This is a genomic window from Streptomyces sp. CG4, from assembly GCF_041080655.1.
Taxonomy (GTDB): Bacteria; Actinomycetota; Actinomycetes; order Streptomycetales; family Streptomycetaceae; genus Streptomyces.
This window is the reverse complement of sequence record NZ_CP163525.1, coordinates 169,853-1,092,598: the sequence shown is the minus strand read 5'-3', so window position 1 is coordinate 1,092,598 and position 922,746 is coordinate 169,853. Positions and strand designations below refer to the sequence as shown.

749 protein-coding genes, 89 pseudogenes and 1 riboswitch (1 of these 839 running past the window's edge) are annotated in these 922,746 nt (G+C 71.0%); of the genes and pseudogenes, 424 read left to right on the top strand and 414 right to left on the bottom strand.

The features are described 5' to 3' along the window. Positions 1–541: the 5' portion of a PHP domain-containing protein gene (locus AB5L52_RS05055; protein ID WP_369362763.1), read on the bottom strand. Its footprint begins 500 nt before the window's first position; only the first 541 of its 1,041 coding nucleotides appear in the window; the start codon lies at positions 539–541; its stop codon lies beyond the left edge, outside the window. A 124-nt stretch (positions 542–665) separates the two neighbouring features. Here AB5L52_RS05055 and AB5L52_RS05050 point away from each other — a divergent pair, with 124 nt between their 5' ends. Continuing rightward, positions 666–911, top strand: a complete 246-nt coding sequence (locus AB5L52_RS05050) for a hypothetical protein (protein WP_351573152.1) — start codon at positions 666–668, stop codon at positions 909–911. 25 nt (positions 912–936) lie between these two features. Here the strand turns inward: AB5L52_RS05050 and AB5L52_RS05045 are convergent. Then, a pseudogene (locus tag AB5L52_RS05045) lies at positions 937–1,782 on the bottom strand (family 16 glycosylhydrolase); the annotation flags it as partial. A gap of 196 nt (positions 1,783–1,978) precedes the next feature. Between AB5L52_RS05045 and AB5L52_RS05040 the strand changes: the two are divergent. Continuing rightward, positions 1,979–2,926 carry a ribose-phosphate diphosphokinase gene (locus AB5L52_RS05040; protein WP_351573155.1) on the top strand — a complete coding sequence of 316 codons (948 nt, stop codon included), beginning with the start codon at positions 1,979–1,981 and terminating at the stop codon, positions 2,924–2,926. A 92-nt stretch (positions 2,927–3,018) separates the two neighbouring features. Here AB5L52_RS05040 and AB5L52_RS05035 read toward each other — a convergent pair whose 3' ends face one another. Together AB5L52_RS05035 and AB5L52_RS05030 are read right to left on the bottom strand one after the other, a co-directional pair. After that, a complete protein-coding gene (locus AB5L52_RS05035; RefSeq protein WP_351030369.1) occupies positions 3,019–3,399 on the bottom strand; it encodes an anti-sigma factor antagonist in 381 nt (126 codons plus the stop codon). Between the two features lie 142 nt (positions 3,400–3,541). Beyond that, positions 3,542–4,492: an NADP-dependent oxidoreductase gene (locus AB5L52_RS05030; RefSeq protein WP_369362762.1), complete on the bottom strand. Its 951-nt coding sequence runs from the start codon at positions 4,490–4,492 to the stop codon at positions 3,542–3,544. A gap of 71 nt (positions 4,493–4,563) precedes the next feature. On the opposite strand from AB5L52_RS05030, the gene AB5L52_RS05025 reads away from it, so the two are divergent. Further along, positions 4,564–5,532, top strand: coding sequence for a GlxA family transcriptional regulator (locus AB5L52_RS05025; RefSeq protein ID WP_369362761.1), 969 nt, complete (start codon positions 4,564–4,566; stop codon positions 5,530–5,532). A 1-nt stretch (position 5,533) separates the two neighbouring features. Here AB5L52_RS05025 and AB5L52_RS05020 read toward each other — a convergent pair whose 3' ends face one another. Then, complete coding sequence (locus tag AB5L52_RS05020) at positions 5,534–7,168, bottom strand: amidohydrolase (RefSeq protein WP_369362760.1); 1,635 nt, start codon at positions 7,166–7,168, stop codon at positions 5,534–5,536. 18 nt (positions 7,169–7,186) lie between these two features. Beyond that, positions 7,187–8,689, bottom strand: coding sequence for an APC family permease (locus AB5L52_RS05015; RefSeq protein ID WP_369362759.1), 1,503 nt, complete (start codon positions 8,687–8,689; stop codon positions 7,187–7,189). Between the two features lie 124 nt (positions 8,690–8,813). Between AB5L52_RS05015 and AB5L52_RS05010 the strand changes: the two genes are divergently transcribed. Both AB5L52_RS05010 and AB5L52_RS05005 read left to right on the top strand, forming a co-directional pair. Continuing rightward, a complete protein-coding gene (locus AB5L52_RS05010; protein ID WP_369362758.1) occupies positions 8,814–9,533 on the top strand; it encodes a TetR/AcrR family transcriptional regulator in 720 nt (239 codons plus the stop codon). A gap of 43 nt (positions 9,534–9,576) precedes the next feature. Continuing rightward, positions 9,577–10,041 (top strand): pyridoxamine 5'-phosphate oxidase family protein, encoded by a 465-nt coding sequence (locus AB5L52_RS05005; RefSeq protein WP_351573174.1) that lies wholly within the window; start codon positions 9,577–9,579, stop codon positions 10,039–10,041. Between the two features lie 275 nt (positions 10,042–10,316). Here the strand turns inward: AB5L52_RS05005 and AB5L52_RS05000 are convergent, their stop codons facing one another. Next, on the bottom strand, positions 10,317–10,766 hold the full coding sequence (locus AB5L52_RS05000) for a nitroreductase family deazaflavin-dependent oxidoreductase (RefSeq protein WP_369362757.1): 450 nt from the start codon (positions 10,764–10,766) through the stop codon (positions 10,317–10,319). Between the two features lie 268 nt (positions 10,767–11,034). On the opposite strand from AB5L52_RS05000, the gene AB5L52_RS04995 reads away from it, so the two are divergent. The 3 genes from AB5L52_RS04995 (at position 11,035) to AB5L52_RS04985 (ending at position 13,320) form a co-directional block, all read left to right on the top strand. Then, a complete protein-coding gene (locus tag AB5L52_RS04995) occupies positions 11,035–12,264 on the top strand; it encodes a cytochrome P450 (RefSeq protein ID WP_351573177.1) in 1,230 nt (409 codons plus the stop codon). Positions 12,265–12,276: 12 nt separating this feature from the next. Further along, on the top strand, positions 12,277–12,477 hold the full coding sequence (locus AB5L52_RS04990; protein WP_351030347.1) for a ferredoxin: 201 nt from the start codon (positions 12,277–12,279) through the stop codon (positions 12,475–12,477). 318 nt (positions 12,478–12,795) lie between these two features. Then, a complete protein-coding gene (locus tag AB5L52_RS04985) occupies positions 12,796–13,320 on the top strand; it encodes a flavoprotein (protein ID WP_369362756.1) in 525 nt (174 codons plus the stop codon). A gap of 78 nt (positions 13,321–13,398) precedes the next feature. On the opposite strand, the gene AB5L52_RS04980 is transcribed toward AB5L52_RS04985, so the two are convergent. Continuing rightward, entirely contained in the window at positions 13,399–14,250 is an 852-nt protein-coding gene (locus AB5L52_RS04980; protein WP_351030342.1) for a hypothetical protein, read from the bottom strand. 173 nt (positions 14,251–14,423) lie between these two features. Continuing rightward, on the bottom strand, positions 14,424–15,326 hold the full coding sequence (locus tag AB5L52_RS04975; RefSeq protein WP_369362755.1) for an endo alpha-1,4 polygalactosaminidase: 903 nt from the start codon (positions 15,324–15,326) through the stop codon (positions 14,424–14,426). Between the two features lie 139 nt (positions 15,327–15,465). On the opposite strand from AB5L52_RS04975, the gene AB5L52_RS04970 reads away from it, so the two are divergent. After that, entirely contained in the window at positions 15,466–16,446 is a 981-nt protein-coding gene (locus AB5L52_RS04970) for an aldo/keto reductase (protein WP_351573191.1), read from the top strand. A gap of 20 nt (positions 16,447–16,466) precedes the next feature. Here AB5L52_RS04970 and AB5L52_RS04965 read toward each other — a convergent pair whose 3' ends face one another. Then, positions 16,467–17,276 carry a phytanoyl-CoA dioxygenase family protein gene (locus AB5L52_RS04965; protein ID WP_369362754.1) on the bottom strand — a complete coding sequence of 270 codons (810 nt, stop codon included), beginning with the start codon at positions 17,274–17,276 and terminating at the stop codon, positions 16,467–16,469. 100 nt (positions 17,277–17,376) lie between these two features. On the opposite strand from AB5L52_RS04965, the gene AB5L52_RS04960 reads away from it, so the two are divergent. Both AB5L52_RS04960 and AB5L52_RS04955 read left to right on the top strand, forming a co-directional pair. Then, a complete protein-coding gene (locus tag AB5L52_RS04960; RefSeq protein ID WP_369362753.1) occupies positions 17,377–18,345 on the top strand; it encodes a helix-turn-helix domain-containing protein in 969 nt (322 codons plus the stop codon). Between the two features lie 288 nt (positions 18,346–18,633). After that, the gene (locus AB5L52_RS04955) at positions 18,634–20,382 is read left to right on the top strand and encodes a ricin-type beta-trefoil lectin domain protein (protein WP_369362752.1); all 1,749 of its coding nucleotides are present in this window, start codon (positions 18,634–18,636) and stop codon (positions 20,380–20,382) included. A gap of 44 nt (positions 20,383–20,426) precedes the next feature. Here AB5L52_RS04955 and AB5L52_RS04950 read toward each other — a convergent pair whose 3' ends face one another. The 3 genes from AB5L52_RS04950 to AB5L52_RS04940 form a co-directional block, all read right to left on the bottom strand. Continuing rightward, positions 20,427–21,662 carry a hypothetical protein gene (locus tag AB5L52_RS04950; protein WP_351573203.1) on the bottom strand — a complete coding sequence of 412 codons (1,236 nt, stop codon included), beginning with the start codon at positions 21,660–21,662 and terminating at the stop codon, positions 20,427–20,429. A gap of 198 nt (positions 21,663–21,860) precedes the next feature. Then, positions 21,861–22,547, bottom strand: coding sequence for a DUF4232 domain-containing protein (locus tag AB5L52_RS04945; protein ID WP_369362751.1), 687 nt, complete (start codon positions 22,545–22,547; stop codon positions 21,861–21,863). 151 nt (positions 22,548–22,698) lie between these two features. Continuing rightward, a complete protein-coding gene (locus AB5L52_RS04940; RefSeq protein ID WP_369362750.1) occupies positions 22,699–24,090 on the bottom strand; it encodes a serine/threonine-protein kinase in 1,392 nt (463 codons plus the stop codon). A 46-nt stretch (positions 24,091–24,136) separates the two neighbouring features. Between AB5L52_RS04940 and AB5L52_RS04935 the strand changes: the two genes are divergently transcribed. Then, complete coding sequence (locus AB5L52_RS04935) at positions 24,137–24,685, top strand: RNA polymerase sigma factor (RefSeq protein ID WP_369362749.1); 549 nt, start codon at positions 24,137–24,139, stop codon at positions 24,683–24,685. A 52-nt stretch (positions 24,686–24,737) separates the two neighbouring features. Here the strand turns inward: AB5L52_RS04935 and AB5L52_RS04930 are convergent, their stop codons facing one another. Further along, on the bottom strand, positions 24,738–27,131 hold the full coding sequence (locus tag AB5L52_RS04930; protein WP_369362748.1) for a SpoIIE family protein phosphatase: 2,394 nt from the start codon (positions 27,129–27,131) through the stop codon (positions 24,738–24,740). 264 nt (positions 27,132–27,395) lie between these two features. Between AB5L52_RS04930 and AB5L52_RS04925 the strand changes: the two genes are divergently transcribed. Then, complete coding sequence (locus tag AB5L52_RS04925) at positions 27,396–30,488, top strand: glycoside hydrolase family 2 TIM barrel-domain containing protein (RefSeq protein ID WP_369362747.1); 3,093 nt, start codon at positions 27,396–27,398, stop codon at positions 30,486–30,488. Positions 30,489–30,543: 55 nt separating this feature from the next. Here AB5L52_RS04925 and AB5L52_RS04920 read toward each other — a convergent pair whose 3' ends face one another. Then, positions 30,544–31,053 carry a methylated-DNA--[protein]-cysteine S-methyltransferase gene (locus AB5L52_RS04920; RefSeq protein WP_369362746.1) on the bottom strand — a complete coding sequence of 170 codons (510 nt, stop codon included), beginning with the start codon at positions 31,051–31,053 and terminating at the stop codon, positions 30,544–30,546. 189 nt (positions 31,054–31,242) lie between these two features. Here AB5L52_RS04920 and AB5L52_RS04915 point away from each other — a divergent pair, with 189 nt between their 5' ends. The 4 genes from AB5L52_RS04915 (at position 31,243) to AB5L52_RS04900 (ending at position 34,983) form a co-directional block, all read left to right on the top strand. Further along, entirely contained in the window at positions 31,243–31,482 is a 240-nt protein-coding gene (locus AB5L52_RS04915; RefSeq protein WP_351030312.1) for a hypothetical protein, read from the top strand. 3 nt (positions 31,483–31,485) lie between these two features. Next, positions 31,486–31,863: a toxin Doc gene (locus AB5L52_RS04910; RefSeq protein WP_351030309.1), complete on the top strand. Its 378-nt coding sequence runs from the start codon at positions 31,486–31,488 to the stop codon at positions 31,861–31,863. A 471-nt stretch (positions 31,864–32,334) separates the two neighbouring features. Then, the gene (locus tag AB5L52_RS04905) at positions 32,335–34,050 is read left to right on the top strand and encodes an RICIN domain-containing protein (protein WP_351030306.1); all 1,716 of its coding nucleotides are present in this window, start codon (positions 32,335–32,337) and stop codon (positions 34,048–34,050) included. A 498-nt stretch (positions 34,051–34,548) separates the two neighbouring features. Then, positions 34,549–34,983, top strand: a complete 435-nt coding sequence (locus tag AB5L52_RS04900; RefSeq protein WP_351030305.1) for a subtilase-type protease inhibitor — start codon at positions 34,549–34,551, stop codon at positions 34,981–34,983. A gap of 355 nt (positions 34,984–35,338) precedes the next feature. Here AB5L52_RS04900 and AB5L52_RS04895 read toward each other — a convergent pair whose 3' ends face one another. Further along, the gene (locus tag AB5L52_RS04895) at positions 35,339–35,836 is read right to left on the bottom strand and encodes an isoprenylcysteine carboxylmethyltransferase family protein (protein WP_369362745.1); all 498 of its coding nucleotides are present in this window, start codon (positions 35,834–35,836) and stop codon (positions 35,339–35,341) included. Positions 35,837–35,909: 73 nt separating this feature from the next. After that, positions 35,910–37,415, bottom strand: coding sequence for an MFS transporter (locus tag AB5L52_RS04890; protein ID WP_369362744.1), 1,506 nt, complete (start codon positions 37,413–37,415; stop codon positions 35,910–35,912). A gap of 212 nt (positions 37,416–37,627) precedes the next feature. Between AB5L52_RS04890 and AB5L52_RS04885 the strand changes: the two genes are divergently transcribed. The 5 genes from AB5L52_RS04885 (at position 37,628) to AB5L52_RS04865 (ending at position 41,880) form a co-directional block, all read left to right on the top strand. After that, a complete protein-coding gene (locus AB5L52_RS04885) occupies positions 37,628–37,972 on the top strand; it encodes a metalloregulator ArsR/SmtB family transcription factor (RefSeq protein WP_351030296.1) in 345 nt (114 codons plus the stop codon). A gap of 6 nt (positions 37,973–37,978) precedes the next feature. Further along, positions 37,979–38,506, top strand: a complete 528-nt coding sequence (locus AB5L52_RS04880; RefSeq protein WP_351030295.1) for an SRPBCC family protein — start codon at positions 37,979–37,981, stop codon at positions 38,504–38,506. A gap of 814 nt (positions 38,507–39,320) precedes the next feature. Next, positions 39,321–40,172, top strand: a complete 852-nt coding sequence (locus tag AB5L52_RS04875; protein ID WP_369368813.1) for an SDR family NAD(P)-dependent oxidoreductase — start codon at positions 39,321–39,323, stop codon at positions 40,170–40,172. 7 nt (positions 40,173–40,179) lie between these two features. Then, positions 40,180–41,109, top strand: a complete 930-nt coding sequence (locus tag AB5L52_RS04870; RefSeq protein ID WP_369362743.1) for a DMT family transporter — start codon at positions 40,180–40,182, stop codon at positions 41,107–41,109. 27 nt (positions 41,110–41,136) lie between these two features. Then, positions 41,137–41,880 carry a polysaccharide deacetylase family protein gene (locus tag AB5L52_RS04865; RefSeq protein ID WP_351030290.1) on the top strand — a complete coding sequence of 248 codons (744 nt, stop codon included), beginning with the start codon at positions 41,137–41,139 and terminating at the stop codon, positions 41,878–41,880. A 21-nt stretch (positions 41,881–41,901) separates the two neighbouring features. Here AB5L52_RS04865 and AB5L52_RS04860 read toward each other — a convergent pair whose 3' ends face one another. Beyond that, positions 41,902–43,029: a galactosyldiacylglycerol synthase gene (locus tag AB5L52_RS04860; protein ID WP_369362742.1), complete on the bottom strand. Its 1,128-nt coding sequence runs from the start codon at positions 43,027–43,029 to the stop codon at positions 41,902–41,904. Between the two features lie 151 nt (positions 43,030–43,180). Here AB5L52_RS04860 and AB5L52_RS04855 point away from each other — a divergent pair, with 151 nt between their 5' ends. Continuing rightward, positions 43,181–44,008 (top strand): ribonuclease BN, encoded by an 828-nt coding sequence (locus AB5L52_RS04855; protein WP_369368812.1) that lies wholly within the window; start codon positions 43,181–43,183, stop codon positions 44,006–44,008. A gap of 16 nt (positions 44,009–44,024) precedes the next feature. Here the strand turns inward: AB5L52_RS04855 and AB5L52_RS04850 are convergent, their stop codons facing one another. From AB5L52_RS04850 to AB5L52_RS04830, 5 genes and pseudogenes are all read right to left on the bottom strand, one after another. After that, positions 44,025–46,850: an NHLP bacteriocin export ABC transporter permease/ATPase subunit gene (locus tag AB5L52_RS04850; RefSeq protein WP_369362741.1), complete on the bottom strand. Its 2,826-nt coding sequence runs from the start codon at positions 46,848–46,850 to the stop codon at positions 44,025–44,027. Position 46,851: 1 nt separating this feature from the next. Further along, a complete protein-coding gene (locus AB5L52_RS04845; RefSeq protein WP_369362740.1) occupies positions 46,852–49,071 on the bottom strand; it encodes an NHLP family bacteriocin export ABC transporter peptidase/permease/ATPase subunit in 2,220 nt (739 codons plus the stop codon). Then, positions 49,068–49,874, bottom strand: coding sequence for an HlyD family efflux transporter periplasmic adaptor subunit (locus tag AB5L52_RS04840; RefSeq protein WP_369362739.1), 807 nt, complete (start codon positions 49,872–49,874; stop codon positions 49,068–49,070). Before AB5L52_RS04840 ends, AB5L52_RS04845 begins: the two co-directional genes overlap by 4 nt. A 102-nt stretch (positions 49,875–49,976) precedes the next feature. Next, complete coding sequence (locus tag AB5L52_RS04835) at positions 49,977–50,192, bottom strand: type A2 lantipeptide (RefSeq protein ID WP_351030274.1); 216 nt, start codon at positions 50,190–50,192, stop codon at positions 49,977–49,979. Between the two features lie 455 nt (positions 50,193–50,647). Continuing rightward, a pseudogene (locus AB5L52_RS04830) lies at positions 50,648–51,062 on the bottom strand (PaaI family thioesterase). Between the two features lie 225 nt (positions 51,063–51,287). On the opposite strand from AB5L52_RS04830, the gene AB5L52_RS04825 reads away from it, so the two are divergent. Further along, positions 51,288–52,778, top strand: coding sequence for a S1 family peptidase (locus AB5L52_RS04825; RefSeq protein ID WP_369368811.1), 1,491 nt, complete (start codon positions 51,288–51,290; stop codon positions 52,776–52,778). Between the two features lie 221 nt (positions 52,779–52,999). Here the strand turns inward: AB5L52_RS04825 and AB5L52_RS04820 are convergent, their stop codons facing one another. After that, positions 53,000–55,135, bottom strand: coding sequence for a SpoIIE family protein phosphatase (locus tag AB5L52_RS04820; RefSeq protein ID WP_351030269.1), 2,136 nt, complete (start codon positions 55,133–55,135; stop codon positions 53,000–53,002). 411 nt (positions 55,136–55,546) lie between these two features. On the opposite strand from AB5L52_RS04820, the gene AB5L52_RS04815 reads away from it, so the two are divergent. Next, positions 55,547–56,155 carry a response regulator transcription factor gene (locus AB5L52_RS04815; protein WP_351030419.1) on the top strand — a complete coding sequence of 203 codons (609 nt, stop codon included), beginning with the start codon at positions 55,547–55,549 and terminating at the stop codon, positions 56,153–56,155. Positions 56,156–56,179: 24 nt separating this feature from the next. On the opposite strand, the gene AB5L52_RS04810 is transcribed toward AB5L52_RS04815, so the two are convergent. The 4 genes from AB5L52_RS04810 to lanKC all read right to left on the bottom strand — a co-directional run bounded on the left by AB5L52_RS04810 (position 56,180) and on the right by lanKC (position 62,811). Next, on the bottom strand, positions 56,180–57,976 hold the full coding sequence (locus tag AB5L52_RS04810; RefSeq protein ID WP_369362738.1) for an ATP-binding cassette domain-containing protein: 1,797 nt from the start codon (positions 57,974–57,976) through the stop codon (positions 56,180–56,182). Further along, the gene (locus tag AB5L52_RS04805) at positions 57,976–59,754 is read right to left on the bottom strand and encodes an ATP-binding cassette domain-containing protein (RefSeq protein WP_369368810.1); all 1,779 of its coding nucleotides are present in this window, start codon (positions 59,752–59,754) and stop codon (positions 57,976–57,978) included. Before AB5L52_RS04805 ends, AB5L52_RS04810 begins: the two co-directional genes overlap by 1 nt. 145 nt (positions 59,755–59,899) lie before the next feature. Continuing rightward, the gene (locus tag AB5L52_RS04800) at positions 59,900–60,013 is read right to left on the bottom strand and encodes a SapB/AmfS family lanthipeptide (RefSeq protein WP_076082597.1); all 114 of its coding nucleotides are present in this window, start codon (positions 60,011–60,013) and stop codon (positions 59,900–59,902) included. A gap of 50 nt (positions 60,014–60,063) precedes the next feature. Beyond that, on the bottom strand, positions 60,064–62,811 hold the full coding sequence (gene lanKC, locus AB5L52_RS04795; protein WP_369362737.1) for a class III lanthionine synthetase LanKC: 2,748 nt from the start codon (positions 62,809–62,811) through the stop codon (positions 60,064–60,066). Between the two features lie 194 nt (positions 62,812–63,005). Here lanKC and AB5L52_RS04790 point away from each other — a divergent pair, with 194 nt between their 5' ends. The 3 genes from AB5L52_RS04790 to AB5L52_RS04780 all read left to right on the top strand — a co-directional run bounded on the left by AB5L52_RS04790 (position 63,006) and on the right by AB5L52_RS04780 (position 67,739). Further along, complete coding sequence (locus AB5L52_RS04790) at positions 63,006–65,468, top strand: SpoIIE family protein phosphatase (protein ID WP_369362736.1); 2,463 nt, start codon at positions 63,006–63,008, stop codon at positions 65,466–65,468. 505 nt (positions 65,469–65,973) lie between these two features. Next, entirely contained in the window at positions 65,974–66,249 is a 276-nt protein-coding gene (locus AB5L52_RS04785; protein WP_351034280.1) for a hypothetical protein, read from the top strand. After that, positions 66,246–67,739, top strand: a complete 1,494-nt coding sequence (locus tag AB5L52_RS04780) for a cytochrome bc complex cytochrome b subunit (RefSeq protein WP_369362735.1) — start codon at positions 66,246–66,248, stop codon at positions 67,737–67,739. The genes AB5L52_RS04785 and AB5L52_RS04780 overlap by 4 nt, the downstream gene beginning before the upstream one ends. Here AB5L52_RS04780 and AB5L52_RS04775 read toward each other — a convergent pair. Then, positions 67,675–68,058, bottom strand: coding sequence for a cytochrome c oxidase subunit 4 (locus tag AB5L52_RS04775; RefSeq protein ID WP_351034275.1), 384 nt, complete (start codon positions 68,056–68,058; stop codon positions 67,675–67,677). The two genes, AB5L52_RS04780 and AB5L52_RS04775, sit on opposite strands and share 65 nt — an antisense overlap. Beyond that, positions 68,055–69,719 carry a cytochrome c oxidase subunit I gene (ctaD, locus tag AB5L52_RS04770; protein WP_351573269.1) on the bottom strand — a complete coding sequence of 555 codons (1,665 nt, stop codon included), beginning with the start codon at positions 69,717–69,719 and terminating at the stop codon, positions 68,055–68,057. Before ctaD (AB5L52_RS04770) ends, AB5L52_RS04775 begins: the two co-directional genes overlap by 4 nt. A gap of 171 nt (positions 69,720–69,890) precedes the next feature. Between ctaD (AB5L52_RS04770) and AB5L52_RS04765 the strand changes: the two are divergent. Continuing rightward, positions 69,891–70,007 (top strand): annotated as a pseudogene (locus AB5L52_RS04765) (dTDP-4-dehydrorhamnose reductase); the annotation flags it as partial. Positions 70,008–70,046: 39 nt separating this feature from the next. Here AB5L52_RS04765 and AB5L52_RS04760 read toward each other — a convergent pair. Both AB5L52_RS04760 and AB5L52_RS04755 read right to left on the bottom strand, forming a co-directional pair. Continuing rightward, complete coding sequence (locus AB5L52_RS04760; protein ID WP_369362734.1) at positions 70,047–70,634, bottom strand: hydrolase; 588 nt, start codon at positions 70,632–70,634, stop codon at positions 70,047–70,049. Between the two features lie 135 nt (positions 70,635–70,769). Beyond that, complete coding sequence (locus AB5L52_RS04755) at positions 70,770–71,207, bottom strand: MarR family winged helix-turn-helix transcriptional regulator (protein WP_369362733.1); 438 nt, start codon at positions 71,205–71,207, stop codon at positions 70,770–70,772. A gap of 96 nt (positions 71,208–71,303) precedes the next feature. On the opposite strand from AB5L52_RS04755, the gene AB5L52_RS04750 reads away from it, so the two are divergent. Next, positions 71,304–71,804 carry a metallophosphoesterase gene (locus AB5L52_RS04750; protein WP_351034266.1) on the top strand — a complete coding sequence of 167 codons (501 nt, stop codon included), beginning with the start codon at positions 71,304–71,306 and terminating at the stop codon, positions 71,802–71,804. Between the two features lie 51 nt (positions 71,805–71,855). Here AB5L52_RS04750 and AB5L52_RS04745 read toward each other — a convergent pair whose 3' ends face one another. The 7 genes from AB5L52_RS04745 to AB5L52_RS04715 form a co-directional block, all read right to left on the bottom strand. Further along, positions 71,856–72,476 (bottom strand): SRPBCC family protein, encoded by a 621-nt coding sequence (locus AB5L52_RS04745; RefSeq protein WP_351034263.1) that lies wholly within the window; start codon positions 72,474–72,476, stop codon positions 71,856–71,858. Between the two features lie 43 nt (positions 72,477–72,519). Continuing rightward, a complete protein-coding gene (locus AB5L52_RS04740; protein ID WP_351034262.1) occupies positions 72,520–73,623 on the bottom strand; it encodes an XdhC family protein in 1,104 nt (367 codons plus the stop codon). Next, positions 73,616–74,782, bottom strand: coding sequence for a VWA domain-containing protein (locus AB5L52_RS04735; protein ID WP_351034287.1), 1,167 nt, complete (start codon positions 74,780–74,782; stop codon positions 73,616–73,618). Before AB5L52_RS04735 ends, AB5L52_RS04740 begins: the two co-directional genes overlap by 8 nt. A gap of 276 nt (positions 74,783–75,058) precedes the next feature. Beyond that, entirely contained in the window at positions 75,059–75,934 is an 876-nt protein-coding gene (locus tag AB5L52_RS04730) for an AAA family ATPase (RefSeq protein ID WP_369362732.1), read from the bottom strand. 15 nt (positions 75,935–75,949) lie between these two features. Further along, complete coding sequence (locus AB5L52_RS04725; RefSeq protein WP_369362731.1) at positions 75,950–76,804, bottom strand: xanthine dehydrogenase family protein subunit M; 855 nt, start codon at positions 76,802–76,804, stop codon at positions 75,950–75,952. Continuing rightward, a complete protein-coding gene (locus AB5L52_RS04720) occupies positions 76,801–79,164 on the bottom strand; it encodes a xanthine dehydrogenase family protein molybdopterin-binding subunit (RefSeq protein ID WP_369362730.1) in 2,364 nt (787 codons plus the stop codon). The genes AB5L52_RS04725 and AB5L52_RS04720 overlap by 4 nt, the downstream gene beginning before the upstream one ends. After that, positions 79,161–79,676, bottom strand: a complete 516-nt coding sequence (locus AB5L52_RS04715; protein WP_369362729.1) for a (2Fe-2S)-binding protein — start codon at positions 79,674–79,676, stop codon at positions 79,161–79,163. The genes AB5L52_RS04720 and AB5L52_RS04715 overlap by 4 nt, the downstream gene beginning before the upstream one ends. A gap of 271 nt (positions 79,677–79,947) precedes the next feature. Here AB5L52_RS04715 and AB5L52_RS04710 point away from each other — a divergent pair. The 3 genes and pseudogenes from AB5L52_RS04710 to AB5L52_RS04700 form a co-directional block, all read left to right on the top strand. Beyond that, positions 79,948–80,808: pseudogene (locus tag AB5L52_RS04710) on the top strand (GTP-binding protein); the annotation flags it as partial. 605 nt (positions 80,809–81,413) lie between these two features. After that, positions 81,414–82,526: pseudogene (locus tag AB5L52_RS04705) on the top strand (GTP-binding protein); the annotation flags it as partial. A gap of 74 nt (positions 82,527–82,600) precedes the next feature. Next, entirely contained in the window at positions 82,601–84,466 is a 1,866-nt protein-coding gene (locus tag AB5L52_RS04700) for a cellulase family glycosylhydrolase (protein WP_369362728.1), read from the top strand. Positions 84,467–84,549: 83 nt separating this feature from the next. Here the strand turns inward: AB5L52_RS04700 and AB5L52_RS04695 are convergent, their stop codons facing one another. After that, the gene (locus AB5L52_RS04695; protein ID WP_369362727.1) at positions 84,550–85,803 is read right to left on the bottom strand and encodes a YncE family protein; all 1,254 of its coding nucleotides are present in this window, start codon (positions 85,801–85,803) and stop codon (positions 84,550–84,552) included. A gap of 140 nt (positions 85,804–85,943) precedes the next feature. Between AB5L52_RS04695 and AB5L52_RS04690 the strand changes: the two genes are divergently transcribed. Together AB5L52_RS04690 and AB5L52_RS04685 are read left to right on the top strand one after the other, a co-directional pair. Beyond that, positions 85,944–86,606 (top strand): TetR/AcrR family transcriptional regulator, encoded by a 663-nt coding sequence (locus tag AB5L52_RS04690; protein ID WP_369362726.1) that lies wholly within the window; start codon positions 85,944–85,946, stop codon positions 86,604–86,606. A gap of 177 nt (positions 86,607–86,783) precedes the next feature. Further along, positions 86,784–87,809 carry an alcohol dehydrogenase gene (locus AB5L52_RS04685; RefSeq protein WP_351032722.1) on the top strand — a complete coding sequence of 342 codons (1,026 nt, stop codon included), beginning with the start codon at positions 86,784–86,786 and terminating at the stop codon, positions 87,807–87,809. A gap of 123 nt (positions 87,810–87,932) precedes the next feature. On the opposite strand, the gene AB5L52_RS04680 is transcribed toward AB5L52_RS04685, so the two are convergent. Next, positions 87,933–89,162, bottom strand: coding sequence for a glycosyltransferase (locus AB5L52_RS04680; protein ID WP_369368808.1), 1,230 nt, complete (start codon positions 89,160–89,162; stop codon positions 87,933–87,935). Positions 89,163–89,374: 212 nt separating this feature from the next. On the opposite strand from AB5L52_RS04680, the gene AB5L52_RS04675 reads away from it, so the two are divergent. Next, positions 89,375–91,345, top strand: a complete 1,971-nt coding sequence (locus tag AB5L52_RS04675) for a ricin-type beta-trefoil lectin domain protein (RefSeq protein WP_369368807.1) — start codon at positions 89,375–89,377, stop codon at positions 91,343–91,345. Positions 91,346–91,357: 12 nt separating this feature from the next. On the opposite strand, the gene AB5L52_RS04670 is transcribed toward AB5L52_RS04675, so the two are convergent. Together AB5L52_RS04670 and ctaD (AB5L52_RS04665) are read right to left on the bottom strand one after the other, a co-directional pair. Beyond that, positions 91,358–91,696, bottom strand: a complete 339-nt coding sequence (locus AB5L52_RS04670) for a hypothetical protein (protein WP_369362725.1) — start codon at positions 91,694–91,696, stop codon at positions 91,358–91,360. Then, positions 91,693–93,327: a cytochrome c oxidase subunit I gene (ctaD, locus tag AB5L52_RS04665; RefSeq protein WP_369362724.1), complete on the bottom strand. Its 1,635-nt coding sequence runs from the start codon at positions 93,325–93,327 to the stop codon at positions 91,693–91,695. The genes AB5L52_RS04670 and ctaD (AB5L52_RS04665) overlap by 4 nt, the downstream gene beginning before the upstream one ends. Before the next feature lie 106 nt (positions 93,328–93,433). Between ctaD (AB5L52_RS04665) and AB5L52_RS04660 the strand changes: the two genes are divergently transcribed. Beyond that, complete coding sequence (locus AB5L52_RS04660; protein WP_351579719.1) at positions 93,434–94,117, top strand: sigma-70 family RNA polymerase sigma factor; 684 nt, start codon at positions 93,434–93,436, stop codon at positions 94,115–94,117. Further along, on the top strand, positions 94,110–95,105 hold the full coding sequence (locus AB5L52_RS04655; RefSeq protein ID WP_369362723.1) for a CU044_5270 family protein: 996 nt from the start codon (positions 94,110–94,112) through the stop codon (positions 95,103–95,105). The genes AB5L52_RS04660 and AB5L52_RS04655 overlap by 8 nt, the downstream gene beginning before the upstream one ends. A 30-nt stretch (positions 95,106–95,135) precedes the next feature. Here AB5L52_RS04655 and AB5L52_RS04650 read toward each other — a convergent pair. The 3 genes and pseudogenes from AB5L52_RS04650 to AB5L52_RS04640 form a co-directional block, all read right to left on the bottom strand. Then, positions 95,136–95,402, bottom strand: a pseudogene (locus AB5L52_RS04650) (bifunctional methylenetetrahydrofolate dehydrogenase/methenyltetrahydrofolate cyclohydrolase); the annotation flags it as partial. Between the two features lie 430 nt (positions 95,403–95,832). Next, positions 95,833–96,198 carry a nuclear transport factor 2 family protein gene (locus AB5L52_RS04645; RefSeq protein WP_351032725.1) on the bottom strand — a complete coding sequence of 122 codons (366 nt, stop codon included), beginning with the start codon at positions 96,196–96,198 and terminating at the stop codon, positions 95,833–95,835. A 131-nt stretch (positions 96,199–96,329) separates the two neighbouring features. Next, positions 96,330–97,109, bottom strand: coding sequence for an acyltransferase domain-containing protein (locus AB5L52_RS04640; RefSeq protein ID WP_369362722.1), 780 nt, complete (start codon positions 97,107–97,109; stop codon positions 96,330–96,332). Positions 97,110–97,337: 228 nt separating this feature from the next. Here AB5L52_RS04640 and AB5L52_RS04635 point away from each other — a divergent pair, with 228 nt between their 5' ends. The 4 genes from AB5L52_RS04635 to AB5L52_RS04620 all read left to right on the top strand — a co-directional run bounded on the left by AB5L52_RS04635 (position 97,338) and on the right by AB5L52_RS04620 (position 100,920). Continuing rightward, positions 97,338–98,423 carry an S-(hydroxymethyl)mycothiol dehydrogenase gene (locus tag AB5L52_RS04635; protein ID WP_369362721.1) on the top strand — a complete coding sequence of 362 codons (1,086 nt, stop codon included), beginning with the start codon at positions 97,338–97,340 and terminating at the stop codon, positions 98,421–98,423. After that, positions 98,423–99,052, top strand: coding sequence for an MBL fold metallo-hydrolase (locus AB5L52_RS04630; RefSeq protein WP_351579707.1), 630 nt, complete (start codon positions 98,423–98,425; stop codon positions 99,050–99,052). The genes AB5L52_RS04635 and AB5L52_RS04630 overlap by 1 nt, the downstream gene beginning before the upstream one ends. Before the next feature lie 87 nt (positions 99,053–99,139). Continuing rightward, on the top strand, positions 99,140–100,054 hold the full coding sequence (locus AB5L52_RS04625) for an SDR family oxidoreductase (protein ID WP_369362720.1): 915 nt from the start codon (positions 99,140–99,142) through the stop codon (positions 100,052–100,054). Positions 100,055–100,131: 77 nt separating this feature from the next. Further along, complete coding sequence (locus tag AB5L52_RS04620; RefSeq protein ID WP_369362719.1) at positions 100,132–100,920, top strand: SDR family NAD(P)-dependent oxidoreductase; 789 nt, start codon at positions 100,132–100,134, stop codon at positions 100,918–100,920. A 100-nt stretch (positions 100,921–101,020) separates the two neighbouring features. Here AB5L52_RS04620 and AB5L52_RS04615 read toward each other — a convergent pair whose 3' ends face one another. Next, a complete protein-coding gene (locus tag AB5L52_RS04615) occupies positions 101,021–101,923 on the bottom strand; it encodes a LysR family transcriptional regulator (protein WP_369362718.1) in 903 nt (300 codons plus the stop codon). 70 nt (positions 101,924–101,993) lie between these two features. Here AB5L52_RS04615 and AB5L52_RS04610 point away from each other — a divergent pair, with 70 nt between their 5' ends. Together AB5L52_RS04610 and AB5L52_RS04605 are read left to right on the top strand one after the other, a co-directional pair. Next, positions 101,994–102,647, top strand: a complete 654-nt coding sequence (locus AB5L52_RS04610) for a maleylpyruvate isomerase family mycothiol-dependent enzyme (RefSeq protein WP_369362717.1) — start codon at positions 101,994–101,996, stop codon at positions 102,645–102,647. A gap of 113 nt (positions 102,648–102,760) precedes the next feature. Continuing rightward, positions 102,761–103,456: a L,D-transpeptidase family protein gene (locus tag AB5L52_RS04605; RefSeq protein ID WP_369362716.1), complete on the top strand. Its 696-nt coding sequence runs from the start codon at positions 102,761–102,763 to the stop codon at positions 103,454–103,456. A gap of 62 nt (positions 103,457–103,518) precedes the next feature. Here AB5L52_RS04605 and AB5L52_RS04600 read toward each other — a convergent pair whose 3' ends face one another. After that, entirely contained in the window at positions 103,519–104,721 is a 1,203-nt protein-coding gene (locus AB5L52_RS04600; protein ID WP_369362715.1) for a Gfo/Idh/MocA family protein, read from the bottom strand. A 126-nt stretch (positions 104,722–104,847) separates the two neighbouring features. Here AB5L52_RS04600 and AB5L52_RS04595 point away from each other — a divergent pair, with 126 nt between their 5' ends. Continuing rightward, positions 104,848–105,996 (top strand): ROK family protein, encoded by a 1,149-nt coding sequence (locus AB5L52_RS04595; protein WP_369362714.1) that lies wholly within the window; start codon positions 104,848–104,850, stop codon positions 105,994–105,996. 113 nt (positions 105,997–106,109) lie between these two features. Beyond that, the gene (locus AB5L52_RS04590; RefSeq protein WP_351032743.1) at positions 106,110–106,295 is read left to right on the top strand and encodes a hypothetical protein; all 186 of its coding nucleotides are present in this window, start codon (positions 106,110–106,112) and stop codon (positions 106,293–106,295) included. Between the two features lie 129 nt (positions 106,296–106,424). Here the strand turns inward: AB5L52_RS04590 and AB5L52_RS04585 are convergent, their stop codons facing one another. Together AB5L52_RS04585 and AB5L52_RS04580 are read right to left on the bottom strand one after the other, a co-directional pair. Next, on the bottom strand, positions 106,425–107,801 hold the full coding sequence (locus tag AB5L52_RS04585; protein ID WP_369362713.1) for a S1 family peptidase: 1,377 nt from the start codon (positions 107,799–107,801) through the stop codon (positions 106,425–106,427). Between the two features lie 326 nt (positions 107,802–108,127). Next, positions 108,128–108,958 carry an SAM-dependent methyltransferase gene (locus AB5L52_RS04580; RefSeq protein ID WP_369362712.1) on the bottom strand — a complete coding sequence of 277 codons (831 nt, stop codon included), beginning with the start codon at positions 108,956–108,958 and terminating at the stop codon, positions 108,128–108,130. 203 nt (positions 108,959–109,161) lie between these two features. Here AB5L52_RS04580 and AB5L52_RS04575 point away from each other — a divergent pair, with 203 nt between their 5' ends. Continuing rightward, entirely contained in the window at positions 109,162–109,548 is a 387-nt protein-coding gene (locus AB5L52_RS04575; RefSeq protein ID WP_351032749.1) for a PPOX class F420-dependent oxidoreductase, read from the top strand. Between the two features lie 20 nt (positions 109,549–109,568). Here AB5L52_RS04575 and AB5L52_RS04570 read toward each other — a convergent pair whose 3' ends face one another. The 3 genes from AB5L52_RS04570 to AB5L52_RS04560 all read right to left on the bottom strand — a co-directional run bounded on the left by AB5L52_RS04570 (position 109,569) and on the right by AB5L52_RS04560 (position 111,168). Next, positions 109,569–109,757, bottom strand: coding sequence for a hypothetical protein (locus tag AB5L52_RS04570; protein WP_369362711.1), 189 nt, complete (start codon positions 109,755–109,757; stop codon positions 109,569–109,571). Between the two features lie 97 nt (positions 109,758–109,854). Continuing rightward, positions 109,855–110,274 carry a zinc ribbon domain-containing protein gene (locus tag AB5L52_RS04565; RefSeq protein WP_351032754.1) on the bottom strand — a complete coding sequence of 140 codons (420 nt, stop codon included), beginning with the start codon at positions 110,272–110,274 and terminating at the stop codon, positions 109,855–109,857. Positions 110,275–110,433: 159 nt separating this feature from the next. Continuing rightward, positions 110,434–111,168, bottom strand: coding sequence for a TetR family transcriptional regulator (locus AB5L52_RS04560; RefSeq protein WP_369362710.1), 735 nt, complete (start codon positions 111,166–111,168; stop codon positions 110,434–110,436). 280 nt (positions 111,169–111,448) lie between these two features. On the opposite strand from AB5L52_RS04560, the gene AB5L52_RS04555 reads away from it, so the two are divergent. The 3 genes from AB5L52_RS04555 to AB5L52_RS04545 all read left to right on the top strand — a co-directional run bounded on the left by AB5L52_RS04555 (position 111,449) and on the right by AB5L52_RS04545 (position 113,815). Continuing rightward, positions 111,449–112,291 (top strand): hypothetical protein, encoded by an 843-nt coding sequence (locus AB5L52_RS04555; protein ID WP_369362709.1) that lies wholly within the window; start codon positions 111,449–111,451, stop codon positions 112,289–112,291. A gap of 203 nt (positions 112,292–112,494) precedes the next feature. Beyond that, entirely contained in the window at positions 112,495–113,130 is a 636-nt protein-coding gene (locus AB5L52_RS04550) for a peptidoglycan-binding protein (RefSeq protein ID WP_369362708.1), read from the top strand. 208 nt (positions 113,131–113,338) lie between these two features. Beyond that, positions 113,339–113,815 (top strand): flavin reductase family protein, encoded by a 477-nt coding sequence (locus AB5L52_RS04545; RefSeq protein WP_369368806.1) that lies wholly within the window; start codon positions 113,339–113,341, stop codon positions 113,813–113,815. Positions 113,816–114,169: 354 nt separating this feature from the next. On the opposite strand, the gene AB5L52_RS04540 is transcribed toward AB5L52_RS04545, so the two are convergent. From AB5L52_RS04540 to AB5L52_RS04515, 6 genes are all read right to left on the bottom strand, one after another. After that, complete coding sequence (locus AB5L52_RS04540; RefSeq protein ID WP_351032765.1) at positions 114,170–114,550, bottom strand: hypothetical protein; 381 nt, start codon at positions 114,548–114,550, stop codon at positions 114,170–114,172. Between the two features lie 494 nt (positions 114,551–115,044). Then, positions 115,045–115,968, bottom strand: coding sequence for a MurR/RpiR family transcriptional regulator (locus AB5L52_RS04535; protein WP_351032767.1), 924 nt, complete (start codon positions 115,966–115,968; stop codon positions 115,045–115,047). A gap of 78 nt (positions 115,969–116,046) precedes the next feature. After that, the gene (locus AB5L52_RS04530) at positions 116,047–117,789 is read right to left on the bottom strand and encodes a phospholipid carrier-dependent glycosyltransferase (RefSeq protein WP_369362707.1); all 1,743 of its coding nucleotides are present in this window, start codon (positions 117,787–117,789) and stop codon (positions 116,047–116,049) included. Between the two features lie 92 nt (positions 117,790–117,881). Further along, entirely contained in the window at positions 117,882–119,789 is a 1,908-nt protein-coding gene (locus AB5L52_RS04525; protein ID WP_369362706.1) for a phosphatase PAP2 family protein, read from the bottom strand. Positions 119,790–120,015: 226 nt separating this feature from the next. Beyond that, on the bottom strand, positions 120,016–120,819 hold the full coding sequence (locus AB5L52_RS04520) for a BadF/BadG/BcrA/BcrD ATPase family protein (RefSeq protein ID WP_369362705.1): 804 nt from the start codon (positions 120,817–120,819) through the stop codon (positions 120,016–120,018). Continuing rightward, the gene (locus tag AB5L52_RS04515) at positions 120,773–121,336 is read right to left on the bottom strand and encodes a TnsA-like heteromeric transposase endonuclease subunit (RefSeq protein ID WP_369362704.1); all 564 of its coding nucleotides are present in this window, start codon (positions 121,334–121,336) and stop codon (positions 120,773–120,775) included. The genes AB5L52_RS04520 and AB5L52_RS04515 overlap by 47 nt, the downstream gene beginning before the upstream one ends. Positions 121,337–121,525: 189 nt before the next feature. Between AB5L52_RS04515 and AB5L52_RS04510 the strand changes: the two genes are divergently transcribed. Together AB5L52_RS04510 and AB5L52_RS04505 are read left to right on the top strand one after the other, a co-directional pair. Next, the gene (locus AB5L52_RS04510; RefSeq protein ID WP_369362703.1) at positions 121,526–122,104 is read left to right on the top strand and encodes a helix-turn-helix domain-containing protein; all 579 of its coding nucleotides are present in this window, start codon (positions 121,526–121,528) and stop codon (positions 122,102–122,104) included. 177 nt (positions 122,105–122,281) lie between these two features. Next, complete coding sequence (locus tag AB5L52_RS04505) at positions 122,282–122,509, top strand: hypothetical protein (protein ID WP_369362702.1); 228 nt, start codon at positions 122,282–122,284, stop codon at positions 122,507–122,509. A 221-nt stretch (positions 122,510–122,730) separates the two neighbouring features. On the opposite strand, the gene AB5L52_RS04500 is transcribed toward AB5L52_RS04505, so the two are convergent. Continuing rightward, on the bottom strand, positions 122,731–122,922 hold the full coding sequence (locus tag AB5L52_RS04500) for a hypothetical protein (protein WP_351580365.1): 192 nt from the start codon (positions 122,920–122,922) through the stop codon (positions 122,731–122,733). A 144-nt stretch (positions 122,923–123,066) separates the two neighbouring features. Between AB5L52_RS04500 and AB5L52_RS04495 the strand changes: the two genes are divergently transcribed. Together AB5L52_RS04495 and AB5L52_RS04490 are read left to right on the top strand one after the other, a co-directional pair. After that, entirely contained in the window at positions 123,067–123,603 is a 537-nt protein-coding gene (locus tag AB5L52_RS04495; protein ID WP_351580362.1) for a hypothetical protein, read from the top strand. A 173-nt stretch (positions 123,604–123,776) separates the two neighbouring features. Beyond that, complete coding sequence (locus tag AB5L52_RS04490) at positions 123,777–124,427, top strand: hypothetical protein (protein ID WP_369362701.1); 651 nt, start codon at positions 123,777–123,779, stop codon at positions 124,425–124,427. Between the two features lie 165 nt (positions 124,428–124,592). Here AB5L52_RS04490 and AB5L52_RS04485 read toward each other — a convergent pair whose 3' ends face one another. After that, positions 124,593–125,024, bottom strand: a complete 432-nt coding sequence (locus tag AB5L52_RS04485; RefSeq protein WP_369362700.1) for a hypothetical protein — start codon at positions 125,022–125,024, stop codon at positions 124,593–124,595. 544 nt (positions 125,025–125,568) lie between these two features. Continuing rightward, a complete protein-coding gene (locus AB5L52_RS04480; protein ID WP_351033650.1) occupies positions 125,569–125,694 on the bottom strand; it encodes a hypothetical protein in 126 nt (41 codons plus the stop codon). A gap of 82 nt (positions 125,695–125,776) precedes the next feature. On the opposite strand from AB5L52_RS04480, the gene AB5L52_RS04475 reads away from it, so the two are divergent. Next, on the top strand, positions 125,777–125,986 hold the full coding sequence (locus AB5L52_RS04475; protein WP_369362699.1) for a hypothetical protein: 210 nt from the start codon (positions 125,777–125,779) through the stop codon (positions 125,984–125,986). Positions 125,987–126,285: 299 nt separating this feature from the next. Here AB5L52_RS04475 and AB5L52_RS04470 read toward each other — a convergent pair whose 3' ends face one another. Beyond that, a complete protein-coding gene (locus AB5L52_RS04470) occupies positions 126,286–126,498 on the bottom strand; it encodes a helix-turn-helix domain-containing protein (protein ID WP_369362698.1) in 213 nt (70 codons plus the stop codon). A gap of 235 nt (positions 126,499–126,733) precedes the next feature. On the opposite strand from AB5L52_RS04470, the gene AB5L52_RS04465 reads away from it, so the two are divergent. Together AB5L52_RS04465 and AB5L52_RS04460 are read left to right on the top strand one after the other, a co-directional pair. Beyond that, positions 126,734–127,000, top strand: coding sequence for a hypothetical protein (locus AB5L52_RS04465; protein ID WP_369362697.1), 267 nt, complete (start codon positions 126,734–126,736; stop codon positions 126,998–127,000). Between the two features lie 499 nt (positions 127,001–127,499). Then, positions 127,500–127,763, top strand: coding sequence for a hypothetical protein (locus tag AB5L52_RS04460; protein ID WP_351033653.1), 264 nt, complete (start codon positions 127,500–127,502; stop codon positions 127,761–127,763). Between the two features lie 43 nt (positions 127,764–127,806). On the opposite strand, the gene AB5L52_RS04455 is transcribed toward AB5L52_RS04460, so the two are convergent. Further along, on the bottom strand, positions 127,807–128,211 hold the full coding sequence (locus tag AB5L52_RS04455) for a DUF6192 family protein (protein WP_369362696.1): 405 nt from the start codon (positions 128,209–128,211) through the stop codon (positions 127,807–127,809). 194 nt (positions 128,212–128,405) lie between these two features. On the opposite strand from AB5L52_RS04455, the gene AB5L52_RS04450 reads away from it, so the two are divergent. Next, positions 128,406–128,546 (top strand): hypothetical protein, encoded by a 141-nt coding sequence (locus AB5L52_RS04450; RefSeq protein ID WP_369362695.1) that lies wholly within the window; start codon positions 128,406–128,408, stop codon positions 128,544–128,546. Between the two features lie 139 nt (positions 128,547–128,685). Here the strand turns inward: AB5L52_RS04450 and AB5L52_RS04445 are convergent, their stop codons facing one another. The 3 genes from AB5L52_RS04445 to AB5L52_RS04435 all read right to left on the bottom strand — a co-directional run bounded on the left by AB5L52_RS04445 (position 128,686) and on the right by AB5L52_RS04435 (position 130,611). After that, positions 128,686–129,285, bottom strand: a complete 600-nt coding sequence (locus tag AB5L52_RS04445; protein WP_369362694.1) for a transposase family protein — start codon at positions 129,283–129,285, stop codon at positions 128,686–128,688. Continuing rightward, positions 129,263–129,727, bottom strand: a complete 465-nt coding sequence (locus AB5L52_RS04440; protein ID WP_369362693.1) for a hypothetical protein — start codon at positions 129,725–129,727, stop codon at positions 129,263–129,265. Before AB5L52_RS04440 ends, AB5L52_RS04445 begins: the two co-directional genes overlap by 23 nt. A gap of 230 nt (positions 129,728–129,957) precedes the next feature. Then, positions 129,958–130,611, bottom strand: coding sequence for a hypothetical protein (locus AB5L52_RS04435; RefSeq protein WP_369362692.1), 654 nt, complete (start codon positions 130,609–130,611; stop codon positions 129,958–129,960). A gap of 249 nt (positions 130,612–130,860) precedes the next feature. Between AB5L52_RS04435 and AB5L52_RS04430 the strand changes: the two genes are divergently transcribed. Further along, a complete protein-coding gene (locus tag AB5L52_RS04430) occupies positions 130,861–131,760 on the top strand; it encodes a hypothetical protein (RefSeq protein ID WP_369362691.1) in 900 nt (299 codons plus the stop codon). A 289-nt stretch (positions 131,761–132,049) separates the two neighbouring features. Here the strand turns inward: AB5L52_RS04430 and AB5L52_RS04425 are convergent, their stop codons facing one another. The 4 genes from AB5L52_RS04425 to AB5L52_RS04410 all read right to left on the bottom strand — a co-directional run bounded on the left by AB5L52_RS04425 (position 132,050) and on the right by AB5L52_RS04410 (position 134,603). After that, positions 132,050–132,727, bottom strand: coding sequence for a DUF429 domain-containing protein (locus AB5L52_RS04425; protein ID WP_369362690.1), 678 nt, complete (start codon positions 132,725–132,727; stop codon positions 132,050–132,052). Positions 132,728–133,044: 317 nt separating this feature from the next. After that, a complete protein-coding gene (locus AB5L52_RS04420) occupies positions 133,045–134,052 on the bottom strand; it encodes a zinc-binding alcohol dehydrogenase family protein (RefSeq protein ID WP_369368805.1) in 1,008 nt (335 codons plus the stop codon). A 126-nt stretch (positions 134,053–134,178) separates the two neighbouring features. Next, positions 134,179–134,325 (bottom strand): hypothetical protein, encoded by a 147-nt coding sequence (locus AB5L52_RS04415; RefSeq protein WP_369362689.1) that lies wholly within the window; start codon positions 134,323–134,325, stop codon positions 134,179–134,181. 65 nt (positions 134,326–134,390) lie between these two features. Continuing rightward, positions 134,391–134,603: a hypothetical protein gene (locus tag AB5L52_RS04410; RefSeq protein ID WP_369362688.1), complete on the bottom strand. Its 213-nt coding sequence runs from the start codon at positions 134,601–134,603 to the stop codon at positions 134,391–134,393. A gap of 214 nt (positions 134,604–134,817) precedes the next feature. On the opposite strand from AB5L52_RS04410, the gene AB5L52_RS04405 reads away from it, so the two are divergent. From AB5L52_RS04405 to AB5L52_RS04390, 4 genes are all read left to right on the top strand, one after another. Continuing rightward, complete coding sequence (locus AB5L52_RS04405) at positions 134,818–134,955, top strand: hypothetical protein (protein ID WP_369369085.1); 138 nt, start codon at positions 134,818–134,820, stop codon at positions 134,953–134,955. Next, positions 134,892–135,824 carry an ATP-binding cassette domain-containing protein gene (locus AB5L52_RS04400; RefSeq protein ID WP_369362687.1) on the top strand — a complete coding sequence of 311 codons (933 nt, stop codon included), beginning with the start codon at positions 134,892–134,894 and terminating at the stop codon, positions 135,822–135,824. Before AB5L52_RS04405 ends, AB5L52_RS04400 begins: the two co-directional genes overlap by 64 nt. Positions 135,825–136,298: 474 nt before the next feature. Continuing rightward, positions 136,299–136,511, top strand: a complete 213-nt coding sequence (locus AB5L52_RS04395; protein WP_369362686.1) for a hypothetical protein — start codon at positions 136,299–136,301, stop codon at positions 136,509–136,511. A gap of 625 nt (positions 136,512–137,136) precedes the next feature. Next, complete coding sequence (locus AB5L52_RS04390) at positions 137,137–137,430, top strand: hypothetical protein (protein ID WP_351033689.1); 294 nt, start codon at positions 137,137–137,139, stop codon at positions 137,428–137,430. A 132-nt stretch (positions 137,431–137,562) separates the two neighbouring features. Here the strand turns inward: AB5L52_RS04390 and AB5L52_RS04385 are convergent. Then, positions 137,563–138,398: pseudogene (locus AB5L52_RS04385) on the bottom strand (IS481 family transposase); the annotation flags it as partial. A gap of 360 nt (positions 138,399–138,758) precedes the next feature. On the opposite strand from AB5L52_RS04385, the pseudogene AB5L52_RS04380 reads away from it, so the two are divergent. The 6 genes and pseudogenes from AB5L52_RS04380 to AB5L52_RS04355 form a co-directional block, all read left to right on the top strand. Further along, positions 138,759–139,059 (top strand): annotated as a pseudogene (locus tag AB5L52_RS04380) (helix-turn-helix domain-containing protein); the annotation flags it as partial. A gap of 545 nt (positions 139,060–139,604) precedes the next feature. After that, the gene (locus AB5L52_RS04375) at positions 139,605–140,390 is read left to right on the top strand and encodes a polysaccharide deacetylase family protein (RefSeq protein WP_369362685.1); all 786 of its coding nucleotides are present in this window, start codon (positions 139,605–139,607) and stop codon (positions 140,388–140,390) included. A 797-nt stretch (positions 140,391–141,187) separates the two neighbouring features. Further along, positions 141,188–142,759, top strand: a complete 1,572-nt coding sequence (locus tag AB5L52_RS04370) for an ABC transporter substrate-binding protein (RefSeq protein WP_369362684.1) — start codon at positions 141,188–141,190, stop codon at positions 142,757–142,759. Then, a complete protein-coding gene (locus tag AB5L52_RS04365; protein WP_351576437.1) occupies positions 142,756–143,739 on the top strand; it encodes an ABC transporter permease in 984 nt (327 codons plus the stop codon). The genes AB5L52_RS04370 and AB5L52_RS04365 overlap by 4 nt, the downstream gene beginning before the upstream one ends. Continuing rightward, positions 143,736–146,189 carry an ATP-binding cassette domain-containing protein gene (locus AB5L52_RS04360; RefSeq protein ID WP_369362683.1) on the top strand — a complete coding sequence of 818 codons (2,454 nt, stop codon included), beginning with the start codon at positions 143,736–143,738 and terminating at the stop codon, positions 146,187–146,189. The genes AB5L52_RS04365 and AB5L52_RS04360 overlap by 4 nt, the downstream gene beginning before the upstream one ends. Continuing rightward, positions 146,186–146,938: a thioesterase II family protein gene (locus AB5L52_RS04355; RefSeq protein WP_369362682.1), complete on the top strand. Its 753-nt coding sequence runs from the start codon at positions 146,186–146,188 to the stop codon at positions 146,936–146,938. The genes AB5L52_RS04360 and AB5L52_RS04355 overlap by 4 nt, the downstream gene beginning before the upstream one ends. Here AB5L52_RS04355 and AB5L52_RS04350 read toward each other — a convergent pair. Beyond that, complete coding sequence (locus tag AB5L52_RS04350; RefSeq protein WP_369362681.1) at positions 146,925–148,517, bottom strand: MFS transporter; 1,593 nt, start codon at positions 148,515–148,517, stop codon at positions 146,925–146,927. The genes AB5L52_RS04355 and AB5L52_RS04350 overlap by 14 nt on opposite strands. A 212-nt stretch (positions 148,518–148,729) precedes the next feature. On the opposite strand from AB5L52_RS04350, the gene AB5L52_RS04345 reads away from it, so the two are divergent. The 10 genes from AB5L52_RS04345 to AB5L52_RS04300 are packed head-to-tail and all read left to right on the top strand — an operon-like array spanning position 148,730 to position 173,477. Continuing rightward, complete coding sequence (locus tag AB5L52_RS04345; RefSeq protein ID WP_369362680.1) at positions 148,730–156,256, top strand: amino acid adenylation domain-containing protein; 7,527 nt, start codon at positions 148,730–148,732, stop codon at positions 156,254–156,256. Further along, positions 156,253–157,344 (top strand): saccharopine dehydrogenase NADP-binding domain-containing protein, encoded by a 1,092-nt coding sequence (locus AB5L52_RS04340; RefSeq protein ID WP_351576422.1) that lies wholly within the window; start codon positions 156,253–156,255, stop codon positions 157,342–157,344. Before AB5L52_RS04345 ends, AB5L52_RS04340 begins: the two co-directional genes overlap by 4 nt. Next, on the top strand, positions 157,341–159,545 hold the full coding sequence (locus tag AB5L52_RS04335; RefSeq protein ID WP_351576419.1) for a bifunctional Gfo/Idh/MocA family oxidoreductase/class I SAM-dependent methyltransferase: 2,205 nt from the start codon (positions 157,341–157,343) through the stop codon (positions 159,543–159,545). The genes AB5L52_RS04340 and AB5L52_RS04335 overlap by 4 nt, the downstream gene beginning before the upstream one ends. Positions 159,546–159,557: 12 nt before the next feature. Further along, positions 159,558–160,280 carry a VOC family protein gene (locus tag AB5L52_RS04330; protein WP_369362679.1) on the top strand — a complete coding sequence of 241 codons (723 nt, stop codon included), beginning with the start codon at positions 159,558–159,560 and terminating at the stop codon, positions 160,278–160,280. Positions 160,281–160,283: 3 nt separating this feature from the next. Next, the gene (locus tag AB5L52_RS04325; RefSeq protein WP_369362678.1) at positions 160,284–161,663 is read left to right on the top strand and encodes an FAD-binding oxidoreductase; all 1,380 of its coding nucleotides are present in this window, start codon (positions 160,284–160,286) and stop codon (positions 161,661–161,663) included. Then, positions 161,660–167,041, top strand: a complete 5,382-nt coding sequence (locus AB5L52_RS04320) for an amino acid adenylation domain-containing protein (RefSeq protein WP_369362677.1) — start codon at positions 161,660–161,662, stop codon at positions 167,039–167,041. The genes AB5L52_RS04325 and AB5L52_RS04320 overlap by 4 nt, the downstream gene beginning before the upstream one ends. A gap of 13 nt (positions 167,042–167,054) precedes the next feature. Continuing rightward, the gene (locus tag AB5L52_RS04315) at positions 167,055–168,335 is read left to right on the top strand and encodes a salicylate synthase (RefSeq protein ID WP_351576407.1); all 1,281 of its coding nucleotides are present in this window, start codon (positions 167,055–167,057) and stop codon (positions 168,333–168,335) included. Positions 168,336–168,337: 2 nt separating this feature from the next. Next, complete coding sequence (locus tag AB5L52_RS04310; RefSeq protein WP_369362676.1) at positions 168,338–169,933, top strand: (2,3-dihydroxybenzoyl)adenylate synthase; 1,596 nt, start codon at positions 168,338–168,340, stop codon at positions 169,931–169,933. Continuing rightward, positions 169,930–171,705, top strand: a complete 1,776-nt coding sequence (locus AB5L52_RS04305) for an ABC transporter ATP-binding protein (RefSeq protein WP_369362675.1) — start codon at positions 169,930–169,932, stop codon at positions 171,703–171,705. The genes AB5L52_RS04310 and AB5L52_RS04305 overlap by 4 nt, the downstream gene beginning before the upstream one ends. Then, positions 171,702–173,477 carry an ABC transporter ATP-binding protein gene (locus AB5L52_RS04300; protein ID WP_369362674.1) on the top strand — a complete coding sequence of 592 codons (1,776 nt, stop codon included), beginning with the start codon at positions 171,702–171,704 and terminating at the stop codon, positions 173,475–173,477. The genes AB5L52_RS04305 and AB5L52_RS04300 overlap by 4 nt, the downstream gene beginning before the upstream one ends. Before the next feature lie 151 nt (positions 173,478–173,628). Here AB5L52_RS04300 and AB5L52_RS04295 read toward each other — a convergent pair. The 3 genes and pseudogenes from AB5L52_RS04295 to AB5L52_RS04285 form a co-directional block, all read right to left on the bottom strand. After that, positions 173,629–174,131, bottom strand: a pseudogene (locus tag AB5L52_RS04295) (restriction endonuclease); the annotation flags it as partial. A 112-nt stretch (positions 174,132–174,243) separates the two neighbouring features. Continuing rightward, the gene (locus AB5L52_RS04290; protein ID WP_369362673.1) at positions 174,244–174,576 is read right to left on the bottom strand and encodes a putative quinol monooxygenase; all 333 of its coding nucleotides are present in this window, start codon (positions 174,574–174,576) and stop codon (positions 174,244–174,246) included. Positions 174,577–174,656: 80 nt separating this feature from the next. Further along, a pseudogene (locus AB5L52_RS04285) lies at positions 174,657–175,058 on the bottom strand (GNAT family N-acetyltransferase); the annotation flags it as partial. Positions 175,059–176,260: 1,202 nt separating this feature from the next. Here AB5L52_RS04285 and AB5L52_RS04280 point away from each other — a divergent pair. After that, on the top strand, positions 176,261–176,917 hold the full coding sequence (locus AB5L52_RS04280) for an RICIN domain-containing protein (RefSeq protein WP_369362672.1): 657 nt from the start codon (positions 176,261–176,263) through the stop codon (positions 176,915–176,917). Between the two features lie 173 nt (positions 176,918–177,090). Here AB5L52_RS04280 and AB5L52_RS04275 read toward each other — a convergent pair. The 3 genes and pseudogenes from AB5L52_RS04275 to AB5L52_RS04265 form a co-directional block, all read right to left on the bottom strand. Next, positions 177,091–178,474, bottom strand: a pseudogene (locus AB5L52_RS04275) (transposase). Positions 178,475–178,525: 51 nt separating this feature from the next. Continuing rightward, a complete protein-coding gene (locus AB5L52_RS04270) occupies positions 178,526–179,122 on the bottom strand; it encodes a GNAT family N-acetyltransferase (protein ID WP_369362671.1) in 597 nt (198 codons plus the stop codon). A gap of 94 nt (positions 179,123–179,216) precedes the next feature. Further along, complete coding sequence (locus AB5L52_RS04265) at positions 179,217–179,609, bottom strand: helix-turn-helix domain-containing protein (RefSeq protein ID WP_351576389.1); 393 nt, start codon at positions 179,607–179,609, stop codon at positions 179,217–179,219. A 155-nt stretch (positions 179,610–179,764) separates the two neighbouring features. Between AB5L52_RS04265 and AB5L52_RS04260 the strand changes: the two genes are divergently transcribed. Beyond that, complete coding sequence (locus tag AB5L52_RS04260; protein WP_369362670.1) at positions 179,765–180,535, top strand: alpha/beta fold hydrolase; 771 nt, start codon at positions 179,765–179,767, stop codon at positions 180,533–180,535. A 350-nt stretch (positions 180,536–180,885) separates the two neighbouring features. Next, a pseudogene (locus AB5L52_RS04255) lies at positions 180,886–180,963 on the top strand (IS5/IS1182 family transposase); the annotation flags it as partial. 4 nt (positions 180,964–180,967) lie between these two features. Here the strand turns inward: AB5L52_RS04255 and AB5L52_RS04250 are convergent. The 10 genes and pseudogenes from AB5L52_RS04250 to AB5L52_RS04205 all read right to left on the bottom strand — a co-directional run. After that, a pseudogene (locus AB5L52_RS04250) lies at positions 180,968–181,782 on the bottom strand (IS3 family transposase); the annotation flags it as partial. 64 nt (positions 181,783–181,846) lie between these two features. Further along, positions 181,847–182,020 (bottom strand): annotated as a pseudogene (locus AB5L52_RS04245) (IS1380 family transposase); the annotation flags it as partial. 156 nt (positions 182,021–182,176) lie between these two features. After that, complete coding sequence (locus tag AB5L52_RS04240; RefSeq protein ID WP_351031807.1) at positions 182,177–183,112, bottom strand: PDR/VanB family oxidoreductase; 936 nt, start codon at positions 183,110–183,112, stop codon at positions 182,177–182,179. Then, a complete protein-coding gene (locus AB5L52_RS04235; protein WP_351031809.1) occupies positions 183,105–183,278 on the bottom strand; it encodes a hypothetical protein in 174 nt (57 codons plus the stop codon). The genes AB5L52_RS04240 and AB5L52_RS04235 overlap by 8 nt, the downstream gene beginning before the upstream one ends. Further along, positions 183,275–184,285 (bottom strand): Rieske 2Fe-2S domain-containing protein, encoded by a 1,011-nt coding sequence (locus AB5L52_RS04230; protein ID WP_369362669.1) that lies wholly within the window; start codon positions 184,283–184,285, stop codon positions 183,275–183,277. The genes AB5L52_RS04235 and AB5L52_RS04230 overlap by 4 nt, the downstream gene beginning before the upstream one ends. A gap of 77 nt (positions 184,286–184,362) precedes the next feature. After that, the gene (locus AB5L52_RS04225) at positions 184,363–185,118 is read right to left on the bottom strand and encodes an IclR family transcriptional regulator (RefSeq protein ID WP_369362668.1); all 756 of its coding nucleotides are present in this window, start codon (positions 185,116–185,118) and stop codon (positions 184,363–184,365) included. After that, positions 185,115–185,570: a MaoC family dehydratase gene (locus tag AB5L52_RS04220; RefSeq protein ID WP_369362667.1), complete on the bottom strand. Its 456-nt coding sequence runs from the start codon at positions 185,568–185,570 to the stop codon at positions 185,115–185,117. The genes AB5L52_RS04225 and AB5L52_RS04220 overlap by 4 nt, the downstream gene beginning before the upstream one ends. 29 nt (positions 185,571–185,599) lie before the next feature. Next, positions 185,600–187,093 (bottom strand): long-chain fatty acid--CoA ligase, encoded by a 1,494-nt coding sequence (locus AB5L52_RS04215; RefSeq protein ID WP_369362666.1) that lies wholly within the window; start codon positions 187,091–187,093, stop codon positions 185,600–185,602. Positions 187,094–187,115: 22 nt separating this feature from the next. Then, positions 187,116–187,988 (bottom strand): amidohydrolase family protein, encoded by an 873-nt coding sequence (locus AB5L52_RS04210; RefSeq protein WP_351031817.1) that lies wholly within the window; start codon positions 187,986–187,988, stop codon positions 187,116–187,118. A gap of 14 nt (positions 187,989–188,002) precedes the next feature. Then, positions 188,003–188,905, bottom strand: coding sequence for an SDR family oxidoreductase (locus tag AB5L52_RS04205; protein ID WP_369362665.1), 903 nt, complete (start codon positions 188,903–188,905; stop codon positions 188,003–188,005). A gap of 127 nt (positions 188,906–189,032) precedes the next feature. Here AB5L52_RS04205 and AB5L52_RS04200 point away from each other — a divergent pair, with 127 nt between their 5' ends. The 6 genes from AB5L52_RS04200 to AB5L52_RS04175 all read left to right on the top strand — a co-directional run bounded on the left by AB5L52_RS04200 (position 189,033) and on the right by AB5L52_RS04175 (position 196,747). Continuing rightward, positions 189,033–189,845, top strand: a complete 813-nt coding sequence (locus AB5L52_RS04200) for a PaaX family transcriptional regulator C-terminal domain-containing protein (protein ID WP_351031822.1) — start codon at positions 189,033–189,035, stop codon at positions 189,843–189,845. Positions 189,846–190,020: 175 nt separating this feature from the next. Further along, positions 190,021–191,355 (top strand): alpha/beta hydrolase, encoded by a 1,335-nt coding sequence (locus AB5L52_RS04195; RefSeq protein ID WP_369362664.1) that lies wholly within the window; start codon positions 190,021–190,023, stop codon positions 191,353–191,355. A 48-nt stretch (positions 191,356–191,403) separates the two neighbouring features. Continuing rightward, positions 191,404–192,963, top strand: a complete 1,560-nt coding sequence (locus AB5L52_RS04190; RefSeq protein WP_369362663.1) for an MFS transporter — start codon at positions 191,404–191,406, stop codon at positions 192,961–192,963. 92 nt (positions 192,964–193,055) lie between these two features. After that, positions 193,056–194,510: an aldehyde dehydrogenase gene (locus AB5L52_RS04185; protein ID WP_369362662.1), complete on the top strand. Its 1,455-nt coding sequence runs from the start codon at positions 193,056–193,058 to the stop codon at positions 194,508–194,510. A gap of 51 nt (positions 194,511–194,561) precedes the next feature. Further along, on the top strand, positions 194,562–195,665 hold the full coding sequence (locus AB5L52_RS04180) for an NAD(P)-dependent alcohol dehydrogenase (RefSeq protein WP_369362661.1): 1,104 nt from the start codon (positions 194,562–194,564) through the stop codon (positions 195,663–195,665). Between the two features lie 311 nt (positions 195,666–195,976). Continuing rightward, positions 195,977–196,747 carry an MBL fold metallo-hydrolase gene (locus tag AB5L52_RS04175; protein ID WP_369362660.1) on the top strand — a complete coding sequence of 257 codons (771 nt, stop codon included), beginning with the start codon at positions 195,977–195,979 and terminating at the stop codon, positions 196,745–196,747. Here the strand turns inward: AB5L52_RS04175 and AB5L52_RS04170 are convergent. Then, positions 196,744–198,000 carry an IS256 family transposase gene (locus tag AB5L52_RS04170; RefSeq protein ID WP_369362659.1) on the bottom strand — a complete coding sequence of 419 codons (1,257 nt, stop codon included), beginning with the start codon at positions 197,998–198,000 and terminating at the stop codon, positions 196,744–196,746. The two genes, AB5L52_RS04175 and AB5L52_RS04170, sit on opposite strands and share 4 nt — an antisense overlap. A gap of 548 nt (positions 198,001–198,548) precedes the next feature. On the opposite strand from AB5L52_RS04170, the gene AB5L52_RS04165 reads away from it, so the two are divergent. Beyond that, positions 198,549–199,070 carry an RICIN domain-containing protein gene (locus AB5L52_RS04165; RefSeq protein ID WP_369362658.1) on the top strand — a complete coding sequence of 174 codons (522 nt, stop codon included), beginning with the start codon at positions 198,549–198,551 and terminating at the stop codon, positions 199,068–199,070. 278 nt (positions 199,071–199,348) lie between these two features. Here the strand turns inward: AB5L52_RS04165 and AB5L52_RS04160 are convergent, their stop codons facing one another. The 3 genes from AB5L52_RS04160 to AB5L52_RS04150 all read right to left on the bottom strand — a co-directional run bounded on the left by AB5L52_RS04160 (position 199,349) and on the right by AB5L52_RS04150 (position 203,103). Continuing rightward, positions 199,349–199,717, bottom strand: coding sequence for a hypothetical protein (locus tag AB5L52_RS04160; RefSeq protein WP_369362657.1), 369 nt, complete (start codon positions 199,715–199,717; stop codon positions 199,349–199,351). A gap of 738 nt (positions 199,718–200,455) precedes the next feature. Then, positions 200,456–201,760 carry an NRAMP family divalent metal transporter gene (locus AB5L52_RS04155; RefSeq protein WP_369362656.1) on the bottom strand — a complete coding sequence of 435 codons (1,305 nt, stop codon included), beginning with the start codon at positions 201,758–201,760 and terminating at the stop codon, positions 200,456–200,458. After that, entirely contained in the window at positions 201,757–203,103 is a 1,347-nt protein-coding gene (locus tag AB5L52_RS04150) for a CBS domain-containing protein (protein WP_369362655.1), read from the bottom strand. The genes AB5L52_RS04155 and AB5L52_RS04150 overlap by 4 nt, the downstream gene beginning before the upstream one ends. 345 nt (positions 203,104–203,448) lie before the next feature. Next, positions 203,449–203,621: riboswitch (M-box (ykoK) riboswitch) on the bottom strand. 575 nt (positions 203,622–204,196) lie between these two features. On the opposite strand from AB5L52_RS04150, the gene AB5L52_RS04145 reads away from it, so the two are divergent. Then, positions 204,197–204,715, top strand: a complete 519-nt coding sequence (locus AB5L52_RS04145) for a hypothetical protein (RefSeq protein ID WP_369362654.1) — start codon at positions 204,197–204,199, stop codon at positions 204,713–204,715. A 306-nt stretch (positions 204,716–205,021) separates the two neighbouring features. Next, positions 205,022–206,341 (top strand): hypothetical protein, encoded by a 1,320-nt coding sequence (locus AB5L52_RS04140; protein WP_369362653.1) that lies wholly within the window; start codon positions 205,022–205,024, stop codon positions 206,339–206,341. A gap of 85 nt (positions 206,342–206,426) precedes the next feature. Here the strand turns inward: AB5L52_RS04140 and AB5L52_RS04135 are convergent, their stop codons facing one another. The 3 genes from AB5L52_RS04135 to AB5L52_RS04125 all read right to left on the bottom strand — a co-directional run bounded on the left by AB5L52_RS04135 (position 206,427) and on the right by AB5L52_RS04125 (position 208,946). Then, the gene (locus tag AB5L52_RS04135; RefSeq protein WP_369362652.1) at positions 206,427–207,773 is read right to left on the bottom strand and encodes a hypothetical protein; all 1,347 of its coding nucleotides are present in this window, start codon (positions 207,771–207,773) and stop codon (positions 206,427–206,429) included. A gap of 170 nt (positions 207,774–207,943) precedes the next feature. After that, positions 207,944–208,351, bottom strand: coding sequence for a hypothetical protein (locus AB5L52_RS04130; protein WP_369362651.1), 408 nt, complete (start codon positions 208,349–208,351; stop codon positions 207,944–207,946). Positions 208,352–208,748: 397 nt separating this feature from the next. Continuing rightward, the gene (locus AB5L52_RS04125; protein ID WP_369362650.1) at positions 208,749–208,946 is read right to left on the bottom strand and encodes a hypothetical protein; all 198 of its coding nucleotides are present in this window, start codon (positions 208,944–208,946) and stop codon (positions 208,749–208,751) included. Between the two features lie 736 nt (positions 208,947–209,682). Between AB5L52_RS04125 and AB5L52_RS04120 the strand changes: the two genes are divergently transcribed. The 8 genes and pseudogenes from AB5L52_RS04120 (at position 209,683) to AB5L52_RS04085 (ending at position 217,263) form a co-directional block, all read left to right on the top strand. Then, complete coding sequence (locus AB5L52_RS04120) at positions 209,683–211,029, top strand: DUF4157 domain-containing protein (protein ID WP_351031868.1); 1,347 nt, start codon at positions 209,683–209,685, stop codon at positions 211,027–211,029. Between the two features lie 158 nt (positions 211,030–211,187). Continuing rightward, positions 211,188–211,382, top strand: a pseudogene (locus tag AB5L52_RS04115) (cold-shock protein); the annotation flags it as partial. A gap of 685 nt (positions 211,383–212,067) precedes the next feature. Then, complete coding sequence (locus AB5L52_RS04110) at positions 212,068–212,319, top strand: hypothetical protein (RefSeq protein WP_369362649.1); 252 nt, start codon at positions 212,068–212,070, stop codon at positions 212,317–212,319. Further along, positions 212,316–212,882, top strand: a complete 567-nt coding sequence (locus AB5L52_RS04105; protein WP_369362648.1) for a DciA family protein — start codon at positions 212,316–212,318, stop codon at positions 212,880–212,882. The genes AB5L52_RS04110 and AB5L52_RS04105 overlap by 4 nt, the downstream gene beginning before the upstream one ends. A gap of 139 nt (positions 212,883–213,021) precedes the next feature. Then, positions 213,022–214,331: pseudogene (gene dnaB, locus AB5L52_RS04100) on the top strand (replicative DNA helicase); the annotation flags it as partial. Positions 214,332–214,607: 276 nt separating this feature from the next. Continuing rightward, positions 214,608–215,525 (top strand): NADP-dependent oxidoreductase, encoded by a 918-nt coding sequence (locus AB5L52_RS04095; protein WP_369368804.1) that lies wholly within the window; start codon positions 214,608–214,610, stop codon positions 215,523–215,525. Between the two features lie 373 nt (positions 215,526–215,898). Continuing rightward, positions 215,899–216,285, top strand: coding sequence for a hypothetical protein (locus AB5L52_RS04090; protein WP_369362647.1), 387 nt, complete (start codon positions 215,899–215,901; stop codon positions 216,283–216,285). Between the two features lie 219 nt (positions 216,286–216,504). After that, a complete protein-coding gene (locus AB5L52_RS04085; protein WP_369362646.1) occupies positions 216,505–217,263 on the top strand; it encodes a DUF5131 family protein in 759 nt (252 codons plus the stop codon). Here AB5L52_RS04085 and AB5L52_RS04080 read toward each other — a convergent pair. The 3 genes from AB5L52_RS04080 to AB5L52_RS04070 all read right to left on the bottom strand — a co-directional run bounded on the left by AB5L52_RS04080 (position 217,260) and on the right by AB5L52_RS04070 (position 219,061). After that, positions 217,260–217,919 carry a hypothetical protein gene (locus AB5L52_RS04080; RefSeq protein WP_351580110.1) on the bottom strand — a complete coding sequence of 220 codons (660 nt, stop codon included), beginning with the start codon at positions 217,917–217,919 and terminating at the stop codon, positions 217,260–217,262. The two genes, AB5L52_RS04085 and AB5L52_RS04080, sit on opposite strands and share 4 nt — an antisense overlap. Positions 217,920–218,076: 157 nt before the next feature. Then, the gene (locus AB5L52_RS04075) at positions 218,077–218,382 is read right to left on the bottom strand and encodes a putative quinol monooxygenase (protein ID WP_351580113.1); all 306 of its coding nucleotides are present in this window, start codon (positions 218,380–218,382) and stop codon (positions 218,077–218,079) included. A gap of 193 nt (positions 218,383–218,575) precedes the next feature. Beyond that, positions 218,576–219,061 carry a hypothetical protein gene (locus tag AB5L52_RS04070; RefSeq protein ID WP_351580116.1) on the bottom strand — a complete coding sequence of 162 codons (486 nt, stop codon included), beginning with the start codon at positions 219,059–219,061 and terminating at the stop codon, positions 218,576–218,578. A 469-nt stretch (positions 219,062–219,530) separates the two neighbouring features. Here AB5L52_RS04070 and AB5L52_RS04065 point away from each other — a divergent pair, with 469 nt between their 5' ends. Continuing rightward, positions 219,531–219,797: a hypothetical protein gene (locus tag AB5L52_RS04065; RefSeq protein WP_351580119.1), complete on the top strand. Its 267-nt coding sequence runs from the start codon at positions 219,531–219,533 to the stop codon at positions 219,795–219,797. A gap of 30 nt (positions 219,798–219,827) precedes the next feature. On the opposite strand, the gene AB5L52_RS04060 is transcribed toward AB5L52_RS04065, so the two are convergent. Then, positions 219,828–220,136: a hypothetical protein gene (locus AB5L52_RS04060; RefSeq protein ID WP_369362645.1), complete on the bottom strand. Its 309-nt coding sequence runs from the start codon at positions 220,134–220,136 to the stop codon at positions 219,828–219,830. A 133-nt stretch (positions 220,137–220,269) separates the two neighbouring features. On the opposite strand from AB5L52_RS04060, the gene AB5L52_RS04055 reads away from it, so the two are divergent. Next, positions 220,270–220,515, top strand: coding sequence for a hypothetical protein (locus AB5L52_RS04055; RefSeq protein WP_351580125.1), 246 nt, complete (start codon positions 220,270–220,272; stop codon positions 220,513–220,515). Between the two features lie 63 nt (positions 220,516–220,578). On the opposite strand, the gene AB5L52_RS04050 is transcribed toward AB5L52_RS04055, so the two are convergent. From AB5L52_RS04050 to AB5L52_RS04035, 4 genes are read right to left on the bottom strand one after another with little or no spacing between them, the layout of a single operon-like run. After that, positions 220,579–220,884, bottom strand: a complete 306-nt coding sequence (locus AB5L52_RS04050; RefSeq protein WP_351033525.1) for a putative quinol monooxygenase — start codon at positions 220,882–220,884, stop codon at positions 220,579–220,581. Then, the gene (locus AB5L52_RS04045) at positions 220,835–221,230 is read right to left on the bottom strand and encodes a transposase (RefSeq protein WP_351580159.1); all 396 of its coding nucleotides are present in this window, start codon (positions 221,228–221,230) and stop codon (positions 220,835–220,837) included. Before AB5L52_RS04045 ends, AB5L52_RS04050 begins: the two co-directional genes overlap by 50 nt. A 37-nt stretch (positions 221,231–221,267) precedes the next feature. Then, positions 221,268–221,918, bottom strand: a complete 651-nt coding sequence (locus AB5L52_RS04040) for a transposase (RefSeq protein WP_369362644.1) — start codon at positions 221,916–221,918, stop codon at positions 221,268–221,270. A gap of 11 nt (positions 221,919–221,929) precedes the next feature. Beyond that, entirely contained in the window at positions 221,930–223,195 is a 1,266-nt protein-coding gene (locus AB5L52_RS04035; protein WP_369362643.1) for an IS110 family transposase, read from the bottom strand. A 476-nt stretch (positions 223,196–223,671) separates the two neighbouring features. Here AB5L52_RS04035 and AB5L52_RS04030 point away from each other — a divergent pair. Next, positions 223,672–224,808: pseudogene (locus AB5L52_RS04030) on the top strand (IS110 family transposase); the annotation flags it as partial. An 89-nt stretch (positions 224,809–224,897) separates the two neighbouring features. Here AB5L52_RS04030 and AB5L52_RS04025 read toward each other — a convergent pair. The 5 genes and pseudogenes from AB5L52_RS04025 to AB5L52_RS04005 all read right to left on the bottom strand — a co-directional run bounded on the left by AB5L52_RS04025 (position 224,898) and on the right by AB5L52_RS04005 (position 228,104). Next, positions 224,898–225,338, bottom strand: a complete 441-nt coding sequence (locus AB5L52_RS04025) for a winged helix-turn-helix domain-containing protein (RefSeq protein WP_351580127.1) — start codon at positions 225,336–225,338, stop codon at positions 224,898–224,900. A 102-nt stretch (positions 225,339–225,440) separates the two neighbouring features. Then, entirely contained in the window at positions 225,441–225,842 is a 402-nt protein-coding gene (locus AB5L52_RS04020; RefSeq protein WP_369362642.1) for a hypothetical protein, read from the bottom strand. Then, positions 225,839–226,370 (bottom strand): annotated as a pseudogene (locus tag AB5L52_RS04015) (transposase); the annotation flags it as partial. The gene AB5L52_RS04020 and the pseudogene AB5L52_RS04015, both read right to left, overlap by 4 nt. Before the next feature lie 91 nt (positions 226,371–226,461). Beyond that, positions 226,462–227,143 (bottom strand): annotated as a pseudogene (locus AB5L52_RS04010) (NADP-dependent oxidoreductase); the annotation flags it as partial. Between the two features lie 112 nt (positions 227,144–227,255). Next, positions 227,256–228,104, bottom strand: a complete 849-nt coding sequence (locus tag AB5L52_RS04005) for a helix-turn-helix transcriptional regulator (protein WP_351580132.1) — start codon at positions 228,102–228,104, stop codon at positions 227,256–227,258. Between the two features lie 138 nt (positions 228,105–228,242). Here AB5L52_RS04005 and AB5L52_RS04000 point away from each other — a divergent pair, with 138 nt between their 5' ends. Continuing rightward, complete coding sequence (locus AB5L52_RS04000) at positions 228,243–229,022, top strand: NAD(P)H-dependent oxidoreductase (RefSeq protein ID WP_369362641.1); 780 nt, start codon at positions 228,243–228,245, stop codon at positions 229,020–229,022. A gap of 486 nt (positions 229,023–229,508) precedes the next feature. Here the strand turns inward: AB5L52_RS04000 and AB5L52_RS03995 are convergent. Then, positions 229,509–229,871 (bottom strand): annotated as a pseudogene (locus AB5L52_RS03995) (IS701 family transposase); the annotation flags it as partial. A gap of 305 nt (positions 229,872–230,176) precedes the next feature. Here AB5L52_RS03995 and AB5L52_RS03990 point away from each other — a divergent pair. Further along, complete coding sequence (locus tag AB5L52_RS03990; RefSeq protein WP_369362640.1) at positions 230,177–232,366, top strand: recombinase family protein; 2,190 nt, start codon at positions 230,177–230,179, stop codon at positions 232,364–232,366. 20 nt (positions 232,367–232,386) lie between these two features. Here AB5L52_RS03990 and AB5L52_RS03985 read toward each other — a convergent pair. After that, positions 232,387–233,304: pseudogene (locus AB5L52_RS03985) on the bottom strand (IS701 family transposase); the annotation flags it as partial. 540 nt (positions 233,305–233,844) lie between these two features. Between AB5L52_RS03985 and AB5L52_RS03980 the strand changes: the two are divergent. The 3 genes from AB5L52_RS03980 to AB5L52_RS03970 all read left to right on the top strand — a co-directional run bounded on the left by AB5L52_RS03980 (position 233,845) and on the right by AB5L52_RS03970 (position 235,885). Continuing rightward, positions 233,845–234,054, top strand: coding sequence for a hypothetical protein (locus AB5L52_RS03980; protein WP_351580138.1), 210 nt, complete (start codon positions 233,845–233,847; stop codon positions 234,052–234,054). 241 nt (positions 234,055–234,295) lie between these two features. Beyond that, positions 234,296–234,940 (top strand): cupin domain-containing protein, encoded by a 645-nt coding sequence (locus AB5L52_RS03975; protein ID WP_351580141.1) that lies wholly within the window; start codon positions 234,296–234,298, stop codon positions 234,938–234,940. Between the two features lie 48 nt (positions 234,941–234,988). Next, positions 234,989–235,885, top strand: coding sequence for an alpha/beta hydrolase (locus AB5L52_RS03970; RefSeq protein WP_351580144.1), 897 nt, complete (start codon positions 234,989–234,991; stop codon positions 235,883–235,885). Between the two features lie 605 nt (positions 235,886–236,490). Here AB5L52_RS03970 and AB5L52_RS03965 read toward each other — a convergent pair. Then, on the bottom strand, positions 236,491–237,003 hold the full coding sequence (locus AB5L52_RS03965) for a MarR family winged helix-turn-helix transcriptional regulator (protein ID WP_351580147.1): 513 nt from the start codon (positions 237,001–237,003) through the stop codon (positions 236,491–236,493). Positions 237,004–237,111: 108 nt separating this feature from the next. Between AB5L52_RS03965 and AB5L52_RS03960 the strand changes: the two genes are divergently transcribed. The 5 genes and pseudogenes from AB5L52_RS03960 (at position 237,112) to AB5L52_RS03940 (ending at position 242,042) form a co-directional block, all read left to right on the top strand. Continuing rightward, on the top strand, positions 237,112–238,002 hold the full coding sequence (locus AB5L52_RS03960; protein ID WP_351767064.1) for a pirin family protein: 891 nt from the start codon (positions 237,112–237,114) through the stop codon (positions 238,000–238,002). Positions 238,003–238,090: 88 nt separating this feature from the next. Then, positions 238,091–238,444, top strand: coding sequence for a DoxX family protein (locus AB5L52_RS03955; protein ID WP_369362639.1), 354 nt, complete (start codon positions 238,091–238,093; stop codon positions 238,442–238,444). A gap of 321 nt (positions 238,445–238,765) precedes the next feature. Further along, positions 238,766–239,257: pseudogene (locus AB5L52_RS03950) on the top strand (NAD(P)H-dependent oxidoreductase); the annotation flags it as partial. Beyond that, positions 239,254–239,886 carry a LysE family transporter gene (locus AB5L52_RS03945; RefSeq protein ID WP_369362638.1) on the top strand — a complete coding sequence of 211 codons (633 nt, stop codon included), beginning with the start codon at positions 239,254–239,256 and terminating at the stop codon, positions 239,884–239,886. The pseudogene AB5L52_RS03950 and the gene AB5L52_RS03945, both read left to right, overlap by 4 nt. A gap of 317 nt (positions 239,887–240,203) precedes the next feature. Continuing rightward, positions 240,204–242,042, top strand: coding sequence for a DUF2637 domain-containing protein (locus tag AB5L52_RS03940; RefSeq protein WP_369362637.1), 1,839 nt, complete (start codon positions 240,204–240,206; stop codon positions 242,040–242,042). Positions 242,043–242,107: 65 nt separating this feature from the next. Here the strand turns inward: AB5L52_RS03940 and AB5L52_RS03935 are convergent, their stop codons facing one another. From AB5L52_RS03935 to AB5L52_RS03925, 3 genes are all read right to left on the bottom strand, one after another. Beyond that, on the bottom strand, positions 242,108–242,359 hold the full coding sequence (locus tag AB5L52_RS03935; protein WP_351580823.1) for a hypothetical protein: 252 nt from the start codon (positions 242,357–242,359) through the stop codon (positions 242,108–242,110). A 21-nt stretch (positions 242,360–242,380) separates the two neighbouring features. Beyond that, positions 242,381–242,548: a hypothetical protein gene (locus AB5L52_RS03930; protein WP_351580826.1), complete on the bottom strand. Its 168-nt coding sequence runs from the start codon at positions 242,546–242,548 to the stop codon at positions 242,381–242,383. A 108-nt stretch (positions 242,549–242,656) separates the two neighbouring features. Continuing rightward, complete coding sequence (locus AB5L52_RS03925) at positions 242,657–242,947, bottom strand: transposase domain-containing protein (RefSeq protein ID WP_369362636.1); 291 nt, start codon at positions 242,945–242,947, stop codon at positions 242,657–242,659. 682 nt (positions 242,948–243,629) lie between these two features. Here AB5L52_RS03925 and AB5L52_RS03920 point away from each other — a divergent pair. Then, the gene (locus AB5L52_RS03920; RefSeq protein WP_369362635.1) at positions 243,630–245,579 is read left to right on the top strand and encodes a protease pro-enzyme activation domain-containing protein; all 1,950 of its coding nucleotides are present in this window, start codon (positions 243,630–243,632) and stop codon (positions 245,577–245,579) included. 144 nt (positions 245,580–245,723) lie between these two features. On the opposite strand, the gene AB5L52_RS03915 is transcribed toward AB5L52_RS03920, so the two are convergent. The 15 genes and pseudogenes from AB5L52_RS03915 to AB5L52_RS03845 all read right to left on the bottom strand — a co-directional run bounded on the left by AB5L52_RS03915 (position 245,724) and on the right by AB5L52_RS03845 (position 258,352). Continuing rightward, positions 245,724–246,368: a 3-oxoacyl-[acyl-carrier-protein] synthase III C-terminal domain-containing protein gene (locus AB5L52_RS03915; protein WP_369362634.1), complete on the bottom strand. Its 645-nt coding sequence runs from the start codon at positions 246,366–246,368 to the stop codon at positions 245,724–245,726. Between the two features lie 38 nt (positions 246,369–246,406). Continuing rightward, positions 246,407–246,715: pseudogene (locus tag AB5L52_RS03910) on the bottom strand (ABC transporter permease); the annotation flags it as partial. 351 nt (positions 246,716–247,066) lie between these two features. Continuing rightward, positions 247,067–247,231: a hypothetical protein gene (locus AB5L52_RS03905; RefSeq protein WP_369362633.1), complete on the bottom strand. Its 165-nt coding sequence runs from the start codon at positions 247,229–247,231 to the stop codon at positions 247,067–247,069. A gap of 19 nt (positions 247,232–247,250) precedes the next feature. Beyond that, positions 247,251–250,508: a hypothetical protein gene (locus AB5L52_RS03900; protein ID WP_369362632.1), complete on the bottom strand. Its 3,258-nt coding sequence runs from the start codon at positions 250,506–250,508 to the stop codon at positions 247,251–247,253. Continuing rightward, positions 250,508–250,954: a TadE/TadG family type IV pilus assembly protein gene (locus AB5L52_RS03895; RefSeq protein WP_369362631.1), complete on the bottom strand. Its 447-nt coding sequence runs from the start codon at positions 250,952–250,954 to the stop codon at positions 250,508–250,510. Before AB5L52_RS03895 ends, AB5L52_RS03900 begins: the two co-directional genes overlap by 1 nt. Then, complete coding sequence (locus AB5L52_RS03890) at positions 250,951–251,415, bottom strand: TadE family protein (RefSeq protein WP_351579602.1); 465 nt, start codon at positions 251,413–251,415, stop codon at positions 250,951–250,953. The genes AB5L52_RS03895 and AB5L52_RS03890 overlap by 4 nt, the downstream gene beginning before the upstream one ends. Further along, positions 251,412–251,837 carry a TadE/TadG family type IV pilus assembly protein gene (locus AB5L52_RS03885; protein WP_351579599.1) on the bottom strand — a complete coding sequence of 142 codons (426 nt, stop codon included), beginning with the start codon at positions 251,835–251,837 and terminating at the stop codon, positions 251,412–251,414. Before AB5L52_RS03885 ends, AB5L52_RS03890 begins: the two co-directional genes overlap by 4 nt. Next, positions 251,837–252,052, bottom strand: a complete 216-nt coding sequence (locus AB5L52_RS03880) for a hypothetical protein (protein WP_351579596.1) — start codon at positions 252,050–252,052, stop codon at positions 251,837–251,839. The genes AB5L52_RS03885 and AB5L52_RS03880 overlap by 1 nt, the downstream gene beginning before the upstream one ends. A 29-nt stretch (positions 252,053–252,081) precedes the next feature. Beyond that, a complete protein-coding gene (locus AB5L52_RS03875) occupies positions 252,082–252,966 on the bottom strand; it encodes a type II secretion system F family protein (protein WP_351579593.1) in 885 nt (294 codons plus the stop codon). Then, on the bottom strand, positions 252,963–253,913 hold the full coding sequence (locus AB5L52_RS03870; RefSeq protein ID WP_369362630.1) for a type II secretion system F family protein: 951 nt from the start codon (positions 253,911–253,913) through the stop codon (positions 252,963–252,965). Before AB5L52_RS03870 ends, AB5L52_RS03875 begins: the two co-directional genes overlap by 4 nt. Further along, positions 253,910–255,385: a CpaF family protein gene (locus tag AB5L52_RS03865; RefSeq protein WP_369362629.1), complete on the bottom strand. Its 1,476-nt coding sequence runs from the start codon at positions 255,383–255,385 to the stop codon at positions 253,910–253,912. Before AB5L52_RS03865 ends, AB5L52_RS03870 begins: the two co-directional genes overlap by 4 nt. Before the next feature lie 2 nt (positions 255,386–255,387). Continuing rightward, on the bottom strand, positions 255,388–256,194 hold the full coding sequence (locus AB5L52_RS03860; RefSeq protein WP_369362628.1) for a hypothetical protein: 807 nt from the start codon (positions 256,192–256,194) through the stop codon (positions 255,388–255,390). Continuing rightward, positions 256,194–256,787: an SAF domain-containing protein gene (locus AB5L52_RS03855; RefSeq protein ID WP_369362627.1), complete on the bottom strand. Its 594-nt coding sequence runs from the start codon at positions 256,785–256,787 to the stop codon at positions 256,194–256,196. Before AB5L52_RS03855 ends, AB5L52_RS03860 begins: the two co-directional genes overlap by 1 nt. A 135-nt stretch (positions 256,788–256,922) precedes the next feature. After that, the gene (locus AB5L52_RS03850; protein ID WP_369368803.1) at positions 256,923–257,567 is read right to left on the bottom strand and encodes an ATP/GTP-binding protein; all 645 of its coding nucleotides are present in this window, start codon (positions 257,565–257,567) and stop codon (positions 256,923–256,925) included. A 236-nt stretch (positions 257,568–257,803) separates the two neighbouring features. Next, complete coding sequence (locus AB5L52_RS03845) at positions 257,804–258,352, bottom strand: hypothetical protein (protein WP_369362626.1); 549 nt, start codon at positions 258,350–258,352, stop codon at positions 257,804–257,806. An 859-nt stretch (positions 258,353–259,211) separates the two neighbouring features. On the opposite strand from AB5L52_RS03845, the gene AB5L52_RS03840 reads away from it, so the two are divergent. After that, complete coding sequence (locus tag AB5L52_RS03840; RefSeq protein ID WP_351579575.1) at positions 259,212–259,901, top strand: hypothetical protein; 690 nt, start codon at positions 259,212–259,214, stop codon at positions 259,899–259,901. Between the two features lie 297 nt (positions 259,902–260,198). On the opposite strand, the gene AB5L52_RS03835 is transcribed toward AB5L52_RS03840, so the two are convergent. Then, positions 260,199–261,242 (bottom strand): threonine/serine dehydratase, encoded by a 1,044-nt coding sequence (locus AB5L52_RS03835; RefSeq protein ID WP_369362625.1) that lies wholly within the window; start codon positions 261,240–261,242, stop codon positions 260,199–260,201. A gap of 24 nt (positions 261,243–261,266) precedes the next feature. Beyond that, on the bottom strand, positions 261,267–262,070 hold the full coding sequence (locus tag AB5L52_RS03830) for a proline hydroxylase (protein ID WP_369362624.1): 804 nt from the start codon (positions 262,068–262,070) through the stop codon (positions 261,267–261,269). A 62-nt stretch (positions 262,071–262,132) separates the two neighbouring features. Between AB5L52_RS03830 and AB5L52_RS03825 the strand changes: the two genes are divergently transcribed. After that, entirely contained in the window at positions 262,133–262,798 is a 666-nt protein-coding gene (locus tag AB5L52_RS03825; RefSeq protein WP_369362623.1) for a TetR/AcrR family transcriptional regulator C-terminal domain-containing protein, read from the top strand. A 23-nt stretch (positions 262,799–262,821) separates the two neighbouring features. Here the strand turns inward: AB5L52_RS03825 and AB5L52_RS03820 are convergent, their stop codons facing one another. Next, positions 262,822–263,367 carry a GNAT family N-acetyltransferase gene (locus tag AB5L52_RS03820; protein WP_369362622.1) on the bottom strand — a complete coding sequence of 182 codons (546 nt, stop codon included), beginning with the start codon at positions 263,365–263,367 and terminating at the stop codon, positions 262,822–262,824. A gap of 270 nt (positions 263,368–263,637) precedes the next feature. Then, positions 263,638–264,612, bottom strand: a complete 975-nt coding sequence (locus AB5L52_RS03815) for a hypothetical protein (RefSeq protein WP_369362621.1) — start codon at positions 264,610–264,612, stop codon at positions 263,638–263,640. A gap of 345 nt (positions 264,613–264,957) precedes the next feature. On the opposite strand from AB5L52_RS03815, the gene AB5L52_RS03810 reads away from it, so the two are divergent. From AB5L52_RS03810 to AB5L52_RS03790, 5 genes are all read left to right on the top strand, one after another. Next, positions 264,958–265,095, top strand: a complete 138-nt coding sequence (locus tag AB5L52_RS03810; protein ID WP_351579560.1) for a hypothetical protein — start codon at positions 264,958–264,960, stop codon at positions 265,093–265,095. Further along, on the top strand, positions 265,092–265,631 hold the full coding sequence (locus tag AB5L52_RS03805; protein ID WP_351579557.1) for a hypothetical protein: 540 nt from the start codon (positions 265,092–265,094) through the stop codon (positions 265,629–265,631). Before AB5L52_RS03810 ends, AB5L52_RS03805 begins: the two co-directional genes overlap by 4 nt. A gap of 262 nt (positions 265,632–265,893) precedes the next feature. Continuing rightward, a complete protein-coding gene (locus tag AB5L52_RS03800; RefSeq protein WP_351579554.1) occupies positions 265,894–266,520 on the top strand; it encodes a hypothetical protein in 627 nt (208 codons plus the stop codon). Then, positions 266,517–267,128 carry a DUF6415 family natural product biosynthesis protein gene (locus AB5L52_RS03795; protein ID WP_369362620.1) on the top strand — a complete coding sequence of 204 codons (612 nt, stop codon included), beginning with the start codon at positions 266,517–266,519 and terminating at the stop codon, positions 267,126–267,128. Before AB5L52_RS03800 ends, AB5L52_RS03795 begins: the two co-directional genes overlap by 4 nt. Next, positions 267,028–267,543 (top strand): hypothetical protein, encoded by a 516-nt coding sequence (locus tag AB5L52_RS03790; RefSeq protein WP_351579548.1) that lies wholly within the window; start codon positions 267,028–267,030, stop codon positions 267,541–267,543. The genes AB5L52_RS03795 and AB5L52_RS03790 overlap by 101 nt, the downstream gene beginning before the upstream one ends. Here the strand turns inward: AB5L52_RS03790 and AB5L52_RS03785 are convergent. Then, positions 267,540–267,947: a hypothetical protein gene (locus AB5L52_RS03785; RefSeq protein WP_351579546.1), complete on the bottom strand. Its 408-nt coding sequence runs from the start codon at positions 267,945–267,947 to the stop codon at positions 267,540–267,542. The two genes, AB5L52_RS03790 and AB5L52_RS03785, sit on opposite strands and share 4 nt — an antisense overlap. Before the next feature lie 119 nt (positions 267,948–268,066). Here AB5L52_RS03785 and AB5L52_RS03780 point away from each other — a divergent pair, with 119 nt between their 5' ends. The 6 genes from AB5L52_RS03780 to AB5L52_RS03755 all read left to right on the top strand — a co-directional run bounded on the left by AB5L52_RS03780 (position 268,067) and on the right by AB5L52_RS03755 (position 272,116). Further along, a complete protein-coding gene (locus AB5L52_RS03780; protein WP_351579543.1) occupies positions 268,067–269,044 on the top strand; it encodes a radical SAM protein in 978 nt (325 codons plus the stop codon). A gap of 1 nt (position 269,045) precedes the next feature. After that, on the top strand, positions 269,046–269,819 hold the full coding sequence (locus tag AB5L52_RS03775; protein WP_351579540.1) for a hypothetical protein: 774 nt from the start codon (positions 269,046–269,048) through the stop codon (positions 269,817–269,819). 139 nt (positions 269,820–269,958) lie between these two features. Continuing rightward, positions 269,959–270,753 (top strand): hypothetical protein, encoded by a 795-nt coding sequence (locus tag AB5L52_RS03770; RefSeq protein WP_351579538.1) that lies wholly within the window; start codon positions 269,959–269,961, stop codon positions 270,751–270,753. Then, on the top strand, positions 270,675–271,286 hold the full coding sequence (locus tag AB5L52_RS03765; RefSeq protein WP_369362619.1) for a hypothetical protein: 612 nt from the start codon (positions 270,675–270,677) through the stop codon (positions 271,284–271,286). The genes AB5L52_RS03770 and AB5L52_RS03765 overlap by 79 nt, the downstream gene beginning before the upstream one ends. 55 nt (positions 271,287–271,341) lie before the next feature. Beyond that, the gene (locus AB5L52_RS03760; protein ID WP_369362618.1) at positions 271,342–271,794 is read left to right on the top strand and encodes an NUDIX domain-containing protein; all 453 of its coding nucleotides are present in this window, start codon (positions 271,342–271,344) and stop codon (positions 271,792–271,794) included. 7 nt (positions 271,795–271,801) lie between these two features. Next, entirely contained in the window at positions 271,802–272,116 is a 315-nt protein-coding gene (locus AB5L52_RS03755; protein ID WP_369362617.1) for a MazG-like family protein, read from the top strand. 136 nt (positions 272,117–272,252) lie between these two features. On the opposite strand, the pseudogene AB5L52_RS03750 reads toward AB5L52_RS03755, so the two are convergent. Both AB5L52_RS03750 and AB5L52_RS03745 read right to left on the bottom strand, forming a co-directional pair. Continuing rightward, positions 272,253–273,143, bottom strand: a pseudogene (locus AB5L52_RS03750) (class I SAM-dependent methyltransferase); the annotation flags it as partial. 457 nt (positions 273,144–273,600) lie between these two features. Next, positions 273,601–273,849: a hypothetical protein gene (locus AB5L52_RS03745; protein WP_351033925.1), complete on the bottom strand. Its 249-nt coding sequence runs from the start codon at positions 273,847–273,849 to the stop codon at positions 273,601–273,603. A gap of 493 nt (positions 273,850–274,342) precedes the next feature. Here AB5L52_RS03745 and AB5L52_RS03740 point away from each other — a divergent pair, with 493 nt between their 5' ends. The 5 genes and pseudogenes from AB5L52_RS03740 to AB5L52_RS03720 form a co-directional block, all read left to right on the top strand. Further along, entirely contained in the window at positions 274,343–274,846 is a 504-nt protein-coding gene (locus AB5L52_RS03740; RefSeq protein ID WP_351033922.1) for a hypothetical protein, read from the top strand. A 146-nt stretch (positions 274,847–274,992) separates the two neighbouring features. Further along, positions 274,993–276,360 carry an IS701 family transposase gene (locus AB5L52_RS03735; RefSeq protein ID WP_369362616.1) on the top strand — a complete coding sequence of 456 codons (1,368 nt, stop codon included), beginning with the start codon at positions 274,993–274,995 and terminating at the stop codon, positions 276,358–276,360. An 85-nt stretch (positions 276,361–276,445) separates the two neighbouring features. Beyond that, positions 276,446–276,694: pseudogene (locus AB5L52_RS03730) on the top strand (transposase); the annotation flags it as partial. Positions 276,695–276,846: 152 nt separating this feature from the next. After that, positions 276,847–277,066 (top strand): annotated as a pseudogene (locus tag AB5L52_RS03725) (GNAT family N-acetyltransferase); the annotation flags it as partial. Positions 277,067–277,314: 248 nt separating this feature from the next. Further along, a pseudogene (locus tag AB5L52_RS03720) lies at positions 277,315–277,881 on the top strand (DUF6308 family protein); the annotation flags it as partial. Positions 277,882–277,929: 48 nt separating this feature from the next. Here AB5L52_RS03720 and AB5L52_RS03715 read toward each other — a convergent pair. Then, positions 277,930–278,808, bottom strand: a pseudogene (locus AB5L52_RS03715) (IS630 family transposase); the annotation flags it as partial. Positions 278,809–278,882: 74 nt separating this feature from the next. Between AB5L52_RS03715 and AB5L52_RS03710 the strand changes: the two are divergent. Next, a complete protein-coding gene (locus tag AB5L52_RS03710) occupies positions 278,883–279,353 on the top strand; it encodes a DnaB-like helicase N-terminal domain-containing protein (RefSeq protein ID WP_351577862.1) in 471 nt (156 codons plus the stop codon). A 17-nt stretch (positions 279,354–279,370) separates the two neighbouring features. Here AB5L52_RS03710 and AB5L52_RS03705 read toward each other — a convergent pair whose 3' ends face one another. Next, positions 279,371–283,897 carry a caspase family protein gene (locus AB5L52_RS03705; protein ID WP_369362615.1) on the bottom strand — a complete coding sequence of 1,509 codons (4,527 nt, stop codon included), beginning with the start codon at positions 283,895–283,897 and terminating at the stop codon, positions 279,371–279,373. Beyond that, positions 283,890–284,297 carry a hypothetical protein gene (locus AB5L52_RS03700; protein ID WP_369362614.1) on the bottom strand — a complete coding sequence of 136 codons (408 nt, stop codon included), beginning with the start codon at positions 284,295–284,297 and terminating at the stop codon, positions 283,890–283,892. The genes AB5L52_RS03705 and AB5L52_RS03700 overlap by 8 nt, the downstream gene beginning before the upstream one ends. Positions 284,298–284,833: 536 nt before the next feature. Between AB5L52_RS03700 and AB5L52_RS03695 the strand changes: the two genes are divergently transcribed. After that, the gene (locus tag AB5L52_RS03695) at positions 284,834–285,961 is read left to right on the top strand and encodes a hypothetical protein (protein ID WP_369362613.1); all 1,128 of its coding nucleotides are present in this window, start codon (positions 284,834–284,836) and stop codon (positions 285,959–285,961) included. 264 nt (positions 285,962–286,225) lie between these two features. Here the strand turns inward: AB5L52_RS03695 and AB5L52_RS03690 are convergent, their stop codons facing one another. Further along, positions 286,226–286,624 carry a hypothetical protein gene (locus tag AB5L52_RS03690; RefSeq protein WP_369362612.1) on the bottom strand — a complete coding sequence of 133 codons (399 nt, stop codon included), beginning with the start codon at positions 286,622–286,624 and terminating at the stop codon, positions 286,226–286,228. A gap of 26 nt (positions 286,625–286,650) precedes the next feature. Further along, positions 286,651–286,836, bottom strand: a complete 186-nt coding sequence (locus AB5L52_RS03685) for a hypothetical protein (RefSeq protein WP_369362611.1) — start codon at positions 286,834–286,836, stop codon at positions 286,651–286,653. Positions 286,837–287,306: 470 nt separating this feature from the next. Here AB5L52_RS03685 and AB5L52_RS03680 point away from each other — a divergent pair. The 6 genes and pseudogenes from AB5L52_RS03680 to AB5L52_RS03655 all read left to right on the top strand — a co-directional run. Further along, a pseudogene (locus tag AB5L52_RS03680) lies at positions 287,307–287,588 on the top strand (DUF721 domain-containing protein); the annotation flags it as partial. Between the two features lie 92 nt (positions 287,589–287,680). Then, positions 287,681–288,124, top strand: a pseudogene (locus tag AB5L52_RS03675) (DNA polymerase III subunit alpha); the annotation flags it as partial. Between the two features lie 88 nt (positions 288,125–288,212). Continuing rightward, on the top strand, positions 288,213–288,683 hold the full coding sequence (locus tag AB5L52_RS03670; RefSeq protein ID WP_369362610.1) for a hypothetical protein: 471 nt from the start codon (positions 288,213–288,215) through the stop codon (positions 288,681–288,683). A 206-nt stretch (positions 288,684–288,889) separates the two neighbouring features. After that, complete coding sequence (locus AB5L52_RS03665; protein WP_369362609.1) at positions 288,890–289,093, top strand: hypothetical protein; 204 nt, start codon at positions 288,890–288,892, stop codon at positions 289,091–289,093. Positions 289,094–289,255: 162 nt separating this feature from the next. Further along, positions 289,256–289,408 (top strand): annotated as a pseudogene (locus AB5L52_RS03660) (IS5/IS1182 family transposase); the annotation flags it as partial. Between the two features lie 248 nt (positions 289,409–289,656). Then, positions 289,657–290,055, top strand: a pseudogene (locus AB5L52_RS03655) (transposase); the annotation flags it as partial. Positions 290,056–290,061: 6 nt separating this feature from the next. Here the strand turns inward: AB5L52_RS03655 and AB5L52_RS03650 are convergent. From AB5L52_RS03650 to AB5L52_RS03630, 5 genes are all read right to left on the bottom strand, one after another. Next, entirely contained in the window at positions 290,062–290,457 is a 396-nt protein-coding gene (locus tag AB5L52_RS03650; RefSeq protein ID WP_369362608.1) for a transposase, read from the bottom strand. After that, on the bottom strand, positions 290,409–291,380 hold the full coding sequence (locus tag AB5L52_RS03645) for an ISL3 family transposase (protein ID WP_369362607.1): 972 nt from the start codon (positions 291,378–291,380) through the stop codon (positions 290,409–290,411). Before AB5L52_RS03645 ends, AB5L52_RS03650 begins: the two co-directional genes overlap by 49 nt. A 123-nt stretch (positions 291,381–291,503) precedes the next feature. Then, positions 291,504–291,695: a DUF4158 domain-containing protein gene (locus AB5L52_RS03640; protein WP_369362606.1), complete on the bottom strand. Its 192-nt coding sequence runs from the start codon at positions 291,693–291,695 to the stop codon at positions 291,504–291,506. 54 nt (positions 291,696–291,749) lie between these two features. Beyond that, positions 291,750–292,847 (bottom strand): hypothetical protein, encoded by a 1,098-nt coding sequence (locus AB5L52_RS03635; protein WP_351577882.1) that lies wholly within the window; start codon positions 292,845–292,847, stop codon positions 291,750–291,752. Positions 292,848–293,177: 330 nt separating this feature from the next. Beyond that, positions 293,178–293,435, bottom strand: coding sequence for a hypothetical protein (locus tag AB5L52_RS03630; RefSeq protein ID WP_351034146.1), 258 nt, complete (start codon positions 293,433–293,435; stop codon positions 293,178–293,180). Between AB5L52_RS03630 and AB5L52_RS03625 the strand changes: the two are divergent. From AB5L52_RS03625 to AB5L52_RS03605, 5 genes and pseudogenes are all read left to right on the top strand, one after another. Beyond that, positions 293,363–294,138: pseudogene (locus AB5L52_RS03625) on the top strand (transposase); the annotation flags it as partial. The gene AB5L52_RS03630 and the pseudogene AB5L52_RS03625 overlap by 73 nt on opposite strands. Positions 294,139–294,187: 49 nt before the next feature. After that, on the top strand, positions 294,188–294,352 hold the full coding sequence (locus AB5L52_RS03620; protein WP_351034166.1) for a transposase: 165 nt from the start codon (positions 294,188–294,190) through the stop codon (positions 294,350–294,352). A gap of 8 nt (positions 294,353–294,360) precedes the next feature. Further along, a pseudogene (locus AB5L52_RS03615) lies at positions 294,361–294,696 on the top strand (transposase); the annotation flags it as partial. A 25-nt stretch (positions 294,697–294,721) separates the two neighbouring features. Then, a complete protein-coding gene (locus AB5L52_RS03610) occupies positions 294,722–295,099 on the top strand; it encodes a hypothetical protein (RefSeq protein ID WP_369369084.1) in 378 nt (125 codons plus the stop codon). A gap of 573 nt (positions 295,100–295,672) precedes the next feature. Next, the gene (locus AB5L52_RS03605; RefSeq protein WP_351034149.1) at positions 295,673–296,008 is read left to right on the top strand and encodes a hypothetical protein; all 336 of its coding nucleotides are present in this window, start codon (positions 295,673–295,675) and stop codon (positions 296,006–296,008) included. Between the two features lie 142 nt (positions 296,009–296,150). Here the strand turns inward: AB5L52_RS03605 and AB5L52_RS03600 are convergent, their stop codons facing one another. Then, a complete protein-coding gene (locus AB5L52_RS03600) occupies positions 296,151–297,137 on the bottom strand; it encodes a helix-turn-helix domain-containing protein (RefSeq protein ID WP_351034151.1) in 987 nt (328 codons plus the stop codon). Between the two features lie 508 nt (positions 297,138–297,645). Here AB5L52_RS03600 and AB5L52_RS03595 point away from each other — a divergent pair. After that, positions 297,646–298,170, top strand: a complete 525-nt coding sequence (locus AB5L52_RS03595; RefSeq protein WP_351034153.1) for a hypothetical protein — start codon at positions 297,646–297,648, stop codon at positions 298,168–298,170. 58 nt (positions 298,171–298,228) lie between these two features. On the opposite strand, the gene AB5L52_RS03590 is transcribed toward AB5L52_RS03595, so the two are convergent. The 12 genes from AB5L52_RS03590 to AB5L52_RS03535 all read right to left on the bottom strand — a co-directional run bounded on the left by AB5L52_RS03590 (position 298,229) and on the right by AB5L52_RS03535 (position 313,095). Continuing rightward, positions 298,229–299,437 (bottom strand): IS256 family transposase, encoded by a 1,209-nt coding sequence (locus AB5L52_RS03590; RefSeq protein ID WP_369368802.1) that lies wholly within the window; start codon positions 299,435–299,437, stop codon positions 298,229–298,231. A 249-nt stretch (positions 299,438–299,686) separates the two neighbouring features. Beyond that, positions 299,687–300,601 carry a replication-relaxation family protein gene (locus AB5L52_RS03585; protein ID WP_351577890.1) on the bottom strand — a complete coding sequence of 305 codons (915 nt, stop codon included), beginning with the start codon at positions 300,599–300,601 and terminating at the stop codon, positions 299,687–299,689. Then, positions 300,598–303,228: an ATP/GTP-binding protein gene (locus AB5L52_RS03580; RefSeq protein WP_369362605.1), complete on the bottom strand. Its 2,631-nt coding sequence runs from the start codon at positions 303,226–303,228 to the stop codon at positions 300,598–300,600. The genes AB5L52_RS03585 and AB5L52_RS03580 overlap by 4 nt, the downstream gene beginning before the upstream one ends. 92 nt (positions 303,229–303,320) lie before the next feature. Then, positions 303,321–303,641, bottom strand: coding sequence for a hypothetical protein (locus AB5L52_RS03575; protein ID WP_369362604.1), 321 nt, complete (start codon positions 303,639–303,641; stop codon positions 303,321–303,323). A gap of 299 nt (positions 303,642–303,940) precedes the next feature. Next, positions 303,941–304,273 carry a hypothetical protein gene (locus tag AB5L52_RS03570; protein WP_351577898.1) on the bottom strand — a complete coding sequence of 111 codons (333 nt, stop codon included), beginning with the start codon at positions 304,271–304,273 and terminating at the stop codon, positions 303,941–303,943. A gap of 64 nt (positions 304,274–304,337) precedes the next feature. Next, positions 304,338–305,453: an NlpC/P60 family protein gene (locus AB5L52_RS03565; RefSeq protein WP_369362603.1), complete on the bottom strand. Its 1,116-nt coding sequence runs from the start codon at positions 305,451–305,453 to the stop codon at positions 304,338–304,340. Positions 305,454–305,565: 112 nt separating this feature from the next. Next, a complete protein-coding gene (locus tag AB5L52_RS03560) occupies positions 305,566–308,283 on the bottom strand; it encodes a hypothetical protein (protein ID WP_369362602.1) in 2,718 nt (905 codons plus the stop codon). A gap of 4 nt (positions 308,284–308,287) precedes the next feature. Further along, positions 308,288–308,632 (bottom strand): hypothetical protein, encoded by a 345-nt coding sequence (locus tag AB5L52_RS03555; protein ID WP_351577907.1) that lies wholly within the window; start codon positions 308,630–308,632, stop codon positions 308,288–308,290. Further along, on the bottom strand, positions 308,629–311,313 hold the full coding sequence (locus tag AB5L52_RS03550) for an ATP-binding protein (protein ID WP_369362601.1): 2,685 nt from the start codon (positions 311,311–311,313) through the stop codon (positions 308,629–308,631). Before AB5L52_RS03550 ends, AB5L52_RS03555 begins: the two co-directional genes overlap by 4 nt. Further along, positions 311,310–311,870, bottom strand: a complete 561-nt coding sequence (locus tag AB5L52_RS03545) for a hypothetical protein (protein WP_351577913.1) — start codon at positions 311,868–311,870, stop codon at positions 311,310–311,312. The genes AB5L52_RS03550 and AB5L52_RS03545 overlap by 4 nt, the downstream gene beginning before the upstream one ends. Then, positions 311,867–312,208: a hypothetical protein gene (locus AB5L52_RS03540; protein ID WP_351577916.1), complete on the bottom strand. Its 342-nt coding sequence runs from the start codon at positions 312,206–312,208 to the stop codon at positions 311,867–311,869. The genes AB5L52_RS03545 and AB5L52_RS03540 overlap by 4 nt, the downstream gene beginning before the upstream one ends. Beyond that, complete coding sequence (locus AB5L52_RS03535; protein ID WP_369362600.1) at positions 312,205–313,095, bottom strand: conjugal transfer protein; 891 nt, start codon at positions 313,093–313,095, stop codon at positions 312,205–312,207. The genes AB5L52_RS03540 and AB5L52_RS03535 overlap by 4 nt, the downstream gene beginning before the upstream one ends. A 1,369-nt stretch (positions 313,096–314,464) precedes the next feature. On the opposite strand from AB5L52_RS03535, the gene AB5L52_RS03530 reads away from it, so the two are divergent. The 3 genes from AB5L52_RS03530 to AB5L52_RS03520 all read left to right on the top strand — a co-directional run bounded on the left by AB5L52_RS03530 (position 314,465) and on the right by AB5L52_RS03520 (position 318,976). After that, positions 314,465–315,919 carry a hypothetical protein gene (locus AB5L52_RS03530; RefSeq protein ID WP_369362599.1) on the top strand — a complete coding sequence of 485 codons (1,455 nt, stop codon included), beginning with the start codon at positions 314,465–314,467 and terminating at the stop codon, positions 315,917–315,919. Beyond that, entirely contained in the window at positions 315,916–317,388 is a 1,473-nt protein-coding gene (locus AB5L52_RS03525) for a hypothetical protein (RefSeq protein ID WP_369362598.1), read from the top strand. Before AB5L52_RS03530 ends, AB5L52_RS03525 begins: the two co-directional genes overlap by 4 nt. A gap of 892 nt (positions 317,389–318,280) precedes the next feature. Next, complete coding sequence (locus AB5L52_RS03520) at positions 318,281–318,976, top strand: restriction endonuclease (protein WP_351577924.1); 696 nt, start codon at positions 318,281–318,283, stop codon at positions 318,974–318,976. A 35-nt stretch (positions 318,977–319,011) separates the two neighbouring features. Here AB5L52_RS03520 and AB5L52_RS03515 read toward each other — a convergent pair whose 3' ends face one another. From AB5L52_RS03515 to AB5L52_RS03505, 3 genes are all read right to left on the bottom strand, one after another. Then, on the bottom strand, positions 319,012–319,218 hold the full coding sequence (locus tag AB5L52_RS03515; protein ID WP_351577926.1) for a hypothetical protein: 207 nt from the start codon (positions 319,216–319,218) through the stop codon (positions 319,012–319,014). 893 nt (positions 319,219–320,111) lie between these two features. Further along, a complete protein-coding gene (locus AB5L52_RS03510; RefSeq protein ID WP_351577928.1) occupies positions 320,112–320,795 on the bottom strand; it encodes a hypothetical protein in 684 nt (227 codons plus the stop codon). A gap of 55 nt (positions 320,796–320,850) precedes the next feature. Continuing rightward, positions 320,851–320,988: a hypothetical protein gene (locus AB5L52_RS03505; RefSeq protein ID WP_351577930.1), complete on the bottom strand. Its 138-nt coding sequence runs from the start codon at positions 320,986–320,988 to the stop codon at positions 320,851–320,853. A 77-nt stretch (positions 320,989–321,065) separates the two neighbouring features. On the opposite strand from AB5L52_RS03505, the gene AB5L52_RS03500 reads away from it, so the two are divergent. Continuing rightward, on the top strand, positions 321,066–321,197 hold the full coding sequence (locus AB5L52_RS03500; RefSeq protein WP_351577932.1) for a hypothetical protein: 132 nt from the start codon (positions 321,066–321,068) through the stop codon (positions 321,195–321,197). Positions 321,198–321,278: 81 nt separating this feature from the next. Here AB5L52_RS03500 and AB5L52_RS03495 read toward each other — a convergent pair whose 3' ends face one another. The 3 genes from AB5L52_RS03495 to AB5L52_RS03485 are packed head-to-tail and all read right to left on the bottom strand — an operon-like array spanning position 321,279 to position 323,997. Next, the gene (locus AB5L52_RS03495; protein ID WP_351577934.1) at positions 321,279–321,749 is read right to left on the bottom strand and encodes an NUDIX hydrolase; all 471 of its coding nucleotides are present in this window, start codon (positions 321,747–321,749) and stop codon (positions 321,279–321,281) included. After that, positions 321,746–322,999 carry a DegT/DnrJ/EryC1/StrS family aminotransferase gene (locus AB5L52_RS03490; RefSeq protein ID WP_369362597.1) on the bottom strand — a complete coding sequence of 418 codons (1,254 nt, stop codon included), beginning with the start codon at positions 322,997–322,999 and terminating at the stop codon, positions 321,746–321,748. Before AB5L52_RS03490 ends, AB5L52_RS03495 begins: the two co-directional genes overlap by 4 nt. Further along, positions 322,996–323,997 carry a Gfo/Idh/MocA family oxidoreductase gene (locus AB5L52_RS03485; RefSeq protein WP_351577938.1) on the bottom strand — a complete coding sequence of 334 codons (1,002 nt, stop codon included), beginning with the start codon at positions 323,995–323,997 and terminating at the stop codon, positions 322,996–322,998. The genes AB5L52_RS03490 and AB5L52_RS03485 overlap by 4 nt, the downstream gene beginning before the upstream one ends. Before the next feature lie 206 nt (positions 323,998–324,203). On the opposite strand from AB5L52_RS03485, the gene AB5L52_RS03480 reads away from it, so the two are divergent. From AB5L52_RS03480 to AB5L52_RS03465, 4 genes are all read left to right on the top strand, one after another. Continuing rightward, entirely contained in the window at positions 324,204–325,130 is a 927-nt protein-coding gene (locus AB5L52_RS03480) for a helix-turn-helix transcriptional regulator (RefSeq protein WP_351577940.1), read from the top strand. Beyond that, entirely contained in the window at positions 325,049–325,591 is a 543-nt protein-coding gene (locus AB5L52_RS03475; RefSeq protein WP_369362596.1) for a hypothetical protein, read from the top strand. Before AB5L52_RS03480 ends, AB5L52_RS03475 begins: the two co-directional genes overlap by 82 nt. Positions 325,592–325,923: 332 nt before the next feature. Continuing rightward, positions 325,924–326,145 carry a hypothetical protein gene (locus AB5L52_RS03470; RefSeq protein ID WP_351577943.1) on the top strand — a complete coding sequence of 74 codons (222 nt, stop codon included), beginning with the start codon at positions 325,924–325,926 and terminating at the stop codon, positions 326,143–326,145. Positions 326,146–326,271: 126 nt separating this feature from the next. Further along, entirely contained in the window at positions 326,272–326,814 is a 543-nt protein-coding gene (locus AB5L52_RS03465; RefSeq protein WP_351577945.1) for a DUF1707 domain-containing protein, read from the top strand. Positions 326,815–327,860: 1,046 nt separating this feature from the next. Here the strand turns inward: AB5L52_RS03465 and AB5L52_RS03460 are convergent. Both AB5L52_RS03460 and AB5L52_RS03455 read right to left on the bottom strand, forming a co-directional pair. Next, positions 327,861–329,210: a DUF4157 domain-containing protein gene (locus tag AB5L52_RS03460; protein ID WP_369362595.1), complete on the bottom strand. Its 1,350-nt coding sequence runs from the start codon at positions 329,208–329,210 to the stop codon at positions 327,861–327,863. Positions 329,211–329,832: 622 nt separating this feature from the next. Beyond that, complete coding sequence (locus tag AB5L52_RS03455) at positions 329,833–331,164, bottom strand: hypothetical protein (protein WP_369362593.1); 1,332 nt, start codon at positions 331,162–331,164, stop codon at positions 329,833–329,835. A gap of 529 nt (positions 331,165–331,693) precedes the next feature. Between AB5L52_RS03455 and AB5L52_RS03450 the strand changes: the two genes are divergently transcribed. After that, on the top strand, positions 331,694–331,894 hold the full coding sequence (locus AB5L52_RS03450; protein ID WP_369362591.1) for a DUF3375 family protein: 201 nt from the start codon (positions 331,694–331,696) through the stop codon (positions 331,892–331,894). 46 nt (positions 331,895–331,940) lie between these two features. On the opposite strand, the gene AB5L52_RS03445 is transcribed toward AB5L52_RS03450, so the two are convergent. Next, on the bottom strand, positions 331,941–333,413 hold the full coding sequence (locus AB5L52_RS03445; protein ID WP_369362590.1) for an FAD-dependent monooxygenase: 1,473 nt from the start codon (positions 333,411–333,413) through the stop codon (positions 331,941–331,943). A 105-nt stretch (positions 333,414–333,518) separates the two neighbouring features. Here AB5L52_RS03445 and AB5L52_RS03440 point away from each other — a divergent pair, with 105 nt between their 5' ends. Beyond that, positions 333,519–334,130, top strand: a complete 612-nt coding sequence (locus tag AB5L52_RS03440) for a TetR/AcrR family transcriptional regulator C-terminal domain-containing protein (protein WP_369362589.1) — start codon at positions 333,519–333,521, stop codon at positions 334,128–334,130. A gap of 296 nt (positions 334,131–334,426) precedes the next feature. On the opposite strand, the gene AB5L52_RS03435 is transcribed toward AB5L52_RS03440, so the two are convergent. After that, on the bottom strand, positions 334,427–334,567 hold the full coding sequence (locus AB5L52_RS03435; RefSeq protein WP_351026236.1) for a hypothetical protein: 141 nt from the start codon (positions 334,565–334,567) through the stop codon (positions 334,427–334,429). A gap of 417 nt (positions 334,568–334,984) precedes the next feature. Further along, the gene (locus tag AB5L52_RS03430; RefSeq protein ID WP_351026238.1) at positions 334,985–335,428 is read right to left on the bottom strand and encodes a MarR family transcriptional regulator; all 444 of its coding nucleotides are present in this window, start codon (positions 335,426–335,428) and stop codon (positions 334,985–334,987) included. Positions 335,429–335,547: 119 nt separating this feature from the next. Here AB5L52_RS03430 and AB5L52_RS03425 point away from each other — a divergent pair, with 119 nt between their 5' ends. Both AB5L52_RS03425 and putP read left to right on the top strand, forming a co-directional pair. Beyond that, complete coding sequence (locus AB5L52_RS03425) at positions 335,548–335,952, top strand: nuclear transport factor 2 family protein (RefSeq protein WP_351026239.1); 405 nt, start codon at positions 335,548–335,550, stop codon at positions 335,950–335,952. Between the two features lie 356 nt (positions 335,953–336,308). After that, entirely contained in the window at positions 336,309–339,893 is a 3,585-nt protein-coding gene (gene putP, locus AB5L52_RS03420; RefSeq protein ID WP_369362588.1) for a sodium/proline symporter PutP, read from the top strand. 90 nt (positions 339,894–339,983) lie between these two features. On the opposite strand, the pseudogene AB5L52_RS03415 reads toward putP, so the two are convergent. After that, positions 339,984–340,130: pseudogene (locus tag AB5L52_RS03415) on the bottom strand (IS5/IS1182 family transposase); the annotation flags it as partial. A 123-nt stretch (positions 340,131–340,253) separates the two neighbouring features. Here AB5L52_RS03415 and AB5L52_RS03410 point away from each other — a divergent pair. The 6 genes from AB5L52_RS03410 (at position 340,254) to AB5L52_RS03385 (ending at position 348,222) form a co-directional block, all read left to right on the top strand. Next, on the top strand, positions 340,254–341,351 hold the full coding sequence (locus tag AB5L52_RS03410) for an integrase core domain-containing protein (protein ID WP_369362587.1): 1,098 nt from the start codon (positions 340,254–340,256) through the stop codon (positions 341,349–341,351). Between the two features lie 288 nt (positions 341,352–341,639). Then, positions 341,640–342,785 (top strand): ROK family protein, encoded by a 1,146-nt coding sequence (locus tag AB5L52_RS03405; RefSeq protein WP_369362586.1) that lies wholly within the window; start codon positions 341,640–341,642, stop codon positions 342,783–342,785. Positions 342,786–343,087: 302 nt separating this feature from the next. Further along, a complete protein-coding gene (locus tag AB5L52_RS03400; protein ID WP_369362585.1) occupies positions 343,088–344,419 on the top strand; it encodes an ABC transporter substrate-binding protein in 1,332 nt (443 codons plus the stop codon). A gap of 53 nt (positions 344,420–344,472) precedes the next feature. Then, positions 344,473–345,462 carry a carbohydrate ABC transporter permease gene (locus AB5L52_RS03395; protein WP_369362583.1) on the top strand — a complete coding sequence of 330 codons (990 nt, stop codon included), beginning with the start codon at positions 344,473–344,475 and terminating at the stop codon, positions 345,460–345,462. A gap of 28 nt (positions 345,463–345,490) precedes the next feature. Then, a complete protein-coding gene (locus AB5L52_RS03390) occupies positions 345,491–346,387 on the top strand; it encodes a carbohydrate ABC transporter permease (protein WP_351576657.1) in 897 nt (298 codons plus the stop codon). 5 nt (positions 346,388–346,392) lie between these two features. Then, positions 346,393–348,222: a hypothetical protein gene (locus AB5L52_RS03385; RefSeq protein ID WP_369362582.1), complete on the top strand. Its 1,830-nt coding sequence runs from the start codon at positions 346,393–346,395 to the stop codon at positions 348,220–348,222. A 12-nt stretch (positions 348,223–348,234) separates the two neighbouring features. Here the strand turns inward: AB5L52_RS03385 and AB5L52_RS03380 are convergent, their stop codons facing one another. Beyond that, a complete protein-coding gene (locus AB5L52_RS03380; RefSeq protein ID WP_369362581.1) occupies positions 348,235–348,846 on the bottom strand; it encodes a hypothetical protein in 612 nt (203 codons plus the stop codon). A 15-nt stretch (positions 348,847–348,861) separates the two neighbouring features. Continuing rightward, positions 348,862–349,530, bottom strand: a complete 669-nt coding sequence (locus tag AB5L52_RS03375; protein WP_369362580.1) for a nucleoside/nucleotide kinase family protein — start codon at positions 349,528–349,530, stop codon at positions 348,862–348,864. Between the two features lie 85 nt (positions 349,531–349,615). Between AB5L52_RS03375 and AB5L52_RS03370 the strand changes: the two genes are divergently transcribed. Together AB5L52_RS03370 and AB5L52_RS03365 are read left to right on the top strand one after the other, a co-directional pair. After that, positions 349,616–350,356 carry a beta-phosphoglucomutase family hydrolase gene (locus AB5L52_RS03370; RefSeq protein ID WP_351033324.1) on the top strand — a complete coding sequence of 247 codons (741 nt, stop codon included), beginning with the start codon at positions 349,616–349,618 and terminating at the stop codon, positions 350,354–350,356. Continuing rightward, a complete protein-coding gene (locus AB5L52_RS03365; RefSeq protein ID WP_369362579.1) occupies positions 350,353–352,707 on the top strand; it encodes a glycoside hydrolase family 65 protein in 2,355 nt (784 codons plus the stop codon). The genes AB5L52_RS03370 and AB5L52_RS03365 overlap by 4 nt, the downstream gene beginning before the upstream one ends. Before the next feature lie 48 nt (positions 352,708–352,755). Here the strand turns inward: AB5L52_RS03365 and AB5L52_RS03360 are convergent, their stop codons facing one another. Together AB5L52_RS03360 and AB5L52_RS03355 are read right to left on the bottom strand one after the other, a co-directional pair. Next, positions 352,756–353,649 carry a M48 family metalloprotease gene (locus AB5L52_RS03360; RefSeq protein ID WP_351576674.1) on the bottom strand — a complete coding sequence of 298 codons (894 nt, stop codon included), beginning with the start codon at positions 353,647–353,649 and terminating at the stop codon, positions 352,756–352,758. Continuing rightward, complete coding sequence (locus tag AB5L52_RS03355; RefSeq protein ID WP_369362578.1) at positions 353,646–354,029, bottom strand: BlaI/MecI/CopY family transcriptional regulator; 384 nt, start codon at positions 354,027–354,029, stop codon at positions 353,646–353,648. The genes AB5L52_RS03360 and AB5L52_RS03355 overlap by 4 nt, the downstream gene beginning before the upstream one ends. Before the next feature lie 208 nt (positions 354,030–354,237). Between AB5L52_RS03355 and AB5L52_RS03350 the strand changes: the two genes are divergently transcribed. From AB5L52_RS03350 to prcB, 3 genes are all read left to right on the top strand, one after another. Then, a complete protein-coding gene (locus AB5L52_RS03350; protein ID WP_369362577.1) occupies positions 354,238–355,722 on the top strand; it encodes a hypothetical protein in 1,485 nt (494 codons plus the stop codon). After that, the gene (locus AB5L52_RS03345; protein WP_369362575.1) at positions 355,719–356,669 is read left to right on the top strand and encodes a lysylphosphatidylglycerol synthase domain-containing protein; all 951 of its coding nucleotides are present in this window, start codon (positions 355,719–355,721) and stop codon (positions 356,667–356,669) included. The genes AB5L52_RS03350 and AB5L52_RS03345 overlap by 4 nt, the downstream gene beginning before the upstream one ends. 75 nt (positions 356,670–356,744) lie before the next feature. Beyond that, positions 356,745–357,599: a proteasome subunit beta gene (gene prcB, locus AB5L52_RS03340; RefSeq protein ID WP_351576679.1), complete on the top strand. Its 855-nt coding sequence runs from the start codon at positions 356,745–356,747 to the stop codon at positions 357,597–357,599. 569 nt (positions 357,600–358,168) lie between these two features. Here prcB and AB5L52_RS03335 read toward each other — a convergent pair. Genes AB5L52_RS03335 through AB5L52_RS03320 form a run of 4 tightly spaced genes read right to left on the bottom strand, consistent with a single transcriptional unit; the run spans position 358,169 to position 360,810 of the window. Then, on the bottom strand, positions 358,169–358,834 hold the full coding sequence (locus AB5L52_RS03335) for a response regulator transcription factor (RefSeq protein WP_351576682.1): 666 nt from the start codon (positions 358,832–358,834) through the stop codon (positions 358,169–358,171). Continuing rightward, the gene (locus tag AB5L52_RS03330) at positions 358,788–359,552 is read right to left on the bottom strand and encodes a phosphatase PAP2 family protein (RefSeq protein WP_369362574.1); all 765 of its coding nucleotides are present in this window, start codon (positions 359,550–359,552) and stop codon (positions 358,788–358,790) included. Before AB5L52_RS03330 ends, AB5L52_RS03335 begins: the two co-directional genes overlap by 47 nt. Then, positions 359,549–360,151: a phosphatase PAP2 family protein gene (locus AB5L52_RS03325; RefSeq protein WP_369362572.1), complete on the bottom strand. Its 603-nt coding sequence runs from the start codon at positions 360,149–360,151 to the stop codon at positions 359,549–359,551. Before AB5L52_RS03325 ends, AB5L52_RS03330 begins: the two co-directional genes overlap by 4 nt. Then, positions 360,151–360,810 (bottom strand): DedA family protein, encoded by a 660-nt coding sequence (locus AB5L52_RS03320; protein ID WP_351032380.1) that lies wholly within the window; start codon positions 360,808–360,810, stop codon positions 360,151–360,153. The genes AB5L52_RS03325 and AB5L52_RS03320 overlap by 1 nt, the downstream gene beginning before the upstream one ends. A gap of 211 nt (positions 360,811–361,021) precedes the next feature. Here AB5L52_RS03320 and efeU point away from each other — a divergent pair, with 211 nt between their 5' ends. The 3 genes from efeU (at position 361,022) to AB5L52_RS03305 (ending at position 365,687) form a co-directional block, all read left to right on the top strand. Further along, complete coding sequence (efeU, locus tag AB5L52_RS03315; RefSeq protein WP_369362571.1) at positions 361,022–363,052, top strand: iron uptake transporter permease EfeU; 2,031 nt, start codon at positions 361,022–361,024, stop codon at positions 363,050–363,052. 86 nt (positions 363,053–363,138) lie between these two features. Beyond that, the gene (efeB, locus tag AB5L52_RS03310) at positions 363,139–364,410 is read left to right on the top strand and encodes an iron uptake transporter deferrochelatase/peroxidase subunit (protein WP_369362569.1); all 1,272 of its coding nucleotides are present in this window, start codon (positions 363,139–363,141) and stop codon (positions 364,408–364,410) included. A 209-nt stretch (positions 364,411–364,619) separates the two neighbouring features. Further along, positions 364,620–365,687, top strand: coding sequence for a HoxN/HupN/NixA family nickel/cobalt transporter (locus AB5L52_RS03305; protein ID WP_351032392.1), 1,068 nt, complete (start codon positions 364,620–364,622; stop codon positions 365,685–365,687). A gap of 58 nt (positions 365,688–365,745) precedes the next feature. Here the strand turns inward: AB5L52_RS03305 and sthA are convergent, their stop codons facing one another. Beyond that, positions 365,746–367,152 (bottom strand): Si-specific NAD(P)(+) transhydrogenase, encoded by a 1,407-nt coding sequence (gene sthA / locus AB5L52_RS03300; protein WP_351032374.1) that lies wholly within the window; start codon positions 367,150–367,152, stop codon positions 365,746–365,748. Between the two features lie 153 nt (positions 367,153–367,305). Here sthA and AB5L52_RS03295 point away from each other — a divergent pair, with 153 nt between their 5' ends. After that, positions 367,306–368,439 (top strand): molybdopterin-dependent oxidoreductase, encoded by a 1,134-nt coding sequence (locus AB5L52_RS03295; protein WP_369362567.1) that lies wholly within the window; start codon positions 367,306–367,308, stop codon positions 368,437–368,439. 144 nt (positions 368,440–368,583) lie between these two features. Here AB5L52_RS03295 and AB5L52_RS03290 read toward each other — a convergent pair whose 3' ends face one another. Further along, positions 368,584–368,790 carry a hypothetical protein gene (locus tag AB5L52_RS03290; protein WP_351032369.1) on the bottom strand — a complete coding sequence of 69 codons (207 nt, stop codon included), beginning with the start codon at positions 368,788–368,790 and terminating at the stop codon, positions 368,584–368,586. Between the two features lie 143 nt (positions 368,791–368,933). Between AB5L52_RS03290 and AB5L52_RS03285 the strand changes: the two genes are divergently transcribed. Beyond that, positions 368,934–370,775 (top strand): glycoside hydrolase family 15 protein, encoded by a 1,842-nt coding sequence (locus tag AB5L52_RS03285; RefSeq protein WP_351032367.1) that lies wholly within the window; start codon positions 368,934–368,936, stop codon positions 370,773–370,775. Between the two features lie 13 nt (positions 370,776–370,788). Here AB5L52_RS03285 and AB5L52_RS03280 read toward each other — a convergent pair whose 3' ends face one another. The 3 genes from AB5L52_RS03280 to AB5L52_RS03270 form a co-directional block, all read right to left on the bottom strand. Beyond that, entirely contained in the window at positions 370,789–372,108 is a 1,320-nt protein-coding gene (locus AB5L52_RS03280) for a hypothetical protein (RefSeq protein WP_369362566.1), read from the bottom strand. A gap of 55 nt (positions 372,109–372,163) precedes the next feature. Further along, on the bottom strand, positions 372,164–374,773 hold the full coding sequence (locus AB5L52_RS03275; RefSeq protein WP_369362565.1) for a SpoIIE family protein phosphatase: 2,610 nt from the start codon (positions 374,771–374,773) through the stop codon (positions 372,164–372,166). Between the two features lie 212 nt (positions 374,774–374,985). Next, on the bottom strand, positions 374,986–377,496 hold the full coding sequence (locus tag AB5L52_RS03270) for a SpoIIE family protein phosphatase (RefSeq protein WP_369362564.1): 2,511 nt from the start codon (positions 377,494–377,496) through the stop codon (positions 374,986–374,988). Positions 377,497–378,077: 581 nt separating this feature from the next. On the opposite strand from AB5L52_RS03270, the gene AB5L52_RS03265 reads away from it, so the two are divergent. Beyond that, entirely contained in the window at positions 378,078–379,706 is a 1,629-nt protein-coding gene (locus AB5L52_RS03265) for a hypothetical protein (RefSeq protein WP_369362563.1), read from the top strand. A gap of 61 nt (positions 379,707–379,767) precedes the next feature. Here AB5L52_RS03265 and AB5L52_RS03260 read toward each other — a convergent pair. The 3 genes and pseudogenes from AB5L52_RS03260 to AB5L52_RS03250 all read right to left on the bottom strand — a co-directional run. Continuing rightward, a pseudogene (locus AB5L52_RS03260) lies at positions 379,768–380,280 on the bottom strand (2-phosphosulfolactate phosphatase); the annotation flags it as partial. A 4-nt stretch (positions 380,281–380,284) separates the two neighbouring features. Continuing rightward, a complete protein-coding gene (locus AB5L52_RS03255) occupies positions 380,285–380,572 on the bottom strand; it encodes a DUF1232 domain-containing protein (protein WP_369362562.1) in 288 nt (95 codons plus the stop codon). Positions 380,573–380,576: 4 nt separating this feature from the next. Next, a complete protein-coding gene (locus AB5L52_RS03250; protein WP_369362561.1) occupies positions 380,577–381,779 on the bottom strand; it encodes a hypothetical protein in 1,203 nt (400 codons plus the stop codon). A 361-nt stretch (positions 381,780–382,140) separates the two neighbouring features. Between AB5L52_RS03250 and AB5L52_RS03245 the strand changes: the two genes are divergently transcribed. Further along, complete coding sequence (locus AB5L52_RS03245) at positions 382,141–382,530, top strand: PadR family transcriptional regulator (protein ID WP_351032390.1); 390 nt, start codon at positions 382,141–382,143, stop codon at positions 382,528–382,530. Beyond that, positions 382,527–383,540, top strand: coding sequence for a hypothetical protein (locus tag AB5L52_RS03240; protein WP_351576712.1), 1,014 nt, complete (start codon positions 382,527–382,529; stop codon positions 383,538–383,540). Before AB5L52_RS03245 ends, AB5L52_RS03240 begins: the two co-directional genes overlap by 4 nt. Before the next feature lie 842 nt (positions 383,541–384,382). Here AB5L52_RS03240 and AB5L52_RS03235 read toward each other — a convergent pair. After that, positions 384,383–385,747 (bottom strand): FAD-dependent oxidoreductase, encoded by a 1,365-nt coding sequence (locus tag AB5L52_RS03235; RefSeq protein ID WP_369362560.1) that lies wholly within the window; start codon positions 385,745–385,747, stop codon positions 384,383–384,385. Between the two features lie 207 nt (positions 385,748–385,954). Between AB5L52_RS03235 and AB5L52_RS03230 the strand changes: the two genes are divergently transcribed. Then, positions 385,955–387,013 carry an NAD-dependent epimerase/dehydratase family protein gene (locus tag AB5L52_RS03230; RefSeq protein WP_351032348.1) on the top strand — a complete coding sequence of 353 codons (1,059 nt, stop codon included), beginning with the start codon at positions 385,955–385,957 and terminating at the stop codon, positions 387,011–387,013. A gap of 30 nt (positions 387,014–387,043) precedes the next feature. On the opposite strand, the gene AB5L52_RS03225 is transcribed toward AB5L52_RS03230, so the two are convergent. Then, a complete protein-coding gene (locus AB5L52_RS03225; protein WP_369362559.1) occupies positions 387,044–388,609 on the bottom strand; it encodes an NlpC/P60 family protein in 1,566 nt (521 codons plus the stop codon). 370 nt (positions 388,610–388,979) lie between these two features. Between AB5L52_RS03225 and AB5L52_RS03220 the strand changes: the two genes are divergently transcribed. Continuing rightward, entirely contained in the window at positions 388,980–390,968 is a 1,989-nt protein-coding gene (locus AB5L52_RS03220) for a DUF1996 domain-containing protein (protein WP_369368801.1), read from the top strand. A gap of 70 nt (positions 390,969–391,038) precedes the next feature. On the opposite strand, the gene AB5L52_RS03215 is transcribed toward AB5L52_RS03220, so the two are convergent. Continuing rightward, the gene (locus AB5L52_RS03215) at positions 391,039–392,007 is read right to left on the bottom strand and encodes a GNAT family N-acetyltransferase (RefSeq protein WP_369362558.1); all 969 of its coding nucleotides are present in this window, start codon (positions 392,005–392,007) and stop codon (positions 391,039–391,041) included. Between the two features lie 103 nt (positions 392,008–392,110). On the opposite strand from AB5L52_RS03215, the gene AB5L52_RS03210 reads away from it, so the two are divergent. The 3 genes from AB5L52_RS03210 (at position 392,111) to AB5L52_RS03200 (ending at position 395,452) form a co-directional block, all read left to right on the top strand. Then, complete coding sequence (locus AB5L52_RS03210; protein WP_369362557.1) at positions 392,111–392,569, top strand: flavodoxin family protein; 459 nt, start codon at positions 392,111–392,113, stop codon at positions 392,567–392,569. 394 nt (positions 392,570–392,963) lie between these two features. Next, positions 392,964–395,129 carry an acetoacetate decarboxylase family protein gene (locus tag AB5L52_RS03205; protein WP_369362556.1) on the top strand — a complete coding sequence of 722 codons (2,166 nt, stop codon included), beginning with the start codon at positions 392,964–392,966 and terminating at the stop codon, positions 395,127–395,129. Between the two features lie 59 nt (positions 395,130–395,188). Beyond that, positions 395,189–395,452, top strand: coding sequence for a hypothetical protein (locus AB5L52_RS03200; RefSeq protein WP_351032338.1), 264 nt, complete (start codon positions 395,189–395,191; stop codon positions 395,450–395,452). A gap of 116 nt (positions 395,453–395,568) precedes the next feature. On the opposite strand, the gene AB5L52_RS03195 is transcribed toward AB5L52_RS03200, so the two are convergent. The 3 genes from AB5L52_RS03195 to AB5L52_RS03185 form a co-directional block, all read right to left on the bottom strand. Then, positions 395,569–396,384 carry an SAM-dependent methyltransferase gene (locus AB5L52_RS03195; RefSeq protein ID WP_369362554.1) on the bottom strand — a complete coding sequence of 272 codons (816 nt, stop codon included), beginning with the start codon at positions 396,382–396,384 and terminating at the stop codon, positions 395,569–395,571. 69 nt (positions 396,385–396,453) lie between these two features. Then, entirely contained in the window at positions 396,454–397,119 is a 666-nt protein-coding gene (locus AB5L52_RS03190) for a GNAT family N-acetyltransferase (protein ID WP_369362553.1), read from the bottom strand. 788 nt (positions 397,120–397,907) lie between these two features. Continuing rightward, complete coding sequence (locus AB5L52_RS03185) at positions 397,908–398,501, bottom strand: ATP-binding protein (protein ID WP_369362551.1); 594 nt, start codon at positions 398,499–398,501, stop codon at positions 397,908–397,910. Between the two features lie 632 nt (positions 398,502–399,133). Between AB5L52_RS03185 and AB5L52_RS03180 the strand changes: the two genes are divergently transcribed. The 3 genes from AB5L52_RS03180 to AB5L52_RS03170 all read left to right on the top strand — a co-directional run bounded on the left by AB5L52_RS03180 (position 399,134) and on the right by AB5L52_RS03170 (position 401,719). Further along, complete coding sequence (locus tag AB5L52_RS03180) at positions 399,134–400,009, top strand: helix-turn-helix transcriptional regulator (protein ID WP_351032329.1); 876 nt, start codon at positions 399,134–399,136, stop codon at positions 400,007–400,009. 53 nt (positions 400,010–400,062) lie between these two features. Then, on the top strand, positions 400,063–400,878 hold the full coding sequence (locus AB5L52_RS03175) for an SAM-dependent methyltransferase (RefSeq protein ID WP_351032326.1): 816 nt from the start codon (positions 400,063–400,065) through the stop codon (positions 400,876–400,878). A gap of 322 nt (positions 400,879–401,200) precedes the next feature. Then, complete coding sequence (locus AB5L52_RS03170) at positions 401,201–401,719, top strand: hypothetical protein (RefSeq protein WP_369362550.1); 519 nt, start codon at positions 401,201–401,203, stop codon at positions 401,717–401,719. Positions 401,720–401,831: 112 nt separating this feature from the next. Here AB5L52_RS03170 and AB5L52_RS03165 read toward each other — a convergent pair whose 3' ends face one another. Beyond that, positions 401,832–402,983: a PP2C family protein-serine/threonine phosphatase gene (locus AB5L52_RS03165; RefSeq protein WP_351031998.1), complete on the bottom strand. Its 1,152-nt coding sequence runs from the start codon at positions 402,981–402,983 to the stop codon at positions 401,832–401,834. Positions 402,984–403,129: 146 nt separating this feature from the next. Continuing rightward, positions 403,130–403,929 (bottom strand): annotated as a pseudogene (locus AB5L52_RS03160) (iron-containing alcohol dehydrogenase). Between the two features lie 128 nt (positions 403,930–404,057). Here AB5L52_RS03160 and AB5L52_RS03155 point away from each other — a divergent pair. Next, positions 404,058–404,474 (top strand): hypothetical protein, encoded by a 417-nt coding sequence (locus AB5L52_RS03155; RefSeq protein ID WP_369362549.1) that lies wholly within the window; start codon positions 404,058–404,060, stop codon positions 404,472–404,474. A 100-nt stretch (positions 404,475–404,574) separates the two neighbouring features. Here AB5L52_RS03155 and AB5L52_RS03150 read toward each other — a convergent pair whose 3' ends face one another. Beyond that, a complete protein-coding gene (locus tag AB5L52_RS03150; RefSeq protein WP_351032005.1) occupies positions 404,575–405,564 on the bottom strand; it encodes an aldo/keto reductase in 990 nt (329 codons plus the stop codon). 550 nt (positions 405,565–406,114) lie between these two features. On the opposite strand from AB5L52_RS03150, the pseudogene AB5L52_RS03145 reads away from it, so the two are divergent. Then, a pseudogene (locus tag AB5L52_RS03145) lies at positions 406,115–406,801 on the top strand (hypothetical protein); the annotation flags it as partial. 543 nt (positions 406,802–407,344) lie between these two features. After that, positions 407,345–410,719 carry a pyruvate carboxylase gene (locus AB5L52_RS03140; RefSeq protein ID WP_351032006.1) on the top strand — a complete coding sequence of 1,125 codons (3,375 nt, stop codon included), beginning with the start codon at positions 407,345–407,347 and terminating at the stop codon, positions 410,717–410,719. A gap of 120 nt (positions 410,720–410,839) precedes the next feature. Here the strand turns inward: AB5L52_RS03140 and AB5L52_RS03135 are convergent, their stop codons facing one another. From AB5L52_RS03135 to AB5L52_RS03105, 7 genes and pseudogenes are all read right to left on the bottom strand, one after another. Beyond that, positions 410,840–411,796, bottom strand: a complete 957-nt coding sequence (locus AB5L52_RS03135; RefSeq protein ID WP_351032008.1) for a hypothetical protein — start codon at positions 411,794–411,796, stop codon at positions 410,840–410,842. 184 nt (positions 411,797–411,980) lie between these two features. Continuing rightward, a complete protein-coding gene (locus AB5L52_RS03130; RefSeq protein WP_351032011.1) occupies positions 411,981–412,451 on the bottom strand; it encodes a hypothetical protein in 471 nt (156 codons plus the stop codon). Between the two features lie 90 nt (positions 412,452–412,541). Then, positions 412,542–413,318 (bottom strand): polysaccharide lyase family 7 protein, encoded by a 777-nt coding sequence (locus AB5L52_RS03125; protein ID WP_369362548.1) that lies wholly within the window; start codon positions 413,316–413,318, stop codon positions 412,542–412,544. Positions 413,319–413,442: 124 nt separating this feature from the next. Continuing rightward, positions 413,443–414,657: a carbohydrate-binding protein gene (locus tag AB5L52_RS03120; RefSeq protein WP_351032015.1), complete on the bottom strand. Its 1,215-nt coding sequence runs from the start codon at positions 414,655–414,657 to the stop codon at positions 413,443–413,445. A gap of 226 nt (positions 414,658–414,883) precedes the next feature. Next, positions 414,884–416,926: pseudogene (locus AB5L52_RS03115) on the bottom strand (TIM-barrel domain-containing protein); the annotation flags it as partial. 731 nt (positions 416,927–417,657) lie between these two features. Next, positions 417,658–418,566 (bottom strand): SDR family NAD(P)-dependent oxidoreductase, encoded by a 909-nt coding sequence (locus AB5L52_RS03110; protein ID WP_369362546.1) that lies wholly within the window; start codon positions 418,564–418,566, stop codon positions 417,658–417,660. Positions 418,567–418,644: 78 nt separating this feature from the next. Then, positions 418,645–419,400: an SDR family oxidoreductase gene (locus tag AB5L52_RS03105; protein WP_369362545.1), complete on the bottom strand. Its 756-nt coding sequence runs from the start codon at positions 419,398–419,400 to the stop codon at positions 418,645–418,647. A gap of 143 nt (positions 419,401–419,543) precedes the next feature. Here AB5L52_RS03105 and AB5L52_RS03100 point away from each other — a divergent pair, with 143 nt between their 5' ends. The 3 genes from AB5L52_RS03100 to AB5L52_RS03090 all read left to right on the top strand — a co-directional run bounded on the left by AB5L52_RS03100 (position 419,544) and on the right by AB5L52_RS03090 (position 424,561). Next, positions 419,544–420,416, top strand: a complete 873-nt coding sequence (locus tag AB5L52_RS03100) for a helix-turn-helix transcriptional regulator (RefSeq protein ID WP_369362544.1) — start codon at positions 419,544–419,546, stop codon at positions 420,414–420,416. Positions 420,417–420,693: 277 nt separating this feature from the next. Then, entirely contained in the window at positions 420,694–421,821 is a 1,128-nt protein-coding gene (locus tag AB5L52_RS03095; protein ID WP_351572367.1) for a GNAT family N-acetyltransferase, read from the top strand. Between the two features lie 106 nt (positions 421,822–421,927). Then, positions 421,928–424,561, top strand: a complete 2,634-nt coding sequence (locus tag AB5L52_RS03090) for a glycosyl hydrolase (protein ID WP_369362542.1) — start codon at positions 421,928–421,930, stop codon at positions 424,559–424,561. Between the two features lie 57 nt (positions 424,562–424,618). Here AB5L52_RS03090 and AB5L52_RS03085 read toward each other — a convergent pair whose 3' ends face one another. The 5 genes from AB5L52_RS03085 to AB5L52_RS03065 all read right to left on the bottom strand — a co-directional run bounded on the left by AB5L52_RS03085 (position 424,619) and on the right by AB5L52_RS03065 (position 429,764). Continuing rightward, complete coding sequence (locus tag AB5L52_RS03085) at positions 424,619–425,368, bottom strand: ABC transporter ATP-binding protein (RefSeq protein WP_369362541.1); 750 nt, start codon at positions 425,366–425,368, stop codon at positions 424,619–424,621. 3 nt (positions 425,369–425,371) lie between these two features. Then, a complete protein-coding gene (gene mdlC, locus AB5L52_RS03080) occupies positions 425,372–426,979 on the bottom strand; it encodes a benzoylformate decarboxylase (protein WP_351572358.1) in 1,608 nt (535 codons plus the stop codon). Beyond that, complete coding sequence (locus tag AB5L52_RS03075) at positions 426,976–427,932, bottom strand: ABC transporter permease (protein WP_369362540.1); 957 nt, start codon at positions 427,930–427,932, stop codon at positions 426,976–426,978. The genes mdlC and AB5L52_RS03075 overlap by 4 nt, the downstream gene beginning before the upstream one ends. Next, a complete protein-coding gene (locus tag AB5L52_RS03070; RefSeq protein ID WP_369362539.1) occupies positions 427,929–428,729 on the bottom strand; it encodes an ABC transporter permease in 801 nt (266 codons plus the stop codon). The genes AB5L52_RS03075 and AB5L52_RS03070 overlap by 4 nt, the downstream gene beginning before the upstream one ends. Positions 428,730–428,795: 66 nt before the next feature. Continuing rightward, positions 428,796–429,764: an ABC transporter substrate-binding protein gene (locus tag AB5L52_RS03065; RefSeq protein ID WP_351572351.1), complete on the bottom strand. Its 969-nt coding sequence runs from the start codon at positions 429,762–429,764 to the stop codon at positions 428,796–428,798. Between the two features lie 583 nt (positions 429,765–430,347). Between AB5L52_RS03065 and AB5L52_RS03060 the strand changes: the two genes are divergently transcribed. Continuing rightward, positions 430,348–430,773: a DUF1932 domain-containing protein gene (locus AB5L52_RS03060; protein ID WP_369362537.1), complete on the top strand. Its 426-nt coding sequence runs from the start codon at positions 430,348–430,350 to the stop codon at positions 430,771–430,773. Between the two features lie 14 nt (positions 430,774–430,787). Here AB5L52_RS03060 and AB5L52_RS03055 read toward each other — a convergent pair whose 3' ends face one another. Both AB5L52_RS03055 and AB5L52_RS03050 read right to left on the bottom strand, forming a co-directional pair. Then, the gene (locus AB5L52_RS03055; RefSeq protein WP_369362536.1) at positions 430,788–431,795 is read right to left on the bottom strand and encodes a Ppx/GppA family phosphatase; all 1,008 of its coding nucleotides are present in this window, start codon (positions 431,793–431,795) and stop codon (positions 430,788–430,790) included. A gap of 80 nt (positions 431,796–431,875) precedes the next feature. After that, positions 431,876–432,199 carry a ribosomal protein L7/L12 gene (locus AB5L52_RS03050; protein ID WP_351572344.1) on the bottom strand — a complete coding sequence of 108 codons (324 nt, stop codon included), beginning with the start codon at positions 432,197–432,199 and terminating at the stop codon, positions 431,876–431,878. 129 nt (positions 432,200–432,328) lie between these two features. Between AB5L52_RS03050 and AB5L52_RS03045 the strand changes: the two genes are divergently transcribed. The 4 genes from AB5L52_RS03045 to AB5L52_RS03030 all read left to right on the top strand — a co-directional run bounded on the left by AB5L52_RS03045 (position 432,329) and on the right by AB5L52_RS03030 (position 437,775). After that, a complete protein-coding gene (locus tag AB5L52_RS03045; RefSeq protein WP_369368800.1) occupies positions 432,329–433,495 on the top strand; it encodes an FAD-dependent oxidoreductase in 1,167 nt (388 codons plus the stop codon). A gap of 217 nt (positions 433,496–433,712) precedes the next feature. Continuing rightward, positions 433,713–435,494, top strand: coding sequence for an RICIN domain-containing protein (locus tag AB5L52_RS03040; protein ID WP_369362535.1), 1,782 nt, complete (start codon positions 433,713–433,715; stop codon positions 435,492–435,494). Between the two features lie 66 nt (positions 435,495–435,560). Next, on the top strand, positions 435,561–436,376 hold the full coding sequence (locus AB5L52_RS03035; protein ID WP_369362534.1) for an inositol monophosphatase: 816 nt from the start codon (positions 435,561–435,563) through the stop codon (positions 436,374–436,376). 43 nt (positions 436,377–436,419) lie between these two features. Then, positions 436,420–437,775 carry an FAD-binding protein gene (locus AB5L52_RS03030; RefSeq protein ID WP_369362533.1) on the top strand — a complete coding sequence of 452 codons (1,356 nt, stop codon included), beginning with the start codon at positions 436,420–436,422 and terminating at the stop codon, positions 437,773–437,775. 163 nt (positions 437,776–437,938) lie between these two features. On the opposite strand, the gene AB5L52_RS03025 is transcribed toward AB5L52_RS03030, so the two are convergent. The 4 genes and pseudogenes from AB5L52_RS03025 to AB5L52_RS03010 all read right to left on the bottom strand — a co-directional run. Continuing rightward, positions 437,939–438,808: a class I SAM-dependent methyltransferase gene (locus AB5L52_RS03025; protein WP_369362532.1), complete on the bottom strand. Its 870-nt coding sequence runs from the start codon at positions 438,806–438,808 to the stop codon at positions 437,939–437,941. Positions 438,809–439,088: 280 nt separating this feature from the next. Beyond that, positions 439,089–440,273, bottom strand: coding sequence for an acyltransferase (locus AB5L52_RS03020; RefSeq protein WP_351032047.1), 1,185 nt, complete (start codon positions 440,271–440,273; stop codon positions 439,089–439,091). A 179-nt stretch (positions 440,274–440,452) separates the two neighbouring features. Next, the gene (locus tag AB5L52_RS03015; RefSeq protein WP_369362531.1) at positions 440,453–441,250 is read right to left on the bottom strand and encodes a sugar phosphate isomerase/epimerase family protein; all 798 of its coding nucleotides are present in this window, start codon (positions 441,248–441,250) and stop codon (positions 440,453–440,455) included. Between the two features lie 20 nt (positions 441,251–441,270). Then, positions 441,271–441,579: pseudogene (locus tag AB5L52_RS03010) on the bottom strand (inositol 2-dehydrogenase); the annotation flags it as partial. Positions 441,580–441,581: 2 nt separating this feature from the next. Between AB5L52_RS03010 and AB5L52_RS03005 the strand changes: the two are divergent. After that, positions 441,582–442,202, top strand: a pseudogene (locus AB5L52_RS03005) (LacI family DNA-binding transcriptional regulator); the annotation flags it as partial. Between the two features lie 19 nt (positions 442,203–442,221). On the opposite strand, the gene AB5L52_RS03000 reads toward AB5L52_RS03005, so the two are convergent. After that, positions 442,222–442,944, bottom strand: coding sequence for a TetR/AcrR family transcriptional regulator C-terminal domain-containing protein (locus AB5L52_RS03000; RefSeq protein WP_369362530.1), 723 nt, complete (start codon positions 442,942–442,944; stop codon positions 442,222–442,224). A gap of 56 nt (positions 442,945–443,000) precedes the next feature. Between AB5L52_RS03000 and AB5L52_RS02995 the strand changes: the two genes are divergently transcribed. After that, positions 443,001–444,620: an FAD-dependent oxidoreductase gene (locus AB5L52_RS02995; RefSeq protein WP_369368798.1), complete on the top strand. Its 1,620-nt coding sequence runs from the start codon at positions 443,001–443,003 to the stop codon at positions 444,618–444,620. 59 nt (positions 444,621–444,679) lie between these two features. Here the strand turns inward: AB5L52_RS02995 and AB5L52_RS02990 are convergent, their stop codons facing one another. Further along, positions 444,680–445,633 (bottom strand): NAD-dependent epimerase/dehydratase family protein, encoded by a 954-nt coding sequence (locus tag AB5L52_RS02990; RefSeq protein ID WP_369362529.1) that lies wholly within the window; start codon positions 445,631–445,633, stop codon positions 444,680–444,682. 211 nt (positions 445,634–445,844) lie between these two features. Here AB5L52_RS02990 and AB5L52_RS02985 point away from each other — a divergent pair, with 211 nt between their 5' ends. From AB5L52_RS02985 to AB5L52_RS02955, 7 genes and pseudogenes are all read left to right on the top strand, one after another. Further along, the gene (locus AB5L52_RS02985) at positions 445,845–446,552 is read left to right on the top strand and encodes a TetR/AcrR family transcriptional regulator (protein WP_351032054.1); all 708 of its coding nucleotides are present in this window, start codon (positions 445,845–445,847) and stop codon (positions 446,550–446,552) included. A 128-nt stretch (positions 446,553–446,680) separates the two neighbouring features. Next, entirely contained in the window at positions 446,681–447,559 is an 879-nt protein-coding gene (locus AB5L52_RS02980; RefSeq protein ID WP_369362528.1) for a helix-turn-helix domain-containing protein, read from the top strand. Positions 447,560–447,699: 140 nt separating this feature from the next. After that, positions 447,700–448,809, top strand: a pseudogene (locus AB5L52_RS02975) (abortive phage infection protein); the annotation flags it as partial. Between the two features lie 626 nt (positions 448,810–449,435). After that, complete coding sequence (locus AB5L52_RS02970; RefSeq protein WP_351034799.1) at positions 449,436–449,681, top strand: hypothetical protein; 246 nt, start codon at positions 449,436–449,438, stop codon at positions 449,679–449,681. A gap of 70 nt (positions 449,682–449,751) precedes the next feature. Then, positions 449,752–450,189, top strand: a complete 438-nt coding sequence (locus AB5L52_RS02965; RefSeq protein WP_351034801.1) for a Fur family transcriptional regulator — start codon at positions 449,752–449,754, stop codon at positions 450,187–450,189. A 37-nt stretch (positions 450,190–450,226) separates the two neighbouring features. Beyond that, positions 450,227–452,437, top strand: coding sequence for a catalase/peroxidase HPI (katG, locus tag AB5L52_RS02960; protein ID WP_351034803.1), 2,211 nt, complete (start codon positions 450,227–450,229; stop codon positions 452,435–452,437). A gap of 241 nt (positions 452,438–452,678) precedes the next feature. Beyond that, on the top strand, positions 452,679–453,383 hold the full coding sequence (locus AB5L52_RS02955; RefSeq protein WP_369362527.1) for a DUF4232 domain-containing protein: 705 nt from the start codon (positions 452,679–452,681) through the stop codon (positions 453,381–453,383). Between the two features lie 277 nt (positions 453,384–453,660). Here AB5L52_RS02955 and AB5L52_RS02950 read toward each other — a convergent pair. The 3 genes and pseudogenes from AB5L52_RS02950 to AB5L52_RS02940 form a co-directional block, all read right to left on the bottom strand. Next, positions 453,661–453,983 (bottom strand): annotated as a pseudogene (locus AB5L52_RS02950) (heme-binding protein); the annotation flags it as partial. 81 nt (positions 453,984–454,064) lie between these two features. Next, positions 454,065–455,000, bottom strand: a complete 936-nt coding sequence (locus AB5L52_RS02945) for a serine hydrolase (RefSeq protein WP_369362526.1) — start codon at positions 454,998–455,000, stop codon at positions 454,065–454,067. Then, a complete protein-coding gene (locus AB5L52_RS02940; protein WP_369362524.1) occupies positions 454,997–455,989 on the bottom strand; it encodes a LysR family transcriptional regulator in 993 nt (330 codons plus the stop codon). Before AB5L52_RS02940 ends, AB5L52_RS02945 begins: the two co-directional genes overlap by 4 nt. Before the next feature lie 133 nt (positions 455,990–456,122). Between AB5L52_RS02940 and bla the strand changes: the two genes are divergently transcribed. Both bla and AB5L52_RS02930 read left to right on the top strand, forming a co-directional pair. Continuing rightward, complete coding sequence (bla, locus tag AB5L52_RS02935) at positions 456,123–457,052, top strand: class A beta-lactamase (RefSeq protein WP_369362523.1); 930 nt, start codon at positions 456,123–456,125, stop codon at positions 457,050–457,052. Between the two features lie 4 nt (positions 457,053–457,056). Continuing rightward, positions 457,057–457,746 (top strand): annotated as a pseudogene (locus tag AB5L52_RS02930) (right-handed parallel beta-helix repeat-containing protein); the annotation flags it as partial. Positions 457,747–457,820: 74 nt separating this feature from the next. Here AB5L52_RS02930 and AB5L52_RS02925 read toward each other — a convergent pair. Together AB5L52_RS02925 and AB5L52_RS02920 are read right to left on the bottom strand one after the other, a co-directional pair. After that, complete coding sequence (locus AB5L52_RS02925) at positions 457,821–459,008, bottom strand: FAD-dependent oxidoreductase (RefSeq protein ID WP_369362522.1); 1,188 nt, start codon at positions 459,006–459,008, stop codon at positions 457,821–457,823. Positions 459,009–459,481: 473 nt separating this feature from the next. Continuing rightward, on the bottom strand, positions 459,482–459,871 hold the full coding sequence (locus tag AB5L52_RS02920; protein ID WP_351033864.1) for a VOC family protein: 390 nt from the start codon (positions 459,869–459,871) through the stop codon (positions 459,482–459,484). 583 nt (positions 459,872–460,454) lie between these two features. Between AB5L52_RS02920 and AB5L52_RS02915 the strand changes: the two genes are divergently transcribed. Together AB5L52_RS02915 and AB5L52_RS02910 are read left to right on the top strand one after the other, a co-directional pair. Further along, positions 460,455–460,982 (top strand): DinB family protein, encoded by a 528-nt coding sequence (locus AB5L52_RS02915; protein WP_351033867.1) that lies wholly within the window; start codon positions 460,455–460,457, stop codon positions 460,980–460,982. A gap of 119 nt (positions 460,983–461,101) precedes the next feature. After that, positions 461,102–461,293 carry a hypothetical protein gene (locus tag AB5L52_RS02910; protein ID WP_351033869.1) on the top strand — a complete coding sequence of 64 codons (192 nt, stop codon included), beginning with the start codon at positions 461,102–461,104 and terminating at the stop codon, positions 461,291–461,293. A gap of 7 nt (positions 461,294–461,300) precedes the next feature. Here the strand turns inward: AB5L52_RS02910 and AB5L52_RS02905 are convergent, their stop codons facing one another. The 4 genes from AB5L52_RS02905 to AB5L52_RS02890 all read right to left on the bottom strand — a co-directional run bounded on the left by AB5L52_RS02905 (position 461,301) and on the right by AB5L52_RS02890 (position 466,516). After that, on the bottom strand, positions 461,301–462,707 hold the full coding sequence (locus tag AB5L52_RS02905; protein ID WP_369368797.1) for a N,N-dimethylformamidase beta subunit family domain-containing protein: 1,407 nt from the start codon (positions 462,705–462,707) through the stop codon (positions 461,301–461,303). Positions 462,708–463,047: 340 nt separating this feature from the next. After that, on the bottom strand, positions 463,048–464,061 hold the full coding sequence (locus AB5L52_RS02900) for a hypothetical protein (protein WP_369362521.1): 1,014 nt from the start codon (positions 464,059–464,061) through the stop codon (positions 463,048–463,050). A 251-nt stretch (positions 464,062–464,312) separates the two neighbouring features. After that, on the bottom strand, positions 464,313–465,314 hold the full coding sequence (locus AB5L52_RS02895; protein WP_369362520.1) for a phosphotransferase: 1,002 nt from the start codon (positions 465,312–465,314) through the stop codon (positions 464,313–464,315). 65 nt (positions 465,315–465,379) lie between these two features. Beyond that, complete coding sequence (locus AB5L52_RS02890; protein ID WP_369362519.1) at positions 465,380–466,516, bottom strand: ROK family protein; 1,137 nt, start codon at positions 466,514–466,516, stop codon at positions 465,380–465,382. A 90-nt stretch (positions 466,517–466,606) separates the two neighbouring features. On the opposite strand from AB5L52_RS02890, the gene AB5L52_RS02885 reads away from it, so the two are divergent. Together AB5L52_RS02885 and AB5L52_RS02880 are read left to right on the top strand one after the other, a co-directional pair. Further along, positions 466,607–467,902 (top strand): DUF1479 domain-containing protein, encoded by a 1,296-nt coding sequence (locus AB5L52_RS02885; protein WP_369362518.1) that lies wholly within the window; start codon positions 466,607–466,609, stop codon positions 467,900–467,902. A gap of 165 nt (positions 467,903–468,067) precedes the next feature. Continuing rightward, positions 468,068–468,583: pseudogene (locus tag AB5L52_RS02880) on the top strand (IS30 family transposase); the annotation flags it as partial. Positions 468,584–468,648: 65 nt separating this feature from the next. Here the strand turns inward: AB5L52_RS02880 and AB5L52_RS02875 are convergent. From AB5L52_RS02875 to AB5L52_RS02860, 4 genes are all read right to left on the bottom strand, one after another. Continuing rightward, positions 468,649–470,451 carry a phospholipase C gene (locus AB5L52_RS02875; RefSeq protein ID WP_369362517.1) on the bottom strand — a complete coding sequence of 601 codons (1,803 nt, stop codon included), beginning with the start codon at positions 470,449–470,451 and terminating at the stop codon, positions 468,649–468,651. A 204-nt stretch (positions 470,452–470,655) separates the two neighbouring features. Next, positions 470,656–471,894 carry an iron uptake transporter deferrochelatase/peroxidase subunit gene (efeB, locus tag AB5L52_RS02870; protein ID WP_369362516.1) on the bottom strand — a complete coding sequence of 413 codons (1,239 nt, stop codon included), beginning with the start codon at positions 471,892–471,894 and terminating at the stop codon, positions 470,656–470,658. After that, positions 471,891–473,099, bottom strand: coding sequence for an EfeM/EfeO family lipoprotein (locus AB5L52_RS02865; protein ID WP_369362515.1), 1,209 nt, complete (start codon positions 473,097–473,099; stop codon positions 471,891–471,893). The genes efeB (AB5L52_RS02870) and AB5L52_RS02865 overlap by 4 nt, the downstream gene beginning before the upstream one ends. A gap of 165 nt (positions 473,100–473,264) precedes the next feature. After that, positions 473,265–474,044: a polysaccharide deacetylase family protein gene (locus AB5L52_RS02860; RefSeq protein WP_351572270.1), complete on the bottom strand. Its 780-nt coding sequence runs from the start codon at positions 474,042–474,044 to the stop codon at positions 473,265–473,267. Positions 474,045–474,258: 214 nt separating this feature from the next. Between AB5L52_RS02860 and pip the strand changes: the two genes are divergently transcribed. Together pip and AB5L52_RS02850 are read left to right on the top strand one after the other, a co-directional pair. Next, positions 474,259–475,224, top strand: a complete 966-nt coding sequence (gene pip / locus AB5L52_RS02855; protein WP_369362513.1) for a prolyl aminopeptidase — start codon at positions 474,259–474,261, stop codon at positions 475,222–475,224. A gap of 101 nt (positions 475,225–475,325) precedes the next feature. Next, entirely contained in the window at positions 475,326–475,643 is a 318-nt protein-coding gene (locus tag AB5L52_RS02850) for an Imm51 family immunity protein (RefSeq protein WP_369362351.1), read from the top strand. A 30-nt stretch (positions 475,644–475,673) separates the two neighbouring features. On the opposite strand, the gene AB5L52_RS02845 is transcribed toward AB5L52_RS02850, so the two are convergent. Further along, a complete protein-coding gene (locus tag AB5L52_RS02845) occupies positions 475,674–476,795 on the bottom strand; it encodes an IS630 family transposase (RefSeq protein ID WP_369362352.1) in 1,122 nt (373 codons plus the stop codon). 221 nt (positions 476,796–477,016) lie between these two features. Here AB5L52_RS02845 and AB5L52_RS02840 point away from each other — a divergent pair, with 221 nt between their 5' ends. Then, positions 477,017–477,670, top strand: a complete 654-nt coding sequence (locus AB5L52_RS02840; RefSeq protein ID WP_351572264.1) for a DinB family protein — start codon at positions 477,017–477,019, stop codon at positions 477,668–477,670. 18 nt (positions 477,671–477,688) lie between these two features. On the opposite strand, the gene AB5L52_RS02835 is transcribed toward AB5L52_RS02840, so the two are convergent. Next, positions 477,689–478,288, bottom strand: coding sequence for a TetR/AcrR family transcriptional regulator (locus AB5L52_RS02835; protein WP_351572261.1), 600 nt, complete (start codon positions 478,286–478,288; stop codon positions 477,689–477,691). A gap of 80 nt (positions 478,289–478,368) precedes the next feature. Between AB5L52_RS02835 and AB5L52_RS02830 the strand changes: the two genes are divergently transcribed. Next, positions 478,369–479,256, top strand: a complete 888-nt coding sequence (locus AB5L52_RS02830; RefSeq protein ID WP_369362512.1) for an alpha/beta fold hydrolase — start codon at positions 478,369–478,371, stop codon at positions 479,254–479,256. Between the two features lie 42 nt (positions 479,257–479,298). On the opposite strand, the pseudogene AB5L52_RS02825 reads toward AB5L52_RS02830, so the two are convergent. Next, a pseudogene (locus AB5L52_RS02825) lies at positions 479,299–479,568 on the bottom strand (GNAT family N-acetyltransferase); the annotation flags it as partial. 168 nt (positions 479,569–479,736) lie between these two features. Here AB5L52_RS02825 and AB5L52_RS02820 point away from each other — a divergent pair. Then, on the top strand, positions 479,737–480,303 hold the full coding sequence (locus tag AB5L52_RS02820; protein WP_351034409.1) for a dihydrofolate reductase family protein: 567 nt from the start codon (positions 479,737–479,739) through the stop codon (positions 480,301–480,303). Positions 480,304–480,317: 14 nt separating this feature from the next. Here the strand turns inward: AB5L52_RS02820 and AB5L52_RS02815 are convergent, their stop codons facing one another. Next, entirely contained in the window at positions 480,318–481,109 is a 792-nt protein-coding gene (locus AB5L52_RS02815; RefSeq protein WP_351034412.1) for an SDR family NAD(P)-dependent oxidoreductase, read from the bottom strand. A 101-nt stretch (positions 481,110–481,210) separates the two neighbouring features. Between AB5L52_RS02815 and AB5L52_RS02810 the strand changes: the two genes are divergently transcribed. Next, positions 481,211–481,834, top strand: coding sequence for a TetR/AcrR family transcriptional regulator (locus tag AB5L52_RS02810; protein WP_369362511.1), 624 nt, complete (start codon positions 481,211–481,213; stop codon positions 481,832–481,834). Here the strand turns inward: AB5L52_RS02810 and AB5L52_RS02805 are convergent. Together AB5L52_RS02805 and AB5L52_RS02800 are read right to left on the bottom strand one after the other, a co-directional pair. Next, positions 481,811–483,739 carry a glycoside hydrolase family 5 protein gene (locus tag AB5L52_RS02805; protein ID WP_369362510.1) on the bottom strand — a complete coding sequence of 643 codons (1,929 nt, stop codon included), beginning with the start codon at positions 483,737–483,739 and terminating at the stop codon, positions 481,811–481,813. The two genes, AB5L52_RS02810 and AB5L52_RS02805, sit on opposite strands and share 24 nt — an antisense overlap. A 126-nt stretch (positions 483,740–483,865) precedes the next feature. Next, the gene (locus tag AB5L52_RS02800) at positions 483,866–485,932 is read right to left on the bottom strand and encodes a SpoIIE family protein phosphatase (protein WP_351032063.1); all 2,067 of its coding nucleotides are present in this window, start codon (positions 485,930–485,932) and stop codon (positions 483,866–483,868) included. A 117-nt stretch (positions 485,933–486,049) separates the two neighbouring features. Here AB5L52_RS02800 and AB5L52_RS02795 point away from each other — a divergent pair, with 117 nt between their 5' ends. Continuing rightward, the gene (locus AB5L52_RS02795) at positions 486,050–488,509 is read left to right on the top strand and encodes a SpoIIE family protein phosphatase (RefSeq protein ID WP_351032065.1); all 2,460 of its coding nucleotides are present in this window, start codon (positions 486,050–486,052) and stop codon (positions 488,507–488,509) included. A gap of 87 nt (positions 488,510–488,596) precedes the next feature. Continuing rightward, on the top strand, positions 488,597–489,409 hold the full coding sequence (locus AB5L52_RS02790; protein WP_369362509.1) for a maleylpyruvate isomerase family mycothiol-dependent enzyme: 813 nt from the start codon (positions 488,597–488,599) through the stop codon (positions 489,407–489,409). Between the two features lie 24 nt (positions 489,410–489,433). Here the strand turns inward: AB5L52_RS02790 and AB5L52_RS02785 are convergent, their stop codons facing one another. The 4 genes from AB5L52_RS02785 to AB5L52_RS02770 all read right to left on the bottom strand — a co-directional run bounded on the left by AB5L52_RS02785 (position 489,434) and on the right by AB5L52_RS02770 (position 495,986). Then, positions 489,434–490,606, bottom strand: coding sequence for a PP2C family protein-serine/threonine phosphatase (locus AB5L52_RS02785; protein WP_351572237.1), 1,173 nt, complete (start codon positions 490,604–490,606; stop codon positions 489,434–489,436). Positions 490,607–490,674: 68 nt separating this feature from the next. Continuing rightward, positions 490,675–493,578, bottom strand: coding sequence for a lectin (locus AB5L52_RS02780; RefSeq protein WP_369362508.1), 2,904 nt, complete (start codon positions 493,576–493,578; stop codon positions 490,675–490,677). A 201-nt stretch (positions 493,579–493,779) separates the two neighbouring features. Beyond that, positions 493,780–495,189 (bottom strand): HAMP domain-containing sensor histidine kinase, encoded by a 1,410-nt coding sequence (locus tag AB5L52_RS02775; protein WP_351032144.1) that lies wholly within the window; start codon positions 495,187–495,189, stop codon positions 493,780–493,782. A gap of 77 nt (positions 495,190–495,266) precedes the next feature. Then, entirely contained in the window at positions 495,267–495,986 is a 720-nt protein-coding gene (locus AB5L52_RS02770; RefSeq protein WP_369362507.1) for a response regulator transcription factor, read from the bottom strand. A gap of 64 nt (positions 495,987–496,050) precedes the next feature. Here AB5L52_RS02770 and AB5L52_RS02765 point away from each other — a divergent pair, with 64 nt between their 5' ends. Continuing rightward, positions 496,051–497,217 carry a UDP-N-acetylglucosamine--N-acetylmuramyl-(pentapeptide) pyrophosphoryl-undecaprenol N-acetylglucosamine transferase gene (locus tag AB5L52_RS02765; RefSeq protein ID WP_351032074.1) on the top strand — a complete coding sequence of 389 codons (1,167 nt, stop codon included), beginning with the start codon at positions 496,051–496,053 and terminating at the stop codon, positions 497,215–497,217. A 56-nt stretch (positions 497,218–497,273) separates the two neighbouring features. Next, the gene (locus AB5L52_RS02760) at positions 497,274–498,272 is read left to right on the top strand and encodes an SDR family NAD(P)-dependent oxidoreductase (RefSeq protein WP_351032075.1); all 999 of its coding nucleotides are present in this window, start codon (positions 497,274–497,276) and stop codon (positions 498,270–498,272) included. 32 nt (positions 498,273–498,304) lie between these two features. On the opposite strand, the gene AB5L52_RS02755 is transcribed toward AB5L52_RS02760, so the two are convergent. From AB5L52_RS02755 to AB5L52_RS02740, 4 genes are all read right to left on the bottom strand, one after another. Further along, entirely contained in the window at positions 498,305–499,951 is a 1,647-nt protein-coding gene (locus AB5L52_RS02755; RefSeq protein WP_369362505.1) for an APC family permease, read from the bottom strand. 94 nt (positions 499,952–500,045) lie between these two features. Continuing rightward, on the bottom strand, positions 500,046–501,017 hold the full coding sequence (locus AB5L52_RS02750; protein WP_351572219.1) for a hypothetical protein: 972 nt from the start codon (positions 501,015–501,017) through the stop codon (positions 500,046–500,048). A gap of 315 nt (positions 501,018–501,332) precedes the next feature. After that, positions 501,333–502,616 carry a Tat pathway signal protein gene (locus AB5L52_RS02745; protein ID WP_351572216.1) on the bottom strand — a complete coding sequence of 428 codons (1,284 nt, stop codon included), beginning with the start codon at positions 502,614–502,616 and terminating at the stop codon, positions 501,333–501,335. 234 nt (positions 502,617–502,850) lie between these two features. Continuing rightward, positions 502,851–504,845 carry a glycoside hydrolase gene (locus AB5L52_RS02740; protein ID WP_351572213.1) on the bottom strand — a complete coding sequence of 665 codons (1,995 nt, stop codon included), beginning with the start codon at positions 504,843–504,845 and terminating at the stop codon, positions 502,851–502,853. 186 nt (positions 504,846–505,031) lie between these two features. On the opposite strand from AB5L52_RS02740, the gene AB5L52_RS02735 reads away from it, so the two are divergent. Continuing rightward, positions 505,032–505,652 (top strand): hypothetical protein, encoded by a 621-nt coding sequence (locus AB5L52_RS02735; protein ID WP_351572210.1) that lies wholly within the window; start codon positions 505,032–505,034, stop codon positions 505,650–505,652. Between the two features lie 104 nt (positions 505,653–505,756). Here the strand turns inward: AB5L52_RS02735 and AB5L52_RS02730 are convergent, their stop codons facing one another. Continuing rightward, entirely contained in the window at positions 505,757–506,374 is a 618-nt protein-coding gene (locus AB5L52_RS02730) for a TetR/AcrR family transcriptional regulator (RefSeq protein WP_351572207.1), read from the bottom strand. Positions 506,375–506,696: 322 nt separating this feature from the next. Here AB5L52_RS02730 and AB5L52_RS02725 point away from each other — a divergent pair, with 322 nt between their 5' ends. Continuing rightward, complete coding sequence (locus AB5L52_RS02725) at positions 506,697–507,575, top strand: LLM class flavin-dependent oxidoreductase (RefSeq protein WP_351572204.1); 879 nt, start codon at positions 506,697–506,699, stop codon at positions 507,573–507,575. Here the strand turns inward: AB5L52_RS02725 and AB5L52_RS02720 are convergent. Then, positions 507,556–507,687 carry a hypothetical protein gene (locus AB5L52_RS02720; protein ID WP_351572201.1) on the bottom strand — a complete coding sequence of 44 codons (132 nt, stop codon included), beginning with the start codon at positions 507,685–507,687 and terminating at the stop codon, positions 507,556–507,558. The genes AB5L52_RS02725 and AB5L52_RS02720 overlap by 20 nt on opposite strands. A gap of 274 nt (positions 507,688–507,961) precedes the next feature. Between AB5L52_RS02720 and AB5L52_RS02715 the strand changes: the two are divergent. Both AB5L52_RS02715 and AB5L52_RS02710 read left to right on the top strand, forming a co-directional pair. Further along, positions 507,962–508,015: pseudogene (locus AB5L52_RS02715) on the top strand (hypothetical protein); the annotation flags it as partial. Positions 508,016–508,127: 112 nt separating this feature from the next. Beyond that, the gene (locus tag AB5L52_RS02710) at positions 508,128–508,448 is read left to right on the top strand and encodes a CoA transferase (protein ID WP_351572198.1); all 321 of its coding nucleotides are present in this window, start codon (positions 508,128–508,130) and stop codon (positions 508,446–508,448) included. A 267-nt stretch (positions 508,449–508,715) separates the two neighbouring features. Here the strand turns inward: AB5L52_RS02710 and AB5L52_RS02705 are convergent. Further along, positions 508,716–508,927 (bottom strand): annotated as a pseudogene (locus tag AB5L52_RS02705) (LysR family transcriptional regulator); the annotation flags it as partial. 107 nt (positions 508,928–509,034) lie between these two features. On the opposite strand from AB5L52_RS02705, the pseudogene AB5L52_RS02700 reads away from it, so the two are divergent. Continuing rightward, positions 509,035–509,376: pseudogene (locus tag AB5L52_RS02700) on the top strand (transposase); the annotation flags it as partial. Positions 509,377–509,398: 22 nt separating this feature from the next. Here AB5L52_RS02700 and AB5L52_RS02695 read toward each other — a convergent pair. Then, positions 509,399–509,680, bottom strand: a pseudogene (locus AB5L52_RS02695) (IS110 family transposase); the annotation flags it as partial. A gap of 230 nt (positions 509,681–509,910) precedes the next feature. Between AB5L52_RS02695 and AB5L52_RS02690 the strand changes: the two are divergent. Continuing rightward, positions 509,911–510,366: pseudogene (locus AB5L52_RS02690) on the top strand (IS5 family transposase); the annotation flags it as partial. A 5-nt stretch (positions 510,367–510,371) separates the two neighbouring features. On the opposite strand, the gene AB5L52_RS02685 reads toward AB5L52_RS02690, so the two are convergent. Continuing rightward, positions 510,372–511,244 (bottom strand): NAD(P)H-binding protein, encoded by an 873-nt coding sequence (locus AB5L52_RS02685; RefSeq protein WP_351572195.1) that lies wholly within the window; start codon positions 511,242–511,244, stop codon positions 510,372–510,374. Positions 511,245–511,456: 212 nt separating this feature from the next. On the opposite strand from AB5L52_RS02685, the gene AB5L52_RS02680 reads away from it, so the two are divergent. After that, complete coding sequence (locus AB5L52_RS02680; protein ID WP_351572192.1) at positions 511,457–511,846, top strand: RidA family protein; 390 nt, start codon at positions 511,457–511,459, stop codon at positions 511,844–511,846. Positions 511,847–512,120: 274 nt separating this feature from the next. Here AB5L52_RS02680 and AB5L52_RS02675 read toward each other — a convergent pair whose 3' ends face one another. The 4 genes from AB5L52_RS02675 to AB5L52_RS02660 all read right to left on the bottom strand — a co-directional run bounded on the left by AB5L52_RS02675 (position 512,121) and on the right by AB5L52_RS02660 (position 516,275). Then, positions 512,121–512,672, bottom strand: coding sequence for a universal stress protein (locus AB5L52_RS02675; protein ID WP_369362504.1), 552 nt, complete (start codon positions 512,670–512,672; stop codon positions 512,121–512,123). A 160-nt stretch (positions 512,673–512,832) separates the two neighbouring features. Beyond that, complete coding sequence (locus AB5L52_RS02670) at positions 512,833–513,750, bottom strand: beta-glucanase (RefSeq protein ID WP_369362503.1); 918 nt, start codon at positions 513,748–513,750, stop codon at positions 512,833–512,835. A 192-nt stretch (positions 513,751–513,942) separates the two neighbouring features. Next, the gene (gene fabV / locus AB5L52_RS02665; protein WP_369362502.1) at positions 513,943–515,154 is read right to left on the bottom strand and encodes an enoyl-[acyl-carrier-protein] reductase FabV; all 1,212 of its coding nucleotides are present in this window, start codon (positions 515,152–515,154) and stop codon (positions 513,943–513,945) included. A gap of 386 nt (positions 515,155–515,540) precedes the next feature. Then, entirely contained in the window at positions 515,541–516,275 is a 735-nt protein-coding gene (locus tag AB5L52_RS02660; RefSeq protein ID WP_369362500.1) for an SDR family oxidoreductase, read from the bottom strand. A gap of 129 nt (positions 516,276–516,404) precedes the next feature. Between AB5L52_RS02660 and AB5L52_RS02655 the strand changes: the two genes are divergently transcribed. Beyond that, positions 516,405–516,992: a helix-turn-helix domain-containing protein gene (locus AB5L52_RS02655; RefSeq protein ID WP_351032109.1), complete on the top strand. Its 588-nt coding sequence runs from the start codon at positions 516,405–516,407 to the stop codon at positions 516,990–516,992. A 73-nt stretch (positions 516,993–517,065) separates the two neighbouring features. Here the strand turns inward: AB5L52_RS02655 and AB5L52_RS02650 are convergent, their stop codons facing one another. Then, positions 517,066–518,313, bottom strand: a complete 1,248-nt coding sequence (locus tag AB5L52_RS02650) for a hypothetical protein (RefSeq protein WP_369362498.1) — start codon at positions 518,311–518,313, stop codon at positions 517,066–517,068. 181 nt (positions 518,314–518,494) lie between these two features. Further along, positions 518,495–519,316, bottom strand: coding sequence for an SDR family oxidoreductase (locus tag AB5L52_RS02645; RefSeq protein ID WP_369362497.1), 822 nt, complete (start codon positions 519,314–519,316; stop codon positions 518,495–518,497). 185 nt (positions 519,317–519,501) lie between these two features. On the opposite strand from AB5L52_RS02645, the gene AB5L52_RS02640 reads away from it, so the two are divergent. The 3 genes from AB5L52_RS02640 (at position 519,502) to AB5L52_RS02630 (ending at position 521,688) form a co-directional block, all read left to right on the top strand. Beyond that, on the top strand, positions 519,502–520,035 hold the full coding sequence (locus tag AB5L52_RS02640) for a TetR/AcrR family transcriptional regulator (protein WP_369368796.1): 534 nt from the start codon (positions 519,502–519,504) through the stop codon (positions 520,033–520,035). Positions 520,036–520,388: 353 nt separating this feature from the next. Continuing rightward, entirely contained in the window at positions 520,389–520,469 is an 81-nt protein-coding gene (locus tag AB5L52_RS02635) for a tryptorubin family RiPP precursor (RefSeq protein WP_351572402.1), read from the top strand. 166 nt (positions 520,470–520,635) lie between these two features. Then, on the top strand, positions 520,636–521,688 hold the full coding sequence (locus AB5L52_RS02630; RefSeq protein ID WP_369362496.1) for a cytochrome P450: 1,053 nt from the start codon (positions 520,636–520,638) through the stop codon (positions 521,686–521,688). 431 nt (positions 521,689–522,119) lie between these two features. Here AB5L52_RS02630 and AB5L52_RS02625 read toward each other — a convergent pair whose 3' ends face one another. The 3 genes from AB5L52_RS02625 to AB5L52_RS02615 form a co-directional block, all read right to left on the bottom strand. Further along, positions 522,120–523,868: a carbohydrate binding domain-containing protein gene (locus AB5L52_RS02625; RefSeq protein WP_369362495.1), complete on the bottom strand. Its 1,749-nt coding sequence runs from the start codon at positions 523,866–523,868 to the stop codon at positions 522,120–522,122. 181 nt (positions 523,869–524,049) lie between these two features. Beyond that, the gene (locus tag AB5L52_RS02620; protein WP_369362494.1) at positions 524,050–524,748 is read right to left on the bottom strand and encodes a maleylpyruvate isomerase N-terminal domain-containing protein; all 699 of its coding nucleotides are present in this window, start codon (positions 524,746–524,748) and stop codon (positions 524,050–524,052) included. A gap of 217 nt (positions 524,749–524,965) precedes the next feature. After that, positions 524,966–525,385 (bottom strand): MarR family transcriptional regulator, encoded by a 420-nt coding sequence (locus AB5L52_RS02615; protein ID WP_351032124.1) that lies wholly within the window; start codon positions 525,383–525,385, stop codon positions 524,966–524,968. Between the two features lie 98 nt (positions 525,386–525,483). Between AB5L52_RS02615 and AB5L52_RS02610 the strand changes: the two genes are divergently transcribed. Then, positions 525,484–526,305 carry an SDR family oxidoreductase gene (locus AB5L52_RS02610; RefSeq protein ID WP_369362493.1) on the top strand — a complete coding sequence of 274 codons (822 nt, stop codon included), beginning with the start codon at positions 525,484–525,486 and terminating at the stop codon, positions 526,303–526,305. A gap of 43 nt (positions 526,306–526,348) precedes the next feature. Further along, positions 526,349–527,275: a hypothetical protein gene (locus tag AB5L52_RS02605; RefSeq protein ID WP_369362492.1), complete on the top strand. Its 927-nt coding sequence runs from the start codon at positions 526,349–526,351 to the stop codon at positions 527,273–527,275. 22 nt (positions 527,276–527,297) lie between these two features. Here the strand turns inward: AB5L52_RS02605 and AB5L52_RS02600 are convergent, their stop codons facing one another. Then, entirely contained in the window at positions 527,298–527,558 is a 261-nt protein-coding gene (locus tag AB5L52_RS02600; RefSeq protein ID WP_369362490.1) for a transposase, read from the bottom strand. Positions 527,559–527,804: 246 nt separating this feature from the next. Continuing rightward, positions 527,805–528,047: a helix-turn-helix domain-containing protein gene (locus tag AB5L52_RS02595; RefSeq protein WP_351032135.1), complete on the bottom strand. Its 243-nt coding sequence runs from the start codon at positions 528,045–528,047 to the stop codon at positions 527,805–527,807. Positions 528,048–528,186: 139 nt separating this feature from the next. Between AB5L52_RS02595 and AB5L52_RS02590 the strand changes: the two are divergent. The 5 genes and pseudogenes from AB5L52_RS02590 to AB5L52_RS02570 all read left to right on the top strand — a co-directional run. Then, positions 528,187–528,339: pseudogene (locus AB5L52_RS02590) on the top strand (IS630 family transposase); the annotation flags it as partial. A 94-nt stretch (positions 528,340–528,433) separates the two neighbouring features. Then, positions 528,434–528,979 carry a winged helix-turn-helix domain-containing protein gene (locus tag AB5L52_RS02585; protein WP_351032137.1) on the top strand — a complete coding sequence of 182 codons (546 nt, stop codon included), beginning with the start codon at positions 528,434–528,436 and terminating at the stop codon, positions 528,977–528,979. Beyond that, on the top strand, positions 528,904–529,509 hold the full coding sequence (locus AB5L52_RS02580) for a transposase (RefSeq protein ID WP_369362489.1): 606 nt from the start codon (positions 528,904–528,906) through the stop codon (positions 529,507–529,509). Before AB5L52_RS02585 ends, AB5L52_RS02580 begins: the two co-directional genes overlap by 76 nt. Positions 529,510–529,609: 100 nt before the next feature. Next, a complete protein-coding gene (locus tag AB5L52_RS02575) occupies positions 529,610–531,271 on the top strand; it encodes a hypothetical protein (RefSeq protein ID WP_369362487.1) in 1,662 nt (553 codons plus the stop codon). A 101-nt stretch (positions 531,272–531,372) separates the two neighbouring features. Continuing rightward, positions 531,373–532,038, top strand: coding sequence for a hypothetical protein (locus tag AB5L52_RS02570; protein ID WP_369362486.1), 666 nt, complete (start codon positions 531,373–531,375; stop codon positions 532,036–532,038). A gap of 70 nt (positions 532,039–532,108) precedes the next feature. On the opposite strand, the gene AB5L52_RS02565 is transcribed toward AB5L52_RS02570, so the two are convergent. The 4 genes from AB5L52_RS02565 to AB5L52_RS02550 all read right to left on the bottom strand — a co-directional run bounded on the left by AB5L52_RS02565 (position 532,109) and on the right by AB5L52_RS02550 (position 535,630). Then, positions 532,109–532,420 carry a hypothetical protein gene (locus AB5L52_RS02565; RefSeq protein ID WP_369362485.1) on the bottom strand — a complete coding sequence of 104 codons (312 nt, stop codon included), beginning with the start codon at positions 532,418–532,420 and terminating at the stop codon, positions 532,109–532,111. Between the two features lie 44 nt (positions 532,421–532,464). Continuing rightward, positions 532,465–532,911 (bottom strand): hypothetical protein, encoded by a 447-nt coding sequence (locus AB5L52_RS02560; RefSeq protein ID WP_369362484.1) that lies wholly within the window; start codon positions 532,909–532,911, stop codon positions 532,465–532,467. A gap of 996 nt (positions 532,912–533,907) precedes the next feature. After that, positions 533,908–534,696, bottom strand: a complete 789-nt coding sequence (locus AB5L52_RS02555; protein ID WP_369362483.1) for a thioesterase family protein — start codon at positions 534,694–534,696, stop codon at positions 533,908–533,910. Between the two features lie 283 nt (positions 534,697–534,979). Next, the gene (locus AB5L52_RS02550) at positions 534,980–535,630 is read right to left on the bottom strand and encodes an NAD(P)H-dependent oxidoreductase (protein WP_351580654.1); all 651 of its coding nucleotides are present in this window, start codon (positions 535,628–535,630) and stop codon (positions 534,980–534,982) included. Between the two features lie 146 nt (positions 535,631–535,776). Between AB5L52_RS02550 and AB5L52_RS02545 the strand changes: the two genes are divergently transcribed. Together AB5L52_RS02545 and AB5L52_RS02540 are read left to right on the top strand one after the other, a co-directional pair. Continuing rightward, positions 535,777–536,145: a helix-turn-helix domain-containing protein gene (locus AB5L52_RS02545; protein ID WP_351030596.1), complete on the top strand. Its 369-nt coding sequence runs from the start codon at positions 535,777–535,779 to the stop codon at positions 536,143–536,145. 308 nt (positions 536,146–536,453) lie between these two features. Next, positions 536,454–537,827: a S41 family peptidase gene (locus AB5L52_RS02540; RefSeq protein ID WP_369362482.1), complete on the top strand. Its 1,374-nt coding sequence runs from the start codon at positions 536,454–536,456 to the stop codon at positions 537,825–537,827. Between the two features lie 6 nt (positions 537,828–537,833). On the opposite strand, the gene AB5L52_RS02535 is transcribed toward AB5L52_RS02540, so the two are convergent. From AB5L52_RS02535 to AB5L52_RS02525, 3 genes are all read right to left on the bottom strand, one after another. Continuing rightward, positions 537,834–539,312 (bottom strand): glutamate--cysteine ligase, encoded by a 1,479-nt coding sequence (locus AB5L52_RS02535; RefSeq protein WP_369362480.1) that lies wholly within the window; start codon positions 539,310–539,312, stop codon positions 537,834–537,836. A gap of 282 nt (positions 539,313–539,594) precedes the next feature. Further along, a complete protein-coding gene (locus tag AB5L52_RS02530) occupies positions 539,595–540,116 on the bottom strand; it encodes a hypothetical protein (protein ID WP_369362478.1) in 522 nt (173 codons plus the stop codon). A gap of 6 nt (positions 540,117–540,122) precedes the next feature. Next, positions 540,123–540,455: a hypothetical protein gene (locus AB5L52_RS02525; RefSeq protein WP_369362477.1), complete on the bottom strand. Its 333-nt coding sequence runs from the start codon at positions 540,453–540,455 to the stop codon at positions 540,123–540,125. Positions 540,456–540,690: 235 nt separating this feature from the next. Here AB5L52_RS02525 and AB5L52_RS02520 point away from each other — a divergent pair, with 235 nt between their 5' ends. Beyond that, positions 540,691–541,755, top strand: a complete 1,065-nt coding sequence (locus AB5L52_RS02520) for a substrate-binding domain-containing protein (RefSeq protein ID WP_369362476.1) — start codon at positions 540,691–540,693, stop codon at positions 541,753–541,755. 22 nt (positions 541,756–541,777) lie between these two features. Here the strand turns inward: AB5L52_RS02520 and AB5L52_RS02515 are convergent, their stop codons facing one another. From AB5L52_RS02515 to AB5L52_RS02495, 5 genes are all read right to left on the bottom strand, one after another. Next, positions 541,778–542,488, bottom strand: a complete 711-nt coding sequence (locus tag AB5L52_RS02515; protein ID WP_369362475.1) for a sulfite exporter TauE/SafE family protein — start codon at positions 542,486–542,488, stop codon at positions 541,778–541,780. Continuing rightward, a complete protein-coding gene (locus tag AB5L52_RS02510; protein WP_369362473.1) occupies positions 542,485–543,990 on the bottom strand; it encodes an amidohydrolase family protein in 1,506 nt (501 codons plus the stop codon). Before AB5L52_RS02510 ends, AB5L52_RS02515 begins: the two co-directional genes overlap by 4 nt. A gap of 33 nt (positions 543,991–544,023) precedes the next feature. Next, the gene (locus AB5L52_RS02505; protein WP_369368795.1) at positions 544,024–545,334 is read right to left on the bottom strand and encodes a uracil-xanthine permease family protein; all 1,311 of its coding nucleotides are present in this window, start codon (positions 545,332–545,334) and stop codon (positions 544,024–544,026) included. Positions 545,335–545,622: 288 nt separating this feature from the next. After that, positions 545,623–546,423 carry an SAM-dependent methyltransferase gene (locus tag AB5L52_RS02500; RefSeq protein ID WP_369362472.1) on the bottom strand — a complete coding sequence of 267 codons (801 nt, stop codon included), beginning with the start codon at positions 546,421–546,423 and terminating at the stop codon, positions 545,623–545,625. A 684-nt stretch (positions 546,424–547,107) separates the two neighbouring features. Then, positions 547,108–548,217, bottom strand: a complete 1,110-nt coding sequence (locus tag AB5L52_RS02495; RefSeq protein WP_369362471.1) for a 4Fe-4S binding protein — start codon at positions 548,215–548,217, stop codon at positions 547,108–547,110. Between the two features lie 160 nt (positions 548,218–548,377). On the opposite strand from AB5L52_RS02495, the gene AB5L52_RS02490 reads away from it, so the two are divergent. From AB5L52_RS02490 to AB5L52_RS02465, 6 genes are all read left to right on the top strand, one after another. Next, positions 548,378–549,082: an SDR family oxidoreductase gene (locus tag AB5L52_RS02490; protein WP_369362470.1), complete on the top strand. Its 705-nt coding sequence runs from the start codon at positions 548,378–548,380 to the stop codon at positions 549,080–549,082. Between the two features lie 192 nt (positions 549,083–549,274). Further along, entirely contained in the window at positions 549,275–550,261 is a 987-nt protein-coding gene (locus AB5L52_RS02485) for an aldo/keto reductase (protein WP_351575477.1), read from the top strand. Positions 550,262–550,481: 220 nt separating this feature from the next. Further along, entirely contained in the window at positions 550,482–551,450 is a 969-nt protein-coding gene (locus AB5L52_RS02480; RefSeq protein ID WP_369362469.1) for a pyridoxal-phosphate dependent enzyme, read from the top strand. Positions 551,451–551,574: 124 nt separating this feature from the next. After that, positions 551,575–551,736 (top strand): hypothetical protein, encoded by a 162-nt coding sequence (locus AB5L52_RS02475; RefSeq protein WP_369362468.1) that lies wholly within the window; start codon positions 551,575–551,577, stop codon positions 551,734–551,736. 28 nt (positions 551,737–551,764) lie between these two features. Beyond that, positions 551,765–552,091 carry a DUF6882 domain-containing protein gene (locus tag AB5L52_RS02470; protein ID WP_369362467.1) on the top strand — a complete coding sequence of 109 codons (327 nt, stop codon included), beginning with the start codon at positions 551,765–551,767 and terminating at the stop codon, positions 552,089–552,091. 325 nt (positions 552,092–552,416) lie between these two features. After that, the gene (locus AB5L52_RS02465; RefSeq protein ID WP_369362466.1) at positions 552,417–554,021 is read left to right on the top strand and encodes an ABC-F family ATP-binding cassette domain-containing protein; all 1,605 of its coding nucleotides are present in this window, start codon (positions 552,417–552,419) and stop codon (positions 554,019–554,021) included. Positions 554,022–554,043: 22 nt separating this feature from the next. On the opposite strand, the gene AB5L52_RS02460 is transcribed toward AB5L52_RS02465, so the two are convergent. Then, positions 554,044–554,829, bottom strand: coding sequence for an SDR family NAD(P)-dependent oxidoreductase (locus tag AB5L52_RS02460; protein WP_369362465.1), 786 nt, complete (start codon positions 554,827–554,829; stop codon positions 554,044–554,046). Between the two features lie 160 nt (positions 554,830–554,989). Between AB5L52_RS02460 and AB5L52_RS02455 the strand changes: the two genes are divergently transcribed. Next, a complete protein-coding gene (locus AB5L52_RS02455; RefSeq protein ID WP_351575497.1) occupies positions 554,990–555,667 on the top strand; it encodes a TetR family transcriptional regulator in 678 nt (225 codons plus the stop codon). A 111-nt stretch (positions 555,668–555,778) separates the two neighbouring features. Beyond that, positions 555,779–557,230: a WGR domain-containing protein gene (locus AB5L52_RS02450; protein ID WP_369362463.1), complete on the top strand. Its 1,452-nt coding sequence runs from the start codon at positions 555,779–555,781 to the stop codon at positions 557,228–557,230. Positions 557,231–557,489: 259 nt separating this feature from the next. Here AB5L52_RS02450 and AB5L52_RS02445 read toward each other — a convergent pair whose 3' ends face one another. Together AB5L52_RS02445 and AB5L52_RS02440 are read right to left on the bottom strand one after the other, a co-directional pair. After that, complete coding sequence (locus AB5L52_RS02445; protein ID WP_369362462.1) at positions 557,490–559,073, bottom strand: glycerol-3-phosphate dehydrogenase/oxidase; 1,584 nt, start codon at positions 559,071–559,073, stop codon at positions 557,490–557,492. Then, entirely contained in the window at positions 559,070–559,669 is a 600-nt protein-coding gene (locus tag AB5L52_RS02440) for a TetR/AcrR family transcriptional regulator (RefSeq protein ID WP_351575503.1), read from the bottom strand. Before AB5L52_RS02440 ends, AB5L52_RS02445 begins: the two co-directional genes overlap by 4 nt. 114 nt (positions 559,670–559,783) lie before the next feature. Here AB5L52_RS02440 and AB5L52_RS02435 point away from each other — a divergent pair, with 114 nt between their 5' ends. The 3 genes from AB5L52_RS02435 (at position 559,784) to AB5L52_RS02425 (ending at position 562,856) form a co-directional block, all read left to right on the top strand. After that, positions 559,784–561,376 carry an FAD-binding oxidoreductase gene (locus AB5L52_RS02435; protein WP_369362461.1) on the top strand — a complete coding sequence of 531 codons (1,593 nt, stop codon included), beginning with the start codon at positions 559,784–559,786 and terminating at the stop codon, positions 561,374–561,376. Between the two features lie 84 nt (positions 561,377–561,460). Continuing rightward, positions 561,461–562,342 (top strand): diacylglycerol kinase family protein, encoded by an 882-nt coding sequence (locus AB5L52_RS02430; RefSeq protein WP_369362459.1) that lies wholly within the window; start codon positions 561,461–561,463, stop codon positions 562,340–562,342. Positions 562,343–562,478: 136 nt separating this feature from the next. Beyond that, positions 562,479–562,856: an NUDIX domain-containing protein gene (locus AB5L52_RS02425; RefSeq protein ID WP_351575511.1), complete on the top strand. Its 378-nt coding sequence runs from the start codon at positions 562,479–562,481 to the stop codon at positions 562,854–562,856. Between the two features lie 19 nt (positions 562,857–562,875). On the opposite strand, the gene AB5L52_RS02420 is transcribed toward AB5L52_RS02425, so the two are convergent. Both AB5L52_RS02420 and AB5L52_RS02415 read right to left on the bottom strand, forming a co-directional pair. Further along, positions 562,876–563,247 (bottom strand): thioesterase family protein, encoded by a 372-nt coding sequence (locus AB5L52_RS02420; RefSeq protein WP_369362458.1) that lies wholly within the window; start codon positions 563,245–563,247, stop codon positions 562,876–562,878. Positions 563,248–563,451: 204 nt separating this feature from the next. After that, entirely contained in the window at positions 563,452–564,708 is a 1,257-nt protein-coding gene (locus tag AB5L52_RS02415; protein WP_369362457.1) for a molybdopterin molybdotransferase MoeA, read from the bottom strand. 231 nt (positions 564,709–564,939) lie between these two features. On the opposite strand from AB5L52_RS02415, the pseudogene AB5L52_RS02410 reads away from it, so the two are divergent. After that, positions 564,940–566,278, top strand: a pseudogene (locus AB5L52_RS02410) (molybdopterin-dependent oxidoreductase). Positions 566,279–566,392: 114 nt separating this feature from the next. Here the strand turns inward: AB5L52_RS02410 and AB5L52_RS02405 are convergent. Beyond that, a pseudogene (locus AB5L52_RS02405) lies at positions 566,393–567,321 on the bottom strand (LysR family transcriptional regulator). Between the two features lie 162 nt (positions 567,322–567,483). On the opposite strand from AB5L52_RS02405, the gene AB5L52_RS02400 reads away from it, so the two are divergent. From AB5L52_RS02400 to AB5L52_RS02380, 5 genes and pseudogenes are all read left to right on the top strand, one after another. Next, complete coding sequence (locus AB5L52_RS02400) at positions 567,484–568,440, top strand: Dyp-type peroxidase (protein ID WP_369362456.1); 957 nt, start codon at positions 567,484–567,486, stop codon at positions 568,438–568,440. Positions 568,441–568,567: 127 nt separating this feature from the next. Further along, positions 568,568–571,096: an ATP-dependent Clp protease ATP-binding subunit gene (locus tag AB5L52_RS02395; RefSeq protein WP_369362455.1), complete on the top strand. Its 2,529-nt coding sequence runs from the start codon at positions 568,568–568,570 to the stop codon at positions 571,094–571,096. Between the two features lie 11 nt (positions 571,097–571,107). Further along, positions 571,108–571,320, top strand: a complete 213-nt coding sequence (locus AB5L52_RS02390) for a hypothetical protein (protein ID WP_351575526.1) — start codon at positions 571,108–571,110, stop codon at positions 571,318–571,320. 159 nt (positions 571,321–571,479) lie between these two features. Continuing rightward, entirely contained in the window at positions 571,480–573,009 is a 1,530-nt protein-coding gene (locus tag AB5L52_RS02385; protein ID WP_369368794.1) for a phytoene desaturase family protein, read from the top strand. A 207-nt stretch (positions 573,010–573,216) separates the two neighbouring features. Further along, positions 573,217–573,852: pseudogene (locus tag AB5L52_RS02380) on the top strand (beta-galactosidase trimerization domain-containing protein); the annotation flags it as partial. Between the two features lie 285 nt (positions 573,853–574,137). Here the strand turns inward: AB5L52_RS02380 and AB5L52_RS02375 are convergent. From AB5L52_RS02375 to AB5L52_RS02360, 4 genes are all read right to left on the bottom strand, one after another. Continuing rightward, positions 574,138–575,169, bottom strand: a complete 1,032-nt coding sequence (locus AB5L52_RS02375) for an aldo/keto reductase (RefSeq protein WP_369362454.1) — start codon at positions 575,167–575,169, stop codon at positions 574,138–574,140. Between the two features lie 8 nt (positions 575,170–575,177). Beyond that, positions 575,178–575,642: a MerR family transcriptional regulator gene (locus tag AB5L52_RS02370; protein ID WP_369362452.1), complete on the bottom strand. Its 465-nt coding sequence runs from the start codon at positions 575,640–575,642 to the stop codon at positions 575,178–575,180. Positions 575,643–575,714: 72 nt separating this feature from the next. Continuing rightward, positions 575,715–576,305 (bottom strand): YdeI family protein, encoded by a 591-nt coding sequence (locus AB5L52_RS02365; protein WP_369362451.1) that lies wholly within the window; start codon positions 576,303–576,305, stop codon positions 575,715–575,717. A 305-nt stretch (positions 576,306–576,610) separates the two neighbouring features. After that, positions 576,611–577,360 carry an SDR family oxidoreductase gene (locus tag AB5L52_RS02360; protein ID WP_351575538.1) on the bottom strand — a complete coding sequence of 250 codons (750 nt, stop codon included), beginning with the start codon at positions 577,358–577,360 and terminating at the stop codon, positions 576,611–576,613. Between the two features lie 780 nt (positions 577,361–578,140). Between AB5L52_RS02360 and AB5L52_RS02355 the strand changes: the two genes are divergently transcribed. The 3 genes from AB5L52_RS02355 (at position 578,141) to AB5L52_RS02345 (ending at position 581,654) form a co-directional block, all read left to right on the top strand. Then, complete coding sequence (locus AB5L52_RS02355; protein WP_369362449.1) at positions 578,141–579,478, top strand: hypothetical protein; 1,338 nt, start codon at positions 578,141–578,143, stop codon at positions 579,476–579,478. 194 nt (positions 579,479–579,672) lie between these two features. Beyond that, positions 579,673–580,425, top strand: coding sequence for a hypothetical protein (locus AB5L52_RS02350; RefSeq protein ID WP_369362448.1), 753 nt, complete (start codon positions 579,673–579,675; stop codon positions 580,423–580,425). Positions 580,426–580,697: 272 nt separating this feature from the next. Continuing rightward, positions 580,698–581,654 carry a hypothetical protein gene (locus AB5L52_RS02345; protein ID WP_351030508.1) on the top strand — a complete coding sequence of 319 codons (957 nt, stop codon included), beginning with the start codon at positions 580,698–580,700 and terminating at the stop codon, positions 581,652–581,654. A 246-nt stretch (positions 581,655–581,900) separates the two neighbouring features. On the opposite strand, the gene AB5L52_RS02340 is transcribed toward AB5L52_RS02345, so the two are convergent. The 8 genes from AB5L52_RS02340 to AB5L52_RS02305 all read right to left on the bottom strand — a co-directional run bounded on the left by AB5L52_RS02340 (position 581,901) and on the right by AB5L52_RS02305 (position 592,270). After that, positions 581,901–582,587, bottom strand: coding sequence for a hypothetical protein (locus AB5L52_RS02340; RefSeq protein ID WP_369362447.1), 687 nt, complete (start codon positions 582,585–582,587; stop codon positions 581,901–581,903). Between the two features lie 1,157 nt (positions 582,588–583,744). Beyond that, entirely contained in the window at positions 583,745–584,701 is a 957-nt protein-coding gene (locus tag AB5L52_RS02335) for a MerR family transcriptional regulator (protein ID WP_369362445.1), read from the bottom strand. Positions 584,702–584,792: 91 nt separating this feature from the next. Next, on the bottom strand, positions 584,793–586,091 hold the full coding sequence (locus AB5L52_RS02330; RefSeq protein ID WP_369362444.1) for a cation:proton antiporter: 1,299 nt from the start codon (positions 586,089–586,091) through the stop codon (positions 584,793–584,795). Positions 586,092–586,348: 257 nt separating this feature from the next. Further along, the gene (locus tag AB5L52_RS02325) at positions 586,349–587,350 is read right to left on the bottom strand and encodes a C40 family peptidase (protein WP_369362443.1); all 1,002 of its coding nucleotides are present in this window, start codon (positions 587,348–587,350) and stop codon (positions 586,349–586,351) included. A 122-nt stretch (positions 587,351–587,472) separates the two neighbouring features. Next, a complete protein-coding gene (locus AB5L52_RS02320) occupies positions 587,473–587,955 on the bottom strand; it encodes a poly-gamma-glutamate biosynthesis protein PgsC/CapC (RefSeq protein ID WP_351030495.1) in 483 nt (160 codons plus the stop codon). Further along, positions 587,952–589,223 carry a poly-gamma-glutamate synthase PgsB gene (gene pgsB / locus AB5L52_RS02315; RefSeq protein ID WP_351575554.1) on the bottom strand — a complete coding sequence of 424 codons (1,272 nt, stop codon included), beginning with the start codon at positions 589,221–589,223 and terminating at the stop codon, positions 587,952–587,954. Before pgsB ends, AB5L52_RS02320 begins: the two co-directional genes overlap by 4 nt. A gap of 6 nt (positions 589,224–589,229) precedes the next feature. Then, on the bottom strand, positions 589,230–591,488 hold the full coding sequence (locus AB5L52_RS02310) for a HAMP domain-containing protein (protein ID WP_369362442.1): 2,259 nt from the start codon (positions 591,486–591,488) through the stop codon (positions 589,230–589,232). Between the two features lie 569 nt (positions 591,489–592,057). Continuing rightward, positions 592,058–592,270, bottom strand: coding sequence for an NAD(P)H-dependent oxidoreductase (locus AB5L52_RS02305; RefSeq protein ID WP_369362440.1), 213 nt, complete (start codon positions 592,268–592,270; stop codon positions 592,058–592,060). Positions 592,271–592,685: 415 nt separating this feature from the next. Here AB5L52_RS02305 and AB5L52_RS02300 point away from each other — a divergent pair, with 415 nt between their 5' ends. Next, on the top strand, positions 592,686–596,522 hold the full coding sequence (locus AB5L52_RS02300; RefSeq protein ID WP_369362439.1) for an amino acid adenylation domain-containing protein: 3,837 nt from the start codon (positions 592,686–592,688) through the stop codon (positions 596,520–596,522). Between the two features lie 67 nt (positions 596,523–596,589). On the opposite strand, the gene AB5L52_RS02295 is transcribed toward AB5L52_RS02300, so the two are convergent. Both AB5L52_RS02295 and AB5L52_RS02290 read right to left on the bottom strand, forming a co-directional pair. Beyond that, positions 596,590–596,988 carry an ACT domain-containing protein gene (locus AB5L52_RS02295; RefSeq protein WP_351575569.1) on the bottom strand — a complete coding sequence of 133 codons (399 nt, stop codon included), beginning with the start codon at positions 596,986–596,988 and terminating at the stop codon, positions 596,590–596,592. A 120-nt stretch (positions 596,989–597,108) separates the two neighbouring features. After that, entirely contained in the window at positions 597,109–598,308 is a 1,200-nt protein-coding gene (locus AB5L52_RS02290) for an erythromycin esterase family protein (RefSeq protein ID WP_369362438.1), read from the bottom strand. Positions 598,309–598,411: 103 nt separating this feature from the next. On the opposite strand from AB5L52_RS02290, the gene AB5L52_RS02285 reads away from it, so the two are divergent. Together AB5L52_RS02285 and AB5L52_RS02280 are read left to right on the top strand one after the other, a co-directional pair. Continuing rightward, positions 598,412–599,146, top strand: coding sequence for a MerR family DNA-binding transcriptional regulator (locus AB5L52_RS02285; RefSeq protein ID WP_369362437.1), 735 nt, complete (start codon positions 598,412–598,414; stop codon positions 599,144–599,146). Positions 599,147–599,369: 223 nt separating this feature from the next. After that, complete coding sequence (locus tag AB5L52_RS02280) at positions 599,370–599,915, top strand: AAA family ATPase (RefSeq protein WP_351030604.1); 546 nt, start codon at positions 599,370–599,372, stop codon at positions 599,913–599,915. A gap of 221 nt (positions 599,916–600,136) precedes the next feature. Here the strand turns inward: AB5L52_RS02280 and AB5L52_RS02275 are convergent, their stop codons facing one another. Beyond that, entirely contained in the window at positions 600,137–601,060 is a 924-nt protein-coding gene (locus AB5L52_RS02275) for an SDR family oxidoreductase (RefSeq protein WP_351030478.1), read from the bottom strand. Between the two features lie 83 nt (positions 601,061–601,143). Between AB5L52_RS02275 and AB5L52_RS02270 the strand changes: the two genes are divergently transcribed. The 3 genes from AB5L52_RS02270 to AB5L52_RS02260 all read left to right on the top strand — a co-directional run bounded on the left by AB5L52_RS02270 (position 601,144) and on the right by AB5L52_RS02260 (position 604,201). Then, a complete protein-coding gene (locus AB5L52_RS02270) occupies positions 601,144–601,710 on the top strand; it encodes a helix-turn-helix domain-containing protein (protein ID WP_351030476.1) in 567 nt (188 codons plus the stop codon). Between the two features lie 202 nt (positions 601,711–601,912). After that, positions 601,913–603,571 carry a penicillin-binding transpeptidase domain-containing protein gene (locus AB5L52_RS02265; protein ID WP_369362436.1) on the top strand — a complete coding sequence of 553 codons (1,659 nt, stop codon included), beginning with the start codon at positions 601,913–601,915 and terminating at the stop codon, positions 603,569–603,571. Positions 603,572–603,643: 72 nt separating this feature from the next. Beyond that, positions 603,644–604,201, top strand: coding sequence for a YciI family protein (locus AB5L52_RS02260; RefSeq protein ID WP_351575582.1), 558 nt, complete (start codon positions 603,644–603,646; stop codon positions 604,199–604,201). Between the two features lie 103 nt (positions 604,202–604,304). On the opposite strand, the gene AB5L52_RS02255 is transcribed toward AB5L52_RS02260, so the two are convergent. Next, entirely contained in the window at positions 604,305–605,114 is an 810-nt protein-coding gene (locus AB5L52_RS02255) for a DUF427 domain-containing protein (RefSeq protein ID WP_369362435.1), read from the bottom strand. A 207-nt stretch (positions 605,115–605,321) separates the two neighbouring features. Between AB5L52_RS02255 and argG the strand changes: the two genes are divergently transcribed. From argG to AB5L52_RS02235, 4 genes are all read left to right on the top strand, one after another. After that, on the top strand, positions 605,322–606,770 hold the full coding sequence (argG, locus tag AB5L52_RS02250; RefSeq protein ID WP_351030466.1) for an argininosuccinate synthase: 1,449 nt from the start codon (positions 605,322–605,324) through the stop codon (positions 606,768–606,770). A 106-nt stretch (positions 606,771–606,876) separates the two neighbouring features. Next, positions 606,877–607,833 carry a helix-turn-helix domain-containing protein gene (locus AB5L52_RS02245; protein WP_351030465.1) on the top strand — a complete coding sequence of 319 codons (957 nt, stop codon included), beginning with the start codon at positions 606,877–606,879 and terminating at the stop codon, positions 607,831–607,833. Positions 607,834–608,000: 167 nt separating this feature from the next. Further along, positions 608,001–609,002 (top strand): type I glyceraldehyde-3-phosphate dehydrogenase, encoded by a 1,002-nt coding sequence (gene gap, locus AB5L52_RS02240; RefSeq protein ID WP_351030462.1) that lies wholly within the window; start codon positions 608,001–608,003, stop codon positions 609,000–609,002. A 154-nt stretch (positions 609,003–609,156) separates the two neighbouring features. Continuing rightward, positions 609,157–610,278, top strand: a complete 1,122-nt coding sequence (locus tag AB5L52_RS02235; RefSeq protein ID WP_369362434.1) for a fatty acid desaturase — start codon at positions 609,157–609,159, stop codon at positions 610,276–610,278. 40 nt (positions 610,279–610,318) lie between these two features. Here AB5L52_RS02235 and AB5L52_RS02230 read toward each other — a convergent pair whose 3' ends face one another. Continuing rightward, the gene (locus AB5L52_RS02230) at positions 610,319–611,143 is read right to left on the bottom strand and encodes a TSUP family transporter (RefSeq protein ID WP_369362433.1); all 825 of its coding nucleotides are present in this window, start codon (positions 611,141–611,143) and stop codon (positions 610,319–610,321) included. An 84-nt stretch (positions 611,144–611,227) separates the two neighbouring features. On the opposite strand from AB5L52_RS02230, the gene AB5L52_RS02225 reads away from it, so the two are divergent. After that, positions 611,228–612,025, top strand: coding sequence for a helix-turn-helix domain-containing protein (locus AB5L52_RS02225; protein WP_369362432.1), 798 nt, complete (start codon positions 611,228–611,230; stop codon positions 612,023–612,025). On the opposite strand, the pseudogene AB5L52_RS02220 reads toward AB5L52_RS02225, so the two are convergent. Further along, positions 612,016–612,144, bottom strand: a pseudogene (locus tag AB5L52_RS02220) (DNA-binding response regulator); the annotation flags it as partial. The gene AB5L52_RS02225 and the pseudogene AB5L52_RS02220 overlap by 10 nt on opposite strands. A gap of 279 nt (positions 612,145–612,423) precedes the next feature. On the opposite strand from AB5L52_RS02220, the gene AB5L52_RS02215 reads away from it, so the two are divergent. Together AB5L52_RS02215 and AB5L52_RS02210 are read left to right on the top strand one after the other, a co-directional pair. After that, positions 612,424–613,308 carry a polysaccharide deacetylase family protein gene (locus AB5L52_RS02215; RefSeq protein ID WP_369362431.1) on the top strand — a complete coding sequence of 295 codons (885 nt, stop codon included), beginning with the start codon at positions 612,424–612,426 and terminating at the stop codon, positions 613,306–613,308. Between the two features lie 130 nt (positions 613,309–613,438). Then, positions 613,439–614,890: a cytosine permease gene (locus AB5L52_RS02210; RefSeq protein WP_369362430.1), complete on the top strand. Its 1,452-nt coding sequence runs from the start codon at positions 613,439–613,441 to the stop codon at positions 614,888–614,890. A 20-nt stretch (positions 614,891–614,910) separates the two neighbouring features. On the opposite strand, the gene AB5L52_RS02205 is transcribed toward AB5L52_RS02210, so the two are convergent. After that, complete coding sequence (locus AB5L52_RS02205) at positions 614,911–615,831, bottom strand: LysR substrate-binding domain-containing protein (RefSeq protein WP_369362429.1); 921 nt, start codon at positions 615,829–615,831, stop codon at positions 614,911–614,913. A 121-nt stretch (positions 615,832–615,952) separates the two neighbouring features. On the opposite strand from AB5L52_RS02205, the gene AB5L52_RS02200 reads away from it, so the two are divergent. From AB5L52_RS02200 to AB5L52_RS02175, 6 genes are all read left to right on the top strand, one after another. Beyond that, positions 615,953–617,074 carry a diaminopropionate ammonia-lyase gene (locus tag AB5L52_RS02200; RefSeq protein ID WP_369362428.1) on the top strand — a complete coding sequence of 374 codons (1,122 nt, stop codon included), beginning with the start codon at positions 615,953–615,955 and terminating at the stop codon, positions 617,072–617,074. A 116-nt stretch (positions 617,075–617,190) separates the two neighbouring features. After that, positions 617,191–617,811 (top strand): LysE family translocator, encoded by a 621-nt coding sequence (locus AB5L52_RS02195; RefSeq protein WP_369362427.1) that lies wholly within the window; start codon positions 617,191–617,193, stop codon positions 617,809–617,811. Positions 617,812–617,996: 185 nt separating this feature from the next. Next, positions 617,997–618,662: an acetate uptake transporter gene (locus AB5L52_RS02190; protein WP_369362426.1), complete on the top strand. Its 666-nt coding sequence runs from the start codon at positions 617,997–617,999 to the stop codon at positions 618,660–618,662. Between the two features lie 224 nt (positions 618,663–618,886). Beyond that, positions 618,887–619,624 carry a hypothetical protein gene (locus AB5L52_RS02185; protein ID WP_351575620.1) on the top strand — a complete coding sequence of 246 codons (738 nt, stop codon included), beginning with the start codon at positions 618,887–618,889 and terminating at the stop codon, positions 619,622–619,624. Between the two features lie 231 nt (positions 619,625–619,855). Next, positions 619,856–620,842, top strand: coding sequence for an RNA polymerase sigma-70 factor (locus AB5L52_RS02180; protein WP_369362425.1), 987 nt, complete (start codon positions 619,856–619,858; stop codon positions 620,840–620,842). Next, entirely contained in the window at positions 620,839–621,420 is a 582-nt protein-coding gene (locus tag AB5L52_RS02175; RefSeq protein ID WP_369362424.1) for an NADPH-dependent FMN reductase, read from the top strand. The genes AB5L52_RS02180 and AB5L52_RS02175 overlap by 4 nt, the downstream gene beginning before the upstream one ends. A 100-nt stretch (positions 621,421–621,520) precedes the next feature. On the opposite strand, the gene AB5L52_RS02170 is transcribed toward AB5L52_RS02175, so the two are convergent. From AB5L52_RS02170 to AB5L52_RS02150, 5 genes and pseudogenes are all read right to left on the bottom strand, one after another. Further along, on the bottom strand, positions 621,521–621,841 hold the full coding sequence (locus AB5L52_RS02170; protein WP_369368793.1) for a hypothetical protein: 321 nt from the start codon (positions 621,839–621,841) through the stop codon (positions 621,521–621,523). An 85-nt stretch (positions 621,842–621,926) separates the two neighbouring features. Further along, on the bottom strand, positions 621,927–622,313 hold the full coding sequence (locus AB5L52_RS02165) for a barstar family protein (protein ID WP_369362423.1): 387 nt from the start codon (positions 622,311–622,313) through the stop codon (positions 621,927–621,929). A gap of 22 nt (positions 622,314–622,335) precedes the next feature. Next, a pseudogene (locus tag AB5L52_RS02160) lies at positions 622,336–622,548 on the bottom strand (hypothetical protein); the annotation flags it as partial. A gap of 59 nt (positions 622,549–622,607) precedes the next feature. Next, positions 622,608–623,375 carry an NPP1 family protein gene (locus AB5L52_RS02155; protein ID WP_369362422.1) on the bottom strand — a complete coding sequence of 256 codons (768 nt, stop codon included), beginning with the start codon at positions 623,373–623,375 and terminating at the stop codon, positions 622,608–622,610. 26 nt (positions 623,376–623,401) lie between these two features. Continuing rightward, entirely contained in the window at positions 623,402–624,166 is a 765-nt protein-coding gene (locus AB5L52_RS02150; RefSeq protein WP_369362421.1) for a chitinase, read from the bottom strand. A 311-nt stretch (positions 624,167–624,477) separates the two neighbouring features. On the opposite strand from AB5L52_RS02150, the gene AB5L52_RS02145 reads away from it, so the two are divergent. The 8 genes from AB5L52_RS02145 to argS all read left to right on the top strand — a co-directional run bounded on the left by AB5L52_RS02145 (position 624,478) and on the right by argS (position 633,614). Further along, positions 624,478–624,909, top strand: a complete 432-nt coding sequence (locus tag AB5L52_RS02145) for an ester cyclase (RefSeq protein WP_351575635.1) — start codon at positions 624,478–624,480, stop codon at positions 624,907–624,909. Positions 624,910–625,181: 272 nt separating this feature from the next. After that, the gene (locus tag AB5L52_RS02140; RefSeq protein ID WP_369368792.1) at positions 625,182–625,586 is read left to right on the top strand and encodes a hypothetical protein; all 405 of its coding nucleotides are present in this window, start codon (positions 625,182–625,184) and stop codon (positions 625,584–625,586) included. A gap of 7 nt (positions 625,587–625,593) precedes the next feature. After that, positions 625,594–626,106 carry a hypothetical protein gene (locus tag AB5L52_RS02135; RefSeq protein WP_369362420.1) on the top strand — a complete coding sequence of 171 codons (513 nt, stop codon included), beginning with the start codon at positions 625,594–625,596 and terminating at the stop codon, positions 626,104–626,106. A gap of 92 nt (positions 626,107–626,198) precedes the next feature. Further along, the gene (locus AB5L52_RS02130) at positions 626,199–626,573 is read left to right on the top strand and encodes a peptidase inhibitor family I36 protein (RefSeq protein WP_351034639.1); all 375 of its coding nucleotides are present in this window, start codon (positions 626,199–626,201) and stop codon (positions 626,571–626,573) included. A 214-nt stretch (positions 626,574–626,787) separates the two neighbouring features. Continuing rightward, the gene (gene htpG / locus AB5L52_RS02125; RefSeq protein WP_369362418.1) at positions 626,788–628,707 is read left to right on the top strand and encodes a molecular chaperone HtpG; all 1,920 of its coding nucleotides are present in this window, start codon (positions 626,788–626,790) and stop codon (positions 628,705–628,707) included. 209 nt (positions 628,708–628,916) lie between these two features. Then, a complete protein-coding gene (locus AB5L52_RS02120) occupies positions 628,917–630,131 on the top strand; it encodes a beta-ketoacyl synthase (protein WP_369362417.1) in 1,215 nt (404 codons plus the stop codon). Positions 630,132–631,053: 922 nt separating this feature from the next. Further along, positions 631,054–631,680, top strand: a complete 627-nt coding sequence (locus tag AB5L52_RS02115) for a transcriptional regulator (RefSeq protein WP_369362416.1) — start codon at positions 631,054–631,056, stop codon at positions 631,678–631,680. 272 nt (positions 631,681–631,952) lie between these two features. Further along, positions 631,953–633,614, top strand: coding sequence for an arginine--tRNA ligase (gene argS / locus AB5L52_RS02110; RefSeq protein ID WP_369362415.1), 1,662 nt, complete (start codon positions 631,953–631,955; stop codon positions 633,612–633,614). 128 nt (positions 633,615–633,742) lie between these two features. On the opposite strand, the pseudogene AB5L52_RS02105 reads toward argS, so the two are convergent. After that, positions 633,743–634,093, bottom strand: a pseudogene (locus AB5L52_RS02105) (hypothetical protein); the annotation flags it as partial. A gap of 172 nt (positions 634,094–634,265) precedes the next feature. Here AB5L52_RS02105 and AB5L52_RS02100 point away from each other — a divergent pair. The 10 genes from AB5L52_RS02100 to AB5L52_RS02055 all read left to right on the top strand — a co-directional run bounded on the left by AB5L52_RS02100 (position 634,266) and on the right by AB5L52_RS02055 (position 646,956). Further along, positions 634,266–635,018 carry a dienelactone hydrolase family protein gene (locus tag AB5L52_RS02100; RefSeq protein WP_369362414.1) on the top strand — a complete coding sequence of 251 codons (753 nt, stop codon included), beginning with the start codon at positions 634,266–634,268 and terminating at the stop codon, positions 635,016–635,018. A gap of 169 nt (positions 635,019–635,187) precedes the next feature. Further along, positions 635,188–636,585 (top strand): bifunctional transcriptional activator/DNA repair enzyme AdaA, encoded by a 1,398-nt coding sequence (locus tag AB5L52_RS02095; RefSeq protein ID WP_369362413.1) that lies wholly within the window; start codon positions 635,188–635,190, stop codon positions 636,583–636,585. A 133-nt stretch (positions 636,586–636,718) separates the two neighbouring features. Further along, positions 636,719–637,588 carry an isocitrate lyase/phosphoenolpyruvate mutase family protein gene (locus tag AB5L52_RS02090; protein ID WP_369362412.1) on the top strand — a complete coding sequence of 290 codons (870 nt, stop codon included), beginning with the start codon at positions 636,719–636,721 and terminating at the stop codon, positions 637,586–637,588. Between the two features lie 355 nt (positions 637,589–637,943). Beyond that, entirely contained in the window at positions 637,944–638,501 is a 558-nt protein-coding gene (locus AB5L52_RS02085) for a lamin tail domain-containing protein (protein ID WP_369362411.1), read from the top strand. 247 nt (positions 638,502–638,748) lie between these two features. Further along, complete coding sequence (locus AB5L52_RS02080) at positions 638,749–642,909, top strand: molybdopterin-dependent oxidoreductase (RefSeq protein ID WP_369362410.1); 4,161 nt, start codon at positions 638,749–638,751, stop codon at positions 642,907–642,909. Between the two features lie 108 nt (positions 642,910–643,017). Then, positions 643,018–644,046: a cytochrome c oxidase assembly protein gene (locus AB5L52_RS02075; protein WP_369362409.1), complete on the top strand. Its 1,029-nt coding sequence runs from the start codon at positions 643,018–643,020 to the stop codon at positions 644,044–644,046. 66 nt (positions 644,047–644,112) lie between these two features. Then, positions 644,113–644,817: a response regulator transcription factor gene (locus AB5L52_RS02070; RefSeq protein ID WP_369362408.1), complete on the top strand. Its 705-nt coding sequence runs from the start codon at positions 644,113–644,115 to the stop codon at positions 644,815–644,817. After that, positions 644,814–646,277 (top strand): sensor histidine kinase, encoded by a 1,464-nt coding sequence (locus AB5L52_RS02065; RefSeq protein WP_369362407.1) that lies wholly within the window; start codon positions 644,814–644,816, stop codon positions 646,275–646,277. The genes AB5L52_RS02070 and AB5L52_RS02065 overlap by 4 nt, the downstream gene beginning before the upstream one ends. Positions 646,278–646,333: 56 nt before the next feature. Further along, positions 646,334–646,738 (top strand): hypothetical protein, encoded by a 405-nt coding sequence (locus tag AB5L52_RS02060; protein WP_351034003.1) that lies wholly within the window; start codon positions 646,334–646,336, stop codon positions 646,736–646,738. Then, positions 646,738–646,956 (top strand): hypothetical protein, encoded by a 219-nt coding sequence (locus AB5L52_RS02055; protein WP_351572659.1) that lies wholly within the window; start codon positions 646,738–646,740, stop codon positions 646,954–646,956. Before AB5L52_RS02060 ends, AB5L52_RS02055 begins: the two co-directional genes overlap by 1 nt. A gap of 285 nt (positions 646,957–647,241) precedes the next feature. Here the strand turns inward: AB5L52_RS02055 and AB5L52_RS02050 are convergent, their stop codons facing one another. Next, the gene (locus tag AB5L52_RS02050; RefSeq protein ID WP_351033006.1) at positions 647,242–647,820 is read right to left on the bottom strand and encodes a TetR/AcrR family transcriptional regulator; all 579 of its coding nucleotides are present in this window, start codon (positions 647,818–647,820) and stop codon (positions 647,242–647,244) included. A gap of 274 nt (positions 647,821–648,094) precedes the next feature. Between AB5L52_RS02050 and AB5L52_RS02045 the strand changes: the two genes are divergently transcribed. From AB5L52_RS02045 to AB5L52_RS01985, 13 genes are all read left to right on the top strand, one after another. Further along, on the top strand, positions 648,095–648,679 hold the full coding sequence (locus AB5L52_RS02045) for a 2Fe-2S iron-sulfur cluster-binding protein (RefSeq protein WP_351033007.1): 585 nt from the start codon (positions 648,095–648,097) through the stop codon (positions 648,677–648,679). Beyond that, positions 648,676–649,668, top strand: a complete 993-nt coding sequence (locus tag AB5L52_RS02040) for a xanthine dehydrogenase family protein subunit M (RefSeq protein ID WP_369362405.1) — start codon at positions 648,676–648,678, stop codon at positions 649,666–649,668. The genes AB5L52_RS02045 and AB5L52_RS02040 overlap by 4 nt, the downstream gene beginning before the upstream one ends. Then, positions 649,665–651,803 carry a xanthine dehydrogenase family protein molybdopterin-binding subunit gene (locus AB5L52_RS02035; RefSeq protein WP_369362403.1) on the top strand — a complete coding sequence of 713 codons (2,139 nt, stop codon included), beginning with the start codon at positions 649,665–649,667 and terminating at the stop codon, positions 651,801–651,803. The genes AB5L52_RS02040 and AB5L52_RS02035 overlap by 4 nt, the downstream gene beginning before the upstream one ends. Further along, the gene (locus AB5L52_RS02030) at positions 651,796–652,932 is read left to right on the top strand and encodes an XdhC family protein (protein ID WP_369362402.1); all 1,137 of its coding nucleotides are present in this window, start codon (positions 651,796–651,798) and stop codon (positions 652,930–652,932) included. Before AB5L52_RS02035 ends, AB5L52_RS02030 begins: the two co-directional genes overlap by 8 nt. A 57-nt stretch (positions 652,933–652,989) precedes the next feature. Next, positions 652,990–654,255 (top strand): FAD-dependent oxidoreductase, encoded by a 1,266-nt coding sequence (locus AB5L52_RS02025; RefSeq protein ID WP_369362401.1) that lies wholly within the window; start codon positions 652,990–652,992, stop codon positions 654,253–654,255. A 31-nt stretch (positions 654,256–654,286) separates the two neighbouring features. Beyond that, a complete protein-coding gene (locus tag AB5L52_RS02020) occupies positions 654,287–654,739 on the top strand; it encodes a MarR family winged helix-turn-helix transcriptional regulator (RefSeq protein ID WP_369362399.1) in 453 nt (150 codons plus the stop codon). 12 nt (positions 654,740–654,751) lie between these two features. Continuing rightward, a complete protein-coding gene (locus AB5L52_RS02015) occupies positions 654,752–655,174 on the top strand; it encodes an SRPBCC family protein (protein ID WP_369362398.1) in 423 nt (140 codons plus the stop codon). Positions 655,175–655,419: 245 nt separating this feature from the next. Then, complete coding sequence (locus AB5L52_RS02010) at positions 655,420–655,782, top strand: YciI family protein (RefSeq protein WP_351572681.1); 363 nt, start codon at positions 655,420–655,422, stop codon at positions 655,780–655,782. Continuing rightward, positions 655,769–657,019 (top strand): RNA polymerase sigma factor, encoded by a 1,251-nt coding sequence (locus tag AB5L52_RS02005; RefSeq protein WP_369362396.1) that lies wholly within the window; start codon positions 655,769–655,771, stop codon positions 657,017–657,019. Before AB5L52_RS02010 ends, AB5L52_RS02005 begins: the two co-directional genes overlap by 14 nt. A gap of 302 nt (positions 657,020–657,321) precedes the next feature. Continuing rightward, complete coding sequence (locus AB5L52_RS02000) at positions 657,322–662,754, top strand: SDR family NAD(P)-dependent oxidoreductase (protein ID WP_369362394.1); 5,433 nt, start codon at positions 657,322–657,324, stop codon at positions 662,752–662,754. After that, positions 662,754–667,508, top strand: a complete 4,755-nt coding sequence (locus AB5L52_RS01995; RefSeq protein ID WP_369362393.1) for a type I polyketide synthase — start codon at positions 662,754–662,756, stop codon at positions 667,506–667,508. Before AB5L52_RS02000 ends, AB5L52_RS01995 begins: the two co-directional genes overlap by 1 nt. A gap of 102 nt (positions 667,509–667,610) precedes the next feature. After that, positions 667,611–683,105, top strand: a complete 15,495-nt coding sequence (locus AB5L52_RS01990; protein ID WP_369362392.1) for an SDR family NAD(P)-dependent oxidoreductase — start codon at positions 667,611–667,613, stop codon at positions 683,103–683,105. A 26-nt stretch (positions 683,106–683,131) separates the two neighbouring features. After that, positions 683,132–687,037: a type I polyketide synthase gene (locus AB5L52_RS01985; RefSeq protein ID WP_369362391.1), complete on the top strand. Its 3,906-nt coding sequence runs from the start codon at positions 683,132–683,134 to the stop codon at positions 687,035–687,037. 66 nt (positions 687,038–687,103) lie between these two features. Here the strand turns inward: AB5L52_RS01985 and AB5L52_RS01980 are convergent, their stop codons facing one another. Next, on the bottom strand, positions 687,104–687,358 hold the full coding sequence (locus AB5L52_RS01980) for a hypothetical protein (RefSeq protein ID WP_351572699.1): 255 nt from the start codon (positions 687,356–687,358) through the stop codon (positions 687,104–687,106). A 326-nt stretch (positions 687,359–687,684) separates the two neighbouring features. On the opposite strand from AB5L52_RS01980, the gene AB5L52_RS01975 reads away from it, so the two are divergent. The 6 genes from AB5L52_RS01975 (at position 687,685) to AB5L52_RS01950 (ending at position 694,742) form a co-directional block, all read left to right on the top strand. Then, the gene (locus AB5L52_RS01975; RefSeq protein WP_351033703.1) at positions 687,685–688,488 is read left to right on the top strand and encodes an ABC transporter ATP-binding protein; all 804 of its coding nucleotides are present in this window, start codon (positions 687,685–687,687) and stop codon (positions 688,486–688,488) included. Then, a complete protein-coding gene (locus AB5L52_RS01970; RefSeq protein WP_369362389.1) occupies positions 688,488–690,998 on the top strand; it encodes an FtsX-like permease family protein in 2,511 nt (836 codons plus the stop codon). The genes AB5L52_RS01975 and AB5L52_RS01970 overlap by 1 nt, the downstream gene beginning before the upstream one ends. Positions 690,999–691,084: 86 nt before the next feature. Continuing rightward, positions 691,085–692,383 (top strand): sensor domain-containing protein, encoded by a 1,299-nt coding sequence (locus tag AB5L52_RS01965; RefSeq protein ID WP_369362388.1) that lies wholly within the window; start codon positions 691,085–691,087, stop codon positions 692,381–692,383. After that, entirely contained in the window at positions 692,347–692,991 is a 645-nt protein-coding gene (locus tag AB5L52_RS01960; protein WP_369362386.1) for a response regulator, read from the top strand. The genes AB5L52_RS01965 and AB5L52_RS01960 overlap by 37 nt, the downstream gene beginning before the upstream one ends. Before the next feature lie 117 nt (positions 692,992–693,108). Next, positions 693,109–693,864 carry an alpha/beta fold hydrolase gene (locus AB5L52_RS01955; RefSeq protein WP_351572711.1) on the top strand — a complete coding sequence of 252 codons (756 nt, stop codon included), beginning with the start codon at positions 693,109–693,111 and terminating at the stop codon, positions 693,862–693,864. Further along, positions 693,861–694,742 (top strand): SDR family oxidoreductase, encoded by an 882-nt coding sequence (locus AB5L52_RS01950; protein ID WP_369362385.1) that lies wholly within the window; start codon positions 693,861–693,863, stop codon positions 694,740–694,742. The genes AB5L52_RS01955 and AB5L52_RS01950 overlap by 4 nt, the downstream gene beginning before the upstream one ends. A gap of 16 nt (positions 694,743–694,758) precedes the next feature. On the opposite strand, the pseudogene AB5L52_RS01945 reads toward AB5L52_RS01950, so the two are convergent. Beyond that, positions 694,759–695,115 (bottom strand): annotated as a pseudogene (locus tag AB5L52_RS01945) (SDR family NAD(P)-dependent oxidoreductase); the annotation flags it as partial. A 406-nt stretch (positions 695,116–695,521) separates the two neighbouring features. Continuing rightward, the gene (locus tag AB5L52_RS01940; RefSeq protein WP_369368791.1) at positions 695,522–696,475 is read right to left on the bottom strand and encodes a LysR family transcriptional regulator; all 954 of its coding nucleotides are present in this window, start codon (positions 696,473–696,475) and stop codon (positions 695,522–695,524) included. Between the two features lie 103 nt (positions 696,476–696,578). Here AB5L52_RS01940 and AB5L52_RS01935 point away from each other — a divergent pair, with 103 nt between their 5' ends. Further along, positions 696,579–697,472, top strand: coding sequence for an NAD(P)H-binding protein (locus AB5L52_RS01935; protein WP_351572716.1), 894 nt, complete (start codon positions 696,579–696,581; stop codon positions 697,470–697,472). A gap of 73 nt (positions 697,473–697,545) precedes the next feature. Further along, on the top strand, positions 697,546–697,911 hold the full coding sequence (locus AB5L52_RS01930; protein WP_351033717.1) for a darcynin family protein: 366 nt from the start codon (positions 697,546–697,548) through the stop codon (positions 697,909–697,911). 403 nt (positions 697,912–698,314) lie between these two features. Here AB5L52_RS01930 and AB5L52_RS01925 read toward each other — a convergent pair whose 3' ends face one another. Further along, positions 698,315–699,037: a TetR/AcrR family transcriptional regulator gene (locus AB5L52_RS01925; RefSeq protein WP_369362384.1), complete on the bottom strand. Its 723-nt coding sequence runs from the start codon at positions 699,035–699,037 to the stop codon at positions 698,315–698,317. A gap of 371 nt (positions 699,038–699,408) precedes the next feature. Here AB5L52_RS01925 and AB5L52_RS01920 point away from each other — a divergent pair, with 371 nt between their 5' ends. Both AB5L52_RS01920 and AB5L52_RS01915 read left to right on the top strand, forming a co-directional pair. Next, on the top strand, positions 699,409–699,768 hold the full coding sequence (locus AB5L52_RS01920) for a hypothetical protein (protein WP_369362382.1): 360 nt from the start codon (positions 699,409–699,411) through the stop codon (positions 699,766–699,768). A 25-nt stretch (positions 699,769–699,793) separates the two neighbouring features. Next, entirely contained in the window at positions 699,794–700,513 is a 720-nt protein-coding gene (locus tag AB5L52_RS01915; protein WP_369362381.1) for an amidohydrolase family protein, read from the top strand. A 75-nt stretch (positions 700,514–700,588) separates the two neighbouring features. On the opposite strand, the pseudogene AB5L52_RS01910 reads toward AB5L52_RS01915, so the two are convergent. Continuing rightward, a pseudogene (locus AB5L52_RS01910) lies at positions 700,589–700,744 on the bottom strand (MFS transporter); the annotation flags it as partial. A gap of 76 nt (positions 700,745–700,820) precedes the next feature. Between AB5L52_RS01910 and AB5L52_RS01905 the strand changes: the two are divergent. After that, a pseudogene (locus tag AB5L52_RS01905) lies at positions 700,821–700,961 on the top strand (amidohydrolase family protein); the annotation flags it as partial. On the opposite strand, the gene AB5L52_RS01900 reads toward AB5L52_RS01905, so the two are convergent. Next, positions 700,958–701,569 (bottom strand): MFS transporter, encoded by a 612-nt coding sequence (locus AB5L52_RS01900; RefSeq protein WP_369362380.1) that lies wholly within the window; start codon positions 701,567–701,569, stop codon positions 700,958–700,960. The pseudogene AB5L52_RS01905 and the gene AB5L52_RS01900 overlap by 4 nt on opposite strands. Positions 701,570–701,625: 56 nt before the next feature. On the opposite strand from AB5L52_RS01900, the gene AB5L52_RS01895 reads away from it, so the two are divergent. Then, positions 701,626–701,829 carry a hypothetical protein gene (locus AB5L52_RS01895; RefSeq protein WP_369368790.1) on the top strand — a complete coding sequence of 68 codons (204 nt, stop codon included), beginning with the start codon at positions 701,626–701,628 and terminating at the stop codon, positions 701,827–701,829. Between the two features lie 581 nt (positions 701,830–702,410). Here the strand turns inward: AB5L52_RS01895 and AB5L52_RS01890 are convergent. Then, positions 702,411–703,961, bottom strand: a complete 1,551-nt coding sequence (locus AB5L52_RS01890; protein WP_369368789.1) for an ISL3 family transposase — start codon at positions 703,959–703,961, stop codon at positions 702,411–702,413. A 118-nt stretch (positions 703,962–704,079) separates the two neighbouring features. Next, on the bottom strand, positions 704,080–704,256 hold the full coding sequence (locus AB5L52_RS01885; RefSeq protein WP_369362378.1) for a hypothetical protein: 177 nt from the start codon (positions 704,254–704,256) through the stop codon (positions 704,080–704,082). Positions 704,257–704,352: 96 nt separating this feature from the next. Here AB5L52_RS01885 and AB5L52_RS01880 point away from each other — a divergent pair, with 96 nt between their 5' ends. After that, positions 704,353–704,949: a transposase family protein gene (locus AB5L52_RS01880; protein WP_369362377.1), complete on the top strand. Its 597-nt coding sequence runs from the start codon at positions 704,353–704,355 to the stop codon at positions 704,947–704,949. A 125-nt stretch (positions 704,950–705,074) separates the two neighbouring features. Here AB5L52_RS01880 and AB5L52_RS01875 read toward each other — a convergent pair whose 3' ends face one another. After that, complete coding sequence (locus tag AB5L52_RS01875) at positions 705,075–706,748, bottom strand: histidine phosphatase family protein (RefSeq protein WP_369362376.1); 1,674 nt, start codon at positions 706,746–706,748, stop codon at positions 705,075–705,077. A gap of 776 nt (positions 706,749–707,524) precedes the next feature. Between AB5L52_RS01875 and AB5L52_RS01870 the strand changes: the two genes are divergently transcribed. Both AB5L52_RS01870 and AB5L52_RS01865 read left to right on the top strand, forming a co-directional pair. Further along, the gene (locus AB5L52_RS01870; protein WP_369368788.1) at positions 707,525–708,088 is read left to right on the top strand and encodes an N-acetyltransferase family protein; all 564 of its coding nucleotides are present in this window, start codon (positions 707,525–707,527) and stop codon (positions 708,086–708,088) included. Positions 708,089–708,178: 90 nt separating this feature from the next. Continuing rightward, positions 708,179–709,660, top strand: coding sequence for an IS1182 family transposase (locus AB5L52_RS01865; protein WP_369368787.1), 1,482 nt, complete (start codon positions 708,179–708,181; stop codon positions 709,658–709,660). A 111-nt stretch (positions 709,661–709,771) separates the two neighbouring features. Here AB5L52_RS01865 and AB5L52_RS01860 read toward each other — a convergent pair. Next, positions 709,772–709,867, bottom strand: a pseudogene (locus AB5L52_RS01860) (polysaccharide deacetylase family protein); the annotation flags it as partial. Positions 709,868–710,165: 298 nt separating this feature from the next. Beyond that, positions 710,166–710,630 (bottom strand): TetR/AcrR family transcriptional regulator, encoded by a 465-nt coding sequence (locus AB5L52_RS01855; protein WP_369362375.1) that lies wholly within the window; start codon positions 710,628–710,630, stop codon positions 710,166–710,168. Between the two features lie 101 nt (positions 710,631–710,731). Between AB5L52_RS01855 and AB5L52_RS01850 the strand changes: the two are divergent. Together AB5L52_RS01850 and AB5L52_RS01845 are read left to right on the top strand one after the other, a co-directional pair. Beyond that, positions 710,732–711,129 (top strand): annotated as a pseudogene (locus tag AB5L52_RS01850) (cupin domain-containing protein); the annotation flags it as partial. Further along, entirely contained in the window at positions 711,124–712,047 is a 924-nt protein-coding gene (locus tag AB5L52_RS01845; protein ID WP_369368786.1) for an alpha/beta fold hydrolase, read from the top strand. The pseudogene AB5L52_RS01850 and the gene AB5L52_RS01845, both read left to right, overlap by 6 nt. Before the next feature lie 50 nt (positions 712,048–712,097). On the opposite strand, the gene AB5L52_RS01840 is transcribed toward AB5L52_RS01845, so the two are convergent. Both AB5L52_RS01840 and AB5L52_RS01835 read right to left on the bottom strand, forming a co-directional pair. Continuing rightward, positions 712,098–713,090, bottom strand: coding sequence for an alpha/beta fold hydrolase (locus tag AB5L52_RS01840; RefSeq protein ID WP_369362374.1), 993 nt, complete (start codon positions 713,088–713,090; stop codon positions 712,098–712,100). Positions 713,091–713,153: 63 nt separating this feature from the next. Beyond that, entirely contained in the window at positions 713,154–714,026 is an 873-nt protein-coding gene (locus tag AB5L52_RS01835) for an SDR family oxidoreductase (RefSeq protein WP_369362373.1), read from the bottom strand. 214 nt (positions 714,027–714,240) lie between these two features. Here AB5L52_RS01835 and AB5L52_RS01830 point away from each other — a divergent pair, with 214 nt between their 5' ends. Then, positions 714,241–715,158 carry a LysR family transcriptional regulator gene (locus AB5L52_RS01830; RefSeq protein WP_369362372.1) on the top strand — a complete coding sequence of 306 codons (918 nt, stop codon included), beginning with the start codon at positions 714,241–714,243 and terminating at the stop codon, positions 715,156–715,158. 158 nt (positions 715,159–715,316) lie between these two features. On the opposite strand, the pseudogene AB5L52_RS01825 reads toward AB5L52_RS01830, so the two are convergent. After that, positions 715,317–715,718, bottom strand: a pseudogene (locus AB5L52_RS01825) (LysR substrate-binding domain-containing protein); the annotation flags it as partial. Positions 715,719–715,916: 198 nt separating this feature from the next. On the opposite strand from AB5L52_RS01825, the gene AB5L52_RS01820 reads away from it, so the two are divergent. The 4 genes from AB5L52_RS01820 (at position 715,917) to AB5L52_RS01805 (ending at position 721,050) form a co-directional block, all read left to right on the top strand. Continuing rightward, positions 715,917–716,501 (top strand): alpha/beta hydrolase fold domain-containing protein, encoded by a 585-nt coding sequence (locus AB5L52_RS01820; protein WP_369362371.1) that lies wholly within the window; start codon positions 715,917–715,919, stop codon positions 716,499–716,501. Positions 716,502–716,824: 323 nt separating this feature from the next. Further along, positions 716,825–718,990, top strand: a complete 2,166-nt coding sequence (locus tag AB5L52_RS01815) for an MMPL family transporter (protein WP_369362369.1) — start codon at positions 716,825–716,827, stop codon at positions 718,988–718,990. Between the two features lie 3 nt (positions 718,991–718,993). Then, positions 718,994–719,671, top strand: a complete 678-nt coding sequence (locus AB5L52_RS01810; protein ID WP_369362368.1) for a response regulator transcription factor — start codon at positions 718,994–718,996, stop codon at positions 719,669–719,671. Continuing rightward, positions 719,668–721,050, top strand: coding sequence for a HAMP domain-containing sensor histidine kinase (locus tag AB5L52_RS01805; RefSeq protein ID WP_351572768.1), 1,383 nt, complete (start codon positions 719,668–719,670; stop codon positions 721,048–721,050). The genes AB5L52_RS01810 and AB5L52_RS01805 overlap by 4 nt, the downstream gene beginning before the upstream one ends. Before the next feature lie 255 nt (positions 721,051–721,305). On the opposite strand, the gene AB5L52_RS01800 is transcribed toward AB5L52_RS01805, so the two are convergent. Together AB5L52_RS01800 and AB5L52_RS01795 are read right to left on the bottom strand one after the other, a co-directional pair. Next, complete coding sequence (locus tag AB5L52_RS01800) at positions 721,306–722,196, bottom strand: SDR family NAD(P)-dependent oxidoreductase (RefSeq protein ID WP_369368785.1); 891 nt, start codon at positions 722,194–722,196, stop codon at positions 721,306–721,308. A gap of 139 nt (positions 722,197–722,335) precedes the next feature. Further along, entirely contained in the window at positions 722,336–722,914 is a 579-nt protein-coding gene (locus AB5L52_RS01795; protein WP_369362367.1) for a TetR/AcrR family transcriptional regulator, read from the bottom strand. 624 nt (positions 722,915–723,538) lie between these two features. Here AB5L52_RS01795 and AB5L52_RS01790 point away from each other — a divergent pair. Together AB5L52_RS01790 and AB5L52_RS01785 are read left to right on the top strand one after the other, a co-directional pair. Then, entirely contained in the window at positions 723,539–724,156 is a 618-nt protein-coding gene (locus AB5L52_RS01790) for a hypothetical protein (RefSeq protein WP_369362366.1), read from the top strand. Between the two features lie 405 nt (positions 724,157–724,561). Then, positions 724,562–724,906, top strand: coding sequence for a MerR family transcriptional regulator (locus AB5L52_RS01785; protein WP_351033736.1), 345 nt, complete (start codon positions 724,562–724,564; stop codon positions 724,904–724,906). A 127-nt stretch (positions 724,907–725,033) separates the two neighbouring features. Here the strand turns inward: AB5L52_RS01785 and AB5L52_RS01780 are convergent, their stop codons facing one another. The 3 genes from AB5L52_RS01780 to AB5L52_RS01770 form a co-directional block, all read right to left on the bottom strand. Further along, a complete protein-coding gene (locus AB5L52_RS01780; RefSeq protein WP_369362365.1) occupies positions 725,034–725,477 on the bottom strand; it encodes a DUF2267 domain-containing protein in 444 nt (147 codons plus the stop codon). A gap of 64 nt (positions 725,478–725,541) precedes the next feature. Beyond that, on the bottom strand, positions 725,542–725,937 hold the full coding sequence (locus tag AB5L52_RS01775; protein WP_351572780.1) for a DUF2267 domain-containing protein: 396 nt from the start codon (positions 725,935–725,937) through the stop codon (positions 725,542–725,544). 101 nt (positions 725,938–726,038) lie between these two features. Then, a complete protein-coding gene (locus tag AB5L52_RS01770; RefSeq protein ID WP_369362364.1) occupies positions 726,039–726,470 on the bottom strand; it encodes an Hsp20/alpha crystallin family protein in 432 nt (143 codons plus the stop codon). Between the two features lie 128 nt (positions 726,471–726,598). Between AB5L52_RS01770 and AB5L52_RS01765 the strand changes: the two genes are divergently transcribed. Beyond that, positions 726,599–727,231: a type III effector protein gene (locus AB5L52_RS01765; RefSeq protein WP_369362363.1), complete on the top strand. Its 633-nt coding sequence runs from the start codon at positions 726,599–726,601 to the stop codon at positions 727,229–727,231. A 269-nt stretch (positions 727,232–727,500) separates the two neighbouring features. Here AB5L52_RS01765 and AB5L52_RS01760 read toward each other — a convergent pair. The 4 genes and pseudogenes from AB5L52_RS01760 to AB5L52_RS01745 all read right to left on the bottom strand — a co-directional run. Beyond that, positions 727,501–728,067, bottom strand: a pseudogene (locus AB5L52_RS01760) (methylmalonyl-CoA mutase family protein); the annotation flags it as partial. 27 nt (positions 728,068–728,094) lie between these two features. After that, the gene (locus AB5L52_RS01755; RefSeq protein WP_351033746.1) at positions 728,095–728,286 is read right to left on the bottom strand and encodes a ferredoxin; all 192 of its coding nucleotides are present in this window, start codon (positions 728,284–728,286) and stop codon (positions 728,095–728,097) included. Between the two features lie 26 nt (positions 728,287–728,312). Next, complete coding sequence (locus AB5L52_RS01750; RefSeq protein ID WP_351033748.1) at positions 728,313–729,548, bottom strand: cytochrome P450; 1,236 nt, start codon at positions 729,546–729,548, stop codon at positions 728,313–728,315. A gap of 44 nt (positions 729,549–729,592) precedes the next feature. Beyond that, positions 729,593–730,825 (bottom strand): cytochrome P450, encoded by a 1,233-nt coding sequence (locus tag AB5L52_RS01745; RefSeq protein ID WP_351033765.1) that lies wholly within the window; start codon positions 730,823–730,825, stop codon positions 729,593–729,595. A 437-nt stretch (positions 730,826–731,262) separates the two neighbouring features. Between AB5L52_RS01745 and AB5L52_RS01740 the strand changes: the two genes are divergently transcribed. The 10 genes from AB5L52_RS01740 to AB5L52_RS01695 all read left to right on the top strand — a co-directional run bounded on the left by AB5L52_RS01740 (position 731,263) and on the right by AB5L52_RS01695 (position 761,028). Continuing rightward, complete coding sequence (locus tag AB5L52_RS01740) at positions 731,263–732,159, top strand: proline iminopeptidase-family hydrolase (protein ID WP_369362362.1); 897 nt, start codon at positions 731,263–731,265, stop codon at positions 732,157–732,159. A 97-nt stretch (positions 732,160–732,256) separates the two neighbouring features. Beyond that, positions 732,257–733,192, top strand: a complete 936-nt coding sequence (locus AB5L52_RS01735; RefSeq protein ID WP_351033754.1) for an acyltransferase domain-containing protein — start codon at positions 732,257–732,259, stop codon at positions 733,190–733,192. A gap of 24 nt (positions 733,193–733,216) precedes the next feature. Beyond that, positions 733,217–733,468 (top strand): phosphopantetheine-binding protein, encoded by a 252-nt coding sequence (locus AB5L52_RS01730; protein ID WP_351033755.1) that lies wholly within the window; start codon positions 733,217–733,219, stop codon positions 733,466–733,468. Between the two features lie 26 nt (positions 733,469–733,494). Then, positions 733,495–735,057, top strand: a complete 1,563-nt coding sequence (locus tag AB5L52_RS01725; protein WP_351033766.1) for an AMP-binding protein — start codon at positions 733,495–733,497, stop codon at positions 735,055–735,057. 74 nt (positions 735,058–735,131) lie between these two features. After that, on the top strand, positions 735,132–736,616 hold the full coding sequence (locus tag AB5L52_RS01720) for an AMP-binding protein (protein ID WP_369368784.1): 1,485 nt from the start codon (positions 735,132–735,134) through the stop codon (positions 736,614–736,616). After that, a complete protein-coding gene (locus AB5L52_RS01715) occupies positions 736,613–737,869 on the top strand; it encodes a type III PLP-dependent enzyme (RefSeq protein ID WP_351033757.1) in 1,257 nt (418 codons plus the stop codon). The genes AB5L52_RS01720 and AB5L52_RS01715 overlap by 4 nt, the downstream gene beginning before the upstream one ends. A 14-nt stretch (positions 737,870–737,883) precedes the next feature. After that, complete coding sequence (locus tag AB5L52_RS01710) at positions 737,884–738,321, top strand: cobalamin-dependent protein (RefSeq protein WP_351033759.1); 438 nt, start codon at positions 737,884–737,886, stop codon at positions 738,319–738,321. Further along, a complete protein-coding gene (locus AB5L52_RS01705; protein ID WP_369362361.1) occupies positions 738,318–739,598 on the top strand; it encodes a methylaspartate mutase in 1,281 nt (426 codons plus the stop codon). The genes AB5L52_RS01710 and AB5L52_RS01705 overlap by 4 nt, the downstream gene beginning before the upstream one ends. Before the next feature lie 92 nt (positions 739,599–739,690). Beyond that, a complete protein-coding gene (locus AB5L52_RS01700; protein WP_369362360.1) occupies positions 739,691–750,391 on the top strand; it encodes an SDR family NAD(P)-dependent oxidoreductase in 10,701 nt (3,566 codons plus the stop codon). 113 nt (positions 750,392–750,504) lie between these two features. Then, positions 750,505–761,028 carry an SDR family NAD(P)-dependent oxidoreductase gene (locus AB5L52_RS01695; RefSeq protein ID WP_369362359.1) on the top strand — a complete coding sequence of 3,508 codons (10,524 nt, stop codon included), beginning with the start codon at positions 750,505–750,507 and terminating at the stop codon, positions 761,026–761,028. A 124-nt stretch (positions 761,029–761,152) separates the two neighbouring features. On the opposite strand, the gene AB5L52_RS01690 is transcribed toward AB5L52_RS01695, so the two are convergent. Then, positions 761,153–763,936, bottom strand: a complete 2,784-nt coding sequence (locus AB5L52_RS01690) for an AAA family ATPase (RefSeq protein WP_369362358.1) — start codon at positions 763,934–763,936, stop codon at positions 761,153–761,155. Positions 763,937–765,155: 1,219 nt separating this feature from the next. Here AB5L52_RS01690 and AB5L52_RS01685 point away from each other — a divergent pair. Then, positions 765,156–765,338 carry a hypothetical protein gene (locus AB5L52_RS01685; RefSeq protein WP_351571248.1) on the top strand — a complete coding sequence of 61 codons (183 nt, stop codon included), beginning with the start codon at positions 765,156–765,158 and terminating at the stop codon, positions 765,336–765,338. A gap of 228 nt (positions 765,339–765,566) precedes the next feature. Next, positions 765,567–766,604, top strand: coding sequence for a DUF2332 domain-containing protein (locus tag AB5L52_RS01680; protein WP_369362357.1), 1,038 nt, complete (start codon positions 765,567–765,569; stop codon positions 766,602–766,604). A gap of 567 nt (positions 766,605–767,171) precedes the next feature. Here AB5L52_RS01680 and AB5L52_RS01675 read toward each other — a convergent pair. Then, positions 767,172–767,633: a pyridoxamine 5'-phosphate oxidase family protein gene (locus AB5L52_RS01675; RefSeq protein WP_369362356.1), complete on the bottom strand. Its 462-nt coding sequence runs from the start codon at positions 767,631–767,633 to the stop codon at positions 767,172–767,174. A gap of 244 nt (positions 767,634–767,877) precedes the next feature. On the opposite strand from AB5L52_RS01675, the gene AB5L52_RS01670 reads away from it, so the two are divergent. Both AB5L52_RS01670 and AB5L52_RS01665 read left to right on the top strand, forming a co-directional pair. Continuing rightward, positions 767,878–768,024: a hypothetical protein gene (locus tag AB5L52_RS01670; protein WP_351028729.1), complete on the top strand. Its 147-nt coding sequence runs from the start codon at positions 767,878–767,880 to the stop codon at positions 768,022–768,024. A 282-nt stretch (positions 768,025–768,306) separates the two neighbouring features. After that, the gene (locus AB5L52_RS01665; RefSeq protein ID WP_351028727.1) at positions 768,307–768,735 is read left to right on the top strand and encodes a hypothetical protein; all 429 of its coding nucleotides are present in this window, start codon (positions 768,307–768,309) and stop codon (positions 768,733–768,735) included. A 218-nt stretch (positions 768,736–768,953) separates the two neighbouring features. On the opposite strand, the gene AB5L52_RS01660 is transcribed toward AB5L52_RS01665, so the two are convergent. Further along, positions 768,954–769,928 (bottom strand): Lrp/AsnC family transcriptional regulator, encoded by a 975-nt coding sequence (locus AB5L52_RS01660; protein WP_369362355.1) that lies wholly within the window; start codon positions 769,926–769,928, stop codon positions 768,954–768,956. Positions 769,929–770,035: 107 nt separating this feature from the next. On the opposite strand from AB5L52_RS01660, the gene AB5L52_RS01655 reads away from it, so the two are divergent. Beyond that, positions 770,036–771,415 (top strand): MFS transporter, encoded by a 1,380-nt coding sequence (locus AB5L52_RS01655; protein WP_369362354.1) that lies wholly within the window; start codon positions 770,036–770,038, stop codon positions 771,413–771,415. A 224-nt stretch (positions 771,416–771,639) separates the two neighbouring features. Here AB5L52_RS01655 and AB5L52_RS01650 read toward each other — a convergent pair whose 3' ends face one another. Continuing rightward, positions 771,640–773,337, bottom strand: a complete 1,698-nt coding sequence (locus tag AB5L52_RS01650) for a DUF885 domain-containing protein (protein ID WP_369362353.1) — start codon at positions 773,335–773,337, stop codon at positions 771,640–771,642. Between the two features lie 532 nt (positions 773,338–773,869). Here AB5L52_RS01650 and AB5L52_RS01645 point away from each other — a divergent pair. Beyond that, entirely contained in the window at positions 773,870–774,928 is a 1,059-nt protein-coding gene (locus tag AB5L52_RS01645; RefSeq protein ID WP_351028716.1) for a chitinase, read from the top strand. Positions 774,929–775,097: 169 nt separating this feature from the next. Further along, positions 775,098–776,219: an IS630 family transposase gene (locus AB5L52_RS01640; RefSeq protein WP_369362352.1), complete on the top strand. Its 1,122-nt coding sequence runs from the start codon at positions 775,098–775,100 to the stop codon at positions 776,217–776,219. Between the two features lie 30 nt (positions 776,220–776,249). Here AB5L52_RS01640 and AB5L52_RS01635 read toward each other — a convergent pair whose 3' ends face one another. Continuing rightward, positions 776,250–776,567: an Imm51 family immunity protein gene (locus AB5L52_RS01635; RefSeq protein ID WP_369362351.1), complete on the bottom strand. Its 318-nt coding sequence runs from the start codon at positions 776,565–776,567 to the stop codon at positions 776,250–776,252. A 1,492-nt stretch (positions 776,568–778,059) separates the two neighbouring features. Here AB5L52_RS01635 and AB5L52_RS01630 point away from each other — a divergent pair. From AB5L52_RS01630 to AB5L52_RS01590, 9 genes are all read left to right on the top strand, one after another. Then, the gene (locus tag AB5L52_RS01630) at positions 778,060–779,478 is read left to right on the top strand and encodes a glycoside hydrolase family 15 protein (RefSeq protein ID WP_369362350.1); all 1,419 of its coding nucleotides are present in this window, start codon (positions 778,060–778,062) and stop codon (positions 779,476–779,478) included. A gap of 76 nt (positions 779,479–779,554) precedes the next feature. Further along, entirely contained in the window at positions 779,555–781,480 is a 1,926-nt protein-coding gene (locus AB5L52_RS01625; RefSeq protein WP_369362349.1) for a GMC family oxidoreductase, read from the top strand. Continuing rightward, positions 781,477–782,589, top strand: a complete 1,113-nt coding sequence (locus AB5L52_RS01620) for a ferritin-like protein (protein ID WP_369362348.1) — start codon at positions 781,477–781,479, stop codon at positions 782,587–782,589. Before AB5L52_RS01625 ends, AB5L52_RS01620 begins: the two co-directional genes overlap by 4 nt. Further along, positions 782,586–783,140 (top strand): hypothetical protein, encoded by a 555-nt coding sequence (locus AB5L52_RS01615; RefSeq protein ID WP_369362347.1) that lies wholly within the window; start codon positions 782,586–782,588, stop codon positions 783,138–783,140. The genes AB5L52_RS01620 and AB5L52_RS01615 overlap by 4 nt, the downstream gene beginning before the upstream one ends. After that, on the top strand, positions 783,137–784,051 hold the full coding sequence (iolE, locus tag AB5L52_RS01610) for a myo-inosose-2 dehydratase (RefSeq protein ID WP_369362346.1): 915 nt from the start codon (positions 783,137–783,139) through the stop codon (positions 784,049–784,051). The genes AB5L52_RS01615 and iolE overlap by 4 nt, the downstream gene beginning before the upstream one ends. Before the next feature lie 19 nt (positions 784,052–784,070). Then, positions 784,071–785,105 carry a sugar phosphate isomerase/epimerase family protein gene (locus tag AB5L52_RS01605; RefSeq protein WP_351028702.1) on the top strand — a complete coding sequence of 345 codons (1,035 nt, stop codon included), beginning with the start codon at positions 784,071–784,073 and terminating at the stop codon, positions 785,103–785,105. Between the two features lie 5 nt (positions 785,106–785,110). Then, on the top strand, positions 785,111–785,926 hold the full coding sequence (locus tag AB5L52_RS01600) for an MBL fold metallo-hydrolase (RefSeq protein WP_351028700.1): 816 nt from the start codon (positions 785,111–785,113) through the stop codon (positions 785,924–785,926). 19 nt (positions 785,927–785,945) lie between these two features. After that, entirely contained in the window at positions 785,946–787,601 is a 1,656-nt protein-coding gene (locus AB5L52_RS01595; RefSeq protein WP_369362345.1) for an alpha-keto acid decarboxylase family protein, read from the top strand. 20 nt (positions 787,602–787,621) lie between these two features. Then, entirely contained in the window at positions 787,622–787,930 is a 309-nt protein-coding gene (locus tag AB5L52_RS01590; RefSeq protein WP_351028695.1) for an EthD family reductase, read from the top strand. Between the two features lie 531 nt (positions 787,931–788,461). Here the strand turns inward: AB5L52_RS01590 and AB5L52_RS01585 are convergent. Continuing rightward, the gene (locus tag AB5L52_RS01585) at positions 788,462–790,489 is read right to left on the bottom strand and encodes an ATP-dependent DNA helicase (protein WP_369362344.1); all 2,028 of its coding nucleotides are present in this window, start codon (positions 790,487–790,489) and stop codon (positions 788,462–788,464) included. A gap of 419 nt (positions 790,490–790,908) precedes the next feature. Between AB5L52_RS01585 and AB5L52_RS01580 the strand changes: the two are divergent. The 6 genes and pseudogenes from AB5L52_RS01580 to AB5L52_RS01555 form a co-directional block, all read left to right on the top strand. After that, positions 790,909–791,307 (top strand): annotated as a pseudogene (locus AB5L52_RS01580) (recombinase family protein); the annotation flags it as partial. 263 nt (positions 791,308–791,570) lie between these two features. Continuing rightward, entirely contained in the window at positions 791,571–791,825 is a 255-nt protein-coding gene (locus AB5L52_RS01575) for a hypothetical protein (RefSeq protein WP_369362343.1), read from the top strand. Between the two features lie 179 nt (positions 791,826–792,004). Next, a complete protein-coding gene (locus tag AB5L52_RS01570; RefSeq protein ID WP_369362342.1) occupies positions 792,005–793,120 on the top strand; it encodes a Gfo/Idh/MocA family protein in 1,116 nt (371 codons plus the stop codon). Then, positions 793,117–794,049, top strand: a complete 933-nt coding sequence (locus tag AB5L52_RS01565) for a PmoA family protein (RefSeq protein WP_369362341.1) — start codon at positions 793,117–793,119, stop codon at positions 794,047–794,049. The genes AB5L52_RS01570 and AB5L52_RS01565 overlap by 4 nt, the downstream gene beginning before the upstream one ends. Continuing rightward, positions 794,043–794,813, top strand: coding sequence for a cupin (locus AB5L52_RS01560; protein WP_351028685.1), 771 nt, complete (start codon positions 794,043–794,045; stop codon positions 794,811–794,813). Before AB5L52_RS01565 ends, AB5L52_RS01560 begins: the two co-directional genes overlap by 7 nt. Before the next feature lie 95 nt (positions 794,814–794,908). After that, positions 794,909–795,304 carry a DUF3592 domain-containing protein gene (locus AB5L52_RS01555; protein ID WP_369362340.1) on the top strand — a complete coding sequence of 132 codons (396 nt, stop codon included), beginning with the start codon at positions 794,909–794,911 and terminating at the stop codon, positions 795,302–795,304. A 249-nt stretch (positions 795,305–795,553) separates the two neighbouring features. On the opposite strand, the gene AB5L52_RS01550 is transcribed toward AB5L52_RS01555, so the two are convergent. Next, positions 795,554–795,775 carry a ferredoxin gene (locus tag AB5L52_RS01550; RefSeq protein ID WP_369362339.1) on the bottom strand — a complete coding sequence of 74 codons (222 nt, stop codon included), beginning with the start codon at positions 795,773–795,775 and terminating at the stop codon, positions 795,554–795,556. A gap of 8 nt (positions 795,776–795,783) precedes the next feature. After that, the gene (locus AB5L52_RS01545) at positions 795,784–796,980 is read right to left on the bottom strand and encodes a cytochrome P450 (RefSeq protein ID WP_369362338.1); all 1,197 of its coding nucleotides are present in this window, start codon (positions 796,978–796,980) and stop codon (positions 795,784–795,786) included. A 262-nt stretch (positions 796,981–797,242) separates the two neighbouring features. Between AB5L52_RS01545 and AB5L52_RS01540 the strand changes: the two genes are divergently transcribed. After that, positions 797,243–797,869, top strand: coding sequence for a TetR family transcriptional regulator (locus AB5L52_RS01540; RefSeq protein ID WP_351028760.1), 627 nt, complete (start codon positions 797,243–797,245; stop codon positions 797,867–797,869). A gap of 19 nt (positions 797,870–797,888) precedes the next feature. Here the strand turns inward: AB5L52_RS01540 and AB5L52_RS01535 are convergent, their stop codons facing one another. The 4 genes from AB5L52_RS01535 to AB5L52_RS01520 all read right to left on the bottom strand — a co-directional run bounded on the left by AB5L52_RS01535 (position 797,889) and on the right by AB5L52_RS01520 (position 801,534). Next, on the bottom strand, positions 797,889–798,257 hold the full coding sequence (locus AB5L52_RS01535; protein WP_351571323.1) for a DUF1330 domain-containing protein: 369 nt from the start codon (positions 798,255–798,257) through the stop codon (positions 797,889–797,891). A gap of 67 nt (positions 798,258–798,324) precedes the next feature. Beyond that, positions 798,325–799,479, bottom strand: coding sequence for an MFS transporter (locus AB5L52_RS01530; RefSeq protein ID WP_351571326.1), 1,155 nt, complete (start codon positions 799,477–799,479; stop codon positions 798,325–798,327). A 169-nt stretch (positions 799,480–799,648) separates the two neighbouring features. Next, the gene (locus AB5L52_RS01525) at positions 799,649–800,800 is read right to left on the bottom strand and encodes a hypothetical protein (protein ID WP_369362337.1); all 1,152 of its coding nucleotides are present in this window, start codon (positions 800,798–800,800) and stop codon (positions 799,649–799,651) included. A 143-nt stretch (positions 800,801–800,943) separates the two neighbouring features. Continuing rightward, positions 800,944–801,534 carry a cysteine hydrolase family protein gene (locus AB5L52_RS01520; protein WP_351028672.1) on the bottom strand — a complete coding sequence of 197 codons (591 nt, stop codon included), beginning with the start codon at positions 801,532–801,534 and terminating at the stop codon, positions 800,944–800,946. 142 nt (positions 801,535–801,676) lie between these two features. Between AB5L52_RS01520 and AB5L52_RS01515 the strand changes: the two genes are divergently transcribed. Further along, complete coding sequence (locus AB5L52_RS01515; RefSeq protein WP_351571335.1) at positions 801,677–802,672, top strand: DJ-1/PfpI family protein; 996 nt, start codon at positions 801,677–801,679, stop codon at positions 802,670–802,672. Between the two features lie 70 nt (positions 802,673–802,742). On the opposite strand, the gene AB5L52_RS01510 is transcribed toward AB5L52_RS01515, so the two are convergent. From AB5L52_RS01510 to AB5L52_RS01495, 4 genes are read right to left on the bottom strand one after another with little or no spacing between them, the layout of a single operon-like run. Continuing rightward, entirely contained in the window at positions 802,743–804,092 is a 1,350-nt protein-coding gene (locus AB5L52_RS01510; protein WP_351028667.1) for an MFS transporter, read from the bottom strand. Continuing rightward, positions 804,089–805,309: a type III PLP-dependent enzyme gene (locus tag AB5L52_RS01505; RefSeq protein ID WP_369362336.1), complete on the bottom strand. Its 1,221-nt coding sequence runs from the start codon at positions 805,307–805,309 to the stop codon at positions 804,089–804,091. Before AB5L52_RS01505 ends, AB5L52_RS01510 begins: the two co-directional genes overlap by 4 nt. After that, positions 805,306–806,997 carry an IucA/IucC family protein gene (locus tag AB5L52_RS01500; RefSeq protein WP_351028662.1) on the bottom strand — a complete coding sequence of 564 codons (1,692 nt, stop codon included), beginning with the start codon at positions 806,995–806,997 and terminating at the stop codon, positions 805,306–805,308. The genes AB5L52_RS01505 and AB5L52_RS01500 overlap by 4 nt, the downstream gene beginning before the upstream one ends. A gap of 60 nt (positions 806,998–807,057) precedes the next feature. Further along, a complete protein-coding gene (locus tag AB5L52_RS01495) occupies positions 807,058–808,653 on the bottom strand; it encodes an IucA/IucC family siderophore biosynthesis protein (protein WP_369362335.1) in 1,596 nt (531 codons plus the stop codon). A 363-nt stretch (positions 808,654–809,016) separates the two neighbouring features. Here AB5L52_RS01495 and AB5L52_RS01490 point away from each other — a divergent pair, with 363 nt between their 5' ends. Continuing rightward, positions 809,017–809,760, top strand: coding sequence for a response regulator transcription factor (locus AB5L52_RS01490; RefSeq protein ID WP_369362334.1), 744 nt, complete (start codon positions 809,017–809,019; stop codon positions 809,758–809,760). Next, complete coding sequence (locus AB5L52_RS01485; RefSeq protein WP_369368783.1) at positions 809,757–811,259, top strand: sensor histidine kinase; 1,503 nt, start codon at positions 809,757–809,759, stop codon at positions 811,257–811,259. The genes AB5L52_RS01490 and AB5L52_RS01485 overlap by 4 nt, the downstream gene beginning before the upstream one ends. Before the next feature lie 192 nt (positions 811,260–811,451). Here the strand turns inward: AB5L52_RS01485 and AB5L52_RS01480 are convergent, their stop codons facing one another. The 6 genes from AB5L52_RS01480 to AB5L52_RS01455 are packed head-to-tail and all read right to left on the bottom strand — an operon-like array spanning position 811,452 to position 818,710. After that, the gene (locus tag AB5L52_RS01480; protein WP_369362333.1) at positions 811,452–812,933 is read right to left on the bottom strand and encodes an NADH-quinone oxidoreductase subunit C; all 1,482 of its coding nucleotides are present in this window, start codon (positions 812,931–812,933) and stop codon (positions 811,452–811,454) included. Between the two features lie 4 nt (positions 812,934–812,937). Beyond that, positions 812,938–814,533: a proton-conducting transporter membrane subunit gene (locus AB5L52_RS01475; protein WP_369362332.1), complete on the bottom strand. Its 1,596-nt coding sequence runs from the start codon at positions 814,531–814,533 to the stop codon at positions 812,938–812,940. After that, a complete protein-coding gene (locus AB5L52_RS01470) occupies positions 814,533–815,210 on the bottom strand; it encodes a hypothetical protein (protein WP_369362331.1) in 678 nt (225 codons plus the stop codon). Before AB5L52_RS01470 ends, AB5L52_RS01475 begins: the two co-directional genes overlap by 1 nt. Beyond that, positions 815,207–816,187 carry a respiratory chain complex I subunit 1 family protein gene (locus tag AB5L52_RS01465; protein WP_369362330.1) on the bottom strand — a complete coding sequence of 327 codons (981 nt, stop codon included), beginning with the start codon at positions 816,185–816,187 and terminating at the stop codon, positions 815,207–815,209. The genes AB5L52_RS01470 and AB5L52_RS01465 overlap by 4 nt, the downstream gene beginning before the upstream one ends. Before the next feature lie 10 nt (positions 816,188–816,197). Continuing rightward, positions 816,198–818,231: a proton-conducting transporter membrane subunit gene (locus tag AB5L52_RS01460; RefSeq protein ID WP_369362329.1), complete on the bottom strand. Its 2,034-nt coding sequence runs from the start codon at positions 818,229–818,231 to the stop codon at positions 816,198–816,200. Further along, positions 818,228–818,710, bottom strand: a complete 483-nt coding sequence (locus tag AB5L52_RS01455; protein ID WP_369362327.1) for an NADH-quinone oxidoreductase subunit B family protein — start codon at positions 818,708–818,710, stop codon at positions 818,228–818,230. The genes AB5L52_RS01460 and AB5L52_RS01455 overlap by 4 nt, the downstream gene beginning before the upstream one ends. Positions 818,711–818,959: 249 nt before the next feature. On the opposite strand from AB5L52_RS01455, the gene AB5L52_RS01450 reads away from it, so the two are divergent. Next, the gene (locus AB5L52_RS01450; RefSeq protein ID WP_369368782.1) at positions 818,960–820,135 is read left to right on the top strand and encodes a permease; all 1,176 of its coding nucleotides are present in this window, start codon (positions 818,960–818,962) and stop codon (positions 820,133–820,135) included. A gap of 34 nt (positions 820,136–820,169) precedes the next feature. On the opposite strand, the pseudogene AB5L52_RS01445 reads toward AB5L52_RS01450, so the two are convergent. Together AB5L52_RS01445 and AB5L52_RS01440 are read right to left on the bottom strand one after the other, a co-directional pair. Beyond that, positions 820,170–820,943 (bottom strand): annotated as a pseudogene (locus AB5L52_RS01445) (alpha-L-rhamnosidase C-terminal domain-containing protein); the annotation flags it as partial. A gap of 89 nt (positions 820,944–821,032) precedes the next feature. Continuing rightward, on the bottom strand, positions 821,033–821,437 hold the full coding sequence (locus tag AB5L52_RS01440; protein WP_369362326.1) for a hypothetical protein: 405 nt from the start codon (positions 821,435–821,437) through the stop codon (positions 821,033–821,035). 245 nt (positions 821,438–821,682) lie between these two features. Here AB5L52_RS01440 and AB5L52_RS01435 point away from each other — a divergent pair, with 245 nt between their 5' ends. Further along, a complete protein-coding gene (locus tag AB5L52_RS01435; protein ID WP_369368781.1) occupies positions 821,683–822,822 on the top strand; it encodes an IS630 family transposase in 1,140 nt (379 codons plus the stop codon). Positions 822,823–822,891: 69 nt separating this feature from the next. On the opposite strand, the gene AB5L52_RS01430 is transcribed toward AB5L52_RS01435, so the two are convergent. After that, a complete protein-coding gene (locus AB5L52_RS01430; protein ID WP_351571366.1) occupies positions 822,892–823,089 on the bottom strand; it encodes a hypothetical protein in 198 nt (65 codons plus the stop codon). 690 nt (positions 823,090–823,779) lie between these two features. Between AB5L52_RS01430 and AB5L52_RS01425 the strand changes: the two genes are divergently transcribed. From AB5L52_RS01425 to AB5L52_RS01415, 3 genes are read left to right on the top strand one after another with little or no spacing between them, the layout of a single operon-like run. Further along, entirely contained in the window at positions 823,780–824,106 is a 327-nt protein-coding gene (locus tag AB5L52_RS01425; RefSeq protein ID WP_351028631.1) for a PadR family transcriptional regulator, read from the top strand. Then, positions 824,103–824,459 carry a DUF1048 domain-containing protein gene (locus AB5L52_RS01420; RefSeq protein WP_351571369.1) on the top strand — a complete coding sequence of 119 codons (357 nt, stop codon included), beginning with the start codon at positions 824,103–824,105 and terminating at the stop codon, positions 824,457–824,459. Before AB5L52_RS01425 ends, AB5L52_RS01420 begins: the two co-directional genes overlap by 4 nt. A 1-nt stretch (position 824,460) precedes the next feature. After that, positions 824,461–824,787 carry a DUF1048 domain-containing protein gene (locus AB5L52_RS01415; RefSeq protein WP_351571371.1) on the top strand — a complete coding sequence of 109 codons (327 nt, stop codon included), beginning with the start codon at positions 824,461–824,463 and terminating at the stop codon, positions 824,785–824,787. Positions 824,788–824,835: 48 nt separating this feature from the next. Here AB5L52_RS01415 and AB5L52_RS01410 read toward each other — a convergent pair whose 3' ends face one another. The 10 genes from AB5L52_RS01410 to AB5L52_RS01365 form a co-directional block, all read right to left on the bottom strand. Further along, on the bottom strand, positions 824,836–825,252 hold the full coding sequence (locus AB5L52_RS01410) for a hypothetical protein (RefSeq protein ID WP_369362325.1): 417 nt from the start codon (positions 825,250–825,252) through the stop codon (positions 824,836–824,838). Further along, positions 825,249–825,806 carry a hypothetical protein gene (locus AB5L52_RS01405; RefSeq protein WP_369362323.1) on the bottom strand — a complete coding sequence of 186 codons (558 nt, stop codon included), beginning with the start codon at positions 825,804–825,806 and terminating at the stop codon, positions 825,249–825,251. The genes AB5L52_RS01410 and AB5L52_RS01405 overlap by 4 nt, the downstream gene beginning before the upstream one ends. A gap of 144 nt (positions 825,807–825,950) precedes the next feature. Continuing rightward, positions 825,951–826,088 (bottom strand): hypothetical protein, encoded by a 138-nt coding sequence (locus AB5L52_RS01400; protein ID WP_369362322.1) that lies wholly within the window; start codon positions 826,086–826,088, stop codon positions 825,951–825,953. 234 nt (positions 826,089–826,322) lie between these two features. Beyond that, positions 826,323–827,162, bottom strand: coding sequence for an RNA polymerase sigma factor WhiG (whiG, locus tag AB5L52_RS01395; protein ID WP_351028614.1), 840 nt, complete (start codon positions 827,160–827,162; stop codon positions 826,323–826,325). Between the two features lie 227 nt (positions 827,163–827,389). After that, positions 827,390–827,941, bottom strand: coding sequence for an RNA polymerase sigma factor (locus AB5L52_RS01390; RefSeq protein ID WP_369362320.1), 552 nt, complete (start codon positions 827,939–827,941; stop codon positions 827,390–827,392). Then, positions 827,942–828,160 (bottom strand): hypothetical protein, encoded by a 219-nt coding sequence (locus AB5L52_RS01385; protein ID WP_369362318.1) that lies wholly within the window; start codon positions 828,158–828,160, stop codon positions 827,942–827,944. A gap of 199 nt (positions 828,161–828,359) precedes the next feature. After that, positions 828,360–828,593 (bottom strand): hypothetical protein, encoded by a 234-nt coding sequence (locus tag AB5L52_RS01380; protein WP_369362317.1) that lies wholly within the window; start codon positions 828,591–828,593, stop codon positions 828,360–828,362. Beyond that, entirely contained in the window at positions 828,590–829,219 is a 630-nt protein-coding gene (locus AB5L52_RS01375; RefSeq protein WP_369362316.1) for a hypothetical protein, read from the bottom strand. Before AB5L52_RS01375 ends, AB5L52_RS01380 begins: the two co-directional genes overlap by 4 nt. Further along, the gene (locus tag AB5L52_RS01370) at positions 829,216–829,719 is read right to left on the bottom strand and encodes a hypothetical protein (RefSeq protein WP_351571397.1); all 504 of its coding nucleotides are present in this window, start codon (positions 829,717–829,719) and stop codon (positions 829,216–829,218) included. The genes AB5L52_RS01375 and AB5L52_RS01370 overlap by 4 nt, the downstream gene beginning before the upstream one ends. Positions 829,720–829,795: 76 nt before the next feature. After that, positions 829,796–831,013, bottom strand: a complete 1,218-nt coding sequence (locus AB5L52_RS01365; RefSeq protein ID WP_369362315.1) for an integrase — start codon at positions 831,011–831,013, stop codon at positions 829,796–829,798. An 876-nt stretch (positions 831,014–831,889) separates the two neighbouring features. Between AB5L52_RS01365 and AB5L52_RS01360 the strand changes: the two genes are divergently transcribed. Beyond that, positions 831,890–832,336 carry a hypothetical protein gene (locus AB5L52_RS01360; protein ID WP_351028580.1) on the top strand — a complete coding sequence of 149 codons (447 nt, stop codon included), beginning with the start codon at positions 831,890–831,892 and terminating at the stop codon, positions 832,334–832,336. A gap of 145 nt (positions 832,337–832,481) precedes the next feature. Here AB5L52_RS01360 and AB5L52_RS01355 read toward each other — a convergent pair whose 3' ends face one another. The 6 genes and pseudogenes from AB5L52_RS01355 to AB5L52_RS01330 form a co-directional block, all read right to left on the bottom strand. Next, positions 832,482–832,763 (bottom strand): hypothetical protein, encoded by a 282-nt coding sequence (locus AB5L52_RS01355; RefSeq protein WP_351028577.1) that lies wholly within the window; start codon positions 832,761–832,763, stop codon positions 832,482–832,484. A gap of 161 nt (positions 832,764–832,924) precedes the next feature. After that, positions 832,925–833,440 (bottom strand): annotated as a pseudogene (locus AB5L52_RS01350) (response regulator transcription factor). Between the two features lies 1 nt (position 833,441). After that, a pseudogene (locus AB5L52_RS01345) lies at positions 833,442–834,486 on the bottom strand (sensor histidine kinase); the annotation flags it as partial. A gap of 876 nt (positions 834,487–835,362) precedes the next feature. Next, the gene (locus AB5L52_RS01340) at positions 835,363–836,121 is read right to left on the bottom strand and encodes a DsbA family protein (protein ID WP_369362313.1); all 759 of its coding nucleotides are present in this window, start codon (positions 836,119–836,121) and stop codon (positions 835,363–835,365) included. A gap of 163 nt (positions 836,122–836,284) precedes the next feature. Beyond that, on the bottom strand, positions 836,285–836,935 hold the full coding sequence (locus AB5L52_RS01335) for a zinc-binding dehydrogenase (protein WP_369362312.1): 651 nt from the start codon (positions 836,933–836,935) through the stop codon (positions 836,285–836,287). Continuing rightward, positions 836,836–837,144, bottom strand: a complete 309-nt coding sequence (locus AB5L52_RS01330) for an alcohol dehydrogenase catalytic domain-containing protein (RefSeq protein WP_369362311.1) — start codon at positions 837,142–837,144, stop codon at positions 836,836–836,838. The genes AB5L52_RS01335 and AB5L52_RS01330 overlap by 100 nt, the downstream gene beginning before the upstream one ends. On the opposite strand from AB5L52_RS01330, the gene AB5L52_RS01325 reads away from it, so the two are divergent. From AB5L52_RS01325 to AB5L52_RS01315, 3 genes and pseudogenes are all read left to right on the top strand, one after another. After that, positions 837,025–837,651 carry a hypothetical protein gene (locus tag AB5L52_RS01325; protein ID WP_369362310.1) on the top strand — a complete coding sequence of 209 codons (627 nt, stop codon included), beginning with the start codon at positions 837,025–837,027 and terminating at the stop codon, positions 837,649–837,651. The two genes, AB5L52_RS01330 and AB5L52_RS01325, sit on opposite strands and share 120 nt — an antisense overlap. Further along, positions 837,648–837,842 carry a ferredoxin gene (locus AB5L52_RS01320; RefSeq protein ID WP_351028755.1) on the top strand — a complete coding sequence of 65 codons (195 nt, stop codon included), beginning with the start codon at positions 837,648–837,650 and terminating at the stop codon, positions 837,840–837,842. Before AB5L52_RS01325 ends, AB5L52_RS01320 begins: the two co-directional genes overlap by 4 nt. A gap of 2 nt (positions 837,843–837,844) precedes the next feature. Continuing rightward, positions 837,845–838,756: pseudogene (locus tag AB5L52_RS01315) on the top strand (FAD-dependent oxidoreductase). Between the two features lie 141 nt (positions 838,757–838,897). Here AB5L52_RS01315 and AB5L52_RS01310 read toward each other — a convergent pair. From AB5L52_RS01310 to AB5L52_RS01295, 4 genes and pseudogenes are all read right to left on the bottom strand, one after another. Continuing rightward, positions 838,898–839,140: pseudogene (locus AB5L52_RS01310) on the bottom strand (dehydrogenase); the annotation flags it as partial. After that, positions 839,135–839,332: pseudogene (locus AB5L52_RS01305) on the bottom strand (hypothetical protein); the annotation flags it as partial. The pseudogenes AB5L52_RS01305 and AB5L52_RS01310, both read right to left, overlap by 6 nt. Positions 839,333–839,482: 150 nt before the next feature. Continuing rightward, positions 839,483–840,562, bottom strand: a complete 1,080-nt coding sequence (locus tag AB5L52_RS01300; RefSeq protein ID WP_369362309.1) for a maleylacetate reductase — start codon at positions 840,560–840,562, stop codon at positions 839,483–839,485. Continuing rightward, positions 840,559–841,443, bottom strand: a complete 885-nt coding sequence (locus AB5L52_RS01295) for a dioxygenase (protein WP_369362307.1) — start codon at positions 841,441–841,443, stop codon at positions 840,559–840,561. Before AB5L52_RS01295 ends, AB5L52_RS01300 begins: the two co-directional genes overlap by 4 nt. A gap of 396 nt (positions 841,444–841,839) precedes the next feature. Here AB5L52_RS01295 and AB5L52_RS01290 point away from each other — a divergent pair, with 396 nt between their 5' ends. The 3 genes and pseudogenes from AB5L52_RS01290 to AB5L52_RS01280 form a co-directional block, all read left to right on the top strand. After that, positions 841,840–843,456 (top strand): serine/threonine-protein kinase, encoded by a 1,617-nt coding sequence (locus AB5L52_RS01290; protein ID WP_369362305.1) that lies wholly within the window; start codon positions 841,840–841,842, stop codon positions 843,454–843,456. 200 nt (positions 843,457–843,656) lie between these two features. After that, positions 843,657–843,920: a hypothetical protein gene (locus AB5L52_RS01285; protein ID WP_351571427.1), complete on the top strand. Its 264-nt coding sequence runs from the start codon at positions 843,657–843,659 to the stop codon at positions 843,918–843,920. A gap of 241 nt (positions 843,921–844,161) precedes the next feature. Further along, positions 844,162–844,257: pseudogene (locus tag AB5L52_RS01280) on the top strand (flavin reductase family protein); the annotation flags it as partial. Between the two features lie 212 nt (positions 844,258–844,469). Here the strand turns inward: AB5L52_RS01280 and AB5L52_RS01275 are convergent. The 7 genes and pseudogenes from AB5L52_RS01275 to AB5L52_RS01245 all read right to left on the bottom strand — a co-directional run. After that, positions 844,470–845,069 carry a hypothetical protein gene (locus AB5L52_RS01275; protein WP_369362303.1) on the bottom strand — a complete coding sequence of 200 codons (600 nt, stop codon included), beginning with the start codon at positions 845,067–845,069 and terminating at the stop codon, positions 844,470–844,472. Between the two features lie 36 nt (positions 845,070–845,105). After that, positions 845,106–846,287 carry an ArnT family glycosyltransferase gene (locus AB5L52_RS01270; RefSeq protein ID WP_369362302.1) on the bottom strand — a complete coding sequence of 394 codons (1,182 nt, stop codon included), beginning with the start codon at positions 846,285–846,287 and terminating at the stop codon, positions 845,106–845,108. A 319-nt stretch (positions 846,288–846,606) separates the two neighbouring features. After that, positions 846,607–847,602, bottom strand: coding sequence for an alpha/beta hydrolase family protein (locus AB5L52_RS01265; RefSeq protein WP_369362301.1), 996 nt, complete (start codon positions 847,600–847,602; stop codon positions 846,607–846,609). Next, the gene (locus tag AB5L52_RS01260) at positions 847,603–847,941 is read right to left on the bottom strand and encodes a hypothetical protein (RefSeq protein ID WP_369362300.1); all 339 of its coding nucleotides are present in this window, start codon (positions 847,939–847,941) and stop codon (positions 847,603–847,605) included. A gap of 17 nt (positions 847,942–847,958) precedes the next feature. After that, entirely contained in the window at positions 847,959–848,360 is a 402-nt protein-coding gene (locus AB5L52_RS01255; RefSeq protein ID WP_369368780.1) for an alpha/beta hydrolase family protein, read from the bottom strand. An 815-nt stretch (positions 848,361–849,175) separates the two neighbouring features. Then, positions 849,176–849,908: pseudogene (locus AB5L52_RS01250) on the bottom strand (transposase); the annotation flags it as partial. A 321-nt stretch (positions 849,909–850,229) separates the two neighbouring features. After that, a pseudogene (locus AB5L52_RS01245) lies at positions 850,230–850,349 on the bottom strand (formylglycine-generating enzyme family protein); the annotation flags it as partial. A gap of 134 nt (positions 850,350–850,483) precedes the next feature. Between AB5L52_RS01245 and AB5L52_RS01240 the strand changes: the two are divergent. The 6 genes from AB5L52_RS01240 (at position 850,484) to AB5L52_RS01215 (ending at position 855,207) form a co-directional block, all read left to right on the top strand. Further along, complete coding sequence (locus AB5L52_RS01240) at positions 850,484–851,299, top strand: phosphotransferase (protein ID WP_369368779.1); 816 nt, start codon at positions 850,484–850,486, stop codon at positions 851,297–851,299. A gap of 239 nt (positions 851,300–851,538) precedes the next feature. Further along, positions 851,539–851,682, top strand: coding sequence for a hypothetical protein (locus AB5L52_RS01235; protein ID WP_369362299.1), 144 nt, complete (start codon positions 851,539–851,541; stop codon positions 851,680–851,682). Positions 851,683–851,725: 43 nt separating this feature from the next. Continuing rightward, positions 851,726–852,403, top strand: a complete 678-nt coding sequence (locus tag AB5L52_RS01230) for a transposase (protein WP_369362298.1) — start codon at positions 851,726–851,728, stop codon at positions 852,401–852,403. A 443-nt stretch (positions 852,404–852,846) separates the two neighbouring features. After that, positions 852,847–853,371, top strand: coding sequence for a hypothetical protein (locus tag AB5L52_RS01225; RefSeq protein WP_351028532.1), 525 nt, complete (start codon positions 852,847–852,849; stop codon positions 853,369–853,371). Between the two features lie 115 nt (positions 853,372–853,486). Further along, on the top strand, positions 853,487–854,827 hold the full coding sequence (locus AB5L52_RS01220; protein WP_369362297.1) for a cytochrome P450: 1,341 nt from the start codon (positions 853,487–853,489) through the stop codon (positions 854,825–854,827). Between the two features lie 128 nt (positions 854,828–854,955). Further along, a complete protein-coding gene (locus AB5L52_RS01215; protein ID WP_369362296.1) occupies positions 854,956–855,207 on the top strand; it encodes a hypothetical protein in 252 nt (83 codons plus the stop codon). 1 nt (position 855,208) lies between these two features. Here the strand turns inward: AB5L52_RS01215 and AB5L52_RS01210 are convergent, their stop codons facing one another. Both AB5L52_RS01210 and AB5L52_RS01205 read right to left on the bottom strand, forming a co-directional pair. Next, the gene (locus tag AB5L52_RS01210) at positions 855,209–856,333 is read right to left on the bottom strand and encodes a sensor histidine kinase (protein WP_369362295.1); all 1,125 of its coding nucleotides are present in this window, start codon (positions 856,331–856,333) and stop codon (positions 855,209–855,211) included. Next, positions 856,330–856,992 (bottom strand): response regulator transcription factor, encoded by a 663-nt coding sequence (locus tag AB5L52_RS01205; protein ID WP_351028750.1) that lies wholly within the window; start codon positions 856,990–856,992, stop codon positions 856,330–856,332. The genes AB5L52_RS01210 and AB5L52_RS01205 overlap by 4 nt, the downstream gene beginning before the upstream one ends. 300 nt (positions 856,993–857,292) lie before the next feature. Between AB5L52_RS01205 and AB5L52_RS01200 the strand changes: the two genes are divergently transcribed. From AB5L52_RS01200 to AB5L52_RS01185, 4 genes are all read left to right on the top strand, one after another. Beyond that, positions 857,293–857,802: a hypothetical protein gene (locus AB5L52_RS01200; RefSeq protein WP_351571457.1), complete on the top strand. Its 510-nt coding sequence runs from the start codon at positions 857,293–857,295 to the stop codon at positions 857,800–857,802. A gap of 116 nt (positions 857,803–857,918) precedes the next feature. After that, complete coding sequence (locus AB5L52_RS01195; protein ID WP_369362294.1) at positions 857,919–859,160, top strand: DUF418 domain-containing protein; 1,242 nt, start codon at positions 857,919–857,921, stop codon at positions 859,158–859,160. Then, a complete protein-coding gene (locus AB5L52_RS01190; RefSeq protein WP_351028516.1) occupies positions 859,157–859,297 on the top strand; it encodes a hypothetical protein in 141 nt (46 codons plus the stop codon). Before AB5L52_RS01195 ends, AB5L52_RS01190 begins: the two co-directional genes overlap by 4 nt. A 210-nt stretch (positions 859,298–859,507) precedes the next feature. After that, on the top strand, positions 859,508–860,053 hold the full coding sequence (locus AB5L52_RS01185; protein ID WP_369362293.1) for a dihydrofolate reductase family protein: 546 nt from the start codon (positions 859,508–859,510) through the stop codon (positions 860,051–860,053). Between the two features lie 90 nt (positions 860,054–860,143). On the opposite strand, the gene AB5L52_RS01180 is transcribed toward AB5L52_RS01185, so the two are convergent. Next, the gene (locus tag AB5L52_RS01180; RefSeq protein ID WP_369362292.1) at positions 860,144–860,851 is read right to left on the bottom strand and encodes a TetR/AcrR family transcriptional regulator; all 708 of its coding nucleotides are present in this window, start codon (positions 860,849–860,851) and stop codon (positions 860,144–860,146) included. Positions 860,852–860,996: 145 nt separating this feature from the next. Here AB5L52_RS01180 and AB5L52_RS01175 point away from each other — a divergent pair, with 145 nt between their 5' ends. Both AB5L52_RS01175 and AB5L52_RS01170 read left to right on the top strand, forming a co-directional pair. Then, positions 860,997–862,220 carry a saccharopine dehydrogenase family protein gene (locus tag AB5L52_RS01175; RefSeq protein ID WP_369362291.1) on the top strand — a complete coding sequence of 408 codons (1,224 nt, stop codon included), beginning with the start codon at positions 860,997–860,999 and terminating at the stop codon, positions 862,218–862,220. Between the two features lie 110 nt (positions 862,221–862,330). After that, a complete protein-coding gene (locus AB5L52_RS01170) occupies positions 862,331–862,810 on the top strand; it encodes a GNAT family N-acetyltransferase (protein ID WP_351571468.1) in 480 nt (159 codons plus the stop codon). Positions 862,811–863,170: 360 nt separating this feature from the next. Here AB5L52_RS01170 and AB5L52_RS01165 read toward each other — a convergent pair whose 3' ends face one another. Then, complete coding sequence (locus AB5L52_RS01165; protein WP_351571471.1) at positions 863,171–863,746, bottom strand: class I SAM-dependent methyltransferase; 576 nt, start codon at positions 863,744–863,746, stop codon at positions 863,171–863,173. A gap of 160 nt (positions 863,747–863,906) precedes the next feature. Continuing rightward, a complete protein-coding gene (locus AB5L52_RS01160) occupies positions 863,907–864,245 on the bottom strand; it encodes a hypothetical protein (protein ID WP_351571474.1) in 339 nt (112 codons plus the stop codon). A gap of 300 nt (positions 864,246–864,545) precedes the next feature. Between AB5L52_RS01160 and AB5L52_RS01155 the strand changes: the two genes are divergently transcribed. The 3 genes from AB5L52_RS01155 to AB5L52_RS01145 all read left to right on the top strand — a co-directional run bounded on the left by AB5L52_RS01155 (position 864,546) and on the right by AB5L52_RS01145 (position 867,434). Further along, on the top strand, positions 864,546–865,328 hold the full coding sequence (locus AB5L52_RS01155) for a hypothetical protein (protein ID WP_369362290.1): 783 nt from the start codon (positions 864,546–864,548) through the stop codon (positions 865,326–865,328). Positions 865,329–866,198: 870 nt separating this feature from the next. Then, complete coding sequence (locus AB5L52_RS01150) at positions 866,199–866,552, top strand: hypothetical protein (RefSeq protein ID WP_369362288.1); 354 nt, start codon at positions 866,199–866,201, stop codon at positions 866,550–866,552. 171 nt (positions 866,553–866,723) lie between these two features. Continuing rightward, positions 866,724–867,434, top strand: coding sequence for a 2-phosphosulfolactate phosphatase (locus tag AB5L52_RS01145; RefSeq protein WP_369368778.1), 711 nt, complete (start codon positions 866,724–866,726; stop codon positions 867,432–867,434). A 41-nt stretch (positions 867,435–867,475) separates the two neighbouring features. Here AB5L52_RS01145 and AB5L52_RS01140 read toward each other — a convergent pair. After that, positions 867,476–867,772, bottom strand: a pseudogene (locus AB5L52_RS01140) (transposase family protein); the annotation flags it as partial. A gap of 54 nt (positions 867,773–867,826) precedes the next feature. Then, positions 867,827–869,728, bottom strand: coding sequence for a hypothetical protein (locus tag AB5L52_RS01135; protein ID WP_369362287.1), 1,902 nt, complete (start codon positions 869,726–869,728; stop codon positions 867,827–867,829). 230 nt (positions 869,729–869,958) lie between these two features. Between AB5L52_RS01135 and AB5L52_RS01130 the strand changes: the two genes are divergently transcribed. The 3 genes from AB5L52_RS01130 (at position 869,959) to AB5L52_RS01120 (ending at position 873,378) form a co-directional block, all read left to right on the top strand. Beyond that, positions 869,959–871,167, top strand: a complete 1,209-nt coding sequence (locus AB5L52_RS01130; protein ID WP_369362286.1) for a glycoside hydrolase family 43 protein — start codon at positions 869,959–869,961, stop codon at positions 871,165–871,167. Positions 871,168–871,652: 485 nt separating this feature from the next. Next, the gene (locus AB5L52_RS01125; protein WP_369368777.1) at positions 871,653–872,291 is read left to right on the top strand and encodes a DUF4097 family beta strand repeat-containing protein; all 639 of its coding nucleotides are present in this window, start codon (positions 871,653–871,655) and stop codon (positions 872,289–872,291) included. Between the two features lie 892 nt (positions 872,292–873,183). Then, a complete protein-coding gene (locus AB5L52_RS01120; protein WP_351028485.1) occupies positions 873,184–873,378 on the top strand; it encodes a hypothetical protein in 195 nt (64 codons plus the stop codon). A gap of 360 nt (positions 873,379–873,738) precedes the next feature. On the opposite strand, the gene AB5L52_RS01115 is transcribed toward AB5L52_RS01120, so the two are convergent. Both AB5L52_RS01115 and tnpA read right to left on the bottom strand, forming a co-directional pair. Next, positions 873,739–875,397 carry an IS1182 family transposase gene (locus tag AB5L52_RS01115; RefSeq protein WP_369362285.1) on the bottom strand — a complete coding sequence of 553 codons (1,659 nt, stop codon included), beginning with the start codon at positions 875,395–875,397 and terminating at the stop codon, positions 873,739–873,741. Positions 875,398–875,498: 101 nt separating this feature from the next. After that, a pseudogene (gene tnpA, locus AB5L52_RS01110) lies at positions 875,499–875,855 on the bottom strand (IS200/IS605 family transposase); the annotation flags it as partial. Between the two features lie 165 nt (positions 875,856–876,020). Between tnpA and AB5L52_RS01105 the strand changes: the two are divergent. From AB5L52_RS01105 to AB5L52_RS01085, 5 genes are all read left to right on the top strand, one after another. Beyond that, complete coding sequence (locus AB5L52_RS01105; RefSeq protein WP_369362283.1) at positions 876,021–876,692, top strand: DUF998 domain-containing protein; 672 nt, start codon at positions 876,021–876,023, stop codon at positions 876,690–876,692. A gap of 442 nt (positions 876,693–877,134) precedes the next feature. Continuing rightward, complete coding sequence (locus AB5L52_RS01100) at positions 877,135–879,273, top strand: amino acid adenylation domain-containing protein (RefSeq protein ID WP_369362281.1); 2,139 nt, start codon at positions 877,135–877,137, stop codon at positions 879,271–879,273. Between the two features lie 18 nt (positions 879,274–879,291). Next, entirely contained in the window at positions 879,292–879,504 is a 213-nt protein-coding gene (locus AB5L52_RS01095; protein WP_351034344.1) for an MbtH family protein, read from the top strand. Positions 879,505–879,757: 253 nt separating this feature from the next. Next, positions 879,758–880,369 (top strand): signal peptidase II, encoded by a 612-nt coding sequence (gene lspA, locus AB5L52_RS01090; protein WP_369362279.1) that lies wholly within the window; start codon positions 879,758–879,760, stop codon positions 880,367–880,369. Between the two features lie 97 nt (positions 880,370–880,466). Beyond that, positions 880,467–881,657: an NAD(P)/FAD-dependent oxidoreductase gene (locus tag AB5L52_RS01085; RefSeq protein WP_369362278.1), complete on the top strand. Its 1,191-nt coding sequence runs from the start codon at positions 880,467–880,469 to the stop codon at positions 881,655–881,657. Between the two features lie 193 nt (positions 881,658–881,850). Here AB5L52_RS01085 and AB5L52_RS01080 read toward each other — a convergent pair whose 3' ends face one another. Then, positions 881,851–882,249, bottom strand: a complete 399-nt coding sequence (locus AB5L52_RS01080) for a hypothetical protein (RefSeq protein ID WP_369362277.1) — start codon at positions 882,247–882,249, stop codon at positions 881,851–881,853. 765 nt (positions 882,250–883,014) lie between these two features. Between AB5L52_RS01080 and AB5L52_RS01075 the strand changes: the two genes are divergently transcribed. Continuing rightward, the gene (locus AB5L52_RS01075) at positions 883,015–883,521 is read left to right on the top strand and encodes a hypothetical protein (RefSeq protein ID WP_369362276.1); all 507 of its coding nucleotides are present in this window, start codon (positions 883,015–883,017) and stop codon (positions 883,519–883,521) included. 25 nt (positions 883,522–883,546) lie between these two features. Here the strand turns inward: AB5L52_RS01075 and AB5L52_RS01070 are convergent, their stop codons facing one another. The 7 genes and pseudogenes from AB5L52_RS01070 to AB5L52_RS01040 all read right to left on the bottom strand — a co-directional run bounded on the left by AB5L52_RS01070 (position 883,547) and on the right by AB5L52_RS01040 (position 891,458). Further along, on the bottom strand, positions 883,547–886,075 hold the full coding sequence (locus AB5L52_RS01070) for an FtsX-like permease family protein (RefSeq protein WP_369362275.1): 2,529 nt from the start codon (positions 886,073–886,075) through the stop codon (positions 883,547–883,549). After that, positions 886,075–886,809 carry a helix-turn-helix domain-containing protein gene (locus AB5L52_RS01065; protein WP_369362274.1) on the bottom strand — a complete coding sequence of 245 codons (735 nt, stop codon included), beginning with the start codon at positions 886,807–886,809 and terminating at the stop codon, positions 886,075–886,077. Before AB5L52_RS01065 ends, AB5L52_RS01070 begins: the two co-directional genes overlap by 1 nt. Positions 886,810–887,066: 257 nt before the next feature. Next, positions 887,067–887,481 (bottom strand): annotated as a pseudogene (locus tag AB5L52_RS01060) (hypothetical protein). A 571-nt stretch (positions 887,482–888,052) separates the two neighbouring features. Next, entirely contained in the window at positions 888,053–889,171 is a 1,119-nt protein-coding gene (locus tag AB5L52_RS01055; RefSeq protein ID WP_369362273.1) for an alpha/beta hydrolase, read from the bottom strand. A 192-nt stretch (positions 889,172–889,363) separates the two neighbouring features. Next, positions 889,364–889,621, bottom strand: coding sequence for a hypothetical protein (locus AB5L52_RS01050; protein ID WP_369362272.1), 258 nt, complete (start codon positions 889,619–889,621; stop codon positions 889,364–889,366). 476 nt (positions 889,622–890,097) lie between these two features. Continuing rightward, a complete protein-coding gene (locus tag AB5L52_RS01045; RefSeq protein ID WP_369362271.1) occupies positions 890,098–890,703 on the bottom strand; it encodes a hypothetical protein in 606 nt (201 codons plus the stop codon). A gap of 626 nt (positions 890,704–891,329) precedes the next feature. Continuing rightward, positions 891,330–891,458, bottom strand: coding sequence for a transposase (locus AB5L52_RS01040; protein ID WP_351571568.1), 129 nt, complete (start codon positions 891,456–891,458; stop codon positions 891,330–891,332). A 296-nt stretch (positions 891,459–891,754) separates the two neighbouring features. Between AB5L52_RS01040 and AB5L52_RS01035 the strand changes: the two genes are divergently transcribed. The 6 genes and pseudogenes from AB5L52_RS01035 (at position 891,755) to AB5L52_RS01010 (ending at position 897,167) form a co-directional block, all read left to right on the top strand. After that, positions 891,755–892,966 carry a serine hydrolase domain-containing protein gene (locus AB5L52_RS01035; protein ID WP_369362270.1) on the top strand — a complete coding sequence of 404 codons (1,212 nt, stop codon included), beginning with the start codon at positions 891,755–891,757 and terminating at the stop codon, positions 892,964–892,966. 1,165 nt (positions 892,967–894,131) lie between these two features. After that, positions 894,132–894,254: a hypothetical protein gene (locus AB5L52_RS01030; protein WP_369362269.1), complete on the top strand. Its 123-nt coding sequence runs from the start codon at positions 894,132–894,134 to the stop codon at positions 894,252–894,254. Between the two features lie 468 nt (positions 894,255–894,722). Further along, positions 894,723–894,995: pseudogene (locus tag AB5L52_RS01025) on the top strand (IS110 family transposase); the annotation flags it as partial. A gap of 124 nt (positions 894,996–895,119) precedes the next feature. Continuing rightward, positions 895,120–895,317, top strand: a complete 198-nt coding sequence (locus tag AB5L52_RS01020) for a hypothetical protein (RefSeq protein ID WP_351033271.1) — start codon at positions 895,120–895,122, stop codon at positions 895,315–895,317. A 266-nt stretch (positions 895,318–895,583) separates the two neighbouring features. Continuing rightward, positions 895,584–895,964, top strand: a complete 381-nt coding sequence (locus tag AB5L52_RS01015) for an ATP-binding protein (RefSeq protein WP_369362268.1) — start codon at positions 895,584–895,586, stop codon at positions 895,962–895,964. 678 nt (positions 895,965–896,642) lie between these two features. Further along, complete coding sequence (locus tag AB5L52_RS01010) at positions 896,643–897,167, top strand: hypothetical protein (protein WP_369362267.1); 525 nt, start codon at positions 896,643–896,645, stop codon at positions 897,165–897,167. Positions 897,168–897,409: 242 nt separating this feature from the next. Here AB5L52_RS01010 and AB5L52_RS01005 read toward each other — a convergent pair whose 3' ends face one another. The 6 genes and pseudogenes from AB5L52_RS01005 to AB5L52_RS00980 all read right to left on the bottom strand — a co-directional run bounded on the left by AB5L52_RS01005 (position 897,410) and on the right by AB5L52_RS00980 (position 902,607). After that, the gene (locus AB5L52_RS01005) at positions 897,410–898,285 is read right to left on the bottom strand and encodes a PhzF family phenazine biosynthesis isomerase (protein WP_351571539.1); all 876 of its coding nucleotides are present in this window, start codon (positions 898,283–898,285) and stop codon (positions 897,410–897,412) included. Positions 898,286–898,413: 128 nt separating this feature from the next. Beyond that, positions 898,414–898,635 (bottom strand): annotated as a pseudogene (locus AB5L52_RS01000) (IS5/IS1182 family transposase); the annotation flags it as partial. 701 nt (positions 898,636–899,336) lie between these two features. Further along, the gene (locus AB5L52_RS00995; RefSeq protein WP_369362266.1) at positions 899,337–900,179 is read right to left on the bottom strand and encodes a trans-aconitate 2-methyltransferase; all 843 of its coding nucleotides are present in this window, start codon (positions 900,177–900,179) and stop codon (positions 899,337–899,339) included. Further along, positions 900,124–901,407: an MAB_1171c family putative transporter gene (locus AB5L52_RS00990; protein WP_369362265.1), complete on the bottom strand. Its 1,284-nt coding sequence runs from the start codon at positions 901,405–901,407 to the stop codon at positions 900,124–900,126. The genes AB5L52_RS00995 and AB5L52_RS00990 overlap by 56 nt, the downstream gene beginning before the upstream one ends. A 5-nt stretch (positions 901,408–901,412) precedes the next feature. Beyond that, the gene (locus tag AB5L52_RS00985; protein ID WP_369362264.1) at positions 901,413–901,754 is read right to left on the bottom strand and encodes a hypothetical protein; all 342 of its coding nucleotides are present in this window, start codon (positions 901,752–901,754) and stop codon (positions 901,413–901,415) included. A gap of 331 nt (positions 901,755–902,085) precedes the next feature. Beyond that, entirely contained in the window at positions 902,086–902,607 is a 522-nt protein-coding gene (locus AB5L52_RS00980) for a helix-turn-helix domain-containing protein (protein WP_369362263.1), read from the bottom strand. A 725-nt stretch (positions 902,608–903,332) separates the two neighbouring features. Here AB5L52_RS00980 and AB5L52_RS00975 point away from each other — a divergent pair. Next, positions 903,333–903,905 carry a hypothetical protein gene (locus AB5L52_RS00975; RefSeq protein ID WP_351571552.1) on the top strand — a complete coding sequence of 191 codons (573 nt, stop codon included), beginning with the start codon at positions 903,333–903,335 and terminating at the stop codon, positions 903,903–903,905. An 87-nt stretch (positions 903,906–903,992) separates the two neighbouring features. Here the strand turns inward: AB5L52_RS00975 and AB5L52_RS00970 are convergent. From AB5L52_RS00970 to AB5L52_RS00955, 4 genes and pseudogenes are all read right to left on the bottom strand, one after another. Beyond that, a pseudogene (locus AB5L52_RS00970) lies at positions 903,993–904,481 on the bottom strand (ISAzo13 family transposase); the annotation flags it as partial. Positions 904,482–904,717: 236 nt separating this feature from the next. Next, complete coding sequence (locus AB5L52_RS00965) at positions 904,718–905,386, bottom strand: response regulator transcription factor (protein ID WP_351580845.1); 669 nt, start codon at positions 905,384–905,386, stop codon at positions 904,718–904,720. Between the two features lie 29 nt (positions 905,387–905,415). Continuing rightward, positions 905,416–907,113 carry a histidine kinase gene (locus AB5L52_RS00960; protein ID WP_369362262.1) on the bottom strand — a complete coding sequence of 566 codons (1,698 nt, stop codon included), beginning with the start codon at positions 907,111–907,113 and terminating at the stop codon, positions 905,416–905,418. Between the two features lie 89 nt (positions 907,114–907,202). Continuing rightward, positions 907,203–908,747, bottom strand: a complete 1,545-nt coding sequence (locus AB5L52_RS00955) for an alpha/beta fold hydrolase (RefSeq protein ID WP_369362261.1) — start codon at positions 908,745–908,747, stop codon at positions 907,203–907,205. Positions 908,748–909,171: 424 nt separating this feature from the next. Here AB5L52_RS00955 and AB5L52_RS00950 point away from each other — a divergent pair. Beyond that, positions 909,172–909,468, top strand: a pseudogene (locus tag AB5L52_RS00950) (transposase); the annotation flags it as partial. A gap of 17 nt (positions 909,469–909,485) precedes the next feature. After that, a pseudogene (locus AB5L52_RS00945) lies at positions 909,486–909,779 on the top strand (IS3 family transposase); the annotation flags it as partial. Between the two features lie 128 nt (positions 909,780–909,907). On the opposite strand, the pseudogene AB5L52_RS00940 reads toward AB5L52_RS00945, so the two are convergent. Continuing rightward, positions 909,908–910,285, bottom strand: a pseudogene (locus AB5L52_RS00940) (helix-turn-helix domain-containing protein); the annotation flags it as partial. A gap of 110 nt (positions 910,286–910,395) precedes the next feature. On the opposite strand from AB5L52_RS00940, the pseudogene AB5L52_RS00935 reads away from it, so the two are divergent. Further along, positions 910,396–910,626 (top strand): annotated as a pseudogene (locus AB5L52_RS00935) (transposase); the annotation flags it as partial. A gap of 210 nt (positions 910,627–910,836) precedes the next feature. Here the strand turns inward: AB5L52_RS00935 and AB5L52_RS00930 are convergent. Continuing rightward, positions 910,837–911,199, bottom strand: coding sequence for a hypothetical protein (locus tag AB5L52_RS00930; RefSeq protein WP_351580460.1), 363 nt, complete (start codon positions 911,197–911,199; stop codon positions 910,837–910,839). A gap of 315 nt (positions 911,200–911,514) precedes the next feature. Between AB5L52_RS00930 and AB5L52_RS00925 the strand changes: the two genes are divergently transcribed. Then, on the top strand, positions 911,515–912,231 hold the full coding sequence (locus AB5L52_RS00925) for a DUF5919 domain-containing protein (RefSeq protein ID WP_351580463.1): 717 nt from the start codon (positions 911,515–911,517) through the stop codon (positions 912,229–912,231). Beyond that, positions 912,224–912,691 carry an NUDIX domain-containing protein gene (locus tag AB5L52_RS00920; RefSeq protein WP_351580466.1) on the top strand — a complete coding sequence of 156 codons (468 nt, stop codon included), beginning with the start codon at positions 912,224–912,226 and terminating at the stop codon, positions 912,689–912,691. Before AB5L52_RS00925 ends, AB5L52_RS00920 begins: the two co-directional genes overlap by 8 nt. 303 nt (positions 912,692–912,994) lie before the next feature. On the opposite strand, the pseudogene AB5L52_RS00915 reads toward AB5L52_RS00920, so the two are convergent. Next, positions 912,995–913,880 (bottom strand): annotated as a pseudogene (locus AB5L52_RS00915) (RNA-guided endonuclease InsQ/TnpB family protein); the annotation flags it as partial. A 336-nt stretch (positions 913,881–914,216) separates the two neighbouring features. Here AB5L52_RS00915 and AB5L52_RS00910 point away from each other — a divergent pair. Then, positions 914,217–914,804: a histidine phosphatase family protein gene (locus AB5L52_RS00910; RefSeq protein ID WP_369362260.1), complete on the top strand. Its 588-nt coding sequence runs from the start codon at positions 914,217–914,219 to the stop codon at positions 914,802–914,804. 16 nt (positions 914,805–914,820) lie between these two features. Here AB5L52_RS00910 and AB5L52_RS00905 read toward each other — a convergent pair. Beyond that, positions 914,821–915,622, bottom strand: a protein-coding gene (locus tag AB5L52_RS00905; RefSeq protein WP_369368776.1) for an IS5 family transposase whose coding sequence is annotated in 2 segments (ribosomal slippage) — positions 914,821–915,277 and positions 915,276–915,622 — 804 coding nt in all. Because the reading frame shifts where the segments join, the coding sequence is not laid out codon by codon here. Positions 915,623–915,728: 106 nt separating this feature from the next. Here AB5L52_RS00905 and AB5L52_RS00900 point away from each other — a divergent pair. Beyond that, a pseudogene (locus AB5L52_RS00900) lies at positions 915,729–916,052 on the top strand (transposase); the annotation flags it as partial. A 14-nt stretch (positions 916,053–916,066) separates the two neighbouring features. Here the strand turns inward: AB5L52_RS00900 and AB5L52_RS00895 are convergent. The 3 genes from AB5L52_RS00895 to AB5L52_RS00885 all read right to left on the bottom strand — a co-directional run bounded on the left by AB5L52_RS00895 (position 916,067) and on the right by AB5L52_RS00885 (position 920,267). Then, on the bottom strand, positions 916,067–916,738 hold the full coding sequence (locus tag AB5L52_RS00895) for a hypothetical protein (RefSeq protein ID WP_369362259.1): 672 nt from the start codon (positions 916,736–916,738) through the stop codon (positions 916,067–916,069). A gap of 176 nt (positions 916,739–916,914) precedes the next feature. Further along, positions 916,915–918,636, bottom strand: coding sequence for a group II intron reverse transcriptase/maturase (gene ltrA, locus AB5L52_RS00890; protein ID WP_369362258.1), 1,722 nt, complete (start codon positions 918,634–918,636; stop codon positions 916,915–916,917). Positions 918,637–919,256: 620 nt separating this feature from the next. Next, positions 919,257–920,267: a transposase domain-containing protein gene (locus AB5L52_RS00885; protein WP_369362256.1), complete on the bottom strand. Its 1,011-nt coding sequence runs from the start codon at positions 920,265–920,267 to the stop codon at positions 919,257–919,259. Between the two features lie 135 nt (positions 920,268–920,402). Between AB5L52_RS00885 and AB5L52_RS00880 the strand changes: the two are divergent. Together AB5L52_RS00880 and AB5L52_RS00875 are read left to right on the top strand one after the other, a co-directional pair. Next, positions 920,403–921,221, top strand: a pseudogene (locus tag AB5L52_RS00880) (transposase); the annotation flags it as partial. Positions 921,222–921,447: 226 nt separating this feature from the next. Beyond that, entirely contained in the window at positions 921,448–921,969 is a 522-nt protein-coding gene (locus AB5L52_RS00875) for a hypothetical protein (protein WP_369362255.1), read from the top strand. A 227-nt stretch (positions 921,970–922,196) separates the two neighbouring features. Here the strand turns inward: AB5L52_RS00875 and AB5L52_RS00870 are convergent. After that, a pseudogene (locus tag AB5L52_RS00870) lies at positions 922,197–922,423 on the bottom strand (hypothetical protein); the annotation flags it as partial. Between the last annotated feature and the right edge of the window lie 323 nt (positions 922,424–922,746).

Below are 922,746 nucleotides of genomic sequence, written 5' to 3'. Positions count from 1 at the left end.
CCAGGATGTCGCACTCGATGCCGGTGAGCAGCCGGAACGGCGCCCACCGCGCATTCAGCTCCGCCACCGCCTCCAGCTGCTCCCGCAGCCGCTGTGCCGACAGACCGCGGGCCACGGTCAGCCGGGGGGAGTGGTCGGTGAGGGCGGTCCACTCATGGCCGAGCGCGGCCGCCGTCCGCCCCATCTGCTCGATCGGACTGCCCCCGTCGGACCAGTCCGAATGGGTGTGACAGTCCCCGCGGACCAGCGCCCGCAACCCGGCCCCCAGGCCCTCGGCGGGCGCCGTCCCGACCTCCTCCTCCAGCGCGCGCAGATAGCCCGGCACCTGCCCGGCCAGCGCCTCCCGCACCACCTGTGCGGTCTTCGGCCCGACCCCCTTGAGCGCCTCCAGCGTCCCGGCCGCCGCCCGCTCGGCGATCTCGCCCTCGGGCAGCGCGGCCAGCGTGCGGGCGGCGGTACGGAAGGCCTTCACCCGGTAGGCGGGCGCGAGCGACCGCTCCAGCAGGAAGGCGATCCGGTCGAGGGCGGTGAGGGGATTCATACGGACCAGGGTGGCCCCAGGCGCCCCTGGGGGCGCGGGGTCGTGCCGCGACGGGCCACGGACGGTCCGTAGCGGCCGACGGTCCAGATCACCCTGGCGCCGGATGCGTTCTACGCTCTATTGCATGACCGAACAAGGAGTTCCGCACATCTCCCATCCGCGGGTCCTGGTGCTCGGTGTGTGCCAGGGCAAACCGGGCGAGCCGCCCTTCCGGATCATGGAGATCGACGGTCAGGTGATCGGTGAGGCCAGGCACGTCACCGACGTACTGGAGACCGCCGCCTCGTACGGCATCACCATCCACGACATGGACGACCCGGACGTGGTCCGCTGGGTCGGCGGGGACAAGTACACCTGGACGCTGCACTGAGCCCCGGCCCCCCGGCCACGCGCTAGCTCGTCGTCACCGACACCGAGTCCACCACCAGTTGCTGCGGGAACTGGGTGCTGCCGTCGGGGTCGCCGGGCCAGTAGCCGCCCACGGCCAGGTTCAGGATCAGGAAGAACGGCTTGTTGTCGAACACCCAGGTCTTCCCGCCCAGGTCGGCGGGCGTACGCCGTTCGTAGACGTTTCCGTCCACGGACCAGGTGATCGAGCCGGGCGCCCAGTCGACGGCGAAGGTGTGGAAGTCGTCCGCGAAGGCCTGCCCGTTCGGCAGCGAGTAGGCCGCGCCGATGCCGCCCGAGCCGGAGTAGCCGGGGCCGTGGATGGTGCCGTGCACGGTCGAGGGCTCGAATCCGACGTTCTCCATCACGTCGATCTCGCCCGAGTCCGGCCAGTTCACGGGCGTGCCGAGCATCCAGAACGCCGGCCACATGCCCTGCCCCCGCGGGATCTTCATCCGCGCCTCGACATGCCCGTACTGGGCGTTGAACTTGCCGGCCGTGTTCAGCCGGGCGGAGGTGTACTGGCAGCTGCCGTACCAGCACTGGTACCCGGCCGGGTTCTCCTTGCGCGCCGTGATCACCAGGTGGCCCTGGCCGTCCAGGGCCGCGTTGTCGGTCCCGGAGGTGTAGTACTCCCGCTCGTGGTTGTTGACGTTGTCCCCGGTCTCCAGCGTCCACTTCGAGGGGTCGACGGCGGAGCCCGCGGGCCCGTCGAAGGTGTCGGAGAAGGTGCTGATGGTCGCGGCCGCCGGCGTGGCGGCCCGGGCCCGCGCCGGGCCGACGGCGGCGGAGCCGACCAGCGCGGCGGACAGGGCGGCCAGGATGCATCGGCGGAGCAGGCGTGGGGAGGCCATGGCTCTCCGTTCGGCGTGGGGGGTGTGGAGGTGCGATGCCTCTTGATTTAAGGAGTGAGAAAAGCGGGCGTCAAGACTCCGGTACAGACCTGTTCCTGACGGTAGGTCAGGAAAGTGGACCACCGGTGCCCCGGTGCACGGCGGGCCGCCGATAGCATGACGGCCCGGCCCGAGACGATCAGGCAAGGAGCGGATCGTGCGAGACATCGCCGTCTTCAGCGGCAGCGCCCACCCCGACCTGGCCCGCGAGGTCTGCGCCCACCTCGGAGTGCCCCTCAGACCCACCCGGATCAGCCGGTTCGCCAACGACTGCCTCGGGGTGCAGCTGCAGGCCAACTGCCGGGAGCGGGACGTCTTCCTGATCCAGCCGCTGGTCCGGCCGGTGCAGGAGCACCTGGTGGAGCTGCTGCTGATGTGCGACGCCGCCCGGGGCGCCTCCGCCGCCCGGATCACCGTCGTCATGCCGCACTACTCCTACGCCCGCTCCGACAAGAAGGACGCGCCGCGCATCTCCATCGGCGGCCGGCTGGTCGCCGACCTGCTGGTGGCGGCGGGCGCGAGCCGGGTGCTCGCCATGACCCTGCACTCCCCGCAGGTGCACGGCTTCTTCTCGGTGCCGGTCGACCATCTCAACGCGCTGCGCGAACTCGCCGCGCACTTCCGCCGGTACGACCTGAGCCGCACCACGGTCGTCTCGCCGGACCTCGGCAACGCCAAGGAGGCCGCCGCCTTCGCCCGGCTCGTCGGCGCCCAGGTGGCGGCCGGGGCCAAGCAGCGGTTCGCGGACGACCGGGTGAGCATCAGCTCCGTCATCGGCGACGTCACCGACCGGGACGTCATCGTGCTGGACGACGAGATCGCCAAGGGCAGCACCGTGCTCGAACTCCTCGACCGCTTGCGGGAGTCCGGCGTCCGGTCGGTCCGGGTGGCGTGCACGCACGGGCTGTTCGCGGCGGGCGCGCTGAAGCGGCTGAGCGAGCAGCCGGACGTGCTGGAGATCGTCTGCACCAACACCGTGCCGGTGCCCGTGGACGGGGAGCCCACCGACAAGCTGCGGGTGCTCTCCATCGCCCCGGCGCTCGCGGAGGCGGTACGGCGCATTCACAACGGTGAATCCGTGAGCGCCCTGTTCGAGCCGTCGTAGAGCGCTTGCACGGGAACCGCCTCGTCGCCCGAACTCCTCGGCGCCGGGCAGGTCATCCGGATCGTCCGCCGGTCCGCGCCGCGAGGAACGCCTCACAGCGAGCCGGACGCGGCGCCGGACCGGGCCAGGGCCGCGTCCAGCGTGGGATGCGGGGGCAGCAGCCGGGACAGTCCCGTGACCCGGAAGACGCGCAGGGTCAGCGGGTGCGTGCACACCAGGTGCAGCTGCCCGCCGCCGTCCAGCACCCGGGCGCGGGCCCGGTACAGCAGCCGCAGCCCCGAGCAGTCGAAGAACTCCACCGGCCGCAGATCGATGACGACCCGGGCACCGGGCCGGCCGGTGATCCGGTCCAGCGACGGGCCGATCTCCGTCGCCGACACCAGATCGATCTCGCCCCGCAGCTCCAGGACCGTGTGCGCGCGGTGCTCGTACACACGGAGGTGACGGGTGAGCGGTGCAGGCTCGTCTGGCACGACGGCATCACCTCCCACCCGCGCCCGGACGTCGGTCTCCCGATCGTCAAGTTACCCTCGATGGAAGGAATTTGAGCATGTTCGGTTGACATATGTCTGCGAGTTTGGCGCTTGCCGCCCGGTAACCGGGCCGAGTCGACCGTCAGTCGACCAGAAGGACCAGCTTCCCGGTCGTCCGTCCCGTGTCGCCCACTTCGTGCGCCTTCGCCGCGTCCGCCAGCGGGAACGTCCCGGCGATCGTCGCCGTGAGCTTCCCGGACTCCGCCAGTTCCGCGATCGCCTCCATCCCGGTCCGGTCGGCGTCCACCAGCATGCGCACGGCCCGTACACCCAGCCGCTCGGCCTCCTCGTGGAACTCCCGCGAGCCCCCCGGCAGGATCGACACCACGACACCGCCCGGCCGCAGCACCTTCAGCGACGCGACCGAGGTGTCCCCGCCGAGCGTGTCCAGGACCACGTCGACGTCCCGCACCGTCTCCGTGACATCGGTCGTCCGGTAGTCGACCGGCTCGTCCACGCCGATCTCCCGCAGGAAGCCGTGCTTGCCCGCGCTCGCCGTGCCGATCACATACGCGCCGCGCGCCTTGGCGATCTGCACCGCCACATGCCCGACACCGCCGGCCGCCGCATGGATCAGCACCCGCTGTCCGGGCTGGACGTCGGCGTGCTCGGTCAGCGCCTGCCAGGCCGTCAGGGACACCAGCGGCAGCGCGCCCGCCTGGGTGTGGTCGATCGAGGCCGGCTTGTGCGTCAGGGCGCGGACCGGCGCGATCACATACTCGGCGTGCGAGCCGTGGCCGTAGGGATAGGGCAGCATGCCGAAGACCTCGTCGCCGGGCGTGAAGGCGGCCACGCCGATCCCGGTGGCCACGACCTCCCCGGAGACGTCCCAGCCGAGGACGAACGGCGGGCGGCCCAGGAAGCCGCCGGTGGCCCGGTGCTTCCAGTCGGTGGGGTTGACGCCGGCGGCCCGCACCCGCACCAGCACCTGGTTCGGGCCCGGCTCCGGCCGCTCCACCTGTACTTCCCTCAGGACCTCGGGACCGCCGAGGACGTCCTGGCCGATGGCTCGCATCGTGTTCGCATCGCTCATGGTCACCCAGCCTGCCCGGGTCCGCGCGGCCGGGAAATGGCATGATGGCCATCATTCGCTAGGATTCTGCCATGACCGATGTTCCGCTGCGCACCCGGCGCCCCGAGCGGGTCGTCGTCCTGGCCCTGGACGGCGTCTACCCCTTCGAGCTGGGCATCCCCAGTCGCATCCTCGGCGCCGCCGACGGCCATTACGAGGTGCTGACCTGCACGGTCGACGGCCGCCCGGTGCGCACCAGCGCCGACTTCACGATCGGCGTCGAGCACGGCCCCGAGATCCTGGACACGGCGGACACGGTGGTGGTCGCCTCCGTGCCGCCCGCGTACCTCCCGGCCGAGCTGCCCGACGAGCTCACCGCGGCGCTCGCCCGCATCCGGCCCGACGCCCGGATCGTGTCGATCTGCACGGCCGCGTTCGTGCTCGCCGAGGCCGGGCTGCTCGACGGCCGCCGGGCGACCACGCACTGGCAGGTCGCGGAGACCTTCCGCCGCCGGTTCCCGCGGGTGGACCTCGACCCGGACGTCCTCTTCGTCGCCGACGGCCGCATGCTCACCTCGGCCGGAGCCGCCTCCGGTGTCGACATCTGCCTGCACATCGTGCGCACCGACCACGGCAGCGAGCTGGCCAACTCCGTCGCCCGCCGCTGTGTCGTCCCACCCTGCCGGGACGGCGGCCAGGCCCAGTACATCGAGCAGCCGGTCCCGGAGAGCGGCGCGGCGAGCACGGCCGCGACCCGTGCCTGGGCCCTGGAGCGGCTGGACCAGCCGCTCACCCTCACCGACCTCGCCGGCCACGCCCGGATGAGCCTGCGCACCTTCGCCCGCCGCTTCGGCGACGAGGTCGGCCTCAGCCCCGGCCGCTGGCTCATCCAGCAGCGCGTCGTCCGCGCCCGCCATCTGCTGGAGGCCAGCGACCTGCCGGTGGACCGGATCGCCGCCGAGGTCGGCTTCGCCACCGGCGCCTCGCTCCGCCAGCACCTGCACGCGGCGATCGGGGTCTCCCCGCAGGCGTACCGGCGGACGTTCCAGCAGGCGCGCTGAATCATCCCGCGCTGTGGACCCGCTCGCCGCCCACATAGGTGAGTGCCACGGTCGTCTCCGCGATCGCCTCCGGCGGTCCGGCGAACGGATCGCGGTCCAGCACCACCAGATCGGCGAGCGCCCCGACGGCCACCCGGCCGGTGTCGTCCAGATGGTTCACGTACGCCGATCCGGCCGTGTACGCCATGAGCGCGTCCGCGAGACCGAGCCGCTCCTCGGGCAGGAACACCGATGCGGTGCCGCCCGGCTCGACGCGGTTGACCGCGACATGGATGCCCTGGAGCGGATCGGGGCTGCTCACCGGCCAGTCGCTGCCTGCCGCGAGCCGCGCCCCCGAGCGCAGCAGCGCCCCGAACGGGTACTGCCAGGCGGCCCGTTCGGCCCCGAGGAAGGGGATCGTCAGCTCGTCCATCTGCGGCTCGTGCGCGGCCCACAGCGGCTGGATGTTGGCGGTCGCGCCGAGTCGGGCGAAGCGCGGCACATCGTCCGGGTGCACGACCTGCAGATGCGCGAGATGCGGCCGGGTGTCGCTCGGCCCGTTCGCGGCGCGGGCCGCCTCCACCGCGTCCAGTGCGTCGCGCACGGCGCGGTCGCCCAGCGCGTGGAAGTGGCACTGGAAGCCGAGGGCGTCCAACTCGGTGATATACCCGGGGAGTCGGGACGGGTCGATGAAGCTCTTGCCGCGGTTGGCGGTCGCGCACCCGCACCGGTCCAGGTAGGGGTCGAGCAGTGCGGCCGTGCCGTTCTCGGCGACCCCGTCCAGCATCAGCTTCACCGTGCCCGCCCGGAACCGGCCGTGGCTCAACGCCGCCCGCTTCTCCACGAGTTCGGGGATCTGTTCGGCCCCGCGTTCCCGGTCCCACCACAGCGCCCCCACCACCCGCGCGGTCAGCGAACCGTCCCGCGCCGCCGCGAGATACGCCTCGGCCGGGTTGTCCATACCGAGGAAGTCGCCGACCAGGGCGTCCTGCCAGGCGGTGATGCCGAGCGCGTGCAGATGCCGCTGGGCGTGCAGCAGCGCGGCCAGCCGGTCGGCCGGCGTGGCGGGCGGGGTGAGCCTGCCGACCAACTGCATCGCACCCTCCTGCAGCGTGCCGCTCGGCTCCCCGGTAGCGTCCCGCTCGATCCGCCCGTCCGCCGGGTCGGGGGTGTTCCGGTCGACACCGGCCAGCTGGAGCGCCCGGCTGTTGACCCAGGCACCGTGATGGTCCCGGTTCGGCAGGTACACCGGCCGGTCCGGTACGACCGCGTCCAGCAGCTCCTTCGTCGGCGTACCGCCCGTGAACGCCTCCATCGACCAGCCGCCGCCCAGGATCCACTCCCGCTCTGGATGCGCGTCGGCGTACGCCCGTACGGCGGCCACGGTCTCCTCGGCCGTCGTCGTGCCGGACAGATCGCACTGGGTCAGCTCCAGCCCCGCCGGCACCGGATGGATGTGCGCGTCCTGGAAACCGGGCAGCAGCAGCCGCCCCGCGAGATCGACCATCTCCGTGCCCGGCCCGGCCAGGTCGCGCAGCTCGTCGCCGCCGACGGCGGTGATACGGCCCCCGGTGACGGCGACGGCGGTCGCGGTACGGCCCTCGGGGCCCTCGGGGGTGAGGACGGGGCCGCCGGTGAACAGCAGATCAGCGTGCATGATGCCTTTCCTGGTCGTTCAGTTGGAGGTGGTGAGCAGCTCGGGGGAGTCGGCGTCGGTGCCCGCGCCGGTGCGGAAGTACGGCGATCTGCGGACCCACTTGGCCCAGGCGCCGACCACGAACCCGGAGGCGATCATCGCGACCGGCATGAGCAGCAGGAACCAGCCGTTGTCCGCGCGGAGTTCGAGGTGGTCGGCGGAGTCGTAGAAGGACCGGCAGAGGTAGCCGCCCAGCCCGAGCAGGGCCACCGCGCTGAGCGTCGGCAGCAGCACCGCGCGCACGCCCTGCCGCCAGTCCTCCCGCAGCAGCGCGCGGAAGCGTACGGCGGCCGCCAGCGCGGTCAGTGCGTAGGACAGGGCGACGACGATACCGACGGCGTTCACGACCGCGTCGATCATGTCGGCCAGGCGCGGGATCACCAGCGCCCCCGCTGCCACCACGACGGCCAGCGCCCCGATCAGCAGCGTCCCGGCCGCCGGAGTCCCGTACCGGGCGCTGACCTTGGACCACACCGGCCCGAGGGTACGGTCCCGGCTCATCGCGAACATCCCGCGTGCCGTCGGGATGACCCCGGCCTGCAGCGAGGCCACCGCCGAGAACATCAGGGCGACCAGCGGCAGCGCGGCCAGCGGCTGGGCCGCCAGCCGGTCCCCGTAGTACGCGAGCCCCTGCGCGCCGTGACCTGCCAACTCCTTGGGGGACAGCACCCGTTGGAAGGCGACCGAGCCCAGCAGGAACAGCCCGAGCATCGTCACCAGCGTGATGATCCCGGCCCGGGAGGCGTCCCGCGGGTCGCGCACCTCCTCGTTGACGGTGAACGCGGCCTCGAAACCCCAGTAGCAGAAGACCGACAGCAGCAGCCCCTGCGCCACCGCGGTCGCCGAGGGGATCGCGAACGGGTCGAACCAGGAGAGGCTGAAGGAGTGCGGCCCGGTGACGATGCCGTAGCCGCAGAACCCCAGCAGGACGACGTACTCGAAGACCAGCAGCCCGGTCTGCAGCCGGGCCGCCGTGCGCACCCCGGTCACGGCGGTCAGGGTGACGGCGACCAGGACGACGATCCCCACCGCCGTCGTCTGCGCGGTCGAGCCCGGATCGAGACCGAGCGAGCCGATCCGGTGCAGGCCCGCCTCCCCGGCCAGCTGCAGCAGCGCCGACCCGGTGACCGCCGTGGTGTACGCGAGGAACGCCACGCTCGCCACGAAGTTCACCCAGCCGACCATGAACCCGAGCCACGGGCTGAGCGAACGGCCCACCCACACATAGCCGTTGCCCGCGTTCGGCTCCACCCGGTTCAGCCGCGAGAAGGCCCCGGCGATGCCGAGGACGGGCAGGAACGCCAGCAGCATGATGGCCGGCAGATGCGGGCCGACCACGCCTGCGGTCACCCCCAGCCCGATGCCGATGCTGGTCGTGGCGGCCGTGCTGGAGGCGGCGACGGCGACGCCGTCCAGCACGCTCAGGGACCTGCGCAGCTCGGGCCGCGCGGGGGGATCCACTCCGAAGGGTCTGTCGCTCATGCCGGTTCTCCGCTCGCACCGCGGGGGCCCCGGTCGGCCCCGGTGACCGCACATGAAACTGCCGGGGGGCTTAACAGGTCAACGACGTTGTCATAAGGTGCCGGGCACGAACCAGGGAGGCCCCATGACCGACCGTGTCGTCCCGCCCGCCGCCCGGCAGCGCCGCCGCCCCACCAAACAGGGTGTCGTCCTGTCCGAGGAGCTGATCGTCGCCACCGCCCTGCGGCTCATCGAGGAGCACGGCGCCGACGCCCTCTCCGTGCGCCGCCTCGGCCGGGCCCTCGGCGCCGACCCCAGCTCCCTGTACCGGTACTTCCGGCACACCGACGCCCTGATGCTGGCCATCGCCGACGAACTGATCGGCCGCACCCTCAGGACCTGGCGGCCGACCGGCGACTGGGTGGCCGACCTGCGCGAACTCGGCCTGCGCATGCACGCCGGCGCCCTCGCCCACCCGCGGGCGGCGATGCTCAGCGCCCACCGCGTCACCGGGCGCGCCCATGAGATCCAGGCCGTGGAGAGCATCCTCGGCGTGTTGCGCCGGGCCGGGTTCCCGGACCCGGAGGCGGTGCGCATCTATCACGCGTTCGTCGACCAGTCCCTCGCCTTCGGCGCCCTGGACTCCGCGGGCACCGCCCTGCCGCAGCCGGCGCGCGAGGCGGAGGCGGAGGTGTGGCGCAGCACCTACGGCCGCCTGCCCGCCGACACCCACCCGCACATCGCGGCCACCGCCCCCCATCTCGTCGCCACCATGCGCGCCAGCTCCTACCCGGCCGCCCTCGAACTGCTCCTGACGGCCGCCCGGACACGCCTCGACCACCTGCGCGCGCGGACCCAGGCCTGACGGCCACACTGGACGGGACCGTATCCCGAGGAGGACGTACGCCATGACCCCACCGCCCGCCCGCACCCTCGCGGAGCGCCTGAAGGACACCCTCCACCGGCTGGAGCACGACGTCGACGTCTGGGTCGCCACCGCCGCTCCCGACGGCGGCACCCCCTATCTCGTGCCCCTGTCCTTCGTGTGGGACGGCGCGACCTTGCTGATCGCCACCCCGGCCGAGAGCCCCACCGGCCGCAACCTCGTGGCCACCGGCCGGGCCCGCCTCGGCCTCGGCCCGACCCGCGACGTCGTCCTGATCGAGGGCACCGTCCAGGCGGTCACCCCGGAGGACCTCCCCGAGGAGGACGCCGAGGTCTTCGCCGGCCAGACCGGCTTCGACCCGCGCCAACTCGCCACCCGCTACCTGTACTTCAGAGTCCTCCCGCAGCGCGTCCAGGCCTGGCGAGAGGCGAACGAACTGAAGGGCCGCGAGCTCATGCGCAACGGAGCGTGGGTGAGCGCTCCATAAGGGGCGCGGGCACAGCGAGCATGGTCGGCACAGCGGGTGTCACCGACCGGATCCGGCCGTGCGGCCGGCCGTTCGGCGAGCATTTCCAGCCGCCGGAAGACGGGCCTCGACTCCACCCCGACAAGCAGGACATGCGAGAGCCCCGCCGCGACGGGGGAACGCGGCGGGGCCTGTGGCACGGGTGCCCGGCCCGGGACGGCTTCACACCTGCTCAGCGTAGATTTTTCTGAAACCCGTTGGTGCCCGCCCCGAATCCCGTCGGTGCCCGCCCCGAATCAGCTCCCCGCGAAGGGCTCCAGCACGAAGACCGGGATCTCCCGCGAGGTCTTCTTCTGGTAGTCGGCGTACGGCGGATACGCGGCGACGGCCCGCTCCCACCACCGGGTCTTCTCCTCGCCGGTGACCTCACGGGCCCTCATGTCCTGCTTGACCGGTCCGTCCTGCAGCTCGACATGCGGATCGGAGATGATATTGAAGTACCACACCGGGTGCTTGGGCGCGCCGCCCTGCGAGGCGACCACCGCGTACGTCCCCTCGTGCTCCACCCGCATCAACGGCGTCTTGCGGATCTTCCCGCTCCGCGCGCCCCGCGTGGTCAGCACGATCACCGGAAGCCCGGTGTCCAGGAGCGTCGTTCCCTTCGTCCCGCCGGAGCTCTCGTACAACTCGACCTGCTCGCGCACCCACTGCGTCGGGCTGGGCTCGTACTCGCCCTCAAGAGGCATGGGATCCGTCCCCTTCGTCGGTCCAACAGCTTTCCGTCACCCGCATACAACACCGGTCGCTCGGCGAATCATCCATACCGCGGACGAGTTGGGCCGATGAGGTGACGACCTCCTGCCGGAGCGGGGCTGGAATGCATCCCTGCGACCCCTCTTCTTCGGCCAGATCACCCGGTTCACCGAAGTGGCCGAACTTGGCGTCGACCCATAGGTGCCTGAGGCATCTAATGAAGATCGGCACCACGCACTTCGTCGTCTGCGAGGTCTTTCCATGACGGAACTGACGGACATCACCGGCCCGGCGGCCCAGGCCGACCCCGTCGCCTTCCCGCAGGACCGCACCTGTCCCTACCACCCGCCCACCGGATACCAGACGCTGCGCGACGGGCGCCCCCTGTCCCGCGTGACCCTGTTCGACGGCCGCGAGGTCTGGGCCGTCACCGGACACGCCACCGCCCGCGCCCTGCTCTCCGACCCCCGCCTGTCGAGCAACCGCAGCCATCCCGGCTTTCCCGTCCCCTCCGAGCGGTTCGCCGGCGTTCGTGACCGCCGGGTGGCGCTGCTCGGGGTGGACGATCCCGAACACAACCGGCAGCGGCGGCTCATGATCCCGTCGTTCACCGTCAAACGTGCGGCCGGGCTGCGGCCGTGGATCCAGCGGACCGTGGACCGGCTGCTGGACGCGATGATCGCCCAGGGGCCGCCGGCCGAGCTGGTCTCCGCCTTTGCCCTGCCCGTGCCCTCGATCGTGATCTGCGGCCTGCTCGGAGTGCCGTACGCCGATCACGAGTTCTTCGAGGAGCAGTCCCGCAGGCTGCTGCGCGGCCCCACGGCGGCCGACTCCACCAACGCCCGTGACCGCCTGGACGAGTACCTCGGAGGGCTGATCGACGACAAGGCGCGGCAGACCGAACCGGGCCACGGCATCCTCGACGAACTCGTCCACGGCCGGCTGCGCGACGGCGACCTGGACCGCGCCGAACTCGTCTCGCTGGCCGTCATCCTGCTGGTCGCGGGCCATGAGACGACCGCCAACATGATCTCCCTCGGCACCTACACCCTGCTCCAGCACCCCGGCCGGCTGGCCGAGCTGCGCGCCGACCCGGGGCTGTTGCCCGAGGCCGTCGAGGAGCTGATGCGGATGCTGTCCATCGCGGAGGGGCTGCAGCGGGTGGCGCTGGCAGACATCGAGATCGACGGCACCACGATCCGGGCCGGCGAGGGCGTGCTCTTCTCGACCTCGGTGATCAACCGCGATCCGGCCCGGTACGAGGACCCCGACGCCCTGGACTTCCATCGCCCCGCCCGCCACCACGTGGCCTTCGGCTTCGGGATCCACCAGTGCCTCGGGCAGAACCTGGCCCGCGCCGAGCTGGAGATCGCCCTGGGCAGCCTGCTGGCCCGGCTGCCGCGACTGCGACTGGCCGTCCCGGCCGACGAGGTCCGCTTCAAGCGCGGCGACACGATCCAGGGGATGCTGGAACTCCCCGTGACCTGGTAAGAGGCTCTGATCATGCACATCGACATCGACAAGGACCTCTGTATCGGCGCGGGCCAGTGCGCCCTGGCCGCTCCGAGCGTCTTCACCCAGGACGACGACGGCTTCAGCGCCCTGCTGCCCGGACGCGAGGACGGCGCCGGCGACCCGATGGTCCGGGAGGCGGCCCGCGCCTGCCCGGTGAGCGCGATCAGGCTGTCGGAACCGGCCGGCTGAGCCGGGGCCGGTGACCCCGGCAAGATCCGGAAGTAAGCGACCCCGACCCCGGTCGGCGGCTGTCACCAGGGCTCGCGCTGCCTCGCGGGCCTCGGCCGCCGGCCGGGTCCTCCCGGCGATACCCGCCGTCACCATGGCTCCCCTCGGCGAGCAGGAACAGGATCCGGTGAGTGCGGCGGGCAGTTCGGCGTCGTCCACCGGCGAGCCCAGAAGGAGGACATGGCCGACCGCCCGCCCCTGCCGCCGTTCACCCGCGAGACCGCCGCCCGGCCCGAGGCCGAGCGAGGGGCGTCCGTCCCGCTTCAGTAAGGTGCCCGGATGACCGAACAGGCCGAGCAGCCCTTCCTCTACGTCGTCGTGTGCGCGGCCGGGATCGCCGCGGGCGTCGGCAAGCTGATCACCGCGGCCCAGGAGCGGGACTGGCAGGTCGGTGTCATCGCCACGCCGGTCGCCATGGGCGGTTTCTTCGACGCCGCGGCCGTGGAGGCACAGACGGGCCGTCCCGTCCGGTCGGCCTGGCGCAGACCGGCCGACCCCCGCCCCTTCCCGCCGCCGGACGCCGTCTTGGTGGCACCCGCCACCTTCAACACCGTCAACAAGTGGGCGGCCGGCATCGCCGACACCCTCGCCCTCGGCACCCTGTGCGAGGCCGCGGGCGCGGGCGTACCGATCGCCGTGCTGCCCTGTGTGGCCGACGCGCTGGCCGCCCACCCCGCCTACCAGGACAGCCTGGCCCGGCTGCGCGGGATGGGCGTCCGCTTCGGCGCCGCGTACAACGGCGAAGCCCGGCCGGACGGCGGTCGGCCGGGCTTCGCCTGGGAGCGGGCGCTGGACCTGCTCTGAGCAGGGTCGGCGAAGTCCCCTGCGGTTCGGCTGCGCCCCAAGGGGCGCGGGGCTGTCCCGGTGATTCCGGCGCAGCGCTCAGCGGCAGGTCAGTGTCGGCCCCGCCAGCATGTTCCCGGTGAACATGTCCTGCCCCTTCGGCACCCAGTAGCCGAGCTTCGACACCACCGTGGAGCACTTGGCCCCGACGGTGTAGTTGATCTTGAGCTTCTCCGGGTGGCCGGGCTGCAGCTCGGTCACCGTACAGTCGATGGAGTGCGCCAGCCGGGTCTTCGACGGGTACCGGCCCACCAGCGGGTTGACACAGCGCTTGTCGGCCGTAGTGATCCGCAGGCCGGTGCCCTCCTGGCCGATCATCCCCAGGCGCGCGTCGCCGTCTCCGACGTCACTGTCCCGGCGGATCGTGTAGGTCACGGTGGTCGTGGCGTTGCGGCGCAGCACGCTCCGGTCGACGGTGACGGCGTGCGTGACCTTCGCTTTGGGCGCGGTCAGCGACACGGTGGTCTGCACCGTGCCCTTCAGGTCGACACCGGCGGGCGCCGACCGGACGTGCACGGTGGCGGTGAGGTCGTAGGTGCCCGGACCCGGGTACAGGCCGGAGCCCGGCAGCGTTCCGGTGCCCAGCGACTTGCCGGACCGGCTGGCCTTCCAGGTGCCCTCGGTACGGCAGGCGTAGCGGACCCGGGTACGGCCGATCTTGCAGGTGGCCGGGGCCGTGATGCTGAATCTGGGGGAGCCGGTGTCCGCGCACAGGCTCACATCGGCCTGCTCACCGTGCGTACCGTGCAGCGTGCCGGCGAGCGAGCACACGGTGGCCGGCGTCTCCGGCACCGGTGCGGCAGCGGATTGTCCACAGGCGGGGGTGGCGAGGGCCAGCGGCAGCAGCGCAGCACCGGCCAGGGTTCTCAGAGTGGTGGGACGAGTCGGCACCGCGATTCCTCCGGGGCGGCCGAGACCGGCCGGGTGCCGGTCGTCTGCGCCGACGATGAACCGACAGTACGACGATCGTTCGGCTCCCACGCCGGACGGTCACCTGGGGGCAGCAATACAACCGCCCGGTCGGCGGCGCCCCGAAGCGGCGCGGGGCCGTATCGATGGGCGGCTCACACCGGACCGTCGGCCGCCTTGCGGACGTATCCCTCGCTCCCCGGGGTCGACACGTCCCGGTCCCGGCGGACGATGCTCAGCCGGCCGCCCCAGTGGGCGAGGGCCGAGCGCAGCCCGGTGTCGGTGTACTCGATGTCCACGACCCGGTCGTCGAACGCCTTCGCGTACACCCCGCACTCGTCGTACTGACCGCACTCCTCCGTCACCGCGAAGTCCAGCCCGGCCCGCTCCCGCACACCGGCCAGCGCGGCGGTGTTCTTCTGCGCGATGGCCAGGTGCCGGGCGTGCGCGTGCCGGGACAGCAGGGTCATGAACGCGGTCGCGTCGGCCGCGGTGAGGAGGCGGTGGGAGCGGGTGTAGCTGTCGTAGTTGTCGGGCTCGACGGCGTCGAAGCCCTTCCGGGCGCAACCGTCGATCCACTGGTTCACGCGCTGCGCGACCCGCTCCCGCTTGGCCGGGGTGCCGATGTCGAGCAGCGCCTCGTTCCAGTCCTCGTCGATGACCGCCTTGCCGTGCGCGTCGCGCAGCAGCAGGTCGGCCGGCCAGGCGGAGCGCTCCTCGGGCTGGGCCTGGAAGGCGTTGACGTAGCAGATGTTGTACAGGCCGGGCGCGGGGGAGTCGGAGCGGTCGCGGCTGACGATCCGCACGCCTTTCGGCGGGGGATAGGCGCCGCCGATCTGGTAGTCGAAGCCGGCGCCGCGCGGGGGAAGCCGCACCGCGGCGGGCCGCGACGGGCCGCGCCCGCCCTGGCCACCGGAATCGCCGCCGGAGCCGTCGGCAGTGCCGGAGCCACCGGAGTCGCAGCCGGCCACTGCCGCAAGGGTGATGATCAGGGCCGCTGCCCAGGCGCCTGCGGTCCTGCGGCGGCCCGCGGCGCGGCAAACACCCGTGTGGGGCACGTCCGCTCCCTCCTGCGCACGCCGGTCTGCGCGGCACGGCTCAGGATCAAATCGCCCGGACTGTCAGGTCGTCAAGTCGGTGCAGGAACACGCCGTACGCTCGTCGGTGACCATCGTCCCGAAGGCAGGAGCAGCAACGATGCAGTACGTGAAGCTCGGTTCGACGGGCCTGGACGTGTCACGGATCTGTCTGGGCTGCATGACCTACGGCCTGCCCGACCGCGGTGTCCATGAGTGGACCCTCGACGAGGAGGCGTCCCGTCCGCTCATCCGGCAGGCGCTGGAGGCGGGCGTCAACTTCTTCGACACCGCCAACATCTACTCCGACGGCACCAGCGAGGAGATCACCGGCAAGATCCTGCGCGAGTTCGCCAACCGCGACGAGATCGTGCTGGCCACCAAGGTCAACGGCCGGATGCGGCCGGGTCCCAACGCGGCCGGGCTGTCCCGCAAGGCCGTCATGACCGAGATCGACCACAGCCTGCGCCGCCTCGGCACCGACTACGTCGACCTCTACCAGATCCACCGCTCCGACCCGTACACCCCGGTCGAGGAGACGATGGAGGCGCTGCACGACCTGGTCAAGTCGGGCAAGGTCCGCTACATCGGGGCGAGTTCGATGTACGCGTGGGAGTTCTCCAAGCTGCAGTACACGGCGGAGCTGCACGGCTGGACGAAGTTCGTGTCCATGCAGAACCACTACAACCTGCTCTACCGCGAGGAGGAGCGGGAGATGCTGCCGCTCTGCGCGGACCAGGGCGTCGGCGTGATCCCGTGGAGCCCGCTCGCCCGGGGCCGGCTCGCCCGCGACTGGGGCACGGTCACCGAGCGCAGCGCGGGCGACAACTTCGGCAGCCGCCTGTATCTGGAGAGCGACCGCTCGATCGCCGAGGCCGTCGCCCGTATCGCGAACGACCGCGGCGTGCCCCGCGCCCAGGTGGCCCTCGCCTGGCTGCTGCACCAGGACACGGTGGCGGCCCCGATCGTCGGCGCCGCCAAGCCGCACCACATCGAGGACGCGGTGGCCGCCGTCGAGTTGGAGCTGACCGAGAGGGAGATCGAGGAACTGGAGCAGCCGTACACCCCGCATGCGATCAGCGGCCACGGCGGGCCTCGGTAGGGGACACGGGGAGAGCCGGCTCAATGAGGTCCGTGGGGTGTGAACTCCGTGCCGCACGGACCGGCGCCCTCGCTCTCCGGCAACGGCACCCGGTCGCCGGACATGGACAGCGTCCGGTAGTACGCCCCGATCCGCTCGGCCGAACGGCCCACGTAATGCCCGATGAACGAGCGCCGGAAGCGGTCCGCGGAGCGGTTCGGTCCGGAGCCGTGCACCAGGCTGCCGTTGAAGAACAGCACGTCACCCGGAGCCAGATCCACCGGAACCGGGGTCAGTCCGGCCGGCGGCGGGACGTACTCGCGGGCGAACGACAGCTCCTCGTCGGCGAGTTCGGGGCAGAACAGGTCCATCCGATGGGTGCCCGGGACGACCTCGAGGCCGCCGTTGTCCCGGTCGATCGGCTCACAGGCCAGCCACGCCGCCACACACGTGCCCGGCTCGACCCGCAGATAGAAGTTGTCCTGGTGCAGCGCCTGCCCGCGCGAACCCGGCGGTTTGAAGTAGAACATGCTCTGCGCGGCCAGCACCTCCTCGCCGAACAGCACCTCCAGCACCGCCCGCAACCGGGCGTCCAGCAGGAACTCCCGTGCCACGGCACTGAATTCATGCGGCTGCATCACCCGGGGATACCGGCGCAGCGGGTCGGGATCGGCGGGGCGGGGCGCGAAGTGCCCCGGCACCGGACCGGCCGCATGCAGCGCGGCGAACGCGGCGCACAGCCGCTCGGTCTCGGCCCGGCCGAACAGCCCCCGTACGACGGTGAAGCCGTCCTCCTTGAACCGCTGCCGGAGCGCCTCGGGCAGACGGGGATGGTTGTCCATGGCTGTCATGTGTCCGCTCCTGCGATCCGGGGACCCGGTGATCACTCATCGGGATCCGCTGGTCACTCACCTGCCACGCTAGGCCGACGCGCCCGACGGGAGGATGCCTATGCGTGCTGACGACCTGCCCCCGACTGCTGCCGCCGCCGACCCGTCGCCGCCGCCCGGACTGGTGGTGACCGGCCGCTACCACCAGGGTCCGGGCTACGGCGTGAACCGGCCCCGGGGCTCGGACAGTTGGCTGTTCACCTTCACCCTGGGCGGGAGCGGGCTGCTCCGTCAGGGCGGAGCCAGGGCACGGGCCGGCGCCGGGGATCTGGTGGTGCTCGCCCCGGGCACCGCCCACCGCTACGCCGTCGCGCCCGGCGCCGAGCGCTGGTGGTTCTGGTGGACGCACTGCCGGGCCCGCCCGTCCTGGACGCCCTGGCTCACCCCCTACGCCGTCGCCGACGGCCTGTACGCCGTACCGGCCGTGCCCGGCGCCCTGTACGACCGGATCGACGCGGCGTTCGGCCGGATGCTCGCCGACGCCTGCGGACCGGCCGAGGGCACCCCGCGGGAGCGGGACCCGGTGGCCGTGGCACACGGCGGCCTGGCGCGGGAACTGGCCCTGTGCGCGCTGGAGGAGGTCGTCCTCCTCGCCGCCGGCGGCGGCTCCCGCACGCCGATGTCCGTACCGGTACGGACGCCCCTGTCCGTACCGGACGGGACATCGCCGCCCGCATCGGGCCGAAGCAGGCCGCCCGGGCCGGCTGCCGACGCCCGGGTGCGCCGCGCCGAGGAGCTGATCGCCGCCGACCCCGGCGCTCCGCACACGGTCCGCTCGCTCGCCGAGAGCGTCGCGCTGTCACCGTCCCGGTTCGCGCACCTGTTCACCCAGAGCACCGGCCGGTCCCCGATGCGGGCCCTGCGCGAGGCCCGGCTGCGGCACGCGGCCCGGCTGCTGGAGGGCACCGACCTGACCGTGGAGCGGGTGGCCGCGGCCTCTGGATTCACCAGCCCCTTCCACTTCAGCCGGGTCTTCCGGGAACGCCATGGAGTACCGCCCGGCGCGTACCGGGCGGGCGAACGGCGGTAAGCAGAGGAAAAAGGGGAATCTACTGACCGTTCGTCAATAAGAAATGCTGCCGCGGGCACTTGTCGATAATCGAGAGATCTCTTGTTCGGGCGTGCGCGGCTGTGCAAAAGTGTGCGCTGTCGGTGCGCCGGCACATCGCATTTCCCGACATATATGCGTCAGGCCGCTCCCCGTACGCCCCCCACGCTTCAAAAGAGCCGCCTCAGGTGGACGTTCGAGCAGCCCCGCCACCCTCCCATACTGCTTGGTATGGACTAATTCCGTTATCACGTCTGGAGGAATGCAGTCGTGAATGAGGCAGGGCAGTCGGACGAGCGACTCAGTGCCGAGCTGAAGAAGTGGACGGGAGGGACACCGGCGCTCCATCCGGTCGGCGAACTCCTCGACCGGCACTGGGAAGCGGCCTTCGCCTACGCCCGATTGTGCACGGACGGCACGCGCGCCGCCGGCATGCTCACCACCGCCGCGTTCACCCGGCTCTTCGGGGAATCGCTCCGGCAGAACGGCCCGACCGCCGCCTGGCGGCCCGAGGTGCTGGTCGCCGTCCGCCGGATCGCGGCCGAGTGGGACACCGACGGCCGCCGCGAACTCCTCCACCCGGAGCTCCGGTCCGGCGCCGGCGGTGAGCGCGTCGCCGCCCGGCTGCTGCCGCCGCCCGGCCGGCGACAGCTGTCCCGCGCGTTCCAGCGGGTGCCCCAGACCAGCCGCGCCGTGCTGTGGCACACGGAGGTCGAGGCCGAACCGCTCGCCCTGCCCGCCGCCTTGCTCGGCCTGGACGAGGAGGACACCCGCGTCGAGCTGCGCCGGGCCCGCCAACGGCTGCGCGAGGAGTGCCTCCAGGTCCACCGCGAACTCGCCCCCGACACCGAGTGCCGACGCTATCTGCGCATGCTCGACGTGACGTTCCGGCGCGGCGCCACCGACATCGACCCGGACCTGCGCCGGCACCTGGGCGGATGCGCCCACTGCGCCGGGACCGCCGACCAACTCACCGCGTTCAACAAGGGACTTGGCCTCGCCCTCGCCGAGGCGGTCCTCGGCTGGGCCGCCCACGCCTATGTGGAGTCCCGGGCCACCCGCACCGAGCAGCCCGAGCAGGATGCGCCACGTCCCACCGCCGCACCCCTGCCCGACGAGGCCTTCCAGGCCGTCGAGACGCCGCGGCGAGCCGCTCGCGCCCGGCGTGCCCGGCGGCGCCATCTCGCCCTGGCCGTTGGCACCGTGGGCGGGCTGGTCGTCGTACCCCTGGTGCTGTGGGCGATGCCCGGTTCCGGGGACGGTGCGGCCCCGGCCCGCGGTCGCGCGTCCTCGCCCGCGCCGGGCAAGGGCACCACGAGTCCCGGCGCGTCCTGGGCCGGTGCGAGCCCGGCCGGCCAGGGCGCCGTGCACGGCCGGCTGCGCGATCTCGCCTCCGGGCTGTGCATCGACGTCGTCGGGAAGCGGGCCGTCAAGGACGCCGAGACCGAACTCGCCGCCTGCTCCGCGACACCGAGCCAGCAGTGGACGTACGAGACCGACGGCCTGCTGCGCAACTCCGCCGCGCCCGGCCTGTGCCTGGACTCCCACCTCGGCTACTCGGTCCGCCTCGCCCTCTGCTCGGCCACCGGCGAGACCGCGAGGAACATCCGCTACGACTTCACCCTCCAGGGCACCCTGATACCCCGCTGGAACCAGGAACTGGCCCTCACCCCGGCCGCCACCGACGGCTCCGGCGCCCTGGTCCTCAAGAACCGCGCCCCCGGCGCCGCCCAGCGCTGGAGCGTCGACACCATCAAGCCGGACCTGCGGATGCAGAACGTCAACTGGGACAGCGACAGCCCCTCGTCGCCGACGCCCACCCCGCACCGGCCGACCCGCGCCCTGACACCCACCCCCAAGACCTCCCCGACCACTTCCCCGCCGACCCCGGCCCCGTCCGCTCCGGCGCCCACCCCGTCCGCCACCTTCGACCCCTGCTCCGCGTACCCGTACTACTGCGGTGACGGCGGCTGGGGTTACGGCGGCGGTGGGTACGAGGGCGGGCGCCGCCACCGCTGACCCGGGGGTGGCACGGCGGTGGCGACGCGATCGTGAGCCGTGCGTCAGGACGACCGGCTGCCCGCCGTGCCCAGGAACTCCGCCCAGCCGCCCAGCGGGGCCTGGCCGGGCACCAGCGTGCGCAGCTTGCGCAGTACCGCCGGGTCCTGCGCGTCCAGCCAGGCCACGAGCTGCTTGAACGATACGAAGCGCACGTCGGAGCCGTACGCGGCCATCTTCCCGACGGCCTCCTCCACGGCGTCCATGTAGATGCCGCCGTTCCAGCGCTCGAAGTGGTTGCCGATGAACAAGGGGGCGCGGTTGGTCGTGTACGCCCGCTGGAAACCGGCGACATAGGCGTCGCGGGCCTGGGTGCGCCAGGCGTCGAACTGGGCGCGGTCGCCGTTCGGGTTGCCGCCGGACTGGTTGAACATCATGTTGTAGTCCATCGACAGCACCTGGAACTTGTGCCCGGGGAACGGTATGGACTGCAGCGGGAAGTCCCAGATCTTGCCGCCCTGCACCTTGCCCGGCCAGATCTGCAGTCCGCCGGGGGAGCTGGCGTCGTACTTCCAGCCGAGGGCCGCGGCCGTGGGCAGCAGATTGGACTGGCCCTCCAGGCAGGGGGTGCGGCCGCCGATCAGCTCCTTGTCGTAGTCGAAGGGCAGCGGCTCGAGGTCCGTGAAGCCGGTGTTGGTCTTCCACTGCTTCACAAAGCTCTTGGCCTGGTCGATCTCGCTGCGCCACTCGGCCGGGGACCAGTTGCGCACGCCGTCCGCGCCGCAGAAGTGCCCGTTGAAGTGCGTTCCTATCTCGTGGCCCTCCAGCCAGGCCGACCGGACCTGCTGGAGGGTGGCGTGGATGTGCCGGTCGGCGAGGTAGCCGATGGCGGAGGCGCCGACCGGGTGCTGCGGCGGACGGTAGAGGTGCTTCTTGGACTCGGGCAGGGCGTAGATGCCGCTGAGGAAGAACGTCATCTTGGCGCCGTGGTCGGCGGCCACCTTGCGGAACCGGGAGAACAGATTGTTGCTCAGCTCGCCCGCGCCGTCCCAGGAGAACACCACGAACTGCGGGGGCTTCTGGCCCGGCTTCAGTCGCTCGGGCGTCGGCTGGTGCGGCTGGGCGCCGGTGTCGGCGGTGGAGCCGTCGCCGATCGGCTTCGCCTCGGCCTGGGCCGTGCCCTTGCCGTCCGCCGGGCCTTCGACAGAGAGGCCGGTGCCGGAGGAGCACGCGGCCAGCGTGCCCAGGGCGCCCGCGGCCGCGCCCGCCGTCAGCACCCGCCTGCGTGAGATCCCGCTCATCTTGCTCCCCGAATTCCTGTCACGGCCCCGGTGGGGGCCTGCTCGCCGGTGTGGGTCGCCGGGTTCGATGGCGGGAGCGGGAAGAAAGATCGGGGCTCGGGGCGGCTGTTGCCGTCCTGTGACAGTTGTGGCGCGGTCATGACGAACCCCGCTGCCCGGGGGAGTGGGCAGCGGGGTTCTCGGGGGTGTCGTGGCAGGTCAGGGGGCGGTGCCGGGACTGAACGCCGACAGGAAGACGGACGAGGAGTTCCCGGACACGGGCACCGCACCGCCCGACCACGAGACCTTGAGCGCGTCCCGCTCGTTCGGCGGCGTCACGAGCAGCGCGGTCGGCGTGGCCGTCTTGGCGCCGCTGATACCGGCGTTGGAGAAGGTCAGCCCAGCCCAGGCGCTCTGCCCGGGCTTGAGGGTGATCGTCGTCACAGAGCCCGACTCACGCTTGGGGTCCGGGCCGAGCTGGGTGCCGGAGCCGCTCACGAACGCAGCGCCCGGGAAGCCGCGCAGGGTGCAGGTCCGGCCGGACTTGTTGGTGAGGACGACCGGGAAGTTCTCCTGGCCCGCGCCCGGGTCGTTGCGGCCCACCGAGGCGCTCAGCTCGGAGGTGTGGCAGCGGCTGCTCGCCGGGACGAGCGTGCCGCCGCCGGCGGAGGGGCTCGTCTGCGGGGCGGGGGAGGAGTGGGCGCCGGCGGGTGCCGAGGCCGGTGCGGACGGGGCGGACGCCGGGCTCGTCGGGCCGCCCGTCGCCGGCGCGGCCGTACCGGAGTCCGTCATCGGTGGGTTGCTGCGGACGTCGTGGCTGTTGCCACAGGCGGACAGGAGGCCCAGCACGGCGACCGTGCCCACGAGCAGGGCCCCGTGCCGTGCGGACCGGGGGGTGTACACCATGTCGATCGACACTCCTGGTTGATCATGGCACGCGACGGACCGCGTGCCTGCGGCACCGAGTGCGCCGTCATCACACTCCGATGCGCGCGGCCCCGGAAAAGTTCGGCACACGCAGGTTGTCTTCCCCGTCGTGGCCGCGGGCAGGCGCCCGTCAGGTCACGCTCAGCGAACGGAGTATCTCCTCGGTCGCGTCCTTGTCGCCCCGCTCGCGCACCTGTACGTACACCTGGGGTTGCGCGGCGCCCTTCGCCGGGGCCAGCGCGGACTCGGTGACCGAGCCGCCGTCCGGGCAGCCGCTCCAGGCGCGCACCAGCCCGTGCCAGTCGGCGTCGGTGAAGCTCCGGCTGCCGGAGAAGCGGCAGCCGGAGTGCGCGAGGGCATTCACCCGGGCCGTCACATCGCCGTGCTTGCTGACCCCGACGAACACGCCGTCCACCCCCGCTCCCAGATCGGCCCACCGGGACAGGTCGTCGGCGACCACCAGCCCCGGTTCGTGTCCCTTGGCGAGCCCCAGCGCGCCGGGGTCCCAGCCGGAGTCGCGCAGTTCGTGGCCGAAGGCCGCCGGCACCTTGACGGCCACCCGCCCCGTCGAGTCCGTCACCCGCACCTCGTCCGGGGAGCCGCCACGGTGCAGCAGCACGGTCACCCCGGCCGCGGCCGCCGCCGCGGCGAGCAGCGCGGCCAGCGACAGCGTCACCGTGTTCAGCCGGCCGCGCACACCGTCCAGCCGCCGCGCCGGCCGCGGTGCCGGTGCGGCCGCCGCCAGCCGGTCCAGCTCGTGCGCGAACGCCTGCGCGCCGGGCCAGCGCCGCGCCCGGTCCGGCTCCAGCGCGCGCAGCAGCGCCCCCGCCACGTCCTCGCCGAGGTCCGGCCGCAGCCGCCCGGGCGGTGCGACCCGGCCCGGCGGGCCCGGCACACTTCCCGTGACCAGTTCGTAGCCGACCGCGCCCAGGCTGTAGACGTCGGCCCGCTCGTCGATGCCCTCGCCGGGCTCGGCCTGCTCCGGCGGCTGATAGCCCGCCGAACCCGCGGCCAGCGTGAGCACCGAGGCCTGGGCGAGGCTCTTGGCGAGCCCCAGGTCGGCCAGCAGCACCCGCCGGGTGCCGTCCGGGGCGGTGTGCAGCAGCACATTGGTCGGCTTGATGTCGCGGTGCACGATGCCCGCCTCGTGCAGCGCGGCGGCGGCCCGGGCGGCCTCGGCGGTCAGCGCGAGCGCCTGGCCCACCGGCAGCGGCCCGCCCGCCAGCAGGTCGGCCAGGGTGCCGCCGTCGGCGTACTCCATCACGAAGTACGGCCTGCCGTCGGGCAGTTCACCGATGTCGTAGACCTGCACCACGCGGTTGGAGCCGGCCCGGCGCAGCAGCCGGGCCTCGGACAGGAAGCGGTCCCTGATGTCGAGCCGGTGGGCCCAGTTCTCGGCGAGGACCTTCACCGCGACCGGAGCCTGCAGCTCGTCGTCGTGGGCGAGCCACACCGTGGCGAAGGCGCCGGTGCCCAGCGGACGTTCGAGGCGGTAGCGGCCGATCCGCTCCAGGGAGTGCATACGACTATCATGCCTGGCCTGAGATCGACTTGAAGGGGGACCCTTCGTGCAGGACCAGGCGCCGGTGGAAGACCTCGCCCGGTGGGCCGCCGCAGGCGACAGCGCGGCACTGGACCGGCTGCTGCTTGAGATCCGGCCGGAGGTGGTGCGCCGCTGCGGCCGCTTCCTGCCGTGCCGCGAGGACGCCGAGGAGGCCGCACAGGACGTGCTGCTCCAGGTGGCCCGGCACATCTCCCGCTTCGAGGGCCGCAGCCGTTTCAGCACGTGGCTGTTCACGGTCGTGGCCAACTGCTGCCGGCAGAAGTACCGCGAACTGAAGCGGCGGGCCGCCGAGCAGCCGGCCGCGATCGAGCCCACGTACGCCGTCGACCCGCGCACCACCAGCGTCATCGCCGGTTCCCGCGTGGACCTGCTGGAGGCGCTGGAACGGCTGGAGCGCACGCATCCCCACCTGGTCGCGCCGCTGGTCTACCGGGACATCTGCCAGCTGGACTACGCCGAGGTCGCCGAGCGCGTCGGCATCCCCCTCGGCACCCTGAAATCGCGCCTGCACGAGGCCCGCAAACAGGTACGGCCCTGGCTGGCGGGCGGCTGAGCGGTCCCGCGCCGGCGGCCGGGCGGCACAGCGGGTACACGGCCGCGCCGCGCTACCCCTCCTCCCCGTACAGCGGCTCCTCGTACAGCGGCAGCTCCGCCCAGATCGTCTTGCCGTCCGGGGTGTGCCGGCTGCCCCAGCGCTGGGTGAGCTGGGCGACCAGCAGCAGGCCCCGGCCGCCCTCGTCGAAGGTCTTGGCCCGGCGCAGATGCGGGGCGGTGGGACTGGAGTCGGACACCTCGCAGATCAGCGTGGTCGCGTCGTCGTGGATCAGCCGGAGCCGGATGGGGTGGGCGCCGTAGCGTATGGCGTTGGTGACCAGCTCGCTGACCACCAGCTCCGTCGTGAACGCAGCCTCGCTCAGCCCCCAGCTGTCCAGCCGTTCCACGGCCTGCTTGCGGATCGGCGCGACCAGCGCCGGGTCGGCCGGGACGTCCCAGGTCGCCACCTGGGTGGCGGGCAGCCCCCGGGTGCGGGCGAGCAGAAGCGCCACGTCGTCGGCGGCGCCGCCCGGCGGCAGCAGGGCGCGCAGCACGCGGTCGCAGGTCTCGTCGAGGGAGTCCGCGCGCCCGGCGAGCACCTCGTACAGCAGCGCCCGGCTGGTGTCCCCGTCCCGCTCCCCGGACGTCACGAGACCGTCGGTGTACAGGGCGAGGACGGTGCCCTCGGGCAGGGCCAGCTCGGTGGACTCGAAGGGCAGCCCGCCCAGGCCCAGTGGGGGACCGGCGGGCAGCTCCAGCAGCTGCGGCCGGCCGCCCGGCCGCAGCAGTACGGGCGGCGGGTGCCCGGCCCGGGCCAGGGTGCAGCGGCGGGACACCGGGTCGTACACGGCGTACAGGCAGGTCGCGCCGAGCTCGCCGGGGCGGCCGTCGACGCCGGACTCCTCCGCCAGCCGCACCACCAGATCGTCGAGGTGGGTGAGCAGCTCGTCCGGGGCCAGGTCGATGTCGGCGAGGGTGCGGACGGCGGTGCGCAGCCGGCCCATGGTCGCCGAGGCCTCGACGCCGTGCCCGACGACGTCCCCGACGACCATCGCGACCCGCATCCCGGACAGCGGGATCACATCGAACCAGTCACCGCCCACCCCGGTCCGGGCGGCCGGCAGATAGCGGGAGCTGGCCTGCAGGGCGGCCGTGTGCGGCAGGGTGCGGGGCAGCAGGCTGCGCTGCAGCGCGAGCGCGGTCTCCCGCTCCCGGGAGTAGCGGCGGGCGTTGTCGATGCAGACGGCGGCCCGGGTGGTGATCTCCTCGGCGAGCAGCCGGTCGTCCGCGGTGAACGGGTCCGGGCGCCGGTGCCGGGTGAAGACCGCCACGCCGAGGGTGAGCCCGCGGGCCCGGACGGGCACCGACATCGTGGAGTGGATGCCGAATCGGCGCACCCGCCCGCCCCGCGTGGTGTTCCAGGTCAGCCACGACAGCATGTCGCCCGCGGAGGCGATGATGGTGTGGCCCGCGGTCAGCGAGTCCGCCTGGGGCGAGCCGGGCGGGTACTCCTCGGTCTCCCCCGGATCGCGCACCGCCTCCGGCACTTCGGCGAGGACCGACCGATGGGCGGCCCGGCGCAGGGTGACCGGCGCCGTCACGCGGGCCGGGGGCTCGCCGCCGTACTCCTGCGGGTCCAGCAGGTCGATGGTGACGAAGTCGGCGAGCGCGGGCACGCACACGTCCGCCAGCTCCTGCGCCGTACGGGTGACGTCGAGGGTGCTGCCGATGCGTACGCTCGCCTCGTTCACCAGCTGCAGCCGCTGCCGGGCCCGGTGGTTGTCGGTGACGTCGTGCGCGGCCACGCACACGCCGCGCACCCGGCCCCGCGCGTCCCTGACCGGAGCCATCCGGGCGAGCCAGGCGTGGGCGTGGTCCTCGCCGCCGGTGTGCTGGAAGGTGTGCACGTCCAGTGGCCGTCCCGTGGTCAGCACCCGGAGCATGCCCTCTTCCAGGTCCTCGCTCTGCGGCCTGCCGCCGATCTCCGTGGGCCGCAGCCCGCGCAGGCGCTCCCGCGGCAGGCCGACGATCTCGGCCATCGCGTCGTTCATCCGGCGCAGCCGCAGCTCCGCGTCGTACACGGCGACCGCGCACGGCGACTGGACCAGGCCCGCCTCGGCGAGCGGGTCGTCCTCGGCGGGCGGTTCCGCGCCGGTCAGCGGAGTGACCAGGAGCCAGCTGCCGCCCTGTCCGTCGTGCGGTGGCCGGTGGTGGGCGAGCAGCCAGACCAGGACGGTACGCCCGTCCCGGTGGCGCAATCCGACCGTTCCCTCCCAACGGGTTCCGGTCGGCAGGACCAGGGTGTCGTCCCCGGCCAGGAGCCGGGCGGCGGGGCGGCCCAGGACCGCGTCCGCCGGGTGGCCGAGCAGACGGCGCGCCCCCTCGTTCCACTCGACCAGCGTCCCGTCGTCGTCGATGACCGCCCGGGCCGTCCCCGCGTCGTCGAACGGATAGACCCGGCTCATCGTCGCCGCTCCCAGCGCACACTCACAGTGAACAGGTGGCACCTCTCGTGTTCCAGCGTAGTGCTTCCGGGACTTCCGTGAATCGCGGCCTCGGCCCACCCGGCCGTTCGGTCGAACAAGGTCAAGGCGGAGATCCGGTCGATCTGCCAGCGGGCGCGGACGCGCGGTTCCCGACCCTTGACGATCACGTGTGGCAGACCGTCAGAATCTGTTTGTTCGCGATCAGTTGTGAGTACTTCTGGGACCTGATGAGGGAGAGCCGCCATGACGGTAACGCGCCGATCGGTTCTGGTCGCCGCCACCGCGACACCCGCGGCCGGAGCGCTGCCGGGCATTCCCGCGGCCCCGGCCGCCGACGCCGCCGAGGCGTCCGCCGCCGGACGCCGGACCGTGCCCCTGCGGGACGGCTGGCGTTTCGCCCTGGCCGGCCAGGACGGCATCACCGACCCGACCGGCGCCTACGCACGGGCCGCCGATCCCGGCTACGACGACTCCGCCTGGCGCGAGGTCGCCGTCCCGCACGACTGGAGCATCGAACAGACCCCCACCACCGACCACGGCACCACCAGCGGCACCGGCTTCCTGCCCGGCGGCCTCGGCTGGTACCGGCTCGCCTTCACCCTCCCGCCCGCCTACGCCGGCAAACGGATCGCGGTCGAGTTCGACGGCGTCTACATGGACTCCCACGTCTACTGCAACGGCACGGAAGCGGGCCACCACCCCTACGGCTACACCGGCTTCGCCCTCGACCTCACCCCTCTCGTGCACACCGACGGCAGCACCCCCAACGTGCTGGCGGTCAAGGTGCAGAACCAACTGCCCAGCAGCCGCTGGTACTCCGGCAGCGGCATCTACCGCGAGGCCCGGCTCGTTCTCACCGAACCGGTGCACGTGGCCCGCTGGGGCACCTGCGTCACGACGCCCGAGATCTCGTCCGGCAGCGCCCTGGTCCGGGTGGCGACGACGGTGCTCAACGAGTCGGGCACCGGCACGGACGTACGGCTCCTGTCCCGGATCACCGGCCCCGACGGCCGCACGGTCGCCCGCACGGCCACCACGGTCGCCGTCTCCGAGCAGGCCACCGAAACCCATGAACTGACCGTCAAACAGCCTCTGTTGTGGGACATCGCAACCCCGGAGCACCGCTACACCCTGCACACCGAGCTGCGCGTCGCGGGCCGCACCACGGACACGTACGAGACACCCTTCGGTATCCGCGGCTACCGCTTCGACCCCGACGAGGGCTTCTCCCTCAACGGCGCCCACACCAAGATCAAAGGCGTCGATCTGCACCACGACCAGGGCGCGCTCGGCGCCGCGATCAGCGTCGACGCGGTGCGCAGACAGATGCGGATCATGAAGTCGATGGGCGTCAACGCCCTGCGCACCTCCCACAACCCGCCCTCGCCGCAGATGATCCAGGTCTGCGAGGAACTGGGCATCGTGATGATGGTGGAGGCCTTCGACTGCTGGCGCACCGGCAAGACGACGTACGACTACGGCCGGTTCTTCGACGAGTGGTGCGAGAAGGACGCCACCGAGATGGTGCTGGCCGCCCGGAACTCGCCGGCCGTCGTCCTGTGGTCCATCGGCAACGAGATCCCCGACTCCACCTCCACGGCCGGGCTCGCCATGGCCGACCGGATCATCGGCGCGATCAAGGCCGCCGACGCCACCCGCCCGGTGGTCATCGGCTCGGACAAGTACCACGGTGTGCCCGCCGCCGGCTCCCCGGCCGACCTCATGCTCGCCAAGCTCGACGGCCTCGGGCTCAACTACAACACGGCCAAGTCGGTCGACGCCCTGCACGCCAGGTACCCCCACCTGTTCCTCTTCGAGTCCGAGTCCTCCTCGGAGACCTCGACCCGGGGAACGTACCAGGAGCCGGAGCACCTCAACACGGGCGAGAACCACACTCCCGGCAGGCGGGAGACCTCCTCCTACGACAACAACCTCGCCCCCTGGACGCTGAGCGGCGAGTACGGGCACAAGAAGGACCGGGACCGCAAGTGGCTCGCGGGGCAGTTCCTGTGGTCCGGCATCGACTACATCGGCGAGCCCACCCCGTACGACGTCTTCCCGGTCAAGGCGTCCTTCTTCGGCGCGGTCGACACGGCCGGCTTCCCGAAGGACATGTACCACCTGTTCAGGAGTCAGTGGACGACCGAGCCGATGGTCCATCTGCTGCCGATGAACTGGAACCACGAGGAGGGCGAGACGGTCGAGGTGTGGGCGTACGCGAACGTGCCGTCGGTCGAGCTGTTCCTCAACGGAAAGTCCCTCGGCGTACGGGACTTCGACGTCAAGCAGACCACCGACGGGCGCGGCTACCTGGAGACCACCGAGGCCACCGGCGACGACAAGACCTTCACCGACGGCCCCTACCCGGGCAGTTACACCAGCCCGAACGGCAGCGCGGGCAAGCTGCACCTGACGTGGAAAGTGCCGTACCAGCCGGGCGAGTTGAAGGCCGTGGCCCGGCGGGACGGAACGGTGGTCGCCACCGATGTGCTGCGCACGGCCGGCGCCGCCCACGCCGTACGCCTCACCGCCGACCGCGACTCCCTTGCCGCGGACGGCCGTTCGCTGGTGTTCGTCACCGCCGACATCGTCGACGCGCACGGCGTGGTGGTGCCCGACGCCGAGCACCTCATCACCTTCGACGTCACCGGCGGCTCCCTGGCCGGGGTCGACAACGGCCGCGAGGAGAGCGCCGAGCGCTACCAGGCGAGCACCCGCACCGCGTTCCACGGCAAGGCCCTCGCCATCGTCCGCTCCGGCACCCGGCCGGGCCCGCTGCAGGTCACCGCGCGGGCGGACGGCCTGCGCACCGGCACGGTGCAGGCGCACACCACCCCGGCGAGCGAGCCGGCCCGTACCCCGGCGGCGGACTTCAAGCCCGGCCACCCGGAGCCGCTCAACTACCCCTGTGCGGACGCCAGTTACTCCGGACGCCCGGACACCCTGCCCGCCGCGATGCTGGACGGCGACCCGGCCACCGGCTGGTCCAACGCCTTCGCCAAGCCGGCCACCGCGCTGCTGCCCGCGTTCACCGGGGCGCGTGCCAAGGACTGGGTGTCGGTGGACTTCGGACGCAACCGCGTTTTCGACCAGGTGGCCGTCTCCTTCACGGTGGACGCCACCCACGCGCTGCCCGCGCAGATCGAGGCGGCGGTGTGGGACGGCCATGCCTACGTGCCGGTGACGGGCGCGAAGGTGGGCTGGGCCACGGCCTCGGACACCCCGACCGTGCTCGCCTTCACCGCCCTGCGCGGCTCCCGGCTCCGGCTGACCCTGACGAGCGCCCACCCGGGGGAGACGAAGGGGGCGGTGCGCATCAGCCGACTCGACGTCTAGGGCGGTGGCGGAGCGCAGCGCTGCCGTGTTCGTCCCGCGCTGCCGCCGGTCCGCCTCACACCAGAGCCGGCTGCAGGGCGCCCTCGTGGGTGAGCAGCCACACCTTGCGCTCGACCCCGCCCGCGTACCCGCGCATCGAGCCGTCCGCGCCGATCACCCGGTGACAGGGGCGCAGAAGCAGCAGGGGGTTGTCCCCGAGGGCCCGGCCGACCGCGCGCAGGTCGGCGCGCGGCACGCCCAGCCGGGCGGCCAGCTCGCCGTACGTGGTCGTCGTGCCGTAGGGGATGTGGTCGAGGGCCTCCCACACCGCCCGCTGGAACGGGCTGCCGGTGGCGGCGAGCGGCAGCTCGAACCGGGTGCGGCGACCGGTGAAGTAGGCGTCCAGCTGCCGGTGCGCCTCGGCGAACGGCGCGTCGTCGCGGTCCCCCGTGCGGACGGCGGGCGCACCGCGCTGCCCGGGCATGCTCAGCGAGGTGAGCGTGAGCCCGGACGGCGCGACCGCCCCGGTCAGCAGCAGGTCACCCAGCGGGCTGGGGTGGACGGTGTGGACGGTGCGGGTGTTCATCGTGGTGCCCCTTCTGTCCCGCTGTTGTCTGTTTCCGTAGCTGTCTTGCGCACTGTCGAGTCTGCTGTGTCGAGCGGTCCGTCACCGGCGGGAATCGGACATGGCTCTCGGGCCCCGCAGGTACCGCAGGAAAGTGCCCTTGACCAGGCGATATTTACGGGTAAGTACCCGCGCGGTACCGTGAGGGGCATGCCAGCTCTCAACGTGGAGTTCAGCGAACGGGAACTCGAGGACCTGCGGCAGATCGCCAAGGAGCGGGGTACGTCGATGAAGGCTCTCGTGCGCGAGGCCGCCGCCGCCGACATAGCTCGCCACCGGGCCCTGCAGGAGGGCGCCCAGGCCTTCCGGCAGTTCTTCGCCGCGCACGCCGAGGAGTTCGCGGCGGCCTTCCCCGACGACGAGCCCTCTGCGAAGGACGAGGCCGCCTGACGCATGCCCTCCGTCATCCACATCGACGTCCCGTGGCTGCTCCAGCGCCACGAGGAGGTTCTGCCCGACCAGCCCGCGGTCGACGACTTCTCCGCGCTGGTCGCCGCCGTCGCCCGGCACCGCGTGGATCCGCCCCGGCTCGGCGTGGACTCCGATCCCGCCTGGCGGGCCGCCGCCCTGCTGGACACCCTCGCCGTGCTCAAGCCGCTGCCCGCGGCCAACGCCCGGTTCGCCTGCGCCACCGCCGTGGCCTACATGTTCGTCAGCGGCGTCGGCATCGACCCGCCCTACGGCGCCCTCGTCGACCTCGCCCGTGATCTGATCTCCGGCAAGACCGACGTGTACGGCGCGGCCGACCGGCTGCGCTCCTGGCAGATCTGAGCCCGTGCGCTCGTGGCGGTTCTGAGCCCGTGCGCTCCTGGCGGATCGGATACCGCCGGCCCGCCCCGGCCGGTGGGGGAAGCCGCCGGGGCCGCCGACCGGGACGGGGTGCGCGGGGCCTTTCCGAGGAGGCCGGTCCCAGTCCACTACCGGCCCGCACACCACGGAAGCGTGCGCACCCCTGCCGGTGCGTGCGCATACTTCACACGGGGCGCAGGGAATTCCGAAAGCCGGTGCACGGGAGCAGGGCGGCGACCGCATTCTGACTTTCTGTCAAAACAGCCGATGTGGCGCGAGTGCCTTGTTGCTCATGTGGAAGTTGTGCAAGGGTTGTAACGCCCGTGCGGGGGGTAAAGTCATGGGTTCTTCCGACAGTTGCGGAACTTCACCGGCCGAACGCCGGCCAATTTCCCTCCCCGCGCGCCGCTGAGGTACGCATCGACGCAACACGCACCAAAAGGAATCCGCTCAGTGCCCACCCCCCAACCCCCTCGTCCTCCCTATCCGCCGCCCGGCGGCGACCCCGGGGAGTCGGACGAATCGCTCGCCGGTCCGCTACGGGCCGGATCCGACGCGGAGGGCTCCCGGTCCGCCGCCCTGCTGATGGCCCGGCACTGGCAGTCGGCGCACGACTACGCCGTCGTCTGCCTGGCCCTTTCCGGTCCGCTCGCGCACATGGTCACCGCCACCGCTTTCCACCAGGTCCTCGGCCGGCTCGCCCTTGGCGAACCCGCCGAGGCGCTGCGTCCCCGGCTGCTCGTGGCAGTCCGGGACACGGTCGTCAACTGGTCCGGCACCGACCGCATCACCGCCGTACTGCCCGGACTCGGGAAACCCGCCGGGGGCCGCGGTATGCGCGCTGCGAAGACCTTGATACCGGAAAACCGCGCCCTCTCCGACCGCTCATTTCACGCTCTTCCCCGGCTGGAACAGGCGCTGCTCTGGCACATCGAGGTCGAGGCCGAACCGATAACCGTTCCCGCCGGGCTGCTCGGTCTCGACGTCGACAGCGCGGCGGCCGCGCTGGAACAGGCCCGCGAGAAATTCCGGGAAGGCCTGGTGCGCTCCCACCGGGAACTCGCACCCGGTACGGAATGCCGCTACTACAACCGGCTGCTCGACGTTCCGATCCGCCGCGGCGGCGCCCTCCTGCCCGACGTCCAGGAGCATCTGTCCGCCTGCTCCTACTGCCGGCACGCCGCCGAGCAACTGGGCCACGCGGACGCGGCGTTGGGCGTGCTGCTCGCCGAGGCCGTGCTCGGCTGGGGCGCCCGCCGCTACCTCGACTCCCGCCCAGGCCGCCGCCCCGACCCCGCCCGCGGCGGCTCCCGGCGCTCCGGCGGACGCCGCCGCGGCGGCGGCAAGCCGGGCCTGTTGACCCGCGCCGCACTGCCCGGCGCGCGGCGGCGGGGCGAGGACCGGTCCCGGGTCCGGACCCCGGGGTCCCGCGGCAGGCGGCGCGGCGGCGAGGAGCCCGGACCGCTCGCCCGGGTCACCGGCCCCGGCTGGTCCTCCCGGACGCTGCTCTCCGGAGTCGGCGTGGCCTCGGCCGGACTGCTCGCGACCGTCCTCGCGATCATCCTCTGGCCGGACGGCGGCGACGGCACCGACCCGGTCGCCTCCACCAGCGCCGTCCCGGGCACCTCCGCCCACCGGTCCCCGCCGCCCTCCGCCACGGCCCCGGGCACCGCGGGACTGCCCGCCGCCGGCCGCCCCACCCGGCTGCGCAACGTCGCCGCCGACCTGTGCCTGGACATCAAGGGCACCCCCAAGGCCGGGGCGGCCACGGTGCTCGCCGGCTGCTCCTCGGCGCTCACCCAGCAGTGGACGTACGACGCCGACGGGCTGCTGCGCAGCGCGGCCGACTCGGGGCTGTGCCTGGACTCGCACGCGGACGCGGGCGTGGTGATCCTCGGCAGCTGCGCCGACGCCGGCTCGAAGCGGGGCGACGACGTGCGCTACGACGCCACCGTGCAGGGCGAGTTGCTGCCCCGCTGGGACCGCACTCTCGCCCTCGCCGGCTCCGCCGAGACCGCGGGCGCCGACGTGGTCGTCAAGGTCCGGGACGGCTCCGCCGGCCAGCGCTGGGTGACCGACGCGCCCTCGGCGAGCCCCGGCTCCCTCTCGACCGCGGGCACGGACGGCCCCTCCGCCCGGCCCACCCGGCCGCCGGCGAAGGACGCCTGAGCCACGGTCACATCGCCGACCGCGTCTGTGCTCCGGCGCGCCAGCACACCCGCTGCGTCGACCGGGCCGGCCACCTGACGGACGGCGCGGAGAGAGCACACCGCGCCGTCCCCTGGGCACCACCGGTGTCCGGTCACTGCCGACGGGGATCGACCACTCGCAGGAGTCCCGGACCGGTCCGCCGTGGTGATCACTTCATGAACACAAGGAGTCATGAAGGGACTTGAGGGGGTCGGAGTCGGAATGTTTCAGGACGATTAACGAAGCGCTGATTTTCGGCCATCCGGCCGGGCTCGACGGGCGGGACCCGCGTAGTTGCTGGGTCACGGTGTGTGGATTCCGTGACATCACGCCACTGCTTCAACACGAAAGGTTACCGAAATCCATGTGGTCGATGTGTGTTTCTCCGGCGGACTCGGCAGAGTGGCGCTCGCCGCTCCGGTGCCCGACCGGGACCGGGCGGACACCTCGTCTCATTCGAGCGGAAGGATGCACACAATGCGGAACACCGCGCGCTGGGCAGCGGCCCTCGGCTTTGCTGCCGTCGCCGTCTGCGGACCCCTGACCGGGGCCGCCGTCGCTGCACCCAGCGTCGCCCCGTCGTCGCTCTACGCCCCCTCGGCGCTGGTCCTCACGACCGCCCACGGCAGCGACGCGGCCACGGCCACTCCGGAGCGCGCCGTCACCCTGACCTGCGCGCCCACGGCCTCCGGAACCCACCCGGCCGCGGCCCATGCCTGCGCCGAACTGAACGGCATCGGCGGCGACCTCGCCGACCTGAAGGCCGACCCGGGTGTGTGGTGCACCCAGCTGTACAACCCGGTCGTCGTCACTGTGCAGGGCGTCTGGCAGGGCAAACGCGTCGCGTACGAGCGCACGTTCGGCAACTCGTGCATGCGGGACGCCACGGGCGCCGGCGTCTTCGCCTTCTAAAGACCGGGATCGCACGAACCTCGCATACGCCGGAAACAGGTCCGCAACTGGGGAGTGCGGCCCCTGGAGCGGGGTACCTGCGATCTCGCACCGGAACCGACGGGCGGAGTGGGGCCGCCCGCCGGCTTCCGGGCACACAGCCGCTCCCCGGGCGGGCCCGTGGGGGGCCTTCCTGGGGAGCGGCGAAAAACAACCGGTTTCGTCCGGTGTCCATGGCCTTGGCCCGGTGACTCGTGTCGCATCAGCGGGAACGGCGACCGTGTGGACGGGCACGGAGAGCGACACACACCCGGTTCGGCGAGGCCCTGGTGCCGCCCTCGACCATCTACCACGGACACCCGCCCACACTGCCGACTCAGGCGCCCCGCCAGGGAGTTCGCCGCGGCCACCAGGGTGGCACCGCCCGCCGGTAGCGCTCGTACTCGGCCCCGAAGCGGCGCAGCAGCCCCGGCTCCTCGTGCCAGTGGACGTAAGCCCGGATCACCGCCCAGGCGCCGGCGGCATAGACGAACAGCACCGGCCGGGCGAGCAGCAGACCCTGCCCGGCGAGCACGGCGACGACCGCGACGTAGATCGGATTGCGCACGTACCGGTACGGGCCGCTCACCACCAGCCGTGCGGGCGGCGCGACCGGCGCCGGCGTGCCGAGCCCCTCCAGGGCGAACCGGGCGTAGGCCGCCAGGATCACGGCCGTACCGGCCGCGAGCGGGAGCAGGCCGAGCAGTCGCAGCGACAGCCACCAGTGGCCGGTCCGCCAGCCACCGGTCAGCCACCACGGCACGAGCACCGCCGCGCAGCCCGCCGCCAGGACCAGGAACAGGGTGCTGCCGAGCACCGCCGTCGCCTTGCGCACATCTTCACCATGACAGGCCGAGGGGCCGCTGTCTCCCTGCTGACGGCGGCTCCTCGGGCTCGGTGTCCGGCTGTCACATGTGGACGACCGGAGCGGCTTCCGCGTCCTGCGCCGGCACCCCGCGCCGGTAGAGCACGAGGGCGATCAGCGCGCCGGCGGCGAAGAAACCCGCGGACCACCAGAAGGCGGTCGTGTAGCTCTCGATCGTCGCCTGCGCCCGCACCAGCTTGCTGGTGGCGTCGCGGCCGGAGAGGTAGTCGGTGGCGGCGCTCGCCGCGAGCGTGTTCAGCAGCGCCGTACCGATCGAACCGCCCACCTGCTGCATGGCGTTGACGGTCGCCGAGGCGACGCCCGCGTCCTCGGCCGCGACCCCGCCGGTGGCCAGCTGCATGGCCGGCGGCATCACCATGCCGAGGCCCACGCCGATCACGATCAGCTGGGGCAGCACCGCGCTCGCGTAGTGCGATCCGACGCCGATGCCGGTCAGCCAGGCCATGCCGGCCATGGCGATCGCGAAGCCCAGCGGGATGACCGCCTTCGGGCCGAGCCGGGGCAGCAGCACTGTGGTGCCCAGTTGCGCGGTCACCATCAGCGCGCCGACCATCGGCAGGAACGCCACACCGGTCTTCGTGGGGCTGAAGCCGAGGTTGAGCTGGAGGTAGTAGGTCAGGAAGAGGAACACGCCGAACATGCCCGCGCCGGTGATCAGCACCGCGAAGAAGGAGGCGGCGCGGTTGCGGTCGAGCAGGATGCGCAGCGGCAGCAGCGGGTGTGCGGCTCGGGTCTGCCACCAGGCGAAGGTCGCCAGCAGCACACCGCCCGCGATCAGGAAGCCCCAGGTCAGCGGCGAACCCCAGTCGTGGGTCTCGGCGTTGGAGAAGCCGTAGACCAGGGTGAACAGCCCGGCGGCGACCAGCACCGTGCCCGGCACGTCCAGCTTGGCGTTCGCCGCGTCGCGGTGGTTGTCGAGCAGGATCCAGCCGCCCGCGAAGGCGACGACCGCGATGGCCACGTTCACGTACAGGGTCCAGCGCCAGTCGAGCGTGTCGGTCAGCACACCGCCGAGGAGCAGGCCCACGGCGCCGCCGGCACCGGCGATCGCGCCGTACACGCTGAAGGCGCGGGCCCGTTCCCGGGCGTCGGTGAACGTCGTGTTGAGCAGCGACAGCGCGGCGGGCGCGAGGAGCGCCCCGAACGCGCCCTGCAGGGCCCGCGCGACGACCAGCATGGTGAAGCCGTTCGCGGCGCCGCCGAGCGCGGAGGCCGCGGCGAAGCCGACGACGCCGACGAGGAAGGCGGGCTTGCGGCCGAAGAGGTCGGCTATGCGTCCGCCGAGCAGGAGCAGGGAGGCGAAGGCCAGGGCGTACGCCGTCACGATCCACTGCCGGTTGCCGTCGGAGAAGCCGAGGTCGGTCTGGGCGGACGGCAGGGCGATGTTCACGATCGTGGCGTCGAGGACGACCATCAGCTGGGCGACGGCGACGACCGCGAGGATCCACCACCGCTTCGGTGAGGCCGCCTTGTGCCCGATCGCCGAGGCCTCCGCTCGGGAGTCTTCGGCCAGGGTCTTCTGGGACATGGGGAACCACTCCAGGGAAAGTCGTTCGGATGCAGGGAATGTGCCGCTTCATACCGAAATGGGCGGACGCAAAGGACCCGTAAACGAAACCGTTTCGTACACATGGAGCGTAGAACAGTTCCAGCGAAACGGCAACGTTTCGTTTCGCTGTGGGGGCGCACAGGGGTTTACATTCCTTGACAGGCATATAACTGCTGAGGCATATTTGCTGCATGTCCGATGCAGTGCTGTGGTCCGCCCTCGCCGACCCCCACCGACGGGCGATCGTCGCGCTCCTGCTGGAACGACCCCGGCCCGTCGGGGAGATCGTCGAAGCCTGCGGACTGAGCCAGCCGAGCACGTCCAAGCATCTGAAGGTGCTCAGGGAAGCGGGCCTGGTCCGGGTCAGACAGGACGCACAGCGCCGGGTCTACGCCCTCGACCCGGCGCCGATCGCCGCGCTCGACGCCTGGCTGGAGCCCTATCGCAGGCTGTGGAACCGCAGCCTGGACGCCCTGGGCCGGCGCCTCGACGAGACGTCGGACGACACCCGACACCCCCCACACGCGAAGGACTGAAGCACCATGCCCGTCGACCTCACCGGCACCTATCTGACGCTGGACGACGGCCGTCCCGCCGTCCGGTTCAGCCGCACCTACGACCACCCGGTGGACCGCGTCTGGCGGTTCGTCACCGATCCCGACGAACTGGAGCAGTGGTTCCCCTTCCGCGCCGAGATGGAGCTGCGTCCCGGCGGCACCATCCGCTTCAGCGGCGACCCGGACACGCCCGACTTCACCGGCCGGATGCTCGCCGTCGACCCGCCCCGGCACCTGTCCTTCGAGTGGGGCGGCGACGAACTCCGCTTCGACCTGGAAGCCGTCGGCGCACAGCGCACCCGGTTCACGCTCACCAACGTCCTTGGCGAGACCGACACCGCCGCCCGCAACGGCGCCGGCTGGGAGGTCTGCCTCTCCGCCCTCGACGCCAAGGCCCGCGGCGAACACTTCGAGGGCCCCCACGCCGGGCTGAACGCGCCGTGGAAGCAGTTCTACGACGCCTACATCACCGCCGGCGTCCCTTCCGGCGCCCCCGTTCCGGGCCTGGACTGACCGGGACGGGGCTGGTCGGCAGCCTGGAGCGGCCGGTCGTGGGGCTCCTGAGTCGCGGGAGCCGCGGTCCGGGGGAGCCGGTGGCAGGGCCCGGGGCTGGGGCCGGCGAGCCGTGGGGTCGGCAGGCGGCGGGACCGGCCACTCGCGGGGAACGCGGCGCCGACGGGCTGCGGGGACCCGGCGGCGTGGACCGACCGCCGGACCCACCCGTATCGGGTTGCGCCGCCGGACTCACCCGTATCGGAGGGGACCCGCCGCCCCGACCGCCCCGTCGGGCAGCCCACAAACACCCAGGCCAGGGCCGTCGACAACGTGCCGGGTGCGGCCGGGGACAGCCGGGCGGCTTCACGCCGTTGACGTAGATCAGCCGGCCGGGCATGGGCGGCGCCGCGTCGAGCGTCGCGCGGGCCACGCCCATTCGTTCCCCGGCTTCGAAGGTCCGCGGCCGGATGCCGACGGCCGTACGGCAGCCGGTCGATCGGGCAATCGTCCACACCCCGTCGGCGCAGTTCGAGAGCGGCCGTCAGCCCGACCGGGCCCGCTGCCGCGATCAGTGCCCCGGTGTACCGCGTGCCCTTCTCCCGCCCGGGCGTCCCGGCGTACGGTCGTAAGGTCGGCGTCACGCCCTCTGCTCTCCGCTCTCCCCGATCCCTCGATCTCCATCGTCGTCCCGGACGCACCACGCGGTGACTGGGGCCCCACCCTGAACGTGTCTCAGGCGTTCGGCGGGGCTTCGCCGTGCGCGGTGTTCCAGTGTGTGGCGCCCTGGATACACCGCGAACCCGTGCCCACACGTCGCAGTGAGGTCGTCACCATGTCCCACGCCCCGCCCCCCGCAGGACCGTCGAACCGCAGCGGGCCGGTCGCGACCTCCGTCCCGGCGGGCTCCGTGCTCCCCTCCGCCGGGGGCCCGGCAGGCCGGGGCGGCACCGCCCTGGTGACCGGTGCCTCCTCGGGCATCGGCGCCGCCGTCGCCCGTCGGCTGGCCGCCGAGGGATGCTGGCGGCTGGTGCTGAACGGACGCGACGTCACACGCTTGGCGCAGGTGGCCGCTCCGCTCGACGCCCTGGCGCTGCCGGCCGACCTGACCCGGCCGGGCGCCGACCGGCTGCTCACCGATCTCGTCCTGGACCACGCGGGCCGCCTCGACCTGCTGGTGGCGAGCGCCGGCGTGGGCTGGGCCGGTGACTTCACCGGTATGCCCCGCGCCCGCATCGACGAGATCGTCGGCGTCGACCTGCTGGCCACCCTGCACCTGGTGCGGGCCCTGCTGCCCCACATGGTCGCGGCCGGGTCGGGCCGCATCGTGCTCATCGGATCCGTCGCGGGCAGTGTCGCCGTGCGCGGCGAGGCCGTGTACTCCGCCGCCAAGGCCGGCCTGGCCGCCTTCTCCGACGCCCTGCGCTACGAGCTGCGCGGCACCGGGGTGGGCGTCAGCCATGTGATCCCCGGCGCCGTCGACACGCCCTTCTTCGACCGGCGGGGCGCCCCCTACGCCAGGACCTGGCCACGGGCGGTGCCGCCGGAGCGGGTGGCGGACGCCGTCTGGAGCGCCGTCCGGCACGGTCAGGACGAGGTGTACGTCCCCGGCTGGCTGCGGTTTCCCGCCCGTGTGCGCGGCGTCGCGCCCGGGCTGTACCGGCGGCTCGCCGCCCGCTTCGGATGAGCCGGCCATGATCGCCGTCACGGTGCTGCTCGCCCTGCTCGCCGCCCTCAGCAACGCGTCCGCGTCCGTGCTCCAGCGCCGGGCCGCCGTGCAGGAGCCGTACGAGGACAGCGGGGCCGGCGGAGCGGGGGCCGCCGTGCACCGGCTGGGCCGGCTGCTGCGGCGCCCGTACTGGGTGGCGGGAGCCGCGCTGCTGGCGGTCTCCGGGCTGCTGCAGGCCGGGGCGCTGGCGGTGGGGAGTCTGTCCCTGGTCCAGCCACTGCTCGCCACCGAGCTGCTGTTCACCCTGGTCGTGGGCGGTGTGGTCTTCCGGCGCCGGCCGGACCTGCGCACCTGGCTGGCCTTCGCCGCGCTCGCCGCCGGGCTGGCCGTGTTCCTGCTGGCGGCCGCGCCGGGCGCGGGCCGGCCCACCGCGCCGCCCCGGGCCTGGCTGCTGGGCGGCGGCGGGGTGCTCGGCGCGGTCGTCCTGCTCGTGGCCGCCGCCCGCCCTGCCAGGGGCGCGCCCCGCGCCGCGCTGCTCGGCCTGGCCTCCGCCGTGTGCTTCGCCACCACCGCCGCGCTGCTCAAAGAGGCCGTCGGGCGGCTCGGACAGGGGCCCGCGGCGATGTTCGCGCACTGGTCGCCGTACGCCACGGTCGGCGCCGGAATCGTCGCCTTCCTGCTGCTGCAGAGCGCGTTCGGCGCCGGTTCGCTCACCGCCTCCCAGCCCGCCCTCACCCTCGGCGACGCGCTCACCAGCGTCGTCCTCGGCTGGGTGCTGTTCGCCGAGACCGTCCACCTCGGACTGCGGACGCTGCCGGAGGCGATCGGTATCGCGCTGATCGGGGTGGGCAGTATCGGGCTGGCCCGGGCACCGGCCGTTCGACGGGAGTGGGACACGTCCGACGGCCGCCACGGCCAGGGCCTCGGGGAACGTCCGCATCGAATACAACGGTGAGCACGTGTACGGGAAGGCAGGTCGGCGATGTCCCTGAGGTCCGGTCGTCCCTGGCGGACGGCTGCCGTCCTGGCGCCGGTCGCCGTCACCGCCGCGCACATCGGACCGGCGGCCACCTGGCTCCCGGGCGTACGGCTGCTGCTGTTCCCGCGGCTCGCCGGCACCGGCCGCCGCCGGCACATCGCGCTGACCTTCGACGACGGCCCGGACCCCGTGGCCACGCCGCGCTTCCTCGACACGCTGGACGAACTCGGCGTACGGGCCACCTTCTTCGCGCTCGGCGAGTCCGTGGTGCGCCATCCCGCGCTGGTCCGGGAGACCGCCCGGCGCGGACACGAACTCGCGGTGCACGGCTGGACGCACGACCGCCCCTGGCGCCCGGCCCCCGCCCGGGACGCCGAGCAGGTCGCCCGGACCGTGCGCGCGCTGCACGACATCACCGGCCACCGGCCGCAGTGGTACCGCCCGCCCTACGGGATCCTCACCTCCGGACGCTGGCTGGCCGCCCGGCGGGCCGGGCTGCGGCCGGTGCTGTGGTCGGCGTGGGGCAGGGACTGGACGGCCGACGCCACCCCGGCGTCCGTGCGGGCCCTGGTCGCGGCGGACCTGCGCGACGGCGGCACCGTCCTGCTGCACGACTCCGACCGGCTCGCGGCCCCCGGCTGCTGGCGCTCGGCCCTCGGCGCGCTGCCCGGCCTGGTGCGGGACTGCCGGGAGGCCGGCCTCGCGCTCGGCCCGCTGCGGGACCACCTGCCGCCGCGCACCGGCTGACCAGCCGCCCGTGGCACCGCCTCAGAGCCGGGCCACGTACGCCATCGGATCGCCCCGGAACAGCGCCCGCCCCCGGGCCACCCGTTCCGCCCGCTCCCGGCCGTCCGCCGCGAGCCGGGCGAGGGCCACGAGCAGCCCCGGCCCGTCCGGGGCCAGTTCCGCCACGCCGAGGCCGGACATCCGCCGGACCCCGTCCACCCCGTGGCCGGGCAGCGGCCGGTACCCGATCACGGGCAGCCCCACGGCCAGGGCCTGTACGGCGGTCTGGCCGGCCGCGTTGTCCACCAGGGCGTACGCGGCGGACAGCAGTCCGGGCATGTCGTCGACCCAGTCGAGGGCGAGCGTCCCGGGCACCCGGGCCACCCGCCCCCGCAGCCGCGGGTTGCGACCGCACAGCACCACCGGCAGATAGCCGGCCCCCGCCAGCAGCCGGGCGGTGGCGTCCGGGCGGGACGCGGCACCCCAGGCGCCCGCGGACAGCAGTACCGCCGGCCGGCCGGGCGCCTGCCCGGCGAAGCGCTCCCGCCACCGGGCCGCCCCGGGCGCCGGCGCGCGGAACCCGGGCGCCACCGCCGGGCCCGTCGTCACGGCGGGTCTGCCCAGCGCCGCGCGCACCTCGGCCGCCACGCCGTCCGTGAGGCACAGGTACTGGTCGTTGCCCGGATGCAGCCACTGCCGGTGCACGGCGAAGTCGACGAGGAAGACGGCGCTCGGCACCCACAGCCGGCCCCGCTCCCGGAGATGGCCGGTGAGCTGCGCCGCCAGATGGAAGACCGACAGCACCACATCGGCGTCCAGCCGCTCCACCAGGTCCGTCAGCCGGTCACCGGCGAGCCGGGCCAGTGGCACCCCGCTCGGCCGCGGCCCGCTGCCGCCGCGCAGGAACGCGCCGTAGACACCGGCGTACGCCCACGGGAAGTGCCGTACCGAGGCCTGGTAGGAGCGGCGCAGCCCGCCGCCCAGGCCGTACGGCAGCAGCCGCAGCACGTCGGCCACCTGCGGCTCGTGTCCGTACGCCGCCGCCCGGCGGGCCAGTTCGGCGGCCACGGTGTCATGACCGGCCCCCATGCCCGCGCTGAGGATCAGCGGCCGCCGCCGGCCGCCCGGCGGGGCCGGCTGCGGGGAGGGCACCTCGGCAGGAGTACGCACGGGTTCCGATTCTCCGGTGCGCGCGGCCCGCAAACCCCCTCACTTCGCGGCCGTGTCGCCCTGGCAGCGCACCGGTGCGAGTTGCCCGGAGCGCGCCGGGGTGGATGAATCGGCTCAGGAGAGCGTGTGGGCGGTGAGCACGGGAGGAGCCGTGAGGCGGTGGCGGCGCGGCCTGCACCGCGCTTGGGAGTGGCTCAGGGCCGGGGCGCTGCTCGAACACGGCCGCGAGCTGGAACTGATGCACCGGGCCATGGGGTTCGCCACCCTCGCGCTGGTGACGCTCGCGCCGCTGCTGATCGTGGTCGCCGCCGCCGATCCGCTGGTGCGGGGCGGTTTCGCCTCCTGGCTCACCGACGGCATGGGGCTGTCCGGGCGGTCCGCGCGCGTGGTCACCGATGTCATCAGCCCGCCGCGCAAGGTCATCGGCACCACCAGCGTCTGGGGTGCCGTCCTGCTGGCCGCCTTCGGCGTGGCCTTCGGCGGCAGCGTGCAGAACGCCTACGAACGGATCTGGGGCCTGGCCGCCGGCCCCTGGCACCGGGTCTGGCGGCAGGCGACCTGGCTGGTGGTGCTCACCGGCTACCTCTACCAGGAGGTGGCGACCAAGGAGGCCCTGCACGGGGGCCAGCGGATCGCGCTGTCCACAGTGAGCGGCATCGCGTTCTTCTGGTGGGGGCAGCGCTTCCTGCTGGGCGGCCAGGTCCGCTGGCGCGCCCTGCTGCCGGGCGCGCTCGCCACCGTCGTCGGGCTGGTCGGCCTGCGCGCCTTCTCCTACCTCGTCTTCACCCCGCTCATCGTCACCAACGCGCTCAGCTACGGCGCGGTCGGCACCGTACTCGTGGTGGAGTCCTGGCTCATCGGCGTCGGCTTCGTCCTCTACGGCGGCGCCCTGTTCGGCCGCTGGTTCACCGAACACCACTGGATGCCGGCCCACCACCGAGGGGACGAGGCTCACAAGCCGGGCCGCGGAAAGTACTGAACACGCGCGGCGGACGCTACGTCAGCTGGCGGCGCACCAGCTCGTGCAGCCGGCCCGTGGTGTCGGCGAGCAGCTGGGCCGGCGAGCCGTGCTGGACGACCTTGCCGTCCTCCATCACGATCACCCGGTCGGCGTCCAGAACCGTCGACAGCCGGTGCGCGATGACGACGCGGGTGGCGTTCAGCTTGCGAGTGCTGTCGATGACGATGCGCTGGGTGTCGTTGTCCAGGGCACTGGTGGCCTCGTCGAAGAACAGGATCCGCGGGCGCCGGATCAGGGCCTGGGCGATCATCAGGCGCTGCCGCTGACCGCCGGAGATCGCGCCGCCCGCGGCCACGATCGTGTGCAGACCCATCGGCATCCGCTTGATGTCCTCCGCGAGCCCCGCCATCTCGGCCGCCGCCATCGCCTCCTCCGGCGTGTACGGCTCGGTGCCGCAGATGACGTCCAGGATGGAGCCGGTGAACGGCTGCGCGTGCTGCAGCACGACCCCGCACTGGCGGCGCACCGCCGACTGGTCGAGCGCCGCGAGGTCCTGGCCGTCGTACAGGACACTGCCGGAGACCGGTTTGTCGAAGCCGATGAGCAGCCTGAGCAGTGTGGACTTGCCGCAGCCGCTCGGGCCGACGACCGCGACGAACTCGCCCGGCCGGATGGCGAAGGACACGTCGTCCAGGACGAGCGGGCCGTCGTCGGCGTACCGGAACGAGAGCCGGCGGGCCTCGATCGCGCCCGTCAGCGGGCCCGGGCGGGTGCTCGCCTCCCGCACCTCGGGCGTCGCCTCGAAGACCGGCTTGATCTCCTCGAACAGCGGCAGCGCGGCCACCGCGGAGACGAAGGAGCCGGTCAGCTGGGTGACCGAGGTCAGCACCATCGTCACGGACGTGTTGAAGGTGAGGAAGTCCGCCGCCGACATCGCGCCCCTCGCCGGGCCCGCGAGCAGCATGAACATCAGCAGCGTGCACACCGGCAGATAGATCCCGCCGAGCACGGTGGTGAGGTTCTTGATCCGGCCGACCTTCTGCTGCAGCTCCCGGCTGCGCGCGAACTCGCGTGCCCAGGCCGCGTAGGCGTAGTTCTCGGCCGCCGCCACCCGCAGCTTGGGCAGGCCGCGCAGGGTCTGGAAGGCCTGGTTGTTCAGCTTGTTGCCGAGCACCACCAGCTTCCGCTGCCAGCGCATCTGCCACAGCCCGAGCCCCAGGAACACCGCCGCGATCACGACGAGCATGCCGATCGCCGCCATCGCCATCGACGGGCTGTACCAGAACAGCAGGCCCAGGTTCATCCCGCCGACCGTCACGGACTGCGCGACCACCGGGCCGACGCCCGCCAGCAGCCGGCGCATCGCGCTGATGCCCATGGCGGCACTGGCGAGTTCACCCGTGGAGCGCTGGGTGAAGAACCGGGTGGGCAGCCTGAGCAGCCGGTCCCACACGGCGGGCTGCAGCGCGGCCTCGATCCGGCCCTCCAGCCGCAGGATGGACAGGTTCTCCAGCAGCGTGAACGCCGCCGCCACCACCCCGCTCACCATCACGGCCAGGCACACCTGGACGATCAGGCCCTCCTGCGCCCGCGGCACGTACTCGCCGAGCACCTTGCCGGTCGCGACCGGCACCAGCGCGCCGATCGCCACGGTCACCAGGCCCGCGAGCAGCAGACCGATGAGGTCACCGCGGGTGCCCTGGAGGCTGAACCGGAGCAGACCGAACGGCGACAGCTCCTTGTCGGGCAGCGGCCGGTAGAACATCACCGCGCGCGGCTCGAACTCTTCCGCGTTCGCCTTCTCGATCGGCGTCTCGCGCCCGGTGCCGGGGTGGACGGCCACATAGCCGCCGCGCCGCCACAGCAGTGCGACCGGCGCCCCGGACAGCGCCCGGTGCCCGACCAGCGGGCCCACGTTCTCCCGCCACCAGCGCCCCTGCAGCCGTACCGCCCGGGTGCGCACCCGCGAGGCGAGCGCCACCCGCTCGACCGGATCGAGGCGTTCGCTCTCGGTGCCGCCCTGCGCGGGCTCCGCCAGGGTGATCCCGGCCGCCTCGGCGACCAGCTTGCAGACCGCGTAGCCGGCATCCGCGTCGGCGGCCGTCGTGCGGCGGGCCGAGCGCTTGCCGATGGAGGCCAGCAGCGTCTGGTCGGCCTGGGCGCGCACCGCCTCACCGGCCTTGATCCCGGCGGCCGTGCGGTTCTCGTGCGTGCGCTCCAGCTGCTCGATCCACCGGTCCAGCGCGGTCAGCAGCCGGTACTGCTGGTCGACCATGGACTGCCACAGCGCCGGGTCCATCAGCAGATCGGCGGCGGCCTCCGCGCCGTACAGCGAGCTGTACTGGACGCTGCCCGGCGGCACCTGCATCCAGAACACGTCGTCGTCGGTGGGGGTGGCGGCGCGGTCCTCGGCCATCGGCGCCTGGAACAGGACGGACAGGCCACGGCCGACGCCGAGCGCGACCGCGTACTCCAGCGGGCTGGTCGCGGGCGGCACGTACTGGGGGTTGCCGTACTCGTCGTACGACCAGGTCTGGGTGTTCGCGGGCTGGTACAGCTCGCGCAGATTGATCCGGTGCACCACGCAGTCCCGGACCGGGCGGGCCACCAGCGTGTGCTGGGGCCCGGCGACCGGGCCGAGCAGCAGGGCGCCCGCCTCCAGCCGGCCCAGGTGGTGCCAGTGGCCCTGCTGGCCGGCGTCCACCGCGAACAGGTCCAGTGCGCCGGCCGCGACCAGCCACAGCACCTGCGGGCCTTCCAGGTCCAGGCGGTTGTGACCGGCGCAGTCGATGCGCGTGCCCAGGGAGCCCAGCGCACCGAGGACGAGATCGCCTTCGTACCCCTCCTGCACAGTCGTCATCTCATCGCTCCCTGACCAGCGCGGCGTACGCGCCGCCGTGCGCCACCAGCTCCTCGTGCCGCCCACGCTCGACGACCGTGCCGTGCTGGAGCACGACGATCTCGTCGCTGTCGCGGACGGTGCTCAGCCGGTGGGCGATCACCACACAGGCGCAGCCGCGCCGGCGCAGGTTGTCCATCACGATCAGTTCGGTCTCCGCGTCCAGCGCGCTGGTCACCTCGTCCAGCACCAGGATGCTCGGCCAGCGCACCAGCGCCCGCGCGATCTCCAGGCGCTGGCGCTGGCCGCCGGAGAAGTTGTGGCCGTCCTGCTCGACCTTGCTGTGGATGCCGCCGGGCCGGCGCATCACCACGTCGTACAGAGCCGCGTCCTTCAGCGCCTCCACCACGGCATCGTCCGGGATCGACGGATCCCACAGCGCTACGTTGTCGCGGACCGAACCCTCGAAGAGGAACACGTCCTGGTCGACGAAGGAGACGGAGGCGGCGAGCGCGCCGCGCGGAATGTCCTCCAGACGGCGGCCGTCGATGCGGATCACCCCGTCCCACGGCGCGTACAGGCCCGAGATCAGCCGGGACACCGTCGACTTGCCGCTGCCGGAGCCGCCCACGAGCGCCACCTGCTGCCCCGGACCCACGATCAGGTCGAAGCCGGTCAGCAGCGGCTGGTCCAGCGGGCTGTAGCCGAAGGTGACGTTCTCCAGCTCGACGTGCCCGTGCAGCCGGCGCGTGGAATCGCCGCCGCCCGGGCGGGCGTAGAGCGGGTCGGCCTGGAAGTTCTCCACGTCCTTCAGGCGGGCCACGTCGGCCGCGAAGTCCTGGATCCGGCCCGCCACCCCGTTCAGCCGGGTCAGCGGGGCGGTGAAGCGGGTGACCAGCGCCTGGAAGGCGACCAGCAGACCCACCGAGATGTGCCCCTCGACCGCGCGAAGCCCGCCGATCCACAGGATCAGCGCGCTGTTGAAGGTGGCGAGCGTCGGCGCGACCACCCCGAGCCAGGCGCTCGGCACCCCGAGTCGCTGCTGTTCCTCCAGGGTGGTGGCGTGCTGCCCGGCCCACTTGCGGAAGTAGCCGTCCTCACCGCCGGTCGCCTTCATCGTCTCAATCAGCTGGAGACCGGTGTACGACGTGTTGGTCAGCCGTGCCGTGTCCGCGCGCAGCTTCGCCGTGCGGGTCGCGCGCAGCCGTACGACCAGGCGCATGGCGACCACGTTCAGCAGGGCCACGCCGATGCCGACGAACGTCAGCTGCGGGTCGTAGGTGTACAGCAGCACCGCGTACAGCACGACGACGATCGCGTCCACGCCGGCCGCCGCGAGGTCGCGGGCCAGGGTCTCGGCGACCTGGTCGTTGGACTGCAGGCGCTGCACCAGGTCGGCGGGGGAGCGCTGGGCGAAGAACGTCACCGGCAGCCGCAGCAGATGGCGCAGGAACCGGGCGCTGGACAGCGTGGAGGAGATGATCCGGCCGTGCAGCAGGTTGGCCTGCTGCAGCCAGGTCAGCACCAGCGTGAGCAGCACACACGTGGCCATCGAGGCGAACAGCACGCCCAGCAGGGAGGTCTGGCCGCCGATGAGGAACTTGTCGATGTAGGTGCGGCTGAGCGCGGGCACGGCCGCGCCGACCGCGACCAGCAGCAGGCTGGCCAGGACGGCGGCGGGCAGGGTGCCGGCGGTGCCGCGCAGCCGGGCCGGCATCGCACCGAGCACGCCCGGCTTGCGGCCGCCCTTGGTGAAGCCGTCGCCCGGCTCCAGCACCAGCACCACACCGGTGAAGCTGCCGTCGAACTCCTCCATCGGCACGAACCGGCGGCCCTTGGCGGGGTCGTTGATGTACACGCCCCGCCGGCCGAAGCGGCGGCCCATGCCGTCGAAGACGACGTAGTGGTTGAACTCCCAGAACAGGATGGCCGGTGCGCGCACCTCGGCGAGGGCTGCCAGGTCCGTCTGCATGCCCTTGGCGGTCAGCCCGTAACTGCGCGCGGCCTTCAGCAGGTTGGAGGCGCGCGAGCCGTCGCGGGAGACACCGCAGGCGATCCGCAGCTCCTCCAGCGGGATGTGCCGGCCGTAGTGGCCGAGGACCATGGCGAGGGAGGCGGCGCCGCACTCGACGGCCTCCATCTGGAGCACGGTGGGCGTACGGACCGTGCCGCCACGGGGCTTGGGGACCGGCCGCTTGGCCGGGGCGGCGCGTCTGCGGCCGCGTTCCTGCGTGGTGGTCACGGGAGCAGCCAATCGACGGGATGCTGGTCGGCCAGCCTGATCGAACCGGAGGCGAGCGTCATGGAGTCCAGCCGGAACGGCGGCCCGTCGGTGGTGGACCAGCGGTAACCGCTCTTCGTGCTCGCCGACGTGTCGAGTGCCACCAGGACGGCCACCGGGCGGCCCTTGCCGGTGAACTGCTGGCCGAGCTGGCTGTCGCCGAGGAACGCGGAGATCGACTGGGCGGACTGCGCGGTGCGGTCCACCGACTTCACCCGGCCGCGCAGCACGCCGTAGGTCTGCGTCGGCACCGAGGAGACGGTGAGGTCCACGGAGGCGTGCTCCGGGATGTCGGCGGCGTTCTCGGCGGGCACGTACACCGTCGCGTACAGCGGGTCGGTGGCACGGGCGACCTTCTCCACGGCGGCCACATTGGTGCCGGTCTGGATGATCTGCCCGATGGTGGCGGCGAGCGCGGTGACCCGGCCCGCGGCGACCGTGCGGACCACCGCGGCACCCTGAGCCGTACGGACCTTGACCACGGCGGCGTCGGCGGGGAGTTGGTCGCCCTGTTTCGCGAGGACGGCCGTGACCTGGCCGGACACCGGGCTCTGCAGCAGATAGCTGCCCTGCCCGTGGGTGAGGATGGCCGGTGCGCTCACCGTGGAGGCGACCGAACCGGTCACCGCCCAGACGGAGGCCGCCGCCATCACGACGACGGTGACACCGAGGGCGAGCCAGCCCTGGGGGCGGGCCAGGCGCACCGGGAGGTCCAGCTCTTCCGGTGACTGGAGCTTGGCGAGGGCCTGTTGGCGGAACTGCACGGAACTTCCCTCACCTGTGGGAGAGACGCTGGTGGTTCAGAGCACCCGAAAACCCCGGAGCCGAGGAACGACTCCGGGACTTCCGTATGCGACGAGGCGCGATCAGAGACCGGCGACCAGGTCGGTGACCGGCTGCACGTTCAGGCCGGTGACACCCTCGACGGTGCCGACGGCGGTGTTGACCACACCGGAAACCGGGGCGATGCCGTTGACGGCACCGGTCACGGTGTTCAGGGCGTTCACGGACAGACCACCGGAAACGTTGTCCAGCTCGGCGTCCGAGATCTCGACGGTCTCAACCTGGGGGGTGGAGTTCATGATGGAACTTCCCTTCCTAATGGATATTTCACAAGGGGGGAGCGGCCCCCTCTGGGGACAGACGGACGGCCGCCGGCCGCGGGCACCGGACCCCCGTCTCCGAGAGTCCGCTGCGACCCCCGCGGTGCGATGGATCAAAGCACGCAGGCGGGGCGGGCTTCCAATCAACCAGGGCTCTCACCTGGGAACTTGAGTCACGCAAGGGGTCATCCGTGCAGGCGTGTGCACGCCATGTCGGCGACTCCTTCACATGCGGCACGGCATCGGCGCGTCCGGTCCCTTGCCTGCCGGGCGGCGAATCCGGCACTCCTCACCAAAGGAGTGCAGGGGGGCGCGCGATTGTGCAGATCCCCGGCCGTCAGTGACTTCGTTGAGTATTCAATGTGCAGATTCCCTGAAGGAGGGATTCCGCATCGCGCTCGGAACGGACCGTTACTGATCGGTGGCGGAACGTGTCAGCCCAGAATCGCGTACACCGTGCTCGCCCGGGCCGCGAGCGCCCCGGAGCCGGCGTCGCTCAGGGTGATGTCCGCGAACGCCATCCGGCGGCCCAGCTTCGTCAGGACCGCTTCGATCCGGACATCCGAACCGGTCACTGCCCGCTGGAACGACGTCGACTGCTGCACCGTCGTCATCGGCACGAAACCCCCCCCGCGCAGCGGACACCGCGATCACCGTCGCCGTGTCGGCGGCGGCCATCAGTGCCTGCCCCGAGAGCCCGCCGCCCTCCCGGGCCAACCGCTCCGACCAGGGCAGACGCAGCACCGCCCGGTCCTCGCCCACCGCCTCGACGGTCAGCCCGAGATCGAGCACCCAGGGGGCGAAGCGGGCGGAGAGGATCTTGTCGGCTTCCGCGGGGGTCATCGTCATATGGGGGATTGTTCCCGGCCGCCCCGCACGACACGCACGGCGTGGCCGATTCGCCCTCCCGGTGCGGCAGTTGCGAAACGGAATTGAACACACCGTGCGGCGGGTGCGTACGTACAGCCATCCAGGCGCCCCGATACGAACTGCCATAAGCGGCAGCCCGATACGAACTGCCCGTCAGCGGCAGACCCCCGTACCCAGGAGGTCGAGAAGTTGAGTCACAAGCGAATGCCCAAGCGCAAGGCCGCGATAGCGGTGGGCGGTGTCGCGGCGCTCGGAGCGGCGGCCCTCCTGCTGCCGAACGCCAACGCCTCACAGGACAAGGACCAGGCGTCGGCGGCCGGTGGCGTGAAGACGCTGAAGGCCACCCAGGCGTCCGGCCTCGCCGCCCAGGTCCAGAAGATGCTCGGCGACACCTTCGCCGGGTCGTACTTCGACAGCGCCAAGCAGCAACTGGTCGTCGATGTGGCCGGCGGCGACAACAACGCGATCGCCCAGGCGAAGAACGCGGGCGCGGTCGTGCGCCAGGTGAGCAACAGCGCCCGCGCCCTCAAGGCTGCCGCCGGGACGCTGAAGACCAAGGCGACGATCCCCGGCACCTCCTGGGCCGTCGACCCGCGCACCAACAAGGTCCTCGTCACCGCCGACTCCACCGTCACCGGCACGAAGTGGAACAGACTGCAGTCGACGGTGCAGAGCCTCGGCTCCGGCATGGCGACGCTGCAGAAGTCCGCCGGCGCCTTCAAGACCTTCGTCTCCGGCGGCGACGCCATCTTCTCCCAGACCCAGCAGGGCGGCGTGCGCTGCTCCCTCGGCTTCAACGTCACCGCCTCCGACGGCAGCCCCGCCTTCCTGACGGCCGGTCACTGCGGAGTCGCCGCGAAGGCCTGGTCCGACTCGCAGAACGGCCAGCCCATCGCCACCGTGGACCAGGCCAAGTTCCCCGGCAACGACTTCTCGCTGGTCAAGTACAACGACAAGACCACCCAGGCGCCCAGCGAGGTCAACGCGGGCAACGGTCAGACCGTGCAGATCACCAAGGCCGCCGATGCCACCGTCGGCGAGACCGTGTTCCGCATGGGCTCCACCACCGGCCTGCACAACGGCCAGGTCACCGGGCTCAACGCCACCGTGAACTTCGCGAGCGAGACGAACCCGGGCGGCACCGACACCGTCAACGGCCTCATACAGACCAACGTCTGTGCCGAGGCCGGCGACAGCGGCGGCTCCCTGTTCACCCAGGACGGCAGCGCCGTAGGCCTCACCTCCGGCGGCAGCGGCGACTGCAAGAGCGGCGGCGAGACCTTCTTCCAGCCGGTCACCGCCGCCCTGCAGGCCACGGGCGCGACCCTCGGCAACGGCGGCAACGGCGGCAACGGCGGCAACGCGGGGAACGGCGGCAACGCGGGGAACGGCGGCAACGCGGGCAACGGTGGTAACGCGGGCAACGGCGGAGGCGACCAGTCGGGCTCCGCGGCCCCGTCGGCCTCGGCCGGCGACCCGTCCGGCGCGGGCGGGAACCAGATCGGTGGCGCGGGGGATCAGTCGGGTTCCGCCGCCCCGTCGGCCTCGGCCGGTGACCCGTCCGCTTCGGCCACCGACCCGTCCGGTGTCGGATCCGGCTCTGGCTCCGGCGCCGGCGACCAGTCCGGCAGCGGGAGCGACCCGTCCGGAGCCGGCTCCGCGAACGCCGGGTCGTCGTTGACCGGCACGCGTTAGGCGCTCCGCGGGTAGGGCCGCGACGGGTGGGTGCCGCGATCAGGTCGTCCTTCGCCTGCGGCGACACCGGGGCTGGTCCCGCCCGTGCGGCGGAGCCGCATGCCGAACACAGCCCCGCGCCCCGTCGGGTGCCGGCGGGCACCCGAACGCTCCGGCCGGCCCTACCGGCGGTTCCGGTCAGCCGGGGTGGCCCGGCCCTCCGGCGGGAGGGCCGGGCCGGGTCAGGTGTGCTTGGCCGCGCGCAGCAGCAGGACCGCCACGTCGTCCATCCGGTCCCGGGCCGCCGCGCTGTTCCGGACGAGCTCGTCGGCGAGCTCGTCCAGCGGCTGGTCGCCGATCTCCGACAGCAGCCCGCCGAGCCCCACCAGCGAGTCCTCGATGTCGATGCCCGGCGCCTCCACCAGACCGTCGGTGTACAGGACGAGCACCGATCCGGGCGTGAGGGACACCTCGGTCGTCGGATACACCGCCGCCGCGTCGATCCCGAGCAGCGGGCCGCCCGCCAGGTCCAGCACCCGTACCCGCCCGTCCGGCCGCCGCAGCAGCGGCGGCGGATGCCCCGCCCGCGCCATGACGGCCCGCCCGCGCGCCGGGTCGAGCCGCAGATACAGACAGCTGGCGAACAGCTCGGTGCCGAGGTCGATCAGTAGCCGGTTGGTGCTGCTCATGACCTCGTGCGGCGCCTGCCCGACCGTGGTGTACGCCCGCACGCCGGTGCGGATCTGCCCCATCAGGCCCGCCGCGGTCACGTTGTGCCCCTGGACGTCCCCGATCACGGCCGCCGTCAGCGGCAGACTCGGCACCAGGTCGTAGAAGTCGCCGCCGATGTCCATGCCGTGGGTGGCCGGCAGATAGCGGGCGGCGGCCTCGATGCCGGGCGGCGGGGCGAGTGAGCGCGGCAGCAGGGCCTGCTGGAGCCCGTGCGCGAGCCGGTGCTTGGCGTCGTAGAGCTGGGCCCGTTCCAGCGCCTGCGCGATCAGCCCGCCCAGGGACGTCAGTACGGCCCGCTCGTCGGCCGGGAAGACATGCGGCTCGGCGTAGGCCAGCACACAAGTTCCCACCGGCCGCCCGGACGCGATCAGCGGCAGATACGCCCAGGCCGCGAAGCCGTCCGGACTCGCGTGCCGGCCCGGATAGAGCCGCTCCAGTTCCTCCTGGGAGTCGAAGAACGCCGGTACCCCGCTGTTCAGCACGTGGGTGCCCGGGGTCCGCTCGCTCAGCGGCAGCCCGTGGAACCGCTCGACGACGTGCGGATCGTACCCGCGATGCCCCAGCACATGGAGCCGTCCGCCCTGCGTACCGAGGACCACCATCGCCTGGCTGCCGACCGCCGCGGCCACCTCGTCCCAGATCAGCTGCACCACGTCCTGCACCCCGGCCGCCTCGGTCAGCGCCGCCGCGAGGCCCAGCACCTGGGAGATCGTCACCAGCCGGGAGGGGGACACATCCGCCTGCGGCGCCCCGCGCGCGATCTCCGCCACCGCCCGCGCCCGGCTGATCCGCATGCTCAGCCCGGTCGTGCTCGGATACAACCGGAACGACAGCCACTCGCCCGGCGGGCGCAGCGCCACGAACGACGTCACCTGCTGGCTGAGCAGCGCACCCCGGTAACGGTCCTCGTACATCGGATCGTTCAGCCAGGGCACCGAAACCCACGGCAGCGTGCCGAGCAGGTCCCCGACGGGCCGGCCGAGCAACTCGGCGCCGGCCGCGTTGACGAACGCGATCCGGCCGTGCAGATCCAGCGACACCAGCCCGTACGGCAGCCGGGACACCATCCGCGCCGCCTCCACCGAGCCCAGCGTGTCCGACACGCCCGCCACCGGGGTCGCCACCACCTCGGACGCGTCGAGGGCGAGCGGCCGGCCCTCCCGCGCGGCCCGCTCCAGCCGTAGCGCCAGCCGGTCGCAGGCCGCCCACAGACCGTCGCGCTCCCTGTCGGACAGCTCCGGCGGATGCGCGCCGGGCCAGGTCACGAACACCGCGCCGTACACCTGCCGCTCCGTCGCCACGGGCAGCGCGGCCAGCGCGAACGGGTACGGCAGCACCACCGCGATGCGCGGATAGCGGTGGGCCATCTCCTCCTCGCCACCCACCCATACGAGCCGCCGTTCGCGCGCCGCGTCGGCGACCGGGATCGGCGCGCTCAGCCCGACCCGCTCCCACGGCGCCGCGAATGCCCGGGGCATGCCCGCGTGCACCGTCATCTCCAGCACTCGCTCCTCGGGCCTGAGCAGATACACCGCGCCGGAGTGCGCGTGCACGTCCTGCATCATCGAGACCAGTGCGAGCGACAGCACCGGCAGGGCGGCGGACGCCTTGTCGGCCGCCGGTGCCGGCCCAGGCCCGTCGGACACGGCGACCACCTCCTCCGCGTCGCGCGTCCTGGGGACAAGATTCCCTCGCAGGGGCCCGCCGCGCACGGCGAGCGGCCGCCCGGTCCGGGCACCGGGCCCCATGGTCCGGGGCACCGGGCCCCACCCGGCGGGTCGCCCCCATTACCCCACCCGCCCGCACTCATGCCCGAGGAACCGAAGCGCGGGCGGCGTACGGGCGCCTCGCGTGCGCCCCCGCGCACCCTGATGGCCGGATCTCCGCGCCCGCAGACGGTATCGGCACTCAAGAATGGGCACGCGCTTTCCCAGCCGCAGGTGCGGTGCGGAGGGCCGTGGGCGTGGCGGGCCGCGAGGGGTGAAGAGGGTGTGGACCGCGACGGCAGGGGTGACGACGGCGAACGGGTGTGGGACGACCATCCGAGGGGGCGGGGCATGATCCGGGTGCTGCTGGTGCACGATGCGTGTCTGGTGCGATCGGTTCTGGCGGAATGGCTGAGGGGGGAGCAGGGGCTGGATGTGGACGACACGCCGTGGCGGGGTGCCGCCGCCCGGGTGCGGTCGTCCTGTCCGGACGTGTGCGCGGCGGACCTCGACTGTGCCGACGGCCAAGGGGTGCCCCCGCTCGGCGAGCTGTGTCCGCCCGGCACCGGCGGCAGGCCGCCGGCGCTCGTGGTGCTGGCCCAGGCGAACCGGCCGGGCCTGCTGAAGCGGGCCGCCGAGGCGGGCGCGCTCGGCTTCGTAGACAAGGCCGGCTCACCGGACCGGCTGGTGCGCGCCATCCGGTCCGTCGCCCAGCGGGAACGTTTCGTCGATGACTCGCTGGGCTTCGGCTTCCTCAAGGCGGCCCAGATGCCGCTCACCAGACGCGAGCTGAGCGTGCTGTCGCTGGCCGCCGCGGGCGCGTCCATCGCGGAGATCGCCGGCAGCCTGCACCTGTCCTACGGCACCGTCCGCAACTACATGGCGTCGATCACCCGCAAGACCGGCGCGCGGAACCGCGTCGACGCGATTCGGATATCGCGCGGTGAGGGGTGGGTGTGAGGGAGCAGGGTTGAGGAAGTGTGACTAGCGGGGCAGCGGTGCCGGGCGGGGTGTCCAGCGGCCCGCCAGGTCCCGGTACAGGGGCGAGGCGCGCAGCAGCTCGTCGTGGGTGCCGCAGGTGGTGCGCGCGCCGTCCATGACCAGGATCCGGTCGGCGCGGCGGGCGGAACTGATCCGGTGCGCGACGACGATCAGCGTGCCGCCCGGACGTGCCGCGAAGGCCCGCTCCGCACGCGCCTCCGCCTCCGGATCGAGATGACAGGTTGCCTCGTCCAGCAGGGCCAGCGGGGCGGGGGAGAGGTAGGCACGGGCCAGGGCGATCAACTGCCGCTCCCCCGCGGAGAGCTCCGCCGGATCGACCGGGGCGCTGGGGCCGCCCAGCCTTTTCAGCAGGGGGGTGAGACCGACCGCGTCGGCGGCTGCCAGCAGCTCGGGCTCCGGTACGGGGTCGTCGCGGAAGAGGGTGAGGTTCTCGGCCAGGGTGCCGGTATGGACGTAGGCCTCTTGCGGGATGAGCACGGTGGCCTGCGGCGCGGGGCTGGGGCGGTCGTGGATGCGGATGGTGCCTTGCTGCGGGGTGAGCAGGCCGGTGATGAGGCTGGTGAGCGTGGACTTTCCGATGCCGCTGGGGCCTACGACGGCCAGATGGGCGCCTGCGGGGAGGGTGAGGTCGAGGTTGTGGAGGACGGGTTCGCTGGTGGGGCCGTAGGCGAAGGTGAGGGAGGTGATGGAGAGTGCGTTGTGCGCGCAGGAGGAAGGGGGCAGTGCGGTCGTACGGCGGGTGTCCGGCCGGTGTGGCTGATCGCGCTCACACGGCGGTAGCCGCACCTCGGACTCGGCCCCGTGCCCCCGGGGCCGTTGGACGGTCAGTCGGCCGAGGACCACCGTCAGGCGGGAGCCGCTCGTGCCCAGGCCGTGGATGAGGTTGTTCAGGGCCGGGAGCAGGGACTGGGTGACGTAGGCGAGGGCGCCGACGAGGGCGCCCGGGGTGACGTCGTGGGCGAGCAGCCAGGGGGCGGTGAGCAGGAGCAGGATCGCCGGGAGTTCGCCGCCTACGGCCAGGGCGGCCACGCGGGTCGCGCTCCAACGAGCCAGGGCGCGGGCGGTCCGTAGTTCTGCGTCGGTGCGTCGGCCGATGGCGTCGGCTACGTGCTTCTCGGCGCCGGACGCGGTGATGTCCCGCAACCCCGGGAGCGCTTCGCCCAGTTCCTGGGCCAGTGCCTCGTCGGCGGCGAGGTACGCCTCCTGCCGGCGGGCCAGCGGCTTGAGCGTCGCGGCGAACAGGGCCACCCCGGCGAGCAGCGGAGGCAGGACGACCGCGAGCAGCAGCGGGGCCAACGAACACAGGCCGATCAGGGCGCCGACCGCCGTGAACAGGAACGAACGGGTCACCATCACGACCCCGGCGAGCGTGTCCCGGGCGATCTCCACCTGCTGGGTGAGCCCGGACAGCGCACCCGCGTCCGCCTCCCGCACCCCGCGCGCGACCACCCCCGCCACCAGGCGGTCCCGGGCCGGTTCGACCAGCGCCGCGACCACGCCGTACACCCGCCCGGTCCCGTACGCCCCCGCACACACCGCGAGCCCCGCGGCCCCCAGCCACAGCAGACCCGTCCGCGCGTTTCCGGCCAGGAACCCGGCGTCCAGGGCCCGCGCGAGGGCATATCCGACGACGAAGGTCTGTCCCGCCTCCAGTACGGACCAGGCGCCGAGCCGCACCAGCACCCGCCGGCGCGCCCGCAGAAAGCCCCTTGCCCGCCGCCGCATCAGCGCCGCCGTCAGCCCCGCGCCTCCGTCCCGGTCCCGCGCCGGCATCGCCATCACCCCCGCACCTCCGTCCCGACCTCGCTCCCGCTCCCGACCTCGCTCCCGCTCCCGACCTCGCTCCCGCTCCCGACCTCGCTCCCGCTCCCGACCTCGCTCACGTCCCTGACTTCGCCCTCGCCCCCGAACACGGCCCGGTACTCCGCCTCCCGCCACAGTTCCCGGTGTGTGCCGACCGCTCTGACCCGGCCGGCGTCCAGCCAGGCGACGCGGTCGGCGCGGGCCGCGGTCGTCGCACGGTGGGCGATCAGCAGCCGGGTGCGGTCCGGGTCGGCGGTCAGCAAGGTCTCGGTGATCCGGTGTTCCGTGACCGTGTCGAGGCTGGACAGGGCGTCGTCGAGGATCAGCAGTCGGCCGCCCTGTGCGAAGGCGCGGGCGAGGCCCAGGCGTTGGGACTCGCCACCGGAGCGGGGCGCGTCGGCGGTTCGGGTGGCGTAGCCGTCGGGGAGACGGCGTACGAAGTCGTCGGCGTGGGCGCGCCGGGCGGCGGCGCGGACGGCGGCCGGGGTGGCGGGCGTGCACCCGAAGGCGATGGTGTCCTCGACGGTCGTGCCCGGCAGGGCGGGGCGCTCGAAGGCGTAGGCGACGGCGCGGCGCAGTTCGCCGTGGGTGAGGTCGCGCAGGCGGGCGCCGTCGAGGAGGACCTCGCCCGCGTCGGGGTCGGCGAGCCGGCCGGCGATCTGTGCGAGCAGGGACTTGCCGGCGCCGGAGCGGCCGACGACCGCCAGGGTGGTGCCGCCCGGGATCGTCAGGTCGACGCCGTCAAGGACGGTCCGTCCGCCGCGGAGCGCCGTGACCGAACGTAGCTCCAACCGGCCGCTTCCAGAGGGAAGTTGGCCGTTGCCGTGTTCGGGTGCGGGTTCGGCCAGCACCTCGGCGAGCCGGCCGGTCGCCGCACGGGCCCGGCCGAGCGCGGCCAGCCGGCCGACGAGCGCACCGACGCCCGTGGCGAGCACCGCGTACCGGGAAGCGGCCAGCACCTCGCCCACCGACAGACGGTGCCGGGCCAGCAGCAGTCCGGCCACCGCCAGCACGCCCAGGTTCAGCAGCGGTGCCACGGTGACCGCCTGTGCGGCGGCCCTGCCCTGCACCCGCCACATGCGGTGCCCGGCGCGCGACAGTTCGGGCAGCGGCGCAAGGATCCGGGCGGTCTCGCGGTCCTCGGCGCCCGCGGCCCGGATCGTACGGGACCCGCCGACCGCCTCCGCCAGTGCGCGGGCGATCCGGCCCTGCGCCCGTTGGTAGTCGGCCACGCACGCCGTCGTGTCCCGGGCGAAGGCGCGCAGCAGCAGGGCCAGCACCGGCGCTCCGGCGAGGAACACGGCCGCCAGGCAGGGGTCGATGAGACCGAGCGCCACCACACCCCCGACGGGCCCGGCGAACGCGGCGAGCAGCGCGGCCAGCGCGCCCGGCGCCGTCCCGGCCTGTGTCGCGTTGCCGACCAGCCGCGCCACCAGGTCCCCGGCACCGAACCGGGCCGTCGCCCGCGGGCCCAGCGCCAGGACGTGCCCGGTCAGCCGCCGGCGCAGCCATGCGGTCGCCTCGGCGTCACAGGTGCCGGTGAGCACGCCCGCGCAGCCGTCCAGCAGGGCCAGCAGCAGGACGAGGCCGGCACAGCCGGCGACCCAGCGGGCGGCCGGGGCGTGGGCCAGCAGCAGGTCCAGGGTGTGGCCGAGCAGGGCGGGCAGGACGAGGCCGGCCGCCGTGGCGGTCGTACTCACGGCGCACAGCGCGGCACAGCGGGCGCCGCCCTGACGCAGCACCGCGCGCGACATCTCACGGCCGGACGCCGAAGTGGCGCTGTCGGGGCGGGAGTTCATCGGCTGGGGCCTCGCTCGGGTCGAACGGGAACGGGAAGGCTCCGGACGGCCTCTCCCACCGGGGAGGGTGCCGTCCGGAGCCGTGGACTCACCGGCCCGGTCAGAGACAGAGCAGAACGCTCGCCGCGGAGACGCAGGAGAGCAGGCTCACGGTGCTTGCGCCGTCGTGTGCGTCGGTCTCGGACTCGAGGGTCTGCAGGTCGAGAAGTGCCATGGTCGTTGTCCTTTCCCTTGGTTCGGGGACGGGGTTGTGTCACGACTCCGTCAGAGTGCGGAGCCGCGGGTGGGGGCCGCCGGTGGCGGCGGGAGGAAGGGCAGGTGCGCGGTGTCGGCGCCGTCGCGGGCCGCGGCGAGCGCGAGCAGACAGCCCGCCGTGCCCGTGGCGAGGTCCATGGAGAGCCGCATCATCTGGTGCCCGGGGAAGGCCAGTTGGCCCTGATAGTCCATCGCGAACCAGCCGAGCCCCGCGATCTGCTGCTCCAGCCGCTCCTGTGTGGCGCCCGGGGCGGCGGAGCGGGCGAGGTGCAGGATCATTCCGGCGCGGCCCTGGAAGAGGCCGGGCTGGGCGTAGAAGCGGGAAGTGGCGGCGGTCAGGATGCCGGCCCGGGCGCGCTCGAACGTCACGCGGTCCGCCCGCGCCGCCGAGCCGCTGCCTCCGCGTGCCGCCGCGTCGCTGTCCCGCTGCGTCGGGGAATCGCTGCCCCGGTGGATCGGAGAATCGCTGCCCCGGTGGGTCGGAGCGTCGCCACCCCCGTGCGCCGGAGTACCGCTGTCGGTGTGCGCCAGATAGTCGTCGAGGACCAGCCCGATCCCCGCGCTCCCGTCGCCGAGGTAGGGCAGCGTCCGCCAGCCCTCGTCCACCTCCAGGCCGCCACCCGCCTTCTGGGTGACGCAGCGGTCCAGGTCACGGCGGAGCGCCTCGCCCGCCGCCGTCAGAAAGCGGCTGTCAGCGGTCTGCTCGTACCGCCGCAGGAGGAACAGCGCGGGGCCGCTCGCGCCGCGCAGCAGTCCGGCGCGCCGGTTCGGGGTGTCCGGGACCGGTTCGGCGAGTCGCCGTACGAGGATGTCGGCGGCCTCGGCGGCGTGTTGCCGCAGGGCCGGTTCACCGGTCGTGTCCGCGAGCCGGGCCAGGACCAGGCCCAGCCCGGCGAGTCCGCCGTGCAGGTCGGAGGCGAGCGCGTGCCAGTTCTCCCGCAGGATGCCGTCGATCAGGTCCAACGCCCGCTGCCGGTGGCCGAGTTGGTCGAGGACCAGGGCGACGCCCGCGAGGCCGTCGTACAGGCCGAGCGGGGTGCCGGGCGGCGGCGGGGCGGTACGGTCGAGCAGCCAGCGCTCGCCCTCGTCGTAGCGGCCGGCCCCGGACGCCTGGAGCGCGTACAGCACCCCGGCCGCGCCGTGCGCGATGCCGAGGCCGCCGCCGTCCGCGAACTGGGCGATGTCACCGGGGAAGAGCCGGTCGTCGCGTTCCGGGGTGGCGCAGGCGAGGATCGCCTTCACCATCGAGTCCCGGCTGTAGGGCCAGTCGCCGGGTACCACCGGCGGGGCGGGCCGGCTGCGCCGCCCGCCCGCGACGTCCCGGGTGATCTCCGCGACCGCCTCGTCCAGGAAGGCACGCGGCACGTCCGGGAACTGCTCGGCGATCACCTCGGCGAGATGCGCCGCCTTGCCGCGGTCCACCACGAACAGCGTGGTCACCGGCAGGAACAGGGCGAGCCGCAGACAGGCCAGCGCATAGCGGTCGACATCGGTGCCGCGCCGGTCCGGCGGGGCGAAGAAGCCGGGGTGGGCGACGGTCTGCCGGGCGTTCTCCGCGGCTGGGGCGGCGGCCTCGAAGTCGATGAGAAACACCGACTGTTCGTCCTCGGCCACCATGATGTTGAAGACATGCAGGTCGTTGAAGACCAGCCCGCGCTCGTGCACCGCCGCCACCGCCCGCTCCACCGCCGCGTGGATCCGCAGCGCCCACGCCGTGTACGCGGCGATCCGGGCCGGGTCGGGATCGGGCGTGAGCAGTGGATGCCGTTCGGCGAAGAAGGAATTGAGCGGACGGCCCGCCAGGTGGTCCATGACCAGGAACCGGTGCTCGCCGAGCGTGAACCAGTCCCGTACCTCGGGCACCACACCGGTCCCGGCGACCCGTTCCAGCGCCGCCTTCTCCCGCTCCAGCCGGGCCACCGCGTCCGCGCCGTCGGCGGCGAGCCCCGCGTGCGGCCGGGCCTCCTTGAGCACCACCCGGCGTCCGCTAGGCGTGTCGGTGCCGGCGTACACACCGCCGCCGTTGGAGAAGTGCAGCGCCTTCTCGATGCGGTACGGCAGCTCGCCGACCGTCGTGGTGTTGCGCGCCTCCAGATGCGGCCGCAGGAACGCGGGCAGCGTCACCCACTCGGGCACCTGGAAGGACGGCGCCCGCCGGTCCGGCACCAGCCCGCCCGCGCCGTCGGCGACGGCGAGGACCAGCGAGCCCCGCTCGTCCACGACGTACCGGCGGGCGAAGGCGCCGTAGCGGACATAGAGCGGACCGTCGTGCCAGCGCAGGTCGGTGAGGATGTACGGCCCCTCGAAACCCTCCAGCAGCGCGCCCAGTTCACGCAGCGTCCGCTGCAACTGATCCTCGTCCGCCGGATACACCGTGACGAACTTGCCGCTCGTGTCGCGGCCGGCGTACTTGGCGTTGCGCAGGTGCAGCAGGTGCGGGCCCGGCACGAACTTGAAGGGGATGCGGCGCGGCACACAGTAGTCCCACACGATGCCCGCGATCCGCTCCGCGTTCGCGGCGGTCGCCGAGGCGTGGATCTTCCAGCCCTGCGCCGGTGCGTCGAGCGGCGCGCCGGCGGAGTCCACCGGGGTCAGTGTCAGCCAGTCGCCGGAGCGCGCCGCGTGCCAGCCGTCGGGGACGGTGCGACGCGCCGTCGCGAACAGCGGCGCCGGCTCACCGCCCGCCCCCGCGAGCCGGTCGGGCGTGTCGTAGAAGTGCCCGTCGGCGAGCGCGTACACCTCGTACCGCTTGTCCATGCGCCTTACGCCCTCCTCGTGTGAACGGAGAAGACACTCGCAGGAGTCGGGAGGTCGCGGACAGTCACGTCTGTCACGAGGACACCGTGCGGAACTCATGGGTCAAGATGCGTTCGGCGACTTTCGAACGAACCGGACACGCCGGACCATCCGAGCGTTCGCAGGGGCTGCGCGGCACGCCCGTACGCGCTGTAATGGCGAACGTGGTCAGTGAGGGCGCTGCGATCAGCGGAACGCGTACAGCGCCGGAGCGTGCCGAAGCCGCCCTGGACACCCTCACCACGGCACCCGCCACGCCGGACCGGCTCCGCCGGGTCCTGGAACAGGCGCTGGTGTTCGCCGGGGCGTCCTTCGCCGGGGTGTACACGCCCGGCGACGACCCGGCCCAGCTGTCCCTCGCCGAGTCGGCGGGCCTGCCACGCACCCTGTACGGGCTCCGCGACGGCTATCCGGCGGCCGGCGGTTCCCCGGTCGCCGAGGTCAACCGCACCGGGCGCCCGCGCCGGCTCGGTCCCGAGGAACTGGCCGGCTGCCCCGAGGCGCGGCGCATCCAGTCCCCGGACTTCTCCGTGGCCGTCCTGCCGCTCGGCCCGGCGGGCGCCGGCTGTCTGCTGGCCGTCAGCGAGCACCCCGGCGGCTTCGGCCCCGACGACCGTGCCTGCCTGGAGCTGATCGCCCGCGCGGTCGCCGCGCCCGTCCCGGCCGCCCCCGCGGCGGACGGCGGCGAGCTGCGGCCGGACGCCTTCAGCCTGGCCATGGACAGCGGCCGGATCGAGGTCGGCGACGAGATCCTGCGGCTGTTCGGGCTCGGCCGGGACACCTTCGACGGCCGGGTCGAGACCCTCCTCGCGCTCACCGTGCCCGAGGACCTGCCCGCGCTGATGTCCGTCGTCGAGGCCGACCACATGTCGATCGGCGAGCGCGAGCTGGAATTCCGCGTCCTCCAACCGTCGGGACCGCCCAAGTGGCTGCGGCTGCGCGGCCGGCTGCTGCCCGGCGGCGAGGGGCGCACCGCCCGGCTCGTCGGCACCGTCGCCGACGCCTCCACCCTGCGCTCCGACGTCACCGACGTGGCCCGGGTGCAGCGCCTGGCCGCCGCCCTCGCCACCGCCGGCACCGTCGAGGACGTAGGCAAGGCCGTCGTCGCCGCGCTGCGCCGGCCGCTGCACGCCGACCGGATCGCACTCGCGGAACTGGAGAACGACCGGCTCGTCGTCACCGTCCTCGACCCTCCCGAACCCGAGGCCTGGCCCGAGCTGTGGCGCAGCGAGTGGCGCACCGAATGGCCCGACGCGCCGGTGCGTGCCATGCCGACCCTGGCCGCCGTGCTGCGCGCCGGCCGCGCCCGGATCTGGCCGGCCGGCAGCGCGCTGGAGCCCGCCCTCGCCGAGGTCGGCCCCGGCGGCCTCGCCGTGCTGCCGCTGCCCGCCGGCGGCCGCATGGCCGGCGCCTGCCTGATCGGCTGGGACCGCCCGCACGACTTCGGCCCCGACGAACGCGCCCTGCTCACCGCCTGCGCCGGCCTCGCCGGCCAGGCCCTGCTGCGCGCCCACGCCTTCGACGCCGAGCACGAACTCGTCGGCATGCTCCAGCGCACCCTGCTGCCACGCCGCCTGCCCCGGCTGCCGGGCGGGATCGCCGTCGCCCGGTACCTGCCGACCACGGCCGGTCTGGAGGTCGGCGGCGACTGGTACGACGTGATCCCGCTCGCCGACCATCACGTCGCCCTCGTCATCGGCGACGTACAGGGCCACAACGCGGGCGCCGCCACCCTGATGGGCCAGATGCGTACCGCGCTGCGCGCCTACGCCACCGAGGGCCACCCGCCGGACGTGGTCGTCGCCCACGCCAACCGGCTGCTGCTGGAGATGGAGACCGACCTGTTCGCCACCTGCGCCTATGTCGACGTCGACATGGAGGAGGGCACCGCCTGGTGCGTGCGCGCCGGACATCTGCAGCCCGTGCTGCGGCACCCGGACGGCACCGCCGAGATCGTCCGCGCCGAGGGCGGCCCGCCGCTCGGGGTGCTCGGCCAGGCCGATTTCCCGATGACCCCGCTGCGGCTGCAGCCCGGCGCGGTGCTCGCGCTGACCACCGACGGGCTGGTGGAGTCGCCGGGCGCCGACATCGACGTCGGCATGGACCGGTTCGCCGCCCGGCTGGCCGCCGGCGACCCGGCGCACCTCGGGCTCGTCGCCGACGCGCTGCTCACCGGCGCCCTCCGCGGCGACGACGTGGCCCTGCTGCTGATGCGCTACGACGGCATGGCGGTACGCCCGCTGCGCGAGAGCTGGACCGTGTGGCGGGTACCGGAGGCGGTCCGGCACGCCCGCCGCTTCACCCGGCGCACCCTGCGCACCTGGGGCGTCTCGCCGGACACCATGGACGCGGCCCTGCTGGTCGTCTCCGAACTCGTCACCAACGCCCTCGTGCACACCGACGGTCAGGTCCGCCTCGACATGAGCCTGGTCAACCACCGGCTGCGGCTCGCGGTCGCCGACTCCTCCCCGCGCAGCCCCGTCAAGCCCACCAGCATCGGCTGGGAGGCCACCGGCGGCCGCGGCATCCTCCTGGTGGAGGCCGTGTCCGCGGCCTGGGGCACGCTCCCGGTCAGCGGCGGCAAACAGGTATGGGCGGACCTCGCACTCGAGGGCTGACGGCGGCAGTCGGGGCCGTGGGTGGCGGTTGACTCCGGCGGTGGGTTTCGGTTTCTGAGGGTTGTGGGTGGTGGTCGGCGTCGTGGGTGGCGGTTGACTCCGGTGGCTGACCCGGGCGGGTCGGTCTTGGCTCCCGAGGACTGAGCGCTGCAGTCGGCTTCGTGACCGGCGGGCCGATGCCGGCGGTCGGTCCCGGACCTCTACGGCTCACCGATGCTGTGGGCTCCGGTATGTGGCGGCTGGGTTCTGCGGTGGGTCTCGTGCGGGGCGGCTGGGTCCCACGGCGGGCCCCGTGCCCGGCGGCCGGCAGCCTCGGGTCGGCCCGGTCGGCCCCGTGCCCGCCGCCCCGGTCGGGTCGGCCTCGGCCCCGGCGGCCGGCCTCCGTCGTCGGCTCCGTAGGTGTCGGCTTCGTAGGCCTCGGCTGACGGCCACACGGGTGCGATCACAGGTGCGTTCCGGCAGGTTGGAGAGGTGCTCCGGGCAGCGGTGCCTAGGGTCGATCGGTGTGCCACACACCTTCGAAGAGCTCGTGCAGAAACAGCGCGCGGCCGACGCGGCCCATGCCACGGTCGAGGAGCTGCGGGACGCGTACGGCCCGCCGGCCGAGCGGAGCATGACCGGCGCCCAGTCCGGCACCTACGAGACCGCGCTGCGCGCCTGGCGGGACCTGGCCCGGGACGTGCAGACCGCGGTGAGCGAGTACGCGAAGGCGACCGGCCGGGCACGCCCCGAGGTCGAGGCCGAGGTGGCCCGGGCGGCGGCGGAGCCCGAGGACGCATGAGCCGGGTCGGCCGCCGCACCGAGCGGCTGGTGGACGCCGCCGACGCCCGGCTGCCCGTGCTGGACGGCGGCCCGCTGCTGCGCAAGGCCTTCCCCGACCACTGGTCCTTCCTGCTCGGCGAACTCGCCTTGTACAGCCTGCTGGTGCTGATCCTGACCGGGGTCTGGCTGACCCTCTTCTTCCAGCCGGAGACGCGCGAGGTCGTGTACACGGGCCCCTACGCGCCGCTGCGCGGAGTGCGCATGTCGGCCGCCTTCGACTCCACCCTGCACATCAGCTTCGACGTGCGCGGCGGACTGCTGATGCGGCAGACCCACCACTGGGCCGCGCTGGTCTTCGTCGCCGCGATCGGCGTGCACATGCTGCGGATCTTCTTCACCGGCGCGTTTCGCCGACCTCGCGAACTGAACTGGGCCGTCGGGCTCACCCTGTTCGTGGTCTCGCTGGCCGAGGGCTTCGCCGGCTACTCGCTCCCCGACGACCTGCTCTCCGGGACCGGGCTGCGCATCGCAGAGGGCATCATGCTGTCGATCCCGGTCGTGGGCACGTACGTGGCCTTCTTCGTGTTCGGCGGCCAGTACCCGGCCCACGACATCGTCACCCGCCTGTACCCGGTGCACGTCCTGCTGCTTCCCGGTGCCCTCGTCGCCCTGGTCGCCGTACACCTGATCCTGGTGGTGCATCTCAAGCACACCCAGTGGCGCGGCCCGGCCCGCACGCAGCGCAACGCCGTGGGCAAGCCGTTCTTCCCGCAGTTCACCGCCTCCTCCGGCGGCCTGGCCGTCGCCGCCACCGGCCTCCTGGTGCTCCTCTCCGGCCTCGCCCAGGTCAACCCCGTCTGGAACTACGGCCCCTACCGCCCCGACCAGGACTCCACCGGCTCCCAGCCCGACTGGTACGTCGGCTTCCTGGAGGGCGCGCTGCGGCTGGTCCCGCCGTGGGAGACGAACATCGCGGGCCACACCCTGATGTGGAACGTGCTGCTCCCGGCGATCGTCCTGCCGGGCCTGCTGTTCGCCGTGCTCTACGCCTACCCCTTCGTGGAGCAACGGCTGACCGGCGAGTGGCGGACCGAGCGGCACCTGTGCGACCGCCCGCGCGAGCGGCCCGTCCGCACCGGGCTCGGCGTGGCGGGCACCGTGTTCTACGGCGTACTGCTGCTGGCCGGCGGCAACGACGTCATCGCCCAGACCTTCCGTATCTCCGTCAACGGCCTCACCTGGGTACTGCGCATCGCCCTGATCGCGGCACCGGTCCTCGCCTTCCTGGTGACCCGGTGGCTGTGCCGGGCCCTCACGGCGGCCGAGAGCGAGCGGCTGGCAGCGGGCGTGCCCACCGGCGAGATCCGGCAGAGCGTCACCGGCGGCTACGAGAGCGACCACGCGCCCGTCAGGGCGTTCCGGCCCGGCGCCCCGCGCAGACCGCTCACCGGTGCGCGTACTGGAACACCATCCCGTACACCCCGCGCGCCAGAACGCCCAGACCGATGAGGAACAGCCACAGCCCGAAGACCACCCCGGTCGCCGTCACCGCGAAACCGAGCGCGGTGAGAATCGGCCACAGGCTCTCGTCGGGGAAGAACGCCACCGGTCCGGCCCCGTCCGCCACTTCCGCGTCGGTGCGGTCCTGCGCCCGCGTCCCCCGGCGCCGGTACTGGATCAGGCAGAAGAACGCGACCAGTGCGGCCATGCCGCACGCGACGACCAGCGCGACCGTGCCCGTCTCGTCTCCCGACCACACCCCGTACAAGGCCGCCGACCCGCCGAAGAACAGCGCGACCCCGCCGAACAGCATCGCCTCGGCCCTCACCGGATGCCCTCCGCCTCGGCCCCGCCCACGACCTCCGGATGGTGCAGGTCGAAGGCGGGCGACTCCGAGCGCACCCGGGGCAGCGCCAGGAAGTTGTGCCGCGGCGGCGGACAGGACGTCGCCCACTCCAGGCCACGCCCCCACCCCCACGGGTCGTCCACGGTGACCTGCTCGCCCTTGGCGGTGGTGCGCCACACGTTGTAGAGGAACGGCAGGGTGGAGACGCCCAGCAGGAACGCGCCCGCCGACGACAGGGTGTTGAGGAGAGTGAAGCCGTCGCTGGGCAGATAGTCCGCGTACCGGCGCGGCATGCCCGCCTCACCGAGCCAGTGCTGCACCAGGAAGGTCAGCTGGAACGCCGGGAACAGCAGCCAGAAGTGCAGCTTGCCGAGCCGCTCGTCCAGCATCTTCCCGGTGAACTTCGGCCACCAGAAGTAGAACCCGGCGAACATCGCGAACACCACCGTGCCGAACAGCACATAGTGCAGATGCGCCACGATGAAGTAGGTGTCGGTCAGATGGAAGTCCAGCGGCGGCGAGGCGATCAGCACCCCGCTCAGCCCGCCCAGCAGGAAGGACACCAGAAAGCCCAGCGACCACAGCATCGGCGTCTCGAACGAGACGGACCCGTGGACCATGGTGCCGATCCACGCGAAGAATTTGATGCCCGTGGGCACCGCGATCAGGAACGACATGATGGAGAAGAACGGCAGCAGCACCGCGCCCGTCGCGAACATGTGGTGCGCCCACACCACCGCCGACAGCATGGTGATCGCGATCGTGGCCCCGATCATCGGCAGATAGCCGAACAGCGGCTTGCGGGAGAACACCGGCAGGATCTCCGAGATGATCCCGAAGAACGGCAGCGCCACGATGTAGACCTCCGGATGCCCGAAGAACCAGAACAGGTGCTGCCACAGCAGCGCGCCCCCGTTCGCCGCGTCGAAGACGTGCGCCCCGAACTTCCGGTCCGCCTCCAGCACCAGCAGCGCCGCCGCGAACACCGGGAACGCGGGCAGGATGAGGATCGAGGTGAACAGCACGTTCCAGGTGAAGATCGGCATCCGGAACATCGTCATGCCGGGCGCGCGCAGGCACAGGACGGTGGCGATGAAGTTCACGGCGGTCAACGTCGTCGACACACCCGACACCACCAGCCCCATCGCCCACAGGTCGCCGCCCGCGCCGGGGGAGAAGTAGGCGCTGTTCAGGGGCGCGTAGGCGAACCAGCCGAAGGCCGCCGCCCCGCCGGGCACCAGAAATCCGGAGACCACCATCAGCCCGCCGAACAGGTACATCCAGTACGACAGCGCGTTCAGCCGCGGGAAGGCCAGGTCGGGCGCGCCGATCTGAAGCGGCATCACGGCGTTGGCGAACCCGGCGAACATCGGCGTCGCGAACAGCAGCATCATGACCGTGCCGTGGATCGTGAAGAACTCGCCGTAGCCGTGCTCGTTCAGGAACTGCAGACCCGGCCGCGCCAGTTCCGCGCGCATGGCGAGGGCGAGCAGCCCGGCGAACAGGAAGAAGCAGAACGCCGTGACCATGTAGAGCCGGCCGATCACCTTGTGGTCGGCGGTGGAGAGCCGGCGCAGGAGGGTCCGGCCGGGACGCGGGGCGGGCGCCGTGTACCGCGCGACGACCTCGACGATGTCCGACATTTCTGATAGTTCCGTCATCCCGCGTGACGCTACCCTGCACACCTTCCCGGCAAACTCTCGTCGACATCGAAGCCATGCCGCAGCAAGGCTCCAGTCATACAAACAGCGGCCGGATTCAGCCCATCGCCATTAGGGCGTTCCTGATGAAGGCTCTGGCGGGCCGGCACGCCCCCGTACCCCGAGGATCATCCGCCGGCCCCGCGCACCGCCGGCGGCCGCACCGAGCCCGCCGGGGAGCACGCCGTGCTCACCGAACTCCCCAGTGGATCCGTCGTGGTGCGCACGGCCGGAGTGTCGTCCGCGCGATGCCGCAGTGTGCCGGTCGCGTCAGGCCGCGTGGGTCTTGGCGAGCAGCTCCAGGATCTCGGCCGTCGTGCCGCTCTCGCCGAGCCGCGGGAAGATCCGCTCGATGCTGTTCGCGTGCGCCTCGGCGTCGGCGTCGGCCATCGCGTCGGTGGCCAGGGTGACGTGGTACCCGTGGGCGTAGGCGTCGCGGGCCGTCGACTCCACACCGATGCTGGTGGCGACGCCGGTCAGCACGATCTGGGTGATGCCGCGGCGGCGCAGTTGGACGTCCAGGTCGGTGCCGTGGAAGGCGCTCCAGTTGTGCTTGGTGACGCGGATGTCGCCAGGGTGGCCGGACAGTTCGTCGACGATGAGGTCCCAGCCGTCGGGGAAGGCCAGGCCCCGCACCTGACGCTCGGTGCGGCCGGGCAGGACGTCCCCGCCGTCGGCGGCGAAGGAGACGCGGACCAGCACCACGGGCAGGTTCCGGGCGCGGAAGGCGTCGGCGAGTTCGGCCGTACGCGCCACCACCTCGGGGCCCGTGTACGGCTGGGTCGGCATCGCCGTGATGCCGTTCTGCAGGTCGATCGCGACGAGGGCGGTACGGGGGTCGAGCGTGGTGAGCGACATGGGTCGGTCAGGCCTTTCCTGGGGTGGTGGGGCGTCGGGGGTGAACCGGGCGAAGGAACCGTCGGGCAGGGGTGTCGCCGGCCATGCGGCGGAGCCGACGAGCATGATTCTCGGCGCGTGCGACGAGCCTGGGTGTCACGGCTGCGACAGCCGTTCCATCAGCTCCAGCGCCCTGAGGACGGTCTGCCGCTCCTCGTCCGTGTAGCGGTCCTGGAAGGTGCGGGCCAGCCACTCCTCACGGACCTGCCGGTTGCCCTCGATCCGGGCCCGACCGGCGTCGGTCAGCGTGACCAGCTGGCGGCGGCCGTCGTCCGGGTCGGGGGCGCGCCGGATCAGACCGTGCTGGTCCAGGGCGGCCAGTGTGGCGGCCATCGACTGCGGACGTACGCCTTCGGCGGCGGCGAGGGCGCTGGCCGTGGCGGCGCCGTGCTTGCCGACCAGGGTGAGCGCCGACTCCTGTGACGGGCTGAGGTCGGTGTCCTGCGCGACCTCGCGGATGCGACGCCGCAGCCGGCTGAAGACCACGCGCAGCTCGCGCGCGGCCCGGGTGGCGGAGTCGGAGATGTCGGCCATGCGGCCAGCCTACGACCGACAGCCATAACTGTCCAGCTCGGACTGTTCAGTCTTACCTGATGAATCCGGAGGCGGTCGCTCGGCTACGTTGTCCCTGTGCGTCTGCTGATGGTGTCCGACACCCACCTGCCGAAGCGCGCCAAGCGGCTCCCGGAGCAGCTGCTGGCCGAACTCCCGTACGCGGACGTGGTGTTCCACGCCGGCGACTGGGTCGACACCGCGACCCTGGACCTGCTGGAGAGCCGCAGCCGGCGGCTCATCGGGGTCTACGGCAACAACGACGGCCCGGAGCTACGGGCCCGGCTCCCCGAGGTGGCGTACGCCGAACTGGGCGGCCTGCGCTTCGGCGTGGTACACGAGACCGGCCCCGCCCAGGGCCGCGAGGCCCGCTGCGCCGCCCGCTTCCCCGACCTCGACGTGCTGGTCTTCGGCCACAGCCACATCCCCTGGGACACCACCGCCCCGACCGGCCTGCGGCTGCTCAACCCCGGCTCCCCGACCGACCGCCGCCGCCAGCCCCACTGCACCTATCTGACGGCCACCGTCGCCGACGGCGCGCTGACCGAGGTCACCCTGCACCGCCTGCCACCGCGCTGACGGGCGGCAGGCAGAACGGACGGCCGACGAACGGCCAGAGCAGGGGCATGGTCAGTGCTCGGTGGTACGTCCGTGTCGTAGCAGCCGTGCCGCTGCCCATGCCAGTGTGGCGATCGCCGCCGCCACCATCGCCGCCCGCTTGGCCACCGGCAGGCCGGCCGTGCGGAGGAGGTCGAGTGGCTGCGGCGCCTCGTCGTCGGCGGTTGGTTCCTCGGCGGTGGGCGCGGCACGCTCGGTCAGGTGCTCCGCCAAGCAGTTCGCGAACTGGCCCACCAGACGGTCGCCCACCTCGGCCAGCACGCCCCGCCCGAACTGCGCCGGGCGGCCGGTCACCGTCAGGTCGGTCCGTACCGACACCGCCGTACCGTCCTGGCGTTCGCTGAGCGTGCCGGTGACCGTCGCCCTGGCCGTACCCTGGCCCCGGGTCTCGCGGCCGCTCGCCACGAGGACCATACGGTGTGCCACCGCGTCCTGCTCCTCGAAGACCGCCGTGCCCCGGTAGGCGACGGTCACCGGGCCGACCTTGACCTTCACGGAGCCGGTCACGGTCGTGCCGTCGTGGCCCTCCACCACCGCACCCGGCAGACAGGGCGCGATCCGCTCGATGTCGAGGAGCGCCTGCCAGGCCTCGTCGACCGGGACGGGGACGGTGAACTCGTGGTGCAGCTCCATGACGTGCTCCCTTCCGACACCCTTCGGACTCCCTTCGGACGCGTCAGACCGCGGTCGGGTGGATGGCTCCGCCGGTCGTGGTCAGGGGCGCGCCGCTGCCGCCCCAACGCAGGGCGACGATCTCGGCGGCGACGGAGACGGCGACCTCCTCGGGCGTACGGGCCCCGAGGTCGAGCCCGAGCGGAGAGCGCAGCCTGGACAGTTCGGCCTCGGTCACCCCGGCCTCGATGAGCCGGGCGCGGCGCTCCTCGTGGGTGAGCCGGCTGCCCATCGCCCCGACGTAGGCGGCCGGGCGGCGCAGGGCCTCCTGCAGCAGCGGCACGTCGAACTTCGGGTCATGGGTGAGGACGCAGATCACCGTGCGGTCGTCGGTCTCCGTACCGGCGAGATAGCGGTGCGGCCAGTCGACCACGACCTCGGCGCCCGCCGGGAAGCGCTTGGGCGTGGCGAAGACCGGGCGGGCGTCGCACACGGTGACCCGGTAGCCGAGGAAGTCGCCGATCCGGGCCACCGCGGCCGCGTAGTCGATCGCGCCGAAGACCAGCATGCGGGGTGGTGGCGCGAACGACTGGAGGAACACCGTGACGGTGTCCTCGCGGCGCTCGCCGTGCGGGCCGTAGTGACGCAGGACCGAGGCGCCCAGCGCGAGTTCGCCGCGCGCGTCGGCGGTGACGGCGACGTCGAGACCCTCCGTGCCGAGCGTGCCCGCCGCCCGGTCCGGCCAGACCGCGAGCGTGGCGGCGCGCGGCGCGGGCCCGTCCACCACCGTGGCCACGGTCACCGGTTCGCCCGCGGCGACCGACGCGGCGACCGTGCCGAACGCCGGGTCCGAGGCGGCGGTCACCGGCCGTACCAGCAGGGTGATCTCGCCGCCGCAGGTGAGGCCGACCGCGAACGCGTCCTCGTCGCTGTAGCCGAAGGTTTCGAGGCGCGGCTCGCCGCTCGCCACGACCTCCTGGGCGAGTTCGTACACCGCGCCTTCCACGCAGCCCCCGGACACGCTGCCCACGACCTCGTCGTCCGGGCCCACCGCCATCGCGGCGCCCGGGTCGCGTGGCGCGCTACGGCTGACCGCGACGACCGTGGCCAGACCGAACGGAATCCCGGCCGCGTGCCAGCGTGCCAGCGCCGGCAGAATCTCACGCACGATCCGCTCCTCTCACCCGGGCCGCACCGGCCTCCGGCTCCGCCGCACCGCGCACCACCGCCGCCAGCGCCTCCAGCGCGGCCAGGCTGTGCCCCTCGACGAAGGCGTCCACACTGGGCAGCGCCGCCGCCATCCCGGCGGCCAGCGGCGCGTAACCGGGGCGCGCCTTACGGGGGTTCGCCCAGACCACCTGGTGGGCCAGGGCGTGCAGCCGGCGCATCTGCTGTCCGAGCAGCTCCGGATCGCCTCGCTCCCAGCCGTCCGAGAGCAGCACGACGATCGCCCCGTGCGCCATCCCGCGCTGCCCCCAGCGGTTCAGGAACTCGCGCACCAGCTCACCGAGCCGGGTGCCGCCGCGCCAGTCCGGCACGGCTGCCGCGACGGCCGTCATCGCCAAGTCCGGGTCCCTGTGGGCGAGTTCACGCGTCACCCGGGTCAGCCGGGTGCCGATGGTGAACACCTCCGTACGGCCCACGCGCACCGCCGCGTGCGCGAACCGCAGCAGCGCGTCGGCGTACGGCGCCATCGAGCCGCTCACATCGACGAGCAGCACCACCCGGCGGGGCTGCTGCACGCGCGCATGCCGACGCAGCCGGGCCGGTTCCCCGCCGCGCCGCAGCAACTCCCGTACGGTGCGCCGCGGATCGACCTCGCCGCGTCGGGCGGGCCGGCGCCGCGCCGCGCGCCGCGCCTGGCCCTGCAGGGCGAACGCGGCGAGCAGGCGGCGCAGTTGGTCCCGTTCGGCGCCTTCGAGCGTGGCGACGTCGCGGTGCCGCAGCACCTCGGCCGAGCTGGCGAGCGCGGCGACCGGCGGGCCGGACGAATCGTCCTCGCCCGGCGTGCCCGCGCCCATGCGCGCCGCCCGCGCGACGAGCCGGGGCCGGGGCGGGGGAGCGGCACGCGCCGGGCGGGCGGTTCCCTCGGGGGAGGGCCCGAAGTACGCGGCGAACACCCGCTCGTACCGCTCCAGGTCGTCGTGCCCACCGCACAGCGTCGCCCGCCCCGCCCAGTACACATCCGTACGCACCCCCGGACGCAGGGCGGCCACGGCACGCAGGAACGCGTACAGCCGCTCGGTACTCGCATCGACCCCCGCCACCCGCAACACCCGCACGAATCCGAGCAGCACGGCATCGGCCCCGAGCCGCTCGGCATCCACCTTCGGCCGTTGGGCGTCCGTCCCGATCCGTTCGGCATCGGCGCTCAGCCGTTCGGCATCCGCGGCCGACGGTTCGCCGCCGGTGCCAAGCCGATCCGCATCGGCACTCAGCCGTTCGACATCCACAGCCGACCCTTCGCCGCCGATGCCAAACCGTTCGGCGTCCGCCCCCGGCCGCCCCGCGTCCGCCCCCACCCGTTCGCTCCCGGCCTGAAGCCGTTCCCCATCCCGTCCCGGTGGAGGGCCCGACCCGCTCCCGGTCGTGTTCACCGGACCTCACCCGCCCCGGGCCGCGAGGACAGCCGTGAGATCGAGCCCCCGTGCTCGGTCCGTGTCCTCCCGGTACTTCAGTACCGAGCCCAGCGTCGCCACCGCCAGCTCCGCGTCCACCTCGCCGGCGCCCAGCGCGTCCAGGGCCTCGGCCCAGTCCAGGGTCTCGGCGACGCCGGGAGGTTTGAGCAGGTCGGCGCCGCGCAGCGCCTGCACCAGTGCCGTCACCTGCTCCGCCAGCCGTGCCGACACCCCGGGCAACCGGCGCCGCACGATGGCCAGTTCGCGGGCGAAGGAGGGATGGTCGAACCAGTGGTAGAGGCACCGCCGCTTCAGCGCGTCGTGCACCTCCCGGGTCCGGTTCGAGGTGAGGACGACGACCGGCGGCTGCTCGGCGCGCAGCGTGCCCAGCTCCGGGATCGTGACGGAGTACTCGGACAGCAGCTCCAGCAGGAACGCCTCGAACTCGTCGTCGGCCCGGTCGATCTCGTCGACCAGCAGCACCGCCGGTTGTGTCTGCAGGGCCTGCAGCAGCGGGCGGGCGATGAGGAACCGGCGGTCGTACAGCTCGCTCTCCAAGCGGTCCGCGTCCGTCACCCCGGCTGCCTCGGCGGCGCGCAGATGCAGCAGCTGGCGCGGGAAGTCCCAGTCGTACAGGGCCTGCGAGGCGTCGATGCCCTCATGGCACTGCAGCCGGATCAGCGGCGCGCCGAGCGCGTCGGCGAGGGCGGACGCGAGCGCGGTCTTGCCCACGCCCGCGTCGCCCTCGCAGAACAGCGGCCGGTGCAGCCTCAGGGCCAGGAAGCAGGTGACGGCCAGCCCTTCGTCGACGAGGTACCCCGTCTCCTCCAGGCGGGCCCGCACCCGCTCCGGGTCGTCCATCGTGATGATCGGCGCTCACCCCATTCCGCCGGCGGCCAGCACGGCCCGCCGGGTCAGCACCCGGGCCAGATGCGCCCGATACTCCGGGGAAGCGGACACGTCCCGCGCCGGGTGGGTGCCCTCGGCCGCCGTCTCCGCGGCCCGGGCCACGGCGTCCGAGGCGCCGACCCCGGTCAGCGCGGCCTCGGCCGCCGAGGCCCGCAGTGGGGTCGAGCCCATGTTGGTCAGCCCGATGCGCGCCTCGGCGATGTACCCGTCGTCGCGCCGGACCAGTGCCGCGACGCCGACGATCGCCCAGGCCTGGGCGACCCGGTGGAACTTCTCGTAGTGGAAGCCCCAGCCGTCGGTCTTCGGCACCCGCACCGCCACGAGGAGTTCGTCGGGCGCGAGCGCCGACTGGAGGTAGTCGACGAAGAACTCCCGGGCCGGGATCGTGCGCCGGCCGTTCGGTCCGGTCGCGACGAGCTCGGCGTCCAGGGCCAGCACCACCGCGGGCAGGTCCCCGGCCGGATCGGCGTGCGCCAGCGATCCGCCGAGGGTGCCCCGGTGCCGTACGGCGGGATCGGCGACCGTGGCCGTGGCCTCGGCCAGCAGACCGGCGTGCCGGCGCACCAGCGGGTCGTGGAGCACCTCGTGGTGCGTGGTCAGCGCGCCGATGACGAGCGTGTCGCCGTCCTCGCGGACCCCGCGCAGTTCCGGGATCCGGCCCACGTCGACCACCAGCTCGGGGAAGGCCAGCCGCAGCCTGAGCAGCGGCAGCAGGCTCTGCCCGCCGGCCAGCACCTTCGCCTCCTCGCCGGCGTCGGCGAGCACGTGGACCGCCTCGTCCACGCTCTGCGGACGGGCGTAGTCGAAGGCCGGGGGAATCATGCCGCCGCCTCCTTCACCGCGCGCCACACGCGTTCCGGTGTGCAGGGCATCCGCACGTCGTGCACGCCGAGCGGCCGCAGGGCGTCCACGACGGCGTTGACCACGGCGGGTGTCGACGCGATCGTCCCCGCCTCGCCCACGCCCTTGACGCCGAGCGCGTTCGAGGCCGCCGGTGTCTCGGTCCGGTCGGTCACGAAGTCGGGCAGGTCGGCCGCCGACGGCACGAGGTAGTCGGCCAGCGTGCCGGTGACGAGGTTGCCGTCGTCGTCGTACACGGCCTCCTCGTACAGCGCCTGGGCGATGCCCTGCGCGAGTCCGCCGTGCACCTGCCCCTCGACGATCATCGGGTTGACGGTCCGGCCGACGTCGTCGACGCAGACGTACGACCTGATGCGGGTGCGCCCGGTCTCGGTGTCGACCTCGACCGCGCACAGATGGGTGCCGTGCGGGTAGGAGAAGTTCTCCGGGTCCACGACGTGTTCGGCGTTGATGGTGGGCTCGATGCCGTCGGGCAGGTCGTGGTTGGTGAACGTCTCGAAGGCGATCTCCTGGATGGTCCTGCGGGCTTCCGGGGAGCCCTTCACCGAGAACACGCCGCCGTTGAACTCCAGGTCCTGCTCGCTCGCCTCCAGCAGATGCGCTGCGACCTTCCGTGCCTTCTCGACGACCGTCCGCGCGGCCCGGTGCACGGCCTCGCCGCCGACGGCCAGTGACCGCGAGCCGTAGGTGTCCATGCCCTGCGGGGCCGCCTTGGTGTCGCCGTGCAGCACTTCGACGTCCTCGAAGGGCACGCCGAGCACGTCCGCCGCGATCTGGCTCCAGCAGGTCTCGTGTCCCTGCCCGTGCGGGCTGGTGCCGGTGACGACCTCGACCTTGCCGGTGGGCAGCATGCGGATGCTCGCCGCCTCCCAGCCGCCGGCCGAGTACCGCAGGTCGCGCAGCACCCGGCTCGGCGCGAGCCCGCACATCTCGGTGTACGTCGACACGCCGATACCGAGCCGTACGGGGTCGCCGCGCCGGTTGCGTTCCCGCTGCTCGGCGCGCAGGTCGTCGTAGCCGAACAGGGCGAGGGCCTTGCCGGTGGCCGCCTCGTAGTTGCCGCTGTCGTAGGTCAGTCCGGCGATCGTGGTGTACGGGAACTCCTCGTGCCGGATCCAGTTGCGCCGCCGCAACTCGACCGGGTCCAGGGCGAGTTCGGCCGCCAGCTCGTCCATGATGCGCTCGATGGCGAAGGTGGCCTCGGGGCGTCCGGCGCCGCGGTAGGCGTCGGTGGGCGTGCGGGTGGTGAAGACGCCGGTGCAATGGAACTCGTAGGCGTCCATCTTGTAGATCGCCGGGTACATGAAGGCGCCGAGGATCGGGATGCCCGGCGTGACGAGCATCAGGTAGGCGCCCATGTCGGCGAGCAGGTCCACCTTGAGGCCGAGCAGCCTGCCCTCGCGGGTCGCGGCGATCTCGACGTCCTGGAGCATGCCGCGGCCGTGGTGGGTGGCGAGCGCCCCCTCGGAGCGGGACTCGGTCCACTTCACCGGCCGGCCGAGCCTGCGGGCGACCGCGAGGGCGAGGGCCTCCTCGCCGTACACCTGCAGCTTGGAGCCGAAGCCGCCGCCCACGTCCGGGGCGATCACGCGCAGCTTGTGCTCGGGGACGCCGGTGACGCCCGCGAGCATGATCCGCAGGATGTGCGGGATCTGGGTCGCCGAGTAGACCGTGTACTCGCCGGAGGCCGCGAGCGGGGTGACGACGACCGCACGCGGCTCCATGGCGTTGGGGATCAGCCGCTGCTGGTGGTAGCGCCGCTTCAGGATCACCTCGGCGCGGTCCCGCACCGCCTCGAAGCTCTCGCCGGTGGCGAGCGGCCAGGTGTAGCAGCGGTTGGTGCCCTTGTCGGCGTGGACCAGCGGGGCGTCCGGCGCCAGCGCGGTCTCCAGATCGAGGACCGCGGGCAGCGGGTCGTAGTCGACCTCGATCGCCTCCAGGGCGTCGGCGGCCGCGTACCGGTCGCGGGCCACCACGACCGCCACCGGGTCGCCCGCGTAACGGACCTCGTCGACGGCGATCGGCGGATGGTCGGGCAGCACGATGTCCTCGGTCACCGGCCAGGCGCAGGGCAGCGAACCCAGCCCCTCGGCGAGGTCGGCGCCGCTGAACGCCGCGAGGACACCGGGGCGTTCGAGCGCGGGGGAGACGTCGACGCGGGTGATGCGGGCGTGCGCCATCGGGCTGCGCAGGATCGCCAGGTGCAGGAGGCCGGCCACCTGGATGTTGTCGGTCCAGTTGGTCTGGCCGGTGAGCAGCCGGGCGTCCTCCTTGCGCAGCCGGCGCCGCCCGACCTCGGGTGCGACGGCCTGGCCGGTCATGCCGAGACCTCCTCGCCGACCTGTTGTCCGGGTGCCGGGGCGACCTCACGAGCCTGTTGCCCGGACGCGGCGAGCACCGCGCGGACGATGTTCTGGTAGCCGGTGCAACGGCAGAGGTTGCCCTCCAGGGCCTGACGGACCTCGTCCGGGCTCGGGTGCGGGTTCTCGCTGAGCAGATCCCGCGCCGCCATGATCATGCCGGGCGTGCAGTAGCCGCACTGCAGACCGTGCTGCTCGTGGAAGGCGCGCTGCAGCGCGGTCCACTCGCCGTCCTGCGCAAGCCCCTGGATCGTCGTCACCGCGCACCCGTCCGCCTGGACGGCGAGCACCGAGCAGCTCTTCACGGTCGCCCCGTCCAGGTCGACCGTGCAGGCCCCGCAGTTGGAGGTGTCGCAGCCGATCGGGGTGCCGGTGAGGCCGAGGTGGTCGCGGAGGTAGTGGGCCAGGAGGAGACGGGGTTCCACGTCGTCCTCGTACCTCGTGCCGTCCACGTGCACCGAGATGTGGGTCATGAGCCCTCCAGACCGTGCGGGAGAGGGAAAGTCAGCCACCAAGGCTGAGGAAATCAGCCATTTGGCGCGATGTACGTCACCCTACGGCCGCGCTCTGGTCGCGGCGAGTGCTGCGCGAGGGCTTTTGTTGAGCGTTAATCCATTGCCGCTCGGCGTCGCCGTCTGCTGCACTGCGCGGTACCCGTCGTCACACAGAGAGGACCAGCGATGCGCACTGCGTGCATGTCCGCCCAGGAAGGAATCCACCCCATGCCGAAGGACATCACGCTCAGTGCATCTGCTCAATCTCGGAATTCTCGCCCATGTCGACGCCGGTAAGACCAGCCTGACCGAACGGCTGCTGCACACCGCCGGAGTGATCGACGAGATCGGCAGCGTCGACGCCGGCAGCACCACCACCGACACCCTCGCGCTGGAGCGGCGGCGCGGCATCACCATCAAGTCCGCCGTCGTGTCGTTCCCGCTCGACGGCGTCACCGTCAACCTCATCGACACCCCCGGTCACCCGGACTTCATCGCCGAGGTCGAGCGGGTCCTCGGCGTGCTCGACGGCGCCGTGCTGGTCGTCTCGGCCGTCGAGGGCGTCCAGGCACAGACGCGCGTGCTGATGCGCACCCTGCGCCGGCTGCGCATCCCCACCCTGATCTTCGTCAACAAGATCGACCGTCGTGGCGCGAACGGCTCCGCCGTGCTGGACCAGATGACCCGCAGGCTGGGCGTGCCGCTCGTCCCGACGGGCCGGCCCGCCTCGCTCGGCACCCGCGCCGCCCGCTTCGTGCCCGGCCTCGGCCCGGCCGCCCCGGAGGTGCTCGCCGACCACGACGACGAGCTGCTGGCCGCCTACCTCGACGACGGCGTCGAGGCCGCCCGGCTGCACACCGCCCTGGCCGTCCAGACCCGGCGCGCGCTGGTCCATCCCGTGTACTTCGGCTCCGCCATCACGGGAGCGGGAATCCCCGACCTGATCACCGGCATCGAACGGCTGCTGCCCACCGCCGCCGGCGACCCGGCCGGCCCCCTGTCGGCCACGGTCTTCAAGGTCGAACGCGGCCCGGCGGGGGAGAAGGTGGCCTACGCCCGGATCTTCTCCGGCACCCTGCAGGTCCGCGACCGGGTGCCGTTCGGGGCCGCTGACGGCCGGGAGGTCGGTCGGCCGGGTGCCGGCCGGGTGTCGGGCCGTGGCGGGGACGGCGGGGTGTCGGGCCGGGCCGGGGACGGCGGGGCGCCGGGCCGGGGCGGGGACGGCGGGGTGTCGGGCCGGAGTGGGGATGGCCGGGTGTTGGGCCGGGGCGGGGACGGCGGGGTGTCGGGCCGGGCCGGGGATGGCGGGGTGTCGGGCCGGAGTGGGGATGGCCGGGTGTTGGGCCGGGGCGGGGACGGTCGGGTGTCGGGCCGGAGTGGGGACGGTCGGGTGTCGGGCCGGGCCGGGGATGGCCGGGTGTTGGGCCGGGCCGGGGACGGCGGGGCGCCGGGCCGGGGCGGAGACGGTCGGGTGCCGGGCCGAAGTGGGGACGGTCGGGTGCCGGGCCGCGCCGGGGACGGCGGGGTGCGGGGCCGGGGCGGGGACGGCGGGGTGTCGGGCCGGGGCGGGGACGGTCGGGTGTCGGGCCGGGCCGGGAACGGCGGGGTGCCCGGTCGGAGTGGAGACGCCCCGGTGCCGGGCCGGGCGCCGAGGGGTGCCCGGAGGGCCTCGGCGGCGAAGGCCCGTCGGAAGGCCGGGGTGCCCGGCGTCGCCCGGAGGGCCGGGTCACCGGCCTCAGTGTTTTCGAGTGCGGCACCGATGTGCGGCGAGACGGCGCCGGGGCCGGGCGGATCGTCAAGGTGTGGGGGCTCGGGGGGATCCGGATCGGCGACGCGCTCGGCCGGCCCGCGGCGGCGTACGGGCACCACTTCGCACCGCCCACCCTGGAGACCGTCGTCGTCCCCGGCCCCGGTACCGACCGGCGCTCGCTGCACCTCGCGCTCACCCAGCTCGCCGAACAGGACCCGCTCATCGGCGTCCGCCACGACGAGCAGCGCGGGGAGACCTCGGTGTCCCTCTACGGCGAGGTGCAGAAGGAGGTCGTCCAGGCCACCCTCGCCGAGGAGTACGGCCTGGACGTCGCCTTCCGCGAGACGACCACCCTGTGCATCGAGCGGCCGGTCGGCACCGGGCAGGCGGTGGAGTTCAACAAGAAGGACCCCAACCCGTTCCTGGCCACCGTCGGCCTGCGCGTCGAGCCCGCACCGCCCGGCTCGGGCGTCGCGTTCCGGCTGGCGGTGGAGCTGGGCTCGATGCCGTACGCCTTCTTCAAGGCCGTGGAGGACACCGTCCGCGAGACGCTCGGCCAGGGACTGCACGGCTGGCAGGTCCCCGACTGCACGGTCACCATGACCCACTCCGGCTACTCGCCCCGGCAGAGCCACGCCCACCAGGGCTTCGACAAGAGCATGTCGAGCACCGGTTACGACTTCCGGGGCCTGACCCCGCTCGTCCTGGCCGAGGCGCTGCGCCGGGCGGGCACCCTGGTGCACGAGCCCCTGCACCGCTTCCGCCTGGAGGCCCCGGCGGACACGCTGGGCGCGCTGCTCCCGGTGCTGGCCCGGCTCGGCGCCGTACCGGAGACCACCGGCGCGCTAGGCGCGGCCTGTGTGCTGGAGGGCACGGTGCCGGCCGCGCGGGTGCACGAGCTGGAGCAGCGGCTGCCCGGGCTCACCCGGGGCGAGGGGGAGCTGGAGACCGCCTTCGACCACTACGCGCCGGTCACCCGGGGCACGATCCCGGAACGGCCGCGCACCGACCACAACCCGCTGAACCGGAAGCAGTACCTGCTGAACGTGATGCGCAGGGTGGGGGAGCGGACCAGCTGAGCTGACTCAGAGTCAACTTACTTGTGAGTCAGGTGGTATTGACGCTGTACGGAGCCCGTCGGATTGTGGTGGGCATGCCGAATTTCCGGGTGCGTGTGCTGGTTGTTCTGGTCGTCCTCAGCGGATTCCTGACGGTGGCGGGCCGCCCGCCCGCCACCGCCGCCACCCCCGCCTCGCCTTCCGACTCCCTCTGGTTCGACGGCGCCCCGCTCACCGTGCAGGGCGGCCGCTTCACCGATGGCCAGGGCCGCGAGATCGTCCTGCGCGGCTACAACGTCTCCGGTGAGACCAAGCTGGAGGAGAACGGCGGGCTGCCCTTCGCCTCGGTCGCCGATGCCCGAAGATCGGCGACCGCGCTGCGCGCCCTCGGCGGCGCGAACTCGGTCCGCTTCCTGCTCTCCTGGGCGCACGCCGAACCCGTGCGCGGCCAGGTGGACACCGGCTATCTGGCCGCCGTCACCGAGCAGATGCGCGCCTTCCTGGACGCGGGCATCAGGGTCTTCCCCGACTTCCACCAGGACCTCTACTCCCGCCACCTGTTCAACAGCGGGAGCTGGTACACGGGTGACGGCGCCCCCAAGTGGGTGGTGGACGCGGGGAGTTACCCGTCCGAGTCCTGCGGCATCTGCCTCTTCTGGGGCCAGAACATCACCCAGAACGCGGCCGTGCAGAAGGCTCAGTACGACTTCTGGCACAGCAGCCACGGCCTCCAGGACGCCTTCCTCACCACCGCCCAGGCGGCCATGACCTACCTCCAACAGCACCTCACCGGCACGGAATTCGCGGACATCGCCGGCTTCGACCCGTACAACGAGCCCTACGCGGGCAGTTACGACTCCGGGCAGACCTCCCGCACCTGGGAGAAGGACCTGTTGTGGCCGTTCTACGAGAAGTTCCGCGCCCGCATGGACGCCGCCGGCTGGCAGGACAAGCCCGCCTTCGTGGAGCCCAACCTCTTCTGGAACGCCAACATCTCCACCCAGAAACAGGAGGGCGGCCTGCTGGACGCGGGCACCCTCGGCCCGCGCTATGTCCTCAACACCCACTTCTACGACCAGAAGGCCATCTCCGGCGTCCTGATGTGGGGCAAGGCCGCCGACGGCCAGTACGCCGCCGACTTCGCCACCGTCCGCGACCGCGCCGCCTCCGCGGGCACCACGGCCGTGGTCAGCGAGTTCGGCCACCCGCTGTCCGGCACGGTCTCCGACAAGGCGCCGACGGTCCTGAAGGCGATGTACGAAGGCCTCGACTCCCGCCTGCCGGGCGCGAGTTGGTGGTCGAACCCGTCCGCCTCGGGTCCGGTCCTGTCCGGCACCCAGTGGCAGTGGGACCTCTACAGCGGCCGGCACCACGAGCTGATGAACGGCAACCCCGGCAAGGTGCTCACCTCTGGCGACGCCTGGAACGACGAGGACCTGTCCGCCGTGGACCTGGACGACTCCGGAAACGTCACCCTGCGCCAGGACGCCCGGCTGCTCGACCGCCTCTACCCGAGCGCCACCGCCGGTACGACCCTCGCCTTCACCTACGAGGACCGCTCCCGCGACGGCTCCACGACCCTCACCTGGAACCCGGTGCCGAGCTCCCTGCCCGACGTGGCGAAGCTCGTCGGCTCCGGCCAGTACGGGCTGCTGGTGTGGCGTTCCGGCACCGGCACCGCGCCCACCGAACTGCACCTGCCGGCGACCTTCCCGACCGCGTCCACCACGGTCGTCTCCGACCTCGGTACGGTGTACGGCCCGCCCGCCCACACCGCTTCGACGCCGGTGGCCGTCGCGCCCGAACCGGGCGGCACGGGCAGCCGCCGGCTGCTGCTCACCGACCCGGACTCCGGCGTCCTGCACTACGCGCTGGTGACCAACGGAGCCACCGCACCCTCGGCGGACCTGCTCGGCGCGGCCAGGTCCGAGCTTGCCGGGTGGGCGGCGGCGCACTTCTGAGAGGTGTCAAGAGTTCTGAGGCCCTTGAGCAGAAGCCGTACGGCCTCCGGGAAGAATGGGGTCCCCCCGGAGGCCGCCGGCGCTCAACTCCCCGTCGCGCCCGTCCAGTCGGCCGGGACATGCCCCAGCCGGACGCGCTGCGGATGGTCGCCGACCGGCACGGAGAGCACCTTCTGGCCGGTGGCGAAGTCGATGGCCGTGATCCGGTCGGCGCCGGCCTCGGAGATGATGCAGTCCTTGCCGTCGCCACTCACGGTCGCCCAGTACGGCGTCGACGCGGTGACGAGCGGGCCGACGTCGAAGGAGGCCCGGTCGACCACGGTCGCGTAGTTGTCCATCGTCCCGGCGACACACAGTTTGGTGCCCTCGGGGTTCATCGAGATGCCATGGTGGCGCGAGTCCAGCAGCCACGTGGTGCGGTCCGGGTTGGTCGCCGGGTTCTCCGGCAGCGTCTTCACCCGGGTGATCTTGTCCGTGGCCACGTCGTACTCCAGGAAGCCGTTGAAGAACGACACCTGGAAGTACAGTTTGGACCAGTCCGGTGTGAAGGCGGCGGGGCGGACCGCGTCGGAGAAGCCCTTCAGCCCGATCGCGTCCAGCCGCTGCCGCATGTCGATGGTCCTGACCTGCTTGAACGTGCTCGCGTCGACCACGGTGATGTGGCGGTCGCCCTTGGTCCAGTCCCAGGCCGGGTCGTCGAGGGAGGTGGTCACCTCGCCGATGGACATGTTCCAGATGTACGTGCCGCCGTTCGTGAAGAAGTTCTCGTGCGGCTTGTCACCGGTGTCGAACTCGCCCACTTCCTTACCGGTGCCGATGTCCAGCACCTGCACCTTGTTCGCCGTCGAGGCCGAGACCGCGACCCGGGTGCCGTCGGGCGAGACCGCCATGTGGTCGGCCCGGTAACCGGCCACCGGGAAACGCCAGTTGACCTTGTCGGTGGCCAGGTCGATGGAGACGACGTCGGCGAAGCTGGGCCGGGAGACGACCACGGACTTCCCGTCGGGCGTGGAGTACATGTCGTCCGCGTACTGGTCGTGTCCCTGGCCGACCTCGTTGCGGATGGACGTGTAGTAGATCCACTTGACCGGGTCGGCGTTGATCTCCGCCAGCCGCTGCGCCTTGTCGGGGATGACATCGATCCGGCCGACCTTCGCGAAGTCGCCGGAGGAATTGACGACATCTGCGGTGCCGTCCCAGTTGTTGCCGACGAACAGCACCTCGCGCAGTCCGCCGGAGTTGCCGCTCGCGGCGGAGGCGGCGGTCGCCGGACCGGCGACGGTCAGGGCGAGGGCGGCGGCCACGGAGCAAAGGTGCCTGGTTCTGGAGGCAGGCATGACTGCTCTCTTTCCTCGGGGGAATCTGAACACGGGCGCATTCACAGTGAACTTACTGAAAAGTAAGGAGAGGGCGGGTTACTCGACAAGATGTGTGCACGACAAGATTGGGGGTCGGTGGGGCGACGGAGGGGGAAAGCGTGGCGGGCAGGCTCAAGGCGCCGACGGGCCGCTACGGCGGCCGTACGGCCGAGGACCGGCAGGCCGAGCGGCGCCGGCGCTTTCTGGACGCGGCCCTGGACCTGTTCGGCGGCGCGCCCGGCTACCGCGCTACGACCGTCGCCGCGCTGAGCCAGGCCGCCGGCCTGTCCACCCGGCAGTTCTACGAGGAGTTCCGCACCCTGGAGGACGTCCTCGCCGCACTGCACCTGGAGGTCAACGGCTGGGCCGAGCGGGCGGTGCTGGACGCCCTGGCCGGGGCGGACGGTCTGCCGCTGGCCGAGCGCGCCGCCGCGCTCTTCCGCGCCTACGCCCGTGACGTCACCTGCGATCCGCGCCGCATCCGCATCACCTTCGTGGAGATCGTCGGCGTCAGCCCCCGTCTGGAGGAGCAGCGCCTGGCCCGTCGGGCCCGCTGGATCGACCTCATCCGGGCCGAGGCGGACGCGGCCGCGGTGCGCGGGGAGGCGGCGCCCCGTGACTACCGGCTCGCGGCGACGGCCTTCGTCGGCAGCGTCAACGGCCTCCTGCACGACTGGAGCGCCGGCTGGGTGGACGCCACGCTGGACGAGGTGGTCGACGAGCTGGTGCGGTTGCTGCTGGGCATGCTCCGCCCGCAGGGCTGGCGGCCCGCGACCGCGTGACGGGGGCGCCGTGCGGCCGCGTGCCAAGAGGCGCACCGCGAAGCACGTCGGCGCAGGTCAGCGCGGGGGTGTGCGGCTCGGCGCGCGGGATCGGCGCGGAGCTGGTCTGCTGGTGCGGGGGTGTCGTACCCGTGCTCCGGAGCCTTGAAGACACACCGGCAGACGCAGGAGAGCCAGATGAGTACGTATCGAGTCGCGCAGGTGACCGCCCCGAACGGCGCGTTCGAGCTGGTCGAGCGAGAAGTGCCGCAGCCCGGGCCCGGCGAGGTGAGGATCGCCGTGGAGGCGTGCGGGATCTGCCACAGTGACGCCCTCTTCGTGAGCGGCGGAGTTCCGGGCTTGTCGTTCCCCGAGGTGCCCGGACACGAGATAGCGGGGCACATCGAGGAACTGGGCCAAGGCGTGCTGGAGCGGGGCTGGAAGGTCGGTGACCGGGTGGCGGTCGGCTGGTTCGGCGGCAGCTGCGGGCACTGCGCGCCGTGCCGGCGGGGCGACTTCATCGTGTGCACGAACCTGAAGGTCCCGGGGTGGGCCTACGACGGGGGCTTCGGTGAGAAGGTCGTCGCGCCCGCCGACGCGCTGGCCCGGATTCCGGACGGACTGTCGGCGGCCGACGCGGGACCGATGGCCTGTGCGGGCGTGACCACGTTCAACGGGTTGCGGCGCAGCTCGGCCCAGCCGGGGGACCTGGTCGCCGTGCTCGGTCTCGGCGGTCTGGGACATCTCGGGGTGCAGTACGCCGTCGCGATGGGCTTCGAGACCGTGGGGATCGCGCGGGGCGCGGAGAAGGCAGACTTCGCCAAGCAGCTGGGCGCCCACCACTACATCGACAGCACCTCCGGCACCCCGGTCGCCGAGGCTCTGCAGTCCCTCGGCGGCGCCAAGGCCGTCCTGGCCACCGCCGGGAACTCCGAGGCCATCACGGCCACCGTGGACGGGCTGGCGCCCCGCGGTGAGCTCGTGGTCATCGGCGCGGACACCGCACCGATGGGCATCAGTCCGACCCAGCTGCTCATGGCCGGTCGTGTCGTCCGCGGCCACCCGTCCGGCACCGCCCAGGACGTGGCGGACACCATGGCCTTCAGCGCCCTGCACGGCATCCGGCCGATGGTCGAGCCCGTGCCGCTGGACCGTGCGGACGAGGCCTACCAGAAGATGCTCGCGGGCAGGGCCCGCTTCCGGATGGTGCTCAGCAACGGCTGACGCCCGCATGCCGGACCGGCCGGCGCTCGGCAACGGCTGACGCCCTGGGCGCGCCCGGCCGATGCCCGGGGGCCGGCCCGGCCGACGCCCGCCTCCCGGCGGCGCGCACCACCGGCCCGGCGGTCAGCCGCCGAGCCGTTCCAGTGCCGCCAGGACCGGTGCCGCGCCGTCCTCGGCGCGGAGGCGGGCGCCCAGGGCGCGCGCCCGCTCCCGGTACCCCGGCGCGCGGGTGGCGCGTACCAGGGCCGAGGCCAGGGCCTGCGAGGTGAGGCGGCGCAGCGGTACGAGGTCCGGGGCGACGCCCAGCGCGACCAGCCTGGCGGACCAGAACCCCGCGTCGAACTGGACCGGCACCGGCACGGCCGGCACCCCGGCGCGCAGCCCCGCCGCGGTCGTCCCCGCACCCGCGTGGTGGACCACGGCGGCCATGCGCGGGAAGAGCAGCGCGTGCGGCACCTCGTCGACGGTCAGCATGTCGTCGCCGGCGGCCGTGAGCCCGCCCCAGCCGCGCTGGATCACCCCGCGCAGCCCGGCCCGCCGCAGTGCCGACACCACCTGGGCGCTGAGCCGGCCGGCGTCCGGCACCGTGGCGCTGCCCAGGCCGACGAAGACCGGTGCCGGACCGGCGTCGAGGAACTCCCTTACCTCGTCCGGCAGTTGGCTCTCGGTGTCGTACGGCCACCAGTAGCCGCTCACCGTCAGACCCGGCCGCCAGTCCCGGGGCCGGGGCACCACCAGCGGGCTGAAGCCGTGGTGTACCGGCCAGAGCCGCCGCTCCCGGGCCCGCAGCGCGGCACCGGCCCGCACCGCCGGCAGGCCGAGTCGCCCGCGTACCCCGGACACCGCGCCCGTGAAGATGTGTTCCGTGGTGAGGCACACGCCGTGCCCGGCCACCCGGTTCAGCGCCGGTCCCCAGGAGCCGCCGCCGAGCACGGGAGGACTGAACTCCCTTGTTCCGCTGAGGGGTTGGAGATAGACGCCCATGCTCGGCAGTCGCAGGCCCTCGGCGATGGCGTGGCCGAGCGGGGCCAGCGAGGCGGACAGCAGCAGAACCTCGCTGTCGCGGGCCGCCGTGACCAGGTCCTCGGTCATCCGCCCGACGACCCGGCGCGCCATGCCCGCCAGGCGCAGCAGCTTCCCGGCCTCACTGGCGCTGCGGTGCAGGCCCCGGCCGCGCGGCGACTCCAGCTCGGCCAGCGGATCGACCGGCAGCCCGTGGAACCGCACGCCGGAGCCCGCCACCAGCGGCTCGAAGCGGGCGTGGGTGACCAGGGTGACCTCGTGCCCGGCCAGCGTGAGCCGGTGGCCCAGTCCGGTGTAGGGGGCGACATCGCCCCGGGAACCCGCCGTCATGATCGCAACGCGCACGACGGCCAGTATGGCCGCATTCCGCCCCGCGCGGGTTCAACGCCCCGACAGCGGAGGCGGGTTCAAGCCTGTCACGGCCGTTGACTTCACCCACGGGCGCCTCTACGGTCGGCGCCACATGTTCGGTTCGCCGATCCAGGTTCGAAATATCGACCATGTCGATCGTCGTGGAGTCCGTTCCGCACGCGGAGGCGCCGATGTACCCCCCACCCCGTCCGACCGCCGAAGGCTTCGTACGCCGCTGCAGAGCCGGCGCCGTACGCGCGCTCGTCCTGGCCCTCGTCGCGGCCACCGCCCTGCTCTTCACCCAGCCGGGCCCGGCGCAGGCCGCGACGGTACGTCAGATCCCGGTGCCCGCCGCACCGATGGGCTGGGCCTCCTGGAACAGCTTCGCCGCGAAGATCGACTACAGCGTCATCAAGCGCCAGGTCGACGCGTTCGTCGCCACCGGACTCCCGGACGCCGGATACACGTACATCAACATCGACGAGGGCTGGTGGCAGGGCACCCGCGACAGCGCCGGCGACATCACCACCGACACGAGCGAGTGGCCCGGCGGGATGAGCGCCATCGCCGACTACATCCACAGCAAGGGCCTGAAGGCGGGCATCTACACCGACGCCGGCAGGAACGGCTGCGGCTACTACTACCCGACCGGTCGCCCCGCCGCCCCGAACACCGGCAGCGAGGGCCACTACGACCAGGACATGCTGCAGTTCTCGAAGTGGGGCTTCGACTTCGTCAAGGTCGACTGGTGCGGCGGCGACGCCGAGGGACTGGACGCGGCCACGACGTACAAGGCGATCAGCGGGGCCGTCACCCAGGCCGCCGCGACCACCGGCCGCCCGCTCACTCTCTCCGTCTGCAACTGGGGCAAGCAGAACCCCTGGAACTGGGCGCCGGGCCTCGCCCCGATGTGGCGCACCAGCACGGACATCATCTACTACGGCGACACGCCCTCGCAGAGCGGCATGCTGTCCAACTTCGACCAGGCCCTGCACCCGGCCGCCCAGCACACCGGCTTCCACAACGACCCCGACATGCTGATGGTCGGCATGCCGGGCTTCACCGCCGCGCAGAACCGCACCCACATGGCCCTGTGGGCGATCTCCGGCGCCCCGCTGCTGGCGGGCAACGACCTCACCACAATGACCGGTGAGACGGCCGCGATCCTGAAGAACCCCGAGGTCGTCGCCGTCGACCAGGACCCGCGCGGATTGCAGGGCGTCAAGGTCGCCGAGGACACCACCGGTCTTCAGGTCTACGGCAAGGTCCTTTCCGGCACCGGCAACCGCGCCGTCGTCCTCCTCAACCGCACCTCGGCCGCGCAGAACATCACCGTCCGCTGGTCCGACCTCGGCCTGACCGGAGCCACGGCCACCGTCCGGGACCTGTGGGCGCGGCGGAACGCCGGTTCCCACGCGACGAGTTACACCGCCGCCGTCCCCGCGGGCGGCTCGGTGCTGCTCCAGGTCAGAGGCACCGAGGCGGCGAGCGGCGACCACAGCGCCACCTCCACCGGCACGTACCAGGGCGTGACCGCCGCGAGCACCGGTGTGCACGTGGCCGACATCGCCTACACCAACACCGCCTCCACGCCCGCCACCGCCACCCTTCAGGTCAACGGCCAGACCCCGACGACGGTGTCCTTCCCGCCCACCGGCACCACCCAGGGCACGGTCTCGGTCCAGGTGAACCTCACCAAGGGGAACGGCAACTCCCTCACCTTCACCGGAGGCCCGTCCCTGGGCGGACTCACGGTACGTCCGATACCCGGCACCGACGGCACCCTCCTCGCCGGCGCACCGTCCGGCCGCTGCGCCGACCTCTACGACAACACGATCACCAACGGCACCCAGGCCGAGCTGTGGGACTGCAACGGCGGCGCCAACCAGGCCTGGACGTACACCTCCCGCAAGGAACTCGTCGTCTACGGCGACAAATGCCTCGACGCCTACAACCTCGGCACCACCGACGGCACCAAGGTCGTGATCTGGGACTGCAACGGCCAGGACAACCAGAAGTGGACGGTGAACGCCGACGGCACCATCACCAACGTCCACGCGGGTCTGTGCCTGGACGCGGACAACGCCGCCACAGGCAACGGCACCTCGCTGGTGCTGTGGAACTGCAACGGCGGCGCCAACCAGAAGTGGTCCCGGACCTGACCCGTGGCCGCGCTATGCGGCGGCGGACGCCAGCAGCAGGCCCGCCGCCGTCAGCAGCGCACACCCCACGAGCACCCACGCCAGCAGGCGCTGCCGCAGAGCCCGGTAGCGGCCCTCGTACATCTGCCGCAGTTCCTCGCCGCGTTGGGCGGTGCGCTGCCACGACAGCCGGGACACTGCCACGTACTCCGCCTCGAACTCCCCCTCCAGCGCGTCCTGTTGGGTCTGAGTGAGCCAGCCCAGCCGGGATGCGGTGCGCGCCGCCGCCGTCCAGCCCTCCTCCCGTGCGGCGGCCAGCAGCAGATGACCCTCGATCGCCCGGACGAGTGCCCGCTCCTCCTGTGCCGTCATCGTGCGGTCAACTCCTTTTCCGGCAGGGACGTTTCCGGGTGGTGCAGGTCGAACGCCGGGGATTCGCTGCGGATCCGGGGCAGGGTGAGGAAGTTGTGCCGCGGGGGCGGGCAGGAGGTCGCCCACTCCAGCGAACGGCCGTAGCCCCAGGGGTCGTCGCTCCCGACCCGCTCGCCGTACTTGGCCGTCTTCCAGACGTTGTAGAAGAACGGGAGCATCGAGGAGCCGAGCAGGAACGAGAAGATCGTCGAGACCGTGTTGAGCGTGGTGAGTCCCTCGACCGCGAGATAGTCGGGAATTCTGCGCTGCATTCCGTTCGTGCCCAGCCAGTGCTGGACCAGGAAGGTGCCGTGGAAGCCGACGAACAGCGTCCAGAAGGTGATCTTTCCGAGGCGCTCGTCCAGCATCTTGCCGGTCCACTTCGGCCACCAGAAGTGGAATCCCGCGAACATCGCGAAGACCACCGTGCCGAAGAGGACGTAGTGGAAGTGGGCCACCACGAAATAGGAGTCGGAGGTGGCGAAGTCGAGCGGTGGCGAGGCAAGCATGACACCGGTCAGCCCGCCGAAGACGAACGTGACGAGGAAACCCGTCACCCAGAGCATCGGCGTCTCGAAGGACAACGAGCCCTTCCACATCGTGCCGATCCAGTTGAAGAACTTCACCCCGGTCGGTACGGCGATCAGGAAGGTCAGGAAGGAGAAGAACGGCAGCAGCACACCGCCGGTCACGTACATGTGGTGGGCCCACACCGTCACGGACAGACCGGCGATCGCGATGGTCGCGGCGATCAGGCCCATGTAGCCGAACATCGGCTTGCGGGAGAACACCGGGATCACCTCGGAGATAATGCCGAAGAACGGCAAGGCGATGATGTACACCTCTGGGTGTCCGAAGAACCAGAAGAGGTGTTGCCACAGCAAGGCGCCGCCGTTGGCGGCGTCGAAGACATGGGCGCCGAACTTGCGGTCCGCCTCCAGGGCGAACAGCGCGGCCGCGAGGACCGGGAAGGCGAGCAGGACCAGGACACCGGTGAGCAGCACGTTCCACACGAAGATCGGCATGCGGAACATGGTCATGCCCGGGGCGCGCATGCAGATGATCGTGGTGATGAAGTTGACCGAGCCGAGGATGGTGCCGAAGCCGGAGAAGGCCAGACCCATGATCCACATGTCGGCGCCGACACCCGGGCTGCGGACCGCGTCCGACAGCGGCGAGTAGGCGAACCAGCCGAAGTCGGCCGCGCCCTCGGGGGTGAGGAAGCCGCCCACCGCGATCGTGGAGCCGAACAGGTACAGCCAGTAGGCGAACATGTTCAGCCGCGGGAACGCCACGTCCGGCGCGCCGATCTGCAGCGGCATGATCCAGTTCGTGAAGCCGGCGAACAGCGGCGTCGCGAACATCAGCAGCATGATCGTGCCGTGCATCGTGAACGCCTGGTTGAACTGCTCGTTCGACATGATCTGCAGACCCGGCCGGGCCAGCTCGGCGCGCATGAGCAGCGCCATCACGCCACCGATCAGGAAGAACACGAACGCGGTGACCAAATAGAGCGTTCCGATCGTCTTGTGATCGGTCGTCGTCAGCCACCGCACGGCGCGGAAGCCCCTGAAATCTCTGATCCTCTTCACGCCCCGCCTGTGTCCGCGCCCGGCCCGCCGGTCACACTCGGACGACGCGAGAAGCATCACGGAAGAAGGGTGTGACGATCCGGGCGGTGCCGGACACGAACCGAACATGAGCAACGACGAGACCTTCGCCGCTGCCTATCGCGAGCACTACTGGGCGGTCAGCCGCTATGTCGCGCGGCGACTGCCCGGACGGGCCGACGAGGTGGAGGAAGTGGTGGCCGAGGTGTTCACGGTCGCCTGGCGGCGCCGGCGCGACCTGCCGGACGCGCCGCTGCCCTGGTTGTACGGGGTCGCCCGCAACTGCCTGGCGAACGCGGTACGCGGTCATGGGCGCCGGCGCAGACTGGTGGACCGGCTGGGCAACGACGAGGCCGCGCACGGCCGGCACATCGTGGACAGCCCCGACGTGGAGGCGCCGGGAGCCTGGGTGCACGAGGCCCTGGACCGGCTCTCCCCGGCCGACCAGGAGGTACTGCGCCTCGCGGCCTGGGAGGAACTCGACACCGAACAGATCGCGGTCGCGCTGGGCTGCGGCCGACGCGCGGCGGCGATGCGCCTGCACCGCGCCCGCCGCCGGCTGCGCGCCGAAATCGACCGCACGCGCCCCGCGACACCGGCGGCCGCCCCGTCGCCCGGACAACTGCCGGGTGACGGCGGTCCCGTGACCGATCCGGCCCGCACCGAGGACGAGCCACCCGCCGACGAGGACGGCCCCTGCCCCTCCCGGCGCATGCCGCACCCCGCCGGCCCCGCCGCCGTACCCTCCCGCAAGGACCCCCGCCATGCCTGACGAACTCGACCTCCTGCGCCGCGCCGACCCGGTCCCGCCCCATGGCCCGCACTTCGGCGACGGCCCGCTGGACCATCGCGCCGAGCGGCGGCTGGAGTTGCTGCTGCGCGCGGACGACGACCCCGGCGCCCGGCGCCGGACCCCGCGCGCCCGGCTGCTGTGGGGCCTCGCCGCCACCGCCGTCGTCCTCGCGACCACCCTCACCGCACTGCTGGGCGGACCGAGCGGTCAGCCCGCCGTCGCCGCGCCCCGCCCGCTGGCCGTCCGGGCGCACTCCACTGCCGTACCGCTTGACCGGATGGCCGAACTGGCCGCCGCGGCCGCCGCGGACGGCTCACCCGGCCTGCGCAGGGGCACCCATGTCCAGTCCTGGAGCCTCGGTATGAGCGACGACGAACCGCCCGTGACCCTCCCCGAGGAGCGCGTCGTCCGCTGGAACGCCGACGACAGCCACACCGAGCTCGTCGTGGCCACCGACCCGCGCCATCCGGGCCGCCCCGTCCTCACCGACGGCGCCGCGGACGACGAGCCGCGCCCGGTGGCGGACGGGAAGGTGCTGAGCCGGACCACCTACCCGCCGAGCTGGAGCGATGCCCCGCCCGAGGCACGCCCCCCGCATGATCCGGTCACCCTGCGCGCCTACCTCGCCGAGACGGCCCGCACCGGCACGGGCTCCCTGTCCACCGCCGAACTTCTGGACTCCGTACAGGAGTTGCTGGACCACTGGACCCTGGGATCCCGCGAGTCGGCCGCCCTGGTGCGGATCCTCGCGGACGCCAAGGGCCTGCGCCCCGTCGGGCAGGTGACGGACCGGCTGGGCCGCCCCGGGCAGGCGTACGTCTGCGACGTCCCGGGCGAGCGGCGCATGCTGATCCTCGATCCGCGCACCGGTGCCGTCCTCGGTCTCGAAGCCACCTTCACCCGGGACGACGCCCGGTTCGGAGTGAAGGCCGGGGACGTGATGGAGTACAGCGCCTGGCTGCGCTGACTCCTGGGGCCGGCCCCGGCATGCCGGGGCCTATGCGCCGAGCTGCCGGGCGGCGGCCGCGACGGTCTGCTCCAGCAGCGTGGCGATCGTCATCGGCCCGACACCTCCCGGCACCGGCGTGATCAGCGAGGCGCGCTTCACAGCGGACAGGATGCCGTGCACGGCCGGGTCGGCCGACAACTCCCGCAGGGCGCCGACGAGTTCGGCGGTGATCGTGGTGGCGGGCAGGGTCACGTGCCGGGACGCGATACCGGCCTTGCGGCACCGGTTCTGCTTCATGCGGACATAGGTCACGGTGCCGCACGCTCCTGAGCTGGATCGACTCTCTCGCCCAGGCACGCGGCAACCACCACGGACCTTCCTCACGCTCGGCTTCGCTCGCGCGGGGCCCCACCCGGTGGTAATCCACCTCAGCGCCAGTCACGGCCCGCGTACAGCGTAACCAAGCATGCGTACGCCCCCGGCCCCGTGCTCACCGGCACCGGCCGTGCCGCCTGCGCAGCGCCTGCGGCAGCGGAGGACGCGGGCGAAGGCGCGCTGCTCGCAGCGCCGACCGCAGCAGAGCAGCGGACACCGGCAGGCCCGCCGCGGCAGCCGGTGCCCGGCGTCGGGGGCGGGCCCGCGGCAGCCGCCCAAGGCTCGCCCGGGCCGAGAAGGTCCAGGTCAGCCGGGAGGCGACCTGGACCCTCGCGTATCTCCTTCCGGCGCCCGTCATACCGGGTTGTGCCTACTCGTCCCAGGCCTGGATGATCAACTGGTCGGCTATCTTGCCGTTCCGCAGCGTGACCATCGACTCGGCGAGGACGCGGGTGCCGTCCCCGTACTGGCAGGACTCGGTGAACGCGGCGTGATCACCCTGGATGACGCACTGGCCCAGCTTGTGTGTCATGTCGCGGCGGTAGACGTCGTCCAGCAAGACGGCGATCTCACTCCGGCCGTGCAGCACGGTGGGGTGGCTGGGCTGGCTGTTGTGGTCGACGATGCGGATCTCGGCGTCGTCGGCGTAGAGCGACAGAAGGGTGTTCCCGGTGTTCCCTTCTATGCCCCGGCGCAGTGTCTCGGTGTCGAAGGCGGAACCTGTCGCGCTGCCCATCGTGACCTCCTTGGGGCGCCCGCGGCCCGGCAGGGCGCGGACCGCACGGACCGCCCACCCTTCGAGACTCCTCCGGCCCGGCGGCCTCGGCAAGCGCAGACGGCGGGTCCCACCGGCTCGCGCGACGCCGCTCAGCGCTGTGCGGTCCCGGACCCGGCGCCCGGACCCGACCGCAGCGCCGCCCAGTCGCGGGACAGCGCGAAGGCCGAGGCCGTACCGTCCGGGAGGCAGTCCGGCAGCAGCCGGGTGAGCCGGTCCGAGGGCCCCAGTTCCAGCCAGGTCCTGACCCCCTCGCGGTGCAGCAGGCCGACCGCCTCGGCGAAGCGCGCCGGTGCGCGCCGCACCCAGAAGTCCGGTCCGGCGGTCTCGGCGCCCACCGGGCGGGCGGTGACGTCGGAGACGAGGGGGAGGCGCGGCACACGCGGGCGGAGGGTGGCGAGGGTACGGCCGTAGGCGTCGAGGACGCCGTCCAGGCCGGGGGAGTGCGGCTCGGGAGCCGGGCGGCCGCCGAGGAGGCGGGCCAGGGTGCCGACCGCGTGGCAGGCCCCCGCCAGGGAGAACACACCGGCGGCATACGCCGCGGCCATCCGCCCGGCCGCCTGCCCGAACACCACGTCCGGCCGCATTCCCCAGCTGCGCAGCAGCCGGTACTGCGCCACCTGGAGCGCGAAGACCGCCGGCCCGGCGTACGACTCCCGGTCCAGCAGCGCGGCCGTACGCGTGCCGTCGTCGGCGAACATCACGCTTGCCAACGGCAGTTCGAGATACGGATCGAGCCGCGCGCAGACGGCGTCCAGCGCGTCGGCGAACTCCGGGAAGATGTCCCGGAGTTCACGGCCCGTTCCGGGGCGCGGCGCGGCACCGGCCGAGAACAGGAACGCGGTCCGTCCATTGCGGCCTTCGATGGGCATGTCCCCATTGAGGCATGACCCGGCCGACACCCATACCAGGCAAACTCATGCACCCAGCAAAAAGATTTCCATCATCGAATGATGTTATTCGGTCAAATTCCTGCCGGAGGTAGGCGCATTTTTTACGGCGGAGCCGGAAAGATCCACGGCCGCCGCCGTGCTCCGCCCCGCTGCCGATCGGTCGCGCGTAGGGTCGGCAGGGAAGGCAAACGAGGAAGGGGCCAGCCCATGGCGCAGGAAGTACGCGGCGTGATCGCACCGGGGAAGGACGAGCCGGTACGGGTCGAGACGATCGTGGTGCCGGATCCGGGGCCCGGCGAGGCCGTGGTGCGCGTCCAGGCCTGCGGTGTCTGCCATACCGACCTGCACTACAAACAAGGCGGAATCTCGGACGACTTCCCCTTCCTCCTCGGCCACGAGGCCGCCGGTGTCGTGGAGTCGGTCGGCGCGGGCGTGACCGATGTGGCACCGGGGGACTTCGTGATCCTCAACTGGCGTGCCGTGTGCGGGAACTGCCGGGCCTGTCTGCGCGGCCGGCCCTGGTACTGCTTCAACACGCACAACGCGAAGCAGAGAATGACCCTGGCCGACGGCACGGAGCTCTCGCCCGCCCTCGGCATCGGTGCGTTCGCCGAGAAGACACTCGTCGCCGCCGGCCAGTGCACCAAGGTCGACCCGGCCGTCTCCCCGGCGGTCGCCGGCCTGCTGGGCTGCGGGGTCATGGCCGGGATCGGCGCGGCGATCAACACGGGCGGCGTCGGCCGGGGCGACTCCGTCGCGGTCATCGGGTGCGGCGGTGTCGGCGACGCGGCCATCGCCGGGTCGAACCTCGCGGGCGCGGCGAAGATCATCGCCGTGGACATCGACGACCGCAAGCTGGACAAGGCCCGCACCCTGGGCGCCACCCACACCGTCAACTCCAAGGAGACCGACCCGGTCGCGGCGATCCGCGAACTGACCGGCGGCTTCGGCGCCGACGTCGTCATCGAGGCCGTCGGCTGCCCGGAGACGTACGAGCAGGCCTTCTACGCCCGCGATCTCGCCGGCACCGTCGTCCTCGTCGGCGTCCCCACCCCCGAGATGAAACTGGAACTGCCCCTGCTGGACGTCTTCGGCCGCGGCGGCGCCCTGAAGTCGAGCTGGTACGGCGACTGTCTGCCCTCCCGTGACTTTCCCCTGCTGATCGACCTGCACCTGCAGGGCCGGCTGCCGCTCGACGCGTTCGTCACCGAGACCGTTCAACTGGACGAGGTGGAGAAGGCGTTCGAGCGGATGCACCACGGCGACGTGCTGCGCTCGGTGGTGGTGCTCTGATGACCGTGCGCATCGAACGCCTCGTCACCTCGGGCAAGTTCAGCCTCGACGGCGGCACCTGGGACGTGGAGAACAACGTGTGGATCGTCGGCGACGAGCGGGAGGTGATCGTCATCGACGCCGCCCACGACGCCGACGCCATCGTCGCCGCGATCGACGACCGGCACCTGAGCGCCATCGTGTGCACCCACGCCCACAACGACCACGTCAACGCCGCACCGGAACTCGCCGCCCGCACCGGCGCCACCATCTGGCTGCACCCCGACGACCTGCCGCTGTGGAAGATGACCCACCCGGACCGCGACCCCGACCGGCACCTCCTGGACGGCCAGGTCATCGAGGCCGCCGGTGCCGACCTGACCGTGCTGCACACCCCGGGGCACGCCCCGGGCGCCGTCTGCCTCTACGACCCCGCGCTCGGCGCCGTCTTCACCGGGGACACCCTCTTCCACGGCGGTCCCGGCGCCACCGGACGCTCCTACTCCCACTTCCCCACGATCATCGACTCCATCCGTGACAAGCTCCTCACCCTCCCGCCGGAGACCAAGGTCCTCACCGGCCACGGTGACTCCACCACCATCGGTGCCGAGGCACCTCACCTGGAGGAGTGGATCAGGCGCGGCCATTGAGAACCCGCCGGAAACGGCGACAGGAGATGTCCGGCTTTCCCGCGACAGTGGACGACGACAGCAGTCGCAGCGCACGGGAGGCCGGACATGGCAGGACCGCTTGAGGACAAGGTGGCGCTGGTCGCGGGCGCGACCCGGGGTGCCGGACGGGGCATCGCCGTGGAACTGGGCGCGGCCGGCGCCACCGTCTACGTCACCGGCCGCAGCACACGCGAGCGCCGCTCGGAGTACGACCGCCCCGAGACCATCGAGGACACTGCCGACCTCGTCACCGCGGCCGGCGGACACGGCATCGCCGTCGCCGCCGACCACCTGGACAAGGCCGCCGTACGGGCCCTGGTCGACCGCATCGCCGACGAACAGGGCCGCCTCGACCTCCTCGTCAACGACATCTGGGGCGGCGAGAAACTCTTCGAGTGGGACACGACCATGTGGGAGCACGATCTGGACAACGGGCTCAGGCTCCTCCGGCTCGCGGTCGAGACCCACGCGATCACCAGCCACTTCGCGCTGCCCCTCCTGCTGCGCCACCCGGGCGGCCTGGTCGTGGAGATGACCGACGGCACCGCCGACTACAACCGCGACACCTACCGTGTGAACTTCTTCTACGACCTCGCCAAGGCGTCCGTACTGCGCATGGCCTTCGCCCTCGGCCATGAACTCGGCCCGCGCGGCGCCACCGCGCTCGCCCTCACCCCGGGCTGGCTGCGCTCGGAGCTGATGCTCGACGCGTACGGCGTCCGTGAGGACAACTGGCGCGACGCCCTCGCCCGCCAACCGCACTTCGCCATCTCCGAGACCCCGCGCTACGTGGGCCGCGCCGTCGCCGCCCTGGCCGCCGACCCCGACGTGGCCCGCTTCAACGGACAGTCCCTCTCCAGCGGCGGCCTCGCCCAGGTGTACGGCTTCACCGACCTCGACGGCAGCCGCCCCGACGCCTGGCGGTACCTGGTCGAGGTGCAGGACGCGGGCAAGCCGGCCGACGTCACCGGATACCGGTAGCAGGCGCTCGCCCTACCGGCAAAAAGCGCGCTCGCCCTACCGGTGAAAGGGCGCCCGCCGGACCGTACCGTCAGTCCATGACCGATCACACCCGCTTCGCAGGACACGGAGTTCTCGTCACGGGCGCGGCCCGCGGCATCGGCGCGGCCGTCGCCCGCAGACTCGCCGAGGAGGGCGGCCGGGTCCTGGTCACCGACCGGGACCTGCCCGAGGCCGAGCGGACCGCCGCCGCGCTGCGCCGCGAGGGCCGCACCGCCGAGGCGGCGGCGTGCGACACCGCCGACCGCTCCGCGGTGGAGGCGGCCGTGGACCACGCCGTCACCGCGTTCGGCTCCCTCGACGTGCTGGTCAACTGCGCCGCCCACTGCAGCCCGGACGTCCCGCTCTTCGAGGACGACCCCGACGACGCGTGGGCACTCGACCTCGACGTCACCCTCACCGGCGCCTACCGCTGCTGCCGTGCCGCGCTGCCCCATCTCGTCGCCTCCGGACGCGGCGCGATCGTCGGCATCGGCTCCGTCAACGGCCTGCAGGACTTCGGCAACCACGCCTACGGCGCCGCCAAGGCCGGCCTCGCGTCCCTGACCCGCACCCTCGCCGGGCACGCGGCGGCCCGGGGAGTACGGGTGAACCTCGTGGTGCCGGGCACGGTCCGCACCTCGGCGTGGGAGGGGCGCGACGACGACCTGGCCGCCCTCCGCCCGCTGTACCCGCTCGGCCGGGTCGGCGAGCCCGAGGACATCGCCGCCGCGGTGGCCTTCCTCGCCTCCCACGACGCGGCCTGGATCACCGGCACGACCCTGGTGGTCGACGGCGGCCTGACCGCGGTGAACACCGGCTTCCACGCGGCCCTACGGCGGGCCTGAGCCTCGGTGGGGGGGTTCTCTTGCCCGCGCCGGCGGGGCGCCGATGCGGACGTGGGCCCGGCAACCGCAGCTCCGCAATGCTCAGAATCCCCTGTGGCGCTCACCCGCCCCCGATCATCCCTTCCCGCAACCGCCCAAGAAGTTCCCGTGCCGCCGGAGTCATGGGACCCTCCGCACGCCAGGCCAGGCCCACGCGTCCGCGGGCGTTCGGTGCGTCGAGCGGCAGTGCGCCGAGGCCGGACCGGGCGCCGAGGCCGGGCAGGACCGCGACGCCCAGACCGCGCGCGGCCAGGCGGGCCAGGCCGTCCGGGGTCGCGGCCTCGAACGCGATGTGCGGGTGGAAGCCGGCCTCGGCACAGAGCCGTTCCAGGACACCCCGCATCCCGGTCCCGCGCGGCAGCCCGATCAGCCGGTGCCCGCGCAGGGCCGTCGGCGGAACGGCGCCGGCACCGCCGTACTCGGCGAGCAGGGAATGTCCGGGGACGGCCGCCACGACCAGCGGCTCGTCGATCACCACGTGCACAGCGATACCCGGCGGCGGCTCCTCCTCCGCGATCCCGATCACCGCGAGGTCCAGCTCGCCCCGCCGCAGCGCCGCCAGCATCCGGTCCGAGGTGTCCTCGGTGAGGGTGACCTCCACCCGCGGGTGCGCGTCGTGGAAGTCCGCCAGCTGCCCGGCCATGTCGAAGGCGTGCGCGAGGGTGCCGGGGACGAGACCGACGGCGACCCGGCCGCGCAGCAGGCCCGTGTACTCCTCCACCGTCTGCCGCACCCCGTCGACCGCCGCGAGCGCGGCACGCGCGTACGGCAGTACGGCCGCACCCACTTCCGTCGGCCGCACCGAGCGCCCCGACCGGTCCAGCAGCGGCTGCCCCAACTCCCGCTCCAGCTGCCGTATCTGCGCACTCAGCCCGGGCTGGGCCAGATGCAGCCGCTCGGCGGCCCGGGTGAACCCTGCCTCCTCCACCACCGTCACGAAGTACCGCAGCTGCCTCAACTCCATAAGCAGCCATGCTAGAAGGCAGACGGATCATGTCTTGGACTTCTGGTCGCGGCCACAACATCCTGGACGTATGGGGAAAGCAGCACACACCACCGCCGTGGACAAGGCCACCACGGCCGCCGCCATCGCCGCCGAACGACGTGAACTGGCCGACTTCTTCGAGGCGTTGACGCCCGCCCAGTGGGAGGCGCCCAGCCTGTGCGCGGGCTGGCGGGTCCGGGAGGTCGTGGCGCACATGTCGATGGGGTTCCGCCATCCGACCGCGCGGGTGCTGAGGGAACTGGTCAAGGCGCGCGGCAGCCTGCACCGTATGACCGACCGTCTCGCCCGCCGTGACGCGGCCGCCCATCCGGACACCGCACTGGCCGGCTTCCTGCGGACCCACGCCCACCACCCGTGGACGCCCCCGATCGGCGGCCTCGCCGCGGCCCTCGGCCACGACGTGGTGCACGGCCTGGACGTGACCGTCGCCCTCGGCCTGGACCGCGAGGTGCCCGAGGACCGCCTGCGGATCCTCCTCGACGCGGTCGACCCCCGTGCCTTCCGTGTCTTCGGCACCGACCTCACCGGAGTCCGGCTGTGCGCGGACGACCTCGACTGGTCCTTCGGCACAGGTGCGTCCCTGTACGGCCGCGGTCAGGACCTGCTGCTGGTCGCCTACGGCCGCAGCCTCCCCGCCGGCCGGCTGCGCGGTGAGGAGGTTCACCGTTTCGTCACAGCCTGACCGGAAACACAACCCCCACGCCTCCGCGCGGGTCTAGGAGTCGGAGATCGCGGGCATCGCGCAGGGAAGCACCCGGGGCAGGCCCTGGGTGACAAGGGGAGAAGAGGTTGCACATGGGGGTCATAGCAAGACGGGGTGTCGTCGCGCTGGGCGTCACGGGACTCGTGGCGCCGCTCACGCTCGCCCTCACCGCGACGCCGGCCCAGGCCGCGAGCTGCACCACACAGGCGGGGCCGTACCAGAAGCAGGTGGAGAAGTTCCTCGGCCGGCCGGTCGACGGCAAGCAGTCCGCCGCCGACTGCCAGGCCATCAAGGCATTCCAGGACAAGCACGGCATCATGCCCGACATCGGCTACGCCGGATCCGTCACCTGGGGCGTGATGGATCTCATGAACAAGCAGCGGGCCGTCGGCAAAAACCCCAACAAGGACGGCGCCTGCCCGGTGAACAGGGGCCGGATCGCCTGCGTGAACCTCACGCTCCAGCTCAGCTGGATCCAGGACGGCAAGAAGCTCGTCTACGGGCCCGTGCCCGTGCGCACCGGCCGCCAGGGCTTCGCCACCCGCACCGGCCTGAAGAAAATCTACTGGCGGGACCTCAACCACGTCTCGACCGTCTACAACGTGCCGATGCCCTACAGCCAGTTCTTCGACGGCGGACAGGCCTTCCACTCGGTGGGCCTGAGCATGTGGAACCCGCCGGGCTCGCACGGCTGCGTGAACATGACCACCACGGACGCCAAGAAGTACTGGTCGCTGCTGAGGACGGGCGACGACGTCTTCGTCTACGGCCGCAAGCCGGGAACCTGAGCGGTACCCGAGTGGCACCTGAGCGGTGGCCGAGCGGTCCCTGAGCCGTTGCCGCCCGGCCGTCACGCCTCCGGCGCGTCCCCGAAGTCGGGGATCTCCAGCCGGACGCCGCCCTGCCGCGCCGAATCGTGCGCGATGATGCCCGGCAGGTTGTACCGGGCGGCCACCCATGCGTTCACCGACGGCAGCGAACGCGTGTTGACGGCGGTGACGAAGTCGTCGACCAGGAAGTGATGGCTGCCCTCATGGCCGTTGTGGAGGTGGTCGAACTCCCGCGGCAGCCGCGCCCGGTCGTGCACCGGCGCCGAACCCGAGGTGAAGGCGGCCCGCAGCTTGGGGGCGATGTGCGCCAGGGACGGATCGTCCGGGGCCAGGGTCGGCTTGGGCTCCAGCAGCTCGCTGATGTCCTGCACTCCGCCCTTGTCCTGCCACAGCGCCACCGTCGCCAGCTGCTCCATGCTGGCCTCCGTACCGAAGAACCGGAACCGGGACTCGCGGATGTGCGAGGGGTAGCCGACCCGCCGGAACTCGTTCGTACGGAACGATCCGCCGCCCGCGACCTCGAACAGCGCGGTCGCATTGGACAGGTCGTTGTCGAACTGGCTGACCGAACGATCGAAAACGCCATCGCCGCGATCGTCCCGCACACCGATCGCCGACACACTCACCGCGTGGGTCCGCCAGGCCCCGAGCACCCCGCCCACCGCATGTGTCGGATACAGCAGCGGGGGATAGCTGGCGGTCGCCTTCCAGTTCTCGCCGCCGCTGTACCGGTAGGCCTCGTAGAAACCGAGGTCCATGTCGTGGACGTAGTCGCCCTCGGCGTAGAAGAGCCGGCCGAAGGCGCCCTCGGCGATCCGGTTGCGGGCGTGCACGGTCGCCGGGTTGTACTGACTGGTCTCGCCCATCATGTACGTCAGCCCGGTCGCCCGTACCGCGTCGATGATCGCGGCGATCTCCTCGGTGGTGATCGCCATGGGTACGGCGGAGTACACGTGCTTGCCCGCGGCAAGACCCTGGAGGACCAGCGGGCCGTGCGTCCAGCGCTGGGTGAAGACCGCGACCGCGTCGACCGCCGACGACTCCAGCATGGCCTCGTACGACGGGAAGGTGCCGGCGAAACCCTGCGCGGTGGCGAGCCGCTCGGCCCGCTCGGGCAGCAGGTCGGTGACATACACGTCACGGACGCCGGGATGAGCCTGGAACAGCGTGGCGAACTGACCGGAGAACTGGCCCGCGCCGACGATACCGAGAGAGAAGGTCATGCCCATTACTTTTGATGGGGAAGAATCTGGCCGTCAAGGGGTGAGTGGAAGCTCCCGCGGGGCGCTCGGCGCGCGGTAGGGTGAACTGATTACTTCAGGACAGGAAGAAATGGAGGAGCCGGTCTCATGACCAGCTGGCTGCCGCTGAGCCCCGCGGAGCGCTCCGTGGCGATCGAGGTGCTCGTGCACGGGCCGCTGTCCCGCACCGAGCTGGCCCGGCGTCTCGGGCTCTCGCAGGGCAGCCTCACCCGGCTGACCAAGCCGCTGATCGGGTCCGGGCTGCTGGTCGAGACCCCCGAGGAGGCCGGAGCGGCCCAGGCGCGACAGGGCCGGCCGTCGCAGCCGCTCGGCGTCGTGGCCGACGCCCGCTCCTTCCTCGGCTTCAAGATCACCGCCGATATGGTCCACGGCGTCGTCACCACGCTGCGCAGCGAGGTCACCGGCCGGCTCGACCGGCCGCTCACCACGCACGACCCGGACGCCGTGGCCGCACTGCTCGCGGAGATGGCCGCGGTCCTGGCCGGGGGCCGTCCCGATCCGGCCGGCATCGGCATCGGTGTGGGCGGTCTGGTGCGCGAGCGCGCGGTGGTCGCCCAGTCGCCGTTCCTCGGCTGGCGCGACGTGCCGCTCGCCACACTGGTGCGGGAGCGGACCGGGCTGCCGGTCGTCGTGGAGAACGACGTGGCCGCCCTGGTCGAGGCCGAGACCTGGTTCGGCGCGGGCCGCGGACTCGACCGCTTCGCCGTCCTGACCATCGGCGCCGGCATCGGCTACGGGCTGGTGCTCGGCGGCAGACGCGTGCCGTCCGCCGAGGACGGCCGTGGCTTCGGCCGGCACTGGATCATCGACCCCCACGGCCCGCTCACTCCCACCGGAGAGCGCGGCAGCGCTGTGTCCTTGCTCACCATCCCCAGCGTCGAGTACCAGATCCGCGCCGCCACCGGCCGCGACACCGCCTACGAGGAGATCCTCGCCGGTGCCGCCGCGGGCGAGCCCATGGCCGCCAGGGTCGTCGGCGAGGCCGCTCGTGCGCTCGGCATCCTGGTCGCGCAGATCGCCAACTTCGCCATGCCGCAGCGGATCCTGCTCGCCGGAGAGGGCGTCGGCCTGATGGATGTGGCCGGGGACACGGTCCACGAGACCATTCGCGCCCACCGGCATCCGGACGCCGACCCGGTCGACCTGGAGACGAAGGTGTCCGACTTCCACGACTGGGCGCGCGGCGCCGCCGTGTTGGCGATCCAGGTACTCGTGCTCGGCGAGGGCCCGGGGTGAGGGGCAGGTGTGAACTCCCATCCGCCACTTGACACATTCACGTGATGAGTAACACGGTCTGAAATGTCCGTATCACGTGCACTTACTCACAGCGCCTTCACCTCGATCGGCATATGCTTCACAGCATGTCCACCACTCTTGAAGCCGCTCCCGAGCGATCGGCCGCGGAGGTCAACGAGGAGATCAGGGCCCTGTGGCGCCGGTCGGGCGGGACACTGACCACCGAGCAGCGCGCGCAGTACCAGCGCCTCGTGATGGAGTGGGCCGCCGCGACGCCGCCGTCGCAACGAGCGGCCTGACCGGCCTCGCGCGGACCGCGCCGCATCGTCGCCGCAACGCCAAGGGCACCCGTGACCGCACGGGTGCCCTTCTCGCATCAGTCGCAGCGCGGGCGGCGCCGCCCACCCGCCCCTGTCGTGTTCCTCTCGTCAGCCCCAGGTCGCCGAGTAATACCGCTGATAGGCCTTGCGGTCCTGTTCGGCGCGGATGTAGCGGGTCGCGACGAGCGCGATCAGACTGCCCGCGATGACCAGCAGCCCCGGACCCACGTTCCGCGGGTCCGTCAGCCGGGCCGTCAGCGTCTGCCCCGATGCCCCCGTCACCGGTGCCGAGGAACCCGGCGAGGCCGCGTTCGGGGCGACCGCGCCCTGGGGTGCCGGGGACGACGGCGCGGGGGAGGCGTTCCTGGGGGCACCGCCGGCGGGCTGCGCCGACACGATGAGCTTGACGTTCAGCGCCGCCAGCGCCCTCGTCACCGGCTGGAAGAACGTCGTACCGCCCGCCGTGCAGTCGCCGTTGCCGCCCGAGGTCACACCGAGCGCGACGCCGTCGGAGAACAGCGGGCCGCCGCTGTCGCCCGGTTCGGCGCACACATTGGTCTGGATGAGTCCGGTGACCGTCCCCTCCGGGTAGTTGACGGTCGCGTTGAGCGCGGTGACCGTACCGTCGTGCAGGCCGCTGGTGCTGCCGCTGCGGAACACCCGCTGCCCCACCGCCGCATCGGCGGTCCCCGTGATCCGCACCCCGTTGCCGCCGCCGATCGCGACGACGCCCGCGCCGTCACCGGCCTTGCCGCTCGCGTACTGCACGAGCGAGAAGTCATTGCCGGGGAAGGTGCTGCTCACCGTCCGGCCGAGCTGCTGGTTGCCCTGATTGCCGGCGAACCAGGTGGATCCCGTGGGCCCGCAGTGACCGGCCGTGAGAATGAAGTCGCTCTGCCCGTTGGTCACATTGAACCCCGCCGAGCAGCGGCCGCCGGTCGACAGGATCGGCTGGGCGCCGTTCAGCCGTGTGGTGAACGTGCCCTGTGCGTGCTCCATCCGCACGAAGCCGCCGATCCTCGCGGCGACCTGGCTCATCCGGGACCAGTCGCCGGCGGACACCGTGCTGTCCGCGCTCACCACGACCCGGTTGGTCCGATAGTCCACCGCCCACGCGGTGCCCGCCACACGCGGCGCCGAACGCAGCCTGGCCGTCGCCGACTTGAGCTCGTTCATGCTGTGCGACACGACCTTCGCCTCGGCCCCGGCGCGCCGTACCTCCCGCGCCGCCGCCTCGTCGGTGACCGCCACGACCGGCCGCCCGCCGGGGCCGATCCAGTCGCCCGCCGTCCGTGCCGTGCCGAGCCGCGCCACCAGCGCGGCGCCGGTGCCGCCGGTGCCGTCGGCCGAAGCGAGTGTTCTGGCGGCGGGAGGTGTCTCGCTCGCCATGGCCGCCTGGGTGATCATCGCGCCACCCAGGAGGAGTCCGCCGACCGCCGCCAGGCGGGTCACTCGCCTGACGATCCGTCGTCGTGCGTGCCGCATGCAGGGCTCCCGAAGCCGAACCGGACGCACGCCGCCCGTGCCGGCGGCGCGAGACCCTCGGGTCGTCGAGGGCCCGCACCTCCATACGCGGGCCACGGCCGTGGCGTTCAACGGTCTTGGCGCCCAGGGCCATGGCGTTCAGCGGCAGCGGTGATCGCGGCGTACCGGACCCGGCCCTTACGGACTCCCCGCAGACCGGCCTCAGTTGCCGTGTGCTCCCCGCACCGGCCAGGCTCAATTGCCGTGGACTTCCTACCGGCCGGGCTCGATTGCCGTGGGCTCCCCCCGGCTCGGCTGCATTGCCGTGGGCTCCCTGCCGGCCCCGCTCAGCTCTTGCGGGCCACCCCGCCGAACATCGCGACCTCCTCCGGCTCGGCCCCGTGGCCGTGTTCCGGGCGCCAGCGCGAGCACGACACCACACCCGGCTCCAGCAGATCGAGACCGTCGAAGAACCGGGCCACGTCCTCGGGCGTGCGCTGGGTCAGCTTCGGGGTTCCGTGCTCGTTCCAGAACGCCACCGCCTCGTCCACGTCCGGCATCGCCGGGTGGGTGACGGTGTGCGACAGCACCAGGTGACTGCCCGCCGGCAGCCGGTCGGTCAACTGCCGTACCAGACCGTACGGGTCCTCGTCCTCGCCGATGAAGATGACCACGCCGAGCAGCATCAGCGCCACCGGCTCGCCGAAGTCGAGCGTCCTCGTCGCGTGTTCGAGGATCGAGTCGACATGGCGCAGGTCCTCGTCCAGATAGTCGGTACGGCCCTCCGGCGTGCTCGTCAGCAGGGCACGCGCGTGCGCGAGGACCAGCGGGTCGTTGTCGACGTACACGACCCGTGACTCCGGGGCGATGCGCTGGGCGACCTCGTGCGTGTTGTCGGCGGTGGGCAGCCCGGTGCCGATGTCCAGGAACTGCCGGATGCCCAGCTCGCCGACCAGATGACGTACCGCACGGCCGAGGAAGAGCCGGTCGGCGCGCGCGTACTCCCCGATGCCGGGGTGCAGTCGGCGGATCTGGTCGCCGGCCTCGCGGTCGACCTCGTAGTTGTCCTTGCCGCCGAGCCAGTAGTTCCAGATCCGGGCGGTGTGCGGCCGGCTGGTGTTGATGCGGGCGCGCAGCGACACAGCCACGTCATCGGTGGCTGCCGGGTTGTCGGTCACGGGGGTCAGCTCCTGGATACGGATGAGATGCCTGACGAGAGTGATACACCGTTCAAGACGCAATCCAGACGCCCGAGTTGATCCCCGCCTCGCCTCCCCGGCAACCGGTCCCCGTCACCCGAGGCACGCCCGACCTCGCCGGTGTCCCGACGAACGCCCGGCCCTGCCGGTCTCCTGGGCGGCCGGATCCTAGACTGCCGGGCATGGACGACACGCTCCTGGACCGGCTCGGCTCCGGCAAGTACCTACTGGTGACCAGCTACCGCAAGAACGGCACCCCGGTCGCCACCCCGGTGTGGGTGGTCCGCGACGGTGCCACCCTCGGTGTCTGGACCGCCGCCGACAGCTTCAAGGTCAAGCGGATCCGGCGCCGCCCCGACGTCCTCGTCGGCCCCTGCGACCTGCGCGGCAACCCCACCGGCGAGCAGCTGCCGGCCACCGCGGAGATCGCCGACGGCGCCACCACCGCCCGCTACCGCGCGCTCATCACCCGCAAGTACGGCATCCTCGGCCGCCTCACCCTCCTCGGCAGCCGACTGCGGCGCGGCCTGGACGGCACGGTCGGGATCCGGGTGACCCTCGCGCAGTGACGGCCCCCGGGAACCGCGTCCTACGACGCGTCCCGCACCGAGCCGGACAGCACCAGCCCGTCGGACCCCGGCGCACCGGTCTCCGGGTCGACCTCCTGAAACCGCACCGACGCCACCGGCTCGTCCACCCCGTCTTCTGCCGTCGGCACGGTGCTGTCGGCACTCGTGTGCTCCGACGGGACGTCCGCCCACACCGTGAAGCCGTCCACCTTGGGCAGGGGACGCTACGGGTCGGGCTCCGCCCGGATCGACCGCGTGCGCGGGCAGTGGGGCCGGGCCCGGCGTCCGCATCGGTCGCCGGGTGGCTCAGGTCCAGGCACTCCGGTACTGCTCGTCCAGCAGCTGGAACACCGGCTCGCCGCGCACCGGATCCTGGGCGGTGGACAGCCGGACCCGGTCGCCGCTGTGGATGCCGATCGGCGGGCCCATGACCCGGCCGCGCACGACGAACCCCTCGGCCATCTCTATCAGTGAGACATTGCGCGCGGCGGGAGTGTTGCGGTGCACCACCGTGGAGTGCCGCACCGTCCCGACACCCTCGCTGCGCTCGGTGCGCAACTCGCTGCCCTGGCACACCGGACACAGCAGCCGGTGGTACGTCGCGGTGCCGCACCAGGTGCACCGCTGGAAGGTAATGGCGTCCTTGGAGTCCGCGGGGGCGGGGTCGAGAACACCCGCCGCGGCGCCGGCCGCCGGCTGCGAGACGTTTGCTGAGTAGTGGTACACGCTGGTCAACTCCCTGCGCTCGGCCGGAATCCCGCGTGTCCGGCGCGCACCGGTCACACGTGTGCCCGGCGGCCGTGCCACCGTGCACGCCGACAGAGTATGGCACTCAGTGTCACTCGTAAAGGCACTCCGTACCCCTAATTCCTGACCCGAGACCCCTCAGGCGCGGCCCAGCGCCGCCTCCAGCTCCTGCACCACCCGCCACAACGGGGCATCCCGCCGGGACACCAGCACCACCACGTCGTCGGGCTGCCCGGCCGGCACCGGGCTGAGCCAGGCCGGTGAAGCCGCGGGCTCGGCGGCGCGTCCGAACGTCTTCTGCACATACCCGAGCGCATGGTCCACCGCCGCGCCCGCGTCGCCCAGGCCGTCCGAGCGCAGCCAGGAGCGCAGGGCGTTGTTGTGCGCGGCGACGACCGCGGCCGCGAGGACGTCGGCGCGCAGCGTCCCGTCCGGTCGATCCGTGAACCGTCCGCGCAGATACTCGGCGAGCGCGCGCTCGTAGCGCCACACCACCGACAGCTCGTAGGCCCGCAGGCCCGGCACCTGCTTGGTGAGGCGGTAGCGCTGGACGGAGAACGACGGGTTCTCGGCGTACATCCCCAGCACCAGCCGGGCCGCGTCGCACACCCGCCGCACCGGTTCGTGCTCCGTGTCGCTCGCGGCGAGGAAGGAGGTCATGTCGGCCAGGCAGCGCTCGTGGTCGGGGAAGACCACGTCCTCCTTGGAGGGGAAGTAGCGGAAGAACGACCGCCGGCCGACCCCGGCCAGGGCCACGATGTCGTCGACGGTCGTCTGCTCGTACCCGCGTTCCAGGAAGAGCCGGAAGGCCGCCGCGACGAGGGCCTCCCGCATCGGCGGCTTCGCGGCCGGCGCCGCGCTGGTGGAGCTCATGGAGGGGAACGTAGCACCCGGACGGGTCGCATGACACTCAGTGCAGCCCGAGTGCCCTTATGGGGGAACTGAGTGCTTTGGAAGTGCGACACCTTCACGGCCTTCGGCTGCCTCGATGATGATGCGGTCCCGCGACGGCGGCCCCTCTCCCGCGCCCCGGCCGGCCCGCTGCACCTCGCCCCGCGAGCCGACACCCCCGTGGGAGAGGAGCGGGCGCACCCCGACGTAACCTTTCTGCATCCCGCCGCCCACACGGCCGTACCGCCCGAGGAGATCCCGCATGCCCGCCGCCCGTCCCCGTCTGCTCTACGTCACCGACCTGGCGTACGAGGCCCGCGGGCGCCGCTACTGCGACGAGGACATCTTCCTCACCTCCCGGCTCCGCGCCCGTTTCGACCTCGCCCTGTGCCATCCGCTGGACGCCGCGGCGCTGATGGACGGCTTCGGCGCCGTGGTCGTCCGCAACAGCGGGCCCGTCCTCGGCCACCAGCAGGCCTACGACGCCTTCCGCGCGCGTGCGCTCGCCACCGGCGCCCGGGTGTACAACCCGCTCACCGGCAAGGCGGACATGGCGGGCAAGCAGTACCTGCTCGACCTGAGCGCCGCGGGCTTCCCCGTCATCCCGACGGTCGGCCGCGCCGAGGACCTGCACCTGCTGCCGGCCGCCGAGCGGTACGTGGTCAAGCCCATGCTCGGCGCGGACTCCCTCGGCCTGCGCGTCGCCCCCGCCGGTCAGGTCGCCGCGCTCGCCTCCGGCCAGGTCCTGATCCAGCCCTGCGTCGACTTCGTCCACGAGGTGTCCTTCTATTTCATCGACGACGACTTCCAGTACGCGCTGTACGCCCCCGATCCGGAGCGCCGCTGGGAGCTGAAGGCCTATGCGGCCACCGCCGCCGACCTGGAGTTCGCCCGGCGTTTCATCGACTGGAACGACCTCGGCCACGGCATCCAGCGCGTCGACGCCTGTCGCACCCGCGACGGCGACCTCCTGCTGGTCGAACTGGAGGACCTGAACCCCTACTTGTCCCTGGCGGCCCTGCCGGAAGAGGCCAGGGACGCCTTCGTCACCGCGTTCACGGCGTCCCTGAGCCGGTTCGTGCACGGAGCGCTCAGCCCGGCCTGACGGCGACCCGCCGGGTCGCGCCTGGGTGCCGGGGCCATCGTGGCCCGGTACTGGCTCGCCGTCGTGCCCAGGTCGGCGAGAGGGCTCTTGAACGGGTCGGCGGTGGGCGTGCGCGGGCCGGCCTGAACGGGGCCGCCCCGCGGGCCGTATCTCAGCGCGGGGAGCTCGGAAGTCCCGTCCGTGCGGGACGGAAGGAGAGCCAGGTGCCGACACCGCCCGATCCCGAACGGCCGTACTCCGGACCGGTCTTGGAACCCGTCCGGGTCCTGCGGCTCCGCCGTTTCGACGCCCTCGCGGAGCTGATGCGCGAGATGGACACCGGGCCGGCGCGGCCGGCGGACACCGACGAGGAGGAGACGCGGGAACTGCCACCCGTACCGCCGGCGTCCGGCACTCCCGGCCCGCGTCGGGCGGCTGTCGCGGCCGTGGCAGCCGCCGCACTCCTCGGTTTCGGCTGCGCCCTGCTGCTCACCGGCCGCCAGGAGGCCACCGCGACCCCGCCTCCGTACCGCCCCGCGACCACCGCACCGCCCGCCACCACCCCGGCCCCCACCCCCACCGCATCCCGCACGCCCGGCGCCGCCACCGACCCCGACGGCCCCGGCACCCTCCGCCAGGGCGACAGTGGTCCCGGGGTCACCGACCTGCAGCAACGCCTGCTGCACGTCCCGGACGTCTACCGCGACGGCTCGACCGGCGGCACCTACGACGCGAACCTCACGGCGGCCGTGGCCCGCTTCCAGCTCTGGTACGGCATCAGCGGCGACGAGACCGGCGTCTACGGCAACGACACGCGCCGTGCGCTGGAGTCCCGGACCGGGTCCGGCGACAATTCATGACCGGCATGCGAGGAGCCCCGGGAACCGGACGGGCTGCCCCCAGGCTTCTCCTTCGAGGGACGCGGGCGGTGCGGGAATGACGGGCGTGGGGAACGCGGCGGGGAGGACCGGCGACGGTACGTCGAGCGGGGCAGACGTGGAGGATGCGGCGGGCGGCGCGGGCGTCGACGGTGCCACGAGCAGGGCGGGACTCGGTCCGCAGGCCGGCATGGACGGCTGCTTCTTCGATCGGCTGGATCCCGACATGTGCGTGGTCACGGCCGTGGCCGGCGGTGAGCGGGCCGGGTGTCTGGTCGGGTTCGCCGCGCAGTGCTCCATCCACCCGCCCCGGTTCGCCGTCTGGCTGTCGAAGGTCAACCACACCTACCGCGTCGCCCGGGCCGCGCGGCACCTCGCCGTGCACCTGCTCACCCGCGACCAGCGGGACCTCGCGGAACTCTTCGGCGGCGAGACCGGCGACGAGATCGACAAGTTCGCGCGCCTGGACTGGAGGGAGGAGCACGGCGGCACGGTGGTGCTGCGGGACGCGGCGGCCTGGTTCGTCGGGGCGATCGTCGAGCGCGCCGACGGTGGCGATCATGTCGGCCATGTCCTCGAACCGGTGCGTTGGGGCGCGGGGCGCGGCGGGCCGCTGCTGCGGCTGTCCGACGCGGCCACCATCGACGCCGGTCACCCCGTGGAGTGACCGGATTCGAACGTCGGGCAAGGGATCGGAAAAGCCGTGGGTGAGAGGGGCGTAAGGGACCCACCATGGGCAACCCGCGGCCGACGTCCGCGTGTTCCGTCGCACCACAGAAAGCCAGGCCGATGACCGGCTCCCGTATCCCGGGCCTGCTCGTGCCCGCCGTGTTCCTGCTGGTCCTGGTCGTCGGTGTGTGCTGGTACTGGCGCCACCGCGACGACGACTGACCCGGCCCACCTCATGACGCGCGCCTGTGCCCGGTGCGTGAATCCCGCCGTGTCCGACCGCCGAAAGAGAGGCCGGACCGGCACCCCGGACCGTGACCGGCGGAGCCGGTGCGGGATCGGGCCCCGCCGGTCAGCGCCCGGCGCCGCGTACCGCCAGCGCGTCGCTGACCGCGCGGACGCTGCGGGCGATGTGCTGCAGCTGCATGACCTCGGCGGCGTACAGCTTGATCGTGTGCTCGATGACCGACTCGGGCAGCCCCAGCATCGGCAGCTCCGCGCGCGCGGTCTGCAGCGCGGTCCGGGCCACCCGCACCTCCTGCTGGACCTGCAGCTGCGCGTGCCGGGCGAGCAGCACGGGGTGGCGGATGAGGGCCGGATAACTGGCGTAGCGCGCCGGGATCAGCTCGCGCAGCCACTTGGCCGCCGAGCGCTCCCAGTCGTACGAGCCCGGCGTCTTGACCTGGCAGGGCCAGTCGGGGCTGATGCGGGTGCTGGTCAGGGGCATGGTCATCGCTTCCGGTGTGCGGCGTCGTGAGGGTGGTCCGACGGGTTCGGGGCGGCCCCGGCCTAGGGGATGGCCGGGGCCGCCCCGGGCGCGTCGCGCAGACGATGCGCCCCGGCACACCCCGGGCGCCGACGTGGGTAGGAGACGGCGGCTGGAGGTGTCCGTGCGGGAGCCCCGGGCATCGGGCACCGGCGCTGCGTGGAGACTTGCGTGCGCATGGGCGGTCCGTCGGCTTTCTCGGGGCGGTGTGCGAGCGGTGAGTCCGCAGGTGCGGAGCATGCCCGGAGTGGGCCGGGCGCGATCCGTGAGCAGTATTTATATATGCCGTCCCGTTTGCAAGACGTATGAAAACATTCATGCGTGATTTGTCGTGGATGATCCCTGTCCACGGCATGAGAGACCGCAAGATCTTCACCGCACCCGCCTTGCGGGCGCGCGAATCGACCCGCCGGATTCCGTTCTCCGGGAAGAACGGAATCAGTCCTTCGGAATCAGTCCGATCAGTCCTTCAGGAAGAACTGGTGCTGGTCCGACAGCTGCTCGTACTTCTCCAGCCGGGCCTGGGTGCGCTCCGGATCGGCGTCGGTCATCGCCTGCAGCAGGGCCGCGGCCATCATGCCCGGCGCGGCGTAGGAGTCGAACACCAGCCGGGAGCCGGTGCCGGTGGCGAAGGTGACGTCGGCCTCGTCGGCCAGCGGCCCGAGCGCCAGGTCGGTCACCAGGGCGACCTTCAGACCGGCGCCGCGCGCCACCCGCACGGCCTGGAGCGTCTCCTGGGAGTGCCGGGGCATGGCGAAGGCGAGCACCCAGGTACCGCCCGCCTCGCGGCACTGCAGCAGCACGTCGTAGGCCACGCTGCCACCCCGGGTGACCAGCCGCACGTCGGGGTGGATGCGGCGGGCGGCGTAGCCGAAGTACTCGGCGAGGGACACCGAGATGCGCAGGCCCAGCACGGTCAGGGGAGTGGAGCGGGACAGCTCGCGGCCGACCCGGATGATCTGGTTCGGGTCGGCGAAGTCGCGCCGCAGGTTCTCCAGGTTCTCGATCTCGGCGTCCACCGCCGCCTGGAGCTCGTTGGCCCGGTCCTCCTCGCCCGCCCCGCCGGCCAGGGTGCTCAGCGCGATCGACTGGAGCTTCTCGCGCAGCGCGGGATAGCCGCTGAAGCCGACGGCGGCGGCGAAGCGCGTGACGGAGGGCTGACTGACCCCGACCCGGTCGGCCAGCTCGGTGATGGACAGGAACGCGGCCTCGGTGATGTGCTCGATCAGATACTGGGCGATGCGTCGCTGCCCCGGCGACAGACGGGGGCCGTCGAAGAGTTCCCGGAGCTGGGAGGTCGGTGCGGCACCGGCCCCGGCCGCGGGCACGGCCTTGCCCGACTTGATCGCTGATGCCTGTGCACGTGCCTGCTGCGGCGAGGGCACCGGCCCGCCTCCTTTGTCTGCCACAAGCACTCAACATAGCTCACCCACCGTCATGAACAGGGGGTTGAGCAGGAGGTTTCAGTGCCGGTAGAGGGTGATCGAATGGCCCACGTCACCGATGGGCCGGCTGTTGCGGATCAGCTCGGCGAGCCGTCCGCGGGCCTTGGCGAGCGCGGAGTCCGACACCGCCAGCAGCCCGTGGACCTGCCCCTGCGGCACCGTACGCGGATCGGCGGCGTGGATGCCGTAGTACGACGGCACACCGCTGCCCTTGTACACCAGCCAGACCCGCTCGTGCGGATACCGCTGCCGGAGCCGGTCGGCGAGCCGGCCCAGGTCCTGCCCCCAGTCCACGTTGGAGTCGTGCAGCAGTCGATGGGTGTGCGCGGAGCCGCCGAAGGCCTCGTTGGAGTACGGCAGGTAGTACGGGAACGTCCGCAGCGAACTCACCGCCGCGCACAGCACCAGCGCGGCCGTCACGGCGGCCGTCCAGCGCCGGCCGGGGCGTGGCACACAGGCCGCCGCCACCGCGAGGAACATCGGCACGAACAGCGCGTACCTCGTTCCGAAGTCCCGCGATCCCGTCATGGCCGCCGCGAGCAGCACCCCGGGCGGCAGCAGCAGATACGGCGCCGCCGGCCGCAGCCGCCGCACCACCACGACCGCCACCGCACCGGCCGCGCCCAGCGCGAGCAGCCCGAGCGGCGTCTTCACCAGCAGCGCCACCGGCAGGTAGTACCAGAGCGAACCGGTGTAGAGACGCCCGAACAGATAGCCCTGCCACGGATAGGTCTCCAGCCCGAACTGCACCCGCATGCCCGCCCGGTAGGCCTCCGGCACCGGCAGCAGATCCACCAGCCGCCCGCGCAGCCCGTGCAGGGCCGGCACCGGTTCGGCGGGGGAGAACCGCAGTCGCGGATCGACGGCCAGATACGTGGCCCAGACGACGGCGACCGCCACCAGCGTGACGACGGCGGCGCCCCAGAGCGCAGCCGGCACCGTCCGGCGCCGCCTGAGCCACGAAGTTGCCGCAGACGTCCGACGGCCCATCGTGGCACCACCCGTCGCGGCCTGCTCGGCGGAGCACCCCGCGGCCCCGGCTGACAGCGCGGCAAGCGCGAGAAGCACCGGCACCGCCGGCAGTGCGCTCATCTTGGTGGCCACGGCCGCCCCCAGCGCCGCCCCGGCGAGCGGCAGATACGGCAGGGGCCGCCGCCGTGCCCGCCACGCCAGCCACGCCGACGTCAGGACGAAGCCGGCCGCCGGTACGTCCAGTGTGGCCAGCGAGCCGTGGGCGATCAGATCGGGTGAGAAGGCGTAGAGCGCGAGGGCCACCAGAGCGCCCGCCGTGCCCGTCAGCTCGCGGGCGAACGCGAAGGCGACCAGCCCGAACAGCAGGGTCAGCGCGATCACCGGCAGCCGCGCCCACAGCATCAGCCGCCAGGGGTCGTTGCCCGACTCGTACAGCAGATGCCGGCCCACGTCCCCCTGTGTGCCGGGGTACGACGGGTCGTAGTGCGGGCCGGCCACCGCCACACCCGCCGCGATCAGCAGCTTGCCGAGCGGCGGATGCTCGGGGTTGTAGCGGATGCGGTGCTCGTGCAGATAGTCGGTGGCCGTCGCCACGTACACCGGCTCGTCGATCGTCGGGGTCTGCCGGACGGCCGTCGTCACCATCGCCGCCGCCATCTGGGCCAGCAGCAACGCCACCAGCAGCGGGACCAGCCACCGGCGGTGGCGGCGCACACGGGCGTACGGGCGGGACGGCTCCTCGGCGGGAGCTCCACGGCTGAGGAGCAGGTGCTGTTCGCGCGCCATCATCCGCCCTGCGGTGGCACCGGCCGGCGGACGGCGGGAGCGGTCGAGGACCCGATCATGGCCCTACTGTCGCACCGCTCCCGCCGCCGGCGGCGTCACCGCTGTACGAGTCGTACCGACAGACCTTCTGCCGTGTACACGGGTACGGCCCGCAGCCGGTCGGAGTTCACCTCGATCCGGCTGAACCGGCCGCACAGCCGCGGCACGTCGACGACCGGCAGGGTGCTCCCCGCCACCGGCGGCCGCTCGGTGTCCAGCCGCAGCGACAGCACCGCCCGACTCCCCAGCACGGTCAGGTGCCGGACCGTCAGCGGCGCCCTGCGGCCGGCCCGCAGCGTGACCTGGAGCGTGCCCGCGTCCTGCGTGTACGCGCCGCGCACCCGCAGCCGTTCGGACACCCGCAACGTGCCGTCGGCGACCCGTACGTCCCCGTGGCCGAGGGCGTCCGCGGAGCCGGCGACCAGTGTGCCCGTGGCCAGCACCGTCCCGCCCGTGTAGCGGTTGCGGCCGGTCAGCGTCAGGGTGCCGGTGCCGCCCTTGACCAGGCCGCCGCGCCCGGCGATGTCGTTGCGCCAGGCGTCGGCTGCCGAGAATCCACCCGCCGCGGGGTCCAGCGTGACCGTGACGTCGGAGTCGAAGGCGCCGTAGCCGTCCGCCGCGGCGAACAGATTCAGCCGCCCCCACTGCTCGAAGCCGTCGAGCAGCACATACCCCGAGGGCAGGGCGGTGCTGCGCAGCACCTCGCGGCGCTGGTCCGCGGTCAGATACGGCAGCCGGGTCTCCAGCAGCACCTCCGCGCCCTTCGGCACGGTCGGCGGCAGCTCGCGGCCCTGCCGGGGGAGGACGTAGGTCAGCCGCGGCCGGACCGCGTGCGCGTTGGCGTCCCGGTCGCCGTACGGGTCGGTGCCGGTGTGCGCGGCGGCGTACAGCGTGTCGGCGGTGGTGCCGGTCCGCTCGGTGAAGTAGGCGAGGGCCTGTGCGCGGGCGGCGGCCTTCAGCTCGGCGTTGGCCGGGTCGGCGAGGGTGGCCGCGGCGAGCGCGGTGGCCATGATCCGGCCGCCGATGACGTCGACGGGGTGGTGCATGCCCGCCACGATCCGGGTGTGGGCCAGCTCGAACGCGCGGGTGACCAGCTCCTGGAAGCGCTCGGGCACGGCGTAGGCGTACGCGAGCGCGGCCAGGTGGAAGGCGTTGGTGTGGCCGCTCGGGAAGCCGCCGTCGTCGGCCGGGGAGGTGCCGCGCTGGCGCAGCAGCTGCGGAGCGACGACCACGGGGGAGTCGTACACCGGAAAGCCGAACGCGTCCGTCCGCCCGGTGTCCACGACCTCGCTGTCCTCGGTCAGGCGCCACGGACGCGGGTACCGGTAGGCGTACTTGGCCGGGTTCCCGGAGGCGTACGGGCCGCGCAGGGTGTCGACCAGTTCGGCGACCTTGCCGAGCGCGGAGTCGTGCGCGCCGGCGCCGAGCGCCGAGCCGGCCGGGGCGTCCGCGGGCACGGCGTCGCTGACGGTGGTCGCCGGGGTGCCGTCGGGTGCGCTCGTGATCGAGGTGACCGCCTTGGCGCCCGCCGTGTACAGGTCCGCCAGCGGGCCGAGGCCCGCGATCATCGCGTAACTCTGGTGCTGGCGGTCGTAGAGGAAGGCTTCCTTCGCCCGTGCGTCGGTGCGCTGGGCCGTGGTCCGGGCGCAGTAGCGCAGATCTGCGCGCAGTACTTCCGGGCGCAGCGGGATGCCGGTGTTCCAGGCGGAGCCGGTCTTCCAGACCTGGGCGAAGCCGCCGAGAATGCGGACCACCGCGTTGGTCTCGGGGGTCTGGTTGGCGACGACGTTGGTCTTGTAGTCGTCCACGAACGCGGCCGGCCCGGTCGCGGCCTTCGCGTCGGCCGCCGGCAGCCAGACGGCGACGGCCGGGGCGGCGAGCACACCCGCCGACGCGGCCAGCGAGGTCGTGAGGAACCCGCGCCGGTTCAGCACGGAGGAGGGGTGCCCGGCGGATGACGGCATGCCTGTGCCTCTCAGGAGGGGGCCACGGGACAGGGAGCGCGATGTGCCGAGTTGTGCGGTCCCGTGGGAAAGAAGGAGAAAGAAGTTGAACGAGGGAATATGTAGGCCCGGGGTGTGACCCGGCGGGAAGCCCCCGGTGATCTCCGCCTGTTGGGCAGGTGAACGCGGGGTGCCCGGCGCCCGGAACCGACCGGGAACGCACAGCGCCGAACCCACGGCCCTCACCTCACAGCAGTGAACGCGCCGGCACCACCGCCCCGTCGACCGGCGGCACCGGCAGCGGCCGTGGCCGGGCCGCAGGGAGCGTCTCGGCAAGGGCCGCCGTGAACGCGTCGTACAGCAGCGGCTGGGCGAGGACCGTGCCGCCCGCGACCACCACGTCGTCCGCCGCCGCGCCCCGCCGGGCCGGCAGCGCCACGAGCGCGGCCAGGGCCCGGCCCTGGGCGCCGATCACGGCACGGGCGAGCGCCGAGCCCGCATCGGCGGCGGCGAAGACGGCCGGTGCCCACCGGCCCCGCTCCGCGGAGGGGTGCGTGGCGCGTTCCAACGCCGCGCCCAGCGCGGGCACTTCGGGCACGCCGAACGCGCCGAGCAGCGCCGCTGCCGGCGCGTCGGGAGCCTCGCCGCGGTCATGGGCGGCCCAGCAGGCCCGCACCGCCTCCCGGACCAGCCCGGCCGCGCCGCCCTCGTCCCCGAGGGCCGAGCCCCAGCCGCCGACCTGCACCGGCGTGCCGTCGGCGGGCCGGCCCACCGCCACCGAGCCGGTGCCGGCGACCAGCCCGACGCCGCGGTCCAACCCGGCGGCGGGTACGAGGAGTTCGGCGTCACCCACGACCAGTGCGGGTGCGTCGACGTGGGCGCGCAGGCCGTTGCGTATCCCCGTGCACTGGCGTGGAGTCTCGCAGGCGTGGCCGCCCACGGCCAGGGCCGACGGGCGCAGACCGGCCGGCAGCGCGTCGGCGACCAGCCCGGACGCGCGGACCTCACGAGCGCCTCCGGGCCGCCAGGCGGACGACCGTGGCGGCGCCAAGCGGGGCCGCGACCAGGTCCGTCGTCAGTTCGTGCTGCCAAAGCAGGTGATAGAGCACCGGCAGCACCGCCAGCCGGTCCCCGGCCCTCTCGGCCCCGGCGAGAAGCATCTGCGGTTCGGTGAACACCTCCCGCAGCCGGTCCGCCACCGCCGCCCGGTGACTGCGCGGATCACGGTAGCGGGCCGGCCGGCGCAGATTCGCCCGGAAGGGCTGGTCCAGGTCTCCGACCAGCCGGAACTGCCACCCCACCGACTCGCAGATCCGCGCGGTGAACGCGAAGACCGCGGCGGCCTCCTCGTCGACCGGGTCTTGAGGCCGGACATCGACCACCACGCCGGTCCCGTCGGCCAGCCGCGCGAAGTGGTCCGGGCTGTGCTCGCGTTCCCGATCACCATCCGGCCAGATCAGGCGAAACGGCTGGGAGGCCAGAGCCACGACGGCGGGATCGAGGTCCAGGGCCATCGCTGCGGCCCGCTCCCCCCACGACTCGTAGCCCACCAGAGACCGCGAGGTCACCGCCCAGTAGTCGCCCTGAAGTTCTTCTCCCCTTGAACGCGGTGAACTTCCGGGCCGGTGAGGCACGCTCGAAGGGCTAGCCCCAGTAGCGGGCCGGCGGACCGAGCCGACGGACGCCGTCGGCACCGACGAACCCCACACAGACATCCATGCGAACTCCCAGGTGGGAACCGCCTCTGCAGGCTCGCCATGGACACCTTGGAACTCCTGGCGCATCCTGTCCGCCTCCGCGTGGTCCACGCACTGCGCGGTGGGCGGGTCCTGACCACCGGGCAGTTCTGCGCCCTGATCCCGGACGTGTCCAAGGCGACCGTCTACCGGCACGTCGATCTTCTCGCCGCGGGCGGCATCCTCGACGTCGCCGACGAACGGCGGGTGCGGGGTGCCGTCGAACGCCGCTACCGGCTACGGCAGGAACGCGCGGACATCGACGCGGAAACCGTGCATGCGCTCACCCCGCAGCACCACGAGCGGGCATTCACTGCCGCCATGACCGCCCTGATCGCGGAGTTCGGCGCCTACCTGCAGCGCCAAGGCAGCGATCCCGTGGACGACCTCGTCGGCTATCGGCAGCACGCGATCTGGCTCAGCAGGGACGCACTTGTAGCACCGATCAGCGCGATGCAAGCAGCCATCGCGCCCCTCCTCGCCGACGAACCCTCGCAGGAACGCACCCGCTACCTTCTCAGCCCCATCCTGTTCCCCGCCGAACAGCAACCCGCTGCAGCCGACGCCACCGCTTGCGGTGAACCAGGTCATCTGAGATGACGAGCGAACCAGACCAGATCACTAGAGACAGAGGCCAGATCGACAGAGACGGGACACGACTCCGGCCGGATCAATGGGTATTGGCTCTGGAACCGCACGCGACTGCATCCTTTGGACTACTGCGTTTTCGGCCCTGTGGAGGACGATCTCGCGGCACCGCCGCGAAAGAGTCGACTCATGCGAACCACCATCGGATACACCGCCGAAAGCATCGGCTACGTCGTAGGAGCCCAGGGGCTTGTCAGCTTCGCTTCGCAGACCCTCTTCGGCACGGAGTGGGGCTGGATGCACAAAGTGGTCGACCTTCCGTCCCCCGCTTACCTCGGCATCGTCGCCGTGGGGCTGGCGCTCATCGTCGGCGGGGTGAAGATGCGCAAGCCGCCCCAGCGCCGGAAGGCCGCCTGACCGGCGGGCCTTTCAGCCCGCGACCAGCGAAACGGCCGCACCGGCGCCACATCCTCGAACCCGGCCGTCACACAGTCCGGCAACGGACGCCGCGGTCGCTCGCGTACAGCATCCACGTACGACACTCGACGTACAGCCCCTTAAGATCCACCCCAGCCCGTACAGCCCCCCAGCACGGCCGTTCATTGGCGAATTTCCGGGGCTGTCTTCGTTGCCGCTCTTCAGAGCAGCTTCTGCGGTGCCTCGTACTGGTCGACGGGCGCGATGTTGCACGCGGCCTTGGGCCCGCCGAGTGCGTGCCCCCCGATGCCCTCCCCCTCCGGTAGCGGCACCAGGCAGCGGAGGTCGGTGTTGATGAGCGAAGCGCCATAGGCGTTGAGGATGCCGCCTGCGCCGTCGCCCGCTCCGGGCACGGCGACGACCGGACAGCGAATCTCCCAGCCTGTCAAGGACAAGGTTCGCGCCCAAGCGGATGGCGAATTCCGGGCTAACGACCACGGCAGCCGCCTCCTACTCTCGCTTGGGCCAACTCGCCTGCTGCGCATCAAGGGGGACCCATGCGGATTCGAAGAAGCTTTGCCATAGCCGCGACGACGATGGCGCTCTGCGGCCTCGGGATTTCGGCGCCGGCCGCCGACGCCGCCGTCCGCCCCATGACGGACTGCGGCGCGCCGTGGAACAACGTCGGCGCCCCGGGGAATCTGTACGGCTACGGTTTCTACTACGGTACGTGGACGTACGCTGGTCAGGTCGAGCAGCAGTACCAGAACTGCGGGGGCGGCGTGGTCAACGCCCGTGCTCACTTCCAGTGGTCGTCCGGCTTCCAGTCGAAGTTCAGCGGGACGATGGTGCAGGTCGACATCTATTCCGGGAACTATGGACCCACCACCGGGCCTTCCACGATGGACTCCACGGCGACCAAGGACATCTACTCGCCGGCCTTCGAGATCCACAATGCGAATCCGGATCACTGGGCGGCGGAGGCTCAGCTCGTCGGGACCTACTATGGCTGCTCTTCGGCAGCCCGGGGAACTGACTGGTACTACGGCACCGGAACCCCGCAGCGTGACCCAGTGTCCGGCTACTGCGGCTGACCGCGCCTGTACAACCCTGGCCCTACTGGCGCTGGCAGCGGGGCCGTCGCATTGTCAGCCACCGAAGGTGAAGCCCCTCAGGTCTCGACGTAGCGGCTACGTCTCGGCCGGATCCTCCTGGATCTCCGTCCCTGGTTGGCGCTTTCTGGTGGCTTGCCTGTACACCACGTGGCATGGGGATATGGACCGATGCCTTCACCGCGCCCGCCGAGCCGGTTCTGCTGTCCCGGGAAGATTTCGGGCAGCTCGTGGTCGACCTGGCGCGCGAGCGGGTGGCCTGCACGCCCTGGGCGCTGCTGGCGGGGGAGTTGTGCGTCAATGCGAGTTTGAACTGGGGGAGCGTCAGTGGGCAGGCACGCTGGGACGAGCCTGGCCTCGGCACCGTTCTGCATTCCGAGGAGTACCCCGAAGGCCTGCGGGACGACGATCCGCCGCCGTGGGGTGACTCATACGAGCGGGCCCGCCTGCTGGCCCGCGGTGACGCCATTCTCGACGTGCTGCCGGCCCTGCAGCGGGCACCATATGGGGAGGAGGACGTGGCGGTCGTCTTCCAGTATCTGGACTTCACCAACCGGGCGATCGCCGACTACTTCCGGTTCGAGGACAAACGCACGATGCTCGTCGCCTTCTCCCTGGCCCGTCCGCAGAACCGGCCCCTGTCCACGAACGATGGCTGGAAGCCCCATGGACCAGTGCATCCCGTGCGCACCTGCCTGGTGCACACCTTCAAACACGCGAGTGAGGACGGCCCGCTTCCGCCCCTCGTGTCCGTCGCCGCCCGGCATCTCGGTCCCAACCTCGTCACCGGCGAGACCTGGGGCTGAGCAGTGCTGGGAGCCGGGCTTCGGGCGAGCACACGGACTGAGCCGCGCGGTGGCCGGGGGACTCTCCGGCTGCCAGGCGCTGGGCGAGCTTCTGTCCCTACTCTCCTCGGCCGACTCGGCTGCTCTGCGGCCGGCCCCGGTCCGACCGAGTGTCAGGGTTCGATGTCAGGCTTGGCGTTTGATCGCACCAATCGGGATGCAGTTGTGACCGATGGAGCGCGTCTCGCAGAGGGAGGCATCGGTCAGGTTCGCCTTCTCCGAGACGAGCTGCCAGACCCAGTGGTAATACACGGTGTTCGCCTGGAGTGTGCCTGTCATGGGACGCACACCATCGGCGCCCTCACCGCCGGAGAGCAACTGGTCCTCGGTCACGTAGTCCGTGCCGTCGTCGAGATACGTCCCGAGGCCTGTGCCGGGGTGCTTGTCCAGGTCGGTCGTGAGACTCGGGTAGTTGACAGCTGGCTCGATCGTGGGCGCCATGATGCTGCGGTTGCGGGGCTCGGCCTCCACCCGTACCAGCAGGGCCACCGCTGTGGTTCCAGCTGGTGGAGGGTTGTTCGGCAGATCCGTCGTGGTCTTGGCGTCCAGGATCTGCACCGTGTAGTTGTACGCGCCGTGCACATGCAGCACTGGTGGACGTGCCGGAGGCAGCGTGGGCCGCGAGGGCTGATCGTGCCATTCTTGCCCGGTGCGGGGGTCTGTGACGGTCCCGGCGCCCCGTCTGCTCGGGTGCCGGCGGCCGTACCGTGGTCGGCGCAGCCCGCCAGTGCGCCGATAGCGACGACTGCTGCACATGCCCACCGTTTGGGCGCATCGATCCATCGATCCGTGCTCGCGCTTCCCCCTACTCCCAACGCTTCATCACACACCAGCTGGTGGAAGCAGCGTGGGAGCCCCGGCACGGGCGGCGCAGCTCTCACGGCGAGTCCAGGCCCTCGAGCCCGAGCCGACTCCCTGACCATCTGCTACGGAGAAGCCCGGCTTCAAGGCGGATTCCAGGGGTCGTCGCAACACCGTGGGGTTGATCAGGACGCGAGCAGTTTAGATGGGCGCTCGGCTGGGGTTTCCCAGCCGAGCGCGAAGCGCAGCGCAGACAGCGCTCGCGCGCGTCGCGAAGTCTGTCGCGTGGCGCTACTTTCGGTCAGAACAGGATGATGGGTTGACCGTTCCATTCGCCGCCGAGGCAGACCAGGCGACTTTGGCTGGGATCGATCACAGGAATGCCGCCGCCCGCGTAGCACATGGGCACGGTGACGTCATCGGGCACGGCGCGGGGTGTGGCGTGGGCCAGTCCGCTCGCACCGGTGAGTAAGCCGCAAGTCAGAGATGCCGTGACAAGAAGCAGAGACATGGGACGCTTCACGGTGATGGCTCTCCTGTCAGTGGATGCCGGCGCATGGTTCAGCGAACTGGTGCCCCATGCCTTTCCGTGGGAAGGAGGTCGGGCGCGCACAGGTACGGGGATTCACCCGTTCGGCCTGAGCGAGCCCACCCCGCTGCGCTCCGCGGCGTCACCGACCTCGAAACACGATCAGCGACACAACGCGGAAGCCGAATGACACGGCAGGGCTCTTGGTCGATCGGTTGGTGATCTCACTCATCAATGCCCGGACACAGGAGATGCACTGGGTAAGAAGGCCACTGAGCGGGACCAGGCGCAGCGGGGCCCTGCTCTCCAGAGTGCCTACAACCTGTTCGGCGGTCCCATCACGACGACGCGGGAAGCAGGCTCCTGGACCCGCGCCGAAGCCCTCGCGGTTGTCGCAACCGCCGCCGGCCTTCTCGGCCCCGGAGTCCCAGCTCGGACACCAGGGAACAAGTAACCAGCCGGTAGCTTTCAGAGCTTGGTGACCGTGGTCTACTTCGGATGGCGGGGCACGGTCTTGGTCTTGTCGAGGTCGCCGTACACCGTCGACCGGGGAACGCCGAACATGTCGGGGATCTGCTGGACGGTCTTCTCCCGCTCGTCGTAGAGCCGTTGGGCGAGCGCGGCCTGGTCCTCGGTGAGCTTGGGTCGGCGTCCGCCGACCCGGCCGCGGGCCCGTGCGGAGGCGAGATCGTCCGCCGTCACCAAGTCCACCGCCGGGGGCCGGGTGACTACCTGTCATCGTCCGGTGATTCCTGTTGGCAGGTGCACGACCTTCCCGCCTGGGATCTTCGACTGCCTGTGAAGATCCTGAAGCTTTCATGTGGAGGCGGAAATGGGGGAGGGCTGGAATGCAGAGTGGAGGTATGGCGCTACGCCTTCTGAGTGCCGCGCGCCCGCTGGTCGTTCTGTCGAGCGCCTGGCGCTCACGGTGGACCAGGTGCGCGAATGGCGGCTGCCCACGGCGGTGGGGAAGGCGGCGGATCCGCGGTGGCCGGCCTTCGCCCGGCGGCACGGACTTCGTCCGGATCGTCCCGTCCCGTGGGAAGTCGAAGCGCTGGAATCCGCCGAGCTGCACCGCCTGGTCCTCGGCCTGGTCGACGAGCACACCGACCGCGACGCCCTGGCAGCGGTGCTCGCCGAGGAACGGCGCCAGCGCCGTGAACTCGATGACTTCCGCCGGGCGTGGCGGGACTGCTCCCGCTGACAGGCGGCCACGCCGGACGAGGTCACGCCCGGTTCGGCGTCGGTCGCCTCGGTGGCCGGCGTCAGCAGCTGTGCCACCCCGACATCGTGTCCGGTCCACGACCGAGCAGGGTCGTAGGGCGTGTGCTTCGCCTGGGTGCTGTTGTGCGCGGTCGGATGGATCCTGTCGGTCCTTGTCCCCTGACCTGTCGCGGGCCGACGGCTGGAAGGGGTGCCCCGGATCTCGTGGTGCTGCGTGGTCCGGGGTGCTGTTGTGCGTGCGGGGTCCGCGGCGGCCGGGTCCCGGAGTGGAAAATTCGCATGCCTGGGCCCGTTGCAGTCCGGGGCCAGCCTGCCGTTGCTGATGCTGAGCCCGCCCGCCGGGCTGCTGGCCGGCGTCGTTGCCTTGCCTGATCCGGACGAGCGGTATGACGGAGGAAGGCTCGTGGCGCTGGCCTCTTCGTAGGTACATCACTCCTATTGTTGCTTATGTCATATTTACTGATCGTCAGGAGTCAGATGTGAACTGCGTACGCCGCTCCATGGCCTGTACGACCGCGAGTGTGCTGCTCACCCTCGGCGCCTTCGCGCTCGCCGCTCCCACCTCCGCCGACACGAACACGGTCCTCACCGGCGGAGACGGCTTCTCGTCATCCACGGTCACCGTCAACGCCCCTCAGCAGGGCCTGATCGTCTCGAACGGCAAACCTCTCGTCGACCTCCGCTGCCTCGGCGCCGGCGCGCCGAACGACCACTACGCGGCCTGCGTGAAGGCGCCGATGTGACCTGCTCGTCGGCGACCAGGTCGTGCACGGCCACGATCTCCTCCTACACCGTCTCGGGTCCCGGCTCGTGGTAGCCCACCCTGTGCCGGGCCGTCTCCGGAGTCCACCGCCGCTTGCTGGTCCGCGCGTCCAGCGGCGGGTTCTTGATCGCCGCCCAGCGCTCCTCGGGATCCGAGATCGCGGCGAGGATCTGGTGGGTGCTGAAGGCCACACCTGAGCACCGGTGCCGCTCGGGCCACCGGCTGGCCACCCACCGGTACTCCTTGACCGTGTTGTAGGGCACGTCGACGTCCTCCGACAACCGGTGCAGCCACGCGGAAACCCCAAACAGGTCATCCCCCACGGACCGGCCACCGTGCTCCTGCATCGGGACAACTTCCAGCGCGTCGTCGCCGATGATGAACGAACCCTTCGACAACTTCTCAGCTGCCTCGCGCAGTCGATCCATGATCTGCTCAGAGTGGTGGTGCGTCGCCGCGGCCGACGGCGGCCGTGGCGGTCGCGCACTCGGACTCCTCGAGCTGCTCAGCCCACCCTGGACCGTCCTGACGGGGCGATCGTCGCTACGACCGCCCCCGACCGTTGGATCGGCGAGCCGGTCCGCGTACTGGACCTCAATCCCTAGAGGGGCTGGAGACTCATGTGACCGAGTACGTCATCGCTGCCTTCGCCGACACCATCGGCTCGCTGGGGGAGCGGTCGATCGCCGAACGTCTGGACACGATCGAACGAGTTCTGTTCGCTCTCGCGCGTGCGCAGGGCATCGACCCGGGCGCACTCTGAACTTGCCTGCCTGCCTGCCTGCCTGCCTGCCTGTGCGACTGCGGCCCGCGAACACCTGGCGTGTTAGCGGACCGCAGCCGTATGTGAGCCGGTCAGAGGGGCGCCGGGCAGGCTGTCACGGTTCACGCCGAGCCGATGTTCAGGTGGTGTTGGCGCTCGGTGACGCGGGTGCGCCAGCGGTTGCGTACGGTGTCCTCGCATCGAGCCAGTGGGTAGTGGAGGGCGCGGGGAGCGGGCGGCTGGCCATGAAGTCACCTGCCCGGCCGCCGACGGCCAGTCCGATCGCCTGCACCATCCGGGCGAGGGCCGTGGTTCTGCGTCGGTACCGCGTGGTCAGGCTCGGTACCTGCTCCACCATCGTGCGGCGGGAGCAGGGGCCGTTGTCGCAGAAGAACCGGCGGACCCGCAGCCGCAGCAACACCCGCCGCCCGCCCAGCGGGCGGTCCGCCAAGCGCCGCAAGTACTTGATGTGCACGCGTGACGCAGTCACGTCGCACGAGGGGCACGTCACCGTCTCCTGCCGAGAACGCAGGTCGACCCACACCGCGCTCCCAACGACGTCCACCGCGTCGATGGCCAGCCCCTCGACGTCGGGCCACACCAGATCCAGAACTGTTCGTCCAGTCGGCCGTGTGAAAGAGTCGTGATCTGAGACATGCGGAAGCGCCGCCCCGGCCTGTGTTGTACGGGCGGCGCTCACTGCGCTGTTGCTGGTGTCAGGTCCCGGAGGCTCCCGCATGGTGCACGGATGCCTGCAGGGCCTGCAGCAGTAGCCGGCTCGCCAACCGCCGCCACTGCGACGGCCGCCGCGCCGGTCGGCCCCGGCGGGTAGCCGACGCTGTGTCAGAGCGCGAGCGGAGACCAATCGCGTCCGGCTGCACCCTCTGCTCCGGAATCTGTTCCGGCTGCTGCAGATGGCCAGCGGCGTGTATCGGCTGTCCACGCCGGTAGGCATCCGCCCGTTCCCAGGCATGCTCCCACTGGAGAGCTGCGGGAGTGCCTGGCTTCACCCCACCGCGCATCTTCACGAAGGTGAGCAGCAGGGTCTTGGAGGGCATCCGCGTGCCGCTGAGAACCGCGCCCAGAGAGCTGCGCGGCAGAAAGCTGACGCCGTCCTTGGTAGCCGCCAACTCCAGCTCGAACAGTGCCTTGTTGCCGTGGGCGAACCGCAGGGCGCGCATGGCGTCCAGCAGTTCAAGCGGCCCACGGATGTACTGCGGGCGCGGTCCATCAGAGGCCCCACACATTCCGACGGGAAGGAAAGCACCCCGGCGCCCCGAGCTCCAACCCCCAAGTTTCCCTTTCCTTATCTGCTTACCGGCCCTTTGGTCGGAGCATTCCCACTAGCGGAAAGGAGCAACGACAGTCTCCTCCGATGCGGGGCGAGGCCTGGGTGTCGCGTCCTGATTGGTCAGCCGGTGATGGAGAAGAAGATCGTGTCCTGGGTGTACCAGTCGATGTTCTTCGTCGCGTACTCCCATTCCTCGTGCTCGAACTCAAGCTTCTCGATGAGTTCTTGGATGTCGTACCGGAAGCCGTCTTCCATGCGGTCCAGCACGGCACGGTAGGCGTCGGCAGCAGGCTTGGCCTTGGCCAACGGGAACATGCCGATGTGGGGGCCGTCCACGGGGTAGGGGATGTGGAAGGGGATCTCCTGTGGTGGCCCAGAGAACAGGTGCTCGTGCAGCAGCAGATCAGCGCTCACGTCCAGGCGGCGCAGTTCTTCGTCGACCAGGCCGAAGAAGGTGGAGGGCTTGGAGTACACCCCCAGGTCGCTGGGGTCGGACGCGTTGCAGTCGATGATGTGCTGCAGAGCCTGGTAGTAGGCACCGGCCGCGTACTCCGCGTCCGAACTCGCGTGACCGGCTATGAGGTGTTCGAGCGCGTCGGAGACCGACAAGCCCCAGTCGATGCCCTGGCGGTCCAGCTCAAGTTGGCTGTTCCGCGCCATCTCGCGCACCATGTCGAGGACGCGCTGCTGGTCAGACGTGAGGTTTCCGGCGGCCCCGAGAAACCCCAGGACGTCTGCCTTGTCGGCTGTGCTGTACGAGATGATCCGGCTCATGATCGTCATGCTGCCAGACGCCACTGACATCCAGCTCGGAGGGCAGGGCCCGACAGCATCTCGTGGGTGAAGTGAGGATGCGGGCCCGAAGGAGTTCGCACCAGGCTCGGACACACTCGGCCGAAACGATCCCCCGTTCCCGTCGCTGACCTGGGATTCACGGAACAGCTGACAAGGCCGTTTCAAGAATCGCCATCACTCTGTGGAACCCACGCGCCGATGTTCATCGGTGACCGCCAGAATGCACGCATGACCGACACCACGCAGGTCCCCGCAGAGCGCGAGGATGACCTGGCCCGTCTCCTTGCGACCATGCCCGGGCTGGACTCGTTCGCTCGCACCGTTGTCCGGCTCCGCCCGCGTCGCGGCGAACCCGGTATCCGAAACAGCCATGTCGGCGGACCGATGCTCTGGCCGGCGGACGAGCCCTGGCCGCACTGCGCGAGCGCGGATCACGGGAGCGCCGATGATCCGGTGCCGATGGTGTCCGTGGTACAGCTGTATGCCGCCGACGTGCCCGAGATCTCTTTCCCCGAGGGCACTGACCTGGTGCAGATCGTGTGGTGCCCCGAGCCGCACGTCTTGCCGAAGCCGTCGTTCCAGGGCAAGGACTGCCGGGTGTTCTGGCGGCGCGCCGGTGAGATCAGGTACGGGCCAGACGTGCAACCCGACCCCTGGAAGCACTGGGATGCCGAATGGGACGAATTCCCTCAGCCGTGCACGGTGCATCCCGAACGGGTCGTGGAGTACCCCTGGTGGCAGGAACTGCCGGTCGGGCTCCGCAAGCAGCTGAAGGGCTCGGATGAGCTGTTCGACCTCTATTGGCAGGAGAGCCTCACGGACGGCTGGAAGGTTGGCGGCAGCAAGTCCTGGGCCTCCAGTGACATGCCCGAGAGCCTGGGCTGCCCCGAGTGCGCAGCACCTCTCGGCCTGCTGCTTCAAGTGGACTCCTACGAGAGCCTGCCACTCGTATCGGAGAACCCCCACACGTACCTGTGCACCGTGACTGGTCGGCATCTCGTATGGGGGACGGAAGAGTTCACCCTTACCCGGGAGGCGACCGGTTTCCTCGTGGACGATGCGGCGGATGCCGGGATCTACGTTTGCTCCGCCGATCAGCGGCACCAAGCCTTGTACTTCACGCAGTGACGGTGAGATCTCGAGTGTTTCCCAGCCCCCGTATCCAGGGTCGGCCAACTGTCTGTATCGGCCATCACCGACAACGCCCCAGGCTGCTGAATCGCCTTCCATCGGCGTGTGGTCTGCGGTGGGGGAAGGCCCTTCGGGGACTGGGGCGTCCAGCTGCTTGCTGCCCCTGGACATCGCGAACACCACATAGCCGGTCAGTGACTCCACCAACGCCGCGAGCCGGGCGGACGAGTCGTCCAACACCTTGCCCTCTCAGGGCATCGCAAGAGGTCCTGTATTTGGTGGCTGATCAGTACCGAATCTCGACGAGGCGCCCTTCCGCGTCCGGCTCGGGCACCTCAGGAGCCCGAGCCGCGATCCCGAGTGCGATCCTGTGCGCCGACCACGCCGCGACAGCGGCATCAAGCACGTCGTCCGCAGGAACGCGATCCGCCTCACCGAGCTCGTCCGGGAGCACAAGCCCGGCCTCGGCCAGCAGGGAGCGGCGCAGGTTCTGGCCGCGCCAGGTCTTCTTGGCGTAAGCCAGCGACACACCGCCGGCCAAGGAGTGGAAGGACACCTCGGGGTGCACCTCGTGGATTCGCTCATCAACGAGCCAACACGCCCGAGCCTCAAGCAGCTTCGGCTTCAGCGCCCACGCTTGTTGGCTCAGCCGATTACCGGTGAGTTCCTGGCAATGGTCCGCAGCCGCCCTGTAGTCCGACTCCTCCCACACCGACCTCGGCGCGATGGGGAAAACACTGCTGCGCCGCACCCCCAGCAGCGCCCTGGCCGCGAGATCTGCGGCGCGCCAGCCCCTTTCGACAAGGCCCAACGGCATGTCCACCGCAACCGCATGCACCTCTCCGGCACGCTCGATCAGCGTCTCAAGCCGGATATCCACCAGGCTGCCCGCGTACGCGCCGTCCATGAGTCTGATCCCTATCCACCCCTGTTTTCCGCAGGCATCGACCCCCAGGACGTTCATCCGTCCCACCCCACTCCTCACGCACGAGACCTAAGCGGAAACCTAGCAGCGCCTCGTAGCCCTTCGGGGCCTGCGCGCGGCCCTGGCCAGGCTCATCCTCTCGGGCACGTGCGGGCAGGTGTCGCGTTGCCGGTAGCTCCCCGGCACCCCCGTGCCTACAGGCGCCCAGAAGGCCCGGGAGTCCTGGAAGTGGCTGCCCAGGGTGAGCAGGCAGAGTTGCCCGAGTCATCAGGCGCGGGAGCAACGGTGGCTCAGGCCGACAGGGCGTTGCGCTGGCCGGGCCTGTGCTTCGGACGTCGCTGCGGCGCACAAGCCGGTCAGGACAAGTCGTTCACGAGTACGGCCGCCCCGTCAAACCGCCCCGCCTTGAGATCCGTGAGCGCCTGATCGGCCTGCGAGAGCGGATAGGCGTGCGTAGTCGCGTGCACCCCGTGCCGCGCGGCCAGGGTCAGGAACTCCCGGGCGTCCTCACGGGTGTTGGCGGTGACACTGCGCAACTCCTTCTCGTAGAAGAGGTCGCTCTCGTAGTGCAACGGCGGCGTGTCGCTCAGGTGGATGCCGGCGATGGCCAGCACGCCACCACGGTCCAGGGCCCGCAGCGCGACGGGTACCAGGTCACCGACGGGGGCAAAGAGGATCGCGCTGTCCAGCGGCTCGGGCGGCACATCGTAGGCGCCCCGCGCCGAGACAGCGCCCAGTTCCAGAGCCAGTCGCCGGGCGGCCACACCCCGTGTCATGACGTGCACGGTGGCACCCTCGGCGATCGCGACCTGCGCACACAGGTGGGCGCTGCCCCCGAAGCCGTACAGCCCGAGACGCCCACCCGGCGGCAGCAACGCCCGGCGCAGCGCGCGATAGCCGATGATGCCTGCGCACAGCATCGGGGCGAGCGCAATGTCGTCGAGTTCGCCGGGCAGCCGGTGCGCAAAGGCGGCCGGCACCGTCGTGTACTCGGCGTAACCGCCGTCGGCGTCCCAGCCCGTGTAGAGCGAGGCCGGGCACAGATTCTCGGACCTCCGCCGGCAGTACACACAGTCCCCGTCGGTGCGACGCAGCCAGGCCACCCCCACGCGCTCCCCGACCGTGAAGTCCCGCACAGCGGCCCCGAAGCCCTCGACCACACCGACCACCTCGTGACCAGGCGTGACCCCGAGACGGTGCGTCGGTAGGTCACCCTCGATGACGTGCAAGTCCGTGCGGCACACCCCGCACGCGCGCACGCGCACCAGCAGCTCATCGTCCTCGGGCACCGGAACGGGCTTCCCGACCAACCGGAGGGGACCCTCCTCTACCGGCCGGGGCCCGTCCACGACCCACGCCCGCATCGTCATTCTGTCCGTCATGACGCTCCCTGTCCGCCGAAGCCGCACCCATCCGCACGTCTCATCCGGAACCGGTCCGGCAACATCAGTCCGGAACTCCAGTCTGGAACGAAGCACGGTTGCGGGCCGTCAGCCGACGCCGTAGCCGAAGATCTCGTCTTCGGTGTAGTCGTCGAGGAGCGCTCCGATCGCTTCGCGGAGCTGCGTAGGCGCGGGCTGCGGCAGCCTGGTCGCTCGATGACGCCGGGACCGGTGGTCGTCATGGTCTCTCCACACCAGTTGAGCGGGGCGCGGCCCGTCCCAGACGGCTACACCGCCGCTTGATCGGCCGTGACGGTGTCTCACCGTGCGCAGCCGACGTCCAGCACTTCGATCACGTCACCCTCGACCGTGTAGAGGAGCCAACACCACTCGCCGAACGCTGCGCCCAGATTCGGGGTCTGGGGCTCCGCGTCCTTGGTGACCGCGTCGATCAGCGTGATGATCTCCTCGTGCATCTCGTCCGGCACGTCGAAGAGCACGTTGGCGGCCCGTTGGATCAGTTCGACTCTCATGACGCACCCGCAGACGGCCAGGAGCAGTACGGTCCGGCGATAGCGCACACCCCACCCTGGCCTCAATGACCGAACAGAGTCCCTTATGACCACCATAGATCCGAGGTCTGTCACGGGCGAAGACTTCGTTGTGCGACGGCGTCGGAACGATGGCGGCCATGACACCCATCGTGGGAGACGGCACTCTCGGCAAGGCGAGGGCGCCTACTTCGACGTGCTGGAGGACGGGACCCGGCGGCTGCGCATCGGCGGGGCGGCCGCCGGGCGGCTCCAGTTTCGCCCACGCCTGTGCGGCGACGTCACGCAGGGCGTGCTGGCGGCGGCCCGCATCGCCGGCTCTCCCGCCTCCTGACCGGGCTCTACCTGCCCAGCTCGGGGGCGGTCACCTGGGACGGGACCGACCTTGCCCAGGCCGACCCGGCCGGCGTGTGGGCGAAGGTCGGCCTCGTGCCGCAGGACTACACCCGCTGGCCCATGGACCTGCGCGCCAACATCCAGCTCGGCCAGCCCAGAGCAGAGGACGACGGCCCGCTGCTGGAAGCCGTCCGCGCGGCCAGCGCGGACGGCGTCATCGACAAGGCTCCGTATGGGCTGGACACCCTCGTCGCGAGCTCGAACTGGGGCGGCACCGATGTCTCGGGCGGGCAGTGGCAGCGGATCGCGGTCGCTCGAGCCTTCCATCGCGACGCCGCCATGCTGATGCTCGACGAGCCCACCCCCGCGATGGACCCGCGCGCCCAGCACCTGGTGATCCGCCGCTTCAAGCAGCTCGCCAAGGGCAAAGCCGCCGTCTTCGTCACCCACACCTGGAGAACGCGCGCATCGCGGACCGCATCATCGTCCTCGACCGCGGCAGGATCGCGGAATCGGGCAATTTCGACTCCCTCCCCGATGCGTCCGGATTGTTCGCCGAGCTGTACGAACTTGCTCAAGACCGGTGAGGACCGCCGTCCGCTCCTGAAGGCTTCGTCTCGCTGGGACCGGCGACAGGGACCATTCTGTACGACGTCTACTGGCTCTGGCCGCTCGCTCAAGCCACCCCTGCGCGGGCGGCACCGTCATCAGCGGACTGCCGATGCTCGTGTACCAGGAGACTCGGCAGGTCGAACTCCGAACTGGCCGTACCCCGCTGCCCTGACCGCGATGCGCACCGCAGCGGAAGACGCCAGCCGCGGCCGCCGGGCCAAACGATCGGAAGCCGCCGTAGGCCACGAAGAGTGACCAAGCCGACATGGCGGAGGGTGGCGCCGGACGGATCGGCCAGTCCGTACGCCGGGCTCATGAGACCTTTGCTCGTCTCGGCCTGTCCTGCATATCGACGGTCACGGCCCATGCCTTCATTGACTGCCTGACCACCCCCGATCTTGGTCACTCAGCCCTCGGCCACACATCCGTGACCGGCGGCCAGGACGTGGCCACCCGGCCGCCAGCACCGGTGGGCGCAGTCAATGTTGCGGGGCGTCGGTTCCTCGGAGGTGCGGCACTGTACGGATACCCAACCCCTTGCCCTGCCTGCACCTGCCCGGGGCGTGACGCGTCGTCCCGCACCCGTCGATGTCTCGGCGGAAACCAGCAATGTCACCTTCTGTAACCATGCTCGGCAGCCACTATCCCGGCTACCCGTGCAGCGGAAGTGCCCAGCGTTCGTCTTCCCGTGGCTGCTGAGGGAGGGGCCCCGCAGCATTCTTGAAGCACATGGACCGTGCCTATTGCCACCACTTCGCCCAGATCATGCGGTCCGGGCACGCAAGCGACTTCAAGCGCCCCTTCAGCGAGCCGATGGCGGCGCTGGTCATGGAGCAGTGGTGGCACGGGATGTACTTTGCGATCGGCGCAGGCAGCCTGATCGAGGCCCAGCCGGACCGGTTCGCCGGCGACCGAGCACACACCGAGTGGTCCGGGTCATGAACCCACCCGGCGTGTCAATGACGATCTCCATCAATGCGGCCGACGACCTGGTCGTCCATTCCAAGAGGCCGGTCAGGGTACGGATAGAGAGGCTGCCCTGACGCGTGCTGCGGGGTCAGGTCGTGCGGTGTGACCCGGATCGGGGTGCGGAAGCCCTTGCCGAAGTCCCGAACCCACCGGGAGGCCTGCCATCGGTAGCGCGTGCGTCGCCGGAGAACGGCCCGTTTGTCGCTGTACGGTTCGCCCTACGGCCAGAAGACGACGTACCAGCAGCCCCTACCGCGCACCGACTCCCACGCGCGCGCCATACCTTGCCGGACCAACCGATGCGTTGCTTGTCGGCGTTCAATCCCTCGTCCCCTCTGCCGATGACTCAGATCGGTACCCCCGTCAGGGTTCCCTCTCTGCCTGCTGACGTGCAGCTGGCCAACCTCGTCAGGCTCATCAGCAGCAACGCTGCTAAGGGCTGTCCGGCGGGGCAAGGCCCGCCGGACGGGTCAAAGGCTCAGGCCTAGATCCTGTTCCTGGACGGGCTCGAGGAACCGCAGGAGGTTGAGACGGGACAAGGCGGAGTCGTTCATGTGTTCGTTTCTATGCCGGTGGACGGGTCTGCCATGCTGAGGGCGTGAAGGGCTTCGACTTCGAGGCCGCGAGGAAGCGGATCGGGAAAGATCCCCGCAACGCTCTGCGGGCGCACCGGGAAGCAGAGTCCATCCCGGTCGCTGACCCCGGCCGCTACCACCTGATCCTGACCGCCGACGGCGAGCCGCTCATGCACGGCTGGTGGGACGAGGCCGCCGTGGCACATCGCAAGTTCCGGTCATGGGTCGGCGAGTACGGCAACCTTCCCGGCGCGCACATCGTCCTCGTCGACAAGGCAGAGGGGGAAGCGCTCGCGAGCTGGCCCGAGCCGGACTGACCGACGTTGCCGGCGGTGCCGCGTACGGTTGGCGTCATCACTCCGACAAGCAAGTCGCGTTTGCTGTTGCCGCCCGTCGAGTGTGGAGCCCCGAGGGGGCGTGCTGCCGTCAGCCCTCGGTGGACACGCGGCATCTGAGGTGTAGGGCTGCTGGTAGGCCCATTCCTCGGGCAGGGTGCGGTGGAGGCGTTCGACCTTGCCTTGCAGTTGGTCTGCGGCCGTCAGGGCCTGGTCCAGCGGGGGCTGATGCCCAGTTGGTGGCAGGTCTGTCGCCAGGTGTTCTTGGTGTAGGCCCAGGCGTTGTCGGTCAGTACGCGTTCGATGGTGATGCCTTGGGCGGCGAACCAGGCGGTGGCTCGGGTGAGGAAGGCGGCGCAGGTCGGGGTGGTCTCGTCGGGGAGGTCTTCGGTGTAGGCGAGGCGGGAGTGGTCGTCCAGGGCGGTGTGCAGGTAGGCGTAACCGGCCCCGGTCCGGTTGCGTCGGCCTTCGGCGCGGCCCTGGGTGCGGTGCCCGCCGCCGTCGGGGATGCGGCCGGGTTTCTTGACGTCGATGGGGATCAGTTCGCCGGGCCGGGAGCGTTCGTAGCGGCGTACGGGTGCGCCGGTGGCCCGGTCGCAGGCGGTCGGGACGGGCAGGTGGTGGCGGGTGAGGATGCGGTGGGCGGTGGAGGCGGCGAGGTTGCAGCGGGCGGCCGGGCGGGCTGGTCCGATCTTCTGTTCGCGGCGCAGGCGCATGATCTGTTCCTCGGCCGCGGGCGGGGTCCGGCGGGGCTGGTGGTGCGGGTGGCTGGAGCGGTCGTGGATGCCCGCCTCGCCCAGTTGCCGGTAGTGGCCGGCCCAGCGTGCGGCGGTGGTGTGGCTGACCTGGAAGCGTTCCGCGGCTCGTCGCACGGGCCAGCCGTCGTCGACGACGCACCGGGCCAGGCGCAGTCGGCCGGTAGGGGTCAGCGGGGCATTACGGTGGGACACGAGGGCCTCCTGGCGGTCGGCGTGTAGATGTCGCAATCCACACCGAACCCAGAAGGCCCTCACCTGTTCAAGCACCCACCACGCGTGTCACCAACGTCCCGGGACAGCACACTCAGCCCCGTGAGATGTCTGGATACTCCCCTCCCAGTTCTCCATCTGCCCTGGTCAGCCGCCTGACGGCCGGGAGCAGTCCGCTGATGCCGCACGCCCCTGCCCCGCCATGAAGCTGCGGCGGTCGGGCGCGACCGGCCGAGCCGCGGCAGCGGGGGCCGGCGGGAGGAACCCCAAAGGGGTGTGGTGGCACAGCCTGTCCGTGCGTGCCGGTTGACCGACCAGGAGGGGCGGAGGCTGCAGTAGACCGTGTGTCGGGTGGCACCAGTTCGGGGCGGTTCCGGTGGCCGATGATGCTGCCGGCCTCGGGCGGCGGGAACCGTTGCCGTTGATCGTGAAGCTGGTACAGACGGACGAGGACACCATGCGGGACGTGATCCACAGGTTCGATGAGATCGGCCTGACCTGCCTGGATCCTCGGTGGGCGCGAGGCCGTCCCGGCCTGCTCAGTCCTGACCGCGAGGACTTCGTCGTCCAGTCGGCCGCCACCCGCCCGACCAAGCTCGGCAGCCCTTTCACCCGCTGGTCGATCCGGAAACTCACCGCCTACTCGGTGCTCACCTGATGCAGCCGTCCTGGAAGATCGGCGAGTTCGCTGACGAGCCGTATGTCGGTCGCATGGTCGGCTGCTCTGCTGAGGGGAGGCTGAGAAGCAGGGCGGCTCTCAGCCTCCTCTCAGTGCTCCGTCCGCAGGCTGGAGGCGTCAAGCAGTCAGGGACAAGTGAGGAGAGGAACGACGAGGAACGTCCGGGACGAGCGCCGGGACAGGGACGCGGACTCCCGAGGGGACGCGGCACGACCAAGTCGTGACCGTCGGACAACCGGCGACCCTCACGCTGGCAGGGAGCCCGAGGAGCGACGGGAGACGGACCTCGAAGGGCGGCGGGGCAGCGACCGGTGCTTCGGCCGTGCTGCAGCGGGAGAAGAAGGGCACGCGGACCACGCTGACGTCAGCATCCACGTCAAGAAGGACAGCACTCATGCCCTTGGTACCCGCGCGAGCACCAGGAGCACGCAGCACCACCGTGTGTCTGCGGCGGCCGCCGAGAGCCCGATGGGACAGGAGAAGCGGTTCCCGGAATCGAGGTGACCGTGATGCATTCCGGAACAGGATGGCGACGCGCGACGGTGGTCGCAGCCGTGGCCACGCTGGGCGCGTGCACAGCCGTGCCGGGCCTGACATCACCGAACGCCGCTGCACTGTCCCACGGGCCCGCCCGGTCCGGCGCCGGAGCACCGGCTCCCGTCGTCGACTGCCAGGTCAGCAGGTGTGTCGCGCTGACCTTTGACGACGGACCGACCCAGTACACAGCGGCCGTACTCGACACACTCGAGCGCCAGCACACCGTGGCCACGTTCTTCCTGATCGGGCCACATGCTCTTCAGTACCGGAAGGATGTACTGAGACAGCAGCGGGACGGCGACGCGATCGGCGACCACACGGTCACCCATCCCCACCTCACCCGCTTCACACCCGCCCGGATCGACTACGAGCTGAAGACCGCGGCGGAGCAGATCGCCTCTGTCACAGGGCACCGGCCGACCCTGTTCAGACCGCCCTTCGGAGCGTGGAACGCCAAGGTGCGTGCGGCAGCCGGTGCGGAAGGTCTGTCGGTGGTCACGTGGAACGTCAGCCCCCAGGACTGGAAGTACCACAACCCCGCTCTCATCGAGCAGCGCGTGCTGGCCCGTGTGCGGCCCGGCGCGATCGTCGTCCTGCACGACCGGTACGCCACCACCCCACCAGCCGTGCCCCACATCATCCACGCGCTGAAGGCCCGCGGCTATGTCCTGGTCACCGTCCCCGAGATGTTCGCCACGACCGGCGGCTTGCAACCGGGCATGGTCTACCACCATGGGCCGTGGCCGCGCCCTCGGTAGGGCGGCACTGTGCTCGGCTCTCCGGAGTTGCGGATACGCCAGCCGCCACCGACCTGTCCCGCTGAAGGTCACCGGGGCGACCTGAGCGCCCGGGCGGCCCCCGGCATTATCGCGGAGATGCGAGGAGGAGCCACGCCGCCTGCTGCCATGAATGCGACGCTTCAGAGACCGCCCCGGCCGTCTCGCCGTTTCGCTTCAGTCATGGTGCGCCGACGTCACCCGGAGCAGGCGCGGCTGGACGTCGTTGGAGATGGTGGCCGCCTTGTCCATGTGGGCGCGTGCCTCGGGGTTGGCAAGCATCGCGCGGCAGTGCTCCTCGCTCTGCCACTGCGCAGTGATCAGAGAGGAGGGCTGGACGGGGGTCCGAGGCTCGTCCGCCCGTGAACGCAGCGGTGTCGACCACGGCGCTGCACCACCTGACCCCGGCTGCCCTGCGTCGCACCTACGGGCATCTCGCCGCTTTGCTGCGTCCCGGCGGCGTCCCTGTCAAGGGCGACCATCTGTTGCAGGCCAAGGCCGGGCTTGACGAAGTCGTCGGGTGCGTGGGGCCCCGCCATGCGGAACGGCAGCGCCCCTGCGCGATGAGGACTGGGCCTCGTAGTGGACGGCGGTCGGCGAGTGCCCCGGCTGGCCGAGCTCCTCGTCGACCGATGGAACCGGCAGCCGGTGACGGGGGTTGTCGGCGCCGTTCCCTACCCTTCCCTCACTATTGAAAATCGTTTTCGTTTTCTGTTAACTTGCGTGCGGTGGCGTGATGCGCCCGTTCGGCCGATCAGCGTGAGCGAAAGGAAGCGACAGTGGGGGATCAGCGCTTTGGGCGCCGGGCAGTGCTGCAGGGCATCGCCGGAGGGACGACCGCACTCGCGGCCGCCGGGCTGCTCACCGGCTGTGGAGGCAACGTCGGGGGAGCTCAGCAGCCTGCCCCGGCAGACGGCAAGCCGCGGCGCGGCGGCCGGCTGCGCGCGGCCTTCACGGGATCCAGCACGGAGTCGTCCAGCGTCCTGCAGGCGACCGCGACGCCCATCGACTACGTGAGGGCGCGGATCGTGTGGGACACGATCGGTGAGATCGACGGCAGCAAGCCGGTCTGGCGGATCGCCGAGTCCGTCGAGCCCAACGGCGACGCCACGGTGTGGACGGTCCGCGTACGCGACGGCATCACCTTCAGCGACGGCAGGGCCCTGACCGCCGCCGACGTGCTGTACACGCTGCGTACCTTCGCCTCGCAGCCGACCACACAGAGCGCCTTCCTGGCCGGGCTGGACGCCAAGGCGTCCAAGGCGCGGGACAAGCGCACCGTCGAGCTGCACCTGAAGGGCGCGGACGGCTTCTTCGACCTCGCGCTCGCCCAGTCCATGTTCGTCTTTCCGGAGGGCACGAAGGACTTCGCGAAGGCGCCGGGTTCCGGTCCCTTCGTGCTCAAGCAGTGGTCCCGGGGCAGGAGCGGCCTGCTGGCCGCGCGGAAGGATTACTGGGGCAAGGGCGGTCCGTACCTTGACGAGATCGAGCTGCTGTCCGTCACCGACGCCGAGGCCCGGCTGAACGGCCTGAAGGCAGGGCAGTTCGACTACGCCGGTGCGCTCACCCTGCCCAGCACCCGCTCCGAGGCGAACAACCCCCGGCTGCGGATCAGCACCGCGCCGCGCGAGCTGTGGGGCGAACTGTCCTTCTCGATGAACCTGTCGACCGACCCCTTCACCCATGCCCAGGCCGTCGAGGCCGTGCGGTACGCCATCGACCGGGACGCCATGGTCCGCACCGTCACACTGGGCAAGGGCGAGGTGGCCGACGGCGTGATGGGCCGCCACCAGTCCTGGTACGACACCTCCCTGCGGCCCGTCGAGTACGACCCGGACCGGGCGCGGCGGTTGCTGTCCTCGGGCGCACTCAAGGGCACGAAGCTGTCGATCCGCACGAGCGACTACGAGTACGGGCCCCTGGAGGCGGCCACCGCCTTCGTCGAACAGGGTCGGAAGGCGGGCCTGGACGTGGCCGTCGACAAGGTCCCGGCCGCCGACTTCTACACCGACATGAAGTCCCTGCTGGGCGCCCCCATCAAGACCAGCTTCTACCACCCGCTGCCGCTGCCGCTCGCCCTGCGCTCGTACTACGGACCGCAGGCGTCGTACCCCTTCACCGGACCGTCCGACGCCACCCTCAACGGGCTCATGCGCGCCATGTCCGCCGCCGTGGGCGACAAGCGGACCGGCGCCGTGCACGACGTACAGCAGTACCTGTACGAACACGGCGGTGACGCCGTGTTCGTACGCGTGCCTACTGTGGCGGGCGCGACGCAAGCCGTGCGTGGGGTGCAGGCGTTCGGCTTCTTCGACTACCCGTCGCTGCGTGACGCCTACCTCGCCTCGTGACCGGACCACGCACGAAACACAGCGCGGCCGCGGCGTGGTGGGTGCTGCGCCGGGCCGGCGTCGCGGCGGCCACGCTGCTCGCCGCCTCCGCGCTGATCTTCGCGGCCACCCAGGTCGAGCCCGGTGACGCTGCCGCCGCACGGCTCGCCGGGCGGGGCGCGAGCCCCGCCCGGATCGCCGAGCTGCGGCACACTCTCGGCCTGAACCGGCCCGCGTGGGAGCGGTACGGCGACTGGTTGTGGAGCGCACTCCATGGTGACCTGGGACGTTCGTATGCCACCGGAGAGCCGGTGTCCTCGCTGATCACCGAACGGGCGGGCAACTCCCTGATCCTGGGCCTGGTCGCCGCCGCGCTGCTGGTGCCCTCGGCCGTCGGACTCGGGCTGTGGGCCGGTCTGCGTGCCGGGCGGACCGCGGACCGGCTGGTGTCCACCGGGACTCTTGCACTGGTCAGTCTGCCCGAGTTCGTCATCGGCACGCTGCTCATCCAGATCCTTGCCGTCGGCACCGGGTGGCTGCCCGCGGTGTCGGTGCCGCCGACCGGTCAGGGGCCGTTGTCCCAGCCGCAGATTCTGGTGCTGCCGGTGCTCACCCTGCTGTCCGTCTGCCTGGCGCAGAACGTCCGCCTGGTCCGGGCGGGTGTGACCGAAGCTGCGGCCTCCGACGCGGTGCGTACGGCCCGGCTCGGCGGTGTGCCCGAGCACCGGGTGGTGCTGCGCTGGGTGCTGCCGGCCGCGCTCGTCCCGGCGATCCCCGTCCTGGCCCGCTATCTCGCCTATCTGCTCGGCGGGACGCTCGTGGCCGAGACGCTCTTCGGCTATCCGGGCCTGGCGGCCGCACTCGTGAACGCCACGGCCGCCCGCGACGCCCCTGTCGTCCTCGGTGTCGGCATGCTGGTCGCCGTCGTGACGGTGACGCTCAACCTGCTGGCGGACGTACTCGCCGCCGCTCTCAACCCCGCAATCAGGAGGCCGAGTTGAGCCGCAGTCGTTCCGGCGTGTGGCTGCGTCGCCGGGCGGGCACCGTGACCGCGGCCACGGTGCTCGCCGTGGTCGTGCTGCTCGCCCTGCTCGGCCCCTGGCTCGCCCCGCACGCACCCGGCGCCGTCCTGGACATGCCGTACGCGCCGACCGGCGGTGACGCCCCCCTGGGCACCGACCATCTCGGCTCCGACGTGCTCAGCCGCTTCCTGGCCGGGGGGCGGCCACTGGTGCTGTCGGCGGTGGGCGCCCTTGCCGTCGCCTACCTGCTCGGCGCGGGGCTGGGCATGGCCGCCGCCCTGCGCGGCAAGGCCGTCGACACGGCCGTGCTGCGGCTGGTGGACGTGCTGCTCAGCCTGCCGTCGTTCCTGTTGCTCAGTGTGGTCGTGGTGGCCGTGGGGCGGGGGAACGGCGGGGTGGCGCTCGCGACCGCGGTGGTCCTCTTCCCCGAGGTCGTCCGCGTCGTGAGGGCGGCCACACTGCAGGCGCTCCAGCACGACTACGTGGAGGCCGCCGTCGCGCGCGGCGAGTCGACCCGGTACGTGCTCGTCCGCGAGGTGTTGCCCAACCTGCTGCCGGTGCTCGCCGCCGATGCCGGGGTGCGGTTCGTGGGTGCGGCGTTCACGGTCGCCACCGCCGCGTTCCTCGGCTACGGCGCCCAACCACCGGCCGCGGACTGGGGATTGATGATCCTGGAGAACCGGGACGGGCTCGCGCTCCAGCCGCTCGCCGTCCTCGTTCCGGCGACGGGCATCCTGGTACTGCTGCTGAGCGCCAATCTCCTCGTCGACGCGCTGCTGCCGACCGCCCGGACGCCCCCACGGCGCCGGAGCGCACCGCACACCGCGACGGCTGCCGAGGAGACCGGCGCACTGGTGCTGCGCATCCGGGACCTGACCGTCGATGCGGACGGCCGCCGTGTCCTGGACGGGGTCGACCTCGACGTGCCGCGAGGCCGGGTCCTTGCCCTCGTGGGTCCCTCGGGGTCCGGCAAGACGACGCTGGCGCTGGCCGCGTTCGGTGAGCTTGGCCCCGGGCTGACGCCGGTGTCCGGTGAGGTGCGGCTGGCGGGGCGGTCCGTGCTCGGGCTGCGGCCCCGGCGACTGCGCAGCCTGCGCGCCCGGCACGCGGCGTACGTCCCCCAGGATCCGCGCACCTCCCTGGCGCCGACGCTGCGCGTGGGCGCCCACATCGGCGAGTTCCTGCGGGCGCGTGGAGTGCCACGTGCCGAGCGGCCCGACCGCATCCGCGCCGCCCTGCGTACGGTGCACCTCCCCGACGACGACGCGTTCCTGCGGCGCCGCCCGCACGAGCTCTCCGGCGGACAGCGGCAGCGCGTGGCCCTGGCCGCCGCGCTGGCCCATGACCCGGACCTGCTGGTCCTCGACGAACCCGCCAGCGCCCTCGACCCCGTCACCGCCGCCGCACTCCTGGCGGAACTCGCACGCATCCGGGACCAGGGCGGTCCGGCGGTCCTCCTGATCGCCCATGACCTGGCACATGTCGCGGCAGTGGCCGACGAGATCGCCGTGCTGGAGGACGGCCGGGTGGCGGAACGAGGCCCGGCCGAGCAGTTGTTCGCCGCACTGGCGAGCGAGCCCGCCCGGCGCCTTGTGGTCGCCGCCCGGCCGGCCCGGACGCCTCGGATCTCGCTCGGCACCGGTGATCCCGCCCTGTCCGTGCGCGGCCTCTCCGCTCAGCGTGGCGGGTGCACCGTGCTCGACGGCATCGGCCTGGAGGTCCCGGCCGGTGGCTGCCTGTCGGTGGTGGGCCCCTCCGGCGGCGGCAAGACCACCCTGCTCCGCTGCCTCGCCGGGGTCCACCCGGCGTGGACCGGTGAACTCCGCCTTGGCGAGCGGCCGTTGCCGCCCGGCGTGAGGTCGCGTCCGCGCGAGGACCTGCGCCGGCTCCAGCTCGTACCGCAGGACCCGTACGACTCCCTCAACCCGCGCCACACCGTGGAGCGGATCGTCGCAAGACCCCTGCATCTGTTCCGGCCGGCCCTCGACGCCGAAGCGCGTCGCGCCGAAGTACACCGCCTCCTGGAACGTGTCGGTCTGACCGCCGCCCACGCCGAGCTGCGCCCCGGACAGCTTTCCGGCGGCCAGCGCCAACGAGCCGCGCTGGCCAGGGCCTTGGCCGCCGAGCCCCGGGTGCTGCTGTGCGACGAGGCGACCAGCGCACTGGACGCCCCGACCGCGGCCACCGTCCTGACACTGCTCGATGAGCTGCGCCGCGACCTCGGACTCGCTCTGGTCGTCGTCACCCACGACATGACCGTGCCGGTACGCCTCGGCGGCCACCTCGCGGTCCTCGCCGACGGCCGGATCAGGGAGTCGGGCCCCGTCGAACGCGTCGTGACAGCCCCGGCCGACGAGGTCACCGCCCGACTCCTGTCAGCCCTGCCCAAGGTGCCGGGCCCGGCGCCGTACGAGAGGACCCTTCCGTGACCCACCATCCTCCGACCCCCTGGCTGCGCCGCCCTCGCCCGCAGCCGCGCCCGGCGTTGCGCCTGCTGTGTCTGCCGCACGCCGGCGGCTCCACCGCCCTGTACCGGCTGTGGAAGGACCTGCTGCCGCCCGAGGTGGAACCCGTGCTGGTGTGTCCGCCCGGCCGCGAGGACCGATTGGACGAGCCGCTGCCCGACGGCATGCCGGAGCTGGTGGCGGACCTGGGGCGGGCCGTGGTTCCGTTGCTCGACCGGCCGTGGGCGGTGTTCGGGCACAGCATGGGCGCCACGGTGGCGCACGAGCTGGTCCTCTGGCTGCTCGGGCGAGGGCACCGCGCCCCCGAGCACCTCTTCGTCTCGGCGCGGGAGGCCCCGCAGCACCACCACGGCGGCACCGTGCACCTGCTCGACGACGAGGCGTTGGCTGCCGAGCTGATCCGGCTCGGCGGAACCGCCCCCGAACTGCTCGCGATTCCCGAGGTGCGGCAGCTCGTCCTGCCGGCGGTGCGGGGCGACTACCGGCTCATCGAGACCTACGCCGCCGAGCCGGCCGGGCCCGTTCCATGCCCGTTGACCGCACTGACCGGCGCCTCCGACACGGAGCTGACCGCCGAGGAGGCCGCGAGCTGGGAGAAGTGGACCACCAGTCCCTTCCAGCTGCTGACCTTCCCCGGCGGCCACTTCTACCTCTCCGAGCGGCCCTACGAGGTCGTCGACGCCGTGTACCGCAGGCTGCTCACGCCCGCTTGACCGTCGATTCCGGCCCGGCCTCGACCGGCTCGTAGGTGTCCTTGTCCCGGACGAGTACCAGGCTCGCCGCAGCCGCGACCAGGGCCGCGATGCCCGCGATCAGGAATATCCGCGACAGCGCCTCGGTGTAGGCGCTGCGGGCCAGGGCGAGGACAGGATTCCGGGCCGATTCGGGTACGGCGGCGGCGACCGCGTCGAACCGGCCCGCCGTCACCAGGCGCCGCAGCTCTCCGGCGGCCGTGCCGGGAACAGCGTGCTCGCCCAGCGCGGCCGTGGACATCACGTCGCCCACCTTGCCCGACAGCACGGCACCGAAGACGGCCACACCGGTGGCCGTACCGAGCGGGAAGAAGCTGTTCGCCGCACCCGACGCGGTTCCGGCGCGGGACGGCGGGACGACGTTCACGGCGAGCGCCAGCAGATGCGGGAGCGTGAGGCCCGCACCGACGCCGATCATGACCAGCATGGGAAGCAGCGCCGTCCAGCTGTCGTCCGGGGAGATGCCCACCGTCAGCAGCACGCCCACACCCACCACGGCCATGCCCAGCGCCAGCACCCACGCCACCGGCACCCGCTTGGCCAGCAGCCCGCTCAGCGGCGCCCCGATCACGATGGCCACCGACTGCGCGAGGAGGACGAGTCCGATCCTCATCGGCGTCAGGTGCAGCATGCCGCCGAGCCACAGAGTCAGGAACGGCAGCATGCCGAAGCTGAAGATCCGGGCGGCGAAACTCAGCAGCAGCGCACCCGCGAAGGTCGGGATCGCGAACAGCCGGAGGTCCAGCATCGCCCGCTCGCCCAGTCGCCACTGCACCACCACGAAGGCGCCGGCCAGCAGCGCACCCGAGATCAGCGAGGCCAGCACGCGCGGCTCGGACCAACCGTCCTCCGCGCCCGCCAGCAGGCCGTAGTTGAGGAGAAAGAGGGCCAGGACCGCCAGCACCGCGCCCGTGTAGTCGATCCGCCGCGACCCGGCAGCGGCCCTGCTCTCGGGCACCTTGCGCACCGTGCCGTAGATGATCAGCAGGCCGATCGGCACGTTGACCGCGAACAGCCAGGGCCAGTTCAGCCACTCCACGATCGAGCCGCCGACCAGTGGCCCGAGTGCGGCCGAGACGGCGCCGCCGGCCGTGAACAGCCCGATAGCCGTGGTCCGGGCCCTGGCAGGGGCACCTTCGAAGACGCCGGAGATGAGGGCCAGCGAGGTGCCGAGCACCATGGCGCCGCCCGCTCCCTGCACCGCACGGGAGGCGATCAGGACGCCCGCGTTCGGGGCGAGCGCGCAGGCTGCCGAGGCGAGCGTGAAAACGCCGACGCCGGCCAGGAAGATCCTTCGGCGGCCGATCAGGTCCGACACCGATCCCGCTGTCAGCAGCAGCGCCGCGAAGCTCAGCGTGTAGGCGTTGACGACCCACTGCAGGCCGTCCAGCGAGGCTCCCAGGTCCGCGCCGATCTCGGGCATCGCCACGTTCACGACGGTGATGTCGAGGGTCATCAACGCTGCCGCGAGCGCCGTGACCGCGGTCGTCCAGCGCCGCGCGCTGCGTACCTCCGGGGTCACCTCCTGTTGTGAATTCATTCCCAACTCCTCAGCGTCGCCGCTGCGTTGGGTGATCTCTGCGTCCGCCATGACCTTCCTCTCCGGTTGTTCCGTGGCAGCGACGCTAGCGAGAAAACTGGTCCTTGTAAATGAAAATCGTTTCCATTAGCTTGTCTCTTGGCTGGAACGGGCCGGGTCCTCGGCCGTGCCTCCATCGGGCCCGGCCGTCTCTTCAAGGGGGATGAATCCAGGTGACGCAGGAACACACGGACGCGACGCTCGATCTGCCCGCACTCGTCGGCGAACTGCTCGGGGTTCCCGTGACCGGCATCGACGAGGACACGCATCTCATCCAGCTCGGACTCGATTCCCTGGCGATGATGCGGATCGCCGGCCGATGTCGCCGTGCCGGACTCGACATCGCCTTCGCCGACCTCATTTCCGAGCCGACACTGGCGGCCTGGCGGCGGCTCGTCGACGAGCGGAGCCAGTGCGGCGAGGCGGCCGTGACCCGGCCCGTTGACGACACCGAGCCCTTCGAACTCGCCCTCATGCAGCACGCCTACTGGGTCGGGCGCTCCGAAGGGCAGCGACTCGGCGGTGTGGCCGCGCACTTCTACCACGAGTTCGACGGGCGGGACGTGGACCCTGGCCGCCTGGAAGCCGCCGTGCGGGCGGTGTTCGCGCGGCACGGCATGCTGCGCGTGCGTATCCTCGACGACGGTCGCCAGCGCATCCTGCCCGAGAGCACCTGGCCCGGACTGCGCGTCCACGACCTGCGTGAGCTGCGAGCGGCGGAGGCGGATCACCGGCTCGGTCAGCTGCGCCGGACCCTCTCGCACCGTCGGATGGACATCGCCGCCGCCGAGGTGTTCGACGTCCAGCTGTCCCTGCTCGCCGACGGCCGCACGCGTCTGCACATCAACCTCGACATGGTCGCCGCCGACGCGCTCAGCCTGCGTGTGCTGCTGGCCGACCTGGCCCGTGCCTACGCCGGGGCCACGCTGCCCGCCCTCGACTACAGCTATCCCCGCTACCTCGCCGAGCGCCGGGCCGCCCGCGAGACGCCGGCCCGCAAGGCGGCTCTGGAAGCCGACCGGGCGTACTGGCACCAGCGGCTGCCCGACCTGCCCGCGGCACCGCGACTCCCGGCGTCCACCGGGCAGTCGGCAGCCGTCACGGTCGTACGACGGCACCTGCACCTCGACGCCGATCGCACCCGGCGCTTCGAGGAAGCGGCCCGGCGTCACGGGCTCACGCCCGCCATGGCGCTGGCCGCCGTGTTCGCCGAAACGCTGCAAGCCTTCAGCGCCGAGCCGGACTTCCTGCTGAACCTGCCGTTGTTCGACCGCGAGCTGCTGCACGACGACGTCGCCTCACTGGTCGGCGACTTCACCTCGTCGGTGCTGCTGGCCTGGCACGGAGCCGCACCCGGCACCTTCGCCGAACGCGCGGCCCGGCTGCAGAAGCGTTTCCACGAAGACGTCGCGCATGCCGGCTACTCGGGCGTCGAGGTGCTGCGTGATGCCTCCCGGCTGCACGCTGACCGCGTCCTCGCGCCCGTCGTCTACACCAGCGCCCTTGGCCTGGGTGAACTCTTCGCCGACACGGTACGGGAGAGCTTCGGTGAGGCGTCCTGGATCATCTCCCAGGGCCCGCAGGTTTGGCTCGACGCCCAAGTCACCGAGGTCGGGGGCGGGCTGCTGGTCAACTGGGACGCGCGCGAGGACGCCTTCGCGCCGGGTGCCCTCGACACCATGTTCTCCGCCTACCGGACCCTGCTGGAACGGCTGCTGGACGCACCGAGGGCCTGGACCACCCCTGTGCCGCCGATGCTGCCCGACGCCCAGCGGACGGTGCGGGGCGCCGTGAACGCCACCGACTGGAACCCCGGCGCGACACGCCTGCACGACGGATTCTTCGACCGGGCCGCCGCCCGGCCCGACGCGCCCGCGCTGCTCTGGGGACAGGACGCCTCACTGACGTACGGCGAACTCGCCCAGCGGGCACTGGTGTTGGCCGGCCACTTGCAGGCGCGCGGCGTCCAACCCGGTGACCTGGTCGCCGTCACGCTGCCCAAGGGCCCCGACCAGATCACGGCCGTGCTGGCCGTCCTGGCCGTCGGCGCCGCCTACCTGCCCTTGGGCGTCGACCAGCCCGACGCCCGCCGCGAGCGCATCCACACGGCGGCCGGAATACGCCTCGTCCTCGACGACATCGCCGTACCGGCGGGGACGGAGCAGCTGCCCGCGCCGCTACCCGGAACTCCTGACGATCTCGCGTACGTCATCTACACCTCGGGTTCCACGGGCGAGCCCAAGGGTGTCGAGGTCACGCACGCGGCCGCCGTCAACACGATCGCGGACCTCAACGACCGGTTCGCAACGGCGCCTTCGGACCGCACCCTGGCGGTTTCGGCGCTCGACTTCGACCTTTCGGTGTACGACGTGTTCGGCACGCTCGCCTCAGGCGGCGCCGTCGTGTGCGTCGAGGAGTCCGCCCGCCGGGATGCCACCGCCTGGGCCGACCTGGTGCGTACGCGTCGGGTGACCGTCGTCAACTGCGTGCCCGCCCTGCTGGACATGCTCGTCACCGCCGCCGCAGGTCGCGACGGTCTGCCCACGCTGCGACTGGTGCTGCTCGGCGGCGACTGGGTGCCGTTGGACCTCCCGGGGCGGGTTCGCGCGGTGGCGCCGGACTGCCGGTTCGTGGCGCTGGGCGGCACGACCGAGACCGCGATCCACTCCACCGTGTGCGAGGTGGACGAAGTACCGGCGGACTGGGAGTCGGTTCCGTACGGAACGCCGCTGCGAGGTGTCCGGTGCCGGGTCGTCGACCGACTCGGCCGTGACTGTCCGGACTGGGTGCCCGGCGAGCTGTGGATCGGCGGGGCCGGGGTGGCGCGCGGCTACCGGGGAGATGCGGCGCGGACAGCCGACCGCTTCCTGGAAGCCGAGGGTCTGCGCTGGTACCGCACCGGCGACCGCGCCCGGTACTGGCCCGATGGCACGCTGGAGTTCCTGGGCCGCGCCGACCACCAGGTCAAGATCCGCGGCCATCGCATCGAACTCGGCGAGGTCGAGGCGGCACTGGCCGCAGTGCCCGGTGTGGAGCGGGCGGTAGCCGTGGTCGGAGAGGACGGGCGGCTGGCCGCCGCCGTCACCGGCGTCGCCGAGCCGGCGCAGCTGCGGGCCTACGCCGCCGAGCGGCTGCCGTCCGCCATGGTGCCCGAACGCGTCGCGGTCCTCGCCGAGTTGCCGCTCACCCCCAACGGCAAGATCGACCGCAAGGTCGTCGCCCGCCGGGTCGCACAGTGCGCAGAGGCCGGCGCCAGGACGGTCACCCCACCGCGCGGCGCACGCGAACAGCGGGTCGCAAGGGCCTGGGCGGACCTCCTCGGCACCGGTGACGTCGGACGCGAGGACGACTTCTTCACCCTCGGCGGCGACTCGCTGCTCGCCACCCGCCTTATCGCCCGTCTGCGCGCCGACGGCTACGGCGAGGTGCGGCTGGCCGACCTGTTCTCCCATCCCGTGCTGGCCGAGTTCGCGGTCCGCCTGCACACCGACGGCATGGCCCGTACCTCGAAGACGGTGACCGCTGACCCCGAGCACCGCCACGAGCCGTTCCCGCTCACCGACGTGCAGCGCGCCTACTGGCTCGGCCGCGGCCGGGACTTCACGCTCGGCGGCATCGGCTGCCACTTCTACCGCGAGTACGATGTCGTGGACCTGGACGTGGCCCGGCTGGAGTCGGCGCTCAACAGGCTCGTCCAGCGGCACGAGATGCTGCGCGCGGTCGTCGACGATGACGGAGAACAGCGCATCCTGCCCGAGGTGCCGCGTCTCACCGTGGAGATCACCGAGGCGGGACCCGATGTCGAAGCCGCCTTCGCGGAGCTGCGCGAGAGGGCCTCGCACCAGGTGTTCGACCCGGCCCGGTGGCCGCTGTTCACCGTCCGCGGAGTGCGTGCGGGACACCGTACGCGGCTCGCCATCGGCATCGACAACATCGCCCTCGACGCGCTGAGCATCCTCACCTTCTACGCGGAGCTCGCCATCCTGTACGGCGACACGGACGCCGAACTCCCGTCGGCCGACGTGTCGTTCCGCGACTACATATGCTCCACCGCTCCCGACCCCGAGGCGGTCGCCACCGCCCGCGCCTACTGGACCGAACTGCTGCCGCAGCTGCCGCCCGCCCCTGCCCTGCCCCTCGCCAAGGACCCGGCCACCGTCGAGTCCCCCTGCTTCACGCGCCGCGAGGCACGCATCGCGCCGGAGCGGTGGCAGGTCCTCACCGAACGAGCCCGTGTACACGGCCTCACGCCGTCCGGCGTGCTGCTGACCGCCTTCGCCGAGGTGCTCGGCCGGTGGAGCGCCCGTCCTGACCTCACCTTGAACCTCACCCTCTTCGACCGCCGCGACGTCCATCCGCACATCGGCAACATCCTCGGCGACTTCACCTCGCTGATGCTGGTCTCGTCGCGTCCGCGGGCCGGGGAGAGCTGGTCGGTCAGGGCCAGGCGGGTCCAGGAGGAGCTGTGGAGCTCCCTGGACCACCGGGACGTCTCCGCCGTGTGGGTACGGCGAGAGCTGGCCCGCCGCAGCGGAGAGCCCGAGACCACGATGCCCGTGGTGTTCACCAGCGCGCTCGGCGTCGGCGGCCGGCCTCCGCGCGCCCCGTTCGACCAGCAGGTCTGGGGGGTGTCGCAGACCCCGCAGGTATGGCTGGACCACCAGGTCACCGAGGACGGCGACGGCGTCCGCCTCAACTGGGACGTCGTCGAGGAACTCTTCCCCGACGGCCTCGTCGACGCCATGTTCGAGGCGTATCTGCGGCTGCTGGACTGGCTGGCCACCGGCGACTGGAACACTCCCGCCCCCGAGCTTCTGCCCGCCGGCCAGCACGCGACCCGCGCCGCCGTCAACGCCACCGGACCCGGCGTCCCCGGCCTGCTGCACACCGGCTTCTTCCGCCGCGCCGCCGACCAGCCCCAGCGGATCGCGCTGCTGTGGGGCGACGGCGAGCGCCTGACCTACGGTCAGCTCGCCGACCGCGCCCTCCGCCTGGCCACCGTCCTCGTCGAACGGGGCGTCCGGCGCAGTGAGACCATCGCCATCAGCGTGCCCAAGGGGCCCGACCAGATCGTGGCCGTACTCGGTGTGCTCGCCGCCGGAGCGGCGTATGTGCCCGTCGGGGTCGACCAGCCTTCCGCCCGCCGTGAGCGCATCCACCGCCTCTCGGGCGTCCGCTTCGCCGTCACGGAGCCCGGTGTCCAGGCCGGGGGCGGGGTCACGGCCGTACCGGTGGACGCGGCGCCCTCGATGGACGTGGCCGCCGCTCCCGTCGACGTGCCGGCCCACGCGCTCGCCTATGTCATCTTCACCTCCGGCTCCACCGGCGACCCCAAGGGCGTCGAGATCACCCACCAGGCGGCCGCCAACACCGTCACGGACATCAACCAGCGCTACGAGGTCACCGATTCCGACCGGGTGCTCGCCGTGTCCGCGCTCGACTTCGACCTGTCCGTGTACGACGTCTTCGGGCCGCTGTCGGCGGGCGGCGCGATGGTCCTGATCGGTGAGGACGAGCGGCGCGACGCCCGCCGCTGGCTCGACCTCGTGCGCCGCCACCGGATCACTGTCTGGAACACCGTGCCCGCCCTGCTGGACATGCTGCTCGTCACCGCCGAGAGCGGCGCCCAGGCACCCGACATGCTGCGGCTCGCGCTCGTCTCCGGCGACTGGGTGGGCCTCGACCTGCCGGCCCGGCTGGCCGAGCAGAGCCCGTGGTGCCGGTTCCTCGCCCTGGGCGGAGCCACCGAGGCCGCGATCTGGTCCAACGTCCACGAGGTCAGCGAGGTCGATCCCGCCTGGAAGTCCGTCCCCTACGGGCGTCCACTGCGCGGACAGCGCTTCCGTGTCGTGGACGCGCATGGACGCGACTGCCCCGACTGGGTGCCGGGCGAACTGTGGATCGGCGGCGCGGGTGTGGCCCTCGGCTACCGCAGCGCACCAGAGCTGACGCGGCGGCAGTTCGTGACCGTGGGCGGGGAGCGCTGGTACCGGACCGGTGACCTCGGCAGGTACTGGCCCGATGGCACGCTGGAGTTCCTGGGCCGCGCCGACCACCAGGTCAAGATCCGCGGCCACCGCATCGAACTCGGCGAGATCGAAGCGGCACTGCGGGATGCTCCTGGCGTGGGCCGAGCCCTCGTCACCGTGGCGGGTGAAGGTGCCGCACGGCGTCTGACCGCCACCGTCGTCCCGGCGAACGGCTCGACGGCGGCCGGTCTCACCGGAGCACAGCTCACCTCCTCCACAGTGGAGTTCCGGGACCGGGCCCGGCGCGTGGAGAGCGCGGCGGCGGAATCCTTCCTTGCGCAGCTGCTCGGCCTGAGCGACGTGGCCTCGGGGCTCACCGCCGACGAATGGGCGGCACGTCTGGGTGTGGCCGAGACGCACCTGCCCGTCCTGCGGTTGTGGCTGCGGTGGCTGGCAGAACGCAAGGTGCTCGTGGACGACGCGGGCGTGTACGCCCCCGGGCCCGAGGCCCCGGCAGCGCCGCCTGCGGCGCACACAGATGCATACTCCGGCCTGATCAGCCGCGCCCACCAGCGGCTCACCGACCGGATCGACGACTTCCGGTACATCCTGGCCGGGCGACTGGACGCCTCCGTCCTGCTCGCCGACGATGTCCTCGCCCCCGCCCGCCTCGCCGCAGCCGACCCCGGCAGTGAGGATGCCGTGCATGAGGTCGCGCAGCGTATCCGGCGGTTGGCCGACAAGCTGCGCCGCCCGGTGGAAGTCGCCGAGCTCGGTGGCGGGGACGGAGCGTGGGCCGCGCGGCTGCTGGACCGGCTGGCTCCCGAGCAGCTGCGGTACACGCTGCTGGACGGCGACCCGGACCTCGTGGAAGCCGCGCGGCAGCGGCTCGCCGGGCTGCCGCACGAGACCGCCTGCCACCGTCTGCCCGGACTGCTGCTCCCCGACGAGCTGCGGCACAGCTTCGACGTCGTCCTGGCCGACCAGATACTGCACCGGCACCCGGACCCGTCCCACGGTCCGGCGCTGGCCGCACTGCTGACACGGCGCGGCGGAATGCTGCTGGCCGTGGAGCGAGCCGAGCTCACGCCGGTCGCCCTGCTCACCGCGGCCCTGCTGGACGGTGGGTATGCAGGCTTCGACCGGGAACGGCGGGCCGCGGGCACGCCGATACTGTCCGCCGCCCGTTGGGCGGAACTGCTGGGCGCCGCCGGCTTCCACGACGTCAGGCACCACGTCCTCGGCGACTCCTTCACCGAACTGCTCCAGGCCCACCGGCCCGAAGACGCCGTCGACCTCGACCCGGCCGCACTGCGCACCCATGCGGCACAGCACCTGCCCGCGCACATGGTGCCCGAGCGGCTCGCCGTCCTGCCATGGCTGCCGCTCGGTGCCAACGGCAAGGTCGACCGCGCCACGGTCACCGCCCTCGTGTCGGCCGCGCAGAACGGCGAGGACCCGGACGAGCCCCCGCAGGGCGAGCTGGAGCAGGCCCTGGCGGTGATGTGGACCGAACTGCTGGGTGTGCCGGCGGTGGGCCGTCGGCAGAGCTTCTTCACTCTGGGCGGCGACAGCCTGCTCGCGACCCGCTTCCTCGCCCGGGTCGACCGGCACTACGGCATCCAGCTGCCGCTGCGACGCCTGTTCGCCGGCCCGACCCTCGAACGGGTCGCGGAATGCCTCGGCGCCGAACTCGCCCAGCTGGACGGGACCGAGGAGGGAGCACTGTGATCGGCATACTGGGTGGATACGGCGCGGTCGGCGCCCACGCGGCCCGGCTGCTTGCCCGATGGGAAGCCGGACCGCTGCGGATCGGCGGACGAGACGACGTGCGGGCGAAAGAGCTCACCGGACAGCTCCCGCACGCCGAGGCGGTCGCCGTCGACATCGACGCCCCGGCCTCGCTCGCCGCCTTCGTCCGGGGCTGTGACCTGGTGGTGAACTGTGCGGGCCCGTCGCACCGCACCTCTCAGCAGGTCACGTTCGCCGCACTGATGGCGGGCGCCCATCTCGTCGACGCCGGAGGCGGCGGACGGCTCGACCACGTCCGCAGCGCCGTCGGCGAACGCACCGCCCTGTACGACGCGGGCGCGCTGCCGGGTCTGTCGGGACTGCTGCCCCGCTGGCTGGCGGCTGAGCACTTCGACACCGTGCACGGACTGACCGCGTACTCCGGTGTGTTCGACCGCTTCACCGCGACCGGCGCCGACGACTACCTGGACGGAGTCCTCGACGGCGCCAACGAGCCCCTCGCCGCCTGGCGTGACGGTGCCCGCCGCTCCGGCGCACTGCTCCGCCTGACGGATCACCGACTGCCGTACTTCCTCCGCGAGGTGACGGCCTTCCCCTACCTGGACGGCGAGACCGAGCGGCTCGCCCGCGACCTTTCACTCAGGCACGGAAACTGGTACACGGCGGTGGACGGCGAGCACCTGGCGGCGGCGCTGGCCGGATCCCGCACCGCGGACCGCGCCGACGCCGTGGCGGACCTGTGCCGCGCGACCGCCCTCGACACGGCCGGCCGCACGCCGTACGTGACCCTCCTCGTCCAGCTCGACGGCACGCGTGCCGGACAGCCGGCGAGCCGCACGGCTGTCCTGCGTGCACCGGGCATCGCCCAGCTCACCGGCGCCGTCACCGCGGCCGCGGCCCTCCCTGTCCTGCGCGGCGAAGTGCCGCAGGGCACGCACTGGGCGGACACGGCCCTCGATCCGCTCGCCACGGTCGACCGGCTGACGGGCGAGCCGGGGCTGTGCGACCTACGCGTGCACGACGCGGCGATCCACGAGCTCACCACGGTCGAGGAGGGTGCCCTGTGAAGCGGCTTCGGACGGTCGTGTGCGGCACGACCTTCGGCCAGTTCTATCTCGCCGCCCTGGCCAGGATGCCAGAGGAGTTCGAGGTCGTCGGCGTTCTAGCGGCCGGAAGTGAGCGTTCGGTCGAGTGCGCCGCGCGGCATGGCGTACCGCTGTACACGGACGTGGACCGACTGCCCGGTGACATCGACCTCGCGTGCGTCGTCGTCCGCTCCGGCGTCCTGGGCGGAACCGGCACCGACCTGGCGCTGCGGCTGCTGCACCGTGGCATCAATGTCGTCCAGGAGCAGCCGGTGCATCACGACGACCTGGCGGCGTGTCTGCGCGCGGCGCGCAAGCACGGGGTGCGCTACCGGCTCGGAGACCTGTATGTGCGGCTGCCGGAGGTGCGGCGGTTCATCCGGGCCGCCCGCACGGCGCGCGAACGGCAGCCCGTGGCCTACGTCGACGCCGCCTGTGCGTCGCAGGTCGCCTTCCCGCTGCTCCATCTTCTGGGCGAGGCGCTCGGGAGCGTGCGGCCCTGGGGGGTGAGTGCCACTGCCAAGGACGGCGACACGCCGTTCGCGGTACTGACCGGCACGATCGGCTGGGCACCTCTGACCCTGCGGGTGCACAACCAGGTCGATCCCGACGATCCCGACAACCACCTGCACCTGCTGCACCGCGTCACCCTCGGTACGGCCGGCGGCAGCCTCACCCTCACCGACCCGCACGGCCCGGTGCTGTGGAGCCCGCGCCTGCACATCCCCGAAGCGGTGAAGAACCGCTTCGACTTCGACGACCCCGACGGCAGCCATCTCGCCGAGCCCACTACGTCCGTGCTGAGCACCGCGGCGCCGGCCGCGTACCGGAACGTGCTGCGCGAGCAGTGGCCGACCGCCATCGGCGAGGACCTTCGAGCAGTACGCGCCGCGATCCTGGGCGACCCGCTGGCCGAGCGGCCCGACCAGTACCACCTGACGCTGTGCCGGATGTGGCAGGACCTCACCAAGGAGCTGGGCTATCCGACGCTCCAGCCGGGTCAGGCACACCGGCCGCTTGCAGCAGATGAGTTGGCTGGGGAGGTCGGCTTGTCGGACCTGATCCGGTACGCGACCTGCGAGGCGGACCGCCACGTGGGCGCCGTGGACCGTCGGCTGGTGGACGACTTCGTACGACAGCTCGACGACGCGGTGCTGAAGTCGATGCTGGCCGCGCTCCAGCAGGCGGGGATCTTGGACGATCCTCAGTCGACTTGCTCAGCCGAGGAGATCCTGGACGCCGCCCAGGTTGCGTCCCGACACCGCCCACTGATCCGGCGCTGGCTGCGCGTGCTGGCGGACCGAGCGGTGGTGACGCGGGAGAACGAGTGGTTCCGGGGCTCGGCTCCGGTCGATTCCGCGGCGGTGAACCGAGCGTGGGACCTTGCCGCCGGCACCTGGCAACGGGGCCTCGGCACCCGGGAGTTCGTCACCTACCTGCGGCGCAACGCCGAATGCCTGCCCGAGCTGATGAGGGACGAACAGCAGGCCGCCCTGCTGCTCTTCCCCGAGGGCCGGACCGACGTCGCGGACGCCGTGTACCGCGAGACCATCACCGCCCGCTATCTGAACACCGCTGTCGCCGCCGCCGTACGCTCCCTTGCCGCCGTACGCAACGCCGCCCGTCCGCTGCGGATCACCGAAGTCGGCGCGGGTACCGGTGCGACGACGGAAGCAGTCATCACGGCCCTGCGCGAGAACGGCCGTGGGCGACCGCCCGTGGACTATCTGTTCACCGACGTCTCCCACTTCTTCGTCTCCGTCGCCAAGGAACGCCATGCCGCTCATCCCTGGATCCGGCACGGGCTTTACGACGTCGACCAGGACCCGGCCGGACAGGGACTCGTGCCCACTGCCGCGGACGTCGTCATCGCCGCGGGCGTGCTGAACAACGCGCGGGACACGGACGCGACCATGCGCCACCTGGCCGGGCTGCTTGCGCCGGGTGGAGTCCTGCTGGTCACCGAACCCACCCGCGAACACCTGGAGATCCTCGCCTCACAGGCGTTCATGATGACCGCCGCCGAAGACGCCCGAGAGGCCACCGACACCACCTTCCTCACTCGGGAGCAGTGGCTGGAGGCCCTGGCGGGAGCGGGGTTCCGCCAGATCGTCACGGCGCCGGACGAGGCGCACCCGCTGGCGCCGCTGGGGCAGCGGCTGTTCGCCGCCCGAGTCTGCTGAATACACCGTCACATGGGGGAAGGGAACACCGTGCTGCGTTGCAGCCACGTCCTGTGCAAGGTCGACGACGTCAGGTCGGTCGTACGGGACTACGAAGAGCTGGGCTTCACCGTCGCCTACGGCAGCGCTCCCGAGCGCGCCCACAACGCCCTGCTGTGGTTCGAGGAAGGGCCGTTCATCGAGTTCTTCCAGCTGCCGCCCGCATTCCGCCTCGCGAGGTGGCCCATGGCCGCCGTGCACGGCAGGGTGGCCGGTGACCGGCTGGCCCGTTGGGCCCGCGCGGGCGAGGGCTGGCGTGACCTGGCACTGGAGACCGACGACACGGAACTCGGCGCAGTGCATGGGGCACTGAGGGCCGGGGGTGTCCGCGTGTCGCGCGTGATGAAGGGCCGTCGTACCCGCCCGGACGGCGACCTCGTGCGGTACCAGTTCCTCGCCACGCAGCCCGCGCGGCTGCCGTTCGTGGTCTCCGCCTACGACCCGCCGCAGCGCCCGGCTACGGTGCACCACCCCAATGGGACCCGGCGCATCAGCCGGGTCCGCCTGGGCGTGGCCGAGCGCCATCGGGCCGCCTTCGACGCGCTCGCCGCCCATGTGGAGCCGGACGGCACGCTTGGCGTCGAAGCCGCTCCCGGCACCGGAGTCGTCGCCGTCGAAGTCGACGGTCTCGCCGCACCGTTGGATCCGGGCCGACTCCACGGCGCGGTGCTGACCGCACCGGCCCGGACGGAGTAGACCGTGGAGACACTTCCCGGATTCGGCGGCCGCCTCCTCACTCCCGGCGCGCCCGGATACGACCGGGCCCGCCGCGTCCGTAACGCCCGCGCCGACCGGCGCCCCGTCCTGATCGCCCGCTGCACCGACGCGGACGACGTGATCGCCGTCCTGGCCCACGCCCGGGGCCACGGGCTGCCCGTCGCCGTCCGGGGCGGCGGTGCCAACGTGGCGGGCTGGGGCACGTGTGACGACGGCGTGGTCATCGACCTCGGCGGCATGAAGCGGATCGACATCGACCCCGTCGCCCGGACCGCCGTCGCCGAACCCGGTCTGACGTGGGGCGAGTTCGACGCCGCAACGCAGGAGCACGGCCTTGCCGTGCCCGGCCCCCGCAACGCCGACGTCGGCATCGCCGGCCACACCCTGGGCGGCGGCGTCGGCGACCTGTCCCGCCAGCACGGGCTCACCAGCGACAACGTCACCTTCTTCGACCTGGTGACCGCCGACGGGCGCCACCTGCGCGCCGACGCCGACACCCACCCGGACCTGTTCTGGGCGCTGCGCGGAGGCGGCGGCAACTTCGGCGTCGTCACCCGCTTCGGATTCCGTCTGCACCCGGTGGACGGCGTCGTCGCCGGCCCGCTGGTCCACCCCGCAGGCCAGGCGCCCGCCGCTCTGCGGACGGCTCGCGACTGGCTGGCCGGCGCCCCGGACGAAGCCTCGCTGATCGCGCTCTTGTGGACCGCGCCGCCCCTGCCCTTCGTCCCCGAGCACCTGCACTTCGAACGGTGCGCGGTACTCGTCCCCAGCTGGTTCGGGCCGCCCGAGCAGGCCGACGAGGTGCTCGCACCCCTGCGCCACGGCACGGCCCGCCCGGTCGCCGACCGGGTCACCCGCCTCCCTTACACCACCTACCAGCGCCTGCTCCCGTCCCCGCCCGACGTCACGCGCCAGCACGTGTACAACCGCGGCGAACTCCTCACCGACCTCACCGACACCACCCTCGACCTGCTCCTCGGCCACTGGAAGACGGCGGGCCCCAACTTCTCCGTCGTCCTCGGCGCCCTCGGCGGCGCCATCAGGCGTGCCCCGGCCGGGCCCACCGCCTTCACACACCGCGACGCCGGCTGGTTCGTCGAGCTGTGCGCCCAGTGGTACGGCAACGCCGACAGCTCCGAGCACCTCACACCGGCGCGCAGTGCCTGGCAGGCACTCCAGGAGGTGACCGAAGGGCCCTACGTCAACCTTCTGCCCGACCCGGAGCCCCACTGGGTGCGCGCCGCCTACCCGGACGTCACGTACGCCCGTCTGGCCCGCGTGAAGGACACCTGGGACCCGGACAACCTCTTCCGCTTCAACGCCAACATTCCGCCCCTCGCGGCCAAGGAGAACGATCGATGACCACCGCTTCCACCCCGGCCGAGCTGATAGCGGACCTGCGTCAGGCGGGAGTACAGCTCTGGGAGGAGGACGGCACCCTCCGCTACCGCGCCCCCAAGGGCACCCTGAGTGCCGAACGACTCCAGGCCCTCAAGGACAGCAAGACGGCCGTACTGGAGTGTCTGCGGGCCGAGGCCCGGCCCACCGCGCTCACCCCCGATCCGGCGGCCCGCCACGAGCCGTTCCCGCTGACCGACGTACAGGCCGCCTACCTCCTCGGCCGCAACGAGGTCTTCGGCTACGGCGGCGTCGCATGCCACGTCTACCTCGAGGTGAACTACCCCGACCTGGACCCGGCCCGCACGGAGGCCGCCTTCAACCGGCTTGTCGCCCGCCACGACATGCTGCGGGCCGTCATCGATCCGGCGGGCCACCAGCGTGTCCTGCCGACCGTACCCCGGCTGACGGTCCCCGTCGGGGAGTCCGAGGAGGACCTCCTGCGGTTCCGCGAGGAGATGGGCCACCGGGTGTACGACACCACGCACTGGCCCCTGTTCGAGGTCCGCCTGACCCGCACACCCGACCGAGCGGTCCTGCACCTGTCGATGGACTTCCTCATCGCGGACTGGGCGAGCATCTGGCTCCTGCTCGGCGAGTTCGAGACCCTGCACGCAGACCCGGAGGACCAACTGCCCGTGCTGGAGGTGGAGTTCCGCGACTACCTGCTCGCCGAGCGTGCCCTGCGCGACTCCCCGGCACACCAGCGGGACAAGGACTACTGGTGGTCCCGGCTCGACACCCTGCCGCCCGCCCCGGACCTTCCGCTCGCCGAGACGGACCAGAAGCCCCGCTTCCGCCGCCGCTTCCTGAAACTGGACACGGCCTCCTGGGAGCGCCTGAAGGACCGCGCCCAGCGCCGCAGCCTGACCCCGTCCGCGGTCGTGCTCGCCGCTTACGCCGACGTGATCGGCCGCTGGAGCCGCAGCCCGCACTTCTGCCTCAACCTCACCGTCCTCAACCGGCTCCCGCTGCACCATCAGATCGACCGCGTCGTCGGCGACTTCACCACCGTCAGCCTTCTCGCCGTCGAACCGGCGTCCGGCGCCACCTTCGCCGACCGGACCCGGGCGCTCGCCGGCCGGCTCTTCGACGACCTGGACCACCGGCTCTGCTCCGGCGTGGAGGTGCTGCGCGAGCTCGCTCGCCGCCGGGGCCGCGAAGCCGCGCTGATGCCGGTCGTGTTCACCAGCGCCATCGGCCTCGGCGACGACGGAACCGGCGGCCGCGCTGAGGGCCGGCTGGACGGCTTCGGCATCACCCAGACCCCGCAGGTCTTCATCGACTGCCAGGCCATGGACGACGCCGAGGGCCTGCAGGTCAACTGGGACGTCCGCGAGGGCGTGTTCCCCGACGGCCTCGCGGACGACATGTTCGATGCCTTCGACACACTCATACGGTCCCTCGCCGACGGCGACGACCTCTGGGACACCACCGATGTCGTGCCCCTGCCCGCCTGGCAGGCCGAAGAGCGTCGCCGTGCCAACGACACCACCGCCGAACTCCCCGATGCCCTCCTGCACCACGCCGTCCTGGCCCAGGCCGCCCACACCCCCGACCGGCCCGCCGTGATCGCCCCGGGCGCGACCCTCAGCTACGCGGACCTCGCCGTCCGGGCCACCGCCGTCGCCGAACACCTGCAGGCTGAGGGCTGCGCACCAGGGGAGCGTGTCGCCGTCGTCATGGACAAGGGCCCCGAGCAGGTCGTCGCCGTCCTCGGCACCCTCCTCGCGGGTGCCGTGTACCTGCCGGTCGACACCGCGCAGCCGCCTCTGCGCCGCGCCGCCATCCTCACCGACGCCGGCGTACGGCACGTCCTGACCCAGTCCTGGGTGGACACCGGTGGCCCCGCGATCGCCGTCGACACGCTCGCCCCCGCACCCCGTGCCGCCGAGCCCGGACAGGACGGGGCCCCGGACGCCGCCGCCTACGTCATCTACACCTCCGGCTCCACGGGCCGGCCCAAGGGTGTCGTCATCAGCCACCGGGCCGCCCTCAACACCATCGGGGACGTGAACCGGCGCTTCGGCGTCACCGCAGACGACCGCGTACTGGGCCTGGCGGCCCTCGGCTTCGACCTGTCGGTGTACGACATCTTCGGCCCCCTGTCGGTCGGTGGCGCCCTCGTCCTGCCCGACCCCGGGCGCCGCACCGACCCCTCCCACTGGGCGGAGCTGATCGCCGAGCACGGTGTCACCGTCTGGAACTCGGTCCCGGCGCTGATGCACATGCTCACCGACTATCTGGAGAGCGAGCCGGGTCTGCAGGTGCCCACCCTCCGTCTCGGCCTGCTCTCCGGCGACTGGATTTCCGCCGGCCTGCCCGGCACGCTCACTGCCCGCATACCCGGGCTGGAGCTGATCGCGCTGGGCGGCGCCACCGAGGCCGCCATCTGGTCGAACTACCACCGCTGCGAGGGAGGTTACGAGGGCCGCAGGAGCATCCCGTACGGCCTGCCGCTCGCCAACCAGGGCTTCCGCGTGCTGGACGCCGAGCTGCGCGACTGCCCGGTGTGGGTCGCCGGGGAGCTGTACATCAGCGGCCACGGACTCGCCCAGGGGTATCTGAATGATCCCGAGACCACGGACCGCCGGTTCGTCACGCGCGACGGCCAACGCCTCTACCGCACCGGCGACCTGGGCCGCTACCTGCCGGGCGGGGAGATCGAGTTCCTGGGCCGCGAGGACAGCCAGGTCAAGATACGCGGCCACCGCATCGAGCTGGGCGAGATCGAGGCGGCGCTGCTGGAGCACCCGGCCGTGGCGGCAGCAGCGGTCGTCGTGGACGGTACGGGCGAGGAACGAGCGCTCCTCGGCGCGGTCGTCCCCGCGCCGACGGAGCAGGCAGTCACAGGTGCCGCATCTGTGAAGCCCGTTGTGAGTGAGGCAGCAGACGCCGCAGTGCCCGGCCTGGACCGTGACCAGGTGGCCGAACACGTCGACGCCTTCGACGCCGCCGTTCTGTCCTCGATGGCGAACGCGCTGCGCGAGCTGGGCCTGTTCCCGGTGGCGGACGGCCGACCGATGCAGCAGGCTCTGACGGAGGCCGGTGTCGCGCCGCGCCACCACTGGCTGGTGCGGCGCTGGCTCGCCGTACTGGACGACCACGGCGTCGGTGAGGCTGACGCGCCGACCACCTCACGCCTGTGGCAGCACGCCGAGCAGGCCTGGTGCGAGGAGGTCGCCTCCCGGGACTTCCTGACCTACGTCAAGAGCCACGCCGAGCGCCTGCCCGACCTGCTGACCGGCCGCCAGGATCCCGTCGAACTCCTCTTCCCCGACGGCGACTTCACGACCGCACACGCGCTGTACCGCCGCAACGCCACGGCTCGCTACCTCAACCGCGCCGTCGCCGCCGTTCTGGAACACACCACGACAGACCGTCCGCTGCGTGTTCTCGAAGTGGGCGCCGGGACGGGCGGTACCACCGAGGACGCCCTGGCGGCGCTCGCGGACAGGGACGGCTCGTACCACTTCACGGACGTGGCGGGCTTCTTCCTGCCCGAGGCCCGCCGCCGCTTCGGCTACCGCGAGAGCCCGCGCATGAGCTTCGGCGTCTTCGACGTGGACGCCGACCACCGCGCGCAGGGCCTCGCCCCGAACGCGTACGACGTCGTGCTGGCCGCGGGCGTGCTGGAGAACGCCCGCGACATCTGCGCGTCCCTGACCCGGCTCACCGAACTCGTCGCGCCGGGCGGCCGGCTCGTGCTGACCGAACCCACCCGTGAGCACCCGTGGATCCTGGCCTCGCAGGCGTTCATGATGACCGAACCCGAGGACGCCCGCGCCCACGGTGGCAGCTCATACCTCGACCGCGACCAGTGGCTCGCGCTGCTGCACGAGGCGGGCGCCGAAGAGGCGCTCTGCCTGCCGGACGACGGGCACGCTCTGGCCCCGCAGCACGTCCACCTCTTCGCGGCCCGGCTGAAGACCGACCGAGCGCGGGTCACCGGGGAAGAACTCGCCGCCTTCCTGCGTGAACGGCTGCCCGCCCACATGATCCCCACTCACCTCCAGACCGTCGACGCCCTTCCGCTCACCGGCAACGGCAAGGTCGACCGCCGTACGCTCGCCACCTGGCGGCCCGCCGTCACCGACGCCGCACCCCGGCCCGCCGGTGAAGCACCCGCCGACGCCCTGGAGTCCCGGCTCGCCACGCTCTGGGCCGGGGCGCTGCCCAGCGGACGCGTGGGCCGCACCGACAGCTTCTACGACCACGGCGCCGACTCCCTGATCATGGCGCGGATGGCGGGACGGCTGCGCGAGGAGGTCCCCGACGCGTCCGGCATCCCCTTCGACACGCTGCTGCGGCAGTTGCTCAACCACCCGACCGTCGCCGACCTCGCCGCTTTCCTGCGCGACCGCGGGGACACACCCGCCGGACCGGCCGTGCGCCGCGCCGGCACCGGCAGCAACGCCGCCCTGATGTCCTTCAGCACCTTGGGCGACGGCCCGCTGCGGGTGATGTTCCACGCCGGGCTCGGCACCATGGACTGCTACCGTCCGCTGGCCGCCCGCCTGGTCGAGCAGGACCTCGGCCCGGTCCTCGGCGTCGTCATCGACGACACCGAGCGCTACCTCGCGCAGGATCCGGCCACCGTCATCGAGCGCGCCGCCGACGACTACGCCGAACGCCTGCTGGCCGAGGGCCACGACCGGCTCCAGCTCATCGGCTACTGCCTGGGCGGCCTGTACGCCACCGAGGTGGCCCGCCGCCTCGACGAACGGGGCGTGCGCGTCGAGGACCTCGTGCTCATCAGCAGCCACCCGGTCGTCGTCGACGTCGAGGACGACCTGATGATCGAGATCCTGTTCGTGCCCAACCTGCACATCTCGCTCGCTCAGACGGGATTCGGCGACATCGACGCCGACACCGTCGTCCGCGGCTTCATGCAGGTCATCGAGCGCAACGGCGGCAAGGTCCCGCTGGGCGCGCTGGCCGAGGCCGACGGCCCCGCCGGTGAGTACTTCCGGCGCCTTGCCTCCTGCACCCGCGAAGAGAGGTTCGCCGTGTACGCCCGGACCGCCACCGAGGCCGGTGGACAGACCGTGCCGCCGGAGATGGTCGCCGCGATGTTCCGGGTCTTCCGGCAGAGCTTCCTGTCGGCCCGGTTCACCCCGGAACCGTACGCGGGCGACGTCCGCTTCCTGCTGCCGAGCGGCGCCTCCGGCTTCGCACCCGGCATGGACGACACCACCCTCGCCTTCTGGCGGGACGTGTGCCTCGGTGAGCTGCCCGTCACCGCGATCGAAGGCAACCACTTCACCTGCATCGAAGAGCCCGGCGTCGCCCGCGTCGCCGACCTCGTGGCCGCCCCGCTGCGCGCGCCCCACCGCCGTTGACCAGGAGCCCAGCATGACCGAGCAGTATCAGCAAACCCACATCACAGGGCCGTTCGCCCCATTGACCGTCGTGGCCCAACTCGTCGGCTCCGGCCTGCTCACGGACTACGTGGTCTATGAGCAGGAGCGGCGGTGGTACATCGCGGGCAACCCGATCCACGACGTACGCCTCGACGCACGGGCGATACACGTCGGCGAGAGGACGAGTCCCTGGTCCGGAGCACCTTGGGAACCCCTGCACTCCGCCCTGCACGAGGCCCCGGTGTCCGACTGGCACGCCTACGGCTGGCTGGCGTTCGAGCTGGCGAGCCGTGCTCCCACGGACAGCCCGCTCGCCCACCTGATGGTCCCCGGCACCGAGATCACGGTGACCGAGGAGAAACTGACCGTCCGTACCCTCGACCCGGACCTCCCGGACCGCCTCCGCAAAGCGGTGGCCGACAGCCCGAAACCCGCAGGGGCCCCGAAACCGGTCGACGTCCACGACCCGCTAGGCACCTACCAGGGCCATGTCGCCCACACGGTCACCGAGATCGGCCGGGGCAGGCTCGACAAGGTCATCCTCTCGCGTACCGTCCCGGTGCCCTTCCCCGTCGACATGACCGCCACCTACCTGGCGGGCCGCGCCTCCAACACCCCCGCGCGCTCGTTCCTCCTCGACCTCGGCGGTATCCAGGCAGCGGGCTTCAGCCCGGAGACCGTGCTGGAGGCGTCCGGCGACGGCACCGTCACCACCCAGCCGCTTGCCGGGACCCGTGCGCTGACCGGCGATCCGGACGTGGACGCCGCCCTGCGGTCGGACCTGCTTCGCGACCCCAAGGAGGTCTACGAGCACGCCACGTCCGTGAAACTGGCCGTCGAGGAGCTGTGCTCGGTCGGCGTGCCCGGCAGCACCCGGGTGGCGGAGTTCCTCACGGTCAGGGAACGCGGCAGCGTCCAGCACCTCGCCTCCCGGGTCAGCACGGATCTGGCCCCCGGCCGCACCGCGTGGGACGCGCTGAGCGTGGTCTTCCCACCGGTCACGGCCTCCGGCATCCCCAAGCAGGCGGCCTACCAGCTGATCCGCGAGCTGGAGGAGGAGCGTGGCCTGTACGCGGGCGCGGTGCTGCGCGCCGGCGCCGACGGTGCACTGGACGCCGCCCTCGTCCTGCGCGCCGTCTACCAGCGGGACGGCCACGCCTGGCTGCGTGCGGGGGCCGGCGTCGTGGGGGCCTCCCGGCCCGCCCGCGAGTACGAGGAGACCTGCGAGAAGCTGCGCAGCGTCGCCCCCTACGTCGTCCCGAAGGAGGGCTGACCATGCTCGACGGCTTCACGCCCTGGCCCGTGGCGTTCGCCGGCCACTACCGGACGCGCGGCTACTGGACCGGCCGCACCCTCGGCTCCCTGCTCCGTGACCGGGCCGCCGCCGCGCCCGACGCGGTCGCCGTCGTGGACGGGCACCGGAAGTGGACGTATCGCGAACTCGACCTGCGCGCCGACCGGCTGGCGACCGGACTGCACGATCTGGGCATCGCCCCCGGCGACCGGGTCGTCGTGCACCTGCCGAACATCGCCGAGTTCCTGGAACTGAGCTTCGCCCTGTTCCGGCTCGGCGCCGTCCCCGTCATGGCGCTGCCCGCCCACCGCGAGGCCGAGATCGCCCACCTGCTCACCCTGTCGGAGGCGGTGGCGTACGTCGTCCCGGACACCCACCTCGGCTTCGACCACCGGTCTCTCGCCCGCGCCGCACGAGAGAAGGCGCCCAGCCTGCGTCACGTACTCGTCGTCGGCGACGCGGAGGAGTTCACTTCGCTGGCGTCCCTGTCCGCCGAGCCGCGGACGCTCCCGGAGCCGGACCCGTCCGACGTGGCGCTGCTGCTTCTGTCCGGCGGCACCACCGGTGCACCCAAGCTGATCCCGCGCACCCACGACGACTACCTCTACAACGCCGCCGCCAGCGCCGCCGTGACCGGTCTGAGCCCGAACACCCGCTATCTGGCGGCGCTGCCCGTCGCTCACAACTTCCCCCTGGCCTGCCCCGGTCTGCTGGGCACCCTCCACGCGGGCGGCACCGTCGTGATGTGTCCGTCGCCGAGCCCGGACGCAGCGTTCCCGCTGATCGCCGCTGAACGCGTCACCGTCACCGCGCTCGTCCCGTCCCTCGCCCTGCTGTGGCTGGAGGCAGCGGAGTGGTCGGAGGACGACCTGGACAGCCTCGAACTGCTCCAGGTGGGCGGCTCCCGCCTCAAGGCCGAGACCGCCCGGCGCGTCACCCCGGGACTGGGCTGCCGTCTGCAGCAGGTGTTCGGCATGGCCGAGGGGTTGCTGTGCTACACCCGCCTCGACGATCCGGAGGAACTGGTCCTCGACTCCCAGGGCCGCCCCCTCTGTCCGGGCGACGAGATCCGCATCATCGCCACCGACGACCGGGACGTGCCGGACGGCGAGGTGGGGGAGCTGCTGGTGCGCGGCCCGTACACGCTCCGGGGCTATTACAAGGCTGCCGAACACAACACCAGGGCGTTCACCGAAGACGGCTACTACCGCAGCGGCGACCTGGTGCGTCGCCTCCCCACCGGGCACCTCGTCGTGGAGGGCCGCATCAAGGACGTCATCAATCGCGGCGGGGAAAAGGTCCCCGTCGAGGAGGTGGAGAACCACCTCCTCGCTCACCCGGCCGTCCACGACGCGGCCCTGATCGGCCTGCCCGACGACCGTCTGGGGGAGCGTTCCTGCGCCTGCGTCGTCCCGCGCGGCGCTCCGCCCAGCCGCGTCGAGCTGGCCACTCACCTCACCGCCCGCGGACTCGCCGCCTACAAACTCCCCGACGAGCTCCGGGTGCTCCCGTCCTTCCCCCGCACCGCCCTCGGCAAGGTGGACAAGGCCGCGCTCATCCGGCAGGTGAGCGCGTGAACACGGTCCTCGCTCTGGTCAAGGCCGCCCCGAAGGTGCGCAGCGTGCTCCAACGTGCCGTGGGACTCAGCCTGTTGAGCGGCATCTGCTCGGTCCTCGGCTTCGTCTGCCTCGCCTACGGCACCGGGGAACTCCTCGCAGCCGACCCGTCCGGCGCCGTGGTCACCCGCTGGGTCCTGGGGGCGTGCGCGGGACTGGCCGGCGGCTTCGGCGCGCGCTGCCTCGCCGAGCACCTCGCCCACGAGGCCAGCTACGCACTCGAAGTCGTCCTGCGTCGCGGGCTCGCCGACAGCCTCGCCCGTATGCCACTCGGCGAAGTGCAGCGGCTCGGCGCCGGACGCATCAAGAAGATCGTCCAGGACGACGTGAAGTCCCTGCACAACGTGGTTGCCGACGCACTGCCGTTCCTCGGATCGGGCGTCGCCCAGCCCGCAGCCGCCCTTGTGGCCCTGGGTGTGGTGCAGTGGCGGATGCTGCTCGCCGTCCTGCTGATCGTCCCGGTCGCCTTCGTCTGTTTCGCACTCCTGGCCCGCGACTACGGCACCCAGCGCGAGCGCTACAACACCGCGAACGAGAACGTGAACGCGGCCGTCGTCGAGTTCGTCCAGGGCATGCCGGTCGTGCGTACCTTCGACGACGGCCGCGCGTCCTTCGGCCGGTTCGCCACCGCCGTGGAGGAGTTCACCGAGGCTGTCGGTGTCTGGATGGCCACCACCCGCTCCTCCGGGCTGCTGCACCGGCTGTTCATCGTGCCGCTGCCCACCCTGCTCGTCGTCGCCGCCACGGGCGTCCCGATGCTGGAAGCCGGCTGGATCTCCCGCACCGACCTCCTGCTCGCCCTGCTCATCGGGACCCTGCCCATCGAGGCCGTCTCACCCCTGATGCACCTGACGAACCACATCAACGACGCCAAGGCCGGTGCCGTACGCGTACAGGCCCTGCTGGACGCACCGCCCCTCCCCGCGCCCGACGACCCGCGCGAACCCGACGGCGCGTCGATCACCTTCGAGAACGTCACCTTCGAGTACCCCGGCCGCGAGGACACCCCCGCCTTGGACGGCATCGACCTGGACATCGCCGAAGGCACGGTGTGCGCCCTGGTCGGCGCTTCCGGATCGGGCAAGTCGACCCTGGCACGTCTGATCCCGCGCTTCCATGACGTCACTTCGGGCGCCGTCCGCGTCGGCGGCGTGGACGTCCGGGACATCGCGAGCGACGTCCTGCTCCGGCAGATCGCGCTCGTCTTCCAGGAGCCGTTCCTCGTCACCGGCACGGTGGCGGAGAACATCCGTCTGGCGCGTCCCAACGCCACCGACGCCGAGGTCCGGGCAGCGGCCGAGGCGGCCGCCGCCCACGACTTCATCGTGCGCGACCTGCCCGACGGCTACGACACCCAGGTCGGCGAGCGCGGCATCCGCCTGTCCGGCGGACAGCGCCAGCGCATCACCATCGCCCGGGCGATCCTCTCCGAGGCGCCGATCGTGATCCTCGACGAGGCCACCGCCTTCACCGACCCCGAGACCGAAGCGGCCATCCAGCAGGTGATCGCCCGCCTCACCCGGGGCCGCACCGTCCTGGTCATCGCCCACCGGCTGTCCACGATCACCGACGCCGACCAGATCGTCGTCCTCGACCATGGCCGCATCGCCGAACGAGGCCGCCACGCCGACCTCGTCGCCGCCGGAGGCCGCTTCGCCCGCCTCTGGGAGAACCACCGGCAGGCCGCCGCCTGGGGCATGACGGGCCACCGCACCCAGGAGGTCACCTCGTGAAGCGCATCCTGCGCCTGATGCTCACCGCTGCCGGCCCGTACGCGCCGCAGTTGCGCACCACGCTCCGCGTCTCCCTGGCCGCGGCCCTCCTCCAAGCCGCCGCCTACGCCTGCTTCGTCCCGCTCCTCGCGGAACTGAGCCACGACCCGGTCCGCACCGGCCGCGCCTGGGGCTGGGTGGCCCTCCTGGCCGCACTCGTGGCCGCAGAAGGCGCCCTGCGGATACGGGAGATGGCGTTCACGTACGACTACTGGCACCTGGTCACCGGTTCCACTCGCCTCCGCCTGGGCACCGCCCTGCGTGCCATGCCCCAGCAGGACCTGAACAGGCGCGCGGCCGGGGACCTGACCCAGGTCGTCGGCGGCAACGCCACCATGGCGGCCACCGCCGTCTCTTCCCTGGCCGCGCTGTTCGTCCAACTGGTCACCGTGCCGTCAGTGCTGGGCCTCGTCGTCCTGGCCATGGACTGGCGCCTCGGCCTGGTCCTCGTCGCCGGTACCTGCGCGGCTCTTCCGCTGGTACGGCAGATCCAGCGCCGCTCCGGCACCGGATTCCGAGAGGTCGACGAGGCAGAAGGGGAGACGGCGGCAAGGATCGTGGAGTACGTCCAGGGCCTGCCGGTCCTGAAGGCCACCGGCCAGGCGGGCGCTGACTCGCCGCGCCTGCTCCCCGTCCTGGCCCGCCAGCAGCACACCCAGACCGCCACCAACCGGTCCGCCGCCCTTCCCGTCGCAGGAGCCCAACTCATCGTGCACCTCGCGCTGGTCGCACTGGTCTCGCTCGGTGCCGCACTCGTCCTCGACGCCCGGCTCACCCCCGCGACCCTCCTCGCGATCACCGTGGCCGCAGCCCGTTTCGCAGAGCCCCTGAGCCTGGCCGCCGTCATGGCCAAGCTCTTCGAACTCGCCGAGGCGGCGCTCGCCCGCATCGACGACGTCCTCTCGGTGCGGCCGCTGCCGGTCGCCGCAGGCGGACAACCGCCCTCCTCCTTCGACATCCGCTTCGACAGCGTCACCTTCACATACGACGGCCAGAGCGAACCCACGCTCAGCGACATCGACTTCACGATCCCGGAACGGAGCCTGACCGCCCTGGTCGGCCCCTCCGGCTCCGGCAAGACGACCATCACAAGACTCATCAGCCGTTATGCCGACCCGCAGACGGGCAGTGTGCGCATCGGCGGCAACGACCTGACAGCACTCGAACCCGACGAGGTCCTGAGGCACATCGCTGTCGTCTTCCAGGACGTCTATCTCTTCGACGACACCATCCGCGCCAACATCGCCATCGCCCGTCCGGACGCCACCGACACGGAGATCGAGGAAGCGGCACGAGCCGCCGGCATCCACGACTTCGTCCAAGCGCTGCCCGACGGATACGCCACCTGCGTCGGCGAGATCGGCTCGGCCCTCTCCGGTGGCGAACGCCAGCGCATCTCCATCGCCCGAGCTTTCCTCAAGGACACCCCGATCGTGCTGCTCGACGAGCCCACCGCCGCCCTCGACAGCACATCGGAGCGGGTGGTCCAGGCCGCCATCGACCGGCTCGTGGACGGCAAGACCGTGGTCGTCGTGGCCCACCGCCTGTCCACAGTCGTCGGCGCCGACCAGATTCTCGTCGTGGAGGACGGACGCGTCACCCAGCGCGGCACCCATACCGAGCTGCTCGCAGAACCGGACGGCCGCTACGCCCGCATGTGGGCGGCCCAGGCGGCAGCACGCCACTGGCAGCTGCCGGTGGCTGCGGCGCGCACGGAAGGAACGCACGCATGAACCCCACCACCGGCGCCTCCGGAAGCCGTGATGGTGAACAGCCGTGGTGGCCGCCACGGCGTTGGCCGGCCAGACGAACGCCCCGAATGCCGTCAACAATGGGATCTCGATCTTCGTGACCGACAGGTTCCGGGCGTAGGACAGCCAGCGGTCAGATGGCCGCGGCAAGGCGCGGCTTGCGGTGGAAGACCTGACGGGCGTGCCAGTCGGGGTGAGCGGCTGCGATGGGGCGCGCCGGGCTGCGTACCCACGAGCGGACGGCCCGCGAGGATTATGACGTGCTCACGGGCAGCGGGAGGGCGGCGTTCAGCCCGACCGGCACCGTGCCGATCCTGCCGTCGTAGCGCAGAAGGCCCACCGGTACTCGTAGGCGGTCAGTATCAGTTCCCGCATTCGCCGGGCCCGCCGCTTGCGCGCCGTCGCGAGCTGCTCGGTCTCCGAGGGCTCCAGTTCCAGGCCGACGGCTTCGCACAGGTCGGTGTGGAGGGAAAGGGGAAAGTGCGGATCGAGCAGCAGTCGAACGATTCTGCCGAGCGGGGGTGCCTGGCGTTGCAGCGCTGCTCTCAGGTCCGGCGCGAGCCGCCCGGTGGCATTCGTCCGCCGCTGATCCCGGATCCCACTTCCGGGGCTGCCGGGTCGGCGATCGGTACGGATGGCCCCGAAGACCCCGCTCACGCAGCGATGGCAAGTGGCGGGCCCTGCACGGTCGTTGACGACGCCTGGTCACTGACCTTGCGAGAGCCGGTGTCGTCTCGCGGTCGGGGGTTCAGTGATGGTGGCTCGAAGCCACGCGGTAGAGGCGGGGCTGAACGTCGCTTGCGATGGTGGCCGCCTTGTCCATGTGGACGCGCGCCTCGGGGTTGGCGAGCATCGCGCGGTAGTGCTCCTCGCTCTCCCCCTGGGCGTAGTTGATGACGCGTTCGCCGTCGAGGGAGGCGTGGAAGTTGGCGCAGATGAAGCCGGGCTGGTGCTTCATCGTCTCTTCGATGGCACCGGCCAGCAGGTCGATCAGTTCGGCCTGGCGGTCAGGAGAGATGGTGAAGACGTTGATGAGCATGGTGACAGGGCGAGTGGTGTCGATGTGTGCCGTGACGGTCATGGGGCGGTTTCTCCTCTTGCTTTGACTGGATGATGTGCGGGTCCGCGTCCCTGCGGATGCACACGGAGATCCGGGTGGTCCAGAGGTGCGGCGGCCAGGATGCGCGCCGGGTGCCGGGGCCTGAGGAAGACGGCGATGCCTCCGCCTTCCGGTGCGTCGGTGGTGACCGTCTTCAGTAACTCGGCAGCGACGCCGGTGCCGCGGGCTGCGGTGCGGACGGCGAGTTCGTCCACTTCGAGGGCGCCGCACAGCCACTGCGCGGTGCGCTCGGGGCCGAGACCCGCGGCGGCCTCGGGGTAACAGCGGTCGGCGGGGAAGGGAGCCATGGTGGTCCAGGCGGTGCTGAAGCCGATGACCTCCGCCGCCATGAATGCGACGGCCGCGGTGAAACCGGGGCGCTTGACGTCGTCCGCCAGCCGACGGAGAAACGCGGCGGCTTGCTCCTCATCCTCGTTCCAGGGCGGGTTGCCGAAGGCGGGGACGGTGGACGGCTCGCCTTCACCTGCCACCCCGGCAGGAAGGGGCCTGTGCCGCCGGTTGCACCGATGCCCGGCGCTGGGAGCACCGTTGCGCGTCGGCGGCCTGTGGTCGCCCGGCCAAACCCATCGGAAGCCGCCGAAGCACACGAAGAGTGACCGTGGCCGACGGTCGGAAGCAGCGCCGGGAAGGACCGGCCAGTGCGAACGCACGGCCCCGGAATGCCTTGCTCTCCTCGGCCTGTCCTCCGTGTCAGCGGGCACGGCCCACGCCTTCAGCGATTGCCTGACCGCCCACGATCTCGGTCGCCCCGCCCTTGGCCACGCATCCATGACCGGCGGCCAGATCGTGGCCGACCGCCCGTCAGCACCGGTGGCCGCTGCTCAGGCTAACGGGCATCAGGTCCTCGCAGCAGTGGCGCCGTACGGATACCCAACCCCTTGCCCCGCCTGGACACCCACTCCATAAGCTGCGGATACCCGCAGGTCAGGCCGCGGGTATCCAGGCGATGCGCAGCTGGAACTCACCCGCGGGCGTTGCCCGGGGCGGGACGGCTACCAACCGGGGCGGCCACTGGCCGGTGACCCGTGCCAGTCGCATCGGCCACCGGTCATGGCCGGACAAGCGCCGGCCATGACCGGTCAGAGTGCTGCATATCCAGCACGTCGTCGGCCCGTCGAATCCGTCCGACAGCCGCCGTGTCCGCACGCAGATCACCGTGCATGTCGTCTCCCGAGAGACTCGCATGTCGATGCGGTCGCAGAGTAAGCAGGTGCTGGCAGGGGCACAACAAGGCTCGCTGTGCAGACCGACACCGGAGGGACCGCTTCACAGTGCAAACAGGTCCTTCGCCCCACCCGCAGCCGTCATAGCGTTCTGGTGCGCCATCGGCCACAGAGCACTGCATCTTCGGCCTCACGGGGAATTCATGCGTTTCCACCACAAGCTGGCCGCGACCGCACGTCGACGGGGCCGGATCGGGTCCTTGTCGGGTGATCACGGTGGGCACCAGGGCCTCTTTCGCGAAACGCGACTCCGCCCACTTCGCCAGCCCCCGGACCTGCTGCTTCGCGCCCGACCGGACCAAGCAGCAGGGGAAGTCGCCGTGCCCGCACGCGCGGCGGATCCTGACGCATCCAAAGCCGCCGCTCACGCTGCGGCCACACAAGTTGGGGAGAAAGTCTTGTACGGGAAGAAGGCAACCACTATGCGCCGCACCATCGCCACGACGGCCGCTGCGCTCGCGCTCGCCGGCGGCACGGCCCTCGGCGCCGCGAACACCGCGACCGCCGCCACCGTCCACGCCACGCCGGCCACAGCCTCGGCGCAGGCGTCCATACCCGCGTACGGGCTCACTGCGGGGCAGGTGGCCGCCGGCGCCCACACCAAGGTCCTGCACCGCGCGGCCAGCGGCGTGACGCCCGCGGCGGTGCTCCAGGGCGTCGTCGTGATCGACAGCCTCTACACGGTCACGCCCGGGCAGTGCCTCGACGCCGACGCCACCAACGGCGCCGACGGCACCAGAGTGCAGGCCTGGCGATGCAACGGGTCCGCGCAGCAGGAGTGGTACTCGTACAGCGACGGCAGCCTCGAGAACGTCAAGTTCCCGGGGATGTGTCTCGACGCGGACACCGGCGGGGCCGGCAATAACGGGACCAGGGTCCAGCTGTGGCAGTGCAACGGCTCCACGCAGCAGGACTGGTTCTTCCGCTCCGGCGACCTCGCCATGTACAACCTGCGGTTCAACAACAACCTGAACACCGTGCTGGACCGCAACGCGACCATCACCGGTGACGGGGCACCGGCGCAGCTGTGGCAGAAGAACTTCCAGTCGCAGCAGTGGTGGAAGCCCGTCCTCGCCTAGGAGCGTGGGTCAGTAACGGGCAACTGGCCGGGTAGTCGTGATCGGTCGGGTCGGCACGCCGGCCCGCCGTGCGGCCGGCGAGCTTGTCCGTCTGCGAGTGGATGGGCGGGGGCGTGTAGGCCGGGGGCCCTGGCTCGGTGAGGCGCGGTAGGCCGGGTCGTGTGCTTGGTTGGTCAGGTGGCCATGGCGGCGAGTCCGGCGGTTCCGGTGTGCCGGAAGATCTTGCGGAGGTTGTGGCAGGCGGCCAGCAGTCGCCACTCGGCGCGGGCGCCGTCCTCGCCGCGCAGGAGGAGTTGGCGGCCGTTCTGGCAGGTCATGATCTGTCCGAAGACAGGTTCGACGATGGCCTTGCGGCGACTGTAGGCGGCTTTGCCGGGCTTGGGACCGCAGCATGCGGGCCATCCGTTCCTTCAGGGTGGCGTTCGCCGGGATCCGTCCGCGTGGTGCGGGCGGGATCTGCTCGTCGTGGGCGAGTCGGCCGATGGCCATGAACGTGTCGGTCCTGCAGGCGAGTTGGCGGTCTTTCGCGGCCTGGAGGTTGGTCTCGGAGCAGTGGCCGGCATCCACCAATGCCTGCTTGGGGTCGGCGCCGGGGTTCGCCGCGGACTGGTTGAGCATGGTCGTGTAGTTCAGCGCGTCCGATGGGTTGCGGGTGACGTCGGCGGCGGTGATGACCTGGTGTGCCTCGTCCACGACGGCCTGGGCGTTGTAAGCCTGGATGTCGGCAGCGTCGCTGTTCTTCATGATCCGCGAGTCGGGGTCGGTGAAGTTGGCCTGCGCCTTGGGCTTGGGACGCGCCTTCTCCGCGGCGGCCTGCCCGGCATCGGTGACAGCCTGCTCGTTACTGCTGCCGGCACGCTCCTGCCTGCGGCGTTCCTTCTCCTCCGCGTGCTCGCGTGCCTTGGCGGCGGCTTCGGCCTCGATCTGAGCGCGGGCGGCCTGCAGCCTGGCCAGGCGCTCCTCGCGCCGGTCCAGTTCGGCAGGCAGGGCGACCTCCTTGCCGTCGGTGTCGAACCGCTGGTCTTCGGCGGCGTCGGTGGCTTCGGCGTCGGCCAGCAGAGCGGCGGCCTTGGCCTCCAACTGGGCGATCTCGGCTTCGATCCGCTCCTCCTTGTCGACCAGGCGGCCGTAGCTCATGGCCTTGTGCTTGGAGGCGTTCGCCTCCAGCTTGGTGCCGTCCAGGGCGACGCGGCCCATCTTGACCATGCCGAGCTTCTGAGCGAGGTGCAGGGACTGGGTGATCAGGTCCGCGAGGGCATCCAGATGACGGCGGCGGAACCGCGACAGCGACCGGTAGTCCGGGCTCTGCCCGGCGGCGAGATAGCGGAACGCGACATCGTCGACGCACTTGCGCTCGATCGCGCGCGAGGAGCGGACACCGGTGGTGTAGCCGTAAGTCAGCAGTCGTGCCATGAGCCGGGCCAGGTGATCCTGGGGCAACCAGTCCTCCAGCGAGGGTGGCATCAGCAGCATCTGGTCCGGCTCGAACGCCCGGAACCTCTTGTCCACTGCCGGCCGCGGTCCGGACTGCGGCCGCACGGTCGCCGCCGTGTCGATCTCGAACAGGCCATCCCCACCAGACATGTGAGGATCGTCCCATCCGGAAGATCACTCACTGAATCGGGGAAACCCGCGGTGCCTGGACCAGTCACCGGCGAGGACTGCCAGGATCTGCGTGTCGACCCAAGCACCCTGCCAGTGCAGTGCCTGACGCTTCGTGCCCTCGTGGACGAAGCCGACCTGCTCGTAGACGTGCCGGGCCCGTGGATTGAAGGCGAAGACCTCAAGTTCGACCCGGTGGACACCGACGGTCTCGAAGGCATGGGCAAGGATCAGCCGGGTGGCCTCGGTGCCGAAACCACGGCCGAAAGCGCGGGGCCCGACCAGGGTGATCCGGAACGAACATGACCGGTTGTCGGCATGCAACTCCTTCAGGACCGCCTCACCGACGTACTCACCCGTGGCTTGCTCGACGACCGCCAGATCCAACCGGTCGTCCTCCGCAGCTCGCGAGGAGTACCATTGCTCGGCGCGTTCCAAAGCCCCAGGCCGGACCTGCCCATGCGTCCCCGTCAGCCGACGCACCTCCGGCTCGTTCAACAGTTCCACCAGCCCAGGGGCATCGGCGGCAGTGACCGGCCGCAGCAGCACCCGCTTCCCGACCAGCGTGGGCTTGGCAGCGAACGAGAGCACGGGAGACGTCATGGCAGCGATCATGCCGAACGCGCAGCCGCCCAGGTCAGGTCAACGCATTATCCGCGAGAAACCAACCCAGGTTGAGCGTTACTGACCCACGCTCCTAGGCGGGCGGTGTGTCGCGGCGGGCGTCGTACGCGGCGCGGGCAGCGTCGATGTCTCCCAGGTGCATGGTGCTCCACTCCAGTAGAGGTGCGGTGGCTTGGCGGAGGGTCTTGCCCATCGGAGTGAGTTCGTAGCTGACGTGCGGCGGCATGACGTTGCGGACGGTCCGCGTGAGGATTCCGTCGCGTTCCAGGCTGCGCAGGGTGACGGTGAGCATGCGCTGGCTGATTCCGTCGATGGCTCGTTTGAGTTCGGTGAAGCGGCGCGGTCCCTGGCTAAGGTTGCGCACGACCAGCAATGACCATTTGTCACCGACGATGTCGAGCACTTCGCGGGTCCGGCACGGGTCCTCCTGCTGGGCTGGCCGCGACTCGCTGCCGGCTGTGCTCATGGTCACCTCCAGGGAACCGGGGCACCGAAATGTGCCTTATTGCTCAAGACATCGCAGGTGCACCACGATGATCTCGGTTCTTAAAGAGTACCGAGGCATGAATGGGAACTGCCTGCCTGTTCCCGCGCCTCCGCGCCCGGGAGAGGAAGACTGGCATGCCGACATTTCTGCTGGTGCACGGTGCTTGGCACTGCGGCCGGTGCTGGGAGCGAGTGGTCCCGCTGCTGGAGTTGGCTGGGCATCGTGTGTTCGCACCGTCGCTGACCGGCTACGGCGACAAGGCGCACCTGCTCAGTCCCGAGGTGGGGCTTGATACACACGTTGAGGACGTTGCCAAGCTTCTCCAGGAGGAGGACCTGACCGAGGTGGTACTCGTGGGTCACAGCTACGCGGGCCTGGTTATTTCGTCTGTGGCCAACGAGGTCCCGGAGCGGATCGCGCATCTGGTGTATCTGGATGCGATGGTCCCGGAGCACGGCGAGACCGCTGTCGACGTCCAGCCCATGACCCAGAACCTGATCGACCAGGCCGCGAAGTCCGACAGTGGCTGGCGCGTTCCGCCGCTGCCCGAGATGCCTGCGCCCTTCGGTCTGTTCGGGGTCACCGACCCGGTGGACGTCGAGTGGCTGAGCGCGATGCTCTCCGACCAGCCGGTGCGCTGCCTGCAGCAACCGGTCCGGCTGGACAACCCGGCCGTGAAGTTGATTCCGCGTACGCACATCCACTGCGTCGGCGTGCAGCCGGAAGGCATCACGCGGCGGCCCGTCCCCGCGATACAGCCCAATGGTTCTCCGGCACGGGTGTGGGAACTGCCGACCGGGCACGACTGCATGATCACCATGCCGGCAGAGTTGAGCGAACTACTGCTCAAGATCGGCCTTTACCATAGTCCGGCTGTCGAACAGCAGACCCAGCAGACAAGGTAACTGCTTCTGACCAGGCAGGAGTTTTCCTGGTCCGCCGGCTGGTCTGCGGGCTTTTGCGGGTCAGGCGCCGGTTCATCATGGTGATCCATGACCAGGCGACTGGCCCGGAAAGGCGCTACCCTCAGCCGGCCGAGGAAACCGACGCCAGCGGTTGGCTGATCACGCTCGGTCATCCCGAATGTTGATCAGAGCCGAACTACGCGGCCGTTGATACACCGATTGAGGCTGAACCCTGAACGTTTTCAGAGTGGCCACTGATCGGGTTACGGGGTCGACGTCCGCAACGGACGAGGCTCCTGTGCCGTTGAGAGAGGCGTTCGACGTCTCAACTCATCAGCGCAGGAGCCTCGTTGGTTCCCTATCCTGCCGTACTCGACCTGCCTCACGCTCTGGTCGAGTGGGTAACCATGCTCCTCGTCACCCGTGAGCGGTGATGGACCAGCCGATCACGCGGCGCGAGCAGATGTCGATGACCGTGGCCAGATACAGCCACGTCGAGCCGACGGCGATATACGTGATGTCGCCGTACCACCGGGTGTTCAACGTCTTCGCGGTGAAGTCGCGCATGAGCAGGTCCGGTGCGGGAGGGGCCGTCTTGTCCGCGATCGTGGTGCGCTTGATGCGGCGCAGGTGACGGCCGACGATCTGGTTGATGCACATCAGGCGCGTGACACGCTCGCGATTGATCTTCCGACCCCGCGAACGGAGCTCGGCATGGATGCGCGGGGCGCCGTAGGCGCCGTGGTGTTCGGCATGGATCTCGCGGATCTCGGCGACCGCGGCGGCCTGCTCGGCCTGACGCGCAGCGCGGGCCTGCGTGGTGGCCTGGTGCCGGTAGTAGCCGGAGCGGGAGACGCCGAGGACCTGGCATATCCGCTTCACGCCGAAGTCGGCACGATTGTCGGAGATGAAGTCCCAGCGGCGGGGGCTCACTTCACCTCCCGAGCGAAACAGGCGGCTGCCCGGCGCAAGATCTCCCGCTCCAGCTGCCACTCCTTCTCTGCCTTCAGCAGCCGCTGGTTCTCGGCTCGCAGCCGGGTCAGCTCCTCAGCCAGACTCTGCACGCTGCTGTCCGACGGCTCGGGCGCGGAGTGAACGGTGTCCTTGCGGACCCGCGTGCGCAGCGTCTCCCCGGTGATCCCGAGATCCGCAGCCACCGCCGCGTACGTGCGCTTGCCGCCGGACGCGCGGTACAGCGCGACGGCATCCTTCCGGAACTCCTCCGGGTACGGAGACTGGCGTCCCACCTGGGCATCCCTCCTGGACCATCAAGATCCATTGTCAGGGTGTCCACTCCAAAGGATCAGCCTCAGTCGGAGTGGAGGCGACGGGGCCGAACACCTCCGCCTGGTCGCGCAGCAGGGCCAAGTCCGCTATTGCCTCGCCGCCGTCGGCGAGCATGACCGCGAGATCGACCGCGATCCGGCCGGGGTCATGCCCGGTGTCACGCGGTCGCAGCCGACGCAGTGCGTCAGTGCACGCAGAAAGTGCCTTCCCGCTGTGATGACAGAGACCTTCGACAAGCCTCATCTTCCGAGCTCAGAAGGCACTTTCGCTTTTCCGATCAAGACTCGGACGCCGCCGCAAGTGAAACGCGCAGGCTCATACGCCAAAGTCAGTAGTCAGTGAGAAATTCGCGGCTCAGAGGTCCAGGACCAGCCGGTCACCTTGGCAGCGGGAGACACAGATCATCATGGTCTCCCCGGTCGCGCGCTCGTCAGCCGTGAGCAGTGAGTCGCGGTGGTCCGGCACGCCTTCCAGGACGTCCGTCTCGCAGGTCCCGCAGGTGCCCTCGGTGCAGGAGTACAGGACCTCGACGCCGGCCGCGTGGACGGTTTCCAGGACGGAGGTGTGCTCCGCTACGTTCAGGGTAAGGCCGGAGCGGGCCAGTACGAGCTCGAACGGGGCGTCAGGAGAGGCAGCCTGAGCCCGCGGCTGGAAGCGTTCCGTCTGCGGCTCCGGCCAGCCGTTCGCCGCGGAGTACTGCTCGACGGCGTCCAGGAGCGCGCCCGGACCGCAGCAGTAGACGGCGGTGTCCGGTTCCGGGGCACCCAGATAGGAGGCCAGGTCCAGCAGGCCGGCTTCGTCCTGCGGCCGGACGGCCACCCGCTCGCCGTAGCGGGTCAGTTCATCGAGGAAGGCCATGGAGTTGCGCGTACGTCCGCCGTAGAGCAGGGACCAGTCGGTGCCGGCCGTGTCCACCGCCCGCAGCATCGGCAGGACGGGGGTGATGCCGATGCCTCCGGCGATGAAGAGGTACCGGGCGGCAGGTCGCAGCGGGAAGTTGTTGCGCGGCCCCCGCACCCGTATGGTTTCGCCGGGCTGCAGCCGCTCGTGCACGAAGGCCGATCCTCCGCGGCCCTCGGGCTCTCGCAGTACGGCGATCCGCCACAGGTCCCGTTCCGCCGGGTCCCCGTAGATCGAGTACTGGCGCTCCAGCCCGTCGGCGAGGAGGAGGTCGAGGTGGGCGCCTGGCGTCCACGGGGGAAGGCCGCTGCCACGGAGAGTCAGAGAGACGACGCCGTCGGCCTCCTGGCGGCGGTCGGTGACGACGACGGTGTGGAGGTTCTCAGTCATCCGGTGCCTCGTTCGGGTGTCCTTCGGGGTGGGCCAGCAGCCAGGCCCACATCTCGACCGGATCGTCGGCCGTGTGGTGCGCGCCGCAGTGGCAGGTGCCGTGCAGCAGGTCGGTGCCGGGCTGCCAGTCGATGCGGTTGGTCGTGCCGCTGGAGGGGCCGGTCATTCGGCGGCCAGCCGGGCGAGGATGCGGCGGGCGGCGAGGCCGCCGGTGTCGATGTTGATGCTGAGCTCCTGGTAGCCGGTCGGCTCGCTGTCCAGGGCGCGCTGCAACAGGTTCAGGGCGTTGACGTCCTGCATCACCACCTGGTGGTTGAAGTCCCGCAGGAAGGCGGTGACTTCGTCGTCATCCGTCGCAAAGTCGCGGGAGACGGCCCAGAAGTCGTAGACCTTGCCAGGTGCGGAAGGGGTGATGGCGTAGGTGATCTCGGTGCGGAACACCGGCGCGTGCTGGCCGACCGGAATGATCCGGCTGTGCAGCAGGTAGAGGCAGGGGGCGAGGTACTCAATGTCCTGGAGGCGGGTGATCCGCCCCTCGATGCCCGTCGAGCGGGCGTAGAAGGGCGGGCACTCGGCGTCCATCATGTGGCGGGAGACCCTGACGATCCCGGCGCCCTCGTCGACCTCGGTGGTGATGGGGGTCTCGGCGACCTCCGGGGTGCCGATGCAGCCGCCGTGCAGGTAGGTCTCGTGGGAGAGGTCCATCAGGTTGTCGACCAGCAGTCCGTAGTCGCTGTGGATCGGCTCCATGCCGCAGACGGTGACCATGTCCGGGTCCGCCAGGTGCGGGGCGCGCGGGACCGACTTCTCGTCGGCCAGCGCCGCATCGCCGATCCAAACCCAGACGAACGAGTCGAGTTCCACCGCCGGATAGGCGGCGACCCGGGCGGCGCGGGGGATGCGCTGCTGGCCGGGGACGAAGACGCAGGTCCCGGTGGTGTCATAGGTGAAGCCGTGGTAGCCGCAGACGATCCGGTCGCCGTCCAGACGGCTCGCCGAGAGCGGGTAGCGGCGGTGAACGCAGCGGTCGGCGAGGGCGATGACGCGCCCGTCCTCCTGCGTGCGGTAGAGAACGATCGGTTCGCCGAGGATCGTCCGGCCGAGCAGTTCGCGGCCGATCTCGTTGCCGTAGGCGGCGACATACCACTGGTTGCGGGCGAATGCGGTGGACATGGGGCACTCCCGTCGCTGAGAGTTGGGGGTGCGACGAGGTTCGCAGGGCCGCGATATCACCCACAACGGGACTTCCGTCAGGTGGAAGTCCGTCCGAGGCCTCGGGAGATGCCCAGCCCGGCGACCCGGACGGCAGGCGCGAGCGCGCTCGGCGCGGCGCCCTCGACCGGCACCACGACGGACACGGAAGCCACCACCTGTCCCCGCGCACCTCGCACCGGCGCCGCCACCGACATGGCGTCAGCGGTGATCTGACGATCACTCACCGACAGGCCCACCCGGCGTACTTCGGCGAGAATCCGCCGCAACTGCACCGGATCGGTCACCGTGTACGGCGTGAAGGCGGTCAACTTCCCGGCCAGGTATCGCTCCTGGACCTCCGGGGCGCTGTGGGCCAGCAGCACCAGACCGACGCCGGTCGCGTGCAGCGGCCACCGCGCGCCGACCTCGGTACGCACACCCACGGCCGAGCGGCCCGAGATCCGCTCGATGTAGACGACCTCAAGACCGTCTCGCACCGCGAGTTGCACGTTCTCATGGGTGGCCTCGTACAGGTCCTCCAGAAATGGCATCGCGACCTCGCGCAGTGCGAGGCCGCGAGGGGCGAGGGAGCCGAGCTCCCACAGCCGCAGGCCGATGTGGTAGGTCCCGTCCGGGTCACGCTCAAGCGCACCCCATGCCGTCAGCAGCCCGACGAGACGGTGCGTGGTCGGCAGGGTGAGGCCGGCGCGCCGGCTGATCTCGGTCAGCGACAGAGCCGGGCTGGCATGCCCGAAGGCCGCCAGCACGGCGAGCAGCCGGTCGGCGGCCGAACGGGAGGCCTGGTCGGTCACGCGTAGAATCGGTAGACGGCCTGGGCGACGGCGGCGGGCTTGGGCTGACCGTCGATCTCGACGGTCAGATCGACGGTGACCTCCGCGCCGCCCTTGACATCGGCGACCGAGACGATCGCGCCATGGGCGCGGATCTTGGCGCCGACCCGGACGGGGGAGGGGAAACGAACCTTGTTGAGGCCGTAGTTGACGGCCATCCCGATGCCCTGGACCTCCAGCAGTTCGCTCCACAGCGGGATGAGCAGCGAGAGGCTCAGGTAGCCGTGGGCGATGGTGCCGCCGAAGGGGCCGGTCTTGGCGCGCTCGACGTCGACATGGATCCACTGATGGTCGTCGGTGGCGTCGGCGAAGGTGTTCACCCGCTCCTGGGTGATCTCCAGCCACTCGCTGTGGCCGAGGTCGGTGGCGCCGAGTTGGAATAGTTCGGCGATGCCGTTGACGGTACGGGACATGGGGAAGCCTCTCTGTTGGGGTCCAGGGGTCAGCGCTGCACGTAGGCGGCCCGGAGCGGGGCCTTGAGCAGCTTTCCCGCGCCGCTTCGCGGGAGGGCCTGGGCGAAGACCACCGACTTGGGGATCTTGTAGCGGGCGAGCCGCCCGCCCAGGTGGGCGGTGAGCTCCTCGGCGCTCGCCTCGGCGCCGGGCCGCAGGACGACGACGGCGCGACCGACCTCGCCCCATTTCTCGTCGGGCACGCCGAAGACCGCGCACTCCGCGACGGCCGGGTGCTCCAGCAATGCATCCTCGACCTCAGCCGGGTAGACGTTCTCGCCGCCGGAGATGAACATGTCCTTCAGCCGGTCCACCAGCCGGATGTAGCCCTCGGCGTTCACCGCGGCGATGTCGCCGGAGCGGAACCAGTGACCATCGCGGAAGGCGGTGGCGTTCTCCGCGGGACGGCCCCAGTAGCCGGGCGTGACATTGGGCCCGGCGACCAGCACCTCTCCCGGCTCGTCCACCCCGACCGGATCGCCGAACGGGTCCAACACCCGTACGTCCGTGAAGAAGTGCGGTACGCCCGCCGTTCCGGCGTGGGCCAGCGCGTCCTGACGGTCGAGCAGCAGGACGCCGGGTGAGGCCTCGGTCATTCCGTAGCCCTGGACGAAGGCCAGGCCCCGGTCGAGGTAGCGCCGGATGGTCCGGGCCGGGACGGGCGCGCCCCCGCAGAGCAGGTTGCGCAGGCTGCTGAGGTCGGCCTCCGCCCAGCCGGGCTCGGCGGCCATCGCGTCGTACATCGTGGGGACACCGAACAGGCAGGTGATCCGGTGGCGTTCGATCAGCTGGAGGGTTCGAATGGGGTCGAAGGCGGACTCCAGCACGACCGTGCCGCCCTTCAGCAGGGTGGGCAGGCAGGTCATGTTGAGTGCGGCGGTGTGGAACAGCGGCGCGCTGACCAGGGCGACCTCGTCGGTCGAGAGGTCTACGTCGACCAGGACGTTGAGGCTGTTCCAGACGATGTTGCCATGGGTGAGCATGGCACCCTTGGGGCGACCGGTGGTCCCCGAGGTGTACATGATCATGCACAGGTCGTCCGGACCGACCGGCATGTCGAGCGGCTCGACGCAGGCTTCGGCCAGAAGCGCCTCATAGGACTCGCCCTCGGCCTCCAACAGCTCGGCATCCCCGGCGAGTTCGGCAGCATCGGACCGACGTGCCGTCAGCAGCAGGCTGCTGCCCGAGTCCTGGAGCTGGTAGCGAAGCTCAGGCACGGCGAGGCGGGTGTTGAGCGGGACGAAGACCGCGCCGAGCTGCCCGGCGGCGAACAGGGCCTCCAGGAAGGCGGGGTGGTTCGGCCCGAGGAAGGCCACGCGATCGCCGTGCCGCACGCCGCGTGTGCGCAGCAGGTGGGCGAGGCGGGTGGCACGGTTGTACAGCTCGGCGTAGCTGGTGGCGCGCTCCTCGTGGAGCAGAGCGGTGCGGTGCGGGGTCTTGCGGGCCCGGCGGGCGGGCCAGGACCCGATGCCTTGGTTCTGCAACGCGGGACTCCCTTGTCTGGCGTCACTGCTGCTTGTCGAGGCCGAGCAGCCGGGCGGCATTCTCCTTGAGGATCTTCGGACGGACCTCGTCCTTGACAGGGAGCTTGGCGAAGTCGGCGAGCCAGCGGTCCGGGCTGATCAGTGGGTAGTCGGAGCCGAACAGCACCTTGTCCTTGAGCAGGCTGTTGGCGTACTGCACCAACTGTGGCGGGAAGTACTTCGGGGACCAGCCGGACAGGTCGATGTACACCTGCGGCTTGTGGGTGGCCACCGCCAACGCCTCGTCCTGCCAGGGGAAGGAGGGGTGGGCGAGGATGATCGGCATCCCGGGGAAGTCGACGGCGACGTCGTCCACCAGCATCGGGTTGGAGTACCTGAGCCGGATGCCGCCACCGCCGGGTGCGCCGGCTCCGATCCCGGTCTGGCCGGTGTGGAAGACGGCGATCGCGCCGGCCTCCTCGATGGCCTCGTACAGCGAGTAGGCCATCCGGTCGTTGGGGTGGAAGGCCTGGACGTTGGGGTGGAACTTGAAGCCCCTGACCCCGTACTCGTCGACCAGCCTGCGGATCTGCCGCACGGCCATCTTCCCCTTGTACGGGTCGACGCTCGCGAAGGGGATGATCACATCGGGGTTCTCCCGTGCCGCCTCCGCGACCTCCTCGTTGGGGACGGCCGGGGTGCCGGTGGCCGCCTCGGCGTCCACGGTGAAGACCACGCAGGCCATCCTCCGCTCGCGGTAGTACACGGCGATCTCCGGCAGGGTCGGGCGGCGGCGCTCCGCCTTGAAGTACGTCCCGGCGGCGGTGTCCAGCTCCTCGGAGAGCGACCCCTGGCCGCGCGAGGACACCTCGGCATGCGTATGGACGTCGATGGCGACGAGTTCGTCCACGTTCATCGGGCGGACTCCCATCAGATGCGGGGCGCCGGGATGCCGTAGGTCTCCGGCACGCGCCCGACGGAGACCGGCCAGGCGGCGGCGATGGCGTCCGCGTTCCAGCCGCCGTCAGCGTAGGCGACGGAGAGTTCCTGCGGGTGCGACCACAGGGCCAGCTTGTCACCGCCGATGCCGATGCACTGCCCGGTGACCTCGGCGGAGGCGTCGGAGGCGAGGAAGGTGATCAGCGGGGCGACGTCCTCCGGCGTGCCGAAGCCCTCGCCCTTGCGCAGGCTGTCGGGCAGCGGGGTGCCGTGCTGCTCCAGGGCGTCGACGTGCGGGGCGAAGGCGGGGATGGTCTTGGTCATCGCCGTGGCCGCGACGGGGATCACGGCGTTGGCGGTGATGCCGGCCCTGGCCAGCTCCATCGCCCAGGTGCGCACCATGGCGGCGATGCCGGCCTTGGCGGCGGAGTAGTTGGTCTGGCCGAAGTTGCCGCGCTGTCCGGCGGGGGAGCCGGCGACGATGATCCGCCCGCCCTCGCCCTGCTCGCGCATCCGCTCGACCGCGGCCCGGACGCAGGTGAAGGTGCCGCGCAGATGGACCTGGACGACGGTGTCGAAGTCCTCGTCGGTCATCTTCCAGAGCACCCGGTCGCGCAGCACGCCCGCATTGGTGACCATGACGTCCAGCCGCCCGAAGGCCTCGACGGCGCGGGCGACCAGGGCCTCGGCGGCCTCGGTGCTGCCGACGGCGGCGACCTCCGTGACCGCTCGGCCGCCGGCGGACTCGATCTCCTTGACGGCGGCGGCCGCCGCATCCGCGTCGACGTCGTTGACCACGACGGCCGCGCCTGCTGCGGCGAGGGCCTTGGCGTAGGCGAGTCCGAGGCCGCGGCCGCTGCCGGTGACGACGGCGACCTTGCCACTCAGATCCATGGGACTGCTCCTTGGCTGGGGTTGTCGGTGGGCTCAACTTAGGCAGATTTCTATCGGCCGTCAATGAATCTGCCGAATATTTGGATGCCTCCGCACAACCGCCGCCCGGGCGCCCTACGCTGTGCCCGTGACCAGTCCCGATCTCGCCCCGCGTCCCCAGTCGCTGATGCTCAGCTTCTTCGGCATCCATGTGCTCGGCCAGGAGATCGCCCTGTCCTCCGCCTGCGTGATCGACGTGTTCGCGAGGATCGGCGTCACCGAGGAGGCCGTTCGCTCGACCCTCACCCGCATGGTCAACCGCGGCCTGCTGGAGCGGCACCGCCAGGGCCGGAAGATGTACTTCGCGCTGACCCCGCGCGCCGTCGCCGTGCTGCAGGACGGGCACGACCGCATCTGGCACACCGGCGCGGTCAACCGCGACTGGGACGGCCAGTGGACGCTGGTCGGCTTCTCCCTTCCCGAGGCCTGGCGGCGCGAGCGGCACGATCTGCGCTCCCGGCTGACCTGGGGCGGTTTCGGGCCGCTGCAGAGCGGCCTGTGGGTCGCGCCCGGCGTCGTGGACGTCAACGCGCTGCTGGAGGACCTGTCCCTCGCCGCTCACCTCCGGGTCTTCCGCGGCACGGTCCTGGAGCCGACGGAGGTCGCGCAGGTGGTGGAGTCGGCCTTCGACACCAAGTCGATCGCCGCCGAGTACCACGCCTTCCTGGATCGCTGGAGCGAGCCTGACGCAGGTGGCGCGGATCCGCTGGGCGGGCAGCTGCTGCTGCACACCGACTGGCTCGAGCTGGTTCGTCGCGACCCGCACCTGCCCGCCGAGCACCTGCCCGCCGACTGGCCGGCGATCCGCGCCGAGGAGCTGTTCCACACCCTGGCCCAACGCTGCGCCGCCGCCGCGCGGGCGGAGGCCCGGCGAGTCCTGGACGCGATCCCGGCGCACTGACGCGATCTCCCGCGATGTCGATCCAAGGCGCCGCGATCGGTCAATCTTGGGCATTGTCTTGACCGTCGCCAAAAAATCGCCCTACATTCGACGGGCTCTCAGCCCGCGCCGGCGCTGCCGCTGAGGCACTTCCCCAGCTCCTTCCGAACCCACCTCCGAGAAGGACCACCCCGCCATGCGCACACGCCTCGCGCGTCGACTCACCGTCGCCTGCACCGCCCTCGCCCTCGCCGCGGCCCCCGCGGTCGCGGCCCACGCCGACACCACGACCGTCCACCGCACCGGCACGCTCGCCGACGGCGCCACCTGGGTCGCCGACATCCCGGCGGACTGGAACGGCACCCTGCTGCTGTACAGCCACGGCTTCGGACCCACCCAGGCCGCTGACGCCCCCAGCTCGGCCGCCGCCTCCGCACTGCTCGCCGAGGGCTACGCGCTCGTCGGCTCCTCCTACGACCCGAACGGCTCCTGGTGGGCCCTCGGCAGCGCGGAACGCGACCAGTTCCAGACCATCGACGCCTTCACCGCCACCGTCGGCCGCCCGACCCGCACGATCTCCGTCGGCCTGTCCATGGGTGGCCTGATCAACGCGCAGATCGCCCGCGACTCGTACGGACGGGTGGCCGGCTCGCTCGGACTGTGCGGACTGGTCGCCGGCGGTGTCGACCTGGACAACTACCAGCTCGCCGCCGAGACCGTCCTCGCCACGCTGCTCGACCCCGCCGACCGGCTCAGCCTCACGAACTACCCCAGCCAGGCCGCGGCCGCCGCCACCGCGAGCACCTTGACCAACGCCGTCAAAGCCGCGCAGACCACCCCCCAGGGCCGCGCCCGCATCGCGCTGGCGGCGGCCTACCTCAACCTGCCGGACTGGGCCCCCGGTCAGAACCCGCCGGCCGGCGACGACGCGGCCGGCCAGGAGGCGCAGCAGTACGACTGGCTGGCGGCCGGACAGCTCAACTTCATCATCACCGGCCGCTACTCGATCGAACAGGCCGCCGGCGGCGACAGCGGTTCCACCGCCGGACTGAACTGGCACTCCCTGCTGGCGAGTTCACCCCACCGCGCCGAGGTCCGCGCCCTCTACCAGGCCGCCGGTCTCGACCTCGACGAAGACCTCGCCACCCTCCACGCCGCCCCCGCACACCAGCCGGACCCGGGTGCGACCGCTTGGATGGAGTGGACCTCCACCGCGGGCCAGGGCCTGGACGTGCCGCTGCTCGACATCCACACCACCGCCGACCAACTGGTCCCCGTCGAGCAGGAGAACGCCTTCGCGGCCCGTGTCCGCGCCGCCGGCGACGGCGCGCTGCTGCGCCAGGCCTACGTCGCCCGCCAGGGCCACTGCAACTTCACCCCCGACGAGGTCCTCGCCGGCCTGCACGCCGTGGTCCGCCGGATCGACACCGGGCACTGGGGGGACACCAGCGCCGCGGCCCTGACCGCCGACCGGCCCGCCGGAACCACGGCCTTCGTCACCTACCGCCCCGCGCGCCTCGTCACCCGCTGACGCACCCCCTCGCCAGCCGGCGCCCCCCACCACTTCCCCGGAGCCGTCATGTCCGCACCCACGCGCACCTCCCCGCCCGAGACGAGAACCGCCGACCGGCTCGCCACCGGCACCCTGATCGCCTGCTGTCTCGCCGTCTGTCTCGCGCAGATCGGCGTGGCCGTACCCGCCACCCTCAACGGCCTGTTCCAGGAGCACCTCCACCCCATCGGCTCGCAGCTCACCTGGATCTCCGACGCCTTCCTGCTCCCCATCAGCGTCCTGGAGCTCACCTTCGGCGTGCTCGGCGACCTCTTCGGTCGCAAGCGTCTCCTGGTCGGCGGCGCGCTGCTGATGGTCGCCGGTGAGGCCGTGGCCGCGACGGCCAACGGCGTCCACCTGCTGTGGGTCGGCCAGGCCCTGGCCGGTCTCGGCGCGGCCGCGCTCTTCCCGACCACCCTGGCCATGGTCGTCGCCGGCACCCGAAGCCACGGCGACCGCGCCAAGGTCATCGCCCTCTGGGCCGCCTTCCTCTCCACCGGCGGCGCACTCGCGCCCCTGCTCGGCGGGCTGACCGGCAGCTACGGATCCTGGCGCTGGTCCTTCATCGTGGTGGCGATCCTGGCCGCTGTCAGCGCCCTGGTGAGCCAGCTCACCGCACACAACTCCAGCTCCCCCGAGGGGCGTTCCCTCGACCTCGGCGGCCAGCTGACCATCGGCGTCGGCCTGTTCGCCCTCCTCTACGCCGTCATCCAGGGCCCCACCGACGGCTGGGGCTCGGCGCCCGTCGTCGTCACCTTCGCGCTGGCCGCCGTCTGCCTGGTGCTGTTCGTCCTCGCCGAACGGCGGGCCGCCTCACCGCTGCTCCGCCTCGACCTCTTCACCAACCGGCCCTTCGCGGTGGCGTCCGTGGTGGCGGTGGTCGGCATGTTCGGCTTCCTCGGCACGGCCTACGCCACCAGCATCCGGCTGGGCCCCATCCAGCACCAGAGCCCGCTGCGCACCTCCGTCGCCTTCCTGTTGCTCAACGGCCTCACCCTGGTGATGACCCCGCTCACCTCCCGGCTGCTCGCCCGTGTCCCGGCCCGCCGTCTGCTGGCGATCGGCCTGATCCTGATCGCAGCCGGCGACTTCTGGGCCGCCGCGCTGCCCGTCGACGACCGCGCGCTGACCTCGCTGGTGCTGCCGCTCGGCCTGGTCGGCGTCGGCTTCGCCCTCACCGTCTCCTCGATCACCGCCACCGCCGTCAACACCGTGCCGGCCGCCCTGGAGGGCATGGCCAGCGCCACCACCAACCAGCTGCGCGACTTCGGCTTCACCCTGGGCCCCGCCATCATCGGCGCGATCGCCCTCAGCTCCGCCGCCTCCCGCTTCAACACCGCCCTCGCGCACTCCGCCCTGCCCGCAGGCGCCAAGGCGGCAGCCGGCGAGGTAGCGGCGGCGGCCGGCCCACTGGCCGTCAACTCCGTCCCGCCCACCTCCCCGCCCGGCCAGGCCGCACCCCTGGCCCTCGACGCCCTCGGCCACGGCTACTCCATCGGCTTCCTGGTCTGCGGCAGCGCCGCCCTGGCAGCCTGCCTCCTGGTCATCCTCGCCCTGCGCGGCGGCGAGCTGCGAAAGGAGTCATGACAGGGCGCGCCAGGCCTTGGACAGGGCGTGGCGAAACTGGTCGACCTGTCGTTCCGTCAGATGTGCCGATCGCCGAGAGGATCCAAGCCGCCATGAGCACCTTCGAGATCGAGCCCGGCCGCCTGTTCATCGGCGGGCAGTGGCGTGAGTCGTCCAACGGCTCGCGGACCGAGGTGATCGACCCGTCCACCGGTCGGGTGGCCACCACCGTCGCCGAGGCCGGCGCGGCCGACGTCGACGCGGCGGTGCGTGCCGCCCGGGAGGCTTTCGAGCAGGGCCCGTGGGCCGCGATGAGCGGGCGCGGGCGCGGCCGGATGCTGCACCGGATCGCCCAGCTGATCCGGGAGAACGCCGACGAGCTCACGGCCCTGGAGAGCCTGGACGTCGGCAAGCCCGTCTCACTCTGCCGGCCCGTGGACGTCGAGACCGCCGCCGACCAGTACGAATACTACGCAGCCCTCGCCCAGACCCTGGACGGAGCCACCCGCGACACCCCGCTCAACGCCTTCGCCTACACCCGGCGCGGCCCGCTCGGCGTCGTGGCGGCCATCACCCCGTTCAACTTCCCGTTGATCCTGTCCAGTTCGAAGATCGGACCGGCTCTCGCAGCCGGCAACACGGTCGTCCACAAGCCGGCCGACGAGACGCCGCTGAGCGCCCTGTTCATGGCGGGCCTGTTTCACCGGGCAGGCCTTCCCGACGGCGTCGTCAACGTCGTCACCGGCGCCGGACCGGTGGCCGGTGAGGCACTGCTCAGGCACCCCGGAATCGACAAGGTCGCGTTCACCGGCTCGACCGCGATCGGCCGGCACGCCGCGAGCGTGGCAGGCGAGGCACTCAAGCAGGTCACCCTCGAACTCGGCGGCAACGCGGCCCATCTCGTCTTCGAGGACGCTGACCTGGACAAGGCGATCGGCGCCGTCATCAAGGCGTTCGTCTTCAACACCGGCCAGTTCTGCATGGGCGGGCCCCGGCTGCTGGTCGCCAGGCCGCTGTACGAGACGGTGCTCGCAATCCTCGCGGAGGCCGTCCCCGGCGTCCCGGTCGGCGACCCCCGGGACCCGGCCACCGTGGTCGGGCCGATGGCCGGCGACCGGCACCTGAAGAAGGTCGAGGAGTACGTGGCACTCGCCCGCCACGACGGCGGTCGAATCCTGTGCGGTGGCAAGCGCCTGGAACTGAACGGCGGTTACTACTACCCGCCCACCGTCATCGCCGACTTGTCCAACGACTCCCGGGTGGTACAGGAGGAGATCTTCGGCCCGGTCCTGACCGTCCAGCCCTTCGAGACCGAGGACGAGGCGGTGGAACTCGCCAACAGCACTCGCTATGGCCTCGCCTCCGGGATCCAGACCACCGACCTCGCCCGCGCACACCGCGTCGCCGACCGCCTCCAGGCGGGCATCGTGTGGATCAACGACTGGGCGATGCTCGACCCCGCCGTCCCCTTCGGCGGCGTCAAGGACTCCGGCTTCGGCCGGGAGTACGGCCCCGAGGCGCTCGCCTCCTACACCAAGGCCAAGTCCGTCGTCGTCTCCCTGGACTGACGCCTCACCACTTGCCCCCGCCCACCGCTTCGCACCAAGGAGCTCCCAGCCATGCCCACCACCCGCGCAGCCGTCGTCGAGTCCGGCGGAGCACCGTTCGTCCTCACCGACGTCGAACTCGACGAGCCCCGACCCCATGAGGCCCTGGTGCGGATCCGGGCAGCCGGGCTCTGCCACACCGACCTCGGGGTCGCCGCCGGAGCCCTGCCGTTCCCGCTGCCCGGGGTCCTCGGCCACGAGGGCGCGGGCGTCGTCGAGGTGGTCGGCTCGGCCGTCACCGGCATCGCGCCGGGCGACCATGTCGTCCTGTCCTTCACCTCCTGCGGCGGCTGCCGCAACTGCCGCGACGGCCATCCCGCCTACTGCGCCGACTGGCTGCCGCTGAACCTCATCGGGGGCTGTCGCAGCGACGGCAGTGACACCATCATCCGCGACGGCGCCGCCCTCGGCGGGCACTTCTTCGGCCAGTCATCCTTCGCCCACCTCGCCCTGGTAGAGGAACGCAGCCTGGTGAAGGTCGACCCCGATGTCTCCCTTGAGCTGATCGCGCCCCTGGGCTGCGGAGTTCAGACCGGCGTGGGCGCCGTGTGGAACGTGCTCCGGCCTGAGGCGGGCAGTACCCTGGTCGTGCTCGGCGCCGGCGCGGTCGGACTCTCCTCGATCATGGCGGCGGCCCTCACCCCCGCGACCACGATCATCGCCGTCGACAGGGTGCCCGAGCGCCTGGCACTCGCCTGCGAACTCGGCGCCACCCACACCGTGAACACGGCCGAGGCCGATCTCACCGAAGCAGTCTTGGATCTGACTGACCATCATGGAGCCGACGGCATCGTGGAGACCACCGGCAACATCGCCGTTATCCGCAAAGGCGTCGATGCCCTCGCGTCCCGGGGCACCCTGGCCGTCGTGGGCGCCCCACCCTTCGGCACCGAGGTGTCCCTCGACGTCAACGCCATGATCCCCGGCCGGAAGGTGGTCGGCCTGACCCTTGGCGACACCGAGACTCAGACCTTCATTCCCGCCCTGGTCCGCCTGATCCGCGACGGCCGCCTCCCCCTCCACCGCCTGATCAGCCACTACCCATTCGCCGACATCGACCAGGCCGTCCGCGATATGACCGCCGGCAAGGCCATCAAGCCGGTGCTCACTTTCTAACTCTTGCGGTCAACCGGCAGCGACGGGAAGCGACCGTTTGTAGCGCCTTCCCGTTACGGATCAGCGCCCGTAGAACATTCACCCGACGGTCACCCGGCTGTGGCCACGGTGGCCACAACCGTCTTCGGCGGTCTCACCCCGTATCTCTCGCAGTCGCTGATCGACAGCACTGGGTGGACTCTCATTCCCGGTGTCATGGTCGCCGGAGTCGCCCTCCTGGCCCTGCCGATTCTCTGGCACCTTTCCGAAGACAGCCCCAGGAAAGCGAGTAATCGTCAAGACTTGTGGATCGTGTGTTCTAAGATCTTGGGATGAGTGACGAGCTCCTTCGCCTCACGGTCCTGGGCTGCGCAACGCCCTACCCGAGCGTGCACAATCCTTGCTCCGGCTATCTGGTGTCGAGCGGGGACACCCGTATCTGGGTGGACGCGGGCAGCGGGACGCTCGGCCCACTCCAGCAGCATGTGCGGCTGGACGAGCTCGATGCGATCTGGATCTCGCATTTGCACGCCGATCACAGCGCGGACCTGCTCACCGCGTACTACGGAGCCCTGTACGCGGACATCCACCTCGCAGCGCCTATCCCTCTCTACGGTCCGCCTGGAATCGCCGACCGGCTGGCTGGCTTTCTCACCAACACTCCAGCCCGCAGCCCGATTGAATCCGCCTTCGCCGTTACCGAGTTGCACGACGGGCACCAGGCGGCCATTGGCTCGCTCCGGCTGACCAGCCGGGCGGTGTCGCACGGCATTCCGGCTTTCGCCGTGCGTATCGAGGCGGCAGGCAGATCACTGGTGTACTCCGGGGACACGGCACCGTGCCCGAGCCTCACGGAGCTGGCCGAGGGATGCGACGTGCTGTTGTGCGAAGCCGAGAGTGCACAGGCACCGGTCGAGGGCGAACAGGTGCACCACACGCCCGAGGACACCGGTGACACAGCCAGCACGGCCGGGGCGGGCCGACTCATCGTCACGCACGTCGGCCGCTTCCTCACGCCGCAGCAAGCGCTGGCGCGTGCCTCGGCGCGGTTCTGCGGTTTCGTCGACTACGCCGCCCCCGGCGCCACCTTCTCGATCGGCTAGGCCGCGGCTGCCTCGGGGCGTTCGACGAGGCAGCCGCGTTCAAAGCGGGCCCCAGCGCGGACGAGTGCAACGAGGTGGGGTGCATTCACGGCCCGCCAGCGGGCCTGAGCGGACTCGACGAGCTTGAACACCATCGCGAGGGCGGCGATGCGGGAGCCGGCCCCGTGGGTGACCTTGGTCCGCAGCCGGACGGTGGAAAAGGTCGACTCAATGGGGTTCGTGGTGCGCAGGTGGATCCAGCGCTCGGCCGGGAAGTTGTAGAACGCCAGCAACTGCTTCTGGTCATCGGTGATCTTCTTGACCGCCTTGGGAAACTTCGCGCCGTAGAGCTGGGCGAACGTCTTGATCGCCGCCGCGGCATGGTCGCGGTCCTCGGCGTTGTAGATGTCCTGGATGGCCTTCTTCGCGCCCGGCTGCGCAGACTTCGGCATGGAGTCGAGGGCATTGGCGGTTTTGTGAACCCAGCACCTCTGCTCGCGGGTTTCGGGGAACACCTCGGCCAGCGCCTTCCAAAAGCCCAGGGCGCCGTCCCCGACCGCGAGCACCGGGGCGCGCATGCCCCGGCGGGCGCAGTCCCGCAGCAGGTCAGCCCACAATTCGCCCGACTCGCGATAGCCGTCCTTGAGGGCGACCAGCTCCTTGGAGCCGTCGGCGCGGACCCCGATGAGCACCAGAACGCAGGCTTTGGCCTCCTCCAGGCGGACGTTGAGGTGGATGCCGTCGGCCCACACGTACACGTAGTCGACCTCCGCGAGGTCACGGTCTATGAAGGCGGCGTGATCGGTCTGCCACTGCTGGGTGAGTCGGGTGACGGTCGCCGACGAGAGCCCGGCTGCCGAGCCGAGGAACTGCTCCAGGGCGGGTACGAAGTCGCCGGAGGACAGGCCGTGCAGGTAGAGCAGCGGCAGCACCTCGCTGATCTTCGGCGACCTGCGGCACCACGGCGGCAGGATCGCGGAGGAGAACCGCTTGCGCTCGCCCGTGGCGTCGTCGAGGCGTTTGTCGTTCACCCGCGGCGCCTTCACATCGACCGCGCCAGCCGCAGTGGTGACTTTTCGGGGCTGGTGATAGCCATTGCGGACCACCAGGCGGCGCCCCTCGTCGTCGATCTCATCGGCCAACTCGGCTATGTAGGCGTTGACTTCGGCCTCCAGCGCAGCGGCCAGCAACCGCTGTGCACCTTCCCGGACAATCTCATCCAGCAGCGAACTGTCGCTTGGCGTGGTGCCGTCCTCGTTGACTACCGTAAGCACAGGCGTGCCTTCCCGACCGACGCGGCAACGTCGGCCTTGCTCGATGACCTATCGATCGATCCATCGGGAAGGTACGCCTCCTCCCGTCAGGAGTGATCCACAGGTATTGAGCATTGCTCCAGGAAAAAGCTCCCTACCGTGTTGGCGGGATCGTGCCCGGTCATTCGTAGGATCGGGAGGACCCAGCGGTCCGGGTGTGGCCAGGCCGCGTCGCCGTCCCAGGTGGACCCGGACTTGGAGACGGCCGGCGCACAGCACGGCGCGGCGATCACAGCCAGCGAAGATCCGTTACCGGGAAAGGCGCACTTTTGAATGACCTTCCCGTCAACCATTCACGCGCCAGATAGTTGATTCCCTCTCAGGCGGTTGTCACATGAGGAGGGTTCTCGTTTCAATCAATGAGGTTGGTACGTAGAGGCATTTCCGGCCTGTTGGTGAATCTTTTGGCTGGAAGGTGTCAGTTTATCTCTTGCGATTCTGGTCCGATGGGGACAGTATCTCGGTGCTCGGCAATTCCCCTTTTGGTTCAACCTTCGAGGAGTTGCTCCATGAAGTTCCTGAACGTTCCGCTCGCGGTGGCGGGTGCCGGTGTTCTGGGCCTTTTGGCTCTCGGTGCCCCTGCCGCGCATGCTCAAGAAATTCTCCCGGGTGCGCGGGCGGATAGCGGGTACAGTGTCCTATCGAACGACTCGAGTCCTCAGCAGGTTCTCGACGCCTACGGCTTCGGCGCGGTGAGCGGGACTCCGGTGGTCACCTGGGCTGCCAATGGCGGAGTCAACCAGAGGTGGTCTTTGGTTGATCAAGCGGATGAGACCGTGGGCATCGTGGGTGCGCAGAGCGGAATGTGTGTTGCTCCTTCCGGCTCGCACGGCGCTGTCACGCTGCAGGGGTGCAGTAGTGCGCAGTTCGGTCAGCGCTGGTACGAGGAACGGCGTCCCGGGGGCCGCATCATCTTCGAGAACGCCTTGTTCGAGGGGCAGTGCCTGGACATGGCGGGAAGCTACAGCCAGGCCGTGGTCAGGGACTGCAATGGAAGCGTGAGCCAGAACTGGCGGCTCTTTGCTTCGTAGACGTCCCTGCGGGGCCCGGCTGGTTTCATTCCGGGCGACGGTCTCGCGCTCGTGGTTACCGGGCATGTTCCCTGCCCGGGAATCGGACAGCTTTCCGTGTCTGGCCGCCGGTAAAGGACTGTGAGTTCGGATTTCGGTGGGGCTTCGTCTTCTCTGCTGTGGCCGTGCGCAGCAGAGAAGACATGGGTGGCGGACATCGCTGTCCGCCACCCCGGCAGGCCGGATTGCCTGCAGCCGACCCGGCTATCGGATCCTGGCTCCGCGGTACTGGTCAGCCGTTATTCCGAGGGGCAGTTGTCCCACCGCTGGGAAAGCTCTTTGGGGATTCCGACGCAGCCGCCGCTGAACGGGGCGGCGCTGTGGCTGTAGGCCCAGGGCCGGCCGTCCCGGAGGATGAAGTACTTGCGTGCGCTGCCGTCGTCCTGGATGCCGATCTGCTCCTGGTGCGTCGCGCCCGGGGTGAGTTCGAAGGCGGTTGCGGCGTACCGTGTGTCCCCGCACTGCCCGTACAGGAACTGGCCCGGGCGTGGTTTGATGTGGTGGAAAAGGGAGTTGTGGTTGGTGTAGGCGCGGGTGACCGCCGTCTTGACCGTGGCGGTCGCGACCAGGTTCCGGCAGCCGGTGTTCTTCGCAGACGCGGCCGTCACTGTCTGGCCATCGCCTGCAGCCGTGGTGGCCGTCGGCTGAGCCCTGCCCGGGGCCGCTGCGGCCGAACCGCTCGCATGAACCGAACCGGCACCAGAACCAGCACCGGTACTACTGCACGCGCCGAGCAGAAACATGGCGGACAAGGCGACAGCGGCCGAAGCCATTGCGCGAGGCATGGTGGAACGCATCAGAACTGATCCCCCCAGAAAGAGCAGATGACGTGGAAACAGGCAGGTCATGCCTGTCCCGTGCATGCCATCCTTTCGGCCGTTCTCGACAACGCTCTTGCCGTCCCGTCACAGCCCTGCAATAACAAACCGCGTCCACTACGTCGTCAGCACGTCGGCTGAGCCCGAGGCGGTCTGGGTTTCGGAGGTCTGGACTGACCAGGCCGCGCATGATGCGTCCCTGGAGCCGGAGGACATCAGGGCTCTTGTTGTCCAGGCCCGGCCATTGATCGTGGGCGCCCCCTGAAGATCGGTGACGGTCAGGTGAAGTCGCTGGAGTTGCCGGTCATGGAGTGCTTCGCAGCGGAACGATGTCCGGCCTCCGGGAGGGCATGGCGGGACGTGCGGCCTCCGGGGTGGCCAGCAAAGCGACGATGGTCACCGGCTGCTGGCAGTGCGGACAGTTGCAGGTCGCCGTCGGCTCCAACGGGTCTCGTTTCGCGGTGATTTGGCGGCTGGCGCCGCGACGGTGTGGGGGTTTGGGCGGGGGCAGGAGTTCGGGCAGTGGGGTCAGGCGAGGCCGAACCAGTCCAGGACCGTCTGGACGAGCAGGATGGTGGACATGGCGGCCACACCGACGACGACGGAGGTGGCCGCGATGCGGTAGCGCGGGCTGTTGGCCGCTGTGCCGAGCACGGATCGGCGATTGGTCAGGGCCAGCAGGTAGACAAGGACGATGGGGCTGATCAGGCCCTGGAGGACTTGGGTGCCGATGAGGAGCTGGATGACGTCGACCGGGGTCATGGCGACCACCGCGCCGAGGACGATCTGGGCGGTGAACAGGCCCAGGAACAGGGGCGCGTCGCGGAAGCTGCGGGAGACGGAGCGTTCCACGCCGGCGGCCTCGCCTACGGCGTAGCTCGCGGACAGCGGGACCACCGCGCCCGCGAGGGCGGAGGCACCGATCAGGCCGAGGGCGAAGAGGAGTTCGGCGTTCTGGCCTGCCACCGGTTTGAGGGCTTCGGCGGCCTGGGCGGCGGAGTCGAGCGGGCCGGTGCCGCCGATGGCGGAGGCGGTGGCGATGATGATGGTCAGGCTGATGATGCAGGCGAAGACCGCCCCCGTCACCGCGTCCAGCCTGATCAGCTTGTAGTCCTCCGGCTTGGCGCCCCGGTCCACGACGCCCGCGGCGGCGTAGAACTGCATGTAGGGGCTGACCGTGGTGCCGATCAGGGCGACCGCGAGGAGGATGAAGTCCTTGTTCGGCTCGACGTGCGGGACGACCAGGTGTGTACCGACCTCGGCCCAGTGCGGGTGGCCGAGGATCATCGCGATGGGGTAGGCGAAGAACGCCAGCGACATGATCAGGAAGATGCGTTCGGCCCACCGGTAGGAGCCGAACAGAACGAGTGACCACAGCAGGATCGCGGCCGGCGGGATGACCGCCCACTTGGGTACGCCGAGGAGTTCGAACGCGGCGCCGATGCCGGCGAACTCGCTGACGACCAGGCCCGTGTTGGCCAGCAGCAGGCAGAACACCGCCAGGCCGGTCAGTCGCAGGCTGAACTGCTCGCGGATCAGCGCCCCGAGGCCCTTGCCGGTGTGCGCGCCCAGGCGCACGGCCATCTCCTGCACCATCACCAGGGCGATGGTGACCAGCACCATGAAGAACAGGGTGCCGTACGTGAATTGGGAGCCGGCCGAGGCGTAGGTGGCGATGCCGGCGGCGTCGTTGCCCGCGTTCGCGGCGACCAGGCCGGGGCCGGCGATCGCCGCGACCATGGTGATGCGTCGCCAGCCGGTTCGGGGTGCGGGGGCCGTCGCAGCCGTGGCAGCTGCCGGAGTTTCCGCGGTGGTGTCGAGGTCGCGGGTCACTGCAGGAACCTCCGAAAGTGCAGCCGCCCCCGTTCGGGCAGCAGGTTGTCGAGCAGGTCGTCGGCCAGGATCCGGCCGAGCGGGCGGTCGGTGTCGTCGACCACCAGCAGTGAGGAAGCGCGGGCGGCGACCAGCTCATCGGCGGCAGCGGTCAGCGCGGTGTCCGGACGGACGGTGACGGGTGGGCCGAACTGCGTCCGCCAGGCGACCAGGTCGGCCACGGGGGTGGTGTCCTCCGCTACGGCGAGGTCGAACAGCGCGATGTCGGTGACCAGGCGGCCCTGCTCGTCCACGACGGCGACAGCGTCGATCTCGGTGCGGTGCTCGGCCTGCTCGGCCAGCCGGGCCCGCACCTGAGCGACGGTCTCGTCCCGACCGGCGGTGATCAGAAGGGTGGTCATGGCGCCGCCCGCGGTGCCCTCCCGGTGCGCCAGCAGCCGCCGCAGCTCCGCGGCCTCGCTGGACGGCATGCGCGTCAGCAACGCCTCGCGCTCCTCACGGGTGAGGTCGCGCAGCGCGTCGGTGGCCTCGTCCGGCTCCATCTCGTCGACCAGCCGGGCCGCGTGCTCCGGCTTCGCCTCGCGCAGCAGGTTCTCCAGCTCGGCCGGTTCCATCTCCTCCAGCGCGTCGGCGGCTTGCTCCGGCGCCAGCCAGCCCAGCAGCTGCTGCCGCTCGGCACGGCCCAGGTCTTCGAGGATGTCGGCCAGATCCGCCGGACGCAGCCGGTGCAGCGCGGCCCGAGAGGCGCGCAGCCGTACCTCCGGCGGGCCCTCGGTCGCCTGCTCGGCGAAGGGGGCCACCGCCTGCCAGTCCAGTACCCGCTCCGGAGTGGGCCGGGCCTGCCACCGGCGCGGGCCGAGCCGGCGCAGGAGCGTGGGCAGGGAGACGTCCACGCCGACCAGCACCACCTTGTCGACCAGCGGCGCCAGGTACAGATCGGCGGCGCGAGTGACCTGGACTCCGTCCACGTCGACGAGCTGGTGGTCGAGCACGTCCTTGGCCAGCAGCACCTCGCCGGGTCGGCGGGCGAAGTCGCGCAGGTCGACCCGCGCTGTGCTCAGCCGCACGTGCCCGGCGTGCACCTTGCCTATGGCGTCCGAGGCGAGAAAGGTGCGGCGTCGGCCGATGCGCAGGATCAGGCCGGTGACCGGGGGGTACGAGTCCGACCCGTAGAGCCGGGCGACGACATCGACGACGCGGCCGACCTCGTCGCCGGACTGGTTGGTGACGGGTCCGCCGATCAGGCCGGCGAGCGAGACCAGGGAGGTGCGGACCGCCTTGGAGGCGGTTGCGCGCCGCTCCAGGTTGACCCGGCGGTCACGCAGGCGAGCGGTGGTGGACATGAGCAGAGTGTGGGCAACCAAGGTGAACACCCCCTTGCCCCGGCATGGCGGGGCATCGGGCGGCCCACGGCGGCGCACTTCCTCCCCGAACCGACGGCGGCAGCCACGCCGGGCACACGCCGGTGCGCGGCCCGCCGAGGCCGGTGAGCTGGGCGAACCCCCGACTTGGGAGCCGAGCGGTTCAAGGGAGAGCGGGCTGCCTCGGGCCGCGAAAGGACGGCGCGGACAACACGAAGAGGGGCCGACTATGGCCCGGACTACTGTCCATGTCGCCTCCTCCCGGTTCCGGCCGCGCACTGGGCGTCGCGGTCGTGCGGCAAGGGGCAGCCGGGCACGTTTGCTTCCGGCACACCCCAACTCGTCTGAGCTTTGGCACTCCACGGCGTAATCCCCTTGCAGAGGAAGCCACTTGGGGTCACCCCTTGGGCCGGGGAGACCTGTCCTGATCCGGAGCGTCTCTCGACGGGTGGGATCAGTGGCCTGTGTCCGTGAAGACGCCTCACCGAACGAGGTGTCTGTTCAAACCGTCCAAAGACTACGCCCGCGCGGCACCGTGTCCCTAATCCATGACCGGTCCTTGACCTACGGCACCAGGCCGCGAAGGTCTCGGCTCTCTTCGGCTCCCCGGCCCCCGCCGCGAGCGCGCGGTTGGGGCGGACGCCGAGGAGTGGCAGAAGGAAGCTGTGCGTGCCGCCGGGGCGGCGGACTACTCCTGGGGCGAAATCGAGCAGGCGCTCATGACGAGCAAACAGTCCGCACACCAGAAGTTCCGGAAGCACGTGCCTGAAGAGCAGAAGAAGCAGGAGCCGACAGCGCAGAGCTGACCTTGCATGTGGCGGGGCGCCATCGCCTCGTGGACGAAGTGGAGGAAGACCGGGGCGGCGCGGGAGCGGAGGCCCCGGCCTTGGCTCTACTCTCGGCTGCTCGCTGTGACCGGGAAGTCACCAGCAGAGCCGTCACTCCACATCGAAACACTCTCACGAACGGAAGCGCAAGTTCGTCCAGTCCGGCGAGATCATCCCCGAAGGCGACGACTGATGGCCGGCCCCACAGGCCGCGGCGACTGCCTGGGCGCCGCCCTCAACGATCTCCTGTGCTCCCAGGTCACCCCCCCCGACACCGGCTGTCGTCGTACACCGCCAAGCACTGGCACGCACAGCTCAGCCAGCTCACCGCAACCCACCGCGGGCAGCGGGCCCTGGAAGACGCCGGCCTCCACGTGACCACCGAGACCCTCATCAACTGGCTGTCCGACTCCGAGTACAACGTCCGCCGCAGCTACCGCGACATCATCCACACCGCCTACGAGAACACCGCCATCGTCCCCGCGGAGCCGATCCCCGACCACGTCAAGAACGGTCAGTTCGAGATCAGCGGCAAAGTCAAGACCGGCAATGACGAGCGCGAGCGCGGCACACGACGGGCCGCACCCCTGCGTATCGACGGCAGCAGGGGCACCTGGAACGAGATCGAGGAACTCTGGCTGGCCGGCGAACTCACCGACGACCAGTTCGAGGACCACTTCATCGACGACGTCATCGTGGCGGACATCGGCGAAGGCACCGACGGATGGGAGTTTCCCGGCACCTCGTACTCCGTCGAACTCAGGTAACCGCTACGCGTCCGGCCCCTCAGGACGGGCCGGACCGGGCTCCTGAAATGAGGGCCATAGGGCCGCGAGTACGATCTTCCATCGTTTCAGCGGTGTGTGGTAGCGGGGAGAGGCAAGCGGATGGGTGACTCGTCGGACGGGATCGGTGAGCCGTCGGTGTCGAGGGAGGGGGCTGAGCCTGAGCGGGTGGGCGACGTAGCCGACTCCGGTGTTTCCGGCTCCGGGGATGCTGGCTCTGGGGGTGGCGGGTTGTCTGTGGTGGGTTCGTGGTGGCGGCGACATCCGCGGTGGAGTGTCGCTGTCGCGATGACCGCGGTGGCGGGGGCGTTCGCCGGGGGTTGGTTCGCCGCGCCGCCCGACCTCACGTACACGCCGGCTGTGCCGGCCTCGCAGCCGGTCGTGGTCACCGGGACGCATGCCCGGGACTGGAAGAACAGCGACGTCTGGCCGACGCTGGGCAACCGGGCCGGTGACCGCGGACCGGGCCATGAGGCGATGGAGATATGGCTTTCCGGCGGCTACGGCCCACACTCCAGGCTCATCGCGACCGGCCAGGACAGCCGCAGCGCGCCGTTCTATGGCGCGTACGACCCCTCGGGTCAGGTCCTGTTCTCCGGCACGGTTCCGGGCATGCCACGCGTCACCCTTGTCGACAGCGGGGGCCAGCTGCTGCGCTACGCCACGGGGAACATGCCGGACAAGACTGTCTATACCGCGCCCGACCCCCGGGCGGATGGCGTCGCCATGGAGACTCCTCCGCTGGCGCTGAACTGGAACACCGACTCCGGTGAGCCCTTCCCCCTGGCGGTGCCGCCGTGGCTGACCCACCTGCAAGTGGAGGGCATCAGCGGCAAGGACGCCACCTGGCGGCCACTGAAGGTAACCGACGGACTCAGCGCACCGATACCGCAGTTCAACGCGGCAGTTGGCAGCTCGGACATGGTGGACGCGAAGGGCGACTGCGGCTACGGGGCGCTGATCCGTGCCGACAACACCCGCGAGGAGGGCAGCGGCAAGACGGAGACGTTCGCCTACCGCCCGGGCTGGCCCTACGCCGTGCGCCTGACCTACCTGGCCGACCGCAACCAGTACCGCGGCGCCGCGCCCCTGGAGCAGGAGTACATCCGCCGGATGGCCGGGGCGTTGCTGTGCGACGGGCCGGGCATCGACAGGTTCAGGCCCGCCTCGGAGGTCATCTGGCGTCCGCTGTGGCGCGGCACCCCCGATGGGGGCGGGGACGAGGTGGCCGTGCTTGACCAGGAGGTGTCATACCCCCAAGGACAGGGCTATCTGAACCACGACCGTGACGGCATGATCGAGGTCGGCGTCCACAAGGCATCCGTGTTCAACACGCTCGTCTCGAACTACGAGAACAGCACCGCACCCGAGACCGCGGTCAGTGTCGGCTGCCTCAAGAGCGCCACCGGCATCGTCGTCGTCGGCCCGGCTACCGCCGGGACCACTCGCCTCGTCGACCCGGCCACCGGCGACCACTGGACCGCGCACGGCAACGTCCTGCGGGTCCCCAAGAGCCAACTCCCCGCCAAGAGCGACGACTTGGCGGCCTCCGCAACCACCGCAGGCAAAGACGGCCAAACCGACACAGGCACCTGCACCTGGCCGTAACACCTCCGCGACGTGGCCGGGGCGGCATAGACGCCATCGAAGCAAGGACGCCGCCTCACGCCGCGAGCCCGGCCGCGCCACGCGATCACAGGCGGTGCAGGGGAGCCGTGCTGTCGACCCAGTGCCAATTCGCCGGCTGCCACTGTTTCTTGAGGGCACTGCGTTCCTTGGCGTAGGAGCGCAGTGCGTCTTCCACCGCCTGGCCGAGGCCGCCGAGGGAGGCGGGGCACGGGATGCGGAGCAGCAGGTGCTGCGTGCGGTGCACGAGGATCAGCTCGCCCGCGGGGGTGCAGTCCACGAGCGTGAAGTGCTTGAGCAGCTTGTACCGCGCCTCTTCCAGGTCCAGTCGCTGGGCTCGGACTCCCGTGGTCGACCAGGCGAACAGTCCGTAGCGGTTGAGGTGGTAGATCCGCTCGCGTACGGGGTCGGCGGCGATCTCGAAGCAGAAGCCGGTGAAGGGGCTGTCGCGGTGCAGGTCCATGCCGCCGAGCTGTCCGACGATCTCGCCCTTGTCGCTGACCAGGACGAAGGCGAAGCGCTGGCCGCGGCTGCCACCTCGGTAGATGTGTCCGTAGACGGGAACGACGAACAGATCCTCACGGACCACCGCGGGCCGGCCCAGCCGCGCGTCGTCCCAGTCCCACCGCCGCGCGGTCTGCTCGAGCCCGGTGAGGTGCTCGGTCAGCGAGGGCCGCGGCCGGTGATCCATGCCGACCGGTTTGCCGTCGAACAGTATGTCCGGCCTCAGATCGGCTTCGGTGTGCTTGACCGGTTCTGCCTCCATCGAGGCCAGGGCCCGCAGTTTCGGCTTCGAGGTGGAGGTGAGGGGCCGGTCGCTGATCGACACGATGTTGTCGAGTAGGTTGCCGTAGTTGTAGAGCCCGTACTCGCCGGTCGTGCACAGCAGGCGGCCTGCCGGAGTCGTGCTGATCCAGGCGGCGAACGGGTCGCGCGTGCCGTCGTCGTGCCGGCTGCGGGGCATGCCGTGGTGCGCAGTCACCGCCGTGAGGTCCGCGGTGATCAGATGAGTGTGGTCTCCGGGCCCGGTCGCGGCGAGTGTTCCGTCGGGCAGGACGCACAGTCCCCTGGCCCACCACAGGTCCGTGCCCAGCCCGGTCGTGGGGCCGCCGAACGTCGTGTCCTGGCGCAGGTACTCGTCCTGCCCGGAGACCGCGGTGGCGAGCAGGGTGCCGTCGGGGGCATACCGGGTCACCAGTGAGTAGCCGAAATGTGCCTTCGCCGCGGCGGCTTCCTCGTCCGCCACTCCGTAAGTGTGGCGGTGGACGTGGGAGAGGGCGTAGATCTCGCCGGAGGGGGTGGTGGCGACATCGTTGACCTTCAGGCCCCAGCCGTCGGTGTACCTGCGTTCCAGGTCGATCGCATGGTGATTGACGAGCGCGGACGGCAGTAGCACGGGTATGGCGTGAGTCATCAGCCCATTCTCATCGGCCCCACTGACAACGCCCCTCTGCGCCCCGAGCCTTGCGTAGCGCTCTGAGGCGTTTCCTGCGCGGTCAACCCCCGCCCCGACGGCGCCTTCGACAGCACCGACCGGACGCGTGCGCTGACCGCGCCCCGCACATCCGCTGGGCTACTTCGCGGTCAGCGCACCCTGACGGTCTCGGTCGGCCCGACCATTTGCAGGCGGAGCTTGTTCGAGCCGAAGTCGGCCTCGTAGAGCGCGCCGCGGAACTGCAGTGTGCCTCGGTGCTTCGCCTGTACCCAGGTATCGACTGCGCCGCCAAGGCCGATGCCTCCGTGAGCGCACTTGACCGTGTGCCAGGACCCTTTGCCCTGCCGCTGTTGTACGCAGAACTTCTGAAGGACATCGCTGTCGTTCGCGGCGTACCCCTTCACGTGGACGCGCGCGCCGACCCTCACGGTGTGCGGGCTCACCTTGAAGTCGTAACTGATCTTCGCGGAAGCCGTCACCGCACTCAGCCCGAGTGCCGTTATGCCGACTGCCGTAACGACGGCCGCACGCGCGGCGCGCCGATTGAGAAGGCCCATGGTCTGTCTCCCCCTGCGGATGGTGTTGTGCTCGGCAACCGTGAGATGACGGAGAACGCGAACCTCTTCCTCGGCCCGCAGCCGCCCTATCAGGTCACCGATCGCAACCTGTCAGAGGGAGAAGGCGGGAGCGCCGTTGCCCCGCGATTCGTCATTTCTGGTGGTTCTCGCCGAGTCTGCGCACTCGCCGAGACGGGACATCACCCGTGCTGCCCCAAGGGGTCACGCCGGTCGCGTGCCCCCTTGCGACTGAGGCGCGCTCGGTCGCAACTGTGGGGCAAGAGCCCCGCCCGGCTCTTTCACGACCAGGCCGCGGCCGATCCGCGTGGTCCAGAAGCCCACGCAGGCACCACCCGCTCACCTCCGGGCGGTGCCTGCCGCGCGGTGCTTTCGAGACTCAGGCCTTTTCGACCGCAACCGCGTGTCCTTCGTGTTGGTCGTCGAAGTGGAACTCGACGCGGTCCCCCTGCCGCAAACGCGGGCCATCGGTGGGATTCAGGAGGTCGCCGATGGTGAAGTCCAGCACGGGACCACCTTCATCGTCCCGGATTTTCCCCTCAGCCCGATCCCACTCTTGAATCTTGCCTCTGGGCATGGCCGTGTCTCCTTCGTTCGATGGGGGGCGAGTCCCGGTCCCATGCCGGGCTCGCCTCATCGAAGCCGAACCCACGTGCGACAGCGACCGCTGTGCGCCGAACGGGTGTCGGCGGCCACCAAGCCCCCTCCGGGGCTCCCGATAGGGCCTGGCACCTCCACGTGGCAGGACTGCGCCCCTGCCGCTATCGGCCGACGTCGCGGCGGCTGCGGACGGCCTTCCACGCCGGCCCGGTGAGATCGACGACCACCATCCCGTCTGCAGTCTCACGGATTGTTCATGCGGCTGGGCGCTTCCAGGCCCACATCGAGGGCCGTGTTCCTTCACGGCCTTGCACACCGCGCCAGGGAGAGCCACTGGCGGGGCTCCTCCGTGGCGCGGTGTGGTGGTCCGTGGGCCCGCCTCGGGAAGGGGCGGGCGGGGGTGGGGCAGCGGCTGTCTTCGGATTCGGCCCCCGGCCTCATCAGCCTGCCGGCGGTCTCGCCGAAGCCTTTCGGACACTTGTTTCCAACTCCTGACCCCCGCCCGCCGGTTCTCCCTGCCCTTACAGGTAGGCGTGACTGCCCGTTCGTCCCTCGTGCCGCGCGCGTGTGTGCTGGTAGACAGGAAGGTCGATCCCCGAGGAAGAGGAGCAGCCGTGCGGGCACGGAGAAGTCGGGACAGCGAGCGGGAACCCCTGGCCTTGCCGACAGCAGGCGCGAAGCGGCCGGTGGCGGGTGCGGCCGGGCCGCTCGGTATGCAGCCGATGATCGGCAACGCCGCGGTGGTGCAGTTGCTGCGGCGAGCCGGGCGCCCCGGGGCGCTGGACCGGCACCGGCACGGACCCGGATGCGGGCACACCGAGGAGCCGAGGCAATCGGAGCCGTCTCCGCAGTCGGCGCAGTCGGCGGTGCAGCGTTCGACGGTGCTCGGCGTGCTGCGCGGCAGCGGACGGGCCCTGGACACGACCACCCGTACCGACATGGAGAGCCGTCTCGGCGCCGACTTCTCCGACGTACGGCTGCACACCGGCGCCGAGGCCCGCCGTTCCGCCGCCGAGATCGGTGCGCGTGCCTACACCTCCGGCAACCATGTCGTCATCGGCGACGGCGGTGGCGACCGGCACACCCTCGCCCATGAGCTGACCCACGTCATCCAGCAGCGCCAGGGCCCCGTCGCGGGCACCGACAACGGCGACGGGCTGTCCGTCTCCGACCCCGGCGACCGCTTCGAACGGGAGGCCGAGGCCAACGCCCGGCGCGCGATGAACGGTTCTCCCGTCGCGCGGACCGTCGACGCCGACCGCTCCGCGCGCGGGGGCGACGGCAGCGCCGTCCAGCGGATGAAGCGCACCCGCGAGGAGAGCACGGAAGGGGAGATCTCCGAGGACGCGGTCAACCTGATCGCCGCCTCCGCCGGGCGGGAGGACACCTACGCGGGCGGGCAGGGGCGCAAGCTCCCCAAGACGCCCGAGGAGGCCGCCTGCTGGGAGTGGGCCGTGCGGGCCGCCGCGGACTCCGGCGGCCTCGACCGGGGTGAGTACTGGAACTACCTCATCGGCCTGAGCGAGGAGGACGACGTACGGGAGCTGGACCAGGTGGAGCCCGTGGTCAGAAGCGATCTGGACCGGTTGCGGGACGACATCACGGCCGCGGGCATGCGCTTCGACCCCGAGACCTTCGACGCCCAGCACGACGAGGCCGCGATCCGCCCCCTCATGGAACGGGCGGTCCGGACCTTCGTGCAGTCCCACGGCCTGCGGATCGACGCCGCGAACCCGGCGGGCTGGATCATGTGCCACTACCGGATGGACGGCGCTTTCGGCGTCCCCGAGCACTTCTGGATCGAATTGCCCGTCCCGAGGGGCGGACGGGTGCTTCTCCAGACCGTCCCGGACATCCCGTACATCGAGGCAGGCGGCACCGATCTGCGCTGGCACGACGAGAACAGCGTGGCAGAACGGCAGGAAGGCCACGCGACCTACCAGACCATCGAGGTGCCGGTCGCTGCGCTCAAGGGCCGCCACTCCGAGATCATCAACGGCATCATGGCCAGGGGCCGACGCACCCGGCGCAAGCCGACGGAGTCCTCCTCCGGAACCTGACGGGTCCTGCGAGCCGGACCCTGCCGGTCACCCAGTCCGCCTCATCAGCCCCGGCAACCGGGTCACCGGTCCCGAGCCGCCCGCGATGTTGATGGAGGGATCGGGGTGAACGGTCCCGTCCCTTGCGGTGCGGTGCCCCGGGGTAGGAGGAGAGCAGTATGGCCACTGGCACGGTGAAGTGGTTCAACGTGGATAAGGGCTTCGGTTTCATCACGCAGGACGATGGCGGGCCGGACCTGTACGTCCATTTCTCCGCCATCCGGACGCCCGGCTTCAAGGAGCTGCACGAGAACGACCGTGTCGAGTACGACCTCGGCCGGGGGCCCAAGGATCCCCATGCCGAGAACGTCACGGTCCGCAGGGACTGGAGGGACCCGCCACGGCGCGGGTGTCGACGTACCCCAGCCGGCCGCGGCTCGCTGACCCGCTCCACGCATTGCGTCACCCCGCGAGCCGTTTCGTCAGTTCCCCCTGGCTGCCGGGACGGGCTGCGGTGGGCTCGGCGGCCAGGTCGGCATCCGCCAGGGGCGGGGAGCGCCCGGCTGGCCCGCATCGGCTCCAGCCAAATGACGTGGCCGGCGTCGGGCTGGGCGCCGCGGCAGGGCGGCCGCGGCGCAGAGGGCGTGCAGCGTGCACGGGCGCTCGCGTCCGGCAACACACCTCAGCACCGGCCAGTAGCCCCATGTGGACGTTCACGTATTGCTGATCGTCGACACCCCAGCCGCTCGCTCTGTTCGGCTTCAGGGAACCCCACCCACCCCGTCCTGTTGATGGTCTGCATGTGGCTGTCAGTGACTGATCGTCATCGTGGTGTCAGTGGAAAGACCGGGGTGAGCAGGTAGGGGGCTGACGCTCTCTGCTGACGATGCGTGTCACCAGCGACGAAAGCCCGGGTCAGTATTGCGCAGACCATCAGGCGGCCCCGTCGACCCGGACGCCGCCGACCTGTGTCTGCTGTGCGAAACCCGCCGACGATCGGGTACACGCGCACCGAATCCGCGCTCCGCTGACGCGGAGGACGATGAGTCGTCGGCGCGGGTGCCTTCAAGCTACAGGATCCGCGAGGACCAGCCACAGCCGAGGAAGCGCTGGATCCCCGAGATGTGGAACGGGCAGTCCTGGCAGATGTGCGGCACTCCCCGCCACAGTGAGCAGGAGGCCGAGCAGTACGTGAGCCAGAAGTACCAGGGCCCGGAGGCCGCGTCGGCCTACCGGCTGGTGTACGCCTTCGCCGACCACGACGTCGTCCGGGTCTGGAGTACCCCGGCGCTTCGCCAGGTCGAACTTTGAACGACCAGCCGCGCCCGGGCACTGAGGCACGCGTCGATCTGGCGCTACTGGCCCTGCGCCGGGCTCGCGAGGACGCCCGGAGGGGCCGCTTCACCGAGCGCGCCCCCGCCGCCCGCCGCCAGCGCGTACGAGGACGCACCCCGCCGGTCCTCCTCGCGCGAGCCCTGCTTGACCTGTTCGCCGTGTCCGAGGCCTCGCCACTGCCGGCCTGGCATTCGGTAGCCGGCCCCCTGGCCAAGCGCGTGGTCCCCACCGCCTTCGACTCCGAGACCGGGACGCTCACCCTGGCGGGGGCTGCGGCGGCCTGGCTGACCAACACCCGGCTCCTGGCGGACCGTCTGATACAGGGGCTCAATGACGTGCTCGGTTCGGGCACGGTGCGCCATATCCGTCTGGTGAAGAGGGACTCGTCCGCGGTGCTTCCGCAGCTCCCGGTGCCGGACAGCCCACGCGCACAGCCGGAGCCGACAACTGTGCCGTCCGACCCCGCCATTGAGGCGGCCTTGAACCGGCAGGCGCGTCAACTCCCCCGCGAAACAGATCAGTTCACCCTCCCGTGGTGAGCAGACCGAAACCGTGATCATGCGGGCCGAGCCGCAGCTACGCTGACCGGATGCCGCGCCATGCGGCCAGCGGGACAAGGACATGGGGGGAGGGGGAACCGGGGTGACCAGCGACGACAACGACGCCGCACTACACCATCCGCACGATCTTGAAGCGGAGAAGGGGGTGCTGAGGGCAATGCTGCTGTCCAAGGACGCGATCGCCGACATCGTCGACACCCTCCACGGGCACGACTTCTACCGGCCCGCCCACGATCTGATCTATTCGACGATCCTCGACCTGTACGGGCGGGGCGAGACCACCGACCCGCTCGCCGTGGCCGCCCGGCTCACCCAGCAGGGCAACCTCGACAAGGCCGGCGGCTTCGCCTACATCACCGCCCTCGTCAATGGGCCTTCCTCTGTCCGGAGCTGGCAGATCAACGCCGACCGCGTACAGAACGCGGCCATGCTGCGCCGCACCAAGATCGCCGCGATCCACATCGAGAACCTGGCCTCCGACGCTGACCGGACGCCGTCGACCGCATCGCCGACCAGGCGCAGGCGGAGATCTTCGCCGCCACCACCCGGCGCCCCCTGCTCCCGCCCGCCAGCCCGCTCGGCGACGTCATGGAGGACACCCTCGACTGGATCGAGGCGACCGGCGGCCGCAACGCAACCCTGCCCGGCGTGCCCACCGGATTCACCGGCCTGGACTCCCTCACCGGCGGACTCCACCCTGGCCGGCTCATCGTCATCGCCGCCCGCCCCGCCATGGGCAAGTCCACCCTCGCCCTCGACTTCGTCCGCTGCGCCGGCATCAAACACGCCCTGCCCAGCGCCGTGTTCTCCCTCGAAGCCGACCGCAACGAGATCGGCATGCGCCTGCTGTCCGCCGAAGCCCGCGTCGCACTGCACCACATGCGCTCCGGCACCATGACCGACGAGGACTGGACCCGCCTCGCCCGGCGGATGCCCGAGGTCAGCGCTGCTCCGATCTACATCCAGGACGGCGCCTACTCCAACGTCCATGACCTGCGCGCCCACTGCCGCTACCTGCAGGCCCGTGCAGGGGTACAGCTCATCGTCGTCGACGCCGTTCACCTGCTCACCTACGGCACCAGGCCGCTCGGCTCCCGCTACGAGGAGATCTCCGAGATCGCCCGCTGCCTGAAACTCCTGGCCAAGGAACTCCGTCTGCCGATCGTCGCGATCTCCACCCTCAACCGCAGTCCCGAGCAGCGCACCGACAAGAAGCCGATGATCAAGGACCTCCGGGACTCCGGCGCCCTCGAGGACAACGCCGACGTTGTGATCCTCCTGCACCGCGAGGACGCCTACGAGAAGGACTCGCCCCGGGCCGGCGAGGCCGACTTCATCGTCGCCAAGCATCGCCACGGGCCCACCGCGACCATCACGGTCGCCTTCCAGGGCCACTACTCCCGCTTCGTCGACATGGCCCAGACCTAGCCCTGACCTCCTGTTGGGTCTTACGGCTGATGTCGTAATCGCACGAGCCGTGTCGTACCGATGTCGTATACGACATCGCCGTGAAACTAGCGCGTGGGTGGGTGTTGCTGCCCTGGGTGTGTGGTGCTCGTCGAGCTCCGGTTGGACTCGACGCGTTTCAGTGGTCCATCCGTCTGTGGTGACGGATCTTGTTGCCGTTCCTCTGTGGGCTATCAGCCCACTCCATGGCTTGGGCGGCGCACAGAGCCGGCGAGCACGAGATATACGGAGGTACCAGTGAAGGCAATCGTCGCGACGGATCCGGCCGCGGAAGCAGCCGGGATCACACTCGCGGAGCGGCCTGAGCCGGCGCCGGCGATCAACGACGTCGTCGTTGAAGTCCATGCGTCGGGCTTCGTCCCCGCGGAGTGGGAGTGGCCCTCGACGTGGGTCGATCGCGCCGGTCGCGATCGAGCCCAGGCGATCATCGGCCACGAGTTCGCCGGAGTGGTCACCTCCCTCGGCTACGGCACGACGGGGCTCTCGCTGGGACAGCGGGTGTTCGGGATCACGGACTGGCACCGCGATGGAACCCTGGCCGAGTACGCGGCCGTGGAGGCACGCAACCTGGCGCCGCTGCCGGGGAACGTCGACTTCACGGTGGGTGCGAGCCTGCCGATCTCCGGCCTGACCGCGTGGCAAGGTCTGTTCCAGCACGGTCGTCTTCAGGCGGGGCAGAGCGTCCTCGCACACGGCGCCGCCGGCGCGGTCGGGTCTGTGGTTACGCAGCTCGCCCGGGAGTTCGGCGCCTACGTCATCGGTACCGGGCGGGCGGCGGACCGCCAGGCGGCGCTCGACTTCGGCGCGAACGAGTTCCTCGACCTCGCCACCGAGGATCTCGACGACATCGGCGGGGTCGACGTGGTCTTCGATGTCATCGGCGCTGACATCCAAAGGCGCTCGGCGAGAATCATCCGGCCTGGCGGGACGCTGGTGTCGGTGGTCGGGCCTGTTGAGGCTCGCCCTGTCGACGGCTTGGCGGTCGACTTCGTCGTCGAGTCCGTTCCGAGTCAGCTGGTGGAGATCGTCGACCGGGTGCGGGACGGGCGCCTTCGCACGCACATCGGAACCGTCGCGACCCTCGACGACGCCGTCCCTGCGCTCAACCCGACCGAGCGGCGCAAGGGCAAGACCGTCATTCGGGTGCGCCCCTGAGCGCCTGGAATGGGCCAACAGCGGTGGTGGGCTGGACGACCGCTGACCTGCCCGGTGTCGGACGAGGAAATGCCACGGACTTGAGACTGATCATGGTGACACGGCCGTGAGACAACCAAGAAAGCCCAGGTCGCAAAAGATCGACATGTCGGACGCGGCGAGTTCCTACATGACCTCCGCTGCCCGATTGGAACCCGATATCCGACGCTCCCGTATACCGATCGCCGCTGGCCGAACTCGCCCAGAAGTTCTGCGCCGCTCTCTCAGACTCAGCCGAGCGATGCTCCACCGAGGCTGAACTGTTGGAAGTGGTCGGCCTGGTCCTCGAGGTGGACACACCTCGCACGCTCGCTTGCTGTGGCCATCATCGCCCGTGAGCACGGCGGCCGCCGACATCGGCCCGCAGCCGACCGCGCCCGCCGTCCCTGCACTGCGCTCCGCCCCGTCTGACGGTTACCGCCGCGCGCTCGCCGCGCACCAGGAGGCGGCGCCGCCGCGCCGGGTGGACCCGGCCATCGCGGAAGCGGCGGCGCGGCAGACGAAGGCGATGCGTGCGCTCAGCCTCCGGGCGTTCCCTCACTCGGAGGAACTCCCAGCCGACGAGCCAGCCTCGATCGACACGGCGCGCGTCTGGCGGCGTCCTGAAGCCGACTCCTCGCACGCGGCGGCCCTGCGCCGGGCCCGTGCGGAACGAGCAGAACGGCAGCCCGCGACGGCGGCCGCGGTGAAGGAGTCGACGGCGCTGCGGTCCACAGCGTGAACGGCTCGGCGAGCCCAGACCCGAGGTATGGCCGGATTTCAGCACGGAGGCTCTCGCGCAGAAGGGAACGCATGTTTCATTTTGGGGGTAGTGAGTACGGTGCGGCTGTCGGATGGTTGGATGCCGGTATCCGATGGTGCAGCGGCTCGTTGGGCTTACAGCGGGCCGCGGCTGCTCCGTCGGGATGAGGCTCGGTTCGAGGGGATGGAGGGCCGACCGGTGAGTGACCGCAGTGCGATCGAGTGGACCGAGGCGACGTGGAACCCCACCACGGGATGCGACCGCGTCTCCGAGGGGTGCGACAACTGCTACGCGCTGGCGCTGGCAAAGCGGTTGAAGGCCATGGGGTCGCCGAAGTACCAGACCGGCGGTGACCCGCGTACTTCCGGGCCCGGGTTCGGGCTGACGGTGCATCCGGACGCCCTGCGTGTGCCGTACGGGTGGAAGAGTCCTCGCACCGTCTTTGTGAATTCCATGAGCGACTTGTTCCACGCCCGGGTGCCGCTCAATTACGTGCGCCGCGTCTTTGACGTAATCGCGGAGACCCCGCAGCACACCTATCAAGTGCTCACCAAACGGGCGCGGCGTCTGCGGCAGGTCGCCGACCGGCTTGAGTGGCCGGCGAATCTGTGGATGGGCGTGTCCGTGGAGAGCGCAAACGAGCTGCCGCGCGTCGACGACTTGCGGCAGGTGCCCGCGGCGGTGAAGTTCCTGTCGTGCGAGCCGCTACTGGGGCCGCTGGGCGGGCTGACGCTGGACGGGATCGACTGGGTCATCGCCGGCGGTGAGTCCGGGCCGGGGCATCGGCCGTTGGAGGAAGAGTGGGTGACGCAGATCCGCGACACCTGTCGCGACGCCGGCACCGCGTTCTTCTTCAAGCAGTGGGGCGGCCGCACCCCGAAGGCCGGCGGCCGCGAGCTGGACGGCCGGACGTGGGATGACATGCCGGAGCGCCAACTGGTACTCGGGGCGGGTTAGACGGTGTCGTCGACGACGTCCTCGGGGGGGTAGAAGCGCACCGTGCAGCCCTCCGGCCAGGCGGTGCGCGCACGGACCGGGTCGATTCGGAACGCCAGTCCCTGGGCGGCCAGGTTGTCCAGGCACTGGCGCAGGTGCTTGTCCATGTGGTTCAGCCGTGCCGCCTGGCTGGAGAGTGTCTCCCACCGCTGGGCGGTGCCGGCGTAGGCCCGCAGCGCGATGTCGAGCCGGTCGACGACCGAGTGCTCATCGAACAGTGACGGGGCGCCTGCCGTTTCGGCCGAGGCGCCCTGTCCGCTGTAGCGGTCCGGTTTCCAGGTCACCGGCGCCCAGCACTTCAAGCCAGCCTCGCTGTGGGTGGCCAGGATCAGGTGGTAGCGGGCGCTCTGGCTGCTGACGCGGATGCCGAAGCCGCCGGTGAACAGGCCATGTTCGGAGAGGCCTTGCTGGTAGGCGGCGGCGAAGGCCTCCCGGCGGCCGCGCTTCTCGGGTATGGCGGCCTGCCAGTGGGTGCCGCCGAAGTACGGTGTCATCGTCTTGTCGTAGCCCTCGCGCTGGCAGAAGCGGTGCAGCTCGTTCGTGAACAGGGTGAACAGCACCTCATCCCGCGCTCCGGCGAGGCGCTGCCTGATCAGCGAGAACGGTGCGCTCTTCAAGTCGAACGGGTCGACTACCCACAGGTCGGGGGTCTCGGCGCGGCCGCGGTGGGCCAGCGCGGACAGCCGGGGTTGCTGCTCGGCGAACAGCTGACCGTCACCGATCCCCAGGGGGCGCCGACCTGACGGTCGGCGCCCCCTAAGACAGCGAACAGTCTCAGGACGGAAGGCCCACACCGCCAAGAACCGTCAGCGGCGTCTGCTCGGAAAGCCCCGCGATCAGCGGCCGGGCCTGGAGAACAAGAGCCCTGACGTCCTCCGGCTCCAGGGACGCATCATGCGCGGCTTGGTCTGTCCAGACCTCCGAAACCCAGACCGCCTCCGGCTCAGCCGACGTGCTGACGACGTAATGGACGCAACCCGGGTCGCGGTCCAGCAACTTCGCCGCCTGCAGCAGGCTGTCAGCGAGGGCATCACGCTTGCCCGGATGGGCGAGGAACTTGGTGACGAGTCCGTATGTCATGCCGGAACAGTATGACCGGGCACTGACAGCGCGGACCGAGCCCAAGCCCAGGCTTAGCTCATGCTCTTGCTCCTCAACCTCCCCACATGGTCCAGAGCCGGAACAACTGAAGAGGAAGAGCATCTCTGGCCGAATTCAGGAATTCTCATCAACATACCGCTGCGGAACTCCGGAGTGAGCTCCGGCTGCGGGGTCACAGAGCGGCGGCGCGCCTACGCACCAGGAGGTTCTGCGTCCCCAGGCCAATCGCCAGGTACGCATAGAGCGACGCGGTTCCCAGCAATCCAGCCCCGGCCGCGTGGTCAATCCACAGCGCCAGCCCGATGTGTACACCAATCGAGGCGAGCCACAGTCCGGTCGTCGCCGCCGTCCCCTTGCGCATTACCTCGCTCTGGGGCCCACGCCAGATCTGTACGGTCCGGGCCCTGGCCACGCCGAATGACGCCGCGACGGCCAGGCTTGCCACCAGGAGGACGACGGGCAACGTGGTCAGCGGGTGATACTTGACGACCGAGGCGATACCGAAGGCGATCCCGGCGGTACCAAGGACACCGAGGACCGCAGGAGCGATTAGCGAGCCATTGCGCCGCACAGGACGGGTGCGCAGTTGCTGTCGCACCACCAGGCCGACGACCACCACGGCTATGACGAGAGCGGCCCCGCCGTTCGTGTTCTGCATGTCAACTCCCCGTTTTGGCACTGCTGCTATGCGGCAGCATCCGCACTGATCATTATGCTGGGGCTCTCCACAAAGCCGTGACTGTCGGGACGGCGGTCGGCACGTCTGCCCGATCTCGTGGACGAAGCCACACTGACGGACGAGCTACTCCGCAGACTGCTGCCCACGACCAGCACGAGCACCTCGAAAGGCTGTCACACCAGCCGTTTGACCTGCAATTTCAAGTTAGCGAAGGCTCAGTGCGCAGAGCGCTCTGAGAATCGCTGCGCGCCCGTGACCGAGCGAGGAGGACCCATGCGCGCCCTGCGTATCGCCCCCCGACACCGCCGTCACGGAACTCGACCTGCCCGAGACCGGTGCGTACTCCGCGATCCAGGAGCACATCGGAGCGACCGACGCGGTTGATCAAGGCGTCTACCACCGACGGGCACTCCTGCACACCCACGGCAACGGGCGTGCGATCGGGCTCGTGCAGAACATCACCGCATGGGCTCTGGCGAGTGCCTGGCGCGGCATGGCCCTGTGCCCGATCCACGGGCCGGTCATCGTCACCGGATGTACTGAGGACGGGCAAGTCGCCGGCTTGGACGACGGCCTGGCCCAGCACGCGCACACGGTCACGCGGACCGTATGGGAGACACTGGGGGAGTGGCGCACCTGGCCGCCTGTGTCCAACGATGCGGCCCTGAACGAGCTGCGCGCCTACACGGCCCGGGACGTCGCCCCCAGCCTGTAGTGCGCACGGTGCGCCCCTGCGTACCAACGTCTACAGGGCCTTGCGTACCGCCGTGCCCGAGCTGTTGAGGACCTCGTTGATGAGCTGAGTCGTCTCCATCTCGAGCGAGCAGTGCAAGGCCCGGTTGACCTGTTGCACACGGCTGATCGCGAGACCGGTCGAGACGGCCTGGCACGCGGCGCTGAGGTCGTGCTGAGGGCCCGCAGGGATGCGGTAAGCGGCCACGGTGTGCGCGACGTCGACGATCCGCGTGATCATCTCCTGCTGGAAGGGCTCGGCCCAGGGCAACGACTGGCCAGCGAATGGCTTGCCCCGCATCAGAGCCAGCGCCTTCTCCAAGTCGCGAGACGGTCGAACGGCTGTGTGACCAGATCATCCGGCTCACCGAGCAACTCGCCGCCACCGAAGGCACCCTGAAACGTCTGGAGATCACCGGGGAGACCACCTGGAACTGGCCACCGAGGACGGCACCTTGCCACCGGAGCCGCTGCCACCCGGATACCCCGAGATCCTGACCGCCATCGAGAACGCCAGGGAAGGACTCCGCGCCGGGGACGTCTGCCGGGCGCTCGGCCTCGACACCGAGCCACGACACATCGAAGGCACCCGTGCCCAGCTGAAACGCCTGGTGACCCGCGGCATCCTCACCGAGCCCGAGCCTGGTCTGTTCACCCTCACCAAGTCGACACCGGGCACCCCGGAAGCCAACTCAAGCTGAAATCCAGCCAAGGCTCGCGAACGCCCTCTGATACGGAGATCTTGCGGTGGTGTGCGGGCGGAGCTACAGCATGCCCTTGGCGGTGTCACCAAGCGGGAAGGCTTCCATGACAGCGATGTCGAGGGGCTCGGCGAGTGCATCGGTGATCGCGGTGGCAATCGCACCGAGGGCCTGGCCCCGGCTGTGGGCATCCAGGCTGGCTTGGTCGGCCCACTTCTCCACCACCGTGACGCGGTCTGCTCCGGCGTGGACGGCGTACAGCTGGCAACCGTTCTCGGCATGAACGGCGGGGGTGTGCTTCTCGAACGCGTTCAGAACCTCATCGCGTCGGCCGGGCTTGGTCTTGATCGTCGCAATAACAACGGGCATACAGCTTCCTCCAGAGGTGGGGCAGAACCGCTACCCTACCGATCTTCGGCCTCGACGATCGAACGAGAGTCCCGAGCGCTCGCCACAAGGACGGGGCGCTGGTCGTCACGAGGATGGTCTCGGCAGTGCCGTCGTCGCGCCACGTGGCGAAGCAGTAGTACACCGCGCTCTTCGGCGGCTGGCCGTGCGGCAGGTCTCGCCGCGGGCAGCCAGTGCGGGTCCGGTGGAGGAGACGGTTGACGATCTCCCGCATCGCGTGCTGACCGTCGTGCCCGCTGGCCGAGGGGTGCCGGGCCTTCCCCGCGGTGATGACCGGCAGGATCAGCTCCCAGGCTTCGTCCGACAGATCCCGGCTATGAGTGGGTGTTACTGACGTCGGCTCGTCAGGGTGATGCCGGTTCGTCGAGGGTCAGGCCGGTGCCTGCTATGAATCCGTCGAGGGTGCCGGATCGGTACTGAAGGCGCTTGAGCCGGTTGCGTACGAGTACTTCGAGCCGGTCGAGGGCGACGACGGCGAGGTTGGCCAGGCTGCGTTTGATGTGTGCCCATACCCACTCGACCGGGTTGAGGTCGGGTGAGTAGGCGGGCAGTAGGAACACCGTCAGCCACTCACGCTCGGCGATCAGCTCGCCCATGGCGCGGGAGACGTGCGTGTTCAGGCGGTCCCACACCAGCACGACCGGCGCCTTGACGAGTTGATGGACGCCGTCGATCAGCGCGATGAAGTCCCGCTCGCCCATGCTGCGACGTTTGCCTTTGCCTGCTCGGTGGGTGCGCAGGCGGTGGCACAGCCGGGTTCGGGAGCCGGGCCGCATGGCGATCAGCCCGGCCACGGACAGGCGTCCCGAGCGCCGGCCGCTCACCGTCACCTGCGGGGTGTGACCTCGCCGGCCCCAGGTGCGTCCCCTGGGCGGCCGACGGGTGAAGCCTGCCTCGTCCTCGAAGCAGAGGTAGCCCCCACAGGTCGCCCGGGCTCTTTTACCTCGGCCCAGGTCGCCTCCGTAAGTTGTTGGGCGGCCCGGGAGACATCTCACGTGCCTTGTAGTCAAGCCGCGAGGGCTTGAGCAGGCTGTGAGAAGGCCCGGGATTCGTTGTAGGTCTGGCGGGTTTGCAAGCAGTGATAGAGCTGGCCCAGGAGCTTGTTGAACAAGTTGCGTTGGGCCGAGCTGTGTCGGTCTCCGACTTCGCGTCGGCGCTTGTAGTGCGTGCGCGCTCCGGGCGACGCACGCAGGGCTGTGAGGGTCCACACGTAGCCGCAGGACGCCAGCCGGCGGTTCTTGACGACTCGGTGCGTGACGATGCGGACCTTGCCGCTGGCGCGGGTGACTGGAGCTGAGCCCGCGTACGCCTTTAGCGCCCGTGCGCTGGTGAAGTAGCTCCGGTCGTCACCGATCTCGGCGAGAACTCGCGCGCCGGCCAAGTCGCTCAAGCCGGGGAAGCTGGTCACGATGTGCGCGTCCGGATGCTCGCGGAACCGGGCTTGAAGAGACTCGGCGAGTTCATCGGCGGCCTTGCAGGCCGCGTCGAGCTGCCGTAGCAGCGCGAGCATCTGGAGTCCCATGGCTTCCTCGACCATCGGGGTGTGCCGGAGGCACTCGGAGCGGAAGACGCCTTGGATGCGCTCGGCGTCGGCGTCGATCCCGCGCTGCCGCCCACCGCGCTTCAGCGCGGCACGCAGCTGGGTGCGGCTGAGGCGGGCCGCCTTGCCCGGTGTAGACGCGACCGCCAGCACGGCTCGGGCATCACCCCTGGTCAGGCCGCCTTGCAGATGCTGGAAGGCAGTCAAGGCCGCTGGGAAGTACTCACGCAGCAGCGATCGGAGCTGGTTGGAGAGCTGCTGGTAGTTCCACACGGCGTCCTGCTGAGCGCGAGCCAGAACCGTTATGGCCTGCGACAGCTCCGAATGCGCGGGCAGGGGCCGATGGCTGGCCATGTCCGTCCGCAAGATGTTCGCCAGGACGACAGCGTCGCCGTGGTCGGACTTCTTGCGGGAGACCGCGTGTCGGTCACGGTAGCGGGAGGCGGCCATCGGGTTGATCGCATAGATCGGGCGCCCGGCCGAGCGCAGGGCGGCGACCAGCAGGCCGTGACTGGTCTCGATCGCCACAGGCACGAGGGCCGCGTCGCTGTCGTCGTACTCGGCCAGAACCTCCAGCAGGAGGCGATGCCCCTCAGCATCGTCGCCAATCCGGCGCTTGGCCAGCAACTTTCCCCCCTCGTCGACCACCGCGACGTCATGGTGGTCTTCGGCCCAGTCGATCCCGCAGAACACCCTCACGAAATGCTTCCTCCTTGCCTTGTCCGTCTCCATCTGGAGCCTGTGCGGGCCACGCGGCGCCCTAATTCCAGGACTCGATCGGTCCGACATCTCACTGGCCGTTCGTGACACCAGCGCCCCGCAGGGGCTCCGGTCTGCGAAAGAGCTCACGGCTCGCGGCACAGTGAGGAGGTCGTCCTGCGGAAGGCTCGTCCCACGATGATCAGCCTCCCGTTCGCCCGCCTCGCAGCCGGGCCGCACCAGGCGAAGGCAGAGGACAGTGCCGGTCTCCCGAGGGGCCTCAAGGGCCAGGGCCGGATCGGGCATCTGTTCCTCCCAACAACGAATTAGGGCCGGGTGTGGCTCAGGTCGCCTTGCCTGTAATGGCTCGGAAGGAGTGGCCGCTCGGCTCTCCGGGGCGCCCTGGCTGCTGATTGAGATGTGCGCGCCTTGTGCGGTCGCTGATTACGGAGAGGCTTGCGGGGTGTTCCTCGGGCCGACGGCAGGCTGTTGGAGGCGAGGAGGGGCGCGTGAGCAAGGAACGGGACCGGGTCTGGGTCGGCATCGACGCGGGCAAGGCCCATCACTGGGCGGCAGTGGTCGACGAGACCGGAGCCACCTTGTGGTCGGAGAAGATCCACAACGACGAGTCGGCCATCCTGACCGCGCTCGGCGAGATCCTGGCCCTGGCCGACGAGGTCCACTGGGCGGTGGACATCTCCGGCACGGCCTCCGCGCTGCTGCTGGCGCTGCTTGCAGCTCACGGCCAGCAGGCCGTCTACGTGCCCGGCCGCACGGTCAACCGGATGTCCGGCGCTTACCGGGGCGAAGCCAAGACGGACGCCCGCGACGCCTATGTCATCGCTGAGACCGCCCGCCACCGCAACGACTTCACCGCGATCGACATGCCGGCCCAGCTGGCCGCCGACCTCGCTTTGCTGACCGCGCACCGCTCCGACCTGGTGGCCGATCGGGCACGGCTGATCAACCGTCTCCGTGACGTGCTGACCGGCGTCTTCCCCGCGCTGGAGCGGGCTTTCGACTACGCGGCGCACAAGGGTGCGCTGGTGCTGCTGACCGGCTGCCAGACCCCTGCCGCCGTCCGGCGCCGCGGCCGGGCTCGGCTGACGTCTTGGCTGGCCAACCGCAGCGTCCGGGGCGCCGATACGGTCGCCGCCACCGCTCTGGAAGCCGCTCAGGCCCAGCAGACCGCGCTGCCCGGCGAGGACGTCGCCGCCCAGATCGTCGCCGACTTGGCGGCGCAGATCCTGGCCCTGGACGACCGGCTCAATCGGATCGACAAGCAGATCCGCGAGACCTTCCGCAGTCACCCGCAGGCCGAGATCATCGAGTCCCTGCCCGGGATGGGGCCAATACTCGGAGCGGAGTTCGTCGTGGCCGCGGGCGATACGTCCGCCTACGCGGACGCCGGGCACCTGGCCTCGGCAGCCGGGCTCGTGCCCGTTCCCCGCGACTCCGGCCGGCGGACCGGCAACCTTCACCGGCCCAAGCGCTACAGCCGTCGCCTGCGCCGGGTGTTCTACCTATCGGCGCAGACCAGCATCATCCGCGACGGCCCGAACCGGGACTTCTACCTCAAGAAGCGCGGCGAGGGCTGCAAACACGTGCAGGCTGTCATCGCCCTCGCCCTCGCCCTCGCCCTCGCCTGACGCCGGGCCGGCGTGCTCTGGGCGCTCCTGCGTGACGGACGGCTCTTCACCTCCGCCCCGCCGGTCGCGCAAGCGGCTTGACTTCGTCATTGAGACTCCTTCCACGCGGTGACGGCCTGCTCGTCGCGCTCGGCGACCCGCCGCCCAGGGACTTGCGGGCTGAAGCCGAGCCGGTGCATCAGCCACGTCGCACCCGAGACGCTGTAGGAGACATGGAACTTCCTGCCGATCAGCGTGGCCACCCTCGCCGCGGTCCACACCTGGTCCTCCACCCAGCCGTGCGCGGCCGGACCCTGCTCCAGATACGCGGCCAGCTTCTCCAGACAGCGCGGGGACAGACGGCACCGCGAACCACTCGGGCCACGGGAGACCAGAGCCTGCACACCACCGTCCCGCCACAACTGGTGCCACTGGTAGGCCGACTTCCGGCTCACCCGCACTTGCCGCGCGACCTCCGATGGCTTGACCTTCCTCTTGAACAGCTCGGCCGCCTGCATCCGCACGGTCTCCCGGCGTCGGCGTCCCACAGGAGTCAGTCCGCCCCCATCCGCATATCTCACCCAAAACGAATACAGCAACCGCTCCAGGCCATCAGGGACTTCGCCGAAGTTCACCCTGACGAGCCGAAGTCAGTAAGTCCGTTTCTGGTGGCGGCCTCGTCCGAGTCGGGTGAGGAAGCCTTGGCGGGTGAGGCATCCGAGGCGGCTGCGGGTGATGTTGACGGATGCTTCGTCGGTAGGCATGCCGAGGAGTCCGTGCCGCTCACGGGCTCTGAATGCCTGGCCAGGGGGCTGGTTGAAGGCGTTCACGATGACCTGGTCGGCAGTGCCCGTCTCGGGCGAGTTGGGTTCGGTTACTGCCGGTACGGCCTCCGAGACGACCATTCGGGTTGTGGCCAGGTCCGCGAGTCGTGCCTCGATCTCGGCCAAGGCGGCGGTCAAGCGCTCGATCCGGCCGCGTAGTTCACCGGCTTGAGCGGTGGCCTCGTCATGCTGGGCTTGGAGGGCGGCGAGAAGTTCGACGACGTTCACGCGGCCAGCCCGAAGGAGTCACGCCAGGTGGGACGGTGTGGTGAGGCGGCGGGCCATGTTCGCGATGGAGGCCCAGTAGACGCGCGAGGCGGAGGTATCGGGCCGGTGGCTGTACTCACGCGCGAGGCGCCGGTGCAACATCAACGTGCGGTTCGTCTGCTCCACCACCCACCGCTTGAGCTGCGGGACAAAGCCCTTGCCTGGTCGGCCGGGTTACGTCGAACGACCTCGACGCCGATGTCCAGCAGGGCCCCGTGGATGACGACCTCGTCCTGAAGCCCTGGTCCACCAGGGCTCTCTCCAGACGCATCCCGCACCGCTCGGAGGCCTGGTCGAGCAGCGGGGTGCCGGCGGTGTTGTCGTGCGCGGATGCGGCCAGCATGACCACGCCGATGATCAACCCCATCACATCCACGGCCAGTCTCCGCTTGTGCCCCGACACCTTCTTGTTGGCGTCCAGTCCCGTCGTGGTCTTCGGGCACCGGCGGCCGCGCGGACGGACTGGGTGTCGAGGATCACGAGGGACGGCCCTCCCGGCCCCGGCCAGACCTCGTCAACAGCCGCCCGACTGGAGCCACACCGCCCCCCGCCGACCCTCACTAGCCCTGGTCAGTCCTCGTCAGCCCTCCAGGCTCACGATCATCTTCCCCGTGTTCTCGCCGTGGAGCATGCCGAGGAAAGCCTCCCCGCCCGCCGTTCTCGATGCCGGGCACCTTGGTCTCGTTGTACTTCAGCTCGCCGGAGCGGATCCAGGCGGAGACCTCCTCGACGAACTTCGACTGAAGGTCGGAGTGGTCGGCGACCAGCAGGCTCTCGAGGCGCAGGCGCTTGGCGATGACCTGAGCCAGGTTGCGCGGGGCGGGGCTGGGCTCCGTGGCGTTGTACATCGAGATCATGCCGCAAATGGCGACCCGGCCATGGACGTTGAGAGCGGAGATCGCCGCTTCGAGGTGGTCGCCGCCGACGTTGTCGAAGTAGACGTCGATACCGTGTGGTGCGGCCTCCTTGAGCTGCTCGGTGACATCGCCGTTCTTGTAGTTGAAGGCGGCGTCGAAGCCGTACTCCTCGACCAGGAGCTTGACCTTCTCGTCGGAACCGGCCGAGCCGATGCCCCGGGAGGCGCCCTTGAGCTTGGCGATCTGGCCGACCTCGCTGCCCACCGCGCCGGCCGCACCGGACACGAAGACCGCGTCGCCCTCCTTGAAGGGCGCCACCCTCAGCAGGCCCGCGTAGGAGGTCAGGCCCGGCATGCCCAGCACACCGAGGTAGGCGGTGAGGGGAGCGAGGGACGGGTCGATCTTGGCGGTGCCCGCGGCGTCAAGCTAAGGAGTGTGTCACCAGCCGCAAAGTAGGCCGGGGGCCGGAAAGCCGTCAGTGTTGAGGTGTTCCCGGTGGTGGGTGGGCGTCGTCGAGTTACTCGCGGACCTGAGCGTTCACTGGGGGATGCGCGTCAGCGCTGTCCGCGCCCAGGCCCGCGAGCAGGCGCAGCCCGTCCTCGGCGGGGCTGCCGGGGGCCGCGGACAGCACCAGCAGCTCCATGCCTGATTCCTCCGGTAGTGCGAAGTTCTCCTGGTGCAGTTCCAGCAGTCCGACCAGCGGGTGCCGGTAGGCCTTGCGTCCGTGTGTGCGGGCGCGGACGTCCGCGCGGGCCCAGAGGCGGCGAAAGCGCTCGCTGCCCATCGACAGCTCGCCGATGAGCGAGGCCAGGCGGGGGTCGTCGGGATATTTGCCGGCGGCCAGGCGCAGGTGCCCGACCACGTCGAGGGTGCAGTTCTCCCAGTCCGCGTAAAGGCCGCGCTCGGCCTCCTCAAGGAAGATGTGGCGGGCGGTGTTCAGGCCCGGCATCGGCCGGCCGTAGAGGAGCCCGGCGAGGCGGTTCCCGGCGAGCACGTCCAGGCGGTGGCCCATGATCAGCGCGGGTGCGTCGGCGACCAGGTCGAGGACGCGCAGCAGCTCCGGCCGGAGCCGCCCGCCCGGTGCCTTCGCGCGGCGGCGGCGCTGCCGGGCGAGCCGGTCAAGGTGCCCGCGTTCGGTCTCGTCGAGGCCGAGGACGCGGGCGAGCGCGTCGAGGACCTGCTCGGAGGGCTGGGTCGCGCGGCCCTGCTCCAGGCGTACGTAGTAGTCGACGCTGACTCCGGACAGGTGTGCGATTTCTTCGCGGCGCAGCCCTTCGACTCGGCGCCGGTTGTCGGTGGGGATGCCGACGGCCGCCGGGTCGACCCGGGAACGCCGGGTCCGCAGGAAGCCCGCGAGATCGTCCATGCCCTCAGTATGGCCTCGGCGATGCCCGTGAGGGTGGTCCTGCCGTTACCAGGAAGTCCCGTCCGACGGAAAGGGCGCCCCTGAACGCCGGGCGCTGCGGCGTGCAGGATCGGAGGCATCCGATCCGAAGGAGTTCCCATGAAGACGCTGATCGTCTACGCCCACCCGGAGCCGAAGTCGCTCAACAGCTCACTGAAGGACCTCGCGGTGTCCACATTGGAGAGTGCCGGGCACGAGGTACGGGTGAGCGATCTGTACGCGATGAGCTGGAAGGCTGTTGTGGACGCCGCGGACTACGGACCCGACGCCTCAAGTCGGTTGAAGGTGGCTCTGGACTCGGGCCGGGCCTTCGACGCCGGGACGCTCACCCTGGACGTCCTGGCCGAGCAGGAGAAGCTGCTGTGGGCCGACACGATCATCTTCCAGTTCCCGCTGTGGTGGTACACGATGCCCGCGATCCTCAAAGGCTGGGTGGACCGGGTGTTCACCTATCACTTCGCGTACGGCGTCGGCGAGCACAGCGACACCAGGTACGGCGAGCGCTTCGGCGAAGGCACCCTCGCGGGCAGGAAGGCTCTGCTGTCGGTGACCGCTGGCGGCCCGGAGTCGCATTACGCCGCTCGCGGGATCAACGGCCCCATCGACGATCTGCTGTTTCCGATCCACCACGGCATCCTCTTCTACCCGGGCATCGAGGTGCTGCCGCCGTTCGTGCTGTACGGCACCGACCGGATGACCGACGAGGACTACCCGGACGTCGCCAAGGCATGGGAGCAGCGTCTGCTCACCCTAGAGTCGACCGAGCCGATCGCGTTCCGGCGGCAGAACTTCGGCGACTACGAGATCCCCTCGCTGCACCTGAAGAAGGGACTGGAGCCTGCGGGCCGCACGGGTTTCGGGCTGCACGTGCGCGGCTGACCGCCGGCCCGACACCCGGAGCTGGGCGGGGGCAATACCCAAACGGCGTGCTGCCTCAGCTGGCAGCCCGGGATGGTTTCACCAGTGGGGCGAGGCGAACAGCCGGTGAGCACGATGACTTCGGGGTAGGTGGCCACGTCGATCCGTGCTTCGGAGGGATGGTGGGGATCGCCGAACAGGTCCTAGCCCAGCGCGTCGAGCCTGCGGTTTCCCACCAGGTCAGCATGGCCGATGCGTGCCGTCCGGACCCGCACCCGCACCCGCACGGCACGTCACATTCGCTGTGCCGACCCCTCAGTTCGGACTCATCCGGGAGGGGCCGAGTTCCTCGAGGACCTCGCGCATCTTGTCCTCGTAGACCGTCTCGCCCACGCGAGGGTCCCGGGCATGGAGCGTGTGGATGAGCGGTCCGTTCGCCGTGCCGAGTTGGACCAACCAACAGCATCCGGCATCGCGGCCAGAACCAATAGAGCTGTTGTCGACAGGCTAGTACTCCAGCTGTAAATCGTGATCTTCATGGCTGGTGGCGGCTTGCCGCTGGTAGTGGCTGGTACGGGAGCGTGCTTGGTGGTGGCGGCGCCATGTCGACCATCGCAGGTGGTGGGCGAGGTCAACGGCGGGCCGGGGCAGCAGGGTAGTGAACAGGCGTCGGATCTCGCTGCAGGTCAGCGGGACGAGTTCGGACGACGAGGTGCTGACGGTTCGTTCGATTGCGGCGGCGATCGCGAGGAAGGCGTGCGCGAGCATGGCTAGGGTGGTCCAGCGGTGCCAGGAGGTCCACCGGCGGACTTGGTGCTCGTCCAGTCCGGCCAGGCCCTTGGCGGCTTGGAAGGTCTCCTCAATCTGCCAAGCACACTGCACCTATGAATGGGTATCAAGTAGGTGATGTGCCAGTAATCGGACGTGAGGGGCTGTTGCGGCTGGTCGCGGTGGTCGAGCGGCTGCGGGCTCGTCAAGGTGAAGAGGAGAGCGAGTCGTCGTGGACGACGCAGGGGGCGGCTGCCCCAGAGCCTGACCAGTCAGGGCCTGGGCGCGGAAGTGTGGGCGGGGCTGCCGGAGGTGAACCGGCTGCTGGCGGTGCGATGGCTGGCGGTGTTGGCGGGCCGGGCTCTGCCGGACATGGCTCCGTCGGTGAGCGGTGAGGCGTACCGGTCATGACGGTGCTGATGCCGTGGGAGCGGTCGGGGAGCAAGGTGAGCGACCGGCAGCTGACCAGGCTCGCGGTCGTGTATGTGCGGCAGTCCAGCATGCAGCAGGTCGCGGATCATCAGGAGTCGACGCGGTTGCAGTACGCGCTGGTGGACAGGGCGGTCGCGCTGGGCTGGCCTGCCTCGCGGGTGGTGGTGATCGATGAGGACCTGGGTCGTTCCGGGGCGAGTGCGGTCGCACGCTCGGGGTTCCAGCGCCTGGTCACCGAGATCGGGCTGGACCATGTCGGCCTGGTGCTGGGCATCGAGATGTCTCGCCTGGCACGATCGGGGAAGGACTGGTACCAGCGCATCGAGTTGTGCGCCCTGTCCGGTGCGCTGCTGGCGGACACCGACGGGGTCTACGACCCAGCGGAGCACAATGACCGGTTGCTGCTGGGACTGAAGGGGACGATGGCCGAGGCCGAACTCCATCTGATCAAGCAGCGCATGCAGACCGGGCGGGTGAGCAAGGCCCGCCGCGGAGAACTGGCCGTGCCGCTGCCGATCGGCTACGTGCGCCGGCCGTCCGGCGAGGCGGTCCTCGACCCGGACGAGCAGGCACAGACCGTGGTGCGGCTGGTCTTCACGAAGTTCGCCGAGCTCGGCACCCTGCATGCGGTGCTGCGCTGGCTGGTCGAGCACGGGATCGAACTGCCCGTGAGGTTACGCCGGGGCCCGGACAAGGGCGAGCTGGAGTGGCGGCGGCCGAACCGGATGACGCTGCAGTGCATGCTGCACAGTCCGGTCTATGCCGGGATCTACGCCTACGGGCGCCGCAGGGTCGAGCACCGCCGGCAGCAACCGGGGCGCCCCTCCACGGGCAGGGTGGTGCGCGGTGAGGAGGAGTGGCTGGTGTTCATCCCCGACGCCCTGCCCGCCTACATCACCGTCGAGCAGTACCGGGCCAACCTGGCTCGGCTTCAGGCCAACGCTGCCCGGGCCGAGGCCCCCGGCACGGTCCGCAGCGGCCCCGCGCTGCTGGCCGGGCTGGTGCGCTGCGGTCGCTGCGGCAAGCGCATGACCGTGCGCTATCACCAGCAGGCGGGCGGCACCCGCCCCGACTACGTGTGCGCCCGGCAGATGACCGACTACGGGGCCGGCGACCGTTGCCAGGCACTGAACGGGGCCTGCGTGGACGCCTTCGTGACCGCCCATGTCCTGGCCGCGCTGGCCCCGGCCGCGCTTGAGGTCTCTTTACGTGCGGCCGAGCATGTCCTGGCCGAACGGGCCGAGCTCGAGAAGATCTGGTCCCAGCGGCTGGAACGCGTTGCGATCAGCGTCGACCGGGCCCGGCGCTGTTACCGCCTTGCCGAGCCCGAGAACCGCCTGGTCGTACGGCAGTTAGAAAAGGACTGGGAACAGGCCCTTGTCGCCCAGCAGACCCTGCAGGAGGAGTACGACCGCTTCACCCTGACCCGTCCGCGCACCCTCACTGCCGCCGAGCAGCAGGCCATCACCGCGCTCGCCGGCGACATCGAAGGCTTGTGGAGTGCACCGACGACAACCACCACCGATCGCAAAGAAATCATCCGCGCGCTCGTGGAGCAGGTCACCGTCACCGTGCTGGGCACCAGCGAACGGGTCACCGTCACCATCACCTGGGCCGGCGGCCAGACCACCACCGACGAGACCGCCCGCCCCGTCGCCCTCCTGCAACAGCTCAGCTACTTCCCGCAGATCAAGGAACGTGTCCGCGAGCTGGCCGGACAGGGACACCGCCCCGAGGCGATCGCCCGGCGCCTGCACGCAGAGGGCTTCCGCCCGGCCCGAGGACGCGGGAACCGGATCAGCGCCACCGCGGTCAAGGAGATCCTGCGCGAACTCGGCTGCCTGCAGCCGCCCGCCCGCACCCGGTCGGCCCCGCCACCCGGCGAAGAACCCGGCCGCGATGAATGGTGGCTGGAAGACCTCGCCGCAGAACTCGACATGCCTGCAGTCACCCTCTACTCGTGGATCTACCGCGGCTGGGTGAACGCCCGCAAAGAGTCCCGGCGCCCCTACCGCTGGATCCTCCACGCCGGACCCACCCAACTCGCCGAACTCCGCGAGCGACGCACCCGCCCGCCCGGCTGGTACACCCGACTCCGCTGGACCGACACCGAACCACCCCTCCCGGCCCAAGACGGAGATCAAACAGCCAGTTCCCATTTATGAGTGCACTGTGGTTGACACATCTCGACCGCCCAGCGGCGCCCGGCCACCTTGACCAGCGTGGCCAGTGGGACCAGGCGGGCCGAGTAGCAGCGGTAGAAGGCGAGTTCACCGGATCGCCGGTTGTGCCGGATCAGCAGCCACCGATGCCCCGGGCACTTTGGCGTGTGGATCTCGACCTGGGCCCAGTCGTAGAACCGGTGCCCCTTGGCGCCGGGCCCCGCAGAGAGCCGCTGCCATGCGTGTTTCGGCAGGCCGTGGGCCAGATTGCCAGCGCGGAAGACGCCTGCGCGGGTGGGGACGGGTCGCTTGCGGGAGACGGCCAGGACATAACCGATCTGACGCCTCTCCAGCTGGGCGCTCAGGTGCGGGTCGCCGCCGTAGACCTCGTCACCGGCCACCCATCCCGCCGGCACGCCAGCGTCCAGGGCCTGGGCGATCATCTGGGCGGCCAGGGCGGGTTTGGTGGCGAACTCGAGGTCGTCGGGGATGCGGGCCGCGCGGCACCGCTCGACGTCCTGGGCCCAGGAGCGGGGGATGTAGAGGCGGCGGTCGATGGCGGCGTGCCCGACTGTGGTCGCGTAGGCGAGGTAGACGGCGACCTGGGAGTTTTCGATCCGCCCCGCGGTGCCGGTGTACTGGCGCTGGACCCCGACGCTGTGGGCGCCCTTCTTCAGGTCACCGGTCTCATCCACGACCAGCACGGCGTCGTCCTCCCGCAGGTGACCGACGACGAAGTACCTGATGTCGTCACGGACTTGGTCGGCGTCCCAGGATGCACGGCTGAGCAGGTGCTGCATGCCCGCCGGACTGGCGTCCCCGGCGTGCTCGGCGATCGTCCAGCAGTTCTTCCTCGGCAGGTCCGCGAGCAGGCCCAGGACGAACGCCCGGGCCCGGCGGCGTGGTTCCACCCGGGCGAATCTGCCCGCCACCTTGGCCATCAGGCCCTCGAATACGTCCTGCCAGCGAGCAGGGTCTACGCTGTGGCACACGGCCACTGGCTGATCTTCGTTTGTCGACACAACTCACGATGGTCAACGGTGGCCGTCTCCGTCTGCGGACCAGTCTCACCCAGCAAGATCAAGATCTGCAGCTCGAGTAGTAGGACGTTGAGTTGGCCTGCGCAGAAGCCTGAGGCGTCGGTTACGCAGACGCCGCGTCAGTAGCGTACTCCTCGGCTGCATTCTTCGGCTCATGGCCGTCATCAACCCGCAGCCCGGCCTGGTACCGCTGACCTGCGGCGAGATTCTGCCCCAGCCCATCCGCGGACGCACCCACCACCTGCGATGGTCCCTATGGCGCCGCCGACACCAAGCACGTGCCCGCACTAGCCATCACTAGCGACAGACCACCCAGCAGTTCAGCCCAGTCCCGCAGCGGATGAGCGAGGCTTGGACCCGGTTGAGCCCCTCCGCTCTCCAGTGGTCCCGGCGCTCCACGGCCTGGTGGACCTGTCCGCCGTGACTGTGGACGGTTCACCGATGGAGGCGAATGCCTCTCGCGAGGCCAACCAGCGGCTTCAGCGCCTGGAAGACACCATCACCCGGCGCGAGAGGGAAATCTGTGTGGTACTGGAGGACGCTCTCACGCACACGCGAAGCATCGAGGCCGATGAGCAGACTGACGACGACCACGAGCAGGTCTACGACCAGTGGCCTCATCCGTCCCGGCGGTGCGACCGGCTCTCCTGAGTGGACCTGGCCATGGACGACTCGCAGCGGCACCACCCTCAGCCTCATCCCACTGCCGGTCGCGCGCAGGTCCCGCGCGTTGAGTCCTTGCTGTTGCCGTGGCGCGCGCCACCGGCATACGCCCGCCAGTTGACGTGTCATCCCGAGTGGCTTAGCTTCGGGGTGACACATCAACTCGATGGCTGGGCTGACGTGTGGCGGAGCCATCGCGCGCCGACACGCTTCGAACGAGGGACACGAGATGACCTTTGACGTAGTCGTAAATCCCATCACCGGCGAACGAGGGGTCAAGCGGCAAGGCGCATCCGCGGAGAACGGGCACCTGTTGGTGTCGGACCTCTACGCCGCACCGAACAGTGCCGTCGCGGGCGAGCACATCCACCCGCACGGCTCGGAGACCTTCACGGTCGTCAGGGGGTTGCTCGGCCTGAAAGTCGACGGAGTGTCGGACCAGGCCGGACCGGGGGACCGGATCACGGTGCCGGCGGGCGTGAAGCACGACTGGTGGAACGCGGGGCAGGAGACCGCCCTGGTGATCGTCGAGACGGACCAGCCGCGCTTCGAAGAGATGATCAAGACCTTGTTCTTCCTGGCCGAGGACGGCAAGACCGACGACCGCGGGCGCCCCGGACTGCTGCAGGCCGTTGCGATGGCGCGCGAGTTCGACGATGTCGTCCGCTTCACAAAGCCCCCGCGAGCGGTACAGCGGATCCTCTACGGCGCCCTGGCGCCGTTGGCCCGCCTGCGCGGCTACCGCGGCACCCACCCCGAGTACGCCAAGCGGGTTTCAGAGGTCGTCGACGCGCTGGAGGAGCTGCCGCCCGAGATCGCCGCGATGCTCCCCGCCGGCGTCCCCGGCTCACTGAAGCCGCCGGTCGCCGAATAGCCACCCCGGCCTCCTCCCAACCTCACGACTCACGAACGGAGTCCCTCCATGACGCATGCGGTAACCGATGTTCCCGGCCTGCCCACAGGCTTCACCGGCACGTTCGAAAGCCGCTACCTGCGGGTGAACGGCATAACCGTCCACGCCGTGGTGGGCGGCAGCGGACCGGCCCTCCTCCTGCTGCCCGGATGGCCGCAGTTCTGGTACGAATGGCGGCTGATCATGCCGCAGCTGGCCGAGCGCTTCACCGTCATCGCGGCCGACCTCCGCGGTCAGGGCGGCTCGGACAAGCCCGCGTCGGGATACGACGGCGCCACTCTCGCCTCCGACATGGCAGAGCTGATGGCACAGCTGGGACACGAACGCTATGCCGTGGTCGGCGCGGACCTCGGCATGTTCGTCGGCTACGTCCTCGCCGCCGACCACCCCGACCGCGTCACCCGCCTCGTCCTGGCCGAGGCGACCCTGCCCGGAGTCCCCCCGCTGCCGTCGCTGCTGGAGGACCGGGCCCAGAACGCGCTCCTGTGGCATTTCGCGTTCAACAGTCTCGACGAGATCAACGAGCGCATGGTCTCCGGCCGGGAGGAGATCTACTTCGGCCACCAGTTCGCCTCCAAAGCCGCCTCCCCGACGTCGATCCCCCAGGAGGCGGTCGACGTCTACGTGAGTATCCTGCGTGACCCCGCCGCACTCCGCGCGAGCTTCGAGTTCTACCGCGACACCGACTCCCCAAGGCAGCTGCTGGCCCGTGTGAACAACGGACCCCTCCCCATGCCCGTCCTTGCCATCGGCGGCGAACGAAGCCTCGGCCACCAAGTCGAACAGACCGTCCGCGCGGTCGCCGACGACGTCATCGGAGCCGTGCTTCCCGGTGCGGGGCATTACCTCTCCGAAGAAGCACCCCAGGCTCTCCTCAAGGAGATCGTGCACTTCCTCCCCGCCTGACCTGGGCAGTATCGCCGGACAACAGCCGACAGCCCTGGCCCATTGAGTTGATCTCAACGGATGTCACGTGCGTCTGTCGTGTCGGAAACAGGTGAGTACGAGTGCGGTTTTGACGATGGCTCCGATCCGGCGAGGGCCGGCGGTGAGGCAGAGCCCCGGCAAAGTCGTATTTCAGCTGGTGAGCAGTAGTGTGACGGGGCGGAGCGGGGTCCCAGGCGTGATGTCGGAGGGCGTGGTGTTGGTGGCGTTGTCCAGGCGCAGGACGCCGATAGCTTGCTCCTGGGGTCTGTGTCCACGAACTGTTCGAAGCGGACGTCCACGGTCAGCCGGCCGGGGCTTGGGACGAGCAGAGTGGTCATCGTCTGCTCGCTCCGCACGCCGCGCAGGGCTGTGACCAGCTCGGCCCAGCACCGCTCGGCCGCGGCGGCGCTGGCCGAGAACAGTCCGGCGACCATCAGCCGCACTCCGCCCGTCATCCCCCTTCCCGCACGCCGGCCGGCCGGCCATGCCCGGCGCCATGCCCACGATCTGGCCCGCGCGGCCCGCCACCTGTGCTGCGGGAAACGCTCACGCTGCTCGCGCGCGCTGCGAACCGGGAACCACACCTACGCGTTGGGCGTGACCTCGTTCTGCAGGCCCTCGAGGAGCACGGCGGAGATCTCTCCGAGCTGGGCGAGCTGCTTTGGAGTGATGCGATCCAGGACCAGGCGCCGGATCTCCCGGGTATGACCGGGGGCCGCCCGCCGCAGGGCTGATCGGCCCTCGGGGGTGATGCCCACGTACATGGCGCGAGACGGGCCTGCCTCGCGCTCCACCAGCCCGCGCTTGGACATACGGGTGAGCTGGTGGTGCAGGCGGCTCTTCTCCCAGCCGAGACCTCGGCCAAGTTCGAAGGCACGCGCGCGGCCCTCGGGAGCCTCGGAGAGTGCGACCAGGACCGTGTAGTCGGCGTTCGACAGGCCGTTGTCGGCCTGGAGCTGCTGCTCGATCCGGCCGCGCAGCAGTTCCTGCATGGCGAAGAAGTTCCGCCAGTGACGCATTTCCTCCTCACTGACCGCCCGGCGCGGCGCCCTGGAGCTGGAAGCCTTCGCATCCCCCGGGGCTTTCTCGTTCGACATGAGGCCATCCTACCAGCGAGTTGACACATCACCTCGAACGCACCTACTTTCGAGGTGACACATCAACTCGACTCCCTGTTGCGGGGCGGTTGACGAGAGGAGGCAGCCGTGGCGGTGAATTCGGACCGCATCCAGGTGGGCCGCGGAGTCGACCGGATCCACGGCAAGTTGCACGTTGGCCCGGACGCGCAGGTCGACGACAAGAACGTGATCATCGCGCCGTTCCAGCCCGAGCTGACCGACCCGTTCCTGGCGCTGAGCGAGGACTTGTTCTCATCGCCGGGCTTCGAATGGCATCCCCACCGGGGCCTGGAGACCGTCACCACTGTGGCCGACGGAGTGCTGGAGCACGGGGACAATGTCGGCCACGCCGGTGCACTCGGGGCGGGGGACGTGCAGTGGATGACGGCCGGCCGCGGGATCATCCACCGTGAGCTCGCGTTCCGTAACGAGCGGGCGCACACCTTGCAGTTGTGGGTGAACCTGCCCGCGGAGTTGAAGATGGTCGACAACCGCTACCAGGATCTGCTGGCTGCCGACCGCCCCGTCATCGAACACGACGGCGTGCGCATCGACGTCATTGCCGGCCGGGTCGGCGACACGGTCGGACCCGCCAAGACGCACTGGCCGATCTCCGGCGCACTGCTCACGCTCACCCCCGGACAGCGCTACAAGCACATCCTGCCGGGCCGCGACCGTGCCTTCCTCCACGTCCTGGCCGGGATAGTGCGGATTGCCGGGCGACCCGTCGCCCAGGGGCAGACCGCCTGGTCCGACCCGGTCCCAGGCGCCTTGGACTCCGCTGTCGACCTCCTCGCCGCTGACGGCGACACCCCTGCCACCGTCATGGTCTACTCGGGCCCGCCGATCCGGCAGCCGGTGGCGATGGGCGGTCCGTTCGTCATGAACAGCCCTGATGAGATCGAGCAGGCCTTCCGCGACTTCCACAGCGGCAAGTTCGGCGACATCCCCCGCCAGGCGCGTCTGCGGTACCGGTGAGCGCCGCCCGAAAGTCCCTCTGCCAAGGGCATCCGTCCCTCTCCCGCCCGTGCTACCGCAGCGCCAACCGACTCTCGTGAGGTATCCGATGTTCATCGCCACCGTGGTCCTGACCGCACTCCTGGCCCTCGGCTTCGTCGGCGCGGGGCTGCCCAAGGCCCTCGCACAGCCCGCCGCCATGTCCGACGCCGAACGCTTCGGGTACCCCGTCAGAGCCTTCCGGTACATCGGCTTGCTGGAGCTGGGCGGAGTGGCCGGACTTATCGTCGGCCTGTGGTACTGGCCAGTCGGCGTTGTGGCCGCCGCCGGGTTGCTGCTCGTCTGTGGCGGCGCCCTTCGCGCGCACCTGCGTGCCGGCGACGCGCCGAAGGCACTCGCCCCCGCTGCCCTGTTCGGCGTGACGGCGGTCGCCGTCCTGATCACGCGGATAGCCAGCTCCTGAGGTGCGCCCGCGCGCTCGGCCGACCGGGGCAGTCACCGATCGAATCCCGTTTCCCCGTCCCCGCAGCACCGGGAGGCAACTTGCCCTACTCCGCCCGCGTGGCCATCCGCGTCGGCGGCCCGCGCTCCAGCTGTCACTATCGACAACTCGCCGAGCCTGTCGTGAAACTGGCGCCCAAAGGCATCACGGCCGAGATCTGCTAAGGCATGGCCGGGCTGCCCTTCTCCGACGAGGACATCGACACCCTCGGCTCGCCGCCCGCGCCGGGCGCCTGCGTGACATGGCCGGCGCCGCGGACGCCTTCGTCCTGGCACCCCGGGGTGCAGCGGCACGATGTCCACGGTCTTGGAGAACGGCATCGACTGGCTGTCCCGCTGTCCCAGGCGTCGCGCGCCTCCGGGACCTCCACCTCCGGCTGCGTTTCCACCACGGCCCTGCGGCGCCTTTGCCCTGACCGGGAAGCCGGTCGCCGTGATCGGAACCGTCTTCTGCCGGCACGGGGGCGTGTGGGCGCAGACCGAGGCCCGAAGGCGCCGCCGGAGCGGCGGTGCCCCCAGCCCCGAGGCAGCCGCCTGGGACAGCACCCGCCGCTACCAGCGGCAAGCCACCCGGCCAGCCATGAAGATCACGATCTACAGCTGGAGTACTAGCTGCAGCCGGAAAATTGGGTTGCCCAGGCGGCTGGATGCCCCAGAGGATCTGCCCATGACCACGACGACCGCTTCCCTGCTGCCGATGACCTCCTCCGCTGGCGCGGGGCGGGGCCGGCAGCAGTCCGGCTGTCCGAGGAGGTCAACGCTGCGCCACGCGTGAGCGCGGCCCTGGTCGCAGGGCTCCTGGCCGGCTATGGCATCGCCATGCCGGTGGGAGCGGTCGCGACGTATCTCGTGGCCCTCACCGCGCGGACGTCGTTGAAGGTTGGTGCTTGCGCCGCTTTGGGCGTCGCGACCGCTGACGGCCTCTATGGGCTGATTTCCATGGTCGGAGGTTCAGCGCTCGCACCGGCGATCAGGCCGATCGCGCTGCCCCTGCATTGGGCATCGGCCCTGGTCCTCATTGCGCTGGCGTGCCGGAGCGCTGTGAAGGCCATCGCCCAGTACCGCGAGCGAAAGGTCACCAGCAGGGCCGACCGGGAACTCATGAGTCCCGCTCGGGCGTATCTCGTGCTCTTGGGCATCACGATGATGAACCCGATCACCGTGGTCTACTTCGCGGCGCTGGTACTCGCCGGCCAGGGAACCACGGCGCCGGAGCGGTGGGAGAAGGCGGTGTTCGTCCTGGCGGCCTTCATAGCCTCCGCGAGTTGGCAGTTGCTGCTCGCTGGCGGAGGCGCCCTGCTCGGGCGCGTGCTGACTGGCATTCACGGCCGGTTGTGCACCACCCTGGTTTCCAACGCTGTGATGATTGGCCTTGCGGCCCATCTATTGGTCTCTCCGTCGTGATCGGCGGGCGCATACGTTGCACGACTGGTTCGCTGTCAAACCCCCGATTGGATGACAACGGACACCGGCAACAGGAACGAGCGGACAACTCGATAGATACCCGTCTCAACGAAGGTAGTCCGGCCTCGATCAGAAGCTCGCCGTCGATTGAGTTCGATGAGAGCGGACACCTGCGCTGGCTCGGCGGTCCCCCATAAACCGGCCAGCGTCGTTGCACAACTCCTCCCATGCCGATGGCGTACATGACAGGGTGAAACCTGCGCACTACTGATTCAGAAAGGCAGTACTACGTGGCCGCGCCACCGCAGCTGACTCGGATGCACCGCGTACTCATAGGCGTGGTCGTTTCCGGCGCCTTGATCATCGCCGGTATCGGCTTCGCCGGCTCGTACGCGGCCGTCCGTGAGCTAGCCATCAAGAAGGGCTTCGGGAACTTCTCCTATGTGTTCCCGGTCGGCATCGACGCGGGTATCTGTGTCCTGCTGGCCCTGGACCTGCTGCTGACCTGGATCCGTATCCCCTTCCCGCTGCTGCGCCAGACGGCGTGGCTTCTGACGGCGGCGACGATCGCGTTCAACGGCGCGGCCGCCTGGCCGGACCCGCTGGGTGTCGGCATGCACGCGGTGATCCCGATCCTGTTCGTGGTCGCGGTCGAGGCCGCCCGCCACGCGATCGGCCGGATCGCCGACATCACGGCCGACAAGCACATGGAGGGCGTCCGCCTCACCCGCTGGCTGCTCTCCCCGGTTCCGACGTTCCTCCTGTGGCGCCGGATGAAGCTGTGGGAACTGCGCTCCTACGACCAGGTCATCAGGCTCGAACAGGAACGTCTCGTCTACCAGGCCCGCCTGCGCTCCCGCTACGGCCGCGCCTGGCGCCGCAAGGCCCCGGTGGAGTCCCTGATGCCGCTGCGCCTGGCCCGCTACGGCGTTCCCCTGGCGGAGACGGCCCCGGCCGGCCTCGCCGCCGCGGGCATTGACGAGCCACCGATTCAGTTCACCGTCGGGCCGACCCCGGTGCCGGCGCAGCGGCAGAGCCCCGAACTCGAGGCTGCCGTCGACCAGGAGAAGGAATTGGGGCAGGCGCGCGGCGTGCAGCCCCAGTCGGTGGAGCAGCCGCGGACCGCGCACCCTGAGTCGTCGCACGACCTTGCGGACGAAGAAGGCGTCCAACATCTGGCCAACGCCTATCAGGACTGGCTGGCTGCCTTCGGATTCGAGCCCACGAGCCCGCAGTTCGCTCTGTGGCTCCAAGACCAGTACGGCATCGCCACCGTGGCCGGCGAGCCACTGTCCGACGAGCAACTCGCCCCCCTGCTGCGACTTCTCAGACAGCGTCACACGCCCTTAGCTGAGAACGGGCCCGAACACCAAGGCCCGCACGACGCGGACGACGGATGGGGTGACTACTTCTACAACGCCTGGCTCACGTACGCGCAGGAACATCGGGCCTACCCCGATGCCGCCGCCCTTGCCACGTACGTCTACGAGCGGGACCAGATCACCGGCGGCAACGGCCAACCCATCACGGGCGCAGACCTGGAGGACTTCGTCTCCACTTTCCGGCAGCGCGAGTTCGACGAGACGGAACCGCCCGCTACCGAGGAAGCAGCCGCGGCCGCCGCACAGGCGCTCTCCGACGATCCCCTCCCACAGGAGGACGAGTCTGAGGAGACACCGGCCGACGCGGGCGCGCACCCTGCCAAGAAGACGCGCAGCCCCAGGGTGAGCGCCCCCATCGACGACCCGCCGGGCGAGGACAACGCGGCCGGGGAGCCCGCCGCCCTCACCACCGTCGACCGCTACTACCTCGCCTGGACGGAGTACCAGACCGAGCACGGCGAGGAACCCAAGGCCGAGCGGCTCTCCGCCTACCTTGCTATCAAGAAGGGCATGACCGGCCGCGGCGGAAAGCCGGTCAGCCCGTCCACCCTGCGCCGCTACCTCTTGCCGTTCCGTGTCTACAACGTCTGGGCGGAACAGCGGGTGCGCAACGAAAGTCCGTCGCTCGACGCCATTGCGCAGGAATGCGCAGCCCACGGGATCACCGCGCAGCACAACAAGCCCCTCACCACCGACTACATTGTCGAGCAGGCCATCGACTTTGAGCGGCGCTGGCAGACACTGATCCGCCACCACGCGCAGTCCCAGCAGTGAAGGCTCGAGCCCCGCTCGCCACTGTGTAACTGGCTGCGTAATCTTGGCGTGCTTGTTCGCCTGGATCAGGGCCAGGAACTCCCGTCTGGCAGGACGTCCTGGACCCTGCGGGCGGCACGGCGCTCCATCCTCCACAGCAGGTGGGCGCCCCGGTCGCGAAAGCGGTGCCAGCGAGCCAGGCCCCATAGTCCGCGGTCGGCCAAGACCAGCGTCCCTGCCCCGATATGGGCTTCCAGTTCGTCGGACACGATCCGCTCGGAGTCTTTCCAGCCGCCGATCACCGCATCCAGTACCGCGTGCGCCGAGCACTCGGTCACCGCGACCACCCGGGCCTGCGGTTAGCCCATCGGACTGCGCTGCGAGCCGGATTTGCCGAACGTGTCCCGGTTGCGCGCCGTGTCCGGGACGGCCAGCAGCACCCCGTCCAGGGCCAGGACCCGCAGCCCGTGGAAGAGTTCCGCGCTCCGGCCCAGCGGCCGGGCCACAGCCCGAAACAGCTCTCGCAACACCGGCCAGCCCAGCCGCTGCCTCGCCCGTGTCAGAGAGGACTTGTTCACCCCGGCCCACGGCCGAAGCGTCGGCTCGCCGGCCTTCACCAACCGCAAGACCTCCAGCTAGTCGGCCTGCGGAAACAGGCACAGTGCGAGCACGAAGTACACCGTGAACCGGGCCGACAGCACGCGCCAGCGCTTCTCCGCACACCCGACCTCGGCAACGACCCGATCCACCAGCGGTCGGTCGCCGCCGGGCTCGCGGACACCGCGGCAATCGCCGCGACCGCACCGGTGCAGGCAGCCGCGACGTCTCGGGGCATCGAGGTCTCGCACTCTGCCGAGGCCGACACCCCCGGTACAGGCGGACTCCGCGCTCGCCGTCGTGTATTTCCAGGCCAGGGTGACGGCCATGCAGGGCTCTGTCGATGTCGACGTGAACGGCTCGGTCAGCGGGGGCTGGACATCACCACCTCGCTGGTGACCGGCCACCTGGCCTCCGGGGACCTGGTCAACGTCGCTGCCGTGGAGATCGACGGGCATCATGTCGCCAACGTCGTTGCGGTTCTGTAGTCACTCGGGCTGAGGCGCACCGGGCCGCGAAACCCCTTCGCCCAAGCATTCGTCCGGCGGGGCAATGTCGTCAAGGCTCGCAGTCCGCAAGAGTATCTGAGAAGTCGTCATGATCACGTGACGCGCTCGGCGCGGTCTGCGGTTCCCCTATACGGAGTGTCGTTGAACACCGCCCTGCGCCTGGTCACGGATGGGAGCATCATCGCTTTTGGCCACTGCGCTTCCACGCTGCGGCCGGAGCACAGGCCCATCTAGGGGAACAGCCGGAATACGGAAGAAACGCGCCGTTGGCCCAAGGCTTCGCGGGCCGGCGGGCTGTACCGCTATTTCGGCCTGCCGTGGTAAACCGTGCCCGGAAAAGAACGGACAAGACACCCCACCTATCATGCCCCTGACATGTGGGTTGATCATAAGAGTGATTTTCATCGTGTGATCCGTTCACTGGGCGTTCCGTCGCAGATCTCGCGCGACTCACATGCAGACTGAACCGCTCCATGAGACAGACAGCACAGTGGGAGGTTCTGTGAGTTCCGACCGGGCAAGAGTGCGCACCGGCGTGAGTCTGGCCGTGGCGCTGCCGCTCATCGCCGGCGGGCTGGTGTTCGGCTTGCCTGCGGCGCACGCGGCGGACGACCCGACGCCGGGCCGGGACACGCTCGCGGGGACCAAACCCTCGTGGGCCACGGCCGAAGCCGACAAGGGCGCGGCCTCCGACAGCGCCCGGGTCTCCGCCCGGGTGTACCTCGCCGGCCGGGACGCGGCCGGCCTCGCGGCGTACGCGAAGGCCGTGTCCGACCCGTCCTCGGCGTCATACGGCAGGTACCTGAGCGCCGGCCAGGCTCAGGCACGCTTCGGCGCGGCCAAGGCCCAGGTGGCCGCGGTCAAGGCGTGGTTGACGTCGGAGGGCCTGAAGGTCACCCGGGTTACGCGGCACTACGTCGCCGTCACCGGTAACGTCGCCGCCGCCCAGAAGGCGTTCGGCACGCAGCTGCACAACTACGCCAAGGGCGCCGGGACCTACCGCGCCCCGGTGAAGGAGGCCTCCGTCCCCAAGAGCCTGAACGGCGCCGTCCTGACCGTCACCGGCCTGGACGACGCGCCGCATATGACGACCCATCATGACCAGCTCCCGCCGCCGGAGAGGGTGGTCCGCGACTCCGGTCCGTTCTCGTCGTACTACGGCTCGAACATCGCGAGCACGCTGCCGGACGCATACGGCACGAAGATCCCGTACGCCGTGAGGGGCTACACCGGCAAGCAGCTGCGCGCCGCCTACGGCGCGGGCAGGTACACGGGCAAGGGGGTGCGCATCGCCATCACCGACGCGTACGCCTCGCCGACCATCGCGTTCGACGCGGCCACCTACGCGAAGAAGCACGGCGACGCGGCCTGGACCACCGGCCAGCTGCGCCAGGTCCTGCCCAGGAACTACACGCGGACCAAGAAGTGCGATGCGGCCGGCTGGTACGGCGAGGAGACCCTCGACGTCGAGGCCGTGCACGCGGTCGCGCCCGGCGCGCAGATCACGTACGTCGGTGCCTCGTCCTGTGACGACGACGACCAGCTCGACGCACTCAGCAAGACCGTCGACAACCACCTGGCCGACATCGTCTCCAACTCCTGGGGCAGCGTCGAGGCCCGCGAGACGCCGGACCGCGCGGCCGCCTACGACCGGGTCTTCCAACTGGGCGCGGTGGAGGGCATCGGCTTCTACTTCTCCTCCGGTGACGACGGTGACGAGGTCGCTAAGAGCAAGACCAAGCAGGTCGATGCCCCGGCCAACTCGGCATGGGTGACGGCGGTCGGCGGCACGTCGCTGGCGGTCGGCAAGGGCAACTCGTACCTGTGGGAGACCGGCTGGGGCACGGAGGGGGCGGCCCTGTCGACCGATGGCAAGAGCTGGCGCGGCTTCCCGGGAAAGTTCACCTCGGGCGCGGGCGGCGGCACCAGCAAGACGGTCGCCGAGCCGTACTACCAGAAGGGCGTCGTCCCGGACGCGCTGGCCAAGGCCCACGGTGCCACCGGCAACCGCGTCGTCCCGGACATCGCGGCCATCGCCGACCCGAACACCGGGTTCCTGATCGGGCAGACGCAGACCCTGCCGGACGGCAAGACGCGGGCGTACGACGAGAAGCGCACCGGCGGCACCTCGCTCGCCGCGCCGGTGATCGCGGCCGTCCAGGCCCTGGCCCAGCAGGCGCGCTGCGGCAAACCGATCGGGTTCGCCAACCCGTCGATCTACGCCAGGTACGGCTCGAAGGTGTACCACGACGTCACGGACAACCCCACGGGCTCCCAACTCGCCGTGGCTCGCGTCGACTTCATCAACCACTACGACGCGACGCGCGGGCTGATCACGTCCGTGGTCAGCCTCGGCAAGGACAGCTCGCTGAAGGCCGTGAACGGCTACGACGACGTGACAGGCGTGGGCACGCCCGCGAGCGGCTACGTGCAGTCGTATCGCAGGCACTGACGCCCGGGTCCGTCACCCAATGGCCGTACTCCGCTCCTCCTTCGAGGTGCTGAGGCCACAGCAGGAGGTATGCGACATCAGGAACGAGGCCGGTTCGCCGGCGGATTCCGGTGCCGAACCTGACCACCGGAATCGGCTCTACCGTCAGCGTGTGCTGGCGGACCACTGCGGAGACCGAAGGATCTCCAGCACTGCACAGCCGAAGGAATACCCCGATCCCGTCCCGAACAGGGCAACACGGTCACCGGGCCGCGCCTTGCCCGATTCCAGAAGGTGGGTGAGCCCTGCGGCCTGGTCCCCGGCGCCGAGATGTCCGACCCAACGGCCCCACGGCCATGTCGTACGCTCCTCGGCGATGCCGAACTCCCGATGCCGGGACTGCCAGTCGACGATGGCGTAGCCGGAATGCGGGAAGACGAACCACGCGACATCGTCGGCCGTGATCTCCGCTTCGCCAAGAGCCCGGCGAATGGTGGCCTGCTGGCCGCTTCCCAGCCGCGCCACGATCTCCGGCACGCTGCCGTGGGAACCGGCGAGGTACTGCTTGGCCCTGGCTCGCAGGTCCGTCGGCCTGCCGTGGGTGCCACGGCAGGCAGCCCACGCCAGGTCGCCGCGCTGCAACCCCTCGTACGTTGCGTCGCCAGCCAGAACGGTGGACATCAGCCGTGCCACGCCGCCCTTGCGCCGCGAGAGAACCAGCCCGGTTGCTTCGTCTCCACGGGGCTGCCCCCGGTCCGCCCGATAGCGGTCGAAGTCCGGGAGGATGTAGCGGTCTGCGGTGGTGATCAAAGCGGCAGAGTCCGAGCGATCGGCAGTGCCCGGTCTGCCAGCCCGCCGTCGGCCCAGGCGATGAAGATGCCAACGCCGATGCCGAGGACCGCGCCGAACAGGGAGATCACTGCGGACTCCAGCCAGACCATCTGTTTGATGCCGGAGCGGAACATGCCGATGGCGCGCAGCATCCCGATCTCCCGGGTGCGCTCGAAGACCGACATGGCCAGGGTGTTGATGACGGCGAGGACCGCGATGACCATGGCCATGCCCAGCAGCCCGTACGTCATGTTGAGCACGGTGTCGACATTGCCGGCCTCCTCGCGACGCAGGTCGTCTTCGTCCTGGACCTGGAGCAGCGGGCTCACCGTCTGCGCTCTGGGCGCAGGCCTGGCTGTGAGCACCGCGGCTTCGGCCTACGCGACACCGTAGACATCGACAGGCTCTACGTGCTGCCCTACACGAAGACCTCGGGCAGCTCCTTGCAGTCGCTCTACCCGGTGGCGCCCGCCGACTTCAGCCACTGACACCAGCACGACGGGCTGGCCCAGCGCGCGCACGCGGTCACGCGGACCGTACGGGAAACGTTGGGGGAGTGGCGCAGCCGGCCGCCCGTGTCCAACGAGGCTGCCCTGAACGAGCTGCTCGCCCACACGGCCCGGGACGTCGCCGCCCCCAGCCAGTAGCGCGCACCGCGCGGCCCTGCGTACCAACGTCTACAGCGCCTTGCGCACCGCCGTGCCCGAGCCGCCCAGGAGTTCGTTGATGAGCTGTGTCGTCTCCATCTCGAGCGAGCAGTCCAAGGCCCGGTTGACCTGTTGCACGCGGGTGATCGCGGTGTGCAGCCCGGAGCGGTTCCCGCGCGCAGCCTCAAGACGCATCCAGTCGCGGTACAATAGCTCAGCTGAGTCGTCTACATCGAGACCGGTCGCGACAGCCTGTCGCGCGGCGCTGAGGGCCCGCGGGGATGCGGTAGGTGGCCACGGTGTGCGCGACGTCGATGATCCGCGTGATCATCTCCTGCTGGAAGGCTTCGGCCCAGGGCAACGGCCGGCCACCGAATGGCTTGCCCCGCACCAAAGTCAAAGCCTTCTCCAAGTCGCTGAGGCCGGACGGGCCCAGCGGCAGCGCTCGTTCGGCGAGCTGGAGGAAACGGCTCCAGTCGCAGCGCACGGTCGATGCGAGCCGGTACGGGTCCTCGCCCGTCTTGCGGCGCGGCACGTAGAGGTTGCCGGAGGAGTCGCTGCCCAGGGAGCTACGCAGGCCCTGCATCCGTGCGTTGAGGGTGCTCGTCGACCACGGGCTGACGGGATCCATGTCGGCACACAGGACATCCGCATTTCGCCCGGGCCGGAAGTACAACAAGGCGGCCAGCTGCGCCATCCTCGGCCCGTGACCCGTGCTGTCCACGCCCGTCACCTCAACCGGACCCAGGACCCGGATCTCTGGTGCGTGCAGGTCCTGAGCCTCGCACTCTTCCGCCTCCGGCAGCGTGGGCTCCTCAACGGCGGCCAAGTCGTCGGCCTCCGCAGTCTGGGCCTCCACTGTTTCGGTGGAGTCCGCAGCAGCCGGGGAAACCGGAGCCGAAGGCACCGGTGCTCCGTTGCCCGGGCCGGCTTCGTCATCGCGCCCGGTCGACGAAGCGGCGGGAGAGAGGAGACGGAGCCCGGACGGATCGGTGCTGGCGGCGAGCAGGGCCGGGAAGACCTGACCGCTCACATCGGCTGCCGCTGCCGGAGACGGGATCGAGGCGGCAGTGGTTGCGGGTGTGGACTCCTCTGGTGATGTCTGCCCGGGCTGCTGCATGCTGTCGAGCTCGTCCGGGACGTCCTGCCAGGGCCCTTCGGCGGGGTGGGACGGCTGTCCGGATACCTTCAATGCGGTGGTGATCTGCTGGTAGGCGGTGTGCTCCAGGCGTTGCAGGGTGATGTTGGTGCCGGCGTAGTCGAGGTTCTGCGGCTTGCTGAGGGAGGCGTTGAGGATCTCCGCTTCGGGGAAGCGAGCGGCCGCCGTACTCGCCGGGGCGATCAGTGTGACGGGAACTGCCCCCGCCCGGTCGATGACGTCGGCGAACTGCCAGGCTGTGTCCTCGTCCAGCGAGGATGCGCACAGCAGCAGATACGGCTGGTGCTGGGTTTCGGGTATCTGGTGTGCTTCCAGCAGGCGTTCGCTCAGATCGCGCAGCGCGTGCGCGGCCTGGCGCATGTGGGCGATCCGCGTGGTGGGCAGCAGTTGCGGCAGTTCCTCGCCGAATCCCACGGTGACGACCTCGACGTCGGCCGCCCACGGACTCATCCCGAGTTCCAGGGCGAGTGAGGTGCACACCTCAGTGATGTGGACCGGGTTGCCGTCCAGCAGCAGCACGGGCAGCCCGGCGAGGTTGAGTAGCAGCAGGTCGCCCGCTTCGGTGCTGCCGATCGTGACCAGCCCCGGGTACGGTGCCCGGACGTCGCGGGCTGCGTCGTCCTCCAGGAGAGCGGCATCGGCGGGCAGGACCCACCAGCCGCCCTGCCCGGAGGTGAAGGGTGCGAGCGGTTCCTGGGTGAGGTCCTCGGGCAGCACCTGAACCGCACGGGTGCCGATCCGGGCGGCACGCAGCGGCGGCAGGACCGTGCTGCCCTCCTCCTGTTGGGCCACGTGGTGGGTCAGGGTCCGCAGTGCCACGTCCAGACGTGTGGCAGCGCTGGGCTCGGCGGCCGCCGTCAACTGGGCCTCCGCGGTGGACGTCTCCGACGCGATGGCGATCTTCTCGCCCGGCTTGCGGCGCCGGCGCTGCAGCGTCCGGCGCAGGGCGAGCGCCCCGGTGACGGCGGCGGCGAGCAGCGCGCCGGCGCCGAGCACGATGCGCAGGTTCAGCGGGCTGCTGGCCGGGGCTGTCGCCGGGGCCTCGGTCGCGCGGGAGGAGGCAGGGGAGCTGGACGGCTCGGCCGACGCCGACGGGGAGTCGGCAGAAGCCGAGGCGCTGGCGCTGGGCTTGGGTGTCGCGGACGCAGCGGCGGACGGAGAGGACTGATCCTGCCCGGGTTGTTCGGCCGGGCGACTGGACGGTGCGCTGGGCGCCGACGCCTGCGGCGCAGGTGTGGCGGTGCGGCTGGGCGGGGATGTCTGTCCATCTGCCGGGCCGTCGGGGTTCTGGGTGGTCGGGGGAGCGGTCTCCTGGCCATCCGACTCCTCTCCCTGGCCACGGTCTTGGTGCGGCTGGCCGGTCTGAGCGGCGGGCACGGTGACCTGCTGCCCCGGGCGAATCATGTCGGGATTGGTGATCTCGGGCAGGCCGTGGGGCTGTGGCTTGCCCCGGCTGGCCTCGAACAGCTGCGGCCATTTGTCGCCGTCGCCGAGCTGTTCCTCCGCGATCTTCGACAGGTAGTCGCCGGAGTGGACTGTGACGATGTGCCCGCCCACCTTGGTGGCAGCCGGGGTGCTGTCGCCCAGCTGCGTACGGACGCCTCCCGCCGACGCGGCGGGCTCGGGCATCTGAAGCTGCCAGCCAGGCTGCAGAAAGCTGTTCGCGTGGAAGACCGTGCCGTCGATCATGGTCCGGCCCTCGTTCAGGTCGGCGATTTCCCGCCACTGCTCGCCGTCGCCCAACTGTGTCTGCGCGATGCTCCACAAACTCTCCGCCGGGCGCGTCTGGCGGACTGTGTACGTGTGGGCCTTCGGCGTGCTCGCTGTGGGCGCCGGGACCTGATCACTGTCGGCGGCCTGTGCGGCCCGGTGCTGCCCTGGGATATGGGTGGCACCGGCGTGGGAGGCGGCCTGTGCGGGGGAGGCCAGCGCCGAACTCGTGGGAAGCAGGACGAGGACGCTGCCGATCAGGAGGGCTGCGGCCCGCTGTGAGGCACCCAGCCCGCGGGGAGCGCGCCAGGTCCGGCCGCGTAGCTGCGCGATCAGCTCGCGCACGGTGCAAAGGGCGAACTGTGCCCAGCTGAGCCAGCCCACCGCCACGAGCAGCAGCAGAAAGACCGATCCGGTGTCCTGCCGGTCCAGCAGATGAACGAGGTCGTCGTGGCCGGCGGCCCAGACGAGGGGGGTCACCCAGGCCAGCAGGAGCGGCAGACCGGCGACGAGCGCGGCCAGGACGAGCAGGCTCAGTACGCCCTTGAGGACCCGGGCCAGGGTGCGGCCGGCGACTGTGGCGGGGGAGGAGGCAGTGCGCATCAGATTCCTTGGGGAGCGGTGACGCCGTGCAGGAGGGTGGCGGTGCCGTGGCCGTTCACCGCGAGCGAGCCGATACCGACGACTGGCAGGAAGGCGGTGGCGTAGCTGCTGTGGACGGTGACGGTCAGGGTCTTGGCGTCCCCTGACACACTCACTGAGCCGGTGGCGCCGGCCGATCGCAGGTAGGCCTGGGCGGCCGCGACCGCGTTGTTCGGGTCGACGACGATTGCGGTTCCGCTGATCGCCTTGGCGGGGTCGATGGCCTGCCCGCCAGCCCGGGCGGCCTCGCCTGCGATGTAGTCGGCGCGTTCGGTGGCGCGCATCTTGCCGCCGCCGTCGACGGCGACGCCGATGATGCCGATCAAAGCGATGACGCACACGGCGACGAACACCGTCACGCCGCCCCGGTCATCCCCCCGGGCCCGGAGTATCCGACACAAGATCATCTGCCGCTCCGCTGCCTGTACTCATCAACGACCGACGTGGCCGTCGAGGTGAGCGTGTGGGACCCCGGCACCCCCGGCAGCAGCAGATCGGACAGGTTGACCGTGCAGGTCACGGTCGCGCTTACGGTTCCGACCTGGCCGACTGGCACATTCAGACCCGAGACGTTGATGCTGACGCTGGTCGAGGCGCACTTGATGCCCTGGTCGTCCAGCGATTCCGAAGCCGCCGTCTGTGCGGCACTCTGTGCGGAGACCGCCGTGCGGTGGATCGATGCCTCCCGTGCCGCGGCCTCCGCCGCGGAGTCGATCTTCGCCCCGGAGGTGACGATCCGCCCACCGGCAATCGCCAGACAGATGAACATGACCAGCAACGGGAAGATAATGGCGGCCTCGATCGCAGCACTGCCCTCATCGACGCGCAGCTGCGCAGCCCAACGAGCCCTGTATGGCACCTGGTTCACCCTCCCGGGACGGTCCAGCGCTCCACCGGGCCGGACGCCGACTGGGCGACCTGCAGGCCGGACAGGCCCGGAATCATCGACAGGGCGGTGCCGGAGACCTCCACCCGTACCCGCTGCCCGTCGCTGCTCGCCGACACGGTGTAGCCGCGCAGGCTGTCACCCGCGGTCCGTGCCAGCACCGAGCGTGCCCGCTCCGCGCGCTGGGCCGGGCTCGACTGGTAGGCACGGGCCGCGGTGGCGCCCTCACGGGCAGCGGTCACGGCTATCTGCCGGGCGTAGTACCACAGGGAGGCCTGGATGACGGCCACCGTGGCGAGCAGCACGAACGGGAAGACGATCGCCATCTGGATGCTCGTGTCCCCGCGGTCGTCCCGCCATCCACGCTCCTGCCACCAGGAGATGAGCCGCTGCCGTGGTCTCATCACAGTCCGGCGAGCTTGCCGTTGTACTTGGAGATCACCACGGCGATGGTCCCGGCGATCAGTACGGCACCGGTGACGGCGGCCACCCAGATGATGACCGTCGTGGTGGAGATGTCACCGCGGTCGGGACGGCGCGACGCCTCCTGAAGGCTTTCCTGCAGGCGCATGCTCAGCCGGAGCACGGTGTGGCGGGTGCGGGCTGCGATGTACTTCATCTTCGCTACCTCACAAGGTGAGTCGATGGTCAGACGGTGAGAATGCGGATCACTGCGGGGAAGGCCATCAGGAGCATCACGAGCACCGCGAGCAACGCACCGGGCGCGGTCATCTTCTCGCTGGCGGCGTTCGCCTCGGCGGCCTGATCGGCCAGCAACTCCGCATTAAGCGCGGCGGTGCGGGCCCGCAGCGCCTTGTAGACGGCGGTGCCGTCGGTGGCCGAGCCGCGCATGATGTCGGCGACATCGTCCAGCACGGGCAGTTCGTACTCGACAGCCAATTCCGTGAGCGCCTGGTACGGCGGGATCTTCTCCAGCCGGGCCCGGCGCAGTGCCCCTTGCAGATAGAGGAACGGCCAGCCGCGGCCGACCTCGGTGGCCTTCTCCAGCGCCTCGGCGGGCGCGACGTCGGCGGCCCGCTTGAGGGCAACGAGATCGATGTAGGCGGACAGGGCGTGCGCGAACTCCTCCCGCGCACGCTTGGCCTGGTCCCGCACCGCGAGGTCGGGCGTGATGAACAGCAGGACCGCGATGATGAGGCCGACGCCGGCCGGCACGTAGAAGGGCAGGCTGACCCCGGCGATGATCCACGGGATGGAGGCGAGGGAGGGGCAGAGCAGACCGAGACCGGCCAGTGCGGACTTCTTCAGCATGAACACCCCCGGCCCCTGCCCGAGCAGCGCCAGGTTGGTCGTGGGGACCCGGACCCCGGGCAGGCGCTCCAGGCGGGCCTGCAGCCATCGCCCCCACCGCTCGTCACGGTCCAGCTCCGGCTCGGGCATGGTCAAGGCGGCCGGGGCGCTGCGCGCGAGCGCCGGCCCAAGCGCGGGCTGGGGCCGCAGCATTTCCCGGACCAGCAGCGCGAGGCCGGCGCCGACCGTGCCGCCGGACAGGACGATGGGGAGCAGGTTCACGAGGGGACTCCTTCCGTCTCCCGCGCCGCAGGAAGAGGGGCGGCGTCCGCTACGGGTGCGGGGAGCCGGACGGTGCTGACCGGGTCGGCGATCAGGAACCGCGGGATGCGGCGGAACAAGCCCAACTGCCGCATCAGGGCGAGCACGCCGACGAATCCCACCGTCAGCAGGGCCAGCACAAGCTGGCCGAGCAAGGTCGAGTACGGCCTGGTGTAGGACGGCACGAAGAACCCGGCGACCACCACGCCCACGGTGATGATGGTCATCCACCGCACCGTGGTGCGCGGCTTCGCACGGTCCGCCTCGATGGACCGCTTCCGCGCGACCTCATCGCGCACGGTGCCCGCGAGGTCCTCCAGTGCCTGAGCCAGGCCCGGGCCACGGTCGTTGACCGACAAGATGAGCGCCGCGACCACCTTGTCGGCGGTGACGTCGTTCAGTTCGTCGGCGAACGTCCTCAGCGCTGTCTCTGGCCGCCAGCCCAGACGCAGCCGGTCGGACAGGTTCACGATCTGCTCGGCGAGTTCATCGGGCGCACCTTTACGGCTGGTGATCATCGCCTGTTCCAGGCCCATGCCGAGGCGGAGCAGGCCGGCCAGACGCTGCGTCCACTCGCTCAGGGCCTCCAGCTGGCCGATGCGCTCCTGAGCGATCAGCGCCGGATTGATCAGCCAGGGCACACCGACCACGGCCGTACCGAGCAGCGCCCCGCCCACGAAGTTCCCGGAGACCAGCCAGACGACGACGAACACCACGACCGCCGCGATCGTGAGGGCCCGCCGGCGCAGCCGGGCCTCTTCACCCAGCTCGCCTCCGCTGCGCAGGGCCTGCCACCTACGCCACAGCGGAGCCCTACGCGGTGCCGTGGTGCCCACGGCACCTGTCACGACACCGATCAGCCCGCCGACCACGGCCATGCCGCACAACAGCCCAAACAGCAGCGTCATCGGCTCACCCCCACCTTCAACGGCAGCGGCGCCGACCACGCCTCGTACGTCTGCTGCAGCAGAGACGACTCGAAGCCGACCCGGCGCAGATCGTCGATGCAGCCCGGGTCCATCCGCGGTACCGCCCGCAGTTCTCCCCATTCGGTGCCGGGGGAGAAGATGGTGTTGGTGGCCGGGCGGCCGCTCTCGCCGATCCCGGTGAGCTCCAGGACGTGGGAGACGTAGCGGTGGCGGCGGCCGCCGATCTGCGTCTCGTCCGTCATGTCGACGTACACGATCATGTCGAGGCCGTTGGCGGTCTGCCGGTAGGCGAGTTGCTCGGAGAGGTTGGCCTGGGCGAGCGCGTACAGCTCGGCGATCCGGTCGAAGACGATGTCCGGACGCCGCGCGTGGATCGTACACAGGTTGCCACCCGACCCGTTCGTCAGCGCCTGCATCATGGCGACGACTTCCGGGCCGCGGACCTCGCCGACCACGATCCGCTCCAGCGACATCCGCAGCGCCGGGTGCATCAGGTCCAAGAGCGTGACCTCACCGGCGCTACGGCCAGTGACGTCCTTCTCCCCGTTGGACTCACGGCTCAGCAGGGAGACCACCTGTCGGTGGTAGCCGTTGGCATGACAGAACAATTCGTTCTCGGTCTGGACGGTGGCGAAGCGGACCTCGGGGTCGAACTCCTTGAGCATCGCCCGCAGCAGTGTGGTCTTTCCTGCTTTCTGCTTTCCCGCGATCATGATGTTCTTCTCGGCGCGGACGCAGGCGCCGAGGAACTCGCGCAGGATCGGGTCGATCGTGCCGAGCCGGACGAGGTCGTCGAGTCCGGCGTGGGAGACCCGGTGCCGGCGGATCACGGCATAGGTCTTCGGCCCGAGCCCGGTGATCGCCTGCAGACGGGAACCATCCTTCAAGGACAGGGCCAAAGTGGGGTTCGCGGTGGAGATGGTCCGCTCGTTGTGCCCGGAGTCGCGGGCCAACTCCCGCAGCAGTTCGAGGAGTTCCTCCTCGGAGTCCGCGATCGCCCCGACCATGCGGCGTTCGCCGTCGCCGTAGTCGAGCCACACCTCGTCGGGGCCCTGGATGATGATGTCCTCGACCCGTTCATCGTCCAGGTACGGCTGTAGGCGGCCGGCCCGGAACAGCAGGTCGTAGACGGCACGCCGCAGGACTTCGTCCTCGTGCGGCGTCATCGCGTTCGCGTCCGACCACAGCGCGACCGCCTCGTTGATCCAGTCCAGGCAGCGCTGTTCCTCGCTGGCCCGGTCCATGTCCGGGGAAGTCTTCAGCAACTCCTCGCGCTGCTTGGCGACCTGGGCCGCGATGTGCCGGGCCACTTTGTAGTCGACCATCACCTGCGGGACCTGAGTGCCGAGGACCTGGGTGCTGGAGGTGGCGGGACGCGCCGAGTGGGGCTGCGAGGGCTGGCGGGGCGGCGGGGGCACGCTGGGATCGGGGTGCAGAGGCCTGGCGCGCATGGTCACCTCCCCGCGGCGAAAGCGGCGCGCGGATCGAGACGGGAGCGACGTAGGGCAGCCCGTTGGAGCAGCAGATTGGTGCTGGTGCGGGCGGCCTTCATCAGATCCGACCGGGTGAAGCGGCGTGGCTGTTCGTTACCGTCGGACAGCACGCGGGCGTCTTTCGGCACATACGGCAAGGTGGCGACTACCGGCACCTGGAGGACCCGCTGTACTTCGCCTGCGGGATAGGGGCCTTCGTCGATCAGGATCAGCCCGACGTCACCGACGCTGTCCTCGAGCATCTTGACCCGGGCCTGGGCGGCTTGGAGGCAGCGCAGGGTGTTACGCACCACCACGAACACGGCATCCGCCTGCTCCGCCAGCACCCCGGAGCAGCCCGTGGCTCCGCGCCGGCCCAGGTCGATCAGGACATCGTGTCCGTGCTCGGCCTCGATGCCCCGGAACATCTGGGCCAGGCCCTTCCACACCGAGCTCAGACTCGCTGCCTGCGCGGGGTCGGTGATGCCCGGCAGCAGCAGCCGGTCGTGCGGCGACTGCTCGCCGTCCTCGCCGCCCAGGTCGATCAGCTGACGCCAGAACGACTCGCTGAACTCGCCCTGACGGGCCGCGACCGACAGGTTCCGCAGCCCGTACCGGTCACCGAGGCTGCCCTGCAGCAGCCCATGCAGCACAGCGCCACCGTCCGGGTCGCACTCCGCCAGGATCATCCGCCGGCCCGGCTCCAGCGGCCACGACAGCAGCAAGGCCAACGCGCTCGTAGTCACTCCGGGCGCACCGCTGCACCCGGCCAGCGCGATCACAGCCATCAGTTGCCGTCCGGGGCGGCGAGGACCAGGCGCAGCGTGCCCGCCGACACCCACGCGGCGGCCGTCGGCCCGTCCGCGCTGGAGGTGGCGACGTCGACGACGACGATCCCCGTGCCAGGGGCGGCATCGGACGCCTTCACCACCCGTCCGTCGATAGTCTCGGGCGTGGCACTGGACGTCTTGCCGGTGTTGTCTGTGGCGCCCTGCGCGGGCACGTGGACCAGCTCCACCTTCTGACCCGGCATCAGCGTGGTGGCCGGTACCTGTTCGGGCTTGAGCCCGATCGGCACCAATTGCTCCCCAGCCTTCACCAACGAGTCCTTCGTCACCTGAGACGTAGCCAGGAGAGAACCCGGCTTGAGCTCCACAGCGGCACGCTTGCCCACCACCGACTTCAGATCTGTGCCGCGCACGGCCTTGACCGTAGGGTCCAGGGCGACGGAAGCCTTGCCCAGGTCGTTCTCGGTGAGGACCTGGCCCACCTGGACGTCACGGACAACGGTCACCACATCAGTGCGGTTGCCGACCTGGACCAGCAGGACGGCAACGCCAGCCCCTCCAGCGGCGATCAGCGCCAGCGACAGCGCGATCACGCCTGGCCGACGCCTACGGGCCGACACCCGCGGGGGAGCCACCGGGCCAGCCGCACGCCCCTGCTGGGGGACTCCACGCGGGGCTATGTCTACACGTTCTTGGGTCTTGCTCACCGTTCTGTCCTTCCGGCGGCTCTACCTGACGACCTGTGCCTCGCCGATCGCTACCTGTTGCTGCGACTGTCTGATCGCCGTCAGTTGGCCTGTCTCGCCGCCACCGTTCACGTGCCAGTTCACCGTCCACGTGGCTATGGCGGCTACGGTGTACTTTCCGCCCGCCTGGGTGGCTGAGGTGCTGCTGTAGGTATGGCCACAGGTTGGAGACTCCTGCTTGCCGTACGAAGCGCTGTACGCCGTGCCTGGGCCGTTGCACGTGACCGCTGAGCCGTCGCCCATCTTCCAGTCAATGCGTGAGACCTTGGCGACCGCGGTCACCGTCACGCCGCCGGCCGAGGCACTCGCGGAATTCGGCCCGTAGGTGGTGGTGCTCTCGTGCACCCACATCCACATCGGCATGCCGATGAGGTACTTGCCGTTCGCGGCCGGGTTGGCGATGTCCGGCCCCAGGAGCGTCATTTTGTCCAGGGCCTGCTGCGCGAGCTGGGCGGGATCAACCGTGGCCACCGGTGCGGTAGCGGACCAGAACGTCTGCGAGGGTCCCATGAGACCCACGGCGCCGGCAGCAGCCTGCGCCAAGGGGCATATCCGGGTGTAGACGGCTCCGTCACCAGGACTGTGTCCGTCCCACAGTGGGCTTCCGGCCGGTAGCTGCGGGTCCATCTTCGTCACGATGCAGGGACCTGGCACGAAAGGCTGCTTGCCGCTCTTCCGCGGGGACGGCGGTTTGTCGTCGCTCGAAGCGGCAGATCCGCCGACACCAACTCCTACACAGACTTTGACGGACGCACAGGAACCGACGGTGGCCGACGGCGTCGGATCGGGTCCGGCCGCGACAGCACTTGTAGAGGTGCTCATGCCCAGGACAAACAGGGCGCTGGCCGCCCCGGCGAGACGTCTCAGCATGCCCGGTTTTCCGGCTTGTCCTCGAGCATGACCCACTGCTTCCCCCACCTCTCCGCAGTCACGATGCTCACGTACTTGGTGCGACGGCTCTTGGGCAGGACTACTTCACTCTTCGTCTTGGCGTCCAGAACCTTCCACAACGAGACGTCGATGCAGTCCGTGATCTGCGCCGACGGGACCTTCCTCTGCAGATCCAGGCTGGTGACCTTGGGATCGATACGTGGCTTGCCCTCGATGACCTGTCCCGCTGTCTTCAGGTTGTGCAAGTCGCTCTGGACCAGTCCCAGCGCATTGCCCTTGGCGTACCTCTTGAGATCGGTCCCGTCCATGCTCGCCTTCGAGTAGGCGATGACCCCTTCCTCCCAGTAGTGCCTGTAAGCGCTGATGACATCCTGCTTGGCGGCAGCTTCCGGATCGGCGGATGAGGTGGCGGGCGCAGGTGTGCTGGCTGTAGGCGAAGGGCTCTTGTCCGAGCTTCCCGAGTCGTTGCTGCTGCAACCAGTCAGTACGACCAGGCCTCCCGCGAGCAGCAGAGCAGGCACGTGCGTTCGGATGCGAACAGAAGCGCGCCTTCCCGGACGTCGCTGTGCACTGGTCATCAATATCTCCCCGTGTGCTTGATCTCATAGACCGGTGCTACGGTTGCCGCGCGGCAATCCTGCTTGACGGCCTATGTCAGCTGCGGTGATGCGTCTGTGTAGTCGCAGGATTGCGCTCGCAACGCTCAACTTCACAGCTTTGTATTGGAGTTCACTCGTACAACTTGGGGCGTAGTTGGTCACTTTCGCAACCAGTTGTCGATTTATGGCCCTTGACTGACTCGTTCTTGCTGGTGTATTGCCCGGCGTTTGTGCTGCTCATCGCCAATGGTGACCAGGGGGTGGATGTTGGAGGCCATGCTTCTGGCTGGCTGGGAATCGAGGGGGCCCTCGAACGTGCAGCCCTAGCCGGAGCCGACGAGGCCCTGAGTCTCCAACGCAATTCGGCCACGCAGCACGTATGCCAGAGTTCGGCGAAGCCGTCGCCGCCGCACAGGCCATGCAGGCAACGACCGTTGCCCGCCGCTCTGCTCAGCATGCGTCCCTCGCGCACGCCCGGACTGCAATCAGTATCGCGCATGCCGGAGACCGGCGGACGGCCCTGAGTTCTCTCGGCCGGGCCGAAGGCGCCCTAGGTGTATTGCCTTGAGAGGTTGGGTGGCACGGGGTGCGCGCCCGCGCCATTCATCTCTGGCGTGCGCGCCTATCGTGCGCCCGTGCCCGACACTGCCCCGCTCACTGCCTGTCAGGTCTGATTGTCTCCCGTTGGGCCGGACCCTTCTATGCTCTGCCTCGTACTTTGATCGAACTGGGGAGGGGTCTCGTGCGTCACCTTCGGCGTGGGATACGTGCTCACGTATGGGTGCTGGCAGCCAGCTTGACGTTGTCCGTGGCTGGATGCGGTGGCGGCAAAACGGTTTCTCACGCGGGCGGCGGTGCCACGCCAAGCCACGGGCGCCCCCACATCGGCCCGTCCCATACTGCCCAGGCCACCAGTCCCGGCCAGGGAAACGGCTGCGGGCTGACCGACACCAACCAGACCCCGCCCACCAGCACGCCCAAAGACGTCACCTGGCAACTCATCAAGGGCGATGCACTGCCCGCTTCACCGAGCGCCGGCCCGGGCAAGATTGAAGGTCCCATCGCCCGCTGCTACGCCCACACGCCACTCGGCGCACTGATCGCCGCCTCCCAGATCGGCGACCGGCTGGGTTTGGCGTCCAACCGCGAAGGAACCGAGATCCTCAAGCAACAAGCCGTCCCCGGCCCGGGCGTAGACAACGATCTCCGGATGCTGGCCGGGCCCGAGATGGGTGACGGCAGCAGCGACGGGCAACTGGCCGGCTTCCAGTTCGTCGACTACACCCCCGACACTGCCGTCATCAACCTCGCCAACCGAATGAACAATGGCACCTTCAACGTCGCAACCTTCACGGTGAAGTGGCTCGACGGGGACTGGAAAATCCAGATCCAGGCCAGCGGTGCAGACAGTTCCAGTGTCTCCCAAGTCGCGAGCCTGGCCGGGTACGTTACCTGGAGCGGCACCAACTGAGTGGCTGTCGAGGGCCTTGCCGAGTGCGGATGCCAGCGGACCGGGCAGCCGCCGCGGGTTCGCCGGCGCTCGCGCTTTGGTGGGTTCCCAGTCTATGAGCTCGTAACGCGATCATGATCGGGCCTTTCTTGGCGGCAGCAGCGGTTCGATCAGTGCCCACAGGTCCTCGTCCACGATCCACGGCCGAGTACTCACAGCATCACGAACGGCCGAATCATCAGAACGGTCACGCCCGACCAGGCCACCTCAACAAGATCGTGTTACGAGCTCGTAGCTTCGGGAGCGGGGGGAAAGGGCTCAGGGCTGCATGAGCGTACCGGTGTCGGTGTTCGCGCCGCAGAGGACGACGCACACCTTCTCCCCGTTGCCGGGCCGATAGCTGCGGCTCGGCGTCTTGCGCCGGGTCTCCAGGCCCGGCTCCCGAAGGTGCTGGTCGGCAGCGAGCAGGGCCGCCAGAGCGGTGGCGGCACCGTGCTCGACGGCGAGGCGCCGGTGGTCCCACAGTGCGTGGCGGGCGCTGATGATGTCCTCGTCGGACACGAGGACGGAGTGGACGCGGTCCTGCTGGGCGGCGTGCAGGGCCATGGCGGAGGTGCGGCGGGCGCCGAGGGAGTCGGCGGCGATGGACTGGACGGGAACGTCGACCAGGTGGCCGGCCTCGATGGCGGCGTTCAGTGCGCGGCAGTTCTCCGGCTCGACGGCGATGGTGCGGATGCCGTGGTGCTGGGCAGCGGTGGCCACCCCGGCGAACAGGCCGCCGCCGCCGACCCCGACCACTGCGGTGTCCAGGTCGGGGAGGCGCTGGTGAATCTCTTCCAGCAGGGTGCCGGCCCCTGCTGCGATCAGCGGGTGGTCGTAGGCGTGGGAGGGGAGTGCGCCGGTGGTGGCGGCGAACTCCTCGCAGGCGGCCAGAGCTTCGGCGTACTCGGAGCCGGCCAGGCGGACATCGGCACCGTAGGAACGGAGCTTGGCGACCTTCACCTCGGGTGCTGCGGCAGGCAGGAAGACGGTCGCGGGCACGCCCTGCTGCTGGGCGGCCCAGGCGCAGGCCAGGCCGGCGTTGCCGCCGGAAGCGATCGTCACCCCGGCCTCGGGTAGGGTGCCGGCTTCGCGGTGGGCCTGAATGAAGTTCTGGGCGCCGCGGGCCTTGAAACTGCCGGTGTGCTGCATGAATTCCAGGGCCAGCCACACCTGACACGGTTCCTCGGGCCGGTCATCGAGGGGGTCGCGGTGGCCGGTGCGGATCGCGCCCGGGTCGAGCGGTGCGAGGGTGACGGGGCGGATGCGCCCGGCGATCCGGTCCGTTGCGGCCTTGATATCGCCGTACGTGAGTTGGGGCACGCTATTACTCCTGCGGTGAGATGGTCATGACCAGACGATGAGCTGGCCGGTGGTGGTGAGGCCGAGGAAGACTGCGAAGGCGATGCGTCGGCCGGTGGGGTTCGCCTCCACGGAGTGGAAGTTGGCCGGGTTGAACAGCAGGGCGTCGCCGAGGCGCGGGGTCAGGCTGATGTGCTGGCAGTGCTCGACGGTCTCGGCCCGGTAGCCGTAGGCCTGGCGGTGCTGTTCGTCGGCAGGCTCCCAGCGGTGGCGCCACACGGTGGTCGCGCCTCCGGCATCGGGGACCGCGACCCAGACGTTGTAGGCGAGCTGCGCGACCACTTCCTGGTCGAACAGGCCGTCGGGGAACTCGCGGTTGATGTCGTCGTAGTGGACGAGCGCGCCGGCGTTGATCTCGCGGAAGGTGCCGCCGAAGACGGCGCGTCCACCGATGGTGGCCGGGGCGACGGCGGCGCCCCAGGCGGAGCCGAGGAGGGCGAGGGAGATGGCGATGGGGTCCGGGCGCATCCCGGCGCGCTGCCAGGCCGTCCGGGCGGTCTCCGCGTCGTGCCAGTAACGGTCGGCGTTCAGGCGGCCGTCGGGGGTGCGGTAGTCGTTCAGGGCCGGGCCGAACCGGACGATCGAGGTCGGCACACGGTCGGGGTCGTAGTCGGCGGTGGGCAGCCGGTCCAGTGCCGTCATCGCGGTCTGGCAGACGGTGGGGTCGAGGAAGTCGGGGACGCGGACGGCCGCGAGAGTGCCGGCGGCGAGGGTGGCCAGGTGCCGGTCGGTGAAGGACTCGCTGTCGAGGGCGGTGAACAGCGGGTCGAGAGCCGTGGTGCGGAACATGTCGCCTCCGTGAGGATGCATGAGCCTACCGTGACGGTACGCCGTACCGTACGCTGTCTCGCATGCCAAGGCGATCTGCTTCCCTGGACCGCGCGACGCCCGAACGCATCGCGGATGAAGCCCTGTTGATCGTGGATCAGGACGGGCCCCACGCACTCAGCTTCCGCACCCTGGCCGCAGCCTTGAACATCTCGGTGGCCTCGCTCCAGCGCCGCTGCACTGACCTGGCCGGACTGCTGGACCTGGTGACCGACCACCTCGCCGCCCACCTGCCGGACATACCGTCGGGCACCGACTGGGCCACGGCCACTGAAACGCGGTTCACCGCCCTGTACCAGCTACTGACGGCCCATCCCGGCCTGGTCGCCCTGCGCGGCGACCGACCCTGGCTCGGCCCGCAGTTGCTGAAGCGGCTCGTGGAACCGCAGCTCGCCGACTCCCTCGCCGCCGGTATGACCCCGACCGAGGCAATCACCACGTACCGGCGCCTCTACCTGCTGACCCTCGGCAGCGCGAGCTTTGTCGACCACCGCACCCCGAAGGCCGCCCAGGCCACCACACGCCGCGCACTGGCCGGGCTCGACCCCGAGGAATTCCCAGTGCTCACCGGGCACCTCACCGAGATTCTGCCGGCCGTGGTCGACCACGAGGTGTACTACGGCGCGCTCCGCCAACTGATCCAGGCCGCTGAGCCTTCCCGAGCTGCCGTCGGGAGGGAGCCCGAGTGACCACAACCGCCACCTCCAGCTCCTTAACCCGACCATTCGTGATCGAGGATGGCGTGCACGACAGAGTCACGCCACCGCCCGCCCTTAAAGATGTGCTCGCGGATCGTGCCCTCCTCGACCATGCCCGCGGCTGCCATGGTCTTCGCCGACGCCTCGTTGATCGGGGAGCGCGCCCCCCAGATGCGGTGAAGGCCAAGGTCCTCGAACCCGAGGCCCAGAAGAAGGCGTACGGTCTCAAGACCGTAGCCGACGCCCCACGCATCAGGGCGCAGCGCGAAGCCGAAGGTGGCTGCGCGCTGCTGGTGCGGGTCGAGGGCCATCCGCCCGAACCCGATCACTTCGTTCGTCTCGCGCTCCACGACGGCCAGCGCGTACTCGATGCGCGGCTCTTCCCTCGCCGAGGCAATGGACCGGGCCACGATGTGGGCGACCTGGTCGCGGGTGCGCGGCTCGAACGACAGGTGTTCCGTGGCCTCGGGGCTGCCGTAGATGGCGAGCACCGCGTCGACGTCCTCGATGGCGAGTTCACGGAGGGCGAGCCGTGGGCTGGAGCGCGTGACCGGGTGCATGCCCGGACCCTACCCTCGCGGCAGGGTCGGCCGACTGGCAGGGAACACCTCGATCTCCGCGCACAGGTCTCGTGCAGCGGCGGCATCGTGCGCGGGACTGCGCGTGAGGGCCTGGCGGACGCGCAAGGCGGAGACGACGATGCCGTTGTTGCGGTGCGAGACCGGGAGGTCCAAGACGGGCCGGATCGCCTCGGCGGCACCCTCGACGTTGCCACCGAAGAGGCGGATCAGCGCAAGGTCGCACTGAGACCCGGCGAGGTCTCCGAAGGCTCAGCTCCGGGACGTCGGATCGCTGAAACCCTGCACAGCTGTCTCGGCATGTGCCGCCAGCTGCGCGCCGCCATGGCCGAGCAGGGCCTCCGACTCCACCGCGTAGTAAAGCTGCTTCTCGGCGGGGTAGGTCAACAGTCCACCGAGTTGATCCAGGTCGTCGGGTACCACGCGCTCGCGCCTGTCGTCTGCCTGCTGATTGAGGGCCAGCACGGTATCTGCGTCGCCGAGGACGGCGGCAGCGCGTGCCTGAAGGCCCAGGAGCCAGAGGCCCACGGTGCCGTGCAGGTTCGCTGCGGTCTCCGCGCCCTGAGCCGCGTAGTGATAGGCGTCGCTCGGCTTGTCCGCCCAGTAAGCGATGAGCGACTTCAGGCCGTCGGTGAGCGCGATGAGTCCGGGGTGTTCGGCGTCCCGAGCGCACGCTGCGGCGACTCGGGTCATGGTCAGCGCCTGGTGTGGGATCTCCATGTCGTTGAAACCCTTTGCCACCAAGAACGAAAGCACGGCCGCTTTGACGTTGAGGTCACGGAGCTGCGAGGGCCGTACCCTGCCGCCCTCCAGCAGGCAGAAGACCTGGTTCTGGGTCTCCAGGAGGTCTTCCCAGATGGTGGACAGGGGCTCCCGCGGGTAGGCGACGACCAGACGCTGCACCTCGTCATCAAGCAGGCCAAGTGTGTCGTCGCCTACTGCCTCGCGGTCTTTTCCGAGCAGGAAGTCCTTTGCGCGTCGCACAGCCATCGCGCCCGTCCTTTTCATCTCGTTGAGGTCCACATCGGTGTCGACGCGGGGGTGAGTCGGTGACGCGCCGGCCAGCGGAACGAAGGTCGGCTTGGAGCCCTCGGGGACATCGGTCCAGAGGGTTTCGATGCTGTGGCCAAGCATCTCCACGATCACGGGCCGGAAGACCCGCTGCGGCTTGCGGCCCTCGTAGATCCATCCTTCGATGGTCTTCGGGGCAGGCTCTGCATTCGTCACTCCGAGTCGCGTCGCCGCCTTCCGATAGTGCGGAAGGAAGTCGTCAGGGGTCCGTACGCCTCTCTCTTCGAGAAGGCTCCGGGAGAACAACAACTCTGCCTCCCCATCACCACGCGCCGGGCAGGTCACCGCTCCGACGGTAGAAGGCTGTCTCAGTCAAGTTGCCCTCATACGAAGGTACTTATTGACTCCGAGGTGAGTCCGGGGGAAGGCCGAGGTTCTCCGTCAACTCGGCGCAGAAGACCGAGGTTGGTTAGGGGGTAGATCCGTCTGCACGCCGTTGCAACGCTCGTCACAGCCCTCGCTGAGAGTGCATGACCGAGCACAGAATTCAGGGAGTCCCCCGTGAACCCGCCCACGAACTACCCCGCCATCCCCGCCGCCGCGCGGCACCCCGACGAACTCCCGCTGTGGCATGGGTTGCCCGCCCAGCCTGCGTTCCCCGCCGAGGAAGCGCCGGCCGAAGAAGGGGGCGTGTGGTGACCGAACCCAGAGCCCTGGCGCCGGTGCTGCGTGGGGAGGCCCGGGTCCGCCGGGCGCAGGCAGAGCAGTGGATGCTCCAGGCCGCCGAGTCGTGCAACACGGCCGGTATGGAGTGGACGGATCAGGGCGTGGCCGTGCTGACCGCCGGGCGTGTGTGGGACGTCGTACGGGCGCCTTACACCGTCCTCTCGCGCGACTTCGACCGCGGCACCGACCCGCAGCAGCTGCGTCGCCGGGTGGACGCCTTGCAGGTGTCCGGGGCGGTGTTCTGCGACTCCTACCGGCCCTTCCTGTACTTCCTGGTGCCGCCGGGCACGGACCAGCACTGGCCGCACGACGGCGGCCCGGCCGGCGTGGAGTGCCTGGGCGGGACACGGCCGTACATCCACCACATCGGGGTGCCGCGCCTGGACTACATCTCGCCGCCCGGCCTGTTCTGGCTGGTGCCCCCGGACAACGGCGGCCCTCGGCTCACCGACCCGGCGCACCTCTACAAGGTGCTGCACGCCTTGAAGACGCAGCCGGTGATCGCGTGAAGCGCATCGACTTAGAGGGCACAGGCACTGCCCTCTTCGTGGCCGCTCACCTCGCTGCCTACACGCTGCTCGGCATGACCATCGCCGACGACGTTGCGGGTCCCATACGACCGCAGCCGCGCCGGATACACCGCTGAGCCACCCCGACCCGCCGCCCGAACAGGGCGTCTCATAGACCGGCGCCGGACGTGCGCGTTCCCCTCCCCCTGGCGCACGGCCGGCGCCTTCCATCTTCCGTTTCGTCACCGTGAAGGGAGCCCCCATGTCCGCACCGACACCACTCACCCACAAGGGCCGTCCCGTTCCCTACATCGCCTCCTGGAGCGGCGAGCAGATTCGGATGCCGCGCGTCCTGGTCACGTCCAGGGGGATCAGGCTGGCGGGGCGCCCGCGGGACCCGTCGGGGGTGACGTGGAAGCCGTTTCGGGACAGGCCCGGTGTGGGCGAGCCCATTTACGACCGCGTTCACCCCCTGCGGCAGCGGCACGTGATGCAGAACATGCTGTGCCAGGTGTGCGCCCAGCCCGTGGAACGCGACGAGCACGGCTGGCCGTGGCTGCTGGAGGACCACCGCGGCGAGCGGGGGTGGCCGGAGGACGAGGTGACGACGCACCCGCCGGTGTGCCCGGCCTGTCAGCCTGTGTCTGCGCTCCAGTGCCGACACCTGCGGGGCAACGTCGTCTCGGTCCGCGTCGGCCGGGTCCTGACCGACGGCGTGTACGGGAAGCTGCACCTGCCCGGCCGGCCGCCGAAGATGACGATCCTGTTCGTGGGTGACGCCCAGCTGCCGTGGATTCTCGGCGGGCAGGCGGCGGCGACTCTCGCGGACGTCACCCTCGTCGACATGCGCACCCAGGCCCCGGTGTCCCGAGAGGCGGTACGCCGATGACCGCCCTCGGGACGCCGGCCGCGCCACTGCGCGTCGACGCCGCCCGGATCCGCCGCACGTACGAGGCGGTCTTGCTGAGTCCGCGATTGCCGGCGGGCGAGGAAGCCCGCGCGCATCTCGCCGGGCTGCTGCGCGGGCACATGCGGCTGACCCTGCCCGGAGCAGAGGCGCGGCTGACGGACCTGCCGGTCGGCTTCGACTGGGAGACCGTCGAGCACGTCGTTGACAAGGCCCGCAAGGTGCTGGAGCGCCCGGTGCTTGGGGCGTCGTCGGCCGAGGACGTCTACGACCTGGCGACGATGTCCCGGGCGCTCCTCACCCTGCGTCAGTTCCCCTCCAAACGAGCCATCACAGACCCCTGCCCGGTGGCCGGGTATGCCACCGAGCCCCGGCCGTTGGGCAGGCCCAGCACATCCGTCCGTAGAAGGCTCACCGAGGAAGGAAGCCTCAATGTCTCAGGCCGAGTTGCCCGCTCCGGGCGTCCTCGCCGACGCCGCGAAGCGGATCTTGGGTGCCATCAAGCGCGACCGCGAGTTCCCTGCATTCCAGGCCGCGAGCCTGGAGCCCTCCGAGGACTGGCAGTGCTCCACCGGGTTCCCGGTCGTTGAGCGGTGGAACCTGGATGCTGACGCCGAGCCGCTGTTCGAGGAGGGCCTGCGCGCTCTGGCGCTCAAGGCTGCGGTGTACGAGGCCACCAGCGACGACCAGGCTGCGGAAATCGCCATCGCCGTCCCGGTCGACGAGATGACGCACGCGATGCTCGCGCAGGCGCAGCTGCTCACACGGATCGCGACACGCGTCGGAGCCGTCATCATCCACCAGACCAACCAGGAACACACCGACTACCGTGCCGGCGGGTACACCCACGAGTGCGACCAACTGGCATGGGGTGAGCCGCCGACCCGGTACTGGCTGGACCACGGGGAGGTGATCCGGCGCCGCGACGTGCTGGCCGGCCTGTACGCGAGCATCGGCATGGGCCGCTCTGGCCGGGAGCACAGCATCGACTTCGCCGCGGCCTAGCCGAGCGCGGCGCGTAGCACTGCCGTGATGTCCGTGTCCGGGTTCGAGGCGAGCAGGAATTCGGTCGCCTGTCGGATCACGTCGTCACAGACCTCCGGCGGTGCCGCGTCAAGCGCCGCGCGTACCCACGCGGGGACCTCGCCGGCCTCTACGGGCGGCGGGGTCTCCCACGGCAGCGGGAGGCCGTCGGTTGCGTACGGGGCGGCCGGCAGCCCGACCCGCTCGGGGTGCAGGCACACCGGTACGCCGGCCGCGGTGAACCGGTGGCCGGTCTTCGGGTCGAACGGGCAGTCGCGGGAAGGACGTTCCGCGGCATCGAACTTGCCGCCCGGGAGCCGCAGCGACGGGCACACGCCGCACACCGGCCTGCCGTCCCGCGCGAACGGCCCGCTCCGCTCCGTCATTCCTGCACCGTCTCCCGCCGTGTGGTGGGCAGCACGGTAGCCGAAACGCCCGCGCCGCCCGACCAGGGTGAACCTCCGGGCGGTGCGGACGACAGACCGTCAACCGATAGGAGAAGTCTGTGACCGACCTCGGAATGCTCACTGGCCCCAAGCAGACCCGCCGGGATCTCGGCGGTGGGGTGGGTTACGCGTTCAGCGGCCAGCACTTCGACGCCCCCGCGGACCTCGACATCGAGACCTTCACCAGCAGGCTCGCCGCCCCCCTCTCGGCGATCGTCCAGGTCACCAAGCGCTGCGACATGGACTGCGGGTTCTGCAGCGAGATCATGCAGAAGCCCGACCCCACCCTGAAGGACCTGGAGACGATGGAGGCCAACCTGGAAGGGGTTGCCCGGGTCTTCCTCAGCGGCGGCGAACCGCTCATCCGCCGCGACTTCATCGACATCGTCGACATGTACCGCGAGCGGCACATCGTCGCCGTGCCCACGAACGCCACCCACGGCCTTCAGCACGCCAAGGCCCTGGCTGGGAAGATCGCGTACGCCAACATCGGCCTGGAAGGGCCACGCGCCACGGTGCTGCGGGTGCGCGGCGACTACGACAAGCAGATGAAGGGGGTGCGCGCCCTCCAGGACGCCGGCGTCCCCCTCGCGCTCTCCTCGGTGGTGTACCGCTCCACCCTCTCCGCGCTGCCCTTCACCATCCAGATCGCCGACGTCCTCGATGCGACCAAGGTGAAGTTCATCCTGCCCCTGCGGAAGGGCAACGCCCTCAAGCTGCCCGAGCACGAGTTCATCACCCAGCAAGAGGCCGAGGACGCCTTTGCCCGGCTGAAGGAAGCCAGGGCCGAGCACATGTGGACCCCGGCCCTGCGCATGACCACGTGGACCCCGGAGAATGAAGGCCACATGATCGTCATCGAGCCGGACGGCAACGCCCAGGCGTGGCCGGTCTACGACGCCGAAGACCTGTGGGAGCCGCTGGGTAACGTGCTCCACGAGCCGATCAGCGCGATCTGGGAGCGCTACCGCTTCAAGAAGAACCACGTCTCCAAGTACGTCGGCCGGTCCATCCACACGGTCCTCCAGGGAGCATGAGGTGCGGCACCTGACGAACCTCGGCTGGGCGGACACCCCCTTCGGGCCGAGTACCCGCCCCGTGCAGAAGGCGACGCTCCACCTGGGTGCGCTGGCGATGCTGTGGGGCGATGATGCCGGTGACCCGGTCATCATGGGCGCGTCCCTGGTGGTGGTACCCGTGCACCGCACCCGGTCCCTTCCGGTCAGCGCCGACCTGGTGAACTTCGGGTACCGCGTGATGCTGCCCGAAGGACCCGGCGACAACGAGCAGATCCTGACGGAGATCGACAGCATCCTCGTCCAGGGCCGCCGCGACGCCCAGGTACTCGCCTGGCACAGCGGCGGCGACGACCTCCACGTCCTGCGGCAGCTGCCCCGCCCCGAAGGCGCCGCCCGGCTGGCGGGTGTCAACTCGGTCGCCGAGGCCTGGAAGGACCGGGCCACCCGTAAGCGAGGCATCGCCCGGTTCGTCGACACCTCCCACGACCTGGAGCCCTTCGGGCTCATCAGCGGCACCGCACAGCATCACGGCCTGGTGCCGCTACCGGAGTTCGCCGGCGGCCGGCAGCAGGATGCCGCGCAAGCGGCGTGCGAGAAGCTGCTGCTGGGCGCGTTGTCCGAGGACAGCGCCGAGTTGCTGGCCGCGAGCGTGCTGTGCTCTGCCTTCACGACCGCCCTGCTCGGCGGCAAGGCGGCCGAACGCCTGTACTGGGACGGTGAATTGGACGTCCGGGACGCCGTCGCAGCGGTCGCCTGGGACATAGCGCCGTCCGTGTATCAAGGCATGCCGTAATCCAGCAGCCGGTAGCGTCCGACGGGGCCGTGCGCGCCGGGTGCGCGGCCCCGTCCAACGGCAGGAACACCCACATGATCATCAAGAGCAGCTTGTCCACCGCACGCGCGCTGGAGCCCCACCCCTGCGCTCCGGGACCGTGCGGATCGCGTCCATCGACGTTGAATGGACGAAAAACTACCGGATCAAGAACGGCCAGCGGCCCTTCTGCTACAGCGTCGCCTACCTCGACGTGCCCGCCGGCAGTACCGCGGACCTCACCACCGTGCCGTTCGAGTGGACCAGCGTCTACGTCGAAGACCCGGGAGAGATGGACGCCCTGATCCGACACGCGGCGGCAACCGTGACCGCGGCCGCCGACACGGCCACCATCATCACCGGCCACCAGTTCTGCGCCGACCTGTCCGTACTTGAGGCCAACGCCCCCACCGACGCGACCCCCGCCCTGCAACGCGCCCGCAGTCAGTGGAGACAGCGCCGCGACGCCGACCCGGACACCGGGCACTACCTGGACACCCGCTACGACGCCGACCACATCCTGACCGGCACGTCGCGCCGCCTGGTCGACGTGTGCACCGAACTCGGGCTGGACGTCACCCAGCCCGAGCTGCTGCGGGTGTCGATGCCCGCCTGGCACCGGCGATGGCTCGAGGACGGCGAGACGGAAGGCCGGGAGCGCGTGAGCGTCCTGAACCTGCGCCACTCCGTCGCCACCGCCTACGTCGCCGCCCGCACCGCCGACCTTGCCCAGTGGCCGGCCAGCGGGATGAACGTCAACCGAGCCATCGCCGACGGCGCCCGAGGCGCCTGGGACTGGCTCGACAACCCGACCTTCACCGCTCTCCTGGAGGACACATGCCCATCCGCGACTGCCGCGTTATCGCCGTCGAAGGCACCCAGGCGGCAGGCAAAACCACGTTCGTCCACGCGCTGACCTCGCACCTGCGCGAGCGGAGCATCAACGTCAACTGCACCGGCGAACCCGCCCGGGTCAGCCCCTTCATGGAGGACATCGTCCTGAACGGCAAGGGCGACTTCGACCTCGTCGCCGAGCTGGACCTGCTGGCACAGCACTTCACCGTGCCCCTGCGCGCCGCCCGGCACCACCAGGTGCTCATCACCGACAAGACCCCCGCCAACGTCCTCGCCCTGGCCGGCCTGGTCCTCGACCCGACCGAGCCGGGCGTCGCGGCCGTACTCAGCGCCGCCGAAGTGCTGTGCCGGAGCTGGATGTCCCTCGCCTACGACGTCGTCCTGTACTGCGAGGACCGCTACGACCAGAAGGCCGGCGGCGACCGCATGCGGGAGAAGGTGCTGGGTCTCCAGGACGAAGCAGCCGAGGCGATCTACCAGGCACTTCGCTTCAGCACGGTGAAGATCCTAAAGGTGCCCATGGATCTCACGGTCGCCGAGCGTGTCCAGTGGGCGGTCGAGCGCGTTGTCGAGATGGGGCTCCTCGCGGCGTGATCCCGACTAGAGTCCCCTACCGGTAAGGCGCACCACCGGCCAGAGGACTAGCACAGTGCCCCAGCTCCCCGTGAACGACGTGATGATCATCCTGGAGCACGACGGAAGCGTATGTCTCGCCGAGCGGCAGGGCACCGGCTACGCCGACGGGAAGCTGAACCTCCCCTCCGGCAAGGTCGAGCCCGGGGAGGACGTGTTCGACGCCGTGATCCGCGAAGCGTTCGAGGAGATCGGTGTACGCATCGAACGCGACGCCCTACACATCGTCCACGTCATGTACTTCCGCAACCCCGAGGGCGAGACTCGGGTCGGCTGGTTCTTCGTCGCCTCCCACTGGGAGGGCACGCCCACCAACATGGAGCCCCACAAGTGCGCCGGCCTGGAGTGGCATCCCGCCGAGAACCTGCCGGAGAACACCGTCCGCTACAACGCCCTCGGCATCCAGCACTGGACGAAGGACGAGCCGTTCTCCAGCCACTGGCACGACTGGCAAGACGCGATGGAGTAGGAGAGGCATGGAAGACATGTGGAACCGCGTGGGGCAGCTGCGGAAGTGGCTGGACGAAGCTGCCCCGGCCGACGCAGGGGACGTCCGGCTTCTCCGAGTGCTCAAGATCGGGGAGGAGTACGGGGAGGTCGCCGAGGCACTGCACGGGGCGCTCGGTGCCAACCCGAGGAAGGGGGTCTCCCACTCGTGGGCGGACGTCGAGAAAGAGCTGAGTGACGTCATCGTGACCGCCATGGTGGCCCTGACAACGATCAACCCGGACGCGGAGAAGGTATTGGACGGCCGGCTCCAGCACCTCGTGGAGCGCGTGGCCGCGGGCTGATCTTGCCCGAACACAAGCTCCTGTGGCCCTGAGTGCGCGGCGAAGGAGCCCTGACGCACACGACGCCCCCGCCTGACAACCAGCCGAACCAGCGGGCCGTGCAGGAGCCGCCATGATGCTGAACCTGCGACGCTGATCAAGCTATGAGTAGGCGGAGGCCGAGATCTGCTGTGTCGAGGTCGGCAAGGTCGCTGTTGCGCTTGGCCCACCGGCCGGAGTCGAGGTCGTCGCTGAGGCCTTGCACAGCCCGCTGCTCGGCCTCCGGCCCGACCCTCGTCCACACCGACGACGCACGGCGCACAGGATCCTCCAGATACGCCGCCGGTCGGCGCCAATACGCCTCGAACAGGCCGTCAGCGCAGTCCCACGGGATGGGCACCGGCTCCACGCGGGCGCCGATCGCGTCGGCCATCCCAGCAAGCGAGGGAAACTCCGTGAGGACGGCGGCGAACTCGGGCAGGTAGTCGCGGGTAAGCCAGAACCGGTCCTGCCATCCGGGCTCGTCGGTGTCGAACGTGAGCACCACCACACGGCGGGCCACGCGCCGCATCTCGCGCAGCCCCGCTATCGGGTCCCCCCAGTGGTGAACGGTGGAGACGGCCATCGCAACGTCGAAGGACTGGTCCGCGAACGGCAGACTCTCCGCGGCGGCGGCCACACACGGCGCCGAGCCGGCAGGCCGCTGCCCCCGCATGACCGCCGACGGCTCCACCGCCGTCACGTCGCGATCAGCAGGCTCGTAAGATCCGGTGCCGGCCCCGACGTTCAGTACCGTCCGCGCATTCCCGAGCGCGTCCCAGATCTGCGCGGCGATCCGCGGCTCGGTACGCCGTGTCACGGTGTAAGCGCCGCCGATCGCGTCGTACAGCCGTGCACCGAGCACCTCCAGCTGCTCCTCCGGTGTCACCATCAGTCCCTTCGCCCGTGCCTCAAGTTCCCTGTCAATGGCCGCCACCATGGCGTCAGCGCGATCACGCCGCTCCAGCAGCAGGCCGCGCAGCCGGTGAGCCCCGGCCCACGCAAGAGGCGCCCGGCCAGGCGCCCGCCAGCACGGCGGCGTACCCGAAGTGCACGCAGGCCTCTCCGGCGGCGGCAGGTGGACGACCGGATGGTCGGTCTCCTCGTGGCCGCGGGCGTGGTGATCGCTGTGGTGGTGACCGTCGTCAACTGGCTGCTGGCCCACTGGTGGAACCTGGCGGTCGTCGGGGTGCTCGCTTGCTGGCCGGCGGCGGCTGGCTCTACCAGCGGCAGCAGAGGGCACGGTGGGGGCGGGCTGGCAGTAGGCGAGGAGGATCATCCGGAGCTCCGCCATGCCGCACGCGCGGTTCGACCATGCCATCCGGTCTCCGAGCGGCCAGCCGTCCTGTTCATCCCACTCTTCGCGGGAGACAAGTTGTCTGCACATCGGGACGTCGTGGATCACGTGCGGCATGGCGGGGGTTCCTTTCCTGGTGTGTCGTCAGATCGCCGGGCCCGCCTGCCGTTTACGCGGCTTTGAGGACGGGCCGGGGCAGGGGCACATCGTATGGACGCCGATGGGTCGCCTCGTGGAGGAGCGCGAGGATCACGTCACTGCGCCTCAGTCCGCACAACCTCGCGGCGTCCGCGAAGTTCGAGTCCCGTGACAAGCCGGGCGTGGTGTTGACCTCCAGCGCGTGGACGTCGTCGGTCTCGGTGACGATGAAGTCGACGCGGGCGCCACCGCGCAGCCCGAGCACCTGCCACAGCCCCATCCCCCCTGGACGGCGGCCCGCGTGCGCCGAGATCCATATGCAGCTTGCCGAATACGAAGCGCCCAAGAACACCGCTTGACCAGCCCTGCCAACCACGGCCCGTAGTGGGTGGCCGAGGCTTCGCTTATAACGGTCGCCGTACTCGCTCAATCAGCCGTACCCAGGAAGTGTGCACCTTAGCCACGCATCCATCCATTGGAGCGATGCATGCCGCTCACTGCCCAATACGCGGCAATCATGTGCATGTTGTGAGGCTGTCCGGTGGTGGTCAGCGGATCGCCGAACAGCCCTAAGCTGCACACTTCGATGGGAGAGCTTCGTGGCCGTAACTCAGCCCTGTCCGGCGCGCTTGCGCACGTGGTGCTGCCAGCGACCCAAGAACCGACAGACTCTTCAATAACCTGGCAACACCATCAACACCGCGCCCATCACGTTGAGCCTCCTAATGCAAAATCTGGTTGAGGGTGCGCGCTCGAGGGGAGACAATCCGGGCATGAGTAGGCTGACGAATATCCAGGTCACTGAGCTGATTCGTGACCGGCTGCGCACTCTCGCGGAGGAGCGCGGTATGACCATTACGGAGCTGGTGGAGTGGTTCGCTGTGAAGGAGGTCGCTCAGCGCGAGCGCGAGCTGGCTGCTGACGAGGTTGCTCGGGAGCCATGGGCGCCGTTTCCCTCAGGATTCTGGAAGGGTAATCTCGACGCCATTACCGTCAACGCCGCTGGCAACGAGTTCTGGATCTTCAAAGGGAGCCTGTGCGTCAGGACCCGCGGGCTTGGCGGCGATATCACCAGCGGCCCGAGGGAGATCAGTGAGATGTGGCCTGTCACGACTGGCACAGTGTTCGCACGCGACCTGGATGCGGTTATGTACCAGCCGGACGGTTACTGGTTCGTCAAAGGCGATTGGTGCGCCCAGAGTAACCTCGCGGGCAATGCCTGGGCCGATACGCCAATGAAGATCACCCATGCATGGCACAGTCTCGAATACCTCTAGCGGTAGTTCGTTAAATCCGGTGGCGGTGCGGGTTGACGGCAGGTCGGATTGGCCGTAGGTCGGGTGGTAGGGGTCAACAAGTTCAACCGCCTTGCTGGGGGCTGAAGATGACTGCTCGCCGCCCGTGTCCGCCCGCGCCGGGGCCGTTGGAAGAGTACGCGGCCCGGTTCGACGACCTCTTCTTCAGCCTGGCCCAGCGGCGGGGGTTTCGCGAGTACCTGACCGGACTGCTGGCGCCGCGGGAGCGGAACAAGACGATCACCTGCCTGGCAGGTGCGGAGCCGGTGGCGGGTGCGGGGATGCCGGGGGTGCAGCGGCTGCAGTTCTTCCTGTCCGAGTCGCCTTGGGAGGCCGAGCAGGTCAACGACCGGCGGCTCGAGCTGCTGCGCGAGCAGCCGGCGACGGCTCCGCACGACGGCGGGGTCATCGTGATCGACGATTCCGGGGACCGCAAGGACGGCACGGCGACCGCGCATGTCGGCAGGCAGTGGCTGGGCCGGCTGGGCAAGACGGACAACGGCATCGTCACGGTGACCACGGTGTGGACCGACGGCCGCGTGTACTACCCGCTGCACGCGACTCCCTATACCCCTGCCCATCACTTCGACCGCGGCCGGTCCGATCCGGCCTTCCGCACGAAACCGCAGCTGGCCGCCGCCCTCGCGGCCCGCGGGAAGGAGGCGGGCTTCGGCTGCCGCGCGGTGGTCGCCGACTGCGCCTACTCCGTCAGCGACGACTGGTACCTCGCCCTGCGCGAAGCCGGCCTGGCCTACGTGGTCGCGCTCAAGCCGCACCGCGGCACCTGGGCTCGGGCCGACCAGCCGCACACCCCCATCGAAGCCGCCCATGCCCTGGCCTGGAAGGATGCCAGGCGTCCAGGCGACTGGACACCCGTTGAGCGTCACTTCCGCGACGGGCACACCGAGACCTGGTGGGCCGCCGATGCCCGCCTGGGCGGCTACGGACCCGACTCACCCTGCCGGCTGGTCGTGGCCACCACCGACCCGGCAGGCCTGCCGGAGAAGGCCACCTGGTATCTGGCCACCAACCTGCCCCACCCCGACGCCCCGCACGCCACCACCGGCCCGCACCCGCCGGCCGACCTCGCCGAGATCGTCCGCCTCTACGGACTGCGGCCCTGGATCGAGCAGAGCTACAAACAGATCAAGGACGAACTCGGCTGGGCCGACTTCCAAGTCCGCTCCGACCGAGCCATCCGCCGCCACCAGACCCTGGTCAACTGCGCCTTCTCCTTCTGCTGGGACCAGTGGTTCACCCCCGGACCCCTGGATGCCACCGCGCCCGACCCGTGCCCCGACGAGGGCCCAGAGAGGGGGCCAAGCCTTACCCCACCAGCCCCAACAGCCCTGCTGGCCCAGGGCCTTACGGGCCATCCGCTCCTGGCTCACCCCAGCCATCACCCTCACCCGATGGTGGCGAGCCTGGACGGACACGGACCCACCCTCCGAGCTCCAGGCGCTGATCAACGCGGTCACCACAGGACACGGCATTGACCTCTATCTCCGGATTTAACGAACTACCGCTAGTAGGACTCCGTTAGGTTTGTCTGCCTGCAGTGTTCAGGGGCATGAGGACTGTGTGGACGCACATGGAGTCAATCGTGTTCGGGCGACGTTGGCGTTATTCGTAGCGGGCGTGTTCGCCTCGATACCGCGCAAGGACCAGCGGGCCAAGAGCGACTGCTATCTGCGGGGACTCATGATGGACGGCCGTCGCAAGTCCATCCAGGATATGGCTTCGCGACGGCCGGACGGCAACGAGCAGAACCTGCAGCAGTTCGTGAACCAGTCCACGTGGGATCCGGTGCCGGTGCGCCGGCGGATCGCCGGATCCGAAATCCTCGTCGGCCTGGTGGACGAGCTGATCGCCGTGTGGGACGGGAAACCGGCGCGAGGATACGGGGGTACCGCAGACGTGGTGGCGTACGCCGAGCGGACCGGCGTCCCGGTGCGGGTGCTGTGGCCCGAGGGCGCCAGCCGATGACGGCGCCCCCCATCGAACTCAGCACCGCTACAAAGTTCCATCCGGTCCGCGGTGATCTGCTCGACGTATGCGCCGAGGTACGCGCCCCGATCCTCCACGTGCCGAACTACGCCAACGGCATTCGGTGAGCGCCTGGACCGGCACGGCATCGAGCTGGGGTTCGTGGCCGTCCTGGCGTACGCGGACGGACAGCCGGTCGGGTACGCGTACGGGAGCATCGGTGTTCACGATGTCGGCGTTCAACTACGGCGTCCGCCAGGGCATCAGGCTCTTCGACGGTGGCGCGCTGGCCGGATGGGCGACATGGATCGGGCCAGCACCGTGGATGTGATGACGTGACGGACCAGCTACTTCACATCGGCGGCCGAAGCATCCGAATTTCAGCTGCGGCCCGCTGAGCCAGCCGGTACTTCGATGAGAGCGCGAACCGGCGTGCAGCGGCCAACCGCGGCAGAGGCGCGTACGCGTGGCCAGGCTACGACCGCCTCAATACCGGGAGCAGGCCGAGCGAACTCAACGACGGTGATCTCCTTGCCCCAGGCATGCTCAACGCCGGACCGTCCATCACCGGCATGTACTCCCTCCAGACGACCCGAGAGACCTTGGAGCAAGCCCTCGCCGCAGTGCCGGTCGACCTCGGTCTGGAATCGGCGGTCGAGCAGGGCCTGCACCGCCAACTGCTCGGCGATCTCGTCCGAGTGCTCGATCCCTGCGGATCGCTGCCTGGAGTGCAGCTCACCATCCTGTCGAAGATCTTGCACCGCAAGCGCCCGCTGCTGGTGCCGCTGTTCGATGACAACGTCCGTAGCTGCTATTGGACGTGGACGCCGACTCCGGGCTACCCGATGCATCGAGTGCGGAACCGACCAGACGCCGAGTTCTTCCCCCTCCTGGCAGAACACCTCGTGCGTGACCTGACAAGCCAGGCGGAGCTGTGGGCGCGGCTGGCGGCACACGCACCGGCGGATGTGCCACCACTGCGTCTTCTCGACGCGATCGCCTGGGGGCTCGGCGGAAACCACCTGGCGTAGCTCCTCCGAACAAGGCTGAGCGGGGCGTGTCACGCAAAGCCCAGGCTCCCCCCAGCGGATGCCCTTTTCGCTTCGGATGCGGGCGCGTTCCTTGCGTTCTGCGGCCAGGACGTCGCGGTGGCGAGCGTTGGCGTTGCGCCAGCGCAGGTAGGACGGCAGGGCCCGGGTCTGCATGGGGTGGTTGGGGTGGTGGGAGTTGGCGATGGTGAACTGCCTCAGCGGTCCGAAGTGGGCCTCGATGGGGTTCGCCCAGGAGGCGTAGGTCGGGGTGAAGCACAACTCGACCTTGTTCTTCTTTGCCCAGCGGCGGATGTCGGTGCCCTTGTGGGCGGACAGGTTGTCCAGGATCACGTAGATGGGGGCGCCGTCGGGCCGGGCGGCGCGGATCGACTTCAGTGCGGCCAGTGTGTTGGCGGCACCCTTTCTGCGGCGGTTGACGCCCCACAAGCGGTCGTCGCCCACCGAGTAGCAGCCGTGGAAGTACCGCACCCCGTGGGTGCGGTGGTAGGTGGCCGGCAGCCGGTGGGGGTGTTTGCGTGCGGCCCAGCCGGAGCCGGCGGTGGGCCTGATCCCGAGCGGGCCGAACTCGTCGAAGGCGAAGACCCGGTCGGGGAAGCGGTCAAGGACCTCCTCGATCCGGTCCAGCTTCGTCTCTCGGTCGGGGTCCGGGGACTCCTTCCACGTCTTGGTTCGCTGGAAGGTGATGCCGCGGCGGGCGAGCAGGCTGCGTAACGCCTCGCGGCCGATGAGAATCATCCGGCCGTGCACTTTCCGCAGGTAGGCGACGAGCTTGCGCAGGGACCAGCGGGTGAAGGGCTGGCCCAGTTTGGTGGGGCGGGTGGTGGCCGTCTGGATGACGAAGTCTTCCTCGTCAGGGCTGAGTCGGCGGGGACGGCCTCCCGCCCATCGAGGGTCCAGGCAGGCCAGGCTATGCGCTCACAGCAGTACGGCGGCAGTCGGGCTGAGGCAGCGGCTCGGCGAAGGCGAAGGGAGCAGCTCGGGTGGAGACTGACGGCGTACCGCCACATTCACTGGACGCGGAGAAGGCGGTCCTGCGGGCCATGCTCAGCTCTTCTGATGCAGTGGCGGACATCGTGGAGGTCCTGCACGAAGCAGACTTTTACCGGCCTGCTCACGGACTGATTTACACCACCGTCCTGGATCTGTATGCCCGTGGGCAGGCCCACGACCAGGTTGCAGTCGCTGCCGAACTGGCCAAGCAGGAGCAACTGGAGCAGGCCGGGGGCAGCGACTACCTCAACGCCGTGGCGAGCGGGCTCGCCAGGCGCAGCGCCACATGGCTGAAGCAGGCAAAGCGGGTCCAGGCGCTCGCTGTCCCGCGACGCACCAAGGAAGCCGCCGCAGCGTCCCGTCGGCCTCCGGACAACGGGACGCTCTGCCCTCACTGGCCGACTCGGATGTGCTGGGCGCTGTTGCGCTGCAGTCGGCAGTCGTGGCGACGACGGGATTGAACACGCCGGCGCCGACTTCATTGCTCATGGCTCGGGCACGGGTCGCGGTAGGGGATGCCGGGGACGTACTTGTGCCACTGCGTCTCGGGCATGGACTTCCCGGTGTAGGAGCAGACCCGGTCGGCGAGACCGGCGAGGTCCGAGCTGAAGAAGGAGACCCCGTCCCTGCGGGCGACGGCGAGTGTGCTGCCCGACGAAAGGAACTCGAGCTGTGCGGCGCCCTCGTCGTACTGCGGAGTCGGGATGGTTGCCTTGAGGACCGGCCGGGCCGGGTCATGGATGTCCCACAGCTGGATCCCGTCATTCCCGTTCCAGTCGGCCATGAGGCGGTTGTGCGGATCCAACGCGATGCCCTCGGTCTTTTGGAGGATGCGGACGGTGGCGCGGGCGCGCGGCTGCCGGGGGTCGCTGATGTCCCAGAGGCGCACTGTGCCGTCGCTGCTGCCGGTGGCTGCCAGCAGTCGGCCGTCGTCGCTCATCTGTACCACCGTGCCGATGGGCCCTTGGATGCTGGTCGACGCGCGCACCTTGCCGGCGGAGACCTGGAACAGGCGGATGGCGCCGGCGCCGCTGGGCGCGGACTGCTGCGGGGTTGCGACGGCCACCACGTTGCCCTGGGCGATCAGGTTCTCCTCGTTCGCGTGCGCGAGCCGTGTGGTGCCGCCGTGGACCGGATGCCGGGGGTCACTGGTGTCCCACCACTCGATGCCCTTCGCGGTGGCGACCAGGGCGGTGCGGCCGTCGTTCAGGATGCCGCTCCAGTCGTCAGGGTGGGGCAGGCGGAAGGAACCGGCCTCGGCCGCGTGGCGCGCGTCGGTGATGTGCCACAGGTGCGCGCGGCCGTCGCTGCCGGGGACCGTGACCAGATCACCCGCTCTGTCCGCGAAGACACCCGTAGCGACGATGAAGCCCCCGACGGCGGGGAAGTCCGCCTTGCCCAGGGACGCGCCCCGTACCGGATGGTGCGGATCGCGCAGGTCCCACAACTGGACCCGGCCGTCATGCGCCACGCTCAGCAGTGTGTCGGCCGGGCCGATGAACTGTGCCTGCTGGACCTCGTCGGAGAGTTTGACCGTGGCGATGCGGCGCGGGACGGAGGAGTCCCAGATACCGATGGACGGGGAGGAGGAGACGGGCGCTGCCATCAGGTGTCCGCTGCGGCTGAAGTCCCATGAAGCGGACAGATACATGGAGCCGACGTCCTCGGCCCGAGGCAGAGCAGTGCGCCACGACCGCACCACGCCGTCGGGACCCCCGCTCAGGAGAGCGCCTGTGCGCGTGTAGGCCAGGGCCAGGGTGCCGAAGCCGGTCGGGGCGCACGTGGGCGACGCCGAGTTCGTCAGCCTCGCCGGGGAGAGGCTGAGCAGGCACATCTGGCCATTGTTGTGGTAGCTGCCCAGGCCGCTGACCGCCAGGCTGGCCCCGTCCGGGCTGAAGGCCACCGCCATCAGGTTCGTCAGATCCGAGCCGGAGAAGGCATATTGGTCGACCTTGATCGATCGGGGCTTGGACGGGTTGTCGGTTCTCCAGAGACCGAAGTCGCTGTCCCCGACCGCGGACAGCAGCGTGCCGTCGGCGTTGAAGGCCACCGCGGCGTATCCGTTGGCGATCGTGGCCGTGGCGGCGGCCGGTGCGGAGGGACGGGAGAGGTTCCACAGCCGGGTCTTGCCGCCCAGGATGGTGGTGGCGAGCAGGGTGCCGCGCGGGGAGAAGGCGACCGCGCTCAGCGCGTCCTTGGGCTTCCTGCTGGTCGGGGTCGGCAGTTCGGCGACGAGACGGGGGTGCGCGGGCTCGGTGATCGACCAGACCAGTGTGGTGCCGATCGGCGATGCCGCGGCCAGCAGTGTCCCGTCCGGGCTGACGGCCATCGAGTTGATCTGGAGACGGCCGCGCGGGATGTCGGCGGGTCGTGGCAGGCGCCCGGCGACGCTGGGCTTGCGAGGGTCGGCCAGGTTCCACAGGCACAGGTCATGCGCGGTGGGGCAGATGCCCGCCAGCAGTCTGCCGCGCGGCGCGAGAGCGATCGCCGCCGCTCCCGCAGTGTGGAGCGTGGCCTTCAGGACCGGCGCGGAGGGGGTGACCATGTCCCAGATACGCACGGAGCCGTCCATACTGACGGCCGCGGCCAGATCGCTGTCCGGTCGAGTCACGATCCGCAGGACCTCGTGGCCGGTGTCGCCGACGACACTGTCCAGTGGCGTGGCGAGCGCGGTGTAGAGCTGGGTGGTGGCGTCCTGGGTGGGTGCGGAACGGTAGGCGGCGACGGCGAGTTGGGCAGCCAGACCCGGATCGGTGGCACTGAGCGCGCTTGCCTCGGCGGCCAGGTCGGTGGAGCGGATCAGGGCGGCTTCGTGTGCGGCCTGCCGGTGCTCGTGCACGGAGATGAAGCTCACCACGGAGGCCAGTAGTGCCAGGACGCAGACCACGGCGGTCACCGCACGGCGGGTGCACCGAGCACGCCGCGCCGCGTGCTGCTGCCTGTCCCGGTCTTCCAGGCTGCGGTCCAGGAAGTCGCGGGTGACCGGGCCCAGGACACCGTCCGTGCCGTCGTTCGCCTGCTGCCTGCTCGCCGTCTGGGCGGCCGCGTCCAGGCGGGGCCCGCGGTACAGATCCGTCTCCTGCCGTCCGGCCTGGTCCCAGGCGCGGGCAGCGTCGGAGAGCTGCTGGAGGGTGAGCAGGGCGGCCCGGTCCTCCTCGATCCACGCGCGCAGCCGCGGCCAGGCGTACAGCAGCGCCTCGTGGGTGATCTCGGCGCTGTCCGCGTCCACGGTGACCAGTCGGGCCTCGGCCAGGGCCCGCAGGACCCGCCGGGCCGCATCGAGGTGGCCGGGCGCGGCCAGGTCGCCCAGGAGCAGTCTGCGGCGGGTGTCTTCCACGCCCTCGCCCAGGCGCACCAACCGCAGCAGCAGGCCGCGCACGTGGGTCCGGTCCCCGGGGTCCAGGGCTTTGTACGCCTCTTCCGCGGTGCGGGCGACCGCCTCGTCGATTCCGCCGGTGGCCCGGTACCCGGACAGGGTGAGCCGGGTGCCCGACCTCTGCTGCCAGGTGGCCAGCAGCGCGTGCGAGAGCAGCGGCAGTACGGCAGTGTGCTCTCCGGCGTGGTACACCCTGGCGTCGTGGAGCAGCGTGTCGGCCAGCCCCTCCTCCAGGGACAGCCCGGCGGCCTTGGCCGGCCGTTCGATCACCTCCCGCAACTCTTCAGGGGTGAGGGGGCCGACGACCACCTGACGGCCTTCCAGGGCCCTGACCAGCGCTCGGTAGCGCGTGCACGCCTCGTAGAAGTCGGCCCGTACGGCGATGACGACGGTGGTCGGGCCGCCGGCGAGTGCCGCGAGGCCGGTGACGAACCGTTCGCGCTCGTCCTCCGTCGCGTCCGCGGTGAAGAGTTCCTCGAACTGGTCGACCAACAGCATGGCCCGGTCGTGGCCGGCGAGTGCGGCGGAGTACTGCGCGAGTGGTGTCGTCGGGGTGTCGGTGCCGGGCTTCATGGTGGCGACCCACCACCCTTCGGAGCGCGCTTCCAGCGCCGGGATCACCCCGGCGCGCAGCAGGGACGTCTTTCCGCTGCCGGATGCCCCCACAATCGCGATCAGACCGCCGCCGCGGACAAGGCTGGTGACGTCCGAGACCGCCTCGTCCCGGCCGAAGAAGTACCGGGCGTCCTCGGCTCCGAAGGACTGCAGACCCCGGAAGGGGCACGGTGACGCGACCTTCTCGGCACCCGAGGCGAGTGGTTCCTCGGCAGGCGGCGCCGGCCAGCGGGGGCGGTAGGCGGAATTTCTGGCCAGGACCAGTTCCCCGGCCTGGTCGCTGCTGTGCCGACGTGGCCTCGGGGCGCCTTGCTCGGGCAGCATCCGGTTGAGGTAGCGGTAGGCGTGATCGAGCGTGAGTTGCTCGGGCCCGGTGGGATCACCGTTGCGCAGCAGCCGGATCAGGGCACCGGTGAACGCGGTGAACTCTTCGCCGGAGCGGGCGAGCCCGTGCTCCTCGCGCGCGGTGGAGGCCAGCAGGAAGCCGCCGCGCACGAGAGTCTGCTCGAAGACCGCGTCCAGTGCGGGCGGCCCCAGCGGGCCCTCGGCGCGGCCGGAGAAACAGCAGTCCAGGATGACCGCGACGGCACGAGCGCTGCTGCGCTGGACAGCCTGACGCAGCGCCTGGTACGCCAGCGCCTTGTACGAGAGGCCGTCCACCAGGTCGTCGGTGGCGCACGTCGCCAGGTACAGCCCGTTGTCGGACCCCACCAGACCATGGCCGACGACGTGCACCAGCAAGGCGTCTGACGCCTCCGCCGCCGCCCGGTCGACTGCCTCCCCGAACTCCAGCGGGATGGACGGATCCACCAGGACACGCAGGTTCTCGTCCGGCACACCGCTCCGCTCCCGCAGAGTCGCGGCCAGCGCCCTCAGCGACCGTTCCACCGCGGGAACGGAGGGCAACGGCGATCCGGACGCGTGAGAGCCGGTCCCCACGAGCAGGACGCGTGATCCCGGCCGGGCCAGCGCACCCAAGTCCGCCCCGGCGTGCGCGCCGTCGACCTCACTCACCGTCGGCGCCCTCGCCCGGCTCCCGCCCGGCACCGTCGGGCCACGCCGCCGACACTAACCGGTCCACCTGGGCGCGCAATTGCTCGGCGTCCATGCTCCGGACCTGATCCGCGTGCACTTCGAGCTCGAAACCGTCCCGCCCCGATACGCGTACGGACACGCTTCCGGTACGACGCCTCAGCCAGGCCACGACCACGCTGGCCACGGCCGTCGTGACCCCGCTGGAGGTCAGGCCCACCACCAACTGCTGCAGCTCCCCGCCGAGAGCCCCGTCGGGGACAGGTCCGGCCACACGTCGCACGCGCCCGCGCAGAGCATCCTCTTCGTCCAGCCAGGCAGCCAGATCGGCAGTCTGCGCCGCGCCACCGCTGACGGACAGCCTAACGATGTCCAGCACCACGTCGGTTTCCCTCCCGGTCCTCAATCCCCGCCAGAGACCGAAGTGTCGACATGCTCTCCCGTCAGGCGGTGATCTTCCCAACCCTGTGCCCGCAACGAGCTAGGATCACACAAACCCCATGCAACGCGCAGGAGTTGAGCTACCTCCGGCGTCAGCTCGGGTCATCGAGGCGTGGAAAACCGGTACCACTGATGATCTTCGCGTGGTGTCGCTGAGCGAGCGGTCCTCGTCACGGTGATCTCACCGGTGTCACGGCCCCGAAGAGGTGAGACCTCGAGATGCGAGCCCATCGGCCCCACGGCCATTGCCCACCACCAGGGCACTTCCCCAAACGCCATGTCGTTGGAGAACGTCCAAGGTCAGTGCTCTCAAACGACATGGCATCACGGCAGGTCAGCAGCTCGCTACCGACCAGACGCGCTGCGACAGGACAGCAGTTGTGGCGGGGTGGGGGCGCTGTTGCTCTTGGCGCAACCGGACGCTCATGCCAGGGTATTCCAGATGGATCGGCCATCATGCCATGAAATGATCCGTATATGGGTATAGCGAGTGGCCTTCCGTCGGTGTCCGCCGCGGGCTCCGGCAAGTTGGCGGGGCCGGAGCGGGCGTGGACGGTCGTGGCGTGTGTGGTCGGGGTCGCGCTCATGGCCGTTGCGGTCTGGCTCGTCGCAGGGCCGGTGGCCGTGGACGAACGCAGCGAGGCCGCTTTCCGCGCGGCGCAGAAGTGCCCGTCCGAACCTGCGCGGCAGAGCCCGGAGTGCGTCAGCCGTCGTGACGCCGTGATCAGAGGTGTCCGGGAGAACAGGGGCAAGACCCCGAAGCACTGGGTGGGCGTGCCCGGGAAGGACGGGAAGACCGACTGGATCCGGCTCAAGGACACCTATTCCTTTTCCGAAGTGGCGCACGAGGGCGACCCGATCGCCTTGTACTCCTGGAAGGGGAAGATCCGCGGGGTGGTCACCAGCGGGATCAGTTTCCGCACCGCCGATACTCCGTTGCGGAGCTGGGGAACCGCGCTCGGCTGGGCGACCGGCCTGTTCCCCGGCGGCCTTGCGGTGCTGTGCTGCGGCCTGTGGTGGCGACTGCGAGGGGCGGCCCATGGCCGCAGCAGTCCTTGGCAGATCAGTGTGATCGGCTTGGCGGGCATCCTCTCTGGCATCTGCGTCGGCGTCTGGGTGCCGATCGCCCCGGACAGCGTCGGTGCGGCTCTGCGCGGCGCGGGAGGTGCTTATGCGGTAGCTCTTCTGGGGGCCCTGTGCTGCTGGGCGTACTTCTCGCGCAAGGAGCGTCGGCAGGGCGACGACATCGCCATCACACCACGGCCCGGCCCCGCCGAACAGGTCATCAACGTCTTCCTGCCCCACGAGCCGGAGTACTCCGGCAAGACCCATCTCGTCGTCCAGCCCGGCAGCCTGGCCATGAGCCCCGATCCCACCGGCCGGGTGGCTCGTCGGCCGTTGCCCGACGGCCTCACCCTGGTCAGGGTGCGCCACCAGCTGCGCACCGATCCGGGCCCTTACATCAGCGCCGGCCGGTCCTTCCACCAGTACTACATCGCCGAGTGCCGAGCTGGCGAGCGCACTCTGCTCTTCGCCGGCAAGAAGGCCGACCTGGAACGACTGGCCGGAGTGCTGTCCGCGCACCGGGCACCGGCCAACGTCTGAACGGCACAGCCGGGGAGGGAGAGCGCCCGCACCCCGGGGAAGGGAGGCCGGTGGTCGGCACCGTTTGGTCGTTGCTGTTGCCACCTGCTCGTGGTGTCCGGGCGGGTGGCGTTGCCCAGCGTCAGGGCGTGAACGATTCCCTGATGACGCCTTCGGCGCTGACGCCGAGGTGTGCCGGTCTCTGTACGTCGACGGTGACGCGGCGGCCTGTGGCCTGAAGGTCGCTTTCATCGAAGGGTTCCAGAGTGTCGCGGCCCTCGGGCATCACGTGGTGTACCAGCGCCGAAGCAAGGGATCGGCTTGGTCGGCGTCATAACCGGCACTGTGCACGACGGCTTCGGCTCCGGCCAGTCCCTCCGCACGGGCATCGGCGCAGTCACGGATCATCACGATGTCACCGTCCTCGAACAACGGCGGTGCAGCGGCTTCCTCCTCGCCGACCTGCACGCCGTAGACCGCCGGGTGCAGAAAGACACCGCCATCCCTCGGCCGCTCCCAGTCCCGCCACATCCCGTCCGGATCCCCTCCGGCGAGCCCGCCTTTCCGGAGTTCGGCGCCGAACCGACCGGGGTTGCGACCCGCGCGGCCCTGATCGAGGAGGCCGGCGGCGTGCCCCGCGCTCGAGGCCTCCGTGCCACACTGGCTCCAGCGGCCGTCTCGCATCCCCCGTCGAGGCGGCCGCTGCTGTGTCAACCCCGCGGTTCGGGAAGTGTGCCGGGCTTCGTCTCCACTATCTCCACCTCGGTGCAGCCGCCCCCCTGAAGCTCGGCCTTCCGCCGGTCGGCGCTCTTCTTGTCGTAGGCGACAGCGGAGGATCGGGGGACACCGTTGGAGTCGGTCCAGAGGATCGCGTAGTTCGTCATCGTGGTCGGCATGGGGTCATCATCGCTGGTGGGTCTGACAGCCGCCCCAGAGCGCCATCTGCAGGGACAAGGCCGCTGCCCGACGGCCTGTCCAGCTCATCGAGCAGGGCCTGTGGCCCGAGCACGGCACGCGTCCCGGCCTGGCCGGACGCTGCGCTGACTGCGTGCTGGACAATGCGATCCGCAACCCAGCCCCGGTCCCGGCGCCGTGCGAGCCGGAGGGTCCGCCGCGCGGCTCCTGCGGGGACTGCGGCGCCAGGATCATCGTCGTCGGCCGCGCCCTCGAGGACGGCCTGTGCAAGCTCTGCCGCGAGGAAGCCGCTGTACTGGATGCCGCCGTCGTGCCTACGCCCGCCGCCGCACCGGCCGGGCAGGAGACCTGCTCGGGCCAGGACGGAACCGCCGTGCGGCCGGAAGCCCCTGCCGTCCCGCAGCGTCTGCGGTGTCCACCGCATCCAGGAGCTGGCCAAGGAGGTGGCGTGATGGCCGAGAACCCGCAGCTCAGTGGCGTCGACCTGGCCCGCGTCGCCCTGCGTGCTGCCAAGGTGGCGGCGCAGAAGAACGGCGGCGGGCGTACGGCGCAGCCGAAGCCGCGCGCGACCCGGGTGGTCCCGCGTGGCGGGCGCGAGCCGATGGGGCTCGGCGCCGCGATCGGCGCGCTGGTGGCCGAGCGGGCCTGGGAGCTCCCGGCTGCCGGCGCGACGCTGCGCGAGCGGTGGACAGCCATCGCTCCGGAACTAGCCCGACATGTCGCGGCTGTCGGCTACGACGCCGACACCGGCCAGTTGACCGTGTGCCCAGAGTCCTCGGCCTGGGCGACGATGGCCCGGCCTGGAGATCGGAAGAAGCTCGGCATCCCCCGCTGGTCACCAACGACTCGCACTACACGTACGCGCACGAGGCGACCGCCCACGACGCCCCGCTGTGCATCCAGACCGGCAAGAACCTCTCCGACCCGGACCCCTTCAAGTTCGACGGCACCGGCTACTACCTGAAGTCCACGGACGAGATGCACGCCATCGACTCCTCGGACGCCTGGCAGCAGGGGTGCGCCAACACGCTCCTGGTCGCCGAGATGGTCGACACCACCGACATGTTCGAGGCGAAGAACCTCGTGCCGAAGTTCGACATCCCCGACGGCTACACCGAGGTCACCTGGTTCCAGGAGGAGGTCCGCCGGGGCATGGAGCGCCGCTTCCCCGGCGGCGCCCCAGACGACCGGCAGAAGCAGGCCGAGTACGAGATGGACGTCATCATCCAGATGGGGTTCCCGGGCTACTTCGTCGCCGTCACCGACTTCGGCCGCATGTACATCAGCGAGCGAGATGGGGGACTTCGGCGACCAGGACATCGACGACCTCATCGATGTCCTCTTCGCCATCATCGACATGCTCTTCACCAAGCGCGCCCCGGAGTTGGCGACGAAGCACGCTGAGAAGCGGCTCCCGCTCGGCAAGGACAACCTGGTCGTGGACGAGAAGGACGAGGTCCACATGCCGCCGTTCGTAAAGTTCGAGTACGGCCGGAAGCGCAGGCCATCGCTGTCAAGTCGAGTGTCAGCGCCACGAGCTGCTCCTCTCTGGAGAAGCCCGATCGGGGCCTGCCCGATATCGAGGGCGACATGGTCAAGGGCGACGACGGCCGCGCCGATGTACGCAGGTGTGGAGTTCACCGAGGAGAACGACGAGGACGTGGTCGACTCGAAGTACGTCAAGGTGACGTACGAGGCCCGGCTTCATGCCAGGTCAGGGGGGATCAGGTGCATGTGCGACGGTGTCATGGACGTGGTGCTCGACTACCGGCACTTCTGCCGCGGTCGGCCGGTGCAGCCCAACTTCCCCTCGGTCCTGGGTGGGTGAGGTAGGTATCACCGGCGCTTGAAGGTACGCACGGACACGCCGTGAGTGTCAGTGGCGAGGCTTATCGTCAGAGGTGCCGAAGGCCCTTCGGATGGAAGAAGGGAGACCCCTTTGCGAAGCCACGCCCTGAGAAAGCTGCTTCGCGTGTCGGGGTCTCCCTCTCGCCTGACGTCGGGCTGCCGATCCGTCGAAGGAGTCCACAAGCCGTGACGTCTCTCGACCGTTCCCCAGCCGGTACGGAGCCCACCTCTTCCCGCGTCTACCCGTGGCTGCCGGTCGTGACCACCCTGGCGACCCTCGCCACCGTGCTCATTCTCGCCCTGACCGGCAACGGCCCGGCCGCCGCAGCGGCTGCCGCCGTAGGAGCCGCTGCCGGCGGTGTCCAGATCACCGTGCACATCCGCCGCTGACCCGGACGCGCCGGGCGACCCCGAAGCTGCTGGTCAGAAAGCTCATCGTCTGCTCCTCCCTGGATGCTGCCAGCGTAGGCGGGGGCACTGACAACGCCCCCTGACCAGCCGTTTTCAGGACTTGGACGCCCGGCCGCGCGGGCTTCGCCCTCCCCGCGCGCCCGACTGACCCGCGACTACGAGACCCTCCCGGCCCGCTCCGAGGCCATGATCCAGCTGGCGATGACCGACCTGATGGCCCGCCGCCTCACCGGCGAAGCCACCGTCTCCTGGCGCGACCCGACACCACCGCATCAAATCCACATCACGGGATGAAACAACGGGAGAAAACGACCTCTGAGAGGGCGTTTACGCAGGTACAGACCGGTAAGAGGCTTTCATCCGTGTCACATTTTGAGGTGTATGGGCGGATGGGGGGTATCGAGCCTCCAGGAGCTGCGAACTCGGCTGTCCGTCTCATCCGAGGTTGCGCCCTGAAGTTCGTCTGGTTCGAAAAGATCACGGAAACGCCTGAAGGGCGGCGGAACAACGACTTCCGGTGTGGTCCATGATCACGCTACCGCGTGAGCCAGCGGAAGCCGTACCCCAGCGACCTATCCGACGCCCGATGGGCCCTGATCGAGCCGACGCTGACGGCCTGGCGGAAAGCCCGGATCGACCGCAGGCCCGCCGGCCAGCCACCCAAAGTCGAACTCCGCGACGTGTTCGACGCGATTCTCTACCTGAACCGCACCGGAATCCCCTGGAAATGCCTGCTGCACGACTTCCCGGGCCACGGCACCGTCTACTTCTACTACGCGGCCTGGCGCGACGAGGGAATCTTCAGTCAACTCAACTACGACCTCACGGGATTGGCTCGCGTGAAGGAGGGGCGCACGCCCGAACCCACCGCCTCCGTCATCGACACCCAGAGCGTGAAGACCTCCACCAACGTGCCCGCGACCAGCCAGGGAACCGATGCCGGGTCTTCAAAGTTGAGCGGTGCGGAGGTGTCCGCGGGCTCGGCGGGTGGTGACGCAGTGTGTGCGTAGTCGTTGGTTGTCAGCGTTGCGGAAGCCGAACGCTGCGCGGGCGACAAGCTTGATCACGCGGTTGATGCCTTCGCTCTTGGCGTTGCTGTGCCCGGTGTCGATGAACGCGGCGATCTCGGGCCACCAGCGGTCGATGGTGGCGGCGAGCTGCCGCACCTCGGGGATGTCGGAGTCCGCGCACCAGGTGAGGAACTTCCAGCGTGCGTATCCGACTTGGTTGCGGTCGGCGCCGGTTCGCGCCAGGGCGAGGAGATTGCGCAGGTTCTCCTTGGCGATCCATGCCGTCAGGAGGGTCTGCCCGATCCTTCCCTCGCCCAGCAGCGCGTTCCACATCGTGGCGAACTGCTCGGCGGTGAGTCCTCGCGGTTGCGCAGCAGGCGTCGGCGGGCCTTCCACTCCGGGTCACTGGCACGTCCGCGCCGGCCGCGGACCTCAGCAGTGGTGCGGCGCCGGACGGTGGACAGCATCTTGTTGGCGAGCCGGACGACGTGGAAGTGGTCGACGACAACGGTGGCCTGGGGCAGGCCGGTGCGGACGGCGGCCCGATAGGTGGTGGACATGTCGATGGCCACGTACTTGATGCTCTTTCTCCAGGTCAGCGGGGTGGTGGCGAGCCAGGCGAGCACATTGGCGACGGTGCGGCCCTCGACCTGGCCGAGCAGGCCGCCGGCGCCCAGGGCGTCGACGAATCCGGTGTGCCACCGATCTCGCACCAGATGCCACTTGCCAGTGATGGGGTCTTGCTCCCAGCGCGGTCGTCCTCGCCGGGTCTCGTCGATGCCCAGCACGTCCACTTCTGGCTGCGGCGCCTCGATGACCTCACGGGCCTGGGTGCGAAAGGCATTCATCACGGTCGGCCAGGACAGGTGCAGGTCTCGGGCGGCTTGGATGGCGGTGGACCCAGCATCGCGTATCCGGCGCCCGGCGGCATTGCGCAGCCGCATGGTGATCCGCGCGCCGGCCGGTATCTGCGGGATCTGCTCGGTGAACGACTTCCTCGGGCACTGCGGGTCCGGGCAGTACCAGCGGCGCTTGTGCCAGCGAAACTCCAACCCGTGTTCCCCGTATGGGAGATCACGGGGCCGGGTGATGGCTGAGCCCTTCACCCGGGAGGCGACCACCCCGCAGGACGGGCAGGCCCGCGCGCCCTCGTCCGCCGTGGTCAGGTGCACCCGCCGGGTGCCGTCCTCCAGCCGCTCGACCGAAACGACGGCCAGACCGTCCAGATCGAGCAGCAACGTCGTGGAGTTGTCCAAGCCCGAGGTTCCCGGTGATCAAGCTGCGTAGAGAACAGACATGATCAGCTATGGCCACGGGCGTTCCGCATCCAGGGGCACCGCCGGAGTGAGAACCTCACGAAGTGACAGAAGGCCAGGCCCTCAGCGCCACCGCACCGCCCGCACGGTGCCGAGCTGGACGCCGTAGCCGAGCTGCGATCTGGCGCCCCGGCAGGCCATCGCCCGCCGCCTCGCCTCGCGGTCCAGCAGGAAGTAGCCGGCCAACTGCCCGTCGTTCGGTACGGCGGTAAACGTACCGTAGCTGCGGCGCTGGTCGTCGGTCAGGAACGCCACCCCCCTGCCCCTCCCCATCGCTTCTGCTGCTCTGACGACGCTCGATTGCTCAGGTCAGCGAGCTGAGGCCGTGGGGGTCTGGCCAGCCTGGGCCTGTTGAGCGCGGGTAGTGATCATGCTGGCGAGTGGGATCACTGTCTGCCTGGCGCGCTGTGTGTCGTTGGCGCTTGGAGAAGCGTCGTTGTTGGAAACGATGGTGTAGACGACACTGACAACAACGGTGCCGGTTCGTATGAGGACCGAGGTTTCGCCCGAACCCTGGCGAGCAGAGGAGCGATCACCGAATGCCGGGAAGTCGGCGGTGCTGGTCATGCCATTATCAAGGTTCTGAAGGTACTGGTCGTACATCTGATCGGCCCATGAGGTGCTGGGGCCCGCAAGGACCATGAAAAACACGCTACCGCCCGGTTGCGTCGTATCGAACCGGTCGCTGGCAGATGCGACCACCTGTCGGCAGAGGTCTCCCGTTGGGCCCGAGGAAGTGGCGGCTCCGATGCATTCCCCGCCGGGATTCGCCAGCGCGGGCTCAGTCTGCTGCCAGCCGGCGGGTAGAGCATGGAGGTCCGGCAGAACGGCCTTGACCTGCTCCATGTTAGTCAGCGGCTTAGCGACGTGTTCTGGCAGGCCAAGGCCGGGCTGGTTCGAGGAGTGCCCGGCAAAGTGAATGCCCAAGGCAATCAGGGCGGCCATCACGACCAGGACAGCGATCAGCACACCGATGCTGCGACGCTTGTTGATGACTTTGGTGCGGATATCCCGACCAGCGACGTTGTTCCCCACGCCTACGGCGGTCGGCCCCGCACCGCCGCCGATCCGCGCATGCTCGCCGATTGTGATTGCCGGTGGACCGGTTGGCAGGGGCGGGACCGGGCCAGGCTGCGTGAGTCGAGATTCCAAAGCCTGCGCCAGGCCGGGGTTGCCGCTGAGCAGTTCGTTCACTGCTTCAGCCAAGCCCTGTTGTGCTTGCTCGTCGTCTGGTGCTGTGTCCACTCGCGCGGCTGCCTCCGTCCATCGTGGCAGCTGTCCGAGCCCGTTCCGAACCCAGTCGATCGCTTCGGCGCCCAGAGCAGTTCCGGCAGCCCCCGCCGCGCTCGAAGCCGCCTGCACCAGCGCGGCCACGACCGCCGCGACCAGGTCTGGGCTGTCTCCCATACTCATCCACTCCCCCCCGTACGAGAAGCCTGGACTCCAACTGTCGTAGTGGTACGCCAACTTAGCGTTGAAGCTGACAGACTGAGACCGAAACGCAATCACCCATGGCCCCAACTGGCAGCGGCCTTACGCGGGGTGATGCGCCGAACGAAGAGACTCACGAACCTGTGATGCTCAATGAGTTCCGCTGTGTGCCACAGGTCTGCCGCCGGGTCCTCCGGCAGGTCGCGCTCAGAAGGCGTCACACGTTCAACAGACGTCACCGCGTCACACCTTCCGGTGACGCGATCGGGCGCTTGTGCGACGGGAGGGCCGGTATCCCGTCTCACCTCACGTTGTCGGCATGACTGCGGCGATCCGGTCGGCGTAGGCGCGGTACGCCTTGCGCCCGGCCGGGGTAGAGCCGTCGCCAGCGAGGGCGGCGCACTGCTTGAGCGCGGCCTGGTGGAGGGCGAGCGGGGCGGTGACGCGCACCGAGTGGCCATGCCCCCGGCGGATGGTCTGGCCGCCCTGCAGTGCTTTGCGGACGGCGGCATCTCCGGTGTGGTGCAGGTGGCCGGCGAGCAGGCCAGGCAGGTAGAGGATCACGGCTGCTTCGGGCTCGGGCCGTTGCTTGGCGGCGGTGCCGTCCGGCGACTCGGGGGCGGCGGGCAGGTCTCGGGCGCGCCGGCGGCGTCCAGGACACGGCGGATCGTCTTGGGCGTGACGCCATAGCGCCGTGCCAGGGCCTTGACCGCGGCGCCTTCCCGGTACGCGCCGACGCACTCGGCACCGGCGGCCTGCTCGGCCAGGGCGAGGGCCGCACCGTCGCCGATGTGCTCGCCTGGCTCGCCACCACCCCGCTGACCTGGAGAAAGGGCATCGAGTACGTGGCCATCGACATGTCGACCACCTACCGCGCCGCCGTCCGCACCGGCTGTCGCACGCCGGCGTCGTGGTCGACCACTTCCACGTCGTCCGGCTCGCCAACAAGATGCTGTCCACCGTCCGGCGCCGCACCACTGCTGAGGTCCGCGGCCGGCGCGGACGTGCCAGTGACCCGGAATGGAAAGCCAGGTGGCGCCTGCTGCGCAACCGCGAGGACCTCACCGACGAGCAGTTCGCCACGATGTGGAACGCGCTGCTGGGCGAGGGAAGGATCGGCCAGACCCTCCTGACGGCATGGATCGCCAAGGAGAACGTGCGCACCCTCCTCGCATGCGCCCGCACCGGCGCCGACCGCCACCAAGTCGGCCACACCCGCTGGAAGTTCCTCACCTGGTGCGCGGACTCCGACATCCCCGAAGTGAGGCAGCTCGCCGACACCGTCGACCGCTGGTGTCCGGAGATCGAAGCGTTTCATCGACACCGGGCACGGAAACGCCAAGAGCGAAGGCATCGACCGCGTGATCAAGCTCGTCGCCCGCAAGGCGTTCGGCTTCCGCAACGCCGACAACCAACGACTACGGACACACTGCGTCACCGCACGCCGAGCCCGCGGACACCTCCGCACCGCTCAACTTTGAAGACCCCCGATGCCGCCAAGAAGATCGTAGGCCGCAAGCGCGGCATCCTGACCGACACGCTCGGCCTCATCCTCGCCGTGACCGTCACCGCCGCCGGCCTCCACGAGAACGCCCTGGGAATACGCCTCCTCGACCAGGCGAAGGAAACGTATCCGACCATCTCCAAGAGCTGGGTCAACACCGGATTCAAGAACGCCGTTGTCGAGCACGGAGCGAAGCTCGGAACCGACGTCGAAGTCGTCAACAGGAACCCCGGAGTTCGCGGATTTCACGTCGTGAAAAGGCGCTGGGTGGTGGAGCGGAGTATCGGGTGGATCATGATGCACCGGCGCCTCGCCCGCGACTCAGTCCAACACGATCACGGTGTGGGTGTGGAAGGACCACTACGGCGGCCTACACGCCGCCGACACACAAACCCGCCCCGAAGCATCCGTGCGGCATGTGCCGCTGCCCACCGAGGCCGGCCCGCTGCAGCGACTCTACGGCAACCTCACCCGCATGATTGCCGAACGGGAGGCCGCTGGCGGCCCCGTGCACACCGGCCGGGCCTCGCTGAGCGTGCGGATATGGGAGAAGCACAGCGGTGAACTGGCCGCCGCTCTCACCCGCCGCAAGGGCTGCACCGTGGTGACGTTGGCGCTGCCGACCGAGCTGGAGCCGCTGCGCGAGCTGCACAACAAGGTGGTGGCGCAGATGAAGGCCCACAACGTTGCTCGACAGCCGCCTACGAAGCGCCGGAACGGCTGAGAGGGCAGAGCGTGCAGTCCTTCTCCGGGGTAGGAGACGTCGGCGCCGACGGGGTGAGCACGGAGACGGCGCCGCTCATGTGAGTGCAGCCCCGGGACGGGGACTCACGGCAGCGGCGACTGTGCGGTGCCTGCTGGTGGACCGGATTACGACGGGCCGTTGGTCAGGTGGTGCTGGCGCTCAGTGACGAGGACGAGACTGCGTCAACGAATTTGGACGGCGTCGGCGGTGTCGAGCCAGCGAGTGGTGGAGGACTCGGAGAGCGGGCCAGTCATGAAGATGATCGCCGCGAGGAGCTCGTGGTCACTGTATCGGCGCTGGCTCCAGGCTCGGCCCGTCTGTAGTGGACTCATTGCTAACAGAGCTGTGGACTCTGTGCTCACGACTTCTCCAGCGCATATCAGCATCATGGAAGAACGTCCGTCGACAAGGCGGAGAAGCGCCACAGAGGGCAGCCGGCGAAACGGATGACGTTGACGCCCGATGACGTCCGTCTTCGGCGTTTTTGTGGGCGTGCCTGTGGCGCTTGCACGATGACCGCTTCTGATCAGAGAACAAGGAACGGGGATTCCCATGGCTATCGCAGCTATCCGTAAGGCTGCCGTCGGCGCCGTTATGGCCACTGTGGCGTTCGGCGGGGTCGTCGCGACGTCGTCCACCGCCTCGGCCGCTCCGGCTGACGAGATCTGCAGCCAGGCGGAAGGTAACTGGGTCAGCGCCACCACCCTGGATGACATCCCCCTGCACAGCGGGCCCGGCGCTGACTTCGGCGTGACGGGGACGTCCACCTGGGACTTCAAGGTGGACTCCTGCGTCGTCAACTCCGCCGGCCACCACTGGTTCTACGGCTCTACGATGGACGGTGAGACGGGCTGGGTCTGGGCCGAGTACTACGGGGGGGACGAGTAGCGGCGGAGCGGCCCAAGAGAGGCCTCTGACCAGTGCGGATGCCCTCGTTGGAGCCGCCTGGCGCGCGGCCGTCGGGCGGCTGCCTTCCAGACGGTCGCAACGCGGGCGTTGAGTTGTGAACACCGAGGACACAGCTGCCTTCTCACTCACAGTGGAGGAGAGCTTGGTGCCGGTGGTCCTTGGGGGTGGTGCCGTAGGCCGCGCGGTGGGCGCGGCTGAAGTCGGATGCGCGAGGAAATCCCCAGCGGGCAGCAATGGTGTGGATGGGGGTGGTGCGCAGGGCTGGGTCGGCGAGGTCGCGGCGGGCTGCCTCCATGCGCAGGTGGCGTATCCATGCGGCGACTGTGGCGTCTTCGTCCTGGAAGAGGCGGTGCAGGTAGCTGGTGGAGATGTGATGTGCGGCGGCGATCGTGCTCGGGGTGAGGTGCGGGTCGTGCAGGTGCTCCCGGATGAACGCCTGGATACGGAAGGTGAGGGCCTGCTGGCGGGTCTCCAGGGGCAGGCAGTGGTCGGCTTCGAGTAGATGGGCGAAGAGCGCGGCGACCAGAGAGATTACGACGGCGGCCAGACGTGGCCGGTCGCAGGGCTGGTACGCCGCCGGGTCCGCTGTCAACCGGGTGAGGAACTGAGCCAGCAGGGCCCCGATGCCTTGCCGGGCTGACACCGGCGCCCCGACGATCCGGCCGGCCACGTCGCGCGGCAGGGGCAGCAGGGCTTTGGGAACCTCCAGCGCCACCGACTGGACCGGGTCCCCCGTGCTGTAGAGGTCGTTGAGCAGCGAGGACGAGTTGATGAACAGGTCGTGCGGCTTGTAGTCGGTCTCCCGGTGCCGCCACACGCTCGTCCCGCTCCCGCGAACGACGAGTGACAGGTGATAGGTCTCAGGGTCGGACTGCCGGATCAGCTTGGGCGTGCGCCGGAACACTAGCGGTTGGAACGTGTGAGACCACACGGTGACGGCACCGAGGTCCAGCACGCGCTGGGAGGCGCGGAAGTCGTCGGCGTGATCGCTGCGCAGCTCCATGGGCGCATGGGTACGGCCCAAGAGCTCGGTCCAATAGTCGAACCGGTCCGCCGCGGACACGTCCTCGCTCCGGAACACCACTTCGTCCAACAACTGTGTCTTCACCGCTTCTGAAACCGCTGGTCAAAGGCTCTCCTAGGAATGACGGGGCAATCGAACGCCCCGGTTCCACCTCGTGTCGGCCGGAGCCCGTCAGGACGTTGGGCACTGTGGCGGGGTGAGCCTGCCCCACGGCACTGCTCCTCGGCGGCAACAGTCGTGGCTATCTGGGGTAGTTGAGCGAACTGACTGGTCAGCGGCTTGGGGCTCGTTCAGTCACGTTAGGTGATCCGCGGCTGTCGATTCTGAGGGGGTGGAGGGGTTTGTCGGTGCGTGAAAGACCCCGCTGGGCGTCCCGGGCCGGGTCGTTGCGTGCGGTGAGGCCCACAGTGCTGACGGAGTTGGCGACGGGCTTGGTGGGCGGCCATGATGAGTGCCGGTCCGGTCGGTGAACGTGCCGATCGCGGTCTACGACCCCCAAGACAGTGCGCTGGCGTCCCACCGTGGATTGACCACGCCCAGAGCGGGGGAGAGTAACCCAGTGTCATCATCTCTTCACCGAAAGGGATGGCTTATGTGCAAGCTCCCCCTCGTCACCGCCGTGGTTGTCGGCCTTGCGAGTGCCGCGGTGATCGCACCGGCCGCCCACGCCTCGACGGTGGACGTGACCTGTTCCGGTACCGAGACCGTCCAATACAATCCCGGACTGCTCGTGACCCCGCAGACCGTCCACGTCAATGTCACCGGCATCCTGGCACCATGCAGCTCCTCCGACAGGGGCCTCACCGCCGGCAACTACCAGGAGAGCTTCGACACAACCCTCTCCTGCGCCACCCTGCTGTCGCCGAGGGCTGGAACCAGGGTCTTCCACTGGAGCAACGGACAGACCAGCACCTTCAGCTTCAACCGTGCGCTCAACAACGCCGCCGGCCAAACCACGGTCACCTTCACAGGCGAGATCACCAGCGGCGAGTTCGCAGGTGACACCGCCATCGAACAGGTGGTATTCGTGACGCCGACCGCCCTGCAGTGCGCGGCTCCCCCCGGGGTCACCGCCCTGGGCCCGGGCCCCGCGGTCCTGAGCCTCACCCATCCCTGATCCTTCGAGCAAGCCTGCCGGGGGTCTGTCCAATCAACGGCTGATCTTGGTTGTTGAGTCAGTTGCTGGTGGTGGGGGTGAGGCGTCCTTCGAAGGCGATCTGGAAGGCGTTCAGGGGGGCCTTCCAGCGCATTGTCCAGCGACGGCGACCCTTGCCCGTCGGATCCAGCGACATGAGCGCCATGTAGACGCACTTCAACGCGGCGTTCTCCGACGGGAAGTGGCCGCGAGCCCTCACGGCCTTGCGGATGCGGGCGTTCACGCTCTCAATCGCGTTCGTTGAACAGATCACCTTGCGGATCTCGACGTCGAAGGAGAGGAAGGGCACCATCTCGGCCCAGGCGTCGGACCACAACTTGATCACGGCCGGATACTTGGTGCCCCACTTCTCGGAGAACTCCAGGAACCGTTCGGTCGCGGTGGCCTCGCCCGGGGCGGTGTAGACGGGCTTGAGATCCTTCGCGACCTTGTCCCAGTCCTGCCGGGCCACGTAGCGGATGCTGTTCCGAATCAGATGAACTATGCACGTTTGCACCACAGTTCGCGGCCAGACGGTCTCGACCGCGTCCGGCAGGCCCTTCAATCCGTCACAGACGAGCATGAGCACGTCCTCGACGCCACGGTTGCGGAGCTCGGTGAACACACTGAGCCAGTGCTTGGCACCCTCGCCGCCATCACCTGCCCAGATCCCCAGGATGTCCCGGGTGCCCTCGACGGTCACAGCCATGGCGATGTATATCGGCCGGTTGGCGACATGGCCGTCGCGGATCTTCACGTTGATGGCGTCCACGAAGACGACCGGGTAGACGCGATCCAGCGGACGTGACTGCCATTCGGCCATGCCTTCCATCACCTTGTCCGTGATGGTGGTGATGGTCTGCTTCGACACCTCTGCCCCGTACACCTCGGCCAGATGAGCCGATATCTCCCCATGGGTCAGACCCTTCGCGGACAGCGACAGCACCATCTCGTCGACTCCGGTCAGGCGGCGCTGCCGCTTTTTGACGATCTGCGGCTCGAAGGTGCCGGCCACATCCCTCGGCACCTTCACCTCGACCGGGCCGACGTCGGTCAGCACTGTCTTGGTGCGGGTGCCGTTGCGGCTGTTGCCGCTGTTCCGGCCCGCCGCGTCGTGCTTGCCATAGCCGACATGGTCGGTGATCTCGCCCTCCGGGGCGGACTCCAGCACCCGCTTCGTCAGCTGCTGCAGCAGCCCGCCCTCCCCGGTCAGCTGCAGCCCGTCATTGCGGGCGCGGTCGACCAGCATCGCGATCAACTGCTCGTCCGACACCGCCTCCGCGGCCGACTCGACGACCGGCTCTTCCACGGCCCCGTGCTCGGTGATGGCCTCGCTCATCAGGCGTCTCCTTGATCATCGGATCCGCCGTTGATTAGCGCCTGCGGTCGATTCAACAAGTCAGACACTTCCAGACCCCACTGCCTGGAGGGCCCGATGCGCACCAGGCCGTCCAACGAGGCGCGAAAACGAGATCATCAGAGCTTCAAAGATGAGTTCTCACAGGTCGGTCCATGGGCGTGGCTTGCCACCTGCAAGGGGCGCCCACACATCGCCGGAAGGCCCCTGAAGTTCGAGGTCCTCCAGGACTGCCGCGCCCAGCGGCACCTGTCTGGCCAGTGTGGCTACGAGCGGGTGCTGCGCGACCATGGCCTGCAAGTCGCTGATCCGGTTGTCCAGGACGTACCGGGAGGCACCGGTCAGCACGAACAGCACCCGGGGGAACACGGGATACCAGCGCAGCCAGACGGCTCCCTGGGCTACCGTCTGCCGGGAGCGTGGCCGGCCGACGGGCTGTGGCTCGTACGCCCACAGCCGCGCGTACTCGATCAGCTTCGCCGCCAGTCGTTCGCTGCCCATGGTCGCCCGGTCGACCTCGACGAACGCCCGCAGTTTTGTCCGCTGGTCGTCACCGATGAGGGTGTAGTGCATCACCGCGTCCGTAATGATCTTTTCGCCGTCGCTGAGCGGGTGGGAGACCTCGGGTGTCCAGTCCAGGTGACCGTGTTCGTCGCCGCGCCGGCGGGCGTCGGCGACGAACGCCAGGTGGGTGCGGACCACGGTCAGGGTGTGCGGCGTCTTCAACGAGGCAGCCGTGGCCGAGGTGATCGGATAGGGGGGTCGGCCGCGCAGCGCGGGGAAGTCCCGGGTCAGCCGTGCGCCCTCGCTCGTCAGGTACCAGGCCCGGGAGCGGTTGGACTGCGGCAGCACCGTGTAGTCCACCAGGCCCTCGCGGCGCAGTCTGTTCAGCGGCGCGGAGACGGTCTGGCGTGCCGTGCCGGGGCGCAGCAGGTCGTGGAGCTGCTGTGTGGTCGCCATGCGGTGCTGGCCGAGTGCGGCCAGGAGCTGATACGGCAGCGGCTCGACGGGGCTTGGAGTGCGCCCGGACGTGACGGTTTCGATGGCGGTGGTCACTGATATCCCTTCTTCTGCAGCCGTACGGCCGGTGCGGTGGTGGGGGCGTGCTGGGTGAGGAAGTCGCTCACGCGGTGCAGCTGGTCGGTGGCCCGGGCCGTGAGCGTGGCAAGAGGTGCCGCGCCGGCCATCGCCTGGGCTGAGCGCTCCAGTGCCGCCGCCTGGCGGGGGCGGGCGTAGTCGGCGAACACCTCGTCCAGGTGCGGGCCGGTGATCCGGACGGGGCCGATGCGCCGGCCTTCGACGGTCAGCGACATGTAGTGCTCGAACCGGTCCAGGGTGGCGACGACGTCCGGGCTGGGTTTGTCGCCCCACTCCGAGGTGATCGCAGCGACGGCAGACTGCGAGCCGGCTGTGGACGCCAGAGTGGAGGCGTTCTGGACCAGGGACAGCCGCACCGCCTGGGGCAGGCGTCCCAGCAGCTGTGTCATGCCGTGGACGTGGACCTTGTACTTGCGGAAGTCCTCGAACATAGAGGCGATCGTCTCCGGGGCCGCACCGGTCAGGGTGATCAGCTCGTCGAAGTACGGGCGGAAGGGCACCCGCTGGTCTTCCGGGGTGTCGCGGCGGGAGCGCACGGCACGCAGCAGATCCCGGGCGAGCAGAGCGGTGATCAGCCGGTCGGTGGGCCCGTTCCCGCCCGGGCACACCCACACGATCATCCGTGAGTCCATCGCGGTGCGGATGTTGTAGACGCCGGCCGGCTGGCCGAGGAAGGCACGGGTGACGGGGTTGGCGGCGAGGCGGGCGATGGGGTTGAGGACGACGCCGAACGCGTCGGGGGGCAGGGTGGGGAAGATGGTGTGCCACCAGGAGCGGGTCTCCTCATCGAGGTGCCCGGCCGCCGTGGTCAGTGCCGCGGTGCGGAAGGCGGGGTCGGTGAGCAGCGCCCGCACGTGGAAGACGGTGGCCTGGTCCTGCGGCCGCCCCGCGGCGCAGGCCGCCTGGTTGACGGCCACCAGCACGGCCAGGGCGGCGGTGAGGATGGTGAGCGCGCGGGGTGCGCTGGCGTCGTCCCAGCCCAGTGCGGCTGCGTAGGCGTCGGTGACTGCCTCGACGACCTCGTGCGCCGCCTGGCCCTGGTGCATGCCCAGCGGGTTCCACGAACTCACCTGCGGGGCGGACCCGCTTGCGTTGAGGTCGATGAGCGCGATCCGCTGCATGAGGTGGTCGTGGGCCAAGAACGGCAGGGCGCGAGGCCAGGAGTCGCGGTGGGGGTCGACGAACATCAGCCCGCCGCCGGCGTGGGCCCAGCCGATCGCCTGGGCGAGGGCACGTTCGGTCTTGCCGCCGCCGGCCTTGCCCACCCCGACTTCGAACAGCGTCTCCCTGGCGTAGGTGGCGACCAGGCGTCTGCGGCCGTCCGGGCCTCGGTAGATGCCCTGCAGCAGCAGCTCGGCATCCCCGTACTCGAAGGTCGGCAGATCTCCCGCCAGCAGCGGCAGGCGGCAGTGCGCGGTGGGCGGCTTGAGCAGCCCCGTCAGCTCCTCCAGGCGTACCCAGTTCGGCCGGGGCGGCTGGCAGTGCCCCAGCGTCCAGCGGCGTTCGAAGCCGCGGCGGCTGGGCCAGCGGTCGGCCCCGAGCCGCCACGGGCCCACCCGCCACCCGCGCATGGCCCACCGTGAGCCGCCGCCGAACACGTCCAGGGCGGCCTGGAGCTGGGCGAGCCGGGCCTGGGCGCGGCCCTCGGTGTTCGACGCGCACATCACGAGCAGCTGCACGCGGACCAGGTGGTCGTCCTCGGCGAGCTTGCCCAGCGCGTCGGCCGGGTCGACCCGGCGGGGTACGGGAGGCATGACCAGACGGCGCCCACCCGCGCTGCCGCCTTGCTTGCCCGCGGCCAGCTGCTGCAGCTGCCACGTCAGCGAGTCCTCGATGCCGGTGGCGTCCTGCCGCACCCAGCGGGCGGCCCGTTGGGCCTCGCGCCGCTCCGCGCGGCGCGCATCCGTCATCAGCTGCAGGCGGCGCGCCCGCAGCACCCACTTGGGTGCCCGCTGGATGTCGAGGCGGATCTCGGCCAGGTCGCCCAGCTGGGCACGCAGGTCGGAGACGGCGTCGATCAGCGGCTGCAGCGGGTCGGGGGCCAGGGGTACCTCACGCAGCGGAGCGGTGGGTTTGCCTCGCAGGATGAACTCCGCCCGCACCACGTGCTCACGGGGCTTGTCGACAATGGGACCGGCCCGGTTCACGGTCACCTGCGGGCCGAACGGGGTGATCGACAGCAGACGTTCGCCGCCCGCGGGGCCTTCGATGCGATAGCGCAACGGGCTGGAGCCGTCGGCTCGCAACCGGATCTGCACCGCCTTCGTACGGCGCGGCGCCCACCACGGCATACTCGTCGACGCCCGGGCCAGCTGTACCCCCCGGCGGAAGATCTCCTCCAAGCCGGGGTCGAAGTGGCGCGAGGGCACAAGCTCCAGCGCCATCCGCTCGGCCGAGGCCTTCCGCGCCAGGCGGCGCACCACCATCTCGCTCACGGCCCACACCATGACGGCGGCCGCGGCGGGCACATACCAGTAGGTGACCGTCCAGCCGACAGTGTGGACGATGCCGGTGAACAGGCCGAGTACCGGGCCGGACGCCGACTCGGTGGCCTGGCCGGTCAGGTACGGGGCTGCGGAATCCACGCGGACGCTCCTTCTTTCTTCGAAGTGCTGCGGGTGAAGTGCCAGTCGGTGATGCGGCCGTCGGTGAAGGTGCCGCCGCGGTCGTCGCCGGCCTACACCAGGTGCACCACCGCCTGGCCTACGGCGCCGTCGCGGCGGGCGATGGCCGCCTGGATCCGGAACCGGGCCGTCGCGAACGCAGGGGTCAGATGCTGGCCGGCGTCGGGGAAGACCCTGGGCCACTTCGCCCGGCCGATCCCGGTGGCGTCCGCACACAGAAGTTCACGGCCCGCTGCAAGCAGTTGCCGCTCGTCCCGTGCGTCAAGATCCGCGGGCCAGGCGGCCTCCAGCGCCTGCTGGATGGCCCGGTCGCCGGCCGCGCCCTCGCCGTGCGGCGGCAGCGCCGACTGGGAGGCCGGCTGAGGCGGCTTCACCGCCGTCGCGACTTCCTCGGGCGCGCCGACGGCCGAAGGGCGCTCGCTGGAGTAAGGCGACGAAGAGGGCCGGGCAGGGGCAGCTTGTGGTCCAGATGCCGCCCAGGGAGCGGACCCGCCGGGTCTGTTCGGCATGGCGAGCAGAGCCACCCCGGTCACGATCAGGATCACGGTGGCGATCAGCGGCAGGCGCGGTGAGCGCGGCGAGGTGCAAGTTCTCAACCTTCTTGGCCGGTTGGTTCGCTGGGAGTTCGATGTTCGCGGCCTGTCTTCCACTGGCCTGCCCGCACCGGTCCTCATCAGCGTGTCCAGCCCTGGGCCCGGCGCTGGCCTTCGCGCACCGCGCGCAACTGTCCCGTGAGCCAAACCAACGTGGAGGCGCTGGCGAGGAACAGGACGAGGGGAATCCAGAGTGTCCACGGTCCTCTGGGGAAACCGGCGACGAAGAGCTGAGCAATGCCCGACGCGCCGGCGACTGCACCACAGCCGAGCGCGAGGCGTTGCCCTACGCGACCTCGATTCCAGCTGGTGCGGCGGTACCCGATGAAGAGATACAGCCCGACGATGGCGACGCCGCCGCCGACCATGCTGAGCACCGTGAGCGTCCACATCAGGACGTGCGCGGAGTCCACTCGTTCACCTCTTTCCCGATCAGCAGCCCGCCGACTTCATCTGCGGCTCTGCACAAGGACGTCGTCATAGGAGCCGGGCACCTCCCGCAAAGCCAGACATCGCGTCCACCGCGTCCAGCCTCACCACGGTCCCCGGGCGGGCGGCGTCGATCATCTGGCCGCCTGTGAGGTAAATGCCGACGTGAAAGATCGTCGCGTCCCGGCCGGGGGCGTAGGCGTAGAAGACGAGGTCACCGGTCTTCAACGCTTGGGTGCCGAGGCTGGCGGGGATCCGCCGGCCGACACCGGCCTGCTCGGCCGCGGTACGCGGCAGGCTGATGCCGACCCTGGCATAGGCGTACGTCGTCAGGCCCGAGCAGTCGAAGCCCCGGATACCCGCACCGCTTTTGCCGCTGGGGGTGCAGCACGACCCGTAGGACGGGCCGCTGGCATCGCCGCCGCCCCAGGAATAGGGCACGCCCCGCTGCGAGAGCGCCGCATCGATCACGGTGCGGACCGTGCCGGAGAGGTTCTTCAGGTCCGGGTCTTTGGCGGCCGCCGTGTACTGGTCGATCCAGCCCAGCACGTTCGAGAGGTACTCCTGCGAGTGGTTGTACTCCAGGATCGCTGCCTCCAGCTGGGCACGCTGGGTCAGATCGCGGCCGTTGCCGCACAGGTAGACCGCGGCGCTGAGCGCGGCATCGTCGGCGTTCTGCGGATCAGCGATGTGGTCGCCGTTGCCGTCCTGGCCAATCGACTCCCAGGTCGAGGGCAGGAACTGGAACGGGCCCACGGCCCGGTCTCCCTGCGAGGTGCCGTCCCACTTACCCCCGTCGCTGTCGGGGACCACGGTCGTGTTGCCACCCACACCGGAGCCATTGAGGAGCACCCCGTAGATCTTCGGGCGGATGTCACCGTTGTCAGCGATGCTGTGGCCGATGGCATGGTTGGACTCCACCTTGGCGATCCCGGCCAGGATCGGCCAGCGCATGCCCTGGCACTTCGGCACATGCTTCCCGACCTGCTGGACCGCCTTCTTGTAGGCGGTCAGCATCCGGGGAGGGATGTCCGCGGCGCTGCCGCCCTCGGCGATCCCGCCTCCGTCGTTCTGTGCACCCGTCTTCAGCGCGACGTACGCGCTGATCGCGTTCCCCACGGGCGCGGCACAGCACACGGCGGCGAACAGCAGCAGCGCCACCATGCATCCCCACCGCCGGACGCGGCGTCCAGGCGGCCTCACTCGTCCTCACCGCCTCGCCGGCGCCGGTCCCGCTCCTGACGCCGGCGTTCCGCGTCGCGCTCGGTCCGCCGCATCAGATCCTGCATCCGGGCCGTGCCTCCTCGCGCGCCTGGTTACGCGCGCTCCCACCTCCGGGTAGAACGGGCCCGCCGCGATCGAGCCGAGCCTGGGGCGCAGGGCCGTCCCGGCGTGCGAGAGGCGCCGGGGGCGGAGTTGCCGCAGGACCTCCCGCCGGCCGAGTGGGCCGTGCGGTGGCAGGGGCTGGCCGACCCGAAGGACGACCGGAGGGCGCAGGCCCTGAAGGGCCAGCCGCGTGGGGGGCGGCGGCCGGAGTGGCTGCGGTCGGCATGCGGCAGCTGGCGAACGGTCCGGGCCCACCGCGGTCGTCGGTATGGTCCCGCATCACCCGTGCCACATGACGCCCCGTGTCCCCCCACGCCCGGCCGTCCTCGCGGACGGTGTTGCCCCACACGCGCACCTGCTGCCGGGCGTCCTGGGAGTAGCGTGAGGCGCCCGCCCGGGCCCGGAGGACGTTGGCCGGCAGACCGACCGTCGCCCCGTAAGCTGCGCGGCCGCCGCGGTGAAGGATGCGGTAGCCGCGGAAGCGGACAAGCCGGTTGTGAGCCCGGGTCGCCAGCAGCGTGCGGTCGCCGTTTTGGTCGTGCAGTACCTGGCCGGTGTTGCGGTCGACGATGTGCCCCTCCTCGTCGCGGTACCGGTCACCTGGGCCAGTGGGGCGTCGTGGCCCTGCGCCCCCTGGTCCGCCCGGCCCTCCTCCGGGCGGTGTGCCTGGCTGCGGGTCACCGCCCGCGGTGGGCCTTTGCCACCTGGCCAGCTGGTCCCGGTCCGGGCGGCGGCCGATCAGTAGCCAGTGCGCACCTCTCAGGCCGAGTCGTGTCCCGAGCCCACCCACAGCGGCCGCCGCGGTCAGCGGTGCGAGCCCGCGCCCGGCCTCGGCCGTGGCGTCGGCGAACATCCGGCCGGTGTCGACCGGCATGCCCGCGCCGTCGAACAGGGAGGTGAGCGCGCCCATCAGCCGTTGCCGGGTTCCGAGCATCCCGAACCTGCCCCCTGCGCCGCCCGTGAAGGCCCGCAGCCCGCCGCCGTATCCGCCCATGGCAGCAGGGGAGTTCATGGCGAGCGCGGCGCCGAGTTCGGACGTGTCGCCCGGCATGTGGGTACCGCCGACCTTGGCGTAGCGCATCCGCATGGCCATGCGCTGGCCGAAGGAGGAGATGCCGGCCAGCAGGCGGCGGTGCCCGGCGGCGCCGGCGATGGCGAGGACGTCGATCAGGAGGATCCGCTCGACCATCAGGTCGGGTCCGTTGGTGATGGTGGCGTCCACCGCGATGCCGAAGAACGGCACGAAGGCGCAGATGCCGACCATCGCGAGAATCGCGATGCCCCACAGGGACAGCCACTTCCACACGGACTGGCGTGCGGGGCCGGGCAGCATCCCGGCGACGAAGGTGACGCCGCCCGCGGCTGCGGCCGCCACGCAGATGCCCTGGGTGCCGAGCAGCACGATGGCGCTGGAGAGCAGCATGCCGCAGATGAACAGTGCTGCGACGAGCAGCAGGGCGGCGCCTCCGACTCGCCACCAGGTCGGCTTCTCCGCATACTCGGCACAGGATTTGCCGACGGGGCCGGCTCTCTTCATGTCGGAGAGAAAGGCCATGAACGCCTGGTCCTCGTCGGTGACGACCGCGTTCGGTGAGTCCAGCAGATCCCCGCTCGACGTCAGGGGCGGCAGGGTCTCCTTACGGAGTACGCCCTTGTCCTCTTCGCAGAACTCCTTGGCCGCTCCTTTGATCATGCTGCAGGCGTCCTTGGCCTTTTGCCTCTTCTCCTTCCAGTCCTCGCAGGTGGACCGCATCGGCGGGGCGAACTGGCCGCAGTTCGTACCCATCTGGACGTCGGGGTTGTACCAGCCGCTGACCCATTTCAGATGGACGGCGTAGGCCTTGGCATCGGACGCCTTGGAGGGGTCGAGGGTGCGTCCATACTCGAGCAGCATGTACGGCTTGACGATCAGTGCGTTGGTGATCGAGTCCTGCAGCGGGCGGGCCACGTCCTCGGCGGTGACCGGAGCTTCGCCTTCTCGTTGAAGGCACTTCAGCTCGGCCCTGCCGGCCATTCCGTCGCAGGGGTCCTTGCTGGCGATCTTGCCGCCCCAGTGGTAGTAGTTGACGCTCTGCTGGGCGACGCTGGCGGCCACTTGCTGGCCTTGGCCCAGCGGGCCGTCCTTCGCGAGCAGGTAGTCGGGGCGGACGAACGCGGAAGCCGCGAACGCCGCGATGAGCAGGGTCAGGAAGATCTCGCCCAGACCGCGGCCGACCCGGCCCCGCACGATCATGAAACAGGCGAACACGAACGCCCAGGCCAGCAGCAGACCTTTCAGCCCGAGGGTGTCAACGACGATGTGGTCGTAGGTGTCGGCGACCTTCTGCGCCGGGTGGATGAGGATCTTCAGGAGTGGGAACCGGAAGGCCAGCTCGATGGCCCACCCCGCCAGCCCGACCAGCAGCCGGATCAACGTGAACAGCCCGGACAGGGCGAAGGCCAGGGCCCGTCCCCTGAAGTTGACGATGGAGCCACCCGAAGCGTTCAGGTCGTAGCCGTCGATCGGCACCCCCTCGGAGGACGGGATGTTCAGCGGGGAGAGCAGGTCCCCGGTCTCGCTACTGCTGCTCGCCGCGTACACGACCTGGGTGTTGACCATGAGGAAGACCCCGGTGAGCAGCACTACGAATCCGGCTGCGCGCAGGGTGCCGCGGTCTGGGCGGAACATGGTGTCAGCCCCGCTTCTGCGCGGCCGAGCGGCGGCTGCGCCACAGCACGAGCGCGGCCACCCCGGCTCCGGCCGGCACCAGCCGCCAGGCCGCCCCCGCGTGGTGGTGTCCCGAGGTGGCGGTGCCGCGTTCGCAGTACGCCTTGGCCGGGCCCACGATGGGCGCGCAGCGGTCGCGGTGGCCGCGATGCCTGTCGGCGGCGAAGGCCTGCCCGGTGTGCGGCCACCACGATTGCGGCAGGCCGACCGAGAGGGCCAGCACCAGTACGCCGGCGGCCACGGCGGCCACGGTCAGGATGCTGCACGCCGCGGCGATGCGCCGAGAACGGTCCCAGGAGGAGGAGATCATCGGTGGTATTCCTTCGGGCGGGCATCGGCGGCGTTGGGCTCGGATGCGGTCGGTGAGCCGGCGCTCGTGCGTCGTCCCGGTGTGGTGGTGATGGAGGAGGCGATGCGTGTGATGCGGGGGATGACGGCCTTGACGCGGCCGGTGTTCTGCCGGGGGCAGGCCAGCAGGAACTCGCCCTCGCGGCCCTTCTGCCCGACGGGGGACAGGCCTGTGGTCACGAGTCGTACGAGTTCCGGGTTGTGGGGGTCGAGGCCGACGAACTCCAGGCCGCGGCCAGCGCGTTCGCGGTCGGTGGTTCGGGCCAGTGCGCGGTAGGCCATCAGCCCGCGGTCCGGGCCGAGTTCCTCGGCATCCTGTGAGCCGGCGATGAGGCCGGCGCCGTGCTTGCGGCCGTCGTGGAGGATCTCGTGGACCAGGGCGGTGCCCTCGGCTGAGCTGGTGAGCCAGTACAGCTCGTCCAGGACCACTGCGGTGAAACGCTCGGGGTCCTCGAACGCGGTCTGCCGGGCTATCGCGGCGATCAGGTAGAGCACGGCCCGCCCGATCAGCGCTTCCAGCGGCTGCTGATGCAGGATCTCGGGGTTGGTGAACGCGGCCTTCGGCGGCAGTTTCAGACCGGTGGTCGTGATCACGATCATGTCCGAGGCGCTGGAGGCGTCCAGGCGTACCGGAGGCAATGCCGGGTCGAACACCATCGCCGCCAGGGAGTTGGCGGCGACCACGCGGATGAGGCCGGCGAGGGTGGCAGCCGCGTCCTGCCGCTTGCCCGCCTCGCTCGTGGCCATCTGCTCGAGGACTTCAAGGACGCGGTGCATGGACGGCTGCGGATCGGCGGCGGCCTGCTCGACGGCGTGGTGGAGAACCTCGCCGTTGGTGCTCATCGGGCCGATGCCGAGTTGCAGGGTGAGGTAGGACAGGGCGTAGTGGCGGCCCTCGGGGCCGTCGAACATGCGCAACGGGTCGATGGACACCTCGGCCTGCGCGGCGTCGATGATCTGTACGCGGCCTTTGGCTGCGGTGCGGGCGAAGGTGGCCCACTCGCGTACCGGGGTGCGGTCGATGCAGATCGCGCAGCCTCCGCGCGCCCACACCGCCTCCGACACCAGTTTCTGCAGGACGCTCTTGCCCGCGCCCAGGTCCCCGACGATGCCCATCGAGGCCGAGGCGTCCACCTTGGGCGCATCCGCCACGTTGATCATCACGGGGCGGGTGGTGCCGCAGTCCAGGTCGATCCCGAGGAACATGCCGTTCGGGTCGCCGACCTCGGAAACGGTGAAGGCGCCGCCCAGCGCCCAGTCCTCGCTGATCTGGTGCTGGGTGAACTCCCGCACCACCCCTGGCCGCACCGTGCCGGGCAGGCCCAGGGTGAACAGTGGCTCCTGCAGTCCGGCCGGGCGCACCGCACGGTAGTCGGCGCCGCCGAGCAGCGCGGCCAGGGCGCGGGCCCGGGCGTCGCAGACGGCGGCAGTCGGCCCCCACACGGTCAGCACGGTCACGGACTGGACCTCGACCTCGACGGACGTCCGCGACAGGCGGGCGTCGAGCTCGCCCAGGTCGCGGGCGGCGTCGGTCAGCGAGGCGGGCATGCCGGTGGGGCGGGCGTCGTACTGGTCGGCCTGGTCGATCAGTTCGTTCTTCTTGCGCCGCACCTGGTCGCGCGCCCGCTCCGCCGGGACCAGGGTGAGATCGACGGTGTAGTCGACGGGGAAGTCCAGTGTTTCCAGCTGGGCGAACAGGTCGGCGGCGTCCTGGCTGACCGTGGGAGGGCACTCGGCCAGGGCGAGTTGGGCCTGGTAGCCGACGCCGGCGTCCGTTTCGACCTGGAGCCAGCGCCGGCCGAGCGGCGAGCCGGTGTTCAGCCGCCACCAGGCCTTGCGGCCCGACCGCGTGATCTGGCCCGCGTTCTTGAGCTCGTCGACGTCGTCGAGTTCGGGGTCGATGCCGCCTTCCTGCAGGCGGACCTGGCCGAGGTCGGCGTAGCTGGGGGAGCGCAGCACGCCGTCACGGACGTGCCCGCCGTACAGCTCGCTGGTCTCGGCCTCGGCGAGCAGCGGCTCCGCCAGGCCGCGGTGGAGGGCGTGCTGGATCATCCACACGATCTCCGCCGGGCGGGCCGGACGGAAGGCGACGCCACCGGCGAGTGCGGCCTCAACCCGCGAGGCTTGCTCGCGGTAAGCGGTCACCTCGCGCCGCGCCACCGGTGCCGGGCGCAAGCCCAGCGCCGGGGACAGCTCGGCCCACGCCGCGCCGAGGGAAGCCGACATTTGAAGCCCGGCCGTCTCGGTCTTCAGGGGCACGGCCAGCCACAGGGTGCGGCGGTGCATCTCCTGGTCGTCCAGCAGATCCAGGGTGGCCTCCACGTTCTCCACCCACGGATGCCGGCCCGCGCCCGGCGCCTGCTCGGCCGGCTCGATGCCCTCGATCATCCTCAGGGCGACCTCACCGGCGTCGACCTGCGCGCACAGACCGAACAACCGAGGTGCCCCGGACAGCGACCGCACCAAATGCGTGACCCTGGCGAGCTGTTCGTCGCGGACCGCTGCGGGCACGTAGGTTCCCTGGACGGTCTCCTCGCGCTGCCCCTGCGCATCCGGGCCCGGGTGAAGGCGGTAGATCGCCCACACGCCGCCCTGGACCGACCACACCAGGTGCCCGGCGATGTGACGGACAGGAACCCTCACCGCGCACCCCCCTCTCCGGCGAGCGCGAGCAACTGCTGCACTCCCGAGACCGGCGTCCCCGGTGCGGGAGCAGCCGGTTCGATGCGGCGGCGCGCGGACTTGCGGCCCGCGGCCGGGTGCGGGCGCGGCGCCCGGAGGGCATGGGACGGTGCGGGCTCCGTCGGGGGCGCGTCTTCGATTGCGCCTTCGATCGTGAAGCCGCCGAGCAGCGGCCTCGGTCCGCGGTCGCGGGCGGCCCGCCCGCCGATCCGCCCTCCCCGCGGCTGCCAGCCGAGCAGTACCCAGTCCACTGCGGCCTGCAGCGGGGCCCGACCCCGGATCTTCGGCCGACGCACTGCCCAGATGGCCAGGATCCACGCGACGAGGGGGACCGGTCCCATCCACGACCACCAGCTGATGGTCTTGATCAGGAGGAAGCCGCCGCCGACGGCGACCGTGATCTGTGCGGGGGTGTAGGGGCCGAGGGGGATTCGCCAGTCGGCGACCTTGCCCAGCACCCAGGGGTGGCGGCGGGCGGTGGTGTAGAAGCGGCCCACCCGGCCGGCGGCCGCGCTCATAGCCAGCCTCCGACGCCCGCTGAGTGGTCACGGTGGGCGGGGAGTTCGGACGTCACGGTGCCGGGGACGGCCGCTGCGCCCCTGGACGGGTTCTTCACCTCGTCGGTGAACATGTTCGCCAGGTCGTTGCGGCTGTTGTACAGACCGAGCGCGATCACCATCAGCAGCAGGGCGCCGATCCCGGCCTTCAAGCTGAACTTTTGGATCATGATCACGACGACGAGACAGACCAGACCGGCCTGCAGGCCTTTGGTCGCCCAGTCCTTGAACATGGTGATCCAGCTGTTGCCGAGGTCGTCCAGCTGCCCGGCGAGCATCACGCTGTGCACCGTGTTCATCGGGCACCTCCGCCCTGGGCGGTCCCGGACTCAAGCGCGGCGATCTCCCGCCGGCCCGAGCGGGCTCTGAGAGTGAGCTCGTACGCCAGCGGCCACAGCCCGCCGCTGTCCCGGGCTTCGACAGCCGCCTGGACGCGCACCGTGGTGCCGTCAGCGGGGACGGACCCGGCGGCCCCGGCCTCCTTGATTGCGAGCAACTGCTGCACCGTGGCCGTGGCGTAGGGCGCGGGGGAGACAGCCGACAGCTTCACGCCGGGCCCGAGGTAGCGGTCGACCTGTCCGGCCCCGGTCAGGTACGCGCTGAGGAACTCCCCGACCGCCACCGCCAGATCGCTACCGGATGGGACGGTCACCGTGTACGGCGACTTCGGCACCTCAGCACGAGCCGGGCCGGCCACCACGCCGGGGGCGCCGGTCACCGTGAACGAGCCGCCCGCAGTGTCGGCCACCACGGGGACGACGAAGTAGCGCACCCGGCCGTCGGCGTACTGCGCAGCCACCGTCACCGCCCACTCGTCGGTACCGCGCTGCCAACTGCGCACCGCGGCCACCGACTGAGGCTTCTGCTGCGCATCGGCCGCCGGGTCGGGCAGATCGACGTCCGGCGCCATCGACTGCGCAAGCCGCGACTGCGCACCGTTCTCGTCACTGGTACTACTGCGCAGCCATGCGCCGGCGAACAGCTGCGCATAGCCCGCCGGGTCGGCGCCGGCCGTCGTCGTGCGTACGGCGGTCGGCTTGGCCGAGGGGGCGGCCGCAACCGTGGTCGGGCCGGACATCACGGTGACGCCCAGGGCGACGGGCCCGGCCGCGATCGCGGTGAACAAGGCCAGCCGCGACAGGCGCACGCGGCGCCGCATCCTCTCCAGCCGGGCGCCCGCGGCCATCGCAGCACCAGCCTCACTCTCTGAGGCCTGCTTGCCAGGAGACATGGTCAAACTCCCAGGTCAGAACGTGTACTTGCTGACCTTGAGAAAACCTGCGGGCCCCGACCAGACCACCGACCATGAACCCCCGACCACGGTCACGATGAGGACACAAAGCCCGTGGTCGGGCCTGTGGTCGGGCCGACCATGAGCCCGACCACGGGCCCGGACCACGGTCGGGCGCGACTGAGCCGACAACCGCCGTGAAGAGGGCGAGACAGGGAGCTGGCCGAGGCATCGGGGGGACGCAGCTCTGGGGGCAGTCCTCCGGTGAGTCGTGCGTGACGCCGTCCTCAGCAGTCAGCCGTCGCAGCCCGATTGCGCACGCTCTGCCGGGCGTGCGGCCCAAGAAGGAATTCACCTCCGGTGTGCGCAGCGGCCTGCACATGCCGACTGCGCAGGACCCCCGGATGCGTTGCGCAGCCGTCTGCGCAACGAGTGCCACCTTCGCTTGCGCAGCGGCCATTGCGGATCCATCCGGAGCACCGCGGGACACGCCATGGTCGGCCCGACCAAGAGCCCGACCACGGCGGCCCATTGCGCATTGCTGTCGTGACCGACGGTTGGGGCGGAGCCGTCAGGCTGGTCCGATGGCGTCCTGTCACCTGCAACACCGACGGGGTTGCACGTCGCGGGACACGTCCGGCTGGGTCGCGGGGTCGGCGGGTGAGATGACGGCATGGAACACACGCACGCGCCCGTATCCAGGCCACCGGGCATCCCACCCCGTTGGGCGCGGGGCGCTGCCCTGGCTGCCGTGCGGGTCCCGGAGTGTCCCCGCCCCGATGGACCCCGACCACGGTCACGGTAAGGACACGAAGTCCCTGGTCGGGATCATGGTCGGCCCGGCCAAAGCCCCGGCCGTGGGCTGGCGGCAGGCCGTCTGCTTGGCCACGAGCTCCCGCGCCGGGACACTGATGCCGGGTTCGTTCCCCCGGGCGACTGGGCCAACCACGGCTGCGCAGTGCGAACCTCGACCTGCGCAGCGGGATATCAGATGGCACGGACCGGCGTGCGCAACGGCTCCCTCCCCGTGCCCCATTGCACACGCCCCTCGCCTGATTGCGCATGGCCTGCGTACGGGCCGCACCGCGGGACGGGAGCGTGGTCGGCCCGTCCATGAGCCCGACCACTGCAGCCCATTGCGCGTGTTGCCGGATCGTGACCGATGGTCGGGGCTGGTGGTCGTCAGGCTGGTCGGGGTCGGCGGGTGAGCTGACGTCATGGAACACACACATGCGCCCGCCTGCAGGCCTACCGGACATCCCACTCCGGTGGGTGCGGTGTGCTGCCCCGGCTACCACGTGAGGTCCGTGCGGGGGCGGGCCCGATGAGCGGTTTCGGGGCGGGGATCCGCCGCGGCGTGATGGCGGCCGATCAGTTCACCCAGATCGCCAACGGGCTGTTTCGCGACACCGGGTTGTCGTACAAGGCGAAGGGGATCTTCGGATATATCAGCACGCACCGGGACGGCTGGCAGGTGACGATCGCTGACCTGATCCGTCTGGGGTCCGATGGACGGGAAGCCGTGCGCGGCGGGCTGAAGGAGTTGGAGACGCACGGCTACCTGATTCGGGAACGCCTGCGTCGACCGGGCGGCACTCTCGGGGAGATCGTCTACTGCATCACGGACCGCCCGGCTGCCCTGGACGTCGCCCTGATCGAAGCCGGCCTCGCGGGCGTATCGGCCGAGTCCGGGCCCGACAGCGGTTTCGGGGCGGGGATCCGCCGCGGCGTGATGGCGGCTGATCAGTTCACGCAGGTCGCCAACGCCTTGTTCCGCGACTCCCGGATCTCGTTCAAAGCCAAAGGATTGTTCGGGCTGCTCAGCACGCACCGGGACGGCTGGCGGATGACCGTCACCGACATCACCCGCCGCGGGCGCGACGGCGAGGCAGCTGTGAAGAGCGGGCTGAAGGAGCTGGAAGGGCACGGCTTCCTCGTGCGGGAACGCGAGCGCGGCCCGGACGGCACCCTCGGCGCGGCCGCGTACTTCGTCACCGACTTGCCCAGCCTGCAAAACCCCAGGTCGCAACCAGAGTCGGGTTTTCCACCAGTGGATAAACCTACGTTGGTTCATCGGCCTACTAAGAACACCAACCGTAAGAAGACCAACAAGCAGAACACCAGAGCCGTCCCTCCGTGCAGCCGCAGCGAAGCCGCGCGAACACCAGGACGCACGGGACAGCCGGACACGACGATCACGCCGCCCGGACCTCCAGCGGACGAGATGCACCCGGGGATCCAACTGCTGCTCGAACTCGGAGCGGCTCGCCCCGAGCTCCTCCTGACCGGACAGACGCTGACCGACCAGGGCCGTGTCGTGACCGTGATGCTGGAAGTCGGCTGGAGTCGCGAGCAGCTGCGGCACGTCATCGCCGCCCGGCCGCTGCCGAAGCCGGTACGCACCTCCGTCGGCGCGATCATCGCCGCCCGGCTCCGCGCTGCCCAGGCCTACCCGCCACCCGCCACCGCCGCCAGCCAGCACCGCGGCGCGCCCCCGGAGGACGAGCTGCCCACGTGGCGGGAGACCAAGCGGTCCTCCACCGCGTCTGCCGCCCGCACTGTGAGCGAGGCCCTGACCTACCGGGCCCTCGTCGAATGCGCCGGCTGCGGCGTTCCCGGAACGGCCCCCGGCGAGGACCTCTGCCCGGCCTGCCTCGACTGGCCCCTGTGCCGCACCTGCCCAGGACCGACCCCTCGCCGCGCTCACCCCGAGGGCGACGGCCGCTGCACCACCTGCACCTCCGCCCTGACCCATCCTCCGGAAGCGAGCACCGAATGACGGACACGACCCACACACCACCCCGGATGACGCCCCAGCAGCCTCAGCGTCCCTTCGCCCGCGATCCCCGACGGTGGGAGGCGGAACAGGCGCGGGCGCTGCGGACCGGCCACGTCTGCCACGACACCGCATGCCCCGGCACCTGCGAGCCCGCGCTCGTGTACGAGCGCACCGGATGGGGCTGGCTGGCCTGTACCGTACCCGGTGACGGCACTCTGCCCGAACACCCGAAGCAGATCGGGGTGCTCACCCCGGGCGCGACGAGGACACAGCGGCTGGCCATGCGCTGGCTGACCAGGCGCCCCGCCATCCGCATCGCCCTGACCCGCACGAGCCCCGTGTCCGTACGGTTCTCCGCGGCCGCCGTGGGGATCATCAGCCTCTTCGCAGCCCTGTTCGCCCTGAACCGCGGCATCCCCGCCGACACCGTGCTGCCGGCGATGCTGCTCGCACCCCTCCTTGCCGAGCACCTGCCCGACCGGCTCGACGAACGGGCCGGCGAACACGTCCGCATGGTCGAACACGCCGCTGCCTGCCAGTACCTGCAGCGCCTGGCCACCCTGCACACCTACCTCGTCCAGACCGCCGCCGACAACGACCGCTACGAACTGCGCCGCTCGGCCGAGATCGGCCAATACCTGCTGTGGGACGCCGCCGGCCTCCTCCAAAACCAGGACACCCGCACGCTCTCAGCCCAACTCATCGATCGCGAACGGCTGATGCTCCAGCTCGCCGACCAAGTCACCCAGACCCTGGAGCCCATCCGCACCGAGGCCCGCTCCGGCGAAACGAACCAGCCCGGCGGCCACGAGGGCCCGTTCGGCCCGTACCCGCCGGGCAGCCAGCCGGCCACACCTCGCCCCACGCCCGGCACCTCACTACCGAAGGGAACCATGTCCATGCCCCAGCCAGAATCCAGCCAGGCCGACCGCACCACGGACGTCTACCTCCTCTTCGCGCACGAGCCGTACTACCCGGGCCCCGGCGCCCGCGAGATCAACACCACCGTGGTGGCCGCCGCCTCCCTGCTGCACCCGCAGGTGCGCCAGCCCGACGGCGCCCGCATCCACGATCTCCTCACCCGCGGGCGTCAACCGGGCGAGATCATTCCGCTGGCCACCCTCACCCACGAACTGGGCGGAGGCGCTGACTGGCCGAAGGTCGGCGACTGGGAGCGCGTTACCACCGACGTGCTGCACCTCGTCCGCTCCGGAGAGTGCGATGACCTCAGCCTCGGCCTGTCCGAGATCGCGCGCGCCCTCGTCTGCACCGGCCCGTACAACCACGTACGCGCCTATGACGCCGCAGCCGACGACTTCATCGTCTACGGGCCCGCCGAGCGGGCCGCCGTGCTGGCCGAGGTCGACGTGTTCCTGACCAGCCTCGTGACCGAACGGGATCTTTGGCCCGGCGACGGCCTGCTGGCCCCACTCGCCCGCCCCGCCTGGACCGGTCAGGAATCCGGGTGATTTCAGGTATCCGAAGAAGGGGGAGTCCCCATGCTCAGTGCGTGACGCTGTCGGGGATCTTGAAGAGTGGGAGCTCAGGGGCCCAGGTGGCGGCCGGACCACGCTTCCCCGGCGTTGGGCTGTTTCGCCTGGTCAACGGATTGTCGCCGCGCGTCCGTGGACTCCGCAGCGTCCAGGATCAGGCCTCTGTTACGGCTACGTCAACAGCCACGGCATGCGACAAGCCCGCTACGGAGCCAGGAGAAGTCCCACGTCCAGCACGTCCTCACCGCCATCGCCGTCAACATCGAGCGCGTCAACGCAGAACTCACGACGCCCACGACAGAACGCCGGCCTCAAACACCCACCGCGCTCCAGACCTTCCTGGACTGGCAGCGCATCCCAAGGCCAACTCCATGGCGCACCACAGGGAAGTCTTGACCCTCAAGATCCCCGACAGCGTCACGCACCGAAGGATTCGACGGCATGTCTGCGCCGTACCCTGGCCTGTTCGCGACTCCTTTGATCGCGTCTTGTGGTGATCTCCTGACCGGTTGTCAGTGCCTCCTGACAGCATGGCTGGTTGCAGTGATGGTGCTACGAGGGGGGAGGCTCTCATGCCTTGGGTACGGCCGTACGTGCGCTCTGACGGGACGCCGGTTCGCGGGCATTCGAGGTGGGCTCCGGGCGCGAGACGGGAAATGACGATCTTCGCTCTGTTCGCGTTAGCCGTGGTCGGGTTCGGCAACGGTCACGCATCTGCGGACGGGGCGGGAGGCAAGGCGGTGCCGGGCCTGCGGTCGACGGTCCACTACCCGATCCGGTTCGACGCGACCCCGACGTGGAAGCGGGGGCCGCAGCCGACGCCGACGGTGTCGTACCCGATCCGGTTCGCGTCTCAGCAAGGGGCCCGGTGAGCAGGCGGCCGCCGGCGCGGCGGCGCACGAGGCGGCCCGGTCGCCGGCGTCAGAGGGACTCCGAGCTGATCGGTTATCTTCTGGCGGCGGCCGTGGTGATCGCGGTGGTGGCGGCGGTGGTCCACTGGCTGCTGGTCCACTGGTGGGTGCTCGTCCTGGTCGTGGTACTCGCCGTGCTGGCCGGTGGGGGCTGGCTGTACAGCCTTCGGCAGCGGGCCCATTGGGAGGCGGTACGGGCGCAGGGGCTGCGCTACGGGCTGCCGCAGCTGGACGCGCTGCACCATTCCCGGTTCGAGGACGCGATACGGGATCTGATGCGCAGGGACGGCTGCCGGGACGCTCAGCGGGTCGGTGGCGGCGGGGACCTGGGCGCGGATGTGAAGGCGACCGATCCGTACGGGCGGCGCTGGGTGATCCAGTGCAAGCACCGCCGCAACGGGGCCCGGGGCGCGGCGGTGGGCACCCCGGACCTGCAGGTGCTTAACGGGACGGCCCGGCAGGTGCACGGGGCGGACGTCGCGGTGATCGTGACGAACGGGCGGGTGACCGCGCCGGCGGTCACGTTCGCCAAGCAGCAGCGGCTGCACGTGGTCGACCGTCAGACGCTGGGCGTGTGGGCGGCCGGCTCGCGCCCGCTGTGGGAGCTGCTACGGGCCGTTCCGCCTCCGCGTCGCTCAACTTCGCTGAGCTGAGATTGCGGGGACTGCGACTGGCCCGGGGCGGATGTCTACTCGACGGGTCCGGGCTGGTCGCGGAGCTTCTGCACGGCCTCGGTGATCCGGCCCTCCCGGATCGCCCTTGCTTGCGCGGCCGTAGCGCTTCGCATCGTCTTGCGGACCTCCGCGAACGGAGTGCCGCTGACCCGGATGTCGTAGCCGGTCTCGTACTCGCTGTCGGGGCGTGTAGCAGTGCGGGGCCCGGTCGGTGGTGTCACCGACCTTCGTGCCGGTGTAGCCGTGGGTGTGCCAGCGGACGCACCAGCGGCACCAGACGCGGAGCAGCATGGCGCGCGGGCCAGCTACGCCCTCGGTGCGTTCCTCGATGAACCCGGGAAGGCTGGGGGTGCCGTTGGGCTGCGGGGTGTCGTGGCTCATCAGCTCTCCATACGATGTCGGCTGCGGAGCCTTCTGGGCGGCAGTGTGACGCCGAATCGGATTCGCACCAAACGGCCTGGTGGCGGAGCAGATCTGCGGCCGCGTTCTCCTCGTCGTTGGAAGCTGTTGGGGCTGCTGGCGGGTGCTGGCGGGTGCTGGGGTGCGTTGCCGGACGGGAGCGCCTGTGCGCCCTGCATGCCCTCTCCACGAACACGGCCTGTACGCCGCACGGTCAAATCGTGGGGGATACCTGGGAGCAGGAGTGTGCGGGGCGCGGTGACGGCAGCGGATGCCCGTGTGCGGCCGTGCTAACGATCGACGCGGGGATCGCGGTGTACCGGTGCGATGACTGCCGGCACTACTGGGAGCTGGACGAGACGGAGCCGGGACGCCGGGCGGACGAGGATGATGGGCGGACCCGGCCGCTTGGGGATCCGAGGGAGGCAGGGCCGGGAACAGCGGCGTAGTGCGACGTCGCCCCGGTAGGGGCCGCCGTAGTAACCGGCCACGAAAACAACGGATATCGCTGACCTGGGACAATGCTGCTCGGAATGCGGTGTCGTCCGGGGAGCACGCCGTGAGTGCTGCGACTCAGCCCCGTCGTCGGGCTGCCGGGTCGCGTGGGGCGACGTGCTGGGCGACGGCGTCGACTCTGGGGCGAGCGTAGCGTTCCAGGGACCGTACGGAGGCGTGACGGGAGCATCGGGGGGGGTGCCCTGCTCGGCATCGTGCGTCAGCGCGGAGTGTCGGAGCCGGTGCAGAGTGAAGCCTTCCAGCGTCTCGATGTCCTGCTCGCGGGCGAGTGGGTTGGCCAGCAGCCGCGTGGACTCCTCGAAGATCTCCTCTGCCCGGCGGTAGGACAGGCGGGCCCGGCCGGTCTCCTCGCCAGCGCCTTGGGATTGGCGAGCTTGCGGCCGCGCTGCTCGCACGCCTCGTTGGGTCGGATGGCGGTCGGGATGTGGCTCAGGTCGATGGCCTGGTCCGCCAGTCCGCGCAGCGCGGTCGCAGCGAGTTCGTTCTCACCGGCCTCCGCGGCGAGCTTGAACGAGTGGACGTGGTAACGCTGGGTCAGGCTCTGCGCCCCGGCATCCCGCGCCATCCCCCCGATGAGCTGGAGGAGTTGGGACGTGGCCGCGAACAGTTCGCGGCCGTCCTTCTCGGTGCAGGCGCCGTCCAGCCAGGGCTTGACGTCGTCGATGAGGTAGCGCACGGCCAGGTGGCGGGCGTGGCCTCCGCCGAGTTCGGATGCGGCATCGCCGAGCGCGGTCGTCATCGAGTGGACGGCGTCCACCTCGCCCATGCCGACGTGGATGCGGCCGGGACGTTTCACGCGGCGGGTGACGGCCTGGGCGTCGGTGAGGTCCAGGGCCGCCAGGCCAACGGCAGCGGTCGCGGTCAGGAACTGCCGTCGCTCCACGTCCAACCTCCCGAGCAAAATGGCCGAGGCCACGGTATCGCTGGCTGGGATCTCTTCACCTACCGGAAAGATCGATGCCCAACTCCTGCTCGATGTACGGCAGCCAGTCGACCGGAACCCGCTTGCCGGCCTCCCGGCGATACACCTGTTGCCGGCCGAAGCCCGGCTTGCCCCAGCGCGCCACCGACGGCACCGCCGGCTTTCTCGGACAAGGCGCCGTACGACCGGAGGGTGGCCTGGTGCCCCCCGCCCTTGCTGCCCAAGGAGTAGGTGGACCAGACCGCCGACGACGGGCTGATCGTCGCCCCGCTGCCGATCGCTGCCGTGCCCAACATGGAGGTCAACCGGAATACGGCAAAAGTGGGCCGTTCGGGCAGCAATCCGCAGGTCAGCGGCTTGTGACGCCGCACGGGCGGCAGTGGGGCCCCGGCCACCCCTTGTGCGGAGGTGGTGGCCGGGGCTCGCCGCGGGCTGGGGAGCTGGTCAGGCCGCCCGATTGCGCCAGGTGTCGAGGACGGACTGGACTGCGCTGGATACCCGGTTCTGCTCGGAGTGGTCCGCCCACAGGTGCGCGTCGTGCTCGGCCTCGGTGGGTTTTACCGTCTGATCGGTTGTGGCGACGGTGACGGCGAAGTTGAGCTGGCGGCTTTTGCGTCCGCTGCCGGAGCGGTAGTCGAAGTGGCCCAGGTAGTCACCGACGTCGGTGACCGTCAGCCCGGTTTCCTCGGCGACTTCCCGCCGCAGGGCCTCGATGAGGTCCTCTCCGTCGTCGACGCCGCCGGAGGGCAGCTCCCACAGGCCGCCGAGGTAGTCATCGGCGGCGCGATGCAGGAGCAACACCTTGCCGTCCGGGTTCGCGATGACGGCACCGACGACGGTCTTTTCGATGCCTTCGGTTTCAGCGGTACGGGTGAGGTCTTCGAGGAGTGCGGTGTTGACGGGCGACGGGCTCACATCAGGTCCTTCGCGTGGGCGGCGACTTTGGCGATGGCCGTGGTGTAGGCGTCGGCGAGGTGACGGTCTTCCTCGTGATGCCATACCGGCAGCTTGATCGTGGTGGCGTGCACGTACTCGGCCGCCGGGAAATCACCGGCAGCGGTGCGCTGGCGGTCAGCGTAGCCGGGCAGCAGGGACCCGGGCGCCTGGAACAGCGGATGGGTGTGCAGCGGGCAGGTCGATCCCGGCTGGTCTGCCTCGGTGGCGCCTTCCGCGTGCAGCGCGGCGAGGAACCGCTGAAGCGGCAGGCCGCCGAGCTCGGCCGGCTCGTAGCGCAGCGGCAGCGTGTACCACGACGGCCGCGCCACTGCGGGCAGGTCCGGCACGCGGATGCCGGGCACGCCGTCCAGGGGCGTGCACATCCGGCCTGCGATGTCCTGCCGCCCGGCCAGGTAGGCGTCCAGGCGTCCGAGTTGAGCGTGGGCGAGCGCGGCGGCGAGCGGGTGGATGCGCAGTTTCAGGCCCATGCCGGTGACCGCGAACCGCGCGAGAGGGTGGCTGGCAGGGATCTCGCGGCGGCACCGTTTATTGAACTGGCCGTGTAGCAGCACTCGGTAGTACAGCTCGGCATCGTCGGTGGCGACGAACCCGCCTTCCCCGGCCGATAGCGGCTTGGGCCCATTGAGGCTGAACGCCGCGGCCGTGCCGAAGGAGCCGGTGCGCTGGCCGTTCCAGGTGGCGCCGTGGGCGTGGGAGCCGTCCTCCAGCAGCATCAGGCCGTGCTCGTCGGCGAAGGCCACCAGGGCGTCCATCTCCTCGGGCAGGCCCCACAGGTGGACGGCGATCACGGCTTTTGTGCGGGCCGTGATGCGGCGGGCGGCGTCGGTGAGGTCGAGTTGCCCGCGGTCGTGGACGTCGGCGAGGACAGGGTGGGCGCCGAGGTGGAAGAGCGGGGTGGCGGTGGCATGAAAGGTGAGCGCCGGGACGATCACCTCGTCCCCGGGGCCGATTCCGGCGGCGGCATACATCGAGTGCAGCGCGGCGGTCCCGGTACAGGTAGTGACGACGTGCCGGACGCCGAAGTAGGAGGCGAGCGCGTCCTCCAGGTCGGCGACGACGCCGGAGCGGTCGGGGATGGACACGGCCGTCTCCAGCTGACGGGCCACCGCCTCGCGGTCGTCGACGGCGATCGGCGGCCAGGTGAAGTGCGGGGCCGGGGCGTGGATGGCGGGTTCGCCGCCGAGCAGTGCGAGCGGGGAGTCCGTCATGCCAGGTACTCCTTCGGATCGACGGGGCGAGTGGTGGTGGCGGAGGCGTAGGCGGCGGCCAGGAACGCGGCGTGCAGCAGGTGTTCGGCGGGGCCGGAGGGGTTGGGATGGATGCCGTCCAGGACACGGCAGAAGTGGTCGATCTGTACTGCCGGCGGGCACGGCCAAGCGGGCTCGCGCAGCAGCGACTCGACTACCTGCCCCGCCGGGTCCAGCAGGCGTACGGTGCCGCGCTCGATGGCCAGGGTGCCGTGCGGGCCGGTGATGTCCAGGTGCTCGGTCTTCGGGCCGGCAGAGCGGGATACCAGCAGCGAGCCGTACAGGCCTGAGTCGTAGGCGAGGTGGACCAGTGCGGTGTCCTCCGCGTCGTACTCGGCGCCCGGTACCGCGGCGGCCGAGGTGTCGGCCAGGATGCGGTCGGGCAGGCCGAGATACCACAAGACCAGGTCGATGAGGTGGTAGCCCATGTCGGCCAGGCACCCGCCGCCGGCGAGCTTCGTCTGTCCGCGCCACCCGGCAGCCGGGTCCGGGCAGTGGAAGGTGTACCGGCCCTGGACCAGGTACGGGTCGCCGACCTGCTCCAGCAGTTGGAGGGCGGCGGCGTAGACGGGGTGGAAACGTCGCTGTACGGTGACCATCAGCTCGATCCCGGCCTTCTTGCACAGGGCGGCCAGGTCAGCAGCCTCGTGCGGGTCGGTGGAGAACGGCTTCTCCTTCAGCACGTGTACCCCCGCTTCGGCGCACGCCTCGATGACCTCCCGCCCGGCGTGGTGCGGCACCGCGACGATGACGAAGTCGGGCCGCACCTCCTCCAACAGTTGGCTCACCACGGTGAAGCCGGGCACCCGCCGTGCTTCCTCCTCGGCGGTCACGCGGTCCGCGTCGACATCGCAGACTCCGGCGAGTTCAGCGAGCCGGCACTCAGCCAGCCCGGGAAGGTGGTCCTTGCGGGCCTGGCCACCAAGTCCCACCACAGCGGCCCTCTTGCGTAACAACATCGCTCACACCCCTTTCGGATGTGCTGCGGCGGCCCTCTGCCCGGGCCGCCTGCCCCTCGAGGACACCGCTGTCGGCGCAGCGGTGGCAGGGGCGTTGCCACGGGCCGCAAGCCGGTTTGCATCCGGTGCAAAGCACCTGTTCTCGCCCCGCGCGGGCGGGTACGGTGTGCGGCAGCGCACCTCTCGCCCGGCGAGCGGGGAACGGTATGGATACGGTCCGAACACACCAGTTACGGGCGGCGGCTGCGAACCCTGGTGAGCTGGTCCGGCGGGCCCGCAAGAAGCAAGGCCTGACCCTGGCTCAGCTCGGCGTACGGGCTGGCTACTCCGCAGCGCAGGTCTCCCGGTACGAGCGGGGCGTCTCGCCGTTGACGGACGTCACCGTGCTGCGGCGCTTCGCCGACGCGCTCGGCATCCCCCCGCAGGCCCTCGGCCTGACTCCCCAGCCAGAAGTCCGCCACGGGCGCGTCATCGGGCCGATCAGCGCCTATCCACGGCTTCCGGGCCCTAGGGTGGATACGGCTCGTCAGGAGGACGGGGAGGATCCGGTGCGGCGCAGGCAGCTACTGGCCAATCTTGCAGTGACGGCCGCCGCTGCAGCCGGCGCCCCGATCCTGACCACGGGCAGGACAACAGCAGACGAGGCCGCACTCGGCGAAGTGCTCACCAGCCGCCTCCGCGACGCGATGCTCGGTCTGCATACCCCCGTCGCCGTCCCGTCGGCAGCCGCTCTCCAGGCCGAACTCTCGTGCGCCTTCACCGACTTCCACGCCTGCCGGTACGGCCAGCTTGCCGTCCGCCTGCCCCGGCTGATCTGCGCAGGCCACGCCCGCAGCACCGCCGAGGGCTCGACGCAGGACGGCGGGCTGCTGGCCCACAGCTACCTCCTGGCCACACGCATGCTGATCAAGCTGGACGAACAGCAGCTCGGCTGGATGGCCGCCGACCGCGCCCGCCAGACCGCCCAGGCCATCGACCAGCCGCTCCTGGTGGCCGAAGCCGCCCGCCACTCGCCGTACTCGCCCGCAAGGCGGCCTGGTACCAACAGGCGATGTCCATCGTCCTCACGGCCGCCGACCATCCCAGCCTGCGCGGTGACGCCCCGGCTCTGGCAGCTCAGCGGGGCCTGCTGATCCAGTCCGCCGCCTACACCGCCGCGCGCACCGGCGACGCGGCCGGGATGCGAGAGCTGACCGGCGAAGCTGCGGCCATCGCCACGCAGCTGGGCGGCACGACGCTGCTGCGAGACCACGGCGGCGGCTTCAGCCCCACCACCGTCCAGCTCCACCTCATCTCCGCCGAGAACTCCGTCGGCGACCCCTCCACCGCACTGGCCGCCGCGAAAGCAGTAGCACCGCAGAGCCTGCCCAGTACCGAACGCCGCGCCCGCTACTACACTGACATCGCCGCCGCATACGGCCACTGGGGCCGCCGGGACGACTGCATCCGTGCCCTCCTGGCCGCCGAACACCACGCCCCCCAAGAGACCCACGCCCGGCCCGCGCTGAAGTCCCTGGTATCCGGGCTACTGGTATCCGGGAGGACCACCACCGAACTCCGCGGACTCGCCGCCCGCGTCGGCGTCCTGAACTGACCCGCCCGTGGTTTACCGCAGCAGTCCGAGACAGTGTCATAACGCGCTGATCTGCAGGTTCTTGCCTCGACGGCACACATCTGCCGTACTCCGGCTGTCCCCCAACGCAACCGTGGTCGCCAAGGTCCGCATCCGCAGCGGGGAGCCGTCCGTGGAGGCGGTGTTCACCGGTGGGTACATCGAGGCGACCACCTCCCCGAAGGACAACCTCGACCTCCCCGGCCCGTGGGTGGACTGGGAGATGCAGGTCCCCGCCCCGTCGCGGATCTCCATCGCCTGGCGCGACAAGGGACGACCACCTCCACACGGGCGCCCGCACTGGGCTCGCCCGGTTGCTGAAGGACGCCCACACCGAGCCGTACGCCACGGGAGAGGTCGGCTGGCCGCCCTGGCGGACCTTCACCGCTCACCTCGCCGACCCACAGCTGACCATGGCCGGGCTCCGCCCAGACCTGTTGGCCATCGGCCACTCCACCGCCACCACGGCCGCCGTCCTCCAGCAGGACGGCACGCTCCTCGCCGACCGGCCCGACTCCCCGTCCCCAGTGCTGTGACCGGATTAGGTTCGCCGGATTGGACGATCAAGGTCCTGGTGACGAGCAGCCGCCTCCCCATCGGATGCCTTGCCTCCCACGGGCCTTGGCGCACACGCATCGCGGGCACGGCAGTAGGGTGAAACGGTGGCCCCCTCACCGGAAGAGACGCCGCCGCTGATCGGCGAAGACGACCGCAATGCAGCCGTACAGCGCCTGCAGGAGGCGTACGCTGAAGGGCTCATCTCGCACGGGGAACTGGACGAACGCCTCCGCCAGGTGCTCACCGCCAAGGCACACAGCGAGGTCGTGTCGGCTCTCGCCTCACTTCCGGAGGAGCACCCGGGCACCACGTCAACAATCGCCGCCGCCAGCGGACGGATCCGGCGACGAGGCGTATGGCGGGTGCCTCGGTTGCTCAAGGTCGAGTCCGCCTACGGAAGGGTGCGCCTGAATCTGTCCCGGGCGATCATCGAGCATCCGGTCGTCGACATTGAGCTGCAGCTTGGAACCGGCGGGGCCAGAATCACGGTGCCTCGCGACGCAGTCGTTGACTCCGAGGGTTTGCGCACTGAGTGGAAGGACGTGCGCTACAAGGCCCCGCGGCGTTCCCGCCCCGGCGGACCGAAGATTCGAATCTCCGGGACCATGGGATTCGGACGATTGAAGATCCGCCACGCCCGGCGTTGAGGCTCCGTCCGGCACCACGACCACACCTACGGCACTTTGTCACCGCTGACAGCTGGCGCCGTAGCGACATGAGCTCGCGGGTTGGTCAGGCAACGGCTTTGAGAGGCTGTCCTCCCCAGCGGATGACATAGAGCCGCCGGCCTCTACGCTCAGGTGCCCGGGCGGGGAGCGTGACGGCTCCCGCCCGGACACCCGGCTTTCCGGCCCCTCCCGGCCCGGCATCTCACCCGGTCAACGACCCGACGCCCCGTAGGCGACGGCCTATCAGGATGCTGGCCTCTCCGTACCCCGTCCGGCACCGCCTGGGAGACCTGCGCGTCCGGCGCCGTACGGTGCACGCGGTGCCCCGGACTCCGCGCGGGACCGGAGTTATCTAGGGCCTCTGGGAAGCGACAGGCAAGTCAGGGATGTAGCCGATTTCGTACATGCCGTACGGGTATCCAAGGGGGCGTCAAGCACGTACGGCAGGTTCGTGACACAGGCCGATCGCCCAAACTCAGCCCGGGCGGAACAAGTTGGCAGAATCGGCCCCGCCGCAGTCAGGAACGCGGCGGCACTTCATCCCGGCCTCCCTGTTGCTGCTGGCCCCAGAACCCTGCCGGGCCGTCGCGCCCGGCAGCGGCGGGACCCCACCCAAGACCTCGTCCGGCATGGCGTCGAACAGGCGTCCAGGAAACGCTTCGGTTGCAGCGTTTCCGGCCTCGACTGGGACATCGGTACCGTGACTGACGCCAAGCCGGTGATCACGGCCCCGGCGAAGTTTCGAGGGTGGTGACGCGGTTCGCGTACTCGCGGCGGGCTTTGCGTTGTGCCGGAGCCGCCGCAGTGCCGTCGAAGGGCTGGCAGCGGTCGAGGAGTGGCGGTGGACCGCGGGCACGGCAGTGATGCCCGCAGCCGGTCAGAGACCTTCCGCCGAACTTCCCCGAGGCCGTGATCCGCGACGCGGTCGGAACCGGCCCCGGATGCGTCATCGCCCTCGGTGAGGTCGAGTTTTACCAGCGCGGCCGACCCCGCTCCGGTCGGCGATCGCCCAGCGTCCGCTCGGCTCAAGTCATGGTGACCACCGAGTACCTGTCGTTCGCGGAGCTGTCCCACGAGACGTGGACCCGGCAGCGCACCGGCTGGCCGGTGGCGGTGAGTCCGTTGGCCGCGATGGCCCCCGACGGGTCGGACAGGGTGCTGTACAGGCCCCCGGCGGGCGCGGCCCCGCCCCGGGTGAATCCCAGAGTGCCCGGCGCCGCAGTAGTGGGGTAGAACATCGCGTCCCCCGTGATCGTGTAGGTCCCCCGCGTGGTGTCCTTGCGTTTCCTTCCCGGGATGATGGAGGGCAGGCCGAAGGTGTCCTCCGCGCCGTCGGAGACGTTGCCCTGCGCGTCTACCTCCCACAACTCCCAATAGCGGCCGACAGTGGCGTGCACGGTGGAGTTCCTCGCCGTGACGTAGGCGTCGATGGCCGTGCTCGGCAGGGCGGTCCATGCCGCCCCGTCCCACTGTTCCACGGCGAAGACCCGGTTGATCTCCTGGATGATCACCCCCTGCTGAGGCGGGTTGACGCTCAACGCCCGCCTGCGTTCGAAACCGCCGCACTCGCCTTCCAGATCGTCCCCCGCAAGGTGCGTGAAGGCGGCCTGCGTCGCGACCGGTGCAGCAGTGGTGGTCGCCGCGGGAGCACGCTGAATCGGCGCCCGCGAGTGGTCCTCCGTCCGCGAACCCCCGAGCGGCACCGGGCCGGACCCCGGGAAGGGCCGGGCCACCGGCGCGGGCAGCGGGCGGCGCAGAGCCTCGGTGGCATTCGCCTCGGCCGCGCGCTCGAAGCGGTCGGAGGGGCTCGACACCCGCAGTCCCGATCCGATCTCGGTGCCGGCCACCGGGCCCTGCCGCTGCTGGATCACGTGAGTCAGTTCGTGAGCGAGGGTGTGGTCGTCCGAGCCGCCGCGGCCGAGCACAACGTGGTCGCCCGAGGTGTAGGCGCGGGCGCCGATCTCGGCCGCAGACCGGGCGGCCGGGGCGTCATCGTGGACGCGCACGGCACGGAAGTCCTCCCCCAGGCGCGATTCCATCTCGGTGCGCACCGGTTCGGCCAGCGGCCGGCCCGGGGAGCGCAGGACGTCGTGCACGGCGGAGCGCTGCACCGGTGCGGTCTCGGCCTCGGCCTCCGCGCCGGTCGCGGCATCCCGTCCGCCGCCAGGGGGGCGGTGGGCGTGCCGCTGTTGCTGGATCATCCGGGCGACCGCTGCGTTGCCGACGGTGGTCTGGAGGAACAGAGCCGTCTCCGGAGTCATCGGTGCGTCCGCCCGGACCTTCTGATCCGTGGCGGACGGCCGGGCAGCGGTCCGGCGGTCGGGCGCCGTGCGCGACGTCGTGTCGTTCCGCGGGTTCTTCGTGCGCTCGTGCACAAGCCCTTCCCTTCGCCGCGGCACCCGCGCCACACGGATGCCCGTGGCCACGCTTACCAGGCACCGTCGCGGCGGAGCAGGGCTGCGAGTGCACACCGCGGGACACTCTCCGTGCCCGGCAAGGTCGCCGACTTCCTCCGCACCACCGAGCTGGAGCCCACCGAGCGGGCCGCTCTCGACCAGGGGGTGACCGTACAGCGAGGTCAGGGCTACACCCTGCGCGTCACGGCTGTGCCGGCGGTGATGCCCGCAGCCGGGCAGAGATCTTCCGCCGAACTTCGCCGCAGGGCAGACCGTCTGTGCTGGACGCCCGTGATCACCGGCTTGGCGTTGACCGCGGTACCGATGTCTCGAGGCCGGTTTCCAGCGCCACGGCCGAACAGGGGTCCAGAAAGCGTTTCGACCGAAACACTTTCTGGACCCCTGTTCGAGGCGCACTTGCCGGCACGCCGGCACCTCAGACACCGCGGTAGGCGACACTGGACCGGGTCCGGCAGGGAGGGCACAGGCCCGTGACGGCCTCGCCGGACCAGCACGCACCCGGCAACGAAGGGGAGGCCCCGCCCAGTGAGTGGTGTGCATCGTGAAATCGCAGGTCACGGGTCTGGGGAGGATGTGCCGGTCAATCGGCGGCGCGGGCCGACCGGCGCCGGATGACGGCATAGAGCCCGCCGCCGACCGCGAGCAGGACCGCGGCGGCCCCGGCGATGGCCAGCGGGTCACCGGCACCCGTCCGCGCGAGAGCCCCGGACGGTGAACTGTCCGTACCCTGCGCGGATGTGCTGTTCGCACCAGCGCCGCTGGTGCTGGTCGAACCGCTGGCGGAGGTGCCCGTGCTGCTGCCGCCCGTCGACCCGCCGGTGCCCTGGCCGTTGCCGCCGTGGTAGCGGTCGTTCGTGAAGAGCAGGCCCTTGGGGCTGCTCAGCTGCAGGAACGTGCTGATCTGGCCGGACTTCAGGTCCAGGGTGCCGAGCACGCCCTTGAGGGAGTCCGAGTCGCCCGGGACGGAGGTGAAGGCCTGGCCCGGGGCGAAGTGACCCGTGATGGCGAGGATTTTGTTCGCCTTGCTGTCGACGACGTAGAGGGTGCCGGTCGTGGTGGTGGCGAAGGCGGTGTCGTCGACCTGGGTGGTGAGGTTCAGCACCGAGGGGACGTGGCCCCGGCCGATGTAGATCTGCTGCTTGTCGCCCTGGCTGTCGAGGAGGAGGTCGCCGCCGGCGCCGGGGACGAGCGCGGGTACCTTCTCGCTGGAGTCGGGGTCGGAGAGGTTGAGCTTGGTGCTCTTGCCCGTTACGCGGTCGGCGGCGGTGGAGTTGTCGTTCAGCACCGGGGTCAGGGCGATCGTTCCCTCCTTGCCCGCGGCGCCCTGCGTGAACCTGCCGGTGTAGAGGGCGGGCTTGCTGTAGGTGGTGCCGTTGGCCTCGGCCGCGGGGGCTGAGGCCGTGAAGTAGATCTTGCCGTCGGCCGCGAGGACGCTGTCGGTGCCACCGCCGTGGGTGAGCCCGGTGTAGGCGTAGTGGTGCACCTGCTCCGCGGCCGAGCGGGACGGCGCGATGGTGTAGGCGCTGGAGTTCCCGTCCTCGTTGACCGTGGCGATGACGCGGTCACCTTCGGGGTCCGCGCCCATGCCGTCGACCTTGCCGGTCAGCGGCCAGGAGGCGACGACCTGGCCAGAGAGCGTGTACTCGTAGACCGTGCTCTTGGTGGCACCGCTCGGCGCGGGCTTGCCGTCGGAGCCCACGCCGTTCTGGTACGCGATGAAGAGGTGGTCGCCGAGACGGGCGATGTCGTCCGGGCTGCTCTGGCCCGACGGCCCCGTCACGAACTGGTGGACAGTGAAGCCGGAAGGAGCGGAGGCCTGCGGGGTAGCAGGCGCCGCGTATGCGGGCAGCGGGCCCGCCATTCCGGCGGCGGCCAGGGTGGCGGATATGGCGAGGGCGCGACGAATGGACATGTAGACGTTCCTAGGGCTGGCCGGAATCGAGCCTTCGCAGTCTCCGTGCGCGCTATGGCGCCCAGGCAACCGCACGGCGAACAGTGAGTACCTCAAGGAAGACCCGACCGCGCACCGGCCGTGCGGTTCCAAGCGGCGGGCAGCGGCGTCTCCCGTCGCCTCAGGCGCATCCCAGCCGTATTCGCTCGTCGAGGCGGTGGTAGACCGGCCGCAGGTCGAGGGGCCATTACAGATCCCGCCCTGCTGGGCGACTTGTTCACCCACCAAGTTGACGAACACCACCTGCAGTTCGTCCGGCCGGCAGACACCGACCGTATGGAGTGGGCCACCTGAGGGCAGTCGCTTCCTCGGCATGGTGCACGCCGAGCCTGACGAAAACGGGCCATGGTGGCGGGTAGGCGCTACCGCCGAGCGGCACCGTGATCTCGACGCCGCAGTGTGCACGCTCCGGCGTTCGTAGCGGTCTCGCAGAATCGCCCCCGTGCCACTTGCCTTACTTGCCTGAATACACGATGGGCTGCTGGATGAGGTGCTGGGCAGCCGCGAGAGCATCGCGGAGTCGGACCAGGGCCGGACCTTCCAGGCGTTCTACGACTTCCTGCTCGCGCCGAGCCGTCACGCACGCCTCCAGCCTTCGGTCGGGAGGTGCTCCGCCTTGCGATGCACGCACGGATGGGGGTGCCCCCGCTGGGGCTGGAGGAGTCGCACGCTGATCCGGCCTGGTCCGTGAGAGAGGGGCGCCGCGCGGGTCCGGCGGGTGGGCTCACCGAGCTCGCTCAGCGGCACAAGGTGCGCAGGGCGGTGAGGCAGTCCGCGGCCCGGTGTTGCGGGTCGGTGTCGGTGCTGGCCCAGGCGATCCGGGCGTCCGGTCGGATCAGAGCGGCGGTGACGTCCCGCCAGATCGGATCCGCTGCTTCGGTGTTGACGGTGGCTGTCCGCTGTTCCAGACCGCCTGCGGAACACGGCGTCCGCGTTCCGCCGAGGTCCAGCAGCAGTGGCCGGCCGTGGTGCATCATCGGGTGGGCGGTGGGTGCGTCGGCCGTGTCCAGGGTGAGGCCGGCCAGTCGCGTGCCGTTCAGCGGATGCGTGCCGGGTGCGGCGTCGGCGGGGAGCGGTTCGTCGAAGCCGGCGATCCGGCGGGCCCACTGGCGGTTGGTCTGCGGTTCGGCCAGCGCGGCGGACCAGACCTCGCGCAGCGCGATCTGCTCCGGGCTCGCCGCGGCGAACAGGGCGAGCTGCGCGCGGGTGTTGTCGATGACGGCGCGGCCGGCCGGCCGGCGCTCCGTGTCGTAGCTGTCGAGCAGTCCGTCGGGCGCCCGGCCCTGGAGGGTGGCGGCCAGCTTCCAGCCCAGGTTGGTGGCGTCCTGGATGCCGAGGTTCATGCCCTGCCCGCCGGCCGGGAAGAACATGTGCGCCGCGTCCCCGGCCACCAGCACCCGTCCGGCTCGGTACCTTGCGGCCTGGCGGGTGGCGTTGCCGTAGCGCGACAGCCACCGGGGGTTGCGGATGCCCAGGTCCCGTCCCAGTAGCGTACGGGTCTGCTCGCGCACCTCCTCCAGAGTCAGCGGTTCGCCGGCGCCGTAGTGCATGGTCGCCGTGGAGAGGCCCGCCAGCCGGTGGACGCCGTCGCCGATCGGGGCCGCCAGGAACGAACCGGCCGGCCCGGTGGCGGCGAGCGGCGCGGTGGGCGGATTGTCGAGTTCGACGTCGGCGAGCCACCCGGTCAGGGTGGTGTCCTGACCGGGGAAGTCGATGCCGGCCGCCTGGCGCACCGCGCTGCGGGTGCCGTCGCAGCCCACCACCCAGCGGGCCCGCACGGTCCGGTGGGTGCCGCCGGCCCGGATCACCACCTCGACGGCGTCCGAGTCCTGGGTGAGCGAGACGACCTCCTCCCCTCGCAGCACCCGGGCGCCCACGGCAACCGCGTGCTCTTCCAGGAGCTGTTCGGTGACGGACTGACCCAGCGCCAGCATGAACGGGTGCACCGCCCCGACTGTGGAGAAGTCCAGCCGGGTGGTGGCCGCCCCGAAGTGGCCGGTCGGCACCGGGGTGCCGCGTTCGATGAACCGCTCCGCGAGTCCGCGGGTGGCGAAGGTGTCCAGCGTGCCGGCCTGCATGCCGACCGCGCGCGACCGTCCGTCCGGTGCTGCCCGGCGTTCCACGACGGTCACCTCCACCCCGTGCAGGCGCAGCTCCGCGGCCAGCCAGAGCCCCACCGGGCCGGCCCCGGCGATGAGCACGTCGAGCATGACAATCACTCCTTCTCATCCTTGTCCGTTGGACAAGGCTGAGCATGCCCTAGAGTTGTCCATTGGACAACAGGGGCGCGGAAACCGACCGGAGAGGCACATCGGATGGGTACGACACGGGGGGAGATCGTCGCCGCCACGCTCGCGGTGCTCGATGAGCAAGGTCTGGACGGTGTGACCATGCGAGCCGTCGCGGCCCGGCTCGGCGTGCAGCACAACACCGTCCGCTGGCACGCCTCCAGCAAGGGCCGCCTGCTCGAACTGGCCTCCGATGAACTCCTTGCGCACTGTCTCGACGAGCCGCTACCCGAGGCGTTCCCCGACCGGCTCAAGGCGCTGAGCCACCGCTGCCGCACGGCGCTGCTCTCCCACCGCGACGCCGCCAGAATGGTCGCGGGCGTCTTCGCCGCCGAGCCCCGCACACTGCGCTACGCCGACACCGTGATCGCCACCCTGCTGGCGGCCGGCCACTCGCCGCGCACGGCGGCGTGGACCCACTGGACGATCTTCTACCTGACTCTGGGTCTCACCCAAGAACAGCAGGCCGCCCAGGAAACCGCACCGACCCTCCTCCCGGACCAGGCCCCGGCCGACAGCTACCCGGCCCTGGCCGAGGTCCTGCCGTACATCGGCCCCGACAACTTCGACCAGCGATTCGAATTCGCCCTCGACTTGATCATCGCCGGCCTTCCCCGGGCCGAGGGGCCAGTCGGCTAGCGGTCGTGAAGAAGAGTTCCCGCTGGACGGACGTCCGGCGGGTCTCGGTCAGGTCCAGCAGCCCCGCACAGAGCGGGGTACGGCGCCGCTTGCAAGCCGGCCGGAGCATGTAGTCGGTCGGCGCACTCGGGTGTGCGACGGGGGAGCGTCCAGGCAGGCCGCCCCACGAGCCGAGCGTGAAGAAACACGACCGCAGTGAGTGCAGCGTGGCTCGTGATCGCCGCGCATCCTCGAATCACCACCCCCTGTAAGAGTCGCAGCCAACGATGTCTGACCTCGGAGATCGCCTGCGGCGGTCACATTTCGGTGAGACGGGTGATCACCGGCCGGGCGTCTTCCGGGGCGGTGGTCGGGCCGGTGTGGACGTCGGTGGCGATCAGTTCGGCGGCCGCGGCCGGTACCGGCGCCGGGATGGTGGCGATGCCCAGGTGGTGCATCTGGGCGGCGGCGCGTTCGCCCGGGGTGGCGGCCTGGTGGGCGGGTGGGGATCAGGGAGTGCAGGACGCGCGGCTGGGAGCTGGTCACTGCCTTGTTCTCCCGGCTCCGGCCAGGCTCTGGTGCCACATCAGATTTTGGTGGCCCGGTCGGCGACGGCCACCTCCTTGAGGCGGGTGGCGCACTGAAATCTCGGCCGATCTGGACTGGTGCGTGTGGATGCGATGTGCCGTCTCCATCGGATGGACAGGCAGAGAATCGACGCCCGGATTTCGCTCGGAGCTGCATGGTCGAGCCGGGCGGGTGAGGGGCCTCCCGGCGTTCCGGTGCGGCGGCGACGCGGCCGAGCGCAAGGCTCGCAACCCGGGTCGAGGCACCCGCCCGGAGCGGGTGCGATGGCGTCAGGTTCCCGTTCCGGATCAGGTGAAGGGGCCGTCGGTGACGAAGCGCTGGAGGTGGTGGGCGAAGGTGCGGGCATCGGCGGGCGGCCAGGAGGCCAAGGATGCCTCGATGTGCGCGGCGAGGCGGCGTCGGGTGACGTCCACGGTCTGCTGCCCGGCCTCGGTCAGCGCGAGCAGGGTGGCGCGCCGGTCGAGGGGGTCGGGATCGCGGTGCAGGAGGCCGGCGTTCTCCAGGCGGGTGGCGCGGCGGGTGACGCCGGAGCGGTCCAGGCCGATCTCGCTGGCGAGGTCGGCGGCGCTGCGCGGGCCGATGCGAGCCAGCCCGCTGAGGACGGGGTAGGTGGTCTCGTCCACGGCGTCGCCCAGACCCTCGGTCAGGCGTTGGTACAGCTGTGTCCGGGTATCGCGCTTGAGCAGCGCTGCCAGCGCGTCGGCGATCTCGTGTCCTACATCGTTCGGCATGCCCTCCAGACTAGCGTGCGCGGCGCACGCAGTCTGTAGTACTCTTCAGATGCGTGCTCGACGCACGCAAATCTCCGATTCGGGAACCCGTGTTCCCCGACCCTTCTGTGAGGACCGCCATGACCACCAGCGCCTTCCGTACCGACGTCGTCTCCGCCATGACCGACCTGCTCTTCACACCGGGGCTGGAGCTGTCCGAAGCCGTGGACCGGCACTTCGCCCCGGACTACCGCCAGCGCACCGACGGCCGTTGGGACGACCGGAGCGAGTTCACGACCCACATCGCCCACCTGCGCGGCATCGTCGCGAGTGGCTCGATCCGGGTGCTGGACGAACTCGTGCAGGGCGACCTGTACGCCGACCGGCACATCATCGATGTCGACAAGACCGACGGCTCCTCCGTCCGCATGGAGGTCTACCTCTTCGGCGAGTTCGCCGCCGACGGGCGCTTCCGGCGCATCGAGGAGACCACCCTGATGCTCCAGGGCGCCGACGGCGACCGCAACATCGGCAGCGCACGCTGACCGTGAGGGCGTTCATGAGCGGTTTCCGGTCAGGCCGACCAGCCCTCTGGTTGACCCTGGGTCCTGAACGGGATCTGTCGGCCTCGTCCGTGAGCCGCTCGTGAGCGGCAACCCGGCTTGCGTGACTTCAACAGAGCCTGGCCAGAGGCTCCTTCACTGTCCCATCCTGTGCGCCTGCCGTGCCGGTGATGGCGGTCCTCTTCGACCTCGGCGTGACGGAGTGCCCGTGTCGGCACCGGCGCGGGCGGCACCGGCCGCCGAGGGCGACCGGAATCTGTACATTTGTGCAGTAGGGATCGCGACTGTCAGTCGTGCGGTTGCAGTTCCGTGGTCATGAACCTCGCAGGCGAGGCAGTATGTCCGACTTGAGTGCGCCGATCGTGGCCACGTTCCTCGTGTACGTGGCTGTCATGATCGGAACAGGTGTCTGGGCCTACCGCCGTACGCACACCTTCGCCGACTTCGCCCTGGGCGGCCGCAGGCTCCCCGCGTTCGTCGCCGCCCTGTCCGCAGGGGCCAGCGACATGTCCGGCTGGCTGTTCCTCGCCTTCCCCGGAGCGGTGTACGCGGCCGGTGTCGGCGCCAGCTGGATCGCGGTCGGCCTGGTGCTCGGTACGTACCTCAACTGGTTGTTCGTGGCGCCGAGGCTGCGCACCTACACGGAGCGCGCCGGGAACGCGGTGAGCCTGTCGGCTTACCTGGAGGAGCGGTTCGAGGACCGCACACGGATGCTCCGGATGGTCTCGGCGGCGGTGACCCTCGTGTTCTTCACCGTGTACGTCGCCAGTGGACTGGTGGCCGGCGGGTTGCTTTTCGGGCACATCTTCGGCGCCGGTTTCCGGCTCGGGGTGGCCCTGACCGCCCTGGTGATCGTCGTCTACTCATGCCTGGGCGGCTTCCTGGCCGTGAGCCTGAGCCACGTCATGCAGGCCACGCTGATGTTCCTCGCCCTGCTCGTCCTCCCCGTCGTAGGTATCGCGACGCTCGGCGGCTTCGGTGCGCTTCGTGACTCCCTCAACAGCAAGACGCCCAGCCTGCTGGACATGGGTGTCAAGGTCGACTTCGTGAACGGACGGTGGTTGGGAGGCGGCGGGTCGCTCGGCGCCGTCTCGATCATCTCGTTGCTCTCGTGGGGCCTCGGCTATTTCGGGCAGCCGCACATCCTGGCCCGCTTCATGGGCATCCGCAGCACCAGTGCCGTACCCGCCGCCCGCCGTATCGAGACCGGGTGGGTGGTCGTGGTGCTGGCCGGTGCCACAGTGGTCGGCCTGCTGGGCATCGCGCAGTTCGGCACACCGCTCCATGACCCGCAGACGGTCTACATCGCTCTGAGTCGGACCCTGTTCAGTCCGTGGGGCGCCGGCGTGATGCTGATCGCGGTGCTCGCCGCGATCATCTCGACCGCGGACAGTCAGCTCCTCGTGTCGTCCGTCGCACTCACGGAGGACTTCTACCACGCGTTCCTCAAGCGGCGCGCCTCGGACCAGGCACTGGTGTGGGTGGGTCGCGCCGCCGTCGTCGCCGTGACCCTGGTGGCCTCTTTGATCGCGCTGAGGGGCGGCGGGCTACTGGGGATCGTGGGCTACGCCTGGGCGGGCTTCGGGGCCGCTTTCGGCCCGGTGGTCCTGCTCTCGCTGTACTGGCCGCGCATGACCTGGGCGGGGGCCATGGCCGGGATCGTGTCCGGCGCAGTCACGGTGCTCCTGTGGCGTGTGGTCAAGCCGCTGCACGGCCCCTTCTGGTCGGGCATCTACGAGATGATTCCGGGCGTCCTGGTCGCCACGCTTGCGGCTCTGATCTTCGGCAGGTTCGTCGGCCGGCCTCCGAAACGGGCCTTCTGGCGGATGCCGGGCGGCGGGGTGAGCCAGCTGATGCTCACCCCCTTCCTCAGCCACGCGCCGGTCGGCATCGCCGTTCTCGACACGGATCTGCGGTATGTCTGGGTGAACGAGCCGCTGGACCGCCAGATCTCGCTGAAGCGGCGGCTGGGGCGGCGGATGGCGGAGGTGTTGCCGCAGGCCGAGGCCGACGCCTTCGAGGAGAAGATGCGCGAGGTTCTTCGGACCGGTGCGCCGGTGATGGACTTCGAGTACCGCGGCGCCGGCTACACGGTGCACGACCGTGGCCGCGCGATCTCTGCCTCCTTCTTCGCGATGAAGGACCGCCACGGCCGGACCGTGGGCGTCTGGTACATGATCATCGACGTCACCGAGCGATGGCGGGCGCAGGAACGCCTCGCCCTGCTCAACGACGCCGCTGCCCGCATCGGCAGCACCCTTGACGTGACCCGGACCGCGCAGGAACTGGCCGACGACGCGGTACCGGCCGTCGCCGACTTCGTCGCCGTCGACCTGCTGGACTCGGTCACGAGGGGCGAGGAGCCGGCACCCGGGCCGGTCGGGATGTCGCCCGTCATCCGCCGAGCGGCCCAGCAGTCGGTTCGTGAGGGCTGTCCCGAGGCGTCACTGGCCGTGGGGGAGACAGTCCAGCGTGCCCCCTCGTCCCCCGTGACCCGCTGTCTGCTGGAGAGCAGGACCCTGGTCGAACGGGTCCTTGACCGTACCGACAGCCCGTGGGTGACCGTGGACGAGACGCTGGGCGCCTCGTTCCTGGACTACGACTTCCGCTCGGTGATGGTGGTCCCCGTGCGGGCGCGCGGCGTCACCCTGGGGGTGGCGACGTTCGCCCGGTCCCGGCGGCTGGGCCCCTTTGAGGACGACGACGTCCGCCTCGCCGAGGAACTCGTCTCCCGTGCGGCGGTGTGCATCGACAACGCACGCCGTTTCACCCGTGAGCGCACGGCGGCCCGTTCCATGCAGCGCTACCTGTTGCCGCAGGACCTGACGGGAGGGTCCGCTCTCGCCGTGGCCTCGTGGTATCTCCCGGCGGATGCCCCCAGCGGTGTGGGCGGCGACTGGTTCGACGTGATCCCGCTCTCCGGAGCACGCGTCGCCCTGGTCGTCGGAGACGTGGCCGGACACGGCATCAACGCGGCGGCGACCATGGGGCGCCTGCGCGTCGCGGTACGCACGCTCGCCAACCTCGACCTCTCCCCGGACGAACTGCTGGCCCGTCTGGACGACCTGGTCATCGGCCTCATGGGCGCGCACGATATCGATACACCGTTGGCGGCCGAGGGCGAGGCGACGGGTAGCGCGTTCCTGGGCGCCACCTGCCTGTACGCCGTCTACGACCCGGTCAGCAGGCGGTGCACCATGGCCCGAGCAGGTCACCTCCCACCGATGATCGTCGCTCCCGACGGCGCCGCCGACATTCTGGACCTGCCCGCCGGACCACCACTCGGCCTCGGCTACCTTCCGTTCGAGTCCATCGAGACCGAGCTGGAAGACGGCAGCCTCATCGCCCTCTACACCGACGGCCTGATCGAGTCCGTCGACCGGGACATCGACGTCGGGCTCTCCCGGCTGGGCGATGCCCTCGCAACGCCCCTGCCGACCCTGGCGGAGACCGGCCGGCGAGTCATCAACAGCCTGCTGACGGGTCCGCCTGCCGACGACGCGGCCCTGCTCCTCGCCCGGACCCGTGTCCTGGCCCCGGACCGCGTCGCCTCCTGGGACCTGCCCACCGACCCGGCTGCCGTCGCGCACGCCCGCGACCTCGCGGCTCAGAAGCTGACGGAGTGGGGCATCCACGATCTCACCTTCACCACGGAACTCATCGTCAGTGAACTGGTGACCAACGCGATCCGCCATGCGGCCGGACCGGTCTGCCTGCGCTTGATCCGGGATCGCGGCCTGATCTGTGAGGTCTCCGACGCCAGCAGCACCGCGCCACGGCTGCGTCACGCGCGGACCACCGACGAGGGGGGACGGGGCCTCCTGATCGTTGCCCAGATGGCCCGCCGGTGGGGCACTCGGTACACGAAGACCGGCAAGATCATCTGGACTGAGCAGGTGATTGCGGCTGACGCGATCGGATAGGCCACGGCTAGTGTCCTGGTCCGAAAAATAGAACCGGTCAGGGCGGCGTCCTCAGAGGGCGTTTGATCTAGGCGTATTGCCCTGTATGTCCTAGTAGGTCCCTCGCCAGGTTGGCGTGGCCTCGTCCGTTATGCGCCTGGCGAGGTTGTCGATCGAGGTGATGTGGATCATGGCTTCGGAGCTGGTGCTGAGAGTTTCGTAGTCGCGGGCGAGGCGCCTGTGGAGCATGAGCCTGCCCTTGCCGGAAACTTCGTCCGTGCAGGTGAGAGCGGTATGCGGGTTTTGCGGGTCTTGACACTCCCGGTCGGTTGGGCCGGTGCTCTGGTGCGCGTGCCGGACGCTGCGGGAACATGATCGGCCGTGCTGCTGCGACTGGCTTACCTGGGCGTGACGAACGCGTTCGCCATGCTGCGCCTGCTGCCGATGAGCGACCGGGACAAGGACGTGGAGATTCTGGTGCTGCGCCATCAGATTGCGATGTTGGAGCGGCAGCTGGGCGGGAGCAGGCCGCGGTTCGAGCCGGGCGATCGGGCGTTCCTGGCGGCGTTGCTGCACCGGCTCCGGCGGGATGTGCTGCGTCGGTTGCGGTTGTTGGTGCGGCCGGACATGGTGTTGCGATGGCACCGTGACCTGGTCGCGCGCCGCCATGCCGCCGGGTCCTGGCCCAAGCGCCCGGGCCGGCCGCGCACCGTGCACTCCATCCGCGTCCTGGTGCTGCGCCTGGCGCGCGAGAATCCCGGCTGGGGCTACAGGAGGGTGCACGGCGAGCTGCTCGTGCTGGGGATCGAGGTGGCCGCATCCACGGTATGGGAGATCTTGAAGGAGGCCGGGATCGACCCGGCGCCCGAACGGAGCTCCAGTACCTGGGGCGACTTCCTGCGCTCCCAGGACGATGCCCTGCTGGCCTGCGACTTCTTCGAGACGGTCACCCTGACCGGAGTGCGGCTGTACGTGTTCGCCGTCATCGAGCACGGCAGTCGCCGGGTCCGCGTCCTGGGCGCCACTGCCCACCCGACCGCGTCCTGGGTGGTCCAGGCCGCGAAGAATCTCGTGATGGACCTGGAGGACGAGGGCTATCGGGCAAGGTTCATGATCCGGGACAGGGACGGCAAGTTCCCCGGGATGTTCGACGCCATCTTGAAGGACGTAGGGATCGAGGTCGTGCTCAGCGGGGTCCGGATGCCGAGAATGAACGCGATCGTGGAGCGGTGGGTGCAAACGTGCCGACGCGAGCTGCTGGACCGGACCTTGATCTGGAACCAGCGGCACCTGCTGAACGTCCTGCGTGAGTTCGAGCAGTTCTACAACGGACACCGCCCGCATCAGGGCATCGCGAACGCCCGTCCGCTCTACCCATTGCCCGCCCCGATCGCCGATCCGGACCAAATAGCCCGCCTCGACATACGAAGACGCGATGGCCTCGGCGGCATCCTTCACGAGTACGAACACGCCGCCTGACCTGCACGGACGGAGATATCGGCAAGGGCAGCGTCTTGGTGCCGCCCGCGTCGATGCCGACCAGGACGGGTGCGGACTCCTGCACAGGATCTCTTTCGTCGGTGCCCGGTGCTGCGACGGTGGGCGAACCATGCCTGGACGAAGGGGAGTTGGAGTGGTCGGGAAGCCCCGGGACGGGCCTCGGGCGGAGTACGGCAGGCGAGTGCCGTGAAGTTCGTTAGGAAGTTAACTAACGGAGTAGAGTGCGTCAAGAGTCGGAGTCCGTCCTCGCTACCCGGGGGGAGAACCGTGGAACACGACGTGGAGGCGGCGCCCCGGCTGTCCGAGAGCGCGAGCGCGGTCTTCGCCGTGCTCGCCCGGGCGGCCAGCGCGACCCGCCCCCAACTGGCAAGCCTGGCCAGCCTGTCCAAACCGACGGTGTCCGTCGCCGTCGCGGAGCTGGAGAGCGCCGGCCTCGCCGCCCACTCCGGTACGGCGTCCAGCGGCACCGGCCGCACCGCCGCCGTCTACCGGCTCGGACCGGACGCCGGCGCCGTACTCGCCGTCGACCTGGGCCCGGACCTCACCCGGGTACGGGGCTGCGCCCTCGACGGAACCCTGCTGGCCGAGGCCACCGGGCCCCGGGCGGATGCCGCCGGCGCCGTACGCGAGGCCCGCCGCGCACTGCCCGCCGGTACCCCGCTGCGCACCATCGTCGTCGCCGTCGGCGATGTCACCGCGCGGGCGGCGTCGGGCACCGGGATGCGTCCGGCGACCGCCAAAGCGGGCCCGGTCTACGACGCCATGGCCGTCGCACTGCCGCCGGCGGTCCCCGTTCACCTGGAGAACAACGTTAACTGCGCCGCCCTGGCCGAACTCCACGAAGGCGCCGCCCGCGGCCGCGACACCTTCGGCTATCTGCGCGTCGGCGTGGGCGTCGGACTCGGCGTCGTCATCGACGGCCGGGTGCTGCGCGGCGCGAACGGCGCCGCCGGCGAGCTGGCCCGTCTGCCCTACCCCTGGGACGACGGCCGCGAGCCGCGCCTGGAGGCCCTGGAGGAGTACATCGGCGCCGCGTCGCTGCTGCGGCGGACCGCGGCGGCCTGGCGGGACGCCGACGGCCCGTGCCCGGCCACCACTGAGCGGCTGTTCGCCCTCGCCGGCGAGGGGAGCGCCCCGGCCCGTGCCGTCGTCGCCCGCCATGCCGCCGACGTGGGCCGGCTCGCCGCCGCCGTGGCCGCCGTACTCGACCCGGGACTCATCGTGCTCGGCGGCAGCACCGGCGCGGACCCTCAGCTCCTGCCCGGCGTGCGGGCCGAACTGGCCCGGCTGAGCTGGCCCACCGAGGTGGTCAGCAGCACGGTCGGCGATGTCGGCACCGTCGTCGGCGCGGCCCGGCTCGCGGTCGCCCGCGGTGTCCGAACCGTGACCGAGGCCGCGCGGCGGAAGGATTGACGGCCTCCGGGTCGCTCTGCCAATGTCCGGACAAGCGCTTTCTAGGCCGGTCGGGACACCGGCCTGGGGTGGCATCCGGGCCGTGCGCGACGTACGGCGCGGCGCACGAGGGCGTGCTCGTGCGGCACCGGCCGCCAGGCGGCCGGGGATCCCACCCGTACCAAGGCGGCGCGGCCGGGCGAGGCCGCTCCCGCAAGGCGCACGTTTCCCGAGCAACGCACCCGTGCCACACGACCGCACGCCCGCACCCGGGCCGCGGCGACCGGCCGGGGCTCCGTCACGCACCCTTCAGGGAGGACCCGGTGGGTCACCAGATCTCGCGCAGAACCCTCTTCCGCACCGCGAGCGGGCTCGCCGTCACAGGCGCCCTCGGCCCCGCGCTCACCGCCTGCGCCGGCGGCACCGGCGCGGGCAGCGACCACGGCAGCCTGACGATGACCTGGTGGGGCAGCGACGAGCGGCACGCCGCCTACCAGAAGGCCCTCGCGACCTTCGGGAAGAACAACCCGAAGATCAAGGTGGAGACCCGGTACTCCGGCTACGACGGCTACTTCGACAAGTTCAACACCCAGGTCGCCGGCGGCAGCGCCCCCGACCTGCTGCAGATGGACACCGCGCTGGTCGCCCAGTACGCCCGCAAGGGCATCCTCGCCCCGCTCGACTCGTACGTCGGCAAGTCCCTCGACCTGACCGGCTTCTCGAAGACGCTGCTCGCCGCCGGGACCGTCGACGGCAAGCTGTACGGCGTCCCGTCCGGCATCGGCGTCAACCAACTGACCGTCAACCGAAGCGGCCTGGAGAGACTCGGCCTGAAGCTGCCCGGCCGCGAATGGACCTGGAACGACCTGAAGAAGATCGCCACCGATGTGTACCGGAAGAGCGGCGGCAGGATCTACGGCGTCGACGACGGCGGCGGCTCCACCCTCCAGTGCTTCGAGATCTTCGCCCGCGAGAAGGGCCAGCCCTTCTTCTCCGACGACGGCAGGAAGCTCGGCTTCACCGCCGACACCCTCCAGGAGTGGTGGGAGTTCTGGACCGGCATGCGCACGGACCACGCCTGCCCGCCGCCCGCGATCACCTCCGCCGCGCACAACGACCTCACCAAGAACGCGGTCGTCATCGGCAAGGCCCTGTTCACCTTCGACTCCGGTGTCTACGGCGCCGGCGGCTCGATCACCGACGCCCAGCTGGACTTCCTGCCCACCCCGCAGGGCGACTTCGCGGGCGCCCGCGAAGGCAACTTCGTCAACGGCGGTGTGCTGCTGAGCGCCACCAGGGCGAGCAAGAAAGTCGCCGACTCGGTGAAGATCATGGACTTCTTCGCCCAGGACCCCACCGCCATCAAGGACATGCGGCTGCTGCGCGGCATCCCGCCGACCGAGAAGGCCCGTTCGCTCATCTCGGCCGGGCTGAACGACACCGACAAGCGGAACATGGCGATGGCCGACTACCTCTCCCGGCGGGTCACGAAGGCGAGCGACGCGCTGCCCGCACCCGTGCCCCCGCCCCAGGGCGCGAACCGGATCTGGGACCTGCTGTTCCAGTCCAACCTGGCGGTCGCCTTCGGCAAGAAGACCATCAAGGCGCAGCTGAGCGAGTTCTTCGACCAGGCGCAGAACATCCTCGCGGGCTGACCGCCCGCCCCAGCACAGTCCGGCACCCGGAGAGGGCCAGGGAGACGATGAGCATGACCACTGCCAGGAGCGACGCGGCCGTGGGGGAGGAGCCGGCGGCCCCGGCGAAGCCCGCCGGCCCCGCCGACCGGCGCGAGCGCGAGCGTCTGCGCCGCCGTGCCGCCAGACGGCGCGGCGGGGGATGGTGGCCGTACGTCTTCCTGGCCCCCTGGTTCGCCGGCCTGTTCGGGCTGACGATCTACCCGATGCTGGACTCGCTGTACCTGTCCTTCACGGACTTCGACCTGCTGACGCCCGCGCGGTGGATCGGCGCCCGGAACTACACGCACATGTTCTCCGACGACCCGGTCTTCTGGGACTCGGTGCACGCGACCCTGCTGTACGTCGCCGTCTCCGTCCCGCTGAAACTGGCGCTCGCGCTCGGTGTGGCCCTGCTGCTCAACCGGCCGCTGAAGGGGATCGGCGTTTACCGGGCCGCCTTCTATCTGCCCTCGCTGCTCGGCGGGGCGGTAGCCGTCGCGATCGTCTGGCGGCAGGTGTTCGGCGGGGACGGGCTGTTCAACGACTTCCTCGGCTGGTTCGGGATCAAGGGCCAGGACTGGATTTCGAGTCCGGACACCTCGATCTACACGCTCATCCTGCTCGCCGTCTGGCAGTTCGGCACGCCGATGGTCATCTTCCTGGCCGGACTGAAGCAGCTGCCCAAGGACGTGTACGAGGCCGCCGCGATCGACGGCGCCGGAACGCTCACCCGGTTCTTCCGGATCACCCTCCCGCTGCTCACCCCGATCGTCTTCTTCAACCTGGTCCTGCAGATCATCGACGGGTTCAAGACGTTCACCCCCGCCTACGTCGTGAGCAACGGCACCGGCGGACCGCTCGATTCGACCATGCTGTACTCCCTCTACCTCTACAAGAAGGGCTTCACCGACCTCCAGATGGGCTACGCCTCGGCGCTCGCCTGGGTGCTCTTCCTGGTCATCGCGGGTTTCACGGCGGTCAATTTCGTCGCCAGCCGTTATTGGGTCCACTACGACGACTGAGCGAGGAGTCCGTCCGATCATGCCGATCATGTCCGCCATCACGCCGAGCGCTTCGCCGCTCCAGAAGCTCCGTTCGCTCGGTTCGGTCCGTTCGCTCCCCGGCCCCCGCCGCATCCTCCTGCACACCCTGCTGATCGGCGTCGCGCTCGTCATGCTCTACCCGCTGCTGTGGATGCTCAGCAGCTCCCTCAAGCCGGACACCGAGATCTTCACGCACCCCGGCCTGATCCCGAACGAACTGCACCCGCGGAACTACTCCGAGGGCTGGAGCGGCTCCGGAAACTCCTTCTCGCTCTACATCACCAACTCGCTGATCGTCACGATCGGCGCGGTAATCGGAAACGTCATCTCGTGCTCGCTGGCCGCCTATGCCTTCGCACGCTTCGAGTTCCGGGGCAAGAAGATCTGGTTCGGCCTGATGCTCGGCACGCTCATGCTGCCCCTGCAGGCCACGCTGATCCCGCAGTACACGATCTTCTACAACCTGACCTGGATCAACACCTTCCTGCCGCTGATCGTGCCGAAGTTCCTCGCCACGGACGCCTTCTTCATCTTCCTGATGGTGCAGTTCATCCGCTCCATCCCGCGCGAGCTGGACCAGGCCGCGATGATGGACGGCGCCAACCCGCTCCAGATCTACGTCAGGATCATCCTGCCGTTGATGAAGCCCGCCCTCGTCACCACCACCATCTTCACCTTCATCTGGACCTACGACGACTTCCTCAGCCAGCTCGTCTACCTCCAGCAGAACGCCCGCTTCACCGTCCCCCTCGGCCTCACCCTCTTCCTGGACAAGACCAGCGGCTCCTCCTACGGGGCGATGTTCGCCATGTCGACACTCGCCCTCGCCCCGACGCTCATCTGCTTCCTGGTCTTCCAGAAGAGACTGGTGGAAGGCCTGGCGACCACCGGAATGAAGGGCTGACCAGCGTGCATCTGCCCTACCAGTGCGGTCCGCTGCACGATCTGCCGGACACCCCGCAGGCGTACGACGCGGTCCTCGCCGACGTCACCGAGCAGGCCCTCGCCCGCATCACCCCCGAGGGCAGCCTCGAACACCCCGATGCCCACGACGACATCGGCGACACCTCCCTCGGCATCACCTCCCTGCTGGCTCTCGCCTGGCAGCGCGGAAAGGACCCCCGGCTCCCGGAGGCGGTCCGCCACAGCCTCGCCTTCCACCTGCGCGAGCGCGTGTACACCGAGGACAACCCCGGCTACCCGAACCTCAGGGCGGTCAACTCGGGCCTGCCGTATGCCCGTTACGTACTCGCCGCAGGCGCCCATCCGATCGGCGACTGGCCCAGCACCGTCTGGGCGCTGCTCCAGACGGTCAACGTCCTCGACGCGGCCGACGGCCTCCTGGACGACGAACAACGCACGGAACTACGGAAGTTGGCGCGCGGCTACTGGCGCTGGCTCACCGAGGCCACCTTCTTCAACCCGCAGCAGGCGGGCAACCAGGCCATCGGCTGCGTGGTCGGCGGCCTGATGCTGGCCCGCCACGTGCCCCCGGACGAGAGCGACCCGGTCCGCTCCCGTGCCCTCGCCCTGTACGCCGAGGAGATCCGCGCCCACCGGGTCCGTGACCGGGGTGCCCTGCTGCCGCCCGAGCACGGCGGCGCCTACGACAACAACTACGGCCCGATCTCCCTGTCCTTCCTGGCCCAGGCCCACCGGATCAGCGGCGAGGAGATGTTCGCCGAGGACGGCGACACCCTCGCCCGCTACCTCGACGCCCGCCTGACCTGCGGCGGCTACGACAACGGCGGCCCCCGCTACAGCGAACAGCACTCCGGCTTCGAATCCGTCCTGGGCCTGCGCTACTTCAGCGCCCGCATCGGCTCCGACCTCGGCCGCTACCGGGGCGACACCCGCTGGGGCCGGCACGCCGTCAGGCAAGACGGCGGGATCGACGGGCACTTCGCGTTCATGCTGGTCTGGCAGATCCAGGACACCACCCGCTGGCATCGCACCCCGTCGGCCCGGCCGGCCCGGCACCAGCTGCGCGCCGGCACGGTCTCGGTGGCCTTCGACAGCCGGATGACCCCCTCCCTGGTCGAGGCGGGCGGCACTTACCACCTGCCTGCCGCCGTGCGCCGCCAGCACGGATTCGGCCCGGTCACCGACGGCTTCCTGCTGTGCCGCCCGATGGGAGAGGTCCGGGTCGCGGACGTCCGTGCCGACGGGCTCGCGGCGAAGCTGGTGACCAAGCCGGTCGTCGGCCGCGACCACGTCCTGCGCCATGTGCGCTCGCTGTACGTCACCGACGGGACGCGCCTGTGGGTCACGGTCGCCGTGGAACGGCTCGACGGGGCGCCGTACCTGCTGTCCGGACTGCCGTACGCCGCCGACGACGGCGACCAGGTGCGCCGCAGTGCCGAGGGCGAGGTCACCTCGGCGGGCGGCCTGCGCCTCACCCACCCCACGCAGGCCGGCCCCGACCACTTCGACGCTCGCGCCGAACTCACCCAGGAACAGGCCGCGTTCACCCTCGCCGCCGACCCGCGCGGCTACGGCAACCCCGACGAGGGCTGGCGGCACCTGGTCTCCTCCAGCGCCCTGGAGGCCGATCCGGCACCGGGCGCGCCGGACGGGCTGCACGTGTTCGCCGTACGGTACGGTCCCGGCGGGGACTTCGCGCCCACTTTTGATCACGACGATCAGGGGCTGACGGTACACACCGAGGCGTTCACGGCGGTGGTCGGTGATCCGCCCGGGGACGCGCACGGCGAACCCCGGCTGACCCTGAGCCGCTGAACGCCCCACCGTTCAGATGGGCAGGCCGAGCAGCCCCCAGCCGCGCTGCTCGGCCGCACGCACCACCACGGCCCACTCCCGCAGCAGCACCGCGAACTCGTCGAAGTTCCCGATCCACCGGCCGGGTGCGGCGGCGTGCGTGTCGTACTCCTCGCGCAGGCCGTCCAGCAGCGGTTCGGCCTCGGACCAGTGGGCGGCCGGCTCGGACACGGTCGCGGGCGGGCAGACGAGCAGCAGCTTCGGCCGCCAGGGCGCCGGGTCCGCGGGGAACAGGCCGGGGTCCGCAGCGTCGTCGTCCTCGTCCGTGCCGTCGTCCCACACCCCCAGGCGGGCCAGGAAGGCGTCCAGGGCTCGGGCGAGCGCCGGAGCGGCGAACTGCCTTACGTCGTCCCAGGATTCACCGGCCCAGAAGTGCGGCTTGTACGAGCCCAAGGTGCTGTGGAACTCGTACCGGTCGGCCCAGGGGACCTCCGGCGAGGCGGGCCGCACCCAGCCCGTCTCGGGCTGCGCGTCCCAGTCGATGTCGGGACACGCCGCCTCGTACAGCGCGTCCTGCCGCTCGGCCGCCGGCGTCCGCTCCAGTCGCTCCCAGTCGAGCGCGAGCACGGTGATGTCCAACCCCATGAGAACGCAGGGTAGTCAGTCGTCCCCGTGCACCGTCGACCGGATTTCCGGGACCCCGCAGTCCACGACCAGGTCCGCCCGCCCCCGGGTCGTCGCGATCAGTTCGGCGTTGTGCTGGTCCGTGCCCAGGACCCAGGCCACGGCCGCCTCGTGATCCTTCCCGAACTCCTCGTGCCGGGCGATCAGCCGGCGGACCCGTTCGTCCTCGCACGTCTCGCAGAACCAGACCTCGTCCAGGCACGCCCGCACCCGCGCCCACGAACCCTCCGCCAGCAGAAGGTAGTTGCCCTCGGTGACCACGAGCCGGGCGGCCGGTGGTACCGGGATCACGCCGGCAAGGGGCTGCTCCAGCACCCGCTCGAAGCCGGGGGCGTAGACCACGTCCTCGGTGTCCTCGCGGAGCCGCCGCAGCAGTGCCGCATAGCCGGCCGCGTCGAAGGTGTCCGGCGCGCCCTTGCGGGACCGACGGCCCAGCCGGTCGAGTTCGACGTCGGCCAGGTGGAAGCCGTCCATGGGAACGTGCGCGACCCAGGGCGGCCCGTCGGCGTTCAGGGCCCGGACCAACTGCTCGGCGAGCGTCGTCTTGCCCGCGCCGGGGCTGCCCGCGATCCCGAGCACGGCACGCCGGCCGTCCCGGACGAGGCCACGGGCACGATCGAGAAGGTCGGTGAAGGTCAGTGGCACACAGCAGAGTGTGCCACCAGGAGTTCGCGCGGTGTGTGGCGTGTGCCACTCACTGGACGGCGCCCCATGGGGAACAGTGCTGGGTATGACTCAGCTCGGTCTGCCCGACGGAATCCAGGCCTGTCTGTTCGACCTCGACGGGGTCGTCACCAAGACGGCCGTCGTGCACGCGGCCGCCTGGAAGGAGGCGTTCGACGCGTTCCTGCGGGACTACGAGGGGGAACAGGCGCGGCCGTTCGACGCCGTCGCCGAGTACGACGAGTACGTCGACGGCCGCCCGCGCGCCGACGGCGTCCGCGCCTTCCTCGACTCGCGCGGTATCCAGCTGCCCGAGGGCACCCCCGAGGACCCGCCGGACGCCCACACCGTGCACGGCCTCGGCAACCGCAAGAACGCCCTGCTCCTGGCGAAGATCCACACCGGCGGTGTGGAGGCCTACGAGGGCACCCTGCGCTATCTGGAGGCGGTCCGCGCCGAGGGGCTGCGCACCGCGATCGTCTCCTCCAGCGCCAACTGCCAGGACGTGCTGCGCTCGGTCGGCGCCGAGCACCTCTTCGACGTACGGATCGACGGTGTGGTCGCCGCCGCACGGCGGCTGCCGGGCAAGCCGCACCCCGACACCTTCCTCGCCGCCGCCCACGATCTGGGCGTCGAACCCTCCCGGGCCGCCGTCTTCGAGGACGCGCTGGCCGGCATGGACGCGGGCCGCGCCGGCGGCTTCGGGTACGTGGTCGGGGTGGACCGCGTGGGCCAGAGCGACGCGCTGTACGCGCACGGCGCCACCATCGTGGTGCGGGACCTCGCCGAGCTGGGAGGCAAGCAGTGATCAGCGACCGGTCGTACAGCGTGGAGCCGTGGACCATACGGGAGACCGCCCTCGATCTCGGCGTCCTCGCCCAGAGCGAGTCGGTGTTCGCGCTGTCCAACGGGCACGTCGGCTGGCGCGGCAACCTCGACGAGGGCGAACCGCACGGATTGCCCGGCAGCTACCTCAACGGCGTGCACGAGGTGCACCCGCTGCCGTACGCGGAGGCGGGCTACGGCTACCCGGAGTCGGGCCAGACGGTCATCAACGTCACCAACGGCAAGGTGCTCCGGCTGCTCGTGGACGACGAGCCGTTCGACCTGCGCTACGGCCGGCTCGTCGCCCATGAGCGGGTCCTGGACCTGCGCCGCGGGGTCCTGGAGCGGACCTGCGAGTGGACCTCCCCGGCGGGCTCCACGGTCCGGGTGCGCTCGACCCGGCTGGTGTCGCTGACCCAGCGCGCGGTCGCCGCGGTGGCGTACGAGGTGGAGGCCGTCGGCTGCCGCAGCCGGGTGGTGATCCAGTCCGAGCTGGTCGCGGGCGAGACCCTGCCGGAGCCGAACGGCGACCCGCGCGCCGCCATGGCGCTGCAGTCGCCGCTGGAGCAGGAGGACCACTTCGCCTCCGGCAGCCGGCTACGGCTGGTGCACCGCACCCGGCGCAGCGGCCTCAGGGTGGCCGTGGCCGCCGACCACGTCGTCAGCGGCCCGGAGCGTACGACGACCCGCAGCGAGAGCGGCAGCGACGTGGCCCGGCTGACCGTCACCTCCGTACTGGAGCCCGGACAGACGCTGCGGGTGGAGAAGCTGGTCGCCCACGGCTGGTCCGGCACCCGCTCGCTGCCCGCGATGGCCGACCAGGTCGACGCCGCACTGGCCGCCGCCGCGCACGACGGCTGGCAGGGCCTGCTGGCCGACCAGCGGACCTGCCTGGACGACTTCTGGGCCCGCGCCGACGTCGAGGTGGAGGGCGACGAGGAGGTCCAGCAGGCGGTCCGCTTCGCCCTGTTCCACGTCCTGCAGGCCGGCAGCCGCGCCGAGCAGCGCGCGATTCCGGCGAAGGGCCTGACCGGCTCCGGCTACGACGGGCACGCCTTCTGGGACACCGAGATGTTCGTGCTGCCCGTGCTCACCTACACCGCCCCCGGAGCCGTCGCCGAGGCGCTGCGCTGGCGGTACAACACGCTGGACGAGGCCCGCGAGCGCGCGGCCCAACTCGGGCTCGCCGGCGCCGCGTTCCCCTGGCGGACCATCGCGGGACCGGAAGGCTCGGCGTACTGGCCGGCCGGCACCGCCGCCTTCCATGTGAACGCCGGCATCGCCGACGCGGTGGTCCGGTACGTCGAAGCCACCGAGGACACCGTCTTCGAACGCGAGGCCGGTGTGGAACTGCTGGTGGAGACGGCCCGGCTGTGGCGCTCGCTCGGCCACCACGACTCCCGCGGCGTCTTCCACATCGACGGCGTCACCGGCCCCGACGAGTACAGCGCGGTCGCCGACGACAACACGTACACCAACCTCATGGCCCGGCAGAACCTGCTCGCCGCGGCCGACGCCGTCGCACGCCATCCGCGCGAGGCGGCCCGGCTCGGCGTGGACGAGGAGGAGAGCGCGGCCTGGCGGGACGCCGCCGAGGCCATGCACGTCCCCTACAACGCCGAGCTCGGCGTCCACGAGCAGCACGCCGGATTCACCCGGTACCAGCGCTGGGACTTCGCCGCCACCCGCGCCGACCAGTACCCCCTGCTGTTGCACTTCCCCTACTTCGACCTCTACCGCAAGCAGGTGATCAAGCAGGCCGACCTGGTGCTGGCCATGTACACCTGCGGCGACTGGTTCGACGCGGAGCACGATGAGGAGCAGGTCGCCCGGAACTTCGCCTACTACGAGCCGCTGACCGTCCGGGACTCCTCCCTGTCGGCCTGCTGCCAGGCCGTCGTCGCCGCCCAGGCGGGCCATCCGGACCTCGCCTACGCCTACACCACCGAGGCGGCCCTGATGGATCTGCAGGACCTGGAGCACAACACCCGCGACGGACTGCACATCGCCTCCCTGGCCGGCACCTGGATGGCGCTGGTGGCGGGCTTCGGCGGGATGCGCCGCGACGGCGAACGGCTGCGGTTCGCGCCCCGCCTGCCCGAGCGGCTGAGCCGGCTCGCCTTCACCGTCGCGTTCCGCGGGCGGCGGCTGCGCGTGGACATCGGCGCGGACAAGGCGACGTACGCGCTGCTGGACGGGCCGCCGCTGACCCTGCGTCATCACGGGGAACCGCTGACGGTGAGCACCGAGGAGCCGGCCGTGCGGGCCGTACCGCCTGTCGTCCCCCGGCCCGACCCCGAGCAGCCCCTGCATCGGCCACCGAACGGCGGCTGACGAAAGCCGCGTTGTAGGTGCTGGTACGCAGGTGGTGCCGTCGGCTTCTCAGTGGGGCACGCCCGACAGCTGCCCCAGCAGGTCGCTCGTCGCGTCCGCCGCGAGCAACGTGGGCAGTGCGCCGAGGAGGAGGACCGCCGCCGCGGCCGGCCACAGTTGCGGTGGCGGGGTCGTCTGCAGGGCTGCGATCCGGCGGGTGACGGTACGGTCGGTGAAGTGCAGCGCGCAGGCGGTGCGGGCCCGGCCGGCGGTGAGGGCGGCCCGGGCCAGTGCCCGGGCGGCGGTGCGCCGGTCGCCGACCGTGGTCGCCGCCTGCTCGTCGGCCCACCGCTCCACGAGGAAGCCGACGGCCGTACGCACCGGTCCGAGCAGCGGGTCGGCCGCCGCGGCGAGCGTCGCCGCCGTGACCAACGGGCCGTGCCGGTGGGCGAGATGGGCGCGCTCGTGCGCGAGGAGCACCCGCCGCTCGGCGGGATCGAGGGCGCTCAGCATCGCCGAGGTGACCAGGATCCGGCCCGGCCGGCCCGGGATCGCGAACGCCTGCGGCACGTCGGAGGCGGCGACGATCAGTTCGCTGTCCGCCGGGTGCCCTGCGCACAGCCGGCGCAGCGTCCGCCGGGTGCACCGCTCGGTTCGTACGGCCCGGTACACCCGCAGGGCGATCGCCGCCAGTGCCAGACAGGCCGCCAGCCCGATCACCTCGGGCACCGGATCCGTGACCGTACGCCCGTTCTCCCGGGCCTCGCGGAGCACCGGCGGCGCGTCCCCGAGCAACGCGGTGGCCAGCAGGATCAGCGACCAGGTGGTGGCCGCGGCGGTCAGCACGGCCGCCGAGGTCAGCACGCGCACGGCGAGCGCCGGAGCGACGCGGCGGGCGATCACCGGCCCGAGTGCCGACAGCAGCAGGGACAGCACCAGCGGGCTGTACACGTCGAACCTCATGCGTCGCCTCCGGCGAGCAGTTGGCGCAGCGCCCGCTCCTCCTCGGGGCTCAGCCCGGTCACGAACTGCTGGAGCGTCGCGATCGGGTCCGGACCCCGGTCCAGGGCGTCGTGCATCGCCGCGGCGGTCAGCTCGGCCGCGTTCTTCGCCGGCCGGTACGCTCCGCGCCGCCCGTCGGCGTCTCGCAGCACCAGGCCCTTGTCGTAGAGGCGTTTGAGGATGGTGTGCACCGTGTTGTAGGCGAGCCCGCCGTCGATCTCAGCCTGGATCTCCGCCGGGGTCAGCGGCCGCTCGGTGGCCCACAGTGCGGCCAGCACCTCACTCTCCAGCTCACCGGCGCTGCGCCGCTCCGCCCTGCCGCGGGACCCTGTGCCAGCCATGCGCCAACCTTACAGCGCGTAGTGCCATGGGCCGGATGGCCCTGTCCGCCCGGCAGGAGACAGGAAATCGGGGTACTTTGTCGATGTTTTTCCCTCGGTTGGGCGGTGTGTTCGTGTTGCTCGGCGGTGTCTTCCCGGCTCCCGCCCTCAGCCCTACAAACTGTAGGGTGGCAGGGGTCCCGCACGCCGCGGGGGCAGAAGGGTGATGATGACCGGCAGCGTGCACGCCACACTCGCCGGGATGCGGCGCGAGCGCCCGCAGCGCGGTTTGGAGGGCGCCCGGGCCTCCCGTGCCACGGCCGCGCTCGCGGCGGTGGCGGCCGCCTTCACCCTGGCCCAACTGTTCCTCGTAGGGCCCGGCATGGGTCTCGGCTGGGACGAGACGGTGTACGTCAGCCAGGTCAGCGCCCACGCCCCCGCCGCCTTCTTCAGCGCACCCCGGGCGCGCGGCATCTCCCTGCTCGTCGCGCCCGTCACCGCCTGGTCCTCGTCCACCGCGCTGCTGCGGATCTACCTCGCGGTCCTGTCCGGCCTCGCTCTGTTCCTGGCCCTGCGCGCCTGGCGCGGCCTGTTCCCGGCCCGTGTCCTCGCCCTCGCCAGCGCCCTGTTCGCCTCCCTCTGGGTGACCCTGTTCTACGGCCCGCAGGCCATGCCCAACTACTGGGTCGCGGTGGGCGCCTCGGCCGCCGTCGCCTGTTTCCTGCAAGCCCGCGACGGAGCGGGGCGCCGGGCGTGGTGGGGTCTGGCGGCGAGTGCCGCGCTCATGGCGTGGATGCGGCCCACGGACGCCGTCTGGGCGGCGCTGCCGCTCCTCGCCCTCGGCCTCGCCCGCCGCCGCTGGCGGGCCCTCGCGGTGCTGCTCGCCGGGCTCGCGGCCGGCGCCGCCGAGTGGGTGATCGAGGCCTACGTCCGCTACGGCGGCCTGCTGCATCGTCTGTCCGTGGGCTCGGCGATCCAGGGCGGCCTCGGCTGGCACCTCGCCGTCACCGACCAGCTGCGCAGCCTCGGCGGCGAAACCCTGTGCCGGCCGTGCACCGGCCCTCTGCCCGATCCGGCGGTCACCGTCTGGTGGTTCACGCTGCCCGTGCTCGCCGCACTCGGGCTCGTCGTCGCGGTCCGCGCCCGGCGCCCGGCGGCCACGGCGCTCCCGCTCGCCTGCGCGGTGAGCGCGGCCTTCCCGTATCTGTTCCTCATCGGCTACGCGGCTCCCCGCTTCCTGCTTCCGGCCTACGCCCTGCTCGCGCTCCCGGTCGCCGACGCGCTCGGGCATCTCTTCACCGCCGCGCGCCGGCCCTGGCGCGCGCCCGTCACGACCCTGATCTGCCTCGGGCTCGCCGCCCATCTCGCGGTGCAGCTGGCCGTCCTCGTGCACACGGCGAACAGCACCACCACGGACCACCGCGCCTGGTCCCGCACGGCCTCCGACCTGCACCGGCTCGGCGTCCGCCCGCCCTGCCTGCTCACCGGGGACGACGCCATCCCCGTCGCCTTCTACACCGGTTGCTCCTCGGCCGCCACCGACGGGCCCAATGCCAACAGCACCGCGGACCGCATCGCCGGCACCGCCCGCAGCATGCCGGTCGCCACACTGGTACCCCCGGGCACCCGGCCGCCGTCGTACGCCCGCGACTGGCCCTCCGCGCTCCTCGACGGACAGCGGCTGTACCACTCCGTACCCGGGAGCGGCCGATGACGCCCCAGGGCACGGAACTCGCCGCATCCCCCGTCCGGCGCCGCGGCTACTGGCACGCCGGCGCCCTCCTCGCCGTCCTCCTCGGCGGCCTGTACCTGGCCCGCCGGCACTGGTCCGCCGTCGAGAGCGGCGCCGGACGGCTGGCCGGCGCCGACCAGGGGTGGCTGCTGCTCGGCGCGACGGCGGCCCTCGGCACCTGGGCGGCCTCGGCGCTCGCCCAGCAGGGTGCGGTCGTCCGGCGGCTGCCCGTACCCCGGCTCGTCGCCGCCCAGTTCGCCGCGTCCGCCGCGGGCCATCTGCTGCCCGCCGGGCTCGGCGCCGGCGCGGTGAACCTGCGGTTCCTGATGCGCTGCGGACTGCCCGCGGGCCGCTCGGCCAGCGCCGTCGCCGTCAAGGCCACCGCGGGCGGCGCCGTCCGCCTGGCGCTGATCGCACTGCTCACCCCGGTCTGCCCGGGCCTGCTGCAGGTGCCGCACCCGACCCCGGCGGCCCTCGCCGTCGCCCTGGGCGTCCTCGTGCTGCTCGGCGCCCTGCGGGCCACCCCCTGGTGGGCGCGCTGCCGGCTGGCCCTCGCGGTCGTCCTGGCCGACATCCGCGCCCTGCACGGCTGCCCCGCGCGAGCGGCGGCGCTGTGGGGCGGCTCCCTCGCCTTCGCCGCGCTGCACTGCCTGGTCCTCGTCTCCGTCACCCGGGCCGTCGCCCTGCCGCTGCCCCCGCTCCAGGTGGCCCTGCTGTTCCTCGCCGCCAGCAGCGCCGCCGCCCTGCTGCCCACCCCGGGCGGCCTCGGCTCCCTGGACGCGGCGCTCGCCCTCGCCCTCACCGTCGCCGGCGCCCCCGGCGCGGCCGCCGCCTCCGCCGTGCTCGGCTACCGGCTGCTGACCGTGTGGCTGCCGCTGCTTCCGGGCCTGCTGGTGCTCGGCGTGCTGGTGCGGCGCAAGGCCCTGTGAGAGACGGGGAGTTTCCCGCGTGCCCACCGCAGGTAGGAGTCGGGTGACTTGTGCCGTCAAAGGAGGGGGAGAACCATGTCGGGGAACGACACCGCGGGGCTGCCGAGCGAGGCGTTCTTCACGCCGGGGACGTCGTCCTTCACCGAGTTCCTGGCCGCGTACCGCCCAGGTCTGCTGCCCACCACGCCCACACTGCCCGACGGCATACGAGCGGCCCCCGACCGGTTCCCGCACGGCACCACCGTCCTCGCCCTCACCTACGGCGACGGCGTGCTGATCGCCGGCGACCGCCGGGCCACCATGGGCAACCTCATCGCCCAGCGCGACCTGGAGAAGGTGCACCCCACCGACGATTACACGGCCGTCGCCTTCGCCGGCACCGTCGGGCTCGCCGTCGACATGGTGCGGCTCTTCCAGGTGGAGCTGACGCATTTCGAGAAGATCGAAGGCATCCCGATGACCCTGGCCGGCAAAGCGACCCGGCTCGCGGCCATGATCCGGCAGAACCTCGCCCAGGCCATGCAGGGCCTCGCCGTCGTCCCGCTGCTCGCCGGATACGACCTCACCGCGGCCGAGGGCGAGGGCGGCCGCATCTTCGCCCTCGACGCGGCCGGCGGCCTCTACGAGAAGCGCGACTTCCACGCCGAGGGCTCCGGCTCCCCGTACGCCCGGGGCGCCCTGAAGAAGCTCTACCGGCCGGACCTCACCCGGCGCGAGGCCGCCCTCGCCGCGCTCCAGGCGCTGTACGACGCGGCGGACGAGGACTCGGCCACCGGCGGCCCCGACCTGACCCGCCGTATCTTCCCGGTCGTGTGCCTCATCACCGAGGACGGCTTCGAGCGGCTGTCCGAGACGGAGACCGAGGAGCTGAGCCGGGAGATGATCCTCCGGCGCGGCGAGCGCCCGGACGGCCCGCACGCCGCCCCCTGACCCCGCGGGCCGGTCGTGTGCGCTGGAACAAGGTGCCGGAAGTGACCGCCTGCTTCTGGGTGATCAAGGTGCTGTGCACCACGGTCGGCGGGACCGCCACCGGCCTGGCGAACGAGCAGGCCGGACCCGGGCTGACCGAAGTCCCGCTGCTGATGAGCGCGGTGGTCGCGAGGTCCAGCGCCGTGACCACGACGGCCCGCGCCGCCGCACCGGGCACCGGCGCCGCGTACAGCCGTACGGTGTCCGGCCGTGCACCGTGGCACGGCCGCGCCGGCCTGAGGCCGCTCCAGCGGCCGGCCCTCCGAGTAGATCCACGTGTTGGTGTCCAGCAGTCCGTCGCCGGCGGTCGCCGGCGCCCGTACTCTGCCGTGCCGGGTGTCGACGGCCGCCGCGCGGTTCTCGGCTCGTCGTCCGCGCTCCAGACGATGCCGGACCACCGTGTTGATGACCACGGTGAGGATCACCCTCAGCAGTGCGGCCGTGGCCAGGACGACCAGCGGGAGCCGGCCGCGCAGGGTGTGCGCGGCGTGAGACGAGTGACGAGGGGCGGGTCTGTGCGGGGACCACCCTTATGCCAGACGGTGCCCGATCCCGCGTGCGGTGGCGATGGTCCGCTCGCTGCCCGCCGCGCGCAGCTTGCGGCGCAGCCGGGTCAGGTACTGGTCCAGCGTGTTGTCGCTGACCTGTGCCCCCTCCGGCCAGCCCGCGCGGACCAGTTCGCGGCGGCGCACCAGTTCCCCGCCGGCCGCGCCGAGCGCCGCCAGCAGCCGGAACTCGGTCGGGCTCAGAGCGACGCGCCGGCCCTCCACGGTGGCGCTGTGCCGGACGGCGTCCAGCACCAGTCCGCCCGCCCCGGCGTCCGTGGCTGGGGGCACCGCCCGGCGCAGCGCGGCCCGCAGCCGGGCGGCCAGCTCGGCGAGGTGGAACGGCTTGGGCAGATAGTCGTCCCCACCGGCGGAGAAGCCCGACAGCCGGTCCGTCAGGCCGTGCCGCGCGGTCAGGAAGACGACCGGGGCGAGGAAGCCGCCCGCGCGCATCGCCTGGCACACGTCGCGGCCGTCGGCGTCGGGCAGGCCGACGTCCAGCACGACGGCCGACACGTCCGGTGTCGCCAGCCGCAGGGCCGTGGCGCCGTCACCGGCGCACACCGTGTCGAAGTCCTCGTCGTGCAGACCGCGGCGCAGCGCGTCACGAAGGGCGTGATCGTCCTCGACGATGAGGATCCTGGGGCGCATCTCTCTCCACCGGCCCGTCGGCCGTCTCGCTCGGATGGGGTGTGCCCGGCTCCGGGGCGTGGGGGACGCGGGGGACATCGCACTCGGGCAGCCACCGGGCCGCCGCGCCGACGCAGATTCCGAGCCAGCCGGCGGCGAACAGCCAGCCGCCGGCCACGTCGGAGAACCAGTGCACGCCCAGGAAGACCCGGGTCAGCCCGACCCCCGCCCCCCAGCAGGCGACCAGCAGACACAACACGGTCCGCCCGCGCGGGGCGCGCAGGCACAGGGCGGCGATCAGCAGGCCGGCCGTCAGCGCGGCCGTGGTGGCGTGACCGGAGGGGAACGACCAGCCGGAGGCCTGCGTCCGCCAGTCGTGTCCCGGCGGCCGGGGCCGGGCGACCAGCTCCATCACGCCGTAGCGCACCGCCTGGCCCGCACCGAGGCAGAGCGCGGCGAGCGGCCCGGCCACCAGCCGTCGGCGCCAGGTGCGCCCCGCGATCAGTCCGGCCACGACCACCAGGGCGTACGGCACGACGCCGGTGCCCGTGGCGGTCAGCCCGCGGGCCAGCGCCACCGCCTCCGGCGGGCGGTGCCCGACGGACCAGGACAGCAGGCCGTGGTCCAGATAGAGCGGGCCGCCCTGATCGCTCACCACCACGGCCGCCAGCACGGCGAACGCCATCCAGGCGCCGAGGGCCAGCGTCCCGGCCGTCTCCGTGACCCTGCCGCGGTTCATGACACCAGCAGGGCGCGCAGCCGGGTTCCCGAGAGCCGCTGCGGCAGGTCCTTCGGCAGCCGGCGCACGGCGGTCATCGCGAGGAACGCCACCGCCGCGCCGACCGCCGCCCCCGCGGCGACGTCGTGCGGATAGTGCACCCCGACCCACACCCGGGACGCCCCCATGGCGCCCGCGCACACGGCCGCCACCACGCCCAGCCGACGGGAGACGAAGAACAGCGCCACCGCCGCCGCGAAGGCGATCGCGGTGTGATTGCTCGGGAACGACCAGTCCCCGCGCGCGGGGCACGCTTCCAGCGTGCGGAAGGCCAGGCCCCGGCAGGGGCGGTCCTCCCGCACGAGCAGCTTCAGGCCGGAGTCCGCGGCGAAGGCGGCCAGCACGACCACCGGCACGGCCAGGGCCGTCACGGCCGCGTCCGCTCCCGCCCGGCGGGCCCGCCACCAGCCGACGAGCATGAGCAGGGCGAACACCGCCAGCCCGTACGCCGACCACACCGCCACGAGGCCGTCCAGCCAGGCGGGGGAGTGACGGGCGAGGTCCACCACGTGCCGATACAGCGGCCCGTCCACCGACGAGCCGGAGAGCGCCGTAAACATCAGCGGGCTTCCCTCGCGGCCCGGCGGGAGCGCATCACCTCGGCGGCGACCGGGATCAGCGAGACGACCACGATCAGCGCGATCACCGGCAGCAGGTACTTGTCGACGTTCGGGATCGAGGAGCCGAGCGCGTATCCGCCGAGGGTGAGACCGAGGCTCCACACGAGCCCGCCCGCCACCTGCCAGAGGGTGAAGGTCCGGGCCGGCACACCGAGCGCGCCCGCCATCGGGTTCAGCACCGTGCGCACCACCGGGACGAAGCGGGCCAGCACGATCGCCTTCGCGTGGCCGTACCGCTCCAGCAGCTCCTCGGCGCGCTCGGCGCCCTCGCGCAGCTTCGCCGACCGGGTGCGGGCGAGCAGCGCGCCGCCCGCCTTGCGGCCGATCAGGAATCCGCACTGCGAGCCGGCCAGCGCGCCGACGGCCGCCGCGACGAGCAGCGGACCGAGGGAGAGGTGCACCGTGCTGGTGGCGGACCCCGTGCACAGCAGGCCGGCGGTGAACAGCAGCGAGTCCCCGGGCAGGAAGAACCCGATCAGCAGGCCCGTCTCCGCGAAGAGCACCACGCCGACGCCGAGCACGCCGAATGCGGCGAGCAGGGAGTGGGCGTCGAGCACATTGACCGCGAGCTGCGACGCCAGGTGGGGGGAAGCGGTCATCGCCGTACGCCCTTTCCATCGACTTCCTCGACAAGATCCGACTACATATGTGTAGACGGTCTACGGAACCGTAGACGAACTCGGAGTGCCGATCGTCCCGTCCTTTGCCTTCCCATTACTACTTTGTGACCGATTGACTGCACGGCCGTCGTCATGATGGTCCGCGAAGGTAAGGCATGCCTTCGCTAAGTAACAGGGAGGGCAACAGGGCATGTGGGACGACGCGTTTCCGAGTTTCCTGATCGGACTCAGGGAGGGGCTCGAAGCCGGACTGATCGTCTCCATCCTGGTCGCCACCTTGGTGCGGGCCGAGGCACGCTCACGGCTGCCCCAGGTGTGGACCGGCGTCCTGGCCGCGATCGCGGTGGCGATGAGCTTCGGCGCGGTGCTCACCTTCACCGCCGCGTCCATGCCGCAGACCGCGCAGGAGGCGTTCGGCGGCATCCTCAGCGTGATCGCGGTGGCGTTCGTCACCGCCATGGTGTTCTGGATGCGCCGCTCGGCCCGCAGCCTCTCCGGTGAGCTGAAGGAGAAGGTGACCGGCGCCCTCGCCATGGGCTCCGGCGTGCTGATCCTGACCTCGTTCCTCGCGGTCGGCCGGGAGGGCCTGGAGACGGCCCTGTTCCTGTGGACCACCGCGCGAGCCGCCGGCGAGTCGGCCGGACCGCTCACCGGCGCCGGCATCGGCCTCGTCCTCGCGGCCGGCCTGTGCTGGGGCCTGTACCGGCGCGTCCTGAAGATCAACCTGACCAAGTTCTTCACCGCCACCGGCGCCGTCCTGATCGTCATCGCGGCCGGCGTCCTCGGCTACGGTCTGCGCGACCTCCAGGAGGGCGGCGTGCTGCCCGGCAAGACCGCCTACGCGGTCGACCTCGCAAGCAGTGTCGACGCCGGCTCCTGGTACAGCACCCTGATCCAGGGCGTCCTCAACCTCACCCCGACCATGACCTGGCTCCAGGTGGTGGCCTACGTCGCCTACCTGGCCGTCGTGATGACCCTGTTCGTGCGCGGCGTGCGGACCACCGCCCCGAAGCCGGCGAAGGAACGCCCCGCGGCCGAGCCGAAGGCGGTCCGGCCCGAACGGCGCCGGCCGGTCTGGGTGGTGCCGGCCGCCGTGGTCGCCGTACCCGCCGTGATCGCCGGACTCGTCGTCGCCTTCGCCCGGCCCAAGCCCGCCGGCGACCAGACCGTCGCCGTCTCCGAGACCGAGTGTGGCAAGGGCTTCACCGCACCCAAGCCGGGCCGGCAGACCTTCCAGATGAGGAACACCGGCGGCAAGACCTCCGAGGTGTACCTCATCGACCCGTCGACCAGCGCGGTCTACGGCGAGATCGAGGGCCTGGCCCCCGGCACCACCCGCGACCTCGTCGCCACCGTCTCCGGCGGCACCTACGCCTGGCGCTGCGTCCCCACCGACGGCAAGGCCGTCACCTCCAAGTCGGTCACCGTCACCGGCGGCGGCGCGGCAAAGCCGGTCGTCCCCGTCTCCGAACAGGACCTCGCCACCCCGCTGAAGGCCTACAAGGCGTACGTCGGCCAGGGCCTGACCACCCTGGTCGGCCAGACCCGCACCCTCGCCGACGACATCCAGGGCAACCACCTGGACAAGGCCCGCACCGACTGGCTCGCCGCCCACCGCACCTACTCCTCGCTCGGCGCCGCCTACGGCACCTTCGAGGACTTCGACAAGAAGATCAACGGCCGGGCCGACGGACTGCCGGACGGCGTCCAGGACAAGGACTTCGCCGGCTTCCACCGCATCGAGTACGGCCTGTGGCACGGCCAGTCGGCCCAGGACCTGACCGGCCCCGCCCAGCAGCTCGTCACCGACGCCGCGGGACTGCAGAAGGCCTTCCCGTCCCAGGACTTCGACCCCGGCGACCTCCCGCTGCGCGCACACGAGATCCTGGAGAACACCCTCCAGTTCGAGCTGACCGGCGACACCGACGAGGGCAGCGGCACGAACCTCGCCACCGCCGACGCCAACCTCGCCGGCACCCGCGAGCTGCTCACCGTCCTCAAGCCGCTGCTCAGCACCCGTGCGCCGAAGCTCCTCCCGACCGTCGACGCGGACATCGCCCGCGTGCAGAAGCTGCTGGACGCGGCCCACGACGGCGACCGCTGGACCGCCGTCGACAAGCTCGCCGCCGCCGACCGGCAGCGCCTGAACGGCGCCACCGGCCAGCTGCTGGAGGACCTCGCCCCGATCCCGGACCTCCTCGAGATCCGGAAGTCCGCCTGATGGGCCGGCCCGCAGAACGCTCGCCGGCCCATCCGGCAGACCGTCCGACGACCGCCGCTCACCCGCACTCCGAAGGGAACCCACCGATGTCTGCCGCCGACACGCCGACCTGCCCCGTCGGCCCCGCCCGCCGCTCCTTCGTGCGGACCGCACTGGGCGCCGGTGCCGCAGGAGCGGTCCTGGCCGGCGGCGGCTACGTGCTCGCGGACAGCGGCGGCACCGCCGAGGCCCAGCCCGCGAGCGCCGACGGCACCGCGAAGGTCTCCTTCCACGGCGCCCACCAGGCCGGCATCGTCACCCCGGCACCGGCCGCCGCCACCTTCGTCTCGCTGGACGTCATAGCCGACGACCGCGCGGGCCTGACCGACCTGCTGAAGACCATCACCGAGCGGGCCCGCTTCCTCACCTCCGGCGGCACCCCCACCGACCTGGGCGTCGGTGCGCCGCCCTCCGACAACGGCATCCTCGGCCCCGAGGTCCCCTCGGACGGCCTCACCGTCACCGTCGGCGTCGGCGCCTCCCTCTTCGACGACCGCTACGGCCTCGCCAAGGCCAGGCCCGCCCGGCTCACCCCGATGCGGACCTTCCCCAACGACAACCTGAACGCGGCCGAGTGCCACGGCGACCTGTCGCTGCAGATCTGCGCCCAGAGCCAGGACACCGTGCTGCACGCGCTGCGCGACATCGCCCGCCACACCCGCGGCGCCATGCAGATCAAATGGCGCATCGACGGCTTCCAGAACGCCCCGCGCCCCACCGGCGCCCAGCGCAACCTGCTCGGCTTCAAGGACGGCATCGCCAACCCCGACGTCACCTCCGCCCGGGAGACGAACAAGCTGATCTGGGTCGGCGACGGCCAGGGCGAACCGGCCTGGACCGCGGGCGGCAGCTACCAGGTCATCCGGATCATCCGGATGCTGGTCGAGTTCTGGGACCGGGTCTCGCTCACCGAGCAGGAGAAGATGTTCGGCCGCCGCAAGGACACCGGCGCCCCGCTCGACGGCGCCAAGGAGAGCGACGTCCCCAACTACGCCAAGGACCCGCACGGCACCGCGATCCCGGTGGACGCCCACATCCGCCTCGCCAACCCGCGCACCGAGAAGACCGACAGCTCCCGCATCCTGCGCCGCGGCTTCAACTACGACCGGGGCGTGGACAACGTCGGCAACCTCGACATGGGCCTGGTCTTCTGCTGCTACCAGCAGGATGTCAAGCGCCAGTTCGAGGCAGTGCAGACCCGGCTGATCGACGAGCCGCTGGTGGACTACATCTCGCCCACGGGCGGCGGCTACTTCTTCGCCCTGCCCGGCGTCCGGGACGGCAAGGACTGGCTCGGCCGGGGCATGCTCTCCGCCTGACGCCACCCGACGAACCAGAACAACCGTGGCAGGCCTTTCCCTCCCCTTGGGAAAGGTCTGCCGTTGCCTTTACCAGCCTCTTGCTGCACATGATTTGCAAGTACGGAAGGATTCCATAAAGCTGCGCTGTGCAGCCGTACCCGCACCACCGAAGGACGACCATCTCGATGACAGCCAACCGCTCGGCCTGGCACCGTGTCCGAGGCTCCATGACACGGCAGGAGTGGATCAGGGTCGGCGGGATGGCCGGCTTCGTGCTCGCCCTGCACCTCATCGGCTGGGGCACCCTGGTCGGCATCATCGCGCCGCAGCACTTCAGCGTCGGCAAGGAGTCCTTCGGCATCGGCATCGGCGTGACCGCCTACACCCTGGGCATGCGGCACGCCTTCGACGCCGACCACATCGCGGCCATCGACAACACCACCCGCAAGCTGATGGGCGAGGGGCAGCGCCCGCTGTCGGTCGGCTTCTGGTTCTCCCTCGGCCACTCCAGCATCGTCTTCGGCCTCGCCCTGCTGCTCTCGCTCGGCATGAAGACCCTGGCCGGACCGGTCCGCGACGACAACTCGCACCTGCACGAGGTCACCAGCCTGATCGGTACGACGGTCTCGGGCACGTTCCTCTACCTCATCGCCGGCATCAACCTCGTCATCCTGGCCGGCATCTGGAAGGTCTTCCGCCAGATGCGCTCCGGCGCCTACGACGAGGCCGCCCTGGAGACCCAGCTGAACAACCGCGGCTTCATGAACCGGCTGCTCAGCCGCGTCACCGGCTCGATCAGCAAGCCCTGGCAGATGTACCCGCTCGGCCTGCTGTTCGGCCTCGGCTTCGACACCGCCACGGAGATCGCCCTGCTGGTCCTCGCCGGCTCCGGCGCCGCCTCCGGCCTGCCCTGGTACGCCATCCTGACCCTGCCGGTGCTCTTCGCGGCCGGCATGTCGCTGCTCGACACCATCGACGGCTCGTTCATGAACTTCGCCTACGAGTGGGCGTTCTCCAAGCCGGTCCGCAAGGTCTACTACAACCTCACCATCACCGGCCTGTCCGTGGCCGTCGCCCTCATCATCGGCACCGTGGAACTCCTCGGCCTCCTCGCCGACAAGATGGGCCTGCACGGCGCCTTCTGGGACTGGATCTCCGGCCTCGACCTCAACACCGTCGGCTTCGTCATCGTCGGCCTGTTCTTCGCCACGTGGGCGATCGCCCTGCTGGTGTGGAAGGCGGGCCGCATCGAGGAGAAGTGGACGGCGGGCCTGGCGGAACAGTCGGCGGACTGATCTGCCGGCCGGCCCCAACTCACCCGCACCCGGCGACGGGGCACCACGCCCCACGGCTCTAATCCAGCCGGTCCACCTGGCGGAGTCGATTCGTCGCATCCAGCGCAGCGACCTTGTACGACTCCGCCAGCGTCGGATAGTTGAACACCGCGTTGACCAGATAGTCCACCGTCCCCCCGCACCCCATCACCGACTGCCCGATGTGAATCAGTTCCGTCGCACCCGAGCCGAAGCAGTGCACCCCGAGCAGCGTCCGGTCTGCGGGTGAGACCAGCAGTTTCAGCATGCCGTGCGAGTCCCCGATGATCTGCCCGCGGGCCAGCTCCCGGTACCGGGCCACGCCCACCTCGAACGGCACCCGGTCCTCGGTCAGCTGGTCCTCGGTCCGGCCGACGAAGCTGATCTCCGGGATGGTGTAGATGCCGATCGGCTGGAGATGGTGCATCCGCCCGGCCCGCTCCCCGCACGCGTGGTACGCGGCCGCACGGCCCTGCTCCATCGACGTCGCGGCGAGCGCCGGGAAGCCGATGACGTCACCGACGGCGTAGATGTGCGGCACCTGCGTGCGGTAGTGCTCGTCCACCTCGATCCGGCCGCGCGCGTCCGCCGCCAGCCCGGCCCTGTCCAGGCCGAGGTCGTCGGTGAGGCCCTGCCGGCCCGCCGAGTACATCACCGTGTCCGCGGGGATCTTCTTGCCGCTCTCCAGCACGGTCAGGGTGCCCCGCGGATGGCGCTCCACCGCGGCCACGGTCTCGCCGAACCGGAAGGTGACGGCCAGATCGCGCAGATGGTACTTGAGCGACTCCACGATCTCCACGTCGCACAGGTCCAGCATCCCGGGCCGCTTCTCCACCACGGTCACCTTGCTGCCCAGCGCGGCGAACATCGAGGCGTACTCCATGCCGATGACCCCCGCGCCGACGATCACCATGGACCGCGGCACCCGCTCCAGCGAGAGCACATTGTCGGAGTCCATGATCGTCCGCCCGTCGAACTCGACCGTGTCCGGGCGGGCCGGCCGGGTGCCGGTGGCGATGACGACGTGCCCGGCGCTCAGCAGCCGCTCCCGGCCCGAGAGCTCGGTCAGGGCGACGGTGTGCGGGTCGGCGAAGCGGGCCGTGCCGGAGTACACGGTCACGTGATTGCGGGTGAGCTGGCTGCGCACGACGTCCACCTCACGGCCGACGACGTGCTGGGTGCGCGCGGTCAGATCGGCGACGGTGATGTCGTCCTTCAGCCGGTAGCTCTGCCCGTACAGATCGCGCTGGGTGAGACCGGTGAGGTACAGCACCGCCTCGCGCAGGGTCTTGGAGGGAATGGTTCCGGTGTGCAGGGAGACCCCGCCCAGCATGTCGGGGCGGTCGACGACCGCGACCCGGCGGCCGAGCTTGGCCGCGGCGATGGCGGCCTTCTGGCCGCCGGGACCGGATCCGATGACGAGCATGTCGAAGTCGAAGTCGGGCACCCTCGGCAGTCTGGCAGTCCTCCGGTCCGCTCCGGAAGAGATCGCCGCCCTGGAAATCCCCCGATCCGCGCGGGAGTTGCCCCCGCCGCCCGCTCTCCTCGTCCCTCCGTGCCTCTTCTCGCCGAGCCGGGGTCCCGGGAGGACAATGGCGCCATGGGCCGGCGATCCGGCGATCCGAGCACCCCCGCCCGGCTGGCCGCTCCCGACGAGGGGATCGGCGCCGACGAACTCGCGCTCGCCACCCGCAACCACGGGCTGCCCCTGGAGGCGCTGCGGCACGACGTCACCCCGCCCGGACTGCATTACGTCCTCACCCACTACGACATCCCGTACGTGCCCAGCGCCGGCGCCTGGCGGCTGTCCGTCGACGGGCGGGTACGCGTCCCGCTCGACCTGTCCCTCGCCGACCTGCTGTCGTTCCCGCAGGTCACCACGCGGGTGACCCTGGAGTGCGCGGGCAACGGCCGGGCCCTGCTCACGCCCCGGCCGGTCAGCCAGCCCTGGCTGGTGGAGGCGGTCGGCACCGCCGACTGGACCGGCGTACCGCTGCGGCTGCTGCTGGCCGAGGCGGGCGCCGACCCGGCAGCCGTGGACGTCGTCTTCACCGGCGCCGACCACGGGGTGGAACGCGGGGTCGAACAGGACTACCAGCGCGCCCTGCCCCTGGCCGTGGCGGTGGCCGACGACCCTCAGGTGCTGGTCGCCACCGCCATGAACGGCGCGCCGCTGCCCCCGCAGCACGGCCGGCCCCTGCGCCTGATCGTGCCCGGCTGGTACGGCATGGCCCACGTGAAATGGCTGCGCTCGGTCACGGTGAGCGACGTACCGTTCACGGGCTTCCAGCACACGGTCGCCTATCGCATCCGGCGCAGCGCCGACGAGGAGGGCGAGCCGGTCACCCGTATCGCGCCGCGTGCCCTGCTCGTACCTCCGGGGTTTCCCGACTTCATGTCCCGCACGCGGGTGGTGCGGCCCGGACCGGTGACGCTGTTCGGCCGCGCCTGGTCCGGGCGGGCGCCCGTCTCCTCGGTGGAGGTCAGTACGGATCGCGGCGCCAGCTGGTCGCCGGCCGCTCTCGACCCGGTGCCGGAGGGGCACCGCTGGGCGTGGCGGGGCTGGCACTACGACTGGGCCCCGTCGCCCGGCGAGTACGGGGTGGGCGCGCGTGCGAGCGACGCCGCCGGTGGTACCCAGCCCCTCGGGCAGTGCTGGAACCGGGGTGGGTTCGCCAACAACGCGGTGCGTTTCGTGCGGGTGGTGTGTGTGGACGACGCCCCCTCGCCGTAGGGGATCAGCCGTACGGCGGGGTGTGCGGGTGGTGCGTGGTTGCCCGCGCCCCGCGGCGGAGCCGCATGTCACACACGGCCCCGCGCCCCTTGGGTCGGTCGTCCTGCCCCCGTTGAGATGGAGCCCCTGGTTCCCCGGACCGCCCTACGGCAGCAGCCGTTCGATGGCTGTCGGGCCCTCCTTCTCCATCTTGCGGCGTGCCCAGTCGAGGTTCTTCGGGGTGACGTCCCTGCCCGCCGCCATCAGATAGTCCTCCGCGGTGACATTCCGGGAGGGCGCGGAGTGGAGCAGGGCGTCCGGGGTGCAGTGGTCGTCGGACGACCTGGACTCGTCAGGTGTGGTTGTCGACATGATGCCTCCTCCTCGGTCCGGATGACCGCATCCGTGCCGGTGCCGCCGAACGGGGCACTCTCTCACCATTGCCCGCATCGGCGCGGCCTGCATCTTCAGGGGCATCATGGAAAGGTCTCGTACCGCTCACCGGGAGGCCGCCGATGGCCGAGACCCCGTTTCCCGAGGACGTCCGCCCCAGCCCCCGCTATCTGCCGATCGCCGAGCACGGACTCATCGGCGACCTGCGCAGCGTGGCCCTGGTCGGCACGAACGGCACCATCGACTGGTACTGCTGTCCGTCCTTCGACGCGCCCAGCGTCTTCGCGGCCGTCCTCGACGCCGAGCGCGGCGGCTCCTTCGAGCTGGCCGCCGCTGTACCCGCGCGGACCAAGCAGTTCTACTTCCCCGACACCAACGTACTGATCACCCGGTTCTTCACCGAGGACGGTGTGGGCGAGGTGCAGGACTTCATGCCGGTCAGCGGCGAGGAGGCAAGCCTGGAGGGCCGGCACCGGCTGATCCGACGCGTGGTGTGCATGCGCGGCACCGTGCCCTTCCGGGCGCTGATCGCCCCGCGCTTCAACTACGGCGCCGACCGGCACACCGTGCGCACCGTGGACGGCCTGGTCGTCTTCGAGTCCCCCAAGCTGTCCCTCGCCCTCACGACCACCGCCGCCGTGGAATGCGCCGGCCCGGACGCACGGGCCGACTTCAAGCTCAGCGAGGGCGAGACGGCCGTGTTCGCCCTGGACCAGGTCGGCGAGCGGATCGCCCCGCGCGGCTGCGCCCGCGCCGAGGCCGAGCACGAGTTCAACGCCACGGTCGCCTACTGGCGGCGCTGGCTGCGCCAGTCCCGCTACCGGGGCCGCTGGCGCGAGATGGTGCACCGCTCCGCCCTCACCCTGAAGCTGCTCACCTACGCCCCCACCGGCGCCATCGTCGCCGCCCCCACCACCAGCCTGCCCGAGCAGCTCGGCGGCGAGCGCAACTGGGACTACCGGTACGTGTGGGTGCGCGATGCCGCCTTCGCGGTGTACGCACTGCTGCGGCTCGGCTTCAGCGGCGAGGCCGCGGCGTTCATGCGCTTCCTCACCACCCATGTCAGCCCCTGCGACGGCACCGACGGCGCCCCGCCGCTGCAGATCATGTACGGCATCGACGGCCGCAGCGAGCTGCCCGAGCGCGTGCTGCCGCATCTGGAGGGCCATCTGGGCTCCGCCCCGGTCCGGGTCGGCAACGCCGCCGCCGACCAGCTCCAGCTGGACATATACGGCGCCCTGATCGACTCGATCTACCTCTACGACAAGTGGGCCGAGCCGATCTCCAGCAGCCAGTGGGACGACGTGTGCAAGGTGGTCGACTGGGTGTGCGCGCACTGGGACCAGCCCGACGAGGGCGTGTGGGAGACGCGCGGCGGCCGCCGGAACTTCACGTACTCGCGGCTGATGTGCTGGGTCGCCATCGAGCGGGCCATCCGGCTCGCCAACCGGCGCGGACTCCCCGCCGAACTGCTGCGCTGGCGGCAGGCCCGCGACTCCATCTACCGGCGGATCATGGACCGCGGCTGGTCCGAGCGGCGCGGCGCCTTCGTGCAGTACGAGGGCGGCGACGTACTGGACGCCTCCCTGCTGATGATGCCGCTCGGCAAGTTCGTCGCCCCCACCGACCCCAAGTGGCTGTCCACCCTGGACGCCCTCGCCGAGGACCTGGTCTCCGACTCCCTCGTCTACCGCTACGACCCGCAGGCCAGCCCCGACGGGCTCCGCGGCGACGAGGGCACCTTCTCCATCTGCTCCTTCTGGTACGTCGAGGCACTGGTGCGGGCCGGCCGGCTCGACGAGGCCCAGCTGGCCTTCGAGAAGATGCTCACCTACGCCAACCACCTCGGGCTGTACGCGGAGGAGATCGGCCGCACCGGCGAGCAACAGGGCAACTTCCCGCAGGCGTTCACCCATCTGGCCCTGATCAGCGCCGCGTTCAACCTCGACCGCGCCCTCGGCTGACCGCCGGCCCGGCTCAGGCGAACCGGGAGCTGGGCACGGGCCCGGCCGAGCGCACCCGCGACCGGTCGCCGCGCAGCCAGGTGCCCCCGACCGCCCCGGCGAACGCGGCGAACTCCCCGTCGCCGTCCGCCGGGCCCGCACCGTCCCCCGGATCGGCCTCCGGGGCGGCCGCCGTCACCTCGGCGGCGATCTCCGCCTCCGGACGGTCGTCCGCCGGGCCCCGCTCGACGCCGCCGTCCGCGCCCGGGCCCAGCTGCTCGCCCCACGGCGGCACCACCGTCTGGTGCAGCAGCGCGACGCTGTCCGCGATGATCGCGGGCGGGTCCGTCCAGCAGCTCGCGTGCGCGTGCAGCACCTGCCCGGGCACCCGCTCGAAGAGCTGCCCGATGATCTCCGGACCGCCGTCGTGCGCCGCAACACCGTCCAGGTCGTACGCCACGACCACCGTGTCCGGCCGGCCCGGCGCGAACGGCTCGGCCGGCAGACCCAGCACCTCGGCCGCGGCCAGGCCGAGGATCCGCGAGTCCCGGTCGGGCAGCAGCGACACCGACCGCGGTCGCACCCCTGCCGCCGCCAGCAGCGCGCGCAGCCGCAGCAGACCGCGCAGACAGCCGTCGGGGGTGTCCTGCAGCCAGGCGTAGCGGCCGTGCATGCCCGCGTCGAAGCCGTACGGCGACAGAGTGCCGAGGACCGTGCCGGCGATCACGTACTGCCAGCCGCGCAGATCGGTCAGGTCGAGCCGGGACACCCGCTCGGCGTCGGCCGCGCGTGCCAGGACCCGGTTCTGCCGCTCCCGCGCCGGCTGCCACTGCGCGTCCTCCGGGTCGGACAACAGCGCGTGCTGGCGCCGGGCCAGCTCCAGGTCACCCGCCAGAACGGCGTTGAACACCAGCAGATAGCGGTCCGGCCAGTCCACGAACGTCCCTTCGTGCCGGGCGAGTTCGGTCACCGCCTCGCGATGCCGGCCCTCGTGCTCGTACGCGGACACCAGCTCCCGCAGCGCCACCGGTGAACCGTCGCTGCGGCGCAGCGCCTCGCGGAGCGCGGGGACCGCCAGGTAGGCCACGTCGTGTTCGATGCACCAGTACCCGAAGTCGTAGAGGGCCTTGGGGCGTTCGGGCTCGGCGACGAGCGCGGCGGCGGCCTTCGCGAGGTCGTCGAAGCCCGCCGAACCGGCGGCCCGGCCCACCACCAGGGCCACCTCGCCGAGCGGCTGCTCCTCGCCGGCCACCCGCAACTGCCGCAGCGCACCGGGCACATCACCGGTGTCCAGGCACTCCCAGGCCGTGCGGAGACCGGGGGACTTCGGGCGGCGATTCCTGCGCGAGAACATGGCGGAGATCATCACCCGCCGGACGTCATGTCCTCAACACAATTCCCCCGGACGTCTACGGCAGCGGCTGCTCCGCCCAGATGATCTTGCCGTTGGGGATGTACCGGGTACCCCAGCGCTCGGCGAGCTGCGCCACCAGGAACAGGCCCCGGCCACCCTCGTCGGTGCTCGCCGCGTACCGCAGATGCGGCGAGGTCGTGCTGCGGTCACAGACCTCGCAGATCAGCGTGCGGTCGCGCAGCAGCCGTACGACGATCGGGGGCCGCCCGTAGCGGATGGCGTTGGTGACCAGCTCGCTCAGCATCAGCTCCGTCGTGAAGACCAGCTCCTCCAGGCCCCAGTCGGCGAGCTGCCGGGTCACCGCGGACCGCACCTCGGACACCGCCGCCGGCTCCGACGGCACCTGCCACTCGGCGACCCGGCCGGCGCCGAGCACCCGGGTACGGGCGACGATCAGCGCGACGTCGTCACTGGGCCGGGCCGGCAGCCGGCCCAGCACCGCGCGGCAGGTCTCCTCCGGCGAGGCGCCCGGTGTGCCGTTCAGGGCGTCAGACAGCATGTCGAGACCCGTGTCGATGTCCCGCTCACGATCCTCCACCAGCCCGTCGGTGTACAGCACCAGCCGGCTGCCCTCCGCCAGCTCCAGCTCGGCCGTCTCGAACGGCAGCCCACCGAGGCCCAGCGGCGGCCCCGCGGGCACCTCCGGGAACTCCACCCGGCCCTCGGGGTGCACCAGCGCGGGCGGCGGATGGCCGGCCCGGGCCACGGTGCAGCGCCGCGAGACCGGGTCGTAGACCGCGTACAGGCAGGTCGCGCCGGTGATCGCCGCGGAGCCGTCCGCCGCGGTCTCGTCCTGGTCGATCCGGCCGACCAGCTCGTCCAGCAGACCGAGGAGTTCGTCCGGCGGCAGGTCCAGCGCGGAGAAGTTGTGGACCGCGGTGCGCAGCCGGCCCATGGTGGCCGCCGCGTGCAGCCCGTGCCCCACCACGTCCCCCACCACCAGCGCCACCCGGGCACCGGACAGCGGCAGTACGTCGAACCAGTCGCCGCCCACCCCGGACTGCGCCGGCAGATAGCGGTAGGCGATCTCCAGCGCGCCCTGCTCGGGCAGCGAGCGCGGCAGCAGACTGCGCTGCAGGGTCACCGCCATGCTGTGCTCGCGCGTGTACCGGCGGGCATTGTCGATGGACACCGCCGCCCGCGCCACCAGCTCCTCGGCGAGCTCCAGCTCCTCGGCGTCGAACGGCTGCGGCTTCTCCGCACGCCAGAAGTTCGCCACCCCCAGCAGCAGACTGCCCGCCCGCAGCGGCACGGTGATCATCGAATGGATGCCGTACGCCAGCACCTGGTCGGTGCGCTCCAGATCCTGCGCCCGCCAGCCGGGCGCGTCGCGCAGCCGCGGCACCAGCACCGACTGCCCGGTGGTCAGACTGCGGGCCTGCGGCGAGGTGGGCACGAACCGGATCCGCTCGCCGACCGGATACAGCGGGGAGTCCTCGCGGATGCCGCCACAGGCGGTGCGGCGCAGCGCCGTGCCCGGCTTCGGCTCCTCGCCCTGCAGGACCGCGTCGAACAGGTCCACGGTCGCGAAGTCCGCGAACCGGGGCACCGCCAGCTCGGCCAGCTCCTCGGCGGTACGGGTCACATCCAGGCTCGTGCCGATGCCCACCCCGGCGTCGTACAGCATGTTCAGCCGCTCGCGCGCCACCTCCGCACGGCCCGACAGGGCGCGCAGCTCGGTGGAGTCGCGCAGTGTGGTGACGCTGCCCGCCGGGCCGCCGCGCAGCTCGGTGGGGCGCTGGTTGATCGCCAGCAGCCGGTCCTTGACCAGGTGCACCTCGTCCGTGGCCACCCGGCCCGAGGCCAGCAGCGTCGCCGTCTCCGCGTCCAGGCCCAGGTCCAGCACACTGCGCCGCTCGGCGTCCGCCGGCAGGCCCAGCAGCCGGTGCGCCTCGTCGTTGGCGAGCAGCAGCCGCCCGTCACCGCTGACGATCAGCACCCCCTCCCGGACCGCATGCAGCACCGCGTCGTGGTGCTCGTACATCCGGGTCATCTCGTACGGTCCCAGGCCGTGCGTCTGGCGCAGCAGCCGTCTGCTGACCAGAGCCGTGCCCGCGGTGGCCAGCACGAGCGCCGCCGCTGCCGCCGAGATCAGCAGGGGCAGTGTCTGGTGGGCGGCCCCGCCCACGTGCGCGGTGGTGATCCCCGCCGACACCAGGCCCACCACCGATCCGGCGGAGTCCTTCACCGGCACCACGACCTGCACCAGTGGGCCTATCGTGCCGTTGACGTGCTCGGTGACCGTGCCCCCGGCCAGCGCCGGGCCGATCGTGCCGACGAACTTCTTGCCGATGCGGTCGGGTTTGGGGTGCGTATAGCGGATGCCGGCGGTGTTCATCACGACGACGAAGTCCACCCCGGTCGCCTTGCGGACCGCCTCCGCACGGGGCTGCAGCACGGCGGTGGGGTTCGGGGCGCGCAGCGCGGCGGCCGTGCCGGGCGCGTTCGCGAAGGACTCGGCGACGGCGAGGGAACGGTTCGCTGCCTCCAGGTCGCTGTCGCGCCGCACCTGGAGCACCTGCGCCACCACCGCCGAGACGACCAGCAGCAACACGATCGCCACTTGGAGGACGAACACCTGCCCGGCGACGCTGCGTCCGGTCATGGCCGACCGAAGGACCCCGGGCCTGTCGCCGTTCTGGCCCGAAACCTCCGGTCGCGGGGCCTGCGAGGCGCGCGGGTCCCCGAACGGACGGGGCGGCCGCCTCGCAGGCCGGCCGGGCAGTCGCACCATGTGCCCATGTCTACACTGCCCGGCCCGCTCCGGCGAGACCGTCGACGGAGGTGTCGGTCGCCGATCGGAGCGACGCGATCCGGTCACCGGTGGCGCACGGCGGTCGAGCGGCGGGCGGCCAGCAGCAGCGCCACGTCGTCGGGGCGGTCGGCGGCGTGCCGGGCACCGGCCGTGAGCCGGTCGGCCACCCCGGCCAGCGACCGCCCGCCCCGCCGCCCGGCCGCCGCCCCGGCCCTGGCGAGCGCCAGCCGCAGCGCGGAGATGCCGTCGTCGATGTCCGCGCCCGGCTTCTCCACCAGCCCGTCCGTGTACAGGGCGAGAATCGCGTCCGGCTCCAGCAGCAGCTCGGCCACCGGATACCGGGCCTGCGGATCCACCCCGAGGACGACACCGCCCGGGACGTCCACCACCCGGGTCCGCCCGTCGGGGCAGCGCAGCAGCGGCGGCGGATGCCCCGCCCGGGCGATCCGGGCCCGGCCGGTCGCCGGGTCCAGCCGCAGATAGCAGCAGCTGGCGAACTGACCGGGGTCGAGGTCGATCAGCAGATGGTTGGTGCCGCTCATCACCTCGTCGGGCGGCCGGTCGCCCAGCGCGAACGCGCGCACCGCACTGCGCAGCTGCCCCATCGTGGCCGCCGCCTGCACCCCGTGCCCCTGCACATCACCGATCACCAGAGCCAGTCCGTCACCCGCCTCCACCACGTCGTACCAGTCGCCGCCCACGTCCATGCCCTGTGTGCCCGGCAGATACCGGCCCGCGGTCTCCACCATCGGATGCGTCGACAGCCGGCGGGGCAGCAGCGCCTGCTGCAGGCCGCGGGCGAGCGCCGACTCGCTGTCGTAGCGCCGCGCCCGCTCCATGGCGTGCGCGATCAGCCCGGCGAGCGCGGTGAGGACCGTACGTTCCTCGGTGCTGAAGCCGCGCGGGCGGTCGAAGCCGAGGATGCACGAGCCGACCGGCCGCCCGGAGGCGATCAGCGGCAGGAAGGCACGGGCGCCCTCGTCGGCGTCCAGCGGGATGCCCGGATAGGCGGCCGGCAGCTGCTGCATCGACTCGAAGAACAGCGGCCGCCCCGTGGTCAGGCACTCCACGCCCGGCAGCCGGGCATCGAGACCGACCCCCTCGAACGGGGCGAGGAACCCCTGTGGGAAGCCGGTCTCCCAGGCGAGATACAGATGCCGGTCCTGCAGCAGATAGATGGCCAGGCGCCGGCCGCCGAACGCGGGCAGCAGCTCCTGCATGACCACCGACGAGACCTGCCGGGCGGTCACCGCGTCCGTCAGCGCGATCGCCAGGGCGATCGGCCGGTACAGCGGCTCCATCGAGTGGCCGCCCGGCACCGTGTCCTCCGGGACATGCTCCTCCACGATCGGCTCGACCGGCGTGTCCATCCGGCTGGCCGGGACGAGCGTGCAGGTCAGCAGGTCCTCACCGGGATGCACCGACACCGCGAGCCATTCGCCCGTGCCGGGCTCCTCGTGGTCGCGGGCCGGCCGGCGCACATGGAAGTGCACCGGCTCCGGGGCCAGCAGGGCACCGCGCAGATGGTCGTCGCACCGCGACCCGGTCAGCCACGGCATCGCCTCCCACAGCGGCCGCCCGAGCAGCGACTCCCGCTCCCGGCCGGCGAGGCGGGCGGCGGCCTCGTTGACGTACACGACCAGCCCCAGCCGGTCCAGGCAGAACACGCCCTGCGGCAGCAGGTCGGCCGCGCCGTCCGCGCAGGCGGCGGGACCCGGGTCGAACACCACGCCGCCGACCCGCTCCCCGGCCCCGTCCTCCGTGGCCGGCCACAGGTCCAGCAGCCGCGGCGCGCCGTCCCGACCCCGTACGGTCAACGGCGCGGCGGGCGGCTTCCCGGCGGCGGTGTCGCGCAGCGCGGTGCGGATCCGGTCCGCGTCGTCCGGCGCGAAAGCGTCGGTGAGCGCGGTGTCCGTCCCCGGGAAGTCACCCGGGTACAGGCCGAGGAGGGCGTGCAGCCGGTCGTCCGCGCTGACCGCACCGGTCGCGGGATCCCAGCCGAACCGCGCCACGACGGCCCGCCCGGGCCGGCTGACGGGCGGCCGCACACACAGCGGCTCGCCGTCCCAGACGACGGCACTCGCGTCCCCGTCGGCGAGCCCGAGCAGCTCGGCACCCAGTCCCTCGGCCAGCCGGGCGAGCAGCTCCAGGTCCAGCAGCTCGTCCACCGAGTCGGCCACCGCCGGGCGCAGCACCGTGAGCACCCCCAGCGGCTCGCTGCCGCCCGGCACCGGCACGTGCACCGACCCGAACGGGAAGGGCAGGCCCGCCGCGAACTGCGGATACCGGCGCACCGTCTCGGCGGCGTTCGCCAGCACCACCTGTACGCCGAGGCGGTAGGCGTCGGCGACGGGGAAGGGCCGGCCGACATGCAGCCGCCACCAGGGCCGGAACAGCCGGCCGGGCAGCCCCGCGAGCACCGCGAGGCGCAGCAGGCCCGGAGTGCCGGACCGCAGATACACCCCGGCCACCCGGCCGCCGGCTGCACCGAGCGCACCGGTCGAGGTGTCCGTCAGCAGCGCGGCGAGTCGGGCCCGCGTACGGGCCAGCTGCTCCCCACCGCTCCCAGTCATCGCCCCTACCTCGTCCCGTGCGCTCCGGGTGGATGACACAGCAAGAATGCGCCAGAAAGACCGTGCGACGCACCTGGGAGGGGGCCAGGAATCCGGGATAGCCCCGTCCGGGTCGGAAGGCCGGGGTCGGAGCCGTATCGGAAGACTCGTTCGGATGGGTGGGGTGAGGGTGTGTGGGGGCGGTGGGGTGGGTGTGCGTTCGGATCGGTGGGGTGAGGGGGTGTGGGGATCTGTGGCGGGAGCGGGCATCGGCTGCGGGAGGTGTGGGCCGTCGGGTCGGCACCACCGCACGACCATCACACCACCACGACTCCACCACCCCCATGGCCTATCCGCGACGGGTCCGCACGGAGCCGGGACGGCCTGTCCGCGAGGTCCGCGCGGAGCGGGCCCGTGCCGCTCGGCCGCGGCACTCGCCACCGGTACGCGGGGTCACCCGGACGCCTCACACCGCTGCCCCACCCGAGTGGCGGGTCCACCGGCCCGCTCCTAGTAATGGTGCGTAATGCCGCGTAATGGTGCGTGATGTCGCGACCGAAGGCAGGGGCCAGACGCGGCCGCACCGTTCGACTGGAGGCGAGATGACCACGCGATCTCCCACCCCCCGTCCCGACGACGCCTTCATAACCTCCGATCCGGGCCCCACCGGTGTCCCCAGCTTGTACCCCCAGCTCCTCATGCGGCCGGCACTCCCGGTGAAGTCGTTCCCCGAGGCTCCCTACGAGAGCCTGGCAGCTCCGCAAGCGGGCCCGGCTGCGATCCCCGAGCTCCCGCTCGCCCCCGACGAGGTCCTTCAGGCGGTATCCGACGCCGACCCGGGCCACGACGCTCCGCTGGGCGACGTCCCGCCCGACGGCGTCCTGGCGGACGACGGTCTCCCGTACGGCGACCCGCTGCCCGGCCTGGTCCAGGCGGCCGTCGCCAACCGCCCGGTCGAGGACGTCGTCCGGCTCATCACGTTGCTGGAAGGCTCCCCCGAGCACGCCCGGACCACGACCGACGCATTGCGCGCGGTCGGGGTCGACCGGTCGGTGGAGGACCTGGCCCGTCTCGTCACCCTCCTGACCGAGGCGCCCCGGGACACCGCCAGCGCCGACGAGGCGATCCGGGCCGCCGCCGAGCGCCGCCCGCTGGACGACGTGAGCCGGCTGATGCAGCTGCTGCACCGCACGTCCATGGGCCCCTACTGCGGGCAGGCCGCGGTGCGGGCCGTGGCCGTCAGCCGGCCCGTGGAGGAACTCGCCGAGCTGATCGGCCGGCTGGCCGCGGACCGCGCCGTGCGCGAGACCCCGCTGTCCGGGCCGCCGTCCGCCGACCCGTCGCCCACCGACCTGCTGAACGCCCTCCCGCAGAGCGGCGTTCCGGTGAGCGCCGTAACCGTGTCCGCGTTCGACGCCTGGGCCGCAGCGACCGCCAGCCAGAAAGCCCGGCCCGTGGAGGATCAGGTCGCGGAACCCCGGCCCGTGGAGGATCGGGTCGCGGAGGGCCGGCCCGTGGCGGATCTGGGCACGGAGGACCGGTCCGCCGAGGATCGACCTACGGAGGACCGGCCCGCAGGGGACCGGCCCGCGGCGGACCCACCCGCGAAGGAGGGATCCGCGAAGGAGGGATCCGGGAGGAGCCCATCCGCGACGGAGCGGCCGGCGATGGAACGAACCGCGAGGAACCGACCTGCAGAGGACGGATCCACTACGGACGGATCCGCGACGGACCGATCCGCGAAGCAGCGGCCGACGATGTGCCGGAGCGCGGAGGACGGGCTGATGAAGGCTCGCCCCGCCAAGGACCGGGATCAGGACGGCCGGAAGTCCGCGGCTCGCCTCCGGGGCGCCCGTGGCGCGGCGCTGCTGGTCCTGCTGTGCGGAGCGGCCCACGCGCCGCACCGCTGGGCCGGACTGTCCACCGGCATCCTCGTGGCCAGCGTTGTCGTCACGGTCCTGTGGGTGCTCATGGCTCTCGCGCTGCCCAACCGCGCGGCGGCGGCGCGGCTCGTCGCGGCGACCGCCGCGTTCGGTGTCACGGCGGCGCTCGCCGCCGGCGAACTGCTCGGCGGGCGGTTCGGCCTGCCGGACGCGCCCCGCCTGTGGGACGCGACCCTGGCCCCGTCCTGGCTCGCGGTCACAGCGGCCGGGGTGGCCGCGCTCGCGGCCCTGGCGGTGCTGCTGGGCGCCCTGCGCCCGGGCAACGCCCGCCGTGGGGCCGCGGGCTGACTCTGCCGACCGGGCGCGCCGCCTCCGCACGGTCCGGCCCCGCGCTCCCGGCGTCCACCGCCCGCAGCACCAGGCGGCCGTCCTCCCGGGCGGCCGCCATCGCGAACGGGAAGGTGTCCGCCTCCCGGCACATCGTCACATCCCCGGGCTGGACACCGCCCCACCCGCGCCGCACGCCGTCCGCGAGCCGCGCGGCGGCATCCGAGCGCCGGGCCCTGTCGCGGTACGGTCCCGGGTCGGCGTCGGCCACCACGAAACTCGCGCACAACACCAGCCTCGCGTGCGCCACGGCCGGCGCTCCGGTCGTACCGGCGGGGGTCTTCTGTACGACCCTACGGCCCCGCACATCCAGCGAACGCAGCCGGGCGGGGGAGTTGGCCAGATCGAACCCGGGCACCGGCGCGCCGTCCTGGAAGGCGAGCCAGTCCGGGTGGCGGCCCTTCAGCTCCAGGGCCCCGCGCCGCGTACCGGCGAAGACGATCCGCTCGGCACCGCGCCGGAACGCCCAGGCGGCCACGCTGAACGCGCGCATGACGTCGACTTGCCCATCGCCCCATGGTGAGGCGTACGGCATCCGCTCAGGGCGCGGTCGGGCCGGGCGGCAGCGGGCGGGCGGCGCGCAGACTGCGCAGCGCGAGCAGCAGGACCGCGATGTCGTCCAGGTAGACGGGGTCGGGCAGCAGGTCCGTCGGGAGCAGCAGATAGGCGACCGCGCCCCAGAACACCCAGCGCGGGCCCGTCGGTAGCCCGGCCCGCCGCAGTATGCGCCGGGTGCGCACCAGCCGTACCAGCAGGAGGAGGGCGACGGCGAGCAGCACCGCCGCGACCACAGCCGCGATCACCAGCAGGGTCGTGGTGGAATCCATGACGCTACGACGACCGGTCCGGGTCCGGTGCGCCGTTCGCCGAGGACTCGGCAGGGTGCTGCGGTTCCGGTGCCGGTGTGGGTGCCTGTGCCACTGTCGACTGACGCTGGCCCTTGAACCTCAGCCGTTCGAACGTCCGGGTCAGCTGCTGCAGCGCACCCGGTGTCCGTGACTCGGGCCGCTGCTGCGGCAGGGCGGGTGGGGGCGCCGGGACGTCACGGTAGGCGGCAAGCGCCTCCAGGGCCTGCTCGGCGGCCTCCTTGTACAGGTCCCGGGACCGGGTCATCGCCTCCAGCGCCTCTTCGTACATGGCGACGCGCCGCCGCTCACCCTCCAACTCCTCCTGGAGGGTCATCAGCGTCCAGTTGTCCCGCAGATCGGTCAGCGCCTCCTCGACCTGCCGCGGCAGCGGGCGGGGCAGAGCGACGAAGTGGCGCAGGGCGGCGAAGAGTTCGGCCGGCTCGGAACCGTCCAGGAAGACGCTGCGGATGCTGTGCTCCCGGACGTCGTAGCCCTTCGGAGCCGGGTCCGGAGGCAGCAGCACCGCGCCGCCGCGCGGCACCTCGCAACCGAGATCCTTCAGTGCCCAGTTGACGGCACGGAACTGGTGCGGCGCGGCTCGGTGCTCCACCACGCGGTGTCTGAGCCCCGGCGGCAGCAGCCGGGCCAGCGGCAGCCGGCCCGGCTCGTCCGGGGTCATCGCCTCGTGCACGACGACGTTCACGCACCACGCCTCGCGCGCCGCGTCCCGCAGCCGGCGCCGCATCTCCTTGTCGTCCGCGGGCAGCGCGTTGACCTGCCGGAAACGCAGCCCCGCGACCGTGGCGTGATGGTCCCAGGAGCCGTCGTCACCGGTGCCGCCCTCGGGCCAGAACAGCGTCGCGGGCGAGGGCCAGGTCTCGTCCCAGGGACGCTCCGCCTCGGCGGCGAGCCGCCATTCGCGCCCCGGCCGCCGGCCCTCGCTCGGTACGAGGGTGAGCCGGGCCCGCACGGTGACCGTGCCGCCGGCCCGCCAGCGCGCCTCGAAGACCCGCGGGGCCGCGTCCTCGGACACGGGAGGTTCGGCGAAGTCGTCGATGTCGCCGCTCTCCTTGTGCCGGCGCAGGGTGCGGCGGACGACCTCCTCGGGGGCAGGACCGGTGTGACGGCCGCGGGCCGCCCAGAGGGTCTGCGGGAAGGCGGCGCGGTCGGTGGCGGAGTTCGACATGGGCCAATCTGCTGATGGAGACGGGTGTGCCTTCCAGTATCACCGCTCGGCCGGGCGACACGTAGTGCGGGGCGAGGAGTCGGCGCGTTGCGGCGCCCTTGCGCTCCCGCGCACAGGGCGCGCACCTTGCACCCGGGGCGCGCGGGATGCGCGTCGGGCGGCCGCCGTTCACACGTGGTCGTGCCCATGTGAGGCCCCCACAATGGTCCGGCGAACGGGGTCCGCCCGCCCATCCGCTCAGGGGCGGACCCCGTTCACCCGGCACGGGCGTGGAGGCGCGATCAGGGCACGCGTACGTGCGCGTCCGCCGCTCGATATATATCGGTGGACGATATATCCTGGCCGCATGACAGCGAAGAGCATGACCCGGGCGGCCTTCTTCGTCCTCACGGCGCTCGCCGACCAGCCTCGGCACGGATACGGCATCCTGCGCGAGGTCGAGGAACTGTCCGACGGTGAGGTGCAGTTGCGGGTCGGCACGCTGTACGGAGTGCTGGACCGGCTCGCCGCGGACGGTCTGATCGTGCTGGACCGGGAAGAGGTCCAGCAGGGCAGGCTGCGGCGCTACTACCGGCTCACCGACGACGGAGCGACGGCCCTCGACGCGGAGGCCGAGCGGATGGCCGCCGGCGCCGGAGCCGCCAAACGGCGCATCGCCGAGGGCCGCCAGGCCACCGCCCGCCCGGCCACCGGGAGCCCGGCCGGGCTCGAACCCCCCACCGCACCCGGACTCGCGGGAGGCTACGCATGACCACGCTGCTGGAGTCCCGCTACCGCACCGTTCTGCGCCTGCTCCCCGCCTATTACCGGCGCGAACGGGAGGAGGAGATGGTCGAGACGTACCTGGAGGATCTCGACCGCGACACACTGGACCAGAGCCGGCCGGCGCTCGGCGAGGTGGCGAGCATCGCCGCGCTGGCGGTGCGCAGCCGCCTCGGCGCCGCCGGGGCGCCCCGCCCCTACGTCGTCCTCGGCTCGGTCGCCCGGCTCTTCGCGCTGGCCGCCGTCCTGCTCCTCGCGGCTTCCGCGGTCGTCGAGCCGATCCTCCAGCTGACCTGGTCGTTCACGCGGGGCGGTGTGGAACGGCGGTGGTTCCTCTCGGGGTTCACCGACCGCGGCCCGCTCGCCGGAGCCGTCGCCGTGGCCCAGTGGATCCTGCCGCTGGGCTGGACGGTCGCCTATTTCGCCCTCCTGCACGACCGTCGTCGCCTCGCCCGGATCGGTGTCCTGGCGGCCGCGCTGCCCAGCCTGTGGCCGCTGCTGCGCTCGGTGACGGACGTGACGCCCCTCCCGGAGCCCGCGTTCGTCGCGACGCTGGCCCTCCTCGCCTGGCTGCCGGCCCTTGCGCTGTGCGCCGCCCACCATCGCGACGCGCCCCCGGCCCGGTTGCCCTTCGGCACCCCCGGCCTGGTCTTCATGGCGACGTGTGTGGTGACGGGAGCGTCCCTGGTGCTGCTGCCCGCCGTCTCCGACCTGGTGTGGGGGCCTGCCAACTGCTTCGTCGTCGGCGCCCTCGGCTGGCTGCTGTGGCGCGTCCGGCGCACGGACCGTGTCGTGCCCGGCGGCGCCCTCGCCCTGGCAGCGCTCGGCCTGCTCCTCCTGGCCGCGCGCGTCGCCGCCCTCTACCCGTGGCTCCGGGTGCCAGGGGCCGCCCCGTATGTCGGCGGCAGTCTCGTCCAGACAGCCGCGCTGGCCCTGCTGACCGTGGTCCTGGCCGTGGCCGGCGGCCGCGAACTCGCGCCGCGCCGAACTGCTTCGTAACGCCGACGGGTCCCGGGCCACCGGAGTTGTCCACAGGCCCGAACACGACGGCCACCGGTTCTACCCGGTGTTCCGGCCATACGCGGGCACGGTGCTGCCCCGCTCGGAGCCGTTTCACGACAGCGTTACCGAGGTGGCCACGGCGGCGGACGACGGGGTGTTCGTCCTGGCTGTGCCGTCGGGAGACATATGCGTGCCCTGGCTCCGGCCGGGTCCGGAGAAGCCGCGAGCGGTGCTGGCGGTGCTGGCAGGGGTGTCCCGGATGGCCGACCGCGCTGCCGCGCCCCCCTCCGTGCCCGTCGGCGGCTACGAAGCCGATCCCGCGCTCAGCGTGCCCGACCCTGTCGCCGCCACCGCGCGCCGGCTCGGCGTCGCCAGGGACGCGACGGCGCTCCACCTCCTGCTGCGGGCGCTCGCCCGGCCCCCGGACCGCGACGTCCGCCGCTGGAACGGCTGGACGGCCGCCCGGCACAAGGCGGCGCGGGCGGAGCTGGTGGCCGTGGGCGCGGTCGAGACCGGTAGGCGGGCCCGCGCCGACCGCACCGTCTTCATACGCAACACCGGGGAGACCATGAAGGCGCCCCATCTACCGCTGGAGAGTCGGAAGTCGGCCACCCATCCGGCCTCGCCGACGGGCACAGGCGGCGTGCACGGACTGTTCGTGCCGCTGCCGCTGCCGCTGCCGCTGCCGCCGGTGCTGCTGCACGAGCTGTTCACGCGGGCCGCGGAAGGGTGCACGGACTGTTCGCGCGAGCCGCCGAGGACTGAACGCCGGGGTGGACGCGGCAAGGGGGCCGGCGCGAGTGGCGCCGGCCCCCTCGGAGCCCCAGGGGATCCGGGACTTACGCCCCGCTCTCCCGCAGCATGTCCTCGCGCTCGACGAGCTTCACGCGCTCACGGCCCTGCGGCTCGCCCAGCGCACGCTCGGCGGCGTCCAGCTTGTACCAGCCCTCCCAGGTGGTGAAGCGGATCTCGCGCTCGGCGAGGAAGGCGTCGACGGCCTCCGGCTCGGGCGAGGCCGGGGTGTGCAGACGGCCGTTGGCGTGGTCGTCCAGCAGGTTGGCGACGGTCTCGTTGGCGTCGCCCTTGGTGTGGCCGATCAGACCGACCGGGCCGCGCCGGATCCAGCCGGTGACGTACGTGGACTGCAGCGGGGTGCCGCCCTCCTCGATGACCCGGCCGCCCTCGTCCGGGATGGTGCCCGAGCCGATGTCCCAGGGCAGCTTGGGCAGCTTCTCGGAGAGGTAGCCGACGGCGCGGTAGACGGCGGTGACGTCCCAGTCCTTGAACTCGCCGGTGCCCTTGACGTTGCCGGTGCCGTCGAGGGCGGTGCGCTCGGTGCGCAGGCCGACGACCTCGCCGTCCTCGCCGAGGATCTCCGCGGGGGACTCGAAGAAGTGCAGGAACAACTTGTGCGGCCGGTCGCCGACATCGCGGATGGCCCAGTTCTCCAGGGTCTTGGCGACCATGTCGGCCTGCTTGTTGCCGCGCCGGGTCTCGATCGAGCCCTCGTCGTAGTCGATGTCCTCCGGGTCGACGATGACCTCGATGTTCGGCGAGTGGTCCAGCTCGCGCAGCTCCATCGGGCTGAACTTCGCCTGGGCGGGGCCACGGCGGCCGAAGACGTGGATCTCCACGGCCTTGTTGGCCTTCAGGCCGTCGTAGACGTTCGGCGGGATCTCGGTCGGCAGCAGCTCGTCCGCGGTCTTGGCGAGGATGCGGGCCACGTCCAGCGCGACGTTGCCGACGCCGAGGACGGCGACCTTCTCGGCCTCCAGCGGCCAGGTGCGCGGTACGTCCGGGTGGCCGTCGTACCAGGAGACGAAGTCGGCGGCGCCGTAGGAGCCGTCCAGCTCGATACCGGGGATCGACATCTCGCGGTCGGCCATCGCGCCGGTGGAGAAGATCACCGCGTCGTAGAAGGCGCGCAGATCGTCCAGGCTGATGTCGGTCGGGTAGTCGACGTTGCCGAAGAGCCGGATCTGCGGCTTGTCGAGCACCTGGTGGAGGGCGGTGATGATGCCCTTGATGCGCGGGTGGTCGGGTGCGACGCCGTACCGGATCAGGCCGAACGGGGCGGGCATCCGCTCGAAGAGGTCGATGGACACACCGGGGTCGGCGGCCACCTCGGACTTGAGCAGGGCGTCGGCGGCGTATATCCCGGCGGGGCCGGCTCCGACGATGGCTACCCGCAGGGGGCGCGGCATGATCAGGTTCCCTTCGCGTCTGAATGGGCGACTCGAACGGGAAGCCTAAACTAAGGCAGACCTAAGTTGGTACGCGGGTCTGGTCTATGACCTCATAAGGGGATCTTATGAGGTACCCAGCGACTTCTTATGGCCGGGGGTGTTCCCCTCGGACGGCCGGTATCCGACCCTGTCCTTGGACGGCGGCGGTCGGGCGGGAGGGCGAGCGTGGACGGACGCGCGGGGACGGCCGTGGCGGTGACGGGCGGCAGCGGTTTCGTCGGCAGCCATCTGGTACGCCGCCTGCTCGACCGGGGCTACCGGGTCCACGCCACTGTACGGGACAGGGCCGACGCGCCCAAGGTCCGGCCGCTGTGGGAACTCCAGGAGGCGTTTCCGGGCCGGCTGGAGCTGTTCGAGGCCGACCTGCTGGCGGACGGCACCTTCGACACCGCGTTCCGCGGCTGCGCGGTCGTCTTCCACGTGGCCTCGCCGTTCCTGATGCCGGAGCGGATCAAGGACGGACGACGGGACGTCGTGGACCCGGCGCTGCTGGGTACCGGCAATGTGCTTGCGGCGATCGAGCGTTCCCCGGAGGTCCGGACCCTCGTCCTCACCTCGACCGTGGGCGCGATCTTCGGTGACTACGCCGATGTGCTCGCGATGGACGGCCAGGTGCTGTCCGAGCGGTACTTCAACACCACGAGCACGGTCGCGAACAACCCCTACCACTACGCCAAGACGCTGGCGGAACGCGCCGCCTGGGCGGCCGAGGCGGCGCAGGACCGCTGGCGCATGGTGTCGGTCAACCCCGGGTTGATCCTCGGCCCTTCGTTCACGCCCGCATCGGACTCCGGCAGCCTCTTCCTGCTCGACGAGCTGTTCCAGGGCTACTTCTGCTACGGCGCCCCGGACTTCAGCTTCACCACGGCGGACGTCCGCGACGTGGCCGACGCGCACATAGCCGCCGCCGAGAACCCGGCGGCGCGGGGGCGTTACATCGTGGCCGCCGAGACCATGACGTCGTTCCATGAGATGGCCCGCATCGTCCTCGCCCGCCACCCCCGCGACCTCCGGCTGCCGCGCACCAGGCTCCCGCACTGGCCGGTACGCGTCCTGGGCCCCCGCTTCGGCCTCACCCAGGACTACATCCGGGGGCACCTCGGCATCCGCTTCCGCGTCGACAACAGCCGCAGCGTCCGTGAACTCGGCCTCGCCTACCGGCCGTTGGAGGAGACCCTGCTCGACCACTACGAGAACCGACGGGCCCACCGGCGCCGCGGCTGACCCCGGTTCCGCTCCCGGTGCGCGGGCCGGTCAGGCGGGCCGCACGATCCGGTGGATTGCCGCCTCCCCGGCGCCGTAGATCGACTCCTCGCGGATCGACGACCCCGGGCCCGGCGCGTGCACCATCATGCCGCCGCCGACATGGAGCCCCACATGCCGGTCGTCGTCGAAGAAGAGGACGAGATCACCGGGCTCGATCCCGGCCAGGGTGACCGGGGCACCGACGAGCGCCTGCTGGTGCGCGGCCCGCGGCAGGGTGACCCCGGCGGCCTTCCAGGCGGCCTGGGTCAGGCTGGAGCAGTCGTACGAGTCCGGCCCGGTCGCACCCCACACACACGGCTTGCCGATCTGCGCCCGAGCGAACGCGACGGCCTTGGCGACGCGCACGGCCTCCGGCGACCCGGTGACCGCGGCGAGCGAGCCGGTGTCGGTCACCGCGGTCATGGGGCCGGTGTCGGTCACCGAGGTCATGGCTGCGGTGTCGGGCATCGAGGTCACGGGAGCGGAGTCGAAGGTGACGGAGGATATGGGGGCGGAGCCGAGGGTGGCCGAGGCGAGGGGGTCGGACCACGTGTCCGTGGCGGTCGGGGCCGCGGTCACCGTCCCGGCGGGTGCCGCCCACTGCGGCTGCTCCCACTGACCGGTCGGGGAGTCCGAGGGGAGCTGCGTGTTCGTGGGCGGGACGGCCGTGACGGGCGTAGGCGGTACGGCTGTTCCGAGCGCGGGTGACACGGCGGTGTCGGGCATGAGGGGTACGGCCGCCGCGTCGGGTGCGGGAGGTGCAGCCGTGACGGGCGCGGGCTGAACAGTCGCGGCGTACGTGACGAGTTGGGCGGCGTGCCGGGAGATCAGGTCGCTCGCGGCGGCGAGCTTGCGCTGGTTGTTCGCCTTGGACGTGGCGGGGGAGGGGCGGCTCGGCGCGGTGGCGCCGGGAGGGGTCCTCGGTTCCTGAAGCGGGGCGCTCTGGGCGGCGGACAGCGCGGGCACCGGAAGGGCGGTCGTCTCCGCGGGAGCGGGCACCACCGGAAGGACCGCCGTCTCCGCGGGCTCGAGGAGCGAGTCGGTCACATCCCGTTCCGCGCTGGGTAGTTCGAGGCGGCGAGGGCCCGGTAGCGCCAGGTGTCCGCTCTCGCGCGCGGCCAGGGCCAGGCTCTCCGGATCCGTCGCCCGGCCGGCCGTCAGCTCGGCCACCACGCGGTCGACGGCGCGCTCCAGCGCCTCGGGTCGTCGGGCGGACGGGCCCGGACCCAGAGCGCCCCGCGTGCCGTCCGGAAGGCCGCCGCCCCTCCGTTCCCGGGAACGCCTCGGCGCTGCCGGGCGGTCGGGGAGCCGGTCGGCGGGCAGGACGGCGGGGACGGTCGGGCCGAGTTTGGCGCGTGCCGCGTCGAACCACTGCCGGGTGACCTCGTCCAGAGCGGGATCCGGCCGCCGACCCGGTCGGCCGGTCGGCGGAACGCCCCGTGAGCGTGACACCGACGCCATGGCCCGGGTCGCGTTGTAGTTCCCGGTCGCGTACTCGGCCCGGTCGTAGAGGGACTCGATCCGCTGCCGAACCTCGTCCCGCTGGGCACCCGCGTCGCGGCTCTCCGGCGCCATGGAAGACACGCTCCTTCCTTGCCCCGCAGGGCAGTTGGGCCGTCACGTCCGGACTCCTGCGAGTACCGGGCGGCCTCGCGTCAACCTAGCCAACGTGTGTACCTCGTGTGAAGGTTGAGGTGTGGAATGTCCGATACGTAATTGTGATGTTCGCGATGATGTTCGAGGGGGAAGACGTGAAAACCGCGTTTCCCTGTGAGATCCCGGTGAATTCGCGATTCTGTTGAACACATCGACGCCGCCCTCCGTATGAGCCCGGGGAGCTCCATGCCCGACCGGCGCACACGACACGCAGGGGACGACCTTGGTACGCAACAGGCGCAGACGCCCGACCGGCGCACGACGCGCGACCTTCGCAGCGGTGGCTCTGATGCTGGGCGGAGGCGGCCTCGTCGCGGCGAACGTCTATGCCTCGGCGACCGAGAACTGGGGTGACGGGTCCGGCGCGAACGGAACCGGACGCGTCCTGTCCGCGGGCATGGCGACGATCGACTGCCCCGACGTCGGCAGCCGGCTGACGGCCGTACCCGACCCGGCCCGTCCCGACGTCGACCGTCAACTCGCCCTGCTGGACGGGCAGACGGCGGCGGCCTACCGGCAGCTCCAGCAGGCGGCGCAGTCCGCCGGCCAGGATCCCGGATCCGTCGACGGCACGATCATGAATCCGCTGAAGGAGAAGCGGGCGACGGCCATCGGACGGATATCCGACGCCCTCGACCGGGCCGGAGAGCGCCCGCAGGGCCTGGACGCCCTGGCCGCCTGCACACTGCGCCCCGGCGGCGACGGCGTGGGCAACGGCGACCAGGCCACCGCCACCGGCTCCGCCGCCAACACGGCCACCCCGACCCAGAGTGCCCAGCAGAACGGCACCGGCCAGGGCGGCAACGGCCCCGTCGTCTCCGACTACGCGGAGATCACCTCCGTACCGCCCGACACGTCGAACCCGCCCCGGCAGGCCGACGCCTCCCGCGGCAGCTTCACCTCCGACTGCGGTGTCAACGCCAACGGCCTGTTCAACTCGGACAACGTCATCGTCGCCCCCGGCGTCTCCAACGGCGCCCACCACTTCCACGACTACGTCGGCAACCAGGGCAACAACGCCTTCGCCAGCGACGACGACCTGGCGAAAGCCGGCACGAGCTGTGCCGACCAGGGCGACAAGTCCTCGTACTACTGGCCGGTGCTGCGTCTGCAGAACGGCACGCAGGAGCGGGACGCCGGATCCCCGGGCGGCGGTACGGAGGGCAACGCGGGCCAGATCGTCACGCCCCGGCAGGTCACGCTGACGTTCGAGGGCAACCCGCGAGGCACGGTCACCGCCATGCCGCGCCTGCTGCGCATCATCACCGGCGACGCCAAGGCCTTCGTCAACGGGCCCGGCAACGCCAACGCGTCCTGGAGCTGCACCGGTTACGAGGACCGGCAGCTGAAGGACAAGTACCCGCTGTGCCCGGCGGGCAGCGACGTCGTACGCACCTTCCGCTTCCAGAGCTGCTGGGACGGCCGTAACATCGACAGCGCCAACCACCGTACCCACGTGGCCTTCACCGCCCCTGACGGCTCCTGCCCGGCGGGCTTCCGCGCCATTCCGCAACTGGTCCAGCGCCTCGTCTACGACGTCCGGGCGCCGAGCCTTAAGGACGGCGGCCGTACGGTTCCGCTCTTCGCGGTCGACTCCTTCCCCGAGCAACTCCACAAGCCCGTCACCGACCACGGCGACTTCATCAACGTCTTCGACGACGCCCTGATGCGCGAGATGGTCGACTGCATCAACTCCGGCCGCACCTGCGGCCCCGACGGCGACGGCTCCGGTACGACGGCGACGCCCACGGCGAGTTCGGGCGCGGACCCGACGGCCGCCCCGGGAGACGGTACGACGGAGCAGCCCGGCGCCCCCGCCACCTCCGCCCCGGCCCCCGCACCCCCGGCCGCCCAGCCCAGCGCGGAACCCAGGACCGACGCGACGATCACACCGGACCGCACCAGCGGGCCGACCCACGCCGGCCAGCAGGACCACGCCACCGTGCCGAGCCACCCCGCCCAACAGGATCACGTGGTGAAGCGCGACCACCCGCAGCACCGCGCCGCCCAGCAGCACCGCCCCACCGACTCGGCACCGCCCACCCCGTCGCCCACCCCGTCGACCCAGTCGCCCGAGCCGACCCGGTCCACGCAGTCCGCCCCCGCCCGGCCCACCGCCGCCGGATCCGTCCCGCCTGCCGCCGCGCAGCCCCCACCACAGGGCACGCAGGGCGCCCTCGCGGAGACCGGTGCCCATCTGTGGCCCGCGGCCCTCGGCACCCTGTTCGCCCTGTCGGGCCTGATCATGCTCCTCAGGGCCAGGCGCCTGCGCTACTGACCGGGCAACATCAGTGTCTGCTCGGCGAGTTCGTACGCGGCACACCATGTCCGCGCGCAGGGCGCCCCGGTCAGCCGGTGACGAGTGCCTTGCAGTGGACGGTGGAGCTGTGCCGGACCGTCATGCCGATCCGTTCGTAGAGCGCGAGCGCGCCGGTGCCGGAGTGCGTCCACAGCGTGCAGGCCGGCCTGCCTCGGCGGTGGAAGGCGAGGAAGGCCTCGTGCAGCAGGGTGCGGGCGATGCCCCGGCCGCGATGGTCACGCCGTACCGCGACCCGCTCGACGTACCCTTCGGCGCGCCCTCCGTCGTCTCCCTCACCGTCGCCCGGGCCGTCGAGCGACAGCACGGCCCCGACCATCTGGTCGCCGGCAAAGGCCACCGGTGACGCGGCCGGCAGGAACGTGGGGCGTTCGACGTTGTGCCGGGCCCATTCGGCGTAGGTCTTCCGGCGCGGCTGCCACTCGGCGAACGCGTCCTCGGTGAGCCGGTACACGGCCTGTTCGTCGCCGGGGCGGAACGGCCGTACGGTGATGCCCGCCGGCGGCTCGGGAACGTCCGGCTCGTGCGGCAGCGCGATCTCCAGCAGCCACTCGGTGACGAGCCGGGAGTACCCGCCGGCTCGCAGGAGAGCGATGGCGGCGCGATCGGCGTCGGAGACCGTCAGTGCGAGCCGGTCGCTGCCCGCTTGCCGGGCCCGGGCCTCGGCCCAGTCCAGCAGGCCGCCGCCGAGCCCCCGCCCCTGGTGGCCGGGGTGCACGACGACCCCGGCCCGCCGACCCTTCACCCAGCAGTAGCCGACCGGCCCGCCCGTGCCGTCGTGCACGAGCAGGGCGTCGGCCTCCGGCCGCGGACCGGGCCCGGGCAGCTCGGCGGCGAGCTGCCCGGCGCCGGTCAGAGGGCGGCCGTGCAGCGCGCGTTCGTACGCGGCGACCAGGTGGTGGAGCGCGGCGGCATCGGCGGTGGTGGCCGAGCGGCACCGGTAACCGGCCGGCAGCCACTCCTGGCGCAGAACGGAGACGCCTGCATCCACGCTGGTCACGGCAGCCCCTCCCGTCTTTCCCGTGCACAGCGTCTACCCCGCCGCGCCGACTGCCACGCCCGCCGTTTGCGGGCCGCCGCGGCCGCACGGCAGGGTGCGGGGTGTGCCTACCTTGCTGATCGTCCATCACACCCCGTCGCCCAACTGCCGGGCGCTGTTCGAGGCCGTCGTCTCCGGCGCCACCACGCCGGAGATCGAGGGCGTCCGCGTCGTGCGCCGCGCGGCCCTGTCCGCGACCGCCACCGACGTCCTGGAAGCCGACGGCTATCTGCTCGGCACACCGGCGAACCTCGGCTACATGTCCGGCGCGCTGAAGCATTTCTTCGACCAGATCTACTACCCCTGCCTGGACGAGACCCGGGGCCGGCCGTTCGGCTACTACGTGCACGGCGGGAACGACGTCACCGGTGCCGTCCGCGCCATCGAGGCCGTCACCACCGGCCTCGGCTGGCGGCGCGCCGCCGACGCGGTGACCGTCACCGGTGAGCTCGCCAAAGCCGACACGGAGGCGTGCTGGGAGCTCGGGGCGACGGTCGCCGCGGGTCTGATGCCGGGCGCCTGAGCAGCCGGGCCGACGCCGGACCTGAGCACCCGGGCCGCCGCCGGTGCCTGAGCACCCGGGCCTGCGCCGGGGCCCGAGCACCCGGGTCGGCCGGGAGGCCCGCCCGCGGACCACTCTGTCGGCTCTCTTCGCCACCGCGCACGACCCTCCGCCAGACGGGGGACCGAGGGCAGGGGGCCGTATGCGGCGATCGCGCGGCAGCCCCGTGCCCGGGGCGCCGGCGGCACGGCTCGATGGGCGTCCGCTGCCCGGAGGGATGAAGGTGCGGGCCCGGAGCCCCTGGCCGACGATGGGACCGGGTCGCGTCCCGACGGCGCGGCCGCAGCCCGGCACCTGTCACGGCCGCAGGCAGCCGTGGCATGCCGTCGTACGTCGTCGAGCGAGGGAGCGTCGGATGCGAGCGGACGGCCACGCACCCGGCCGGTCCACGCCGGACAGTCAGGACGCCAGAGGACTGCTGCGCCGGTGCGCGGGGGACGTGGTGGACGTCGCCGAGGGCATCCGCGCGGTGTCCGCGCGCACCAGTACGGCGCTGTTCGCGCCACCGCTCACCGCCGCCGCGCGCCGCCGTCCCCGGACCGGCCTGGTCGCCCGGTGGGCACTGCTGCGCGCCGTGATGCACCAGCGGGGCCTGGGCGGCGCGGGGAACACCACGCGGCAGGGTATGGGCCAGGTGCTCGGCGCGGCCGGTGCGGTGCTGGGCCGGGAGAGCCTCGCCGCGCTGGTCGCGGTGACCTCGCTGCGTCTCAGGATCGCCGCCGTGCTGGCCGAGCACCCCGAGTTCGCACGCGACCCGGGCATGCGCCGGCTGGCGCAGGCCGTCACCGCCGACCGCGACCCGGCGGCCGTACGGTCCCTGCGCGCCCTGTTCCGCGACCGGGAAGCCCAGCGCGCCCTGTCCGGGCTGGCCCCACTGCTGGCCGAACTCCCCGCCGTTCGCACCCTGTTGGACGAGGACCCCAAGAACGACGAGACCGGCCGGGCCGGCGAGGGCGCGGCCGAGGCCGTCGAACTCGCCGACCAGGAGCGACAGTTCATCGCGACCGAGGGATCCTTCCTCGGCTTCCTGCGCAACATCGAGGCGCTGTCCACCGGCGGGCGGATCCTCGTGCAGAACGTACGCGGCCCCGACGGCGTCGTCCGCTATGTCGTCCAGGCGCCCGGCCTGGCACCGGGTCACCCCCGCAACGACTCCCCGCAGGACGCCGCCGGAGCCTGGCGCACCCCGTTCACGACCGACTCGCCCTACATCCGCTCCGTCCTGCTCGCCCTGGCGGACTACGGCATCCCGCGCGGCGCCGACCTCGCGCTGATCGGGCACGGCGAGGGCGGGCTCGCGATGCTGAACCTCGCCCAGGACGAGGAGTTCTGCGACACCTACCGGGTCACGCACGTCGTCTCCGTCGGCTGCCCGGTCGGCGACCGCCGCCCCGCCGATCCGCGCACCTGGGCCGCCGGCATCACCAACCAGCACGACATCATGCCCGTCCAGGACGGCCGGGACGCGAGCTCCGCGTACGACCCACACGCGAAGTCCGTCCCAGCGGGGCAGTCCGACCCGCACGCGCAGCACGACCCGCACGCCAGGTCCGCCCCCCGCCCGAACCGCTACGAGGTCGACTACGCCGGGCCCACCCGCGAGTTCCCGCTGTGCCACATGCTCCGCGAGTACATCGAGCACCTGCGCACGGTCGTTCCCGAAGCCCGCGAGGCCGTCGACGAGGCGCTCACACCGTACCGGGGCCCGATAGTGCGCACCCGGGCTTACCGGCTCAAGGACCGCGCCCACCCGCCCGAGGGCCACCCGTTCCTCACCCTGCCGACCGGCTCGGTCCCGACCACGGCCGGCCCGGTCGACGTGCCGGTGCGCTACTACGACTCCTCCGCCGCCCACCTCTGCTACCCCGTCGCCGCCGACACGGCGCGCGCCCTGCTCCCGGACGTCCCGTGGCTGGCTCCGAGCCGACTGGGCCGGCGGGCGTTCGCCGTGCTGTCGCTCCACGAGCACCGCTGCAGCACGATCGGCCCGTACGCCGAGATCGCCCTGTCCGTCCTGGTCGACGACCTGTGGCGGCCCCGCCCGTACGACATCGCAGCGGACCTGCTGCGCCGCCCCGACCTGCGCCGCACCGGCCGATACGTCCTCTCCCTCGCCGTGACCAGCGAGGAGGCCCGAGTGGTCGCCCGGGAGATCTGGGGCCAGCCCGCGCAGCGGACGACCGCCGAGGCCGACCTGACGGGCCGGAAGATCGACGTCCGCTCCCGGGACCTCGGGCTCACCGTCGAGGGCCGGATCGGACCCGGCGTCCGCTGTCCGCAAGCCGATCGGGTCCGCTACGGCCGCCGGGGCGAGAGCACCGTACGCACCCTCGTCCGGACCCACGGCAGGCCGCGGCTGCACCCCGGCACCGGCGTCCGGCTGCGGCTGGACACCGCGGCGGCCGAACCCCTCGCCGGACAGCTGCGCCGGCTCGGCCTCGACACGGCCCGGCCCCTGTTCGTCGTGGCCTGCCCCCAGTTCCTGGCCCACCGCAGCGCCGGCGCCGTCCTGCCGCGCTGACGTCCCCCGCTCGTGCACCCCCGCCCCTGTACCCCTGCTTCTGTCGAAGGGAAGCCGCCATGGTGACCGAGTCCCCCCGAGCGATCACGGCCTCGGCCGACGAACTCCTCGCGCACGTCGACACCTTGCGGGCCGACGCCGACCTCATGGACGGCTATGCCCGCCGGCTGCTCGCCACCGCGGCCACGCTCAGCGGCTGCCCGGCAGCCCCCGAGTGGAGCCTGCCCGCGCTGGAGCGGCAGGCCGCCGCATGCACCACGGCGGCGCGCCAACTGCGCACCGCCGCCGAGGCGTTGGACACCCACACGCGCGTCGGGAACTGAGCACTCGCCCGCGGGCCGGCCGCTCGGTCGGTGGGCCTCAGCGCACCCGTTCGGCCGCCGCCCGGGTGAGGTGGCGGCGCGGCGCCGCCGACGGTCTTCATGCCTGCCCGCCCTGTTCAGGGCTTTCGGGCCACCCCGACGTACACCGGCTGCTCCTCCCGGACCCGCATCCCCGGCTCCGGGTGCCAGCTCGTGGCCGGTACGACACCCGGATCGCACAGCTCCAGGCCGTCGAAGAACCGGGTCACCTCGGCGTGCGAGCGCGCCTGGACCGGGGTGCCGCCGGCACGGTAGACCGCCTCGATCCGCTCCCGGATCGCCGGGTCGAACTCGGCGCTGCCGTGGGACAGCGTCAGGTGGCTGCCGGAGGGCAGGGCGTCCAGCAGCGTGCGGACGACGCCGTACGGGTCCTGCTCGTCGGTGACGAACGGCAGCAGCGCGATCAGCGACAGGCCGACGGGCCGGGTGAGGTCCAGATGCTCGCGGGCGTACTCCACGATGCGCTCCGGCTCGCGGACGTCGGTGTGCAGATAGGTGGTACGGCCCTCGGGCGTGCCGTGCAGCAGGGCTTCGGCGTGCCGCAGCACGATCGGGTCGTTGTCGGCGTACACCACCCGGGCACTCGGGACGACCGCCTGCACGACCTGGTGCAGATTCGGCTCGGTGGGGATGCCGGTGCCCACGTCCAGGAACTGGTCGACACCCTGGCGGGCGACGTGGCGGGCGGCCCGGTGCATGAACTCGCGGTTGGCCCAGGCCGCGTCCTTGACGCCCGGGAAGAGCTCCAGCACCTTGCCCGCGGCCTCGGCGTCGACGGCGTAGTGGTCCTTGCCGTCCAGGAACCAGTCGTACATCCGGGCGGAGTGCGGCTTGCCGGTGTCGATCCGCTCCGGGCTGAATCCGGCGTCTGTGCTGGATCCGGTGTCTGTCACGTCGGCTCTCCGTGAGGGTTGGTGGGTGGGGGGTGGCTCGCGGCGTCGGTCCGGCGCCGGAGCGGCGGGTCAGCGGCAGCGGGAGGCGGCCGCGCTGTCGTGGCGGTGCCAGACGGCCTCGACCACCCGGCCGTCGGGCAGGGTGTGCCGGGGCGGCCCCTTGTCCGGTACGAAGCCGGCGTGGGCCAGGGCTCGGCGGCTCGCGGTGTTCCCGGGCTCCGCACCGGCCCGGACCGTGGCCAGCCCGGCGTGGGTGTGCGCGAGCGTCGCGCCCGCGCGGAACAGCTCCGCGCCCAGGCCCTGACCGCGGCAGGCCGGGGCCAGCCAGCCGCCCATCTCGCCAGTACGGTGCTCCAGTTCGAGGGCGCCGGCATAGCCGAGGTCGGAGCGGCGCACACAGACGAGCAGCAGCGGGTCGTCCGGGCCGGGCGCGTACGGCTGGGCCAGCTTCCGGGGCATCCGGCGGCCGTCGTCACCGGCCGGCCGCCAGGCGAGCAGTGCCCTGCGGGCGCCGGGATCGGGCAGGGCCTCGTCCGCCTGACTGCCGAGCCAGCGCTGGGCCTCGGCATCGGCGCAGGCGGCGAGCGCCGCCGCCACGTCCAGCCGGGTGCGGGGCGTGAACAGCAACAGCCGTTCGGTGGCCAGGACATGCCGACCGGCCTCGGGCCGGCACCGCCCGGGCACGGGAAGCCCGGACGCGGCCCGCCTCCGGCAGATCACCGACCAGACCACCACCCTGCACACCCCCGACGCCACGACCACGCGACGGACCCGGAGCCGGCACGACCCCCGATCCCCGCCTGATGCGGACGGCCCGCACCGGCGGCGAATCTACCGGGGGTCGGGGCGGATGGGGCCTGGATGACGGTGGTTTTGGGCCGGGGTGGGGACGGGGGTGCGGGGGTGGTGCGGTGAGGGTGAGGCCGAATGAGGGGGAGGACGTCGGGTGCGGGGGAGTGGGGGGTGTGGGCGGTGGTGGCTTTCGGCCGAGGTGGGGGTGGGGGTGTGGCGGCGTGGTGGGGCGGAGGCGGGGCGGGTGTGAGGTGGATGGGGGTGGGTGGCGGTGGTTCTGGGCCGAGGTGGGTGCAGGGGCGAGGGGTGGTGCGATGAGGGTGAGGCCGCGGGAGGGGCCTTGGCGTGGGGGGATGCGTGGGGGGTAGGGGCGGCGCGGCAATCAGGTCAGGAGCGGACCGAGCACGGAGACCGAACCGTGTCACCGCCCTTCCCTTCCCACCAGATGTGCGCCGCCCCCCGTCCGGAAACCGCCCCCCACCCCACCCCACCCCGCTCGGCGTGTTCCGAGGGCGCAGGCCATGGGGAGGTGCCGTGACGGGTGCCCGGGGTCAGCCCGCCTGTTCCTGGGAGCCGGGCTTGGGGCGGGTGCGGGTCCAGGAGGGATCGGCGGCCGGGGTGGGCACGGGTGCCGTGTGGTGCATGGGATTCCTTCGGACGAGTGGGGGATGGTCCGCGGGCGATGCGGTCGGGTCGGCGGACGTGGTGTCAGCGATGGCTGGAGGACAGCTTCAGCAGTGCCCGGATGACCGGGGCGGTGTGCCCGGACAGGGCGTCGGTGCGCCCGGACGGCAGTTTCCGTCGGGGTCGGTCGACAGCTCCGCCCAGACGACTCGGGCGGCTTGGCCGGGTATCGGCGTCACACCCCAGTCGAGGCTCAGCGCGGCGACCAGGAACAGTCCGCGTCCGTGCTGGTCGTCGGGGCCGGGGCGGCGGACCGTCGGCTGTGCGGGGCCGCCGTCCCGGTCCTCGACCTCGATCCGTATCCCGTCCGCCGTGTCGTGCAGCCGGCAGACGATCCGGTCACCGGCCGTGTGCACGAGGGCGTTGGTGACCAGTTCCGAGGTGACCAGGACCGCGTTGTCCAGGGCACCTTCCGGTACCTCCCAGGCGGTCAGCAGTTCCCGTACGACACGGCGGGCCGTGCCGACGGCCGTCGGCTGGGCCGGCAGGTCGAAGGCGGCGTCGGGCAGCGGGGCCCCGGAGGCGAGCCGGTCGGGGCCGACGGGCCCAGGGAGTCGACCGAGGTGCTCGCCTCCGGGTGGTCTGAGGACGCCGGCCGGCACCGGCGGCCGCTGCGCTGGACGCTCCGCGCTGTCCGGCACGGGGCGAGTCCGACCCGCGCCATCGAGAGCCTGGCGCGGCCGGTCCGGCTCGGCGGCACCCTGTTGACGGAGTGTCACGAAATCCGGTGTCCGGCCTGTCATGAAGCCCGGTGCTCGGTGCATCTCGGAGTCGGGTGCTGGGTGTGTCACGGACTCCGGTGCTCGGTATGTCACGGACTCCGGTGCCCGGTCCGGGCCGTCGTCCGTGAAGCGGTGCTGGCGGGGTACTGCGGGCAGGCGCAACGGGCCGGCAGTGAGGGGTGGTTCCTCGGGTGATCGACGGAGCGGTCGCGGGAGGGAGGGCGGAGCCATCGCCGTGCGCCTTTCGTACGGCCTCACGTGGGGGGTGTCGGTCCGGGCCGACCGCTCGCGCAGCAGACGACACTCCGCCTCCCACGAGGCCGTAGTGGCGACCCGGTCTCCCCCAACCCGGCCGCGCCGCCTGCTCCTTGGTCGGCCGGAGCAGCAAGTCCACTGTGGCATCCGCCGACAACGCTCCGCAACCGGCAAGTTGAAATTTGCAAGTGGCCAAGTGCATGCTGCTTCGGCCAAAACGTGATCGAATGGGTCGGGAAGCGATCGTGGGCGACGGTGTCGACCGTCCCCGGGTGACCCGGTGAGGGGGTGTGGGCATGACCGCGGAGACCGACTGGGGCGGCGCCCCCTCCGTCCTGCGTATGATCCTCGGCCGGCAACTGGAGGAGCTGCGTACCCGCGCCGGCCTCAGCTACGACGAGGCGGGCGCCGCCATCGGCGTCAGCCACTCCACGATCCGCCGCATGGAGGCCGCCAAAGTGGCCCGGCTGCGGCTCGCGGACGCCGAGAAGCTGCTCCAGGTCTACGGCGTCAGCGACCAGGACGAGATCGACACCTTCCTGCAGTCCGTGCGCGAGGCCAACAAGCGGGGCTGGTGGCACACCTACCGCGATGTGATGCCCGACTGGTTCGCCGCCTACCTCAGCCTGGAACAGGCCGCGTTGCAGATCCGCGCCTACGAGAACCAGTTCGTGCACGGCCTGTTGCAGACCGAGGACTATGCGCGCGCCCTGCTCGGCGCCGAGAGTCCGCACGCCGCCGCCGAGGCCACCGAACGCCGGGTCGCGCTGCGCATGCGCCGCCAGGAGCTGCTGGCCCGCGAGGCGCCGCCCCGGCTGTGGGTGCTGATGGACGAGACCGCGCTGCGCTGGCCGGTCGGCGGACCCGAGGTGATGCGGGCGCAGATCGACCACCTGATCGAGGTCAACCGGCTGCCGCACGTCACCCTGCAGCTCATGCCGTTCGCCCACGGCCCGCACCCGGCGCTGCGGGCGGGCGCCTACCACCTCTTCCGGTTCCGGGCCCGCGAACTGCCCGACATCGTCTACCTCAACGGCCTGGTCGGTGCCGTCTACCTCGACAAGGCCGACGACGTCGTGGTGTACCGGGAGGCGCTGGACCGGCTCGGCGCCCAGGCCGCGCCCGCCAAGAAGACCGAATCCCTGCTCGGCGCGATCCGCAAGGAGCTGTGACGCACCTGCCCGTACGCAAGCCCCCGCACCCGACCCGAAGGGGAGACACGGCGTTGCCCGACAACGGATGGCCGGCCGACCGGATCGACACCGAGAACGCCCACTCAGCCCGCATCTACGACTACATACTCGGCGGCAAGGACTACTACCCCGCCGACCAGGAGGCGGGCGACGCCATGGCCCGTGAGTGGCCCGCGCTCCCGGTCCACATGCGCGCCAACCGCGACTGGATGAACCGCGCCGTGCGCTGGCTCGCCGAGGAAGCCGGCATGCGCCAGTTCCTGGACATCGGCACCGGCATACCGACCTCGCCCAACCTGCACGAGATCGCCCAGGCCGTGACCCCCGAGTCCCGGGTCGTCTACGTCGACAACGACCCGATCGTCCTCACCCTCTCCCAGGGCCTGCTGGCCAGCTCGCCCGAGGGCCGCACCTCCTACATCGAGGCCGACTTCCGCGACCCGGCGGCCATCCTGGACGCCCCGGAGCTGCGCGAGACCCTGGACCTGGACCAGCCGGTGGCCCTCACGGTCATCGCCATCGTCCACTTCATGCTCGACGCGGACGACGCGGTGGGTGTCGTCCGCCGCTTGCTGGAGCCGCTGCCGTCGGGCAGCCATCTGGCGATGTCCATCGGCACCGCCGAGTTCGCGCCCGACGAGGTGGGCCGGGTCGCCCGCGAGTACGCGGCCCGCAACATGCCGATGCGGCTGCGCACCCTCGACGAGGCCCACGCGTTCTTCGAGGGCCTTCAGCTGGTCGAGCCGGGCATCGTCCAGGTGCACAAGTGGCACCCCGACGGCACCGGCGAACAGGGCATCCGCGACGAGGACATCGCGATGTACGGCGCGGTCGCCCGCAAGCCCTGACAGACACCGCCCGGCCCGCACAGACCAGGGGCCGGGGTCCGACCCACCTCCCGGACCCCGGCCCCGCCTCTTTCGTACGGCTCGTGCCCGACGCCCTGGTTGTCGAGGGCCCGCACCCCAGCGGGTCTCCCGACGCGGAATGACCGAAAGAGCGCCGGAATCCGTCCGGAATTCGGCCCAACCTTCCGACTGCCTCATGTTCCGCGCATGGTGTGGAAAAAAATGCGGAGAGAAGCGGAACCGGTGCGAGGGAAATGCGCTCTTAAAGTCCGTCGACGGCCGGGATCGGCCTGGTCGTTACGAAACCGGGGGAATGAGACGTATGTCCGTTCGCAATCGTAAGACCGTCCGCAGCCGCAAGACTCTGATCACCGCCGTGGCCCTCGCCGGCGGACTCACCCTGGCCGCCGTCACGCCGGCCCTCGCGGGGACCGCCGCGAGCCACACCGCCCGGGCCGCCGCCGTGACCTCCGCGCAGGGCGACCCGCGCAACGCGACCCAGCATGTGGCCGACTTCTACGGCGCCTACATCGACGCCGTCTGGGCGACCGACGGCAAGTCGGCCGGCGACGCAGCCAAGGCGCTGCGGGCCTTCTACCTCTCCGCCGCCGCTCAGGAGAAGGTCGCCGCCTTCGAGAAGAAGGAGCACGCCGACGGCATCCTCTTCGCGCAGAACGTGCCGGTGAAATGGAAGGTGACGTACATCGGCTCCGGTGCGGGCCACGCCACCAGCCGTGTCACGCTCACCTGGGGCGACGGACCGCACGCCGAGGTCAGCGCCATCGACGTGCAGTCCAGCCTGAAGACCCTGAAGATCACCGACCTCAAGTCGGTCCGCTGACCGGGGCGTGCGTCCCGCCCCGCCCCACTCGGGGCGGGACGCACGCCCGCCGTAGGGGGGCAGGGGTGGCCGACGCGCGGTCGGTCGCCCTGAGCCGGGCTGGAGCGTGTCCTCACCCGTGCCGGACGGTGTCCGCGTCGGCGCCCCGGCCGTGGTGGCGGCGCCGTTCGACGGCCGTACGGTGCAACGCGATGAGCGCGGCGTCGTCGCCCAGCCGGCCCCCGGCATGGGAGAGCAGATCGCGCCGCACATGGTGCATCAGCGCCTCGGGGCTGTCGTCGGTCCAGCGCACCGCCCGCTCGATCAGCGGATAGAACCGGCCGCGGGCGTCCCTGGCCTCCATCACGCCGTCGGTGTAGAGAAGCAGGGTGTCCCCGGGCTCGAAGGAGAACACGTCCAGCGTGTGCTCGGTCGGAGCGTGCACCCCGAGCGGTGGTGAGGGGTGCAGGCTCGGCACGTTGACGACGTTGCCGGGGCTCAGCAACAGCGGCGGCGGATGGCCGCAGCTGGTCATCAGGGTGACCGGATCCCGGTCCGGGATCTCCACCAGCAGAGCGGTGGCGAACCGCTCGCCCGCCTCCTCCGGCGGCTCCAGGTCCGCAGCGTAACGGCTGACACTCTGCTCCAGCTGGGCGGCCAGCTCCGCGAGCGGGATGTGCCGGTGCGCGCTCTCCCGGAACGCACCGAGCAGCAGGGCGGCCTCGCCGATGGCGGACAGGCCCTTGCCGCGCACGTCGCCGATCAGGACGCGCACCGCGCCTTCGGTCCGGGTCGCCGCGTACAGGTCGCCGCCGATCTGCGCCTCGTCCTCGGCGGCCAGGTACAGCGAGGCGATCCGCAACGGCCCGATCTGCTCGGGCAGCGGCCACATCAGCACGTGCTGCGCGGCCTCGGCGACCGTACGGACCTGGGCCAGCTGGGCCTGTCGGCGCTCGCGCAGGGCGCTGTAGACGACCACCAGCACCGACAGCACCGCCAGGGTGATGATCTGCACGACGTGGTTCGTGGTGCCGAGCCCGCCGTGGGTGACCCCGATGAGGATCTGGGCGGCCAGGGCGAGCGCCCCGATGGCCGCCGTGATCCGTGGACCGGCGATGGAGGGCGTGAGTGCCGGTGCGATCACCAGGGCCGGACCGAGGTGGACGCTGTACGGGGTCTGCATGTCCACCACCGTGATCACCACGATGAGCGTGACGGGGAGCAACAGCAGAGCGCGCGTGGGTTGCCACGGCTGCCGCGAAACCGCCCAGAGCCGGGGTCTCATTCCTACAGCGTGCTCCCCGGCAGGACACGACGCACGTCACACGGGAAGATGATGAATCGGTCATTCCGGATACGGCTTCCATGCTGGGGCCCCGGACACTGACTGCCTGACCTTCGCTCAGATGGCCGAAAGGCATCGCTTACCATTCAAATGGCGACTGTTTCGCGCACACTTCCTGTGAAGTGAAGGCTGCTGACCAATACATCGCCGTCGCGCCCCGGTTCAGTACACCTGCGTGAGGATTTCCCAGCACCTCCCGCTCCTCCGGCAGCCGTGGCGCGTTCTTCGTCACCGCGTCCGCGACCGCGCCCGCCGCGATGGCCGGCAGCAGGGCGCGGTCGGCGCCCAGCGTGTGCAGGGGGCGCTTGATGTCCAGTGAACGCGTTGGCGCCGCGCGAGGCCAGCGACTCGATGCCGTGCACGAGCGCGTTGATACCGGTCGCGGCCGTCGCCGCCGGCGGCAGGCCGAGCGTCAGCTCCGGGTCGAGCAGGGCGATGCGGGGCTGGACGGACGGGTGCCCGAGTACACCTTGCGGCAGGCCGCCGCGTCCTCGATGACACCGACGCCGTTGTTCTCCGCGCCGGTCCCGGAGGTCGCCGGTACGGCGATCAGCGGCAGCCCGTCGGCCCCCTCCCACAGGTGGCCGGCCTCGGCGGCGACCGCGTCCGGATTGCCCACCGGCAGGGATATCCCCTTCGCGGCGTCCAGCACCGAGCCGCCGCCGAGCGCGACGACCACCGCCGGACCGAAGGCACGGGCCCGGGCGGCGCCCGCGTCGACGTTCCCGGTGGACGGGTTGGGCGCCGCCTCGTCGTACACGGCGTACTCCACGCCCGTCACGTCCAGGTTCTTCAGCACGCGCTCGGCGACACCGGCCGCGCGCAGTCCCCGGTCGGTGACGACGAACGCGCGGTGACGAACGGTGTCCGCGATCAGTTCGGGCAACAACTCGATCCGGCCCGGACCGAACTCGACCCGGTAGACGCTGTCGAGACTCAAAAGGCGGTGAAGCTGTCGGTCATGGGGTGCGGCTCCTGACGGACGTCATGGCCTGCGGCCCCTGGGAAGACTCGGTGGCGTCAGACCGTGAGGGCGGCGGCGTCGAGCGCGGCGGCCGGGGACGGCAGCCTGAACTCCCGCCCGGCCGGCGCTTCGCCATCGGCACCCTCTGGATCCAGGTCTTCGACACCCTGAACATGGGCGACAACGCGGTCGCCGCGCTGCTCGTCCACTCCTTCACCGCCGTCGCCGGGGTCACCGCCGACTGCCTGGTCGTGGACCGTATCGGAGTCGGCTTCGCCAGCGCGATGAGCCGAGTCGGCGCGGCCATCGGCACCTTCCTGCTCCCGATGGGCCTGAACCACTTCGGCGCCCGCTTCGTCCTGCCGGCCGGCGCTGCGGTCCTGGCCCTGGGCGGCCTGATCTCCCACTTCCTGGCCCCGGAGACAACGGACCTGGACCTGGCGACTGCGGCGCGTACAACACCCTGAAGGGTGCGGGGCTTTGTCTGATATGCGGCTACCGCCGCGTGGGCGCGACCAGCCGCAACGAACCCGCAGCCGCTGGACGGCAGTTCCCCCCCCACGGCGCTCAGCGATTGACCGCCCGCATCCCGGCCTCGTCGTACCGCTCGCCCGCCACCGCGGGCAACTCCGCGTCGATACGCGCCAAGTCGTCCTTGGTCAGCTCGACATCGACGGCGCCGGCGTTCTGCTGAAGGTAGGTCCGCCGCTTCGTGCCCGGGATCGGCACCACGTCCTCACCCTGCGCCAGCACCCAGGCGATGGCCAGTTGGGCCGGCGTCACGTCCTTCTCGGCGGCGATCTCCTTCACCTTCGCCGCGAGCCGCAGGTTCGCCTCCAGATTGGCGTCCGCGAAGCGCGGGTTGTTGCGGCGGAAGTCGTTCGCGTCCAGCTCGTCCGGGGAGGTGAACCGGCCCGCGAGGAAGCCACGGCCGAGCGGCGAGTACGGCACGAAGCCGATGCCCAGCTCCCGGCAGACGGGCAGCACTTCGGCCTCCACGTCCCGCGTCCACAGCGAGTACTCGCTCTGCACAGCGGTGATCGGGTGCACGGCGTGCGCCCGCCGGATGGTCTGCGCGCTCGCCTCGCTCAGCCCGATGTGCCGCACCTTGCCCTGCTCGACCAGTTCGGCCAGTGCGCCGACCGTCTCCTCGATGGGCACGTTCGGGTCGACCCGGTGCTGGTAGTACAGGTCGATGTGGTCGGTGCCCAGCCGCTGCAGCGAGCCGTGGACCGAGCTGCGCACATGCTCGGCCGAGCCGTCCTGCCGGCCGACCGTGCTCATGTCGCCCGGTACGGCGTCGTCCATCCGGTAGTTGAACTTGGTGGCGATCACGTACTCTTCGCGGTGGCCCCGGATCGCCTCGCCGACCAGCGACTCGTTGGTCAATGGGCCGTACACCTGGGCCGTGTCGAGGAAGGTGATCCCGAGTTCCAGGGCCCGCCGGATGGTTGCGATGCCCTCCCCCTGGTCGGCGGAGCCGTAGAAGGCGGACATCCCCATGCATCCGAGGCCGATGGCCGATACCTGGAGGTCCCGCAGACTGCGCTTCTGCATGTGGTGATTCAGCCTTTCCTGCACACTCGTCGGTCGGTCGTACGGCACGGGGCCGGACGTCTGCGACGCTACGAGTTGGAGCGCTCTCGAAGTCAAGGCGCGCTGCTCCGGATGGCCGAGGAGGAGTTTCCCGGCGGAGTTGCACAGGGGCCTGTAAGGGAGGACGGATCCAAGGGTGTTGAGGTTGCCTCCCGGCCCCGGATTCCGCCCTCCGCCGGCCTGTGGGTCTTCCCACACCCCTGTGCTTCCGCAATGGATCTTGACGCCCGCCTCCCGGCTCGCTGAACTGTCACCGATCGGGCCTCACCGCCACAGAGGCCGACACCGGGGAAGGACCGGGCGCATGACGTAGCAGAGACCGACGGCCGAGGTGTGACCGCCGTGCCCCGTACGCAGGGGTGGGCCGACCGGGAAAGATCCGTACATCTATACGATGGTTGCTCAAACGGGCGGATGACGGAAAAGCGCCCCGCGGCCGGAATGCCCGGAGCGGGGTGAAGGGGGCGATGGACATGTCGGCGGAGCCGAAGGTGACGGGCTGCCGTGTCTCATGACGACTGAAGGGCGCATCCCATGGTGCCGCTCGCTGCTCGCACGGCTGGCGCGGTTCATCTGGCGCACCCTGCGGGCCGAGTGGCACTCGATCGTCGTGGACCCGATACATCGCCTCATGCGTCGCGGGCTGTCCGGGCTCCTGCTGGGATTCGTCGCCGCGTTCGGCGTCGTCTTCTTCCACGACATCGCCCAGCACCCGCTCGGGGCCAAGTGGGTGGAGTGGCTCGGCGGTGTCCGGGCCGATCTGCCGCTGTGGCTCTCCCTGCTGCGTACGCCCGTGTCGCTGTACGTCCCGGCGCTCGATCTGCCCGTGTGGGCGGGCATCACCCAGCTGTTCCTCGCCTTCGCACTCGCCGAGGTCGTCCTGGGCCGGGCACGCACCCTGGCGATCGCCTACGCCACCACCGTGGCCGGCACGCTCACCGCCCGCGTGATGATCGCGCTGGGCCCCGGCTGGTGGGGGTTCGGACTGCCGCACCAGTACGGGAAGGTGCTCGACACCGGCCCGTCCGCGGCCGTCGTCGGCCTGTTCACCTATCTCGCGGTGGTCAAACGTGCGCCCGTGGTGTTCACGCTGACCGGCGGCTCGATGGTGTGGGAGTCCATCGCCGTCCCCAACCTGGCCGGCCGCGAACATCTGATCGCGGTGGGCTCGGCGATCCTCCTCGGCCTCCTGCACGGCCGCCGCGCACGATTCCAGGCGCGCCTGCGGATCCTGCTGCGCATCCGCGAGCGAGGGCTCGCGCCCACGCAACCACCGCTGCTCCCCGCGCCCGCGCCGGGAGGGCTGTCGGTGAGCCCGGTGCCCGCGCCCGAAAGGCTGTCGGTGAGCCCTGCGCCCGCACCGGAAGGGCTGCCGATCTTCCCCGCGCCCGCGCCGGAAGGGCCGCCGGTCCTCCCCGCGCCCGCACCGGAAGAGCCGTCGGTGACCCCCGCGGCCGTACCCGAAAGGCCGTCGGTGAGCCCTGCGGCCGCGTCCCAGGAGCCGCCGGCGCCGTCCCCGTCCGTGGTGCTCAGGCGGCCGCCGAGCGTGCCCAGGGCGCGGCGATGACGTCCCTGGAACGCTGATCCCGCCGCGCGCGCCTGTGGCGCCCCCCACCTCGTCAATGTGATGGTTTTCGCACGTCGACACGCGCGGGCACCCCCTAAGGTGGCCGCGAGGTACGGCAGGGCGTGGCTGACACCATGGTGTTCGTCGCCGGCAGGCAGCTGAAGGGAATCCAGGATGTTCCGCAAGGTGCTGGTCGCCAACCGTGGAGAGATCGCGATCCGCGCATTCCGGGCAGGCTACGAACTCGGCGCGCGCACCGTCGCCGTGTTCCCGCACGAGGACCGCAACTCGCTGCACCGGCTGAAGGCCGACGAGGCGTACGAGATCGGCGAGCCGGGGCACCCGGTGCGGGCCTATCTCTCCGTCGAGGAGATCGTGGGCGCCGCCCGCCGGGCCGGCGCCGACGCCGTCTACCCGGGCTACGGCTTCCTGTCCGAGAACCCCGAACTGGCCCGCGCCTGCGAGGAGGCGGGCATCACCTTCGTCGGCCCGAGCGCCGCCACCCTGGAACTGACCGGCAACAAGGCCCGCGCGGTCGCCGCCGCCCGCGCGGCCGGCGTACCCGTGCTCGGCTCCTCCCAGCCCTCCACCGACGTGGACGAACTGGTGCGCGCCGCCGAGGAGATCGGCTTCCCCGTCTTCGTCAAGGCCGTCGCGGGCGGCGGCGGGCGCGGTATGCGCCGCGTGGCGGAACCGGCTCAGCTGCGCGAGTCCATCGAGGCCGCCTCCCGCGAGGCCGACGCCGCGTTCGGCGACCCGACCGTCTTCCTGGAGAAGGCCGTCGTGGATCCGCGCCACATCGAGGTGCAGATCCTCGCCGACGGCGCCGGCAACGTCATCCACCTCTACGAACGCGACTGCTCGCTCCAGCGCCGCCACCAGAAGGTCATCGAGCTGGCCCCCGCGCCCAACCTAGACCCGGAGGTACGGGAGCGCATCTGCGACGACGCCGTCCGCTTCGCCCGCGAGATCGGCTACCGCAACGCGGGCACCGTGGAGTTCCTCCTCGACCCCGACGGCAACCACGTCTTCATCGAGATGAACCCGCGCATCCAGGTCGAGCACACCGTGACCGAGGAAGTCACGGACGTGGACCTGGTCCAGGCCCAGCTGCGCATCGCCTCCGGCGAGACCCTCACCGACCTCGGCCTCGCCCAGGACACCATCACCCTGCGCGGCGCCGCCCTGCAGTGCCGTATCACCACCGAGGACCCCGCCAACGGCTTCCGCCCGGACACCGGCCGGATCAGCGCCTACCGCTCCCCGGGCGGCTCCGGCATCCGACTGGACGGCGGCACCACCCACGCCGGTACGGAGATCAGCGCGCACTTCGACTCGATGCTGGTCAAACTGACCTGCCGCGGCCGGGACTTCAAGGCGGCCGTGGGCCGCGCCCGGCGTGCCGTGGCCGAGTTCCGCATCCGCGGCGTGGCCACCAACATCCCCTTCCTGCAAGCGGTCCTGGACGACCCGGACTTCCAGGCGGGCCGCGTCACCACCTCCTTCATCGAGCAGCGCCCGCACCTGCTCACCGCCCGCTCCTCCGCCGACCGCGGCACCAAGCTGCTGACCTACCTCGCCGACGTCACGGTCAACAAGCCGCACGGCGCACGCCCCGACCTGCTCGACCCGGTCACCAAGCTGCCGCCGCTGCCGGCCGGTGAACCTCCCGCCGGTTCCCGCCAGTTGCTGGTCGACCTCGGCCCCGAGGGCTTCGCCCGCCGACTGCGCGAGTCGCCGACCATCGGCGTCACCGACACCACCTTCCGCGACGCCCACCAGTCCCTGCTCGCCACCCGCGTGCGCACCAAGGACCTCCTCGCCGTCGCCCCGGTCGTCGCCCGCACCCTGCCGCAGCTGCTGTCCCTGGAGTGCTGGGGCGGCGCGACGTACGACGTGGCGCTGCGCTTCCTCGCCGAGGACCCCTGGGAGCGGCTGGCCGCCCTGCGCGAGGCCGTGCCCAACATCTGCCTCCAGATGCTGCTGCGCGGCCGCAACACCGTCGGCTACACCCCGTACCCGACCGAGGTGACCGACGCCTTCGTGCAGGAGGCCGCCGCCACCGGCATCGACATCTTCCGCATCTTCGACGCGCTCAACGACGTCGGCCAGATGCGCCCCGCCATCGAGGCCGTACGCGAGACCGGCACCGCGATCGCCGAGGTCGCCCTCTGCTACACCGCCGACCTGAACGACCCGGCGGAGCGGCTCTACACCCTCGACTACTACCTGCGCCTCGCCGAGCAGATCGTCGAGGCCGGCGCCCATGTCCTCGCCGTCAAGGACATGGCCGGACTGCTGCGCGCCCCGGCCGCCGCGAAGCTCGTCTCGGCGCTGCGCCGCGAGTTCGACCTGCCCGTGCATCTGCACACCCACGACACGGCCGGCGGCCAGCTCGCCACCTACCTCGCCGCGATCCAGGCCGGCGCCGACGCCGTGGACGGCGCGGTGGCCTCCATGGCCGGAACGACCTCCCAGCCGTCACTGTCGGCGCTGGTGGCCGCCACCGACCACTCCGACCGTCCCACCGGCCTCGACCTGCAGGCCGTGGGCGACTTGGAGCCGTACTGGGAGGGCGTGCGGAAGATCTACGCGCCGTTCGAGGCGGGCCTCGCCTCCCCGACCGGCCGGGTCTACCACCACGAGATCCCCGGCGGCCAGCTGTCCAACCTGCGCACCCAGGCCGTCGCGCTCGGCCTCGGCGACCGCTTCGAGGACATCGAGGCGATGTACGCGGCCGCCGACCGCATCCTCGGCCGCCTGGTCAAGGTCACCCCGTCCTCGAAGGTGGTCGGCGACCTGGCCCTGCACCTGGTCGGCGCCGGTGTCTCCCCGGAGAACTTCGAGGAGACACCCGACCGGTTCGACATCCCCGACTCGGTCATCGGCTTCCTCCGCGGCGAGCTGGGCACCCCGCCCGGCGGCTGGCCCGAGCCGTTCCGCACCAAGGCGCTGAAGGGCCGGGCGGCGCCCAAGCCCGCGCCCGAACTGTCCGCCGAGGACCGCGAAGGACTGGCGAAGGACCGCCGGGCCACCCTCAACCGGCTGCTGTTCCCCGCCCCGACCCGGGAGTTCGACACCCACCGGCAGGCCTACGGCGACACTAGCGTCCTGGACAGCAAGGCCTTCTTCTACGGCCTGCGCCCGGCCAAGGAGTACGCCGTCGATCTGGAGCCCGGCGTCCGGCTGCTGATCGAACTGCAGGCGATCGGCGAGGCCGACGAACGCGGTATGCGCACCGTGATGTCCACGCTCAACGGCCAACTGCGCCCCATCCAGGTCCGCGACCGGTCCGCGGCCTCGGACGTCCCGGTGACGGAGAAGGCCGACCGCGCCAACCCCGGTCATGTGGCGGCGCCGTTCGCCGGCGTGGTGACCCTGGCGGTGGCCGAGGGCGACGAGGTCGCCGCCGGCGCCACCGTCGCCACCATCGAGGCGATGAAGATGGAGGCCACCATCACCGCCCCCAAGGCAGGCAGGATCTCCCGTCTGGCCATCAACCGCATCCAGCAGGTGGAGGGCGGCGACCTCCTGGTCGAACTGGCGTGACGAGCCGCGCTCCCAGGGGTGTGAGGAACGACTGCGCGACCAACCACAACGAACCGTCAGACGGCCGACGGCAGGTCACGGCAGACGCGTCTCCACACCCCCCTCCGCCCTGCAGAGCGCTCAACGCAAGGCAGTGACAAGCAAGTTCGGGTCCCGTTGCTGGAAATACGCCGCACCCGGCACATACACGGTGCGCCCCCGGACGGCCACAGCCGTCGGGTTGGACAGCCCGTCCCGCGCGGAGAGCACAGCCGAGGCGCTGCCGTCCGGACGCACCATGGTCAGCGCGTTGGCACTGTCCCGCGCGGCCAGCACGGTCGTCCCGGAGCCCGTGAAGGCGAAGTCGTCGATGCCGTCCAGCCCGTGGGCCCGCGTCTCGGCCGGACCGGCGGAGCCGTCCGCGCGGACCGGGATGCGCAGCAGCGTGCCGCGGTCGCTGTTGGACACCCACACCGCGTCGTCATGGATCTTGACGCCGTTGGCACCGAAGCCGGGGGCGGGCGTACCGAGCGGAGCGAGGGCCGTGCCCGTCGCCCAGGCCGTGGCCGGGCCGCCTCCCTGAGGGACGCGCCAGACCGTGGCACGGACCGAGTCGGTGGCGTAGAGCACCCCGCGATGCTCGTCCAGCGCCAGGCCGTTGGGAAAGCCGTTCGCCGGCAGCTCGGTGATCTGCTCGGGTTCCCTGCCGGGGGTGAGGCGCCAGATGCCGGTCTGTCCGGTGCCGGTGGCGAAGCCGACATACAGCGTGCCGTCGTGTGCGCGCACGACTCCGGTGACGAGGGCGCTGTGGAACAGGGGGGTGGACGGGCGGGGCACGTCCGGCAGGGTCGCGCGGATCCGGGTGCTGCCGTCCGGGGCGACATGCGCGACCTGGCGGGCGAAGGCGAAGGTCAAGTCGGCGGAGCCGTCGGGTTCGAGCGCGATGTTCTCGGGGGTCTGGCCGGCGGCCAGATCGAAGTGGGCGATGATGCGCGCGCCGGTGACCAGGGGCTCGTCGCCGACGGCCGGAGCCGCCGCGACCAGGCCGAGCGCGAGCACGGCCGCGGCGGCACCGGCGAGGCTGGGGAGTCGGGGCATGTGACCTCTCTTCGGACGGCGCACGGGGCGCCGCGGACAAGGTCACACCAACATGACGGGCGAGGGCCGCCGGCCCGGGGAGTCGGGCCGGAAAGTCGCTCGCGCGGACCACGACCCGGCGCCCCACGAGGCGCATGCGAGTGGCGGTCCGGTGCCGCACCGGGCCGCCATCGACGCGAGGGCGTCAGTCCCAGAGCGGGTAGGTCATGACCGGCTTGAACGTATCCGGCCGGGCCTCGGTGTAGGTGAGGCTCATCAGCGTGTAGTGCTGCACACGCGGATCCTTCTTCCAGGGCTTGGGGTCGTCGAGCCGTACGGTCACGGGGTAGGCGTGGAAGCGGCCGGCCGCGCAGTACGGCTTGCAGTCGTTGACCATGTTCACACCTGTGGCCGTCGCCCCGTGCGAGTTCCACTGCGACCAGTGGAGTCCGATGAGGCGGCTGTTGCCGTCGCCGCAAGCCAGGATGAAGTCGGCGGGGCGGATGTTCTTCTGCCAGGTGCAGTCGACGAGGACGGGGCGTGGGCGCCTGGCCTGGGCGGCCGCGGAACTCGTCGTGGCCGTCGTGGGTGGACTCGCCGAAGCCGTCGTCATGGCCGCCGTAAGAAGGGCGCCTGCCGCGAGGATGACCGCCGTCCCTGTCACTGATCCGCGCATGGTCGCTCCCACCCGTTGTGCTGTGTCCGACCTCACACGACGCTACGGCCCTACGGCCGATTCCACCAGTCGCGCAGGTCGGGCCGCGTGTCAGCCATGTGTGACGGTCAGGGCGTAGAACGCGACACGGGCGCCGTTGGTGGTGCTGTCCGAGGAGGACTGGTTGTAGGAACCGGCCTTGAAGTACTGCTTGTACTGGTTGAAGGACGAAGGGATGGCGTAGTGGGTGGTGGTGCCGTCGACCGTCAGGTCGATGGTGTTCCCGCCCGCGACGGCGATGGTGTAGCTCCAGGTCCTGCCGACCGGCACATGGCCCACGGTGTGCGGAGTCTGCCCGCCGGACGGCGAGTTCTCCGTGCCGAGGACGATGTCACCGCCTGCGTGGTAGTACAGCTCCAGCAGCGGCTTGGTGGAGGAGCCGCCGCTGCCGAGGTGGATCTGGCCGACGCACACGTTCTTCGTCACGGACACCACGCGCAGGGTCGCGCTCATCTTGTGCGAACCGGACAGTGCCCAGTCGGCGGCGCTGCCGTCGCGGTTCATCTCGCGCAGCTCGGAGCGGGCGTAGTGGGAGTTCGGCGTGGTGACGCCCTTCTCGGGCGCCCAGAAGGTCATCGCGCCGTCGTGCGTGTCGGTGTAGAAGTACGCGTCCTGGTAGCCGTTCGCGCCCTGCAGCCGGGACGGCGGGATGGTGGTCGGGCTGCCGGGGGAGCCGACGGGCTCCTGCAGCTCCCAGACGGACAGGTCGAAGGTGCCGCCGGGGGCGGCATGCGGGTCGGCGGCGAGGGCGCCGGGGCCGTCGAGCAGGCAGAGGGCGAGGGCGAGGCCCGCGGCGGTCGGCACCGCGAGGAGCCGGGTTCGGGTCATGAGGGTCCCTTCGTCGGACCGGACGTCGGACCGAAGGATGCGTTCATGTTCATGAACGCTGAACGCATCCTTGGTCGCCGATGACCCGAGAAGCTAGAGGTCTGAACCAGACACGTCAAGAGGTTCAGCAGGCGCCCTCGTCCTGCCACGGCCCCCATTGCGAGGCGCCGGGCACCTCGTTCTGGGTCCACCACTTGGCCTTCCAGTTGTGCTTGTTGTACGAGGCCTCGTCGCCGGCCGTGTACACCGCCGAGGCGCTCCAGGCGGCCTTGCAGGAGGTGGGAGTGGGTGTCGGCGTCGGTGTGGGGGTCGGGGTGGTGCTCGGCGGGGTGGCTCCCGCGAACTTCACCGAGTACTTGGCGAAGTCCCAGTCGCTCTGCGCCACGCTGGAGCAAGTCCCGGATGTACGACCGCCGTTGTCCGGCGGGCTGCACTGGCGGTCGCGGTTCAGGGACCAGAAGGTGAACCGGTCCATGTTGTGGCTCGTCGCGTAGTCCAGCACGGTCTGGAAGTCGGCCTGGGTGAAGATCTCGCCCGTGTCGCTGCGGCCGTTCATGCCGGAGAAGCCCTCGTGGGCGTAGGCGGTGGCCTGGTCCCAGCCGAAGGTCGACTGCAGGATCGAGTTGAAGTTGGTCAGCGCGCCGGTCTGGCTCGCGGCCCCGTTGAACCCGCCGTCGAACGGCATGATGGAGAAGTTGTTCGGGGTGAAGCCCTGGGACTTGGCCTCCAGCAGCATCTGCTTGCCGAACCAGCCGGTGCCGTCCGCGGTGCCGGCCGTCGTCACGGAGACGTAGAGGCCGGGGTTGTTCTGCTGGAGGATCTTGGCGGCGCCGATCTCGTTGTGGATCGCCGCCGTGTTCTCGTACTCCGGCTCCTCCAGGTCGAAGTCGATGGCGTGCAGCCCGTACTTGGTGATGACCTGCTGGTAGGCCGCCGCCGTGGATGCGGCGTCCGCGCAGGCCTGGCCGAGCTTCGTGCCACCGTAGCCGCCGATCGAGACCGACACGTCACCGCCCTTGGCGCGGATCGTGTTGATCATCGACTGTACGGCCGTGTCGGATTCGACGGACGCGGTGCCGCCCCAAGTGGGCGAGCAGCCGCCGCCGTTGGGGGCGAGGATGAAGGCCAGCTGGAAGGCCTTGAGGCCGGTGGCGTCCATGATGACGCCCGGGTTCGGCGGGTCGTTGTCCAGTGGCATCAGATAGGGGGCGGCGGCGTACCACCGGTTGCCGAGTGCGGTGGTCGCGCCCGAGGCGTTGCTCGCGACGAGCGCGGTGGTGCCCGCGGCGGCCAGTGTGACGGCCGCCGCCGCGCCCAGACATGCCCGAAGACGTCTCACTGCGTGCCTCCAGAGGGTGGGGTGGGGAGGTCCCCAGGGCAGGGGAGCCCCACCCTCCGGGAGCTGTTGCGGTCACGTCAATGAGTTGGACTAGACCAACCCACTCTTTGGACTAGACCATACGATTCCTTTACCTCTCGTCGACCAGGCGCACGGTGAACCCGCGGTCGAGCGGCAGACTCGGCGTGGTGATCGTCGTGATGTGCGTGCCCGGGTCGAACGACCACGCGGAGTCGGGCAGTTGGCGGCCGTCGAGCAGGACGCGTGCGGGCGCCGCGGCACCGTGCACGGTGAACCGGTACGAGCGGGCGTCCACCTTGCCGGCGTAGTCACCCTTGCCGGCGCCCACCGAGGCGGTCGTGCCGCCATCGTCGGCGCGCACGGACACGCGCTGGGTCGCTGCCGCGCCCTTCGCGAAGTCGCGGGTCGTCCCGTCGTCCTCGTAGAGCGTGTAGCGGCTTGTGCCGTGGGTCGCCGGATACAGGTCCCAGTCCAGCTCATGCCGGTCCCGGGTCTGCCAACTCGTCGTCTCCTTCGGCCACATGGGCACGATCGCGCCCGCGCGCACGAACAGCGGGAGCGTGTCGAGCGGGGCGTGATAGCCGTTGATCGTGGTCGGGCCCTGGTAGGTGCGGCCGGTCCAGTAGTCGGTCCAGGTGCCCTTCGGCAGATAGATGCCGTCGCGGGTGTCGGAGTCCTGGTAGACCGGGGCGACGAGGAAGTCGGGCCCGGACAGGAACTCGTACTTCGCCTGATCGGAAAGCGTGCCCGGATCGTCCGGGTACTCCAGCCACAGCGGACGCACCGCGCCCACCCCGGTCTTCGCGGCCTCGGCGGACAGGGTGTACATGTACGGCAGCAGCCGTTCCTTCAGCTGAAGGTACTTGCGGTTGATCGAGGTGTACGGCTCGCCGTCGAGCCACGGCTGCTGGTCGGCGGGCTTGCCGGTGGTGAGGTCGCTCGCCCAGCCGTCCATGGTCATGATGGCCGGTAGGAACGCCTTCCACTGCAGGTCGCGGGCGTACATCTTGGCATCGTGGCGGTAGATGCTGCCCACGTCGCCGGTGTTGTAGGCGATGCCGGACATGGTCGCCCCGGCGTAGGTCGGGATCTGCCAGCGGATGTAGTCCCAGGACAGCTTCTGGTCGCCGCTCCACAGCACCCCGCAGCGCTGGGCGCCCGCCCAGGACACCGGCAGCCAGACGAAACCGCGCGCGTCGCTGTTGTCCTCGATGCCCTTCTTGGCGGCGTCGCAGGCGTCCAGCGCGAACTTGTAGCCGTTGCCGACCCAGGCCACGTCCAGCTTGGCCACCCGCTGGCCCGCCTTGACCTGGCCGGCGAGTTTGTCGATGCCGTCCTGGGTCCACAGGCCGAGCTGGGCGTGGTGGTCCTGCAGGCCCTTGGCGGTCTGCTCCAGGTTCTCGTATCCGCAGCCGTAGCCGTCGTTGACCAGCATCCAGCCGAGCGGCATCTGGTGCTCGGTGTACCCGTCGGCGATCTTCAGCGCGTCCAGGGTGTGCCGCTCGCCCCGGTTGGCGTTGTGCAGGTAGCAGTCGGAGTCGCCGGGTTCGAGGCCGTACACCGGTGGCATGAACGGCTTGCCCGTCAACTGCGTGTACTTGTCGATGACGTGCTTGGCATCACCGAGGAAGTAGTAGGCGTCCAGGCGCCGTTCCTGCTGTCCCGTGGTGACCGGCGAGCCGAAGGTGTACACGCCCGGTGCGAAGGTGTTGCGGAAGACGCCGTAGCCCGCGCTGGAGAGGTAGAAGGGCTGGGAGTTGTTGTAGCCGCCCTCGTTCCAGTCGAAGCTGTTGGACACATACATCGTCCGGTCGCGGTGCGAGAAGCTGCCGTTCTGCTCGCCGCCGCCGAAGAACTGCTCGTCCGTGCCTCGGGTGAGGCTCTGCCGCATCCCGCCGGTCGACCAGCGCAGTGGCTTGTCCTCCTGCCAGATCCGGGTGCGGTTGTCGGGTTTGTACAGCCCGAAGCGCAGCGGCTTCTTGTACACGCGCAGCACGGCCTGCGGGGAGCGGATGCCGTAGTAGTCGCCCGCGTCGAAGGACGAGGTGTGCCGCTGGAGAGCGGGCTCCTTGCGGACGATCGCGGTCCCCGCGGGGTCGCTGAGCGAACCGGACGGGTCGGCCTGGAGACGCAGTTGGCCATCCGTCAGAAAGTCGGCCTGTGCCGTCAGCTGACCGGCCCTGACGGTGTAGCTCCCGTCGCCGCCCGAGAAGGACGTGAGGTCGCCGGCGTCCGTGGTCGCGGGCAGATACGCGGTGCCCGTGAAGGAGTTGCCGTGCACGTCGTACGGCACGACCAGCACGTGGTACGTCCCCGACGCCCGCGGGATGACCGTGGCTTCCGGGTCGGCGGTGCCCGCGCTGGACGCCACCTGCTTGCCGTGGTCGTCGTACACGTACAGGTCGAAGTCGTCGGAGGGCTTCTCCCACTTGACCGACAGCGGGACGCCGCCCTCGGGGTTGTCGTCCCAGTAGCCCTCCGGTACCGAGACCGTCAAGTCGAAGCGGTCGCAGACCTTGTTGTCGGGGTCGGCGGCGGCGCCGGGACAGCTCTCGGTGCCGCCGCCGGTGCCCTTGGCGTAGACCGGGCTCTGCCAGCTGACGTTGCTGTGAGCGGGGTCGAGTACGGCGCCGGAGGCGGTGGCGGCGGCCTGGGCGGGCGCCGGGCCGGTGAGCACGGTGGCCGCCAGGGCTGCCGCCAGCCCCAGCGGTACCCAGGCCGGCCACGGCACGCGGTGTCGCAGTCTTCGCGGTCTTGGCACTCTTCGCACGGCGGAACAGCTCCCCTCGCAGCACTGCGGACTGACTGTTCTTGCGGTTCTTGCTCGGATGCGCTCGAAAGGAGCGTCAATCGAGCAACTTCACGCACGAAGACTCGGGGTTGGCGCAGGTTCATGTCAAGAGCCGGGACCTTGGCGGCTCATGACGTCACTGTCCTCCTTCGCGAACGGCATGGTGATGCTCCTTGACTGACGGTGTGTCAGAGAGAGCTGCCCGTGGTGAGCAGGTCGTCGAGGCCGGCCCGGCGGAAGAAGTCGGCGCGGATCCGGTCGGCCACCGCCGAGACGACCTCGCTGCCGTCACGGGCGGGATCGACATGGGTGCGCAGCGGGCGGCGGCCGGCGGGCAGCTCCACCAGCCGTACGACAGCCCGGGCCACGTCCGCCGCGTCCGCGTCCGGCGGGATCAGTGCCGCGAGCCGCTCGTCCAGCCCGGACAGCAGGGCGCCGTAGCGCTCGTCGTAGGCGGCCGCGCGCCCGGTGTCGGCGGGGGTGCCGGCATGCAGGAAGTGGTTCGTGCCGGAGGTGAAGGCGCCCGGCACGACGATCGCGGTGTCGATCCCGAACCGGACCAGCTCACCGGCGTAACTGACCGCCAGCGCGTCCAGTGCCGCCTTCGCCGCGAAGTACGGCCCCAGGAACGGCGGGCACCCGCCGCGTGTGCTGGAGCTGCCGATCCACACCAGCAGTCCTTCCCCGCGCTCCCGCAGACGGGGCAGCACGGCCCGGTTCACCCGCTGGGCGCCCAGGACGTTGACGTCGTACAGGTCCGCCAGCTGCCCGGGGGTGAACGCCTCGGCGGGCCCGGTGACCATGTGGCCCGCGTTGTGGACCACCACGTCCAGCCGGCCCTCGGCGGCCAGCACCCGGGCCACGGCCGCATCCGCGGAGTCCTGGGAGGTGACGTCCAGCTCGACGGCGTGCAGGGCGACGCCGAGCCCGGCCGCGTACCGGTCCAGGGCCGCCACGGCGGGCGCGTTGCGGCCGGTCGTCTGCCGGATGCCCGCGTAGACGGTGTGCCCGGCGTCGGCGAGGGCGCGCACGGTCAGCGCGCCGAAGCCGCTGGAGGCACCGGTGACCAGGATCGTTCGACGAGTGTCGGGATGCATGATTCCTCCCTGGGAGCGGGCGGTGGCGGGATGGCGACGGTGGTGTCGCGGTCGGCGGTGTGTGCGAGGGGCGCGGCGTCAGACGATGCCGCCGTTGGCGCGCACGACCTGGCCGTTGACCCAGCGGCCGGCGGGGGAGGCGAGGAGCGCCACCACCTCGGCGATGTCCGCGGGCGTGCCGAGGCGCTCCAGCGGCGGCTGCGCCGCGAGACGCACAATGGTCTCCTCGTCCTTGCCGTCCAGGAACAGATCGGTGGCCGTGGGCCCGGGGGCCACGGCGTTCACGGTGACGTCCCGGCCGCGGAGCTCGCGGGCCAGCACCGGGGTCAGCGCCTCGACCGCGCCCTTGCTCGCGGAGTAGGCGCCGTACTCCGGGAACGCCAGGGCCACCACCGACGTGGAGAAGGCGACGAACGAGCCGCCCCGGCGCAGGGTGCGCGCCGCCTCCCGGGCGACCACGAAGGTGCCGCGGATGTTGGTGCGGTGCAGCGCGTCCAGCTCCGCGAGCTCCAGCTCGGCGATCGGCGCGAGATACATCCGGCCCGCCGCGTGCACCACGACGTCCACTCCGCCGAACTCCGCGGCGGCCGTACCGAACAACTCGGCGACCTGCCGTTCGTCGGCGACATCGGCGCGCACGGCGACCGCGCGGCCGCCGGCCGCGGTGACCTCCTCGACGGCGGCCTCGGCCAGGTCGCGGTTGCCCGCGTACCCGATCACGATGGCGCAGCCCTCGGCGGCGAGCCGGCTCACGGTCGCCCGGCCGATGCCGCGCGAGCCTCCGGTGACGACGGCGACACGGGGTGCCGAGGGGGTGGTTGCTTCGGTGGACATGAGATCTCCCGTCGCTCAGGGCGGCGTGGTGCCCGGTGGGTGACCCCACCCTGGGCCGCCGTACCGGAGCCGGCCACGGCTGCGCTCACCCGGGGGTCGGCAACCCCTGGCTACGGCCGCCCCGAGACGCGACGATGGACGGCGTGAACCATGCCGAACTGGCCGCCTTCCTGAAGTCCCGGCGCGACCGGGTCCGCCCCGCCGACGTCGGCTTGCCCACGGGCCCCCGCCGCCGGGTGCCGGGCCTGCGGCGCGAGGAGGTGGCCCAGCTGGCCGGGCTGTCCGCCGATTACTACACCGAACTGGAGCGGGGCCGCGGCGTCCAGCCCTCCACACAGGTGCTGGGCGCCCTCGCCCGCGCCCTGCGGCTCGGCGGCGACGAACGCGACCACCTCTTCCATCTCGCCGACCGCCCCCGGCCGCCCGCCGCGAGCGGACCCGCCGCGCTCGTCCAGCCCGCCCTGCTCGGCCTGCTGGACCGGCTCACCACGACCCCCGCCCAGGTCATCACCGACCTGCACGAGCCCCTCGCGCAGAACCCCCTCGCCGTGGCGCTGCTCGGCGCGATGCCGCCCGGACGCGGGCCCGAGCGGAGCTTCGTGTACCGCTGGTTCACCGACCCCGACGCCCGCGGTCTGTACCCGGCCGAGGACCACCCGCACCACTCCCGCGTCTTCACCGCCGACCTCCAGGCGGTCGCGGCCCGGCGCGCCAAGGACACCGACGTCAACCGGCTGGTGGCCGCGCTGCGCCGGCGCAGCGCGGAGTTCGCCGAGCTGTGGGAGCGGCGGGAGGTGGCTCTGCGCCGCACCGACCACAAGCGGATCGTGCACCCCTCGCTCGGCGTCATCGAGTTGGACTGCCACAGCCTGTTCAGCGAGGACGGCCGCCAGCGGCTGCTGTGGTTCAGCGCCCCGCCCGGCACCGAGGGAGCCGCCCAGCTCGAACTGCTGTCGGTGATCGGCACACAGGATCTGGGCGCCCCGGCGGACGAGCCGGGGCCGCGGTCCCGCTGAGGTGCCGGGGAGTTGTCACCGATGTCGGCAGACCCGTGGCGAACCGTCCGCTGCCTGAGGCACCCTTGACGGCGTGCGTACTGTTTCGGGAGGTTTGGGCAGTGGCGCACGGAGGGGATTTTCCGCGCACATCGGAACCAGTGGCAGGACGCGCCCGGCGCGTCATGGGGGGAGCGATCGCCCATGCGATCCATCAGCCATGATCCACACGCTTCACCGACCCGGACCGGCTCCGGCACACCGCTCGTGGAGCCGGCGGAAGGGCGGTCGAACTGACGTGGAGATCACCATCCACAGACCCGGCGAGCTGACGCCCGAGCTGCGCGGAGCCTGGCACCGCGCGATGGACGAGTCGCCCGAGTACGCCAATCCCTTCCTCGCCCCGGAGTTCGCGATCGGCGTCGGCCGGTACCGGGCCGGGGCGCGGGTGGCGGTTCTGCACGAGAAAGGGGTGCCCGCGGGCTTCTTCGCGTACGAGCGGGGGCCGTTCGGCACCGGGCGGGCCATCGGGCTCGGGCTGTCCGACTGCCAGGCGCTCGTGCACCGGCCCGGAGTCACGTGGGACGCCGGGGAACTGCTGCGGGCCTGCGGGCTCAGCATCTTCGAGTTCGACCATCTGGTCCAGGAACAACGGCCGTTCGCGCCGCACATCACGGGCACCTTCGCCTCACCGGTGATCGATGTGAAGCCCGGCGACGGCGGCTATCCGGAGTGGCTGCGCGGCACCTATCCGGGACTGGCCAAGACGACCCTGAAGAAGGAACGGCGGCTCGGCCGGGACATCGGTGAGGTGCGGTTCGTCTTCGACGAGCGCGACCCGGAGGTGCTGCACACGCTCATGCGGTGGAAGTCCGCCCAGTACCGCAGGACCGGCCGCATGGACCGGTTCGCCCGGCCCTGGATCGTCGCTCTGGTCGACCATCTCTTCCGGGTCCAGGAGGAGCATTTCACCGGAGTGCTGTCCGTGCTGTACGCGGGCGACCGGCCGGTCGCGGCCCACTTCGGCCCCCGTTCGAGCACGGTGCTGGCGGCCTGGTTCACCGCCTACGACCCCGAACTGCACTACTACTCACCGGGGTTGATGATGCATCTGCGGACCGCCGAGGCGGCCGCCCGGGCCGGGGTGACCCTGGTCGACCTGGGCCGCGGCGACAAGGAGTACAAGGACTGGCTCAAGACCCGCGAACTGCGGGTCGCCGAGGGCTTCGCCGCCCGCGCCCATCCGGTGGCGCTGGCCCAGCGGCTCTGGCGCCGGCCGGTCCGCGGACTGCGCAACACCGTGCTGGCCCACCCCGGGCTGCGAGATCCGGCCGACCAACTGCTCAAGGCAGTGGGCCGGTTCCGCACCCAGGGCGTGCCGGCGGGTTCCCCGGTCGCCGGGAAGAACCACGTCCCGGAGCGGTAGCTACTGGCAGGTTCTCGTCAAAATTTCGCCAAGCGGCGGACGTTTTCGCGCCAGAGTGGTCGGGTCTCCTGCGTCGGCAGTGTCGATGCATCCCGGGAGGTCCCTGGTGTCCGTACCAACCCGCAGAAGACGGTGGTTCACGCTGTGCGCGCTCACCGCTTCCGCCGCTCTCGTCGCGATCCCCCCGTCCGCCGCCTCCGGGCGCTCGTCGAGTCCCTTCGGCGTCCGTGAGCTCGGTCGACTCGCCAAGGAACGCGAGCAGTCGGTGGGCGCCATGTCCCCGCACACGGCGGCGGGCGACGGCAACGAGGCGGACGAGATCGCCGAGGGCGCGGACCAGTACGCCGAGGCCCGCACCTCACCCGGCGTCGTCGCACCGGGCGCCTACGGCGCCGCCTGGCACGACCTCACCAACCTCAGCAGCACGGGCGGCAGTTGGCGCAACATCACCGACCTGCCGTACAACTCCGACGACCCCCGCTACCGCGACATCGACTCCAACTCCAGCGGCGGCGGCGGAAACGTCACCGGGCGGATGGCGGCGGTGGCCGCCGACGACGACGGCTACGTCTACGCGGGCAGTGCCGGCGGCGGAGTGTGGCGCTCGGGCACCGGCGGCGGCCACTGGCAGCCCATCAGCGACCGGCTGCCCGCCCAGTCCACCGGCGCGCTCGCCCTCGACGGCGCGGGCCGGCTGTGGCTGGCCACCGGCGAGGCCACCACCAACTCCGACGCCTATGCCGGCAGCGGCGTCTACGTCCTCACCCACCCGCACCACGGCACCTTCTCCGCCCGCAGCCGGGTCGGCGGCGCCGAGCTGGAGAGCACCACCATCCACGAGCTGCGCTTCGCCGGCGACACGGTGTGGGCGGCCACCAGCAAGGGTGTATGGAGCCACTCCACCGAGCGCCTGGACGGGCCGTGGAAGCTGGAGTTCGCGCCCAACCCCGACTACCTGCCGGGCGGTTCGAAGGCGGGCGACCCGAGCGCGCCGTACAAGAACATCGCCAACGACATCGCCATCGACCCCACGGACCCCGCCAAGGTGGTCCTCGCCGTCGGCTGGCGCGGCGGCGACGACTACAACGGCTTCTACACCAAGGCGGGCGGCACCTGGACCCGGATCACCAGCGGCCTCGGTGATCTGCCGGCCGACGCCGCCGACGTCGGCAACGTCACCTTCGCCCGCTCCGCCGACGGCTCCCGCTACTACGCCATCGACCAGTCCCCACAGCAGCTGAGCACCAACCCGGACAGCGGCCTGGAGGGCATCTACGTCGCCAAGTCCGGCTCGCCGGCCGGGCCCTGGACGAAGATCGCCGACTACAAGGGCCTGGCCGCCGACAACTCCGCGCTGACCACGGCCGGTTACATGCCCGGTGTCCAGGCCTGGTACAATCAGTTCCTCGCCGTGGACCCGAGCGACGCGCAGCACGTGTACGCCGGTCTGGAGGAGGTCTACGAGACCAAGGACGGCGGCGGCGCCTGGTCCACCGTAGGTCCGTACTGGAACTTCCCCTTCTCCTGCTGGAGCATCGACCCGTCCCGGCAGACCGGCGCCTGCAGCCAGACCACCCACTCCGACCAGCACGGCGTCGCGATCGGCCGCTACCACGGCAAGAGCTTCGTGTACGTCGGCAACGACGGCGGCGTCTACAAACGCCCGGTGAACGGCGCCCAGGACGCCTCCGGGCACGCCACCGACTGGACGTCCCTGAACGACGGCACCATCGACACCCTGCAGTACTACTCCGTCGGCATCGGCCGGGACCTCGACCACGGCGGGCTCTCCGTCACCGGCGGCCTCCAGGACAACGGCCAGTCCATCCTGCGGAGCAACGACACCGTGATGGGCTCCAACTTCGGCGGCGACGGCGGCGACACGCTCACCGATCCGGCCAACGGCTGCAACATCGCCCAGGAGTACGTCTACCTCGCCGTCCAGGTCACCCAGAACTGCGCTGTGAACAACGGCAGTTGGAGCACGGACGCGACCAAGGCCACCTCGTACGCCGTCGCCCCGCCCGACAACGCCACCAGTGAGGCCCGCTTCATCGCCCCGCTCGCCACGGACATGAAGAACGGCGACACCTGGATCGCCGGAGGGCGCCACATCTGGGTCCAGACACACGGCTACGCCATCCGCAGCGGCTCCGAGTGGACCAGCGTGCACGACCTCGGCAAGGGGCGTACCGCGACCGCCGTGGCCGCGTCCGGCGGCAGGATCTACGCCGCCTGGTGCGGCCCCTGCAACAACCAGGGCTTCGCCCGCGGCATCGCCGTCGGCAACGCGGACGGCACCGGCTGGCACGACATCAGCCTGCCCGCCGACGGGACCGTGCCCAACCGCTACCTCAGCGGCTTCGCCGTCGACCCGGACAACGCCGACCACGTCTTCCTCGCCGTCAACGGCTTCTCCCGGCACTGGACCGAGGGCCCCGGCGCCGGCGTCGGCCATGTCTTCGAGTCCACCGACGGCGGCACCACCTGGAAGGACATCTCGGCCAACCTGCCCGACGTGCCCACCGACTCCGCCCTGGTCACGGCGGACGGCGGCCTCGCCGTCGCCACCGACCTCGGCGTCGTCTACCGCGCGCCGGGCCGCACCGCCTGGCAGCGCATCGGCCGCCTGCCGGCCGTCGCGGTCCTCCAGCTCAAGGCGAGCCCCGACGGCGGCACGCTGTACGCCGCCACACACGGCCGGGGCATCTACACCGTGAAGGTGTGCGACCTGCGCTGACCGCCGCAGCACACCGCAGGGGTGGCCCCTGAGAAACCGGGGTCACCCCTCCCCGCACTACGTCCCGCGCACTGCCCGGCCCACCTCCGTGCGCAGCGCCACGAACCCCGGCAGGCTCCGCGTGGTGATCTGGTCGCGTTCGCCCGGCAGATCGACCGTGAGGTCCCGGACGACGCGGGAGCCGGGGCCGCGGGAGAGGACGACGACGCGGTCGCCGACGTACACGCTCTCGTCGATGTCGTGGGTGACGAACACGATGGTCGTGCCGTCGGCGCGATGGACCTCCAGGAGCAGGTCCTCCAGATCCTCCCGGGTACCGGCGTCCAGCGAGCCGAACGGCTCGTCCATGAGCATCAGGGAGGGCCGGCAGACCAGGGCACGGGCGATGGCGACCCGCTGCTGCATGCCGCCGGACAGCTCCCCGGGACGGCGCCGGGCGACCCCGCGCAGCCCGACGCGTTCCAGGATCGTGTCGGCCTCGGCGCGGCGGGCGGCGCGCCCGAGGCCCCGGCGGCGCAGCGGCAGGGCCACGTTGTCGCGAACGGTGAGCCAGGGCAGCAACGAGCGGCCGTACTCCTGGAAGACCACCGCGAGCCGCTCCGGCACACCGGTCACCGGCGTCCCGTCGACCGTGACTGTGCCCTCCTGCGCGGGCAGCAGCCCGGCGATGGTCCGCAGCAGGGTGGACTTGCCGCAGCCCGAGGGCCCCACCACGCTGAGGAGTTGCCCGTCGGGCACGGTGAGGCTGATGCCGTCCAGGACGTGCTGGTCGCCGAAGTGCCGGCTGACGGAGTCGAGGCGCAGCATCCCTCACCCGGCCCAGGGTTCGTACAGGGTGCCCGCGCTGCCGGTGACCCGCAGGTGCAGCAGGAAGGGGCCCGCGTCGTCGCCGCGCCCCAGTGCGTGGTCCAGTGCGGCCGGCAGTTCCCCGGCGTGCTCGGCGCGGGCCGCCGGGCAGCCGAAGGACTCCGCGAGCGCCGCGAAGTCGATGCCGGCGATGTCCGTACCGGGCAGGGACGCGATGCCGATCCGGCGGCCGAGCGCGCGGACGGCCGCGTAACCGCCGTTGTCCAGCAGGACGTAGGTGACCGGAGCCGCGTGCCGGGCCGCGCTCCACAGTGCCTGCACCGAGTACAGCGCCGAACCGTCGCCGACCACGCACACCACCCGGCGCCGGTCGGCGAGCGCCCGGCCGACCGCGAGCGGCAGGCCCCAGCCGAGCGCCCCGCTGCCCGTGGTCAGGAAGCCTCCGCTCAGCTCGATGGGCACGCGCGCGTGCAGCGTGTCACGGTGGCTCGGCGCCTCCTCGACGAGGACCCGGTCGTGCGGCAGCCGGGCGCGCAGCAGGTCGAAGAAAAGCTCCGGGGTGATGTGCCCCTCGGCGCGGGCCGGGACGGGACCGGGCCTGGGCGGCGGCGGATCGCGGTCGGACTCCTTCAGCAACGAGGTGAGCCGGGCCAGCGCGGGCCGCAGAGTGGTGACGAGGCTGGTCCCGGTGGGCAGCCAGGCGGCCTGGCCGGGGTCGCAGTCCAGGTGGAACAGCTCGGTGCCGGGCGCGAGCGGCGGTCCCTCGTCCGCCACGTGGTACGTGAACACCGGTGCCCCGAGGGCGACCACCACGTCGTACGGGGCGAGGCGCGCGGCCAGTTGACGGGCGACCGGCGGCAGGAACCCCTGGAACAGCGGGTGCGACTCCGGGAAGCCGGAGCGGCCGGAGAGCGGGCTGATCCACACCCCGGCCCGGATCCGCTCGGCCAGCGCCCGCACCGGCTCCAGCGCGTCCTCGTCGTCCACGCCCGGGCCCACCACCAGCGCCGGGCGCGCACAGTCGGCCAGCCGCCCGGCGAGCGCGGCGAGGGCGTCCGGGTCGGCCGTGAACGCCGAGTGCACCGTGCGGGGTACGACGGGCTCGGTCGGCCGGTCCCAGTCGTCCTCGGGCACGGACACGAACACCGGGCCGCGCGGATGCGTCATCGCGAGCCGGTGCGCCTCGGCGAGCACGGCCGGGACATCCTCGGCCCGCTCCGGCTGACGGGCCGACTTCACGTACGGGCGCGGGAACACGGCCGGTTCGTCGGCGCCCAGGAACGGCCGCAGCTGGATCAGCGAGCGCGCCTGCTGCCCCGCCACGATCACCAGCGGCACCCGGTCCCGGAAGGCGTTGAACACCGCGCCGAGCGCGTGCCCCACCCCGCCGGCCGAGTGCAGGCTGACGAAGGCGGCACTCCGGGTGCCGAGGGCATGACCGGCCGCCATGCCGACGGCGACGGACTCCTGCAGGCCCAGCACATAGGTGAAGTCGTCCGGCCAGTCCCGGAACATCCGCAGCTCCGTGGAGCCCGGATTGCCGAAGACCGTGGTCATACCGGTGTCGTGCAACAGCCGTACGACCGCGTCCCGGACCGTGGTCGTCGTCATGCCGTCCTCCCTCGGGACGTCCGTGGGCCGACGAGCCGTTTCTCGACCGCCAGCAGACCGGTGTTGAGGAGATACCCGAGCGCGCCGAGCAGCAGCAGTGACGACCACACGGTGAGCAGGTCGGAGCGGGTCTGGGCGTCGGTGAGCGTGAAGCCGATGCCGTTGTCGCTGCCCGGCAGCAGCTCCGAGAACACCATCAGGATCAGGGACAGCGACAGACTGAGCCGGAGCCCCGCGAAGATCCGGGGCAGCGCCGACGGCAGGATCAGGAACCACAGCCGTTCGGGCGCCGTCAGCCGCAGCACGGCCGTCACTTCCAGCCGCAGCGGATCGGTGGCCCTGGCGCCCTCGGCCGAGTTCACCAGTACCGGCCATACGGCGCTGAACGCGATCGACGCCACCTGCATCGGCGTACCGAAGTCGAAGACGACGACGAACACCGGCACCAGCGCGGGCGGCGGCACGGCCCGCGCGAACTGCAGCACCGGGTCGCACAGTGCGTATGCCACCCGGGAGCAGCCCATGGCGATCCCCAGGGCGACCCCGGCAACGGCGGCGAGCGCGAACCCGGCCGCCATCCGGCCGAGGCTCGGCAGGATGGTGTCGACGGCGGCCGGGGTGAGGAACAGATGGCCGACGGGCCCCGAGAACCACAGGTCACGGGCGTGCCGGGCGATGCGCAGCGGCGGCGGGAAGTAGACGCTGTTCTGCGCACGGGCGGCCAGCTCCCAGCAGACCACGGCGAGGAGGAGCACCGCCCAGCGCAGGAGGAAGGGGACGGCGGTGGCGCGGGGCGCACCGGCCGCGGATCCGGGCCGCCACCCGTTGCCGAGAGCCGGCCTGTTGCCCGGCATCCAGCTGTTGCCCTGCACCCGGCCGTTGCCCTGCACCCGCCCCTCGCCCTGCGTCCGACTGCTGCCCGGTGTCTCCCCGTAGCCCTGTGTCTCCGTCACGGCCTGCCCCGCTCCGGCGTCCGTGGCTCCGGGCGGGATTCCCGCGCCCAGGCGAACAACCGCCGCTCCGCACCGACCAGTACGCCGTTGATCACCAGCCCGAGAGCGCCCGCCCACACCACCCCGGCCAGTACATCCCGGGTGCCGTCCGGATCCGTCTGGGCCTGGGCGATGAAGATGCCGAGGCCCTGGCCGAAGCCGGAGAGCAGCTCCGTCGCGACGGCGAGGATCAGGGCGACCGCGGCCGAGATCCGCACCCCGGCGGCGATGAACGGGGCGGTCGCCGGCAACTCCACCCGCAGCAGCACCGCGAGCCGCCCGAACCCGAAGGCGCGCAGGGTGTCCTTGGCCAGCGGGTCGGTCTCGCCGAGGCCGTAGACGGTGTTGAACAGCACCGGCCACAGCGAGGCGTAGGCGATCAGCGTCACCTCCGTCTCCGTGCCGGATCCGAGCAGCAGCGACACCAGCGGGATCAGCGCGACGGACGGCAGCGGCCGCAGAAACTCGATCACCGCGCGTACGGCGGCCTCCACGACGGGCACCGCGCCCAGCAGCAGCCCCAGCGGCACGGCGATCGCGCAGGCGAGCCCGAGCCCCAGCGCCCACGCCCGCAGCGTCGCCCCGATCCCGTCGAGAAAGGCCGGGTCGGCCGCCAACCGGGCGGCGCGGGCGAGGACTTCGGAGGCAGGCGGCAGATAGCCGCGCCGCACGATCCCCGCCCGGGAGACCGCCTCGCAGACCCCGAAGGCCGTCGCCGCGCCGAGCAGGCCGAGGGGCAGGTCCTGACGCCGTCTCATGTCCCCCGTGTCATTTCGTCCATGTCACTTCGTCTATGCCACTTCGTCTATGTCACTTCGGTCGGGTCATTTCACCAGCAGGGGCGTCGGATCGATGTCCTTCTTCAGCAGCCCCTGGGCGCGCATGAGCCGCACGAGGCGGCGCAGCACGGCCGGGTCGGCGGTCGTCGGATAGGTGGGCAGATGGATCGATGTGGCCTGGTCGGCGCTCACCTTGGCGTACTTCGGCAGCTCCGTGCGCACCGCTCCCGGATCCGCGGCGGCGAGCTTGGCGGCCGCCTCCACGGCACGCCGGAAGCCCTCGGCCGCCTTCGGGTGCTTCTTCACGAAGTCGGCCGTGGTGACGTAGCCGCTGGCCGGCAGGCCCAGTGCCGGTCCCGACCCGCCGTCCAGCAGCACCCGCGCGCCCAACTCGCCCTGGATCGCGGTGTCGAAGGGCTCGACCGCGTGGGCGGCGTCCACCTGGCCCTTCTCCAGGGCGGGCCCCATCTGCGGGAACAGGATCTGCCGGTAGACGGGCCGCTTCGCGCCCTGGGCGTCGAGGATCGCGTTCAGGGTCAGGGACTGGATGTTGTTGAGGACGGCGACGGCGACCTTCTTGCCGGCGAGGTCCGCGGGCGACTTGAGGGCGGAGTCCTTGGGCACGAGGACGTCCATCATGTGCGGCGCGATCCGGACGCCCTCGGCGAGGATGCGCAGGTCCAGGGTGCCCTTCTCGTACGCCTGCAGGTACGTGACGTAGTTCGCGCTCGCGATCACGCTCACCTGGCCCTTGAGCAGCGCGGGCAGCGCCTGGATGCTCTGCTGCACCGGCTGGATGCGCACGTCCAGGCCCTCCTTGGCGAACAGCCCGCGGTCCCGGGCGAGATAGAGGGCGGCCGAGTCGGTGAGCGGCAGCGCCGCGACGGTCAGCTGCTCGCGGCCGTCGCCGGAGGACGAGGTGCCGCCGCTGTCGCAGCCCACGAGGACCAGCGCCGCCGCGGCCACGAGGGCGGCAAGCCGTTGTGTTCCCGAACGTGATCGACGTAATGCCATACCGGCATGACTACCCTCCCTTTGTCATGATCGCTACAGATCGGGTCGGGATTTCGGGGTCTTTGGAGAAATACGCATCGAGAGCTCGCGAGCCGTGCGAACGAGGCGGCGGGCAGGGCGCGTTAGGGTCGCCGTATGGGTCGGCGAGACGTGCGGGACGCGCGGGACGTGGGGATCGTGCACCCCGGCGCGATGGGCGCGCGGGTGGCGGCGCAGGCGGTGGCCGCGGGGGCGCGGGTGTGGTGGGCGCCGGAGGGACGTTCGGCCGGCACCCGGCGACGGGCGGCCGAGGCCGGACTGCGCGGTGCCGCGGACCTGACGGAGCTGGCGGAGCGCTGCGAGACCGTCCTCAGCGTGTGCCCGCCGGCTGCCGCGCTCGACGTCGCGGCGAGCGTGGCGGCGGCCGGGTTCCGGGGCGTGTACGTCGACGCCAACGCGGTCGGTCCCCAACGGATGGGCGAGATCGGCGCGTTGTTCGCAGGCAGTGCGGCGACGCTCGTGGACGGGGGCATCACCGGCCCGCCGCCCCGCACCACCGGGACCACCCGCCTACCTCTCGGGCGAGCCGGACGCGGTCGCGGCCGTGTCCGCCCTCTTCGACGGCACCCTGCTCACCCCGCATCCCCTGACCGGCCCGGTCGGGCGGGCCTCGGCGCTCAAGCTGTCCTTCGCCGCCTACAACAAGATCTCCTACGCCCTCGCCGCGCACGCCTCCGCCCTGGCCGATGCCCATGACGTCCTCGACGAACTGCGGGACCTGGCCGCCCAGGCGCTTGCCGGCACGCCCCTCGCCGATCCGCGGCGACTGGCGACCGCCGGCCCGCGCGCCTGGCGCTGGGAGCCGGAGATGCGGGAGATCGCACAGGCCTGTGAAGAAGCGGGCCTGCCGGGGGACTTCGCGCGGGCCGCGGTTCGGACGTTCGGGCGCTGGGACGAGCACAAGGACGACCGGACGGTGACCGGTGACCGGCTCATCGCTGATCTCCGGGAGGACCTGCGGGACGAGTGAGGCACCGTGGCCGGTCAAGCCGGTGGGCCGGCGATGCGGAGCGGGGCCTTGGGGGCCGGCGGTGCGGAGCCGGCGGGGTTCGTGACGTCCGTCCACCAGGACCCGCCGTCCTCGATGTAGCGGAGCAGCACGCCCTCGCGGATCGCCCACGGGCAGACGACGGCACCGGGCAGTCCCATGAGCTTCAGCGCCGTGTGGCCGACGACCGCTCCGGCCAGGCTCTGCGCGGCGCGCGGCGCGGAGATCCCGGGCAGCTGGGCACGCTCGGCGGCGGGCAACGCGCCAAGGGTACGGACGGCCTCGCGCAGCTCCCGGCAGCGCAACTCCCGCCGCACGAACGGGCCGTGCCGCCCGGGCGCCGCCCCACACAGCCGGGCCAGCTGCTGGAACGTACGAGAGCTGACCGCGGCGGTGCGCGGCCGTTCCCAGCGGATCCGCGACGCCACGTCCCGCAGCTCATGGCGGATCCTGCGGCGAAGCTCCTTCAGCTCCTCCGGCCCCGGCGGGTCCTGGACGCCCAGGTACTCCCGCGTGAGCCGGCTCGCGCCGAGCGGCAGGGCGGCGGCGAAATCGGGCAGCCGGCCCCGCCCGAAGGCCACGTCCAGCGAGCCGCCGCCGATGTCGAGCACCGCGAGCGGGCCGGCTTGCCAGCCCAACCAGCGCCGGGCCGCGAGAAAGGTCAGCTCCGCCTCGGTCTCACCCGGCAGGGTGCACAGACGGATCCCGGTGCCGGCCGCCACCCGGCACAGCACCTCCTGCCGGTTCGGGGCACCGCGCACCACCGTGGTCGCGAAGGCCAGCGGCCCCGGCGCATGCCACCGCCGGGCCGTCGCCCCGGCCGCGGCCACCGCCTGAACCAACCGCTCCACCGCCTCGTCGGCGATGGTGCCGTCCGCACCGATGTGTTCGGACAGGCGCAGCTTCCACTTGACGGTGTGCACCGGCAGCGGAACGCCGCCCTCCACATCCGCGATCACCAACCGAACCGTGTTCGACCCCGCGTCCACCACACTCACCCGCATGGCCGGGACGTACCCACATTCCCGCCAAGAACCCGTCAGGCGGACGGCAGGGTGTGCACGGCGCCCGGTCGGCGCGCCTGTCAGGGACGGCTCGCGGGGCAGTCGGCGGGGGACCAGGCGCGAGCCGCGCACGGGCCGGGGTCCAGCGGACGCCCCTGCGGCGGCACGGTGCGCGCACAGGACCCGCACACGACGTCGGCCTCGGCCCCGGCCGCCCGGAGCCGTCCCGCGGCCCTGTCGGCCGCCTCGAACCAGGTCGCCCCGACCACGGGCACCGGGACGGCCGCGCACCACCGCGCACAGTGCCAGGCACTCAGACCGGTGACGGTCCGCAGCACTTGGACCACGTCCATCCGGCGCTCCCCGACACCCGTGAGCACCACCGCGAACGGCGGCTCCTCCATCCGGCACCCCCTCGACTTCCGCACGGGCCTGTCCGGATTCCGGCCCCAGGCCGTCCGTGAGCCCGTCTCCTGCCTTTAGATGGTCATCACCACTGTCGGCACGAGGAGTGGCATGTGAGCGGGACGGATCTGACGAGGGTACTGGTCGTCGGCGGCGGTATCGCGGGGACCGCGGCCGCGCTCGGGCTGCGCAAGGCTGGATTCGACGTCACCGTGTACGAGGCGCACCCCGACATGGCCGAGGACATCGGGGCCTTCCTGACCCTGGCGAGCAATGGCATGCGCGCCCTGGCCCAGCTCGACGCGACGGACGCCGTGACGGCCGCCGGTTTTCCGCTGACTTCGCTGCGGCTCCTCGACCACGAGGGAACCGAGCTGACCCATGTTCCGCTCGGCGAGGTGGCCGACCCCGCACTGCGCTACCGCTGTCTGCGCCGCGGCGAGCTGAACGCGGCCCTGCAGGGCGAGGCGGAGCGGCGCGGCATCCGGCTGCGCCACGGCGCCCGTCTGGTCGCCGTCACGAACGGCCCGCACGGCGTCACCGCCCGGTTCGCCGACGGCGGCGTGACCCACGCGGACCTGCTCGTCGGCGCCGACGGGCTCAACTCCACCGTGCGCCGCACCCTCACCCCCGGTGTACGGCCCGCATACGCGGGCCAGCGGGTCTTCTACGGCTACTCCGGCACCGCCCCCGGCATGGACGGCACCGGCGTCATCACCATGGTCCGGGGCAGCGAGAGCGGGTTCGGGTACACGGTGTCGCCGGCCGGGCAGACGTACTGGTTCGCCCGGGTGAACACGGAACCCCTGCCCGCGGGCCCGGCCGCGCACCACGCCCCGTGGCGCGAGGAGCTGCTGCCGCTGCTGCGCAAGGACGCCACACCCGCCGCGGACATCGTGGCCGCCTCCGAGGGCCCCGTCATGGTCACCAACGCCACCGAGATGCCGCTCGGCACGGTGTGGCGGCACGGGCGCATCCTGCTCATCGGCGACGCGGCCCACGCGGCCTCCCCGGCGACCGGCCAGGGCGCCTCCATGGCCCTGGAGGACGCCGTCGTCCTCGCCAAGGCGCTGCGCGACCTGCCCGACCCGCCGGCCGCGTTCACCGCCTACGAACGGCACCGCCGGTCCCGGGTCGAGCACAACATCACCGTCAGCGGCGGCATCTCCCGCGGCAGCCGCAATCCGTCCCGCCCGGGCCCCGTCGCGGCCCGTCCCACGGAGCCGGACGAGACCCTGATCCGCCAACTGGCCTGGGACAGCCCGCTGTCCGCCGTACCCTCCGAGGAGCCCTGACCGGCGCCCACGAGCGGGCGCGCGCGGGCGCGCGTGCCACACGGCGGACGTACACGCAGGCAAGCGCCCCACCAGCGGACGTACGCGCGCGAAAGTGCAAGAGGCGGTGCACTGGAGTCCATTGCCGGGGAAACCGCCGGAGCCGGATCGTTCCGTGCAACCGGCCCTTCGGCAACAAGGAGCACAGTTGCGACTCTCGAGCAGAGCAGGCGGCGCCGTGGCGGTGTTTTCCACGACTGCCGCCCTGGTCCTGGGCGGCGGCCTCGCGTCCCCGGCGCCGGCCGCGCCGTCCGCCGACGCCACCTACACCGTGACCGTGGGGACCCCGGTACCCTTCACCCACCCCACGGACACCCCCGCCGGCCCCTATGTCGACCGGGACGGCACCTTCCACTACCAGCAGTCCGCCGCCCTGTACGGCGCCAAGGACCCGCGCACCTGGGACTTCTACACCGGCAAGGACTTCGACTCCGCGAGCTACGACAAGAAGCTGAGCACGGCGGTGAACCCCGCCAACTCCGCAGACCGCAACGACGACACTACCTGGCGCTGCAACAACAGCCCCACTGGCCGGGCGGCGACGTACGCCCCGAGCGGCTCCGGCTACGCCCAGAAGAACTACTGCGACCTGTCCGGCGTATGGGTCGACCCCGACACCGGCGCCTGGTACGGCCTGGTGCACAACGAGTTCACCCCGCAGCCCTTCGGCGACGGACTGCACTACGACGCCATCGACTACGCCGTCTCCACCGACCGCGGCCACACCTGGACCGTCAAGGACCATGCGATCACCTCCCCGTACAGCACCGAGCGCGGGGACACCACGGCCTTCCCGAACCAGACGTACTCCTACGGCGACGGCGACCAGCGCCTCTACGTCGACACCGCCTCCGGCTACTTCTACGTCTATTACGGCTCCCGGATCATCGACAAGAACGGTGGCTGGAAGGCGTTCTACGAGCACGTCGCCCGCGCCCCGATCTCGGCCAAGATGGCCCCCGGCTCCTGGCGCAAGTGGTACGACGGCGCCTGGTCCCAGCCCGGCACCGGCGGCAGGGAGAGCGACATCGTCCCCGTCGACGCCGCCCACCCCACCGGCTACACCCCCGCCACCGCCGAGTACGACCCGGCCAACACCGGCACCGCCGCCCAGCAGATCGCGGCCGGCAAGATGCCCGCGACCTCGCCGCTGTTCGTCATGAACATCGCCTACGACGCCTACCTCGGGCTCTACATCGGCGAACCGCAGGGCGTCGACCAGAGCGGGAACTCACCGCAGTACCTCTACGCCACCGACGACCTGGCCACCCAGAAATGGCACCTCATCGGCGACACCGGCAGCTACACCAACGCCTCCTGGTACCGCTGGTTCCTGGACAGCGCCAACCGCACCAGCTCCACGATCGTCGGCAAGTCCTTCCGCTCCTACTGCGCCTTCGGCTGCTCGCACGACGCCTCGGGCGAGTACGTCGACCTCACCGTCGACACCGGGAAACCGGCAGCCGCGCCCATGGACACGAGCCGCGCCTACCGCATCGCGAGCGGCGCGGGCCGGATCCTCGCCCAGGCGGCCGGCGGCAGCGCCACCACCTCGCTGGCGCGGCCCACCGGATCCGGCCGCGACACCTGGGTCTTCACGCCGACCGGCGACGGCGCCTACACCCTCGCCAACACCGCGAGCGGCCGGCTGCTCGGCGTCGACTCCGGCTCCACCGCGGGCCGCGCCTGGGGCGCCCGGCCCACGGTCACCAGGGCACCGGCAGGCGGACCCACCGTCGGACAGCAGTGGTTCGTGATCCCGAACGCCTCCGGGGGCGGCTACCGCCTGGTCAACCGCTACAGCGGACTCGTGCTCGGCCTCTCCGGCAGCTCCGGCCGGCTCGCCGAGACCACACCGGTGCGCAACTGGACGGACCGCAGCGGGAGTTCCGTGGGCGCGGGGCGCTCCGCCGCGGAACAGCGCCTGTCCTTCGCCGCAACGGGATACGCACACCGCTAGCCGCATCGGCGCCGACCGGCGCCCGACCCCTCCAGCAGCGAGGGGACGTGCGGTTACCCTGCGCCCATGTCGATCATCAACGGGGAATCCGACGCCCGCCTGGCGCTGACCGCGGCCCAGGCGGGCGCCGCCGTGGTCCGCGACCTCTACGGCGGCCCGCTCGCACGCTACGGCAAGTCGGCCGGCGACTTCGCGACCGAGGCGGATCTCGCCGCCGAGCGAGCCATCCTGGACGTGCTGCGCGCCGCCCGCCCCGACGACGCCGTGACCGGCGAGGAGAGCGGGCGCTCCGGCGCCGCCGACGCCCACCGCCGCTGGCTCGTCGACCCGCTGTGCGGCACCCTCAACTACGCCGTACGGAACATGCTCGTGGGCGTGAACGTCGCCCTGCGCGAGGGACCCGGCATCACGGCCGCCGCGACCGCCGACCCGTTCAGCGGCGAGGTGTTCTGGACCGACGGCGAGACGGCACGGCTCCGCGTGAACGGCGCCGACGAGCCACTGACGCCCTCGGCCGGGTCCACGCTGGTGGACGTCAATCTCGACCCGCCGTTCCCCAACGCCCCCGGTTTCCAGGCGGTCCGGCTCCTCGCCGACCCGGGCTTCGCCGAGCGGTTCCGGCCCCGGGTGATCTCCAGCACCCTCGCGGTGGCCTGGGTCGCCGCCGGCCGCCGGGCCGCCTACGTCACCGACGGCGACCTGCGTGACAGCGTGCACTTCGCGGCCGGGATCGCCCTGTGCCGCGCGGCCGGCTGCACGGTCACCGGCCTGCACGGCGAGCCCGTGCTCACCGGCGCGGACGGCCTCGTCGCGGCGGCCGACGCGGAGACGCACGCCGCCCTGCTGCACCTCGTCAAGAAGCAGGCGGCAGAAGGCAGTTGAGGCGATCTCGACGCACACCGTGCCCGTCTGATGTGATTCCGGCATGACGACGGCCCACGACCTCGCCACCCGCTTCGGCCCGGCCCTGGACACCCGCCCGGAGACCCGCCACGAGGCCGCACAGGACTTCGGGCACCTCGTTCGGGCCGAACCGCTGGGCGTCCTGCGCCCGGAGTCCGCCGCCGACATCCAGGACCTGCTGCAGTTCGCCGGCCCCCGGGGCATCCCGGTGAGCGCGCGCGGCGGCGGCCACTCGATGTACGGCCAGAGCCAGGCCGGCGGCGGGATCGTCCTGGACCTGCGGGCGCTGCACCGGGTCGGTCCGGTGACGGACGGCCAAGTGACCGTACAGGCGGGCGCGTTGTGGCGGGACGTGCTGGCCGCCACCCTGCCCTACGGCCGCACCCCGCCGGTCCTCACCGACTACCTCGGCGCGGGTGTCGGCGGTGTCCTGTCGGCCGGCGGACTCGGCGGCGCCGGCCACCGGCACGGCCTCGTCGCGGACCAGGTCCTGGAGCTGGAGGTGGTGACCGGGACCGGGGAGCACCGGGTCTGCTCACCCGACCGGGACCCCGAACTGTTCCACGCCGTGCTCGCCGGCCTCGGCCAGTGCGCCGTCATCGTGTCGGCCACCCTGCGGCTGGTCCCGGCCCCCGACCGGGTCCGCCGCCACTGCCTGTACTACACGGACCTCACCCGCTACCTCGCCGACCAGCGGCGGCTCGCCGAGGAGCAGCGCTTCGCCTATCTGGAGGGCCAGGCCCGGCCTGCGGGCGAGCAGGGCTGGCAGTACATGATCGAGGCCGTGGCCCCGCACACCGGCCCGCACCCGCCCGACGACGACGCCCTGCTCGGCGGACTCGCGCACGACCCCGCCGCCACGGAGACCGAGGACCTCGGGTACGGCGAGTTCGCCCAGCGCGTGGACACCGACGAGGAGGTGCTGCGGGCGACGGGGGAGTGGCTGCATCCGCACCCGTGGCTCAATCTGCTGCTCCCGCAGGACAGTGCCGAGTCCGTGGTCCGTGCCGTCCTCGCCGACCCAGCCTTCGCCGACCTGCGTGACACCGGCCTCGTCCTGCTCTACCCGCTGCTCTCCGACCGGCTGCGCGCCCCCTTCTTCCGCCGCCCGTCCGGTCAAGTCCTGTACCTTTTCGCCCTGTTGCGCACGGCCCCGCCGGAGAGCCCGGAGGCGGCCGCCGCGATGGTGGCCGCCAATCGCGCCGCCTACGAACTCGCCCGGGACCAGGGCGCCGTCGCCTACCCCGTCAACGCCCTGCCCTTCTCGGATGCCGACTGGCGCGACCACTACGGCACCCGCTGGCCGGCCCTCGCCGACGCCAAACGGCGCCACGACCCCCATCTCGTCCTGGCACGGGGACACGGCATGCGGTTCTGAAGGTTTGGGCTTCCGAACCAGGACGACGTCCACGGGAACGGCGAACGCGGCCTTCTCCCGACCTGCGGGGGCCGACGGCAGCGCCTAGCCTGGCTCTTCCCGGGTCCGGACGACGCGTCCGGCGGGCCTGCCGTCCTGGCAAGTCGATGGAGACGGCCCGACTTCACCCCGACCGGAAATCCCCGGCGATTCCCGGTTCCGGACACCCCGGCCCGGGGACCTCGGTACCGGGGCCTCGGCACGGGGACGGCCGGCTCGGGCGGCGGAACAGGGCCGTCCAGAGGAAATCCTCGCCGAACAGCGCGGAGTCCACCGGCTGCGGCCGCATGGCACGCAGTTCGATCTCCTCCAGGCCGGAGAAGATCCGGCGCAGGGACTCGGGAGCGTAGGCGAGACCCCCGTGCGGGCCGGGATCGCGGTAGAACGCCGCGTCGGGGAGCTCGGAGCCCATCCGGCCGGCGGCGAAGCAGGTGAGCGCGAAGTGCCCGCCCGGTGCGAGTACCCGGTCCAGCAGTGCGAGATGGCTGATGCGGCGGTGCGGTGGCAGGTGGTGGAAGCAGCCGGAGTCGTAGACCAGGTCGTACGGGCCGCGCAGCCCGTCCGTGGTCTCCTCGGTCCCCGTGGTCGAGGCGAAGGCGTCACCGCAGTGGAACCGGACGGCACCCTTCGCCCGGTCACCGGCTCGCTCGGTGTCCGCCCCCGTCTCCCGTGCGCGCTCCTCGGCCCAGGCGATCGCGGTGGGCGAGAGATCGACGGCGTCCACGTGGAAACCGCGTGCGGCGAGGTGCAGCGCGTTGCGGCCGGGGCCGCAGCCCAGGTCGAGGGCCCGGCCCGGCGTGATCAGGCCGCGGTCCAGGTAGGACACCAGGCTCTCGTCAGGCTTCGCCGCGAAGAACGGCACCGGTCTGTCCCGGTCCGCGTAGAAACCGTCCCACCAGTCGGCCGCGCCCTGCGTCCAGCGGTCGGCCTCCGGCGCGAACAGTCCGTCCAGGAGTCGTAGCACGTCCTCCACCGTGCGGATGTCCCGGTCCATCCCGCCCCCTTTCCCGATGGGCAGAACCTAGGGGCGGGGGCGGCGGAACACCAGGTCCCCGGGGCTCGGCCCGAGGGCGTCGGCGGCGTCTGAGGCGGTGGCCGAGGGGAGGAGGATGCCCGCTCCCCTCGGAAGGCGGCCGACAGGCCCTCTGCTGCCCATGGCGCCCCGGCACGAGGCCTTACGCGATCGAGCCGAGGGCGCTTTTTGCTCCGTCTGGCACGGGTCTCCCGTCAGGGGAGCTACCCGTCGCGGGTCTGCGGGAGACCCGGTGACCGGCTCAGTCCCGTGCTGCGGCCGGTGCCTCGTGGTGAGCCCGGTCCTGGTCCGGCTGCCGCGGACCGGGGCGGCGCAGCCGGCGCAGCAGCAGGCGTCTGGCCGGGCGCTCCACCGCCTCGTACAGAAGCCAGGACAGCCCGAGCGACACGGCGAACGCGGTGGTGGTGACGGCCAGCCCCGCCAGCAGCCCGAAGTGCGGCTTCGTCCCGAGCAGCTCGGTACCGGCGCGCAGCACCAGCAGATGGATCATGTAGAACGCGAACGACAGCTCACCGAGCCGCACCAGCCGCCGGCGCCGCCACAACGAGGGCAGCCCCTGGACGTCCGCGACGGCCGCGGCCGGGATCAGCAGCCCGAACCCGGCGATGGTGCACACGGTGGCCGAGTAGCCGGGGGTGACCTGCGGGACGAGGAAGTAGCCGATGATCGCCACGGCGAGCGAGGCCTCCAGGCCGGGCCCGCGCCAGCGGCCGAGCAGCACCAGCCGCGCCGTGGCCGCGCCGAGCACGAACTCGGGGAGCCGGGCGGCGGGGAACGCGTACAGCGTGTAGGTCCACCAGTCGTGGGCGTCGGTCCAGGCCAGCACCAGCACCGCCGCCACCGACAGGACGGCCAGCAGCGCCGCACCGCGCGCGTCGATCCGGCGCAGCAGCAGGATCAGCAGCGGGAAGGAGGCGTAGAAGAACGCCTCGCAGGCAAGCGACCAGCTCACCGGGTTCAGCGTCTGCCACCAGGGATGCCACCAGGAATGCAGCAGCAGCACATTGGACAGGGCCTGCCGGTGCGACGGCTTCGGCTGGTGCGCCAGCGTGTACGCCATGACCAGGGCCACGGCCAGCGTGACCAGATGCACCGGATAGATCCGTGCGATGCGGCGTCTCCAGAAGGCGAGCGCGCGGTCGCGGGGCCTTGCCGACCAAGTCAGGACGAAGCCGGACAGTACGAAGAAGAACGACACTCCCGTGGCACCGGCATTGAATCCCCAGTAGACGAGGCGGCCGCCGGTGCCTCCGAAATAGCCGAAATTGTTAACATGCAGTCCGAACACCAGAACCGCCGCCATCCACCGCAACCCTGTCAAAGAGGGCAGCGAGGGCATGGCGGCGGCTGGGGAATCCCGAGCGGTCGTATCGCCGGTACGGGCGGGCGGCGTCGTCCGGAGCGCCCGGGTCGTCGCCGTGGTCATCGAATCACCTGCCGCAGAGGGTTGGCGTGGGGCATGAAGGGGAACGTTGCCCGTTTACCCAAAATCCATCACGTCACATGGCAAACATCACACTGCTGCCGAACGACGGACCCCTCCCTACGCCACGGAGCGCCGGACCGGGTGCACCCATACGAGTGACGCCCCACGCACCACCTTGATCAGCCTGCGACCAGGCCCTTCGTGATGCGCTCCAGCATGAACGCCGAGGACTCGCGGGCCCGCTCTTCCCAAGCGAACACACAGGCCGTGGCCACGCCGTCGAACTTCAGCCCCCGCAGCGTACCGAAGAACGCGGCCCAGTCGATCTCACCCTGCCCGATGTCCAGATGCTGATGGATACGAGCCGAGGTGCCAGGCGGGTTGAGGATGTAGCGTAACCGAGAGGAACCTTTGTGGTTGAAGGTGTCCGCGAGGTCTGCCGTCGGGTCGGCCCCCGACAGATGGAAGGAGTGCGGGGCGCAGTAGAGGTAGTTCAGCCATGGCTTGTTGATCGCACGGACCAGGTCGACCGCCGGGGCGTTCTCCTCACAGAAGTCGTCCGGGTGCGCCTCCCGGTTCAACGCGATGCCTTCCCGCTCGAACAGGGGCAGCAGCTCCTCCAGTGAGCGCCAGAACGCGTCCTCGCTCTCCGCCGCACGCTCGGGCCGGCCGTTGAACTCCGAGTTCATCAGCGGGCATTCCAGGTCCGCGGTGATCTCGAACATCCGCTTCCAGTAGCGGACGGCCGCCCGCCGCTCCGACTCGTCGGGCGAGGACCATTTGTGCAGCGGCAGCACGGAGGAGAGTTGAACCCGGTGATCACGCGGGGCCCTCTTCAGCTCCGCGATCCGCTCGTCGTCCGCACGCGAATGCAGGAAAAACGGCATGAAGTCGGCACGCGGGGACAACTCTATGTATTCGTAGCCGAGTTCGGCCACCGTGCGCACCATGGCGTCGATCGGCAGGGCACGGAACATTTACGGATCCAGGGCGATCTTCACGCGGCACCTCCGTAGAACGCGGGGCGGGGCTCGAGGTCCGTGGCGACGACGCGGCCCGACCCCAGGGCCTCGACGGTGGCGGCGTAGCCGTCCCAGGCCGACGGCCCGGTCGGCTCGTCGCCCGCTGCGAGGTTGGCGATCCACTCGCGGAACCCGGTGTCGAACGCCTCCGCGAAGCGGCCCACCCAGTCCGTCGGCACCGCCGTGCTGTGCGCTCCGGCGGTGCGCACTCCGACCCCGGCCGGGTCGGGCAGCCGAGCCAGGCCCTCCTCGCCGACCGCCTCGCACGGGATGTCATGGCCGTACCCTGGGGCGGCGAGCGGCCACGGTCTCCGTCGGCCGCCAGGCGTCCGGCGCCCGCGTCGACTACGTGCACACCGCCGAGGGCATGGGCGTACGGCAGGCCATGCAGCACCTCGTGGAACTCGGCCACCGGCGGATCGTGCACATCGACGGCGGTCGCGGGCCCGGTTCCGCCGAGCGCCGCCGCGCCTACCGGGCCGCCATGCGCGGGCACGGACTGCAGGCCGAGCAGCGCGCCATCACCGGCGACCACACCGAGCGGGCCGGTATCGAGGCGGGCCGCCTCCTGCTCGCCGAACGGGACGCCGGTACGCCCCTGCCGACGGCCGTCCTCGCGGGCAACGACCGCAGTGCCATGGGCTTGTTGATGGCGCTGACCCGGGGCGGCGTGGAGGTGCCTCGCGACCTCTCCGTCGTCGGCTACGACGACAGCCACCTCTCCCATCTGATGCCGATCGGCCTGACGATCGTACGCCAGGACGCCTGCCTGCTGGCCGAACGCGCCGTCCGCTTCGCCATGCAGCGCCTGCAGAGCCCCGAACCGGAGCCCAGGGAAGCCGAGTTGGACCCGAAGCTCGTCGTACGCGGCACGACCGGCCCGCCGCCGGCCTGCAACGGAGCCTGACCGGGCCGAGCGGATCCGGCTAGCGGTGTGCGAGGCCGTCGATCATCAGGGCGAGGGTGAAGTCGAACCGGTCGTGGCCCTCGCCGGCGGTGAGCTCGGCGGCGTGGCGGGTGGTGTGGGGGAAGGTCTCGGCAGGCAGGGCCGTGAATCGGCGGAGCAGCTCGTCGCGGTCGACGACCCATGCGGCGTCATCATGTGCTGCTCGCCGGCGCGCGATCGACACCTCTAGGCAGTAGGCGGCCACGTACAGCAACAGGGCGTCGATGGCCCAGGCGGCGGCTTGCGGGGTGACGCCGCCGGCGAGCAGGATCGCCAGCATGCCCTCGCTGACGCGCACGGTTTCGAGGTCGGAGGGGGCCATGGCGAGCGCGGCGCGGGAGATCCCGGGGTATTTCAGGTACTGGTCGCGCAACTGGGCGCACACGTCGCGGATCTGCTCCCGCCAGGCCGCGGGGTCGGGCTCGGGCAGTGCGAGCCCGGCGCACAGCCGCCCGATGAGCAGCTCGTCGAGGTCGGCCTTGTTGACCACGTGGGCGTAGAGCGAGGCGGGTCCCGTGTCGAGCGCTCCGGCCAGCCGGCGCATGGTCAGCGCCTCGTAGCCCTCCGTGGCGACGACGCCCAGCGCCGTGTCGACGACCTGTTCCACGGTGATCGGGACCGCACGGCGCCGCGGCTTGGGGGCGGCTTCGGCCTCGGGGTGCGGCGGCTGGTGGCGGGCCGCACGTCGCTCTCTCGGGTTCACCCGATCATCATAGCTTGACGCGAACGCTGTTCGTACATAGAACAGTGTTCGTGAAGATGAATGTGAACCAGGACATGGACGTGACCGTGGTCGGGGCCGGGCCGGTGGGCCTCGTGCTCGCAGCGGAGCTGGCGCTTTCCGGGGTGACGGTGCAGATACTCGAACGACGGGCCGAGCCGGACGAGGCGATGAAGGCGGGGGCGATCAACGTGCCGACGGCCGAGGCGCTCGACCGGCGGGGCCTGCTGCCCGCCGCCGAACAGGTGCAGCGAGAGATACTCGCGCGGGTGGGGTCGTTCGCTCGCACGGCCGACGACCAGCAGCCCGGTGAGCGCGGTGGTGGCCGGCGAGCGCGCGAGTCGCGGTTCACCGGGCATTTCGCCGGAATGATCCTCGACGCCGACCTCGTGGACTGGTCCGATCCCGACCTCGCCGCGCACACCGCGGTCGCCGGGGCGAGGATGGTGCCGCAGCGAGAGCTGGAGGAACTGCTGGCCGGCCACCTCGCGCGACTCGGCGTACCGGTGGTGCGCGGGGTGGAGGTCACCGGGCTCGAAGACACCGGCGACGGCGTGCGCGTCGGCACCACTGCCGGCCCGGTGCGCACCGGGTGGCTGGTCGGGTGCGACGGCGGGCGCAGCACCGTGCGCCGCCTCGCCGGCATCGACTTCCCCGGCACCGACCCCGAACTCACCGGCCACCTGGCGGTCGTCGACATCGCCGACCCGTCAATGCTCGCGCACGGATGGGCGTGGTCGACCCGGGGGGCGTACCGCTACGGGCCACAGCCCGGGCGGGTGGTCACCGTGGAGTTCGACGGCGCCGCCGCCGACCTGCCCCACGCTCGGCTTCGCTCGCGCGGGGGGACCCCCACGGCGCCGGTCACCCTGGAGGAGGTGCAGACCAGTCTGCGCCGGGTCTCGGGCACCGACGTGACGCTGACCGCGCTGCGTGGCACCGCGACCCGCTGGACCGACAACGCCCGCCAGGCCGCGACCTACCGGTCCGGGCGGGTACTGCTGGCCGGCGACGCCGCGCACGTGCACTCACCGTTCGGCGGTCAGGGGCTCAACCTCGGGGTCGGCGACGCGATGAACCTCGGCTGGAAGCTCGGAGCCGTGATCGCCGGATGGGCCCCCGAAGGGCTGCTCGACACCTACGACGCCGAGCGCCGTCCCCTCGGCGCCTGGGTGCTGGAGTGGACGCGCGCCCAGATCGGCGTGATGCGCGGGGACGCCAAGTCGGCCGCCCTCCGGGAGGTCGTCACCGATCTGCTGAGCAGTCGGACGGGCGCGACCTACGCGGTCAAGAAGATCTCCGGCGTCACGCAGCGCATCGACCTGCCCGGCGACCATCCACTGGTCGGGCGCTACGTCCCCGACCTGTGGCTGAGCGACGGCTCCCGGCTCGCCGACCACGGCCACGGCGGCGGGTTCCTGCTGCTCGACCGCAGTCCGGACGGCGCGTTCGCCCGCCTCGGCGCGGCCTGGGCCGGGCGGGTGAGCGGCGTGACCGACGACCACGCGATGCCGACGGGGGTGCTGGTACGCCCGGACGGGGTAGTTGCCTGGGCCTCCGACACCACCGACCTCGCCGCCGTCACCGGCCTCGAAGCCGCCCTGCACCGATGGGCGGGCGCCCCGTCGTCCGCACCCGAGCGCGAGCCGATGGGGTGAACCCCGGCCCGCGTCGGCCCCGGCCGGTGTGCTGCCGGCTGACGCCGATCATCCGACGGTCAGCGCTGGGAGGCCAGGAACGTGCGGTACCAGGCGAGGGTGTAGTCCAGGGTGGTGTCCAGCGGGAAGGGCTTGATGCCGAAGGCGTCCTGGATCGCGGTGGAGTCCATCACCTGCGGTTCGGTGTGCTGGTAGAAGAGCTCGGCGTAGGAGTTCATGAAGACCTCGCCGAACGGGCCGAACGGGCGCGGCTCCGACTTGACGGCGAGGTTCAGCGGCTGTCCGGCCTTCTCCTCGATCATCCGGAAGACCTCCCGGGTGGTCCGGGCCGGAGCGGTCGGCAGATGCCATACGCGGCCGTCGCCGTCCGGGTTCTCGCCGAGGGTGGCCAGCCCGGCGGCCACGTCGCGGATGTCGGTGTAGCTGTGCGGCAGGTCGATGTCGCCCAGGCCGAACACCTCACCGCCGGTCAGCGCGCCGGGGAAGACCGCGCCACCGAGGCTGGAGTTGAGCACGCCGGGACCGACGAAGTCGGCCGAGCGGCCCAGTACGACACGGGCCCGGCCGGTGCGGTGCGCGGCCAGGTACTTCTCGTCGAGGGCCGCCCGCATCCTCCCCTTGGCGCTGGTCGCGTGCCACGGGGTGTCCTCGGTCATGACCTGGCCGTGGGTCTCGCCGTAGGGGTACAGGGTGTCGAGGACGACCAGACGGGCGCCCTCGGCCTCGACGGCGCCGAGCACGGCGTCCTGGATGCCGGGCATCATCTCGATCTGCAGGTGATAGGCGACGTTCACGCAGTGGTAGACCACGGCCGCGCCCTCGATCGCGGCCCGGGTACCCTCGACGGTGCCGACGTCGCCCTTGAGCCGGGACACACCCTCGGGTGTGGCACCGGTACCGGAGCGGTCGACCAGGCGGACCTCGTGGCCCCGCCGGGCCAGTTCCCCGGCCAGGGTCGAACCGGCCGGTCCGGCGCCGAGGACTACGTGCAGATCGCGTGCGGTGGTGTTCATGTCGGGCTCCTCCTCTTCCCTGTGCTGCCTGTGCGCTGTTTGCGGGCTGTGTCTGGGCTGATCGGCATCGCCCGGTGAACAGTTATAGACTCTAACTCTAGCGATAGGTACTCGCAATGGCGGGCGCGAGTCCCGTTCGGGCCGCGGTGCCCGCCCCGGCGCACCGCATCGCGCCACACTGAACGCACCGAACCGACCCCAGAGGTGAGAGATGGCAGCCACGCCGGCCGGGCCGCGCGCCCGCTACCGCGCACAGGTCCGCGAGGAGATCAAGTCCGTCGCCCTGCGGCAGCTGGCCGACAGCGGCGTACAGGGCGTCGCCCTCAACGCCATCGCCCGCGAGATGGGGATGTCCGGGCCGGCCCTGTACCGCTACTTCGGGGGCCGTGACGAACTGCTCCACGAGCTGGTCCGCTCCGCGTACGACGACGCCGGTCAGGCGATCAACGCGGTGACCCCGAGTCCCGACCCGCGCACCACTCTGCGTGCCCTGGGCGGCGCCTACCACGCCTGGGCCCGTTCGCAGCCGCACCGCTACCTGCTCATCCAGGGCCCGCCCGCCCCCGGCTACACACCCCCGGCCGACATCGTCGCGCGCTCGCGGTACGCGATGGGGCCGTTCGTCGCCGTCTTCGCCCAGGGCGAGGCCACCGAGCCCGTCCAGCCGGTCGTCGACGAGATGGCGACCTGGCTGCGCACCGATCCCAGCGCCGTCGACTGGCTTCGCGCCCGCACCGACCTGGACCCCTCGGACCCGCGCGCACACTGCGCCCTGGGCGGCACGATCCTCGCCTGGTCCCACCTCCACGGCACCGTCAGCCTCGAAGTCACCGGCCAGTACACCGGCATGGGCCACCGGACCGCCACGCTCCTCGACACCCAACTCGCCCTCCTCGCCGACGCGTTCCAACTCCCGTGAGCGCCTTACGCCTCGATCGCCGAGGTGACGTGAGTGGATGCCGGGCCGGGAGGAACGGGCGGGGAATGCGCCGGCCCGGAAGTGGCGGGGCCGAGCACGGGGTTCCGCGGGCTCGTAGGATCGGGGACATGAGCAGGCCGAACGCGCTCGGGGAGTACCTTCGGGCCCGCCGTGAACTGACCGACCCCGCGGAAGCGGGGCTGTCCGTCGTGGGCGTACGCCGCACCCCCGGGCTGCGCCGTGAGGAGGTCGCCACTCTGGCCGGCATCAGCGCCGACTACTACCTCCGCCTGGAGCAGGGCCGCGACCGCAATCCGTCCGCGCAGGTGCTGGAGGCCCTCGCGCGGGTGTTCCGGCTGGACGCGCCCGCCACGCAACACCTGTTGAGTCTGTCCACCGCCCGCCCGGCCGCGTCCCGGCGGCCGCGCCGCGAGGTGGTGCCGAGCGGGGTCCGGCAACTGCTCGACGTGATCAACCTGCCCGCGTTCGTGGAGAGCCGCAGGTTCGACGTGCTCGCCGCGAACCGGCTGGCCACCGCCGTGTCACCCAACATCCGGCCAGGGGCGAACCGGCTGCGGGCGATCTTCCTGGACGCCGCCGAGCGCGATCTCCACCCCGACTGGGAACAGGTGGCCCGCGGCATCGTCGCCGGGTTCCGCGCATCCGTGGGCGGCGACGTCGACGACCCACGGATCGTCCAGCTGGTCGGCGAACTGTCCCTGGCCAGCGAACCGTTCCGGCGACTGTGGGCCCGGCACGACGTCACCGCGCTGGCCGGAGGCCGGATGCGGCTGCGCCACCCGCAGGTCGGCCTGCTGGAGTTGCGCCGCGAGAAACTGCCGATCAACGACTCCGGCGGCCAGATCCTGGCGATCTACCACGCCGAGCCGGGCTCCGCATCGGCCCGCGCGCTAGAGTCACTCGGATCACCGGAAGCCACCGAGGTCCGCCCCACCTCGGCGCCGGCACCGGAACCGGAACCGCGTGCGGCCCCCCGCTTCCGCTGAGCACCTGCCGGCTCCGGGCGGGGTGAAGTGAGGCGATGGCGGCGCCCGCGACTTTCGGCGCCGGATCCGCACCCTTCGGCCCTGCGCGCTAGACCGTCGGCGGACGGCGCCTGTGGGGTCAGGCGCGGCAGGGTGACCGTATGCAGAGGACCAAGGGGATCAAACGTGTGCAGTTCGTTGCCGGTATGGCGTCCGCGGGGCTGGCCGCGACCGTGCTGCCGGCGGGCCGGGCCCGCGCCGCGCAGGGCGGCTCGGGGCAGCTTCGTGGCGCGCACGGCGGACTGCGCCACCACGGGGTCGTGTACACCGTGGGCGCGGGGGAGACACCGGGTACGGCTTTCAGCGTGGCCCGGATGCGCAAGGACATCCGGGCCATCCGCGACGAACTGCACGCCGACACCGTCGATGTGACGGGTGACGGCGTGGAACGGCTCAGGGCCACCGCCGCCGAGGCGGCCGAACAGGGGCTGCGGGTCTGGCTCCAGCCGACTCTCGGCGACGCGCCCGAACGGGACATCCTGGAACACCTCACCGAGACCGGCCGGTTCGCGGAGCGGCTGCGCAGGCACGGCGCGGCCGTGGACCTCAGTGTGGGCTGCGAGTTCTGGCTGTTCGTCCCCGGCATCGTCCCGGGCGCCGACGTCTTCGAACGGATCCGGAACCTGCTCGACGGCACCGTGGACCCCGTCGCGATGCAGCGCCGCCTGGACCGCTTCACGGCGAAGGCGGCGGCGGTCGGCCGGTCCGTCTTCCACGGCCCGCTGAGCTACGCCGCCGCGCAGGACGACAAGGTCGACTGGCGCCTCTTCGACATCATGGGCATCGACTACTACTCGTACTTCCCCCACAAGGCCGACTACATAAGGGAGTTGAGCCGCTATCGGCGGTGGGGCAAGCCGCTGGCCATCACCGAGTTCGGCACCTGCGCGTACGTCGGGGCGCCCAGGACCGCCGGGATGGGCTGGGACATCGTCGACCGCGGCAAGACGCCCCCGGAGATCAGGGGCGACCTGGTGCGCAGCGAGCGCACCCAGGCGACGTATCTCATGCGACTCCTCGACGCCTTCTCCGCGACGGACCTGTACGCGGCGATGGCCTTCGAGTTCGTGACCCCCGACGCCCCGCACCGCCCGGGCGACCCGCGCCACGACCTCGACATGGCGAGCTACGCCATCACCAAGACCCTCAAGGACCGCCCGGACGACCCCGCCTCCGGCTGGCACTGGGAACCGAAGGAGGCCTTCCACGCCCGCCCACCGCTACCGGTCCGCCCAAGCCGCCCGCCACCACGCCCGCTGACCAGGCACCCCTGCCGGCCACGACCTTCCCCGCCACGGCCGCCGCGCCACCGTGATGATCTCCGGGCCGGCCGCCCTGCCGTCGGCGCACTCGATGTCGCAGCGCCGCAGCGCGCGGGCCATGGCGGCGGGGTCTGGGCCGAGCCCCACGAGGCGCCCGGCATGCCGGTGCTCGCGCGCCCAGTACGACAGCGTCGATGCCGCAGCCGACGTTCAGGACCGAACCCGCGGCCATCAGCGGCCCGGCACAGAACGCGGCGCCGGGCGAGGGCTCGGGATCCCATGGGGTTCAGCAGGTCGTACAGGGCGACGGCGGCGGCGACGGCGTCCGAGCGCATCGCGCCGTTGCTGTACCTCGCGCCAGTTTCCCCGGGTCCGTGACCGCGGCCCAGCCGAGGACGGCCTCCTCGCCTCCACCCGCGCACGGAACGGGGGCCGGGTTTCCGGTCGGGACGAAGGCCGGAAACCTGGGCCGTCGTCCCGGCGGCCGGACGTGCGCCGCGCCCCGGCTCACCCGTTCGGAGGACCGTCCGGCTTGCCGCACCTCCGTCGCCGATCCGGGGCCGGATGATGCGGGCATGTCCCCGACCCACCCGCTGCCCTACCGCCCGGCCTGCCTCCTGCCCCACCCGCCCACCGACTCGCCGCCCCGCCCCGCGACCGCCGCCGGGACCGGCCGCCGTACCGCCCGCGCCCGTGCGCGCCACGACCGGCACGGCCGTCCGGAGGCGGACCCGTACACGCGGCGGATCCACGCGAGGGCATATGTGAATGCAAACCCCCGGGAGGGTGTGGCGGCGGGCGCCGAGGTGGACGGAGGGTGACGGGGCGCAACCAAAATTGCATCGTTCGTTTTCTTGAATCCCTCGTGTTTATGAGGGTAGGTTCTGCCTCATGAGCGCCTCCCCGACCCCGACCACCGCCGAGGAGCTCCGCGGTGCCGGCCTGCGCGTGACGGCGGCCCGTGTCGCGCTGCTGGAGACCGTCCGGGACGGCGACCACCTCGGCGTCGAGGCGATCGCCTCCGGGGTCCGTGCCCGCGTGGGCCACATCTCCCTGCAAGCCGTCTACGAGGCCCTGCACGCCCTCACCGCCGCGGGCCTGGTCCGCCGGATCGAGCCGGCCGGACACCCGGCCCGGTTCGAGGGGCGCGTGGGGGACAACCACCACCACATCGTGTGCCGGTCGTGCGGTGCCGTCGTCGACGTCGACTGCGCCGTCGGCGACGCGCCCTGTCTGACCGCCTCCGACGACCGCGGCTTCGCCATCGAGGAAGCCGAGGTCGTCTACTGGGGCACGTGCCCCGACTGTTCCACCGGCCGCAGCTCCTGAGCACGCACCGAGTTCCGCACAGTTCGGAAGGAATGCCATGACTGAGAACAACGACGCCAACGTCGCAGACGCGAAGGCGGAGGGCGGCTGCCCCGTCGCCCATGGCCGCGCCGCGCACCCGACCCAGGGCGGTGGCAACCGCCAGTGGTGGCCGGAGCGGCTCAACCTGAAGATCCTTGCCAAGAACCCGGCCGTGGCCAACCCGCTCGGCGAGGACTTCGACTACCGCGAGGCTTTCAATTCCCTGGACCTCGCCGCGGTGAAGCGTGACATCGCCGAGGTGCTCACCACCTCGAAGGACTGGTGGCCCGCCGACTTCGGCAACTACGGCCCGCTCATGATCCGTATGGCTTGGCACAGCGCCGGTACGTACCGCATCAGCGACGGCCGCGGCGGCGCCGGCGGCGGTCAGCAGCGTTTCGCCCCGCTCAACAGCTGGCCGGACAACGCGAGCCTGGACAAGGCCCGTCGGCTGCTCTGGCCGGTCAAGAAAAAGTACGGCAAGAACATCTCCTGGGCCGACCTGATGATCCTCACGGGGAATGTGGCGCTGGAGACGATGGGCTTCAAGACCTTCGGCTTCGCCGGCGGGCGAGTCGACGAGTGGGAGCCCGACGAGGACGTCTACTGGGGCCCCGAGACCACCTGGCTGGACGACCAGCGCTACACCGGTGACCGCGAGCTGGAGAACCCGCTCGCCGCGGTCCAGATGGGCCTCATCTACGTCAACCCGGAGGGCCCGAACGGCAACCCGGACCCGATCGCCGCGGCCCGCGACATCCGTGAGACCTTCCGCCGCATGGCGATGAACGACGAGGAGACCGTCGCCCTCATCGCCGGTGGTCACACCTTCGGCAAGACCCACGGTGCCGGCCCGGCGGACAACGTCGGCGCCGACCCCGAGGCCGCCCCGCTGGAGCAGATGGGCCTCGGCTGGAAGAGCACCCACGGCACCGGCGTCGGCAAGGACGCCATCACCAGTGGCCTGGAGGTCATCTGGACCGCCACGCCGACGCAGTGGGGCAACGGCTTCTTCAAGAACCTCTTCGAGTACGAGTACGAGCTGACCGAGAGCCCGGCCGGCGCGAAGCAGTGGGTGGCCAAGGACGCCGCGGAGATCATCCCGGACGCCTTCGACGCCGAGAAGAAGCACCGCCCGCGGATGCTCACCACCGACCTCTCGCTGCGCTACGACCCGATCTACGAGCCGATTGCCCGGCGGTTCTACGAGAACCCGCAGGAGTTCGCGGACGCCTTCGCCCGCGCCTGGTACAAGCTGACGCACCGCGACATGGGCCCGGTCGTCCGCTACCTCGGCCCGGAGGTGCCGAGCGAGGAGCTGCTGTGGCAGGACCCGCTGCCGCAGCGCACCGGCGAGCCGATCGACGCCGCGGACGTCGCCTCCCTCAAGGAGGAGATCCTCGGCACGGGCCTCACCGTCTCGCAGCTGGTCTCCGCCGCCTGGGCCGCGGCCTCGTCCTTCCGCGGCAGCGACAAGCGCGGCGGCGCCAACGGCGGCCGTATCCGCCTGGAGCCGCAGCGGAACTGGGAGGTCAACAACCCGGACGAGCTGGCCCAGGTCCTGCGCGCCCTGGAGGGCATCCAGGAGTCCTTCAACGCCAAGGGCGGCAAGCAGGTCTCGCTGGCCGACCTCGTGGTGCTCGCGGGCTCCGCGGCCGTCGAGAAGGCCGCCAAGGACGGCGGCGTCCAGGTCGAGGTGCCGTTCACGGCGGGCCGTGTCGACGCCTCGCAGGAGCAGACGGACGTCGAGTCGTTCGCCGCGCTGGAGCCGGTCGCCGACGGCTTCCGGAACTACGTCGGCAAGGGCAACCGACTGCCGGCCGAGTTCCTGCTGGTGGACAAGGCGAACCTGCTCAGGCTGAGCGCGCCCGAGATGACCGTCCTCGTCGGTGGTCTGCGCGTCCTCGGCGCCAACCACAACGGCTCCAAGCACGGTGTCCTCACCGACCGGCCGGGCGTGCTGACGAACGACTTCTTCGTCAACCTGCTCGACCTGGACACGGAGTGGAAGTCGACGTCCTCCGCGCAGGACGAGTTCGAGGCCCGTGACGCCTCCGGCGCGGTCAAGTGGACCGGTACCCGGGCCGACCTGGTCTTCGGCGCGAACTCCGAGCTGCGTGTCGTCGCCGAGGTGTACGCCAGCGACGACGCGAAGGAGAAGTTCGTGAAGGACTTCGTCGCCGCGTGGGTCAAGGTCATGAACGCGGACCGGTTCGACCTCGTCTGATCACCGCTTCGAGGGCGTCCGGGCCGACCCGCACAGGTCGGCCCGGACGCCCTTGTCGTTCTTGGCGTCGTTCTTGTCGTCGCGAGCGGAGGCAGGGGTTCCCCTCACAGAATCGTCACAGGTGATCCACAACCGTCACAGCCGAGCCACAGGGGAAACCCGGAGTCTCCCGGCTCTGTCTCCGTCCGTGAGCGCCGGCACGGAGCCGGTCGAACCAGGTACACCGGAATCGGGGGACCCCATGCAGCACCGCAACACCATCCGCCTCGCCGCGTCGGCGACGGCCGTGATCGCCGCCACGCTGTCGCTGACGGCATGCACGCCGGGCGACGACGGGGCGGCCAAGACCTCCTCCCCGGCCCCGGCCACCCCCGCCGGCACCGCCCCCGCCACCACGAGCCCCACGCACGCGGCTCCGTCGGCCTCGAGATCCTCCGGCGGCGGCACGTCGAGCGCTCAAGGCGCCCCGGCCTCTCCCGCCTCCGGCACCGCGGCCGGTACGACGCCGACGTGCTCGGTGTCGGCCGTGACGGCGACGGCCTACCAGGCGGCCGTCCGTCCCGACGGCACCGGCACGGGCGCGGCGATCGTCGAGTTCACCAACGCCTCCGGACACGCGTGCGTCCTGCGGGGCCACCCGTCGGTGGCCGGAGCGGGCAACGGTTCCCCCGAGCACAACAGCCCGCTGAAGGTGACCCCCACGGGCATCGCGTCGGCCGTGCCCCTCAGGCCGGGCGGCAAGGCATGGGTGAAGCTGACCTTCCACCAGGTCCAGGGCGAGGCCGACGGATACTGCGTGTCCGGTGCCAAGCCTTCCGTCTACCCGACGCTCGTGGTCGGACTGCCCGGCTCGGGGCATCACCAAGTCGCCCTCTCGGACGGTGAGTTCGCCGAATGCGACAACACCGTCGCCGCGACCGCGGTCCTGGCGGCGAAGCCTTCCTGACCGGCACTCGACCAGCGGGCGGCCCCGACGAAGACGGCGGCCGGGGCCGCCCGCTCCACCCGTGCGATCCGGTCGGGCGTCGGCGGGTCGCCGTCCGACCGGATCGTGGCCCGGCACAGGGTGTCCACCCTTCGTGATCCGGCCGACGCCGCGGGTGTCCCAGGGCCCGCGCGGTTCCGTCGCCCGGAACGCCGCCGGCCTGCCGCGGGGTCGCGCGCCTGCGGCCGTGCGGGGCGCGGAGGGGAGGCGGGTAGGTGACACGGTGGGTCCTGGCAGGTCAGCGGCCGAGGGCGGGCGCGCCCGCCTGCGCGTACCGCTCGTCCAGGTCGCCGGACGGAGCGCCCACGACACCGATGCCCGCGACCGGCGCACCCGGGGCGCTCACCGGCGCGCCGCCCGCGAGGAACATCGTGTCCGGGATGTCCTTCAGGGCCGGCGCCTGCTCCAGCCGCTCGGCCGGCGCCGAGGCGGGCGCATTCCAGGACATGGCGGTGAACGCCTTGCGCTCGGCGGACTCGTACGACTGTGAGCCCGCCCGACACCGCGCAGGGTCACCAGTGTGTTGCCGTTGCGGCCGCCGACGGCCGCGGAGACCTGCCGCCGCGTGGGCGCGAACAGCCACCGCGCACCCGCAGCCGCCCGACGGCGACAAGCCCAGCGGCGCTGCCGCGAACGGCTCCGTCACCGACGCAGCATCTCGAACGCCTCCCGCCCCGCCGCCCCGATCGCAAGGTCGACATCCGGCGCGAGCCCCGCGCAGCGGTCAGCCCGGGTCAGCGCAGCCATCGCCACCCGATCCCCGGACTCCGCCTCGACCACCCCGATCTCGTGCCGCAGCTGCAGAAACGTACCCGTCTTGCCGCTCCACCGCAGCGTGTCCGCCCGCAGCTCGCTCGCCAGCCGGTGCGTGAAGACCTGCAGGCCCATCAGCCGGCGCAGTTCCGCCGTCGCCGAGGGGGCGGAGACCTCGTCGCACCACACCCGCCGCAGCAGCTCGACGAGGGTCACGGCCGAGCCGACGTTGGCGTACGCCGGGTCCAGCGTCTGGATGGTGTGACGGCCCGCCCGCTCGTCCCGGAGGGCCAGTTCCAGCGCGAGCGAGAAGTCGTTGCCGGCGGCACCGGCGGCGCACTCGTACATGTGGTTCATCCGGTGCCGCATCCGGATGTCCCCGCAGCCCCAGGCGCGCAGCCGCTCGTCCACGTCCGCCACCGGCACCAGATCGAGCAGGGTGTCCGCCGCGGCGTTGTCGCTCACCGACAGCATCAGCAGCAGCAGATCACCGACGGCCACGGTGGCCGGGTGGCGGAACGCCGCGAGCCCGGTGGGGCCGACGCTGCTCCTCGCCGGGTCGACCGGCACCGGGGTCGCCGGGTCGAGGTCCCCGGCCGCGATCCGGTCCAGTACGACGAGGGCGAACGGCACCTTCACCACCGACGCCAGCGGCATCAACTCCCCGATGTCGAAGCTGAGTTGCTCGCCCGTGTCGAGGTTCCGGGCGAGGAACGAGCCGCGTACGCCGAGGGCCGCCCAGTCGGTGGCGATCGCTTCGGCGACGTCGCGGAGAGCGCCGTCGTCCCCGACGTACACCGGATGCTGCCCAGGTGCCGCGCTCATCCGCGGGCCGCCAGCCGCGCCGGTACGTCCTCGGCGCCTGTCCCGGTGCCCGGCGGACCAGGCTCGCGGGCGGCTCCCACGGCCGCCGCCAGCAGCGGGACCAGCCAGTCCGGCACGTCCGCCGCACCGGTCCGGTCCGGGGCGGCGCCCACCTCGTACCCCCGGTGCAGTGACCGGTCGCCCAGCGGCGCCCACCGTGCCCCGTGCTGCCGGGCGAACGGTTCGGCGCACAGCAGCAGGGCTCGCCCGGCCAGCGTCTCGGCGAGCGCGGTGGCCGCGGGACCGGCCGGCCGGAACCGGCCCGGAGGCAGTCCGGCCCGGGCCACGGCACGCTCCAGCCGGTCCTGGTGAGCCGGTACCTGATCCTCCGGCAGGGTCAACACCGGTAGCGGGGCGGCCGGTTCGGCTCTCCGGCCACGGCGGGGCCGTAGGTCCTCCAGCTGGATGGCGCGCCGGGCGCCGCCGAACGCCGGGACTCGCTCGCCATCCGTTGCCTCCGGCTCCGGAGCGGACGCCAGCCCCAGCGGCACCCGGTACGCGCCCCGCTCCGGAGGAACCCGCACCAGAGCGTAGGCGAGCGAGCCGTCGGCCAGCCCGGAAACCCTTTCCCGGGGCGGCAGTTCACACATGCCGAGGGTGATGCCGCGCTCGGCGCCGGCGCGGATCGCGCGCGCCAGCGCTGCCGGGGCGCAGTGCGCGGGCACCCCTACGCCCCGAAGCCGCGCCCGCCCGGCCGCACCGGCGACCTGCCGCAGCCGCTGCGCCCGGTCCAGCACGTCCCGCGCGTACGGCAGCAGGAGCACTCCCAGCTCCGTCGTCGTGATCTGCCGCCGCGAACGGTCGAACAACGGGCCGCCGAAGTGCTCCTCCAGCGTCTTGATGCGGCGGCTGAGCAGCGGCTGCGCGATGCCGAGCCGGTCAGCCGCCCGGGAGAAGCTCGCCTCGTCGGCCGTGGCGACGTACGCCTCCAGGTGTGCCAGGAGATCCATCCAGCACTCATATCAATAATGCATGGGATGTTCAAACTTCACTCTTGGACATGAACGCACAGCTGGTGCTTCGCTGTCCGCGTTGAAGATCCAGGACGCCGGCGGACGGCGGACGACCGGAAGGACCGCGCCCATGACCAGCCCCCACCACCCCACCCCCATGGCCCGGCGCCGCCTGTTCAAGGCGGGCCTCGCCGTCACCACCGCGGCCGTCGCGGCCGGTGCGGTCTCCGCGCCCGCCGCGTCGGCGGCCCTGGGCGGCGAACGGCGCGGTACCGAGGCGGAGTTGACCGAGCTGGAGCGGCGGCACGGAGCGCGGCTCGGCGTGTACGCGCGCAATGTCCGCACCGGGCGCACCGTGTCCCACCGGGCGGGGGAGCGGTTCGCGATGTGCTCGACGTTCAAGGCGTTCGCCGCGGCGGCGGTCCTGCGCGACCACGGCGACTGCGCACCGCTCGACGCGGTGATCCACTATCCGCCGCACGACCTCCTGCCCCACTCGCCGCGCACCGCGGAGCACGTGGACACCGGCATGACGGTGGCGGACCTGTGCGCGGCGGCCATCCAGTACAGCGACAACGCGGCGGGCAATCTGCTGCTGCGTCAGATCGGCGGCCCGGCCGGACTCACCCGCTTCTTCCGCTCGCTCGGCGACCGGGAGAGCCGGCTCGAGCGGTGGGAGCCGGAACTGAACACCGCGATCCCCGGCGACCTGCGCGACACCACGACTCCCGAGGCCCTCGGCCGCGGCTTCGAGCGGCTGACCCTGGGCCGGGCGCTCACCCGCGCCGACCGGGCCCGGCTCGTCACCTGGCTGAAGGGCAACACCACCAGCGCCGCACGGTTCGGCGTCGGACTGCCGCGCGACTGGGTGCTGGCGGACAAGACCGGCACCGGTGACTACGGGACCGCCAACGACGTCGGCGTGGCCTGGACGCCCCGGGGAACTCCGGTGCTGCTGACCGTGCTGTCGACCAAGGCCGCCCAGGATGCGGCAGCGGACGACGCGCTCGTCGCGGAGGCGGCACGCCTCGTGGCCGGCATCGTCGCACCGGGGGAGTGACCGTCTGCAGCTCGGCCGGATCGCCTCCGGCACGCCGAGCGGCCAGTGGCCGTCGAACAACCTGATCGTCAGCTCGGAGTCGCACGACAACAGGGACTCCACCGGCGACAACGCCGACGGTTTCGCCTCGAAGCTCGCCACCGGAACCGGGAACGTCTTCCGCTACGACGTCTCCCACAACAACATCGACGACGGCTGGGACCTCTACACCAAGGCCGACACGGGCGCGATCGGCCCGGTGACCATCGAGTACTCCCGGTCGTACGGCAACGGCACGCTCACCGACGGCACCCAGAACCTCAACGGCGACCGCAACGGCTACAAGCTCGGCGGCGACGACATCGCGGTCAACCATGTGCTGCGGCACGGCAGCGCGTACAAGAACGGCCACCACGGGTTCACCTACAACGGCAACCCCGGCACGATGACCGTCTCCAACAATGTGAGCGTCGACAGCACCGAGCTCAACTTTGCCTTCGACAAGGGCACTTCGGTGCTCCGCGGCAACACCTCGTGCCGCTTCGCCGTCAGCGGCTCGAACGACAAGACGTCCGGGGACGCCGACAGCTCCAACCAGTTCTACGGCGGTGCGAACGGCTCCCGCTGCTCCGCCTACTCCGGGGCGCTCGGCTGGTCCTTCGCCTCGGACGGGCATCTCGTGGTGACGTTCGGCGGCAAGGTCGTGACGCCGTAAGGCGGTACGGCCGGACACAGGAGGCCCGACGGGCGGGACGTCGCGCACGAAGGCGTCCCGCCCGAAGCCGTTCTTCAGGACACCGGCAAGGGGTTCTGGCCCAGCATGCGCCGTCCGTTGTCCGCGGAGAGACGCACCGCGTCGAAGCCGTTCACGGTCATCACCGATTCGTACCCGGCGACGATGCCGGCGATCGGCCGGCCGTCGGCCGCCCGCTCCAACGCAGCGGCGAGAAGGCTGGCGTCGTACAGCGCGGTGTTGGCGCCGATTCCGCCCGCGGGACTCATCGCGTGCACCGCGTCCCCGAGCAGCGTGACGGGGGTCGGCCGCCAGGCAGGAACGGGCACGCTGGTCCGCAGGGTCAGCGGGAAGACGGTTTCGGGCCGCCAGTGCTCGATGATCCGGCGGACCCTGGGATGCCACCCCTCGATCAGGCGCAGGGTCACCTCCCTCAGTTCGGCACCGGTCATGGCCCTCAACTCGGCGTCGCCGTAGGGAAGGAGTTCGTGGCGGGAGCCGAAGGAGACGGTCATGTAGTCCGCGGTGTCGGCGAGGGCCGCCGTGGGTGCGAGCCGGTCGGCCGCCTGTCCCGGGGGTTCGGGGAATTCCACCGGGGCGACACCGACGAACTGCTTCCCGGGACCGATGACCGGTGTGAACACGGCGAACATGTCGGCGGGGAACAGGGCCCGCGTGGCCTTCGTGAGCGGGACCTTCCCGTACAGCTGCCGCAGACCGGTGTCCACGACCCGGGCGTGCGGGAGATACTGCCGGCGCACCGGGGAATGCACGCCGTCGGCGGCCACCAACACATCACCGCGTGTCTCGGTCCCGTCGTCGAAGCGGGCGACGACACCGCCGTCGGCGCCGGCACGGTAGCGGGTGAACCGCTTGCCGAACACGACGGCGTCCGCCACGCCGGTCAGCAGGATCTGCCGCAGCGTCAGCCGATCGGCCGCGAGATGGGTGCCGCCGTCTCCTTCCAGCACGGCCAACTGCCGCAACCGGGCGTCGAATACGGGGGTCCGGGGAAGCGGCACTCCGGCCGTGGCCTGGAACAACCGGTACAGCTCGGGCGGCAGCACATCGCGTAGCGCGTCGTCGCCTCGGGTGTCGATGTGGATTCGGTAGCCCTGGTGACGGGACGTCAGGGAAGCGTCCCGTTCGTACACGCGGAAACTGATGCCCCGGCGCCGCAGGCCCTGCGCCAGGCAGAGCCCGCCGAGGCCCGAGCCAATGATGATCACATGTGGGTACGGCATGCCGACTGTTCCTTCCTCGTGCCATGACGGAGAAGGAACACGCAGGTCACACCTGGCGGCCGCAGTCCCTGCGGGGGTACCGGCCACGAGGTGAGGTGTTCAGTGCCGTGAAGCCCGTCCGGACTAACCCATACCGGACTGTGTCTTCGCGTGTCCTCGACGGCCAGGCTACAAGCCGGGGTACGCCAACTTCCAGTAATTTCAGGTGGCTTGACGCTTCGCGAGTGTCTCGTGGACCTTCGGACGCGTCCCGTCCTGCTTCACGACCGGGAGCTTGTCCTCGGCGCGAACGGCCCGACCGGACGGCAGGTCACCGAGCAGGCGACCCGCCGCCGGTCACGAGGGCGTGATCTGCGTGCTCGGCGACCGGCGCGAGCGGCCTCGACTGTGCGGTGCGCCGACCTGCCGGCCCGCCTCGACGCGCGCACCACCGAGTGGACCTCACGCCTCCCGGCAGGTGACGGGCGCGCCGGTTACGACGGCCAGCCGCCGTAGGGGACGGTCAGCAGTTCCATGGCGTGGCCTGCCGGGTCCAGGAAGTACACGCCGCGACCGCCGTCGTTGTGGTTGATCGTGCCGGGCTGCTTCTGGTGCGGGTCCGCCCAGTGCTCCATGCCGCGTTCGACGATCCGCTGGTACGCGGCCTCGAACTCCTCCTCGGAGACCAGGAACGCGTAGTGCTGTGGCGTGATCTGGTCCTCGGGGGCGGTGGCGTAGTCCAGCGTGACTCCGTTGCTGAGGGTGACCGCGACGAACGGGCCCCACTCCTTGGCGGGCTCGAGACCGAGCAGCTCGGTGAAGAAGTCGGCGGACTCGCGGTTGTTCCGGGCGTGGACGATGGTGTGGTTCAACTCGACTGACAAGGAAAGCCTCCTGGTCATGTCCTGGCACCTCCATGCCTCACCCGGCCGGTGACCGACACGCGATGCCACCTTCGATCTTAGCCCGGCGTACCCCGAACGGGTCAGCCGACCCGGTCGTCTTCGGCCACGCGGTATGCCTCCAGCTCCGCGGACTCTCTCACATACGTGCTGGTCAGATCGGTGGAGGGGACAGGATCCGGACATTCGTGTGCTTCGGCGGGGCCTGACCGTGAGGCAACCTCGCTGATCCTTGACCAACCGCTCCGGGTACCTCTCCCTGTGACCGGAAACGGTCTCCCGTGCCGGTCACAGGAACAACAGGGGCGGAAGCCGCTGCCCCCGGACCGACCCGCCGCTGACGCGGGCCGTCGGGCGCGCCGGTGCACCACATGCCCGCCTGCCACGGTCAACACCACCGGAGACTCGGCGAGTTCGTCGGCGGGTGCGGGTGCGGGTGCGGCCGGAACGCCGGTGCCTGACCGTGGCAGTCGGGGTGCTCCGGCGAGCCCCGTCATGGCCATGGCGGACAGCAACTCCCTTAAAGCGGACACTTTCTGGCCTATATCCACCCTACGGTGGAGCCATGGTCACTTCACCGGAGAACCACGCGTCCCTGCCGTCCGACGAGTCCGCCGAACTGCTCCAAGCCCTGGCCGAACAGCGGGAGTTGCTGCTCATCACCGTGCGCGGCCTGACCGACGCCGAGGCAGCCCGCCGGACCACGGTGAGCGAGCTGACGCTGGGCGGCATCGTCAAGCACCTGGCGCGCGGCGAGCGGGTGTGGGCGCAGATCATGGCGAAGGGCGACGGCGAGGTGCCGGAGGGCATGCTCGACCTCGGCCAATACCGCATGGCGGACGGCGACACGCTCGCCGGCCTGCTGAAGGAGTACGCGGCCGGGACCCGCGCGCTCGAAGGCGCCGTCGCGGCTCTGCCCGCTCTGGACCGGATCGTCCCGCTGCCCAGGACCCCCTGGTCCCCGCCCGAGACCGTGTACTGGTCCGCCCGGCGCATCCTGCTGCACCTGATCCGCGAGACGGCCCAGCACGCCGGGCACGCGGACATCATCCGGGAGACGCTGGACGGGGCGAACACCACCGCGCAGCGGTGAACGGCGGTACGAGTTTCCCAGTACCGCCAGTAACATGATCACCTTGGCTCCGGGTGTACCAGTCAGTCAACTAGGCGCTGTCCCAGGACGCGCCCTGCCCGGAGATGTCCCAGATATCCATGAATTCTCTCAACGACGCGTTGGAAAACGCGCGCCTCACCTATGAGCAGCACGTGCGGACGTGCCGTCAGTGCCACGCCGACGGCGCGGCCTGCGCCGTGGCCAAGCATCTCCTGCGGATCTACAACCTGGCCCGCAGGGACCATATGCGCTCGGGAGGACGGCACGCCACGACGGAGCAGCAGGGCTGACCCTGCGTCAGGTCCCGTACACCGCACGCACATTGGCGCGGGGCGGCGGGGCGTGCCGGGCCGCGGGTCCCGTCGCGAACGTACGCAGGAGGTTCTCCGTCGTGCGCGTGACCAAGGCGCGGGTGCGGGCGTCCATGCCGTGGTCGCGTCCCAGCGTGCCCGTCCCGGCCACCAGCCCCTCCACCCAGCGCATGGTGCCGGTCGCGAACACGCCCGCGCCGCCGGAAGTCGTGTAGTACGCCGAGTCGCTGTGGCTGGGCCGCCCGCCGCAGACCAGTGGGGAGTGCGCGATGATCTCCAGCGGTCCCGGGGTGGGGGCGCCGGGGGTGATCCGGTCGTACTCGACGCCGACGAGATGGGCGAAGGCGTCGCCGGAGCGCGCGCCGGTGCCGTCGTACAGCCAGTGATCGGCGGCCCGGACGACATAGGGGGCGTCGACCGGATAGCCCTCGTAGAGCACGCCGGTCAGCGAGGACTCCGGATCCGGGGCGGGCGCCAGACGGTAGTCGGTGGTGACCAGCGCCGGGTGGGAGTCGTAACAGGGGTCGGCGCGGTAGGAGCTCTTGTAGCAGACCACCGTACGGTCGCCCGCGGCCTCCCCGGCCTCTAGCCGGACCCGGCGGAAGCACGTGTTCGCGCCGAGGAAGGCGATGTTCGTCCCGGCGTCCCGGGCGGCGGTCACATGGGCTCGCTGCTCCGGCGTCCAGTACTCGTCGTGGCCCAGACAGACGACGGCGTGCGCGCCGCGCAGCACCCCGGGATCGCGGTGGACGTCGACGCCGGTGGTGTACGCGAGCGGTATGCCGAGGCGCTCGGCCAGTACCACCAGCGCCCGCTCGTACACCAGGAACTTCTCGGCCCCTGTGCCGTCGTAGGGGCGGTCGAAGCTGACCGCGAGGGAGCGGGTGGCGTAGGCGCCGGACGCGCCGTTGTAGAGGCTGCGGCCGCCCCAGCGGTTGTACGCCTGCCAGGTGGCCGGGGCGTGCAGCAGGACCGTACGGCCGGCGCCCGCGGTGGAGCGGACGATCAGCGGAACGTAGCGCTGGTGTCCGCTGTCCGCCTCCAGCCGCAGCAGATAGGCGCCCTCCGGCCAGCCGGTGGTGTCCACCGGCAGCGTCACCGGCCAGTCGGCGCGCACGGTGCGGGTGGCGGGCAACAGCCGTGGAGCCGGCCGGGCGCGGCCGGGTATGCGCCCGGACGCCCAGATGCGGCGGGCCTGACGCCCGCCGTACCAGCCGATCCGGAACGCGGACACCCGGAACGCCGCGGCGGTGGTGGACACATGCAGCCCGAACTCCTCGCCCGGGGTCACGCTCACCCGGTCCGGGTAGCCGGTCACCGCGTCCGGCGAGCCGGTGGAGGCGAGAAGCCAGTCGGCGGTGCCCGGCGCGTCCTGCTCCGCCTCGGGCCGCAGTCGCCCGTCAGGGGCCGCGGTGGAGTGCGGATGCGGCGGTGCCGCCGTGCAGGCGGCGGCCGTGCCGAGGCCGGCGCCCGCGCACAGGGTGAGGAATCGCCGGCGGCCGAGGCCGCCCGACGGCAGGGTGTCGTGTGCCGGAGCCACTTCACCTCCCGGGGTGTGTCGGCTCCAGCGTCACGACGCCCGCGCAGCCGGCGCAACCCGCGGAGCCGGGTGAAGGCCGTTGAGAGGGCGGCGGCGGAGCCCCTGACCGGGCCACCGGCGGTAGAGCCGAACGGGTGACACGGGCAGGTGCGGGCAGGTGCGGTCGGGTGCCGACGGATGCCATCGGATGCCGTCAGCTGCGGAAGCCGATGTGCACGTGGTCGTGATGGGTGGCGTCGCTGAAGAACTGGCCGGGGCCGCCGCCGGACAGCAGCACGGGACCGCCCACGTTGTACGATCCGGCGGCCGCCGCGTCCCGCATGAACTGCTCGATCAGGCCACGTGAGGTCGCCGGGTCGACGACCGCGTGGCCGTCGATCCGCCACACGTCGAAGGCTCGGCCCCGCGGATGGTCGCTGGGCCGGCTGGTGCCGAAGACGTCCAGCGGATGCCCGGAGCGGACGACGCTGACCTCCAGCCGGTACGTCCGCGCCAGCGCGAGCATCGCCCCGGCCACGCTGGTGTGCACCTGACCACTGCGCAGGTCCGCCACGGCGGCGGGCGGCAGCGTGATCCGGTCGTCGGACAGCACGGTCCGGACGTCCGGCGCCAACGACCGGGCGGCCGGTCCCGGGTCGGCCGGATGCAGCGCGTCAACCGTCCAGCCCGACCCCGCCCCCGACCGCGACAGGCGCACGTCGACCGTCGTCCCGCCCGCGCTCACCGTGCCGCCGCGCCGGGTCCACTGCCGGCACACCACCAGCACACTGGCCGACCGGGACAGGATCCCGCCGTACTGCGCGTCCACGACCTGCAGCGCCGCCGCGTCGGCCGCCGGCAGCAGCGGCCCGGTCTGGTCCACGAGGGCCGTCGGCAGCCCGAGCGCCGCGACCCTCGCCCGTGCCGCCGCCGCACCGCCGTGCCCGGCCGGCCACGCACCGATCGCCTCAACCAACTGCACGGCGCGCAGCTTGGCCGCCGGCTGGACTTCGGCGGACGTCGGCCGCCAGGGCGTGGTGTGCGGGAGGCCGGGGGACGGCGAAGGCGAACCGCTGTGGCTCGGTGCCCCCTGGGTCGGTGCCCCTTGGCGTGGGTGCCCGGCCGGTGCCGTACGACCGGAGCAGCCGGCCGCGCCGAGCGCGACTCCGGCGAGGACGGCCAGCACGGCCCGGCGACCGGGCGGGGGAGCGGTGGGCGTACGAGTCACGGTCGCAGGATCCCGTGGGGTCATGGGGTCCAGTGTCCGCCGGGTGGCGGGGCCGGGCGAGCGCGCACGGCGGACCGACCGGCGGGGTGTGGCCCGCGGGGACGGTTCCGTACTCCGATCGCCACCCTCCGCGAGTCGGCCTTGGAGGGGCTCGGCTGCAACGTCCCTCGTCCCCGGCCTGACGCGACGACACCTGGCCCACCGTGTGAGGAACACCCGCCGTACCGATGCTCGCCCCAGGCCGAACTCCCTCAGAACGGGGGCTCGTTGAGCAGGTCCAGCAGGGACTCGGCGCTGTGTTCGTCGCCCGAGGCCGTCCTCGACGGGTCCGGGAACGTGCGACCCCAGGACGCGGCGCGGCCGAGGGCGCTCAGGCGCCAGGCGAGGTGTGCGGCGCGGCGCAGGTCCGCCGCTGTGCGGCCGGGAGCCGTCCAGGCCTCCAGGTAGGCGTCGAGCAGGCGGGGCAGGACCTGCGGTCCGTATCGTGCCCGCGCCTTTTCGACCGGGATCCGCAGGCTGCAGAACGGGTGCGAGACGGCCGCGTCGCCCCAGTCGAAGAAGGTGTACCGGCCCGGTGCCGGCCGGAACAGCTGGCCGTCGTGCAGGTCGGCATGGTCCAGCGTGTCCTCGATGCCGGCGGACGCGAGTTCGGCGCACCAGTCCGTGAGGCGGGGCCGTAGCCGCTCCAGCCGGGCGCGGGTCTCCGGAAGCAGCGCGGTGTTGTGCGTGAGCAGTCTGTCGAACGCCGAGGGCAGGTCGAGGGTCCGGGTGGAGGGCACCCCGAGCCGTTCGATCTCGTGCGCGTGCGGGGTCACGGCCTGCTGCAGGCTCGCGTACTGGCGCAGCAGGTCCTCCCAGGCCCGCGGCTCGACCGGCGCGCGGGAGAGCACGGAGCGGAACAGTTCTCCGCCGTCGGGCAGCAGCACCCACGCGCGCTCGGCGTCGACGGCCAGTGGCTCCAGGACCTGCCCCGGCACCCAGCGGGCCAGCGCCGCGGTCAACGGCCCCTCGAAGGCGCCGGCCGGCGGATTCGCCTTGAACCAGACGGCGTCCCGCCCCTCGACGGGCACCCGCACCAGCACGGACCACGGACGCAGCCGTACCGCGAGGTCACCGCCCATCCGCAGGCCGCGTTCGGCGAGCCGGTCCGCCACCCAGGCCATGGCCGCGTCCCGCCACGACTCCTGTTCCCACGGAGTCGGCGCGTACTGGTAGGTGCTCCGGTCCACGGCGATCGCATACGCACGGTGCATCGCGCCATCTCACCATCGCCGCCGCGGGCCGACCACCCGATTTCCCGGGCGGTGCCGTCGCGTGTTCATGCGTCGGGGTGCGCGGACCGGACGATCAGGGTGCGCAGTTCGTCCACGGCACGCGTGCGTGCCCCCGTCAGGTCGGGCGCGGACACGCTTCCGGCCGCGATGCGGACCGGGCGTGGGCCGCGGGCCGCGTGCGCCTCGAACGCGGCGATCAGGCGCGGATGGCGGCCCCACTCGCCGGCGATCACGATCAGCTCCGGGTCGGTGAGGCAGACGGCCGCGGACACGACGCCGCCGACAGCCCGGGCGAGGGTCTCCCGCACCCGGTGGGCCTGCTCGTCGTCACCGGCGACGGCCGCCTCCAGCGTCGCGACGTCGATGGCCGTCGAGTCGGCCCGGCGCAGGCCGAGCACGGCGAACACCTCGATCAGCGGCATCGCCGTACCGTCCGGTCCGGCCGTGGGCACGTGGGCGATCTCGCCGCTGAGGCCCCGGTGGCCGCGCCGTACGGCGCCGTCGGCGACCACCGCACAGCCCAGCCCCTCGCCGAGGTGGACGTAGACGAAGTCGTCGACGCCGGCGGCGCATCCCGTGGAACGCTCCGCGCGGGCGGCCCAGTTGACGTCGTTGTCCACCAGCACGGGTCCGTCGACGTACGGGGCGAGGACGGCGGTGGGGTCGAGGTCGCCGACCAGGAACGGCGAGTCGGGCAGCCGGACCAGCCGGCCGGTCGCGCGGTCGACGGGATCGGCGGCGCTGACGACCGCGGTGCGCAGTCCGCCCGGTGCCGTCCTGCCCAGCCGGCGGGCGGCCTGCGCCAGGGCCTTGACCGCGAGGTGCTCGCCCGCGTTGCGGCCGAGCTCGACCCGGGTCTCGGCGACGGCGGCGCCGTGCGCGTCCACCGCCTCGGCCGTCACGCCGTACGGGGAGATGCTCGCGACCAGGGCGAGCCCGAGCCGGGGTGCCAGTGCGTAGTAGGAGCCCGCGCGTCCGCGTCCCGTCGTGCGCTCGCCGGTGTCCACCAGCAGACCCGCGTCGGCCAGACGCTGCACGCCGTCGGAGATGGTCGGCTTCGAGATGCCGGTCAGCGCCGAGATCTCCGCCCGCGTCAGGCGTGGATGGTCCATGAGGGTGCGCAGCACGTGCTCGTCCGTGAGAGCGCGCAGCATGTCCAGGGAGGGCTTGGCCGGGGTCATGCGGACCATTCTAGTAAGGACTGTTGCCTAAAGGTCGGTCGTGCCCCTAGCCTGGATTTGGTAAGGAGTCCTGACCAAAGGAGCCGGGCCATGACACGCGTCGCCGACCAGCAGCAGTCGTCCGCGCAGCTGCCGCACTGGGAGACCGTCCCCGAGGATCTGCCCGCCGCGATCCGCGGGATCAAGCAGGCGCTGCGGGCCCGGATCGAGGCCTCCGGACGGTCCGTCGCGGAGGTGTACGCCGCCGCCGAGCGGCGCGTGGCCGCCCGGGTCGCCGAGATCAAGGCGGAGCGGGAGGCCGGGGAGCGCGTCTGGCCGGTGATCGACTACGCCGACATCGAGAACGGCACCGTGCGCGCCGCGCAGGCCGACCTGGTGAAGCAGCGCGGATGTCTCGTCGTACGCGGCCACTTCCCGCGCGAACAGGCCCTCGCCTGGGACGCGTCGATCGTCGACTACGTCGAGCGCAACCGGTTCTTCGAGAACTACACCGGGCCCGGCGACGACTTCTTCGGCAGCGTCGGCTCCAAGCCCGAGATCTATCCGATCTACTGGTCCACGGCCCAGATGGAGGCCCGGCAGAGCGACCGCACGGCCCGTGTGCAGTCCTTCCTGAACTCCTTCTGGACGCACACCTCCGACGGCGTGCGCTGGTTCGACCCCGACCGTGACGCGCTCTACCCCGACCGCATCCGGCGCCGCCCGCCGGGCACCGACTCCCGCGGCCTCGGCCCCCACTGCGATCCCGGCACCCTCGACCTGTGGATGACCGAGGCCTATCAGCGCGCGTTCCGGCACCTCTTCGACGGAAGCGTCGAGAGCTACGACCCCTGGGACGCCGCGCACCGCACCGCCGGCCCGCAGTACCCGGGCTCCACCATGTGCTCGGCGTTCCGCACCTTCCAGGGCTGGACCGCGCTGTCCGACATGGACCACGACCAGGGCGTGCTGCACACCGTGCCGGTCCCCGAGGCGATGGCCTGTCTGATGCTGCGCCCCCTGCTGCCGGACGTCCCCGACGACGACATGTGCGGCGTCACCGTCGACCAGGTCTTCCCCGCGAGCGAGAAGTGGCACCCGCTGCTGCTGGAGGCGCTCACCGGCATCCCGGACGTGCGGGCCGGCGACTCCGTCTGGTGGCACTGCGACATGATCCACAGCGTCGCCCCGGTGCGGGACCAGAAGGGCTGGGGCAACGTCATGTACATCCCCGCCGCGCCCTGGTGCCCGCGCAACGAGCGGTACGCGGCCTCCGTACGCGAGGCCTTCCTCTCCGGCTCCAGCCCGGGCGACTTCCCCGAGGAGCACTACGAGCGTTCCTGGACCGGCCGTTTCACCGCCGACCGGCTGGGCACCACCGGCCGCCGCGGCCTCGGACTCGACTGAGCAGGACCCGCACACGAACGCGCCCCCGTCGCAGCTTGAGTTCTAGTGGTCGTCGCAACACCCCAGCTCAGGGGATGCGATGGAGTTCGAGATCCGGAAGAACCGGGGGCCCGGCGGCGGGCGCACCGCCAGGCCCACAAGCGTGCCTCCCGTGCCATCAAGGACATGGTCCTGATCAGCGAACGCCCTGCCGAAGCCGCCGACCGGGCCGTCCCCGGACACTGGGAGGGCGATCTCATCATCGGCAAGGACGGCCGTTCCGCCATCGGCACCCTCGTCGAGCGGTCCACCCGCTACGTCATGCTCGTGCACCTGCCGGTCGGCCACAGCGCTATCGCCACCCGCAACGCGCTCGCCACGACCGTCCAGACCCTCCCACGGCACCTCTGGCGATCCCTGACCTGGGACCAGGGCTCGGAGATGGCTGCCCACCGGGCGTTCACCGTTGCCACCGACATCCCGGTCTACTTCTGCGACCCGGCCAGCCCCTGGCACCGCGGCTCCAACGAGAACACCAACGGCTTGCTGCGACAGTACTTTCGCAAGGGCACCGACCTGGCCGCTCACACCCCCGAGGACCTGGCGGCCGTCGCCGCCGAACTGAACAGCCGCCCACGCAAAACGCTCGGCTGGGAAACCCCAGCCGAGCGCCTCGCTAAGCTCCTGGACCTAGCCAGCTGACCAGCAGTGTTGCAACGACCCCTGGAATTCGCCACCGACCGGGGGCGCGCTTCATGCGGGAAAGGTCAGGCGCGCTGCCTGCGGCGCATCGTCAGGTACGTGCCGGTCGCACCCGCGGCCACCAGGGCGCCCACGCCGAGGCCGACCGGCAGGGCCGGGAAGCCGGAGGTGTCGGTCGTGTCGGCCGCGTTCTGCATCGCCGGACCCGGGGTGATGTTCGTGGACACCGGGGCGACGTGCTGGATCGGGCCGACGTGCTTGACGGAGCCGTCGGAGTTCAGCAGCACCTGCTTGTTGTTCGGGTGCCGGAAGTCGAACATGCCCGACAGCGAGCCGGCCGTCGCGTCGAAGGAGTGGTCACCGATCTGGCCGGTCTTCCAGTTGTCCTCGATGAAGCGCGTGATGGACGCCTGGTTGGTCAGCGTGTGGTCGACCTTGTTCACCTTGCTGTACGGCGAGACGACGAGCAGCGGCTGGCGGGTACCCGGGCCACAGCGGTCCGCGTAACCACCGGACGCCTTCGGGCCCTTCTGGCAGGCCTGGCTGTCCGTGGCCTTGCCGTTGGAGGCGACCGTGGAGTCCGCCGAACCGTTCTTCGGGACGACATAGGCGTGGTCGTACCAGCCGTCGGAGTCGTCGTAGGCGACCACGACCGCGGTGGACTTCCACTGCGGCGAGCTCTGGATCGCGTTGATCTGGTCGATCAGGAAGTGCTGCTCGTCGGTGGGGTCGGAGTAGCCGGCGTGGCCGTCCTGGTACTCACCGGCCTTGAGGAAGCTGACGGCCGGCAGCTTGCCCGCCTTGAGCGCGGCGGAGAAGTCGGTCAGGTCGTAGTTGTGGTTGGCCTGACCGCTGTGGCCGATCTCCGAGACGGACTTCGGCGCCAGGTGGTGCGGGTTCGCCGTCGACTTGTAGTACGAGAACGGGTTGTGGTGCGGGCTGTAGTCCACCACGGACGCGCCGCCCACGTTGGTGTGCGCGGCGTCGCACTTGGCGTACGAGCCGGACGTGCCGTTCCACGCGGTCGACGGACGGAAGCCGCCCTGGAACCAGCCCCAGGAGACCTTCTTGGCGTTGAGCAGGTCACCGATGTTCTTGCCCTGCAGCGCCGCCAGCGCGTTGGTGCTGGTGTGGTCCTTGCCGGAGCAGTCGTCGAAGGCCGGGTCCGGGTCGTTTATGACCGTGCCGACACCCTTGGCGTCGGGCGACGCGATCGCGTACGCGTCCGGCTTCGGCGTCTGCTTGCCGGTGGCCGCGTCCACGGAGACCGCGCCGTGCGTGTTGCCGGAGATCAGGTTCAGGGCGCCGGGCGTGGACGGGCCGTAGTTCGAGCTGTAGGAGCGGTCGCTCAGCGAGTAGTTCTGGGCGTAGTTCCACAGCCCGGTGACGGTGTTGCCGTCGTAGTAGTCCATCGCCAGGCCCGGCTCGCCGAACAGGCCGCCGCTGCACTTGTCGACCTCGGTGTTCTGCACGAACTGGTCGGCCTTGCCGCCGTTGTAGGCGTACTGCTCCGCACCGTAGGAGTGGTTCTGGTCGCAGGTCATCGCCTGCGACGAGGACAGCCGCTTCGGCGCGTACTGGTTCGGGTTCTTCGTCAGCAGCCCGGCGTGCGCGAGGGTGTCGATGTCCTTCGGGGTGTTCTTCGACGCGGTGAACTTCGTGCCGTCGGTGTTCGCGGCCTTCGGGTACGTGGCGAAGTAGTGGTCGAAGGAGATGTTCTCGTCGAAGAGCACGACGACGTGCTTGATCGGCGTCGCGGTCGAGGAGTGCCCGCCGTTCGCCGCGGTGGGCGCCGCCGCCCAGCCGGGCGCGTTGCTGCCGAGCACGGTGAGCGCGGCGGCTCCCGTCAGTGCGCCCAGGCTCCGCATCGCGGCTCGTCTTCCTCTGCTTGCCATGGTGGTCTACCCCTCCGGACAGAACGTCTGTGCGTCGTACGAGCATGCATGCTGCGCCCGTTGCGCAGCGTGTCGGCGGAGCCATCATGGCGTGCAGGTGAACACCAAGTCAGGGATGTCAGGGCAAAACTTGACTGTGTGTTGACCTGGTCGGCCCGGTGACTTGTCCGGACAGGTTCAGCCGAACAGGGCGCGCCCGTACCAGTCCGAGGCATCCCTGACGCCGGGCAGCGCGAAGAAGTAGCCGCCGCCGAACGGGCTGATGTAGTCCGTCAGCGGCTCACCCGCCAGCCGGTGCTGCACCGTCTCGAACTGCCGCTTCAGGTCCTGTTGGTAGCAGCAGAACAACAGGCCCATGTCCAGGTTGCCGTTGGCGTCCATGCCCCGGTCGTAGTTGTACGCACGGCGCAGCAGGCGCTGGTCGGCGGTGGCGGACGTGCGAGGGTTGGCGAGGCGGATGTGCGAGTCCAGCGGGATGACGTCACCCTTGGGGTCGTCGGCGTACTTCGGCGTGTCGTGCTCGTGGTCGCCGTCCAGCGGCGCCCCGGAGGAGCGGGCGCGGCCGAACATCCGCTCCTGCTCGCTGAGCGAGACCCGGTCCCAGAACTCCACCAGCATCCGGATGAGCCGCACGACTTGATAGCTGCCGCCGGCCGCCCAGTCCGGCTCGCCGGCGCCCTTGCCGACCCACACCAGACGGTCCATCTCGCGGGCGTTCGCGGCGTCCGGGTTGGCGGTGCCGTCCTTGAACCCCAGGAGGTTGCGCGGGGTGCCGGAGGGCCGGGGCGGGCTGGAGAAGCCGTCCAGCCGCCAGCGGACCTGCAGGGCGCCCCGGGTGTGCCGGGCTATGTCCCGCAGTGCGTGCAGGGTGGTGTCCGGCTCGTCGGCGTGCAGGTGGAGGCTCAGGTCACCGTGGCACCAGTCCGCCCGGAGGTCGTCGTCCGGGAACTCGGGCATGGCGGTCAGCCGGCGGGGCCGCTGCGCGGCCAGCCCGAACCGGTCGTCGAAGAGCGAGGCGCCGACGCCCACGGTGACGGCCAGTTGACCGGAGGGCAGCTGGTCGCCGAGGACGCCCGAGTCGGTGGGCGGGGCGGTGATACCGGCCGGAGACGGCGTCCCGCCCGAGGTGAGGAAGCGGGCCCGGTCGGTGAGCGTGCGCAGCAGGTCGGTGAGGTCCGCACGGCTCCCGGCGGTCACGTCGAGGGAGGCGAACACACTCGTGCGGCGCGGGGCCGCGATCGCCGAGGCCTGGTGGACGCCGTGGAAGGGCGCGACGGCATCCGTCGCGCCGGCCGGAGCGGCGGCGGGGGCGGTGGCGGGGGCCGCGGCGCTCGTGGCGAGGCCGGCGCCGGCCAGGGCGGCACCGCGCAGGAAGCCGCGCCGGGCCAGGCCGTCGGATCGTTCGGCGCTGCTCACACGGTCCTCCGCGGGTCGCACAGGGTGGCCACCGAGGCCAGCCGCTCCACCAGGTCGCCCAGCACGGAGTCGGCCTGCTCCCGCTGCGCGCGGCTCAGCTCGCCGAGCGGGGTCCAGCGGTCGCTGTGCCGGAAGCCGTCGAGGGTGTGCTGGGCACGGTCCAACTCCTTGTCCAGGAGCGGCAGATCGGCGTACCGGGTGGTGAGCAGCGGGCGCAACTGGGACAGCACCTCGCGGGTGCCGTCCAGGTTGGCGCGGGCGGTGGCGAGGTTGCTGCCGCTGCCGTGGTCGGTACGGCCGGTCAGCTCGAACTGCACGGTGTTCTCCAGGATCTCGTGCGCGCGCAGACCCAGCTGGGCGGGGTCCATCCGGGTCTGCGACCAGCTGTCCCGCAGCCCGGTGACCGCCTTCACCAGCGCCGCGGCCGGGGCGCGCAGCCGGGCGGCCGACTCGCCGTGCCACAGCCCGTACTCGATGCGGTGGAACCCGGCGAAGTCCTTGTCGTGCACCCCGCCGGCCAGCCCGGCGCCGGTGCCGTTGATCGCTGCGTCCGCGTCCCCGAAGGCGTCGTACGCCGCACCCAGCCGCTCGTACTCCAGATGGGCCGGCAGCCAGGCCGAGCGGGCGGCCGCGAGGTCACCCCCGTCGATCGCGTCCTTGAGCTGCGTCGTCAGCCGCACGACGCCGTCCAGGCCACCGCCGACCCACTTCTGGTAGGCGAGGGCGGGCGGGATCAGATCGTGCTGCGTGACGGGCGCGGCGCCCGGGCCGCGGGTGCCGCTGGTGATGTGCACGGTGGGCCCGGTGACGGCGTCGGCGTCGTCGGGCACGCACTTGAAGGCGTACGACCCCTTGCCCAGCTGGACGGTCAACTCCCGTGTCGTCCCGGGCCCGATGCCCTCCACCTCGCCGTACACCGCCTGGCTGCCCGGATCCTCCAGGTAGACCTCGGCGGCGCCGTCGGAGGAGTTGTGCAGGTCGAAGGTGCGTACCCCGGGCTCGGGCCGGGTCCAGCCGCTGCCGCAGTGGCTCTGCGAGACGTCGATGACGACATGGCCCGAGGGGGCGCCGGCGGCCCGGCCGTGCCGTGGTCCGCCCAGCGAGTACGCGAGGAGCGTGCCCGCGACGGCCACGGCGAGGACGACGAACACCGCGGGCGCCGTCCGGAGACGAACGGACCGCGTGCCGAGGCGAGGCAACGGCATGGCGAGCCTTTCCGAACGACGTACGCAACGGCCTCATGGTAGGCGCCGTTCCGGATCCGAACACCCGTCCCAAGATGTCGATGACCAAGAATTCCCCCGGGGTTCACCCGCAGGTGGCCTACGGCGAGCCCCCTGACCAGGCGCGTTGCCCCCGCAGGTGCCGGTTCAGCGCACCGGGAAACCGAAGGAGTAGCCCTGCTGCTTCAGCCACGGCAGCAGGGTGCGCAGCGCGGCCACGGTCTGCGAGCGGTCGCCGCCCGCGTCGTGGAAGAGGATCGTCGGCCCGTTGGACAACTCGCGCTTGACGGTGCTGACGATGGCGGCGCTGCCCGGCCGCGCGAAGTCCTTGGAGTCCACGTTCCAGCCGAGCGGCCGCATCCCGTGCGAGGCCGCCAGCTGCCGGCTGTACGGGGTGAAGGCGCCGCCCGGAGCCCGGTAGTACATCGGCTTCACACCGCCGGACGCCTTGGTGATCTGCTGCTCGGCCTCCATGATCTGCTGCGACTGGTAGGCCTGCGACTTCTTGTCCATCGTGGTGTCGTGCGACACGGTGTGGTCGCACAGCCGGTGCCCGGCCGCCACCACCTGCCGGACCAGGTCCGGGTGCGCCTGGGCCTGCGGGCCGATCATGCAGAACGTCGCCTTCACGCCGTTCTCGCGCAGGATCTGGAGCACCTGCGGGGTCCAGACCGGGTTCGGTCCGTCGTCGATGGTGATGTTGACCGCGTGCGCGCCCGCGTCCGAGGCATGGGCGATGTCGGCGGAGACGGGTGTCTCCTGCTTCGGCGCGGCGGGCTGCTGTGCCGAGATGTCCGGCGCCGCCGAACCGCCGCCGCTCTGGCCGGCCTGCGCGGTCCACACCGACGCGGCGGCCGCCACCGCCGTGACCCCCACCGCTGCCGCGATCATCCGGCCGTACCATCCTCGCCCGTCATGCCGCGCCATGTCCCGCCCCGATTCGTTCCGTGTCCGTTTGGCCCTGTGCACCCGTGCTCTGTGCACCTGTCAGGACGGTGGGGGTTGAGTGGGGGGTTCAAAGCTGGGTCCGGTTGTTACCGATCACGGACAATTCCAGGGCGCTTCCGCGACAGACGACACGGCCGCCGCGGCCGCCGCCGTTCCCGGCGGTCTCGGCCGCCGGAGTCGGTACGGTGCCCTGATGGCCCTCTATCCGGAGCTCGAACCGTACGCGCACGGCATGCTCGACGTGGGCGACGGCAACCACGTCTACTGGGAGACCTGCGGCAATCCGCACGGCAAGCCCGCCGTCGTCCTGCACGGCGGGCCGGGATCCGGCTGCACCCCTTACCCCCGGCGCCTGTTCGACCCGGCCGCCTATCGGATCGTCCTGCTCGACCAGCGCGGCTGCGGCCGGTCCAGCCCGCACGCGAGCCGCCACGACACCGACATGAGCGTCAACACCACGGCGCACCTCATGGCCGACCTGGAACTGCTGCGCCGGTACCTGGGCGTCGAACGGTGGCTGGTGTGGGGCGTGTCCTGGGGATCGGTGCTCGCGCTGCGCTATGCACAGACCCACCCGGGCGTGGTCTCCGAGCTCGTGCTCACGGGCGTCGCCACCGGGTCGAACGCCGAAGTCGAGTTGCTGACCAGGGGACTGGGCCGGATCTTCCCCGACGCCTACGAACGGTTCCGGTCCGCGCTGCCGGCCGGGGAACGCGACGGGAACCTCGCCGCCGCCTGCAACCGGCTGCTCGAATCCCCCGACCCCGAAGTGCGGGAACGGGCCGCGCGGACCTGGACCGACTGGGAGACGGCCACGATCCCGGCGCCCCCGCGCTCCGTCGCCCGCTACGAGGACCCCGTCTTCCGCATGGGCTTCGCCCGCACCGTCACGCACTACTGGGGCAACGACCACTTCCTCGGCGAGGGCAACGACGAGGGCGTGGTCCTGCGCGACGCCCACCTGCTCAAGGGCATCCCCGGCACCCTGGTCCAGGGAAGCCTCGACTTCGGCAACCTCCTCGGGATCGTCTGGCGGCTCCGACAGGCCTGGTCCGACAGCGAGTTGGTGCTCGTCGGCGACACCGGCCACCACAGCGGGGCGCCGGGCATGGCGGAGGCGCTGGTGGCGGCGACCGACCGGTACGCGGCCCGGGTCTAGTGCCGTGACCGCAAAGGTTCACCGGGGTCAGGAGCGGCGAGGGAGCGGACTGCGCTGGAGCGGATCCGGCCGCCCGAGCTGGCCGTGAGAAGATCGCGGCCGTGACCATCCAGCTTCATGACTTCGACGGCGAACACTCGCTGACGTTGGACGTCGGTGGCCTGGCTGCTGACGCGGCAGTAGCCGATGCAGGTCACGAGCCGAACGGGTACTTCTGGGAAGGTCTCGTGCGGTTTGCCTGGCCGGACATTGCCAAGCGCCTCGACTTCGACAGCGAGGCCGGCATGTTCTGCGCGGTCGGGACTCCGAGTGACCTCGCGCGACTCAAGACGGCCGTTGAGTCAGTCATCACGAGCACCGACGCGGTCCGCGACATCATCGCCCAGGCGGAGACTTCGGGCTTCGAGTTCGACGACTAGCAACTCCACCGGACAGGGACACCGGTTCGCTCAGGCTGCTGTGGCAAGTGGGCGTCCGCCCCAGCGGATTCCTTTCTCGCTGCGGATTCGGGCGCGTTCACGTCGTTGGGCGGCCAGCACGTCCGGGTGGCGTGTGTTGGTGTTACGCCAGCGCAGGTAGACGTGCAGGGCGCGGGTCTGGACGGTGTGGTTGCGGTGGTTCGAGTTAGCGATCGTGAACTGCCGAAGGGGCCCGAAGTGGGCCTCGATGGGGTTGGCCCAGGACGCGTAGGTAGGGGTGAAGCACAGCTCGACGCGGTTCTTCTTGGCCCAGCGTCGGATGGTTTCGCCCTTGTGGGCGGACAGGTTGTCCAGGATGACGTAGATCGGGGCGCCGTCCGGGCGGGCCGCGCGGATCGAGCGGAGCGCGGCCAGCGTGTTCGCGGCGCCCTTCCTGCGTCGGTTGACGCCCCAGAGGGTGTCGTCGCCGACCGAGTAGCAACCGTGGAAGTACCGCACGCCGTGGGTGCGGTGGTAGGTCGCGGGGTGCCGCTCGGGGTGACCGGCCCGGGCCCAGCCGGAGCCCATGGTGGGGCGGATGCCGAGCGGCCCGAACTCGTCGAACGCGAAGACCCGGTCGGGGAAACGGTCCAGGACCTCTTCGAGGCGGTCGAGCTTGGTGTCGCGGTCGGGGTCGGGTGATTCCTTCCATGTCTTGGTGCGCTGGAAGGTGATGCCGCGGCGGGCGAGCAGGCACCGTAACGCCTCGCGGCTGATCCGGATCACGCGGCCGTGGACTTTGCGCAGGTAGGCAGCGAGTTTGCGGATGGACCAGCGGGTGAAGGGCTGGCCGAGTTTGGTCGGGCGGATGGTGGCCGTCTGGACGACGAAGTCCTCGTCGTCAGGACTGAGCAGGCGGGGACGGCCTCCCGCCCACCGAGGGTCCAGAGCGGCCAGGCCGACCTCGTTGAACCGGTGGATCACGTCGCGAACGGTGTCCTCATCAGCCTGTACCAGCTGAGCGATCACCGGGACCCGGTTCCCGCCGGCCGAGGCCAGCAGCATCATCGCCCGACGGAACCGCACCGAACTGGTGCTGCCCCGGCGCACGATCTGCTGCAGCTTCTGCCCCTCCTGGTCGGTCAACCTGCGCACACGGACAGGCTCTGCCACCACACCCCCAGCAGTCGGATCAACGGACGCCACCGCACATCCAACCGCCCGCAGCACCAATCCGGCGAACCATCCCGGTCAAAGCACTAGCCGCCGCCGAAGGGCCCCCGGCGCCGGAAAAGCGGGCGCGGGTGCGGTGCCGACTGTGTCAGGGTGGCGGGGTGGTGGACCGTCGTGCCGGTCGGTCCGCCAGGTGCCGGTCTTTCAGCCAGGAGTGTCCGATGACGACATCACCGCCCCGACTCCTCCCGTTGCTGGACCAGTTCGACTTCGCCTGCGAGCGCCTCCTCGGCCGGCTGGCCGGGCCCGTCATGGACAGCGGCGACGGTGCGGACACCGAGGTCGAGCCGCTGACCGACGACGAGTACCTCTGGGCACCGGTCCCCGGCTGCTGGACGGTCCGACGGCGCGTGGACGGGCCGGGGCCGCGGGCGGCCTTCCTGGCGGGCGGCGGCCCGTGGGGGCGGGACGCCGCGCCGTATCCGCACCCCTGGCCGCCGCCCGTCACGACCCTGGCCTGGCGCCTGAGCCATCTCACCGAGATGCTGTCCCTGCGCGCCGACCACACCGCGGGCAGCCGCACGGCGACCCGGGAGGAGCACCCCGTCAGCGGCGACGCCGCCGGTGCGATCGCGGCCTTCCGGGCCGGGGCCGCCGCCTGGCGACAGGCGCTGCTGAGTGCCGACGACGCGGCCCTGGACACGGTGGGGTACTGCACCTACCCGTACGGCAGCGACGCGGAGGAACCCTTCCTCGACATCGTGTGGTGGGTCAACCAGGAAGTGCTGCACCACGGAGCCGAGATCGCCCTGCTCCGCGACCTCTACCGGGCGAACCGAGCGCACCCGGCGAGCCGAACGAACCGGCAGGCCTGACGGCCGTGGCCGGTCCCCTCACTCCCCGGCCAGTGCCGCCCGTACCATCGCCGCCGCCGCCGCGCCCGCGGCCCGCACCGGTTCGGTGCTGCGCGCGGCCCGGCCGAGCATGAAGGCGCCCTCCAGCAGGGCGACGACCGAACTCGCCGTCGCCCGGGCGGCGGGCGCGGGGATGCCGCCCTGGGCGTAGTAGGCGGCCAGATGGTCGATCCAGCTGTCGAACACCTCCGAAGTGGCTTGTCGCAGCGTCTCGTTGGTGCTCGCGACCTCCATCGCGACCGTGGCGATCGGGCACGGGTCGGCGAAGTCCAGCTCCGCGAGGGTGCCGGCCGCGGCGGCGAAGGCGTCGGCGGTGGCTGCCACCCGGTCCTCGTACGGCGTCATCAGTGTGCTGATGAGCTCCAGATAGACGGCGCCCGAGGTGCGGATCACCTCCTCGCCCAACTGGGCCTTTCCGCCCGGAAAGAAGTGGTAGATCGAGCCGAACGGGGCACCGGCTTCCGCGGCGATCTGCTTCATCCCGGTGCCGGTGTAGCCCGAGCGCCGGAACAACTCCGTGCCGGCGTGCACGATGCGCCGCCGGGTCTCATGGGTGCTGATGGCCTTGCCGTCGCTCACGGGTGGCACCTCCGGGGAGCCGCTGTTGCCAAAGGGCGGTCGGCGCCTATTCTGTCACTAGAACGATCTATCAAGTAGCAGTGACGGCCGAGACGGACGACCGGAGCGGAGACACGGGCATGCCGGAGATCGAGCTGAGCGCGGGAACCATCGACTACCAGGACACCGGAGGCGACGGCCCCGCCGTGGTCCTCGCCCACGGCCTCGGCTTCGACGAATCGGTCTGGGCCGACGTCGTCTCCGCCCTGCGCCCCGACTTCCGCGTCCTGGTCCCCGTACTGCCCCTCGGCAGCCACCGGCGTCCCATGCGGCCTGACGCGGACCTCTCCGCGCACGGCGTCGCCCGCCTGCTGGCCGAGTTCATGGACCTCCTGGACCTGCGCGACGTCACCCTCGTCCAGAACGACGCCGGTACGGCCCAACTCCTCGTCGGCACCCGGGACGACCGCATCGCCCGGCTCGTCCTGACCTCCTGCGAGGCCCTGGACAACTACCCGCCCGGCATCCAGGGCCGGATCCTGTCCGCGGCCTGCAAAGTCCCCGGCGGCATCTTCCTCCTCGTGCAGTCCTTCCGCTTCCCCTTCCTCGCCCGCATGCAGACCTCGCTCGGCGGCATGGCGAAGAAGCGGCTGCCGAAGGAGCTGATCGCCCGCTGGTACCGCCCACTGATGACGGACCGTCACATCCGCCGTGACTTCGCCAAGTTCCTCCTTGCCACCCGGAAGGACTGCTATCTGCAGGCGGCCCGGAACCTCCCGGAGTTCACCCGCCCGGCACTGGTCGCCTGGGGCGCCGAGGACCGCATGATGCCGCCCGCGACGGGCCGCCGCCTTGCCGAACTGCTCCCGAATGCCCGCTACGCGGAGATCCCCAACGCCCGCACACTGGTCCAGCTGGACAACCCGGCGGCCCTCACCGAGGAGATCCGCCGCTTCGTCAAGGACCACCCCTTGCCCGGAGAAGGCTGACTCCCGGCGGGGACGTGGATCCCGTCCCCCCGGCCCAGGAGGTCACCCTTCGAGCGAGACGTACAGGCGCGTGCCACAGGGCCGGCAGCCGACCCTCTCGTACGCGGGGCGGGAGCCCTCGCCCGAGTACTCCAGCCATACGGACTCCGCTCCGCGGCCGAACATCGTCCCGGCCGGCGTCGAGGTGACCGCGGCGGCGATGCCGCGCCCCCGGTACCCGGGGAGGGCGCCCACACCTGCCAGTTCGGCCGTGCCCTCGGCAGGCGCCGAGCAGAGGGCGCCGCCGGCACAGCCACCGCCCGGAGAACGGATACCGGAGAACGCTGCCCGAGAGCAGACGGCTCAGTACCGGCGGCGGCCGATGGGGGACGCCGGAATCGTTGATGCCCGGCTGTGTGTCGAAGTGCGTGTGGCTCGTTCGACGCTTGGATGGAGGTGCTTTCCGCCTCCGCCTCGGAAGAGCAGACCGAAGGAGACGTCATGAAGATCCGTGCCCGCGTGAGCATGAGCGCCGACGGCTATGTGACCACGCCGACCGGATGGCCGGCGCTGACGGCCGACCCCGCTTTCGTGTCCGGCGAGAGTCACGGCATCCGGGAGTTCCTCGAAGGGTGCGAGGCGGCGCTGATGGGCCGTACCACCTTCGAGCCCGCGCTGACCAACAACCGCTGGCCCTGGCCGGACCTGGAGGTGTTCGTGCTCGGCTTCCACCGCCCGGCCGGCACCCCGGACCACGTCGTCACCGACAGCGATCCGGCGCGGCTGCTGCAGCGGATCCGCGCGGCCAACCGCGGCGGCGACGTCCACCTCGTCGGCGGCCCGCGCACGATTCAGGCCTTTCACGCCCTCGGCGCCCTCGACACACTGGAGCTGGTCGTCGTGCCGCTGCTGTTCGGCGGCGGGACACGGCTGACACCCGCGCTCGACCCGACCACCGGGCTCACCTTCCAGCGTGAGCGCGCGCTGCCGGGCGGGTCCGTGGAGATCGTCTACTCCTGCAAGGGCAGCCGGCCGCCACTGCCGGGCAGCCCCGCGAGCCAGCGCTGACCCGCAGCGGCTAGTCAGCGGCTCGAACGCTGCGCGGCCACGATCGCGTGCACGGTCGGCTCCGCCCCCGCGCGCCGCTGCACCCGCTCCGCGAAGCCCGGGAACTGCGATGCCACCTTGGTGAGGAAGCGCAGCTCGGGAGGTGCCACGTTGATCTCGGCGACATCGCGTTCGATCGCCCGTATCACGCCTTTGCACACCTGCTCGGGCGAGACGGTGCGGACACCGCCGGGCGTCGACGAGCCCGTCTTCGCGAACATGCCCAGCTCGCGTACGAAGCCCGGCTGGACGATCGAGACGCCGACGCCCGTGCCGTGCAGATCCTGGCGGAAGGCCAGCGAGAAGCCGCGCAGCCCGAACTTCGTCGCGGTGTACAGGGACGACGACTTGGTGGCCGCCATGCCGGACAGCGACCCGACGAAGCAGAGGTGGCCGCGTCCGGCGGCCAGCATGCCGGGCGCCAGCAGCCGGGCGAGCATGGCGGGGGCCCGCAGATTGACCGCGAGGGCCCGGTCGATCTGCTCCGGTGTGTAGTCGAGGACGTCACCGCTGGAGGGCAGGGCCGCGTTGGCGATCAGGATGTCCGTATCGGCGGCCTCCGCGGCCAGCCGCTGGACGTCGTCGGCGTCGGCCAGATCGGCCGCGATGGTCCGCGCGCCGTAGCGCTCGGCGAGCGGTGCGAGCGCCTCGGCCCGCCGGCCGCTGAGCACGAGGCGGGCGCCACGCGCGGACAGTTCGGCGGCGAGCGCACCGCCGATGCCGCCGGTGACACCGGTGAGCAGAACGGTCGACCCGGCAATGTGCACGACTACCCTCCAGTCACAGCCCCGTTCGTTCGAACGAACACTAGGGAGCGCAGACCGCCCTGTCCACCGGTACGGATGGCCGGGATGAAAGAATGCACGCCATGCCGCACACCGCTCCCCCCGCCCCGATGCGCCAGCGCATCATCACCGCTGTCCTGCGGATCATCGGTGAGGACGGAGTCGCGGCGGTCACGAACCGGCGGATCGCCAAGGAGGCGGGCGTGTCCCTCGGTTCGGTCACCTACCACTTCGAGACCCAGCACGAGTTGCTGCGGGAGAGCCTGCTGTACTTCGTGCGCGAGGAGGCGCGGCACTTCACCGAGCTGGCCGAGCAGTGCCAGACGGAGGGCCTCGCCGTCGAGGACGCGGCGTCCCTGGCCGGCCAGGTCGCCTGTGGCTCGGCGCTGGACAGCGCTCAGCTCGCCCCGTTCGAGCTGTACCTGCACGCCGGGCGTGACGCGCGGCTGCGGGAGGCGGCGGCCGAGGCGTTCGGGGCCTACGACCTGCTCGCCGCCCGCATTCTCGGCGCGCTGGGCGTCCCGGACGCGCAGCGCCTGGCCGCCACGACCGTCGCTCTCGTGATGGGCCTGCAACTGCGCCGGCTGGCCACGGGCGATCCCGCGGACGATCTGGCGGACGACTTGATCGACGCCCTCCTGCTGCTCGTGCGCGGGGCCGCCGACCGGTCGTCCACGGCCGCTTCAGGGGAGCCGGCGGCACAGTAGGGCGGCGGGCCCGGGGCGGCTGCCCGCCCGGGTGGTGTAGGCGATTCCGGCGGCGTACTCGTCGTCGCCGCACTGGCCCTTGTAGTCGCCGTACGCGAAGTCGCCGCCGGCGGCGCCGCTGGGACGGTTGTCGGACCGGTCGAACCACACCGTACGGCCCGCTCCCGCCAGTGGGTTCCGGGCGGGCACGCACAGGGCCGCCGACACCCGTGCGCCGCGGGCGCTGTACCCGATGAGGAAACTACCCTCGGGGCACTGCAGTTTGGTGAATCCCGATGCCCAGTCGCCGCCGGCCGGGACGTAGCGCTCGTCCGTGACGACCGTCTGGCCGGTGACAGCCGCCCGCAGATCGCCCGGGCCGCCGCCGGTGCTGTCGGTGCACAGCCCACGTCCACTGGTGTGGCCGAGGCCGACGAGCCGCAGCCCGTCGGGGCAGGCGGCCTTGTACGCCCCCGGATCCCAGTCGCCGGTGGCCCGCACCCGCACCGACTCCACCGCGTCGCCGTGGTCGATGGCCAGCATCCGCCAGACCGGAACCGCCGCCACCTCACCGGTGTCGCTCGGCGCCGCCATGAGGTGCTGCCAGGCCGCGGCACGCCAGTCGCCCGCGTCGAGGATGCCGGAGCGGTGCCCGGTCCGGTCGTACTGCAGCAGGGCCCAGTCGTCGTGGCCGGTGAAGCCGACCAGCGGCCAGAAGGCGAAGTCGGCGTCATGGTCGGCGAAGTAGTCGGTGACGTTGCCGAACCAGGTGCGGGCGGCCGGATTCGACTCGTTCGCGCCGATGCCGAATTCGCTGACCCAGACGGGTGCGGTGTAGTGCCGGCCCGGCTCCTGCACGAAGAACGCCTCGTCGTGGAGCGCCGTGTACAGGTCGTCGCGGCTCAGGTCCTGGTAGCGGGGATCGTGGGTCTCGCCGACGCCGGTCGCGCCGCTGTGGTGGGGGCCGGTGTAGCCGTAGGAGTGCGCGGAGTAGACGAGCTTGTGGGTGTCGACGAGGGTGTGGGACAGGGTGCCGGCGGGGGTCAGCACGGGGCGCCCGTGGGGGAGTCCGTCCGCGGGTATCCCGGTCCAGTTGATGCCCTCGATGACGATGAGGAGGCGCGGGTTCGCCTCCGTGAGGATGCGGTCGGCGGCGAGCCGGGCCGCGGCGTACCAGTCGTGGCTGTCGCCCAGGCCCCAGTTGGGGTCGTCCAGGACATCGCGCCGCACCTCGTTGTACAGGTCCGCGCCGGCCACCCGGGGGACGCCGGCGTAGCGGCGGGCCATGAAGACCCAGTCGTCGGCCCAGGCCTGTGCCGACTGCGAGCTGTTCCAGCGCTCGTTGCCGTCGACGCCGCAGCACCAGCGCGAGGTGTTGGTGTGGTTGTTGAGGATCACGGCGAACCCACTGGCGCTGAGCGACTCGACCACCGCGTCGTAGATCTCCAGCGGTGTCCTTCCGCGTAGTCCGGGATTGGCGGCGACGGCGTTGTCGGGCACCGGAGCCGTGCTGTGGATCATCTCGTTCGAGAACGGCAGCCGGATGGTGTTGATACCCAACTGGTGGAAATCGCCGATGAGTTGGTCCAGTGGTACACGGTCCAGGCCGAGCGGGATGCCGTGGGAGTCCTGGCCGGCGTGGTGGTTGGCGGGATCGTCGACGCTCCCGCTGCCCGTCCATGAGCCTTGTGCACCATCCCAGTTGGCGCCCTTCAGGCGGAAGCGGTTGCCCTGGATGTCGACGACGTAGCGGCCTTGCGTGGACAGTGGCGGCGACCACGTGGCCGGGGTCGTGGCCGCAACTGCCCATATATTATGGTGAGTTGGCTGCTCAGGGGCGGGCGAGGCCGCAGTGGACGTGGTGGCGACGAGCAGGAAGCCAGCCACTGCGCCGGCCAGGCGCAGGGCGGCAGGTGCGATCGGCATCCGGGGACCCTTGACGGTAGGGGGTGGGGGAGAGCGCCGCGACCAGGGTGACGACGTCGGTCCGGTGCGCGGAGTGTCCACCACACGGCACGGTTCAGGGAAGGGCCTCGTGCTGCTTCGGGCGGCCTACAGGGCGCGGGCGACGAGCAGGGCCACGTCGTCGTGGTCGTCGGGGTTGCGCAGTCCGTACAGCAGGGCGTCGCAGATCTGCTCCAGCGGCCGGCGCGGTTCGTCGAGGATGTCCAGCAGGGCGTTCAGCCGGTCGTCGATGGCGTGCTGACGGGTCTCCACGAGGCCGTCGGTGTAAAGGACCAGCAGGTCGCCCGGACGCAGCGGGACCGTCGTGGTCTCGAACCGGATGCCGCCGACGCCGAGCGGCGCCCCGGCCGGCAGGTCCAGGAGCCGCGGCGGCTCGCCGGGACGCGCCAGCGCGGGCGGCATGTGCCCGGCGTTGGCGATGCTGCACCTCCCGGTGCGGGGTTCGTACACCGCGTACAGGCAGGTGACGATGTAGTGCTCCAGATCGCAGGTGATCTTGTCCAGGTGCTGGAGCACCGCGTCGGGGGCGAGGTCGACATCGGCGTAGGCGCAGGTGGCCGTGCGCAGCCGGCCCATGGTGGCGGCCGCGTCGATGCCGTTGCCCATGACGTCGCCGACCACCAGGGCGGTCTTGTCGTCGGCGAGCGGGATGACGTCGTACCAGTCGCCGCCGACCTCGCTCGTCGCCTGCGCGGGCTGATAGCGGGAGGCGAGTTCCAGGCCCGTGTGGAGCGCCGGGTGGTCGGGCAGCAGACTGCGCTGCAGGGTGAGCGCGGTGTTGCGGACGCTCTGGAACCAGCGGGCGTTGTCGATGGCGACGGCGGCTCGGCCGGCGAGTTCGGCGGCCAGCACGATGTCGTCCTCGTCGAACGGCGCCGGATTGCGGGTCCGCTTGAGATCGAGGGCGCCGAGCACCTCGCCGTGCGCGATCAGCGGCACCGCGAGATACGAGTGGACACCGGCCTCCGCCAGCAGGGCGCCGGCCGCCGCGTCCCGGGCGATGCGCGGCAGATCATGCGGCCCCACATGGGGCACCAGGACCGGTCGCCCGGTGTGGACGCACAGGGTCACCAGACGGTCACCCGCGTAGGCGGCGATGTCGCCGGGCGGGTCGGCGGCGCGCAGCGCGACCGTGGGGTGGGCGGCCTTGAGGGCGAGGGCCCGGAACAGCTCCGGGCCGTTGTCCGGTCTGCTGATACGACGGCAGGACAGCGCGGAGTCGAGAACGTCCACGGCGACCACGTCGGCCAGCGCCGGCGCGGCGATCTCCGCCAGCTCATGGGCCGTCTGCTCCACGTCCAGCGCGGTGCCGACCCGCGCGGAGGCGTCCGCGATCAGCGCCAGGCGCCGCCGCGCCCGGTCGGCCTCGGCCGCCGCGCGATGCCGCTCGGTGACGTCGACGACCGAGGCGGCCGCGCCCAGGACCCGCCCGCCGGGATCCTCCAGGCGGTAGAACGACAGCGACCAGGCGTGCTCGTGGCCGGGATCGCCCGGGGGGCGGCCGACGTGGTACTGGTCGAGGAGCGGCGTACCGGTGGTGAGCACCTGGCGCAGGGCGGACTCGACGGTCTCGACGTCCGGCAGGGGCAGCGTCTCCCGCAGGTGGCGGCCGATGTGCTCCTCGGCGGGAATGCCGTCGATCCGCTCCAGCGCCGGATTGACCAGGAGATAGCGCAGCTCGGGGTCGAGCAGGGCCAGACCGATCGGGGACTGGTTGATCAGCTGCTCGCACAGCGCCAGATCGGTCTCGACGCGCTGGAGCAGCGTGTGGTCCGCCGCGATGCCGAGGGCGTAGACGTCCCCGAGATCGTCCAGCAGCCGCATGGTCCGGAACTCGGTGAGCCGGCTGCTGCCGTCCTTGTGCCGGACCGGGAAGGCGCCGGCCCAGCCCCGGCCGGTCTCCAGCACCTCCGTGAACAGACCCACCACGGCCTGCAGATGTTCCGGATGGATGAGCAGGCGCGCCGCATGCTTGCCGAGCGCCTCCTCCGAGGAGTATCCGAAGAGTTCCTCGGCCTGCGGGGTCCAGAAGACGATCCGGCCGCGGGTGTCCAGGGCCACCGCGGCCACACTCAGCACATCCAGCAGCCCGGTCGGCCGGGGCAGCTCGGTACGTTGCCCGTCGTGGCCGGCTTCGAAGGAGTTCACTGCCATGCCGGGTTCACCTCCACCGGCCGGACGGGCGTGCACGACTACGGACGACCGGTCTTTGCGGAGTATCCGTGCACACCACTGTAGAAACTGTCTCATAGTGGTGTATGGGTGTATTTGATGGAATCTGCGCGAGAGGGCTTCGCCGCGGGCCCACCCGGGGGACCGGGTGATCTCTTCGACGCGTCCACCGACGCGGCCGCGGTGATATCGGAAGACGGCATCGTCGTCGGCTGGACCCGCAGCGCCGAAGTACTCCTCGGCCACGCGGCACCGGACGTCGTCGGTGTCTCCGCCGCGCGCCTGCTTGCCATGCCCGAGGACCCGGCACGGCTCGCCGGTGTCGTGGCGCGGTGCCGCGCCGGAAACGGCTGGAGCGGCCAGATCGCCGTACGACACCGGGACGGCCGCCGCCTCGACGTCCAGCTGCGGGTCTCGGCGTCGTTCCGGATGGGCCACACCGATTGCTTCCTGGTGTCGGCCCGCGAACAGCGGCAGCGGTGGACCATGGGCCAGTCGGTCCTGGACGGGTTCCTGACCCGCTCGCCGGTCGGCCTGGCCGTCCTGGACACCGAGCTGCGGTACGTCTGGGTGAACGACACCCTGGAACGCATGAGCGGGGTCCCCGGTGACGAGCGGCTCGGCAAGCGGCTGGGCGAGTTGCTGCCCGGGTTGCAGGCGGCGGGCCTGGAAAACCTGATGCGCGACGTGCTCGCCACCGGCGTGCCGGTCACCGACTACGAGTACGTCGGCTGGTGCTGGGCCGACCCGCACCGCCGGCACGCCTACGCGACCTCGTTCTTCCCGCTGGTGGACGCCGAGGACGCCGTCACCGGTGTCTGCTACATGGTCCAGGACGTCACCGAGCGCTGGAACGCCCGCCGGCTGCTGACCATGGTCAACGAAGCCGGTACCAGCATCGGCCGGACCCTCGACGTGATGCGGACCGCCCAGGAACTCGCCGACTTCGCCGTCCCCCGCTTCGCCGACTTCGTCATCGTCGACCTGCTGGAACCCGTGCTCAGCACCGAGGGTCACGGAGCATGGCTGAGCGATGCGGGCCCGGCGCCCGCCAGGCCGGTGATGCGCCGGGCGGCGCAGCGCTCGGTGCGCGAGGGCACTCCCGAGGCCGTCGTCCGGATCGGCGAGCGTGTCGACTTCCTCCCGCCGCCCCACGACGCGCACCTGGTCATCGACGGCGAGCCGGTGCTCATCCCGGTCCTCGACCCGTCCGACGAGCTGTGGGTCACACGGGATCCGGAGCGGACGGCACGCGTCCGCGAGTACGGCCTGCACTCGGTCATCGCCGTGCCCATGCGGGCCCGCAACACCCCCCTCGGCCTCGCCACATTCGCCCGGTCGGTCAACCCGGTCTCCTTCGGGACCGACGACGTCCTGCTGGCCCGGGAACTCGTGGCCCGTGCCGCCGTCTGCGTGGACAACGCCCGCCGCTACACCAGGGAGCACACGGCGGCGATCACCCTCCAGCGCAGCCTGCTGCCACCCGCCCTGACGGGCGGCACCGCGCTGGAGGTGGCCTCCTCCTACCGGCCGGCGGACCCCTCCGGAGGCGTCGGCGGCGACTGGTTCGACGTGATCCCGCTGTCCGGCGCCCGCGTGGGTCTCGTCGTCGGTGACGTCGTGGGCCACGGCATCGCCGCGGCGGCCGGTATGGGCCGGCTGCGCACGGCTGTCCAGACCCTCGCCGCCATGGAGATGCCCCCCGACGACCTGCTCGCCCACCTCGACGACCTCGTGCTCCGGCTCAGCGACGAGGAGGCCGCCGCCGGCACGGCCGCCCGGAGCACCTTCATCGGCGCGACCTGCCTCTACGCCGTCTACGACCCCGTCACCCGGCGGTGCGCGATGGCCCGGGCCGGACACCCGCCGCCCGTCGTCGTGACACCGGACGAACCTGCCCACTTCCCGGAGATCCCCGTCGGCCCACCACTCGGCCTCGGTGGAATGGCCTTCGAGGCCACCGAGATCGAACTTCCCGAGAACAGCCTCTTCGGCCTCTACACCAACGGCCTCATCGAGGGCTGCGACCACGACGTGGAGCGTGGCATGTCGCTGCTCGCACAGGCCCTCACCCGTACCGGCGAGGACCTGGAGGCGCTGTGCACCTCCGCCGTGCGCGCGCTCGTGCCCGTGCCGCAGTCCGACGACATCGCCCTGCTGCTGACCCGCACCCATGTGCTCGGCGCCGACCAGGTCGCCTCCTGGGACGTCCTGCCCGACCCGGCCGCCGTCGGCACCCTGCGCGCCCAGGCAACCCGCCAGGTCGAGGACTGGGGCCTCGGCGCGGAAACGGCCATGACGACGGAACTCATCGTCAGCGAACTGGTCACCAACGCCCTCCGCTACGCGACCCCGCCCATCCGGCTACGACTCCTCCGCGACACCCGCCTCACCTGCGAGGTCTCCGACGCCAGCAGTACGGCCCCCCGGCTCCGACACGCCAGGAGCACGGACGAGGGCGGCCGTGGGCTCTTCCTGGTCGCCCAGCTCGCCCAGCGCTGGGGCGCCCGCTACACCGCCGAAGGGAAGATCATCTGGGCCGAACAGGAGATCCCCTGAGCGCGGATTTGCCTTCGAGTGGACTCCAGCGGTCACACTGTCGGCGACGGAATCCGTGCCGGGCAACAGAACAGGATGGCAGCGGCGATGGCAGCGACACACGGGGCGGGGCATCCTCTGCCGTACGACACCTACCGCGAGGCCATCGCCCGCGAGACCCTGCGCTTTACCGAGGCGGTCCGCGGTGCCGACCCGGCGAGCGCCGTGCCCGCCTGCCCCGACTGGACCCTGGCCGACCTCACCCGGCACGTGGGAGCGCTGCAGCGCTGGTTCAGCGCCCTGCTGACCCAGCTGGTGCAGGAGCCGCCCCGCAGCCGCGACGTCGAACTGGGGCTGCCGGCCGACGCCCGCGACTATCCCGACTGGGTGGCGGCGGGCGTGCCCGGCGTGGCGGCCGTCCTGCGCGACACGGATCCCGACGCACCCATGTGGGTCTGGGGCGAGGACCGGCACGCCCGGTTCTGGGCCCGCCGGATGCTCTTCGAGACGCTGGTGCACCGGGTGGACGCGGAGCAGGCCGTCGGCCTGACCTCGGACATCGACCCCGAGCTCGCGGCGGACGGCGTGGACGAGTTCCTCGTCAACCTTCCCTACGCGGGCCTCTTCGCCCCCGGTGTGACCAAGCTGCGCGGCGACGGCGAGACCCTCGCGTTCCGCTGCGCGGGCTCCGACGGCGGATCCGCCGAGGAGTGGCGGATCCGGCTGGACCCGGACGGCTTCCGCCCGCTCGCACGGGCGGACCGCGAGGCCGGCGCAGCCGTGCCGGTCACGGCGGTGCACGGCGGGGCGGCGGACCTCCTGCTCCTCCTCTACGGCCGGCGCTCCTACCAGGACCAGGCCTTCGAGATCACGGGACAGCGCGCGGTCCTGGACAACTGGTTCGCCCACACGGCGTTCTGACCCGCTTGCGCAACGGGGCCCGGCTCACTCGGCCGGTGCCGTCGCCGACGGCGGCTCGGGAACCAGACAGACCGCGAGCGCCGCGGTGTCGTCCTGCATCCTGTTGCAGCTGTAGGCCAACAGGTCGTCGTGGAGTCGGTCGAGCAGCTCCTTCGGCGGCAGGGGACCCCAGGCGCGCAGCCGCTGGAGCAGCGGATAGAAGGCGCCCGCCGCGTCCCGCGTCTCCGTGACGCCGTCCGTGTACAGCAGCAGCTGATCACCGGGCCGGAAGGGGTACTCGTCGACGTGGTACGGGTCCTCGACCAGCTTGCCGAGGGTCAGGGGCGGCGCCGGCCGCCCGCTGTCCAGTTCGCACACCTCGCCGTCCCGCAGGGAGATGGGCGGCGGATGGCCGCAGTTGACGAGGCGGACGATGTGCCCGTCGGCAGGGATCTCCGCGAACACCGCGGTGACGAACCGCTCGCCCGTCTCGGTTCCGCCGAGCTGCGCCGCCCTGCGGTTCATGCTCCTGTCCGCCCGGCCGGCCAGCGCGGGCAGATCGGGTTCGTCGTACGCCGCCTCGCGGAACGCGCCGAGCAGCGTGGCGGCGGTCTCCACCGCCAGCAGTCCCTTGCCACGGACGTCGCCGATGAGCAGGCGGACCCCGAAGCGGGTGGGAACCGCCTCGTAGAGGTCACCGCCGATGCGGGCCTCCGCGCTCGCGGACAGGTAGAGGCTCTCCAGCCGGAGGTTGCCGATGTGGTGCGGCACGGGGCGCAGCAGGACGCGCTGCGCGGTCTCGGCCACGAACCGGACGTCGGCGAGCGTGCGTTCCCGCCGGATCCGGTGGGCGGCCAGGATCGTGCCGAGGCCGCCCACCAGGGCCGTACAGATGTAGGAGGCGACGTAGTGACGGTCCCACAGATAGCCGACGGCGCGGCCCGCGCAGCACGGCGTACCGGCCAGCACCCCTTCGAGGACGACGGAGAACACCGTGGCCGCGGCGACGCCCCGCGGCCCGTGCGCGAACGCGGCCAGCACGGGCACGCAGATCAGCGCGAAGCTCACCGGCCAGTCCACGGGCGTGACCGGCTCCAGCAGCAGGACGGCCGCGACGTAGAGGACCGGAAGCCAGCGCAGCCACAGCGGCGGCGCCGGCAACCGGGGCCGGAGCGCGGCGGCGTCCTCCGGCTCCCGGCCGGTCCGTTCGTCCTTCACCCGACCAGCCTGGTGCGCCACGCCGCCGTACCCCGGTCATTGCTCCACTCAACGGCATGTTCCGCCGGTCAGCTCCGGCCCGGCGCCGAGGACGCGCCGCCGAAACCGATCGCGAAGACATGCAGGCCCCCGGACGCGACGTCGGACGGCAGGCGCACGCCGCTGACCGTCTTGCCCGGACTCAGTGCCACGGGCGTCGTGGCGAACACATATGTCTTCGTGCTGTCGGACGCGTTGCCCGCGTGATTGCGGTACGGCATCGTCACCGCGACGGTGTTGTCGGCGCGGGGCGAGGCGGCACCCGCGCTCAGCGTCCAGTCGGACAGACCGAGCGGGACCGACTGGGTCGTGCCGTCCGTATAGGTGACGGTCGCGGTGCCGGAGACCGGGCCGTTGTTGGCGGCCCCCAGGAAGGCGATGCTGCCGGAGCCGGAGGCCGGTACCGACTGCCCGTTCGCCTCGTAGTTGTCTCGCGCCCCGGGCGCCACGTTCGGCCAGGTGAACGTCACTCCGCCGACGGTGACCTTGGCGCCGGGGGTGACACCCGCGGTGGCCAGGGCGTGCGCGGAGTAGCTGAAGCCCGCGCCGTCGAAGTTGGCCGAGGCCGCGGCGGTGTCGGCTGATGTGCCGACGTCGCTGTAGGCGGGCGCGCCCGGGTAGGAGGGCGGGGCGGCGGAGGGGGCCGACGCCCAGGACGTGTTCGGAGCCGTGCCGAGGGTGTAGGTCAGGGTGCCGCCGCCGGTGAGGGCGCCCCCGGGAGCGTGCGCCGCGTTCCATGCGGCACCGTTCCAGGTGGCCGCCTGGACGTACGGGGCGTCGTCCGCCGCGCCCGTGCCGTTGACCGTGAGGGTGTGGCCGGACGGCAGCGTGAGCACCGCCTGCGGGAAGAACGGGCTGCCCAGCGCCAGATCGGCGGTGCCGGGGGTCTCGGGATACATGCCGAGGGCGGACCACACGTACCACGAGCTCATCTCGCCCAGGTCGTCATTGCCGGCCAGCCCGGAGGGACTGTCGGTCCAGATCTGGTCCTGGACCTGCCGGACGACCTTCTGCGTCTCGTACGGGCGGCCGATGTAGTCGTACTCCCAGGGGATGTTGAGGCTGGGTTCGTTGCCGAGGTCGGTGTGGCCGCCGGCGCCGGTCAGCGAGGACAGGTCCGTGTCCAGGTACTTTGCCATGGCCGCGTCGCCGCCCAGGGCGGTGGACAGTCCATGCAGGTTGAACGGCACCATCGGCGTGTACTGCCAGGAGTCGCCCTCGACGAAGTTCCTGCCCGAGGTGGGCGAGAACCCGGCCGTCCACGTACCCGAGGTGTCGCGCGGCTGGATGAATCCGCTGCCGTGGTCGAAGAGGTTCTGCCAGTCCTGCGCCCGGTCCGCGAACCGGTGCTGATCGGCGGTGTGGCCGAGGGCGCCGGCGAAGGCGGAGATCGCGAAGTCCGCCGAGTTGTACTCCAGCGTGGTGGAGGCCGGGCCGTAGAAGTTGCAGCAGCCGTACTTGCCGTTGCTGGGCAGCCAGCCCAACTGCTCCAGATAGGTGAGCCCGGGGCGGTTGTCGTTGGGGACGGTGGCGCCCGCGATCATGCCTTTGAGTGCGGCGGCGGTGTCGAATGTCCGGGCGCCGAAGGAGTAGTAGTCGGCGATGATCTCGTCCGCCGGATCGCCCACCATGACATGGGTCTCGCCGTTGTTCTCCGACCATTTCGGGAACAGTCCGGTCTGGCGGTAGTCGTCGACCATCGACTGGGCGGTGTCCGAGGCGACCTGGGGGGCGACGAGGGCCTCCAGCTGGGCCTGCGAGCGGTAGACGTCCCAGCCCGAGTAGTTGGCGTAGGCGGCGCCGTGGCCCTTGTCGACGGTGTGGGTCTTGCCGTCGAAACCGGGATAGCGGCCGTTGGTGTCACTGATCACGTTCGGGTGCAGCAGCGCGTGGTAGAGCGCCGTGTAGAAGACGGTCTGCCGGTCGGGCGACCCGCCGGCGATCCGCACCCGGCCGAGGAGCGACTTCCAGGCGTCGTGCGCCGCGCCGCGCACCGTGGCCAGATTCCAACCGGGGTTCTCCGCCTGGCGGTTGCCCACGGCGTCGGCCGCCGAGACGTAGGAGATGCCGACCTTGGCCTGGACGGCCCGGTGGCTGGTGGTGTCGAAGGTGACATAGCCGTCGGAGCCGCTCGCCCGGGCAGCGAAGGTGTGGGGCGTACGGGGCGCATCGCCGTGCAGCACCGGTTTGTTCGGTGCCTCGGGGGCGTTCGGGGAGGCGTGGGTCCTGGGGGTGGAGGGCGTGGCGGCGGCCACCGCGGTACCGCTGTGGCGGAACGGCTGGTCGAACACCATGTCGTAGTAGACGGTGTAGGAGTTGCCCTCGCCGCAGAAGTTGCCGCTGGTGACCTCGCCTCTGACCTCTCTGTCGTTCACCACGTCGAACTCGGTGGCGGTGTCCCCGTTCGCGCTGGCCGTCAGCTTGAACAGGAGGTTCGCCCGGCTGGTGGAGGGGAAGGTGAAGCGGGCCATGCCGCTGCGGGTGGTGGCGGTCAGCTCCGTCTTGACGCCGTTGTCCAGGGAGACGGTGTACGAGCCGGGCGTGGCCGACTCGTGGGCGTGCGAGAAGCTGTCCGTGGCGCCCGAGTCGACGGCGCCGACGGTCGGGAGCACCGGGATGTCGCCGGCGGCCCGGCAGCCCGGTCCCGCGATGTGGGTGAGTCCGAAACCGGTGATGGCCGAGTCGGTGTACTCGTAGCCACCGCCGTCCGGCCGGTGGGGGCTGGTGTCGGGGCTCCACTGGACCATCCCGAAGGGGGTGTCGGCCCCCGGGAAGTCGTCGGCGGCGTGGGTGGTTCCGATGAACGGATCGACGAGGGAGGCCGGATCGGCGGCCGGCGCGAGCGAGACGGGATCGGCGTGGACGGGAACGGAGGCGGCACCCAGGGCCAGGGCGCCCGTGGCCAGCACGGACAGAAGTCGGAACGGCACCATCGTGACCAGGTCCCTTCGATGTCCTTTAGACAACGTTGTCCCGAAAGCTGGACCCATTGGCCCCTGCTGTCAAGAAGGCGCGGTGCAGAAACAGCCGGTCGCCTGACGCAGTGTCACATCCGGTACCCAGTCAAGAGCTTGGTTCAGACACAAAGCCGGGCTGTACGGGGTGTGGATCTCGCCGGGGTGAAGGGACGGATCTCAGGAACCCGTGCCCGTGTCCACGGGCAGGCTCAGCCGGAACAGGGCGCCGCCGCCCGGTGCCTGGTGGGCGGTGAGTTCGGCGTGGTGGGTGTGCGCGATCTGCCGGGCCATGGCCAGACCGAGGCCCGAGCCGGGCAGGGCACGGGCGGCTCGGGCCCGGTAGAAGCGGTCGAACACATGGGGCAGGTCTGCCACGTCGATTCCGGGACCGTGGTCGCGGACGGTGATTTCCACACGCGCACCGTCCGGTGACCGGCGCGCCGCCACGTCCACCCGGCCGCCGGGCGGGGAGAACTTCGCGGCGTTGTCCAGCAGGTTGGAGAACAACCGCGTCAGCCGGCTCGGCACAGCCGCCGCCAGCGCGGACGCGGCCGCGGGATCGGTGTCGAGGACGAACGGCACGTGCGGCCAGTGATCGCGGGCGGCCGCCACCGCGTGCTCCAGCAGGGCAGCCGGCTGCACCGACTCCAGCGCCTGCTGCGGCTCTTCCTCACGCGCCAGGTCGATCAGGTCGTTGACCAGCGTGGTCACCTCCCGCAGCTGACGGCCGAGGGCGCCGGTCGCCCGCTCCCGCTGGCGTGGCGTCAGCTGGTCTGCGCGCAGCAGGATCTCGGCGTTGGCACGCAACGCCGTCAGCGGCGTGCGCAGCTCGTGCGAGGCGTCGGCGACCAGCCGCCGTTGCGCGGCGAGCGACTCCTCCAGGGCGTCCAGCATCGTGTTGAAGGTGACGGCGAGCCGGGTGATCTCGTCCTCGCTGCCCCGTGGCTCCGCGGGCAGTTCGATCCGGAGCCCGGCGTCCCGCGTCGCGGTGATCCGTTCCGCGGTCGAGGTCAGCCGGGTCACCGGAGCCAGTCCCGAACGCGACACCCAGTAGCCCAGCAGCGCCGCCACCGGCACACCCGCCCCGCCGATCGCGGCCAGCAGCCCGGCCGCCTGCCGCTCGGCCCGCTGTACCCCGTCCGAGCGGAGCGCCACCTGCATGGCCAGCCCCTTGCGGGCGGGCGTGGTCAGCACCCGCACCGGATGCCCGGCCACCGAGGCCGTGTTGTAGTACGGCGCCCGCCGGCGGCCGGCGACCTCGCGCACCGCATCGGTGACGGGCAGCAGATAGGGCTGGCGCGGGTCGTCCGCGGCGGACTCGGGCACCAGTTGGGCGCAGGCGGGTGCGGCCAGATACCGGCACTCGCCGGCCTGCACGCCCGGGCCGTCCTGCTGGTGCTGCTGGACGGCCAGCGTGGCCGCCTGCGTCAGCTGCAGGTCGAACTGCCGGTGCAGGGTGTAGACGGTGACGGCGTACGCGCCCGCGCACACCGCCAGCGCCACGCCCGCCACCGCGGCCGACGCGGTCAGCGCGAGCCGGCGGCGCAGCGGAGGACGCCGGTGCCGGCGGGGCCGGGCGATCCACAGCCCACGCCGGGTCGCGGCTCGTCCAGCCCCTGGCCGACGCCAGGGCACGGCTCGTCCGGTCGACGAGCGACGCCGGGTCACCGCTCGTCCAACCGGTAGCCGACGCCGTGCACCGTGTGGACGAGCCGCGAGCCGCCGCCGGCCTCCAGCTTCCGGCGCAGATACCCGATGTAGACGGCGAGGGAATTGGAGTCCGGGCCGAGGTCCCGGCCCCACACCCAGCGCATGATGGTCTCCCGCTCCAGTACCTGGCCGGGGTGGCGCAGCAGCAGATCCAGCAGGCTCCACTCGGTGCGGGTGAACTCCAGCCGCCGCCCGCCCCGCTGCGCCGTACGGGTCTGCGGATCCACGACCAGGTCGGCGAGGCGCAGCTGCGCGGACGGGGCCGGCTCGCCGGAGCCGGCGCGGCGCAGCAGGGCGCGCAGCCGGGCCGCCAGCTCGTCCAGCGCGAACGGCTTGACCAGGTAGTCGTCCGCTCCCGCGTCCAGTCCGTCCACCCGGTCGCTGACCGCGTCGAGCGCGGTCAGCACCAGGATCGGCGTGCGGTCGCCGAGGGCCCGCAACTGCCGGCACACCGCGAGCCCGTCCACCACCGGCATCATCACGTCCAGCACCAGCGCGTCCGGCTCCCAGTCCGCCACGGCCGACAGCGCCGCGTGTCCGTCCGCCGCGCCCCGAACGGTGAAGCCCTCCAGGGCCAGCCCGTCCTCCAGGGCGGCGCGTACCTCGGGATCGTCGTCCACTACCAGCACGCGTGCGGCACCGGTGGGGGATAGGTCCTGACCTGCGTCGTTCATGAGACCAAGCCTGCCAAACGGCGTTCTTAACGACCTCTTAGAACAGATCGGGACCGTGCCGGGCATGGACATTCCGCTCTCCGTCGTGATCGGTGCCGGGGGCACCGGTGGCCATATCTATCCCGGGCTGGCGCTCGCCGAAGCGCTGCGCCGCCGGGTGCCCGACGCGGTGATCTCGTTCGTCGGCACCGAGCGCGGCCTGGAAACCCGGCTCATCCCCGACGCGGGCTACCGCCTGCACACGGTCGACATGATCCCCTACGACCGCTCCCTCGGCGCCCGGCGCTTCACCCTGCCCGCCGCCCTGCTGAAGTCCGCCGGCCAGTGCCGGACCATCCTGCGTGACCAGCGTGCGCAGGTCGCCGTCGGTATGGGCGGCTATCCGAGCGCCCCCGTCATCCTCGGCGCCCGCCTCGCCGGGCTGCCCAGCCTCATCCACGAGTCCAACGCCGTGCCTGGCCGAGCCAACGCCTTCGCGGCCCGGCTCACCCCGCATGTCGCGCTCGCCTTCGCGGCGGGCGGCGCCCACCTGCCCGCGTCCTGCCGGCCCGAACTCGTCGGCATGCCGCTGTCCGGGCCGCTCGCCGCCCTCGACCGCGACGCCGAGCGCGCGGACGCCCGCCGGGCGCTCGGCATCCCGCCGCACACCAGGCTGCTGCTCGTCAACGGCGGCAGCCTGGGCGCGGCCCGGCTCACCGAGGCGGCCCTGGGCCTGGCCGAACGCCGGCGGGACCGCACCGACGTACGGCTCCTGATCAAGACCGGTCCGGCGGGGCTGGACGCGGCCCGCGCCCGGCTGGCCGCCACCGGCGCCGACCGGGTCGCCGACGCGGTGGCCTACCTGGACCGCATCGATCTGACGTACGCCGCCGCCGACCTGGTGGTGTGCCGCGCGGGCTCGGCGACCGTCGCCGAGCTGGCCACCATCGGGCTGCCCGCCGTACTGGTGCCGTACCCGCACGCCCCGGGCGACCACCAGACGCACAACGCCCGCGCCCTCACCGGGATCGGGGCGGGGGTCCTGCTGCGGGACGAGGACACCACCGCCGGGTCCCTCGAAGCCGTGGCCGGCTCGCTGCTCGACGACCCGGTCCGGCTGCACGCGATGTCCCGGGCCGCGGCGGGGGCGGGCGTCGGTGCGCACCACCGGACCGCCGCGGACCGGCTGGCCGCCAAGGTGCTCCGACTGGCCGGACACCACGTGCCCGCAGCCGTCCCCACCGCACTCTGACCGGCCCCTCCAGAAGAACCCGTTCCACAAAGGCTGACTTCGAGAAAGGCACCACCATGCACGCATCCGGCTTCTTCCACGGCCGTACCGTCCTCGTCACCGGAGCCGAGGGGTTCATCGGATCGACCCTCGTGGACCTGCTCGTCCGCGAGGGCGCCACGGTCCGCGCCCTGGTCCACTACAAGCCCTATGCCGAGAAGGGCAACCTCGCCCACCTCCTGGACCACCCCCAGGTGGAGCTGATCGCGGGTGACGTGCGCGATCCGGGCCGGGTGATGGACGCCGTGGCCGACTGCGACACCGTCTTCCACCTCGCCGCCCTCATCGGCATCCCCTACAGCTACGACTCACCGGGCGCCTACGTCGCCGTCAACGTCACCGGCACCGAGAACATCGCCGAGGCCTGCCGCCGCCACCAGGTGCGCCGCCTCGTGCACACCTCCACCAGCGAGGTCTACGGCACCGCCCTGACCGCCCCGATCGGCGAGGACCATCCGCTCCAGCCGCAGTCGCCGTACTCCGCGTCGAAGATCGGCGCCGACATGATGGCGCTCTCCCACCACCACGCCTTCGAGCTGCCCGTGACGGTCGTCCGCCCCTTCAACACCTACGGCCCCCGCCAGTCCGCCCGCGCCGTGATCCCCACCATCCTCGCCCAACTGCACTCCGGTGCCCGCGAGATACGCCTCGGCTCGCTGACCCCCACCCGCGACTTCACCTATGTCACCGACACCGCCCGGGGCTTCCTCGCCGTGGCCCAGTGCGACCGTGCGCTCGGCGAGGTCGTCAATCTCGGCACCGGCGAGGAGATCGCCATCGGCGACCTGGCCCGCAAGCTGATCGCCGTCTCCGGACGGGACGCGGAGGTCGTCGTCGACCAGGCCCGGCTCCGCCCGGCCGGCAGCGAGGTGCACCGACTGCTGTCGGACAACTCCCGCGCCCGCACCTGGGCCTCCTGGAAGCCCCAGGTCTCCCTGGACGAAGGCCTGCGCCAGACCTCGGACTGGATCCGCGCCAACCTCCACCTGTTCGCACCGGGCCGCTACGCCGTCTGAGAGGTCGTGCCGCCATGCGGCCTGACGGGGCGTCAGTGAAGGTCCGCCTCCTCCGGAACCACGACCTGGTCGATCAGACGCTGGATCCGGTCGGTGGGCAGCGCGACCGCCATGGCCCAGTAATAGATGACAAGGCTGAAGACGGCCACGACCCCGATGTCCCACCACAGCGGGAACCAGGGGTGCTTGAGCGGACCGAAGTCGCTGAGGTAGACGATGAGTCCCATGCCCACCAGATAGGCCGGCAGCCACTGAGCGGCACGCAGGTTGAGCTGGGGGGTGATGGGGTTCATCTTGAACGCCCGGTTGGCGACCAGGATGACGTAGCCGATGAGGATGGCCACGCCCAGCTTCCAGTCGGTGGTCCAACCCGACCACAGAATCAGCAGGTTGGCGACGATGAAGGCGAGCGGCGACAGCCAGCCGCCGCCGGGCAGCCGGTAGGGGCGGTGGGCGTCGGGCAGCCGGTTGCGGAACACCCCGAAGGACAGCGGCGCGCCGGCGTACATCAGCACACTGGCGCTGGTGATCAGGCCGACGAGGGAACGCCAGCTGGGGAACGGCAGGAAGCAGATGCAGCCGATGACGAAGGCGGTGATCAGACCGACCCAGGGCACGCCGCGCTTGTTGGTCGCCTCGAACACGGACGGCACATAGCCGTTGCGGCTCAGGCCGTAGGAGACCCGGGAGGAGCCGGTGATGTAGATCAGACCCGTGCCGGCGGGGGAGATCACGGCGTCGAGATAGAGGACCGTTGCCAGCCAGCCCAGGCTGATGAGCGTGGCTACCTGGGCGAAGGGCCCGCTCAGCGCGGTGAATGCGGAGTTCGCCCAGTGGCTGCCGATCTGGGAGGCGGGCAGCGCGGCGAGGAACGCGACCTGCAGCAGGATGTAGATCAGGATGCCGAGGACGATCGACCCGATCACCGCACGCGGGATGTCCCGCTTGGGGTTGGCGCTCTCCCCGGCGAGCTGGTCCGCCTGCTCGAAGCCCAGCAGCGCGAAGATGATGCCGCTGGTGGAGACGGCGGACAGAATGCCCTTGGCCCCGTACGGGTCGAATCCGTCGGCCGCCGTGAAGTTGCTGGTATGGAACTGGGCGATGGCGAACACGAAGATCGTCAGCAGTGGGATGCCGACCTTCCACCAGGTCGCGGCGCTGTTGGTGCGGGCCAGCAGCCGGATGCTGAGGAAGTTGATGGCCGTGATGACGGCCATCAGCCCGACGGCGACGGCGATACCGGGCGGGGTCAGGACGTGCTCGCCGCCCTTGACCTTCTCCCAGCCGCTCGCCCAGGAGTAGTGCTGGCCGTATGTGATCATCGCCAGCACCTCGATGGGCGCCACCGTGGCCGCCTGCAGCCAGGAGAACCAGCCGAACGACGCCCCGGCGGCGCCACCGAAGGCGTAGTGCGGGAAGCGTGCAGTGCCGCCCGACACCGGATACATGCCGCCGAGTTCGGCATGGACCAGCGCCAGGATGAGGATGGCCAGACCGCCGACTGCCCAGGAGATGATCGCCGCCGGACCCGCGGCAGCCAGGGCACCCTGGGCGCCGAAGAGCCAGCCGGATCCGATGATCGACCCTTCCGACGCCCAGATGAGTCCGATGAAGCCGATCTCACGCCGAAGCCCGGGTTTGTGGGTCTTCGGGCCGGGCGCTGCCTCTGACACGGCCATGGCCGATACCCCCTCAGTAGGGTGATATGCATCACTATCGTGCCACGGTGACGCGCCCTCGGCGGTGGACGTGCAGCCATTGTTTCCTGGCGGCTCACGAACCGCCGGTGAGGTGCGGGCCGGCGGGTGGGGCCCCGGTGACCGCCGCGCGATAGAGGGACTGGGTGGCGGCGCCGAAGTAGGCGCTGTAGGAGATCTGCGGGGTGTTGCCGCCGGTGTGGTAGCCGCCGATGACCCCGATGACCGCCCATCCGCCCGGCCACGGCACGAGCATGGGGCCGCCGCTGGTCCCGCCCACGAAGGCGTCGCAGGCGATGCGTGGGAACGTACCCGGGTCGGCCGGGTCGTCACTGTCCCACCGGGTGGTCCAGCTCCAGCACTCCAGAGGCTTCTCCGCGCCCGACGGGTAGCCGATCATCCGCACCGGCACGTGGTAGTAACCCGTCCCGGTGAGCAGGCGCACTCCACCGACCGCGTCCTCCAGGCGCGTTCCGTCCTGGTTGGGTTCGGTGACCGCGAACGCGAAGTCGTACGCGGCGCCCGCGTGCTCACCCAGGTCGTAGTACTGCTGCGAGACGTAGACGCCGTCGGTCCGCACCGGAAAGATCCCGAACGGTTTGAGGGTGTCGTGGTACTGCGGCACGAAGGCCAGATGACGCTTGGGCGAGGTGCCCGCGTAGCCCTTCAGGCAGTGCCCGGCACTCAGCACCAGATCGCGGCCGGGGCTGTGCACGACGGAGCCGCTGCAGGTGCGGCCGGTGCCGGTGGCGTCCGTCCAGAAGAAGGTGCCGGCCTCGGGGATGCCGTCGAAGCTCCGGCTCGGCGGGATGTACTCGCCCGGCTGCGGTCCGTCCACCGCAGGGGACACGGTGGGCGCAGGCGTGGCGGTCTGGGAACCTTTGCGGGTGTCGGCGGGCAGCGCGGCCGCCATACGAGCGGGGGTCCAGTAGGCGTCCAGTCGGCCAGCCAACGGGTTCGGTCCGGCCTTGGTACTGTCGGCGGACGCCGCGGTGGTCACGCCGGCACAGAGCAGAAGGGCTGCCGCGCAGACGGCGGCGTATCTCACGATCCTGGTCCTGGGCTCCATCGGTTCCCCTCAGAACGGACGCAAGTGACGGCCCACCATAAGCCGCCGACCGTGACCAGCACAGCGCACGCGGCCGTACCGGGTCTACGGACGACTGGCAAACTCCCGGCTACATGTGGGGGCATGATGTCTCGTCAGTCCCTCGGACGCAGTGGAGGTACCGTCGGTACGGTCGGCACCTCGTCGGCCGGCGCCGCTCCCGGGGCACGAGCGGGGCGCGCCCCGCGGGGTAGCCGCCTGCAGTGCCCCTGCCTTCCCCTCCCTTCTCCTCGACTCTCCTCGACGGCGCCGCCTTCACTTCACGAACACCATGTCCGGGTACTTGGGTGACGGCTCCTCCAGCAGCCGTCCGCTGCGGCCGCGTAGCCAGTGGTCGAAGTAGGCCGAGACGTAGGCCTCGTTGGTGCGTATTGCGGTGGCCGGGTCGATGGTGCCTATGTCGTCGATCTGGTCGGAGGGCCTCAGATGCAGCTGCGGCACCAGAACCTCCGCGTCCGTGAACGAGGCGTGCTCCGAACCGAGCAGGGTGAGCTGACGGGTCCACCCAGGAGTGTGGGTGCGGAACGCCTGCCAGCCCGGGCCGGTGTCGGTCTTGCCGTCCTTGCCCATGAGCAGGAAGGGCCGGTCGAGGCCGTGTTGGGCGACCGGCATCAGCGAGCCGTCGGTGTAGGCCAGATTGCCGTCAATATCGATGCCCGCGGTGATGCGGTGGTCGGCGTCCATCGCCAGTGCGGCTGCGGTGCCGCCCATGGAATGGCCGAACATGCCCACCTCGGCCAGATCCAGCGCCCCGGTCAGGCCGGCTGGCAACGGCTGTCCGTCCGCGTCGGGATTGCGCCCGCTGTTCAACACCCGGAGCTGGTCCAGGACGAAGCTGGTGTCGGTCACCCGCACGGCCAGCGCCTTACGTATGAAGGCGTTGCCGTCGTCCGAGGGCAGCGACACGGTGGCGAGGGAGCCGTTCGGGAACTGGACCTCGGGCGACTCGTAGGTGTGGTCGATGGCGACGACCACGTAGCCGCGGCTGGCCAGATCGGCCGCAGCCGCCGTGCCCCAGGTGCGCGGCTCGCCCAGCCCCGGGGAATAGAGCGCCACAGGAAGCCGCCCACCGCGACCGGCGGCCACCGGGGCGCTCTGGGCCACGTGGGTCGTGGTGCGGGCCCAGTCAGCCCGGCCGGCCGGGACATGCAGCGAGAGGTAGTCGTTCGCTGTGACCTTGTCGAAGTGGCCGGCCGCCGCGGGCAGCATGTACGGGGCCGCCGGACGCCCGGCCGTGTGCGTCGCGGGGTAGTACACGCTGACCATCAGCTCGCGCCGGTCCTGCGCGGGATGCCATGGGTCGGGCCGTGAGTGGTCCACTAAATGCAACTCCACCTCGCCGACCCGGTATTGCCCGGTCGGCGCGGGAAGGGAGAGGGGGCGAGCGGAGGACGGGGGCGAACCGGTGCGGGCGGCACCCGTGGCCGCACCGGCGGGGAGAGCGGCGGTCAGTGTGCAGAAAGCGGCAACGGCGCAGGCGGCGAGGGTTCGTCGCCGCCCGGAGCCGCTGCTGCGGTGGCGCGGGAGAGAATTCGACATGGATCAAGGCTGACGGCTCGTCGGCCCTCCGCACATCCGGGTCGGCCCCCGATATTGTCCCTCAGGGTATCCGTAGGGGATGCCCGGCGCCGATGCGGCCGACCGGCGGCAGGACCGGCGACCGCTGTCGATCCGGCCGACCGGCGAAAGTCGCGGCCTGCGGGCGGACGACGTGGCTGGCCGGCAGCCGTTGCAGCTGCCTCGCGGCCGGGTGTGCGGAGAGCCGGACTCGCATCACAACCCCGTGGGGCACAACCGGTGCCTGGCACCGCCGTTGACCACCGCGTCGACACACCCGGCGGGCAGCCCGTCGTGGGATGTGGTGGAGAAGTTGGCCGTCACGGTCAGCACCCCCTTGCCGAACGTGGTCCGCTGCACGAGATGGTCGTCCGTCAGCCAGCGGAAGTCGGTCATCGGCTGCGTGGCCGCAGCCTTGTGCAATGGCTCGAAGTACCGCTGCACCTGGGCGATCTCCTTGCCGTGCCGGTCCAGCTCGTCCTGGTCGAGGACCAGGTTGAGAGGCACGTTGTATAGCATCGCGAGCAGAGCGCGGGTACGGCTCTGGTCCGGCAGTTTCGACCAGGACAGCTCCCAGCGTTCGGTGCTGATCACCGAGTCGTGCAGGACCGTCTGATAGAGCGGCACCCGGTACCTCGGGTCGTACATCGTCTTGGCGAGGTCGGCCGGGAGGCGAACGGGCTTGAAATAGACCGCCGGAGCGTTGTAAGGCGTGTAGCCGCCCCACGTCTTGCGGTCCTTCTCCAGCTTCCACAGCCGGTCGTCGACCGGTGTGCCCGAGCCATGGCTGAAGGACAGCACGCCGTTCGCCCACGAGCCCGCGCTCTCCGAACCGAGCACCAGGCGACGGTCGCCGGACAGCCAGGCCATGCGTGCCAACCGGTTGCGCCGGTCCTGCGCCTTGGTCATCGGATGCGCCGGAGAGTGATCGGTGAACAGTTCACCCGCGGCGTCGACGTCCAGGAAGTAGCTCGTGGCGCCGTTGGCGGTCATCTCCTTGGTGCGGTCGGCCAGATAGTGCCGGGAGGGTTCGGCGCGCCGGAGCGCCTCGGAGCTCACGTAGCAGCCGCGGCCACCGAAACCGGTCACGAGCGTGCCGTCCGCCCGGCGCACACAGGCGTCCTGCCACACCGGGGCGGGCCAGGCGGAGACAGAGGTGTCGGCCGATGCCGGATCCTGCGCGTTGGCCCAGGAGTCGTAGGGCCCGACGAGATATCCGGCCTGCTGGGCCAGGCGCGTGGCCTTGCGGTCCATGGGGTTGCCGTCGGCGTCGTATCCCAGCCACATCCGGTCGATCCCCAGCTCCCGCAGGCGCCGGACGCCCTCGGCGGTACGAGCCTGGCCCCACGTGTAGGCGTGGAAAGCGCCCATCAGCTTGGCGGCTTCGGGATTGCGGGCGATCTTCTGCCGCAGTGTCGTGATGCCACCGTGGTCCTGGAGCCAAGCACGGTAGTCGCGCGCCGCGGCGACGGGCGATCCGTCGGTGAGCGCGAAGGTCACGGCGTAGTTCCCCGTGGCCTGCCGCGGCGCGAATTCATGCTCGGCCTCCGTGTGCAGATGCCCGCCGGAGGAGACGAACTTGAGGGTCGTGCCGATGTCGGACTCGACGATGTAGCTCGCGCCGTGCTGCCCGGACTGACTGGTGCCCCAGAACGGCATGGTCAGGCCCTCGGCCATGTCGGCCCCGTTGCCCGCCAGGCCCGCCGACGCGGAGTTCCACCACCGGTCGGCGACCGGAATGGACAAGCCCTCACCGCGCGGGACCTGCAGTTCCTCGGTCGTCCGGTCCGTGCCGGAGACCGGCCAGGTCAGGCTGGACTGCCGAGCCGAGCGCACGGTGACGGCCAGGCGTCCATCCTGCGCGGACGCGGTGACGGTCAGCCCCCTGTCGCCGTACCGCCAACTGGCCTTCCCCTCATGGATGCTGACCCTCCCCGGCGCGCCCAGATCACCGGCGGCCGGAGCCGACAACTGCCATGTGCGGCCGTCGTCCGCTCGGGCCCGCACCGCCAGGGACGTGAGGTCGACTGTGGCGCGGCCCCCGTCGACCGGTACGGAGAGCTGCGATCCGTGCGCTTCGATGCGCCGGGGTTCCTCCGTGCCGGTACCGAACGCGGTGGCCGTACCGATCACGCCGACCGTCACGAGCGCACTGCTCACTGCGATGACCTTGGTCTGTGTCTTCGTCTTCTTGAGTTTCCTCGCCTTCACGGCCGTGGACTCTCACAACCGAATCTAAGAAAGATGTGAGAGCCGAGACGAGATGTGAGAGCCGATCAGGCCGGGCATTGTCAGTGCCCGTTGCCATGATGTGCGTACGGGCTCTCGAACGCGGCCACGGTGGTGACCGGGTGGGTGCCGAGTCGGTGAAGTCGGATACGGGGGAAGGCGAGCGGTATGGGCATGTCCAGCTGGTGGGCGGTGGGAGCGCTGAGCGACGAGCAGGTGGCGGAGATCGCCTCGGTCGCAGGGCCGATGATCAAGGAGATGGGGGAGCACGAGTCGGCGCAGGACGCCTGGTCGCGCTGGGAGAAGGACGTGGCTCGCGGCGGCGGGGCGGTGCCGGTCGCGCGACCCGACGGCTACACCACCGATGCGGCACTGCAGCTGTACGACATGGTCAACGCATCGGCCTTCGACGCCCTGGACGACGCGTGTGAGCTGCATGTCATGGAGTGGTGGGAGCGATTCGACGAGGATGTCGAGCCGTTCATCGTCTCCGTACGCAAGGACAATCCCGTGGCGGCCCTGTTCCACGGCCTGGGTCCGCAGCGCGCCCGGATCCTGCCGGGTTGGGCGGGAGACGCGGTACTGACCGCCGCCGAGGTGCGCGGTCACCTGGAAGCCGTCGAGTCCGTGCTCGCACTGTCCGGAGCGGAACGGGAGCAGGTGCTTGGCCGTATCGATGACTGGCCCGGGGACAAGGAGGCCGTCGACATTCTCGACCAGCCGCTGCGGGTGTGGAGACAGGCTGCGGCAGCGGGCCTGGGCCTGATGTCCTCGCGGATCTGGTTCTGACGAGCGGATCTGGTGCTGACGACAATGATCTGGTTCTGATGACGGCGCTCTGGCTCTGATTACGGCGATCTGGTGCTGACCACGGCTTCGCACCCGCCCTTCTCTCAGCCGCGGCTGCTGGACCGGTGGTCGGTGTGGTCGGCGCGTAGGCCCGTGATCAGGAGCTGGACCAGTCGACGCGCGTCGTACCGGGGATCGCTCTCCGCGCCGATGCAGAGGTTCCCGACGCCGCGCATCAGCTCGTAGGCCTGCAGGTCGGAGCGGATCTCGCCGGCGGCCTCCGCGGCTTCCAGCAGCTGAGTGCAGACAGGCACCAGGCGGTCCAAGAAGTAGGCGTGCAGCGCGTCGAAGCCGGCATTGTTGGACTTCAGGACACCGGCCAGTCCGTGCTTGGTGACCAAGAAGTCGACGAAGAGATCGATCCACTGTCCGAGGGCGGCATGGGGAGTTGTACTCGTCTTCAGCAGGGCGGGTCCGGCCTCGGCCAGGCTCTCCACCTGATGCCGGTAGACGGCGACGATGAGATCCGCGCGCGCCGGGAAGTGGCGGTAGATCGTGCCCACCCCGACACCGGCTCTGGCCGCGATGTCGCGTACAGGCGCTTCCACGCCCGATGCGACGAATGCCGCCGCGGCCGCCTCGAGCAGCGTCTCCTTGTTGCGCCGGGCGTCGCTCCGCTTGGACTGAGCCGCGCGTCCTGCTCCTTCGCCGCTGTCGTTCATCGCACCGCTCCTTCCACAACCACACTTGCTAAACGGAACGCTGTTCCGTATCGTTCCTACCGGAACGATGTTCCGCTTGCTCATGGTGTCAGAGTGCCGGCCCGACAGTCCAGCTCAGTCCAGTCCAGCCTCGCCCTCGCTGTGAGCTCCCCCTTCCTGTAATCGGTTGCCGATCCGCCCCCTTGCATTGCTCGACCAGTCACTGCGGCGCCGCTGAGCGTCGCAGGTCGGCGCCCATGTCCCTTGGCGCAGCCCCGTGTTCGCGGAACGCCCGCCCGGCAGCAGCGAACCAAGTTCCCCACGTCGAAAGGACCAGCAGCTCATGCCGCACACACCTCGGCCTCGTTTCGGAATCATGACCGCCCCCTCCCAGGTCGACTACCACGATGTCCTGCGGGTCTGGCGCGAGGCGGACGGGATCCCGGAGATCGAGCACGCATGGTTGTTCGATCACCTCATGCCGATCTTCGGCGATCCCGGTGGACCGACCTACGAGGGCTGGACGCTGCTCTCGGCCCTCGCCGCCCACACCCGGCGCCTGCGCATCGGTCTGCTCGTGACCAGCAACCGGTTCCGGCCGCCCGCGATGCTGGCCAAGATCGCCACGACCGTCGACGTCGTCTCCGGCGGCCGGCTCGACTTCGGCATCGGCGTCGGCTCACGCCCCAGCCATCCGCTGGCCCGGCGCGAATACGAAGCGCACGGACTGCCCTTCCACGATTCCGCACATGCCATGGGGAGCCTCGCTGAAGCCTGTACGGTGATCCGGCGGTTGTGGACGGAGCCCGACCCCTTCGACTTCCACGGCACCTACCACCACCTCACCGGCGCCTTCGGCAGTCCCAAACCCGTCCAGCGCCCCCACCCGCCGATCCTCATCGGCGGCCGCTCGTCCGCCACCCTGCGCGTGGCCGCCGAGCACGCCGACCTGTGGAACATCCCCGGCGGCGGCGACATCGACGACCTCGCCCGCCGCAGTGCACTGCTGGACCGCTACTGCACAGAGACAGGCCGCGACCCCGCCTCGGTAACCCGCTCGATCCACCTGCCGGTCTCCTACGACCACCCCGGCAGCACCCGGGACGCGATCGGCGAAGCGATCGACGCCGGCTTCCGGCACATCGTCCTAGGACTGTCCTCGCCGTACCCCACGGGTGTCGCCCAGTGGGTCGCCGACGAACTCATAGGCCCGTCGGCTTAGACCGCCGTGGGTGCTGGGTGCCGTCGACGAGGAGGTGCTCGCCCACGAAGGCCGGCCGGTGCAGCCGGTAGGACAGCGACCGGATCTGCCGCTCGGGGGCGTTCCTGCGCACCAGTTCCAGCATGAGCAGGGCCAGCAGGGGACCGTGGACGACGAGTCCGGGGTAGCCGTCGACTTCACGGCAGTACGGGGTGTCGTAGGGATGCGATGGGCGTTGACGGTGAGCGCGCTGAACCGGAATGGTAAGTAAGGTCTCGGTCGGCTGGAGCCGCAGCTGCCACGGGCCCTCGGGCTCGGGTACGGCCGCGTCGTCCAGCGCGGCCGGGAGCCGCGCCGTCGCGCTGCCGCCCGAGTGGTAGCAACTGCTCGCGCACGCCGACGTTTTCGTGCAGAACCTGGTGCCCGGGGCGGCCGTCCGATTGGGGCTGGAGGCGGACGCGTTGCACGAGCGGTTCCCATCACTGGTCCCCTGTTCGAACTCCGGCTACGGCACAACCGCGTTTCGTCACCGGCTCCGCGGGCGTCGCCCACCGCGCCGAACTGAACGCGATCGTGGCCGAGCGCTTCGCTGCGTCGGACAGTACGAAGGTGCGCAGCGCGTTGGACGAGATCGGCATTGCCAACGCCGGGGTCAACGACGTCGAAGGCTTCGTGGCTCACCACCCCGTGCTCGCCGCCCGCGACCGATGGCGGGACATGTCGATTCCCGGAGGCGCGCAGGTTCCCGCCCTGCTTCCGCCGATCGACCTGGCAGGCGTGGTCCCTCGCATGGATGCCGTCCCGGCCGTCGGCGAGCACACCGAACCAACCCTTCCCGAACTCGGCTACGGCCCGGTCGAGATCGAGGTCCTGCGGGCGGAGGGAGCCCTCTGAGTCGGGCAGCCCGACGTCTGAGACGGTCGGCCCGACCTCCACGGGCAGACACGCGCTTCCGTGGGTAACACATACCTCCGCGTCCGCACGGTGCACGAGTTCGGCGACAAAGAGGTCAAGCCGGTCGTTCGAGAGCTGGAGCACACCGACACCTATGCGGAGACCCTGATCGAGTAGATGAAGAAGCAAGCTCGGCATCTTCGGCCTCGCCGTCCCGGGGAGTTCGGCGACACCCCCGTCTGCACCCCCTGCTACGTGCTGATCACCAAGGAGCTGGCCCGCGGCCGGGGTGAGTGTCACCCGCTCCGGTTCACGCTCGAACAGCGCGGGTACCTGACCTTCTGCTCCAGCCGGCGGATCTGCTGACTCAGCGGGGGCTGGGCGATGCCCAGGCGGGCGGCGGCATGGCTGAAGTGCAGTTCTTCCGCGAGCCCGACGAGGGCATGCAGCGGCGGCAGCGGGAGTTCGGGGCGGTCCATATCCCCAGGGACATCAGTTCATGCCGATGCGTGTATTACTGATCGTTTCAGAATGAGTTGTACTCGTTGGTCTTGTGCTTGGTGATCTTGTCCGGCAGAGTATCCGGGTGCGTTCTGGTCTTGTTCCGGATGACCTGTGGGAGCGTGTGGCTCCGCTCCTGCCTCCCGTTCCTGAACGGCGCCGCCGCTATCCCGGGCGTTTGCGCGTTGCGGACCGGATGGCACTCGCAGGCGTGCTGTACGTGTTGCGGACCGGTATCGCATGGCGCGACGTTCCCACCGAGGTCGTGGGCTGCTCCGGGGTGACGGCGTGGCGTCGACTGCGGGACTGGACCGAAGTTGGCGCCTGGCCCCGCCTGCACGCCGCCCTCCTGACCGAGCTACGCCAGGCGGAGCTTGTGGAGTTGGACGACTGCGCCGTGGACGGGTCCCACGTTTGGGCCCTCAAAGACATCTCAGGGGGCCAAGAAGTCAAGCCGCCTGTTCGGTCGGAGGTGACAGGAGCGGTGCGAAGGCCTGCTGTTCGTCAAAATGCTGCCGGGTCTTGAGGCAGTAGTGGAGCTGGCCGAGGAAGCGGTTCAGCAAGTGCCGTTGTGCGGCGGCATGCCAGTCTCCGTGCTCGCGTCGGCGTCGATAGTGCGCGTTCGCTCCCGGTGAGGTGGTGAGGGCGGCGAAGGCCCAGAGGAAGCCGGCGTTGATGAGGCGATTGTTCTTGACGAAGCGTCGGCCGACGAACCGCTTCTTGCCGGAGGCGCCGGGCCGCGCCGCTCTTGACAGAGGCCTCAAGGGCCCGGGGAAACGGAGGCATCAGCCCGGCGCCCGCGTCATCACCGCGAGCCCCGCAACGGACAGCGATGCCGCTCTTTGAGGAGGCCTTGACGGCCAGGGGGGATCCAGGCATTCGCTGTCCTGTGCGAGCAGTTGCCCTGGGTCGTTGCATGGGCCCGGGCCATCTGCTTACGCACTGGATTAGGGGGGATCACGTCGGCCCCTCGCCCGTCGACCGCGCCCGCCCAGGCTCGAAGCATCATGTGATAGTCGACCGCCGCGGAACCCCGCTCGCCGTCACGCTTAGCGGCGGCAACCGCCACGACGTCTCCCAGCTCCTGCCGCTGCTCGACGCCATCCCACCGATCCGGGGCCGGCGGGGACGCCCCCGCCGCAAACCCCGGCGCCTCTACGCCGACCGGGGCTACGACTTCGACAAGTACCGCCGCCTGCTATGGAAACGCGGCATCAAGTCGATGATCGCCCGCCGCGGCGTCCTCCATGGTTCGGGGCTTGGCAAGGTGCGCTGGGTGGTCGAGCGTGCCTTCGCCTGGCTGCACCAGTTCAAACGGCTCCGTGTCCGCTACGAACGACGCGCCGACATCCACCATGGGTTGTTGACCCTGACGTGCAGCATCATCTGCCTTCGAAAGCTCCGGTCCGCCGAATGAAAACCTCAGCCGGGGAGAAACTCCCGGGCATGGTCGTGTGCCCACCGGGCGAAGGTGCGAGCCGGGACCCCGGTCGCCTCCTCGGCTGTGGGTACCGGGCCTGTCGCCATCGGATCGAAATCCTTGAGTGCCTGCAGGTCTGTCTCGCCGCCCGAATAGTCCTCGAAACCGAGCAGGAAATCCGCGTTCGCCGCTGCGAAGCCTCCTTGCCTGCGGTAGTTCTCCCGTGCCTCGTCCCGACTCACGACTTGAAAACGGATTGGGCGCCCGATGGCCTCAGCGATGAGTTCAACCTGTCGACGATGCGACAACATCTCGGGACCGTTGAGGGTGTAAGCCCGTCCACAGTGTCCGTCCTCCAGCAGAGCCAGGGTCGCAACATCGGCGATGTCCTGCTCATGCACCGGGCACCCGGCCGCATCGGGGTTGGGGTCGCGCACCATCCCCTCAGCACGGATGGACGGGCCCCAAAGGGCCAGCTTGTTCAGCGCGAACTCGCCGGGGCGCACGTGAGTCCACTCCAGGCCCGACGCCTCTACGGCCTGCTCGACCGGCAAGTGGAAGTCGCTGTCGAAGCCTGTCGTGACAGCCCCGGAGGACAGCACCACAATACGGCGCACGCCAGCCTGCCGTGCCAAGGCAGCCACTTCCCATGCCGTTTCGGCGACTGGGAAGAGATACATCCGGTCGACGCCCTTCAACGCGTCCGCGAGTGATTCCGGTTGCATGAGATCTCCCGCAACCACGCGCACGACTTCCGGGAACCCAGCCGCGTGTGGGCTGCGGGTCAGAGCACGCACCTCCGCGCCGGCCCCAGCGAGTTGCCGGACCACGTTCCGGCCGACATTACCGGTGGCTCCGGTCACCAAGATCGCCATGATGCTCCCTCTGATCGTCGCTACTCAGGGGGACGCCCCACCGAAAGAGGACAGCCCCGTCCCACGTTGAGTCGACCGACGAACGCAGTTGTCCAACGACATGCTGTCGGCCACGGCGAGGATGGCAGGCAGCGTGAAGGCGGCTCTAGTCTCCCGCCGAACGCATTTTTGTCAGTTAGACGTATCGACGCTGGTCACCTAGCGTTCCGCGCATGACAGAGCGACGTGCGATCCTCAGCGGCTCGACCTTCGAGGAACAGATCGGTTACGCCCGTGCCGTGGTCGACGGCGACTGGGTGCATGTGTCCGGGACCACCGGGTTCGACTACGCCACCATGACGATCTCGGACGACGTGGTGGAGCAGGCGGAGCAGTGCCTGTGGAACATCGAGGCCGCCCTCACCGAAGCGAAGTGCACCTTCGCCGATGTGGTGCGGGTGCGCTATCTGCTCCCGGACCGCGCGGACTTCGAGCCCTGCTGGCCGGTGCTGCGCCGTTGCTTCGGCGAGGTCCGTCCGGCCGCCACCATGCTGCAGTGCGGCCTGGCCGACCCTCGCATGAAGATCGAGATCGAGGTGTACGCCCGCCGCACCGGGGGCTGATCACGCCCGCAGCGGCGGACTGCCCCCGCACGGAGCGGCGTTCCGCCCCCGCCCGCAGCGGCGATCCGCCCCTCTTGTGGCGCGGACGACCCCGCCTGTGGCGCAGGCTGATCCCGGCCTGGCTTGGGCCCGCCGTGGTGTAGGCCGATCCGTCCCTGCTCCGCCCCGGCACGGGATGTGCCGCGACGCAGGCCTATCCGGTCCTGTCCGGTCCTGTCCTGTCCTGCCACGGTGCCGGTCCTGCCAGGTCGTTGCCGCCCTGCTGCGGCCGGGCTCACGGCGTCAAGCGCGACGTCCGGGCCCGCCGTTCCAGGAGGTCGCCGCGCCGCAGGATCCGTCCCTCGCGTGGCAGCAGTCGTGGACCGGCCACGACCAGGACCTCGCACTCGGCCCGGGCCGGGATGTGCCGGTGCACCGGCCGGATGTGCAGCCAGGCCGCCAGACCGCGGGGTCTGGCCATGCCGATGACCAGCAGGTCGGCCGGAGACGACGCGATCGCACACAGCACCGGCCCCGCCGGACCTCGGACGACCCGCCGTACGATCCGCAAGTCGGCCGGAGGCCCGCCGGTCGCCAGGTCGAAGGCCCGGTCCAGCCGTTGCCGTGCCTCGCCGGCCCACAGCCGGGCCCACGAAGGCTCGGGCCGGCGCCGGTAGACGGCTTCGCCCTCCGGTGGCTCCCAGGCCCGCACGGCCACCAGCGTGCGGCCGGTTCTGCGGGCCTCCAGGATGCCCCGGCGCAACGCGGCCAACCCGGCGAGAGAGTCGCTCACCCCGACGACCACGTCTCCGACGCGCGCGCCATCTGTCGTTCCACGTGATGCCATGCCACCCACGCTAGGAAAGCCAATCCCTCCCGGACAAAGTCCAACCGAAGGAAAGTGGCCTTGATTGCGAGGAGGGCTGAGGAACGCCTCTGACTCCAGGATCGGGCAGAACGCCGGGCGGAGCCTGTGCGGCCGGAAGCCCACCGACCAACCTCCGAGATCAGCGCCACACGCATACGTAGTTGGCGTTGAAGGTGATCGGGGTGTTGCTGCTGGGTGCGGGATGGTAGAAGCCGGCGTTGATGGAGAGGTTGAGGACGATGTTGGCCGACCAGGTGCTGCCGACGCCGGTGTGGTCGGAGTAGATCAGGTCGCCGTTGAGATACCAGTCGTCGTTGGTGGCGCCGTAGTGGGCGCCTACGGCAATCCACGCCCCTGGAAAGATGGTCGCGGGGTCGGTGTAGAACGTGTAGGCGTAGTTGACGTGGTTGACGACCTCCAGCTCGTTCTTGTCGGGGTGGTACTCGAATACGTCCACCTCGTCGTCCCCGTCGATCCAGGTCCACATGGCGGGCCAGGCACCTTGGGCACCGGGCAGCTGGACGCGGACCTCGGCGTAGTCGCCTGTACGGGCTTGGAAGTTCTCCGTGGTGCCTTCGGTGGTCAGCAATCCGGTGTCCCACGACCGTTTGCCGTTTTCCAGGATGTTACTGCCGGGTTTGGCGGTGAAGGTGACCGTGCCACCGGACGCGGTGATCGCGGAGGGAGTCAGCCAGTCGAGTTTGTCATCGCCGGGGTTGTGATTGCCGTACTTGTAGGCGCTGGTGGTGGAGCCGTTCCAGCGGCTGCCGAAGGTGATGGGGCCGGTGAACTCCTCATCGAAAACCAGGGATTTACCCGCAGTGGGCGAGGGGGCCATGCGTGCGGCAGGGCCGGTGGGGTGTACGCCGCCGATGCCGGCGGCGACGGCCTGCTGATCCGTCTTGCAGAGGCTGCCGTCGCGCTGGGACGCCGGCCGCACGGCCGTCGGGTGCCGCCGGGCGCGTGGCTGCTCGACCGCGGCGGGCGTTGCTCCAGCCGCGCACATCGCGGCGACCAGGGCGACTCCGCACACAACCGAAGTCCGGATCCGAGGCACCTGTGCTCTCCTCTTGAATGTATGTATGGACGACGGATTGCATGCTTGTATGTGCGCCGGGCAACGACATTGCACACCGACACCGCCCGGATGCGTGACACAGCACATACCGTCGTCCGCAGGATCACTCCAACAGCTCAGCCGACCGACCGCCCCAGCCACAACGGTCGGCCTGACCGGCCGAGCGTGTGCTCAGGCTGTGTGGGGCCACGGTGTGTCGGTCTCGATCGGGACGGTGTAGTCGATGCCGGGTACGGCAAAGCCGTACAAGCGCTGCACCTCGCCTCGGAACCAGTCGAGATCGGCAAGGCCGCCGATGGTGTCGGTGGTCGCCCTGTCCCAGCGTTCGGCGACAGCCTGCTGCACTTCGCCGGCGAGCTCCCAGCGGTCGAGGCGGACACGGCCCTCGCTGTCGAGCATCAGCCCGGTGGTGCCGGTCAGTTGGTCCCACAGATCGGCCAACTGATCCGTCGGCGGGACGAGGCTGTCGCCGAGCACGCCGCGCAGCAGTCCGGTGTAGAGGGCGATGCCGGGGACAGCGGTGGAGGACTGGGTGACGGCGGCGCCGTTGACCGAGGTCACGGCACGTCCGCTGACGAGTTGGGCCAGGCGTTCATCGAGGTCACGAGCGGTGGCTTCCAGGTGGGCCTTGGCCGCTCCGATGGTGCCCTGGCGGTAGATCGCGGCGGTCAGAGGTGAGCCGATGTAGGACAGGGCAACGGTGGTGAAGCCGTCGGCGAGCATGTTCCGTGTGGCGAGGTGGTCGATCCAGCGTTCCCAGTCGGTGCCGCCCATCACCGCCACAGTCTGTTCGATGTCGTCCCCCAGGGCAGGTTCCGTCTCGACCTCGCGGACATCGGGATTGCCGCCCTCGTCGAAGACGAGCGTCTTGGTGCGATGCGCCGTGCCGATGGGCTTGAGGACCGAGGCATAGGTGGCGCCGGTGTCGGGATCGGTGCGCCGGGGGTCCGCGACCGAGTAGACGAGGTAGTCCACGCGTCCTTGGAAGCGCTCCTGCAGCAGGTCGGCGACCTGGTTCTTCATCGCGTCGGAGAAGGCGTCCCCGTTGAGGAAGACCATGTCCCGGCCTGCGGCGCGGGCAAGGTCCCAGGTGGCGGCGGTGCGGTACCAGCCGGCCGTGGCCGTGCGCCGCGTACTGGGCGCCTTTTCGAAGCAGACGCCGACACCGCGGATGCCTGCGCGCTTGAGCCCGGCGAGCGTGGCGGCCAGGCCGTACCCGGCCGACGAGCCGATGACCACGGCAACGGGCCCGTCTCCTGTGGGCTCTGCGGCGGGGGCCGGTATGTCGCGCCACATGGCGTTCACCAGCTCGCGGCAGCCGGCCGGGTGGGAGTCGAGAAAGAGGAAGCCACGGTTTCGGGGTGAGATCACGCGCTGGTTCACGAGAAGGATCCTTCGGCCGGACGAGCAGGACATGACGACCACACAGGTCTGTCGTGTGCTGCAAGTCTTCAAGGCCCCAGGCGCGGACAGAGGTCTCGTCCGACACAACAATGCCGTCGCGATCTTGGCCCTTCCCGCTACTTCCGGCACGGTCGGCTCGGCGTCTTGGGTCATGGAGAACGCCCAGCCCGGCCGACTGTCGCGCGCAGGCTAACAAGGGGCCTGATCGTGCTTCCGCGCTGACCGCGACGCCTGACGGAGCCTGCCGGGCCCGGAGGCCGGGAACCCCGTTGCGGAGCCACGAGGACGGTAATGGGGGAGTTGGACCGGGGCACAAGCTGCCCCATGCCCTACTCCCGTCACGTCGCCCCGCGGTGGTGAGCGGTCTAGTTCTGCGCTGTGGGGCGTACGACGATGTCGCCCACGTCGACGTCGGCCGGCTGTTCGATGGTGAAGGCGATGGCGCGGGCGATGGCGTCCGGCGGGATCGCGATCTTGGTCATGCTGTCGAGGATCTGAGCCTTCATCTCCGGCGCCATGGAGTCCGCGAGCTCCGTGCGCGTGAGTCCAGGCGAGACGACCGTCACGCGCAGGCTGTCGCCGGCTTCCTGGCGCAGGCCCTCGGAGAGGGTGCGTACGGCGTTCTTGGTGGCGGCGTACACCGTCTGGGACGGCACGATGCGCAGTCCCGCCGTGGAGACGATGTTGACGAAGTGTCCGAAGCCCTGCTGCCGGAAGACGGGCAACGCCGCGGCGATCCCGTACAGGACGCCCTTGAGGTTGACGTCGATCATCTCCTCCCAGTCCTCGACGCGCAGGTCGTCCAACGGGGAGATGAGGCCGATCCCGGCGTTGCCGACCAGGACGTCGATCTTGCCGTACCGGTCGCGGGCGAGGTCGACCAGGCCGGACAGATCCGCGCGGCGCTTGACGTCCGTGCGGGCGTAGGCGGCTTGGCCGCCGGCCTTCTCGATGCGGGCGGCCAGCGCCTGAAGTCGTTCCAGCCGACGGGCCCCGAGTACGACCTTCGCGCCGCGCTCGGCGAGCAGAAGGGCCGTCGCCTCGCCGATCCCGCTGCTGGCGCCCGTGATCGCGACGACCTTGCCCTCGATTTCCGACACGATGGCTCCTTCAGGAGGAATGTGAGCGCAGCGCATGCCCTAGGGTGGAACTGGAGGCGCCGCCGGTTGACTCCCACCGTAAGTGGACGTGCCTCCACTTCGCAATGAGGACGAGGGAGCGAGCCGCCGATGGCACGGGATACGGGACGCCCGCTGAGGGCAGACGCGCAACGCAACAGGGACAAGATCCTGGCTGCCGCGGTGCGAGTGTTCACCGAGGAAGGGCTGGACGCGCACTTCGAGCGCATCGCGCGGGAAGCGGGCGTGGGAACCGGCACCCTCTACCGCAACTTCCCGACCCGGGAGACGCTCATCGAGGCGGCGTACCGCAACGAGGTGGCCCGGCTGTGCGATGCCGTCCCCGATCTCCTGGCCACCATGCCACCGCGGGAGGCCCTCCGCACCTGGATGGGCCGCTTCATCGACTACGCCACCGCCAAACTGGGCATGGCCGAAGCCCTGCGCGCCGTCGTCGCCTCGGGAGGCGACCCCTACGGCCACAGCCGCGAGCTGATCCAGACCGCCATCACCGCCCTCATGAAAGCCGGCACCGCCGTCGGCGCCCTCCGCTCCGACATCCGCCCGACCGACCTGTTCGCCGCCCTCGCCGGTATCGCCCTCACTTCTGCACATCCAGAGCAACGCGACCAAGCGGAACGCCTTCTGGACCTCACGCTGGACGGACTGACATCCACGCCGCCGCTCCCCGAGAACTGACACCGCCGACAGCGCGGATGCTGCGGCTGCCCGACAGCCCCCTGTCAGGGATCCTCATCAGCGATGCCTTCTGTCAGGCCCGGTTGGCGGGGCGAAGGAAGGCGGCCCAGCCGCCGGCCGGCCTCTCGCCGACCCGGAGGGTGCGCAGGTGCGCGAGGACTCCGGGGGTTTGAGTGTCGAGCCAGTCGACGAGCTGCCGGAAGGAGACCAGGCGCACATCCTCCCGGTCGGCGATCTGCTTGAGCGCCTCCTCCGCCGCATCCATGTAGATGCCGCCGTTCCACTGCTCGAAGTGGTTGCCGATGAACAGCGGCGCCCGGTTTGTCTCGTACGCCCGCTGAAATCCGGCCACATACGCCTGTGTCGCCTGGGCGCGCCAGTACGGGTAGTTGTAGGAGGGCGCCCGCGTCGAGTTCTTGGACTGGTTCGCCATCATGTTGTAGTCCATGGACAGCACTTCGAAGGTGTGCCCGGGGAACGGGATGCTCTGCAGCGGCAGGTCCCAGAGGCCGTGCCGTTTCTTCGGCCAGCGTTGCAGTCCGCCCGGCGAGGAGGCGTCGTAGCGCCAGCCCAGTTCCCGCGCGACCGGCAGCAGGTTCTCCTGTCCGAGCAGACACGGGGTGCGGCCGCCCACGAGTTCCTTGCCGTAGTCGAACGGGAGGGGCGGATCGTCGTGCCAACCAGTGTGTGAGCGCCACGACGTGACGAAAGTCCGCGCCTGCTCGATCTCCGAACGCCACTGCGCCGGCGTCCAGTTGGCCACCGATCCGGAACCCTCGCAGAAGTGCCCATTGAAGTGCGTGCCGATCTCGTGGCCGTCCAGCCAGGCCTGACGTACGTACTTCAGTGTCTGCTTCAGGTGGGAGTGGGTGAGGTAGCCGATGTCCGAGGCGCCGACCGGGTTGTTCGGCGGGTCGTAGAGCCGCTTCTTCTCCTCGGGGAGGAGGTAGAGCCCGGACAGGAAGAACGTCATGTGTGCGCCGTGGGTGCGGCCGAGTTCGAGGAAGCGCGGGAACAGGCCGGTGCCCAACTCGCCGGCGCCGTCCCAGGAGAACACCACGAACTGCGGGGGAGTTTCGCCGGGTTCGAGGGGCGTGGGCCGCTCCGGCTGGTGCGGCTGCCGTCCGGTGTACGCGGTCGAGCCGTCCCCGATCAGCCGCGGAGCCCCTTGCCGAGGCGCCGCGCCCTGCCCTTCCGGGCCTCCGGGCGAGCCGTTCGGTCCGTCCAGCCCGCCGCACGCCGCCAGGGAAGCGGCGGCGGCCACACCGATCCCGGCGCCGAGCCCCAGGCGTGCCGCATTCCGGCGGCTGATTCCACCCATCGCCATCCCAACCCGCGCCCTGCCACGACGCGTTGTGCACCCCCTCGGTCCATGCCTCCAACACCTGCACCATAATTCCTATAAGCATATAAATAGGCTGATCTGGTGCGGCGTGGCGGGCAAAGGTGTTGTCAAGCGTCACCGGTGTCACCCGGTCGGCCCTGGGGCGCCGTTCGGCGGATCAGCGGAACGCCGTCACATTCCGTGCCGCCCACGCGGAGAAAGCGGCCGCGGGGCGGCCCAGCAGGCGCTCGACGTCCGTGCCGACCGTCTGCTCCTCCTGGGTGGGTGAGCCGAGGACCGCGAGCGTGCCCTTGGCGACGGCGGGCGGCATGAACCGGACCATCTGCGCCAGAGCCTCCTCGCGGCTCTGCTCCACGAACGCCACCGGCTCGCCGAGTACCGCGGCGATGGCGACGGCCCGCTGCCGAGGGGTGGTGGGCTCCGGGCCGGTCAGTGTGTAGGTGGCGCCGTCGTGTCCGTCCTCACGCAGTACGGCCGACGCCACCGCGGCGACATCGTCAGGGTCGACGAACGGCAGTGCCACATCGGCGAAGGGCGCCGCCGCGGTACGGTGCCGGCGGATCGGCTCCGCCCAGGCCAGCGCGTTGGAGGCCAGCCCGCCCGAGCGTAGGACGGTGATGGGGAGGCCCGACTCGGCCAGGGCCTGCTCGAAGCGCAACGCGTGCGTGTATATCTCGGGCCGGGTGCCCGCACCCTGCGAGGAGAGCAGCACGACCTTGGTGACCCCGGCCGCGGCGGCTTGCTGCAGGATGCCGGCGGGATCCTCGCCGGCCACCAGCAGGAACAGTGCCTTGGCGCCTTCCAGGGCGGGGGCGAGGGCCTGAGGCCGCCCGAGATCGGCAGCTACTGCCCGCACGCCCGGCGGCACGTCCTCCGTCCTGATGTGCCGGGCGACGGCTGTCACCGTCTCCCCGCCCTCGATCAACTCGGCGACCAGGGCCCGTCCGACGTTCCCCGTGGCGCCCGTGACAACGATCATGGCAACTCTCCCTGTGTGAGTTAGTTGACTAACTAAGTCGAGACATTAGTCCGTGGCGGACCTCGTTGTCTATCCTTAGTCAGGTGACTGACTCAGATATTGCGGGGACGGCCGAGGCCGCGCGGTCGAGCCGATCCGGTCGATCAGGCCACGGCGGCAGCCGGGGAGGCAAGCGCGAGCGCCTGGTGACGGCGGCCGTCCAGGTCTTCCATGAGCAGGGCGTGGAGAAGACCACCCTCGGTGACATCGCCCGCGCGGCCGAGGTTCCGCTGGGCAACGTCTACTACTACTTCAAGACCAAGGACCAGCTCGTCGACGCCGCGGTGCACGCCCACCGCGAGCAACTCGACGCGCTGACTGCCCAGTTGGATGCCTTTCCGGATCCGGCGGCCCGACTGAAGGCGCTTGTCGCCGGCTGGGTCGACCAGCGCGAGACCGCGGCCCGCTTCGGCTGCCCCTTCGGCACCCTCGCCACCGAGCTCGACAAGCGGGACGACGGCCTGGATCAAGCCGCGGCGAAGGTCATGCGAGCTCTGCTCGCCTGGGTGGAGGCCCAGTTCACCCAGCTCGGCCGCGCCGACGCCGACGCCCTCGCCGTCGAACTCGTCGCCGCCTACCAGGGCATGTCCGTCCTCACCAACACCTTGCGCGACCCCGGCCTGATGACTGTCCAGGGCGAACGCCTCCAGTCCTGGATCGACGGGATCGCGGGACGATAGGACCCCTTCTATCTGGCCAATCTCCGGCCGCTGAAGGGCTGGGCGGAGACCGGGCGGGTGTCCGCTCCCACTGTCGAGCCGTCCGGCATCCGGACGGCCGGCACGTCCTCTCATCAGCGCGCGAGGGTCGGAAGGGGCGCGGGGGGCGCGCGCTGCTGGGTGGTTGGTCAAAGCGGAGCGCCGGTGAATGGAGAAAGTCCGAAATCGGCCAGGCCGGAACGATTTTGATTCCCGTGGCGATTATCCGACGGTCGGACAAGGGAAGTTTCCCGGAGTCATCGACACATGATCTTCACCGATCTGCTTCGGTGTCGCCGTGTGTCACCCGCCCACCCTCTCCAGGAGGTGCAGTGATGAAGCTTCTCTTCGCCATCCGCAACAAGGTCGCGGCCGCCAAGAGCCTCAAGGCCAACGCCTGGTACCTCTGGTACTGACGCCACGCCACGCCACGCCACGCCACGCCACGCCGCGCAGGCGAGGTGACATCGTTGTCCGGCCATGCGTGGTCACGGCCCGGCCGGACAACGGTGGTACGCCGTACCGCGGCCTTCGGTTCCCTCGCACTCTTCCCCACCTGCCCGTTCGCCACCGGGAGCATCCATGCCGCCGCCCTCCGCCACGCGTGTGCGCACCACCGTGTTCTCCCCGCGGCTCGCCGCGCTCATGGGCACCCACACAGGACAGGACGTCTTCCGGCTGGAACCCGACACGATCGGAGTCGCGGGACACGAGGTCGCCGATCGCATCCTCGCCGCACGCCGGGCGACGGAGACCGAGCGGCCCACCTTCAAGCCGCTGCACGGGCGTTCCATCACACGCACCGAGGCGTCCACGGTCACCCGCACCATCGGCAACGACGTACGCGAGGCACTGGCCGGGCCGCTGCCCAAGGACGTGGACTTGGCCGGCTCCTGGCCGCTGACCGGGCATCTCTTCCTGCGCGACCTCATCCTCGGCCAGGACCCCTACCGGCTGCGCATGCTGATGAGCCGCACTCTCGAACTCACCCCGAAGCTCACCTGGTCCGTGATCGCAATCGGCGCCGCGCTGCCCGGCTGGCCCCGGCCGAGCAGCCGGCTCACCGGTCTCGCGAGCCGAGCCGCACAGGCCACCGGCTACCAGGAACGCCGGTACGCCATGGGCATGTACCGCAGGGCGGCCGCCCCCGTGTGCTTCACCGTCTCGACGCTGGTGGCCAACGCGCTCTGGCTCGGAGCGCCCTTCGGCGACGCCCCACCCCACCGCAACATCATCCTCGAGTCCCTGCGGCTGCTGCCGCCCTCGTGGAACATCCTGCGCAACGCCTCGCCCGAGTACCCGGCCATCGACGACCGGATCGGCGAGCGGGACGACGTCCTGGTGCTGCCACTGCTGTCCCACCGTGACCCGGCCCTGTGGGACGACCCGGACGCCTTCCGCCCGGAGCGCTGGGACGACCTCGACCCCGAGACGACTCCGGGCTATCTGCCCTTCGGCCACTCCTCCGAACGCTGCTGGGGCAGACACATGGTGATGCCGCTCGCCGAGCTGTTGCTGGACCTGGTCCGCGGCTCGGGACTCGTCGTCGACCCCGGTCAGACGACCGGCAAGGTCCCGCTCCTCGGCCTGCTCGGCGTGGCGGACGTACGGCTGACACGCCCTCGGCGACGGTAGGCAAAGCCCCGTGGGGCGGTCCCCGGCCCGGCTCAGGTCGCCGGGATCCACTGTTCCGCCCGCACCGGTGCCACGGTGATGTCCTGGACGGCCCGGCTGAGCACCACCACGCCCACGACGATCAGCAGCGCATCGCACGCCTCCGGTACGAGCCAAGGCGGCGACGCCGGTCAGCGCGAAGCCGTACGTCTGCCAGGACCGCAGGAACGCCGTGACGCCGCGGTCGGCGAAGGTGCCCGGACAGCAGTACGGCCCCGGCCGGCCCGCCGAGGCACAGGCACAGGCACAGGGCCGGGATCCAGCGGAGTGGCTTCGGGTACCTTCAGCCTACGGAAGACACCGCCCGGACGCCGGATCGGGCAGCGGGGCTCGGCGGGGGCATGGATCGGCCCCGCCGGTGATCACCGAACGGGGCCGCGCGGAGCGGGGGATCAGCTCACGGTCAGGTCGTCGGCGTACACCGCTCCCTGGCCGTACCAGCCGTGCACATACACCGTGACCGTGCCCGAGGAGCCGGTCGTGAAGGGCACCGTGAGCTGTGACCACGACGAGGACGAGGTCCAGGAACTGGCCGTCGCGCCCCCGCTGACGCCGAGGTAGGCGTACGGACCCTGCACCCAACCGCTCAGCGTGTAGGAGGTGTTGGGCTTCAGGGTCAGGGTCTGGGCGCACCGGCCGGTCTGCGAGGCGGAGGGCGCGGTCTTCAGCGCGTGGGAGCCGCCGTGCACGGGGGAGGAGACGACCGAGGCTCCGGTGTCGCAGGTCCACGGCGTGAGCGAGCCGGTCTCGAAGCCGCCGTTGGCGAGGACGGCCGTGCCGCCGGATCCGTTGACCGTCAGGGTGAGCGCGGAGCCGTGCCGGGTCGAGCCCGCCGTGCCGGTGACGGTCAGGGTGTAGGTGCCGGGTGCTGTTGAGGCGGCCGTCTTCACGGTGAGCGTGGCGGTGCCGCCCGCGGTGACCGAGGACGGGCTCAGCGAGGCGGTGACTCCGCTCGGCGCGCCGCTCACCGACAGATCGACGGGCTGGGCGCCGCCGGAGGTCACGGACGTCTTCACGGTCGCCGTCGCGGTGGCGCCGGGGTCGACCGCGGCGGTGGCGGGGGACAGGGACACCGAGAAGTCGTCGGCCGGCGGGGTCGTCGTACCGCCGGTGAAGGGTGCGAAGGCGTGGGTGAAGTACCAGGTGTCCTGGGCGATACCGGAGCAGTGGTCGGACCCGCCGGTGCCGGGGCAACCGCCGTTGTCGCGCTGCAGGGCCCAGAAGGAGAGGGTGTTGACACCCTTGGAGACCGCCCAGTCGTACACGCTCGTCGCGTCGGCGGTGGTGAAGGTCTCCGCCGCGCCGTAGTCGTCGATGCCAGGCATCTCGGTGACGCCGACCATGTTCCACAGCTGGGTGTCCGACAGGTTGGGGTACAGCTCGGCCAGTTGGTCGTGCAGTCCGGTCGCGGCCGTCTCGGTGTCGGTGGCCATGTGGTGGGTGGCGCCGTCGTAGTAGTCGAACGTCATGATGTTGACGACGTCGACCTTGGCACCCGCGCTCTTCGCGCTGCGCAGCACGGCGAGGCCGCTGTCGGCGAGCCCGGTCGTCGTGGTCGGCAGGGTGTACGAGAACTGCACCGAGCGGCCGTTGGCGGCCGCCCAGTCCTGAACCTTCTTGATGGCCTGGTTGCGGCGGTCGATACCGGCGCTGTCGGTGAGGGAGTTGTCCTCGACGTCCATGTCGAGCCGGGAGACGTCGTAGGTCGTGATGATCTTCTCGTAGGCCGCGGCGATGGAATCCACGTTCGTGCAGCTGTCGGCGATCTCGGTGCCGCCGTTGTCGGCCGCGTAGCCGCCGAGGGAGGGGATCACGTCGCCGCCGCGCGAGCGGATGGTGGTGAGGTCGGCGCCGAAGACCGAGGAGCTGACGGGCGTGTTGGTGTCGCCGTTCCAGTACGGGGTGCAGGAGCCCTTCTTGTCGGCCTGCAGAAAGGCCATGGTCAGATACTTGGCGCCGGAGGCCTGGGAGAGCGCGGCGGGGCTGTCGCCGTTGTAGGCCTCGAAGTAGGGCGCGAAGACATGCGTGGGCAGCGGGGTCGCCGCGTGCGCGGTGCCTCCGGCCCCCAGGGCGAGCCCGGCGGAGGCGGCCAGCGTGGTCAGGCCTGCGAGCAGGGCGCGTACGGGTCTCGGACGTGTCATCGGTACTCCCGGATGGCGAACGACACTGTGCGGCCCGGCCGGGGCTAATGGTCTAGTCCATGATTGGTCTGGACCAAACCCTGGGTCAAGGTGCGGGAGCCGCCTTTTGCCCGTTCATGGGGGAGTCAACCGGCAGGATGTCGACGGGAGTTGACGGACGTTCGGGTCGGGAGCCGGTGCGTCAGCCGAACGCCGGGAAACGGTCCGCCGCCGGGCCCAGCGCGGCCCGTTCGGCCTCGGTGAGCGGGGCCCGGCCGGTGCCCACACGCGCATAGTGCGCGTCGCCCCACTCCGGGAGCGCGGGCCGGCCGAGCAGACCGTCCAGCGTGGCCCGCACCGCGGCCAGTCCCTCGGGCGCGGGTCCCGGGGCGAGCGGGAGGGCGACGGTCAGGTCCAGGTGGTGCACGGTCGCCTCCACCGCGAGGGTGGTCAGCAGATCCCCCGCCGTCAGCACATGCCCCTGGGTGCCGACGTGCTGTGCGGGATCGGCGGCCTCCGCCGCGTGCGCGGCCGCCGCCAGCGTCTCCAGGTACAGGCCCTGCAACTGGCCGAAGTCGAGGAACATGCTCGCGTTCACCCGCACCCAGCGCCGGCCGTTCGCCGCCCCGACGGTGTTCGGCGCCCAGTCCTGCCAGTACGACACCGCGTCCCGGTCCGTCGGCTCCGGTGACGGCGTGTGCAGAGCCACCAGAGCGCGCTGGGCGTCGGTCAGACAGTGGAAGACGAGGTCACGGACCGCCCAACCCGTACAGCCTGTCGGCAGCCATGACTCCTCGTCACCCAGGCCCGCGACGACCGCCGAGGCCGCCTCGTACGCCGCGCGGACCGCCCGCGCCGGGCCGCCTGCGTCCCCTGCGTCCCGTGTGTCCTCTGTCTTCATGCGACCCCCTGTCCGTCCGCCGTACAGGGTGGCACACCCGGCTCGACGTCGCCGTGTCCGCCAACAGTCGTTGGGCGACGTAGATTCGGGATCACCGACAGCAGCACGAGTACCGCGGTCAAAGAGCCAAGACGTTCACCACCGGCGCCCGCTGCGGCCGGGTCATGTTGTCGAAGCGGATGCGGGGCGGGCTGATCGCTGCGGGCGCAGTCTGCCGTCATGCCTCCAGAACCAGTTGCAACAGCTCGCGCAAGGTCTCGCGCTGCTGCGTGGTGAGCCGGGCCAGGGGTTCGGCGGCGAAGGGCATGCGGGCGCGGAGGTCGGCGGCGACGGTGCGGCCGGCCGTGGTGGCGGCGACGCGTTTGACGCGGCGGTCGCCCGGGTCGGGGCTGCGCTCGACGAGGCCGCGGGTCTCCAGCCGGTCGATGATCACGGTCACGTTGGAGGGCTCCGCGCTCAACCGGTCGGCGATGTGGCGCGTCGGGACCGGCTCTTCGGCGGCTAGCAGTGCCTTGGCCTGGAGCGGGGTCAGGTCGTGGGTTGCCGCGGCGGCCTCGGACTCCTGGGTGTAGCGGCGGTTGATGGCCGCGAAGAGGCCGACGATCACCCTGGTGAGCTCATCCGTTGCGGTGGACATGAGACTCAGCCTACCGACGTGCTTGACAGCTGAAGTATCCCCGATCATAGTTATGGCTCATATTAATTATGATCCATAACTATGTGGGGTTACTGAGGATGAGCACCAAGACCGTCCTGATCACCGGCACCTCCTCCGGTATCGGCCTGGCCACCGCCGTCGCCGCCGCACGAAGCGGCTGGCAGGTGATCGCCACCATGCGCGACACCGCCAAGGCGGGCCCGCTGCTGGCGGCGGCCGAGGCAGCTGGAGTCACCGTCGACGTCCGGGCCCTGGACGTGACCGACCCGGCCTCGGTCGAGGCATGCCTGGCCGGCCTCGACCGGCTGGATGCGCTGGTCAACAACGCCGGCGCGGGGCACGTTGGCACGCTGGAGCAGGAGAGCGTCGAGAACGTGCGCGCCGTCATGGAGGTCAACTTCTTCGGCGTGCTGCACGTCACGAAGTCCGCCCTGCCCCTGCTGCGCGCGAGCAAGGGCCGCGTGCTGACCGTGACCAGCGTGGGCGGAGTGATCGGGCAGCCCTTCAACGAGGCATACTGTGCCGCCAAGTTCGCGGTGGAGGGCTTCATGGAGTCCCTCGCGCCGGTCGCGGCCACGGTCGGCGTGTCCGTCAGCGTGGTCGAGCCGGGCGCGGTGGCCAGCGAGTTCGTCAGCAACGTGCGTCTCGCCGACAACGCACTGGAGCAGGCCGGCTCGTACGCGCCGGCCCTGTCCGCCTATCTGGACCGCACCCGCGGTGCCTTCGCCGGTGCGCAGGAGCCGCAGGACGTGGCGGCGCAGATGGTCGAGCTGCTCGCGGCCGAGCGGCCCGCCTTCCGGGTGCAGACCTCGGACGCCGCACGCGGTTTCACCGCCGTGAAGCTCACGGATGGTGACGGCTCCGCCGTCCTCGCCCTCACTGGCGGCTGGGTGCGCTGACCACCGCCGCCCGCCCCACCACCGCCGCAGAAGAGGGCCGACCATGTCCGACAACACCACCACGGACCTCGACCGCCTGCGCGCCACCCTGGCCGCGAGTTCCTACGAGCACCGGGTCCTGACCGTGGTGCACCGCTCGTACTGCGGCTACGAGGCCCCGCGTATGAACCTCGATCTCCAGGGTGAACTCGTCACCGACGACTTCACCATGCACCGCCCGCCCGAGGGCAACATACCCAGCGTCCATGGCCGCCAGGCCTACCTCGACAGCGTCTCCGCTCTCCCCTCCGGGCAGAACAACGCCCATCACCTGCGCACCCTCGCCATCGAGCACAACGGTGCGAACACCGCGCAGGCGGTGGTCACCCACGACTTCGAGACCGTCGGCCCGGCCATGACCGGCGCCGCACGCCTGCGCTACGACCTCGAATTCGTCCAAGAACCCAGCGAGCGCCTGCCCCGGATCAGCACCATGGGCGTGCACGTCCTCACCTACCAGCAGACGCCGTTCGTCGCTGCCTACGCCGAGAACCGGGTGCTCGCCTTCGTCCACTACTGGCTCTCGCTGCTGGAGCGGCCCGGCGCCGACGCCGAGCCGCTGCGCGAACTGCTGGACGCCGACGTCACCATGACCCTCACCGACGGCCATGTCCTGCACACCTTCGACCAGATCGCCGCCTGGTACACGGACACCTCCGGCCTGGTCGACTTCAGCACCCACCACCTCGCCAACCTCGCCACCACCCTCCAAACAGACGACACCCACGACCTCTCGGTCGAATTCGCCTGGGAGGGCATCACCCGCGAAGGCCAGCCCATGACCGCGCGTACCCGCCACCAGTGGACCCTCGCCGAAACCGGTCAACGCTACCTGCGCCTGCGGCACTTCGCTGTCACCACCCTCGACCCGTTCACCCCGGCCACAGCCCAGGAGGCACTCGCCCACCATGATGCCTACAAGGCCTGCTGAGAGAGCTACCGACTTTGGCTCGTCAACGTGAAACCAACTCGTCGAGGGTGTCGGGCCGGTACTGGAGGCGTTTGAGCCGGTTGTGTACGAGAGCTTCGAGCCGGTCGAGGGCGACCACTGCGAGGTTGGCCAGGCTGCGTTTGACGTGAGCCCACACGCCGTCTACCGGGTTCAGGTCCGGCGAGTACGGGGGCAGCAGGAACACCGTCAGCCATTCACGCTCGGCGATCAACTCACGCATGACGTGGGAGACATGGGTGTTGAGCCGGTCCCAGACCAGCACAATCGGTGCATTGAAGAGCTGGCTGTGCCGTCGACCAGGGCGATGAAGTCGCGTTCGTCCATGCTGCGGCGTTCGCCCTGTGCCAGCGGGGCGGGTGCGTCCTTTGGGCGGCCGTCGCGTGAAGCCTGCCTCGTCCTCAAAGCAGAGGCAGCCTCCGCAGGCCGCCCGGTCTCTTTTACCTCGGCCCAGGTCGCCTCCTTCCACGTGGTGACGGCTTGCTCGTCACGTGACCACCCGAGCGGCCGTTCACACCTGGTCCTCCACCCAGTCGTGCACGGCCGGCCCCTGCTCCAGATACACGGCCAGCCTCTCCAGGCAGCCCGGGGACAGACGGCACCGCGACCCACTCGGGTTGCGGGAGGACAGAGCATGCACACCGCCGTCCCGCCACATCCGGTGCCACTGGTAGGCCGGCTTCCGGCTCACCCGCAGCTGCCGTGCCACCTCCGGTGGCTTGACCTCCTGCTCGAACAGCTCGGCCGCCTGCATCCGCGCTGTCTCCCGGCGCCGACGCCCCGCAGCGGTCAGCCCGCCCCCATCCGCATACCTCACACACCACGGGCTACAGCCACCACTCCAGGCTCATCAGAGACTTCAGGAAAGAGCACCCCAACGAGCCGAAGTCAGTAAACGCAGCTTGGCCGGCCTCGCAGTCGTCGCTCTCGGCCGGCTCGGGGCTCTCGTCCGCAACCGGCTCAAACGCCTCCAGTACCGGCCCTGCGCTCTCGACGGCTTCGTAGCCGGCACCGGCCTGACTCCCGGAGGTCCAACGTCACCTTGACCAGCCGAAGCCACTACTGACGACGGCGCTTTGATGTCGTCTCGCCGAGGTTCACCGTGCTGACGAACGGCCCTGACGGCGCTTTGTAGTTGAAGTGAGATATGCGCAAGGCGGCGGGCTGGACGCCGCGGGGCGGGCACGCCGCGAGGCGTTGCGGATGCAGGCTGCCGCGATGTTCGTCGAGGACGTCACACCTTCGTGGATCGCCAAGCGGCTGCGGGTGACGGTGCGGTCGATATACCGGTGGAGGGCTGACTTCGAGCGCGGCGGGACGGCGGCGCTGGCAAGCCGGGGCCTGCTGGGGCAGCGGTGCAAGCTCAGTACGAAGTCGCAGGTCAAGCTGGCTGCGATGCTGAACGAGGGCCCGGCGGCGTTCGGCTGGGATGAGGACCAGGTGTGGACCGGGGCTCGGGTCGCCGAGCTGATCGGCCGCAAACTCCATGTCTCCTACAGCGCCGACGCGGCATCCCGGTTGATCCGTCGGCTCGGCTTCACCCCGCAGATGCCGGCGCGACGGGCCGCCCAGCGCGACGAGCTCGCGATCGCCGCCTGGAAGGAAACAACGTGGCCTGCGGTAAAAGGACACAGGCCGCGCTCGGCGCCTTCGTTTGCTTCGAGGACGAGGCAGGCCAGCATCTGACGCCGCCGCGCGGCCGAACCTGGGGACGTCGGGGCCAGACCCCGATCGTGAAGGTGGCCGGGCGCAGCTCCGGGCGGGTGTCGATCGCCGGAGTGATCGCGGTCCGTCCCGGGGCGCGCACGAGACTGATCTACCGGCTGCGCATCCACCGCGGCCGCAAGAACGATCGACGCTCCTTGTCCGAACGCGACTACATCGGACTGATCGACGCCGCCCACCAGCAGTTGAGAGCCCCGATCATCCTGGTCTGGGACCGGCTGAACACCCACGTGTCGGCAACCATGAAACAGATGATCGCTGAACGGGCCTGGCTGACCGTCGTGCTGCTCCCGGCCTACGCCCCGGACCTGAACCCGGTCGAGGGCGTGTGGTCCCACGTCAAACGCAGCCTGGCCAACCTGGCCGCGCTCACCGTCGATGCGCTGGAGACGCTGATCCGCAACCGACTCAAGCGCCTTCAGTACCGGCCCGTCGTCCTCGACGGCTTCGTTGCGGAGACCGGCCTGACCTTCCACCTGCTACCGCCATGACGTCGCGAAACGCCATCGTCGGAAACTCGCCCGCTGCGATCGTCCGCCGCGCAGGCAATCCCCTTGCGCTGCCGACCCTGTCCAGCGATGCTCGAATGCCGTGAGCGGCTTCCAGATCAGCACCCTGACGGCCACCGAGGAGCGGCTCCGGCACGCTTTCCCCACCGGCGCCCTGGTCGACCTGCGCTCCGGACCCGACGACGGCCCCGGCCAAGCGACGTCGTGGCCGCGCACCTGCGACATTCGCGCCGAAGTGATCGCGGCGCTGCTGACCGGCAGCGGGCCCGATGCGAACCGCGGCGCGGGGGTCAAACTGGCCGGCGCTCGTGTCGTCGGGCGACTCACGCTCGCCCACACGCAAGTCCCCTACGCACTCGACTTCGAGCACTGCTGCTTCGACGACGGCCTGGACCTCGCCGAAGCCGAGACTCGCAGCGTGCGCCTGCGCGGCTGCTATCTCACCGTGCTGGAAGCCAACCGCGCCGAGATCCGCGGCGAGTTCCAGATGGAGGGCTGCCGCCTCGACCGGCTCAGCCTCTACGCGGCACGCGTCTTCGAGATCGAAATCAGCGGGACCACGATCACCGCGCCCCCGCCCGAACCACCGGCCCCTGACGCCGACTGGACGCCGCCGCGCACCGCCGTCAACGGCGACCTGCTCGTCGTCGACACCGCGATGTACTGCCACGACGTCGTCATCGACGGACAGTTCCGGCTCCCCGGCGCGCGCATCGGCGGCTACCTGCATCTGGACGGCGCCCGGATCACCCACGAGGAGCCCAACCGCCCACCCACGCCCGCCCTGCTGGCGCAGGGGCTGCGCGTGGACACCGGCATGTTCGCCCGCCGTGGCAACACCCGAGCGAAGAACCGGTTCACCGTCACCGGCGGCGTCGACCTCAGCGACGCCACGATCAAGGGCGGGCTCATGCTGCCCGACGCCGACCTGGTGGACGACCGCGGCCAAACGGCGCTGCGCGCAGACCACATCTCGGTCGAGGGCGGTGTCAACCTGTCGGGCGTCACGGCTTCGGGCGCGGTCCTGCTCAACTCGGCCCGCGTCGTCGGGCCGCTGACACTGAGCGGTTCGCGACTGGGCACGCTCGACGCCTCCGGCGCGCGCGTCGAAGGGGCGATGTTCTGCACTGAGGGATTCACCGCGCACAGCCTGGACTTGCGGCGGGCACGGACTACAACGTTCGAGGACGACGCCGCGTCCTGGCCCGACAAGCTGCGCCTGGACGGCTTCGTCTATGACGAACTGATGCCGTTGCCGACGGCCGGGATGCGACTGCCGTGGCTGGCTCGTGACGCGTATCAGCCTCAGCCTTACGAGCAGCTGGCCGCGCGCTACCGCGCGGTGGGGCGTGACGGCGAGTCGCGGCGGGTGCTGCTTGCCCAGCAGCGGCGGCGACGTGAGGCGGCGGGCCTGCCGGCGAAAGCATGGGGCCTTCTCCAGGACGCAACGGTCGGCTACGGGTATCGGCCGTGGCTGGCCGGGCTGTGGTTGTTGGGCCTGCTCGCCGCCGGATCGGTCTACTTCGCCTCCCACCGCCCCGCACCGCTGGGCACGGGCGGACCGCATTTCAACCCGGTCGCCTACACGCTCGACCTGTTGGTGCCGGTAGTGAGCCTCGGTCAATCGGGCGCGTGGAATCCGAGCGGGTCCAGCCAGGCGCTGGCCTATGCGCTAATCATCAGTGGCTGGACACTAGCCACGACGCTGGTCGCCGGGGTCACACGAATACTGGTGCGGCCCTGAGATAACAGGTCCCTCTCCGGCTGGCGCGCCGGTCACGAGACGACATCAAACCGTCGTCCTCAGTAACGTGTGCGCGAAGGTCGAGGAGAGGGGTCGCCACCGTGACGGACAACGGCTTGGCGTGGATCGGCGAGCACTGGTACAGCGGTGCGATCGCCAAGGACGGGATGCTCTCGGACATCAGCGTCGCGGCGGTGCGGGGCGTGGACCCGGTGGACTTCGTGGTGCGCCTCGGCGCCGACCGTGGCATGGCCGAACGGCCGCCGTTGTTCAAGGACTTCGACAGGCTGAGCGTGAACCTCGGCGACAGCGTGGCGATGTTCGGCCGCAGCGGCGAGTGGACCTACGTCCTGGAGGTCGAGCGGTCCACCTGGCACCTCCTCTTCCTCGACCGGCTGGGCCAGGACACCTTGGTGGAGCAGGGCGACGAACTCGTCTGCCTGGACCGCTTCCTGCACGAGCACCCGTGGATGTGCTGCGTCGACGCAGCCGGCGAAGTGGGTTCCGGCGAGCCGGGTGACAGCCTGCTGGAGACCGCGGTCCCGCCCAGGGATCGGCTCGGGACGTTCGCCGCGCTGGACGCGGCCATGCGCCGGGCCGGGGCGGTGCGGGACACCTTCCCCGGCTGTGAGGACCCCGAGGACGAGGCCGAGGAGTTGGCGAAGCGGTTGTTCGCGGCGGTGGGCGAGCATCTCGGGCTGTCGCTGCCGCGTCGGGAGATCGAGCTGGGGCTGCTGCCCGCGGTGCACCTGCCCTCGCCGGTGTGAACCGGAACCGGTAGCAGCGGGGGCGCCGCGCCCTTTCGGCGCGGCGCCCCCTGTGAGCGGGGTGCTGCTCCTACTGGTTGTTCGCGGTCATGGTGCACTTCACGGTCGTGCTGTCGGCGGAGCACGCGGCGCGCATGTTCGTGTTCAGCCAGTACGGGTCACGGTCCAGTAGTCGCTGGTTCGCGTTGAATGCTGCGAACCCGGCCATCGAACCGCTGTTGTCGTTCCCGGAGATCGCGGACCGTCCGCAGACCTCCTTCCACGTCGGCACGAGGCCGTCGATGTTGAGCAGGTGCACGGTGCCGTCCTGCTTGCTCGCAAGGGTCTGCACACAGGCGTCCCCGCTGCTGACCGGGTTCAGGTCACCCGCGAGCGAGGGCATCCCGCCGCTGTTGTAGGTGGCGTTGAACGCGAACTCGTCGCAGTTCAGCTCCTTGTCCGTCGTGCCGTTGAGGGCGCTGGTGTCGCCGTTGGCCGCCGCCCCATCCGGAGGGGCAGATCACCGTCGGGCGGCGCCATCGTGTCCGTGTACGGCTGGGCGGACTGGTCCGGGTTCTGCGCCGAGGCATTGGGGTTGGGCAGGGTCAGGTCGACGGGCATCGTGACGCGGAATCGGGCCCAGGGCGACCATGACGTCTCGTACAGGCCGCTGTCCTTGGCGTAGGCGGAGGTGTGGAAGACGTAGTCGACGTTCGGCTTCAGCCTTCCGGCGCCCACGGTCACGGAGGTGGTGGAGCCGGACTTGACGAAGTCGGACACCAGGACGCCGTACTGGTTGTCGCTGATCTTCACCTGGGTCTTGGCGTTCCCCGAGGGGTCGGCGGCCCAGACCTCGAAGGTGAGGTTGGCCGTGCTGCCGTCGGCGTCGGTCACGGTGTTGCTCAGCCTGACCCTGGGGGTGGTGACCTGCCAGACACCGGAGGTGTCCTTCTGGCCCGGCCCGCCGAGGGGTTCTTGCCCGACATCGGCCGGGACGCTGCGGCGACGGCTTTCATCGCGGGCCCGGCGGCCGGTCGGGTGGACGGTGCGGCGTTCGGATTCAGGTTGCGGTCGAAGCCGCCGCCACCGTCGGCTGCGGTCGCGGTCGCCGCCCCGGATCCCAGGAGCAGCAGCGCCGCGGTGCCGACGGTTATCCGGCGAAGGATGAGCTTTCTTCTGGACGTACCAGGCAAGACGTTTCCCTTCTGGCTCTGCCCTCCGGGTCCCTCGGGGCAGAGCTGGATCCTTCTTAAGTACTTTCCAGACACGGGTGTTGGTCCTCTCGCGCCGCTCGCGCCCACCGGCAGCGACTCGTAGATGACTGCGACATGCGTTCGATGCCGCCGCACATTCCCATGTCGGCCCGTACATGACAAGCTATCGGATAAATCGTGAAGAACCATGCAAAGGGCCCAACTCGACTGTGGCCATCCCCATGGTTTGGCCATGGTTGTGCACCAGCCCGTGAAGGATCCATGGGGATCGACCGGGAGGCACCGCGGTTCCGTGGCGCCGGTGACGCGATCAGCGGGTCGACGAGCTGTCAAGGTGACGTTGGATCACCGGGAGTCGGGCCGGTGCCGGCCATGAAGCCGTCGAGGGCGTCGGGCCGGTACGGGAGGCGTTTGAGCCGGTTGCGGACGAGAGCCTCGAACCGCTCGGCCCCCGGGGCAGAGCCTGCGCGCCGCCGTCCCGAAGCAGACAGCCCGCCCCCATCCCCCTACCTCTACACGCCACGGGACACAGCCACCGCTCCGTGCCCGTCCGGGACTTCAAGCGTCGTGCCGTACACCTTCCAACTGGCGGGGGTATGCGCCGTGCTCGCGCCCTGCCCTCCAGGTCATGCCGGCCGCCGCAGCTGCCCGACGGCGCGCGTGCGCGGAGCGCGTGTCACCGGCCGGGCAGCGGGCGCACCGTGAGGGTCTGCTGGGCCTGCCCGACCGGGCCGTTGATGTCGTGCAGGACGCTGCTGGTGAGGCCCTGGCCGGTGGGGCCGAAGACGACCGTGGTGTCCAGGCCGGCCCAGCGGCCCACCGGTTGCCGGTGCAGCTGGACCGTGAGGTCGACGTTGGGGAACATCCACTCGGTCGGCGGCCGACGTACGGCGATTCCGTTGGCCGTGTCGATCAGCGCGACATAGGACGCGAGCGGGCTGCTCGGCTCGCCGGCGACGAGGTCGAGGGGCGTGGTGATCCAGGCCGTGGCGCGGCCCGGCTGCGCGGGGCCGGCCGGCCGGACCTCGACGGAGGCACAGTGGCCGCCCGGCCAGACCGAGCCCAGCGACTGACCGGCGAGCCCGTCCGGCGGGGTGAGCCGTGCCTCGGCACCACCGGTCACGGCGCCGGTGTCCACCTCGGTCAGCAGCCAGGCGCGGGCCCGCACCACCGGCCGGTCCGCGATGCGCACCACCGCTTCGAGCAGTTCGATGGTGCGGCCCGGCCGGATCGACTCCACCTGGATCTCGCACTCGTCCAGGGCGATCAGCCCCAGGATGTCGTAGCTGATCCTGGACAGCAGCAGTCCGGTCGGCGGGCGCTCGGCGCGGTACTGGTCGATCGCGTGGACCACGAGCCCGGCCAGCGGGCTGAAGTGCTGCTCGTCGGCGTGCCACGCGCCGCTCGCATGCGGGGTGGGCTTGTAGCGATGCCGGTCGATGCGTTCGAAGTAGCTGGCGGTCAACGGGCGCCTCTCCTCACGGAGTACCACGGTGTGCAGGGGCAGGGGGAGCGTTGCAGCTGGTCGTTGCACCGTACACCTGGATGGCGGTCCCGTTCACGGGCCGGTTTGATCGACCCGGCCGTGCACCTGTGGCGCCGCGACGCCCCGTGAGCGTCCTGGCCGGCGCCGCCGCACCGCCGTACACGTCGCGCTGGTCAGCACGGTCTTCGCGTGCTGAGGTAGCGCGGCCCGGGCGCCGCCGTGTACGTCTCGGAGGCGCCCGGGCGTCGTCGGAGTGGGCCGATCAGGCCGCGAGGCGCTCCGCGAGCTGCTTGGCCTTCGTGGCGGCCTCCTGGAAGGCGCGGTCGCGGGAGGCCTCGTACAGCGGGACCAGCTCGGACATCGCCGGGTTCTGCGGAGCCATGGTCAGCTCCGGGACGATGAAGTCGACGTCCATGCCGAGGGCGTCGGCGAGGACGGCCGTGAGGTAGTTCTGCACGTACTCGTATCCCTCGCGCGGCGTGCCCGGCCCGTACGCGCCGCCCCGGCTGGCGACCACGGTCACCGGGGTGCCCTTGGCGGACGGGGTTTCGCCCGCGGTGCGGCCGATGAGGATCACATTGTCCAGCCAGGCCTTGAGGGTCGAGGGGATCGAGTAGTTGTACATCGGGGCGCCGATCAGCACCGCGTCGGCCTGCTCCAGCTCCTCGATCAGCCGCTCGCGTTCGGCGAAGGCGGCGGCCTGCTCGGGCGTGTGCGACGCCGGGTCGGCGAACCCGGCGGTGTGCGCGGCGGCGGTGATGTGCGGAACGGGCTGCGCCGCCAGGTCGCGGTAGACGACGGTGCCGTCGGGGTGCTGCTCCTGCCAGTGCGTACGGAAGGACTCCGTCACGGCGCGCGAGGCCGAGGCCTCGGTGGGGAGTACGGACGAGTCGATGTGCAGCAGGGTGGCCATGGTGACTCCGGTAAGGGAAATAAGGGACAAGGGGGTAGTGCGGCCCGACGGCATCGCACCTAGGGCTGCAATTTCGTACTCGACTATCTCTAACACATGGACTTACTTTTTTTCATCCCCCTACGTCGAGGTAGTACCCTGAGCGCATGGCGGCGGACGTGACCCACGGCAGTGCGGTGTGCAAGCGGGTGGACGAGGGCATCACCCGCGTCTTTCAGCTGCTCGGAAAGCGCTGGAGCGGGCCCATCGTGGCCGTACTGGTGGAACAGCCCGCGCACTTCGCCGATCTGCGCCGGGCCGTCCCCGGCATCAGCGAGCGCATGCTCTCCGACCGGCTCGCGGAACTGGGCGCGGCCGGACTCGTGCTCCGCGAGGTCGACGAGGGCCCGCCGCTGCGCGTCTCCTACCGCCTGACCGAGGCCGGAGCCGCCCTGGAGCCCGCGCTCCGGGAACTGGGCGAATGGGCGAAGCTCCACCTGCCGGACTCGCCGGGGTGCCCCGGCGTGGAGCGATAGCCCGGCGTCGGCTTGAGCGGATCTGGGGGTTCCGGGGCGTCGCAGGCGCGGGAGGGGATCCGTATGGCACTCACGCTTGAAGACCGTTTCGCCATCACCGAGTTGATCTCGATGCACGGTCATCTCGTGGACGGATCAGTCACCGGAAGCTGTCCGTTCGGTGCGTTCCGCTGAGCGATGTGCCCCGGTCCGGGTGAGGGCGTGCGGGGGTTGTCCCCCGTGTCGGTGCTCCGGATGGCCGGATGGTGCGGGGCAGGGCGGGGCGGCGACTGTGGACTCCCACGGATCTTCGTCGGAAGGACACGCTCGTGCGCACGCTCACGGCCACCGCTGCCGCCCTTTTCCTCGCCGCCGGTGCCGTACCGGCCGCGGCGGCCTCGCCGGCGGCACTGCCTGCCACCGACGGGGTGTGGCGGATGGACGGCTACGGCACCGTTCTCGTCCTCGGTGGGGGAGCGCTGCAGGAGTACCAGACGACCTCCGTCAGCTGCGTGAAGGGCGACACCTCGCCGCAGACCGGTCCCGGCACCTATGCGGCGACGGACGGCTCGGTGCTCACCGTAAGGACCGTGCACGACCGCGATCACGCGTTGCTCGCCGACAACAGCTCCGTGGGACACCGCAAGCTGCACCGCCTGAGCGCCCTGCCCGCCGACTGCACCCGCCCGCCCGCCACCGACCCGCGCACCGCCTTCGATGTCTTCTGGCAGACCTTCGAGGAGAACTACCCCTTCTTCGCCCAGAAGCACATCGACTGGCACGCCGTCCGCGATCGGTACCGGCCGCTGGTGCACCAGGACACCACGAAGGACCAACTCTTCGACATCTTCAGCGCCATGGTGCGTCCGCTGTACGACGCCCATGTCACGGTGGTGGACGGCGAGCGGAGGTTCGGCCAGGTTCGCCCCGGCACGCAGAACCCGGGCCCGGGTCTGGACGCCAAGGTCAAGAAGTTCATCGAGGCCCGCGACCTCAAGGACGCCTCCTACCGCCAGGACTTCGGCGCGGGCCGGATCACCTATGCCGACCTGCCGGGCGGCCTCGGCTATCTGCGCATCTCCGGATTCGGCGGCTATGCCGGCGACGGCGCACCGTACACGGCCGAACGGGCCGAACTCGACCGGGCGTTGAACACCGTGCTCACCCCGAGCCGTAACCGGCGGCTCAAGGGGCTCGTCATCGACCTGCGAGTGAACGGCGGCGGCTCCGACGCCCTCGGCATCCGGATCGCCGAGCGGCTGACCGACACGCCATACACCGCGTACACCAAGCGGGTCCGCAACGATCCGGCCGACCCCACCCGGCACACCCGTCCCGAGCCCGTGCCCGTCGTCCCGGCGGACGCGCCCCGCTACACCGGCCCGGTCGCCGTCCTCATCGGCGGCTCCACGGTCAGCGCCGGTGAGACCTTCACCCAGGCGCTGCTGGACCGGCCCGGGCGGACCGTGCGGATCGGGCAGCCCACCCAGGGCGTCTTCTCCGACGTGCTGGAGCGCCGGCTGCCCGACGGCCTGGCCTTCGGCCTGCCGAACGAGGAGTTTGCGACCCGCACCGGACGCACCTTCGACGGCACGGGCATCCCACCGCAGCTGACCGAACCGGTCTTCACGAAGGAGGAGTTCGCCAAGAACCGGGACTCGGCCTTCGACCGCGCGGTGAATCTCCTGCGGGGGCGTGGCTGAGCCGGTTCAGTCCACCGGCCATGTGTGCACCGGGGCGTTGAGGTGCATGTAGTCGATGTAGAGCTGGGTCATCCGGCGCAGCGCCTCGTGGCGGCCGGCACGCGTGGTGTCGTTCAGGCGATGGAACATCTCCTTCTGCCACACGGCGCCGTTGCGGGCCGTCACACAGCGCTGCTCGATGATGCCGAGCAGCGGCTCCCGCCACGTCGCGTCCATGCCGGACTGCGCGAGGCCCTGGTGCGCCAGCGGCAGCAGCCGCCGCAGGACCAGCTCCGGCACCGGCACCTCGCCCATCCCGGGCCAGTACAGCAGGGCCTCGATGCCGTGCCGGGCGGCGGTGTGCAGATTGTCCTCGGCCGCCGAGAACGACATCCGCGACCACACCGGCCGGTCCTCCTCCACCAGGGCCCGGGTCAGCCCGTAGTAGAAGGCGCCGTTGGCCAGGATGTCGGCGACGGTCGGGCCGGCGGGCAGCACCCGGTTCTCCACCCGGATGTGCGGGATGTCGTGGGAGACGGCGTAGACCGGGCGGTTCCAGCGGTAGATCGTGCCGTTGTGCAGGGTCAGTTCGCCGAGTTCGGGGATGTCGCCGCGGTCCAGCGTCTCCGCCGGGTCCTGCTCGTCGCAGAGCGGGAGGAGGGCCGGGAAGTAGCGCAGATTCTCCTCGAAGAGGTCGAAGACGCTGTTGATCCACCGCTCCCCGAACCACACCCGGGGCCGTACCCCCTGCACCTTGATCTCCTCTGGACGGGTGTCCGTGGCCTGTTCGAACAGGGGGACCCGGGTCTCGTGCCACAGCTCCTTGCCGAACAGGAAGGGCGCGTTCGCCGCCAGCGCCACCTGGACCCCGGCGATGGCCTGCGCCGCGTTCCAGTAGCCCGCGAACTCCTCGGGGGAGACCTGGAGATGGAACTGTGTGCTGGTGCACGCCGCCTCCGGGGTGATGGTGTCCGCGTAGGTGCGCAGCCGGTCCACTCCGTCGATCTCGATGCGCAGGTCCTCGCCGCGGGCCGCGAAGATCTGGTCGTTGAGCAGCTGATAGCGCGGGTTCTCCGACAGGCTCTCCGCGCCGATGTCCTCCTGGCGCAGGGTGGGCAGGATCCCGATCATGATCAGCCGGGTGCCGATCGACCTGGCCCGCTCCTCGGCGTGGTTCAGCGCGGCACGGATCTCCGACTCCCAGGCGTCGGGACCGCCCGCGGTCAGTCGGCGGGGCGGGACGTTGATCTCCAGATTGAACCGGCCCAGCTCGGTGGACCAGGCCGGGTCGGAGATCGCGTTCAGCGCGTCGGTGTTGCGCATCGCCGGTTCGGCGTCGGCGCCGACCAGGTTCAGCTCGATCTCCAGGCCGACCTGCGGCCGCTCGGACTCGAACCGCGCCGCGCGCAGCATCTGCGCCAGCGCCTCAAGGCACTCGTGCATCTTGATCCGGTACCGGCGGCGGTCCTCGCGGGTGAAGACGAGCGCCGGGACGTCGCGTCCCATCGGCCCTCCTGGATTCCCCTCGTCGCAGACCTCTCCCCCCCAGCGTCGCACCATCACACGAGCCTGACCATGCACCGCCCGCACCTGCCCGGCGGGACACCCGCGACCCTGCGGCGCCGGGGCGTCAGGCGGGTCCGGCGCCCCGTCGCCGTACGACGACCGACAGGCGTGCGGTCACCGTGGCCCCGCCTGGTCGGGGGCGACCTCAGATGATCCCGAGGACGGCCGCCACGTGGTCGCGTCCGTCCCTCGCCCCTCGGACCGGCCAGGCCCAGGTCCGTGTTACCCGGCCGTGCGCGACGCGTGGTTACGACGGACGCGGTCGGCGAGGGGTGCGTTGTGTGCGTCGCCGTTGACGTGGACGGCGATCGTCACCGCGGCGTCCGGCTCCGCCAGGACCAGGCACGCACTGCCGCGCAGGTGTGGCCGACGGCGCGCGGCGATCAGTGCCGGCCGAAGTCGAATGTGTCCGGCATCAGCCCCAGCCCCCACCGCACGGGGCACGCCGATGGCCTCGTCGACGACTCCGGCGGGACGCCGGTCGCGGACCAGCGCGGCGCAGGTCTCATAGGGCGGCAGCCGTCGGCCGCGGTGGAGCCCGCCGGTGCGGAGGACCTCGGCGGTGCGAGCCGCCTCGCCGAACGGTCTGGCCACGCAGGCGCCGGGGTAGCCCTGGCCGACGTCGAAGCGGGTGACGCGGGCCGCGGTCGCGGCGGGCCCGAAGCAGGGCAGGCACCTGCACCACTCGGACACCGGGCGGGCCACCGAGGGCGGCGCGGCGGTCAGCGCGAGCGGCTCGGTCACCTCCGTTCATAGGAACTCCGTGAATGCGGTGCCGCGGCCGCGGGCGATGATCTCGGCGATCAGCAGATACCCGGCATGGCCGAGATGGGCCACCCGCTGCCCCGGAACCCAGCCGGGATCGGCGTCCGTGGCGCAGATCAGCGGGATCAGCGGGATGAGCGGGATCAGCGCGGGCCGGCCCTGGTCGTAGGCGGTTGCCCGTGGACCGGTCGGGCGGCCCGCGGCGGCGCGGTGTGGCTCCGCGGGAGCCGGACGGTGATCGCGCCTCTGCCGACGTACAGCTGCACGGCGGAGGAGGGAGTCGACGGCGGGGGAGCGTCGGGGACCGACGGACGGCAACGCAGCTGAGGGTACCCCCGCGCCCTCAAGGCAGTGAGGGAGTGCGCGCCAGCCCCCGCTACAGGTGCCTGCCTCGGCCGCTTCCTCGGCGACACCGTGTGTATCCGACATGGGTCCGGCCCCTACGGCGTGCGGCGCGCGAACGTCCCGGTGCGTGGCCCCTCTTGCCGAGGCGACCGGTTGCCGGCACAGGGGGGTGGTGGTCCGGAGCGGCGGGGGTTGCGAAGATGGGCCCATGACCATGTCCCACGGCGCCCGCCGGCCCACGATCGCCGACGTCGCGGCGGCGGCGTCGGTGTCGCGGACCACGGTGTCGCACGCGCTCAACGGCATCGGCAAGGTCGATCCGCGGACCCGGGAACGCATCAAGAAGATCGCCGCCGAGCTGGGATACCGGCCCAACCTCCGCGCCCAGCGGCTGCGCCGGGGCCAGGCCAAGGCCATCGCGCTCGCCTCCTCGATGCCGTTCGCGGTGGCCGGCGGCCCCGCGCGGCTCGGCTTCTACATGGAGGTGGCCGCAGCCGCGGCCGAGCGGGCCCTCGTCCACGGCTACGCCCTCGTGCTGATCCCGCCCGTGCGGTCCGGATCCGCGCTGTACTCCGTCGACATCGACGGCGCGATCGTGGTCGAGCCCGAGGCGGACGACGCGGCCGTGGCCCAACTGCGCGAGCGCGGACTGCCGTACGTCGCCCTCGGCCGGCCCACCGCCCCCGACGACGACGCCCCCTACGTGGACCTGCACGGCGCCGGCGTGGTCGACCTGCTCCTGGAGCATCTGCGCGACCAGGGCGCCCGCAGCCCGGCGCTCGTCATCGGCGCCGGCACCCGCCACGCCTCGGTCGACGCCCGCGCGGCCTACGAACGGGCCGCCGCCGCACACGGCTGGCCGCCGATCGTCGCCACCGCACCGGAGGACGGCGGCGAGGAGGCGGGGTACGACACCTGTGCCGCCCTGCTCGCCGAGCACCCCGGCATCGACGCGCTGTGCGTACTGGTGGACGCCTTCGCCGTCGGCGCCGTACGCGCACTGCGGGAGACGGGACGCCGTATCCCGGACGACGTCATGGTCGTCACCCGGTACGACGGGCTGCGCGCCCGCACCTGCGAACCGCCGCTCACCGCAGTCGACTTGGGGCTGGAGCGGGCCGCTGCCGACGCGGTGGAGCTGCTGCTCGCCCGGCTGGGGGCGCCTCCTGCCGCCGACCCGGCGGACCACGGGGACGAGGTGGCCGCCGCCGAACCCCGGCTCGTGCCGCGCGCCTCGTCCCTGCGCCGCCCGCCGCCCGGCGACCGCGCCTGACGGGACCGGGGGGCGGGGTATGTCACGCCCCCGCCATCAGCACCGCCCCCGACACGAGCGCGAAGACGAGCACCAAGGCGCGCATCTTCCTCGCGTCGACCCGCCGGTGCACGAGCCGGCTCAGCCAGGCTCCGGAGGCGAGCGCGGGAAGCAGCAGGAGCGCCCAGCCCATGTCCGCGGGACGGCCCCGCCCGGTGACGAACAGCAGGGCGAGGGAGGCGACTTCGCCCACCAGGAAGCAAGCGGCGACCGTCGCCCGCAGCTCGCCGGGCGGCCGGTGCTGGTAGACGAGCGCGAGGGGCGGGCCGCCCACACCGGTCGCCGTCTCGGTCAGCCCGGTGACGACACCGGCGCCCACATAGGCGCCGCGCCCCGGCGCGAACGACGGCACGACAAGGCTCACCACGGCCGCCAGGACCGTCGCCGCGCCGACGACCGCACCCAGCGCGCCCTGCGGGATCACCCACAACAGCGCCAGCCCCGCCGGAGTCGCCGCCAGCCGCGCCGCCGTGATCCATCGGGCACCGCACAGATCGAGACTGTGCCGCTCCCGCCAGGCGACGTACAGGTTGAGCGGGATCATCGCGGTCAGCACGAACACGGGCAGCAGCCCCGGATCGAGCAGGCCGGCGACCGGTGCGACGATCAGCGCGAACCCGAGACCACTTGCCCCCTGCACGAAAGCGGCCACCGCGACGGCCAACGCCAGCACGACCAGCGTCCCGCCGCTCATCGAGGCCCACCGGGACAGGGCATGGCCGGGGGCGGGGGCGGAGCCGGGGGCGTGGGCGGGTCCACGGTCCTGACCGTGAGACGGGCAGCCGGGGAGAGGCCCGGCGTCGCCCGTCGCCGACGTGCCGTCACCGACGTCGGGTGCGCCCGGGTCACCCCGGCGCGCTGTACCACGCGTGGGGCGAGTTCGGCGGCCCGCCGGACCAGCGCTGGTCCGTCCCAGTCCGGTGGCCAGCCGTGCCACAGGCGCAGCCGGCCCGCGACGAACACGGCGGTGAGCTGGTCCCGGTTGCCGCGCCGGACCAGCTCCCAGGGCAGGTCCCAGGACGGCTGCATCTCGGGCCCGCCGGTGTCCACGAGGAGGAAGTCCGCGGCGGCACCGGGCGCGATCCGGCCCGTGCGCGGGCCGAGGCCGACTGCGTCCGCGCCGCCCGCCGTGGCCCGCTCCCACCAGGTCCAGCCGGCGCCGCAGGAGGAATCGCCGCTGGCCAGGCCGTAGACGAGCCGCTGGGCGAACTCCGCCGCGTCCGCGAGCCGGAAGCCGTCCCCGCGTGTCCCGTCGGTGCCCAGCCCGAACCGGATGGCGCGTTCGGCGAAGGTGGTCGCGGGGGCGACGGCGTTGCCCTTCCAGGCGCTGGCGACGGGGTTGTAGCTCACCGCCGCGCCGCTGTCCGCGAGCAGCGTGACCTCGGCCGGAGTGAGCAGCGTCGCGTGGGCGGCCAGCAACTGCGGTCCCAGCGCGCCCACTTGGTGCAGATACTCCAGGGGGCGCAGTCCGTGCCGGACCAGGGAACGCTCGACGGCGACGAGGTGTTCGTTCACGTGGATCTGTACGACCGTGCCCGCCTCGGCGGCGAGCCGCGCCGTTGCCGCCAGCGTGTGCGCCGTCGCGGCCTCCGGCACGGACACCGCCAGCGCGGGACGGACCAGATCGGCACCGCCGTAGCGCGCCAGGTGCTGTGCGGCGGCGGTGAGCACGGCCCGCGGATTCGCGTCCCGAGATGTGCCGTCCGGGGCGTCGTCGCAGACGAGCCCCAGCACACAGCGGATCCCCGCGTCACGCGCGGCCGAGGCCACCACGTCCACGTCCACCGCGGCCCGGGTCCCCGACTCGGCGACCGTGGTGAAACCGCCCCGCAGTGACTCCAACGCGGCCAGTTTCGCGGCGACGTACGCCGACTCCTCGTCCAGCGCGCGCTCCAGCGGCAGCCACACCCGGCGGAAGATCTCCGACGGCTCCCCGAAGGCGAGGGCTCCGCCGAAGCTCTGCGTCAGATGATGGTGGGCGTCGATGAAACCGGGCATCAGCACATGCCCGGGCAGCCGGACCGGCGTCAGCGACGGGTCCGTGCGGACGATCCGCTCGACCGGGCCGACATCATGGAACACGCCGTCCCGCACCAGCACCGCATGCCGCTCCAGTGGGCCGTCGGGGGTCAGTGTCACGTCGGGGACCAGCAGCAACGTGTCGCCGCGGAGCCGGTCGGGGGTCAGGTCGGTCATGTTTCTCCGTTGATCGAGAGGGGCGGGGGGAGGTCAGGCACGGGCGGCCGGGCCCGGTGCCTCGGCCCGCACGGCGGCAGCGGTGTCCGTGGCTCGCCGCCCCAGGTGGTGGAAGACGACGTTGAGCCCGGCGGCGACGAAGGCGCCCACGGCCACCCCGCTCTCCAGCAGGATCCGCACGCCGGACGGGAAACCGGCGTACACACCCGGGACCAGGATCGGCAGCAGCCCGAGGGCGAGTGCGACCGCGCAGGTCACCGTGGCCGTGTGGTCCTCCAGCCGGGCCCGGCCGAGCATCTGCACCCCGAGCACGGTGATCACCGCGAAGACGACCATCGCGGCGCCCCCGACCACAGCCGGCGGCATCACGCTGATCGCCCGCGCGACCGGGGTCAGAAGGCCGAGGACGACGAGCACGACGCCCGCGGCGGCGGTCACGAACCGGCTGCGCACGCCGGTGACCCGGACGATGCCGATGTTCTCCCCGCTGGTCACCATCAACGGCAGCCCGAAGCAGCCGCCGAGCAGCGAGGTCAGGGCGTCCCCGCGCACGGTGCGGGGCACGTCGGAGCGGACGTCGATGTCCTTGCCGACCGCCTCCGCGTTGATGACGGTCTGCCCGGTCGCCTCCGCCAAGGACGCGAGGCTGTACAGCATCAGCGGCAGCGCGGCGAGCAGATCGAAGACGGGCGCACCGAACGGCAACGGCCGTGGCACACCCATCAGTTGGCCGGAGAGCGCGGCGCCCGGGTGGACCTGGCCGAGGGTGAAGGCGAGGGCGGTGCCGGCCACGAGGCCGAGCAGTACGGCGAGTTGCCGCAGCATCCCGCGCAGCAGTCGGGTGAAGACGACGATCAGGGCGATGGTGGCGAAGGCCGGCCCCAGCCGGGCCGGATCGGCGAAGCCCGGTGTGCCGGGCTGCCCGGTGACCAGCAGCGCGCCGACCTTCACCAGGTTGACCCCGACGATCACGATCATCGTGCCGATGACCAGCGGCGGGAAGAACCTCAACAGGCGTGCGAACAGCGGCAATACAAGCAACGTGAACGCGGCGGTGAGCAGCACCGCGCCGGTCGCCGTGCGCAGCCCGTGCTGCTGCGCGATGGACAGGAACAGGACGAGCGGCGCACCGCCCGGCAGCATCACGAACGGCAGCCGCGGACCGAACTTCCAGAGGCCGAGGGACTGCACGAGCGAGCCGATCCCGGACAGCAGCAGCGCTGCCGAGAGCAGATCGACGGTGAGGCCGGGGCTGAGTCGCAGGGTGGCGCTCATCAGGAAGATCGCGGAGATCGGCGTCGCCGCCATGACGAGGACGTGCTGTATGCCGAAGAGCAGGATCATCCCGAGGGGGCGGGATTCGTCGACAGGATGTACAGGACTGGACACGCGCGGGCTCCGTTCGGCTCGCTCGGCTCAGGCCTCGACGATCCGGCCGTGGACGGCGGCCACATCGATTCGGCCAAATCGATTTGGCCGACAGTATGGAGGCGTCGGCCGGGGGCCGGTCAAGGGGGCGGTCGGCATACGGAACTCCGCACCCCGCACGATCCGGCTCGGAGGCGGGGTCGTACGGGGCGCGACGGTGGTGGGGCGTGTACGATCCGGACGCCTCTGCCGGAGAGCCGGGAGTCAGGCGTTCTTGCGGGCCACGCCTCCGTAGAAGCCGATCTCGGCGGAGCCGGGCGCGGGCGCGCTGTCCGGGCGCCAGAACGGAACCTGGGCCAGGCCGGGCTCGACCAGGTCGAACCCGTCGAAGAACCGCTCGACCCGGTCGCGGGAGCGCAGGTTCATGGTGGCGGTCGCATTGTTGTAGACGGCCTCGGCCTCGCTGCGGTCGTCGGCGAAGTCGCCCGTCGCGTGCGAGAGCACCAGGAAGCTGCCGGCCGGGAGCGCGTCGCGCAGCGTGGCCACGATCCGCTCGGGCTCGTCCGCGTCACGGATGAAGTGGAGGATGGCGACGAGGAACAGGGCGACCGGCCGGCCGAAGTCGATGATCCCGCGGACCTCGGGATGATCGATGACGGACTGCGGATCACGCAGGTCGGCGAGGACGATGCTGGTCGTGCCGGCCCGGCTGAGCAGCGCGTCGGCGTGCGCCTTCACGATCGGGTCGTTGTCGACGTAGGCGACGCGCACCTCCGGAGCCAGTTCGTGGGCGACCTCGTGCACATTCGGCGAGGTGGGCAGACCGGTGCCGATGTCGAGGATCTGGCGGACCCCGCTGTCGACGACGTACCTGACCGCACGCTGCAGAAAGGCGCGGTTGGCCCGCACGGAGATCCACACCTCGGGCGCCACCTCGGCCAGTTGATCGCCCGCCCGCTGGTCCACCGCGTAGTTGTCCTTGCCGCCCAGGAGGTAGTCGTAGATCCGCGCGGGATGCGGCTTGCTGGTGTCGATGTGCACGGCCTGGCCGCCGTCCTGAGTCACACTGGGCTCCTCTCCCCTACCGTCACGGCCTTGGTCCCGTATACGGTTGGCCAAAGCTTCGCATATCAACTTCCGCGTCGGTGCAGACAGTTCCGCCGGCCGTGTGGAACACACCTGCTGATAGCCCTCCGGAGCCAGTCGTGCCACATCCGAGGCACCGTGCAGACCTTCCAGCTGCTGCCGTACCTGGTCGAGGGCACCCGGCGGGTCGCGATGATCGAGGAGCGGTCGGCCGGCCGTGCGGTCCGCTCCGCCGCCGTCCGCGTCCTGCCCTGCCGTGCCCCTTCGAGGCTGGATCGGTGCAGGAGGCCAGGTGGCGGCACGCGGTGCACACGCGCAGGACGGGAGGCTCGCGGTGCCGGGTCCGAGGACGTGGGACGCCGGACCGGAGTCCTGTGCTGCCGCACCAGCTGCCCGGCACCGTGGCTCGTCACCCGGCCGGACCGGCTCCGCTGGCCCGGGGGCGGTCGGCGTTGGAGGGTCTGAACGAGATCGGTGAGTCGAAAGCTTCGTCCGACCGGTCGCCAGTCGACCCTCCGTGTCTGTGACGAGGCGGGCCGACGCATCGGGGGCGGGGAACGGTTCAATCCATGCGCTCGGGTCCGTCCCCGCCCCTCCCCTCACCCACGGGCCGTCAGGATCGCCGGCGGCAGCCCAGGACCCCGGTACTCAGGACCCCGGCACTCAGTGTGCGCCGGGCGTGTCCGAGTCTCGTCTCGTGGGAGCTCGCCAGCCGCCGGAGACCTCCTTCGTCGGCTTGTGCGGGAAGCGGCGTTCGGCGTACCGCTGTGCCTCCGAACCAGGCAGGACGTAGAGGGTCTCGGTCTTGTCCTGGAGGGGGCGGAGAACCGTCTCGAGGTAGGCCTTGCGGTCGTCGAGGTAGGGACCGAGCACGTCCTCACCGGCCGGACAGACGGCGAGGCAGTAGCCGGACTTGTAACTGGGCTTGAAGGCGAGGCTCTGCCACATCGACGCGTTCTCCGGGTCGGTGACCCGGGTGCGGAAGTCGGCGGCGTCCTCGCTGTCGGCCACGGTCTGCACCCAGTCGGTGAACCCGCTCATGAACTCCCGGTAGTTGTGGGTCGTACAGGCCAGGGCGTCGAACGAGCCGTCCTTGCCGATGGCGCCCACCGGGCACGCGGCGACACACAACTTGCAGTCCACGCACGGGCTGTAGTCCAACTCCTGCCCGTACGCACTCACCGGCGCGTCCACCAGCACCGTGGCGAGCAGCACGAAGTTGCCGAACCGCGGGTGGATGACATTGCGGTGCAGGCCCATCACACCCAGCCCGGCGGCCACGGCGACCGTCTTGTGGGCCACCACCCAGATACGGCCCGGAAACCGCTCCATCTCCTGGGGAAAGCCCGCCGACGGGTTCAGCGCGTGATGACCGGCGTCCTCCAGCGCCCGCGTCACCGTACGGGCGGCTGCGTTGACCTGGTCGTCGGTCTGGTGGAACTCCTGGTTGGCCACGCTGCGCGCGGGCGAGCGCGTGTTGTCGCGGTTCATGCGGACCATCAGCGAGATCAGCGAGCGCGTTCCCGGCAGCGCGGCCAGGACGTGCTCGCGCTCCCCGGCGAGGTCGGGATGGTCGAGGCTCACCGCCGCCGCGTCGTCCGCGCCGGCCTCCAGACACAGTGCACGCAGCCGGTCCGCGTCGATCACCGGCGGCGGCGCGGGTCGGCGGCCGGACGAGCGCGCGGCCAGTACGGCCTGCACGGAGGGGTGGCCGGAGAGCTTCGCGGGCAGCTTCCGGCCTCCCGCCTCCTCGGCGGTTTCGTGCTCGCTCATCCTGCCCCTTCCAGCTAAGTTGGAATTTCCAACCCACTATGACGTCGGTCGGTCGTCCGGGCAAGGGTTGGTCGCGCGTGCCCTGTCGGTGCGCTTGAAGTTTGAAACCGATCGGTTTACGGTTGCTGGAAACCGATCGGTTTCCTCCTGGGAGATGGACATGACTTCGATCAAGGACTCTGTCGTACTGGTCACCGGCGGCAGCCGTGGCCTGGGCAAGGCGCTGGTGGAGGAGCTGTACACGCGCGGCGCCGCCAAGGTGTACGCGACGGCTCGCGACCCGCGCTCCGTGACCCACCCCGACGCCGTGCCGCTCGCCCTCGAGGTCACCGACCCGGCATCGGTCGAGGCCGCCGCGGCGCAGGCGCAGGACGTCACGATCCTGGTCAACAACGCGGGGATCTCCGTCGGCGCGACCTCCTTCCTCAAGGCCCCCGTCGACGACGTACGCCGCGAATTCGAGACCAACTTCTACGGACCGCTGCTGCTCACCCGCGCCTTCGTCCCGGTCATCGAGCGCAACGGCGGCGGACACCTCCTCAACGTCCACTCCGTGCTCTCCTGGCTCGGCGTCGCCGGCTCCTACAGCGCCACCAAAGCCGCGCTGTGGTCGCAGACCAACTCCCTGCGGCTCGAACTGCGGCCACGCGGCATCGCGGTCACCGGACTGCACGTCGGCTACATCGACACCGACATGGCCTCGAACGTCGACGCCCCCAAGTCCACCCCGCGGGACGTCGCTGCCCTCGCGCTGGACGGCGTCGAGTCCGGGGCGTACGAGGTGCTGGCGGACGACGTCACCCGGAACGTGAAGGCGGGCCTCTCCGGAGACCTGGCGGCGCTCTACCCCCAGCTGGCCGACTAGCGGTCCCCGACAGTTGACCGACTAGCGGTCCCCGACGGCTCGTCGCCTGGCCCAGGACCGGTCGTGGACGCGGGACCCGCCCTCACCCTCGTCCCCGTACGATCAAGATCAGGCTGACGAGAAGTCCCGTCGGCGCCGCGGACCCGTGCCGTGGCGCGCCCGGCGGGACCGTACGACGAGGGGAACCGAACGATGGAGTACGTCAAGCTCGGCTCGAGTGGCCTGGAGATCTCCCGGCTGGCGCTGGGCTGCATGAGCTACGGCGTTCCCGACCGCGGACCGCACCCGTGGACCCTGGACGAGGACGCCGCCCGCCCGCTCATCCGCGAGGCCCTGGAGGCGGGGATCACGTTCTTCGACACCGCCAACAGCTACTCCGCCGGCACCAGCGAGGAGATCGTCGGCAGGGTGCTGGGGGAGCTGGCCCAGCGCGAGGACGTCGTCATCGCCACCAAGGTCTACTTCGCCGTCGAGGACGGGGCGGCGCGCAGTGAGCGCCCCAACCGGTCGGGGCTGTCCCGCAAGGCGATCATGACCGAGATCGACCACAGCCTGCGCCGCCTCGGCACGGACTACGTCGACCTCTACCAGATCCACCGCTTCGACCCGTACACCCCGGTCGAGGAGACGATGGAGGCGCTGTACGACGTCGTCAGGGCGGGCAAGGCCCGCTACATCGGGGCGAGTTCGATGTACGCCTGGCAGTTCGCCAAGCTGCAGCACACCGCCGAGCTGCACGGCTGGACGAAGTTCGTCAGCATGCAGAACCACTACAACCTCCTCTATCGCGAGGAGGAGCGCGAGATGCTGCCGCTCTGTGCCGACCAGGGCGTCGGCGTGATTCCGTGGAGCCCGCTCGCCCGAGGCCGGCTCACCCGCGACTGGGACGCCGCCAGCGTGCGCAGCGAGACGGACAATTACGGCCGCACCCTGTACCAGCCGGACGACCGGCAGATCGTCGACGCCGTCGCCGCGATCGCCGAACGCCGTGGCGTTCCGCGGGCCCAAGTGGCCCTGGCCTGGGTCGCCTCCCGTCCGGGCGTCACCGCGCCCATCGTCGGTGCCACCAAGTCCCACCACATCCCGGACGCGCTCGCCGCGCTCGACCTCCGGCTCACCGACGACGAGGTCCGGGAGCTGCAGGAGCCGTACACGTCCAGGGGGATCAGCGGGCACTGAGGCCTGGCCGCCCGCCATGGCGTCAATCGGGCGGCACCCAGTATCACCCGGCGTCATCCGGCGCCGCTGAACGCCCGTCTGAACGCCCGTCTGGCCGTCCACTGGACAGACGGGCGTTCCCGTTCCTAGAGTTCTTGTCCAGTAATGGAAAATCAGTCCAATCGATCGGAACAGCCCGACCGGAACCGAGCGGAACGAAGGAAGGGGCGAGGAGACCGCCATGGCCGCCGCACTGCCCGTAACGTTCGACGACGTCCGTGCGGCCGCCGCACGCCTCGAAGGCGTCGCCCACCGCACCCCTGTCCTCACCTCGCGCACCCTGAACGCCCTTGTCGGCGCTGAGGTGTTCATCAAGTGCGAGAACTTCCAGCGCGCCGGCGCCTTCAAGTTCCGCGGCGCGTACAACGCGGCCGCCCAGCTCTCCCCGGAACGGCTGGCGAAGGGCATCGCGGCCTACTCCTCCGGCAACCACGCCCAGGCCGCCGCCCTCGCCGCCCGCGAACTCGGCACCACCGCCGTGATCCTGATGCCCGAAGACGCCCCGGCCCTCAAGCGGGAAGCCACCGCGGGTTATGGCGCCGAGATCGTCACGTACGACCGCTACACCGAGGACCGTACCGCGCTCGGCAAGGCCCTGGCCGAGGACCGCGGCCTGGTGCTCATCCCGCCCTACGACCACCCCCACGTCATCGCCGGGCAGGGCACCGCGGCACTCGAACTCCTCGCCGAGACCGGCCCGTTGGGCGCCCTGCTCGTACCCGTCGGAGGCGGCGGCCTGATCGCCGGCAGCGCCACCGCCGCCAAGGCCCTGCACCCCGGGATCCGGGTCATCGGTGTGGAGCCGGAAGAGGGGGACGACACCAAACGCTCGCTGGAGAGCGGTGTCCGGGTCACCGTGCCCGTGCCCCGGACCATCGCCGACGGCCAGGCCCTGTCCACGCCCGGCGAGATCCCCTTCGAGATCAACCGGCGCCTGGTCGACGCCATCGCCCTGGTCGGCGACGCGGAGATCGTCACCGCCATGCGGTTCGCCTTCGAACGGCTGAAGATCGTTCTCGAACCCAGCGGTGCCACGGGCCTCGCCGCTCTCCTGGCCGGCCACGTCGACAACCTCCCGCCGCGCATCGGCATCATCGCCTCCGGCGGCAATATCGGCACCCAACGGTTCAGCGAACTCATTGGTGAATGACGGGAGTTGCCGGATCGCACGAGCCAAGCCGTCCACAGGTGTGAGCAGTTGTCCGGAACCGCAGCGCAGGGTCGGCCGGACCTGGCGACACGCCGGCGCGGGCGCGTCATGGGGGCGGGGCATGATGAGTGAGTTCAGTGAGGCCTTCCTGCTGGCGGCGGAACGGCATGCCGCCTGGGGCGCCGCGCGGTTGGAGTCCCTGACCGGGTTCCTGCCCGAGGGGCCGTCGACCGCGGAGCTGTCGTCCTGCCGCCACCAGCAGGGGGAGCCGGTCCTGCGCGCGTAGCAGTGCTCGGCATACACGACATGGCCGAGTGGTCCTGGATGGGGGCTGGGCCAACCCCGGTCTGCGGGGCGCCGAGGTGGTGGCCAGGATCGCCGCGATCGAGCGGTACGGACGGGCCTGTGGCATCGCCGAACTGACCCAGGAGGTCCTGGACCTGTCCGGCTTCGCCGATTCGCGGCGCGCGGCCGAACTGCTCGCGTTCACCGGCAGAGGAGTGGCCGAGGCGCCCGGGTGCATCGGTGTGCCCGCGGGCGGCGACACCCAGGTCTCCTTCCTCCCCGACGACGCGCAGGTCCCGGGCCCCGAGCCGACCCGGTCACCCTGCCCCGGACCCTGCTCGCCGGAGCCGGGCTGATCGGTTACTCGGCCCGGCACGTCGTGGCCGGGTATATCGACCACCACGGCTTGCCCCAGCGCGGCGAGGCCGCCCGGATCGTCGCGGGCCTTCCGGGCGGAAGCGCGGTCGAGGCCGGCTTCGACACGGCCGGCCGGACAGCGGGGGTCGGGGTCAAGGTGCTGCCCTGACACCGGCCGTGCGGGTGCGAGCGGGGCGAAAAACCATGTGCGCCGCTTGGAGCGCGTCGGTTACCGTGACCGCATGTCCACGCCCCGAATTTCCTAGCTGAGGACCCGCTTCCACGCCAGAAGTGTGTCCTCTCGCTGTTTCGGAGCGTTACCCCATGATCGTCGCTCGCGATGTCGAACTGCGCGCCGGTGCGCGCCTTCTCCTGTCCGACACCTCCTTCACCGTCTCTCCCGGGGACCGCATCGGCCTCGTGGGCCGCAACGGTGCCGGAAAGACCACCCTGTTGACCGCGCTCGCCGGGCACTCCCGGCCCGCCGCCGGCACGATCACCCACACCGGTCCGGTCGGCTACCTCGACCAGGACTCCCGCGCCGCCGACCCTGCCATGACGGTCGCCGACCGGATCCTGTCCGCCCGCGGCCTCGACACCGCGCTGCGCGAACTGCGCACGGCCGAGGCGGCGATGGCCCAAGCCGCGGGCCAGACGGCTCTGGAGCGGGCGATGCACGCCTACGCCCGCGCGGACGCCGCCTTCCAGGTCGGCGGTGGCTACGCGGCCGAGGCCGAGGCCGCCCGGACGGCGGCCGGGGTCGGACTGCCCGAACGCGTCATGGGCGAGCCGGTGGGCGCCTTGTCCGGCGGCCAGAAGCGCCGCGTGGAGCTCGCCCGCATCCTGTTCGCCGGAACCTCCGGCACCCTGCTGCTGGACGAGCCCACCAACCACCTCGACGCGGACTCCGTCGTCTGGCTGCGCGGCTTCCTCCGGAGCCACCAGGGCGGACTGGTGGTCGTCAGCCACGACACCGCGCTCCTCGCCGACGTCGTCAACCGCGTCTTCCACCTGGACGCCGGCCGCGCCGCGATCGACGTCCACAACACCGGCTGGACCACGTACACGACCCGACGCGCGACGGAGGAGCGGCGCCGTACTCGGGAGCGGGCCGGGGTCGAGCGCAAGGCCGCCGCGCTGCACGCACAGGCGGACCGCATGAAGGCCCGCTCCGCCACCGCCACCATGGCCAGGAGCATGGCCCGCCGCGCCGACCGGATGCTGGCCGCGCTGGAACCCGCCGGGCGTGCGGAGAAGACCGCGCGGATCCGGCTGCCCGAGCCCGTACCGTGCGGGCGGACGCCGCTCGGCGCGATCAGCCTGGCCAAGTCCTACGGCGACCACCGGGTCCTCGACGGCGTGGACCTGGCGGTGGACCGGGGCAGCCGCATGGTCGTGCTCGGGCTCAACGGTGCCGGAAAGACCACCCTGTTGCGCATCCTCGCCGGCGCCGAACGGCCGGATGCCGGGCGCGTGGTGCACGGGCACGGACTGCGCCTCGGCTACTTCGCCCAGGAGCACGACACGCTCGACACCAGCCGTACGGTCCTGGAGAACCTGCGGGCCGCGGCGCCGCACCTGGAGACCGGTGAGGCGCGGCGGGTGCTGGGTGCGTTCCTGTTCGGCGGGGACGACGCGGACAAGCCCGCGGGTGTCCTGTCCGGCGGCGAGCGCACCCGGCTGGCGCTGGCCGGCCTGGTCCACTCCGGGGCAAATGTCCTGCTGCTGGACGAGCCGACCAACAACCTCGACCCGGTCTCCCGCGACGAGGTCCTGGCCGCGGTCGACTCGTACCCCGGCGCGATCGTGATGGTCACCCACGACGAGGGCGCCCTCGACGCCCTCCGCCCGGACCGCGTCCTGCTCCTGCCGGACGCGGCCGAGGACCTGTGGAGCGAGGACTATCGCGGCCTCGTGGCCCTCGCCTAGCGTGTGACCTGCGTGTTCGCGCTCAGAAGTGGGTGCCGCCGTCGATGCGGATCTCCGTGCCGGTGACGAACTTCCCGTCCGCCGAGGCGAGCATGGCGACGACCGATGCCACCGTCGCGGGGCCGGCGAAGCCCTGCCCGAGGGCCGGGGAGAGCTTGGCGAACAGCGTCATGTCGGCGTCGTCGGGCAGGCCCGGACCGGTGCTCTGTCCGCTGGCGCCGCTGCCGTCGGTCATCCCGGAGGAAATGGAGCCGGGCTGGACGGCGGTGAAGCGGATGCCCTGCTTCGCGTACTCGGCGGCGAGGGCGTGCGTCATCGACTGGATGCCGCCCTTGCTCGCCGCGTACGCCGCCATGTACGGGTGCGCGAACCGGGCCGACGTGGAGCTGAAGTTGACGACCGCCGCGTCCCGGCCGGCCAGCAGTGCCGGCAGGGACTCGCGGATGACGAGGAAGGTGCCGACGAGATTGACCTGCAGGATGCGGGTGAAGTCCGCGAGGCTCGTCTCGTGGGTGTGCGAGGAGCGCAGGATCCCGGCCGCGTTCACCAGCACGTCCAGACCGCCGAGCGCGGCGACGGCGGCGGCGACACCCTCGCGTACGGAGGTCTCGTCGGCGACGTCGACGACGACCGTGGTGAGCCGGCCGGCGTGCGCTCCGGCCTTCGCCACCGTGTCCTTCAGGCCGCGCTCGCTCACGTCCGCGGCCACGACGGTGCCGCCCTCGGCGAGGAGCCGCAGCACGGTCGCCTGGCCGATGCCCGAGCCGCCCCCGGTGATCAGCGCTCGACGGCCTTCGTAGCGGTTCATCTCTTCTCCTGCCCGCCCTGCCGCGGTGCGGCGGGGCCTTCACGACGGCGGGCCTCCTGCCTGCCGACGTCCCCGATCGCTTCACGTTACGCCTAAGTGGCATGTTTTGCCATTGCGGCATTGAGTGCCACCAGTGGTCGTCGGGCCGTACGCTTCTGGGGTGAGCACCAAGCCCGGGGTGAGCACCAAGCCGCCCTCCTCCTTGACCGAGCGCCGCAAGGCCGCCACCCAGCTCGAGATCGCGCACGCGGCGGCCGAGCTGTTCGCCACACAGGGACCGCACGCGACCACGGCCGAGGAGATCGCCCGGCACGCGGGCGTGGCGCTGCGCACCTTCTACCGCTACTTCCGCTCCAAGCAGGACGCGGTGAGCCCGCTGCTCGCCGACGGCGCCGACCGATGGCGAGCCCTGCTGGAGGCGGCGGAGCCGGGCACCGACCTTTCCCGGGCGCTGCAGACCGCGGTGGAGCAGTCTCTGGCGGCGCCGGACGAGGAGGCCGCACGAGCGCTGCTGCGGACCCGCGGACTGCTGCGGGCGGCGGCCGGCGATCCCGCCCTGCGCGCGGTCTGGTACCGCGTCAACCAGGAGTCCGAAGAGCGGCTCGTGCCGGTCGTCGCCCGCCTCGCGGACGGACGTCTCGAGGCGATGCAGGTCCGACTGGTCGCGGCGGCGGCCACGGACGCGATCCGGATCGCGCTGGAGACCTGGGCCGACACGGAAGCCGGAGTCACGGGCGAAGCCGCACCGGCGGCGCTGGCGATCGACTGCCTGCACCAACTCGTCGGCGGAATGGGTGCGTTGCGGCCCGGCGGGCCGGGCGGCGACAGCGAGAGTTAGCGCCGGCCGGGTCGTCGCCGGGCACGGTCCGTTGTCAGTGGTCGCCCTTACGGTTTGATCAGTGAGGACCTGCCGGAACGGCCGCGGGTCCGTCCTGGGGAGGGGTCTGCCATGGCCACGGCGTCCGCGGTGTCGACGACGTATCTGGAGCTGTCGCAGGAGGGCGGCGGCGCCCACAAGTTCTACGAAGTGACCGTCGACGGGCAGATGGTGACGGTGCGGTACGGCAGGATCGGCGCCCCCGGGCAGATCCAGACGACGACGTTCCCGACGGCCGAGAAGGCCGGCGCGGCCGCCGCGCGGAAGGTGGGGGAGAAGGTCCGCAAGGGCTACGCCCCCGCAGTCCAGGGGCAGCGTGCTCCGCGCCCGGTGACCCGGCGTCAGGTCAGCTCGGCCCCGTCCACCGCGCGAGCCGTGGCGCCCGTGCTGTGGCGGTTCCGCACCGGCTCCGCAGCGTTCGGCATCCATGTGGACGACGAGCACTGCTGGGTGGGCAATCAGGCGGGCGACGTCTACACCCTGGGCCACGACGGCGCCGTCCTCGCCCGCTTCAGCCTGCCGGACGGGGTGAAGTGCCTGGTCGCCGACGACTTCTGGATCTACGCGGGCTGTGACGACGGCAAGGTCTACGACCTCTCCTCCAAGCTGCCGTTCGCCGCGTACGACATCGCCGCCGACGTCGACATCTTCTGGCTGGACATCCACGAGGGCATCCTGAACGTCTCGGACCGCGACGGCCGGCTCACCGTCATCGACCACGAGGACGAACACCAGTGGGCCCGCCGCAGCCAGGGCGAGCACGCCTGGATGGTCCGCGCCGACGACCGGGCCGTCTACCACGGCCACCACCGGGGCGTCACCGCCTACGCACCCGACGGCGGCCGCGAGTTGTGGCACACGGCCACCAAGGGCAGCGTGCTCTTCGGCTGGCAGGAGGACGACGCCGTCTACGCGGGCACCGGGCACCGCGTGGTCCAGCGGCTGTCGAAGGCCACCGGCGCGATAGAGGCGACATACGCCTGCGACAGCGCGGTCTACTCGTGCGCCACCTCCCCGGGCGGCCGGTTCGTCTTCGCCGGCGACGCCGCGTCGTCCGTCTACTGCTTCGACCAGGACGGCACGCGTCTGTGGAAGCTCGGCACGGGCGGCGGCTCGGCGCTGTCGATGCAGTACCGCGACGAGCGGCTGTACCTGGTGACCACCGAGGGCTCGCTCGTCTGCGTCGACGCGAGCGAGACCGCCATCACCGCGGCCCAGCAGGGCACGGTACCGGTGGCACGGGACGTCAAGCTCGCCGCGGCCCTGCCCACTTACGCACCCGCCACCGCCGTGGCCGCGGTCTCCACCGTCGCCCAGGCCCCGGCCGGCGCCGTGGTGGTCGAGTGCGTCCAGGAGAGCGGCCGCCTTCGGGTGCACGTGGTGTCCGATGGCTACGACGCTTCCTGGAACGTCCAGTTCCCGCGTGCCATACGGGAGCCGGGCGCCCGCTACGTCGTGGACGCCCTGCACCCGGCGGCCGGCGGCTTCTACCGCGTCCGCGGGGACATCCGGCGCCTGCTCTGACGCTCCCTCCGTCCTGCGCCGCTCCGTCCCCGTCCGGCACTTGGGCCGCCCGGTCCGGCCGGTCGGCGCCCCGGGGCCGCACCGTCTTCGCCTCGGTGCGCATCGCCCGCGCGCCTCAAGCGGCGGGACGTGTGGAGGGGGACGTCCGCCTGCTGCGGCTCTGCCCGGCCGACTGCGTCGGGGACGTACCCCAGCCGCCTCCCTCGACGATTCCACGACGCGGAGGCGCTCATGTCACCCGGTCCGGCCGGTCGGCGGATCAGCCCCGGGTGGTTGCCGCCTCCACCAGCACCTCCCGTGCCACGGCGAGCACCTCCGCGCGGTCCTGCGGCACCAGCCCGATGCGGGTGCGCCGGTCCAGGAGGTCGGACTCGTCCAGGGCGCCCTCGTGCCGGACGGCCCAGAGCAGTTCGGCGCGGGTGATCGGGTGGCCCGGCAGAACCGGCTCGGCCAGGGCGGGGTTCTCGGTCGCGAGGGTGTGGACGGCCTCGGCCTCGATGCCGTAGCGGCGGATCAGGCGGCGCGGTGCCGACAGGCTGCGGAGCCGGCCGGGTGCGGCGGCGCCGATCAGGGGCAGCGCGGCGGTGGGGGACGGCGCGACGGGAAGGCCCCGGGCGGCGGTCGCGGCGTCCACGGCGTCCTGTGCCATCCGCCGGTAGGTGGTGAGCTTGCCGCCGACGATCGTCGTGATGCCGTCGGGGGACGTCAGCACCGCGTGCCGACGGGAGATGTCGGAGGTGCGGGCAGGCGCGCCGTCGCGACCGTCGTATCCGGACGTGTCCAGCAGGGGGCGCAGTCCGGCGAAGGCGCCGACGACCTCCTCCCGGGTCACCGGCGTGTCCAGGACCGATCCGAGCACGTCCAGGAGGAAACCGATGTCGGTCTCGGGCACGTCCGGGACGTCCGGGATCCCGCCCTCGACCGGCTCGTCGGTGAGGCCGACGTACACCCGCCCATCGCCCTGCGGCAGGACCAGGACGAAGCGGTTGGTCTCGCCGGGAATCGGGATGTGCAGACCGGCCGGCAGGGCGCCGAGCCGCTCTGAGCGCAGCACCAGATGGGTGCCGCGGGAGGGCCGGATCCGGATGCCCTCGACGAGGTCGCCCGCCCACACCCCGGCCGCGTTGATCACCGCGCGGGCCCTGATCTCGCCCTCCTCACCGGTGAGTTCGTCGCGGATCCGGGCGCCGGCGCCCGTGAGCTCCAGCACCCTGACCCGGGTGAGTATGCGCGCGCCCTGCGCGGCGGCCGTCCTCGCCAGGGCGGTGACCAGCCGGGCGTCGTCGGTCACCCTGCCGTCCCAGGACAGCAGTCCGCCGCGCAGCCCGGCCGCGCGCACCGCGGGCGCCAGGTGCCGCGCCTCCGTGGCCGTCAGCCGCCGGGGAGCGGGGAGCACCTGCCGGGGCGTCCGGGCGGCCAGCCGCAGCATGTCCCCGGCCCGGAATCCGGCCCAGGCCAGGGACGCCTGGGCCCTGGACACCAGCGGGGTCAGCGGCAGCACGAACGGCTGGGCGGCCACCAGGTGCGGGGCGGTCCGGGTCATCAGCACCCCGCGTTCGACCGCGCTCTCGTGCGCGACGTCGAACTGCGCGGAGGCCAGATAGCGCAGCCCGCCGTGGATGAGCTTCGAACTCCAGCGGGAGGTGCCGAAGGCCAGGTCGTGGGCGTCCACGGCGACGACGTCCAGCCCGCGGGCCGCCGCGTCCAGCGCGGCTCCGGCCCCGGTGGCGCCGAGCCCGACGACCAGGACGTCGGCAACCCTGCCGTCCGTGGCCTCGGCCAGTTCCCGGGTACGGCGGAGCGCGCTGAGGGACGAGCCGGGGTGGGCGCTGGTGTGACTCATGGCGTGAGGGTCCTCTCCAGGAGGGCGCGCAACTCGCCGAGGAAGGCGGCGGAGTCCAGCTCCGGATCGTCCTCGTCGGTCATCGTGCGCAGGGACAGGGTGAAGGACTGCACGGTCAACAGCACGGCGCGGGCCTGCCGTTCGACATGGCCCGGGTGCACCGACCCGTCGGCGTGGCCCGCGCGCAGCGCGTCGGCCAGCAGGGCCAGCAGCGCCTCCTGGCTCGCGCCGCGCCGGTCCAGCACATAGGGCAGCAGCAGTTCCGGATCGACGTCGACGATCTTGCGGAAGAGCGGGTGCGCCCGGAACGCCTCGACCCCCGCCACCAGTCCGTCCACGATCCGGGTGCGCGTGTCGACGCCGTCGGCGGGTTCGGGGATCGCGCGGGTGGCCACGTCGATCCACTCACGGGTCATCAGATCGCCCACCAGGGTCCGCAGGTCCGGCCAGCGCCGGTACAGCGTCATCCGGGAGACGCCGGCGCGGCGGGCCACGTCGGCGAGGGTGGTGCGGCGCACTCCGACGGCCAGCACACAGTCGCGTACCGCGTCGAGCACATGATCGTTGTCCGAACCGTTGTGACGAATAGGCGTCATGTGTCACAGTGTAACGCCCCGGGGGCCGGACCGGAGCAGCACACCGACGCCCCGGGCACGGCCGCCGGGCCGTCGCGCGAACCGAGCACACCGACCTGTGAGGACGACCGTTCAATGGACATGCTGTGGAACGGCTGGGGCGACCCGGCCAAGGCGGCACCGCTGCTCGACTCGGTGACCGGACTGCTGCGCGACCTGCTCGGCGTCAAGCCCCGCACCACTCCCTCCCTTTCCTTGGAGGACATCCGCCTGCCCGGCCCCACGGCCGGCCCCGCCGCGCTCCAGGCGCTCGCCGAGGCCGTCGGCGGCGACGAACACGTGCGCACCGACAGCGAGAGCCGCGTCCGCCACACCCGGGGCAAGTCCACCCCCGACCTGCTGCGCATCCGCGCCGGCGACTTCTCGGACGTCCCGCAGGCCGTGGTCCTGCCCGCCGCCCACGACGAGGTCCTCGCCGTCCTGCGCGCGTGCGCCGCGCACGGCCTCGCCGTCGTCCCCTTCGGCGGCGGCACGTCGGTCGTCGGCGGACTCGCCCCCGAGCGTGGCGCGTTCATCGCCCTGGACCTGCGCCGCATGAACGGCCTGCTCCACCTGGACCCCGTCTCGCGCACCGCGGTCCTGCAGCCCGGCCTGCGCGCTCCCGAGGCCGAAGCCCTGCTCGCCGAACACGGCTTCACTCTCGGGCACTTCCCGCAGTCCTTCGAGTGGGCCACCATCGGTGGTTTCGCCGCCGCCCGCTCCAGCGGCCAGGCGTCCGCCGGGTACGGGCGCTTCGACGAGATGGTCCTCGCACTGACCCTCGCCACTCCCGAGGGCACGGTCGAGACCGGCCGTGCCCCGCGCTCCGCCGCCGGACCCGACCTGCGTCAGCTGATCCTCGGATCGGAGGGCGCCTTCGGCGTCATCACCTCCGTCACCGTACGGATCCGCCCGCTGCCGCAAGTGCGCGTCTACGAGGGCTGGCGGTTCGCGTCGTTCGAGGAAGGCGCCGCGGCCCTGCGCCGGCTCGCCCAGGACGGACCCCGGCCGACCGTGCTGCGGCTGTCCGACGAGACCGAGACGCTCATCGGCCTGGCCCAGCCCGACGCCATCGGCGGCGACCTGTCCCAGGGCGGAGCGGGCTGCCTGGCCATCACCGGCTACGAGGGCACGCCCGAGGACACCGCACAGCGCCGGGAGCAGGCGGCCGCCGTCCTCACCGCCTGCGGCGGCACCCTCGTCGGGGCGGAACCGGGCGAACGCTGGGCCCACGGCCGCTTTTCGGCGCCGTACCTGCGTGACGCGCTGCTCGACGTCGGCGCCTTCGCCGAGACCCTGGAGACCGCCGCCTTCTGGTCCCGCATCCCCGACCTCTACACGGCCGTGCGCACCGCACTCACCGACACCCTCACCGAGGCCGGCACCCCGCCCCTGGTGATGTGCCACATCTCCCACGTCTACGAGAACGGCGCCTCGCTGTACTTCACCGTCGTCAGCGCCCAGGGCGAGGACCCGGTGGCCCACTGGACGCCCGCCAAGCACGCGGCCAACGAAGCCGTCCTGGCGGCCGGCGGCACCATCTCCCACCACCACGGCGTCGGCACCGACCACCGAGACTGGTATGTGCGCGAGGCCGGACCGCTCGGCATCGCGGCCCTGCGTGCCGTGAAGCGCACTCTGGACCCCGAGAGCCTGCTCAACCCCGGCGTCCTGCTCCCCACCGACTGACCACGTACGACACCGGCTGACCACGTACGACCGACCTGCCACGTACGACCGACCCACCGATCCGCCTGCTTCGGAGGCACACCGATGCGACAGTTCACCGCCGTCGTCAACCCCACCGCGGGCGGCTCCACCGGGGCGGCGACACTGCTGCAGCTGGCCCGGCTGCTCCGCGAGGCCGGGGCCGAGCTGGAGACGGAGTACAGCCACAGTCTCGCCCACGCCCAGGACATCGCCCGACGCGCCGGCGAGCGCGGCCGGATCGTCCTGGCCGTCGGCGGCGACGGCATCGCCGGCGGCATCGGCGGGGCACTGAGCGGCACCGGTACCGTCCTCGGCCTGGTCCCGGCCGGACGCGGCAACGACTTCGCCCGCGCCCTGAAGCTGCCCGCCGACCCCGCCGCACTCGCCGGCATCCTGCTGCACGCGGAGCCACGGCCGGTCGACACCATCGAGGTGGAGTCGGCCCTCCACCCGCGCACCGTGGTCCTGGGCAGCGTCTACGCCGGCGTGGACGCGGTGGCCAACCGGCACGCCAACCACGCCCGGCTGCTGCGCGGCGCCGCCTCCTACTACGCGGGCGGTCTGCGCGCCGTCACCACCTGGCGCGCGACCGACTACCGCGTCACCGTCGACGGCGAGGAGCACACCCACCGCGGCTACACGGTCGTCGCCGCCAACTCCCCGTACTACGGCTCCGGCCGGCTCATCGCCCCCGACGCGCGCGTCGACGACGGACTGCTGGACGTGGTGATGATCCGCGAGGCCCCGCGCAGACTCTTCTTCGTCCTCATGAACGAGCTGAAGACGGGCGCCCACGTCCACCGCCCCGAGGTGCGGGTCCTGCGCGGCCGGGAACTGCGCATCGAGGCCGCCCGACCCGTCCCCTACGGCGCCGACGGCGAGGTCGACGCCACCCTCCCGGTCACCGTGCGGGTACGACCCGGCGACCTGCCGATGCTGTACTGACCGCCGGTTCCGCCGCCACGGCACGGGAATCCCCGGCACGGACCGAGAAGTGACACGGCGTCGGTGCAGGACCGGCCGGCCCTGGGTATGGGCAGGAGGACCCGGCCGAGCGCGCAGGGGGAGGGGTTGGTCTGTCATGGCGCTGGAGCCCGCCGAGGGCGTGGTGCAGGCGGTCGTCCTGTACGACGGACGGCTGCTGCTGGTGGACGCCGGTGACGGCTGGGCGCTGCCGTCCGGCACTCCCCAACCGGCCGAGCCGGCCGAGGCCACCGCGGCCCGTGTCGTCTACGAACTCACCGGATACCTCGTCGACGGCACCGAAAGCCTCGACCCGCACGACGGCGCACGGGCGGACGAGACATCGGCCGTGGTGTGCCAGCTGCTGAGCGAGTCCCCGTCGGACGGCGCCGCCCTCGCGCGGGAACAGGTGCGCTGGGCACCGAGCCCCGAGGCCGCCGATGCCGCTCTCCCGGCAGTCGTACGCGACTATCTCCGCGGCCACACGCCCTCCTGAGACCTGCCGTTCCCGCAGGTCAGCTTTCCGTCGCCGGGTCCGGCAGGCGCGCGAGGAACCGCTCCCGGTCGACGATCGCCCGCTCGATCTCACCCGTCGCGACCAGTCGGCCCGAGCCGTCGACGGCCCGCACCACGAACGTGACCCGGCCGTCCGCCGTGGCGGCGGCCGGTTCGGCGCTCACCTCCACCCGGCCGCCGACCGGCGTAGCCCGCACATGCCGGACCCGCACCTCGGTGCCGACGCTGGTCTGCCCGGACTCGGTGAAGCGGGCGGCGGCCCGCACGGTCGCCGCCTCCAGCCACGCGATCAGCCGCGGGGTGGCGAGAACGGGCACGTCACCGCTTCCCACCGCCAACGCGGTGTCGGCATCCGTCACCTCATGGCGCATGCCCTCACGCTAACGCCGGCGCACCCGGCCCGCCGGACGACGCCGTCGCGGGTTGGAGGTGGCGGCGCAGCAGCCGTTCGGTCCGCCCTCGGCCGGCCGAGGTGGCTCATAGGGGTCGGCGGCCGCCCGCGTCGCCCAGGAGACCGCCCTGTCCGTATCGCCCTCGTCCGCGAGCACCGGCGGCCGGCCATGGATCCCGGAGCATCACCGGCTGGGCAGCCGCATCACGTCGACGGCGGCACCGGCCGGCACGCCGCCCGGCGGGACCACCGCGAGCGCGTCCGCCAGGGCCAGGCCGCGCAGCATCGCCGGACCGTCGAACGGCAGCGGTGTCACCTGCTGCCCCGCCGTGAACACCGGCAGCAGCCGGGTGTCGCGCGGATGTCCCGGCAGCGCCGAGCCGGCCGTCAGCCGGAAGGGCTCGGCTGCGCAGTGCCCGCCGAGGTGCCTCAGCAGCGGCTCGGCCAGGGTGACCATGCCGGCCACCGCGGCGAGCGGATTCCCGGGCAGCCCGACCAGCCGGCGCCTCCGGCCGTCGGCGCTGGCCGGCAGCTCGGCGAGCAGCATGGGGTGACCGGGACGTACGGCCACGGAATCCACCAGCAGCCGGGCGCCCACCGCCCGGAGCGTGTCGTGCAGGAAATCCACCGGCCCGGCGGCGGTGCTCCCGGTGGTGACCACGACATCGGCGGGCGAACGGTGCACGGCCTCCCGGAGCGCGGCGAGGTCGTCGGCGATCAGTTGATGGCCGATCAGCTCGGCGCCGCAGGCCTGCAGCCACGGCGGCAGCAGTGGCCCGAGCGCGTCACGGACCCGACCGCCGCGCGGCACCCCCTGGGCGAGCAACTCGTCGCCGAGGACGAGCAGTTCCACGCTCGGACGGTGGTGCACCGTCAGCCGGTCGTACCCGGCCGCCGCAGCCAGGCCCAGCACCCGCTCGGTCACGGTGGTGCCGGCCGGCAGCAGCGGTTCGCCGGAGCGGCACTCCTGGCCGCGCGGCCGGATGTCCTGCCCTTCGGGCACCGGCGCGGGAGAGCGGTCGTAGAGGATGGCACGCTCGGTGTCCGCCGCACCGTGCTCGCGCCGCAGTACGGCGGTCGCGCCCTCCGGCACCGGGGCGCCGGTGGCGATGGGGACGGCCGAGTCCCATCCGAGCGGTTCGGGCTCCTGGCCGGCCAGGACGCCGGCGCCGGCGAGCCGCCAGGGGCCCGGTCCGGCCACAGCCCAGCCGTCCATCGCGGCCGTCGCGAACGCCGGCAGATCGGTGAGGGCCACGAGCGGTTCGGCCAGCGCGTGCCCCAACGCGTCGGTGAGGGTGCGGGGGACCGCGGGAAGCGGCTGCCCCGCGCAGGACCGGGCGATCGAGCGGGCACGTTCCCAGGCCCGGGCGGGCCGGAGCGAGCCGGGCTCGGTCTGCGGTTCGTGCGGTGCCGTGCCGTCGGCCGTCCGGGATGCCGTCATGCCGGTCATCGTTGAACAGGCGTCCGAGGAAGTCAAAGAGGCCCGGATTGTTCGCCGATAGGTGCCGCTTATCGATAACCCGCGCTTATCACGTCATCGAAATCACCTCTTGGACTTGTTTCAGGAAAGCGGCGGATGCTGCCGTGCGGTGCGCGGCGCGGAACGCGGCACAACGCGCGCACGCCTGTCCACCGCGTGCCCGCATGACAACGGAAAGAGGCGGACCGGATCATGAGCGGTATCGAGGACCCCGGCGACGATCTGTCGGTCACCTCGCCCAAGCGCTGGGCCACCGGTGTGCCGGCGGTGACCCACGCACTGGAGTACTCGCTGGGCCGGACGACCGTACGACGCACCGCGCTGACCCTGCTGAACATCAACCAGGTCAAGGGATTCGACTGCCCGGGATGCGCCTGGCCGGAGCCCGCGCCGGGCAAGCGGCACCGCAATGAATACTGCGAGAACGGCGCCAAGCACATCAGCGACGAAGCCACCTCGCGCCGGATCACCGCCGAATTCTTCCGCCGTCACTCGATCGCGGAACTGGGCGAGAAGTCGGACTATTGGCTCAATCAGCAGGGCCGGCTCACCGAGCCCGTGATCAAGCGGCCCGGTGCCGCACACTACGAACCGATCGGCTGGGACGAGGCGTTCGACGTGCTCGCCGGGGAACTGCGCCGGCTGGACTCCCCGGACGAGGCCCTCTTCTACACCTCAGGACGGCTGAACAACGAGGCCGCCTTCCTGCTGCAGCTCTTCGCCCGCGCCTACGGCACCAACAGCCTCCCGGACTGCTCCAACCTGTGCCACGAGTCGAGCGGTTCCGCGCTGACGGAGACCCTGGGCATCGGCAAAGGCAGCGTCGGTCTGGACGACATCCACACCGCGGACCTCGTCCTCGTCGTAGGACAGAACCCCGGCACCGGTCTGCGGAGACACCGCCCTCATCCTGCCCACCCTCGGCCGCAGCGACCGTGACATCCGGGAGGAGTTCGAGGCGGACTACGACACCGTCCGTGACCGTATCGCCCGGGTCGTACCGGGCTTCGCGGACTTCAACGCCCGGGTGGCCGCGCCCGGCGGCTTCCGGCTGCCCAACCCGGTCAACCAGCGTGTCTTCCGCACCCCGAGCGGCCGGGCCGTCTTCACCGTCAACGCGTTCACGATGCCGCACATCCCCGAGGGCCGTCTGCTGCTGCAGACGCTGCGCTTGCACGACCAGTGGACCACCGTGCCGTATGCGATGAACGACCGATACCGCGGCATCTACAACGCCCGCCGGGTGGTGCTCGTCCACCCCGCCGACCTGGCCGCCCTCGGGCTCGCCGACCGCGACCGGGTCGACCTGATCATGGTCTGGCGCGACGGGCTGGAACGCCGGGCGGAGGACTTCCGCGTCGTCGCGTATCCCACCAGCCGCGGCTCTGCGGCCTCCTCCTACCCCGAGACCAACGTCCTGGTGCCCCTGGACAGCGTCGCCGACATGAGCAACACGCCCACGTCCGAAAGCGTGCTGGTCCGCCTGGAGCCCACGCGGACCGAGGCCACCCGATCCACCCGATTCACCTGAGACACCTGTGAGGCCTGAGACATCTGACACCGCGGCTGCGGCCGGTGGTGGACCGACCGGTGCGGTCGGAGGAGGGCGGGACCCGCGGAGCCATGTCAGGTCCCTGGCCGTGGGCTACCGGCCCGGGTCGCCGGGCACGCGTTCCAGCGCCGAGGCCACGTCGGTCGTGCGGGCGATGTCCGTGAGCGCCCTGGCCATCACCGAATCCGGCTCCCGGGCGGCGATCACCAGACCCACCGGCACCGCCGCGGCGGGCTCGACCAGCGGGACCGCCCGCATGCCGGGCGGGACGCCGAACACATGGAGTCAGGCATGCGGCACGATGCTCGCCCGCCGCCCCGTGCGCACATGGGCGAACAGTGCCGCCACGGAGTCGGTCTCCAGCCGGGGCGAGGGCTGCGTCCCGGCCTGTGCGAACAACTCGTCCAGCACCCGGCGGCCCTGCATCGCCCCGGTCCGCAGGCACAGAGACAGCCGCGACGCCTCCGCCCACGTGGCCGTCGTACGCCGGGCCAGGCCGTCGGCGGCCGTGTGCAACAGGACGTACCGCTCCTGGTACAGCGGAACCGTGTGGAAGTGTTCCGACAGATCCTCGCGCAGAGATAGGTGATCCCGGCGTCGAGCTCGAAGTTCTGCAGCTGCCGGAGGATGTCCGCCGACTGCAGATCCGCTATGACCTCCACCGTGACCAGCGGATGCGCCGCACAGAACGGGCCGGTCAGCTGGGCGACGGCACCGGACGCCGTCGGCACGGAACCGATCCGCATCCTGCCGCTCAACCCGCTGTGCAGCGCGTCCACCTCGTCCCGCAGGGCGTCACGGTCCGCGAGGATCCGCTGCGCCCATACGACGATGCGCTCCCCCTCCGGGGTGAGGCCCTCGTACTTGCGGCCGCGCCGCACCAGCGGCATGTCGAGTTCCTCCTCCAGCTTGCGCAGCGCCTCCGACAGAGTCGGCTGGGAGACATGGCAGGCCTGGGCGGCACGGGCGAAATGCCGCTCCCGGGAGAGCGCGACGAGGTATTCCAGCTGACGAAAGAGCACGGCACGGGTGTACCCGACCGCTCCCCGCAAAGCCAATCCCGGCCCGCGCGTACGGCCCGCTCCGGCCCGCGTACGACCTGCCGAGTCGGAGGGGCAGGGCGATGCTGGTGCGAGGACCGGACAGCGAGCCGGCTTTCGAGGCCCTCGTGAGGAGGCGACCCCGTGGTGGAACCGCAGCCCGTCATCGTCCCGCCGGCCAGGGCAGCCGTGTTCCTCGTCGCCACCATCGCCGCAGGTGGCGAGGACACGGTGCGCGACCTGCTCGCGGACGTCTCGGCCCTGCGCCGTTCGGTGGCGTTCCGCGCGCCCGCCGAAGAACTCAGCTGTGTCGTCGGCATCGGATCACACGCGTGGGACCGCCTGTTCAGCGGCCCACGGCCACGGCGGCTGCACCCCTTCGCGGACCTGGTCGGCCCCCGCCACCGCGCCCTCGGCACACCGGGCGACCTCCTCTTCCACGTCCGCGCCCGCCGCATGGACCTCTGTTTCGAACTGGCCCGGCTGCTGGGCGAGCGACTCGACGGGGCGGCCACCGTGGTCGACGAGGTGCATGGTTTCAAGTTCTTCGACGAACGCGATCTGCTGGGCTTCGTGGACGGCAGCGAGAACCCGGAGGGAAAGGCCGCGGACGACGCCGTGTTCATCGGCGACGAGGACGCGGACTTCGCGGGCGGCAGCTATGTGATCGTGCAGAAGTACCTGCACGACATGACGGCGTGGAACGCCCTGTCCGCCGAGGAACAGGACAAGGTCATCGGGCGCACCAAACTGGCCAACATCGAACTCCCCGACGACGTGAAACCCGCCGATTCCCATGTCGCGCTCAACACCATCACCGACGAGAATGGCCAGGAACGCAAGATCGTGCGGGAGAACATGCCCTTCGGCGCCATCGGAAAGGGCGAGTTCGGCACCTATTTCATCGGTTATGCCCGCACCCCGGATGTGCCGGAGGAAATGCTGCGGAACATGTTCCTGGGTCGTCGTCCGGGCCTGCACGACCGGATTCTCGAATTCTCGGTGCCGGTCACGGGCTGTCTCTTCCACGTGCCCACCGTCACCTTTCTCGACGACCTGCCGACCGCTCCGTACGGCGCCACCACGACCACTGGGCAGTGACTCAGCGTTACCGGTATCGGCGGTGCGTGTTCTCCGTTTGCGGTGCTGTGTCCAGCGGGGTTCAGTGATTACGGACCCTCGGAACAAGGACCCTCGCGGACCACCGGCCCCGCGTCCAGGAGCTGTCATGTCGATGTCGTTCGGTGCACCGTTCGGTTCGTCGGATCCCTTCAGCGAGTTGTTCAACCGGTTCTTCGGGATGTCCCCGGCGTCCTCGCCTCCCGCGGTGCAGCGGGTGCCGATCGGCCGGCTGCTGACGGAGTCGTCGCAGGAACTGCTGAACCTGGCCGCGCAGCGAGCGGTCGAGGACGGCACGACCGATCTGGACACCGAACATCTGCTGTGGGCGGCCACCAAGGTCGAGCCGTCCCGGAGGCTGCTTGCCCAGGTGGGCGTCGACCCCGACACGCTGGCGGCCGAGATCGCCAAGATCCTGCCGCGCGAGTCCGGAGAGCCGTCCGCGCAGCCGGGCCTCACCCCGGCGGCCAAGCGCACGCTCGGCGCCGCCTACGCCCAGTCGCAGGCCGCCGGTGTGTCGTACATCGGCCCCGAACACATCCTCAGCGCGCTGCTGGGTGACAGCGACACAGGTGCCGCCAAGCTGCTGCGTGCCGAGGGCACGGACACCCGGAAACTGGCGGACCTGACCGAACAGGCGGCCCGTGCCGACGCACTGCCCGCCGAGCGGAAGCAGCCGGCGACGACGCTGGACGAGTTCGGCCGGGACCTGACCGACGAAGCGAAGGCGGGCAAGCTCGACCCCGTGGTGGGGCGCGCCGAGGAGATCGAGCAGACCATCGAGATCCTCTCCCGGCGTGCCAAGAACAATCCCGTCCTCATCGGCGAACCCGGCGTCGGGAAGACCGCCATCGTGGAGGGGCTGGCCCAGCGGATCGTGGCGGGGGAGGTACCCGACACCCTCAAAGACAAGCGGGTCGTGGCGCTGGATCTGTCGGGGATGGTCGCGGGAGCGCAGTACCGCGGGCAGTTCGAGGAGCGGTTGAAGAAGGTCATCGAGGACGTCCAGGCCGCCAAGGGCCGGATCATCCTGTTCATCGACGAGTTGCACACGGTGGTGGGCGCGGGGGCGACGGGGGAGGGGGCGATGGACGCGGGCAACATGCTCAAGCCCGCACTCGCGCGCGGTGAGCTGCATGTGGTGGGGGCCACGACGATCGACGAGTACCGCAAGTACGTGGAGAAGGACGCGGCGTTGGAGCGCCGGTTCCAGCCGGTGACGGTGCCCGAGCCCACGGTGGAGGAGACCGTGCAGATCCTGGAGGGTCTGCGGGACTCGTACGAGGCACACCACCAGGTCCGCTTCGACGACGCGGCGCTGGCGGCCGCCGCCGAGATGTCCGACCGCTACATCACCGACCGTTTCCTGCCCGACAAGGCGATCGACGTGATGGACCAGGCCGGGGCGCGGGTGCGGTTGCGCAGCGTGGGCCGTTCCACGGAGGTGGTCGGTCGCGAGGACCGTATCGCCAAGCTCCGCCGTGAACTGGAACAGGCCGTGTCCGGGGAGGACTTCGAGAAGGCCTCGGAGCTGAAGCGGGAGATCGCGCAGGTGGAGGGGGAACTCGCCGGTATCGAGGAGCGCCGTGAGGGCGTGGTGTCGGTGACGGCGGCGGACATCGCCGATGTGGTCTCGCGCCGTACCGGGATCCCGGTGGCCCAGCTGACGGCGAGCGAGAAGGAGAGGCTGCTCAAGCTCGAGGAGGAGATGCACGCCCGGATCGTCGGCCAGGACGAGGCCGTGACCGCGGTGTCCCAGGCGGTGCGGCGGAACCGGGCGGGCATGGGCGACCCGAACCGGCCGGTGGGCTCCTTCCTCTTCCTCGGCCCCACGGGCGTGGGCAAGACCGAACTCGCCAAGACACTTGCCGCGTTGCTGTTCGGGGACGAGGACCGGATGATCCGGTTCGACATGAGCGAGTTCCAGGAGAAGCACACCGTCGCCCGGCTGGTGGGCGCCCCTCCCGGATACGTCGGCTACGAGGAAGCGGGCCAGCTGACGGAGAAGGTGCGCCGCCGGCCCTACAGCGTGGTGCTGTTCGACGAGGTGGAGAAGGCGCACCCGGACGTCTTCAACACGCTGCTGCAGATCCTGGACGACGGCCGGCTGACCGACGCCCAGGGCCGCACGGTCGACTTCCGGCACTGCGTGATCATCATGACCTCCAACATCGGGGCGCACCGGATCCTGGATCACAAGGGTGATGTGTCGGAGTTGAAGGACGAGTTGACGGAGGATCTGCGGACGAGGTTCCTGCCGGAGTTCCTCAACCGGATCGACGACATCATCATCTTCCACGGGCTGACCGAGGACGACCTCGGGGAGATCGTGGATCATCTGCTGGAGCAGAGCAAGCGCCGCGTCCACGCCCAGGGCATGGCGCTGGAGGTGACCGAGGCGGCGAAGAAGCTGCTGATCGCGCACGGTCATCAACCGGAGTTCGGTGCCCGGCCGCTGCGCCGCACGATCCAGGCGGAACTCGACAACCGTATCGCCACCCTCCTGCTCAGTGGCGAGGCCGGCCCCGGGGACACCATCGTCGCCGACGTCCAACACGACTCCCTGCACTGCACGGTGCGGAAGAACAGCAGCTCCGGCGAGCCCGCCCAGACCGGCGCCGCGACGCCGGAGCGGTGACGGAGGACCCCATGGCGCATCATCACCGCAAGTCCGACAAGCGGGTCGAGGGAGACCCGGACACCGGCCACGGCCGGGGTACGCCGCGCCGGCCCGACGCGACAGAACGCGACGAACGCACCCGCGACGACCGACGGGAGACGGGATCGCCGGTCGGGAAATGGGAGGACTCCGGGCCCCAGCGCGAGGAGGAACAGACCGAGACCGACCGAGAGCAGAGCTGACGGATCGACTCTGGAGGTTGTGATGTCCTCGAAGCGACGCCGGAAGAAGAAGTCGCGGCGCAACCATGCCGCCAACCACGGGAAACGACCCCAGTGCTGAAGACAGGGAGGGACATACGGTCATGCGCGCCGGCACCGTCCGGGGCCGGCGCCTGACCAATCCGCTGGGAAGGCGGGCCTGTTCACCGGCACACTCGTACCCATGAGACGGATGACGCCACCTCGCACCGCCTTGTACACGGTCACGCCGAGGGGCACCCGATGACGTCCGCGGTGGTGGTCGGCGGTGGTCCCAACGGGCTCGCTGCCGCCGCCCTGCTCGCCAAGGCAGGACTGCACGTCACGCTCCTGGAAGCGGCGGACGAGGTCGGCGGCGGCACCCGCAGCCACGAAGCACTCCTGCCCGGACTCCTGCACGACCACTGCTCGGCCATCCATCCCACGGCCGTCACCTCGCCGGCACTGCGCGCTCTTGGCCTCGAACAACACGGCCTGCGCTGGCTGACGGCGGACATCGACTGCGTCCACCCGCTGGACGACGGCAGCGCCGGGGTACTGCTGCGTTCCGTCGAGGACACCGCGCGCATGCTCGGGCCCGACGGCGACCGGTATCGAGCCCTCTTCGCCACCCCGGTACGGCGCTGGGACGCGCTGGCGCGCGAGGTGATGGGCCCCGTGCTGCGGATCCCCGCGCACCCGCTGCTGCTCGCCCGCTTCGGGCTGCCGGCCACCCTTCCCGCCACCGCCCTCGCCCGTCTCTTCACCACCCCGCAGGCGCGAGCCCTGTGGGCGGGCGTCGCGGCGCACGCCTTCCGTCCGCTCTCGCGCCCGTTCACCTCGGCCTGCGGGCTCGGCATCCTCACCGCGGGACACGCCGCCGGCTGGGCCGTGGCCGAAGGCGGCTCACAGGCCATCGCCCGCAGCATGGAAACCGTGCTGCGCAAGCACGGCGGCACCCTTCACACTGGCGTCCGCGTCACCGACCCCCGGCAGCTCCCGCCCGCCGACGTCACCCTCCTCGACCTCGACCCCGGCCAGGTCGCCGCCCTCTACGGAGACCGGCTCCCGGCCCGGGTCCGCCGCGCCTACCAGCGCTTCCGCCGCGCGCCCGCCGCCTTCAAGCTCGACCTGGCCGTCGAAGGCGGCGTGCCCTGGACCAACGAGCACGCGCGACGAGCCGGCACGGTGCACCTCGGCGGCCCGCTGGCCGAGGTGGTCCGCGTGGAACGGGACGTCGTGGCCGGACGTATGCCCGAGCGGCCCTTCGTGCTGGTCGGCCAGCAGTATCTGGCCGACCCCTCCCGCTCGGTGGGCGACGTCCATCCCGTGTACACCTACGCCCACGTCCCGCACGGCTACGACGCGGACGCGACCGAGGCGATACTCCGTCAGCTGGAACGGTTCGCCCCGGGCGTCCGCGACCGCATCGTGGGCCGACAGGCGACCCGGCCCGCCGCGTTCGCCACCGCCAACCCCAACTTCGCCGACGGTGACATCATCACCGGCGCTCGGACGACACCTCAGCTCCTCCTGGGCCCCCGCCCGACCTTCGATCCGTACTCGACCGGTCTGCCCGGTGTGTTCCTGTGCTCGGCGGCGACCCCGCCCGGCCCTGGCGCGCACGGCATGTGCGGCGCCGGAGCCGCGTCCGCCGCGCTGCGCCACCTGGGGGTCCGAGCCGCCGTCTGACACAAGCCCGCCGGCCCGCCCACCCTCAACGGCTACGACACCTCGGCACTGGACGCGGCGTGAAGCGCCGGCGGGCACAAGGACCGGCACAAGGACCGGGAGGTGGGCTCGAAGGCCGCAGTGCTGAAGCGCTTCGGATCCAAGGAGCAGGTCCAGTCCGCCGTCGTCACCCACACCGAGGAACACATGGCAGGACGGCCTGCTCCTTACTGGGGCGGCGTCCTCCCGCACGCCGGACGCACCGGCCGCACTTAGGCCGAACTCACCCGGCCGGCCGCCGAGTTCGACCGGACGGGGTCACTTGTCGCCGGTCTCGTACCGGACGCCGACCTCACGATCGTCCACTCCACACCCAGCAGGTGGCTGATGCCAAAGTACCCGCCGCTCGCGACCGCCGACGGCGAGCCCGATCCGACCGCCTCCGCCTACCACCGTATCCTCGACCCTTTCTACGGCGGCGCCTTCGAGTCCGGACATCAGGTCCGGATGGTCCACGCCCGCCAACTGCACGACCTGAGAGGGGAACGCGAGGGCCTGGCGCCCGAGGAGGCCGCACGCCGGCACCCGCTCCTCGTCGTCCCGGCGCTCTGTCTCGCCCACGACGACACCCTCGACTGGCTCGCCGCCTACGCCCACGCCGGCGGCCACCTCGTGCTTGGTCCCCGCACCGGCGACGCCGACCACGAGGCGCGCGCCCGCCACGAACCGGCACCGGGACGGCTGACGGCCGCCGCGGGCGTCCACTACGACGAGTTCAGCGATCTGGAGCAGCCGCTACCCGTCTCTGTGGGGACGGTACCCGGCCGCGATCTCGCCCGGGCCCTCGCCGCCTGGCACGCCCCGAGGGTCGCGGCGACGGACCCGAGCGAGCGGTGAGGAAGGGCGTGTCGGAGGACAGGGCCTCGACTGTGAGCGGCTTCCCCCGGCCGTGTCGAGGGTGGTCAGCAGGGCGCCGGTGGCGTCGGGACGCTGGCAGCGGGATGGTGTCGAGCGGGGATCGCGGGTGCGATGCTCGATCTCGCGGCGCCTGGTGGCAGGGAGGTCCAACAGACCGCTCACACTGCGAGCGAGCGTGGACTTGCCGGTACCCCTGATACCGGCCTCCAACCTTCGCTCCATGGCCGCGACCTATGCATCGGACTCCCGGGCCGCGGAGGTCAGAGACATGTCCGCATAGCGCGCGCCCGCCACCTGCCCGGCGATAGGCTCCAGCACGGCCAACTCGTCGGCGCTCAGCGTGATCCGGGTGGCCCCGGCGTTCTCCAGCAGGCGGCTGCGCTTTCGGGTCCCGGGGATCGGCACCACGGTCAGACCGCGCACCTCGGCACGCTGATGCAGCCAGGCCAGTGCGATCTGCGCCGTGGTAGCCCCGCGCTCGGCCGCGATCTCTTGCACCGGGGCGAGGAGCGCGGTGTTCGCCTTGGCGTTGTCACCGGTGTAACGCGGCAGTAGCTTGCGGAAGTCGCTTGCGGACAGCTCCTTGTCCGCGTCGGAGAAGGAGCCGGTCAGAAACCCCCGGCCGAGCGGCGAGTACGGTACGAACGCGACACCGAGGTCGGCGGCCGCGCCCACGACACTGTGCTCCACGTCCCGGCTGAACAGCGACCACTCCGTCTGCACGGCGGCGATGGGGTGCACGGCGTGCGCCTCGCGCAGTTCGGCACCGGTGACCTCGCTCAGGCCGAGGTGCTTGACCTTGCCCTCCCGCACCAGCTCGGCCATGGCGCCGACCGACTCGGCCAGCGGGATCCCGGGGTCGCGGCGGTGCATGTAATAGAGGTCGATGACCTCGACGTCCAGACGGCGCAGACTCGCCTCGACGGCCGTCTTGATGTAGCCGGGATCGTTGCGGATGGCACGGTAGCTCGGGTCGTCCGCTCGGTATTCGATGCCGAACTTGGTGGCCAGGGTGATCTCGTCGCGGTGCGCGGCCACGAACGGCGCGAGGAACTCCTCGTTGGCGCCGACGCCGTACATATCGGCTGTGTCGATCAGGGTGACACCCGCCTCGACCGTTGCCTCCAGAGTGTCCCGGGCCGCGACGTCGTCCGTCTGCCCATAGGCGGCGCTGATGCCCATGGAGCCGAAGCCCTGGACGCCGACCAGGGGGCCGCCGGTGCCCAGCTCGACCTTGCGGATCTGTTCGATGGTGTTGCCCATGATGACGCTCAGGCCATTTCCGACGCCTGGCCGGCGCCCGCGTAGAAGTCGATCTTGCTGTCCAGCAGGGTGAGGGTGTCGTGCAACTCCGCGATCCGTGCGAGGACTTCGCGCCGGGTCTGCTCCAGCATCCGCTGCCGTTCGCCGTAGGTCTCCGGCCCTCGGCGGACCATCTCGGCGTAGCGCACCATCTCCGCGACCGGCATACCGGTCAGCCGCAGCTTGGTTACACAGTCGAGCCACTCCAGATCCCGGTCGTCGAACCGCCGTTGGCCGGTGTGCGAGCGCTCCACCTGTGCCATCAGGCCGATCTGCTCGTACCAGCGCAGCGTGTGCGGGCGGAGTCCCGTGAACGCCGCGACCTCACTGATCGTGTACCGGCCCTGGCCGTCGGGCCGAGGCCGCGCCGACTCGGCGGACGTACAGGAGTCCACGGGCGAGGAGTGCACGGGGGTGCTGTCGATCACCGTCATGTGGATCAACGTAGATCGTTCAAGTGCACTTCAAGCAAGTGCCCTCGGTGAACCTGGCCTCAGCGTCGGAGATCAGGGGTAGATCTTCTGGTGCGCGGCGAGCATGCCGACGAACTTCTCGATCCGCGCCGCACGGGTCTGCGGCTTCTTGGCGTCCTGGATCCGGTAGAGGATCGCATAGCGGTTGCGGCTGTCGAGCGCGGCGAAGAAGTCGGCCGCAGTCGGAGAAGCGTCGAGAGCCGCTCGGAGGTCGTCGGGGACCGTGGCCGTGCGCTGATTGGCGTACGCCGCCTCCCAGCGCCCGTCCGCCTTGGCCTTCTCCACCTCCCGCAGGCCGGCCGGTCGCATCCGGCCCTGCTCCGCGAGTTCGGTGGCCTTCTGCCGGTTCACCTTCGACCACTTGCTCCTCGGCCGACGCGGGGTGAACCGCTGCAGCCAGTACCGCTCGTCCAGCTTCTTCTTCTGCCCGTCGATCCAGCCGAAGCAGAGCGCCGACTCCAGCGCTCCGGCGTAGTCGACGCCGTCGATTCCGGAGTCCTTCTTCGGGATCTTCAGCCACACACCACGCACGTCCGCATGATGCTCCTCCAGCCACATCTCCCACGCCTCCTGCGCGGCGAAGGCCAGAACCGGATCGGCCCCGTTCGGTGCATCACCTGACATGTGCCTCATCAAAACCCACGCCGGTGACGCGGTCAATCCGTCCCGGCGGCGGGTCCGATCAGGAGACGGAGCCGCTTCCGCCGAGCACCCACGGGCCGTGCCGGGGCCGCACCGGCGAGCGACCCGCCGGTGCGCGGCGAAACGCGAGCCATCCGCCGGTGCGGCGAAACCGCGCCTTCCTCGGCGTACCCCCCTGCACGTGAGCGACGGGGCCCTGGCGCCGCTCGTGCCGGTCAGGGAGAGGGAGGGACGAGGACGCGCCCCGCGACCGCGGCCGCGACGCGCTCACATCGCGCACCGCACACTCATGCGGCGTACCCCCCGTCCACCGAAAGTTCCGCACCCGTCACATACACCGCGTCCGGTCCGGCGAGATGAGCCACCGTGGCTGCCACCTCCTCGGCCGTTCCGTAGCGGCCCAGGGCGGTCATGGCCGCCTGGTCGGACGCGAAGGGACCGTCCGCGGGGTTCATGTCGGTGTCGGTCGGACCCGGATGCACGATGTTCGCCGTGATCCCGCGCCCGCCCAGCTCCCGGGCCAAAGCTTTCGTCAGCCCGACGACCGCCGACTTGCTCATCGCGTAGAGCGTGGCGCCGGGGCCCGGCGTGTGGTGGGTGACGCAACTGCCGACGGTGATGATCCGTCCGCCGGGCGCCATCAGCGCCGCTGCGGCCTGGGCGGCCAGGAACATCCCCCGTACGTTCACGGCGATCAGGTGGTCCACGTCGGCGAGCGACAGGTTCTCCAAGGGCTGCATCAGTCCGACGGCCGCGTTGTTCACGAGGATGTCCAGGCCCCCGAGTGCCTCGGCCGCACGGCTCACCGCACCCACCGCTTCCTCGGCGTCCGCGGCGTCGGCGCGCAGCGCGACCGCCCGCCGCCCCAGTGCCTCCACCGCCCGCACCACCTCCTCTGCAGCCTCCTTCCCGTGCACATAGGTCACGGACACGTCTGCGCCCTCCTGCGCCAGGCGCAACGCCGTCGCCGCACCGATGCCCCGGCTGCCACCGGTGACGAGGGCCTTCTTGTCCCTCAGGTTTGCCTGTGAAGTCATGCGTCCATCTCACCGCCGAGGCCCGAGGAACACTGGCGGCGAACGGACCTCGACTTTCCGGGCGAGGGGCATGGGACACGGCGTCTTGCCAGAAGACGAAGGGCACCAGGCGGTTCGTTCTGCCGCGGTGGTCCGTGTACGCGAGGCCGAACGCGGCTATGAGCAGTCGCTCGTCGGTGCTGATGCGCCAGACACAGGCGGCCGTCAGCAGCGCTGTCACGATCAAGGTCGCCGGCACGGCGCAACACCTCGTACCCGACCCAGCAAAGGATTCCCAGGACGGAGAGCAGACTGGGAGAGCCATCGCGCACACTCCTCACCTTCGGCGATGTCACCATCCACGGTGGCCCACGAGCGCCCCGGAAAGCACGCACCCACGGGTGGAAATGCTCTCCACCCCGGGGGTGAAACCCACGCCGTGCGAGGAGTGGGGCAAGCGGCGTTGTCGGCTCTGTCGCAGCGCGACGGGGGAGGACCAGGTCGGCGCCCTCGGCGGAGGCGGGCTGGCTGACTTGGCGGGCGGACGCACAGGTGGGCGGACCGACGGGTGGGCGGATTGGTGGACTGGAGGCGTCCGTCGCCTGCACACCGCCGTCCACCTTCGCCATTCCTCATGGGGTCCCCGTGCCGCCGCTCGGGCAGGTCGGACGACGCCAGAGTCCCCGCTCCACCCGCACTCCCCGGCGGCGCCGACCAGGTGTGAGCTCGGTGATGTACGTGGACCGGGGCGTTGTCAGTGGCGGGCCGTAGGGTGCGGAGCATGGCCCGGTTCGGGAGGCGATGGGGGTAATGATGGTGCGCAGGCCGGTCGAGGGAGAAGTCCCCGTCAGCTACGGTCAGATGTATGTCGAGAGCGATCCGGACAGCTACGGCCCGGACCTCGCGGAGGCGTTCGCCGGCCAGTCCTCCGGGCTGTGCGGGGCGGCGATTCCCGGAACCCTGTGGCTTTCCACCGGGCTGCACACGGGCGACGTAGGTTTCACGGCCGAAGTGCACGACGAGGCTCCGCCCTTGGATCCCAGCTGGGAGGACGTCGTGGAGGTGTCCTTCCGCCCCGTCTCGGACAGTACCGCGTTCGTGCTGTGGGGAGGCGACGGCTCGTGGGAGCTGGATCTGGAACAGACCGATTACCGGGTCCGCTACTGCGCCAAGGGCATGGACGCGGCGGATCAGGAGGACACCCGACTGGACGGCGAGCCACAACTGGACTGCTATCTCCTCCAGTTCTGGCCGTCGCCGCCCGCGCCGGACCGGGTCGTGAAACAGACCTCGGCGATTGCGGAGTACTGGCACGACTACGCCCGCCGGCTGCCACCGCCTCCCACACCGGCTGAACGCGCCGAGGTCCTGTGCCAGGCACGCCTCGCGGAGGAGGAGGCGCAAAGAGAGCGCGAGCTGGCCTATGAACGCTGGGAGTGGGGCGGGCGGTCACCGAGCCAAGCGCTGCGCGAGGTCGACGGCAATGTACACGGACTGCTCCGCTTCGACGCGGCGCTCGTGCACGCCATAGACGCGGTCGGCCCCGCCACCCAGCGGGCGGTGGCCCTGCTTGCCGCGCGCCGCGCGTGTGAGGCGGCGGGGCTGACGGAGCTGGACTGGATCGCCGCGGGACTCACCGCCGTCACCGAGGGACGGCCGCTGCCGCCGCCGCTGGACGACGAGGACCATGTGTGGCAAGCCCTCGACGCCGACCCGCGTGTCCCGGATCGGACCGTCCGCCGGGCCGTGCCGCCCGAGCGCCCGCCCTTCGAGAGGCCGCGCCCCTGGGAGGAGGTGTACCTGCCGATTCCTGTGTCCGATCCGACCGAGCTGGTCGTGAGCCCCGCGGCCGAGTGCGTGCAGGCGTCGACGACGCCGGCCGAGCCGCCGACCCCCGAGTCCATGGGAGAGCCCACCAGAAAGACGGAATACACCCTGAGGGTCACGATCGGCGAGCCGGACCCCTCCTTGCCCTTCTCCCAACCACACATGGCCCTCCCCGCACTGCTCGGCGCCGCCGAACGCGACCCGCTGCAGGCGGCTCTGGACGCGGTGTTCGCGGGCATCGCCACGTACGGCGAGGACTACCCCGTCCTGCTGCGGGAGATCTGGTCGGTGTGCGAGGGCAGCAGCTCGTAGCACCGGCGGGTGGCTTCGGTACTGCGGCTTCAGCGGGCCACCTCCGGCCAGGCGCTTACTGGCCGGGCTGCTGGGGCCGGCGCTGTCGGGTGGCTGGACGGGCCAGCTGCCGCGGGTGGTGCCACGGGATCGGCTGCCACGGGCCAACGCCCTCGACGCCATGACCTTCGGCCTGGCCGGCCTGGCCCGGTCCGGTGCTGTCCGGTGGCCTGGCCCAAGGGCTGGGGGCGTCGACGGCCGTCGTGGTGTCGGCGGCGCTGATCGGCTCGGCGGCGCCCGCGGCGTGGACCCTGCCGGGGCGTCCCGCGCCGGTGCGGGAGATTCGGCGGGGTTCGCTGATCGGCGACCTCGCCGCCGGACTGCGGGTCATCGTCGGGAAGCCCCGGCTGGCGCGGGCGACCCTGGCCTCCGCCGTGTGCTGTGTGGCGCAGGGCATGCTGACAGCCTGTGTTCCGCTGCTGGGGGACCGTGTTCTCGGCAGCGCGGGCCGCGGCGCACTGCTGCTGTCGGGTGCGGCCGTCTCCGCCCTGCTCGCCAATGCCGTCCTCGCACGGTTTCCGCAGTCGGTCACCCCGGACTCGGTCATCTGGGGCGCCGCTCTGATCCAGGCCGGTGCGCTTGCCCTCGCGGCAACGGGACGTCCGGCCGTGCTCGTCCTGGGCCTGCTGCTGTCCGGAATCGGCGAGGGGCCGCAGCTCACGGCCTTGTTCGCGGTACGTCACCGGGAGGCTCCGGACCACCTGCGCGGCCAGATCTTCACCACCGGCGCCAGCCTGAAGATCACCGCCTTCGCATCCGGCGCGGCCATCGCCGGCCCGCTCGCCACCTGGTCACTGCCTGGCACACTGGCCACGGCAGCTGGCGTCGCGGCCCTCGCGGTGCCGGCCTTCTTCGGCGTACGGCCGGGCGTCGTCGAACGGCCCGAGGAATCGGTGCTGCGGGACTGACGCACTCGTCCGCGGGCGTCGTGGAACGGCCCCAGGAATTGGTGCGTCGGAACTGACGCACTCCTCCGCGGGCGTCGTCGGACCGTCGGATGACCGGTGCTGCGGAACCGACGCGCCCGACCGTGGACGTCGTCGGACGCTCGGAGGAGTCGGCGCTGCCGACCTGACGCACATGTTCTCCGTGGTCGGGACAGATGCGTGATGATATGTGTAAACCATAACGATCTCGGCCCAGCCCTTGTGCGCCGGCAGATCCGCCCTAGCCTCCTGACATGGCATTTCTTTCAAGTCGCCGCAAGCGGGCCCGCCTTGCTCCGGAGCTGGACGACCAGGATCTGGGCAGGCTGCTGAAGTCGCTCGTGGCGACCGCCAGGACCGGCACCATCGCGACCACCGAGCTATGTGTGGCGCAGATGTCCCGCCTCCTGGAGCAGGACCCGGGCGACTGGGACCGCCGGACGCATCGGATGGACGTCCTGGCGGGATACCTCGCCGGCTCGCGTCTGCCGCGGTCCTGGGTCACACGTGAGCCGCGCAGTGCGGACGCGCTGGTCCTGCACGCCTGGACCCAGGTCGCACAGGCCCGCACCCAGGGGCGTCTGGACGACCCGGCAGGCACCATCGACGCTTGTCTGCGGGCGGCCGAACTCGCCCCGGAGGATCCCACCCCGTGGGTGGCCCTCCTCGCGGTGGGCCGCCTGGAACGCCGGGAGCAGTCCCAGATCTTCGGGGTGTGGAACGAGATCCTCGCCCGCGATCGCTGGAACCGCGAGGCCTACCTGAGCATGCTCAACTACCTCAGCCCGGAGGAGGCGGGCTCGCGCGTCCAGGTCATGGACTTCGTGGACACCCTGCGCGCCCGCATGCCTGCCAACGCGCCGTGCGTGGCGACCGAACTCACCGCTCAGGTCCTCCAGTACCACGCCATCCTCGACCGGGGCGGGTTCGAAGCCCTGGTCGCGCGCAACCACTGGTCCCAGGAAATGGCCGCACAGGCCCTCGACCGCGCGGCGCACACGTGGAGCCAAGCCGGGTTTCTCCGGCATGCCAAGGCGCTCGCCGACCTCAACCTCCTGGCCTACGCGCTCATGGCTGCGGACCGGCGTGGCGAGGCAGGAGCCGTCTTCGAGGCGGTCGGCGGCATCGTCACCGCGTGGCCCTGGCAGACCGGCGGTGAACCGCTGGCGGAGTTCGACCAGTCGCGGCACAAGGCCACTGTCGGTCGGTGAGTCGTGGCGGGATGTGTCTGACGCATCATCAATTCGGCTGACGAAACCGGCGACGGCAAAGGGACCACAGCCGCACCGGACCAGCCCCGTCCGGGACTCGGCGACACCCTCGGTGCCGGCCGGGACCGCCCCCGCGCGGGCTGTGACAGCCCTGCGGCGCCCGGCACGGTCAGGACGAGGCAATGAGCCACGGCTCACTCGCCGGCGCAATGGTCGAAGGCTCACGCCGGCGCAATGGGCCGCGGCTCACTCGCCGGCGCCCGGCTGGGACTCCTCTGTCTTCGCCGGCGCCGGCACCGACGCGGTGGGGAGCGTGTAGAAGACCGACGAGCCCTGCTTGCTGCGCTGGGCGCCGTTGCGGGCCACGAGGTTCTCCAGAGTGGTACGGATGACCTTGGTCTGGATCTCCCGTTCGGGGTGTGCCTTGCCGAGCGCCTCGGAGACCTCGGCAGCGGAGCGCGGCTCCTGCTGCGCCGCGAGATGGCGGCGGACGAGTTCGACGAGCGTGGGCTGAGCCGTCTGACCGGCCGCCTTCTTCGTCGCGGACTTGGTCACCGAGGGCTTCTTGGCGGACCGCTTCTTGGGCTCCGCCTGCTCCGCCGTCGCCTTCTTCGGCGCGCGGCGCGTGCCGGACACAGTGCGGGACGCGGCGCCGGACGTGGTGTCGGGTGCGGTGGTGGACTGCTTCCGCGGGGCGGGGACCACGGGAGCCTCGGTGGTGGCAGGTGCGCCGACCGAGGTCACGACGCCGAGCGCCTCCTGCATGCTCACCAGAATGGTGTGGTCGTGCTGCAGCGCCGCCAACTGCTCCTCCAGGGCGGCGATTTCGTCGGTGATGCGCTCCTGTTCCTTGACGTTGTGCTCGAGGTCGTTGGTCACCTGGCTGACGTACTGCGACGCCAACTCGGTGACGGGTGCGGTGGGCTCAGGCATCTGTCGCTCCGATCGTGACTGTGGTGCGCCCCTTCGCCTGCGGTTGTGGCAAGTCGGGAGCGGGAGTTGTGTGACGGGTACCCCGGCAGAGCGGGAGTTGTCCTGCGGGATGGCCCGACACATGGATGATACGGATCGACTGACCTGTTTCTAGCCACTGAATCCTGTGCGTTGCGCGGTTGACGACGCGGGAAGGGCCCGAAATGCCACTGCAGTCGCCACCACTCGGCACCACTCGCCACCACTCGACAGGACATGACGGCGCCGCCGAACCGATGGTCAAGACATGGCACCGCCCGCAGAACGCGGCCATGGGGTCGTTCATCTCGCACGACGGCGCCGAACTCGCTCACGGTCCGCCGTGCCGCCGGACCTCGCCGCCTGCCGCTGTGACCGGCTCGTCGACGATGTGGAAGCCCTGCGTCGAACCCTCTGCCTGGACCGCATGGACCCTCTCGCGCACAGCGCCGGAGCCAATCCGGCATCGCGACCTCTGAGCCGCCACCCCGAACGCATCGACAGGCTCGCGCTCATCACGCCCGGTGTCGGAGCCGTCGGCCCGACCATCACCGACCGGCTCCGGCGCGAGACCGTACGGTCCCGCCGGACGAGCCATGGTTTCCGGCGGCGTTCACGGCTCTGGAGGCGATCGCCGCGGGCGCGGCCACGATCGAGGACTTCCGGGCCATCGCGCCGTTCTCCTAAGGCCGTTGGGACGAGGCGGCCTGGCCCACAGTGCGGCGGCGGACGAACAGATGAACCGGGACATCCTGGCCGTGTTCGGCGCCGGGAGGGCGTTCGCCCCCGAAGCCGCCCGCGCCGCGCTCGCCCGCATCGAGGGACCGGTGCTCCTGCTCGCAGGTGAGGTTGACCCCGGCGCCCCGCTGACCACGATGGCCGAGTGCGCTGCCCTCTTTCCGCGCGCCCCCTCGTCGTACCACCCGGAGCCGGACACGTCCTGTGGCTGGACGACGCGGACCGGTTCGGGGCAACCACCGTCGCGTTCCTGCACGGAGCGACCGCGCATGCGCCCTGAAGCCGTCGATCCGCGCGTGCGAGACTCGGCAGTCGGCGTGCGCCAGGCGGTGTCCCGGCCGCCGCGTGTGTGGCACCGCGACCGGCGCACGACGCTCATTTTCTACAGAGCGTGCTCGCTTCTACAGGGGGTGCTCGCGCAGCCAGGTCAGGACCCGCTGGGCGTGCTCGTTCGGCGGGAAGACCGGGTAGAAGACATGCTCGATCACGTCGGCGTGGAGGACGAGCGTCAGCCGCTTGAACAGCCGCATCCCTTCGACCTCGAACGTGGGCAGCTCGAGCGCGGCGGCCAGGTCGAGGGCGGGGTCGGAGAGCATGTCGAAGGGCAGACCGAGGCGCTCCACCACCTCGCGTTGATAGTCGGTGTCCTGGCTGGACAGCCCGTAGACACGGCCGGCACCGGCTTCGAGGAGGTCCCGGAAGTGGTCGCGGAAACCGCATGACTCGGGAGTGCAGCCACGAGCGCCGGGAATGGAGTTCCAGCCCTCCGGCAGGTCGGTGCCGGGCCGGCCGGTGAGGGGGTAGACATAGACGACCGTGCGCCGCGGGCCGAGCGCGTCCAGGCGGACGGCGCGCCCGGCCGTGTCGCGCAGGGTGAGACCCGGCACCTTCGTGCCCGGCAGATGGTCCGCCGCGCCGTCGTCCTCGGGGACCGGCAGGTCCGCGGGCAGTGCCAGATAGTCCATGACTCCTGTGCCTTTCTCCTCGGGAGCTACGACGCCGCTGCCCCGGTGGGCGGCGGCGTTGAGGTGGGTGATCAGCACCGCGCGGCGCGCACTCAGGGCCTCGATGCGCTCGGTCAGCTCGTCGATGGCCTCGCGGTAGCCGGCCAGCGAGGCGGGGCAGTCGTCCGCGTAGACGCGCCCGGCCGCCAGGCACTCGAGGAAGGGCCGGGTGCGCTCCACGGGGATGCCCAGCCGGTGCAGCGTCCTGATCTCCCGTACGAGGCGTACGTCGTCCTCGTCGTAGTTCCGGTAGCCGTTGGCGAGCCGCTCGGGTGCGATCAGCCCCAGCGACTCGTAGTACCGCACCGCTTTGGTCGTCACGCCGGCTTGACGCGCCAACTCGCTGATCCTCATGCCGCTCACCTCGCTCAAACGCTAAACCCTGCCCTCGGGGGCAAGGTCAAGCCGGGGGGAAGCCGAGTGGCTCGGATGGACTGGAGTGGGATCACCCGCGCAGGTCGTGCGCCCCGGAAGGATGTGTCACGGCCTGCCGATTGCCGGCTTCGATCCGCCTGATCACGAGATCCGAGCCCATGCCATGGAACAGCACACTTCCCAGTACGCAGAGCACGGTGGCCAGCAGGATCGTGTCGGCGGGAACACCGTCCGGCAGCCCGTTGAAAGCGATCAGGCCGAACACGATCGTGGTGGTTCCTCGCGGACCGAGCAGGCTGAGCAGCAGCCGGTCCCGGCGGGCCAGTGACGAACCGAGGAGCGAGACCAGGACCGGAACGATCCGGATGACCGTGAGTGCCGCGAGGCAGAACAGGATGGCCTGCCAGCTCACTCCGACGGAGAAGGTCACCACTGTCGCGATACCGACGACGAACCACATGGTCATGGTCATCAAGGCGGTGACGTCCTCGAGCAGACTGAAGTCCCGGGAGACCGTGCTGGAGCCGTGGGCCTGCCGCGGCCCGGTCGCGCCGCGAATCCTGCGAGCGACGAGGACGCGATGAACGTAGCGGAAGGCGATTCCGCACACGAAGGACGTCACGAATCCGTTGCCGCCGATCTCGACCCCTGTCGTGTAGGCGATCAAGGGGGTCAGCACCACCGAGATCCGGCGGGACTGGTCTGTCGTCCATCCGGCTCTGTCGGCCTGGTGCAGCAGCCAGCCGACGACGCTGCCGATCACCAGTCCCGCAAGAACGGCTTTCGCGGCCTGGGCGGCGGCGGTGGCCAGAGCGTCCATCGGTGTGTGGATGGTGGAACTGCCGCCGGCCAGCAGGAGTGCGAACAGGAAGAGGGGCGAGACGATGCCGTCGTTGTAGCCGCTCTCGACGTTCAGCACGCTCCGCACCCGTGCTGACAGCCGGGGATCCCGTACGACCTGCTCGCTGGGCGCGAAGTCGATCGGGACGACGACGCACGCGAGGACCAACGTCATGGCCCAGGACAGATCCGGGAAGGCCAGCTTGCCCACCAGCATCGCCGCGCCGAGGCTCAAGGGGAGAGCGATGAGCAGCACCCGGGTGACCAGCCTGGGGGAATTGCCCCAGAGCCTGCCGCCGCGCACCTCCGTGGCATCGACGAACAACAGGAAGGCGAGGATGATTTCGGCGGCATGCTGGGCCACTTCCGTGTTCAGCACGGCAATGACCGAATTCTCCACGCCGATTCCGACCAGGATGCCGGCCAGCACCATGGCCGCCGGTGCGCCGAGGTGCCAGCGTTGCAGTCGGAGCGCGGCAAGCGAGCGGATGAGAGCCATCACCGCGGCGGCGAGAATGGTGGGGAGCAAAGTCGTGGAGCTTTCGTTCAGTACCGGTGGGTGACGGATCCAATGACAGTGAGAGTAGCGGCCGGCCGCAGATCAGGGGATTTCTTGCGCATCGCAATGACGAATTAAGAGGGCTGGTACACGGTTACACAGGCTGGTGCACGGAGAGAATTATCTGCTTGAAATCGTTGCCGTTCACGGCCGGGTCGCGGCGGAACATCAGGACCGACGACGCCTCCCTCGGCGAGCGGGGAGGCGTCGGCCCGGTCGGAGCGCGGTCAGAGGCGGCGTGCCCCGCGCAGCCCTTGTGCGTAGTAGCCGTCGCCGTCGAGCCGTGAGGTGCCACCCTTGTCACCCATGGTGGGGCCGTTGGCGTTCTTCCGGCTGGAGATGAAGCGGGGGTGGTCGGCGGTGTCCAGGCCGAGGTAGATACCGATGTGCCCGATCCGCCCGCCGGACAGCTCCCGTGTTCTGAAGAAGACCAGGTCGCCGGGCTGGAGCCCCTGGATGATGTCGGGGCTGCGGTCGGCGAGGGGGATCACCGGTATGCCGAGCGGCCCGTGGGCGATCGCGTCGGCGGTCCGCTGCAGCCCGCTGCCCGCCGGGCTGTCCCTGCTGTTCAGCAAGAGCCCCGAGCGGTATCCGTACACCAGCCGGACATAGCCGGAGCAGTCGACGGAGCGTCGGCGGTCCTTCTCGGGGCGGCGGGTGACACCGTCGGGGAAGGTCCAGGGGAGGCCCAGGTAGTCGTAGAAGTCCGAACCCATGCGCCGCTTTTCTTCCCGAGCAGGGCCGGGGTCGCCGGGAACGTCGGGTCCGTAGTGGGCGGCACCGCTGTATGTGACTCCCGCTGCCGTCGTCCGGGCCGGGGCGCCGGCGATGTAGTCGAAGGCCGTGGCGAGGATGTCAGGATCGCGGCTGCCGAGCCGGGACTTGAGCCAGGTCTTGAACCAGTCGCTCTGCTCCGCGCCACGGGCCCATGCCTGGGGCAGCAGCCGCACCCAGCTGTTGGTGACGACCTCGGCATCCGTCGTGCGCGGCTCCGCGAAGGTCCTGCCGGGACCTGTCAGTACGGCCGTACGGGCGCCGTCGGTGAACGTGGCGACGACGGCGCCGTGCCGGTCGCGGGCGACCGTGCGGTCGGGATTGCCGATCCGCTCGAATTCCAGCGGGCCGCTCCTGGCCCGGATTCCGGCACCCGGTGCTGCCGGTGGCTGGTCGGTGCGGTGCCTGAACTGCAGGGTCAGCACGCAGCTCGCCACGAGGAGGGCGGCTGTCACCAGGAAAAGGGCCCCGTTCCTGGGCAGGGAGAGGTTCCGGATTCTGGGCAGGAGGCGTTTCACTGGTCAACTCCGGTGGGGGGGAAGGGGAGATGCCGCCGCATGTCGGAGAAGGGGGCGGCTCATGTCGTGGGCAGGGCGCCCAGCAGCAGCCCGGACACCAGAATGACGTAGGTGGCGAGAGTGACCGTGCTGGTGGAGAGGACCGTCGCTGTCTTGGGCTGCCTCTCCAGCTGGTAGGCGATGAGCCCGGGGACGATGAACCCGAGGGCCTGATGGGCGAACAGCAGGGGGAACTCCCGCTGGAGCAACAGGGAGAGCCCGGCCTGGAGCAGGACACCGGTGAGCACGACGGCGGCGAACAGCCGCTTGCCGTAGAGGATGACGAAGCGCTGCAGCAGCTTGGTCAGCAGGTACGTCAGGCCTGCCATGCCCGCGACCATGGCGGCGCGCCGCAGATCCTCGACGAGGGTGAGGGCGAGCCAGCCGGGGGTGATCATGCCGCCCGGTGAGAGGTTCGTGGTCAGGTAGCACATGAGGGAGAACACCAGACCGAGTGCGATGCCGATGGCGGCGATCTGGGGTGTGACTACTGCGGGGATCAACGGGACTCTCCGGGGGAGGAGTTGGGGTGAGCGCCGGGCGGTGTGGGGGCGTCGCTCGGGGTGGCGGGGCCGGTGGCGTCCTCGGGGTGGTCGGGCACGAGTGCGGTGAGCCGCTCCAGGAGGAGTTCGCCCTGCCCGTGGATGTTGCCGATGGCGACGAGCGAGGAGTCCGGCCCCAGGTGGGCGAGCAGGTCCGTGGTGAGCCGGTCGGGGTCGCGGCGGTCGCCGCCGAGATCGACGACGTTCCCGGTCCAGTGGGCGGGTATGGCGTCGGCGGCCGACTTGGTGGGATGCCCGATGAGGAACACCGTCTCCGGGTCGAGCTCGGGGATGAGCGCGCCCATCTGCCCGTTGCGCTCGACACGGTCGGGACGGCAGTTGATGACGACGTGCAACGGACGGTGGACGGCGCCCAGTTCGAGCAGCTGCTTGATGTTCATCAGCGTCGACTCGGGGTCGTTGGCGGCGAAGACGTTCGCGAACCGCAGGCGCTTGCCGTCAGGGGTGCGGTACCGCTCGACGGAGAGCACCCCCGGGTCCGGTGGCGCGTCGTACATGCCCTTCAGCGCGGACTCGCGGTCGATGCCGAGCAGTTCGGCGACCACGAGTGCGATGGCGACGTTCTCCTTGAAGGTGAACCAGCTGAAGCCGCGCAGTTCCTCGTCGGTGACGATCTCCGGGTCGGCGTAGACCAGCTCGCAGTTCCGGGCGTCGGCCTCCTCCTGGAGGATGTGGAAGCGCTCCTTCTCCGCCGTGACACAGACACCGCCCTCCGGCAGGGACCGGCACAGGGAACGTGCCACGTCGTCCAACGTCGGGCCCATTTCGGCGAGATGGTCCTCGCGGACGTTGCAGAGCACGCCGATGGTGGAGCGGATCAGCTTGGACTGGTTGATCTCCTGGAGCGCGGGCATGACCGCCATGCACTCCATGACCAGGACATCGGGCTGGTAGGACGCGGCCCGCCGGACGATGCCGATCTGCTCCACGACGTTGGCGATGCCGAACTTGCGGTAGACCGGCTCCTCGGTGGCATCGGGGTGGATGAACCGGGCCGCGGTGCCCGTGGTCTTGGCCACGGTCACCAGGCCGCTGCCGCGCAACGCGCCGGCGCACAGCCGGGTGATGGAGGACTTGCCGCGAATGCCGTTGACCAGCACACGGGTGGGTATGACGGCGAGATTCGCGTCATGGCGGCGCTGTTCGACGACGCCTGCGACGAGCAGGCCGGCGCAGCACGTCAGCAGGACGCAGTACAGGAAGAGCATGTCGGGTCAGCTCCTGGGACCGGGGCCGGACAGGGGCGTGGAGGCGGCGGGCGGCCCGTCCGGGGATCCGGGCTCGGGCGGTGCGTCGGCGCGGGGGAGGCGCTGTCTGATCAGTTCGAGGCTGCGGGCGATGGATCCCACCTCGTCGTGGAAGCGCGGGTAGAGCACTGTTCTGCGATCCCCGGCGGCCAACGCCTCGGCGCCCCGGGCGACGTCACGCAGCGGACGTACGACGACGAGGTACAGCCAGCCGAGGCAGAGAGTGCCGGTCGTCAGCCCCAGCAGCCCGACGAGCATGATGCGCCGCTGTGCCTCGTACTCGGGCAGCCCGATCCAGAACACCGGCCTGATCGAGGCGACCTTCCAGCCGAGTGCGCTCGCGACACCCAGATTCTCGTTGAACGGCGCCACGGCGGCGACCGCCGGATTCCTCCAGCCGAGCAGCACCTCGGCGGAGCCCTTGGCCGTGCGCGCGGCCTCCATGTGTGCCCGCAGCCGGCCGTCGGAGACCCGCCCGAAGGCCACGAATCCCTTGTTGGACGCGATGACCCGATGCGCGGAGTCCACCAGCCACACCGAGCCGAGACCGGGCCGGGTGAGGATGCCGACCAGGTACTTGACCTTGAGCTCGCCCACGACATAGCGGCGTCCGGACTTCGCCGGCGCGCCCTTGCCCGGCTGGGCGGCCACGGCGGCGATCACCGGTTCCTTGCCGGAGGTGTTCGTCTGCATGACCCCGGGCTTGGTGCGGACCTTCTTCGGGGTACGGGGTTCATGTCCGGCGCGGACGAGGATCTCGCCGGCGTCGTCGACGACATACAGGGACTGATATCGGCCGTGCTGTTCCAGGGAGCTGTCGAGAACCTTGCGCGTCTCCTCCGGCCGGGAAGCGTCGACCACGGTGGCGAGATGGGCGAGATCCGCGTATCCGTCGTTGATCCCCCTGCGCACGCGGTCCGCCGTCGTCTCGGTGCGCTGCCGCTGGTCGTCGGAGATCAGGCGCGGTACGACCGTGGCGGTGTGCGGCCAGGTGCTGCCGAGCGCCAGCAGCATCGACGCGGGCCAGGCCAGCAGGGCGAACGAGCAGGTCAGCAGGACGGTACGCAGTCCGAGCCGACGCCGGCCCGCGCGGGTCCCGAGCAGACCGCGGCTCTTGCTCGATGGCTGCGCGACCGTCTCCTGCGACTGCCCGCCGCTTCCACGGAGTTGCAGGCGCAGTGCCTCCAGCGCGGCGCCGACCCGGGCAGGTTCCCCGAAGCGGTTCACGCGGACGGGAGCGGTGAGGTCGCCCCGGCCGAGCCGCTGTGCTTCGCGACGCAACCGCGACAGAGGACGCTGCACCACCATGTGGAGGACGACGGTGACCCCGGCCGCGAGGGTCAGCAACACGGCCGCGGCGAGGAGGGCAAGACGAAGGTCACCGGTCCCGGCCGCATGACGTTCGGTTCGCACCGTCGTGACGACCGTCAGTCCCAGTGCGCTGCTCGGACTCGCTTTCGCGGCGAGCCCCCGGGCCACTCCGGCGTACCCGACGGCGGTACGGGTGTTGCCTTCCTCCGCCCCGACGAGGCTGCCGCTCGGACCGTCGAAGCCGCCGCCGGCGGCGGTGTCCGACGGCCCCTTGCCCTGCGCCTCGCGTACGGCGTCACGGGCCAGCGCCTTGGCTTGGTCAGCGCTGGAGTGCGGCCCGGCCGAGGTGAGGGTCGCCCCGTCACGGTCCACGACGTGGAGCGTGTGATTCCTGCCGACGGTGATGCCCGGCACCTTCAGGCTCTGGGAAGCGACGAGCAACTCCTGCCTGTCGCCTTGTGACAGCGTCGCGAAGACCACCAGCCGGGTGACGCCCGAGTCGTCCCGCACCAGCCTCGGAGGCGGGTTCGCCGGCAGTCCACGAAGGTCCACCTTCCCGAGCGGTACGTCCTCGCCCCGCGCGGCGAGCAGCCGGCCGGTGGTCAGGTCGACGACGGCGGTTCCGCGCCACTTGCGGTAGGTCTGGTCGAGGAGGGTCAGCATTTTGTCCGCCGGTACGGACTTGGCGCCACCGAAGTCCGCGGCCGCCGCCCGCAGATCGGAGACGCTCTCGTCGACGGCTGCCTGCAGCGCGACCGCCCCGTCCTCGGCGATGTGCTGCTGGGAGCCGAGGACGGCCTCGGGAACGCCCCGATCGGCGTCGCTGCCGACGGCGAACACCGTCAAGCCCGCGACAAGCGCCAGCAGAAGCGGCAGTGCCGCCAGCGGCGGCCGTACACCTCCTAACACAGCCATGTCCGCCCGACGCCGAGCAGGGCGTCGCTTGGATATCGGGGATCGCGTGGTGGCCAAGAGGAATCCTTTCGAGCTCCGCCGATGTCGCGCGAAGCAATGAACAGAAGGTCTCGACTTGGCTGACGACGGGAATACTTCGCCGGTTTATCGGAGAGATGTGACGATGCTCACCCTCTGGCGATAGAATGCCCTTTCATTGTTGCAGAAAAGCGAAATCGCGCCGCTGGCCTGCCGGTTCGCAAGGCTTCGAAACCAAGTTCGATGGCTGGAATGCCTGGTTCGCGACATCCGCGCAAATGGCGAAATTTTGCTCCAGGGAGCGCGAAAGAATTATGTGGGCCGGTCGACAATTTCCCGCAAGGATCATTTTGCTTTTCTTCTGCGTTGTCCATCCCGCAGTCGGCTGGTCCACCCCCGCCGATTGGGGGGGGCCGGAGTTCGTCCGGGACGGCGATGGCTTCGTCACTCATGCTGCCGAGAAGTCGCTGTTGTCGGTGCGTAGTTGCTCGCCCCGGCCGACCGCGATCGGCTCATCGGCTCATGGTCCACCACTTGGGTACAGCAGCGGGTCAGTACGGCGAGGCCCGTGCGCCCACTGCGCCGCGCGCTTCGGGCGAGGCGCTCGCCGGCGCGACGGTCTTGCCGGTGAGCGGGCCGTCCCCGGCCGGAGGCGCGAGCCGGTCCAAGGCGTTCCTGAGAACGCCCGGCATCTGGCCGTTGTACGGGTGCGTGCCGACGAAGTGCGCGTGCGCGCCCCGTACCAGCTCTTTCGCGGTGTGCAACCGCGTCGGTTCCACATGCCTGTTCGACGTCCCGGTCGTACAGTGGGAGTCGCCCCACCGACAGGGTGTCGATTTCGTACTCGTCCCCGTCCGCCCGCGAGGCCAGCAGCCGGCGCACGGTGGCAAGAACGGAGGCGTTGAGCGAGTCCCGACGGATGTTTCCGGGGGACGAGGACAATCTTTGTCACGGTGGCTGGCCCTTCACCGGTGTCACGGGTTTCGCGGTTCCCGCTCCTGGCTTGCGTAGCCGAGCGGGTCCCTTGCGACGGGTCCCCTCCTGTCGACCGCCCTTCCCGAACACCTCCCGCGAACGTCCCGTGCCGGGCCCGTACCGGCTCGGGAGAACTTCAGGAGCCCCCCTCGTCCCCCGCCGGCCGTCGCCACTCATCCAGCACAACCACGCGGGGACGGTGCAATGAAGACTGCGAGCGCACTGATAGCCGGCACACCCCTCACGAGCCTGTGCCTGCCCGACCTGCTGACCCGTCAGGCCGCGCTGCGTCCGGAGGCCACGGCGGTCACCTTCCGGGAGGAACGGCTCAGCTACCGCGAGCTCGACCGGCAGAGCCGGGACCTCGGTACCCGCCTCGCCCGGCTCGGCATCGGCCCCGACACCTGCGTCGGTCTGTTCACCGAGCCGTCCCTGGACCTGATGACCGGGGTGTGGGGCATCCTCGGCGCGGGCGCCGCCTGTCTGCCGCTGTCCCCGGACTACCCCGAGGACCGGCTGCGCTACATGATCGAGGACTCCGGGGCGTCCGTCGTCGTGACGCAGGAACACCTGCGCGAGCGTCTGGCGGCCCTCGCACCGAGGGACGTCCTCGTACTCACGCCGGCGGAAGTGATGCCGGGCCCGGGCGACCGCACCGCCGTCCCCGACCGGCAGCCCGGCCATCTCGCCTACGTCATCTACACCTCGGGCAGCACGGGCCGGCCCAAGGGCGTGGGGATCGAGAACCGGGCCATCGTCGGCCAGCTCGACTGGCTCGCCTCCCGCGGCTACCTCGGACCGCAGGTCACCATCCTGCAGAAGACGCCCATGAGCTTCGACGCCGCCCAGTGGGAGATCCTCGCCCCGGCCGCCGGCACCCATGTCGTCATGGGCACCCCGGGCATCCACCGGGACCCGCAGGCCATCGTCGAGGCCGTACGCACCCACGGCGTCACCCACCTGCAGTGCGTGCCGACGCTGCTCCAAGCCCTCCTGGACACCGAGGAGTTCGCCTCCTGCACCTCACTGCGGCGCGTCTTCTGCGGCGGCGAGGCGCTCACCCACAAACTGGCCCGCGACTTCTTCCACGGGCTGCCGGGCACGTCCCTGGTCAACCTCTACGGCCCGACCGAGGCCACCATCAACGCCACCTTCCACGAGGTCGACCCCGCGGCCGTCGACGGCGGCACGTCCCGCACCGTACCCATCGGCGTGCCCGTCGACGATGTCTCGGCGTACGTCCTGGACGAGAAACTGGCACCGGTCGCCGTCGGCGTGGCCGGGGAGCTGTATCTCGGCGGCGCCCAGTTGGCCCGCGGCTATCTCGGCCGCCCCGAGCAGACCCGGGAACGCTTCGTCGCCTCGCCGTTCGAGCCGGGCGAGCGCCTGTACCGCACGGGTGACGTGTGCCTGTGGAACCCGGACGGCACCCTGCAGTTCGCGGGCCGCGCCGACAACCAGGTCAAGCTGCGCGGCTATCGCGTGGAGCTGGAGGAGGTGGCCTCGCGCATCGAGGAGCACATCTGGGTGCGCCGCGCCGCCGCGATCGTCACCGACGACCCGCGCACCGGCCATCCGGCGCTGGTCGCGTGCGTCGAGCTGAACCCCCGTACCGCAGCCGTCATGGACCAGGGCTCACACGGTGCCCACCACCAGTCCAAGGCGTCCAAACTCCAGGTCAAGGCACAGCTTTCCAACCCGGGCCTGCGCGAGCCGACGGAACTCGCGGGCCGCCCGGCCATCGCCCTGCCGGGCCGTGCGGCGACCCCCGAGCAGCGCCGGGAGACCTTTGCCCGCAAGACGTACCGCTTCTACGACGGCGGCCCGGTCACCCGCGAGGACCTCCTCGCCGTGCTCGTACCGCGCCCGGTCCCGTCGTACTCCCGGCCGCTGAGCGAGCTGACACCGGCCGAACTGGGCCGGATCCTGCGCTGGTTCGGCCAGTTCCACAGTGAGGAACGGCTGCTGCCGAAGTACTCCTACGCCTCACCGGGTGCCCTGTACGCCACCCAGCTGTACGTCGAGTCCGGCGGTGTCGCGGGTCTCGTGCCCGGCGTGTACTACTACCACCCGGTCGACCACAGCCTGGTCCGCGTCGGCGAGGGCACCGGCCGCTGCCCGGACGGCGGGCTGCTGGTGCACTTCCTGGGCAAGCGGCGGGCGATCGAACCCGTCTACCGGACCAACGTCCAAGAAGTACTGGAATTCGAGACCGGCCATATGGTGGGCGTGTTCGAGGAGGTGCTGCCCGCCCACGGCCTGACCATCGCCCCGCTCGGCCACTTCCCGCCGGTCAAGGACGTCCTGGACGTCGCCGAGGAGGACCACTACCTCGGCACCTTCGAGATCACGGCGAACGACGGCCGGCCCCGCCAGGACCCCACCGAGCTGTACGTCCAGGCCCACCCGGACCGCGTCGAGGGCCTGCCCGCCGGTCAGTACCGCTACCGCGACGGGGCGCTGGAGCGCATCGGCAACGAGCTGATCGAGGTCCGGCACGTCATCGCCATCAACCAGGGCGTGTACGCCCGCGCGAGCTTCGGGATCAGCGCGGTCAGCCGGGCCGCCGATCCCTGGCTGGAGTACATCGCCCTCGGCACCCGTCTGCACCACTTCCAGCGCACCCCGGGCTTCGGCTTCATGCCCTCGGGCTACTCCTCCCGGTCCGGGCATCCGCTGCCCGCCGCCCGCCGCCTCGACGACATCCTCGGCTCGGCCGGCATCCGCAGCGGCCCGTCGTACTTCTTCCTCGGCGGCCGGGTCAGCGACGAGCAGATGGCCGGCGAGGACATGTACGAGGACGCGGTGCACACCCAGGGACCGGCGGAGATGATCCGCGACGAACTGGCCCGCACCCTGCCCGATTTCATGCTCCCGAACCGGGTCCTCGTCCTCGACGCGCTGCCGCTGACGGCCAACGGCAAGGTCGATGCCAAGGCTCTGGCCGCCTCCCCCGAAGTGGCCGCCGCGCGGCAGCCCGGGGTCTACGTGGCACCGGCGACGCCGACCGAGCAGTGGCTGGCGGACGTCTGGGGCGCGACGCTGAAGTACGAGGACGTCTCCAGCGAGGACGAGTTCTTCGCCTGCGGCGGCAACTCGCTGATCGCCGTGGCCCTGGTCAACCGGATCAACAAGCACTTCGGCACCCGGCTCCCGCTCCAGGTTCTCTTCGAGACGCCGAAGCTGCGCGACCTGGCCGCGCGCATGGACGACGACACGACCCCGGTCTCCCGGATGATCCCCCTGGCCACGGCGGGCGGCTTCGCCCCGGTCTTCTGCTGGCCGGGCCTCGGCGGCTACCCGATGAACCTGCGCCTGCTGGGCCAGGAAGCCGGCCTGGACCGCCCGTTCTACGGCATCCAGGCGCACGGCATCAACGCCGGAGAGATCCCGTACGACACCATCCGCGAGATGGCTGCCGCGGACCTCGCGGAGATCCGCCGCATCCAGCCGAGCGGCCCCTACAGCCTGTGGGGCTACTCCTTCGGTGCCCGGGTCGCCTTCGAGACGGCATGGCAGCTGGAACAGGGCGGCGAGAAGGCCGAGCACCTGTTCCTGATCTGCCCCGGCAACCCGAAGGTCCACCAGGACGACGGCCACGCCCACGGCCGGGAGGCGTCGTACGACAACCCCGCGTACGTCACGATCCTCTTCTCCGTCTTCACCGGCACGATCCACGGCCCGGCCCTGGCCGCCTGCCTGGCCCAGGCCCACGACGAGGGCAGCTTCGTCTGCTGCATCCATGATCTGCTGCCGTCCCTGGACGAGGACACGATCCGCCGCATCACCCGCATCGTCGGCATCACCTACGAGTTCGACTACACCTTCCGCGAACTGACCGAACGCACGGTGGAGGCGCCTGTCACCCTCTTCAAGGCCCAGGGAGACGACTACTCCTTCATCGAGTCCCATGCCGCGTACTCGACCATGCCGCCCACTGTCGTCCGTCTGAAGGGCGACCACTACAGCGTCCTCAAGCCCCACGGCCTGCCGGAACTGCTCACGGCGACCCGCACCGCGATGGGCCACATCACCAAGTAGGAGGCGATCACGGGAGGTTGAACCGCGCGCGCGAACGACGGGGAGAACCAAGTACAAGGAGGTCAGGTCAGGAAGCGTCCCGCGCCAGTCGCTGGAGGACCGCAACGGCCCGCTCGGCGTCTTCGTAGGGTACGAAGAGGTGGTCGTGGTGGAAGGCGGCGACGACATTGCAGCTCAGGCCCGCGTCGGCGAGGGCGCGGGAGACCGCTGCGGTCAGTCCCACCGCGGCCAGCGCGGAGTGCACTCGCAAGGTGATCCACGCGGCGACGTAGTCGTACGCCATCCCCGCCGAGTCCGCCTCCGCCTGCGGCACGACGAGCGTCAGGCCCTCCTGCTCGGCGACCGTCACCACGGGGGTGACGCCGGACGGCACGCCGCCCTCCGCCATGGTGAAGACATAGCGGCCCGGATTCAGCTCCGGACGCATGCCGCGGAGCAGTGTGTGCAGATCAGTCTCGCCGGTCACGGTCCCAGACTACGGTCCGCCGGGCCGCCCGTCCCGCAGGCTGGCGGGGACGTTCGCATGTGCGGCCCGGCGGCCCGGCGGCCCGACGGCGCGGCAGTCGGCTCGGCCGCCCCGCCGCCGTCAGGTGTGTGCCGGGGAGCCCGCGGTCGTGCCGTCGCTGATGTGCAGGACCGCGTCCACCACGTCGAGTGTCGCCTGGTCGAGCGGGAAGTAGCCCTGCCTGGGGTGGGTGTCCGTGCGGGTGCGAGCGGCGGGAGCCCTGGTGGACGCGTCGGTCGGGGCCGTCGGGGTGGTCGGGGTGGCCGGGGTCGCTTCCAAGCCCCAGGTGGTGAGACGGCGCTGGAGGCGGCCCTCGTAGGTGTCCGGGTCCGGGTCGCGCAGCCCGAGGGCCTTGCTGCGGCCCAGGCTGCCCACGACGCAGACGTACCGTTCGCCCAGCAGTGAGGCCACGATGGCGCCGGCGCCTGACCAGTCGGCGCCCAGATCCCCCAGACGCCAGATGCTCTGGTTCCGCTGCAGATGGAGGTTGTGTGCGAAGACCAGGGTCGGGCCTCGATCCTCCTCGATGCCGCGGATGTCCAGGAGGTTCTGGGCCATGAGCGCGTCCCTGGTGGCGGCCAGGCCGGCTATCCGGAGACTTGATGTGAGGGGCTGTGCGGACTGCTTGTGGTAGCGCAGCAGGCCGAGGCCGGCGGTGAGGTGTGCCCGGGCCCTGAACCACTCGTCGCGTGAGGTCGCCGCGATCAGTTCCGGGGCGCGTGCGTAGAGCGAGTTGAGCATGTCGTCGGCGATCGAACGCAGCCGCTCGGCCTCGGCCGTGGCGCCGGGAGACATCGTGGCGTCCAGGACCGCCTCCGCGCGGCTCCACCGGGCGTCGTCGCCGGTGAGGCCGGTGAGGTCGAGGTCGAGCGCCAGATAGTCGCGGGCGTGTTCCAGATAGCACCGTGGGCTGGGTGCGCTGGTGGTCTCCGTCGGGGCGTCGAAGCCATGGAAGGTCAGGCGTTGTCCTGACGGTCGGTGCTCGTTGTACTCACGCATCCAGCTGACCAGCTGTCGGTTGGCGTCCTGTTCCCCGAAGCCGTGGGAGAAGCCGTCGCGCATGACCGTGTCGAGGCTGCCGGCTCCCCCCTGGACGTAGTCGTTCACGGCGAGTGCGGCCACGCGGTCGATTTCGAGGGCGATGGAGCGGAATCCGTGGTCGACCAGCTGGGCGAACAGTTCGTTCCGGACCTGCCCGAAGGCCGGTTCCTGATGGGTCGGTTCGCCCAGTGCCAAGAGGTCGCATGACGGGGTGACGAAGTCGCGAATGTCCTGACTCATGAGCCTCAATCGTATCCTTGAAAGATCGCTTGAGGCTTTGTTCGGGCCTCGATGCGCAGATGCGGCCGCTGAGCGGATCGGGTCTGCGGTAAAGTCTCAACCGGTGAGCACCTTGCGACCGACCGACCTCGCGCGCGAGCACGGCCTCTCGACCCAGGCGGTGCGCAACTACGAGCGGCACGGATTCGTCCCGCCCGCCGAGCGCACCCCCAGCGGCTACCGGATCTACACCGAAGTGCACGCGGCAGCGCTCCGCGCCTACCTCTCGCTCGTCCCGGCGTACGGGTACGCGGCCGCCGGCCAGATCATGACGGCCCTCCACCGGGACGACCTCGACGAGGCCCTGACGCTCATCGACCACGGGCACAGTCGGCTGCTGCGCGACCGGGACACCCTCGATGCCGTACGCGCCGCCGTGCAGCACCTGACGACGGAGTCCGAGACTGCCCCGGCTCCCGCCCCGGCGGCGGGGACCCGCACCGTCGGCGAACTCGCGCACCAACTCGGCGTCACACCGGCGACCCTGCGCAACTGGGAAGGCGCGGGCATCCTCACCCCCGCCCGGGACCGCGCCACGGGATATCGCGTCTTCGGCGCCGACGACATCCGCGACGCCGAGCTGGCCCACCTCCTCCGCCGCGGGGGCTATCCGCTCGAACACATCGCCACCGTGGTGCAGCAGATCCGCACGGCCGGCGGCACGGACGCACTCGCCGCGTCGCTGGACGCCTGGCAGCACAAACTCACCGCGCGGGGCCGCGCCATGCTCCACGCGGCCACGCATCTCAGCGCATACCTCACGCACTTGGACACCGAGAATCAGGCCGACTCACTCTGAGCCACGCAGTGGGTGCCGCGGTAGCACGACATCGCCGTCGCAGCCACTGCGAACCCCCTGGAGGCCTGCGCCGTGCCAGCACTGGAACTTCGGCACCGGGACTCCCGCCCCGTTGGGCAGGGCACGCGGGGTGCTGTTCGAGCACTGCCGCCGCATGAGCCGGCGACGGTCTCGTGATCGGGCGGACCGTCGGAGGGATCGCAGGCAACCCGGGGCCGGTACTCTGCGGCAGATGAGAGTCGGTACGGAACAGACCCGGCTGGTGGTGCTGCGTGGCAACAGCGCCTCGGGCAAGTCGTCCGTCGCGGCCGGTGTGCGTGACCGCTTCGGCCGTGGACTCGCCCTGGTGGAACAGGACCATCTCCGCCGGGTCGTGCTGCGGGAGCGGGACCGGCCGGGTGCGGCGAACATCGGCCTGATCGACACCGTCGCCCGCTACGCGCTGGACGCCGGCTATCACGTGGTGGTGGAGGGCATCCTGTACGCCGACCGCTACGGGGACATGCTCGCCCGGCTGCGCGCCGACCACCGGGGACCGACCCACGGCTACTACCTCGACGTGCCGTTCGACGAGACCCTCGCCCGCCATGCGACCAAGCAGATCGCCGGCCAGGTGACCGAGGCCGACCTGCGGGACTGGTACCGGGGGCGCGACCTGCTGCCCGGGGGAGTGGAGAGGGTCATCGGCGCCGACAGCTCGCTGACGGAGACGGTCGACCACATCATGCAGGACACGGGGCTGTCCGGCCTCCCGCCGCTGGACATCTGACTCAGCCGTCGCGGCCGGCAGGGTTCGGACCGATGCCTGACCGGTCGGCTCCCGTATGGCGCGATGCCTGAAGAAGCCCAGCACGTGGAGAAGAAGCCCGGCGCCGATCGCCCGCGTCCGGCCGTAGGGCGCCCCGCTTGCCCGGAAGGCCCCCTGCGCCGCCGTACCGCCGGGCCCGGCTGGAGGGCCCTTTCTCACCGGCCCTCCAGCCGGGATTTCCGTCAGGCGCCGGTGCCGGGGGCGGTGAAGTAGTGCCCCTTGTCCAGGTCTTCGAGGAGGCCCGGGTGGGTCGGTGTCCAGTCCAGCAGTTCGCGCGTCAGGCTGCTCGCCGCAAGGAAGTCGAGGCCGATGAAGTCGGCCAGCCAGGTGAAGTGCTCGGCCGCCGCCTCGGGTGCCACGGAGACCACCGGCACATCGAGGTGCCGCCCGATCACCTCGGCCACGTCGCGGATCGCGACGCCCTCCTCCGCGACTCCGTGCAGCACCGAACCGGCGGGGGCCTGCTCCGCCGCGAGGCGGAACAACTGCGCGGCATCGAAGCGGTGGACGGCCGGCCAGCGGTTGGCGCCGTCGCCGATGTAGCCGGAGACGCCCTTGGCGCGGGCGATGGCGACCAGCGTCGCCATGAAGCCGTTGTCCCCGTCGCCGTGGCAAGTCGGTGAGAGCCGCACCACGGACGAGCGAATGCCGCGCGAGGAGAATCCGAGCACCTCCTTCGCGGTGACCGCTCGGATCGTGATCGGTGAGTCGGAGTGCGTGGGCATGTCCAGCTCGGTCGCCATCCGCCCGGGAGCGAGTCCGGCCAGGCCGGAGGCGAGGACGAAGGGCCGGTCGGTGCCGGCGAGGGCCTCGCCGAAGGTGTCGACGGCGCGCCGGTCGGCCTCGGCGGCGCCCCGGAAGTCGCCGCTGAAGGCGATGTCGTGCTTGAAGGCGAGGTGGATCACCCCGTCCGACGCGGCGGCCGCGTCCCGCAGGACGTCGAGGTCGTCGACGGTGCCGCGGACGACCTCGGCGCCGGCCGCGGTGAGCGCGGCGGCGGAGGCGTCGGAGCGGGCGAGCCCGACGACCTGGTGTCCCGCCTCGATGAGCTGGGGTACGAGGGCGGATCCGATCCAGCCGGAGGCGCCGGTGACGAAGATGCGCATGGGAGACCTCAAAGAGTCGATGTCAGTCACTGTCATAGACCGTACACCCGATGTCAGCCCCTGTCATCACGTAAGATCTCCGCATGGGTAGATGGGAGCCGGACGCGCGCGGACGCCTGGCGAAGGCCGCGCTGGCGCTCTATGCCGAGCGCGGGTACGAGCAGACCACCGTGGCGGAGATCGCCAAGCGGGCCGGGCTCACGGAGCGGACCTTCTTCCGGCACTACGCCGACAAGCGCGAGGTGCTCTTCGCCGGCGCCGGTGAGCTGGAGGAACTGTTCGTGCGGGCGGTCGCCGGAGCCCCGGAGTCCGTGGCGACACTCGACGCGCTGACGATCGGGCTGGACGCCGTCGCCGAAATGTTCGCCGACCGGCGTGAGTTCGCGCGCCGGCGCCATGCCGTGATCACGGCCAACGCGGAACTGCGGGAGCGCGAGCTGATCAAGCTCGCCTCGTTGGCGGCCGCCCTCACCGACACCCTGCGCGGCCGCGGGGTCGCCGAACCGGCCGCGAGCCTGGCCGCCGAAGCGACGGTCGCCGTCTTCAAGATCGCCTTCGAACGCTGGATCGCACCGGCCGAGGAGCGTCCGATGTCGCAGCTGATACGGGAGTCACTGGCCGAACTGAAGGCGGTGACCTCGGGCGCCTAGGGCTCGCCCGGCCGGAGTGGATGAGGACCTCGCGGCCCTTGGGCAGGTTGATGGCGAGGGTGTCGTGGCCCAGATCCTGGGTGTGGGCCGGGGTGCCGACCTCGCTCCACCCCAGTGCGGTACCGAGTAATGCTCGCACTGTTCGATAACGATCCATCGACTATGTGCACACGCATTCATGGAACGTACATACGATCTCCGCATGAACAGAGCTGTGAAGATCGGCCTCGCCGGTACGTGCACCGCGCTGCTCGCCCTGGGGGGAATCGGTACCTACAACATCGTGCACGGCCTCGCCTCCGGTTCGGCGAGTGAGGGCACGTCCCAGGATGCGCGCGGGTTCGACCCCTCCGAGGTGTCCAGTACGCCCCCGTCGGGTGCCGAGGCGACGAAGCAGGCCCGCGCGTTCCTGGACAGCTGGTCCCAGCAGCAGTTGGACGGCGCGGCGAGCGACACCGACACACCGGACACCGCCGCGCGGGCCCTCCGGGAATACGCCGACGGCCTCCACCTGAAGAAGCTGACGTTCGATCACATCCTGTCCGCCGGAGCCTCGTCGGCGACACCGGGAGCCGCCAAGGTCACCTTCGATGTCACCGCTCAGGTCGCGGGCGGCACCTGGGACTACGCGAGCGCGGTGGCGGTCCGGAAGAGCACGAACGGCCGGCTGGCCGTCCACTGGAACAACTCGGTGCTCCATCCGGGCCTGGGCGACGGTCAGTCGCTGACCGCGGGCACGCTGCCGGCCGGCTCGGTTGGCGCGAAGGTCGTCGCGAGCGACGGCAGGACCGATCTGTCCACCTTCCCGTCGCTGCGGGACATCGCCGCGACGATCGGCAAGAACGCCAAGGCCACGGGTGGACAACCCGGAACGGGCGTGGCCGTGGTCGATGCGGGCGGCGCGGGTGTGGAGACGGTGAAGGTCTTCACACAGGGCCGGCCGGCGATCGTCAGGACGACCATCGACGTCGGCTTCCAGGGGGTGGCCGAGCACGCGGTGCAGGACGCCCATCTGCAGCAGAAGCCCGCGGGCACGGTGGCGCTCGACTGGCGCAACGGGCACATCCTCGCCGTCGCGCACACCGGCGACGACGGCGACATCGCCATCAACGGCATCAAATCGCCCGGCTCCACGATGAAGATCATCACCGCGGCCGCCCTCTTCGACAAGGCGGGCCTCACGCCGAGCAGTCCGGCGCCGTGCACGGACTCGCTGGTGGCCAACAGCCAGTTGTTCCACAACGACCCCGGTGTACGGGCCAACCCCGGCTCCTCCCTCGCCGAGGCGTTCACGGTGTCGTGCAACACCGCCTTCATCAAGGACGGTTTCCACCACCTGGTGCACGACGGCGACGCCTCCGCGCTGAACGACGAGGCGGTGAACGTCTTCGGGCTGGGCAACTGGTCCATCGGCGGCGGGATCGCCACCACCGACCCGAGTGTCCCGCCGGACGTCCAGGGCGGCGACCAGGCGGCCCAGTTCATCGGCCAGGGCAAGGTCACCGCCACGCCCCTGTTCATGGCGTCCGTGGCGGCCACCGTGCGCAACGCCGGCTTCGAGCAGCCGATCATCCTGCCGGAACAGCACCAGGAGGCCGCGCCCCGGCCCATCTCCGCCCGCACGGCCGACTATCTGCAGTCGATGATGCGCGGCGTGGCCACCGGCGGCACGGCGGCTCCGCGGCTGGGCGGTCTGAGCGAAGTAGGTGCCAAGACCGGCACCGCCGAGGAGGGGGACCACACCAACGGCTGGCTGACCGCCTACAACTCTCGTATCGCGGTGGCCGCACTCGTCGAAGGCGGCAGCTCGGGCGTCGACTCCGCGGGATACGTCGTGCGGCGGCTGCTGACGGGCGGCTGAGCGCCCACCTCATGGGCCGTTCCGGCAAAAGGAGTTGAGGCCCCGGCCCGTCGTTGGGAAGGGTCTGGTGCCATGGAGTTCTTCTGTTATCACCGCGATCGGCCCGGCTCCCTGTCCTTGCGGGACGAACTGTTGGAAGAGCACTGGTCCTACATGGACCGGTACGCCAAGGAGATGATCGCCCGCGGCCCGACCCTGGCCGACGACGGGCACACGCCCACCGGGAGTGTGCACATCGTCGGCCTGCCGGACGCCGCGGCCGCGCGGGCCTTCGCCTTCGACGAGCCCAACTACCAGGCGGGCGTGTACCGGGAGGTGCTGCTGCGCCGTTGGCGCAACCTGCTGGGACGCACCATGTGGGACTTCCCCGGCGGCCCGACGGACGGCGACCGGTATCTGGTGCTCGGCCTCGGCGCCCGGCAGCCGGCCGCCGCCGATCTCGTCGCGCCGCCGCGGCAACGGGACGAGCTGATCGCGTACGGTCCGCTGCTGTCCGACGACGGCGCCGCCTGGCTCGGCACGGCCGCGCTGCTCCGGGCACCGGATGCGGACACGGCACGGGCCGTCCTCGCCCCGGAGCGGTATGCGGACATCGAGGTCCATGCCTGGACGTTCGGCGGCCGAAGGTGAGGAACGGGGCGTTGCGCTCGGCCCCGGCCGGTGTCCGAGCGCACGGGGCCGCCCGGGCGGGACGCGGTGCGCGTGGTCCCCTGCGCGGCTGTGGCGCGCGGTCTCAGGACAGTGACGCGGTGAAGTGCGTGACCGGGCGTTCCAGACGTTCACCGTCCACGGTGATGTCGACGGCTTCGTTGTAGAAGGCGAGCAGCCCCCTGATCGCGGCCACCGCGGGGAGCGGTTCGGGGTAGCTCCAGACGACGTCGGGCGGGACGTCCGCCTCGCCGTGCTCGCTGTCCCAGGACCAGTACCCGGCGATGCCCTTGTAGGGGCAGCGCGTCTGGTGGTCGGTGCGGCGGAACAGGTCGAGGCGGACGTCCTCCCGGGGGACGTAGTAGCGGGTGGGCAGGCCGGTCTCGAAGAGGAGCACCGGGCTGTGTGTGTCGGCGACGACCCGGCCGCCGATCTCGACGACGACGTGCCGACTGCTGGGCAGGGCGTCGACCCGTTTGTGGGGGTCGCGGGGGTGCACGAAGATCTCCTCTTCCTCCTCGTACCAGTGGTCCAGGCCCCTGCCGGTGCGCTGGACCCACTCGAAGGCGATGAGGCCGGCCAGGTCGGCGGAGGGAAACGTCCAGGCCGTGTTCTCCAGCAGCGCACCGTCGACTGCGAGGTCGTAGAAGAGCGTCGATCCGGTATGGGCTCCGGCCGGCGGGTTCTTCGCCGGGCGCAGCAGGTCCGTGCGGACCTCCGTGCGCGGGAAGGCGTACAGCGGCACGGGGACACCGGGCTCCCACACCAGTACGGGATGGCGGCTGTCGACGACGGTGACATCGCCCTTACGGCCGCGCACCCAGCGCTCGCTGGGCTCCCAGAGGAGGCCTTCGGGGGTGGTGCGCAACGACCGGGCGATGCTGAGGCTTGTCATGACTGGGTCTCCTCGGGCGGGGTCGGCGTGGTCGAGGCGGCTTCCGCGGCGGCTCCATGCTCGCGCGGACGGGAGCCGCCCGCCAGGCCGGCCGGGGAGCCGCAGGCGGGCCGGCGGGAGGTGCGGCAGGCGGGCCGGCGCATCCGTTAGGGGGCCGTTACGGCCCGGCACTATGCATGGCCATGCGGAATGATGCATACTCTTCCTATGTCCAAGGTCCTCACTTCCCTTCCGGTCGGCGAGCGCGTCGGCATCGCCTTCTCCGGCGGCCTCGACACGTCGGTCGCCGTCGCGTGGATGCGCGACAAGGGCGCCGTCCCGTGCACCTACACCGCCGACATCGGCCAGTACGACGAGCCCGACATCGCCTCCGTGCCCGGCCGCGCGACGATCTACGGTGCCGAGATCGCGCGCCTGGTCGACTGCCGTGCGGCGCTGGTCGAGGAAGGGCTGGCGGCGCTCGCCTGCGGCGCGTTCCACATCCGCTCGGGTGGGCGGGCGTACTTCAACACCACGCCCCTCGGCCGGGCCGTCACGGGCACCCTGCTGGTCCGGGCGATGCTTGAGGACGACGTCCAGATCTGGGGCGACGGCTCCACTTTCAAGGGCAACGACATCGAGCGGTTCTACCGCTACGGTCTGCTCGCCAACCCGCACCTGCGCATCTACAAGCCCTGGCTGGACGCCGACTTCGTGACCGAGCTGGGCGGCCGCAAGGAGATGTCCGAGTGGCTGCTCGCGCACGGACTGCCGTACCGGGACAGCACGGAGAAGGCGTACTCGACGGACGCCAACATCTGGGGCGCCACCCACGAGGCCAAGACCCTGGAGCACCTGGACAACGGTGTGGAGACCGTTGAGCCGATCATGGGCGTGCGGTTCTGGGACCCCGCGGTCGAGATCCTCGCCGAGGACGTCACGATCGGCTTCGACCAGGGCCGCCCGGTGACGGTCAACGGCAAGGAGTTCGCCTCCCCGGTCGAGCTGGTGATGGAGGCCAACGCCATCGGCGGCCGGCACGGCCTCGGCATGTCCGACCAGATCGAGAACCGGATCATCGAGGCCAAGAGCCGCGGCATCTACGAGGCGCCCGGCATGGCGCTGCTGCACGCCGCGTACGAGCGCCTGGTCAACGCGATCCACAATGAGGACACCCTCGCCCAGTACCACAATGAGGGCCGCCGGCTCGGCCGCCTCATGTACGAGGGCCGCTGGCTGGACCCGCAGGCGCTGATGATCCGCGAGTCGCTGCAGCGCTGGGTCGGCGTGGCGGTCACCGGCGAGGTGACGCTGCGGCTGCGACGGGGTGAGGACTACTCGGTCCTCGACACCACGGGCCCGGCGTTCAGCTACCACCCGGACAAGCTGTCCATGGAGCGCACCGAGGACTCCGCGTTCGGCCCGTCCGACCGCATCGGCCAGCTCACCATGCGCAACCTCGACATCGCCGACTCCCGCGCGCGCCTTGAGCAGTACGCGGGCCTCGGCATGGTCGGCACCGAGCACCCGGCCCTGATCGGCGCGGCCCAGGCCGCCTCCACGGGGCTGATCGGCGCCATGCCCCAGGGCGGCGCCGAGGCGATCGCCTCCCGCGGCGAGGTCTCGGAGGAGGACGAGCTGCTGGACCGCGCCGCGATGGAGTCCGGCACGGACTGACACCGCGCGCCGGCCGTCCACCTCGGGCAGCGGGCCTCGCCGGTTCCTCACCGGCGGGGCCCGTCCGTCGTACGGTGCCCAGACCGGCTCTCGTACCCTGTGTCCCGTGCCGTCTCCCCGCCTGCAGCGTGTCGCCGTCCTGGTGCTCGACGGTGCGAAGCCGCTCGATGTCGGCATCCCCGCGCAGGTGTTCACGACGCGGGCGAGCATGCCGTACGAGGTGCGGGTGTGCGGGGCCGCGCCCGGACTCGTGGCGGGCGGTGACGGGCTGTCGTACCACGTCGCCCATGGTCTGGACGCGCTCGCGTGGGCGGACATCGTCTTCATCCCCGGGTACCGGCTTCCGGACCGCGAGGACCCGCCACGATCCGTCGTGGACGCGCTGCTCGCCGCCCATGCGCGCGGCACACGCCTCGCCGCCATCTCGACGGGAGCCTTCGCGCTCGCGGCCACGGGGCTGCTCGACGGCAAGCGCGCGACGACCCACTGGCACTACACCCGTGCCCTCGCGGCGAAGCACCCGCTCGTCCGGGTCGACGAGAACGTGCTCTTCGTGGACGAGGGCAGTGTGCTGACGTCGGCCGGCGCCGCGTCCGGCATCGATCTGTGCCTGCACATCCTCCGCAAGGACCTCGGCGTGGCCGTGTCGAACCACGCGGCACGGCGCCTGGTGGCCGCTCCCTACCGCAGCGGAGGCCAGGCCCAGTACGTGCCGCGTAGTGTGCCCGAGCCGCTGGGCGAGCGGTTCGCCGCGACCCGCGAGTGGGCGCTGCACCGCCTCGGCGAGCCCCTCACCCTCACGGTGCTCGCCCGGCACGCGGCGGTCTCACCGCGCACGCTGTCCCGGCGCTTCGTCGAGGACACCGGGTACACGCCGATGCAGTGGGTGATGCGCGCCCGTGTCGACCTGGCCCGTGAGCTGCTCGAACGTTCCGAGCGCAGCATCGAGCAGATCGCCGCCGAGGTCGGCCTCGGCACCGGCACCAATCTGCGGACCCACTTCCAGCAGATCCTCGGCACCACCCCGAGCGAATACCGGCGCACCTTCACCCAGGGCGAGTAGCCGACCCCCGGCCGACCGCTGGCGTGATCCTTGCGAACCATGGCGCTCTCGACACGGCCATGAGCCGGGACGGCACGCGACGCTGGTGGCGAACCGAAGGACCGAAGGAGCCGGAGACACCGGAGACTTCGAAGACGCCGCCGAAGGCACCGAAGGGGCACCCTTTCATGACGCGCATCGCCATCAATGGATTCGGTCGTATCGGACGCAACGTGCTGCGCGCACTGCTTGAGCGTGACAGCGCCCTCGACGTCGTAGCCGTTAACGACCTCACCGAACCCGCCACCCTCGCCCGGCTGCTGGCCTTCGACACCACGGCCGGCCGGCTCGGCCGCCCCGTCACCGTCGACGGGGACGCCCTCGTCGTCGACGGACGGCGCATCAGGGTCCTCGCCGAGCGCGAGCCGGCCCAGCTGCCGTGGGCCGAACTCGGAGTGGACATCGTGCTGGAGGCGACCGGCCGCTTCACCTCCGCGAAGGCCGCCCGCGCCCACCTCGACGCGGGCGCGCGGAAGGTGCTGGTGAGCGCGCCGTCCGAGGGCGCCGACGTCACGCTGGCGTACGGGGTCAACACCGACGCGTACGACCCGGCCCTGCACACGATCGTCTCGAACGCCTCCTGCACCACCAACGCGCTCGCGCCCCTGGCCGCCGTGCTCGACCAACTCGCCGGGATCGAGCACGGGTTCATGACGACGGTGCACGCCTATACCCAGGAGCAGAACCTGCAGGACGGGCCGCACCGCGACGCCCGCCGGGCTCGCGCCGCCGCCGTCAACATCGTGCCGACCACGACGGGCGCGGCCAAGGCGATCGGCCTGGTGCTGCCGAATCTCGACGGCAAGCTGTCGGGCGACTCGATCCGGGTCCCCGTCCCGGTGGGCTCGATCGTCGAACTCAACACGATCGTCGCACGGGAAGTGACCCGCGACGACGTCCTGGCCGCGTACCGCGCCGCGGCCCAGGGACCACTCGCCGGCATCCTGGAGTACTCGGACGACCCGCTCGTGTCGTCCGACATCACCGGCAACCCGGCCTCCGCCGTCTTCGACTCGGCCCTCACCCGTGTCGACGACGGCCGGCACGTCAAGGTGGTCGCCTGGTACGACAACGAGTGGGGCTTCTCCCACCGCGTGATCGACACGCTCGAACTCCTCGCCGGGCGTTGACCGGAGCCGGGGAGCGGGTACGGCCTGCCGAAAGGGCCCAGGTCAGCGGCTCGGAGTGGTGGAAACACCCTGGGGTGCCGTAGGGAAATCCCCCCGTCCGGTCCGGTGACTGGCTGGCTGTTTTGGCCGCACGCTCGTGCCGAGACTCGACGGCATGACGATTTCCACGCATGCCTCGTCCGCGCAGGCTCCTCCCGCGCAGGCTTCCTCCGCGCAGGCCTCGGTCGCGGCCGGAGCGCCGGACGTCCGTGCCCGTACGTCCGGCTCCGAAACCGGCAGTGACTTCGCCCGGCTGTCCCGGCGTATCGCCGAGGCGGGGCTGCTGCGGCGCCGCCCCGGCTACTACACGGCACGGCTCGGTCTGGTCAGCGCGCTGCTGGCGGCGGGCTGGGGGACCTTCCTCGCCCTCGGCGACACCTGGTGGCAACTGGCCGTGGCCGGCTTCCTGGCCTTGGTGTTCGGCCAAGTCGCCCTGGTGGCACATGACTTGGCCCACCGCCAGGTCTTCCGGCGCGGCCGGCCGAGCGAGACCTGGGGGCGGCTCTTCGGGAACCTCGGGATCGGCATGAGCTACGGCTGGTGGATGAACAAGCACACCCGCCACCACGCCAACCCCAACCACGAGGAACTCGACCCGGACGTCGCCCCGGACATCCTGGTGTGGTCCGCTGCCCAAGCCCGCGAGAGCCGAGGCCTGGCCCGCCTGATCGGCGGCCACCAGGCCTGGCTGTTCTTCCCGCTGCTGACCCTGGAGGGCTTCAATCTGCACGTCGCGGGCGTGCGGGCGCTGCGCCGGCCGGCCATGAAACACCGGATGCTGGAAGCCGGTCTGCTCTTCCTCCACCTCGTCGGCTATGTCGCCGCGCTGTTTCTGGTCCTCTCGCCCGGCAAGGCGGTCGCGTTTCTCTTCGTGCACCAGTGTCTGTTCGGCGTCTACCTCGGCTGTACCTTCGCACCGAACCACAAGGGCATGCCCACCTTCACCGGTGACGAACGCCCCGACTTCCTGCGCCGTCAGGTCCTCACCTCCCGCAACGTACGCGGCGGCCGCCTCACCGACGTCATGCTCGGCGGGCTCAACTACCAGATCGAGCACCACCTGTTCCCGAGCATGCCCACGCCCCATCTGCGGCGCGCTCAGGTCGTCGTGCGCGCGTACTGCGCGGAGGTCGGCGTGCCGTACCACGAGACCGGACTGATCCAGTCCTACCGCGAGGCCCTCACCCACATGCACCGAGTGGGGGAACCGATCCGCCGTCGGCGCCGGGCATCCTGACCGCGGCCCCGGAGGGCTCGCGGGGCATGAGCCACCTCACTCAGCCCGCGAGCAGCATCGCGACCTCCACGACACCGAGCAGCGCGAGGTACGCCCAGGCGTAGGCGCGGTCCGGGATCGCGGGCGGCCGGCGCCGCAGCACCGCGATCACGGGCAGGGCGCCGAGGAGCAGCGCCCCGGCGGCGCGGACGTCGACCAGGCCGACCAGACGCAGGTGTGCGCGGGCCGCGACGGTGTCCGTGCCGGTCAGGGACATGGCGGTGGCGGGCAGGGCGATGGCGAGGGTGAGGGGATTGGCGAGTGCGGTCGCCACCCGCATCGGGTGGCCGGCGCGCCGCAGCGCGGGCACGGTCATGACGCTGCCGCCCACGCCGAGGAAGGCCGCCACCGCGCCGATCGGTGCGCCGAGGACGGCGGGCAGGGGACGGGGCACCGCACAACTGGCGGTCATCTGTCCCTCGGGGCTCTGCCCGCCCGGTTCGCGCGGGCGGAGGAATCCGGGGCGCAGCAGCAGATCGACGACGGTGAGAGCGACGTACGCGACGAAGCCCCAGTGGGCCTGGCCGGCCGGGGCGTAGCGGGTGGCGAGCGCACCGACCGCCGCGCCGACGGCGAGCAGGGCCAGCAGCGGGCCGCTGCCGCGCAGGCCGGCGAGGACGCGCCGGGGCGTGACGGCCGTGGCGAACGCCGCGTTGACCAGCATGACCAGCGCCGAGGTGGCCGTCGCCACCCGTATCGCGTCCGCGCCGAGGGCCGCGTTCGCCCACACCACCACCGGGACCGCGACGAAGCCGCCGCCGAACCCGAACAGAACGGCCGTCACCCCGGTGAGGACGCCGATTCCGAGAAGTGCCACTTCGTTCACAGGGCCACCTCACCAGCCCCGGCAAGGTGCTCGCATGCGATATCCGGCACCATTCCTTCGAGACTCGGCCTCTACAGTGACCGGGTGAAGAACGTCTCCGTGGACGATGTCGACCCCGTGGACCGGGCCGTCCTGCCCATCGGTACCGATTACGCCTCCGGCCAGGTGCTCGACTGGCACCGGCACCGGCGCGCACAGTTCCTCTACGGCGCCACCGGCGTCATGGTCGTCGACACCCCCGAGGGGACGTGGACCGTTCCGCCGGAGCGCGCCGTGCTGATCCCGGCGGCCACCCGGCACCGGGTCGGCATGCTGGGGGTGAGCACCCGAAGCCTGTACATCGAGCCGGATGCCGTGCCCTGGTGGCCCGCCACCTGCACGGTCGTGGACGTTCCGCCGTTGCTGCGCGAACTGCTCCTGGCCGCCGTCGAGTTCGAGGCCGACTACAGCCTCTCGGGCCGGGAAGGCTGTGTCGTGGCTCTCCTCCTCCACGAGATCGCGGCACGCACCCCGCTCCCGTTCCACATCGCGATCCCGGCCGCTCCCGATCTCGCGGCACTCTGCCGTGCGTACCTGGCCGCCCCGGACGCCGGCGTCACCAACACCGCATGGGCCGCGCGGACCGCCATGAGCGAACGGGCCTTCACCCGGCGTTTCCGTGCCGAGACGGGGGAGAGCCCGGCGGTCTGGCGCACCCGTGCACGTCTCCTGGCTGCGGTGCCGCTGCTGCGTACGGCGTCGGTCACCGAGGTCTCCGGCCGCCTCGGTTACGCCTCTCCCGCCGCGCTGACCGCCGCCTTCACCCGTGCCTTCGGCATGCCGCCGTCCCGCTTCACCACGAGCCATCGCGACGGCGCCACAGGGCCGGACCGTCACACATGACGCGTCGTACCCCAGGTGCGCGTGACCAGCCCCGCCTCGTAGGCGGTGATCACCGGCTGGACCCGGTCCCGGGCGTCGAGTTCGGTGAGCAGGCGGCAGACATGGGACGTGGCGGCGGCCACCGTGGATCACCGCCGAGTGGATCAAAACACGTTCCCTGCGCTCCACTTGGTGGACGATCGCGCTCCGGCCGGCACGTCCCCTTCCGCGAGGAACGCTGAACCACGCCCCGCGGCTGACCGCGTTTCAAGGCGCGTCAGGGCCGACAGGAGTAACTCCCGCCCGATTCTGGATGACCTCTTACCGCTGTCTTCACGGCCGGGAGTGGTCCACTGCGTACGGTTTCCGTGGTGGTGGCCGTCTGCTGTGGCGGCCTTGATGAGGTGTGAGGGAAGCGGATGACGGCTGGTCGGCGTGCGGTGCTCGCTGCGATGGCGGGAGGCCTGCTCGCCGGTTGCGCGGGCCCGAAGAACGACGGCGGCGCGTCCACCTCCTCCGGTTCGCCGGGCACGGGCGTGGACTCGGCCGCCCCGTCCACCCCCAGCGCCGCGCCCTCGGCCACGCGGCCTCCCGTCACCCGCGCGGAGACCGTGGCCCGCTACGGGCGCAGCCTGCCGCACACCTGGGGCTTCGACGCCCCGGGCGTGGTCCACTCCCTGCCGCGGACGACCAACGACATCGCGCTGACCTTCGACGCCTGCGGCGGCCCCGGGGGCAGCGGCTACGACCAGGCACTCATCGACTTCCTCCGCGCGCGGCACATCCCGGCGACGCTGTTCATCAACTCCCGCTGGATCGACGCCAACCCGGCGGTGTTCCACCGCCTGGCCACCGACCCGCTGTTCGAGATCGCCAACCACGGCACCCGGCACCGCCCCCTGTCGGTCACCGGCCGCTCCGCGTACGGCATCCCCGGCACCCGTGGCGCGGGCGAGGTGTACGACGAGATCGCCGGCAACCGGGCGAAGCTGACCGGTCTGCTGGGTGCCCCGCCGCGCTTCTTCCGCTCCGGTACGGCCTACTGCGACGACGTCGCGGCGCGCATCGTGAGCGACCTCGGGGAGCGCTTCGTCAGCTTCTCCGTCAACGGCGACGGTGGCGCGACCTTCACCGCCGAGCAGGTTCACACCACCGTCGCCGCCGCCCCGGGCGGGTCAATCGTCCTGTGTCACATGAACCACCCGAAGGGCGGCACCGCCCGGGGTATCGCGAGCGCCGTCCCCCACCTGCTGGCCGGCGGCCACCGCTTCGTCCGCCTCTCGGACGCCCTGCACGGTGCCTGAACGCGCCCACGGCGGCGCCGAGCGGCGGGACGCCCGGCCTCGAACCCGGCAACTCGCGCCGCACCACTCGTCACCGCGTCCGCCTCGGAGAACAATGTGTCCAGAGGCAGACCGGCCGCCGGGAGGCGTCATGAGCACATCAGCGGAGCCGAGGGTGTCCGGCCTGGAGATCAGGTCCATCGACTACGTCCCCCTCGACGAACGGCACGGCAAGCTCTGGCATCTGGGCCCGCTGTGGTTCATGTCCAACGCCCAGATCGCGACCCTGGCCGTGGGCCTGATCAGCATCACCGGGGGCGGCAACCTGATCTGGTCCCTGCTGGCCATCGTCGCCGGCACCGTCCTCGGCACCTTCTTCATGGCCTTCCACTCGGCACAGGGCCCCCAGCTGGGCCTGCCGCAGATGATCCAGTCGCGCCCCCAGTTCGGTTACGTCGGTGCCCTCCTGGTGTGGCTCTTCGCCTATGTGCAGTACGCGGGGTTCAACGTCTTCAACAGCATCCTCGCCGCCGACTCCCTGCACACCACGGTGCACGGCAGCGTGAAGCTGTGGGTGGTCGTGGTCACCGTGGTCGCGCTCGTCATCGCGCTGGTGGGCTACGACATCATCCACAAGGCCGAGCGGATCCTGACGTACGCCTTCCTGGTCATCTTCGGGATCTTCACCGTGGGCGTCCTCGTCACCCTGCACTACCCGGCGGGCTCCTTCGACCTCGGCGCCTTCAAGTGGACGCCGTTCCTCGCCCAGTTCGGCGTGGTCGCCGGCTACCAGATCAGCTGGGCCATCTACGTCTCCGACTACTCGCGCTACCTCCCGCCGGACGTGACGGTCCGCAAGACCTTCTACTGGACGTACTTCGGCTCCGCGTTCGGCGGCATCTGGCTGATGGTCCTCGGCGCGCTGCTGGCCGCCTGGGCGGGCAAGGACTTCGAGACCATCAAGTCGATCAACGCCGCCGGCGACAAGGTGTTCAGCGGCTTCGGCGCCATCGTGCTGCTCTTCGCCGCCCTGGGCCTGGTGTCCGTCACCGCGCTGAACATGTACGGCGGTTCGCTGACCCTCATCAGCGCCATCGACTCGTTCAAGCGGGTGCGGCCGACCCTGGGCGTACGGCTGGTCACCATCGGCCTGACCGCCGCGCTCTCCCTGGTCGGCGCGCTGGCCGCGACCGCGAACTTCCTGGAGAACTTCAACAACTTCCTGCTACTGGTGCTCTATCTGTTCATCCCGTGGACCGCGGTGAACCTGATGGACTACTACGTCGTGCGCCGCGGGCACTACGCCATCGCGGAGATCTTCAACCCCCGTGGCATCTACGGCCGTTGGGGCTGGCACGGGATCATCGCGTACGTCGTCGGCTTCGCCGGCATGATCCCCTTCTTCTCCGTGGGCACCCTGTACGTCGGCCCCGCCGCCAAGGCCCTCGGCGGCGCCGACATCTCGCTGTTCATCGGGCTGCCGGTCTCCGCGCTGCTGTACTGGTGGCTGACCCGCTCGATCGACGTGGCCGCCGAGACCCGCCTGGCCCAGGCGGAGGCTGCGGCGCTGGAGCAGGCGGCCCACGAGCACCGCGAGCCCTGAACACCGGCATGCGGGGGGTGCTACGGCAGAGGGGGACGCAGGGCGACCGCACGCTGGAGGGCCGCCCGGCAGGCGACGATCGCGGGGTGCTCGCTGCCGCCCCGGCGTACGACGGTGAAGATGCGGCGGGTGCGACGGCCGCGGGGGAGTTGCCGCAGGTCCACGCTCGGCCGGCGGCCGTCCCAGACCAGGGCGGGAAGGAAGGCGGCGGCGTGCTTCTGCTCGACGAGACGGAGGTGGAGCAGGAGGTCGGTGGTCTCGAACCGTACGTCGGGTTCGAAGCCTGCGGTGCGGCACAGGGTCATGGCCCAGTGCCGGGCGGCCGTGCCCTCGGGCTCCATCACCCAGGGATGGTCGGCGAGTGAGCGCAGCACCGCCATCGGACCCCGGGTGTCCGGCTGTTCGGCGGGTTCGGGCAGCGCGAGGTGCAGAGCGTCGTCGAGCAGGTCCTCCTGCTCCAGTTCGGCGGGCCGTTGATGGGGAATGCCCGGGTACTCCTCGGCGAGGACCAGATCGAAGTCGCGGGCCTGCAGGCCGGGCAGCGCGAGCTCCGGCTCCCGGTGGGTGACATGGACCCGCAGGCCGGGGTGCCGCTCGCGCAGCAGCCCCAGCGCGGTCGGGACCAGGGCCAGGGCGGCCGTCTGGAACGACGCGATACGCAGGGTGCCGGACAGAGCGGACAGCGATGCGGCGATGTCCGCCTCCGCCCGCTCCAGTCGCTCCAGGACCGCCTCCGTGTGGGCGACGAGGATCTCGGCCTGCTCGGTCAGCCGTACCCGCCGCCCCACCGGTTCCAGCAGGGGGACGCCGGCTTCGGCCTCCAGCTGGGACAGCTGCTGGGAGACGGAGGACGGGGCGTAGGACAGCGCCGCGGCGACGGCCGCCAGGGTGCCGCGGTGCTTGAGTTCGCGCAGGAGACGCAGCCGGTGCAGGTCGAACATCGCCGGCGACCCTCCTCGTCGTACAGCCCCGATGACTGATCTGATTGATCGGATTCTTCGACGACTATAGGTCGGAAACATTCGCTGGACCGACCGCAGGCGCCCATCGGACCCTGTTCAGGTGTCCGAGAACGTCTCCGCCCTCCCGACGCCGCCCTGGACGGTGCGACCCGGCGCCCGCACCTGGCGCTGCGCACCCGCACCCGCCGAGGTCCGGGACTTCCATGCCGCGCTGTCCGGGTACGCGCCCACTCCGCTGATCGAGCTCCCCGTACTTGCGGGGGAGTTGGCGGTCGGTCGGGTCTTCGTGAAAGACGAGTCGTGTCGTCTGGGCCTGCCTGCGTTCAAGGCGCTCGGTGTCTCGTGGGCGGTGCATCGCCTGCTCGGCGAGCTGGCGGGGAGCGGCAGGGGGCCGGGTCCGGTCACTCTGGTGACCGCCACCGAGGGCAATCACGGCCGTGCGGTGGCCCGGACGGCCCGTCTGCACGGGCAGCACGCCCACGTCTTCGTTCCCGCGGGCGTGCATCAGCGGGCCGTCGCGGCGATCGTGGGTGAGGGGGCGGAGGTCACCGCCGTAGCGGGGACGTACGACGAGGCTGTGCGGCGTGCCGCCGAGGCGGCCGCCGCACGGGACGCGGTCCTGGTGCAGGACAGCGCCTGGCCGGGCTATGAACGGATCCCTGGGTGGATCGTCGAGGGCTACTCCACGCTCTGCGCCGAGATCGACGAGCAATTGGCGGCCCTGGGTCTGAGCGAAGGACCCGATCTCGTCTCCATCCCGGTGGGCGTGGGATCACTGGCCCAGGCCGTCGTCACCCACTACCGCAGCCGCGACCGCGGAGGTGCTCCGGCGCTGCTGGCGGTGGAACCGGAGGCCGCGGCCTGTGTCCTCGCCGGCCTCGTCCGGGGTGCGGCGGTCAGCGTCCCGACCGGCGAGACCGTCATGGCCGGGTTGAACTGCGGTACCCCGTCGAGCCTCGCCTGGCCCTACGTGCAGGGCGGGCTGGACGCCGCCGTCGCCGTCCCGGAATCCGCCGCCGCCGGCGCGGCCGCCCGTCTCGCGGCCCTCGGTGTCTCCTCGGGCCCCTGTGGGGCGGCCGCGCTGGCCGGCCTCCGCACGCTGCTCGGCGGCGCGGGCGCAGCTGAGCGCCGTAGGGCCCTCGGGCTCGACGCGACCTCGGTGGTCGTGCTGCTGAACACCGAAGGCGCGTCCGCCAACCCGCACCACACCTCCGGTCAGTGAGAAGTCGACACCTGAAGGACCCCATCTGAGTTGAACCACCGTGTCCGTATGCCCTCCCCGCATGTCGATCGTCCCCTGTCCTCGCAGGTCACCCGCCGGATGAGGAGGTCGGGAGCATGCTGACCCACCTCGTGGCCGCACTCGGCGTGCTCGGCCTGCTGACCATCGTGCCCGGACCGGACATGGCGGTCGTGACCCGCCGGGCCCTGGTGGCGGGCCCCGCGGACGCGTTCCGGGCCGTCCTCGGAATAGCGACCGGGCTGCTGCTCTGGGGCGCGCTGACCGTGGCCGGGCTCGCGGCCGCGCTCGCCGCGGCACCGATGGCCTACCTGGTCGTCAAGCTGCTCGGCGCCGGATACCTGGTGTTTCTCGGCGTACAGTCCCTGCGCCGGCACCGCGACGCCGCATCTGCCCTGCCGGAGCCCGGCACCTGCGGCAGAGCCGGTAACGCCTGGCGGACCGGCCTGATCGGCAATGTCCTCAGCCCGAAGATCGCCGTCTTCTACACCGGCCTGCTCCCCACGCTGGCCCCGCCGCAGCTGTCGGCCGCCTGGGCGATGACCCTCCTCGTCCTGCTGCATGTCGCCCTGACCGTCGCCTGGCTGGGGAGTTACACGCTGTTGCTGTCCAAGACCGGGCCGGTCCTGCGGAATCCACGGATCCGCGGGGCGCTCGGCCGTGCCACGGGCGTCGTCCTGATCGGCTTCGGCCTTGTGGTGGCGAGTACGGCCGGCTGATCCGCCGAGGCGACAAACGAGCCGCGAAAGGCCTAACGAATGCGACAAATGGGTACTTTTCGTAAAGGTGGGAGCAGGCGACACCTCGGGTGTCGTCAGCCCGCCCAGGGGTTCCGACCAGCACGTTCGTGGGCTCGGTGAGCATCGGCTGCTGGTCCTCTGCTCTGGTCGAAGGGATGCCGGTCATGAACGAGGACACGAGGAGCCGCCACCCGGAGCCGCCACCCGCGGGAGACCCGCGCCCCGCGGTATGGGGCGACCCGGCCCCGCTGGGCCTGGCGGGCTTCGCCCTGACCACGCTGCTGCTCTCGATCATCAACACCAACCTGCTGAAGGAGAGCGCCGCCATCATCCCCGTGCTGGGCCTGGCCGCGTTCTACGGCGGCCTCGCCCAGTTCGCGGCGGGTCTCATGGAATTCCGCCGCGGCAACACCTTCGGTGCGACGGCGTTCGTGTCCTTCGCCGCCTTCTGGCTGTCCTACTGGTGGATCGCGCCGCGCCTGGCGCTCGCCGGCGACTCGCACAACTCGCTGGGCCTGTTCCTGCTCGGCTGGGCGATCTTCACGGCCTACATGACCGTCGCGGCGCTGCGTGTCAGCCTCGCCGTGCTCGTGGTGCTGGCGCTGCTCACGCTCACCTTCCTCCTCCTGGCGATCGGCGCCTTCCAGACGGGCGCGGAGCCGCACGTCATGACCCAGGTGGGCGGATGGTTCGGCATCGCGACGGGGCTCGCCGCCTGGTACGCGTCGGCGGCGACCGTCATCAACGAGACACATGCCCGCACCGTGCTCCCCGTCGGCCCGCGCCGGCCCGGTGCGGCCCCACAGGCGCGCGACGAAGGGCCCGCCTGAGGTGACCGGGCCCGGCGGCAGCGGGGCCACGTCGGCAGCCCCCGCTCAGGCCGACGTGGCCCCGCTGCCGCCGGCCGTGGGCCGATCCCTCGGCCCAGGTCACGGACCCGCTCCCGCCCGCCTACGGCCCCACACCCAGCCCTGAACCGACGCAGCCGATGCCCACGCGCCCGCGCCCGGTCCCGGCGCTCGTCGGCAGACATCCGACCGGGACAATCCTCGTCATGAACGAGGACATGGACGACGCCCGGAGCCGGCTGGCCAGGATCGAGCGGCTGCTGGAGAGCGGTGAGCGCGAACTGGTCCCCGCCTGGCGCCGGGCGACCCGGGGCGAGCCCCGCTGGACGGTGACGGCGGTGATCCTGGCGGCCGTCGCCCTGCAACTGACCCTGCCGCACCGGCTCATCCTCCTGCACCCCGCCTGGGCGCTGCCCGCACTGGAGTTGGCGCTGCTGATCGCCCTGGTCGCGGGCAGTCCCCGGCGGGTGGAACCCCGGACCCGACTGATGCGGTACCTGGGCCTGACCCTGGCCGGTGTCATCAGCGTGGCCAACGGCTGGGCGGCGGTCCGGCTGGTCGGTGATCTGGTGAGCGGCAGAGGGGGCGCCGACGCGGTCCCGCTGCTGCTGACCGGCGGGGTCATCTGGCTGACGAACGTCATCGTGTTCGCCCTGTGGTACTGGGAGTGGGACCGCGGCGGCCCCATGGCCCGGGTGCAGGGACAACATGAGTACGCCGACTTCCTCTTCGTACAGATGCAGAGCCCGGAGGTGGCCCCGCCGGACTGGGAACCGGCCTTCCTCGACTACCTCTACCTCTCCTTCACCAACGCCACCGCCTTCAGTCCGACCGACGTCATGCCGCTGTCCCGGTGGTCGAAGATGCTGATGATGCTGCAGTCCTCGGTGTCCCTGGTGACCGTGGTCCTCGTCGTCGCCCGCGCGGTCAACATCCTGAAGTGACCCACGGGGCCGCCGGCACCGGCCGCAAGCCCGGCCGCCGGCCATGCCCTTGCGGCGGGCTGCAGCCGAACTTGCGGCCCAGTAGCAATGAATTGAGCCTCACACATGTCACAGCCGACCGAGCTGTCTCGTCCAGATCTCGGAGAGTGACTTCGGGACCGGGAAGGTGATGCTCATGCGGGTGTCGGTGACGATGACGACCTGGCGGCAGGGTTTCGAGGAGGGGCCCGCGTGAGCCCGGCCGAGGAGTTCGAGAAGCTGCGGCCGCTGCTGTTCTCCCTCGCCTACCGCATCCTCGGCAGCGTGACCGAGGCCGAGGACGCGGTCCAGGAGACCTGGCTGCGCTACGACCGCTCCCCGACCCGGCCCGCATCGACCAGGGCGTATCTCTCGGCCACGGTCACCCGGATCGCGATCGACGTGCTGCGCTCGGCCCGCGTACGGCGCGAGGAGTACGTCGGACCGTGGTTCCCCGAGCCCCTGCTCACCGACCCCTACCAGGACCCGGAGCACGCGGCGGAGCTGGCCGACTCGCTGTCCATGGCGGCCCTGCTCCTGCTGGAACGGCTCAGCCCGCTCGAACGGGCGGTGTTCGTGCTGCGGGAGGTGTTCGCCTTCGGCTTCCCCGAGATCGCCTCGGCCGTCGGGCGCTCGGAGGCTGCCTGCCGCCAGCTCGCCGTCCGCGCGCGCCGCCACATGGAAGCGGGTCGGCCCCGGTTCGAGGCCGACCGCAAGGAACGCGAGGAACTCGCCGGCCGGTTCTTCGACGCCCTGAAGGAGGGCAACGTCGAGAGCCTGCGGCAACTGCTCGCGGCCGACGTCCAGATGGTCGCGGACAGCGGCGGCAAGGCCCCGCAGTGGACCGGGGGACTCCAGGGCGTGGACCAGGTGTGCCACATGCTCGACGCACTCCTCCGCCCCTTCCTCACCATCGGCGGAGTCATGGCCCCCCACCTGGTCAACGGCCAGCCCGGCGCCGTCTTCCGCGACCGCGACGGCAAGGTCCTCAACACCTGGACCCTCGACATTCTCGACGGCCGGATCCAGACGATCCGCGCGGTCACCAACCCCGACAAGCTCGCCCACATGGGCCCCGTCGCGGACGCGTGGGCCCTGATGCGCGAGGCAAGGCAGGCCGGCCGGGACATGGGCCTGCCGGAACCCGCCGTCACCCCACAACAGCTCGCGCCGTCGGCAGATCAGGAGAATCGCACGTGAACAGGATCGGCATCATCATCGGCAGCACCCGTCCCGGCCGAAAGGGCGACCTGGTGGCCCAGTGGGTACGGGACCTCGCGACCGAACACGCGGGCCACACCGCGGACTTCGAGCTCGTGGACCTGAAGGACCATGCGCTGCCCCTACTGGACGAGGCGGTCCCGGCCCGCACGGCGCCGGGCGACCGGCCGCACACCAGGCGCTGGGCCGAACGCATCGGCTCGTACGACGCCTTCATCATCGTCACACCCGAGTACAACACCGCCCCGCCGGCTGCCCTGACCAACGCCATCGACTATCTCTATGCGGAGTGGGGCGGCAAGCCGGTCGGCTATGTGGGCTACGGCATCTTCGGCGCGGTCATGGCGGTGCAGAAGCTGCGCGCCCAGGCCGGCGTGCTGCGCATGGCGGACATCGCACCTCAGGTGACCCTGTCGCTGCGCGAGGACTTCGTGAACTTCACCGACTTCCGACCGCAGCAGTCGCACGTCCCCCAGGTGCATGGGTTGGTCGACGAACTGCTGACGTGGACGCGGGCCCTCGCCACACTGCGCGAGGCGTCCTCGGCCACGGCCTGAGCGACCGAAGCCCGATCCCCAACTGTTTCGGAAATTCGGACAGTTGGGTATCGGCGAGGTACATGAAGATCCGGCCGCCCGCCGGCACCGCGAGCAGCGGCTACGCGGTGCCGGGGTCGTCGAGGAGCCGGAGCAGTACGTCGGCCTCCTCGCGGAGCCGGATCGCCCGGTCGGCCTGTGCGGGCGCCGTGAACTGCGCGGCGAGCATGAGCCGTTCCTCGACTTCGGCGCGTACGAGGTCGGTGATGTGCTGCTCGGTCAACTCGCGGCGGGCGGCCTCGGTGACGCCGACGCCGACCGGCGCCTCCTCGATGGCCACACCGCGCAGCTCCGCCGCCCCCACCGGCACCGCTTCGGCGTTGTCGAGCACGGCGAGCGTGGAACGCAAGGCGCTCACCGCGGTCTTGTCGCGGGCACGCATGGCTTCACGAAGGGCTTGACGCATCTGAAGGCGCAGAGACATGGGGCCGACCTTATGTGTCTGACTCAGGGCCCTCAACGGGATATCAGCTCAGGCGCAGGGCACCGGGCGCGCGGTCCTCGAAGATCTCGGTCAGCCAGTCGAACACGGTCGCTCCGCGCCCGCCGCGTGCCTCGGCCAGCTCGGCACTCACCTGCGGCCGGTTGTCCGGGTGACAGCGTGACAGCCGGATCTCCAACTGGCGAGCGGTCTCCGGATGTCCGAGATGCTCACGAGACACCTGATGCTCCCGCCACTCCACGACGAAGTCGCCGTCGTCCGGCGTTCCGAAGCCGCCGCTCAGGCAGTCCGCGAAGGCGTCGAGGTTTCTGCCGAAATAGCCGCCGGGACCATTGACCGCTTCGCCGATGACACGCCAGAAGTCTTCGAGGGTCTTGATCTGCGTGCCGTCCAGCACATAGGTGACTGTCACGCCCCAGAGGCTACGCGCCGCGTCACACGCCGTCCTCGGGATTTCCGCGCTCACCGGCGGGAGCGGCGAGTTCGACGTAGGAATGGAGCAAGGGGTTGGTGTCGCCGGCGCGCCAGGCGACGACCAGCCGGCTCGGAGGCATGTCGGCCAGTCCGACGACGGTTTGGCCCTCAGCCGGTTCCAGGCCGGGCGGCGCCAACTCGTGGCCCAGCGGCGCCAGTCCGACCGTTCCGTGGTGACCTGGCCGAGACCGGCCAGGTCACCGATCCGACGCGGGCTACATGTTCGGCCTGGTCATGCGTTCGGGTCGAAAGGGATGCCCGAGGGCATGGAGTGCGCCAGCGCGTACGGGAAGTCTCCGTCCTTGATCTTGATGGTGGCTGCGCCGAAGTCGGCGCTCAGCAGCTTTTCCCGCAAGCCCGGAGGGTAGCCGTCCCAGCCCACGAGCCGGGGGTAGAACCAGCCGCCGGTCACGTTCTCGGGAGGCTCGTCGTTGCTGTTGGCGAAGCGGAAGTCATGGGTGGAGACACCGTCCTTGTGATAGACGATCTTCGGATGGGTGCCGTCGAAGCGGACCGCGGAGCGGTCGGCCACCTGGTAGCCGGTGTGCTGGGACACCGAGACGTACTTGACCTCGTTGTCGTTGACCCACACCACGACGTGCTCCCAGTCATGGGTGTGTCCGATGGCGGCCGGGCCCAGCGTCGCCTGGTCCTTCTCGAAGTAGCTGGCGTACATGACGGCACACCAGCCGTTGTTGCACTTCTCGCGTGAGTAGGTGTTGGCGTTGGCGAGCTGGGCGTAGTCGTGGCAGTGACCGTTGACGTCGCCGCCGAGTTTCAGGCCGGGGTTGATGGTGCCGTCGGCCCCGATCGCGGCCGTGGCGTAGCAGCCGTCGCCGTCGTAGTCGTAGGCGGGGGAGAAGGTCTGTTCCAGGCCGTCGGCGTTCTGCGGGAGCAGGGTGAGGACGTTCGCGTGGGCACTCGCCGGGACCGCCACCACGAGCGTCATCGCCCCGACGGCACCGAGGAGGAGCTTGGCCAGGGACTTCACGTTGCGCATCACGGCTCCTCGTCGAGCGGATCGCGTCAGCAGGAGAGGTTGTCGCCCGGTGCGACGCCGAGGATCTGGGTGAAGCGCTGGTAGGCGTCGACGCGGCTTTGGACCTGGGCCGGGTTTTTGCCGTCGCATTCGAGGGAGCCGTTGATGGAGCGGATGGTCTGGCCGAAGCCGGCGCTGTTGACCATGGCGTCGTGGGGGGTCATGGTGCCGGGTCCGGACTGGGTGTTCCAGTACCAGAGGCCGGTCTTCCAGGCGATGGCGGGGTCGTTCTCGACCTGCCAGGGGTTGTCGAGGAGGTCGATGCCGAGGGCGTCGCCGGCGGCTTTGTAGTTGAAGTTCCAGGACAGCTGGAGGGGGCCGCGTCCGTAGTATGCGGCTTGTCCTGCCGGGCAGCCGTAGGGCCGGCTCCAGTCGCAGTAGGTGGGGTAGTTGGCGGTGTTCTGCTCGACGACGTAGACGAGGCCGCCGGTTTCGTGGCTGACGTTGGCGAGGAAGGCGGCGGCTTCCTGTTTCCTGACCGTGTCGCTGCCGGTGTTCGCGAAACCGGGGTAGGCGCTCAGGGCGGCGGTGAGACCGCTGTAGGTGTAGAAGGAGTTCCGGTTCGGGAACATCTGGTCGAACTGCCCCTCGCTCACCACGAAATCGGCCTGAATCGCCTGGCCGGCATGCGCGGGCGCGGACTGCCTCACGATGGCGCCGCCCGTGGCGGCGTGGGCGGGGTAACCGGCGAGCAGGCAGACGGACAGGCCGATCGCGGCGGTGAAGACAGCAGTGGAGCGGGACTTGGCCATGAGTGGGGGTGGCCTTTCGCGTGGGGGTGAGGGGAAGCAACGGGTTCGCGTTCACCTTGCAAACGGTGAACGCGCATGACGAGGGGGCGCAGCGGGTGCAGGGGGCGCCGCCCACCCGGGAACTTAAAGGTATGGACCACTTGCGTCAAGAGGTGAAGTAAGGCCTCGGGGAAAACGGTTGGAGAGCTGCGCGGTTCGTGTCACAGCGCGGTGAGCCGTCTCGTCGTAGGGGTGTAGCCGGCCCGCCGCGGCATAAGAGTCCGCTGTGGCCGACCGTTCCGCAAGTCCGTACCGGCCCGAGGAGAAGTGTCATGTCAATGGACGAGACGGCAACACGCAACAAAGCGATATTCAGTCGTTTTCACGGTGCCATGAGCAGCGGCGATCCGGAGGTCATCGCGAAGGCGATCGACGAACTCGTCGCTCCGGACCTCCAGTTCCACGCGCCGGTACCGAGGGGAATGACGGGAGTTCAGGCGCTCAAGCAGGTCTGGACGGTGCTCCTGGACGGGTTTCCGGATATTCACGTCGCGATTGAGGACATGATCGCCGAGGGGGACAAGGTCGTGGCCAGGAACACGGTGACCGGGACCCATCGGGGCGATTTCCGGGGCGTGGCGCCGACCGGCAGGTCCGTCACCTACGGCGAGATCTTCATCTTCCGTTTCGAGGACGGCAGGATCGCCGAGATCTGGGGCGTCGTCGACGTCCTCTCGCAGATGCGGCAGCTCGGCGCGGCGTAAACCGCATGGCTGCCGCGGGGCGGAGAGAACGCGCCTCGGGGAGCCTGCTGTGGGGTCCGCGCGCTCGTCGGCTTCAGTGCTGTCGGCGCGGGTCCTCCATGCCGGCGTGTTGCGCTCCTCGATGGCAGTCGCGAGGGGTGGCACGCGAACTCTCGGCGGAATTAAGGGGGTTGGGGTAAATCGGTGAACTCCGTGGCCGCGTGCGCAGGCGCATTCTCCGGGAGGTCACACTCCATGATCGCCGGAAGAGGTGAACCGGATCCGTGAGCCGCATGGGGTCACCACCGCTCGGGCATGCCCTGCCCATGCGTTCCCTGCTGATCATGTCCGCGCTGGCCACTGCCCTCGTCCCGGCCGCCGCACCGTCCTCACCTTCCGCATATACGGCCGCCGCTGTGCCCCCGGGGCATACGTACTTCTGGCCCGAACAGCACCAGATGGGTGCGGGCGGCGCCTGGGACTACGCGCCGCCCGGATACACGGAGGCCGACCCGCGTGTGAAGCGGCACGCGTACTCCTTCGACTCGCATGCCCCCGTCGCCGTCTACGCGATCAGCTACCAGCCCGACGGCTGCCTGTACCGCGAGATCCACCCCGATGACTACGCCAACTCCTGGGAGTGGGCCGAGAAGTTCGACGGGGTCAGTGACACCACGATGGGATGCCGGCCGGGCTGAATCACGCATGCGACCGCTCACGACGGCCGGTGCCGCGTTCGTGGTGCTCGGCCTCTCGCTGACCGCCTGTACGACGAGGGCGGACACATCACCCCGCCCTTCCCCCGACGACGTGGTCAAGGCCGCCACCCGGCGACTCACCGGGGACTGCCTCACGCGGCGAGGCCTCGCGCCGCCCCGTCCCGGCGGACCCACACCCTCCACCACCGAGCAACAGCGGGTCACCGCCGCGCTGTTCGGGACCGGCCCCGCGCAACTGTCTCTCCGTCTGCCCACGGGCCATGTCGTGCGCGCCCACACCGACGGCTGTCTCGCCGCGGCCCAACGGCGGCTGTACGGCGACCAGGTCCGCTGGTTCCGGACCTCGGTGGTCGTGAACAACCTGGGGCCGGAAGCCACCGCGACCCATCAGTCCCTCGCGGAAGTCCGCGCCCGGCACCGTGCCGAGATCACCGAGTGGCAGCGGTTGCGGACACACGCCGTCGATGAAGCGACCCTCCTGCTGACCCATCACCGCTGACCTCGACGCACCGCACACGGTGACCCCCGCACGGTGACACCCACGCATTGACACCCACCCGCTGTCACCCACGCCGAAAGGAACCCACCGGCATGCCCAAGCGCCTCGCCGCCCTGCTCGCCGCCACCGCCCTGTCCGCCGGGGCCGTGCTCGCCACCTCCGCGTCCGCGCACGCGGTGCCCTGCGGCAGCGGCAACTTCTGTGTGTGGACGGACGCCAATTTCACGGGACTGAAGATCGAACACAGCGGTGACGACCACTGGTGGGAGGGCGACATGTACGGGAACGACTCCTCCTGGGCGAACCATGGCATCTCCGGGCCCGGAGTCAAGGATCACGTCCGGGTCTACTCCGGCCGTGAACTGACGGGCCATGTGACCATCTGTCTGGCTCCGGGCGAGGAGGTCGGCTGGAACGCCGCCGCCAACGACCAAGGCGGCTCCCACACCTGGACCATGGGCTGCTGAGCCGGGACGAAGCCGACAGACACTCCGCGTCACGCCCGGCACCGTCACGCCCGGCACCGGCGTTCACCGAACGCCGGTGACCGGCCCCCGGGTCCGGGGCGATCGCGGGGTCTGGATCCAGCCACCACTGTCGTATTCGGCCACCGCCCTGACATGGTGTTTTACAGTGGCTGGCGTCAGTTCCGGCGATAACACCTGTGAGGTATGCGCGAACATGCCGACTGAAACGCTCGAGTTTCAGGTAGAGGCCCGTCAGCTGCTGCAGCTGATGATCCACTCGGTCTACTCGAACAAGGACGTCTTCCTGCGGGAGCTCGTCTCCAACGCCTCCGACGCACTGGACAAGCTGCGTCTGGAGAAGCTGCGGGACGACGCACTGGACGCCGATGTGTCCGATCTGCACATCGAGATCGACACCGACAGCGCCGCCCGCACCCTCACCGTGCGGGACAACGGCATCGGGATGTCGCACGACGAGGTCGGGCAGCTCATCGGCACCATCGCCAACTCCGGCACCGCGAAGTTCCTCGAGGAACTGCGGGAGGCCAAGGACGCGGCAGGGGCGGAAGGGCTCATCGGCCAGTTCGGTGTCGGGTTCTACTCGGGGTTCATGGTCGCGGACGAGGTCACCCTGGTGACCCGGCGCGCCGGCGAGGCCCACGGCACCCGCTGGACGTCGCGCGGCGAGGACACGTACACGCTGGAGCCGGCCGAGGACGCGCCGCGGGGCACGTCGGTCACGCTCCACCTCAAGCCCGCCGACCCCGAGAACCAGCTTCACGACTACACCTCCCCGTGGAAGATCAGGGAGATCATCAAGCGGTACTCGGACTTCATCACCTGGCCCATCCGGATGGTGCCCGAGAGTTCCGGCGCGGCCGGCGCGGCCGACGAGAGCGACGAGGCGCCCGAGCCCGAGACGCTCAACTCGATGAAGGCGCTGTGGGCGCGGTCGCGTGACGAGGTGTCCGACGACGAGTACCACGAGCTGTACAAGCACATCGGCCACGACTGGCGCGACCCGCTGGAGACGATCCGGCTCCAGGCGGAGGGCACCTTCGAGTACCAGGCGCTGTTGTTCCTCCCCGCGCACGCGCCCCACGACCTGTTCACGCGGGACTTCAGGCGCGGTGTGCAGCTGTACGTCAGGCGCGTGTTCATCATGGACGACTGCGAGGCGCTGCTCCCGCCGTACCTCCGCTTCGTCAAGGGCGTCGTCGACGCGGCCGACCTCTCGCTCAACGTCTCCCGCGAGATCCTCCAGCAGGACCGCCACATCGAGATGATGCGGCGACGGCTGACGAAGAAGGTCCTGTCCACGGTCAAGGACATGATGACCAAGGACCACGACCGCTACGCCACGTTCTGGGGCGAGTTCGGCACCGTTCTGAAGGAGGGGCTGGTCACCGACGCGGAGAACCGTGACGCCATCCTCGCCCTCGCCTCGTTCGCGAGCACGCACCACGACACCGAGCCGACCACGCTCAAGCAGTATGTGGAGCGGATGAAGGACGGCCAGGACGACATCTACTACCTGACCGGCGAGTCCCGGCAGAGCATCGAGAACTCCCCGCACATGGAGGCCTTCCGGGACCGGGGCATCGAGGTGCTGCTGCTCACCGACGCCGTCGACGAGGTGTGGGCCGACGCCGTCGGCGAGTACGAGGGCAAGAAACTGCGCTCCGTCGCCAAGGGGCAGATCGACCTCGACGACAAGGGCGACGACACCGCCGACGGTGAGCGGGAGAAGCAGACCGAGGAGTACGCCGGCCTGCTCGGCTGGATGACCGAGCAACTGGCCGAGGACATCAAGGAGGTACGTCTGTCCTCCCGCCTCACCGTCTCCCCGGCCTGTGTCGTCTCCGACGCGGGCGAACTGACCCCGGCGTTGGAGAACATGTACCGGGCCATGGGCCAGGAGGTGCCCCGGGCCAAGCGGATCCTGGAGCTCAACCCCGGCCATCAGCTGGTGAAGGGCCTCAACCAGGCCTACAAGGAGCGTGAGGACCGTTCGCAGCTGACCGAGACCGCCGAACTCCTGCACGGCCTGGCGGTGCTCGCCGAGGGTGGCCAGCCAAAGGACCCGTCCCGCTTCGTCAAGCTCATGGCGGACCGCCTGGAACGCGCGCTGTAGCCCGGCCCCGCCAGACATCGGCGGCCTGTCCCGACCCCGGGACAGGCCGCCGATGTGCGTGTGCACCAGCCTCCGTCTTGTGAAGACACAACAAACCGGTGCGGCGAAATTCTTCCCTGGCCTGCCCTGACAGCCTCCCGGCCTTTTGAAATGATCTCGATGAAAGCAACGAAGATCTTGTGGAGGTCCCATAACTCATGGGGGTTGAGATGAACGACCGCGGTGAGGTGCTGGTCACGGGTGTCGGCGCGATGACGCCGGTGGGGGCCGATGCCTCCTCGACCTGGGCGGGACTGCTGTCCGGGACATCCGGTGTCTCCCTCCTCGACGAGGAGTGGGCCGCCGGTCTGCCGGTGCATGTCGCGGCCAGGCTTCCGGTCGATCCTGCGGCGTCGCTCCCGAGGGTCGAGGCGCGAAAGCTGGACCGGGGCGAGCAACTCGCCGTGCTCAGCGCGCGCGAGGCCTGGCAGGACGCCGGGTTGCCGCAGGTGGAGCCGGAGCGGTTGGCCGTCGTCATCGGCACCGGCACCGGAGGCGTCCTCACCACGCTGGGGCAGGACGACATCTTCGAACAGAGCGGCGTACGTCGGTTGTCGCCGTTCGCCGTCCCGATGCTCATGCCCAACGGGCCGGCGGCCTGCGTCAGCATGGACCTGGGCGCGCAGGGCGGGGCCCGTACGCCGATCAGCGCGTGCGCCTCCGGTGCCGAGGCCCTTGCCCTGGGCCAGGACCTGATCCGCAGCGGCCGTGTGGACGTGGTCGTGGCCGGCGGTGTGGAAGCCTGTCTGCACCCCTTCACCATCGCCGCCTTCGCCCAGATGAAGGCACTGTCGACGAGGTCCGAGGACCCGGCGTCGGTGTCCCGGCCGTTCGACGCCGAACGCTCCGGATTCGTCATGGGGGAGGGCGCCGGGATGCTGGTCCTCGAACGTCCCGGATTCGCCCGGGCCCGTGGCGCACGGGTACACGGAACCCTCGCAGGCAGCGCTGTGACCTCCAGCGCTCGTCACATCACCGCCTCCGACGCGGACGGCCAGGTCTTCGCCATCCAACAGGCCCTGAGGGACGCCGGGTTGAGCCCGAAGGACATCGGACTCGTCCATGCCCACGCCACCTCCACCGAGTCCGGTGACCTGGCGGAGGCGGAGGCCGTCCGCCGGGCCGTCGGCGCGCACCCCGTGGTGACGGCGACGAAGTCCATGACCGGCCACATGCTGGGCGCGTCCGGAGCCGTCGGGGCGCTGGCCGCGGTGCTGGCGCTCAAGGAGGGCGTCGTGCCGGCGACCCGCAACCTCGAGAAGATCGACCCGCGGATCGAGCTGGACGTCGTACAGGGCACGAACCGGACGGGGCGGTGGCCGGCGGCACTGGCCAACTCCTTCGGCTTCGGCGGCCACAACGTGACGCTAGTCTTCACGAGCTGACCTGGCGTCAGACAACGGGTTCGGCAGCTCGGCGCCGTCGTGCACAGCCCGGCGCGGTCGCCGTGATGACGAGCGGCCAGAGCAGGAACTGGTCCGTCATGACGAGGAGGGCGGCGATCGCGAGGAGGGCGAGGAGCGCGCAGCGGTGGGGCAGGCCTCGGGGCCGTCCTCGGGGCAGGATCGGGCAGGAGTCGTGGAGCGGCGGCTGGGCCCGGCGCGAACACGGTCACGAAAGATCCGGTGGTGAGCAGCACGAGCGGCTGCGGGCTATGCCGGCGACCGTCGTGCCGGCAGGGGCGAGGGCCGACAGCCCCGTCGGCACAGGAGGTGTACTTCCGCCTCCTGGTTCCCGGCGTACCCGTCGCACTGCGGTGTGAGCAACCGCCCGGATCGGAGCGTGCGGGTAAGCCCCGTGAAGGTCTCGGCCAGTCCGGGGTCGTCGGAGATGGTGATGACGTCGAGGTCGCCTCCACTGCCGTGCAGGGTACAGACGCTGACGGACCGTCCGGTCGCACGAGTCTCCTGCTCCACGTACGCGTTCGGCGGCAGCACCGACGTCGGCAGGTCACATTGCCGCCCGGGCTCCGACGTCGACTGAGCGGCACCCGGCAGCGTCGGCTGAGGAAGCCTCGCCTTGCAATCGAGCGATGAGGCCGCCCCGCCGGCCAGAGCAACGGCGGCCTTCGCCATCCCGAGCTCAGCAGGTTGAGGCCCAGCTTCGGGGCGCCGTTGTCGTTGGCGTCGTAGTAGTAGTGGTAGACGAACAGATCGCCGTCGATGCCGTGCAGGCTGTGCTCCACATAGTCGTGCACGTTCCGACTTGGCCCAGTCGACGAGCCTGCTGGACAATCGCCGCGTCTCCTCTAGACTGACAATCTAGGAATGGACGGTTGGTCTAATCGCATCTTGCCGAGAGGTTTCCGTGGACGAGGCTGACGCACACCTCATCGGTGAGGCCGAGAAGATCGCCGTAGCGTTGGGGCGCATGTTCCCAGGCCTGTGCGAAGTGGTGCTACACGATCTGCGGGATCCGGAGCATGCGATTCGGGCGATCGAGAACAACCTCTCCGGCCGCCAGGTCGGCGACTCCGCCACGGAGTTGGGCCTGGCTCGCATCCAGGATCCCCACTACCCGAGCGTGATCCAGAACTACCCCAATCAGTTCCCCGACGGTCGCCCGGCGAAGAGCACGTCGATCGGCATCAAGAACGCCGCGGGGGAGTACGTCGCCGCCCTCTGCCTGAACCTCGACGTGTCCGTCCTGTCACCGGTGACCCTCGCGCTGTCCAACCTGGTGGCCACGGACACCGAGCACCGCGACCAGCCCCTGGAGACGCTCCGGGACCGCAACGCGCGCGAACTGCGCCAGGCGGTGGAGGCGCATGCCGCGGAGCGCGCCGCGACGCCCCGGTCGCTGAGCCGGGAGGACAAGAAGGCACTCGTGCGACAGCTCCAGCGCGACGGCTACTTCGCCTCCCGCGATGCGGCACAGACCATCGCGGACCTGCTCGGTGTGTCCCGCGCGACCGTCTACAACTACGCGAAGTAGCCGCCAGGACCCCGCCCTTCCGAAGGAAGCGGACAGCCCTCCGCGAACCCGCCTGTGAACGCCCTGGCCGTTCCGGACACCCCGTATGGGAACGCGTCACCGGCTGGTGAGCAGCGGCCCCTCAACTCGCGGCAACGGCTTCACCACTCCCGTATCGGCCTCTCAATCTCCGGCATCTGCCGGGCGACTCCCGCCCGGCGAGCGGCGCACGCCGCCCCCGCCTCGGAAAATTCGATGTCAGCGACCCCGTCGGCTCCGCTAGCGTCGGGCGCGTGACTCCAGCAGATCTCGTAGCCGTCATCTCCGACGGCATCCACACGGCCCTCCAGTCCGGACGCATCTCAGCCGAGGTGCCCGAGCAGATCCGCGTGGAGCGCCCCCGGCACCGCGGCCACGGCGACTACTCGACCAACGTCGCCCTGCAGCTCGCCAAGTCGGCGGGTCTGCCTGCCCGGGCCGTCGCCGAGGTGCTGGCGCCCCTGGTGGGCGCGGCCGCCGGAGTCGCGAAAGCCGAGGTCGCGGGCCCCGGATTTCTGAACATCACGCTGGAGAGCGCGGCGATCGGCGCCCTGGCACGGGACATCGTCCTGGCCGGCGACGCCTACGGCCGCACCGACCGGCTCGGCGGCCTGCGGCTCAACCTGGAGTTCGTCTCCGCCAACCCCACCGGCCCGGTACACATCGGCGGAGCCCGCTGGGCGGTCGTCGGCGATGTGCTGGCCCGGCTGCTCGAAGCTGCGGGCGCGGATGTGTCGAGGGAGTACTACTTCAACGACGCCGGCGTACAGATCGACCGCTTCGTGCGCTCACTGCTCGCCGCGGCGCACGGCTCACCGGTACCAGAAGACGGCTACAGCGGCGCCTACATCGAGGAGATCGCGGCAGCCGTACTGCGCAGGCGGCCCGGCGCCCTGGACCTCCCGGACACCGAGTGCTACGCCGCGTTCCGGGCGGTGGGCACGGAGCTCATGTTCGACGAGATCAAGACCTCGCTCGCCGCGTTCGGAACCCACTTCGACACCTACTTCAACGAGAAGGATCTGCACGACCGGGGCGACCTGGACGCCGCCCTCGCCCGCCTGCGCGACGGCGGTCACGTCTTCGAGGACCAGGGCGCGGTCTGGCTGCGCACCACGGACTTCGGCGACGACAAGGACCGGGTCCTGGTCAAGAGCGACGGCTCCTGGACGTACTTCACCGCGGACTGCGCGTACTACCTGAACAAGCGGTCCCGGGGCTTCGAACGGGTCGTCATCATGCTCGGCGCCGACCACGCCGGCTATGTGGGCCGGATGCGGGCCATGGCGGCCTGCTTCGGCGATGACCCGGACCGGAATCTGGAGATCCTGATCGGCCAGCTGGTGAACCTGGTCAAGGACGGCACACCGGTCCGGATGAGCAAGCGGGCGGGTACGGTCCTCACACTCGACGACCTCACCGAGGCGGTCGGCGTCGACGCCGCGCGGTACGCGCTGGCCCGGGCCAGCGTGGACGCGATGATCGACCTCGACATCGACCTGCTGACCCGGCAGTCGAACGACAACCCGGTCTACTACGTGCAGTACGCGCACACCCGGCCCTGCTCCGTGCTGCGCAAGGCGCGGGAAGCCGGGATCGGGAAGGGCGCTCCGGAGGACTTCGAGCCTGCCCTGCTCACCCATGAGCGGGAGGTGGACCTGCTGGGCATGCTGGCCGAGTTCCCGCAGGTCGTGGCCACGGCGGCCACGCTGCGCGAACCGCACCGGGTGGCGTACTACCTGGAGGCGCTGGCCGGCACGTACCACCGCTTCTACGACGCCTGCCGGGTCCTGCCACGGGCCGACGAGGAGGCGGACGACCTCACCCGCGCCCGGCTGTGGCTGACGGAGGCGAGCAGACTGGTCCTGTGCAACGGACTACGACTGCTCGGAGTCACGGCACCGGAACGGATGTAGGCAGACGGAGCCGGCTGTCCCATGCGCCACGGCGCGGGGTCGCAACTCCCCGGAGGCGTTCCGCGATGTGCCAAGGCGCGAGGCCGCTGCTCCCCGGTGTTCCGCTCGGTCAGCCGGCGGGCGGCGGCTTCGACGACCGCCGCGCGGTGCTGGGCCGGCTGCTGTGCTGGCCAGGACCGGCTGAACTCCTCGGGGGTGACGCCCTCCGCGGCCCAGAACCACCCCTGGGCCGCGGCGAGCACCATGGTCAGGAGATCGTCGGGCGCCGTCTCCTGGGACACATCGCCGCGCCGCTGCGCGTCGGCCACTTCCCCGGCCTTGCGTTGGGAGGCATCCGCCTCGATTCCGGGGGTGGCCGAGGGCCGCCGCTCCAGCAGCTTCCGCGCTCCGCGCTCGTCCGCTGGCGCGCCTTCTCCGAACGGGGGAGTGTTTCCAAGCGCCGTCGGCTCTTTGGGCGCTGGGCTATGCTGTGTGGCCATGACTACCGGGACGGCGTTGCGCCACTCACGGATTGGTGACCCGGTGCTCTTCTGAGTGCCGTACGGGCCGGTGCGGGCCCGCTGTTCGATCGAGGATCTTGCGCCGCTGCGCGGGCACCACCTCCGTCGTGTTGATCACAGGCTCGACTCATCAACCACGACAGGAGCATTCATGCCCACCAAGACGTTGCAGATTCCCACCGCGGACGGTCATGCAGACGCCTTCGCCGCTTTCCCCGACCGTGGCGAGCGGCACCCAGGGGTGCTGATGTACGCGGACGCCTTCGGCATACGGCCCGTGCTGCGGGAGATGGCCTGCGAACTCGCCGGGCACGGGTACTACGTGCTCGTCCCCAACTTCTTCTACCGGCACGGCCCGGTACCGCTGATCGAACTTCCCGAGCACATCGGAGAAGAGGTCAGGCCCGCGGTCATCGCCCAGGTGATGCCCCTGATCGAGGCGCACACCGCCGAACGCATCCTGAGCGACGCCGACGCTTACCTCAGGTTCCTGACCGGCCAGCCCGAGGTCGGCACCGGACCGGTCGCGGTGACCGGCTACTGCATAGGCGGCCTCCTGGCGATGCGCACCGCCGCGGCCCACCCCGGCCAAGTGGCCGCCGTCGCCGGATTCCACGGCCCCGTGGGCGCCGACGACCCGGACAGCCGGCACCGCCTCCTCTCCCGGCTCACCGCCCAGGTCCACCTCGGCCACGCCGAAACCGACATGACGCCCGAGGCCCTCGGCGAGCTCAACCAGGCCCTGGACGCCGCGGGTGTCGGCTACACCTCCGAGATCTACCCCGGCACCGTCCACGGCTTCACCATGTCCGACACGGACGCCTTCAACCCCGCCGCACTACAGCGCCATTGGGACCGCCTGCTGCCCCTCCTCGGCCGCACCCTGAAACAGACGGCTCCGTAAGACCCAACCTGCTGTTCGTCCCCTTCGTGGGAGCGGTCGATGCCGCAGAATGCGCTGACGGGACGTCTGCGGGAGCCACGCCATGGGATCAGCCCGGATCCTCGTGGTGGTCACCGTCACGTCCGAATCTGGCCAGCATCAGGGGTGGGCGATCGCCTAGAACTGGGGCATGACGATTTACTCGGCCGTGGTCACCACCGGCATCTACTGCCGACCGGGCTGCGGGTCACAGCCGCTCGCGGAGAACGTGCGCATGTTCGAGCTCCCGGCGGCGGCCGAGGCGAACGGGTTCCGGGCGTGTCTGCGGTGCCGGCCCTGGCGGGTGGCCGGGCCGGTCGCCGCCGACGTTCCCGAACTGCTCTGCAGGGCCGTGCAGTTGATCATCTCGGGGGCGCTGGACACCGGCACCGAGGCCGCGCTCGGCGCCCGGCTCGCCGTGTCGCCCCGGCATCTGCGGCGGCTGTTCACCCAGCACCTGGGGGTGACCCCGGACCAGCTCGCCCGCTCACGACGCGCACACTTCGCACGCCGGCTGCTGGACGACACCGACCTGACGGTCGCCGATGTGGCGTTCGCGTCCGGGTTCGGCAGCGTACGGCAGTTCAACCGGGACATGCGGCAGGTGTTCCAGGCCTCGCCGGTGGAACTGCGCAGCCGGCGCAGGCGAGCGGACCGGCTCGTGGCGGACGGCGGGCTGGTGCTGCGGCTGCCCTTCGCACCGCCGCTGCACTGGCCCGCACTGCTGGCGTACCTCGCCGAGCGTGCCGTACCGGGCGTGGAGTCGGTGCGGGAGGGTGTGTACCGGCGCACGATCAGCCTGGACGGTGCGGCCGGGCTGCTGGAGGTGTGCGCGGGCGGCGCGGACCATCTGCTGCTGCGAGCCCATCTGCCGTTCTGGGAAGGGCTGATCCATGTCGTGGAGCGCGTCGGCCGGATCTTCGGCGTGGACGCGGACATGGCCCCGGCGGAGGCGGCCCTGGCCGACGATCCGCTGGTCGGCCCGCTGATCGCGGCCCGCCCGGGACTGCGGGTGCCGGGCGCCTGGGGAGCGTTCGAGATCGCTGTGGACGCGGTCCTCGACCAGGACGCCGGCCGGCCGCTGGTGCGCGAACGGATGGCTGCCCTCGTCGAGGCCGCCGGTCAGCCGGTTCCAGGGCTCGGCCACGGCCTGACCCACCTCTTCCCGTCCGCTCAGACCGTGGCCGCAGCCGACTTGAAGGGTGCGGGACTGCCGGTGGACACGGCAGACTCCGTCCGGGCCCTGGCCCTGGCTGCCGCGCGCGACGACACGCTGTTCGACGGCGGTTCATCACTGGCGGACCTGATCCGTGGCCTGGCCGCCGTCCCTGGTGTCACGGAGGACACGGCTCAGTGCATCGCGATGCGACTGGGTTACGACGACGCGTTCCCGGCCGTAGGCCGCGCGGACGCGGCGCGTGGGGGAGAGGCGGGCGCCGAGTCCGATGACGCCGTTGGGGGCGGCGAGGGCGGCGCCGCCTGGCGCCCCTGGCGCGCCTTCGCCGCGACCCACTTGGCCATGGCGCACTTTCCCGGGCTGATGGCCTGACCGGGCCACGCCCCGCACAAGCCACCGCACGCACACAAGCCACAGCACGACCGGACGACGACCCGACGAGGCCGCGTCCCGACGTCCACCAACTGAGCCGGACCGACATTCACCACTGCCGAAGGGACCGCACATGAACAACGCCCAGCGAGAACTGGCCGACACCCTGCGTGCGTTGCACACACCCGCCGACGGCCGCGCGCTGGTGCTGCCCAACGCGTGGGACGCGGCGAGCGCGGCGCTCATCGCCCAGGCGGGTGCGCGGGCGATCGCGACGACCAGCGGGGGCATCGCCTGGTCGGCGGGCCGGTCCGACGGCCATGGCCTGACCCGGGAGGAGATGGCCGAGGCCGTACGGCGTATCGCCGACGCGGTCGACGTGCCGGTGAGTGCCGACATCGAGGGGGGTTACGGCCCCGGCGCCGAAGACGTCGCGGCCACCGTCCGTGCGGTGATCGCGGCCGGCGCGGTCGGTGTCAATCTCGAGGATTCCCTCGCCCCCGGCGGGCCGCTCCACGGCTTGCCCGACCAGGCCGTACGACTGCGCGCGGCCCGTGCCGCAGCCGAGGAGGCGGGGCTGTCCGGCCTGTGGATCAACGCGCGCACGGACGTGTTCCTGTTCGGCATCGGCGCCCCGGAGGACCGCGTGGAGAACGTGCTGTCCCGGGCGGCGGCCTACGCCGAAGCGGGCGCCGACAGCCTGTTCGTGCCCGGGCTCGTGGACGTGGACACGGTGGCCGAACTGGTCCGCCGCAGCTCCCTGCCGGTCAACGTGATGGCGGGCCCGGGCGCGCCGCCGGTGAAGGAGTTCGAAGCAGTCGGCGTCCGCCGCGTCAGCGTGGGCACCGCGCTCGCCCAGACCGCGTACGGGACCGTCCAGCGCGTGGCCGCCGAGCTGTTGGGCTCGGGTACCTACGGCGCGATGGCGGGCGCGGCGGACTTCGGCACGGTGAACAGTGCGGTGACCGCACGGCGCACGGCGAACGGCCCGAAGACCCACTGACGCGGCTACTCCGGTCAGCCCATGGGTGCGTTACTCACTTTCGGGTGAACGCACCCGTGGCGGCGGGGTGGCGCGAGCCGGTGACCGAGTGCCTCGGGCTCGTGTCTTCCGGGCACCTAAGCCCAAGGTCTCGTCAATCGCCAGCTTTCAGGACATAAATGGTCCTTGCATGTGAGAGTCATGGATTGCTGCTGGATCCGTAATGCCACGCGCGTTTTCCGCACAAAGTCGGGCGAAGGTTGCAGGGTGTGCGTGTGCGGCCGACCGGCCGCCGACTCGCTCAACGCACTCGTGCCGGTCCGCGGCCGTCATGTCGCGTTGGCGCGGGTGTACGCATCCTTTGAAGGGGGACCTTGTGTCCGTTTCTTCTTCCGTCCGCCGTCTGACCGCGACCGCTGCCGTGGCCGCCGCCGTAGTGGGTGCCGTGGCGCCTTCGGCCGTGGCCGCCGGCCGGGAGCCGGTCCGTCCGCACGCAGTGGTGTACATCAGCAGCGTGCAGCACAACCGGCAGGGCCGGGACGACCGTGCCAACAGCTCGCTGAACAAGCAGTGGGTGGGCATCACGAACAGCTCCCGCCGGGCGATGAACCTGGACAACTGGAAGCTGTCCGACCGGGACGGCCACACCTACACCTTCCACCACGTCCGGCTCGCGGGCCGGGCCACCGTCCGTGTCCACACCGGCGTCGGCCGGAACACCGCGACCGACCTCTACCAGGACCTCCGCACGCGCGTGTGGGACGTCAGCGCCGACAGCGCGACCCTGCGCGACGCCCACGGCCGGATCATCGACGCCGTCTCCTGGGGCCGCCGCAGTGCGCAGACCGGCCGGCAGCACGGCAGCGTGTCCCACCGTGCGGGAGTCCGTCACCGCGACGCCGCCCCCCACAGCCACGACGTCCGCGGCCACTGACCCGTTGGTCCCCTGAACCAACCACTGGGTGCCCGGTCCCGACGGCTCACCGCGGGACCGGGCACCCTCGTCTTCGCGGCGCGGGCGATGTGCCCGTCTGCGCAGGCCCCCGTGCTCACACCCGCGCTCCCCACCCTGTGCGGTGGGCGTAACCCCTGCTGATCAGGGGTGGAGACACCGGCGTAATGCGGGGTTCGTACGGTTGCGAAGGGTGAGAACAGGTCGAGCACAGAGAGGGGAGGCGCCCGTGGCCGCGCCGGGCTCGCGGAGCGAGGACACGACGACGGTGCGGACCGTCTGCTCGTACTGCGGTGTGGGCTGCGGCATGGTCCTGGACATCGGCAGGGGACCGGACGGGCGGCGTACGGCCCTGAAGGCGTCGGGGGACAAGGCGCACCCGGCGAACTCCGGCCGACTGTGCACCAAGGGCGCGACCACCGCGGACATGCTCGCCGCCCCGGGTCGGCTGACCACCGCCCTCGTACGAGCGGAACGCGGCGAGGAACCGCAGCCCGCGGCGCTGGCGGACGCCGTCGCCGAGACCGGCCGGCGGCTGCGCGCGATCGCCGACGCGCACGGGCCGGACGCGGTCGCCCTCTATGTCTCCGGGCAGATGAGCCTGGAGGCGCAGTACCTGGCGAACAAGCTGGCCAAGGGCTTCATCCGGACCAACCAGATCGAGTCGAACTCCCGGCTGTGCATGGCGAGCGCCGGCACCGGTTACAAGCTGTCGCTGGGCGCGGACGGGCCGCCCGGTTCGTACCAGGACTTCGACCACGCCGATGTCTTCCTCGTCATCGGTTCGAACATGGCCGACTGCCATCCCATCCTCTTCCTGCGGATGATGGACCGGGTGAAGTCGGCGGGCGCCCGGCTGATCGTCGTAGACCCGCGGCGCACCACCACCGCCGCCAAGGCCGATCTGTTTCTGCAGCTCAAGCCGGGCACCGACCTGGCCCTGCTCAACGGGCTGCTGCACCTGCTGCAGGAGAACGGCCACACCGACCCCGACTTCATCGCCGCGCACACCGAGGGCTGGGAGGCGATGCCCGCCTTCCTCGCCGACTACCCGCCCGCCACCGTCGCTGAGATCACCGGCATCCCGGAGGACGACCTACGGGAAGCGGCGCGGCTGATCGGCGAGGCGGGGGAGTGGGCGAGCTGCTGGACGATGGGCCTGAACCAGTCCACGCACGGCACCTGGAACACCAACGCCCTGGTCAACCTGCATCTCGCCACGGGCGCGATCTGCCGCCCCGGCAGCGGGCCCTTCTCGCTCACCGGCCAGCCCAACGCCATGGGCGGCCGGGAGATGGGCTACATGGGGCCGGGGCTGCCCGGGCAGCGGTCCGTCCTCGTGGACGCCGACCGGGCCTTCGTCGAGGAGCTGTGGGAGCTGGAGCCGGGCGCCCTGCGCGCCGACGGCGTCGGCAAGGGCACGGTCGAGATGTTCCGGAAGATGGCCGACGGACACATCAAGGCGTGCTGGATCATCTGCACCAACCCGGTCGCCTCCGTCGCCAACCGCAAGACGGTCATCGAGGGCCTGGAGGCCGCCGAACTCGTCGTCACCCAGGACGTGTTCACGGAGACCGAGACGAACGCCTACGCCGATGTCGTCCTGCCCGGCGCGCTGTGGACCGAGACCGAGGGCGTCCTCGTCAACAGCGAACGCAATCTCACCCTGGCCCGGCCCGCCGCCGATCCGCCCGGCGAGGCGACGGCGGACTGGCGGATCATCGCCGCCGTGGCCCGTGCGATGGGATACGAGAAGGGGTTCGCGTACGACAGTGCCGAGGAGATCTTCGAGGAGATCAAGCGCGCCTGGAACCCGGCGACCGGCTGGGACCTGCGCGGGGTGAGCTACGAGAGGCTGCGCAGCACACCGGTGCAGTGGCCGGCGGCGGCCGTGGACGGGCCCGACCGCAATCCGATCCGGTACGTCGGCGAGGACGGCTCGCCCACCTTCCCGACCGCGAGCGGCCGTGCCGTCTTCTACGCCCGCCCGCACATCCCCGCGGCGGAGATGCCCGACGACGACTATCCGTACGTCCTCAACACCGGCCGGCTCCAGCACCAGTGGCACACGCTGACGAAGACGGGCAAGGTCGCCAAGCTGAACAAGCTCGACCCCGGTCCCTTTGTGGAGGTGCACCCGCAGGACGCGGCCGGACTGGGCCTCGCCGACGGGGATTCGGTGGAGGTCGCCTCGCGGCGCGGGCGGGCCGTCCTGCCCGCGGTCGTCACCGACCGGGTGCGGCCGGGCTGCTGCTTCGCACCGTTCCACTGGAACGACCTGTTCGGCGAGTACCTGAGCGTCAACGCGGTGACCAGCGACGCCGTCGACCCGCTGTCGTTCCAGCCCGAGCTCAAGGTGTGCGCCGTCTCGCTGACCAAGGTGGCCACCCCGGTGACGGTCCGGGCTCCGGCCCCGGTGAGCACCCCGGCCGCTCCCGAGGCGCCCAGTGAGGTCGTTCCGCCCGCCACCCCACCCGCTCTCGCCCCGTTCGGGCTGGATCCGGCGCCGCCGCCCGTGCTGGCCGAACACGAACGCCGGTATCTGATCGGCTTCCTCGCCGGCATCCCCTCCGGCACCCCGGGCGTGCCCGTACTGCCGCCGGACGCCCCGTTCAGCCCGGAACACGCCCTGTGGGTCAACGGCGTACTGGCCGGGATGTACTCCAGGTCCGAGGCGGCCCCCGCCACCGCGCCCGGCGCAGGCGGCTCCCCGCTGCCGCCCGCCCCGCACACGGACACTCCCCGCCGCCAGGTCGTGATCCTCTGGGCGTCGCAGACCGGCAACGCGGAGGAGTTCGCCACCGCGACGGCGGACCGGCTCGCCGCGGACGGCCATCGCGCCTCCCTCCTGCCCATGGAAGAGGCCGACCCCTCCGCGCTGCCGTCCGAATCCGACCTGCTGCTGATCACGAGCACTTTCGGCGACGGCGACGCCCCGGACAACGGCGCCGGATTCTGGGACGCCCTCGCCTCGCCCGACGCCCCCCGGCTGCAGGGGCGGCGCTACGCCGTCCTGGCCTTCGGCGACTCCTCCTACGACGACTTCTGCGGCCATGGCCGCCGCCTCGACCGGCGTCTGGAAGAACTGGACGCGATACGGCTGGCTCCGCGCACCGACTGCGAACCGGACTACGAGACCGATGCGGGGGCCTGGCTCGACCAGGTGCTCACCGCGTTGCGGAACGGCCAGGTGCTCACCCCCTCGAAGGGCACCGAGCAGCCGGCCGCCTCCCCGGTCCCCGCAGCCCCGGCCGCTGCCCGGCCGGGCCGTCCGGCCCCCGCCACCGCCCGCCTCACCGGCAATCGCCTGCTGAGCCTGCCCGGCGCCGGCAAGGAGGTCCGGCGCTTCACCTTCGACACCCGGGACAGCGACACCCCGCTGGTCTACGAGGCCGGCGACGCCCTCGCCGTACACCCGGTGAACCAGCCGGAACTCGTGACCGAATGGCTGGCCGTGACCGGTCTGGACGCGGACGCAGCCGTCGAGGTCAAGAACGCCGGCGAGGTGCCGTTCGCCGAGGCCCTGCTGCGCCACCTGGACATCACCCGGGTCACACCCGACCTGCTGCGCTTCGCCGCCGACCGCACCCGCGACCCGCGCGAGCTGCGCAAGCTCCTGCGGCCGGACAACAAGGGCGAGCTGGCGCGCTGGTCCTGGGGACGGCAGGCCGTGGACGTGGTGGCCGAGTTCGGCGTCCGCGCCGGGGCACAGGAGTGGGCGGAGCTGCTGGGGCGGCTGCAGCCGCGCCTGTACTCCATATGCTCCAGCCCGCTGACCGACCCCCACCTGGTGTCGCTGACGGTCTCCGTCGTCCGGTACGAGAACCTGGCCGGCCGGCCCCGCCAGGGCGTGTGCTCCTCCTTCCTCGCCGACGCCGAGCCCGGCACCCCGGTACCGGTCCGCGTCCAGCGGGCGCCGCACTTCCGCCCGCCCGCCGACCCCGCCACACCGGCCGTGATGGTGGGCCCCGGCACCGGTGTCGCGCCCTTCGTCGGCTTCCTGGAGGAACGCCGGGCCCGCGGGCACCGCGCCCCGAACTGGCTGTTCTTCGGCGAACAGCACCGCGCGACCGACTTCTACTACGAGGACGAGCTGACCGCGTTCCTCGCCGAGGGCACGCTCACCCGCCTGGACACCGCCTTCTCCCGCGACCAGCGGGCCAAGGTCTACGTCCAGGACCGGATGCGCGAACACGGTCCCCTGCTGTGGTCCTGGCTGCGCGACGGCGCCCACTTCTACGTCTGCGGCGACGCCTCCCGCATGGCCAAGGACGTCGATCAGGCGCTGCGGGAGATCGCCACCGTGCACGGCGGCCTGGCCGAGACCGAGGCGGCGGCCTACGTCAAACAGCTGGCCGCCGACAAGCGCTACGTGCGCGACGTGTACTGACCTCCGTGCGGGACCCCGATGCCCGGCTCCGGGACGCGGGGGACTAGCGTCGTCCCGTTGTGGATCCGAGCGGGTTGTTCCGTGTCGGGCCGAAGGAGGACGATCTGCATGGATGGTCGCACGATGACCGAACTGTCGGCCGGCCAGCTCCCGGAGCTGACCACCGGACGTCTGCTGACCACGTGGCACCTTGACGTCCCCGCGCTGCTGCTGGTCATCGCCCTGGGCGCGCTCTACGGCTGGGGCGTCGCGCGGCTGCGCCGACGGGGCGAGCCCTGGCCGCCCGCCCGGGTGGTGGCGTTCGCGCTGCTCGGCCTGGGCGGACTGGTGGTGGCCACGATGTCCGCGCTGGCCGTCTACGACCATGTGCTGTTCTGGCCGGCCGCCGTGCAGAACATCCTCCTCGACCTCGTCACGCCCCTGGGCCTGGCCCTCGGCGACCCGCTGCGGCTCGCCGCCGAGGCACTGCCGGAGAACGCCGCCGGTCGGGTGCGCCGGGCCATGAACGGGCGGCTGGTGCGGATCCTGACCTTCCCCCTGGTCAGCACGGCGCTGGTGCTGGCCACGGAGCTGACGGTGTACTTCACGCCGTACTTCGCGACCGCCCTGCGCGTGGGCTGGCTGCACGAGGTGATGTATCTGCACCTGCTCACGGCCGGCTGCCTGTTCGTCGTACCGATGCTGACCCACGAGGAAGCGCTGCCCCGCTGGTGCACCCACCCGGTGCGGGCGGCACTGGTCTTCCTGGACGGCATCGTGGACGCGGTCCCGGGCGTCGTCGTCATGACGCACAGCACGCTGATCGCGGGCGCCTGGTACCTGCACCACGCGCCGAGCTGGTCACCGGACGTCCGGCACGACCAGCAGATCGGCGGCGGCGCGATGCTCAGCATCGCAGAGCTGGTCGCGCTGCCCTTCCTGCTGGCCCTCCTGTTCCAGTGGGCGCGCGCGGAGCGGGTCCAGAACGCGGCCCTCGACCGCCGTCTCGACGCGGAACTCACCCCCGTCGCCCCGCCCGCCCCGGACCACGGTCAGACCCCTGCTCAGGCCCCCGCCGCCGAACGGGTACGGCCCTGGTGGGAGACCGAGCAGAACGAGGTGGCCGCCAGGATCCGGAGCCAGCACCGGGAGAAGTGACCGGCAAACCCTGCTCCCGTCCGGTCCGGGACGGGTCGTACCCTGACCGGGCGATGAGGAGGGCGGATGAAGGACACCGTGTGCCCCGGGGCGGTGCTGGTCGTCGACGACGACGCGGCGATCCGGCGGTCGCTGGAGCGTGGCCTGCGGCTCAACGGTTTCGTGGTGCGGACCGCCGCCGACGGGTCCGTGGCGCTCGCCTCGATCGACCAGGCACCGCCGGACGTGCTGGTGCTCGATGTGTCGATGCCCGGGATGAGCGGGATCGAGGTGTGCACGAGGCTGCGCGGCGCGGGCCGGGACCTGCCGGTACTCATGCTTTCCGCCCTCGACGAGACCGCCGACCGTATCGCCGGACTCCAGGCGGGCGGCGACGACTATCTGGTCAAGCCCTTCGCCCTGCAGGAGCTGGTGCTGCGGCTGCACGCGCTGCTGCGCCGCCGGCCGCCCGCCGACCGGGCGGTGCTGCGGGTCGCGGACCTGGTCATCGACCCGGCGGCGCGCATCGTCGAGCGGTCCGGCCGGCCGCTGGAGCTGACCCGGCGTGAGTTCGAACTCCTGGAGGTGCTCGCCCGCAACGCCGGACTCGTCCTCACCCGAGACCAGCTCCTGGAACGGGTATGGGGCTACGACTTCGACGTGCGCACCGACGCCGTCGACACGTTCGTCAGCTATCTGCGCCGCAAGCTCGAGGCGGACGGGCGCTCCCGGCTGATCCACACCGTGCGCGGAGTCGGCTTCGTGCTCAGAGAGGCCCGGGACACACCGTGAGACTCTCCACCCGTATCGGCCTCGCCGTCGGCTGCACCGTCCCGCTGCTGGTCCTGGCCTCCGGCTGGCTGCTGCTGAACCTGGTCACCCGGGATCTGCACCGCGCCGAGGACCAGCATCTGCGGCAGCGGGCGACCGCCATCGCCCCGGACGCCCGGCTGCTGCTGCGGGCCTCGGAGAACGGCCGGCCCAAGGTCGCCGACACCAGGGAACGCAAGCTGTTCAGCGCGGCCCTCGACGTCGGCGTACGCGTCGTCGGACCGGACGCCGACTTCAGCGGCGGCCCCCAGCCCGGCCCGTCCGTGACCCTCCCGGCGCCGACCGCCGGACCCGTCACCGTCCACGACGGAGCCCGCAGCTGGCGCGCCCTGGCCCGGCCCGTGCGGGGCACCACCGTCGCCGGCACCCTGTGGGTCTTCTCGCCGGACACCGCCGACCGCGCCCAGATCCGGCTCGTACGCGACCGCGTGAACCTCACCGCGGTCCTCGCCGCACCCCTGTCGGGTCTGCTCGCCTGGGGCCTGGCCGCAGGAGCGAGCGCCCCGCTGCGCCGCCTCACCCGCCGCACCGCCGGCCTCGACCCGCGCACCAGCAGCACCCGCCTCGACGAGCGGCGCACCGGAGTGACCGAGGTCGACGAACTGGCCGCCACCGTACGGACCGTCCTCGCCCGCTACGACGAACAGGCCGCCCGCACCGCCGAGGCCCTGGACACCGCCCGCTCGTTCTCCTCCGCCGCCGCGCACGAGCTGCGTACCCCGTTGATGAGCATGGGCACCAACCTCGACATCCTCACCGACCACCCGGGCCTGCCCGAACCCGACCGCACCGAGGTCCTCACCGACCTGCGGTGCGAACACGCCCGGATGCAGGGCCTGTTGGTGATGCTGCGCGAGCTGGGCCGCGGGGACCTGGTGGAGGCGGAGGCGCTGCGCCGGGTCGACCTCGCCGATGTGGCGGACGCGGCCGTCGCCGAGGCCCGCCGCCGTGCCCCGGACGCCGAGATCACCCTGGACGCCCCTCCCGGGCTCACGGTGCACGGCTGGGAGCCCGGCCTCAGGCTGCTGCTGGACAACCTGCTCGGCAACGCGCTGGCCCACGGCCGTGACCCGCGGGGCCGGGCGTGGGTCCGGGTCGGTGTGCGGGCGACGGCGGACCAGGTGCTGATCACCGTGGACGACCACGGGCCCGGTGTGCCGCCCGATGCCCGGCGCCGGATCTTCGAACGGTTCCGGCGCGGCCCGGACAGCGCGGGCTCCGGGCTCGGTCTCACCCTCGTCGCCCAGCAGGCGGCGCTGCACCGGGGCAGCGTCGGCGTGACGGACGGACCGGACGGCGTCGGCGCCCGCTTCGAGGTGCGGCTGCCTCCGGGCGGCGGAGGGCTGCCGGACCGGCGCGACTGGCTCATCGGCACAGCCGGGGCAAACCGGTCACAGAGTTTCCCCAAAGACACTCCCTAGCCTCCGTCCCGACGGACGGACCACCTGGCCGTCCGGGGAAGTGAACGGAGAGGCAGATGTACGTACGACGAGGGACGCGCACGCTGCTCGCGGGGCTCGCCGTGACAGCGGTGCTGGCCGGCACGGCAGGGGCGGCCGCCGCGGCCGACGGCACGCCCAGTGCGCAGCCGGCCGGTGACGGGGCCCGCGCGCTGTGCAAGCGGGTGCCGAAGATCGACCGCCGCATCGAACGAGCCCTGAAGCGGCTCGACGCCGGAGCCGGAACACGCGGCTCGCTGGCGCGGCTGGAGAAGCGGGTCGACAACGCGAAGAAGGCCGGCCACACCGAGATCGCCACCTACCTGCAGAACCGGCTGGACTTCCGCAAGTCGCTGCGGACCAACCTGGAGCAGCGGCAGAAGGACCTGACAGCCGTCAGGACCTGGTGCCAGGCCCACGACAACGGGAAGGCGACCAGCTGATGCGAGCCCGGCGCCTGGCCCTCGCCGCGACGGCGGCGGCGCTGGTGGCGCTCACCGCGGGCTGCGCCCACCACGACGGCGCCTCCCCGAAGAGCCCGTCCGCCACGGCCCCGTCCGCCGGGCCCTCGCAACTGGCAGAGATGCAGAAGAAGGTGGACTCGGCCGAGTCCGCGGCCGCCGCGGCCGACCGGGACGCGACGAGCACCGCCGACCGCTGACCCGTGCGGGGAGCGCCCCTCAGCGCTCCCCGCACTCCGTGACCGGGCCGGCGCCCCGCGGCGCGTGCGGCCCGGCCCTGGCCCGTCGCGGGTGGCAGTCAGGGTGAGGTCGCCCTTGAGCATGCGGCCGCCGTCGCCGGTCAGCCGCAGACAAGTAGTCCGCCAAACCGTCCGTGCCGTTCTCGTCCAGGGCGAGCAGGCCCGAGTCCGCACGGCTTCGTCCCCCAGCCATGCCGCGCTCCCGGGCAGCGCACGCCGTCGCATCGACCGCCGAAGCAGCCGTGGTCACGTCCCCGGTGCTCCGGTGCGCAGGCCGGCCATGACCAGGTCGAGGAGTCGGGTGGCGCGTGACCGCCAGTCGTCGTGCGGGTCGAGTTGCCAGAGGCCGGCGATGGCCAGCATGAAGTCCTCCGGAGTGACGCCGGGCCCGATGGTGCCCGCCTCCTCGTTGGCGCGGAGCAGGAGTTCCGCCGCTGCCGTCACTGGTGTGTGGGGCGGCTTCGCCGGCCCGCCCGGTGCGCCGACGGCCTTCCGGATCGCGCCGGCCAGACCGGCCTTCGTCATGGCGAACTCGGCGAGCCGGTCCATCCAGGCGCGCAGGGCCTCGTCCGGTGCCCGGGTCTTGAGCAGATGGGTCGCGCTGTCCGCGACCTGCTGCATCTCGTGGCGGTAGATCTCGAGGACGAGGGATTCGCGGTTGGGGAAGTTGCGGTAGAACGTCCCCTGCCCGACCCCGGCCTTCTTGGCGATCACGCTCAGCGGGGCGTCCGCGCAGCGCGACAGTTCGACGAGCGCCACCTCCAGGATGCGCTCGCGGTTGCGCTGCGCGTCCGAGCGCCGGGGTGAGTCCTTCTGCTGCGGCACTCGTCCTCCTCGAGAGTTCGTGACCGAACCTCGCCCTTGCTAACCGGACAGCTGTCCGTTACGTTCTCAGGTAGCGGACAGCTGTCCGGTTACGTCCACGATAGCTGTGGACGCGACCCTACGGCAGCCCGCAGATGCCACCTCTTTCGGCCCCGGCATCCCGCACATGCGCTTCACCGAGTGGCACGGACCCGCACGACACACGCTCCGCGCAGCCCGGCCCCGGGCCGCCGAACCCTTCCTGTCTGTCCTGGCAATGCGAAAGAAGCTACTCATGGCCTCATCGACGTCCAGTGTCATCACTTTGCAGATCAACGGCGAGAAGTACACACTGCCCGTCGACCACCGCACCACCCTGCTCGACGCTCTGCGTGAGCGCCTCGATCTCACCGGTACCAAAAAGGGCTGTGACCAGGGGCAATGCGGGGCATGCACGGTCCTGGTGGACGGGCGCCGGTCGGTTGCCTGTCTGCAGCTGGCCGTGGCGGCCGAGGGCCGCGAGATCACCACCATCGAGGGCGTGGCCGACGGTGACCGGCTGCACCCCGTGCAGCAGGCCTTCCTCGATCTGGACGGCTACCAGTGCGGCTACTGCACTCCGGGACAGATCTGCTCCGCGATCGGAGTGATCGAGGAGCACGCGGCGGGCTGGCCGAGCGCCGTCACCGAGGACGTCCGCCCCGAGGCGGGGCCGCCCGCCCTGACCGCCGAGGAGATCCGAGAGCGGATGAGCGGCAATCTGTGCCGCTGCGGCGCGTATGTCTCGATCGTCGAGGCGGTGGCGCGCGCGGCGGAAGTCTGTGTGGACCAGGAGCGCGTCGACGGCCTCGTGGGTGAGAAGAAGGAGGCCGTGGCATGAGGGAGTTCGACTATCAGCGGGCGTCCGACGTGGCCGGCGCCGTCGCCCTGCTCGGCGCCGATCCGGACACCCGTTTCCTCGGCGGCGGCACCAACCTCGTCGACCTCATGAAGTCCGGCGTCGAGCGGCCCGCCCGGCTCGTCGACATCCGTGAACTCCCGCTCGGCGAGATCGAGTCGACGCCCGAGGGCGGCCTGCGCATCGGGGCCACCGTCACCAACGGCGACCTGGCGGCCCATCCCGAGGTCCGGCGCCGCTACCCGGCGCTCGCGCAGGCGGTGCTGGCCGGCGCGTCCGGGCAGCTGCGCAACATGGCCACGGTCGGCGGGAATCTGCTGCAGCGCACCCGCTGCGGCTACTTCACCGACGTCACCCGACCCTGCAACAAGCGGGAGCCCGGCAGCGGTTGCCCCGCCATCACGGGCGAACACCACAACCACGCCATCCTGGGCGCGTCCGACAGCTGTGTGGCCGTACACCCCTCGGACATGGGCGTCGCCCTCACCGCTTTCGACGCCGTCGTACACTTCGAAACGGCGGACGGGCCAGGGGAGTTGGCGCTGGCCGACTTCTATCTGCCCGTCGAGGACACCCCGCACCGCGAGACCGCGCTGCCGGCGGGTGCGCTGATCACCGGTGTCACGCTGCCGCCCGTCCCGGTGGCCGCCCGCTCCCGCTACCGCAAGGTCCGCGAGCGCGCGTCGTACGCGTTCGCCCTCGGCTCCCTCGCCGCCGCGCTCGACGTCCGTGACGGCGTCGTCCGCGATGCACGGCTGGCCTTCGGCGCCGTCGCCTCCCGTCCCTGGCGGGCCGCCGCGGCCGAACGGGTCCTGGTCGGGGCGCCGGCGGACGCCGACACCTATGCCGCCGCGGCGGACGCCGAGCTGGCGGCGGCCCGACCGCTGCCGCACAACGGCTACAAAGTGGACCTCATCCGCAACCTCGTGGTGGCCGTCCTGTCCGAACTCGCCGAGGAGGCCGCACGATGACCACCGCCATCACCGGAGCACCTGTACGGACGTCCTCCGTCGGCACCGCGCACACCCGCATCGAGGGGCGGGACAAGGTCACCGGAGCGGCCCGCTACGCCGGGGAGGTGCCGTTCGCCGACCTCGCGTACGGCTGGCTCGTGCTGTCCACGGTCGCCCGCGGCCGCATCCGTACCCTCGACAGCGAGGCCGTCCTGGCCATGCCGGGCGTCCTCGCCGTCCTGGACCACCGCAACGCCCCACGCGTCGAGACCGACTACACCGGCCTGATGGGCATGCGCCCGGATCCGACCATCGCCGTCTTCCAGCACGACCGGGTGCCCCACCTGGGCTGGCCGGTGGCGCTGGTCGTGGCCGAGACGTCCGAGCAGGCCAGGGAAGCCGCCGAGGCGCTCGTAGTGCACTACGAACAGGAGCCTCACGACGTCGAGTTCGACGGCGAGCACCCGGACGCCTACCCGGTGGACGGCCATATGCCGGCGGTGACGGAGAAGGGCGACCTCGACGCCGCACTGGCCTCCTCGGCCGTCGTCGTGGACGCCGAGTACACCACCCCCGAAGAGCACCACAACCCGATGGAGCCCCATGCGGCGACCGCCCGTTGGGAGGGCGGCCGACTGGAACTGATCGACTCCAACCAGGGCGCCACCTGGGTCGTCGGTGAACTCGCCAACCTCTTCTCGCTCGACCCGGCCGCCGTCCGTGTGCGCTCCGAACACGTCGGCGGCGGCTTCGGCAGCAAGGGCGTACGCGCCCACCAGGTGGCCGCCGTGATGGCCGCGACCTTGCTGCAACGGCCGGTACGCGTCGTCCTGACCCGGCGTCAGATGTTCTCGCTGGCCGGCTACCGCAGCCCCACCACCCAGCGCGTGCGCCTCGGCGCCGACGCCGACGGACGGCTGCGCGCACTGGAGCACCGCTCGCTGAGCCTGACCTCCACGGTGTACGAGTTCATCGAACCGAGCGCCGGGGTGGCTCGGGTGATGTACGACGCCGGGGCCCACCACACCGCCAACCGTGTCGTACGGCTGGACGTGCCGACCCCGACGTTCATGCGCGCTCCGGGCGAGGCGCCGGGGTCGTTCGCGCTCGAAGTGGCGCTCGACGAACTGGCCGAGAAGTGCGGGCTCGACCCCATCGAGCTGCGTCTGCGCAACGAACCCGACAAGGGGCCGGTCTCCGGCCTGCCGTTCGCCGGCCGCAATCTGGCCGCCTGCTTCCGGGAGGGTGCCCGCAGGTTCGGCTGGGCGGACCGCGACCCGCGCCCCGGAGTGCGCCGGGACGGCCGCTGGCTGCTCGGTACGGGTACCGCGGCGGCCTCCTTCCCGTCCGGCGCCGTACCGTCCACCGCGACCGCGACCGCGCACCCGGACGGCACCTTCACCGTCCGGATCTCCGCGGCCGACATCGGCACCGGGGCCCGCACCGCACTCACCCTGGTCGCCGCGGACGCACTCCAGGTGCCGCCGGAACGTGTCCATGTGCGCATCGGCGACAGCGACTTCGGACCGGCGATGATCGCCGGCGGTTCCATGGGCACCCGCTCCTGGTCCTGGGCCGTCAGGGCCGCGGCCGGAGAACTGCTGGAACGGCTGGCGCTCGGTGCCGGCATCCCGCTCGAGGGCATCACGGTACGGTCCGACACCGCCGCGGCCATCGGCGCCCTGACCCCCGCCGAACGGCACTCCTTCGGCGCCCAGTTCGCCGAGGTCGCCGTGGACGTCACCACCGGCGAGGTACGGGTGCGCCGCATGCTCGGCATCTTCGCGGCGGGCCGGATCGTCAACCCCCTCACCGCACGCGGGCAGTTCCTCGGCGGCATGATCTGGGGCATCTCCATGGCGCTGCACGAGGAGGCCGTCCGGGACCGCGCCTCGGGCGGGCATGTCGGCGCCGACCTCGCGGGCTACCACGTGGCGACACACGCCGATGTGCCCGGGATCGAGGCCGACTGGATCGAGGACACCGACCCGAGCGACCCGGTCGGGATCAAGGGCATCGGCGAGATCGGCATCGTCGGCGCAGCGGCCGCCCTCGCCAATGCGGTCTGGCACGCGACCGGCGTACGCCACCGCAGCCTGCCGATCCGGCCGGACCGCGTCCTGTCGGCCGCCGCGGGAGCTCCGGATGCTTGACCTGGCCGAGGAGTTGCGGCGCTGGATCGAGGAGGGCCGGGAGTTCGCCGTCGCGACCGTGGTGGCGGTCGGCGGCAGCGCCCCGCGCGGTCCCGGCGCCGCCCTCGCCGTCGACAGCGCGGGCACCGTCATCGGCTCGGTCTCCGGCGGCTGCGTGGAGGGCGCGGTGTACGACCTGTGCCTGGAGGCGCTGCGGACCGGAGAGAGCCTGCTCGAACGGTTCGGCTACAGCGACGAGGACGCCTTCGCCGTGGGGCTGACCTGCGGCGGGACCATCGAGGTGCTGATCACGCCCGTGGCCGCAGAGCCTGCCGCGGCCCTGGCGGCGGCGCTCTCGGCCGCCGCCCGGAATGAGCCGACGGCCCTCGTCCGGGTCGCCCGCGGCCCGGCCGAACTCCTCGGGCGCGCCCTGCTGGTGCGGCCCGACGGCACGTACGAGGGTGGTCTCGGCGGCCACCCGGACCTGGACCGGACGGCGGCGGCCGAGGCCCGCGCCCTGCTGGAGGCGGGCCGCACCGGCACGGTGGACGTCTCGGCGGACGGTTCGCACTGCCCCGGCGGTGTCACCCTGCTGGTCGAGTCGAACGTGCCGCCCCCGCGCATGATCGTGTTCGGTGCGATCGACTTCGCGTCGGCGCTGGCCCGGGCCGGGAAGTTCCTCGGCTACCACGTGACCGTCTGCGACGCCCGCCCGGTGTTCGCCACACGGGGCCGCTTCCCGGACGCCGACGAGGTCGTCGTCGACTGGCCGCACCGCTACCTGCGGCGCACCGGGACCGACGCCCGAACGGTCCTGTGCGTGCTCACCCACGACGCGAAGTTCGACGTACCCCTGCTGAAGGCGGCGCTGCGCAGGCCGGCGGCGTTCATCGGGGCGATGGGCTCGCGCCGCACCCACGAGGACCGCGAGCGCCGGCTGCGGTCGGAAGGCGTGACCGATGCGGAACTGGCCCGGCTGCGCTCGCCGATCGGCCTCGACCTGGGCGCCCGGACACCGGAGGAGACCGCCCTGTCGATCGCGGCGGAGATCGTCGCCGCGCGGCGGGGCGGCACGGGCGTCCCCCTGACCGGTTCGAACGCGCCGATTCACCGGGACACCCCGGCACAAGGGAGGTCGGCGGCCGCCTGAAGGGGTAGCATATTCATCGACCGATGAATTACTGCTCTTGTGAAGGGCAGGACTGCCATGGAACAGACCACGTGCTGTGTCGTGGGAGGCGGCCCCGCGGGGATGGTGCTCGCCCTGCTGCTGGCCCGCTCCGGCGTCGACGTGACGGTGCTGGAGAAGCACGGCGACTTCCTGCGCGACTTCCGCGGCGACACCGTCCATCCCTCCACCCTGGCACTGCTGGACGACCTCGGCCTGGCCGAGCGCTTCGCCCGGCTGCCGCAGCGCCGGGTACGCACCGTCCGGCTGCCGGTCGGACCCGGCCGCTCGACGGTCACGGTCGGAGACCTCTCCGTGCTGCCCGGTCCCTACAACTACGTCGCGATGGTGCCCCAGTGGGACCTGCTGGACCTCCTCGCGGACGAGGCGGGGCGCGAGCCGGCCTTCCATCTGCGGATGAACACGGAGGCCACCGGTTTCCTGATCGAGTCCGGGAGGGTGACCGGGGTGCGCTACCGCACCTCCGACGGCCGCACCGGCGAGCTGCGCGCCCTCCTCACCGTCGCCTGCGACGGCCGCGGCTCACTGGCCCGGGCCCGGCCGGAACTGGGACTGCACGGCTTCACCTGCCCGATGGACGCGTGGTGGTTCCGGCTGCCGCGCCGGCAGGACGACCCGCAGGGGCTCGTCGGCGCCGCCGGTGACCGCTTCCTGACCGCGATGATCGACCGCGGCGACTACTGGCAGTGCGCCGGACTCATCCCCAAGGGTACGAACACCGAGCGCCGCGCCGCCGGACTCGACCGCTTCCTGGCCGAGTTCGCGGCCGCCGCCCCCTGGATGGCCGACCGCGTGCACGCCCTGCGCTCCTGGGACGAGGTCAAGCTGCTCGACGTACGCCTGGACCGGCTGCGCCGCTGGCACCGGCCCGGTCTGCTGTGCATCGGCGACGCCGCGCACGCGATGTCCCCGGTCTTCGGCATCGGCATCAACCTCGCGGTACAGGACGCCGTGGCCGCCGCCCGCTATCTCACCGGGCCACTGCGCCGGGGAACCGTGGGCCTGCGCGACGTACGCCGGGTGCAGCGCCGCCGCCTGCCCACCACTGTCGCCACCCAGGCTCTCCAGCGGACGGCCCACGCCCGCTTCATCGCGCCCGTCCTGCAGGGCCGGCCGCCCCTCGGGAGCGCCGGCCGGGCCCGGCGCGTGGGGCGGCTGCTCGCGGAGTCGCGCTGGATCCGCCGGATCCCCGCGTACTTCATCGGCTACGGCGCCCTCAGGGAACGCCCACCCGCCGCGGCGGTCCGGCCCCGGGCGCAGCGCACCGACACACGATTGCCTTGACAAGAGTTGTCGTGACAACGATGCTGGACGTGTGACCAACACGAGCGGACTCCACGACCACCTCGGCTACTGGCTCCGTCGCCTGTCCGACGAGGTGCACAGCCGGTTCGAGACCGAACTCGCCCGGCATGACGTCACCGTCTCCCAGTGGGGCGTGATGGTCAGCGTGTTCCACGGCCACGACACCACCAAGGCCGTGGCCGCGCACATGGACATCGACCCGGGAGCCGTATCCCGCCTGGTCGACCGCCTCATGGCCAAGGGCCTCATCGGCCGCGAGCCGGACCCCGCCTCCCGGCGCACGGTCCGGCTCGTCCTGACCGATCAGGGACAGGCCCTCGTACCGGTGCTGGCCGAGCTGGCCGACCGCAACGACCACCACTACTTCGGCTCGCTCGACGCCGCTCAGCGCCGGCAGCTGGAGCAGTGGATCCGGCGACTGGTGGGCGCCGCCCACCCCACGGCGCCGCCCGACAACCCCTGAGAGAAGCGCACGATGAGCATCAGTCACTCCGTCACCAAGACCATCGGCATCGACCGCCCGAGCGAACAGGTCTTCGCCTTCCTCGCCGATCCCGCGAACTGGCCCAGGTGGGCCGTGGTCAACGTCCGCTCCATCGAGCCCACCGACGACCCCGACTGGTGGCGCATGTCCACCCCGCTCGGCCCGGCCAGGCTGCGCCTGCGGGCCGATGCCGAGTCCGGCATCCTCGATCACGACTACGTCGACGACACCGCCGCGTGGCGCGTGCCGGCCCGCGTGGTCCCCAACGGCGACGGCGCCGAATTCATGATCACCTTCCATCAGCCGCCGTCGCTCGACGACGCCGAGTTCAAGCAGCAGACCGACCTGGTCGACACCGAACTCGCCACCCTCAAGAAGATCCTCGAGGCCGGCCCGGCGGACGTCACAGCGTGACGTGCCTGGCCTGCGTGCAGTCCAACAGCCTGGCCAGGGAGAGGCCGCTGCCGTGGCGGAGTGCCGCACGCCGCCGTGCGGCATCATCTCGGCGAGCATCACCAGTCCGAGGCCACCCGGACTCATCCGGCGCCAGATGGCCGCGGCGCCCGGCCCGCCCGACGGTATGCCTACGGAGTGAATCCGATGACCGGGTGTCCGCTGTCCTTTCGGGGCCGGCCCGTTCGTCGTGAAGGTAGACAACCATGACGGCCAAGGAGGACACCATGAAGTACGTACTGCTGCTGACCCGCGGCGCCTGGCAGGAGGAGGGCTCCGAGCAGGAGCGCGCGGAGGTGTTCGGCGGGATCGTGGAATGGTTCACCAAGCACCGCGCGGACGGGACGATCGTCGAAGCCAACCAGCTGCGCGAACCCGAGACCGCGACGACGGTGGTGGTCGAGGAGGGCCGAGCCAGCATGATCGACCGCCCGCTGCTGGAGGCCAAGGAGGCCATCGGCGGCTACGCGATCGTCGACGTACCGGACCTGGACGCCGCCCTGGCGCTGGCGGCGAGCTTCCCGGTGCCCGATGGCAAGGTGGAGGTGCGTCCGATTGTCGAGCGCTGACCCGGTCGGCGCCCAGGCCACCAGGTCACTGATCGAGCGGGTCTTCCGCGAGGAGGCGGGCCGGCTGACCGCCAGCCTGGTCCGCCTCCTGGGCGACTTCGACCTGGCCGAGGAGATGGTCGGCGAGGCCGTCGTGGAGGCGCTGTGCCGCTGGCCGAGCACCGGCCCGCCCCGGCGCCCCGGAGCCTGGCTGCTGACCTGCGCCCGCAACAAGGCCCTGGACCGCATCCGCCGAGAGGCCCGCTTCCAGGACCGGCTCCCGCAGCTCGCGGCCCGCATCGAGGCCCTGCCCGACTCGGCCGAGCGTGAGCCCGACGACCGCCTGCGGCTGATCTTCACCTGCTGCCATCCGGCCCTGGACCCCGACGCCCAGGTCGCGCTCACCCTGCGCGCCGTGGTCGGTCTGACCACCGCCGAGGTCGCGCGGGCGTTCATGGTGCCCGAACCCACCCTCGCCAAGCGGGTGACCCGGGCCAAACAGAAGATCCACGCCGCCGGCATCCCCTACCGCGCACCCGAGCCAGAAGAGCGCGCCGAACGGCTGCCCCAGGTCATGCGGGTGGTGTACCTCGTCTTCAACGAGGGCTGCTTCACCACCGGGGGAGACCTCGGAGTGCGGCGCGAACTGGTCGACGACGCGGAATGGCTCGCCGCGCTGCTGGCCGGCGCCCTGCCCCAGGAGCCGGAGCCACTCGGTCTGCTGGCGCTGATCCGCCTGTACGCGGCCCGCTGGCCCGCCCGCCTCGACGCCGACGGGCGGCTCGTCCCGCTCGCCGACCAGGACCGTACCCGCTGGGACGCACAGCGCATCCGCAGCGCCACCGCGCTCATCGAGCGGGCCGCCGTGCTCGGCCGCACCGGCCCGTACCAGATCGAGGCCGCCATCGCCGCCGTGCACTGCGAGGCACCCAGCTGGAAGGCGACGGACTGGCCCCAACTCCTCCGGCTCTACGACATGTTGCTGGCCGCCGACCCCTCACCGGTGGTACGCCTGAACCGTGCCGTCGTGATCAGCCACACCGACGGCCCGGCCGCCGCGCTGGCCCAGGTCGACGCCCTCACGGACCGCCTCGGTCGCTACCACCTCTTCCACGCCACCCGCGCCGCGCTCCTGCGCGATCTCGGCCGCGACACGGAGGCTGCCGAGGCCGACCGGGAGGCCCTCCGCCTCACCGCCAACCCCGCCGAGCGCTCCCTGCTCACCGCCCGCCTGCGCGGCAGCGACGACACCGGCTGAGCACAGCGTCCACCGCTCCGGTGACGCGACCGGCCCACTCGCCACCTCCACCGGCGCTGCCTCCACCCGAGCGTCCACCGCTACCGCCCCCACCGCCGCTTCCACTGACCTGGCGGTGCCGGAAGGTGTGCGTCCCCCAGGACCCCTTAACCGCTGTCGGGGCCCCTGGGGGCTGTAGGGGTGTCTTGCGTCGGTACCCCCTGCCTAGCCTCCGACTGCGGAGGAGAAGCGGACCGGAAACCGTCCGGAGGCGATCCGCACGGCCGAGGCCCTCACTTCGATCTCGATCGGATGGCGCGCTGGTGACAAACGAAGAGCAACTGCTCGACTATCTCAGGCGGACGACCGCCGACCTGCGGGAGGCGCGGCGACGGCTGCGCGAGAACGAGCAACGCGCCCACGGCCCGGTCGCCGTCGTCGGCATCGGCTGCCGGTACCCGGGCGGCGTCACCACCCCCGAGGAGTTGTGGGACCTGGTCGCCTCGGGGACCGACGCGGTGTCCGGCTTCCCGGCCGACCGCGGCTGGGACGTGGAGGCCCTGTACGACCCCGACCCGGACACCGCCGGCAGGACCTACGCCCGCACCGGCGGATTCCTGCACGACGCCGCGGACTTCGACTACGACTTCTTCGGCATCAGCCCCCGCGAGGCCCTGGCCATGGACCCGCAGCAGCGGCTGCTGCTGGAGACGTCCCACGAGGCCTTCGAGCGGGCCGGTATCGTCCCGGCCTCGCTGCGCGGCAGCCGCACCGGCGTGTTCGCCGGCGTGATGTACAACGACTACGCCACCCGTCTCACCTCGGTTCCCGACGACCTCGACGGCTACCTCGCCAACGGAAGCGCCGCCAGCATCGCCTCCGGCCGCGTCGCCTACACCTTCGGCCTCGAAGGCCCGGTGGTCACCGTCGACACCGCCTGCTCGTCCTCACTGGTCGCCCTGCACTGGGCGGTGCGGGCGCTGCAGTCGGGGGAGTGCTCGCTCGCCCTGGCCGGCGGTGTCACCGTGATGTCCACACCGGAGACGTTCATCGACTTCAGCCGACAGCGCGGGCTCGCGGCGGACGGCCGCTGCAAGGCGTTCGCCGCCGCGGCCGACGGCACCGGCTGGGGCGAGGGCGCCGGCATGCTGCTGCTGGAACGGCTCGCCGACGCCCGGCGCAACGGCCATCCGGTGCTCGCCGTCATCCGCGGCAGCGCGGTCAACTCCGACGGCGCCAGCAGCCGGCTGACCGCGCCCAACGGCCCCTCCCAGCAGCGGGTCATCCGCCAGGCGCTGGCCGGTGCCGGGCTCACGCCCGTCGACGTCGACGTGGTCGAGGCGCACGGCACCGGCACCTCCCTCGGCGACCCGATCGAGGCCCAGGCCCTGCTCGCCACCTACGGCCAGGACCGCGAGGAGCCGCTGCTGCTGGGCTCGGTCAAGTCCAACCTCGGACACACCCAGGCCGCCGCGGGCGTCGCCGGGGTCATCAAGATGGTGCTGGCCATGCGGCACGGCGAGGTTCCGCCGACGCTCCATGTCGATGCCCCCACCGACCAGGTGGACTGGAGCGCGGGCGCCGTCGAACTGGCCCTGGAGCGGCGCCCGTGGCCCGATGCCGGCCGGCCCCGCCGCGCCGCCGTCTCCTCCTTCGGCATCAGCGGCACCAACGCGCACGTCGTTCTGGAACAGGCCCCCGGCGAGCCGGTTTCGGCCGAGGACGGGGACAACCCGGCCCCACGGGAAGGGGGTTGCATCCCCTGGATCGTCAGCGGGCGCAGCCCTCAGGCCCTCGCCGGGCAGATCGCGCGCCTGCGCGACCACCTCGCCGCGCACCCCGGCACCCGCCCCGCGGACCTCGGTCTGTCGCTGGCCACCACCCGCGGCCGGTTCGAGCACCGAGCCGTCGCCGTCGGCCGGGACACCGCCGACCTGCTCGCCCAGCTCGCCGCCGCGACCCCGCTCACCCCGGTCGGCGGCAGGACCGCCTTCCTGTTCACCGGTCAGGGAGCGCAGCGGGTCGGCATGGGCCGGTCCCTGCACCGGGCCTTCCCGGTGTACGCGGAGGCCTTCGACGCGGTGTGCGCCCTCGCCGACCGGAACCTGGAACGGTCACTCGCCGAGGTGATGGACACCGACGGCGACCTGCTGACCCGTACCGACTACGCGCAGATCGCCCTTTTCGCCAACGAAGTGGCCCTGTACCGCCTCCTGGAGTCCTGGGGCGTGACCCCCGACTACCTCGCCGGTCACTCCGTCGGCGAACTGGCCGCCGCCCATGTCGCCGGCGTGCTCTCCCTGCCGGACGCCGTCCAGCTCGTCCTCGCGCGCGGCACCCTGATGGCGGCCCTCCCCGCGGGCGGCGCCATGGCCGCGCTGCGCGCCACCGAGGACGAGGTCGCACCGTTCTTGGACGACCGGGTCGGCCTCGCCGCCGTCAACGGCCCCCAGTCGCTGGTGATTTCGGGCGCCGAAGACGCCGTCGACGCCCTCGCCGCGCGCTTCGGGAAGAGCAAGCGGCTGAAGGTCTCGCACGCCTTCCACTCGCCGCTGATGGAGCCGATGCTGGCCGACTTCGCCGAGGCCGCCGCCACGTGCTCCTTCGAGCCGCCGAAGATCCCGGTCGTCTCCGCCCTCACCGGCGCCCTCACCGACCCGGCCGAACTGTCCAGGCCCGAGTACTGGGTGCGCCACGCCCGCGAGGCAGTACGCTTCGCCGACGCCGTCACCGCCCTGCACGAGCTGGGCGTACGGACGTTCCTCGAAGTCGGCCCGGACGCGGCCCTCACCGCCCTGGCCGTGGACTGCGTGCCCGAGGACAGCGTGACGGTCGCCGGGCTGCGCCGGGACGGCGACGAGGAACGCGACCTGGTCACCGCCGTGGTCCGGCTGCACGCGGCCGGCACCGCCGTGGACTGGGCGAAGTTCTTCGCCCCGTACGACGCCCGGCACACCGAGCTCCCCACCTACGCCTTCCAGCGCGAACGCCTCTGGCTGGAGGCCACCGGCGGCGGCAGCGGCGACGCCGGCGGTCTCGGACAGAGCGCCACCGGCCATCCGCTGCTGACCGCCGCGACCGACCTGCCCGACACCGGGGGAGCGGTCCTCACCGGCCGGCTCTCCCTCGCCTCCCACCCCTGGCTGGCCGACCACGCCGTACACGGAACCGTGCTGCTGCCCGGCACCGGCTTCGTCGAGATGGCCCTGCAAGCGGCGGAGCGCACCGGCTGTGACACCGTCGACGAACTCACTCTGCACGCCCCGCTGATCCTGCCCGAGCAGGGCGCACTGGCCGTACAGGTCGCCGTCGGCGGGGAACGGGACGGGCGCCGGGAGCTGACCGTCTGGTCCCGCCGCGCCGACACCCCTGACGCCCCGTGGACCCGCAACGCCTCCGGTGTCCTCACCTGCGCACCGGCCGACGCGGCGTACCCGGCCGACCTCACCGCCTGGCCGCCCGCGGACGCCGAACCCGTCGATCTGGACGGTCTGTACCCCGGCCTGGCCGGCACCGGCTACGGCTACGGCGAGGTCTTCCAGGGCCTGCGCGCCATGTGGCGCCGCGGGGACGAGGTGTTCGCCGAGGCGGCCCTGCCCGAGAGCGCCCGCGCCACCGCCGCCGCGTTCGGTGTGCACCCGGCCCTCCTGGACGCCGTCCTGCACGTCAACCTGCTCGACCTCCCCGGCGGCCAGGCCGTGCTGCCGTTCGCCTGGGGCGGTGTGACCCTGCACGCGGCGGGCACCGACACCCTGCGCCTCCACCTCGCCCCGTCCGGCTCCGACGCCGTGACCCTTGCCCTCGCCGACGCCACCGGAGCGCCCGTCGCGACCGTGCGCAGCCTCGTGGCCCGCCCCGTCTCCGCCGAGCAGCTCGCCGGAGACGGCGACGACCCGCTCTACCGCGTCGACCTCGTCCCGGCACCCGGCCCGGCCGCCGCCGGCCTGCCCGCCCTGGCCGTGTGCGGGCTCGGTGACGCAGACCTGGACGGCGCGGGTCGCGCCGGCGCCGGTCTCGACGCGCCCCAGCACCCCGACCTGACCGCCCTCACCTCCGCCGGCCCGGTGCCCGAGCTGGTGGTCCTGGCCGTACCGACCGCGCCCGACGCCGTAGCGGATCTGCCCGCCCTCGTGCGGGACCGGGTGAACGCCGTCCTGGACACCCTGCGCACCTGGCTGGACGACGAGCGCTGTGCCGACCGTCGGCTCACCGTGCTGCTCCGCACCGGCGACCTCACCCACGCTCCGCTGTACGGACTCGTCCGCGCGGCCCAGGCCGAGAACCCCGGCCGGTTCCTGCTGGTCGACAGTGACGGCAGCGCCGCTCCGGGCCCCGCCCTCGCCACGGCCCTCGTCTGCGACGAACCGGAGGTCGCGGTGCGGGACGGCGAGGTACGGGTGCCACGGCTGGCCCGCGCCAAGGCCGGCGGCCCGCTCGCCTGGGATCCGGACGGCACCGTGCTGATCACCGGCGGCACCGGCGGCCTCGGCGCCCTGATCGCCCGTCACCTGGTCTCCGAGCACGGCGTACGGCGCCTGCTGCTGGCCGGTCGACGCGGCGCGGATGCCCCCGGAGCCGTCGAACTGCGCGCAGAATTGGGTGAGTTGGGCGCCGAGGCGATCCTCGCCCGGTGCGATGCCGCCGACCGCGCCGACCTCGCCGCGCTGCTCACCGAACACGACGTACGGGCTGTCGTACACGCCGCCGGTGTGGTCGACAACGGTGTGCTGGCCACCCTCGACGCGGGCAAGGTCGACCGGGTGCTGCGGCCCAAGGTGGACGCTGCCTGGAACCTTCATGAACTGACCCGCGAGAAGGACCTGTCGGCCTTCGTCCTGCTGTCCTCCACCGCCGGTCTGCTGGTCGGCGGCGGGCAGGCCAACTACGCCGCCGCGAACACCTTCCTCGACGGCCTCGCCGCGCATCGCCGCGGGCGCGGTATGCCCGCCGTCTCCCTCGCCTACGGCCTGTGGTCCGGCTCCGGCGGCATGAGCGCCGCCATCGACGCCGCCGACCTGGAACGGCTCCGCCGCCTCGGCCTGCCGCCGCTGACCCCGGCCCAGGGGCTGCGCACCTTCGACGCCGGACTCGGCGGCGAGGACGCGGTCATGGTGCCCGTACGGCTGGACGCCGCCGCGGTGCGCGCCCGGCCGGACGGTGTACCCGCGCTGCTGCGCGGCCTGGTGCGCCCTGTCCGGCGGCGTGGCGCCGAGCCCGTTGCGGGCGCGCCCGCCGAATCCTGGCGGGACCGGCTGGCGCCGCTGGCCGACTCCGAACGGGACCGCGCCCTGCTGGAGTTGGTCCGCACGCATGTCGCCGGCGTCCTCGGGCACCCCTCGCCGGAGTCGGTCGCCCCGGGGCGCGCCTTCCAGGAGATGGGCTTCGACTCGCTCGCCGCCGTCGAACTGCGCAACCTCCTCGCGCGCGCCACCGGCCTCACCCTGCCGGCGACGCTCGTCTTCGACCAGCCCACCCCCCTCACCCTCGCCGCCCACCTCAAGAGCGCACTCGTGCCCGGACCGGCCGACCTCACCCGGTCCGCGCTGACCGAACTGGACCGCCTCGAAACCGCCCTGCACGACCTGCCCGACCAGGACGGCAGCCACGCCCGCATCACCGCGCGCCTCGAAGCGCTGCTGCGCAGCTGGCAGGACACCCACGGACGTCATCCCGCGCCCGAGGCGCCGGCGGACCTCCGGGAAGCCAGCGACGAAGAACTCTTCGCCAAGCTCGACAACGAACTGGGAGCCCAGTGATGGAAGACTCGGCCACGGCCGGCAAGCTCCGCGACTACCTCAAGCGGGCCACGACCGAGCTGGAGCGCAGCCGCCGCCGCGTACGGGAGCTGGAGGAGCAGGACCGCGAGCCCGTCGCCATCATCGGCATGGGCTGCCGCTACCCCGGCGGCGTGCGCACCCCCGAAGACCTGTGGCGCATCGTCGACGAGGGCATCGATGTCGTCACCGAGTTCCCCACCGACCGCGGCTGGGACGTCGAGGCGATCTACGATCCCGAGCCCGGCGCCCCCGGCAAGTCCTATGTCCGCCACGGCGGCTTCCTGCACGACGCCGCCGAGTGCGACCCCGCGTTCTTCGGCATCAGTCCCAAGGACGCACCCGGCACCGACCCGCAGCAGCGGCTGCTGCTGGAGGTCACCTGGGAGGCCTTCGAGCGCGCCGGCATCGACCCCCACACGGTCAAGGGCACCCCGACCGGTGTCTTCGTCGGCCTGATGCACCACGACTACATCGGCGGCACCATCTCCGGCAGCATCGTCTCCGGCCGTATCGCCTACACCCTCGGCCTGGAGGGCCCCGCGGTCACCATGGACACCGCCTGCTCCTCCTCCCTGGTGGCACTGCACTCGGCGATCCAGTCGCTGCGCAAGGGGGAGTGCTCGCTGGCCCTCGCGGGCGGCGCCGCCGTCATGGCCAGCCCCGAGATGTTCATCGAGTTCAGCGAGCGCCGCGCGCTGTCCCCCGACGGCCGCTGCCACTCCTTCTCCGACGACGCCGCGGGCGCCGCCTGGGCCGAGGGCGCCGGCATGGTGCTCGTGGAGCGGCTGTCCGACGCCCTGCGCAACGGCCACGAGGTACTCGCCGTCGTCCGCGGCTCCGCCGTCAACCAGGACGGCGCCTCCAACGGCCTGACCGCGCCCAGCGGCCCCGCCCAGATCCGCGTCATCCAGCAGGCCCTCGCCGACGCCCGGCTCGCCCCGCACCACATCGACGCGGTCGAGGCACACGGCACCGGCACCACCCTCGGCGACCCCATCGAGGCCCAGGCCGTCATCGCCGCCTACGGGCAGGACCGGCCGGAGAACCAGCCGATCCGGCTCGGCTCCATCAAGTCCAACATGGGCCACCCGCAGGCCGCGGCCGGTGTCGGCGCCGTCATCAAGATGGTCATGGCGATGCGCCACGGCACCCTGCCGCGCACCCTGCACGTCGAGAAGCCCAGCACCGCCGTCGACTGGAGCGCGGGCGACATCCAGCTGCTCACCGAACCCCAGCCGTGGGACACCCCCGAGGGCCGCCCCCGTCGCGCCGGCGTGTCGTCCTTCGGCATCTCCGGCACCAACGCGCACACCATCCTGGAGGAGGCACCGGCCGTCGAGGCCGAGCAGCCCGCTCCAAAGCGTGCCGCGCTGCCCGTCGTCCCGTGGGTGCTGTCCGGCAAGGGCTCCGACGCCGTCCAGCGGCAGGCGGAGCGGCTGCTGTCAGCCGCCGGTGACCTCGACCCGTACGACGTCGGGTTCTCGCTGGCCACCACGCGCGCCCTGTTCACCCACCGGGCCGCGGTCACCGGCCGCGACCGGGACGAGCTGCTGGCCGGGCTGCGTGCCGTCGCCGACGGCAGCCGGCCGGCCGTGGTGACGCCCGAACCCGGCCGGCTCGGTGTCCTGTTCTCCGGCCAGGGCTCCCAGCGGCCCGGCATGGGCCGTACCCTGCACGCCGCGTTCCCGGTGTTCGCCGCCGCCTTCGACGAGATCTGCGCCGCCTTCGACGCCCACCTGGACCGCCCGCTGCGCGAGGTGATGTTCGAGGAGGCCACCGACCCTGCCGCGTCCCCGCTGAACCAGACCGTCTACACGCAGGCGGCCCTGTTCACCTTCGAGACCGCCCTGTACCGGCTGTTGGAGCACTGGGGCATCCGCCCCGACCTGCTCGCCGGGCACTCCATTGGCGAGGTCGTCGCCGCGCACGTCGCCGGTGTCCTGGAGCTGGCGGACGCGGTCGCCCTGGTCGCCGCCCGCGGCCGGCTGATGCAGGAACTGCCCGTGGGCGGCGCGATGGTGTCCCTGCTGGCCGCCGAGGCCGAGGTGACCCCGCTGCTCACCGACGGCGTCGACATCGCGGCCGTCAACGGCTCCCGCGCGGTGGTGATCTCGGGTGACGAGGAGGCCGTACTCGCCGTCGCCGCGAAGGTGGAGAAGACCACCCGGCTGAAGGTCTCGCACGCCTTCCACTCCCACCGCATGGACCCCATGCTGGAGGCGTTCCGCGAGGTGCTGGCCGGCCTCACCTTCCACGAGCCCGCCCTGCCGGTCGTCTCCAACGTCACCGGGCGCATGGCCGACGAGCTGACCTCCCCCGACTACTGGGTACGGCACGTCCGCGAGGCCGTCCGCTTCCACGACGGCGTCACCACCCTCGCCGCCGAGGGCGCCACCCGCTTCCTGGAGGTCGGCCCCGACTCGGTCCTCACCAACATGGCGCAGGACGTGGTGCCCGACGTCATCGGCACCCAGCGCCGCGACCGGGACGAGGACACCGCCCTCGTCGACGCCGTCAGCCGGCTGCAGCTGACCGGTACCGGGCCCGACTGGACGGTGGTGTTCGCCGGGGGCCGCAGGGTCGACCTGCCCACCTATCCGTTCCGTCGTGACCGGCACTGGGAGGACGCGCCCATCCTGCAGGCCGAGCGCTCCGCGGCGGCCCGCGCGGGCGGTGACGCGGCCGACCCGTTCTGGGAGCTGGTCCGGGACCAGGACGTGACCGCCGTCGCCGCCACCCTCGGCGTCGCCGACGAGACGTCCGTCGCCGCCGTCGTCCCGGCCCTCGCGGCCTGGCACGAGCAGCGGCAGGCCAACGCCGCCGCCGACGGCTGGCGTTATCGCGTCACCTGGGAGCCGCTGGCCCCCGCCGCGACCCCGGCGCTCGGCGGCCACTGGCTGGCCGTCGTCCCCGCCGCCGACGACCCCTGGGCGACCGCTGTCCTGACCGGGCTCGCCGACCGGGGTCTCACGATCGACACCCTCACGGTGCCGGACACGTCCGACCGCGCCGGACTGGCCGGAATGCTCACCGGCCACAGCGGCGTCGACGGTGTCCTGTCCTTGCTGGCGCCGGTCACCGAACTCACCTCGACTGCCGCCCTCGTCCAGGCACTTGGGGACGCCGAGAACACCGCACCGCTCTGGTGCGTCACCCGTGACGCCGTCGCCCACGGCTCGGCCGCCGAGGTCACCGGCTTCGCCCAGGCACAGGTGTGGGGTCTCGGCCGGGTCGCCGCCCTGGAGCACCCCGACCGGTGGGGCGGCCTGATCGACCTGCCCGCCGAGCTCGGCCCGCAGACCGTCGCCCGGCTGGCCGCGCTGCTCGGCGACGCCGGCGGCGAGGACCAGGTCGTCATCCGCGAATCCGGCGCCTATGGCCGACGCCTGGAGCACGCCCCGGCCCGCGCCGGCGCCCCCTGGAAGCCGTCCGGCACGGTCCTGGTCACCGGGGCGACGGGCGCGGTCGGTACGGCCGTCGTTCGGTGGCTCGCCGCCGAGGGCGCCGCACACCTGCTGCTGACGTCCCGCCGCGGCCTGGACGCGCCCGGCGCCGGCGAACTCGTCGCCGAACTCACCGGCACCGGCGCAGAGGTGACCCTCGCCGCCTGCGACGTCGCCGACCGCGAGGCGCTGGCCGCGCTACTGGACTCCATACCCGAGGAACACCCCCTGACCGCCGTCATGCACCTGGCCGGGGTCCTCGACGACGGGGTCCTGGACGCGCTCACCCCCGACCGGTTCGCCGGCGTCCTCGCCGCCAAGGCCGACTCCGCCCGCCATCTGCACGAACTCACCGCGGACCGTGACCTGTCGGCATTCGTGCTGTTCTCCTCGCTGACCGCCACCGTCGGCGGTGCCGGACAGGCCAACTACGCCGCGGCCAACGCCTGCCTCGACGCCCTCGCCGAGCACCGGCGCGCGGCCGGACTGCCCGGCACCTCGGTGGCCTGGGGACCGTGGGGCGGTGACGGCATGGCCGCCCACGGCACCGTGCGCTCGGCCGCCCGCGCGATGGGCATGTCCCTCCTCGACCCCGAGCGCGCCCTCACCGCGCTCGGCCGGGCCCTGGACGGGGGCGACACCACGGTCACCGTCGCCGACGTCGACTGGTCCGTGTTCGCGCCCGCGTTCACGTCCAGCCGGCCCAGCGCCCTGCTGTCCGCGCTGCCCGAGGTCCGGCGCGGCACGGGCGGCGGCGCCGAGGCGGGCGCGGTCGACGGCTTCGCCGAGAAGCTCGCCGGTCTCACCGGCGGCGAACGCGAGCGCGCCCTGCAGGAGTTGGTGTGCGGGCAGGCGGCCACGGTCCTCGGCTACGGCAGTGCCGGCGCCGTCGAGCCGACCACCGCCTTCCGCGACCTCGGCTTCGACTCGCTCACCTCCGTCGACCTGCGCAACCGGATCAGCAGCGCCGCCGGGGTGCCGCTGCCGGCCACGCTCATCTTCGACTACGCCACCCCCGCCGCCCTCGCCAAGTACCTGGGCACCGAACTCGCGGGCGCCGACACCTCCGTGGACTCGGTCGTCGCCGAACTCGACCGGGTCGCGGCCCGGCTCGGCGACCTCACCGCCGAGGACATCGAGCAGGGCCGGATCACCACCCGCCTGCAGTCGTTGCTGAACGACCTGAACAAGACCCTCGGCCAGGACGCCGACACCGTCGCCGGACGGCTGGAGGACGCCTCCGCCGACGACGTCTTCGCCTTCATCGACAGCGAACTCGGCTCGGCGTGACCCGAGCCTCCCGCGCCGCACGGGCCCACCCGTGAGGCTGCCCTCCCACGACACCCCGGCCCCACCGCAGTCCACCTCTTCGCACAGGAGTGGCGACACCCGATGACCAACGACGAAAAGCTGCTCTCCTACCTCAAGCGGGTCTCCGCCGACCTGGCCCAGACCCGTCAACGGCTGCGCGAGGTGGAGACCCAGGACCGGGAACCCATCGCCATCGTCGGGATGAGCTGCCGCTTCCCCGGCGGCGTCACCACCCCGGAGGAGCTCTGGCGGCTCGTCCACGACGGCAGCGACGCCATCGGTGACTTCCCCGACGACCGGGGCTGGGACGTCGACGCCCTCTACGACCCCGACCCGGACGCCACCGGCAAGACCTATGTCACGCGCGGTGGCTTCCTGGACGACGCGGCGGGCTTCGAGCCGGACTTCTTCGGCATCAGCCCCCGTGAGGCGGTCGCGATGGACCCCCAGCAGCGGCTGCTGCTGGAGGTGTCGTGGGAGGCCCTGGAACGGTCCCGGATCGCCCCCGACTCGGCGCACGGCGCCCGGATCGGAGTGTTCGCGGGCACCAACGGCCAGGACTACAAAGACCTGTTGGCCAAGATGCCCGAGGAGAGCGAGGCGGCGCTCGGCACGGGCGTGCTGGCCGCCGTCATCTCCGGCCGCATCTCCTACACCCTGGGCCTGGAGGGCCCGGCCGTCACCATCGACACCGCCTGCTCCTCGGCGCTCGTCGCGGTGCACCTCGCCGTACAGGCGCTGCGCACCAAGGAGTGCACCCTCGCCCTGGCGGGCGGCGCGACCGTGATGTCCACGCCGAACAACTTCATCGCCTTCTCCCGGCAGCGCGGTCTCGCCCCGGACGGCCGCTGCAAGTCCTTCGCGGACGCGGCGGACGGCACCGGCTGGAGCGAGGGCGCCGGCATGCTGGTGCTGGAACGGCTCAGCGACGCCCGGCGCAACGGCCACGAGGTGCTGGCCGTCGTCCGCGGCTCCGCCGTCAACCAGGACGGCGCCTCCAACGGCCTGACCGCGCCCAACGGGCCGTCCCAGCAGCGCGTCATCCGGGCCGCCCTGACCGGCGCGCAGCTCGGCCCGGCCGACGTGGACCTGCTGGAGGCGCACGGCACCGGCACCACGCTCGGCGACCCGATCGAGGCCCAGGCGCTGCTCGCCGCCTACGGCCAGGACCGGCCCGCCGACACCCCGCTGTGGCTCGGCTCGGTCAAGTCCAACATCGGGCACACCCAGGCCGCCGCCGGCGTCGCCGGCATCATCAAGGCCGTCATGGCGATCCGGCACCAGGTCCTGCCCAAGTCGCTGTTCGCCGACGAGCCGTCCACCAAGGTCGACTGGGCGCAGGGCCAGGTCCGGCTGCTGACCGAGAACCGTCCCTGGACCGACCCGGGCCGCCCGCGCCGGGCCGCCGTCTCCTCCTTCGGAGCCAGCGGCACCAACGCCCACACCATCCTGGAGGAGGCCCCCGCGGAAGAGGAGACGGCCGAGGGCGAGCCGCGTACGGCGCCGCCGCTGCTGCCGTGGGTCCTCTCCGGTCGCACCGAGCACGCCCTGCGCGCGCAGGCCGCCCGTCTGGTCGCCTCGGCCGGTGAGCTGGACGTAGTGGACGTGGCACACTCCCTCGCCGCCACCCGCACCGCCCACCAGTACCGGGTCGTCGTCCTCGGCACCGACCGCGAGGCGCTCATGGCGGTCACGGCCCGGATCGCCGAGGACGGTCGGGGCGCCGCCGTCTCCGGCCGCGTCCGCAAGGGACAGACCGCCTTCCTGTTCACCGGGCAGGGCTCGCAGCGCGCCGGTATGGGCCGCGAACTGTACGCGCACTTCCCGGTGTTCGCCCGCGCCGTCGACGAGATCTGCGCGCTGTTCGACGACGACCTGCGCGAGGTGATGTTCGGCGACGACCCCGAACCGCTGAACCGCACCGCCCGCACCCAGACCGCGCTGTTCGCCTTCGAAGTCGCGCTCCACCGGCTGGTGGAGTCCTGGGGCCTGACCCCCGACTACCTCGCCGGGCACTCCATCGGCGAGATCGCCGCCGCCCATGTCGCGGGCGTCCTGGACCTGAAGGACGCGACCACGCTGGTGGCGGCGCGCGGCCGGCTGATGCAGGCGCTGCCCGAGGGCGGCGCCATGATCGCCGTACGCGCCACCGAGGACGAGGTCCGCCCGCTGCTCACCGAGCGGGTCGGCATCGCCGCCGTCAACGGCCCCGACTCCGTGGTGATTTCGGGCGACGCCGCCGAGGCCGAGGCGGTGGCGGCGCACTTCGAGAAGAGCCGGCGGCTGAAGGTCTCGCACGCCTTCCACTCGCCGCTCATGGAACCGATGCTGGCCGACTTCCGGGCGGTCGTCACCTCCCTGACCTTCCACCGGGCCACCGTCCCGGTGGTCTCCAACGTCACCGGCGCCCTCGCCACCCAGGACCTCGCCACCCCCGACTACTGGGTGCGGCATGTGCGCGAGGCGGTCCGCTTCCACGACGGGATACGCGCCCTCGCCGCCGAGGGCGTCACGCGCTTCCTCGAACTCGGCCCGGACGCCGTACTGACGGCCATGGCCCGTGAGTGCCTGGCCGCCGACGGCACGGACACCGACGCCGTGCTGGCCGCCGCCACCCGCCGCGAGCGCGACGAGACCGAGACGCTGCTCACCGCCGTCGCCCAGATGTACGTCGGCGGGACCACCGTGGACTGGACCGCGCTGTTCACGGGCGCCCGCACCGTCGACCTGCCCACCACCGCCTTCCAGCGCGACCGGTTCTGGCCCGAGACGGCCACCCTCGTCGGCGACGTCGGCTCCGCCGGCCTCGACTCCGCCGACCACCCGCTGCTCGGCGCGGCCACGATGCTGGCCGGCTCCGACGGCGCCGTACTCACCGGCCGGCTGTCCGTGCGCACCCACGCCTGGCTCGCCGACCACGTCGTCGGCGGCTCGGTCGTCGTGCCCGGCACCGCCATGGTCGAGCTGGCCGTCCGCGCCGGCGACCAGGTCGGCTGCGGCCGCCTGGAGGAACTCGCCCTGGAAATACCGCTGGTGCTGCCCCCGGACGACGGCGTGCGCGTCCAGGTCGCCGTCGGGGCGCCGGACGCGTCCGGCGCCCGTACGGTGCACGTGTACGCCCGCGCCGAGAGCCTGCCCGCCGACGAGCCGTGGACCCTGCACGCCTCCGGCCTCCTCGCCGCCGGCACCGACACCCCGGGCACCCGCCTGGACGTCTGGCCCCCCGAGGACGCCGAACCCCTCGACACCACCGGCCTGTACGAGCGGCACGCCGCCGCCGGCCTGGAGTACGGCCCGGTCTTCCAGGCCCTGACGGCCGCCTGGCGGCGCGGCGAGGAGGTGTTCGCCGAGGTACGGCTGCCCGAGCGGCCCGCCGCCGACGCGCCGCGCTTCGGCCTCCACCCCGCCGCCTTCGACGCGGCCCTGCACTCCCTGGCCCTGCTCGGCGACGGATCCGCCGACGACACCGCCCGGCTGCCCTTCATGTTCGCGGGTGTCACCCTGCACGCCGTCGGCGCCTCCGTGCTGCGCGCCCGGCTGGCGCCCGCCGGGCCCGGTGCCTTCGCCGTCGATCTGGCCGACGCCACCGGCGCCCCCGTCGCCACCGTCACCTCGCTCGCCTCCCGCCCGCTCACCAACCTGCGGGCCGCCCGCGACACCACCAGCGACGCCCTGTTCGCCCTCGACTGGCAGCCGCTGCCCCTGGAGACCGAAGCCCCCGACACCGACCACCGGGTGTTGCACAGCACACGGGGGGCGGATCCGGCCGCCGTACGGGAGGCGCTGCACAGCGCGCTCGCGGCCCTCCAGGACGACGACCCGCGGCCGCTGGCCGTGGTCACCCACGGCGCGGTGAGCGTCGCGGGCGAGGACGTGCCCGACCTGGCCGGGGCCGCCGTATGGGGTCTCGTGCGGTCCGCGCAGTCGGAGAACCCCGGCCGGTTCGTGCTGCTCGACCTCGAACCGGGGGTGGATGCCGGCGCCGTACTGCCAGCGGTCCTCGCCTCGGGCGAACCGCAGATCGCGATCCGGTCCGGAGCCGCCCGCACCGCACGGCTGATCCGCGCGGAAGTACCCGCAGCATCAGGTGAGTTGAACCTGGATCCCGAGGGCACGGTCCTGCTCACCGGCGCCACCGGCGGCCTCGGCCCGGTGCTCGCCCGCCACCTGGTCACCGCCCACGGCGTCCGTCACCTGGCGCTGCTCAGCCGCTCTGGCAACTCCGCCGACCTGATCGCCGAACTCGCCGGCCTCGGCGCCACCGCCACCGCCCACGCCTGCGACGTCGCCGACCGGGACGCCCTCGCCGCCGTGCTGGCCGCCGTCCCAGCCTCGCGTCCCCTTACCGCAGTGGTGCACGCCGCCGGTGTCCTGGACGACGGCGTGGTCTCCTCGCTCACCCCCGAGCGGATCGACACGGTCCTCGCACCGAAGGCCCTCGGCGCCCTTCACCTCCACGAACTGACCGCGGATCTCTCGGCGTTCGTGCTGTTCTCGTCCGTCGCCGGCACCGTCGGCGCCCCGGGCCAGGGCAACTACGCCGCCGCCAACGCCCTCCTGGACGCCCTCGCCGCGCACCGCCACGCCCAGGGCGCGCCCGCGCTGTCGCTGGCGTGGGGGCCGTGGGCCCCGTCCGGCGGGATGACCAGCTCCCTCGACGAGGCCGACCGCGCCCGGATGGCGCGCGGCGGCATGACCGCCCTGTCGGCCGAGGAGGGCACCGCCCTGTTCGACCTGGCGGTGCGCGCCGGCCGTCCCGCGTCGGTACCGGTGCGGCTCAGTCTGCCCGCGTTGCGCGCCCAGGGCAGCGGCCTCGCGCCCGTGTTCCGTGCGCTGGCGGGCCGTCCGGTGCGCCGGGAAGCCGCAGCCGAAAGTGCCGGCACCACCTTCGCCGAGCGCATGGCCGCCCTCGGCGAAGAGGAGCGCGCCGAGGCGCTGCTGCACACGGTCCGCGCCCATGTCGCCGCCGTGCTCGGGCACGCCAACCCGGACAGCGTGGAGACCGACCGGGCCTTCAAGGACCTCGGCTTCGACTCGCTGGCCGCCATCGAGCTGCGCAACTCCCTGTCCGAGGAGATGGGGCAGCGACTGTCCGCCACGCTCGTCTTCGACCATCCCTCACCCGAAGCGCTCGCTGCTCACCTCGGCACCCTGGTCGGTGGCGCCGGCGCCGGAGCCCGCCGTGACCGCCGTACCGTGCGGGCCCGCGCGGACGAGCCGCTGGCCATCGTCGGTCTGGCGTGTCGCTACCCGGGCGACGTCCGCAGCCCCGAGGACCTGTGGCGCCTGGTCGCCGACGGCACCGACGCCATCACCCCGTTCCCTGCCAACCGGGGCTGGGACGTGGACCGGATCGTCGACCCGAACCGGCAGCGGCCCGACACCTCCTACGTCGGCGAGGGCGGATTCCTGCACGAGGCGGGCGCGTTCGACGCCTCCTTCTTCGGTATCAGCCCCAAGGAAGCCCTCGTCATGGACCCGCAACAGCGGCTGCTGCTGGAGGCGTCCTGGGAGGCGCTGGAGAGCGCGGGCATCGACCCGCACAGCCTCAAGGGCAGCCGCACCGGAGTCTTCGCGGGTGTCCAGTACCACGACTACTTCGGCAGCTTCGGCTCCGGCAGCATCATCTCCGGCCGCATCGCCTACACCCTGGGACTGGAGGGCCCGTCGCTCTCCGTCGACACCGCCTGCTCGTCCTCGCTGGTGGCGCTGCACCTGGCCGCCCAGTCGCTGCGGCAGGGCGAGTCCAGCCTCGCGTTGGTCGGCGGCGTCGCCGTGATGGCCACCCCGGAGACGTTCATTGAGTTCAGCAGGCAGGGCGCGCTCGCCCCCGACGCCCGCACCCGCGCCTTCGCCGACGCGGCGGGCGGCACGGTGTGGGGCGAGGGCGTCGGCGTCATGGTCGTGGAACGGCTCTCCGACGCGCGTCGCAACGGCCACGAGATCCTCGCCGTCGTGCGCGGCACCGCCGTCAACCAGGACGGCGCCTCCAACGGCCTCACCGCCCCCAACGGCCCCTCCCAGGAACGCGTCATCCTCGAAGCCCTGGAGAACGCCGGCCTCACCACCGCCGACGTGGACGTCGTGGAGGCGCACGGGACGGGGACGACCCTCGGCGACCCGATCGAGGCGCAGGCCCTGCTGGCCACCTATGGCCAGGAGCGCGACGAGGACGGCCCGTTGTGGCTGGGCTCGGTCAAGTCCAACATCGGGCACACCCAGGCCGCCGCCGGTGTCGCCGGTGTCATCAAGATGGTCATGGCGATGCGGCACGGGGTGCTGCCGCAGACCCTGCACGTCGACCGGCCGTCCACGAAGGTCGACTGGGACGCCGGACAGGTACGGCTGCTGACCGAGCAGCGCGACTGGCCGCAGCAGGGCCGTCCGCGCCGGGCCGGGGTGTCCTCCTTCGGCATCAGCGGCACCAACGCCCACGTCATCCTCGAACAAGCCCCGCCCGCTCCTGCCGAGCCGCAGCACACCGGTCCCGAGGCCCTCGCCGTCCCGTGGCTGCTGAGCGCCAAGACGCCTGCCGCACTCGCCGGCCAGGCCGCGGCCCTCCTCGGCCACCTTGACACCCACCCCGATCTCGACCCGTCCGACATCGGCTGGACGCTCGCCACCGCCCGCGCCCGCTTCGCGCACCGGGCCTCGATCACCGGAGCCGACCCGGCCGAACTGCGCGCCGCCCTGGCCGCGTTGGCGGATGGCGCTACAGCGCGCACCCTCGTCGAGGGCACCGCGGCCGGCCGCGCCCGGCCCGCGTTCGTCTTCCCCGGCCAGGGCTCCCAGTGGTCCGGCATGGCCACCCAACTCCTCGACGACTCCCCGGTGTTCGCCGCCCGCATGGCCGAATGCGCCGCCGCCCTCGCCCCGTACACCGACTGGGACTTCCCCACCGAGCTGCGCGGCGACCTCGACCGCGTCGACGTCGTCCAGCCGCTGCTGTGGGCGGTGATGGTGTCCCTGGCGCACACGTGGAGCGCATACGGCGTCACCCCGGCCGCCGTCATAGGCCACTCCCAGGGCGAGATCGCCGCCGCCTGCGCGGTCGGCGCGCTGTCGCTGCAGGACGGCGCTCGTGTCGTCGCCCTGCGGTCCCAGGCCATCGCCGAGCTGCTGTCCGGCTCGGGCGGCATGATGTCCGTCGCCGAGGGCGCCGAAGCGGTCCGCGCCCGGCTCACGGCCTGGGACGGACGGCTGTCCGTCGCCGCCGTCAACGGCGCCGCCTCCACGGTGGTGTCCGGCGACCCGGACGCCCTGGACGAACTCCTCGCCCAGTTGCGGGCGGACAAGGTCCGCGCCAAGCGCCTGCCCGTGGACTACGCCTCCCACAGCGCCCACGTCGAGACCCTGCGCGAGCGCCTCGCGGACGTCCTCGACGGCATCGAGCCCCGGGCCGCTCAGGTGCCGTTCTACTCGACCGTCACCGGCGGCCCGATCGACACCACGGAGCTCGGCGCCGGGTACTGGTACACCAACCTGCGCGGAACCGTGCTGTTCGAGGAGGCGGTGCGCGCCGCCGTCGCCGACGGGCACCAGCTGTTCATCGAGTCCAGCCCGCACCCGGTGCTGACCGTCGGCATCCAGGAGACCGACGAGGCCGTGGCCGCCGTGGGTTCCCTGCGCCGCGACGAAGGCGGCCGGGACCGGCTGCTGACCGCCCTCGGCGAGGCCTTCACCCACGGCGCGGGCGTCGACTGGGCCGCCGTCGCCGAGGGCCGCCGCGCGCGCCGCGTCCCGCTGCCCGGGTACGCCTTCCAGCGCGAGTGGTACTGGCTGGACAGCACCGCGACCGGCGCCGACGTCACCTCCGTCGGCCTCGCCCCCACCGACCACGCCCTGCTCGGCGCCGCGATGGTGCGGGCCGACAGCGAGGGCGCCGTCCTCACCGGACGCCTCTCGCCCGGTATCCAGCCCTGGCTGGAGGACCACCGGGTCGGCGGCCGGCTGCTCTTCCCCGGCACCGGGCACCTGGAGCTGGCCCTGCGCGCCGGCGACCAGGTCGGCTGCGGCGACATCGCCGAACTCACCCTGCACGCCCCGCTGGTCCTGCCCGACCACGGCGCCGTCCAGCTCCAGGTGGTCGTCGGCACGCCCGAGGGGGACACCCGACCGGTCACCATCTGGTCGCGCCCGGAGAGCCCCGACGAGGAACTGCCCTGGACCCGGCACGCCGACGGCCTGCTTGCCCCGACCGGCACCCTTCCGGGTGGCGGCGCAGACCCACTCACCGCCTGGCCCCCGCAGGGCGCCGAAGCCGTCAGCCTGGACGGCCTGTACGACGAACTCGCCGCCCTCGGTCTCGGCTACGGGCCGCTGTTCCAGGGCCTGCGCGCCGCCTGGCGCACCGAGGACGGCCTGTACGCGGAGATCGCCACCGACGCGGCACCCGACGGCTTCGCGCTGCACCCGGCCCTGTCGGACGCCGCCCTGCACACCGTCGGCCTCACCGACGCGGCGGGCGAGGAGGCCCTGCTGCCGTTCGCCTGGTCCGGGGTACGGCTGTACGCCACCGGCGCGACCGCGCTGCGCGTCCGTGTCCGGCCGACGGGTGAGGGCACCGTCTCCCTCACCCTCGCCGACCCCACGGGCGCGCCCGTCGCCACCGTCGACTCGCTCACGCTGCGGCCCCTGAACGCCGAAGCGCTGGCGGGGGCGGACCGCTCGGCCCGCGCGGGTTCGCTGTACCGGGTGGACTGGGTGCCGGCGCCGTCGGCCCCGCATTCCGCCGAGGCAGTGGAAGTGGTGCGTGCCGTGGCCGGGGTGAGCGCCGCCGAGACCCGGGCGGCCGTCGGCACGGTCCTGGACGAGCTGCGTGCCCGGCTCGCCGACGACGCCCCCACTCTCGTCGTCGTCACCGGTACCGACCCGGCGGGTGCCGCGGTCGGCGGCCTGGTCCGCTCGGCCCAGTCGGAGAACCCCGGCCGTATCGTGCTGATCGAGGCCGAGGAGGAGCCGGCCGCCGATCGCCTCGCCGAGGCGGTGGCCACCGGGGAGCCGCATCTGGCCTTCCGCGACGGGGCCTGGCACGTGCCGCGGCTGGCTCGCGTCACCCCCGGCGACGCCGAACCGGCCACCGACGGACCTGACTCGGCCGCCGACTCCGGTGCGAGCACCGGCCTGGGCACCGGCACCGGCCTGGGCACCGGCACCGTCCTGCTCACCGGCGCCACCGGCGCCCTCGGCGGCATCTTCGCCCGCCATCTGGTCGCCGAGCGGAACGTCCGGCACCTGCTGCTGCTCAGCCGCAGCGGTGCCACCGACGACCTCGTGGCCGAGCTGACCGAGCTGGGCGCCGGGGTGACGAGCGTCGCCTGCGACGTCGCCGACCGGGCCGCGCTCGCCGCCGTACTGGACGCCGTACCGGCCGACCGGCCGCTGACCGCCGTGATCCACGCGGCCGGCGTACTCGCCGACGGCGTGCTCGGCTCGCTGACCCCGGAGCGGCTCGACACGGTGTTCCGGCCCAAGGTCGACGCCGCCTGGAACCTGCACGAACTCACCGCGGACCTGGACCTGTCGGCGTTCGTGCTGTTCTCCTCCTCCGCCGCCACGCTCGGCTCGCCGGGCCAGGCGAACTACGCGGCCGCCAATGCCTACTTGGACGCGCTCGCCGTACACCGCTGCACCCTCGGGCTGCCCGCGCTCTCCCTGGCCTGGGGCCTGTGGGCGCAGGCCGGCGGCATGACGGGCACCCTCGACGAGACCGACCTCACGCGCATCGCCCGCGGCGGTGTCGCCCCGCTGGACACGCAGGAGGGCGTCGCCCTCTTCGACGCCGCCGTGCGCGGCCACGACCCGGCTGTGCTGCCGGTGAAGCTGGACCTGGCCGCGCTGCGCGCCCAGGGCGTGGGCCTGGCCCCGCTGTTCCGCGCCCTGGTGCCCGTACGCCGGGCCGGTGCGGCCACCGGACAGGCCGCGGCCGGCGGTGCCGATGCCCTGCGGGAGCGGCTCGCCGGGCTGCTGGAGGCGGAGCGCGAGGCGTTCCTCACCGAACTCGTGCAGAACCACGTCGCGACCCTCCTCGGCTACCGCTCCGCCCAGGACGTCGGCCGCACCCTGGCCTTCAAGGAACTCGGCTTCGACTCGCTGGCGGCCGTGGAACTGCGCAACCGGCTCACCGCGGCCACCGGCCTCCGGCTGCCCGCGACCCTCGTGTTCGACCACCCGACCCCCGCGCACCTCGCCCGGTATCTGCTCGGCGAACTCACCGGCACCCTCACCGAGACGAGCACCCGCACCGCCACCCCGCGGAGCGCCGCGGCCGACGAACCGATCGCCGTCATCGGCATGGCCTGCCGCTTCCCCGGCGACATCGCCTCGCCGGAGGACCTGTGGCGGCTGGTGGCCGAGGGCCGGGACGCCGTCGGTGAGTTCCCGGACGACCGCGGCTGGGACGTCGAGAACCTCTACGACCCGACCCTGGACCGGCCCGGCACCAGCTACACCCGGCGCGGCGCCTTCCTGTACGACGCCGCCGACTTCGACCCGGCGTTCTTCGCCATGGACGAAGAGGAGGCGGAGGTCACCGACCCGCAGCAGCGGCTGCTGCTGGAGACCTCCTGGGAGGCACTGGAGCGCGCCTCCATCGACCCCGCCACCCTGCGCGGCTCCGACACCGGTGTGTTCGCGGGCGTGATGTACCACGACTACTTCGGCAGCTTCGGCTCCGGCAGCGTGGTCTCCGGCCGCGTCGCCTACACCCTGGGCCTGGAGGGCCCGACCCTGTCCGTCGACACGGCCTGCTCCTCCTCGCTGGTGGCGCTGCACCTGGCGGCACAGTCGCTGCGCGACGGGGACTGCTCGCTGGCGCTGGCCGGGGGAGTGACCGTCATGGCCACCCCGGGCACCTTCGTGGAGTTCAGCCGGCACCGGGGCCTGTCCCGCGACGGCCGCTGCAAGCCCTTCGCGGACGCGGCCGACGGCACGGGCTTCGGCGAGGGCGCCGGGGTGCTGCTGCTGGAGCGGCTCTCCGACGCCCGGCGCAACGGCCACAAGATCCTCGCCCTGCTGCGCGGCACCGCGGTCAACCAGGACGGCGCCTCCAACGGCATCAGCGCTCCCAACGGCCCCGCCCAGCAGCGCGTCATCCGCCGCGCCCTGCAGGCGGCCGGTGTCGAGGCCGCCGAGGTAGACGTGGTCGAGGCGCACGGCACGGGTACGACGCTGGGCGACCCCATCGAGGCCCAGGCGCTGATCGCCACCTATGGCGCCGAGCACTCCGAGGACAGCCCGCTGTGGCTCGGCTCGGTCAAGTCCAACCTGGGCCACACCCAGGCCGCCGCCGGTGTCGCCGGTGTCATCAAGATGGTCGAGGCCATCCGCAACGCGACCCTGCCGGCCAGCCTCGGCATCGACCGGCCCTCCCGGCACGTGGAATGGGAGGGCGCGGGCGTCCGCCTGCTCACCGAGAACCGCCCCTGGCCCGACCCGGGCCGCCCGCGCCGCGCGGGCGTCTCCTCCTTCGGCATCTCCGGTACCAACGCCCATGTGATCGTCGAGGCCGCGCCCGCCGAGAAGCCGGCGGCGCTGCCCGCGGCCCCGGCTGTCGGTACCGTGCCGTGGTTGCTCTCCGGCCACACCCCGGACGCCCTGCGCGCCCAGGCCGCCCGGCTGCTGGAGCACCTGTCCGGAGCCCCGGATGCCACTCTGTCCGGCGCCCCGGACGCCCCCTTGGACACCGCCCCGGACACCGATCCGCACCGCCTCGCCGGTGCGCTCGCCCACGCCCGCACCCGGCTCGGCCACCGGGCCGCCGTCCTCGGCCGCACCCGCAACGAACTGACCGCGGGCGTCCGGGCGTTGGCGGAGGGCCGCACCCCGCGGACCGGTGCCCTCGGCACCGCCACCGACGGCCGGCTCGCCTTCCTGTTCTCCGGCCAGGGCTCGCAGCTGCCGGGCATGGGCACCTGCCTCGCGGCGGCCTTCCCCGCCTTCGCCGCCGCTTTCGACGAGGTCAGGGCCCACCTGGACCCGCTGCTGGACCGGCCGCTCGCCGACGTGCTGGGCTCCGCCGAACTGCTGGAGCGCACCGAGTACACCCAGCCCGCGCTGTTCGCCGTGGAAGTGGCCCTGTACCGGCTGCTGGAAGCCTTCGGCGTCCGGCCCGACCTGCTCGCCGGGCACTCCGTCGGCGAGTTCGCCGCCGCCCACGTCGCGGGCGTACTCGACCTCAAGGACGCCTGCACCCTCGTCGCCGCGCGCGGGCGCCTGATGCAGGCGCTGCCCGCGGGCGGCGCGATGATCGCCGTACAGGTCACCGAGGACGAGATCGTGCCCCTGCTGGGCGACGGCGTCGGCATCGCCGCCGTCAACGGGCCCCGGTCGGTGGTCGTTTCCGGCCCCGCCGCACCGGCCCGCGCCCTGGCGGCCCGCTTCGAGCGCACCAGGGAACTGGCCGTCAGCCACGCCTTCCACTCGGCCCTGATGGAGCCGATGCTGGAGGAGTTCCGCGAGATCGCCGCGTCGCTGTCGTACGGCACGCTGCGCATTCCGCTGGTGTCCACCCTGACCGGAGCCCCGACCGGCCCCGACGAGCTGTCCACGCCCGAGTACTGGGTACGGCACGCCCGCGAGGCCGTCCGCTTCGCCGACGCCGTCGATGCCCTGCACGACGCGGGTGTACGGCACTTCGCGGAGGTCGGCCCGGGGAGCGCGCTGTCCGCCGCGGCGGGCGAGTGCCTGCCGGACCGTACGGCCGTCGTACCGCTGCTGCGCAAGGACCGCGAGGAGACCGAGGCGTTCGTCACCGGGCTCGCCGCACTGCATGTGCGCGGTGCCGCCGTGAACTGGGCGGGCCTGCTGCCGCACCGCGACGGCTCGGATCTGCCCACCTACGCCTTCCGGCGCAGCCGCTACTGGATGACCGGCGACCTCGGCCTGCCGCGTCCGGCCGTCGGCCATCCGCTGCTCGGCACCGCGGTCGAGCTCGCCGGTGCCGACGGCCTTCTGTACACCGGCCACCTCTCCCTCGCCGGCCAGCCCTGGCTGGCGGACCACAGCGTCGGCGGAGTACCGCTCCTGCCGGGCACCGCCTTCGTCGAGATGGCCCTGGCCGCCGGGGCCCGCGTCGACTGCGGCACGGTGGAGGACCTGACCGTCACCGAACCGCTGGTCCTGCCCGAGGACGGCGCCGTCCGCCTCCAGGCCACGGTCGGCGAGCCCGACGCGAGCGGCGCCCGCGCCTTCCGCGTGTACGCCGCCACGGCCGACGGCGACCCCTGGACCACCCACGCCACCGGCCTGCTGCGGCCCGCCGAGCAGCGCCCTGCCCACGACCCCACCACCTGGCCACCGCCCGGCGCCGAACCGGTCGACCTGGACGGCGTCTACGACCAGCTGGCCGAGCTGGGTGCCGAGTACGGGCCCCGCTTCCAGGGGCTGCGCGCGGCCTGGCGGCGCGGCGACGAGGCGTACGCCGAGGTCGCCGTCCCGGTCGACGGCGCCGCGTTCGGCCTGCATCCTGCGCTGTTCGACGCCGCTCTGCAGGCCATCGGGCTGCGCGCCGGAGCCGAGGAGCGTATGACGCTGCCCTTCGCCTGGAACGGTGTCGAGCTGTACACGCGGGGCGCCAGTGCGCTGCGGGTGCGGGTCGCCCCGGCCGGCACCGGCGCGGTGCGCATCGAGGCCGCCGACGAGACCGGGCGGCCCGTGGCGCGGGTGGCGTCGCTGTCGCTGCGCGACGTGGACCCGCAGCGGATCGCCGCGGCCGCCGTGGGCGGACACGACGACCTGTTCGCCCTCGACTGGGTGCCCCTCTCCGTGCCCGCGGCCCCCCAGGCCGGGCGGTGGACCGTACTCGGCGCCGACGGTGAGGAGTGGGCCGATGCCCTGGGCGGAGAGGTCGCGGAGGTCGCCGTCGCCGGCGATCTGGCGGAGGTCGCCGAACAGGCCCCGGACACACTCGTCCTCGTGCACACCGGCGGCGACGGACCGGATGCGATCCGGGCCGGGGTCCATGAGCTGCTCGGCCAGGTGCAGGACTGGCTGGCCGACGCCCGGTTCGGCGACTCCGGCCTGGTGGTGGCCACCCGGGGCGCGACCGGCCCCGGGGCTGTCACGGACCCCGGCGCCGCCGCCGCATGGGGCCTGATCCGCGCCGCCCAGTCCGAGCACCCGGACCGGCTGGTCCTCGCCGACCTGGACGACACGGACGCCTCCCGGCGCCTGCTGCCCTCCGCCGTCGCCTCCGGTGAACCCCAACTGGCGCTGCGGGAAGGCAGGTTGAGCGTTCCTCGGCTGGTGCGCGCCCCGCGGCTGGCCGAGCCCGCCCCGGCCGACTGGTCCGGCGGGGTCCTCGTCACCGGCGGCACCGGCGCCCTCGGGCGGCTGGTCGCCCGGCACCTGGTCACCGCGCACGGCGCCGAGCGGCTGGTGCTGCTCAGCCGCAGCGGACCCGAGGGGCCCGGCGCGGCCGAGCTCAGGGAGGAACTGAGCGCGCTCGGCGCGCAGGTGACGATCGTCGCCTGCGACGCCGCCGACCGCGCCGCCCTCGCCCGGGTCCTGGACGAACACCCGGTCTCCGCCGTCGTCCACACCGCGGGCGTCCTCGCCGACGCCGTCCTGACCTCGCTCACCCCGGAACGGCTGGACACCGTACTGCGGCCGAAGCTGGACGCCGCCTGGCACCTGCACGAACTGACCCGGGACCGGCCGCTGACCGCGTTCGTGCTGTTCTCCTCCGCGGCCGGTCTGCTCGGCAGCCCCGGTCAGGCCGGCTACGCCGCCGGCAACACCTTCCTCGACGCCCTTGCCGCGCACCGCCGCTCGCTCGGCCTGCCCGGAGTGTCCCTCGCCTGGGGCGCCTGGGCGGGCAGCGGTGGCATGGCCGACCGGCTGGGCGACACGGACACCCGCCGCATGGCCTCCGGCGGGGTGCTCGCCCTTGACGCGGCGGCGGGGCTCGACCTGTTCGACACGGGTGTGGGCCGGGACGAACCGGTCCTGCTCCCTGCCCGCCTCGACCTCGCCCCGCGTGCGGCCGCCCGTATCGCGCCGCTGCTGCGCGCCCTGGTACGAGCGCCGCGCCGGACCGGGCCCGGAGCACCGGCCGCCGCGTCGGCACTGCGCCGCGAACTGGCCGCGCTCGCACCCGAGGAGCGGACCGAACGGCTGCTGACGCTGGTGCGGGACGAGGCCGGGTCGGTGCTCGGCATCGAAGAGATCGAGAACGAACTGCCCTTCAAGGACCTCGGCTTCGACTCGCTGACCGCCGTCGAGTTCCGTAACCGGCTCAACGAGGCCACCGGCCTGCGGCTGACCGCCACGCTCGTCTTCGACCACCCCACGCCGGCCGTGCTCACCGAGCACCTCGCCGCCGAGCTGGCCCCGCGCACCGCCGGCGGCCCGCGCGACGAGGAGGACACCGTGCGGGCGGCGCTCGCCGCCATCCCGGTGGGCCGGCTCCGCGAGGCCGGCCTGCTGGACAGCCTGCTCGAACTCGCCGGAGTGCGGCCCGCGTCGGAGTCGGCGGCGGCCGGTGAACCCGGTGGCGCGTCGATCGACACGATGGACGCCGAGAGCCTCATCAGCAGGGCGCTCGCCGACCTCGTCGAGGACGACGACGCCCTGTGACGACGCCCGTGACAAGGAAGAGGACCATGGCCGAGTCCGAGAAGCCGGACACCAGGATGGTCGAGGCGTTGCGCGCCTCGCTCAAGGAGATCGAGCGGCTGCGGGAACGCAACCGCGCGCTGACCGCGGCCGCCCGGGAACCGGTCGCGATCGTCGGCATGGCCTGCCGCTACCCGGGCGGCGTACGGTCCCCCGAGGACCTGTGGCGCCTGGTCGCGGACGGCGCGGAGGGCATCACCGAGTTCCCCGGCGACCGCGGCTGGGACCCGGACCTGTACGACCCGACCCCGGGAGTGCCGGGCCGCTCCTACACCCGCGAGGGCGGATTCCTGCACGACGCGGGCGACTTCGACGCCGCCTTCTTCGGGATCAGCCCGAACGAGGCCCTCGTCATGGACCCGCAGCAGCGGCTGCTGCTCGAAGGCTCCTGGGAGGCGCTGGACAACGCCGGCATCGACCCCGTGTCGCTGCGCGGCAGCCGCACCGGCGTCTTCGCGGGCGTCATGTACCACGACTACTTCGGCAGCTTCGGCTCCGGCAGCATCGTCTCCGGCCGGGTCGCCTACACCCTCGGCCTGGAGGGCCCGACACTCAGCGTCGACACCGCCTGCTCCTCGTCGCTCGTCACGCTGCACCTGGCCGCCCAGGCGCTGCGGCAGGGCGAGTGCACCCTGGCGCTGGCCGGGGGAGTGACGGTGATGGCCTCGCCGGGCACCTACGTCGAGTTCAGCCGCCAGGGCGCCCTCTCCCCGGACGGCCGCTGCCGCTCCTTCGCCGACGACGCGGCCGGCACCGGGTTCTCGGAAGGCCTGGGCGTCCTGGTGCTGGAGCGGTTGAGCGACGCCCGGCGCAACGGCCACGAGGTGCTGGCCCTTGTCCGCGGCTCCGCGGTCAACCAGGACGGCGCGTCCAACGGACTCACGGCGCCCAACGGTCCCTCGCAGCAGCGGGTGATCCGGCAGGCGCTGGCGGCGGCCCGCTTGTCGGCCGCCGACGTGGACGCGGTGGAGGCGCACGGCACCGGTACGACGCTGGGTGACCCGATCGAGGCGCAGGCGCTCCTCGCCACGTACGGCCAGGACCGCGAGGCGCCACTGTGGCTGGGCTCGGTTAAGTCCAACATCGGGCACACCCAGGCCGCCGCCGGAGTCGCGGGCGTCATCAAGATGGTCATGGCGATGCGCAACGACGTGCTGCCGAGGACCCTGCATGCCGAGCAGCCGTCCACGAAGGTCGACTGGGGCGCGGGAGAGGTGCGGCTGCTGACGGAGCAACGGGACTGGCCCCGCGCGGACCGCCCGCGGCGCGCCGGCATCTCCTCCTTCGGGATCAGCGGTACCAACGCCCACACCATCATCGAGGAGCCGCCCGCGCAGGAACGGCCGACGACGGACGGCGACGCCGACGCCCCGGCCGTCGTATGGCCCCTGTCCGCCCGGTCCGCACAGGCCCTGCCCGCGCAGGCCGAGCGGCTGCACGCCTTCCTGGCGGAGCGGCCCGAGCTGCACCCGGCGGCCGTGGCCCGGGCCCTCGGCACCCGGCGCACCGCGTTCGACCACCGCGCGGCCGTCACCGGCACCGACCGGGACCAGCTCCTGGCGGCCCTGCACGCCCTCGCCACCGGGACACCCGCCCCCACATCCGCCACCGGCAAGGCCCGGACCGGGACCCGTACGGCGTTCCTGTTCACCGGCCAGGGTGCCCAGCGTCTCGGCATGGGGCTCGAACTCCGCGCCCGTTACCCGGTGTTCGCCGACGCCTTCGACGCGATCGACGCACGCATCGGCCTGGACCTGGCCGGGCTGCTGGCGGGCGACGACACCGACGCCGTGCAGCGCACCCAGTACGCGCAGACGGCACTGTTCGCCTTCGAGGTGGCCCTGTTCCGGCTGCTGGAGTCGTTCGGCGTGCGGCCCGACGCCCTGGCCGGGCACTCCGTAGGGGAGATCGCCGCCGCCCATGTGGCGGGTGTCCTGGACCTGGACGACGCCTGCACCCTGGTCGCCGCACGCGGCCGGCTCATGCAGGCACTGCCGGAGGGCGGCGCGATGGTCGCCGTACAGGCCACCGAGGACGAGGTACGGCCCCTGCTGGACGGCCGGGTCGGGCTCGCCGCGGTCAACGGCCCTTCCTCCGTGGTCCTTTCCGGCGAGGAGGAAGCGGTGCTGGCCGCCGCCGAGGGCTTCGCGAAGACCAAGCGGCTCTCCGTCTCACACGCCTTCCACTCACCCCTGATGGACGGCATGCTCGATGAATTCCGGTCCGTGACCGAGACGTTGACCTTCCACGAGCCGCGCATCCCGCTGGTGTCCACGCTCACCGGCCGCCCCGCCGACGGCGAGCAGCTGTGCGACCCCGGCTACTGGGTACGGCACGTGCGGGAGACGGTCCGGTTCGCCGACGCCGTCGCCGCCCTCACCGAATCGGGCGCCGGCCGCTTCGTGGAACTCGGGCCCGATGCCGTCCTGACCGGCCTCGCCCGCGCGTGCGCGGAAACCGACAGCGCCGTCTTCGTCGCCCTCGGCAAGCGGCACGGCAGCGAGCCCGCGGCCCTCTTGTCCGGCCTCGCCCGCCTGTACACCGACGGCCTCGCTCCCGACTGGACGGCGCTCTTCCCCGGTACGGCGCGCGCCGATCTGCCCACCTACGCGTTCCGGCACGAGCGGTACTGGCTGAACGCGGACGTGGCCGTGACCGCAGCACCGCTTGACGACGCCGTGCCCGCCGCGGCCCACGAACCCGTGGACGCCGAGCCGTTGCGGCAGCGGCTGGCCGGAGCCACGCCCGCCGAGCAGGAGGCGCTGCTGACGGACGTGATCCGCGCCCAGACCGCCGCGATCCTCGGGCACCCCGGACCGGAGGCCGTCGAGCCGGATGCCGTCTTCCTGGAGATCGGCATGGACTCCGTCTCCGCGGCCGAACTCCGCAACGCCCTCGGTACCGCCCTGGGCAGCCCCCTCCCGGCGGGTGCCGTGTTCGACCATCCCAGCCCGGCCGCTCTCGCCGCCGTGCTGCGCGGACATCTCGCCGACGGCGGCCGACCGGAGCCGGCCGACGGAGCCGGAGACCTGGAGTCGGTCGGGGGGCTGGTGCGGCGCGCGGCGGCCGACGGGCGGATGGCCTCGGCCATCGAACTGCTGCGGAACGTCGCCGAGATCCTCCCCGGGTTCTCGTCCCTGGCCGAATTCGGGGACGTCACCGCCCCGGTGCGGCTTTCGACCGGGGATGCCGGGGACGGCGGGGTGACCGGGGAGGCTTTCCCGCGGCTGGTCTGCCTGCCCTCGCCGATGGCGCTCGGCGGCGCCCATCAATACGCCCGGTTCGCCCGGCACTTCCACGGCCGACGTGACGTCCTGGTGCCTGCGGTGCCCGGCTTCGGCCCCGGCGAGGCACTGCCACGTTCCGTGGAGGCCGTGGTGGAAGTCGTCGTCGAGGGCATCCGCCGGGCCTGCCCGGACGACCGGCCGTACGTCCTCGTCGGCTACTCCTCCGGTGGCCAGTTCGCCCACGCGGCCGCCGAAATCATGGAGAAGGCCGGACAACCCGCCTCGGGCGTCGTGCTGTTGGACACCTATCAGCCCGGGGACGACGGCAAGGACGACCTGTGGCGGCAGATGTTCGACGGCATGCTGGACCGCGAGTCCTCCCTCGGCGGCTTCGGCACCGCACGGCTCGCCGCCATGAGCCGCTACAGCGATCTCATCCAGCACTGCATGCCGGGCGCCCTGACGGCGCCGGTGCTGTTCGTGCGGCCCACGCGGTCCTTCGCGACCGGCACCGGCACGGACGACTGGCGGGCCGCCTGGCCCGCGGAGCACGAACCGGTCGACGTACCCGGCACGCACTTCACGATTCTGGAGGATTTCGCGGAAGCCACGGCCCAGGCGGTCGAGACCTGGCTGACCGCGACAGCAGCCGCCGGTACTCGCTGAAACAGAGAGAAGGCCGAACGAGACGGGGTGCGGGCCGCCGAAAGGCCGCCCGCGCCCCCGCTGTCCTCACTCGCCGGCCTCGCGGAAATGCGCCAGCCACGCATGGATATCGCAGCGGACACTGTCCGGATCGACTCCTAAATGGACGGCGATTTCGTCCGCGGCCAATTCGGGCTGCCAATCGCTGCGCTGCAGCGCCAGCCACATCGTCGTGCCGCGGGGCCCGCACCGGTGCCGCCGCCCGGTGCGCCGGCAGAGCAGCTCCAGATATCCATCGGGCCGGACCTGGGCGGTCAGCTCGTGGTCAGGCCTCGTGGCCATGGGACTTCCTTACGTTCGTGGATTTTTCCGACGGCTCCGAAGGTACCCGCCCACGCGCCCCGCGACACGGGTGCCAACCGAACCTTGTGAAGGGGAGTCAACTATTCGGACAGGGTGGGGTCAGTTATCCGTACGAGGGAACTTTCCTCCCCCTTGACAGGCAGACCGCACAGCGCGCAGGCCGCCCGCCGAAACCTGGCGTGCCGAGGTAGAGAAACCTCTACCTCGAACCGGCCGGAGAATGCCAATGTGCCGCCGCCGCAGCGTTCCTAATCTGGTTCACAGACACCGCGTGAGAAGCGCGATATCTCATAGGGGAGCCCGCAGTGCACACTTCACAGGACCTTCGCATGGCGGAGGCGGTACGGCTCGACGCCGTGTCGAAGACCTATGGCCGAGGAGACAGCCAGGTGGCCGCGCTCCGCGGGCTCACCATGAGCTTCGCCGATGGCACCTTCACCGCCGTGATGGGCCCGTCCGGTTCGGGCAAGAGCACCTTCCTGCACTGCGCCGCGGGACTGGTCCAGCCCAGCTCCGGCAAGGTCACCGTCGGCGGCACCGACCTCGCCGGCCTGGACGACACCCAGCTGACCAAGCTGCGCCGGAACCGGATCGGCTTCATCTTCCAGTCCTTCAACCTGCTGCCCGCGCTGACGGTCATGCAGAACATCACGCTGCCGCTGCAACTGGCCGGACAGCGCCCCGACAAAGCCCTGATCCGCAACGTCGTACAGCGCGTGGGCCTGAACGAGCGACTCGGTCATCTGCCGGCCCAGCTGTCCGGCGGCCAGCAGCAGCGCGTCGCCATCGCCCGCGCCCTGGTGACCCGGCCCGCGGTGGTCTTCGCCGACGAACCCACCGGTGCCCTCGACACCCGCACCGCCGCCTCCGTGCTCGCCCTGCTGCGCGAGTCCGTCGACACCGCCCGCCAGACGCTCGTCATGGTCACCCACGACCCGGTCGCCGCCTCCTACGCCGACCGCGTGGTCTTCCTCGCCGACGGCACCTTCGCCGGCGAACTGCACCGGCCGACCGCCGACGCCGTCGCCGCCCGGATGACCAGGCTCGGCGCCTGGGAGGACGACACCCAGCGGCAGAGCTCGCCGCTGTCCCCCGGGGGGCGTTACTGATGTGGCAACTGGCACTGCGCACCCTGAAGTTCCGCAGGACGAGCTTCGTCGCGACCTTCCTCGCCATGTTCCTCGGAGCCGCCATCGTCATCGGCTGCGGCGGCCTGATGGAGACGGGCATCCGCATGGCGGCCGACCCGCAGCGCCTCACCGGCGCCCCGGTCGTCGTCACCGGTGACCAGAGCTACGACTCCACCGCCCTGACCGAGCGCCACCGCATCGACCCCGACCTGGTCGGCACGGTGGCCAAGGCCGACGGCGTGGGCACGGCCGTCGCCGACGTGTCGGTCCCGGCCACCGTCCTCAAGGACGGCAAGCCACTGACCGGCAAGTCCGACTCCTACGGCCATGGTTGGGCCGGCGCCCGGCTCACCCCCTATACCCTCGCCGCCGGTGGATCCCCCGCCGCCGGCGGCGAGGTCGTCCTCGACTCGGGACTGGCCGAGCGCGCCGGCGCCCGTCCCGGGTCCACGGTCGACATCGTCGTCCAGGGCACCACCCGTCAGTTCCGGGTCAGCGGCATCGCCGAACAGCACGGCGGCCACAACCCGCACGCCGCCGTGTTCTTCACCGACGACGAGGCACGCACCCTCGCCGGCGGCCGCATCGACTCCATCGGCGTCCTGCCGGCACCCGGCAAGAGCACCGCCGCCGTCGCGGACGCGGTGCGCTCGGCGGTCGGCGACCGCGCCGAGGTCCTGACCGGCGAACACCGGGGCCTTGCCGAACTGCCCGGCACCCTGCCCAGCAAGCGCACCGTCGTCATCCTCGCCGCGGTCTTCGGCTCCTCGGTCGTGCTGATCGTCATGTTCGGCGTCGCCTCCACCCTCGGCCTCTCCCTCCAGCAGCGCGCCCGCGAGATGGCCCTGCTGCGCGCCGTCGGCTCCACCCCCCAGCAGCTGCGCCGCATGATCCTCACCGAGACGGCCATGCTGTCGGTCGGATCCGTGCTGCTCGCCCTGCTGCCCGGATGGGCCATCGGCAGGCTGCTGTTCGGGGTGCTGACCTCCAGCGGCGTGGTGTCGTCGGAGATCGTCTACCACGCCGGCTGGATCCCGATGGCCGTCGGCGCGATCGTCACCGTCCTCGCGGCAGCCGGAGCCACCCGCTTCGCCGGACGCAAGGCCGCCCGCACGGAACCGGTGGCCGCGCTGGCCGAAGCCACCGCCGGCACCCGCTGGTTCAGCGTGCCCCGGCTCCTGCTCGCCCTGTTCTTCCTCGCCAACGGCATCGGCCTGGCGATCGCCACCGCCACCGTGATGCACGACGGCCCCACCCTCGCCAGCACCGCGGGACCCGCCTCCGTGCTGTTCTGCATCGGCCTCGCCCTGCTCGCCCCCGGCATCACCAAAGCCATGGTGGCGCTGCTACGGCTCCCGGTGCGCGCCTTCTCCGGGCTCTCCGGTCAGCTCGCGCTGCGCAACGCCGCCACCGCCAGCGTCCGCATGGCGGGCGCCGTCGCCCCGATCGTCCTGCTCATCGGCATCGCCACCGGCACCCTGTACATGCAGTCCACCGAGGACCACGTCTCCCGGACCTCCTACGACAAGAACATCCTGGCCGACTACGTCCTCGACTCCACGACGGGCGGATTCGCCCCCGGCGTCGTCGACAAGGTGCGTGCCACGCCCGGAGTTGCCGCGGCCTCCGAACTCGTCATCACCCGCGGCTTCGTGGACCGGCCGGGCGGCCCGGCCGACGCCGACCTGCGCGGCGTCTCCGCCGAGGGCGTGCGCCAGAGCCTCGACCTGCCCGTTGTCGCCGGCTCCCTCGGCGACCTGCGCGGCGACTCGGTGGCCCTGTCCGACGAGAAGGCCCGCGAGTACGGCGTAAAGGTCGGCGACCGGCTGCCGATGCACCTCGGCGACGGCACCGCCGTACGCCCCACCGTCGTCGCCCTCTACACCGACAACCCCAAGCAGGAGTACCTGACACTGCCCGCCGCCACCCTCGCCCCGCACACCGGCGACGGACTGCCGCACCAGATCCTGGTCCGCACCGCGCCCGGCGCCGGTACCGAGGTCCACGACCGACTCGCCGCGCTGGCCGCCCAGGTGCCCGGCACCGAACTGGACGTCAGCTCCTCCCTCGCCGGCCGGAACAACCAGATCCAGCAGATCCTGGTGTCCGCCAACTACACGATCGTCGCCATGATCGTGGGGTACGCCGCCATCACCGTGGTCAACACCCTGGTGTCGGTCACCCGGAAACGGCGCGCGGAGTTCGGCCTCCAGCGGCTCACCGGCGCCACCCGCGCCCAGGTGCTCGCCATGCTGACCGTCGAAGGCGTGCTGATCGGTGTCATCGCCACCGTCCTCGGCACCCTCGCCTCCGCGACGACCATCGTCCCCTACAGCCTGGTCAAGAGCGACTCGTATCTGCCCTCCGGATCCATCGGCATCTACCTCACCATCGTCGGCGGATCACTGCTGCTGGTCTTCGGCGCCACGCTGCTGCCCTCCTGGCGTGGCATGCGCACCCCCGCCGTGGACACGGTGAAGGCCGCGTGAGCCACCCCCTGACCGGGCCGTCCCCGCTACCCCCGAGCGGGGGCGGCCCCTCCATGACCGGCGCCGCGGAATGGGAACATGAAGGCATGAAGACTGTGCCGGTCACATGGCGCGGCCTGCTGGGCCGCGCCACCCTGGACACCCTGGTCGGCGTGGCCATCGCCGCCGGAGCCCTGCTGTCGATCGTCCTCTTCGTCACCACCGCCTACTTCATCGTCATCTCCGTGATCGGCATCGGCTTCCTCGCGCTGCCCTACTGCACCCGCGCGGTGCGCTGGCTGGCCGACCTCAACCGGCGCGCCGCCGCGCACTCCGGAATCCCGGTGGAACGGCCCTACCGGCCCGAGCCGGAGGAGATCGAGAAGGACATCGTCGGCTGGATGCGCCGCTGCAAGTGGATCCTGACCGACCCCGCGACCTGGCGGGATCTGCTGTGGCTGCTGCTCAACTGCCTGGTCGGCCTGGTCGGTTTCGTACCGGCCGGGCTGCTCTACTACGCGGGGGAGGGGCTGTTCCTGGCCTGCGGCCTGTGGCAGCCCATCGCGGACGGCGGACAGGGCCGCTGGTACGCCTTCGTCACCGTCGACAGCTGGCCGGCCGCACTCGCCGCGGGCCTGCTGGCGCTCGTCGTCCTCACCGGCTGGGTGCTGCTCGGCCCGCTGGTCCTCAAGGGGTACGCCTACTTCGTCCGCTTCCTGCTCGGCCCGACCCGGCAGTCCCAGCTGGCCTCCCGGGTGCAGCACCTGTCGGAGACCCGCTCCGGCGCCCTCGACATCCAGGCCGCCGAACTGCGCCGCATCGAACGCGACCTGCACGACGGCGCCCAGGCCCGACTGGTCAGCCTCGGCCTTCAACTCGGCGCCGTCGACCGGAAGATGGCCCAGGACCCCGAAGAGGCGCGAAAGCTGCTGCGGCAGGCCCGCACCTCGTCCGTACAGGCCCTGAGCGAACTGCGCGACCTGGTCCGCGGCATCCACCCGCCCGTCCTCGCCGAACGCGGCCTGGCCGACGCCCTGCGCGCCCTGGGCCTCGCCAGCCCGCTGCAGGTCACCGTCGTCGCGGACCTGCCCGGCAGGCCGCCCGACCCGGTCGAGTCCGCCGTCTACTTCGCGGTCTCGGAGCTGCTGACCAACGCCCTCAAACACGCCGAGGCCCAGCGCATGGAGATCCTCGCCTGGTACGAGGACGGCACCCTGCACGCCCGCGTCACCGACGACGGCCACGGCGGCGCCGACGTCTCGGCCGGGAGCGGCCTGGAGGGCATCCGACGGCGGCTGGCATCCTTTGACGGGGTTCTGGAGATCGACAGCCCCCCGGGCGGACCGACCGTGATGAAGATGGAGCTACCGTGCGCGTTGTCCTCGCCGAAGACCTCTTCCTCCTGAGGCAGGGGATCATCCAACTGCTGGAGGCGTACGACTTCGAGGTGGCCGCCGCCGTCGACAACGGCACCGACCTCGCCGCCGCACTCACCGAACACCGGCCCGACGTCGCCATCGTCGACGTACGACTGCCGCCCACCTTCACCACCGAGGGCCTGCAGGCCGCCCTGCGCGCCCGCCGCGAGCAGCCCGGACTGCCGATCCTCGTCCTCTCCCAGCACGTCGAGCAGATGTACGCCCGCGAACTGCTGGCCGACGGCACCGGCGGCATCGGCTATCTGCTGAAGGACAGCGTGCTGGACGACGAACAGTTCATCGACGCCGTACGGCGGGTCGCCGCCGGCGGTACGGCCATGGACCCGGCCGTGGTCGCCCAGCTGATGACCAGTCACTCCCGGGACCAGCCGCTGGCCGCGCTCACCGGACGGGAACGCGAGGTGCTGGAGCTGATGGCCGAGGGCTGCTCGAACACGGCGATCGCCCAGCGGCTCACCGTCACCGAGGGCGCGGCCGCCAAGCACATCTCCAACATCTTCACCAAGCTGATGCTGCCGCCGTCCAGCGACAGCAACCGCCGCGTGCTCGCCGTGCTCGCCTACCTCAACGCCTGAGCCGCACCCTGCCGTTGGGGCGGATAGGGGTGGCCGGCCGTCTTCGCGCGGGTGAGACTGCTGGGGCACGCCCCCGGCCCGCGCCGCTGCCACCGCCAGGAAGGACACGTCAGCCCCATGACCACGCTCGCCGAGCACGACCGCCTCTGGATACGCCGCTACCATCCCCGTCCGGACGCGGCGGTCAGGCTGGTGTGCCTGCCGCACGCGGGCGGCTCGGCGTCCTTCTACCACCCGGTCTCGGCGAGCCTGCCGGCGTCCGTGGACGTGCTCGCCGTGCAGTACCCGGGGCGCCAGGACCGGCGCAACGAGCCGTGCCCCGACAGCATCCAGGAACTGGCCGACCGCGTCACGTCCGTCCTGCTGCCGTGGACGGACCGCCCCCTCCTCCTCTTCGGCCACAGCATGGGCGCGACCCTCGGCTTCGAGGTCGCCCGCCGACTGGAGCGCGACCACGGCATCGTCGCGCACGCGCTGTTCGCCTCCGCCCGCCGGGCCCCCTCCTGCCCGCGCGACGAGTCCGTCCATCTGCGCGACGACGACGGACTCGTCGAAGAGATGCGGAAGTTGAGCGGCACGGACTCGGCGATCCTCGACGACGAGGAACTCATCCGCATGGCCCTGCCCGCGATCCGCGCCGACTACCGGGCCGCCGAGACCTACGTCTACGAGCCGGGCCCGAACCTGCGCTGCCCCATCGTCGGCCTGGTCGGCGACGACGACCCGAAGGTCACCGTGGACGAGGCACGCGCCTGGTCCCGCCACACGGACGCGTCCTTCGACTTCCATGTGTTCCAGGGCGGCCACTTCTATCTGACGTCCCACCAGAACGAAGTCCTCGACCTGCTGGCGAAGGAGGCGGGCCGGGCATGACCTCCGTCCTCATCACCGGCTGCAGCAGCGGCATCGGCCTGGAGACGGCGCTGGCCTTCGCGCGCCGGGGAGACCGGGTGCACGCCTGCGTACGCGACCCGGCGCGCGCGGCGGAACTGCTCCGGCGCGCCCAGGCCGAGGACCTCACCCTCGACGTCCCGCACCTGGACGTCACCGACGACACCTCGGTCACCGCCGCCGTCACCGCGGTGCAGGACCGGCACGGACCGGTCGACGTCCTCGTCAACAACGCCGGCGTCGACCGCACCGGCCCGGTCGAGACCATGCCCCTCGACCAGGCACGGACTCTGATGGAGACCAACTACTGGGGCGCGCTGCGCATGTCCCGCGCCGTCCTGCCCGGGATGCGCGCCCGGGGCAGCGGCGTCATCGTCAACGTCTCCTCCCTCGCGGGCCGTACGTTCGCCGTGCCGCACGGCGGCTTCTACGCGGCCAGCAAGGCCGCCCTGGGCGCGCTCAGTGAGGCCCTGTACGCGGAGGTCCAGCCGTTCGGCATTCGCGTGGTGTGCCTCGAACCGGGCAGCTTCGCCTCCGCCATCCAGCGCAGGTCCGCCGCCAACGCGGCCGCGGAGCAGTCCGGGACCGGTCCGTACGACGCCGACCATGCCTGGCTCTCGCGGTTCCTCGCGCACGTGGCGGAAGGCGCCGCCGACTGCGCGGAGGCGGCCCGGGCGATCGTCGCCGCCGTCGACGACCCGGACACCCCCTTGCACACGACGGTCGGCAAGGACGCGGAGGCAGCCCTGCGGTTCCTCGCGGGCGTCTCCTACGAGCAGTGGCTGCCCTCGTTCCTCGACCAGGCCGAGTCCCTCGCCGGCCCCCGCCCCGCCGCGCCGGGGCGCTCGCGGACCGCGTAGCGAACTTGGTGGCGTGGTAGGAGCCGGTGGCGCCGAAGCCGACCAGGCTGCCGAGTGAGGACATGTTCACGATGCGGCCTGCGCGACGGGAGCGCATTCCTGGCAGGACGGCTCTGGTGGTGTTGACCAGGCCGAAGACGTTGGTCTCGAACAGAGCGCGAACCTCGTCGTCCTCGCCTTCCTCGATGGCGGCGAGGTAGCCGTAGCCGGCGTTGTTGACCAGTACGTCGATCCGTCCGAAGGCGGCCTGCGCCTGTGCGACCGCCTTAGCGATCTGCTGGGAGTCGGTGACGTCCAGCGCCAGGGCGAGGGCGCGTTCCTCGTGCCCGGCGACCACGTCGACGGCCTTGCCGGCAGTCCGGGCGGTGACCACCGCCCGCCAGCCGCGCTCCAGCACGGCACCGGCCAGTGACGGTGGGGTCGGCACGGGACATACGCCGGATTGCCCACCTGCCGACGAAATCTTGCGGTACGCCGACGGCCGGACACCGACGTGTGCCAGGAAAGCCGAGGACAGGCTGCCGGGGCTGGAGAAGCTGTGACGCAGCGTTACAGGCTGTCGAGCGGTCTGCTCGGTGGGGCGTACGCCGCGTCGCGCACCCGCCCTCGTGAACCGAGACCCGGTGAACCTTCGCGGTCACAGCAGCACAAAAGGCCGTTGCCGTACCGACATTGTGATCGATGGTGGGAGTGCGGCGTCTCGGTCGGGTGATTTTCTCGCCAGGGTCCTTGCTGCTGCCAGGTCGTGGCCGCCCGCTGCCGAGGGAGCCTTGGGCCCGTCAGGAGGGCGAGCTCCCGGGTGCGCGAACGGTCCGGCGGACGGCGTTGCGCAGCCAGTGGTGGGCTCCGTCGGCGGCATGGCGGGGGTGCCAGGCCATGCCGATGGTCAGGGGCGGCAGTGGCAGGGGGACGTCGAGGAGGTGCAGGCCGAGGGCGGTGGCGGCATCGGTGAGGGGCGAGGGAGCGGCGCCGGGGAGCGCGGCGGGGACGAGGCAGATGACATCGCTGCGGGCGGCGAGGGTCATCGCGGCCAAGTGGCTGGGGAGAACGGCACTGACCCGCCGGCTGAGGTTGTGCTCGGCCAAGGCGGTGTCGAGGGGGCCGGTGAACCGGCCTCGGCGGCTGACCGCGACGTGTTCGGCTGTGGCGAACCGGGCCGGGGTCAGGGTTCCTTCGGTGAGGGGGTGGCCGGGCCGGACGGCCGCCACCATCCGGAGGGTGAGCAGTTCCTCGACCTGGGTTTCGGGGTCGACGTGGTCGATGGATCCGACTTCCAGGTCGATGCGGCCGTCGCGGAGTGCCGGTCCGGCCTCCAACTCCTCGGCCCGGAACCGCAAGGAAATCCCCGGCGCTTCCTGCCGGGCCAGTTGCAGCAGTCCGGGAGCCAGTGCCGCGCCGACCAGGTCGGCGGTCTGGAGGGTGAAGGTGGTGTGCAGGGCGGCGGGGTCTACGCCGGTGCCTGGGGTGAGCAGTGCTCCGAGGCGGCGCACCACTGTGGCGGCTTCGTCGCGCAGGGCCTGGGCACGCGGGGTGGGGACCATGGCCTGTCCGGCCCGCACCAGAAGGGGGTCTTGGAGGATGCGGCGCAGGCGGGCGAGGGTGCGGCTCATTGCAGCGGGGGAGGTGTGCAGGCGGGCGGCGGCGCGGGTGACGCTCTGCTCGGACAGCAAAGCGTCCAGCGCGACGGCGAGATGGGCATCGATGACCGGCTCTGGGCTGTTCACCTGCGTAATTCCATTTCTGACAATGATTCCGTGCTGAAGTTCCCATTGTGACAACACCGCGGATCTCCGCAGGATGAGGGGCGTACCGATCCCCACGATCCACGAGGTTTTCATGATCGTCATCACTGGTCCCACCGGGAACATCGGCCGCCACCTGCTTCCGCTGCTCCTTGAGTCCGCCCCCGCCGCCGGCGAGGAACTGCGCGTGGTCGTGCGTGACCCCGCCCGGCTCCCCGACGCGGTGCGCGAACGCGTCGAGGTGGTCACCGGCTCGCACGGCGACGCCGGGATCGTCGACCGGGCCTTCGAGGGCGCGGACGCTGTCTTCTGGCTCGTCCCCCCGGACGCCTCCCTGACCCCGGAGGATGCCTACTGCGGCTTCACCCGCCCCGCCACCACGGCACTCGCCGCCCACGGCGTCGGCCACGTGGTCAGCGTCTCCGCGCTCGGCCGCGGCACCCCGGTCGCCGGCCGCGCCGGGCTCGTCACCGCCTCCCTTGCCATGGACGACCTGATCGCGGGCACCGGCGTCGCCTACCGGGCCCTGGCCAACCCGTCCTTCTTCGAGAACCTCCTGGAGGAGGCCGACTCGATCCGCGAGAAAGGCGTCTTCACCGACGCCGTCGACGCCGACCGCAAGGCTCCCCTCGTCGCCGTCGCCGACATCGCCGCCGTGGCCGCCGGCCTGCTGCTGGACCGCTCCTGGACCGGCACCGACAGCGTCCCGGTTCTCGGGCCGCAGGACCTGTCCCCCAACGACCTGGCCCGCATCATGACCGAGCAGCTCGGCCGCGCCGTCCGCTACGAACGCCAGCCGCTCGACGATCTGCACACCACCCTCGTCGGCTACGGCCTCAACGAGGCGTTCGTCCGCGGCATCGTCGACATGAAGCGGGCCAAGGACGACGGCCTCGACGCCGGCGTCGCCCGCACCCCGGACACCACCTCGACCACCACCTTCGAGCAGTGGTGCGCCCAGACCCTCAAGCCCGCCGTCCTCTCCTGAAGGTCCAACAACCGTCGCCGCAACACATGGTGCCCACCGCACCGAGAACCCTGCCACCCGGGAGGCACTCATCATGTCCACTGAGAAAACCGAACCGCCGGTCACCGCGTTCATGCTCGTCAAGACCACACCCGAGTGGCTCGCCCTGACCGTCCAGGAACGTGGGGACGCCTTCACCACCCAGGTCCTCCCCGCGATCGAGGCCAAGACCACCGGCGTCCGGTCACGCTTCTACGACACGGAGTTCTACTCCGCGCGCGTCACGGACGTCTGGGTCTGGGAAGCAGACGACCACCACGCCTACCAACTCCTTGTCGACGCGCTGCGCGAGACCCCGTTCTGGGACCGCTACTTCGAGGTCGTCGACCTGCTCGTCGGCACCGAGAACGGCTACGCCCGCACCTACGGCCTCGACCCCGTCGCCACCATCACCACCTGACATCCGCCCGTCCGGACCAGAGCACGCTCAAGTTGAAGTCCATGAGCAACAGCACAACGCCTGTCCGGCGGAAGTACAGAGGCGCCCGGATGAGCAACTGTGACCAAAACTCAGACCAGACGCCAACGAGGCCCCGGATCGAGATCGGTCCGGGGCCGCTCGCCCCGCTGGCTGAGCGGCCCACCGGACACAACGTTGGACGTCCAGATGTCATACCAGAACGTGAACTCCGCCTCCCACCAAGGCGAGTTCAGGTCAGGAACCTGCACGCCCCAATTTGGGAGTCGCCGGATGCATGGCGAGCTCGCTGTGCTCGGGATGGAGGTCGCCGCCTCGACCGTCTGCGAGATCCTGCACGCCGTAGGGATCGGCCATCAGCAACCATCGACACAGCCGCCCCCACTCACACAGATGCTCGCAGCGTACTTGACGCCCCGGCGGCTGGGGCGGGCGCGGTGAGGATGCCGTTGAGGAGGACCTGGAAGATCCAGGTGTGTCGTTCGCGCGGGGTGCCGGTGAACAGATCGTCAGATGTCGCTGCCAGGTTCGGGTAGCGCTCGGGCGAGGCTGAGCGCAGAGCCTGGGTGAAGGCCGTCCACTCCTCCTGGGCGTCCGGCGCTTGGCGTCGGCTTCCATGCTCGGCGGCAGCCGTGGTGGCGAACTGCAGGAGGAGGTCGACGGCCCAGGCGGCGCGTTCGCCTTCGATGCCACCGAACCTGAGTACCGCCAACAGCCCTTCCAGCAAGGCGAGGTAGTGCTCGCCCCTGGGGCGTGCGACCAGGGCGGAGCGGGCCAGGCTCGGGTGCTCGTACAGGACCTGGATATAGGACGTGAGGATGTCGATGAGACGCTCGCGCCAGGGCCCGTCGTCCGGCACGGGACTGAGGTCCACCTCGCCGAGCAGTTCGTCGAGTACCGCGGCGTGCAGTTCGGCCGTGTTGCGGAAGTACACGTACAGCGAGGCCGGTCCGGTGTCGAGTTCCTGAGCCAAGCGGCGCATCGTCAACCGCTCCAGTCCTTCGCTCCTCATCAGCGCGACCGAGGTCGCGACGATCCCGGCGCGGCTCAGCGCGGGCTTGGCGGGGCGCTCCCGGCGGCTGCGCGGGGCCTCGGTACGTGCTCTCATGCCATCAGCCTAACGAACATGTTCGCAGACCCCAAGGAGCCCATAGCGCACCGGTTGGCGGCAGAGGGCGATTCTTCGCGACAGGCCCGGCGTCTGCGACGGAATGTGATCGCATCCAATCTCTGCGTGTGAAAGGCCGGGCGGCATCTCACCATCGCGACGAACTTGTTCGTAACGAACGCGTTCGCTACCCTTGCCGTGTCGGCATCTCCTGAAGGCCGCCATCCCGTGACGCGCGGCAGCCGGACAGGGTCGGACCTGGATTCGCCCGGCAGGCTCGGGCGCACATCGAGTACGAGGAGTGACCCATGTCCACTTTCATCGTGAATGTTCGACTCTTCGATGGCGAACATGTTCGTTCAGATAGGACGGTGGAGATCGAGGGAACCAAGATTGTTTCCCTCGGGCAGGAGCCCCCCAGCGGGGCGCAGGTCGTCGACGGCCGAGGCGGGACCCTGCTGCCGGGCCTGATCGACGGCCACGTCCACACGTCGCTGGAAGGACTGAGGCTCGCGCGCGTCTTCGGTGTCACCACCGAGCTGGAGATGCAGGGCTACTGGACACCGCAGCAACGCGAGGAGATCGACGAGGACGACGGCATCGCCGACGTGCGCTCGGCCCTGCTAGGCCTGATGGCGAAGGACGGCCATCCCCACGAGCTGATCGCCCGATCTGGACGAGCACCGGCCCGGTGGCGGCGGCTGGACGCCGCCGTCGGTCTCGACCCCTGACGAGGCGGTAGCCCACGTCCGGGCGATGGCCGCCCAGGGGGCCGACTACATCAAGGTCATGATCGAAGAAGGCACTGTGATGGGCCACCCCGGGCTGCCCCTGATCAGCACCGAGGCACTCAAGGCCGGTGTGGCGGAGGCACATCTGCTGGGCAAGAAGGTGATCGCCCATGCGATGACGCTGGCAGCCACCGAACAGGCCATCGAGGTCGGAGCGGACGGCCTCGCGCACCTGTTCATCGACCGACCGCACACCGAGGAGATCGTCTCGGCGATCGCCGGCGCCGGCATCTTCGTCACCCCGTGCCTGGTGATCAGCTCCTCCGTCATGGGCGGCACCGGCCAGGCACTGGCCGACGACCCCCGGGTGGGCCGCAAGCTCCCGCAGCAGTGGCTGGCCACGCTCCGCGGCACGTTCAACAAGTACCCGGAAGGCAATCTGAACCAGGTGCTGGCGAGCGTGGCCGCGCTGCACAGCGCAGGCGTCGACGTCATCGCCGGCACCGACGCCTCCATCCCCGTTCCCGCCCACGGCGGGGTGGCACACGGCGCGAGCCTGCACCACGAGCTGCAACTCCTGGTCAAGGCCGGGCTCACGCCCCTGGAAGCGCTGCGCGCCGCCACCTCCGTCCCGGCACGGCCGGAAGGGTGCACGCCGCCCCCGGGCCGAAGGTGCAAACGGCAGCGAAGTAGCGCCGCCCCCCGGCAACCGGTCGCAGACGCCCGCAGGGCAGACCGCCCCTGATACCTCAAGGAGAAAACTATGACCAGGAGTTATGACGAGACGGTGGACGCGTTCCTCGACCGAGTGCGAGAGGCACAGCTTGCCCCAGATCGGGGTGGAGCAGGCGGTGGTGAGGGTGTAGGCCGTCACGACCCATGACAGGCTGGCCACGCCGCCGATGTCGTTCACGATCGTGGGCATCGCGGTGCCCACGATCAGGCCGTCGAGCTGGGAGAGCAGCAGGGCGAGCATGATGCCGAGCAGCACCCAGCGGATGTTCTTGGGGACGACGGGCTCGGCGGCCTCGTCGGGCGGTGCGGACTTGCACTTCGGCCTGAACGACCGCGGTCGGATCGCCCCCGGCGCGCGCGCCGACCTCGTCCTGGTGGACGGCGACCCGATGACCCGCATCGAGGACAGCCTGTCCATTCGGGCGGTCTGGCGCCGTGGAGCCGTCTCCACCGACTAGGCGTATCGGCTCCAGCCTCGGGTCCCGCGCGGGCGCGCGGGACCCGAGGCAACAACCGGGAAACAACAACCCCCTCTGGGGAAGCACAGCGGCCTTCTACCGGCACTTCGGGTGACTGCCCGGCCCCGTGCCGCCCCGTTCTGAAAGGAGTGGTCCGCCATGACCGCACTCACGATGGTGCTGACCATGGCCGTCATCAAGGTGATGCCCAGCCAGTCGATGACGACCTTGCCGCAGCGGGTGTGCGGGAGGTGCAGCAGCAGTTGGCACCACGCGATGCAGATCAGCCCGATGGGCAGGTTGAGGTAGAAGGCCCAGCGCCAGCCGAGGTGGCCGGTGATGACGCCGCCCGCCAGCGGGCCGCCGATGCTGCCGACCGCCATGACGATGGCGACCATTCCCTGGTAGCGGCCGCGTTCCCGGGGCGGCAGCAGGGCGCCGATCAGCGCGAAGGCGCCCGCGCCGAGGCCGCCCGCGCCCACGCCTTGCAGGGCCCGGAAGATGATGAGTTCGTTCATCGTCGAGGCCGTCCCGCACAGCGCGGACGCGCCCAGGAAGACCGCTATGGAGGCCAGGAACATGGTCTTGCGGTTGTACAGGTCACCCACGGAATGCCGGTGACGCGCGGGCCTACGCCGCCCAGTTCTCCGAGGACGCCTCCTACATCGCGTTCATGGGCGAAGTGATACTCGGCAGGTCGCAGATCGAGCGGACGTACCACGAAGTCTTCACCATGTGGCAGAGGGGTACACGCATGATCGTGAAGCCGATCGATGTGCGCAGCGTGGACGTCGACACGAGCGTGGTGACGACGATCGGCGGGGTCGGCGGCCAGCCCGCATTCGGCTACGACAAGTTCCAAACGTAGGTGCTGCGCCGCCGGGAGGGTCGTTGGCTGTGCGTCGCCTTCCAGAACACAGCGATGAGTGAGGAGGCGAAGCGTGCATACAAGGACTGACGGATGCCACGGCTCGATGGGCCCGCTTCGGGATGGGCACCTGTCGACGCGGCGCGGCTACTGGCAGCAGGCTCATCGCTGCGGGGCCTGACGCCGAGGTTCTCCAAGCTGCCGTGCATATCCCGAACGTGCAGCAGTGGCTGGGCCTTCTGGGAGCCGCGCGGCGCCCGGGGGAGTGGGGTCGGCTGCTCTGCGGTCGGCGTCTGGGCTGGGAGAGTACCCCGCCTACGCCGGTTGCGGCTTGTGACGGTCGAGCAGCTTGGCGAGCAGGTACTGGAGCTGTTGCCGTTCCGCGGCATCGAGGCCGGCGAGGAGTTCGGCCTGGACGGCATCCGCGTGTAATTGGAGTACTTCGAGGTACTGGCTTCCAGCGGCGGTGATGGCAACCAGGTTGCAGCGCTGGTTGGCGGGGTCGAGCTGACGGCCGCTTTCGAGGCGGTTGAGGGGTTCTGATCCACTTCTTGTGGGGCGGTGACTAAGGTGACGGTCTGTCAGTCGGCGAGGAGTATCCGCTGGCGGAGGAGGTCGAATCCGGCGCGGCCGAATCCGTCCCTCTTGATTCGCTTCGCCCGGTTCACGTTGCCCTCGACCTTGCCCGAACTCCATTCCAGGGTGAGGCCGGCGGTCACGGCGTCGAAGTCCTGTCGTAGGCCCCGGGCCAGGCTCTGCAGCGGCTTCATCCCGGTGTCCTCGGCGCTGGTGAGCCAGTTCTCCAGATCGCCGCCTCGGCGCTCGGTCATCATCGCGGCGAAGGAACGGACGCACGTGGCGACGGAGTCCAGCTCGGCAGAGCGGGACAGGAGCTTCTTGAGCTTGAGCGTGCTGCTCTCGTCCAGGTGGTCCGGGTGCGAAGTGATCAGCCAGGTGGCGGTGCGGACCGTGAGCGTCTTGGGCTTGTCGGGGGCGGGTTTGCCGCTGGCCCGGATCTCCTGGAGGTGCCGGCGCACGGTCCGCTTGCTGCCCGTGAAGCCGAGTTCGGCGATCTCCGCGTGGAGCCGGGCCGCGTCCGTGCAGCCCTCGTTCCACCGTCGGTGCAGGTAGGGCGAGTAGGCGTGGATCTGGCCCTGGCGGTGTGATCCGGTGGCCAGCGACGCCTCCTCGGGCGTGGCGGCATGCGCGTAGCGGCGTACCGTCTTGCGGTCCAAGCCGAGCGCCTCGGAGATCGCCTGGATGGGGACGCCCTTGTCGTAGAGGGCGTGCACGGCGGCGTGACGCTCGCGGCGCCGGATCACGCGCATCCCCTCCGACCGCACCGGCACCTCCTCATGGGCCGCGGTCTTCTGTTCGTCGGTGGCGTCCTCAGGCGTGTCCTCGGTAGGCTCGGCGAGGCAACTGCGGTGCGTGGCAAGGCACTTCTCGACGGCTTCGCACAGGTTTTTCCACAAGTGGAACCGGTTCGCGACCTGGGTCGCGTCGGGGCAGGCCGTGCGTACGGCCTCGGCGTAGGCGCTGGCCCTGTCCCGGCAGACGATCTCTACTCCACGGTGCGCGCGAAGCCACTCGGTGAGGGTCTCCGCGGTGCGGTCGGGCAGGACGTCGACACGTTCGCCGGTCTCCATGTTCAAGATGATCGTTCCGTAGACGTGCCCCTTCTTCAGGGCGAAATCATCGATACCCAGCACCCGGGGTGCAGCCCCGACCTGCTTGTCCGGGAGCCTGCGGACCAGTCTGAGCAGGGAGTTCGCGCTCGTCGACATGGACAGATGCGCAGCCAGCCGAGCGCCCGGCCGCCCGGCGAGCGCGAGCGCGATCTTCCCCAGCGAGCAGCGCAGGAGCGGTGTGCGCCGCGCGAACCGCTCGGTGAGCCCGTCCACTTGCTCGACGAACGTGCGGCGAGGGCACTCAGCGGCCGGGCAGAGAAACCGTCGCACCAGCAGATCGATCACGACCTGCCGTCCGGCCGCCGCGAGATCGGCAAGACGCCGCCGGTAACCGCCATGGACACGCCCGGACACCGCGCCGCAACCGGGACAAGCCGCCTCACGCGTCACCGTTCGCGCCGTAAGGGCTATTCCACTTCCGTCCGCCCTGACCTCGTCCACCACCACGGTCGACAGATGGGAGAACGCCGCAGAGAACGTCGAGAACACGCTGCAATCACACGAACGACCATCCTTCCAGCCAGTTGTGACGCTCTGTCACCGCCCCACAAGAAGTGGATCAGAACCATGTGTGATGGCCGCTGTCACCGTAGCTCGTGGCGACGGCTCTGTATGCCTTGAGCTTGTTGATGGCGCGGTCGCGGTCGTCCTCGCTACCTGGACCGGGATGGTGTCCCGCCAAGTGGTGTAGGAATCCGGACCGCCTCGCTCCGGCGACCACCTCCACGGCGATCACCGTCGAGGCTCCTCGGACGGTGTTGATGCTGTGCCAGGCCACCGGAGCGGCCTCTGCCCGGGGTCGGCCCTGCAGGCGTGTGTGACCTGCGGAGTCGTGAACTCCACATCGCTACACCACTTCGCGGGACGCGACCTGGATCGGGCCCTGAAGAAGGTCGCGAAGCAGGGCGGTCGCCAGGCGGGGCGGGTGGTGGTCCTGCTGGACGGCACCCTGGTCCGTACCCGGCGCTGGACCGGGACAGCCAACCGCAAGAACTACAGCGGGAAACGCAAGGCCCACGGCTTGCTCTTCCTCGCCCTCACCGACGAGAGGGGCAACCTGATCTGGATCTCCTCGGCTCGCCCCGGGCGGGCCAGTGAGATCAGCGCCGCCCGCCATGAAAAGATCACCGCCCATCTGCGCGTGGCCGGCTTCGGAGTCCTGGCCGACCTCGGCTTCGTCGGCCTGGACGACCACCCAGACGACGACCCCGTCATCATCACCGGCTTCAAGGCCACCCGCTCCCACCGCCTCACCGAGGCTGAGAAGGAGGCGAACGGCCTGCTCAGCCGCGAACGCGCCGCCAACGAGCACGGTTTCGCGCACCTCAAGACCTGGCGCGTCCTGGCCAAGGTCCGCATGAACACTCGTCACGCCACCATCCTGCTCCGGGCACTGCTCGTCCTGGCGAACTCCGAAGTCCCACGCTGACGGACGAACTCCCGTTGACGATCACGACTCCGGCCGGCACGAGCACCCCATCACGGACTCACACCAGTACTGCGACCTGCGACTTCAGGATGAAAGATCTCAGTGCTCTATGTCGAGGTCTCCGATTACTTGCCCGGTGTCAACAGGCCAGGAATGGTGCGGGTCTTCCGCGTTTCGGGGGCTTCGGGGACGCTCGGGCTCAGGTCGTGACGGTGGGCGTGAAGGAAGATCCGTTCGTCGGTGTAGACCGCGAAGAAGAAGACGAGTGCGACGCCGAGGCCGATCACCGAGGGGCGGTGGCCCGTGGTGGGGGCCAGGACGGCGGTCATCGCCAACCACAGGAAGACGTTCGGGGTGTTCTGTGTGATGAAGAGGTCCCGGCCGAGGCCGGTGCCGTGGGGGCGCAGGCGCAGGAACAGCGTCGTCAGGAGGCGCAGGGCGGTCAGGGCCGCCGCTGCGGCGGACATCACCAGCAGGAGTCGGATGGCCGTATGGGCGGTCAGACCGGTCGGCGGGGTGAGGGCGAAGGTGGCGAGGCCGGCCACGGGGACCAGGGCCAGGCCGCCGAGCCAGTTCCAGTTGGTGCTGAGGGCGCCCGCCCGGATCGGGTCGCGCCGACGCAGGGCCTGCGCTCCCACCCCGGGCAGTACAAGGGCGGCGAGCAGGACGGCCGCGTAGGCGAGGAGGGCCGGTTCGAGCCTGCCCAGGGTGAGGGTTGGGGCGGTGCCTGGGAGGGAGAGGGGGAGGGCAAGGCCGGTGAGCAGGAGCGCGGGGAGGGCGAGCGAGGCGGCCACTGTGTGGCGTACGGCGAAGAAGTAATCGCCTCCCCAGAGCAGTGAGAGGGTCGGGGCTATCAGGGCGGGTGGGAGGAGCAGAAACAAACCGGCCAATTCCAACGGGAGCGAGTGCCCGGCCCAGATGAGGACCAGGCCCAGTGCGAGACGGGGGAGCAGCAGGGGCCAGGCCGCGCGGAGGCTGCTCAGGGGGCGGCGCAAGGTGGGTGGGTCCACGCGCAGCATGGCGAAGAAGGAGCCGACGGCCAGGAGGGCGGTAAGAGCGGTGGTGAAGACTGTGGCCGGAACCTGGATGCCGAGCGCGAGCTGGACCGCCACGCCCGTCGCGGCGGCCGTGGCCACCAGCAGGGGGAGGCGGATCTCCACGATCTCGCCCAGGTCGTTGACGAGCCCTGCCGCAGCGGGGGCGGCAACCGCGCGGCGCAGGTCCTGCTCGGAGAGCGGGCGCGCGTTGGGGATCTTGAAGTCGCGGTACGTGTCCGGGCTCGCGTCCGCGACGACCAGGGCGAACATCTCGACGACGTACTTGTGGGCGACGACCAGAACAGTGCGTCCCGCGCGGGAGGCGGGCAACAGGACGTCCTCGTAGTACGCGGCGACCCGGTCGTACATCTCCCGCCAGCTCTCGCCGCCTGGCGGGCGGCCGGTCGGGGAATGGAAGGCCTCGGTGTAGCCGGCGAAGCCGATCGTCTTCTTCACCAGGCTTTTGTTGCGGCCGCTGTAGACGCCGAAGTCGCGCTCGGTCAGCGCTTCGTCGACGGTGATCCGGTCCGGAGGTTGTGGGAGCCGGTCGATGATGGTCCACGCTGTCTGGCGGGCGCGTTGGAGCGTGGACATGTGCACTTCTTCGATGCGTACGCCGCTCGCGGCGAGCGCGGCGACCCGCTCGGCTGCCTGGTCGGCCTGGCGGCTGCCGAGGGCGGTGAGCGGGGTGTCCAGGCGCCCGGCGAACCGGTTCTGTTCGTTCGCCTGGGACTCGCCGTGGCGAAGGAAGAGGAGGGGCATTGAGTGTCCCTTGCGTGGGGGGCGTAGGAGTTGTGGGTTGTGGCGGGGGTGTGAGTGACGGCTGTGCTTGTTGAGTATTCAAGTACATGGTGAGAGGTGTTTGTTTTCCGTGGGAAGACTGTGCGGGAACGTTCAGATTTCTTTGGCCTGAAGCTGCGGCTGATTGGCCGAAGCCGTGGCGGTGAGCGGCCACGGGTGCGTATACGTGTGTCGTCTCTCGCGCCGTGCCGCCGCTGTCGGCCAAAGTCGTTCGCTGAGGTCACCGGACAGGCGCATGCCACGACGCCGCAGCAGGCGCCGCAGAGCGACCGGGTCGATCACGTGACCTGTTCAGCGGACCGCGCGGATACGGCAAGAGGGCTGGCGCACGGATCCTCGCCTGCTGCTCGGCCGGTCACGGGCGGGGCGGGGTACGCAGAGGGCTTGCCGGCCGTGGACGGCAGGGCCGGAAGCGGCGCGGAGGCGGTCCCGGGCCAGCGGCACCCGCCCGGCTCCACACCCGCCCAACGTCGCGTGACGAATGGTCAAGCCTGGTGATCAGGCTGCTCTGCCGGCACGAGTACACCCAACCACGACCACACCAGATCTGTGACCAGCCACTTCAGGTTGAAACAAGCCCAATGCTTCAGGTTGAAACAAGCCCAATGCAGATTGGCGAGGGCCGGAGGTGAGCCGGGGTGGTGTCGTCTAGGAGCGTGGGTCAGTAGCGGCTCGGAGATACTCGGGGCTGGAGTGCGGGGTCTCGGCTCGGCGTTGTGCTGGCTATGCTGCCGATCATGACCAGCGGTATGACCACTGAGCCCGCCATCCTTGACGTCATGGAGCTGACTTCGGATCCGGAGCTGGAGGTCCGGTTTGCGGAGTCGGCCCACCAGATCCTGGCGGACCTGGTCAGTGGGGGTGCCGCGCTGGGCTGGGTCGATCCACCCTCGCGGGATGAGGTGGCGGAACTTCTCGGCCACGTCGTCTCTGCGGTGCAGGCCGGGGATGCGGCCCTGCGTGCCGCTTACCTCGACGGTCAGCTGGTCGGGTTGGGGTACTGGCTCCGCTACGCCCGACCGACTCATCGGCCACACGCCGATCTGGAGAAGATCGCGGTAGATGCTGCTGCGCATGGCCGTGGTGTCGGCCGGGCGCTGATCGCTGCCTTGATCGCTGACGCCCGGGAGGCGGGTATCGAGGTCCTCACCCTGGACGCCCGTGGCGACAACGCCAATGCCCTGCACCTCTACCGGTCGCTGGGCTTCACCGAATACGGCCGTCTGCCCGACTTCGTCGCCGTCGGCGAGCACCGCTACGACAAGGTCTTCTGCATGCTGGACTTCCGTCGGCAAGGCTGACCACTGCTACGCACGAAGACCCGGCGGTACCCGGCCGGCAGCCCGCGATCTTTCATGCGGGGTGATCGCGATATGCGTGGCGGGGATGGACTGTTCGAGGTCGAGCCGACCGGGAAGAAGCGGTCTCGGGGCCGTCCGGCGGCGGTGGACAAGACGTTTCGGGCCTTCGACCCGCACCAGGTCCTGCTGTTGCCTCCTTCGCTGGACGGCTGGCTGCCCGAGGACCATCTCGCCCGGTTCGTCGCCGACCTGGTCGACGAGGTGCTCGACCCCTCGCCGGTGCTTGCGGAGTACACCGACAAGCGCGGCTACCCGCCCTATGATCCCCGGCTGATGCTGCGGCTGCTGATCTGCGGCTACACCACCGGCGTCCGTTCCTCGCGGGCGACCGAGCGCAAGTGCACCGACGACGTCGCGTTCCGGTTCCTGGCCGCTGACCAGGCCCCGGACTTCCGCTCCATCGCCCGGTTCCGCAGCCGCCACCTGGACGCGCTCGCCGGCCTGTTCACCCAGTCGCTGCACCTCGCGCAGAAACTCGGCATGGTCAAGAGGGGCCGCGTCGCCCTGGACGCCACCAAGCTCGAAGCGAACGCCTCCAAGCACAAGGCGATGAGCTACGGCCGCCTGGTCGACAGGGAGGAGCGCGTCGAGGCCGAGATCGCCCAACTGGAGGCCCAGGCCCACGCACTGCCGGCCGACGCCGAGGCCACCGACACCGCCGAGGACCAGACCTTCGGCCCCGACGGCAAGGACGTGGACCTGCCCGCCGAACTCGACCGCCGGGAGAAACGCCTGGCCGAGCTGCAGACCGCTCGCGCGCAGATCGAGGCCGAGGCCGCCGACAAGGCACGCCGCCACGGCCGAGGAGAAGGAAGGCCGCCGCCAGCAGCGTGGCGGCACCAACGACGAGCAGGCCGCCACCGGCCCGGGGACCAGGCCGCCGCGAAGGCCCGCCCCAAGCCCAAGGCCCAGGCCAACGTCACCGACCCCGACTCGCGGATCATGAAGTACAGCGACGGCGCCTACACCCAGGCATACAACGCCCAGGCCGTCGTGGACGAGAAGCACCAGGTCATCACCGCCGCCGACGTGACGACCAACCCATCGGACGCACTGAACTGCACCATGATGCTCGACCAGTCCGCCCAGCACACCGGCATCCACCCCAGGCAGGCATTGGTCGACGCCGGATACTGCTCCGAGACCAACCTCGAAGCCGCGAAGAACCGTCAACTCGCCTGCGGGACCAACACGTTCATGGCCACCGGCCGCCTAGCCCACGACGAACAGGTCCCGCCCGCGCCGCGCGGACGGATCCCGGCGATCGCCACGCTGAAGGAGCGGATGGCCCGCAAGCTGCGGACCAAGCCCGGCAAGGTCGCCTACAGTCGCCGCAAGGCCATCGTCGAACCCGTCTTCGGCCAGATCATGACCTGCCAGAACGGCCGCCGGCTCCTCCTACGCGGCGAAGACGGCGCCCGCGGCGAGTGGCGCCTGCTGGTCGCCTGCCACAACCTCCGCAAGATCTTCCGACACGCTGGAACCACCGGACTCGGCGCCCTCGCCAGCTGAACCAGCCGGGCCTTTCAGCCCCACCAGATCACCACAGGCACCGGCGGGCGACCGCAACCGATCCATCGATCACGGCCAGCGAGGCCGCTTGCTCGTTACTGACCCACGCTCCTAGGGGGTGCCGAACTGATAGCCGGCGTCGAGCAGGCGGGGAAGTACGAGGCGTAGGGCGGCCACTGTCTGGGAGCGGTCGCCTCCGCCGTCGTGCGGGTTCGACGCCGTGCGCGCCTCCGCACACATGGGGGAACGCGTCATCGGACACCGGCCGCTGCCCGTGTGATCCAGGGCACCGAGAGGACCACGCCCGACCGCCCGGCATCGCACCCCAAGGCGAGCTCTCCCGGGAGCCGGCGCGATCAGTCAGGGCCGACCGGACCGAGGGCGGCTCGGGTCAGGGTGGTGGCGGTACGGACTGCACTGGCGATGGTGTCCTCCGCGTCGAGACCGAGCAGGTCCATGAGGGTGAACAGGGCCTCGGCGCTGATGACGACGGCAAGGTCCCGCTTCAGCTGGACGATCGCCTCGGCGTGTGCTTCCGCGCAGGGGCGAGGGCGTGATCGATGAGTCCCAGCCGCAGCGCCGGACGGGCGGCAACGGCCTCGGGGCGGGTGATGGTGGCCGCGATCATTGCGCGCGTCGCGCCCTGGTAGGCCGCCACCTGCCGCAGCAGGTGCTGTGCAGCCGCCGCGACCCGCTCGGCGGGGTCGGTGGAGTCGGCGACGGAGCGAAGTGCCTGCTCCGGGGTGGGCCACTGGCCGGCCATCGACTCCTGGAGCAGGCTGGCCAGGTCGGGGAAGTAGCGGTACGCGGTCGCCTCGGATACCAGGGCGGCCTTGGCGACCTCCGGCATGGTGACCTCGCCTCCCGTGCGCATCAGCTCGACCGCCGCAGACACGATCGCCGCGCGGGTGCGCAGCTTCCTATTGACCCGACCGCCCACGGGGGCGCTCTGCGGTTCCGTCTCCTGCATTCCTCAACGATCGCAAGCAGACCACCATGATGAGAGAGCACTTGCACGACTTGTGGGAGTGTCCTACATTCATGAAAGTTGGCTCTCATAAAGGATTGGCCATGGCACCAGACGTCAACGTCACGCCTCCAGGCAGCGGCGAGGTGATCGACCTCGGGCAGGCGCGCATTCGCGTCCTGGAAGACGGCCGCACGACCGCGCACCGGCTCGGCGTCGCCGAGATCACCATCCCGCCCCGCACCCAGGGGCCGCCCCAGCACCGGCACGCCCAGCACGACGAAGGCTTCTACGTGGTCTCCGGGACCGCCAGTTTCACCGTCGGCGCGGATGTCCACGAGGCGCCCGCCGGGACGCTGGTCATGGTTCCCCCGGGTGCCCCGCACACCTTCGCCAATCCCGGCGACCAGCCCCTGGTCATGCTCAACACGTTCACGCCGACCTGTACGTCCAGTACTTCCGGGACCTGCGCGACATGATCGCCCACGGCCGGCCGATGACAGCGCGGAACGTGGCCGAAGTGATGGACCGCTACGCCACGACCGCCGACGCCCCGGACATCGCACCATCATCCACCGAGCAGAAGGACACCCTCACCATGACCGTCACCGCCTCGGCCCCCACGACCCGCACCATCGACCTGCGCCACGGACTGCGCGTCACCGTGAAGGAGTTCGGCGAGAACCGCGACGGCACCGGCGTACTCATGCTCCACGGCGGCGCCGGACCGCGCTCGATGGCGGGCTTCGCCGCCGGCATGTCCCAGCACGCCCACGTGATCGTCCCGACCCACCCCGGCTTCGACGGCACCGCCCGTCCCGGGGACCTCGACACCGTCGCCGACCTCGCCTCCTCCTACCTCGACCTGCTCGACGAGCTCGGCCTGCACGGCGTCATGGTCGCCGGCAGCTCGGTCGGCGGCTGGATCGCCGCCGAGATGGCGCTGCGCGACACCGGAAGCAGGATCAGCGCGCTGGTCCTGCTCGGCTCGACCGGTATCACCCCCGAACCCCCGCTGGCCATCGCCAACCCCGCCGACCTCGGCCCTGTACGCACCGGCGAACTCGCCTTCCACAACCCCGACTTGCGCCTCGACCCCGCCGCGCTCAGCGACGAGCAGAAGGCGGTCATGGCCGCCAACCAGCGCACCCTGGCCGTGTACGCAGGCGACCCCTTCTGTCACGACCCCAAGCTCCGCGGCCGACTGCACCGCGTCACCGTCCCGGTCCTGGTGCTCGCCGGCGAGCAGGACGGCATCGTGCCGCTGGACTACGGACGCGCCCTGGCCGACTCCTTCCCCCGTGCCACCTTCACCCCGATCCCCGAGGCCGGGCACTTCCCCCACATCGAGCAGCCCGGCGCGGTCTTCGCCGCCATCGGCGACTTCGTCGACACTGAGGTCAAGCCCGACGGCGAGTGAGTCGGCCCCGGCCGAGCCGGCCCTCGAGGCGGGGCCGCTCCACCCGCCGGTCAGTCGAGCGTCGACGCCCAGTCCCGCAGGGTCTTGACGTACAGCTGCGGATCGCTCGCGTGCATGGCGTGGGCGGCGTCGGGGAAGGAGCGGTAGTCGCATCGCTGCCCGGCCTGGGTGACGATCCGGCACACCTGGGCGGCCTGGAGGTCGGAGACGGCTCCCAGGAGGGTTCCGGTCTCCTCGTCCACCTTGCGGTAGTGGTGGGCGAACAGGACCGGGACCTTCATCGCGGCGAGCATGCGGGCGTGGTCGTTGGAGGCGGTGGCCGAACCGGTCCAGAAGGCGCGGGCCCACTCCGGGTCGTACTCCCTCATGCTCTGCGGCGGCTCGTCACCGCCGAAGTAGCCGCCCGACCGCTCGCCCGAGCCGTCGCCTGAGTGGCCGGACATCTCCGCCAGGCCGCGGAGCAGCGCGGGCGGCAGCTCGCGCGGGAGCGCCGCGAGGAATCCGTGCCAGTCGCCGACCGACCACTGGTCGCCCAGGTAGGTGCTGATGAGCCGGTGCATCGGGCCGACGACCTGGCTGGTGCCCTGGCCGTAAGGCGGCCTGATCTCCGCGGAGAACAGCGGCGCGTCCTCCAGGTAGGCGCCGCGGACGGTACCGGGTGGCGCGTACGCGGCGAGCCATGCGGCGATCAGTCCGCCGGAGGAGTTTCCTGCGACGATGGCCGGGCGGCGGACGTGTCCGATGAGGAACCGGGTCAGGTCGTTGCCCATGTTGTCGACCGTGTAGCGGCCGGGGGTCCAGGTGGAGCGCCCTTGGCCGCGCGGGTCCACGGCGAAGACCTCGAAGTCGTCGGCGAGGAGCTTCATCGCCGCCTCGTAGCTCCACCAGGAGGTCGCCTGTGGCGGGATGAGCACCAGCGCCGGCTTGTCCGTCGAGCCGGTCGTGGCGTGGTTCAGCATGATCTCGCCGGTGTCGAACCTCGCCTGAAGGTAGGCGTGCGGGACGTAGGTGGCGTCAGGGTTGTCGGGGCCGTAGTGCGGCATGGGTCTGGTTCCTCTCCGTGGGGCGTGTGTCGGGTGGCCTGCGCCGGGTGTCCGGCCGGACCCTCAGTCGAAGTAGAGGCCCAGCTCAAGGTCCTCCAAGAGCCCCGGGTGGATGGGCTGCCAGCCCAGCAGCTCCCGGGTCAGGGTGTTGGAGGCGGGCATGTCGTTGCCGAGGATGCGGGCCAGGAAGCCGAAGTGGGCGGCGGCGTCCTCGGCGGGGACTGCCTTGACCGGGAGGTCCAGGCGGCGCCCGATGGCCTCGGCGATCGCCCGGATCGTGACGCCCTCCTCGCCGACGCCGTGCAGGACCGATCCCGCCGGCGCGTTCTCCAGCGCGAGGCGGAACAGGCGTGCGGCGTCGAGCCGGTGGACCGAGGGCCAGCGGTTGGCTCCGTCGCCGAGGTAGCCGGAGAAGCCCTTCTCGCGGGCGGTGCCGATCAGCCGCTGCACCATGCCGCAGGTGTTCGCGTCGTGGACGGTGGGGGCGAGGCGCACGACGGACGAGCGCACGCCGCGCTCGGCGAGCGCGAGCGCGGCACGGGCGCCGGCGATGCGGGGGCTGCCGGAGGCGGGCGGGGTGTCCCGCTCGGTCCCGACCGGCCCGCCGGAGGCGATGACCAGCGGCCGGTCCGTGCCGGTGAGGGCGTCGCCGAAGGCCTCGATAGCGGCCAGCTCGGCGCGGGCCGCCTCCTCGTGCTGGGTCAGGTCGTGGTGGAACGCGAGGTGGATGACACCGTCGCACTCGGCCGCGGCGCGGCGCAGGACGTCGAGGTCCTCGATCGTGCCGCGGACGGACTCGACCCCCGCGCTGGTGGTCAGGGCGGACGCGGAGGCGTCGGAGCGGGCGAGCCCGAACACCTGGTGCCCGGCACCGGTGAGCTCGGCGACGACGGCGGAACCGATGAAACCGGACGCGCCGGTGACGAAAACGCGCATGACTGATGCACTCCTTGGCAGGTGGATGAGAGCCGGTCCTGGGGCGCTGGTGCCGCTCGCCGGCCGGTGAGTCCACTGTGCGTGCGCCCGCACGGGCGGGTCCAATGAATGTTCTGCAGCAGGCGATACGCCGCGCGTATCGGGCCTGCTCCGGGTAGCCTTCGTGCTCCCGGAAGGCTGTGTGGGCGAGGGGTGCCGGGGCTACGCTGAGGTGGTGCCCGACGCCCCGATACCCTCCGCCCCGGTCCTCGATCTGCACCTGGCATGGTGCTTCACGGTCGTGGCCGAGTACCGGCACTTCGGCCGGGCCGCCGAGGCCCTTCACACCACCCAGCCGTCACTGAGCCGTCAGATCCGCCGCCTCGAACAACGACTTGGCGTAAGCCTCTTCGAGCGCACACCGCAGGGCAACCACCTCACCGAGGCCGGAGAGGCCTTCCTCCCCATGGCCACGGAGCTGCTGCGCGCCGCCGAACGCGCCGCGGCCGCCGCCCGGTCCGCTACCCGGCCCGCCCGCATCACCATCGGCCACACGCCCGGCATCATCGTCACCCCCGCCGTCCGCGAACTGCGCCGCCGCCACCCCGACGCCGAGGTGCGGACCAAGCAACTGACGCCCGACGAACCGCGCCGCGCGCTGCTGGACCACCAAGTCGACGCCGTCGCCGCCCGCCTGCCGTTTCCCACCGACGGCCTTGACGTGACCGCCCTCTACGACGAGCCCCGGGTATTGTTGGTCCCGTTGGACCACCGGCTGGCCGGCCGCAGCTCGGTCACCCTGGCCGACATCGCCGACGAGCCGCTGCCCAAGGTACGCGGAGCCCACCCGCTGGCCAGCGCCTTCTGGCGGATCGACCCCCGCCCCGACGGCCGCCCGGCCCCCGACGGGCCGCTGATCGAGACCGCCGCCGACCAGTTCGAACTCGTCGCCGGCGGCCAGGCCGTCACTATCTCCGTCCCCAGCCACACCCTGCGCCCTGACCTCTCCGCCGTCGCGCTCGACGGCGTCGAACCCAGCCACGTCGTGCTGGTCACCCGCGCCCACGAACGCAACCACCTGGTGGCGGCCTTCCGCGCCCATGCCGTGAGTATCCTCGGCGGCGCCCAGCGCTGCGATGAGGCCGAGGTCTGAGCCTGCGTCACGCGGCGCCCAGCGTCGCGACGATGGTGTCGCGGAGCCAGCGGTGTGCCGCGTCGTCGTCCAGGCGGGGGTGCCAGCACATCGCGTAGCGGGGCCGGGATGACGGTGGTGGTGCCCGGGACCGCGTGGCGGACGGCGAAGTCGCTCGGCAGGGTCGCCACCAGTGCGGTGCCCGGGACCGCCGCGGCGGCGGCCGCGTGGTACGGAACGGTCACCGCGGCCCGCCTCGGGCTGCCGAGGGAGGCGAGGCGCTGGTCGACGTGGCCCTGCCGGCCGTCGGTGACATCGACGACCACGTGGGCGCAGCCCAGGTAATCCCCAAGCGACAGCGCGGGCCGCTGGGCGAGGGGGTGGTGGCTCGACATCAGGCACGAGTACCCCTCCTCGAAGAGCACCCGCGTGCGCAGCGGCGGCGGTGTGCCGCCGTGGACGAGCAGGTCCACCAGGCCGTGCCCGGCGTCGGCGAAGACCACGTGGTGCCAGCGCGAGAAGAGCACGGTGGAGCCGGGCGACTGCTCGAAGACCCGCGCCAGCAGCGCGCCGCTGAGCACGGAGACGGTGCAGTCGGTTCCGGCGAGCCGGAACGCGTGGGCGGCGGTGGCGGGGTCGAAAGCCTCGCCGGAGAAGACGTGCTCCTGGCGGGGCAGCGCCTGCTGCAGCTCGGCCCGGATGCGCTCGGCGCACGGGCATGCGCGTCATCTCGGTCGCCTACCGGCTCGCCCTCTAGCACCCCTATCCCGCTGCGCTTGATGACGCGCCGGCCGCCTACCGCGCCCTGCTCGACGCGGCCAGCGGCGGCTTCTCCCGGACCGCTTCTCCCGGACCACCGGCTTCTGGGCGACCGGCGCCGTGGCGGCGAGTCCGCCGGCGCGGGCCTGGCAGCGGCGCTGCTGGTCGCCGCACGCGACCAGGGCCTGCCGATGCCCGCCGCCGGGGTGCTGTTCTCCCCCTACGCGGACCTGACCCTCTCCGGCGCGAGCATGACCGGCAAGCAGGCGGTCGGCCCGTCCTTCACCCCGGAGGCGATCGCGGTCCGCGCGAAGGACTACGCCGCTGCGGCGGATCCATCGGATCCCCTGGTCAGCCCGGTCTTCGCAGACCTGCGGGGCCTCCCCCCGCTGCTGATCCAGGCCGGGTCGCACGAACTGCTGCTCGACGACGCGGTCCGACTCGCGGCCCGTGTCGCAGCCGACGACGTACCCGTCACCCTGGAGGTCACCCCCGGCGTGGCGCACCTGTTCGACGCGTTCGCCGGGATGCTGGACGAGGGGGAGGCCGCACTGCGGCGTGTGGCCGACTTCCTGGCCACCACGGTCACCGGGGCTGTCCGGTGACCGGGATGGCCGGACCGGTGGCAGCGAGCTCGCCGCCGATGGACGCCACTGCGCCGAGCGGAGAGTTCGGTGCAGCGCCCGTCACGACTCCGAACCTGGCCACGCGAGGACCGCTGTCGGGCTCTACAGGGACAAGGTCGGGCACATCCAGGCCATCGAGCGGCGGCCCGCCACCCCGCTCCACGCGACCCTTCTGCCAAGCTTGACGCGGGGTTGAACGGGCGAACCGGGGGCTCTGAAAGCGTCTCGTAAGGAAGCTCTCCCTACCTTGCCGAGTGAGACAGGCAGTGGCCGCCGCTGCTGCCGTTCACCGGGAGGGAAACATGGAGAAGCTGAGCGGGTGGGTGATCCGCCATCGGCTGCTGGTGGGCCTGGGCTGGCTGGTGATCACGGTCGCCGGGGTGGTGCTGGCCCCGTCGCTGTCGAGCCGGTTGCAGCCGGGCACGCATGTCAGCGGCCCGGGCTACACCGCCGACGTGGCGATCGCCCAGGGCTTCGGCGGGGTGACCCAGGACCCCGGTGTCGTGATCCTGGACCTGCCGGCAGGCCAGACCGTGACCTCGCCGCAGGCCGCGACGGAACTGAGGGCGGTGGACGCGGGGATCGCCAAGGCGGCGCCCAGCCTGCGGGTGGTCTCCTACGCCTCGACCGGCAGCCGGACGCTGGTCGGGACCGGCGGTACGAGCACGGTCGTCCTGGCCTACCCGCCGAAACCGGGTGACGACATAGCTACCGAGCAGGTCGACGTCCTGACGCAGGCCGCGAAGGCGGCGGCGCCGGACCTGGCAGTGCACGGCACCAGCCTGCGGGCCCTCGAGGCCGGCAACACCACCGGCAGCGGCAACTCCAGCGTCACCAGTGAGCTGATCATCGGGGCGATTGGCGCCTTGGTGGTCCTGGCCTGGGTGTTCGGGTCGCTGCTGGCGCTCCTGCCGCTGATCATGGCCCTGATCTCGGTGCTGACGATGCAGCTGTTCGTCTACGGCCTCACGTACCTGATGCCTTCGTCCTCGCCGATCCACCCGGCGGTGCAGTACATCGTGGCGCTGCTGGGCCTGGGCCTGTCGATCGACTACTCGCTGCTGGTCGTCACCCGCTGGCGCGAGGAGCGCGCGGCCGGCAAGAGCAATGACGAAGCGGTGCGGGCGGCCGTGCGGCGAGCCGGACACAGTGTCTGGTTCAGCGGGATGGTGGCCTCGCTCGGCTTGTTCGCGCTGATCGTCATCCCCAACTCGATGGTCCGCGGCATCGGCGTGGCCGGCCTGTTCATCCCCTCCACCGCGACCCTGGTCGCGCTGACGCTGCTGCCCGCGGTGCTGTCCGGGATCGGGCCGCGGGTGGACTGGCCGCGGCGGGTGTCGCGGCGGCGGCCGGTCAGCCGGTTCTGGACCGGCTGGTCGACGTTCGTGATCCGCCACCGGGTGGCCTCGGCCGTCGCCGGCCTGGGCATCCTGGCGGCGCTGACCGCCACCGCCGCGACGATCAGCATCAGCACGCCGAGCAGCCACGCGCTGGCCACCGCCGGCGCCTACACCGATGGGCTGCACACCCTGGAAGCCGACGGATTCCCCTCCGGGACGCTGACGGCCGTGCCGCTGTACGTGCCGAAGGCCGCCGACGCGGGGACCGTCGTGGCGGCTCTGGATACCGTCTCCAGCCTTCGTGGCGCGGTCGCCCCGGCGGGGCCCGGCTGGCCCGCCGGGAGCAGCGCGATGGTCATCGCCATCCCGCGGCACGAGGTCGGCAGCGCGAACGGCGGCACCTCGCTGGACGACATCCGCCGCAGCGTCCCGCCTGGTGTGCTGGCCGGCGGCGAGGGAGCGCAGAAGATCGACGAGACCAGCGCCACCTACGGCTCGTTCCCGCTGCTGTTCGCGGTGGTCGCGGTGGTCACCTTCCTGCTGTTGGCGCGCGGGATGCGGTCGATCCTGCTGCCCGCCAAGGCCGTGCTGCTCAACATGCTGTCGGTGGCGGCCTCCTACGGGCTGCTGGTCATCGTCTTTCAGCAAGGCGTCGGTATGAAGGCGCTGTGGGGCGCGTCCACCTACGGCGCGATCGACGCCCTCGCCCCCGTGCTGATCTTCGGCTTCCTGTTCGGGGTGTCCATGGACTACGAGGTGTTCATCCTGGCCAGGGTCCGCGAGGGGTACGAGCGCACCCGGTCCACCCGGGAGGGCGTCATCGAGGGCGTGTCCCGCACCGGCCGCCTGGTGACCTCGGCCGCGCTCATCCTGTTCTTCGCGCTCGCCTCGCTGGCCACCGCCAACGACGTCACCGTGCGGGAGATCGCCATGGGCCTGGCGTTCGGGGTGCTGCTGGACGCGGTCGTGGTCCGGATGCTGCTGCTGCCCGCGCTGGTCTCACTGCTCGGGGAGTGGAACTGGTGGCTGCCGGACCGGGCCGCGCGGCTGCTGCGGCTGCCGGCGAAGGAGCCCGCCGTCGTAGTCGAGGGCGAGACGTCCGTTCCGCTGCGCGTCGGGGATGCTTAGCCCATGCGGGTACTCGTGGTCGAGGACGAGCCGGACGTCGCCCAGGCCCTGGTCTGGGGCCTGACGGCCGAGGGCTACATCGTGGACACGGCGGACAACGGGACCGACGGACTGTGGATGGCGACGGAGAACGCCTACGACGTCATCGTCCTGGACGTGATGCTGCCGGGCCTGGACGGCTACCAAGTAGCCCATAGCCTGCGCGAGCGGGAGCGCTGGACGCCGATCCTGATGCTGACCGCCATGACGGACGACCTCGACCACGCCGAGGGACTGGACTCCGGCGCGGACGACTACCTGTCCAAGCCGTTCTCCTACCCGGTCCTGCTGGCGCACCTGCGCGCGCTGACCCGACGGACCCTCGGTGCCAGGCCGGCGGTACTCACCGCCGCCGGCCTGGCGCTCGACCCCGCCGCGCGCACCGTCACCCGCGACGGCGCACCCCTGGATGTGACCGGTCGGGAAGCCGCCGTGCTGGAGTACCTGCTCCGGCACAAAGGCACCGTCGTCTCCAAGTCCGAACTGGTGGAACACTGTTGGGACGCCTCCCGCGACGGCGATCCCGCGGTCGTCGAGGTCGTGGTGCACCGGTTGCGCCGCAAGATCGAGACGCTGGAGGCACCTGCGGTCATCGAGACCGTCCGCAGCAAGGGATACGTCATCAGGAGCGAGGAGTCATGACCGAGCACCCGCGCGGCTGGTACCGCCTGGCTCGAACGGCTCGCCCCCGCAGCGTGCGGACCCGGGTCACGTTCCTGGCGGGAATCGCGCTGACCGCCGCCGTCATGCTCGGGCTGGTCGTGATGTATCTGCTCCAGGTCGACCAGGCCAAGCGGACCATCGCCGACCAACTGCGGACCTACGCCGTCCAGATCGAGCAGTCCGCGACCGGCCCGATCTTCCCTCGGCCCCTGCCGCCGTCGGTGCTCGACGCTCAGGCCCAGGCGCAGGTCCTTGCGCCGGACGGCACCGTCCTCGCCGCCACCCGCGACCTCGACGGCCGATCCGCGGTGTTCTCGCTCCCGCCCGGCTCCACCGCCCCGGTCCGGCAGAAGGCCGCCGACGACATCCTCCCCGCCGAGGTCTCCGTCGTCGGCGAGCGCACCACGGTCGGCGGCCGACCGGTCACCGTCGTCACCGTGACCTCGACCAACCAACGCGACCAGGTTGACGAGACTTTCGCCCGGCTCCTCGTCATCGGGGTGCCGGCCACGCTCCTGCTGGCCTGCGGCACCGTGTGGTGGGTCGTCGGCCGTGCGCTGCGGCCCGTGGAGCAGATCCGGCGCACCGTCACCGCCATCACCGCCGCGGACCTGTCCCAGCGCGTCCCGGAGCCAGGCACCGACGACGAGATCGGCCACCTGGCCCGCACCATGAACCACATGCTCACCCGGCTCGACGACTCCGCCGCACGCCAGCGCCGCTTCGTCGCCGACGCCAGCCACGAGCTCCGTAGCCCCCTGACCGCGATCCGCACCGGCCTGGAGGTGGGGCTGGCCCATCCCGCCCGCGCGCCGTGGCCGGACATCGCCACGCGCGCGGTCCGGCAGACGGGGCGGCTTGAAGAGCTGATCTCCCAGTTGCTCACCCTGGCCAGGGCCGACGTCGGACAACTGGCCGCAGGGCAGGAGACCGTTGATCTCGGCGCGTTGCTCACCGAGATCCGCGCCACGACCACGGCCCCGCACCTGCGGATCGATGTCTCGGTCCCACTGGACACCACCGTGACCGGCAACCCCGAGGACCTGGCGAGGCTGTTCCGCAACCTCGTGGACAACGCCGTCCGCCACGCCGGATCGAGAGTGTCTCTCACCTCCGGGGGTGATGCGGGCAGCGTGCGCGTGGAGATCAGCGACGACGGCCCCGGAATCCCGGCCAAGGAGCGCGAGCGCGTGTTCGACCGGTTCGTCAGGCTCGACGCCAGCCGGGGCCGCACCAGCGGGTCCACCGGACTCGGCCTGGCGATCGCCAAGGAGATCGCCACGGCACACGGAGCGACGATCGTGCTCACCGAGGCCAACACCGGCGGAGTACGCGCCGTCGTGACCCTGCCGCGCTGACGAGGTGTGACACGACGTCGGCCGGCGGCCACGCCGTGATGTGCTCGGCCGCCTGTCAGTGGCCAGGTGGATTTCAGGTACGGCCACCTGACGGGGAGTTGACTGGCCGCGCTCCACCACTACGGTCGGTGACCACAGTCGGCAACCTCTCCACGTGTTCCCCGGGCCCTGTCGCGCCGCCGTCGGGCCGTGTCGACACCTCTGGATGTCATTCCTCGCCGCAGCGGTCGGATCTCTGCACGGTGGATGCGCGGTTCACTCGATCAATGGCCCGTCTGGAAGGGGTGCCAGCTGCCGGCTGAGCCTGAGTACGCCGGTGACAGTCCGGGGGTCGGTGCTAGCTCGGAAGGCAGGAACGGGGTGGGTCTGAGGGCCGATGATCAGGCCGGTCTGCCCGTCGAGTGTGGGGTCGTTGGCCGCGACGATGGACGGCTTGGCGGCCGCGGATGCGGGGCCGGCGGTGGAGCGTTCGAAGGTTCGGCGGACCAGCGGCCACAGCAGCCGCAGGGGCGGAGAGACGATCCTGGGCGAGGTCATGGTGCCGTTGGTCATATCGGTCGCGGCGCCGCCGGGGTCGGCGGCGAAGACCGTGACGCCGCTGCCGCGCAGGCGCTCGGCCAGGTCGAGGGTGTAGGCGAGGTTGGCGAGCTTGGCCCGGCCGTACCAGTGGAAGCCGTAGTAGCCCCCCGGCGGTTCGACGGCGTCGAAGGTGCGCTTGGCGACCCTGATCGCACCGGAGCTGACGTTCACGATCCGGCTCGGAGCGCCGTCTCGGAGCCGGTCGAGGAGCAGCTCGGTCAGCAGGTACGGCGAGAGGTGGTTGACCGCGAACGACGCCTCGATCCCGTCGATCGTCCGCTGCCGCTGCGCGAACATCGCGCCGACGTTGTTGACCAGGACCTTCAGCGGCCCCTCCGCCGCCAACCGGGCGGCGAGCGCCCGGACCTCGCCCAGCGATGCCAGGTCGGCTGCCACGAACCGCGGTCCGCCTCCGGTCGCGACGGCGGCGATCCGCTCGACCGCGCGAGCGCCCCGCTCTGCATCGCGACCGACCACGGTGACGGCGAACCCGCGCGCCGCCAGCCCCAATGCGGTCTCCAGGCCGATCCCACCCGTCCCCGCCGTGACGACCGCCCGCTGCCCCATCATGTCCGCCCTCCACTGCCTCGCCATCACGAATCGGATAGGTATCCGTTTCGATGCGGGCACGCTAGCACAATCGGATGACTATCCGGTTAGCGGGAAGGTGGCGGCGCAGTCCCCTGTGCCGATTGCCGAACCACCGTCAGCGCGGGGGACGCAGCCCCGCCAGGAGGACATCGAGGTACACCTCGGTGCGCACCGGATCGCTGTTCCCGGCACGCACGGCGTGCTCGATGCCGCAGAGCAGGCGCCGCACGTCATCGGCCTCGACGTCGCGCCGGATGGCACCCGCCAGACGGGCACGGTCGAGGAGGTGGGCGACAGCCCGATCCAGCTCGGCCTTCAGCTGCGAGGTGTGCGCCTCGGCATCGGCGGCGGATTCGAGAACGGCGGCGAACCCGGTGTCCTCCAACGCGCGCGCGAGGGCGAACCGCAGCAGGCGGTGCAGGCCGGCGAGGGCGTCTTCCGCTTCCGCCGCGGCCTGCGCCTCCCCGACCAGCTCCCTGAACCGCTCGGCCGACAGCGCCTCCCGCAGCGCATGCTGGTTGGGGAAATGCCGGTACACGGTACCCACGCCCACGCCGGCCAGCCGGGCGATGGCGTTCAACTGGAGCGAGTCATCACCGGCAGCCAGTTGCTCGCGAGCGACCTGCAACACCCGGGCGCGGTTGCGAGCGGCATCCGCCCGCAGTATCGGCTCATGATCGGCTTTCGCTGTCACGGGCCCCAGCATACGGCCGCAGCCAGCAGCAGGACGGCGGCGGAAGACCCGGCACGAGGCCGCTGACCAGAGACTGGGCCCGCCGCGCCGGCGACCGGAACGGCGTTGCGAGGAGAACCCAGCAACCCAGCCTCCTGGGTCGGCGCCGCTCACCGCCTGTGACTGACCAGCCAACGGGGAGCTCAATTGGCCGCCAGTGGGGACCGCCGGCGGGGAACTGCTGGCCATCCACGAGGAGAAGATCTTGGCCGCTGACAGCCGCCATCGCTCGGTAGCGGCCGGAACTGGCTGGAGCCATGGTCCGCGGACCTCGCACATGGCCATTCAGTCCCGAGGAGCCGGTGTGCCCGTGTTCGCAACGCCGGGATTGCCGGCGGGTGCGTGGATGGGACGGCGGCGCATCACCTGCAGCGCGGTCAAACCGAGAGCGGCAGCCAGGGCGAGGGACACGTATCCGGCGTCGCGAGGCAGCCGGACGCCCGCCGCGTGCCGGCCGACAGTGTGCCCGGACGCGGACTGGCCTGGCGGCTGTGCGGCAGCACCCGTCTCTTTCGCTCCTTGCGTGGGGGCACTGCCGGGTTCTGACGGGCTGGAAGGCCCGGGCGTGGGGCGGGAGACGCCCTCGTGCTGGGCAGGAAGCTGGAGACTCCGGCCTGGGTAGATGAGGTGCGGGTTCTGTCGCGAGACTGCCCCGGTGACAAGTACCTGCGGCAGTCACACCGCGACCGGCTCGGGGGCACGGCTGCGTCCCAGATCCTGTCGAGCGCACCCCGGCTGATCTGCATTGCTGGCGACTTCACTCGCTACGACGCGCACGCCGTACGCGAGCACCGGCGCTCGATCGACCTGGTCCGCTATCGATACTTCGGCAACGACCTCTTCGGTCTTGAGACCGTGGCTTCCGCCGCGGGGCACTTGGCCACGACCAAACGGGGTCGCCGGCGCGCGGCCGGGTTGCCGTCGACTCGGAGCCAGGACGGAGCGATGGCGAAGCCGGCCGAGGCGGTCGACGAGGTACTGCTCGGTCTCGGGGATGGCGTGTCGCCCTCCACTACGACCAGGGACCCGGTGGGGGTCGTGTCCCTTTCGGTCATGTGCTGCCACCCCGTCCTCAATGGGTTGTATCGCCAGGCTCAGCGTCTTCCCGCCGGGCCGGGATTCAACCAGGCACAGCACTCTTCCGGGTGTATGTGGGGCAGAAAACCCAGCAAGGGCCACGGAGGAAATCTGTCGCAACGATAGTAGACATTGGCCGCCCGCAGGGTTACCGTTTCTGTCGTACCCAGGAAGTCGAAGTGGGCACGGCAGAGATGAACTGCCGTGCATGCAGGTCAAGCAGGACGCGGTCCTCAAGGGCCGCGAGCAGTACCCGTTATCCAGCAGTACGACCGAGTAACCGAAGGTAAGGAGCAGAACGCCATCAGGATCGCCTGGGCGAGGAAGCAGTCCGCCCGGGTACGGCAAGGCCCCGGATTGGAAGGTGGTCCCCGGTCACGCATCAGCGATCCCCGCAGCCCCGCCCTCCCAGGCGGGATCCGCGGACAAAAAAGGCCGGCGCAGTGTGCTGGTAGATGGTGTTGAAAGCTCGGGGCCCGGGTGCCAGTGCGGCACCCGGGCCCCCGACGCGTCCGCTGAAAGAAGAGGTCTATGCCCCCTTCCAGTTCTCGTCCCGCCGACAATCTCGACGATGACGACTACCCCGCCTACACCATGGGCCGGGCCGCCGAGATGCTCGGCACCACCCCCGCCTTCCTCCGCGCCCTCGGCGAACACCGCCTGATCACCCCGCTGCGCTCCGAAGGCGGCCACCGCCGCTACTCCCGCTACCAGCTGCGCATTGCCGCCCGCGCTCGCGAACTCGTCGACCAGGGAACCCCCATCGAGGCCGCCTGCCGCATCGTCATCCTCGAGGACCAACTCGAAGAAGCCAGGCGCATCAACGAACAACTGCGCACCCGGGACAGCGAGTCACAGCCGAAGACCTCGGCCTGAAGCGGAATGCCAGGCGCGTCCCGCGCAGTTTTGAACCGGCGCCCCGCGCACAGGGCAGCGCACCGACACCGCCTCGAAGCCCGCCGCGTCTGCGTACGGTCCCTGGAACGCTTCGCAGGTGCCGCTTCTACGCGGCGGGGCTGAGTTCGGCGCGGCCGAACAGCAGCGCGTAGCCGGAGGGGAGCTGGTGGAGGATACGGGTCAGAAGGTCGGGGCCGGCACAGGCCGCGACGGCGGAGAAGACGGATCCGGTGTCCCAGCGGGTGGTGGCGAGGGAAGCGCCGGTGCGGGCGGCGAGGTCCTTGACGAAGGCCCAGCCGGTCAGCGGCCGGGTGTCGGGGATCTGCGCGGTCAGGACGCGTGCGGCCTCCAGGGGCAGACGGGCGGCCAGGTCGACACGTTCGTCGCCGGTCAGTTGGCGTCCCAGCCCCGCGAGGACCAGGCGGACGGCCTCGTCGGCCTTCTCGCGGGTGGGGTAGGCGCCTTCGTAGCGGACCTTCTCCAGCATCTGCTCGTGCGCCGTCCCGTACGGCTGCTGGTGCTCAAGCGGTACGCGCACGTCGGTGATCACTGCGGTGCATGCCTTTCGTGGAATCAGGGTGCGATGATGCCGGTGTGGGGCACCGAAATGCTGGTCAGGTGGGCTGGGGGCGGCCGAAGAGAAGGTCGTAACCGGCGGGGAGCTGGAGCAGCATCTGACCCAGCAGGTCGTCTCCGGCTGTGTCGGCGACCGTGGACAGTACGGCGCTGACGTCCCAGGTCGCGGTGTGTTCGGTGGCACCTTCGATCCAGGCTGCGGTCGCCCGGACGAACCGCTCCGGGGGCAGCGGTTCGGCGCTCTGCAGCGGGTTGAGGAGGATCAGGGCGAAGTCCTCCGGCAGGCGTGCCGCGAGCTGGGCGCGGACTTCGCCGACCAGGTGCGCGCCGAGCAGGGCAAGCACCACGCGGGCCGCGCGCTCGGCTTCCTCCACAGTGTTGTACTCGCCGCGTTCCTTCACATGGTCGAGGAACGCCTCGTGTCGCAGAGTCATCTCGGCCGCCGCCCCTTGTTCTTCGAAACTGCCCACGGAGGTGCGGAGGGCGGGGTGAGGGGGAGATCGGGTGCCCGTCCTCCGTACCCGTCCGGCCGGTGTCAGCCGGAGATCTCCTTGCGGCCGGAGCCGACGCCGATGGAGATCTTGCGGGGCTTGGCGCGCTCGGTGATCGGGATGCGCAGGGTGAGCACGCCTGCGTCGTAGTCGGCCTGGATGCGCTCGGTGTCGAGGGTGTCGGCGAGCACGATCTGGCGGGAGAAGACGCCCAGCGGTCGCTCGGACAGTTCCATCTGCACGTCGTCGGCCTTCGCCACGGGCCGGCGCTCGGCCTTGACGGTGAGCATGTTCCGCTCGACGTCGATGTCGATCGCGTCGGCGGTGACGCCGGGGATGTCGAAGGCCACCACGTACTCGTCGCCCTCGCGGTAGGCGTCCATCGGCATCGGAGACGGCCGGGACCAGGTGCCCGGGCCCAGCAGCTGCTGCGCCAGCCGGTCCAGCTCACGGAAGGGGTCAGTGCGCATCAACATCGTGAAAACACCTCCAGCAGGTTTGGGCAGTTGCTGCCAATGCGCTTCACTGACACCGTTGTAACATGTCATCTGATGGATGACAAACATGGTGTCGTCCAAAGGATGACTACCTGAGGGAGGTGCCCATGACCCCGGCCGACCAGCCGGTATCGTCCAGCGCCGACGCCGCAAGCCCGGCGTCGTTCCTCGCCGCTGCGGCAGCCCTGCACGCCATAGACGACGCCCTGCAGGCCGCCCGGCACGAGGTCCCCGGCACTGCCCAGACGCACGACGTCGGCGCGGAGCAGGCCCTGGCCTCTCTTATGCTGCTGCGGCAGGTGCGTGAGCAGCTCGCCGGATGGGAGACCGGCCTGATCGAAACCGCCCGCCACGCGGGTGCCAGCTGGGCCGACCTCGCCCACCCCCTGGGCGTCGCCAGCCGCCAGGCCGCCGAGCGCCGCTACCTGCGCGGCCGCCCCGGCCCCGCAGGAACCACCGGCGAACAGCGCGTCCAGGCCACCCGCGAACGCCGCGCTGCCGCACGCACCACCGCCACCTGGGCCCGCCGCAACGCGGCCGACCTGCGCCGCATCGCCGGCCAGATCACCGCCCTCACCGACCTGCCCACCGCGGCCCGCAACCCGCTCAGCCAGCTCCACGAAGCCCTCGCCCACGACGACCCCGCCGAGCTCATCCGCCCCCTCAACGCCACCCGCCCTCACCTGGCCACCACCCACCCCGACCTCGCCGCCCGGCTCGACGCCCTCACGCCCCCCTGAACCCAACCTGTCGTCCCAAGGCGTGCGCGAGATTGCCCGTGCCGTCACGTGACACAACTCTTCGCCTCTTCACCCGACACAGGAGCCGACGAGCGGGGATCGCCATCGCTTCCCCTCCGGGCTGCCCCGTCCATCACATGGGGTGACGCTCCGGGCTGGAACAGGTGCCGATTCACCTCCGCTCGCGCGGAGCCCAGAAGCGACCCAACATCGAGCTTCGCCTACTGCCCGGTTCACCTCCGCTCGAGCGGAGGTGAACCGCCGTGTTCGGCGCTCTCTTGTGCCCGGCAGGCGCCTGCCCCGACCATGCAGCGCCTGGAGAGCGAGACGGTGTTCCACCGGGGGATCTCGGTCTCGCAGTACGTGAAGGCGTTGGCGGTCAGGCGTAGCGAGACGCCGGGCGGGAAGACAGACATCCCTCGCGTGACGCACCCGTCGGGCACGTCGTTCTGGATCGTGCCCGTGAGCCGGTCGGCGGGGATCCCGCGCTCCTCCGCCACCAGCTGGTACAGCAGCAGGAGGAGGGCGGCAGGGGCGCCGATCCTCATCGATGGCGTGACCTCGGCCAGCGGGATGCCGTCGAACAGCACCCGCATGTCGTCGAGGGAGTCGACGGCCACACCGGCTCTGCCGACGTGACCGCGCGCGAGGGGTGCGTCGGAGTCGCGGCCCAGCCGGGTGGGCAGGTCGAAGACGATGGACAGGGTGGTGGCGCCGTGGGCGATCAGCCGGCGGTAGCGGGCGTTGGACTCCTTCGCCGTACCGAAGCCGGCGTACCCGGCGAAGCCGGAGTCCCGGCGCACGGGCCACGAGCGCCGGCCGGGGTACGTCGTGGGGGAGCGCAGCCTGTCCGGCACGGCTCTTCAGCCGTCGACTCGGATGGAGCGCGAGGGGCACAGATCGGCCGCCTGCAGAACTCCCGCGCGCAGGCCGTCGCCTGGCTCCTCGCGCAGGACGACCACGAGACCGTCGTCGTCCTGGTCGAACACCTCCGGGCTGAGCATGGCGCACTGGCCGGAACCCACGCACCGGTCGCGTTCCGTGGTGACACGCATGAGGGAGACTCCGATCGGATCGGCCGTCACCAGGTGACGGGAAGCTCGTAGACGCCGTAGACCATGGCGTCGTCCTTGAAGCGCAGCTCGTCCGGGTCGGCCGCGAGGCGCAGGCCGGGGATGCGGCGCAGCAGCGTGCCGTAGACCGCCTCCAGCTCCACCCGGGCGAGGTTGGCGCCGATGCACTGGTGGATGCCGTAGCCGAAGGCGAGGTGGCTGCGCGCCTCCTTGCGGTGGATGTCGAGGGTGCCCGGGTCCGGGAAGACGGACTCGTCGTGGTTGGCGGCGTTGTTCAGGGCGAGGATGCCCTCACCGGCGCGGATCGTGACGTCGCCTACCTCGATGTCCTCCACCGCGACCCGCGCCGTGCCGGAGTCGGAGATGGAGAAGACGCGGAGCAGTTCCTCGATGGCGTTGGGGAGAAGCCCGGGGTCCGCCCGCAACTCGGCCAGCTGCTCGGGGTGTTGCAGCAGGGCCAGCACCCCGAGAGCGATCATGTTGGCCGTCGTCTCGTGGCCGCCGACCAGCATCAGCCGCGCCATCGTCACCACGTCGACATGGTCGGCGACCTGCTCGGTGCGGTTCTTCTCCAGGAAGCGGCTGATGAGGTCGTCGCCCGGTTCGTTCTCCTTGAGGGTGACGAGCTTGTCGAGGTACGCGTCCAGGGCCTGCACCGCGGCCCCGTACTCCGCCGGGCTCAGATCGTGGTTCATCATCGCCGCCGACCACTCCTCGAACTGGGCGTGGTCCTCGTACGGCACACCGAGCAGCTCGCAGATCACCAGCGAGGGAAGCGGCAGCGCGAGCGCGGTGACCAGGTCGACCGGGCCGCCCGCGGCCAGCATCGCGTCGACACGCTCGTCGACGATCTCCTGGATCCGCGGCCGCATCTCCTTCACTCGCCGTGCCGTGAACTCCGGTATGAGCATGCGCCGTTGCGCGGTGTGCTCCGGCGGGTCCATGGACAGCAGCATCAGCCGGACCTGCGCCAGCATCTCCTCGGGGATGTGGAACTGGTGCGGATAGCCCGGCAGTTTCAGATTGGAGCTCACCCGGCCGTCGCCCAGCACCTGCCGGACGTCCTCGTGCCGGGTGACCAGCCAGGTCGGCTTCCCGTTCACCTTCAGCGCGGCGCGCGAGACAGGGCGGTCGCTACGCATCTGCGCGTACTCGCGCGGCTCGCTGAACGGACAGGTGCGTCGCATCGGGAACTGCGGAAGCGGCGACCCCGCCTCGGGCGCGGCGTCGGCGGACTGGGTCATGGCTGCCTTTCGGTGACGGAACGGGGTGGGTGTGGGGAGGTCCGTCACCAGGTGACGGGCAGCTCGTACAGGCCGTAGACGATGGCGTCGTCCTTGAACCGCAGCTCCTCGACCGGGGCGGCCAGGCGCAGCGTCGGGATACGCCGCAGCAGCGTCGTGTAGACGACGTCCAGCTCCATGCGCGCCAGGTTCTGGCCGATGCACTGGTGGACGCCGTAGCCGAACGCCAGATGGCTGCGGGCCTCGCGGCGCACATCGAGGCGGTCGGGGTCCGGGAAGACCCGCTCGTCGTGGTTGGCCGCGTTGTTCAGCGGCAGGATGCCCTCGCCGGCCCGGATGGTGACCCCGCCCAGCTCGATGTCCTCCAGGGCGACCCGTGCGGTGCCCGCGTCGGAGATGGAGAAGAAGCGCAGCAGCTCCTCCACCGCCTTCGGCATCAGCTCCGGCTCCTCGCGGACGGCGGCGAGCTGCTCGGGGTGCTCCAGCAGGGCCAGCACACCCAGCGCGATCATGTTGGCGGTGGTCTCGTGCCCGGTCACCAGCATCAGCTTGGACATGCTGACGATGTCGGAGTGCTCCACCGCGGGCGCGTGCCGGTTGAACTCGATCAGCCGGCTGATCATGTCGTCGCCTGGGGCGCTCTCCTTGGCGGTGACCAGCCCGTCCACGTACGCGTCCAGCTCGTAGTGCGCGCGGCCCCGGTCCTCGTCGCTGATGTCGTGGTTCATGATGGCCCACGCCCACTCCTCGAACCGGCCGTGGTCCTCGTAGGGGACACCGAGCAGTTCGCAGATGACGAACGACGGCACTGGCAGCGCGAGCGCGGTGACCAGATCGACCGGGCCGTCCGCGCCCTTGGCGAGCATCTGGTCGATCTGCTGGTCCACGATCTGCTGCACCCGCTCGCGCAGCTCACGCATCCGACGCACGCTGAACTCGGGTGCCAGCATGCGGCGTTGCACCGTGTGGTCCGGCGGGTCCATGGAGAGGAAGGTCAGCGGCACCGACTGCAGCGTCTCCTCCGGCACCGGCACCTGCAGGGGATACCCGGGCAGTTTCAGGTTCGCGCTGACCCGGTCGTCACCCAGGAGCTTCTTGTACAGGTCGTGCCGGGTGATCAGCCAGGTGCGCTTGCCGTTGACCTTCAGCTGCGCCCGGGAGACCGGCTCGGTCTCGCGCAGCTCGGCGTAGGCGGCCGGCGGGCTGAAGGGACAGGCCCGCCGCATCGGGAACTCCGGCGGCGCGGCCTCGTCGGCCGGTTCGGCAGGTGCAGTCATCATGTCCTCTTCGCACGGGAGGGAACGAGAAGCGCCGGCGGCGGAGCGGGGTCCGGGCGCGGCACCGGTGCGGCGCGGTCGGCCGTGTCTCGCACGCTAGGCAGCCGCGCCCCGGGGCCCCAACCCCTAGACGCCCCTAGCACTCCTGCCGTACAAGGGGGGGACTTCTGTGTCTGCCTGCCGCCGCCGGGGAGCACGCCGACCAGCCCCGGCGGCGCTGTACGGAGTCCGCGGCGACCCCTGTTCGCCCTCGATGCCGCCTAGGGGCGGTTAGGGGTCTGGTGGCGGGGCGGCGGCGATTAGCGTCGGCTGCGGACCACGGCAGATGCAACGGACGGCAGAGGCATGGATCGCCCGCCGCTCCGGCTCGCCGGGTCCCGGCCGGCGCCCTTGCCCCGGCCGCCGCCGCGTCCCGCAGCCGAGCAGAGGTGATCAGCGTGTCTCCGGATCCCAGCACGAAGGGAACCGTGCCCTTCGGGGAGTACCGGACCTGGTACCGCGTGACCGGTGAACTCGGCGCGGGACGGCCGACGGTCGTCACGGTGCACGGCGGGCCCGGCAGCACCCACGACTACCTGCTGCCCTTGGCCCGGCTCGCCGAGGACGGCTGGCCCGTAGTCCACTACGACCAACTGGGCAACGGCGGTTCGACTCATCTGCCCGACAAGGGGGCCGAGTTCTGGACCGTCGACCTGTTCGAGCGCGAACTGGCCAATCTGGTCGGGCAGTTGGGTATCGCGGACGACTATGTACTGTTCGGCCAGTCCTGGGGCGGCCCCCTGTGCGCCCGGCACGCCATGACCGCCCCGGCCGGTCTGCGCGGGCTGGTCATCGCCAACGCGCCCGCCTCGTACCCGATCTGGCTGCGGGAGATGGCGCGACTGCGGGCCGAACTGCCGCCGGACGTGGAGCGGACCCTGCGCCGGCACGAGACGGACGGCACCTACGACAGCCCGGACTACCTGGCCGCGATGCGGGTCTTCTACGACCGTCATGTGTGCCGGGTGTCGCCCTGGCCCCGGGACTTCCTGTCCTCCTTCATGGAGATCTACAACGATCCGACCGTCTACTACGCGATGAACGGGCCCAACGAGTTCCATGTCATCGGTTCCCTCAAGGACTGGTCGATCGTCGGTGAACTGCACCGGATCAGCACCCCGACGCTGCTGATCAGCGGCCGCCACGACGAGGCCACGCCGGCGGTCGTCCAGCCGTTCCAGGACCACATCCCCGGCGCGCGCTGGGAGATCTTCGAGGAGTCGAGCCATCTTCCGCACCTGGAGGAACCGGAACGGTTCTTCGCGGTGCTGACCGACTTCCTCAAGAGCCTGTGACGCCAAAGGGCCGGTGGCGGCCAAGAGCCCGTGACGGCACCTGAGCCCGTGACGCTCGAAAGTCCGTGAACCTGTGAAAGGGGGCGGGGATCCCGCCATGGCACACGACACCGCTCTCGTCTTCCCCGGCATGGGCCCCGTCCCGTTCGCCGAGGTGGGCCGGTTCATGGTGGCCAGCCCCTACGCCCGGGACCTGGTCGCCGTCGCCGACGAGGCGCTCGGCCACTCGCTCGTGGACGCCTTCCGGACCTCCCCGGGCGACTATTCGGAAGCCGCCCAGGTGGCCTTCCTCGTCAACTGCCTGGCCTGCGCCCACTGGGCCCGCGACCACCTCGGCGTGGAGCCCGACATCGTCGCCGGGCCCAGCTTCGGCGAGAAGGCGGCGCTCGCCTACACCGGCGCCCTGGAGCTGCCCGACGCGGTGCGCCTGACCGCCGACATCGCCCGCTGCCTGGAGGAGTACTTCGCCGAGGAGCACAAGGACATCGTCACGCTGTCCTTCGTGCGCGCCCCGCGCGACGGCCTCGACGCGATCCTCGCCGAGTTGGACGAGGCGGGGGAGTGGCACGAGATCTCCTGCCACATCGACGACGGCTTCTACATGATCTCCCTGTCCGAGCACCGCGTGGCGTGGTTCGAGGAGCGGCTCCGCGCCATCGGCAGCCTGCCGCTGTACACCATGCGCCCGCCCATGCACGCCTCGGCGTTCCGCTCGCTGCGCGAGAAGGCCGAGCGCGACGTGGTCTCCCGCTACACCTTCGCCGACCCCAAGCTGCCCGTCGTCGCCGACCAGGACGGCAGGCTGCTGCACACCGGCGAGGAGCTGCGCACCATGCTCCTCGACGGCTTCGACCACCCGATGAACTGGCCGAGCGTCACCACCGCCCTCAAGGACGCCGGCGCCCGCCGGCTGTGCGTGGCCGGGCCGGACAGCCTCTTCGGCCGGGTTCCCTGCGCGACCCGGAACTTCGACGTCGTCGCCGCACCGCCGCGGCTGGCGATGACCCCCCGGCGCCGTTCGCGCGCCGCCTGACCACCCGACTCGTTGGAGGCTCCCATGTGGGACGACCAGTTCGAACAGATACTCCGCCCCTTCGTGCCGTTCCTCGGCCCCCAGGAGCAGCTGACCCCGGACGCCGAACTGAAGGACCTCGGCCTGGACTCGCTCGCCACGGTCCAGCTGCTCGGCACGCTGGAGGAGGCCTACCAGGTCCGCTTCCGGGACAGCGCGCTGACCATGGACACCTTCCGCACCGCCGGCGTGCTGTGGGACACCGTGCAGAGCATGCTGCACACCACCGCGAGCTGACGGGACGGCCCTTCGTGGATCCCACCATGGACGGCACGCTCGCCGGCCGGTTCCTGCACGGGCTGGCCCTCGCCCCGGACCGGCCCGCGCTGCGCGTCGACGGCGTCGACACCACCTACCGCGAACTGCACGAACGCGCCCTGGTCCTGGCCGGCTCGCTGCGCGCCGGGCTGCCCGACCGGCCGCCCGCCGTGGGAGTGCCGGCCGGCAAGGGACCCACGGCGTACGCGACCCTGCTGGCCGGCCTGTACAGCGGCGTCACCGTCGTCCCGCTGCAGCCGGCCTTCCCCGCCGCCCGCACCCGGCAGATGATCGAGGCCGCCGGGGTCGGCGCGCTGCTCGCCGACGACGACGCCCTACCCGCCCTGAGCGCGCTGCACGCCGAGGGTGTCAGCCTGCCGACGCTGTTCGCGCCGGGCGGGCAGCCGATGCCGGCGCTCGCCGTCGACGCGGACAGCGCCCTGAAGGCGCCCCTGCCGGCCCGGCCCTCCGACATCGCCTACGTGCTGTTCACCTCCGGCTCCACCGGCCGCCCCAAGGGCGTCCCGGTCACCCACGCCAACACCGCGCACTACTTCCGACTCCTCGACCAGCGCTACGACTTCGGACCGCACGACGTCTTCTCGCAGACCTTCGACCTCAACTTCGACTGCGCGATGTTCGACCTGTTCTGTGCCTGGGGCGCCGGCGCCACCGTCGTACCGATCCCGCCCCACGCGTACGCACATCTGCCGGAGTTCGTGGCCGAGCAGGGCATGACGGTGTGGTTCGCCACGCCCAGCGCGATCACGCTGGTGCGCCGCACCGGCGGGCTCGAGCCGGGCGCGCTGCCGTCGCTGCGGTGGAGCTTCTTCGCGGGGGAGGCGCTCAGCTGCAAGGACGCCGAGGACTGGGCGGCCGCCGCGCCGGGCGCGACGCTGGAGAACCTGTACGGCCCGACCGAACTGACCATCACCATCACCGCACAGCGCTGGACACCGGGACGGTACCTCAACGACATGGTGCCCATCGGCGCCGTACATCCGGGCCACGAGACGCTGCTGCTGGGCGCCGACGGTGTGCCCACCGACAGTGACGAGGGCGAACTGTGCATCTCCGGGCCGCAGTTGACGCCCGGCTATCTCGACCCGGCCGATGACACCGGCCGGTTCCTGGAGCACGACGGACACCGCTTCTACCGCACCGGCGACCGCGTCCGGCGCGCCGCCGACGGCGGCTGGCTCTACCTGGGCCGCCAGGACGCACAGGTCCAGGTGCACGGGGTGCGGCTGGAACTCGCCGAGGTGGACGCCGCCGCACGCACCTGCCCGGGCGTGGAGGACGCCGTGACCGTGGCGGTGCCCGTGGACGGAACGGTGGAGCTGGCCGTGTTCCACACCGGCGTACCCGTGCCGCCCGCCCGGCTCGCCCGTCATCTGCGGGAGCTGCTGCCGGCCGCGGTCGTGCCGCGCGCCTACCACCACCTGGACGCGCTCCCGCTCAACTCCAACCGCAAGACCGATCGCAGGAAGCTCACCTCCGAGGCCACGGCCATGCGGCAGTCCGCCGGGGCGGCACCCACTCATGAAAGGCGGCAGGAGTCGCAGTGAACGGTCAACCGACAGCGCAGGCCCGCACCGACGCCCGCGAGGCTCGTCCGCGCGACGCCCGTACCGACGCCCGGGTGCACGACCTGCTCGACGAGGCCACCGCCGAGCGTCCCGACGCCCCGGCGGTCGCCGACGGCGCGGGCCGCTGGACGTACCGGGAACTCGCCGCCCACAGCCACGCCGTCGACGCCTGGCTGGAGGAGCGCGGCATCGGCCACGGCGACCGGGTCCTCGTCCAGCTGCCCAGCACCCGCGAACTGGTCGCGCTGCTGTACGGCACGGCGCGCCGCGGCGCCGTCCTGGTCCCCGTCAACACCGGTATGAAGGACTTCCATCTGCGGGCGGTCGTCGAGAACTCCGAGCCCGCGCTGGTCGTCGTCACCGACCCCGCCGTCGACCGGATCGCCGCCCTCGCCGAGGGCGTGCCGGTCCTCGGACTCGGCGAGGCGTGGCAGGACATCACCGCGCTGCGCGTGCGGGGAGCCCGGTCCGCCGGTGCCGAGGTCCGCCCCGAGGACCTCGCCGTCCTCGTCTACACCTCCGGCTCCACCGCGGCTCCCAAGGCCGTGATCTGCCCGCACGGCCAGATGGTCTTCGCCACCGAGGCCATCAACCTCGAACTCGGCTACCGCGCCGACGACGTGGTGTTCTGCCGCTTCCCCATCTCCTGGGACTACGGCCTGTACAAGGTGCTGCTCACCGCCGCCGGCCGCAGCGAACTCGTGCTCGCCGACGGGGAGTCGGACCTCGTGCTGCTGCGCCGCATCCGGGAGACCGGGGCCACGGTCGTCCCGATCGTGCCGTCCCTGGCCACCATGATCGTCGCCCTCGCCGAGCGCGAGCCGAGCCACGTGTCCCGGGTGCGCATGTTCACCAACACCGGTGCCGCGCTGCCGAAGACCACCGCCGACGGGCTGCGCACGGCGTTCCCCGGCGCGGAGGTGATCATCCAGTTCGGGCAGACCGAGTGCAAGCGCGTCTCCGTGCTGCCGCCCGCCCACCAGGACGCCAAGCCCGACTCGGTCGGCCGCCCGCTGCCCGGCACCCGCGCCTTCGTGGTGGACGACGACGGCAACCCCCTGCCGCCCTGGCAGACCGGCGAGATCGTCGTCGAGGGCCCGCACGTCATGCCCGGCTACTGGCGCGCACCGGAACAGACCGCCCGCGCCTTCCGCCCCGCCCCCGACGGCGGACTCCGCCTGCACACAGGGGACTTCGGCCATGTCGACGAGGACGGCTTCCTGTACTACGAGGGCCGCCGCGACGACATGTTCAAGCACAAGGGCGTGCGCATGAGCACCACCGAGATCGAGAGCGCCGCCACCGACATCCCCGGCGTCCGCGCCGCCGCCGTCCTGCCGCCCGCCGAAGGCCGCGCCCTCGCGGTGTTCGCCGAGGGCGACATCGACCCGCACACCCTGCTCAAGGAGCTGTCGCTCAGGCTGGAGCCCGCCAAGGTGCCCGGCGTGAGCCGCGTCGTCGACGAGCTGCCGCTGACCCCGCACGGCAAGCACGACCGCAAGCAGCTCGCCCGTCTCCTGGAAGGAACCACCCCGTGACCGGCCCCACCGAACCAGTGCCCCCACAGGCACTGGCCGAGCGCTTCGGTACCCCGTCCTACGTCTACGACCTGGACCGGGTGGCCGCGGCCCGCGACGACCTGTTCGCCGCGCTGCCCGACGAGGTCGAGGTCTTCTACGCCGCCAAGGCCAACCCGCACCCCGAGCTGCTGCGCGAGCTGCGCACCGGCGCGGCCCGCGGCTGTCGCGCCGAGATCAGCTCCGTCGGCGAACTCGACGCCGCCCTGCAGGCCGGCTTCCCCGGCGACCGGATCCTTTACACCGGCCCTGGCAAGACCAGCGAGGAACTGACCGAGGCGCTCACCCGCGGCGTCCGCCTCTTCTCCACCGAGTCCTACGGCGACCTGCGCCGCGTCGGCGAGGTCGCGCTCGAACTCGGTGTCACCGCCGACTGCCTGATCCGCATCAATAACGCCACCGGCGCCGCGGCCACCAGCATCCGGATGACCGGCGTGCCCTCGCAGTTCGGCTTCGACAGCGAGACCCTGCCCGGCCTCGCCGCCGAGCTGCGCGACGTACCCGGCACCCGCATCGCCGGGCTGCACTTCTTCCCGCTGAGCAACGCCAAGGACGAGGCGAGCCTCATCGCCGAGTTCCGCCACACCGTCGCCACCGCCGCCGCACTCCAGCAGGCCCTCGGCGTCACGTTCCGCTTCGTCGACATCGGCGGCGGGTTCGCCGCACCGTACGCCGTGCAGGGCGAGCGGCCGGTCTACCGCGAGCTGCGCGACGCCCTGGCCGAGACGCTGGACGACCACTTCCCGGGCTGGCGCAAGGGCGCCCCGCAGATCGCCTGCGAATCGGGCCGCTACCTGGTCGCCGACAGCGGCACCCTGCTCACCTCCGTCGTCAACGTCAAGGACAGCCGCGACACCCGCTATCTCGTCCTCGACGCCGGCATCAACACCTTCGGCGGCATGTCCGGCCTCGGCCGCATCCTGCCCGTGTCCGTCGAGCCGCACGAGTCCGTGGGCGCCGACGGCACGCCCGCGAGCCTCGCCGGGCCGCTGTGCACCCCGGGCGACCTGCTCGGCCGCAACGTCCCGCTGCCCGAACTGGCCCCCGGCGCCGTGCTCACCGTGCCCAACGCCGGTGCCTACGGCCCCACGGCCAGCCTCCTGATGTTCCTCGGCAGGCCCGCCCCCGCCGAGATCGTCGTACGCGGAGACGACGTCGTCTCCGTCTCCCGTATCCAGCACACCCGCACCTACGAACACGGACAGGCCCTGTGATGAGCCCCTCCCCGATGACCCCCACCCCCGCAGACCAGCCCGTGCTCGTGGCCGGCGGCATCTCCGACTCCCACACCTGGAACCTCGTCTACCTCCAGCTCCTCCTGGAGGAGCACGGGCACCGCGTGGTCAACCTCGGCCCCTGCGTCCCCGAGGACCTGCTCATCACCGAGGCCCTCGCGCACCGCCCGGCCCTCATCGTGGTCAGCAGCGTCAACGGCCACGGCTACCACGATGGCATGCGCACCGTCACCCGGCTGCGCGAGCACCCCGAACTCGCCGACGTACCCGCCGTGATCGGCGGCAAGCTCGGCATCGCCGGACCCTGCGGCAGCGACGAGGCGGCCGCCCTCTCCGCCGCCGGCTACGACGCCGTGTTCGACGACAGCGCCGAGGGCGTCGCCGCCTTCCGGCGGATGCTCGGCACCCTGCCGCAGCGGGCCCTGGTGTGACCGGCGTCGGGTTCGGCGCGTTCGTGCGCCGGGCTCACGACGCCGGCCACCTCGTGGTCCAGCCCCGGATGGGCATGAGCAGCCCGGACCGGATGCGGGCCGGGCTGCTCGCCACCCGGAACGCCACGGCGACCACCGTCGGCACGCTCACCCTGGACAGCTACACCCGGGTCGGCGACCTGGAGTCGGCCAAACTGGCCGTGCTGGAGGACGTGGCCCTCAACGGCTACCCGATCGTGAGCCACGAGACCACCACCACCCTGCAGGTGCTCGACCGGATCCACGGTCCCGACTTCCCGGTTCAGGTCCGGCACGGCTCCGCCGCGCCGCAGGACATCTTCCGGGCGCTGATGGCCGTAGGACTCGACGCCTCCGAAGGCGGACCGGTCTCCTACTGCCTGCCCTACGGCCGCGTCCCGCTGCGCGCGTCCGTCGCCCACTGGGCGGCCTGCTGCCAACTGCTCGCCACCCTGCGCGAGTCGGGCGCCGCACCGCACCTGGAGACCTTCGGCGGCTGCGTCCTCGGCCAGCTCTGCCCGCCCAGCTTGCTCGTCGCGATCAGTGTCCTGGAGGCGATGTTCTTCCACCGGCACGGCATCCGCAGCATTTCCGTGAGTTACGCCCAGCAGACCGACCCGCGCCAGGACGCCGAAGCCGTGGCCGCGTTGCGCACCCTGTGTGCGCGCTTCCTGCCGGACACCGAATGGCATGTCGTCGTCTATGCCTACATGGGGCTGTATCCGGAAACCGAGCACGGCGCCTACCGACTCCTCGGAAAAGCGGCCGAACTCGCCGTCGCCAGCGGCTCCGAACGGCTCATCGTGAAAACCGTCGCGGAATCCCGCCGTATTCCGACCGTCGCCGAGAACATCGCGGCCCTCGAATACGCGGCGGCGGTCGCCGCACGGACTCCGCGCGCTCCGCTGGAGGGCCCCGGCACCCAGACCTACGCCGAGGCGTCTTCCCTGGTGAACGCGGTGCTGGACCTGCACGACGACCTCGGCGAGGCGCTGCTCGCGGCGTTCGCCCGAGGCCTTCTCGACGTTCCCTACTGTCTGCATCCGGACAACGCCGGATTCAGCCGGAGTTATATAGGCGCGGACGGCCGACTGTGCTGGGCCGACGTCGGAAAGATGCCGCTGCACGGCATCGCCGACGTACGCCCCACCGAGGCCATCACCTCCGTGGATCTGCTCGACTCCCTGTCCTATGTGCGCCGTTCGTACGACCGGCACGACACCGAGGACCCAGTGGGCTGCGAACCCGCCCGCCCCTAGGGGTACTTAAGGGTGTGGCTTTTCGCGGCCCGTCATTACCGTGTGGAAAAAGGTGAGGAAAACCGGTGTCGGCCGAAAGTGGAGATGCGTGGATGAACGGGCCCGGATCCGACTCAGCTCTGGGACGACGGCTCGCCACGGCCGTACCCGCCCAGCACCGCAGGATGGTCACCGAACTGGTGCGCACGGCCGTGACCGAGGCGATCGAAGCGGCCCGGCCGGGCACGGTCGGCTCGCTCGACCCTGTCACCCCGCTCGCCGCGCTGGGACTCGACTCGCTCGCCGCGGTCGACCTGCACCGGCGGCTGACCGAGCGGACCGGCCTCGACCTGCCGGTCGGCCTCGCCTACGACTGCCCGACCGTCCACGATCTGGCCGCCCGGCTGCTCGCCGAGGTGCACGGCACCACGGACGAGCACCCCGAGCCGGTCGCCGACGGCACGGCCGACGAACCGATCGCCGTCGTCGGCATCGGCTGCCGCTTCCCCGGCGGCATCTCCTCGCCCGCCGACCTGTGGCGGCTGCTCACCGAGGGCGGCGAAGTGCTCTCGGGCTTCCCGCAGGACCGCGGCTGGGACCTGGACGCCCTCTACGACGAGGACCCCGAGACGCCCGGCAGCGCCTACGTCCGCAGCGGCGGATTCCTCGACACGGCCACCGAGTTCGACGCCGAGTTCTTCGGCATCAGCCCGCGGGAAGCGCTCGGCATGGACCCGCAGCAACGCCTCGTCCTGGAGACCTCCTGGCAGGCCCTGGAGGACGCCGGCATCGACCCCACGGCCCTGCGCGGTACCCCGGCCGGCATGTTCTTCGGCGCCGAGGTGCAGGAGTACGGGCCGCGCCTGCACGACGCCCCGGACGGCCTCGACGCCTACCTGCTCGCCGGGAACGCCTCCAGCGTCATCTCCGGCCGCGTCGCCTATGTGCTGGGCGCCGAGGGCCCCGCGGTCACCGTCGACACCGCCTGCTCCGCCGCCCTGGTCGCCGTCCACCTGGCCTGCCGCTCGCTGCGCCACGGCGAGTCCTCGCTCGCGCTCGCGGGCGGCGTGGCCGTGATGGGCGGTCCCGGTGTGTTCACCGCGTTCAGCCGGCAGCGCGGCCTCGCACCCGACGGCCGCTGCAAGGCGTTCGCCGCCGCGGCCGACGGCACCGGATTCGCCGAGGGCGTCGGCGTACTCGTCCTGGAGCGGCTGAGCGACGCCCGCCGCAACGGCCACCAGGTGCTGGCCGTGGTTCGTGGCTCCGCCGTCAACCAGGACGGCGCCTCCAACGGCCTGACCGCACCCAACGGCACGTCCCAGCAGCGGCTGATCCGCCGGGCCCTCGCCGACGCCGGGCTCACCGCCGCCGACGTCGACGTGGTCGAGGCGCACGGCACCGGCACCCGGCTCGGCGACCCGATCGAGGCCACCGCGCTCCTTGCCACCTACGGTCAGGGCCGTCCCGAGGGCGCCCCCCTGCTGCTCGGCTCGGTCAAGTCCAACCTCGGGCACACCCAGGCCGCCGCCGGTGCCGCCGGCGTGATCAAGACGATCCTCGCCATGCGGCACGGGCAGATACCGGCCACGCTGCACGTCGACGAGCCCACCCCGGCCGTCGACTGGTCCACGGGGGACGTGGAACTCGTCACCGAGCAGCGCCCGTGGCCCGAAACCGGCCGGACCCGGCGGGCGGGCGTGTCGTCGTTCGGGGTCAGCGGCACCAACGCACACGTCATCCTGGAACAGCCGGAGCCCGAGGAGGCCGATGCGCCCAGCCGTCCGGCCCCTCCCGCCGGCACACCCCTGCCCTTCGTCCTGTCCGCCCGCGGCGAGGCCGCCCTGCGGGCCCGTGCCGCCGACCTGCTGCCCCTGGCGGACGAGGCGGACCTGCTGGACCTCGCCCACTCGCTGGCCACCACCCGGGCCGCCCTGCCCGACCGGACCGTCCTCGTCGCCGCCGACCGCACCGAACTGCGCACTGCTCTAACTGAGTTGGCCTCCGGAGGCACACCGATCGCGGCTCGTGCCGATGGTGACCTCGGCTTCCTCTTCACCGGGCAGGGCAGTCAGCGCATCGGCATGGGCCGCGAACTCGCCGCCGCCCACCCGGTGTTCGCCGCCGCGCTGGACGATGTCTGCGCCCACTTCGACCTCCAGCTCGAACGGCCCCTGCAGGACGTCCTGTTCGCCGAGCCCGGCAGCGAGGAGGACGGGCTGCTGCACCGTACCGAGTACGCGCAGCCCGCTCTGTTCGCCGTGGAGGTCGCCCTCCACCGCCTGCTGGAGAGCTGGGGCCTGGCCCCCGACCAGCTCGCCGGCCACTCCGTCGGCGAGATCGCCGCCGCGCACGTGGCCGGAGTGCTCACCCTGCAGGACGCGACGATCCTGGTCGCCGCCCGCGGCCGGCTCATGCAGCAACTCCCCGAGGGCGGCGCCATGGTCGCCGTACGCGCCACCGAGGACGAGGTGGCGCCGCTGCTCACACCCCGCACCGGCATCGCCGCCGTCAACGGCCCCGCCTCCGTGGTCGTTTCCGGCGACGCGGCCGACGTGGAGCGCATCGCCGCCGAACTCGCCGAGCGCGGCCACGACACCAAGCGCCTGCGGGTCAGCCACGCCTTCCACTCACCGCTGATGGAACCGATGCTGGCCGAGTTCCGGCGCGTCGTGCACGTCCTGGACTACGCCGAGCCCAAGCTGCCGGTGGTCTCGACCGTCACCGGCGCCCCGGTCACCGATGAGCTGTGCGACACCGAGTACTGGGTGGAGCACGTCCGCGCCCGGGTCCGCTTCCACGACGCGGTCCGCGCGCTCGCCGACGCCGGCGTACGCACGTTCCTGGAGATCGGCCCCGACGCGGTGCTGTCCGCCATGGGCCCCGACTGCACCGACGCACCCGGCACCGCCTTCCTTCCGGTGCTGCGGCGCGAGCGGCCCGAGGCCCGCGAGGCCGCCGCCGCGCTCGCCGCAGCCCACGCCAGGGGCGTCCCCGTCGACTGGCAGCGGCACTTCGCCGCCCTCGGCGGGCGCCGCATCGGCCTGCCGTACTACCCCTTCCAGCGGCGCCGCTTCTGGCTGGAGCAGAGCACCGCCACCGACGCCACCGGTCTCGGTCAGCTCCCCGCGGGCCACCCGTTGCTGGCGGCCGTGGTCGCCGTCGGCGCCGAGGGTGTCGTACTGACCGGGCGCCTGTCGACCCGCACCCAGCCCTGGCTCGCCGACCACGTCATCGCCGGGCGGGTACTGTTCCCCGGCACCGCCTTCGTCGAACTCGCGCTGCGCGCCGGTGACCACGTCGGCGCAGCCGGCCTGGAGGAGCTGACCCTCGGCGCCCCGCTCGTGCTGCGCGCGGACGAGGACGTCGCCGTACAGGTCGCGGTCGGCGAACCCGACGACTCCGGGCGCCGCAGTGTCACGGTCCACACCCGCGCCGACGAGGCGACCCCCTGGACCCAGCACGCCGCGGGCCTCCTCACTGCCACCGCCACCGCCCCGGCCGCCCCGGCCGACCTGACCGTGTGGCCGCCGCAGGACGCCCGGCCTCTCGACACCGCGAGCGTCTACGCCGACCTCGCCGACCAGGGCTACGGCTACGGCCCGGCCTTCCACGGGCTGCGCGCCGCCTGGCGGCACGGCGACGACATCTACGCCGAGGTCGCCCTGCCCGCCGAAGCAGCCGCCGACACGGGCGAGTTCGGACTGCACCCCGCGCTGCTCGACGCCGCGCTGCACGCCGCCGACCTCGACGCCCCGCCGCGCCCCGAGGTGCTGGTGCCGTTCGCCTGGACCGGCGTCACCCTGCACGCAACCGGCGCGTCCGCCCTGCGCGTGAAGATCACCCGCGCCCAGGGAGACACCATCGCTCTGCACCTCGCCGACGCCACCGGCGCCCCGGTGGCCGACATCGAGGCCCTGACCTCCCGACCCGTACAGGGCGACGACGTCCTGTACGCCGTGCGGTGGTCGCCGTACCCCCGACCGGCGACCACCGCACCCCTGCGCACCGCCGTCCTCGCGGACTCCGTCGAAGCCCTGCTCGACGGCCCCGCCCCGGACGCCGTCGTCCATCGCGTGCCCGGCCCGGCCGACACCAGCGCCGACGCGGCGCGCGACCACGTCCTCGACGTCCTGCGGCTGCTGCGCACCTGGCAGACGGACGAGCGGCTGGCCGGCAGCCGGCTCGTCGTCGTCACCCCGCCCGACAGCCCCGCCCACGCGGCCGTCCGGGGTCTGGTCCGCTCAGCCCAGGCTGAGAGCCCCGGCCGTTACGTCCTCGTCGAGCACGGGTCGCTGCCCGCCGAGGACGACCTGCGCCGGATCCTCGCCACCGGCGAACCCGAACTCTCCCTCACCGAGGGCCGGTTCCGCGTCCCGAGGCTCCTCGCGCAGCCCGCCGCCGAACCCGCCCCCGCCGCCGACTGGGGCACCGTCCTCGTCACCGGCGGCACCGGCGGCCTCGGCGCACTGCTCGCCCGGCACCTCGTCCGTGCCCATGGCGTACGCCGCCTGGTCCTGGCGAGCCGCAGCGGTACGGCCCCCGAACTGCACGCCGAACTCACCGCGCTCGGCGCCGAGGTCACCGTGGCCGCCTGTGACGTCGGCGACCGCGAGGCACTGCGCCGGCTGCTGGCGGAGCACCCCGTCGACTCCGTCGTGCACGCGGCCGGAACCGTCCGTGACGGCGTCGTGGACACTCTCACTGACGAGATGGTGTCGGAGGTCTTCCACGCCAAGGCGCAGGGCGCCTGGCACCTGCACGAGCTGACCCGAGACCGCGACCTCGCCCACTTCGTGCTGTTCTCCTCCCTCGCCGCCGTCCTCGACGGCCCCGGCCAGGGGAACTACGCCGCCGCCAACGCCTACCTCGACGGCCTCGCCGAGCACCGCGCCGCCCTCGGTCTGCCGGCCACCGCGCTCGCCTGGGGTCTGTGGGCCACCGACAGCGGTATGGGCGCCGCCCTGGACGACACGACCCTGGAGCGGATCGCGGGCTACGGCATCCCCGGACTGTCCGCCGAACGCTCCCTGGAACTGTTCGACGCCGCCCTCCGCTCCCGCGCACCCCACCTGGCGCCCGTGGAGATCGACGCCGCCGCCGTACGCCGCCGCCCCGATGGCATACCGCCGCTGCTGACCACCCTCGTCCGACCGGCCGTCCGCCGGGCCACGGCGAGCGCCGCCGCCCCGGCCACCGACGCGGGACTGGCCGCACTGCCCGCCGCCGACCGCGACCGCGCCCTCCTCGACCTGGTCCGCACCGAAGTGGCCGCTGTGCTGCGGCACGACGGGCCGTCCGCCATCGACCCCGGCCGGGCCTTCACCGACCTCGGCTTCGACTCGCTGGCCGCCGTCGAGCTGCGCAACCGGCTCAACACGGTCACCGGGCTGCGGCTGCCCGCCACCCTCGTCTTCGACCACCCCACCTCCCGCGTCCTCGCCGACCACATCCGCGACACCCTCTTCGGCGCCGCCCCGCAGGAGACCGCCGCACCCGGCAGCCGACGCGCGGTGGACGACGACCCGATCGTCATCGTCGGCATGAGCTGCCGCTACCCCGGCGGGGTCCGGTCCCCGGAGGACCTGTGGCGGCTCGTCGCCGACGGCGTCGACGCGGTCGGCGAGTTCCCGGCCGACCGCGGCTGGGACACCGAGGCGCTGTACGACCCGGAGCCGGGCACCCCCGGCCGCACCTACGCCCGCGAGGGCGCCTTCCTGTACGACGCGGCCGAGTTCGACGCCGGATTCTTTGGCATCAGCCCCCGCGAGGCCACTGCCATGGACCCGCAGCAGCGGCTCCTGCTGGAGGTGTCCTGGGAGGCGCTGGAGCGCTCCGCCATCGACCCGCAGCGCCTGCGGGGCTCCCGCACCGGCGTGTTCGCGGGCGTCATGTACCACGACTACGGCACCTGGCTGGCCGAGGTGCCCGACGACCTCGCCGCCTACCTCGGCAACGGCAGCCTCGGCAGCGTCGTCTCCGGCCGCGTCGCCTACGCCCTCGGCCTGGAGGGGCCGGCCGTCACCGTCGACACCGCCTGCTCCTCCTCGCTGGTCACCCTGCACCTGGCGGCCCAGGCACTGCGGCAGGGCGAGTGCGATCTCGCGCTGGTCGGCGGGGTCACCGTCATGTCGACGCCGGACACCTTCGTGGACTTCGCCCGGCAGCGCGGGCTGGCCGCCGACGGCCGCTGCAAGTCCTTCGCCGCCGCGGCCGACGGCACCGGCTGGGGCGAGGGCGCCGGCATGATCGTCGTCGAGCGGCTCTCCGACGCCCGCCGGGGCGGCCACCGCGTGCTCGCGCTGCTCCGCGGCTCCGCCGTCAACTCCGACGGCGCCTCCAACGGCCTGACCGCCCCCAACGGCCCCTCCCAGCAACGTGTCATCCGCGCCGCGCTGGCCGCCGCCGGGCTCACCCCGGCCGACGTCGACACCGTCGAGGCGCACGGCACCGGCACGACGCTGGGTGACCCGATCGAGGCCCAGGCGCTGCTGGCCACCTACGGCGCCGCGCACACCGAGGACAGCCCGCTGTGGCTGGGCTCCATCAAGTCCAACATGGGGCACACCCAGGCCGCAGCCGGTGTCGCCGGTGTCATCAAGATGGTCATGGCGATGCGCAACGGGGTGCTGCCGAAGACCCTGCACGTCGACGCGCCGTCCCACCAGGTCGACTGGGGCGCCGGTGCCGTCGAGCTGCTCACCGAGCAGCGCCCGTGGCAGTCGCCGGACCGGCCGCGCCGAGCCGGAGTGTCCTCCTTCGGGATCAGCGGGACCAACGCCCATGTGATCCTTGAGGAGTTCACCGAGCCCGAACCCGCGGAGCCCGCACCGGCCGAGCCGGCCACCGCACCGCCCGTGCTCGCCCTCCCGGTCTCCGCCCGCTCGCCCGAGGCCCTGCGCGGCCAGGCCCGCCGTCTGCTGGAGCTGACCGGCACCGCCCCCGCCGACCTCGGCCTGGCCCTGGCCACCACCCGCGGCACCCACCCGCACCGCGCTATCGTCCTCGCGACCGGCGACGACCAGGTCGCCACCGCACTGGACGCCCTGGCCCGTGGCACCGAAGCACCGGGGCTCCTCGTCACCGGCTCGGCCACCGACGGCTCCCTGGCCTACCTGTTCTCCGGACAGGGCGCCCAGCGTCCCGGTATGGGCCGTGACTGGTACGACGCCTTCCCCGTCTACGCCGAGCACTTCGACCGCGCCGCCGCACTCTTCGACAAGCACCTCGAACGCCCCCTCGCCGAGGTCGTGTTCGGCGACGACGCCGAGACCCTGGACCAGACCGCCTACACCCAGGCCGCGCTGTTCACCACCCAGGTCGCGCTGTACCGGCTGCTGGAGTTCTTCGGGCTGCGCCCCGACTGGCTGGCCGGCCACTCCGTCGGCGAGTTCGCCGCCGCGCACGTGGCCGGTGTGTGGTCGCTGCCGGACGCCGTCACCGCGGTCGCCGCCCGGGGCCGGCTCATGCAGGCCCTGCCCGAGGGCGGCGCGATGATCGCCGTACAAGCCTCGGAGGCGGAGGTGACCCCGCTGCTGGACGGGCGGTGCGGGATCGCCGCCGTCAACGGCCCCCGTGCCGTGGTCGTCTCCGGCGACGAGGACGCCGTGACCGAGGTCGCGGCACACTTCACGACCACCCGCAGGCTGCGCGTGTCGCACGCCTTCCACTCACCCCGCATGGAGCCCATGCTGGCCGAGTTCCGAGAGGTCATGACCGGCATCGTAGCGGCGGAACCGGCTGTCCCGATCGTCTCCACCCTCACCGGCGCCCCGGCCACCGCCGCCGAACTCGGCTCCGCCGACTACTGGGTACGGCACGTGCGGGAGACCGTGCGCTTCGCCGACGCCGTCACGACACTGGCCGCGAAGGGCGCCGGCACCTTCCTCGAACTGGGCGCCGGGCCCGTGCTCACCGCGATGGGCCCCGACTGCCTCCCGGACGCCGACGACACCGCCTTCATTTCCACCGCCCGCAAGGACACCGCCCAACTGCCCGGACTGCTGGGTGCGTTGGCCGCCGTGCACACCCGGGGCTCGGACGTCGACTGGGCGGTGCTGTACGAGACCTACGCGGGCAGCCGCATCGAGCTGCCCACCTACGCCTTCGACCACCACCGGTACTGGCTGCCCACCGCCGCCGTCAGCACCGGTGACGCCACCGGGCACGGCTTGGCCGCCGTCGACCACCCGCTGGTCAGCGCCCGCCTGGACCTGCCCGGCGACGCCGGTGTGCTGCTCACCGGCCGGATCTCCACCGCCACCCACCCGGTCCTCGCCGAGCACGCCGTGCTGGGCACGGTCCTGATGCCCGGCGCCGCACTGGCCGACCTCGCGCTGCACGCCGGACGCCTCACCGGACGCCCCGTCGTGGCGGAACTGACCCTGCAGGCCCCGCTGGTGCTGCCCGCGGACACCGCCGTACGCCTCCAGGTCGCCGCCGGCCCCGACGGCACCGTCGAGATCCACTCGCGCGCCGAGAACGCCCCCGCCGACGAGGGCTGGACGCGGCACGCCGCCGGCACCCTCACCGGCCCCGCCGCCGCGCCCGCGCCCCTGTCCGGTGCCTGGCCGCCGCCCGGCGCGACCCCGCTCGACGTCACCGGCCTCTACCCGGGCCTGCACGCCGAAGGCTACGACTACGGCTCGGTCTTCCGGGGCGTACGGGCCGCCTGGCGGGACGCCGACACCCTCCTCGCCGAACTCGAACTGCCCGCGAGCGCACGGCAGGACGCCGCCCGCCATGCCCTGCACCCGGCGCTGCTCGACTCCGCCCTGCACGTCACCTCCCTCCTGGACGGCGACGCAGAGCCGGGCCAGGGCATCGCCCTGCCCTTCGCCTGGACCGGAGTCGCCCTGCACGCTCAGGGCGCCCTCGCCGCCCGCGTCCGCGTCACCCCCGCCGCCGACGGCACCCGCATCGAACTGGCCGACACCGAGGGCCGACCCCTCGCCACCGTCGAGTCGTACGTCACCCGCCCCGTCACCGCCGACCGGCTCGCCCCGCGGCAGCGGCGCCATCTGTACGCCGTCACCGACGAGCCGCTGCCCGAGGCCGCGGGCCGCCCCGACCGCCGTACCTGGGCGGTCCTCGGCGACGACCTCGGCCTCGGCGCCCCGCCGCACGCCGGCCTGGCCGCGCTCGGCACCCCCGTGCCCGACGTGGTGATCCTGCCGGTCACCGCCCCGCGCGCCGAGGGCGAGCAACTGCCCGGCGCCGTAAGGGCCGTCCTGGGCCGCACGCTGGAGACCCTGCGGGCGTGGTCCGCCGAGGACCGGTTCGCGGACTCGGCGCTCGTGGTGCTCACCGGGGGCGGCCTCGCCGACGCCGCCGTCCATGGGCTGGTGCGGGCCGCGCAGGCCGAGGACCCCGGCCGGATCCTCCTCGTCGGACGGGCCGCGCCCGACGGCCCGATACCGGACCGTGCCGCGCTGGCCGCCCTCCTCGACTCCGGGGAGCCGGAGGTGTGGTGGCGGGACGGCCGGGCGCACGCCCCCCGTCTGGTGCGTGCCGACGACTCCGCGGCAGAGGAACGCCCGTGGGGCACCGTCCTCGTCACCGGCGGCACCGGCGGACTCGGCGCCCTGGTGGCCCGCCACCTCGCCGAACGTCACGGCGTCACTCGCCTGGTGCTCACGAGCCGACGCGGACCCGGGGCGCCCGGGGCTGCACAACTCCGCGCAGACCTTGAGGAGTTGGGAGCAGAGGCCGAGATCGTCGCCTGCGACGTCTCCGACCGCGCCGCGCTCACCGCGCTGCTCGCCGCGCACCCCGTCGACAGCGTCGTACACACCGCCGGTGTCCTGGACGACGGTCTGGTCGCCTCGCTGACCCCCGAGCGGCTGGACACCGTACTGCGGCCCAAGGCGGACGCCGCCTGGCATCTGCACGAACTGACCCTGGAGCGGGGGCTGTCCCACTTCGTGCTGTTCTCCTCGGCCGCCGGCACCATCGACGCCTCCGGGCAGGGCAACTACGCCGCCGCCAACGTCTTCCTCGACGCACTGGCCGCCCACCGCGCCACCCTCGGCCTGCCCGCCACCTCCCTCGCCTGGGGCCTGTGGTCCGGCGGCGGCATGGGCGCCGGCCTGGACGCGGCCGAGGTGCGGCGCATCGAGAGCTCCGGCATCGGTGCGCTCGACCGGGCCGAGGGACTGGAGCTGTTCGACGCCGCCGTGGCCGCCGGCAGCTCGGCTCTGGTTCCTGTACGGCTCGACACCGCGGCCCTGCGCCGGCGCGGCGACGACGTCCCGGCCGTGCTGCGCACCCTGGCCGGCGTCGCCGTCCGCGTGGACCGCGACGACCGGGTCCGCACGCTGGGCGAGCGGCTGGCCGAACTTCCCGCTGCCGACCACGAGCACACCGTGCTGGACGCGGTCCGCACCGAGGTCGCCGCCGTCCTCGGGCACGCCGGACCCGCCGCCGTCGAGCCGCGCCGCGCCTTCACCGAGCTGGGCTTCGACTCGCTCGCCGCCGTCGAACTGCGCAACCGGCTCAACGCGGTCAGCGGACTGCGGCTGCCGTCCACGCTGATCTTCGACTACGCCACCCCGGCGGCGCTCGCGGACCACCTCCTCGAACGGCTCCTGCCGGACGACCCCGAGCCGCCCGCCGCCCCGCACGCCGACGACGAGCTGCGCACCCTGATCTCGCGCATCCCCATCGCCCGCATCCGGGAGGCCGGCCTCCTCGACAGTCTGCTGAAGCTGACCGGGCAGGCTCCGGCGCCCGAACCCGCCGACCGGGCCCTGGACATCAAGTCCATGGCCGTGGCCGACCTGGTGCGCGCCGCACTCGACCGCAGCAGCACCACCTGAGCCCCGCCCCGGTGCCGGACGACGCGCCGCGTCCGGCACCGGGTCACCGCAAGTCCGGCGCACCCTCCACCGCGTCACCAGCGCCGCCGAACCAGCAGGGAGCGACACCGACCGTGGACACATCCGTCGAGCAGATCGTCGAGGCGCTGCGCGAGTCATTGCTCGAGAACGAGCGGCTGCGCCGGCAGAACGCCGAGATCACCGAGGCGGCGCAGGAGCCCGTCGCGATCGTCGCGATGAGCTGCCGCTATCCCGGCGGCGTCAGTACGCCCGAGCAGCTGTGGCAGCTGGTCGACGCCGGCACCGACGCCGTGGGCGACTTTCCCGCGGACCGCGGCTGGGACGTCGAGGGCATCTACGACCCCGACCCCGACGCCCCCGGCAAGACCCATGTGCGCGAGGGCGGGTTCCTCTACGAGGCCCCCCAGTTCGACCCCGGCTTCTTCGGTATCAGCCCGCGCGAGGCCATCGCCATGGACCCGCAGCAGCGGCTGCTGCTGGAGACCGCATGGGAGGCGTTCGAACGCGCCGGCATCGACCCGCACTCCCTCAAGGGCAGCCGCACCGGCATCTACGCGGGCGTCATGTACCACGACTACGGCACCTGGCTCACCGAAGTACCGGAGGGCGTCGAGGGCTATCTGGGCAACGGCAACCTGGGCAGCGTCGCCTCCGGACGCGTCTCCTACATCCTCGGCCTGGAAGGGCCCGCCGTCACCGTCGACACCGCCTGCTCCTCCTCGCTCGTCGCCCTGCACCTCGCCGTGCAGGCACTGCGCACCGGCGAGTGCGGCCTGGCCCTCGCGGGCGGCGTGACCGTGATGTCCACCCCGGACACCTTCATCGACTTCTCCCGCCAGCAGGGTCTCGCCGAGGACGGCCGCTGCAAGTCCTTCGCCGAGGGCGCCGACGGCACCGGCTGGGGCGAGGGCGCCGGACTGCTCCTGCTGGAACGGCTCAGCGACGCCCGCCGAAACGGCCACCGCGTGCTGGCCGTCGTCCGCGGCACCGCCGTCAACCAGGACGGCGCCTCCAACGGCCTCACCGCCCCCAACGGGCCCTCCCAGCAGCGCGTCATCCGCGCGGCACTCGCCAACGCGCGCCTGGAACCCCGCCAGGTGCAGGCCGTCGAGGCGCATGGCACCGGCACCCCGCTCGGCGACCCGATCGAGGCGCAGGCCCTGCTGGCCACCTACGGCCAGGACCGCGAGGCGCCCCTGTGGCTCGGCTCGGTGAAGTCCAACATCGGGCACACCCAGGCCGCCGCCGGTGTCGCGGGCGTCATCAAGATGGTGATGGCCATGCGGCACCGCCGGCTGCCCAAGACCCTGCACGCCGATCACCCCACCTCCCAGGTCGACTGGGCGGCCGGCGCCGTCGAGCTGCTGGGCGAGGCCCGCGAGTGGCCCGAGGACAACGGCGAGCCCCGTCGCGCCGCCGTGTCCTCCTTCGGCATCAGCGGCACCAACGCCCACATCATCGTCGAGGCCGCCCCCGAGCCCGAGGCCCGTGCGGCGGAGCCCTCCTGGACCGGGCCGCTCCCGCTGGTGCTGTCCGGCAAGGGCGAACAGGGCCTCGCCGCCCAGGCCCGCCTCCTCCTCGACCACCTCACCGCCGGCACCGACCTGGTGCCCGACATCGCCCACACCCTCGCCACCGGGCGCGCCGCACTGGACCAGCGGGCGGTCGTCACCGGCGCCGATCTGCCCGCCCTGACCGCCGGTCTGACGGCACTCGCCGAGGGCGTCGCCGCGCCGAACGTGGTGCGCGGCCGGCCGGCGGGGGAGTCCCGGATCGTCTTCGTCTTCCCCGGCCAGGGCTCCCAGTGGGCCGGCATGGCGGCCGAACTCCTCGACAGTTCACCGGTGTTCGCGACGGCCATGGCCGACTGCGCCGCCGCTCTCGCCCCCGTCACCGACTGGGACCTCATCGAGACGGTGCGGGCCCGGCAGCCGCTGGAGCGCGTGGACGTCGTCCAGCCCGTGCTGTGGGCGGTCATGGTGTCGCTCGCCGAGGTGTGGCGCGCGCACGGGGTCCGGCCCGCCGCGGTCGTCGGACACTCCCAGGGGGAGATCGCCGCCGCCTGCGTGGCCGGTGCGCTCTCCCTCGCCGACGGCGCCCGCGTCGTGGCCCTGCGCAGCCAGGCCATCGCCCGCGAACTCTCCGGCCGCGGCGGCATGATGTCGGTGGCCCTGCCCGAGCCCCGGGTGCGCGAGCTCGTCGCCCGTTACGACGGCCGGGTCTCCGTGGCCGCCGTCAACGGTGCCACCTCCGTGGTGCTGTCCGGCGACGCCGACGCCCTCGACGAACTGCGCGAGACGATCGTGGTCCGAGGCGACCGCGCCAAGCGGCTCCCCGTGGACTACGCCTCGCACTCCGCGCACGTCGAGTCGATCCGGGAGCAGCTGCTCGCCGACCTGGCGGGCGTGCAAGCCAGGCCCGCCGAGGTGCCGTTCTACTCCACCGTCAGCGGTGCCCGCATCGACACCACCGGCCTGGACGCCGGGTACTGGTACACCAACCTGCGGCAGAGCGTGCTGTTCGAGCCGGCCACGCGCACCCTGCTCGACGCCGGGTACGGCGTGTTCGTGGAGTGCAGCCCGCACCCGGTGCTGCTGCACAGCATCGCCGAGACCGCCGACGCCGCGGGCGCCGACATCACCGGCCTGGGCTCGCTGCAGCGCGACAACGGTGGCCCCGAGCGCGTCCTGGCCGCCCTGGGCGAGGCCTTCGTCGCCGGCGTCCCGGTCGACTGGTCGGCCGTGTTCACGGGCATGCCGGTGCGCTCCGCCGATCTGCCCACCTACGCCTTCCAGCGCGAGCGTTACTGGCTCGGCCGCTCGGCCACCACCGGCGATGTCACCGCCGCCGGGCTGCAGACCACCGGCCACCCGCTGCTGGGCGCCGCTGTCCCGGTCGCCGAGGGCGGCACCCTGTTCACCGGCCGCCTCTCCACCGCCACCAACCCCTGGCTCGCCGACCACGCCGTCGCCGGCACCACCCTGCTGCCCGGCACCGCCCTCGTCGAGCTGGCCCTGGGCGCCGGCCACGACCTCGGCTGCGGCCACCTCACCGAACTCACCCTCCAGGTACCGCTGGTGCTTCCCGACCAGGGCGCGCTCCAGCTGCAGCTGCACGTGGCCGCCGCCGACGACTCCGGGCACCGCACGCTGAGCGTGCACTCCCGTCCCGAAGGCGCCGACGACACCGCCTGGACCCAGCACGCCACCGGCCTGCTGGCCCCGCAGACCGCTGAGCCCTCCTTCGACCTCACCGCCTGGCCGCCCCAGGGCGCCGAGCCCGTACCGGTCGAGGACGCCTACGCCCGGCTGGCCGGCCTCGGCTACGACTACGGGCCCGCATTCCAGGGGCTGCGCGCGGTATGGCGGCGCGGCGACGAGATCTTCGCCGAAGTCGAACTGCCCGTCGAAGCCGAGGGTTTCGCCCTGCACCCGGCCCTGTTCGACGCCGCCCTGCACGCCGACGGCCTCGGCGCCGAAGCCACCGACGGCCAGGACACCGCCCGGCTGCCCTTCGCCTGGACCGGGGTCTCGCTGTACGCGGCCGGGGCCACCGCCCTGCGGGTCCGGCTGCACGGCGACGAGACCCTGACCGTCCAGCTCGCCGACCCGACGGGCGCTCCGGTCGCCGAGGTCGAGGCCCTGGTCTCCCGGCCCGTCGACCCGGCCGCACTGACGGCCACGGCCCACACGGACGACCTGTACCGCCTGGACTGGCCGGCGCTGCCCGTCACCGAGACGCCCGCACCCGAATACGCCGTCCTGGGCGAACGCGGCCTGACCGCGCTCGACACCGTGCCCGCGTGGGTGGTGCTGCCGGCCGGCGGCGACGAACCGGTCACCGGCGCCCGCCGTGAGACCGAGCGCGTGCTGGCCGCCGTACAGGAGTGGCTGGCTGATGAACGCACCGCCGCCGCACGGCTGTTGGTGTTCACACAGGGCGCCGTCGCGGTGGGGGAGGAGGACGTCACCGATCTGCCGGGCGCCGCCGTGTGGGGCCTGATCCGGGCCGCGCAGGGGGAGCACCCCGGGCGGTTCGTGCTGGTGGACTCCCGTGACGGCGAGTCCCATGACGGTGACGGCGCCGTGGCGGCCGCGGTGGCCGCCGCCGAAGCCTGCGGCGAGCCCCAACTCGCCCTGCGCGACGGCGCGGTGCGCGTCCCCCGGCTCGCCCGCGCCCACCCGCACGGACAGGCGCCGAGCCTCGACCCGGACGGCACGGTGCTGATCACCGGCGGCACCGGTGTCCTCGGGGCCCTGGTCGCCCGGCACCTGGTCGCCGAACACGGCGTACGCCGGCTGGTGCTGGCCGGGCGCAGTGGCACTGCCGCCGACGACTTCGCCGACGTCGACGCGGAGATCGTCGTGGCCCGCTGTGACGCCGCCGACCGCGACCAACTGGCCCGGCTCATGGCCGAGGTGCCTGCTGCCCACCCGCTGACCGCCGTCGTCCACCTCGCCGGCGTCCTCGACGACGGGCTGGTGACCGACCAGACCGCCGAGCGCCTGGACGCCGTACTGCGGCCCAAGGCCGACGCGGCCTGGCATCTGCACGAGCTGACGCGCGACCTCGACCTCACCGCCTTCGTCCTGTTCTCCTCCGCCGCCGGCACGGTCGACGGCGCCGGGCAGTCCGCCTACGCCGCCGCCAACGCCTTCCTCGACGCGCTGGCCGCCCACCGCAGGCACCACGGCCTGCCCGCGCACTCGCTCGCCTGGGGCTTCTGGGAGCAGCGCACGGGACTGACCGCCCACCTCACCGACGCCGACGTGGAGCGCATGGCGCGCGCCGGCGTCCGCCCCCTCCCCACCGAGGAGGGCCTGCGCCTGCTCGATGCCGCCCTGGCCGCCGACGAGCCGCTGCTGCTCCCGGTCGGCCTGGACCTGGCCGTCCTGCGCCGCGCCGGCGACGTGCCGGCCGTACTGCGCGGCCTGGTGCCCGCTCGCGCCGCCCGCCGCACCGCGGCCTCCCGCACCGACTCCGGGTCGCTCGCCGACCGGCTGGCCGCCCTCGGCGCCTCCGAACGCGAGGCGGCTCTGCTGGAGTTGGTCCGCACGAACGTGGCCGCCGTGCTCGGGCACGGCGGTGACATGACGCTCGATGTGCGCCGCTCGTTCCGCGAGACCGGCTTCGACTCGCTGACCGCGGTGGAACTGCGCAACCGCCTCGGCAACGCCGTCGGCCTGCGGCTGCCCGCCACCCTCGTCTTCGACTACCCCGACGCGGGCGCGCTCGTGGGATACCTGCGGACGGAACTCTTCGGTGCGCAGGCCGAGTCCGCCGCCGAAGTCGCCGTACCGGGACCGGGTGAGGACGAGCCGGTCGCCATCGTCGCCATGGCCTGCCGCTACCCCGGCGGCGTCAGCACCCCCGAGGACCTGTGGCGGCTGCTCGCCGACGGCGGCGACGGCATCGGCGCCTTCCCCGCCGACCGCGGCTGGGACCTGGACGGCCTGTACGACCCGGAGCCCGGCAAGGCCGGTCACTGCAGCACCCGGGCGGGCGGATTCCTGTACGACGCCGCCGACTTCGACCCGGACTTCTTCGGCATCGGCCCGCGCGAGGCCCTGGCCATGGACCCGCAGCAGCGACTGCTGCTGGAGACGTCCTGGGAGGCGCTGGAGCGGGCCGGCATCGACCCGCACGCCGTGCGCGGCAGCCGCACCGGTGTCTTCGCGGGCATCATGTACCACGACTACGGCAGCCGGCTGCACCACGTCCCCGAGTCCGTGCGCGACTACCTCGGCAACGGCAGCCTCGGCAGCGTGGCCTCCGGCCGGGTCGCCTACGCCCTCGGCCTGGAGGGCCCGACGCTCACGGTCGACACGGCGTGCTCGTCGTCCCTGGTGGCGCTGCACCTGGCCGCGCAGGCGCTGCGGCAGGGCGAGTGCACCCTGGCACTGGCCGGCGGCGTGTCCGTGATGTCGACCGTCGACACGTTCGTGGACTTCAGCAGGCAGCGCAACCTCGCCGCCGACGGCCACGCCAAGTCCTTCGCCGACGGCGCGGACGGCACGGCCCTGTCGGAAGGCGCCGGCATGCTCGTCCTGGAGCGGTTGTCGGACGCGCGGGCCAACGGGCATCCGGTGCTGGCCGTCGTCCGCGGCTCCGCCGTCAACCAGGACGGTGCCTCCAACGGACTCACGGCGCCGAACGGTCCCTCGCAGCAGCGGGTGATCCGGCAGGCGCTGGCGGCGGCCCGCCTGGAGGCCGCCGACGTGGACGCCGTCGAGGCGCACGGCACCGGTACGACGCTGGGCGACCCCATCGAGGCCCAGGCGCTGCTGGCCACCTACGGCCAGGACCGCGAGGCGCCACTGTGGCTGGGCTCGGTGAAGTCCAACATCGGGCACACCCAGGCCGCCGCCGGAGTCGCGGGCGTCATCAAGATGGTCATGGCGATGGGCAACGGCGTCCTGCCGAAGACCCTCCACGTCGACGCCCCGTCCACGAAGGTCGACTGGGACGCCGGAAGCGTGCGCCTGCTGACCGAGGAGCAGGCCTGGCCGGCGACGGAACGCCCGCGCCGCGCCGCTGTGTCGTCCTTCGGTATCAGCGGCACCAACGTCCACACCATCATCGAAGAGGCACCGGCCGAAGAGGCCGTGGCCGACGCAGCACCGGCCCCGCTCCTGCCGCTCGTGCTCTCCGGCGCCACCCCCGAGGCGCTGGCCGCTCAGGCCACGCGGCTGCGCGAGGTCGCCGACCAGCCGCTGCCCGACCTCGCCCGCTCCCTCGCCACGGGCCGCGCCGCCCTCACCCACCGGGGCGCGGTGGTCGCCCGCGACCGGCACGAACTCCTCGCCGGACTCGCCGCGCTGGCCGACGGAACCGCCGCCGACACCGTGGTCCGGGGCCGCCCCGCCGGCGGCAGGACGGCCTTCCTCTTCACCGGCCAGGGCGCCCAGCGCGCGGGCATGGGCCGCGGTCTGTACACGGCCCACCCCGCCTTCCGTACGGCGCTCGACGAGGCCTGCCAGGCGCTCGACGCCCACCTGGACCGCCCCCTGCGGGACGTGATGTGGGCCGGACCCGGCACCGAGGAAGCCGACCTCCTCGACCACACCGTCTACACGCAAAGCGCCCTGTTCGCCGTGGAGACGGCCCTGTACCGGCTGCTGGAGTCCCAGGGAGTCCGCCCGGACTGGCTGGCCGGCCACTCCATCGGCGAACTGACCGCGGCGCACGTGGCCGGAGTCTGGGACCTGGCGGACGCCGCCCGGCTGGTCGCCGCGCGCGGCCGGCTGATGCAGGCCCTGCCCGCCGGGGGCGCGATGCTCGCCGTGGACGCCACCGAGGACGAGGTGCTCCCTTACCTCGGCCCCGAGGTGTCCATCGCCGCCGTCAACGGGCCCCGCGCGGTCGTCGTCTCCGGCGCCGAGGCCGCCGTGGAGGCCCTCGCCGAGAACTTCTCCGGGCGCCGTACGAAGCGGCTGCGGGTCAGCCACGCCTTCCACTCCCCGCTGATGGACCTGATGCTGACGGAGTTCGAGAAGACCGCCCGAGAACTGCGCTACGCGCCGCCCGCGATCCCGGTCGTTTCCAACGTCACCGGAGCGCGCGCCGGCGAGGACGAGCTGTGCGACCCCCAGTACTGGGTCCGGCATGTCCGCGAGGCCGTCCGCTTCGGCGACGGCGTCCGCACGCTGGAGGCCGACGGGGTGCGCACCTTCCTCGAACTCGGCCCCGACGCCGTCCTGTCGGCCATGGGCGCCCATGCCGTCGTGGACGCCGAACGGTCGGCCTTCGTCCCGGCGCTGCGCCGCGACCGTGACGAGGAACAGACCTTCGCGACCCTCCTCGGCACCGCCCACGCGCGGGGTCTGACCGTCGACTGGGAGGAGGTGTTCGCCGGCACCGGTGCGCGCCGCACCGACCTGCCGACCTACCCCTTCCAACGGCAGCGGCTGTGGCTGGACGACGCGCCCGGCGCGGTCACCGACGCCGGCGGGCTGGGCCAGGCGCCCGCGGGGCACCCGATGCTCGGCGCCGCGATCGAGCTGGCCGGTGACGACCGGGTGGCCCTGACCGGCCGCCTGTCCCTGGCCACCCACCCCTGGCTCGCCGATCACGCCGTGGCGGGCGTCGTCCTCGTCCCGGGCAGCGCCTTCGTCGAACTGGCCGTCCAGGCCGGCGACCGCACGAACTGCCCGCAGGTGGAGGAACTCACCCTGGAACGGCCCCTGGTCCTGCCCGAACACGGCGCCGTCCACCTCCAGGTGGCCGCCGCGGCCCCCGACGCCGAGGGACGCCGGCAGCTGACCGTGCACGCCCGCCCGGAGGGCACGGACGGCGACTGGACCCGGCACGCCACCGGCGTCCTCGCCCCGCGCACCACACCCGAACCGGCCGCCGACACGACCTGGCCGCCCGCCGGAGCCGTACCGGTGGACGTCACCGGCACCTACGACCACCTTGCCGAACAGGGCTACCACTACGGCCCGTTGTTCCGCTGCCTGCACAGGGCCTGGCGCCTCGGCGAGGAGGTCTGTGCCGAACTCGCCCTGCCCGACGGTGACGCGGCCGACGGCTTCGGACTGCACCCGGCGCTGCTCGACTCCACGCTGCACGCCATCGACCTGCTCGACGGCCAGGACCCGACCGTGATGACCCTGCCGTTCTCCTGGGAGGGCGTCACCCTGTACGCCACCGGCGCCACGGCCGTCCGGCTGCGTCTGACCCCGCACGGCACCGACCACATGACCCTGCGCCTGTACGACGGTTCCGGGGCGCCCGTGGCCGAGGTGACCTCGCTGCGCATCCGCCAGGTCACCGCCGAGCAGCTGAACGCGGCCGCACCCGCACCCGGCGACCTGTTCCGGGTGCGGTGGACCGCGCTGCCGGTGACCGCCGACGGCTCCGCTCCCGCGCCCCGCACCCTCACCGTGGACCCCGCGAGCGGCGCCGATCTGCCGGCGCTGGCCCGCGAGACCGCCGTACAGGCGCTCGCCGCGCTGCGACAGCATCTCGCCGGGGCACCGGACAGCGCGCCGCTGGTGGTCCTCACCCGGTCCGCCGTCGCCGTCCACGCCGACAGCTCACCCGACCCGGCGCAGGCCGTGATCTGGGGCATGGTCCGGGCGGCCGCCGTCGAACACCCCGGCCGGTTCGTGCTCGTCGACACCGACGACGCCCCGGCCTCGGCCGCCGCCCTCCCGGCCGCCGTCGCCACCGGCGCACCCGAACTCGCCCTGCGGGCAGGCACGGTGTACGTACCGGAACTGGCCAGGACCGGAGCGGAGGAGCCGGCCGGAGCGCCCGCCCTGGACCGGCAGGGCACCGTCCTCGTCACCGGCGGCACCGGGAGCCTCGGCCGGCTGATCGCCCGGCACCTGGTCACCCGGCAGGGCGTACGCCGTCTGCTGCTGGCCGGCCGCGGCGGGCGCCTGCCCGAGCCCGGCGCTCTGGACGACCTGGCCGCGCTGGGCGCGACCGTGACCGTGGCCGCCTGTGACGTCACCGACCGGGCCGCGCTCGCCGAACTGCTCGCGTCCGTGCCGGCCGAGCACCCGCTGACCGCCGTGGTGCACGCCGCGGGTGTCCTGGACGACGGGCTGCTCACCGACCTCACCCCCGAGCGGCTGGACGCCGTCATGCGGCCCAAGACCGACGCCGCCTGGCATCTGCACGAGCTGACGCGCGACCTCGGCCTCACCGCGTTCGTCCTGTTCTCCTCCGCCGCCGGCACTCTGGGCGCGGCGGGCCAGGCCAACTACGCCGCCGGGAACGCCTTCCTGGATGCCCTGGCCGCGCGGCGCCGCACCGAGGGGCTCCCGGCCCTGTCGCTCGGCTGGGGACTGTGGGACACGGGCGAGGGCATGGCGGCCGGGCTCGGCGAGACCGAGCTGCGCCGGCTGGCCCGCGACGGCATCCTGCCGCTGCCCGCCGACCGTGCGCTGGTCCTGTTCGACCGGGCGCTCACGGCCGACGCCACCCCGGCCGCCGACCGGGCCCTGCTCCTGCCGGTCCGCGTCCAGGTCACCGACGATGCCCCCGCCCTCGTACGGGGCCTCGCCCCGACGGCCGTGCGACGCACCGCACGCGCGGCCGCCGAGACCCCGGCGTCCGTCGCGGCACTGCCGGAGCGGCTGGCCCGGCTGAGCGCCGCCGACGCGCTGAAGCTGCTGGTGGAGACGGTGTGCGGACATGTCGCCGACGTCCTCGGCCACGGCTCCGGCAGCGCCGTCGACCCCCAGCGCTCCCTGGGCGACCTGGGCGTGGACTCGCTGGCGGCACTGGAACTGCGCAACCGGCTCAGCGCCGGCACCGGCCTCAGGCTGTCCACCACCCTCACCTTCGACTACCCGACCTCCGAGGCCCTGGCCCGGCACCTTTTCGAGGAACTCGGCTTGGAAACCGCCGATGACGTCGTCGACATCGAAGCCGAAGTGGTGCGTCTGGAGGCGATGCTGGGGGCGGCGCTGGACTCGGACGGGTGCGACGAGGAGCAGCGCGCCCGGGTGGCCGCTCGGCTGCGCACACTCAGCGCCCAGTGGGACGGCACGGGGGAGTGGCGGGAGAACCAGGCCGGTTCCAGCGGCGAGAAGGGGCTGGAGACGGCCACGGCCGACGAACTCTTCGGCATCCTCGACGACGAACTCGGCAGCTTGAACTGAGGTCTGTGTCCGCACGGCTGACAGAGCGCGGCCCCACCGGTGGAGTCACCGGTGGGGCCGCGCTCCGTTGCGTGGACGACGAGAGGGAGCGCTCTCAGGACAGGCACGAAGAAAGGGAGCGCTGTCAGCCCGTGGACGAGTGCGTGCTGGCCCAGCGGTCCGACAGCTTCGGTATGCGGTGCTCCAGCATCTTCGACGGCAGCTCCGAACGGCTGGCCACCTGCAGTTTGCGGTAGACCCGGGTGAGGTGTTGCTCCACCGTGCTGATGGTGACGTGGAGCCGGCCGCTGATCTCGCGGTTGGTGTACCCGAGCGCGGCCAGCCCGGCGACCCGGCATTCCGCGTCGCTCAGGATGGCGGGGCCGTCCTCGGACTCGGGACTCTCCGGCCGCGCGGGATCCTCCAGCAGATGTGCGTCGACCGGCGACTCGATGTGGCAGGCCTCGGCCTCCTGCGCCGCCTGCCGGGCCACCAGCCGGGCCCGGGCGTACTCGCCCAACTCGTAGTGGGCCGCGGACAGGTCGGCGTACGCCTGCGCCAGCGCGTACCGGTCCCCGCAGGTCTTGAGCAGGTCGATCGACTCACGCAGCAGCGAGGCCCGGCGGTGCGGCTTGCAGGTCGCGGCCAGCAGACGCAGCGCCATGGCGCGCGCCCGGGAGCTGTGGCCTCCGGGCAGCCGCAGCTGCTCCTCGGCCCACTCCCGGGCCGTACGGGCCTTGCCGATCCGGAGGTTGGCCAGGGCCAGGTCGGACCGCCAGGGGATGCCCTTCTGGAGACTGGGGTTGCCTTCGCGCAGCAGCCGTCCGCAGGTCTCGAAGTCGTTGAGCGCGGCGAAGGGCCGGTCGGTGGCGAGGTAGTGGTGGCCGCGGGCGCGCAGGTACTGGATGCCGAACACGGTGCGGAACATCTGCTCGGGCACATCGTGGCCGAGCAGTTCCTCGGCCTCGGCGTAGGAGCCCATGGCCGTGTACGCGGCGATCGCCGTCGACAGCGGGAGACCGATGAGCACCCCCCAGCTCTGGGCGCTCAGTGTGCCGAGAGCGGTGAGCGCGCCCTGCGACGCGGTGGTCACGTCTCCCTGCAGCAGGGCGATCTCCGCCCGGATGCTGCCGAGCAGGGCCTGCCATGTGGTCGCACGGCGCTCGACGGCGCGCTCCAGCAGCGCGTCGCAGGCTTCTGCGGCGAGCGCCGGCCGGTCCGCGTGGGCGATCGCCAGGAGCGACATGGCCACCAACTCCAGGTTGAGATGGTCCAGTTGGTGTCCCTGGAGGGCCTGGGCGACGGCCGCCGCGGAGTCGTCGGTCGCCTCACCGCCGATGAGCGCCGCGACCCGGGCGCCCAGTCCACCGGTGTCGGCGTGCGTGGGGCGGCGGCGCGGGTCGAAGCCGGCGACCGGGGCGCCCTTGCCGGGCAGCGCCACGCCGTAGAACCACTGCCGTACGAACTCCACCTCGGCGACGATCTGGGCGTCGGTGGGCGACTGGGCGTGGACGAGGCTGGCGACCGCCTGGGCGGCCAGTTCGGTGTCGCCCCGCCACAGCATGTAGCGCAGGACGGTGGCGGTGTCCCGCATGCTCAGGCCGCCGTCCAGCGCGTCCTTGCGCAACGGTTCCAGATGCGGTCCGGCGGCTGCCGGGTTGGTGCGCCACTCCGCGCGGGCCAGCGCCACGGACAGGGCGTGGCGTTCGAGGTCGTCGGCGCAGTCGCGCAGGACCAGACCGAGGTAGTCGGTGCAGCGCTCCACATCGTCCGCGGCGAGAGCCTGTTCGGCGGCGGCGCGCAGGATGGCCGCGCCCCAGCCCTCCGGGACGAGGCCCGCGGCATGGAGGTGCCGCGCCACCTCTACGGCGGGCACACCGGAGCGGTACAGCAGGTGGGCGATCCGGCCGTGCAGGTCGGTGCGCAGGGCGGCGTCCATGTCCTCCAGGACGGCCGCGGCGGCGGTGGGGTGTCGGAAGGCGTGACCGTCCAGCAGACCCGCGGAGTTGAGAGCGTCGACGGCTTCCTGGGTGCCGGCCGCGGTGGTACCGGTGAGCTCTCCGACGGCGACGGTGCCCGCGAGGGTGCCAAGGGCGGCCAGGACGCGGGCCACGCGCACATGGCTCGCTTCACCGCGGTGCAGCAGCGACAGCACCGCCTGGCGGTAGGCGGCGCCGGCGACGGGCCGGCCGATCTCGGGGCCGAAGCGTGTGCTGTCGTCCAGCAGGGCGTGCACGAGAAGGGGGTTGCCCGCGGTGGCCCGGTGGTAGGCGCCGCGGAGGGTGTCAGGCAGGGCGTGTCCGGCCTGTGCGGCGAGGAGTTCGCCGACGCTCACCTCCGACAGCGGCGCCAGCCGTACCCGTCGGTGCGGCTGGCGCAGGAGTTCCGTGTGCGCGGGCGAGCGTATGTCGCTGAAGTGTCCTGAGGTGGCGCACACCACGAGCAGGCGCCGGGAGCGGCTGCGGCGCAGCAGGCGGACGATGGTCTGGAACGAGGCCCGGTCCATGGCGTGGGCGTCGTCCACGGCGATCACCAGAGGGCGCTCGTCGGCCAGGCGCAGGAGGGCCTCGGCGGCCTCTTCTCCGGCGGGCGCATGCCCGAGTCGGTGCCCGGGCGGCCAAGAACGGCGGTTTTCCGGCCGGGAGTTCATTGCGGGCGGGGCGTGGTGGGGTACGGCGCACTCCGCCTCGGCGTTTCGCAGTAATTGCCTGACGAGGCTCATCGGACGATCCTGCTCCGTCGAGCATGTCGTACCGGTCAGTATGCGCGCATCGGTGCTGTTCAGCGTGGTGAGGAATTCGTGCACCAGCTGGGTCTTGCCGGATCCGGGGCCGCCTGTGATGATCACGAGCCGGCCATGTCCTCGCGCACTGTCTGTGAACGCCTCGCCCAGGACCTGTAGTTCCCTCGTACGACCGAAAAGTTGCATCGTGAGTCCCCCCTAGATTGTTTTTCCGAGTGACGTCATGCCCTGTTTCTCGCGTCACGAGGCGGCGGCGCGCGCCGGTCCGTCGGAGAGTTTGTAAGGGCTACGGCACTGCCGCAAAGGCGGCGCGCCGGACTTGTCCCGGGTCTGGCGAACGGCACCTGACAGGATGTGGAACGGAAGCGGAACCGGCTGGTCAGGCCTGCTGTCCGGAGACGCCTCGGGGAAGGATGTGTCACCACACCGCCACGCCGACGTGCCGAACGCCTTCCGTCCGTCTGCCGGTGTGCGCAACCGCACCGTCAAAGACGCGTCGCATCCTGTGGTCCCCTTGTCGCGTACCTGCGGACCGGTCGCAATGCTCGTCCCATTGCCGTGCCGATACTTACCGCCGGTAGCACCACGGATGATTCGGAATCCGTGGGCGAATGGTTTCGGTCAAATTCTGGCTGGCGCTGTCTCGGTCGTCCGCGGTTTTGCTGGTCGAGTGCCAAATCAAGAATAGATGCTCATAGCAGAAACAGACGCTATCTGTCTAGGCCAACGTTGTCAACTGCCCCTCTTGCCGTGTCACTTGCCTACTCTTCGGGCGGTCCGGCGAGGCGTCCTTTTACAGTCCGTTAATTTGCCGGACGGTTAAGGAAAGGAACCGGTCACGGTCAATCGTGACTTCGGTCACGGGAAAGCGCTTCCCCTGCCCGTTCGGGCAACGCATTTGTCTCGGGGCCTCTGACTTTCACCGCCGCGTCAGGAATGCCGTCACCGTCCACCACTGACGTGAGCCGCAGATGTGGACGCCACGTGACGCACCATGCTCGGCCTGCCTGACCTGCCCGAAGCCGGTGTCGGGCCGCCGCTGTTCGCTCAAACACGGCGCCGCGGCATGCCGAGAGATGAACTTTTCCCGCGCCGAGGGAACTGCGTCACACTTTTCGGCGCGCCGGGGCTCGGCACGCTGCATCCATGCATCAAGTGGCCCCAGGCCGGCCGCCCTCGTGCCCGGAGACGGGCGCTGCCATCAGGGTCATCGGGCGGTGCGACGAACTGATCGAGGGGGTGCGGGCGTCGGGCCGATGCTCGCCGCCATGGCGACGGCGCTGAACGGCTGACCGGCACGTCCGGTCGACGCACGGTTCGCCGTCGCCCTGCGCGTGGACGCGACGGCTGCCAGATCCTCGTCACGTGGGAACCGACGCGCATTCCGGTCGAGAGCAGGTTGGGCGTGGGCTCGCTGGAGGTCACCAGCATCACGGCGAGCTCGGTCGTCGTACAGGCCTCGGGCGAGGGCGTGTTCCTGTCCACGTCGGTGAGCGAGGGAGGCACCGGCAGCCTCAACGGGCTGCGCTTCCGGGTGGTGGATGTCCACGACGGGCAGGCCGTGCTCGACTTGTCTCCGAAGAAGTAGCCTGTCGGCGGGGTCGCGGAGGGGCCGGGGCGAGGCTTCACCCCGTGTGCCCCCAAGGTCGTGTGAGAGCAGGTGCCTGGTCTCCTGTCAGGTGGGATCTCCTCGGCGCTTCTGGGCCGCCGTGGTAAGGGGTGGGGGGTTGTTGTGCCGATGGCTGGAATCGCCGGGATGCCAGGATCGACGGGGGGAAGCGCCAAACCTGTGGGCAGGGCCCGCACACTTGCTCAGGTGTACCGGCACTTCGGTGAAGTCGACGCCGCCGGAACATCGCCGCTGTACGAGCGCGTCGCCGTCGCCCTGAGCGAGTCCGACGAGGCGCTACGCGCCATAAAGGCGGCGCCTGCGCGCAAGCGGCACCCCACGGTGATCCTCGCCGCGCTGCACGACCTCGCCCTCGCCGGACGCGCGCCGGCGCTTGCCGCGGCCTATGCCGCTGCGGACGGCGACGCCGCCGCCGACGCGGCGATCGACACGCTGCTGCGCATGACCGACTCGGTCGTGGCCATCGCCGTGCGCCGGAAGACGCGGACCAACGAGACCGGACGCTGCGCCGTGCTGTATCCGGCCATCGCCGAGGTGGCGCGCCGGGCAGGCGCGCATGCGGTCGGGCTGATCGACGTGGGCTGTTCGGCCGGGCTCGATCTCCAAGTCGATCGCGTGGGCATCACGTACAGCAACGGACAGTCGCTGGGCGACCCGTCATCTCCCGTGCAGCAGTCGTCGTCGATCGCGGGAGGCCGACCCGTCCCGACGCGGGCGATGCCCGAGGTCGTCGCCCGGATCGGCGTCGACCTCGATCCGGTCGACGTGACCGACGCGGAGGACGCCCGGTGGTTGCGCGCCTGCGTGTCGCCGGATCAGCCTGAGCGGATCGCGAGGCTCGAAGCGGAGATGTCGTTGGCGGCGAAAGCCCCTCCCACACTGCTGCGGGGTGATGCCGTCGAGGTGCTGCCGGACGCCTTCGCCCGCGTGCCCGAGGACGCTCTGCCTGTCGTCACCACGACGTGGACGCTGTCGCACTTCCCGCTCGAGCGCCGGCTGCGCTTCCTGCACCGGCTCGACCAAGCGGCGGCAGGCCGGGCGGTGGCCTGGGTGTCAGCGGAGGGGGTCGGAGTCGCGCCGTCGATACCGACACTCGGCGATCGCCGCGCCTCCGGACACAGCATCATCGGTCTGGCGGTGTTCGACCGGACAGCTCTGCGCGCCGAGGCCATTGGCCGCTGCTGGTCGCAAGGCCGTTTGCTGGCGTGGCTGGCAGACTCTTGATGCCCGGCCAGGGGTGAAGAGGTCGCGTGTGGTCATGGGTGCCGCGCAGTGGCGCGGTGGACAGCGTCGGCAGGATCAGCAGGATCGGCGCGAACTGCTTCAGCGTCTGAATCTGCGGCTTCTTGCGGCTGGTCCTGCGCACAGGACAGCACGATCCTCCGACGAGGTCGAAAGGGGCCCGCTACAAAACAACGCGATACCTTCGCGTTCATTCATGCAGGCCCTTCCGTCGGGTCTGCGGCGCAGCGGCGGGCTCGCCCTGGCGCGCGAGTCGTCGGCCGAGTGCGACTCCGACCGCCCCGCCCGCGCACGTCGCGGTGCCGTGGAAGCGAGGAACCGGCGGCGGCATCAGTAAGAGCGGTGGTTCCAAGAGGTCGAGGTCGACAAGCGGCGGCGGCTCCTTCCGCCACAGCTACGGCGGCTCGTCCTCCGGAACGAAGAAGATGCCCCTGTGGCAGGCGATCCTGTTCCTGCTCGGTCTGGGATGCCTGGCTGTCTGGGGCATCGTCAAGCTCGTACGCAAGGTCCGGAAGGTTCTCAGCGCCTAGCACGCGCCGGGGAGGCCCGCTACTCCCGCCATGTGCCGTCGCGCATGACAAGCCTGCCGCGTAGTTCCGGCTCCCCGCGCCAGGCACGCACGGTCTTCGGCACCACACGGATGTAGAGGAAGGGTCCTTCCTCCGCGCGCGGATCCCACCCGAACTTGCCGGCGAAGGCTTCCGCTGCTTCGTCAGGCACTTCCGTGTCCGGGAAACACTCCGCCTCACCCTGGAGAAGCACCACATCGAAGGTGTCCGGAAGCCCCAGGTGCACGCGGGGCTCCTTACGGACGTTCCGCGCGGTCACGGAGGTGGCACCGGTGCACATCCACACCGCTCGCCCGTCCCACAAGAACCACAGGGGCACCTGATGCGGCCCATGATCGGGGTGCGCCGTCGACACCCATACATCCCTCTCGGCAGCAAGCCGTGCCAGCGTGTCACGCCTGCGTTCCACTGTCTGGCGACGAACGATCCCGGTGTTCTCCATGAGCGCCGACCCTAGCCAGGATGATCGAATCGCACATGGGGCACGGGACCTAGGCCCGGAGACGTATGAACCCCTCGGTCGAACCTCCCGGCTAAACCTCTCAGCCCGTACCTCGCGGACAGAGTCACTCGACCGGCCTACAGTCCTGCCGTCTCGGCGTGCCGAGTACCCCCATTCGGCGCAAGCTGGAAGCGGACCGATTGCCGTTGCCGTTCCCGTGGTCACTGTCGTGCCGGGAGGCATCATGGTTGTGCTAGCCCTGCTCGTGCCGGTGATGCTGCTACTCGTCCTGTTCGCGCTGGACCTCTACGAGGATCTCCTGTTCCCCCCGTCCTCGGCACCTCGGACGGAGCGGGACCCTTCCGACGGGAACGACCCCGGCGACACGTGACCTCGACCACGGCGGTGCCCCAGGGGCTGCCGGCACCGCCCTGCGACGCGCCGTCGCCGTAGCCCCGCTGTCCATCGCGCCGGCCGCAGCCCCGAGGAAATCGCCCGCCGGCTCGTGAGGGCTGCTACTCGCCGGCTCCTGAGGGCTGTTACAAGACAGCGACAAAGCGCCGATGAACGCCTGGCCCTCTCGTCACGTCATTTCTCATGACTACGCCAATCAACACGTAGTGCGCTTTCAGTGCAGAAATCCGACCTAGCTTGAGAAAAGGACATATCTGTGATGGTCTCGAAGCGACGCTCCCTGCGTATAGCCGTCGTCGGCGCCCTCGGCGCGGCCTCCGTCGCCCTCGCGGGCACCGCGATGGCCGCCACCCCCGCCGCGCAGGCCGCGTCTCCCGTCGCCGTTGTGCACAAGGCCCCGGCGGCCAAGGCCGCAAAGGCCGGCATCACCGCCACCCCGTCGGCGTCCTCGGTCCGCGCCTGGCAGCTGTTCCGGGTGACGGGCAAGACCACCGGCATCAAGGCCGGCACGAAGGTGACCCTCCAGCAGAAGCAGCGCGGCAAGTGGGTCAGCCTGCCCGCGTCCGCGCCGGTCCTGCGCAACGGTTCCTACTCGCTCGGCGTCAAGCTCGGCCTGAAGGGCAAGAACGACCTGCGCATCGTCAGCGGCAACACCGCCTCACCGGTCTTCAACGTGACGGTCCGCTGAGCCGTGCAGGCATAGCCCCCCACCGGCGCCCGGACCATCTCGCCCGCCCCAGCGGCGAGCCCGGGCGCCGAATACTCCACCCCGTACGACGAGTTCAGTCGCCCTGCTCCACCCGACCCACCGAACTCAGCTGAAACTGACCGGATTTGTCGTAGCCATCCGGCCGAACCGGGCGTAGACGGCCATGCCGTCGTCGACGATCGTGCGCTGTTCGTGGTTCAGCGTTCGAGCGGAAGCAGGGTGCCGGCTCGTTTCACCGTGCGGATGACGGGGGCTGTCTCGATCGTGTGGATCGCGTCGAGTGAGGCGATTCTCTCGGTCAGGTATCGCGCGAGGTCGAGGGAATCCCGGCAGTTGACGGCCGCGAGGAGATTGGTCGGCCCGGTGGTCTGTGCCACGAGCGAGGCTTCGGGATGGCCGGCCAGCGCGGCGGCCACGGCGGTGAGTTGAGAGGGGCGCACGGACATCCAGAGGCGGGCTTCGGCACGGAAGCCGAGGGCGGCCGGTGGGATGTCGACGAGGAAGGTGAGCACGCCGGCTCGGCGCAGGGCGGTGAGTCGGCGGCGAACGGTGGATTCGGACCAGCCGGTCGCGGCCGCGAGTTCGGTGTGGCTCGCCCGTCCGTCCCGTGACAGGACGTCGAAGAGGGGGCGGTCCGCCGGCCCGAGGGAGATGTCGGCGTCCTCGGCGGGCGGCGGGGCGAGCAGCGCGGCCTGTTCCGGGGTGAGACAGGCGGGCCCGGCCCAGTTGTTGGGCAGCGCGTGATGGCCGAGCAGCAGGTGGGCGGTGACGGAGGTGACGCGACTGGTTCTGGGGAGTCTGTGCAGGAGCAGGGCTTCGCTGTCGTCGGTGGTGGACGTCAGGGCGCTGCAGGAGATCTCGGTGCCGCCGGAGAGCAGATGGACGTAGGAGGTGTCGGGGCGGGCGGCCAGGGCTTTGGCGATGGCGGTGGCCGCGTCCGGCGTGCACTGGAGCCGGATGGTCCAGGCGTGGTAGCCGAGGCGGGCCCCGTTGAGGGTGCCGACCACGCGGAGGACGCCGGTGGTGCGCAGGCGACGGTAGCGGCGGGCGACGGTGTTCTCGGAGACGCCGAGAGCCTCTCCGACGAGGCGCAGCGGGGCCCGGCCGTCGATCTGCAGGGCGTGCACCAGGCCCCGATCGATGGTGTCGAGGGTGACGGTATCCGTCTTCATGGGGCATCAGTGTGCCGGTATTCGCCGCGAATGGACGGCTGGGTGGTGGCGGTCGGGAGTTGATCCGGACCGTGGAGGCGTCCGACACGTTCTGCGGAGGAAGCCTCATGCGCAAGTGGTGGCCGTTGGTGGTCGTCTGTCTCGGCACTTTCATGTTCCTTCTCGATACCACGGTGTTGTCCGTCGCCCTGCCCGACATCGGGGCGGGACTGTCCGCCCCGCTGTCCGCGCTGCAGTGGGTGGCCAACATCTACACGCTGGTCCTGGCCGTACTGATGCTCACCATGGGGGCGTTGGTGGACCGGTTCGGCGCGCGCACGGTGTACGTCGCTGGACTGGCGGTCTTCGGCGTAGCCTCGCTGGTCTGTGGCCTGTCCCCGAACGCGGGTGTACTGATTGCGGCCCGCGGAATGCAGGGCATCGGCGGCGCGGCGCTGGCCGTGACCACGTTCGCCCTGATCGGCGCCGTCTACCGGGGACCCGACATGGGGCGGGCCATGGGCGTTTTCGGTGCGGTGACCGGCCTGGCCGCCGCCGTCGGGCCGATGATCGGCGGCGCCCTCACCCAGTACTTCAGCTGGCGGGCGGTCTTCTTCCTCAACCTTCCCCTTGTCGCCGTGACCGTCGCACTGGCCCTGCGGGTCCTGGCCGCAGGAAGGCGGGGCGCCGGGACGCGCATCGACTTGCCGGGCACGATCGCCTTCGCCGTATGTGCGGGCTCGCTCACCTACGCCCTGACGGTGGCCGGCGAAGAGGGCTGGACGTCCTTCAGGGTGCTGGGGCTGCTGACCCTCGCAGTCCTCTCGCTCATCGCCTTCGTCCGCGTCGAACTGCGCAGCTCCGCGCCCCTGCTGGAGGTACGACTGTTCTCCAAGGCGTCCTTCTCGGCCGTGCTGATGTGCGTGGTCGCCTCCACGGCCGCTTTCGCGGCGCTCGTCTACACCTCGCTGTGGCTCCAGTCCGGGCTCGGCCTGCGGCCGGTTCGCGCCGGGCTCGCGCTCATGCCACTCGCCCTGGCCTCCTTTGGCACCTCACTGATCAGCGGGCGCAGGCTCCATGGAAAGTCCCCGCGCGCGATCCTCGCCACTGGCCTGCTGCTGAGCGGGATCGGCTGCTTGCTGCAGACGGGGCTGGACGCCGGCTCGTCCGCCGGCTCTCTTACGGTGGGGCTGGCGGTCACCGGCATCGGTGTGGGGTTGATGGGTCCGGCCATGGGGGCAGCGGTCTTCGCGGCGCTGCCGCCGGAGCGGGGCGGCATGGCCGCTGGAGCCATGACCACGTTCCGGCAGCTGGGGCAGACACTCGGGGTCTCGGTCTTCGGCGTGCTGTTCCAGCACGCTGGTTCCACTCTGTCGGAGGGCCTGAACCGGGTGCTGATCGCCGCCGCTGCGACCGGGATCACCGGCTCCGTACTCGCCTATGTCTTCGTGCCGAAACCGGAGGATGCATCAGCGCCCGCCCGTCGGCGTCTCACCGGCTCCCGATGAACGTGCTGCCTGCGAGCCGCCTCGGCGGTCGGCTCGCAGGCAGTCGTCACCGGCGGGTGTGCCGTCTCGGAGGGGCGTGAAGTCGACGTCGAGCCTCAAGCCGTATACCTCGGACTGGATTCCGAACGGATCGTGTGCGTCGGCCCGTGCCGACTCCTCAGGCCCCCGTGCCGACGTCTCAGGCCCCCTGCCGACTTCTCAGGCTCCCGGCCCGGTACCGCCGTTCACAGCGATGCGAGGTTGTCGGTCAGGTCGGCCAGGCCGAGGGAGCCCTGGGTGAGGGCGTTCATGTGCCAGGTGCGCAGGTCGAAGTCGGTGCCCAGGCGGCGGCGGGATGCCTCGCGGCCCTGCAGCCAGGCGCGTTCGCCGAGCTTGTAGCCGATGGCCTGGCCGGGCCAGCCGAGGTAGCGGTCGATCTCGCTGGTACGGCGGGCGGTGTCGCTGCCGTGGTGGGCCGCCATGAACGCGGTGGCGAGGTCCGGGGTCCAGCGTTCGCCGGGGTGGAAGCCGGAGCCGACCGGAATGACGAGTTCCAGGTGCATGCCGATGTCGATGATCACGCGGATGATCCGGAGCATCTGCTTGTCCAGATAGCCCAGGCGGCGGGCGGGGTCGGTGAGGAAGCCCAGTTCGTCCATCAGACGCTCTGCGTACAGCGCCCAGCCTTCCTTGTTGGCGCTGACCGCGCCCAGGGTGATCTGGTAGTGGCTGAGGTGGCCTGCGGCGGCGGTCCATCGAGCGGTCTGCAGGTGGTGGCCGGGGACACCCTCGTGGTACCAGGTGCTGACGATCTCCCAGGTGGGGAAGGTCTGTTGACCCAGCGTCGGCAGGTACGTGCGCCCGGGGCGGCTGAAGTCGAGGCTGGGACCGATGTAGTAGGGCGCGCCCGAGCTGCCCGGGGGTGCGATCCTCGTCTCGACCCGGCGCAGCGGGCCGGAGATGTCGAAGTGCGTGCCGTCGAGGGCGTCGATCGCCTCGTCGATGATGTCCTGGAGCCAGGCTCGGATGTTCTCCTCACCGGTGATGGCATGTCCGTGCTGGTTCAGGTGATCCATGGTCTCGCGGACGGTGGCGCCCGGGAGGATCCGCTCGGCCTCGGCCTGCATCTCGGCGGCCGTCCGGTGGAACTCCTCCCAGGCCCAGGCGTAGGCCTCGGCCGGGTCCGGACTGATGCCGTTGGCCCAGCGGGCCGAGCGTAGATAGCGTTCGCGGCCTACGGCGTCCGGGGTGCCCTGCACGGCGGGCAGGTAGGTGCCGCGCAGCCAGTCGGCGAACTCCGCCACCGCGGCCGTCGCCCGATCCCCGGCGGCGTCCAGCTCGGGCCTGAGCCGATCCGGAGCGTCGGCCACGAGCGTGGCGAACCAGCTGGCGCCGCCGCCGTCCTGGCCGGTCCAGGCGGAGAGTTGACCGATGACGGCCCTGGCCTGCCGGGGCGCGCACAGCAGCCCGCGAGCGATGCCCTCGCCCAGGGTCGCCCGGTAGCCGTTCAGCGCGCCGGGCAGATGGCGCAGCCGCCCGGCGACGGCCGCCCAGTTCTCGTCGGTGTCGGTGGGCATCAGGGTGAAGATGTCGCGCACCTGGTGCAGGGGCGAGCTGACGTTGCGCAGCTCGCGGAAGTGGTCACCCGCCTCGTGCAGGGCGAGGCGCGCGGTCAGCCGCTCCCGTAGCAGCCGGGCGCAGTTGCGCTCGGCGCCTTCCCACACCGCACCGTCCTTCTCGGCGTCGCGCTCGATGACGTCGAGCACGGACAGCGTGCCGCGGGCCAGTTCGGCGAGCGCCTCGAAGCCCTCCGGTGACAGGTCGGGCTGCCGGTCGTCCTCGGGGCGCAGGCCGAGCCGGGTCGAGGTCATGGGGTCGAGGGCGGCGACCTGCGCGACATAGTCGTCGGCGATCCGGCGCGGGGTGCTGGGCGTCTCGGGCATGGTCCTCATGCTGGCGTACGGCCGCCGACGGTGTCAGCAGTGCCTCAGGTGTGGGGAGGCTGTTGGGGTGCCCTCGCCCTTGTGAGGTGGATGAGGTGCCCTCACCGAGGCGATCGCAGTCCAGGTAGCTCAGGTAGCTTCTGTGGGCTTGCCCAGGCCGTTGAGCAGGGCACGCGCGGCCAGGGTGAACTGGGGGCGGTCGAGCGGCGTGCGGAGGTGTGCGCGGCACGAAAACCAGGGCAGCGTCGTCACCACGACCGCATCGGCCGCTGGTCCTGCGTGAGCTGACCGACCGTCGTGGACAGCGACGTCAATGGATGTGCCAGGGCTGGCGGTTGGGTGTGCGCATGGTGGCCGTCTGCTTGGGGCGTGTAGGTCTGCGCATTCTCGCGAGAGGGGTTGACGGCCGCATTGGTCTAGGCCTTAATGGCACCAGTCTGTTCAGGTGAGCAGAGCGTATTCATAAAGATGAACGCTCACCCCATGCCTCTACCCCCACCAGCGCGCCTCCTGCGCTGCATCTGGAGGACACATGCGTCGAATCAGCCGGTACATGCTGGGAATTGCCGCCACGGTCGGCACCGCGGTAACCCCTCTCCTCGCCCCTCCGGCATCCGCCGCTTCCACGGCTCCTACGGCTCCTACGGCTTCTACGGCTTCTACGGCTTCTACGGCCTCTACGGCAGCCAATCCCGGTCCCGGCTTCCCCGCCCGCTACTCCGCGCCCTACGTGGAGACATGGAACTCCCCCTCCGCTCTCACCAGCGTGCGCAACGCCGCAGGGCAGAAGTACTTCACCCTGGCCTTCGTCATCGCCGGGAACGGCTGCGACGCGACGTTCAACGGTGACACGTCCATCACCGATGCCTCGTGGATCTCCGCCATCAACTCGCTCCGCGCGGCGGGCGGGGACGTCATCGTCTCCTTCGGCGGCGCCTCCGGAACAGAGCTGGGTGCCGCCTGTACGTCCGTCTCATCGCTCAAGGCCCAGTACAAGCGGGTGGTGGACAGTCTCAAGCTCACCCGCATCGACCTCGACATCGAAGGCTCGACGCTCGACAACACCGCGGCCAACGACCGGCGCGACAAGGCCTTGGCACAGTTGCAGAGCGAGTACGCGGCGGCAGGACATCATCTGGACGTCCAGTACACCCTCCCGGTCAACCCGACCGGCCTGGAACAGAACTCGGTCAATCTGCTCAACAACGCGAAGAGCAACGGGCTGAACGTCAACCTCGTCAACATCATGACGATGGACTACGGGCCGGCGATGGACATGGGCAAGGCCGCGACCGGCGCGGCAACAGCCCTGCACACCCAGCTCGGCCGGATCTGGACGGGAAAGAGCTCCGCGCAGCTGTGGGCCATGGAGGGGAACACTCCGATGATCGGGGTCAACGACACCAAGGCCGAGGTGTTCACCACCGCCAGCGCGAGCACGCTGGCGAACTTCGCCGCGTCCAAGGGTATTCAGGAGCTGTCCTTCTGGTCCCTGGGGCGTGACAAGGCCTGTGCGACCAACGGTCAGCTCTCCGACTCCTGCAGCGGCACCTCGCAGAGCGCATACCAGTTCACCCGGACGCTGCGATGACCGAGCGCGGCGCTGTCCTCGCCGACTTCATCCGATCGGCCCGGCGGCCGAACGAAGCCGCGCAGAATCCGTTCGGCGGCTAGTGCTTTGACCGGGATGGTTCGCCGGATTGGTGCTGCGGGCGGTTGGATGTGCGGTGGCGTCCGTTGATCCGACTGCTGGGGGTGTGGTGGCAGAGCCTGTCCGTGTGCGCAGGTTGACCGACCAGGAGGGGCAGAAGCTGCAGCAGATCGTGCGCCGGGGCAGCACCAGTTCGGTGCGGTTCCGTCGGGCGATGATGCTGCTGGCCTCGGCCGGCGGGAACCGGGTCCCGGTGATCGCTCAGCTGGTACAGGCTGATGAGGACACCGTTCGCGACGTGATCCACCGGTTCAACGAGGTCGGCCTGGCCGCTCTGGACCCTCGGTGGGCGGGAGGCCGTCCCCGCCTGCTCAGTCCTGACGACGAGGACTTCGTCGTCCAGACGGCCACCATCCGCCCGACCAAACTCGGCCAGCCCTTCACCCGCTGGTCCATCCGCAAACTCGCTGCCTACCTGCGCAAAGTCCACGGCCGCGTGATCCGGATCAGCCGCGAGGCGTTACGGTGCCTGCTCGCCCGCCGCGGCATCACCTTCCAGCGCACCAAGACATGGAAGGAATCACCCGACCCCGACCGCGACACCAAGCTCGACCGCCTCGAAGAGGTCCTGGACCGTTTCCCCGACCGGGTCTTCGCGTTCGACGAGTTCGGGCCGCTCGGCATCCGCCCCACCATGGGCTCCGGCTGGGCCCGGGCCGGTCACCCCGAGCGGCACCCCGCGACCTACCACCGCACCCACGGCGTGCGGTACTTCCACGGTTGCTACTCGGTCGGCGACGACACCCTCTGGGGCGTCAACCGACGCAGGAAGGGCGCCGCGAACACGCTGGCCGCGCTCCGCTCGATCCGCGCGGCCCGCCCGGACGGCGCCCCGATCTACGTCATCCTGGACAACCTGTCCGCCCACAAGGGCGAAACCATCCGACGCTGGGCCAAGAAGAACCGCGTCGAGCTGTGCTTCACCCCTACCTACGCGTCCTGGGCCAACCCCATCGAGGCCCACTTCGGGCCCCTTCGGCAGTTCACGATCGCTAACTCGAACCACCGCAACCACACCGTCCAGACCCGCGCCCTGCACGTCTACCTGCGCTGGCGTAACACCAACACACGCCACCCGGACGTGCTGGCCGCCCAACGACGTGAACGCGCCCGAATCCGCAGCGAGAAAGGAATCCGCTGGGGCGGACGCCCACTTGCCACAGCAGCCTGAGCGAACCGGTGTCCCTGTCCGGTGGAGTTGCTAGTCGTCGAACTCGAAGCCCGAAGTCTCCGCCTGGGCGATGATGTCGCGGACCGCGTCGGTGCTCGTGATGACTGACTCAACGGCCGTCTTGAGTCGCGCGAGGTCACTCGGAGTCCCGACCGCGCAGAACATGCCGGCCTCGCTGTCGAAGTCGAGGCGCTTGGCAATGTCCGGCCAGGCAAACCGCACGAGACCTTCCCAGAAGTACCCGTTCGGCTCGTGACCTGCATCGGCTACTGCCGCGTCAGCAGCCAGGCCACCGACGTCCAACGTCAGCGAGTGTTCGCCGTCGAAGTCATGAAGCTGGATGGTCACGGCCGCGATCTTCTCACGGCCAGCTCGGGCGGCCGGATCCGCTCCAGCGCAGTCCGCTCCCTCGCCGCTCCTGACCCCGGTGAACCTTTGCGGTCACGGCACTAGCCACATGTCAGCTGCGTCCCGCCGGTCCGCCTCGGGCCGACGGGACGCAGCGTGGGCCGCTCCCTCTCCTGTACTGCGACCACTTCCACGAGGTCCTGCTCCCGCGGCGCAGCACCGCAGCGCCGACGCCCTCGCGACCGAACTCAAGCCTGAGCACGCCCGGTTGAACCTCGCCGAGGGTGACGTCGTACTCCGCGACGCGTTCGAAGCCTCCTACAAGACGCTCGACTAACAAGACGCTCGGCTGATCGCCCCCGCCGCCACCGCGGCGACCGCGGACGTCAGCCAGGACGAGGACACACGACTGCTCGGCAACCTCGCCGGCACTCACCTGATACAGCATCAGGACGAGCTCCGCTACCTCATGCACGGCCTACTGCGGGCGTACGCGTCCGAACAGCACCATCAGGATTTGACGCACAATTACGCAACAGTGAGCTGCACTCGATTACCCCAACCTCATGCGTAACATTGGAATTTCCTCTTGCGGCACCTACCCCGCCAACTGTAGCCTGCGGTACGCAAAGATAAGGGTACGCCAAATCGCATACCCATCGCGTGGAACGGTCACGTCTCTGGCTGCTTCGAAATTTCTCTACGCCGTTCAGTGAAAAGCTGCCATGGGACCCGCTGCCGGAAAGTCTCGGCATCGCGCGCTTTCTGAGAAAACGGGGGGATGAAGGGATGCATTCCCTATTAACGCGGTTATGGGAATGGCGTCGACTCGGGCACCTGATTCAGAGTGTCATCGCAGGTCTGACGGAGTTGTCGTGCGCCACTCTCCTCGCCGCGTCCCCGGGCCGAAAACATGAGTTCGAAGTGACCGGTCTGCCTGCCCTGCCCGGCAGGCGTGTGACACCGCCGGAGTCCCACCGGGCTGCGCGCCGCCCGGGAAGTCGTGTACGGACACGGGGTCTGATGCTCAATCAGGTCACCGCGACTCGTCCGGTCAAGGGCAGTCCCGTAACTGCCCGCGCACCCTCCCGACCATTCCACGCGCGTGACGGACGAGAGACCTGCCGCACCCGTGCGGCCGCCAGGGCGCGGGCGACGGGCAGGTCGTGCCCCAGGTCGACCGAGCCAACCGGAACGCGCCCGCGGCTCACTCAGCGCTCTCGATGGGTTCCCGCGCACCGCTGCTGACGCGGCAGGTCTTCGCGTCCGGCGTTACCAGCAGCGACACCAACTCGCAGCCTGATTCCATCGAAGTCCCTATGGACAATCTGCACCCTCTGGCGCCGTCCATCCGGCTTGCCCGCCCCGGAATTCCACGCACCCGGTGGAGGCAACTCATGGACACACTCGCTGCGAAGCCTTTGGATCCACGCGACCAGGGCGGCCACCGCATCCGATAGTTCCACTCGAAAGATATCGGGGGAGTTCAGCAATGTCCGAATCCACCACGCCTGCCCGCACGAACCGGCCGGCGGACATGTCCCGAGCGCGGGCGAACGTCCAGATCTCCTCTGCTCCGGGAGCGGTAGATCTGCCGTCGCTCGTGCCGATCATGTATACCTTCATGTTCCGGAATATCGCCAGTGACGGCTTCGCCTTCAGTGATCCGCAGTCGCCGGGCGACATTTCCCGGAACTCGAAGCCGGGCTGCATCATCGCCGCCCCGTCGTTCCCGGCCGACACCCCCGGCATCGACGAGGACTACGTCTTCAACTGGGTGCGCGACGGGGCCATCACGGCCATGGAGGTGGCCAAGGCCGACATGCCCACCCGCCCGGGCGGGACGGTGCAGGCGCTCAACGACTACGTGCAGTTCGCCGACCTCTGCCACTCCAACGCCCAGCCGCCGTTGACCAAGGGCCACGCCTGCTTCAACATCGCCGGCGACGCCCGCCCGTGGACCGAGCAGAACGACGGCCCGGCCTTGCAGACGATCACCATCCTGGCCGCCTACGACCAGCTCGATGTCGGCACCCAGAAGCGTGCGGTCGACCTGGTGAACTCGAACGTGGCCTACCTCCTCGGTGTCTACCAGGGCCCCACCACGAACCTGTGGGAGGAGCACAGCGGGTACAGCTTCTTCGCCCGCTCCGCCCAGCTGCGCTGCTTCGAGGAGATCCAGGCCTCGACCGTCGTCGGCATCGACAAGCCGACCGGGCTGCGGCCCGCCATCAAGTGGCTGCGCCAGGCCCTCGCAGGCCACTGGGACGGGAGCAAGTACGTGAGCATGCTGGCCGACCCCGGTGACGGGTCCCAGCCCTCGCCGCAGAATCCGGTCGTCAGCGGTTACGACCCGAACATCGACATCGTCCAGTCGGCCGTCTACGGCGCCGTTCCCGTCACCGACACCAAGCTGCTGGCCACAGCGGCCCAACTGCGCTCGCAGTGGGAGGAGGGCGGCATCGCCTTCTACCCGATCAACAAGGCAGACAAGGAAGCGTTCGGTATCGGGCCGCTGTTCGGCCGCTACCCGGGCGACGTCTACGACGGTGACACCGCGCACCCGGTGCTCGGCGGCCACCCCTGGGCCCTCTCCACCTGCAACGTCGCCGAGCTGCACTACAAGCTGGCCGCCGAGATCAAGTCGAGCGGCAAGGTGCCCATGGACGACCTGTCCGCACCCTTCTTCGCCCAGTCCGGCATCGACGCGTCGACGGCCCCGGCGGCAGCTGCCGCCGCTCTGGCGGCGACCGGCGACGCCATGGTGCAGGCCGTCGTCTACCACAGTGACAACCTGGAGCTCTCCGAGCAGTTCGACGGCACCTCCGGCTTCGAGCGCAGCGTGCACAACCTGACATGGAGCTATGCCGCGTACCTGTCCGCCATGCGGGCCCGGGCCGAGGCCGTCTGACCCATGGCCGACCGACTCGAATCCTCAACCCCGCACCGGCCCTGGCCGCGCCTGGCAGCGGAGGAGTGACTGCCCCATGTACGCGAAGTTCCCCGAGGGGGCGGCGAAGCGCACCGATCCCGCGGCGGCGGCCGAGGTGCTCTACGACGCCGTCATAGTCGGCGGCGGGATCGCCGGCGCCCTCATCGCCTCGCGCCTGAGCGACGCCGGCAAGAGGGTACTGATACTCGAAGCGGGCCCGGCCGAGGACCTCACCCTGAGGGGCTACGAGAGCTACCTCGACCGCTTCTACTCGGCCACCAGCAAGGACAACCAGTCCCCCTACCCGGTCGCCGCAGGCGCCCCGATGCCCCGCGGCACCGATGCACGGCGCATCTTCCCGGGCGCGCCCGACGCCTCGGCCTACATCGTCCAGAGCGGGCCCTTCGCCACCGACACCACCTATACCCGGGTCCTCGGCGGCACCACCATGCACTGGGAGGCCAAGACGCTGCGGATGCTCCCCGAGGACTTCCGGATGCGTACGCTCTACGGCGAGGGGGCCGACTGGCCGCTCACCTACGAGGACCTCGCCCCGTACTACAACGAGGCCGAACGCGAGATCGGCGTCTCCGCCGACGTGGAGGACCAGGCTTACCTCGGGATCACCTTCGACGAGGACTACGTGTTCCCGATGAAGGGGCTGCCCCTGTCGTACCTGGACCGGATGGTCGCCAAGGACCTCGACGGGATGCCGGTCGAGGTCGACGGGGAGCGGCGCGAGCTGCGGGTCCGGCCGTTCCCGCAGGGGCGGAACGGGATACCGAACCCGGCCTTCGACGGTGGGAAGGGCTACGTGCCGCGCGGGGCGGTGAGCACGTACCAGGTCGAGGTCGGCGGGCGGTGTCAGGGCAACAACAACTGCGTGCCCATCTGCCCGGTGCAGGCCAAATATCACGCCGGCAAGACCCTCGCGGTGGCCCTCCAGAGCGGCCGGGTCGACCTGGTGGCCCAGGCGGTGGCCTACAAGGTGCACATCGACGAGCAGACCCGCCGGGTGACCGAGATCGAGTACCGCCGCTACGACCGGCCCGACAGCCCCGGCTTCACCACCATGAGAGCCCGGGGCCGACTGTTCATCCTGGCCGCCAACGCGGTGGAGAACCCCCGGCTGATGCTGGCCTCCGGCCTGCGCAGTTCAAGCGGTCTGATGGGGCGGAACTTCATGGACCACGCCTACCTGCTGGCGTGGGGCCTGCTACCCGAGGTGGCCGGCACCTTCCGGGGCACGAACTGCACGGGCGGCATCACCGACCTGCGCGGGGGCCGTTTCCGACGCAGCCAGGCGGCATTCAGCGTCGACATCCACAACGACGGCTGGGGCTGGGCCCGGGGCGCGCCGATGACCGACCTGATCGACCTGGTGGACGCCGGTGGCCGCTACGGCGAGTCCCTCCGCCAGGCCCTGGTGGACCGGGTGTCCCGCCAGCTGCAGTTGGCGTTCATGGTCGAGGTCCCCGCCAACCCGAGCAACCGGATCACCGTGGACCCGGCCTACACCGACCACCTGGGGAACATGCGACCCATCCTGACCTACGACATCCCCGACTACACCATGCGGGGGGTGGCGTACGCCCGGCAGCTGTCGCGACGGATCTTCGCCCGCCTCGGAGCCGAGGACCACACCGAGTACGACCCGAACTTCTGGGGCTACGCCGTCCACGCCGGCGAGGGGTACGAGATCCGCGGGGGCAACCACCTCGCAGGCACCCACACGATGGGCCACGACCCGTCGACCTCGGTGGTCAACCCGGATCAGCGGAGCTGGGATCACGAGAACCTCTACCTGATCGGCGGGGGAAGCATGCCCACCGTGGGCACGTCCAACGTGACGCTCACCATCGCCGCCCTGTGCCTGCGCAGCAGCCGCGCCATGCTGGCCCAGCTCGACTCCGAGACCGCACCGATCGACATCACCTCGGCCGACGCCGGCCGGCGCCGGCCCCAGGAGGTGGCCCGGTGACCGCGTCGACCATCAACAACCGTGACGACCTGATCAGCTACCTCCACGTGGCGATGGCGCTAGAGCACGCGACCATCCCCCCGTACCTGACCGCGTACTACTCCATACACTCCACCACCAACTCCGACGCCGCCCACATCATCCGGGTGGTCGCGGTGGAGGAGATGCTGCACCTGACCCTCGTCGCCAACGTCCTGAACGCCATCGGCGGGAAGCCCGACCTGACCCGCCCCGGCTTCGTGCCGTCCTACCCGGCCTACCTGCCCGACGGAGAGAACGACTTCACCGTCGACCTGCGGCCCTTGTCGCCCGAGGCGGTCGAGACGTTCTGCAAGATCGAGCGGCCGGGCCAGGCCCCCAGTGCCGACGCACGCCTGCTGCGCACCGCGGACAGCGGGAGTCCGGTACTGGCCTTCAGCCCGACGGCCGAGGGGATGCGCTTTTACAGCATCGGCGAGTTCTACGCAGAGATCCTCGAAGGGCTGGAGAAGGTGGCGGCCGACGACCCCAAGCTCTTCTCCGGAGACCCGGCCCTGCAGGTGGGGCCCGAGTACTTCTACTCCGGCGGCGGGGCGGTGATCGTCGTCTCCGACCTGGACTCGGCCTGCCGGGCGCTGCGCTTCATCGCAGCTCAGGGCGAGGGCCTCGATTCCGGCATCTACGACGCGGACGGGGAGCTGGCCCACTACTACCGGTTCCGGCAGCTGCAGCTCGGCCGCTATTACCAGGTGGGCGACGACCCCGACGCACCCTCGGGGCCGCCGCTCAGTGTCGCGTGGGACGATGTGTACCAGGTGAAGGTGAGTGCCCGGCTGGCCGACTACCCGGCGGGTTCGGAACTCGCCGGTGTCGTCCGCGACTTCAACGCCGCCTACGGAGCCTTCCTCGCCCTGCTCACCAGAGCGTTCAACGGGCAGCCGGGCCTCTTGCAGGACGCCGTCTGCGACATGTTCCGGCTGCGCGACGGGTTCAACCGGCTGGTACGCAACCCCCTGCCGGGCAGCGACGGCCTGCACGCCGCTCCTACCTTCGAGATCCCGGCCGTGTTCGGGCCCGATCCGGAGACCGCACCGGCCGCCGGCCAGAGTGCACAGGGGGTGACGCGGTGACCGCCCCGTCGTTCGAGGATTTCCTCTCCCTGTCGGTCGACCTGACCGCCTTTGAAGAGACCGTACTCCTCGGCACCGGTCTCGCCCGCCCCTACCTGGCCAAAGTGCGGGCCGCCTGCGGCGACGAGGTCGTCACCGCCCTCTTGGACGCCCACCGGGCATCCCGGGCGGACGCGGCCGTTGATGCCGGCGGCCATGACCGGGCCCTGCCCGACCGGGCCTTGCTCGACCGGGCCTTGCTCGACCGGGCTCTGCTCGACCGCGCCCTGCGCCACCAGATCTTCAGCGACGACCGCCTCGGACCGGTGGCCCGCAATGTGATCAAACTCTGGTACGCCGGGATGTGGTTCGCGCTGCCACCCGAGTGGACCGACTGCTACGGGGCCCAAGCTGCGGGCGAGACCTCCACGGTCACCGCCGCCTCCTACCAGGAGGGGCTGCTGTGGCGGGCCATCGGGGCCAATCCGCCAGGTGCAAAGGCCCCCGGTTACGGCTCCTGGGCTCAGCCACCCCGCATCGAGGACCGCTACCTGAATGGGGCGACGAAATGACCGACTTGGCGGACAGCCTCGGCCCGGACAAGGTGAAGCTCGGCGTCTGCTGCACCCTGTGGTGGAACGACGACTTCCCCACCATCGACGCCGACATCTCCTTCGGCCAGGCCGTGAGCGAGATGGCGCTCGCCGGCTTCCAGGGCTGCAGCATCGGGCACAAGTACCCCTCGGACGCCGCCGCGCTCAAGGCCGCCCTCGACCTCCGCGGCCTACAGGTGTCCGAGCCCTGGACGAGCACGTACTTCACGATCGGCAAGATGCGGCAGAAGACCATCGCCGCCTTCGAGGAGACGCTGGCCCATATCAAGGCGCTGGGCGGCACCGAGCTGGTCGTCGCCGAGTTCGGAGCTTCCTCGCACCTGCTCCCCGTCGACGTGTTCGCCAACCGCCCGGTCTTCACCGACGCCCAGTGGGACGCCCTGACGTCAGGCCTGGACGAGCTCGGCAAGATCGCGGGCTCGGCCGGGATGAAGCTCAGCTATCACCACCACATGGGTACCGGCGTCATGACCCGCGCCGACGTCGACCGGCTGATGGCCTCGACCGATCCGGCCCTGGTCCATCTCCTGCTCGACACCGCCCACATCGCCTTCGCCGGCGACGATCCACTGGACCTGGCCCGGACCTACGCCGACCGCATCGGCCACGTCCATCTGAAGAGCATCCGGCCCGAGGTCGTGAGCCGGGTGCGCGAAGAAGGCCTGTCGTTCCAGGAGGGCGTCGAGCTCGGCGTCTTCACCGTGCCCGGGGACGGCGCGATCGACTTCCGGCCGATCCTGGAGGTGCTGGCCGACGCCGACTACCAGGGGTGGCTGGTCGTGGAGGCCGAGCAGGACCCGAACAAGGCCAACCCGCTCGAATACGCCAAGAAAGCCCGCGCCTACCTGGCCGACGTACTGGGCTGGTAGCGAACGGAGGACCCCGGGGATGAACGAGACATTCAGGCGGGACGTGTTCTTCAGCTTCTTCATGTTCACGGCCGATCTGAGGCCGCAGGACTCACGCTACACCGCCGTCCTGATCAATCATCTGAAGGCCCTCACCGACATGGGCTACGACGGCTTCGACCTGCACATCGCCTCCCAGCCCGCGACCGTCGACCACAAGCTCGAGACCGACAGCTATGTCGCCCTCAAGAAGGCGTTCGACCAAGCAGGGCTGAAGGACGTGAAGTTCACGACCAATGTCGGGACCACGCGGACCTTCGATCCGACCTCACCTTACGAGGAGCAGCGCAGGCGGGCACTGTCCTACCTCAAGTCACGCGTGGACATCACGCGGGTCCTGGGCGGCGACTCGATCATGTCAGGGCCGTTCCTCTACCCCTACGGCGTCTTTCCGGTCACGGACGCTGATGAGCCGATGTGGAGCGACGCCCTCCAAGACTGGATGGAGTCGCGCTATCGCGCGGCGCGTTCCGTCTTCGAGGATCTGGCGGAGTACGCCGCCGCGCGAGAAGTGAAGCTCGCCATCGAGCCCGTCAAGAGCTGGGAGACGCCCCCACCCAACATGGTCTCCGAGGCACTGGATTTCCTCGATGGCCTCGAACACTCGCAGGCCGGCGTGACGATCGACACCGCGCAAGTCGTGATGGAAAGTCAGGGCCCGTCGATCTTCAAGGACAATGTCGCGAGGGCCACGCGGCAGGATCGCCTCCACTACGTCCATATATCCGCGCCCGACCGGGGTGCGGTGAAAGACAGCTGGATCCCGTGGGACATCGTCCTGAACGAGGTCGAGCCGGTGTATCGCGGGCCGTACCTGATCGAGGTGTTCAACGCGATCCCGCCTTTCGTGAGCTCCATGCGAATGGCACGCCGGCGCTTCTGGCGGCCCGGCGAGGACGACCCGGTGCCCGACGTCGACAGCGCCTACGACGTCGCGAGGGCCGCATTGGAGGAACTGCGAGAGCAGATCATCACTCCTTCCGCCCGAGTGCCTCGGAAAGGTCCCGAATGCTAGCCCAGGTGTCGGATCCCATCATCATGGTCGTGAAGCAGACAGGCGATGTCCGTATTCACACCTTCGTCTCGTCCTTCGCGTACAGCAATATCGCGAACGCCACGCATATCATCGAGACCAGGAATCAGCTGGTTCTCGTCGACGGGCAGTTTCTCGTTCCTTATGCGAGGGCGTTCAGGGACTACGCAGACAGCCTTGGCAAGCCGATCGAGCGGTTGTACCTTTCCCACCGGCACCCCGACCACTGGTTCGGTGTGGGGACAGCGTTCAGTGACATCTCGATCTACGCGCTGCCCGAGACCATGAGCTTCATCCAAGAGCACGGAGAAGCCTCGAGAAGTGACCACTGGAAACTCGGCGACCTCGCTCCGGACCAGATAGTCGTGCCCAAGCAAGCTGTCAGCCCCGGCACCGAGACGATCGACGGGGTCAAGTACGTATTCGACCGGGTGACAGAAACCGAAATCGACTTCCACCTGACGATCAGGCTTCCTGATCTGGGAGTCTATTTCACCCAGGACCTGATCTACAGCGGCACCCATCTGTACCTGACGAGTCACATGGATCACTGGATCCGGGTGCTCCAGGAGATGCTGCTGTCGGACTACGACCTGTTCATGCCGGGCCACGGCCTGCCGGCCGACAAAAATGAGGTCGCTCGCAACATCGAGTACCTCTCGGCCGCTCGGCAGGCAATCGGCAACGGGTTGGCAGGCGACGCCTTCAAGGCTTTCATGCTCCAGCGGTATCCCGAACGCAAGTGCCCGGGGATATTCGACATATACATGCCCCGGCTGTTCGGCGGCGCGAGCGACTACTGACCGCGGAGGTATTCAGACCGTGAACGAGACCTGCACCGTGGGACAGTACCTGGTGGACCGGCTTCGCCAACTGGGACTGGAGCATCTGTTCTCCATCGCGGGCGACTACGCGATTGACTGGCTGAACCGCTACGTCACGCCGAGCAGCATTCAAATCATCGAAGAAGTCAACGAGGTGAATGCCGGTTACGCGGCGGACGGATACGCAAGACTGAAGGGTATCGGAGCCCTCTGTGTCACCTACTCCGCGGGCGCATTGTGTGCCGTGAACGCCGTCGCTGGCGCTTATGTCGAGAAGGTGCCGCTCGTGCTGATCAACGGCACACCGAGCATCAAGAAGACCATCACCTTCGAGCAGACCGGCTTCAGTGCGCATCACTTCATCAGCGGCCGTGAAACAGATATGCAGTCATTCGAGCATATAACGGTCGCAACCGTACGAGTCGACAACCCGGACCTTGCGCCGACCCTGATCGATTATGCACTGACCCAGTGCATAACCGAACGGCGCCCGATCTACATTGAGCTTCTCCAGGACATGGTCGACTTGGAGTGCGAGCCGCCGAGGGGTGTTCTGAAGCCGGCCAGGATCTTGTCGGACGAGACCAGCCTGGAACAGTCGATCGCACAGATCTGCGCAAAGCTGGAAAGCGCCGAGAACCCGCTCATCTGGTTGGGTGTGGAGATCGACCGGTTCGGCCTTCAGGACAAGGCCATGACCTTGATACAGCAACTGAACGTCCCCTTCGTCACGGAACTCCTCAGCAAGGCCGTCCTTTCCGAAGATGATGCGCAGTTTGTCGGCGTGCTCGACGGTCAGGCGTCATCGACAGCCGTTACGGAGCTGGCCGCGACAGCCGATTTCGTACTGGCCCTCGGCGTGTGGCTGACCGACATCAACTCGCTGGGCTGGGACCCGGACTACGACAAGACCGCATTTGCGTCGTTCGACGCGGTCAAGCTCGGAACCTTCTTCGGCGGACAGGTCGCGTTGGAGCACCTGATCGACGGCATACTGGCAGCAAAAGTGGCGCCCAAAACGCGGAGGCTGCCGGAGAAGCCGGAGCGGAGCGCGCCGACCGTGGGCGCGTCCGACGTGATCACGTACCAGGGTTTCTACAACTTCATCCAGCAGTACATCGACAGGAAAACCATCGTCAGCGCCGACGCGAGCATGAACTACTTCGGGAGTCTGCTGCTCGATGTGCCGGGGCCGGGCGGATTTGTCGTTCAGTCGTCCTACTCATCGATAGGCTACAGCGCGGCGGCTGCGACGGGTATCTGCCTGGCTAAGAAGCCCGACCAGAGGGCAATGGTCTTCACGGGCGACGGCGGCTTCCAAATGACCGCGCAGTGCCTCTCGACGCAGACGCGTTTTAAGCTCAACCCGATCATCTTCGTCATCGACAACGGCGTCTACGCCGTGGAGCAGTGGCTCGCCGATGCATCGGTCTTCCATGCCGACAAGTCCTTCTACAAACCGTGCGTCCTACACCGGTGGAATTACAGCCTGCTGTCCGAGGTCTTCGGCTGCCGGGGGTGGGAAGTCGGCACGTATGGCGAGCTGGGGGATGCCTTGACGGGCGCTCTGAAGAACGCGGACAGCCCCTCCATCATCCAGGTCCGAGTACCGGACAAATCAATTCCCAACAATGCGAAGTGGAAATCCCACTAGCAGAACACGAGGAGAGAAAAATGCCGACGAAGATCACCGCGATCTACGAGAACCCGAAGTCCCCCGAGGCCTTCGAGGCCGGTCACCACGAGCAGATCGCGCTGGCGAAGAAGATCCCCGGAGTCTATAAGATCGAGAGCGCGAAGGTCTGGCCGAAGGAGGACGGCAGCGAGACGCCGGCATATCGCGTACTCGACATGTACTTCACCGACTACGACGCGGCCAGCAGGGCCGTGGCGACCGAAGAGGCATCGGCATTTGTCGCCAAGGTTTTTGAGCTGGCGACTGGCGGTGTGCGGCTCCTCTTCACGGATGTCGAGGAGGTCTGACCCCGACTCTTCCGAGGCGGTCGCCTCGCCGGGAGCGGCTGACTGCTCGATATGTCCCGCGCCGTGGCGGGGCGGCCCGTCGCATGACGCTGCGGGCCGCCGCCCGGCGACTGAGACGGCGTGGCTCGTCGCCTTGTGGGACGGCCGCCAGCTGGGCCAGGACCAGGCGGCGGCCGGGCTCGCAGGCGGCGAGCAGGCGGATCTTTCGACCCTTGCCCCTGGCCGCTGCGCGCAGGCTTTTGCCGTCGACCGCCACTGCGTGCGTCCGGCCGCCGGTGCCGGCGCACCTGTTGGCCGGCCGGCGGCCCCCCGCCTGGTCCAGCGCGTCCCCATCGATGCGGCCCAGCAGCCGCCGTACCGTCGTCTCCGCAGGCAGTCCCCGCTTCGGGCGCAGTAGATCGGGCCGTACGCCAAGGCGTTCACGGGCCGGGTGCGGCCAAGGGCGGTGAGGCGGCGAGCAGCCCCGTGCGCGCGGGCCGGTGTCTGTACCGCGCCGGGTGCGCCCGCGGCGACGACGCGGGCGCCGAGTCGTCAGGCGGGGTGGGCGGTGATGGTGCAGAGGCGCTTGGTGGCCCGGGTCAGGGCTACGTACAAGTCCCTTTCCCCACCGGGCCGGGCCGTGATGATTTCCTCGGGGTTGATGACGACGACCCCGTCGAATTCCAGGCCGCGTGCTTCGGACGCCGGCACGATGCGTGCGTGGTGAGCAATGCCCTGGGCCGTCAGCTCGCTCACCCTGCTGTCCGCGCAGATCACTCCCAGAAGCTCGCCCGGGTGCGCGGTGCTCTGGGCGCGGAGTTCCTGAACGACGGCGGTGACCAACCCGTCCGGAGGTGTGGTCACGGTGCGAGGGCTCTCACCGCTTCGCAGTGACCGTGTGGGCTTCTGGTCCGGAGCGATCCGTGTGAGCAGGTCCCGGACGCTCTCCAGGATCTCCTGCGTGGTGCGGTAGCTGACGGTCAGGTCGTGCAGTGTGAACCGCGGTCCCACGTGGGGGCTCAGTGCTTCCTTCCAGTCGCGTGCTGTCGCGACCGGGCCTGCCTGGGCGAAGTCACCCACCAGCGTCATCGACCTTGCCGGGCAGCGGCGGACGATCATCCGCCACTGCATGGCGGTCAGTTCCTGTGCCTCGTCGACGACGACGTGCCCGTACGTCCGCTCGGGAGGGCCGTCGACCAGGCTCGCCGCCTCGTCCAGCAACGGCACATCGGCGTCGGTCCACGGGGCGTCCGGACCGCGCAGCAGAAGGGACCGCTCCTGCGTGGTCAGGCGGGGCAGGCGCTCGGCGAGAGCGCCGGCGTTCGTCAGGAGCGCCTTCACGAGGGCACCGGGCACCAGCCGCGGCCACAACACCTCGACCGCTCGGTCGACGCCGGCGTCGTCGAGGAGATCGGCCCGGATGGCGTCCAGGTCCAGCTCGTGGACCGGACCCGAGTCGGCCGCACCTTCGGCACGGCGCTGGGCGACTCCCGTGAACCGGTCGAGGTTCAGGCCCGTCATCCTTTCGGCATCGGCGTCGATCTGCTCCAGGAGGTCGCCCATGTCTCGTTGCATCGCGTCGGTGACGGCGTCGACCAGGAGCTCTTTGAACACCTGGCGCGCGGGGTTGTGCCCCGGTGCGGCTCCCACGGCGGCGTCGCGTGCCGTGGCGACTTCCTCGTCGGACAGGTGAACCAGTTCCTGTCCGACCCGCACGGTGAAGTCACCGGCGGGGGCTTGGTGGACGCGGAGCAGGCCGGCCAAGGCGTCGGCGAGGTCGGAGCTGCCCTTGAGCCGCGCCGTATCGAACGGGTCCACCGTGTCCGTGGACACTCCGGCCAGTTCCCGGCAGGTCGCCAGAACGACGTCGTTCTCCCCGAGCGAGGGAAGGACCTGGGAGATGTAGTCGAGGAACCGGGCGTTCGGGCCCACCACCAGGACACCCTCCTCCGCGGCACGCGGGAACGCGTACAGGACATAGGCCGCCCGGTGCAGGGCGACCACCGTCTTGCCGGTGCCGGGCCCGCCCTGCACCACGGTCACCCCGCGGTGGGCGGAGCGGACGATCTCGTCCTGCTCAACCTGCAGCGTCGCGACGGCCGCATGCATCCTGCCCGTACGCCGTGCCGACAGAGCCTCGGTCAACGGGCCGTCCCCCACGACGTCCTCGTCGGTCGGGGCGGTCCCGTCCAGCAGTTCGTCGCTCACCGAGATGACCGTGCGCTCTTCGAGGCGCAGGTGCCGGCGCCGCCGCAGGCCCATCGGGTGGACCGGTGTCGCCTCGTAGAAGGGCCGCGCCGCGTTCGCGCGCCAGTCCACGAGCAGAGGCAGGTCATCCTCCTCCGTGTGCAGTCCGATCCGCCCGATGCGCAGGGCCGTGCCATCCGTCCAGTCGATGCGCCCGAAGACCAGCCCCTTTTCGGCGCCCTCCAGCCGGCCGATTTCCTTGGCCAGACGCTCGGCGGCGTTTTCTCTCTCGTATGCCTCACCGGGGCTGTCCGCCGGGGCCTTCAGCACACTCGCTCGGTGTACTCGCGCCTCGGAAAGCCGCTCGGTGAGCAACTCATACAAGGAGGACACATAATCCTGTTCCGAGTCAACCGCACGCACAGCGGGATCATTCATTTTTGACAACAGAGGGCTCCTTCGATTCGAGCCACACCATACGGTCAAAGTTCCCTAAAGGTAAGTCTTGACTTGCTTGGTGAAGCTATGCCCCTGTGACTGAATTCATGACGGCTGAACGTATGGCGTATCACGCATTCCGCCGTTCCGTATATCGCCAATTGTGCTCCCGATGTCCGCCTGCCTTATAGGCGAGCCGCCCTTGGATACCGGCGATGTTTTCCCGCGCTCGGGAAAAACGGATCGGTGAACTCTTACCCCGTTCGCCGCCGCGACGCCCGGCGGCGGCGCCGATTCCATCAGATCCGACGATGGCTGATGACAGGGTTTGCTGACAGCCAGGGCCGAATGCGACCACCACAACGGGGAGCGGCATGGCCAACCTGGTCTACAAGCGGGTGCCGACCGACCAGCAGTCGACCGACCGCCAGAACCTGGTGCTGGACGCGGCCGGGATCGAGGCCCCGGTTGTCTTCGAGGAGCAGGCCGGGACCTCCAGCCGCCTTCACCCGCTGGAGCGGCCGAAGTTCGGCGAGTTGCTCGCGTACGCGCGGCCGGGCGACGCTGTGCACATCTCCGAGATGTTCCGCCTGGTGCGCGGCACCGGGCACACCCTCGATGTGTTCGACGTCCTGCACCGCGACCGCCTCGCCCTGCGCATCCACGATGGCGCGTTCTCCGCGATGGACCTCACCGCCCGCCACCCGCGTACCGGCGAGCTGCTGTTCACCGTGAAATTCATGGTGCAGACCCTCGCCGCCGGCGAACTCCAGCGTGACCTCCAGCATGAACTGACCTACGACAGGCTGCGGGCCGCCGAGGCGAACGGCAACAAGGGCGGGCGCCGCCCCGCCGTCCCAGCCACGAAGGCCGACGACGTGCGCACCGCGTACCTGGAAGGCCGCTCCGTCGCCGCCCTCGCCCGCGACCATGACGTAAGCCGCGGCGTCATCCGTAGCGCCGTCGCGGACCTCCTGCCCGAGTACACGGCCGTCGATCCCGGCGCCCCGGCCCCGGAACTGGAGGTCCCCCCGACATGCTGGGCAAGGTCGCCGACTTCCTCCGCGCCGCCGAACTGGAGCCCGCCGAGCGCGCCACACTCGACCAGGGCGTCACCGTGCGACGCGGCCAGGGCTGCGCCCTGCGCGTCACCGCCGTCCTCGCGGTCCACCGGCGACTCCTCGATCTCTGCCAGGTCCTCGACGGCACCGCGGCGCTCCCGGCCCGGCGCAAGGCCCGCCGCGAGTACGAGAACCGCGTCAGCGCACTCCCGGCTGCCAGCCCGCGGTGAGCTGACCGACCACCACACCCGCCAAGATCAAGAACTCCCTCGCACCAGCGAATCCCCCCGCACGGGGGTTGTCCTGACAATCCCTGCGCCCCTAGGGTCGCCTCGTACGAAGCAAGCGCTTTCTGTATGTATGTGCACTGGCGTTTGCACTCCGTCTGCCGAGCCCTCAGGAGCGCCGTATGTCCCTGCCCCCGCCCCGCCGTCGTGTCGCCGTCATCGGCACCGGCGCCATCGTCACCGGCAGCCATCTCCCCGCGCTCAGAGCCCATGCCGAGCGCGTCGAACTCGTCGCCGCCGTCGATGTGGACGAGGGCCGACTGGACGAATTCCGGTCCGTTGCGGGTGCGCAGGTCGTCGGGTTCAGCTCGACCGAGGCCATGCTCGACGCCGTACGCCCCGATCTGGTGCTCATCGGCACTCCGCCCGCGGTGCACCGTGAGCAGACCGTGGCCGCTCTCAAGGCGGGTGCCTGGGTGCTGTGCGAGAAGCCGCTGTGTCTGTCGCTCGCCGAGTACGACGACATCGCCGCCGCCGAGGAGGCGTCCGGCGCCTACGCCTCGGTGGTCTTCCAGCACCGCTACGGCTCCGGCGCCGTACACGCCCGGGACCTGATCACGCGCGGCGAACTGGGCGCCCCGTTCGTGGCGCACTGCCAGACCACCTGGCACCGGGACGCCGGCTACTACGCCGTACCGTGGCGCGGCCGCTGGGCGACCGAGGGCGGCGGGCCGACGATGGGTCACGGCATCCACCAGTACGACCTGCTGCTGCACCTGCTGGGGGAGTGGGAGGAGGTGCGGGCCATGGCGGCCCGGCTGCTCCATGGCGTGGAGAGCGAGGACGTCTCCACCGCCCTGGTCCGCTTCCGCGGCGGCGCGCTCGCCACCGTCGTCAACAGCGTCCTGTCCCCGCAGGAGGTCAGCCGCATCCGCGTCGACTGCGCCGACGCCACGCTGGAACTGACCCATCTGTACGGGCACGGAAACGACGACTGGGTCTACACCCCCGCACCGCACGTCGACCCTGAGCGGGCCGAGGCCTGGCGCACCCCCGCCGACGACGTGCCCAGCTCGCACATCGCCCAACTCGGCGCCCTCCTCGACGCGTTCGACCGCGGCGAGCGGCCCCCGGGCAGCGGACCCGACGCACGCGCCACCCTGGAGTTCGCCGCCGCCCTGTACAAGGCGGCGTTCACCGGGCAACCGGTGCGGGCGGGCGAGATCGGCCCCGGCGACCCCTACTACGCGGCCATGCACGGCGGCCACCCCGCCTGGGCCCCGAAGGAGCGCGCGTGAACATCCGGGTCAGTCACGTCCACGGCGAGCACCTCGCCGTCGAGGTGCCGAACGGTACCGAGATCCTCCGCTACGTCTACCGCCCCGACCCGGACGCCTTCGAGGCCCGCAAGCCCTACGCCCACCCCGTGCGCACCCTCGCCGGGAGCACGGTGACCGGCTACCGGCCCAGCGACCACCGGTGGCACAAGGGCCTGCAGATGACGGCGAGTCATCTGTCCGGGCAGAACTTCTGGGGCGGCAACTGCTATGTGCACGGCGAGGGTTACCTCCGCCTGCCCGACCGGGTCGGCTCGATGCGCCACGACGGCTTCACCGACCTCACCGTCACCCCTGAACGCCTGGACCTCACGGAGGAGTTGACCTGGGTCGAGAGCGGCGGGCGGGAATGGGCCCGGGAAGTGCGCGGGCTGGCCGTGCACACGGTGGACGAGGAGGCCGGCGCCTGGACCCTGGACTGGTCCATCCGCCTCACCAACACCCATGACCGGCCCCTGCTGTTCGGCTCGCCCACCACCGCGGGCCGCGAGATGGCCGGCTACACCGGGCTGCAGTGGCGCGGCCCGCGCGACTTCACCGGCGGCACGGTGTTCACGCCGGACTCCGAACCGGACGTCGGAGCCGAGAAGGTGATGGGTCGACAAGGGCCGTGGCTCGCCTTCACCACCGAACACGACGCGACCGACGCCCACTCCACGCTCGTCTTCGCGCACGCCCCGGAGAACCTGGACGAGTCGTCCGCGATCCACCCCTCGCACTGGTTCGTGCGCTCCGAGCCCATCCCCACGGTCGCGTTCTCGTGGGCCTTCTTCGAGGAGTTCGCCCTGCCGCCGGGGGAGAGCTTCGGCTACCGCTACCGGGTCGTGATCGCCGACGGCGCCTGGGACCGCGACCGGGTCAGCCGCCATCTGGAGGGTCTGTCGTGGTGAGTGAGGCCAAGCCCGCACAGTCCCATCCGTTGCCCGGCGCCGTGGGTCTGTCCCACCTGAGCGCCTACGCATGGGAGGCCGCCGACGGAGTCTGCGGCGGGAGCCCGCATCTGCACCTGGTGTGCACCGAGGCGTACGTCGTCACCGGCGGCCGGGGCGCGGTGCAGACCCTGAGCCCCGACGGTTACCGGGACATCCCGCTGCGGGCCGGATCCCTCGCCTGGTTCACGCCGGGCACCGCGCACCGTATGGTGCAGGGCGGTGATCTGCGGATCACGGTGCTCATGCAGAACAGCGGCCTTCCCGAGGCCGGGGACGCCGTATTCACGTTCCCGCCCGAGGTGCTCGCCGACCCCGAGCGGTACGCGGCCGCCGCCACCCTGCCGCCGGGGACCGGCTCCGACGCCGAGGCCGCCGCGCGGCTTCGCCGGGACCTGGCCGTCGAGGGCTATCTCGCCCTGCGCGAGGCCCTGATCGCCGGGGACAGCGGTCCGTACCGCGCCTTCCAGCAGGCCGCCGCTCGCCTGGTCCGGGCCCGGGTGCCCGCCTGGCGCGAGCTGTGGCGAGCCGGCGCCCTCGCCACCGCCGAACGCACCGGCGCTCAGCTCGACGCCCTGGAGTCCGGCGAGCCGGCCTACCTCGCCGACGCGACCGCCTGCCAGAGCGAGCCGAGCCGCCTCGGCGGTTTCGGGATGTGCGGCCGCCGCGACGAGTACGCCCTGCCGGGCACGACGCCACCGGACCACGGCAGGCCGACGGCCTAGGGGGTGTCCTTCGTGAACCATCGGGCTGCGTGCCGCGTCCTCCTGATGCGCGGCCGGTGCCGGGCGGGCGCTGTGCGAGGGAGAGCAGGGGACGGATGACGGGTGAAACGATCGGTATCGGGCTGGCCGTATTGGTGGGCCTGGTGACGCTGTGGGCCGGTGCGCGGGAGGCACGGCTGCAGATGCGGCTGAGCCGCTACGGGGTGCACGCCGAGGGGGTGGTGGTGGACCAGGAGCATGAGCCGGGGGACGATTATTCGAAGCCCGTCATCGAGTTCACCGACCGGCAGGGGCGGCCCGTCAGGTTCCGGCCCGTCGCGACGGGGACGGGGCTGGCCCTCGGCACCCATGTGCCGGTCGTCTATGTGCCCGAAAGGCCGGAAAAAGCAAGGGTATTCACCCGGAAGTACCGCCTATATCCGATCGTCGGCCTGTTCTTCGGAGCCATGCTCTGGCTCGGCGTCGCGGTTGGGGTCGTGCTCACACGCTGAACTTGTTCTCTCTCCTCGTTCTCACCAACGGTCCACCGCCGGACCCGTCACGGGACCCATCGGACACGCCCCAGTGGATCGCCGCGATCCGTGCACTGGCCCGCACGACAGGGAAGCCGGGCGGCACCGACCCCGGGCAGAGCGAGGACGCCTTCGAGGTCTGGCCGCGCGGCCAGGGCAGGTCCCTCCACACGAAGGACCGCCGGCTCGGCTTCTCGCCCTGCAGCCGTAACCGGGTACGCAGCAGGTTCACTCGCGGGGCCCGATCTCCGTTCCGTCCGCGTCCCGGACCGTGATGGCCAGCATCGGGCAGATGTCGGCGGCCTCCAGCGCCCGGTCGTCGTTCTCCGCGATGTGTTCGTTCACGGGGCGCGCGTGATCGTCGTCGAGCGCGAACAGGTCCGGTGCGGCCCCGGCGCACATACCGGAGCCGATACAGCGGTCGGAGGCGATGTGCAGTTGCCAGCTCATGGGCCACCTCACCAGGCCACTGGCATGACGCGCGGGCCGCGCACCAGCATCTCGGTCTTCCAGGTGATGTCGCCGGCGAGGTGCAGCCGGGGGAAGCGGGCCACCAGGGCGCCGATGGCCTCCTGGAGTTCGAGGCGGGCCAGGGGAGCGCCGAGGCAGTGGTGGACGCCGTGGCCGAAACCCAGATGGGCGTTGCCACTCCGGGAGATGTCGAGTGCGCCCGCCTCGGTGAAGCGCAGCGCGTCACGGTTGGCCGCGCCGATGGCGACCAGCACTGGCTCCCCGGCCCGCACCAGCGTGCCGCCCACCTCGATGTCCTCCTTGGCGTAGCGGGGCTGGCCGGCCCCGCTGCCCAGGGGCACGAAGCGCAGCAGTTCCTCGATCGCGCCCGTGATGAGCAGGGGCTCGGCGCGCAGGCGGTCGAGCGCCTGTGGATGGTCGAGCAGCGTGAGCACGAAATTGGGGATCTGGGTGGCGGTGGTCTCGTGGCCGGCGACGAGGATGCCGACGCACAGGTCGACCAGTTCCAGTTCGGACAGCCGGTCGTCGTGATCGCGCGCCTCGATCAGCGCCGTCATCAGATCGTCCCGGGGCTGCTCACGGTGTGCGTCGATCAGCCGGGCCATGTACGCGCGCAGCTCTTCGCGATTGCGGTCGAACTCCTCGGCGGTCAGCGAGCTGGTCGACAGCGCGGCGTCGCTCCAGACGCGGAACAGCGGACGATCCTCCTCCGGTACCCCGAGGAGTCTGCAGATCACCGCGACCGGGATGGGCAGGGCGTAGCGGTCGACCAGGTCGACCGGCGGCCCCGCCGCCTCCATCTCCTCCAGCAGAGCGGCCGTCAACTCCTTGATCTGCGGGCGGAGTTTCTCGACCTGGCGGACGGTGAAGGCCTTGGCGACCAGCGAGCGCAGCCGGGTGTGGTCGGGCGGATCCATGCTGAGGATGCCGCCGTCCCGTTGGCCCGCAGAGCTGCGCGGCTCGTCGTGCTCGAGGCCCAGGGCCCGGCTGAAGCGCTGGTCGCCGAGGACCAGCCGGGCGTCCGCGTACCGGGTGGCGAGCCAGGCCGGCTCGCCGTACGGGAGCTTGACGCGCAGCAGTCCCGGGGTGTCACGGGCTTGTTCGTAGGCCTCGGACAGAGCGAGGTCCTGGCTGGAGTTGAAGGGATATGCGAGGGGGGTGTGGGTGTGGTCCGGTGCCGTCACTGCCGTCTCCCTTGTGTAAGCAGACGCTTACAACGCTAGGAGGCGGTCACCGAGCGGTCAACGACGCTAATCGGTCGTTACTCTGACGGCTCCTCGGCAGGCGCGAGGGGGTTCATGGCGACAGAAGGAGCAGAGGGTGGACACCAGCGAGCACACGCGGCATCAGGGCCGGCCCGGGGGCGCGCCTGCGTACGCGGGGCCGGACGGTGCGTCCGTGAGCGCGGGGCCCGGCAGCGTGTCCGCGCACGAAGAGCCGGGCAGCGTGCCCGCGACCGAGGGCTCCCCGCAGCGCCCGCGTGATGCCCAGGGGACCCGCACGCGCATCCTCGACGCGGCCGGCGCGGTCTTCGCCGAGCGCGGATACGAGGCGGCCACCGTCCGCGACATCGCCGGACGCGCCGGTGTGAACCAGGCCCTCATATTCCGCTATTTCGGCTCCAAGAAGGCCCTGCTCACCGAGGTCATGGCGCAGGGAGGCAAGGAGCAGCTGAGCAACACGCCGCCGGACCGGCTGTTCGAGACGGCGCTGCGCGGTGTCCTCGAGGAAGGCGGCGAACCCGACTCGGACCGGATGCTGGCCGTCTACCTCCGCTCCATCGGCAGCGCCGACGCCGCTCCGGACACCGTCCGTGCGCTGGGGGAGGAGTACGCCGCCGCGCTCGCCGCCCTCTCCTCGGCCGACGACAGCAAGCTGCGCGCCCAGCTCGCCATGGCCTGGTTGCTCGGCATCGGCCTGATGCGGGTCGTGGTCGGCCAGGAACCGCTGGCGAGCGCGGAACCGGACGAGATCTGCGGGCACGTGCTCACGGCACTCGAAGGGCTGCTGCGTGACGACAAGGCACCCGGAGGCGGTCGCACAGGGGAGCAACGGCCCGGCGAGCGGCCGTAGTCCATGCCGAGGAGCCATGTCATGCCGCGGTGCCGTCACCCCGCGGTCCCGCCCCCGCCGCCCTCAGCTTCGCTGCCCGTTCGCGCGGGTCGTACTCCGGTCCGACGCCCTCGACCAGCACCACGTCCCCCTCGATGTGGTCGGTCCGGAGTCTCAGGATCTCCTGGTACGCGGCGGACACGTACCAGGCACGGGCCTCGGTCAGGTCAGGGAACTCGATCAGGACCATGCTGCCGGGCCAGGTGCCTTCCACCACCTCGGCCGGCGGACCGTGGATGACAAAGCGTCCGTGGAAGGGGGCGAGGGTGGCCTGGATGCGCTCCAAGTACTCCAGGATGTCGGGGTGATGGCGACGGTTGCGCAGATGCGCGAAGCCATAGGCGGACACGTCGGGTTCCTTTTCCGGCTCGTCTGCGTCCCCGTGCGGGACGACGGGGTGAACGTAGCCGCGAACGTCAGCGCACGGCTATTACCTCTGAGGTAAACCGCTCCACGGGGTGGACGAAGGCGGGGCGGCCGGCCAGGAGCCCGAAGAACGTCTCGGGGACGAGCAGGGCGAGCAGCAGCAGGAGCGGCAGCCTCCAGGTGCCGGTGAAGGCGTGGAGGAGGCCGATGACCAGCGGCCCGGCTCCGGCGATGAGGTAGCCACCCGTCTGTGCCATGCCGGACAGCCGGGCCGCGACCTGCGGGGTGGGTGAACGCAGGCCGAGCAGGGCGAAGGCGAGAGGGAAGGCGCTGCCGGTGGCGACGCCGAGGGCGCAGATCCACACCCAGCCCATGTGCGGTGCGAGGAGCAGCCCGAGCAGCGCGGCTGCCTTCGTCGCGGCGACGGCCGCGATCAGCGGGCGCTGGCTGGCCAGGCGGGCGGCGAGTACGGGGACGGCGAAGCCGAGGGGGATGCTGATGATCTGCACGACCGACACCATCATTCCGGCCTCGGCGGGGGCGTAGCCGTCGGCATGCATGATCTCCGGAAGCCATGCCATGAGCGCGTAGAACAGCAGAGAGACGAGGCCCAGGAAGGCGGAGATCGCCCAGGCGAGGGGGGAGCGCAGAAGGCTCTGCGCGGTGTCGGTTCGCTGTGGCCGCTGGTGCGTACGCCGTCGGTGCCCGCGTACGGCGAGGGGCCCCCAGGCGAGGGCGGCGAGCAGGGAGGGCAGTGCCCAGGCGGCGAGCGCGGCGCGCCGGCCGGCGGTGTCGGCCAGCGGGATGGCGAGCGCGGCGGCGAGGGCTCCGCTGGCTGCCATCAGCATCATCGCCACGCCGGTGAGGGAGCCGATGCGGTCGGCGAAGTGGCGCTTGATGACGGCGGGCAGGATGACGTTGCCGAGGGCGATCCCGGCGCCGGCCAGGACAGTGCCGGTGAACAGGAGTAAGGGGGAGGACAGGGCCCGCAGCAGGATGCCGGCGGTGAGGAGGGCGAGGGCCGCGGCGACGGTCGTCTCGGTGCCGATGAGGCGAGCGACCGGTGCGGCGAGGGAGGCGAAGACGCCGAGACACAGCACGGGCAGCGTGGCCAGGATGCTGAGCTGTGTCCCGGTGAGGTGGAAGGCGTGCTGGAGCCGGCCGAGCAGGGGTGAGACACCGGTGATGGCCGCTCGCAGGTTCACTGCGAGGAGTACCAGGCCGGCGAGGGCCCACAGCCTGGCCGCGCGATGAATGAAGGGTGAGGTTTTCACTGTTTCCCTTGGAAATGCCCGAAGGCCTCCCCGGGACGCGAGACGGTGTCTGCGGGTTGGGGGAAGCCTTCGGGGTTCGGGGTGTTCGGCCGGTGTGTGCTCAGGCGAGGGCCGGGGTGGATGCCGACCGGTTGTGGAAGGGGCACACCAGCTGGTTGGCCTGGCCCTTGGTGATCGCGGAGGCCGCGTTCGCCCCGGTGCCGCCGCCGAGAAGCTGGAGGATCTCGGTGGAGAGCAGATCCTGCCTGCCCTTGAGGGCGTCGGCCGTGGTCTGGTCGGTGGAGAAGACCATCTCGGCGGCGATGTTGTCCTGCACGATGCGCGCCAGATTGTCCAGGGAGACGGCGACCGGGTCGGCCGGGATCTGCGCGGTCATCAGGTCGATCAGATGCGAATCGACCTTGGACTGGTTCATGAAGTTCTTGATGATGATGCTGTTCTGGTTCAGCTCATACGTGGTCCACAGGGACAGCACCACCACGTACAGGCCGGACCAGGCGTCGTCACCGACCTGCTTGCGCCAGCGCGTCAGCAGGTCGGAGACGCCCTGGATCTGCACCTTGGACGACCAGTACATGTTCGTGCGGATGCTCGGGTACACCGCGCCGGAGAAGTCCTCGAAGGACTTCATGTCGAACTCGCGCCTGCGGATCGTGTCGGCGATGTAGTCGTGCGCGTGGTCCAGGATGAACGCGCACGAGTCGTGGAGGTCGTCCGGGAGGGCGGCTTCCTCCAGCGTGCGGCGGGCGGTGTCGAGGGTGTCGGAGAACGCCTGGAGCGGAGTCGTCCAGCTCGTGTCCTTCGGGCCGGTGAAGGCGACCATCGCGAGGTCGTGCGGGTCGATGTACTTCGCCTGGGCCGGCAGGACGTTCTTCGGGTCCAGGTGCGGGGCGCAGATGGAGTAGATGCCCAGCGGCGTGTGGGCTATGGACTTGGCCAGCTCGAACACCTCGTCGACGGGCTTGATCGTCTCGATCACCCTGCCGCTGTCCACGAGGTAGTAGGTGCCGCCGACCATGTCGTTGCTGACGATGATGACGGGGCCGAGGTGCTGGGTCAGGTTGGCCCGCAGGCTGTCGTAGCTGGAGCGCATGCCGGTGTCGACGGCACGCATGTTGTCGCGGGCGGCCTTCTTCCGGGCGGCGTCGGTGGTGCCGGTGTCGGTGTCCGCGTGTGCGGTGCCGGTCGCGGCGAGGCTGGTGAGAGCGGCGGTGGCGGCGGTGGCGGCGAGAACGGTTCTACGGGTGGGCACTTTCGGTCATCCCCCTCGGAAAATGGCGCGCGATATCCCCATATACGCGCGTGGTGCACGACGCCCGCCCCGCCGAGAGGCTGTGGACCTCCGGCCGGGGGCAAGCGCACTTCTTCGCAGCGGAGTTCTGCTCTGGTCCGGCGTCAGCTCAGGGCCGCGGCGGACGGCACGACCACGCCGTACAGGTCGGCGATCGTCGCGAGAGCGCTGTGGTGCAGTTGCTCCGCGGACACCTCGGCCACGTCCGTCGTCAGCGACCGCGTGGCGGTCGCGTCGGCCACCACCGTGGGCCGGTTCCCGCGCAGGAACGCACCCTGGGCGGTGAACGCGACGCACATGTGCGTCATGAAGCCGGCCAGCACCACGTCGGTGTTCCCGGCCTCGTCCACCAGCTGGCCGAGGTCGGTGCCGTGGAACGCGTTCGGGGCCTGCTTGGTGACGACCGGCTCACCCTCGACGGGCGCGACCTTCTTGTGGATCTGCCCGACCTCGGCTTTCAGGTCGTACGGGCTGCCCTCGCCGCCGTCGTGCTGGACATGGATGACCCGGGCACCGGCCGCGCGGGCCGCCTCCAGCAGCTCCGCCGCGCGGTCGAGAGCCGTCTCCCAGCCCTCCAGCTCCATGACGCCCTGGGTGTAGGTGTTCTGGATGTCGATCAGGATCAGCGTCGACTGCCCGAGCTCGGCCGGGGTCTGGTCGAGGGAGCTGAGGTCACGCAGGGTTTTCGAAGGCACAACTGCCCTTTCTCGTAAAGTACATCGGAAGTTTTCGGCCATCTGTGGCGGCCGAGATGACGGTACGATCCGGCTCAGTGGGCGGCAATGTCATAAAACTTGCAGAAAATGACATGCCGCCCGGACATTTGGGGGGAACCGAATGAGCCACATCCGAAGACACGTCGTCATCGTGCTGTTCGAGGGCGTCGACCTGCTCGACATCACCGGCCCACCGGAGGTGTTCGCGCTCCTGCGCCGCGAGATGGACGGCGACCCGGGCTATCACGTCACCCTGGCCGCCGAGACCCTGCACCCCGTGACCACCTGTGCCGGGGTCCGTGTCGTCCCCGACATGACCTTCGAGGACGCGGCCCGGCACCGCATCGACACACTCCTCGTGCCCGGCTCCGTCGAAGTCGACCACCGCCGCCAGGTCCGTGCCGTGGTCGACCCCGCCGTGGTCGCCCGTGTCAGGGAACTCGCGGGCCAGTCACGGCGGATCGCCTCCGTGTGCGTCGGCGCACATCTGCTCGCCGCGGCCGGACTGCTGGACGGCAAGCGGGCGACCACGCACTGGTCGACCGCGCGGCAGCTCGCCGCCGACCACCCGGCCGTCGAGGTCGACCCCGACCCCATCTTCATCAGGCAGGGCACCGTGTGGACCGGCGCGGGCCTCACCGCCTGCCTCGACCTGTCCCTGGCCCTGGTCGCCGAGGACTTCGGTGAACCGGCCGCCCTGCGCGTCGCCCGCCAGCTCGTGATGTACCTCAAACGCCCCAGCGGTCAGAGCCAGTTCAGTGTGCCGCTGGAAACCGGGCCCACCTCCCGCCGTATGGACCAACTGCGCGTCCACATCAGCCAGAACCTCACCCGCCCGCTGACCGTCGCCGACCTCGCCCTGCACGCGAGCATCGGCGAACGCCACCTCAACCGGCTCTTCCGCGACGAACTGGGCACCACACCCGGCGTCTACGTCGAATCCGTACGCCTGGAAGCAGCCCGCAGCCGACTGGAGACCACGGACGACACGCTCGACCGCATCGCGGTCCTCTGTGGGTTCAAGACCATCGACACCCTGATCCGGGTCTTCCGCCGGCGCCTCGACACGACCCCCACCGAGTACCGCAACCGGTTCCGGCACGCCGCCGTCCACTGACAGCACACCGGAACCCCTCACATACAAGACAGGAGAGTTGAGATGAGCCGATCGGAGCGGAATCCGGCGCTCATCGCTCGCTGGTCGTGGCGCTCGATGACGTGACGCGCGTGTCGTGCGGGTCGGCGCGTGAGGGACCGGCGGGGCCGGTGAGGCTGTTGATCGGGGCCCGGCGTCGGCTTCGCGCGCGGACCCACGCCGAGACAGCGGGCGCCGAGAGTGCCGAGACCAGGCCGCCCAGGACCAGGCTGGAGCGGGTGCCGAAAGTGTCGGAGACCAGGCCGACCAGGGGAGCGCCGATGGGCGTGCCGCCGAGGAGGACGAGGAAGTAGACGGACAGGACGCGGCCGCGCAGATGCGGGGCGGCATGGAGTTGGGTCAGGGCGTTGGCGGTGGTGGTGACGGTGACCGCGGCGCAGCCGCTGGGGATCAGCAGTGCCAGAAAGGTGCCGTAGCCGGGCATCACGCCCAGCGCGGCCTCCAGCGCTCCGAAGACAGCCGTTGCCGTGACGAGGCGGCGGACGGTGGGCGGTTGCCCGCCGTGGGCCGTGCGGAGCGCGCCGATGAGGCTGCCCGCGGCGTAGGCGGCCGAGAGGCAGCCGAATGCGGCGGTGCCGGAGTGGAGGACCTTGATCGCCACGAGGGAGAGGGTCACCTGGAAGTTGAACCCGAAGGTGCCGACGACGGCGATCAGCGCGATCGGCAGCAGCAGTTCCGGCGTGGCGGTGATGTGCCGGAACGCTTCGGCCGGCCCCGGACCGCCGCGCCGAGGCCCGCTCGGCTCGCGCGCTGTACCGGTCGGGACGGTGAAGAGCCCGTACAGGACCGCCAGATAGGAAAGCGCGTTGATGAGGAAGACCGGGCCGATGCCCACGGCCGCGACGGTCAGGCCCGCCGCGGCCGGGCCGAGGACGCGGGCGACGTTGAACTGGGCGGAGTTCAGGCTCACCGCGGCGGGCACCCGGTTCCGGCTGACCAGTTCGGCGATGAAGGCGTTGCGGGCAGGGCTGTCCATGGCGGTGGCGGCGCCCAGGGCGAGTGCGAGGGCGTACACGGACCACAGGTTCACCGTGCCCGTGACGGTCAGCAGCCCCAGCAGCAGGGACTGTACGGCCATGGCGGTCTGGGTGATCAGCAGCAGCCGGCGCTTGGGGAACCGGTCGGCGAGGACGCCCCCGGTCAGGCCGAACAGCGTCTGGGGCAGGAACTGCAGCGCGGTGACGACACCGACCGCGCTGCCGCTGTTTCCGCTGAGGTGGAGCACCAGCAGATCCTGGGCGGCCCGTTGCATCCAGGTGCCGATGTTGGAGGTCAACTGGCCCAGCAGATAGCGGCGGAACGGGCGGACGGTGAGCGTGTCGAGCGCCGTCCCCGGAGTCCTGCTGCCGCTCCGTGCGCCGGTTCGGTGGTCCGTGTTCATACCGTTCGGCCGACGCAGGTGCCGTGACGGTCCACGACGGACGTCTCGGCATCGTCGACGTGGTGGAAGGTCGGGTGCGGGTGCATGAGGAACTCGTGGTGGGAGATGTTCCAGGCGTAGGCGCCGGCCATGGCGAACGCGATCCGGTCGCCCACCCGCAGCCGGGCGACCATGGTGTGGCGGGCCAGGACGTCCTTGGGCGTGCACAGCTGCCCGACCAGCGTCACGGGCTCGTCGCGGGCCTCTGGCCGGTCCCAGGCCTGGTGCCAGGAGTCGTCGGGGACGATCTCGAAGGGCTGGTCGTGTTGTTTCGCGGCGGGTGTGCGCAGGTGGTGGGTGCCGCCGCGCAGCACGGCGAACGCCTCGCCGCGGCTGAACTTGACGTCCAGGACCTGGGTGACGTACCAGCCGCAGTAGGCGGTGACCGAGCGGCCCGGTTCGATCCACAGCGTCAGGCCGGGGTGGCGCTCCAGCGTCCGGCGCAGTCCGGCGCCGAAGGCCGGCCAGTCGAAGACATCGCCGGGGTCGGCGTAGTCGACGCCCATGCCGCCGCCGACATCGACCTCGGACAGCGTGATCCCTCGTCGGTGTGCCCAGCGGTCCGCCCAGCCCATCACCTGCTCGACCAGGGCCAGTTGGGCGTGCGCGTCGAGGCCGCTGGCCAGGTGGGCGTGCAGCCCGCGCAGCCGGATCCGGCCGTCGGTGGCGATGATGCGCAGGCAGCGGTCCAGCTGGGCGGGGTCCAGACCGAAGGGGCTGGGCCCGCCGCCCATGGCCAGCGCGACCGAGCGCACCGCCACGGGTACGTTGACGCGCAGCAGGACGTCGGCGGTGCGCTCGCCCAGCACGGTCGTCAGGGTGCGCAGCTCGTGTTCGCTCTCGATGTGCAGGCGTGCGACCCCGGCGTCCAGGGCCTGGGCCAGTTCGGCCGCGGTCTTGCCGGGGCCGCCGAAGGCGATCGGCGCGTCGGCGAAGAGACCGCGCAGGTGCCGGATCTCGCCGCCCGAGGCCACCTCGAACCCGTCGACGTGCTCGGCGAGGGCGCGCAGCAGGCGGGGGTCGGAGTTGGCCTTCGCGGCGTACAGCAACCGGACGCGCCGCGGCAGCGCGGCCCGGATGGCGCGGGCGTGTGCGCGCAGTCCCGGCAAGTCGTAGACGTACGCGGGGAGTTCCTCGTCGGCGAGCCGGCGGACGTGGTGCAGCAGGGCGGCTCTCACAGGGGCACCTCGCGGGGGAAGCCCGCGCCGAGCGGGCTGGGTAGGGGGACGTAGGTGGCGTGCCGGTCGGCCTTGCGGGCCCAGCGCAGCAGGAGGTTGGCCTTGGCGGGCAGCGGTACCCCGGAGAGCAGGGCGCGCAGCCGCGGCGGCCCACCCGCACGGCCGGCGCAGGCGGCGAGCCGGTCGCGGACCAGTCCCCACAGCGCCGGCTCGCGTGCCGGATCGAGATCGGCGAGGGCGCCGAGCACCTCGGCGACGTGGTTGACGAGGAGGCAGTAGGCGACCCGGTTCCAGCCGCGTTCGGCATCGTAGGTCAGCGGGCCGCGGACGTCCTCGGGCAGGGCGGCGAGCGCAGCCGCGTGGTGGCGGGGCAGCAGCTTGGTGCCCTCCAGGTCGCGGAAGAGTATCTGCACGGGTGTGCCGTCGGCGTTCACTCCGACGACGACGTTCTGCAGGTGTGGTTCCAGTACGACACCGTGGTCGAAGTAGGCGGCCAGCACCGGCGGCAGCAGCAGCCGCAGATAGGCGTCCCACCAGGCCAGTACGTCCCCGTCGCCGCGGGCCAGCAGGTGGGTGACGTGGGCGGGGCCGGTGGGGTACTCGTCCGCGACCGCGGCGGCGAGCAGGGGCGTCACCCCGGGGCGCAGGTGGGCGCGCAGCCCGGAGCGGACGACGACGCCGAATCCCTCCAGCAGCGCGGTGTCGCCGTCGGGGGCGAGGGTGCGGTAGCCGGGCTCGGCGAGCAGCGCGCTCTGCGGGAAGCGTTCGGCCAGCCGGGCCGTGACGGGCTGCAGCAGGCGGTTCAGGGCGACGGCGCCGGACAGTTCGTAACGGGCGTGCTTGCGGACGCAGTTGGTGAGGCGCACGTTCAGGCTGAACTTCAGGAACGCGTCCGCGTCCGGCTGGTAGAGCGTGCGCACCGACGCGGTGGGCATCCACTCGGGCCCGCTCACGCCGCGGTCGACGACCTCTCCCGCGGCCAGCGCCGTGCGCAGCCGGTCGTGCCGGCTCAGCAGCCGGAACTGCCAGGGGTGCACCGGCAGCGTCACGAACTCCGGGTCGGCCGGCGGGCACAGCGCGTCGAGTCCGCTCAGCTCGCCCTCCTGCAGCACCAGGTGCCGGCGTACGGCCAGGTGCCGCAGGCGGAAGCGGGCGCCGGTCTCCGGCCCGTACGCCAGCCAGTCCGCCGGGTCACCGGTGCGGGCCTTGGGTGTGGGATGGAAGCGGTGGCCGAAGACCAGCGACTGCTCCGACGTCACATAGAGGTCCTGGTGGGGCATACCGTGGGCGCGGTGCTCCAGCGCGGTGCGGATGGTCTCGCGGCTGTCGGCCACCTGGTCCAGGAACTCGCCGTTCGCCACGCCGGTGCGCTGCTCCAGTTCGTCCTGGACATGGCCGGCCAGCTCTCGCCAGCCCACCGTGACCCAGCTGCCCTGGTCGTCGAGCCGTTCGACGGAGCCTTGGAAGCGGTGTGCCCCGATCATCGAGACACGGCGCAGTCTCGCCCGCAGCAACAGGCCGCTGCGGGGCAGCCGTAGCAGGAGATGGCCGCGGTCGACGGTCACCTGGTGCTCGGGGGCGGAGACCTCGCGGATCAGGCAGTTGAGCAGGGTGTGGGCGGTGACGGCGTCGGCGGTGTGCGCCCCGGCGGCCTCGGCGGCGTTCCGGGCGGTGGTGGGCAGGGGCATGCGCAAGCTCCAGTGCGTCGTCATGGGTGCGGGAGTCGTCCGTCGGGTCGCCGGGGGACGTCAGCGGTATCGGGCCAGCGGGTTGGCCACGGCGGTCCACTGCGCCTTGCCGGGGTGCGCCGCCAGACGCATCGCGACCGTCGCCTTCAGCGGGAGGGTGTCGCCGAAGAAGGCCGCGGCGTCCCCGGTGTCCGGCAGCTCGCCGTACACACGGCGGCCGACCCGGGCCACCGTCTCCCACAGCGCCGCGGGATCGGCCGACCGGGTCCGGGCGAGGACGTCGACCAGCTCGCTGAACACCCCGCTGAGCAGCCCGCCGAACAGCTTGGTGCGCAGGGCGTCGAGGTCGTCACCGGCGCGGGTGCCGGCCAGCGGCGGCAGGGCGCATCCCCAGGCGGCAAGCCTTCGGGGACTGATCCGCACGCCGTCCAGGTCCCGGTACAGCACCCGCACCGGCCGGCCGTCCCGCAGGGCGACGAGTGTGTTCTGGCCGTGTGCCTCCAGCGCCACCCCCATGGACAGCAGCGTCAGCGCGGGCGGCAGCACGAGTTCGGCGAAGTCCGCGAGCCAGCGCACGGGATCGCCCGTCACCACGGCCGCACCGGTGGCGTGCACGGCCGTCAGCGGTACGGCGATCTCTCCGGCGTCCAGATGGCAATCGGTGGACTCCCTGACCATCGCCGCCAGGCTCGCGCATGCCTGCCCGGCCACCCGTACGGTTCCGCCGCCGAGTTCCCGCAGGATCCGCAGGCCGTCGCCGTACCCGGCCTTGTCGACGACCGCCGCGACCAGCTCGGACAGCGGTGGTCCGTCGGCCACTTCCACGGGTGAGATGGTGCGCCGGTAGTTGGTGACCTGGACGTCGAGTGCGGTCTTGACGTGGCGGCCCGGCAGGTCGGCCATGGGTGCCAGGGTGCGCAACGACAGCAGCGGACGGGCGGGAAGCGTACGCCGGAGCGCGGTGAGTCCGGGGTGGCGTACGAGGATGTGGTCCCGCTGCCAGGGGTGGAGCGGAAGCAGGGAGGTGTGGCCGTCCCGGAGTTCCTCGGGCCAGGCGCCGGTGCCCTGCCAGCGGTCGGCGGGGACGGGCAGCAACGCCAGCTGGACCACCGGGTGGTGCTCGGGTGCGTAAGCGAGCACCTCGGCGACGGACATGCCCGTACGGGTACGGCAGCACGGGTGCTGAGGGTGGCCGTCGACCACCGCCTGTTCGGCCTCGACCGCGTCACGCGGCGGAACGAACCCCTGGGCATGCGCCGCGCGGGCGAGGGCGAGGTTCACGACGCTGTTGTCCAGCTCGGCCGCCAGCCGCTGCGCGGCGGGTGCAGGAAGCACCAACTGGGCGAGCAGTTCGCCCGGTTCACGAATCGGACCGTCGGGCCCGGCCACGGTGAAATCCTGGGGCACGTCCGCGAACCGCCGGGCGCAGGTGCCGGCCCCGGCCAGCCGCGCACCGTGCCGGAGCGTCACGACGATTGTCTCCGCTGCTTGCTGCCGGGCGGTCACGCCGGGAAGCGGCTCCCGTGCGAAGGCGCCCCAGAGACGGCCGAGCACGGTGGCCCGCGCTCCCGGCCATGCGGCCAGGAAAGGCTCCACGAGATCCGGGCGCACCCGGCGCAGTTCGGCGGTCGTCGTGTCGAGGGTTTGGCTGGGCATGGCGCGATTCCCGGATGTCGGTGGGATTTCCTGTCTCGCACCCTAGGCGACGTCGGGTAAACGAAAATCCAGCGCGAATAGAGGGGGCGTCGTAGGGGTGCCTAGCCGAATTCCGGGAAACAGGGTAATTTCTCGAACGGGGAGCGGGTGTGCTCCAAAGGGAACGAGCAGCGCGCATCTTCAACTGAATCCCCAGGTGGCAGATGGTGCACCCGCCCGGTTCTTAACCATCTCCTAACCGCGCCCTGTCAATACGCTGTAGGTCTCCCGTGATTCATGCAGTGAGACGAAAATTCACCGGGTTGAGGGAATGTTCCGGCGATTGTGGCGCACGGCCCGGCTGCACTTTGTGAGTCTGTCCGCATGCACGTCTTGCTGATCGAGGACGATGACCGGGTGGCCGAACCGCTGACGGAGGGGCTTCGGCGCTTCGGGTTCACCGTGGAACACGCGCGGACCGGCGCCGCCGGCCTCGCCGCGGCAGAGCCGGCGATGGTGTTGCTGGACCTGGGCCTGCCCGACATGGACGGCATCGACGTCTGCCGGGCACTGCGCGCTCGTTCGCCGGTGCCGATCATCATGATCACCGCCCGGGACTCCGAGGTCGACCGGGTCCTCGGCCTGGAGCTGGGGGCGGACGACTATGTGTCGAAGCCGTTCGGGGTCCGGGAGCTGGTGGCGAGGATCCGGGCCGTCACCCGCCGGACCCGGACCGTGCCCCCCGACGGCGACTCCGGGACGGCGTCTTCCGCGGGAAACCGTGCCGGTGCCTGCGGTGCCCAGCGGATCGGCCCGCTGAGCGTCGACCGCCGCACCCGGCAGGTACGGGTGCACGAGGTTCCGATCGCCCTGGCGCCCAAGGAGTTCGACCTGCTGGTCTGCCTCGCCGAGGATCCCGGAGCCGTCTGCTCGCGCCAGCAGATCCTCGACACGGTCTGGGAGCCGGACTACTTCGGCCCCACGAAGACACTCGACGTGCACATCGCCGCGCTGCGCCGCAAACTCGGCGACCCCTCCTGGATCGAGAACATCCGCGGCATCGGATTCCGGCTGGCCCCGCCTGCCGGCTCCGCGGTACGGCCCGAGCCGTGGCACGGCGTCCGGTGATCCGCCGCCTGCTGTTCAGCTATCTCAGCCTCATGCTGCTCGTCCTGCTCGCCCTCGAAGTGCCGTTCGGCTTCGTCTATGCGCGAAGCGAGCTGAGCCGCTTTTCCAACACGGCGGAACTGGGCGCGGTGACGCTCGCCGGGGTGTGCGAGGAGCGACTCGAGCACGGACTGGTGTCGGACCTGCCCGGCCTCGCCCGCGGCTACGCGCGCCGCACGGGCAGCAGCGTCGTCGTCACCGACCGCACGGGCATCGTCCTCACCGACACCGCCAACCCCTCGGCCGCGGGAAGGAACGTCTCCGCCGAACCGGACATCTCCACCGCGCTGCACCACGGACCCGCCACCGGGATCAGCGCCGACCTCGTTCCGGGCAGGAAGGTCCTGTTCGTGACCGTCCCCGGCACCTCGAACGACGGCGTGCCCTGCGTCGTACGGTCGCTGTACTCGCTGACCCCCCTCGCGGGGCGGGTCCAGGCCACCTGGGTGGCGCTCGCGCTCGTCGCACTGGGTGCGCTCGCGGTGGCCGCCCTGATCGGGTTCGCCTTCGCCCGCTGGATCACCCGGCCCTTGCGGGACCTGGAGCAGGCCACCGCGCAACTCGCCTACGGCCGGCTCACCCATCCGCCCGTGCCCGACCGCGGCCCGCCGGAGCTGCGTCGGCTCGTCGCCTCCTTCACGCACACAGCGACCCGGCTGCAACACCTGCTCCATGCCCAGGAGGCCTTCGCCTCCGAGGCGTCGCACCAGTTGAAGACCCCGCTGACCTCGCTGCGCCTGCGGCTGGAGAACTTCGAACCCCACCTCGCGCCCCGCGCGCAGGCGAGCCTGAACGAAGCGCTCGGCGAGGTGGGACGGCTCAGCCGGATGGTGCAGGGGCTCCTCGCCCTCGCCCGGCTGGAGAACGCGGCGACCACGCCGGAGCCCGTCGACCTCGACGCCGTCGTCGCCGACCGTGCGGCGATCTGGACCGCGTTCGCCGGCGAGCAGCGCGTCGGCATCACCGTGGCCGGTACGCGGATCGGCACGGTGTGGGCGGTCCAGGGCGCACTGGAGCAGATCATCGACAACCTTCTCTCCAACGCGCTGCGCGTGTCCCCGCCCGGCACCACCATCACCCTGGCGACCGTCGGCGCACCGGCCGACAGCGGCCGTACGGCGTCCCTGGTCGAGCTGCATGTGACCGATCAGGGGCCCGGCATGAGCGAAACCGACCGGAAGCGAGCCTTCGACCGGTTCTGGCGTGCCGCCGACGCCCATCACGACGGCACGGGCCTGGGCCTGCCCATGGTCCAGCGGCTCACCCTCGCGAGCGGTGGCGAGGTCACGCTGGAGGCCGCCCCCGGCGGAGGGCTGGACGCCGTGGTCCGGCTGCGGCCCGTGCAGGCCGCCCGTACTCGGACCCAGGCGCCGGCCCACCGCAGGATCCCTGCCCTGCGCGGCCACGGTCCGGCCGGAAGCCGGACGGCCGCCGAGACGGTGTCACGTCAGGATTCATGAGGCCTCACATCAGGATCCCTGACCGGTGTCGGCGGGTCAGCCGTCCTCGCCGTCGGCGTCCCGGCAGACGTCGCTGCCAGAGCGGTCCCCAGTGGCGCGGTCTTCCACCTCGGGCTGCCCCCCCGCGCACGCTGAAGGGCGGAGTAGCGGAGTACACGACGGTCTTGGCGAGCTACGGCCCGGATCCTGGTCTCAGAGGTCATTGCCCGCGTAGGAGAGGTTGAAGCTCTTGTTGGTGAGCGGGAAGTCCGGGACGATCGTGTCCGTCAACGCGATGGGCAGAGCGGGCCAGTTGAAGAAGGACGGGTCCACCGGCTTGACCCGGGTCAGGGTGCCGTCGGCGGCGAGTTCGACGCGGGTCGCGATGGTGCCGCGCCATCCCTCCACCAGGCCCACCCCACTGAGCGGCCCTGAACCGGATGCCGGCGACGGTCCTGCGAGGGCTCGCGGGGCGATGAGTCCCGCAGCCAGGTGCTCGATCAGCGCGAGGGAGATGTCGATCTCCTCGGCACGCGCCAGGAAGCGGGCCAGCACGTCGCCGCTGGTGTGGACGGGGGAGCCGAGCCGCATGCCGTGGTCGGTGAAGGGGTGCGCGACGCGGGCGTCGTACGCGAGGCCGCTGGCGCGGGCGGCGTAGCCCAGGCAGCCGATCTCCCGGGCGGCCTCCGTCCTCAGGACGGCGGTGCCGGTGAAGCGGTCGCGGACGGTGGAGTGACCAAGGGCCAGGTCGGTGATCTCACGGACGTCCTCGCCGATCGCTTTCAGACGTCGTACGTCGGGAACGGCCTGCAGTACCGCGCCGCCGGGTACGACACCGCCGCGCAGCAGCCGGTGGCCGGTGGTCTCCCGGTTCAGGCGCAGGAGCTGCTCGCGGACGCGCTGCGCCTGGGCGTTGAGGATGGAGTGGCCGACGTCGTTGCAGAGCATGCCGAGGTCGGCGACATGGTTGTGGATCCGCTCCAGTTCCAGCAGCAGGGCCCGGGCGCGCCGGGCCTCTTCCGGGACCTCGGTGCCCGTGGCCTCCTCGACGGCCAGGCAGTACGCGAGGGCGTGGCCGACGGCGGTGTCCCCGCTGATGCGTTCGGCCAGCGGCAGACCGGCGGCGATCGAACGGCCCTGAAAGAGCTTCTCGATGCCCTTGTGGACGAACCAGAGGCGGGCCTTGAGTCGCAGGATGGTCTCGCCGACGACGGAGAAGCGGAAGTGACCGGGTTCGATGAGGCCCGCGTGGACCGGGCCGACGGGGATCTCGTAGACGCCGTCGCCCTCGACCTCCAGGAACGGATAGGGGCCCTCCTGTTCACCGAAGGGCGGCGGGGGACCGGCGTCGGGGTGCATCGGGTACCAGCCGCGGGGCCAGTGGAAGTGGCGTACGAGACGGCGGGGCAGGGGATGGCCGAGGGGGACGATGCCGAACAGGTCCCGCATCTCGCGTTCGAACCGGCCCGCGGGGAAGGAGAGATGGGCCAGCGTCGGCAGTTCGGGGCGCTCGGGGTCCAGACGGACGTGCAGTTCGGTACGCGTGTCGGGCGGGCCCGCCGCGAACAGGTACACCACGCGGATGCAGTGCTCGTCGTGGTGGGCGGCGACCAGCGCGAGGCGATGGCCGCGGGTCAGCAACTCCTCGGTTCGTGACGGGAGTTCGGTGAGACTGATCTCGTGCGTGGTGCGCATCGGGTCAGGGGCCTCCGATCGCCTGGGCGGCGGCGTGCAGCAGGTCGGTGAGGGGCCCGGTGCCGGTGCCCAGCGCGGCGCAGGCCACCAGGCCCGCGCAGAGGGGCCAGATGCCCGGGCCCGCGGGGGTGGGCGCCGGAGCGGGGGCGGGGGCCGCGGGGGCGGGGCCGAGCAGCATCCCGGCGGTTCGTGCGGTGAGCGCGGCGAAGGCCACGAGGGCCGGCAGCACGGCCGCTGACGTCGCCAAGGCCCGCCCGGACCCGGCGGCGAGACCGGCGCGGACGATGCCGAGTTCGGAGGCGAAGAGACTGAATGGAGGAAAGGCCAGCAAGGCCACCACCGCGAACCCGAACACGCCACCCAGGGACGGAGCCTGGGCCAGCAGCCCGCGCACCCGGCCGATCCTGGTGGTGCCGGTCAGGTGGAGGATGCGGCCCGAGGCGCAGAAGGCGGCCGACTTGGCCAGCCCGTGCCCGGCGATGTGCAGCAGCGCGGCGGACAGGGCCAGCGGGCTGCCGATCGCCGTGGCCAGGGCGATCAGGCTCATGTGCTCCATGCTGGAGTAGGCCAGCATCCGCTTGTAGTCACGCTGGGCCAGCAGCAGCCCGGCGGCGAACGCGAGCGTCAGCAGGGCGATCCCGGCGAGCAGGACACGGGTGAAGCCGGCTCCCAGGGCGGCGTCGGCGATGACCCGGTAGCGCAGGATCGCGGCGAAGGCGACCGAGAGCAGGACCCCGGACATCAGCGCGGACACGGGTGCGGGGGCCTGGCTGTGGGCGTCCGGCAGCCAGGAGTGCAGCGGGATCAGCCCGGCCTTGGCGCCGAAGCCGAGCACGACCAGGGTGATCCCGAGCCGGGTGACCGCCGGGTCGAGCCGGCCGGCACGGGAGACGAGGGTCGGCCAGTCCAGTGCCCATGCCTCGGGGACGCCGGCGTGCCGGGCCGCGTAGTAGATCAGCACGGTGCCGAGGAAGGCGAGCGCGATCCCGGCCGAGCAGATCACCACGTACTTCCAGGCGGCCTCCACCGACGCGCGCGTGCGCCGGTGGCCGACGAGGAAGGCGGTGACGATGGTGGTGGCCTCGACGGCGACCCATACCACGCCGAGGTTGCCGCTCACCACGGCCAGGCACATCGCGGCGAGGAAGGCGTGCACGAGGACGTGGTAGCGGCGCGCCGTACAGGCCGTCGCCCGGCCCGCGCCACGCTCGCCCGCAAGGTACGCGGACGCCGAGCCGCACGCGACGAGCGCGACGGCACCGACGACGAGCAGCATCCACACCGTCAGGGCATCGGCACGCAACAGCCCGGAGTACGCGGAGAGCGGCCTCCCGTCCAGGACACCCACCGCCAGCAGGCTCCCGCACAGCACGATCGCCACGGGGGAGACGAGCCCGGCCCAGGCAGCCGGGAACCGCTCCGTAGGCGGCTCGGATTCAGGTTCCTCTTCGAGTAGGAGCGGCGTCCCGGTGTTCACCGTACGCATCGGGGCCGGGCGGAACGCCGGGGCACCGGCCAGCGCGTACGCGGCGGCGACGAGCAGCGGTACCACGGCGGGAGCGGTCAACAGCGGCGCGGCCCCTACGGACAGATATGGCATCAGTCGTGCAGCTCCCGCAGGTCGTCGATGTCGGTCGTGCCGAACGCCTCCCGCATCCGCGTGGTGAGGATCTGCAGCACCAGCACCGCGAGCAACACGTCGAAGGAGACGCCGAGTTCGACGATGAGCGGGACGCCGGAGGTGGCCAGGAAGGCGGTGGCGGTGATGCCGTTGTCCAGCAGCAGGAAGCCGACCACCTGGGCCAGCGCCCGTCTGCGGGTCGCCAGCGCGAAGAACCCGATCAGGACGACTGCGAGGCCCACCGGCAGGGCGCGGGTGGCCGGAGCCGGGTTCAGCTGCGTCAGCGGCCGGGCGACGACATAGGCCAGCAGCGTCAGCAAGGCCGCCGTGAGCAGCGAGGCGGCGACATTGACCAGGGGCTTGGTCTCGCGGACCTCCTCGCTCTCGCGGTCGGTGGCCAGCGCGGCCAGCACACGCCGCATGAGATGGGGCAGCACCCCCGCCCTGAGCACCCCGACGCCGAGGCCCACGACGCCCAGGTCCCACCGCTGCTCGTGCGCGCCGAGCAGCACGGCGATCGCACCCAGGGCGACACCTTGGAGGGCGAACCCCCGTACGAGTGCTGCGAGTTCGTGTCGCCACAGCACGAGTACGGCCGCCAGCAGGAAGACCCCGCAGGCCAGATCGAGTAGCTGGGTGTACAGGCCTGCGCTCATGACGCTCCGCTCAGGAAGTAGGAGGCGGTCACCGCGAGCAGCGCGAGGAGGAAGGACCCCGCGAGCAGTTCCGGCACCCGGAACAGGCGGATCTTGGCCCAGAAGACCTCGGCCGCGGCCAGCGCCGCCCCCAGCAGCAGCACCTTCACCGCGAACAGCACGAGTGCCACGGCCAGTGCCGTGAGTGAGGGTGCGGTGGCGATGCCCCAGGGGAGGAACAGGGAGGACAGCAGGCCCAGCAGCAGGGTCAGCCGCATCTGGGCGCCCAGTTCCACCAGGGCCAGGTCGGGGCCCGCGTACTCCAACACCATCGCCTCGTGAAGCATCGTCAGTTCCAGGTGGGTGGAGGGGTTGTCCACCGGGATCCGGCCGGTTTCGGCGAGCACCGCCACCGCGAGCGCGGCCACGGCCAGCAGCCCGGCCGGCGAGGCGAGACGGGCCGGTTGGTGGAGGGCACCGGAGACGATCGCCGGGACATTGGTCGTACCCGCTGGTATCGACAGCGCGAACACCGACAGCAGCAGCGTCGGCTCCACCAGGGAGGCGACGGTCATCTCACGCGAGGCGCCCATCCCGCCGAAGGAGGTGCCCGAATCCAGCCCGGCCAGGGCGAGGCCGAGCGTGCCGAGCGAGATCAGCGCCACGACGACGATCAGATCCGCGTGGGAGCTGACCGGGGTCCGGGTGGACAGCAGGGGCACCAGTGCGGCCGCGACCGCGGTGGTGGCGACCAGCAGCGCAGGGGCCGTACGGAACGCCGGCCCTGTTCCGACCGGAGTGATCGGCTCCTTGCGCAGCAGCTTGCGCACGTCCCGCCAGGGCTGCAGCACTCCCGCCCCGGCCCGGCCCTCCAGCCGGGCCCGCACCTGCCGCATCCATCCGGTCAGCAGCGGCGCCCCGGCCCCGACCGCCAGGACCTGCCCGGCGACGGCCACGTATCCGACGACAGTGTGCATGGATTCGCCCGCAGTGCTCATGGACACGCCCTCACCAGCCCACCGCCAACGCCAGCAGCAGGACGACCAGGCCGGTGAAGCCGTAGCCGAGATAGAGGTGGACACTGCCGCCCGCCAGCCGCCTGGCCGCCCGGCCCACACGCGCCAGAAAGCCGAGCACGGGGGCGTACAGCCGGTGCTCGATCCGGTCGGGCACCCGCTGCCGGAAGCGCACCCGTGCCACCAGGTACGCCGACTCGCGTACCGGGGTGACATCCACGGCCTGCTCGGGCGCGAGGACGTCGTCGAAGACCCGCCGCAGCGGCTCGGCGAACGAGGTCGCCGTGTACGTCATGCGCGGCGTCGGAGCCCCGCCCCCGCAGTCCCACAGCCGGGCCTGCACACGGCGCCGGCGGCGGCCGTAGAGCCGGGGCAGGCCGGTGGCCGAGAGGAACGCGGCGGTGAGCGCGGCCACCACCCACAACGGCGACAGCGTGGCGGAGATGCCGGCCAGCCCGACCCGCAGCCCACCATCGGTGAGGGCTCCGCTGCCCGGCAGCCCGACCGCGCCGACGGCCCGGTCGAGGCCGCCGCCCAGCAGACCCGGCGCCACCGCGAGTGCCACGACTCCTGCGGCGAGCAGAGCCATCCCGGCGAGCATCAGGGGCGGCGCCTCGCACGCCGATGCCGCGCGCTCGTCACGTGGCCGGGCGAAGAAGCCGACACCGAGCGCCTTCACGAACACCGCGGCCGCGACACCGGCCGACAGCGCGATCAGCGCCACCGACAGGGGCAGCACCACGGCCATCGCGACGCCGGGCACCGCCACCCCGTGGATGAGGCCCTGCAGCAGTAGCCACTCACTGATGAAACCGTTGCCGGGCGGCAGAGCCACCGCGCCGAGCGCGGCCAGCGCGAAAAATCCGGCAGTGACGGGCATCCGGGAGCGCAATCCGCCGAGGCGATCCAGATCGCGCAGACCGGTGGACCGCAGGACGGATCCCGCCGTACAGAACAACAGGGCCTTGAAGGCGGCATGGTTGACCACATGCAGGAGCGCCGCCGCCAGCACCAGCGCGGCCAGTGGCCGGTCGCCGTGGGAGGCGAACAGCCCGCACGCGCCGACGCCGATGAGGACCAGGCCCATGTTCTCGCTGCTCGAATACGCCACCAGCCGCTTCAGGTCGGAGGCCATCGCCGCCTGCAGGATGCCGTACACGGCACTGGCCCCGCCCACCGCCAGCAACCCCAGCCACCACCACGCCGGACCGCCACCCAGCAGATCGAGCCCGGTGCGCACCAGGCCGTACACACCGAGATTGACCATCGCGGCGCTCATCAACGCCGCGACGGGACTGGGCGCTTCGGGATACGCCCGCGGCAGCCAGGCGTGCAGCGGCACCGCTCCCGCCTTCGATGTGCACGCCGACGCCACCAGCACGAACACCAGACCCCGCACGGCCGGCGAGATGCCGTGCGCACCTGCCCGCAGCTCGGCGAAGGTCTCCCCGCCGGCCCGGGCGGCGAACAGCGCGAGCCCGGTCAGCAGCAACACGAACCCGAGATGGGTCATGACGGCGTACCAGACGCCGGCCTGCCGTACCGAGCGGCGCCGCCGGTGCTCGGCCAGCACCAGCAACAGCGAGCCGAGCGCCATCCACTCCCACAGCACCAGGAACGTGGACACCGACGCCGCCACCGGCACGAGCAGCAGACTGAGCGCGAACAACGGCAGCACCGCCTGCGCCGTCCGCGAGCCGAGCCCCGGCATGTCCTGCCCGGCCGCGTATCCGATGCCGTACACCGCGACCGCGGCCACGACGGCCCCCGCCACCGCCATGAACAGACCCGCCAGCGCGTCCACCGCCACATGCGCCCCGGCCGGCGGCATCAGCCCCGAGTAGTCGGCCCTCCACCGTCCTCCGTTCAGTGCGGCCACCCCCGCCGTGCCACCCGCCACCCCCACACCGGCCGTCAGGACCCCGACGACCCAGACGCGCACGCGGTACGGCAGCCCGAGCCCCGCCAGCGCGCCCGCGCCGCCCAGCGCGACGGCCGTCGCGAGGGCAGCCGGAATCGCACTCACCGTCCGGTCACTGTCCTGAGCGCCGCCACGATCGCCGCTGGCTCCGGCGGGCACCCCGGCACCGCCAGATCCACCGGTACGACCTCGCCGACCGCGCCCTCGACGCCGTACCCGCCGACGAACTCCCCGCAGTCGACCGCGCAGTCCCCGACCGCCACCACCAGCCGCGGCTCGCCCATCGCGGCGACCGTACGGCGCAGCGGCTCGGCCATGTTCCGGGTCACCGGGCCGGTCACCAGCGCCACGTCCGCGTGCCGGGGCGAGGCCACCAGTCGCGCCCCGTACCGCTCGGCGTCGTACACCGGGTTGAACGCGGCGGCGATCTCGATCTCACAGCCGTTGCACGACCCCGCGTCCACACAGCGGACCTGCACCGAGCCGCCCAGCTGCCGCGCCCGCTCGGGCATGTCGCCCTGCGGACGTGGCGGCGCGGCTTCGGCGACCCGCCCGATGGTGCGGATCTTGCGCAACAGGCCCATGAACGTCTCCCGCGTGGTGGTGAGGACTTCCGCACCGCATCAACAAGGTCACCGGCGTCCGGAGTTACGACGCTTTTCCTGTGTTTTGCCGGGTTTCTGGAGACTTTGCCGCCGGGAAACCGTTCCGGGTGAAACGCAACCGGCGGCCATTCCTGTGTGCGCACACTGGTGGCCGACCCGGAGGGCGGCTCCCCGGCCATGGGCGTGTCCGTCGGCCGCACACCGCACCTTGAAGGGAAGGTTTCACAGATGCACGCCGTATTGCACGCGCTGTCGATCACCGGGTCCATGACCTGGGAGATCACCTGGGCCCTGATCCTGGGCTTCGCCCTGTCCGCCGTCGTCCAGGCCGTGGTCCGCAAGGCCACCGTCGTCGCTCTGCTCGGCGACGACCGGCCCCGGACCCTCGCCGTCTCCGCCGGGCTGGGCGTGGCGTCCTCTTCCTGCTCCTACGCCGCGGTGGCGCTGGCCCGCTCGCTGTTCCGCAAGGGCGCGAACTTCACCGCCGCGATGGCCTTCGAGATCGCCTCCACCAACCTCGTCGTTGAACTCGGCGTCATCCTGGCACTTCTGATGGGCTGGCAGTTCACGGCCGCCGAGTTCGTCGGCGGCCCCATCATGATCGTCGTGCTGGCCGTCCTCTTCCGGCTGTTCCTGCGCGCGGGACTGCTGCGCCAGGCACGCGCACAGGCGGACCGGCGCCTTGCCGGATCGATGGAGGGCCACGCCGCGATGGACATGTCGGTGCGGCGCGACGGCTCCTTCGCCGACCGGCTGTTCTCCCGGGAGGGTTTCACCGCCACCAGCCATGTGTTCGTCATGGAATGGGCGGCGATCCTGCGCGACCTGGTCGCCGGCCTGCTCATCGCCGGTGCCATCGCCGCCTGGGTCCCGGACTCGTTCTGGCGCGGCTTCTTCTTCGACGGCCACCCGCTCGCTGCCACGCTGTGGGGTCCCCTCGTCGGCCCGTTGGTGGCGATGGCCTCGTTCGTGTGCTCCATCGGCAACGTGCCGCTCGCGGTGGTGCTGTGGAAGGGCGGCATCAGCTTCGGCGGCGTGGTGGCGTTCATCTTCGCCGACCTGCTGATCCTGCCGATCCTCGCCATCTACCGGAAGTACTACGGCGCGAGGATGGCCGCCTTCCTCCTCGGCACCTTCTACCTCGCCATGGTCATCGCGGGTTACCTCGTGGAGTTCGTCTTCGGCGCCCTCGGCCTGATCCCCGACCAGGCCGACGCCAAGCTCCCCATGGAAGGCGTCAGCTGGAACTACACCACCTGGCTCAACATCGCCTTCCTCGTCCTGGCTGCCGTGTTCCTGGTGCGGTTCCTGCGCACCGGAGGTGCGGCCATGTTGCGCATGATGGGCGGCCCACCCGAAACGGGCCACGACCATGGTGACCACATGCGGCACGGATACCACTGAGGGGCGCTGGAGAGCGGCCCCCTCGCCGGGCAGGTCAGGTGAGGGATGCCGTCAGCTCGTAGTGCCCCGAGGACAGCCGGTACGAGGCGGTGCCGTCCGTGCGGCCCAGGTACCGGACGCCCTGGACGCGGGACAGGGGAGTGCGGCCCTCGCGGACGGAGGACGGGTCGGTGGTGGGGACGGACAGGGTCGCCGTGCTGTTGGCGGGGACCGTCGCCCGGTAGGTGAGCGTCCGGTGCTCGGTCCGCCACTCGCTGACGATCTCCCCGTACGGCGAGACATGCGAGCCGGAGACATGGGTGATCTTCCCGGTCGTGCCGAGGTGCGGCCGCAGGAAGAAGTGGCGGAACCCGGGGCCGGCCGGGTCCATGGCGATGCCGGCCATGCTCTCGTACATCTACTCCATGATCGCGCCGTAGGAGTAGTGGTTGAACGAGTTCATTGCGACCGCGCCGAAGCCGTCCGGCTGGGAGCGGGAGTTCCAGCGCTCCCAGACGGTGGTGGCACCCTTGTCGACCGAGTACAGCCAGGACGGCATGGCGTTCTGGTGGAGCAGCTGGTAGGCGAGGTCGGCGTGGCCCTCGTCGGTGAGGACAGGGGCGAGGACGTTGACGCCGAGGAAGCCGACGGAGAGGGTGTTCTCGGCGTACAGGACGCGCGTGCTGTCGGGGTGGGCCGCCTTGTAGGCGGCGTCGTTGCCGATGTTATCGGCGAGCAGCGTCACCAGTTGGCGTCACTGGGCCTCGGTGTCGTAGAAGCCGATTTTGAGCACCCACAGCAGTGCGGTCTGGGAGTTGTCCCCGGTCTTGGTGATGCCGACGCCAGGCTCGTCGCCTACCCCGGTGACAGCGCCCGGCTGACTCCCGAGTGGGACCGCAGACCGCAGTCCCTCACCGTCTACACCGGCATCGCCGGCCAGGCACGGCGCTCGGCGCGTACGAGGCGTACGTCAACGGCCGTCCCGTCCGTGCTCAGCAGCCCGGTCTCGAAGAAGGCGACGGGTGCGTCGGAAACAGCCCGCCCATCCTCGTCACGGACCTGGACCGTCCAGAAGTAACGGGTCGAGGGTCGCAGTGCCTGGCCCGCGTACGGTATGGCGACCGAGTCCGCCGAGGTGACAGGGCCGCTGTCCCATACATCGGCTCGACCGCAGTGCAGCCGGTCGGCCGTGGTGGCCACCAGGATCCGGTACGCGCTCTGCCGACGGCCGCGGACCGCGGAGACCATGCGCCGGCCGAACCTCGGCCGCGCCGCGTCCACGCCCAGCGGGTTCGTGCGGTTTTCGACCGTCAGCCCTTCCACTCCCGTGCCCCCTGCGACCGGTACGGCCGCCCGCGCCGTACCCGCTCCGCCCAGCCCTCCCGCGACGACGTGCCCTGTCTCTTCGGCAGAACGAGTTTGTATCGATTCAACTCGTCGGCCGATGAAGCTAGTGGCGGATGTGGCGTCTGTCTACCGATCTAGTGCCGCATCAAGCTACGTTTGCCCTGTCGTGATGTGTCGCCCAGTTGCTGCGCCGGGAAGCGCCAGCCAGCCAGAATGATCACGTGGCTGTACGCGTGCGGGTGCGGGAGATTGATGACGACGAGGGCAGGCGGTTGCTGCGGATCATCCGCGGAGGCACTGGTTCGGTGGTGACTTGGCGGCGGGCTCAGATGGTGCTGTTATCCGCGCAGGGACGGCCGGTGGCGAAGATCGCCGAGGTGACGTTCACCAGTCCGGACCGGGTCCGCGATGTGCTCCACAACTTCAACGCTGACGGCTTCGACTCGCTTTATCCCAAGTATAAAGGTGGCCGGCCAAAGACCTTCACCCTCCCGGAACGCCGGGAGATCAAGAAGATCGCCAAGTCGAAGCCGGCCGAGCACGGCCTGCAACTCTCGGCCTGGAGCCTGGCCAAGCTGGCCGACTTCCTGGTCGCCGAGGGGGTGGTCGACGACATCAGCCACGAGGGCCTTCGGGTCCTGCTCCGCGAGGAGGGCGTCTCGTTTCAACGCGTGAAGACCTGGAAGAACTCACGTGACCCGGACTACTCAGTCAAGAAGGCCCGTGTCGAGCACCTGTACGCGATCGCCGACGGTGAGGTCATGCCCGAGGAAGGCGAGCCCGAAGTCGTCTTCTGCGTGGATGAGTTCGGGCCGCTCAACCTCCAGCCGCACCCCGGCCGGCACTGGGCCGAACGCAGCGGCAGACACAAGGACCCAGGCCGCGATCCCCGGCCCCGGCCCCGGCGCCGGGCGACCTACACCCGCCCGCACGGGGTCCGGCACCTGTTCGCCGCCTACGGCCTGGCCAAAGACCAGCTCTACGGGCACATCAAGAAGACCAAGAACAGGTCGAAGTTCCTGGAGTTCTGCCGTTACCTGCGCTCGCTGCACCCGATGGACGTACGCATTGCGATCGTCTGCGACAACTACTCACCACACCTGACGACGAAGCGGTGTCAGCGAGTCGGGACGTGGGCGGTGGCGAACAACGTGGAGATCGCCTACACCCCGACCAACAGTTCGTGGCTCAACCGGATCGAGGCGCAGTTCACCGCCCTGCGCTACTTCGCGCTGGATGGCACCGACCACGCCAGCCACAAGGAGCAGGGAAGCATGATCCGCCGCTACATCATCTGGCGGAACAAGCATGCCGCCGACGAACGCCTCCGCGAGGTCGTGAACAGGGCAAACGTTGCTTGATGCGGCACTAGTAATTGAAACCGTTCAAAATCGAAGGACTCGCCTCCAGCGGCCCGTCCCGCCGGTCGGTCAGTGGCGGAGTCGCTCGGCCGCGGCGAACAGCGCACAGGCGAACATGATCAGGATGAAGCTGGCGAAGGCGTCGTAGCCGTCGAAGAACGACAGCCGCTGCACCAGACCCACCTGCCAGTGGGTGAACTCCTGCACCAGACCCAACACACCTTGCACCAGAGCGATGAACCCGGCTGCTTCCAGGACCTTCTTCATGCATCCGATCCTGCCCGCGGGTGCGCCCTCGCCCCATCGGCCGTGCGTCGAGACGGCACCACCGAAAGTGCGCGCCTCGGGTGCGGCAAGCCTTCCAAAGTCGATCCCACCGCAACTTCGGTCGCACGAAGGCTCCCGAGCCCGTCATCGAACGGCGTGGTGATCGGAAATCCGGGGGCCTCTGGTGGCGAGACCTTCCATACTGACGGTCGCACTGGTGACCAGGCCGCGGGTGGGCGGCTGGCCGGTCCTCGGCCCTCAGCCTCAATTCCTCCAGCGGCGGCGGCACTTCGGTGTCGGCGGGATACGCGAACTCCCGCAGCCGTACGGTGAGCAGACCGTTGTGGTGGTCGTTCTCGACTTGATCTCCACCTGGTACGACGTGACGTCGCGGAACCATGCAGCCCGTCGGCGACGGCGGCATTGAGCCGACGCATCGACCGGCTCTTCAGGACGACATCCGGGACCGACTGTCCGGACACTTCCCCGTCAAGTTCAGCTTGTTGACGTGAAACGGCCCACCCGTCAGCTCAACCGATGACCGGGTTGCAGCGTTCGACGAAACCCGGTCCCTCGCCGAACCTTCCTTCGGCCCGCGGGTGCCGGAGATGTTGCCGTTCCACTACTCGGTGATACTGTATAGTGGTACTCGGTAACACGTAGTACTGGCCAGGCTGAGGAGCACCCGCGATGGAAGACCTGACGGAGATGTTGAAGGGCACGCTCGAAGGGTGCGTGCTCGAAATCATCGGCAGCGAGGAAACCTACGGGTACGCCATCACCCGCCAGCTGAACGAGCTCGGCTTCACCGACGTCATCGAGGGGACGGTGTACACCATCCTGCTGCGGCTGGAGAGGAACGGGCTCGTCCAAGTGACGAAACGGCCATCCGGGGTCGGTCCGCCGCGCAAGTTCTACGCGCTCAACGACGCCGGACGCGAGGAACTCGCGAAGTTCTGGGCGAAATGGCAGTACGTCTCATCACGCATCGACAGGCTCAAGGAGGGCGGGAGATGAACTTCTGGGAGAAGGTCACAGGCAGCGATCTCACCAGGGAATGGAAGGCGTTCGAAGCCCGGGCCGAGGCCCTGCCGGACGATTACCGGGCGGCGTGGGCACAGATCATCGCCCGCCTCTTCCCCTACGGGGACTTCACCGGCCGCAACCTGATGCCGATCGTCGACGCCGCCCTGGGGCTGCTCGAAGTAGCAGCGGCGGACGGGCAGAGCGTCCACGAGGTGCTCGGTGACGACGTCCGGGGCTTCTGCACCGCGCTGGCCGGCGGAACAGGGGCCCGGACTTATCGCGACCGGTGGCGCGAGCAGTTGAACAGGAACATCGCAAGGAAATTGAGCCGGCTGGGAGGCTGACGTGAGCATCCAAGACATCATCGAAGGCAAGAAACAGTGGCGGGCCCACCTGGCCCGGGTCAAGGCGCTCCCGCCGGACTACCAGATCGTCTACAAGGAGATGCAGAAGTACCTGTTCAAGGTCGGACCAATCAGTCTGCCCGACGGACCCCTCCTCCCTGGAATCGTCGACTTCTTCGAGGAGGGCGTCGCCGCGGGCAAGGGAGTTTTGGAACTCATCGGCACCGACGTCGCCGCGTTCTGCGACGACCTGATCAAGGACTTTCCCACCTACGCGGATGCCTACCAGGAATCCATTAGCGAGGAACCCGGCGCGGCCAGGAAGTGACAGCCGCCGGACCGGTTCGCGACACCGCCGGTTCCACCACGGCGGGGTTCATGGCGTCGTCTGCGTCGGCAGCACGCGCACAATCGCATGTGCACGCTGGTCGGCGAGCTGCAGGTGCAGGTGGCTGTTCTCCACCGTGACCCGGTGCAGCGCACCCACCAGCGCCTCGACATCAGCTTTGAGCTGGGTGATCTCCTGCGCGTCGGCTGCCCTGAGCTCCTTGAGCCGCCGGACCTGCCGGCGCAGACGCCGCTCGCTGTCCGGCGTCCCTCCCCGGGCCCGGACCTGCTCGTAGAACTCCGCCTTCAGGTCGGTGTGCCGCTGGGTGAGGGCGTTGCGGGGGACTTTGGCCTCAAGCGCGAGTGCGACGATGGTCAGCGCGCCGTTGGAGTGCTCGGCTCGGCCGGCCAGGATGCGGTCCATTGCCGTGCGAATGCGCTCGCGTTCGTCGGGGGCTGGGCTCATGAGGTTGGCTCCTGCGCGTGGATGCGGTCGTGCTCGTGGCGGTCGGCCAGCGCTCGCAGATGCGCGGCGCGGCGGGCGAGGCGGTCGGCGAGGGGGCTGGGAACCGCCTCGGAGGCGGCCTGCTTCTCCAGGGCCTGGGCGTACTGAAGAAGCTGGGCGGCATGGTGGTCGGTGCGCGCGACGTTCGCGCACGACGGCCGGCAGCGGTCCAGCCGCGGCGCGTCATCGGCGTCCAGGCGGTGACACAAGGCTCGATCCCGGTTGTAGACGCACATCAGGAAGGACCGCGGGTTGTCGTAGCCGGTCAGGGCCGGGTTGCCGAGGATGTCGCGGGCCTGGCGGTGGGTGCGGATCGACCCTGCGAAGGCCGGCGCCTGCGCCGCGGCGTGGATCGCGCGGCGCGCGTCCGGACCGGAGGTGCGCACCCCGCGGGCGAGGTCGTCGCGGCGGGTGGTGAGGGTGTCGGCGGTGGCCCGGGCGGTTTCGATGTCCAGCAGCTGGTGGATGCCATCTCGGCCGCGGGCGGCGTCCCCGCCGCTGACTGCGGTGCGCATGTGCCCGTACTGGATGGCCAGCGCCACCAGGCCGCCCGGGCGGCGTGCGATGTGCCAGGCCAGGGTGCGGCGGAACCGGGCCAGACCGATCGCGCCGTGCGGATCGTCGGGGATGACCTCGCTTTCCCGCCCCAGGCTGGAGGCTCATGCGATGAAGGCCTCGATGCGCGAGCGCAGCCCCGAACAACGAAGGGAGGTCGTGCTGGGCGTGGGGGTATTCACGAAGGTGTGCGTGGACGCGTCGAACAGCAGCTCTTCGGCCGGGGCGATCTTCTCCAGCACGCGGATCGCCCTCACCACTGGAGGGATCGCGACCCATGGGACCTCGCGCAGGCGCCCGGCGGAGGGGATGTATTCCAGCCCTGCGCTATTCCCCCTCCCTCCCATCTCTCCCTGGTGCCATGCATCCGGATGGCGACGTAACTCGGCCCGGTCTCACCCAGTAGGCCAACGTCGCTCCGTTGGAGCGCCTTCCGGTGTCTCTGAATTGAGGTCCGTTCAGGTCAGCAATGTTCTTCAGCGTCCGACATCGGCCAGCTTCGCTCTGAGCTGCAGTACGGCCTTGGTGTGGATCTGGCTGACCCGGCTCTCCGTAACACCGAGGACATTCCCGATCTCAGCGGGCGTGAGGCCCTCGTAGTAGTAGAGCGTGACGACGGTCTTCTCGCGCTCGGGGAGGGTGTTGATGGCGCGCGCGAGCAGCCGCCGCAGTTCGCGATCCTCGGCCACCTCCACGGGGTTGTCCGCGGCGGTGTCCTCCAGTGTGTCCATCAGGCTCAGCTGGTCGCTGCCCTCGCCGCCGGCGTGCAGCAGTTCCTCCAGCGCGACCACGTTGGCCAGCGACAACTGGCTGAGCACTGCATGCAGTTCATCGACCTCCATGCCCAGCTCCGCGGCGACCTCGCCCTCGTTCGGCGTGCGCCGCAGCCGCGCCTCCAGAGTGGCGTACGCCCGCTCCACGATCCGTGCCTTCTGCCGCACCGAGCGCGGGATCCAGTCCAGCGCCCGCAGCTCGTCGATCATCGCGCTCCGGATCCGGGTGATCGCGTACGTCTCGAACTTGATCTCGCGGCCGATGTCGAACTGCTCGATCGCGTCGATGAGCCCGAAGACTCCGGAGGAGACGAAGTCCGCCTGCTCGACGTTGGGCGGCAGCCCGACGCTCATCCGGCCCGCGACGTACTTCACCAGTGGCGAGTAGTGCAGGATCAGCTGCTCCCGCAGCCGCTCGTCGCCCGTCGCCTTGTACGACCGCCACAACTCGTCGAGCGACGAGGGAGCGGGCGGCCGCACGCTGCTGCGGGCAGCCGGTGAGGCAGGTGACCGCACGTCGAGCGCAGTGGTGCCTGGCGCCATGGTCCGAACGGATGAGGTAGCTGCTGCCCGAGCCGCTGTGCGATCCGCACGCGCAAGAGGTGTTGTCGAGTCGTGCCTGAGTTGTTTCTTCAGCCCAGCCAGGGATGCTTCGGTCTCCGCTGGTGACACTGCCTGAGCCAGCGCCACCTCAGTCGCGCGCAGCATGGCCCGGACCGGGTCGTACTCCGTCGGCGGGAGGGAATCAGCCGGCTCCTGCTGGTGTTTCGTCACTGCTGCCCTCCGCCCTCTCCGTTGAGCAGACCCAACTGCTTCAGTTTGACCGAAAGCGGCTCCAGCTTGCGACGTGCCTTGCTCAGCTGTACCCGCACAGTTGAGGGGTCGATCCCCAGCATGTCGCCAACCTCAGCAGTGGGGATACCGGCCAGGTAGTAGAGCGCCATCACCTCGCGTTGGCGAGCAGGGAGGCTCGCGATCGCTGTGCACACGTGAAGAAAGCCTTCCTTCACATCCATGAGCCCGGCCAGGTCTGGGCCATGCGTCGACGACTCGGCGTCGTCGAGGGGTGCAGTGCCCGAGTGACGACTGCACACTTTGATCGCTTCGCGTATCACGGTCCTGGTGAGCCACGGACCCCAGGTCCGCACGGGGTCGGCGTCCGGGTTGTTGATGCGGCGCCAGCACTGAACGAATGTTTCCTGTACGGCGTCGGACGCCAGAGCGTGCTGGGCGCCACACACCAGGGAGGCTCTAGCGAGCAGCGGCCGATGCCACTCTCGGTACACCGCGTCGAACTCCTCCTCGAAAAATTGTCCGGGCATTCATTCCTGCTCGCTGTCGGGGAGCCGTACGGCCCAAGAGACACCGTCCTCGTCGGTGACCTCAACGGAACCTCCGCCGGAGGAGAGCTGATGCAGGACGACCTTCAGCGTTTCGCGTCGGACCGCCTCGCGGATCCAGTAGGCGTAGGCACGTGCTGCGATCCCGGCTGCGGCACTGGCACCGGTCGCCAGGCACGCCCACCCCCAGGCTGTGAGCACCGTTGTGTCCTTTCTTCCATCCCGCTCGCGCCGGGAAGCCCCCGACATCCTGTAGGAGGGAAGCGACCTGGAAAACGCGTAGGCGGAGTACCAGGAAATCGAGGAGTCACCCGATCGAGCGGCGATCTGCACGCCTGTCCGATATTCACAGTGAATGACTTGGAGGTGCCTGGGCATGGCGGCAGCCGAGTACACGCGATCACGGGTCCAGGGGAGCCGTGTTCTCGCTGTCATCCTCATCATCCGAGATTCGGACAGCGAGGTACTCGGCCCAGTCACGTCTGGCGTAGGCGACCCAGCGGAGCGCGGTGTGTCGGTGCATCCCGGTCACATCGGCGAGGATCGAGCTGGGGAGATCAGCGGCGAGGGCGGCCAGTGCCCCGTTGCGCGCGGTGCGAACCAGGATGCCGTGCCGGTTGAGTTTCTGGGTCATGCCGTGCGTCGAGATCGGCTTGCCCGGGACCATGCCCGGGAAGAGCCACTGAGGACCTGGGTGGGCTCGCGAGAGCTGCGGCCGCAGTTGGGGCTGTTCGGCAAGTTGCCGAAGGAACTCGGCGAGCCGTGGAGGCAGCAGGACGGGGTGCTCGGGATGGAGGGGACGGTCAGTTCGCGGGTGAGCCGGCGGCTCGTGGTCCATTGCAGGAAGTAGCGGATCAGGTAGCGCCGCTGGCTGGTGGCCCCGGCGGTCCAGTCGTCGAGGTGCTCCTGGGCGAGGTCGGCGAGGGCCAGTCCGCGTTGGTCCATCCAGGCCAGCAAGTCAAGGGCGACGCTGACGCGGCGCCGCAGGTCGCGGTCGGCGGAGGCAGGATGGCGGCGCATGGCGGCCCGCTGGCGGGCGTGTCGGAGCAGGAACCAGTGCAGGAAGGGACGGGCGAGGCTGGCGTGCGCGGTCGGCTTGTCCGCGAGCTCGTGCTCCAGCCAGCCCGGGATGCGTTCGAGGTCCTCATTGCGTTCCTCCAACACCCCTGTGCATACGAGGAGTTGGCGAATGGAGCGCTGGTTCCGGCTGGGCGGGAGCTCGTCCAGCAGTTCGTGGCTGAGCGTGTGGCCTTCGGTCACGAGCTGGGCGAGGAGCTCGGTGTTCGGACTCTCCTTGAGCCACTGGATGGCGGGGAACGGTGAGGGAGCTCCGCCAGCGCGGCCGCGAGCGGTTCCTCGTAGGTGTAGGCCAGTTCGCGGCCCGGTGTCCACGCGAACCGCTGGGCCATCGCCTCCCGCACCGGCTGCGCCAGCCGCCCATCCTGCTGCAGAAGGCCGGCCACGATGGAGTATTTGGTGTACCCGGTCGTGGTCGGCGGCAGGCTCAGCCGCCACGCATTCCAGTGCGCCGTCGACAGCCGGTCCATGTCCTGCGGCACCTGGTCCAGCTCGCTGAGGAACTCCGCGAAGGGCCGAACCACGTACCAGCTCGCCTCGCTGGTCCACACGCTGTCCCAGCCCCCGCCCGGGGCGCACTGGGCTGCGAACAGCACGGCCAGCGACCGCTTCAACGGCCCGGGGACAGTGAACGTGCCGAAGTCGTAGCGGCGCACCCGGCCCTGCTGATCCCGTTGGGTCACCGCCAGGCCGTCGTGCTCCAGGGCCTCCGGCCGCTGGTGCGGGGTGTCGGGCAGGGCGGCCGCGCAGCGCAGCGGCTCACCGGGCCGCCAGCTTGTCGTCCTGGTCCTGAATACCCTCGCTCTCTCTCGCCAGCCGCGAGAACACCGACGTCAGCGCCCCTTCGGAGATCGGACCGTCGGCCGGCTGGAAGTCGGCCAGCAGAGACCGCAGCTGCAGGTCCGCGACCGGAGCGAGATAGATGTGCTTCGTGGTCGCCAGCTGGGCGTGGCCGAGCAGGTCCTGCACCATCCGCCACGGATCGCCGTAGAGCAGCCGGAAGTCCCGCCGCTCCTCCGGCGTCAGGCCCATGCGCCGGTCCATGACGTGGTTGAGGACGACGAGCATGACCAGCGCGAAGCTGTGCCGGGCCATGTGCGGGGTGCAAAACGGCGGCTCGCTCATCACCGGCTCCAGCACGCTTTCGCACCGATCGTTCGCCGTCCGGAACACGCCCTCCCGGAACGCCGTGTGGAACGGCAGCCCGGCCTCGTTCAGCCACAGCCACAACGGCTCCGGACCGGCCGGGCCCTCGATGGACAAACTCATCCGCTCATCCACCGTCGCCTCCGTCAGGGGCGTCTGACCCACCAGGCCGTCCTGGTCCCTCCAGTGAAGCAGCCGCCGACGCCGGCCCGTCTCGTGCGTGACCAGCCGCATCGGCAGCCGTCGTACCGACCCGCCGCCTGCACGCGCCGCACCACCCGGGCGCGCGACGACTCCACGCACCCCGACCTCTCCGACCACGACAGAGGAGGCATAGAACGTGCGCGCCCGTTTCGACTTCGTCACCACCCGCGCCAGACGCCCCGCGTAGTACTGGCCGCCCTCCAGCTCGTGACGCGGAATCTCCAGCGTCAGCGGCGAGGCCCCCTCCGTCAGACGCACCCCGGTGGAGAACAGCAGGTCAGGGAAGGCTGCGTTGCGGTCGGCCAGCCGTCCCGCCCCCCCGGCGTCCGGCTGCGCGTTCGCGTCGTGGCCGCGCAGTCCCACCTCCACCCAGCGGCGGAAGGCGCGCGGCGTCAGCCGGTGCACCTCGCTGGTGCGCGCGTTCTTCGCCCGCGGCGCCGGCACCAGCACGACCTCGCTGGTCCGGCCGGTGACCGTACGCATGAGCACCGGGCTCGCCAGCACGTACTCGCGCTGTACCGCCCACTCATACAGCCGCGCGAGCGCGGCCAGTCCCCGGTTCCACCATGCCCCGCCGAACGGCAAGGATTCCGCGGCGAGCGGGTCCGCCAGTCCTCGAAGTCCCACAGATCGTCCGCCGACGCGTCGCTCCACCACTTCCCGCGACCCCCCCAGGAAATCGAAGAACAGGCAGTAGTCGTCCGTGTAGTTGCGCTTCGTCTCCTGCGCGAGACCGGCGAACGACGATCGGCACAGATACCGGCTCAGTACCTCGTCGATCCGGTAGTCCGGAGAAAGGAGAATCGGATCCCAGGATGAATCCCAACGCGATCCTCACGTACGGCCAGGTCCCCCCACCCAGCCAGAACAGGCACCCGATCCCCCGCCACCCGGCGAGCTGCCGGCACCCAGAACCTACGCCAACCCAACACTCATCCACCCCTGCTTGATCCGCTTCAACACGCCGATCCAACAGGGAAGACGACGGCGGTGATCAGGTCCGCACAGACCCCCGAGGCCACCGTCGAGCGGCGCAGTTCGACGTAGTCGAGCAGTTCCGGCCCCCGGTTCTGGATTGAACAGTTCCTGCAGCGCGTCCTCCGCCGCGTCCTGGACGATGGCGACATGGCGACGCAGCCATTGCGGTGACTTCCGGCATTCCTGGGCGGCCCCCGGGAGGAACGGTCCGCTGTTCCAAGGTTCGCTCGACTGTGGAAGCCGTAGGTCGGCCGGCGGTGACGGGGCCGGTCGGCGGGCGGCAACTCTGCTTCTGCTCAAGCGAGTTCGTGTGGGGTGCCTATGCGCTGTCTCCCGCTGAGCGGTGCCGCGCAGGCGTGGTGCGGGTTCAGGGTGTCGAGGGTTGGCGAGTGGGTGGAAGCGCATCGCGCCGATAAACCGACACGGTATATGGAGGGCGCGCGATCCCACATCATCACAAATCAGGCATTTATGCTCACACCGCGTCGCCATTCCGGCTTCGCATCGGCAAGAAAGGGTCGAATCATGCGCAAGTTTCAACGTGCTGCCGTCGTAGTCGCAGCGGTCGCGGGGCTGTCCGCCCTCGGTGCCGGCGTCAGCTTCGCCGGCGGCTACGGCGCCCCTCCGCAGGCCACCGCCGTGGCGAACTCGCAGGCCACTGCCGTGGCCGTGGGGGGCGGCACCGCGGTAGCCAACTCGCAGGCCACTGCCGTGGCTGTCGGGGCTCCGTACGCTCGACCTCACTATGCCCCGCAACCGGCTCCTTACGGAGGGGGTCAGTACGGCGATGACTGCGGACCGGGGCAGTACGGCGGTGGGCAGTACGGCGACGGGCAGTACGGAGGTGGCCAGTACGGCGACGGGCGCTACGGCGACGGGCAGAACGGTGGCGGGCAGTACAGCGACGGGCAGAACGGCGGCGGGCAGTACCCGGGTGGGCAGTACCCCGGTGGGCAGCGCGCCGCTCAGTAGGTTCCCGAGGTCTGGCGCCCGGCGGGCCGTCCGGATCGCCGGCGTCGCTCATCGTGCGTGTGTGATGTCACCGCGCACGTAGCCTGACGCGTTCTGGCGTCGGGGGTGCTGTACCGCCCCCGACGCCAGTCGCCGTCCAACTCGCCTAGAAGGCGCTGTTGTTGCAGCCCATGGCCGAGCCGATGTGGGTGTCCTGCGCGCCCGGGTCGCCCTCGCCGTTGATCAGGTTGCCGCCCAGGCCGTTGAGGATTCCGACCTCGCCGAGGACGTCGAGATTCAAGTCGTGAGACCTGCAGTTGGAGCTCTGCAGGACCTGATTGCCCCCGTGCTCGCCGCCTTGGCCGCCGGCGTGAGCGGTGCCGGCGGTCAGGAGTCCGGCGCTACCGAGCGCGGCTACCAGGACGGCAACTTTGCGAACCTTGTTCATGTCAACTCCGATGGAAGTGGCGTGGATGTGATCTGTGACCGATCAACTCCTTGCAGTTATCGAAGATTATGTGAAATGCCTCTAAAGTGGACGGTGGCGCGCCGATTTCTTGATCTCTTGGCGCGGAACGCCCTAAAAGGGTACAGATAATATGAATTGAGTCATCTCTGTGGGGCGTGGGCCAGATAGGCCAGGACGGCGAGGACTCTGCGGTGGCCGCTGTCGCTCGGGGGGAGGCCCAGCTTCAAGAAGACGTTGCCGATGTGTGTGGACCGCGCGTTCGGTGACCACCAGGTCCTTGGCAATGGTCGCGTTGTCGCGGCCCTCCGCCACGAGCTTCAGCACCTCCCGCTCGCGCGGGGTCGGAGGTATCCGATGCCGCCGGCCCCACCGGTCAGCAACTCGGTGGCGTACGACTCCTCGACGTACTGCGAGAGCACCAGCAGCAGCACCGGCAGTCCGGGAAGCCGCTCGCGTGCCTCGAGCGCGGCGCGCAGGCCCTCGTCGCGTTAGCTCGGTGGCATCCGTACGTCGAGGACGGTGGCGTCCGGCCGGTGCTCCAAGACCGCGGGCACGATCTCGGGCCCGGTTCCGGCCGCGGCCACGACCTCGTGTCCGGCCGAGGTCCGCAGCAGCACCAATCCCTCCCGCAGCAGGGCGTTGTCCTCTGCGATCACACAGGCACGGCAGCTCCACTTCGATCACGGTCGGCCCTCCGACAGGGCTGGACGCCTCCATGGTCCCGTCCAGCGCGGCGCCGCGCCGCCGCATGCCCAGCAGCCCCGAGCCGCCGGCCTCGTCGGCGCCGCCCCTGCCCTCGCCGCTGGCCCGCACCCGCAGACCACGCCGGACGCGGGCGAGCCGGACCTCGGCACGGGACACGCCACCGTACTTGGCGACATTGGTCAGCGATTCGCCCACCACGAAGTAGGCAGCCGCCTCCACGGCCGCGGGCGCTCGCACGCCCTCGCCCAGGCCGCCGTCGTCCACGGTGACCTCCAGTCGGCTGCTCGCCGTCAGTGCACTCACCGCGCCGACGAGGCCGCGGTCGGTGAGGATCGGCGGGTGGATGCCGCGCACGACACGGCGTAGCTCCGCCAACGCCTTCCCGGCCTGTTCCTGCGCCTCGTCGAGCAGCTTGCGCGCGGCCTCGGGGTCGCGGTCGTAGGCGCGTTTGGCGAGCCCGTTCCGCACGGACAGCGCCACGAGGTGCGCCTGTGCCCCGCCGTGCAGGTCCCGTTCGATACGGCGCAGTTCGGCGCCTTGCGCGGCGATCGCGTCGGCGCAGGTCGCGGCCAGTTCCTCCACCCGGGCGGTCAACCGCGCCTGCGGGGACGGCTTGAGCAGGGCGGTCGACCAGTCGGCCTCCAGATCCGCGAGCCGCACGATCAGCGGCAGCACGATCGCCTCGCGCCGCAGCAGCCCGCACCACACGCCGTCGACTACCAGCCCCAATGACCACGACCATCCAGCGCAGGTCGGTGCGCGTGCCGGGATCCTGGACGGCCTTGCCGAAGCACTCACGCACGGTCCCTGTGAGGGGCTGGTAGACCTCGGGGATCCGTACGCCGGTCCACGCGGTGGTCAGGCTCCGCTTGGCGCCCGCGATCCGCCTCACCAGCAACACGGTCTCGGGGAGCAACCAGGCGCCGATCACCGCCACCGTGCCGGTCGCGGTGATCAAAGGAAAAACCCCCATGAAGCCGAAGTCCGCGTTCGCCACCGTGAAGTCGTTCGTCGCCGATCTGCTGTTCCGGTCATCCTTTGCCGCCAGGCTGGCGGCCGGCATGGGAGCCGGTGCCGTTTTCGACGGAACGGAGAAAAGCGCAGCGATGTCCGACGGCATCGCCGTCTCGCTGGTGACAGGCTCACGCATCGCGAAGAAGCCCAGGATCAAGGCGTTCCTGTCGACACGGCCGGTGCTGTGGTTCCTGTTCCTGTTCAACGGCGCTGTAGCCGCGGTCTCCTGCTTCACCATGGACGGTGCGAAGGGCATCGCGACTGCCGCGGCCATGGGCCTGGTTGCGCTGGGCGCGGCCGGCGGCCTCGTGGCGAGCCGCCGAAGGACTGCTCCGTGACGGCGTCGAATCCGCCCTGCGGCGGGGGCTCCGCATGCGGCCGTCTCCCGATGGAGCCGGCGCACCCCGGCCCAGGGCACACAGCGACTGCAGCTCTACGCCATCGGCTGTCACCTGTCTCCATCGGCGCGTGAACGGCAGTGTGCCGGGCCCGGGTACGGCCGACACACCGAAGTCCGGTCGGCCACGGCGAGACGGGTGGCCTATCGGCTGGAGCAGCTTCGACCTCGGGTTCTGGCGGCTCGGGGCAAGGACACGCAGGCAGCGGCGGTGCCGGGTGACGGTGACGGTGCGCTCGGCTGCCTCGCAGAGGTTGTGCCACAGCTGCCACCGATCCAAGGTAGGACGGGGATGGCGGCGCAGGACGTGCTGGCGGTACTCCGTCCTGGGGGAGCACGGTGGCACTCCGAGGATGTGTCGAAGGGCCACCTGGGCGTTCGGGCAGTCCGCGGTTCCTCGCCCGCCGATCGCCTGTCGGTTACTGACGTTCCAGGCGTGATGTCGTCAGGGGCAGCCGATCATCACGTCGCCGCACCGATCACCCTTGCCAGGTACTTGTTGAAGAGATCTGTCTTGTAGAGGAGCCCGCTGTACTCGACGGGGATCCGGTAACCGTTGACTTCGGCGGTCGGCGTGCCCGGCCCGGCGTGCCCGTTGTAATGCCCAGCGGCATCGAACACCTTCTCGGAGGAATCCACGAAATCCCGGTACTTCATGGACTTCACCGCGGTGTCGAAGGACGGGCTTCGTAGACCCTTCACCTTGCTCGCCAATAGCAGCAGGCGCGCGTCGGTGAACCCGTCGACCTCCTCGGAAGGCTGGTTCTGGTAGAGGACGGCGTGGTACTCGGCGAACTTCCCCTTCTCCACCGCCGCGCGCAGCGCGTTGACCGCCTTCTTCGACCCGTTTCCTCCCAGCCGTCCGTCCAGGAACGACGCCATCGTGTACTCGACCTTGACCTTGCGCCGCAGGATCCACTTGGTCAGGACCGGGCCGCCGCCCGAGGTCTCGAATTGCTTGCAGTACGGGCAGCGCGGGTCTTCGTAGAGGTGCACGGTAATCCGCGCCTGGGGATCGCCCACCAAGACGCTCGTGCCGTCCGGTTCCACCTGCTCGGGCACGTCAGCCGGCCTGGCGTAATCGGCCTTGCCCGAGGCTTGTTGTCCGCCGTTGGTGGCCGCGACCGGGTGCCGAGGTCCGCAGCTCACCACGGCCGCCCCGAGCACGACTGTCGACACGGCTACCGTCAGCCGTCTACCCCCACGCTTCAGCTGCATCATGTCCCCCTGCGTGTCATGGAAGGGGAGAGTAAGGCATTCGCTCCAGGACTAGGGCGGTGGGGGTTCTTCCGTGGTGCTCAGCTGCTGCCACAGGTTCCCTACCTGTTCCGGAGGAACCCTTCGCCGCCCAGAGGCTGTTTGCGGCGACATCACGCCTGGAATCTCAGGAGCCGCTGGTCGTCCGCAGCTGTTCACTGCTCATCGAAGGTGACGACGACCTTCTCCGCCGCCCCCAGCGTGTGTGAGCTCGAAGGCGCGGTCGGCCTCCGCGAACGGCACGCGGTGGCTGATGAGCTTCGCGAACCGCTCGTGGTGTTCGACGAGTTCGGGGGGGGGGGACCTCGAATGTCTCAGTGGGATGACCCTGGGAGGCGACGAGGGGCAGTTCGCTGCGCAGCATGCCGCCGAGGCCGATTTCGGCGCCCTTCTTCTGTACGGCCTTCTGCACGGCGACAATGACCGGCTTGGCGTGCCACTTGGCGTTGGCCACGACGGTGTTGAAGACGGCCGCGGCGCCGGCGGCGTCGATGTAGATGTCGGTGCCAGGGCGGGGCCGGCCGAGGGCGTTGGCGGCCTGGCCGTGCAGTTCGGTCAGGCGGGCGGTGACGTCCTCCTCGGCGGAGTGGATGACGGCGTCCGCCCCGATGGCCAGCGCCTTCTGTAGCCGGGAGGGGATGACGTCGGCAACTACGACGTGCTCGACGCCGCGTAGTTTCAGCCAGATCGCGGCGCCCAGGCCGATGGGCCCGGTGCCGAAGACGACGACCTTGTCGCCGGGCCCGGCTGCGGAACAGTTGATGCAGTGGCGAGCCACAGCGATGGGTTCGTTGAGGGCGGCCACGTCGAAGGGCACATGGTCGGGGAAGACCGCGCCCCTCTTTCTCGGTTCAGCGTTGCTGGCTCATGGCCGAGGGCGACGGACATCATGTCGCCGCCCATGTGGGCGTGGGTCGGCATGCCGCCCATGTGCAGGAACGCGGCATCGGTGCCGCAGATGCCGCAGGCGCGGACCCGTACGAGCACGTCCTTGGGGCCGGGTACAGGGCGCTCGACGTCCACCACCTCGACCTGGTTCACGTCGACGGTCCGCACGGATTTCATCTGGCCACGCTGGGAAGGCCCTCGTGGTGCGCGCGCTTCGCCGCCCAGGTGCTGACCGACCGGGTGCTGTGGGTGATCACCGAGGACGAGGCCCTCACCAGGGAGCCCCTGCGGGACACCCTGTACGGGCTGGGTCGCTGTCTTCCCGCACTGCCCGCGTACGTCCGTGCCGAGCGCGGGCAGATGTTACGCAATCTGATCACGCACACCCATGCGCAGCAGGAGTTGGCCCTTGCCGCGGGGAGCGCTCCGCAGCCTTCGTGGGAGCAGACGGCCCTCGCCCTGACCGACGCGATCTGCGGCCTGCTCCTCGCACCCGTCACCGCCCGACCTCGACCCGGGGCCGCCCAACCCCGTCCCGGGAGCGCCCAACCTCGCCCCGGGACCTCTCAGCTCCGACCCGAAGACCCGAAGGAGATGCCGCGATGAAGATCACCGTAGACGAGGCCAAGTGCTGCGGCGCGGGCCAGTGCGTCCTGATCGCACCGGACGTGTTCGACCAGCGGGACGACGACGGCATCGTCATCCTGCTCGACGCCGAGCCGCCCGCGGACCAGCATGCCGCGGTACGCGAGGCGACGAGCGTCTGCCCGGCCGCCGCGATCGTACTGGCAGAGTAGGCATGGGCATACCCTCCAGTGTCCTGGTGGTCGGCGCCTCGGCCGCCGGGCTCGGCACGGCCGAAGGGATCCGGAGCGAACCAGGCTGCGCACCGACCTCCAACTGGCTTCTCTGGAGGCGGAGTTCATCCTCGGGGACGCGGCGGTTTCGCTGGAGATCGCCACACGCACCGTCCGCACCGCCTCCGGGCTCGCCCTCAGTGCCGACGCCGTCGTCGTGGCCACGGGGGTACGGCCCCGGGCACTTCCAGGCCAGGTCGGGCTGGCGGGTGTCCATGTGCTGCGCACGTGGGACGACGCGGTGGCGCTGCGGGCGGACCTGCGGGTGGGAGCCCGCGTGGTGGTGGTCGGCGACGGTGTGCTCGGCGCCGAGATCGCCGCCACCGCGCGGACCATGGGCGTGGACGTCACCCTCGTCGACCCCGGACTCATACCGATGGCCGCCCAACTCGGACCCGTGTCGCGCAGTTGCTCGCCGACCCGCACACCGAGCACGGGGTACGACTGCGGCCCGGCGCGGCCGTGGACGGGCTGACGACGACTCACCGACACGCAGTCCACGGTGTGCGGTTGGCCGATGGCGACATGCTCCCCGCCGATGTGGTCGTGGTGGCGATCGGCGCCGTTCCGGTGACCGAGTGGCTGGCCGGCAGTGGCCTGGTGCTCGACAACGGGGTGGTGTGCGACTCCACCAGCCGCGCCGCGGAAGGCGTATACGCCGTCGGCGACGTGGCCCGCCGGCGCCACGACACACCGAGATGTCCGTCGTGGAGGGCGAGGAGAACGGCCGCCGCTTCGTCGCCCTCTACCGCCGGGGCGGCCGGGTCACCGGAGTCCTTGCCTGGAACATGCCCAAGCAAACCTGCCTGCGCACCGCCAGGCTCTCGTCGGCACGGCCGAACCGCACGCACTGAAGCGGTGACGGCTGCGCGAGGACTGCCGTGAGCAGGGGGCGGGCCGGGTCCGTGCCCATGGCGGCCAAGGCGTGCGTCAGGCGGCATGCCCGCCGGTCCCGACGCGCGCACTCGGTCAAGGCCCCCGGGCTGGAGATGTGTTCAGTCGACGGCGCGGACGCAGACGGGTTTGAGGTGCTTCTCGGGCAAGGCATCGGGAAGTTGCTCCCAGTCGAGGACGTGGGAGACGACGCGGGCGGGGTCGACGAGGCCGGAGCGTGCCAGTTCGAGGGCATCGGGGATATGACCCCGTACGTTGTCCCGGGCGATGCGCAGCGTGACACCGGTGAGATACATGTCGAGCAGCGGCAGCTCGCCGGGACGGAAGTGGTTGCCCGCCGACTCGCGGCCGGGCGGCAGCGCCGCGAGGAAGAGGCCGTACGGGTCGGTGGTGCCGCGGGCCACCATGCGGTGCGTGTCCAGCGCGGTGACCGTCACGCCCGCGTCCGCCATGGGCGAGCCCATCGGGTCGACGACCACGCCGCCCACGACGCCCGCGCCGGGCGGGAAGGGGAGCGAAAGGGCCGTGATGTCCACCCTTCTTCACGATCGGGGCAGCCGTGCGAACAGCGGTCGAGGGCATGCCGAGACGGCCGCGCCCGCATGCGATCACCCCTCCGTTCGATCCTGTGGCAGGCCGCTCTGGCACGGATGTCTCCATACGAGACGGTCGCTCCTGGCCGGAGGTCAGGATGAGACGGTCGGCTCCCGACCCTCGTACGCCGCCCGGAGGACCCCGAGGACACCGTCCGCCGTGACCGGGCGTGGATTGGCGTACGGCTCTCCTGTCACCTGCTCCGCCGCCACCATCAAGTCACCTTCCTTCAGGCCGAGTTCGGCGAGCGAATGCGATGCTCCCAGGTCGACCGACAGGTCCCGCAGGGCGCGCGGGGCGTCCTCCGTGTCCAGTGCCCGGCACAGGGCGGCCAGCGCCTGCGGCACCGCGGGCGCGTTGTAGGCGAGGGCGTGCGGAAGCACCACGGTGTGTGTCTCCGCGTGCGGCAGTCCGAACGTGCCGCCGAGCACATGGCACAGCTTGTGGTGCAGTCCCATGGTGGTCGCGCCCAGGCACGCTCCGCACAGCCATGCCCCGTACAGGGCCCGGCCGCGCGCGTCGAGGTCGTCGGGCTCGGCGGCCAGCCGCGGCAGCGCCCCCGCCATCGCGCGGACGCCCTCCTCGGCCATGAGCGAGACCAGCGGCGAGGCGTCCGGGGCGTACAGCGCCTCGACCGCGTGCGCCAGCGCGTTGACGCCACTGGCCACGGAGAACGGCACCGGGAGGGTGAGGGTGAGTTCGGGGTCGTAGACGACGCTGCGGGGCTGGACCACCGGGTCGCGTCCGGTGCGCTTGACCCCGTGTTCCGTCAGGCCCCAGATCGGGGTCATCTCCGAACCCGCGTACGTGGACGGTACGGCGATCAGCGGCAGGCCCGTGCGCAGCGCGATCGCCTTGCCGAGGCCGATCGCGGAGCCGCCGCCGACCGCGACACACCCGTCGGCCCCGGCCGCCCGCGCCGCCGCGACGGCCCGGTCGGCGACCTCGACGGGAACGTGCATCCGGGCCTCGGCGTGCAGCCCCACACAGGTGTCGCCGAGCGCGTCCGCCACCGTTTGGGCGATGGCTTCGCCCCGGCTGCCGCAGACCACCAACAGCCGCCGCAGACCGAGGCGTTGAGCTTCGTCCGGGAGCGCGGTCACGGATGCGCCGGGCCGGAAGACGACCCGTACGGGCCGGGTCTCGTACACGAAATCGGCGGTGAACGTCATGACGTGTGCTCCAGGACGAGGTCGAAGCGGGCATGCCGGAAGGGGTTCCGGATGCCGAACTCACGGGCCAGCGCGGGGTCGTCGGTCTCCGTGAACTCCTTCACCAGGCTCTGCTTCACCGCGAACACGGCGTCGGAGTCCAGATAGTCGCTGCCGGCCACGAAGATGTGGGTGGTGACGGGGGTGTGGCCGTCCGCCGTGGCGATGAAGTGAATGTGCGCGGGGCGATAGGGGTGCCGGCCGGTGGCACGCAGCAGTACGCCGACCGGGCCGTCGGTCGGGATCGGGTACGGGGCCGGGACACAGGTGCGGAACCAGAAGCGGCCTTCCGCGTCGGCGGCGAACAGTCCGCGGCCGTTGCCCGGGGGCTGGAGGTCCGGCTGCTGTACGTCGTAGTAGCCCTCGGCGTCCGCCTGCCAGACGTCCAGGACCGCGCCCGGTAGCGGCGTACCGTCCTGCGCCAGCACCCGGCCGCTGACCACGCACGGCTCGCCACCGCCGACCAGGTCGATGGTGTCGCCGAGCCGGCGGGCGGGGGACTCGGTCAGGTGGAAGGGGCCGAGGACGGTCGACTCGGTGGTGCCAGGGCCGCGGTCGCCGTTCAGGGTCTCCACGAGCATGGACAGGCCGAGGACGTCCGACAGCAGGATGAACTCCTGCCGGGTGTCCGTGCAGGTCTGTCCGGTCGCCGTCAGGAATCCAATCGCCTTCTCCCACTCCTCCTGGGTGAGCCGGGTCTCGCGTACGAAGTCGTGCAGATGGCGGATCAGTCCGCCGAGCAGTTCGCGCAGCCGGGGGTCGGCCGTCGCGCGCAGACTGGCGACGGCCTCCTCGGTGACTGCCTCTCCCGTGCCGGTGATCCCGGCGGTATCGGTGGTCATGCCCGCTCCTCGTCGTCTACGGCGTCCCGCGCCCTGCTGCCCACGGCGGCCCGCTTCCTCCATGGTCCCGCGCGCACTCGCGTCCGAGGATCCGCCGCACCGAGTCCGTCAGCAGATCGGTGGCGTCCGGAGCCGCCGCCGCGTGCCGGAAGGCGACGAAGCCGTCGGGTCGCCCGCACCAGCAGACCCTTGATCGGTTCTGGCGGTCGACACCCCGAAGTGACATGACTCACAAAGGTCAATCCGGTCCGGCAATCGCGGCCCCGCAGGGGCGAGTCGGGCCTGCACCCGACGGCAACGCACTCGGCGGGCTGCTCAGCGTGTGAAACACAGCGGTTATGGTGACGAGGCGACTCAATCGCTGCGAACGTGGACAGAGGTGGTGGAGGGGGCAAGGTGACGGAGGAGCCACGGCTCATCGCCGGTCGGTACCGGCTCATCGAGCAGATCGGCCGCGGGGGCATGGGCACGGTGTGGCGGGCCACGGACGAGATGCTCGGCCGCCAGGTCGCGCTCAAGCGGCTGCATGTACAGCCGCATCTGTCCGCCGACGAAGTCACCACGCTCTACGAGCGGACCCGGCGCGAGGCGCGCAGTGCCGCCCGTATCACCCACCCCAACGTGATCGTCGTGCACGACGTCGTCGACGACGCCGGGCGGCCCTGCATCGTCATGGAGTACGTCCCCGGCAGCACGCTCGGTGATCTCCTCAAGGGTGGCGGAACCCTCTTGCCCGCGGAGGCCGCCCGCATCGGCCTCGGCATGATCGCCGCGCTGCGGGCCGCACACTCCGCCGGAGTGCTGCACCGCGACGTCAAACCCGGCAATGTGCTGCTCGGCGCCGAGCACCGTGTGGTGCTCACCGACTTCGGCATCGCCATGACCGCCGGAGCGTCGACGCTGACCCAGACCGGCGAGATGATCGGGTCCATCGACTACATGGCTCCCGAACGCGTTCGCGGGCAGCAGCCCGGACCGGCGTGCGACCTGTGGGCGCTGGGCGCCACGCTCTACCAGGCCACGGAGGGCCGGACCCCGTTCCGCAAGGACACGGCGATGGAGACCGCGTACGCCATTGCCGTGGACCCGCTGGAGCCCCCGGCACAGGCCGGACCGCTGGCGCCCCTCATCGAGGCTCTGCTGTCCAAGAACCCTGACGAGCGACCGTCCTCGGAGCTGACGCAACGCGCTCTGGAGGCGGTACGAGCCGCCGAGACGACAGCCGTGGCACCGACGGCGCATCCGAAGCAGGCCGACGACCGGCGCGGAGCCGTGCCGGTGTCCGATCACGACGTCGTACCGATGTCCGATCACCATGTCGTACCGGCGTCCGATCACGGTGCCCACGGTGCGCCCACGCACAAGCCGGAACCCCCTACGGCCCCCCGGCCCGTCGGCCGCAACCGCAGGAAGCGGCGGCGGAAGCGCACCGCCGCCGTCGCGGTGACGGCGGCCATCGCTGTGGCCGCAGGCGCAGCGATCTACGCGGTGTGGCAGCACGGCCTGGACGCACCCGGCCCCGACCGGGTCCACCAAGCCGCGACGCCGTTCCCCGCGTCCCCTTCCCTGCCCAAGGGCTACCGTCTGGTCCATGACGCGCGGCTCGGCGTCTCCTTCCCCGTGCCGGACGACTGGAAGGTCAGCAAGCAGGCGGCCGACGAAGTCGTCTACGCGGACCCGACCGGACTGGCCGGCATCACGATCGGGACCGTCGCCCCCGCCGGACACAACCCCTCCGCCCACTTCGCCGACATCGAGGCCAACACCAAGGCCAACTACGCCACGTACCACCGACTGCGCATGCAGCAGACGGCGTTCCGTGGACAGCCCGCGGCCGTATGGGAGTTCACCTTCAAGGGACGCGCCCGCTCCTTCCGCGCGATCGACCTCGGCTACGGCCGGGAGGGTGCCCGGGAATACGACATCTACCTGTCGGCACCCGAGTCGCAGTGGGACACCTACCGCCCTGTCTTCGACCAGGTGACGCAAGGCTTCACGACGAACGCCTCCTGACCCTGCGCACGTCGAGTACGCCACGGGTGTGACGATGGACTGGTGCCCTTCAACCGGCTCTTGGCCCGCCCCGCCGCCTGGTAGGACATCAGGGTGATCTTCGTGGCTGGCACGGTGCGGGTACCTACTACGCTGCCGTGCCCGGCCGTCATGCTCCTCGCGGGAGCGGCTGACGCCGATCCCCGCACGAAAGGACGACCATGCCGCGAACCGCTAGAGCCATCGTCACCGCCGTCCTGGGCGGCCTGCTGCTGACCACCGGCATCGCCCAGGCAACTCCCGCTCACGAGCCCGAACCTGACCAGTGCACCACGCCGGTCTACATCGGCGACATCCAGCTCGTGGAGACACGTCCTCGGCCCGAAGAGGGGTGCAAGGCCCACGAGACCCCGGCGTACAGCCCCAAGGCCCAGCAGCGGCTGGCGGGGTGGCCGGTGTGGTTGCAGGGAGAGGACAAGAGCTAGCCCGGGGTCGGACGATGTCCGCCAGGCGCAGGCGGCGTTGAGGCCGTGAGACGGCCGGGTCGCTCAAGGGGCCCGGCCCGGGGTGGACGGGGCGGCCGCTGACGGCACCGTCCACCCCGAAGCACCGGCCCGGCCATGCGACGCGGCAGAGTCTCGCGCCGCTCACCGGCGCCGATCCGGTGCCGGAGAGCAAGCAGGGGGTGTAGTGGTACGAGCCCGACAAGTTCTGCGCCACCGGGCTGACCCCGGCCTTTGGAGCCCGCTCATCTACAACTTCCGTCATGACCAGGGGCTTGTTCCCGAGATCGGCCACTGTTTCCGTTCCGAGACGGCCAGGAGCACGGCGCGCGTCGGGCAATCGGCCGAGGGCCGTCGTGCTCGTCGCGCCCGTCACGACCCAGCGCGGGCAGCGCCGGACGCCGCGACGAGGCCGCTCTCGTGTGTTGCCGACTGGCCGAATCGCCGGTGCATGAAGAACGGCTCAGGTCCGAGACGGTGGTGGTGGCAGCCGGTGCCGTCCGGTATCCCCAGGCTTGAGCCGCTGCCGCCTCAGCGCTGTCGGCCGCAGTCGTAGAGGGTGAAGCCACCCCTGGTGTGCCACCCGTACGCTCCGGAGCGGACGCGCGTGCAGTGGGACTTCACCCACGTGCCGGCGGGGGTCGAGGGCCGGCGGGGAGTGAGCAGCGCGTAGCGGAGTTGGTGGGTGGTGACGAGGGTGCTGAGCTGCTGGGCGGTGGGGAAGGGGGTGTTGCCGGTGAAGCCGCCCATGACGAGCATGGGCTGGGACTCGGCGCGCAGAAGGCGCTCCGCGGGGTAGGCGGCCTGGGTGGCCAGCAGGTACTTCTCGCCGTGGCGGTTCGCGATGAAGTAGTCGAGCAGGGAGGTGTCGCGGGCGCTGGGCTGGTCGAGTTCCACCCGGCGGAGAGCGGACCGGTGGTGGACGGCGTGGTGATAGACATTGCCGACCGGACCGGCCGTAGGCGAGGTGGAGGCTCCCGCGTAGAGCGGATTGAGGCAGGAGAGGGCCCGGCCGACCGGTATGAGCAGGCTGGCCACGACTCCGGCGGCCAGCGAGCCCAGGACCAACCGGTGGGTGGCGCGCGGCCCGTGGATCCACAGGCCCAGCGCGCCGCCGACCGCGAGGATCACGGCGAGCGGCAGCAGCCAGGAGACGAACCCGGACTGTCAGTCGAGCACCAGCGCCCAGACCACCGTCTGCACGATGGCCGACGGCAGTGCTACGCGCCGCCGGCTGCCGGCCTCGTACTCGGACCGGAAGAGTGCGAGCCCGCCGCCGGTGAGCGCGGCGAGCGCCGGGGCGATGACGGCGGTGTAGTAGGCGTGGTTGCCGTTGGAGACGCTGAACACCACGCCGTGTACGGTCAGCCAGCCACCCCAGAGGAGAAATCCGGCACGCAGCAGGTCGGTTCGCGGTGCTCGGGCGTGCCAGACGAGGCCCAGCACGGCGGCGAGCACGGCGAGCGGCAGGAACCAGGCGATCTGCGGGCCGACGGTGTGGTTGACCAGCATGCCCCAGCCGGTGTTTCCGCTGGTCCGGCTGGCGGTGGTGCCCGCAACGGCACCGAAGGAGGTGGGATCGCCGCTGAAGCGGCTCATGCCGTTGTAGCCGAAGACGAGACTGAACGGATTGTTGTTGGAGGTGCCGTCGAGGTACGGGCGGTCCGCGGCGGGCGTCAGCCAGGCGAGCAGCACCCACGAGCACGAGACGGCCAGCGCGACCACGCCGCCCGTCAGGAGGCGCAGCGCTCGTTTCAACGGGGTGCCGGGCGCGGCGAGTTGGTACATGCCGGCGAACACCGGGAGCACCAGCCACGCCTGCAGCATCTTCGTCTGGAAGGCGAGCCCGACCCAGATCCCGCAGGTGATCAGCGGCAGCAGCCGCTCGGTCCGTACCGCCTTCTGCAGGGCGCCGGCAGCTGCCACCAGCAGCAGAGTGAGTGTGGTGTCCGGGATGGTGGCGCGGTTGAGCACCACAGCGTCCGGCGTGAAGGTGAGCGCCAGCGCGGCGATGAGTGCGGCGAACGGCCCGGCCCAGGCCCGTACGATCCGGTGGAGCAACCATACGGTGAGCACGCCCTCGACGACCTGCGGCAGCGAGGCCGCCCACGTGTACGGGCCGAAGAGCCAGACGTTGACGGCATCGGGCCAGAAGGCGCCGGGCAGCTTGTCGATGGTGATGGAACCGCTGGGGTCGAGACCGCCGAAGAGGAAGGCGCGCCGGCTGGTGGCCATCGACCGTATCGCCGCGCTGTAGTAGGGGTGGATCGCGGCGTGCCCGATGCCCCAGCCGTACAGCAATGTGGCGACGACCAGTACCGCGGCGAGCGCCGGGCGCTCCCAACGCAACGGAGCTTCCGGATGGCCGCCAGCGATGCGAAGCCCGGCGGCGGCCGTGGGAGCCGGTGGGCCGGGCGGTGGGGATGGTGGCCATGGGGACGGTCCTCGGATCAGTGGCCAGACGGTGCGGCGGGGGTGCGGACGGCGGGCGGCCCGGAAGCCGCGGGCATGGTCGATGACGTCCAGCGGTACGCGGCCTGGCAGATGGTGCATGGTGGGGCCGTCGGCGGCAGAGCGGCCGGCGCACAGGAGGCGACGGCATCATTTCCTGGCCCGAAGGACAGGCCCCAGGTGCCGCACCTCCGGGGTTCGTCCTTCGGACGTCCGGTCAGCGGACGAAGGAGATCTCCGGGTAACTCTTGGCGGGGCCGTCCAGCAGGGTGCTGTGCTTGCGGCGCAGCTGCTGGTCGAAGAAGGCGGCGAGGTAGACGCGCTGGATCTTGATCGCCCGGTCGGGGTCGATCGTGCCGAACCGCTGCTGCAACTGGGCACGGGAGAGCCCGAGCAGGCCCGCCTCCTGCGGCACCATCACCTCGTTGTCGCTGAACGACTGGTGCTTCGAGCCGTGGAGCTGGATGTCGACCCGGTAACCCTTGAGATGGGGCCACAGCTTGCGCCACGACGAGTCGTTGTTCCGGTTGTGGGAGCCGGAACTGAACAACATGAACGGCCGGCTGAGGTCCTTGCTCGGCGCCGAGCCGAAGAACTGGCCGTCCAGGTTGGCGCCGGCGGCGATCCGGTGGTCGAGCTGCATGGCGGTGTCGGCCGCCGCGCCGCCAAGTGACCAGCCGAACATCCCGATCCGGGACGTGTCCACTGCCTTCGACAGCCCGGAGGGAAGTGTGGCGCGGTCGGCGTCCGGGTTGCCGCCCTTGGCGACGGTGCCGAGCTGGTTGATGACGAAGCGGATGTCGGCGGCGCGCACGTTGAGCGTGTCGGAGGAATGCGCGCCGGCCGGCATCTTGTTGACCTCGAGCCGGTTGCCGGGGAACTGCACCTCGTTGGCGTCGTGGGTGTGGTCGACGGAAACGACGAGGTAGCCACGGCTGGCGAGATCCTGGACGAGCGCGGTGCCCATCGCACGGTCGGAGTGCAGCCCGGTCGAGTACAGCAGAACGGGCAGCTTGCCGAGCTTCGTGTCGACCGGGGCGAGGAGGTGGCCGGCGGTCTGCGGGAGCGTGACCTGCCGCGGCGACAGGCCGCGGGAGTAGAGGAAGTGATCACCCGAGACCGACGGCATCCAGGCCGCCTGAGCGCGCCCCGACGTGGAGGAGGCCGGATACCAGTACGTCACCATCAGTTCACGTGCCGTGTTGCCGGACACCTACGGGTCTTTCCGGGACTTGTCGACGAGGTGCTGACTGAACGTGCCGACCTTGTAGGGGCCGCTCGGCGCGGGGAGTGTGAGCCGGAGAGCGGAACCGCGCCGGAGGTCGGGCGTGAGGGCCGGACGGACGGTCTTCTGCGGTGGCGTGCTGTCGTTCTCGGGCGCCCAGGGCGCGGCCTGGTCGGGTACGGACGCGGTGGCCTCGGGATGGTGGGGTGCCTGCTCAGCAGCTGTCGCCGGTGTAATTCCGGCACTTACCGCGACGGCCAACGCACCTGCGGTACCCACCGCTCTGGCTATGAGTCTGCGGCGGTGGTGCGGTCTGTGGTGTCGCATGGAACTTCCCTGGTTGGTCATAGGCCACTGGCCCGATGATGGTCTGCGGCACACCGTACCGCTGCCCGGGCCAACGGACGTCGGGACCAAGGGTCCGCGAAGTGCGGGCACCTGACGGGCACACCGAGCCGTTGCAGATCGCCGTGCAGGCTCAGCGCCTGACCCATCGGGTCGCGATGGCCCGTGCGGCCGTGCACGATCAGCATCGGCGTCGTCATCCTCTCCCCTTCGAAATGGGGCGAGTTGGCCTCGTACCGTTCGCGCTGCGTCCGCGGGGCGCCGAAGATCTTGCGGAAGAACGCGTGCATGTCCGTGTCGATCTGCAACGCCGCCTCCAGGCTCCATATCCCGGCGGCCGAGACGATCGCACTGTAGCGATCGGTGCGGGTAAGCGGGCCGGGGGCCGGTTGGCCGGACAGCCGGCGTAGGATCAGCTGGCGAGGGCCGTCCGCGTCGCGTCGAGGTCGGTCCGGGCGAGCGCCGCGTCCGTCGGCGCGATGACGTCACGGCAGGGCCGACCGCCGTACCGTCCTGGCCGCGCTCCTGCATCTGTTGCCCGTTGCCCGTAGCCGGTGGGCAGCCGGGTCCGGTAGCAGCACCGCGTAGCCGCCAGCCGCGAACGGCCGGCGGTTCCGCGACCAGGTCCAGGCGCTCCAGGGCATCTGCGGGTGCACCGTGAGGGACGACGATCAGGGGCGTCGGGCGCTCCGCTGATGCGCCCTCTGGCAGAGCGAGCCAGCCGCGCAGCGGGAAGCCGTCGTCCGCCCGGGCGTACACCTCGGTCAGGGTGTCGGGCAGCGATTCGAGGCCACCGGGGCCTTGAGGAAGACGGGCTGTTGATCGGGCGTGCGGCTATCCGACCGAACCATAGCGGGCGTAGGCACCGGAGGCGGTCAGACGGGGGATCGTGCCGTCCGCGTCGCGGCGGAAGAACGGGCAATGCCCCGGCTCGTCTCCGATGAACCACAGGGTGGCGTCCCCCGGGATCGGTGAGAGGACCGCCGCAAATCAGCGTCGAGCCGTCGGCCGTGAACGCCAAGCGGTAGTACGGATCGCCGGATCGCCGGGGCGCGAGACGCTGTGGCGCTGGTCGCTGGTGGCCGCCGGCGACCACCACGACATTCGTGTCCGGGCCACGGCCGGTCGAGGCCCGCGTGTGTGCCACCAGTGATCCGGCCGGCGAAAGTGCCTTGTATCCGCGCCCTCAAGACCCTGGCCGTCGGCGTTCACCGGAGCGGATCAACATGCCCTCGATGATGGAGAGTTCGCCTGTGTGGTCAATCCGCGCGGAACGGGTGGTCAGCCTCGGGTGGATGCGGTTCCAGGCCATCGCGTGGACGGTGCCGTACCGGTCGGCGCCCCTGGGGATGGAACAGGACGTACTCCTTGAACGAAGGCGTCGGCCGTCGCATGACGCGGTCGGAGCACATCCGTCCCAGCACCTCGATCGGGAGGCCGTCGAGGAGGTGGGCCATGCGTGGGGCCTCGTAGCCGGCGTCGAAGACGATCAGGATGTCGCGGTCGCCGAAGTGCCAGCGGCCCATCTCGATCAGGTCCGTGACCACACGACGGACCTGGGCGGCGGTGACCTCGGCGACGTCGTCGTCCGGCCCGGGACGCATGGCGTCCAGGAGCTGACACCAGGACCTCCGGCCCGACTCCAGGGCCGCGACGAACGAGTACGGCCAGCCGGGCACGAACTGGTCCGAGGAGCGTCCGCTGCGGCCGTAGACGTGGCAGAACAGGCGTTCCGCGCTGGTGGGGGCGTCGGGGCGGAGCCAGTTGCTGACGTCGACGGCGAGGACCCATCGGCCGTCGGCGGCTTGCGGCATCGGCAGGCCCGCCAGCACCTGCCGTAGTCGGGGCACGTCCATGCTCCGGCAGTTCAGCGCGTCGTACATCGCGCCGTGCTCCCGGAAGCGTGACGCTGTCGCGAACGCCTCCCTCGGAACATGATCAGGCAGCAAAGTCACCCTCACGGCCTTAGCTGTGGTCACGTGCGTCCTTGGTCGGAGCACATGATCAGACGAAGGCCGCTTCAGTGTCTGGCGAATCCCCAGGTGAGCGACCTAGTTCGAAGCGCATGTCGGGTCTGGCGGGGGCGGCTTCCAGCGGGCTCTGGCACAGATTTTGTAGAGCGGTCGCGGAGGGTTACTGTCCCGGTGCTGTCGATCGGGGCGTGTCTCAAGTGAACGGGTCCGATTCGCTCGAAGTCTCAGATGATCGAGTTCCCAGGCAGTTTGATCGGCCGACATTGCGTCCGAGGACGGGTCTGCTTGAACCGGTCGTCACACGAGGGAACGCGCGACGCGGAATCCGACGTCGTCGACCTGGAAGGTCGGGTGGCTGCGGCGCCGAGCGGAGGCCCGGCAACTCCAGTGCTCATCGAACCAGCCACCGCCAGAGAGCGGCCCAATGCGATCGAACACCGCGGTACCCCTTCGCGACCGCTCGACAAGATCTGTGCCAGAGCCCGCTGAAAGCCGCCATAGTCATCGGGACCGTCCCTGCACACGGCCGGCCCGACGGTAACGTGATCGACATGACGGCTCAGGGCAGGACGGCGGAGGGCGAAGCCCTGGTCGGCGGCATGATGAACTCGGGCGCGGTCTTCCGCCACGGTGCCCTGGTGGAACGCCCCGCGCCGCGCACCGCGCGCGCCCTCCATGCCCATCTCCTCGCGCTCGAAGAGCACGGGTACGACGCGGCTCCGAGGCCGATCCGTCTCACCGCAGACGGCCGCGAGCAGCTGACTTTCATCCCCGGCGACGTCGCTCTACCGCCGTTTCCGCGCTGGGTGATGACCGAGACCGCGTTGAGATCGGTGGGAAGCCTGTTGAGGCGCCTGCACGACGCCAGCGCGGCCATCGCGGTTGACGCATGCGCTGAGTGGCCCCGATCCCTGGCCGACCCGGCGGGAGGAACGATGCTGTGCCACAACGATGTGTGCCCGGAAAACGTCGTCTTCCGCGACGGCCGTGCCACAGCACTGATCGATTTCGACCTGGCGGCTCCCGGCCGAGCAGTGTGGGACATCGCCATGACCGCCCGCTACTGGGTACCCATGCTCGATCCCGCCTCCGTGGCAGCTTTCTATCCCACGGGGCTGGACGCCCCGGCGCGACTGCGGATCCTCGCCGACAGCTACGGCCTCTCCCTGCAGGACCGCGCTGAACTGCCCGGCGTCATCGAACAGGCCACCGCATCCTGCCGGGCCTTCGTCGCCGACCGAGTGGCCGACGGCGACCACGTCCACACCCAGGCGCTGTCCGAGCGCGGTGGTTGGCAGCGTTGGGACCGAATCCAGGGGTGGCTGGCGGCTCACCACGAGGTGTTCACAGCTGCCCTGTTGGACTGACGGACTCAGAGGCTAAAAGACAAGTTGAGCTTGTCATTTGAGGTCCGGCGTCGAACGTGACTCGAACTTGATCAGCGTTTTAGCAGCTCAGCGGACGTGAAGGCGGCCTTCGTCTGGTCCTGTGCTCCGTCACAGAGGCAGAGGAACCAGCAGAAAGCCGAAGTCGTGAGTTTGGGGCATCAGGGCGTCCTGCGGGATGCGCTCGTGGAAGTGTCATGCTTCCGGGCGGTGTTGTACGCGTGTGTGACCACGCGGGCTACGTGCTGTTCGAGTTGTGCGACGCGCTGCTGTGCGCGGACGGGCCGGTACGAACGCTCGTCGATCCGGCCCTCGCACCGGAACACCGTCGCGGGCAGGGGGCCCTCTACGGCGGCCTGAACTAGGGGGCGGATCGACGTTGCCCGGCTGCGTCGCGTACTGGCAGGGATGCCGTATCCGAGGGCGGCGGACGGTCGGATCGTGCCGGCCGCGGATGTCTCGCCGTGGCTGCGGCCGGACCCAACACCCGCCCTGACCGGTCCCTTTGCCACACCTTCGAACGGGGCGAGGGCAAGCACCAGATGGTCCCAGGTTGGCCGTACTCGATCGTTGCCGCTGGAGACGGGCCGAACGTCGTGGACGGCGGTGCTGGACGCGGTCCGCCTGGAGCCCAGCGCGGACGTCGCCGCAGTGACCACGGTGCAGCTCCGGGAGGTCGTCGAGCAACTCGTCGCCGCCAGCCAGTGGAAGCCGGGCAACCTGAAAGTCGTGGAGGTGCTGGACGCTGGATATGACGCGCCCCGCATCGCTCACATGCTGGGCGACCTGCTCGTCGAGGTCCTCGGCCGGCTCCGCTCCGACCGCGTCATGCGGCGGCCGACACCGCTACGGGTCTCCGACCCGAAGGGCGGCCAACCGCCCAAGCACGGTGGCGAGTTCGGTTTCGGCGACCCCGCCACCTGCTACCTGGGGCACCGAGCAGGCCGTCACGATCACCGACAGCCGCTGTACGGGAAGGCAACCGCGCAGGCCTGGGACCGGCTCCACCCGCGGCTGACCCGGCGCGCGGCCTGGATCGACCACGACGGACCGCTGCCATCATCGTGGGCACCGTCATCCGTCTGACCGTGGAGAAACTGCCCAGTGGCGGGGCGAACAAGCCGCTCTGGCTGTGGTGGTCGGACACCCCCGCCACTGAGGCCGACGTCGACCGCTGTTGGCCGTCCTTCCTCCGCAGATTCGACCTGGAGCACACGTTTCGCTTCTTCAAGCAGACACTTGGGTGGACCGACTCCCGGCTCGGCAGCTCGGAACCTGCGCATGAAGACCGGCTCCCCGGCCGTTGCATCAAATCCGTCCCGTCCCGGCCCTGGGCGACCGCTCGGTTCGAGGAGCAGCCGCCCAGCCACCAGGCACGAGGTGGGACACGTTCTCACAACCGGTGAGGACTTCAGTCGACCTGCCTACCACAAAAGGGCATCAAGCGACGGCGCACGGAGAAGCGGCAAACTTAACGGCCTGGGCCATGAGCAGCAGGCACGAGGCCGAAGAGTTCAGGGAGCGCGTCGGTGGATCTCAGTTCAGTGATCATTGCAGTGGCAGGTGTCGCAGGGACACTGGGCGGATCGATACTCACGCAGCGCGGCTCCGAACGCGCGAAGCGCCGGGAGATAGAACTCGTTCGCGGCCATGAGGAGATCCGCGAGAACCGTTCGCTCCGACGCACCTGCTATGTGGAGCTCAACCGAGATGCCCGCCAGTTCACCACGGCACTCAACCGTCACCTCCATGTCATGAGGGAACGCGGCGTGGAGGAGTCGGACATGGACGCACTCGAAGCAGCAAAGAACGCTCACCGTGACCGATACTCCGAAGCACAGATGATCGCCCCGGACGAAGTACTCAAGCAAGCGAGTGTCGTCAACCAAGCCCTGAACAAGGTCTACGGGCAGCTGAAACGCCTCGAACGAGGCGCCCCCGAGCCAGGCGAAACGATGGAGACCGCAGCCCAGGCCCAGTACGAGGTGTGGGACATCCTCCGGGCTATGAGAACTGCCATGCGTCACGACCTCGGTGTGACGCCTGAAGAATGAGGGCCGGCCCGGCTCGAACCAAAGGCAGGCTGTCACCGATCGCGCATGGTCCCGTACAGTCCGTGCCATCAGTGCCCCGCCAACCCTAGTCCAGTGGTTGACCAGGAGAGGAAACATGGACATCGAAGCCGGTCCCGGCTCCCTCGGGCATGTTCCCGGAACGACGCGGACGGTGCCCGAGGCCGAACCCGCACTCGTGGAGCGGTGGCGTGCGGGGGGTGGCGAGCTGGTCGAGCTGTTGTCCCAGGTGTGCGAACGGCTCGGTGGCATCGCCGCGTTCCGCCTCGGGCCGGCCCGCACCGTTCTCGTCACCGACCCGCAGGCGGTCCAACACGTACTCGCCCGGCACCCGGAGCGGTACGTCAAGCGCTCCCACCGCGCCCGCCTGCTGATCGGCGACGGCGTCCTCGCCGCCACCGGTACGGCCTGGAAGCGGCAACGCCGTCTGCTGCAATCCCAGTTCACCGGCACCGGGATGCGCCGCTACGAACAGCGCATCACCGAGGCCGCCCGGACCGCCGCCGGGCGCTGGACCGGATACGCCCGTACCGGCCAGACCTTCGACGTCGGTCTGGAGATGCGCCGCTTCGCCCTGGACGCCATCTGGCGCTCTCTCACCGGGCACCCCCTCGACGACGGGACCGAGCGTGAACTGGCCGCCGTGGGGGCCGTGACAGCCGCCCTTCCGACTCTGCCCGCCGATGCCGGCGACGCCCGGGACGCCGTTGCCGCCGATCTCGCCCGGATCGATGCAGTGGCCCGGCACGCCATCGAGGCCGCCCGCGGCGGGTCGGCCGGCCCCGACGGCCCAGGCCTGGTACACGTCCTGACCGAGGCCGCCACCGAGCGCCCCGAGTACACCGACCGGCTGATCCGCGACGAGCTGGTCACGCTGCTCCTGGCCGGACACGAGACCACCGCCAACACGCTGACCTGGCTGTACCTGCTCCTCGACCGACACCCGGCAGCCCGCGAGGCCGCTCTCGCCACGGGCGCCGAAGGCTCGCCGCAACGCCGCCAGGCCATCCAGGCCCTGGTCCAGGAGACGCTCCGCCTCTACCCGTCCGCCTGGATCCTGCCCCGCCACGCCACCGAGGACGACACCCTCGTCGGCTACGCCATTGAGGCGGGCACCGACATCCTGGTCTGCCCGTACCTCACCCACCGAGACCCCGAACTGTGGGCAGAACCCGAGCAGTTCGAACCCCGGCGCTTCACGGCCCCGGACGGCCGACCCGCCCACCCGGGCGCCTACTTCCCCTTCGGCCTCGGTCCCCGTGCCTGCCTCGGTCTGCAATTCGCGCTCCGCGAATCATCCGCCCTGCTGGCACACCTCCTGCCACTCCACACCCCTGCCTTCCGCTCCACCCCCACGAAGGTGGCGTACGGCATCACCGTCCGCCCCGACGGCCCCACGCCCGCGACCCTGGAACCACCACTCAGGTCGGTGCCATGATCAGAACACGTGGGCGTGCGGGCTTCCGGACGCGGCGGAATGAAGGAGCCTACGGCCGTGGCGAGCGAGTGGCGTGACATGGACGAGTCGAGTTCACAGCCCACTTCGGGGAGCAGCGCCTGCTGCCCATGGCGCTCGTCGCCGCCGGCGAGGACATCGGCGTCTTTGGCGAGGCGGCCGGTGTTCCCACCGTCTTCTGGTTCTGGGGCGGACTCGTCGCGGACACCACTGCGCCGGCCCTGGCCGCCGGGAACATCGACTCCCTCCCCACCCGTCATTCGCCGTCCTTCGCCCCGGTCATCGAGCCCACGCTGAGCACCGGGATGCAGACGCTGGTCATCGCCGCCCGCACCTGGCTCGCGCCGGGCACCGCGTCCTGACTCAGTCGGCTCTGGCCGGGACACGGAGGTTCACCGCGTAGCCGCCGTCGGCGGTGGGCCCGGACTCGAAGGTGCCGCCCAGCAGTTCGGCCCGTTCCTTGAGACCGATCAGGCCCTGGTGGGAACCGGGAAGCGGCAGCGAGGGGCGGGTGGGTGGTGTGTTCGTGACGGTCACGCCGAAGGCGGCGCCGTCGTCGGCGCGCCAGAGCCGCACGGTCGCGGAGGCGCCGGGCGCGTGTTTGCGCACGTTGGTGAGGGCTTCCTGGACGGTGCGATAGACGGCGCGCTGCGCGGTGGTGCTGACCTCGGGCGGGAGTTCACCGGTCAGTTCCGCGTCGATGCCACTGGTCGTGACGAGCTTGTGCAGGTCGGCGAGGGTGGGCTGCGGGGTGAGCTCGGTGGCCCGGCCCCCGGAGGCCCGTAGCAACGTCACCATGTGCCGTAGTTCGTCGAGGGTGTCGACGCTGAGGGATCGGATGGTGCGGGCGCCCTCTTTGAAGTGGGGGTCGGTGGCGGCGACTTGGAGGGCACCGGCCTGTACGGCGATCAGGCTGACCTGGTGGGAGACGACGTCGTGCATCTCGCGGGCGAGCTGGGCGCGTTCGCGGGCGAGGACGGCCTGGGAGTGCAGGAGGCGCTCGTGCTCGCGCGCCTCCTCGATCTCGACGAGTCGGCGGGCCAAATCCCGGCGGGCCTGGACGAGTTGGCCCAGCAGCACGGGGGCCGCGGCGGTGGCGAGCGTGTAGAAGAAGTAGACCAGGGTCCAGGTTTGGTCGCGCGAGGTGAGGTCGTACAGCGGCCAGGGGGCGGCCGAGGCCAGGGCGAACAAGACGGCGCACACGACGAGCAGGCGGCGGTTGCGGGAGCGTTCGGCCAGTGTGAACAGGGCGGCGAACGGGGCGAACACGATGTCCAGCATCAGGCTGGAGGGAAGGGTGAGCAGGAACACCGGGAGCGGAAAGCGTCGGCGCACGGCGAGCACGAGGCAGGCGAGCGCGGCCGTGGCCAGCGACACCGGGCCGGCCTTCTCCACGCTGAGCAGGACGTCCAGGGCAGCGACCGCGACGACCACGGCGTCGACGACCGGATCGGGGATCCGCGCCCACCATGCCCTGGGCGCGGTCATCGCCCGGACTCCGGGCGCCGCTGTCCCTCGTCGAGCAGTCCCGCGCGCTGCGCGAGCAGCGCCGCCTGCACTCTGCTGCCTACCCGCAGCTTGGTCAGGATCGCGCTGACGTGATCCTTGACGGTGCCCGCGCTGAGGTGGATCCGCGTACCGATCTCGGCGTTGGACAAGCCCTCCGCGATCAGTACGAGCACCTCGCGCTCGCGTTCGGTGAGTCGGCCGACGCGCGTGGCGTCCTCGTCGTCGACGACCGCCGCGCCGGGGTGGCTCTGCCAGACGGCGCGGGACGCCTTCGGTGACATCACGACTCCGCCCGCGGCCAGGGTGCGAACGAGCTGGGCGAGTTGGTCGGGTTCGGTGTCCTTGAGTAGGAACCCGGCCGCGCCGGAGCGCAGCGCGGTCAGGATGTACTCGTCGGCGTCGAAGGTCGTCAGCATCGCCACCACCGGCGGTTCCGGGAGGGCGCGCAGCTGCCGCAGCACGGTCAGCCCGTCCACGTCCGGCATCCGGATGTCGAGGAGCACGACATCGGGACCTTCCGCCCGTACGGTGTCGACCGCCGCCGCACCGGCTGTGGTCGCGACGACCTCGATGTCGTCGGCCGCGCTCAGGATGAGCTCGAAGCCGGAGCGCACCAGCGCCTCGTCGTCCACCACCATGACCCGGATCACGTACGTCCCGCCTCGCCGTCCCTGTGCGCACGGCTCCGGCCGCACGCCGCTGTCGATGTTGATGTCGATTGTCACCGTTCCGACCGTAGATCTGGGCACACCGTCCGAGCCGGGCCGGCTGGACGTTCCCGCCAGTCGGGGGGAGGGTTCCAGCCGGACGGGGGGAGTCCGGCACCCATGGGCGGGGTGGTTCCGGCAGGGCGCGGGATGGTGTCGCCGGGATCGCACCGGCTGTCCTGGGAGACGGGCCGCTCCGGCCCGGCACTCCCAGTTCCGAGGAAGCTTCTCATGCGCATCCGCCCTGCCCTCCGACGAGTCGCGGCACAGCCGAACGTGTTGTTCGGAGGTGTGTACGGGGCCGTACTGGCCAGCTCGATGGTCGCCGCGCTCACGCGGTACGGCGAGACGGCACGCGACGAGCGGCTGTACGACGCCCGGTGGCTGCTGATCACAGCCGTCGCCTCGGCCCTGGCGCACGGGTACGCGCACATCATCGCCCGGCGCGGCGACGCCTCCTGCCCGGGCACGCTCGGCGCGCTGCGGGTGCTGGCCGACGAGTGGCCCCTCGTGGTGGCCACCCTGCCCACGACGGTGATGCTGCTCGGCGCGGGCTGGGGCTGGTGGGGCTCCGCGGGCATCGAGTACGTGGCCTTCGGATTCAACATCGCCCTGCTCTTCGCCTGGGGCCTGTCCGCCACCCGTGCCTCGGGCCGGACCTGGCGCTCGGCTCTGGCGGTCGGCTGTGCGGACGCGCTGCTGGGCGTGATCGTCGTGGTCGCCAACGCGCTCATCAAGTAGCGCGGGACGCCGCCCCCAGGGCCCCGGCCCGGCAGGACCCCACCCGCCGGGTGGCGGGGTAGGACCGGACACCCGCCGGATACTGCGGGCTCGGGCCGGTCTCCAGCCTGGAGGGCATGACCCACAACGCAGAGGACCCGGCGCTCACGGCGCCAGTCGGCGCCCCGCCCGGAGCTGCGGAGAGCGAGCCGTCCAGGGCTTCCGGGACCGGACGAGTCCCGGTGGGCCGCCTGATAGGCGTGGACCTGGCCCGGGGACTTGCGGTCTTCGGTATGTACGCGGCCCACGTCGGCCCCGACCCGTCCCAGGGCGGCGTCACCGGGCACCTCATGGAACTCGCGCACGGCCGTGCCTCCGCGCTCTTCGCCTTCCTCGCCGGTTTCTCGGTCATGCTGATCACCGGCCGCCGTACCCCGAAGACGGGCCAGGCGGGCCGTCAGGCGGTCGCCAAGGTGCTGATCCGTGCGCTCGTCCTGCTGGCGCTGGGCACCGCGCTGACCATGAGCGGCACCCCCGTCGAGGTGATCCTCGCCTTCTACGGCCTCTACTTCCTGCTCGTCCTGCCCCTGTACCGGCTCGGCGCCCGCCCGCTGGCCGTCATCGCCGCGGCCGGCGCCCTGGTACTGCCGCAGATCCTGTACGTCGTCCAGTACGCGCTCCCCGCGGACGGAGCCGACGGCATCTGGGCCTGGCCCACCGACGCCGACGGCATCGTCTCGCTCCTCTTCACCGGCAGCTATCCGGCTCTGACCTGGATCCCCTTCGTCATCGCCGGTATGGCGGTGGCCCGCCTCGACCTGGCCGCTACCGCCGTCCGCACCCGCCTCGCGATCACCGGCGTATCCCTCGCGGTGCTCGGCTACGGCGGCTCCTGGCTGGCCCTGCACCTGGTCCCCGGCGCCCTGTCCGGGCTCAGCGCCGGCGGCTGGGGCGAGGGAGGATCAGCCGCCTCGGCCTGGTGGTCCGACACCTGGGGCTATCCCGACGGCAGCACCCCGGCCGGGCTCCTCGTGGCCTCGCCGCACAGTGAGACGACCCTCTCGATCCTGGCCAGCACCGGCGTGGCGATCGCGGTCCTGGCGGCCTGCCTCGCCGCGGTCGACGCCTCCCCGCGCTTCCGCCGCTTCGCCGGCCCGGTCATCGCGGTCGGTTCGATGTCCCTGACCGCGTACGTTCTCCACATCATCGGCATCCGCTTCCTCGGCATCGAGGAACTGCCCGGCTCCCCGCCGCACGTCCTTGTCGGCTTCGCCGTCGCCGTCACCGTGTTCGCCACACTCTGGTCCCGCTTCTTCCGGCGCGGGCCGCTGGAGTGGCTGCTCGGCAGGGCCACCAAGGTCGCGGAGCTGGTGCGGTGAGCCGTCCGCCGCACGGCCGCGGGGAGTTGTGGTGGCTGACCATGGCCGCGGTGGCCGGCGTCCTCGCCGTCCTGCGCCCGGATGTGTACGCGGCTGCGGTGCAGCACTTCATCACCGCCGCGTTCGGACACCACTGACCCGCTGTGGCACCGCATGACCCGCCGCAACGCCGGAACCCGCGACCGATCCGCCGACCCAGAGCCCTCGCGGCCACCGCCGTCTGCGCGACAGGGCGCTCACCGATGAGTTTCGACATGCCAGATGGTCCATTCCTTGCACCGAGACGAATGGCGAGACGAATGGCGAGACGAATGGCGAGACGAATGGCGAGACGAATGGAGTGTCCGATGGGCAAGGTGCTGTGGCACTTGATGATGTCGTTGGACGGGTTCGCGGCTGGTCCCGACCACTCGCTGGACTGGATGTCAGGGCTGAAGGCCAGCCCCGGCATTCTCGAGGTGTCGGTCGCCCGGCTCGGTGCCGTTCTGGGTGGTCGTCGAGGGTACGACGCGGTCGCTCAGCGGCATCCCGGCGAGGCGAGCAAGCAGCCGTATGGTGGGGCGTGGAGTGGCCCGGTGTTCGTGCTGACGCACCATCCCGAGGACGCGATCCCGGATCCCGGCGTGACGTTCCTCAACTGCGATGTGGCCGAGGCGGTCGAGATCGGGCTCGCCGCGGCGGAGGGCAAGGACCTGGAGATTCACGGCCAGGACATCGCTCGGCAGTGCGTCGAGCGTGGCCTGATCGACGAGTTCTCTGTGCATCTGGCGCCGGTCATGCTCGGCTCCGGAGTGCGGCTGTTCGACTGCCCCGGCATCGAACCGGTCCGGTGGGCCCGGATTCACGACGGTGACCCCGCACAGGCCGTTGACCTGCGCTATCGTCGGGCTTGACGCCTCGACCGACCCCGCCCCCGCCCCCGCGCGCGAGCTGCACAGAGCATTCGCCGCAGCCGACCTGGGTGCCCTGGGGTGCAGGTGTCGTCACGCCCTGGACCGGGCCAGTTGTGCGGCGGTGTGGTCCAGGAGCATCTCCAGCGCGGATGGGTAGGCACTGTGCGGCATGTGCCGGGCGAGGAGTTGTGCGGTGGCGGCGATATTGGGATGTGACTCCGCGGGCAGGTGGGCGTAGATGGAGTGCCACATCTGTTCGTCTCCCGCGCGTGCCTCGTCTGCCAGGGCCAGGGAGCCGGCGTCGAGGACGGCGAAGGCGAGGCTCTGGTCGATGAAGGTGTGGTAGACGCGGACGGCCGCCGGGTCGGGCAGTCCGGCGCCGCGCAGGATGCCGAGGATGGTCTCGTCGACGGCGATCTCGCGGGGTCTGCCGGTGACCCGGCTGCCGGTGAGGAGGGCGGCTTGCGGGTGGGCGAGGTAGGCGGCGTAGACGCCCCGGCCCAGAGCGCGTAGATCCGTGCGCCAGTCCCCGGTGGCCGTCCAGCTGTCGAGGGCTCGCCCCATCAGCTCGTCTCCGATGGCCCGGGTCAGGTCGTCCATGCCGGCGAAGTAGCGGTAGAGGGTGCTGGGGTCGGCGCCGAGCGCCAGTCCGAGACGGCGGGCCGTCAGCCCGGTGCTGCCGTGTTCGCGCAGGACGCGCAGGGCGGTGTCCACGATGATCTGTTCGGACAGGACGGTGCCCGTGTGCGTCGGCCGCCGCCGCTGACGTGCCCCATCCGGCACCACCTTCTTCGCCAAGTTACTCGCCTCCTCCACCGCTGCCCGCCGGTTGCGCTCTCCAGCCCGGCCGACCTTATGCCAACGGGATTGACCTTACCTTCCGCCATCCCGTTGCATCGAGCCTGCCCGGAGGCGCCGGCCTCCCGCAGGAAAGGTGTGTGACATGCGCGTACTTCTCGTGGGCTCGGGTGGTGTCGGGACGGCCGTCACCCGGATCGCGGCTCGCCGTGACTTCCTCGCCCATATGGTCGTCGCGGACTACGATCTCGCCCGTGCCGAGGCCGCAGTCGCGGCGCTGGGGGAGCGGGGCACCCGGTTCGCGGCACGGCGCCTGGACGCCTCCGACCAGGACGCGGTTCGCCGGATGCTCCTCGACGAGCGCTGCGACATCCTGCTCAACGCCACCGACCCCAGGTACGTGATGCCGCTCTTCCGGGCGGCCCTGGAGGCCGGCGCGCACTACCTGGACATGGCGATGTCGCTGTCCGTGCCGCACCGCTCGCGGCCGTACGAGGAATGCGGAGTGAAGCTCGGGGACGAACAGTTCGCGCTCGCCAGGCACTGGGAGGAATCCGGACGGCTCGCGTTGGTCGGCATGGGAGTCGAGCCGGGTCTGTCCGACGTCTTCGCCCGGTACGCGGCCGACGAACTCTTCGACGACATCGAGGAGATCGGCATCCGGGACGGCGCCAACCTGAGGGTCGAGGGACACGACTTCGCCCCGTCCTTCAGTATCTGGACGACCATCGAGGAGTGCCTCAACCCCCCGGTGGTCTACGACAAGGGCCGCGGCTGGTTCACCACCGTCCCGTTCAGTGAGCCCGAGGTCTTCGACTTTCCCGCGGGCATAGGGCCGGTGGAGTGCGTCAACGTCGAGCACGAAGAGGTGCTCCTGATCCCCCGCTGGGTGGATGTGCGTCGCGTCACGTTCAAGTACGGGTTGGGTGACGACTTCATCGCCAAGCTGAAGACACTCCACGAACTGGGCCTGGACTCCACGGCCACGGTGACCGTGCCGGGGGCGGACGGTCCCGTACGGGTGTCCCCGCGCGACGTCGTCGCCGCTTGCCTGCCCGACCCGGCCGGCCTGGGGGACCGGATGACGGGCAAGACCTGCGCGGGCACGTGGGTGAAGGGCACCAAGGACGGGGCACCGCGCGAGGTGTACCTGTACCACGTGGTCGACAACCAGTGGTCGATGCGCGAGTACGGCTCACAGGCCGTCGTGTGGCAGACGGCGGTCAACCCGGTTGTCGCCCTGGAACTGCTGGCCACGGGAGCCTGGGCGGGCAAGGGCATTCTCGGTCCGGAAGCCCTGCCTCCGCGTCCCTTCCTGGACCTGCTCGACGAGTACGGCTCCCCGTGGGGCCTGCGCGACCAGGAATGACCCTCCGCACGGACCTCGGATCTCGTGTCCGTTCCGGGTGAGTCGTACGACGAGCGCCTGCCTCCTAAAAGCGCTTGGTGACGGCCGCCCACCCCAGCTATAGAACTCTCATGACCTCCTGGCATCTGACTCCCGAAGCCTTCGACACAGCGGACGCGACCAGCCTGCGCCGGGACTACTACGACGAGGTCGCCAGCCGCTACTGGAAGCGGCCCGCGACCTCCGAGGAGATCGACCAGGGCCTGGCCGGCGACGGCGCGGAACTGCTCACCCCGCCCACGGGCCAGTTCGTCGTGGGCCGTTTCAACGGCGAGGCCGCCGCCTGCGGCGGACTGCTGATGCTGGACTCCGGGCGCGCCGAGCTCACCCGCGTCTACCTGCGCCCCGCCTACCGCGGCAAGAACGGTGCCGGTCTCCTGCTGGAGCTGCTGGAGAGCGAGGCCCGCCTGCTCGGCGCCTCCCGGATGATCCTCAACACCCGCCTCGACCTGGTCGAGGCCCGCTCACTGTACGTCCGCCACGGCTACCGCGAGATCCCGGCATACTGCACGGGTCCATACGTGGAGATCTGCTACGGCAAGGGTCTCTAGCCACCCACGTGGGCAGGTTCGCTTCACCGGCTGGTCCTCGGCGACCACGGCCCAATTCCCCCAGTTGAGCCGCTGGATAGGCTGGACACGGCCGACTCATTGATCGTCGCCGGGGTGAAAGACCCCAGCCTCTGGACGCGGAGCTGGTCGAGCGGCTGCGTGACGCGTACGACTGGGGCAGCCGCGGCATCGCTCTGCACGGGACGTTCGCCCTGGCGGCCGCCGGGATCCTGAACGCCGGAGCGTCGCGCCCCACTGGCGCTCACCCGGACCAGTCCGTCCAGTGCGTCGACGTACCGCCTTGCCTTCGCGAGGTCTTCCGCGGGGCGGAAACGTATTCGAGGTCCGGTCAGTGTCCGGTCAGGCGCGGCAGCGCAGAATCTCCAGCGGCGGCTTGTCGAGGAGGTCCGCCCAGAAGTCCTCGCCGAACTCACGGATGCCGGCTTCCGACTCCCACAGTGGCACCCACTCCACCGCACTGAACCCGGTGGCCCGCAGACACTCCTCGTAGACCTCGCGACGTGGGGCCGTGGTGACAATGCTGATCGGCTGCGGATCGAGGAGAGCGGTGACCCGCGCCCGCGGACCCGTCTCGATCTCCTCGCCGGTAGGCTCGCAGCGGAACCCGTACCTGTCCAGGGACGGACAGCCGAATGGGTAGTCGGGCTTGTGGGCGAGCACGAAGAACTCTCCACCCGGTACCAGGCTCCGGTGGATGTTGCGACACATCCGCTCCATCGCCGCGATGTCCTCGGCGTAGTTGAGACACTGCACACCCACCGCGACATCGAAGCGCGGGTCGAGAGGCGGCAGTTCGGCCACATCACCGACGTCGTAGCGCACAGCCAGCGGGTCACGCTGCTCGCTCTCCCGCACGGCGGCGATCATCTCGACGGAGATGTCGACACCGAAGACATCACCTTTTGGGTCGGCCACCGGATCCCCGGCCGCTCGCTCTTCCTTCCCCCCGGAGTCCCCTTCTTCGCCCCCGGGTGCCCCCACCGCCCGCAGTGGCCGTGGCGTCTGCGAGGCGGTGGGGTCGTGCGTGCGGGCCGCTGTGTAGCGTGTTGGCTGACCGTGCCTGAGCGCCTATGTGCTACTGGATGGTCCAGCCGACGCTGCCGACGCCGGTGCTGTAGAACGCGCAGGAGCCTGTGGATTCGCCATACTGCCCCGGGTTCAGTGTCACCCAGTTGCCGGACACGTCAGGAGCCCAGCCGCAGACGATCTCGGCGCGGAAGGTGATGGCGTGATCGGTGTTGTTCTGGCAGCCTGCGATGCCGACGTCGGAATCGTTGTTGTGCACCCAGCCGTCGCAGTCGACGGTGCCTGGAGTGGCGGCCTGCGCCGGGACCGCTGCACCGGCGAGCGTGAGGGCCGCGGCGGAGACCGCGGTGGCCAGGCCGGCTGCGAGGATGCGTTTCCTGTTGTGCATGTGCGCCCCCGTGAGGTCGAGCTGCTGTCTTGTTGCGATCAGTGAAGGGCACCGACGTCCGGGTGTGAACCTGAGACATCCGAGGGTGCATCTGCAGCAACTGGCCTTCGACGGTGTCCGGGTGGAGCTTCGAGCAGCGGAGCGCGTCGGTGTCCGAGCCGATGCGCCTGGTGCCGGGGGCGGAACCCGCAGACCGGCACGTCAGTGGCGGAGCCGACCAGCGCGGGGGTGTCCGGTGTGGGTTGGGCCGGTTGCCTTGTCCGGATGCAGGGGTGCGGGTGGGGTCGCAGGATCGTGGTCATGCGGAGTTTCTCGGTGGCTTTGTCCTGTGGTCGGCGGGTGGGGCGTAGTGGTGTGGGTCGTGTGACCAGTGCAGCGCTTGCTTGTGGTGTGCTGTGGGGCGCGGCGACGGGGTGTGATCACGGGGCCGAGGTGGTGCGGAGGGTTCCTGGTGGTGCGCCAGGTGCGGTGACGGCTTCGCCTGGTCGGCCTGTTGTGGAGGCACACGTTCCCGGTGTGGGGGAGCGGTGGTGGGGGCGGGTTCCGGCGAGTAGTGAGCAGGTGGTGGTCGTCTATGGGGAGGGCCGGGATTCGGCTGAGAGCGTGGTGGTGCTGTATCAGAAACGGGGTTCGGCGTGGGAACGGACGACGAGCTGGCCGGGACACAACGGCCGGTTGGGATGGACGACGGACCATCACATGAACGACGAGCGCAGTCCGGTGGGTGTGTTCACCCTCACCGATGCGGGGGGCTCGCTCAAGGATCCGGGCAGCCGGTTGAGGTATTGGCAGGACGACAACGCTTTTGCCTCGATGCAGATCCCGGAGGAGGCTCATGATCATGATTTCGACTATGTGATCGCAATCGACTACAACCGGGCGAAGGGTGTCGCGCCGTTCGACTGGAGCCGTCCGGACGGGGAGGAGCGGGGTGGCGGGATCTGGCTGCACCTGGATCACGGTGACGGGACGTCGGCTTGTGTCACGCTGCCGGAGTCGGGCATGAAGACGCTGCTGCGCGTGCTGGATCCTGCGCAGCGTCCGGTCGTGGTGATGGGGGACCGGGAGCACCTTCAGTCCTGAAAGCCTGGTCGGCCGTGGCGGTGACTGGTGCGGGGCTTGCGTGTGGGAGGCGACTCCCGCGCTGCCCGTCTGTGCCGCCGCTTCGGGTGGTCGGGGGAGTGTGGGCCAGGCCCGGTGGGCGGGTGGTCAGGACAAGAGTCGGGGCGGCGGCTGCCGCCTCGTGTCCGGGGGGCGGCGAGCTCACCCGTCGATGGTTTCAACCGTGTGCCGGTGACGGACACGGCACCGTTCGGGGTGTGGGTGAAGGTCGTGGAGCCGAGTGGTCTCGCCATGCACTGGGCGGGTTCCCCCGCGACGGACTATGCGCTCTCCGACGCCTGCGGCGCGACAGCGGGGGTGGTGGACCGGCGGGTGTGGCGGGGTCGGGCGGTGTGGTCGGGGATCCGCGCCGAGCGGCCGGGATCATCGTACGGACTGGGGAGCGCGACCAGATGCCCGGCCGTCTTCCATCCTGTGTGCATGCGATAGCTACGGCGCGGGGCTGCTCCGACGTCAGCTGTCGGAGGCGATGGCGTGGGAGAGGGTGAGCTGCTCGGCCGGCTTCGGCGAGCCCTGCCCCCGTGCGGCTCCTGTCCGAAGGGACGACCTTTCCGCCCGACCCCGCAGCGCTGTTCCGGCGACGCCCGGGACAGCGAGCGCTACCGGCGGATCTGGATCCGTCCGGCGAGTCGGCTCGGCGAGTCGGCGAGCAACGGCCCGCCCTCCCCTGAAGCGACGTCGTCCGGCCTCGGCCGAACCTGGTTGTTCGGACGTTGTTGTTCGCCCCCATTCCGTCGACCCCGAACAACGTTTTCCGACTACACCAGATCACATCCGGCCCCGAGAACCGTTCGGGTGCCGGCATGACCGAAGAGGAGGAAAGACCACGTGATGAAGACCAAACTGGCCGCAATGGCGGCGGTCATAGCGGCGCTGGGGGTCATGGGCGCGGACTCGGCCTCGGCGTCGACGCTCCACGGCGCCGCCGTTGCGGCGACGCCCGCCAAAGCCGCTGCGCTTACCGACTATCCGTGCTGGACGTCGTTCGACCCGTCCAACCCCGACGGCGCGGGCATGTGGCAGTTCTACCGCAACTGCACCAATCGCGACGTAACGGTGTGCGCTCAGGACGTCGAGGACAACTACCTGCAACCCGAGCACATTTCGCTCGAGCCCGGCTGGGTCGGCAAGTGGTACTGGGAGCGGACCACGCCAGGGCACCACTACACAACCGTCTACTGCTGACGCGATGAGCGGGCGCCGCCCCTTGCGAAGACGGGGGCGGCGCCCTTGAGTGAAGCCAACGTGTCGAACGAGGACACGAGTGAGCTGTTTTTGACGACGCGGAACCAGGCCGGCGGGAAAGATCGTCAACGCGTCTTGTGGACCGCTTCAGTGGGCTGCGACCATCCCGGCATGGACTCGCGAGTCGTCGGAATACACGAGGTGGACGGCACCGAACAGGTGGCTGTAGTGATCGATGTGATGCGGGCGTTCACCACCGCCGCATGGGCTTTCCACCGCGGGGCAGACAAGATCGTCCTCGCTGCCGACGAGGACGAGGCACTGGCGATCAAGGCGTCTCACCCGGGCTGGCTTGCGCTCAAGGACGGGGCACCAGCCAGCGGGTTCGACCTGGTCAACTCCCCTGGCCTGATCCGGGAGGCCGAGTTGACCGGCCGCACCGTGATTCAAAAGACCACTGCGGGAACAGTTGGGGCCCTGGCGGTTGTCCAGGCGAGAATGGCGCTGTGCGCCAGTTTCGTCGTGGCCGGCGCGACGGCTCGGGCTCTTGCGGATGCCGGCGCCGACTCGGTGACGTTCGTGGCCACCGGCGAGGACGGCCGTGCCACTGAGGATCTGGCCTGCTCCGGGTACCTGGACCGGCTCCTGACCGGGGAGCGTCTCGACCCCGGCCCCTCTCTGCACCGCGCCCGCACCTCCTCAGCCGCGGACGACCTGCGCGGCGAGCGACGCCGCGCTGCTCACCCCGCCGATGTGGGGTTGTGTCTGGAGGTGGACCGGTTCGACTTCGCCATGAAGGTCGGGCTCGAGGAAGGGATGGCAGTGCTGCGGCCGTTCCAGACTCGACCAGACGCGGTGTCCGCTGTACACCGCGCACGGTAATCAATGAGCCGTTCCCGCCTCACGCCGACGGGAGGTGGAGGGAGCACCTGCACGTTCAAGCCGTGCTTCTCGTGGTTGCCGGAGTGGAACGGGCGGTCGGTGGTGATCCGGTCGATGGGCAGCAGCGTGCCGTCGAGGACGACGAACACCTTGGCGGAGGCGGCCGTTGCGGCCTGCTCCAGGGTGGGGGCGACGGCGGCCAGGACGGTGATCGCCTCGTGTGTGTAGCGGTAGACGGTGGTGACACCGACCCAAAGCCGGCGGCGAGCTCGGCGTAGATATCGCCGCAGCGCAGGTGGGACCATGGCGAGCAACGCCTGCTGCCCGGCAGGTAGTTGCATCGGCCGGTGCCCAGCGCGGCGCACCGGCCAAGCGATCAGGTGGGCAACGGCTCAGTGTCCGCTGCCTCCTGTCGTCACATACACGGTCGTGTAATGGTGGTCTTTGGTGGTTCTGTTCCAATGCCAATGGGCGACCTGGTCCGGTTGCAGGTCCCAGGTGGTCTGGTGCTGGTAGTTGCCTTCCTCGTCCTTTGCGGCGACCCTTCTTTCTCGCTTTTCGCAGTTGCGGTAGTACTGGTCCATCGGTGCGCCTTCGGGATTGACCGGGTCGAACGACGTCCAGCAAGGAGTGTTGTCGCCGCCTCCCCGTGTGGCGTACATGGCGACGACCGCTGTTCCGGTTGCCATCAGGAGTGCCAGCATCACGAAGAGCAGGCGTCGCCGGCGGGTATGACGGCGCATGTCGGCATGATGGTCGGTTTCGGCCTCGATGCTGGCGTTGACGAACGCCTGCTCCCGCGGACTGAGTGGGTTCGGATTACCGGCAGCCAACTGCCGGGCGCGTTCCAGCCGGGTACCCCGGTAAAGCTCGCCGGGATCCCGGTCGAGGGCCTCCCAGTCGTCAGCGGCCTCGGTGAGGTGGCGGTGCAGGTGAAGGTTTGCCCGGTTCGTGGTCAGCCAGTCACGCAAGCGCGACCAGCAGCGGATCAGTGCTTCGTGGGTGATCTGGATGCGGTCACCATCGAGGGTGATCAACCGTGCCGTGGCAAATCGTTCGAGTACGTTGCCGACGCGCGGATCGGCGGGCAGCTCGTCTCGGCTGATGCGTCGCTTGGTGTCCTCGCCGTCGCCGGGATCGCCGGCGAGGGCGACGAGTCGCAGCAGAAGGTCTTTGGCCAGGGCTTGTTCGTCGCCGGTGAGAGCGCGATAGGCGGCTTCGGCGGTGTGTGCCAGTGCGTGCTGGATGCCGCCTGCGGCTTGGTATCCGGCGAGGGTGAGCGTGTTGCCGCGACGACGTCGCCAGGTTGCCAGCAGCGCGTGCGAGAGCAGTGGCAGCACGTTGGCCTCGCCGGCGGAGTCAGCCACGAGCGCGACCAGCAGTGATGTTTCGACGGTATAGCCGAGGCGTACCGCAGGCTGGGCGATGGCTCGGCGCAGTTGGTCCGTGGTCATCGGGCCGACCAGTATCTGCCCGTCTTGCAGCGCGCCGGCCAGCTCCGGGTAGCGGGCGCAATGGGCGTAGAAGTCTGTCCGGAGGCCGATGACGACCCGGGACCGGCTGGTCGGTGTATGGGTGGCGGTGATCAGTGCGTTGATGAACAGCTCTCGTTCCTGGGCGTCGCGGCAGACCGTGAAGATCTCCTCGAACTGGTCGATGACCAGCACGAGGTCGGTGTCTCGCCGGTCGGCCAGTGCCTGGCGTACCCGCAGGTGCAGGTTGGCCGCGTCGGCACGCAGTTCGGCACGGAGCGCGGCCGCGGACTGGCCGGTCAGGCCGGACAGTTGGACGGCGCATTCCTCGATCGGATGGGGGCCCGGAGTCATGACGATGACGGGCTGGTCGGCGGCGCTGCGGCGTAGCTGTGCGATGAGTCCGGCCCGCAGCAGTGAGGATTTGCCGACGCCCGAGGCACCGAATACACCGAGGAAGCGCTGATCTGCCACCTTGTCCAGCAGTTGTCGGGTAAGCGTCTCCCGGCCGAAGAACCGGTCTGCGTCTTCGGGTTGGAAGGCGGCCAGTCCAACGTAGGGAGGAGGCGTGTCATCTGTCGGATGCTGATCGGGTGCCGATTGGTCGGCGAGTTCGCCGGCGAGCGCGTACCAGCGCCGTTCCCATTCCTCGGTATCGCCGTCGCACGCGCGCACGTACGCCAGCGTGACCTGCAGTGAGGGGAGGCGGCGCCCGCTCGCCGCATCGGAGAGGGTTCCGGCAGAGTAGTGCGCTCGGCGTCCCAGCTCCCGGTACGGGGGGCTGCCCGCCTTGACCCGTAAGGTGCGCAGATCCGCCGCCAAGCGAGTCAGCGCATCATCGCCAGGGCCTAATGGACGTTCACGCCGAGGCACAGCCTTCCCCCTTCCGAGTCGGCGTCCGCCCCCTGCGGTCGCCGTGCGACACGGTGTCACGCATGTCGTCGTTCGGTTGTCCGGCGGCCGAAGCCGAACAATCCAACTGTCCTATACCTCAGTGCGTGAGGCGACCGGTTCCAGGTGACCGGCACAACCCAGACAAGGGAGTGGGGATCATGCGCGTGAAACCCTTGCGACGGAGCGTCGTCGCCGGCCTGATCAGCGCGATGACTCTTGTGGGGCCGACGGGCGGGGCGATGGCCTCGCCGAGCCTCTCGAAGGCCGATACCGGCAAGTTGAAGATCGAGGAGGACTTCGCCGACCCGGGAGTGGTCCAGGGTGACGACGGACTGTGGTACGCGTTCTCGTCGCAGACGGACCTGCCTCAGCCTGCTGCAACCCGCGTACCCGTGGGCCGGTCGGTGACCCCGGACCCTGCCGGTGAGTGGCGGGCGCTGCACGATGATTCCGGCGCTCGCACGGATGCGCTGCCCGATGCCGGGGAGTGGACCGCACCGGTGGATCAGGCGAACGCGGCCCCGCAGTTGTGGGCGCCGGATGTCTCGACCCGTCCTGCCGGCGGGTATCTGATGCTGTATTCCGCGCTGCCCAGAACCGGAGAGGGACACTGCGTGGGAATGGCCACGGCCGGTCATGTCGGCCCGAACGTTCACTTCGATGCCGCTCCGGCCGAGCTGTTCTGCGGCCCGGATGGGCCCGACGGCCACCGCCGGGGCGTCATCGACCCCGCCGTCTTCGTGGATACCGATGGCTCCCGCTACATCGTGTACAAGGTCGAGGCCGTCCGAAGCGACAACCCGGACCAGTGGGTGCCGAGCGAAATATACCTCCGCAAGTTTGTTGACCTAGGAGGGCAGGGACTGCAATGGGCCGGAGAACCCACCAAGATCCTGGAGGCCGATCCATCCTTCGACGACCCGGAGAACGGCCAACTGGAGGCACCGTTCCTCGTGCACCACGGTAGGCACTACGTGCTTTTCTACTCCGCCGGCTGGTACAACAACCCCGGCTACTACACCGGCTATGCCACAAGCACAAGCCTGACCGGCGGATATCAGAAGTCGGACACCAAGCTGCTGGACTCCGATGTAAACCCGAGGACCGGCTCGGCCAACTCTGCGCACGGAATGCCCCGGAACTCGGCACCGAGAAGTTCCACACGACCCCACGACGGTTGCGTACCTGGGGACGCCAATCAGCTTTCCGGGCCGGGCGGAGCCACGGTGTTCAGCCAGGCAGACGGTGACTACGTCGCCTATCACGGTATCTGGACCTGTGACGGCGGCGCGCTCCGGACAAGGGCGCTGTATGTGGACCGACTTGCCTGGACCACAGACGACACGCCCTACATCGAAGCCGGCTGAGCCACAGCCCGGCACCCTCGAAGGCCGGGCGGACCTGGTTCACGGACATCGGCCACTTTGCTGGGCGGGGAACGCGGGCAGGTCCGGGGAACGACCGGGGTGAACAGGTGCTCGTGCAGCAGCAGATCAGCGCCCACATCCAGGCGGCATAGTTCTTCGTCGACCAGGCTGAAGAAGGGACGGTCGAGGCGTCGGGCGGTCTCGGTGCGGGGCAGGCCGCCGGCCAGCTCCGGCGTGGCCTTGATGATGGTCCTCCCGATCCCTTTGCCATAGCGTTTACTTCTCATCTATTGCAACGATCGCCAGCATCCGTTGCGTTAATTTCGAGACTGTTGCAATACTTGCAGGTATCTCACCTGCGTGAATGTGGATTCTGTGCAACGAATGTGCTGTGTAACTCAGGAAAGCAACGTAGCGTTTCCGGTGTCAGAAACAACGAGTGAGTGCAGGAGAGCACGATGTAGAAGTTCGACACCCCCGCCCCGATCTCCGTCGTCCTGGACATCCCCGCCGGGCGCGTCCAGTTCATCGGCGCCGACCGCGCCGATACCACCGTCGAGGTCCTGCCGGCCAACCCCTCCAAGGGCCGCGATGTCCAGACCGCCGAGCAGACCGCCGTCGTCTACGCCGACGGCGTCCTGCGGATCCACGCTCCCGAGCCCAGGAATCAGCTCCTGAGCCGCTCCGGATCTCTGGAGGTCACTGTCCAACTGCCCGCCGGCTCCCGCGTCGAGGCCAAGACTGCCGGCTGCGAGCTCCGCGGCGTCGGCCGCCTCGGCGACGTCGCCTTCGAAGGCGCGTACCGCCAGATCAAGATCGACGAGGCCGCGAGCGTCCGCCTCACCGCCGTCGACGGCGACGTCGAGGTCGGCCGGCTGGTTGGCCCCGCCGAGATCAGCACCGCACGGGGCGACATCCGGATCACCGAGGCCGTGCGCGGCACGGTTGTGCTCCGCACCCAGTGTGGCGACATCACGGTCGGCGCCGCCACCGGCGTCTCGGCCGCCCTGGACGCCGACACCGGCCACGGCCGCATCAGCAACGCCCTCAAGAACGACGGCACCGCCGAACTCGACATCCGCGCCACCACCCCTGACGGCGACATCACCGCCCGCAGCCTCTGAGGAAGCAGAACCGGGAGCGCCCGGCCGGGCGCACAGCGACCGAGATCCTGCCGCGTCGCCACCGGCGGCGCGGTGCTTTTCCTTTCGATGGGACAGTTCGGCTCATGGCGTTGCCTCCAGTCCATCGCCTCGGTCCAGGAGGGCGGTGGCGTCGACGGCGCAGTCGATCAGATGCAGTGCGACGTGCACAAGGTGGTCGTCCGCTCCGCGCTCGTCTCCGACTGCCTTACGAGCCTGGGCGAGCAGAACGATCGCCTCGTGCCGCCCTGCTGTCCCGTCGTGCCCGTCATCGGCTCTGTTCGCGGAAGGGCGCATCCTTAATCGATCACCGTTCGGCCTCTGGGGATGCTGGGCCGCCGGTGGTGGGTTCGTGGTGGCAGCGTCCGCGGTGAAGTGCTGCTGTGGCGGTGACCGTGGTGGCGGGGGCGTCGGGCCACCGACACAATGCACTGAACTGCGCAAACGGGGCTTTCATGGCGTGAACATCCCGCGAAGTGCTGTGGAGATTCCTGGCAAACCGCGGTACGTCGGCTCGGCCCACCGCGACTGCATCGTCCCGGACAATTGGGCGACCTAGTGGCGCAGAGAGATCGCCGAGAGCCGATGACCGCGACGACCAAGTCCGGTTTCGTGTGTGCCGTCCATGGCCGTGCCCGCACACGCAATCAGCCCTCCGTCACTGCTGAGGAGGCGCGTCGGGTCCTGGTGCCGGCCGCGGACAGTCGGAGGCGGTCGGCGGCCGCAGACAGGGAGCTTCCATGTCGGGAGGACTGCCACTTGGGATACGGCTGGTCACTGCCCCGGTTCGCGGCACGGGATACTCGATCTGTCACATGATCGGCTCGTAGCTCGGCGGTTGCCGTGCCGCGTCAACCAGAAGGCAGATTCCAGCGTGTTCCAGGAAACCCCGATCTTCAACCGCCTTGTCGCAGAGCGCGGTGATGTGCCGGCCCAGGCTCGTGGCGAAGCCGACCGCGTACGCCACGAGCTGGCGCAGGTCATGCCGTCCGCGCCCTGGCCTGCCGCCCGCCCGCTGCGAAGGCAGCCTCAGCTGCCCGGCGGCAACGTCTCTCCCGGTGTCCTGTGACGTTCCGGGAAGGGGCACGCGCAAGGCGGTGCGAGAGACCGTCGTCGACTGGACCACCGCGCTGAGCCAGCGCTCTTCGCCTCCCTTCCTTCGGGTGGTTCGCCCTCTCCGCCCGGGTGGAGGTGACCGTCCGCTGAACAAGGCGCCGGGAAGTTGCCGTGGGTGGTCCTGAGCGGCTGCCCGTCGGCCCCGCCGGCACATAGGACATAGGGCCGTGGGCGCGGTGCTGTGTATCGACTGGCTGCCGGAGTTCTTCGTGCTGGCGGGACTGGTCCAAGACGGCTTACCGGTGGCCTTGTGTGAAAGCCCCGGCGTTCATGACTCCGTTGGGAAATCCGCAGAACGGCTCTTGCAAGCGGGTCACGCCGCGAGGGTGAGGCGTGCGAGGTGGGAGACGCGGGTGGAGCCGAGTGGGGTGCCGTTCAGCCAGGCGTCGACGCGGGTGAAGTTGAGGGCGGTGGCGGAGAGAATGTTCGCGAGGTGGGTTTTGCTCTGGCCTCGGTAGGGAGTGCGTCGCAGGTGGGTGCGGCGGACGGCCTGGGAGATGGTGCCCTCCACCCCGGCGCGAACGTCGTAGCGTTCCTTCCAGACGTCGGTCTGCTGTTCGGCGCGTCGTTCTTCGAGGATCTGCTGCTGCTCGCGGGGCAGCAGGGTGAGGCTGCGACCCCACTTGCCGTTGGCTGCCTTGGTGCACCTTGGTCTCAGGGGGCATGGTGCGCAGTCGGTGAGTGCGAAGTGCACGCGGACGAGTGGGGTGCCGTTGGGTTTGCGCTGCTGGGACCAGCTGACGCTGACCGCTCCCCGCGGGCAGTTAACCCTCCTGGCTTCCCAGTCCGTCGTGAAAGCGGCCTGGGTCAGGTCCGGTGCCTGTGCGTCCCGCCCGCTGTGGTGGGTGTCGGTGCCTACGGGGCCGACCAGGTCGATGCCATGGTCCTGGCGGGCAGCCAGGATGTGGGCGGCGGTGACATAACCGGCATCCACCATGTGTTCACGCGGCTTCAACTCCCGCTCGGCCGGCTGCTGATGGATGGTCGCGGTGACCTCGGTGTCGTTGACGGTGGCGTTCGTGGTCTCCACGTTCGTGATCAGATGCGGTGCGTCCGGCTGGCAGGTCTCACTCAGGTGGACTTTGTAACCGCACCAGCCCGCCCCGCGTTTGATGCCGTAGTGGGCGTCGATGTCATAAGGGGAGGACAGCCTGTCTCTGGCCGGCGGGAGGTCCTTGCCCTCTCGCCGGCGCACCTCCTGTCCGTCCCGGTGATACTGCTCCGCCCAGGCCCGGCGCAAAATGCCCACCGCAGGGATCTCGCGCAGCCAGGCCGGCGCGGTCAGGCCATCGATGGCATCCAGGAGAGCGAACCCGTCCCGCCCGACCTGCTCGGCCCATTCCCGGCGGACGTTCTCCCCCTTCGGGAAGCGGTAGTTGTCGACCTTGGCCCCATACCGCTCCACCCAGCCGGAGTCGATCAACGGCGTCAGCCAGTCCGGGGCCGCCGCCAGCGCCTCCAGTGCTGTCCGCAGTGTCTCGCCGACGAACTCCATCCGGTTCAGTGTGCGCACCGCGGCCAGCACGTGCGTGGAGTCGGTGCGCTGTCGGCCACCGGCTCGCAGCAGCCCGGCCTGCGACAGCCGGGTCAGCACCACCTCCAGGACCCGCTCCTCGAGCCCATGCGTGATCAGACGGGCGCGGAAGTCACCCAGGACTGTGAAGTCGAACCCCGGATCATCCAGCTCCAAGCCCAGCAGGAACTTCCAGTCCATGCGCGCTCGCACCTGGTCGGCGGCCTGCCGGTCGGAGAGTCCTTCGGCATACTGCAGCACCGACACCAGTGCCAGGGCCCCCGGCGAGATCGCGGGCCGACCACGGGCGGGAAAGGCCTCGGCGAAGTCCTCGTCCGTGAACAGTGCGCCGAGAGCTTCCCGGATCCGGATGGCCAAGGTCCCCTTGGGAAACGAGGCCCGGACCACCCGGGCCGTCAGCCCAGGCACCCCTTCATCCGAGCGCGACTCCAGCGACATCCCGATCCCCCCACCCCGCCAACGACCATAGCCACCAGCAAGACCAACGACACCGGCCCGCTCGAATCACGCCTTTCCCAACGGAGTCCTTCACGCCGGGGATGAAAGGGTGACCACAGGTGCCCATGTATGATGGCGCGATTCACGGGGCCGGTGAATTCCTGCTGTGTCCTGCGGGCGGAGACCCCCTTGAAGCTGTTGACCAGTTTCGAGACGGCGACCTTCGGCGGGTAGTGCACCAACAGGTGGACGTGATCACGTTCGCCGTTGAACTCTTTCAGCTGTGCCTCGAAGTCCTCGCACACCTTGCGCATGATTTCTTCGCAGTGTGTCAGCATCTCGTCGTCGAAGACTCCGAGTCGGTACTTCGTCACGAAGACCAAGTGCACATGCATCGCCGAGACAACAGGCCTACGTGTCCACCCGCGGCTCGATCCCTTGCCATGGCCATCACGCAGGAGCGGTCGCCACCTTTCACTCTGCCCGCGGTTCCGTGAAGCCCATGAGACCGGGCCGTGCGTAGGGCCTGCCCTACCTCGTTTCGGGGGCTCGCCGGAGTGCCTGAGGCGGGAGCCGCGTGATCCGCTGGCTCGTACGGAAATCGTGCGACAGAAGGTGGACGGGTGAAGTCTCGGATCGGATATTCCGCATGGGGCGTGGGTGTGGTGCAGTTTTTTGCGATCCACGGGATCGTGGAGTCAGCCTGGGCGAGACCGTACAGTTGGGCACGGAACAACATCAGTGACTTGGGTAACGCTCACTGTGCCATGCAGCAGGAACCAGAGCCACGGTATGTCTGTTCGCCCGAACACGGCCTGATGAACGTCTCGTTCGTCGCCCTGGGAACGCTACTCGTCGTCGGCGCCGCCCTGACTGGTCCCATGTGGCGCCGAGGCGTGACCGCCACCGTGGCTCGGATTCTGCTGGCCGGTGCCGGTCTGGGATTTGTGCTCGCCGGGCTGGCGCCTGCGGACGTCAACGAGAACCAGCACGTCCTGGGTGCCCTGCTCATCATGGGGACGGGCAACATCGGTCTTCTGCTGGCGGGAGTTGGCCTGTCGAACGCCGTTCCGGGGCCACTGCGTTGGGCCACCAGCCTTCTGGGTGTCACGGCGTTCACGGCCTTGGGGCTCTTCTTCTCCCACCACTACCTGGGACTGGGCATGGGAGGCATGGAGCGGGTCGCGGCGTTTCCCCTCCTGATGTGGACGCTGGCCGCCGGTGCCCGGGGTCTGTTCCGTCAGACACCCCGTAAGCAGGACGCGAGCAGTTCCGTGAAACTCATAACTGAGTGAGGATACGAGTGCGGAGGGGACGAATGAAGCCCGGCTATAAATCGCTCTGTTGGGATCAGGCTGCCCTCAGCTTCAACCCGACTGCCGCGGCAGCGGGTTGGCGCAGGTCTTCCACCCCCACTCGAACCAACAGCACCTCACGGCGTACACGGAATGTGCGCCAGGCTCAAGGAGCGCGCTCAGTTCTCCCGTGACTCTGAACGCCCCACTGAGCTCTTCGGCTGAACTGCCGCTCGACTATGGTCACCGGGGCGTGGTTGCTGCCCGCGAGATGCAGCAACCAGCTGTGCATCACATTCCCCATTGGCTTCTATGTCGGGCGGCTCAGAATCACTTGGTGTCGTAGACGGCGGTCTCCCAGTCGACCCCGTACGAGCACTCGGCCTTGGCATAGCGATAGCGCCAGGCACTGGTGTTCCGCTGTCCGTCTACGCGGGTGATCGTGACGGAGGATCAACCGCAAGCACGGCACCCGGTGCACCCCGGCCACCCGACGTACACCACCTACACCTCCGGCTCCACCGGAATCCCCAAGGGCGCCACCATCGAGCACGCCTCGCTGGTCAACCGTCTGCTGTGGATGCGGGACGCGTACTCGATCACCGAGCGGGACCGCGTGCTGCAGAAGACCCCGGCGACATTCGATGTCTCCGTCTGGGAGTTCTTCCTGCCCCTGATCGTCGGTGCCACGCTCGTCGTGGCCCGGCCCGACGGGCACAAGGACCCGAAGTACCTGGCGGAACTGATCCGCGCGACCTCGGTCAGCGTCCTGCACTTCGTCCCGTCGATGCTGGGCGTGTTCGTGGAGGAGGAGAGCGCCGGGCAGTGCGAGAGCATCCGCCTGGTCGTCACCAGCGGCGAGGCGCTGTCACCGGATCTCGTGGCACGGGTGGGCGCCACCCTCGACGTCCGGTTGCACAACCTCTACGGCCCCACCGAGGCCACCGTCGACGTCACCGCCTCCGCCGCCCTTGCGGCGGACGCCACCGCAGCGGTGCCCATCGGCAGCCCGGTATGGAACACGCGGGTGTACGTGCTGGACGGCGCGCTGCGCGTGGTGCCCGCCGGCGTGGTCGGCGAACTCTACGTCGCGGGCGTCCAGTTGGCGCGTGGCTATCTGGGCCAGCCGGGTCTGACCGCTTCCCGGTTCGTCGCGGACCCGTTTGGCCCGGCGGGTGAGCGGATGTACCGCACGGGTGACCTGGTGCGCTGGGACGAAGACGGGCAGTTGGTCTTCGTCGGGCGTGTGGACGATCAGGTGAAGATCCGTGGTTTCCGTATCGAGCCGGGTGAGATCGCGGCGGTGCTGTCCCGGCATGAGGCGGTCGGTCAGGCTGTGGTCGTCCCGCGCGAGGACGGCCCGGGCGGTACCTATCTGGTCGCCTATGTGACTGTGGCACCCGAGGTGGTGGACGAGTCCGGTCTGTCGGTGGAACTGCGTGGCTTCGCGGGTCAGTTCTTGCCGGAGTACATGGTTCCGTCGGCGGTGGTGGTGCTGGATGCCCTGCCGGTGACGCCCAACGGGAAGCTGGACCGCCGGGCGCTGCCTGCTCCGGAGTTGTCGGGCGGTGTGTCCGCCCGTGGTCCGCGCACGGTGCGTGAGGAGTTGCTGGCGGGTCTGTTCGCGGAGGTTCTGGGTCTGTCCGAGGTGGGTGTCGACGACGACTTCTTCGCTCTGGGCGGTCACTCCCTCCTGGCGACGCGTCTGGTCAGCCGGGTCCGTACGGTCCTCGGTGTCGAGCTCGCCATCCGCGACCTGTTCGCCGCCCCGACCGTCGCCGCCCTCGCGGCCGGTCTGGGCAAGGCCGCCGGCGGCGAGTCGCTGGACGTCCTGCTGCCCCTGCGGGCAACCGGTGAAGCCGCGCCGCTGTTCTGCGTCCACGCCGGCTCGGGTGTGGGCTGGGTCTACTCCGGCCTGCTCCGGCACGTGGACACCGACCGCCCCGTCTACGCCCTCCAGGCAAGGGCATTGACGGGCCCTGACACCGAACTCCCCAAGAGCCTGGACGAGATAGCCCAGGACTACATCCGGCAGATCCGTACCGTCCAGGAGAGCGGCCCCTACCACCTTCTGGGCTGGTCGTTCGGCGGCGTCCTCGCACATCTGATGGCGACTCAACTCCAGCGGGAGGGCGAGGAAGTGGCCTTCCTGGCCGTCCTCGACGCCTCGCCCGTACCCGTCGCCGTGGACGAGGAGGACATGACGGTCAACGAGTCCCAGGTCGTCGGTATGCTCACCGACTACTACGGCTACGACGAGCCCGGCGCGGACGACCACGAGAGCGTCCTGCGCATGGCGGAGGGCTTCGAAATGGCTCGGGTGGCCGCCGTGATGAACAACTTCGCGCGCCTGTCCACCGATATTTCCCTGGCGTCGTACGCCGGCGAACTGACGCTCTTCGTCGCCACCGGCGGCGATTCCGAGCCGTTGGCACGCGAGGACCAGTGGGAACGCCACGTGACCGGCCCGATCGACGTGTACGACGTCGACTGCTCGCACGAGGACATGATGAAGCGCGGCCCGGTCGATGAGATCGGTCCGGTTGTCGCGCGCAAACTGATGGGTTCACGCGAAGCGTGAGGAAAAGGAGAGATTGCCATGGACAACCCGTTCGATGACGCCAACGCGGAGTTCTTCGTCCTGATCAACGGTGAGGGCCAGTACTCCCTGTGGCCGGCGGCCGTCGCCGTCCCGGACGGCTGGACCGTCGAGCACGGCAAGGCCGCTCGCCAGGAGTGCGTCGACTACATCGACGAGCACTGGGTCGACATGCGTCCCCGCTCCCTGGTGGAGGCCACACAGGGCAACTGACCGAGGGGCCGGCCGACCGCTCGAACGAGCGGGTCCCGACCCGGTCGTCCGTGCGGACGGCCCCACGGCGGCCGTGCGAGCGCCCCGGAACCGCTTCCGGAAGCGACTTTCACGGCCGCCGTCCTGCGGCCCTGCCCCTGCCCCGACGGGCGTGGAGCGGATCCATAGGCTGGAGGGCGCGGCGGACATCGCACATGGGTCCGTGACGGCAGGCCGGGACGCGGCCGGACAACAGACTTCAAGGGGACAGAGCGTGACCAATCCAGGGCAGGCCACAGAGGCGCACGGCGAGAACAGGGGACAGCGGACCAGAGGCAGACGCCGCATCCCCCTGCTCCTGACGGTGGCGGGCCTCGCCTACCTGATCGACCTCGGCAGCAAGCTGGCCGTGGTCGCGCGGCTGGAGAACCGCACTCCCGTCAAAATCATCGGCAACTGGCTGCAGTTGCGGGTCATACGCAACCCCGGCGCGGCATTCAGCATGGGCGAGGCGACGACCATAGTTTTCACGGTCATTGCCGCGCTCGTCGTGGTGGTGATCATCCGGCTGGCGCGCAAGCTCTACAGCATCCCGTGGGCCCTTGCGCTCGGCCTTCTCCTGGGCGGCGCGCTCGGCAATCTCACCGACCGCGTCTTCCGCACCCCCGGCAACTTCCAGGGCGCGGTGGTCGACTTCATCGCCGTCCAGGGCTTCAGCGTGATGAATCTTGCCGACTGGGCCATCGTCGGCGGCGGAATCCTCGTCGTCATCTGCTCCTTCCGAGGCTGGTCCCTGGACAACTCCAGCGACGAGCCCGAGCCCAGGAGCAGGGGCGAGAACGCCGGCATGAGCGACACCGAGACCACCAAGCCCGCTCGCCCCTGAGCCGAAAGCCAAGAGCCAACGGAACTCCCCACCAGGGGCGTTCATTTCTCACACCGAGCAAGCAAGAACAACCGAGAGCAAGTAAGAAGGAGACGTCGTGTACGACGTGATCGTGGTGGGAGCGCGCTGTGCGGGGGCGCCGACGGCAATGCTGATGGCCCGCGCCGGATATCGCGTCCTGCTGCTGGAGAAGGCGCACTTCCCGCAGGACAAGCTCTCCTCCCACTACCTCCACCAGCCGGGCGTCGCCATGCTCGACCGCTGGGGCCTGCTGGAGAAGATTCGGTCCACCAACATCACCCCCATCGAGCGCGTCAGCTACGAGACCTCCGGCCTGCGGCTGGAGGGCTCACTGCTGCCCGCCGACGGACACAGCACGACGTACGCGCCCCGGCGCTTCGTGCTCGACCCGATACTCGCCGACGCCGCCGGCGCGGCCGGCGCAGAGTTCCGGGAGGGGTGCACGGTCACCGGCCTGCTCCACGAGGGCGACAAGGTCGCCGGCGTGACGTACAAGACGACCGAGGGGGGAGAGTTCACCGAGCGCGCCCACCTGGTCATCGGCGCCGACGGCATGCGCTCGGCGGTCGCCAAGTTCGTCGACGCCCCGAAGGTCATCGAGAATCCTGCCATGGCCTGCACCTACTACAGCTACTGGGAGGGTCTGCCCGCCCACTTCGAGCTGTATGAACGCCCCGGCCGCTGGGTCGGCGTCGTGCCCACCAACGACGCCCGCACGCTCGTGATGACGTACTTCCCCCAGGCGGAGTTCCAGCAGGTACGCACCGACGCGCAGTCCGCCTACCTGGAGGCCATCCGCACCACGGCGCCGAGCCTGCACGAGCGGCTGTCCGCGGCCACCCAGGCCGAACGCCTCTACGGCACCGGCGAACAGCTCAACTTCTTCCGGCAGGCGTCCGGCCCGGGCTGGGCCCTGGTCGGCGACGCCGCGCACCACAAGGACTCCATCGCCGCCCGCGGCATCACGGACGCCTTCCTGCAGTCGCAGATGCTCGTCGACCACATCGGCCAGGACCTGCACGACCCGGCGGCTCTCGCGAAGGCCTGCGACCGCTACGCCCAGGACCTGCAGGACAGGTTCGTGGAGTTCTACCGCGGCACCCTGAACGTCGCCGAGCTCAGCATCCCGGAGGAGCGCCTGTCCCTCCTGCGTGCCATTTCCACGAACCAGACACTGGTGGACCGCTACTTCGGCACCCTCTCCGGCGTCTGCACCCTTGAGGAGTTCTACAACGAAGAACTCCTCGACACCCTCGCCCAGGCCTGACCGACCGGACTCCCGGCCGGAGCGTGCAGAGGATCAAGCCGCAGCTTCCGGCTTCACGGGCCATTGGTGCGGTACGGCCGTTTGACAGCGAACCCAGCTGGCCCGGACATGCGGGGAACGGTGCCGCCTTCACCGGAACGACACGGCCGTTCCGGTGAAGGCGGTCGATCAGCGTGTGGTGCTCTTGCAACGGTCAGCGGACGACGTGGACGGTCACTGACGTGGAGGTGCGGTCCGTCTTCGCGTGGTGGTGGTGCTTGTCGGTCGAGTACAGCACTGAACGGAACTGCAGCTCGCCCGTGTGCCTGGCCTTGACGTCTGCGCGCGCATTGCCGTCGAGGCTCCGTGTGACGGCGTGCCAGTGGCTCCAGTGGCCGGGTTTGCCGGCCCGCTCCTGTATGACGAGCACGGTGTACCGCTCGGCGTCGTCGTCACCCTGGCCGCGTACCTTCACCAGGTGACCGGCATGCACGGTGTGGCGGCTGGCCTGAATCGAGATGTCGCCCTTCGCGAACGCAGGGGATGCCGCCAGTGCTGCTGAGGCCACACCCAGCGCGCCGACCACCGCGAGCCGCTTCATACCGACCTTCATGCCCGGGTCTCCTTAGATCTCTTCATCCACTTCGCGCCAACTTAGCTTCCTGGCCGCCCAATTGACGCACTTTCACTGACGAAGAGTGGTTGGCGCGCCAGGAAGTTAACCTCAGATTGCCACTACCTCGTATCTGGTGTCGGATGACCACCACGCTGTCTCACCGCGCCCTCACTGAACTGGGCTGTTCGACAGTCAACCCAGTCATCCCGAGCCAGAGGCGTTCCGGCAGGCCGACGTCCACCGTCCCGGCGGGACGCCCGGAAGGTTGCCACCGGCTGCCAGGTGCGGGCGGTACGGCCCCGGGCAATCGTGATCTGTAGTACGGGCCGAGTGCGCTTACGAGGTGCTGCGCGGGCAGCGAACGGGCCCCGGTCTGCTCGGAGGGAGCGTGCCGGGGCCCGTTCGGCATACCGTTCCAAGTATCGAGCCCGGAACGGACCCAGTATGACTCTCACGGGTACAAACACCGTCGAGGCGGCGCGCGTCGCCACAGGGCATCACATGTCGGCGGCCATTGAGAATCCCCCCACGTACGGCCCAACCGGTGCCGTGACTCTCCGTCGACTTCCCGGGTGCGCGTGCTCCACGGTGCAGGTCAGGCCACAGGTGCGTCGTCGGCCATCCGCCGCGTGGCCGTACAAGCCTTGTCCGAGCGAGGAAGTGTGGTGATCACGTAACGAAGCGGTGCGGTTCCACGCGTACGGTGGGATCGATGCGCTGCGGGTGGAGGAGGTGGCACGGCCGACGCCCGACCCTGGGTAAGTGCTGGTCGAGGTCCGCGCGGCCGGGATCCGGCCTGGCGAGGCGCATATCCGCAGAGGTGCGCTGCACGACAGTTGGTCGGCGACGTGTCCTTCCAGGCAGGGCAGGGATCTGGTCGGCGTCGTGGTGGAAGTCTGCGGCGCGACCGCGTACGCCACCGTGTTCGCCGCGGACCCCCAACCCGCCGACACGGTCGTCGTCTCCGGTGCGGCGGGCGGCGGCGGATCGCTTGCCGTGCAGTTCGCCCAGCGGCGCGGCGCCACGGTGATCGGGCTTGCGAGTAAGCGCAACCACGCCTGGTTGAAGCAGCGCGGAGTCGTCCCGGTCGAGTACAGGGAGGGGTGGCCGAGCGAATCCGGCAGGCGTCCGGCGGGAGCATCGACGCGTTCATCGACACGGTCGGCGACGGCTACGTGGAGCCGGCAGTGCAGTTGGGTGTGCGGCCCGAACGGATCAACACGAATGTTGTTCGGCGCCATATCGATCAGGGAGCGGGCGCAGGGCTGATCGTCCGCCTGTCAGCATCTTGGCGCTACTCCTTGGCGGTGGCCACCGTCACCGCCCGCACCCGCAGTGCCGCACGTCCTGGCAGGGCGGTGGCGACGAGGGCGAGGAGTCCGGCGACGGCCACGACGGCGACGTAGAGCAGCGGGGTTACGGCCGGGGCGGCGCGGCCGGTCATGCCGACGCTGAACGCGGTCAGGACGGCGAGGGCGATGCCGCTGCCGAGCCCGGTGGCCAGAGACAGCACCGACAGTGCCTCGGTGCGCAGCATGCGCAGCACCTGCCGGCGTGTGGCGCCCGCGAGGCGCAGCAGCGCGAACTCACGGACCCGTTCGGACACCGACACGGCAAGTGTGTTGACGACGGCGATGGCGGTGAATGCCAGGACGAGTCCCATGGCGAGGTAGTTGACCTCCGCGTTCGCCTGCTGCCGGTCCACTTGGAGGTGGTCGGCGGCCTGCGGGGAGACGACGTGGACGTCCGGGAACTCACGGAGGGTGGCGGCGAGTTGTGTCTGTGTACGGGTCGAGCTGATGAGGACGGAGGTGGCGAGGGGATTGTCGACGTGGCGTGCGACCAGGTCGTGCGCGAAGGTGAGGTCCCCGAAGCCGAGCCCCTTGGCGTAGACGGCGGCGACGGTCAGCGTGGAGGGCGTGCCGTCGCCGAGCGTGAGCTTCAGGGTGCTGCCGGGCTTCAGGGCGAGGTGGTCGGCGGCCAGTTGGCTGACGGCCACGGTGTGGTCGTTGAGCCGGTCGAGCGAGCCCGCGGTGACGCCCGGGTCCCAGGTGCGGGTGAGCCCGGCGGGGGTGACGCCTTGTGCCGCGTATTTGTCGAGGCCGACCCGGACGGTCGTGCGCACCACTTCGGTGGCCACGTCGTGGTGTGCACGGAGCTCCCGAGCGGCTTCGGCCGGGACGCCCGGTCCGGCCGCGACGGCGACCCAGTTGGCGCGTACGCCCTCGCGAGCCTGTGCGCGGGCCGCGCTACTGAGGGTGGGCTGGACGAACAGGACGGTGCAGGTCATGCCGATGAGGAGAGTGAGCGGGGTGACGACGGAGGCCAGGCGGGCGGCGTTGCCGCGCAGGTTGGCCGTGGCCAGCCGGCCGCCCGGCCCGGTGCGTCGCAGCGGGATGCCGAGCAGCAGCGTGGCCGCCTTCACCAGGAGCGGTCCCAGCAGGGCGATGGAGCCGACCAGGACCACAACTGCGAGGAAAGTCACGGGGGTTGAGGTGGGCTCGGTGTGCAGGGAGGTGAGTGAGACGACGAGAACGGTGCCGCCGGACAGCAGCAGGAGCCCTGCGAGGATACGTCCCCTCGGCGGTCGCGTGGGCTCGGTGCGGGACTCGGCGAGCGCCTCGGCCGGGTGGATCCGGGCGATCCGGCGGGAGGCGACCCGGGCGGAGGCCCAGGCCCCGGCCAAGGTCGCGGTAACGGCGGCGAAAGGCGGGAACACGCTGACGGTGTGCTGGAGCGTGGCGGGAACGGCACCCACGGAAACGAACCTGCCGTGCAGCCAGCTGCCCAGTGGCAGCCCGGCCAGGGCACCCGTGGTACCTGCGACCGCGCCGACGATCAGTGCCTCGCGGCCGAGCAGCTTTCGGATCTGTCCGGAGGTGGCGGCGACGGCGCGGAGCAGGGCGAGTTCGCGATACCGCTGCTGCACGGTCAGCGTGAAGGTGCCGACGACCACGAGGACCGCCACGAGCAGCGAGGTGCCGCCCATGGCACCGCCGATGCTGACCAGTCTGGTGCGCGCCGCGGCCGCGTCGAGGAACTCCACGGGCCCGCGGGCGTCCCCGCTGCTGGCCTGGGCGCTGATGCCGTGCAGTGCCTGCGCGACGGCCTGGCGCAGCCGTCCGGTGTCCGTCCCCCGGTCGGGGATCACGCCGAACGCGGTGACCGGCCCGGGGCGCGCGGCCAGCCGGCGTGCCTCCGCGGTGGAGAAGAACAGCGAGGTCTGGTGGCGTACGTTCGTGGTGGGGGCGGCGATTCCGGAGATGCGGTAGCTGCGGGGGGCCTGCGTCGACTGGACGGTGAGACGGTCGCCGACCTTCAGGTGGGCCCGCCCGGCGAACCAGGGGTCGACGACGAGGTCGGTCGCGGCCTTCGGTGCGCTTCCCTCGGCCAGCTTGTACGGCGTCAGGGCAGCGGAGGCCCAGGCGTGTCCGTAGGGGGTACGGTCGCCCGTCCCGTACGGTGTCAACGGTTCGGCGAGGAAGGTCAGTTCGGGCACGACCCGGGCGACGCCGGGCGCGTGTGTGAGGGCGCCTTCGAGGCTCTGCGGGAGCCAGGCTCGCTCGGCGACAGGTTTCGCCTTGTGCTTGGTCTTGGTCTTGCCCTTCTTGTGTTCGACGGTGGTCTGGTGGATGTTCTGGTCGGCCGAGATCACGACGGGAGCGGCCGCGTAGCGCTCGGTACGGATCGCCCCGCGCAGGCCCGTCTCCAGGAGGGTGCCGCAGGCGGTGATCAGCGCCGCCGCGCACATCAGGGCGAGGAAGGCACCGAGGAATCCGGCCTTGCGGGCACGGACCGACTTCAGGGCATAACGCAGCATCATCAGGGCTCGTTCCTCTTCGCCGTGGGCGGATTCGTGGTGTGTGCGGCACGGGGGTCTCGGCCGTCGCGGTCGTCGTGCCCCTCGTGGCCGTCGACGGCGGGTGCGGGGAACGCGAGGAAGCGGGTCAGCACGGTGCGCGCACCCGGCGGGGTGCTGGCCTCGGGGCGCTTATAGCGGTTGAGCAGGGCGATGTACTCCTCGAAGAACGTGCGCAGTTCGGGCAACGTCAGCCGGATACCAGCGCGCGAGTAGGGGAAGGCGTCCGCCCAGGGATCGCCGACGACGATGCCCTGCTGCAGTTGCTCGAAGAGTTCCAGGTCAGCCGCGTAGGCCTGGTGGTTGATCTCGTCCATGACGAGCCGCATCTCAGGGCTCTGCCGACTGCGTGGCGGGAAGCGCCGGTCACCGGGGATCGCCCTCCACCAGCGTTCCCGGCCGGTGGCGCCGTCCGCCGCCTGCGAGTCCTGTCTCTTCGCCGTCTCCTCCACGAAACCGTGCCGCGCGAGTTCACGCAGGTGGTAGCTCGTGGAGCCAGTGTTCAGCCCCAGAGCCCGGGCCAGCGTCGCGGAGGTCGCGGGGCCGTGGAGGGTGAGGTGCTGCAGCATGCGCTGCCGACGCGGGTGCGTGAGCGCCTTCAGGGTGGCGAGGTCGGAGAGCTCGACCGGCTCGGTCGGCAGAGCCGAAGCCTGCCTGGCGGCCGCATGTGGTTCGAGAGTGCCGGGTTCCTGTTCCATGCGTACACAGTCGTCTGTGCACAGGCACCTGTGCACTGCTGAGGACCCGCGTATTCGACGGGGGGTTAGCCCTACCCAGGCTGCCATCGACGGCGGTCGCTGCCGGTCCCGGCAAGTGCGCGCCATACGCCGTAGCCAACCGTGGGACTGAGAGGGCGTCCATGTTGTCTGGCGCAAGAAGAGGTTGAGGCGGCGTCATATCGACTGTCCATCGGTCGAGGTATGCGGACGCCTCTGTGCTGTGGCACCGCTCCCGGTCACGCAGAACGGGAGCGTTGGTTGCGCACCCCTGCAGGGTCGGGGTCGGTGTGCGTCTGGCCGGCCACAATGACGTTCGGCACGGTCTCGTTGGCGTCGTCGGCTGTCCTCACCGATACGGCTCCAGCCGGGTCACGCCAGATGTTGACCCAATGCACGTCGCGGGCGCTGCGGCCCAGCCGAATGCGCAGTCCACGCAGTACGTGCAGTCCGGTCGCCAGAAGACGATCGGCTGGCCGTCGATCGCGCTGCGGCGTTGTGCCTCCAGCGCGCTGATCGACCCCGCGGAAGACCAGAGGCAAGTTCACGCCTGCGAGCAGCACAAAAACCAGCAGGAGGGCTACGGCTGCGCCGGCGGTCCCGCTGACGACCAGCCCAGCCGCGAGGACTGAGCCGCAGAGCACCAGCCGGCATCGGCACGATCCATGCGCGCGTCGCCGGGGTCTTGGAGACCGACGCTGGCCTTTGGGGGCGTCGATGGTCGGACGGCTGAATCCCAACACGCAGATCATCCACCACCACCCGGACAGTCCACCACCAAATGCCACCGATCTGGCGGCGCCGCGCCTACGGTCGAATCACTCCCGACCACACATGGAGGACGCACATGCTCAGGCCCCTCGCCATCATCCTCACCGGGCTCATCACCGCCGGGGTCCTCGCAGGAGGTGCCGCCGCCGCAGCCCCTGCGGCACACGCCTCCGTCGCGACAATGTCGGCAGCTCCGGCGGACAGCGCTCCCTGTCTTCCGGGGTATGTCCTCCTGAACCTCCCTCTCTGCGTCTAAGGAGCAGCCTCCTTGGTGGCCTCAGAGGGCGATACGCGAACTGATGCCTTGGTTTGCGGTCACCTAAGGATCTGTCCAGCAGGATCTGTCCAGCCAAAGACCGTACGGACCCCTCATCGACGGGCCGACCCCGCCTGCCGTACGACAGCCGGGGCGGGCTTGGTGGGCGAGTCGGGCGACGGACAGATGTGCCGCGGGCTAGCTGCCCTGTGCCGGTAGGGGCAGCGGTTTGGTGGGGCACGTCGTGTCGTGCGCCGGGACGGTTCTGCTCAGGAGGTAGGCATCGACGATGCCGTCGACACAGGCATTGCCGTTCTGGTACTGCCCGTGGTCGCCGCCGCCCGTGACCGTGACCAGGCGTGAGCCCCTCAGCGCCTTGTGCGCCCGCACCGCGCCTTCGTAGTACGTGGCCGGGTCGTGCACGGAGTTGAGCATCAGCGTGGGCGGCAGGCCCTTGCCGGTGACCTTGACGCGCGGTGCGTCCGACTCCGGCCAGTACACACAGGTAGCGGTGTACGCGAGCTCTCGCGCCCCGACCAGCGGGTACTTCGTCGTGTCCTTGGCGCTCTGCCGTATCCAGTAGTCGAGATCCCGATCCCACGGGGTGTCGTTGCACGTGACCGGGAAGAACGTGGCGGCGAAGCCTGGGGACAGGTAGTTGGCGAAGGTCTTCTGGACGAGTTGATGCTCGGCCTGCGTCGCCGTGTTCCAGTGTTCCAGGGCGGCAAGCACGGACGCCAGCCCGCGCCACTGCTGGTCGGCGTTGTACATTCCCTGGAGGGTGGCGTTGTCGAGTTGGTTGGGCCCGATCGTCAGCGAACCGATGGTGATCGGGTGGTCGTGGAGCGCCCTGCGGCGGGCCTCCCACGTCGACTGCGCCTCGGCGGCGGTACTCCCGTAGTGGTAGACCGAGTCGTACTTGGCGATCCACGGCAGGAAGTCCTGCCCGAATCGGCGCTGGAAACTCATCGGTTGCCCGAGTTCGGCCTGCTGCCAGGTCTGGGCGAACGGTTCATTGCTGTCCAGCACGGCGCGCTCGACGTGCTGCGGGAACTCCGTCGCGTAGTACGCGCCGAGCCAGGTGGCGTACGACGGCCCGTAGTACGAGATCTTCTGCACGCCGAGCAGCGAGCGGAACAGGTCCATGTCCCGCACTGCCTGGTCCGTGTTGAGGTACTTGACCAGGTCACCGCTGCGCTCCAGGCAGTCCTTCGCGAACTGTTTGGACCGGTCCACGACACCCTGCACTGCCGCGGGCGAGCGGTCGCGGAAGTCGCCCGCGTAGAAGGCCCGGAACTCGGCGTCGGTCTGGCACATCGCGTGCGAGCTGCTGCCGACCCCCCCGCTGATCGAAGCTGACCACGTCGTACGCGGCACCGACCGCGGGCGACGCTTTGACGAAGCCCGTGGGCCGCGTGAGCCCCGAGGCGCCCGGCCCGCCAGCGGCCATCATCAGCACCCCACGGCGCTGGGCCGGGTCGGCGGCCCGGTGCCGGGACACCTCGATGGTCAGGTCCGCGCCGGTCCCCAGGTGATGCCAGTCGCGGGCACGGCCATCGCCGCGCACTCCAGCGAAGGATCCCGGTCGCACGGCGTCCAGTCGAGCCGCTGCCCGGTATAGCGCGCGGCCGCGGACGAATTCCGGCTGTTCACACCCCCCGCCGGCGCGGCCTGCACCGTGGCCGGGGCGACGGCAGCCGCGATGGCCGTGGCCGCCACACTCGATACGGCGCCCACGAGCCATCGGGGTTTCCTGAACGTGAACATTGAACCTCCCGGCGGCTGCGCTCGGTTGCGCGGCGTCTGATGCGATGTTCAGGCCTCGGCGGTCCGCGGTCGATCCTGCTGTCGCCCAACTTCGTGGTGGTGCCAGCCCCACCACGGGCACAGCTGTCCGAGCCGGGGCTCGGCTGGGTGACGTGACGCCGGTCCAGTTGCGTCCGATCGCCAAGGCCGCCGGCCATGAAAAGAAGCAACCCCTGCGGTCCTGTGACCTGTGCGAAGTCGGTGGATACGGTGTTTTCGGGCCTGGATCCCCTGGCTGTCGAGGATGTGGTCGACGAGGGCGAGCGGATCCGCCGCCATGCGGGCAACCTCACCGACCGGGGCGTGCGCCTTTGGGGCCTGGTCGCGGTCACCGCCATCACAGCGAAGATCGCACTGCCGCCCGGCGCTGCTTGTCCCGCGGACGACGCCGTACGCGCTCGGCGCCGGCATCCCCATGCACGCGGCCTTCACCTGCCTCAAACCTCGCCAGCTCCGCACCTTCTCCGGCATGACCATCGCCAACTACCTCGCCTTTGCCGCCTGACCAAGGTGGTGAGCAGGCGCCGGTCCAGAGGGCGAGGAGTAACTGAATTTCGCGGGCGACCCGGTAGAGGCTCAGGCCAGCGCCGTCTCTTTGGGGGACCGGTGATGCGCTGGAAGGTGCAGAAGGCGTGCGCGACGGAGGCGAGGGTGACGTGGTGGTGCCAGCCTCTGAAGGTCCGGTCTCCGAAGTGGGCCAGGCCCAGGGCCTGTTTCGTCTCGCGGTAGTCGTGCTCGATGCGCCAGCGCAGTGCCGCGGTGCGCACGAGGGTGGCCAGCGCCGTGTCGGCGGGGAGGTTGGACAGCCAGAACTGGACGGGTTCGGGCTCGGTGGTGGGCCATTCGGCCAGCAGCCAGCGCACGGGCAGCTCCGGTCCGGCTGTGTTCTTGCGGATTTCGCGTCCGGTGGGCCGCAGGCGCAGGGCCGCGAACCGCGAGTACATGCCCTTGATGCCGCTGCGGCCGCTGCCCAGGCGGGAGCCTTCCCGCCACCGCACCGGCTTCGCGGCCCGCTTGCCAGCCTCGATGACCAGCTTCTTCACCGTCTGAGCCGACTCGGGGTAGGCGGGCTGAGGCCGTGGACCGCGACCACCGTGAGGCGGGGTGGGCGGCCGTGCCGCTTCCGGCTGGGCGGTGGTCGCGGTGGAGATCCCCCACCACGCAGCCCAGCTGGCGTTCTTCCCGACCCAGCCGGGAGGCTGCCGCATCACCGTAGCCGCCGTCGGCGACGACGAGCGGGACATCGATACCCACGACCTCGTCTCGTCGATCAGGCCCAGGCCAGCTGTCACTCCTCCACATGCCCGACCTCTTCGGGGATGCCGCACTTGGTGCGGTGGGCCACCTTGGCCACATCGGCCTTCGGCGAGGCGAGGGTCCCAGATCTCGGGCACAAACAGCCGCCAGTCGACGGCCGCCGCGGCGCCGTCGTAGGCCAGGTGCAGCGAGATTCAGGCCTGGCAGTTGGTGACCTTGCCCGCGGTGCCGGTGTACTGCCTGGCCAACGCAGGCCGAGGCACATTCCCCGTCCTTCAGGAAGCCGGTGCCATCGACGATCAGCGCAGTGGCTTGATTACCCACTGCATCCGCCAGGCGAGACGCGCCCGCACATGCGCCGCTTCCCAGGGGCTGGAGGTGACGCAGTGGCCCAGGGCCTGCGGCCCAGGGCCTATCGGTTGCCGTCCGTCCCCACCCACGCGGCCATCGGTTCCACTGACTTGCACCGCCCGTTCAGCAGGCCCCGCAGGTAGACCGCGCCCCACCTGCGTTGATCCGCCCGCGCGAACGGCTCGAACATCTCTGCCGCGAAGTCCTCCAGATCACACCGGACCGCGGCCAACTCCCCACCCAGAACGCCCGCTCAACGACACACCCGATCAAACGGACCCGCCACGGGCCAACGAACCTGACCAGGCACTACTAGGGACTGCCCTGGCGATCACGACGCCGGGTCGGTGGCGAGCCCCGAGGCGACGTGGGGGACGGCTCAGGGACGGCTCAGGGTTGATCCCGATACACGGCGCTCAGCCGGTTGAGCAGGATTGATCACGTCGCAAGGACCGCTCAACAGAGCCAATCTCACGGAGTGTCACCATGAAGCCGCTCGCCTGTCGTGCCGCCACCCTCGCCCTGGCTTGCGCCTCCCTCGCCGGCCTCACCGTCGGATCGGGAGCCCAGGCCTTCGCCGCGAGTGGCCCAAACTCCAGCGCCACTACGGCCTTTCCCGCGTTGAACCCGGCTGCCCTGGAGGCAGCCATCCAGACCCGGCCCTCCGACGGCGCCGCCGGTGCGATTGTCCGGGTCGGCGAGCCGGGCCAGTTGTGGAGAGGCTCCACCGTGGACAGTCAGACCGGCCGCAAGATCCCGGAGAACGCGCACTTCCACGCCGGCAGCATCTCCAAGGTCTTCGAGACCACCGTCATCCTCCAGCTCGCGGCCGAGGGACGGATCGATCTCGACCAGACCGTCCAGTACTACATGCCGGGCCTGCTCCCGGACACCTTCGCCCCGATCACCATCCGCGAGCTGGTCAACTACACCAGCGGCCTGCCGAACGTGGACGAGGGCAAGCCCGCCGAGAGCGTCGACGAGACGATCGCCAACCGATACACCTACCGGACCCTCGACGAGATCATCCAGGGCACCCTGCGCCCCGCCGACCGCCCGTGGCCCGGCCCGCATTTCGCCCCCGGCACCAAGCAGGAGTACAACTCCCTCGGCTTTCGGATCGCGGCCAAGCTCATCGAGCAGATCACCGGCAACTCCTTCAAGGAGGAGGTCACCAACCGCATCCTGGAGCCACTGCACCTCGACCAGACCTCGGTGCCCGAGGACGACCCCAAAATGCCCCACCCCTACCTGCACGGCTACATGACCGACAGTCAGGGGAGGGCGGTGGACACCAGCGAGCAGGGCGGTGACCCATCCAACATGATCTCTACTCCGGCCGACCTCGACCACTTCCTGAGCGCGCTGTTCAAGGGCCGTCTGCTGTCGGCCACGGAGCAGAACGAGCTGTTCGCCCTGCCCAAGGACAACGAGGGCAAGCTCGTCCAGTTCGTCGGCGGCACCTCCTGCAACAAGGTGGCCTGCTTCGGCGCCGGCCTGATGTCTACGCGGCTGCCGAACGGCGCCGTGCTCTGGGGCAAGACCGGCCACGACGACGGCTACGCCAATGGCATGTTCGCCACCCGCGACCTGTCCATCCGCGCTGTGTACTCGGTATCCAACCTCGGCCAGGACTTCGCCGCCCCGACCCCCCTGTCGAACCGGCTGCTGGCGGCGGTCATGACGCCCGCCGCCTAGTGTCCTGTCGATATTGACCGCCCAGCGGTCACACTCCAAAGAAGCTCACTGTTTCCGTCATGTCCGCCGGCCCGGTACACAGCTGTGGCACGTCCCCTCACTGTCCGGGCCCCGTCGTCTGGCCGACGTAGCAAAACGGCACGACCGGCGCCCCGAACGCCTCCGAGTTCAAGTCGGCGATCTTCTTGGGCCTGTCGGGTCGATTCTCGCCGGCCGCTGCAGCACCATGCTCCCCACCTGGATCGACGCTATCGACGCCAGCCAACTACCCGGCCTCACTGCCTTCGCCCTCCATCTGCTACGAGACATCGACGCCGTGACGGCCGGACTCGCCCGAATGGAACTCCGGCGGCACCGGAGGCGCCGTGAACCGCATCAAGAAGATCAAGAGGCAGTTCTATGGGCATGCCGGATTCGAACTACTCCGCAAGATGCCCCTGCTTCAGTAACGCTCCGCGACCGCTCCCCAAGATCTGTGCCAGAACCCACTACTGCTCGATAAGGCCATCGAGACCGACTCTGTCCTTCGGGGGCGTCGATGGACGGACGGCTGAATGGCAACACACAGGTCATCCATCACCACCCGGACAGTCCACCAGCAAATGCCACCGATGTGGCGGCGGCGTGTCTACGGTCGAATCATTCCCGACCACAGATGGAGGACGCACATGCTCAGGCCCCTCGCCATTACCCTCACTGGGCTCATCACCGCCGGGGTCCTCGCAGGAGGTGTCGCCGCCGCAGCCCCTGGGGCACACACTCCCGTCGCGACCAGGCCGACACCTCCGGCAGACAGCGATCTCTGTGTTCCGGGGTACATCCTCAGCCTCCCTATCTGCGTGACAGACGCTGTCGGCTAATTCGGAGTCTCTCCTGCTAGGCAAGTCGGCAAGCACGCGAGGGGCCTCCGCCCACACGCAGTGCGGCAGGAAGCCGCGCAGCGTTCCGTACCGCATCCCGTCCAGGATCGAGGACGGCCGGCCTCGCTTCAGCGTGGCGGTGATCTCCTGGGTGAGCACCGATGTGTCGAAGACCCCGATCCGGAATCCGCCGGCCAACAGGCGCGGGCGGCGGAACGCGCTGCCGTACATGACGGGTGCGTAGGTCCCTGCCGAAGCGGCTGGGTACGGCTATTCACCGGCCCGCGTCGGGTGCGGCAGATCAGATGTCCGGCGTGATCGTGTCGGTCAGCCCGCAGCTGGCGCACGAGACCTTCGTCGACGTCGGCATGGTCCAGGACCTCAGTGGCCGGGCGAGCACGTCGATGAGTCGGCCCGGCCGTGCATAGTCGGCCGGGCCGTGCGTCCGGTGGCACGTCGCACAGCGAGGCGTGGAAGAACGCCCCGGTCCCCTGGCCATGGGCGAGGACTTCGGCGAGCTCTCGTCCGGCTCGCTCCGGCATCCACTGCCCGGCCTCGTACTAGGCAAGGAGCGCCGCGTCCATCAGCACCGCGGTGGCGAGCACGATCGTCGTCACGTGCCGCTCAACGACGCCACGCCGGGAACGGCACGGCGGCCATGTCAGGAGCCGTCGCCCGCGTGCGCTGTGAGATGTGCGGGGCTCACAGAGCATTCCGCAGCTGGACTCGGTGGTCCGTGAGGTTGTGAGGCAGGGGGTGCGCGGCCGTGCTTCCGCACCGCCGTGCCCGAGGCTTGGCCCGGTCCGCCGGCTCGGAGCGCCGTTGCGGCGGTGCTGCTCGTGGTCCTGGTGGCGGTCGTCGGGTGGTGGCTGGGGTAGTGCCGTGTGGGCAGCGCGCCGGTGCCTCGCGATTCCGGCAAGATCAGCGGCAACCTCCGCCGCCCCAAGCGCTGCAGTCGGCGAATTCAACGCGTCTTCTACACCTTCGCGACGGTCAGCATCCCGCACTGCACGGAATCCCGCCCGTTCTGCGACCTCAAGCGTGCCGAAGGAAAGAGCCACGGCCAGGCCGTGCTCGCTCTCGCTCGTCGCCGCGTCGATGTCCTGTGGGCCCTCCTACGTGACGGCCGATGCTACGAGCCCACACCGCCCGCCGCCCTCGCAACTTGACGGACGACATGAGGAATCAGTTGGCGAGTCAGCAACTGATCTGGCGAGCGAGCTCAGTACCGGCTGGCGCAGCCATGGCCAGGCGTCATGGACACCGGATGGGAGCCAAGCGGCGGGTGGGACGATGAAGAGGACGATGGGGAGGGGCGTCCCATCGCCGAAGGAGGAGGAGTCCCCCGCGGGCTTGGTGCTCCCTGAGATCACCGAGTACCTGGGTCAATCCGGGCTCGTCGTCTCAGAGGACCTGAGAGAGAGTCAGCTGGGGCTCAGCACGGCGGTGCGGTCGATCGCACGGCAGGTCGAAAGCCATTTCGGCATGTGAGTGCGGCTCTGCTCGACTCCTGCAGCAGTAGACCGCCGTGCTCGTCATCGTTTGTACCCGCCGTACCCTGTGCGCCGCCGGGGGCGTTGCCACGGCGGACGGACGTCTCCAGCTGTGGACCCGGCGACGCACTGCCGCGCTCTGCTGACCTTGTACCAGCAGTTCAGCGCGGGAGACGACCGGCATGCCGGTAGCGTGGACGGGGGGCAGGCGGTGACCCGTGGGCTGCACAACCCCGCAGCCACGGCCATCCCGGCTACGACCTCGTGCACGAGCGCGCTCCCCAGAGCGGCGAAGAGGCCCGGCGCCTGGTCCGGGTGGCGTTGGCCGCATGGGGCCGGCGCCGTGTCGACCTCGACGCGGCCGAAGTCGTCGTCGCCGAACTCGTGGCGAACGCCGTGCGGCACATGGCAGGGCCCGCCCTGCGGATCATCATCGACCGGCCCGACGCCGGCCGCGTGTACGTCGCCTTCGTTGCTCGTGTCCCGCGCCGTTTGCCCGCGCTGCGCACCCCGGCCCCGGACGAGACCGACGGCCGGGGGCTCCTCCTGGTCAACGCCTACGCCCTGCGCTGTGGCTACGACATCCTCGGCGGCACCCGCCCCTGGGGCAAGCGTGTATGGGTGCTGCTGGAGACGCGCCTGTGATGCCGTGGCGCACGGACCCAGACGAGTGAGGAGACCGACCTGGAACGAAGTCTGATCGCGCTCCCGGTAAGAACGACTGCGACGAGGAGTTCGACGGCCTGCGCGACGGGATCTGAGTTCATCGTCTTTTGGCCTCCGGCCTGGGCATCGCAGCGCTGGCGGCTCGGGCTGGTGCCAGCGCTGCGATTCGACCGACCAGGTGACCATGCTGCGGCATTGCTGCCGCTCTCAGATCTGGGCTCTCATCCTGTGAGAGCGTGTTGATTCCTTTGTCAGCAGCACGACGGTTGTGGTGGGAGCCTCTCTGGTCAGCGGGCGAGCCCGATCCCCTCACGGGGCGGGGTCCCACCACGAGCCCCGCTTGTCCGTCCAGGAGCTGACCCGGTGACCGCCGGTGGGCCGGTCTCTGTCCAGGCTACGCCGTGTTCGTCGCTTGAACGGCAAACCCATGCTCATCTTGAGTGTCACTCAACATCCTGCCGCCGGCGGGGTTCTTTCGTGCCGGACCCGTGCACGTGTCGGGCCAGTGCACACGAATGGTCTCGTTCAGGAGGACGTCGCGGGCGAAGTACCCCTAGCGTCACTTATGCCCCACTCAGTACTTATGTCCCACTCGCTGACAGTCAGGAGTCGGAAGTGAACTGCATGCGCCGCTACATGGTCTGTACCACCGCAAGTATGGTGCTCACCCTCGGGGCCTTCGTGCTCGCCGCTCCGGCCCAGGCACAGACGGGCCCCGCTACTGGCGTTGCCGTCGAGGGCGTCCGCCCCGACGTCACCAACCCCGCCGGCAACGGCAACGGCTGTGGCGATAGCAACGACAAGGGCAACGGCAACGGCAGCGGCTGTGACTGTGGCGACAGCAACGGCTGTGGCTGCGACGATAGCAACGGCAACGGCAACGGCAACGGCAAGGGTAATGGCAGCGGCAACGGCTGTGGCTGTGGCGATAGCAAGGGCAACGGCAACGGTAACGGCAGTGGCAACGGTAGCGGCTGCGGCTGCGGCAACAGCCATGGGAACAGTTACGGCAACGACAGCGGCTGCGGCGAAGGCAGCGGTCACGGTCACGGTCACGGCTGCGGGTGCGGCAGCGGCAACAGCAGCAGCAACGGCCACGGGAACAGCAGCGGCAATGAGGTCTCCTTTGAGGCCAAGAACGGCCCGAAAGGCTTGCAGGGCGCGAAAGCCGAGCTGTCGTAGGGCTTGAGCCGAGTACGAGGTCAGCTCAGCGTTCGTGTTACACCACGGGATACAACCAACATCCCGAGATCGTCAGGGACTTGCAGAGAGACGTCCCTGACGACCCGAAGTCGGTAGGAGCTTGCGCGGACGGGCGTGATGGAGGACCCGGGTAGAAGAAGCCCGGGCCTGGGTTCGTGGAGTTGGGATGTTCCGTGACGACTGGGGAGACCTGTGCCTGCCCTGGCGTCATGGCTGGCGCTTCAGCTCATGCGAGTTCCCGTGCCGCTGACACGGACGCGCGGGTCACCCGAACGCAGGGTCACCGTGAGTTCGCCAGGGCGGCCCAGGTCCTCGCCCTGATGCAGGGTGAGGACGGCGTCCTCTGGGACCAGGCCGAGCTCACGGGCGTACGCACCGAACGCGGCGGCCGCAGCGCCGGTTGCCGGGTCCTCGACGACGCCGCCGACGGGGAACGGGTTACGGACATGGAAGACGGTGGCCGACTCCCGCCACACCAACTGGACCGTGATCAGCTCCAAGCGGTGCATCAGGGCTTCGAGGCGCACGAAGTCGTATGCGAGATCTGCGAGGCGTGCGCGTGTCGCCGCCCCGAGAACGAGATGGCGGGCACCTGCGAACGCGACATGGGGCGGGAAGGCCGGGTCGAGATCGGCGGTCGGCCAGCCGAGCGCGACGAGCGCCTCCGTGAGGTCGGCGTCGGCGATCTTCTCGATGTGCGGCTCGACACTGGTGAGTGTGGCGCTGAGGGTTCCGCCCTCCTCGGCCACTTCCACCGGCACGGTGCCGGCGCGCGTCGCGAACAGCAGCTCGCCGGGGCCTATCCGCTCGGCGAGCGCGACGGCGGTCGCGATGGTGGCGTGCCCGCAGAACGGCACTTCGGCCTTGGGGCTGAAGTAGCGGATGCTGTACGCCCGCCCCTCCTGGCCGCCGAGGCCCTCCGGGGGCGTGGTGAGGAACGCGGATTCCGAATATCCGAGGTCGGCGGCGATAGCGAGCATGTCGCTGTCGCTCAGGGCGGTGGCATCCAGAACGACGCCGGCGGGGTTGCCACCGTCGGGGGTGCTGGAGAAGGCGGTGTATCGCAATACCTCGGGCCGCGGGTCATTCGTCGTCATACTTGACGCAACGCGGGGCGAGCCCGCGGCTATTCCTGGACGAGAGTGGCGGCGGGGATGGGCCCGTGTGGTGAGCCGTGTATCGACACCGACTCACTCTTTCCCCTCTCGAACTGGGCAGTGTTCGTGTCGGCGAGGTCGAAGAAGGCGTCGATGAGGGTGGTGCGCCGCTCGTAGCAGCGGGCGAACCGGTGGAAGGCGTTGTGCCAGGCGCGGGTGCGTCCGACGTGCCAACGCTGACTGGACGGTATGGGCGCCCTCTCGCCTCTGTGCGCGACGCGGCCGTGGAAGCCGAGTTCGTTGGGCAGTACGCGGGTTTCGTCCGAGTCGTAGCCAGCGTCCAGGGGTATCGCACGGGCGACCTCACTGGCGAACTCGCGCAATCGGGAGTCGTGTATGCCTCAGCTTCTGGCGGCTCGTAGTCACGTTGAGTGGTCACCGGGGGCATAGCGACACCAGGTACCTCCAGTCTCTTCGGCGAGCCGGGCTGCGGTGTCGTCGTGGTAGCCGAGCATTCGGGCGATCCCGTGGCAGGGGCCCGGAGGACGAGCTGGCGGATTGCCGCTGTGCGCCCTGGCCGGGTCGGGAAGCCCAGGCGGGGAGCTGAGGTGCCAAGGGCTTTCGAAGTCATGGGCTGTCTGCCCCGGCGGCCGGGGAAGAGACATTGGGCCTCGGGTTGGTCGCGGTCACAGTGTTCGGCCGCTGTCCCAGGTAGTCCAGCAGCACTCCGTCGAACGAGGCCGGAACGGGCGACGGCGGGTCGCCGAGCAGGACAAGGCTCTGCCGTTCTCATGCTGAACGCCGTCGGTGCTGAGCCTGGTGATCCGCGTGAGCGGCTGTGCGTAGAGACGGACAAGCGCGGCGGCCACGCGGTCCTGGAGGGGGACATCGCCGCGGTTCACGAGCCGTCGTAGCAGCGCGAGCCGTTGGCGCTGCGCGATCGGCGCGGAGTTGCTCGTCGACCGGCGCGGGACGATGACGGCGGGCATGCGATGGGACCGCATGGCCCAGCGGAGGAAGGCATGAGTGAGGCGCCGGGCGGTGTGACCGCCTATGCGTGGTGGGCGAGGTTGTCCCGGAGCGTCACCGGTTTCGGGGTGTCCGACGGGCGGCGGCCCCATGCGGAGATGGTCATTTGAGGGATGTCGATGAACGCGGGGTCCTTCAGGAATTCGTCGAATTCGGTGAGGTCTGTGTCGGTGATGAGGCCGCGGGCCAGAAGTGTGGGGGCCGCCTGGTGGATGAGCGGGCGCCAGCGGTCCTTTTCGAGTCCGCCCATGCGGCCGAGATTTGCGGCATAGGCCACCTCGGTCAGCGCGTTGCGGGCGAGGAGGCCGGGCAGGCTGCGAGCCCAGGTCATGTCGGCGCCGTTTTGTCGGTAAGTGTGCTGATAGGCGGTGAGGATGCGTTGGATCAGGGGGTAGGGGGAGGTGGCGGCCGGCAGGTCGTAGGGCTCTTCGATCACGAGCCAGCCGCCGGGGGAGAGCCAGCCTGCGGCCCGTGCGACCAATTCGTCTCGGCCGGGGAGGTGGCAGAACAGGTAGCGGGCGTGGATGAGGTCGAAGGTGCCGGGCGCGTGGTCCTCACGTGTGATGTCGGCTTCCTGGATCTGCAGATTGGTGGCCCGGCCGGCGTCGAGGTGGCGGGTGTCGAGGTCGACGGCGACCACGCGTCCGTCCGGGCAGCGGTCGGTGAGCCAGTAGGCGATGGAGCCGGCGCCTGCGCCCAGTTCCAGGCAGCTCCAGGACGTTTGTATGGGAAGGGCGTCGAGGATGTTGGTGGTGAACGTGTCGACGCTGCGTTGGATGGACTCCAGGCGGTCACGCTCGTGGGGGGCGTCATTGCTCAGTATGCCGGTGCTGTAGGAGCGGGCGGGGGCGGGCTGCTGTGTCATGGGTGTCCCCTGTTCGTGGGAGCGGGTGGGTTGGCCGGGGCACGGTGGTGACTGGGGTCCGGCGTCGCGGGACCGGACGAGGCGGGCGGCGGGGTGAAGGAGCGTACGGCGAAGAGTGTGCGGGTTCGCAGGACGGCGAGCAGGAAGTCGGTCTCGCTGCGGAGGCTGTCGCGGTCTGCGGTGACGAGCGGGTTGGGTCGGGGGTGGCTGCGGCTGCCTTGGCCTGGAGAGCCGTGTGCAGCCAGCACGCGGTGAACGCCGGCTCGGTCTGTTCTTCGGGCAGGGCCTGGTAGGTGACGTGGCGTCGGGCGTGCTGCATCGTCTCGGGCGTGACGTAGTCCTGGGGGATGAGCAGGGCGTCGCGGATCTCGATGACCTGGCGGTAGAGCCGGAGGCGGATCGTGTGCGGACTGCCGAGCATGGCGCGGATCCTGGTGCGCGGTGTGTCCAGGGCGACATGGGGGACGGCGTCGACGAGGTCGCGCCACAGCGGGTGCAGGCGCCACATGGCCTTTGCGTCGCAGGCTGTGCGGTAGGCGGTGAGAGCGAGTGGCAGGCCGACCCCAGCGGTCATCAGCCAGGCTGTGAGGCCGACGTTGTCGGGGAACAACGCGCCCAGCCAGGCAGGGCGGGTGACGAGGTAAGCCAGTGCGACGCACCAGAACACACAGGATGAGCTGAAGCCGGCGGCGAGCAGGAGAAGGCCGGCGCGCAGCGGCCGGTCGTCGCGGGCCTGGCGGCCGTAGCGCACGCACAGCACGGCGCAGGGGATCGTGCCCACGAGGTGGGCGGCGACGAGCAGCCACCAGAAGGGGCTGTACCAGGGGACGGCCTCGGAAGTGACACAGCCGGCATACGGGTCAGCCGTGTAGTTGAGCACGATCAGTCCAGCGATCGTCACGATCATCGGGCCGTAGACCAGCCAGGGACGGCGCCGGGACATGGCCGCAAGCACGAAGTCGAGGATGAGGGCCGAGCTGAGGACACCCCACGCGTTCATGAATAGGCCGCAGCTCTGGGCGAAGGTGAAGGTGCGGTCCAGGACGGCCGTGACAGGGTCGAGATAGACCGTGATCGACCCCGCGATGCCGATCACGGCGATCAACAACATCTTCTGCTGGTGAGAACGGCGAGCCGAGGGCACCCGGAGGAAGATCACCAGCCATAGGGCCGACGCGCCCAGGAGTTCCGCGTCGGACCCCAGCTCGTGAAGGCTTCGTAAGTCCATGGCTCCTACCTGCGGATCCCGAGGGCGGCTTCGAGTGTGCCGCGCACCCCAGCCGACGGCGACGGGGCGCGCATACCTGCGGTGGCGTGGATCAGGCTTGCCACGAGCTCGGCTTCCTGCTCCTGCCCGGTCGTGTAGTTGGTACGGGCCAGGAGGCGCCTGATCAGGTCGGGGCTGATGCCTGGCAGCAGCGTGGTGAGCGCGCGCAGGGTCTCTTGGTCACTGATCCGGTGATCCCACAGGATGTGCGCGACCTCGTGGAGAATGATGTGTTCCTGATGGAACTTGGTCGTCTTCTCTTCGACATAGATGGTGTCTGGGTACCGCTGGCGATCCACAGCCCGCATGCGTTGATGGCAGCGCCGATCGGCAGGGTGTAGATGCGGATCGGTCGGCCTCGCTGCACCGACAGGCCGTGGAGGAGAGCGTCGATGGAGAAGGGGCTTGGGAGATCGAGCGCACTGACCAGCGCCTCGCACCGTTTGCGAACCTTCCGTGTAGTCATGGTGTCGCCCTATTTTTCGACTGGACACCGATGGAAGCCGAAGCCATGAACGTGGCAGATCGCCACACTCCTCGGCCCTTTGCGGGACTGAGCCTGGCTGCGGTTGCCCGACCGGTTCGGCAGCAGCCTGCCTGGAGGAAACACGCCATGGGATGTGGGATGTGGTGTCGGTGTCACGTGTACGTGGGGGGTTGGGGACTGGACGCATGCCGCTCCTCACCGCTGGTCGGCAGCACACCATGCAGCGAATCACGGGCTTGGGCCGCAGCGTCGATGATCCCGGCGAGGAGCTGTGCGACCTGGGCGGTGGTCGTGGCGACAGGCGCCGCATGCGACGTCCGCAAGGCGAGGCCCTGAGCCTTGCTTTCCTGCAACTCCTTGATGAATTCCAGCTCTTTGTTGACCTGCTGGAAGACTTGGTCGTCGAGGAAGTACGCGCACCGCTGGATGCCGAGGCTGTGAGCCACCTTCACCAGGGTCTCGATGGTGAGGTTGGCGCCCTCGGCGGACTCGACGGACGCCAAGGTGCGCTTGGAGACCCCGGCGAGATCCGCGAGTCTGGCCAGACTGAACGGTCCTTCGGGGTGGTTCCGGCGGATGTGGCGAAGCCGTGCGGCGATGGCGGCCTTCGTCGCATGGACGTGGTCATCGAGGGTCCGCGGCGCGGACGTATCGGCTGCGTGCTGCTCCTCCATTGCCCACCTCCTTGATGCATCATATGGCCCAAAGGGGCAGCATGATGCAGCCGGGTGTGCCAGGGGCCTATGGTCTCCGGTGTGCAGAGCCAGGGCTCACGGGAGGGTGATCGCACATGCTGGCGCACCATCAGCAGTTTGTGCACCTAAGGTTTCTGACCTTGCTCTACGCTCTCGCGAGACCGTGCTGCGCAGGTCAGGGGCACTCCGGCTGCTGCGCTCTGCCATGATCTGTCGTTGTGTCACTCACATGCGGTGGGCGGCGCCTTGTGTGTGACAGCGACGCGCTGCTGGTAGCGGGCGTCCGCCTGATGGACGCCGGTTGTCTGGACGAGGCTGTGCTGTGGTTCGAACGTGCAGCACACGCCGGCGACTCGGGGTTCTTCGCAGGGCGCGGCGCGCCGATCGTTGACGGCAGGCCGAGCGAACGAGGCCCTGGTCTGGCTGGATCGGGCGGCCGATCTCGGTGATGAGAAGGTCTTGTGCTTTGCGAGGGACCAACTCGCGGAGGCCGGACGCCTGGACGAGGCTCTGCTTTGGTACGGGCGGGCTGCCGACGCAGGTGATGACGCGGCACTTCACGCAGCAGGTGATCGGTTGGCTGACGTGGGGCGTCTGGGTGACGCCCTCTCCTGGTATGAACGAGCCGCCACCCGGTCGGGCCGCGCCATCTCCGCCTGGCGGGAGACAGACTGGTCGAGGCGGTACGTCGGGATGAGGCGTTGGTGTACTTCGAGCGGGCCGCCGAGTGCGGCGACACGGAGGCTCTGCGCTGGGCTGGTGACCGGTTGGCGGGGGAGGGACGCCTTGACGAAGCTCTGACCTGGGCGAAGCGGGCAGCCGACAACGGAAACACCGCGGCGCTGCATCGGGCGGCCGACAACTTGGTCATGGCAGATCGTCTGGACGACGCGCTTACCTGGTACGAACGAGCAGCCGTCAAGGGCGACACCAACGCGCTGCAGGTAGTAGCCAACCAATTGGCCATCGAAGACCGGAAAGAGGAGTCACTCGCCTGGTTCCAGCGTCCTGCCATTGAAGGGCAGGGACGCAGAGTAACCGGGGGCCCGGGCGTCTGCGGGTGTGGTGTGACGGTGCACTGCCGCAACGATCACGACAGCCCCAAAGATGCGGAGAAGAACCGACCTGCAGTCATACGTCGCCAGCACCTCGTCGATGACGGCGGGGTGCTCGTCATCGACGACACCGGCTTCATCAAGAAAGGCACCGCCTCGGCCGAGCACAGCGCCAGTACTCCGCCACGCTGGGGCTTGTTTCTGAATAACTGTCAGTGTTGATCTGTCTGGTGTTGCTCGTCGGACAATGGGGCTTGGATCTGTTCCAGGGTGCGGGCGGGCGGCCCATGCAATGGTGTGACGACGACGCGGTGCAGGTCCAGGAGTTGGTGCCCGTCTTGGAACTGGTTGGAGAGGTTGGTGCGGCCGACTCCCAACAGTTGGGCAAGGAGTGTACTGGTGATCGCCCTGCGGTGGCGGAACGTGCTGCCAGGAGGCGGTGGTAGCGGTCCAGGCTGCTGGTTTGCGGATGGAGGTAGCTGCGCGAACGGTGGAAGTGCCGCTGGAAGGCCGCCTCGGCCAGGGCGTCCCAGTACGGCTCGGAGACTGCCACCAGGCGTTCGAAGCCAGACCGTGGCATGCCGGTCAGGGTGGGATCGCTGAGCATCGCGGTCAGGGCGGGGTCGATCCGCCGGAGAGTTGCCGGCGCCTCGGGGGTTCGGGGTGGGGGGCCAGGGTGTAGTTCCAGTCGCCGTGGAACGCATCGGGTGTGATCGGTGGGGCGTGGAACTCGGCGGGGGTGACGGTGGTGCCCAGGCGACAGCGGCCGCAGTCCAGCTCGGCGCCGATGGTCATCCCGCGACCCACACTCTGACCTGGTCCCCATGGCGCCGCCGGCGCCAAGCACACGCACGCCGGTGCCATTGCATGCGGTGCGGCCACTCGTTCGCGCGACATCCCCGCGAATACCGACCCACCCTTGACGCAGCCCCACTACACTCCCCACCACCAGGCCGCTGACCAGGGCAAATGGAGAGCTCTCACTGGAGTACCAAACCTTGAGCCAAACATGATCGCCGGAACAAGAAGCTCTTTTAGGTGCCCTGGCCCTCGTCTCCCAGGCCCGCGTCACGCGCGAGGAGTGCTGCCTGGACGCGGTTGTCGCACTCCAGCTTGGCGAGGATGCGGCTCATATACGTCTTCACGGTCGCCTCGCTCATATGGATGCGGGCACCGAGGTCGGCGTTGGACAGACCTTCGCCGAGCAGCATGAGCACGTCCCGCTCGCGCTGGGTGAGGACCTCCAGCCTGCGGCGCGCCTCCCCGGCGCGCGCCGCGGCCGGGCTGGCGGCGACGGTGTCCACCAGGTGCCGGGCAGCGGTGGGCGACAGGAACGCCTGGCCGCTGGCCGCTGCTCGTACGGCTTGGATGAGATCGGCGGGCGCGGAGTCCTTGAGCAGGAAGCCCGCGCCGCCCGAGCTGATCGCGCGCAGGACGTTGTTCCGCTCGCCGAACGTCGTCAGAATCAGCGCCCGGGTGGCCGGGGCAGCCTGTTGTAGGCGGGCGAGGGCCGTCAGACCGTCCATGCCGGGCATCTGGATGTCCAGCAGTGCCACATCCGTGCGGTGGGCGCGGGCCAGCTCGATCGCCTCCTCGCCACTGGATGCCTCGGCGACGACCGCGATGTCGTCCGCCGAGGAGAGAATCGCCCGGATGCCGGCCCGGATGAGTGGCTCATCGTCGGCGACGAGGACTCGGATCACTGCTGTATCTCCTGCGCGGCAGGTCACGTCTACCGCCCGACAGTGACCAGCAGCAACACCACGATCGCCACGGCCAGCGCCGAGAGGCCGACCACCGCGAGGTCATGTCGCCACCCACCGGGCGGAACAGCGGCGGCAGCCTCTCCCGGCGCGCTTCCGGCGGCCGGCTCTACGTCCGTGGAGCCGACGGAATCGGATGCGGCGGGGGCGGATTGCGCGTAGGGAAGGACTCCGGCCACCCGGAATCCGCCGTCGGCGGTGGGCCCGGCGTGCAGGAGGCCGCCGGCGAGTCTGGCCCGTTCACGCAGCCCGGGCAGGCCCTGGCCCCCGCTGACCGGCGGCGGCGCGGACGCGGACACCGGGGTGGGCGCGGCGGGGCCGTTGATCACCTCGACGACCAGAGAGTCCGGCTCGTAACGGAGCTCGACCGTGATCGCAGCGGCAGCCGCGTGCTTATGGGCGTTCGTGAGCGCTTCCTGCACGATTCGATACGCTGCGTGACTGGCTGCGGCGGGGAGCGGACGCTCTTCGCCGCTGTGACGGAATTCGACAGCCGTACCCACCGCGCAGCTCGCCTCGACGAGCTGACCGACATCGCCGACGTCGCCCGTGGCCTCGGGGATCTCCTCGTCGCGAAGGACGCCGACGACGGCGCGCAGTTCGTGCATGGCCGCCGTGGCGGCCTGCCGCAGTACCCCCACCGCCTCGGAGCGACGCTGCTGAAGGCCGGCGTCCACTTCGAGGGCGCCGGTGTGCACGGCGATCAGGGTGAGCTGGTGGCCGAGGCTGTCGTGCATGTCCTGGGCGATGCGGTGCCGCTCGCGCAGCCGGGCTTGGTGGACGACCATGGCCCGCTCGCGCAGCAGCTGCTCGTTGCGCTCCCGCAGGGTCTCCAGCAACGTCCGCTGCTGGTCCCGGGAGCGGGCCACCAGCCCGGGCAGGACCGCCAGGACGATGAACAGGAGGAATGAGACGAAGGACCCGGGCGTGTCCTCGGACCCGTAAACCCAGACGTGGACGGCCAGGTACAGCAGGAGCCCCGCCGCGAAGGTGACGATCAGCGTCGCAGCCTGGACCAGCCGCACCCCCGCCGACCACGAGGCGCACACCAGGAGTGGCCAGTACCCGGAGGTCGCACCGGCTCCTGCGGCAGCGGCGACGAACATCGGCGCGGGCAGAACACGCCGCAGCGCGAACAGAGCCAGGGACATCAGCCCGACGGCGGCCATCTGGACCGGTCCGCCGCGCCCGCCGGTCTCCAGCAGCAGGGCCGCCAGGGCCAGCCCCAGCAGCGGGCTGACCTCGCGCACCACCCGGCGCACGTTCCACGGCCCGGGGAACGCCCGCCGGACGAGCGCAGACTGCGCCCTGGCAATCGTTTCCACCACCTCCAGGATACGAGCCCGGCGAGGCTGCCCGCATGTCTGCGGTCTCCCGGTCACGTCTGGAGCGCGACGGTAGTTCCCTCCGGCGGGTCCTGGTAATGCGCCCATATCTGGTTCAGCTCGTGCTGGTAGTAGAGCGATGAACGGCGGCACGACAAGGATCCAGCCGATGAGCTGAGCCAGCATCGCGCCGACGGGGCTCACGTCGATGCGCTGGTCGAAGTCACGCGCCTCGCGATTGATTTTGTAGTACCAGACGAAGAAATAGATGCCCAGTGTGAGCAGTGGCCAGACAAGCCACACGAGAAAGAAATTTCGATGTTTTCCGATACGGCTGGACATAAGAGAGATACCTGTTTCGTGTCAGTCGCGGACAGCGGTGGATGAGATCGGGAGATCCGCTTGAGCAGAGCGAAGGCCTTGCAGGTCGGTCAGCGGCGTATGCCGCATTCCGGCAGATCTGCGGTCTTCCCGTTGGTCAGGTAGACGACTGCGGCCCGCTGCGCGCACTCCACGCCGCCGGTGGTGGCCTCGTGGGTGCGTCCCGGGAACGTCAGCAGCCGCGCTCCGAGGCGCCGTGCGGCAGCCCGGGCTCCCTCGATGCCCGTACGGGGGTCGTGTTCGCCGTTGATGACGAGCGGGGTGACGCCTGCAGAGCCCTTGAGCGCGCCGAGCGGCTTCTCGGGCCGGGGCCAGAACGCACACGGCAGGTAGTCCGCGGCGATGTACCCGGCCTCACCGCCGCCCTGCTTCACATAGGTGTCGATCACGCCGTCCACGGTGCGTGGCCAGGCGAAGTCCGTGCAGCGCACGCCGAGGTCGTAGCCCAGGTCGAGGGTGGGCTTCATCACGTCCGCCAGTTCCTTGGGCACGCCCTGGGCGGCAAACTCGTCAAGGGCGGTCGTGCTGCCGGTGCGGGCTGCGCCGAGCGCACCGGCCAGAGCCTGCCACCGGTCGGGGACGAACATGGCCGCGACGGCAGCCCCCAGCACGCGCTTCGTACGCGCCGCCTTGTCCTGCGGAGCCCCGCCCCTCAAGCCAGCAGCCTTCTCCGCGCTGCCCAGCGGGTCGGCATGGACCGGGCAGACATCCTCGTGGGCACGGCACCACGGAGTGAACCCCGAGAGCGTGAGACGCAACTTCTCGCGCGCGGCGTCGTCAGGATCATTGCTGAAGTAGTTCGTGTCTGTCTGCGACCCAGAGCCGTCGAGGCTCGCCCGCACCCCGGAGACGGCCGGGTCCATGGTGCCGTCGAGCACGGCGGCCCGCACCCGGTCCGGGTGGAGAGTCAGATATGCCTGGGCGAGCATCGTTCCGTACGAGCCCATCAGCAGGCTGATCTTCTCCTCGCCGAGCGCGGCGCGGATCGCGTCGATGTCACGGGCGACGTCCCGGCTGCCCAGATGCCCGGCGATCGGCCCGAGCTTCCTCGTGCAGCGCTCGGTGTAGCTCCGGGCCGCGGCGGCCAGCCGTGCCCGGTGCTGGACCTTGGCCAGACCCGGAGTCTCACTCAGCCTCTTCAGCTCGTCCGTGGTCTCCCCGCACTCCGGCAGCGCGCCGCTCTTCCCCGTACCACGCATGTCGAAGCCGATCAGGTCGAAACGCTCGGACAGCTCCGGCGGCAACAGTGCCGCCGGAGCCCACAGCCCGGACTCGCCCGGCCCGCCCGGGTTCCACACCAGCGCGCCGATCCGCTCGCTTCTCTTGGCCGCGGGAAGCCGGGATATGGCAATGCCGACTTTCTCGCCGTTCGGCTTCGCCGCGTCCACCGGAACCCGCACGGTGGCGCACTGACGTGTCGGCTGGCCGGGCAGCGGACAGGCGGACCAAGCGGGCGAGGAGCCCACGGACGATGACGCGGTGGGGGTAGCCGCGTTCCCGCTGCCGGGAGCGAGCGCGCAGCCGGCGGCCGCGGCGAGAACGAGGAGCGCGGCCATCATCCGCCGGCGCCGGGAGAACAGAAGAGTGTCGATCATGGTGCTGTGATCCTTTACAGATCGCCGCTTCGCTCGCCGGCAAGCCTTGTGTGCCGGGAGACGCTGCGTGGCGAGCGGAGGGGGCCCGTTTGCCGCCTCCACCCAGTGAGGCTAGGCAGAGGGATGCCCCCGCACAGTCATCATTCGTCGCGCCCATGGGACGACGAATGTCGTGCCGGTGAGGGGAGAGGTGTGTGCCGCGACACCACGGTCACATGTGGTCATCGGCCGATGCCGGGAGCGACATCGCCCGCGAGACCGCTGCAATGCGGTAAGTGGTGGTGAACCTGGCCGGAGACGGGAAGGACCTGGCGGCTGGCGGGAGTGGGGGCGTAGAGGCGGTGCCAATGTGGAGGCAGCCGCCCCGGGGTGGGCTTGATCCGCTTTGACGGACATCCGAGATCAGGGGTTCTGCCCCGGGAGGATGTCCATCATGGAGAGCATGGGGAAGAAGAAGCCTCGGCCTCGCCGTTCGTTCACGCCGGAGTTCAAGGCCGAGATCGTCGAGCTGTGCCGGCGCGGTGACCGCTCGGTCGGCCAGGTCGCCAAGGACTTCGACCTGACCGAGACGGCGGTGCGGCTGTGGGTCAGCCAGGCCGAGGTCGACGCGGGCGAGCGCGACGGGCTGACCAGCAGTGAACGCGAGGAGCTGGCCGCGCTGCGGCGGGAGAACCGCCGGCTGCGGGAGGACGTGGAGGTCCTCAAGCGGGCCACGGCTTTCTTCGCGAAGGAGACCCGGTGACGGTGCACCCGTTCATCGAGGCGGAGAAGCGAGACGGTCACAACGTCAAGCGCGTGTGTGAACTGCTGCAGGTCTCCCGAGCCGCCTTCTACGCCCGCCGCAGTGCCAGACCCGGTCCGCGGGCGGTCCGCGATGCCGAGCTGACCGAGAAGATCACGGAAGTTCACGAGAACTCCCGCAGAACCTACGGCGCCCCGCGAGTCCACGCCGTCCTGCAACAACAGGGTGAGGACTGCGGACGGCGGCGCATTGCCAGACTGATGCGCGACGCCGGGCTGCAGGGCCGGCACCGCAGGCGACGGCAGCTGACGACGATCCCCGACCCGCGGGCCACCGCCCGGCCCGACCTCGTCGTCCGGGACTTCGCTCCCGACCCGGACGGCCTCGACACCCGCTGGTGCGGTGACATCACCTACGTTGCCACCGAGGCCCGGTACTCGAGTCTGCCGCCGCGGGTGGCCGCGTTGCGCCGCAGTTCCCGGGAGATCGTCGATGGTGACCGGCCCAGCCGTCCGGCGATCTCCCGTACCCCGGCGCCCTGCACGCGCAGCAGAGCGATCTCCTCCCGTTCGGCGAACGAGAGATAACGGCCCGAGACGGTCAGGCTGATCTGCGGCATCCCGCCAGCGTGTCGGAACCACCGCGTTCCCACCGCTGGCGCGGCTCCGACAGCGACCGCCGCATCCTCACTTGTCAGGCCCTTGGCGATCTCGCCCCAGAACAGCCGCTCGATCTCGCGCCGAGTCGAGGGCCGCCCCGGAGACTTCATCGGTGACCGCCCCGTCAACTCCGCCATCCAACCCGCTGGTCGTCCCACAACTCACCCTCTGATCAGGAGTGTTGCTACGACTGGTTGAACTCGGTCAGTACACCAGTCAGCAATTCGCCGCCCTGGCAACGGAATTGGGCGTCCGCCTGTCCGTCGGCCGCACCGGCCAGTGCTGGGACAACGCGCTCGCGGAGTCGTTCTTCGCCACCATCAAACGGGAGTTGCTCGACACAAGAACCTGGCCCAGCCGGGCCGCCACCCGCACCGCGATCTTCGACTTCATCGAGGGCTGGTACAACTTGCACCGACTGCACAGCAGCCTCGGCTACCGCAGTCCCGCCGAATACGAGACCGCACTCGCGGCCTGACCACCACACCGATGGTGTCCGTCAAAGCGGAACAAGCTCAATGGCCCGTGCGGCCGGTATGACGCAGGCACCAGTCCTGAGCCGTTTCCTGTTCCTCGTGAGGGCCGGATGTCTCGTCGCATCCGGAGGCCACGCAGAAGGCTTCGAAGGTGACTTCGCCGTCCGGTACATGCCGGATCGTATGGGGCACGTAGCGTAGTACGACGCGGCTCATGCGGATGCCTCAACGGGCCGTGCGAGGTCGTCTTCGTCCTCGTCGTCGCTCACGTCAGGGCCATCCCATGCTGAATCGGCCAGGCGTGCGCCCCGGCTCTCCGCGACGCGGTGCACGTCGGTGAGAGCCTCGGTCAGCTGAACGGCCAGCAAGTGGAGTTCACCCGGAGTCCACTTGCGCCCGTCGAAGATTCTCTTGGCTTCCTCGACGAGGTCGGCGGCCAGGCCGAGTTGCACAGCCTCCATGTTGTCCGCGAGGCGCGAGAGGTAGCTGCCGGAGCCGTCCCCGGCGAGATAGCACGGCTTGCCTTCCGGACCCGCCCACGGCAGGAGCCGCACTACGTTGATGTGTCCGGTCACGCCGACGCCTCCACACCGTGGATCAGGCGCGCGGAGTGGCACCTCGGAGAAAAGAGCCGGGGCCGCAACGGCGACTCGGCGAAGCGGGCGATACCTTGACTCATGTCGACCTGCTCTTTCAGGTTGTCCATGCCCCCGGGCCGTTCGCGCGGTCGCGGGGGTCTTGTCCATCACCACACTTCCGCCCCTGGCGGTGCGTTCCTACTGCGTTCCGCGACCGTTAGGCACGGAGTACGTGTACCGTGTGAAGCGTGCCTAACGTCCCTGGGGGTACCAGTGAATGAGGCTCTGCGCCGTGCGATGCTCCAAGCTCGCATGACAGATCGTCAGTTGGCGGAGAAGTGCGACGTCGATATCAAGACCGTCGGCCGATGGATCACCGAGACCGGGCGGGTTCCCCGTGCCCGTCACCGGTGGGCCGTCTGCGAAGCACTCGGAGAGGACGAGGCGGTGTTGTGGCCAGCAGCCGCGAAGAAGGCGATCAAGGTCGGTCCGGACCGCGAGGTCGTATCCGTCTATCCCTACCGGTCCGGTTGCCCAGCCTCTCTGTGGCGGTCGCTGATCACCAAAGCTGAACGAGAGCTGACCTTCGCGGGGTACACCAACTACTTCCTATGGCTTGAACAGGCCCGGTTCGGCACCGCACTCCGGCGGAAGGCGGCCCAGGGGTGCCGAGTCCGGTTCCTGCTCGGTGACCCCGACAGCGATCTCACGCGGTCGCGTGAGCAGGACGAAGACGTTGCGCTCACACTTTCCACCCGCATCCGCGTGTCCCTCGCTGAGCTGGAGAAGATCAGAAGCCAGCCGGGCATCGACGCGAGGTACAGCGACGGACACGCCCACCTGTCCGTGTTCCGCTTCGATGACGACATGATCGTCACGCCCCTGCTGACGTACCGGGTCGGCCACGATGCCCCTACGCTGCATCTGCGTCGTCACCAGGACGACGGCATGTTTGATCGCTTCGCGTCGCACGTTGACGAACTGTGGAACCGGGGCACTCCGGTATGGGAAAGGGAAGCCAATGGCTAGGCGCGACTACGAGGATGATCCCAACGCCCCGGCCGCGAACAGCCTGGTTCCCGCCGCTTCCACGGTCGTTGTCGACGACTCCGGGCGCATCCTCCTCCAGTGCCGCAGTGACAATGGCATGTGGGCCCTGCCCGGAGGCGCCATGAACATCGGAGAGTCGCTACCTGACTGCGCCGTCCGCGAGACCCGCGAAGAGACCGGCTACGACGTAGAGATCACCGGCATCGTCGGCACGTACACCAACCCCCGTCATGTCTTCGCCTACGACGACGGTGAGGTGCGACAGGAGTTCTCCATCTGCTTCCTGGCGCGGCCCGTGGCCGGGCAACTGGCGGTGTCCGAGGAATCCACAGATGTTCGCTGGTTCCTGTCCGAAGAGGTCGACGCGCTTCCGATGCTCCCCAGCATCCGCAAGCGCGTGAACGACTGGCGCGACGGCAACATGCCCGCAGCCCGGTAGCCGGAAGAGGCGGTGACACGACACACCCCTCCCGAACTGCTCCGGCTGAGAGTCCGTAGAGCACACTTTCGCAAGTAGCTTGCGAGCCGGTCGCCAAGACGGACAAGGCGAGCTTGGCCGCACGTCGCTCGAAGTTGCGTGGGACGTCGCTCCCGAGATGGCCCGGGTCCACCCGACGACCAGGAGCTGATGCGCGTGCTGACCTCGCTGCACCGCCGCAGCAACCCGAGGCTGACCCGCCTGGCCAAGCGAGCTGGCGTGCCTTTCTGACCCTACGAAGCCAAGACTGTATGAACTACCGTTGACGAACGCAGACCATCCCGCGTCGTGCACGGACTTGGCAAGCCGGGTGCGGCCGAGACCGGACGCCGCGAGGTCTTCCACGTACACCGCTTGGTTGTCGCGAATGATCTGCGTGGATGCCTTGTGGTGCCAGTCCCGGCGCCGGTTGGCCACCTTGGCGTGCCGGCGTGCGACCTTGATACGGGCCTTGGCCCGGTTCTTCGATCCCCTGGCCTTGCGGGACAGCTCCCGCTGAAGGCGCTTGAGTTTCTTCTCCGCCCGGCGCAGGAAGCGCGGGCTGTCGATCTTCCGGCCGTCGGACAGGCTGAGGTCGATACCGGCCTCCGACTCCAGCTCGGGGAGGATGTCCGGCTCCGTGTCCACGACGAAGCTGAGGAAGTAGCGGCCGCAGCTGTCCTTGGTGACGGTCAGGGACGTGGGTGCGGCCGGCAGCCGGCGCGACCACGTGACCTTGAGGTTGCCGACCTTGGCCACATACACCCTGCCGTTGTCCTGGAGGGAGAAGGCGTTGGTGTTCAGGCGGATCGACTGCCGGGTGTCCTTCTTCGACTTGTAGCGGGGAGGGCCGACCTTGCGGCCCCTGGCGCTTGCCCGTGAGGCTGTCGAAGAAGTTCTTGTAGGCGGCATCCAGGTCCCGCAGGGACTGCTGCAGGACGACCGCTGACACGTCGGCGAGCCAGGACCGTTCCTCGGTGCGCTTGGCCTGGGTGATGCGCAGCCGGGACAACTCGGCCGACTTCACATACGCCAGCCCCGCCGCGTGCGCTTCCCTGCGGTCGCGCAGGCAGTCGTTCCACACCACGCGGGCACACCCGAACGCACTCGCCAGCGCACAGCGCTGGGTGGCATCCGGGTAGGCCCGGTAGTTGTAGCGGAGCTGCGTCACCGTGAACCTAATATGGTCAACCAGCCCAAGGTCGCCGTCTCCAAACTGGTCAACGGCCTCAAGGGCACTCATGCTGCACCGCAGACTGTCCCGTGACTACGAGACCAAACCAGAGCACTCCGAGAGCGTGATCCGCCTCGCGATGATCTCGAACCTGGCGAAACGAGCAACCAACGAAAGCGCCATAACCTGGCATAACCCACGAACTAACACGCTTTCAAGCGGGACGTCCTCTTAACAAGCCATCTTATTTGGCCAGTTGGTGGCGGTAGATGGCGGGAGCGAAGACGGGCAATCGGGCCCACCGTGTCCCATGATCAGATATCGTGCTCGCTCATGGGGGAGCTGATATTGATCAGGCACGGCCAGACTGAGTGGAGCCTGTCGGGCCAGCACGCGGGGCGCACTGATGTTCCGCTGACTGACGCGGGTGAGGCATCGGCCAAGGCGCTCGCTTCGCGGTTGGCCCGGCGCCCGCTGGTCGGCGTGTTCAGTAGTCCGCTGAGCCGCGCCATGCGGACGGCCGAGCTGGCGGGTTTGGCCGGCGTCAGGCCCGATCCCGACCTGGTGGAGTGGGATTACGGCGGCTATGAGGGCCTGACCGCAGCGCAGATCCGCGAGGGGCGGCCGGGCTGGGACCTGTGGCGGGACGGCGTCATTCCCGGCGACATTGACCATCCCGGTGAGCGGCTCGAGCAGGTGGCTGCCCGCACGGACGCGGTGCTGGGCCGGATCCGGCCGCTGCTGAACGACGGCGACGTCGCCGTGGTCGCTCACGGCCATCTAGCGCGCGTACTCACCGTGCGATGGCTGGGCCTGGACGCGTCGGCCGGCCGAGTACTGGGCCACCCACGTCCCGGAACTCTGAGTTTCCTGGCCACTGAGGATGGGCAACCGTTCATCTCCGCCTGGAACGTGCCGTAGATGGCAGCCCGCTGCATCACGCCTGCCGTGAGAGGCGCCGCCAGCAGATGAGAGCCGCAGTGATGCCGGCGAAGGCGAGGAAGTGTTCTGCCTTGCGTTCGTAACGGCGGTGCAGACCGCGGTACCCGGCCAGCCAGGCCACCGTCTGTTCCACGGTCCAACGGTGGCGGCCCAGGGGCAGGGAGGACTCGATGCCCTTGCGGGCGATGCGCGGCGTGATGTTCCGAGAGCGCAGCCACCGCCGCAGTTGGTTGTAGTCGTACCCCTTGTCGCCATGGCGTTTGGCGGGCCGTCGTCGACGCGGTCCCCGGCGGGATCGGATGGGCGGGATGCCACGGACGAGGGGTTCGAGCCCCTGGCTGTCGTCGGTGTTTGCGGGGGAGATGCCAATCGAGAGGGGCAGACCGGTCCGCTCGGTGACCAAGTGGATCTTTGAGCCCATCTTGCCGCGGTCTACGGGATTCGGACCCGTCAGGTCCCCCTTTCATCGCCCGCATGTTCACCGAGTCGATCGCGCACCGGGACCAGTCGAGCTCACCGCGGGCACCGAGCGCGTCCAGGACCAGACGGCGGAGTCTGCCCGAGACCCGGGCCCGGCTCCATTCAGTGAACCGCCGGTGCGCGGTCGGCCCGGACGGGCCGAAGCCGGGCGGCAGTTGTCGCCACGTACACCCCGTTGTGGCCACGAACACGATGGCGGCCAGCACCTGCCGATCCCCGTACCTGCGCCGACCGCCACGCTGCGGTCGGACCGGAGCAGCCGGTACCACCCGCTGGGACAACTCCCACAACCCATCCGGCACCAGACGCTCCACCATCGCCATCACGCCTGACAGCCTAGTGCCGCATCAAGCTACGTTTGCCCTGTCGTGATGTGTCGCCCAGTTGCTGCGCCGGGAAGCGCCAGCCAGCCAGAATGATCACGTGGCTGTACGCGTGCGGGTGCGGGAGATTGATGACGACGAGGGCAGGCGGTTGCTGCGGATCATCCGCGGAGGCACTGGTTCGGTGGTGACCTGGCGGCGGGCTCAGATGGTGCTGTTATCCGCGCAGGGACGGCCGGTGGCGAAGATCGCCGAGGTGACGTTCACCAGTCCGGACCGGGTCCGCGATGTGCTCCACAACTTCAACGCTGACGGCTTCGACTCGCTTTATCCCAAGTATAAAGGTGGCCGGCCAAAGACCTTCACCCTCCCGGAACGCCGGGAGATCAAGAAGATCGCCAAGTCGAAGCCGGCCGAGCACGGCCCAAGGCCGGGTAGTTAGCGTTTTTTGCGGCCTGGCAAGGGAGTTGAAGGGAATGGCATAGCGGTGTAGGTGGCGGGGCCGGCTTTGCGGATGAGTCTCCTGGCGGCCCATCGGTTGAGCTGTTTGTACATGGTGCTCAGGGTGACGTCGCCGAGGTGGCGGGCGATATCGCGCGTTCTCCAGGGGCGGTGCGGATCTTCCTGGAGCAGGGCCAGGACTCGTTCCCTGCGACGGTCCTCCGGGAGTGCGTCCCGATCATGGCGGGTCACCTCGGGCAGTGCGGGCTCCGGGGGCGGAGGCTCGAGGACGGTGATGTCCAGGCCGGTGACGGTACGGCTGTGGTCGGGCCTGCCGTCCTCGTGTCGTCCGTTGTACCGGGAGACAGGCGATTTGACCTTTCGGGTGCTCACGCGTGGACGGCGGGGCGGGAGCAGGCTGGCCAGGACCCGGCGTCCGATGACACCAACCGGATCAGTGTCATCGGCGATCACTCCGGCGGCTTGGACCACCTGGTCACGGGCTGTCTGAAAGGCGATGGTGAACCCGCAGCGGTCCGGGTCGGTGCCGGGAAGGGACTCGGCGGCGTCGACCATCACCGTGCGCAGGAGCTGGTAGAGCGTCAGCAGCGACCACATCTCCTGTTCGACACCCACGCGATCGCCCGACCGCAGGATGCGCCCGTCCATGATCGTGTGTCGGAGTGCGTAGTACGCCGATTCGTGCTGTCGGGTAGGTGCGGCGCATTGCTGCGCCGCACCCCCTCAGAACCGGACGGGCGGCGTTAACCGCATCCGGCTCAAGCAGGCCCTGAAGGCCCACGGGCAGCCAGAATGGCTGGTCACCGTGGTTCACTGCCGCCGCGTCAGCGGTGGCAGTGAACGTGGGTGAGTCGGAAGGCGACGGGATCGTCGGACTGGCTTCCGTCCGGTTCGACAGTGAGCGCGTTCGCGCGTACCGCCGTCCGGATTGCCCGCAGCCACTGCTCCCATTCCTGGGGGCTCTGCGGCTGCTGGTCGGCGTGCAGGAGAGGACTTCCGCAGAGCGGGCACCGGCCGTGCTGCCTTTGGAGCAGACGTAGCAGGCGCGGGCTGAGCGGGGGCTTGTTCCTGCGTCGCCGCGAGGCCCAGTACTCGGTCAGCGCCGGGTCGTCCACGGACGCCCCTTTGATGACGAGTTGATGTCTGACGATCCGGGTCCAGGCGAACTTGGTGAGATAGCGGCCGCTCTCGCGGTCACCGAACACCCACCGGTCCTGCCGGGACTCGTTGAACCGGCCGAAGTACCGGGAGGTCACCCAGCCGTTCGGCTTGTTCGGGTGTGTGTGCCGGGCCCACTTGTAGACCAGCCTCCACACGTGGTTGTCCAGCGAGGTGAACACCTCGCTGGAGACCACTCCCCGAAAGTAGGCAGCCCAGCCCCGGATGATCGGGTTGAGCTTGGCGATCACCGCCGCCGCATTCTGGCCCCGAAGGGCCAGCACTTCAGCGGTGAGCCGTGCCCGGATCCGTCGCACGGATGCCTTGCTCGGCTTGATCAGGAGCATGCCGTGGTAGCGGCGGACGGTGAAGCCCAGGAAGTCGCAGCCCTCGTCGAGGTGCGCGATGCGCGTCTTGTCCTCGTTGAAGGCCAGACCCCGGGGCCTGAGCCACCGGGCGAGCCGCTCCTTGACCTGCTGGGCCTCGTCACGGCTGTGACAGAGCACCACCAGGTCGTCGGCGTACCTGATCAAAGTCGGTGAGCCCACTGCCAGTTCACCGGCGCGGGGACCGGTGGGGCGGTAGTGGACTCCGGCAGCCTCTTCCATTCCATGCAGGGCCACGTTCATCAGCGCAGGGGAGATGATCCCGCCTTGCGGGACCCCCTCCTCGGTCGGGGCGAGAACACCACGGTCGAGCACTCCCGCCTTGAGCCACTGCTCGACCAGCCCCCGAGCGGGGAACTGTCCGATAGCAGCCAGAAGGCGATCATGGTCGATGCGGTCGAACGCCGCTGCCAGGTCCGCGTCAAGGACCCACTGCCGCTTCGGGCTCTTGCCCTTGGCGGCCAGGAAGATCGCTCCGATCGCGTCATGGCAGCCACGGCCGGGCCGAAATCCGTAGGACCTCGGCTCGAACCGAGCCTCCCACTCAGGTTCCAACGCGTTCAGCGCCACGGCTTGAAGACACCGGTCGATGATCACGGGAATTCCTAGGCCGCGCTGACGGCCGTTGGCCTTGGGGATATAGACCCGCCTGACGGGCAAGGGCCGCCATGGGGCTGCCCGGAGCTGCACCCAGTCGGCCAGTTCGGCCTTTCCCTGGGGCAGAAGGACAACCCGTCCGTCGATCCCTGCTGTCTTGCGGCCAGCGTTGATCTCCGTCACCCGCCGCACGCTCACCAGCGTGTTCGAGCGGGAACGGAGCATCAGTTTCTGGAGATTGCGGACCTTCTTGAGGTCCCCTGCCTGTGATGCCGTGAAGATCCGCTGCCTCAGACGCCGTACTTCGTCCTCCGCGCCCTGCCAGTCGATCGACTGCCAGTCGGTGAAGTCGTCCTCAGGTCCGTTCGCCGTGACGGCACTGTCGTCCTGGACGGTGTCCGCCACGGGAGATGTTGTCGCCACGGTGTCCAACTTGTCCTTCGGTTCCAGCGTTGATGGTCATCGAGTCCGCACAGGCCCACCTGACCCACGTCAGCACCCTTTCGGGTCCGGGCAGAGCCCGTATCCGGCCGGTTATGCGGGGCGACCAGCGGAGGTGCTGGCCGTCTGCCCCGGTTTCCCGCCGCCTTTCGGTGACCGGCATTGGCTTCTTGGGTCATCCTGTGCCCGCTGGGGAGTTGGGCCTTCCTCACGGTCGGCTGACCGGACGCTTGCGTGTCCGGACCCCAACGGGGTTTCCACGTTCCACACGAGTGAGATACGACCGGGGTGGGTGCCCCCTAAACTCCGGGACGGCGATGCTCTCCCGGCTGACGTTGGGGCTTCAGCCGGCGCCTGCCGCTTCTCAGCGGCCAGTCCTGCACCCCGCTGGAGCAATCCATCGGCGGGGCCCACGATCACGAAGCATCATCAGGGGTTCACTTGCGTTCACCCGTCCGGTCTTCCCCTTGCCTGTGACTCCCGGATGGCACGGGGGTTCTTGGGCTTCTCCTTCGAGCTTCGCACCCCGCCGTTACCGGCGACGCACGTCGAAGTGGGGACGGGCCTTGAGCACTGGCCCGGAACTACGCTGTCGACATCAAGTCGAGCCTCCGATCAGGTAATTCACTCAATCTCGTGCGACTTCGTGTCGCACCCCAACGCTGGTGATACAGCCCCACCAGGGCCGCAGCCGGATAACGCCGAGCATCGGTCAGGGTCGTGGCCAGTCGGTAGGAACCACTGAATGCGGTGCCGCCCGCGCACGTCACAGTGATCTGTGCCTCGATGATCCGCACCCGGACGGTACCGATTGCCGACAGGTAGGAGCCGTCGGCGAGTTGGACGAGGACGGGCAGGCGCCGAGTGCTCCGCAGCCGGCCCAGGACCTGTGCACCGGTGGCGGTCACCTGAGCCAGGAAGTCGTTGCCGTCAAAGCCCATGTCCCACAGCACCAGCATGTCCGGCTTCAGCAGGTGCAGCAGGCGCCGGGCATAGCCTCGCTCTCCTTGGCTGGTGGGCCCGAAGACCGCGCCGATCAAGGCCCGGGTCCCGGTCTCGACGAGCGTCATCAGCTCCAGAAGGGGATAGCCGCCGTGGCCCGGAGAGCCGAGCCAGGCCCGGTTGCGGGCAGTGTCCGGAGCCTTCAGCGAGCCGCAGCCGTCAAAGGAGACCGTGCGATACGGCCCGAACCGCACACCGGGGGTCCTCGGTTGTGCCAGCGGCCCGCACAGCACGTCGCACAGCCTGCGCATGGGCGTGCTGCCGACTCTGCGGCGCAGGTCACGCAAGGCTTTCGCGGTGGGTGTGGCGAACGACAGACCGGCGAGTCCCGCCGTCAGCTTCTGCCAGACCAGCTGATAGCCAACCTCCGGGAACAGGCACATCGCCAGCAGGAAATAGACGCCGACCCGCGACGGCAGATCACGCAGGCGGCGCTGCACGCTCCCGGTCTCCTCCAGGACCGCGTCGACGAGTTCAAACGACATGAGCGCGGTCAGCTCCCCCAGGTGCCCCGGCGCGAACACGCCCTGCGCCACAGTGGTCACGCGAGAGACAGCCGTCAGGCCCAACGGCAGGACATAATGCTCGGACAACGGAGCTCCTCGGCAACAAGCTGTCTTGGTCGACTGCCTGTTCCAACGGGGCTCCCTTGCTCGCGTTTCGCCCCCGCATGAACCCCCTCGGCCGCTGTTTGCCAGGGCGCAAAAAACGCTAACTACCCGGCCTTGGAGCACGGCCTGCCGTTCTCGGCCTGGAGCCTGGCCAAGCTGGCCGACTTCCTGGTCGCCGAGGGGGTGGTCGACGACATCAGCCACGAGGGCCTTCGGGTCCTGCTCCGCGAGGAGGGCGTCTCGTTTCAACGCGTGAAGACCTGGAAGAACTCACGTGACCCGGACTACTCAGTCAAGAAGGCCCGTGTCGAGCACCTGTACGCGATCGCCGACGGTGAGGTCATGCCCGAGGAAGGCGAGCCCGAAGTCGTCTTCTGCGTGGATGAGTTCGGGCCGCTCAACCTCCAGCCGCACCCCGGCCGGCACTGGGCCGAACGCAGCGGCAGACACAAGGACCCAGGCCGCGATCCCCGGCCCCGGCGCCGCGCCACCTACACCCGCCCGCACGGGGTCCGGCACCTGTTCGCCGCCTACGGCCTGGCCAAAGACCAGCTCTACGGGCACATCAAGAAGACCAAGAACAGGTCGAAGTTCCTGGAGTTCTGCCGTTACCTGCGCTCGCTGCACCCGATGGACGTACGCATTGCGATCGTCTGCGACAACTACTCACCACACCTGACGACGAAGCGGTGTCAGCGAGTCGGGACGTGGGCGGTGGCGAACAACGTGGAGATCGCCTACACCCCGACCAACAGTTCGTGGCTCAACCGGATCGAGGCGCAGTTCACCGCCCTGCGCTACTTCGCGCTGGATGGCACCGACCACGCCAGCCACAAGGAGCAGGGAAGCATGATCCGCCGCTACATCATCTGGCGGAACAATCACGCCGCCGACGAACGCCTCCGCGAGGTCGTGAACAGGGCAAACGTTGCTTGATGCGGCACTAGTGATCACGCCAGTTAAGACGATCTCTGAGAACGGGCGGGGTGCAGGCGCGCAATTTGCCCGAAGACACTGCAGTTGGTACGTCGAGGTTCGCGCCCGTGGGGCGAACCCATCCGAGCAGGCGCCGCTGCCAAAGTTGATAGGCCTGTTCCTGGAGTGGGCTGGTGGGCGGGGCGCGGGCGCCGGCCTAGGAGGGCGAGAACTAGGATCTCCCCTCATGCGGATCGTCCGGATCGCGCTCCTGGTGGTGGGAGCGATTGTCACGCCCTTCGTCGGGTTTATTCTTGGCGCCACGGCTGCCGCCGTCCTCGCAAGGCTGCTGACTGATGATCCGGCCATCGTGGACACAGTGATCCCGCTGGTGGGCATCGGCGGAGCTGCTGCCGCTGTCATCAGCTGGACCAGGCTGTTGCGCCTTGCGCACTATCGGCACCTGCGACAGCTGCGCCGCTCAGGCTCAGCCGTGCGCGGGGAGGTCGTGGCGGCGTGCACCTCGTTTGCCAAGAACCCGCGGGGGCCGGGCCACTGGACGGTGCAGCTCGAGGTCGCCTGGACGGATCCCGGCAACGGATGCGCACGCGAGGCGAGCAAAGCTTTTCGGTTCACCGAGCGGAACAGGGAGGGCGCCCGCGACTTCCAGCGACGCCACAGCGCCGGCTCGGCGATCGGTGTGCTGCCTGGTCGGCGGCGTGGGTTCTTGCTGGACGTCCCGGAGCTGCCCGCCTGGTGGGATCGCTGATCGGCACAGTTCGCAGGGTTGGCAGTCACAGCGTCTGAAGGCCAGTCTCAATGGCGTTGTCATGGTGCTCGTGGCGCCGCGAGATGCTCTTGGTGTGAGTCGTCGGGGGAAGCGCTGGTCGTGAGCACGCCGTCGTACACGGACTATGGGTTCTCGGCCGAGGTGATCGGGCACGGCGTGTAGCTGTAACACCGTTTTCCTCTGCCGAGGCCGACCGCCGAGCTTCAACGCTCCAGCGCCATCAGCTGATGTGCGACCGAGGAGGTGCGGGAGAGGCCGACGGCCTGGCCGATCTCGCGCATCGACGGCGGATGCCGCGTAGCTGCACGGAGGCCCTGACGACCTCGATCACCTGGCGCTGCCGATCGGTGAGTCCCGAGCTGACCGCCCGTATGCCTGCAGGTCGGCACGGCGGCGTCTCGACACGGCGGAAGCGATGGTGGTGACAGCTCAGGGGAAACCGCCGCAGCGAAGGAGCGACCAGCCTCTGTATCCAGGTACCGGAGCGGCGGCGGGTCACCGGCGGGAAACGGCTGCTCACTGTGCGCTTCAGTATGGGATCTCGCGTCACGGGTGTGTACGAGCCCTTGGCGATGGGGATCTGCGAAGCGAATTTCCCCAGGCTCGATCGGGTTCCCCGTTGGTTCTGCGGTCAACGAGCCGACGGGGCCGCCCTGTCGATGAGTGTGCGGGGCGTGCCGACCAGTCAAGGGCGTATCGCTGGACGTACAGGAGGGCCGCGCGGATGTCGTGCGGCGCTACAGCGCCGAAGCCCGC

Excerpts from the sequence above, each read along its gene's own strand:
- AB5L52_RS02765 (WP_351032074.1), top strand. The coding sequence starts at position 496,051 with ATGGACATTCCGCTCTCCGTCGTGATCGGTGCCGGGGGCACCGGTGGC.
- AB5L52_RS03895 (WP_369362631.1), bottom strand. The coding sequence starts at position 250,954 with ATGATCTTGTGTCGGATACTCCGGGCCCGGGGGGATGACCGGGGCGGC.
- AB5L52_RS04805 (WP_369368810.1), bottom strand. The coding sequence starts at position 59,754 with ATGTCGCGCGCGGTGCTGCGTCAGGGCGGCGCCCGCTGTGCCGCGCTG.
- htpG (WP_369362418.1), top strand. The coding sequence starts at position 626,788 with ATGCCGACTGAAACGCTCGAGTTTCAGGTAGAGGCCCGTCAGCTGCTG.
- AB5L52_RS03395 (WP_369362583.1), top strand. The coding sequence starts at position 344,473 with ATGACCACTGCCAGGAGCGACGCGGCCGTGGGGGAGGAGCCGGCGGCC.
- AB5L52_RS03275 (WP_369362565.1), bottom strand. The coding sequence starts at position 374,773 with ATGACCGGACGCAGCGTCGCCGGGCAGGTGTTCGTCCTCCAAGTGGCG.
- bla (WP_369362523.1), top strand. The coding sequence starts at position 456,123 with ATGACCAGCCCCCACCACCCCACCCCCATGGCCCGGCGCCGCCTGTTC.
- AB5L52_RS01420 (WP_351571369.1), top strand. The coding sequence starts at position 824,103 with ATGAACTTCTGGGAGAAGGTCACAGGCAGCGATCTCACCAGGGAATGG.
- AB5L52_RS01155 (WP_369362290.1), top strand. The coding sequence starts at position 864,546 with ATGCGGAGTTTCTCGGTGGCTTTGTCCTGTGGTCGGCGGGTGGGGCGT.
- AB5L52_RS01660 (WP_369362355.1), bottom strand. The coding sequence starts at position 769,928 with ATGAAGACGGATACCGTCACCCTCGACACCATCGATCGGGGCCTGGTG.
- AB5L52_RS03925 (WP_369362636.1), bottom strand. The coding sequence starts at position 242,947 with ATGGCCGTCACCCTGGCCTGGAAATACACGACGGCGAGCGCGGAGTCC.
- AB5L52_RS02625 (WP_369362495.1), bottom strand. The coding sequence starts at position 523,868 with ATGACACGTCCGAGACCCGTACGCGCCCTGCTCGCAGGCCTGACCACG.
- AB5L52_RS03555 (WP_351577907.1), bottom strand. The coding sequence starts at position 308,632 with ATGATCTCCTCCTCCTGGGACCGTTCTCGGCGCATCGCCGCGGCGTGC.
- AB5L52_RS02150 (WP_369362421.1), bottom strand. The coding sequence starts at position 624,166 with ATGGCCAAGTCCCGCTCCACTGCTGTCTTCACCGCCGCGATCGGCCTG.
- AB5L52_RS03785 (WP_351579546.1), bottom strand. The coding sequence starts at position 267,947 with ATGACGGAGCGGAGCGGGCCGTTCGCGCGGGACGGCAGGCCGGTGTGC.
- AB5L52_RS03150 (WP_351032005.1), bottom strand. The coding sequence starts at position 405,564 with ATGCAGAAGCGCAGTCTGCGGGACCTCCAGGTATCGGCCATCGGCCTC.
- AB5L52_RS03435 (WP_351026236.1), bottom strand. The coding sequence starts at position 334,567 with ATGCACCACCTGGGCATCGCCACCATCCCGGCGCCGGTACCGGCCGCG.
- AB5L52_RS02510 (WP_369362473.1), bottom strand. The coding sequence starts at position 543,990 with ATGACCGACCTGACCCCCGACCGGCTCCGCGGCGACACGTTGCTGCTG.
- AB5L52_RS01050 (WP_369362272.1), bottom strand. The coding sequence starts at position 889,621 with ATGTTCACGTTCAGGAAACCCCGATGGCTCGTGGGCGCCGTATCGAGT.
- AB5L52_RS02450 (WP_369362463.1), top strand. The coding sequence starts at position 555,779 with ATGGCCACGGCGTCCGCGGTGTCGACGACGTATCTGGAGCTGTCGCAG.
- AB5L52_RS02995 (WP_369368798.1), top strand. The coding sequence starts at position 443,001 with ATGAATGTGAACCAGGACATGGACGTGACCGTGGTCGGGGCCGGGCCG.
- AB5L52_RS04005 (WP_351580132.1), bottom strand. The coding sequence starts at position 228,104 with ATGGACGATCTCGCGGGCTTCCTGCGGACCCGGCGTTCCCGGGTCGAC.
- AB5L52_RS01570 (WP_369362342.1), top strand. The coding sequence starts at position 792,005 with ATGTCCCTGCCCCCGCCCCGCCGTCGTGTCGCCGTCATCGGCACCGGC.
- AB5L52_RS02035 (WP_369362403.1), top strand. The coding sequence starts at position 649,665 with ATGACCACCGCCATCACCGGAGCACCTGTACGGACGTCCTCCGTCGGC.
- AB5L52_RS04720 (WP_369362730.1), bottom strand. The coding sequence starts at position 79,164 with ATGACCGGCCAGGCCGTCGCACCCGAGGTCGGGCGGCGCCGGCTGCGC.
- AB5L52_RS02890 (WP_369362519.1), bottom strand. The coding sequence starts at position 466,516 with ATGACCCCGGCCAAGCCCTCCCTGGACATGCTGCGCGCTCTCACGGAC.
- AB5L52_RS01185 (WP_369362293.1), top strand. The coding sequence starts at position 859,508 with ATGGGCAAGGTGCTGTGGCACTTGATGATGTCGTTGGACGGGTTCGCG.
- AB5L52_RS04445 (WP_369362694.1), bottom strand. The coding sequence starts at position 129,285 with ATGCGGGAGCCTCCGGGACCTGACACCAGCAACAGCGCAGTGAGCGCC.
- AB5L52_RS02955 (WP_369362527.1), top strand. The coding sequence starts at position 452,679 with ATGCAGCACCGCAACACCATCCGCCTCGCCGCGTCGGCGACGGCCGTG.
- AB5L52_RS04120 (WP_351031868.1), top strand. The coding sequence starts at position 209,683 with ATGCAGCCGATGATCGGCAACGCCGCGGTGGTGCAGTTGCTGCGGCGA.
- AB5L52_RS01205 (WP_351028750.1), bottom strand. The coding sequence starts at position 856,992 with ATGGTGGTGGACGACGAGGCGCTGGTGCGCTCCGGCTTCGAGCTCATC.
- AB5L52_RS04925 (WP_369362747.1), top strand. The coding sequence starts at position 27,396 with ATGACGGTAACGCGCCGATCGGTTCTGGTCGCCGCCACCGCGACACCC.
- AB5L52_RS04280 (WP_369362672.1), top strand. The coding sequence starts at position 176,261 with ATGCGCCGCACCATCGCCACGACGGCCGCTGCGCTCGCGCTCGCCGGC.
- AB5L52_RS04440 (WP_369362693.1), bottom strand. The coding sequence starts at position 129,727 with ATGCGCGCCCTGCGGTTCGCCCACGGCAACAAGGCACTGTTCGAGCTG.
- AB5L52_RS01550 (WP_369362339.1), bottom strand. The coding sequence starts at position 795,775 with ATGAGCTGGCAACTGCACATCGCCTCCGACCGCTGTATCGGCTCCGGT.
- AB5L52_RS01360 (WP_351028580.1), top strand. The coding sequence starts at position 831,890 with ATGCGCAAGTTTCAACGTGCTGCCGTCGTAGTCGCAGCGGTCGCGGGG.
- AB5L52_RS00995 (WP_369362266.1), bottom strand. The coding sequence starts at position 900,179 with ATGACACAGCAGCCCGCCCCCGCCCGCTCCTACAGCACCGGCATACTG.
- AB5L52_RS02420 (WP_369362458.1), bottom strand. The coding sequence starts at position 563,247 with ATGCGCCATGAGGTGACGGATGCCGACACCGCGTTGGCGGTGGGAAGC.
- AB5L52_RS01930 (WP_351033717.1), top strand. The coding sequence starts at position 697,546 with ATGTCCACTGAGAAAACCGAACCGCCGGTCACCGCGTTCATGCTCGTC.
- AB5L52_RS02655 (WP_351032109.1), top strand. The coding sequence starts at position 516,405 with ATGGCACGGGATACGGGACGCCCGCTGAGGGCAGACGCGCAACGCAAC.
- AB5L52_RS02760 (WP_351032075.1), top strand. The coding sequence starts at position 497,274 with ATGCACGCATCCGGCTTCTTCCACGGCCGTACCGTCCTCGTCACCGGA.
- AB5L52_RS04930 (WP_369362748.1), bottom strand. The coding sequence starts at position 27,131 with ATGAGCCGGGTCTATCCGTTCGACGACGCGGGGACGGCCCGGGCGGTC.
- AB5L52_RS02620 (WP_369362494.1), bottom strand. The coding sequence starts at position 524,748 with ATGAAGACAGAGGACACACGGGACGCAGGGGACGCAGGCGGCCCGGCG.
- AB5L52_RS03975 (WP_351580141.1), top strand. The coding sequence starts at position 234,296 with ATGACCTTTGACGTAGTCGTAAATCCCATCACCGGCGAACGAGGGGTC.
- AB5L52_RS04695 (WP_369362727.1), bottom strand. The coding sequence starts at position 85,803 with ATGCCTGCCTCCAGAACCAGGCACCTTTGCTCCGTGGCCGCCGCCCTC.
- AB5L52_RS02055 (WP_351572659.1), top strand. The coding sequence starts at position 646,738 with ATGCGAGCCCGGCGCCTGGCCCTCGCCGCGACGGCGGCGGCGCTGGTG.
- AB5L52_RS01295 (WP_369362307.1), bottom strand. The coding sequence starts at position 841,443 with ATGACCACCGATACCGCCGGGATCACCGGCACGGGAGAGGCAGTCACC.
- AB5L52_RS04165 (WP_369362658.1), top strand. The coding sequence starts at position 198,549 with ATGAAGTTCCTGAACGTTCCGCTCGCGGTGGCGGGTGCCGGTGTTCTG.
- AB5L52_RS04350 (WP_369362681.1), bottom strand. The coding sequence starts at position 148,517 with ATGAATTCACAACAGGAGGTGACCCCGGAGGTACGCAGCGCGCGGCGC.
- AB5L52_RS01710 (WP_351033759.1), top strand. The coding sequence starts at position 737,884 with ATGACCCCCACCCCCGCAGACCAGCCCGTGCTCGTGGCCGGCGGCATC.
- AB5L52_RS03490 (WP_369362597.1), bottom strand. The coding sequence starts at position 322,999 with ATGACGGACTCCCCGCTCGCACTGCTCGGCGGCGAACCCGCCATCCAC.
- AB5L52_RS03430 (WP_351026238.1), bottom strand. The coding sequence starts at position 335,428 with ATGCCGAACGATGTAGGACACGAGATCGCCGACGCGCTGGCAGCGCTG.
- AB5L52_RS02875 (WP_369362517.1), bottom strand. The coding sequence starts at position 470,451 with ATGCGGAGCCTGGGCGCACTGACGGGAGCCGCCGCGCTCACCGTGCTC.
- AB5L52_RS01405 (WP_369362323.1), bottom strand. The coding sequence starts at position 825,806 with ATGCGCACCGCAGTCAGCGGCGGGGACGCCGCCCGCGGCCGAGATGGC.
- AB5L52_RS04940 (WP_369362750.1), bottom strand. The coding sequence starts at position 24,090 with ATGCACTCCCTGGAGCGGATCGGCCGCTACCGCCTCGAACGTCCGCTG.
- AB5L52_RS02805 (WP_369362510.1), bottom strand. The coding sequence starts at position 483,739 with ATGCCGATCGCACCTGCCGCCCTGCGCCTGGCCGGCGCAGTGGCTGGC.
- AB5L52_RS04660 (WP_351579719.1), top strand. The coding sequence starts at position 93,434 with ATGAGCAACGACGAGACCTTCGCCGCTGCCTATCGCGAGCACTACTGG.
- AB5L52_RS01935 (WP_351572716.1), top strand. The coding sequence starts at position 696,579 with ATGATCGTCATCACTGGTCCCACCGGGAACATCGGCCGCCACCTGCTT.
- AB5L52_RS01625 (WP_369362349.1), top strand. The coding sequence starts at position 779,555 with ATGTACGCGAAGTTCCCCGAGGGGGCGGCGAAGCGCACCGATCCCGCG.
- AB5L52_RS04315 (WP_351576407.1), top strand. The coding sequence starts at position 167,055 with ATGACCGAGCAGTATCAGCAAACCCACATCACAGGGCCGTTCGCCCCA.
- AB5L52_RS02170 (WP_369368793.1), bottom strand. The coding sequence starts at position 621,841 with ATGCGTGCCCGCGACAAGACCGCGGTGAGCGCCTTGCGTTCCACGCTC.
- AB5L52_RS03965 (WP_351580147.1), bottom strand. The coding sequence starts at position 237,003 with ATGTCGAACGAGAAAGCCCCGGGGGATGCGAAGGCTTCCAGCTCCAGG.
- AB5L52_RS03530 (WP_369362599.1), top strand. The coding sequence starts at position 314,465 with ATGAGCGGTTTCGGGGCGGGGATCCGCCGCGGCGTGATGGCGGCCGAT.
- AB5L52_RS02140 (WP_369368792.1), top strand. The coding sequence starts at position 625,182 with ATGGGGTCACCACCGCTCGGGCATGCCCTGCCCATGCGTTCCCTGCTG.
- AB5L52_RS01800 (WP_369368785.1), bottom strand. The coding sequence starts at position 722,196 with ATGGGGCAGCGGGCGGTCGTCACGGCGGGGACGGGTGGGATCGGCCTG.
- AB5L52_RS01195 (WP_369362294.1), top strand. The coding sequence starts at position 857,919 with ATGACCCACAACGCAGAGGACCCGGCGCTCACGGCGCCAGTCGGCGCC.
- AB5L52_RS04685 (WP_351032722.1), top strand. The coding sequence starts at position 86,784 with ATGAGTACGTATCGAGTCGCGCAGGTGACCGCCCCGAACGGCGCGTTC.
- AB5L52_RS01590 (WP_351028695.1), top strand. The coding sequence starts at position 787,622 with ATGCCGACGAAGATCACCGCGATCTACGAGAACCCGAAGTCCCCCGAG.
- AB5L52_RS02075 (WP_369362409.1), top strand. The coding sequence starts at position 643,018 with ATGGATGGTCGCACGATGACCGAACTGTCGGCCGGCCAGCTCCCGGAG.
- AB5L52_RS04815 (WP_351030419.1), top strand. The coding sequence starts at position 55,547 with ATGATCCGGGTGCTGCTGGTGCACGATGCGTGTCTGGTGCGATCGGTT.
- AB5L52_RS01645 (WP_351028716.1), top strand. The coding sequence starts at position 773,870 with ATGCGTCGAATCAGCCGGTACATGCTGGGAATTGCCGCCACGGTCGGC.
- AB5L52_RS00920 (WP_351580466.1), top strand. The coding sequence starts at position 912,224 with ATGGCTAGGCGCGACTACGAGGATGATCCCAACGCCCCGGCCGCGAAC.
- AB5L52_RS01320 (WP_351028755.1), top strand. The coding sequence starts at position 837,648 with ATGAAGATCACCGTAGACGAGGCCAAGTGCTGCGGCGCGGGCCAGTGC.
- AB5L52_RS02910 (WP_351033869.1), top strand. The coding sequence starts at position 461,102 with ATGAATTCTCTCAACGACGCGTTGGAAAACGCGCGCCTCACCTATGAG.
- AB5L52_RS01770 (WP_369362364.1), bottom strand. The coding sequence starts at position 726,470 with ATGTTGATGCGCACTGACCCCTTCCGTGAGCTGGACCGGCTGGCGCAG.
- AB5L52_RS01055 (WP_369362273.1), bottom strand. The coding sequence starts at position 889,171 with ATGTGCCAGACCGACGCCGAGTTCCGGGCCTTCTACGCGGGCGACTTC.
- AB5L52_RS01775 (WP_351572780.1), bottom strand. The coding sequence starts at position 725,937 with ATGACTCTGCGACACGAGGCGTTCCTCGACCATGTGAAGGAACGCGGC.
- AB5L52_RS02915 (WP_351033867.1), top strand. The coding sequence starts at position 460,455 with ATGGTCACTTCACCGGAGAACCACGCGTCCCTGCCGTCCGACGAGTCC.
- AB5L52_RS03565 (WP_369362603.1), bottom strand. The coding sequence starts at position 305,453 with ATGGTGGCGCTGCTGCTGTTCGCCGCCGTGTGCTGTGCCGCGCCCGTG.
- AB5L52_RS03535 (WP_369362600.1), bottom strand. The coding sequence starts at position 313,095 with ATGGCCGCGGGCGCCCGGCTGGAGAGGATGCGGCGCCGCGTGCGCCTG.
- AB5L52_RS02495 (WP_369362471.1), bottom strand. The coding sequence starts at position 548,217 with ATGAGCGAGCACGAAACCGCCGAGGAGGCGGGAGGCCGGAAGCTGCCC.
- AB5L52_RS05005 (WP_351573174.1), top strand. The coding sequence starts at position 9,577 with ATGACCCCACCGCCCGCCCGCACCCTCGCGGAGCGCCTGAAGGACACC.
- AB5L52_RS00910 (WP_369362260.1), top strand. The coding sequence starts at position 914,217 with ATGGGGGAGCTGATATTGATCAGGCACGGCCAGACTGAGTGGAGCCTG.
- AB5L52_RS04755 (WP_369362733.1), bottom strand. The coding sequence starts at position 71,207 with ATGGCCGACATCTCCGACTCCGCCACCCGGGCCGCGCGCGAGCTGCGC.
- AB5L52_RS02545 (WP_351030596.1), top strand. The coding sequence starts at position 535,777 with ATGGCGGCGGACGTGACCCACGGCAGTGCGGTGTGCAAGCGGGTGGAC.
- AB5L52_RS04510 (WP_369362703.1), top strand. The coding sequence starts at position 121,526 with ATGGACACCTTGGAACTCCTGGCGCATCCTGTCCGCCTCCGCGTGGTC.
- AB5L52_RS04680 (WP_369368808.1), bottom strand. The coding sequence starts at position 89,162 with ATGACGGCGGGTTCCCGGGGCGATGTCGCCCCCTACACCGGACTGGGC.
- AB5L52_RS03595 (WP_351034153.1), top strand. The coding sequence starts at position 297,646 with ATGTGCAAGCTCCCCCTCGTCACCGCCGTGGTTGTCGGCCTTGCGAGT.
- AB5L52_RS04220 (WP_369362667.1), bottom strand. The coding sequence starts at position 185,570 with ATGTCCCGTACCGTCAACGGCATCGCCGAACTATTCCAACTCGGCGCC.
- AB5L52_RS03590 (WP_369368802.1), bottom strand. The coding sequence starts at position 299,437 with ATGCTGGTCGACCGCGCCCGCAATGACGGGCTGCAGCTGACCGGGGAG.
- AB5L52_RS03900 (WP_369362632.1), bottom strand. The coding sequence starts at position 250,508 with ATGCGCACTGCCTCCTCCCCCGCCACAGTCGCCGGCCGCACCCTGGCC.
- pgsB (WP_351575554.1), bottom strand. The coding sequence starts at position 589,223 with ATGCTCTTCCTGTACTGCGTCCTGCTGACGTGCTGCGCCGGCCTGCTC.
- AB5L52_RS04140 (WP_369362653.1), top strand. The coding sequence starts at position 205,022 with ATGACCGCGGTGGCGGGGGCGTTCGCCGGGGGTTGGTTCGCCGCGCCG.
- AB5L52_RS01020 (WP_351033271.1), top strand. The coding sequence starts at position 895,120 with ATGAAGAGGACGATGGGGAGGGGCGTCCCATCGCCGAAGGAGGAGGAG.
- AB5L52_RS01665 (WP_351028727.1), top strand. The coding sequence starts at position 768,307 with ATGGTCTCGAAGCGACGCTCCCTGCGTATAGCCGTCGTCGGCGCCCTC.
- AB5L52_RS03360 (WP_351576674.1), bottom strand. The coding sequence starts at position 353,649 with ATGAGGTTCGACGTGTACAGCCCGCTGGTGCTGTCCCTGCTGCTGTCG.
- AB5L52_RS02635 (WP_351572402.1), top strand. The coding sequence starts at position 520,389 with ATGAAGCTTCTCTTCGCCATCCGCAACAAGGTCGCGGCCGCCAAGAGC.
- AB5L52_RS02375 (WP_369362454.1), bottom strand. The coding sequence starts at position 575,169 with ATGGGCAACACCATCGAACAGATCCGCAAGGTCGAGCTGGGCACCGGC.
- AB5L52_RS03825 (WP_369362623.1), top strand. The coding sequence starts at position 262,133 with ATGCCAAGGCGATCTGCTTCCCTGGACCGCGCGACGCCCGAACGCATC.
- AB5L52_RS01515 (WP_351571335.1), top strand. The coding sequence starts at position 801,677 with ATGAGCCACATCCGAAGACACGTCGTCATCGTGCTGTTCGAGGGCGTC.
- AB5L52_RS01480 (WP_369362333.1), bottom strand. The coding sequence starts at position 812,933 with ATGCGCACCACGCACGAGATCAGTCTCACCGAACTCCCGTCACGAACC.
- AB5L52_RS04425 (WP_369362690.1), bottom strand. The coding sequence starts at position 132,727 with ATGAACGTCCTGGGGGTCGATGCCTGCGGAAAACAGGGGTGGATAGGG.
- AB5L52_RS03795 (WP_369362620.1), top strand. The coding sequence starts at position 266,517 with ATGACCGCCCTCGGGACGCCGGCCGCGCCACTGCGCGTCGACGCCGCC.
- AB5L52_RS01815 (WP_369362369.1), top strand. The coding sequence starts at position 716,825 with ATGGAGAAGCTGAGCGGGTGGGTGATCCGCCATCGGCTGCTGGTGGGC.
- AB5L52_RS02885 (WP_369362518.1), top strand. The coding sequence starts at position 466,607 with ATGACACGCGTCGCCGACCAGCAGCAGTCGTCCGCGCAGCTGCCGCAC.
- AB5L52_RS03380 (WP_369362581.1), bottom strand. The coding sequence starts at position 348,846 with ATGGGGTTGGACATCACCGTGCTCGCGCTCGACTGGGAGCGACTGGAG.
- AB5L52_RS04910 (WP_351030309.1), top strand. The coding sequence starts at position 31,486 with ATGCCCTCCGTCATCCACATCGACGTCCCGTGGCTGCTCCAGCGCCAC.
- AB5L52_RS03695 (WP_369362613.1), top strand. The coding sequence starts at position 284,834 with ATGGGTATAGCGAGTGGCCTTCCGTCGGTGTCCGCCGCGGGCTCCGGC.
- AB5L52_RS02820 (WP_351034409.1), top strand. The coding sequence starts at position 479,737 with ATGAAGATCCGTGCCCGCGTGAGCATGAGCGCCGACGGCTATGTGACC.
- AB5L52_RS02460 (WP_369362465.1), bottom strand. The coding sequence starts at position 554,829 with ATGAACCGCTACGAAGGCCGTCGAGCGCTGATCACCGGGGGCGGCTCG.
- AB5L52_RS03105 (WP_369362545.1), bottom strand. The coding sequence starts at position 419,400 with ATGTCCACCGAAGCAACCACCCCCTCGGCACCCCGTGTCGCCGTCGTC.
- AB5L52_RS01925 (WP_369362384.1), bottom strand. The coding sequence starts at position 699,037 with ATGAGAGCACGTACCGAGGCCCCGCGCAGCCGCCGGGAGCGCCCCGCC.
- AB5L52_RS02925 (WP_369362522.1), bottom strand. The coding sequence starts at position 459,008 with ATGCCGTACCCACATGTGATCATCATTGGCTCGGGCCTCGGCGGGCTC.
- AB5L52_RS02100 (WP_369362414.1), top strand. The coding sequence starts at position 634,266 with ATGCCCACCAAGACGTTGCAGATTCCCACCGCGGACGGTCATGCAGAC.
- AB5L52_RS03485 (WP_351577938.1), bottom strand. The coding sequence starts at position 323,997 with ATGTTGTTACGCAAGAGGGCCGCTGTGGTGGGACTTGGTGGCCAGGCC.
- AB5L52_RS04715 (WP_369362729.1), bottom strand. The coding sequence starts at position 79,676 with ATGACCCACATCTCGGTGCACGTGGACGGCACGAGGTACGAGGACGAC.
- AB5L52_RS01465 (WP_369362330.1), bottom strand. The coding sequence starts at position 816,187 with ATGAGCACTGCGGGCGAATCCATGCACACTGTCGTCGGATACGTGGCC.
- AB5L52_RS02550 (WP_351580654.1), bottom strand. The coding sequence starts at position 535,630 with ATGGCCACCCTGCTGCACATCGACTCGTCCGTACTCCCCACCGAGGCC.
- AB5L52_RS02025 (WP_369362401.1), top strand. The coding sequence starts at position 652,990 with ATGGAACAGACCACGTGCTGTGTCGTGGGAGGCGGCCCCGCGGGGATG.
- AB5L52_RS02745 (WP_351572216.1), bottom strand. The coding sequence starts at position 502,616 with ATGTCGAATTCTCTCCCGCGCCACCGCAGCAGCGGCTCCGGGCGGCGA.
- AB5L52_RS04890 (WP_369362744.1), bottom strand. The coding sequence starts at position 37,415 with ATGTCCCAGAAGACCCTGGCCGAAGACTCCCGAGCGGAGGCCTCGGCG.
- AB5L52_RS04990 (WP_351030347.1), top strand. The coding sequence starts at position 12,277 with ATGCACATCGACATCGACAAGGACCTCTGTATCGGCGCGGGCCAGTGC.
- AB5L52_RS04125 (WP_369362650.1), bottom strand. The coding sequence starts at position 208,946 with ATGCCCAGAGGCAAGATTCAAGAGTGGGATCGGGCTGAGGGGAAAATC.
- AB5L52_RS02310 (WP_369362442.1), bottom strand. The coding sequence starts at position 591,488 with ATGGCTGTGTTAGGAGGTGTACGGCCGCCGCTGGCGGCACTGCCGCTT.
- AB5L52_RS03870 (WP_369362630.1), bottom strand. The coding sequence starts at position 253,913 with ATGACGCTGCTGTTTGGGCTGTTGTGCGGCATGGCCGTGGTCGGCGGG.
- AB5L52_RS04475 (WP_369362699.1), top strand. The coding sequence starts at position 125,777 with ATGGGACGCTTCACGGTGATGGCTCTCCTGTCAGTGGATGCCGGCGCA.
- AB5L52_RS04430 (WP_369362691.1), top strand. The coding sequence starts at position 130,861 with ATGACCGACACCACGCAGGTCCCCGCAGAGCGCGAGGATGACCTGGCC.
- AB5L52_RS03110 (WP_369362546.1), bottom strand. The coding sequence starts at position 418,566 with ATGCATCCCGACACTCGTCGAACGATCCTGGTCACCGGTGCCTCCAGC.
- AB5L52_RS02895 (WP_369362520.1), bottom strand. The coding sequence starts at position 465,314 with ATGCACCGTGCGTATGCGATCGCCGTGGACCGGAGCACCTACCAGTAC.
- AB5L52_RS04900 (WP_351030305.1), top strand. The coding sequence starts at position 34,549 with ATGCGGAACACCGCGCGCTGGGCAGCGGCCCTCGGCTTTGCTGCCGTC.
- AB5L52_RS04375 (WP_369362685.1), top strand. The coding sequence starts at position 139,605 with ATGCATTCCGGAACAGGATGGCGACGCGCGACGGTGGTCGCAGCCGTG.
- AB5L52_RS02205 (WP_369362429.1), bottom strand. The coding sequence starts at position 615,831 with ATGTTCGACCTGCACCGGCTGCGTCTCCTGCGCGAACTCAAGCACCGC.
- AB5L52_RS04150 (WP_369362655.1), bottom strand. The coding sequence starts at position 203,103 with ATGTCCACCACCGCTCGCCTGCGTGACCGCCGGGTCAACCTGGAGCGG.
- AB5L52_RS01870 (WP_369368788.1), top strand. The coding sequence starts at position 707,525 with ATGACCAGCGGTATGACCACTGAGCCCGCCATCCTTGACGTCATGGAG.
- AB5L52_RS03940 (WP_369362637.1), top strand. The coding sequence starts at position 240,204 with ATGCACCGCGTACTCATAGGCGTGGTCGTTTCCGGCGCCTTGATCATC.
- AB5L52_RS01810 (WP_369362368.1), top strand. The coding sequence starts at position 718,994 with ATGCGGGTACTCGTGGTCGAGGACGAGCCGGACGTCGCCCAGGCCCTG.
- AB5L52_RS02045 (WP_351033007.1), top strand. The coding sequence starts at position 648,095 with ATGGCCTCATCGACGTCCAGTGTCATCACTTTGCAGATCAACGGCGAG.
- AB5L52_RS03670 (WP_369362610.1), top strand. The coding sequence starts at position 288,213 with ATGCTCTTCACCAAGCGCGCCCCGGAGTTGGCGACGAAGCACGCTGAG.
- ctaD (WP_351573269.1), bottom strand. The coding sequence starts at position 69,719 with ATGTCGGACATCGTCGAGGTCGTCGCGCGGTACACGGCGCCCGCCCCG.
- AB5L52_RS02735 (WP_351572210.1), top strand. The coding sequence starts at position 505,032 with ATGGGCATGTCCAGCTGGTGGGCGGTGGGAGCGCTGAGCGACGAGCAG.
- AB5L52_RS04625 (WP_369362720.1), top strand. The coding sequence starts at position 99,140 with ATGGCAGGACCGCTTGAGGACAAGGTGGCGCTGGTCGCGGGCGCGACC.
- AB5L52_RS02255 (WP_369362435.1), bottom strand. The coding sequence starts at position 605,114 with ATGACAAGCCTCAGCATCGCCCGGTCGTTGCGCACCACCCCCGAAGGC.
- AB5L52_RS03745 (WP_351033925.1), bottom strand. The coding sequence starts at position 273,849 with ATGGGGCTGTGGCAGGTGCTCGGGCTGCGCGGTGGCGCCCGCGTCGAC.
- AB5L52_RS02615 (WP_351032124.1), bottom strand. The coding sequence starts at position 525,385 with ATGTCCACCGCAACGGATGAGCTCACCAGGGTGATCGTCGGCCTCTTC.
- AB5L52_RS03330 (WP_369362574.1), bottom strand. The coding sequence starts at position 359,552 with ATGAACCGCGGCAGGGTCACGGAGACGGCCGGGACGCTGGCCCTCGGC.
- AB5L52_RS01285 (WP_351571427.1), top strand. The coding sequence starts at position 843,657 with ATGCCGCGAACCGCTAGAGCCATCGTCACCGCCGTCCTGGGCGGCCTG.
- AB5L52_RS03860 (WP_369362628.1), bottom strand. The coding sequence starts at position 256,194 with ATGGCTGTGATCGCGCTGGCCGGGTGCAGCGGTGCGCCCGGAGTGACT.
- AB5L52_RS01990 (WP_369362392.1), top strand. The coding sequence starts at position 667,611 with ATGACCAACGACGAAAAGCTGCTCTCCTACCTCAAGCGGGTCTCCGCC.
- AB5L52_RS01915 (WP_369362381.1), top strand. The coding sequence starts at position 699,794 with ATGGCCGCCCAGGGGGCCGACTACATCAAGGTCATGATCGAAGAAGGC.
- AB5L52_RS03220 (WP_369368801.1), top strand. The coding sequence starts at position 388,980 with ATGCTGGGCGGAGGCGGCCTCGTCGCGGCGAACGTCTATGCCTCGGCG.
- AB5L52_RS01995 (WP_369362393.1), top strand. The coding sequence starts at position 662,754 with ATGGAAGACTCGGCCACGGCCGGCAAGCTCCGCGACTACCTCAAGCGG.
- efeB (WP_369362569.1), top strand. The coding sequence starts at position 363,139 with ATGTCTGCCGCCGACACGCCGACCTGCCCCGTCGGCCCCGCCCGCCGC.
- AB5L52_RS04885 (WP_351030296.1), top strand. The coding sequence starts at position 37,628 with ATGTCCGATGCAGTGCTGTGGTCCGCCCTCGCCGACCCCCACCGACGG.
- AB5L52_RS02860 (WP_351572270.1), bottom strand. The coding sequence starts at position 474,044 with ATGGCGCGGCATGACGGGCGAGGATGGTACGGCCGGATGATCGCGGCA.
- mdlC (WP_351572358.1), bottom strand. The coding sequence starts at position 426,979 with ATGACGACGACCACGGTCCGGGACGCGGTCGTACGGCTGTTGCACGAC.
- AB5L52_RS04635 (WP_369362721.1), top strand. The coding sequence starts at position 97,338 with ATGGCGCAGGAAGTACGCGGCGTGATCGCACCGGGGAAGGACGAGCCG.
- AB5L52_RS01835 (WP_369362373.1), bottom strand. The coding sequence starts at position 714,026 with ATGCGCGTTTTCGTCACCGGCGCGTCCGGTTTCATCGGTTCCGCCGTC.
- AB5L52_RS04000 (WP_369362641.1), top strand. The coding sequence starts at position 228,243 with ATGAAGACGCTGATCGTCTACGCCCACCCGGAGCCGAAGTCGCTCAAC.
- AB5L52_RS02030 (WP_369362402.1), top strand. The coding sequence starts at position 651,796 with ATGCTTGACCTGGCCGAGGAGTTGCGGCGCTGGATCGAGGAGGGCCGG.
- AB5L52_RS01030 (WP_369362269.1), top strand. The coding sequence starts at position 894,132 with ATGTCCGGCGTGATCGTGTCGGTCAGCCCGCAGCTGGCGCACGAGACC.
- AB5L52_RS04395 (WP_369362686.1), top strand. The coding sequence starts at position 136,299 with ATGGACCGTGCCTATTGCCACCACTTCGCCCAGATCATGCGGTCCGGG.
- AB5L52_RS03755 (WP_369362617.1), top strand. The coding sequence starts at position 271,802 with ATGGAAGACATGTGGAACCGCGTGGGGCAGCTGCGGAAGTGGCTGGAC.
- AB5L52_RS04195 (WP_369362664.1), top strand. The coding sequence starts at position 190,021 with ATGCGCACACGCCTCGCGCGTCGACTCACCGTCGCCTGCACCGCCCTC.
- AB5L52_RS02260 (WP_351575582.1), top strand. The coding sequence starts at position 603,644 with ATGGAGTTCTTCTGTTATCACCGCGATCGGCCCGGCTCCCTGTCCTTG.
- AB5L52_RS02365 (WP_369362451.1), bottom strand. The coding sequence starts at position 576,305 with ATGTCAGGTGATGCACCGAACGGGGCCGATCCGGTTCTGGCCTTCGCC.
- AB5L52_RS01150 (WP_369362288.1), top strand. The coding sequence starts at position 866,199 with ATGAAGACCAAACTGGCCGCAATGGCGGCGGTCATAGCGGCGCTGGGG.
- AB5L52_RS03140 (WP_351032006.1), top strand. The coding sequence starts at position 407,345 with ATGTTCCGCAAGGTGCTGGTCGCCAACCGTGGAGAGATCGCGATCCGC.
- AB5L52_RS03540 (WP_351577916.1), bottom strand. The coding sequence starts at position 312,208 with ATGAACACGGTGCACAGCGTGATGCTCGCCGGGCAGCTGGACGACCTC.
- AB5L52_RS03830 (WP_369362624.1), bottom strand. The coding sequence starts at position 262,070 with ATGTTCCGCACCACGGCTCTCGACCCGCTGTTCACCGCCCTCGACAGC.
- AB5L52_RS04035 (WP_369362643.1), bottom strand. The coding sequence starts at position 223,195 with ATGGAGACGGACAAGGCAAGGAGGAAGCATTTCGTGAGGGTGTTCTGC.
- AB5L52_RS01500 (WP_351028662.1), bottom strand. The coding sequence starts at position 806,997 with ATGCCCCTGCCCACCACCGCCCGGAACGCCGCCGAGGCCGCCGGGGCG.
- AB5L52_RS03030 (WP_369362533.1), top strand. The coding sequence starts at position 436,420 with ATGACGACGGCCCACGACCTCGCCACCCGCTTCGGCCCGGCCCTGGAC.
- AB5L52_RS04505 (WP_369362702.1), top strand. The coding sequence starts at position 122,282 with ATGCGAACCACCATCGGATACACCGCCGAAAGCATCGGCTACGTCGTA.
- AB5L52_RS01175 (WP_369362291.1), top strand. The coding sequence starts at position 860,997 with ATGCGCGTACTTCTCGTGGGCTCGGGTGGTGTCGGGACGGCCGTCACC.
- AB5L52_RS02010 (WP_351572681.1), top strand. The coding sequence starts at position 655,420 with ATGACGGCCAAGGAGGACACCATGAAGTACGTACTGCTGCTGACCCGC.
- AB5L52_RS02490 (WP_369362470.1), top strand. The coding sequence starts at position 548,378 with ATGACTTCGATCAAGGACTCTGTCGTACTGGTCACCGGCGGCAGCCGT.
- AB5L52_RS01490 (WP_369362334.1), top strand. The coding sequence starts at position 809,017 with ATGCACGTCTTGCTGATCGAGGACGATGACCGGGTGGCCGAACCGCTG.
- AB5L52_RS02645 (WP_369362497.1), bottom strand. The coding sequence starts at position 519,316 with ATGATCGTTGTCACGGGCGCCACGGGGAACGTCGGACGGGCCCTGGTC.
- AB5L52_RS03765 (WP_369362619.1), top strand. The coding sequence starts at position 270,675 with ATGCCCATCCGCGACTGCCGCGTTATCGCCGTCGAAGGCACCCAGGCG.
- AB5L52_RS02965 (WP_351034801.1), top strand. The coding sequence starts at position 449,752 with ATGAGCGCCTCCCCGACCCCGACCACCGCCGAGGAGCTCCGCGGTGCC.
- AB5L52_RS02535 (WP_369362480.1), bottom strand. The coding sequence starts at position 539,312 with ATGGGACGCGACGTCCCGGCGCTCGTCTTCACCCGCGAGGACCGCCGC.
- AB5L52_RS04270 (WP_369362671.1), bottom strand. The coding sequence starts at position 179,122 with ATGACGTCTCCCGTGCTCTCGTTCGCTGCCAAGCCCACGCTGGTCGGG.
- AB5L52_RS02780 (WP_369362508.1), bottom strand. The coding sequence starts at position 493,578 with ATGGTGCCGTTCCGACTTCTGTCCGTGCTGGCCACGGGCGCCCTGGCC.
- AB5L52_RS02770 (WP_369362507.1), bottom strand. The coding sequence starts at position 495,986 with ATGAACGACGCAGGTCAGGACCTATCCCCCACCGGTGCCGCACGCGTG.
- AB5L52_RS02070 (WP_369362408.1), top strand. The coding sequence starts at position 644,113 with ATGAAGGACACCGTGTGCCCCGGGGCGGTGCTGGTCGTCGACGACGAC.
- argG (WP_351030466.1), top strand. The coding sequence starts at position 605,322 with ATGTCCAAGGTCCTCACTTCCCTTCCGGTCGGCGAGCGCGTCGGCATC.
- AB5L52_RS03035 (WP_369362534.1), top strand. The coding sequence starts at position 435,561 with ATGTCGATCATCAACGGGGAATCCGACGCCCGCCTGGCGCTGACCGCG.
- AB5L52_RS01340 (WP_369362313.1), bottom strand. The coding sequence starts at position 836,121 with ATGATGCAGCTGAAGCGTGGGGGTAGACGGCTGACGGTAGCCGTGTCG.
- AB5L52_RS04950 (WP_351573203.1), bottom strand. The coding sequence starts at position 21,662 with ATGAGCGGGATCTCACGCAGGCGGGTGCTGACGGCGGGCGCGGCCGCG.
- AB5L52_RS04670 (WP_369362725.1), bottom strand. The coding sequence starts at position 91,696 with ATGACGGCACAGGAGGAGCGGGCACTCGTCCGGGCGATCGAGGGTCAT.
- AB5L52_RS04185 (WP_369362662.1), top strand. The coding sequence starts at position 193,056 with ATGAGCACCTTCGAGATCGAGCCCGGCCGCCTGTTCATCGGCGGGCAG.
- putP (WP_369362588.1), top strand. The coding sequence starts at position 336,309 with ATGTCCGACTTGAGTGCGCCGATCGTGGCCACGTTCCTCGTGTACGTG.
- AB5L52_RS04175 (WP_369362660.1), top strand. The coding sequence starts at position 195,977 with ATGAGTGACGAGCTCCTTCGCCTCACGGTCCTGGGCTGCGCAACGCCC.
- AB5L52_RS02095 (WP_369362413.1), top strand. The coding sequence starts at position 635,188 with ATGACGATTTACTCGGCCGTGGTCACCACCGGCATCTACTGCCGACCG.
- AB5L52_RS02840 (WP_351572264.1), top strand. The coding sequence starts at position 477,017 with ATGACGACATCACCGCCCCGACTCCTCCCGTTGCTGGACCAGTTCGAC.
- AB5L52_RS03050 (WP_351572344.1), bottom strand. The coding sequence starts at position 432,199 with ATGGAGGAGCCGCCGTTCGCGGTGGTGCTCACGGGTGTCGGGGAGCGC.
- AB5L52_RS01470 (WP_369362331.1), bottom strand. The coding sequence starts at position 815,210 with ATGAGCGCAGGCCTGTACACCCAGCTACTCGATCTGGCCTGCGGGGTC.
- AB5L52_RS04595 (WP_369362714.1), top strand. The coding sequence starts at position 104,848 with ATGACCAGCTGGCTGCCGCTGAGCCCCGCGGAGCGCTCCGTGGCGATC.
- AB5L52_RS01040 (WP_351571568.1), bottom strand. The coding sequence starts at position 891,458 with ATGTTCGAGCCGTTCGCGCGGGCGGATCAACGCAGGTGGGGCGCGGTC.
- AB5L52_RS04555 (WP_369362709.1), top strand. The coding sequence starts at position 111,449 with ATGCCCGCCGCCCGTCCCCGTCTGCTCTACGTCACCGACCTGGCGTAC.
- AB5L52_RS02120 (WP_369362417.1), top strand. The coding sequence starts at position 628,917 with ATGAACGACCGCGGTGAGGTGCTGGTCACGGGTGTCGGCGCGATGACG.
- AB5L52_RS03605 (WP_351034149.1), top strand. The coding sequence starts at position 295,673 with ATGGCTATCGCAGCTATCCGTAAGGCTGCCGTCGGCGCCGTTATGGCC.
- AB5L52_RS04875 (WP_369368813.1), top strand. The coding sequence starts at position 39,321 with ATGTCCCACGCCCCGCCCCCCGCAGGACCGTCGAACCGCAGCGGGCCG.
- AB5L52_RS01765 (WP_369362363.1), top strand. The coding sequence starts at position 726,599 with ATGACCCCGGCCGACCAGCCGGTATCGTCCAGCGCCGACGCCGCAAGC.
- AB5L52_RS02335 (WP_369362445.1), bottom strand. The coding sequence starts at position 584,701 with ATGAGGATCAGCGAGTTGGCGCGTCAAGCCGGCGTGACGACCAAAGCG.
- AB5L52_RS01670 (WP_351028729.1), top strand. The coding sequence starts at position 767,878 with ATGGTTGTGCTAGCCCTGCTCGTGCCGGTGATGCTGCTACTCGTCCTG.
- AB5L52_RS01325 (WP_369362310.1), top strand. The coding sequence starts at position 837,025 with ATGGCCGAGGGCGACGGACATCATGTCGCCGCCCATGTGGGCGTGGGT.
- AB5L52_RS02395 (WP_369362455.1), top strand. The coding sequence starts at position 568,568 with ATGTCGATGTCGTTCGGTGCACCGTTCGGTTCGTCGGATCCCTTCAGC.
- AB5L52_RS02275 (WP_351030478.1), bottom strand. The coding sequence starts at position 601,060 with ATGCGCATCTTCGTCACCGGCGCCTCCGGCTGGATCGGATCCGCCCTC.
- AB5L52_RS02675 (WP_369362504.1), bottom strand. The coding sequence starts at position 512,672 with ATGGCATCACGTGGAACGACAGATGGCGCGCGCGTCGGAGACGTGGTC.
- AB5L52_RS02430 (WP_369362459.1), top strand. The coding sequence starts at position 561,461 with ATGCGACAGTTCACCGCCGTCGTCAACCCCACCGCGGGCGGCTCCACC.
- AB5L52_RS02630 (WP_369362496.1), top strand. The coding sequence starts at position 520,636 with ATGCCGCCGCCCTCCGCCACGCGTGTGCGCACCACCGTGTTCTCCCCG.
- AB5L52_RS01210 (WP_369362295.1), bottom strand. The coding sequence starts at position 856,333 with ATGACCGCGCCCAGGGCATGGTGGGCGCGGATCCCCGATCCGGTCGTC.
- AB5L52_RS04260 (WP_369362670.1), top strand. The coding sequence starts at position 179,765 with ATGCCGACATTTCTGCTGGTGCACGGTGCTTGGCACTGCGGCCGGTGC.
- iolE (WP_369362346.1), top strand. The coding sequence starts at position 783,137 with ATGACCGACTTGGCGGACAGCCTCGGCCCGGACAAGGTGAAGCTCGGC.
- pip (WP_369362513.1), top strand. The coding sequence starts at position 474,259 with ATGGCCCTCTATCCGGAGCTCGAACCGTACGCGCACGGCATGCTCGAC.
- AB5L52_RS04180 (WP_369362661.1), top strand. The coding sequence starts at position 194,562 with ATGCCCACCACCCGCGCAGCCGTCGTCGAGTCCGGCGGAGCACCGTTC.
- AB5L52_RS02795 (WP_351032065.1), top strand. The coding sequence starts at position 486,050 with ATGGAATCTGCGCGAGAGGGCTTCGCCGCGGGCCCACCCGGGGGACCG.
- AB5L52_RS04825 (WP_369368811.1), top strand. The coding sequence starts at position 51,288 with ATGCCCAAGCGCAAGGCCGCGATAGCGGTGGGCGGTGTCGCGGCGCTC.
- AB5L52_RS05010 (WP_369362758.1), top strand. The coding sequence starts at position 8,814 with ATGACCGACCGTGTCGTCCCGCCCGCCGCCCGGCAGCGCCGCCGCCCC.
- AB5L52_RS01745 (WP_351033765.1), bottom strand. The coding sequence starts at position 730,825 with ATGACTGCACCTGCCGAACCGGCCGACGAGGCCGCGCCGCCGGAGTTC.
- AB5L52_RS03445 (WP_369362590.1), bottom strand. The coding sequence starts at position 333,413 with ATGCTCGACGTGCTCATCGCCGGGGCCGGCCCGGTGGGGCTCTGGCTG.
- AB5L52_RS02685 (WP_351572195.1), bottom strand. The coding sequence starts at position 511,244 with ATGGCGATCTTGGTGACCGGAGCCACCGGTAATGTCGGCCGGAACGTG.
- AB5L52_RS02390 (WP_351575526.1), top strand. The coding sequence starts at position 571,108 with ATGGCGCATCATCACCGCAAGTCCGACAAGCGGGTCGAGGGAGACCCG.
- AB5L52_RS05015 (WP_369362759.1), bottom strand. The coding sequence starts at position 8,689 with ATGAGCGACAGACCCTTCGGAGTGGATCCCCCCGCGCGGCCCGAGCTG.
- AB5L52_RS02595 (WP_351032135.1), bottom strand. The coding sequence starts at position 528,047 with ATGCAGGCGGCCGAGCTGTTCGAGCAGGAGGTCAAGCCACCGGAGGTG.
- AB5L52_RS03250 (WP_369362561.1), bottom strand. The coding sequence starts at position 381,779 with ATGTCGAACTCCGCCACCGACCGCGCCGCCTTCCCGCAGACCCTCTGG.
- AB5L52_RS04915 (WP_351030312.1), top strand. The coding sequence starts at position 31,243 with ATGCCAGCTCTCAACGTGGAGTTCAGCGAACGGGAACTCGAGGACCTG.
- AB5L52_RS02725 (WP_351572204.1), top strand. The coding sequence starts at position 506,697 with ATGCCGCACACACCTCGGCCTCGTTTCGGAATCATGACCGCCCCCTCC.
- AB5L52_RS01875 (WP_369362376.1), bottom strand. The coding sequence starts at position 706,748 with ATGCCCCTCCTCTTCCTTCGCCACGGCGAGTCCCAGGCGAACGAACAG.
- AB5L52_RS01985 (WP_369362391.1), top strand. The coding sequence starts at position 683,132 with ATGGCCGAGTCCGAGAAGCCGGACACCAGGATGGTCGAGGCGTTGCGC.
- AB5L52_RS02970 (WP_351034799.1), top strand. The coding sequence starts at position 449,436 with ATGTCCCCGACCCACCCGCTGCCCTACCGCCCGGCCTGCCTCCTGCCC.
- AB5L52_RS04965 (WP_369362754.1), bottom strand. The coding sequence starts at position 17,276 with ATGACAGCCATGGACAACCATCCCCGTCTGCCCGAGGCGCTCCGGCAG.
- AB5L52_RS02345 (WP_351030508.1), top strand. The coding sequence starts at position 580,698 with ATGGCATTTCTTTCAAGTCGCCGCAAGCGGGCCCGCCTTGCTCCGGAG.
- AB5L52_RS01450 (WP_369368782.1), top strand. The coding sequence starts at position 818,960 with ATGCACGCCGTATTGCACGCGCTGTCGATCACCGGGTCCATGACCTGG.
- AB5L52_RS01855 (WP_369362375.1), bottom strand. The coding sequence starts at position 710,630 with ATGCAGGAGACGGAACCGCAGAGCGCCCCCGTGGGCGGTCGGGTCAAT.
- AB5L52_RS04725 (WP_369362731.1), bottom strand. The coding sequence starts at position 76,804 with ATGATTCCCCCGGCCTTCGACTACGCCCGTCCGCAGAGCGTGGACGAG.
- AB5L52_RS02265 (WP_369362436.1), top strand. The coding sequence starts at position 601,913 with ATGAACAGAGCTGTGAAGATCGGCCTCGCCGGTACGTGCACCGCGCTG.
- AB5L52_RS01950 (WP_369362385.1), top strand. The coding sequence starts at position 693,861 with ATGACCTCCGTCCTCATCACCGGCTGCAGCAGCGGCATCGGCCTGGAG.
- AB5L52_RS02990 (WP_369362529.1), bottom strand. The coding sequence starts at position 445,633 with ATGAACACCACCGCACGCGATCTGCACGTAGTCCTCGGCGCCGGACCG.
- AB5L52_RS03170 (WP_369362550.1), top strand. The coding sequence starts at position 401,201 with ATGTCCGTTCGCAATCGTAAGACCGTCCGCAGCCGCAAGACTCTGATC.
- AB5L52_RS04070 (WP_351580116.1), bottom strand. The coding sequence starts at position 219,061 with ATGCAGAACACGAACGGCGGGGCCGCTCTCGTCATAGCCGTGGTGGTC.
- AB5L52_RS02865 (WP_369362515.1), bottom strand. The coding sequence starts at position 473,099 with ATGCCGTTGCCTCGCCTCGGCACGCGGTCCGTTCGTCTCCGGACGGCG.
- AB5L52_RS03280 (WP_369362566.1), bottom strand. The coding sequence starts at position 372,108 with ATGTTCTCGCGCAGGAATCGCCGCCCGAAGTCCCCCGGTCTCCGCACG.
- AB5L52_RS02945 (WP_369362526.1), bottom strand. The coding sequence starts at position 455,000 with ATGAGCGCGGCACCTGGGCAGCATCCGGTGTACGTCGGGGACGACGGC.
- AB5L52_RS04985 (WP_369362756.1), top strand. The coding sequence starts at position 12,796 with ATGACCGAACAGGCCGAGCAGCCCTTCCTCTACGTCGTCGTGTGCGCG.
- AB5L52_RS05000 (WP_369362757.1), bottom strand. The coding sequence starts at position 10,766 with ATGCCTCTTGAGGGCGAGTACGAGCCCAGCCCGACGCAGTGGGTGCGC.
- AB5L52_RS03025 (WP_369362532.1), bottom strand. The coding sequence starts at position 438,808 with ATGGACCGGGACATCCGCACGGTGGAGGACGTGCTACGACTCCTGGAC.
- AB5L52_RS00960 (WP_369362262.1), bottom strand. The coding sequence starts at position 907,113 with ATGTCCAGCCGTATCGGAAAACATCGAAATTTCTTTCTCGTGTGGCTT.
- AB5L52_RS03905 (WP_369362633.1), bottom strand. The coding sequence starts at position 247,231 with ATGCGTCTTGAGGCTGCGCGCGGGAACCGCTCCGGGCTGCACACCGCG.
- AB5L52_RS02465 (WP_369362466.1), top strand. The coding sequence starts at position 552,417 with ATGATCGTCGCTCGCGATGTCGAACTGCGCGCCGGTGCGCGCCTTCTC.
- AB5L52_RS05025 (WP_369362761.1), top strand. The coding sequence starts at position 4,564 with ATGACCGATGTTCCGCTGCGCACCCGGCGCCCCGAGCGGGTCGTCGTC.
- AB5L52_RS05030 (WP_369362762.1), bottom strand. The coding sequence starts at position 4,492 with ATGAGCGATGCGAACACGATGCGAGCCATCGGCCAGGACGTCCTCGGC.
- AB5L52_RS04645 (WP_351032725.1), bottom strand. The coding sequence starts at position 96,198 with ATGGGCAGCGCGACAGGTTCCGCCTTCGACACCGAGACACTGCGCCGG.
- AB5L52_RS04605 (WP_369362716.1), top strand. The coding sequence starts at position 102,761 with ATGGGGGTCATAGCAAGACGGGGTGTCGTCGCGCTGGGCGTCACGGGA.
- AB5L52_RS02355 (WP_369362449.1), top strand. The coding sequence starts at position 578,141 with ATGGGGGTAATGATGGTGCGCAGGCCGGTCGAGGGAGAAGTCCCCGTC.
- AB5L52_RS04675 (WP_369368807.1), top strand. The coding sequence starts at position 89,375 with ATGTACCCCCCACCCCGTCCGACCGCCGAAGGCTTCGTACGCCGCTGC.
- AB5L52_RS04075 (WP_351580113.1), bottom strand. The coding sequence starts at position 218,382 with ATGACATACGGACTCGTCACCAAGTTCCTCGCCCATCCGGGCAAGCGT.
- AB5L52_RS03305 (WP_351032392.1), top strand. The coding sequence starts at position 364,620 with ATGACACGGCAGGAGTGGATCAGGGTCGGCGGGATGGCCGGCTTCGTG.
- AB5L52_RS01700 (WP_369362360.1), top strand. The coding sequence starts at position 739,691 with ATGAACGGGCCCGGATCCGACTCAGCTCTGGGACGACGGCTCGCCACG.
- AB5L52_RS02810 (WP_369362511.1), top strand. The coding sequence starts at position 481,211 with ATGCCGCACACCGCTCCCCCCGCCCCGATGCGCCAGCGCATCATCACC.
- AB5L52_RS04490 (WP_369362701.1), top strand. The coding sequence starts at position 123,777 with ATGGGGATATGGACCGATGCCTTCACCGCGCCCGCCGAGCCGGTTCTG.
- AB5L52_RS02605 (WP_369362492.1), top strand. The coding sequence starts at position 526,349 with ATGTCCGACAACACCACCACGGACCTCGACCGCCTGCGCGCCACCCTG.
- AB5L52_RS04745 (WP_351034263.1), bottom strand. The coding sequence starts at position 72,476 with ATGGAGCTGCACCACGAGTTCACCGTCCCCGTCCCGGTCGACGAGGCC.
- AB5L52_RS04265 (WP_351576389.1), bottom strand. The coding sequence starts at position 179,609 with ATGAGCACAGCCGGCAGCGAGTCGCGGCCAGCCCAGCAGGAGGACCCG.
- AB5L52_RS03085 (WP_369362541.1), bottom strand. The coding sequence starts at position 425,368 with ATGCTGCGCCTCGACTCCGTCAGCCGGCACTTCGGCGACCAGCACGTC.
- AB5L52_RS02565 (WP_369362485.1), bottom strand. The coding sequence starts at position 532,420 with ATGCCCTCGCTCGCGGGTGACCTGAACCCGGTCAGCAGCGGGGACGCC.
- AB5L52_RS03635 (WP_351577882.1), bottom strand. The coding sequence starts at position 292,847 with ATGGGAGACAGCCCAGACCTGGTCGCGGCGGTCGTGGCCGCGCTGGTG.
- AB5L52_RS03425 (WP_351026239.1), top strand. The coding sequence starts at position 335,548 with ATGACCACCAGCGCCTTCCGTACCGACGTCGTCTCCGCCATGACCGAC.
- AB5L52_RS01690 (WP_369362358.1), bottom strand. The coding sequence starts at position 763,936 with ATGCAACTTTTCGGTCGTACGAGGGAACTACAGGTCCTGGGCGAGGCG.
- AB5L52_RS01820 (WP_369362371.1), top strand. The coding sequence starts at position 715,917 with ATGACGCGCCGGCCGCCTACCGCGCCCTGCTCGACGCGGCCAGCGGCG.
- AB5L52_RS03800 (WP_351579554.1), top strand. The coding sequence starts at position 265,894 with ATGTCCGCACCGACACCACTCACCCACAAGGGCCGTCCCGTTCCCTAC.
- AB5L52_RS02185 (WP_351575620.1), top strand. The coding sequence starts at position 618,887 with ATGAACGAGGACATGGACGACGCCCGGAGCCGGCTGGCCAGGATCGAG.
- AB5L52_RS04050 (WP_351033525.1), bottom strand. The coding sequence starts at position 220,884 with ATGCCCGTTGTTATTGCGACGATCAAGACCAAGCCCGGCCGACGCGAT.
- AB5L52_RS01380 (WP_369362317.1), bottom strand. The coding sequence starts at position 828,593 with ATGACCCAGAAACTCAACCGGCACGGCATCCTGGTTCGCACCGCGCGC.
- AB5L52_RS03685 (WP_369362611.1), bottom strand. The coding sequence starts at position 286,836 with ATGCCGACCACGATGACGAACTACGCGATCCTCTGGACCGACTCCAAC.
- AB5L52_RS02985 (WP_351032054.1), top strand. The coding sequence starts at position 445,845 with ATGGCAGCCACGCCGGCCGGGCCGCGCGCCCGCTACCGCGCACAGGTC.
- AB5L52_RS02300 (WP_369362439.1), top strand. The coding sequence starts at position 592,686 with ATGAAGACTGCGAGCGCACTGATAGCCGGCACACCCCTCACGAGCCTG.
- AB5L52_RS04610 (WP_369362717.1), top strand. The coding sequence starts at position 101,994 with ATGGGGAAAGCAGCACACACCACCGCCGTGGACAAGGCCACCACGGCC.
- AB5L52_RS01675 (WP_369362356.1), bottom strand. The coding sequence starts at position 767,633 with ATGGAGAACACCGGGATCGTTCGTCGCCAGACAGTGGAACGCAGGCGT.
- AB5L52_RS04995 (WP_351573177.1), top strand. The coding sequence starts at position 11,035 with ATGACGGAACTGACGGACATCACCGGCCCGGCGGCCCAGGCCGACCCC.
- AB5L52_RS04945 (WP_369362751.1), bottom strand. The coding sequence starts at position 22,547 with ATGGTGTACACCCCCCGGTCCGCACGGCACGGGGCCCTGCTCGTGGGC.
- AB5L52_RS04330 (WP_369362679.1), top strand. The coding sequence starts at position 159,558 with ATGGGGGAAGGGAACACCGTGCTGCGTTGCAGCCACGTCCTGTGCAAG.
- AB5L52_RS03740 (WP_351033922.1), top strand. The coding sequence starts at position 274,343 with ATGAGTAGGCTGACGAATATCCAGGTCACTGAGCTGATTCGTGACCGG.
- AB5L52_RS03350 (WP_369362577.1), top strand. The coding sequence starts at position 354,238 with ATGACCGGCAGCGTGCACGCCACACTCGCCGGGATGCGGCGCGAGCGC.
- AB5L52_RS05020 (WP_369362760.1), bottom strand. The coding sequence starts at position 7,168 with ATGCACGCTGATCTGCTGTTCACCGGCGGCCCCGTCCTCACCCCCGAG.
- AB5L52_RS04205 (WP_369362665.1), bottom strand. The coding sequence starts at position 188,905 with ATGGATCTGAGTGGCAAGGTCGCCGTCGTCACCGGCAGCGGCCGCGGC.
- AB5L52_RS01650 (WP_369362353.1), bottom strand. The coding sequence starts at position 773,337 with ATGCCCGAGACGCCCAGCACCCCGCGCCGGATCGCCGACGACTATGTC.
- AB5L52_RS01965 (WP_369362388.1), top strand. The coding sequence starts at position 691,085 with ATGAAGACTGTGCCGGTCACATGGCGCGGCCTGCTGGGCCGCGCCACC.
- AB5L52_RS01555 (WP_369362340.1), top strand. The coding sequence starts at position 794,909 with ATGACGGGTGAAACGATCGGTATCGGGCTGGCCGTATTGGTGGGCCTG.
- AB5L52_RS03525 (WP_369362598.1), top strand. The coding sequence starts at position 315,916 with ATGACGGACACGACCCACACACCACCCCGGATGACGCCCCAGCAGCCT.
- AB5L52_RS04850 (WP_369362741.1), bottom strand. The coding sequence starts at position 46,850 with ATGACGACTGTGCAGGAGGGGTACGAAGGCGATCTCGTCCTCGGTGCG.
- AB5L52_RS02485 (WP_351575477.1), top strand. The coding sequence starts at position 549,275 with ATGGAGTACGTCAAGCTCGGCTCGAGTGGCCTGGAGATCTCCCGGCTG.
- AB5L52_RS02475 (WP_369362468.1), top strand. The coding sequence starts at position 551,575 with ATGAGTGAGTTCAGTGAGGCCTTCCTGCTGGCGGCGGAACGGCATGCC.
- AB5L52_RS01170 (WP_351571468.1), top strand. The coding sequence starts at position 862,331 with ATGACCTCCTGGCATCTGACTCCCGAAGCCTTCGACACAGCGGACGCG.
- AB5L52_RS04545 (WP_369368806.1), top strand. The coding sequence starts at position 113,339 with ATGGACGGCTGCTTCTTCGATCGGCTGGATCCCGACATGTGCGTGGTC.
- AB5L52_RS04235 (WP_351031809.1), bottom strand. The coding sequence starts at position 183,278 with ATGACCGGCCCCTCCAGCGGCACGACCAACCGCATCGACTGGCAGCCC.
- AB5L52_RS04790 (WP_369362736.1), top strand. The coding sequence starts at position 63,006 with ATGGCGAACGTGGTCAGTGAGGGCGCTGCGATCAGCGGAACGCGTACA.
- AB5L52_RS00895 (WP_369362259.1), bottom strand. The coding sequence starts at position 916,738 with ATGGACGGGCGCATCCTGCGGTCGGGCGATCGCGTGGGTGTCGAACAG.
- AB5L52_RS02680 (WP_351572192.1), top strand. The coding sequence starts at position 511,457 with ATGACAGAGCGACGTGCGATCCTCAGCGGCTCGACCTTCGAGGAACAG.
- AB5L52_RS03850 (WP_369368803.1), bottom strand. The coding sequence starts at position 257,567 with ATGGACCCGCAGCTACCGGCCGGAAGCCCACTGTGGGACGGACACAGT.
- AB5L52_RS04630 (WP_351579707.1), top strand. The coding sequence starts at position 98,423 with ATGACCGTGCGCATCGAACGCCTCGTCACCTCGGGCAAGTTCAGCCTC.
- AB5L52_RS03180 (WP_351032329.1), top strand. The coding sequence starts at position 399,134 with ATGACCGCGGAGACCGACTGGGGCGGCGCCCCCTCCGTCCTGCGTATG.
- AB5L52_RS01065 (WP_369362274.1), bottom strand. The coding sequence starts at position 886,809 with ATGGAACAGGAACCCGGCACTCTCGAACCACATGCGGCCGCCAGGCAG.
- AB5L52_RS04615 (WP_369362718.1), bottom strand. The coding sequence starts at position 101,923 with ATGGAGTTGAGGCAGCTGCGGTACTTCGTGACGGTGGTGGAGGAGGCA.
- AB5L52_RS01095 (WP_351034344.1), top strand. The coding sequence starts at position 879,292 with ATGGACAACCCGTTCGATGACGCCAACGCGGAGTTCTTCGTCCTGATC.
- AB5L52_RS01115 (WP_369362285.1), bottom strand. The coding sequence starts at position 875,397 with ATGTCGCTGGAGTCGCGCTCGGATGAAGGGGTGCCTGGGCTGACGGCC.
- AB5L52_RS02505 (WP_369368795.1), bottom strand. The coding sequence starts at position 545,334 with ATGATCCTGCTCTTCGGCATACAGCACGTCCTCGTCATGGCGGCGACG.
- AB5L52_RS04920 (WP_369362746.1), bottom strand. The coding sequence starts at position 31,053 with ATGAACACCCGCACCGTCCACACCGTCCACCCCAGCCCGCTGGGTGAC.
- AB5L52_RS04865 (WP_351030290.1), top strand. The coding sequence starts at position 41,137 with ATGTCCCTGAGGTCCGGTCGTCCCTGGCGGACGGCTGCCGTCCTGGCG.
- AB5L52_RS03820 (WP_369362622.1), bottom strand. The coding sequence starts at position 263,367 with ATGCACCCGGTCACGCGCTCCAGCCCACGGCTCGCCCTCCGTGAACTC.
- AB5L52_RS04240 (WP_351031807.1), bottom strand. The coding sequence starts at position 183,112 with ATGACTGAGAACCTCCACACCGTCGTCGTCACCGACCGCCGCCAGGAG.
- AB5L52_RS04970 (WP_351573191.1), top strand. The coding sequence starts at position 15,466 with ATGCAGTACGTGAAGCTCGGTTCGACGGGCCTGGACGTGTCACGGATC.
- lanKC (WP_369362737.1), bottom strand. The coding sequence starts at position 62,811 with ATGGACAAGCGGTACGAGGTGTACGCGCTCGCCGACGGGCACTTCTAC.
- AB5L52_RS04835 (WP_351030274.1), bottom strand. The coding sequence starts at position 50,192 with ATGAACTCCACCCCCCAGGTTGAGACCGTCGAGATCTCGGACGCCGAG.
- AB5L52_RS03335 (WP_351576682.1), bottom strand. The coding sequence starts at position 358,834 with ATGCGCCCCAGGATCCTCATCGTCGAGGACGATCACGCCCTTCGTGAC.
- AB5L52_RS03165 (WP_351031998.1), bottom strand. The coding sequence starts at position 402,983 with ATGAGACCCCGGCTCTGGGCGGTTTCGCGGCAGCCGTGGCAACCCACG.
- AB5L52_RS04135 (WP_369362652.1), bottom strand. The coding sequence starts at position 207,773 with ATGACTCACGCCATACCCGTGCTACTGCCGTCCGCGCTCGTCAATCAC.
- AB5L52_RS01220 (WP_369362297.1), top strand. The coding sequence starts at position 853,487 with ATGGACATCGAAGCCGGTCCCGGCTCCCTCGGGCATGTTCCCGGAACG.
- AB5L52_RS01230 (WP_369362298.1), top strand. The coding sequence starts at position 851,726 with ATGCCGTATCCGAGGGCGGCGGACGGTCGGATCGTGCCGGCCGCGGAT.
- AB5L52_RS04780 (WP_369362735.1), top strand. The coding sequence starts at position 66,246 with ATGAGCCGGGTCGGCCGCCGCACCGAGCGGCTGGTGGACGCCGCCGAC.
- AB5L52_RS03560 (WP_369362602.1), bottom strand. The coding sequence starts at position 308,283 with ATGTTCCGCCCAGACCGCGGCACCCTGCGCGCAGCCGGATTCGTAGTG.
- AB5L52_RS02130 (WP_351034639.1), top strand. The coding sequence starts at position 626,199 with ATGCCCAAGCGCCTCGCCGCCCTGCTCGCCGCCACCGCCCTGTCCGCC.
- AB5L52_RS03240 (WP_351576712.1), top strand. The coding sequence starts at position 382,527 with ATGACCACGCTGCTGGAGTCCCGCTACCGCACCGTTCTGCGCCTGCTC.
- AB5L52_RS03690 (WP_369362612.1), bottom strand. The coding sequence starts at position 286,624 with ATGCGAGACGGCCGCTGGAGCCAGTGTGGCACGGAGGCCTCGAGCGCG.
- AB5L52_RS00955 (WP_369362261.1), bottom strand. The coding sequence starts at position 908,747 with ATGATCGACACTCTTCTGTTCTCCCGGCGCCGGCGGATGATGGCCGCG.
- AB5L52_RS01475 (WP_369362332.1), bottom strand. The coding sequence starts at position 814,533 with ATGCCATATCTGTCCGTAGGGGCCGCGCCGCTGTTGACCGCTCCCGCC.
- AB5L52_RS04525 (WP_369362706.1), bottom strand. The coding sequence starts at position 119,789 with ATGCCGTCATCCGCCGGGCACCCCTCCTCCGTGCTGAACCGGCGCGGG.
- AB5L52_RS01355 (WP_351028577.1), bottom strand. The coding sequence starts at position 832,763 with ATGAACAAGGTTCGCAAAGTTGCCGTCCTGGTAGCCGCGCTCGGTAGC.
- AB5L52_RS00985 (WP_369362264.1), bottom strand. The coding sequence starts at position 901,754 with ATGCGGGCTGTGGATCGCCAGCGGTACCCAGACACCATCTATGTCGAA.
- AB5L52_RS03125 (WP_369362548.1), bottom strand. The coding sequence starts at position 413,318 with ATGACCCGAACCCGGCTCCTCGCGGTGCCGACCGCCGCGGGCCTCGCC.
- AB5L52_RS04655 (WP_369362723.1), top strand. The coding sequence starts at position 94,110 with ATGCCTGACGAACTCGACCTCCTGCGCCGCGCCGACCCGGTCCCGCCC.
- AB5L52_RS04730 (WP_369362732.1), bottom strand. The coding sequence starts at position 75,934 with ATGGACGACCCGGAGCGGGTGCGGGCCCGCCTGGAGGAGACGGGGTAC.
- AB5L52_RS03135 (WP_351032008.1), bottom strand. The coding sequence starts at position 411,796 with ATGCCCCGACTCCCCAGCCTCGCCGGTGCCGCCGCGGCCGTGCTCGCG.
- AB5L52_RS01495 (WP_369362335.1), bottom strand. The coding sequence starts at position 808,653 with ATGCCCAGCCAAACCCTCGACACGACGACCGCCGAACTGCGCCGGGTG.
- AB5L52_RS02440 (WP_351575503.1), bottom strand. The coding sequence starts at position 559,669 with ATGACGCCTATTCGTCACAACGGTTCGGACAACGATCATGTGCTCGAC.
- AB5L52_RS01805 (WP_351572768.1), top strand. The coding sequence starts at position 719,668 with ATGACCGAGCACCCGCGCGGCTGGTACCGCCTGGCTCGAACGGCTCGC.
- AB5L52_RS03440 (WP_369362589.1), top strand. The coding sequence starts at position 333,519 with ATGGGTACGACACGGGGGGAGATCGTCGCCGCCACGCTCGCGGTGCTC.
- AB5L52_RS03290 (WP_351032369.1), bottom strand. The coding sequence starts at position 368,790 with ATGTCGACAACCACACCTGACGAGTCCAGGTCGTCCGACGACCACTGC.
- AB5L52_RS04760 (WP_369362734.1), bottom strand. The coding sequence starts at position 70,634 with ATGTCGCTCACCACGCTCGACCCCCGTACCGCCCTCGTCGCGATCGAC.
- AB5L52_RS03970 (WP_351580144.1), top strand. The coding sequence starts at position 234,989 with ATGACGCATGCGGTAACCGATGTTCCCGGCCTGCCCACAGGCTTCACC.
- AB5L52_RS02290 (WP_369362438.1), bottom strand. The coding sequence starts at position 598,308 with ATGAGTCAGGACATTCGCGACTTCGTCACCCCGTCATGCGACCTCTTG.
- AB5L52_RS02135 (WP_369362420.1), top strand. The coding sequence starts at position 625,594 with ATGCGACCGCTCACGACGGCCGGTGCCGCGTTCGTGGTGCTCGGCCTC.
- AB5L52_RS04870 (WP_369362743.1), top strand. The coding sequence starts at position 40,180 with ATGATCGCCGTCACGGTGCTGCTCGCCCTGCTCGCCGCCCTCAGCAAC.
- AB5L52_RS03200 (WP_351032338.1), top strand. The coding sequence starts at position 395,189 with ATGGTGACCGAGTCCCCCCGAGCGATCACGGCCTCGGCCGACGAACTC.
- AB5L52_RS01510 (WP_351028667.1), bottom strand. The coding sequence starts at position 804,092 with ATGAACACGGACCACCGAACCGGCGCACGGAGCGGCAGCAGGACTCCG.
- AB5L52_RS01725 (WP_351033766.1), top strand. The coding sequence starts at position 733,495 with ATGGACGGCACGCTCGCCGGCCGGTTCCTGCACGGGCTGGCCCTCGCC.
- AB5L52_RS02650 (WP_369362498.1), bottom strand. The coding sequence starts at position 518,313 with ATGGGTGGAATCAGCCGCCGGAATGCGGCACGCCTGGGGCTCGGCGCC.
- AB5L52_RS01755 (WP_351033746.1), bottom strand. The coding sequence starts at position 728,286 with ATGCGTGTCACCACGGAACGCGACCGGTGCGTGGGTTCCGGCCAGTGC.
- AB5L52_RS01655 (WP_369362354.1), top strand. The coding sequence starts at position 770,036 with ATGCGCAAGTGGTGGCCGTTGGTGGTCGTCTGTCTCGGCACTTTCATG.
- AB5L52_RS03055 (WP_369362536.1), bottom strand. The coding sequence starts at position 431,795 with ATGCGGGTGAGTGTGGTGGACGCGGGGTCGAACACGGTTCGGTTGGTG.
- AB5L52_RS04590 (WP_351032743.1), top strand. The coding sequence starts at position 106,110 with ATGCTTCACAGCATGTCCACCACTCTTGAAGCCGCTCCCGAGCGATCG.
- AB5L52_RS03990 (WP_369362640.1), top strand. The coding sequence starts at position 230,177 with ATGACGGTGCTGATGCCGTGGGAGCGGTCGGGGAGCAAGGTGAGCGAC.
- AB5L52_RS03475 (WP_369362596.1), top strand. The coding sequence starts at position 325,049 with ATGTCCATCGTCCTCACGGCCGCCGACCATCCCAGCCTGCGCGGTGAC.
- AB5L52_RS00875 (WP_369362255.1), top strand. The coding sequence starts at position 921,448 with ATGCGGATCGTCCGGATCGCGCTCCTGGTGGTGGGAGCGATTGTCACG.
- AB5L52_RS04600 (WP_369362715.1), bottom strand. The coding sequence starts at position 104,721 with ATGACCTTCTCTCTCGGTATCGTCGGCGCGGGCCAGTTCTCCGGTCAG.
- AB5L52_RS03285 (WP_351032367.1), top strand. The coding sequence starts at position 368,934 with ATGGCCGAGACCCCGTTTCCCGAGGACGTCCGCCCCAGCCCCCGCTAT.
- AB5L52_RS02340 (WP_369362447.1), bottom strand. The coding sequence starts at position 582,587 with ATGCCTGAGCCCACCGCACCCGTCACCGAGTTGGCGTCGCAGTACGTC.
- AB5L52_RS05050 (WP_351573152.1), top strand. The coding sequence starts at position 666 with ATGACCGAACAAGGAGTTCCGCACATCTCCCATCCGCGGGTCCTGGTG.
- AB5L52_RS02790 (WP_369362509.1), top strand. The coding sequence starts at position 488,597 with ATGGCAGCGACACACGGGGCGGGGCATCCTCTGCCGTACGACACCTAC.
- AB5L52_RS02415 (WP_369362457.1), bottom strand. The coding sequence starts at position 564,708 with ATGACGGCATCCCGGACGGCCGACGGCACGGCACCGCACGAACCGCAG.
- AB5L52_RS03015 (WP_369362531.1), bottom strand. The coding sequence starts at position 441,250 with ATGTTCCGTGCCCTGCCGATCGACGCCATGGTGCGCACGGTGGCCGAA.
- AB5L52_RS00990 (WP_369362265.1), bottom strand. The coding sequence starts at position 901,407 with ATGGACTTACGAAGCCTTCACGAGCTGGGGTCCGACGCGGAACTCCTG.
- AB5L52_RS01430 (WP_351571366.1), bottom strand. The coding sequence starts at position 823,089 with ATGAAGAAGGTCCTGGAAGCAGCCGGGTTCATCGCTCTGGTGCAAGGT.
- AB5L52_RS03320 (WP_351032380.1), bottom strand. The coding sequence starts at position 360,810 with ATGACCGCTTCCCCCCACCTGGCGTCGCAGCTCGCGGTCAATGTGCTC.
- AB5L52_RS03885 (WP_351579599.1), bottom strand. The coding sequence starts at position 251,837 with ATGAGACCACGGCAGCGGCTCATCTCCTGGTGGCAGGAGCGTGGATGG.
- AB5L52_RS01425 (WP_351028631.1), top strand. The coding sequence starts at position 823,780 with ATGGAAGACCTGACGGAGATGTTGAAGGGCACGCTCGAAGGGTGCGTG.
- AB5L52_RS01215 (WP_369362296.1), top strand. The coding sequence starts at position 854,956 with ATGGCGCTCGTCGCCGCCGGCGAGGACATCGGCGTCTTTGGCGAGGCG.
- AB5L52_RS03235 (WP_369362560.1), bottom strand. The coding sequence starts at position 385,747 with ATGCCGCGCCCCCTGCGGGTAGCCATCGTCGGAGCCGGCCCCGCCGGG.
- AB5L52_RS02155 (WP_369362422.1), bottom strand. The coding sequence starts at position 623,375 with ATGCGCAACGTGAAGTCCCTGGCCAAGCTCCTCCTCGGTGCCGTCGGG.
- AB5L52_RS02270 (WP_351030476.1), top strand. The coding sequence starts at position 601,144 with ATGGGTAGATGGGAGCCGGACGCGCGCGGACGCCTGGCGAAGGCCGCG.
- AB5L52_RS01080 (WP_369362277.1), bottom strand. The coding sequence starts at position 882,249 with ATGAAGGTCGGTATGAAGCGGCTCGCGGTGGTCGGCGCGCTGGGTGTG.
- AB5L52_RS02370 (WP_369362452.1), bottom strand. The coding sequence starts at position 575,642 with ATGACGGTGATCGACAGCACCCCCGTGCACTCCTCGCCCGTGGACTCC.
- AB5L52_RS03325 (WP_369362572.1), bottom strand. The coding sequence starts at position 360,151 with ATGTTTACGGCGCTCTCCGGCTCGTCGGTGGACGGGCCGCTGTATCGG.
- AB5L52_RS02210 (WP_369362430.1), top strand. The coding sequence starts at position 613,439 with ATGAGCACATCAGCGGAGCCGAGGGTGTCCGGCCTGGAGATCAGGTCC.
- AB5L52_RS03545 (WP_351577913.1), bottom strand. The coding sequence starts at position 311,870 with ATGAGCGCGGCCGCCGGCCGGGTGGGCCGCTTCTACACCACCGCCCGC.
- gap (WP_351030462.1), top strand. The coding sequence starts at position 608,001 with ATGACGCGCATCGCCATCAATGGATTCGGTCGTATCGGACGCAACGTG.
- AB5L52_RS04320 (WP_369362677.1), top strand. The coding sequence starts at position 161,660 with ATGACCACCGCTTCCACCCCGGCCGAGCTGATAGCGGACCTGCGTCAG.
- AB5L52_RS01730 (WP_351033755.1), top strand. The coding sequence starts at position 733,217 with ATGTGGGACGACCAGTTCGAACAGATACTCCGCCCCTTCGTGCCGTTC.
- AB5L52_RS02755 (WP_369362505.1), bottom strand. The coding sequence starts at position 499,951 with ATGGCCGTGTCAGAGGCAGCGCCCGGCCCGAAGACCCACAAACCCGGG.
- AB5L52_RS01010 (WP_369362267.1), top strand. The coding sequence starts at position 896,643 with ATGGTGCTCACCCTCGGGGCCTTCGTGCTCGCCGCTCCGGCCCAGGCA.
- AB5L52_RS03255 (WP_369362562.1), bottom strand. The coding sequence starts at position 380,572 with ATGGATTCCACCACGACCCTGCTGGTGATCGCGGCTGTGGTCGCGGCG.
- AB5L52_RS02940 (WP_369362524.1), bottom strand. The coding sequence starts at position 455,989 with ATGGATCTCCTGGCACACCTGGAGGCGTACGTCGCCACGGCCGACGAG.
- AB5L52_RS02235 (WP_369362434.1), top strand. The coding sequence starts at position 609,157 with ATGACGATTTCCACGCATGCCTCGTCCGCGCAGGCTCCTCCCGCGCAG.
- AB5L52_RS03355 (WP_369362578.1), bottom strand. The coding sequence starts at position 354,029 with ATGGCTGGCACAGGGTCCCGCGGCAGGGCGGAGCGGCGCAGCGCCGGT.
- AB5L52_RS01455 (WP_369362327.1), bottom strand. The coding sequence starts at position 818,710 with ATGGGCCTGTTGCGCAAGATCCGCACCATCGGGCGGGTCGCCGAAGCC.
- AB5L52_RS03480 (WP_351577940.1), top strand. The coding sequence starts at position 324,204 with ATGGATACGGTCCGAACACACCAGTTACGGGCGGCGGCTGCGAACCCT.
- AB5L52_RS03065 (WP_351572351.1), bottom strand. The coding sequence starts at position 429,764 with ATGGCATTACGTCGATCACGTTCGGGAACACAACGGCTTGCCGCCCTC.
- AB5L52_RS01845 (WP_369368786.1), top strand. The coding sequence starts at position 711,124 with ATGACAGCGCGGAACGTGGCCGAAGTGATGGACCGCTACGCCACGACC.
- AB5L52_RS04210 (WP_351031817.1), bottom strand. The coding sequence starts at position 187,988 with ATGAACGTGGACGAACTCGTCGCCATCGACGTCCATACGCATGCCGAG.
- AB5L52_RS03225 (WP_369362559.1), bottom strand. The coding sequence starts at position 388,609 with ATGGCGCCGGAGAGCCGCGACGCGGGTGCCCAGCGGGACGAGGTTCGG.
- AB5L52_RS04290 (WP_369362673.1), bottom strand. The coding sequence starts at position 174,576 with ATGACCGTCACGGCACACATCGACACCACTCGCCCTGTCACCATGCTC.
- AB5L52_RS02980 (WP_369362528.1), top strand. The coding sequence starts at position 446,681 with ATGAGCAGGCCGAACGCGCTCGGGGAGTACCTTCGGGCCCGCCGTGAA.
- AB5L52_RS04420 (WP_369368805.1), bottom strand. The coding sequence starts at position 134,052 with ATGCGGGCGTGGGTCGTGGACGGGCCCCGGCCGGTAGAGGAGGGTCCC.
- AB5L52_RS03955 (WP_369362639.1), top strand. The coding sequence starts at position 238,091 with ATGTTCATCGCCACCGTGGTCCTGACCGCACTCCTGGCCCTCGGCTTC.
- AB5L52_RS01735 (WP_351033754.1), top strand. The coding sequence starts at position 732,257 with ATGGCACACGACACCGCTCTCGTCTTCCCCGGCATGGGCCCCGTCCCG.
- AB5L52_RS03130 (WP_351032011.1), bottom strand. The coding sequence starts at position 412,451 with ATGCGCGGATCAGTGACAGGGACGGCGGTCATCCTCGCGGCAGGCGCC.
- AB5L52_RS04640 (WP_369362722.1), bottom strand. The coding sequence starts at position 97,109 with ATGCCCATCGAAGGCCGCAATGGACGGACCGCGTTCCTGTTCTCGGCC.
- AB5L52_RS04410 (WP_369362688.1), bottom strand. The coding sequence starts at position 134,603 with ATGAGAGTCGAACTGATCCAACGGGCCGCCAACGTGCTCTTCGACGTG.
- AB5L52_RS04560 (WP_369362710.1), bottom strand. The coding sequence starts at position 111,168 with ATGAGCTCCACCAGCGCGGCGCCGGCCGCGAAGCCGCCGATGCGGGAG.
- AB5L52_RS04130 (WP_369362651.1), bottom strand. The coding sequence starts at position 208,351 with ATGGGCCTTCTCAATCGGCGCGCCGCGCGTGCGGCCGTCGTTACGGCA.
- AB5L52_RS02800 (WP_351032063.1), bottom strand. The coding sequence starts at position 485,932 with ATGGCAGTGAACTCCTTCGAAGCCGGCCACGACGGGCAACGTACCGAG.
- AB5L52_RS01035 (WP_369362270.1), top strand. The coding sequence starts at position 891,755 with ATGAAGCCGCTCGCCTGTCGTGCCGCCACCCTCGCCCTGGCTTGCGCC.
- AB5L52_RS01145 (WP_369368778.1), top strand. The coding sequence starts at position 866,724 with ATGGACTCGCGAGTCGTCGGAATACACGAGGTGGACGGCACCGAACAG.
- AB5L52_RS04530 (WP_369362707.1), bottom strand. The coding sequence starts at position 117,789 with ATGATGGCGCGCGAACAGCACCTGCTCCTCAGCCGTGGAGCTCCCGCC.
- AB5L52_RS01160 (WP_351571474.1), bottom strand. The coding sequence starts at position 864,245 with ATGCACAACAGGAAACGCATCCTCGCAGCCGGCCTGGCCACCGCGGTC.
- AB5L52_RS02445 (WP_369362462.1), bottom strand. The coding sequence starts at position 559,073 with ATGAGTCACACCAGCGCCCACCCCGGCTCGTCCCTCAGCGCGCTCCGC.
- AB5L52_RS01390 (WP_369362320.1), bottom strand. The coding sequence starts at position 827,941 with ATGCCCGGACAATTTTTCGAGGAGGAGTTCGACGCGGTGTACCGAGAG.
- AB5L52_RS04620 (WP_369362719.1), top strand. The coding sequence starts at position 100,132 with ATGACCGATCACACCCGCTTCGCAGGACACGGAGTTCTCGTCACGGGC.
- AB5L52_RS02145 (WP_351575635.1), top strand. The coding sequence starts at position 624,478 with ATGTCAATGGACGAGACGGCAACACGCAACAAAGCGATATTCAGTCGT.
- katG (WP_351034803.1), top strand. The coding sequence starts at position 450,227 with ATGACTGAGAACAACGACGCCAACGTCGCAGACGCGAAGGCGGAGGGC.
- AB5L52_RS03390 (WP_351576657.1), top strand. The coding sequence starts at position 345,491 with ATGTCCGCCATCACGCCGAGCGCTTCGCCGCTCCAGAAGCTCCGTTCG.
- AB5L52_RS01955 (WP_351572711.1), top strand. The coding sequence starts at position 693,109 with ATGACCACGCTCGCCGAGCACGACCGCCTCTGGATACGCCGCTACCAT.
- AB5L52_RS01005 (WP_351571539.1), bottom strand. The coding sequence starts at position 898,285 with ATGACGACGAATGACCCGCGGCCCGAGGTATTGCGATACACCGCCTTC.
- AB5L52_RS04230 (WP_369362669.1), bottom strand. The coding sequence starts at position 184,285 with ATGTCCACCGCATTCGCCCGCAACCAGTGGTATGTCGCCGCCTACGGC.
- AB5L52_RS04455 (WP_369362696.1), bottom strand. The coding sequence starts at position 128,211 with ATGGATCGACTGCGCGAGGCAGCTGAGAAGTTGTCGAAGGGTTCGTTC.
- AB5L52_RS02610 (WP_369362493.1), top strand. The coding sequence starts at position 525,484 with ATGAGCACCAAGACCGTCCTGATCACCGGCACCTCCTCCGGTATCGGC.
- AB5L52_RS04190 (WP_369362663.1), top strand. The coding sequence starts at position 191,404 with ATGTCCGCACCCACGCGCACCTCCCCGCCCGAGACGAGAACCGCCGAC.
- AB5L52_RS03295 (WP_369362567.1), top strand. The coding sequence starts at position 367,306 with ATGGGCCGGCGATCCGGCGATCCGAGCACCCCCGCCCGGCTGGCCGCT.
- AB5L52_RS04880 (WP_351030295.1), top strand. The coding sequence starts at position 37,979 with ATGCCCGTCGACCTCACCGGCACCTATCTGACGCTGGACGACGGCCGT.
- AB5L52_RS04810 (WP_369362738.1), bottom strand. The coding sequence starts at position 57,976 with ATGGCGATGCCGGCGCGGGACCGGGACGGAGGCGCGGGGCTGACGGCG.
- AB5L52_RS02040 (WP_369362405.1), top strand. The coding sequence starts at position 648,676 with ATGAGGGAGTTCGACTATCAGCGGGCGTCCGACGTGGCCGGCGCCGTC.
- AB5L52_RS04585 (WP_369362713.1), bottom strand. The coding sequence starts at position 107,801 with ATGCGGCACGCACGACGACGGATCGTCAGGCGAGTGACCCGCCTGGCG.
- AB5L52_RS04495 (WP_351580362.1), top strand. The coding sequence starts at position 123,067 with ATGCGGATTCGAAGAAGCTTTGCCATAGCCGCGACGACGATGGCGCTC.
- AB5L52_RS02730 (WP_351572207.1), bottom strand. The coding sequence starts at position 506,374 with ATGAACGACAGCGGCGAAGGAGCAGGACGCGCGGCTCAGTCCAAGCGG.
- AB5L52_RS01750 (WP_351033748.1), bottom strand. The coding sequence starts at position 729,548 with ATGACCCAGTCCGCCGACGCCGCGCCCGAGGCGGGGTCGCCGCTTCCG.
- AB5L52_RS02060 (WP_351034003.1), top strand. The coding sequence starts at position 646,334 with ATGTACGTACGACGAGGGACGCGCACGCTGCTCGCGGGGCTCGCCGTG.
- AB5L52_RS02360 (WP_351575538.1), bottom strand. The coding sequence starts at position 577,360 with ATGACTTCACAGGCAAACCTGAGGGACAAGAAGGCCCTCGTCACCGGT.
- efeU (WP_369362571.1), top strand. The coding sequence starts at position 361,022 with ATGTGGGACGACGCGTTTCCGAGTTTCCTGATCGGACTCAGGGAGGGG.
- AB5L52_RS03270 (WP_369362564.1), bottom strand. The coding sequence starts at position 377,496 with ATGACTGGGAGCGGTGGGGAGCAGCTGGCCCGTACGCGGGCCCGACTC.
- AB5L52_RS04435 (WP_369362692.1), bottom strand. The coding sequence starts at position 130,611 with ATGAGCCGGATCATCTCGTACAGCACAGCCGACAAGGCAGACGTCCTG.
- AB5L52_RS03980 (WP_351580138.1), top strand. The coding sequence starts at position 233,845 with ATGGAGGCGAATGCCTCTCGCGAGGCCAACCAGCGGCTTCAGCGCCTG.
- AB5L52_RS01605 (WP_351028702.1), top strand. The coding sequence starts at position 784,071 with ATGAACGAGACATTCAGGCGGGACGTGTTCTTCAGCTTCTTCATGTTC.
- AB5L52_RS02090 (WP_369362412.1), top strand. The coding sequence starts at position 636,719 with ATGAACAACGCCCAGCGAGAACTGGCCGACACCCTGCGTGCGTTGCAC.
- AB5L52_RS02425 (WP_351575511.1), top strand. The coding sequence starts at position 562,479 with ATGGCGCTGGAGCCCGCCGAGGGCGTGGTGCAGGCGGTCGTCCTGTAC.
- AB5L52_RS03070 (WP_369362539.1), bottom strand. The coding sequence starts at position 428,729 with ATGAGACGGCGTCAGGACCTGCCCCTCGGCCTGCTCGGCGCGGCGACG.
- AB5L52_RS04310 (WP_369362676.1), top strand. The coding sequence starts at position 168,338 with ATGCTCGACGGCTTCACGCCCTGGCCCGTGGCGTTCGCCGGCCACTAC.
- AB5L52_RS02215 (WP_369362431.1), top strand. The coding sequence starts at position 612,424 with ATGACGGCTGGTCGGCGTGCGGTGCTCGCTGCGATGGCGGGAGGCCTG.
- AB5L52_RS01200 (WP_351571457.1), top strand. The coding sequence starts at position 857,293 with ATGCGCATCCGCCCTGCCCTCCGACGAGTCGCGGCACAGCCGAACGTG.
- AB5L52_RS01980 (WP_351572699.1), bottom strand. The coding sequence starts at position 687,358 with ATGGCCACGAGGCCTGACCACGAGCTGACCGCCCAGGTCCGGCCCGAT.
- whiG (WP_351028614.1), bottom strand. The coding sequence starts at position 827,162 with ATGGCGCCAGGCACCACTGCGCTCGACGTGCGGTCACCTGCCTCACCG.
- AB5L52_RS02435 (WP_369362461.1), top strand. The coding sequence starts at position 559,784 with ATGGACATGCTGTGGAACGGCTGGGGCGACCCGGCCAAGGCGGCACCG.
- AB5L52_RS02480 (WP_369362469.1), top strand. The coding sequence starts at position 550,482 with ATGGCCGCCGCACTGCCCGTAACGTTCGACGACGTCCGTGCGGCCGCC.
- AB5L52_RS02015 (WP_369362398.1), top strand. The coding sequence starts at position 654,752 with ATGAGCATCAGTCACTCCGTCACCAAGACCATCGGCATCGACCGCCCG.
- AB5L52_RS04575 (WP_351032749.1), top strand. The coding sequence starts at position 109,162 with ATGGACGACACGCTCCTGGACCGGCTCGGCTCCGGCAAGTACCTACTG.
- AB5L52_RS01130 (WP_369362286.1), top strand. The coding sequence starts at position 869,959 with ATGCGCGTGAAACCCTTGCGACGGAGCGTCGTCGCCGGCCTGATCAGC.
- AB5L52_RS03345 (WP_369362575.1), top strand. The coding sequence starts at position 355,719 with ATGACGCCCCAGGGCACGGAACTCGCCGCATCCCCCGTCCGGCGCCGC.
- AB5L52_RS00925 (WP_351580463.1), top strand. The coding sequence starts at position 911,515 with ATGACAGATCGTCAGTTGGCGGAGAAGTGCGACGTCGATATCAAGACC.
- AB5L52_RS00980 (WP_369362263.1), bottom strand. The coding sequence starts at position 902,607 with ATGGAGGAGCAGCACGCAGCCGATACGTCCGCGCCGCGGACCCTCGAT.
- AB5L52_RS01575 (WP_369362343.1), top strand. The coding sequence starts at position 791,571 with ATGCTGGGCAAGGTCGCCGACTTCCTCCGCGCCGCCGAACTGGAGCCC.
- prcB (WP_351576679.1), top strand. The coding sequence starts at position 356,745 with ATGTCGGGGAACGACACCGCGGGGCTGCCGAGCGAGGCGTTCTTCACG.
- AB5L52_RS03650 (WP_369362608.1), bottom strand. The coding sequence starts at position 290,457 with ATGTGGAACGCGCTGCTGGGCGAGGGAAGGATCGGGCAGACCCTCCTG.
- AB5L52_RS03370 (WP_351033324.1), top strand. The coding sequence starts at position 349,616 with ATGACTCAGCTCGGTCTGCCCGACGGAATCCAGGCCTGTCTGTTCGAC.
- AB5L52_RS03245 (WP_351032390.1), top strand. The coding sequence starts at position 382,141 with ATGACCCGGGCGGCCTTCTTCGTCCTCACGGCGCTCGCCGACCAGCCT.
- AB5L52_RS01410 (WP_369362325.1), bottom strand. The coding sequence starts at position 825,252 with ATGAGCCCAGCCCCCGACGAACGCGAGCGCATTCGCACGGCAATGGAC.
- AB5L52_RS01970 (WP_369362389.1), top strand. The coding sequence starts at position 688,488 with ATGTGGCAACTGGCACTGCGCACCCTGAAGTTCCGCAGGACGAGCTTC.
- AB5L52_RS02520 (WP_369362476.1), top strand. The coding sequence starts at position 540,691 with ATGACCATGTCCCACGGCGCCCGCCGGCCCACGATCGCCGACGTCGCG.
- AB5L52_RS03265 (WP_369362563.1), top strand. The coding sequence starts at position 378,078 with ATGACCACGCGATCTCCCACCCCCCGTCCCGACGACGCCTTCATAACC.
- AB5L52_RS03880 (WP_351579596.1), bottom strand. The coding sequence starts at position 252,052 with ATGAAGTACATCGCAGCCCGCACCCGCCACACCGTGCTCCGGCTGAGC.
- AB5L52_RS04700 (WP_369362728.1), top strand. The coding sequence starts at position 82,601 with ATGCCGAATTTCCGGGTGCGTGTGCTGGTTGTTCTGGTCGTCCTCAGC.
- AB5L52_RS04800 (WP_076082597.1), bottom strand. The coding sequence starts at position 60,013 with ATGGCACTTCTCGACCTGCAGACCCTCGAGTCCGAGACCGACGCACAC.
- AB5L52_RS04540 (WP_351032765.1), bottom strand. The coding sequence starts at position 114,550 with ATGACCATGCCCCTGACCAGCACCCGCATCAGCCCCGACTGGCCCTGC.
- AB5L52_RS03455 (WP_369362593.1), bottom strand. The coding sequence starts at position 331,164 with ATGTCCATTCGTCGCGCCCTCGCCATATCCGCCACCCTGGCCGCCGCC.
- AB5L52_RS01260 (WP_369362300.1), bottom strand. The coding sequence starts at position 847,941 with ATGCGACACCACAGACCGCACCACCGCCGCAGACTCATAGCCAGAGCG.
- AB5L52_RS02195 (WP_369362427.1), top strand. The coding sequence starts at position 617,191 with ATGCTGACCCACCTCGTGGCCGCACTCGGCGTGCTCGGCCTGCTGACC.
- AB5L52_RS02190 (WP_369362426.1), top strand. The coding sequence starts at position 617,997 with ATGAACGAGGACACGAGGAGCCGCCACCCGGAGCCGCCACCCGCGGGA.
- AB5L52_RS01785 (WP_351033736.1), top strand. The coding sequence starts at position 724,562 with ATGCCCCCTTCCAGTTCTCGTCCCGCCGACAATCTCGACGATGACGAC.
- AB5L52_RS01630 (WP_369362350.1), top strand. The coding sequence starts at position 778,060 with ATGTCCGAATCCACCACGCCTGCCCGCACGAACCGGCCGGCGGACATG.
- AB5L52_RS02515 (WP_369362475.1), bottom strand. The coding sequence starts at position 542,488 with ATGAGCGGCGGGACGCTGGTCGTGCTGGCGTTGGCCGTCGCGGTGGCC.
- AB5L52_RS01300 (WP_369362309.1), bottom strand. The coding sequence starts at position 840,562 with ATGACGTTCACCGCCGATTTCGTGTACGAGACCCGGCCCGTACGGGTC.
- AB5L52_RS01240 (WP_369368779.1), top strand. The coding sequence starts at position 850,484 with ATGACGGCTCAGGGCAGGACGGCGGAGGGCGAAGCCCTGGTCGGCGGC.
- AB5L52_RS03865 (WP_369362629.1), bottom strand. The coding sequence starts at position 255,385 with ATGCGCGCCAGGCCTCTGCACCCCGATCCCAGCGTGCCCCCGCCGCCC.
- AB5L52_RS01070 (WP_369362275.1), bottom strand. The coding sequence starts at position 886,075 with ATGATGCTGCGTTATGCCCTGAAGTCGGTCCGTGCCCGCAAGGCCGGA.
- AB5L52_RS03205 (WP_369362556.1), top strand. The coding sequence starts at position 392,964 with ATGCGAGCGGACGGCCACGCACCCGGCCGGTCCACGCCGGACAGTCAG.
- AB5L52_RS01840 (WP_369362374.1), bottom strand. The coding sequence starts at position 713,090 with ATGCCGCACTACGGCCCCGACAACCCTGACGCCACCTACGTCCCGCAC.
- AB5L52_RS04960 (WP_369362753.1), top strand. The coding sequence starts at position 17,377 with ATGCGTGCTGACGACCTGCCCCCGACTGCTGCCGCCGCCGACCCGTCG.
- AB5L52_RS03020 (WP_351032047.1), bottom strand. The coding sequence starts at position 440,273 with ATGACCACGGCGACGACCCGGGCGCTCCGGACGACGCCGCCCGCCCGT.